This is a genomic window from Allobosea sp. TBD101 (assembly GCF_059817965.1).
The window spans coordinates 1,055,993-1,942,863 of sequence record NZ_CM187543.1 but is presented as its reverse complement, the minus strand read 5'-3'; the positions used below and the strand labels follow the sequence as shown (position 1 = coordinate 1,942,863).

848 protein-coding genes, 5 tRNA genes, 1 other RNA gene and 6 pseudogenes (2 of these 860 running past the window's edge) are annotated in these 886,871 nt (G+C 66.6%); 449 read left to right on the top strand and 411 right to left on the bottom strand.

The genetic code is table 11. The features are described from left to right. On the top strand, nucleotides 1–770 hold the 3' portion of the coding sequence (locus AC6RIC_RS09300) for a LysR family transcriptional regulator (RefSeq protein WP_079591033.1). Its footprint begins 121 nt before the window's first position; only the last 770 of its 891 coding nucleotides appear in the window; its start codon lies beyond the left edge, outside the window; it ends in the stop codon at nucleotides 768–770. Between the two features lie 562 nt (nucleotides 771–1,332). Here AC6RIC_RS09300 and AC6RIC_RS09295 read toward each other — a convergent pair. The 6 genes from AC6RIC_RS09295 to AC6RIC_RS09270 form a co-directional block, all read right to left on the bottom strand. Then, a complete protein-coding gene (locus AC6RIC_RS09295; protein ID WP_499735959.1) occupies nucleotides 1,333–1,884 on the bottom strand; it encodes an NADPH-dependent FMN reductase in 552 nt (183 codons plus the stop codon). 122 nt (nucleotides 1,885–2,006) lie between these two features. Next, nucleotides 2,007–2,582, bottom strand: a complete 576-nt coding sequence (locus AC6RIC_RS09290) for a methylated-DNA--[protein]-cysteine S-methyltransferase (protein WP_499735958.1) — start codon at nucleotides 2,580–2,582, stop codon at nucleotides 2,007–2,009. Nucleotides 2,583–2,690: 108 nt separating this feature from the next. Next, nucleotides 2,691–3,635 (bottom strand): protein-methionine-sulfoxide reductase catalytic subunit MsrP, encoded by a 945-nt coding sequence (gene msrP / locus AC6RIC_RS09285; protein ID WP_499735957.1) that lies wholly within the window; start codon nucleotides 3,633–3,635, stop codon nucleotides 2,691–2,693. 333 nt (nucleotides 3,636–3,968) lie between these two features. Then, on the bottom strand, nucleotides 3,969–5,078 hold the full coding sequence (leuB, locus tag AC6RIC_RS09280) for a 3-isopropylmalate dehydrogenase (protein WP_499735956.1): 1,110 nt from the start codon (nucleotides 5,076–5,078) through the stop codon (nucleotides 3,969–3,971). A gap of 107 nt (nucleotides 5,079–5,185) precedes the next feature. After that, on the bottom strand, nucleotides 5,186–5,572 hold the full coding sequence (locus AC6RIC_RS09275; RefSeq protein ID WP_499735955.1) for a RidA family protein: 387 nt from the start codon (nucleotides 5,570–5,572) through the stop codon (nucleotides 5,186–5,188). 170 nt (nucleotides 5,573–5,742) lie between these two features. Beyond that, a complete protein-coding gene (locus AC6RIC_RS09270) occupies nucleotides 5,743–6,927 on the bottom strand; it encodes a lytic murein transglycosylase (RefSeq protein WP_499735954.1) in 1,185 nt (394 codons plus the stop codon). Between the two features lie 62 nt (nucleotides 6,928–6,989). On the opposite strand from AC6RIC_RS09270, the gene AC6RIC_RS09265 reads away from it, so the two are divergent. From AC6RIC_RS09265 to AC6RIC_RS09255, 3 genes are read left to right on the top strand one after another with little or no spacing between them, the layout of a single operon-like run. Then, on the top strand, nucleotides 6,990–7,313 hold the full coding sequence (locus tag AC6RIC_RS09265; protein ID WP_499735953.1) for a SemiSWEET family sugar transporter: 324 nt from the start codon (nucleotides 6,990–6,992) through the stop codon (nucleotides 7,311–7,313). Nucleotides 7,314–7,355: 42 nt separating this feature from the next. After that, complete coding sequence (locus AC6RIC_RS09260; protein ID WP_336811229.1) at nucleotides 7,356–7,712, top strand: DMT family protein; 357 nt, start codon at nucleotides 7,356–7,358, stop codon at nucleotides 7,710–7,712. Nucleotides 7,713–7,750: 38 nt separating this feature from the next. Next, nucleotides 7,751–8,053 carry a hypothetical protein gene (locus AC6RIC_RS09255; RefSeq protein WP_499735952.1) on the top strand — a complete coding sequence of 101 codons (303 nt, stop codon included), beginning with the start codon at nucleotides 7,751–7,753 and terminating at the stop codon, nucleotides 8,051–8,053. A gap of 7 nt (nucleotides 8,054–8,060) precedes the next feature. On the opposite strand, the gene AC6RIC_RS09250 is transcribed toward AC6RIC_RS09255, so the two are convergent. The 4 genes from AC6RIC_RS09250 to AC6RIC_RS09235 form a co-directional block, all read right to left on the bottom strand. Beyond that, a complete protein-coding gene (locus AC6RIC_RS09250; protein WP_499735951.1) occupies nucleotides 8,061–9,194 on the bottom strand; it encodes a PQQ-dependent sugar dehydrogenase in 1,134 nt (377 codons plus the stop codon). 56 nt (nucleotides 9,195–9,250) lie between these two features. Next, entirely contained in the window at nucleotides 9,251–10,555 is a 1,305-nt protein-coding gene (locus AC6RIC_RS09245) for an NAD(P)H-dependent oxidoreductase (protein WP_499735950.1), read from the bottom strand. A 166-nt stretch (nucleotides 10,556–10,721) separates the two neighbouring features. Next, complete coding sequence (locus AC6RIC_RS09240) at nucleotides 10,722–11,696, bottom strand: Bug family tripartite tricarboxylate transporter substrate binding protein (RefSeq protein ID WP_499735949.1); 975 nt, start codon at nucleotides 11,694–11,696, stop codon at nucleotides 10,722–10,724. 244 nt (nucleotides 11,697–11,940) lie between these two features. Further along, on the bottom strand, nucleotides 11,941–12,420 hold the full coding sequence (locus tag AC6RIC_RS09235) for a YaiI/YqxD family protein (protein WP_499735948.1): 480 nt from the start codon (nucleotides 12,418–12,420) through the stop codon (nucleotides 11,941–11,943). A 165-nt stretch (nucleotides 12,421–12,585) separates the two neighbouring features. Between AC6RIC_RS09235 and AC6RIC_RS09230 the strand changes: the two genes are divergently transcribed. Continuing rightward, complete coding sequence (locus AC6RIC_RS09230; protein ID WP_454656022.1) at nucleotides 12,586–13,788, top strand: pyridoxal phosphate-dependent aminotransferase; 1,203 nt, start codon at nucleotides 12,586–12,588, stop codon at nucleotides 13,786–13,788. Nucleotides 13,789–13,793: 5 nt separating this feature from the next. Further along, nucleotides 13,794–14,216 carry a rhodanese-like domain-containing protein gene (locus AC6RIC_RS09225; protein WP_499735947.1) on the top strand — a complete coding sequence of 141 codons (423 nt, stop codon included), beginning with the start codon at nucleotides 13,794–13,796 and terminating at the stop codon, nucleotides 14,214–14,216. A gap of 65 nt (nucleotides 14,217–14,281) precedes the next feature. Here AC6RIC_RS09225 and trmD read toward each other — a convergent pair whose 3' ends face one another. The 6 genes from trmD to ffh all read right to left on the bottom strand — a co-directional run bounded on the left by trmD (nucleotide 14,282) and on the right by ffh (nucleotide 18,934). Then, nucleotides 14,282–15,013, bottom strand: a complete 732-nt coding sequence (gene trmD / locus AC6RIC_RS09220) for a tRNA (guanosine(37)-N1)-methyltransferase TrmD (RefSeq protein WP_499735946.1) — start codon at nucleotides 15,011–15,013, stop codon at nucleotides 14,282–14,284. 156 nt (nucleotides 15,014–15,169) lie between these two features. Further along, the gene (locus AC6RIC_RS09215; protein WP_499735945.1) at nucleotides 15,170–15,841 is read right to left on the bottom strand and encodes an HAD family hydrolase; all 672 of its coding nucleotides are present in this window, start codon (nucleotides 15,839–15,841) and stop codon (nucleotides 15,170–15,172) included. Continuing rightward, complete coding sequence (gene rimM / locus AC6RIC_RS09210; RefSeq protein WP_499735944.1) at nucleotides 15,828–16,349, bottom strand: ribosome maturation factor RimM; 522 nt, start codon at nucleotides 16,347–16,349, stop codon at nucleotides 15,828–15,830. Before rimM ends, AC6RIC_RS09215 begins: the two co-directional genes overlap by 14 nt. Before the next feature lie 99 nt (nucleotides 16,350–16,448). Continuing rightward, nucleotides 16,449–16,817 (bottom strand): 30S ribosomal protein S16, encoded by a 369-nt coding sequence (rpsP, locus tag AC6RIC_RS09205; RefSeq protein WP_454656017.1) that lies wholly within the window; start codon nucleotides 16,815–16,817, stop codon nucleotides 16,449–16,451. A gap of 30 nt (nucleotides 16,818–16,847) precedes the next feature. Beyond that, nucleotides 16,848–17,336 carry a GNAT family N-acetyltransferase gene (locus tag AC6RIC_RS09200; protein WP_499735943.1) on the bottom strand — a complete coding sequence of 163 codons (489 nt, stop codon included), beginning with the start codon at nucleotides 17,334–17,336 and terminating at the stop codon, nucleotides 16,848–16,850. A gap of 23 nt (nucleotides 17,337–17,359) precedes the next feature. After that, nucleotides 17,360–18,934 (bottom strand): signal recognition particle protein, encoded by a 1,575-nt coding sequence (gene ffh / locus AC6RIC_RS09195; RefSeq protein WP_454656015.1) that lies wholly within the window; start codon nucleotides 18,932–18,934, stop codon nucleotides 17,360–17,362. A gap of 300 nt (nucleotides 18,935–19,234) precedes the next feature. Between ffh and AC6RIC_RS09190 the strand changes: the two genes are divergently transcribed. The 5 genes from AC6RIC_RS09190 to AC6RIC_RS09170 all read left to right on the top strand — a co-directional run bounded on the left by AC6RIC_RS09190 (nucleotide 19,235) and on the right by AC6RIC_RS09170 (nucleotide 22,718). Further along, complete coding sequence (locus AC6RIC_RS09190; protein ID WP_454656014.1) at nucleotides 19,235–19,663, top strand: hypothetical protein; 429 nt, start codon at nucleotides 19,235–19,237, stop codon at nucleotides 19,661–19,663. A gap of 78 nt (nucleotides 19,664–19,741) precedes the next feature. After that, nucleotides 19,742–20,323 (top strand): CAP domain-containing protein, encoded by a 582-nt coding sequence (locus tag AC6RIC_RS09185; RefSeq protein WP_499735942.1) that lies wholly within the window; start codon nucleotides 19,742–19,744, stop codon nucleotides 20,321–20,323. A 60-nt stretch (nucleotides 20,324–20,383) separates the two neighbouring features. Then, nucleotides 20,384–21,010 carry a LysE family translocator gene (locus AC6RIC_RS09180; RefSeq protein WP_499735941.1) on the top strand — a complete coding sequence of 209 codons (627 nt, stop codon included), beginning with the start codon at nucleotides 20,384–20,386 and terminating at the stop codon, nucleotides 21,008–21,010. An 8-nt stretch (nucleotides 21,011–21,018) separates the two neighbouring features. Next, a complete protein-coding gene (locus AC6RIC_RS09175; protein ID WP_499735940.1) occupies nucleotides 21,019–21,627 on the top strand; it encodes a class I SAM-dependent methyltransferase in 609 nt (202 codons plus the stop codon). A gap of 32 nt (nucleotides 21,628–21,659) precedes the next feature. Then, on the top strand, nucleotides 21,660–22,718 hold the full coding sequence (locus AC6RIC_RS09170) for an MBL fold metallo-hydrolase (protein WP_499735939.1): 1,059 nt from the start codon (nucleotides 21,660–21,662) through the stop codon (nucleotides 22,716–22,718). 147 nt (nucleotides 22,719–22,865) lie between these two features. Here AC6RIC_RS09170 and AC6RIC_RS09165 read toward each other — a convergent pair whose 3' ends face one another. Then, the gene (locus tag AC6RIC_RS09165) at nucleotides 22,866–23,714 is read right to left on the bottom strand and encodes a GyrI-like domain-containing protein (RefSeq protein ID WP_499735938.1); all 849 of its coding nucleotides are present in this window, start codon (nucleotides 23,712–23,714) and stop codon (nucleotides 22,866–22,868) included. 192 nt (nucleotides 23,715–23,906) lie between these two features. Here AC6RIC_RS09165 and dapF point away from each other — a divergent pair, with 192 nt between their 5' ends. Both dapF and mtaB read left to right on the top strand, forming a co-directional pair. Then, on the top strand, nucleotides 23,907–24,791 hold the full coding sequence (dapF, locus tag AC6RIC_RS09160; protein ID WP_499735937.1) for a diaminopimelate epimerase: 885 nt from the start codon (nucleotides 23,907–23,909) through the stop codon (nucleotides 24,789–24,791). Beyond that, nucleotides 24,791–26,062, top strand: a complete 1,272-nt coding sequence (mtaB, locus tag AC6RIC_RS09155; RefSeq protein WP_499735936.1) for a tRNA (N(6)-L-threonylcarbamoyladenosine(37)-C(2))-methylthiotransferase MtaB — start codon at nucleotides 24,791–24,793, stop codon at nucleotides 26,060–26,062. Before dapF ends, mtaB begins: the two co-directional genes overlap by 1 nt. 129 nt (nucleotides 26,063–26,191) lie before the next feature. Here the strand turns inward: mtaB and AC6RIC_RS09150 are convergent, their stop codons facing one another. The 3 genes from AC6RIC_RS09150 to AC6RIC_RS09140 all read right to left on the bottom strand — a co-directional run bounded on the left by AC6RIC_RS09150 (nucleotide 26,192) and on the right by AC6RIC_RS09140 (nucleotide 31,218). Continuing rightward, a complete protein-coding gene (locus AC6RIC_RS09150) occupies nucleotides 26,192–27,106 on the bottom strand; it encodes a sulfite oxidase (RefSeq protein WP_499736578.1) in 915 nt (304 codons plus the stop codon). Nucleotides 27,107–27,204: 98 nt separating this feature from the next. Beyond that, nucleotides 27,205–28,920: an AMP-binding protein gene (locus AC6RIC_RS09145; protein ID WP_499735935.1), complete on the bottom strand. Its 1,716-nt coding sequence runs from the start codon at nucleotides 28,918–28,920 to the stop codon at nucleotides 27,205–27,207. A gap of 213 nt (nucleotides 28,921–29,133) precedes the next feature. Further along, entirely contained in the window at nucleotides 29,134–31,218 is a 2,085-nt protein-coding gene (locus AC6RIC_RS09140) for an elongation factor G (RefSeq protein WP_499735934.1), read from the bottom strand. A gap of 421 nt (nucleotides 31,219–31,639) precedes the next feature. On the opposite strand from AC6RIC_RS09140, the gene AC6RIC_RS09135 reads away from it, so the two are divergent. Continuing rightward, entirely contained in the window at nucleotides 31,640–31,843 is a 204-nt protein-coding gene (locus AC6RIC_RS09135; protein ID WP_499735933.1) for a hypothetical protein, read from the top strand. Nucleotides 31,844–32,058: 215 nt separating this feature from the next. On the opposite strand, the gene AC6RIC_RS09130 is transcribed toward AC6RIC_RS09135, so the two are convergent. Next, nucleotides 32,059–32,847: an SDR family NAD(P)-dependent oxidoreductase gene (locus AC6RIC_RS09130; protein WP_499735932.1), complete on the bottom strand. Its 789-nt coding sequence runs from the start codon at nucleotides 32,845–32,847 to the stop codon at nucleotides 32,059–32,061. Nucleotides 32,848–33,023: 176 nt separating this feature from the next. Here AC6RIC_RS09130 and rplS point away from each other — a divergent pair, with 176 nt between their 5' ends. The 10 genes from rplS to AC6RIC_RS09080 all read left to right on the top strand — a co-directional run bounded on the left by rplS (nucleotide 33,024) and on the right by AC6RIC_RS09080 (nucleotide 40,957). Beyond that, the gene (rplS, locus tag AC6RIC_RS09125) at nucleotides 33,024–33,419 is read left to right on the top strand and encodes a 50S ribosomal protein L19 (RefSeq protein WP_199088077.1); all 396 of its coding nucleotides are present in this window, start codon (nucleotides 33,024–33,026) and stop codon (nucleotides 33,417–33,419) included. A gap of 177 nt (nucleotides 33,420–33,596) precedes the next feature. After that, the gene (locus AC6RIC_RS09120; protein WP_454656001.1) at nucleotides 33,597–34,046 is read left to right on the top strand and encodes a MarR family winged helix-turn-helix transcriptional regulator; all 450 of its coding nucleotides are present in this window, start codon (nucleotides 33,597–33,599) and stop codon (nucleotides 34,044–34,046) included. Next, nucleotides 34,043–35,677, top strand: a complete 1,635-nt coding sequence (locus AC6RIC_RS09115) for an efflux MFS transporter permease (protein WP_499735931.1) — start codon at nucleotides 34,043–34,045, stop codon at nucleotides 35,675–35,677. The genes AC6RIC_RS09120 and AC6RIC_RS09115 overlap by 4 nt, the downstream gene beginning before the upstream one ends. Nucleotides 35,678–35,692: 15 nt before the next feature. Then, on the top strand, nucleotides 35,693–36,736 hold the full coding sequence (locus AC6RIC_RS09110) for an HlyD family secretion protein (protein WP_499735930.1): 1,044 nt from the start codon (nucleotides 35,693–35,695) through the stop codon (nucleotides 36,734–36,736). Nucleotides 36,737–36,815: 79 nt separating this feature from the next. Beyond that, the gene (locus AC6RIC_RS09105) at nucleotides 36,816–36,968 is read left to right on the top strand and encodes a hypothetical protein (protein ID WP_454655998.1); all 153 of its coding nucleotides are present in this window, start codon (nucleotides 36,816–36,818) and stop codon (nucleotides 36,966–36,968) included. A 108-nt stretch (nucleotides 36,969–37,076) separates the two neighbouring features. Then, complete coding sequence (gene leuC / locus AC6RIC_RS09100; protein ID WP_499735929.1) at nucleotides 37,077–38,495, top strand: 3-isopropylmalate dehydratase large subunit; 1,419 nt, start codon at nucleotides 37,077–37,079, stop codon at nucleotides 38,493–38,495. Between the two features lie 23 nt (nucleotides 38,496–38,518). After that, on the top strand, nucleotides 38,519–38,764 hold the full coding sequence (locus AC6RIC_RS09095; protein WP_454655996.1) for a hypothetical protein: 246 nt from the start codon (nucleotides 38,519–38,521) through the stop codon (nucleotides 38,762–38,764). After that, complete coding sequence (locus tag AC6RIC_RS09090) at nucleotides 38,764–39,210, top strand: metallopeptidase family protein (protein ID WP_499735928.1); 447 nt, start codon at nucleotides 38,764–38,766, stop codon at nucleotides 39,208–39,210. The genes AC6RIC_RS09095 and AC6RIC_RS09090 overlap by 1 nt, the downstream gene beginning before the upstream one ends. Nucleotides 39,211–39,237: 27 nt before the next feature. Further along, the gene (gene leuD / locus AC6RIC_RS09085) at nucleotides 39,238–39,840 is read left to right on the top strand and encodes a 3-isopropylmalate dehydratase small subunit (protein WP_454655994.1); all 603 of its coding nucleotides are present in this window, start codon (nucleotides 39,238–39,240) and stop codon (nucleotides 39,838–39,840) included. A gap of 31 nt (nucleotides 39,841–39,871) precedes the next feature. Continuing rightward, the gene (locus tag AC6RIC_RS09080; protein ID WP_499735927.1) at nucleotides 39,872–40,957 is read left to right on the top strand and encodes a tetratricopeptide repeat protein; all 1,086 of its coding nucleotides are present in this window, start codon (nucleotides 39,872–39,874) and stop codon (nucleotides 40,955–40,957) included. Here the strand turns inward: AC6RIC_RS09080 and AC6RIC_RS09075 are convergent. The 5 genes from AC6RIC_RS09075 to AC6RIC_RS09055 form a co-directional block, all read right to left on the bottom strand. Beyond that, the gene (locus tag AC6RIC_RS09075) at nucleotides 40,947–42,197 is read right to left on the bottom strand and encodes a DUF1501 domain-containing protein (RefSeq protein WP_499735926.1); all 1,251 of its coding nucleotides are present in this window, start codon (nucleotides 42,195–42,197) and stop codon (nucleotides 40,947–40,949) included. The two genes, AC6RIC_RS09080 and AC6RIC_RS09075, sit on opposite strands and share 11 nt — an antisense overlap. Before the next feature lie 5 nt (nucleotides 42,198–42,202). Beyond that, nucleotides 42,203–43,666, bottom strand: coding sequence for a DUF1800 domain-containing protein (locus AC6RIC_RS09070; RefSeq protein ID WP_454655991.1), 1,464 nt, complete (start codon nucleotides 43,664–43,666; stop codon nucleotides 42,203–42,205). A 157-nt stretch (nucleotides 43,667–43,823) separates the two neighbouring features. Beyond that, entirely contained in the window at nucleotides 43,824–44,222 is a 399-nt protein-coding gene (locus AC6RIC_RS09065; protein WP_499735925.1) for a DUF1801 domain-containing protein, read from the bottom strand. Between the two features lie 217 nt (nucleotides 44,223–44,439). Next, on the bottom strand, nucleotides 44,440–45,531 hold the full coding sequence (locus AC6RIC_RS09060; RefSeq protein WP_499735924.1) for an ATP-dependent DNA helicase: 1,092 nt from the start codon (nucleotides 45,529–45,531) through the stop codon (nucleotides 44,440–44,442). 81 nt (nucleotides 45,532–45,612) lie between these two features. Then, the gene (locus tag AC6RIC_RS09055; protein WP_499735923.1) at nucleotides 45,613–47,289 is read right to left on the bottom strand and encodes a methyl-accepting chemotaxis protein; all 1,677 of its coding nucleotides are present in this window, start codon (nucleotides 47,287–47,289) and stop codon (nucleotides 45,613–45,615) included. Nucleotides 47,290–47,472: 183 nt separating this feature from the next. Between AC6RIC_RS09055 and AC6RIC_RS09050 the strand changes: the two genes are divergently transcribed. Then, a complete protein-coding gene (locus AC6RIC_RS09050; RefSeq protein WP_499735922.1) occupies nucleotides 47,473–48,465 on the top strand; it encodes an alpha/beta hydrolase in 993 nt (330 codons plus the stop codon). A 19-nt stretch (nucleotides 48,466–48,484) separates the two neighbouring features. Further along, on the top strand, nucleotides 48,485–49,339 hold the full coding sequence (locus AC6RIC_RS09045) for an alpha/beta fold hydrolase (protein ID WP_499735921.1): 855 nt from the start codon (nucleotides 48,485–48,487) through the stop codon (nucleotides 49,337–49,339). 17 nt (nucleotides 49,340–49,356) lie between these two features. Here the strand turns inward: AC6RIC_RS09045 and AC6RIC_RS09040 are convergent, their stop codons facing one another. The 3 genes from AC6RIC_RS09040 to AC6RIC_RS09030 form a co-directional block, all read right to left on the bottom strand. Beyond that, complete coding sequence (locus AC6RIC_RS09040) at nucleotides 49,357–49,944, bottom strand: GNAT family N-acetyltransferase (protein ID WP_499735920.1); 588 nt, start codon at nucleotides 49,942–49,944, stop codon at nucleotides 49,357–49,359. 105 nt (nucleotides 49,945–50,049) lie between these two features. After that, nucleotides 50,050–50,745 (bottom strand): SDR family oxidoreductase, encoded by a 696-nt coding sequence (locus tag AC6RIC_RS09035; RefSeq protein ID WP_499735919.1) that lies wholly within the window; start codon nucleotides 50,743–50,745, stop codon nucleotides 50,050–50,052. 176 nt (nucleotides 50,746–50,921) lie between these two features. Next, a complete protein-coding gene (locus AC6RIC_RS09030) occupies nucleotides 50,922–54,521 on the bottom strand; it encodes a hydantoinase B/oxoprolinase family protein (protein ID WP_499735918.1) in 3,600 nt (1,199 codons plus the stop codon). A 220-nt stretch (nucleotides 54,522–54,741) separates the two neighbouring features. Here AC6RIC_RS09030 and AC6RIC_RS09025 point away from each other — a divergent pair, with 220 nt between their 5' ends. The 4 genes from AC6RIC_RS09025 (at nucleotide 54,742) to AC6RIC_RS09010 (ending at nucleotide 58,265) form a co-directional block, all read left to right on the top strand. After that, nucleotides 54,742–55,290 carry a TRAP transporter small permease gene (locus tag AC6RIC_RS09025; RefSeq protein WP_499735917.1) on the top strand — a complete coding sequence of 183 codons (549 nt, stop codon included), beginning with the start codon at nucleotides 54,742–54,744 and terminating at the stop codon, nucleotides 55,288–55,290. Nucleotides 55,291–55,292: 2 nt separating this feature from the next. After that, nucleotides 55,293–56,597, top strand: coding sequence for a TRAP transporter large permease (locus AC6RIC_RS09020; RefSeq protein ID WP_454655981.1), 1,305 nt, complete (start codon nucleotides 55,293–55,295; stop codon nucleotides 56,595–56,597). Between the two features lie 40 nt (nucleotides 56,598–56,637). Then, nucleotides 56,638–57,627, top strand: coding sequence for a TRAP transporter substrate-binding protein (locus AC6RIC_RS09015; RefSeq protein WP_488847662.1), 990 nt, complete (start codon nucleotides 56,638–56,640; stop codon nucleotides 57,625–57,627). 113 nt (nucleotides 57,628–57,740) lie between these two features. Then, nucleotides 57,741–58,265 (top strand): winged helix DNA-binding protein, encoded by a 525-nt coding sequence (locus tag AC6RIC_RS09010; RefSeq protein ID WP_499735916.1) that lies wholly within the window; start codon nucleotides 57,741–57,743, stop codon nucleotides 58,263–58,265. On the opposite strand, the gene AC6RIC_RS09005 is transcribed toward AC6RIC_RS09010, so the two are convergent. Both AC6RIC_RS09005 and AC6RIC_RS09000 read right to left on the bottom strand, forming a co-directional pair. Further along, nucleotides 58,266–58,820: an SRPBCC family protein gene (locus AC6RIC_RS09005; protein ID WP_499735915.1), complete on the bottom strand. Its 555-nt coding sequence runs from the start codon at nucleotides 58,818–58,820 to the stop codon at nucleotides 58,266–58,268. Further along, nucleotides 58,817–59,140, bottom strand: a complete 324-nt coding sequence (locus AC6RIC_RS09000) for an ArsR/SmtB family transcription factor (protein WP_499735914.1) — start codon at nucleotides 59,138–59,140, stop codon at nucleotides 58,817–58,819. Before AC6RIC_RS09000 ends, AC6RIC_RS09005 begins: the two co-directional genes overlap by 4 nt. A gap of 136 nt (nucleotides 59,141–59,276) precedes the next feature. Here AC6RIC_RS09000 and AC6RIC_RS08995 point away from each other — a divergent pair, with 136 nt between their 5' ends. After that, nucleotides 59,277–60,179 carry a DMT family transporter gene (locus AC6RIC_RS08995; protein ID WP_499735913.1) on the top strand — a complete coding sequence of 301 codons (903 nt, stop codon included), beginning with the start codon at nucleotides 59,277–59,279 and terminating at the stop codon, nucleotides 60,177–60,179. A gap of 15 nt (nucleotides 60,180–60,194) precedes the next feature. On the opposite strand, the gene AC6RIC_RS08990 is transcribed toward AC6RIC_RS08995, so the two are convergent. Further along, nucleotides 60,195–60,830, bottom strand: coding sequence for a pyridoxamine 5'-phosphate oxidase family protein (locus tag AC6RIC_RS08990; protein ID WP_499735912.1), 636 nt, complete (start codon nucleotides 60,828–60,830; stop codon nucleotides 60,195–60,197). Nucleotides 60,831–61,013: 183 nt separating this feature from the next. Between AC6RIC_RS08990 and AC6RIC_RS08985 the strand changes: the two genes are divergently transcribed. From AC6RIC_RS08985 to AC6RIC_RS08970, 4 genes are all read left to right on the top strand, one after another. Next, complete coding sequence (locus AC6RIC_RS08985) at nucleotides 61,014–61,472, top strand: hypothetical protein (protein WP_499735911.1); 459 nt, start codon at nucleotides 61,014–61,016, stop codon at nucleotides 61,470–61,472. A gap of 17 nt (nucleotides 61,473–61,489) precedes the next feature. After that, nucleotides 61,490–62,152: a ribonuclease T2 family protein gene (locus tag AC6RIC_RS08980; RefSeq protein ID WP_499736577.1), complete on the top strand. Its 663-nt coding sequence runs from the start codon at nucleotides 61,490–61,492 to the stop codon at nucleotides 62,150–62,152. Between the two features lie 63 nt (nucleotides 62,153–62,215). Beyond that, entirely contained in the window at nucleotides 62,216–63,067 is an 852-nt protein-coding gene (locus tag AC6RIC_RS08975; RefSeq protein WP_499735910.1) for a 23S rRNA (adenine(2030)-N(6))-methyltransferase RlmJ, read from the top strand. A gap of 34 nt (nucleotides 63,068–63,101) precedes the next feature. After that, complete coding sequence (locus AC6RIC_RS08970; RefSeq protein ID WP_499735909.1) at nucleotides 63,102–63,704, top strand: glutathione S-transferase; 603 nt, start codon at nucleotides 63,102–63,104, stop codon at nucleotides 63,702–63,704. A 167-nt stretch (nucleotides 63,705–63,871) separates the two neighbouring features. Here AC6RIC_RS08970 and AC6RIC_RS08965 read toward each other — a convergent pair whose 3' ends face one another. Further along, nucleotides 63,872–64,522, bottom strand: a complete 651-nt coding sequence (locus AC6RIC_RS08965; protein ID WP_454655971.1) for an outer membrane protein — start codon at nucleotides 64,520–64,522, stop codon at nucleotides 63,872–63,874. A 374-nt stretch (nucleotides 64,523–64,896) separates the two neighbouring features. Between AC6RIC_RS08965 and AC6RIC_RS08960 the strand changes: the two genes are divergently transcribed. Next, nucleotides 64,897–65,712: a glycosyltransferase family 2 protein gene (locus AC6RIC_RS08960; RefSeq protein WP_499735908.1), complete on the top strand. Its 816-nt coding sequence runs from the start codon at nucleotides 64,897–64,899 to the stop codon at nucleotides 65,710–65,712. After that, nucleotides 65,705–66,451, top strand: coding sequence for an SDR family oxidoreductase (locus tag AC6RIC_RS08955; protein ID WP_499735907.1), 747 nt, complete (start codon nucleotides 65,705–65,707; stop codon nucleotides 66,449–66,451). Before AC6RIC_RS08960 ends, AC6RIC_RS08955 begins: the two co-directional genes overlap by 8 nt. Nucleotides 66,452–66,454: 3 nt before the next feature. On the opposite strand, the gene AC6RIC_RS08950 is transcribed toward AC6RIC_RS08955, so the two are convergent. The 8 genes from AC6RIC_RS08950 to AC6RIC_RS08915 all read right to left on the bottom strand — a co-directional run bounded on the left by AC6RIC_RS08950 (nucleotide 66,455) and on the right by AC6RIC_RS08915 (nucleotide 72,731). Next, a complete protein-coding gene (locus AC6RIC_RS08950) occupies nucleotides 66,455–67,084 on the bottom strand; it encodes a 2-hydroxychromene-2-carboxylate isomerase (RefSeq protein ID WP_499735906.1) in 630 nt (209 codons plus the stop codon). A gap of 134 nt (nucleotides 67,085–67,218) precedes the next feature. Continuing rightward, nucleotides 67,219–67,503: a hypothetical protein gene (locus AC6RIC_RS08945; protein ID WP_499735905.1), complete on the bottom strand. Its 285-nt coding sequence runs from the start codon at nucleotides 67,501–67,503 to the stop codon at nucleotides 67,219–67,221. Nucleotides 67,504–67,642: 139 nt separating this feature from the next. Continuing rightward, nucleotides 67,643–68,407, bottom strand: a complete 765-nt coding sequence (gene pgeF / locus AC6RIC_RS08940) for a peptidoglycan editing factor PgeF (protein ID WP_499735904.1) — start codon at nucleotides 68,405–68,407, stop codon at nucleotides 67,643–67,645. A gap of 45 nt (nucleotides 68,408–68,452) precedes the next feature. Beyond that, nucleotides 68,453–69,544, bottom strand: coding sequence for a class I SAM-dependent methyltransferase (locus AC6RIC_RS08935; protein WP_499735903.1), 1,092 nt, complete (start codon nucleotides 69,542–69,544; stop codon nucleotides 68,453–68,455). Continuing rightward, on the bottom strand, nucleotides 69,541–70,395 hold the full coding sequence (gene lgt / locus AC6RIC_RS08930) for a prolipoprotein diacylglyceryl transferase (protein WP_499735902.1): 855 nt from the start codon (nucleotides 70,393–70,395) through the stop codon (nucleotides 69,541–69,543). Before lgt ends, AC6RIC_RS08935 begins: the two co-directional genes overlap by 4 nt. Nucleotides 70,396–70,480: 85 nt before the next feature. Continuing rightward, nucleotides 70,481–71,500 (bottom strand): NADPH-dependent curcumin/dihydrocurcumin reductase, encoded by a 1,020-nt coding sequence (curA, locus tag AC6RIC_RS08925; protein WP_499735901.1) that lies wholly within the window; start codon nucleotides 71,498–71,500, stop codon nucleotides 70,481–70,483. Nucleotides 71,501–71,643: 143 nt separating this feature from the next. Next, nucleotides 71,644–72,216, bottom strand: a complete 573-nt coding sequence (locus AC6RIC_RS08920; protein WP_499735900.1) for a chloramphenicol phosphotransferase CPT family protein — start codon at nucleotides 72,214–72,216, stop codon at nucleotides 71,644–71,646. After that, the gene (locus AC6RIC_RS08915) at nucleotides 72,213–72,731 is read right to left on the bottom strand and encodes a MarR family winged helix-turn-helix transcriptional regulator (RefSeq protein ID WP_499735899.1); all 519 of its coding nucleotides are present in this window, start codon (nucleotides 72,729–72,731) and stop codon (nucleotides 72,213–72,215) included. The genes AC6RIC_RS08920 and AC6RIC_RS08915 overlap by 4 nt, the downstream gene beginning before the upstream one ends. Before the next feature lie 116 nt (nucleotides 72,732–72,847). On the opposite strand from AC6RIC_RS08915, the gene AC6RIC_RS08910 reads away from it, so the two are divergent. Then, on the top strand, nucleotides 72,848–73,204 hold the full coding sequence (locus tag AC6RIC_RS08910; protein ID WP_454655961.1) for a cupin domain-containing protein: 357 nt from the start codon (nucleotides 72,848–72,850) through the stop codon (nucleotides 73,202–73,204). Between the two features lie 135 nt (nucleotides 73,205–73,339). Here the strand turns inward: AC6RIC_RS08910 and AC6RIC_RS08905 are convergent, their stop codons facing one another. The 3 genes from AC6RIC_RS08905 to AC6RIC_RS08895 all read right to left on the bottom strand — a co-directional run bounded on the left by AC6RIC_RS08905 (nucleotide 73,340) and on the right by AC6RIC_RS08895 (nucleotide 74,279). Beyond that, entirely contained in the window at nucleotides 73,340–73,600 is a 261-nt protein-coding gene (locus tag AC6RIC_RS08905; protein ID WP_454655960.1) for a hypothetical protein, read from the bottom strand. A gap of 41 nt (nucleotides 73,601–73,641) precedes the next feature. Beyond that, nucleotides 73,642–73,932, bottom strand: coding sequence for a 30S ribosomal protein S21 (gene rpsU, locus AC6RIC_RS08900; protein WP_454655959.1), 291 nt, complete (start codon nucleotides 73,930–73,932; stop codon nucleotides 73,642–73,644). Nucleotides 73,933–74,069: 137 nt separating this feature from the next. Further along, on the bottom strand, nucleotides 74,070–74,279 hold the full coding sequence (locus AC6RIC_RS08895; protein ID WP_293806237.1) for a cold-shock protein: 210 nt from the start codon (nucleotides 74,277–74,279) through the stop codon (nucleotides 74,070–74,072). A 356-nt stretch (nucleotides 74,280–74,635) separates the two neighbouring features. On the opposite strand from AC6RIC_RS08895, the gene uvrC reads away from it, so the two are divergent. The 5 genes from uvrC to AC6RIC_RS08870 all read left to right on the top strand — a co-directional run bounded on the left by uvrC (nucleotide 74,636) and on the right by AC6RIC_RS08870 (nucleotide 79,478). After that, complete coding sequence (gene uvrC, locus AC6RIC_RS08890) at nucleotides 74,636–76,717, top strand: excinuclease ABC subunit UvrC (protein WP_499735898.1); 2,082 nt, start codon at nucleotides 74,636–74,638, stop codon at nucleotides 76,715–76,717. A gap of 180 nt (nucleotides 76,718–76,897) precedes the next feature. Continuing rightward, nucleotides 76,898–77,509 (top strand): CDP-diacylglycerol--glycerol-3-phosphate 3-phosphatidyltransferase, encoded by a 612-nt coding sequence (pgsA, locus tag AC6RIC_RS08885; protein ID WP_454655957.1) that lies wholly within the window; start codon nucleotides 76,898–76,900, stop codon nucleotides 77,507–77,509. Then, nucleotides 77,506–77,799 carry a molybdopterin converting factor subunit 1 gene (moaD, locus tag AC6RIC_RS08880; protein WP_499735897.1) on the top strand — a complete coding sequence of 98 codons (294 nt, stop codon included), beginning with the start codon at nucleotides 77,506–77,508 and terminating at the stop codon, nucleotides 77,797–77,799. The genes pgsA and moaD overlap by 4 nt, the downstream gene beginning before the upstream one ends. Before the next feature lie 163 nt (nucleotides 77,800–77,962). After that, nucleotides 77,963–78,427 (top strand): molybdenum cofactor biosynthesis protein MoaE, encoded by a 465-nt coding sequence (locus AC6RIC_RS08875; protein WP_499735896.1) that lies wholly within the window; start codon nucleotides 77,963–77,965, stop codon nucleotides 78,425–78,427. Further along, the gene (locus AC6RIC_RS08870; protein ID WP_499735895.1) at nucleotides 78,396–79,478 is read left to right on the top strand and encodes a DUF1176 domain-containing protein; all 1,083 of its coding nucleotides are present in this window, start codon (nucleotides 78,396–78,398) and stop codon (nucleotides 79,476–79,478) included. Before AC6RIC_RS08875 ends, AC6RIC_RS08870 begins: the two co-directional genes overlap by 32 nt. A 222-nt stretch (nucleotides 79,479–79,700) precedes the next feature. On the opposite strand, the gene AC6RIC_RS08865 is transcribed toward AC6RIC_RS08870, so the two are convergent. Further along, nucleotides 79,701–80,588, bottom strand: a complete 888-nt coding sequence (locus AC6RIC_RS08865) for a branched-chain amino acid aminotransferase (RefSeq protein ID WP_499735894.1) — start codon at nucleotides 80,586–80,588, stop codon at nucleotides 79,701–79,703. A 182-nt stretch (nucleotides 80,589–80,770) separates the two neighbouring features. On the opposite strand from AC6RIC_RS08865, the gene AC6RIC_RS08860 reads away from it, so the two are divergent. The 4 genes from AC6RIC_RS08860 (at nucleotide 80,771) to AC6RIC_RS08845 (ending at nucleotide 84,520) form a co-directional block, all read left to right on the top strand. Continuing rightward, nucleotides 80,771–81,274, top strand: coding sequence for a MarR family winged helix-turn-helix transcriptional regulator (locus AC6RIC_RS08860; RefSeq protein WP_499735893.1), 504 nt, complete (start codon nucleotides 80,771–80,773; stop codon nucleotides 81,272–81,274). A 278-nt stretch (nucleotides 81,275–81,552) separates the two neighbouring features. After that, nucleotides 81,553–82,296: a response regulator gene (locus tag AC6RIC_RS08855; protein ID WP_454655951.1), complete on the top strand. Its 744-nt coding sequence runs from the start codon at nucleotides 81,553–81,555 to the stop codon at nucleotides 82,294–82,296. A 110-nt stretch (nucleotides 82,297–82,406) separates the two neighbouring features. Further along, nucleotides 82,407–83,750 (top strand): ATP-binding protein, encoded by a 1,344-nt coding sequence (locus tag AC6RIC_RS08850; protein ID WP_499736576.1) that lies wholly within the window; start codon nucleotides 82,407–82,409, stop codon nucleotides 83,748–83,750. Nucleotides 83,751–83,821: 71 nt separating this feature from the next. Then, nucleotides 83,822–84,520, top strand: a complete 699-nt coding sequence (locus AC6RIC_RS08845; RefSeq protein WP_499735892.1) for an alpha/beta hydrolase — start codon at nucleotides 83,822–83,824, stop codon at nucleotides 84,518–84,520. Here AC6RIC_RS08845 and AC6RIC_RS08840 read toward each other — a convergent pair. Further along, complete coding sequence (locus tag AC6RIC_RS08840) at nucleotides 84,492–85,418, bottom strand: LysR family transcriptional regulator (RefSeq protein ID WP_499735891.1); 927 nt, start codon at nucleotides 85,416–85,418, stop codon at nucleotides 84,492–84,494. The two genes, AC6RIC_RS08845 and AC6RIC_RS08840, sit on opposite strands and share 29 nt — an antisense overlap. A 99-nt stretch (nucleotides 85,419–85,517) precedes the next feature. Between AC6RIC_RS08840 and AC6RIC_RS08835 the strand changes: the two genes are divergently transcribed. Both AC6RIC_RS08835 and AC6RIC_RS08830 read left to right on the top strand, forming a co-directional pair. After that, complete coding sequence (locus AC6RIC_RS08835) at nucleotides 85,518–86,156, top strand: glutathione S-transferase (protein ID WP_499735890.1); 639 nt, start codon at nucleotides 85,518–85,520, stop codon at nucleotides 86,154–86,156. A 133-nt stretch (nucleotides 86,157–86,289) separates the two neighbouring features. After that, nucleotides 86,290–87,072, top strand: coding sequence for a pyridoxamine 5'-phosphate oxidase family protein (locus AC6RIC_RS08830; RefSeq protein WP_499735889.1), 783 nt, complete (start codon nucleotides 86,290–86,292; stop codon nucleotides 87,070–87,072). On the opposite strand, the gene AC6RIC_RS08825 is transcribed toward AC6RIC_RS08830, so the two are convergent. The 6 genes from AC6RIC_RS08825 to AC6RIC_RS08800 form a co-directional block, all read right to left on the bottom strand. Beyond that, the gene (locus tag AC6RIC_RS08825) at nucleotides 87,069–87,428 is read right to left on the bottom strand and encodes a tRNA-binding protein (RefSeq protein WP_499735888.1); all 360 of its coding nucleotides are present in this window, start codon (nucleotides 87,426–87,428) and stop codon (nucleotides 87,069–87,071) included. The two genes, AC6RIC_RS08830 and AC6RIC_RS08825, sit on opposite strands and share 4 nt — an antisense overlap. Then, a complete protein-coding gene (locus AC6RIC_RS08820; RefSeq protein WP_499735887.1) occupies nucleotides 87,425–89,398 on the bottom strand; it encodes a methyl-accepting chemotaxis protein in 1,974 nt (657 codons plus the stop codon). The genes AC6RIC_RS08825 and AC6RIC_RS08820 overlap by 4 nt, the downstream gene beginning before the upstream one ends. 118 nt (nucleotides 89,399–89,516) lie before the next feature. Further along, the gene (locus AC6RIC_RS08815) at nucleotides 89,517–90,263 is read right to left on the bottom strand and encodes a TetR/AcrR family transcriptional regulator (protein WP_499735886.1); all 747 of its coding nucleotides are present in this window, start codon (nucleotides 90,261–90,263) and stop codon (nucleotides 89,517–89,519) included. Between the two features lie 66 nt (nucleotides 90,264–90,329). Continuing rightward, complete coding sequence (gene proC, locus AC6RIC_RS08810; RefSeq protein WP_454655943.1) at nucleotides 90,330–91,151, bottom strand: pyrroline-5-carboxylate reductase; 822 nt, start codon at nucleotides 91,149–91,151, stop codon at nucleotides 90,330–90,332. 111 nt (nucleotides 91,152–91,262) lie between these two features. Further along, on the bottom strand, nucleotides 91,263–91,769 hold the full coding sequence (locus AC6RIC_RS08805; RefSeq protein WP_454655942.1) for a type III secretion system chaperone family protein: 507 nt from the start codon (nucleotides 91,767–91,769) through the stop codon (nucleotides 91,263–91,265). A 290-nt stretch (nucleotides 91,770–92,059) separates the two neighbouring features. After that, nucleotides 92,060–92,314 carry an accessory factor UbiK family protein gene (locus AC6RIC_RS08800; RefSeq protein WP_454655941.1) on the bottom strand — a complete coding sequence of 85 codons (255 nt, stop codon included), beginning with the start codon at nucleotides 92,312–92,314 and terminating at the stop codon, nucleotides 92,060–92,062. Between the two features lie 245 nt (nucleotides 92,315–92,559). Here AC6RIC_RS08800 and AC6RIC_RS08795 point away from each other — a divergent pair, with 245 nt between their 5' ends. The 8 genes from AC6RIC_RS08795 (at nucleotide 92,560) to pth (ending at nucleotide 100,517) form a co-directional block, all read left to right on the top strand. Further along, nucleotides 92,560–93,711: a M24 family metallopeptidase gene (locus tag AC6RIC_RS08795; protein ID WP_499735885.1), complete on the top strand. Its 1,152-nt coding sequence runs from the start codon at nucleotides 92,560–92,562 to the stop codon at nucleotides 93,709–93,711. A 324-nt stretch (nucleotides 93,712–94,035) separates the two neighbouring features. After that, nucleotides 94,036–94,599, top strand: coding sequence for a hypothetical protein (locus AC6RIC_RS08790; protein WP_454655939.1), 564 nt, complete (start codon nucleotides 94,036–94,038; stop codon nucleotides 94,597–94,599). Between the two features lie 197 nt (nucleotides 94,600–94,796). Then, nucleotides 94,797–95,741, top strand: a complete 945-nt coding sequence (locus AC6RIC_RS08785; protein ID WP_454658959.1) for a ribose-phosphate pyrophosphokinase — start codon at nucleotides 94,797–94,799, stop codon at nucleotides 95,739–95,741. A gap of 10 nt (nucleotides 95,742–95,751) precedes the next feature. Further along, nucleotides 95,752–96,474, top strand: a complete 723-nt coding sequence (gene queC / locus AC6RIC_RS08780; RefSeq protein ID WP_499735884.1) for a 7-cyano-7-deazaguanine synthase QueC — start codon at nucleotides 95,752–95,754, stop codon at nucleotides 96,472–96,474. Beyond that, the gene (locus AC6RIC_RS08775; RefSeq protein WP_454655937.1) at nucleotides 96,471–97,034 is read left to right on the top strand and encodes a VUT family protein; all 564 of its coding nucleotides are present in this window, start codon (nucleotides 96,471–96,473) and stop codon (nucleotides 97,032–97,034) included. Before queC ends, AC6RIC_RS08775 begins: the two co-directional genes overlap by 4 nt. Before the next feature lie 109 nt (nucleotides 97,035–97,143). After that, on the top strand, nucleotides 97,144–98,997 hold the full coding sequence (locus AC6RIC_RS08770) for a putative bifunctional diguanylate cyclase/phosphodiesterase (protein WP_499735883.1): 1,854 nt from the start codon (nucleotides 97,144–97,146) through the stop codon (nucleotides 98,995–98,997). Nucleotides 98,998–99,157: 160 nt separating this feature from the next. Further along, entirely contained in the window at nucleotides 99,158–99,775 is a 618-nt protein-coding gene (locus AC6RIC_RS08765) for a 50S ribosomal protein L25/general stress protein Ctc (RefSeq protein ID WP_499735882.1), read from the top strand. 127 nt (nucleotides 99,776–99,902) lie between these two features. Continuing rightward, on the top strand, nucleotides 99,903–100,517 hold the full coding sequence (gene pth, locus AC6RIC_RS08760) for an aminoacyl-tRNA hydrolase (protein ID WP_499735881.1): 615 nt from the start codon (nucleotides 99,903–99,905) through the stop codon (nucleotides 100,515–100,517). A 134-nt stretch (nucleotides 100,518–100,651) separates the two neighbouring features. Here pth and AC6RIC_RS08755 read toward each other — a convergent pair whose 3' ends face one another. After that, nucleotides 100,652–101,257 carry a single stranded DNA-binding domain-containing protein gene (locus tag AC6RIC_RS08755; protein WP_499735880.1) on the bottom strand — a complete coding sequence of 202 codons (606 nt, stop codon included), beginning with the start codon at nucleotides 101,255–101,257 and terminating at the stop codon, nucleotides 100,652–100,654. Nucleotides 101,258–101,463: 206 nt separating this feature from the next. Between AC6RIC_RS08755 and ychF the strand changes: the two genes are divergently transcribed. Together ychF and AC6RIC_RS08745 are read left to right on the top strand one after the other, a co-directional pair. Continuing rightward, entirely contained in the window at nucleotides 101,464–102,561 is a 1,098-nt protein-coding gene (gene ychF / locus AC6RIC_RS08750) for a redox-regulated ATPase YchF (protein ID WP_499735879.1), read from the top strand. Nucleotides 102,562–102,575: 14 nt separating this feature from the next. Next, on the top strand, nucleotides 102,576–103,589 hold the full coding sequence (locus tag AC6RIC_RS08745; protein ID WP_499735878.1) for a MaoC family dehydratase: 1,014 nt from the start codon (nucleotides 102,576–102,578) through the stop codon (nucleotides 103,587–103,589). 83 nt (nucleotides 103,590–103,672) lie between these two features. On the opposite strand, the gene AC6RIC_RS08740 is transcribed toward AC6RIC_RS08745, so the two are convergent. Next, nucleotides 103,673–103,918 carry a helix-turn-helix domain-containing protein gene (locus tag AC6RIC_RS08740; RefSeq protein ID WP_454658958.1) on the bottom strand — a complete coding sequence of 82 codons (246 nt, stop codon included), beginning with the start codon at nucleotides 103,916–103,918 and terminating at the stop codon, nucleotides 103,673–103,675. Here AC6RIC_RS08740 and AC6RIC_RS08735 point away from each other — a divergent pair. The 6 genes from AC6RIC_RS08735 to AC6RIC_RS08710 all read left to right on the top strand — a co-directional run bounded on the left by AC6RIC_RS08735 (nucleotide 103,859) and on the right by AC6RIC_RS08710 (nucleotide 110,242). Next, nucleotides 103,859–104,320: a transposase gene (locus AC6RIC_RS08735; RefSeq protein WP_499735877.1), complete on the top strand. Its 462-nt coding sequence runs from the start codon at nucleotides 103,859–103,861 to the stop codon at nucleotides 104,318–104,320. The two genes, AC6RIC_RS08740 and AC6RIC_RS08735, sit on opposite strands and share 60 nt — an antisense overlap. Nucleotides 104,321–104,703: 383 nt before the next feature. After that, nucleotides 104,704–106,245, top strand: a complete 1,542-nt coding sequence (locus AC6RIC_RS08730) for an MBOAT family O-acyltransferase (protein WP_499735876.1) — start codon at nucleotides 104,704–104,706, stop codon at nucleotides 106,243–106,245. A gap of 8 nt (nucleotides 106,246–106,253) precedes the next feature. After that, nucleotides 106,254–107,279, top strand: coding sequence for a hypothetical protein (locus AC6RIC_RS08725; protein ID WP_499735875.1), 1,026 nt, complete (start codon nucleotides 106,254–106,256; stop codon nucleotides 107,277–107,279). Next, entirely contained in the window at nucleotides 107,248–108,903 is a 1,656-nt protein-coding gene (locus AC6RIC_RS08720) for an amino acid adenylation domain-containing protein (protein WP_499735874.1), read from the top strand. The genes AC6RIC_RS08725 and AC6RIC_RS08720 overlap by 32 nt, the downstream gene beginning before the upstream one ends. 60 nt (nucleotides 108,904–108,963) lie before the next feature. Next, a complete protein-coding gene (locus AC6RIC_RS08715) occupies nucleotides 108,964–109,206 on the top strand; it encodes an acyl carrier protein (protein ID WP_454655926.1) in 243 nt (80 codons plus the stop codon). 94 nt (nucleotides 109,207–109,300) lie between these two features. Beyond that, on the top strand, nucleotides 109,301–110,242 hold the full coding sequence (locus AC6RIC_RS08710) for a methionyl-tRNA formyltransferase (protein WP_499735873.1): 942 nt from the start codon (nucleotides 109,301–109,303) through the stop codon (nucleotides 110,240–110,242). 276 nt (nucleotides 110,243–110,518) lie between these two features. Here AC6RIC_RS08710 and AC6RIC_RS08705 read toward each other — a convergent pair whose 3' ends face one another. The 10 genes from AC6RIC_RS08705 to AC6RIC_RS08660 form a co-directional block, all read right to left on the bottom strand. Further along, nucleotides 110,519–110,764, bottom strand: coding sequence for a hypothetical protein (locus AC6RIC_RS08705; protein WP_499736575.1), 246 nt, complete (start codon nucleotides 110,762–110,764; stop codon nucleotides 110,519–110,521). Between the two features lie 215 nt (nucleotides 110,765–110,979). Next, nucleotides 110,980–112,287 carry a sensor domain-containing diguanylate cyclase gene (locus AC6RIC_RS08700; RefSeq protein ID WP_499735872.1) on the bottom strand — a complete coding sequence of 436 codons (1,308 nt, stop codon included), beginning with the start codon at nucleotides 112,285–112,287 and terminating at the stop codon, nucleotides 110,980–110,982. Between the two features lie 53 nt (nucleotides 112,288–112,340). Beyond that, nucleotides 112,341–112,985, bottom strand: coding sequence for a class II aldolase/adducin family protein (locus AC6RIC_RS08695; RefSeq protein WP_499735871.1), 645 nt, complete (start codon nucleotides 112,983–112,985; stop codon nucleotides 112,341–112,343). Continuing rightward, on the bottom strand, nucleotides 112,982–114,091 hold the full coding sequence (gene mtnA / locus AC6RIC_RS08690) for an S-methyl-5-thioribose-1-phosphate isomerase (RefSeq protein WP_499735870.1): 1,110 nt from the start codon (nucleotides 114,089–114,091) through the stop codon (nucleotides 112,982–112,984). Before mtnA ends, AC6RIC_RS08695 begins: the two co-directional genes overlap by 4 nt. 6 nt (nucleotides 114,092–114,097) lie before the next feature. After that, nucleotides 114,098–114,625: an adenine phosphoribosyltransferase gene (locus tag AC6RIC_RS08685; protein ID WP_061970256.1), complete on the bottom strand. Its 528-nt coding sequence runs from the start codon at nucleotides 114,623–114,625 to the stop codon at nucleotides 114,098–114,100. A 71-nt stretch (nucleotides 114,626–114,696) separates the two neighbouring features. Continuing rightward, nucleotides 114,697–115,575: an S-methyl-5'-thioadenosine phosphorylase gene (locus AC6RIC_RS08680; RefSeq protein WP_499735869.1), complete on the bottom strand. Its 879-nt coding sequence runs from the start codon at nucleotides 115,573–115,575 to the stop codon at nucleotides 114,697–114,699. A 236-nt stretch (nucleotides 115,576–115,811) separates the two neighbouring features. After that, on the bottom strand, nucleotides 115,812–116,690 hold the full coding sequence (locus tag AC6RIC_RS08675) for a cytochrome c1 (protein WP_454655919.1): 879 nt from the start codon (nucleotides 116,688–116,690) through the stop codon (nucleotides 115,812–115,814). Between the two features lie 7 nt (nucleotides 116,691–116,697). Then, nucleotides 116,698–117,978: a cytochrome b gene (locus tag AC6RIC_RS08670; protein ID WP_454655918.1), complete on the bottom strand. Its 1,281-nt coding sequence runs from the start codon at nucleotides 117,976–117,978 to the stop codon at nucleotides 116,698–116,700. A 52-nt stretch (nucleotides 117,979–118,030) separates the two neighbouring features. Beyond that, nucleotides 118,031–118,528 (bottom strand): ubiquinol-cytochrome c reductase iron-sulfur subunit, encoded by a 498-nt coding sequence (petA, locus tag AC6RIC_RS08665; RefSeq protein WP_499736574.1) that lies wholly within the window; start codon nucleotides 118,526–118,528, stop codon nucleotides 118,031–118,033. A 242-nt stretch (nucleotides 118,529–118,770) separates the two neighbouring features. Beyond that, on the bottom strand, nucleotides 118,771–120,636 hold the full coding sequence (locus AC6RIC_RS08660) for an ABC transporter ATP-binding protein (protein ID WP_454655916.1): 1,866 nt from the start codon (nucleotides 120,634–120,636) through the stop codon (nucleotides 118,771–118,773). Nucleotides 120,637–121,008: 372 nt separating this feature from the next. Between AC6RIC_RS08660 and AC6RIC_RS08655 the strand changes: the two genes are divergently transcribed. Both AC6RIC_RS08655 and hemF read left to right on the top strand, forming a co-directional pair. Next, nucleotides 121,009–121,506, top strand: a complete 498-nt coding sequence (locus AC6RIC_RS08655; RefSeq protein ID WP_499735868.1) for a tRNA (cytidine(34)-2'-O)-methyltransferase — start codon at nucleotides 121,009–121,011, stop codon at nucleotides 121,504–121,506. Then, a complete protein-coding gene (hemF, locus tag AC6RIC_RS08650; protein ID WP_499735867.1) occupies nucleotides 121,484–122,410 on the top strand; it encodes an oxygen-dependent coproporphyrinogen oxidase in 927 nt (308 codons plus the stop codon). Before AC6RIC_RS08655 ends, hemF begins: the two co-directional genes overlap by 23 nt. Here hemF and AC6RIC_RS08645 read toward each other — a convergent pair. The 4 genes from AC6RIC_RS08645 to AC6RIC_RS08630 are packed head-to-tail and all read right to left on the bottom strand — an operon-like array spanning nucleotide 122,407 to nucleotide 125,206. Beyond that, on the bottom strand, nucleotides 122,407–123,645 hold the full coding sequence (locus AC6RIC_RS08645; protein WP_499735866.1) for a CCA tRNA nucleotidyltransferase: 1,239 nt from the start codon (nucleotides 123,643–123,645) through the stop codon (nucleotides 122,407–122,409). The two genes, hemF and AC6RIC_RS08645, sit on opposite strands and share 4 nt — an antisense overlap. Beyond that, nucleotides 123,642–123,899, bottom strand: coding sequence for a DUF6111 family protein (locus AC6RIC_RS08640; RefSeq protein ID WP_454655912.1), 258 nt, complete (start codon nucleotides 123,897–123,899; stop codon nucleotides 123,642–123,644). Before AC6RIC_RS08640 ends, AC6RIC_RS08645 begins: the two co-directional genes overlap by 4 nt. 42 nt (nucleotides 123,900–123,941) lie before the next feature. After that, nucleotides 123,942–124,595, bottom strand: a complete 654-nt coding sequence (locus tag AC6RIC_RS08635) for a CoA pyrophosphatase (protein WP_499735865.1) — start codon at nucleotides 124,593–124,595, stop codon at nucleotides 123,942–123,944. A gap of 5 nt (nucleotides 124,596–124,600) precedes the next feature. Further along, nucleotides 124,601–125,206: a DUF1285 domain-containing protein gene (locus AC6RIC_RS08630; protein ID WP_499735864.1), complete on the bottom strand. Its 606-nt coding sequence runs from the start codon at nucleotides 125,204–125,206 to the stop codon at nucleotides 124,601–124,603. A 172-nt stretch (nucleotides 125,207–125,378) separates the two neighbouring features. Between AC6RIC_RS08630 and AC6RIC_RS08625 the strand changes: the two genes are divergently transcribed. Genes AC6RIC_RS08625 through AC6RIC_RS08610 form a run of 4 tightly spaced genes read left to right on the top strand, consistent with a single transcriptional unit; the run spans nucleotide 125,379 to nucleotide 132,254 of the window. After that, on the top strand, nucleotides 125,379–126,401 hold the full coding sequence (locus AC6RIC_RS08625) for an AAA family ATPase (RefSeq protein WP_499735863.1): 1,023 nt from the start codon (nucleotides 125,379–125,381) through the stop codon (nucleotides 126,399–126,401). Nucleotides 126,402–126,405: 4 nt separating this feature from the next. Beyond that, entirely contained in the window at nucleotides 126,406–127,323 is a 918-nt protein-coding gene (locus AC6RIC_RS08620; protein ID WP_499735862.1) for a DUF58 domain-containing protein, read from the top strand. 12 nt (nucleotides 127,324–127,335) lie between these two features. After that, complete coding sequence (locus AC6RIC_RS08615; protein ID WP_499735861.1) at nucleotides 127,336–130,161, top strand: DUF4159 domain-containing protein; 2,826 nt, start codon at nucleotides 127,336–127,338, stop codon at nucleotides 130,159–130,161. Between the two features lie 2 nt (nucleotides 130,162–130,163). After that, complete coding sequence (locus tag AC6RIC_RS08610; protein WP_499735860.1) at nucleotides 130,164–132,254, top strand: hypothetical protein; 2,091 nt, start codon at nucleotides 130,164–130,166, stop codon at nucleotides 132,252–132,254. On the opposite strand, the gene AC6RIC_RS08605 is transcribed toward AC6RIC_RS08610, so the two are convergent. Further along, nucleotides 132,238–132,753, bottom strand: a complete 516-nt coding sequence (locus AC6RIC_RS08605; protein WP_499735859.1) for a GNAT family N-acetyltransferase — start codon at nucleotides 132,751–132,753, stop codon at nucleotides 132,238–132,240. The genes AC6RIC_RS08610 and AC6RIC_RS08605 overlap by 17 nt on opposite strands. A 291-nt stretch (nucleotides 132,754–133,044) precedes the next feature. Between AC6RIC_RS08605 and AC6RIC_RS08600 the strand changes: the two genes are divergently transcribed. Continuing rightward, nucleotides 133,045–134,568: an argininosuccinate lyase gene (locus AC6RIC_RS08600; protein WP_499735858.1), complete on the top strand. Its 1,524-nt coding sequence runs from the start codon at nucleotides 133,045–133,047 to the stop codon at nucleotides 134,566–134,568. Nucleotides 134,569–134,586: 18 nt separating this feature from the next. Here the strand turns inward: AC6RIC_RS08600 and AC6RIC_RS08595 are convergent, their stop codons facing one another. Then, a complete protein-coding gene (locus AC6RIC_RS08595) occupies nucleotides 134,587–135,096 on the bottom strand; it encodes an NUDIX domain-containing protein (RefSeq protein ID WP_499735857.1) in 510 nt (169 codons plus the stop codon). Between the two features lie 331 nt (nucleotides 135,097–135,427). Here AC6RIC_RS08595 and AC6RIC_RS08590 point away from each other — a divergent pair, with 331 nt between their 5' ends. Continuing rightward, nucleotides 135,428–136,321 (top strand): metallophosphoesterase family protein, encoded by an 894-nt coding sequence (locus AC6RIC_RS08590; RefSeq protein ID WP_499735856.1) that lies wholly within the window; start codon nucleotides 135,428–135,430, stop codon nucleotides 136,319–136,321. A gap of 84 nt (nucleotides 136,322–136,405) precedes the next feature. Continuing rightward, a complete protein-coding gene (locus AC6RIC_RS08585) occupies nucleotides 136,406–137,041 on the top strand; it encodes a hypothetical protein (RefSeq protein WP_499735855.1) in 636 nt (211 codons plus the stop codon). Between the two features lie 12 nt (nucleotides 137,042–137,053). Here AC6RIC_RS08585 and AC6RIC_RS08580 read toward each other — a convergent pair whose 3' ends face one another. Together AC6RIC_RS08580 and AC6RIC_RS08575 are read right to left on the bottom strand one after the other, a co-directional pair. After that, the gene (locus AC6RIC_RS08580; protein ID WP_499736573.1) at nucleotides 137,054–137,800 is read right to left on the bottom strand and encodes an SDR family oxidoreductase; all 747 of its coding nucleotides are present in this window, start codon (nucleotides 137,798–137,800) and stop codon (nucleotides 137,054–137,056) included. Nucleotides 137,801–138,042: 242 nt separating this feature from the next. Continuing rightward, the gene (locus AC6RIC_RS08575) at nucleotides 138,043–139,854 is read right to left on the bottom strand and encodes an ABC-F family ATP-binding cassette domain-containing protein (RefSeq protein WP_499736572.1); all 1,812 of its coding nucleotides are present in this window, start codon (nucleotides 139,852–139,854) and stop codon (nucleotides 138,043–138,045) included. A gap of 305 nt (nucleotides 139,855–140,159) precedes the next feature. On the opposite strand from AC6RIC_RS08575, the gene AC6RIC_RS08570 reads away from it, so the two are divergent. Further along, nucleotides 140,160–140,498, top strand: coding sequence for a hypothetical protein (locus AC6RIC_RS08570; RefSeq protein ID WP_488847597.1), 339 nt, complete (start codon nucleotides 140,160–140,162; stop codon nucleotides 140,496–140,498). A gap of 12 nt (nucleotides 140,499–140,510) precedes the next feature. Here AC6RIC_RS08570 and AC6RIC_RS08565 read toward each other — a convergent pair whose 3' ends face one another. From AC6RIC_RS08565 to AC6RIC_RS08550, 4 genes are all read right to left on the bottom strand, one after another. Then, nucleotides 140,511–141,557, bottom strand: a complete 1,047-nt coding sequence (locus tag AC6RIC_RS08565; protein ID WP_499735854.1) for an acyltransferase family protein — start codon at nucleotides 141,555–141,557, stop codon at nucleotides 140,511–140,513. A gap of 31 nt (nucleotides 141,558–141,588) precedes the next feature. Continuing rightward, entirely contained in the window at nucleotides 141,589–142,593 is a 1,005-nt protein-coding gene (locus AC6RIC_RS08560) for a glucokinase (protein ID WP_499735853.1), read from the bottom strand. Further along, a complete protein-coding gene (otnI, locus tag AC6RIC_RS08555; RefSeq protein WP_499735852.1) occupies nucleotides 142,593–143,372 on the bottom strand; it encodes a 2-oxo-tetronate isomerase in 780 nt (259 codons plus the stop codon). The genes AC6RIC_RS08560 and otnI overlap by 1 nt, the downstream gene beginning before the upstream one ends. Before the next feature lie 250 nt (nucleotides 143,373–143,622). Beyond that, the gene (locus AC6RIC_RS08550) at nucleotides 143,623–144,600 is read right to left on the bottom strand and encodes a hypothetical protein (RefSeq protein ID WP_499735851.1); all 978 of its coding nucleotides are present in this window, start codon (nucleotides 144,598–144,600) and stop codon (nucleotides 143,623–143,625) included. Nucleotides 144,601–144,777: 177 nt separating this feature from the next. Between AC6RIC_RS08550 and AC6RIC_RS08545 the strand changes: the two genes are divergently transcribed. Further along, nucleotides 144,778–145,170 carry a hypothetical protein gene (locus AC6RIC_RS08545; RefSeq protein WP_499735850.1) on the top strand — a complete coding sequence of 131 codons (393 nt, stop codon included), beginning with the start codon at nucleotides 144,778–144,780 and terminating at the stop codon, nucleotides 145,168–145,170. A gap of 7 nt (nucleotides 145,171–145,177) precedes the next feature. Here AC6RIC_RS08545 and AC6RIC_RS08540 read toward each other — a convergent pair whose 3' ends face one another. Both AC6RIC_RS08540 and mdoH read right to left on the bottom strand, forming a co-directional pair. Further along, on the bottom strand, nucleotides 145,178–145,936 hold the full coding sequence (locus AC6RIC_RS08540) for an FkbM family methyltransferase (RefSeq protein ID WP_499735849.1): 759 nt from the start codon (nucleotides 145,934–145,936) through the stop codon (nucleotides 145,178–145,180). Next, on the bottom strand, nucleotides 145,933–147,747 hold the full coding sequence (gene mdoH, locus AC6RIC_RS08535; RefSeq protein ID WP_499735848.1) for a glucans biosynthesis glucosyltransferase MdoH: 1,815 nt from the start codon (nucleotides 147,745–147,747) through the stop codon (nucleotides 145,933–145,935). The genes AC6RIC_RS08540 and mdoH overlap by 4 nt, the downstream gene beginning before the upstream one ends. Nucleotides 147,748–147,903: 156 nt before the next feature. On the opposite strand from mdoH, the gene AC6RIC_RS08530 reads away from it, so the two are divergent. From AC6RIC_RS08530 to AC6RIC_RS08515, 4 genes are read left to right on the top strand one after another with little or no spacing between them, the layout of a single operon-like run. Further along, complete coding sequence (locus AC6RIC_RS08530; protein WP_499735847.1) at nucleotides 147,904–148,821, top strand: zinc-dependent alcohol dehydrogenase; 918 nt, start codon at nucleotides 147,904–147,906, stop codon at nucleotides 148,819–148,821. A gap of 36 nt (nucleotides 148,822–148,857) precedes the next feature. Next, a complete protein-coding gene (locus AC6RIC_RS08525; RefSeq protein ID WP_499735846.1) occupies nucleotides 148,858–149,259 on the top strand; it encodes a 6-pyruvoyl trahydropterin synthase family protein in 402 nt (133 codons plus the stop codon). After that, complete coding sequence (locus AC6RIC_RS08520) at nucleotides 149,256–150,320, top strand: glycosyltransferase family 4 protein (RefSeq protein WP_499735845.1); 1,065 nt, start codon at nucleotides 149,256–149,258, stop codon at nucleotides 150,318–150,320. The genes AC6RIC_RS08525 and AC6RIC_RS08520 overlap by 4 nt, the downstream gene beginning before the upstream one ends. Further along, nucleotides 150,320–151,159 carry a class I SAM-dependent methyltransferase gene (locus tag AC6RIC_RS08515; RefSeq protein WP_499735844.1) on the top strand — a complete coding sequence of 280 codons (840 nt, stop codon included), beginning with the start codon at nucleotides 150,320–150,322 and terminating at the stop codon, nucleotides 151,157–151,159. Before AC6RIC_RS08520 ends, AC6RIC_RS08515 begins: the two co-directional genes overlap by 1 nt. Before the next feature lie 242 nt (nucleotides 151,160–151,401). Here the strand turns inward: AC6RIC_RS08515 and AC6RIC_RS08510 are convergent, their stop codons facing one another. Then, a complete protein-coding gene (locus tag AC6RIC_RS08510; protein ID WP_499735843.1) occupies nucleotides 151,402–151,965 on the bottom strand; it encodes a cytochrome b in 564 nt (187 codons plus the stop codon). A 255-nt stretch (nucleotides 151,966–152,220) separates the two neighbouring features. Here AC6RIC_RS08510 and ribA point away from each other — a divergent pair, with 255 nt between their 5' ends. The 3 genes from ribA to AC6RIC_RS08495 all read left to right on the top strand — a co-directional run bounded on the left by ribA (nucleotide 152,221) and on the right by AC6RIC_RS08495 (nucleotide 157,374). Continuing rightward, the gene (gene ribA, locus AC6RIC_RS08505) at nucleotides 152,221–153,348 is read left to right on the top strand and encodes a GTP cyclohydrolase II RibA (RefSeq protein WP_499735842.1); all 1,128 of its coding nucleotides are present in this window, start codon (nucleotides 152,221–152,223) and stop codon (nucleotides 153,346–153,348) included. 31 nt (nucleotides 153,349–153,379) lie between these two features. Then, nucleotides 153,380–155,743, top strand: coding sequence for a glycosyltransferase family protein (locus tag AC6RIC_RS08500; RefSeq protein ID WP_499735841.1), 2,364 nt, complete (start codon nucleotides 153,380–153,382; stop codon nucleotides 155,741–155,743). Between the two features lie 101 nt (nucleotides 155,744–155,844). Beyond that, complete coding sequence (locus AC6RIC_RS08495) at nucleotides 155,845–157,374, top strand: MFS transporter (protein ID WP_499735840.1); 1,530 nt, start codon at nucleotides 155,845–155,847, stop codon at nucleotides 157,372–157,374. Nucleotides 157,375–157,383: 9 nt separating this feature from the next. Here AC6RIC_RS08495 and AC6RIC_RS08490 read toward each other — a convergent pair whose 3' ends face one another. The 4 genes from AC6RIC_RS08490 to AC6RIC_RS08475 form a co-directional block, all read right to left on the bottom strand. Then, complete coding sequence (locus AC6RIC_RS08490) at nucleotides 157,384–158,244, bottom strand: TIGR01459 family HAD-type hydrolase (RefSeq protein ID WP_499735839.1); 861 nt, start codon at nucleotides 158,242–158,244, stop codon at nucleotides 157,384–157,386. Continuing rightward, the gene (locus tag AC6RIC_RS08485; protein WP_499735838.1) at nucleotides 158,244–159,182 is read right to left on the bottom strand and encodes a sugar kinase; all 939 of its coding nucleotides are present in this window, start codon (nucleotides 159,180–159,182) and stop codon (nucleotides 158,244–158,246) included. Before AC6RIC_RS08485 ends, AC6RIC_RS08490 begins: the two co-directional genes overlap by 1 nt. A gap of 124 nt (nucleotides 159,183–159,306) precedes the next feature. Next, on the bottom strand, nucleotides 159,307–160,551 hold the full coding sequence (locus tag AC6RIC_RS08480; protein WP_499735837.1) for a coiled-coil domain-containing protein: 1,245 nt from the start codon (nucleotides 160,549–160,551) through the stop codon (nucleotides 159,307–159,309). Nucleotides 160,552–160,666: 115 nt separating this feature from the next. Continuing rightward, complete coding sequence (locus AC6RIC_RS08475) at nucleotides 160,667–161,188, bottom strand: DUF1134 domain-containing protein (RefSeq protein WP_454658955.1); 522 nt, start codon at nucleotides 161,186–161,188, stop codon at nucleotides 160,667–160,669. A 360-nt stretch (nucleotides 161,189–161,548) separates the two neighbouring features. Between AC6RIC_RS08475 and AC6RIC_RS08470 the strand changes: the two genes are divergently transcribed. Further along, nucleotides 161,549–162,094: a YHS domain-containing (seleno)protein gene (locus AC6RIC_RS08470; protein ID WP_499735836.1), complete on the top strand. Its 546-nt coding sequence runs from the start codon at nucleotides 161,549–161,551 to the stop codon at nucleotides 162,092–162,094. Between the two features lie 10 nt (nucleotides 162,095–162,104). Here AC6RIC_RS08470 and AC6RIC_RS08465 read toward each other — a convergent pair whose 3' ends face one another. Beyond that, nucleotides 162,105–162,938: a 3'(2'),5'-bisphosphate nucleotidase CysQ family protein gene (locus AC6RIC_RS08465; RefSeq protein ID WP_499735835.1), complete on the bottom strand. Its 834-nt coding sequence runs from the start codon at nucleotides 162,936–162,938 to the stop codon at nucleotides 162,105–162,107. Nucleotides 162,939–163,064: 126 nt separating this feature from the next. On the opposite strand from AC6RIC_RS08465, the gene chpT reads away from it, so the two are divergent. From chpT to AC6RIC_RS08435, 6 genes are all read left to right on the top strand, one after another. Beyond that, complete coding sequence (gene chpT / locus AC6RIC_RS08460) at nucleotides 163,065–163,706, top strand: histidine phosphotransferase ChpT (protein WP_454655879.1); 642 nt, start codon at nucleotides 163,065–163,067, stop codon at nucleotides 163,704–163,706. A 94-nt stretch (nucleotides 163,707–163,800) separates the two neighbouring features. Then, a complete protein-coding gene (locus tag AC6RIC_RS08455) occupies nucleotides 163,801–166,431 on the top strand; it encodes a chemotaxis protein CheW (RefSeq protein WP_499735834.1) in 2,631 nt (876 codons plus the stop codon). Then, nucleotides 166,428–166,928: a chemotaxis protein CheW gene (locus AC6RIC_RS08450; RefSeq protein ID WP_454655877.1), complete on the top strand. Its 501-nt coding sequence runs from the start codon at nucleotides 166,428–166,430 to the stop codon at nucleotides 166,926–166,928. Before AC6RIC_RS08455 ends, AC6RIC_RS08450 begins: the two co-directional genes overlap by 4 nt. A gap of 30 nt (nucleotides 166,929–166,958) precedes the next feature. Further along, the gene (locus AC6RIC_RS08445) at nucleotides 166,959–167,324 is read left to right on the top strand and encodes a response regulator (protein ID WP_038359309.1); all 366 of its coding nucleotides are present in this window, start codon (nucleotides 166,959–166,961) and stop codon (nucleotides 167,322–167,324) included. A 97-nt stretch (nucleotides 167,325–167,421) separates the two neighbouring features. Continuing rightward, nucleotides 167,422–168,543, top strand: a complete 1,122-nt coding sequence (gene cheB, locus AC6RIC_RS08440; protein WP_499735833.1) for a chemotaxis-specific protein-glutamate methyltransferase CheB — start codon at nucleotides 167,422–167,424, stop codon at nucleotides 168,541–168,543. Then, entirely contained in the window at nucleotides 168,540–169,433 is an 894-nt protein-coding gene (locus AC6RIC_RS08435) for a CheR family methyltransferase (protein WP_499735832.1), read from the top strand. Before cheB ends, AC6RIC_RS08435 begins: the two co-directional genes overlap by 4 nt. A 314-nt stretch (nucleotides 169,434–169,747) precedes the next feature. On the opposite strand, the gene ctrA is transcribed toward AC6RIC_RS08435, so the two are convergent. Further along, nucleotides 169,748–170,449 carry a response regulator transcription factor CtrA gene (gene ctrA / locus AC6RIC_RS08430; protein WP_038359314.1) on the bottom strand — a complete coding sequence of 234 codons (702 nt, stop codon included), beginning with the start codon at nucleotides 170,447–170,449 and terminating at the stop codon, nucleotides 169,748–169,750. A gap of 435 nt (nucleotides 170,450–170,884) precedes the next feature. Between ctrA and fliI the strand changes: the two genes are divergently transcribed. Further along, nucleotides 170,885–172,231, top strand: a complete 1,347-nt coding sequence (fliI, locus tag AC6RIC_RS08425; RefSeq protein ID WP_454655874.1) for a flagellar protein export ATPase FliI — start codon at nucleotides 170,885–170,887, stop codon at nucleotides 172,229–172,231. A 37-nt stretch (nucleotides 172,232–172,268) separates the two neighbouring features. Then, on the top strand, nucleotides 172,269–172,622 hold the full coding sequence (locus AC6RIC_RS08420; RefSeq protein ID WP_499735831.1) for a DUF1304 domain-containing protein: 354 nt from the start codon (nucleotides 172,269–172,271) through the stop codon (nucleotides 172,620–172,622). Between the two features lie 7 nt (nucleotides 172,623–172,629). On the opposite strand, the gene AC6RIC_RS08415 is transcribed toward AC6RIC_RS08420, so the two are convergent. Beyond that, complete coding sequence (locus AC6RIC_RS08415) at nucleotides 172,630–173,835, bottom strand: MFS transporter (RefSeq protein ID WP_499735830.1); 1,206 nt, start codon at nucleotides 173,833–173,835, stop codon at nucleotides 172,630–172,632. 234 nt (nucleotides 173,836–174,069) lie between these two features. On the opposite strand from AC6RIC_RS08415, the gene fliJ reads away from it, so the two are divergent. After that, nucleotides 174,070–174,474 carry a flagellar export protein FliJ gene (gene fliJ / locus AC6RIC_RS08410; RefSeq protein ID WP_047574070.1) on the top strand — a complete coding sequence of 135 codons (405 nt, stop codon included), beginning with the start codon at nucleotides 174,070–174,072 and terminating at the stop codon, nucleotides 174,472–174,474. A 55-nt stretch (nucleotides 174,475–174,529) separates the two neighbouring features. On the opposite strand, the gene AC6RIC_RS08405 is transcribed toward fliJ, so the two are convergent. Next, nucleotides 174,530–175,144: a GNAT family N-acetyltransferase gene (locus AC6RIC_RS08405; RefSeq protein WP_499735829.1), complete on the bottom strand. Its 615-nt coding sequence runs from the start codon at nucleotides 175,142–175,144 to the stop codon at nucleotides 174,530–174,532. A gap of 196 nt (nucleotides 175,145–175,340) precedes the next feature. Here AC6RIC_RS08405 and copM point away from each other — a divergent pair, with 196 nt between their 5' ends. After that, nucleotides 175,341–175,727, top strand: a complete 387-nt coding sequence (gene copM, locus AC6RIC_RS08400; RefSeq protein WP_454655870.1) for a CopM family metallochaperone — start codon at nucleotides 175,341–175,343, stop codon at nucleotides 175,725–175,727. Nucleotides 175,728–175,884: 157 nt separating this feature from the next. Continuing rightward, nucleotides 175,885–176,922: a lysylphosphatidylglycerol synthase transmembrane domain-containing protein gene (locus AC6RIC_RS08395; RefSeq protein ID WP_499735828.1), complete on the top strand. Its 1,038-nt coding sequence runs from the start codon at nucleotides 175,885–175,887 to the stop codon at nucleotides 176,920–176,922. Nucleotides 176,923–176,979: 57 nt separating this feature from the next. On the opposite strand, the gene AC6RIC_RS08390 is transcribed toward AC6RIC_RS08395, so the two are convergent. Together AC6RIC_RS08390 and flhA are read right to left on the bottom strand one after the other, a co-directional pair. After that, nucleotides 176,980–177,867, bottom strand: coding sequence for a DMT family transporter (locus tag AC6RIC_RS08390; RefSeq protein ID WP_499735827.1), 888 nt, complete (start codon nucleotides 177,865–177,867; stop codon nucleotides 176,980–176,982). Nucleotides 177,868–177,946: 79 nt separating this feature from the next. Further along, a complete protein-coding gene (gene flhA, locus AC6RIC_RS08385) occupies nucleotides 177,947–180,076 on the bottom strand; it encodes a flagellar biosynthesis protein FlhA (protein ID WP_499735826.1) in 2,130 nt (709 codons plus the stop codon). Nucleotides 180,077–180,473: 397 nt separating this feature from the next. On the opposite strand from flhA, the gene AC6RIC_RS08380 reads away from it, so the two are divergent. Further along, complete coding sequence (locus AC6RIC_RS08380) at nucleotides 180,474–180,788, top strand: hypothetical protein (protein WP_499735825.1); 315 nt, start codon at nucleotides 180,474–180,476, stop codon at nucleotides 180,786–180,788. Between the two features lie 12 nt (nucleotides 180,789–180,800). Here AC6RIC_RS08380 and flbD read toward each other — a convergent pair whose 3' ends face one another. From flbD to AC6RIC_RS08340, 8 genes are all read right to left on the bottom strand, one after another. Continuing rightward, nucleotides 180,801–182,165 carry a sigma-54-dependent transcriptional regulator FlbD gene (gene flbD / locus AC6RIC_RS08375; protein ID WP_499735824.1) on the bottom strand — a complete coding sequence of 455 codons (1,365 nt, stop codon included), beginning with the start codon at nucleotides 182,163–182,165 and terminating at the stop codon, nucleotides 180,801–180,803. A gap of 40 nt (nucleotides 182,166–182,205) precedes the next feature. Then, complete coding sequence (gene fliN / locus AC6RIC_RS08370; RefSeq protein WP_454655865.1) at nucleotides 182,206–182,556, bottom strand: flagellar motor switch protein FliN; 351 nt, start codon at nucleotides 182,554–182,556, stop codon at nucleotides 182,206–182,208. Between the two features lie 11 nt (nucleotides 182,557–182,567). Then, complete coding sequence (locus AC6RIC_RS08365; RefSeq protein ID WP_454655864.1) at nucleotides 182,568–183,158, bottom strand: FliH/SctL family protein; 591 nt, start codon at nucleotides 183,156–183,158, stop codon at nucleotides 182,568–182,570. A 1-nt stretch (nucleotide 183,159) separates the two neighbouring features. Further along, on the bottom strand, nucleotides 183,160–184,149 hold the full coding sequence (gene fliG, locus AC6RIC_RS08360; RefSeq protein ID WP_454658954.1) for a flagellar motor switch protein FliG: 990 nt from the start codon (nucleotides 184,147–184,149) through the stop codon (nucleotides 183,160–183,162). Nucleotides 184,150–184,253: 104 nt separating this feature from the next. Continuing rightward, nucleotides 184,254–185,951, bottom strand: coding sequence for a flagellar basal-body MS-ring/collar protein FliF (gene fliF, locus AC6RIC_RS08355; protein ID WP_499735823.1), 1,698 nt, complete (start codon nucleotides 185,949–185,951; stop codon nucleotides 184,254–184,256). Between the two features lie 301 nt (nucleotides 185,952–186,252). Further along, complete coding sequence (sciP, locus tag AC6RIC_RS08350) at nucleotides 186,253–186,528, bottom strand: CtrA inhibitor SciP (RefSeq protein WP_038359348.1); 276 nt, start codon at nucleotides 186,526–186,528, stop codon at nucleotides 186,253–186,255. Nucleotides 186,529–186,635: 107 nt separating this feature from the next. Beyond that, nucleotides 186,636–187,298 carry a flagellar hook assembly protein FlgD gene (locus tag AC6RIC_RS08345; RefSeq protein ID WP_499735822.1) on the bottom strand — a complete coding sequence of 221 codons (663 nt, stop codon included), beginning with the start codon at nucleotides 187,296–187,298 and terminating at the stop codon, nucleotides 186,636–186,638. A gap of 15 nt (nucleotides 187,299–187,313) precedes the next feature. Further along, complete coding sequence (locus AC6RIC_RS08340) at nucleotides 187,314–188,792, bottom strand: flagellar hook-length control protein FliK (protein WP_499735821.1); 1,479 nt, start codon at nucleotides 188,790–188,792, stop codon at nucleotides 187,314–187,316. 252 nt (nucleotides 188,793–189,044) lie between these two features. Here AC6RIC_RS08340 and mnmA point away from each other — a divergent pair, with 252 nt between their 5' ends. The 3 genes from mnmA (at nucleotide 189,045) to AC6RIC_RS08325 (ending at nucleotide 191,072) form a co-directional block, all read left to right on the top strand. Then, entirely contained in the window at nucleotides 189,045–190,232 is a 1,188-nt protein-coding gene (gene mnmA, locus AC6RIC_RS08335) for a tRNA 2-thiouridine(34) synthase MnmA (protein ID WP_499735820.1), read from the top strand. Between the two features lie 39 nt (nucleotides 190,233–190,271). Further along, the gene (locus AC6RIC_RS08330) at nucleotides 190,272–190,928 is read left to right on the top strand and encodes a class I SAM-dependent methyltransferase (protein ID WP_499735819.1); all 657 of its coding nucleotides are present in this window, start codon (nucleotides 190,272–190,274) and stop codon (nucleotides 190,926–190,928) included. Nucleotides 190,929–190,995: 67 nt separating this feature from the next. Continuing rightward, nucleotides 190,996–191,072 (top strand) — tRNA-Met (locus AC6RIC_RS08325). Here AC6RIC_RS08325 and AC6RIC_RS08320 read toward each other — a convergent pair. The 11 genes from AC6RIC_RS08320 to AC6RIC_RS08270 are packed head-to-tail and all read right to left on the bottom strand — an operon-like array spanning nucleotide 191,029 to nucleotide 196,557. Next, entirely contained in the window at nucleotides 191,029–192,642 is a 1,614-nt protein-coding gene (locus AC6RIC_RS08320; RefSeq protein WP_499736571.1) for a recombinase family protein, read from the bottom strand. The two genes, AC6RIC_RS08325 and AC6RIC_RS08320, sit on opposite strands and share 44 nt — an antisense overlap. After that, a complete protein-coding gene (locus tag AC6RIC_RS08315) occupies nucleotides 192,596–192,781 on the bottom strand; it encodes a hypothetical protein (protein WP_499735818.1) in 186 nt (61 codons plus the stop codon). Before AC6RIC_RS08315 ends, AC6RIC_RS08320 begins: the two co-directional genes overlap by 47 nt. Beyond that, nucleotides 192,781–193,179, bottom strand: a complete 399-nt coding sequence (locus tag AC6RIC_RS08310; protein ID WP_499735817.1) for a DUF4326 domain-containing protein — start codon at nucleotides 193,177–193,179, stop codon at nucleotides 192,781–192,783. Before AC6RIC_RS08310 ends, AC6RIC_RS08315 begins: the two co-directional genes overlap by 1 nt. Further along, complete coding sequence (locus AC6RIC_RS08305) at nucleotides 193,179–194,336, bottom strand: phage Gp37/Gp68 family protein (protein WP_499735816.1); 1,158 nt, start codon at nucleotides 194,334–194,336, stop codon at nucleotides 193,179–193,181. The genes AC6RIC_RS08310 and AC6RIC_RS08305 overlap by 1 nt, the downstream gene beginning before the upstream one ends. Further along, nucleotides 194,329–194,586 (bottom strand): hypothetical protein, encoded by a 258-nt coding sequence (locus AC6RIC_RS08300; protein ID WP_499735815.1) that lies wholly within the window; start codon nucleotides 194,584–194,586, stop codon nucleotides 194,329–194,331. Before AC6RIC_RS08300 ends, AC6RIC_RS08305 begins: the two co-directional genes overlap by 8 nt. Further along, nucleotides 194,583–194,879 (bottom strand): hypothetical protein, encoded by a 297-nt coding sequence (locus AC6RIC_RS08295; RefSeq protein WP_499735814.1) that lies wholly within the window; start codon nucleotides 194,877–194,879, stop codon nucleotides 194,583–194,585. Before AC6RIC_RS08295 ends, AC6RIC_RS08300 begins: the two co-directional genes overlap by 4 nt. Next, nucleotides 194,876–195,148 (bottom strand): DUF2312 domain-containing protein, encoded by a 273-nt coding sequence (locus AC6RIC_RS08290; RefSeq protein WP_499735813.1) that lies wholly within the window; start codon nucleotides 195,146–195,148, stop codon nucleotides 194,876–194,878. The genes AC6RIC_RS08295 and AC6RIC_RS08290 overlap by 4 nt, the downstream gene beginning before the upstream one ends. Continuing rightward, on the bottom strand, nucleotides 195,145–195,525 hold the full coding sequence (locus AC6RIC_RS08285; protein ID WP_499735812.1) for a DUF4031 domain-containing protein: 381 nt from the start codon (nucleotides 195,523–195,525) through the stop codon (nucleotides 195,145–195,147). Before AC6RIC_RS08285 ends, AC6RIC_RS08290 begins: the two co-directional genes overlap by 4 nt. Then, entirely contained in the window at nucleotides 195,522–195,761 is a 240-nt protein-coding gene (locus AC6RIC_RS08280; protein WP_499735811.1) for a hypothetical protein, read from the bottom strand. Before AC6RIC_RS08280 ends, AC6RIC_RS08285 begins: the two co-directional genes overlap by 4 nt. After that, nucleotides 195,758–196,351 (bottom strand): hypothetical protein, encoded by a 594-nt coding sequence (locus AC6RIC_RS08275; RefSeq protein WP_499735810.1) that lies wholly within the window; start codon nucleotides 196,349–196,351, stop codon nucleotides 195,758–195,760. Before AC6RIC_RS08275 ends, AC6RIC_RS08280 begins: the two co-directional genes overlap by 4 nt. Beyond that, nucleotides 196,348–196,557, bottom strand: a complete 210-nt coding sequence (locus AC6RIC_RS08270; protein ID WP_499735809.1) for a hypothetical protein — start codon at nucleotides 196,555–196,557, stop codon at nucleotides 196,348–196,350. The genes AC6RIC_RS08275 and AC6RIC_RS08270 overlap by 4 nt, the downstream gene beginning before the upstream one ends. 150 nt (nucleotides 196,558–196,707) lie before the next feature. On the opposite strand from AC6RIC_RS08270, the gene AC6RIC_RS08265 reads away from it, so the two are divergent. Further along, a complete protein-coding gene (locus tag AC6RIC_RS08265) occupies nucleotides 196,708–196,959 on the top strand; it encodes a hypothetical protein (RefSeq protein ID WP_499735808.1) in 252 nt (83 codons plus the stop codon). 4 nt (nucleotides 196,960–196,963) lie between these two features. On the opposite strand, the gene AC6RIC_RS08260 is transcribed toward AC6RIC_RS08265, so the two are convergent. From AC6RIC_RS08260 to AC6RIC_RS08250, 3 genes are all read right to left on the bottom strand, one after another. Further along, nucleotides 196,964–197,383, bottom strand: coding sequence for a hypothetical protein (locus AC6RIC_RS08260; RefSeq protein WP_499735807.1), 420 nt, complete (start codon nucleotides 197,381–197,383; stop codon nucleotides 196,964–196,966). After that, on the bottom strand, nucleotides 197,383–197,550 hold the full coding sequence (locus AC6RIC_RS08255; RefSeq protein ID WP_499735806.1) for a hypothetical protein: 168 nt from the start codon (nucleotides 197,548–197,550) through the stop codon (nucleotides 197,383–197,385). The genes AC6RIC_RS08260 and AC6RIC_RS08255 overlap by 1 nt, the downstream gene beginning before the upstream one ends. A 330-nt stretch (nucleotides 197,551–197,880) precedes the next feature. Next, on the bottom strand, nucleotides 197,881–198,723 hold the full coding sequence (locus tag AC6RIC_RS08250) for a LexA family transcriptional regulator (RefSeq protein WP_499735805.1): 843 nt from the start codon (nucleotides 198,721–198,723) through the stop codon (nucleotides 197,881–197,883). Between AC6RIC_RS08250 and AC6RIC_RS08245 the strand changes: the two genes are divergently transcribed. The 42 genes from AC6RIC_RS08245 to AC6RIC_RS08040 all read left to right on the top strand — a co-directional run bounded on the left by AC6RIC_RS08245 (nucleotide 198,722) and on the right by AC6RIC_RS08040 (nucleotide 234,232). Further along, the gene (locus tag AC6RIC_RS08245) at nucleotides 198,722–198,928 is read left to right on the top strand and encodes a hypothetical protein (protein WP_499735804.1); all 207 of its coding nucleotides are present in this window, start codon (nucleotides 198,722–198,724) and stop codon (nucleotides 198,926–198,928) included. The genes AC6RIC_RS08250 and AC6RIC_RS08245 overlap by 2 nt on opposite strands. 55 nt (nucleotides 198,929–198,983) lie before the next feature. After that, a complete protein-coding gene (locus tag AC6RIC_RS08240; protein ID WP_499735803.1) occupies nucleotides 198,984–199,454 on the top strand; it encodes a hypothetical protein in 471 nt (156 codons plus the stop codon). 184 nt (nucleotides 199,455–199,638) lie between these two features. After that, a complete protein-coding gene (locus AC6RIC_RS08235; RefSeq protein WP_499735802.1) occupies nucleotides 199,639–200,259 on the top strand; it encodes a phosphohydrolase in 621 nt (206 codons plus the stop codon). Beyond that, nucleotides 200,252–201,598, top strand: coding sequence for an MT-A70 family methyltransferase (locus AC6RIC_RS08230; protein ID WP_499735801.1), 1,347 nt, complete (start codon nucleotides 200,252–200,254; stop codon nucleotides 201,596–201,598). Before AC6RIC_RS08235 ends, AC6RIC_RS08230 begins: the two co-directional genes overlap by 8 nt. Next, nucleotides 201,586–202,728 carry a DNA polymerase III subunit beta gene (locus tag AC6RIC_RS08225; RefSeq protein WP_499735800.1) on the top strand — a complete coding sequence of 381 codons (1,143 nt, stop codon included), beginning with the start codon at nucleotides 201,586–201,588 and terminating at the stop codon, nucleotides 202,726–202,728. The genes AC6RIC_RS08230 and AC6RIC_RS08225 overlap by 13 nt, the downstream gene beginning before the upstream one ends. A 43-nt stretch (nucleotides 202,729–202,771) precedes the next feature. Beyond that, a complete protein-coding gene (locus tag AC6RIC_RS08220) occupies nucleotides 202,772–203,008 on the top strand; it encodes a hypothetical protein (RefSeq protein WP_499735799.1) in 237 nt (78 codons plus the stop codon). Then, entirely contained in the window at nucleotides 203,001–203,639 is a 639-nt protein-coding gene (locus tag AC6RIC_RS08215; RefSeq protein WP_499735798.1) for a hypothetical protein, read from the top strand. The genes AC6RIC_RS08220 and AC6RIC_RS08215 overlap by 8 nt, the downstream gene beginning before the upstream one ends. Then, entirely contained in the window at nucleotides 203,636–203,995 is a 360-nt protein-coding gene (locus AC6RIC_RS08210; RefSeq protein WP_499735797.1) for a DUF7768 domain-containing protein, read from the top strand. Before AC6RIC_RS08215 ends, AC6RIC_RS08210 begins: the two co-directional genes overlap by 4 nt. Next, nucleotides 203,992–204,738, top strand: a complete 747-nt coding sequence (locus AC6RIC_RS08205; RefSeq protein ID WP_499735796.1) for a hypothetical protein — start codon at nucleotides 203,992–203,994, stop codon at nucleotides 204,736–204,738. The genes AC6RIC_RS08210 and AC6RIC_RS08205 overlap by 4 nt, the downstream gene beginning before the upstream one ends. Before the next feature lie 3 nt (nucleotides 204,739–204,741). After that, on the top strand, nucleotides 204,742–205,899 hold the full coding sequence (locus AC6RIC_RS08200; RefSeq protein ID WP_499735795.1) for an LvrA C-terminal domain-related protein: 1,158 nt from the start codon (nucleotides 204,742–204,744) through the stop codon (nucleotides 205,897–205,899). Between the two features lie 9 nt (nucleotides 205,900–205,908). Beyond that, nucleotides 205,909–206,571, top strand: a complete 663-nt coding sequence (gene nusG, locus AC6RIC_RS08195) for a transcription termination/antitermination protein NusG (protein WP_499735794.1) — start codon at nucleotides 205,909–205,911, stop codon at nucleotides 206,569–206,571. Nucleotides 206,572–206,818: 247 nt separating this feature from the next. Beyond that, a complete protein-coding gene (locus tag AC6RIC_RS08190) occupies nucleotides 206,819–207,109 on the top strand; it encodes an HNH endonuclease signature motif containing protein (RefSeq protein ID WP_499735793.1) in 291 nt (96 codons plus the stop codon). Between the two features lie 83 nt (nucleotides 207,110–207,192). Beyond that, a complete protein-coding gene (locus AC6RIC_RS08185) occupies nucleotides 207,193–207,660 on the top strand; it encodes a hypothetical protein (protein ID WP_499735792.1) in 468 nt (155 codons plus the stop codon). 3 nt (nucleotides 207,661–207,663) lie between these two features. After that, nucleotides 207,664–209,388 carry a terminase large subunit domain-containing protein gene (locus tag AC6RIC_RS08180; RefSeq protein WP_499735791.1) on the top strand — a complete coding sequence of 575 codons (1,725 nt, stop codon included), beginning with the start codon at nucleotides 207,664–207,666 and terminating at the stop codon, nucleotides 209,386–209,388. 99 nt (nucleotides 209,389–209,487) lie between these two features. Further along, the gene (locus AC6RIC_RS08175) at nucleotides 209,488–210,705 is read left to right on the top strand and encodes a phage portal protein (RefSeq protein WP_499735790.1); all 1,218 of its coding nucleotides are present in this window, start codon (nucleotides 209,488–209,490) and stop codon (nucleotides 210,703–210,705) included. Next, nucleotides 210,683–211,522, top strand: coding sequence for a head maturation protease, ClpP-related (locus tag AC6RIC_RS08170; protein ID WP_499735789.1), 840 nt, complete (start codon nucleotides 210,683–210,685; stop codon nucleotides 211,520–211,522). The genes AC6RIC_RS08175 and AC6RIC_RS08170 overlap by 23 nt, the downstream gene beginning before the upstream one ends. A gap of 23 nt (nucleotides 211,523–211,545) precedes the next feature. Then, on the top strand, nucleotides 211,546–212,931 hold the full coding sequence (locus AC6RIC_RS08165; RefSeq protein ID WP_499735788.1) for a phage major capsid protein: 1,386 nt from the start codon (nucleotides 211,546–211,548) through the stop codon (nucleotides 212,929–212,931). 87 nt (nucleotides 212,932–213,018) lie between these two features. Further along, nucleotides 213,019–213,456 (top strand): hypothetical protein, encoded by a 438-nt coding sequence (locus AC6RIC_RS08160; RefSeq protein WP_499735787.1) that lies wholly within the window; start codon nucleotides 213,019–213,021, stop codon nucleotides 213,454–213,456. Between the two features lie 57 nt (nucleotides 213,457–213,513). After that, nucleotides 213,514–213,819, top strand: a complete 306-nt coding sequence (locus AC6RIC_RS08155; protein WP_499735786.1) for a hypothetical protein — start codon at nucleotides 213,514–213,516, stop codon at nucleotides 213,817–213,819. Between the two features lies 1 nt (nucleotide 213,820). Further along, nucleotides 213,821–214,435, top strand: coding sequence for a hypothetical protein (locus AC6RIC_RS08150; RefSeq protein ID WP_499735785.1), 615 nt, complete (start codon nucleotides 213,821–213,823; stop codon nucleotides 214,433–214,435). Then, on the top strand, nucleotides 214,435–214,767 hold the full coding sequence (locus tag AC6RIC_RS08145; protein ID WP_499735784.1) for a head-tail joining protein: 333 nt from the start codon (nucleotides 214,435–214,437) through the stop codon (nucleotides 214,765–214,767). Before AC6RIC_RS08150 ends, AC6RIC_RS08145 begins: the two co-directional genes overlap by 1 nt. Next, nucleotides 214,767–215,372 (top strand): hypothetical protein, encoded by a 606-nt coding sequence (locus tag AC6RIC_RS08140; protein ID WP_499735783.1) that lies wholly within the window; start codon nucleotides 214,767–214,769, stop codon nucleotides 215,370–215,372. Before AC6RIC_RS08145 ends, AC6RIC_RS08140 begins: the two co-directional genes overlap by 1 nt. A 1-nt stretch (nucleotide 215,373) precedes the next feature. After that, the gene (locus tag AC6RIC_RS08135; protein WP_499735782.1) at nucleotides 215,374–215,820 is read left to right on the top strand and encodes a phage tail terminator-like protein; all 447 of its coding nucleotides are present in this window, start codon (nucleotides 215,374–215,376) and stop codon (nucleotides 215,818–215,820) included. 19 nt (nucleotides 215,821–215,839) lie between these two features. Further along, nucleotides 215,840–217,030, top strand: coding sequence for a phage tail tube protein (locus AC6RIC_RS08130; RefSeq protein WP_499735781.1), 1,191 nt, complete (start codon nucleotides 215,840–215,842; stop codon nucleotides 217,028–217,030). A 29-nt stretch (nucleotides 217,031–217,059) separates the two neighbouring features. After that, nucleotides 217,060–217,308: a hypothetical protein gene (locus AC6RIC_RS08125; protein WP_499735780.1), complete on the top strand. Its 249-nt coding sequence runs from the start codon at nucleotides 217,060–217,062 to the stop codon at nucleotides 217,306–217,308. Nucleotides 217,309–217,412: 104 nt separating this feature from the next. Next, nucleotides 217,413–217,880: a hypothetical protein gene (locus AC6RIC_RS08120; RefSeq protein WP_499735779.1), complete on the top strand. Its 468-nt coding sequence runs from the start codon at nucleotides 217,413–217,415 to the stop codon at nucleotides 217,878–217,880. Between the two features lie 134 nt (nucleotides 217,881–218,014). After that, the gene (locus AC6RIC_RS08115) at nucleotides 218,015–218,251 is read left to right on the top strand and encodes a phage tail assembly chaperone (RefSeq protein WP_499735778.1); all 237 of its coding nucleotides are present in this window, start codon (nucleotides 218,015–218,017) and stop codon (nucleotides 218,249–218,251) included. Continuing rightward, nucleotides 218,248–221,556 carry a phage tail length tape measure family protein gene (locus AC6RIC_RS08110; RefSeq protein WP_499735777.1) on the top strand — a complete coding sequence of 1,103 codons (3,309 nt, stop codon included), beginning with the start codon at nucleotides 218,248–218,250 and terminating at the stop codon, nucleotides 221,554–221,556. The genes AC6RIC_RS08115 and AC6RIC_RS08110 overlap by 4 nt, the downstream gene beginning before the upstream one ends. After that, nucleotides 221,556–221,912 carry a hypothetical protein gene (locus tag AC6RIC_RS08105; RefSeq protein WP_499735776.1) on the top strand — a complete coding sequence of 119 codons (357 nt, stop codon included), beginning with the start codon at nucleotides 221,556–221,558 and terminating at the stop codon, nucleotides 221,910–221,912. The genes AC6RIC_RS08110 and AC6RIC_RS08105 overlap by 1 nt, the downstream gene beginning before the upstream one ends. A gap of 68 nt (nucleotides 221,913–221,980) precedes the next feature. Next, entirely contained in the window at nucleotides 221,981–222,415 is a 435-nt protein-coding gene (locus AC6RIC_RS08100) for a DUF1833 family protein (protein WP_499735775.1), read from the top strand. Further along, the gene (locus AC6RIC_RS08095) at nucleotides 222,415–222,816 is read left to right on the top strand and encodes a C40 family peptidase (protein ID WP_499735774.1); all 402 of its coding nucleotides are present in this window, start codon (nucleotides 222,415–222,417) and stop codon (nucleotides 222,814–222,816) included. Before AC6RIC_RS08100 ends, AC6RIC_RS08095 begins: the two co-directional genes overlap by 1 nt. Then, nucleotides 222,813–226,454: a TipJ family phage tail tip protein gene (locus tag AC6RIC_RS08090; protein ID WP_499735773.1), complete on the top strand. Its 3,642-nt coding sequence runs from the start codon at nucleotides 222,813–222,815 to the stop codon at nucleotides 226,452–226,454. The genes AC6RIC_RS08095 and AC6RIC_RS08090 overlap by 4 nt, the downstream gene beginning before the upstream one ends. Beyond that, on the top strand, nucleotides 226,451–227,362 hold the full coding sequence (locus AC6RIC_RS08085) for a hypothetical protein (protein ID WP_499735772.1): 912 nt from the start codon (nucleotides 226,451–226,453) through the stop codon (nucleotides 227,360–227,362). The genes AC6RIC_RS08090 and AC6RIC_RS08085 overlap by 4 nt, the downstream gene beginning before the upstream one ends. Continuing rightward, nucleotides 227,362–228,033 carry a hypothetical protein gene (locus tag AC6RIC_RS08080; protein ID WP_499735771.1) on the top strand — a complete coding sequence of 224 codons (672 nt, stop codon included), beginning with the start codon at nucleotides 227,362–227,364 and terminating at the stop codon, nucleotides 228,031–228,033. The genes AC6RIC_RS08085 and AC6RIC_RS08080 overlap by 1 nt, the downstream gene beginning before the upstream one ends. Nucleotides 228,034–228,042: 9 nt before the next feature. Then, nucleotides 228,043–228,498 (top strand): hypothetical protein, encoded by a 456-nt coding sequence (locus tag AC6RIC_RS08075; protein WP_499735770.1) that lies wholly within the window; start codon nucleotides 228,043–228,045, stop codon nucleotides 228,496–228,498. A gap of 14 nt (nucleotides 228,499–228,512) precedes the next feature. Beyond that, nucleotides 228,513–228,869: a hypothetical protein gene (locus AC6RIC_RS08070; RefSeq protein WP_499735769.1), complete on the top strand. Its 357-nt coding sequence runs from the start codon at nucleotides 228,513–228,515 to the stop codon at nucleotides 228,867–228,869. Between the two features lie 8 nt (nucleotides 228,870–228,877). Further along, nucleotides 228,878–231,448, top strand: a complete 2,571-nt coding sequence (locus tag AC6RIC_RS08065; protein WP_499735768.1) for a hypothetical protein — start codon at nucleotides 228,878–228,880, stop codon at nucleotides 231,446–231,448. A 158-nt stretch (nucleotides 231,449–231,606) separates the two neighbouring features. Beyond that, nucleotides 231,607–232,116 carry a hypothetical protein gene (locus AC6RIC_RS08060; RefSeq protein WP_499735767.1) on the top strand — a complete coding sequence of 170 codons (510 nt, stop codon included), beginning with the start codon at nucleotides 231,607–231,609 and terminating at the stop codon, nucleotides 232,114–232,116. 136 nt (nucleotides 232,117–232,252) lie between these two features. Beyond that, on the top strand, nucleotides 232,253–233,104 hold the full coding sequence (locus AC6RIC_RS08055; protein WP_499735766.1) for a glycoside hydrolase family 108 protein: 852 nt from the start codon (nucleotides 232,253–232,255) through the stop codon (nucleotides 233,102–233,104). After that, the gene (locus AC6RIC_RS08050; protein WP_499735765.1) at nucleotides 233,101–233,340 is read left to right on the top strand and encodes a hypothetical protein; all 240 of its coding nucleotides are present in this window, start codon (nucleotides 233,101–233,103) and stop codon (nucleotides 233,338–233,340) included. The genes AC6RIC_RS08055 and AC6RIC_RS08050 overlap by 4 nt, the downstream gene beginning before the upstream one ends. A gap of 120 nt (nucleotides 233,341–233,460) precedes the next feature. Beyond that, on the top strand, nucleotides 233,461–233,898 hold the full coding sequence (locus tag AC6RIC_RS08045; RefSeq protein WP_499735764.1) for a hypothetical protein: 438 nt from the start codon (nucleotides 233,461–233,463) through the stop codon (nucleotides 233,896–233,898). Next, nucleotides 233,876–234,232, top strand: a complete 357-nt coding sequence (locus AC6RIC_RS08040) for a hypothetical protein (RefSeq protein WP_499735763.1) — start codon at nucleotides 233,876–233,878, stop codon at nucleotides 234,230–234,232. Before AC6RIC_RS08045 ends, AC6RIC_RS08040 begins: the two co-directional genes overlap by 23 nt. Before the next feature lie 114 nt (nucleotides 234,233–234,346). Here the strand turns inward: AC6RIC_RS08040 and AC6RIC_RS08035 are convergent, their stop codons facing one another. Then, complete coding sequence (locus AC6RIC_RS08035; RefSeq protein ID WP_499735762.1) at nucleotides 234,347–234,571, bottom strand: hypothetical protein; 225 nt, start codon at nucleotides 234,569–234,571, stop codon at nucleotides 234,347–234,349. A gap of 73 nt (nucleotides 234,572–234,644) precedes the next feature. Between AC6RIC_RS08035 and AC6RIC_RS08030 the strand changes: the two are divergent. Next, nucleotides 234,645–235,157: pseudogene (locus tag AC6RIC_RS08030) on the top strand (ATP-dependent DNA ligase); the annotation flags it as partial. A gap of 160 nt (nucleotides 235,158–235,317) precedes the next feature. Here the strand turns inward: AC6RIC_RS08030 and AC6RIC_RS08025 are convergent. After that, nucleotides 235,318–235,572 (bottom strand): DUF7696 family protein, encoded by a 255-nt coding sequence (locus tag AC6RIC_RS08025; protein WP_499735761.1) that lies wholly within the window; start codon nucleotides 235,570–235,572, stop codon nucleotides 235,318–235,320. Between the two features lie 8 nt (nucleotides 235,573–235,580). After that, a complete protein-coding gene (locus AC6RIC_RS08020; RefSeq protein ID WP_499735760.1) occupies nucleotides 235,581–235,904 on the bottom strand; it encodes a hypothetical protein in 324 nt (107 codons plus the stop codon). Between the two features lie 88 nt (nucleotides 235,905–235,992). On the opposite strand from AC6RIC_RS08020, the gene AC6RIC_RS08015 reads away from it, so the two are divergent. Further along, nucleotides 235,993–236,208 carry a hypothetical protein gene (locus AC6RIC_RS08015; RefSeq protein WP_499735759.1) on the top strand — a complete coding sequence of 72 codons (216 nt, stop codon included), beginning with the start codon at nucleotides 235,993–235,995 and terminating at the stop codon, nucleotides 236,206–236,208. Nucleotides 236,209–236,634: 426 nt separating this feature from the next. Next, nucleotides 236,635–237,378: a creatininase family protein gene (locus tag AC6RIC_RS08010; protein ID WP_454655858.1), complete on the top strand. Its 744-nt coding sequence runs from the start codon at nucleotides 236,635–236,637 to the stop codon at nucleotides 237,376–237,378. Between the two features lie 83 nt (nucleotides 237,379–237,461). Here the strand turns inward: AC6RIC_RS08010 and AC6RIC_RS08005 are convergent, their stop codons facing one another. The 9 genes from AC6RIC_RS08005 to AC6RIC_RS07965 all read right to left on the bottom strand — a co-directional run bounded on the left by AC6RIC_RS08005 (nucleotide 237,462) and on the right by AC6RIC_RS07965 (nucleotide 248,114). Beyond that, the gene (locus tag AC6RIC_RS08005; RefSeq protein WP_499735758.1) at nucleotides 237,462–239,378 is read right to left on the bottom strand and encodes a CocE/NonD family hydrolase; all 1,917 of its coding nucleotides are present in this window, start codon (nucleotides 239,376–239,378) and stop codon (nucleotides 237,462–237,464) included. Between the two features lie 11 nt (nucleotides 239,379–239,389). Next, entirely contained in the window at nucleotides 239,390–240,997 is a 1,608-nt protein-coding gene (locus tag AC6RIC_RS08000) for an ABC transporter substrate-binding protein (protein WP_499735757.1), read from the bottom strand. A gap of 14 nt (nucleotides 240,998–241,011) precedes the next feature. After that, the gene (locus AC6RIC_RS07995; protein ID WP_499735756.1) at nucleotides 241,012–242,037 is read right to left on the bottom strand and encodes an ABC transporter ATP-binding protein; all 1,026 of its coding nucleotides are present in this window, start codon (nucleotides 242,035–242,037) and stop codon (nucleotides 241,012–241,014) included. After that, entirely contained in the window at nucleotides 242,034–243,005 is a 972-nt protein-coding gene (locus AC6RIC_RS07990) for an ABC transporter ATP-binding protein (protein ID WP_499735755.1), read from the bottom strand. Before AC6RIC_RS07990 ends, AC6RIC_RS07995 begins: the two co-directional genes overlap by 4 nt. 3 nt (nucleotides 243,006–243,008) lie before the next feature. Beyond that, entirely contained in the window at nucleotides 243,009–243,929 is a 921-nt protein-coding gene (locus tag AC6RIC_RS07985; protein WP_454655853.1) for an ABC transporter permease, read from the bottom strand. Continuing rightward, nucleotides 243,929–244,900 carry an ABC transporter permease gene (locus AC6RIC_RS07980; RefSeq protein WP_454655852.1) on the bottom strand — a complete coding sequence of 324 codons (972 nt, stop codon included), beginning with the start codon at nucleotides 244,898–244,900 and terminating at the stop codon, nucleotides 243,929–243,931. The genes AC6RIC_RS07985 and AC6RIC_RS07980 overlap by 1 nt, the downstream gene beginning before the upstream one ends. 106 nt (nucleotides 244,901–245,006) lie before the next feature. After that, nucleotides 245,007–245,906: a LysR substrate-binding domain-containing protein gene (locus AC6RIC_RS07975; protein ID WP_499735754.1), complete on the bottom strand. Its 900-nt coding sequence runs from the start codon at nucleotides 245,904–245,906 to the stop codon at nucleotides 245,007–245,009. A gap of 64 nt (nucleotides 245,907–245,970) precedes the next feature. Further along, a complete protein-coding gene (locus AC6RIC_RS07970; protein WP_499735753.1) occupies nucleotides 245,971–247,353 on the bottom strand; it encodes an ATP-binding protein in 1,383 nt (460 codons plus the stop codon). Further along, the gene (locus tag AC6RIC_RS07965; protein WP_499735752.1) at nucleotides 247,350–248,114 is read right to left on the bottom strand and encodes a response regulator; all 765 of its coding nucleotides are present in this window, start codon (nucleotides 248,112–248,114) and stop codon (nucleotides 247,350–247,352) included. Before AC6RIC_RS07965 ends, AC6RIC_RS07970 begins: the two co-directional genes overlap by 4 nt. Nucleotides 248,115–248,292: 178 nt before the next feature. On the opposite strand from AC6RIC_RS07965, the gene AC6RIC_RS07960 reads away from it, so the two are divergent. The 7 genes from AC6RIC_RS07960 to AC6RIC_RS07930 all read left to right on the top strand — a co-directional run bounded on the left by AC6RIC_RS07960 (nucleotide 248,293) and on the right by AC6RIC_RS07930 (nucleotide 252,846). Further along, nucleotides 248,293–248,511 carry a hypothetical protein gene (locus tag AC6RIC_RS07960; protein WP_499735751.1) on the top strand — a complete coding sequence of 73 codons (219 nt, stop codon included), beginning with the start codon at nucleotides 248,293–248,295 and terminating at the stop codon, nucleotides 248,509–248,511. Then, nucleotides 248,508–250,034: a TolC family protein gene (locus AC6RIC_RS07955; RefSeq protein WP_499735750.1), complete on the top strand. Its 1,527-nt coding sequence runs from the start codon at nucleotides 248,508–248,510 to the stop codon at nucleotides 250,032–250,034. Before AC6RIC_RS07960 ends, AC6RIC_RS07955 begins: the two co-directional genes overlap by 4 nt. A 14-nt stretch (nucleotides 250,035–250,048) precedes the next feature. Beyond that, nucleotides 250,049–251,485, top strand: a complete 1,437-nt coding sequence (locus tag AC6RIC_RS07950) for a multicopper oxidase family protein (RefSeq protein WP_499735749.1) — start codon at nucleotides 250,049–250,051, stop codon at nucleotides 251,483–251,485. A gap of 26 nt (nucleotides 251,486–251,511) precedes the next feature. Next, the gene (locus AC6RIC_RS07945) at nucleotides 251,512–251,994 is read left to right on the top strand and encodes a cupredoxin domain-containing protein (protein ID WP_499735748.1); all 483 of its coding nucleotides are present in this window, start codon (nucleotides 251,512–251,514) and stop codon (nucleotides 251,992–251,994) included. Nucleotides 251,995–252,019: 25 nt separating this feature from the next. Next, nucleotides 252,020–252,298 carry a copper-binding protein gene (locus AC6RIC_RS07940; RefSeq protein WP_454655844.1) on the top strand — a complete coding sequence of 93 codons (279 nt, stop codon included), beginning with the start codon at nucleotides 252,020–252,022 and terminating at the stop codon, nucleotides 252,296–252,298. Continuing rightward, nucleotides 252,295–252,588 (top strand): hypothetical protein, encoded by a 294-nt coding sequence (locus AC6RIC_RS07935; protein WP_499735747.1) that lies wholly within the window; start codon nucleotides 252,295–252,297, stop codon nucleotides 252,586–252,588. The genes AC6RIC_RS07940 and AC6RIC_RS07935 overlap by 4 nt, the downstream gene beginning before the upstream one ends. A 78-nt stretch (nucleotides 252,589–252,666) precedes the next feature. Then, complete coding sequence (locus AC6RIC_RS07930; RefSeq protein ID WP_488847549.1) at nucleotides 252,667–252,846, top strand: hypothetical protein; 180 nt, start codon at nucleotides 252,667–252,669, stop codon at nucleotides 252,844–252,846. 16 nt (nucleotides 252,847–252,862) lie between these two features. On the opposite strand, the gene AC6RIC_RS07925 is transcribed toward AC6RIC_RS07930, so the two are convergent. Further along, nucleotides 252,863–253,615: an IclR family transcriptional regulator gene (locus AC6RIC_RS07925; protein ID WP_499735746.1), complete on the bottom strand. Its 753-nt coding sequence runs from the start codon at nucleotides 253,613–253,615 to the stop codon at nucleotides 252,863–252,865. 195 nt (nucleotides 253,616–253,810) lie between these two features. On the opposite strand from AC6RIC_RS07925, the gene AC6RIC_RS07920 reads away from it, so the two are divergent. Genes AC6RIC_RS07920 through AC6RIC_RS07895 form a run of 6 tightly spaced genes read left to right on the top strand, consistent with a single transcriptional unit; the run spans nucleotide 253,811 to nucleotide 261,730 of the window. Continuing rightward, nucleotides 253,811–254,752 (top strand): ABC transporter permease, encoded by a 942-nt coding sequence (locus tag AC6RIC_RS07920; protein ID WP_454655840.1) that lies wholly within the window; start codon nucleotides 253,811–253,813, stop codon nucleotides 254,750–254,752. After that, a complete protein-coding gene (locus tag AC6RIC_RS07915) occupies nucleotides 254,749–255,630 on the top strand; it encodes an ABC transporter permease (protein WP_454655839.1) in 882 nt (293 codons plus the stop codon). The genes AC6RIC_RS07920 and AC6RIC_RS07915 overlap by 4 nt, the downstream gene beginning before the upstream one ends. Continuing rightward, on the top strand, nucleotides 255,630–257,432 hold the full coding sequence (locus AC6RIC_RS07910; RefSeq protein ID WP_499735745.1) for an ABC transporter ATP-binding protein: 1,803 nt from the start codon (nucleotides 255,630–255,632) through the stop codon (nucleotides 257,430–257,432). The genes AC6RIC_RS07915 and AC6RIC_RS07910 overlap by 1 nt, the downstream gene beginning before the upstream one ends. 25 nt (nucleotides 257,433–257,457) lie before the next feature. After that, entirely contained in the window at nucleotides 257,458–258,810 is a 1,353-nt protein-coding gene (locus AC6RIC_RS07905; protein ID WP_499735744.1) for an MmgE/PrpD family protein, read from the top strand. A gap of 2 nt (nucleotides 258,811–258,812) precedes the next feature. Then, nucleotides 258,813–260,378: an ABC transporter substrate-binding protein gene (locus tag AC6RIC_RS07900; protein ID WP_454655836.1), complete on the top strand. Its 1,566-nt coding sequence runs from the start codon at nucleotides 258,813–258,815 to the stop codon at nucleotides 260,376–260,378. Nucleotides 260,379–260,434: 56 nt separating this feature from the next. Beyond that, complete coding sequence (locus AC6RIC_RS07895; protein ID WP_499735743.1) at nucleotides 260,435–261,730, top strand: NAD(P)/FAD-dependent oxidoreductase; 1,296 nt, start codon at nucleotides 260,435–260,437, stop codon at nucleotides 261,728–261,730. A 186-nt stretch (nucleotides 261,731–261,916) separates the two neighbouring features. On the opposite strand, the gene AC6RIC_RS07890 is transcribed toward AC6RIC_RS07895, so the two are convergent. Then, nucleotides 261,917–262,393, bottom strand: a complete 477-nt coding sequence (locus AC6RIC_RS07890) for an Lrp/AsnC family transcriptional regulator (RefSeq protein WP_454655834.1) — start codon at nucleotides 262,391–262,393, stop codon at nucleotides 261,917–261,919. 148 nt (nucleotides 262,394–262,541) lie between these two features. On the opposite strand from AC6RIC_RS07890, the gene putA reads away from it, so the two are divergent. Beyond that, entirely contained in the window at nucleotides 262,542–266,243 is a 3,702-nt protein-coding gene (gene putA / locus AC6RIC_RS07885) for a trifunctional transcriptional regulator/proline dehydrogenase/L-glutamate gamma-semialdehyde dehydrogenase (protein ID WP_499735742.1), read from the top strand. A gap of 88 nt (nucleotides 266,244–266,331) precedes the next feature. Continuing rightward, nucleotides 266,332–267,339, top strand: a complete 1,008-nt coding sequence (gene lhpH / locus AC6RIC_RS07880; RefSeq protein WP_499735741.1) for a trans-3-hydroxy-L-proline dehydratase — start codon at nucleotides 266,332–266,334, stop codon at nucleotides 267,337–267,339. A 13-nt stretch (nucleotides 267,340–267,352) separates the two neighbouring features. Here the strand turns inward: lhpH and AC6RIC_RS07875 are convergent, their stop codons facing one another. Continuing rightward, nucleotides 267,353–267,907 (bottom strand): helix-turn-helix transcriptional regulator, encoded by a 555-nt coding sequence (locus tag AC6RIC_RS07875; RefSeq protein WP_454655831.1) that lies wholly within the window; start codon nucleotides 267,905–267,907, stop codon nucleotides 267,353–267,355. Between the two features lie 116 nt (nucleotides 267,908–268,023). On the opposite strand from AC6RIC_RS07875, the gene AC6RIC_RS07870 reads away from it, so the two are divergent. Continuing rightward, nucleotides 268,024–268,746, top strand: coding sequence for a haloacid dehalogenase type II (locus tag AC6RIC_RS07870; protein WP_454655830.1), 723 nt, complete (start codon nucleotides 268,024–268,026; stop codon nucleotides 268,744–268,746). Between the two features lie 42 nt (nucleotides 268,747–268,788). Here the strand turns inward: AC6RIC_RS07870 and AC6RIC_RS07865 are convergent, their stop codons facing one another. After that, the gene (locus AC6RIC_RS07865) at nucleotides 268,789–269,481 is read right to left on the bottom strand and encodes a TetR/AcrR family transcriptional regulator (RefSeq protein ID WP_499735740.1); all 693 of its coding nucleotides are present in this window, start codon (nucleotides 269,479–269,481) and stop codon (nucleotides 268,789–268,791) included. Nucleotides 269,482–269,612: 131 nt separating this feature from the next. Here AC6RIC_RS07865 and AC6RIC_RS07860 point away from each other — a divergent pair, with 131 nt between their 5' ends. Next, a complete protein-coding gene (locus AC6RIC_RS07860; protein ID WP_499735739.1) occupies nucleotides 269,613–270,251 on the top strand; it encodes an isochorismatase family protein in 639 nt (212 codons plus the stop codon). 59 nt (nucleotides 270,252–270,310) lie between these two features. Here AC6RIC_RS07860 and AC6RIC_RS07855 read toward each other — a convergent pair whose 3' ends face one another. Continuing rightward, a complete protein-coding gene (locus tag AC6RIC_RS07855; protein WP_499735738.1) occupies nucleotides 270,311–271,201 on the bottom strand; it encodes a LysR family transcriptional regulator in 891 nt (296 codons plus the stop codon). A 127-nt stretch (nucleotides 271,202–271,328) separates the two neighbouring features. Between AC6RIC_RS07855 and AC6RIC_RS07850 the strand changes: the two genes are divergently transcribed. From AC6RIC_RS07850 to AC6RIC_RS07830, 5 genes are all read left to right on the top strand, one after another. Next, the gene (locus AC6RIC_RS07850; protein ID WP_499735737.1) at nucleotides 271,329–272,330 is read left to right on the top strand and encodes a hydroxyacid dehydrogenase; all 1,002 of its coding nucleotides are present in this window, start codon (nucleotides 271,329–271,331) and stop codon (nucleotides 272,328–272,330) included. A gap of 50 nt (nucleotides 272,331–272,380) precedes the next feature. Further along, nucleotides 272,381–273,349, top strand: coding sequence for a Bug family tripartite tricarboxylate transporter substrate binding protein (locus AC6RIC_RS07845; protein ID WP_499735736.1), 969 nt, complete (start codon nucleotides 272,381–272,383; stop codon nucleotides 273,347–273,349). A 129-nt stretch (nucleotides 273,350–273,478) separates the two neighbouring features. Then, nucleotides 273,479–273,934: a tripartite tricarboxylate transporter TctB family protein gene (locus AC6RIC_RS07840; RefSeq protein ID WP_298920133.1), complete on the top strand. Its 456-nt coding sequence runs from the start codon at nucleotides 273,479–273,481 to the stop codon at nucleotides 273,932–273,934. A gap of 3 nt (nucleotides 273,935–273,937) precedes the next feature. After that, nucleotides 273,938–275,452: a tripartite tricarboxylate transporter permease gene (locus tag AC6RIC_RS07835; RefSeq protein ID WP_499735735.1), complete on the top strand. Its 1,515-nt coding sequence runs from the start codon at nucleotides 273,938–273,940 to the stop codon at nucleotides 275,450–275,452. 99 nt (nucleotides 275,453–275,551) lie between these two features. Beyond that, nucleotides 275,552–276,226 (top strand): RraA family protein, encoded by a 675-nt coding sequence (locus AC6RIC_RS07830; RefSeq protein ID WP_499735734.1) that lies wholly within the window; start codon nucleotides 275,552–275,554, stop codon nucleotides 276,224–276,226. Nucleotides 276,227–276,702: 476 nt separating this feature from the next. Here the strand turns inward: AC6RIC_RS07830 and pgm are convergent, their stop codons facing one another. Next, nucleotides 276,703–278,361, bottom strand: a complete 1,659-nt coding sequence (pgm, locus tag AC6RIC_RS07825; protein WP_499735733.1) for a phosphoglucomutase (alpha-D-glucose-1,6-bisphosphate-dependent) — start codon at nucleotides 278,359–278,361, stop codon at nucleotides 276,703–276,705. A 221-nt stretch (nucleotides 278,362–278,582) separates the two neighbouring features. Here pgm and AC6RIC_RS07820 point away from each other — a divergent pair, with 221 nt between their 5' ends. Further along, entirely contained in the window at nucleotides 278,583–279,929 is a 1,347-nt protein-coding gene (locus tag AC6RIC_RS07820; protein ID WP_499735732.1) for a UDP-glucose dehydrogenase family protein, read from the top strand. Nucleotides 279,930–280,143: 214 nt separating this feature from the next. On the opposite strand, the gene AC6RIC_RS07815 is transcribed toward AC6RIC_RS07820, so the two are convergent. From AC6RIC_RS07815 to AC6RIC_RS07800, 4 genes are all read right to left on the bottom strand, one after another. Then, entirely contained in the window at nucleotides 280,144–281,412 is a 1,269-nt protein-coding gene (locus tag AC6RIC_RS07815; protein ID WP_499735731.1) for an RNA polymerase sigma factor, read from the bottom strand. Between the two features lie 121 nt (nucleotides 281,413–281,533). Then, nucleotides 281,534–281,959, bottom strand: a complete 426-nt coding sequence (locus AC6RIC_RS07810) for a YciI family protein (RefSeq protein WP_454655820.1) — start codon at nucleotides 281,957–281,959, stop codon at nucleotides 281,534–281,536. A gap of 73 nt (nucleotides 281,960–282,032) precedes the next feature. Next, nucleotides 282,033–282,455, bottom strand: a complete 423-nt coding sequence (locus AC6RIC_RS07805) for a YciI family protein (RefSeq protein ID WP_499735730.1) — start codon at nucleotides 282,453–282,455, stop codon at nucleotides 282,033–282,035. 183 nt (nucleotides 282,456–282,638) lie between these two features. Further along, complete coding sequence (locus AC6RIC_RS07800) at nucleotides 282,639–283,979, bottom strand: dihydroorotase (RefSeq protein ID WP_499735729.1); 1,341 nt, start codon at nucleotides 283,977–283,979, stop codon at nucleotides 282,639–282,641. A 150-nt stretch (nucleotides 283,980–284,129) separates the two neighbouring features. Here AC6RIC_RS07800 and ygfZ point away from each other — a divergent pair, with 150 nt between their 5' ends. The 3 genes from ygfZ to AC6RIC_RS07785 are packed head-to-tail and all read left to right on the top strand — an operon-like array spanning nucleotide 284,130 to nucleotide 286,299. Then, nucleotides 284,130–285,029 (top strand): CAF17-like 4Fe-4S cluster assembly/insertion protein YgfZ, encoded by a 900-nt coding sequence (ygfZ, locus tag AC6RIC_RS07795; RefSeq protein ID WP_499735728.1) that lies wholly within the window; start codon nucleotides 284,130–284,132, stop codon nucleotides 285,027–285,029. 8 nt (nucleotides 285,030–285,037) lie between these two features. Next, nucleotides 285,038–285,670, top strand: coding sequence for a DNA-3-methyladenine glycosylase I (locus AC6RIC_RS07790; RefSeq protein WP_499736570.1), 633 nt, complete (start codon nucleotides 285,038–285,040; stop codon nucleotides 285,668–285,670). Further along, nucleotides 285,670–286,299, top strand: coding sequence for a YfbR-like 5'-deoxynucleotidase (locus AC6RIC_RS07785; protein WP_499735727.1), 630 nt, complete (start codon nucleotides 285,670–285,672; stop codon nucleotides 286,297–286,299). Before AC6RIC_RS07790 ends, AC6RIC_RS07785 begins: the two co-directional genes overlap by 1 nt. On the opposite strand, the gene AC6RIC_RS07780 is transcribed toward AC6RIC_RS07785, so the two are convergent. Beyond that, nucleotides 286,274–287,632, bottom strand: a complete 1,359-nt coding sequence (locus tag AC6RIC_RS07780; protein ID WP_499735726.1) for a TadE/TadG family type IV pilus assembly protein — start codon at nucleotides 287,630–287,632, stop codon at nucleotides 286,274–286,276. The two genes, AC6RIC_RS07785 and AC6RIC_RS07780, sit on opposite strands and share 26 nt — an antisense overlap. Before the next feature lie 300 nt (nucleotides 287,633–287,932). Between AC6RIC_RS07780 and aceB the strand changes: the two genes are divergently transcribed. Continuing rightward, on the top strand, nucleotides 287,933–289,540 hold the full coding sequence (aceB, locus tag AC6RIC_RS07775) for a malate synthase A (RefSeq protein WP_499735725.1): 1,608 nt from the start codon (nucleotides 287,933–287,935) through the stop codon (nucleotides 289,538–289,540). A 70-nt stretch (nucleotides 289,541–289,610) separates the two neighbouring features. Here the strand turns inward: aceB and AC6RIC_RS07770 are convergent, their stop codons facing one another. The 3 genes from AC6RIC_RS07770 to AC6RIC_RS07760 are packed head-to-tail and all read right to left on the bottom strand — an operon-like array spanning nucleotide 289,611 to nucleotide 290,964. After that, nucleotides 289,611–289,772 carry a hypothetical protein gene (locus AC6RIC_RS07770; RefSeq protein ID WP_454655812.1) on the bottom strand — a complete coding sequence of 54 codons (162 nt, stop codon included), beginning with the start codon at nucleotides 289,770–289,772 and terminating at the stop codon, nucleotides 289,611–289,613. A 37-nt stretch (nucleotides 289,773–289,809) separates the two neighbouring features. Beyond that, on the bottom strand, nucleotides 289,810–290,745 hold the full coding sequence (locus AC6RIC_RS07765; protein WP_499735724.1) for a dihydrodipicolinate synthase family protein: 936 nt from the start codon (nucleotides 290,743–290,745) through the stop codon (nucleotides 289,810–289,812). A gap of 9 nt (nucleotides 290,746–290,754) precedes the next feature. Then, nucleotides 290,755–290,964: a hypothetical protein gene (locus AC6RIC_RS07760; protein ID WP_293801186.1), complete on the bottom strand. Its 210-nt coding sequence runs from the start codon at nucleotides 290,962–290,964 to the stop codon at nucleotides 290,755–290,757. Nucleotides 290,965–291,142: 178 nt separating this feature from the next. Between AC6RIC_RS07760 and AC6RIC_RS07755 the strand changes: the two genes are divergently transcribed. From AC6RIC_RS07755 to AC6RIC_RS07725, 7 genes are all read left to right on the top strand, one after another. Continuing rightward, entirely contained in the window at nucleotides 291,143–292,186 is a 1,044-nt protein-coding gene (locus tag AC6RIC_RS07755) for a DUF3616 domain-containing protein (RefSeq protein ID WP_499735723.1), read from the top strand. 4 nt (nucleotides 292,187–292,190) lie between these two features. After that, nucleotides 292,191–292,751, top strand: a complete 561-nt coding sequence (locus AC6RIC_RS07750; protein WP_499735722.1) for an NUDIX hydrolase — start codon at nucleotides 292,191–292,193, stop codon at nucleotides 292,749–292,751. Nucleotides 292,752–292,911: 160 nt separating this feature from the next. Continuing rightward, nucleotides 292,912–293,811 (top strand): DUF6662 family protein, encoded by a 900-nt coding sequence (locus AC6RIC_RS07745; RefSeq protein WP_499735721.1) that lies wholly within the window; start codon nucleotides 292,912–292,914, stop codon nucleotides 293,809–293,811. A gap of 133 nt (nucleotides 293,812–293,944) precedes the next feature. Next, complete coding sequence (locus AC6RIC_RS07740; RefSeq protein ID WP_499735720.1) at nucleotides 293,945–294,229, top strand: metal-sensing transcriptional repressor; 285 nt, start codon at nucleotides 293,945–293,947, stop codon at nucleotides 294,227–294,229. A 25-nt stretch (nucleotides 294,230–294,254) separates the two neighbouring features. After that, on the top strand, nucleotides 294,255–295,367 hold the full coding sequence (locus AC6RIC_RS07735) for an S-(hydroxymethyl)glutathione dehydrogenase/class III alcohol dehydrogenase (RefSeq protein ID WP_454655806.1): 1,113 nt from the start codon (nucleotides 294,255–294,257) through the stop codon (nucleotides 295,365–295,367). A 198-nt stretch (nucleotides 295,368–295,565) separates the two neighbouring features. After that, complete coding sequence (fghA, locus tag AC6RIC_RS07730; protein WP_499735719.1) at nucleotides 295,566–296,402, top strand: S-formylglutathione hydrolase; 837 nt, start codon at nucleotides 295,566–295,568, stop codon at nucleotides 296,400–296,402. A gap of 347 nt (nucleotides 296,403–296,749) precedes the next feature. Continuing rightward, entirely contained in the window at nucleotides 296,750–297,613 is an 864-nt protein-coding gene (locus AC6RIC_RS07725; RefSeq protein ID WP_499735718.1) for an outer membrane protein, read from the top strand. Between the two features lie 61 nt (nucleotides 297,614–297,674). Here the strand turns inward: AC6RIC_RS07725 and gpmI are convergent, their stop codons facing one another. Beyond that, on the bottom strand, nucleotides 297,675–299,189 hold the full coding sequence (gene gpmI / locus AC6RIC_RS07720) for a 2,3-bisphosphoglycerate-independent phosphoglycerate mutase (RefSeq protein WP_499735717.1): 1,515 nt from the start codon (nucleotides 299,187–299,189) through the stop codon (nucleotides 297,675–297,677). 104 nt (nucleotides 299,190–299,293) lie between these two features. Here gpmI and AC6RIC_RS07715 point away from each other — a divergent pair, with 104 nt between their 5' ends. The 4 genes from AC6RIC_RS07715 to AC6RIC_RS07700 all read left to right on the top strand — a co-directional run bounded on the left by AC6RIC_RS07715 (nucleotide 299,294) and on the right by AC6RIC_RS07700 (nucleotide 304,527). Further along, nucleotides 299,294–300,043, top strand: a complete 750-nt coding sequence (locus AC6RIC_RS07715; RefSeq protein WP_499735716.1) for a haloacid dehalogenase type II — start codon at nucleotides 299,294–299,296, stop codon at nucleotides 300,041–300,043. A 22-nt stretch (nucleotides 300,044–300,065) separates the two neighbouring features. Beyond that, nucleotides 300,066–300,752, top strand: coding sequence for a glutathione S-transferase family protein (locus AC6RIC_RS07710; RefSeq protein WP_499735715.1), 687 nt, complete (start codon nucleotides 300,066–300,068; stop codon nucleotides 300,750–300,752). Between the two features lie 134 nt (nucleotides 300,753–300,886). Continuing rightward, nucleotides 300,887–302,560, top strand: a complete 1,674-nt coding sequence (locus tag AC6RIC_RS07705; protein ID WP_499735714.1) for a formate--tetrahydrofolate ligase — start codon at nucleotides 300,887–300,889, stop codon at nucleotides 302,558–302,560. A 206-nt stretch (nucleotides 302,561–302,766) separates the two neighbouring features. After that, nucleotides 302,767–304,527 (top strand): sensor domain-containing diguanylate cyclase, encoded by a 1,761-nt coding sequence (locus AC6RIC_RS07700; RefSeq protein WP_499735713.1) that lies wholly within the window; start codon nucleotides 302,767–302,769, stop codon nucleotides 304,525–304,527. A 144-nt stretch (nucleotides 304,528–304,671) separates the two neighbouring features. On the opposite strand, the gene AC6RIC_RS07695 is transcribed toward AC6RIC_RS07700, so the two are convergent. Beyond that, nucleotides 304,672–305,709 (bottom strand): L-idonate 5-dehydrogenase, encoded by a 1,038-nt coding sequence (locus AC6RIC_RS07695; protein ID WP_499735712.1) that lies wholly within the window; start codon nucleotides 305,707–305,709, stop codon nucleotides 304,672–304,674. Between the two features lie 130 nt (nucleotides 305,710–305,839). Between AC6RIC_RS07695 and AC6RIC_RS07690 the strand changes: the two genes are divergently transcribed. Beyond that, a complete protein-coding gene (locus tag AC6RIC_RS07690; RefSeq protein ID WP_499735711.1) occupies nucleotides 305,840–306,607 on the top strand; it encodes an SDR family oxidoreductase in 768 nt (255 codons plus the stop codon). 228 nt (nucleotides 306,608–306,835) lie between these two features. Here the strand turns inward: AC6RIC_RS07690 and glmM are convergent, their stop codons facing one another. The 4 genes from glmM to ybgF form a co-directional block, all read right to left on the bottom strand. Continuing rightward, a complete protein-coding gene (gene glmM / locus AC6RIC_RS07685; RefSeq protein WP_499735710.1) occupies nucleotides 306,836–308,179 on the bottom strand; it encodes a phosphoglucosamine mutase in 1,344 nt (447 codons plus the stop codon). A 323-nt stretch (nucleotides 308,180–308,502) separates the two neighbouring features. After that, the gene (gene ftsH, locus AC6RIC_RS07680) at nucleotides 308,503–310,428 is read right to left on the bottom strand and encodes an ATP-dependent zinc metalloprotease FtsH (RefSeq protein WP_499735709.1); all 1,926 of its coding nucleotides are present in this window, start codon (nucleotides 310,426–310,428) and stop codon (nucleotides 308,503–308,505) included. A gap of 111 nt (nucleotides 310,429–310,539) precedes the next feature. Continuing rightward, a complete protein-coding gene (gene tilS / locus AC6RIC_RS07675; RefSeq protein ID WP_499735708.1) occupies nucleotides 310,540–311,595 on the bottom strand; it encodes a tRNA lysidine(34) synthetase TilS in 1,056 nt (351 codons plus the stop codon). Beyond that, nucleotides 311,592–312,536: a tol-pal system protein YbgF gene (gene ybgF / locus AC6RIC_RS07670; protein ID WP_499735707.1), complete on the bottom strand. Its 945-nt coding sequence runs from the start codon at nucleotides 312,534–312,536 to the stop codon at nucleotides 311,592–311,594. Before ybgF ends, tilS begins: the two co-directional genes overlap by 4 nt. 162 nt (nucleotides 312,537–312,698) lie before the next feature. On the opposite strand from ybgF, the gene ssrS reads away from it, so the two are divergent. The 3 genes from ssrS to AC6RIC_RS07655 all read left to right on the top strand — a co-directional run bounded on the left by ssrS (nucleotide 312,699) and on the right by AC6RIC_RS07655 (nucleotide 314,364). Continuing rightward, a non-coding RNA gene (gene ssrS, locus AC6RIC_RS07665) (6S RNA) lies at nucleotides 312,699–312,855 on the top strand. A 6-nt stretch (nucleotides 312,856–312,861) separates the two neighbouring features. Next, nucleotides 312,862–313,446, top strand: a complete 585-nt coding sequence (locus AC6RIC_RS07660; RefSeq protein ID WP_499735706.1) for a 5-formyltetrahydrofolate cyclo-ligase — start codon at nucleotides 312,862–312,864, stop codon at nucleotides 313,444–313,446. Nucleotides 313,447–313,542: 96 nt separating this feature from the next. Continuing rightward, on the top strand, nucleotides 313,543–314,364 hold the full coding sequence (locus tag AC6RIC_RS07655; protein ID WP_499735705.1) for a TIGR00282 family metallophosphoesterase: 822 nt from the start codon (nucleotides 313,543–313,545) through the stop codon (nucleotides 314,362–314,364). Nucleotides 314,365–314,375: 11 nt separating this feature from the next. Here the strand turns inward: AC6RIC_RS07655 and AC6RIC_RS07650 are convergent, their stop codons facing one another. Further along, complete coding sequence (locus tag AC6RIC_RS07650) at nucleotides 314,376–315,731, bottom strand: methyl-accepting chemotaxis protein (RefSeq protein ID WP_499735704.1); 1,356 nt, start codon at nucleotides 315,729–315,731, stop codon at nucleotides 314,376–314,378. Nucleotides 315,732–315,933: 202 nt separating this feature from the next. On the opposite strand from AC6RIC_RS07650, the gene AC6RIC_RS07645 reads away from it, so the two are divergent. Then, nucleotides 315,934–316,680 carry a YebC/PmpR family DNA-binding transcriptional regulator gene (locus AC6RIC_RS07645; RefSeq protein WP_499735703.1) on the top strand — a complete coding sequence of 249 codons (747 nt, stop codon included), beginning with the start codon at nucleotides 315,934–315,936 and terminating at the stop codon, nucleotides 316,678–316,680. A gap of 102 nt (nucleotides 316,681–316,782) precedes the next feature. On the opposite strand, the gene AC6RIC_RS07640 is transcribed toward AC6RIC_RS07645, so the two are convergent. Then, complete coding sequence (locus AC6RIC_RS07640; RefSeq protein ID WP_499735702.1) at nucleotides 316,783–317,562, bottom strand: TSUP family transporter; 780 nt, start codon at nucleotides 317,560–317,562, stop codon at nucleotides 316,783–316,785. 163 nt (nucleotides 317,563–317,725) lie between these two features. Here AC6RIC_RS07640 and ruvC point away from each other — a divergent pair, with 163 nt between their 5' ends. From ruvC to AC6RIC_RS07615, 5 genes are all read left to right on the top strand, one after another. Then, nucleotides 317,726–318,238, top strand: coding sequence for a crossover junction endodeoxyribonuclease RuvC (gene ruvC, locus AC6RIC_RS07635; protein WP_454655787.1), 513 nt, complete (start codon nucleotides 317,726–317,728; stop codon nucleotides 318,236–318,238). Nucleotides 318,239–318,404: 166 nt separating this feature from the next. Continuing rightward, nucleotides 318,405–319,022 carry a Holliday junction branch migration protein RuvA gene (gene ruvA / locus AC6RIC_RS07630; RefSeq protein WP_091857051.1) on the top strand — a complete coding sequence of 206 codons (618 nt, stop codon included), beginning with the start codon at nucleotides 318,405–318,407 and terminating at the stop codon, nucleotides 319,020–319,022. Next, nucleotides 319,019–319,510: a GNAT family N-acetyltransferase gene (locus AC6RIC_RS07625; RefSeq protein WP_454655785.1), complete on the top strand. Its 492-nt coding sequence runs from the start codon at nucleotides 319,019–319,021 to the stop codon at nucleotides 319,508–319,510. Before ruvA ends, AC6RIC_RS07625 begins: the two co-directional genes overlap by 4 nt. A 23-nt stretch (nucleotides 319,511–319,533) precedes the next feature. Continuing rightward, a complete protein-coding gene (gene ruvB / locus AC6RIC_RS07620; protein WP_454658952.1) occupies nucleotides 319,534–320,559 on the top strand; it encodes a Holliday junction branch migration DNA helicase RuvB in 1,026 nt (341 codons plus the stop codon). Nucleotides 320,560–320,753: 194 nt separating this feature from the next. Continuing rightward, the gene (locus AC6RIC_RS07615; RefSeq protein ID WP_454655784.1) at nucleotides 320,754–321,281 is read left to right on the top strand and encodes a DUF3828 domain-containing protein; all 528 of its coding nucleotides are present in this window, start codon (nucleotides 320,754–320,756) and stop codon (nucleotides 321,279–321,281) included. A 24-nt stretch (nucleotides 321,282–321,305) separates the two neighbouring features. Here the strand turns inward: AC6RIC_RS07615 and AC6RIC_RS07610 are convergent, their stop codons facing one another. Then, entirely contained in the window at nucleotides 321,306–321,818 is a 513-nt protein-coding gene (locus AC6RIC_RS07610; protein ID WP_488847531.1) for a hypothetical protein, read from the bottom strand. A gap of 128 nt (nucleotides 321,819–321,946) precedes the next feature. Here AC6RIC_RS07610 and ybgC point away from each other — a divergent pair, with 128 nt between their 5' ends. The 3 genes from ybgC to AC6RIC_RS07595 all read left to right on the top strand — a co-directional run bounded on the left by ybgC (nucleotide 321,947) and on the right by AC6RIC_RS07595 (nucleotide 323,589). Then, entirely contained in the window at nucleotides 321,947–322,351 is a 405-nt protein-coding gene (gene ybgC, locus AC6RIC_RS07605; RefSeq protein ID WP_499735701.1) for a tol-pal system-associated acyl-CoA thioesterase, read from the top strand. A gap of 39 nt (nucleotides 322,352–322,390) precedes the next feature. Continuing rightward, nucleotides 322,391–323,047: a TetR/AcrR family transcriptional regulator gene (locus AC6RIC_RS07600; RefSeq protein ID WP_454655781.1), complete on the top strand. Its 657-nt coding sequence runs from the start codon at nucleotides 322,391–322,393 to the stop codon at nucleotides 323,045–323,047. Between the two features lie 95 nt (nucleotides 323,048–323,142). Then, the gene (locus tag AC6RIC_RS07595) at nucleotides 323,143–323,589 is read left to right on the top strand and encodes a DUF2852 domain-containing protein (protein WP_454655780.1); all 447 of its coding nucleotides are present in this window, start codon (nucleotides 323,143–323,145) and stop codon (nucleotides 323,587–323,589) included. Nucleotides 323,590–323,682: 93 nt separating this feature from the next. Here the strand turns inward: AC6RIC_RS07595 and AC6RIC_RS07590 are convergent, their stop codons facing one another. Further along, the gene (locus AC6RIC_RS07590; protein ID WP_499736569.1) at nucleotides 323,683–324,618 is read right to left on the bottom strand and encodes a YobF C-terminal domain-containing protein; all 936 of its coding nucleotides are present in this window, start codon (nucleotides 324,616–324,618) and stop codon (nucleotides 323,683–323,685) included. A gap of 435 nt (nucleotides 324,619–325,053) precedes the next feature. Here AC6RIC_RS07590 and tolQ point away from each other — a divergent pair, with 435 nt between their 5' ends. The 4 genes from tolQ to tolB are packed head-to-tail and all read left to right on the top strand — an operon-like array spanning nucleotide 325,054 to nucleotide 328,811. After that, a complete protein-coding gene (tolQ, locus tag AC6RIC_RS07585) occupies nucleotides 325,054–325,764 on the top strand; it encodes a protein TolQ (protein ID WP_454655778.1) in 711 nt (236 codons plus the stop codon). A gap of 17 nt (nucleotides 325,765–325,781) precedes the next feature. Next, complete coding sequence (tolR, locus tag AC6RIC_RS07580; protein ID WP_454658951.1) at nucleotides 325,782–326,225, top strand: protein TolR; 444 nt, start codon at nucleotides 325,782–325,784, stop codon at nucleotides 326,223–326,225. Between the two features lie 34 nt (nucleotides 326,226–326,259). Next, nucleotides 326,260–327,468 carry a cell envelope integrity protein TolA gene (gene tolA, locus AC6RIC_RS07575; protein WP_499735700.1) on the top strand — a complete coding sequence of 403 codons (1,209 nt, stop codon included), beginning with the start codon at nucleotides 326,260–326,262 and terminating at the stop codon, nucleotides 327,466–327,468. Between the two features lie 5 nt (nucleotides 327,469–327,473). Then, a complete protein-coding gene (gene tolB, locus AC6RIC_RS07570) occupies nucleotides 327,474–328,811 on the top strand; it encodes a Tol-Pal system beta propeller repeat protein TolB (RefSeq protein ID WP_454655776.1) in 1,338 nt (445 codons plus the stop codon). A gap of 170 nt (nucleotides 328,812–328,981) precedes the next feature. Here the strand turns inward: tolB and AC6RIC_RS07565 are convergent, their stop codons facing one another. Further along, complete coding sequence (locus tag AC6RIC_RS07565) at nucleotides 328,982–329,782, bottom strand: aldolase (RefSeq protein ID WP_499735699.1); 801 nt, start codon at nucleotides 329,780–329,782, stop codon at nucleotides 328,982–328,984. A gap of 325 nt (nucleotides 329,783–330,107) precedes the next feature. On the opposite strand from AC6RIC_RS07565, the gene pal reads away from it, so the two are divergent. After that, nucleotides 330,108–330,623 (top strand): peptidoglycan-associated lipoprotein Pal, encoded by a 516-nt coding sequence (gene pal, locus AC6RIC_RS07560; RefSeq protein ID WP_454655774.1) that lies wholly within the window; start codon nucleotides 330,108–330,110, stop codon nucleotides 330,621–330,623. 70 nt (nucleotides 330,624–330,693) lie between these two features. Here the strand turns inward: pal and AC6RIC_RS07555 are convergent, their stop codons facing one another. Together AC6RIC_RS07555 and AC6RIC_RS07550 are read right to left on the bottom strand one after the other, a co-directional pair. Further along, nucleotides 330,694–331,062, bottom strand: coding sequence for a cell division protein ZapA (locus AC6RIC_RS07555; RefSeq protein WP_454655773.1), 369 nt, complete (start codon nucleotides 331,060–331,062; stop codon nucleotides 330,694–330,696). Nucleotides 331,063–331,080: 18 nt separating this feature from the next. Continuing rightward, nucleotides 331,081–331,392, bottom strand: coding sequence for a DUF4164 family protein (locus AC6RIC_RS07550; protein ID WP_454655772.1), 312 nt, complete (start codon nucleotides 331,390–331,392; stop codon nucleotides 331,081–331,083). 346 nt (nucleotides 331,393–331,738) lie between these two features. On the opposite strand from AC6RIC_RS07550, the gene tkt reads away from it, so the two are divergent. The 8 genes from tkt to AC6RIC_RS07510 all read left to right on the top strand — a co-directional run bounded on the left by tkt (nucleotide 331,739) and on the right by AC6RIC_RS07510 (nucleotide 339,527). Then, nucleotides 331,739–333,736, top strand: coding sequence for a transketolase (gene tkt / locus AC6RIC_RS07545; RefSeq protein ID WP_499735698.1), 1,998 nt, complete (start codon nucleotides 331,739–331,741; stop codon nucleotides 333,734–333,736). Between the two features lie 126 nt (nucleotides 333,737–333,862). Next, nucleotides 333,863–334,873: a type I glyceraldehyde-3-phosphate dehydrogenase gene (gene gap / locus AC6RIC_RS07540; RefSeq protein WP_454655770.1), complete on the top strand. Its 1,011-nt coding sequence runs from the start codon at nucleotides 333,863–333,865 to the stop codon at nucleotides 334,871–334,873. A 101-nt stretch (nucleotides 334,874–334,974) separates the two neighbouring features. Then, nucleotides 334,975–335,424, top strand: a complete 450-nt coding sequence (locus tag AC6RIC_RS07535) for a hypothetical protein (RefSeq protein WP_454655769.1) — start codon at nucleotides 334,975–334,977, stop codon at nucleotides 335,422–335,424. Continuing rightward, complete coding sequence (locus tag AC6RIC_RS07530) at nucleotides 335,421–335,996, top strand: putative glycolipid-binding domain-containing protein (protein WP_454655768.1); 576 nt, start codon at nucleotides 335,421–335,423, stop codon at nucleotides 335,994–335,996. Before AC6RIC_RS07535 ends, AC6RIC_RS07530 begins: the two co-directional genes overlap by 4 nt. A 9-nt stretch (nucleotides 335,997–336,005) precedes the next feature. Then, the gene (locus AC6RIC_RS07525) at nucleotides 336,006–337,199 is read left to right on the top strand and encodes a phosphoglycerate kinase (RefSeq protein ID WP_454655767.1); all 1,194 of its coding nucleotides are present in this window, start codon (nucleotides 336,006–336,008) and stop codon (nucleotides 337,197–337,199) included. Between the two features lie 143 nt (nucleotides 337,200–337,342). Beyond that, on the top strand, nucleotides 337,343–338,425 hold the full coding sequence (fba, locus tag AC6RIC_RS07520) for a class II fructose-bisphosphate aldolase (RefSeq protein ID WP_499735697.1): 1,083 nt from the start codon (nucleotides 337,343–337,345) through the stop codon (nucleotides 338,423–338,425). A 201-nt stretch (nucleotides 338,426–338,626) separates the two neighbouring features. Then, on the top strand, nucleotides 338,627–339,307 hold the full coding sequence (locus AC6RIC_RS07515) for a TetR/AcrR family transcriptional regulator (RefSeq protein ID WP_499736568.1): 681 nt from the start codon (nucleotides 338,627–338,629) through the stop codon (nucleotides 339,305–339,307). After that, on the top strand, nucleotides 339,240–339,527 hold the full coding sequence (locus AC6RIC_RS07510; RefSeq protein WP_499735696.1) for a YciI family protein: 288 nt from the start codon (nucleotides 339,240–339,242) through the stop codon (nucleotides 339,525–339,527). Before AC6RIC_RS07515 ends, AC6RIC_RS07510 begins: the two co-directional genes overlap by 68 nt. A 28-nt stretch (nucleotides 339,528–339,555) precedes the next feature. Here the strand turns inward: AC6RIC_RS07510 and AC6RIC_RS07505 are convergent, their stop codons facing one another. Continuing rightward, nucleotides 339,556–341,556 carry a PhoX family protein gene (locus tag AC6RIC_RS07505; RefSeq protein ID WP_499735695.1) on the bottom strand — a complete coding sequence of 667 codons (2,001 nt, stop codon included), beginning with the start codon at nucleotides 341,554–341,556 and terminating at the stop codon, nucleotides 339,556–339,558. 208 nt (nucleotides 341,557–341,764) lie between these two features. On the opposite strand from AC6RIC_RS07505, the gene AC6RIC_RS07500 reads away from it, so the two are divergent. The 7 genes from AC6RIC_RS07500 to AC6RIC_RS07470 all read left to right on the top strand — a co-directional run bounded on the left by AC6RIC_RS07500 (nucleotide 341,765) and on the right by AC6RIC_RS07470 (nucleotide 347,949). After that, nucleotides 341,765–342,919: a benzoate/H(+) symporter BenE family transporter gene (locus AC6RIC_RS07500; RefSeq protein ID WP_499735694.1), complete on the top strand. Its 1,155-nt coding sequence runs from the start codon at nucleotides 341,765–341,767 to the stop codon at nucleotides 342,917–342,919. After that, nucleotides 342,916–343,569: a thiamine phosphate synthase gene (locus AC6RIC_RS07495; RefSeq protein ID WP_499735693.1), complete on the top strand. Its 654-nt coding sequence runs from the start codon at nucleotides 342,916–342,918 to the stop codon at nucleotides 343,567–343,569. The genes AC6RIC_RS07500 and AC6RIC_RS07495 overlap by 4 nt, the downstream gene beginning before the upstream one ends. Next, a complete protein-coding gene (locus AC6RIC_RS07490; protein ID WP_499735692.1) occupies nucleotides 343,566–344,483 on the top strand; it encodes a tetratricopeptide repeat protein in 918 nt (305 codons plus the stop codon). Before AC6RIC_RS07495 ends, AC6RIC_RS07490 begins: the two co-directional genes overlap by 4 nt. Before the next feature lie 199 nt (nucleotides 344,484–344,682). Beyond that, nucleotides 344,683–345,474, top strand: coding sequence for an inositol monophosphatase family protein (locus AC6RIC_RS07485; protein ID WP_454655761.1), 792 nt, complete (start codon nucleotides 344,683–344,685; stop codon nucleotides 345,472–345,474). A gap of 88 nt (nucleotides 345,475–345,562) precedes the next feature. Further along, the gene (locus AC6RIC_RS07480) at nucleotides 345,563–346,573 is read left to right on the top strand and encodes a flagellar motor protein MotA (RefSeq protein ID WP_499735691.1); all 1,011 of its coding nucleotides are present in this window, start codon (nucleotides 345,563–345,565) and stop codon (nucleotides 346,571–346,573) included. Between the two features lie 29 nt (nucleotides 346,574–346,602). Continuing rightward, nucleotides 346,603–347,622: a peptidoglycan -binding protein gene (locus AC6RIC_RS07475; RefSeq protein WP_499735690.1), complete on the top strand. Its 1,020-nt coding sequence runs from the start codon at nucleotides 346,603–346,605 to the stop codon at nucleotides 347,620–347,622. Between the two features lie 3 nt (nucleotides 347,623–347,625). Next, complete coding sequence (locus AC6RIC_RS07470; protein ID WP_499735689.1) at nucleotides 347,626–347,949, top strand: c-type cytochrome; 324 nt, start codon at nucleotides 347,626–347,628, stop codon at nucleotides 347,947–347,949. A gap of 6 nt (nucleotides 347,950–347,955) precedes the next feature. Here AC6RIC_RS07470 and AC6RIC_RS07465 read toward each other — a convergent pair whose 3' ends face one another. After that, complete coding sequence (locus AC6RIC_RS07465) at nucleotides 347,956–349,734, bottom strand: ABC transporter transmembrane domain-containing protein (protein ID WP_454655757.1); 1,779 nt, start codon at nucleotides 349,732–349,734, stop codon at nucleotides 347,956–347,958. Between the two features lie 267 nt (nucleotides 349,735–350,001). On the opposite strand from AC6RIC_RS07465, the gene rpmE reads away from it, so the two are divergent. Beyond that, on the top strand, nucleotides 350,002–350,238 hold the full coding sequence (rpmE, locus tag AC6RIC_RS07460; protein WP_199091846.1) for a 50S ribosomal protein L31: 237 nt from the start codon (nucleotides 350,002–350,004) through the stop codon (nucleotides 350,236–350,238). 121 nt (nucleotides 350,239–350,359) lie between these two features. Here rpmE and rcdA read toward each other — a convergent pair whose 3' ends face one another. Both rcdA and AC6RIC_RS07450 read right to left on the bottom strand, forming a co-directional pair. Then, on the bottom strand, nucleotides 350,360–350,890 hold the full coding sequence (gene rcdA, locus AC6RIC_RS07455; RefSeq protein ID WP_454655756.1) for a protease adaptor protein RcdA: 531 nt from the start codon (nucleotides 350,888–350,890) through the stop codon (nucleotides 350,360–350,362). Nucleotides 350,891–351,351: 461 nt separating this feature from the next. Continuing rightward, nucleotides 351,352–351,552: a DUF1192 domain-containing protein gene (locus AC6RIC_RS07450; protein ID WP_291654821.1), complete on the bottom strand. Its 201-nt coding sequence runs from the start codon at nucleotides 351,550–351,552 to the stop codon at nucleotides 351,352–351,354. Between the two features lie 92 nt (nucleotides 351,553–351,644). Between AC6RIC_RS07450 and AC6RIC_RS07445 the strand changes: the two genes are divergently transcribed. From AC6RIC_RS07445 to AC6RIC_RS07430, 4 genes are all read left to right on the top strand, one after another. Continuing rightward, a complete protein-coding gene (locus AC6RIC_RS07445) occupies nucleotides 351,645–352,643 on the top strand; it encodes an NAD(P)H-quinone oxidoreductase (protein ID WP_499735688.1) in 999 nt (332 codons plus the stop codon). 190 nt (nucleotides 352,644–352,833) lie between these two features. Further along, nucleotides 352,834–353,562, top strand: a complete 729-nt coding sequence (locus AC6RIC_RS07440; protein WP_454655753.1) for a DUF1013 domain-containing protein — start codon at nucleotides 352,834–352,836, stop codon at nucleotides 353,560–353,562. A gap of 24 nt (nucleotides 353,563–353,586) precedes the next feature. Further along, nucleotides 353,587–354,477 (top strand): MBL fold metallo-hydrolase, encoded by an 891-nt coding sequence (locus AC6RIC_RS07435; RefSeq protein ID WP_499735687.1) that lies wholly within the window; start codon nucleotides 353,587–353,589, stop codon nucleotides 354,475–354,477. A gap of 85 nt (nucleotides 354,478–354,562) precedes the next feature. Further along, nucleotides 354,563–355,506, top strand: a protein-coding gene (locus AC6RIC_RS07430) for an IS630 family transposase (RefSeq protein ID WP_499735686.1) whose coding sequence is annotated in 2 segments (ribosomal slippage) — nucleotides 354,563–354,899 and nucleotides 354,899–355,506 — 945 coding nt in all. Because the reading frame shifts where the segments join, the coding sequence is not laid out codon by codon here. A gap of 38 nt (nucleotides 355,507–355,544) precedes the next feature. Here the strand turns inward: AC6RIC_RS07430 and AC6RIC_RS07425 are convergent. Beyond that, on the bottom strand, nucleotides 355,545–357,476 hold the full coding sequence (locus AC6RIC_RS07425) for a propionyl-CoA synthetase (protein WP_499735685.1): 1,932 nt from the start codon (nucleotides 357,474–357,476) through the stop codon (nucleotides 355,545–355,547). A gap of 438 nt (nucleotides 357,477–357,914) precedes the next feature. On the opposite strand from AC6RIC_RS07425, the gene AC6RIC_RS07420 reads away from it, so the two are divergent. Together AC6RIC_RS07420 and AC6RIC_RS07415 are read left to right on the top strand one after the other, a co-directional pair. Further along, the gene (locus AC6RIC_RS07420; RefSeq protein ID WP_499735684.1) at nucleotides 357,915–358,679 is read left to right on the top strand and encodes a sulfite exporter TauE/SafE family protein; all 765 of its coding nucleotides are present in this window, start codon (nucleotides 357,915–357,917) and stop codon (nucleotides 358,677–358,679) included. A gap of 98 nt (nucleotides 358,680–358,777) precedes the next feature. Beyond that, nucleotides 358,778–360,406, top strand: a complete 1,629-nt coding sequence (locus AC6RIC_RS07415; RefSeq protein WP_499735683.1) for an acyl-CoA synthetase — start codon at nucleotides 358,778–358,780, stop codon at nucleotides 360,404–360,406. Between the two features lie 149 nt (nucleotides 360,407–360,555). On the opposite strand, the gene AC6RIC_RS07410 is transcribed toward AC6RIC_RS07415, so the two are convergent. From AC6RIC_RS07410 to AC6RIC_RS07400, 3 genes are all read right to left on the bottom strand, one after another. Continuing rightward, complete coding sequence (locus AC6RIC_RS07410; RefSeq protein ID WP_499735682.1) at nucleotides 360,556–361,062, bottom strand: YidB family protein; 507 nt, start codon at nucleotides 361,060–361,062, stop codon at nucleotides 360,556–360,558. A 63-nt stretch (nucleotides 361,063–361,125) separates the two neighbouring features. Further along, nucleotides 361,126–361,386 (bottom strand): GlsB/YeaQ/YmgE family stress response membrane protein, encoded by a 261-nt coding sequence (locus AC6RIC_RS07405; RefSeq protein ID WP_454655747.1) that lies wholly within the window; start codon nucleotides 361,384–361,386, stop codon nucleotides 361,126–361,128. Nucleotides 361,387–361,565: 179 nt separating this feature from the next. Continuing rightward, nucleotides 361,566–361,754 (bottom strand): YdcH family protein, encoded by a 189-nt coding sequence (locus AC6RIC_RS07400; RefSeq protein ID WP_199091974.1) that lies wholly within the window; start codon nucleotides 361,752–361,754, stop codon nucleotides 361,566–361,568. Nucleotides 361,755–361,982: 228 nt separating this feature from the next. Here AC6RIC_RS07400 and AC6RIC_RS07395 point away from each other — a divergent pair, with 228 nt between their 5' ends. The 5 genes from AC6RIC_RS07395 (at nucleotide 361,983) to AC6RIC_RS07375 (ending at nucleotide 365,400) form a co-directional block, all read left to right on the top strand. After that, on the top strand, nucleotides 361,983–362,201 hold the full coding sequence (locus AC6RIC_RS07395; RefSeq protein WP_047580734.1) for a YdcH family protein: 219 nt from the start codon (nucleotides 361,983–361,985) through the stop codon (nucleotides 362,199–362,201). Nucleotides 362,202–362,300: 99 nt separating this feature from the next. Further along, nucleotides 362,301–362,801 carry a 5-(carboxyamino)imidazole ribonucleotide mutase gene (gene purE, locus AC6RIC_RS07390; protein WP_499735681.1) on the top strand — a complete coding sequence of 167 codons (501 nt, stop codon included), beginning with the start codon at nucleotides 362,301–362,303 and terminating at the stop codon, nucleotides 362,799–362,801. Then, nucleotides 362,798–363,904 (top strand): 5-(carboxyamino)imidazole ribonucleotide synthase, encoded by a 1,107-nt coding sequence (locus tag AC6RIC_RS07385; RefSeq protein WP_499735680.1) that lies wholly within the window; start codon nucleotides 362,798–362,800, stop codon nucleotides 363,902–363,904. Before purE ends, AC6RIC_RS07385 begins: the two co-directional genes overlap by 4 nt. 170 nt (nucleotides 363,905–364,074) lie before the next feature. Beyond that, complete coding sequence (gene rpsU / locus AC6RIC_RS07380; RefSeq protein ID WP_047579559.1) at nucleotides 364,075–364,308, top strand: 30S ribosomal protein S21; 234 nt, start codon at nucleotides 364,075–364,077, stop codon at nucleotides 364,306–364,308. A 237-nt stretch (nucleotides 364,309–364,545) separates the two neighbouring features. Then, nucleotides 364,546–365,400, top strand: coding sequence for a tetratricopeptide repeat protein (locus AC6RIC_RS07375; RefSeq protein WP_499735679.1), 855 nt, complete (start codon nucleotides 364,546–364,548; stop codon nucleotides 365,398–365,400). Nucleotides 365,401–365,418: 18 nt separating this feature from the next. Here the strand turns inward: AC6RIC_RS07375 and AC6RIC_RS07370 are convergent, their stop codons facing one another. The 5 genes from AC6RIC_RS07370 to AC6RIC_RS07350 all read right to left on the bottom strand — a co-directional run bounded on the left by AC6RIC_RS07370 (nucleotide 365,419) and on the right by AC6RIC_RS07350 (nucleotide 369,699). Beyond that, a complete protein-coding gene (locus AC6RIC_RS07370) occupies nucleotides 365,419–366,291 on the bottom strand; it encodes an alpha/beta hydrolase (protein WP_499735678.1) in 873 nt (290 codons plus the stop codon). An 81-nt stretch (nucleotides 366,292–366,372) separates the two neighbouring features. Continuing rightward, nucleotides 366,373–367,779 carry an NAD(P)(+) transhydrogenase (Re/Si-specific) subunit beta gene (locus AC6RIC_RS07365; protein WP_499735677.1) on the bottom strand — a complete coding sequence of 469 codons (1,407 nt, stop codon included), beginning with the start codon at nucleotides 367,777–367,779 and terminating at the stop codon, nucleotides 366,373–366,375. Between the two features lie 5 nt (nucleotides 367,780–367,784). Beyond that, nucleotides 367,785–368,219: an NAD(P) transhydrogenase subunit alpha part 2 gene (locus AC6RIC_RS07360; protein ID WP_454655741.1), complete on the bottom strand. Its 435-nt coding sequence runs from the start codon at nucleotides 368,217–368,219 to the stop codon at nucleotides 367,785–367,787. An 18-nt stretch (nucleotides 368,220–368,237) separates the two neighbouring features. Continuing rightward, entirely contained in the window at nucleotides 368,238–369,377 is a 1,140-nt protein-coding gene (locus AC6RIC_RS07355; RefSeq protein WP_499735676.1) for a Re/Si-specific NAD(P)(+) transhydrogenase subunit alpha, read from the bottom strand. Nucleotides 369,378–369,414: 37 nt separating this feature from the next. Beyond that, nucleotides 369,415–369,699, bottom strand: a complete 285-nt coding sequence (locus AC6RIC_RS07350; RefSeq protein ID WP_454655739.1) for an aa3-type cytochrome c oxidase subunit IV — start codon at nucleotides 369,697–369,699, stop codon at nucleotides 369,415–369,417. A gap of 270 nt (nucleotides 369,700–369,969) precedes the next feature. Here AC6RIC_RS07350 and AC6RIC_RS07345 point away from each other — a divergent pair, with 270 nt between their 5' ends. Then, nucleotides 369,970–370,188 carry a hypothetical protein gene (locus tag AC6RIC_RS07345; protein ID WP_499735675.1) on the top strand — a complete coding sequence of 73 codons (219 nt, stop codon included), beginning with the start codon at nucleotides 369,970–369,972 and terminating at the stop codon, nucleotides 370,186–370,188. Nucleotides 370,189–370,199: 11 nt separating this feature from the next. On the opposite strand, the gene AC6RIC_RS07340 is transcribed toward AC6RIC_RS07345, so the two are convergent. The 3 genes from AC6RIC_RS07340 to AC6RIC_RS07330 form a co-directional block, all read right to left on the bottom strand. After that, nucleotides 370,200–371,561 (bottom strand): ABC1 kinase family protein, encoded by a 1,362-nt coding sequence (locus AC6RIC_RS07340; RefSeq protein WP_499735674.1) that lies wholly within the window; start codon nucleotides 371,559–371,561, stop codon nucleotides 370,200–370,202. Between the two features lie 233 nt (nucleotides 371,562–371,794). Continuing rightward, complete coding sequence (gene pepT / locus AC6RIC_RS07335) at nucleotides 371,795–373,024, bottom strand: peptidase T (protein WP_499735673.1); 1,230 nt, start codon at nucleotides 373,022–373,024, stop codon at nucleotides 371,795–371,797. After that, a complete protein-coding gene (locus tag AC6RIC_RS07330) occupies nucleotides 373,021–373,917 on the bottom strand; it encodes a beta-keto acid cleavage family enzyme (RefSeq protein ID WP_499735672.1) in 897 nt (298 codons plus the stop codon). Before AC6RIC_RS07330 ends, pepT begins: the two co-directional genes overlap by 4 nt. Nucleotides 373,918–374,036: 119 nt before the next feature. On the opposite strand from AC6RIC_RS07330, the gene AC6RIC_RS07325 reads away from it, so the two are divergent. Further along, nucleotides 374,037–375,662 (top strand): acyl-CoA synthetase, encoded by a 1,626-nt coding sequence (locus AC6RIC_RS07325; protein WP_499735671.1) that lies wholly within the window; start codon nucleotides 374,037–374,039, stop codon nucleotides 375,660–375,662. 156 nt (nucleotides 375,663–375,818) lie between these two features. Here the strand turns inward: AC6RIC_RS07325 and AC6RIC_RS07320 are convergent, their stop codons facing one another. From AC6RIC_RS07320 to AC6RIC_RS07310, 3 genes are read right to left on the bottom strand one after another with little or no spacing between them, the layout of a single operon-like run. After that, nucleotides 375,819–376,670 (bottom strand): PCC domain-containing protein, encoded by an 852-nt coding sequence (locus tag AC6RIC_RS07320; protein ID WP_499735670.1) that lies wholly within the window; start codon nucleotides 376,668–376,670, stop codon nucleotides 375,819–375,821. Next, entirely contained in the window at nucleotides 376,667–378,301 is a 1,635-nt protein-coding gene (locus AC6RIC_RS07315) for an acyl-CoA synthetase (protein WP_499735669.1), read from the bottom strand. Before AC6RIC_RS07315 ends, AC6RIC_RS07320 begins: the two co-directional genes overlap by 4 nt. Then, nucleotides 378,298–379,149, bottom strand: coding sequence for an IclR family transcriptional regulator (locus AC6RIC_RS07310; RefSeq protein WP_499736567.1), 852 nt, complete (start codon nucleotides 379,147–379,149; stop codon nucleotides 378,298–378,300). The genes AC6RIC_RS07315 and AC6RIC_RS07310 overlap by 4 nt, the downstream gene beginning before the upstream one ends. 270 nt (nucleotides 379,150–379,419) lie before the next feature. On the opposite strand from AC6RIC_RS07310, the gene AC6RIC_RS07305 reads away from it, so the two are divergent. The 8 genes from AC6RIC_RS07305 (at nucleotide 379,420) to iolB (ending at nucleotide 390,133) form a co-directional block, all read left to right on the top strand. Then, nucleotides 379,420–381,288 carry a TRAP transporter large permease gene (locus tag AC6RIC_RS07305; protein WP_499735668.1) on the top strand — a complete coding sequence of 623 codons (1,869 nt, stop codon included), beginning with the start codon at nucleotides 379,420–379,422 and terminating at the stop codon, nucleotides 381,286–381,288. Nucleotides 381,289–381,334: 46 nt separating this feature from the next. Next, the gene (locus AC6RIC_RS07300) at nucleotides 381,335–382,354 is read left to right on the top strand and encodes a TRAP transporter substrate-binding protein (RefSeq protein ID WP_499735667.1); all 1,020 of its coding nucleotides are present in this window, start codon (nucleotides 381,335–381,337) and stop codon (nucleotides 382,352–382,354) included. Between the two features lie 157 nt (nucleotides 382,355–382,511). Then, on the top strand, nucleotides 382,512–383,315 hold the full coding sequence (locus AC6RIC_RS07295) for an SDR family NAD(P)-dependent oxidoreductase (RefSeq protein WP_499735666.1): 804 nt from the start codon (nucleotides 382,512–382,514) through the stop codon (nucleotides 383,313–383,315). A 98-nt stretch (nucleotides 383,316–383,413) separates the two neighbouring features. Then, nucleotides 383,414–384,283, top strand: a complete 870-nt coding sequence (locus tag AC6RIC_RS07290) for a MurR/RpiR family transcriptional regulator (protein ID WP_454655728.1) — start codon at nucleotides 383,414–383,416, stop codon at nucleotides 384,281–384,283. 106 nt (nucleotides 384,284–384,389) lie between these two features. Then, a complete protein-coding gene (locus tag AC6RIC_RS07285; RefSeq protein WP_499735665.1) occupies nucleotides 384,390–386,324 on the top strand; it encodes a bifunctional 5-dehydro-2-deoxygluconokinase/5-dehydro-2-deoxyphosphogluconate aldolase in 1,935 nt (644 codons plus the stop codon). Between the two features lie 218 nt (nucleotides 386,325–386,542). Beyond that, entirely contained in the window at nucleotides 386,543–388,393 is a 1,851-nt protein-coding gene (gene iolD, locus AC6RIC_RS07280) for a 3D-(3,5/4)-trihydroxycyclohexane-1,2-dione acylhydrolase (decyclizing) (RefSeq protein ID WP_499735664.1), read from the top strand. A gap of 32 nt (nucleotides 388,394–388,425) precedes the next feature. After that, nucleotides 388,426–389,310 (top strand): myo-inosose-2 dehydratase, encoded by an 885-nt coding sequence (gene iolE, locus AC6RIC_RS07275; RefSeq protein ID WP_499735663.1) that lies wholly within the window; start codon nucleotides 388,426–388,428, stop codon nucleotides 389,308–389,310. A 25-nt stretch (nucleotides 389,311–389,335) separates the two neighbouring features. Beyond that, nucleotides 389,336–390,133, top strand: coding sequence for a 5-deoxy-glucuronate isomerase (iolB, locus tag AC6RIC_RS07270; protein WP_499735662.1), 798 nt, complete (start codon nucleotides 389,336–389,338; stop codon nucleotides 390,131–390,133). 42 nt (nucleotides 390,134–390,175) lie between these two features. Here iolB and AC6RIC_RS07265 read toward each other — a convergent pair whose 3' ends face one another. Then, nucleotides 390,176–390,484: a hypothetical protein gene (locus tag AC6RIC_RS07265; protein ID WP_499735661.1), complete on the bottom strand. Its 309-nt coding sequence runs from the start codon at nucleotides 390,482–390,484 to the stop codon at nucleotides 390,176–390,178. A 257-nt stretch (nucleotides 390,485–390,741) separates the two neighbouring features. On the opposite strand from AC6RIC_RS07265, the gene AC6RIC_RS07260 reads away from it, so the two are divergent. Beyond that, nucleotides 390,742–391,041 (top strand): hypothetical protein, encoded by a 300-nt coding sequence (locus AC6RIC_RS07260; protein WP_499735660.1) that lies wholly within the window; start codon nucleotides 390,742–390,744, stop codon nucleotides 391,039–391,041. 109 nt (nucleotides 391,042–391,150) lie between these two features. Here AC6RIC_RS07260 and AC6RIC_RS07255 read toward each other — a convergent pair whose 3' ends face one another. After that, complete coding sequence (locus tag AC6RIC_RS07255; protein WP_499735659.1) at nucleotides 391,151–391,993, bottom strand: hypothetical protein; 843 nt, start codon at nucleotides 391,991–391,993, stop codon at nucleotides 391,151–391,153. Between AC6RIC_RS07255 and AC6RIC_RS07250 the strand changes: the two genes are divergently transcribed. After that, nucleotides 391,992–392,201, top strand: coding sequence for a hypothetical protein (locus AC6RIC_RS07250; RefSeq protein ID WP_454655720.1), 210 nt, complete (start codon nucleotides 391,992–391,994; stop codon nucleotides 392,199–392,201). The two genes, AC6RIC_RS07255 and AC6RIC_RS07250, sit on opposite strands and share 2 nt — an antisense overlap. A gap of 88 nt (nucleotides 392,202–392,289) precedes the next feature. On the opposite strand, the gene AC6RIC_RS07245 is transcribed toward AC6RIC_RS07250, so the two are convergent. Further along, on the bottom strand, nucleotides 392,290–392,670 hold the full coding sequence (locus AC6RIC_RS07245; protein WP_499736566.1) for a YkvA family protein: 381 nt from the start codon (nucleotides 392,668–392,670) through the stop codon (nucleotides 392,290–392,292). Between the two features lie 137 nt (nucleotides 392,671–392,807). On the opposite strand from AC6RIC_RS07245, the gene AC6RIC_RS07240 reads away from it, so the two are divergent. Beyond that, nucleotides 392,808–393,128 (top strand): polyhydroxyalkanoic acid system family protein, encoded by a 321-nt coding sequence (locus AC6RIC_RS07240; protein WP_499735658.1) that lies wholly within the window; start codon nucleotides 392,808–392,810, stop codon nucleotides 393,126–393,128. Nucleotides 393,129–393,279: 151 nt separating this feature from the next. Beyond that, complete coding sequence (ybaL, locus tag AC6RIC_RS07235; protein WP_499735657.1) at nucleotides 393,280–395,151, top strand: YbaL family putative K(+) efflux transporter; 1,872 nt, start codon at nucleotides 393,280–393,282, stop codon at nucleotides 395,149–395,151. A gap of 56 nt (nucleotides 395,152–395,207) precedes the next feature. On the opposite strand, the gene AC6RIC_RS07230 is transcribed toward ybaL, so the two are convergent. The 3 genes from AC6RIC_RS07230 to AC6RIC_RS07220 all read right to left on the bottom strand — a co-directional run bounded on the left by AC6RIC_RS07230 (nucleotide 395,208) and on the right by AC6RIC_RS07220 (nucleotide 397,755). Beyond that, nucleotides 395,208–395,624 (bottom strand): DUF3830 family protein, encoded by a 417-nt coding sequence (locus tag AC6RIC_RS07230; RefSeq protein ID WP_047578809.1) that lies wholly within the window; start codon nucleotides 395,622–395,624, stop codon nucleotides 395,208–395,210. A 275-nt stretch (nucleotides 395,625–395,899) separates the two neighbouring features. Next, a complete protein-coding gene (locus tag AC6RIC_RS07225) occupies nucleotides 395,900–396,973 on the bottom strand; it encodes a patatin-like phospholipase family protein (RefSeq protein WP_454655717.1) in 1,074 nt (357 codons plus the stop codon). Further along, the gene (locus AC6RIC_RS07220; RefSeq protein WP_499735656.1) at nucleotides 396,970–397,755 is read right to left on the bottom strand and encodes a 3-hydroxybutyrate dehydrogenase; all 786 of its coding nucleotides are present in this window, start codon (nucleotides 397,753–397,755) and stop codon (nucleotides 396,970–396,972) included. Before AC6RIC_RS07220 ends, AC6RIC_RS07225 begins: the two co-directional genes overlap by 4 nt. Nucleotides 397,756–397,894: 139 nt before the next feature. Between AC6RIC_RS07220 and AC6RIC_RS07215 the strand changes: the two genes are divergently transcribed. From AC6RIC_RS07215 to AC6RIC_RS07205, 3 genes are all read left to right on the top strand, one after another. Further along, complete coding sequence (locus AC6RIC_RS07215) at nucleotides 397,895–398,410, top strand: Fur family transcriptional regulator (protein ID WP_454655715.1); 516 nt, start codon at nucleotides 397,895–397,897, stop codon at nucleotides 398,408–398,410. 13 nt (nucleotides 398,411–398,423) lie between these two features. Next, nucleotides 398,424–399,698: a flavodoxin-dependent (E)-4-hydroxy-3-methylbut-2-enyl-diphosphate synthase gene (gene ispG, locus AC6RIC_RS07210; RefSeq protein ID WP_499735655.1), complete on the top strand. Its 1,275-nt coding sequence runs from the start codon at nucleotides 398,424–398,426 to the stop codon at nucleotides 399,696–399,698. A 78-nt stretch (nucleotides 399,699–399,776) separates the two neighbouring features. Next, the gene (locus AC6RIC_RS07205) at nucleotides 399,777–401,735 is read left to right on the top strand and encodes a potassium transporter Kup (RefSeq protein ID WP_454655713.1); all 1,959 of its coding nucleotides are present in this window, start codon (nucleotides 399,777–399,779) and stop codon (nucleotides 401,733–401,735) included. A gap of 208 nt (nucleotides 401,736–401,943) precedes the next feature. On the opposite strand, the gene AC6RIC_RS07200 is transcribed toward AC6RIC_RS07205, so the two are convergent. The 5 genes from AC6RIC_RS07200 to AC6RIC_RS07180 form a co-directional block, all read right to left on the bottom strand. Continuing rightward, nucleotides 401,944–402,804, bottom strand: coding sequence for a DMT family transporter (locus AC6RIC_RS07200; RefSeq protein WP_499735654.1), 861 nt, complete (start codon nucleotides 402,802–402,804; stop codon nucleotides 401,944–401,946). A gap of 157 nt (nucleotides 402,805–402,961) precedes the next feature. Further along, a complete protein-coding gene (locus AC6RIC_RS07195) occupies nucleotides 402,962–403,444 on the bottom strand; it encodes a MarR family winged helix-turn-helix transcriptional regulator (RefSeq protein ID WP_336811078.1) in 483 nt (160 codons plus the stop codon). 103 nt (nucleotides 403,445–403,547) lie between these two features. Further along, a complete protein-coding gene (locus AC6RIC_RS07190) occupies nucleotides 403,548–404,129 on the bottom strand; it encodes an NAD(P)H-dependent oxidoreductase (protein ID WP_499735653.1) in 582 nt (193 codons plus the stop codon). 169 nt (nucleotides 404,130–404,298) lie between these two features. Then, nucleotides 404,299–405,723, bottom strand: a complete 1,425-nt coding sequence (locus AC6RIC_RS07185) for an FAD-binding oxidoreductase (protein ID WP_499735652.1) — start codon at nucleotides 405,721–405,723, stop codon at nucleotides 404,299–404,301. Further along, on the bottom strand, nucleotides 405,720–407,042 hold the full coding sequence (locus AC6RIC_RS07180; protein ID WP_499735651.1) for a cytosine deaminase: 1,323 nt from the start codon (nucleotides 407,040–407,042) through the stop codon (nucleotides 405,720–405,722). The genes AC6RIC_RS07185 and AC6RIC_RS07180 overlap by 4 nt, the downstream gene beginning before the upstream one ends. 190 nt (nucleotides 407,043–407,232) lie before the next feature. Between AC6RIC_RS07180 and folD the strand changes: the two genes are divergently transcribed. Continuing rightward, nucleotides 407,233–408,093, top strand: coding sequence for a bifunctional methylenetetrahydrofolate dehydrogenase/methenyltetrahydrofolate cyclohydrolase FolD (gene folD / locus AC6RIC_RS07175; RefSeq protein WP_499735650.1), 861 nt, complete (start codon nucleotides 407,233–407,235; stop codon nucleotides 408,091–408,093). Between the two features lie 140 nt (nucleotides 408,094–408,233). Here folD and lpdA read toward each other — a convergent pair whose 3' ends face one another. The 10 genes from lpdA to AC6RIC_RS07125 all read right to left on the bottom strand — a co-directional run bounded on the left by lpdA (nucleotide 408,234) and on the right by AC6RIC_RS07125 (nucleotide 420,963). Continuing rightward, the gene (lpdA, locus tag AC6RIC_RS07170) at nucleotides 408,234–409,637 is read right to left on the bottom strand and encodes a dihydrolipoyl dehydrogenase (RefSeq protein ID WP_454655707.1); all 1,404 of its coding nucleotides are present in this window, start codon (nucleotides 409,635–409,637) and stop codon (nucleotides 408,234–408,236) included. Nucleotides 409,638–409,674: 37 nt separating this feature from the next. Continuing rightward, nucleotides 409,675–410,418 (bottom strand): SDR family oxidoreductase, encoded by a 744-nt coding sequence (locus tag AC6RIC_RS07165; protein ID WP_499735649.1) that lies wholly within the window; start codon nucleotides 410,416–410,418, stop codon nucleotides 409,675–409,677. 16 nt (nucleotides 410,419–410,434) lie between these two features. Beyond that, the gene (odhB, locus tag AC6RIC_RS07160) at nucleotides 410,435–411,661 is read right to left on the bottom strand and encodes a 2-oxoglutarate dehydrogenase complex dihydrolipoyllysine-residue succinyltransferase (protein WP_499735648.1); all 1,227 of its coding nucleotides are present in this window, start codon (nucleotides 411,659–411,661) and stop codon (nucleotides 410,435–410,437) included. 107 nt (nucleotides 411,662–411,768) lie between these two features. Continuing rightward, nucleotides 411,769–414,726 (bottom strand): 2-oxoglutarate dehydrogenase E1 component, encoded by a 2,958-nt coding sequence (locus tag AC6RIC_RS07155; RefSeq protein WP_499735647.1) that lies wholly within the window; start codon nucleotides 414,724–414,726, stop codon nucleotides 411,769–411,771. Nucleotides 414,727–414,883: 157 nt separating this feature from the next. Next, entirely contained in the window at nucleotides 414,884–415,768 is an 885-nt protein-coding gene (gene sucD, locus AC6RIC_RS07150; protein ID WP_499735646.1) for a succinate--CoA ligase subunit alpha, read from the bottom strand. Nucleotides 415,769–415,777: 9 nt separating this feature from the next. Next, nucleotides 415,778–416,974 carry an ADP-forming succinate--CoA ligase subunit beta gene (gene sucC / locus AC6RIC_RS07145; RefSeq protein ID WP_454655703.1) on the bottom strand — a complete coding sequence of 399 codons (1,197 nt, stop codon included), beginning with the start codon at nucleotides 416,972–416,974 and terminating at the stop codon, nucleotides 415,778–415,780. Between the two features lie 78 nt (nucleotides 416,975–417,052). Beyond that, entirely contained in the window at nucleotides 417,053–418,015 is a 963-nt protein-coding gene (gene mdh / locus AC6RIC_RS07140) for a malate dehydrogenase (RefSeq protein WP_257731091.1), read from the bottom strand. Nucleotides 418,016–418,336: 321 nt separating this feature from the next. Then, entirely contained in the window at nucleotides 418,337–418,936 is a 600-nt protein-coding gene (locus AC6RIC_RS07135; RefSeq protein WP_061969969.1) for a TetR/AcrR family transcriptional regulator, read from the bottom strand. Nucleotides 418,937–418,938: 2 nt separating this feature from the next. Beyond that, a complete protein-coding gene (gene zapE / locus AC6RIC_RS07130) occupies nucleotides 418,939–420,117 on the bottom strand; it encodes a cell division protein ZapE (RefSeq protein ID WP_499735645.1) in 1,179 nt (392 codons plus the stop codon). A gap of 93 nt (nucleotides 420,118–420,210) precedes the next feature. Further along, a complete protein-coding gene (locus tag AC6RIC_RS07125) occupies nucleotides 420,211–420,963 on the bottom strand; it encodes an amino acid ABC transporter ATP-binding protein (RefSeq protein ID WP_499735644.1) in 753 nt (250 codons plus the stop codon). Between the two features lie 123 nt (nucleotides 420,964–421,086). On the opposite strand from AC6RIC_RS07125, the gene AC6RIC_RS07120 reads away from it, so the two are divergent. Continuing rightward, nucleotides 421,087–421,473 carry a SpoIIAA family protein gene (locus AC6RIC_RS07120; RefSeq protein ID WP_454655700.1) on the top strand — a complete coding sequence of 129 codons (387 nt, stop codon included), beginning with the start codon at nucleotides 421,087–421,089 and terminating at the stop codon, nucleotides 421,471–421,473. A gap of 3 nt (nucleotides 421,474–421,476) precedes the next feature. On the opposite strand, the gene phoB is transcribed toward AC6RIC_RS07120, so the two are convergent. The 7 genes from phoB to AC6RIC_RS07085 form a co-directional block, all read right to left on the bottom strand. Continuing rightward, on the bottom strand, nucleotides 421,477–422,184 hold the full coding sequence (gene phoB, locus AC6RIC_RS07115; protein ID WP_499735643.1) for a phosphate regulon transcriptional regulator PhoB: 708 nt from the start codon (nucleotides 422,182–422,184) through the stop codon (nucleotides 421,477–421,479). A gap of 148 nt (nucleotides 422,185–422,332) precedes the next feature. Continuing rightward, nucleotides 422,333–423,052 (bottom strand): phosphate signaling complex protein PhoU, encoded by a 720-nt coding sequence (gene phoU, locus AC6RIC_RS07110; protein ID WP_091856981.1) that lies wholly within the window; start codon nucleotides 423,050–423,052, stop codon nucleotides 422,333–422,335. Nucleotides 423,053–423,128: 76 nt separating this feature from the next. Then, nucleotides 423,129–423,935: a phosphate ABC transporter ATP-binding protein PstB gene (gene pstB / locus AC6RIC_RS07105; protein ID WP_454655698.1), complete on the bottom strand. Its 807-nt coding sequence runs from the start codon at nucleotides 423,933–423,935 to the stop codon at nucleotides 423,129–423,131. Nucleotides 423,936–423,974: 39 nt separating this feature from the next. Then, a complete protein-coding gene (pstA, locus tag AC6RIC_RS07100) occupies nucleotides 423,975–424,859 on the bottom strand; it encodes a phosphate ABC transporter permease PstA (RefSeq protein ID WP_499735642.1) in 885 nt (294 codons plus the stop codon). A gap of 11 nt (nucleotides 424,860–424,870) precedes the next feature. Then, nucleotides 424,871–425,845 (bottom strand): phosphate ABC transporter permease subunit PstC, encoded by a 975-nt coding sequence (pstC, locus tag AC6RIC_RS07095; protein WP_454655696.1) that lies wholly within the window; start codon nucleotides 425,843–425,845, stop codon nucleotides 424,871–424,873. Nucleotides 425,846–426,002: 157 nt separating this feature from the next. After that, nucleotides 426,003–427,028, bottom strand: a complete 1,026-nt coding sequence (gene pstS / locus AC6RIC_RS07090; RefSeq protein WP_454655695.1) for a phosphate ABC transporter substrate-binding protein PstS — start codon at nucleotides 427,026–427,028, stop codon at nucleotides 426,003–426,005. A gap of 329 nt (nucleotides 427,029–427,357) precedes the next feature. Then, a complete protein-coding gene (locus tag AC6RIC_RS07085; protein WP_499735641.1) occupies nucleotides 427,358–428,416 on the bottom strand; it encodes an ATP-binding protein in 1,059 nt (352 codons plus the stop codon). Nucleotides 428,417–428,660: 244 nt separating this feature from the next. Between AC6RIC_RS07085 and ppk2 the strand changes: the two genes are divergently transcribed. Beyond that, nucleotides 428,661–429,614, top strand: coding sequence for a polyphosphate kinase 2 (gene ppk2, locus AC6RIC_RS07080; protein ID WP_499735640.1), 954 nt, complete (start codon nucleotides 428,661–428,663; stop codon nucleotides 429,612–429,614). A 64-nt stretch (nucleotides 429,615–429,678) separates the two neighbouring features. On the opposite strand, the gene AC6RIC_RS07075 is transcribed toward ppk2, so the two are convergent. The 5 genes from AC6RIC_RS07075 to AC6RIC_RS07055 all read right to left on the bottom strand — a co-directional run bounded on the left by AC6RIC_RS07075 (nucleotide 429,679) and on the right by AC6RIC_RS07055 (nucleotide 434,766). After that, complete coding sequence (locus tag AC6RIC_RS07075; protein ID WP_499735639.1) at nucleotides 429,679–430,356, bottom strand: GntR family transcriptional regulator; 678 nt, start codon at nucleotides 430,354–430,356, stop codon at nucleotides 429,679–429,681. 23 nt (nucleotides 430,357–430,379) lie between these two features. Further along, nucleotides 430,380–431,276 (bottom strand): dihydrodipicolinate synthase family protein, encoded by an 897-nt coding sequence (locus AC6RIC_RS07070; RefSeq protein WP_499735638.1) that lies wholly within the window; start codon nucleotides 431,274–431,276, stop codon nucleotides 430,380–430,382. 82 nt (nucleotides 431,277–431,358) lie between these two features. Continuing rightward, on the bottom strand, nucleotides 431,359–432,177 hold the full coding sequence (locus AC6RIC_RS07065) for a carbohydrate ABC transporter permease (protein ID WP_499735637.1): 819 nt from the start codon (nucleotides 432,175–432,177) through the stop codon (nucleotides 431,359–431,361). 184 nt (nucleotides 432,178–432,361) lie between these two features. Further along, nucleotides 432,362–433,291, bottom strand: a complete 930-nt coding sequence (locus AC6RIC_RS07060) for a carbohydrate ABC transporter permease (protein ID WP_454655689.1) — start codon at nucleotides 433,289–433,291, stop codon at nucleotides 432,362–432,364. Between the two features lie 137 nt (nucleotides 433,292–433,428). Beyond that, nucleotides 433,429–434,766 (bottom strand): ABC transporter substrate-binding protein, encoded by a 1,338-nt coding sequence (locus AC6RIC_RS07055; protein WP_499735636.1) that lies wholly within the window; start codon nucleotides 434,764–434,766, stop codon nucleotides 433,429–433,431. A gap of 202 nt (nucleotides 434,767–434,968) precedes the next feature. Between AC6RIC_RS07055 and AC6RIC_RS07050 the strand changes: the two genes are divergently transcribed. Both AC6RIC_RS07050 and AC6RIC_RS07045 read left to right on the top strand, forming a co-directional pair. Continuing rightward, complete coding sequence (locus tag AC6RIC_RS07050; RefSeq protein WP_499735635.1) at nucleotides 434,969–435,829, top strand: amidohydrolase family protein; 861 nt, start codon at nucleotides 434,969–434,971, stop codon at nucleotides 435,827–435,829. After that, entirely contained in the window at nucleotides 435,823–436,278 is a 456-nt protein-coding gene (locus AC6RIC_RS07045) for an RbsD/FucU family protein (RefSeq protein WP_499735634.1), read from the top strand. The genes AC6RIC_RS07050 and AC6RIC_RS07045 overlap by 7 nt, the downstream gene beginning before the upstream one ends. Before the next feature lie 3 nt (nucleotides 436,279–436,281). Here the strand turns inward: AC6RIC_RS07045 and AC6RIC_RS07040 are convergent, their stop codons facing one another. Then, a complete protein-coding gene (locus tag AC6RIC_RS07040) occupies nucleotides 436,282–436,542 on the bottom strand; it encodes a hypothetical protein (RefSeq protein WP_499735633.1) in 261 nt (86 codons plus the stop codon). A gap of 167 nt (nucleotides 436,543–436,709) precedes the next feature. On the opposite strand from AC6RIC_RS07040, the gene AC6RIC_RS07035 reads away from it, so the two are divergent. The 5 genes from AC6RIC_RS07035 (at nucleotide 436,710) to bla (ending at nucleotide 443,736) form a co-directional block, all read left to right on the top strand. Further along, a complete protein-coding gene (locus tag AC6RIC_RS07035; RefSeq protein ID WP_499735632.1) occupies nucleotides 436,710–436,934 on the top strand; it encodes a hypothetical protein in 225 nt (74 codons plus the stop codon). Between the two features lie 1,113 nt (nucleotides 436,935–438,047). Then, nucleotides 438,048–439,577, top strand: coding sequence for an anti-phage dCTP deaminase (locus AC6RIC_RS07030; protein ID WP_499735631.1), 1,530 nt, complete (start codon nucleotides 438,048–438,050; stop codon nucleotides 439,575–439,577). A gap of 92 nt (nucleotides 439,578–439,669) precedes the next feature. Beyond that, nucleotides 439,670–440,848, top strand: a complete 1,179-nt coding sequence (locus AC6RIC_RS07025; protein ID WP_499735630.1) for a phosphoserine transaminase — start codon at nucleotides 439,670–439,672, stop codon at nucleotides 440,846–440,848. A 227-nt stretch (nucleotides 440,849–441,075) separates the two neighbouring features. Then, nucleotides 441,076–442,665: a phosphoglycerate dehydrogenase gene (gene serA / locus AC6RIC_RS07020; protein ID WP_499735629.1), complete on the top strand. Its 1,590-nt coding sequence runs from the start codon at nucleotides 441,076–441,078 to the stop codon at nucleotides 442,663–442,665. Between the two features lie 69 nt (nucleotides 442,666–442,734). Then, nucleotides 442,735–443,736, top strand: a complete 1,002-nt coding sequence (gene bla / locus AC6RIC_RS07015; protein WP_499735628.1) for a class A beta-lactamase — start codon at nucleotides 442,735–442,737, stop codon at nucleotides 443,734–443,736. 4 nt (nucleotides 443,737–443,740) lie between these two features. Here the strand turns inward: bla and AC6RIC_RS07010 are convergent, their stop codons facing one another. Further along, on the bottom strand, nucleotides 443,741–444,679 hold the full coding sequence (locus AC6RIC_RS07010) for a DMT family transporter (RefSeq protein WP_499735627.1): 939 nt from the start codon (nucleotides 444,677–444,679) through the stop codon (nucleotides 443,741–443,743). Between the two features lie 84 nt (nucleotides 444,680–444,763). Here AC6RIC_RS07010 and AC6RIC_RS07005 point away from each other — a divergent pair, with 84 nt between their 5' ends. From AC6RIC_RS07005 to AC6RIC_RS06995, 3 genes are all read left to right on the top strand, one after another. Continuing rightward, complete coding sequence (locus AC6RIC_RS07005) at nucleotides 444,764–445,645, top strand: type 1 glutamine amidotransferase (RefSeq protein ID WP_499735626.1); 882 nt, start codon at nucleotides 444,764–444,766, stop codon at nucleotides 445,643–445,645. A gap of 298 nt (nucleotides 445,646–445,943) precedes the next feature. Continuing rightward, on the top strand, nucleotides 445,944–446,261 hold the full coding sequence (locus AC6RIC_RS07000; RefSeq protein WP_499735625.1) for a DMT family transporter: 318 nt from the start codon (nucleotides 445,944–445,946) through the stop codon (nucleotides 446,259–446,261). Nucleotides 446,262–446,420: 159 nt separating this feature from the next. Further along, nucleotides 446,421–448,136, top strand: coding sequence for a mucoidy inhibitor MuiA family protein (locus tag AC6RIC_RS06995; protein ID WP_499735624.1), 1,716 nt, complete (start codon nucleotides 446,421–446,423; stop codon nucleotides 448,134–448,136). 16 nt (nucleotides 448,137–448,152) lie between these two features. On the opposite strand, the gene AC6RIC_RS06990 is transcribed toward AC6RIC_RS06995, so the two are convergent. From AC6RIC_RS06990 to AC6RIC_RS06980, 3 genes are all read right to left on the bottom strand, one after another. Further along, nucleotides 448,153–448,737: a tyrosine phosphatase family protein gene (locus AC6RIC_RS06990; RefSeq protein WP_499735623.1), complete on the bottom strand. Its 585-nt coding sequence runs from the start codon at nucleotides 448,735–448,737 to the stop codon at nucleotides 448,153–448,155. 123 nt (nucleotides 448,738–448,860) lie between these two features. Then, on the bottom strand, nucleotides 448,861–450,057 hold the full coding sequence (locus tag AC6RIC_RS06985; RefSeq protein WP_499735622.1) for a M20 aminoacylase family protein: 1,197 nt from the start codon (nucleotides 450,055–450,057) through the stop codon (nucleotides 448,861–448,863). Between the two features lie 232 nt (nucleotides 450,058–450,289). After that, on the bottom strand, nucleotides 450,290–451,498 hold the full coding sequence (locus tag AC6RIC_RS06980; RefSeq protein ID WP_499735621.1) for a M20 aminoacylase family protein: 1,209 nt from the start codon (nucleotides 451,496–451,498) through the stop codon (nucleotides 450,290–450,292). Between the two features lie 305 nt (nucleotides 451,499–451,803). Here AC6RIC_RS06980 and AC6RIC_RS06975 point away from each other — a divergent pair, with 305 nt between their 5' ends. Beyond that, on the top strand, nucleotides 451,804–453,096 hold the full coding sequence (locus tag AC6RIC_RS06975; protein ID WP_454655672.1) for an adenylosuccinate synthase: 1,293 nt from the start codon (nucleotides 451,804–451,806) through the stop codon (nucleotides 453,094–453,096). A gap of 31 nt (nucleotides 453,097–453,127) precedes the next feature. Next, nucleotides 453,128–454,369: a histidine kinase gene (locus AC6RIC_RS06970; protein ID WP_499735620.1), complete on the top strand. Its 1,242-nt coding sequence runs from the start codon at nucleotides 453,128–453,130 to the stop codon at nucleotides 454,367–454,369. A gap of 91 nt (nucleotides 454,370–454,460) precedes the next feature. Here AC6RIC_RS06970 and AC6RIC_RS06965 read toward each other — a convergent pair whose 3' ends face one another. Then, nucleotides 454,461–455,408, bottom strand: coding sequence for a polyprenyl synthetase family protein (locus AC6RIC_RS06965; RefSeq protein ID WP_454655670.1), 948 nt, complete (start codon nucleotides 455,406–455,408; stop codon nucleotides 454,461–454,463). A gap of 127 nt (nucleotides 455,409–455,535) precedes the next feature. Here AC6RIC_RS06965 and mtgA point away from each other — a divergent pair, with 127 nt between their 5' ends. Continuing rightward, on the top strand, nucleotides 455,536–456,204 hold the full coding sequence (gene mtgA / locus AC6RIC_RS06960) for a monofunctional biosynthetic peptidoglycan transglycosylase (RefSeq protein ID WP_454655669.1): 669 nt from the start codon (nucleotides 455,536–455,538) through the stop codon (nucleotides 456,202–456,204). A gap of 170 nt (nucleotides 456,205–456,374) precedes the next feature. Further along, nucleotides 456,375–456,560, top strand: coding sequence for a 50S ribosomal protein L32 (gene rpmF / locus AC6RIC_RS06955; RefSeq protein ID WP_047582212.1), 186 nt, complete (start codon nucleotides 456,375–456,377; stop codon nucleotides 456,558–456,560). 84 nt (nucleotides 456,561–456,644) lie between these two features. On the opposite strand, the gene AC6RIC_RS06950 is transcribed toward rpmF, so the two are convergent. Next, a complete protein-coding gene (locus tag AC6RIC_RS06950) occupies nucleotides 456,645–456,857 on the bottom strand; it encodes a hypothetical protein (protein ID WP_454655668.1) in 213 nt (70 codons plus the stop codon). A 172-nt stretch (nucleotides 456,858–457,029) separates the two neighbouring features. Between AC6RIC_RS06950 and AC6RIC_RS06945 the strand changes: the two genes are divergently transcribed. Next, complete coding sequence (locus tag AC6RIC_RS06945; RefSeq protein WP_499735619.1) at nucleotides 457,030–458,721, top strand: EAL domain-containing protein; 1,692 nt, start codon at nucleotides 457,030–457,032, stop codon at nucleotides 458,719–458,721. A gap of 126 nt (nucleotides 458,722–458,847) precedes the next feature. Here the strand turns inward: AC6RIC_RS06945 and AC6RIC_RS06940 are convergent, their stop codons facing one another. After that, nucleotides 458,848–459,951 (bottom strand): GGDEF domain-containing protein, encoded by a 1,104-nt coding sequence (locus AC6RIC_RS06940; RefSeq protein ID WP_499735618.1) that lies wholly within the window; start codon nucleotides 459,949–459,951, stop codon nucleotides 458,848–458,850. A 218-nt stretch (nucleotides 459,952–460,169) separates the two neighbouring features. Beyond that, nucleotides 460,170–460,772: a polyhydroxyalkanoate synthesis repressor PhaR gene (phaR, locus tag AC6RIC_RS06935; protein WP_454655665.1), complete on the bottom strand. Its 603-nt coding sequence runs from the start codon at nucleotides 460,770–460,772 to the stop codon at nucleotides 460,170–460,172. A gap of 307 nt (nucleotides 460,773–461,079) precedes the next feature. Here phaR and AC6RIC_RS06930 point away from each other — a divergent pair, with 307 nt between their 5' ends. From AC6RIC_RS06930 to phbB, 3 genes are all read left to right on the top strand, one after another. Then, nucleotides 461,080–462,258, top strand: coding sequence for an acetyl-CoA C-acetyltransferase (locus AC6RIC_RS06930; RefSeq protein WP_454655664.1), 1,179 nt, complete (start codon nucleotides 461,080–461,082; stop codon nucleotides 462,256–462,258). Nucleotides 462,259–462,277: 19 nt separating this feature from the next. Then, nucleotides 462,278–462,493, top strand: coding sequence for a DUF1737 domain-containing protein (locus AC6RIC_RS06925; protein ID WP_454655663.1), 216 nt, complete (start codon nucleotides 462,278–462,280; stop codon nucleotides 462,491–462,493). Between the two features lie 143 nt (nucleotides 462,494–462,636). Further along, complete coding sequence (gene phbB, locus AC6RIC_RS06920) at nucleotides 462,637–463,362, top strand: acetoacetyl-CoA reductase (protein WP_499735617.1); 726 nt, start codon at nucleotides 462,637–462,639, stop codon at nucleotides 463,360–463,362. 71 nt (nucleotides 463,363–463,433) lie between these two features. On the opposite strand, the gene AC6RIC_RS06915 is transcribed toward phbB, so the two are convergent. Together AC6RIC_RS06915 and AC6RIC_RS06910 are read right to left on the bottom strand one after the other, a co-directional pair. After that, entirely contained in the window at nucleotides 463,434–464,672 is a 1,239-nt protein-coding gene (locus tag AC6RIC_RS06915; RefSeq protein WP_499735616.1) for an MFS transporter, read from the bottom strand. Between the two features lie 98 nt (nucleotides 464,673–464,770). Beyond that, nucleotides 464,771–465,973 carry an MFS transporter gene (locus AC6RIC_RS06910; RefSeq protein ID WP_499735615.1) on the bottom strand — a complete coding sequence of 401 codons (1,203 nt, stop codon included), beginning with the start codon at nucleotides 465,971–465,973 and terminating at the stop codon, nucleotides 464,771–464,773. Between the two features lie 168 nt (nucleotides 465,974–466,141). Here AC6RIC_RS06910 and yddG point away from each other — a divergent pair, with 168 nt between their 5' ends. After that, a complete protein-coding gene (yddG, locus tag AC6RIC_RS06905; protein WP_499735614.1) occupies nucleotides 466,142–466,999 on the top strand; it encodes an aromatic amino acid exporter YddG in 858 nt (285 codons plus the stop codon). A gap of 129 nt (nucleotides 467,000–467,128) precedes the next feature. On the opposite strand, the gene AC6RIC_RS06900 is transcribed toward yddG, so the two are convergent. From AC6RIC_RS06900 to argH (AC6RIC_RS06885), 4 genes are all read right to left on the bottom strand, one after another. After that, complete coding sequence (locus tag AC6RIC_RS06900; RefSeq protein WP_499735613.1) at nucleotides 467,129–469,852, bottom strand: TIGR02302 family protein; 2,724 nt, start codon at nucleotides 469,850–469,852, stop codon at nucleotides 467,129–467,131. Between the two features lie 145 nt (nucleotides 469,853–469,997). Next, a complete protein-coding gene (gene lysA / locus AC6RIC_RS06895; RefSeq protein ID WP_454655657.1) occupies nucleotides 469,998–471,287 on the bottom strand; it encodes a diaminopimelate decarboxylase in 1,290 nt (429 codons plus the stop codon). Nucleotides 471,288–471,389: 102 nt separating this feature from the next. After that, the gene (lptM, locus tag AC6RIC_RS06890; protein ID WP_454655656.1) at nucleotides 471,390–471,653 is read right to left on the bottom strand and encodes an LPS translocon maturation chaperone LptM; all 264 of its coding nucleotides are present in this window, start codon (nucleotides 471,651–471,653) and stop codon (nucleotides 471,390–471,392) included. A gap of 243 nt (nucleotides 471,654–471,896) precedes the next feature. Continuing rightward, the gene (argH, locus tag AC6RIC_RS06885) at nucleotides 471,897–473,282 is read right to left on the bottom strand and encodes an argininosuccinate lyase (protein WP_454655655.1); all 1,386 of its coding nucleotides are present in this window, start codon (nucleotides 473,280–473,282) and stop codon (nucleotides 471,897–471,899) included. Between the two features lie 30 nt (nucleotides 473,283–473,312). On the opposite strand from argH (AC6RIC_RS06885), the gene tlpA reads away from it, so the two are divergent. Next, nucleotides 473,313–473,939 (top strand): thiol:disulfide interchange protein TlpA, encoded by a 627-nt coding sequence (gene tlpA, locus AC6RIC_RS06880; RefSeq protein WP_499735612.1) that lies wholly within the window; start codon nucleotides 473,313–473,315, stop codon nucleotides 473,937–473,939. 20 nt (nucleotides 473,940–473,959) lie between these two features. On the opposite strand, the gene AC6RIC_RS06875 is transcribed toward tlpA, so the two are convergent. Continuing rightward, the gene (locus tag AC6RIC_RS06875) at nucleotides 473,960–476,116 is read right to left on the bottom strand and encodes a mechanosensitive ion channel domain-containing protein (protein ID WP_499735611.1); all 2,157 of its coding nucleotides are present in this window, start codon (nucleotides 476,114–476,116) and stop codon (nucleotides 473,960–473,962) included. A 287-nt stretch (nucleotides 476,117–476,403) separates the two neighbouring features. On the opposite strand from AC6RIC_RS06875, the gene AC6RIC_RS06870 reads away from it, so the two are divergent. The 3 genes from AC6RIC_RS06870 to AC6RIC_RS06860 all read left to right on the top strand — a co-directional run bounded on the left by AC6RIC_RS06870 (nucleotide 476,404) and on the right by AC6RIC_RS06860 (nucleotide 479,173). Next, nucleotides 476,404–478,134, top strand: a complete 1,731-nt coding sequence (locus tag AC6RIC_RS06870) for a carbamoyltransferase family protein (RefSeq protein ID WP_499735610.1) — start codon at nucleotides 476,404–476,406, stop codon at nucleotides 478,132–478,134. A 106-nt stretch (nucleotides 478,135–478,240) separates the two neighbouring features. Beyond that, nucleotides 478,241–478,489, top strand: a complete 249-nt coding sequence (locus AC6RIC_RS06865; RefSeq protein ID WP_454655651.1) for a DUF1272 domain-containing protein — start codon at nucleotides 478,241–478,243, stop codon at nucleotides 478,487–478,489. 42 nt (nucleotides 478,490–478,531) lie between these two features. Further along, a complete protein-coding gene (locus AC6RIC_RS06860; protein WP_499735609.1) occupies nucleotides 478,532–479,173 on the top strand; it encodes a glutathione S-transferase family protein in 642 nt (213 codons plus the stop codon). 78 nt (nucleotides 479,174–479,251) lie between these two features. Here the strand turns inward: AC6RIC_RS06860 and grxD are convergent, their stop codons facing one another. From grxD to purL, 3 genes are read right to left on the bottom strand one after another with little or no spacing between them, the layout of a single operon-like run. Continuing rightward, a complete protein-coding gene (gene grxD, locus AC6RIC_RS06855) occupies nucleotides 479,252–479,587 on the bottom strand; it encodes a Grx4 family monothiol glutaredoxin (protein WP_293810373.1) in 336 nt (111 codons plus the stop codon). Between the two features lie 47 nt (nucleotides 479,588–479,634). Then, a complete protein-coding gene (locus AC6RIC_RS06850; RefSeq protein WP_061970071.1) occupies nucleotides 479,635–479,871 on the bottom strand; it encodes a BolA family protein in 237 nt (78 codons plus the stop codon). A 12-nt stretch (nucleotides 479,872–479,883) separates the two neighbouring features. Beyond that, nucleotides 479,884–482,094: a phosphoribosylformylglycinamidine synthase subunit PurL gene (gene purL / locus AC6RIC_RS06845; RefSeq protein WP_499735608.1), complete on the bottom strand. Its 2,211-nt coding sequence runs from the start codon at nucleotides 482,092–482,094 to the stop codon at nucleotides 479,884–479,886. Nucleotides 482,095–482,243: 149 nt separating this feature from the next. On the opposite strand from purL, the gene AC6RIC_RS06840 reads away from it, so the two are divergent. Both AC6RIC_RS06840 and vapC read left to right on the top strand, forming a co-directional pair. Continuing rightward, on the top strand, nucleotides 482,244–482,456 hold the full coding sequence (locus AC6RIC_RS06840; protein ID WP_454655647.1) for a type II toxin-antitoxin system VapB family antitoxin: 213 nt from the start codon (nucleotides 482,244–482,246) through the stop codon (nucleotides 482,454–482,456). Continuing rightward, complete coding sequence (vapC, locus tag AC6RIC_RS06835; protein ID WP_499735607.1) at nucleotides 482,453–482,842, top strand: type II toxin-antitoxin system VapC family toxin; 390 nt, start codon at nucleotides 482,453–482,455, stop codon at nucleotides 482,840–482,842. Before AC6RIC_RS06840 ends, vapC begins: the two co-directional genes overlap by 4 nt. Nucleotide 482,843: 1 nt before the next feature. Here vapC and AC6RIC_RS06830 read toward each other — a convergent pair whose 3' ends face one another. From AC6RIC_RS06830 to galU, 3 genes are all read right to left on the bottom strand, one after another. Continuing rightward, complete coding sequence (locus tag AC6RIC_RS06830; protein WP_499735606.1) at nucleotides 482,844–483,281, bottom strand: acyl-CoA thioesterase; 438 nt, start codon at nucleotides 483,279–483,281, stop codon at nucleotides 482,844–482,846. Nucleotides 483,282–483,411: 130 nt separating this feature from the next. Then, the gene (locus AC6RIC_RS06825) at nucleotides 483,412–484,296 is read right to left on the bottom strand and encodes a methyltransferase domain-containing protein (protein ID WP_499735605.1); all 885 of its coding nucleotides are present in this window, start codon (nucleotides 484,294–484,296) and stop codon (nucleotides 483,412–483,414) included. A 103-nt stretch (nucleotides 484,297–484,399) separates the two neighbouring features. After that, nucleotides 484,400–485,278: a UTP--glucose-1-phosphate uridylyltransferase GalU gene (gene galU / locus AC6RIC_RS06820; RefSeq protein WP_454655643.1), complete on the bottom strand. Its 879-nt coding sequence runs from the start codon at nucleotides 485,276–485,278 to the stop codon at nucleotides 484,400–484,402. A 171-nt stretch (nucleotides 485,279–485,449) separates the two neighbouring features. Here galU and galE point away from each other — a divergent pair, with 171 nt between their 5' ends. Next, nucleotides 485,450–486,442 (top strand): UDP-glucose 4-epimerase GalE, encoded by a 993-nt coding sequence (galE, locus tag AC6RIC_RS06815; RefSeq protein ID WP_499735604.1) that lies wholly within the window; start codon nucleotides 485,450–485,452, stop codon nucleotides 486,440–486,442. A gap of 158 nt (nucleotides 486,443–486,600) precedes the next feature. On the opposite strand, the gene rnk is transcribed toward galE, so the two are convergent. After that, complete coding sequence (gene rnk / locus AC6RIC_RS06810; protein WP_454655641.1) at nucleotides 486,601–487,011, bottom strand: nucleoside diphosphate kinase regulator; 411 nt, start codon at nucleotides 487,009–487,011, stop codon at nucleotides 486,601–486,603. 341 nt (nucleotides 487,012–487,352) lie between these two features. On the opposite strand from rnk, the gene AC6RIC_RS06805 reads away from it, so the two are divergent. Together AC6RIC_RS06805 and AC6RIC_RS06800 are read left to right on the top strand one after the other, a co-directional pair. After that, nucleotides 487,353–488,588, top strand: coding sequence for a lytic murein transglycosylase (locus AC6RIC_RS06805; RefSeq protein ID WP_499735603.1), 1,236 nt, complete (start codon nucleotides 487,353–487,355; stop codon nucleotides 488,586–488,588). Nucleotides 488,589–488,644: 56 nt separating this feature from the next. Then, nucleotides 488,645–489,841 (top strand): SGNH/GDSL hydrolase family protein, encoded by a 1,197-nt coding sequence (locus tag AC6RIC_RS06800; RefSeq protein ID WP_499735602.1) that lies wholly within the window; start codon nucleotides 488,645–488,647, stop codon nucleotides 489,839–489,841. A 7-nt stretch (nucleotides 489,842–489,848) separates the two neighbouring features. Here the strand turns inward: AC6RIC_RS06800 and AC6RIC_RS06795 are convergent, their stop codons facing one another. From AC6RIC_RS06795 to gltB, 3 genes are all read right to left on the bottom strand, one after another. Next, nucleotides 489,849–491,363 carry an ABC-F family ATP-binding cassette domain-containing protein gene (locus AC6RIC_RS06795; RefSeq protein ID WP_499735601.1) on the bottom strand — a complete coding sequence of 505 codons (1,515 nt, stop codon included), beginning with the start codon at nucleotides 491,361–491,363 and terminating at the stop codon, nucleotides 489,849–489,851. Nucleotides 491,364–491,778: 415 nt separating this feature from the next. Continuing rightward, nucleotides 491,779–493,203, bottom strand: a complete 1,425-nt coding sequence (locus tag AC6RIC_RS06790) for a glutamate synthase subunit beta (RefSeq protein ID WP_499735600.1) — start codon at nucleotides 493,201–493,203, stop codon at nucleotides 491,779–491,781. 99 nt (nucleotides 493,204–493,302) lie between these two features. Next, a complete protein-coding gene (gene gltB, locus AC6RIC_RS06785; protein ID WP_499735599.1) occupies nucleotides 493,303–497,991 on the bottom strand; it encodes a glutamate synthase large subunit in 4,689 nt (1,562 codons plus the stop codon). Nucleotides 497,992–498,607: 616 nt separating this feature from the next. On the opposite strand from gltB, the gene AC6RIC_RS06780 reads away from it, so the two are divergent. Then, nucleotides 498,608–499,663, top strand: coding sequence for a threonine aldolase family protein (locus AC6RIC_RS06780; RefSeq protein ID WP_499735598.1), 1,056 nt, complete (start codon nucleotides 498,608–498,610; stop codon nucleotides 499,661–499,663). Between the two features lie 93 nt (nucleotides 499,664–499,756). Further along, the gene (locus AC6RIC_RS06775) at nucleotides 499,757–500,719 is read left to right on the top strand and encodes a hypothetical protein (RefSeq protein ID WP_499735597.1); all 963 of its coding nucleotides are present in this window, start codon (nucleotides 499,757–499,759) and stop codon (nucleotides 500,717–500,719) included. Between the two features lie 152 nt (nucleotides 500,720–500,871). Here the strand turns inward: AC6RIC_RS06775 and AC6RIC_RS06770 are convergent, their stop codons facing one another. After that, the gene (locus AC6RIC_RS06770) at nucleotides 500,872–501,342 is read right to left on the bottom strand and encodes an Hsp20 family protein (protein WP_499735596.1); all 471 of its coding nucleotides are present in this window, start codon (nucleotides 501,340–501,342) and stop codon (nucleotides 500,872–500,874) included. Between the two features lie 266 nt (nucleotides 501,343–501,608). Between AC6RIC_RS06770 and AC6RIC_RS06765 the strand changes: the two genes are divergently transcribed. Next, nucleotides 501,609–502,664, top strand: coding sequence for an alpha/beta fold hydrolase (locus tag AC6RIC_RS06765; protein ID WP_499735595.1), 1,056 nt, complete (start codon nucleotides 501,609–501,611; stop codon nucleotides 502,662–502,664). Here the strand turns inward: AC6RIC_RS06765 and hisN are convergent. Beyond that, the gene (gene hisN / locus AC6RIC_RS06760) at nucleotides 502,569–503,351 is read right to left on the bottom strand and encodes a histidinol-phosphatase (protein ID WP_454655632.1); all 783 of its coding nucleotides are present in this window, start codon (nucleotides 503,349–503,351) and stop codon (nucleotides 502,569–502,571) included. The genes AC6RIC_RS06765 and hisN overlap by 96 nt on opposite strands. A gap of 312 nt (nucleotides 503,352–503,663) precedes the next feature. Then, nucleotides 503,664–504,584: an N-formylglutamate amidohydrolase gene (locus AC6RIC_RS06755; protein WP_499735594.1), complete on the bottom strand. Its 921-nt coding sequence runs from the start codon at nucleotides 504,582–504,584 to the stop codon at nucleotides 503,664–503,666. 222 nt (nucleotides 504,585–504,806) lie between these two features. Here AC6RIC_RS06755 and cpdR point away from each other — a divergent pair, with 222 nt between their 5' ends. Continuing rightward, on the top strand, nucleotides 504,807–505,166 hold the full coding sequence (cpdR, locus tag AC6RIC_RS06750) for a cell cycle two-component system response regulator CpdR (protein WP_038363805.1): 360 nt from the start codon (nucleotides 504,807–504,809) through the stop codon (nucleotides 505,164–505,166). 167 nt (nucleotides 505,167–505,333) lie between these two features. Then, nucleotides 505,334–505,408: transfer RNA gene (locus AC6RIC_RS06745), tRNA-Val, on the top strand. A 196-nt stretch (nucleotides 505,409–505,604) separates the two neighbouring features. Here the strand turns inward: AC6RIC_RS06745 and AC6RIC_RS06740 are convergent. Further along, nucleotides 505,605–506,513: a LysR family transcriptional regulator gene (locus AC6RIC_RS06740; protein WP_499735593.1), complete on the bottom strand. Its 909-nt coding sequence runs from the start codon at nucleotides 506,511–506,513 to the stop codon at nucleotides 505,605–505,607. Between the two features lie 219 nt (nucleotides 506,514–506,732). Here AC6RIC_RS06740 and AC6RIC_RS06735 point away from each other — a divergent pair, with 219 nt between their 5' ends. The 13 genes from AC6RIC_RS06735 (at nucleotide 506,733) to AC6RIC_RS06675 (ending at nucleotide 521,571) form a co-directional block, all read left to right on the top strand. Then, nucleotides 506,733–507,707: a dihydrodipicolinate synthase family protein gene (locus AC6RIC_RS06735; protein ID WP_499735592.1), complete on the top strand. Its 975-nt coding sequence runs from the start codon at nucleotides 506,733–506,735 to the stop codon at nucleotides 507,705–507,707. Between the two features lie 33 nt (nucleotides 507,708–507,740). Further along, a complete protein-coding gene (locus tag AC6RIC_RS06730; RefSeq protein WP_454655628.1) occupies nucleotides 507,741–508,292 on the top strand; it encodes a 3-hydroxyanthranilate 3,4-dioxygenase in 552 nt (183 codons plus the stop codon). Between the two features lie 182 nt (nucleotides 508,293–508,474). Next, nucleotides 508,475–509,641 (top strand): ABC transporter substrate-binding protein, encoded by a 1,167-nt coding sequence (locus tag AC6RIC_RS06725; RefSeq protein WP_499736565.1) that lies wholly within the window; start codon nucleotides 508,475–508,477, stop codon nucleotides 509,639–509,641. Between the two features lie 89 nt (nucleotides 509,642–509,730). Continuing rightward, complete coding sequence (locus AC6RIC_RS06720) at nucleotides 509,731–510,645, top strand: branched-chain amino acid ABC transporter permease (protein ID WP_499735591.1); 915 nt, start codon at nucleotides 509,731–509,733, stop codon at nucleotides 510,643–510,645. Then, on the top strand, nucleotides 510,638–511,660 hold the full coding sequence (locus AC6RIC_RS06715; RefSeq protein WP_499735590.1) for a branched-chain amino acid ABC transporter permease: 1,023 nt from the start codon (nucleotides 510,638–510,640) through the stop codon (nucleotides 511,658–511,660). Before AC6RIC_RS06720 ends, AC6RIC_RS06715 begins: the two co-directional genes overlap by 8 nt. Beyond that, nucleotides 511,657–512,409: an ABC transporter ATP-binding protein gene (locus tag AC6RIC_RS06710; protein WP_454655625.1), complete on the top strand. Its 753-nt coding sequence runs from the start codon at nucleotides 511,657–511,659 to the stop codon at nucleotides 512,407–512,409. The genes AC6RIC_RS06715 and AC6RIC_RS06710 overlap by 4 nt, the downstream gene beginning before the upstream one ends. Further along, nucleotides 512,409–513,110, top strand: coding sequence for an ABC transporter ATP-binding protein (locus AC6RIC_RS06705; protein ID WP_499735589.1), 702 nt, complete (start codon nucleotides 512,409–512,411; stop codon nucleotides 513,108–513,110). The genes AC6RIC_RS06710 and AC6RIC_RS06705 overlap by 1 nt, the downstream gene beginning before the upstream one ends. Continuing rightward, a complete protein-coding gene (locus AC6RIC_RS06700) occupies nucleotides 513,097–514,221 on the top strand; it encodes an alpha/beta hydrolase (RefSeq protein WP_499735588.1) in 1,125 nt (374 codons plus the stop codon). The genes AC6RIC_RS06705 and AC6RIC_RS06700 overlap by 14 nt, the downstream gene beginning before the upstream one ends. Then, nucleotides 514,218–515,033 (top strand): aspartate dehydrogenase, encoded by an 816-nt coding sequence (locus AC6RIC_RS06695; RefSeq protein ID WP_499735587.1) that lies wholly within the window; start codon nucleotides 514,218–514,220, stop codon nucleotides 515,031–515,033. The genes AC6RIC_RS06700 and AC6RIC_RS06695 overlap by 4 nt, the downstream gene beginning before the upstream one ends. Nucleotides 515,034–515,300: 267 nt before the next feature. Beyond that, complete coding sequence (locus AC6RIC_RS06690) at nucleotides 515,301–516,734, top strand: NAD-dependent succinate-semialdehyde dehydrogenase (protein WP_499735586.1); 1,434 nt, start codon at nucleotides 515,301–515,303, stop codon at nucleotides 516,732–516,734. A gap of 223 nt (nucleotides 516,735–516,957) precedes the next feature. After that, complete coding sequence (locus AC6RIC_RS06685) at nucleotides 516,958–518,406, top strand: efflux transporter outer membrane subunit (protein ID WP_499735585.1); 1,449 nt, start codon at nucleotides 516,958–516,960, stop codon at nucleotides 518,404–518,406. Further along, nucleotides 518,403–519,608 (top strand): efflux RND transporter periplasmic adaptor subunit, encoded by a 1,206-nt coding sequence (locus AC6RIC_RS06680; protein ID WP_499735584.1) that lies wholly within the window; start codon nucleotides 518,403–518,405, stop codon nucleotides 519,606–519,608. Before AC6RIC_RS06685 ends, AC6RIC_RS06680 begins: the two co-directional genes overlap by 4 nt. Nucleotides 519,609–519,618: 10 nt before the next feature. After that, complete coding sequence (locus AC6RIC_RS06675) at nucleotides 519,619–521,571, top strand: MacB family efflux pump subunit (RefSeq protein ID WP_499735583.1); 1,953 nt, start codon at nucleotides 519,619–519,621, stop codon at nucleotides 521,569–521,571. On the opposite strand, the gene AC6RIC_RS06670 is transcribed toward AC6RIC_RS06675, so the two are convergent. Beyond that, nucleotides 521,568–522,473: a LysR family transcriptional regulator gene (locus AC6RIC_RS06670; protein WP_499735582.1), complete on the bottom strand. Its 906-nt coding sequence runs from the start codon at nucleotides 522,471–522,473 to the stop codon at nucleotides 521,568–521,570. The genes AC6RIC_RS06675 and AC6RIC_RS06670 overlap by 4 nt on opposite strands. Before the next feature lie 87 nt (nucleotides 522,474–522,560). On the opposite strand from AC6RIC_RS06670, the gene AC6RIC_RS06665 reads away from it, so the two are divergent. Together AC6RIC_RS06665 and AC6RIC_RS06660 are read left to right on the top strand one after the other, a co-directional pair. Further along, nucleotides 522,561–523,583, top strand: a complete 1,023-nt coding sequence (locus tag AC6RIC_RS06665; protein ID WP_499735581.1) for a bile acid:sodium symporter family protein — start codon at nucleotides 522,561–522,563, stop codon at nucleotides 523,581–523,583. A gap of 147 nt (nucleotides 523,584–523,730) precedes the next feature. Then, nucleotides 523,731–523,943, top strand: a complete 213-nt coding sequence (locus AC6RIC_RS06660) for a DUF2934 domain-containing protein (protein WP_499735580.1) — start codon at nucleotides 523,731–523,733, stop codon at nucleotides 523,941–523,943. Nucleotides 523,944–524,020: 77 nt separating this feature from the next. Here the strand turns inward: AC6RIC_RS06660 and AC6RIC_RS06655 are convergent, their stop codons facing one another. The 3 genes from AC6RIC_RS06655 to AC6RIC_RS06645 all read right to left on the bottom strand — a co-directional run bounded on the left by AC6RIC_RS06655 (nucleotide 524,021) and on the right by AC6RIC_RS06645 (nucleotide 524,897). Then, nucleotides 524,021–524,302, bottom strand: coding sequence for a hypothetical protein (locus AC6RIC_RS06655; protein WP_454655614.1), 282 nt, complete (start codon nucleotides 524,300–524,302; stop codon nucleotides 524,021–524,023). Between the two features lie 88 nt (nucleotides 524,303–524,390). After that, the gene (locus AC6RIC_RS06650) at nucleotides 524,391–524,600 is read right to left on the bottom strand and encodes a hypothetical protein (protein WP_499735579.1); all 210 of its coding nucleotides are present in this window, start codon (nucleotides 524,598–524,600) and stop codon (nucleotides 524,391–524,393) included. Nucleotides 524,601–524,807: 207 nt separating this feature from the next. Next, nucleotides 524,808–524,897 (bottom strand) — tRNA-Ser (locus tag AC6RIC_RS06645). A gap of 292 nt (nucleotides 524,898–525,189) precedes the next feature. Between AC6RIC_RS06645 and rplU the strand changes: the two genes are divergently transcribed. The 3 genes from rplU (at nucleotide 525,190) to AC6RIC_RS06630 (ending at nucleotide 526,961) form a co-directional block, all read left to right on the top strand. Continuing rightward, the gene (gene rplU, locus AC6RIC_RS06640; protein WP_265056199.1) at nucleotides 525,190–525,675 is read left to right on the top strand and encodes a 50S ribosomal protein L21; all 486 of its coding nucleotides are present in this window, start codon (nucleotides 525,190–525,192) and stop codon (nucleotides 525,673–525,675) included. Between the two features lie 168 nt (nucleotides 525,676–525,843). After that, nucleotides 525,844–526,110 carry a 50S ribosomal protein L27 gene (rpmA, locus tag AC6RIC_RS06635; RefSeq protein ID WP_061970119.1) on the top strand — a complete coding sequence of 89 codons (267 nt, stop codon included), beginning with the start codon at nucleotides 525,844–525,846 and terminating at the stop codon, nucleotides 526,108–526,110. A gap of 155 nt (nucleotides 526,111–526,265) precedes the next feature. Further along, nucleotides 526,266–526,961 (top strand): GNAT family N-acetyltransferase, encoded by a 696-nt coding sequence (locus AC6RIC_RS06630; protein WP_454655588.1) that lies wholly within the window; start codon nucleotides 526,266–526,268, stop codon nucleotides 526,959–526,961. 120 nt (nucleotides 526,962–527,081) lie between these two features. Here AC6RIC_RS06630 and denD (AC6RIC_RS06625) read toward each other — a convergent pair whose 3' ends face one another. The 7 genes from denD (AC6RIC_RS06625) to AC6RIC_RS06595 form a co-directional block, all read right to left on the bottom strand. Beyond that, on the bottom strand, nucleotides 527,082–528,062 hold the full coding sequence (gene denD / locus AC6RIC_RS06625; protein ID WP_454655587.1) for a D-erythronate dehydrogenase: 981 nt from the start codon (nucleotides 528,060–528,062) through the stop codon (nucleotides 527,082–527,084). 33 nt (nucleotides 528,063–528,095) lie between these two features. Further along, complete coding sequence (gene denD, locus AC6RIC_RS06620) at nucleotides 528,096–529,082, bottom strand: D-erythronate dehydrogenase (RefSeq protein WP_499735578.1); 987 nt, start codon at nucleotides 529,080–529,082, stop codon at nucleotides 528,096–528,098. Nucleotides 529,083–529,179: 97 nt separating this feature from the next. Then, complete coding sequence (locus AC6RIC_RS06615; RefSeq protein ID WP_061970123.1) at nucleotides 529,180–529,926, bottom strand: SDR family oxidoreductase; 747 nt, start codon at nucleotides 529,924–529,926, stop codon at nucleotides 529,180–529,182. 12 nt (nucleotides 529,927–529,938) lie between these two features. Further along, nucleotides 529,939–531,111, bottom strand: a complete 1,173-nt coding sequence (locus AC6RIC_RS06610; protein WP_499735577.1) for a GNAT family N-acetyltransferase — start codon at nucleotides 531,109–531,111, stop codon at nucleotides 529,939–529,941. Further along, nucleotides 531,108–531,434, bottom strand: a complete 327-nt coding sequence (locus tag AC6RIC_RS06605) for an immunity protein CdiI family protein (RefSeq protein ID WP_499735576.1) — start codon at nucleotides 531,432–531,434, stop codon at nucleotides 531,108–531,110. Before AC6RIC_RS06605 ends, AC6RIC_RS06610 begins: the two co-directional genes overlap by 4 nt. Continuing rightward, on the bottom strand, nucleotides 531,431–532,270 hold the full coding sequence (locus tag AC6RIC_RS06600) for an isocitrate lyase/PEP mutase family protein (RefSeq protein ID WP_499735575.1): 840 nt from the start codon (nucleotides 532,268–532,270) through the stop codon (nucleotides 531,431–531,433). Before AC6RIC_RS06600 ends, AC6RIC_RS06605 begins: the two co-directional genes overlap by 4 nt. Nucleotides 532,271–532,609: 339 nt before the next feature. After that, entirely contained in the window at nucleotides 532,610–534,430 is a 1,821-nt protein-coding gene (locus AC6RIC_RS06595; protein WP_499735574.1) for an IlvD/Edd family dehydratase, read from the bottom strand. A 255-nt stretch (nucleotides 534,431–534,685) separates the two neighbouring features. Between AC6RIC_RS06595 and AC6RIC_RS06590 the strand changes: the two genes are divergently transcribed. Continuing rightward, nucleotides 534,686–535,870 carry a pyridoxal phosphate-dependent aminotransferase gene (locus AC6RIC_RS06590; protein WP_499735573.1) on the top strand — a complete coding sequence of 395 codons (1,185 nt, stop codon included), beginning with the start codon at nucleotides 534,686–534,688 and terminating at the stop codon, nucleotides 535,868–535,870. Nucleotides 535,871–535,872: 2 nt separating this feature from the next. Beyond that, on the top strand, nucleotides 535,873–536,205 hold the full coding sequence (locus tag AC6RIC_RS06585) for an NIPSNAP family protein (RefSeq protein WP_499735572.1): 333 nt from the start codon (nucleotides 535,873–535,875) through the stop codon (nucleotides 536,203–536,205). Between the two features lie 118 nt (nucleotides 536,206–536,323). Here the strand turns inward: AC6RIC_RS06585 and AC6RIC_RS06580 are convergent, their stop codons facing one another. Continuing rightward, nucleotides 536,324–537,133, bottom strand: a complete 810-nt coding sequence (locus tag AC6RIC_RS06580) for a DUF3108 domain-containing protein (protein ID WP_454655579.1) — start codon at nucleotides 537,131–537,133, stop codon at nucleotides 536,324–536,326. Between the two features lie 288 nt (nucleotides 537,134–537,421). Here AC6RIC_RS06580 and rpmB point away from each other — a divergent pair, with 288 nt between their 5' ends. Continuing rightward, nucleotides 537,422–537,709 carry a 50S ribosomal protein L28 gene (gene rpmB / locus AC6RIC_RS06575; RefSeq protein WP_454655578.1) on the top strand — a complete coding sequence of 96 codons (288 nt, stop codon included), beginning with the start codon at nucleotides 537,422–537,424 and terminating at the stop codon, nucleotides 537,707–537,709. A 249-nt stretch (nucleotides 537,710–537,958) separates the two neighbouring features. On the opposite strand, the gene AC6RIC_RS06570 is transcribed toward rpmB, so the two are convergent. From AC6RIC_RS06570 to AC6RIC_RS06525, 10 genes are all read right to left on the bottom strand, one after another. Continuing rightward, on the bottom strand, nucleotides 537,959–538,954 hold the full coding sequence (locus AC6RIC_RS06570; RefSeq protein ID WP_499735571.1) for an esterase-like activity of phytase family protein: 996 nt from the start codon (nucleotides 538,952–538,954) through the stop codon (nucleotides 537,959–537,961). Beyond that, nucleotides 538,954–540,846 carry a cobaltochelatase subunit CobT gene (gene cobT, locus AC6RIC_RS06565; protein WP_499735570.1) on the bottom strand — a complete coding sequence of 631 codons (1,893 nt, stop codon included), beginning with the start codon at nucleotides 540,844–540,846 and terminating at the stop codon, nucleotides 538,954–538,956. The genes AC6RIC_RS06570 and cobT overlap by 1 nt, the downstream gene beginning before the upstream one ends. Before the next feature lie 31 nt (nucleotides 540,847–540,877). After that, nucleotides 540,878–541,228, bottom strand: coding sequence for a GFA family protein (locus AC6RIC_RS06560; protein WP_454655575.1), 351 nt, complete (start codon nucleotides 541,226–541,228; stop codon nucleotides 540,878–540,880). Between the two features lie 16 nt (nucleotides 541,229–541,244). Beyond that, nucleotides 541,245–542,231: a cobaltochelatase subunit CobS gene (gene cobS / locus AC6RIC_RS06555; RefSeq protein ID WP_454655574.1), complete on the bottom strand. Its 987-nt coding sequence runs from the start codon at nucleotides 542,229–542,231 to the stop codon at nucleotides 541,245–541,247. A gap of 149 nt (nucleotides 542,232–542,380) precedes the next feature. Next, nucleotides 542,381–543,541 carry a glycosyltransferase family protein gene (locus tag AC6RIC_RS06550; protein ID WP_499735569.1) on the bottom strand — a complete coding sequence of 387 codons (1,161 nt, stop codon included), beginning with the start codon at nucleotides 543,539–543,541 and terminating at the stop codon, nucleotides 542,381–542,383. Then, on the bottom strand, nucleotides 543,538–544,788 hold the full coding sequence (locus AC6RIC_RS06545; RefSeq protein ID WP_499735568.1) for a glycosyltransferase family 4 protein: 1,251 nt from the start codon (nucleotides 544,786–544,788) through the stop codon (nucleotides 543,538–543,540). Before AC6RIC_RS06545 ends, AC6RIC_RS06550 begins: the two co-directional genes overlap by 4 nt. After that, a complete protein-coding gene (locus AC6RIC_RS06540; protein WP_499735567.1) occupies nucleotides 544,785–545,447 on the bottom strand; it encodes a class I SAM-dependent methyltransferase in 663 nt (220 codons plus the stop codon). The genes AC6RIC_RS06545 and AC6RIC_RS06540 overlap by 4 nt, the downstream gene beginning before the upstream one ends. Before the next feature lie 76 nt (nucleotides 545,448–545,523). After that, entirely contained in the window at nucleotides 545,524–547,266 is a 1,743-nt protein-coding gene (locus AC6RIC_RS06535) for an adenylate/guanylate cyclase domain-containing protein (RefSeq protein WP_499735566.1), read from the bottom strand. An 82-nt stretch (nucleotides 547,267–547,348) separates the two neighbouring features. Then, nucleotides 547,349–547,798 carry a Crp/Fnr family transcriptional regulator gene (locus AC6RIC_RS06530; protein ID WP_454655569.1) on the bottom strand — a complete coding sequence of 150 codons (450 nt, stop codon included), beginning with the start codon at nucleotides 547,796–547,798 and terminating at the stop codon, nucleotides 547,349–547,351. Then, entirely contained in the window at nucleotides 547,795–550,521 is a 2,727-nt protein-coding gene (locus AC6RIC_RS06525; protein WP_499735565.1) for an ABC transporter transmembrane domain-containing protein, read from the bottom strand. The genes AC6RIC_RS06530 and AC6RIC_RS06525 overlap by 4 nt, the downstream gene beginning before the upstream one ends. Nucleotides 550,522–550,614: 93 nt before the next feature. On the opposite strand from AC6RIC_RS06525, the gene AC6RIC_RS06520 reads away from it, so the two are divergent. The 16 genes from AC6RIC_RS06520 to AC6RIC_RS06445 all read left to right on the top strand — a co-directional run bounded on the left by AC6RIC_RS06520 (nucleotide 550,615) and on the right by AC6RIC_RS06445 (nucleotide 567,125). Further along, a complete protein-coding gene (locus AC6RIC_RS06520) occupies nucleotides 550,615–551,694 on the top strand; it encodes a heparin lyase I family protein (RefSeq protein WP_499735564.1) in 1,080 nt (359 codons plus the stop codon). Nucleotides 551,695–551,749: 55 nt separating this feature from the next. Continuing rightward, nucleotides 551,750–553,627 (top strand): ABC transporter ATP-binding protein, encoded by a 1,878-nt coding sequence (locus AC6RIC_RS06515; RefSeq protein WP_499735563.1) that lies wholly within the window; start codon nucleotides 551,750–551,752, stop codon nucleotides 553,625–553,627. Then, on the top strand, nucleotides 553,624–555,585 hold the full coding sequence (locus tag AC6RIC_RS06510) for an ABC transporter substrate-binding protein (protein WP_499735562.1): 1,962 nt from the start codon (nucleotides 553,624–553,626) through the stop codon (nucleotides 555,583–555,585). Before AC6RIC_RS06515 ends, AC6RIC_RS06510 begins: the two co-directional genes overlap by 4 nt. A 6-nt stretch (nucleotides 555,586–555,591) precedes the next feature. Then, complete coding sequence (locus tag AC6RIC_RS06505) at nucleotides 555,592–556,590, top strand: ABC transporter permease (protein WP_454658946.1); 999 nt, start codon at nucleotides 555,592–555,594, stop codon at nucleotides 556,588–556,590. After that, entirely contained in the window at nucleotides 556,587–557,774 is a 1,188-nt protein-coding gene (locus tag AC6RIC_RS06500) for an ABC transporter permease (RefSeq protein ID WP_499735561.1), read from the top strand. Before AC6RIC_RS06505 ends, AC6RIC_RS06500 begins: the two co-directional genes overlap by 4 nt. Before the next feature lie 26 nt (nucleotides 557,775–557,800). Beyond that, the gene (locus AC6RIC_RS06495) at nucleotides 557,801–558,940 is read left to right on the top strand and encodes a glycosyltransferase family 4 protein (protein ID WP_499735560.1); all 1,140 of its coding nucleotides are present in this window, start codon (nucleotides 557,801–557,803) and stop codon (nucleotides 558,938–558,940) included. Continuing rightward, nucleotides 558,937–559,731, top strand: a complete 795-nt coding sequence (locus AC6RIC_RS06490; protein WP_499735559.1) for a polysaccharide deacetylase family protein — start codon at nucleotides 558,937–558,939, stop codon at nucleotides 559,729–559,731. Before AC6RIC_RS06495 ends, AC6RIC_RS06490 begins: the two co-directional genes overlap by 4 nt. 149 nt (nucleotides 559,732–559,880) lie before the next feature. Continuing rightward, nucleotides 559,881–561,161, top strand: a complete 1,281-nt coding sequence (locus tag AC6RIC_RS06485; RefSeq protein WP_454655561.1) for a glycosyltransferase family protein — start codon at nucleotides 559,881–559,883, stop codon at nucleotides 561,159–561,161. Nucleotides 561,162–561,233: 72 nt separating this feature from the next. Beyond that, nucleotides 561,234–561,422, top strand: coding sequence for a twin transmembrane helix small protein (locus tag AC6RIC_RS06480; RefSeq protein WP_454655560.1), 189 nt, complete (start codon nucleotides 561,234–561,236; stop codon nucleotides 561,420–561,422). Nucleotides 561,423–561,577: 155 nt separating this feature from the next. Continuing rightward, entirely contained in the window at nucleotides 561,578–562,174 is a 597-nt protein-coding gene (locus AC6RIC_RS06475; protein WP_454655559.1) for an acyloxyacyl hydrolase, read from the top strand. Between the two features lie 58 nt (nucleotides 562,175–562,232). Next, nucleotides 562,233–562,814 carry a cob(I)yrinic acid a,c-diamide adenosyltransferase gene (locus AC6RIC_RS06470; protein ID WP_454655558.1) on the top strand — a complete coding sequence of 194 codons (582 nt, stop codon included), beginning with the start codon at nucleotides 562,233–562,235 and terminating at the stop codon, nucleotides 562,812–562,814. Between the two features lie 8 nt (nucleotides 562,815–562,822). After that, nucleotides 562,823–563,521, top strand: a complete 699-nt coding sequence (locus tag AC6RIC_RS06465; RefSeq protein WP_454655557.1) for a rhomboid family intramembrane serine protease — start codon at nucleotides 562,823–562,825, stop codon at nucleotides 563,519–563,521. A 164-nt stretch (nucleotides 563,522–563,685) separates the two neighbouring features. Next, nucleotides 563,686–564,432 (top strand): electron transfer flavoprotein subunit beta/FixA family protein, encoded by a 747-nt coding sequence (locus AC6RIC_RS06460; RefSeq protein ID WP_454655556.1) that lies wholly within the window; start codon nucleotides 563,686–563,688, stop codon nucleotides 564,430–564,432. Beyond that, on the top strand, nucleotides 564,432–565,376 hold the full coding sequence (locus AC6RIC_RS06455; protein WP_499735558.1) for an electron transfer flavoprotein subunit alpha/FixB family protein: 945 nt from the start codon (nucleotides 564,432–564,434) through the stop codon (nucleotides 565,374–565,376). Before AC6RIC_RS06460 ends, AC6RIC_RS06455 begins: the two co-directional genes overlap by 1 nt. An 82-nt stretch (nucleotides 565,377–565,458) precedes the next feature. After that, nucleotides 565,459–566,343 (top strand): 3-hydroxybutyryl-CoA dehydrogenase, encoded by an 885-nt coding sequence (locus tag AC6RIC_RS06450; RefSeq protein ID WP_454655554.1) that lies wholly within the window; start codon nucleotides 565,459–565,461, stop codon nucleotides 566,341–566,343. A 224-nt stretch (nucleotides 566,344–566,567) separates the two neighbouring features. Continuing rightward, nucleotides 566,568–567,125 carry an HNH endonuclease gene (locus AC6RIC_RS06445; RefSeq protein WP_454655553.1) on the top strand — a complete coding sequence of 186 codons (558 nt, stop codon included), beginning with the start codon at nucleotides 566,568–566,570 and terminating at the stop codon, nucleotides 567,123–567,125. Nucleotides 567,126–567,128: 3 nt separating this feature from the next. Here AC6RIC_RS06445 and AC6RIC_RS06440 read toward each other — a convergent pair whose 3' ends face one another. Both AC6RIC_RS06440 and AC6RIC_RS06435 read right to left on the bottom strand, forming a co-directional pair. Next, on the bottom strand, nucleotides 567,129–567,656 hold the full coding sequence (locus tag AC6RIC_RS06440) for a disulfide bond formation protein B (RefSeq protein ID WP_499735557.1): 528 nt from the start codon (nucleotides 567,654–567,656) through the stop codon (nucleotides 567,129–567,131). Nucleotides 567,657–567,663: 7 nt separating this feature from the next. Beyond that, nucleotides 567,664–568,275, bottom strand: a complete 612-nt coding sequence (locus tag AC6RIC_RS06435; protein WP_454655551.1) for a YqaA family protein — start codon at nucleotides 568,273–568,275, stop codon at nucleotides 567,664–567,666. Between the two features lie 198 nt (nucleotides 568,276–568,473). On the opposite strand from AC6RIC_RS06435, the gene AC6RIC_RS06430 reads away from it, so the two are divergent. Further along, a tRNA-Leu gene (locus AC6RIC_RS06430) sits at nucleotides 568,474–568,558 on the top strand. An 816-nt stretch (nucleotides 568,559–569,374) separates the two neighbouring features. Here the strand turns inward: AC6RIC_RS06430 and AC6RIC_RS06425 are convergent. From AC6RIC_RS06425 to AC6RIC_RS06390, 8 genes and pseudogenes are all read right to left on the bottom strand, one after another. Further along, nucleotides 569,375–570,190 (bottom strand): annotated as a pseudogene (locus AC6RIC_RS06425) (recombinase family protein); the annotation flags it as partial. Nucleotides 570,191–570,505: 315 nt separating this feature from the next. Then, a complete protein-coding gene (mobF, locus tag AC6RIC_RS06420; protein WP_499735556.1) occupies nucleotides 570,506–573,148 on the bottom strand; it encodes a MobF family relaxase in 2,643 nt (880 codons plus the stop codon). Between the two features lie 190 nt (nucleotides 573,149–573,338). Then, the gene (locus AC6RIC_RS06415; protein ID WP_499735555.1) at nucleotides 573,339–575,123 is read right to left on the bottom strand and encodes a type IV secretion system DNA-binding domain-containing protein; all 1,785 of its coding nucleotides are present in this window, start codon (nucleotides 575,121–575,123) and stop codon (nucleotides 573,339–573,341) included. 5 nt (nucleotides 575,124–575,128) lie between these two features. Beyond that, the gene (locus AC6RIC_RS06410) at nucleotides 575,129–575,740 is read right to left on the bottom strand and encodes a hypothetical protein (protein WP_499735554.1); all 612 of its coding nucleotides are present in this window, start codon (nucleotides 575,738–575,740) and stop codon (nucleotides 575,129–575,131) included. Continuing rightward, nucleotides 575,730–576,599: a hypothetical protein gene (locus AC6RIC_RS06405; protein WP_499735553.1), complete on the bottom strand. Its 870-nt coding sequence runs from the start codon at nucleotides 576,597–576,599 to the stop codon at nucleotides 575,730–575,732. The genes AC6RIC_RS06410 and AC6RIC_RS06405 overlap by 11 nt, the downstream gene beginning before the upstream one ends. A gap of 210 nt (nucleotides 576,600–576,809) precedes the next feature. Then, nucleotides 576,810–577,268, bottom strand: a complete 459-nt coding sequence (locus AC6RIC_RS06400; protein ID WP_499735552.1) for a DNA-directed RNA polymerase subunit alpha C-terminal domain-containing protein — start codon at nucleotides 577,266–577,268, stop codon at nucleotides 576,810–576,812. A 174-nt stretch (nucleotides 577,269–577,442) separates the two neighbouring features. Then, the gene (locus tag AC6RIC_RS06395; protein WP_499735551.1) at nucleotides 577,443–578,993 is read right to left on the bottom strand and encodes a hypothetical protein; all 1,551 of its coding nucleotides are present in this window, start codon (nucleotides 578,991–578,993) and stop codon (nucleotides 577,443–577,445) included. Continuing rightward, nucleotides 578,990–579,451 (bottom strand): hypothetical protein, encoded by a 462-nt coding sequence (locus AC6RIC_RS06390; protein ID WP_499735550.1) that lies wholly within the window; start codon nucleotides 579,449–579,451, stop codon nucleotides 578,990–578,992. Before AC6RIC_RS06390 ends, AC6RIC_RS06395 begins: the two co-directional genes overlap by 4 nt. A 220-nt stretch (nucleotides 579,452–579,671) precedes the next feature. Here AC6RIC_RS06390 and AC6RIC_RS06385 point away from each other — a divergent pair. After that, nucleotides 579,672–580,774 (top strand): IS3 family transposase gene (locus AC6RIC_RS06385; protein ID WP_499735549.1). Its coding sequence is split into 2 segments (ribosomal slippage): nucleotides 579,672–579,933 and nucleotides 579,933–580,774, totalling 1,104 coding nucleotides; the frame shifts between segments, so codons are not numbered across the junction. A 101-nt stretch (nucleotides 580,775–580,875) separates the two neighbouring features. Here AC6RIC_RS06385 and AC6RIC_RS06380 read toward each other — a convergent pair. The 7 genes from AC6RIC_RS06380 to AC6RIC_RS06350 form a co-directional block, all read right to left on the bottom strand. Further along, on the bottom strand, nucleotides 580,876–582,495 hold the full coding sequence (locus AC6RIC_RS06380) for a rhodanese-like domain-containing protein (RefSeq protein ID WP_499735548.1): 1,620 nt from the start codon (nucleotides 582,493–582,495) through the stop codon (nucleotides 580,876–580,878). A gap of 78 nt (nucleotides 582,496–582,573) precedes the next feature. Continuing rightward, nucleotides 582,574–583,938 carry an MmgE/PrpD family protein gene (locus tag AC6RIC_RS06375; protein ID WP_499735547.1) on the bottom strand — a complete coding sequence of 455 codons (1,365 nt, stop codon included), beginning with the start codon at nucleotides 583,936–583,938 and terminating at the stop codon, nucleotides 582,574–582,576. Further along, the gene (locus tag AC6RIC_RS06370; protein WP_499735546.1) at nucleotides 583,935–584,702 is read right to left on the bottom strand and encodes a TSUP family transporter; all 768 of its coding nucleotides are present in this window, start codon (nucleotides 584,700–584,702) and stop codon (nucleotides 583,935–583,937) included. Before AC6RIC_RS06370 ends, AC6RIC_RS06375 begins: the two co-directional genes overlap by 4 nt. 4 nt (nucleotides 584,703–584,706) lie before the next feature. Further along, nucleotides 584,707–586,485, bottom strand: a complete 1,779-nt coding sequence (locus AC6RIC_RS06365) for an ABC transporter permease (protein ID WP_499735545.1) — start codon at nucleotides 586,483–586,485, stop codon at nucleotides 584,707–584,709. Next, entirely contained in the window at nucleotides 586,412–587,458 is a 1,047-nt protein-coding gene (locus tag AC6RIC_RS06360; protein WP_499735544.1) for an ABC transporter substrate-binding protein, read from the bottom strand. The genes AC6RIC_RS06365 and AC6RIC_RS06360 overlap by 74 nt, the downstream gene beginning before the upstream one ends. A 51-nt stretch (nucleotides 587,459–587,509) precedes the next feature. After that, on the bottom strand, nucleotides 587,510–588,592 hold the full coding sequence (locus tag AC6RIC_RS06355; protein ID WP_499735543.1) for an ABC transporter ATP-binding protein: 1,083 nt from the start codon (nucleotides 588,590–588,592) through the stop codon (nucleotides 587,510–587,512). 146 nt (nucleotides 588,593–588,738) lie between these two features. Next, nucleotides 588,739–589,554: a phosphosulfolactate synthase gene (locus AC6RIC_RS06350; protein WP_499735542.1), complete on the bottom strand. Its 816-nt coding sequence runs from the start codon at nucleotides 589,552–589,554 to the stop codon at nucleotides 588,739–588,741. On the opposite strand from AC6RIC_RS06350, the gene AC6RIC_RS06345 reads away from it, so the two are divergent. From AC6RIC_RS06345 to AC6RIC_RS06325, 5 genes and pseudogenes are all read left to right on the top strand, one after another. Continuing rightward, nucleotides 589,535–590,428 (top strand): IclR family transcriptional regulator, encoded by an 894-nt coding sequence (locus AC6RIC_RS06345; protein WP_499735541.1) that lies wholly within the window; start codon nucleotides 589,535–589,537, stop codon nucleotides 590,426–590,428. The genes AC6RIC_RS06350 and AC6RIC_RS06345 overlap by 20 nt on opposite strands. After that, entirely contained in the window at nucleotides 590,425–591,498 is a 1,074-nt protein-coding gene (locus tag AC6RIC_RS06340) for a YeiH family protein (protein WP_499735540.1), read from the top strand. Before AC6RIC_RS06345 ends, AC6RIC_RS06340 begins: the two co-directional genes overlap by 4 nt. A 59-nt stretch (nucleotides 591,499–591,557) precedes the next feature. After that, the gene (tcuA, locus tag AC6RIC_RS06335) at nucleotides 591,558–592,949 is read left to right on the top strand and encodes an FAD-dependent tricarballylate dehydrogenase TcuA (protein WP_499735539.1); all 1,392 of its coding nucleotides are present in this window, start codon (nucleotides 591,558–591,560) and stop codon (nucleotides 592,947–592,949) included. Further along, nucleotides 592,936–594,042, top strand: a complete 1,107-nt coding sequence (tcuB, locus tag AC6RIC_RS06330) for a tricarballylate utilization 4Fe-4S protein TcuB (protein ID WP_499735538.1) — start codon at nucleotides 592,936–592,938, stop codon at nucleotides 594,040–594,042. Before tcuA ends, tcuB begins: the two co-directional genes overlap by 14 nt. Nucleotides 594,043–594,060: 18 nt before the next feature. After that, a pseudogene (locus AC6RIC_RS06325) lies at nucleotides 594,061–594,217 on the top strand (IS3 family transposase); the annotation flags it as partial. Nucleotides 594,218–594,714: 497 nt separating this feature from the next. On the opposite strand, the gene AC6RIC_RS06320 reads toward AC6RIC_RS06325, so the two are convergent. The 5 genes from AC6RIC_RS06320 to metC all read right to left on the bottom strand — a co-directional run bounded on the left by AC6RIC_RS06320 (nucleotide 594,715) and on the right by metC (nucleotide 600,199). Beyond that, nucleotides 594,715–595,494, bottom strand: coding sequence for an amino acid ABC transporter ATP-binding protein (locus tag AC6RIC_RS06320; protein WP_499735537.1), 780 nt, complete (start codon nucleotides 595,492–595,494; stop codon nucleotides 594,715–594,717). After that, nucleotides 595,491–596,579 carry an amino acid ABC transporter permease gene (locus tag AC6RIC_RS06315; RefSeq protein ID WP_499735536.1) on the bottom strand — a complete coding sequence of 363 codons (1,089 nt, stop codon included), beginning with the start codon at nucleotides 596,577–596,579 and terminating at the stop codon, nucleotides 595,491–595,493. The genes AC6RIC_RS06320 and AC6RIC_RS06315 overlap by 4 nt, the downstream gene beginning before the upstream one ends. A gap of 1 nt (nucleotide 596,580) precedes the next feature. Continuing rightward, a complete protein-coding gene (locus tag AC6RIC_RS06310; protein ID WP_499735535.1) occupies nucleotides 596,581–597,813 on the bottom strand; it encodes an amino acid ABC transporter permease in 1,233 nt (410 codons plus the stop codon). A gap of 27 nt (nucleotides 597,814–597,840) precedes the next feature. Continuing rightward, nucleotides 597,841–598,872 carry an amino acid ABC transporter substrate-binding protein gene (locus tag AC6RIC_RS06305; protein ID WP_499735534.1) on the bottom strand — a complete coding sequence of 344 codons (1,032 nt, stop codon included), beginning with the start codon at nucleotides 598,870–598,872 and terminating at the stop codon, nucleotides 597,841–597,843. Between the two features lie 100 nt (nucleotides 598,873–598,972). Next, nucleotides 598,973–600,199, bottom strand: coding sequence for a cystathionine beta-lyase (gene metC, locus AC6RIC_RS06300; protein ID WP_499735533.1), 1,227 nt, complete (start codon nucleotides 600,197–600,199; stop codon nucleotides 598,973–598,975). 224 nt (nucleotides 600,200–600,423) lie between these two features. Here metC and AC6RIC_RS06295 point away from each other — a divergent pair, with 224 nt between their 5' ends. Then, nucleotides 600,424–601,110 (top strand): GntR family transcriptional regulator, encoded by a 687-nt coding sequence (locus AC6RIC_RS06295; protein ID WP_499735532.1) that lies wholly within the window; start codon nucleotides 600,424–600,426, stop codon nucleotides 601,108–601,110. Nucleotides 601,111–601,165: 55 nt separating this feature from the next. On the opposite strand, the gene AC6RIC_RS06290 is transcribed toward AC6RIC_RS06295, so the two are convergent. The 5 genes from AC6RIC_RS06290 to AC6RIC_RS06270 all read right to left on the bottom strand — a co-directional run bounded on the left by AC6RIC_RS06290 (nucleotide 601,166) and on the right by AC6RIC_RS06270 (nucleotide 606,908). Continuing rightward, nucleotides 601,166–601,771 carry a glutathione S-transferase family protein gene (locus AC6RIC_RS06290; RefSeq protein ID WP_499735531.1) on the bottom strand — a complete coding sequence of 202 codons (606 nt, stop codon included), beginning with the start codon at nucleotides 601,769–601,771 and terminating at the stop codon, nucleotides 601,166–601,168. A gap of 5 nt (nucleotides 601,772–601,776) precedes the next feature. Beyond that, nucleotides 601,777–603,132: an MmgE/PrpD family protein gene (locus tag AC6RIC_RS06285; RefSeq protein ID WP_499735530.1), complete on the bottom strand. Its 1,356-nt coding sequence runs from the start codon at nucleotides 603,130–603,132 to the stop codon at nucleotides 601,777–601,779. 36 nt (nucleotides 603,133–603,168) lie between these two features. After that, nucleotides 603,169–604,521: an MmgE/PrpD family protein gene (locus AC6RIC_RS06280; protein WP_499736564.1), complete on the bottom strand. Its 1,353-nt coding sequence runs from the start codon at nucleotides 604,519–604,521 to the stop codon at nucleotides 603,169–603,171. A 369-nt stretch (nucleotides 604,522–604,890) separates the two neighbouring features. Continuing rightward, on the bottom strand, nucleotides 604,891–605,769 hold the full coding sequence (locus tag AC6RIC_RS06275) for a Bug family tripartite tricarboxylate transporter substrate binding protein (protein ID WP_499735529.1): 879 nt from the start codon (nucleotides 605,767–605,769) through the stop codon (nucleotides 604,891–604,893). Between the two features lie 194 nt (nucleotides 605,770–605,963). Beyond that, complete coding sequence (locus AC6RIC_RS06270; RefSeq protein ID WP_499735528.1) at nucleotides 605,964–606,908, bottom strand: LysR family transcriptional regulator; 945 nt, start codon at nucleotides 606,906–606,908, stop codon at nucleotides 605,964–605,966. Nucleotides 606,909–607,013: 105 nt separating this feature from the next. Between AC6RIC_RS06270 and AC6RIC_RS06265 the strand changes: the two genes are divergently transcribed. After that, nucleotides 607,014–608,099 (top strand): 4-oxalomesaconate tautomerase, encoded by a 1,086-nt coding sequence (locus tag AC6RIC_RS06265; protein ID WP_499736563.1) that lies wholly within the window; start codon nucleotides 607,014–607,016, stop codon nucleotides 608,097–608,099. A gap of 13 nt (nucleotides 608,100–608,112) precedes the next feature. Here the strand turns inward: AC6RIC_RS06265 and AC6RIC_RS06260 are convergent, their stop codons facing one another. Together AC6RIC_RS06260 and AC6RIC_RS06255 are read right to left on the bottom strand one after the other, a co-directional pair. Beyond that, nucleotides 608,113–608,826 (bottom strand): GntR family transcriptional regulator, encoded by a 714-nt coding sequence (locus AC6RIC_RS06260; protein WP_499735527.1) that lies wholly within the window; start codon nucleotides 608,824–608,826, stop codon nucleotides 608,113–608,115. 161 nt (nucleotides 608,827–608,987) lie between these two features. Next, the gene (locus AC6RIC_RS06255) at nucleotides 608,988–610,523 is read right to left on the bottom strand and encodes an MmgE/PrpD family protein (RefSeq protein ID WP_499735526.1); all 1,536 of its coding nucleotides are present in this window, start codon (nucleotides 610,521–610,523) and stop codon (nucleotides 608,988–608,990) included. Between the two features lie 212 nt (nucleotides 610,524–610,735). Between AC6RIC_RS06255 and AC6RIC_RS06250 the strand changes: the two are divergent. From AC6RIC_RS06250 to AC6RIC_RS06205, 10 genes and pseudogenes are all read left to right on the top strand, one after another. Further along, nucleotides 610,736–610,919: pseudogene (locus tag AC6RIC_RS06250) on the top strand (IS91 family transposase); the annotation flags it as partial. A 315-nt stretch (nucleotides 610,920–611,234) separates the two neighbouring features. Beyond that, complete coding sequence (locus AC6RIC_RS06245) at nucleotides 611,235–612,878, top strand: MFS transporter (protein ID WP_499735525.1); 1,644 nt, start codon at nucleotides 611,235–611,237, stop codon at nucleotides 612,876–612,878. Between the two features lie 290 nt (nucleotides 612,879–613,168). Continuing rightward, nucleotides 613,169–613,258 carry a K(+)-transporting ATPase subunit F gene (locus AC6RIC_RS06240; protein ID WP_173044066.1) on the top strand — a complete coding sequence of 30 codons (90 nt, stop codon included), beginning with the start codon at nucleotides 613,169–613,171 and terminating at the stop codon, nucleotides 613,256–613,258. 28 nt (nucleotides 613,259–613,286) lie between these two features. Continuing rightward, complete coding sequence (gene kdpA, locus AC6RIC_RS06235; protein WP_499735524.1) at nucleotides 613,287–614,990, top strand: potassium-transporting ATPase subunit KdpA; 1,704 nt, start codon at nucleotides 613,287–613,289, stop codon at nucleotides 614,988–614,990. Between the two features lie 10 nt (nucleotides 614,991–615,000). Then, the gene (locus AC6RIC_RS06230) at nucleotides 615,001–615,174 is read left to right on the top strand and encodes a hypothetical protein (protein ID WP_499735523.1); all 174 of its coding nucleotides are present in this window, start codon (nucleotides 615,001–615,003) and stop codon (nucleotides 615,172–615,174) included. Between the two features lie 33 nt (nucleotides 615,175–615,207). Beyond that, nucleotides 615,208–617,265, top strand: coding sequence for a potassium-transporting ATPase subunit KdpB (gene kdpB, locus AC6RIC_RS06225; protein ID WP_499735522.1), 2,058 nt, complete (start codon nucleotides 615,208–615,210; stop codon nucleotides 617,263–617,265). A gap of 12 nt (nucleotides 617,266–617,277) precedes the next feature. Beyond that, nucleotides 617,278–617,883 carry a K(+)-transporting ATPase subunit C gene (locus AC6RIC_RS06220; RefSeq protein WP_499735521.1) on the top strand — a complete coding sequence of 202 codons (606 nt, stop codon included), beginning with the start codon at nucleotides 617,278–617,280 and terminating at the stop codon, nucleotides 617,881–617,883. Nucleotides 617,884–617,937: 54 nt separating this feature from the next. Beyond that, a complete protein-coding gene (locus AC6RIC_RS06215) occupies nucleotides 617,938–620,646 on the top strand; it encodes a DUF4118 domain-containing protein (RefSeq protein ID WP_499735520.1) in 2,709 nt (902 codons plus the stop codon). Next, nucleotides 620,643–621,335, top strand: coding sequence for a response regulator transcription factor (locus tag AC6RIC_RS06210; RefSeq protein ID WP_499735519.1), 693 nt, complete (start codon nucleotides 620,643–620,645; stop codon nucleotides 621,333–621,335). Before AC6RIC_RS06215 ends, AC6RIC_RS06210 begins: the two co-directional genes overlap by 4 nt. Nucleotides 621,336–621,363: 28 nt before the next feature. Then, nucleotides 621,364–621,810, top strand: a complete 447-nt coding sequence (locus AC6RIC_RS06205) for a PTS sugar transporter subunit IIA (RefSeq protein WP_499735518.1) — start codon at nucleotides 621,364–621,366, stop codon at nucleotides 621,808–621,810. Here AC6RIC_RS06205 and AC6RIC_RS06200 read toward each other — a convergent pair. After that, nucleotides 621,783–622,784 (bottom strand): LysR family transcriptional regulator, encoded by a 1,002-nt coding sequence (locus tag AC6RIC_RS06200; protein ID WP_499735517.1) that lies wholly within the window; start codon nucleotides 622,782–622,784, stop codon nucleotides 621,783–621,785. The genes AC6RIC_RS06205 and AC6RIC_RS06200 overlap by 28 nt on opposite strands. Before the next feature lie 110 nt (nucleotides 622,785–622,894). On the opposite strand from AC6RIC_RS06200, the gene AC6RIC_RS06195 reads away from it, so the two are divergent. From AC6RIC_RS06195 to AC6RIC_RS06185, 3 genes are all read left to right on the top strand, one after another. After that, nucleotides 622,895–623,731 (top strand): alpha/beta hydrolase fold domain-containing protein, encoded by an 837-nt coding sequence (locus tag AC6RIC_RS06195; protein WP_499735516.1) that lies wholly within the window; start codon nucleotides 622,895–622,897, stop codon nucleotides 623,729–623,731. A gap of 51 nt (nucleotides 623,732–623,782) precedes the next feature. Then, nucleotides 623,783–624,982 (top strand): efflux RND transporter periplasmic adaptor subunit, encoded by a 1,200-nt coding sequence (locus AC6RIC_RS06190; protein ID WP_499735515.1) that lies wholly within the window; start codon nucleotides 623,783–623,785, stop codon nucleotides 624,980–624,982. Nucleotides 624,983–625,061: 79 nt separating this feature from the next. Then, nucleotides 625,062–628,241, top strand: a complete 3,180-nt coding sequence (locus AC6RIC_RS06185) for an efflux RND transporter permease subunit (RefSeq protein WP_499735514.1) — start codon at nucleotides 625,062–625,064, stop codon at nucleotides 628,239–628,241. A 57-nt stretch (nucleotides 628,242–628,298) separates the two neighbouring features. Here AC6RIC_RS06185 and AC6RIC_RS06180 read toward each other — a convergent pair whose 3' ends face one another. The 5 genes from AC6RIC_RS06180 to AC6RIC_RS06160 all read right to left on the bottom strand — a co-directional run bounded on the left by AC6RIC_RS06180 (nucleotide 628,299) and on the right by AC6RIC_RS06160 (nucleotide 633,694). Beyond that, a complete protein-coding gene (locus tag AC6RIC_RS06180) occupies nucleotides 628,299–629,171 on the bottom strand; it encodes an ABC transporter permease (protein WP_336810519.1) in 873 nt (290 codons plus the stop codon). 151 nt (nucleotides 629,172–629,322) lie between these two features. After that, a complete protein-coding gene (locus tag AC6RIC_RS06175; RefSeq protein ID WP_499735513.1) occupies nucleotides 629,323–630,369 on the bottom strand; it encodes an ABC transporter substrate-binding protein in 1,047 nt (348 codons plus the stop codon). Between the two features lie 35 nt (nucleotides 630,370–630,404). Then, nucleotides 630,405–631,463: an ABC transporter ATP-binding protein gene (locus AC6RIC_RS06170; protein WP_454655526.1), complete on the bottom strand. Its 1,059-nt coding sequence runs from the start codon at nucleotides 631,461–631,463 to the stop codon at nucleotides 630,405–630,407. Nucleotides 631,464–631,483: 20 nt separating this feature from the next. Continuing rightward, nucleotides 631,484–632,299, bottom strand: a complete 816-nt coding sequence (locus tag AC6RIC_RS06165) for an ABC transporter permease (RefSeq protein WP_454655525.1) — start codon at nucleotides 632,297–632,299, stop codon at nucleotides 631,484–631,486. A 159-nt stretch (nucleotides 632,300–632,458) separates the two neighbouring features. Next, nucleotides 632,459–633,694: a metal-dependent hydrolase family protein gene (locus tag AC6RIC_RS06160; RefSeq protein ID WP_454655524.1), complete on the bottom strand. Its 1,236-nt coding sequence runs from the start codon at nucleotides 633,692–633,694 to the stop codon at nucleotides 632,459–632,461. A gap of 212 nt (nucleotides 633,695–633,906) precedes the next feature. Here AC6RIC_RS06160 and AC6RIC_RS06155 point away from each other — a divergent pair, with 212 nt between their 5' ends. Both AC6RIC_RS06155 and AC6RIC_RS06150 read left to right on the top strand, forming a co-directional pair. Beyond that, nucleotides 633,907–635,016, top strand: a complete 1,110-nt coding sequence (locus AC6RIC_RS06155; RefSeq protein ID WP_499735512.1) for a CaiB/BaiF CoA transferase family protein — start codon at nucleotides 633,907–633,909, stop codon at nucleotides 635,014–635,016. Nucleotides 635,017–635,266: 250 nt separating this feature from the next. Beyond that, nucleotides 635,267–636,010 (top strand): aspartate/glutamate racemase family protein, encoded by a 744-nt coding sequence (locus tag AC6RIC_RS06150; protein WP_499735511.1) that lies wholly within the window; start codon nucleotides 635,267–635,269, stop codon nucleotides 636,008–636,010. Nucleotides 636,011–636,020: 10 nt separating this feature from the next. Here AC6RIC_RS06150 and AC6RIC_RS06145 read toward each other — a convergent pair whose 3' ends face one another. Continuing rightward, a complete protein-coding gene (locus AC6RIC_RS06145) occupies nucleotides 636,021–636,932 on the bottom strand; it encodes an NAD(P)-dependent oxidoreductase (protein WP_499735510.1) in 912 nt (303 codons plus the stop codon). 101 nt (nucleotides 636,933–637,033) lie between these two features. Here AC6RIC_RS06145 and AC6RIC_RS06140 point away from each other — a divergent pair, with 101 nt between their 5' ends. Beyond that, the gene (locus AC6RIC_RS06140; protein WP_499735509.1) at nucleotides 637,034–638,104 is read left to right on the top strand and encodes a LacI family DNA-binding transcriptional regulator; all 1,071 of its coding nucleotides are present in this window, start codon (nucleotides 637,034–637,036) and stop codon (nucleotides 638,102–638,104) included. A gap of 161 nt (nucleotides 638,105–638,265) precedes the next feature. On the opposite strand, the gene AC6RIC_RS06135 is transcribed toward AC6RIC_RS06140, so the two are convergent. The 5 genes from AC6RIC_RS06135 to AC6RIC_RS06115 all read right to left on the bottom strand — a co-directional run bounded on the left by AC6RIC_RS06135 (nucleotide 638,266) and on the right by AC6RIC_RS06115 (nucleotide 643,769). Beyond that, nucleotides 638,266–639,171, bottom strand: coding sequence for an NAD(P)-dependent oxidoreductase (locus AC6RIC_RS06135; protein ID WP_499735508.1), 906 nt, complete (start codon nucleotides 639,169–639,171; stop codon nucleotides 638,266–638,268). A gap of 72 nt (nucleotides 639,172–639,243) precedes the next feature. Continuing rightward, nucleotides 639,244–640,146, bottom strand: coding sequence for a carbohydrate ABC transporter permease (locus tag AC6RIC_RS06130; RefSeq protein ID WP_454655517.1), 903 nt, complete (start codon nucleotides 640,144–640,146; stop codon nucleotides 639,244–639,246). Beyond that, the gene (locus tag AC6RIC_RS06125; RefSeq protein WP_454658945.1) at nucleotides 640,139–641,095 is read right to left on the bottom strand and encodes a carbohydrate ABC transporter permease; all 957 of its coding nucleotides are present in this window, start codon (nucleotides 641,093–641,095) and stop codon (nucleotides 640,139–640,141) included. Before AC6RIC_RS06125 ends, AC6RIC_RS06130 begins: the two co-directional genes overlap by 8 nt. Before the next feature lie 83 nt (nucleotides 641,096–641,178). Continuing rightward, the gene (locus tag AC6RIC_RS06120) at nucleotides 641,179–642,483 is read right to left on the bottom strand and encodes an ABC transporter substrate-binding protein (protein WP_488848196.1); all 1,305 of its coding nucleotides are present in this window, start codon (nucleotides 642,481–642,483) and stop codon (nucleotides 641,179–641,181) included. Between the two features lie 233 nt (nucleotides 642,484–642,716). After that, entirely contained in the window at nucleotides 642,717–643,769 is a 1,053-nt protein-coding gene (locus AC6RIC_RS06115; protein WP_454655515.1) for an ABC transporter ATP-binding protein, read from the bottom strand. A gap of 240 nt (nucleotides 643,770–644,009) precedes the next feature. Here AC6RIC_RS06115 and AC6RIC_RS06110 point away from each other — a divergent pair, with 240 nt between their 5' ends. The 3 genes from AC6RIC_RS06110 (at nucleotide 644,010) to AC6RIC_RS06100 (ending at nucleotide 646,686) form a co-directional block, all read left to right on the top strand. Then, nucleotides 644,010–644,786, top strand: a complete 777-nt coding sequence (locus tag AC6RIC_RS06110; RefSeq protein ID WP_454655514.1) for a FadR/GntR family transcriptional regulator — start codon at nucleotides 644,010–644,012, stop codon at nucleotides 644,784–644,786. Nucleotides 644,787–644,932: 146 nt separating this feature from the next. After that, entirely contained in the window at nucleotides 644,933–645,907 is a 975-nt protein-coding gene (locus AC6RIC_RS06105; RefSeq protein ID WP_499735507.1) for a 2-hydroxyacid dehydrogenase, read from the top strand. Further along, the gene (locus AC6RIC_RS06100; RefSeq protein ID WP_499735506.1) at nucleotides 645,892–646,686 is read left to right on the top strand and encodes an AprI/Inh family metalloprotease inhibitor; all 795 of its coding nucleotides are present in this window, start codon (nucleotides 645,892–645,894) and stop codon (nucleotides 646,684–646,686) included. Before AC6RIC_RS06105 ends, AC6RIC_RS06100 begins: the two co-directional genes overlap by 16 nt. Before the next feature lie 39 nt (nucleotides 646,687–646,725). On the opposite strand, the gene hppD is transcribed toward AC6RIC_RS06100, so the two are convergent. Next, nucleotides 646,726–647,862, bottom strand: a complete 1,137-nt coding sequence (hppD, locus tag AC6RIC_RS06095; RefSeq protein WP_499735505.1) for a 4-hydroxyphenylpyruvate dioxygenase — start codon at nucleotides 647,860–647,862, stop codon at nucleotides 646,726–646,728. Nucleotides 647,863–647,995: 133 nt separating this feature from the next. On the opposite strand from hppD, the gene AC6RIC_RS06090 reads away from it, so the two are divergent. From AC6RIC_RS06090 to AC6RIC_RS06065, 6 genes are all read left to right on the top strand, one after another. Then, nucleotides 647,996–648,466 carry an Lrp/AsnC family transcriptional regulator gene (locus AC6RIC_RS06090; RefSeq protein ID WP_499735504.1) on the top strand — a complete coding sequence of 157 codons (471 nt, stop codon included), beginning with the start codon at nucleotides 647,996–647,998 and terminating at the stop codon, nucleotides 648,464–648,466. A 99-nt stretch (nucleotides 648,467–648,565) separates the two neighbouring features. Continuing rightward, nucleotides 648,566–649,450: a tellurite resistance TerB family protein gene (locus AC6RIC_RS06085; RefSeq protein ID WP_454655509.1), complete on the top strand. Its 885-nt coding sequence runs from the start codon at nucleotides 648,566–648,568 to the stop codon at nucleotides 649,448–649,450. Between the two features lie 218 nt (nucleotides 649,451–649,668). Beyond that, nucleotides 649,669–650,559: a UbiA family prenyltransferase gene (locus AC6RIC_RS06080; protein ID WP_499735503.1), complete on the top strand. Its 891-nt coding sequence runs from the start codon at nucleotides 649,669–649,671 to the stop codon at nucleotides 650,557–650,559. Then, a complete protein-coding gene (locus AC6RIC_RS06075; RefSeq protein ID WP_488848200.1) occupies nucleotides 650,556–651,869 on the top strand; it encodes an FAD-binding oxidoreductase in 1,314 nt (437 codons plus the stop codon). The genes AC6RIC_RS06080 and AC6RIC_RS06075 overlap by 4 nt, the downstream gene beginning before the upstream one ends. An 81-nt stretch (nucleotides 651,870–651,950) precedes the next feature. Next, a complete protein-coding gene (locus tag AC6RIC_RS06070; protein WP_499735502.1) occupies nucleotides 651,951–652,577 on the top strand; it encodes a TlpA family protein disulfide reductase in 627 nt (208 codons plus the stop codon). Nucleotides 652,578–652,710: 133 nt separating this feature from the next. Continuing rightward, a complete protein-coding gene (locus AC6RIC_RS06065; RefSeq protein ID WP_454655505.1) occupies nucleotides 652,711–653,010 on the top strand; it encodes a hypothetical protein in 300 nt (99 codons plus the stop codon). Between the two features lie 293 nt (nucleotides 653,011–653,303). On the opposite strand, the gene AC6RIC_RS06060 is transcribed toward AC6RIC_RS06065, so the two are convergent. From AC6RIC_RS06060 to AC6RIC_RS06040, 5 genes are all read right to left on the bottom strand, one after another. Continuing rightward, the gene (locus tag AC6RIC_RS06060; RefSeq protein ID WP_499735501.1) at nucleotides 653,304–654,752 is read right to left on the bottom strand and encodes an aspartate aminotransferase family protein; all 1,449 of its coding nucleotides are present in this window, start codon (nucleotides 654,750–654,752) and stop codon (nucleotides 653,304–653,306) included. Further along, nucleotides 654,749–655,753 (bottom strand): NAD-dependent epimerase/dehydratase family protein, encoded by a 1,005-nt coding sequence (locus AC6RIC_RS06055; protein WP_454655503.1) that lies wholly within the window; start codon nucleotides 655,751–655,753, stop codon nucleotides 654,749–654,751. Before AC6RIC_RS06055 ends, AC6RIC_RS06060 begins: the two co-directional genes overlap by 4 nt. Nucleotides 655,754–655,757: 4 nt before the next feature. After that, on the bottom strand, nucleotides 655,758–655,880 hold the full coding sequence (locus AC6RIC_RS06050; protein WP_257732638.1) for a hypothetical protein: 123 nt from the start codon (nucleotides 655,878–655,880) through the stop codon (nucleotides 655,758–655,760). Nucleotides 655,881–655,888: 8 nt separating this feature from the next. Beyond that, nucleotides 655,889–656,257: a DMT family transporter gene (locus AC6RIC_RS06045; protein WP_377841245.1), complete on the bottom strand. Its 369-nt coding sequence runs from the start codon at nucleotides 656,255–656,257 to the stop codon at nucleotides 655,889–655,891. A gap of 152 nt (nucleotides 656,258–656,409) precedes the next feature. Next, nucleotides 656,410–657,729, bottom strand: a complete 1,320-nt coding sequence (locus tag AC6RIC_RS06040) for a DUF3422 family protein (RefSeq protein WP_499735500.1) — start codon at nucleotides 657,727–657,729, stop codon at nucleotides 656,410–656,412. Between the two features lie 145 nt (nucleotides 657,730–657,874). Between AC6RIC_RS06040 and AC6RIC_RS06035 the strand changes: the two genes are divergently transcribed. The 5 genes from AC6RIC_RS06035 to AC6RIC_RS06015 all read left to right on the top strand — a co-directional run bounded on the left by AC6RIC_RS06035 (nucleotide 657,875) and on the right by AC6RIC_RS06015 (nucleotide 663,191). After that, nucleotides 657,875–658,504, top strand: a complete 630-nt coding sequence (locus AC6RIC_RS06035; RefSeq protein ID WP_499735499.1) for a hypothetical protein — start codon at nucleotides 657,875–657,877, stop codon at nucleotides 658,502–658,504. 292 nt (nucleotides 658,505–658,796) lie between these two features. Further along, nucleotides 658,797–659,744 carry an ABC transporter ATP-binding protein gene (locus tag AC6RIC_RS06030; protein WP_499735498.1) on the top strand — a complete coding sequence of 316 codons (948 nt, stop codon included), beginning with the start codon at nucleotides 658,797–658,799 and terminating at the stop codon, nucleotides 659,742–659,744. An 8-nt stretch (nucleotides 659,745–659,752) separates the two neighbouring features. Then, a complete protein-coding gene (locus AC6RIC_RS06025; protein WP_454658944.1) occupies nucleotides 659,753–660,514 on the top strand; it encodes an ABC transporter permease in 762 nt (253 codons plus the stop codon). A 214-nt stretch (nucleotides 660,515–660,728) separates the two neighbouring features. After that, on the top strand, nucleotides 660,729–662,351 hold the full coding sequence (locus tag AC6RIC_RS06020) for a peptide chain release factor 3 (RefSeq protein ID WP_499735497.1): 1,623 nt from the start codon (nucleotides 660,729–660,731) through the stop codon (nucleotides 662,349–662,351). 150 nt (nucleotides 662,352–662,501) lie between these two features. Further along, the gene (locus AC6RIC_RS06015; RefSeq protein WP_499735496.1) at nucleotides 662,502–663,191 is read left to right on the top strand and encodes an OmpW/AlkL family protein; all 690 of its coding nucleotides are present in this window, start codon (nucleotides 662,502–662,504) and stop codon (nucleotides 663,189–663,191) included. A 65-nt stretch (nucleotides 663,192–663,256) separates the two neighbouring features. Here AC6RIC_RS06015 and AC6RIC_RS06010 read toward each other — a convergent pair whose 3' ends face one another. Continuing rightward, on the bottom strand, nucleotides 663,257–663,730 hold the full coding sequence (locus tag AC6RIC_RS06010; RefSeq protein WP_454655493.1) for an Lrp/AsnC family transcriptional regulator: 474 nt from the start codon (nucleotides 663,728–663,730) through the stop codon (nucleotides 663,257–663,259). A 178-nt stretch (nucleotides 663,731–663,908) separates the two neighbouring features. On the opposite strand from AC6RIC_RS06010, the gene AC6RIC_RS06005 reads away from it, so the two are divergent. The 3 genes from AC6RIC_RS06005 to AC6RIC_RS05995 all read left to right on the top strand — a co-directional run bounded on the left by AC6RIC_RS06005 (nucleotide 663,909) and on the right by AC6RIC_RS05995 (nucleotide 665,754). Continuing rightward, complete coding sequence (locus tag AC6RIC_RS06005) at nucleotides 663,909–664,430, top strand: cysteine dioxygenase (protein WP_454655491.1); 522 nt, start codon at nucleotides 663,909–663,911, stop codon at nucleotides 664,428–664,430. A gap of 75 nt (nucleotides 664,431–664,505) precedes the next feature. Then, nucleotides 664,506–665,096 (top strand): glycoside hydrolase family 19 protein, encoded by a 591-nt coding sequence (locus tag AC6RIC_RS06000; protein WP_499735495.1) that lies wholly within the window; start codon nucleotides 664,506–664,508, stop codon nucleotides 665,094–665,096. Between the two features lie 145 nt (nucleotides 665,097–665,241). Beyond that, nucleotides 665,242–665,754: a TspO/MBR family protein gene (locus AC6RIC_RS05995; protein ID WP_454655487.1), complete on the top strand. Its 513-nt coding sequence runs from the start codon at nucleotides 665,242–665,244 to the stop codon at nucleotides 665,752–665,754. 9 nt (nucleotides 665,755–665,763) lie between these two features. Here the strand turns inward: AC6RIC_RS05995 and AC6RIC_RS05990 are convergent, their stop codons facing one another. The 3 genes from AC6RIC_RS05990 to AC6RIC_RS05980 form a co-directional block, all read right to left on the bottom strand. Then, nucleotides 665,764–666,138, bottom strand: coding sequence for a response regulator (locus tag AC6RIC_RS05990; RefSeq protein WP_454655485.1), 375 nt, complete (start codon nucleotides 666,136–666,138; stop codon nucleotides 665,764–665,766). Nucleotides 666,139–666,147: 9 nt separating this feature from the next. Then, nucleotides 666,148–666,705, bottom strand: a complete 558-nt coding sequence (gene hpt, locus AC6RIC_RS05985; RefSeq protein ID WP_454655483.1) for a hypoxanthine phosphoribosyltransferase — start codon at nucleotides 666,703–666,705, stop codon at nucleotides 666,148–666,150. Nucleotides 666,706–666,841: 136 nt separating this feature from the next. Then, nucleotides 666,842–667,642 carry a zinc-ribbon domain-containing protein gene (locus tag AC6RIC_RS05980; RefSeq protein WP_499735494.1) on the bottom strand — a complete coding sequence of 267 codons (801 nt, stop codon included), beginning with the start codon at nucleotides 667,640–667,642 and terminating at the stop codon, nucleotides 666,842–666,844. 264 nt (nucleotides 667,643–667,906) lie between these two features. Between AC6RIC_RS05980 and ftsE the strand changes: the two genes are divergently transcribed. The 5 genes from ftsE (at nucleotide 667,907) to AC6RIC_RS05955 (ending at nucleotide 671,710) form a co-directional block, all read left to right on the top strand. Further along, nucleotides 667,907–668,530: a cell division ATP-binding protein FtsE gene (gene ftsE, locus AC6RIC_RS05975; RefSeq protein WP_499736562.1), complete on the top strand. Its 624-nt coding sequence runs from the start codon at nucleotides 667,907–667,909 to the stop codon at nucleotides 668,528–668,530. After that, nucleotides 668,517–669,479 carry a cell division protein FtsX gene (locus AC6RIC_RS05970; protein WP_499735493.1) on the top strand — a complete coding sequence of 321 codons (963 nt, stop codon included), beginning with the start codon at nucleotides 668,517–668,519 and terminating at the stop codon, nucleotides 669,477–669,479. Before ftsE ends, AC6RIC_RS05970 begins: the two co-directional genes overlap by 14 nt. A gap of 112 nt (nucleotides 669,480–669,591) precedes the next feature. Continuing rightward, a complete protein-coding gene (locus tag AC6RIC_RS05965; RefSeq protein WP_499735492.1) occupies nucleotides 669,592–670,392 on the top strand; it encodes a YdcF family protein in 801 nt (266 codons plus the stop codon). A 51-nt stretch (nucleotides 670,393–670,443) separates the two neighbouring features. Then, nucleotides 670,444–671,205 carry a lysophospholipid acyltransferase family protein gene (locus AC6RIC_RS05960; RefSeq protein WP_499735491.1) on the top strand — a complete coding sequence of 254 codons (762 nt, stop codon included), beginning with the start codon at nucleotides 670,444–670,446 and terminating at the stop codon, nucleotides 671,203–671,205. A gap of 106 nt (nucleotides 671,206–671,311) precedes the next feature. Continuing rightward, a complete protein-coding gene (locus AC6RIC_RS05955; protein ID WP_499735490.1) occupies nucleotides 671,312–671,710 on the top strand; it encodes a hypothetical protein in 399 nt (132 codons plus the stop codon). A gap of 1 nt (nucleotide 671,711) precedes the next feature. Here AC6RIC_RS05955 and AC6RIC_RS05950 read toward each other — a convergent pair whose 3' ends face one another. Further along, nucleotides 671,712–672,281: a gamma-glutamylcyclotransferase gene (locus AC6RIC_RS05950; protein ID WP_454655470.1), complete on the bottom strand. Its 570-nt coding sequence runs from the start codon at nucleotides 672,279–672,281 to the stop codon at nucleotides 671,712–671,714. Nucleotides 672,282–672,450: 169 nt separating this feature from the next. On the opposite strand from AC6RIC_RS05950, the gene AC6RIC_RS05945 reads away from it, so the two are divergent. After that, complete coding sequence (locus tag AC6RIC_RS05945) at nucleotides 672,451–673,491, top strand: DUF2125 domain-containing protein (protein WP_499735489.1); 1,041 nt, start codon at nucleotides 672,451–672,453, stop codon at nucleotides 673,489–673,491. Between the two features lie 58 nt (nucleotides 673,492–673,549). Here the strand turns inward: AC6RIC_RS05945 and rpoH are convergent, their stop codons facing one another. From rpoH to AC6RIC_RS05925, 4 genes are all read right to left on the bottom strand, one after another. Next, the gene (gene rpoH, locus AC6RIC_RS05940; RefSeq protein WP_199088205.1) at nucleotides 673,550–674,446 is read right to left on the bottom strand and encodes an RNA polymerase sigma factor RpoH; all 897 of its coding nucleotides are present in this window, start codon (nucleotides 674,444–674,446) and stop codon (nucleotides 673,550–673,552) included. 218 nt (nucleotides 674,447–674,664) lie between these two features. Then, complete coding sequence (locus AC6RIC_RS05935) at nucleotides 674,665–675,693, bottom strand: RluA family pseudouridine synthase (RefSeq protein WP_499735488.1); 1,029 nt, start codon at nucleotides 675,691–675,693, stop codon at nucleotides 674,665–674,667. A 46-nt stretch (nucleotides 675,694–675,739) separates the two neighbouring features. Beyond that, a complete protein-coding gene (locus AC6RIC_RS05930) occupies nucleotides 675,740–677,434 on the bottom strand; it encodes a heme biosynthesis protein HemY (RefSeq protein ID WP_499735487.1) in 1,695 nt (564 codons plus the stop codon). 18 nt (nucleotides 677,435–677,452) lie between these two features. Continuing rightward, on the bottom strand, nucleotides 677,453–679,294 hold the full coding sequence (locus AC6RIC_RS05925; RefSeq protein ID WP_499735486.1) for a uroporphyrinogen-III synthase: 1,842 nt from the start codon (nucleotides 679,292–679,294) through the stop codon (nucleotides 677,453–677,455). A 269-nt stretch (nucleotides 679,295–679,563) separates the two neighbouring features. On the opposite strand from AC6RIC_RS05925, the gene tsaD reads away from it, so the two are divergent. From tsaD to AC6RIC_RS05905, 4 genes are read left to right on the top strand one after another with little or no spacing between them, the layout of a single operon-like run. After that, entirely contained in the window at nucleotides 679,564–680,619 is a 1,056-nt protein-coding gene (tsaD, locus tag AC6RIC_RS05920; RefSeq protein WP_454655459.1) for a tRNA (adenosine(37)-N6)-threonylcarbamoyltransferase complex transferase subunit TsaD, read from the top strand. Then, a complete protein-coding gene (locus AC6RIC_RS05915; RefSeq protein ID WP_499735485.1) occupies nucleotides 680,616–681,611 on the top strand; it encodes an NAD(P)H-dependent glycerol-3-phosphate dehydrogenase in 996 nt (331 codons plus the stop codon). The genes tsaD and AC6RIC_RS05915 overlap by 4 nt, the downstream gene beginning before the upstream one ends. 11 nt (nucleotides 681,612–681,622) lie before the next feature. Beyond that, nucleotides 681,623–681,949 carry a hypothetical protein gene (locus AC6RIC_RS05910; RefSeq protein ID WP_454655455.1) on the top strand — a complete coding sequence of 109 codons (327 nt, stop codon included), beginning with the start codon at nucleotides 681,623–681,625 and terminating at the stop codon, nucleotides 681,947–681,949. Beyond that, on the top strand, nucleotides 681,949–682,356 hold the full coding sequence (locus AC6RIC_RS05905) for an EVE domain-containing protein (protein ID WP_454655453.1): 408 nt from the start codon (nucleotides 681,949–681,951) through the stop codon (nucleotides 682,354–682,356). The genes AC6RIC_RS05910 and AC6RIC_RS05905 overlap by 1 nt, the downstream gene beginning before the upstream one ends. 5 nt (nucleotides 682,357–682,361) lie before the next feature. Here the strand turns inward: AC6RIC_RS05905 and AC6RIC_RS05900 are convergent, their stop codons facing one another. Further along, nucleotides 682,362–683,495 carry a T6SS phospholipase effector Tle1-like catalytic domain-containing protein gene (locus tag AC6RIC_RS05900; protein WP_499735484.1) on the bottom strand — a complete coding sequence of 378 codons (1,134 nt, stop codon included), beginning with the start codon at nucleotides 683,493–683,495 and terminating at the stop codon, nucleotides 682,362–682,364. 229 nt (nucleotides 683,496–683,724) lie between these two features. Between AC6RIC_RS05900 and acs the strand changes: the two genes are divergently transcribed. Next, on the top strand, nucleotides 683,725–685,677 hold the full coding sequence (gene acs, locus AC6RIC_RS05895) for an acetate--CoA ligase (protein WP_499735483.1): 1,953 nt from the start codon (nucleotides 683,725–683,727) through the stop codon (nucleotides 685,675–685,677). 210 nt (nucleotides 685,678–685,887) lie between these two features. Continuing rightward, entirely contained in the window at nucleotides 685,888–686,607 is a 720-nt protein-coding gene (locus AC6RIC_RS05890) for an AprI/Inh family metalloprotease inhibitor (protein ID WP_499735482.1), read from the top strand. A gap of 143 nt (nucleotides 686,608–686,750) precedes the next feature. On the opposite strand, the gene AC6RIC_RS05885 is transcribed toward AC6RIC_RS05890, so the two are convergent. Then, on the bottom strand, nucleotides 686,751–687,365 hold the full coding sequence (locus AC6RIC_RS05885) for a GNAT family N-acetyltransferase (RefSeq protein ID WP_499735481.1): 615 nt from the start codon (nucleotides 687,363–687,365) through the stop codon (nucleotides 686,751–686,753). A gap of 328 nt (nucleotides 687,366–687,693) precedes the next feature. Between AC6RIC_RS05885 and AC6RIC_RS05880 the strand changes: the two genes are divergently transcribed. Further along, nucleotides 687,694–688,398 carry a cold-shock protein gene (locus AC6RIC_RS05880; RefSeq protein ID WP_454655446.1) on the top strand — a complete coding sequence of 235 codons (705 nt, stop codon included), beginning with the start codon at nucleotides 687,694–687,696 and terminating at the stop codon, nucleotides 688,396–688,398. A 111-nt stretch (nucleotides 688,399–688,509) separates the two neighbouring features. Here the strand turns inward: AC6RIC_RS05880 and bfr are convergent, their stop codons facing one another. The 5 genes from bfr to AC6RIC_RS05855 form a co-directional block, all read right to left on the bottom strand. Beyond that, the gene (gene bfr / locus AC6RIC_RS05875; protein ID WP_499735480.1) at nucleotides 688,510–689,004 is read right to left on the bottom strand and encodes a bacterioferritin; all 495 of its coding nucleotides are present in this window, start codon (nucleotides 689,002–689,004) and stop codon (nucleotides 688,510–688,512) included. 117 nt (nucleotides 689,005–689,121) lie between these two features. After that, nucleotides 689,122–689,409: a (2Fe-2S)-binding protein gene (locus AC6RIC_RS05870; protein ID WP_454655442.1), complete on the bottom strand. Its 288-nt coding sequence runs from the start codon at nucleotides 689,407–689,409 to the stop codon at nucleotides 689,122–689,124. After that, entirely contained in the window at nucleotides 689,406–689,939 is a 534-nt protein-coding gene (irrA, locus tag AC6RIC_RS05865; protein WP_454655440.1) for an iron response transcriptional regulator IrrA, read from the bottom strand. Before irrA ends, AC6RIC_RS05870 begins: the two co-directional genes overlap by 4 nt. A gap of 243 nt (nucleotides 689,940–690,182) precedes the next feature. Further along, nucleotides 690,183–691,772, bottom strand: a complete 1,590-nt coding sequence (locus AC6RIC_RS05860; protein ID WP_499735479.1) for a DHA2 family efflux MFS transporter permease subunit — start codon at nucleotides 691,770–691,772, stop codon at nucleotides 690,183–690,185. Nucleotides 691,773–691,974: 202 nt separating this feature from the next. Next, nucleotides 691,975–693,177 (bottom strand): HlyD family secretion protein, encoded by a 1,203-nt coding sequence (locus AC6RIC_RS05855; RefSeq protein WP_499735478.1) that lies wholly within the window; start codon nucleotides 693,175–693,177, stop codon nucleotides 691,975–691,977. A 148-nt stretch (nucleotides 693,178–693,325) separates the two neighbouring features. Between AC6RIC_RS05855 and AC6RIC_RS05850 the strand changes: the two genes are divergently transcribed. Beyond that, a complete protein-coding gene (locus AC6RIC_RS05850; protein ID WP_454655435.1) occupies nucleotides 693,326–693,994 on the top strand; it encodes a TetR/AcrR family transcriptional regulator in 669 nt (222 codons plus the stop codon). A 12-nt stretch (nucleotides 693,995–694,006) separates the two neighbouring features. Here AC6RIC_RS05850 and AC6RIC_RS05845 read toward each other — a convergent pair whose 3' ends face one another. Next, nucleotides 694,007–694,939: a DMT family transporter gene (locus tag AC6RIC_RS05845; protein ID WP_499735477.1), complete on the bottom strand. Its 933-nt coding sequence runs from the start codon at nucleotides 694,937–694,939 to the stop codon at nucleotides 694,007–694,009. Nucleotides 694,940–695,084: 145 nt separating this feature from the next. Further along, on the bottom strand, nucleotides 695,085–696,119 hold the full coding sequence (locus AC6RIC_RS05840) for an aspartate-semialdehyde dehydrogenase (protein WP_499735476.1): 1,035 nt from the start codon (nucleotides 696,117–696,119) through the stop codon (nucleotides 695,085–695,087). 457 nt (nucleotides 696,120–696,576) lie between these two features. On the opposite strand from AC6RIC_RS05840, the gene AC6RIC_RS05835 reads away from it, so the two are divergent. After that, entirely contained in the window at nucleotides 696,577–697,677 is a 1,101-nt protein-coding gene (locus tag AC6RIC_RS05835; protein WP_499735475.1) for a hypothetical protein, read from the top strand. 89 nt (nucleotides 697,678–697,766) lie between these two features. Continuing rightward, nucleotides 697,767–698,072, top strand: a complete 306-nt coding sequence (locus tag AC6RIC_RS05830) for a hypothetical protein (protein ID WP_499735474.1) — start codon at nucleotides 697,767–697,769, stop codon at nucleotides 698,070–698,072. A gap of 184 nt (nucleotides 698,073–698,256) precedes the next feature. On the opposite strand, the gene AC6RIC_RS05825 is transcribed toward AC6RIC_RS05830, so the two are convergent. Further along, the gene (locus AC6RIC_RS05825; protein ID WP_499735473.1) at nucleotides 698,257–700,656 is read right to left on the bottom strand and encodes a thiamine pyrophosphate-binding protein; all 2,400 of its coding nucleotides are present in this window, start codon (nucleotides 700,654–700,656) and stop codon (nucleotides 698,257–698,259) included. Between the two features lie 158 nt (nucleotides 700,657–700,814). Further along, nucleotides 700,815–701,456 (bottom strand): invasion associated locus B family protein, encoded by a 642-nt coding sequence (locus AC6RIC_RS05820; RefSeq protein ID WP_454655426.1) that lies wholly within the window; start codon nucleotides 701,454–701,456, stop codon nucleotides 700,815–700,817. Between the two features lie 342 nt (nucleotides 701,457–701,798). On the opposite strand from AC6RIC_RS05820, the gene AC6RIC_RS05815 reads away from it, so the two are divergent. Further along, nucleotides 701,799–703,220, top strand: a complete 1,422-nt coding sequence (locus AC6RIC_RS05815; protein WP_499735472.1) for an amidohydrolase — start codon at nucleotides 701,799–701,801, stop codon at nucleotides 703,218–703,220. 164 nt (nucleotides 703,221–703,384) lie between these two features. Here AC6RIC_RS05815 and AC6RIC_RS05810 read toward each other — a convergent pair whose 3' ends face one another. Beyond that, nucleotides 703,385–703,663, bottom strand: a complete 279-nt coding sequence (locus AC6RIC_RS05810; RefSeq protein WP_454655422.1) for a hypothetical protein — start codon at nucleotides 703,661–703,663, stop codon at nucleotides 703,385–703,387. A gap of 234 nt (nucleotides 703,664–703,897) precedes the next feature. Here AC6RIC_RS05810 and AC6RIC_RS05805 point away from each other — a divergent pair, with 234 nt between their 5' ends. Beyond that, complete coding sequence (locus tag AC6RIC_RS05805) at nucleotides 703,898–705,007, top strand: aminotransferase class I/II-fold pyridoxal phosphate-dependent enzyme (RefSeq protein WP_499735471.1); 1,110 nt, start codon at nucleotides 703,898–703,900, stop codon at nucleotides 705,005–705,007. A 102-nt stretch (nucleotides 705,008–705,109) separates the two neighbouring features. Here the strand turns inward: AC6RIC_RS05805 and AC6RIC_RS05800 are convergent, their stop codons facing one another. From AC6RIC_RS05800 to AC6RIC_RS05790, 3 genes are read right to left on the bottom strand one after another with little or no spacing between them, the layout of a single operon-like run. After that, nucleotides 705,110–706,066 carry a Rossmann-fold NAD(P)-binding domain-containing protein gene (locus AC6RIC_RS05800; RefSeq protein WP_499735470.1) on the bottom strand — a complete coding sequence of 319 codons (957 nt, stop codon included), beginning with the start codon at nucleotides 706,064–706,066 and terminating at the stop codon, nucleotides 705,110–705,112. Continuing rightward, nucleotides 706,059–706,676, bottom strand: a complete 618-nt coding sequence (locus tag AC6RIC_RS05795; protein WP_496259161.1) for a PAS domain-containing protein — start codon at nucleotides 706,674–706,676, stop codon at nucleotides 706,059–706,061. The genes AC6RIC_RS05800 and AC6RIC_RS05795 overlap by 8 nt, the downstream gene beginning before the upstream one ends. Nucleotides 706,677–706,686: 10 nt before the next feature. Next, nucleotides 706,687–707,802: an aminotransferase class I/II-fold pyridoxal phosphate-dependent enzyme gene (locus tag AC6RIC_RS05790; RefSeq protein WP_499735469.1), complete on the bottom strand. Its 1,116-nt coding sequence runs from the start codon at nucleotides 707,800–707,802 to the stop codon at nucleotides 706,687–706,689. Nucleotides 707,803–707,952: 150 nt separating this feature from the next. On the opposite strand from AC6RIC_RS05790, the gene argH (AC6RIC_RS05785) reads away from it, so the two are divergent. The 3 genes from argH (AC6RIC_RS05785) (at nucleotide 707,953) to AC6RIC_RS05775 (ending at nucleotide 713,744) form a co-directional block, all read left to right on the top strand. Next, on the top strand, nucleotides 707,953–709,371 hold the full coding sequence (gene argH / locus AC6RIC_RS05785; RefSeq protein WP_499735468.1) for an argininosuccinate lyase: 1,419 nt from the start codon (nucleotides 707,953–707,955) through the stop codon (nucleotides 709,369–709,371). A 284-nt stretch (nucleotides 709,372–709,655) separates the two neighbouring features. After that, the gene (locus tag AC6RIC_RS05780) at nucleotides 709,656–712,664 is read left to right on the top strand and encodes an aminotransferase class III-fold pyridoxal phosphate-dependent enzyme (protein ID WP_499735467.1); all 3,009 of its coding nucleotides are present in this window, start codon (nucleotides 709,656–709,658) and stop codon (nucleotides 712,662–712,664) included. Nucleotides 712,665–712,742: 78 nt separating this feature from the next. Then, on the top strand, nucleotides 712,743–713,744 hold the full coding sequence (locus tag AC6RIC_RS05775; RefSeq protein WP_499735466.1) for a LysR family transcriptional regulator: 1,002 nt from the start codon (nucleotides 712,743–712,745) through the stop codon (nucleotides 713,742–713,744). 6 nt (nucleotides 713,745–713,750) lie between these two features. On the opposite strand, the gene AC6RIC_RS05770 is transcribed toward AC6RIC_RS05775, so the two are convergent. From AC6RIC_RS05770 to pip, 10 genes and pseudogenes are all read right to left on the bottom strand, one after another. Then, entirely contained in the window at nucleotides 713,751–714,761 is a 1,011-nt protein-coding gene (locus AC6RIC_RS05770; protein WP_499735465.1) for a serine hydrolase domain-containing protein, read from the bottom strand. 41 nt (nucleotides 714,762–714,802) lie between these two features. Further along, complete coding sequence (locus AC6RIC_RS05765; protein WP_454655405.1) at nucleotides 714,803–715,597, bottom strand: ABC transporter ATP-binding protein; 795 nt, start codon at nucleotides 715,595–715,597, stop codon at nucleotides 714,803–714,805. Then, a complete protein-coding gene (locus tag AC6RIC_RS05760) occupies nucleotides 715,594–715,761 on the bottom strand; it encodes an ABC transporter ATP-binding protein (protein WP_454658943.1) in 168 nt (55 codons plus the stop codon). Before AC6RIC_RS05760 ends, AC6RIC_RS05765 begins: the two co-directional genes overlap by 4 nt. 210 nt (nucleotides 715,762–715,971) lie before the next feature. Then, nucleotides 715,972–716,382: pseudogene (locus tag AC6RIC_RS05755) on the bottom strand (ATP-binding cassette domain-containing protein); the annotation flags it as partial. A gap of 70 nt (nucleotides 716,383–716,452) precedes the next feature. Next, nucleotides 716,453–717,379: an ABC transporter permease gene (locus AC6RIC_RS05750; RefSeq protein ID WP_454655404.1), complete on the bottom strand. Its 927-nt coding sequence runs from the start codon at nucleotides 717,377–717,379 to the stop codon at nucleotides 716,453–716,455. Nucleotides 717,380–717,388: 9 nt separating this feature from the next. Continuing rightward, the gene (locus AC6RIC_RS05745; RefSeq protein ID WP_454655402.1) at nucleotides 717,389–718,459 is read right to left on the bottom strand and encodes an ABC transporter permease; all 1,071 of its coding nucleotides are present in this window, start codon (nucleotides 718,457–718,459) and stop codon (nucleotides 717,389–717,391) included. Nucleotides 718,460–718,485: 26 nt separating this feature from the next. Beyond that, nucleotides 718,486–720,120 (bottom strand): ABC transporter substrate-binding protein, encoded by a 1,635-nt coding sequence (locus tag AC6RIC_RS05740; protein ID WP_499735464.1) that lies wholly within the window; start codon nucleotides 720,118–720,120, stop codon nucleotides 718,486–718,488. An 89-nt stretch (nucleotides 720,121–720,209) separates the two neighbouring features. Next, the gene (locus tag AC6RIC_RS05735) at nucleotides 720,210–721,637 is read right to left on the bottom strand and encodes a M20 family metallopeptidase (protein WP_499735463.1); all 1,428 of its coding nucleotides are present in this window, start codon (nucleotides 721,635–721,637) and stop codon (nucleotides 720,210–720,212) included. Between the two features lie 30 nt (nucleotides 721,638–721,667). Then, the gene (locus tag AC6RIC_RS05730) at nucleotides 721,668–723,482 is read right to left on the bottom strand and encodes a S9 family peptidase (protein WP_499735462.1); all 1,815 of its coding nucleotides are present in this window, start codon (nucleotides 723,480–723,482) and stop codon (nucleotides 721,668–721,670) included. A gap of 10 nt (nucleotides 723,483–723,492) precedes the next feature. Then, nucleotides 723,493–724,470 (bottom strand): prolyl aminopeptidase, encoded by a 978-nt coding sequence (gene pip / locus AC6RIC_RS05725; RefSeq protein ID WP_499735461.1) that lies wholly within the window; start codon nucleotides 724,468–724,470, stop codon nucleotides 723,493–723,495. Between the two features lie 241 nt (nucleotides 724,471–724,711). Here pip and AC6RIC_RS05720 point away from each other — a divergent pair, with 241 nt between their 5' ends. Both AC6RIC_RS05720 and AC6RIC_RS05715 read left to right on the top strand, forming a co-directional pair. Next, the gene (locus AC6RIC_RS05720) at nucleotides 724,712–725,755 is read left to right on the top strand and encodes a transporter substrate-binding domain-containing protein (RefSeq protein ID WP_499735460.1); all 1,044 of its coding nucleotides are present in this window, start codon (nucleotides 724,712–724,714) and stop codon (nucleotides 725,753–725,755) included. 329 nt (nucleotides 725,756–726,084) lie between these two features. Further along, entirely contained in the window at nucleotides 726,085–726,603 is a 519-nt protein-coding gene (locus tag AC6RIC_RS05715; protein ID WP_499735459.1) for a protein-tyrosine phosphatase family protein, read from the top strand. On the opposite strand, the gene AC6RIC_RS05710 is transcribed toward AC6RIC_RS05715, so the two are convergent. From AC6RIC_RS05710 to AC6RIC_RS05700, 3 genes are all read right to left on the bottom strand, one after another. Further along, nucleotides 726,579–727,265 (bottom strand): GntR family transcriptional regulator, encoded by a 687-nt coding sequence (locus AC6RIC_RS05710; RefSeq protein ID WP_499735458.1) that lies wholly within the window; start codon nucleotides 727,263–727,265, stop codon nucleotides 726,579–726,581. The genes AC6RIC_RS05715 and AC6RIC_RS05710 overlap by 25 nt on opposite strands. A gap of 76 nt (nucleotides 727,266–727,341) precedes the next feature. After that, complete coding sequence (locus tag AC6RIC_RS05705) at nucleotides 727,342–728,439, bottom strand: amino acid ABC transporter permease (RefSeq protein ID WP_499735457.1); 1,098 nt, start codon at nucleotides 728,437–728,439, stop codon at nucleotides 727,342–727,344. Nucleotide 728,440: 1 nt separating this feature from the next. Next, nucleotides 728,441–729,715 carry an amino acid ABC transporter permease gene (locus tag AC6RIC_RS05700; RefSeq protein ID WP_499735456.1) on the bottom strand — a complete coding sequence of 425 codons (1,275 nt, stop codon included), beginning with the start codon at nucleotides 729,713–729,715 and terminating at the stop codon, nucleotides 728,441–728,443. Nucleotides 729,716–729,835: 120 nt separating this feature from the next. Between AC6RIC_RS05700 and AC6RIC_RS05695 the strand changes: the two genes are divergently transcribed. Further along, nucleotides 729,836–730,396 (top strand): phosphatase domain-containing protein, encoded by a 561-nt coding sequence (locus AC6RIC_RS05695; RefSeq protein WP_499735455.1) that lies wholly within the window; start codon nucleotides 729,836–729,838, stop codon nucleotides 730,394–730,396. Nucleotides 730,397–730,409: 13 nt separating this feature from the next. On the opposite strand, the gene AC6RIC_RS05690 is transcribed toward AC6RIC_RS05695, so the two are convergent. The 3 genes from AC6RIC_RS05690 to AC6RIC_RS05680 form a co-directional block, all read right to left on the bottom strand. After that, nucleotides 730,410–730,763, bottom strand: coding sequence for a cupredoxin domain-containing protein (locus AC6RIC_RS05690; RefSeq protein ID WP_499735454.1), 354 nt, complete (start codon nucleotides 730,761–730,763; stop codon nucleotides 730,410–730,412). Next, nucleotides 730,741–731,265 (bottom strand): DUF4142 domain-containing protein, encoded by a 525-nt coding sequence (locus AC6RIC_RS05685; RefSeq protein ID WP_499735453.1) that lies wholly within the window; start codon nucleotides 731,263–731,265, stop codon nucleotides 730,741–730,743. The genes AC6RIC_RS05690 and AC6RIC_RS05685 overlap by 23 nt, the downstream gene beginning before the upstream one ends. Nucleotides 731,266–731,359: 94 nt before the next feature. Then, on the bottom strand, nucleotides 731,360–732,058 hold the full coding sequence (locus AC6RIC_RS05680) for an RNA polymerase sigma factor (protein WP_499735452.1): 699 nt from the start codon (nucleotides 732,056–732,058) through the stop codon (nucleotides 731,360–731,362). A 178-nt stretch (nucleotides 732,059–732,236) separates the two neighbouring features. On the opposite strand from AC6RIC_RS05680, the gene AC6RIC_RS05675 reads away from it, so the two are divergent. Together AC6RIC_RS05675 and AC6RIC_RS05670 are read left to right on the top strand one after the other, a co-directional pair. Next, a complete protein-coding gene (locus tag AC6RIC_RS05675; protein WP_499735451.1) occupies nucleotides 732,237–733,445 on the top strand; it encodes an amidase in 1,209 nt (402 codons plus the stop codon). Then, on the top strand, nucleotides 733,442–733,846 hold the full coding sequence (locus AC6RIC_RS05670) for an AtzH-like domain-containing protein (RefSeq protein ID WP_499735450.1): 405 nt from the start codon (nucleotides 733,442–733,444) through the stop codon (nucleotides 733,844–733,846). Before AC6RIC_RS05675 ends, AC6RIC_RS05670 begins: the two co-directional genes overlap by 4 nt. Nucleotides 733,847–733,861: 15 nt before the next feature. Here the strand turns inward: AC6RIC_RS05670 and AC6RIC_RS05665 are convergent, their stop codons facing one another. From AC6RIC_RS05665 to aptA, 3 genes are all read right to left on the bottom strand, one after another. Then, on the bottom strand, nucleotides 733,862–734,164 hold the full coding sequence (locus tag AC6RIC_RS05665) for an alkylphosphonate utilization protein (protein ID WP_061970508.1): 303 nt from the start codon (nucleotides 734,162–734,164) through the stop codon (nucleotides 733,862–733,864). 86 nt (nucleotides 734,165–734,250) lie between these two features. Further along, nucleotides 734,251–734,796, bottom strand: coding sequence for a carboxymuconolactone decarboxylase family protein (locus AC6RIC_RS05660; protein WP_499735449.1), 546 nt, complete (start codon nucleotides 734,794–734,796; stop codon nucleotides 734,251–734,253). A 54-nt stretch (nucleotides 734,797–734,850) separates the two neighbouring features. Further along, nucleotides 734,851–736,200: an omega-aminotransferase AptA gene (gene aptA / locus AC6RIC_RS05655; protein WP_499735448.1), complete on the bottom strand. Its 1,350-nt coding sequence runs from the start codon at nucleotides 736,198–736,200 to the stop codon at nucleotides 734,851–734,853. A gap of 139 nt (nucleotides 736,201–736,339) precedes the next feature. Here aptA and AC6RIC_RS05650 point away from each other — a divergent pair, with 139 nt between their 5' ends. From AC6RIC_RS05650 to AC6RIC_RS05630, 5 genes are all read left to right on the top strand, one after another. Further along, nucleotides 736,340–736,888 (top strand): cupin domain-containing protein, encoded by a 549-nt coding sequence (locus tag AC6RIC_RS05650; RefSeq protein WP_454655375.1) that lies wholly within the window; start codon nucleotides 736,340–736,342, stop codon nucleotides 736,886–736,888. Between the two features lie 321 nt (nucleotides 736,889–737,209). Beyond that, on the top strand, nucleotides 737,210–738,814 hold the full coding sequence (locus AC6RIC_RS05645) for an ABC transporter substrate-binding protein (protein ID WP_499735447.1): 1,605 nt from the start codon (nucleotides 737,210–737,212) through the stop codon (nucleotides 738,812–738,814). 10 nt (nucleotides 738,815–738,824) lie between these two features. Next, complete coding sequence (locus AC6RIC_RS05640; protein WP_499735446.1) at nucleotides 738,825–739,766, top strand: ABC transporter permease; 942 nt, start codon at nucleotides 738,825–738,827, stop codon at nucleotides 739,764–739,766. Then, nucleotides 739,763–740,635 (top strand): ABC transporter permease, encoded by an 873-nt coding sequence (locus AC6RIC_RS05635; RefSeq protein WP_499735445.1) that lies wholly within the window; start codon nucleotides 739,763–739,765, stop codon nucleotides 740,633–740,635. The genes AC6RIC_RS05640 and AC6RIC_RS05635 overlap by 4 nt, the downstream gene beginning before the upstream one ends. Before the next feature lie 193 nt (nucleotides 740,636–740,828). Beyond that, nucleotides 740,829–742,022, top strand: a complete 1,194-nt coding sequence (locus AC6RIC_RS05630) for an amidohydrolase family protein (RefSeq protein WP_499735444.1) — start codon at nucleotides 740,829–740,831, stop codon at nucleotides 742,020–742,022. A 235-nt stretch (nucleotides 742,023–742,257) separates the two neighbouring features. On the opposite strand, the gene arcC is transcribed toward AC6RIC_RS05630, so the two are convergent. The 6 genes from arcC to AC6RIC_RS05600 form a co-directional block, all read right to left on the bottom strand. Next, nucleotides 742,258–743,241, bottom strand: coding sequence for a carbamate kinase (gene arcC, locus AC6RIC_RS05625; protein ID WP_454655369.1), 984 nt, complete (start codon nucleotides 743,239–743,241; stop codon nucleotides 742,258–742,260). Nucleotides 743,242–743,340: 99 nt separating this feature from the next. Beyond that, nucleotides 743,341–744,786 carry a YlbE family protein gene (locus AC6RIC_RS05620; RefSeq protein WP_499735443.1) on the bottom strand — a complete coding sequence of 482 codons (1,446 nt, stop codon included), beginning with the start codon at nucleotides 744,784–744,786 and terminating at the stop codon, nucleotides 743,341–743,343. A 2-nt stretch (nucleotides 744,787–744,788) separates the two neighbouring features. Then, nucleotides 744,789–746,333 (bottom strand): acyl-CoA synthetase FdrA, encoded by a 1,545-nt coding sequence (gene fdrA / locus AC6RIC_RS05615; protein WP_499735442.1) that lies wholly within the window; start codon nucleotides 746,331–746,333, stop codon nucleotides 744,789–744,791. Continuing rightward, nucleotides 746,311–747,231, bottom strand: coding sequence for an oxamate carbamoyltransferase subunit AllH family protein (locus AC6RIC_RS05610; RefSeq protein WP_499735441.1), 921 nt, complete (start codon nucleotides 747,229–747,231; stop codon nucleotides 746,311–746,313). The genes fdrA and AC6RIC_RS05610 overlap by 23 nt, the downstream gene beginning before the upstream one ends. A gap of 22 nt (nucleotides 747,232–747,253) precedes the next feature. Further along, a complete protein-coding gene (locus AC6RIC_RS05605; RefSeq protein WP_499735440.1) occupies nucleotides 747,254–748,486 on the bottom strand; it encodes a tetratricopeptide repeat protein in 1,233 nt (410 codons plus the stop codon). Between the two features lie 109 nt (nucleotides 748,487–748,595). Next, the gene (locus AC6RIC_RS05600) at nucleotides 748,596–750,161 is read right to left on the bottom strand and encodes a SulP family inorganic anion transporter (protein WP_488848249.1); all 1,566 of its coding nucleotides are present in this window, start codon (nucleotides 750,159–750,161) and stop codon (nucleotides 748,596–748,598) included. 255 nt (nucleotides 750,162–750,416) lie between these two features. Here AC6RIC_RS05600 and AC6RIC_RS05595 point away from each other — a divergent pair, with 255 nt between their 5' ends. From AC6RIC_RS05595 to AC6RIC_RS05565, 7 genes are all read left to right on the top strand, one after another. Further along, on the top strand, nucleotides 750,417–752,039 hold the full coding sequence (locus AC6RIC_RS05595; RefSeq protein WP_499735439.1) for a PucR family transcriptional regulator: 1,623 nt from the start codon (nucleotides 750,417–750,419) through the stop codon (nucleotides 752,037–752,039). Between the two features lie 457 nt (nucleotides 752,040–752,496). Beyond that, nucleotides 752,497–753,471 (top strand): helix-turn-helix transcriptional regulator, encoded by a 975-nt coding sequence (locus AC6RIC_RS05590; RefSeq protein ID WP_499735438.1) that lies wholly within the window; start codon nucleotides 752,497–752,499, stop codon nucleotides 753,469–753,471. A gap of 168 nt (nucleotides 753,472–753,639) precedes the next feature. Continuing rightward, nucleotides 753,640–754,653, top strand: a complete 1,014-nt coding sequence (locus AC6RIC_RS05585; protein WP_499735437.1) for an AraC family transcriptional regulator — start codon at nucleotides 753,640–753,642, stop codon at nucleotides 754,651–754,653. 214 nt (nucleotides 754,654–754,867) lie between these two features. Continuing rightward, the gene (locus tag AC6RIC_RS05580) at nucleotides 754,868–755,410 is read left to right on the top strand and encodes a hypothetical protein (RefSeq protein WP_499735436.1); all 543 of its coding nucleotides are present in this window, start codon (nucleotides 754,868–754,870) and stop codon (nucleotides 755,408–755,410) included. Between the two features lie 50 nt (nucleotides 755,411–755,460). Then, entirely contained in the window at nucleotides 755,461–759,789 is a 4,329-nt protein-coding gene (locus tag AC6RIC_RS05575) for an autotransporter outer membrane beta-barrel domain-containing protein (protein ID WP_499735435.1), read from the top strand. Between the two features lie 7 nt (nucleotides 759,790–759,796). Then, nucleotides 759,797–760,225 (top strand): globin family protein, encoded by a 429-nt coding sequence (locus AC6RIC_RS05570; protein ID WP_499735434.1) that lies wholly within the window; start codon nucleotides 759,797–759,799, stop codon nucleotides 760,223–760,225. A 179-nt stretch (nucleotides 760,226–760,404) separates the two neighbouring features. After that, nucleotides 760,405–760,878 (top strand): invasion associated locus B family protein, encoded by a 474-nt coding sequence (locus AC6RIC_RS05565; RefSeq protein ID WP_499735433.1) that lies wholly within the window; start codon nucleotides 760,405–760,407, stop codon nucleotides 760,876–760,878. A 13-nt stretch (nucleotides 760,879–760,891) separates the two neighbouring features. Here the strand turns inward: AC6RIC_RS05565 and AC6RIC_RS05560 are convergent, their stop codons facing one another. The 10 genes from AC6RIC_RS05560 to AC6RIC_RS05515 form a co-directional block, all read right to left on the bottom strand. After that, on the bottom strand, nucleotides 760,892–761,851 hold the full coding sequence (locus tag AC6RIC_RS05560) for a carbohydrate kinase family protein (protein ID WP_499735432.1): 960 nt from the start codon (nucleotides 761,849–761,851) through the stop codon (nucleotides 760,892–760,894). Between the two features lie 106 nt (nucleotides 761,852–761,957). Then, nucleotides 761,958–762,563 (bottom strand): histidine phosphatase family protein, encoded by a 606-nt coding sequence (locus AC6RIC_RS05555; protein WP_291653681.1) that lies wholly within the window; start codon nucleotides 762,561–762,563, stop codon nucleotides 761,958–761,960. Next, nucleotides 762,560–763,663 (bottom strand): ABC transporter ATP-binding protein, encoded by a 1,104-nt coding sequence (locus AC6RIC_RS05550; protein ID WP_499735431.1) that lies wholly within the window; start codon nucleotides 763,661–763,663, stop codon nucleotides 762,560–762,562. The genes AC6RIC_RS05555 and AC6RIC_RS05550 overlap by 4 nt, the downstream gene beginning before the upstream one ends. Continuing rightward, the gene (locus tag AC6RIC_RS05545; protein WP_499735430.1) at nucleotides 763,663–765,402 is read right to left on the bottom strand and encodes an ABC transporter permease; all 1,740 of its coding nucleotides are present in this window, start codon (nucleotides 765,400–765,402) and stop codon (nucleotides 763,663–763,665) included. The genes AC6RIC_RS05550 and AC6RIC_RS05545 overlap by 1 nt, the downstream gene beginning before the upstream one ends. A gap of 62 nt (nucleotides 765,403–765,464) precedes the next feature. Continuing rightward, on the bottom strand, nucleotides 765,465–766,577 hold the full coding sequence (locus AC6RIC_RS05540; protein ID WP_499736561.1) for an ABC transporter substrate-binding protein: 1,113 nt from the start codon (nucleotides 766,575–766,577) through the stop codon (nucleotides 765,465–765,467). 42 nt (nucleotides 766,578–766,619) lie between these two features. Beyond that, entirely contained in the window at nucleotides 766,620–767,456 is an 837-nt protein-coding gene (locus tag AC6RIC_RS05535; protein ID WP_499735429.1) for a MurR/RpiR family transcriptional regulator, read from the bottom strand. A gap of 186 nt (nucleotides 767,457–767,642) precedes the next feature. Next, a complete protein-coding gene (nagA, locus tag AC6RIC_RS05530; RefSeq protein WP_499735428.1) occupies nucleotides 767,643–768,767 on the bottom strand; it encodes an N-acetylglucosamine-6-phosphate deacetylase in 1,125 nt (374 codons plus the stop codon). Beyond that, nucleotides 768,767–769,798 (bottom strand): SIS domain-containing protein, encoded by a 1,032-nt coding sequence (locus AC6RIC_RS05525; protein ID WP_499735427.1) that lies wholly within the window; start codon nucleotides 769,796–769,798, stop codon nucleotides 768,767–768,769. Before AC6RIC_RS05525 ends, nagA begins: the two co-directional genes overlap by 1 nt. Then, nucleotides 769,795–770,628, bottom strand: coding sequence for a GntR family transcriptional regulator (locus AC6RIC_RS05520; RefSeq protein ID WP_499735426.1), 834 nt, complete (start codon nucleotides 770,626–770,628; stop codon nucleotides 769,795–769,797). Before AC6RIC_RS05520 ends, AC6RIC_RS05525 begins: the two co-directional genes overlap by 4 nt. After that, nucleotides 770,625–771,551 carry an N-acetylmuramic acid 6-phosphate etherase gene (locus AC6RIC_RS05515; protein ID WP_499735425.1) on the bottom strand — a complete coding sequence of 309 codons (927 nt, stop codon included), beginning with the start codon at nucleotides 771,549–771,551 and terminating at the stop codon, nucleotides 770,625–770,627. Before AC6RIC_RS05515 ends, AC6RIC_RS05520 begins: the two co-directional genes overlap by 4 nt. A 74-nt stretch (nucleotides 771,552–771,625) precedes the next feature. Between AC6RIC_RS05515 and AC6RIC_RS05510 the strand changes: the two genes are divergently transcribed. Continuing rightward, nucleotides 771,626–772,525: a DMT family transporter gene (locus tag AC6RIC_RS05510; protein WP_499735424.1), complete on the top strand. Its 900-nt coding sequence runs from the start codon at nucleotides 771,626–771,628 to the stop codon at nucleotides 772,523–772,525. A 203-nt stretch (nucleotides 772,526–772,728) separates the two neighbouring features. On the opposite strand, the gene AC6RIC_RS05505 is transcribed toward AC6RIC_RS05510, so the two are convergent. Next, nucleotides 772,729–773,832 carry an anhydro-N-acetylmuramic acid kinase gene (locus tag AC6RIC_RS05505; protein WP_499735423.1) on the bottom strand — a complete coding sequence of 368 codons (1,104 nt, stop codon included), beginning with the start codon at nucleotides 773,830–773,832 and terminating at the stop codon, nucleotides 772,729–772,731. A gap of 164 nt (nucleotides 773,833–773,996) precedes the next feature. Here AC6RIC_RS05505 and AC6RIC_RS05500 point away from each other — a divergent pair, with 164 nt between their 5' ends. From AC6RIC_RS05500 to AC6RIC_RS05475, 6 genes are read left to right on the top strand one after another with little or no spacing between them, the layout of a single operon-like run. Continuing rightward, on the top strand, nucleotides 773,997–775,526 hold the full coding sequence (locus tag AC6RIC_RS05500) for an ABC transporter substrate-binding protein (protein ID WP_499735422.1): 1,530 nt from the start codon (nucleotides 773,997–773,999) through the stop codon (nucleotides 775,524–775,526). 18 nt (nucleotides 775,527–775,544) lie between these two features. After that, entirely contained in the window at nucleotides 775,545–776,498 is a 954-nt protein-coding gene (locus AC6RIC_RS05495; protein WP_499735421.1) for an ABC transporter permease, read from the top strand. After that, nucleotides 776,495–777,313, top strand: a complete 819-nt coding sequence (locus AC6RIC_RS05490; RefSeq protein ID WP_499735420.1) for an ABC transporter permease — start codon at nucleotides 776,495–776,497, stop codon at nucleotides 777,311–777,313. Before AC6RIC_RS05495 ends, AC6RIC_RS05490 begins: the two co-directional genes overlap by 4 nt. Nucleotides 777,314–777,360: 47 nt before the next feature. Continuing rightward, on the top strand, nucleotides 777,361–777,759 hold the full coding sequence (locus AC6RIC_RS05485; protein ID WP_499735419.1) for a GNAT family N-acetyltransferase: 399 nt from the start codon (nucleotides 777,361–777,363) through the stop codon (nucleotides 777,757–777,759). Then, nucleotides 777,759–779,018 (top strand): UDP-N-acetylglucosamine 1-carboxyvinyltransferase, encoded by a 1,260-nt coding sequence (murA, locus tag AC6RIC_RS05480; RefSeq protein WP_488848264.1) that lies wholly within the window; start codon nucleotides 777,759–777,761, stop codon nucleotides 779,016–779,018. Before AC6RIC_RS05485 ends, murA begins: the two co-directional genes overlap by 1 nt. After that, nucleotides 779,015–779,887, top strand: coding sequence for a glucosamine kinase nucleotide-binding domain-containing protein (locus AC6RIC_RS05475; protein ID WP_499735418.1), 873 nt, complete (start codon nucleotides 779,015–779,017; stop codon nucleotides 779,885–779,887). The genes murA and AC6RIC_RS05475 overlap by 4 nt, the downstream gene beginning before the upstream one ends. On the opposite strand, the gene AC6RIC_RS05470 is transcribed toward AC6RIC_RS05475, so the two are convergent. The 7 genes from AC6RIC_RS05470 to AC6RIC_RS05440 form a co-directional block, all read right to left on the bottom strand. Next, nucleotides 779,884–780,483, bottom strand: a complete 600-nt coding sequence (locus AC6RIC_RS05470; RefSeq protein WP_499735417.1) for a histidine phosphatase family protein — start codon at nucleotides 780,481–780,483, stop codon at nucleotides 779,884–779,886. The genes AC6RIC_RS05475 and AC6RIC_RS05470 overlap by 4 nt on opposite strands. Before the next feature lie 5 nt (nucleotides 780,484–780,488). Then, nucleotides 780,489–781,427: an N-acetylglucosamine kinase gene (locus AC6RIC_RS05465; protein ID WP_499735416.1), complete on the bottom strand. Its 939-nt coding sequence runs from the start codon at nucleotides 781,425–781,427 to the stop codon at nucleotides 780,489–780,491. After that, nucleotides 781,414–782,097: an N-acetylmannosamine-6-phosphate 2-epimerase gene (locus AC6RIC_RS05460; RefSeq protein ID WP_499735415.1), complete on the bottom strand. Its 684-nt coding sequence runs from the start codon at nucleotides 782,095–782,097 to the stop codon at nucleotides 781,414–781,416. The genes AC6RIC_RS05465 and AC6RIC_RS05460 overlap by 14 nt, the downstream gene beginning before the upstream one ends. Beyond that, nucleotides 782,094–782,948, bottom strand: a complete 855-nt coding sequence (locus tag AC6RIC_RS05455) for a carbohydrate ABC transporter permease (protein WP_454655319.1) — start codon at nucleotides 782,946–782,948, stop codon at nucleotides 782,094–782,096. Before AC6RIC_RS05455 ends, AC6RIC_RS05460 begins: the two co-directional genes overlap by 4 nt. Continuing rightward, nucleotides 782,948–783,880 carry a carbohydrate ABC transporter permease gene (locus AC6RIC_RS05450; protein WP_499735414.1) on the bottom strand — a complete coding sequence of 311 codons (933 nt, stop codon included), beginning with the start codon at nucleotides 783,878–783,880 and terminating at the stop codon, nucleotides 782,948–782,950. Before AC6RIC_RS05450 ends, AC6RIC_RS05455 begins: the two co-directional genes overlap by 1 nt. 109 nt (nucleotides 783,881–783,989) lie before the next feature. Further along, nucleotides 783,990–785,267, bottom strand: a complete 1,278-nt coding sequence (locus AC6RIC_RS05445; RefSeq protein WP_454655315.1) for an extracellular solute-binding protein — start codon at nucleotides 785,265–785,267, stop codon at nucleotides 783,990–783,992. Nucleotides 785,268–785,296: 29 nt separating this feature from the next. After that, complete coding sequence (locus AC6RIC_RS05440) at nucleotides 785,297–786,220, bottom strand: hypothetical protein (protein ID WP_499735413.1); 924 nt, start codon at nucleotides 786,218–786,220, stop codon at nucleotides 785,297–785,299. Nucleotides 786,221–786,275: 55 nt separating this feature from the next. On the opposite strand from AC6RIC_RS05440, the gene AC6RIC_RS05435 reads away from it, so the two are divergent. Further along, complete coding sequence (locus AC6RIC_RS05435) at nucleotides 786,276–786,620, top strand: hypothetical protein (RefSeq protein WP_499735412.1); 345 nt, start codon at nucleotides 786,276–786,278, stop codon at nucleotides 786,618–786,620. A 41-nt stretch (nucleotides 786,621–786,661) separates the two neighbouring features. Here AC6RIC_RS05435 and AC6RIC_RS05430 read toward each other — a convergent pair whose 3' ends face one another. Continuing rightward, entirely contained in the window at nucleotides 786,662–787,573 is a 912-nt protein-coding gene (locus tag AC6RIC_RS05430) for a LysR family transcriptional regulator (protein WP_499736560.1), read from the bottom strand. Between the two features lie 122 nt (nucleotides 787,574–787,695). On the opposite strand from AC6RIC_RS05430, the gene AC6RIC_RS05425 reads away from it, so the two are divergent. Continuing rightward, nucleotides 787,696–788,580: a pirin family protein gene (locus tag AC6RIC_RS05425; RefSeq protein ID WP_499735411.1), complete on the top strand. Its 885-nt coding sequence runs from the start codon at nucleotides 787,696–787,698 to the stop codon at nucleotides 788,578–788,580. Between the two features lie 63 nt (nucleotides 788,581–788,643). Further along, nucleotides 788,644–789,273, top strand: coding sequence for an isochorismate family cysteine hydrolase YcaC (gene ycaC, locus AC6RIC_RS05420; RefSeq protein WP_499735410.1), 630 nt, complete (start codon nucleotides 788,644–788,646; stop codon nucleotides 789,271–789,273). A gap of 48 nt (nucleotides 789,274–789,321) precedes the next feature. On the opposite strand, the gene AC6RIC_RS05415 is transcribed toward ycaC, so the two are convergent. Continuing rightward, the gene (locus AC6RIC_RS05415) at nucleotides 789,322–789,552 is read right to left on the bottom strand and encodes a hypothetical protein (RefSeq protein WP_499735409.1); all 231 of its coding nucleotides are present in this window, start codon (nucleotides 789,550–789,552) and stop codon (nucleotides 789,322–789,324) included. 101 nt (nucleotides 789,553–789,653) lie between these two features. Between AC6RIC_RS05415 and AC6RIC_RS05410 the strand changes: the two genes are divergently transcribed. After that, complete coding sequence (locus AC6RIC_RS05410; RefSeq protein WP_454655309.1) at nucleotides 789,654–790,274, top strand: glutathione S-transferase family protein; 621 nt, start codon at nucleotides 789,654–789,656, stop codon at nucleotides 790,272–790,274. Next, nucleotides 790,271–791,821, top strand: a complete 1,551-nt coding sequence (locus AC6RIC_RS05405) for a VOC family protein (RefSeq protein ID WP_499735408.1) — start codon at nucleotides 790,271–790,273, stop codon at nucleotides 791,819–791,821. Before AC6RIC_RS05410 ends, AC6RIC_RS05405 begins: the two co-directional genes overlap by 4 nt. An 11-nt stretch (nucleotides 791,822–791,832) precedes the next feature. Here the strand turns inward: AC6RIC_RS05405 and AC6RIC_RS05400 are convergent, their stop codons facing one another. Further along, a complete protein-coding gene (locus AC6RIC_RS05400; RefSeq protein WP_499735407.1) occupies nucleotides 791,833–792,387 on the bottom strand; it encodes an NADPH-dependent FMN reductase in 555 nt (184 codons plus the stop codon). A 158-nt stretch (nucleotides 792,388–792,545) separates the two neighbouring features. Here AC6RIC_RS05400 and nhaA point away from each other — a divergent pair, with 158 nt between their 5' ends. Further along, complete coding sequence (gene nhaA / locus AC6RIC_RS05395) at nucleotides 792,546–794,384, top strand: Na+/H+ antiporter NhaA (RefSeq protein WP_499735406.1); 1,839 nt, start codon at nucleotides 792,546–792,548, stop codon at nucleotides 794,382–794,384. Between the two features lie 579 nt (nucleotides 794,385–794,963). On the opposite strand, the gene AC6RIC_RS05390 is transcribed toward nhaA, so the two are convergent. The 9 genes from AC6RIC_RS05390 to AC6RIC_RS05350 are packed head-to-tail and all read right to left on the bottom strand — an operon-like array spanning nucleotide 794,964 to nucleotide 803,814. Further along, nucleotides 794,964–795,404: an SRPBCC family protein gene (locus tag AC6RIC_RS05390; protein WP_499735405.1), complete on the bottom strand. Its 441-nt coding sequence runs from the start codon at nucleotides 795,402–795,404 to the stop codon at nucleotides 794,964–794,966. A 22-nt stretch (nucleotides 795,405–795,426) separates the two neighbouring features. Then, on the bottom strand, nucleotides 795,427–796,131 hold the full coding sequence (locus tag AC6RIC_RS05385) for an ABC transporter ATP-binding protein (RefSeq protein ID WP_499736559.1): 705 nt from the start codon (nucleotides 796,129–796,131) through the stop codon (nucleotides 795,427–795,429). Continuing rightward, nucleotides 796,124–796,879: an ABC transporter ATP-binding protein gene (locus AC6RIC_RS05380; protein ID WP_499735404.1), complete on the bottom strand. Its 756-nt coding sequence runs from the start codon at nucleotides 796,877–796,879 to the stop codon at nucleotides 796,124–796,126. The genes AC6RIC_RS05385 and AC6RIC_RS05380 overlap by 8 nt, the downstream gene beginning before the upstream one ends. Continuing rightward, complete coding sequence (locus tag AC6RIC_RS05375; protein ID WP_440141187.1) at nucleotides 796,876–797,874, bottom strand: branched-chain amino acid ABC transporter permease; 999 nt, start codon at nucleotides 797,872–797,874, stop codon at nucleotides 796,876–796,878. The genes AC6RIC_RS05380 and AC6RIC_RS05375 overlap by 4 nt, the downstream gene beginning before the upstream one ends. A 10-nt stretch (nucleotides 797,875–797,884) precedes the next feature. Next, nucleotides 797,885–798,757 (bottom strand): branched-chain amino acid ABC transporter permease, encoded by an 873-nt coding sequence (locus tag AC6RIC_RS05370; protein WP_440141188.1) that lies wholly within the window; start codon nucleotides 798,755–798,757, stop codon nucleotides 797,885–797,887. Nucleotides 798,758–798,791: 34 nt separating this feature from the next. Next, nucleotides 798,792–800,036 (bottom strand): ABC transporter substrate-binding protein, encoded by a 1,245-nt coding sequence (locus tag AC6RIC_RS05365; RefSeq protein WP_499735403.1) that lies wholly within the window; start codon nucleotides 800,034–800,036, stop codon nucleotides 798,792–798,794. A 36-nt stretch (nucleotides 800,037–800,072) separates the two neighbouring features. Beyond that, complete coding sequence (locus AC6RIC_RS05360; protein WP_499735402.1) at nucleotides 800,073–802,448, bottom strand: xanthine dehydrogenase family protein molybdopterin-binding subunit; 2,376 nt, start codon at nucleotides 802,446–802,448, stop codon at nucleotides 800,073–800,075. After that, nucleotides 802,445–802,957 carry a (2Fe-2S)-binding protein gene (locus tag AC6RIC_RS05355; RefSeq protein WP_440141191.1) on the bottom strand — a complete coding sequence of 171 codons (513 nt, stop codon included), beginning with the start codon at nucleotides 802,955–802,957 and terminating at the stop codon, nucleotides 802,445–802,447. Before AC6RIC_RS05355 ends, AC6RIC_RS05360 begins: the two co-directional genes overlap by 4 nt. After that, nucleotides 802,954–803,814 carry an FAD binding domain-containing protein gene (locus tag AC6RIC_RS05350; protein WP_499735401.1) on the bottom strand — a complete coding sequence of 287 codons (861 nt, stop codon included), beginning with the start codon at nucleotides 803,812–803,814 and terminating at the stop codon, nucleotides 802,954–802,956. Before AC6RIC_RS05350 ends, AC6RIC_RS05355 begins: the two co-directional genes overlap by 4 nt. Before the next feature lie 410 nt (nucleotides 803,815–804,224). Between AC6RIC_RS05350 and AC6RIC_RS05345 the strand changes: the two genes are divergently transcribed. Further along, complete coding sequence (locus tag AC6RIC_RS05345) at nucleotides 804,225–804,932, top strand: TetR/AcrR family transcriptional regulator (RefSeq protein ID WP_499736558.1); 708 nt, start codon at nucleotides 804,225–804,227, stop codon at nucleotides 804,930–804,932. A gap of 24 nt (nucleotides 804,933–804,956) precedes the next feature. On the opposite strand, the gene AC6RIC_RS05340 is transcribed toward AC6RIC_RS05345, so the two are convergent. After that, a tRNA-Glu gene (locus AC6RIC_RS05340) sits at nucleotides 804,957–805,032 on the bottom strand. Between the two features lie 346 nt (nucleotides 805,033–805,378). Here AC6RIC_RS05340 and AC6RIC_RS05335 point away from each other — a divergent pair. From AC6RIC_RS05335 to AC6RIC_RS05315, 5 genes are all read left to right on the top strand, one after another. Beyond that, nucleotides 805,379–806,260, top strand: coding sequence for a ComF family protein (locus tag AC6RIC_RS05335; protein WP_499735400.1), 882 nt, complete (start codon nucleotides 805,379–805,381; stop codon nucleotides 806,258–806,260). A gap of 28 nt (nucleotides 806,261–806,288) precedes the next feature. After that, entirely contained in the window at nucleotides 806,289–806,546 is a 258-nt protein-coding gene (grxC, locus tag AC6RIC_RS05330) for a glutaredoxin 3 (RefSeq protein ID WP_454655293.1), read from the top strand. An 80-nt stretch (nucleotides 806,547–806,626) separates the two neighbouring features. Next, a complete protein-coding gene (locus AC6RIC_RS05325) occupies nucleotides 806,627–807,103 on the top strand; it encodes a DUF1178 family protein (protein WP_454655292.1) in 477 nt (158 codons plus the stop codon). A 313-nt stretch (nucleotides 807,104–807,416) separates the two neighbouring features. Further along, nucleotides 807,417–808,334, top strand: coding sequence for a cell wall hydrolase (locus tag AC6RIC_RS05320; RefSeq protein WP_499735399.1), 918 nt, complete (start codon nucleotides 807,417–807,419; stop codon nucleotides 808,332–808,334). Between the two features lie 124 nt (nucleotides 808,335–808,458). Beyond that, on the top strand, nucleotides 808,459–810,444 hold the full coding sequence (locus AC6RIC_RS05315) for a methylmalonyl-CoA mutase family protein (RefSeq protein WP_499735398.1): 1,986 nt from the start codon (nucleotides 808,459–808,461) through the stop codon (nucleotides 810,442–810,444). Between the two features lie 167 nt (nucleotides 810,445–810,611). Here the strand turns inward: AC6RIC_RS05315 and AC6RIC_RS05310 are convergent, their stop codons facing one another. Then, nucleotides 810,612–811,166 carry a DnaJ domain-containing protein gene (locus AC6RIC_RS05310; protein ID WP_499735397.1) on the bottom strand — a complete coding sequence of 185 codons (555 nt, stop codon included), beginning with the start codon at nucleotides 811,164–811,166 and terminating at the stop codon, nucleotides 810,612–810,614. Between the two features lie 158 nt (nucleotides 811,167–811,324). Between AC6RIC_RS05310 and AC6RIC_RS05305 the strand changes: the two genes are divergently transcribed. Next, complete coding sequence (locus tag AC6RIC_RS05305) at nucleotides 811,325–811,597, top strand: BolA family protein (protein ID WP_454655286.1); 273 nt, start codon at nucleotides 811,325–811,327, stop codon at nucleotides 811,595–811,597. A gap of 6 nt (nucleotides 811,598–811,603) precedes the next feature. Here AC6RIC_RS05305 and AC6RIC_RS05300 read toward each other — a convergent pair. The 3 genes and pseudogenes from AC6RIC_RS05300 to AC6RIC_RS05290 all read right to left on the bottom strand — a co-directional run. Beyond that, nucleotides 811,604–812,806, bottom strand: a pseudogene (locus AC6RIC_RS05300) (MFS transporter); the annotation flags it as partial. Between the two features lie 26 nt (nucleotides 812,807–812,832). Next, complete coding sequence (locus tag AC6RIC_RS05295; RefSeq protein WP_454655284.1) at nucleotides 812,833–814,002, bottom strand: acetyl-CoA acetyltransferase; 1,170 nt, start codon at nucleotides 814,000–814,002, stop codon at nucleotides 812,833–812,835. A gap of 137 nt (nucleotides 814,003–814,139) precedes the next feature. Then, nucleotides 814,140–815,045 carry an EamA family transporter gene (locus tag AC6RIC_RS05290; RefSeq protein WP_499735396.1) on the bottom strand — a complete coding sequence of 302 codons (906 nt, stop codon included), beginning with the start codon at nucleotides 815,043–815,045 and terminating at the stop codon, nucleotides 814,140–814,142. 215 nt (nucleotides 815,046–815,260) lie between these two features. Here AC6RIC_RS05290 and AC6RIC_RS05285 point away from each other — a divergent pair, with 215 nt between their 5' ends. From AC6RIC_RS05285 to AC6RIC_RS05270, 4 genes are all read left to right on the top strand, one after another. Continuing rightward, nucleotides 815,261–816,862 (top strand): D-alanyl-D-alanine carboxypeptidase family protein, encoded by a 1,602-nt coding sequence (locus AC6RIC_RS05285; protein ID WP_499735395.1) that lies wholly within the window; start codon nucleotides 815,261–815,263, stop codon nucleotides 816,860–816,862. A 7-nt stretch (nucleotides 816,863–816,869) separates the two neighbouring features. Further along, nucleotides 816,870–817,781, top strand: coding sequence for a DMT family transporter (locus AC6RIC_RS05280; RefSeq protein ID WP_499735394.1), 912 nt, complete (start codon nucleotides 816,870–816,872; stop codon nucleotides 817,779–817,781). Nucleotides 817,782–817,872: 91 nt separating this feature from the next. Next, entirely contained in the window at nucleotides 817,873–818,985 is a 1,113-nt protein-coding gene (locus tag AC6RIC_RS05275) for a CobW family GTP-binding protein (protein ID WP_499735393.1), read from the top strand. Between the two features lie 109 nt (nucleotides 818,986–819,094). Then, nucleotides 819,095–820,246 (top strand): GNAT family N-acetyltransferase, encoded by a 1,152-nt coding sequence (locus AC6RIC_RS05270; RefSeq protein WP_499735392.1) that lies wholly within the window; start codon nucleotides 819,095–819,097, stop codon nucleotides 820,244–820,246. On the opposite strand, the gene AC6RIC_RS05265 is transcribed toward AC6RIC_RS05270, so the two are convergent. From AC6RIC_RS05265 to AC6RIC_RS05255, 3 genes are all read right to left on the bottom strand, one after another. Beyond that, nucleotides 820,215–821,831, bottom strand: a complete 1,617-nt coding sequence (locus tag AC6RIC_RS05265) for an AMP-binding protein (RefSeq protein ID WP_499736557.1) — start codon at nucleotides 821,829–821,831, stop codon at nucleotides 820,215–820,217. The genes AC6RIC_RS05270 and AC6RIC_RS05265 overlap by 32 nt on opposite strands. Nucleotides 821,832–821,927: 96 nt before the next feature. Further along, complete coding sequence (locus AC6RIC_RS05260; protein ID WP_454655274.1) at nucleotides 821,928–822,890, bottom strand: ABC transporter substrate-binding protein; 963 nt, start codon at nucleotides 822,888–822,890, stop codon at nucleotides 821,928–821,930. 351 nt (nucleotides 822,891–823,241) lie between these two features. Further along, complete coding sequence (locus tag AC6RIC_RS05255) at nucleotides 823,242–824,342, bottom strand: NADH:flavin oxidoreductase/NADH oxidase (protein WP_499735391.1); 1,101 nt, start codon at nucleotides 824,340–824,342, stop codon at nucleotides 823,242–823,244. 91 nt (nucleotides 824,343–824,433) lie between these two features. Here AC6RIC_RS05255 and AC6RIC_RS05250 point away from each other — a divergent pair, with 91 nt between their 5' ends. Together AC6RIC_RS05250 and AC6RIC_RS05245 are read left to right on the top strand one after the other, a co-directional pair. Then, nucleotides 824,434–824,739, top strand: a complete 306-nt coding sequence (locus AC6RIC_RS05250; RefSeq protein WP_454655270.1) for an ArsR/SmtB family transcription factor — start codon at nucleotides 824,434–824,436, stop codon at nucleotides 824,737–824,739. A gap of 46 nt (nucleotides 824,740–824,785) precedes the next feature. After that, on the top strand, nucleotides 824,786–825,280 hold the full coding sequence (locus AC6RIC_RS05245; protein WP_499735390.1) for an RNA pyrophosphohydrolase: 495 nt from the start codon (nucleotides 824,786–824,788) through the stop codon (nucleotides 825,278–825,280). Nucleotides 825,281–825,350: 70 nt separating this feature from the next. Here the strand turns inward: AC6RIC_RS05245 and AC6RIC_RS05240 are convergent, their stop codons facing one another. The 6 genes from AC6RIC_RS05240 to AC6RIC_RS05215 all read right to left on the bottom strand — a co-directional run bounded on the left by AC6RIC_RS05240 (nucleotide 825,351) and on the right by AC6RIC_RS05215 (nucleotide 832,939). Further along, on the bottom strand, nucleotides 825,351–825,764 hold the full coding sequence (locus AC6RIC_RS05240) for a F0F1 ATP synthase subunit epsilon (protein ID WP_454655267.1): 414 nt from the start codon (nucleotides 825,762–825,764) through the stop codon (nucleotides 825,351–825,353). Between the two features lie 130 nt (nucleotides 825,765–825,894). Further along, nucleotides 825,895–827,379 (bottom strand): F0F1 ATP synthase subunit beta, encoded by a 1,485-nt coding sequence (gene atpD, locus AC6RIC_RS05235; RefSeq protein ID WP_454655265.1) that lies wholly within the window; start codon nucleotides 827,377–827,379, stop codon nucleotides 825,895–825,897. 74 nt (nucleotides 827,380–827,453) lie between these two features. Continuing rightward, nucleotides 827,454–828,323, bottom strand: a complete 870-nt coding sequence (locus AC6RIC_RS05230; RefSeq protein ID WP_454655263.1) for a F0F1 ATP synthase subunit gamma — start codon at nucleotides 828,321–828,323, stop codon at nucleotides 827,454–827,456. Nucleotides 828,324–828,427: 104 nt separating this feature from the next. Further along, the gene (gene atpA / locus AC6RIC_RS05225; RefSeq protein WP_499735389.1) at nucleotides 828,428–829,960 is read right to left on the bottom strand and encodes a F0F1 ATP synthase subunit alpha; all 1,533 of its coding nucleotides are present in this window, start codon (nucleotides 829,958–829,960) and stop codon (nucleotides 828,428–828,430) included. After that, nucleotides 829,960–830,529, bottom strand: coding sequence for a F0F1 ATP synthase subunit delta (locus tag AC6RIC_RS05220; RefSeq protein WP_454655260.1), 570 nt, complete (start codon nucleotides 830,527–830,529; stop codon nucleotides 829,960–829,962). The genes atpA and AC6RIC_RS05220 overlap by 1 nt, the downstream gene beginning before the upstream one ends. Before the next feature lie 208 nt (nucleotides 830,530–830,737). Further along, nucleotides 830,738–832,939 carry a primosomal protein N' gene (locus tag AC6RIC_RS05215; RefSeq protein ID WP_499735388.1) on the bottom strand — a complete coding sequence of 734 codons (2,202 nt, stop codon included), beginning with the start codon at nucleotides 832,937–832,939 and terminating at the stop codon, nucleotides 830,738–830,740. 187 nt (nucleotides 832,940–833,126) lie between these two features. On the opposite strand from AC6RIC_RS05215, the gene AC6RIC_RS05210 reads away from it, so the two are divergent. Then, a complete protein-coding gene (locus AC6RIC_RS05210; RefSeq protein WP_499735387.1) occupies nucleotides 833,127–834,053 on the top strand; it encodes a tyrosine recombinase XerC in 927 nt (308 codons plus the stop codon). Between the two features lie 74 nt (nucleotides 834,054–834,127). Continuing rightward, nucleotides 834,128–834,688: a DUF4337 domain-containing protein gene (locus AC6RIC_RS05205; protein ID WP_454655255.1), complete on the top strand. Its 561-nt coding sequence runs from the start codon at nucleotides 834,128–834,130 to the stop codon at nucleotides 834,686–834,688. A gap of 5 nt (nucleotides 834,689–834,693) precedes the next feature. Here the strand turns inward: AC6RIC_RS05205 and AC6RIC_RS05200 are convergent, their stop codons facing one another. The 3 genes from AC6RIC_RS05200 to AC6RIC_RS05190 form a co-directional block, all read right to left on the bottom strand. Further along, on the bottom strand, nucleotides 834,694–835,554 hold the full coding sequence (locus AC6RIC_RS05200; protein WP_499735386.1) for an ABC transporter permease: 861 nt from the start codon (nucleotides 835,552–835,554) through the stop codon (nucleotides 834,694–834,696). Continuing rightward, nucleotides 835,551–836,495 carry an ABC transporter permease gene (locus AC6RIC_RS05195; protein ID WP_499735385.1) on the bottom strand — a complete coding sequence of 315 codons (945 nt, stop codon included), beginning with the start codon at nucleotides 836,493–836,495 and terminating at the stop codon, nucleotides 835,551–835,553. Before AC6RIC_RS05195 ends, AC6RIC_RS05200 begins: the two co-directional genes overlap by 4 nt. Before the next feature lie 154 nt (nucleotides 836,496–836,649). Further along, nucleotides 836,650–838,140 carry an ABC transporter substrate-binding protein gene (locus tag AC6RIC_RS05190; RefSeq protein ID WP_499735384.1) on the bottom strand — a complete coding sequence of 497 codons (1,491 nt, stop codon included), beginning with the start codon at nucleotides 838,138–838,140 and terminating at the stop codon, nucleotides 836,650–836,652. 177 nt (nucleotides 838,141–838,317) lie between these two features. On the opposite strand from AC6RIC_RS05190, the gene uxaC reads away from it, so the two are divergent. The 3 genes from uxaC (at nucleotide 838,318) to AC6RIC_RS05175 (ending at nucleotide 842,185) form a co-directional block, all read left to right on the top strand. Next, complete coding sequence (gene uxaC, locus AC6RIC_RS05185; RefSeq protein ID WP_499735383.1) at nucleotides 838,318–839,721, top strand: glucuronate isomerase; 1,404 nt, start codon at nucleotides 838,318–838,320, stop codon at nucleotides 839,719–839,721. After that, complete coding sequence (locus AC6RIC_RS05180; protein ID WP_499735382.1) at nucleotides 839,718–841,187, top strand: mannitol dehydrogenase family protein; 1,470 nt, start codon at nucleotides 839,718–839,720, stop codon at nucleotides 841,185–841,187. The genes uxaC and AC6RIC_RS05180 overlap by 4 nt, the downstream gene beginning before the upstream one ends. Before the next feature lie 170 nt (nucleotides 841,188–841,357). Next, entirely contained in the window at nucleotides 841,358–842,185 is an 828-nt protein-coding gene (locus AC6RIC_RS05175) for a transporter substrate-binding domain-containing protein (protein WP_499735381.1), read from the top strand. Between the two features lie 158 nt (nucleotides 842,186–842,343). On the opposite strand, the gene AC6RIC_RS05170 is transcribed toward AC6RIC_RS05175, so the two are convergent. Continuing rightward, nucleotides 842,344–843,495, bottom strand: coding sequence for an amidohydrolase (locus AC6RIC_RS05170; protein ID WP_499735380.1), 1,152 nt, complete (start codon nucleotides 843,493–843,495; stop codon nucleotides 842,344–842,346). 294 nt (nucleotides 843,496–843,789) lie between these two features. On the opposite strand from AC6RIC_RS05170, the gene AC6RIC_RS05165 reads away from it, so the two are divergent. From AC6RIC_RS05165 to AC6RIC_RS05155, 3 genes are all read left to right on the top strand, one after another. Beyond that, complete coding sequence (locus AC6RIC_RS05165) at nucleotides 843,790–845,499, top strand: lysine--tRNA ligase (RefSeq protein ID WP_499735379.1); 1,710 nt, start codon at nucleotides 843,790–843,792, stop codon at nucleotides 845,497–845,499. A 19-nt stretch (nucleotides 845,500–845,518) separates the two neighbouring features. Further along, nucleotides 845,519–846,904, top strand: a complete 1,386-nt coding sequence (locus AC6RIC_RS05160; RefSeq protein WP_499735378.1) for an FAD-binding oxidoreductase — start codon at nucleotides 845,519–845,521, stop codon at nucleotides 846,902–846,904. 75 nt (nucleotides 846,905–846,979) lie between these two features. Then, the gene (locus AC6RIC_RS05155; RefSeq protein ID WP_454655241.1) at nucleotides 846,980–847,660 is read left to right on the top strand and encodes a nitroreductase; all 681 of its coding nucleotides are present in this window, start codon (nucleotides 846,980–846,982) and stop codon (nucleotides 847,658–847,660) included. Nucleotides 847,661–847,885: 225 nt separating this feature from the next. Here the strand turns inward: AC6RIC_RS05155 and AC6RIC_RS05150 are convergent, their stop codons facing one another. Then, on the bottom strand, nucleotides 847,886–848,941 hold the full coding sequence (locus AC6RIC_RS05150) for a DUF808 domain-containing protein (RefSeq protein WP_499735377.1): 1,056 nt from the start codon (nucleotides 848,939–848,941) through the stop codon (nucleotides 847,886–847,888). 193 nt (nucleotides 848,942–849,134) lie between these two features. Continuing rightward, nucleotides 849,135–851,207, bottom strand: coding sequence for a 3-hydroxyacyl-CoA dehydrogenase NAD-binding domain-containing protein (locus tag AC6RIC_RS05145; RefSeq protein ID WP_499735376.1), 2,073 nt, complete (start codon nucleotides 851,205–851,207; stop codon nucleotides 849,135–849,137). Nucleotides 851,208–851,497: 290 nt separating this feature from the next. Between AC6RIC_RS05145 and AC6RIC_RS05140 the strand changes: the two genes are divergently transcribed. Then, a complete protein-coding gene (locus tag AC6RIC_RS05140; protein ID WP_499735375.1) occupies nucleotides 851,498–852,244 on the top strand; it encodes an enoyl-CoA hydratase-related protein in 747 nt (248 codons plus the stop codon). A gap of 13 nt (nucleotides 852,245–852,257) precedes the next feature. Here the strand turns inward: AC6RIC_RS05140 and AC6RIC_RS05135 are convergent, their stop codons facing one another. From AC6RIC_RS05135 to AC6RIC_RS05120, 4 genes are all read right to left on the bottom strand, one after another. Next, on the bottom strand, nucleotides 852,258–853,763 hold the full coding sequence (locus AC6RIC_RS05135) for a tripartite tricarboxylate transporter permease (protein WP_499735374.1): 1,506 nt from the start codon (nucleotides 853,761–853,763) through the stop codon (nucleotides 852,258–852,260). Between the two features lie 13 nt (nucleotides 853,764–853,776). Continuing rightward, nucleotides 853,777–854,268 carry a tripartite tricarboxylate transporter TctB family protein gene (locus AC6RIC_RS05130; protein ID WP_499735373.1) on the bottom strand — a complete coding sequence of 164 codons (492 nt, stop codon included), beginning with the start codon at nucleotides 854,266–854,268 and terminating at the stop codon, nucleotides 853,777–853,779. Between the two features lie 86 nt (nucleotides 854,269–854,354). Continuing rightward, the gene (locus AC6RIC_RS05125; RefSeq protein ID WP_492285546.1) at nucleotides 854,355–855,347 is read right to left on the bottom strand and encodes a tripartite tricarboxylate transporter substrate binding protein; all 993 of its coding nucleotides are present in this window, start codon (nucleotides 855,345–855,347) and stop codon (nucleotides 854,355–854,357) included. Nucleotides 855,348–855,475: 128 nt separating this feature from the next. Continuing rightward, the gene (locus AC6RIC_RS05120) at nucleotides 855,476–856,924 is read right to left on the bottom strand and encodes a S1 family serine peptidase (RefSeq protein WP_499735372.1); all 1,449 of its coding nucleotides are present in this window, start codon (nucleotides 856,922–856,924) and stop codon (nucleotides 855,476–855,478) included. Nucleotides 856,925–857,290: 366 nt separating this feature from the next. On the opposite strand from AC6RIC_RS05120, the gene AC6RIC_RS05115 reads away from it, so the two are divergent. Together AC6RIC_RS05115 and pbpC are read left to right on the top strand one after the other, a co-directional pair. Next, nucleotides 857,291–862,549, top strand: coding sequence for an alpha-2-macroglobulin family protein (locus tag AC6RIC_RS05115; protein ID WP_499735371.1), 5,259 nt, complete (start codon nucleotides 857,291–857,293; stop codon nucleotides 862,547–862,549). Further along, complete coding sequence (pbpC, locus tag AC6RIC_RS05110; protein ID WP_499735370.1) at nucleotides 862,549–864,801, top strand: penicillin-binding protein 1C; 2,253 nt, start codon at nucleotides 862,549–862,551, stop codon at nucleotides 864,799–864,801. Before AC6RIC_RS05115 ends, pbpC begins: the two co-directional genes overlap by 1 nt. Before the next feature lie 194 nt (nucleotides 864,802–864,995). Here the strand turns inward: pbpC and AC6RIC_RS05105 are convergent, their stop codons facing one another. Together AC6RIC_RS05105 and AC6RIC_RS05100 are read right to left on the bottom strand one after the other, a co-directional pair. Next, entirely contained in the window at nucleotides 864,996–868,091 is a 3,096-nt protein-coding gene (locus AC6RIC_RS05105) for an efflux RND transporter permease subunit (RefSeq protein WP_499735369.1), read from the bottom strand. Between the two features lie 9 nt (nucleotides 868,092–868,100). After that, nucleotides 868,101–869,180 carry an efflux RND transporter periplasmic adaptor subunit gene (locus tag AC6RIC_RS05100; RefSeq protein WP_499735368.1) on the bottom strand — a complete coding sequence of 360 codons (1,080 nt, stop codon included), beginning with the start codon at nucleotides 869,178–869,180 and terminating at the stop codon, nucleotides 868,101–868,103. A gap of 411 nt (nucleotides 869,181–869,591) precedes the next feature. On the opposite strand from AC6RIC_RS05100, the gene phnC reads away from it, so the two are divergent. From phnC to phnE (AC6RIC_RS05080), 4 genes are all read left to right on the top strand, one after another. After that, the gene (gene phnC / locus AC6RIC_RS05095; protein ID WP_499735367.1) at nucleotides 869,592–870,410 is read left to right on the top strand and encodes a phosphonate ABC transporter ATP-binding protein; all 819 of its coding nucleotides are present in this window, start codon (nucleotides 869,592–869,594) and stop codon (nucleotides 870,408–870,410) included. 77 nt (nucleotides 870,411–870,487) lie between these two features. After that, a complete protein-coding gene (gene phnD / locus AC6RIC_RS05090) occupies nucleotides 870,488–871,402 on the top strand; it encodes a phosphonate ABC transporter substrate-binding protein (RefSeq protein WP_499735366.1) in 915 nt (304 codons plus the stop codon). A 163-nt stretch (nucleotides 871,403–871,565) separates the two neighbouring features. Further along, a complete protein-coding gene (gene phnE / locus AC6RIC_RS05085) occupies nucleotides 871,566–872,447 on the top strand; it encodes a phosphonate ABC transporter, permease protein PhnE (RefSeq protein ID WP_499735365.1) in 882 nt (293 codons plus the stop codon). Beyond that, nucleotides 872,444–873,298 (top strand): phosphonate ABC transporter, permease protein PhnE, encoded by an 855-nt coding sequence (gene phnE / locus AC6RIC_RS05080; RefSeq protein WP_499735364.1) that lies wholly within the window; start codon nucleotides 872,444–872,446, stop codon nucleotides 873,296–873,298. The genes phnE (AC6RIC_RS05085) and phnE (AC6RIC_RS05080) overlap by 4 nt, the downstream gene beginning before the upstream one ends. A gap of 111 nt (nucleotides 873,299–873,409) precedes the next feature. Here the strand turns inward: phnE (AC6RIC_RS05080) and phnF are convergent, their stop codons facing one another. After that, on the bottom strand, nucleotides 873,410–874,189 hold the full coding sequence (gene phnF, locus AC6RIC_RS05075) for a phosphonate metabolism transcriptional regulator PhnF (protein WP_499735363.1): 780 nt from the start codon (nucleotides 874,187–874,189) through the stop codon (nucleotides 873,410–873,412). A 118-nt stretch (nucleotides 874,190–874,307) separates the two neighbouring features. Here phnF and phnG point away from each other — a divergent pair, with 118 nt between their 5' ends. The 8 genes from phnG (at nucleotide 874,308) to AC6RIC_RS05035 (ending at nucleotide 881,008) form a co-directional block, all read left to right on the top strand. Beyond that, the gene (phnG, locus tag AC6RIC_RS05070) at nucleotides 874,308–874,709 is read left to right on the top strand and encodes a phosphonate C-P lyase system protein PhnG (protein ID WP_499735362.1); all 402 of its coding nucleotides are present in this window, start codon (nucleotides 874,308–874,310) and stop codon (nucleotides 874,707–874,709) included. Further along, nucleotides 874,709–875,323: a phosphonate C-P lyase system protein PhnH gene (phnH, locus tag AC6RIC_RS05065; RefSeq protein WP_499735361.1), complete on the top strand. Its 615-nt coding sequence runs from the start codon at nucleotides 874,709–874,711 to the stop codon at nucleotides 875,321–875,323. The genes phnG and phnH overlap by 1 nt, the downstream gene beginning before the upstream one ends. Continuing rightward, nucleotides 875,323–876,561 carry a carbon-phosphorus lyase complex subunit gene (locus tag AC6RIC_RS05060; RefSeq protein ID WP_499735360.1) on the top strand — a complete coding sequence of 413 codons (1,239 nt, stop codon included), beginning with the start codon at nucleotides 875,323–875,325 and terminating at the stop codon, nucleotides 876,559–876,561. Before phnH ends, AC6RIC_RS05060 begins: the two co-directional genes overlap by 1 nt. Then, nucleotides 876,558–877,481 carry an alpha-D-ribose 1-methylphosphonate 5-phosphate C-P-lyase PhnJ gene (locus AC6RIC_RS05055; protein ID WP_499735359.1) on the top strand — a complete coding sequence of 308 codons (924 nt, stop codon included), beginning with the start codon at nucleotides 876,558–876,560 and terminating at the stop codon, nucleotides 877,479–877,481. The genes AC6RIC_RS05060 and AC6RIC_RS05055 overlap by 4 nt, the downstream gene beginning before the upstream one ends. Continuing rightward, nucleotides 877,478–878,284, top strand: a complete 807-nt coding sequence (gene phnK / locus AC6RIC_RS05050; protein WP_400506694.1) for a phosphonate C-P lyase system protein PhnK — start codon at nucleotides 877,478–877,480, stop codon at nucleotides 878,282–878,284. The genes AC6RIC_RS05055 and phnK overlap by 4 nt, the downstream gene beginning before the upstream one ends. Before the next feature lie 194 nt (nucleotides 878,285–878,478). Further along, nucleotides 878,479–879,174: a phosphonate C-P lyase system protein PhnL gene (gene phnL / locus AC6RIC_RS05045; RefSeq protein ID WP_499735358.1), complete on the top strand. Its 696-nt coding sequence runs from the start codon at nucleotides 878,479–878,481 to the stop codon at nucleotides 879,172–879,174. Between the two features lie 2 nt (nucleotides 879,175–879,176). Next, complete coding sequence (locus tag AC6RIC_RS05040) at nucleotides 879,177–880,316, top strand: alpha-D-ribose 1-methylphosphonate 5-triphosphate diphosphatase (RefSeq protein ID WP_499735357.1); 1,140 nt, start codon at nucleotides 879,177–879,179, stop codon at nucleotides 880,314–880,316. After that, the gene (locus AC6RIC_RS05035; RefSeq protein WP_499735356.1) at nucleotides 880,313–881,008 is read left to right on the top strand and encodes a DUF1045 domain-containing protein; all 696 of its coding nucleotides are present in this window, start codon (nucleotides 880,313–880,315) and stop codon (nucleotides 881,006–881,008) included. The genes AC6RIC_RS05040 and AC6RIC_RS05035 overlap by 4 nt, the downstream gene beginning before the upstream one ends. Here AC6RIC_RS05035 and phnN read toward each other — a convergent pair. Then, entirely contained in the window at nucleotides 881,005–881,604 is a 600-nt protein-coding gene (phnN, locus tag AC6RIC_RS05030; protein ID WP_499735355.1) for a phosphonate metabolism protein/1,5-bisphosphokinase (PRPP-forming) PhnN, read from the bottom strand. The genes AC6RIC_RS05035 and phnN overlap by 4 nt on opposite strands. Here phnN and AC6RIC_RS05025 point away from each other — a divergent pair. Continuing rightward, complete coding sequence (locus AC6RIC_RS05025; protein ID WP_454655194.1) at nucleotides 881,603–882,226, top strand: LbetaH domain-containing protein; 624 nt, start codon at nucleotides 881,603–881,605, stop codon at nucleotides 882,224–882,226. The genes phnN and AC6RIC_RS05025 overlap by 2 nt on opposite strands. 197 nt (nucleotides 882,227–882,423) lie before the next feature. After that, nucleotides 882,424–883,938, top strand: a complete 1,515-nt coding sequence (locus tag AC6RIC_RS05020; RefSeq protein ID WP_499735354.1) for a methyl-accepting chemotaxis protein — start codon at nucleotides 882,424–882,426, stop codon at nucleotides 883,936–883,938. Nucleotides 883,939–883,960: 22 nt separating this feature from the next. Here AC6RIC_RS05020 and AC6RIC_RS05015 read toward each other — a convergent pair whose 3' ends face one another. The 3 genes in view from AC6RIC_RS05015 to AC6RIC_RS05005 are tightly spaced (at most 47 nt apart) and all read right to left on the bottom strand, a layout consistent with a single transcriptional unit that may run on beyond the window. Beyond that, nucleotides 883,961–884,620 carry a class I SAM-dependent methyltransferase gene (locus AC6RIC_RS05015; RefSeq protein ID WP_499735353.1) on the bottom strand — a complete coding sequence of 220 codons (660 nt, stop codon included), beginning with the start codon at nucleotides 884,618–884,620 and terminating at the stop codon, nucleotides 883,961–883,963. Further along, entirely contained in the window at nucleotides 884,617–885,771 is a 1,155-nt protein-coding gene (locus AC6RIC_RS05010) for a glycosyltransferase family 4 protein (protein WP_499735352.1), read from the bottom strand. Before AC6RIC_RS05010 ends, AC6RIC_RS05015 begins: the two co-directional genes overlap by 4 nt. Nucleotides 885,772–885,818: 47 nt before the next feature. Beyond that, nucleotides 885,819–886,871 carry the 3' portion of a S8 family serine peptidase gene (locus tag AC6RIC_RS05005; protein ID WP_499735351.1) on the bottom strand. Its footprint extends 429 nt past the window's final position, so only the last 1,053 of its 1,482 coding nucleotides appear in the window; the start codon falls outside the window, past its right edge; its stop codon occupies nucleotides 885,819–885,821.

Sequence of the window (886,871 nt, the reverse complement as noted above, 5' to 3'; positions counted from 1 at the left end):
GGGAGCTGCGCGCACCGCTGTTCCATCGCCATACGCGCGGCCTCATCCTCACCGAGCAGGGCGAATTGCTGTGGCGCGCCGCCCGCGAGATGACTCAGCGGCTGGAGCGCACGCGCTCGCAACTCTCCGAGACGCGCGAGCACCCCTCAGGCGAACTTAAGGTCACGGCGACCCGCGGCCTCGGCGGGCACTGGCTGACGCCGCGCCTCTCCGAATTCATGGATCTCTACCCCGACATCCGGGTCGAGCTCATCCTCACCGATGAGGAACTCGACCTGTCGATGCGCGAGGCCGATATCGCCATCCGCCTGCGCCAGCCCCAGCAGCCGGACCTGATCCAGCGCAAGCTCTTCACCGTGCACTTCCACGTCTACGCTTCGCCGGCCTATGTGAAGCGCTTCGGCGAGCCCAAGAGCTACGACGATCTCGACAACCACCGCATCCTGTCCTTCGGCGGCACCTCGCCGTCCTACCTGACGGCGGTGCACTGGCTCGGCACGATGGGACGCGACCAGCGCAACCCGCGGCCGATCCATCTGACGGTCAACAACATCACCGCGATGAAGCGGGCCGTTGATTCGGGCGCTGGCATCGCCGTGCTTCCGGACTACCTGATCGAGACCGGCTCCCCGCTCGTGCAATTGATGCGCGAGACGGAAATGCCGCAGCTCGAAAGCTATCTGGTCTATCCCGAGGAAATGAAGTCGGTCGCCCGCGTCCAGGTCTTCCGCGACTTCCTCATCCAGAAAGCCCAGCGCTGGACCTACTAATTGTGCCGTCACGGCGGAAGAATCGGGCGCCTCACGGCGCCCGTTTTGATTCTGGCGGTTTTGTGACCAAATCGGCATCTCGCATGCGCCAAAATCGAACGGTTCGCCTGAAAACTGTTCAGCAGCGGACAAAAGCTAGGTTTCCAAGGGGCCTGCAACTTTCCCGCGCAGCCCCCATCCTGCAATGAACGCATATTTCTCAATCATTTAGGCTCAAATTAGCGCCATCTGCCCTTCGTTCATGCATCATGCGCATGGCGGACCCAAGATATGTTGCATTGCAAAATGGCAGGTCATGGCCGATATTGAACTCACGGTTGTTCGAAACGGGCTCCGCAATCTCCTCCCGGCGTTGAGTTCGTTTCAGCCGTTCCCCTCTGAGATGTTTGGCGGTTTCGCCAGATGTTTCAAACTTTCAAAGCCGGCTCCCCTCGGGGACGCCGGCTCTTTTTTTACCTGTATGTTACGGCCTTTGCCCGGCTGCGCTCTTTCCGGCATCGCCAAACGGAAAAAGGCGCCGCCCGAAGACGACGCCTTTCGCATGCCGTAATGGCCGCTTCGATCAGGCGGCGAGCTTGCCGGCGATCTTGGCGAAATTGTCGACGAAGCCCTGCAGGAAGCCGCGCGTCGCCTCGTTCGTAATGTTGTGCTGGGCGTCGATCAGATCGTCCTTGAAGGTGACGAAGACCTGGCTGCCGACGACGACCCCGGCAAGATTGGTCAGGATCATCCGCAGCTCGTTCTGCGAGACGGCCGTGCCGACGGCGCCGCCGCTGGTGCCGGTGACGGCGACCGTCTTGCCGGCCCAGGAATTCTTGCCATAGGGGCGCGAGGCCCAGTCGATCGCGTTCTTGAGCACGGCCGGAATCGAACGGTTATGCTCGGGCGTGACGATCAGAATCGCGTCGGCCGCCTCGATCTCGCGCTTCAGGCGCAGGGTGGACTCGGGCCGGTTCGACTCCAGGTCCTGATTGAACATCGGCAGGTCGTCGATCTGGACGAAACTGACGTCGAAAGCGCCCTCACCCAGCTTCGCAAGCGCCTGGGCCAGCTTGCGATTGATCGATTCGCGGCGGTTGCTGCCCACGATGATGGCAAGCTTCAGTTTGGCCATGACAGTCCCCAGTGAGGGTGGAAAGGCCGAAACAGTAGAGGCCGCAACCACGGCCGCGCAAGCAGCGGCGCTGCAAGGGCGGCATTGCGCGATTTCAAGCTGCAGGGCTGGTTAGCGACCGCTCAGTGCCGCCCGGGCCGGGCCACCAGCGGCAGATCGTCGAACAGACTGGGCTCGGCGCTGGTGCGCGCCTTCTCGATGGTCAAGATCCGGAGCTTGATCTCGACACCGCCCTCGGCCGAGAAGCCGCCGGTCTTGCCGCCGGCGGCCAGGATGCGATGGCAGGGCACGATGATCGGCCAGGGATTCTGGCCGAGCGCGACGCCCACCGCCCGCGCCGCGCCGGGATCTCCGATACGCTGCGCCACCTCGCCATAGGTCAGGGTTTCGCCATGCGGGATCGCGAGCGCGACCTCATAGACCTTGCGGTTGAAGTCGGAGACGTTCTCCAGCGCCACCGGCAGATGCGACAGGTCGCGCTTCTCGCCGTCGAACAGCGCGCGGATGCCGGCGACGGCTTCCGCGACGAAGCCCTCGGCTTCCGTCTCATCAGCCTCGGGAAACCGCCGCTCCAGACGCTTGCGAGCGTGCGCCTCATCGCGCTCGGGCAATTGCGCCCCGATGAAGCGCTCGCCTTCCCAGATCACGGCGCAGGGGCCGATCGTGGTCTCGAACAGATGGAAATGCTGATTGGCCATGCTCGACTCGTGTCGTTCCAGCTTGGGATGACATGAGGTCTATCACGGCGACGGCAGGAGACGGCACCCGAAACCTGCCGAGTGCCGTCCTCGCATCGAGCGCCTGCCTCACATGAAGAGCTTCTCGCCCTCCAGCCCCTTGTAGAGCCCAGCGACCTGGTCACCATAGCCGTTATAGATCTGCGTTGGCCGCCGCTCGCGCGAGCCGAGAATCTGCTCGCTCGCCTGGCTCCAGCGCGGATGCGGCACGGCGGGGTTCACATTGGCCCAGAAGCCGTATTCGGAGGCCTGCAGACCCTCCCAGAAGGTCTTCGGCCGCTCGGCGACGAAGCTGATCCTGCGGATCGATTTCACCGACTTGAACCCGTACTTCCATGGCGTGACCAGGCGAATCGGCGCGCCATGCTGCGTCGGCAGCGGCTTGCCGTAGATACCGGTGACGAGCAGCGGGAGTTCGTTCGTGGCCTCCGCGATGGTCAGCCCTTCCGTATAGGGCCAGGGATACCAGCGCTGGCTCTGCCCCGGCGCGACGCGCGGGTTCATGAAGGTCTCGAAGCGGATGTATTTCGCGCCCGAAAGCGGCTTGGCGAGTGCGACGAAGGAAGCGAGCGGGATGCCGGTCCACGGCACGGCCATCGCCCAGGCCTCGACGCAGCGGAAGCGATAGAGCCGCTCCTCGATCGGCAGCTTGCGGATGAGGTCGTCGAAGCCGATCTCGAAGGGCTTCTCGACGAGACCGTCGACCTGGATGCTCCAGGGCCGCGTGGCGAGCCGCCGCGAGGCATCGACGATGTCCTTCGTCATCCCGAACTCATAGAAATTATTGTAGTTGGCCGCGTCGTTTTCCGCGGTCTGCGGCACGCCCAGCACATAGGCGGCATTGCGCTTGGCTGGATAGAGATCGAGCGTCTGCGCCGACACGGCACTTGGCAAAGCGGCGCCCGCGATCAATCCGGCGCCGGCAGTCATCAACTGGCGGCGATTGAGGAACACGCCCTCGGGCGTGGCCTGGCTTTCCGGCATTTCCCAGCCGGCACGGCGCTTGATCAGCATGACGGACATACTCCGTTTTCGCTCGATCGCTGCGCGCCCGTTCGGGCGCGACAACAGTGATCGAGCGATTTGTCATCGCATCGGATTCTCCCGAAAAGTGGCTTCCACTTTTCGGTCCGATGCCATGGGCTCGTTAGGCCACGAAAGCGGGGTCACGGCAATTCACGAGGGAGAGAGACGCGACTTCCCTTCTCCCCTCGGGGGAGAAGGTGGCAGCGCGCAGCGCTGACGGATGAGGGCAGAACCTCTCCAAAACAAGAAAGGGCCGCTCACGCGACCCTTCCCTCATCCGGCGCTACGCGCCACCTTCTCCCGCAAGCGGAGAAGGGAAGATCAGCCGCGCGCTTCCAGCGCCTTGATGATCGCCGCGCCCATTTCGCTGGTCGAAACGGCGTTGGCGCCGGGAGCCGCGATGTCCTTGGTGCGGGTGCCGGAGCCCAGCACGTCGGCGATCGCGCCCTCCAGCTTGTCCGCCGCCTCGCCCGCGCCGAAGGAATAGCGCAGCGCCATCGCAAAGGAGCCGATCATCGCGATCGGGTTGGCGAGGCCCTTGCCGGCGATGTCCGGGGCCGAGCCATGGACGGGCTCGTAGAGCGCCTTGCGCTTGCCGGTGGCAGGATCCTCGGCACCGAGCGAGGCGGAGGGCAGCATGCCGAGCGAGCCGGTCAGCATCGCTGCGACGTCGGAGAGGATGTCGCCGAACAGGTTGTCGCAGACGATGACGTCATACTGCTTCGGCCAGCGCACGAGCTGCATGGCGCAGTTATCGGCCAGCACATGCTCCAGCTCGACGTCCTTGTACTCTGCGGCATGCAGCGCGGTGACCGTCTGCTTCCAGAGCACGCCGGTCTTCATGACGTTGTGCTTCTCGGCCGAGGAGACCTTGTTGCGGCGGGTGCGCGCCAGCTCGAAGGCGACGCGGCAGATCCGGTCGATTTCCGGCGTGGTGTAGAGCTGCGTATCGACGCCGCGCTTGGAGCCGTCCTCCAGCGTGACGATCTCCTTCGGCTCGCCGAAATAGACGCCACCGGTGAGCTCGCGCACGATCAGGATGTCGAGGCCTTCGACGACCTCCGGCTTCAGCGAGGAGGCAGAGGCCAGCGCCGGGTAGCAGATCGCCGGACGCAGGTTGGCGAACAGGCCGAGATCCTTGCGCAGGCGCAGCAGGCCGGCTTCCGGGCGATGCTGATAGGGCACGTCAGCCCATTTGGGGCCGCCGACCGCGCCGAACAGCACGGCGTCGGCCGCCTCGGCCAGCTTCATGTCGCCTTCGGAGATGGCCTGCTTGTGCGCGTCGTAGGCGGCGCCGCCGACAAGGCCCTTCTCGATCTCGAAGGAGCCGAGGCCCTGCTTGCCGAACCAGGAGACGATCTGCTCGACCTGGCCCATCACCTCGGGGCCGATGCCGTCGCCGGGGAGCAGCAGGAGCTTGTGGGTCGCCATGATCGTCGCCTCGCCTTCGCGTGTTTGCGTTGGCGGGTGATTACGGGCGCAAGGCGACGCGCGCAAGCGCCGCGATGCAGCCCTGCCCTGTACGAAGCGTGGCGATGTCAGGCCTTCGGCAGGCGCGCCGTGACCTCGATCTCGACCTTCATCTCGGGCTTCAGCAGCCCGGACACGACATAGATGCCGGCGGCCGGCCTGATCTCGCGGAAGAACTCGCCGCAAACGCCGAGCACCGGCTCGCAATAGCTGCGGTCGGTGACGAAATACTGTGCCCGCGCGACCTGGGCGAGTGAGGAACCCGCCTCCTTCAGCACGGTGCTGATCGTGCGGAAGATGTTGCGCGCCTGCTCGGCCGGATCGTCGGGCAGGATCATCGTGGTGTAGTCGTAGCCGGTCGTGCCGGAGACGAAGACGAGATCGCCATCGATCACGGCGCGCGAATAGCCGAAGCTGCGCTCGAAGGGCGAACCGGTGGAAATCAGGCGGCGCATGAGTTCTCCGAATGAAACGCAGGTCATCCCGGGCGACCGAAGGGAGACCCGGGATCCATGCCGGACCGGTTCAGGCATGAATCCCGGATCGGCGCCGCTATCGCGGCTTGTCCGGGATGACCAAGCCATTCATCCAACGCAGCAGCATACGCCACCCGTTTTCTGCGCGGTCAGACCCGCCCGCCCTTCAGAGCGCGCAGCACCTTCTCACCGGGCCGTCCCGTTTGCGGCATGCCGATCTTCGCCTCGATCTCCTTGATCGCGGCGCGGGTCAGCGAACCGACAGCGCCGTCCGGCTCGCCGACATTGTAGCCGCGCTGGATCAGCAGGCGCTGCAGCTCGCGACGCTGCTCGCGCGAGAGCGGCAGGTCGTCGGTCGGCCAGGCGCCCTGCACGCCCGGCCGCCCGCGAAGGCGATCGGAGAGCAGCGAGATGGCGAGCGCGTAGGAATCCGCGCCATTGTAGCTGTAGGCGGCGTCGTAATTCTTGAAGACGAGGAAGGCTGGGCCGTTGCGCCCCGCCGGCATCAGCAGCCCGGCATTGCCCGAGCCCGTCAGCGCCGAGCCGTCATATTTGACGATGCCGCGCGAAGCCCAGCTCGACACCGGCTGCTTGGGGTTGCGCCCGGTCGGACCGGAATAACCGTTGGGAACGCGGACTTCATAGCCCCAGGTCGCGCCCGTGACCCAGCCGGCCTTGTCCATGAAATTCGCGGTCGAATGCAGCGCGTCGGGAATCGAATCGACGAGATCGCGCCGTCCGTCGCCATCCCCGTCGACGGCAAGCCTCAGATAGGTCGAGGGGATGAACTGGGTGTGCCCGAAGGCGCCGGCCCAGGAGCCGAACAGCCGCTCGGGCCGGACGTCGCCGCGCTGGATGATCTGCAGCGTCGCGATCAGCTCGCCCTTGAAGAAGGCGTTGCGGCGCGGCGCCAGGCAGGCACCGGTCGAGAGCGCCTGCACCAGCGGCATCTTGCCCCGCGCCTTGCCGAAATCGCTCTCCACGCCCCAGACTGCAGCGATGGTGTGGCGGTCGACGCCGAAGCGCTGCTCGGCCGCCGCGAGGGTCGAGGCATGCTGGCGCATCATCGCGCGCCCTTCCGCCACCTTCTCCTCGTCGACGAGCGTGCCGAGATAGTCCCAGATCGGAGTCTTGAACTCCGGCTGGTTGTTCATGGCTTCGATGACCTTCATGTCCGGCTCGACGCCAGCCATGGCCCGATCGAAGGTCGCGCCCGAGACGCCCTTGGCGGCAGCCGCTGATTTCAACCCGGCCAAGCAGGACTGGAAGCCGCTCTGCGCCGAAGCGGCAGAGGCGAGGAGGATGAGTGGCAAGGCCAGTGTGATTGCGCGCATGGTCTCCACCGAATCGCAGAATTTGCGCAAAACTAGGGCGTTGCCGTTAACGGAAGTTAATCATGGCGCATCTGGCGATGCGCGACCGAATCCCGCTATGGGAGGCGGCCTCACCCGGAACCCACCCCGTGCCCCTCTCCGTCGAACTCCTCGGTTTCGTCGCCGCCGCGCTGACCAGCCTGTGCTGGCTGCCGCAGACCTGGCGCACGCTGCGCACGCGCGATGCCCGCGCCATCTCGTTATGGACGCAGATCCTGCTGGCATGCGGGACGGTGCTCTGGCTGGTCTACGGCGTCCAGATCCTGTCCTGGCCGGTCATCGTCGCCAATGCGCTGACCCTGCTGCTCGTGCTGGCCATCATCACCATGAAGCTGCGTTTCGGCTGAACGCCCAAGCACCTCCACACCATCGCGAAGAAGGCTACCGGCATGCCCTCGCTCTCCATGGCCCATCTCCTGCCGATCGTGATGCTGTTCGGCTCGAACATCTTCATGACCTTCGCCTGGTACGGGCATCTCAGCTACAAGAGCACCGCGATCTGGCTCGCCATCCTCGCGAGCTGGATGATTGCGCTGCCCGAATACATGCTGGCCGTGCCCGCCAACCGCATCGGCTCCGCCGTCTATTCCGCCGCCGAGCTGAAGACGATGCAGGAGGTGATCACGCTCACCGTCTTCGCCGGCTTCTCGGTGTTCTGGCTCAAGGAATCGCTGACCTGGAGCCATGCCGTCGGCTTCGCCCTGATCGCGGCCGGCGCCTTCTTCATCTTCCACGCCAAGGCCTGAGCGCCACGCGTCACTTTCCCTTCGACAGGACGACTGCCTTGCAAAAGACGGCACTGCTTCTCTGCGGCCTCGTGCTCGCCCCCACCGCAGCCCTCGCCGGCCCGACCTGCAGTCCCAGCGACGACAAGGCGCGCATCCTCTCCGGTCCCTCGGCAAGCGCTGTCCATCGCAGCTGGCAGGGCGGCAAGCAGGTCGGCTATGGCTGGTCGCTCCAGGTCGAGCGCAGCGCTCATGACGCCGCCGGCACCGAATATTATGTCGGCGACCTCTACGACGCCAATGGCAGCCTCGCCACGCGCAAGGTCTTCGTCATCGAACGCGAATGGGATTGCGGCCCCTGATCGGCAGCTAGCGGGCCGGCCTCACCCGCAGCACCTTCCCGTCGGCATCGTCGCTGAGCAGATAGAGGAAACCGTCCGGCCCCTGCACGACGTCGCGAATGCGCGCGCCGATATCGGTCAGCAGGCGCTCCTCGCCCGTCACCTTCTCGCCCTCGGTCGAGAGCCTGACCAGCATCTGCCCGGCCAGCGCCCCGACGAAGAGCGAGTTCTTCCAGGCGGGCCAGGCCGCGCCGGTATGGAAGGCGGCGCCGGATGGCGCGACCGACGGGTCCCAGTAGAACAGCGGCTGCTCCATACCGGGCTTCGACGTGCCCTCGCCGATTTTCGCGCCGGAATAGTCGACGCCGTAGGTAATGACGGGCCAGCCATAGTTCAGCCCCGCCTTGGGCGTGTTGACCTCGTCGCCGCCGCGCGCCGCGTGCTCGGCCGTCCAGAGCTGCCCGGTATCGGGATGCAGCGCTGCGCCCTGCACGTTGCGATGGCCGATCGACCAAATCTCGGGAGCCCAACCCTCCTTTTTCGGGTTATCGGCCGGCGTTGCCCCATCCGGCCTGATGCGGATGACCTTGCCGAGATGATTGGCGGGATTTTGCGCCTGGTCGCGCTGGCTGTAGCGATCGCCCACCGTGACGAAGAGCGCGCCCGTCCGGTCGAAGACCAGACGCGAGCCGAAATGCAGGTTGGAATTGATCGCCGGCAATTGCCGGAAGATCACCTCGACAGCGGTCAGCGCCGTGCCCTGCTCGTTCAGGCACCCGCGCGCAACGCTGGTGCCGCTGCCGCCGGAGCGCGGCTCGGAAAAGGAGAGATAGACGAGGCGGTTCTGCGCGAAAGCCGGATCGAGCGCGAGGCCGAGCAGCCCCCCCTGCCCGCGCGCCGCAACGCTCGGCACCCCGTTGATCGGCCGCGAGAGCTTGCCGTCTTTCTCGGCGAGCCGAAGCCGCCCCGGCCGCTCGGTGACCAGCATGCGCCCGTCCGGCAGGAAGGCGAGGCCCCAGGGATTTTCGAGACCCGTCGCAACGGTCTCGACCGTTAACTCGCCGGCACTGGAAGGATAGCGCTTCTGGGCCGATGCCGGCAGCGCCGGGCTCGCGAGCGCCAGCATCGTTCCGAGCAAACCCACCAGTCCCAATCGCAGCATCACGCTCTCCTCGTTCCACTCGGCCCCTGACCGGAGATAGAGGGGAACGCCGCGGATCACCAAGCCGTTGCGGCCAACTCACGACGAAGTGAGACGATCGGTTGGCTTTCGTCGAGCGTGACATCGGCCTCCGTCACCGGCTGGCCGGCAGCAACGTCGCGGCTGAGCCTCACGCCATGGGCGAGGCCGATCGGCAAGGCACGCCGCGCCCTGCTCTCGGCCGCCGGCATCAACCGGCCATAGACGGTGTACCCGCCCTCGCCATCGAGCATCTCGCCAGCCTTGAGCGCACGTTTCGCCACCGCGACCGCATCGCCGCGCCAGCCGCGCGTCGTGCCGGTCGGTTCGGCCCGCAACACCGCGTTCAGCGCAGAAATGGAGAGCTCGAGCCCGATCAGATGGAAGGGCTTGTACATCGCCGCATAGCGGCCGGTCGCATCGGTCGGCAGGCCGTACTGCTTGAAGCAGGCGGCGGCATAGTCGTTCGGCGCCTTCAGCACGACATAGACGCCCCAGCGCAGGTCCCGGAAGACCGGCCGCCCGTCGCGCTCCAGCGAGGACACCACCTCGACCATCCCGTCGCGCTCCAGTTGCCCACCGACCGCGCGCGGCCGCAGCACATGGGCGAGATCGTCGACGCCGCAAGGCGGAAAGGCGAGCCCGGCCTCCGGCACGTCGAGATCGCAGGCATTGGCGATCGCCGCCATCTCGATCGCCGACTTGGTGCCGTCGAGGAAGGAATTGAACATCTGCGGGTTCATGCCGCCGGCCTTGGCCGCTTCCGGCGTCAGGCCGTAATGGGTCCAGACATCGTCCGGCGTGACCTCGTGGTATACTGGCAGGTACTTGGTGCCCTTGCCCGCTGCCGCGACGGTGAAGCCGGTGGCGCGCGCCCAGTCGACCATCTCGCAGACCAGCGCCGGCTGGTCGCCATAGGCCATGGAATAAACCACGCCGGCCGCTTTCGCCCGCTGCGCCAGCACCGGCCCGACCAGCACGTCGGCCTCGACATTGACCATCACGACATGGCGCCTGGCCTCGATCGCGGCCAGCGCATGACGTGCGCCCGCGGCAGGGTGGCCCGTCGCCTCCAGCACGACCTCGGCGCCGTCCGCTCGTGCGGCCTGCGCGCCGTCATCGACGAAGCGCGTCCGCGCGATCCGCGCCTCGTCCCAGCCGACGGTGCGGCAGGCCGCCTTGGCCCGCTCGGGATCGAGATCGGCGATGACCGCGACCTCCAGGCCCTCGATATGCGGCACCTGCGACAGGAACATCGAGCCGAACTTGCCGGCGCCGATCAGCGCCGCGCGCACGGGCTTCCCTGCCTCGCGGCGAGCGGCGAGCTTGGGCATCAGGTTCATGGGGCAGGCTCCCGCGCATCACACCCCACAGCCCTCATCCTGAGGAGCGCTCCATAGGAGCGCGTCTCGAAGGATGCTTCAGGAAGCTGCGGAGATCACTGGACCATCCTTCGAGGCGGCCGCTGACGCGGCCTCCTCAGGATGGGGGCTGAGCGAATGTCTCGCGTTATTCCGGCTTCACGCCGGCATCAGCGATGATCTGCTTCCAGGTCGCGATTTCCTGGGTGTGGTAGGGTTTGAACGCCACGGGATCGCGCACCTTGAGCGTGAAGCCGAGCTTCAGGATTGCCTCGCGCGTCTCAGGCTTGTTCAGCGAGGCGAGAACCGCCTTGGAGAGCGTGTCGAGCACGGCATCCGGCGTCTTGGCCGGGGCGAAGAAGGCGGCCCAGGAATCGGCGTCGGCATTGCTGACCCCCTGCTCGCGCAGCGTCGGGATATCCTTGGCGCGCGGATTGCGCTCGGGGCTTGCCAGGGCCAGCGCCCGCAGCGTGCCGGAATTGATCTGCTCCAGCACGCTCGGCAGCGTCGAGTTGGCGATGTCGATGCGGTCGGCGACGATCTCCTGTACCAGCGGCGCCGCTCCCCTAAAGGGCACGTGCGTCATCTTGATGCCGGTCCGCTGCATGAACAGCTCCATCGCCAGATGCGAGCCGGAGCCGACGCCGGTCGAGCCGTAGTTGAGCTTTCCCGGCTCGGCCTTGGCGAGCGCGATCAGCTCCTGGATGTTCTTCACCGGCAGGCCGTTGCGCACGACGAAGGCGTGCTCGAAGGCGCCGACGCCGGCGAGTGGCGCGAAATCCTTGACCGCGTCGTAGCCCGGCTCCTTCAGCAGGAACATGTTGTTGCCATGCGTCTGGTTGTTGCCGAAGACGATGGTGTAGCCATCGGCCGCGCCATGGGCGACTGCGCGGGTGCCGACCGCGCCCGAGGCGCCGGCGCGGTTGTCGACCACGACGTTATGCCCGAAGGCGACCGTGAGGTCCTGCGCCACGAAGCGCGCGATGGCATCCGTCGGCCCGCCCGCCGGATAGGGCACGACCAGCGTGACGACCTTGCTGGGGAAGCCCTGGGCCCGGACGATCGACGGAGCGAAGACGGCGCCGGCCATCAGGCCGAGCGTGGAACGGCGGGTCAACGACATGGACTTCCTCCCGGACGCCCGCCTGAATGGCAGGCCTGCTTTGCGGCGAGATTTACGGGCAAAGGCGCCATGCGTCCAGCAATGCCAAAGTCATAACGACCAGCGCGACAACACCCGCCACTCCCGTCATTGCGAGCGAAGCGAAGCAATCCAGGGAGACTAGGCTGATCGTCTCACCCAGTTCCCCTGGATTGCTTCGTCGCTTCGCTCCTCGCAATGACGGCTTATACCGACCCGAGGGCCTCTATCCACTGAGCCCCGCCCGCTTCAGGCGCTGGATCGCGAGATCGAGCGCCTGCAGGAAGGCCGAGCGGTCCTTCAGCGAGAACGGCTTCGGCCCGCCCTGCACGGTGCCCATCGCCCGCAGATCCTCCATCATGTCGCGGGTCGCCAGTGCCATGCCGATCGAGGCCTCGGTGAAGGGCTTGCCGGTCGGCCCGATGACGTCGGCACCGGCCTTGATGCAGCGATCGGCGAGCGGAATGTCGGCCGTGATCACGATAGCACCGCGCGAGACCCGTTCCGCGATCCAGTCATCGGCCGCGTCGAAATTGCCGGGCACCGTCACGCGCTCGATCCAGGGCTCGCGCGGCACGTTGAGAAAGCTGTTGGCGACGACGAAGACGTGCAGGCGGTGGCGCCCGGCGACGCGATAGACCTCGTCCTTCACCGGACAGGCGTCGGCATCGACATAAACAGCGATCGGACCGGCAGCGTTCGTCATGGACCGGCCTTCGCATGCCCGGAGCGCAAGGGCAAACCGCCCTGAATTCATGACGTTTCTGCCAGACATCAATCAGTTGCGCTTGCGATCATCGCCGTCGAGTCATAAACCTCGCCCGCGCCTTGTTCCGGCGCGCAACCTTCCGCCTCCCCGGAGATCAGTCCCATGGCCTTTCTTGCCGATGCCCTGAAGCGCGTGAAGCCGTCCGCGACCATCACGATCACGCAGAAGGCCCGCGACCTGAAAGCCCAGGGCAAGGACGTGATCTCGCTCTCCGTCGGCGAGCCCGATTTCGACACGCCGGACAATATCAAGGAAGCCGCGATCTCCGCGATCAAGCGCGGCGAGACCAAGTACACCCCGGTCTCCGGCATCCCGCAGCTGCGCGAGGCGGTCGCCCGCAAGTTCAAGCGCGAGAACGGCCTCGACTACAAGCCGAGCCAGACCATCGTCTCGACCGGCGGCAAGCACGTCATCTACAACGCCCTGCTCGCCACGCTGAACCCGGGCGATGAGGTCATCTGCGTTTCGCCCTACTGGGTTTCCTACCCTGAGATGGTCGCGCTCTGCGGGGGCACGCCGACCTATGCCGAGACCTATCTCAAGAACGACTTCAAGCTGCAGCCGGAAGACCTCGAGAAGGCCATCACCCCGAAGACCAAGTGGGTGATCCTGAACTCCCCGTCGAACCCGTCCGGCGCCGCCTACAGCCATGCCGAGATGAAGAAGCTCACGGATGTGCTGATGCGCCATCCGCATGTCTGGATCCTCACCGACGACATGTACGAGCACCTCGTCTATGGCGATTTCACCTTCGTCACCCCGGCGCAGGTCGAGCCCGCCCTCTACGAGCGCACGCTGACCATGAACGGCGTCTCGAAATCCTATGCCATGACCGGCTGGCGCATCGGCTACGCCGCCGGTCCGCAGCACCTGATGAACGCCATGGACCTCGTCCAGGGCCAGCAGACCTCCGGCACCTCGGCGATCTCGCAATGGGCCGCTGTCGAGGCGCTCGACGGCACGCAGGAGCATATTCCGGTCTTCAAGAAGGCCTTCGAGCGCCGTCGCGACCTCGTCGTCTCCATGCTGAACCAGACCCGCGGCCTGAAGTGCCCGGTGCCGGAAGGTGCGTTCTACGTCTACCCGGACTGCTCGGCCCTGATCGGCAAGACCATGCCGAACGGCAAGAAGATCGAGACCGACGAGGACCTCGTCATGGGCCTGCTGGAGACAGAAGCGGTCGCGGCCGTACACGGCTCGTCCTTCGGCCTCGGCCCCAACTTCCGCATCTCCTACGCCACCTCGGACGAGAAGCTGGAAGAGGCCTGCCGCCGCATCCAGCGCTTCTGCGCCGAGCTGCGCTGAGCATCATGACCAAAGGCGCCGCAACGCGCCGGATCGTTCTGGCCGGGAGCTTCATGCTCCCGGCCTCTTTCGTTTTCGGACAATCGGCGGCGACGCTGTCGCCCCGCGAGGCCCATGAGGCGGCGCAGGCGAAGCGCATCCTGCTCGTCGATATCCGCAATGCGCAGGAATGGGCCGATACCGGCCTGCCGCGAGGTGCCTTGCCTCTCGATGTCGATGCGCCGGCCTTCGAGGTCAGGATCGCGGGCTTGCGTCTCGATCATCCCGGCAAGCGCATTGTCCTGATCGATCGCACGGGCGCACAAGCGGTTGCTGTGGCGCAGAAGCTGGCTGGGCGCGGCTGGCGCGATCTCGCCGGCGTGCGCGGCGGCATGCTTGGGCCGGGTGGCTGGCTGGCAGAGAAGCTGCCGGTCTCGGAGTATCGTTAGCACCCTTCTCCCCTTGGGGGAGAAGGTGGCAGCGCGAAGCGCTGACGGATGAGGGAAGACTGGTGCTAACGGCCCTCATCCGTCTGCTTCGCAGACACCTTCTCCCCCAAGGGGAGAAGGGAAAGAAGGTCCGGCCGCCGCTCCCGCGTGATCCGCTCCGCCTCAGCCCTCCGCCATTTCGCGATGCGGGCGTGGTCGCCGGAGAGCAGCGCCTCGGGCAGCCCCCTGCCTTCCCATTCACGCGGGCGGGTATAGTGCGAGTATTCCAGCAAGCCGTTCTCGAAGCTCTCGTCCTCGCCCGAGGCGACCTTGCCCATGACGCCAGGGATCAATCGCACGCAGGCATCGAGCAGCGTCAGCGCCGCCATCTCGCCGCCGGAGAGGATGTAATCGCCGATCGAAACCTCGATCAGGTTGCGCCCCTCGATCACACGCTCGTCGACGCCCTCGAAGCGCCCGCAGACGATGACGAGGCCGGGCCCCTCCGCCCAATCGCGGACCTGTTCCTGCTTGAGCGGCCGCCCGCGCGGCGACATCAGCAGGCGCGGGCGATCGTCATCCGCCGGCACCGCCGCATCGATCGCCGCCGCCAGCACGTCGCAGCGCAGCACCATGCCGGCACCGCCGCCGGCCGGATTGTCGTCGACATTGCGATGGCGGCCGATGCCGTGCTCGCGGATCTGGTGGGTATCGAGCGACCACAGCCCCTTGCGCAACCCCTCGCCCGCCAGCGAGATGCCGAGCGGCCCCGGAAACATCTCCGGATAGAGCGTCAGGATCGAGGCGCGGAAGGGCATGGTCCACCTTGACTTGAGGCAATCGCTTCCAGCCTGTCATCCTGGGCGGAGCGCAGCGCAGACCCGGGATCCATTCCGGAACGGTTCAGGCATGGATCCCGGATCGGCGCCGCTGACGCGGCTTGTCCGGGATGACCCGCAATTGGAGAAGACGAACTAACTGAAGCGCAGCGCAGGCAAACCGTCCAGCGCCGTGAAATCGCCAGCCGAAGCGATCAGGTTGTCATAACCCGCAAAGCCCTCGGGACCGAGCATGGTGAGCAGCGCCACGGCGCGCATGCCGGCGCGACGCGCCGCCTCGACGCCGAGCGGCGCATCCTCGAAGACGATGCAATCGGCGGGGTCGACCTTCATCCGCTCGGCCGCTGCCAGGAACATGTCCGGATGCGGCTTGCCACGAAAACCCTGGCTCGGCGAGACAATGGTCGCGAAGCGCTGGCGCAAGCCGAGCGTATCCAGCACCACCTCGATATTGGCCGGCGGGGCCGCTGTCCCGACGGCCATCGGCACGCCCGCCGCCTCGGCCCGTGCGATCAGTTCCAGGAAACCGGGAGTCGCGGCAACATGCGGCAGATAGGCTTCCCGATAGAGCGCCTCCTTGGCGTCGCTCATCGCGTCAAGCTCGGCCACCGTCGCCTGCGGGAAATAGGAGGCGATGATCTCGTTGCCGGCCATGCCGGCTGTGCGTGCGGCAAAGGTGCCGCGATCGAAGGGCAATGCGTTGCTGACGTGCCAGCTCTCCCAGGCATCGTCATGGAAGCGCATGTTGTCGACGATGGTGCCGTCCATGTCGAAGATCAGCGCGCGGGCCGGCCTATTGCTTGTCATCGTCGGGCTCGAACAATCCCAATGGAGGCTCGGCCTCGATCCGGCGTGCGGCGATATCGATGCGCGGCGCGAACGCCTTGGTGAAGGGCATCAAGACGAAACGTCCGTCCGGCGTCTTGATATCGAGCAGGTCGCCGGCCCCGTAATTCTCGACCATGGTGACGGTGCCGAGCACGGCGCCGTCCGGCCCGACCACGCTGCAGCCGATCAGGTCGGCATGCAGGAACTCGTCTTCGTCCGCATCCGCGGAGAGCTTGTCGCGGGCGACGAAAAGTTCGGTCCCGTTCAACGCCTCGGCCTGCTCGCGCGTCGTCACGCCCTCGAGGCGGGCGACGACCACTTCCTTGGCCGGGCGGATATCGGTGATTTCGTAACTGCGGCCCTTGCTGTCGGTCAGCGGGCCGTAATCGGCGATCCCGAGGGGATCGCCGGTGAAGGTCTTGATCCTGACCTCGCCGCGCACGCCATGCGGCGCGCCGACGATACCGAGCAGGATGAGGTCACTCATGTCAGCACGCCATGCCCGGCCTTGAGCCGGACATCTCCTTGAGAAAACGCTCGGGCCGAGGCTGCGCCCCGCCCGAGATCGACGTGCCGACGATCAGGCTCACGCCTCGGCGGCTTCTTCAGCGGCCGGAGCAGCGGCCTTCTCGGCCTTCTTCTCGGCGCGCTCCTTGGCCTTCTCGCCGGGAACAGCCTTGTTCGGGTTGTTGCGGGCAGCGCGCTTGACGAGGCCGGCAGCGTCAAGGAAGCGCAGGACGCGGTCGGTCGGCTGGGCGCCCTTGGCGAGCCAGGCCTGGACCTTCTCGAGGTCGAGCACGACGCGGTCGGCGGCGTCCTTGGCCTTCATCGGATCATAGGAGCCGATCTTCTCGATGAAGCGGCCATCGCGCGGCGAGCGCGAGTCGGCAACGACGATGCGGTAGTAGGGGCGCTTCTTGGCGCCGCCGCGGGTCAGGCGAATCTTGAGGGACATGGGTCTTCTCCGGTCAGGTTTGGTTTTGGTTCAGTGTTTCGCAGGCGTGGCGGCCGGATGCCGGTAGATGCCGACCTCGGTGCCACGGATCACGAAGGGTTTCTCGAAGCGCGCGCCGAGACGCTCGGCGACGCGGATCGAGGGTCGGTTATCGGGGTGCACCAGGCTCATCAGCGTGGTCCACCCCAAGTCGCGATAGGCATAGTCACGGGCGCGCAGCGCGGCCTCGGTCGCAAAGCCGCGACCATGCTCGCCCGCAAACAGGCTCCAGCCGATCTCCGGCTCGGGCCAGCCTTCCGGCGAAAGCAGGCCGCACCAGCCGACGAGCCGGCCGTCGTCCTTCGCCTCCAGTGCCCAAAGGCCGTGGCCGCGCAAGGTCCAATGGCCGGCCATGCTGGACAGACGCCGCCACGAATCCTCGCGGCTGCTGGCGCCGCCGACATAGCGCGTGAGTTCCTCGTTGCCGAAGAACTGCGCGAGCACGTCGAAATCGGCGGCCGTCCAGCCGCGCAGCCGCAACCGCTCTGTTTCCAGAACGGGAATCACTTCTTCTTGCCCCCGAACGGGTTGCCCAGGCCGGGCAAGCCGCCGCCGCCGAGGCCCGGCAGCTTCGGCATCATCCCGGCCGGCGGGGTCACGCCCTTCGGCAGGCCGGGGAAACCGCCCGGCGGCATCGACGGCAGGCCGCCGCCCGCGCCGAGCTGCTTCTGCAATTCCGCGAGCTGGGCCGGGTCCATCTTCGAGGGATCGGGCATGCCGGCCGGCAGGCCGCCGCCGAGCCCGAACATCGAGCCCAGCTTGCCGAGCATGCCGCCCTTCTGCTTGGCCATCATCTTCATGGCATCGGCCATGCCACGATGCATTTTCAGCAGCTTGTTGATCTGCTCGGCCGTGGTGCCGGAGCCGGCCGCGATGCGCTTCTTGCGGCTGTTCTTGAGCAGGTCGGGGTTCTTGCGCTCGGCCGCCGTCATCGAGTCGATCGCGGCGATCATGCTCTTGAACATCTTGTCGCCGACGCCGGCATTCGCGAGCTGCGACTGGGCCTGCTTCATGCCGGGCAGCATGCCCATCACACCGCCGATGCCGCCCATCTTCTCCATCTGCTGGAGCTGCGCGCGCATGTCGGAGAGATCGAACTGCCCCTTGGCCATGCGCTGTGCGGTGGCCTGGGCCTGCTCGGCATCGATCGTCTGCGCCGCCTTCTCGACGAGCGAGACGATGTCGCCCATGCCGAGGATACGGTTGGCGACGCGCGAGGGATGGAACTCGTCGAGCTCGTCGACCTTCTCGCCGATACCGACGAGCTTGATCGGCTTGCCGGTGACGGCACGCATCGAGAGCGCCGCACCGCCGCGCGAATCGCCGTCCATGCGGGTCAGCACGATGCCGGTCAGGCCGACGCGGGCATCGAAGGCGCGCGCCGTGTTGACGGCGTCCTGACCGGTCAGCGCGTCGGCGACGAGCAGAACTTCGTGCGGATTCGTCGCGGCCTTGACCTCGGCGACCTCGGCCATCAGCGTGTCGTCGAGCGTCACGCGGCCGGCGGTGTCGAGCATCACGACGTCGTAGCCGCCGAGGCGGGCGGCCTCGACCGCGCGCTTGGCGATCTGCACGGCCGACTGGCCGGCGACGATCGGCAGCGTCTGCACGCCGACCTGGCTGCCGAGAATGGCGAGCTGTTCCATGGCGGCCGGGCGTCGCGTATCGAGCGACGCCATCAGCACCTTCTTCTTGTGGCGCTCGGTCAGGCGCTTGGCGATCTTCGCGGTCGACGTCGTCTTGCCGGAGCCCTGAAGGCCGACCATCAGGACCGGAACCGGCGGCACGGCATCGAAATTGATGCCCTCGCCCTCGCCGCCCAGCGTCTCGATCAGGACGTCATTGACGATCTTGATGACCTGCTGGCCGGGCGTGATCGACTTCAGCACCTCGGCGCCGACGGCGCGCTCGCGCACCTTGTCGGTGAAGGACCGGACAACCTCGAGCGCGACGTCGGCCTCGAGCAGCGCGCGGCGAACCTCGCGGAGCGCCGCGTTGACGTCCTCCTCGGTCAGCGAACCCCTGCGGGTCAGCCCCGAGAGGATGCCGGAGAGCCTGTCGCTCAGCGTGCCGAACATGCGGACCTGCCTGCCTCAAGGAGCCTTCAGCACCGAGCCTCATCGCCAAGCGGTTTCGCGCCCGAGGGCGCAATCGCGCTGTCGGGCGTTGACCTCCGGGCTCATGAAAGCGGCTTGCGCGGCCCGGTCGGCGGATGTGGTTTCGGCGATGTCGGCGAAACGGATGCGGTCTTAAAGCGGAAGACTGTGGCGAAAGTCAAGTTTTGGGGGCGGGCAGGCGCTGGAAATGGCGCTCAGGTTGCGCGACAGCTCTCTTCCAAGCATTGCTGGGCGGTTCGATTCATCATCAAGGGACCGACGATGCACTTTTCCGCCCTTCGCAGCCTGCCTCTCGCCGCCGGCCTCGTGCTCGCCAGCCTCGCCCCGGCACTGGCCCAGCCCTGCGCCAGCAACTTCAAGGTCGACGGCGTGCCGATGGTGACCGGGCTGAGCTACCGCACCTGGGACCTCATCCCCAACCGCCAGCCAGCCGCCGTGCTGAGCGATCTCGGTGCCGCCGTTTCGGCGGAGGGCTTCGCCGATATGCGCATCGACAAGGCGACGAGCGCCGTCGTCGCCATCCAGGAGACCTCCGGCTCCGGGCGCCCGCAGACGCTGCGCATCACCGCCCGCAAGAACGGCAAGGGCACCCGCGTCGATGCGGTCTTCGTCGTCCAGGCCGGGCAGGTCGCGCCGGAAGACTATGTGCGCAAGGCGTTCTGCCGCGTGATCGGCGGCGCACGCAGCTAAACCGCGGAAATCGCGCGGCCCCAGAAAGGCCCTGATCGGGCGGCATCGCTGCGGCCCGATTCGCAAACGTGCCGGCCCATGACACTGAAACCCGCCTCGATCCTGCTGGCCCTGTCCGTCCTGCTCGCGGCCTGCGCCGGCGATCCGCGTCGCGAAGGCCCGCTTGACCCGCGCATGGTCGATAAGGTCGCGGCCGTCTCGCTCGATCCGGCCCAGGCCGGGCGCATCCTCAATGCCTATCGCGCGAGTCAGGGCCTCGGCCCGGTCAGGCCCGATCCGCGCCTGATGGCGATGGCGCAGCGCCAGACCGATGCCATGGTCGCGAAGAACGCCCTGTCGCATGATGCCGGCGGCAACTTCACCGCCCGCATCCATGCCGCCGGTGTCGACAGCGCGCGGGCGGCGGAGAATCTCGGCGGCGGCTATTTCTCGGTCGAGGAAGCCTTCGATGGCTGGCGCAAGTCGCCGGGCCATGACGCGAACCTGCGCATGAAGGAAGCGACCCGCTACGGCATCGCGCTCTCCAAGGACCCGCGCACCAGCTACCGCGTCTGGTGGGCGCTGGTCATCGCGGCCGAACCGGAGGTTCGCCGCGAGATGGCGGCACAAGGCGCTGGCCCCGCGATGGTGTTCGGCAACAACCCGCCCCCGGTGCGCTGACCCCTTTACAAACACCCGCTTCTGGTGATGGCTCTGGTCTTTAGCGGAGCCATCACCATCATGACCTTCGAAGCCTGGATCGCCTTCACCGCCGCCACCGCCGTCCTTCTGGTCATTCCCGGACCGACGATCCTTCTCGTGATTTCCTATGCGCTCGGCCAGGGCTGGCGCACCGCCTTCCCGATCGCCGTCGGCGTCGCGCTCGGCGATTTCACCGCGATGACGCTCTCGATGCTCGGCGTCGGCGCCCTGCTCGCCACCTCCGCCCTGGTCTTCACCACGCTGAAATGGATCGGCGCGGCCTATCTGATCTGGCTCGGCATCAAGCTCTTCCGCGCCGGCGGCACGCTCGACGCCAAGCCACGCGAGGATGCCGCTCCCGGCTGGAAGATGCTCGGCCATGCCTGGCTGGTCACGGCGCTGAACCCGAAGAGCATCACCTTCTTCGTCGCCTTCCTGCCCCAGTTCCTGGACACCAAGGGAGATTTCTGGACGCAGATGCTGATCTTCGAGGCGACCTTCATCACGCTCGCCTTCGCCAATGCCATGGGCTACGCGCTGATCGCCTCGCGGGCACGGGCCGTGGTCAGCAATCCCCGCGCGATCGGCATGTTCAACAAGGCCGGCGGCACGCTGCTGATCGGCGCCGGTGTCGCGACGGTCGCGATCCGCTCCGGCAGCAACTGACGCCGATCATGTCGAGCAAGGACGACCGGACGCTCGGCTTCTATGCCGAGGAAGCCAGCGTTTATGCAGGCCGCGACCGGCTGGCCGAGCACAGCCGCATCGATCCCTTCGTCGCTAGGCTCAGGCCCGGCGCGCGGATTCTCGAACTCGGCTGCGGCGGCGGGCAGGACAGCGAGGAGATGCTGCGGCGCGGCTTCGACGTCGTGCCGACGGACGGCTCCCCGGAGCTGGCGGCGCAAGCCCAACAGCGGCTCGGCCGTCCGGTCGGCGTCCTGCTCTTCGAGGACCTGGAGGACGTCGCGGCCTATGATGGCGTCTGGGCGCATGCCTGCCTGCTGCACGCGCCGCGCCCGGCCCTGCCCGGCATCATCGACAGGATTCATCGCGCCATGCGTCCGGGCGGCGCCCTCTACGCCAGCTTCAAGGCCGGTGAGGCCGAGGGGCGCGACGGGCTCGGCCGCTATTTCAACTATCTCTCGTCAGCCGAGTTGCGCGCGGCCTTCGGCAACGGCGCTCGCTGGCAGTCCCTGACGATCGATGAGGATACCGGCTCCGGCTACGACCGCCAGCCGACACGCTGGCTTCACGCCTTGGCGATCAGATCGCCGGAGCCTTGACGGAAAGTCGCGGCGGCTTACCTCTTTTCACCATGACCCGCCGCAAGCTTCTCTCCTTCGTCGGCCTCGGTGCGCTGCTGGCTTCGACCGGCGCCGCCTGGGGCGCGATCTCCCGCTCCCGCAATCCCTATTATCAGGGGCCTGTCAGCGACCATTTCAACGGGCTCGTCTTCAGCGACGGCCGCCCGGTGACCAAGGGCCTCGCCGATGTGCTCCGCTGGCAGACCGGCAAGCGCGAGCGCGAGGCCTTTCCCCTCGCCTATCAGGCGCCGCCGCAGGACAAGCCCCCGGCCAGCGTCGAGGGCGTCCGGATTGTCCATCTCGGCCACGCCTCCTTCCTCTATCAGGTCGCGGGCCTGAACTTGCTGATCGACCCCGTCTATTCGCTCCGCGCGAGCCCCTTCTCCTTCATCGGCCCGAAGCGCGTGAATGCGCCGGGCGTCGCCTTCGCCGACCTGCCGAAGATCGACGCGGTTCTGGTCACGCATAACCATTACGACCATCTCGACATCGAGACGCTGGCGCTGCTGCATGCCAAAGACCGGCCGCGCATGATCATGCCACTCGGCAACGACTCGATCGTCCGGGCCCGCATCCCCGATGCCCGCGCCGAAGCACATGACTGGAACGACCGGCTTACGCTCTCGGACAAGGTCACGGTCACGCTGGTGCCGAGCTACCATTGGTCGGCGCGCGGCGCCTTCGACCGGCGCATGGCGCTGTGGTGTTCCTACATCCTCGAGACGCCGGCCTCGAAGATCTTCCATATCGGCGATACCGGCTACCATGACGGCTCGCTCTACGAAGAGCTCGGAGGAAAACACGGCCCGTTCGACCTCGCCGTGCTGCCGATCGGCGCCTATGAGCCGCGCTGGTTCATGTCCGACAACCACATGAACCCCGACGAAGCCGTGAAGGTCATGCTGGCGCTACGGGCGAAGCAGGCGATCGGTCACCACTGGGGCACGTTCCAGCTCACCGACGAAGGCGTCGAGCGCCCGCCCGAGGCGCTGAAGGCCGCTCTCGCAGAAGCCGGCCTGCCGGAAGAGCGCTTCAGGCCGATGCGGCCGGGGTTGAGCTGGAGTGCGTGACGCTCCTTGTCATTCCGGGGCGGCGCATCGCGCCGAACCCGGACCCCACGACTGGGTGCGACCTCAAGAAATCAAACCGAGTAAAGTCTCGCCCGGTCGTGGGTTCCGGGTTCGATCCTACGGATCGCCCCGGAATGACAACGAGAACTACTTCGGCTGGACGTAGACGTTGATCTCGAGGTTCGGATCGCCGGGGTCCTTGAGGTCGCTGACATATTCTTCGAGGAACGCGTCCTTCACAGCGATGCTCTTGGCCTCGAGATAAGCCGTGATCGTCTCGTAGGTGGAATCGATGTCGTCATAGGGCGCGACATGCTGGAAGCGCAGCGCCCTTCCGGCCGGTGAAGCGCTCAGCTTCACCCCAGGCCCCAATGCAGGAGGCGGGCTCCCGGCCGGCAGCGCAACGGGCAGCATCGCCTCGAAACGAAAGCCGTCATCGGTCGTCTCGACGAAGAGCGACAACGGCCGGCCGGCGACCGGCAGGCCCGCCTTCTGCGCCTCTGCACGCAAGGCGTTGAAGCTCTCCGACAACCTCTGAAAGCCCTGGTCCCAGCTGGCCTGCCCCGGCAACAGGAGCACCGGCTTCGCGGCCAGCATGACCTCCTCGATATCGCTTGAATCGCCGCGCTTGCCGGCGAGCGTCGCATTGGGATCGGGCACGCCGGTCTGTTGCTGTACGGGCGGCGCCGGCAAGGGCTGCCCCGGTGGCGGCAGGGTCGGCGGCGGCTGCACGGGCTGCGGCTCGGCCGGGCCCGGAAGCGTCGGAGCCGGCTGCATCGGCTGCGGCACAACCGGATTCGGCGGCGGCGGAGCGGGCTGAGCCGGCTGCGGCCCCGGCTGGGAATCGGGCACGGGGACGGGCGGCGTCTGCGCCGGAACCGACGGCATCTGGACAGGGCTGGCGCCGGGCGGCGGCGCGAGAGGCGCGGATTCGACCGCGGTCGGCGGTGCGACGCGCGTCTGTGCGAAGACCGTTCCGCTCGACAGGCTCGTCAAGCCGGCAAGCGCCAGAACACAAATCCGGGAATACCGCCGAGAAAAACGCATTGTCACGGCCTTAGAGTTTCACGCGATTCGCGCCCTTGCGGCGCAACATAGAATGTCCACCTTCTCTCAGGAACGGGGACGAGGGTGGCTTTTTCACGTCACCTCGGCCATAGACCCACTATTCACGGGACGTGTGACCAAATGAACGCTCTGGCCAATCGCCGGTTCCTGAAGATGAACGGGCTCGGCAACCAGATCACGGTGCTGGACCTGCGCGGTAGCAAGCATGTCGTCAGCGAAAGCGAGGCCCGCGCCATCGCATCGGAGCCGCGCGCCCGCTTCGACCAGCTCATGGTCCTGCACGATGCCGTGACGCCCGGCACCGATGCCTTTATGCGCATCTACAACACTGACGGCTCGGAAGCCGGCGCCTGCGGTAACGGCACGCGCTGCGTCGCCTGGGCGATGATCGCCGACCCGCAGATGGGCGATGCTGCCAAGAACCATCTCGCGCTCCAGACCAAGGCCGGCCTGCTGCCGGCGGTGCGCGAGGGCGAGACGCTCTTCACCGTCGACATGGGTGCGCCGCGCCTTGCCTGGGACCAGATCCCGCTGGCCGAGCCCTTCGAGGATACCAGCCGCTTCGAGCTCCAGATCGGACCCATCGATAACCCGATCCTGCACACGCCCTGCGCCGTCAACATGGGCAATCCGCACGCGGTCTTCTTCGTCGAAGACCCCTATGCCTACAATCTCGAGCAGATCGGCCCGCTGCTCGAAAACCATCCGATCTTCCCCGATCGCGCCAATATCGAGCTCGCCGCGGTGAAGGCGCCCGACCATATCGTGCTGCGTGTCTGGGAGCGCGGTGCCGGCATCACCCAGGCTTGCGGCTCGGGTGCCTGCGCGGCGCTGGTCGCCGGCGTGCGCCGCGAGCTCACCGCCCGCAAGGCGACCGTCAGCCTGCCCGGCGGCGACCTCGCCATCGAATGGCGCGAGCGCGACGGCCATGTCCTGATGACCGGCCCGGTCGAATTCGAATGGGAAGGCACGCTCGACCCGGCCCTGTTCGATCAGGCGGCGTAATGGCCCTGGAGGTCGTCACCTTCGGCTGCCGCCTCAACATCGTCGAGAGCGAGGCGCTCAGGCTCCAGGCGGAGGCAGCCGGGCTGAAAGGCGCCGCCATCGTCAATTCCTGCGCCGTCACGGCCGAGGCGACCCGGCAGGCGCGGCAAGCCGTGCGCCGCCTCAAGCGCGAGCAGCCGGACAGGCCCGTCATCGTCACCGGCTGCGCTGCGCAGATCGAGCCCACGCGCTTCGCCGATATGCCGGAGGTCGACCGCGTCCTCGGCAATGACGAGAAGCTACGGCCCGAGAACTGGGCCGCGCTTGCCCGCTCCAACAGCCTCGGCCATCCCGACATCGCCACCGCCGACAAGCTCGACGTCGGCGACATCATGGCCCGCACCGCCATGCGTGCGCCCGTCACCGGCCGCTTCGCTAGCCATACGCGCGGCTTCGTCCAGGTCCAGAACGGCTGCGACCATCGCTGCACCTTCTGCGTCATCCCCTTCGGGCGCGGCAATTCGCGCTCGCTCGCCATCGCCGATGTCGTCGCGCAATGCCGTACCCTGCTGGAAGGCGGCACCCGCGAGATCGTGCTGACCGGCGTCGACCTCACCAGCTATGGCCGCGATCTGGCCGACGAGCCGACGCTGGGCGCGCTCGCGGGGGCGATCCTGCGCGCCCTGCCCGAATTGCCGCGCCTGCGCCTCTCCTCGATCGACGCGGTCGAGGTCGATGACGCGCTACGCGGCCTGCTCGCGACCGAGACACGCCTGATGCCGCATCTGCATCTCTCGCTACAGGCCGGCGACGACCTCATCCTCAAGCGCATGAAGCGCCGCCACGGCCGCAACGATGCCATCCGCTTCTGCGCGGAGATCCGCGCCTTGCGCCCCGATATCGTCTTCGGTGCCGATCTCATCGCCGGCTTCCCGACCGAGGACGAGGCCATGTTCGCCCGCTCGCTCGATCTCGTCGCGGAATGTGGGCTCAGCTTCGTCCATGTCTTCCCCTATTCGGCACGCCCCGGCACGCCGGCTGCGCGCATGCCGCAGCTTTCGGGGGAGATCGTCTCGGAACGTGCTGCAAGGCTACGTGCTGCGGCAAGCGCCGCGCAGCAGCGCCATCTCGCGGAACGCATCGGCCGTCCGCTCAGCGTCCTGACCGAACGCGGCAATACCGGCCGCGCCGAGGATTTCACGCTGATCCGCTTCGCCAGCGACATCGCGCCGGGTGAAATCCTGCCGGTCACCAGCCACGCCGCCGACAGCAGGGCGCTTCTGGCAGCTTGAACGCGTTCCTCTGGGAAGAATAGCCGCCTCGGTCGCCGATGGGAGGAGGAGTGACCGAGGCGGCAGAGCCATGCCCGGAATGGCAGACCCATTCCTTAGACGCAGCAACCCGCCAAAAGGTTCAAAGCCTCACGCAACCACGGAACCGCGCACGCGCTGGACCTGATTGTTGCAATATCCCCGCGGGTTCCAGACCGATTCCAGCGGCTGGACACTGCCCGCAGCATCCCGCGCCCGCGCCATGACGGCGAACGGACCCGGTTGCTCCGCGACAATCTCCGCCTCGAAGCGCCGCCAGGCGAAGCATCCCTCGCCAGCCTGCAATTCGACGCCGCTCCAAGTCTCACCGCCATCGCCGGAGAGCGCGACCGATTCCAGCGGAACCGCCCCGCTCCAGGCGAAGCCCGCGACCTTCAATCGCTCGCCCTGCTTCACCACGAAGCCATCTGATGGAGCCGTGATCAGCGACTTGACCGGCATGTCGGTGATGACGGCGAAATTCGCGGGGTCGAGCGGCTCGCCGGGACGAACCGGCCGGATCGGCATCCGATAATCCATCCCGCGCATCTTCTCGCCGTCATGCTCGACAGCGCGCAGGCTGATCCGGTCGAGCCATTTCTGCCAGGCCGAGCCGGGATAGCCCGGCGCGACAATGCGCAATGGCCCGCCATGCAGGCGCGGCAAGGGTTCACCATTCATGGCGAAGGCAATCAGCGTTTCCGGAGCCACCGCCTTCGCCATCGGAAGGCCGCGCGAGAGCGCAGCCTTCTCTGGCTTACCGATCTGACGGTCCGGCGCGTGATGCGCGGTATAGATTGCGCCTTGCTTTGGCCCTGCATGCTCCAGCACGTCCGTCAGCTGGACCCCGGTCCAGCGCGCGCAGCCGACGGCGCCGAGCCGCCATTGCAGCCCGTCCGTCGCCGGCGAGAAGCGCGAGCGGTCATTGCCGGCGCATTCCAGGACAGCAGTAACCGTGACGGTCTCGAAGCGCTGACACAGACCTTCGACGGTCCAGACAGCCGGGCGCTCGACCTCGCCGTCGATGATCAGCCGCCACTCGGTACTGTCGTCGATCTCCGGCAGATGGCCGTTATTGCGGATAAAGAAGGAATCGACCGGCGTGATCGGCTCGTCGCCCAGCGTCAGCGCTTGGCGACGACCTCCTCGCGCAGCGCCCGGCGCAGCACCTTGCCGACATTGGTCTTCGGCAGGCTCTCGCGGAAGAAGATCTGTTTGGGCACCTTGTAGCCGGTCAGGTTCTCCTTGCAGAAGGCGCGTAGCGCATCCGTCGTCAGGGTCGGGTCCTTGCGCACGACGAAGGCGGTGACCGCCTCGCCCGAATGCTCGTCCGGCAGGCCGATCACGGCCGATTCCAGCACGCCCGGATGCGCGGCCAGCACGTCCTCGACCTCGTTCGGATAAACGTTGAAGCCGGAGACCAGCACCATGTCCTTCATCCGGTCGACGACCTTGACCTGCCCGTCCGGCAGCATGACGCCGACATCGCCGCTGCGGAAATAGCCGTCGGCCGTCATCGCCTTGGCGGTCTCGTCCGGGCGGTTCCAGTAGCCCGCCATGACCTGCGGGCCGCGGATGCAGATCTCGCCGGCCTCGCCCATCGGCATGTCGTTGCCCTCGGCGTCGCGGATCGCGATCTCGGTCGAGGGGATCGGATAGCCGATCGTGCCGCTGAACTCGGTCAGGTCGGGCCGGTTGATGGTGGCGATCGGCGAGGTCTCGGACAGGCCATAGCCCTCGATGATCGGGCGCCCGGTCACGGCCTTCCATTGCTTGGCGACCGCAGCTTGCGTCGCCATGCCGCCGGCCACCGCGAAGCGCATCTCGGAGAAGTCGACTTGCCTGATCTCGGGATGGTTGGCGAGCGCGTTGTACAGCGTGTTGACGCCGGAGAAGAGCGTGAAGCGGCTCGCCTTCAGTGTCTTGATGAAGCCGGGAATGTCGCGGGGGTTGGCGATCAGCAGGCTCTTGGCGCCGATGCGCAGCATGAACATGCAGCAGCAGGTCAGCGCGAAGATATGGTAGAGCGGCAGCGCCGTCACCATGACATGCTGGTAGTCGCTGCGGCCGAGCGGCGGCTCCAGCACCCATTCCAGCCAGAAGCCGGCCTGCTGCACATTGGATGCGACATTGCGATGCGTCAGCGTCGCGCCCTTGGCGACGCCGGTCGTCCCGCCGGTATATTGCAGGAAGGCGACATCGTCCGGCACCACCGTCACCGACGCCATCCGGGCGCCGCTCTGCAGAACCTGCTGGAAACCGACCGAGCCCGGCAGGTTGTAGGGCTTCACCACCTTCTTGATGCGGCGCGCGACGAAATTGACGATCTTGCCCTTGAAGCCCATCAGGTCGCCGGCCGTGGCGACGACGATGGCGTCGAGCTTCAGGTTCGGCTTGGCCTCCTCGACGACATGGGCGAAGTTCTCGATCACCACGAGCACCCGCGCCCCGGCATCGTTAATCTGGTGGGTCAGTTCGCGCGCGGTGTAGAGCGGGTTGACGTTGACGGCGGTGAAGCCGCCGAGCAGCACGCCGAAAAGCGCCGCCGGATAGGCCAGGATGTTCGGCATCATCAGCGCGACGCGGTCGCCCTTCTTCAGCCCCTTGGCCTGCAGCCAGCCGGCGAAGGACTCGGCCGCCTGGCGGGTCTCGGCGAAGGTGATCGTCTTGCCGAAGCTCTCGAAGGCCGGGCGACTGGCATAGGTCGAGCAGGCAAAGCGGATCAGGTCCGCCAGCGTGCCGACCTTGGCCTCGTCGAGTTCCGGCGGAACGGCCGGCGGATAATGCGCTAGCCAGGGGCGCAGGGCGTTCCTGGCCTGCGTGGCGCCGGTCGCAGTCATAATTCCCTCCCTCTCGCCCGGTTAGCCGCCTCGCGACGGGTTCCGGTGCATTTTGATGATCGTACAGTGCGGAACGGTGGTCGGGAGCGCAAGCACCCGCCATCAAAGACCATACAATGTTCACATCTAAACAGTTCACCTCGCGCGAAATCAAGCCCGATCCGGGAGCCAATGAATGGCTCCCGGTGGGAAGGACGGGCGTTTTCTCTGGAATCAGCGCCCTTGGGCGAGGGCGAGTGCCTGGGCTGAGACCACGGCCTCGGCCGGCTTGCCGGCGAGTTCCGCGAGATGGTCGAAGCGTGCGCTGAACGAGCCGACACCGGACGTGGCCGAGCGCAGTTCGACGATCAGGCCGGTCATTTCCGCTTCCGGCACCAGCGCCTTGATCTGGTCCCAGCCGCGCCATCCGGGCCGCGTGTCGTAGCCGAGGATCTGCCCGCGCCGGGCGGAGATCAGGGCCGAGGCCCGCGACATCGCCTCCGACGGGATCACCACGTCGACGGAGAGGATCGGTTCGAGCAGCACCGGCTTCGCCTGCGGCATCGCTTCGTTCATGGCGAGCCGCGCCGCCTGCCGGAACGCCATGTCGGAGGAATCGACGGTGTGGTAGGAGCCGTCCGTCAGCGTCACAGCGACATCGACGATCGGGAAGCCGAGCGGCCCCTTCTCGCAGAAATCGCGCATACCGGCCTCGACCGAGCCGATATACTGGCGTGGCACGACACCGCCGGTGATCCTGTCGACGAACTGGATGCCCTCCCCGCGCGGCAGCGGCGCGACCTCGATCACCACGTCGCCATACTGGCCATGGCCGCCGCTCTGCTTGCGATGCCGGCCGCGCGCGCCGGCCTGGCCCCGGATCGTCTCGCGATAGCCGACCTGCGGCGCCTTGCTGGCGACGGTGACGCCATAGCGGCCGGCGAGCTTCTCCAGCGCGACGCGCAGATGCATCTCGCCTTGCCCCGACAGGCGGGTTTCGCTGAGCTCCGGCACCTGTGTCACCGCCAGCGCCGTATCCTCCTCGGTCAGGCGCTGGAGCGCAGCCGCCAGCCTGACATCGTCCTTGCGGTCCTTCACCGCGATGGCGAAGGCATGCACGGCTTCCGGCGGCGCGACCGCGCTGACCACGCTCGCCCGCGCCTTGCCCAGCATGAAGGCTTCGCCCGTCGCGATGCCGTCGAGCTTGGCGAAGCCGGCGACCTCGCCCTCCTCCGCCGCAGGCTTCCGGCTCTGCTCGGCCCCCTTCAGGGAAACGACGCCGGCGATGCGCGCCTCGACACCGCCCGACGAGGTCACGACATCGCCCTCCGCCAGCCGGCCGCGCATCACCCTGGCCAGCGAGAGCTTGCCGCCCTGGCTCGAATGCCAGGTCTTCATCACCTGCGCGAGCGGCGGGCCTTCGGGCAGGATGCCGGTGCGTCCGCGCGTTTCGGCCAAGCTCGGCGCCTCATGCCTGAGCGCCTTGAGCAGCCGCGTCACGCCATTGCCGCGCTCGGCCGCGCCGATCAGCACCGGCACGACATGGCGATGCTGCAATTCGCGCGCGAGATCGTCGAAGACGCGGTCGCGCGGCGGCTCCATATCCCCCAGCAATTCCTCCATCAGTTCGTCGTCGTAATCGGCGAGCCGCTCCAGCATCGAGAAGCGCGCTTCCTTCTCGCGGCCCGCCTCGTCGGCCGCCAGCGGCACGATCTCGCTCGGCGCATGCTCCCGGTAGATGAAGGCCCGCTCCAGGGCGAGGTCGATGAAGCCGACGGCGATACCGTTCTTCCAGATCGGGATCTGGCGCAGCAGCAGCGGCGTCCGCGAGGCCCGTTGCAGGATACCGAGCGTCTCGCGCACCCGGCGCGAGGCCGTGTCGATCTTGTTGAGGAACAGGAAGCGCGGGATGTCGGCCTCTTCCAGCTCGCGCAGCACGAGCTCCAGCGCCGGGGCCTTGCGGTCATCCGCCTCGCAGACGACGACGGCCGCATCCACCGCCGGCAGCACATGGCGCATCTCGTGCAGGAACTCGACCGAGCCGGGGCAATCGATGAAATGAAAGGTATCGCCAAGGAAATCGACGGCCGCGACGGTGGGTTCGGTGCTCATCTGATGCGCGCGCGCCTCAGGCGCCGCATCGCCGACCGTGTTGCCGCCCTTGACCGTGCCGGTGCGGGTGAGCGCGCCGCATCGCATCAGGATGCTTTCGAGCAGCGTCGTCTTGCCGCTCTGGAAGGGGCCGACGATCGCGATGCATCGCGGCCCCGCACGTCGGGTACCGGCTGCGGAACCGCCATTCTGTGCCGATGCGGGCATGACTTCCTCCTTCGGGGCTGGCCGCGATGGAGGAGAGGTTCGAGCGGCCCCGGCTCCGGCACGGTGGAAGCCGGCGGGAACAGCGAATGCGCTCACGCCGGATGGGCGGCGGTCGCTCGGGCCCGACAGGGTCGGGCGGCCGTCGGAGAGGCAGTTGAGGAGAGGTTCGCGCCGATCCGGAAAGGACGCAAGCGCTTTGTCGGTGGCAGCAGCGGCTCGCAGGCTCCGCCCCTGCTACGCCCGTCGACACGGGGCGCGGCTATCCTGCCGCGGTGACCTGTGATTTCATCGCGCTTCCGCCGGACCGCACTCACCGGGAAGCGCGGACGACAAGCTCACGGCTCCGTGCGCCGCAGCCGGAGGACATGGAGGGTCGTCCGGCATTCCACGGAGCGAGCCGCTGGCGCGGCGGCGATGGAACATGGAGAACCTGCCGATGCCTCAGAACGCTTCGCAAGTTGACCTGGACGAACGCATCGCCCTCCTCAGGCGCAACATCTCCGAGCTGATGGAACAGGCGACGGGAGCCTCCGGCGCCGCCGTGGAAGAGGCCCTCGCCAACCGGCTCAGCGAGCAGCAGGACATGCTCAACGAGCTGCTGAAGAAGCGCGAAGCGATGGAATAAAGGCGTTTTCTCTGATCCGCCGGATCTCTTGCACCGTCCTTGTCATTCCGGGGCGCGCCGCCGGCGCGAACCCGGAACCCACGACCGGGTGAGGCATCAGATGTCTGCGGGGCGCGGCTCGGCCGGTCGTAGGTTCCGGGTGCTTCGCTGCGCGAAGCCCCGGAATGACAAAAGCAGAGCTCGAAGCTGCTGCGATCTCGTTTCAGCGCGACCTTTCAAAGATTACGGCGTTCGCCACGGAGCGTCGCAAGCCCGATGCCGGCAGCGTCGAAGCCGCCATCGACGGCCAGCACCTGCCCAGTGATGTAGGTCGCCCGGTCCGAGCAGAGGAAGAAGATCGCCTCGGCCAGCTCCTCCTCCAGCCCATAGCGGCCGAGCGGCACGGCATCGCGATAGTCCGCCCGAATTTCCGGGCTGTGCACCGCCTTGGCCATCGCGGTCTCGACCGGCCCCGGCGCGACTGCGTTGACGCGGATGCCAAACCCCGCAAGCTCGACCGCCTGCTGCTTGGTGAGATGCGCCAGCGCCGCCTTCGAAGTGCCGTAGGCGACCCGCAGCGTCGAGCCGCGCAAGCCCGAGATCGAGGTGATGTTGACGACGGCGCCGCCGCCATTGTCGGCCATGGCCCGCGCCGCGAGCTGCGTCGCCAGGAACGGGCCGGTCAGATTGACCGCCAGCACCCGCTGCCACTCGTCATGGGTCGTCTCCAACAGGGGCTTGAACACCGCCGTGCCGGCATTGTTGACGAGGGCATCCAGCCGCCCGAAGCGCTTGGCCATGCCGGCGAAGGCCGATTCGAGCTGCGCCGGCATCGCCACGTCGCAGGTCAGCACCAGCGTCCGCTCCGGCGCGGCGATCTCTGCCGCTGCCCGCTGGAGGCCGGCCCCGTCGATATCGAGCAGGCCGACTTGCCAGCCCTCAGTCAGGAAGCGCTTGGCGGTGGCGAGGCCGATGCCGCGCGCGGCGCCGGTGACGAGGGCGGTCTTCGGAGTGGTGTCGGGCATGGCATCTCGTCCGCTGGCGTGTCGCTGCCGCCAACGCTATGCATGCCGGCAGCGTGGCCAACAAGCCGGCATTGCCGCTCGACAAATGCTGCGCGCTCCTGTAAGGCCCCGCACTCAACTGAAAACAGCGAGCCGAAAGCCCGCGCTTCCGCGCGAATACGGCCATGGAGAGACCCATGAACATCATCGAACAGCTCGATGCCGAGCAGATTGCCAAGCTGAGCGAAGGCAAGGCCATTCCCGCCTTCCAGCCCGGTGACACCGTGCAGGTCAACGTCAAGGTCAAGGAAGGCGAGCGCAGCCGCGTCCAGGCCTATGAAGGCGTCGTGATCGCCCGCAACGGCGGCGGTCTCAACCAGAGCTTCACCGTCCGCAAGATTTCCTATGGCGAGGGCGTCGAGCGCGTCTTCCCGCTGTTCTCGCCGAACCTCGACTCGATCAAGGTCATCCGCAAGGGCAAGGTGCGTCGCGCCAAGCTCTATTACCTGCGTGATCGTCGCGGCAAGTCGGCCCGTATCGCCGAGCGCGTCGACGCCAAGCCCGCCAAGGGCCAGAAGGCTTCCGGCAAGTAAGCCGAAGCCTCAGCGCAACGAGATTGAAACGCGGTCCTTCGGGGCCGCGTTTTTTTGTGCCTGAAGCTGCGCCCAGACATTCCATCAACGCATATCGATAGAAATAAATTCCACTTGATATGCACCTTATGCGCATATAAGCATGCAAATCATTAGCATGCTATTTATGTTGACGCTATGGATCTTACCCAGCTTCAGGCCTCGTTCACCGGCGAGCTTGCCGCCGTCAACCGCAAGCTGCGCGCGCTCGTCGACGACCGCGCGCGTGACATGGGCCTGACCCTGTCGCGCGCGCGCCTGCTGATGGAGCTCGCCAAGGCGGACGGCCCGACCCAGTCCGATCTCGCCGGTTTGCTCGATATCGAGCAGCCGACGTTGGTCCGGCTCCTCGACGGGCTTGAGCGTAACGGCATGATCGAGCGCCGCACGGTCGAGGGCGACCGCCGCGCCCGCCGCGTCTTCCTGACAGAGACCGCCCGCGCCCAAGCTCAGGATATCCTGGATTTCCTGGCCGAATTGCGCGCCGGCATCCTGCAGGGCATCGCACCGGAAGAGCTGGAAGCGGCGCTCGACGTCCTGCGCCGCACTTCACGCAATATCGCGGCAGGCCGGAGCGCCGCCCCATGAGCGCGTCCGAAGCCTCCGCAACGCCGGCCGCATCGCCGCCGGCCCCGGCAGGTCTGACGATGCCGCCAGCCCGCGCGCTGGCCTACATGCTGGCTTCGGTGACGCTGGCGATGACGCAGCAGATCGGCGCGAACCTGGTCAACACCAATGTCTACCAGATCCAGGGCGAGCTCGGCGCCACCCTAGCCGAGACGAACTGGCTGATCGCCGCCTACATGGCCCCGAACGTCTCGCTCTCGCTCGCCCTGATCAAGATCAGGATGCAATACGGCCTGCGCAATTTCGCCGAGATGAGCCTCGCGGGCTTCGTTCTCGCTGCCTTCCTGAACCTTGTCTTCGTCCATGACCTGCCATCGGCCGTGGTCGTGCGCTTCATGAGCGGCATGGCGGCGGCGCCGATGTCGTCGCTCGCCTTCTTCTACATGATCGAGCCCCTGCCGCCGCAGAAGAAGCTCACCGTCGGCCTGTCGCTGGCGCTGACCAACACCACGCTCGGCATCCCCGTGACGCGGCTGATCTCGCCCTGGCTGCTTGATCTCGGCGGCTTCCATGGCCTCACCCTGTTCGAGATGGGCCTGGCGATGGTTGCCTTCGGCTTCGTCTTCGCCTTGCCGCTGACCACGCCGCCGCGGGTGAAATGGATCGGCCCGCTCGACATCGTCAGCTACCTGCTGATCGCAATCGGCTTCGGCGCCATCGCGGTCGCGCTCAGCCTCGGCCGGATCTACTGGTGGTTCGAGGCGCCCTGGCTCGGCATGCTCTTCGCTCTCGCCGTCATCTGCCTGACGCTGGCGGTGATCGTCGAATTGCACCGTGACAGCCCGCTCATCGACATCCGCTGGCTGACCAGCCCGGCGACGTTGCATTTCGCCTGCGCCATTCTCCTGATGCGTATCGTGCTCGCCGAGCAGACGGTCGGCGCCTCCAACTTCTTTCAGGCGCTCGGCATCCAGAACGAGCAGACGATGCCGCTCTACGCGGTCATCCTCTGCGCGATCCTGGCCGGCGGCCTGACCTGCGCGCTGCTGCTGCGGCCCGGACGCGAAAACTGGTTCTACGGCACGGCACTCGCCTGCGTCGCGCTCGGAGCCTGGCTCGACAGCGGCGCCACCAGCCTGACCCGGCCGCACGATATCCGGCTGAGCCAGGCGCTCGTCGCCTATGGCTCCGGCCTGTTCCTGCCCGCGGCGATGGCTCAGGGCATGGGCGGCGTCATCACGCGCGGCCCGATCTTTATCCTGAGCTTCATCACCGTTTTCCTGTTCACACAAAGCATTGGCGGCCTGCTCGGCTCGGCGCTTTTCGGCAGCTTCATCACGCTGCGGACGGCGTTCCACTTCAATGTGCTCGCCGAGCATTTCGTGCTGTCCGAGCCGCTCCTGGCCCAGCGCCTCAGCCATTTCGGCAGCGTCTATGGCCATGTCCTGAGTGACCCGGCACTGATGCGCGCGGAGGGCGTCACCCTGCTCACGCAGCGCGCGGCGCAAGAGGCGATCGTACTCGCTTACAACGACGCCTTCATGCTGATCTCCGCGATCGCAAGCCTCGCTCTCGTCGGGCTCCTCTGCCACGTCGCCTTCCTGCAGCTACGCAAGCGTTCCGGCGCAACCAGTGCTCAACCCGCCCTCTGAACGTCCAGCCCCGCCATGACCCGCATCCTCCGCTCCGTCTCGACCTACATTGCACTCGCCATCGGCCTCGTCGGCCTCGGCATCATCCTCTACGCTTGGCGGCTGCCGCCATTCACCAGTGCCGTCGAGGTGACCGAGAACGCCTATGTCCGCGGTCAGGTCACGCTCATCGCGCCGCAACTCGCCGGCTATGTCGCCGAGGTGCCGGTACAGGATTTCGCAGCGGTGAAGCGCGGCGACCTGCTCCTGCGTATCGACGACCGGATTTTCACCCAGAAGCTGGAGCAGGCCCGCGCCGGCCTCGCCGCACAGCGCGCCGCACTTGCGAATTCCGACCAGTCACGCGCCGCCGCCGAAGCCCGCCTGCGCGCCGCCGAGGCCAATGTCGCCAGCGCCGAGGCCGCCTTGCGCACCGCCGAGGCCAACTGGGGCCGCATCGAGCCACTGCGCGAACGCGGCGTCGTCAGCCAGACCTCGACAGACCAGAGCCAGCAGGCGCTCGACCAGGCTCGTGCCGCGATCACCGCCACCAACGCGGCCGTCGATGTCGCTCGCCAGGACATCCAGACCGCCATCGTCAACCGTCAGTCGCTGGTCGCCGCGGTCGAGGGCGCGGAGGCCGCGGTCCATCTCGCCGAGATCGACCTGAGCAATACCCGCATCACCGCGCCGCAAGACGGGCGGCTGGGCGAGGTCTCGGCAAGGCTGGGCCAATATGTTTCTGCCGGCACGCAATTGATGGCGCTGGTACCGGATCAGGTCTGGGTCATCGCCAATTTCAAGGAGACGCAGCTCGCCGGCATGCGCACCGGCCAGCCTGTGAGCTTCACTGTCGACGCGCTCCGCCACGCCGTCCTCACGGGCAAGATCGAGCGCTTCTCGCCGGCGGCCGGCTCCGAATTCAGCGTCATCCGGCCCGACAACGCGACTGGCAACTTCATCAAGATCGCCCAGCGTGTGCCGGTCCGCATCACAGTCGACCCCGGCCAGCCGCTTGCCGAACGCCTGGCGCCCGGCATGTCCGTGGTCGTCAGCGTCAATACCTCTGCGTCACGCTGATGGCCAGGCTGCAACGGCATCGATTGTCCGGCTTGATTGGAACTGCTAAACAGTAGCCATGTCGCCGTGTGAGCATCCTATGCAGCGCTTCAGCGCCGTGCAGGCAGAGGGCCATCTGCCGCCCCTGCCGACGACGCAGGACTTTGCCGCGCTGCATGACCATGCCCGTTTGCCCTGGCGCTTTTTCGGCCGCTTTACCGCTTCCATTGCCGCAGGCCTTACCGGCGCCTGAGACCGGCCGCTTCCGTGCGGCCGGCGACAGGCGAACCGTTTTTGCGTGCCGGCCCAAAGCGAGCCGGCGCATGATTTCCCGCAGATTTCCGCAGACCGAGAACAAGCCATGACCGCGACCAAGGGTCCCCAGACGCTCTACGACAAGATTTTCGACGACCACGTCGTCGACCGGCAGGATGACGGCACGTGCCTGCTCTATATCGACCGCCACCTCGTCCATGAGGTGACGAGCCCGCAGGCCTTCGAAGGCCTGCGCATGACCGGCCGCAAGGTCCGCGCGCCCGAGAAGACGCTCGCCGTCGTCGACCACAACATCCCGACGACCGACCGCACCAAGGGCATCGCCGAAGAGGAAAGCCGCATCCAGGTCGAGGCGCTCGCCAAGAACGCCCGCGACTTCGGCGTCGAGTATTTCAACGAGCTCGACAAGCGCCAGGGCATCGTCCACATCGTCGGCCCCGAGCAGGGCTTCACCCTGCCCGGCACCACGATCGTCTGCGGCGACTCGCACACCTCGACGCATGGCGCCTTCGGTGCCCTCGCCCACGGCATCGGCACCTCGGAGGTCGAGCATGTGCTCGCCACCCAGACGCTGATCCAGAAAAAGGCGATGAACATGCTCGTCCAGGTGGACGGCACGCCTGCGCCCGGCGTCGGCGCCAAGGACATCACGCTCGCGATCATCGGCGAGATCGGCACCGCCGGCGGCACCGGCTCGGTGATCGAATATGCCGGCGAGGCTATCCGCGGCCTGACCATGGAAGGCCGCATGACGGTCTGCAACATGTCGATCGAGGGCGGTGCCCGCGCCGGCATGGTCGCGCCGGACGAGAAGTCCTTCGCCTATCTGAAGGGCCGCCCCAAGGCGCCGCAGGGCGCCGCCTGGGATGCGGCCGTCCGCTACTGGGAGACGCTGCGCACCGACGAGGGCGCGCATTTCGACCGCGTAGTCCGCCTCGACGCCGCCAACCTGCCGCCGATCGTCTCCTGGGGCACCTCGCCTGAAGACGTGATCTCGGTCACCGGCGCGGTTCCGGATCCGGAGCTGATCGCCGACGAGGTCAAGCGCGCCTCGAAAAAGCGCGCGCTCGAATATATGGGCCTGACCGCCGGCACGAAGATCACCGACATCCCGCTCGACGTGATCTGGATCGGCTCCTGCACCAATGGCCGCATCGAGGACCTGCGCACCGTAGCGAAGATCGTCGAAGGCAAGAAGCTCCATGAGAGCCTGGACTACGGCATGATCGTTCCCGGCTCCGGCCTGGTGAAGGAGCAGGCCGAGGCCGAAGGCCTCGACAAGATCTTCATCGCCGCCGGCTTCGAATGGCGCGAGCCCGGCTGCTCGATGTGCCTCGGCATGAACCCGGACCAGCTGAAGCCCGGCCAACGGGCAGCCTCGACCTCGAACCGCAATTTCGAGGGTCGTCAGGGCTATCGCGGCAGGACGCATCTCGTCTCGCCGGCGATGGCGGCGGCGGCGGCCCTCACCGGCCGCTTCGTCGACGTCCGCACGCTGGGCTGAGGCGGACAGGCGGGGAACTGACCATGTCGAACGATCCCCGTGAAGCCGGCCGCGAAGCCGAATCCAAGGCGGCGCTGGACCGGGTCAAGCGCGACAGCGAAAGCCTGCTCGGCTCCTCGATGGGCCGGGCGGCCGATCACTTCTCGGGCGCCGATGCGCCCGAGGGCGACAAGGTCGAGCTCTGGGGCCGGCGTATCGGCCGCTCTCTCTCGCTCCTCGGCGTCATCGTGCTGGCCTGGTGGCTCGGCCACCAACTGAAAATCTGGTGATGGGCAAGACCGTGGACGCCAGGGTCACGAAATCGGCTGAGATCGACTGGGACGGCGTCAAGGCGCCGTCGCAGGATGCGTTCGAGGTTCTGGCTCAGGCCGCCTTCGACCGCCTGCCGGAGGAGTTCCGCGCGCTCTGCTCGGACGTGATCTTCAACGTCACCGAGTTTCCCGAAGACGACGTGCTGAAGGAGCTGGAGGCGGAAAGCCCGTTCGACCTGCTCGGCCTGTTCAGCGGCGTCGGCCTGCCGCAGCAGGGTTTCAGCCCCCAGACCGGCCAGATGCCCAATACCATCCATCTCTATCGCCGGCCGATCCTCGACTACTGGGCCGAACATGACGAGAGCCTCGGCTCGATCGTCACGCATGTCATGGTCCACGAGATCGGCCACCATTTCGGCTTCTCCGACGAGGACATGGAAGCCATCGAACAGGTGGCCGGCTGAGCCCGGCCAAGAGCAAGGACAAGAACCATGCAGCCCTTCACCACCCTGACCTCGACGCCCGCGCCCATGAAGGTGGTCAATGTCGATACCGACATGATCATCCCCAAGCAGTACCTGAAGACGATCAAACGCACCGGCCTGGGCACCGCTTTGTTCTCGGAGATGCGCTACAAGGATGACGGTTCGGAGAACCCGGATTTCGTGCTGAACCAGCCGGCCTATCGCAAGGCGGAAATCCTCGTCGCCGGCGACAATTTCGGTTGCGGCTCCTCTCGCGAACATGCCCCTTGGGCGCTGCTCGATTTCGGCATCCGCTGCGTGATCTCCACCAGCTTCGCCGACATCTTCTACAATAACTGCTTCAAGAACGGCATCCTACCGATCAAGGTCACGCCCCAGCAGCTCGACATGCTGTTCGACGATGCCGAGCGCGGCTCCAACGCGACGCTGACGATCGACCTCGAGAAGCAGACGATCAAGGGCCCGGACGGCGGCGAGATCACCTTCGAGATCGACCCGTTCCGCAAGCACTGCCTGCTCAACGGCCTCGATGATATCGGCCTGACCATGGAGAAGGGCACGAAGATCGATGCCTTCGAGGAAAAGCTGAAGCAGCGCGCCTGGGCCTGAGGAGCAAGTCTCGGTTCGCGGAACGCCTGATGTGACCGACACCCTCTTTCGCTCGGACAACCTGCTGGTTAAGGCAGCGCGGCGCCCGGGCGAGGATTGTGTCGTCACCTTCGACTCCTACACGGACGATCCCGATCTCGATCGTCCGGCCTTCGGTGAGGCTGCGTTCGCACAGGCGGGCCTTCCCACGATCCATGTCGTGAACCGGCGCAATTCCTGGTACCAGGAGCCGGAATGGCGCGAGATGGTCGCGGCGGTTGCGGCAGCGACGGCCCCCTATCGCCGCGTCCTCGCCTATGGCTCCAGCATGGGCGGCTATGCCGCCCTGCGCTTCGGCAAGATGATCGGCGCGACGAGCGCGCTGGCGATCTCGCCGCAATACAGCATGCAGCGCGACAGGACGGGCTTCGACACCCGCTGGGCCAAGACCGTCAACCGCATACGCTGGCGGCCCGAACTCGCCGGGCCGCTGCCCGCGGACCTGCACGCGGTGATCGTCTACGACCCCGCCCATGCCTTCGACCGCCGCCATGTCGAACTGATCGCGGGCGAAATGCCGGTGCGGCGGATCGCCCTGCCCTTCTCCGGGCATCCGTCCGGCACCTATCTCGGCGAATGCGGCCTGCTTCGTCCGTTGGCGCTCGGCGTCCTCGCAGGTGAGACCGACTTCTCCGCGTTGCTGCGCACGGCACGCGATCACCGTCGAAGCTCGACCTCCTATTTCATCGCACTCGCCCGTGCAGTCGGGCCTCGCAATCCGGAACGCGCCGTCGCCTTCGCCTGCCGCGCCCTCGATCTGAACCCGACCGCCCATTTCACCTGGGTGACGCTGGCCGAGCAGCTTCGCTTCGCCGGCCGCATCGAGGAGGCGCTCGCTGCGCTGGAGCGGGCGGTGGCGTTGACGAAAGAGCACCCCGAGATGCTGCGGGTGCTGTCCAATGCTCTCTATGACGAAGGCCGCTTCGACGAAGCCGCAACCGTCCTTGCCCGTTCGCTCGCTGTCGCTGGCTCCTTCGATACGCGTGGTCGCATCGAACTCGCCCGTTTCAGGATTCGTGGACACGCCGCCCGGTTTCGCAGCAGCGCGGCGCGGCTCGGCGCCGTGCTCAGGCGATAAGCCCGGACATCGGGGCAAGCCCGCCGGTCTCGGGAAACACCCTCTCCGCCAGCACCGGGCCGGATAATCCGAACAACTCCGACACCACGCCCTTGGCCACGGCGCGGATATCGGTCGTCGGCTTGAGATCGCGGTTCTGGTAGAGCTGCTCGGACTTCAGGCCTGGCCAATCGGCGACGACCCGGCCGCCTTTCACCCCACCGCCGACGAGGAAGGCGACCGTGCCGGTGCCGTGGTCGGTCCCGGTCGTGCCGTTGACGGCCGCCGTGCGCCCGAACTCGGTCGCGACCATCACCACCGTATCCTTCCAGACCGGTCCGAGCCCTTGCTCGAAGGCGGCGAAGGCACCGTCGAGCCCACCGAGCAGATTGGCGAGGCGCCCCTTGGCTCCGCCCTCGTTGGCATGGGTATCCCAGCCTTCGAAGGCCAGCGCCGCGATGCGCGGCCCGTCATCGGCGCCGACCAGCGCCGCCGCACCCTCGGCGATGCGGCGCATGCCGTCGGCTGAATCCGGCCCACCACCGCCCTTCTGCTCGCCGGCCATGCCGCGCCTTTGCGCCAGCCCTTCGGTCTCGATCGCCTGCGCCAGAGCTCGCGCCAAGCCCGGATCGCGCTGGCCGTAGAGATCGGCCAGCCGCATCGTCAGGTCGCTCCCGGCGCGCGCCATGCGCGGCGGCGCCCAGCCCAGCACCGGCGCATCGCCGCGCACCACCAGCGGCGGCACGACGCCGACGCCGAGCACACCCTTGCGCGAGATGCCCTCGCCGGCCGGAAGATTCGCGATCAGGCGGTTGAGCCAGCCGCTCTGGGTCGCGCCCGCGCCGGGCTGGCCGCTCTCCAGAACGTCCTGCCCGTCGAAATGCGAGCGCTCGCGATACCCCGTCGCCGCGGCGTGGACGATCGTCGCCTGCCCCTGCTTGTAGAGCCGCGCGAGGTTCGGCATGGCCGGATGCAGGTAGAAGAAGCCGTCGAGCGGCAGCGCCGCCTCCGCACCGTCCTTGGCGAGCGCAATGCCCTCGCGCAGGCCGGCATAATCGGGATCGCCGATCGGCGGCACGGCCGAAAGCCCGTCGAGCGCGCCGCGCAGGATGACCAGCAGGAAGCGCGGATCGCGCGAGCCTGCCGCCGCATAGGCGAATTTCGGCACGAAGGACCACGCGAAGAGCGCGCCGGCTGCGCCGAGCACGGCGCGGCGCGACGGTGTCATCCGTTCGCAATCATCGTCGTCGTGATCGACCATCGGCGTCACCTCCGCTGGAATTCGGGCGACATCAGCAGGAGCGCGAGCGCCTGCGGCTTGCTCTCGGCCCGTGCCACGGCCTGCTTCGTCTCGGGCGAAAGCAGCGGCCCAAGGATGTCGTCGCTGAGCACGCGCGGATCGGCGACCGAGCCCGCCGCCTGCCGCCCCCATCCGGCGGCGACATCGACCCGCGTCTTGAGCCCTTCGGCCGAAGCCCAGGCCGCATTGTCGTCAGCATAGCCGTTCGGACCGGAAGGTTGCCAGAAGGGCTGCCCCATGACGCCGGCCGGTCCGATGATCTGGCCGAAGTCGGGCTTGCGGCCGAGCGCGCGATAGGAGGCCAGCAGAAACTCCTGCGGCGACCTGATCTTGCTGGCCGGCGCCTTCCAGGCAGCGTCATCCTCGATCAACGCACGGTAGACGCTCGGCAAATCACCATCGCTCTGGCGGAACACGCCGGCCAGCTTCTCGACCAGTGCACTTGGCGGCGCATCGGCTACGAAATAACGGGCGAGTTTCATCGCGATGAACTTCGCCGTCGCCGGATGGCGCGCGAGATCGCTCAGCGCGGCGATACCTTGCGCCTTGCCCGGCTGGTCGTAGCGGCGCCCCAGCAGCGGCGTCGCGCCGGGCTCGTGCAAGCCGGCGTTGAAGGCGAAGGAACCGGGAAAGCCGAGCACGCCCTCGCGCCCGACCACGGTCCAGCCCGTGATGATCCGGGCGAGATTGGTCACGTCCGCCTGCGCATAGCCGCCGGAGACGCCGAGCGTGTGCAGTTCCAGGATCTCGCGGGCGAGATTCTCGTTGAGCCCGCGCCCGCGCCGCCGCCCCGCCGGGGAGTTCGGGCCGACCGACTGGCGGTTGTCGAGGAAATCCAGCATCGCCGGATGGCTCTCCGCCGCGATCAGCATGTCCTCGAAGCGGCCGAAGACATGCGGGCGGATCGCCTCGCGCTCATAGGCACCGGCCATGATCCGGCACATGTTGCTCTTGGTCGCGCTGATGCAGAAATGGTTCGACCAGAACATCACCAGCCGCTCGCCGAAGCCCGTCTCAGCCACGAGCGCGAGATCGACCCGCGCCTTCACCTCGTCGCGATAGGTCCGATAGGGCAGCGCCGGCTCGTTTGCGGGCTTCGGTGCCGGAGCCATCTGGTTCTGAGCCCCCACCGGAGCAACCTGCGGCGCGGCATTCGCGACCTGCGTGCCTTGAGGCACCGGCGCGACGGAAGCGCGGCGCGCCTCGCGCTCCCGTTTCTCCTGATCCTCGAAATCGTAGAGCGCCTTGCCGATCTCGGCAGCGCTGGAAAAGGTCACGCCTTCGGGCTGTGCGACGCTACCGGCTGCGATCTCCGCCAGAAGCCTGTCGCGAATCTGCGCCCGCGCCGCCTCGCCCTGACCGGGCTTCGGCCCCAGACCGAACCGCTGCAGTGCAATCGCCCCTGCCTTCAGCTCGTCTGTTTCCGCCATCTGCACGGCCTCCGCTGGTCGTGAGGAAGAGGATCGATATCGACTATGGCGAAAAGCCGGCGACTTTCATGACAATTCGGCAATGTTGGGCGGATGCTGCCCCGAAATGGGCTTGAATCAAGCCGTTTACTCGAATTCTAGCGAACCCGTTCCAGGTTCAGCGGACTTTCTTGCCGGAGATATTGAGCGCGACAGCCTCGCCGATCAGAGCCTTGAATGCACCCGCATCCACCACCTCGCCCTCCCGGATATCGATGGCGCGGCGGGCATTGCCCTCCAGGCTGGAATTGAACAGGCCGGCGGGATCGGCCAGCGAAGCGCCCTTCATGAAGGTCAGCTTGACCACGCTCTTGTAGGTCTCGCCCGTGCAGATGATCCCGCCATGGGACCAGACCGGCACGCCGCGCCACTTCACCTCCTCGACCACATCGGGATCGGCCTCGCGGATCAGTGCGCGCATCCGTGCCAGCGTCGCACCGCGCCAGTCGGTGAGCGATGCGATCTTCGCGTCGATGAGCGCGGAAGCCGCCTGGTCCTGAACCTCGTCCTTCGCCATGACACACGAATCCCTTCCAACACTCATTTGGGCAACGCGATCAGAACCACCTTTGTCATTCCGGGGCGCGCCGCAGGCGCGAACCCGGAAACCACGACCGGGTGAGCGAGTTGTCTGCGCAGAACCACGGCGCTTCCACCCCGTCGTGGGTTCCGGGTTCTTCGCTATGCGAAGCCCCGGAATGACAATCGTGTCGCCGAAATCTGACCAGCCAACCCTACACAACGACCGTGATCGCCTCGGCCGCGCGCGTCAGGCCGGTATAGAGCCAGCGCGCCCGGTGCTCGCGGAAGGCGAAGCTCTCGTCGAAGAGCACGACATCGTCCCATTGCGAGCCCTGCGACTTATGCACGGTCAGCGCATAGCCGAAGGTGAATTCGTCGGTGTGCTTGCGCAGCTCCCACGGCACCTCCTCCTCGGTGCCGTCGAAGAAATTCGGCAGCACCGAGACCTTGACCGCCTTGCCGCCGGCATCGTCCTCCGGCGTGACGCGCATGGTGATCAGCCCCTTCTTCGAGGTCTTGATCTCCTGCACGATCCAGGAGCCGCCATTGAGCAGGCCCTTGCTCTTGTCGTTGCGCAGGCAGACCAGCTTCTCGCCGGCGACGGGGCTGTTATCGGTGCGGCCCATCAGCTGGCGGATGCGGGCGTTGTAGTTGCGCCGCGTCTTGTTCATGCCGACCAGCACCTGATCGGCGCCCATGACGATCTCGGGATTGATCTCGCCGCGCCGGATCACCCGGCTCGGGCCGTATTCGCCGAGTTCGAGCTGCCCGCCCTCCCGCACGATCATCGACATTCGCACGATCGGGTTGTCCGCCGCCTGACGGTGGACCTCGGTCAGCATGACGTCCGGCTCCTGCTCGGTGAAGAAGCCGCCGCCCTTGACCGGGGGCAACTGCGCGGGATCGCCCAGCACCAGCACCGGCGTGCCGAAGGAGAGCAGGTCGCGGCCCAGCTCCTCGTCGACCATCGAGCACTCGTCGATGATGATCAGCTTCGCCTTGGCCGCCGCGCTGTCGCGGTTGAGCGCGAAGATCGGGCTCTCCTCGTCGACGCCGCGCGAGCGGTAGATCAGCGAATGGATGGTCTGCGCGCCCTCGCACCCCTTGTTGCGCAGCACGAGCGCGGCCTTGCCGGTATAGGCGGCGAAGACGACGTCGCCGTCGACGGCCTCGGCGATATGGCGCGCGAGCGTGGTCTTGCCGGTACCGGCATAACCGAACATGCGGAAGAGCTGCGGCTCGCCGGATTGCAGCCAGCGCGCCACGGCCGTCAAAGCCATATCCTGCTGGGGCGACCAGCTCATCGCGGAACCATCGTCGAAAAAGGCATGGCGCAGATGGGGCCGAGTCGGCCCGCGAGGCAAGCCCGGCGCTGTCGAAACCGCTCAGGCCGCGCGCAGGCGCCTGACGAAGGCCTCGGCCTCCGCCTGCAGGGCATTGATTCGCCCGTCGAGTTCCCTCGCGCTTGCTGCCCCGGTATCGGCCTGGCCGACGGTCTGGAGATTGGCGGCGGCGATTTCGCCCATCGCCAGCGCGGCCGTGCCCGTCACATCCGAGATCCGCGCTACGGTCTCGCCGAGCGAGCCGAGCAACTCGACATGCGACCCGACCATGGTCGCGATCTCGGTGCCGGTCTGCTCGACCGCCGCGACGCTGGCTCCGATCGCCGACACCGCGTCGGCGGCATGGGACAGGGCCTCGTCTGCCTGCGCGATCCGGCTGACGATCCGCCCGGCGGCGTCCGACGCCTGGTTGGCGAGCGTCTTCACCTCGGCGGCCACCACCGCGAAGCCACGGCCATGGACCCCAGCACGCGCCGCCTCGATCGTCGCGTTCAGGGCGAGCAGATTGGTCTGGCGCGCCACCGCATCGATGATTCCCACGACATCGCGGATCTGGGCCGCATTCTCTGAGAGGCGCGTCACCAGCGCATGGGTCCCGGCAGCCTCGCGGGTCGCCTCGGTCGCCATTTCCGACACGCGCCGGACCTCGGCATTGATCTGGCTGACGACGAAATCCAATCGCATTGCCGCCTCGCTGGAACGGCGCGCATCGACCCCCGCACCATCGACGGAAGCGGCGGCTGTCTCTGTGCTCCGCGATATCTGGTGCACCCGGACCGCGGCATCCTGCAGCGCCATGCGCAGCACTTCGCTCGACCGCCCGATCTCGCCGAGCAGAAGGCCGAGCCGCGCCTCGAACTCGTCGGCGATCCCGGCGAGCTCCGCATTGCGGCGCTGTTCCAGGCGCCGCGCATCGTGCGCTTCGCTCTCGCGCGTCACCAAGGTCGCCCTGACCTCGCTGAGCTGGCGCACCACGCGGGCAAGCTGGCCGATCTCGTCGGCCCGGTCGCGATGCGGCACGTCGATCACCCGGTCCGACGCCACCGCTTGCCCGATTGCCTGCATCAGGTTGCGCAAGGGCCGCGTCAATTGGCTCCGCAGCATCAGCAGCGCGAGAAGCCCGCCGGCAAGCGGCAGGAGAACCGCAAAGAGAATCGTCCGGAAGCGCACCGCCTCCGCCCGCGCGCCGGCTCGCATGGAAGCCTCCCCTGCCCGCTTCGCGAGCTCGTCGCGCAGCGCGGCGGTCGTCGCGACGATCTCGTCGACATTGACGCGTGCCTCAGCCGCACCCGCCTCCAGCAAGGCGGCCTTGGCCGAGATGCGCTGGCCGATATCGACGATGCCATGCTGGAAGGCGATGAAGGTCTTGATCCGCGCATCGAGCGTCGAATTGGCCTCGCGCAGGCTCGCCGGCAGGGCGGAGATCAGATGCGCGCGTGCCGCGTCGACCAGCTCGATGGCAGCGTCGAGCTTGCCGATCATCGCTTCGATCTCCTGCGGAGCGCTGTCCGTGTCGACCCGGCTGAGCAACGCCGCGGCTGCGATCCGGCTGGACAAAAGCGAGGCGCTGCCGGCGAGGCGGATATCCGAGAAGGCGGCGGCATCGATGCGCCGCGCCTCGTCGAAACCGCGCAGGGCGCTGGCGAGCCCGAGCGCTCCGGCGAGGCCCAGCAGCGCGAAGAAAACCATGATCTTCGCCGTCAGTCCCAGTCGCCGCATCGTCGCCTCAGTCTCGTAGCCGTCGTCCATTTCGCAGACGCGAGCGAACGCCAAGTTAACGACGGGCATTATGATACAACAATATCAATAGGTTAGCCGGATACACAATAATCCGTTCCGCTGTCTGGCGGATCCGATCTCGCCGCGATTGCGAGGGATCGCAGGCCGTCCTAGCTTCGCGCCATGAGACGCCGCGCCAAACGAATCCTCCTGCTCTGCCTCGGCCTTGCCTTCATCGGCTATGCTGCCTTCGTCCTGTCGCCCTGGCCCTCGGCCCTGCTGACGCGCCTCGCCTTCGGCTACGGTGCCTCCAAGACAACGGCCGCGCTTGCGAACCACGTCCCCTTCGGCATTCGCGAGCAGCGCGATATCCGCTATGGCAGCGCTGAAGACGAACGGCTGGATATCTATCTCCCGCCGGGCGGCCGTGTCGAAGCAGGGCGCCCAACCATCGTCTGGATCCATGGCGGCGCCTTCGTTGCCGGCGACCGCCAGGATGTCGCGCCCTATCTCCGGATTCTGGCCGGGCGCGGCTTCGCGACGGTTGCCATCGGCTATACCCGCGCCCCGACGGCGCGCTACCCGACGCCCGTCCTGCAGGCGAACGCCGCGCTCGGCTTCCTGCAACGCGAGGGACAGCGCCTCGGCCTCGACCCCACACGCATCGTTCTGGCCGGGGATTCGGCCGGCGCGCATATCGCCTCCCAGCTCGCCGCCGGCCTGACCGGCACGGACTATGCCGGGCGGCTCGGACTGAAGCCTGCCATAGCGCCCGCGAGTCTGCGCGGCACGGTCCTGTTCTGCGGCGCCTTCGATCCGACGGCCTTCGAATTGACCGGTCCCTTCGGCGGCTTCATCCGCTCCGTGCTCCTGGCCTATTTCGGTACCTCGAACCCCTTCGACAGCGAGCGCATCACAGAGGCCGCGGTGCCGCGCTACGTCACGGAGGCTTTCCCGCCGAGCTTCATCTCGGTCGGCAACGGCGACCCGCTGGCACCGCAGTCGGTGGTGATGGCGCAGGCCCTGCGCGACCGCGGCGTCAGGGTCGACACCCTGTTCTTCCCGCCCGAGACCGAGCCGAAGCTGCCGCACGAATACCAGTTCGATCTCGGCCGCCCGGAAGGCAAGCAGGCGCTGGAGCGGCTCACGGCATTCCTGAACGGGCTGAAGAACTGACCTCCCGGATACGAGAACCATGCGCATCACGGTGAACGGGGTCCGCCTCTACGTCGATATCGAGGGCGCTGGGCTGGTCCCCGACGGGCCGCGGATGCGCGAGAAGCCGACGCTCGTCCTGCTTCATGGCGGGCCGGGTTTCGACCACAGCATGTACAAGCCCGCCTTCTCGGCTCTGAGCGACATCGTCCAGATCGTCTATGTCGATCATCGCGGCTGCGGCCGCAGCGAGAACGGCCCGACGGATCGCTGGACACTCGACCAATGGGGCGACGATGTCAGGTCGCTCTGCGACACGCTCGGCATCGAGAAGCCGATCGTCCTGGGAACCTCCTTCGGCGGCTTCGTGGCCCAGGCCTATGCGACGCGCCATCCCGGCCATGCCGCAAAGCTCATTCTGGTCAGCACGGCTGCGAAATTCGATTTCCAGCAGGTCTACGAGGCCTTCGCGCGCCTCGGGGGCGCCGAGGCGGAAAAGGCGGCCCGCGGCTATTGGTCGGCTCCCTCCGATGCGACCCGGGCGGTTTACAGCAAGGTCTGTGTTCCACTTTACGCACCTCGCAAGCAGACGGATGACGGAGCGTGGGTTGCGCGCGCCATCACGCGCAACAAAACCGGCGTCCACTTCAACGGCCCCGGCAACGAGCATGGCCGCTTCGACTTCAGGGATGCGCTTGCGAACGTGACCTGTCCGGTTCTCGTCATGGCCGGGGACAAGGACCCGATCACGCCGATTGCCTTCAGCGAAGCGATCGCGGTCAGCCTCCCACCTGAACGGGTCGACTTCCAGCGCTTCGCAGGTTGCGGCCACGGCATCGTCGCCGACGATCGGGACGGCGCCTTGCAGGCGATCCGCGACTTCATCCTCGCTTAGGGCGAAGCCAGCGCCGGCTACAGCATCAATCTGAGCAGCGGCCGCCCCGGCTTCTGCCGCGCGACTTCGGTGAAGCCGGCGCGCAGGAACACGCTTTCCGGCCCGACATAGAGCCCCTCGGCGCTGCGCTTCTCCTGATTGTCCATGGCCGCCGCCTCGATCAATCGCGCACCGCTCTTGCGCGCGAAAGCCACGGCGCCGTCTACCAGCGCTCCGGTGACGCCTTTGCCGCGAAAGCCCTTGCGCACGAAGAAGCATGAGGCCGCCCAGTTTCCGGTATCCTCTGCCGGCGCATCCGGCAGTGGTGTCGAGGCGCGGCGCGGGTTGTTCCATTCGGGGATGTCGGCGCGCGGTCCGATCTGCAGCCAGCCGACAGCCTTGCCCTCGGCATAGGCGAGCACGCCGGGCGGCGGCCCCTTCTTCACGCGATCCTCGAACAATTGCCGCGCGCCCTCGCCGAGCAAAGGCTTGCGCAAGCGCTGCGGCATGCGGAAATGGTTGCACCAGCAGCCATAGCAGGGCCCCTGCGGGCCGAAGAGATCCTCCAGATCGCTCCAGCGATCCGGCGTCAAGGGAACGACCGATATCTCGCTCGTGCCGGCCATGGCGTCTCCTCCGGCTGATACCCGTCTCAGCTTTCATCCGAACGCTAACCGGCCTCGATCTGGAAACTGACAGGAGATCGAAGCCGACAACGGCGGCTCAGGCCCTCACCAGGCAATCGCCTCGCCGGTATAGTCGCGGAAGCTGTTGGTCTCAGCCATGCCCGAGGCGTCGATGGTGCGGATCAGGCCATTGGCGCTTTCGGCCGGGGTGATATCGGCGCCGCTGCCGCCCATGTCCGTCTGGACCCAGCCGGGGTGGAACAGCATGACGCTGATATCGCGCGAACGCACGCTGTTGCCGAATACGACCATCGCCATGTTCACCGCCGATTTGGACGAGCGGTAGATCAGCGCATTGCCGGGATTGGCGCCGATCGATCCCATCCGGCTGGAGATCGTCGCGATCTTGCGGCCCTGCCCGGCCTCGACATGCGGCAGGAAGGCCTGCGCCACCCGGATCGGCGCGTAGACATTGACCTCGAAAACCTCGCGCCAGGCGTCGAAATCGACATCGAGCCCGCTCTGCCGGTCGCGCGGGCCGTAGAGGCCGGCATTGTTCAGCAACACATCGATCGACTGCCCGGCCAAGGCCTCCTTCGCCGCCGCGACGCTGGCATCGGAGGTGACGTCGAGCTCGACCGGGATCAGCGCCGCCGGATGCTCGGCCGCCAGCTCGGCCAGCGCCCCGCCCCAGGGATTGCGCGCCGCCGCGATCACGCGATCGCCCCGGCGCAGCAACGCGATGGTGATGGCAAGTCCGATGCCGCGATTGGCGCCGGTGATCATCCAGGTCTGGGGCATGTCCGTCTCCATGGTCAGGAGACGGAGCTAAGGACGGTCCGCGCATTCTGACCAGAGGCACGAACGCTTACGCGTCATGCTCACCCTTGTGGCGAGCATCCATGTCTCGGACACCGGGTTCGATGACGGAAGACGTGGATGGTCGGGACAAGCCCGACCATGACGGCAAATCCGCCTCAGCCCTTCGCCTTGCCGTACCCGCCGGCCGTCGGCGTAATCACCGTCACGGCCTCGCCGGCCTGCAGCAGCGTCTGGTCGGAGGGATTCAATTCCTCGACCGCACCCGAGAGCCTGCGCACCAGCGTCCGGCCGAGCTCTCCCGCTTCGCCGCCATCGACGCCGAAGGGCCGGACCCTGCGATGCGAGGCCAGGATCGCGCAATCCATCGTCTCGCGGAAGCGGATGGTGCGCGAGGTGCCGTCGCCGGCCGTCCATTCGCCCTTGCCGCCCGAGTCCTTCCGGATGTGGAAATCCTCCAGCACGACCGGGAAGCGCGTCTCCAGGATCTCCGGGTCGGTCAGGCGTGAATTGGTCATGTGGACATGCACGCCCGACGTCCCGTCGAAGCCGGGGCCAGCCGGCGAGCCCGAGCAGATCGTCTCGTAATACTGATACTGGTCGTTGCCGAAGGTCAGGTTGTTCATCGTGCCCTGCGAACAGGACATCGCCTTGAGCGCGCCGAACAGCGTGTTGGTCACCGCCTGCGACACCTCGACATTGCCCGCGACCACCGCCGCCGGGTAGCGCGGCGCCAGCATCGAACCTTCCGGCACGACGATCCTGATCGGCCTGAGGCAGCCGGCATTCATCGGGATCGCATCGTCGACCATGACACGGAAGACATAGAGCACGGCGGCGCGGGTAACGGGCGCCGGCGCGTTGAAATTGTCCGGGCGCTGCTCGGAGGTGCCGGTGAAATCGACCGTCGCCTCGCGCTTCGCGCGGTCGATCGTGATCTTCACCTTGATCGCGCAGCCCTGGTCCATCGGATAGGTGAACTCGGAATCGTGCAGCTTGGTCAGCAGCCGCGCCACGCTCTCGGCCGCGTTGTCCTGGACATGGCCCATATAGGCCTGCACGACATCGAGGCCGAAGGAGCCGATCATCTTCTTCAGCTCGGCCAGACCCTTCTCGTTGGCCGCGATCTGCGCCTTCAGGTCGTTGACGTTCTGCACGACGTTGCGGACAGGGTAGCGCGCGCCGGTCAGGAGCTTGACCAGCTCTTCCTCGCAGAAGCGGCCCTGATCGACGATCTTGAAATTGTCGATATAGACGCCCTCTTCCTCGATATTGGTCGCGAGCGGCGACATCGAGCCCGGCGCCGTGCCGCCGACATCGGCGTGGTGGCCGCGGCTCGCCACCCAGAACAGGATGTCCTTGTCCTGCGCATCGAAGACCGGCGTACAGACGGTGATGTCGGGCAGATGCGTGCCGCCATTATAGGGCGCGTTGAGGCAGTAGACGTCGCCCGGCTTGATCACCGGGTTGTTGGCGATCACGGTCTCGACCGAACGGTCCATCGAGCCCAGATGCACCGGCATGTGCGGGGCGTTGGCGACGAGCGCGCCGGTCTGGTCGAAGACCGCGCAGGAGAAGTCGAGCCGCTCCTTGATGTTCACGGAATAGGCGGTGTTCTGCAGCGTCACGCCCATCTGCTCGGCGATCGACATGAACAGGTTGTTGAAGATCTCGAGCATGACCGGATCGGCCTTGGTGCCGATCGCCGCCTGCTGGACCAGCGCCTTCACGCGAACGAGGACGAGATGGTCGCGGGCGGTGAGCTTCGCGCTCCAACCCTCCTCGACGACGACGGTCTGGTTCGGCTCGATGATGATGGCGGGGCCGGCGACGCTCTGGCCGGGCTTGATGGCCTCACGCCGGACGATCGCCGCATCATGCCACTGTCCCTTGGCGAAGAAGCGCGTGCGCTCGGCGGCAATCGGCTCGCCGGCCTGCTCGCCAGCCGCGGCTTCCTCGAACTTCGCGCCGCCGCCGACGGCCTCGACCTCGACCGCCTCGACGACCAGCGCCTTGGTCTCGTCCATGAAGCCGAAGCGCGCCTTATGCGCAGTCTGGAAGGCCGTCTGCATCTCGGCGCGCGTGCTGGCAGGGACCGCGATCGCGGTATCGGTGCCGGAATAGCGGATATGGGCGCGGGTATGGATGGCGATATCGCCTTCGGTCACGCCCTGGCCGGCGACCTCGGCCTTTGCGTCGGCGGCAAGCTTGGCAGCGACCGTCTCGATCGCGGCCTTGGCCTCGCCATCGAGCGCGACATCCAGCGCCGATGTCCGCGTCGAGCGGATTTCGGCGAGCCCCATGCCATAGGCCGAGAGCAGACCGGAGAACGGATGCAGCAGCACCGTCTTGATGCCGAGCGCATCGGCCACGAGGCAGGCATGCTGCCCGCCGGCGCCCCCGAACGAATTCAGCGCATAGCGGGTGATGTCGTAGCCGCGCTGGACCGAAATCTTCTTGATCGCCTCGGCCATGTTGGCGACGGCGATCTGGATGAAGCCATCGGCGACCTCCTCAGGGCTGCGCCCGTCGCCCACCTCCGCCGCGAGGATCGCGAACTTGTTGCGGACGATGCCGACATCGAGCGGCTCGTCCTGCTTCGGCCCGAAGATCGCCGGGAAATAGGACGGGATCAGCTTGCCGACCATGACATTCGCGTCGGTCACCGCGAGCGGCCCGCCACGGCGATAGGCGGCCGGGCCGGGATTGGCGCCGGCCGAATCCGGCCCGACGCGGAAGCGCCTGCCATCGAAATGCAGGATCGAGCCACCGCCAGCCGCGACCGTATGGATCAGCATCATCGGCGCGCGCATGCGCACGCCGGCAACCTCGGTCTCGAAGGCGCGCTCATACTCGCCGTCGAAATGCGCGACGTCGGTCGAGGTACCACCCATGTCGAAGCCGATCACCTTGTCGAAGCCGGCCGAGCGGCCGGTCTCGGCGAGGCCGACGACGCCGCCGGCCGGGCCGGACAGGATCGCATCCTTGCCCTGGAACAATTCGGCGGCGGTGAGGCCCCCCGAAGACATCATGAACATCAGGCGCGCGCCGGTGCGAGCGACGTCGAGTTCTTCCGATACCTGCTGCACATAGCGGCGCAGAATGGGCGAGAGATAGGCATCGACCACGGCGGTATCGCCGCGCCCGACCAGCTTCACCAGCGGCGAGACCTCGTGGCTGACCGAAACCTGCGGGAAGCCGATATCGCGGGCGATCCGGGCCGCCACCTGCTCATGCGCCGTGTAGCGATAGCCGTGCATGAAGACGATCGCGACCGCGCGGAAGCCGGCATCGTATTGTGCCTGCAAGGCGCTGCGGATCGCCGCCTCTTCGGGCGCCCGCTCGACCGTGCCGTCAGCCAGCACGCGCTCGTCGATCTCCTCGACCGCTTCGTACAACGCCTCGGGAAGGATGATCTGCTTGGCGAAGATGTCGGGCCGGGCCTGGTAGCCGATGCGCAGCGCATCGCGGAACCCCTTGGTCGTCACCAGCAGCGTGCGGTCGCCCTTGCGCTCCAGCAGCGCATTGGTGGCGACGGTCGTGCCCATGCGCACCTCGCCGATGGTCCCCGTGGGGATCGGCTCGCCCGCCTTCAGCCCGAGATGCTCGCGGATGCCCTGCACAGCAGCGTCGCGATAGGCGCCGGGATTCTCGGAGAGCATCTTCCTGGCATGGAGATTGCCAGCCGGGTCGCGGCCGATCACGTCGGTGAAGGTGCCGCCGCGATCGATCCAGAAGTCCCAATGAGCCGCCGACATAGACCCTCTCCCCCTTGGACAAGCCGGGATCGCCCGACACTAACAAATCATCGATAAATCGTCGATGAGTTATTGACAAGGCGATTCTGCCGGCTACGATCCCGATTGTGGCTGGAACATGGCTGAGGGGCCGGGCCGGCGCGAAAGCGGAGGATGCGACGATGCGAGCAATCCTGGCAACCGGGCGCGCCTGCGCTCCCATCCCGTGGGAGCGCCTTCGATGATCCGTCGCGCACTCGACATCCTCTATCTCGCCGCCGGCTATATCGCCGGGCTGTGCCTGATCGTGATCTTCATCCTGATGATGCTTCTTTCGGTCGGGCGCGAGATCAACTTCAACGTGCCGTCCGGCGACGATTTCGCTGGCTGGGCCTTCGCCGCCATGGCCTTCTTCGGCCTGGCCCACACCTTCAAGAAGGGTGAGATGATCAGGGTTGGGCTGCTGATCGAGCGCCTTGACGGACCTGTGAAGAGGGCCGCAGAGCTTTTCGCCCTCACCGTCGCCGCGCTCTTCATAGGCTATTTCACCTGGCAGACCGGGAAACTGGCCTATGATTCCTGGCAGTATTTCGACATGTCCACGGGCGTGGTCTCGGTGCCGCTCTGGATCCCGCAGCTCTCCCTCGCGCTTGGGCTGGGAACGCTTCTGATCGCGATCATCGACGAATTCGTCATCGTCCTGCGAACGGGCCGACCGACCTACGAACCGGAGCCGCCGAAATCGGTCGAGGAACTGGTCGAGCGAGTCGCCCAGGGCGGAGGCGTCTGATCATGAGTCTGCCTGTCCTCTCGCTCGTCCTGCTCGGCTTCCTCGTCCTCGTCCTCGGCTCCGGCATCTGGATTTCCGTCGGCCTCGGCCTCGTCGGGCTGCTCGCCATGTGGCTCGTCACCGACGTGCCGATCGGCCAGGTGCTCGCGACTACGGTCTGGAGTTCCGCTAGCAGCTGGACGCTGACTGCCTTGCCGCTCTTCATCTGGATGGGCGAAATTCTGTTCCGGACACGCCTGTCCGAGCAGATGTTCCTGGGGCTCTCGCCGTGGCTGCAATGGCTGCCCGGCCGGCTCATCCATACCAATATCGTCGGCTGCGGCATCTTCGCCGCGGTGTCGGGCTCCTCTGCGGCGACGGTCGCGACGATCGGCAAGATCTCGCTGCCGGAGCTTCAGAAGCGTGGCTATGACGAGAAGCTGAGCCTCGGCACGCTTGCCGGCTCCGGCACGCTCGGCCTGCTGATCCCGCCCTCGATCCCTATGGTCGTCTACGCGGTGACCGCGAACGTCTCCGTGCTTCAGGTCTTCCTTGGCGGCTTCCTGCCAGGCCTGCTCGTGATGGCGCTCTATATGGGCTACGTCATCATCTGGTCGCTGCTCAACCCGGACAAGACGCCCCCGCGCGACCCCTCGATGCCGTTCATGGAGAAGCTGCGGCAATCCATGAAGCTGCTACCCTGCCTCGTGCTGATCGCGGCGGTCTTCCTGGCGCTCATCCTCGGCTTCGCCACCGCGACCGAATGCGCCGCCTGGGGCGTCTCCGGTGCGCTGTTCCTGGCCTGGTGGAGCGGCACACTGACCTGGAAGACGCTCTTCGAGAGCATCATGAGCGCCACCCGGCTGACCTGCATGATCATGTTGATCCTGGCGGGCGCCGCGTTCTGCACGGCGGCGATGGCCTATACCGGCATCCCGGCCGCGCTGGCCGAGTGGGTCAAGGGGCAGCAACTCTCGACGCATATGCTCGTGCTGGCGCTGACCTGCATGTACATCATCCTCGGCTGCCTGATCGACGGCATCTCGATGATCGTGCTCACCGCCGTCATCGTCCTGCCGATGGTCAAAGAAGCAGGCTTCGACCTCGTCTGGTTCGGCGTCTACCTCGTCATCCATGTCGAGATGGCGCAGATCACGCCGCCGGTTGGCTTCAACCTGTTCGTGCTGCAGAACATGAGCGGCAAGGACACCTGGACAATTGCGAAAGCAGCATTTCCGTTCTTCATTCTGCTGAACATCGCCGTCCTCATCATCACGACCTTCCCGCAGATCGTGCTCTACCTGCCGAAGCTCGCCTTCCCGGACTGATCCTCGGCCCCATCACCACAAGCAAGAGAGAGGGAATGACATGATCAACCGCAGACATATCACGACCGCCGCCTTCGCCTTCGGCGCCAGCGCGCTGGCCTTCGCCATGCCGGCCTCGGCTCAGACCAAATGGAACCTGCCGGCCGCTTATCCGGGCGACAACCCGCACAGCGAAAATCTCGTGCTCTTCGCCAAGGACGTCGAGGCCGCGACATCGGGCAAGCTTCAGATCACCGTCCACCCCGGCGCCTCGCTGTTCAAGGCGCCCGAGATCAAGCGCGCCGTCGCGTCCGGCCAGGCCCAGATGGGCGAGGTCCTGATATCGCTGCACGAGAACGAGGATCCGATCTTCGGCATCGACGTCGTGCCCTTCCTGGCGACCTCCTTCGCCGATTCCCGCAAGCTCTACACGGCCTCGAAGGCCGCAATCGAGAAGAAGCTCGACGCTCAGGGCATCAAGCTCCTCTTCATGGTCCCCTGGGCACCGCAGGGCGTCTACGCCAAGAAGGACATCAACACGATCGAAGACATGAAGGGGCTGAAATGGCGCTCCTACAATGTCGGCACGGCCCGCCTCGGCGAATTGCTCGGCATGCAGTCGGTCACGATCCAGGCCGCGGAACTGCCGCAAGCTCTGGCGACCGGCGTGGTCAATTCCTTCATGTCGTCGGGCGGCACGGGCTACGATTCCAAGGCATGGGAATCGCTAAGCCATTTCTATGACGTCCAGGCCTGGATCCCGAAGGACGCCACCTTCGTCAACAAGGCCGCCTTCAACGCCCTCGACAAGGCGACGCAGGACGCGATCCTCAAGGCCGCCGCCACCGCCGAGGAGCGCGGCTGGAAGATGTGGCAGGAGAAGGCCGGCTGGTATCTCGACCAGCTCAAGGCCAAGGGCATGAAGGTGCAGGCGCCTTCGCCCGCGCTGGCTGCCGGCTTCAAGAAGGCCGGCGAGCAGCTCACCGCCGACTGGCTGAAGAAGGCCGGCGCCGAAGGCCAGGCCATCGTCGACGCCTACAAGAAGATGTAAGGCGTCGGCGTCGCCACAAGGCCCATCAACATCACGGTCATCCCGGATCGGCGCCGCTGACGCGGCCTGTCCGGGATGACCCAGTGCTTCTGTATCCAGGATAATCGAGCGCGATGACCTCCCCGGCCCCCGACGACCTCGGTCCGATCGTCTCCTCCGGCCATCTCGCCTCGGGAGCCCTGCCGGCTCTGTCGGAGTTCGAATTCGCACTGAGCATGACCGTGCACGCCTTCCAGCGCTGGATGGTCCGCTGCATGGCGGCGGCCGGCATCGCCGATCTTTCGCCGCTCGACGTGCTCGTGCTGCACAATGTCAATCACCGCGGCAAGGCCAAGCGCCTCGCCGATATCTGCCTCGTCCTCAATATCGAGGACACGCATCTGGTGAACTATTCGCTGAAGAAGCTCGAACGGCTGAAGCTGCTCAAGGGCGGCCGCAAGGGCAAGGAGAAGACCGTCGAGGTCACAGCGGCCGGCGAGGAAGCCTGCCGGCGTTATGCCCAGATCCGCGAGCAGCTCCTGGTCAAATCCGTCCGCGCAGCCGGCGCCGACCCGGCCCGTCTCTCCGAGATCGCCGCCGCGATGCGCTCGCTCTCCGGCCAGTACGACCAGGCGGCGCGCGCGGCGGCGAGCCTCTGATCAGCCCTGTCCCGGCTCGGGCAGGCCCGCATAGCGTGCGGCATAGTCCGCATCGAGCGCCGCGAAACGCGACCAGAATCCGCGCCGCGATGCGCCCGTGAGCAGGTCCTCGAGCAGGCCCAGATGCATGTGCCAGCCGCCGGAGACGCTGGTCATCTCCGCCTTGCTGGGCAGCTTGCGATGCGTCAGCACCAGCAGGACCTTCTCGCCCTTCGGCACGAGCTCGAACTCGACCTCGGATTCCGGCTCCGCGCCACCGCCCCAGGTGAAGGCGATGATCCGCGGCGCCTCATAGCGGGTGATCGTCCCGGTCGAGCGCACGCCGCGCTCGTGCACCTTGCGATAGGCCTCCGGCGGCGTCTCGTCGGTGATCTCGGAGTGCTTGAACAGCATCTCCGTATGGCCACCGACCCTAAGGTCGAACACGCCCGAGGCCAGCCATTGCCCGCGCTTCTCCGACTCGGTGAGATAGGACCAGACCCGTTCCACGGGTCCCGGCAGCAGGCGCTCGAAGCGCACCGCGCCACTTTCCAGCACGACGCCATATTCGCTCATCGGGTATCTCCCTCGCCCTGCTCGGGCTTCGCAAGTTCCTGTTCCAGGATATCGAGATGGTGCCCCCAGAAGCGCCGGACCTTGCTGAGCCAGGCGTCGAACGCCTCGAGCCCGGCCGGATCGAGCCGGTAGATCCGTTGCTGCCCCCGGACCTCCACCGTCACCAGCCCGGCCTCGCGCAGCACCTTGAGATGCTGCGAGATCGCCGGGGCGCTGGCGCTGAATGCGGCACCGACCTCTCCCGCCGATAGCGGCCGCTCGCCCAGCATTTCGACGATGCTGCGGCGTGTCGGGTCGGCAAGGGCGGCGAAGCGATCCATGGCCCATAATTTTGCCATTCACTTAATTAAGTCAACACTTAATATTAGGAGGTCATGGCGGCATGCGGAAACGCGGATTGCCAGGCGCCCCGGACTCCGCCAGTGGTGGCGCGCCTTTGGAAGCCTTTCGCCTGACATGACCACCCGCAACGCCTCGCTCGCCGGCATCGCCATGATGGTGCTCGGCATCCTGCTGTTCTCGCTCAACGACGTGATGGGCAAATGGCTGGTCGCCACCTACACGGTCGGCCAGCTTCTGGTGGTGCGCAGCCTGGCGGCGCTCACCGTCATCCTGCCCTTCGTCTTCAAGCAGGGCGTGCAGCGGACATTGCGACCGGAGCGTCCCGAACTGCAGGCCCTGCGCGTGCTGTTCTCGTCGGGCGAGGTCGCGCTGTTCTATCTTGCAGTGACCTATCTGCCGCTCGCCGATGCGATGACGATCTGGCTGGCTGCGCCGGTCTGGGTCGTGATCCTTGCCGCGCTCGTGCTGGGCGAGCGCATCGACGGCCGGCGCTGGCTCGCCCTCGCGCTGGGCTTCGCCGGCGTCGCGGTCTCGCTGAATCCGGGTGGCGCCAGCTTCTCCATGCCGGCCTTGATCGCCGTGCTCGGCAGCTTCTTCTTCGCCGCGATGATGATCGCCGGCCGCCAGTTGCGCGGCACGCCCGACGTCACGCTGGTCGCCTGGCAGACGCTCGGCGCCCTGCTGATGGGGCTCGCGCTCCTGCCCTTCGGCTGGGTGACACCGAGCCTGAAGGACACCGCGCTGCTCGGCCTGCTCGGCATCGTCGCGATGGGCGCGCATATCTGCGTCACCCGTTCGCTCAAGCTGGCGGAAGCCTCGGTCGTGGTACCCTATCAGTACACGCTGATCGTCTGGGCGCTGGTCTTCGGCTGGTTCATCTTCGGCGACTGGCCAACACCGGCCATGCTCTGCGGCGCAGCCCTGATCGTGGCGGCGGGCCTCGTCCTGCTCATCCTCGAACGCAGGGCATCCCCGGCGCCGGCCGTGCTCGAAGCGACCGGAGCCGGCGCGCCCTGACGAACGGGCGCCCTCTCAATAGAGGCGCGTGCGATAGGCTTCCTCGAGATTGCGGTCGGCCTCGTCGCCATCGACCGCCTTGGTCTGGTCGGCGATGATGCGGCCGAGCGTCGGGAAGGAGTGGCGCGGCACCTGCGAGGCCGGATCCCACAGCTTCGAGCGGATCAGCGCCTTGCCGCAATGGAAATAGGCTTCCTCGACCGTCACGATGAGTCCTGTCACCGGCACACGCTCCTGCATGATGGAAGGCGCCAGCAAGGCGGCATCGCGCGTCGCATGCGCCTTGCCGTTGACGCGCAGGGTCTCCGGGATGCCCGGCACCATGAAAACGAGCCCGACGCCCGGCGACGAGAGGATATTGCGGAAGGAATCGATCAGGTTGTTGCCGCGCCGATCTGGGATCAGCAAGGTCTTGTCGTCGAGTACGCGCACGAAGCCCGGCCCGTCGCCGCGCGGGCTGGCATCGGCATTGCCCTGCGCATCGCAGCTCGCAAGCACGAGGAAAGGCGAAAGCGCGATGAAATCGCGGCAAAACTGATCGAGTCGGCGCAGCATCTTGCTGGCCGCCAGCGGCGATACCGGCCCGATATGGCCGCGCAAGGCATCCGCATCCTCGATGCGAGCCGTCGGGTCGTCGAAGCAGTCCGTCATGCCGTTTCCCCGTGTTTCCTGCCGACAATCTGTCCGATCGCAGTTTCCCGCGCCAGCACCAGCGGCTTCTGCCGGGCAACCTTTGCCCGCATGGCACCACCCGGTTCGCATGCGCCTTGACCCGTGACCGGCACATCGCCATCGTGCGCGTCATATTCGCCCTCCCAAACGAGGCCTGATTCGATGCGCCGCGCCCTGCTGCGAACCGCCCTTGTTTCCTTCGCCTGCCTCACGGCCTTTGCCGCCGGCGCCGCGAACGGCCGTGTCGTTCACCCGCTGGACCGGGCGGAGAACCGGACCTTCGCGATGTACGGCAATCTTCCCGGCTGCGACGATCCGGCTGTGCTGAGCGAAGTCACCAGTCGTTTCAACTCGCGCGAAAGCACCTATTGGGGCCCGCTCCAGGCGCTGTCCTATGACCGCATCGGGCAGATCGGCTACCGGACCTGGGGCGCCGACTTCATCCCGCGGCGCTTCTGCAACGGCCGCGTGCTGCTCAACGACGGCAAGTTCCGTCGCGTCGACTATTCCGTGCGCGAGAATCTGGGCCTCTTCGGCCTGACCTGGAACGTCAACTGGTGCGTCAACGGCCTCGACCGGCAGCGCACCCATGCGCCCGATTGCAAGATGGCGCGCCCCTGAGCGCAGGTCGTCCGATGATGAAACGGCTGGCGATCGCGGCCCTGGTGCTGTTCGGCTTCGCCGGTGCCGGCCATGCGCAAGGCTTCGGTCAGCGCGGCGGCACGCCGGGCGATTTCGACTTCTACGTCCTGGCGCTGTCATGGTCGCCGGGCTTCTGTGAACTGGACGGCGACCGGTCACGCAACCGCGAGCAATGCGGTGAAGGCGCCGGCCTGCGCTTCGTCGTGCATGGGCTCTGGCCGCAGAACGAGCGCGGCTATCCCAGCGAATGCGGCCCGTCCGGTCGCACGCCCTCGCGGATCGCGATGGAGCAGGCCGAAGGCCTGTTCCCGAGCGAGGGCCTCGCCCGCTACCAGTGGCGCAAGCACGGCACCTGCACGGGTTCCAGCCCGAGCGACTATTTTCGCGACGTCCGCCGCGCCCGCGAGAAGGTGGTCATCCCACCGACCCTCGCCAAGGCCGAGCGCGACCAGACCTGGACCGCGATCGACCTCGAGCGCGCCTTCGCCGCCGCCAATCCCGGGTTGCGCCCCGACATGATGTCGGTCGCCTGCAAGCGCGGCGTGCTGCAGGAGGTCAAGATCTGCTTCTCGAAAGATCTTCGTGACTTCCGCTCCTGCCAGCAGGTCGACCGCTCGGGCTGCCGCTCCCGCGAGTTCACCGTCGTCGCGCCGCGCTGAAAGCGCAATGAGGTGGGACTTTGCCGCTTCCGGTCGGGAGCGCCTTCCTCTACCAACGGCGGCATGAACTATCGCCATGGCTTTCACGCCGGAAACTTCGCCGATGTGCTGAAGCATGTCGTGCTGACGCGCATCCTGTTGCATCTCAACGCCAAGCCGACGCCCTACCGCATCGTCGACACCCATGCCGGCAGCGGCCGCTACGATCTTGATTCGGAAGAGGCGCTCAGGACGCATGAATGGAAGGACGGCGTCGCACGAATCGACCGCTCGCCCCTCGCTCCCGCCGTCGAGGTCCTGCTTGCTCCCTATCGCGCCGCGCTGGATGGCGCCCGCGCGCTCCACGGCGCCGGCACCTATCCCGGTTCGCCCTGGCTCTGCCGTCATGCGATGCGGCCCGACGACCGGCTGGTCGCCGCCGAACTCCATCCCCCGACCTACAAGAAGCTCACCGACGCCATCGGCCGCGACAAGCGCTGCATCCCGCTCGCCATCGATGGCTGGACGGCGCTGCGGGCCAATGTTCCGCCGAAGGAACGTCGCGGCCTCGTCCTGATCGACCCGCCTTTCGAGGAGAAGAACGAGTTCGCCACGCTCGCCGACCAGTTCATCGCAGCGCATCGCAAATGGCCGACCGGGATCTACGCGCTCTGGTACCCGATCAAGGGGAGCAGCGGCATCGAATCCGTGATGGACGCCGTGCTCGATGCCGGTATCGGCCGGCTGCTGCGCATCGAAATCGACGTCGACCGGCCGGAAGCAGCCGGCGGTCTCAGCGCGACCGGTCTCCTCGTCGTCAACCCACCCTGGCGGCTGGCCGAGGAGGCGGAAACACTGCTGCCAGCGCTGACCGAACGTCTCGCCCAGGGACCGCGACCGCGCTATCACTGTGAGGCGATCCGCCCCGACGGCTGATCGATCTCTCTGCACCGCCCCGAGGATACCGCCGATGCTCGTCCTGCGCTCTTCCCCCGCCTCCCCGTTCGGCCGCAAGGTCAAGATGTCGGCTCTCGAACTCGGGCTGATGGACAGGATCGAGATTGTCGCGGCCGACACGACCGATCCGTCGGAGGTCCTGCGCCAGCAGAACCCGCTCGGCAAGATCCCGACGCTAGTGCTGGAGGACGGCACGACGCTGTTCGATTCGCGCGTGATCGTCGACTATCTCGACCATCTCAGTGGCGGGAAGCTGATCTCGGCCGGCGAGGCGCGCTTCGCCCAGCTGCGCCTGCAGGCTTTGGCCGACGGCATCTGCGACGCCGCTTTGCTCAAGGTCTATGAAGGGCGCTTCCGTCCGGAGGAAGGCCGCAACGCCAACTGGGTCGCGCATCAGGACGGCAAGGTTTCGCGTGGGCTGGAAGCACTCGAAGCTGCGCCGCCCGCCTTCCCGGACCGCCCGCGCATCGGCGAGATCGCGGTCGCCTGCGCGCTCGGCTATCTCGACCTGCGTTTCGAGGGACAATGGCGCGCGGGCCATCCCAAGCTCGTCGCCTGGCTCGACGATTTCGCCGCCCGCGTTCCCGCTTTCGAGGCGACCCGCTTCAAGGGTTGATCGGCGCGGCGGCACCGATCGCGCCGCAGACAGCGAAGAACATTCTGGAGCCGGCGGCCTTGGTCGCCGGCTTTTTCATGCCCGCTGCCGCGGAGGCACTGCGTTCAGGCAACAAAAAACCCGGTGGCCGAGGCCACCGGGTCCGTTCTGTCTCCGGGAGGAGAGGATCAGAACTTGTAGCTAAGGCGGGCGCGAACGACCGAGAAGTCGGTGCCGACCTTGGTGTTGGCGCCAAGGATGTTCTTCTCGCCGAGGTCGACGTAGAGGTACTCGACGCCAGCGATGATGTTGTTGGTGACGGCGTACTCGAGGCCGCCGCCGACGGCGAAGCCGCCGGTGTGGCTGCGGTCGGACGAGAAGCCGATCGCCGGGATCGAGGACTTCACGTTGCCGTAGGCCCAACCACCGGTGATGTAGGGCATGAACCGGTCGAAGGCGACGCCGACGCGAGCGCGGACCGTGCCGAAGTAGTCGGTCTTGACGTTCAGGAGACCGAGGTTGTTGCCGCTGCTGAGGTCAGCGCCCTGCAGGTCAGCCTCGAGGCCGAGAACGAACTGGCCCATCTGGTAGTTGTAGCCGATCTGGCCACCGCCGACGAAGCCGTCGAGATCGCCGACATTGGCCCAGCCGTTGGCATTCACGTTGCCCCAGCCGTAGCCGGCGTTGGCGCCGACGTAGAAGCCGGTCCAGGAGAACGCCGGCGGCATGTAGACGGGAGCGGCAACCGGGCCCTTGCGCGACGGCAGGTCAGCAGCCGAGGCGGCGCCAGCGGCGACGAGGCCGAGCGCGGCAACGCTCGCAAGCAGATACTTCTTCATGACAAACTCCTTAGTCGTCGCTGTCGCCGGAAAACCCGGCGGTTGATTTCGATGAACTCGTTATAAGACGGGGAGCCGGCTTTGTCTGTTGCATCGGAAGCACATCTGCCTTGCAGACCACGGCAGAAATGCGGCACGAATGCGATAACTGAACTCAAATAGGTAAAGCCAGGTTAACCAACCAGCGACTAGCCACCATGGTAAATCGAATACTAACAGTATTTCGACCCCATGCCGACCTAGGAACATGGCCCGGCCTAAAAACGCCGCTGCTTTCTGAAGGTTCCCGCCGCGGGCATGGCTTTTTTCGCTTGTCTTGCCGCTCCGTCCCGCGCGTGCTTAAGCCTTGAGACGACAGGAACCGAAGAAGAACCGTGCCGCCCCTCTCGATTTTTATCATCGCCCAGAATGAGGCAGACCGGATCGGCCGTACGATCGAAGCCGCGCGCGGACTGAGCGACGACATCGTCCTCGTCGATTCCGGGTCGACCGACGGCACCCAGGCCTTGGCCGAGGCGCTCGGTGCCCGCGTCATCTTCAATGCCTGGCCCGGCTATGGCCAGCAGAAGCGCTTCGCCGAAGAGCAGTGCCGCCACGACTGGCTGCTGAATCTCGACGCCGATGAGGTCGTCCCGCCCGATCTTGCCGCGGAGATCTCCGCCCTGTTCGCAGCCGGGACGCCGCCGAAGGACGCTTACAAGGTGAGAATCGCCGAGATCTTCCCGGGCGAAGGCGCGCCCCATCGATTCGCCTACGCGCTCGCGCCGGTGCGCCTCTATCGGAAGAGCAAGGGCCGCTACTCGGCCTCACCCGTGCATGACCGGGTCGACCTTCTGCCGGATGCCCGAATCGGGCGCCTGCGCGGGACGGTGCATCATTTCTCGGTCCGCTCTCTCGGCGAACAGATTGACAAGCTCAACGCCTATAGCGATGCGCAGGCCGATGATCTCGACGCGCGCGGCGGGACGCTCTCCGTCTTCCGGCTGGTCGCCGAATTCCCCGCCAATTTCCTCAAGGCCTATATCGGGCGCCGCCACGCGCTTCGCGGCATCTATGGTTTCATGACCGCGATGAACTACGCCTTCTATCGCTATCTGCGCGTCGCCAAGCATTGGGAGCGTCGCCTGCAGCGGCGCGCCTCGGCCGAGGCCCCGCCGCTTCCAGCGAATCGGGATGGCCGCAATGACTGAGGTCGCTCTGGTTACGGGCGGCGCCCGCCGAATCGGCCGCGCCATCGTCGAGAAACTCGCCGACGCCGGTTATGCGGTCGCGATCCATCACGGCGACAGCGGTGAGGAAGCGGAGACGCTGGCTGCGAAGCTCGAAGCGAGCGGTGCGAAGACCTGCCTGCTCAGCGCCGATCTCGTCGACCCGGCAGCCGTGGCAACGCTGATTCCCGCGGCCGAGAAGGCGCTCGGCCCGGTCACGCTGCTGGTCAACAATGCCGCGAGCTTTGTCGCCGACGATGTCCGCTCGCTCGACATCGCCACCTGGAACCGTCAGTTCTCGATCAACCTGCGCGCCCCCTCCCAATTGGTCGGGATTATGGCGGAGCGCCTGCCCGCCGATGCCAAGGGCGCGGTCGTCAATATCGTCGACCAGCGCGTCTGGAAGCTGACGCCGCAATATTACTCCTACACCCTGACCAAAGCTGCCTTGCTCACTGCGACCCGGACCATGGCGCAGGCGCTGGCTCCGCGCATCCGCGTCAACGCGGTCGGTCCCGGCCCGACCTTTCCGAACAGCTATGACGGCGCCGACCGGCTGGAGCAGGAAGCCGCGGGCACCCTGCTCGGGCGCAGGATCGCGCCCGAGGAGATCGCCGAGGCGGCGCTCTATCTCGCGCGGGCCAGTTCCGTGACCGGCCAGATGATCGCGGTCGATGCCGGCCAGCATCTCGGCTGGCGCACCCCCGACATCATCGGCTGATCCTTAGACAGCGCCGTCCGCCCGATAGGGCGCGCGGCCGCTGGCCAGCGCCGAATCCAGCAGGTCGAGCCGGTCCTGCCCCCAGAACACCTCGCCTCCGAGAACATAGCTCGGCGCGCCGAAGACGCCGGCTTCGACAGCCTGGCCCAGTGTCTCCTCATAGCGAAGCTTGACCGAAGCCCCCTCGGCTGCGTCGAGCAGCGCCGTCCCGTCGAAACCGGCCCGCACCGCGCAGGCCAGCAGCGCCTCGGAGCGGCTCATGTCCTCGTCCCGCGCCCACAAGCCGGCCATCACGTCGCTGATGAAGGCGAACGGATCGCCGCGCTCGGCCAGGATTGCGATGGTCATGCGATCGGCAAGCGACGGGTCGAAGGGAAAATGCTTCGGCTGCAGCACGAGCGGCAGGTGACGCGCCTCGCGCCAGCGCTGGAGATCGAGCAGCCGATAACGCTGCCTGACCGGATGTCGCTTCGGCAGCGGCAGGCCGCCCGTCTCGTCGAACACCGAGCGCAGCGGCATCGGCCGATAATCGATCGTGCAGTCATGCCGGCGGGCGATGGCGTGAAAGGCCGCATTGCCGAGATAGGTCCAGGGGGAATGCAGCGAGAAGTAATAGGTGATCGAACGGGACAAGATCGCCTCGCGGGCTTTTGCAGACAGCGCAAGCATCGCCGCCGCCCGGCCCTTCGTGCAAGGCCATGGCCGTGCATCCTGCGCAGCCCGGCCCCGCCAGAAGCCGGGAGCTCATAAGACCATGCAGGGGCCTGTCAGGCCGCCTTGTTCTTCACCGCGCCGATGATCGCGGTCAGGACGGCTCCGCCGGCGCCGCCCGCGATCAGATTGGTGAGAATGCCGCCGATGCTGAGATTGCCGCCCTGCGCCGCTGCGCTGATCGCTGGCAGCAGGATCGGGATCAGTTGCCCGAGCACGCCGCCGCCGACGAGACCGGAAATCGTGTTGCCGAGCGTCCCGAGATCGAAGCTCGGACTGGCCTTGCCAGCCGCATTGCCGCCGATCGCACCCGCGATCAGGTTCATCAGGATCTGTTCCATCTCGGCCCCCTGCATCTGAATGCATCGCCTGAAGGACATGCGCCTGAAGGAAGCGATGCGTTCCCCGTGGCAGCCGGAACGATGCTCCTGCTCGAGCGATGCGACAAGCCGGCGCACCGCTTCATCAACCGCTAACGGTTCAGTCGAGCGCGATCGCCGCGATCAGGCGGCCGTAATCCGGCTCGCCGCGATGGGTCGTGCGCCGGTAACTGAAGAAGCGCTTTTCGTCGCCATAGGTGCACAGGCCCATGTCGACGAACCGGCCGATCCCGGCCTCCTGCGCCTTGAGCCCGATGAAGGCCGGCAGGTCGAACATCGCATGTGCGGCGCGCTCGGACGGCGTGAAGAACCGCGAATAGGTCTGGTTCTCGGCCTTGAAGCGCTCGATGAATTCCGGCCCCACTTCATAGGCCCTGGCGCTGATCATGGGGCCGAGCACGGCGGTGATGCGCTCGCGGCGGGCGCCGAGCTTCTCCATTGCCGTCACCGTCGCGCCGACGATGCCGGTGAACGCGCCCTTCCAGCCGGCATGGGCGGCCCCGATCACCCGCGCCTCGCCATCGGCGAAGAGAATCGGCCCGCAATCGGCGGTGGAGACACCGAGCGCGACATGCGAGGCGGTCGTCACCATCGCATCGGCTTTGGGGCGATCGCCCGGCCACGGGCCCGTCACCACTTCCACATCGGCGGAATGGACCTGGTAGAGGCTGATCAGGTTCTCGGGAGCAACGGAGAGATGGCGCGCCATCCGCGCCCGGTTCTCCGCGATCGCCGCCGGATCGTCTGAGGAGCCCAGCCCGCCGTTCAGCGACGCGTAGATTCCGGTCGAGACACCACCCTCGCGCGTGAAGAAGGCGTGACGGATGCCGGCTTCTCCGGCGAGTTCGCGGGCGGTGATGAACATGGGCGTGATCCGGTTGGCGCAAGGCCGCAACCGGCCCCGCTGGGTTCAGCTCCGATCTGGCAGCCGATGAAGGTCAAATCCGGGCAGGGGCGGCAGGTTCCGCTGCGATAGCGCGAGAACCTTGAACAAATCCCCCATGCCGGTCTCGCCCGTTTCGATCAGGCGGTCGAAGGCGGCGGAGATCGCAGTCCGCTGGGTCGCGTCTGCCTTGAGCGACAGCGCCTGCGCCCGCTGCGGCAGCCCCAGCGCCAGCAGGAAATCGCGTTGCGTCTCCGGCCCGTGCAGCGCGGCGCCGGCCTTGAGCGCGGCCTGCCCCATCCGCTCGAAATCGACATGGACGGTGAGATCCGCCTCGCCCGGTTCCGCCAGCGGAGCGACGAATTCATGCCGCTTCATCGCCTGCAGCGTATCGCCGAAGCCGGAACGCGCCGAGCCGTAATCGATGAGCAGCGCCGCCCCGCCTGCCGAAGCGAGATGGCCGGCAAGCTGCGCGACGATATCGAGCGCGATCGAAGGCTGCTCGAACACAGTGTCGACAGGTGCCGCGATCTTCAGCGTGCCCTCTCCCGCAGCCGACAACCCGAAGGCGAGATCGCCGTCATCGTCGAGCCCGACCAGCCGCTCGCGCCAGCCTTCGGGCGTCATCACGAACTGGTCGAGCGGCAGGGCGTCGAGGAACTCGTTGGCGACCGCGATGACCGGGCCGTCGAGCGCGCCGGCCACCGTATCGTGCCAGACCGGTTCGAACCCTTTCAGCGCCGTCGCCTGCCGGCCACGCAGGACCGGGCTGGTCTCGACGAGATGAACGGACAGCGCCGCATGGAAGCCCGGTACGATCCGCGTCGCCCTCAGCATATCGGCCATCAGCGTGCCGCGCCCCGGCCCGAGCTCGACGAGGCGGAACCGTGCCGGCGCGCCCATCGCCTGCCAGGCATGGGCCGCCCAGAGCCCGATCAGCTCACCGAACATCTGGCTGATCTCGGGCGCCGTGGTGAAGTCGCCCCCGGCCCCGAGAGGATCGCGCGTCATGTAATAGCCGTGGCGGGGATGGCCGAGCGCCAGCGCCATGTAGCGGCCGATGCCGATCGGCCCCTCCTGCCGGATCAGAGCGATGATCTCGGCCTTGAGCGTGGTCACGCCCGCGCCTCGCCGGGTGCCTCGCGCTTGCTGCGCAGCACCAGCCACAGACCGGCGAAGAACACCGGCAGCGAGAGCAGCATGCCCATGGTGATACCGCCCGAGAGCGCATCGACCGAGGTCCCGAACAGGAAGCCGAGCTGCGGGTCGGGCTCGCGGAAGAACTCGCAGACGATCCGCGCGACCGCATAACCCATGCCGAAGACGCCGGCGACGTAGCCCGGCCTCTTGAAGCCGCCGGCCCGGACCAGCAGGTTCACGAGAATGAAGAGCAGGAGGCCTTCGCCAAAGGCTTCATAGAGCTGGCTCGGATGACGCGGCAGCGGCCCGCCATTCGGGAAGACCATGGCATAGGGGAAATCGGGCGCCGGCCGGCCCCAGAGCTCGCCATTGATGAAATTGGCGATGCGCCCGAGCAGGAGCCCGATCGGCACCACTGCCGCCGCCAGATCGAACACCGACAGCGCCGGATAGCCGCGCCGCCTGGCGAAAAGCCACAGACCCAGCGTCGCGCCGATCAACCCGCCATGGAAGGACATGCCGCCCTGCCAGATCGCGAAGATGTCCTGCGGGCGCTCGAGATAGCGCGCGAGATCGTAGAACAGCACGAAGCCGATGCGCCCGCCGAGCACCACGCCGAAGGCGACGAAAAGCAGCATGTCGTCGAGCTCGATGGCTTGAGGCCGGGCTCGCCCGCCCCAAAGCCCATCAGCAGCGACGAGCTTGCGCGCATACCACCAGCCGCCGAGCAGGCCGACGACATAGGCAAGCCCATACCATTTGATCGAGAGCGGCCCGAGCTGCACCGCGACGGGGTCGATCATCGGGAAGGGAATCGCGAAGACGGGCATGGCAAGATCCGATGGCGGGCGCGGCGAGATGGCCGCGCCCCCGCTGAATGGTCAAGGAAAAAGGCCGGCGCGTGGCGCCCCTCGCTCAGAGCTTGACGATCAGTTTGCCGAAATTCTTGCCCTCCAGCAGGCCGATGAAGGCCTCCGGCGCATTCTCCAGCCCGGTGACGATGTCTTCCTTGTACTTGACCGCGCCCTCGGCGATCCAGCGCGCCATCTCCTCACGGAAGGTCGGCGCCTGCGCGGCAGCGAATTCGCGCTGAATGAAGCCGCGGATCGTCAGACTCTTCGAGAGAACGTCGCGCATCATCCCCGGCAGCCTGTCCGGACCCGGAAACGCTCCGCTGGCATTGTATTGCGCGACGAGGCCGCAGACCGGGATGCGCGCGAAGGTATTGAGCAGCGGGAAGACCGCATCCCAGACATGGCCGCCGACATTCTCGAAATAGACGTCGATGCCGTCCGGGCAGGCGGCGGCGAGCTTGGCCGCCATCTCGGGATCGCGATGATCGATCACCGCGTCGAAACCGAAGGTGTCACGCACGAAGGCGCATTTTTCGGGACCGCCGGCAATGCCGACCGCCCGCGCGCCCTTGATCCTGGCGATCTGGCCGACCGCAGAGCCGACCGGCCCGCTCGCCGCCGCGACCACGACCGTCTCGCCCGGCTTGGGCTGGCCGATGGTGAGCAGACCGGCATAGGCGGTGAAACCGGGCATACCGAGCACGCCGAGCGCCGTGGTCAGCGGCGCGGCTTTCGGGTCGAGCTTGCGCAATTGTGCGGCGTTCGCCACCGCATGCGACTGCCAGCCGGAATGGGAGAGCACGATATCGCCCGGCTTGAAGGCGGGATCGCGGCTCTCGAGGACCTCGCCGACGGTCCCGCCTTCCATCGGCTGCCCGATCTCGGTCGCGGCGGCATAGGATTTCGCCGCACTCATCCGGCCGCGCATATAGGGGTCAAGCGAGAGATAGAGGATCTTGAGCAGCACCTGCCCATCAGTGATCGCCGGGATCGCGGCCTTCTCCAGCCGGAAATTCTGCGGCGTCGGGCGCCCCTCGGGACGGGAGGCAAGAACGATGCGAACGCTGTCGGGCTGGGGCATGGGTTTCGATCCTCGGTCGTGATGGGCGCGGGTGCCGTTCCCTCATATTGGTTCAGCCCGAAGCGAGCGGCAGTCCCCTCGCCCTGCATTCGCAGCCGGCGCAAGCGCGTCGATGACATGGCAACGCGATCGCCGGGCCTTGTTCAGCCGCGATCACGCCGCTCGCGCAACCTTTCGAAAGCCGCTGGTTTGCGCCGCTCCCGCCACGCGGCGATGACGGCGTCGGCATTGGCATCCCGCTCCTGCATCGCATCCACCTCGACATCGTAGAGACAGTAGGAATGGATGCGGTGGAAGTCGCGCCGGGCGTCGCCGATCGGCCTGTCCCCACGCTCGCGCTCGCGTCGCTCCAGCTCCTCCAGCGCGCAATGCACCCCGACGAAGAACACATCATGGCCCGCAAGCGTGTCCGCGAGACGCAGCAACCAGGCCTCGCTCTCCATGATGTGCTCGACGATGAGGTCATTGCCGGCCTCGACATAGGCGAGGAGCGAGCGCTCGAAGCCGAGGAAGAAGGCCTCTCGCATCGTCCGCCAGTCGAACTCGCCGCTCCTGATCCGGGCCGTCGGCAGCACGCCGGCATCGCGCAGGTGATCGATCGAGATATGCCAGAACGGCGCGTCGATCCGCGCCTGGATGGCGCGCGCCAACGAGGACTTGCCGCTGCTCGACGCGCCGTTGAGCAGGATGGTGCGGCCGGGCTTGGCGGGGGTCATCCCTCCTGCTCCGGCCGGGCTTCGCTTTCGAGCGTCGCCAGAAGCTCCCTCAGAAGCTCCGCAAGGGCCATTCGCTTGGCCGGGTCCAGGCTTGCGAGGAACTGCGCCTCGCTCGCCATGTCGGCGCGGAGCGCGTCCTCGGCCCGCTGGCAGCCCAGCTCCGTCAGGACGACCAGGAGGCTGCGCCCATCCTCCGCCGATTTCTCGCGGCGCACAAACCCGGCCTTCTCGAGCCGCCCCAGCCGGTGCGTCAACCCGCCGGAGGTGATCATCAGCGCGCGATAGAGCGCCGTCGGCGCCAATCGATAAGGCGGCCCGCTGCGGCGCAAGGTGCTGATGACGTCGAACTCACCGCGATCGAGCCCGAACCCGGCGAAGGTCTCCTCGATGCTCGGCCGCACGAGATTGGACAGGCGATAGGCCCGCCCCAGGATCGCAGTCGGCGTCGTGTCGAGATCCGGCAATTCGCGGGCCCATTGCGCCCTGACCCGCTCGACATGGTCCATCTTCGTCATAGCCTGCCCTTCCCCGGCCTCTCCTCTGCCCCTGAGCGAGCCTCGCGCCAAGAGATATCTTGATACAAAGATATTTCTCAGGAATTATCTTTGCACAAAGATAACTAGAGGGCATCATGGCGGCGATAGCGATCGACAGCGACATCCTGCGCAGCGGCGCAAGCCGGACGGCACGGTTCGAAGGCGGCGGGTACGGCTCGCAGGTCTCGTTTTTCCTGGTCGACAACGAGCCGGGACAAGGGCCGGGCCTGCATGTCCACCCCTACTCGGAAACCTGGGTGATCCGATCGGGCGAGGCGGAATTCACGGTGGGCCGCGAGACGCTGCGCGCCAGCGCCGGAGCGATCGTGGTGGGCCCGGCCGGCATCCCCCATAAATTCGTCAATATCGGGCCCGGGCGGCTGGAGCTCATCTGCATCCATGCCAACACGGCTATCGTTCAGGATTGGGTCGAGGACGAAGCCGCGGCCTGAGCGTCGACGGCGGCTGGGCGGACCGATGCGCTGGCGATGGCAGGCTCCACCTGGCCTCAAGGCCTGCGCGGTCGTGGGAAAAACGCGGGGCGCGGCGCATGGGCGCCCAGCCCCGGCAGATTCGTCAGCGCAGAATCAAAGCGCCTTCGCGGCAGCGCGGCTCGGGCGCTTTGCGGCCACCTTGCGAACCGGGGCCGCCGCCTTGGCAGCAGCCTCCTCGGCGTCCCTGGCCAATCGCAGGGCGCGCAGCTTCTCCGTCTTGAGGCGGGCCTGGCCGGCCTCGTCCTCAAGCGCCTGCCACGCGTCGAGCGCATCCTGGCGACGCTGCTCGGTCGTCTCGAAAGCCGCCTGCGCCCGGGCTTTGATCTCGTCCAGCTTCATGTTGCGGCTCGACATGCGAAACTCCTACTCGACTGACGCGGGTCGGCCGTTGCCGCTCAGACGGCGGCCGGACGAGGCGCTCCGGCTCCAGGGCCGGCTCCGGGACGGCCCTTGCCGACGGGCAGCTTGCGCTTCGGCGCCGGCAGCAGGCCTTCGCGCTGCGCCTGCTTGCGGGCGGCCTTCTTGGCACGACGGACCGCCTCGGCCTTCTCGCGGGCGCGGCGCTCGGACGGCTTCTCGAATTCGCGGCGCTGCTTCATCTCGCGAAACACGCCTTCGCGCTGCAGCTTCTTCTTCAGGACGCGCAGCGCCTGCTCGACATTGTTGTCCCGAACGAGAACTTGCATGGTCATCCTTTCCAGAAAGCACAAAGGGCCGGGCTTGTAGTCCCGACCCTTCACTTAACCGTTGGTGCGAAACGTCGTGTCGTGGCGCCGGTACATCCGCGGCGGCCTCAAGGCGGCGTCGTTCCGCTCCGGAACGATTACTCAGCGCGCAGGTTGTCGGCCGAGCTCTTGCCCGAACGCTTGTCCTGAACGATCTCGTACGAAATCTTCTGGCCGTCGCGCAGATCGCGCAGACCGGCGCGCTCGACAGCGCTGATGTGGACGAAAACGTCCTGGCCGCCATCGTCAGGCTGAATGAAGCCGAAACCCTTGGTGGCGTTGAACCACTTAACCGAACCAGAAGCCATGAAAGCCTCCCGCAAACATGTTTATCCAAGCCCCATGGAAAACATGCGGCGGTGAATTCGATCAGAGGAAGAAAATCATCAGCATGTCGCGCTCAAGCGGCGCGAATGGCCAAGTCATCAGGCCTAAATCGAAATTAACAAATAGGCCATGACAAGGCCGATGTCAAATCGAGACCAGCCCGACGATTTCTGAAAAACGAAACCGGGCAACGTCGCCAGCGAAAAAACACCTTGAACGAATACCACCGATTCTTCTCGAAATCGATCGCGTCGAGAAGCAGGCAGCCGTTGATTCAGCGTTGAATCAGTGCCTCTCCTGACATGACGAAGCCGCTGCGGCATCCTACATGCAGGCCATGAGTCGCGAACGCCAGGACGATCTGCCCCAGGACGAATTCGAGGACGAGGAGGACACCCTCCCCGGCGCCGAGCCCGCGCTCGTCCTCGCCGAAGCCGCGCCCGGTGCGCTCAAGGCCGGCATCGAGGTCATCCAGCAATTCGCCAAGCACCTGCCGAACCGGCCCGGCGTCTACCGGATGTTCGATCGCGCCGGCGAGGTGCTCTATGTCGGCAAGGCCAAGAGCCTCAAGAATCGCGTGACATCCTATGCCCGCGGCATGGCGCATACCAACGCCGTCGCCCGGATGATCGCCGAGACGGCGAACATGGAGTTCGTCACCACCGGCACCGAGACCGAGGCGCTGCTGCTCGAATCGAACCTGATCAAGCAGCTCCGGCCGCGCTACAATGTGCTGCTGCGCGACGACAAGTCGTTCCCCTATATCCTGCTGACCGGGGACCATGACGCGCCCGCGATCCTGAAGCATCGCGGCTCGCGCCAGCGCAAGGGCGATTACTTCGGCCCCTTCGCCTCGGTCTGGGCGGTGACCCGCACCATCGACGCGCTGCAGAAGGCCTTCCTGATCCGCACCTGCTCGGATTCCTTCTACGAGAACCGCACGCGCCCCTGCCTGCTCTTCCAGATCAAGCGCTGCGCCGCCCCCTGCACCGGCGAAGTCTCGATCCCCGACTATCAGGCACTCGCAGGCCAGGCCCGCGACTTCCTCTCCGGCCGCTCCTCGGCGGTGAAGCAACTGCTCTCGGCCCGGATGCAGGAAGCCGCGGAGGAGCTCGAATTCGAGAAGGCGGCACGCTATCGCGACCGCCTCGCCGCGCTGTCCGCCGTACAGGCCGGGCAGGACATCAACACGCAAGGCGTCGAGGAGGCCGATGTCTTCGCCATCGACGAACAGGCCGGGCAGTTCTGCGTCGAGATCTTCTTCTTCCGGAATCACCAGAACTGGGGCAACCGCGCGCTTTTCCCGCGCGCCGACCGCTCATTGACGCCGGCCGAGGTGCTGGCCTCCGTCGTCGCCCAGTTCTACGACGACAAGCCGCCGCCGCGCCTCGTGCTGCTCTCGCACCCGGTCGAGGAGATCGAGCTGATCGGGCAGGCGCTCTCGGCCCGCGCCGGCCGCAAGGTCGAGGTCGCCCACCCCAAGCGCGGCGAGCGCGCCGACCTGATGGCACATGCCGTCAAGAACGCCCGCGAGGCGCTCTCCCGCAAGCTCGCGGAAAATGCCGGGCAGCAATCCCTGCTCGTCGCGCTCGGGGCCGCCTTCGGCATGGAAACCGCCCCGCGCCGGGTCGAGGTCTACGACAACTCGCACATCATGGGCACCAACGCCGTCGGCGGCATGATCGTCGCCGGGCCGGACGGCTTCGTGAAGAACCAGTACCGCACCTTCAACATCTCGACCGACACCATCGCCGGCGACGATTTCGGCATGATGCGCGAGGTGCTGACGCGACGGTTCGCGAAGCTGGCGAAGGAGAGTGGCACCGACCTGGACCCGATCGCTCAGGAAAGTACATCTGTCGGCGGCGAGGCCGGGAAGATCACTCTCCAGGATGCGCCTGCGGAGGAAGCCTTACCGAAGAAGACCCGAAAGGCGCCCAAGCCGCGCAAGGACGAGGACGGCTTCCCCTCCCGCCCCGATCTCGTCATCGTCGACGGCGGCAAGGGCCAGTTCACCGCCGCGCTCAAGATCATGAAGGAGCTCGGCGCGGCCAACATTCCGCTCGTCGCCATCGCCAAGGGGGAAGATCGCAACGCCATGCGCGAGACCTTCCACATGGAAGGCAAGGAGCCCTTCAAGCTGCAGCCGCGCGACCCGGCCCTCTATTTCATCCAGCGTCTGCGCGACGAGGCGCACCGCTTCGCCATCGGCACCCACCGCGCCAAACGCAAACGCGAGACGATGAAGAATCCGCTCGACGAGATCCCGGGCATCGGCCCCTCGCGCAAGCGGGCGCTGCTGCTGCATTTCGGCACGGTGAAGGCGATCCAGCGCGCCAAGCTCGACGACCTCATGCGCACGCCGGGCGTCAATGCGGCCACCGCCAAGGCGGTCCATGATTTCTTTCATGACGCGTAGAGCGTTGCGCGACACAGCGGAAACCGGTGTTTCGCGGGAGCAATGCTCGATTGCTTCAAAAGCGAGCACGTTTTTCGCTCTCGGACGCTCGCGCCCGAAAGTGACGTGGCCGCGAAGTTCTGCCACATTCACGCTGTTGCGTGTTGACGCTACTGCTGCCGCCTTGCTTTGGTGCATCCCGTGACGATTCTTCCAGACGCCATCAGGCGGCGCGGCCCCTGGTCGCTGCCGAACCTCCTCACCTACGGGCGGATCCTGGCGATCCCGGCCCTGGTGGCGATCCTGTTCTGGCCGCGCGACGACTGGATGCGCTGGCTCGCGCTCGGGATCTATACGCTCGCCGCCATCACCGACTATCTCGACGGCTACATCGCTCGCGCCTGGAGCCAGCAATCCGCGATCGGCCGCATGCTCGATCCGATCGCCGACAAGCTGCTCGTCGCCGCCCTGCTGCTGATGCTGGTCTATACCGGCCAGATCGAAGGCTGGACGCTCTGGGCCGCGATCGTGATCCTCTGCCGCGAAATCCTGGTCTCGGGACTGCGCGAGTTCCTGGCCGATCTGAAGGTCAGCGTCCCCGTCAGCAAGGTCGCCAAGTGGAAGACGACGGCGCAGCTCTTCGCTCTCGGCTTCCTCGTCGTCGGACCGGCCGGAGACAAGGTCCTGCCCGGCAACACCACGATCGGCATCGTCCTGCTCTGGGCCGCCGCCGGCCTGACGATCTATACCGGCTGGGACTATTTCAACGCCGGCATCCGCCATCTCGTCGCGGAAGATGAGCGCGCGCCATGAGCACCGCATCCGCCATGGCCGCGGCGGGCACGCGCCCGGTCCGCATCGTCTATTTCGCCTGGGTGCGCGAGCGGGTCGGCCTGCCCGAGGAGACGCTCGATATCCCCGCCGACCTCGCCACCGTCGCCGATCTCGTGCGCTGGCTGAAGGCGCGCGGCGAGGGCTACGAGATGGCCTTCGCCGACGAGGCCGTCGTGCGGGCCGCGCTCGATCAGGTCCATGCCAAGCCTCAGGCCCAGCTGGGCGCAGCCCGCGAGATCGCCTTCTTTCCGCCGATGACCGGCGGGTGACGGCCATGTTGCGACACCCTTGTCACTCCGAGGCCGCGCACCGCGCGGAACCCGGAACCCACGACTGGGCGTGCCGGGAATGGCAGTCTGTTGCAGTCCGCTCACCCCGTCGCGGGTTCCGGGTTCGCGCCTGCGGCGCCCCCCGGAATGACAAGGGGGACCAATGACGCCCCTCGTCCGCATCCAGCGGGAAGATTTCTCGCTCCAGGACGAGATCGACGCGCTCTCGGCCGGCCGCGCCGATATCGGCGCCGTCGTCTCCTTCACCGGGCTCTGCCGCGACGAGGCCGGCACGCTCGCCGCGCTCGAACTCGAACATTATCCCGGCATGGCCGAGGCCGAGATCGCGCGCGTCGCCGCCGAGGCAGCCAGCCGCTGGCCGCTGTTCGGCCTTGTCGCGATCCACCGCTACGGGCTGGTCAAGCCGGGCGACCAGATCGTGCTGGTGCTGGCGGCTTCCGCCCATCGCCGCGCCGCCTTCGAGGCCGCCGATTTCATGATGGACTATCTCAAGACCCGTGCGCCGTTCTGGAAGCGCGAGCATCGCGCCGACGGCACGCTCGGCGGCTGGGTCGAAGCCAAGGCGGATGACGACGATGCGGCAAAACGCTGGGAACCGGCTCCCTGAATACCTGAAAGGCGCGGCACTCGGCGCAAGCCTCGCGCTGGTCCCGGCCCTCGCCGTCGCGGCCACGCCGGAGCCGAAGACCTTCCGCGACTGGATGGCCGGCTGCGACAATCTCAAAAGCTGCACCGCGCTATCGCTGCCGGCCGAGGCGGCCGACCCGGTCGCCTATCTGCGCCTGACGCGTTCGGCCGGACCGGACACGCCCGCCGAACTGACCTTGCGCCTGCGCGGTGACTGGAACACCCCACCTCGGTCGGTCCAGCTCAAGCTCGATGGCGCCCCCTTCCCCGCCGGCGGCAAGGCGATGCCGGCGGAGACCGATGGCGACATGCTGTCCCTGACCTTCAAACCGACCGAGGTCACGGCTCTTGTCGAGGCTGCCCGCAAGGCCACGAAGCTCTCCATCGCCGCTCCGCAGGTAAAGGCCGAGATTTCGCTGTCGGGCTCCGTCGCGGCCCTGCTCTGGATCGACGAGCAGCAGGGACGCCTCAACACGACCTCCGCGCTGATCCGCAAGGGCAGCGGCACGAACGTTCCCGCCGCCCCTGCCCTGCCGGTCGTCATCGCGAAGCCGGCAAGCGGCACGCTGTCGGAGAAGGACAGCAAGGCGCTCGCTGCCGCGCTGCGCAAGGAAATCAAGCAGCGCGACCCCGATGGCTGCGACGACGACGAGACACTGCTCACCATAGACGAGGCCTGGTCGCTCGACAGCGCGCGCAGCCTCGTTTCGCTGGCCTGCTCACGCGGCGCCTACAATGTCTCGAACGCCTTCTGGATGATCGAGCGCAGCGACGCGAAAACGGCCAAACCGGTGGTCTTCCCGCAAGGCGACGGCGACGCGAAGAATACGCTTGTGAATGCCGGGTTCGATCCGAAGAGCGGCCGCATCAATTTCTTCGCCAAGGGACGCGGCATCGGCGATTGCGGCGCCTCGGGCGGCTATGCCTGGACCGGCAGTGTCTTCGCCCAGACCGAGTTCAGCATGATGGGCGAATGCCGCGGCATCGGCTCCGATGACTGGATCACGCTGTATCGCAGCGAGATCAAGTAGGGAGCGGCATTGCCGGGCGGAGAAAGCTCAGGACTGAGAACGGGCGTTCAGAACCGCGACATGTCATTCCGGGGCTTCGCACAGCGAAGAACCCGGAACCCACGACCGGGTGACCCGCCTGCAACCGGCATTGGGAGATTTACCCAGTCGTGGGTTCCGGGTTCGCGCCTGCGGCGCGCCCCGGAATGACAGAGGTGGAATTTGAAGCCGCGATGTCGCGCCTCACGCCGCCTTCGACTGCGAGCGGACAGCGGCCGAATAGTCTTCCATCACCACCTTGCCCATGTTGCCGGTGATGAAGTTGTACGGGCCGATCTCGGAGACCAGCGTCACCTCGGCGGCAGAGCCGGTGATGAAGCACTCGTTGAAGCTTTCCAGCTCCTCCGGCCGGATGCGCCGCTCGACCACCTCGAAACCGCGCTGGCGGCACAGGTCGATGACCGACTGGCGGGTGATGCCGTTCAGGAAGCGGTCGGCCAGCGGGGTGTGGATCACGCCGTCCTTGATGAAGAAGATATTGGCGCCGGTGCATTCGGCGACATTGCCTTCCCAATCGAGCATCATCGCGTCGGCATAGCCGGCACGCTCGGCCTTATGCTTGGAGAGCGAGCAGATCATGTACAGGCCCGCCGCCTTGGCATGGACAGGCGCGCAGGCCGGGTCCGGCCGGCGGTAATCGGCGACGTCGAGGCGGATGCCCTTCAGCTTCGCCGCCATGTCGAACATGCTCGGCCATTCCCACACGGCGATCGCGGTATGGATCTTGTTGTTCAGGCCGGAGACCGCCATCATCTCCGAGCCGCGCCAGGCGACCGGACGCAGATAAGCGTCCTTCAGGCCGTTCTCCTTCAGGCAGAGATACTTGGCCGCGTCGAGCTCGGCGACCGAATAGGGGATGGTGAAATCCATGATCTCGGCCGACTTGTGGAAGCGCTGCGAATGCTCGGTGCTCTTGTAGATCACGCCGTCATAGGCGCGCTCGCCCTCGAAGATGCAGGAGCCATAGTGCAGCCCATGGGTCAGTACGTGAATCCGGGCGTCCTTCCACGGCACGAGCTTGCCGTCGAACCAGATGACGCCATCGCGCTGGTCGAAAGGAATGACTGACATGGACCTTCTCCTGGGTGCTTGTTTCCGGAACTCGGGCACAGCCTTTTTCGGAACGCAAGCGAGAGTCTAAAGCTGCGCTGCAGTGAGACGTTTTGAAATAATCGTTCGCTCAGCGCCCTTGACCGGTAATCTTGCGTCTGAGATATGTCAATAAGGCTGACCCAAATTTTTGGAAGCGTGTTTTGGCCCTATCCTCTTCCGACGTCGAAGACCTCCCGCTCAGGCCCTCCTCCGAGGCGGTGCCGCACGACCTGATCGAGCTTCTGTTCTTCGCCTATCGCGACTTCGTCGGCGACCCCGACCGCATTCTCGCCGATTACGGCTTCGGCCGCGCTCATCACCGCGTCCTCCACTTCGTCCAGCGCCGGCCGGGCCTGACCATCGCCGAGTTGCTCGACATCCTCCAGATCACCAAGCAGAGCCTGAATCGCGTGCTCAAGGAGCTGGTCGAGAAGGGCTATATCGAGCAGCGCACCGGCCGGCAGGACAAGCGCCAGCGCCATCTCCACACCACGCCTTCGGGCCAGGACCTCGCGCTGCGCCTCGTCCGCCTCCAGGCGGAGCGCATCAACCGCGCGCTTGAAGGCGCCGCGCCTGAAACCGCGGCCATCGCCGCGCGCTATCTCGCCGCCCTGATCGACCCCGCCGAGCGGCCGAAGGTGGAGCGCCTTCTCGACAAGGCTTAGTGATCTCGGCTGTATCGCCCTTGTCATTCCGGGGCTTCGCGTAAGCGAAGAACCCGGAACCCACGACCGGGCGAGCCGACTGTAACGGGCCCCCCAGACCCAACCCGGTCGTGGGTTCCGGGTTCGCGCCTGCGGCGCGCCCCGGAATGACAAACGGTGGAGCTGAAGGTTCCGTCTCCTCAGAACCTCCTTAGCGGCGACCGGCTCCCTACGTTATGCTATGGGAGCCCAGCACCGCGAGCGCGCCGACCAAGACCGGCGCAGGAGAAAGGCGCGAGATGATCGCAACCGAGACCCTGGCGAAGCCGGCCCGCAAGCCCCTGCCCGACGAGGCTCCGCATATCCTCGTCGTCGACGACGACCGGCGCCTGCGCGAATTGCTGGGGCGTTTCCTCGGCGACAACGGCTACCGGGTCACGACGGCTGCCAATGCAGCGGAAGCCGATACGCGGCTGGGCAATCTCGTCTTCGACGCGATCGTGCTCGACGTGATGATGCCCGGCGAGAACGGCTTCGACTTCGCGCGGCGCTTTCGCGGCGGCTCCGCCGTGCCGATTCTGATGCTGACCGCGCGCGCCGACGGCAAGGACCGCATCAACGGCCTCGAGATCGGCGTCGACGATTATCTCTCCAAGCCTTTCGAACCCCGCGAATTGCTGCTGCGGCTCGGCAACATCCTGAAGCGCACCCTGGTCGTCGAAGCCGCGCAATCCGGCACGCGGCCGGATTTCGTCCGCTTCGGCCCCTTCATCTACGGGCTGGCGCGCGGCGAATTGCGCAAGGGCGAGGAGACGATCCGCCTGACCGAGCGCGAGCGCGAGATCCTGACCGCGCTGGCCGAACGCGCCGGCGAGGTCGTGCCGCGCGAGGAATTGGCCGCGCAGGGCTCCGCCGCCAATGACCGCACCGTCGATGTCCAGATGAATCGCCTGCGCCGCAAGATCGAGCGCGACCAGGCCGACCCGCTCTATCTCCAGACCGTGCGCGGCGTCGGCTACAGGCTGGTGACGGACCGGACGTGACACCGCTGCAAACCGGCAGGAAAGGCCTCTCCGCGCTGCGCTCGCTCGCGCGCGCGGCAGCGCGTGGCTCCGTCTGGCTGGAACAGGCGGTCAACGCCGTCGGCAAGGCGTTGCGGCCGGTGTTCAAACGCGTCGGCCGCCCCTTGCAGGCCGTGGCGCGCTATATGCCCAAGGGGCTTTATCCACGCGCACTCGTCATCGTCATCGCGCCGGTCGTGCTGCTGCAATCCGTCATCGCCTATGTCTTCATGGAGCGGCACTGGCAGACGGTGACGCAGCGCCTCTCGTCCGCCGTTTCCGCCGACATCGCCATGCTGATCGATGTCTATGAGAGCTACCCGCAGGATGCCGACACCGCGACGCTGTCGCGCATCGCGGCCGAGCGGCTCGGCATGGACCTCGACATCATCCCCGATTCCGACCTGCCGGCGCCGGGCCCGCGCCCGTTCTTCTCGTTGCTCGACAATGCGCTCTCGACCGAGCTCAGCCAGCAGGTCGCGCGCCCGTTCTGGCTCGACACGGTCGGCCGTTCCAGCCTGATCGAGATCCGCATCAAGCTCGGCAAGAACGTGATGCGCATCCTGACGCGGCGCAATTCTGCCTATGCCTCGAACAGCCATATCTTCCTGCTCTGGATGATCGGGACATCGCTGATCCTGCTTACCATCGCGGTTTTGTTCCTGCGCAACCAGATCCGCCCGATCCTCAAGCTCGCCGACGCGGCGGAGGCCTTCGGCAAGGGACGCGACGCCGATTTCAGGCCGCGCGGCGCCCGCGAGGTCCGCCGGGCCGGCAATGCCTTCATCGAGATGAAGCGCCGCGTCGAACGCTCGATCGGCGAGCGCACGACGATGCTGAATGGCGTCAGCCACGACCTGCGCACCATTCTCACCCGCTTCAAGCTCTCGCTCGCCCTGATGGAGCGCACCTCCGAGATCGAGGCGCTCGAGAAGGACGTCGACGAGATGAGCCGCATGCTCGAGGACTACCTCGCCTTCGCCCGCGGCGATGCCGGCGAGACCGCGGTCGAGACCGATATCCGCTCGCTGCTCGAGGAACTGAAATCCGATGCCGAGCGGCAGGGCCACCAGACCGAACTGACGGTGGTCGGCGATCCGCTGGTCGTGATCCGGCCGGACGCCTTCCGCCGCCTGCTGACCAATCTCGTCTCCAACGCCGCCCGCTACGGCGACCGTATCGCGATCCGCGCGACCCATGACGCGCGCTACCTGATCGTGATGGTCGACGACGACGGCCCCGGCATCCCGCCGGACCAGCGCGAGGACGTCTTCCGACCCTTCTTCCGGCTCGACGAGGCCCGCAATGTCGATGGCGGCGGCACGGGCCTGGGCCTCGCCATCGCCCGCGACATCGCCCGCGCCCATGGCGGCGACATCATGCTCGCCGATTCGCCGCTCGGCGGCCTGCGCGCGACCGTCAGGCTGCCGGTCTAGAGTCACGCGGTTTCGCTCGACAGCCGCGAAAATCGAGCGCTAGTCTCCCGATGACGCGGGGGAGGCCCGGCATGCGGTTCCTGAGACGATCTCTGGCTTTCCTCGCAACGGCACTGCTGCTGGCGGCATCCGCGGCGCAAGCGGAGGAAGTCGTCGATCTCGGCGGCAGCTTCCTCGGCAACGGCCGGGCCCTGCTGAACAAGCCCGCAGGCAAGGCTCGCGCCGGGCTCGTGCTTCTGACCGGAGGCGACGGCTATGTCGGCATCGGCGCCGATGGCAGCGTTGCGCGTAGCGGCAACTGGATCGTCCGCACCCGGGGCGCCTATGCCCGCAGCGGCATTGCCAGCATCACGCTCGATGGCGGCGCCGATCCGGCCGAGGCAGTGGAATACATGCGCGGAATCGCACCGCGCGTCATCGTCGTGGCAATGAGCCGCGGCGCCCTCAAGGTCGCCGACACGCTATCGGCACGGCCGGATGGTGTCGTCTTCGCCTCCTCCATTCTGGACGGCGCGCGCGGCATGATCGGCGATCCCGGGCGCCTGCCGCCGACGCTGATCATCCACCATCGGCAGGACAGTTGCCGCCTGACGCTGCCGGACTCGGCCGTCACTTTCCAGCAATGGACCGGCGGCAAGGCACGCCTCGTCTGGATCGACGGCGGCAGCTCGACCGGCGATCCCTGCCAGGCCCGTGCCTATCACGGCTTCATCGGCCGCGAGGGCCAGGTCGTCGGCGCCATCACGAGCTTTGCGGCCTCGCTGCGCTAGCACCTGGACCAATCGGAGCGAGTTCGGGCAAACGTGCCACCGCGTGGTCGATGAAGGCCCGCACGCGCGGCGCCGGCTGCCGGCCTCCCGGTACCACGAGCTGCACCGGCAAGGGCGGCGGCTCGAACTCCGGAAGCAGACGCACCAGCGTGCCCGCAGCGAGGTCGTCCGCAGCCTGATAGGACAGCACCCGCGCCAGCCCCCGCCCGGCCCGCGCCGCGATCAGCACCGACTCCACCTCGTTGACGATCAAGCGCGGCGTCAGCACGACGGCGCTGCCTGAGCGCGGCCCGCCGAAGCGCCAGGTCAGCGTCTGGTTGGCGGCAACGCTTGCAATCGTCTCATGCACCGTGATGTCGGCAGGCCGCCGCAAGGGCGGACAGCTTGCGAGATAGGACGGTGCGGCGACGAGAATGCGCCTGACCTCCCCAACCTTGCGCATCAGCAGGCCGGAATTCGGCAACGGCCCGATCCGGACGGCGAGCTGCAGGTCTTCCTCGATCAGGTCGAGGTTGCGGTCCGCGAGCACGATCTCGACCTGCACCTGCGGATAGCGATCGAGGAACTCGCTCACCAGCGGCGTGACATGCCGCCGGCCAAAGGAGAGCGGCGCAGTGATGCGCAACAGGCCGCTGACCGGCTCGCCCGCAGCGACGCCCAGGGCCGCCTCATAGTCTGCGAGCAGGCGCCTCGCCGTCGCGGCAAGCTCGCGGCCGGCATCGTTCGGGGTCAGGCGCCGCGTCGTTCGCGCGATCAGTTGTGTCCCGATCCGCTCCTCCAACCCGGCGAGCGCCCGCGTAACAGCCGGGCGCGACTTTCGCAGTCGCCGTGCCGCACCCGCAAGGCTGCCGGCGTCGACGATCGCGACGAAGATCGCAAGCTCGTCGATCCGGTCCATCGCATCATTCCGAAAATTGAAATTCTGAGTTCAATCGATAGCAGATTTCGCCACTTCTGCGAAACGATCATGATCTCCGGGATCAGCAGGAGCATTGCCATGCCATCGTCAAAGATCGTCCTCCACGGAACGCCCCTCTCGGGCCACGCCCATCGCGTCGAGCTGCTGCTGCTCGCGCTCGGCCTGCCCTACCGCACCGAGCCGGCACCGGCAGACGTCCGGCAGAGCGCCGCCTTCCGCAGGCTCAACCCGCTCGGCCAGATTCCCGTTCTCCAGGACGGCGACCTTGCCTTCGCCGACAGCAACGCGATCATGGTCTATCTGGTCAGGCGCTATGCCCCGGACAGCGCCTGGTTGCCACTCGACCCCGTCGGCGCAGCCCATGTCCAGCGCTGGCTCTCGATCGCCGCCGGCGAAGTCATGCACGGTCCTTCCATCGCACGCCTGATCACCCAGTTCGGCCTGAACGACGACAAGGCCCGCGCCAAGCGCATCGCAACCCGTCTGCTCGCCTTCATGGAGGAGCATCTGGCAGCGCGCGACTACCTCGCCGCCGCCCAGCCGACGATCGCCGATCTCGCCTGCTATTCCTATGTCGCCCATGCACCCGAAGGCGGCATCTCGCTGAAGCCCTATCCGGCGGTGCGCACCTGGCTCGCTCGCATAGAGGCCCTGCCCTTCTTCAAGCCGATCCCGCCTTCGCCCCTGCCATCGGAGCTCGACGACGATGCTGCCTGACGGCCCCTTCCACCCTGGCGAACTGGCGGCGCAGGCACGAGCCGGCGTCGCTTCGCGCGGCGCCGGCATCCGTCCTTTCATGCCGGATCAGCACCGCATCTTCTTCGGCCAACTGCCCTGGCTCTTCGCCGGCGTGCTCGACCGGGATGGCTGGCCGCTGGCGACGGTCATCGCCGCCGCGCCCGGCTTCGTGAGAAGCCCGACCCCGACCACACTGTCCGTCGCGGCCCTGCCAGCCGAAGCCGACCCTGCGTTCGGATCGTTCCGGTCGGACAGCCCCATTGGCCTGCTCGGGCTCGAATTCGAAACCCGCCGCCGCAATCGGGCGAATGGCCGGATCGATACCATCGGTGTGAAAGGCTTCTCGATTTCGGTCACGCAAAGCTTCGGCAATTGCGCGAAATACATCCAGGTCCGCAACCAGGTGCCGGATGGCAATGAGCCCGCCATATCCCCCACTGAATTCTCGGGCCTAGACGCGCAGGCGCGTACGCTGATCGCCCAGACCGACACGCTGTTCATCGCCAGCGCAGCCGCCCTGGACAGCGAGCTCGGCGGCGTCGACATCTCGCATCGCGGCGGTCGGCCCGGCTTCGTCCGCATCGACGGCGACACGCTCACCATCCCGGATTTCGCCGGCAACAACTACTTCAACACGTTCGGAAATCTGCTGCAGGAGCCGCGCGCGGCGCTGCTCTTCGTCGATTTCGCGACGGGTACGCTGCTGCAATTGCAGGGCGAAGCGGAGATCGTCTGGCAGGGGCCCGAGCTGGCGCGGCTCGACGGCGCAGAACGCCTATGGCGCTTTCGTGTGAAGCGCGGCTGGCGCCGGCCCCGCGCGCTCAGCCTGCGCTGGTCGGCACCGGAATTCGCGCCGACCACCTTGCAGACTGGCCTGTGGTCGGTGGCGGCCTAGAAGAGCCGCCCGCCGATCGGCACCGCGTGCCCCGGCCCGATCAGGACGACCTCGCCCTCGGCATCGGGAATGCCGAGGGTCAGCACTTCCGACATGAACTTGCCGATCTGGCGCGGCGGGAAATTCACCACCGCGAGGACCTGCCGGCCGGGGAGATCCTCCGGCCGGTAGTGCTTGGTGATCTGCGCCGAGGATTTCTTGCGGCCGATCGTGCCGCCGAAATCGATCACGAGCTTGATCGAAGGCTTGCGTGCCTCCGGATAGGCCTCGGCCTCGACGATCGTGCCGACACGGATGTCGACCTTCAGGAAATCGTCGAAGGCGATCGGCACGGCCGGGGCGGAAGGCTCGCTCAAAACTCCGCCCATCCGTTGTCGCGCGCGTCAGCCGCGGGCTTGTGGGCCGCAGCGCTGCCGCCAGGGGCCTTGGCGCGCGGAACCGCCGGACGCGGCGGCGCAGCGACGGCTGCCCGCATGGTCTGCGAGATCGCCTTCAGCCGGGCGACGTCGCCGCCAAGCTGAAAGCGGGCGACCAGCGACGAGAGTCGGTCCGCCTCTTGCGAGAGCGAATGCGCGGCCGCGGTCGACTGCTCGGCCATCGCGGCGTTCTGCTGGGTGGCTTGGTCCATCTCGCCAACGGCGGAGTTGACCTCCTGGAGACCGGAGGCCTGCTCCTGCGCCGCACCTGCGATCTCGGCGACGAGCGCGGTAACGCGGGTGATCTCGGAGGCCATGCGCTGCAGCGCCCCGCCGGTCTGGCCGACGAGCGTGACGCCCTTCTCGACCTCGATGGTCGAGGCGTCGATCAGCGTCTTGATCTCCTTGGCCGCGGCGGCGGAACGCTGCGCCAGCGCCCGCACCTCGGAGGCCACGACCGCGAAGCCCTTGCCGGCATCGCCGGCCCGCGCCGCCTCGACCGAGGCGTTGAGCGCGAGCAGGTTGGTCTGGAAGGCGATCTCGTCGATCACGCCGACGATCTGCGAGATTTCCTGGGCCGATTTCTCGATGCCACCCATCGCCGTCACCGCATCGCGGACGATGCTGGTCGACTGCTCGGCCTCGGACTTGACCTGCTCGGTTGCCTGGTTGGCAAGACGAGCGCTCTCGGCGGTCTGGCGCACCGTGGCGGTGAGTTCGTCGAGCGCCGTCGCGGTCTCCTCGACCGAGGAGGCCTGCTGCTCGGTACGGCCTGCGAGATCGTCGGCCGCCTGGCTGATCTCGGTGGAACCGGCCTTCATGCTGTCCGTATTGGTCGCGATCTGGCGCATCGCGTCTTCCAGCTTGGCGATAGCGCCGTTGAAGTCGTCCTTGAGCTTGACGTATTCGGCCGAGAAGCCAGCCTCGATCCGATAAGTCAGATCGCCATCCGAGAGACGCTCAAGGCCCTGGCCGAGCGCATGGACCACATCGGCCTGCACGCGGGCATGCTCGGCGCGGTCGGCCTCGTTGCGCCGGCGTTCGCCATCGGCGGCGCTGCGATGGTCGGCAGCCTCCTCCTCCATCCTGAGCTTGTCGGTCTCCATCGCCTCCTTGGCGAGAGCCGCGTCGCGGAAGATGACGAGCGTGCGCGCCATCGCGCCGATCTCGTCGGCCCGCTCTTGATGCGCGATCGCGGTGTCGAGCTGGCCTGCGGCCAGGCCCTCCATCGAGCCGCGCAGCGAATGCAGCATGCCGGAGGCCCGGCGGCTGAGCAGGACCACGAGGCCGAGCATGACGAGGCCGAGCGGCACCAGCACCTTGGCGACACCGCCGACCATACCCATGAACGCCGCGTCGACGTCCTGGACATGCAGGCCCGAGCCGACCAGCCACTGCCATTCCGGAATGCCGATGACATAGGAGATCTTGAGCGAGGGCGCCTTGTCGCCGGCCTTGAGCCAGCCATAGTCGACGAAGCCCTGGGTCTTCGCCTTCACCAGCGAGATCATCTCCTGGACGAAGAACTTGCCGTCAGCGTCCTTGAGCGGGCGCATGTCGGTCGACTGGATCTTCTTGTTCGCGTGCAGGACGCTGATGCCGTCATAGTTGACGAGGAAGTAGTAATTCCCGTCGTCGAAGCGAGCGCTGCCGATCGCGTCCATCGCCAGCTTTCTGGCGTCCTCTTCCTTGAGCTCACCGCTCTGGACCCGCGCCAGATAGCCCTTGACCGTCGTCGCCGCGGCCTCGACCGAATTCTTCATTTCGGCCCGCTTGAGCGTGATCATCTCGTTGCGGGCGGCATTCAGCGTATAACCGACGGCGCCGACAGCGATCAGCACGGCCAAGGCTGCGATCAGGCCGAAGGAACGGCTGATCGAGAGAGTCGCAAGCTTCCTGGTGAACGACATTCGCGTATCCTGCGCGAGGGGGAATTCCCCTCATTCGCGCAAAATTGGCTAAGGCACGCTTAACATTGGCGCAGTTTCGCCACATTTTGTCGCAGGCGGCCGCGAGGCCGCCCGGCGCTCAGATCGCCGGCGCGTAGTCCTCGTTGTCCTCGCCGCGCTCGGAGGCCCGCTCGCGCCGGCGCCCCTTAAGTGGCCGCCCCGCGCACAGCGCGCGCGCCAGCCCACGGAACGGCGCCGTCAGCCGGTGGACATCCTCGATGCGGGCCATGATGCGCCCGGCCGTCTTCAGCTCGCGGTCGAGCCGCGCCATCGTCTTCGACAGCTCCGGCTCGTCATCGTCGAGCCATGCCTCGGAGACCCGTGCCATCAGCAGCACCGCGCCCTGCACGCGCACAGCCCCGAGCGCGTCCTCGGTCGGGATGCCGGCCGAGGCCAACATGTAGCGCCAGGAATTGACCGCCCCGCGATTGAGCGCTGCCAGCGCCAGCGGATCGCGGCGGATGACCGGCGCGATCTTGCGCAGGCTCGCCTTGTAGGGCGCCATCGCATCGAGCCGGCGCATGACGAGGTCGAACAGTCGTTCCCTGACCGGCTCGCCCGCAAGGTCGTCCGAGGCATTGGCCAGCACGGCATCATCAACGATGCGGGTCACGCCGCCGAGCATCGCAAGCTTGGACGGGAACAGCCCGCGCAACTGCGCCAGCGACAGCTCGGCCTCGGCGGCGATATCCGGCAGTTCGATCTGGTCCCAGGGCCGCTCGGCTGCGAGCTTCATCAAGGCATCGACGGCGCGCTTGCGCGGGTCGACCGGCTTTTCCGCTGGCGGCGAGGCCTCGGGTGGAGTGGAAACGGGTTTGCGGGCCATGGGACAGCTCCTCTCGCTTCGCGATGAGCGAAGGTTAGGCCGCTATCGTGGCAGGTGAAAGACCATTCAACCCGAAAGCTCGCCGGCGCGACGTTTGGCGGCAGCCACGGCCTTGCGCATCAATGGCTTCATGCCGTCCTCGGCCATCAGCACCTCGAGCGCAGCCGCCGTCGTCCCGCCCGGCGAGGTCACGTTCTGGCGCAGCGTCCCCGGAGGCAGCGGCGACTGGAACAGCAATTCGCCCGCGCCCTCGATCGTCGCCCGCGCCAGGCGCTCCGCGACATCGGCCGGCAGGCCGGCATCCTTGCCGGCGGCGGCCAGGCATTCGACGAGATGGAAGACATAGGCCGGACCTGAGCCCGACACGGCCGTCACCGCATCGATCAGGCCCTCGTCCTCGAGCCATTCGACCTTGCCGATGCTGCCGAGCAGGGCATCGGCGGTGGCGCGCTGCGCCGCACTCACCCCCTTGCCGGGAGCCGCGGCGGTGGCGCCGCGCTGCACGGCGGCCGGCAGGTTCGGCATGGCGCGGATGATCGCACCGGCGTTGGGCAGGCGCGCCGCAAGATCGTCCAGCGTCTTGCCCGCGAGGATGGAGATCAGCAGCGTCCTGGGATGGATGAAGGCCTGCACGGCAGGCGCCGCCGTATCGAGCATCTGCGGCTTGGTCGCGAGGACGACGACCTCGGCCGCCGGAATCTCCTTTGCGGAGGGATTGAGCCGCATGCCCTTCTCCTGGGCGAGCGAGACCATCTCGTCCGACGGCTTGGGATCGATCAGGCTGATTCCCCGGGGATCGATGCCAATGCGCAGCCAGCCCTCCAGCATGGCTCCGCCCATCTTGCCGGCGCCGATGAGGACGAGCGATTGCGGAAGGGAGTTCGACATGACGGCCTCTCAAGGCTTGGCGTTTCGCGGGCCCCTGCCCGGACGCTCACGGCCGGGAGCCTTCCCGACCCGTGGCCCCCCGGTCAAGTCCGCTCGGGCGGATTCGGCGGCTCAGGCCTCGCCGACCGTCTCCAGGATCGCGCCCTCCATGCCTTCCTTGGCGGTCTTGCCGGCCCAGACGACGAACTGGAAGGCTTGATAGTAGCGTTCGCAAGCCTCGACCGCGGCCTTGATCAGCGCGATCGCCTGCTCCTCGGTCGGCTCGGCGCCACCGGAAAGCAGCAGGGCATGGCGGTACATGACCACGCTTTCGCTGCTCCAGAGGTCGAAATGGCCGAGCCAGAGCTGCTCGTTGACGAGACTGACGAGCTGCAGCACCTCGCTGCGCCGCCGCTCCGGCACCTTGAGGTCGAAGGCGCAGGCGATATGCAGGGCCTCCACCTCGGCAAGCCAGGTGATCGCGACATGATATTCCGACCAGCCGCCGGTGACGGAGACGGAGAGTTCGTCCTCGCTGTCGCGATCGAAGGACCAGTCATTGAGTGCGGCGAGGCGTTCGAACAGGTCGAGCGGGTTGGAAGGCCGATCCAGCTCGGCATCCATATCGAGGTCTATCATGCCCTAGGGTCCACCTTCCGGATGCTGGCGCATCCGGCGCGTTCGAGAAGAGGAACACGGCGACTGGAAAGCCGAAGGAACGCAACACACCTCCGGAGCCTCTCAACGGAGATGCTCCCATCCGGCACGGCAGGACGAATCCGCCCGACGAATCAATTCTTTCCACCGACGATAGCGCAGGCGCTGTGACGCTCCCAACACGGCGCCAAGCTCCGCGGATTCGGCCGGCGGGCTCAATCCCCTCGGAGGGCTGTCCACAGCACATGGCTGTGGACATGACCTCAGGGTATTCAGGACTTGCCGAGCTTCTCCTCCAGCGCCTTCAGCCGCGCGGCGAGCTTGTCGTTCTCTTCGCGGGCGATCAGCGCCATCTCGCGCACCGCCTCGAACTCCTCGCGGGTGACGACGTCGAGATCGCGCAGCAGCCGCTCGATCTGGGTCTTCACCACCGTCTCGACCTCGCGCCGCACGCCCTGCGCCGCGCCGGCCGCATCGGTGGCGAGGCGGGCGATGTCGTCGAGGATGCGGTTGCCGGGGTTCACCATGGTTCTCTCCCTTAGAGCATCGGCCCGAAAAGTGTGACGCGGTTTTTCGGGAAAAGCCGATGCAAATTCAAAGATCTGGAGCATCGGACTGAATACGATATTCAGTCCGATGCTCCAGAGGCGCGAAACTCTCTGGACACAGCCTATAGGCAGCCCGCGCGGGCGCCGCAATTGCGACCGGATGTCGGGCTTGCCCCTCGGCGACCGGCGCGCTCACATGGGCGACCGTCCGGAGGATCTGCGCCATGGCCCTGCATTTCACGCCCGCCGAATTCGCCCGCCGCCGCGAAACACTGCTCGCCGCAATGCAGGCCGAACGCCTCGATGCCCTCTTCCTGTTCCAGCAGGAATCGATGTTCTGGCTGACGGGCTACGACACCTTCGGCTTCTGCTTCTTCCAATGTCTCGTGATCAAAGCCGACGGCACCATGGCGCTGTTGACCCGTTCCGCCGACCTCCGGCAGGCGCAGCAGACCTCGAACCTCACGGATATCCGCGTCTGGAAGGATGGCCGTGACGCCGATCCCAGCGCTGATCTGCTCGCCCTCGCGCGCGATCTCGGGCTTGCCGGCAAGCACATCGGGGTGGAGTTCGAAGCCTACGGCCTCGTCGCCTCGAATTACCGCAAGCTCGAAGCCCGCTTCGCCGGGCAGGCCGAGCTTATCGACGCTTCGCTGATCGTCACGCGCCTGCGCGCCGTGAAATCGGCGGAGGAGATCGCCTATGTCCGGCGCGCTGCCGTGCTCGCCGACGCGGCCGACCGCGCCGCGCTCGCCGCGATCCGGGCCGGCGCCGACGAGGGCGAAATCCTCGCCGCCCAGCACAATGCGATCTTCGCGGGCGGCGGCGACTACCCCGCCAACGAGTTCATTATCGGCTCCGGCCGCGACGCCCTGCTCTGCCGCTACAAATCCGGGCGGCGCCGGCTCGATGCGAACGACCAGATCACTCTCGAATTCGCCGGCACCGACCGGCATTACCACGTCGCCGCGATGCGCACGGTCGTCGTCGGCGAGCCCCGCCCGCTCCACCGCCCCTATCACGCCGCCGCCCGCGACGCGCTGCTCGCCTGCGAGGCCGAACTGAAGCCCGGCCGCACCGCGGGCGACGTCTTCGCCGCCCATGCCCGTGTCTTCGATGAGCACGGCCTGGCACAGCACCGACTCAATGCCTGCGGCTATTCGCTGGGCGCCAAGTTCACGCCGTCCTGGATGGATTGGCCGATGTTCTACGAGGCGAATGACTGGCCGATCGTGCCGGGCATGGTGATGTTCGCCCATATGATCCTGATGGATTCCGCCAGCGAAACCGCGATGTGCCTGGGCCGAACCTATCTGGTCGGCGAGGGCGGCGCCGAGGCGCTCAACCTGCCCGATCTGGACCTCGTCATCCGTTGAGCTAAGAGGCTGTCAGAGACTATGGGATGGATTTGACGCAGGCGGTTTTGCGCGAATGCAAGGAGTTCGAGGACGCAAGCCTTCCGGCTTGCTACGAAGGACGACACGGCAGTCGCGCAAAAGCGCCGCGCCCTGCGGGTGAGGTGAAAACGGCGGAGCTGCAGCGTCGCGCCGCTTGCCGATACCCACGTATCGGCGGCGCGATGCTCCTCCCATCTCCGCCGTTTTGACCTCATCAAATCCTTCCCATAGTCCCTGGCAGCCTCTAAAAGAAGCGCGCAGGGAATCTCGAAGCAGTCCACAGCCCAAAGGGCGGGAGGCGTCATGATCAACCGTTTTAGCGGCCTCGTTCTGGGGCCGGTTTTGGCGCTGGCTGTCGCCGGCTGCCAGGAAACCACCCAGACCGCCGCGCGGCCGCGCGTCGATGCGCCCGGCGTCCCGGTCTCGGTCCAGAGCATCTCCGGCGCGCCGGAAAACGTCACGACGAGCTTTGCCGGCCTGCTCGGCGAGGCCGCGGCCGAGCGCAAGATGGAGATCGTTCCCGGCAACAAGCCGGCGCGCTTCCGCGTGAAGGGCTATCTCACCGCCCAGCCGACCGAGGACGGCCAGACCGCGCTCGCCTTCGTCTGGGACGTCTACGATTCGACCAAGCAGCGCGCCCAGCGCGTGCAGGGCGAGAGCATCGGCAAGCGCAGCGGCGGTTCCGATCCCTGGGCCGGCATCGACCAGACGATCGTGGCCAAGGCCGCGTCCGACTCGATGGATGCCATCGCCGGCTTCCTCGTCACCACGCCGGGCGTCGAGACGCTCACGGTGGACGACAAGGCCAACAAGCCCACCGCCCGGACGGGTACCCGCGTCGCCGCGACCGCCGACAAGAAGAGCTGAGCCACGGACCGGCGCCGCCCCGCCGGCGACGCTACGGCAGTGGTTTCCGGGTCACGGCGCGACGCCCCGCGCTTTTTACTCGTCGATATTGCACTGCAGCAGTCGACTCCGTCCGACCGCGCTGTTAAGAGCCGTTCGAATTGAGCCGGCAACGCCGGCCCTCCCTGCTCAGCCTTACTGCAACGGTGCGCTACGGCATGGCCTCCCATTTTAAAGTCGTCGCCGGCAACTCCAATCGCCCGCTTGCCGAGGCGATCTGCAGCCATCTCAGCATTCCCCTCGCCAAGGCCTCCGTCCGGCGCTTCGCCGACATGGAGGTTTTCGTCGAGATCCAGGAGAACGTGCGCGGCCAGGATGTCTTCATCATCCAGTCGACCTCGTTCCCGACCAACGACCATCTGATGGAACTGCTGATCATCACCGATGCGCTGCGCCGCTCCTCGGCGCGCCGCATCACGGCGGTGATCCCCTATTTCGGCTATGCCCGGCAGGACCGGCGCGCCTCGGGCCGCACCCCGATCTCGGCCAAGCTCGTCTCCAACCTGATCACCCATGCCGGCGTCGACCGCGTGCTGACGCTCGATCTCCATGCCGGCCAGATCCAGGGCTTCTTCGACATCCCGACCGACAACCTGTTCGGCGCCCCGCTGATGGCGCGCGACATCAAGGACCGGCTGGAATGGAAGAATGCTATGGTCGTCTCGCCGGACGTCGGCGGCGTGGTCCGGGCGCGTGCGCTCGCCAAACGCATCGACGCGCCGCTCGCCATCGTCGACAAGCGCCGTGATCGGCCGGGCGAGTCCGAGGTCATGAACATCATCGGCTCGGTCGAGGGCCGCTCCTGCATCCTGATCGACGACATCGTCGATTCCGGCGGCACGCTGGTGAATGCGGCCGACGCGCTGCTCGAGCAGGGCGCCAAGGAGGTCTACGCCTATATTACCCATGGCGTGCTCTCCGGCGGCGCGGTGGCGCGCATCGCCTCGTCCAAGCTCAAGGAGCTGGTCATCACCGACTCGATCATGCCGACCGAGGCCGTGAAGGTCGCCCGCAACATCCGCGTCATCTCCATCGCCGGCCTGATGGGCGAGGCGATCGAACGCACCGCGAGCGAGACCAGCGTGTCGAGCCTGTTCGACTGAGAGGTTCGGCTTGGGTAATTCCCGCGCCCTCGTCCTGTTCTCCGGCGGCCAGGATTCGACCACGACCCTGGCCTGGGCTCTCGACCGCTTCGACGCGGTCGAGACGATCGGCTTCGACTACGGCCAGCGCCATCGCATCGAGATGGAATGCCGCGAGACCATTCGCGCGAAACTTCCGGCACTCTCCGCCCGCTATTCCGAGCGGCTCGGCCCCGACCATGTCGTCGATCTCAAGGCGCTCGGCGCGATCTCCGAGACGGCCCTGACCCGCGAGACCGAGATCGCCTTTGCCGAGACCGGCCTGCCCACGACCTTCGTGCCGGGCCGCAACCTGATCTTCCTGACCTTCGCCGCCGCGCTGGCCTATCGCCGCGACCTCAAGCACATCGTGCTCGGCGTCTGCGAGACCGACTATTCCGGCTATCCCGATTGCCGCGACGACACGATCAAGGCGATGCAGGTCGCGTTTGGCCTCGGGCTCGACCGCAGGCTCGTGCTGCACACGCCGCTGATGTGGCGCGACAAGGCGCAGACCTTCGCGCTGGCGCGCGCCATCGGAGGGCAGGCCCTGCTCGACCTCGTGATCGAGGAGAGCCATAGCTGCTATCTCGGCGACAGGACGACCCGGCATGACTGGGGTTACGGCTGTGGCCATTGCCCGGCATGCGATTTGCGATCAAAAGGCTTCGCGGCCTATCTCGCAGCCCCCGATGACAGCGGACCTATTCCATGACCCGTGATCGCCAGCGCCTGACGGAAGGCGTTATCGCCCTCGTCCTGTTCGGCCTGACCATTCCCGCCGCCAACTGGCTGATCGGCAATGCCGGCGCGGTCTGCGTGCCCAATGGCCCCTGCCTCGTCCCGGTCTGGCCGGGCATCATGGCGCCGAGCGGCGTCCTGATGGTCGGTCTCGCCCTCGTCCTGCGCGACATCGTCCAGCGCCGCCTCGGCCCGCTTGCCGGCCTCGGCGCCATCGCGGTCGGCGCGCTGATCTCGGCGACGCTCGCTCCCCCCGCCATCGTGCTGGCCTCGGTCGCGGCCTTCCTGTTGTCCGAACTCGCCGATTTCGCCGTCTATACGCCGTTGCAGCGCCGCCGCTTCGTCACGGCCGTCTTCGCGTCGAGCGTGGTCGGCCTCGTCGTCGACAGCCTCGTCTTCCTGCATCTCGCCTTCGGCAGCCTCGACTTCCTCGCCGGCCAGATCATCGGCAAGGCCTGGATGGTGCTGCTCGCCCTGCCGCTGATGCATCTCCTGCGTCGTCGCGACGAACGGTTGGGCCTCGTGGCCGCCTGAAAGCCGGAAAGCGCGGCGCCGCATAAACTTTGCAGCCGCGCCTCAATCTGACCTTAAGGCATTTGCGATAGGGAACGGGTTCTTCGACGAGCATTCAGTCGGATAATCCGTGATCAGACCTTCGGGCCGCCTGCAGGCTCTTCAGAACGATATTCTTGAAGACATCGCGCGCGGCGAGCCTCTGATCGCGTGCATGGAGCGTCTTTGCCATCGTGCCGAGGCGATCTCGCCCGGCGTCATCTGCTCCGTCGTCACCGTCGACGACCAGGGTTGCCTGCAGCCTCTCGCCTCTCCCAGCCTGCCGGCTCATTATGTGAGCTGTATCAAGGGATTACCCGCCGGCCCCAATGTCGGCTCCTGCGGAACCGCGGTGTTTCGCGGTGAGCCCGTCGAAGTCACCGACATCGCCACCGATCCGCTTTGGGCGCCCTATACCGGCCTTGCCCTGCCGCTCGGCCTGCGCGCCTGCTGGTCGACCCCGATCAAGGCCCGCGACGGCCGCGTCGTCGGCGCCTTCGCCTTCTATTTCACGCGCCCTCGCCGCACCCGCGAACTCGAACGCCAGATCGTCGCGACCTGCGTCCATCTCTGCGCCATCGCGATCGAGCATGACGAGGTCCGCACCCGCAATCACCGTCTTGCCTATTTCGACACGCTGACCGGACTGCCGAACCGCAGCCAATTCAACGGCGCCATTGCCGAGATGAGCGCCACCGGCCGCCGCTACGGGCTGATGCTGATCGACATCGACCATCTCAAGCGGGTCAACGATACGCTCGGCCATGCTGCCGGGGACGCGTTGATCGCCGAGGTCGGCATGCGGCTCGGCACGGCGCTCGCCGATTGCCTGACCTGCAGGATCGGCGGCGACGAGTTCGCCGTCCTCGTCCGCGATTGCGAGGGGCCGGCCCACATGCGCGCCCTCGCCTCGGCCGCGCTGGCAGCGGTCGCGGTCCCGCTCGACCATGACGGCCACAGCATCGTGCCGGGCGTCACCATCGGCGGGGCGCTTGCCGGTGAGGATGGGCTGGACAGCGTCATCCTGCGTCAGAATGCCGACCTCGCGCTCTACCATGCCAAGGAAACCCGGCGCGGTCGCTATGTCCGCTTCCGCCGGCAATTGCGCAGCGCGATGATGCAGCGCATCCGGGTCCGCCGCGATGTCGACGGCGCGCTCGGCGACGAGCGCATCATCCCCTATTACCAGCCGGTCATCCGCCTCGAGACCAGCGAAGTCGTCGGCCTCGAGGCCCTGGCCCGGATGCGCCTCGACGACGGCCGCATCGTCACCGCCGGCGAGTTCCAGGACGCGCTGCGCGATCCGAAGATCGCCCATCGCACCACCACCCAGATGCTGACCGCGGTCGCCGCCGACATGGCGGAGTGGCGAGCCGACGACCTGAATTTCCAGCATGTCGCGGTCAACGTCACCTCGGCCGATTTCCAGAAGGGCGACCTGGTCCAGCGCGCGAGCCGGATTCTGGAACGGGCCGCCGTGCCGATGCGGCAGCTCGTGATCGAGGTCACCGAACAGGTCTTCATGGGCGGTCGCAGGGACGGCGTCGCACGCACCATGGAAGCGCTGCGCGCCTGCGGATCGCCAGTCGCGCTCGATGATTTCGGGACGGGCTTCGCCTCGCTCACCCATCTGCTCGATTTTCCGATCGACATCATCAAGATCGACCGCTCCTTCGTCGGCTCGATCGATAGCGGCGCGCGCAGCGAGATCATCATCGAGGCGTTGCTGACGATGACGCGCCGCCTCGGCATGAACATCGTTGCGGAAGGCATCGAGAAGCAGACTCAAGCCGAACGCCTCGCCGAAATGGGCTGCCGCCTCGGCCAGGGTTACCTGTATTCCCCACCGGTCCCGGCCTCGGTCATCCGGGAGTGGCTGCTGCGCTTCGCCCAGCCCAGGCAGGCGACAGCGCCGGCCGCCGGGCGCGTCGCGAACGCAGCCTGAGAGCTTCCGGAAAACCTGCGAGCGAAGCCGGACTTGAGATCGCGGCGGTTTTCGCCTATGAGCCCCCCAGCGTTCGGCTGACACCCTTGGAGGCTCTGAACGCGCAATCCGATGGCCGCCACGAGGCGGCCTTGTCATTTACAAGTCAAGGACATCCAACATGACCGCCGTGAAGCAAATCGAGGCTTCGGCGCGCGCACAGGTCGGCAAGGGGGCCGCTCGTGCTGTTCGCCGCCAGGGCCAGACGCCTGCCGTGATCTATGGTGGGGGCGCTGCTCCCGAAGCCATCGCGCTCGACGCCAACAAGACCCGCCAGCTGATTTTCGGCGGCCACTTCCTGACCACGATCTTCGAGATCAGCGTCGCTGGTAAGAAGCAGCGCGTCATTCCGCGCGATTACCAGCTCGACCCGGTCAAGGATTTCCCGATCCATGTCGACTTCCTGCGCGTCGCCAAGGGCCAGACCGTCACGGTCCAGGTTCCGGTGCACGTCGTCGGTCAGGAGCAGAGCCCCGGCGTCAAGAACGGCGGCCTGGTCCAGATCGTCGAGCACAGCCTCGAAGTCACCGTCGAGCCCGACAACATTCCGGAGTCGATCGACGTGTCCGTCGCTGGTCTGAACATCGGCGACTCCGTCCATGCCGACGCGATCAAGCTCCCGGCCGGTGCCAAGCTCTCCGTCGGCGCTGACGCCACGATCGTCACGGTCTCCGCGCCGACCGTCGAGGCCGCACCGGCCGCCGACGCCGCCGAGGCTGCTCCCGAAGCCAAGGCCTGATGAAACGGCGCCAGCCGGCGCCGCTTCCATCCGGAACGATCACGAGACGGCCGGGCCAGCCCCGGCCGTTTTGCTATGGCATCGGACCAGTCCAATGCTGCACTGACAAGCCTGCCGGAGTCCCGCCATGCTGATCTTCGCCGGCCTCGGCAATCCCGGCGCGCGCTATGCCCGCAACCGCCACAATATCGGCTTCATGGCCGTCGAGGAGATCGCGCGGCTGCACCGTGCCTCGCCCTGGCGCGTCCGCTTCCAGGCCGAGGCCTGCGAGGCGACGATCGGTGGCGAAAAGGTCATCCTGCTGAAGCCGCAGACCTATATGAACGAGTCGGGCCGCGCGATCGGCGAGGCTGCGCGCTTCTTCAAGATCGCGCCGGCCGATGTCATCGTCTTCCATGACGAGCTCGATCTCGCGCCCGCCAAGCTGCGCGTGAAGCTCGGCGGCGGCAATGCCGGGCATAACGGCCTGCGCTCGACCACGGCCGCCATCGGCAACGACTATCGCCGCGTCCGGATGGGCATCGGCCATCCCGGCGACAAGGCGCTGGTCCACGCTTATGTGCTCAACGATTTCGGCAAGCCCGAGCAGCCTTGGGTCGAGGATCTCTGCACGGCCTGCGCCGACCATGCCGCCCTGCTCGCAGCCCATGACGACACCGGCTTCCAGAACAAGGTCCATCTCTTCATGGACGCGCGCGGCCACGCCGCCGTGAAGCGCCTCGGCGAGAAGAGCGACGGCTGATTCCCCTGGCGTGAAAACACGGGTCATCCCGGACGGAGCGCAGCGGAGATCCGGGATCCATGCCTGAACGTTGATCGGAAGCGCTCCGGAATGGATCCCGGGTCAAGCCTGGGATGACACTGGTGGTTCCGGAGTTATAGCGGCAGCTTGGCACCCGCCTTCGCCACTGTGACGCGGCTGGTGCTGTAGCTGCCATCGGCCTGCCGGCTCGCCGTCATCGCAACCTGCGCGCCGGGCTTGAGCTCGCTCGCTTCCGCCGGCGCCGCCATCAGGATCGTCGCCTCCGGGGTGATCGCGACCTTCTGCTCTCCGCCGGGATAGCTCAGCACCAGATTGGCGCCGTCGACCTTGGAGACGGTCTCGGCCACCGTGGCATTGGTCATGGTCGCGTCCGGCAGCACGCCCCAGGGGCGATGCCCCTCGCCCGTGCCGCGCATCGCCTCGGGGAAGATCACGACCTGCACGGCGAGCAGCGTGCCGTCGGCCTGCGGCTTCGCACCGACACCGATGAAGCTGCCCTTGGCGACATCCGAGGCCTTCGCCGCGACCATGCCACCGACCGAAAAGCCCGGCGCGAGCGTGACCTTGATCTCCCGCCCGTCCGCAGCCTTGAGCTCCAGCGTCGCCCCCTCCATCCGCTCGACCGTGCCGCGTAGCCGTGTCCCCGGCGCCTGGGCGACGGCCATGCCACCGACAAGGGCAAAGGCCGGCAGGGCGAACGCGAGGCGGATACGGTTCATGGCGAGGCTCCGAACGGTGCGGGCAGGCATCCCGCCCGATCCAGCACCCGCGCCTGCCACGCCGCCATGCACGTTCGCGTGAGGCACACGGCCGCCATAAGGCCTGCGGCTCTTGTCTTTATCGCGCAAGCCCCCCAATAAGGCCGCAACTTCAAAGCTTCACGCCCGGCCACGGCGATCCGCCACGGGCAACGGAACAGGCGATCATGGGTTTCAAATGCGGAATCGTCGGCCTGCCGAATGTCGGCAAGTCGACCCTCTTCAACGCGCTGACGCAGACGGCCGCAGCCCAGGCTGCGAACTACCCGTTCTGCACGATCGAGCCGAATGTCGGTGACGTCGCCGTGCCGGACGAGCGGCTGGAGAAGCTCGCCGCCATCGCCGGCTCCAAGGAGATCATCCCGACGCGGCTGACCTTCGTCGACATCGCCGGCCTGGTGCGCGGCGCCTCGCGCGGCGAAGGGCTCGGCAATCAGTTCCTCGCCAATATCCGCGAATGCGACGCCATCGCCCATGTCGTGCGCTGCTTCGAGGATGGCGACATCACCCACGTGGAAGGCAAGGTCTCGCCGGTCGACGATATCGAGACGATCGAAACCGAACTGATGCTCGCCGATCTCGACAGCCTCGAGAAGCGCGTGCTGCCGCTGGAGAAGAAGGCGAAGTCCGGCGATAAGGAGGCCAAGGAAGCGGTCCACCTGATGAACCGCTGCCTTACCCTGCTGCGCGACGGCAAGCCCGCCCGCCTGGTCCAGGTCTCGGCAGAAGAGCGCCGCCCGTTCGAATTGCTAGGCCTGCTCTCGTCAAAGCCCGTGCTCTATGTCTGCAATGTCGAGGAAGCCAGCGCTGACAAGGGCAACAGCTTCTCCGAACTGGTCAAGAAGCGCGCCGCCGAGGAAGGCGCAGTCGCCGTCGTGGTCTCGGCAAAGATCGAAAGCGAGATCGCCGTGCTCCCGGCCGCCGACCAGAAGGATTATCTGGAGGCCGTCGGCCTCGACGAGCCCGGCCTGAACCGCGTCATCCGCGCCGGCTACGCCCTGCTCCATCTCGTCACCTATTTCACGGTCGGCCCGAAGGAGGCCCGCGCCTGGACGATCGAGAAGGGCACCAAGGGGCCGCAGGCCGCCGGCGTGATCCATACCGATTTCGAGAAGGGCTATATCCGCGCCGAGACCATCGCCTACGAGGACTACATCGCCAACAAGGGCGAGTCCGGCGCGCGCGAGGCCGGCAAGTTCCGGCTCGAAGGCAAGGACTATGTCGTCGCCGATGGCGACGTGCTGCATTTCCGCTTCGCGAACTGAAGAGCCTGCCGGCGATGTCGTTTTTCGAGGATTTCGTTCCGGGCCAGAGCGCATGTTCGCGCAGCCTCGACGTCTCGCAGGACGACATCGTCGCCTTCGCCTCGCGCTATGACGCGCAGGATTTCCATGTCGACCCCGAAGCGGCCAAGACGAGCTTCGTCGGCCGCCTGATCGGCTCGGGCTGGCACAGCTGCGCGCTGCTGATGCGTCTGATGGCCGAGGATTTCCTGCTCGACGCAGCCAGCATGGGCGCACCGGGCATCGAGGAGGTGAAGTGGCTGCGCCCTCTCCTCCCCGGCGACAGCGTCAGTGCCCGCCGCACCGTGCTCGAAAGCAAGGCCTCGCGCTCGCGCCCCGAGATGGGCCTTGTGCGCTTCCGTCTCGAACTCCTGAATCAGCGCGACGAGCCGGTTCTGGAGCAGACCAACTGGATCATGTTCGGCCGCAGGGGCTCCGGCATCGGCAAGCACCCTGCCGGTCCGTGGCTCGACCATGCACCGATCTATCAGCGCCCGGCTGTCGAGAGCCCGCTGGACGCGCCCGTCGAGCCGCCCGGCCCGCCGCGCTTTTTCGAGGAGCTTTCGGTCGGCGACAGCCACGAGCTCGGCAGCTTCGTCTTCACGTCCGAGGAGATCGTCGCCTTCGCCCGCAGCTTCGACCCGCAGCCCTTCCACATGGACGAAGCCGCGGCCCGCAACAGCTCGTTCGGCAGGCTCGCCGCCTCCGGCTGGCATACGGCCGCCGTCTGGATGGCCTGCATGGTCCAGCACCGCAGGCGCCAGCTCGCGGTGGCACCCGACCGGCCCGCGCGCCTTGGACCCTCCCCCGGCTTCAAGAACCTGCGCTGGACGAAGCCGGTCTTCGCCGGGGACCGCATCACCTATCGCTCCGAGGTCATCGACAAGCGCGAGAGCGCCTCGCGCCCGCAATGGGGGCTGTTCTTCCACCGCAACACCGGCGTCAACCAGAACGGCGAGGAAGTCTTCAGCTTCGACGGCTGCGTTTTCGTCGAACGCATGCCTCAATAAATCCTTTTTAAAACAATAATCTACGACGCAAGAATCGAACGCCGACTTCCGCCAATCTACGTAGCAGCTACAAACCTGGAGGCTCAATTGCTCTTGGTTTCTGGGCCTGCTTGCGCTGCACCAGTCACGCCTGACGATCCCGAATCGTCCAGCGCAGCGGCCTCATCGGCGATCAGATCGGCCACCCGTACGCCAATGGCATTGGCCAGCTCATAGAGCGAGATGATCGTCGGGTTTCGCCGACCGCGTTCAAGGCTGCTGATGTACCATTGGCTAAAGCCCGAGCGCTCCTCGACCTGCTCCTGAGTCAGGCCGCGCTCTTTCCGTATGCCATCGGCCGCTCGATCGACGTCAGGCTGACGCTGGCGGCCCTGCGCTCAGCCATCGAAAAGCGAAAACCGCCGCCCGGCTGCGTGCATCACGGCGATCGCGGATCGCAATATGCTGCGAGCCCCTACCGGCAAGCGCTTGCCGAACATGGTCTCGTCGGATCGATGGGGCGCCGCGGCAATCCGTACGATAACGCCAAGGCCGAGAGCTTCATGAAAACGCTCAAAGTCGAGGCGGTTTATCCAATGGCCTACGAGACCTTCGAGGATGTCGCCGCCGACCTTCCGCGCTTCATCGATCAGGTCTACAACGCCAGCCGACTGCACTCAGCACTCCGCTATCTCAGCCCGCAGCAGTTCGAGGATCGACACGCCCGGCTTACGGTCAAATCCGCAGCCTGATCCTGTCTACCCGCCGGGGCTCACTCCACCTCATGTCCTATTACGGGCACCGCGAGTTGCAAAAGCGGAACGCCAAGGCGAGATCAGCGGCCTAGCCGGCTGCGCCAAAGAGATGGCGTCCGCCTCGGCCCTTGTCGACGTGAACGCCCGGCCGATACGGCTGGCGGGGAAAACGAGCCTTCGGCGCCGCGCAGGCCATTGCTCAATGAGCCACAGATCACATGACGCCTGTCAAGTTCGTCCCGGCATTCCCGTAGTACGGCGGCATGCCGTCGCTTGAGCCCGCACGAGGGCGGGGCGACAAGGCGTGGGAATGTTATCACGATCAAGACGTGCAATTTCAGATCAAATAAAACTTCTGATTGTATCGGGAGTTGAGTGACATGTTGTTCAACTCTCCTCAGTTCATATTTCTGTTTCTTCCCAGTGCGGTCTTGGGGTTCTTTCTGCTAGGGCGCAGCGGAAAGCCAAGCCTGGCCCTGAGTTGGCTCGTCGCGGCATCCTTATTCTTCTACAGTCAGGCCAATCCCTGGCTCATCTTCGTGCTTCTGGGCTCGCTGTTTTGGAATTTTGCGGCCGGCCTCGTGCTCGCTCGCAGGAAGTCGCGGCTCCTTCTCGGTCTCGCGATAGCCGGGAACTTAAGCGCGCTGGCCTGGTTCAAATATGCCGGCTTCTTCGTTGGGCTCGTCGATTCGCTGACCGGTGCCGCACCATTCAATCTGGCGAACGTCGCAGTACCGCTCGGCATTTCTTTCTACACCTTCCAGCAGATCTCCTACGTCGTCGACGCTTATGACGGGGTCAGTCGTGAAGACAGTCTGATACGGTATTTCGCATTCGCGTCGTTCTTTCCGCAGCTTCTTGCTGGCCCCATCGTTCGCCATAGCGAGATCGTCAGCCAACTGCGCGACCCCGCGACTTACGCCCCGCAGGCTCGCAACATCGCCCTCGGGGTGTCAGCATTCGCCATAGGATTGTTCAAAAAGATTATCATCGCGGACAATCTCGAACCGGCAGTCAATGCCACGTTCGACCTTGCGGTTCATGGAGCGTATCCGCCTATCGATTTTGCGTGGATCGGAGCAACCTCCTACGCCTTGCAACTGTACTTTGACTTTTCGGCCTATTCCGACATGGCGATCGGCCTTGCCCTGATCTTCAATATACGGCTGCCATTCAATTTTTCATCTCCTTACAAGTCTGCAAGCATCATCGAATTTTGGGAGCGTTGGCATATCACGCTGACCCGATTTCTCACGACTTACGTCTACAACCCAATCGCTATGCGCCTCACCAGAGCTCGTATCAGCGCAGGGAAACCAGGGCTGCGCCGATCATCCTTCGAGCTGAGGCCCTTCCTTCACTTGATCGCGACCCCAACGATCCTAACCATGGCCTTGTCCGGTCTCTGGCACGGCGCCGGTCTTCAGTTTGTCGCGTGGGGGCTCCTTCATGGCCTCATGCTCGTGGTAAACCGAGCCTGGAGAAGCGCCACGGCGACGCTGCGGAGCCTGCAAGGGATACGAGTGCCTCGTGCGGTTGGAATTCCGCTGACCTTTTTCTGTGTGACCGTTGCCCTCGTGTTCTTCAGGGCGAACGGCCTCGATCATGCTTTCACCGTCTTAGGTGGCCTGTCCGGCTTGGCGAGCGGCCCTAACCCTGCGGCACTCGATGCGGACGGAGGCCTCAAGCTGCTCATTCTTGGGCTGTTTATCGTCTGGTTCCTGCCGAACACCCAGCAATGGCTCGGCCTCGTCGAGTGTAAAATGCTCGCAGGATGGACGAGTCTCGGGGCGGCTTTCGATCCGGGAGGTCGGAGGCTGCCCAGATTCCTGCACGGCGCTCTTGCTGGGGTGGTCCTGAGCGTCGCGCTGCTGCGCCTTATGGGCGAGGCGCCGGCCGAATTTCTCTACTTTACGTTCTAGGTGCGCACATGAAAGCCTACCTGCTCGGACTGCTCGTCGGCGGCTTCTCAGCCCTGGCTCTCGTTGCGGGCGGGTTCATCGCTGTCATGACCTTCAAACCGCAAAACCTCATAGCGCCTGCCATATCCAGCGTAGAATCGGTCAACGAAAAGTTCCGGTTCATTCGCCTTCATCCTGGTCTGAACCCTGAAGTTGTCTTAGTCGGGTCATCCGTCGCTTGGCGGCATATCGACGGAGCCGCTTTCTCGGCCGGGACTGGCGCAACATTTCTGAACGGGGCCACGGCCCTGCTCGCGGTTCATCAAACGCGGTATCTGGCGAAGTTTTATACGGAATTATTCCCGCGCGCCTCCACCTTCGTCATGCTCACCAACCTCACCGATTTCGGCGATTGCGGCCAGAACCGTAATATCTTCAAGCCCGACGACGCTGAGAAGTATGTGCGAGGAGAGTGGCCGGAGGTTTTTTTCTACATGAAATACCTGACGCTCGCTCGATATTACTCCGCATACCGCATTTGGCCGAAAATGACCGTGCCGTTTGCTGGCGACCGCTGGCAAGATGAGTTCGGGTCCAGCCCGCTGCAGGTTGCCGATCGCGGCCTCCGGTATGGTCCGCTGAAGTTCGACCCGACCTGTATCGAGGAACTCAAGCAGTTTTCGGCTGAGCTTCGGGCCGGCGGACGTCAGCTTGCCGTCGTCATCACGCCGGTCCGGCCAGGATATCTTGCAAACTATCCCGATGCCCGCTCGCAGCTCGAGACCATCGTCTGCGAGATCGATCCGCAACTCCATAAAGACGGCAACCTGCTCGTGGACTTGCGTGAGGCCGATGTCCAGGAGTCGGATTACTGGGACGCCTTTCATCTGCAATGGTCGGCAGTTCAGCGGCTCACTGTCGGACTGAGCAAGGAGCTGGCGCCGTTCGTCCGGCGCGGAAACAAGGCGCCCGAGATGCAGATTGCGAGTTGCAGATGCGGGATCAACGAGCCTCGGAGCGGAGATGATGCTTTCCAGCTTCCCCTTGAACAATAGCTGCCTGGCCGACACCGGGCCGGCATCGGATGGGACGCTCACCTCCGTGCTCGCCAGGTCGGCGCAGCTCTTTCCGGATCGACCTGCGGTGTGGGCGCGGGGAGAAACCCGAACTTTCGATGAGTTCTGGGGTGCGGCCGGCACGCTCGCGGCGGCATTGATCGATGCTGGAGTCGAACCGAACGATCGGGTTGCTCTTCTCTGCTCCCGCACCATCACGGCATACACGGCGATCGCGGCTGCCCTGCGTGCGGCCACAACGTATGTTCCACTCAATCCGCGTTACCCACTGGAGCGAAACCGAAGCATCCTGACGGCCTCCGGTGCGAGCGCGCTCATCATCGACCGCAAATGTGCCGCGCTGTTCGAGCACCTCCTGGAGGCTCCTCCGCCCAGCTTAAGGGTGGTCCTGGCCCCGGAGCCCGATACACGCCGTCCTGCGGCAAATACGCTGTTTCTCGACTCGAAGGACCTGGATCGGAGCGCAACGAAGCGCGCCCAGTGGCCCTCGCCCGCGGCTGAGGACTTCGCCTACCTTCTGTTCACCTCGGGGTCTACGGGGGCCCCGAAGGGTGTCCCGATTACGCATGGGAACGTCACATCTTACCTTGCCGGGATCTCGAACGTCGCCCCGGTGAGTCCGGAGGATCGTCTCATTCAGCTTGTCGACCTCACATTCGACCTCTCCGCTCACGACATGTTCATGGCCTGGACGAACGGTGCATCGATCGTGAGCGTCCCCGAGAATGCGACTCCGCTGGCTCCTCGGTTCGTTCAGGAGCAACAGGCGACGATGTGGCTATCTGTGCCATCCGCGATCGGCATCGCGCATCAGGCTGGCCTCCTGGGACCTGCCACGCTGCCGAGTCTTCGGTGTTCGCTATTCTGTGGCGAAGCCTTTCCCACTGCGCTGGCTCAAACCTGGGCCCGTGCTGCGCCAAACAGCGTGATTCATAATCTCTACGGCCCCACCGAGGCCACGATCGCCATCAGTTACTTCACCTATCAGCCGGGTGATGCCTCAACGGTCCTGCCCATTGGCCAGGCCTTCGAGGGACAGGGGATGGCTCTGTTCGACGAGCTCGGGCAGCCGGTTGCGCCCGGTGCGGTCGGAGAGGTGCATTTGGCTGGATCACAGCTTACCCGCGGGTATTGGCGACAGCCAAAGCTCGACGAGGACAAGTTCCTGACAATCGACGGGACACGCTGGTATCGAACCGGCGATCTCGGACGATGGAGCGAGAGCGATGGCTTCCATTACCTCGGCCGTATTGATCATCAGATCAAGATTCGAGGGTATCGGGTCGAACTCCTTGAGATCGAAGGCGCTCTGCGAACGGCAACCGGGCGCGATCTCGTAGCCGTCATCCCTTGGCCGCAGGCCGTCGACGGAGTGGCCGATGGCGTCGTCGGCTTCATTGTCGGCGAACCACTCGACCCGAGCATCATCCGCAAGCGCCTGGAGACATGCCTCCCCGATTACATGCTGCCCCACTCATTGCTCTTTCTCGAAGCACTTCCGCTGAACTCGAACGGAAAGATCGATGCGCGTGCACTCGCGGAAAGCCCCGCACTCCATGCACTGCAAAGCAGGGGCCGGCATGAACCGACCGACCCGGCATGAGGCGCGCCTGCGTCGCCGGCCGAAGACGCATCTTCACCCTCAAGACATGAGGACCAGTACATGAACGTACTCAGTCGTCTGCAGGAGACCGCAAGGAGCGTATTCGAGAACGAGCACATCGTGCTCGGACGAGAATCAACGGCGGCCGACATCGCGGAGTGGGACTCCGTCTCGCATATCTCCCTGGTGCTGGCTGTTGAAAGCGAGTTCGGCATGCGGTTCGGCACAGCCGAGATCGGATCTCTCGAAAATGTCGGCGACTTTGTCGACCTGATCGAGAGGAGGATGACAAACGCTGCTTGAGCGAGCGGCCATGGCACGATCCCGACGGCTCGGGCAGCGTTTCGCAAGGGGGCGCTGCGCCAGGCCGTGTCGATAGGCTCGGAGGAGTCCTGTGATGCCGATACGATTTTTGGTGCTCGGCGAGGGCTGGCCCGCGAAGAGGTGCGTTCGGACGATCCAGGCCCACGCCGACGGCCACCTCGCAGCGTGGATCAGTCCGAATACTGATAAGCACGAGTCGGAAATCGAACTAAGCGATTTCAATTCAGCTCGTGGCGCGGAGTATGTACGGAAACTGCACGTCGATTGGATTGTCAGCGCGAACAACCTACAAATCGTAGGCGAGGACGTTTTAAGGGAAGTTGACTATAAAGCGATCAACCTTCATCCAGCTCCCCTGCCTGAGTACGCGGGACTCCACTGCCATCAATGGGCTATTCGTAATGGAGAACAACACTTCGGAGTATCGATCCATATGATAAGCAGTAGTGTCGATTCTGGCGACATTATCGCTGAGCATAATTTCGCGCTGTCAGGGGAGGAGACCGGGCTTAGCTTATTCATCAAATGTATGGGGGAAGGGGCATCGTTGCTTGAGTCAGTTCTTAATAAAATCCTGTCAGGACGCGACCTAGATCGCTGGAAACAGGATTTATCCAAGAGACGAGTTTATCGGCACAGCGACGCCATAACGTCAGAGTTGAATTGGCAAGAACCGGCCGATCGCTTGATCCGGTTCATTAGGGCGTGCAACTACGAGCCATTCGCATCTCCTACCTACAGCGCAAGGCTAAAACTTTCTAATAATGACGACATTACTATATTATTGGCAATTATTGGAGGATTCACTACGCATGAACCTGGCGATTTTGTAAGAATATCGGAGAGTGGCATTCACTTTGCCGCAGGTGATCGCAGAGAAGTGGTTGTCACGAAAGCCAAACACGCGGGAGTCGATATGTCCGGCCATGCCCTTGCCGCGTTTTTTGGATCGTCGGTCGCGCAGCTTGATGGATCACAAGGGCGTCGTCCGAGCTCTACCAGGTTGTTTAAGTAGGTGCTCGCCTGGGCGTTGTTGGCGGCGGAGCTGAACCACTATCCCGGCCTGATCGATGCGCTCCAACTGGCGCGTGAGCTGGAGTTCTCGACCGAGCGCCGCAACGGATTGGAAGCATAAAGGTCGCGCATGTTGGCTGTCGTCGTCAGAGTCTCGAAATTGTGCTGGGGCTGACATTGTAGCTGCGAGCGATCTCGCGAACGGGCTCGCCAGTGGCTTCCCTGGCCAGAGGCTCCTGTCTCTGATGATGGGGCATCCCGAAGGGGCGGCCCAGTTTCACGCCGCGAGCTTTGGCCCGGCTGATCCCCTCGCTTGGACGACTAACCCAAGAAGCTTCAGAGCCTCCGTTCGCGCATTGTCTGGCGTCCAAGGCGATCCGTGACGACCGATTGTGATCCACTTTGGCCGCCCCTTAACGGTGGTTTTCAGGACATAGGACTTGTCCCTCACCTGGCATCTGACGCCAAAGCCCTTGATCTCTGAATCCCAGACATCTTCGCCGGGAGCGAGATCATCGACCACTCGTTTTGTGATCCGGATCGAGCTTCGCTTTGCCACATCAATCTCCTAGCAGCTACGGAGTAGCAACATTCCTATCGGGAACTCGCAAGGGCTGATGGGGCTTTACGCGCAAATATCACTTAAATTCGGGTGTTTCGTGGGGCTCCTGGGGCTCTTCTCTCTTATGTATTATGTTTCGACGGCTGCGTTTTCGTCGAACGCAAGCCGGCCTGATCTCAGCCGGCCCTGAGGCCTGTCGCCGTGGAGAGATGTGCGGTCTCGATCCGGTCGCGGCCATTGCGCTTTGCGGCATAGAGCGCTGCATCCGCCCGGGCATAGAGCGCATCGCCGTCGAGCGGTCCGACGCCGCAGCACAGCCCGATCGACACTGTCGCGCCCTGCAATTGCGCATCGACCGCCCGCCAGGGCGCCTGCGCCAGCGCCTGCCGGATCGCCTCGGCGACGGCCATGGCCTCGCCCGATGTCGCATCCGCAATCAGCACGCCGAATTCCTCGCCGCCCAGCCGCGCGACAATTCGTGCTGCGCCGGTCGGCGGACCATCGATGATCTGCGCCACCAGCCGCAGGCAGGCATCGCCGGCAATATGGCCGAACTGGTCGTTGATCGCCTTGAAATGATCGACGTCGACGATCAGCAGCGCGAGCGATTGCGGGCGTGCCGCCTCGCTGGCGAGGCATTCGATGAAGCGGCGGCGGTTGGCAAGCCCAGTCAGCCCGTCCGTCTGCGCCAGCTTCACCAGCTCGGCATTGGCCTGCCGCAGCGCGTCCTGCGCACTGATCAGTGCGGCCTGCTGGCGCTTCGCCGCCGTCGTATCGGCATGGATGAAGCAGCTCAGGCCCTCGAGCGTGTGCCGGGCGACGACACGCCGCCAGCGCTGGCCCGGCAGTTCGATCTCGAAGGGCGCTCCGTCATAGCGCAGGCCGTTCAGGATGCTGGCGCGCAACCCGGCGACCGTGGAGACGCCTCGCCAGCACTCGCTGACGATCTCGTCGAATCTCAACCCGACGACCATGGTGTCTGCCGGGATGTCGTAGAGCTTCCGGAAGGCGTCGTTGGTGGCGATGATCCGATCCTCGCCATCGAGGAGCATGGCGCCATCGGGAATGAACCGCAGCGCCTCGAAGGCCGGCAGCAGCGCCTCGGCGCCTGCTCCCGCGCGGCGCGGCGCCTCGAGCATCTGCCACATCCTGACACGGCCGCCGCAAGGCGCCAGCAGCGAGGTCGCGCGCAAGCGCCGGCCGTTATGAAGGAATTCGAAAGCCTGGGTCTGGTTCTCGTGGCGCGCCACGCCCTCGGCGATGTAGCGCTCGATGTCGTGCATCTCCTCGGGAGCGAGCCGCAGCGTGTAGAAGCGCCGGAGATTCTCGACGTAGGGCTCGCCGGGATAGATCAGCCCGTCATCCTCGGGAAAGAAGTGCAGGAACGTGCGATTCCAGCCGACGGCACGATGCTCCGCATCGTACTCGCAGACGCCGACCGACAGCACATCGAAAGACTCGTGCAGGTAGCGCGAAACGATCATGAGCCACCTTAGGGCGGCAGTGTTTAACGCAGCGTAAGACGGATGCGGTCAGATCAACCGACCTTGCCGTAGCCTGCGAATTTGGCGCCGACACGCTCCATCTCCGCCGCATCGAGGATGACCGGCTCGATCCCCGCCGCCAGGATATCGAGATATTGCCCGGCGAGGTTCTCGACCTCCGCGACGATGGTATGCGCACCGGCGAGTGTCTGGCCGAGCGCGATCACGCCATGGTTGGCGAGCAGCACCGCCTTGCGTCCTTCCAGCGCCTTCACGGCATTATCGGCCAGCTCCGACGTGCCGAATGTCGCATACGCGGCACAGCGCACATCGGAGCCGCCGCAGAGCGCGATCATGTAGTGGAAGGCCGGAATGCCGCGCCGGGTGCAGGAGAGCGCCGTGGCCCGCGGCGAATGGGTGTGGACGATTGCCTGCGCATCCGGCCGTGCCCGATAGATCGCGACATGGAAGGGCCATTCCGAAGAGGGCTTGCGGTTGCCGCCGAGAACGGTGCCATCGAGCCCGAGATGGATCAGGTCTTCCGGCTTCGTCTGCGCATAGGGCAGACCCGACGGCGTGATCAGCAGGCCATCGCCGAAACGAGCGGAGACATTCCCCGATTTCGACGGACAGAACCCCGCCCGGTCGATCGCCTGCGCGACCGCGACGATCTCCTGCCGCAGTTCCGTTTCGGTCATGCCGTGCCCCTGTTCGTCAGGTCGGGAAAGAGCTGTGCGAGCCCTGCAGCGCTGGCGGCGCAGACGCCGCGCTCGGTGATCAGCCCAGTGACGAGCCGCGCCGGCGTCACGTCGAAGGCGGGATTCGCCGCGCCGCTGCCCGGCGCGACGACGCGCACGGAGCGCACCTCGCCGTCATCGGCGAGCCCGGAGAGATGCGTCACCTCGCGCGCGGCGCGCTCCTCGATCGGGATATCCGCGAGCCCGTCGCTTATGCTCCAGTCGATCGTCGGCGAGGGCAGCGCCACATAGAAGGGCACGCCATTGTCATGCGCCGCCAGCGCCTTGAGATAGGTCCCGATCTTGTTGGCGACATCGCCGGTCGCCGTGGTCCGATCGGTGCCGACAATCGCCATGTCGACCTGCCCGTGCTGCATCAGGTGTCCACCGGCATTGTCCGCGATCACGGTATGCGGCACGCCATGGGAGCCGAGCTCATAGGCCGTCAGCGCCGCGCCCTGATTGCGGGGCCTAGTCTCGTCGACCCAGATATGGACGGGGATGCCGGCATCGTGAGCGAGATAGATCGGCGCCAGCGCCGTGCCCCAATCCACCGTGGCGAGCCAGCCGGCATTGCAATGGGTGAGGATATTGACCGGCTCTCCGGCCGGCTTGCGCGCCGCGATCTCCGCGATGACAGGCAAGCCATGCTCGCCGATCGACCGGCACAGCGCGACATCCTCGTCGCAGATGGCGGCCGCCTCGGCATAGGCTGCCTCTTCACGCGCTTCCGGAGCGAGCGGGGCAATGGCACCGCGCATCCGTTCGAGCGCCCAGCGCAGGTTGACCGCGGTTGGCCGTGTCGCGCCAAGCAACGCAAGCGCGGCTTCGAGAGCAGTATCCGAGGCATCGGCCCGCATCGCCAGCGCCACGCCATAAGCCGCCGTCGCGCCGATCAGCGGCGCCCCGCGCACGACCATGCTGCGGATCGCGTCCGCGGCCTGCTCGGCCGAACCCAGCGCCACCGTCTCGAAGCGAAAAGGCAGCCGCGTCTGGTCGATCACGACGACGCGCCAGCCATCCTGCGCGCGCCAGATCGTACGGTAGTGCTGGCCGTTGATCTTCATGGCCGCTCAATGCCCGCCGAACGAGACCAGCGTCCGCACGGGCACGCCGAGCCGGCGGATCTTGTCGGCGCCGCCGAGCTCCGGCAGGTCGACGATGAAGCAGGCCGCCACGACCTCGGCGCCGAGCCCGGCGAGCAGGTTGACCGCCGCCTCGGCCGTGCCGCCGGTGGCGATCAGGTCGTCGACCAGCAGGACACGCTCGCCCGGCTGCACCGCGTCGCGATGGATCTCGATCTCGTCCGTGCCGTATTCGAGCGCATAGGTCGCGCGCAGCGTCTCGAGCGGCAGCTTGCCCTTCTTGCGGACGGGAACGAAGCCGGCCGAGAGCTGATGCGCCACCGCGCCGCCGAGGATGAAGCCGCGCGCCTCGATCCCCGCGATCTTGGCGATCTTCAAGCCCGCGAAGGGCTGGACCAGCTCGTCGACGGCTCGGCGGAAGGCCCGCGCATCGCCGAGCAGCGTAGTGATGTCGCGGAAAACGATACCGGGCCGGGGATAGTCGGGAATCGCGCGGATGCTGTCGGCGAGGTTCATGGGCACCGTCTCTGAGGCCAGGGCGGACGCCTTGGTCCGACGCCGGGCCGGCTTCGTCAAGGGCGCCGTCATCACGCCGCCTTGAGCACGCGGCCTGCGACGGCATCGAGCTTCGCCAGCAGGGCCGGATCGCGGAAAGCCGGCGCGGTCACGATGGCGTTGTCGAGCGCGTTGTGGGAGCCGGCCGGGCACGCTTCGCGCTGCGCCGGGAAATCGGCCGCGAGCCGCGCCACGAGGCGCTGCGCCTTGTCGGCATTGTCGTGCAGCACGGCGATGACCGAGGCCACGTCGACGGCGCCGTGCAGCTCGTGCCAGCAATCGTAGTCGGTCACCATCGCGACGGTCGCGTAGGTGATCTCGGCCTCGCGGGCGAGCTTGGCCTCGGGCATTGCGGTCATGCCGATCAGGTCGTAGCCGAGCCCGCGATAGGTCATGGATTCCGCATAGGTCGAGAATTGCGGCCCTTCCATCGTGACCAGCGTGCCGCCGCGCACGAAGGCGAGGTCCTCGGCCTCAGCCGCCGCCGCGATCCGCGCCTGCAGGGCCGGCCCGACCGGATGAGCGACCGAGACATGGGCGACGCAGCCCCGGCCGAAGAAGGAGTTTTCGCGCCGGCTCGTCCGATCGACGAACTGGTCGACCAGGACGAACAGGCCCGGATAGAGCTCGGCCTTGTAGGAGCCGCAGGCCGAGAGCGAGACGAGGTCGGTCACGCCCGCCCGCTTCATCACATCGATATTGGCGCGGTAATTGATCTCGGATGGCGGGATGGCGTGGCCGCGTCCATGCCGCGGCAGGAAGACGATCTTCGTCTGCCCGATCCTGCCGGTCCGCAACACGTCCGAAGGTTCGCCCCATGGGCTTTCGATGCGCATCTCGCGCAGGTCGGTCAGGCCCGGCAGATCATAGATGCCCGATCCGCCGATGATTCCGAGAACGGCTTCGCTCATGGTCGATTCCTTTTTTCGGCGCGGAAAGGACCACCTTTCGATGACGGTCGCAATACGCCGCCGCTAGCCCCCGTCATGCTCAGGCTTGACCCGAGCATCTCCTCCCGAAGAAGCCTCCGGAAGCTTGTCCTGCCCGAAATTCTCGGATCTGCGCTTCGCTTCGTCCGAGAATGACGGCGCGCGAAACGAAAAAGGCCCCGTCGCCGGGGCCTTTTCCTAGAACGATATCGAACCGATCAGTGGACCGGCGAGCCGTCCGGCATGCGCGACCACACCTTCTTCTTGGTGTAGTAGAGCAGCCCCGCGAACAGCACGAGGAAGATCATCACCTGCAGGCCGATGCGCTTGCGCTGCTCCAGATGCGGCTCCGCCATCCAGACCATGAAGGCGGCAACGTCGCGCGCATACTGGTCGACGGTCTCCGGCACCGGCGACTTGCCGTCCGCACCCTTCGGATACTCGACCTGCCCGTTGGAGAGCGGGTTCGGCATCGCGATCAGATGGCCGGGCATGTATTCGTTGTAGTTCTGACCCGGCAGCAGGGTGACGCCCGCAGGCGGCTCCTTGTAGCCGGTCATCAGGGCGTGGATGTAGTCCGGACCCTGCTCCTGATACTGCGTGAAGATGTCGAAGACGAAGGTCGGGAAGCCGCGGGTATAGGTGCGCGCCTTGGCCAGGACCGAGAAGTCCGGCGGATAGGCGCCGCCCTGCGCCGCGCGGGCGGCCTGCTCGTTGGCGAACGGTGACGGGAAGCGGTCGGCCGGGCGGCCGGGCCGCTCGAACATCTCGCCGGCCTCGTTCGGGCCGTCCTTGATCTGGTAGGTCGCGGCGAGCGCGGCGACCTGGCCGGGCGTGAACTCGGGGCCGCCGGGCTGCGACAGGTTGCGGAAGGCAACCAGGCTCGCGCCGTGGCAGCTCGCGCAGACTTCCTTGAAGACCTTGAAGCCGCGCTGCAGCTGGGCCCGGTCGAACTTGCCGAACGGTCCGGAGAACGACCAGGTCAGCGCCGGCGGCTTCGGGCCGGCCTCGGCGGCCTGCGCCGCCGGCTGGAGGAGCGCCAGCGAGAGGCCGGCAGCGAGCCCGGTCAGGGCGAGACGAAACGCGATTCTGCTCATGGTTCCGTCAGCCCTTGACGTTCGGTTCGGCAGCGGTGGCGGTCGCGACGCGCGCCGCCGACCCGCCCTTTGAAGCGAGCACGGCATCGGCAATCGAGGTCGGCAGTGCCTTCGGCCGCTCGAACAGACCGACGACGAAGAGAGCCACGAAGAAGCCGAAATACAGCACGGTGAAGATCTGCGAGGCGATGACGTAACCGCCTTCCGCCGGCATCGCGCCGAGATAGCCGAGGCCGATGCAGACCACGACGAAGGCCCAGAACAGCTGGCGCCCGATCGGACGATAGCTCATCGACTTGACCTTGGAGGTATCGATCCAGGGCAGGAAGGCGAGCACGACGATGGCCGCGCCCATGGCGAGCACGCCGCCGAGCTTGTCGGGAATGGCGCGCAGGATCGCGTAGAACGGCAGGAAGTACCATTCCGGGACGATATGCGCCGGGGTCGAGGCCGGGTTCGCCGGGATGTAGTTGTCGGCATGGCCCATGAAGTTCGGCTGGTAGAACACGAACCAGGCGAACAGGATCATGAACACGACCATGCCGAAGATGTCCTTCACGGTCGCGTAGGGCGTGAACGGCACGGTGTCCTTGGCGACGTTCTTCACCTCGACGCCGGTCGGATTGTTCTGGCCGACGACGTGCAGCGCCCAGATATGCAGCACGACCACGCCGAAGATCATGAACGGCAGCAGGTAGTGCAGCGAGAAGAAGCGGTTCAGCGTCGGGTTGTCGACCGAGTAGCCACCCCACAGGAAGGTGACGATCGTCTCGCCGATCACCGGCAGCGCCGAGAACAGGTTGGTGATGACGGTCGCGCCCCAGAAGGACATCTGGCCCCAGGGCAGCACATAGCCCATGAACGCCGTCGCCATCATCAGCAGGAAGATGACCACGCCGAGGATCCAGAGCACCTCGCGCGGCGCCTTGTACGAGCCATAATAAAGCCCGCGGAAGATGTGCACGTAGACGGCGATGAAGAACATCGAGGCGCCGTTCGAGTGCAGATAGCGCAGCAGCCAGCCGTAGTTCACGTCGCGCATGATGTGCTCGACGGAATTGAACGCCATCGACGCATGCGGGGTGTAGTGCATCACCAGAACAATGCCGGTGATGATCTGCGCCACCAGCATGAACACGAGGATGCCGCCGAAGGTCCACAGGTAGTTCAGGTTGCGCGGAACCGGATAGGACACGGCCGAGTCATGGGCGAGCCGGATGATCGGCAGGCGCACATCAAGCCAGCGCTCGATGCCGGTCTTCGGGACGTAGGAACTGTGACCACTCATGAAGAATGCCTCAAGGCTGTCTCGTCTTGGCAGGAAAGCGTCGAGCGCATGCTCAGCCGATCTTGATCTTGGTATCGCCGTTGAAGGCGTAGGGCGGCACCGGCAGGTTGAGCGGCGCGGGGCCCTTGCGGATGCGACCCGAGGAATCGTAGTGCGAGCCGTGGCAGGGGCAGAACCAGCCGTCGTAATCACCCTTCGATTCGCCGGGCGCGGTGCCCAGCGGGATGCAGCCCAGGTGGGTGCAGTTGCCGAAGATGACGAGGAACTGCTCGTGCCCGGCCTTGGTGCGCTGGGCATCGGTCTGCGGGTCGCGCAGCGTGGCGACGTCGACCGCCTTGGCCTCATCGATCTCCTTCTTGGTGCGATGGCGCACGAAGATCGGCTTGCCGCGCCAGAACAGCTTGATCGCCTGACCTTCGGCGATCGGAGCCAGATCGACGTCGACCGGGGCACCGGCAGCGACCGTCTGCGCGTCGGGCGCGAGCTGGCTGATCAGGGGGATGACGAGTGCGCCGACACCGACCGCACCAGCGGCGCCGGTAGCCAGCATCAGGAAATCGCGGCGGGTTGTTCCGGTCGATGTATCGGTCGCGTGCGCCACGATCCAATCCTCTTAAACGTCTTGCGAGCTGGAACAGCTCGAAATTGTCGCCTCTCGCCCTCATAGGGGCGCGCCGCTTCCGCCGCAATGCGGCGGTGCGTCACCTTCGGCTCTTTGACATGCAGATTGGACGAAGTCTACTGTCGCGAACGCCCCGGCCATGCATGGCGCACAGTCCGTCGGCGAAGACGTCAGACGGCGAGCTTTTCCGGATCGGCAGCAGCCAGGAAACCGCCCGACTGGCGCGCCCAGAGCCGGGCATAGAGCCCGCCCCGCGCGATCAGTTCGTCATGGCTCCCGATATCGGCGATCCGGCCCTGATCGAGCACGATCAACCGGTCGAGCGCCGCGATGGTCGAGAGCCGATGCGCGATCGCGATCACGGTCTTGCCCTGCATCAGCGCCGCGAGCTGCTGCTGGATCGCGGCCTCGACCTCCGAATCGAGCGCCGAGGTCGCCTCGTCGAGGATCAGGATCGGCGCGTCCTTGAGCAGCACGCGGGCGATCGCGATGCGCTGGCGCTGACCGCCCGACAGCTTCACGCCGCGCTCGCCGACGCGCGAATCGAAGCCCTTGCGGCCGTCCTGATCGCCGAGGCCGAGGATGAAGCCATGGGCCTCCGCCTGCTCGGCCGCCCGCGCGATCTCGGCCTGGCTCGCGCCGATCCGGCCATAGGCGATATTGTCGCCGATCGAGCGGTGCAGCAGCGAATTATCCTGCGTCACCATGCCGATCTGGGCGCGAAGCGTATCCTGCGTGACATGCGCGATGTCCTGCCCGTCGATCAGGATGCGCCCGCCCTCGAGCGGGTAGAGCCGCAGCAACAGGTTCACCAGGGTCGACTTGCCGGCGCCCGACGGGCCGACCAGCCCGACGCGCTCGCCCGGCTTGATCTCGAGATCGAGCCCTTCGAACAACCCCTGCGCCCGGCCGTAATTGAAGCGGATCTTCTCGAAGCTGATCGCGCCCTTGTCGACGACGAGCGGCACGGCGTCGGGCGCGTCCGGCAGGTCATGCGGCTTGGCGATCGTCTCCATGCTCTCCTGCACCGAGCCGATATTCTCGAAGATGCCGCGCACGAGATGGATCAGCCAGCCCGACATCTGCACCAGCCGGAGCACGAGGCCGATGGCGGCCGCGACCGCGCCCGGCGTCATCTCGCCCGTGCTCCAGAGCAGCAGCGCCAGCCAGGCCGTGGCCACCACAAGCAGGCTGTTCATCGTCTGCAGGATCACGCTGACGCCGGTGATCAGCCGCGACAGATTGAGGAAGGAGGCGTTCCAGCGCGACAACGAGTCGCGCACCGCCGAGCGCTCGGCATCGGCCCGCGCGAACAGCTTCACCGTCAGGATGTTGGTGTAGGAATCGACGATGCGCCCTGTCGTCGTCGAGCGCCCCAGCGAATTCGCCTCCGAGCGCTGCTTCGCCCGCGGCACGAAGTAGATCAGCAGCGCGACATAGGCCGACAGCCACAGGATCACCGGCAGTGCCAGCCACAGGCTGGTCTTGCCGAAGAAGCCGATCGCGACGGTCGCGAAGACCAGCGCGTACCAGAGATCGTCGATGACCTCGATCGTTGCGCCGCGGATCGACTGCCCGGCCTGGATGACGCGGGCGGACAGGCGCCCTGCAAAGTCATTCTGAAAGTACCCCAGCGCATGGCCGAGCGTGTAGACATGATTGCGCCAGCGGATCTGGTTGGTGATCTGCGGCACCACGACCTGGTCTACGATGGCGTGGTTGGCGAAGTAGATCAGCGGCCGGACGACCACGAGCAGGAAGGCGGCGCCTGCCAAAAGCCAGCCATGGTCGCGGAAGATCGTCTCCGGCGACTGCGTCGAGAGCAGATCGACGAACCAGCCGACCATCAGGTACATCGCCGCCTCGATGCCGCTGAAGCCCAGCCCCGTCAGCATGATCAGGGCCATCCAGCCCTTCACGCCCTTGATGTGATGCCACATGAAGGGCCAGACACCGCGCGGCGGCGTCTCCTGCTCGTCGAAGGGAGCAAAGACGTCGATTCGGCTTTCGAGCCAGCGGAAGAGCGGGGCGAACATGTCTGCCTTCCTAGAGGCTGCCAGAGGCTATGGGATAGGTTTGACGCTGGCGATTTTGCGCGAATGCAAGGAGTTCGAGGACGCAAGCCTTCCGGCTTGCTACGAAGAACGACAAAGCAGTCGCGCAAAAGCGCCGTGCCCTGCGGATGAGGTGAAAACGCGGGAGATGGGAGGAGCACTGCGCCGCCGATACGTCCGTATCGGCAAGCAATGCGACGCTGCAGCTCCCGCGTTTTGACCTCATCAAACCCATCCCATAGCCTCTGGCAGCCTCTGAAGCGGCATCGCGACGGTTTCGAGGCATATGGTCCGCGCCGGCGCGCATGACCAGCCTGCTTGACGCATATCCGGGCGTCACCGCATGACAGGGCCATGCTTCGCCTCGCCCTCTTCCAGCCGGACATCCCGCAGAATGCGGGCACGATGATCCGCATGGCCGCTTGCCTCGGCATCGCCGTCGACATCGTCGAGCCGGCTGCTTTCGACGTCTCGGACCGGCATTTCCGCCGCTCGGGCATGGACTATCTCGAACGCGCCGCCGTCCGGCGTCACGACTCCTTCGCCGCCTTCGAGAACTGGCGCCGGGCGCAAGGCCACCGCCTCGTCCTGGCCGAGACCGATGGCGCAACCCCCCTGCCCGAATTCGCGTTCCGCGCCGACGACATCGTGCTGGTCGGCCGCGAATCGGCCGGCGTGACCGCCGAGGTGCATGCCGCGGCGGAGGCCAGCCTGCACATTCCCATGCGGGCCGGATTGCGTTCGCTCAATGTCGCGCTGGCGGCAGCAATGGTAATGGGCGAAGCCTTGCGACAGACTGGCGGCTTTCCGGGCCGCAATGGAACAGAAGATGGTCACCCCGAAGCCCGCTGAATCCCCCTCCGCCGATCCCGCCATCGTCGCCGCGCTGAAACCCCGCGCAGCCACATGGTTCGAGACCCTGCGCGACCGCATCTGCGCCGCCTTCGAGGCGATCGAGGACGAAGCCGCCGGCCCCTTCCCTGCCGAAACCAGCACGGCCGGACGCTTCGTCCGCACGCCCTGGCAGCGCACCAATCATGACGGTGCGCCCGGCGGCGGCGGCGTCATGTCGATCATGAAGGGCCGCGTCTTCGAGAAGGTCGGCGTCCACGTCTCGACGGTGCATGGCAGCTTCCACCCGGATTTCGCCGGCCAGATTCCCGGCGCGGCGCAGGACCCGCGCTTCCACGCGACCGGCATCTCGCTGATCGCCCATCCCTGGAACCCGCACGCCCCGACCGTGCACATGAACACGCGGCTCGTCGTCACCACGAAGCCGTGGTTCGGCGGCGGCGCCGACCTGACGCCAGTGCTGAATGCGCGCCGCACCCAGGACGATCCCGACGCGCAGGACTTCCACGCCGCGATGCGCGCGCCCTGCGAGCGCTTTCCGGCCATTGCCGATTACCCGCGCTTCAAGACTTGGTGCGACGAGTATTTCTTCCTGAAGCACCGCAACGAGCCGCGCGGCATCGGCGGCATTTTCTACGACTATATCTGGACCGGCGATGTCGAAGCCGATTTCGCCTTCACCCAGGCGGTCGGCGAGGCCTTCCTCGGCAGCTATCCCGACATCCTGCGCCGCAATCTCGGCAAGCCTTGGAGCGAGACCGAGCGCCACGAGCAGCAGGTCCGCCGCGGCCGCTATGTCGAGTTCAACCTGCTCTACGACCGCGGCACGATCTTCGGGCTGAAGACCGGCGGCAACGTCGATTCCATCCTGTCCTCGATGCCGCCGACGGTGCGCTGGCCTTAAGGCCGCGCTTGCCCGACCGCCGCATCGAGCAGCGCGAACTGGGCTTCAGCCGAAACCGGGCAGCCGGCTTCGATCCAGCCTCGCCGGGCCGCCTCGAGGGCCTGCCCGACGCGCGGTCCGGGCGCGATGCCGCGAGCGACGACGTCCTTCCCCGTCAGCAGGAAGGGTGGCGTCCGGCCAAGCTCGGCGATGAGCTGCTGTACACAGTCCCTGTCCTCGCCTCCTGCCGACGCCTTGAGCAGGACGAGCGCCGCAGCCACCGCGTCGTTCCCGGCGTCATGGCCAAGATGGCGCAGCGCCGCGATGCCGGGCAGGTCGGCCCGCCCGCCCAGGCCTTCCAGCGCGCGCGCGATGCGCTCGATCCTGTCGAATTCCTCGTTCGAGAGGCGCAGTCGCTCGCGCAGCCGCAATGCGTCCTCGCCAACCGAAACCGCCAGCGCCGCCAGCCGGAAAGCCGGATGAACGCCTTTCCCGTCATCCCCCGCGATCGCCGCAAAGCGCGAGAGATGCGGCACGCCGCCGATCACCGGCATGATGAGCCCGGCCCCCGCCATCGCCCCGATGGTCGCGACGACGCCGGGGGCGACGAGGAGCTTCAGCAATTCCGCCCGCACCCGCTCGCGCGACAATCCGGCAAGCCCCTCCCTGCCGGCGATGCAGGCGCGCAGGCCATCAGTATCGGGTTCGCCGACGCCGTAGCGGGCATGGAAGCGGAAGAAGCGCAGGATGCGCAGGTAATCCTCGCGGATACGGGTCGCGCCATCGCCGATGAAGCGCACGCGACGCCGCGCGAGGTCGTCGAGACCGCCGCAATAGTCATGCAGCGTACCATCCCGGCTAAGTCCGAGCGCATTGATGGTGAAGTCGCGCCGCAACGCATCCGCCGCGAAGTCCCGGCCGAACACGACCTTGGCGCGGCGTCCGTCCGTCTCGACATCGCGCCGGAGCGTCGTCACCTCGAAGCTCTCGTCTTCGGCGACGAGCGTCACCGTGCCGTGCTCGATGCCGGTCGGCACCGCCTTGAAGCCGGCCGCCCTGCCGCGCCGCATGGTCTCCTGCGGCAAGGCGGTGGTGGCGAGGTCGATATCGCTCGCCGGCTCTCCAAGCAGGAGATTGCGGACCGCGCCGCCGACGACGCGCGTTTCCTCGCCGTCCCCGTCCAAGGCCGACAGCAGCCGCGCAAGCACCGGCTGGGCTAGAAAGCGCGCGACCGCGCCGGCACGGTCTCCACTCATTTGAAGCGGCCGGGCACCAGTACCCCGTTCTCCATATGCGGCGGCTCGTAGGCGCCCTTGCTGCGCGGCGCGATCAAGCCGCCATAGACCAGCACGGCGATGGCCAGCAGGAAGCCTGCGACCGCCAGAGCGAAGGCATGGCGGCTCCAGTGCTCGACATCGAAGGGATTGCGCCGCTTGACGACGAGATAGCCTGCAAAGATGCAGAAAGGCAGGACGAAGAGCAGGACCTCTTCGATGATCGCGCGCAGCATCGGCTTCGTCGTTCCCAGGCGCGGTGTCCGCGCAATACAGTTCTAACCCGCCAGCCGCTCGTACAGATTGCGGATCATGCCGGCGGTCGCCCCCCAGATATAGCGACCCTCGAACGGCATCGCATAGTAGGTGCGGAAATGCCCCTTCCATTCGATGCCCTCGCGCCTGTGATTGGCGGGATCGAGCAGGAAGGAGAGCGGCGTCTCGAAGGCCTCGTCGACCTCGTTGTGATTGATCGTCAGCGAGAACGGCGGCTCGACCAGCGCGACCACCGGCACGATCCGGTAGCCGGTGCCGGTGAGATAGGCATCGAGGAAGCCGAGCGTGCGGATATGCGATCGCGACAGGCCGATCTCCTCCTCGGTCTCGCGCAGTGCCGTGACGACCGGCGAGCCATCGACGGCATCGACCCGCCCGCCGGGAAAGGCGACCTGCGCCGAATGGCTGCGCAAGGCAGCCGCTCGCTGCGTCAGCAGCACGGTCGGTCCTTCCGGGCGCGGCACGATGCCGATCAGCACGGCGGCCGGGACAGCGCGCTTCTCGTCGGGGATCGGCACGGATGCGGCCTGATGCTCATGATCGCCGCGCGGCCGGCTGATCACGTCGCCCAGTAGGGGCGGCTCGGCCCGCAATCGCTCACGCGCCAGCGCCGCGAAACCCTCGCTGCTCAGGTTGAGGGCGGTTTCCGATCCCATCAATGCTAGATGTCCTCGATCTCGCTCGCCGGCACTGCCGGATAGAACTGCCCTGCGGCCGCGACCCCGAACATGGCCTCGTCTTCGACATCCCGCACTTCGCCGAGCGCCAGCAGGTCATAGGTCAGCGCCCGCGTCAGCCGGGCCCAGAGGCCGCGCCGGACATGCACATAAGGTGTCAGCCCGTCCTGCGCAGCCCGCGCGAAACGCAAAGCGTGGTCCGGCCCGACGCAGACGAGATCGTCGACCTGCGTCCGGAATGCGAGCGTCCGAGCATCGCCTACGCCATCGACCTGCATCTCGACGGCCTGGAACGGCGCGTCATCGACGGAGATCCCGACCTTCTCGACCGGGGTCACGAGAAAGTAATCGTCGTTCTCGCGCTTCAACACCGAGGCGAACAGCTTCACCAATGCCGGCCGGCCGATCGGCGTGCCCATGTAGAACCAGGTGCCGTCAGCAGCGATGCGCATGTCGAGATCGCCGCAAAAGGGCGGATTCCAGCGCTCCACCGGCGGCAGACCGCGCGCCTTGCCGCCGCCGAGCGAGGCCATCAGGCGCTCCATCGCCTGGCCCGGTCCCGTCATCTCGTCCTCCCCGGCCACCGGCATCGTGCTTGCATCGCGTTTCCGCCTTGAACTCCACATAATCGTGAAGCCGAGTTGATGTGTACCATTCCATTCGGCGCTTGAGCCGTCGTGATGGCCCGTCCACACTGAACGGCCGAACGCATCGACGGTTCGCATGGCGGCGCAACGGCTCGCGACAGTGAAGGAGATCGACATGGCGGCGCAAGCCCGGGCAAACGAGAGCACTTCGCCGATCGACCTCGACACAGGCATCGTCGAGGCGGCCGAAGCCGCGCTCAGTGCCATCGGCGCAGCGCGCAAGGAGATCGGCAAGGTCATCTTCGGCCAGCAGAAGGTCGTCGATCTCTCGCTGGTGACGCTGCTTTCGGGCGGCCACGGCCTGCTCGTCGGCGTGCCCGGCCTCGCCAAGACCAAGCTCGTCGAGGCGATGGGCACCGTGCTCGGCCTCGCCGCGCGGCGCGTCCAGTTCACGCCCGACCTGATGCCCTCCGACATCCTCGGCTCCGAGGTTCTCGACGAATCGAGCGACGGCAAGCGCCATTTCCGCTTCATCAAGGGCCCGGTCTTCGCCCAGTTGCTAATGGCGGACGAGATCAACCGCGCCTCGCCGCGCACCCAGTCGGCCCTGCTCCAGGCGATGCAGGAGCACCATGTCACGGTCGCCGGCGAGCGCTACGACCTGCCGGCGCCCTTCCATGTGCTGGCGACGCAGAACCCGATCGAGCAGGAAGGCACCTATCCCCTGCCCGAAGCCCAGCTCGACCGCTTCCTGCTTGAGATCGATGTCGGTTATCCCGACCGCGAGGCCGAGCGCCGCATCCTGCTGGAGACGACCGGCGCCGCCGAATACAAGCCCTCCCCGGCGATGACCTCCGAGACGCTGATGTCGATCCAGCGCCTCGTCCGCCGCCTGCCGGTCGGCGAGGCGGTCGTCGATGCGATCCTCGATCTCGTCCGCTCCGCCCGCCCCGGCGAGGGCGAAGCCTCGGTCACCGACAAGCTTTCCTGGGGCCCCGGCCCGCGTGCCAGCCAGTCGCTGACGCTGGCGGTGCGTGCGCGTGCGCTCGTCGAGGGCCGGCTTGCCCCTTCGGTGGATGATGTCGCGGCGCTCGCCATTCCCGTTCTGAAGCACCGCGTCGCCCTGACCTTCGCCGCTCGCGCCGATGGCGAGACCGTCGAGGGCCTGATCGGCAAGCTCGTGGAACGGCTGGGATAGGCCGATGCTGCGCACGCGCGTCCTGGGTCCAAGCGAGAGGCGGCCGACACGGCCGGTCCTCACTGATGCGCTCGACCTCGCCGCGCGCCTGCCGCGTCTGATCCTGGAGGCGCGCCGCGTCTCGGCCAGCATCCACGGCATCCATGGCCGGCGCCGCTCGGGCCCGGGCGAGACCTTCTGGCAGTACCGCCCGCTGGTCGCCGGCGAATCGGCCTCGCGCATCGATTGGCGCCGCTCCGCCCGTGACGGCCATCTCTTCGTCCGCGAACGCGAATGGGAAGCCTCGCATTCGATCTGGCTCTGGATCGACCGCTCGCCCTCGATGGGCTTCGCCTCCTCGCTCGCCATGGCCTCGAAGCTCGACCGCGCGCTGGTCGCGGGCTTCGCTCTCGCCGAGACGATGGTCGAGGGCGGCGAGCGCGTCGGCCATCTCGGGCTGACGCGGGCGCTCGCATCGCGCCGCATCGTCGAGATGCTGGCGCAGGCGATCGTCGCGGATGAGCGCAACGCCGCCTCCGACCTGCCCCCGGAAGCGCCGCTGCCCCGGCTGTCGGACGCGATCATCATCACTGACGGGCTGTCGCCCGCCTCCGCACTCACCCAGCGAATCGCCACGCTGGCTTCGTCAGGCGCACGCGGCCATGTCCTGCTGATCGCCGATCCGATCGAGGAGACCTTCCCCTTCAGCGGCCAGGCCGAACTGTTTGACCTGGAGGACGGGCTGACCCTGCGCGTCGGCGATGCCGGCGCCTGGGGCGATGAGTATCGCCAGCGCCTCGCCGCCCATCGCGAGGCCATCACCGAAGCCTGCCGCAAGGCCGGCTGGACCCTGACGCTGCATCGCACCGACCGTCCGGCAAGCGAGGCGGTGCTGCGCATCGCGAGCCTTATCGCTGCGTCGCGCAGCGCCTCTGGCTTCTGAGGGGAAACGCCGATGCTCAGCGCCCTGCCCTTCAGCTTCTCCGCCCCGCTCGCTCTCGCCGCGCTCGCCCTGCTGCCGGCGCTCTGGCTGATCCTGCGCGTTACGCCGCCACGCCCACGCCGGATCGACTTCCCGCCGCTGAAGATCATGGCGGACCTGATCGCCAAGCGCGAGACGCCGGCCCATACGCCCTGGTGGCTGCTGACGCTGCGCATGGCCGTCGCCGCGCTCGCCATCCTCGCCGTCGCCGGCCCGGTCTGGAACCCGGTGCGGGATGCCGCACCCTCGCGCGGCCCGGTCCTGCTGCTGATCGATAACGGCTTCGGCGCCGCCACCGACTGGCCGGAGCGCGTCGCGGTCGCCGAATCGCGCATCGCCGCAGCGACCCGCGAAGGCCGCCCCGTCGCCGTGGTCGGCCTCGCCGAAGCCCCTGCCGCGATCGCGCTGGCGGAGCCGCGCATCGCACTCGACCGGCTGCGTGCGCTCCCGCTCCAACCGCATGCGCCGGACCGCGCCGCCCATCTCCCGCGGATCGAAACCTTCCTGCAGGGGTCCCCCGCCACTGAGATCGTCTGGGTCGCCGATGGACTTGGCGTGTCCGACGATGGCAGCTTTCTCGCCCGGTTGAAGCAGGATGCCGAGGCCCGTCGCCTCGCTGTTCATGCCGGCCCGCCCGCGCAGCTCGCCCTCGCCGCGCCCGAGAACCTCGCGGGAGCCCTCACCGTCAAGGTGCTGCGCCCCACCACGAGCGCCGCCGCGACGGGGCAGGTCCGCGCGCTCGATCTCAAAGGCCTGCCGCTTGGCAACGCCCCCTTCATCTTCGAGGGTAGCAACCTCGAAACGACCGCGCGCCTGACTTTGCCGATAGAGGTCCGCAACGCCGTCTCCAGGCTGGAGATCATCGGCGAGCGCAGCGCCGGCGCCGTGGCGCTGCTCGACGACCGGGCCAAGCGCCGCCGCATCGGCCTCGTCTCGGGTGCGACCGCCGACACCGCCCAGCCATTGCTGTCGCCGACCTATTATCTCTCCCGCGCCCTCCAGCCCTTCGCCGAAATCCGCGAGCCGCGGCAGGGCTCGACCGATCCGATCGGCGAATTGCTGGCGCAGAACCTCTCGGTGCTGGTCCTCGCCGATATCGGCGCGCTCGACCGCGAGACCGCTGAGAAGGTTACGCGCTTCGTCGAGCGCGGCGGGGTGCTGCTGCGCTTCGCGGGTGCCCGCCTCGCGGCCGCCTCCGACGAGCTGACGCCGGTACGTCTGCGCCGTGGTGGCCGCACGCTCGGCGGTGGCCTGTCTTGGGAGACGCCGCGCAAGCTCGCGCCCTTCACCCGCGAGAGCCCCTTCTTCGGCCTGACCATCAGCGACGATATCCGCGTCAGCCGCCAGATTCTGGCCGAGCCGGAGCCCAACCTCTCCCGCAAGACCTGGGCGGCGCTGGAGGACGGCACGCCGGTCGTCACCGGCGAGCGGCGCGGCGACGGCCTCATCGCCATGGTCCATGTCACCGCCGACACCACCTGGTCGAACCTTCCGCTCTCGGGCCTCTTCGTCGACATGCTCCGCAAGATCGTCCATCTCGCCGGCAACGGCCCGGCGGTCGAAACGCAGAGTGATGAGACCCGCGTCGAGACCCTGTCGCCCACCCGCCTGCTCGACGGCATCGGCCAGTTCCGCTCACCACCCGCCACCGCGCAGCCGGTGGCACGCAACTATGCCGGCCGCGCGACCCTCGCCCATCCGCCCGGCCTCTACGGCCCCACCGACGGCTCGCTCGCGGTCAACGCGCTGACGCCAACCGACACGCTCGCCGCCCTCGACCTCGCCAGCCTCGGCGTCGCCGTGCTGCCGATCGATGAACCGATCGCGCGCGACATCCGCCCGTTGCTGCTCGTCCTCGCCCTGTTGCTGCTCGTCGCCGACACGCTGGCGACGCTCTGGCTCGGCGGGCGTCTCAACCTCGCCCGCCTGCGCAAGGTCGCCGCGCCGGCTGCGGTCCTGCTCGCGCTTGGCGCCTCCTTCGGCCTCGCCCCCGATACCGCCCGCGCCCAGCAACCCGCCCCGAACGCGCAGGCCGACACCCGCCCGCCGATCCCGCGCGCCCTGCTCGCCAATGGCGCGATGACGCGGCTGGCCTATGTCGTGACCGGCGACAAGCCGGTCGACGACATGTCCAAGGCGGGCTTGACCGGCCTCAACACCGTGCTCGGCGCCCGCACGGCGCTGGAGCCGGGCGAGCCTGTCGGCGTCAGCGTCGAGCGCGACGAGCTCGCCTTCTTCCCCGTGCTCTACTGGCCGATCGTCGCCGGCCGGCCGGTTCCCTCGGCCGAGACTTTGCGCAAGCTCGAAGCCTATATGAAGGGCGGCGGGCTCGTGATCTTCGACACGCGCGACGCGATGAGCGCGCGGCCCGGCGGCGGCACCACGCCCGAGGGCGACCAGCTCAAGCGCATGCTGCAGACGCTGGACATTCCCGAGCTGGAGCCGCTGCCGCGCGACCACGTCCTGACCAAGACCTTCTACATCCTCGACGAGCTCGTCGGCCGCTACGACACCGGCACGACCTGGGTCGAGACCCTGCCGCCAGCCGATAGTGACGGTCGCCGGCCGGCCCGCGCCGGCGACAATGTCTCGCCCATAGTCATCACCGCCAACGACCTCGCGGCCGCCTGGGCGATCGACCGGCGCGGCGAAGGGCTGGTGCCGCTTTCCGGCGGCGATCCGCGCCAGCGCGAGATGGCGCTGCGTGGCGGCATCAATCTCGTGATGTATGCGCTCACCGGCAACTACAAGGCCGATCAGGTCCATGTCCCGGCCCTGCTCGAGCGTCTGGGACAATAGCCATGTGGAGCGTATCCCTCGCCCCGATGGTGCCGCTGCCGCTGCTGATCGGCCTGGCCGTGCTCGCGGCTTTGGCTGCCGGCGCCGCCATCGTGCTCGCCGGCCGCAGCGCCATCCTGCGCGCGCTGGCGCTCGTCGTGCTGACCACGGCGCTGGCCGATCCCTCGCTCGTCTTCGAGGATCGCGAGCCGGTCAAGGATGTCGTCTCGGTCGTGGTCGACCGTTCGGCCTCGAACCGCCTCGCCGACCGCGCTGCCCAGACCGACGCCGCCGTCGCCGAGATCGAGCGGCAATTGCGCGGCATTCCCAATGTCGAGCCACGGATCGTCGAACTGCGCGACGCGCAAGGGACCAATGACGGCACCCGCCTGTTCGAGGCCCTGTCGTCGAGCCTCGCCGACGTGCCCTCCGAGCGCGTCGCCGGCGCGATCGCGATCACCGACGGCCTCGCCCATGACGCGCCTGCTAATGCCGAGACGCTCGGCCTGCGCGCCCCGCTGCATGTCCTGACCACCGGCCGCAATGCCGAGATCGACCGCCGCATCGTGCTGGTCGATTCGCCTCGCTTCGGCATCGTCGGCAAGGACCAGATCATTCGCCTGCGCGTCGTGGACAAGGGCGGCCCTGGCCGCGCCGGCCTGACCATCCGCCGCGACGGCGAGATCGTCGCCCGCCGCGAGGTCGCGACCGGCCAGACCGTGCAGGTCCCCGTCCGCATCGACCGGGGCGGGCCGAACGTCGTCGAGATCGAGGCGCAAGCCATCGACAACGAGCTGACGCTGGCGAACAACCGCGCCGTCATCACCATCGAAGGCGTGCGCGACAAGCTCCGCGTGCTGCTGGTCTCGGGCGAGCCGCATCCGGGCGAGCGCACCTGGCGCAACCTGCTCAAGGCCGACGCCAATGTCGATCTCGTCCATTTCACCATCCTGCGCCCGCCGGAGAAGCAGGACGGCACGCCGATCAACGAGCTCTCGCTGATCGCCTTCCCGACGCGCGAGCTGTTCCAGGTCAAGATCAAGGAATTCGACCTGATCATCTTCGACCGCTACGCTAACCAGTCGATCCTGCCGCTGCTCTATTTCGAGAACATCGTGCGCTATGTCCGCGACGGCGGTGCATTGCTCGTCGCTGCCGGCCCCGAATATGCCGGCTCGCAGACGCTGGCGCGGACTCCACTCGGCCAGATCCTGCCGGCCCTGCCCGATGGCAGCGTCATCGACGAGGCTTATCGCGCCCAGGTCAGCGAACCCGGCAAGCGCCACCCCGTCACCCGCGACCTGCCGGGCTCGGAAGTCTCGCCGCCGCGCTGGGGCGAATGGCTGCGCATGGTTGGCGCCCAGGCGCGGGCCGGCGGCGCGCCGGTCATGACCGGCCCGGGCGACCGGCCGCTCCTGATGCTGGCGCGCGAGCAGAAGGGCCGCGTCGCGCTCTTCCTCTCCGATCATGCCTGGCTCTGGGCGCGCGGCTTCCGCGACGGCGGCCCCTATCTCGACCTTCTGCGCCGCCTCAGCCACTGGCTGATGAAGGAACCGGAGCTTGAGGAGGAGGCCCTGCGCGCGACCGTGCGCGGCGCGACCGTCGAGGTCGAACGCCAGACGCTGCGCGACAATCCTGGCCCCATCACCATCACCGGCCCCGACGGCCAATCGCGCACGGTCACGCTCGAAGCCGGTCGCCCCGGACTGTTCACCGCCCGCATCCCGACCAGCGATCTCGGCCTCTACCGCCTGACCTCCGACAACCTCACCGCCTTCGCCAGCGTCGGGCCGGAGAACCCGCGCGAATTGATGGAAGTGGTCAGCGATCCCGGCGCTCTCCAGACGCTGGCGCAGGCCACCGGCGGCTCGTCGCGCCGCATCGGCCGCGAGAGCGGTTCGGCCGTCAATGTGCCGCGCATCGTGCCGGTGCGCTCCGGCAGCCAGTTCGCCGGCAATGACTGGATCGGCCTGAGGATCAGCGATTCCGGCATCGTGCGCGGCGTGCGCATCTCGCCGCTCTTCATCGGGCTGCTCGGCTTGGCCGTGCTGTTCGGCGCTCTGGTCGCGGGCTGGCTCGGCGAGAGCGGCCGGCGCCTCAGGCGTCAGAGCTGAAGCGCATCGAGGTCACCGCCCCGCTGCGCTGCTTCAGTACGCCCTCGACCAGCTCCAGCGCCAGGAAGCGCGCCGGATCGACCGGTCCCGGCAGCACGAGCTGGCCGGGCGGCAGCACCTTGAAGCCGAAGCGGGCGTAATAGGGCGCGTCCCCGATCAGCATGATCAGGTCATGCCCGGTCTCGCGCGCGGCCTCGATCGAGCGGTTCATCAGCGCAGCTCCGATGCCCCGGCCCTCGAAGGCGGGGTCGACCGTCAGCGGCCCCAGCATCAGCGCCTTGTGGCCGCCGGCCAGCACGGTCGTCACCTTCACCGAACCGACGAGGAAGGTGCCGACATGGGCGGCGAAGGACAGGGCGTGGTCGGGCGGCACGCCCTCGCGCAGACGGAAGGCGGTGCGGGCGAAGCGGCCGGGGCCGAATGCGCGCTCATGCAGGCGCTCGATCGCGGCAGCGTCCACGGGGAGTTCGTGGCGGATGGTCAGAGGCAGGGATGTCATGATGATCGACGTGTAGCGCGGGAGGCGGATCGGCTGAGCGAGGGCAGGCGCGTGCGGGCGCTCTACCGGAAGGGCGCATTCAGCGCGCCGGTCGTCGCAGGTCTCGCAGGCTCAGCCGGATCATCATGGACAGCGCGTCTAGCAGAGCACCCGAGCGGCGTCCATCCATCTTGTGTCGATCCTCAGCGGGGACTTGTCGGTCTTGCCGCTTTGGTCTCAACTCGGGTCTCCAGCGGGGGAACAGGCCACGGAAGCCGCAGGCGATCTCGCCTGTCGGAACGGAGACGACCGATGTCCGGATATAAGCCGCTCGCCGCCGCCCTGCTTCTGGTGGCGATTGCCATGCCCGCTCACGCCCAGCAGCCGGCGCCGCCGAAGGAACCCCTCCGGGACGAGTTCTTCTGGCTCGGCGAGATCAACAAGGCGAGCACGGTCATCAATGCCGAGCAAGGCCTGCTCGACCGGGCACTGGCGCCGAAGCTGGCTCAGGGCATCGCCAAGGTCATCGAGGCCGGCAACCAGCCCGGCGCGAGGCGGCCTTCGACCGTGATCAGCTTCGAGCCGTTGATGATCAAGGAAGCCGGGGTCGAAGTCACACTGATCCATGCCGGCCGCTCCAGCCAGGACATGCACGCGACCTATCGCGCCGCGATCATGCGCGACCGGCTCCTGACGCTGGCCGGTGAGCTCAACCGAGCGACGCGGACGATGGTCGAGCTCGCCGCGACGCATCGCGGCACGATCGTGCCCAACTACACCAACGGCGTCGCGGCCCAGCCCAACAGCTACGGCCACTACCTCCTCGGCCTCGTCGCCGGGCTTGACCGCGACGCGCAGCGCATCCGCGAGACCTATGCCCGCGTCGACCGCTCGCCGATGGGCACCACGGTGCTCAACGGCACGAGCTGGCCGCTCGATCGCCAGCGGATGGCCGATTATCTCGGCTTCGCCGGCCTCGTCGAGAACGCCTACGACGCCTCGCAGATCGCCGCGGCCGATCTGCCAATCGAGGTCGGCGGTATCGTCACCGGCATCGCCTTGCATGTCGGCGGCTTCATCGAAGACGTGATGACGCAATATGCGCAGTCGCGGCCCTGGATCATCCTGCGCGAGGGCGGCGGCAATACCTATGTCTCGAGCGCCATGCCGCAGAAGCGTAATCCGGGCCTGCTGAACGGCACCCGCGAGGACGCTTCGACCGCGCTCTCGCTGGCGATGGGGCCGGTCTTCCGGGCGCATAACATCCCACCCGGCATGCCGGACGCCAAGGACGCGAAAGCCAACAGCGCCATGACCGACAGCGCGACCAAGGCCCTGCAGGGCCTTGACCGCATCCTGAAGGCGCTCGCCATCGACCCGGAACGCGCGCTGGAAGAACTCAACAGCGACTGGACGGCCTCGCAGGAGCTCGCCGACGTACTGATGCGGAAGTACAAGCTGCCCTTCCGCGCCGGCCATCATTTCGCGTCGGAGGTGGTCGACTACGCCAAGCTCCACAACATCAAGCCGACCGAGTTTCCCTATGCGCAGGCGCAGGCGATCTACCGCAAGGCGGCGCCGGAGATGGGCCTCGCCGCGGCCGATCTGCCGATGGGCGAGGCCGAGTTCCGCGCGACGCTCGATCCCGTCGCGATCATCAAGAACCGGGCGACTTCGGGCGGCCCGCAGCCGGCCGAGATGGATCGGATGCTGGCGGAGGCGAAGCAGCGCCTCGACCGGCAGGATGCCTGGATCAAGGATCGCCGCACGAAGATCACGACAGGTCTCGCCAAGCTCGACGCCGACTTCGGCACGCTGGCGAGAAGCGCGAACTGACCAGCCGGGCCGCGGCCGTCACCAATCCACGGTTGGCGGCTGCCCGGACAGGATCTCCGCCAGCCGCCGCCGCGTCGCCGGCGTCGTGCCGTCCGGCAGACGATCGAGCGGAAAGAAGCCGGCCTCGGCGATCTCGCGGTCGGGCTGCTTGATGCGTTCGACCCGGAACTGACGGAGGACATAGACGGCGACATGGTCTCGCCGCGAGATCCTGCGGTTGAAGAACAGCCCATGCAGGATCGGCCGCCCGGTCGGAACGATGCCCGCCTCTTCCGATAATTCGCGCTCCAGCGACAGTTCCGCTGTCTCTCCGACCTCGACCCCGCCACCGGGAAAGTGCCAGCCGGGCACATAGGTGTGGCGGATCAGGAAGACCTCGCCGCGATCGTTCAGGACGACGGCACGCACGCCAAAAGTCATGCCCCGCGCGAAGCGGAAATAGACATGCAGCAACCGCGTCACCGCGCGCTGCGCGAGTGTCCGTTGCTGCTCGGGGTCGGCCACTGGCTGCGGATTTGACGATTGCATCCGATCGAGTCTCAAGGGTGAGTTAATTGTCTATGCAAAAACCGCATGACGGACCGTCAAGCAGATCAGTTGTTCCGCCACAAACGCGCCCCAAATGAGGCAGATACCGCAGCGCAACATCAGGACCCAGGAACCATGCTTCTCTCTTTCATCATCGCTCGCTTCAAGGCCAAGCCGGCCTATGTCTGGAAGCCCGCCGTCACCATGACCGATTCCCGCATCGTGTCGGAACTGACCGGCGCCGCCAACTGAGGTCTTCGGACCCTTCCGCAGTCCAGGCGCGCCACGGCGCGCTTGACTGACGGCCTCCTGCGGGGGCAAGCGCTAGAGCGTGTTCAAGCTCGCGCATCTGTCCGACCCGCATCTTGGCCCGCTCGCCGGGTTTTCGCTGCATCAGCTCTTCGGCAAGCGCGCGACCGGTTACGTCAACTGGCGACGCAAGCGCCGGCACGCCCATGACATGGATATCCTGGCGCGCATCGTCGCCGACATCCACGCGCATGAGCCCGACCATATCGCCTGCACCGGCGATGTCGCCCATATCGGCCTGCCCAACGAGTTCAAGACCGCGATAGCCTTTCTCGACGAGCTCGGCCCGCGGGAGAGGGTGAGTTTCGTGCCGGGCAATCACGACGCCTATGCACGCTCCTCGCTGAAGCCCCTGGCGGGTCTGCTCGCGCCCTGGATCGCCGATGACGAAGGCAAGGCCGGTTATCCCTGGTATCGCCGCCGCGGACCCGTCGCGCTGATCGGCGTCAACAGCGGCGTGCCTACCCTCCCCCTGATGGCGACCGGCCGCGTCGGCAGCGAGCAGATCGCCCGGACCGAAGCCCTGCTCGACCGTGCCCGCGACGAAGGGCTGATCCGCGTCGTGCTGATCCATCATCCGCCCTATCTCGGCGGCGCCAAGCGCGGCCGCGAATTGGTGGATGCCGCCGCCTTCGAGGCGATGCTGAAGCGCAAGGGCGCCGACCTCGTCCTCCACGGCCACAATCACAGCTTCTCGCTGGCCTGGCGCCCGGGCCTCGGCCGCGACGTGCCGATCGTCGGCGTGCCCTCGGCCTCGATCGGCCCGCGCGGACACGGCGAACTCGGAGCCTGGCATCTGTTCCGCATCGAGGGCGACGCCAGCGCCCCACGGATCACGCTGGAGCAGCGCGGCTTCGAGCCCGACGGCACCGTCATCCTCCGCCAGAAGATCGCGCTGCACGCGAAGCCGGCCTGACGGGTCTCGCAGCGGATTCCACCATACCCGTTTACGGGTCTTTCACGTGCGAACCGTAGAATTCCCTAGCGGAAGGAACGTGTCATGTTCGCAGGGACGCTGGGCAGGAGCCAATTCTTCGTCAGGTCCTGCATCGTCGGTATCGCCGAGACGGTGCTCCTGCTCATCTGTATCGCCGTGCAATACCAGGCCTTCATCGGCCCGCCCGGTGCGGGGCGCTACCAGCTCGCCATGACCGTGTTCCTGGTCAGCGGCTTCTTCTGCTTCAAGCGCATCGGCTTCGCCATCAGGCGCAACCGCGACGCGGGCGGCGGCGATCTCCTGCCCGGCCTCTACGCCATCGGCATCTGCGCCGCGCTCCTCCTGCAGGTCCAGGCTCTGATCGTGCGGACCAATGACAGCCCCCTGAATGGCCTGGAATATGCCGGGTTGCTCTATCTCGCCCTGACCGGCGCCTGGCTTTACCTGCTGCTCGCTGCATCCGAACCGGGCGGAGCCCGGTTCGGCGATGCATCCGCGACAAGCCGGAGCCACTTCGGCAATGGCGACGCGGCAACCGCCCCTTCGCAGCTCTCGCTGGCGATGGAACAGGCGATCGCTGGCACGAAACCCATTCCGGCTGCGCCGATGCCGGCCCAGCCTCAGGGCTTTCTCGGATCGGTCCGGCGCACGCCACCGCCGCCCCAGCGTACCGAATTCGGCCGGCGCGGCGTCAAATAGGGGCCTCCCGGCTCAGACGCAGCGGCCGCCGTCGACAGCCAGCACCGAGCCTGTCACCATGTCCGCCTCGTCCGAGCACAGGAACAGCGCGGCATTGGCGATATCCTGCGGCGTCGAGAACCGACCCCACGGAATCGAGGCGGTGAACTGCGCGCGGCGCTCCGGGGTGTCCTCGCCCATGAAGGTGGCGAGCAGCGGCGTCTCGCCCGCGACCGGCGCGATGGCGTTGACGCGGATCTTGTCCGGCGCGAGCTCGACCGCCATCGACTGCGAGATCAGGTTCGCGGCGCCCTTCGAGCCGTTGTACCAGGTCAGGCCCGGACGCGGACGCAGGCCCGCGGTCGAGCCGATGTTCAGGATCACGCCGCCGCCATGCTCGCGGAAATGCGGCACGGTCGCACGCGCCATCAGATAGATCGACTTCACGTTCACCGCGAAGATGCGGTCGAACTCTTCCTCGGTCACCTCGGTCATCGGCTTGTTGCGATGGGTGGTGCCGGCATTGTTGACGACGATGTCGAGCCGCCCGACCTTGGCGAAGATCTTCTCGACAGCCTTGTCGACGCTCTTGGCCTTGCCGACATCGCAGGTCACGGCGAAGGCCTTGCGGCCGATCGCCTTCGCGGCCTCCTTGGCCTTGTCGCCGTTGATATCCAGCACCGCGACGCGCGCGCCCTCGCGCACGAAGGTCTCGGCGATGCCGAAGCCGAACCCCTGCGCTGCGCCGGTCACCAGCGCGGTCTTGCCCTTCAGTCTCATGGTCATTCCCTGTGCTCTGCGATTGCGCGATGTTTGAAACGATTGAGCTTGGCCGTAAATGCGCTTTCGTGCGCGGGCGGGTGCGAAAATCGGATAACGGAACCTTCCCTTCTCCCCTTGCGGGAGAAGGTGGCGGCGCGAAGCGCTGACGGATGAGGGGTCGCGCCATCCTCAATCGCTAGCGATCCGCCTCGCGAGACCCCTCACCCTAACCCTCTCCCGCAAGGGGAGAGGGAACAGGTTTACGCTCCGATCTCCTCACGCAGCATCTCCAGCTCCAGCCAGCGCTCCTCGGCCTCGCCGATCTCGCGCGCAACCTCCTCCAGCCGCGCCGTCGCCTTGGCGAAGAGTTTCGGATCGCGCGTGTAGAGGTCGCCCGCCACGGCGGTATTGAGCTTTGCGGCCTCGGCCTGCAGCGTCTCGATCTTCTTCGGTAGCGTCTCCAGCGCATGCTTCTCGTTGAAGGAGAGCTTGCGCTTGGAGGCGGATGCGGCCAGCGCCGCAGTCGCCGCCTTGGGAGCGGCAGGCGCCGCCTTCTCGACCGGCCGCGCCTTGGCCCCGACGCCGCGCCCGCGCTGCGCCAGCATGTCGGAATAGCCGCCGGCGAATTCGGTCCAGATGCCGTCGCCATCCGAGATCAGCACTGAGGAGACGACGCGGTCGATGAAGTCGCGGTCGTGGCTGACCAGCAGCACCGTGCCCTGGTAGTCGGCGAGCAGTTCCTGCAGCAGGTCGAGCGTCTCGAGGTCGAGATCGTTGGTCGGCTCGTCGAGCACCAGCAGGTTCGAGGGCTTGGCCAGCGCGCGCGCCAGCATCAATCGCCCGCGCTCGCCGCCGGAGAGCGCGCCGACCGGCGTGCCGCGCTGGATCGGCTGGAACAGGAAGTCCTTCATATAGGAGATGACATGGCGCGGCTGGCCGCCGACCATGACCTGGTCCGAGCCGCCACCTGTCAGCACCTCGCCGAGCGGCGTCTCCGGATCGAGGCTCTCGCGGCGCTGATCGAGCGTCACCATCTCCAGCGCGGTGCCGAGCTTCACCTTGCCGGAATCCGGCGCGAGCGCTCCGGTCAGCAGGTTGATCAGTGTGGTCTTGCCGGCGCCGTTCGGCCCGACGATGCCGATCCGGTCGCCGCGCGCGACGCGCAGCGACAGGTTCTTGACGATCGTGTTGTCGCCATAGGCCTTGGCGACGTCGATCGCCTCGATGACGAGTTTGCCCGACGCCTGCGCCTCGCTGGCCTCCAGCCGGACATTGCCCTGCGCGGCCCGCGCCGTACGACGCTGGTCGCGCAGCGCATGCAGCTCGCCGAGCCGGCGCTGGTTGCGGGTGCGCCGGGCACTGACGCCATAGCGCAGCCAGTCCTCCTCGCGGGCGATCTTGCGGTCGAGCTTGTGGCGGTCGAGTTCCTCCTGCGCCAGCACCTCGTCGCGCCAGGCCTCGAACTCGCCGAACCCTCTTTCGGCCCGCTTGGTCACGCCGCGGTCGAGCCAGATCGTGGCGCGCGAGAGCGAGGTCAGGAAGCGACGGTCGTGGCTGATCAAGACCATGGCCGAGCGCAGCGACTTCAGCTCCTGCTCCAGCCATTCGATCACCGGCAGGTCGAGATGGTTGGTCGGCTCGTCCAGCAGCAGGATGTCCGGCTCCGGCGCCAGCACGCGCGCCAGCGCCGCCCGACGCCCCTCGCCGCCCGACATAGAGGCCGGGTTCTCCTGCCCGGTCAGGCCGAGCTCGGTCAGCAGGTATTGCGCGCGATAGGCATCGTCGCCCGGCCCCAGGCCGGCCTCGACATAGGCGAGGGCCGTGTCGAAGCCGGTGAAGTCCGGCTCCTGCGGCAGGTAGCGGATGGTCGAGCCCGGCTGCACGAAGCGCTCGGCATGGTCGGGCTCGACGAGCCCCGCCGCGATCTTGAGCAGCGTCGACTTGCCCGAGCCGTTGCGGCCGACGAGGCAGACGCGCTCCCCGGCCGAGACCGCGATCTCGGCGGCTTCGAGCAAGGGCTGTCCGCCGAAGGTGAGCGCGACGTCGCGCAGATGCAGCAAGGGGGCCATGATCCGTCCTGTGTTCGGCCTGCGGGATAGACCGCCACTGCTCCGCTGTCACGCCTGACAGAACCCACCTTTGTCATTCAGGGGCTTCGCGCAGCGAAGAACCCGGAACCTACGACCGGGCGAGCGGCTAACAACCGGGCATTGAAGGCCTCACCCGGTCGTAGGTTCCAGGTTCACGCCTGCGGCGTGCCCCGGAATGACAAGCGTCTGGCTCGAAGCGGTGTGATCAAGTGCCATGGCACGGCCCTTGCCAGCTCCTTCCCGCCCCTTATCGTGATCGGGAGCGCGGCCTGATGAGTCCACAAGCGATGCCCAGCGAACGCCCGATCGGGATCGGCCATAATGGCGGCCCGCCGCTGAAGGAGCGCAAGCGCCGCGCCTCTACCGGCTCAGGCAGTATCGGCCGCTATTTCGACTGGCGCTTCGCCCATCGCAAGGCCTGGAAAAAGCCGCGCGAGATCGCGCTCAGGCGCGAGGAGAAGGCCTCGGCGCTGGGACTGACCTACGAGGAATATTCGCTGGAGATCATGGAGCGCGGCTATTTCCCGCAGCCCGAACACGTCGACAAGATCAAGTCGAAAAGGGCCCAGCGACGCAAGGACGGCGGCGTGGTCGGGCAGTCTCTGAAGGGCATGAAGCTAAGCTGAGGCCTCGTCGTCTCAACTGCCAAGCCAGCGCCGGGCCAGACGCGTCGCCGGCTTCTCGAAGAAGCGATAGAGCAGAAGCGCTGCGATCACGGAGCCGGCGAGCGCCAGCGCAACGTAGAGCGCGGGGGAATACAAGCCGAGCCGCAGCACGACCTCGCGCATTCCTCGGATCACGAAGGGATGGACGAGATAGAGCGCGTAGGAGGCATCACCGACCGCGGCCAGAGCCTTCACCGGCGGCAGCGGCACGATGCCCTCACGGCCGCAGCCGGCAGCCAGCATCAGCAGGACAGCCGCCCCGCCGCGCCACAGCACGCTGCTCCACGGCCCATCCGTGCCCGGAACATGGGCAGCAGCGACCAGGAGAGCGGCACCGGCCATCGCGACGGCGATCCGCAATGCCCCGTGCAGTCGCAAGCCCTTCTGCCGGAGCACCGCGATGCCCATCCCGGCTGCGAATTCCAGCACGATCGGCTGCCCCCAGAAGCCAAAGGGCAGCGACAGCGGGCCCCTCAGGTTTTCCACCCCAACCAGCAACGCCAACAGGGCGGCTACCGCCGGCAAGGTCCAGCGCCGCGGCAGCATCAGCCCGGCACTGAACAGGGCGTAGAACAGCATTTCGTAGTTCAGCGTCCAGCCCAGCGAATAGACCGGCTGAACGAAGCCTTGGGTCGAGACCACCGGCCAGAACAGGTAGGAGCCGAGAATCTGCTGGAAGTTCGGCACGCCGGAATTGAGCACGGCCGGAACCGCGAGACCGACCAGCAGAAACAATGTCGTCATCGCCCAATAGAGCGGCACGATGCGGGCGAGCCGGCGCTTCAGGAACAGGCGCCATGCTCCTTCCTGGCCGAACAGGTCCTGCGAGGCATGGACCATGATGAAGCCGGAGACGACGAAGAAGATGTCGACGCCCGCCATCCAGGGCAGGACGTCGCTACGCGTGAAGCTAAAGCCCGCACGGGCCGCGACCACGGCCGCATCCGGCTGGACATGGTGGATCGCGACCATGAAGGCCGCGAGCGCGCGCAGGACCTGGATCGAATGGATGGGCTGCACGCGGACCTGTGCGACGTGGTGAGAAGGCCGCTCAGCCAAACCACAGCCGCCTGGGATCGTCGAGCCCGAAGCGATGGAGATTGGCGGCGATCGCCGCGAGCCCCTGCTCGGCTGCGTCCGTCGCGGTGATGACATGCAGGGCGAAACGCTCCGCCAGCTCCTCCATCGGCGGCTTGTCCGCGAAGGCTGCGCGAATCGCCGCCTTGTCCGCGAGCGGCAGCAGATGCGGCGCGATGCCGCCGGCGATGAAGACACCACCGGTCGCCTTGAAGACCAGCGCGAGATCGCCGGCGACACGCGCCAGCAGGCGCCAGAAGCAGACGACGGCCATCAGCGCCGCCGGATCGCCGTCATGCGCGAGGCGGGAGACATCGGCTGCGCTGACCTCGGCCTCCAACATGCCCGAGGTCCGGGCCACTGCCTTGTGCAGGCGCACCAGCCCGTCACCGCTCAGAAGATGCTCGACGGTGAGGCGCGGGATGCCCTCGCTCAGCGCCGGCCAGATTTTCTGCTCCGTCTGATCCTCCGGGCCGATGCCGATATGGCCGGATTCGGTGGGTATCAGCATGCCGCGCTCGCCACGCATCAGCAGTGCTGCCGCGCCGAAACCGGTTCCCGGCCCCAGCACCAGCCGCACGCCATCAGGCTCGGGATCACCCTCGACCAGTGTCGTGAGATCGCTGGGCTTCAACACGGCGAGCGAGGCCGAGAGCGCCTCGAAATCATTGACCATCAATCCCTGGCTCAGGCCGAGCGCAGTCGCGATCCGCGGGCCATCGAGATGCCAGACCGCATTGGTCAGTTGCGCCTCCCGCCCGTCGAGAGGGCCGGCGACGGCGAGCACGGCCGAGCGCGGCTTCTCCTGGAGATCAGCGAGCACGGCAGCGAAGGCGGACTCCGCCGTCGGATAGCTGCCCGTGCCGATCCGCGCGAGCGGCCGGTGCGCGCACTCCGAATCGCTTACCAGCGAGAGGCGGCAATTGGTGCCGCCGATATCGGCGACCAGGACCGGATAGGAGATCGAGGGCGGGCGCATCAGAGCGGCTTCCGCCAGGGCGCGAACCAGCCGAGCCCTTCGAGCGTGCCGGCCTCCGGCCGGTACTCGCAGCCGACGAAGCCATCATACCCGAGACCGTCGAGTTCGTTGAACAGCGTCGGATAATCAGGCCCCGAGGCATCGGGCTCATGCCGGCCATTGGCGCGGGCGATCTGGACATGGCCGACGAGCGGGTAGAGCGCCTTGAGCTTGGCCGATACGTCGCCATGGATCAGTTCGCAATGATACATGTCGAATTGCAGCCGGACATTGGGCCGGCCGGATTCGCGGACATAGGCCGCTGCCTGGCCGAAATCGTTGAGGAAATAGCCCGGCATATCCTTGCCGTTGATCGGCTCCAGCAGGAGATCGATGCCATGCTCGCCGAGCTTGTCGGCGGCATAGGCGAGCGAGGCCCGATAGGTCTTCTGCGCGACGGGGTCGTTGGGATCGGCGAGCCCCGCCATCATGTGCAGGCGCTTGACCCCGGTCTCGTGGACATAGGACAGCGCGGTATCGACCGCAGCCCTGAACTCGTCCTCGCGGCCCGCCAACGCCGCGATCCCGCGCTCGCCCCTGCCGAAATCGCCGGGCGGCAGGTTGTAGAGTGCCTGGGTCAGGTTGCCGCCCGTCAGCGCCAGCCCGACCTGCTCGGGCGTATGATCATAGGGGAACAGGAATTCGACCGCCTCGAATCCCGCCTCGGCGGCCGCCCTGAAGCGGTCGAGGAACTCCCATTCGGTGAACATCATCGACAGGTTGGCGGCAAAACGCGGCATGGGTCTCTCTGCAGGCTGGGCGGTATCGGTCGCCGCAGGCTAAACCGATGCGCCCGCCGCGTCATGGCCAAACGCGACAGGGAGGCAATGCGTTCCGCTACACCATCAACCACAGGGCAGGTCATCCCGGGCGGAGCGAAGCGCAGACCCGGGATCCATTCCGGAACGGTTCAGGCATGGATCCCGGATCGGCGCGGCTACGCCGCTTGTCCGGGATGACATCACCTTGACGCCGCAGCCGCTTTAAACCTCACTTCTTCTCGGGCTTCGGCGGCGGGTTCGGATCGGTCGAGAAGCGCCGGAACACCATGTCGGGCGAGGAGGTGTTGTGGCGCGAATGCGTCGTGCGCCCCATCCAGATATCGGTCGCCTTGCCGCCGGGATAGGACATCAGCGCCTCCTCGCGCCAGCCCTTGGCGCCGGGCTCACGCAGCGCGATGCGGGCGACGTCGTTGTTGAACTCGGTCACATACATCGAGCGCAGCGCCAGGAAGCCCTTGCCCCCCGTCACCGGCTTGTCGAGCACGGCATCGAGCACCATCCGGTTCTCGTCGACGCTGTCGAGCTTGAGACTGCCGGACGAGCCGTCCTTGAAGTTCAGCTTGAAGGTCAGCGTCTTCGGGTCGAATTCGATCTCCTTGATGTTCACGACCGGGCGCCCCTCCTGCTCGATCGGCCCGAACAGGAAGGACGAGCCATAGGAGGAGAAGCCGAGATGCTCCGGCGGCAGCGGCCGGGCACGCCAGTTGCCATCCTGCGGATAGACGACCAGCACCTCATGCGACTTGTCCTTGCCGAGCTTCCAGAGCTGGACCAGATGCAGGCCCTTCTCGACGCGATCGCCCACGCGGAAGGTCGCTTCCGCCGGACGCCAGAAGCTCGGGAAGGTGTAGCCGACCAGCCAGTAGTCGATCGATTCATAGAAGGTGACGCGGCGCGGCGGTGTCGGCGGCGCGAAGGACGGATCGCCCTTCATGTCGCAATTCGTCCAGTCGGCATCCCAGTTGTCGCGCACGAGCCCGGCGACATAGGCTGGATGCGCCACCTCGATCTGGAAGCGCCGGACCTCGGGCGAGACCGCCTTGATCGTGACGTTGTCCTTCTCGGCGCAGAGCACCGGCTCGGATTCGTTCTTCACCTCGACGGCGACGTCCCCTGCTGCCCGCGCGACCGTCAGCGAGGCGAGGAGAGCGAGCGAAACCACGAGCGGGCGAAGACAACGAGCCATGATGATCCCTGATGATGAGGTCTAGGCAGCCTGAGCGCTGCCAGATGAACCGCGGCTGACCGGCTTGTGGCGAAACCGCGGCAGCCGCGACAACGAGCCCGCTTCCGGCGGCCGATACAGCACTGCTAAGAACGGAAGCCGCAAAAGTTCCCATCTCCGCAACCGACGGAGCGATCGATGCAGCCGCTGCTTTTGGGTGCCGGGGTGGTGATGGCGTTGACGGCGCTGGTCCATTCGGTCGTCGGCGAAATCCTGATCTTCCGGCAACTGCGCAGCGGCGGCATCGTTCCGACTGAAGGCGGCCCGCCGCTCCGGGAACGCCATGTCCGGATCCTCTGGGCGAGCTGGCACCTCGTCAGCATCCTCGGCGGGGCACTCGCCGCGATCCTGATCGCGATCGCGCAGGCGCCGGCTACGCCTCTGCCGAATGCGTGGCTGCTGAAGGTCGCGATCGCAGCCTCGCTGGCGGGTTCGGCGCTGGTGCTGTTCGCGACGCGCGGGCGCCATCCCGGCTGGTTGAGCCTGCTGGTGGCCGCGATCCTCGCCTGGCTTGGCGCGAGCAGCCTCTAAGGCTGCCTCAGCTGGTCAGGATGGCGTAGACATCGCCCGAATTGGCCTCGTGCGGCAGCCCGCGCAGGTAATCGCCCATCGCGTCCGCACTCGCCGGCTCGCCGAGCTCAAGCATCTGGCTCTCGCCGATCGCGACATTGAAGCGATAGGGGCCGAGCGTTTCCAGCAGCACGAGACAGGCTTCGGCAACCTCGCGCTGGATCGTCGTGAATTCGAAGGAGATCACCGGAACCGCCTTGGTCAGGCCGGCCAGCACATGCGCCTCGAAACCCTCGACATCGATCTTGAGCAGCTTCGGCAGGCCGTAGCGCAGGATCAACCGGTCGAGCGTGGTGCAGGGCACTGCGATCTCATGGTCCCAGAGCTGCCCCTCCCAGCCTCCGGCACCCGCCGCAGCGCCGATGAAGGCAGCCGAGGCGGTCGAGACCGTGGGATTCTTGCTGTTGATCCTGAGCGCGATCGATCCCTCATGGTCGCCGCAGGCCGCCTCGACCAGCGTTACCAGCGGATCGCGCCGATGGATCAGACGGATGACGCGGGCCGGACCGGGCTGCGGCTCCAGCGCGACGACGCGCGCGCCCAGCCGGCGGAAGGAGGAGATCCGGTCGCCGACATGGGCGCCGATATCGAAGGCGAGATCGCCCGGCGATAGGAACGCCCCGTAGAGCCGGTCCATCGCCGCATGGCGCTCCTTGTCGCCGTGATAGATGCGCAGCGAGCGCGACAGCGCCTTCACCGTTCCCCTGGGATAAGTGACGGCGTTCATGCCACCTCCTTGTCGCGGATCGCGGCCAGCACCGGCGGCAGGTTGAAATCCTCAGGGATGCCGCAGAGCCCGCGCCGCACCAGCCAGGCGCCGCAGGCCGGCGCCGCCGTCAGCACGGCGAAGGGGATCGCCAGCACATAGCCCGCGGTGAGCGGCAGCGACCAGACCAGAACCGCCGGGGCCATCAGGCCCAGCGTGAGGAAGAGATAGGCCCCGAACAGCAGATGCGGCCACAAGCCGGCGAAGGCTGTGGCGAAGGACAGGGCATGGGCGTCGCGCGCCTGCCCGTTCCAGCCGATCCTCGCTCGGCCGAAGGCGAGGCCGATCATGAACAGCGTCGTGCGGAAGCTCGAGACCGCGCCTTGCAGGAACGAAAACGCAAGCTCGATCGCCGCCGAGACGAGGAACCGCGCCTTGCCGCCATAGCGTGCGACGCCGCCGCGCGTCAGCAGGATGTCGGCAAAGCCCGCGAGCTTCGGCGAGAGGTACATCGCCAGGAACAGCAGGTAGAGCCCGCCGGCCAGCACGACCGGGTAGTCGGCAATCGCCCGATCCTCGAAGACCTTGAGAGGGAGAAGCGCGATCATCAGCGTCCAGGCCGGCAGGCCGAGGAACATCAGGATCGCCCAGATGAGCTGGAAGCGGCTCATCGGCTTGAGACCGGGGAGATCGATCAGCCTAAGATATTGCAGGTTGCCGAGGCACCAGCGCAGGTCGCGCTTGGCGAATTCCAGCATGGTCGGCGGGTTCTCTTCCCAGCTCCCGCCCTCGACCGGCAGCACGCGCACCTCGTAGCCGGCGCGGCGCATCAAGGTCGCCTCGACCTGATCATGGCTCATCACCGCGCCGCCAAGAGGCGGCCCGCCCGGCAACACCGGCAGATGGCAGTGATCGCGGAACGGCGCGATCCGCACCAGCGCATTATGTCCCCAGAACGGCCCGCAATCGCCGCCCCACCAGGCCGAGCCCATCGTGTAGGGCCGCATGCCGTGGCGCATGCCGAACTGGAAGATGCGGGCGAAGGCCGAATTGCTGGGCATGCCGACCACGAGACTCTGCAGGATTCCGAGCTTCGGATGGGCCTGCATCATTCGGGCCATGCCGAGGATCGTCTCGCCCGCCATGACGCTGTCAGCATCGAGCGGCAGCATCAATTCATAGCGCTCACCCCAGCGCTCGCAGAAATCGCGGAGATTGCCGGCCTTGAACCCGGCATTGTCGTCACGGCGGCGATAGGTCAGCCGCGCCGGATCGCCGAGTTCGCGCGCCCACGCTTCGGCCAGCGTCTGCTCGGCTGCGGCAACGGCGGGATCGTTGGTGTCCGACAGCACGAAATAGTCGAACCAGGCGCCCTCGCCGGTCGCATCGAGGCTGTCCTTGACGACCCTCAAGCGCCGAAAGGCCCGCGCCGGGTCCTCGTTGCGCAGCGTCATCAGCACGGCGGAGCGCAAGGTCAGCGGCATCGTGTCCTCGCCGGCCGCAACGAAGGGCGCAACTTCGGCAAGCCCATCCGCCTTGCCATGCAGGAGCCAGAGCCCGATCGCGGCGTTCCAGAAGCCGAGCACGGTCCAGGGCGCGCCAAACAGGAAGGCGATGAAGATCGCGACGTCCGCGACGCTCCAGCCGCCCGCGCCCAGCACGCGCGCCAGCCCGGCGAGCAGCAGGGCCAGCGTGACGAGATTCAAGGCGAGGACGAGGAACCGGCGGCGGCTCAGCACCGTTTCGGCCTGTAGCCCGGCCGGCGTCAGACCGTTCGGCCCGGCCTCTTGCGTCGCCCGCCGGAACGTGGTCGGAGCGGGACGCTGGTTCATGGCGGTCTCTGTCATGGTAGGCAGACAGGCTCGGACGGACGGGATCGGACGCGAATGGCGCGGGAGCTAAAGCCTGCAAAATCGACTGACGCAAGGGCAAAGGCTCTTGCGCTTTGGTATACAGCGCCCCGTGAATGCAACCTGAATGAAGTCGCCTTGTCCACCCTCGGCCCAGATGACTGCCTCCTCACCACGCTCTGGAGCGGCGTCAGCCGCGGCACCGAGCGGCTGGTCTGCGAAGGCCGCGTGCCGGTCTCGGAGCATGAGCGCATGCGCGCGCCATTCCAGCAGGGCAGCTTTCCGTTCCCCGTCAAATACGGCTATTGCGCCGTCGGCCGTGTCGATGCCGGCCCGCAGGACATGCTCGGGCGCATCGCCTTCTGCCTGCATCCGCATCAGGATCGCTTCGTTGCGCCACGCAGCAGCCTTGTCCCGGTGCCGGACACGGTGCCGGCCCGGCGCGCCATCCTTGCCGCGAACATGGAAACGGCGCTCAACGCCCATTGGGATGCCGGCTCCGGCCCCGCTGACAGGATCGTGATCGTCGGCGGCGGCGTTCTCGGCCTGCTCGTCGCCTGGCTGGCCGCGCGTTTGCCGGGAGCCGAGGTCACGCTCGTCGATGTCGAGCCGAGCCGGGCCGCTCTTGCCGCGAAGCTGGGCTTCGGCTTCGCCCTGCCCGATGCCGCCCCGCGCGACGCCGATCTCGTCTTCCACGCCAGCGCGACGGCCATGGGCCTCGAAACCGCCATCGCGGCAGCCGGCACCGAGGCGCGCATCGTCGAGCTCAGCTGGTATGGCGAAGGTGCGGTGCCCGCCACGCTTGGCGGCGCCTTCCATGCACGCCGCTTGCAACTGATCTCGTCGCAGGTCGGCCTGGTATCGGCCTCGCGACGCGCACGATGGGATTACGCCCGCCGCGCGCAAGCCGCGATGGCCTTGCTCGCAGACAATCGGCTCGATGCGCTGATCACCGAAGAGATCGCCTTCCGCGACCTGCCCCGGCGCCTGCCCGGCCTGCTCGCGCCCGGCGCGACTGGCCTGACTGCCGCGATTTGCTATGAAACGCGGCCCTGACCGGGCCGCATTGCCAACCTATCTCCGGGAGATCGCATGTTTTCCGTCGAAGTCCGCGACCGCATCATGATCGGCCATTCCCTGCCCGATCCCTTCTTCGGTCCGGCGCAGAACATGCACGGCGCCACCTTCGTGGTCGATGTCGCCTTCTTTCGGGAGACGCTGAACCGGCAGAACGTCGTCGTCGATATCGGCGCCGCGCTCGACACCCTCGCCGAGACGCTGAAGCCTCTGAAGTATCAGAACCTCGACGCCCTCCCGCAATTCGCGGGCGTGCTGACCACCACCGAGTTCCTCTGCAAGCACATCTTCGACGCCATGGCGGCGGCGGCGAAATCCGGCGCGCTCGGTGCCGACGGCGCAGGCTTGGACAGGATTCGCGTGACCCTGCACGAAACGGACCTCGCCCGCGCCAGCTACGAGGGCGCGCTGGCGTGAGTGGCATCGTCTTCGCCATTCCCGGCGACATCGATGCGCCCACTGGCGGCTACGGCTACGACCGGCGCCTTCTGCGCGAATGGCGGGAGGCCGGCATCGAGGCCCGCCACCTCGCCCTGCCCGGCTCCTTTCCCTTTCCCACAAAAGCCGACCTCGCTGCGACCGAACAATTGCTCGCCGCGACTCGGGCCGGCGACCTCCTGCTCGTCGACGGCCTCGCCTGTGGCGCCTTCCCGGGAGCGCTCGCGGCGCGTTTCGCGGATCGGCTGGTTGCGCTGGTGCATCACCCGCTGGCGCTGGAGACGGGGCACAGCCCGGAGATGGCCGAAACGTTGCGGCGAAGCGAAACGCTGACGCTGCGCCATGCGCGCGCCATCGTGGTCACCAGTCCCGCGACGAAACGGATGCTGGAAGCGGAGTTCGACGTCTCGGCCGGCAAGATCGCAATCGCTATCCCCGGCACTGACCCCGCACCGCGTGCGAAAGGCTCCGGCCGCAGTGATACGCTGCACATGCTCGCCGTCGGGTCCCTCATTCCCCGCAAAGGCTATGGCGTCCTCATCGAGGCGCTGCGGGCCATCGCAGACCGCTCCTGGACCCTGACCATCACCGGCTCGCCCGATCATGCTCCGGGAACGGCGGCGGAATTGTGCGACGGCATCGCTCGCGCCGGCCTTGCCGAACGCATCGTGCTGACCGGTGGCGTCGGCACCGACAAACTCGCGCAACTCTATGATGAAGCCGATCTTTTCGTGATGTCGTCGCTCTACGAGGGCTACGGCATGGTGCTGACCGAGGCGCTCGCGCGCGGCCTGCCGATCGTCACGACGCTGAGCGGCGCCGGCGCCGAGGCCCTGCCGGACGCCGCTGCCCTCAAGGTGGCGCCCGGCGACGCCGCGGCACTTGCCAAGGCCCTTGCGAGACTGATTGATGCACCGGCAGAGCGTCGGCAGCGTGCCGATGCCGCGTGGGCCGCAGCCGGCGATCTGCCGCGCTGGAGCGAGACCGCGCACATCGTCGCGGAGGCCTGCCTGCGCGACGACGGCCGAAAGGTGGGGTGATGGCAGGTTTCTCTCCGGAATGGCTCGCCTTGCGCGAGCCAGCCGATCATGCGGCGCGCAATCCGCAGGTTCTCGCCGCCGTCGGCGGCCATTTTACCGACAAGGCCTCGCTCTCGGTGCTCGATCTCGGCTGCGGCGCCGGCTCCAACCTGCGCGCAACCTATGCCGCCCTGCCCGATCGCCAGCACTGGACGCTGGTCGACCACGACGCCGAACTCCTCGCCTTCGCCCGCCAGCGCCTCACCGACTGGGCCGACGAAGCACGCGAGCAGGGCGAGGAGCTCGTGCTCGCCAAGGGCGACAAGACGATCACAGTCGACACCCGCAAGGTCGACCTGAACACCGATCTCGAATGGGTGCTGGGCTGGCAGCCCGACCTCGTCACGGCCGCCGCGCTCTTCGATCTCGTTTCGAGGCGCTGGATCGAACGTTTCGTCGCGGCGCTCACCAGCCAGCATCTGCCGCTCTACGCCGTGCTGACCTATGACGGCCGCGAGACCTGGCAGCCGGAGCATCCGGCCGACACCGGCATCCATGCCGCCTTCACCGATCACCAGCACGGCGACAAGGGCTTTGGGCCGGCCGCCGGCCCGAAAGCCTGCGAGATCATGGCCGAGGCCTTCCGCAAGTCGGGCTTCGCCGTCTCGAGCGGCGACAGCAACTGGCTGCTCGACGCCAAGCGCCGGCCCTTGCAGGAAGCGCTGGCGGAAGGCATCGCCGCGGCCGTCGGCGAGACCGGCCGTCTCGATCCCAAGGCAATCGCGGAGTGGCTCGCGGCGCGCCGAGAGGCTCAGTCGGCGATGATCGGCCATCAGGACCTCTGGGCCCGGCCAATCTGAACTTGACGTGTCTCCACGGAACCGCGCCGTCTTTCCGGGGCATTGCGCAGCAATGAGCCAGGAATGCGTGAACCCAGCGTTCCCGTCATGGTCGGGCTTGTCCCGACCATCCACGTCTCCTTTCGTGCCGTGCGGTGTCCAAGACGTGGATGCTCGCCACAAGGGCGAGCATGACGAGCTGCAACAGCGCCGTGTTCAATGGATTCCAGGCTCAGGCCCGCGGCCTCTCCCTCCTGGAAATTCTATTTCAGCCAAGGCAGCATGCGCCGCATCACACCATCCTTGAGGATCAGGTAGTGGTGCAGAGCCGCGCCGATATGGATCAGGGCGAGCGCTCCGATCGCCAGCGCGAGCTTGCCATGCACATCGAGCACGCGCTTGGCCGCTTCCTCATTGGGCTTCGCCAGCGCCGGCAGGTCGAACAGATCGAAGATCGTCAGCGCCGGGAACAGTGAGACGCCGATCCAGCCGAGCAACGGCACGACAAGCAGCAGACCGTAAAGTAGCCAATGCACCAGATGCGAGGCTGCCTTCTGCCACCAGGCCAGCGTCGGCTCGTCCGGAGGAGCACCGTGCAGCAGGCGATAGGCGAGTCGGCCGGCCATCAGCCACAACAGCAGGAAGCCGGTGAGCTTATGCGCGCTGTAGAGGCCGTTGGTCAGTCCGTCCCAGATATTCAGCACATTGCCGCGATAGCTCATGGCCAAGCCGACCGGGATCATCGCGAAAACCGCAACCACCGTGATCCAGTGCAGCGCCCGGGCGACCGGGCTGTAGACGCGGGTAGCCGGCATTTCGCCTTGCATTGGAAAGTCTCCTCACCTTCAACCGGGACGCCATTCATCTCACGTTCAAGCGGATGCGCCCATAGGACGGCGATCCGCTGCGAAGGTTCCCGCTCCCGCCTGCCGACAGAAGCCATCTGACGTGGTTTTGATCGTGGAACCGGTTCCGTGCCGGCCACGTTGCTGGTGGATCGGGCAGCGAGGCCCTATATCGAGACCCGATGGTGCCCTGGATGCCCCTCGGCCGGTCGCCGGCCCAATCTGACGGACTTTTCGATGCCTGAGTCGCGTACGCTCTTCGGCCCATCCCTCAAGACAGATCTGGTGAAGGTCGAACGGGCGCTCGCCGAGTTCCGCGCCGGCCGCCCGGTCCTGTTCCGCGATGGCGAGCGACTTGCGCTGGCACTCTCCGCCGAACTAGCCGCCGACGATCTCGTCTCTCGCTTCGATGGCCTGGCGCAGGGCCGTGGCCATCTCGTGCTGAGCGCCGCGCGCCTGCGTCGTCTTGGCGCCAAGGGGCGCCTGGAGACCGGCATCTTCGCGCTGCCGACCATCGATACCGGCCGCATCGAGACGCTCGCGCTCAAAATCGACAGCCGCATGGATGCGCCCGTAGCCCCAGCCTCCACCCTCGACGAAGCCGCGCTTGAGCTGGCGCGCCTCTCGCTCGTGCTGCCGGCTGTCATCATCGTCCCCGTGAGCGCTGAGACTGTCGCCGGCGAGCCGCTGATCGAGATCGGGATCGCCGCCGTGAACGGCTACCGCGCCGAGCAGGCGGCGACGTTGAAGATCGTCGGCCGCGCGCCGGTGCCGCTCGAAGGCGCGCCGGAGACCGAATTCGTCGTCTTCCGCGGCGGCGAAGGCCTGCGCGACCAGGTTGCGATCATCGTCGGCAAGCCTGATCTGTCGGCTGCCGTACCGGTGCGCCTCCACTCGGCCTGCCTGACCGGGGACCTGTTCGGCTCGCTGAAATGCGATTGCGGCGACCAGCTCCGCGAGACCGTGCAGTGGATGGCCGAGAACGAAGGCGGCATTCTGCTCTATCTCGACCAGGAAGGGCGCGGCAACGGCATCTCCAACAAGATGCGCGCCTACAAGCTGCAGAGCCAGGGCTGGGACACCTATGACGCCGACGAGGTGCTCGGCTTCGATCTGGACCAGCGCCATTTCGACTTCGCCGCGACGATGCTGAAGCAGCTCGGCGTTGCCAGCGTCGTGGCTCTCACCAACAACCCGCAGAAGATCGGCGCGATCGAGGCTGCCGGACTCGAGGTCGCCGCGACGCAGCGGGTTCTCGGGCGCCCGAATGCGCATAATGTCCGCTATCTCGCCTCCAAGCGTGACCGTGCCGGCCATTTCATCGACATGGACGCGCTGATGGCGCGCGCCGCCCCGACGGATTGACCGCGTTCCCGCCCGTGATCAGGCCAGGCTGATGCCCGCGCCCGAAAGCACCTTGCCCGACAGTCCCGCACGCTGGCCGCTCGCCAGCGTCTGCGCCATCGTGTTCATCGCCTGGCTTGCCCTGTCCTGGCCGTGGCTGTCGGGCACGCTCACCATTCCCTGGGATGCCAAGGCGCATTTCCACCCGCAGCTCCAGTTCCTCGCCGATGCCTTCCACAAGGGCCTCTCGCCGTTCTGGACGCCCTATGTCTTCTCCGGCTCCCCGCAGGTCGCCGATCCGCAATCCCTGATCTTTTCGCCGTCCTTCGCCCTGATCGCAGCGCTGAACCCGGCCCCCGACTTCCGCTGGAGCGACGGCGCCGTGCTGGGCACCTTGCTGCTCGGGGCGCTTGCCATCGTCCTGATCTTCCGCGATCGCAACTGGCATCCGGCCGGCGCCGTCGTCGCAGCGCTCGCCTTCGCCTTCGGCGCGGCCGCCGCCTGGCGCATCCAGCATGTCGGGCAGGTGCTGAGCCTCGGCTACTTCGCGATCACGCTCTTCCTGCTCTCGCGGGCGCTGGAGCGCGGCTCGATCGGCTATGGCTTCGCCGCCGGCATCATCTCCGGCTTCATGGTGCTGGGCCGCGACCAGGTCGCGCTTCTAGGCGTCTATGTCCTCGCGGGCTTGACCATCGCCGCCATCCTGATGGCGCAGAGCCCGTGGCGCGCCTTCCGCGCCAGTTTGCCGCCGCTCATCGCCGGAACGCTTGGCGCGATCCTCGTCGCGACGGTGCCGATCCTGCTGACCGCCTTCATCGCGCAGGAATCGAACCGCCCCGCCATCGATTTCGTCGAAGCGGGCAAGGGCTCGCTACACCCGGCCGCGCTATTGACCGGGCTCTTCGCCAATCTCTATGGCGCCACCGGCCCGCTCGACCATTTCTGGGGTGCGCCAAGCCCGGCCTGGGAAGCGCGCTTCGGCCCGCTCGGCCTCTTCCTCGCCCGCAACATGAGCCAGCTCTATCTCGGCCTGCTGCCGATGGGCCTGATCCTCACGGTGGGCCTCGTCCGCGGCGCGCTCTGGCGGCGCGAGATCGTCCCGCTCACCATCGCCGCGATCATTATCCTGCTCTTCGCGCTTGGCCGCTACACCCCGGCCTTCCGCGTGCTGTTCGAACTGCCCGGCATCAGCTTCTACCGCCGCCCGGCCGACGCGCTCTTCATCCTCGGCGCGCTGCTTGCCCTGCTCGGCGGCTACCTGACCCATCTCGTCATGACCGGCACTGCCCCGAAGGCACGGCCCTGGCAGATCGCGCTCGAAGCGCTGATCTTTGCCGGCGCTCTCGCTCTCGCTCTCTGGCTCGCCTGGACGGTCGAGCGCATCCCGGTCGCGACCGTGCCGCTCATCATCGCGACGCTCTGCGGCATGCTTTCGCTCGGCGGCCTCATTGCCGCACGCGGGCTCGCGGGGCGAGGCTCGGCCCTCGCAGCCACCCTGGTGCTGGCCGCGTCGCTGACCGTGGATCTCGCCGTCAATAACGGCCCGAGCGAATCCACCGCCCTGCCCGCATCGACCTATGACGTGCTGCGCCGGGACAGCAGCAACGACACCATCGCCCTGCTGAAGCGCGAGACCGCTGGCACCATGGCCCCCGACCGGCGCGACCGGATCGAGCTAGCGGCCATCGATTTCCATTGGCCGAATGCCAGCCTCGTCCACGATCTCGACAACACGCTGGGCTACAACCCGCTGCGGCTGGGCCTCTACAGCAAGGCGACCGGCGCCGGCGATCATGTCGCCCTGCCCGATCAACGCACCTTCTCCCCGCTGATGCCGAGTTACCGCTCGCTGCTTGCCGACATGCTGGGCCTGCGCTTCATCGCGACCGGAGTGCCGGTCGAGCAGATCGACAAGCACCTTAAACCCGGCGACCTCAAGCAGATCGCCCGGACCAAGGACGCCTTCGTCTACGAAAACCCGCGCGCCCTGCCCCGCGTGCTGCTGCTGACCGATGCCCGGAAAGCGGATTTCGACGCGATCCTCAAGACCGGCGAATGGCCTCAAGGTTTCGACCCGCGCCGCACCGTCCTGCTCGACCGCGATCCCCCGCCCTTGCCCACCGGGCCGCTCGGGCCGAACAGCGTCGCGATCCGCGACTACGGCACCACGACCGTGACGCTCGCGGCCCAGACGGCACGGGGCGGCTATCTCGTGCTCAACGATGTCTGGCATCATTGGTGGCAGGTCGAGATCGATGGCCAGCCGGCCGAATTGCTCCGCGCCAATGTCCTGTTCCGGGCCGTTGTCGTGCCGCCCGGCAAGTCGACGGTGCGCTTCGTCTTCCGCCCGTTGCAAGGGCTCTGGCACGACATCGGGGCACATCTGCGCAAGCCTCCGGCAACGCAGCCCGGTTAGCCCGCCGGCCCCAGCGAGAGGCGAGAATCGCCTCTCCTGCCAATTTCCACCGCGCTGTCGTGGCAGAGAGCCCGCCTGACAACCAGACTTGCGAGACGACGATGACGACGGCATCCGCTTCGACCCGAGGCGAGAAGGCGACACGGCGCGAATGGCTCGGCCTGATCGCGATCGCCCTGCCCTGCATGATCTATTCGATGGATCTGACGGTGCTGAATCTCGCCGTGCCGACGCTGACGCGCGAATTGAAGCCGAGCGCCAGCCAGCTCCTCTGGATCATCGACATCTACGGCTTCATGGTCGCCGGCTTCCTGATGACCATGGGCACGCTGGGAGACCGCATCGGCCGCCGCCGCCTGCTGATGATCGGCGCCGCCTTCTTCGGTGTGGCCTCGACGGTCGCCGCCTTCTCGAACAGCGCGGAAATGCTGATCGCGATGCGCGCCGTGCTCGGCATCGCCGGCGCGACGCTGGCGCCCTCCACCCTCTCGCTGATCACGGTGATGTTCACCGACGAGAAGGAGCGCACCTTCGCGATCTCGATGTGGATCGCCAGCTTCTCGGCCGGCGCCATCATCGGCCCGGTCGTCGGCGGCTTCCTGATCGAGTATTTCTGGTGGGGCTCAGTCTTCCTGATCGCCGTGCCGCCGATGCTCCTGCTGCTCGCGATCGGGCCGATCCTGCTGCCGGAATATCGTGCTCCCAACGCCGGTAGCCTCGATGTCTTCAGCGCGCTGCTTTCGCTCGCGGCCGTGCTGAGCCTCGTCTACGGCATCAAGCACTGGGCAGCCGAGAGCTTCGACTGGCTGGCCGCAGCAGCCATCCTCGTCGGCCTCGCCTTCGTCCTGATCTTCATCCGGCGCCAGAAGCGGCTCGCCGATCCGATGGTCGACCTCGCCATGTTCCGGATTCCGGCCTTCAGGGCGGCGCTGGCGATCAATCTCGCCGGCATCCTGTTCATGTTCGGCAGCTTCATCTTCATGGCCCAGTATTTCCAGCTCGTCGCCGGTTTGACGCCGCTGCAGGCCGGGCTCTGGTCGCTGCCTTCGGCCATCGCCTTCACGCTCGCCTCCTTCGTGACGCCGGCTCTGGTCGGGCGCTACAAGCCGGCGACGCTGATGGCAGGCGGCATGGCGCTTTCGGCGCTCGGCTTCGTCTGGCTCGTCTTCGCGCCGAGCCTGATCCAGATCGTCGCGGCCTCGGTCGTGTTCTCGATCGGCTTCACGCCCGTGATCACGCTGACGACCGGCATCGTCGTCGGCTCCGCTCCGCCCGAGCGCACCGGCGCGGCCTCGGCCATGTCGGAGACGTCAGCTGAACTGGGCGGCGCGCTCGGCATCGCCGTACTCGGGAGCCTGGGCGCCGCGCTCTATCGCAGCCGCATGGCGGATGTCGCCGTGTCCGGCGTCAGTACGGATGCGCTGGCTCCCGCACGCTCGACTTTGGGCGGTGCGCTGGCGCTGGCTACGGGGCTTTCGTCGGATCAGGCCGGGCCGATGCTGGCGCGGGCCAGCGAAGCCTTCATGGTCGGCTTTCGCGCGGCGGCGATCCTGTCGATCATCGGCATGCTGCTCTGCATCGTCATCACGCTGACGACCCTGCGCGACGCCCGCACGGGCGACGCGCACTGAAAACTGGTCTTAGGCCAGCGCGCCCATCGCCGCGATCGGCTGGACGGGCAGTCCGTCCAGCACCTTGGCGAGGCCGGGCGCGTCGACCTCCCCGCCGCGCATCGTTTCGTCGCGGTGGATGCCACCGGCGATGAACAGGCTGTCGAAGCCCATCAGGCGCGCCCCGGCGAGGTCGGTGCGAACCGCGTCGCCGATCACCAGCACCTTGGCGGGCTCGACCGAACGGCCGCCACGCGCATCGGCAGCACCCGCCAGCGCAAGGTCATAGGCGGGGCGATAGGGCTTTCCAGCCCAGGCGACGGAACCGCCGAGCTCCTCGTAGATCGTCGCGAGAGCACCGGCACAGGGCAACAGGTCCTCACCGACATGCACGACGAGATCGGGATTGCCGCAGATGAAGGGCAGGCCGCGCCGGGCGAAACGCTCGAGCAGCGGCCGGTACTGCTCCGGCGTCTCGGTGCGGTAGTCGTTGAGCTCGGTCGCGACGACGATATCGGCCTCGTCCTCATCGACGAGCGTGACATCGAGCCCGTCGAACACGGCCCGGTCGCTCTGCCAGCCGATATGATAGGCTTGGTTGTGGTGGCTCTGAGCGATCAGGGCGCGCGTGACGTCGCCGGAGGTCACGAGCCGGTCCCAGGCCTCACGCGGTACGCGCTTGGCGTCGAGCAGCCCGGCGACCTGCTGCGACGGCCCCGGCGCGTTCGAGAGCAGCACCACGGCGCCCCCTCGCTCGCGATAGGCCATCAAGGCCTCGCAGGCCGGCTCCAACGCCCAGAGCCCGTCATGCACGACGCCCCAGACATCGCTGATCAGCACATCGTAGCGGGCGAGGAGATCGCCCGCCCGCTTCAGAACCGGAACACTCATCAGGAACGCGCCTCCGCGGCGATGCGGGCCTCGACATCGGCACGGCGCGGCAGCGGCGCGACCGCGCCATAGCCCAGCGTCGAGAGCGCCGCCGCGACATTGGCGTAGGCGCCGGCGGCGAAGGCATCACCCGTCCGCAGGTATTCGGCGAGGAAAGCGCCGTCATAGCAATCGCCCGCGCCAGTCGCGTCGATCGCATCGACCTTGATCGGCCGGAAGCGCTCGCGCCGCACCGGCGTCGCCACCAGCGAGCCCTCATGGCCGAGCGTCAGCGCGACCACGCGCGCACCGAGCCCGAGATAGAAATCAACGATGGCATCGGGATTGTTCAGGCCGGTGAGCTGCGTCGCATCGTCGAGGCCGGGCAGGATGATATCCGCCGTGGCACAGGCGGCATGGATGATCGCCCTGGCGCGGGTCAGCGGCCAGAGCTTCAGGCGGAGGTTCGTGTCATAGGCGGTCAGAACGCCGGCCTTGCGCGCGGTATCGAAGGCGTCGAACACGGCATCGCAGGCGCTGGCCGAGATCGCCTGGCTGATGCCGGAGGCCTGGATGATCCGGGCGGAACGGATCAGCTCGCGCGGCAGGTCGCGCGGGCCATAGAGGCTCGCGGCCGAACCGGCGCGCAGATAGGAGAAGACGTGTCCGGAGGGGCCGTGATCGACGAAATAGAGGCCTGTCGGCGCGCTCGGATGGGTCGCGACATGGCTGTCGTCGACGCCCTCGCGCTTCCACAGGCCCCGGATCGAATGGCCGGCGCTGTCATCGCCGAGCGCGCCGAGATAGGCGACCGACATGCCCTGGCGCGCGGCGGCGACCGCGCAGTTCGAGGTGTCGCCGCCATGGCCGAACAGGAAGGCGCCGCTCTCGGCGCGGGTCGCATTGAACTCGCCGAGCGGTTCGCCGAGGCAAAGAAGATCGAAGCGGCTGTCGGTCACGTTTCAAACCATTCAGATGGCGCGGGAACGCCGGGAGCACCGTCTTCCTAGAGCATCGAATGGCAAAGTGAAATCCGGTTGTCGGCGAAGAGTTCGGCAGCCGGGAATGCCCGGCCTCAACCACCTACTCCGCCGCTTCCCGCTTCGGGGCCGCGCTCATGAGCCTGTCGGCCAGAGAGACGATCTCCTGGCGCAAGGCCGCGTGATCGAGCCCTTCGCCTCCGGCACGGCGCAGGGCCGAAATCTCGTCCATGAGTTGGGTGCGATCGGCGCGGGCCTGGGTCAGCGCGCCCTGAAGCGTCTGAAGCTCGGCCCGCAGCATCTCGACCTGGCTCTCGCGTTCATTCTGGGCATCCTGCAAGGCCGTGACCTCCTCCCGGTTTCGCCGCTTGGCGGCCTCATGGTCATCCTTCGCCATGGCCAGCGCTTGTTCCAGCGTCTCTTGTGCGTCCCTGGTAACGGCGTGTTCGGCCTCTTCCTGCCGAAGCCGCGTTTCGAGCTGCTGCGCCGCCGCGCCCGTCGCGCTGGCACGGGCATCGGCCGCGGCAAGTCCAGCCTCGGCCTGTGCGGCTCTCGCACTGTAGGCATCGGCCCGCACCCGCTCGCCATCGCGCTCGCCGGTCATCGCACGAAGTTTCGCCTCGCTGCCGGCGAGACGCTCCTCGGTCGCCGCGAGCTTGCCGGCGAGTTCGTCGCCCTTGGTCTGCAGCACCATGATGCGGGTTCCGTCCTCGACCTGCGCGACGCGCAGCTTCTCGGCGCCGCTGCGGCTTTCGGCCAGTTCCCGCTCGCGCTCGGCCAACAGGGTTTCGATCCGCCCGACGGTCTCGCGCTCCCGATCCAGTTCGCCGCTCCGCGCCACCAGATCGGCGCCGGTGCCTGTCAAAGCCGAACGGGTCTCTTCCAGACTGCGTTCGAGGCTCGCGAGATCCGCCACACGCTTTTCCAGAGTGGCCGTCGTTTCGCCATGGCCACTGCGCTCGCTCGCAAGCGCGGCCTTGGTGTCGGCAAGCTCGCTGCGTGTCGTCGCCAGATCGGTTTCGAGCTCGCCGATGCGGCTGTCGCGCTCGCCGAGTTCGCGTTCCTGCCGGCCAATCATCATGTCGCGCCGGCCGAGTTCCTGCATCGCGCCTGCCCTGGCGGCGAAGCCGCGCTCGGCATCCTGCTCGACTGAGCGCATGCGCAGGGCAAGTTCGGCGCGCAGATGGTCGCGATCGGCGGCGATTTCGGCGAGCGACAATGGGAATGCCGCTTCGGCCCGCTTGCGCGCCAACCTGTCGGCCCGCCGCGCCAGCGCCGGCACGGCCGCCAGGGCCAGCAGAGCGGCGCAGAGGAAGCCGAGCGCGAACAGCATGGCGGCTTCGATCAAGTCTCAGATCTCCCGGCTGAGGGCTGAGGTCGAATCTGCCATGGCGGCGGCGTCATGGCCAGAGAGCGTCGCCCGAACGTGACGGCGCTATGTCCTGCCCAAGCAATCGCCGCGACTAGAACGGGTTCCAGGTCGCCTGCGGCGTGAACTTGAGATAGCCGAGATTGACGCCGAGACGCCAGCCGACACCGGTGCGGATCGGAACGACCATGATGCCGCCCGCCGTCAGCGCGGTGAAGCCGAAGCCGCCGATGAAATAGGCGGAGCCGTCGATGCCGGCGAAGCGCTGATAGAGCGCATCGACCACCGGCAGGTTATAGACCAGCATCATCGTGCGGGCGCCCTCGCCGCCGAAATCGAAGCCGATCGAAGGTCCCTGCCAGAAGACGCGGCGGTCGCCGGCATTGCGCGTGTAGAGCTGGCCCTCGCCGTAGCGCAGCCCGCCGACGAAGGCGCCGGAGGCTTCCTGGCCGAGGACATAGCCGTTCGGCTCGCCCCAGCGGCGCACCGCCTCTTCGATCGTCAGCGCGAGACCGCGCGAGACGTTGCCGAAGAACTTGTGGCCGGAGCCGACGAGTTCGTTCTGGCTGAACGACTGCTGCTCATTGTATTTCTGGGCGAGCGCCGGAAGCGGCATCCCGCTCAGGCTCGCGCCGGCCACGGCGAGACCGCCCGTGATCAGGTTGCGGCGGGTCTGGGTCATCAGCGACATCTCCAGGCAGGGCGCCAGACAAGGCAGAGCGCCGGGGCGGTTCGATCGTCCGTCCGCTCGGCACCGGTGGCGGCTGCACGGCAGCCGGCTCGGGATGGATGCGATACGGGCCGGGGGGCAGGCCGATCCTGGGCCATCCGCCGCCCGACCGAACGTCGAATCACGACGATCGGCGAATGCGAATCAATTCGGTAACGGATTTGATACGCCGCAAATCTATCCAAGGCGTGAAGATTCCGGAGAGCCGTTCGGCCCGGGATGGGACCTCAATGAGGATTTGATGCGATGAAGGCCGCAACAAGGCAGCGTTGGATCTCGCTTGCCGCCGCCTTCCTCTCGCTCTCCGTGGCTGGGCAGGCTGCCCGCGCCAGCACGCCTTCGGCGGTGCCGGCTGCGGCGATACCCGTGCCCTTCCCGGCCATGCCGGACCTGCCCTCGCTCGGCGAGGTGATGCAGCGGGACCTGCACAACGGGCTGGCCATCAGCGGCTTCGACCCGATCTCCTATCGGCTCGGCGCGCGTCCCATGGCCGGGCGTGCCGAGTACGAACTCATCCAGGATCGGTTCGTCTGGCGCTTCGCCTCGCAGGCCAATCTCGAAGCCTTCCGCGACGCTCCGCAGGTCTACGCGCCCGCATTCGGCGGTTTCGACCCGACCGGCGTGGCCAATGGCGTCGCCGTCGAAAGCGATCCCAGCCAGTTCGCGGTGATCGGATCGCGGCTTTACCTGTTCCGCTCGGCCGAAAACCGCCAGCGCTTCCTGCGGGAAACCGGCTTGCTGGCTCAGGCCGAAAGCCGCTGGAACGCGGTGCTGCGCTTCGTCGCCCGCTGATTGCTCGGCCTCAGCCGCCGCAATCCCCGGCAATGGCCTGCCGCGCCAGCTTTTCGCTCGAAGCCGCCACGAAGGGCGGGTTGCGGAACTGCCGCTCGCTGCGGCCGTAATCGGGCAAGGCGCCGTCCAGAGTGAGGATGATCCCGCCCGCCGCGGAAAGGATGGCGTCTCCGGCCGCGATATCCCATTCCATCGTCTGGCCGCAACGGACATGGATATCGGCCTCGCCCGAGGCGATCATGCCGAACTTCACCGCCGACGAAACCGGAATCCCCTCGCTGCAGCAGAGCACCGCCGCGATGCCGTCGCTGCGGCCGTCGCCGTGGAAACGGCTGACCAGCGCGACCGGCCCCTCGTTCGGCACCGCGCGAACGCTCGTCCGGCGCGCCTCGCCCAAAAGGCTACCGTCCGGGGCGAAATCCTGTTCATAGGCATGGCTGCCGGAGAACCAGAGCCGCCCGGTGGCCGGTGCCGCGATCGCGCCCGCGATCGGCCGGCCGTCGCGGACCACGGCGATCGCAACGCAATAGCTGTCGCCGCCCGCGAGGAACTCGCGCGTGCCGTCCAGCGGATCGAGCAGAATGAAGATCGCGCCGGGTGTCGGATTCTGGGCGGTCTCCTCGCTGACGATCGGAAAACCGGGCAGCAGGCGCATCAACGCTTCCTTGGCGGCGTGATCGGCCGCAAGATCGGCCGAGCATACCGGCGAGCCGTCGCTCTTGAGCGTGACATCGCGCGCTGCCCGCTTCGCCAGCAGGACGGCCGCACTCAATCCGGCAGCTTCCGCCAATTTGCGCCCCAGCCCGTCGCGGTCGCGCAGGCGGGGATCGTCATGGCCGATCATCGCGGCCCATCCTTCTCATAACCGCCCCGATATGGCAATTAACCACATGAAAACCAAGATAGCAGCATATCGAGTGACAACGACGCCTCAATTCCGGCGCATCCCCGTTTCCAGGACCTCGCCCCCATGACCGACATCTCGCTCGAGCCGCTCGATCTGGCTGCGCTTCTCTGCAGCCGCGTCTGCCACGACGTGATCAGCCCGGTCGGCGCGATTGTCAACGCTCTCGAGGTTCTGGAGGAAGACGATCCGTCGATGCGCGATTTCGCGCTGGAGCTGATCAAGAAGAGCGCGCGGGCCGCCTCGGCCCGTCTGCAATTCGCCCGCCTTGCCTTCGGCGCCGCCGGTTCGGCCGGCGCGATGATCGATCTCGGCGATGCCGGCAATGTCGCGAACGGCTTCCTCAACGACGAGAAGCTCTCGCTCGACTGGGACGCGCCGCGCGCGCTTCTCCCGAAGAACCAGGTCAAGCTCCTGCTCAACCTGCTGGTCATCGCGACGCAGGCCGTGCCGCGCGGCGGCAAGCTCGTCTCGCGCGCGAAGGTCGAAGGCGAGCAGGGCACGTTCGACATCACGGCGACCGGCTCGCATGCCCGGATTCCAGCCCATGTCGAGGAGCTGCTGGCCGGGCGTTCGGAAACCGGCACGATCGACGCTCATGCCGTCCAGCCGCTCTATACCGGCATGGTCGCCCGCGCAGCCGGGATGGACATCACCTTCGCGATCGACGGCGATACGGTGACGATCAAGGCCACCAAGGCCGCCTGAACGATCGTTACCGGTCGAGACGCGATCTCAACCGATCATAAACCGTTCTCCTGCTTTAGTTCCTGCAGCGTTCCGCGTTGAGTGAAGTTTCTGCATGGACGAGCTGCTGCAAGAGTTCCTGACGGAGACCGGCGAGAATCTCGACACGGTCGATCGGGAGCTCGTTCGCTTCGAGCAGGCCCCGAACGACCGCGACATCCTGAGGAACATCTTCAGGCTGGTGCACACGGTCAAGGGTACCTGCGGCTTCATCGGCCTTCCGCGGCTGGAGGCGCTGACTCACGCGGCCGAGTCGGTGATCGGGCAGTTCCGCGACGGCGCCACCGTCAACTCGATCGCCGTCACCGCAATCCTGGAGACCATCGACCGGATCAAGGATATTTTGGCCGAGCTCGCCGAGAAGGGGCAGGAGCCCGAGGGCAACGACGAAGCGCTGATCGGCGAGTTGTTCGCGCTGGCCGAGCACGCCAAAAGCGAGCTCAGGCAGCAGGCTCCGACGGAAACGCCGCTCGACCCGGTCGCCGCCTATCTCGCCCGCCATGGTCAGGCCGCTGCCGTCCCGGCAAGCGTCGAGGACGTCGTCTTCCAAAGCGCACCCGGCCCGCAGCGCGGGCGTGATGGCCGCATCGAAGGCAGCGAACCCGCGGCCGCGGCGACAGAGGATTCCCCAAGTCCGTCGCGCAGCGGCGGCCCGGCCACGCTGCGCGTGAATGTCGACACGATCGAGCATCTGATGACGATGGTCTCGGAGCTCGTGCTGACCCGCAACCAGCTTCTCGAAGTCGCAAGGCGACAGGAGGATGCCGGGCTCAAGGCCCCGCTCCAGCGTCTCTCGCTGATCACCGCCGAGCTGCAGGACGGCGTGATGAAGACGCGCATGCAGCCGATCGGCAACGCCTGGTCGAAGCTGCCGCGCATCGTGCGCGATCTCAGCGCCGAACTGGGCAAGCGCATCGAGCTTCTGACCGAAGGCGCCGAGACCGAGCTCGACCGCCAGATCCTCGACCTGATCAAGGACCCGCTGATCCACATGGTCCGCAACTGCGCCGACCATGCGATCGAGCTGCCGGCCGACCGGCGCCAGGCCGGCAAGCCCGATCACGGCACGATCCGCCTCGCCGCCTATCATGAGGGTGGTTCGGTCACGATCTCGATCGCCGATGACGGGCGCGGCCTCGATATCGAGCGCATCCGCAGCAAGGCCATCGCCAAGGGCCTCGCGACCGAGGCCGAGCTGGAAAGGCTCAGCGACGCGCAGATCGGCCGTTTCATCTTCCATCCCGGCTTCTCCACCGCCGATAATGTCACAGCGGTCTCGGGTCGCGGCGTCGGCATGGATGTCGTCAAGACGAATGTCGATTCGATCGGCGGCACGGTCGACGTCGCCAGCCGCCCGGGCCTCGGCACGACCATCACCATCAAGATCCCGCTCACGCTCGCGATCATCTCGGCGCTCATCGTTGTCGCCGGCGAGGATCGTTATGCGATCCCCCAGATCGCGGTGCGCGAACTCGTCCGGGCGAAGGCTGGCGACGACAATCGCATCGAAGAGATCAACGGAGCGCCGGTCCTGCGGTTGCGCGGGCGCCTGTTGCCGATCGTCTCGTTGCCGGGGCTGATGGCCTGTCCGGGCCGGGAAACCGCCAGGCGTGTGGATGGCGAAGGCTTTATCGTCGTCACCCAGATCGGCGAGCGGCAGTTCGGCATCCTCGTCGACAGCGTCTTCCACACCGAGGAAATCGTGGTGAAGCCGATGTCGAGCAAGCTTCGCCACATCCACCTGTTCTCCGGCAACACCATCCTCGGCGACGGCACCGTCGTCCTCATCGTCGACCCCAACGGCGTCGCCCGCCTGGTCGGCGCGACGACGTCCGAGGACGCGGAGGAGGAGCCGCGCGAGGCGGCGGTCCAGGTGCATCGCGGAGAGCGCGCGACCATGCTCGTCTTCAGAGCCGGCGCCGGCAGCCTCCAGGCCTTGCCTCTGTCGCTCGTGACGCGGCTGGAGGAGATCGAGGCCGGCGAGTTCCAGCGCAGCGGCGGCCGCACCCTGCTGCATTATCGCGGGCGCCTCGTCCCGGTGACGCCCGTCGCGGGCACGCAATTGCGCTCCGAGGGCATCCAGCCGCTCGTCATCGTCTCGAACGGCGACCTGACCGTCGCGCTCGCCGTCGAGGCGATCGTCGATATCGTCGAGGATACTTTCGAGCTCGAGATGGCAGCGGCCGACGCACGCGGCATCATCGGCTCGGCCATGATCCGAGGCCGTGCCACCGACATCCTCGATCTCGCCCACTACCTGCCGCTGAACGAGCCCGGCTGGTTCGCGGCCGGGCGTAGCGCGGAGCTTCCCGGCCGGATCCTGCTGGTCGAGCCGTCCGACTTCCTGCGCGACATGCTGAGCCCGGTGTTGAGAGCCTCCGGGCGGATCATCGCGCCGATCGCCGATTTCACCGAGGCAGCCCTGGCCACGGCAGGCGAGCCGATCTTGACCGCATTGCTCGATCTCGACCGCGACAGCGAGGCCGCCTTCGCCTTCGCCGCCCTCCTGCGTGAGCGCGCCAAGGGCGAGCGCCTGCGCATCCTCGGCCTGACGACCTGCGCCACGCCCGACTTGCACATGCGGGCGGTCCAGGCCGGCCTCGACGACGTCATCGCGAAATTCGACCGCCGCGCCCTGCTGAGCGAGCTCAATACGGCGGGCGCCGACCTGAGGCATGCGGCATGATGTCGAGCGAACAACAGGCCCCCTCCTCCGCGTCCGGTTTCGGCGACTCGCTCGACTATGTGACGATCCGTATCGGCGAGCAGCTTCTTGGTCTGCCGATCGGCCGCGTCCAGGACGTCTTCATCGCCAACCGCATCACGGTCGTCCCGCGTGCGCCTGACGAGATCGTCGGCCTGATCAACCTGCGCGGCCGCATCGTCACCGCGATCTGCCTGCGCAAGCGGCTCGGGCGTCCGGTCGAGCTCAAGCTCGACGGCCAGGGCCGCCAGGAACTGACGGCGATCGGCATCGACCACGGCGGCGAGGCCTATGCGCTCATCGTCGACGCAGTCGGCGAGGTGATCCGGCTCGACCGGTCCACCTTCGAGCCGCTTCCGGTTCATCTCGATCGCGTCTGGGCGGCACTGGCGACGGGCATCCATCGTCTTGCTGACGAGCTTCTCGTGGTGCTCGATCTCGACGCCGTCCTCGATCTCGACCTTCGCAGCGCGGCCTGACGGCCGCGCCACAGTTTTGGAGACCCAGTCATGAAATACTGCCTCGTCGTCGACGACTCAGCGGTGATCCGAAAGGTGGCCCGCCGTATTCTGGAGGGGCTGCAGTTCCGCATCGCCGAGGCCGAGGACGGTGCGCGCGCCATCGACGCCTGCAAGGGCGAGATGCCGGACGCCGTGCTGCTCGACTGGAACATGCCGATCATGGACGGCTACGAGTTCCTGCGCACGCTGCGCCAGATGCCGGGCGGGAAGCGTCCCAAGGTGGTGTTCTGCACCACCGAGAACGACATCGCCCATATCGCGCGCGCCATGCATGCCGGTGCCGACGAGTACATCATGAAGCCCTTCGACAAGGAGATCGTGGCTTCGAAATTCCATCAGGTCGGCCTGCTCTGAGCGAGCGCGTCCCGATGCGGCAGCGCATCGGCACCGCTTCGCCGAGGATGCCTACGCTCAAGATGCCTGCACCTACGCCGCCGCCCCGGTGAGAAACATGCCGACCTTGTCTCCTCGCGCGCTTCCAGCAAGCCCCGCATCGCGGCACAAGACCGTGGTGATCGCCGACGATTCCGTCGTCGTGCGCGGGCTCTTCGCGCGCTGGCTGGGTGAGGCCGGCAATTTCCACGTCGTCGCGGTCGCCGGGGACGGCGAGACCGCTGTCGCCCACGCCACCCGCTTCAAGCCCGACGTGATGGTGCTCGACCTCGATATGCCCGGCGTCGACGGTGCCGCGGCACTGCCCCAGATCCTCAAGGAAAGCCCGAACACGGGTATCCTGCTCGCCGCGACGTTGAACGAGCGCAACACCCGCCTCGCCCTCGAATGCATGACGCGGGGCGCGATGGACGTGGTCTCGAAACCGGACAGTCGCAGCGGCATGACCCTGTCGCTGGATTTCCGCAGCGAGTTCCTGCTCAAGCTCGGCAACATCGTCCAGGCGCCGGTGAGGCCCGGCTCGCTCCCGCCCGAGATCGACACCGATCTGCCGCATGCCGGGCCGACGAACCTGCGCCCGCTCGTCTCGGTGATGCCGCGCTATCTCGTGATCGGCGCCTCCACCGGCGGTCCTCGCGCCGTCGCCAAGGTACTGTTCGACATCGGCGAAGGTCTCAACGACCTGACGACGGTCGTCGTCCAACACATGCCGCCGCTCTTCACCGCCTCCTTCGCCGAACAGGTTGCCGCCCATATCGGGGTTCCCGCCCGCGAGCCCTTCGACGGCGAGCGCCTGATGCGCGGCACCGTCTACATCGCGCCCGGCGGACGCCATCTCGGCATCGACCGCCGGCTCGGCCATATCGTCGCGCGCATCGGTGACGAGCCGCCCGTCAATTTCTGCCGCCCGGCCGTCGACGTCCTGTTCAGCGAAGCCGCCCGCCATCTCGGTCCGGCCGCACTCGGCCTCGTCCTCACCGGCATGGGCAGCGACGGCACCACTGGCGCCGGCGCGCTGCGCAAGGCCGGAGCCGCCGTCATCGCCCAGGACGAGCCGAGCAGCACGATCTGGGGTATGCCCGGTTCGGTCGTGCGCGCCCGCCGTGCCAGTGCCGTCATCGCGCTCGACGAGATCGGCGCCTCGATCCGCTGCCTCGTGCGGGGGGTGCAAACGGCATGACCGAAGCCGATTTCGCCTTCCTGCGCCTTCTGCTGCAGCAGCGCTCCGGCCTGTCGCTGACCGCGGACAAGCGTTACCTCGCCGAAAGCCGGCTCGGCATCCTCTGCCGTCGGCGCGGCATCACCGATATCGAGGCGCTCGTCCGCCAACTCAGGCTCTCGCGTGACCTCGCTCTCGAAAGCGCCGTGGTCGACGCCATGACCACCAACGAGACGCTGTTCTTCCGCGACCAGACACCGTTCAATCTGTTCCGGGACGTCATCCTGCCCGAGCGGCTCGCCGCCAATGCCGCCAGCCGGTCGCTGCGGATCTGGTGCGCCGCCGTCTCCAGCGGCCAGGAAGCCTTTTCTCTGGCCATGCTGATCGACGAGCTCGGCGACCGGCTCGCCGGCTGGAAGATCGAGATCCTCGGAACCGATATCTCCGCGGAGATTCTGGAGAAGGCCCGCGTCGGCATCTACAGCCAGTTCGAAATCCAGCGCGGGCTGCCGATCCAGATGCTGCTGAAGCATTTCCAGCAGATCGGCGACAAATGGCAGGTTTCCGAGCGCATCCGCTCGATGGTCACGTTCAAGCAGCACAACCTGCTCGAGCGCAACGACCAATTCGGTCGGTTCGACGTGATCTTCTGCCGCAACGTCCTGATCTATTTCGACGTGCCGACCAAGGTGAAGGTGCTCGAACTGCTGACGCCGCGCCTCGTGCCGGATGGAGCCTTCGTGCTCGGCGCCGCCGAAACCGTGCTGGGGCTGGCAACGAAGCTCACCTGTGATCCGCAGCATCGCGGCCTCTACCGGCACGTCGCGATGGCGGCAGCGCCCGTTGCCGCCTCCCCTGCGCCAGGCCTGCGGCCGCGGCCCGCCATCGCCGCCTCCGCACTGCGCGGCTGAGCCGCCAGCGTCTCGAAGAACCGGCCTCGTCATTGCGAGCACAGCGAAGCAATCCAGGAGGACTGGGTTGAACGCTTCAGCCCAGTCCTCCTGGATTGCTTCGTCGCTTCGCTCCTCGCAATGACGGGAAGGCGTTTTCAGACGGGCCAAAAGCCGCTCCCGGCGGAGGCTGGCCACTTCATCACCGCACAAACAAAAACCCCGCCTCTCGGCGGGGTCCCCGTCGACCTGTCGTGTACATCCGACGATCAGGTCAAGAACTGGTATGGCGTCGCTTCATGACCGCCCGATGACGGGCGGGCGACGGAAATGCGTCAGGCCGGGATGCGTTCCTCGACATCGGACGGCTCGCGCAGCACATAGCCGCGGCCCCAGACGGTCTCGATGTAGTTCTTGCCGTCCGACGCGTTGGCGAGCTTCTTGCGCAGCTTGCAGATGAAGACGTCGATGATCTTGAGCTCGGGCTCGTCCATGCCGCCATAGAGATGGTTGAGGAACATCTCCTTGGTGAGCGTCGTGCCCTTGCGGAGCGAGAGCAGCTCCAGCATCTGGTATTCCTTGCCGGTCAGGTGCACGCGGGCGGCATCGACCTCGACCGTCTTGGTGTCGAGATTGACGACCAGATCGCCGGTGGTGATGACCGACTGGGCGTGGCCCTTCGAGCGGCGCACGATCGCATGGATGCGGGCGACCAGCTCGTCCTTGTGGAACGGCTTGGTGAGATAGTCGTCGGCACCGAAGCCGAGGCCCTTCACCTTGTCCTCGATGCCGGCGAGGCCGGAGAGGATCAGGATCGGCGTCTTGACCTTCGCCACGCGAAGCGAGCGCAGAACCTCGTAGCCCGACATGTCGGGGAGGTTCAGGTCGAGCAGGATGATGTCGTAGTCGTAGAGCTTGCCGAGATCGACGCCCTCTTCGCCGAGGTCCGTCGTATAGACGTTGAAGCTCTCTGATTTGAGCATGAGCTCGATGCTTTGAGCGGTCGCGCTATCGTCCTCGATCAGCAGAACCCGCATGTCCACGTCCCCAATTTCGCCCGCAGGGCAGGTTTGACCGTTGTTTCCGCCCGGACCGTTCGGCCCCGGACGACGACGCACTTGCCCAATGAAACGCCACGCGACACGCTACGAGGAAACTGGTTAACAAACCGTGATTCCCGAGCGCAAGCGCTTCCTCGGAGAAAGTGAACGATCCTTGTCGAGGTGAGTCGAATTTGACACGGATCGCTGAACTTCTCGGCCGCGAAAGCGCCTCTCGCGGAGGGTTGCCCCGGGAAACAGCGCCATAATGGCTCTGCGACACGTGGCAGCCTCAATCCGCAGTGTTAATCACAGAGCTTAACAGCAGGTAAATGAGCGCAATTTGTTAGGAACTCTTACCAAATCATCCACAGGTCGGGCCGGCCGCGAATTCGGTTGCCCGTACACTGCCGGCGAAGTTGAATCACTCCGATGAATTCCCCGTCCCACGGCCATGACCGCCTCTCCGCTTTGGCGACCGCCATCGAGCATATCGAAAGCGTGACCATCTATGGCCGCGTCATCGGCGTGCGCGGCCTGCTGGTTGAGGTCGCCGGGCCGATCGGCACGATGAGCCTGGGCGGGCGCGTCGGCATCGAGATCGCGCCGGGCACGCGCGTTCCCTGCGAGGTCGTCGGCTTCTCCGGTGACAAGGCGCTGGTCATGCCGTTCGGCGGGCTCGACGGCGTCCGCCGCGGCTGCCCCGTCCATGTCGACCAGGCGCAGCCGGGCCTGCGCCCCACCCCGGCCTGGCTCGGCCGGGTCGTCGATGCGCTCGGCCGTCCGGTCGACGGCGGCCCGCCTTTACCGCAGGGCGACACGCTCTTCGCCTATCGCAACGATCCCCCGAACGCCCACAAGCGACGCCGGGTCGGTCGCCCGCTCGATCTCGGCGTGCGTGCGCTCAACACCTTCCTGACCTGCTGCATCGGCCAGCGCATGGGCATCTTCGCCGGCTCCGGCGTCGGCAAGTCCGTGCTGCTCTCGATGCTGGCGCGCTATGCCCAGGCGGACGTCAACATAATCGGCCTCGTCGGCGAGCGCGGCCGCGAGGTGCAGGAGTTCTTGCAGGAGGATCTCGGGCCGCAGGGCCTCGCCCGCTCGATCGTCGTCGTCGCGACTTCTGACGAGCCGGCGCTGATGCGCAAGCAGGCGGCCCTCACCACGCTGACGCTCGCCGAATATTTCCGCGACCGCGGCCTGCAGGTGATGTGCCTGATGGATTCGGTGACGCGCTTCGCCATGGCGATGCGCGAGATCGGCCTGGCGGCCGGCGAGCCGCCGACGACCAAGGGCTACACCCCGACCGTCTTCGCCGAACTGCCGCGCCTGCTCGAACGCGCCGGCCCGGGCACCGGCGACGGCGCCATCACCGGGCTCTTCACCGTGCTGGTCGATGGCGGCGACCATGACGAGCCCGTCGCCGACGCAGTGCGCGGCATTCTCGACGGCCACATCGTCATGGAGCGCTCCATCGCCGAGCGCGGACGCTATCCGGCGGTCAACATCCTCAAATCGGTCTCGCGCACGATGCCGCGTTCCTGCGACCCCGCCTATTATCCGGTGGTGCAGAAGGCGCGCTCGACGCTCGCGACCTATGCCGATATGGAAGAACTGATTCGCCTCGGCGCCTATCGTCAGGGCGCCTCGGCCGAGGTGGACGAGGCGATCCGCCTGCATCCCGCGCTGGAAGCCTTCCTCAAGCAGGCCAAGGACGACGCAACCCCACTGCAGGAATGCTACGCGCGCCTTGCCGCCATCATGAGCGGGACGGTCTGATGGTCGCCGATATCTCCCACCGCAGGATGTCCGAGCGATGATCGCAGCGCTCCTGATCGGCCTCGTCGCGCTGATCCACGTCTATATCGTCATTCTGGAGATGGTCTGGTGGGACACGCCGCGCGGTCACAAGGCCTTCGGCCTCACGCCGGAATTCGCCGTGCGCTCGAAAGTGCTCGCCGCCAACCAGGGGCTCTATAACGGCTTCCTCGTAGCCGGCCTCGCCTGGGGCCTCTGGCTCGGCCCGGAAGGTTTCGCGATCAAGCTGTTCTTCCTGGCCTGCGTCCTCGTTGCCGGCCTGTTTGGCGCAGCAACCGCCAGCCGCAAGATCCTCTATATCCAGGCGCTGCCCGCGGCGCTCGCAATCGCGGCCCTGCTGGCCCGGATCTGATCCCGCTTCAGGCCCGCGCCACCATCCGCACCAGCGCGAACATCGCGGCGAAGCCGATGGCCTGAATGGCCGCCGAGATCACCAGTGTCGGGCTGGCGCCGAGCCGCTCGATCATCACCGCGAAGAGCAGCGGCGCCGCGGCGAAGGTCATGTTCTGCGGCACGGTGAGCTTGCCGAGCATCGACGCGAAGCCGTTGCGCCCGAACAGCGCCAGCGGCAGCGTCGCCCGCGCGATCGAGATCACGCCGAGCGCCGCGCTGAACAGCACGATGAAGATCGCAGCCGCCGTAATCGTCATCGTCACGAAAGGCAGCGTCAGGCACAGGATCGGCCCCAGCAGCAGGCCGAACAGCGCCACCTTCTCGGCCGGCAGCCGCTCGCCCAAAGTCGCGTCGATGGCGCGGGCGGCCAGCGTCGCCGGGCCGCTGAGCGTCGCGACCCAGACAGCCTCCGTCTGCGTCAGCCCGGCCTCCTGGAACAGGCTGATCAGATGCAGCGGCAGCCCCCATGAGACGAGCCCGCTGGCGGAGAAGGCGAGCGCCACCAGCCAGAACGCCGCCCTGCGGGCCTCCGGCGCGACGCGCCCGCGTTCGCCGACGGATGCCGCCTCCGGCTTGGCCGCGCGGGCAGGCAGATGCCGATAGCGCGGGATCGACGCATAAACCGGCAGTACGATGACGATCTGCATGGCCGCGAAAACGAGCAACGTCATCCGCCAGCCGAACGCGTTCATCAGCACCGCCGTCAGGGGCCAGAACACGCTGGAAGCCAGTCCCGTAACCAGCATCATCAGGCCGATCACCCGCCGCGTCCGGTCCCCCATCAATTGGGAGATCGTAACGTTGCCGGTATTGGCGAGCGACATCGCATGGCCGAGCCCGATCACGGACCAGCTCGCGAGATAGCTCATCGGTCCCTGCGCCTGCGACAGGACGCCGAGCCCGAGCGCGCAGATCACTGCACCGATGCACATCGAGCGCCGCGTGCCCTCGCGGTCGAGCACGCGCCCGATCGCGGGTGCGACCAAGGCCCCGGTGACGAGCAGGATGGTGATGCCGCCGAAGACGATCTCGGCATTGAGGCCGATCTCGCGATCGAGCGCGCCGACCAGAACCGAGGGCGAATAGAAGGTCGAGCCCCAGCCGATGATGCGGGTCATGGCCAGGCCGAGAAGCAGGGGGCCGTGCCCGCCGAAACGAGAAGAGGCAGCCAAGACAGGATATCCGCGGAGCAGGAGGCCGAATGGCCTTGCGTCCGACGTCACTAGATCATCCCGACAGCCGGCGGCAGCAACCGCGACGCGGGCGGATCATGCGTCAAAGGCAGCCCGTTCCGGTAAGGAAAGGTCAACCTCCTTGCGCCATGTTGCTCCTCGTCTCGCGGATGGAGTTCCGGCGCGCGCCGAGGGGTCGGCAGCGCCGATGCGTAATCAGGAGTTGAAAACGATATGAAGTCGCGAGAGACGCTTCTTCGGCTCAAGCGCTTCCAGGTCGACGAAAAGCGTCGCCGGGTAAGCCAGATCGAGATGATGATCGCCGATTTTCATCGGATGGCGAGCGATCTCGATCGCGAGATCCAGGCCGAGGAATCGCGCGCCGGCATCGCGGACCCCGCCCATTTCGCCTATCCGACCTATGCCAAGGCAGCGCTCGGCCGCCGCGACAACCTGCGCCAGTCGGCCGACAACCTGAAGGGCCAGCTCGACGAGGCCAAGGCCGAGCTGCAGGAAGCCTTCGAGGACATGAAGAAGGTCGAGATTCTCGACGACCGCGAGCGCGCCTCGGAGCGCGCGGCGGAGGCCGCCCGCGACCAGGCCACAATGGACGCGATCGGGCTGCGCTCGCGCGTCTGAGGCCGCAATCAGAGTTCAGACAAGAGGGCGGCGTCCGGAAGGGCGCCGCCCTTTTTCATGCGATGACGGGATGGTGCTCGACGGAGTCGCGCCGCAGCTTGCCGGTCAGGCGCGGATCATCGTCAACTTCAACTCCGCGCTTGAACACGGTGAAGCCCGAGCGCTGGTAGAAGGCGAGCGCGGCGGGGTGGTCGAGCGTGCAGGTATGCACCCAGAAGCGCGAGATCGGCTTGGCCCAGGCCAGCGCGAGCGCCCGGTTCATCAGCCAACGACCGGCGCCCTTCCCGACCACTGCCTCGTCCAGCCCGAAGAAGGCAAGTTCGCCCTCGCCCGGCACGCGGAAATCCAGCTCGAGCAGGCCGACATCGCGCCCCTCAAAGCGAACGGCGTAGAGCTCGACGGCCGGGTCGGCGAGGATCGCCTCGATCTCGGCGCGCGGCTTGGTCAGGCGGCTGAACCACATCCAGCGCTCGCCGAGCAGCCGGTAGACGGCGAGATAGCGCTCGACATCGAAGCGTCCGATCGCATCGAGCGAAAAACCCACGATCCCGGCCGGGTCAGGTCGCTCCGGCGGCCGTTCGAACATCTCCAGCGAAGTCACGATGGTCGCAATCTTCCCGGGCGGCAGGTCGGTCGTTCCGGTCAGGGTGATGGTCAGGCTCTGGGTCATGAAGGGCTGTTCGATCGGCTCGTAAGGGAATCTGCCGCGATCATGACATGATCGGGGTCGAAAGATCACCGCATGCCGATGCATGCCCGGCGTCACGGCATCGCGCCCCGTCCCGCCTCCCCGGCCGGACATCACGATGGATCGAACCGCCGGCGAGGCGCGATCCGCCTTCACGTACGATCGAGGATGAGACGAGATGAACCGCACCGCCACCGTCCTGGCCGCCCTTCTCGCCGCCGGCCTGCTTGCCGGCACGGCCCAGGCCCAGCAGCCCCATGGCGGCCATGCCGGCCACGGAGTCTCTGCTGCGACGGCAAAGCCCGGCGAGAGCGCCTCGACCAAGGCCTATCGCGACGCCAACACGAAGATGCACAAGGACATGGACATCCCCTATTCCGGCGATGCCGATGCCGATTTCGTTCGCGGCATGATCCCGCATCATCAGGGCGCGATCGACATGGCCAAGATCGTCCTCGCCCATGGCAAGGATCCGGAAATCCGCAAACTCGCCGAGAACGTCATCCGCGACCAGGAGAAGGAAGTCGCGATGATGCGGGACTGGCTGAAGAAGAACGGCAAGTGACCTCCGCTTCACGCCCCTGACCCTGGGCCAGGGCGAGCAAGCTCAGGCGCTTGCCCTCGCTCCTCCCCACTGGCAGAGAGGGGAAAGGTTCGCGCCGCAGCGGTGACGACGTGGGCCATCCTACCCGTCACCATCTTGTTCCGAACCCGCGGCCTCCATGAAACGCTATCTCGACTATCTCTGGCCGATCATCGGGCTCGTCGCCGTCGTCTGGTCCGTCGAACTGCTCTGGGACAAGCTCAAGGCCGAGGCTGGCTCGGACGCCGCCATCAAGGCGCTGCTCGCCGATGCCGGGCTCTGGCAGAGCATCAAGATCATCGCCCACCGCATCGGCCACAAGATCGCGGTGATTCCGCCGGAAGCCTTCCTCCATGCCGCGCTTGCGACCCTCGTCGCCTATGCCGCGCTCGCCTGGTACGACCGCATCGCCCTGATCCATCTCGGCAAGGAGAAGGGCATCTCCTGGCCCTATATCTCGCTCTGCTCCTTCGTCACCTATGCACTCTCCCACAATATCGGCGCCTCGGTCTTTTCGGGCGGCATGGTGCGCTACCGCGCCTATACGGCGAAGGGCCTGACGGCGGGCGAGGTCGCAGTCCTCGTCGCGCTCTGCTCCTTCACCTTCGCCTTCGGCACGATCTTCCTGATGGGGCTCGTGCTGCTCTACGAGCCGCAGATTCTGCATCCGCTCGAACGGATGTCGAAATGGTTCGCGATATCAGACAATACCGCGCGGCTGATCGGCCTCGGCATGCTCGCCTTCGTCGCGCTCTACACCATCGGTTCGTGGCTGCGCTTCAAGCCGCTGAAAATCGGCAAGTTCGAGATCATCTATCCGCGCCTGCCGATCGTCTTCAGGCAATATCTCGCGGCGCCGCTCGAACTCGCGGGCGCGGCCGGCATCATCTATTTCGCGCTGCCCGAGCAGGGCAATCCGGGCTTCCTGATCGTGCTCGGCGCCTTCCTGCTCTCGTTCTCGGCCGGTTTGCTCAGCCAGGTGCCGGGCGGCGTCGGCGTTATGGAGGCCGTCTTCCTCGCGGTGATGCCGGGCGTGCCGGCGCCGGCGGTCTTCGCCGCGCTGCTGATCTGGCGGCTGTTCTACCTCATCCTGCCGCTGGTCTTCTCGCTGCCGATCGTGCTGGCCTTCGAGCGGGCGCAGCTCAAACGCAGCACCCGCATCGCTCCGCCGCCCTAGCATCGGCCCGCAAACTGGGAACCGGTTTTCGAGCCAAGCCGATGCGCAGAAAGCCTGTCAGCGCTTGAGCGCGATCGCAGCCGCGCCGAACATCAGGAGCGCGCCGATCGCCTCCGACCAGCCGAAGGGCTCGCTGAGCGCGACGACGCCGACCGCGACCGCGATGGCCGGGCTGACGAAGGCGTAGAGCCCGGCGCGGAAGGCACCCCAGTCGCGCAGCAGCCGCATATAGATGGTGAAGCCCATCAGCGAGCCGCCGACGATCAGGAAGAGCACCGCCGGCAGCACCGGCCAGCTCGCCAGCGCCCGGACATCGGCGAGACCGACCGGCTCCAGCGAAAGCGAGACGACGGTCAGCCCGATGCCGCCGATCAGCGTCTGCCAGCCGGCCAGCGTCAATGTCGGCATGGTCCCCGCGATCGGCCTGGAGAGCACGGCACCGACGCAATAGAACAGCGTCCCGGCCGCCACGGCCGCGAGCCCCATCGCCTCGAGCGGATCGCCATGGGCCGCCGAGAGCCCGCCCATCGCCCGCGTCGCGAACAGGAAGCCCAGGCCCACGGTGCCGAGCGCGATCGCCGCGATCTTGCGCCCGTCGATCCGCACGCCTTCGATCACGCGGCTAGCCAGCAGCGTATAGATCGGGATCGTCGCGAAATTGACGATGGCGGCGAGCCCGCTCGGCGCGTGCTTCGTGCCCCAGAACAGCAGCGTGTAATTGGCGGTGTTGAGCAGCAGCGCCGTGCCGATCAATCGCGGCCAGGCGCCGCCCGGCACCTTGGACACGTCGCGCCCGGCCCAGAGCAGCATCAGCAGGCCGGCGATCGAGAACCGTGCCGCGGCCAGGAAGACCGGAGGGACATGCATGGAGCCGACCTTGACCGGCAGCCAGGTCAGCCCCCAGACGAGGCACATGACGGCGAAAAGGGCGGTGTTGCGCGACATGCTCTCCGCTTAGCCGCAGGCCGTCGGGCTGACCATTGCGCGGCAGGCATCGGCGCCCCGTGGAAACCGGAGAGAAGCCTCAGACGCTGCCGACCGTCTTGAGCCGCACGCGCGGATGAATCTCGGCCTGCGACAGCACCGGCGTCTCCCTGCGGAAGCGCTCGATGATCTGGCGGGCGAAGGGCCGGGCCATGGCCGAGGTGACCAGCGCCGGCATCTCGCCGATGCGCGCGGCATCCTCGAACTTGTCGCGGACGTGATGCACGAACTCCTGCAGGCGCGAGGGCTGCATGGCCAGATGCCGGTCCTCGCCCTGGCCTATGATCGACTCGGCGAAGACGCCTTCCCAGGCCGGCGACAGCGTGATGATCGGCAGCACGCCCTGCATGTTCGAGAACTGGGCGCAGATCTGGCGAGCGAGGCGGGCGCGAACATGCTCGGCGATCTCGCGCGGGTTGCGCATGCCCGACGAGACCTCGGCAATCCCCTCGATGATCGTCGGCAGGTCGCGGATCGAGATGCGCTCGGACAGCAGGAGCTGCAGCACGCGCTGGATGCCGGTGGTCGAGATCTGGCTCGGCACGATCTCCTTGACGAGATCGGCATGGTCCTTCGGCAGTTCGCGCAGCAGCTTCTGCACCTCGGAATGCGAGAGCAGCTCCGGCATGTTCGACTTCAGCACCTCGGTGAGATGCGTCGAGATCACGGTCGCGGCGTCGACCACGGTGTAGCCGCGCAGTTGCGCCTCGTCCTGCAAGGCGGCGTCGATCCAGGTCGCCGGCAGGCCGAAGGTCGGCTCCAGCACATTGTGGCCCGGCAGGTTCACGGCGCCGCCCATCGGATCCATCGCCATGTACTGGCCGGCATAGACGATGCCCTGCCCGGCATCGATCTCCTTGATCTTGATGAAGTAGTGGTTCGCCTCGAGCTGGACGTTGTCGACGATGCGGACGGCGGGCATGACGAAGCCCAGCTCGGCCGCGAGCTGGCGGCGCAGCGCCCGGACCTGATCGGTCAGGCGATCCTGCCCGCTCGGCGCGTTTACCAGCGGCAGGAGCCCGTAGCCGATCTCGATCTTGAGTTCGTCCATCTTGAGGAGGTCGTTGAGCGTCTCCTCGCGCTGCGTGCCGTCCGCAGAGACCGCACCGCCGGCCTGACCCGCGTCGGCCATGCCCTGCTCGGCCTCGCGGGCCTTGGCCGCCTTGCCGAAACGGTAGGCCATGAAGCCTGCTCCAGCTGCCAGCACTAGGAAGGGCAGCATCGGGATGCCCGGCAGCACCGCGATCAGCAACATCACCGCCGCCGACATGCCGAGCGCCTTGGGATAACCGGAGAGCTGCTTGCCGAGCGCCTTGTCGGCCGCGCCGCGCACGCCCGCCTTCGAGACGAGCAGGCCGGCCGCGGTCGAGACGATCAGCGCCGGCAGTTGGCTGACGAGGCCGTCGCCGACGGTGAGCAGCGTGTAGTTCGTCGCCGCCTGGCCGAAGCTGAGGTTCTGCTGCGCCACGCCGATGACGATGCCGCCGAGCACGTTGATGAAGGTGATCAGCAGGCCGGCGATGGCGTCGCCGCGCACGAACTTGGAGGCACCGTCCATCGAACCGAAGAAGGAGGACTCATCCTCCAGCGCCCTGCGGCGGACCTTCGCGGTCTCCTGATCGATCAGGCCGGCGGACAGGTCGGCGTCGATCGCCATCTGCTTGCCGGGCATGGCGTCGAGGCTGAAGCGAGCCGCGACCTCGGCGATGCGGCCCGAGCCCTTGGTGATGACGACGAAGTTCACGATGATCAGGATCGTGAAGACGATCACGCCGATCACGAAATTGCCGCTCATCACGAAGCCGGCGAAGGCCTCGATGACATGGCCGGCGGCCGCCGTGCCCTCATGGCCATGGGCCAGGATCAGGCGCGTCGAGGCGAGGTTCAGCGCCAGCCGGAACATGGTGACGATCAGCAACACCGTCGGGAAGGCCGAAAACTCCAGCGGCTCCTCGATGAAGAGCGCGGTCATCAGCACGAGCACCGAGACGATGATCGACAGCGCCAGCAAGAGATCGAGCAGCACCGCCGGCATCGGGAAGATGAGCACCACCAGGATGCCCATGACGCCGATGGCGAGGAAGAGGTCGGGACGGTTGAACAGTTTGCCGAGCGCCCCGCGATCGGGAACGGTAAAGCCTCTGCCCTGCCCTGCCGTCATATCGGTCATCGACCGCACCGCCCCACGCCTGCGCGCCCCGAAGCAGGGCGCAGCTCGGCAATTCTTGCCGGGCGTATGGTGAATGATTGGTTAAACCGGCTCTCGGGAGCCTGTCCCCGAATGCTCCACCGGAACCTTTTCGGCCGGGCACCGTTGCTTCCCGACGCCATGCGCATGGCGGCTGTGTCGCCATCGCCGTGCGCTTCGCATGTCCGGCCGCGCGCAAGCCGCTCGAAAGCGTGGCGCGACCGCTCAACGCTGTCGAGTGACGAGGCTGCATCCGCAACCGTGCCCCGCAAAAACCGGCCCGATGGAACAAAGCGTCATTTAAATGCATTATTCCATGCTGGCATTCCTTGCCTAAGAATGCCGCGGGAGATGTGGTGACAACAGCCTGGAGGCCGTCGTGGACAGACGCTCATTCCTGATGACACTGGTCGGCGGCTTTGCCGCAGCCGGCATGGGCGGCATTGCCGCCGCCGAAGCGGCCCAGCCCAAGCTGGTACCGGTGCCGGACGCGAAGCCCACCAAGGGCGACGAGGCCGTGACCGCCGAGATGAAGGAGGCGCTCGACAAGAGCGACGCCGAATTCAGCCAGTATTACTATTACCGCCGGCCGCGCTACTATGCGCGCCCCCGCTATTATGCGCGCCCGCGCTACTATTACCGGCCGCGCTATTACGCCCGCCCGCGCTACTATTATCGCAGGCGCTATTACTGACCAAAACCCAGGTCAGGCAGCGCTGATGCGCGTCTGACCCGGCTCGGCCACCGTAATGCCGGACGAGGTGTACTCGCTGAGCTTGTTGCGCAGCGTGCGGATCGAGATTCCCAGAATCTTGGCCGCATGCGTCCGGTTGCCAAGGCAATGATCGAGTGTATCGAGAATCAGTTCGCGCTCGACATCGGCGACGGTGTGGCCCACCAGCGAACGCGTCATCGCTTCCGCCGTCTGGGCCGCCCGTGCGGCCGGATCGCGCGACGGAGCCGGTGAAAGCGCCTCGCCTTCCGGGCTGAGCACGGCGGAAGCCGCGATCTCCGGCCCGCTCGCCAGCAGCACCGCCCGGTGCATCGTGTTTTCCAGTTCGCGGACATTGCCGCGCCACGCGCTGGCCAAAAGCAACTTGCGTGCGTCGGTCGCGATCGGCCGCGCTGGCAGCCCGTTCAGATCCGCATATTTCCTGGCGAAATGCTCGGCCAGCACCAGGATGTCGCCCGGCCGCTCGCGCAGCGCCGGCAGGCGCAGATGCACGACATTGAGGCGATAGAGCAGGTCCTCGCGGAACGAGCCCTCGCGCACGGCATCGGCCAGGTTGCGGTTCGAGGTCGCGATGATCCGGATATCGACCTTGACCGGCTGCGTGCCGCCAACGCGGTCGATCATGCGCTCCTGCAGCGCGCGCAGGAGCTTGGCCTGCAGGCGGACATCCATCTCCGAGATTTCGTCGAGCAGCAGCGTGCCGCCATTGGCCTCTTCGAACTTGCCGATGCGGCGCGCGATGGCACCGGTGAAGGCGCCCTTCTCATGGCCGAACAGTTCGGATTCGAGCAGGTTGTCGGGGATGGCCGCGCAGTTCACCGCGACGAACGGGCGGTCCTTGCGGCCCGACTTCTGGTGGAGATGGCGTGCGATCACCTCCTTGCCGGTGCCGCTCTCGCCGGTGACGAGCACCGGCGCTTCCGAGCGCGCGATCTGCGTGGCGAGCTGCACGACGCGCTCCATCGCCGGATCGCGCCAGATCAGGCTGGACTGGTCGGCGGCGACCGCCTCCAGCACCGCCGCGATCAATTCCGGATCGGGCGGCAGCGGTACATATTCCCGGGCGCCGGCCTGGATCGCCGCGACGGCGGCGCGCGTATCGGTCGAGGTGCCGCAGGCGACGAGCGGCGTGCGGATGCGTTCGGCCTCCAGCGCCGCGACATAGGCCGCGATCGGCTGCACCACGTCGACCATCAGCAGATCGGCGCCCTTGGTGCGCAGCACCGCGAGCGTCTGGTCGAGGCTTTCGGTATGGGTGACGGCCGCGCCATGCGACATGGCGATCTTGGCGGCTGCGATGATCTGTCCCTTGAGACCGCCGGCGATGATGAGGCGCATGGCTCAGGTCCTTCTGTTCGTCGATGTCATGGGGCAGCCGTCACCGGTCTGCCTTGATGATTTCGGTCATGGTCACGCCGAGCCGGTCCTCGACGACGACGACCTCCCCGCGCGCGACGAGCCGCTCGTTGACGAAGATGTCGATGGCCTCGCCGACGCGCCGGTCGAGCTCGAGCACGGCGCCCGGCACGATCTGGAGCAGGTCGCCGACCGCGACCTTGGAGGAGCCGAGCACGGCGGACACCGTGACCGGCACGTCGAAGACCTGTTCGAGATCCTCGGCCGTCTTGACCGGCACCGGGCCTGACCGGGCGACCGACATCTCGCCCTGATCGAAGGACAGGTCGGCCTGGTTCAGCGGCGGCAGATTGAGATCGCTCTCCTGGCTCATGGCTCAGACCTTCATGGTTCTGCATGGCCATGGCCGAACACGCGGGCGACCGCCTGCTCGACCAGAGCCGTGAGTTGCTGGCTGTCGAGGACGAAGCCGCCCTCCGCCCATTCGATACGCCCGTCGCCCGGCGCGATGTCGGATTGCCCGATCACGATCAGCTTGCCGGAGAAGCCGTGTTCGGCCGCGAGCTTCCGGACCAGCTCCTCGGCTGCCTCGACCACGCTCTCGTGCACGCGCAGCACGAGATGCGGCGCCGTGCGGGCATGGTTCAGGCACTCGCGGATGGCTCCCGCCAGGGAGGCCAGCGGCTTCTCGGCCAGCGCGGCCCCGGCCAGCGCCTTCGCCGTCACGATCGCAACATGGGCCGCATGTTCCTCGATCGCGGCGGTGCGGGCAGCCTCCTGCGCGAAAAGCCGCTCGGCCGAACGCGCGAGCTGGCCGGTCAGGCCGACGAGCTGTGACTGCGCTTCGCGATGCGCCTGTTCCTGCCCGGCATGGAAGCCCTCTGCGCGGGCCGCGGTGAGCTCGGCCTCGCCGGCGGCCTTGCGGCTGCCTTCGCGAAAATCCGTCCCGAACAGGAATTTCTTGGCGGACGTCATCTCAGTACACCAACTCGTCTTCGGAGCTGCCCTTGGACAGCACGATCTCGCCCTTTTCGGCGAGCTCCTTGGTCATCTGGACGAGCGTCGTCTGGGCCTCGTCGACCTCCTTGAGGCGCAAGGGACCCATGCTAGCCATGTCGTCCTGCATGTTTTTGGCGGCGCGCTGCGACATCGCCCCGAGGAAGAAGTCGCGCATCGGCTGGCTGGCGCCCTTGAGCGCACGCGCCAGCGTGCTCTTGTCGGCCTGGCTCACCAGTGTCTGCAGGCCGGCCGGATCGAGCTTGGCGAGGTCCTCGAAGGTGAACATCAGGGCGCGGATGCGCTCCGCCGCGTCCTGGTTCGAGGCGTCCAGTGCAGAAAGGAAGCGGATCTCGGTCTGCCGGTCGAAGCCGTTGAAGATCTCCGCCATCATTTCGTGCGGATCGCGACGGCGCGTCTGGGTCAGGGTCGAGACGAACTCGGTGCGCAGCGTATTCTCGATATGGTCGAGGGCTTCCTTCTGCACCGACTCCAGCCGCAGCATGCGGCCGACGACCTCGATCGAGAGATCGTTCGGCAGGTTGCGCAGCACATTGGCGGCATGCTCCGCCCGGATCTTCGACAGGATCACCGCAATGGTCTGCGGGTATTCGTTCTTGAGGAAGTTCGCGAGCACGACAGCATCGATATTGCCGAGCTTCTGCCACATGTTGCGGCCGGCAGGCCCGCGGATTTCCTCCATGATCAGCGCGACCTGATCCGTCGGCAGGATCTTCTCGAGCAGCGAGATCGTGCGGTCGAACGACCCCGTCACCGCGCCGGCACTGGAGAGCTTTCCGACGAAATCGAGCATCAGGCGCTCGACCTCGTCGGCATCGACCGTGCCGAGCTCTGCCATGGCGCGGGTGATGATGCGGATCTCGTCGTCGTCGAATTCCTGCCAGATCTTGCGTCCGTGCTCCTCGCCGAGCACGAGCAGGATGACGGCGGCGCGCTGCGGACCCGTCATTTCGGCGACGGTGGTCACGCCGAAGCCGCCGCCCTCGATGGCGTCCGGGAGACCGGGGGTTCGCGTAGCGATGGATCGGGCCTCAGCCATGTCTCAGCGCCCCGTCACGCAGCGGACTTCTCGTGAATCCAGCTCCGCAGCACCGCGACCGAATCGGACGGATTCTGCGAGACGAGGACCCCGATCTTTTCCACGGACTGCGCCTTGAGCTGGCCCTTGACCTGAGCGATGGCGAGCATCCGCTCGGACGGCCCGGCGTCCACGTCCACGGAAAGCGGTTCGCCGTCTGGGCCGACCGTCACCGCCCGCCCGCTGCCGGCCGGATCGCCGGTCGACCCGGCGGGGCCGGCCAGGGCGGCGCCACCATTGCGCATGAAGGAGGGGATCGCCCGGACATTGCTGTTGTCGGCGGCCAGAACCTGCTTCAGCAGCGGACGCACCACCGTCATCAGCACGATCACCGTGAGCAGCGAGATGACGCCGAGTTCGGCGAAGCGGATCAGGTCCTCACGGGTGAAGGACGTGAGCCGCTGCATCAGCGTCTGCTCGGTGAGCTCTGCCGGCGCCGGCGGTGCCTCGGCGAAGCGCAGGTTGACGACCTCGACCTTGTCGCCGCGGCCCTGGTCGAAGCCGACGGCGGTGCGCACCAGCTCGCCGATGCGCTCCAGCTCGTCGCTGTTGCGCGGCTGGTAGGACATTTCGCCGGCCGGGCTGCGCGTGTAGTTGCCGTCGACGAGGACGGCGACGGAGAGCTTCTTGACCCGTCCGCCCTCCAGCACCTCGGTGCGTGTGGTGCGCGAGATCTCGTAATTGGCGACCTCCTCGTTCTTCGAGGAATTCTCGCGCTGGTTCTGCTGCGCGCCTTGCGTCTGCTGCGCGCCCGGCAACTCGTTGCCGACGGTCACCGTGCCATTGCCGCCCTCGCTCGTGGTCGAGGCCTCCGTGCGGTTCTGGCTTGAACGCAGCACCCGGCTTTCCGGATCGTAGCTCTCGGAGCGGCTCTCGACCCGGTTGGTGTCGAGCGCGGCCGAGACCTGCACCCGCGCCCGGCCATAGCCGACGACGCTGGCGACGATATCCTCGACCTGCGACTTGAGCCGCTTCTCGATCGCGGTCTGCCGCTCCTCGATGCCGAGCCCGATCAGGCCCTGGTCGCTCTGCGCGCCGTCCGCCAGCAGCCGGCCGCGTTCGTCGACGATCGACACCCGCTCCGGCTTCAGGCCGTCCACCGCCGAGGCGACGAGATGGCGCACGGCCCGGACCTGCGCGGCATCGAGATCGCCCGCAAGCTTGAGCGCGATCGAGGCGCGCGGCGGCTCGCGGTCGCGCTCGAACAGGCGCCGCTCCGGGATGACGAGATGAACGCGCGCCGCCTGCACCCGCCCGATCGAGCGGATGGTGCGGGAGAGTTCGCCTTCGAGCGCGCGCAGATGGTTGATGTTCTGGACGAAGCTGGTCGAGGAGAAGGCATCGCCCTTGTCGAAGATCTCGTAGCCGACGCCGCCGCCGGCCGGGATGCCCTTGCTGGCGAGGTCGAGCCGCAGGCGCGGCACGTCGGCCTTCGGCACCAGCACCGTCTGCCCGTCGCCGCGCAATTCGTATTTGATGCCGCGTGCGTCGAGATCCTTGAGGATGGCGCTGACATCCTGGCTGCCAAGCTCCGAGAACAGCACGCTCATCGCCGGCTGCGACATTTTGAGCATGACGAAGCCGAAGAAGCCGACGAGCACCAGCGTGACGGCCAGCATGGCTGCCAGGCGCGCCGCTCCGAATTTGGCAAACTGCTCGATCAGGCCGTTCACGCCGCCATCCGTCCCACAGAATCGCAGGGACGGCGCACCTGCTCCGACCCACTAGGCAAGTTTTTCCCAGCGCATGGTTAGCGGGCGGTTAATTTTTGGGGCGAGTCGTTAATCTTTCTCGCGGGCTAGAGCATTTTCAAGCGAAGTGGGCTCCGGTTCGCGTGAAGAAAATGCGCCAAACAAGAATTTGGAGCGGTTCGGCGTTCCGAAGGAGTGCGGAACCGCTCTGGCAGCGCAAACGCCAAAGGCGCCGGCCCTGTCAGGGCCGACGCCTTTGAAAAGAAACCGAAATCTCTGCTTCTTACTGGCGGTAGTGCTGAATCCGAGTCGTCCGCAGGCCGGCGAGGCCATGCTGATCGATCGACATCTGCCAGCTCAGGAACTCGTCGACGGTCAGCGTGTAGCGCTGGCACGCCTCTTCGAGGCTGAGCAGCCCGCCGCGCACGGCGGCCACCACCTCGGCCTTCCGCCGGATGACCCAGCGCCTGGTATTCATTGGCGGGAGATCCGCGATCGTCAGCGGACTTCCGTCCGGTCCGATCACGTATTTCACCCGCGGTCGCAATGGCTCGGTCATGGTACTCTCACACAACTCAACAGAGCTACTGAGGGCAGCATAGGCGGGCGGCTTTAAGAATTGGCTAAAACGATCGCCTCGGATGTCCACGACTGATTCGCTCACGCTCAATCGCTGCGGACCACGCTCTTCACCTTGTCGATCGGGACGCTGATGCCGCCGATCTTGAGAACCGGGATCGACGAGGTGAAATCGACCCCGTCGACCACGCCGCTGATCTGCGTCTTCGCCGTGATGACATCCCCCGCCACGCTCTTGGCGTCGATCGTGATGGTGTACTCGCCCTCCGCCGCCTTCGTGCCGGTCGACGTGGTGCCGTCCCAGCTATAGGTCTGGTCGCCGGCGGTCAGCGCCCTGGTCTGCGTTTGGACGACGTTGCCCTTGGCATCCTTGATCGTGATCGTCGCCGAGCCCGCGGCGGGCATGTTGACCTTCCACTCGGCCTTGCCGCCGGTCAACCGTGCCGTGGCGCCGTCGGCGGTGATCGTGGAACCGATGAAGCCGACTGCGTTCGTCGCCGTCCCGGCGGCGCTGAGGCTGAGCAGGGAGCTGAGCGTCTCGTTGGTCCTGAGCTGCTGCTCGACGCCGGCGAACTGCACGAGCTGCTGGGTGAACTGGTTGGTGTCGAGCGGGTCCAGCGGCGACTGGTTCTTGAGCTGCGTCGTCAGCAGCGTCAGGAACTGGTCGAAATTATTGGCGATCCCGCTCTTGGTGCCGGTCACGGCACTGTTGCTGGTACCCGATGTGCCGTTCGTTCCCGAAACCGCCATGGTGCTGATCCTCGTTCAGATGCTGAGATCGACGCCGCCGAGCCGGATGAGACGGCGCTGCGGGGCGGGGTCGATGGAAAGGGGGGCGTCGTCGGCCAGATCGCTGCCGTCAGGCTGGCGCGAGCGCTGCGGCGCCTCGTCCTGCTGGCGGTTCTGGCGGAAGGCCGACTGGTCGGACGGATCGCGCAAGGTGATGTCGACGCCGCCATCGGACGGCTTGAGTCCAGCCTGCTCGAAGGCGCGCTCCAGCGTGCGCGCATCGCGCTGCAGGAGATGCAGGGTCTCGACCCGGTCGACGACCAGCCTGGCGCTGACCTCGCCCTTGTCGGAGATCGACAGGCTGACGTCGACGCGGCCGAGTTCGTCGGGATCGAGCCGGATATCGAACTGCCGCGAGCCGGACATCGCACGCAGGCCGATCTCGATCGGCACGACATGGATCGGCGTCGGCTGGCCGCTCGCCGTGCCCTGCCCCGGCGCGCCGGAAGCCGCATTCGGATCGAACGGCTGGATCAGGCGCTCATGCCCGGCCTTTCCGGGCGTCTGCTGCAGCAGGGTCGAGAGATCGAACGGCGTTGCCGGCTGCTGCTGGAGGGCGTCGAGCGCCTTGCCCTCGGCGGGAGCCGGAGCGGCGCCGGCTGCCGCCGGTTGGTCGGCCTTGGCGAGGATATCCGCAAACTCCGGCGCGCCCCGGCCCGCCGTTCCGACGGCATGCACGGCGCCGGACGCAGCCTTGCCTTCCGTCGCTCCGGCGATCCCCGCCTGAGCGACGTCCGGCGTCGCCATCGCGACGAGCGGCAGCCCGCCGGTTGCGGCTGCGAGGGCCGGCTTCACGACGTCCTTCTTCCCTCCGCCCTCGGCCGTCATCGCTTCCGCAACATCACCCGCAGCCGCATCGACCGCAAGCAGCGGCCCCTGCGGCAGAACCATCGGCGACAGGGTCATGACCGGAACAGGCACCGGCGCGGCCGCCTGGCTTTCGGCCATCGGAACCGCAGCCGCCACCCCGGCCTCGCCTTCACCTTCGACGGCGGCCTTGCCGTCCTTCTTCGCCGCGCCCTCGTCGACTTCGCCCGGCTTCGTCGCCGGCTCCTCTCCGACAGTCTCGGTCTGGGTGCCCGTCTGGGCCGCGGCCATCGCGATCAGGAACGCGATCCCGCTCGCCTCAACCTTCGCCGTCTGCGGCTCGGGCTTGTTGGCCGGAGCCGACGCCACAACCGGCTCGGCAGCCGCCAGAGACTTGTCCACTTGCGCACTCACCTTGGCGGGGTCGACAGCCTGCACGGCGGCAGCGGCTTCCTTGGCGGCTACGGCCTCTCCCGAGGCAGCCATCTTCCCGGTTGCACCGGCCTTGGCCTGCCCGGCAGCATCCGGCCCCGCCTCGGGCAGCGCGAAGACCTCGCCACCCTCGCGCGGCTCGGTTTGACCGGCGCGCGACCGGGCAACCGGCGCTTCCGCAAGAGGCTGGCTGGTGAACGCAGACTGGATCGACATGAACGGTTCCGTGACGCAAGCAACGACGCGCCCGGTCCTGTCCAGCAAGTTGCAAGCCAGAAACACCCCTTGCTGAATCAAGGCCTTAGCACCACCTCATCTTAAGAGCGGGCAATATGAGCCCGGTTCCACGCGCCCAGGCCGGCAGGATTTGCCGATCCTGCTGGCGGCCTCGGAGCAAAGCCGGTATAGAGCCGGCAGACGCGCCGAAGCCGCCTTTCGAGCACCGAACCAGCGACGACACAGCCGAGAATGACCGCGCCCTTCCGCAATTCCCTCGACATCGCCAAGCCGCCCGCGGCGACACGCGTCGTCGCGGCGATGTCCGGCGGCGTCGATTCCTCGGTGGTTGCGGCCCTGCTCAAGCGCGAGGGCTACGATGTCGTCGGCGTCACGCTCCAGCTCTACGATCATGGCGCTGCCGTCCATCGCACAGGGGCCTGCTGCGCCGGGCAGGACATCCACGACGCCCGCCGCGTCGCCGAGACGATCGGCATTCCCCATTACGTGCTCGATTACGAAAGCCGCTTCCGCGATGCCGTGATCGAGCGCTTCGCCGAGAGCTATCTCGCGGGCGAGACGCCGATCCCCTGCGTCGAGTGCAACCGGACCGTGAAGTTCCGCGACCTGCTCGATCTCGCCAGGGAGCTCGGCGCCGACGCCCTCGCCACCGGCCACTATGTGCTCAGCCGCGATCTCGGCAACGGCCATCGCGGCCTGTTCCGCGCGGCGGATGCCAGCCGCGACCAGAGCTATTTCCTCTACGCGACGACGCAGGAGCAGCTCGACCTGCTGCGCTTCCCGCTTGGCCATATCGACAAGGCGCAGACCCGCGCGCTGGCGGCCGAGCTCGGCCTCGCCATCGCCGACAAGCCGGACAGCCAGGACATCTGCTTCGTGCCGAACGGCCGCTATGCCGATGTCATCGAGCGGCTGAAGCCCGGTGCGGCCCGCCCCGGCGACATCGTCCATCTCGATGGCCGCGTGCTCGGCCATCATGACGGCGTGCTCCATTACACCGTCGGCCAGCGCAAGGGCCTCGGCATCAGTTCAAGCGAACCCCTCTATGTGCTGCGCCTGGATGCCGACGACGCCCGCGTCATCGTCGGCCCGCGCGAGGCGTTGAGCGTGCGCGAGATCCGCCTGCGCGACCTCAACTGGCTCGGCGAGATGCCGCTCGATGTGCTGCCACCGGAAGGGCTCGATGTCGCCGTGCGCGTCCGCTCGACCCGCGCGCCGCGCGAGGCCCGGCTCTTCCGCGACGAAGACGGCCTGCGCATCGAGCTCGCCAGCGACGAGGAAGGCGTTTCGCCCGGCCAGGCCTGCGTGATCTACGCCGATGCCGGCCCCGGTGCCCGCGTCCTCGGCGGCGGCACCATCCTGCGGCGCCCGCTCGCCCTGCCGGCCGCGTCCGCGCCGGCCGCCCTCGCCCTGTCCTGACCCGTTCAGGCTCAAGCCCTTCCGCGCGGATTCCAGACCATGCCGGTGACCTACGATCTCGACGGCCAGAAGCGCGTCTACGCGACCTGGGCGAAATTCTACGACCGGATCTACCAGCACATGCTGGCCCGCCCGCAGCGCGAGGCGGTGGAAGCGGCCTGCGCCTGCGGGCCTGATATCCTCGAGATCGGCGTCGGCACCGGGCTCACCCTGCCCTATTTCACGCCGGACTCGCGCGTGCTCGGCGCCGACCTCTCGCTCGACATGCTCAAGGTCGCCCACCGCAAGGTCGAGAGCCAGAAGCTCGACCATGTCCGCGGGCTGATGGTGATGGATGCCTGCCGGCTCGGCTTCGGCAATGAGCGCTTCGACGCCGTCACGGCGCAGTTCGTGATCACGCTCGTTCCGAATCCGGAGCAGGCGCTGGCGGAGATGGACCGTGTCCTGAAGCCCGGCGGCGAGATCATCATCTCCAGCCGCCTCGTTGACGATGGCGGCCTGCTGGCACCGTTCTGGAGCGCAGTCGCCCCCTTGTCGAAGGCCATCGGCTGGAGCTCCGACTTCAAGGTCAGCCGGCTGACCGACTGGGCGAAGGCGACCGGCCGCTACGAGACGGTCCATGTCGGGCGCGGCTATTTCAAGGTCGTCCGGCTGCGCAAGCACGCTTCTGCCGATAACCCGCAATCCAAGGCTTGACGCAGCCCCGCCGCGCCGCCTATATCGCGCCTCGAAGACGAGCCGGCTCTGCCGGCCTCGGCCCTGTGGCGGGGTAGCTCAGCTGGTTAGAGCAGCGGAATCATAATCCGCGTGTCGGGGGTTCAAGTCCCTCTCCCGCTACCACCTTACCCCCCCAAGCTTTGCGCGTGGGGAAGTGGTCGCCACCGATCATCTTCGTCAGGTGGCCCTCTATCGAGATCTCTGGATTTGTGCCGGCCGGCGCCGGGTGAACCGTCACTGTCGCGATCAGGTCGCGCAGGGCGGTTTTTGATTCCGCGCCGAATGCCTCGCCGGCCTTCACCGTTTGCGCGAGGATCTCGATTGCGGCCAGATAGTGGTTCACGGCGGCCGGGTGCAGCGTGACCAGTTTTGGCGGCTGCTCCAGTCCCGCGAGCTCGTCCTGCAGGCGCTTCTTCTCAGCGCGCAGCCTCGGCAGCTCACGTGCCGATTCCTCCTCGTCGATGATGCCGTCGATATAGCCCCGGTAGGCACGGTCATAGATGCGCTCGGCGGCGGCGAGGCGCTTCTCGGCCTGGGCGCGCTGGTTGACGACGTCGGCGGCCAGCCGCAGGCGCTCGTCGTTATAGGTCTTCACATAGAGAGCGATGGCCTCGCGCTGGCCGAGCTGCGCCTGCAGGCCGTCGACGACCGCAGCCTCGATATCCTCAAGGTAATAGGCCCGGCCATCCGAGCAGGTCCGCGCCTCCAGCGCCTGCGTGCAGCGGATGCGGGTGCGGTCGCCGCGGCGATCCTTCACGGACATGCCGGCCCCGCAGGCGCCGCAGCGCAGGAGGCCGGAGAGCAGATGCTTCGGCCGCGCCCGATCGCGCGGGTTCTGTTCGACCCGCTCGCCGCGTCGCTGCTGCACGGCTTCGTAGGTCTCGCGATCGACGATCGCCAGTTCCGGCGCATCCTGCTCCTGCCATTCGGACTCGCCGTTGACGCGCGAGATCCGTTTGCCGGTGCCGGGGTCTTTCACCATCCGCACGCGATTCCAGACACGCTTGCCGGCATAAATCGGATTGAGCAGCAGGCCATGGCCGCGCTTGCGGTTGCCGTTGATCGTGACAGCGGCCCAGAACGTGCCGCGCGGCGGCGGCACGCCTTCCGTATTGAGGCGCCCGGCGATCGAGCGGGGCGATTCGCCTGCGAGATACTCCGCGAAGATCCGGCGCACGATCTCCGCTTCTTCCGGCACGATCTCCAGCTTGCCCGGCTGCCCTGGGACCGGCCGATAGCCATAGGCCCGCCCGCCGGCGCTGCGCCCGTCCCTGACAACGCCTGAGAGGCCGCGCCGCACCTTCTGCGCCAATCCCTTCAGGAAGAGCGCGGACATCGTGCCCTTGAGGCCAATATGCATCTCGCTGATCTCGCCATCCGCCACGGTGACGAGCTTCACGCCGGCGAACTGTGCGGTCTCATAGAGCCGGGCGATATCGGCAAGGTTGCGCGAGAGGCGGTCGAGATCCTCGGTCAGGATGGCGTCGAACTGGCCGGCGAGCGCGAGGCCGATCAGGCGCTGATAATCCGGACGGCCATGGATCGAGGCGCCGGAGGCGGCGCGATCGGCGAAGACGTCGGTGACGGTGAGGCCGAGGCGATCAGCATGCGAGCGGCACAGCGCGACCTGGTCCTCGACCGAGCGGTCACTCTGCAGGTCGGTTGAGAATCGAGCGTAGATCGCCGCGCGCATGCGTCTGTGCCTTCAATGGTGCGGCCTGCCCGGTCGCGGCGGCATGATCACGGCGCGCCGCCTCGCGCGCAAGCGCCTCGATCAACCGGACGAGGCCGGGATCGAGTGTGCTTCCGGTGCTGGCGGCTGCGCGGGCCATCAGTCGACGGCCTCGCAGGTCGGCCGGTTTGCCAATTCGAGCAGCACGTCGGCATGGCAAGGCGTGCCGAGCTTGCACCAGCAAGCGAGATTCTTGCCGCGGATGGCTGGAAGGCCTTCGGTGCGCAGCCATTCCGGCCATCCAAAATGCAGGCTGTTCGGGTGTCCCCCCGGCGCGAACTGCAGCTTGCCCGGCCCCATCTCAAACGACTGCGTTCCGCCCTGGCAATAGCGCCTGAAGGCCTCGACGGCTTTCTCGACATCTTCATGCACGAACGGGTTGCCGTAGAGGCCCGGCCGCGTGACCTTCACCGCCGGCAGGCCGTTGGTTGCCTGCGACAGGGCCTGCAGGTTGAAACCAGCGGTGCGGGAGAGCTGAAGGCGGACGGGTTTCATCATCACCGCACCTCCGGCATGGCGTTGTGCTCGATGCCGTCGAGGAGGCGGCCGGCGTCTGCTTTCCTGCCTCGGCCCATGATGTGGAAGCGATCGCCGTGAAAGCCGCGCCCGCCGGCGTTGTTCAGCCAGGCGATATCTGGCCGGTCATCCGAATAGCGGAACCTGTAGTCCAGCCTCCAATCCGGATCATCCTTGTCCCGATCGACAAGCGGGGACCAATTGCCCCACTGCTTGAAAAAGAACGCCGAGCCGGCGGCGGCGCACTGGTCGCGGATCTGGCGCGGCCAGTCCGGATGCATCGGCCTGGCGCCCGGCCCGCTCTCGCCGCCGACGATGATCCAGTCGAGCTTGGGATCGGGATTGCCGAAAACACCGTCGACGGCACCCTCGCCGTCGAACGCGAGGCCGCTGAGTGCATCGAAGCGAAGACGAACGCCATCGCGCTCGCCGTCGTCGATGGCCTCAAAATCAATCGGACCAAGCAGCGGCTCGGCGCTGACAAAGCGAACAGCCGCCGGCGTCGCGAGCAATTCGGGAATGCGCTCGTCGGCCCGCCTCTGATCCTCTGCGCTGACGCCAAGCCAGACATTCGGCAGCGGCCACGGCACCGAGCAATAAAGCGAGTAGAGATTGCCGTAGCGCTTCAGCTCTTCGAAGAGCTTGTTCTCGCCGTCGATGTCGCCGGCGGCGGCGAGGTGCACTCGCTCAAGCGGGAGCCGGCCGAGCATGGGAATGCTCGTGGTTGGCGACATGTGCTTGCGCATGCGCACGCCGCGCTTCGTCAGGATCTGGAACGTGTGCTGCGGGCACAGCGCCATGATGGCGATGACGAGGTCGATCCATTCCTCGGGCGTATCCTCGTGGAAAAGGTCGCCCATGCTGTTGACGAAATAGGTGGTCGGCTTCCGCCGGCGCAGCGGCTCCGTGAGGATGCGAATCGGCGCCAGCGTCAGCTGGCCGGTCCAGACGGCCTTGCCGTTGACGCGGCGCGTCATCGCCTCGGCTGGCATCCCAGCCCACTTCCGGCCGCCATAGACGTGCCGGAAACGCTCGGCGATGGCCATGGCGTAACAGTTCGTGCAGCCCGGCGAGACGATCGAGCAGCCGACGACGGGATTCCAGCTGCGCTCGGTCCATTCGATCGAGGTCTCAGCCATGGCTCGCCTCCGCATGGAAATCCGGCCCTTTGACATGACCGATGATGAGAGGGGGAAGCTCGGCGCCGCGGCGCAGCGCCGGCCAGTTCGGCCCCTGGTCGCGTTCGAAGCCGAGGCCGTGCCAGACGCCTTCCTTCGTGCTCCAGCGCAGCAGCCACATGGCGCCGGTCGCGTCATAGCCGAGGAACTGGCCGGGGCTCTTCGCCTCCGGCAGGCCGGGCGTCATCTCGATGCGGATCGGCGACGTCATTGCTTGCGACCTCCCACGACGACGGTCTGGGCAAAGCCGCCGATACGAGCCTGTGCGATGGCCTGCGGGAGCGCAGCGTCGAACTCGCGGCGCATCGCCTTACGGTGGCGCGGCTCGGCCACGCTGGCGAGCATGCTGCCGACGACGCCTGCCAGTCCGCCGGCGAGAGCGTTGAGGATGGGCGGATTGCCAGCGGCGCGAAGCTCTGCACCCGTGCGATCAATCGTCGCCTGGATTGCCTCCGCGAATATCTGGGCCTGCCGGCGCTCTTCGGTCTTCCATGCGTCGCTCATGGGGTTTCCCCCACGGTCTGCAGGTAGAGTTCGAGAATGGCCTCCTCTTCCTTGCGCTCGTCGAGATCGCGGCGGCGCAGCGCCACGACCTTGCGGAGGATCTTGACGTCGTAGCCGTTGCCCTTGGCCTCGGCGTAGACTTCCTTGATATCGTCCGCGATCGTCTTCTTCTCCTCCTCCAAGCGCTCGATGCGCTCGACGATGGATTTCAGCTGATCGCCCTGGACCGGATCGTCCATGTCGCCTCCGGAATTGCTGGGGTAGCTCATGAGGCGGTCTCCGCCGCCAAGCGCCGCTGAATGCGGAGGTGTTCGACCTGCCGCAGCTTGCGCGTCCCGATCGCGACAAGGACTTCGTCGCCTGATGCGATATTCGCCCGCGCCTCGAACTCGACCGGGCCGAATTTGTCGGTAAGAACGGCGCCGGCCTCGATCGCCTTGGCCTTCATGGCGAGCGCGATATCGAAGTGAACCCACGACGCATCCCGGTGCTTGCCGAAGCTCAGCGTCGGGTGGCCCTGAATCCACTTGCGCGCGACGCCGATGCGATCGGCCATGGCGAGCAGCTCGTCGAGCGTGTCGGCCCACATGTGGCACATGACCATGCGGCCGAACGGGTGCCGGACGTCGTCGACATAGACGGTCATCGGCTGGCCCGCTTGAGTTCTGGCGGCGGGCGATCGCCGCGCTCCAGCAGAACGCCAGACAGTGGGGCCAGATAGCCCGGCCCATAGGCTGCCCGCGCATAGTCTGCGATGACCGAAACGCCGACGCAGCAGGCTTCATCCAGCTCCATGCCGGATTTGACGGCTTTGTGGATCGCGTCCGAAATGCCTTGTGCCAGCCGCCGCGGGAGTTCGCCGCTCAACGTGGTTTTCTTCATTGCCGTGCCTCCGCAATCTCGGCGCCGAGGCGCTCGCAGGCATGGGCGACGAGCGCGCGCAGATCGACGCGGCGCTGATTGAGGTTTTCGCGAGCGCGCTCGCGCTCGTGCAGGCGTTTCTCGGCCTGGGCGATCCTGGCCTCGGCCTCCGCGAGCGTGCGGCGGATTTCGAGCGCGGCGGCACTGTCCTGCAGGATCTCGGCGCGGAGCTTCTCCGCGTCAGCGTCGAGGACGGCGAGCGCGGCCTCGACCTCGCGCAGCACGACCTCCGCCGCGACGGGCGGCGGGGGCGGCGCGGCGATGCGAGCGCCGCAATTCTCGACCTCGCCTTGCGGCGTCAGCACGGCGCATTCGCGCTCGTCCATGTAGAGGCCGCGATAGGACCCGATGCGGGCCAAGCCACGCTTGACCAGCGCCTGCACCGTCTCGTCACGAACGGCGTGCTTCGGGAAGGCGCGGCAGTACCAGTTGCTGTTGCCACCGGCGCGCAGCAGCGCGCCGGTATGCATGAGGCGAAGTGCCGTGCGCTGGGCGAAAGTGATCTGGCGTGGCGCCGCCCCTTGCGCCCGGCGCTCCGGCACTGCGCTCACTGGCGCACCTTGCCGGCGTTGCGGGCGATCCTCTTCGCCGTCTCGAAATGCTCGGCGATCTCCTCCTTGGTGAACTCGAGGAGGAGGTCTTCCTCGGTCACGCCGCCGGCGGACGCCGAATGGCTGGAGAGGAAATCCGCCATGCGGGCCGGCACCGAGCGGAGCGTGGCGGCGGGACGGCGGGCGGCAACGGTCTGCGCGATCATGGGCAGGCTTCCTTCTGCTGGGTGGAAAGCGGGGACGAGCGGAAGCGGCGCCTTGCGCGGCGCGCGGAGTTCCGCAGCGTGAGGGGGTGCCCGCGCCGATTCGCAGTCGGCGCGGGCGTCAGGACCGCCACAGGCAAAGAGGGGAAACTCATGACGATCATGAAGGGAAAGGTGCTCGGCGCCCGTCCGGACGAGCACGCCATCGCAATTGAGATGCTGGTTATCGAGATTGGCCGGATGCTTGCCGATGTCGCCGGCTCAGCCGCTCGCGAGCGCCTCGATGCGCGGATGGCCCTGCGACTTGCCGGGCTCGAAATCGTCGACTTGAGCCCGATGACGCATGCCGGAATCGAGACAGTCGTCGGGCGCGTGCTCGACCAGATCAGGGAGCCGGTGACCTGACGCATCATTGCGCAAGCTCCCGGCGCAGAATGCTATCGATCCAAAGCTTGCCGAGGAGGTAGTTTGCGGCGCTGACTGTCGGCCGGCCAAGCTTCCGGCGGCGCTCGATGAAGGGGCCTATCTCGGAGAGGGCTTCTCTGCGATCGCGAGCGCTGAGCTGCGCCCAAATGAAAGCCGTGTGGATCGGCCAGTCAGTCTTGGTCGCTGGCCATGCATCGAGAAAATCCGCGAACGTCGGCGCGCCACATTCGGCCGCGAGCCGGTTGCGATAACGGGCTTCGACAACTTCGGGCTGCCCGGCTCGCTTAGCGATCTCCGGATCATGCTCCTGTGCGACGGCAAGGAGCGGTGCGAGGTCGTAGCCCGCGTCATGCAGGAGGCGGAGCGTCGCGATCGCGTCGGTGATGCTGATCCCGTCCGCCATCACGCGCCGGCCCCGAGCGCGGCCCAGACCCAGACCATCCGCAGGAAGACGGCTATGGCCGCGATCTCCGCCAGCGTCGCGAGGTTGCGACGGGCGATCAGCCGGGCAGCGTGATCGCGCGGTGTCGGCTCATGGCTGGGGAGGTAGCAGGCAGGACGAACGCACATGGCACGCCTCATCGGGTTTCGATGGGCGTGTTATGAAATGGGCATTTGCCCTTTGTCAATGGGCAATAGGCAATTGCCCATCAATTTACTGTCGGGCGCGGTCGTATGCTCGATCCATTTGATTGGATCGGATCTCCAGCAGATACCGAGCCGTCAGGGATATCTGGCAATTGTTGGAATCGACCTCGCTGTGCGGATGGATCTTGTCGCACTCGCGCTTAGCTCGTTGCTGAAACGTGGTCTCAGGCTCCGATGATCCGAGGATGATCATGGCAGCGAGAACGGCCATTACGACCCCGGCCCCGTAGAGTAAGATCCTCATGAGCCGGGCTACATCCTCGACATCTTCATGATCACCCGGCCGAGAACACGGAGGTTATCAACCGACACTCGGTCCTCCTGATGCGCCGGATTGTCGGAAATGATCCGGACCATCATGGGATCGGAGCCGCGCACCAGCTGAAGCCGCTTTACCGATACGCCGATGCCGTCGTCGATCGCGAAAATGCCATCCGGCGCTGGCACTACCGCTCCTCTGTGGATCATCACGCGATCACCGGGAAGCAATGTCGGCACCATGGAATCGCCGTCCACCGGAATGATATCGACCTCGTTTTCGCGCGCACGGAGCTCGGTGTGCAGGAATGAGACCGGCATTGTCCATGTTGCGCGCACGCCGTCTGCAGGCTGACCGTCAACCATCACCTGGTCAGCAAATCCGCCGAGGCCCATGCCGCCGCGAACATCGCGTTCGATAATCTCTCCGGGCCGCAGCTCGCGCCTGGCAGCCCTCCGTGCCGCCTCCGCCGCCTCCTGATTCTCCGGAAGCTCCTCGTCTACGGCGTCGGGATCGAAGCTATCGATCAGCGGCTTGCCGCCGCTGATCAGCCAGTTCGGCGGCTTGCCCAGTGCCTTGGCGATCTTCTGGAGGTTCTCAATCTTGCCGCCGCGACCGCGCTTAAGCGCATCGCGAATGTAGGTCTCGCCGAGACCTGCGGCCCCCGAAACCTCCTTCATATCGCGCTTCTGCAGCGTGAGTTCATCTTCCAAGCGCTTGCGCCAGCCGTTCGTCATGGTGGGAACTTGCCCACTCTCTTGCCCATCGTCGATGTGAATTTTGCCCATCATGCCCATTGACTCGGCGGGCATTTGCCCATTAACGATCATCGGCATGAGCGAGACCCAAAAATTCCTGCAGGAGATCGACGCGTTCCTGTCTGTGACAGGGATGGCGGAGACGACGTTCGGCCGAAAAGCCGTAAACGATGGAAAGCTCGTGCCTCGGCTGCGCGAAGGCGGGTCGGTGACCCTCGATAAGGCGGCTCAGGTGCGCGATTTCATCCGCGTCAGTGCTCCCTCACAAGTCGCTTCTTCCTAACGCCCGCATTCCCGGCGGGCGAGCGATATCGCCCGCCTCCTTATCAGAGGCCCCGATGCGCAAATTCGATGCGGATTTCTATCTCCTGAAGGCGGCCATGGCCGACCTGGTGGAGCGCTGCGGCGGGCAGAAGCGCGCTGCCGATATCGTCGGGCTGGCGCAGTCGACGATCTCCTATGTCTGCCAGCGCGACAACCCGGCGATGCTCTCGATCCCGGCCAAACTCGCGCTGGAGCGGGAATGCGGCGTGCCGGTCGTCACCAAAGTCGAGGCCGAATTGCAGGGGCACCGCGTCGAGCGCGAGGGCGCCCCGCCTTGCGCCGGCGCTGACGGCCCGTTCGATGCCCATGCCGCCGTCATGGTCGAGGTCGGCGATCTCTGCCGGACGTTCTCGCAAGCGGTCGGCGACGGGAAATATTCCCGCACCGACGCCCTGACGGTCGGCAAGGATCTCGCCGACCTGCGCCGCTCGATCGAGCGTTTCGAGCGCGTCAACGCCGCCACCCAAGCCGGGGGCGGCGCATGACCGGCCGCTTCCTTCACCTCCCCCCTGCCAGCGGCGGCACCGCTGGCCACCTGCCGCCGGCGCGCGCCACCTCCTGCTCGCCGGCGGCTTTTTCCGCTTCCTCCTGCCCGGCCTGCAAAGGCCGGGGCCATCGCATCACCACAGACGACGGCACGGGCCGGCTCGTCCCTGAAGGAGCGCGCCCATGACGGCCCGGCTTGGCGACTGGATGCAGACTTTCTCCGGCCGGATGTTCTGGCCGATCGATCCCCGACCGGATGAGGTCGAGATCGCCGACATCGCGCATGCGCTCTCGCTGCAGTGCCGCTATGCCGGCCATTGCCGCCGGTTCTATTCGGTGGCCGAGCATTGCGTGCTGATGGCCCGCGCCGTCGATGCGCCTTACAAGCTCTGGGCGCTGCTCCACGACGCTTCCGAGGCCTATCTCGTCGACGTGCCGCGGCCGGTAAAGCCCTACCTGCCCGGCTACAAGGTCGCCGAAGCGGCGGTGATGTTCGCGATCTGCGCGCGCTACGGCCTGCCGGCCGAGATGCCGGCGGCAGTGCATGAGGCGGATAACCGTATCCTGCATGACGAGCTGGCGCAGGCCATGGCCAGGCCGCCCGTGCCCTGGAATCTGCCGGGAAATGCGCTCGGCGTCGCGCTGGAGTTCTGGAGCCCGACCGAGGCTGAATTCCAGTTCATCCGCCTCTTCGACGAGCTGACGGACGGCAGGTTCGCGGCCAATGCGCCCTTCCACAATACGGGACCGGAGCGCGGCGGTGCCGTCAGCAAGGCCCGCGCCGAGGCGCGCCGGCATGGCTGAGCTGATCGCCATCGCGAAGCTGCGCCGCGACGGCGGCACGCAGGCCCGCGCCATGCTCGACCCGTCCACGGTCGAAGTCTATGCCGAGGCCAAGCGCGAGGGCGCCAAGTTCCCGCCGATAGGCGTCCTCTATGACGGCACCGACTATTGGCCTTGGGACGGCTTCCACCGGATGGCCGGCTATGAAGCTGCCGGCGAAACCGAGATCGAGGCCGATATCGAGCCGGGCACGCGGCGCGAGGCCGTGTTGCGCGCCTGTGGCGCCAATGCGACGCACGGCCTGCGCCGAACCTCCGGCGACAAGCGCCGGGCCGTCATCTTGCTCCTGCGCGATCCAGAATGGTCGCAATGGAGCGACCGCGAAATCGCCCGGCGCGCCCATGTCGGTCATCCGCTCGTCGCCGAGCTGCGTCGCCTCACTGGAAGTTCTTCCAGTGAGCGCAGCTTCACGACGAAGCACGGCACCGTGGCCACCATGGACACGGCGGCGATCGGCAAGCGGGCTGCCGACATGGCGACGCTGCGCTCGGTCCCGGTCGAGGCCCTGCATCAGCTCGTCAGCGAACAGCACCGGGCGAGGCAGGACAAGAAAAAGGCGCGGCGCGAGGCGCGCGTCGTCGGCATGGCCGGCAAGATCGCGGAGGCCAATGACAAGCTGGCAGACATGGTCGCTTCGGCCAAGCGTTACGGCCTGATCATTGAAGATCCCGAATGGCAGTGGGAGTCGTGGTCGCCTGAAACCGGCATGGATCGGGCGGAAGAGAACCACTACCCGACCTCGTCGGTGGAAGAGATCTGCGCCCGGCCGATCGGCGAGCTCGCGGCGCGCGATTGCGTGCTGTTGCTTTGGGCGACACCGCCGCGCCTGCCTGCCGCCCTCAAGGTGATGGAAGCGCGCGGCTTCACCTACCGCACGCATGCGATCTGGCGGAAGTTGCTGCCCGGCGCGATGCGCGGACGGGGCTACTGGTTCCATTTCACACATGAACTGGTGCTGCTCGGCACGCGGGGCGATCCGCCATGCCCTGCGCTCGGCACGCAATGGGACAGCGTCTTTGAGGCGCCGCGCGGCGCCAACTCGGTGAAGCCGCCGACCATGCACGAATGGGCGGAGCGCTTCTTCCCCGGCGTGCCGAAGCTTGAATGCAACGCTCGCACCGCCCGGCCCGGCTGGGATGTCTGGGGCGCCGAAGCGCCGCCTCCTCTGTCTGGCTCCTCGCCCTCGCTCGTCATCGTCGACGAACTCGCCGAACTGCCCGCCCTGCCCCTGCGCGGGAGGGCGCCGCAGCCGCTCCCTTTTTCCGCTTCATCCCCTGGAGAGCCGACATGCAATTCGTGACGGTCGAGGGCCGATCCCTCAAGGCTGCCTTGCGCCCTCTGATCGACGTCGTCGAAAGGCGATCGACGATCCCGATCCTCGCTTACGTCCGGCTGGCGCTGGAGAGCGACGGCCTGCGGCTCTCCGCGACCGATCTCGATATCGAGGTCGAGACGCGCATCGACGTGATCGACGGCGACCGGGCCGGCGGCTGGAGCCTGTGCCTGCCGGCGCAGGCGCTGGCCGGCATCGCCCATGTTGCCGGCGCCATGCCGGTGCGGATCGTGCGCGGCAGCGGCGAGGAAGAGGCGAAGATAACGATCAGCCTCGGCGATGACGAGGCGGTCTATACGCTCGACGCGCTGCCGGCGGCTGATTTTCCGACCGATATCGTCAAGCGTGGCGCCCTGCTGGAGACCTTCGGCAACGGCCAGCTGGCGGCGCAGCTCGACAAGGTGCGGGCGTTCATCTCGACCGAGGAGACGCGCTATTACCTCAACGGCGTGTGCTGGCATCGCGGGCCGCTCGGCTCCCGCTTCGTCGCCACGGACGGGCATCGCCTCGGCTGCTGCCGCGTCAGCGCCGACCCGGTCGACGAGGTCGCGCGGATCATCCCGCGCAAGGCCGTGGGGCTGATCTGCAAGCATCTCGCCGGGCGCGATGTCCGGGTTAGCTCAGGCAATCAGGCGCGACAGGGGGCCACTGCCGGCGGCCTCGTTTTCGAAACGGACGGGCTCTCCATCCGCACCGAGCTGATCGACGGCACCTATCCCGAGTTCGACAAGATCGTCGCGCCCTGCGTCGAAAAGGCCGGGGCCTTCGCGATCGCGCTCAAGCGGCCGGACGTTTCGGCGGCTTTGGCGCGGCTCGGCGTGTTCGGCCGCGATATCGGCCGGGCGATCCGCTTCGACGAGCAGGACGGGCGGCTCGTCCTCGTCCGCAGCGGCGACGGGGACAGGGCGCGGGCAAAGACGGCCTCCGCCTGGCCGGAAGGCCTCGCGCCCTTCGGCCTCAACGCGGTCTATTTCGGCGACATGGTCTCCGGCTGCATGGGCGACGTCACGCTCGGCCTCTCGGCGCCCGGCGACCCGCTCCTGATCAAGGATTCCGATCCGGAGATGACCCGCATCCTCATGCCGATGCGGGTGTGATGTGACGCTCTGGTCCGATCTATCGGCCGACGAGCAGGCATGCATGCCGCTGCTGGCCAACCATCACGACGACGATTGGACGGCCTTTCCGTTCAAGTCGCTCGCGGCCCTGACGGGGCTCACGCGCGAGGCGGTTCGCTCTGCCTGCCATTCGCTGCGCGCCAAGGGGCTCGCGCGCCCCGAGAGTGGGCTCATGACCGAGGATGGCGAATTCGTCGGCAGCGGCTACACCGCCACGCCTGCCGGCTCCCGCCTGTACTGGAGCCGGCCCGATGCGTGACGGCAAATCCCTGCGCGTTCTCGTCGCGTGCGAGTTCTCCGGCATCGTGCGACGAGCCTTTGCGGCGCGCGGACATGATGCGTGGTCGTGCGACCTGCTTCCGGCCGAGGATGGCAGCAACAGGCATATCGTCGGCGATGCCCGCGCCATCCTTGGCGAGGGCTGGGATTTGCTGATGGTCGCGCATCCGCCCTGCACGCGACTGTGCAACAGCGGCGTTCGCTGGCTCTCGCGCCCGCCGAAGGGGCGGACGCTGGAGGAAATGTGGGTTGACCTGCATGACGGCGCGGCGCTGTTCAGCGCGTTCTGGAATGCGCCGATCGAGCGCGTCGCGATCGAAAACCCGGTCATGCATCGGCACGCCAAGGCGCTGATCGAGGACTATCAGGAGCCGGCGCAGAGCGTGCAGCCCTGGCAGTTCGGCCATGGCGAGGTGAAGCGCACCTGCCTGTGGCTGCGCAACCTGCCCGCGCTCAAGCCGACGAACATCGTCGAGGGGCGCGTCGCGCGGGTGCACCGCATGCCGCCCGGCCCTGACAGGTGGCGCGAGCGCTCGCGCTTCTTCCCCGGCATCGCCGAAGCCATGGCCGACCAGTGGGGCAGCGATGCTGACGAAGCGAGGGCGGCATGAAGCGCCTGGTCATTCTCGAAAGCCCGTTCGCGGGCGATGTCGACGCCAATATCGCCTATGCGCGAGCCTGCGTGCGCGACAGCCTGCAGCGCGGCGAGGCGCCGATTGCGTCGCATCTCCTCTATACCCAACCCGGCATTCTCGACGACACGATTCCGGACGAACGCCGGCAGGGCATTGACGCCGGCTTGGCGTGGCGTGCGGTGGCACAGGCGAGCGTCGTGTACGTCGATCGGGGCATCAGCTCCGGCATGCGCTACGGAATCGCGAGCGCCATGCAGGCCGGAATTCTCGTCGAGTTCCGATCGATCGAGGGGCGAGATATCGGTCAGATCATCTCCGAGGCGACGCTATGAGCCGCGTCGAGCATCTCTCCGCTTCCGTGGCGCTCTATCTCGGCGACTGCCGCGAGATCCTGCCGACGCTCGGCAAGGTCGACCACATCATCACTGATCCGCCTTACAGCGCGCGGACTCACTCGGGCCATGATGGTGGCGCTCGTCGCGGCAGCGATGGCGTTGTGCGCGAGCAGCTAGGTTATGCGGCGCTTTCGCCTGTTATGGCGAAGGTGCTGGCAGGCCATTTCGTGCGTTCCGCTCAGGGGTGGGTGGTGTGGATGACCGACCATACCTTGGCGCCCGAAATTCAGCGCGCCCTTGAGGAGCTTGGTAGGTACGTCTTCGCGCCTCTGCCGTTCTTCCATCCGGGCCGCAGTGTCCGACTTTCTGGCGATGGGCCGTGCTCTTGGACTGACTGGATCATCTGCGCTCGCACGGCCGCGCTCAAAAAATGGGGCACACTGCCCGGCGGGTACGTTGCCGGTGAAGGCTGGTCTGACAAAGAGCGCATGGGTGGCAAGCCAACCCGCCTCATGAGCCTCCTCGTGCAGCACTACAGCCGGCCGGGTGACATAGTCTGCGACCCCTTCATGGGGGGGGGGCACGACCGGCGTCGCGTGTGCCATGGAGCGCCGGGCTTTCATCGGAATCGAAATCGATACGCCGACGTTCGATCGCGCATGCCGGCGCATCGAGCAGGAGCTACGCCGGCCTCGTTTGGAATTGCCGCCGCAACCGCCGCTTCGCCAGGAGGCACTTGAGCTATGAGCGCGGCCCTGCTCGGCTTGGCGCTCAAGGCCAAGCTGCATTCCCAGACGCGGAAGATGGTGCTGATCAAGCTCGTCGACTGCTGCCATGAAGACGGCACCCGGATCTATCCGTCGCTCGCGACGATCGCCGAGGACGCGGAATGCTCCGTGCCGACCGCGCGCCGGGTGATGCAGAGCTTCGTCCGCGTCGGCCTGCTGCGCCTGGTCAAGGAAGGCGGCTCGGGCGCCAAGTCCACCAACCATTACGAGATGGATATCGACATGCTGGCGCGGCTGCGCAGGCCGGAAATGTGGCCGGCGCTGGAGGCTGCCTCGGTGCATCAGCCCCTGCCGGATTCCGACGATGATGACGACGCTCACCATGCGTCAGACGCAGGGCGCGAACGGCCTGCCGAGCCCGCAAATAAGGGTATCACGGTGGAAGGGTATCACAGTGATAGCCTTCCAAATCGGGCGGAAGGGTATCATCAGGGTGATACCCAACCCCTTAGTAATAACCCTTATCCAGAGAGAGAGGGTGCGCGAGAGCGCGAGAGCACGCCAGCGAGCGAGGGCGAGCCTGCGGGTGCCTGGTCGCTCGACACGTTCATGGCCACATGGCCAGACGTGCACCGGGACAGCCGGAAGGCCATCGAGACAGCCTGGGCCGCCCTGCCCTTCGCCATGCGGCGGCCTGCCATCGAGCAGATCAAGCCCTTCCTCGCCGACCTGTCGCGGGACGGTCATCGGAAGTATCGGCCATCGGCCGCCACCTATCTCGCTGAACGTCGCTGGACGCTGATGCCGAAGCGGGAGGCCGCCCGGCAGGCCAGCGCCTTCGTCGAGGTGAAAAGCTGGTCGAAGGAATGGTGGCTGACGCTGCATTTCCGCATCGCCGAAGGCGCCCGGCAGCGCCTGGGCTTCATGGTGCAGCAGGCCGAGGCGCATAAGCCGATCTCGGTTTCGCAAGCCGATCTTGACGCGGCGGCAAAACGGGTCGGGGAGCTGCGGGCCTTCCTCGGGCGCGGGCCGGAGATCGAGGCTTGGCGCCAGTGGCTCGCTGAGCGCGGCGCCCGCATCCCGGTGTTCGCCGAGGGCAGCAGCGCCCGCGTGTTCCTGCCGAGTGAGACGCCGCCGCGCGACCTGCGCGACGACGACAACGTGCAGTTCTGAGGGCTGACGATGGGACGCCGTCCGCCACACAATACCAAGCCGCCGAAGGCCGATTACGGCCATTTCCGCGAGTTCTCCGAGACGCGGAACCCGGCTCCGGTCGATCTTGACAGCTCGCTCGCATGGTATCTCGTCTATTGCCGTCCGCGAATGGAGGCCAAGGCTGCGAAGGGGCTTGTCGATGCAGGCTGCAAGGTCTTCTGGCCGAGCCTGCATCGGGTCATCACGCTTCGTCGCCGCAGGACCGAGCATGATGTCGCGACCTATCCGCGCTACCTGTTTGCGGCTGGGCTCCCGACGATCAAGCGCGACAGCTATCTCGTCGGCGAAGACGGGAAGACGGTGCTGACCATCAATGGGCGCCCCCTTTCCGACATTCGCGATATCGACGGCGTGCATGATGTGGTGCGCTCTGCCATGGGCTGGGCTCGCGTTCCTGGCCGGGTGATCGATATGGTCGCTGCCTATCAGAACAATGCGCTACCCGAGTTCAGGCGTATCGATCTGCGGCGGCAGCCGGGCGCGCGCGTCCGCATCAATTCCGGGCCATTCATGCAGTTCCAAGCCACGGTGGTTGAGGCTGTTGGGCTCGATGATGCCGAGGTTCTGATCGATATCTTTGGTCGCGAGACCTCTGCTCGCCTGCCTGTCGATCATCTCGACGCTGCTTAGTGATACACAGCGATCAGATATCAGTTGCGCGATCTCGATTGACTCTAGCAGGGCGAATCGGACTCCATGGCGCCACGGTTACTCTGGTAGTTTGATCGTCGCTATCGCGGCTTGTATCTCACGGAACCCGCGCCGCCTGATCAGCGACTGAGTGCGAAGCTATGTGAACCCGCCTGCGGCAGCGCTGGCGGGTTTGGCATATCTAGTCATGGGACGCCTCAAGGCCTTGCCTCCTCGGGTTGCTTCGGTGAGCGCCCGCATCGCTGTGCCGGCGAAGGTGGCTGATCCCTTCTACGAGTCGACGGCGTGGCGTGCCCTCGTCCATGCGATCAAGGTTCAGCGTGGTTACGTCTGCGAAGTGCCGACCTGCAGGAAGGACTGCAGCGGCAACCATCGCGGCCTGATCGGTGACCACATCGTCGAGCGCAGCGACGGCGGCGCCGATCTCGACCCGTCCAACATCATGTTGATGTGCACGGCCTGCCACAACCGGAAGACGGCGCGCGAGCGTGGTCGACGCGGGCAGCGGGCCGTCTGACCCGCGACCAGGGGGGTGGTCGAAGTCTGGGGCGGGTAGGAGCCCCTCACCGGCCTTGGTGTCATTCGGAGGTTTTTTTCGTCGTGGAAGATTCCTGCGCCGCCTTTGACCTGTTCGGCGACGTGATTTCGCTGAGTGCTGGCAAGCGCGGCCGGCCTCAGCACGTCCCGTCGAAGGAAAACATCAACAAAATCATGCTGTTGCTGGCGCAAGGCTGGACCAATGAGCGGATTGCTGGCGCCCTCGGCATCACGTCCCCCACGCTGCGGCGGCATTATTTTTCAGTGCTGAAGTCTCGGGACGTCGCGCGCGACCGGGTCGAGTCGATCGGCCTCCTGACGCTCTGGAACCTTGGGCGCGAGGGCAACGTCGCAGCGATGAAGGAATACTTCCGCCGCCACGACGCGAGCATCGGCGATATCTTCGACGAGAAGCTTGTTCAGGAGCGCAGCAGGCTCGGCAAGAAAGAGCAAGCGAAGCAGGAAGCCGACAATCCCCCGGACGATTGGGAGTCGGCCATTCCTCAGCCTGCAGGCCAGACTGCGCACTGATCGATGGCCGATTTCTCCTGCCCGGATTGGTTCGAGAAGCTGCAGGCTGGCCGGCCACCGCTTCCCGATCACCTGCCGCTCGACCAGCGCGAGGCCGACGCCGCAGTTACCGTATTCGGTAAGCTCCGCTTGCCAGACGTGCCTGGCCAACCGCTGCTGCGGGATGCCAGTGGCCAATGGGCGATGGATTTCGTCTCCGCCATCTTCGGTCTCGTCGAGATGAACGACGATCGAACGATCGTGGTTGGGCGCAAGGCACGGAAGTTCTTCCAACTGGTGCCGAAGAAGAACTCGAAGACGACGAACGGCGCGGCAATCATGATGACCGCCATGTTGCGGAATCGCCGGCCCAACGCTGAATTCTTGCTGGTCGGGCCGACACAGGAAACAGCCCTTCGGGCATATGATCAGGCCAGTGGCATGGTGAATGCCGACCCCTGGCTGAAGAAGCGCTTCCACACGCGCGACCACGTCAAGGTGATCGAGGATCGCAAGAACGGCGCGAAGCTGAAAGTGCTGTCGTTCGATAACAAGGTCATGACCGGGGCCAAGCCGGTCGGTGTGCTCATCGATGAGCTGCACGAGCTTGGCAAGGTCTCGTATGCGCCCAAGGTTCTGGCGCAGATCGACGGCGGCATCATCGCCAACCCCGAAGGGTTCGTGATCATCATCACGACGACCTCGGATGAGCCGCCATCGGGCGTCTTCGCCTCCGAACTGAAACACGCAAGGGCAGTCAGGGAAGGCGCGTTCGCGGGTGGCGAGACGTTGCCGATGCTCTACGAGTTTCCAGAGAAAATGCAGTCGGACAAGTCTCAGGTCTGGCAAGATCCCGAGATGTGGTCGCTAGTGCTGCCCAATCTCGGCAGGTCAATCACGATCGACCGGCTCCTGCCCAAGTTTCGGGAGGCAAAGGAGAAAGGCACCGAGGCCTTTGCCATCTGGGCCTCTCAACATCTCAACGTTCAGATCGGCATTGCGATCAATCTGGATAGTTGGGAGGGCACCAAGCATTGGCAAGGTGCCGGCCGAGAAAGCGTCACTCTCGATTACATCATCGAGAATTGCGAGGTCTGCACGGTGGGCATCGACGGCGGCGGCCTCGACGACCTGCTCGGGCTCGCGGTCCTCGGCCGCGAGAAGGTCACGAAGCGCTGGCTGCATTGGGGGCACGCCTGGGCTGACCGCGGCGTCAAGGAAATCCGCAAGGATATCGTCTCAAAGCTCGAAGACTTCGAGGCCCAAGGCGACCTGACCTTTGTCGACATCGCCGAGACCGAAGACGGCGCCAATGCCGACGTCATCGAAGTGGTCGAGGTCGTCGTTCGGTTACACCAAGCCGGACTGTTACCCGAGAAGGCCGGGATAGGCGTCGACGCCGTTGGAATCGCCGCCATTCTTGATGAACTGGAGAAGCGAGAGGTTCCAAAGGACTGCATCGCTGCAGTTCCGCAGGGATATCGCCTTTCCGGTGTGATCAAGGGTGCCGCTCGGAAGCTGAAAGATGGGACCTTGAAGCACGGTGCGCGCGGCATGATGGACTGGTGTGTTGGAAACGCGCGCTCAGAGTTGCGGGGTTCGGCCGTGCTGGTGACCAAGCAGGTGTCGGGCAAAGCGAAGATCGACCCGCTTATCGCCCTCTTCAACGCATTTGACCTTATGAGCCGCAATCCTGAAGCGGCTGGGGGGCCTTCCGTGTACGAAAACCGCGGCGTTCTGGTGCTCTGAGCGATGGCGCGCTCGTCTGTCCCCTCGATCGTCTCCGCCGACTGCCTGCCGCGGCCGGTAGTGCCGTCGACGGCACTCGTCCCGGCTTCGCCCCGCGCCATGGTCCAGCCCGCCGGCGGCGGCGCGCTGATCACGACGCAAGCCGAGCTTGAAAGCTACATGCTTTCGGGTCGCGAAACGGCCTCTGGCGCCAGTGTCTCGCCTGATGCTGCTATGCGGACATCTGTCGTCTACGGGTCGGTGCGCATCATCTCCGGTGCGGTCGCGAACACGCCGATTCAGTTGAAGCGCCGGGTCGATGCTCGCACGCGCATTGACGCCAGCGATGACCCGCTGGCGCGGATCCTATGCAAGCCTCGAAAGGGGCGCCTGACGCCGTCCGCGTTCCGGCGCATGTTGACCGCGCATCTGATCTTGCGCGGAAATGGCTATGCGCTGGTCGTTCGCACAGGGAAACGGCCGATCGACCTGATCCCCCTCCACCCTGATAGGACCGAGGTCGATCAGCTAGACGATCTCAGCCTCGTCTACACCTACACCCGCAAGAATGGCCGCAAGATCGTCATCCCCCAGGAGGACATGTTCCACCTCATCGGCTTGACCCTCGACGGCTATCGCGGTGTCACCCCGATCACCTACGCCCGTGAGGCTATCGGCGTGGCGCTGACGACGGAGCGTCACGGTGCCAGCGTCTTCCGGAACGGTGCATCGCTTGGCCTTCACTTCTCGCACCCGAATAAGATCGGGAACGAGGCCAAGGATCACCTGAAGGCCAGCCTCGACGAGTATCGCGGTGCCGAGAACGCCGGGAAGTCGATCGTAACCGAAGAGGGTATGACGATCTCGCCGATCGGCATGACGGCGGAAGATGCGCAGTACATCGAAACCCGGCAGTTCACCCGGACCGAGCTGGAGATGTTTCTCGGCGTGCCCGGCTTCATGCTCGGCGATACCGAGAAGTCGACATCGTGGGGTACCGGTCTGGAGCAACAGGGCGGATCGTTTCGCGCTTATACGCTCGAAGACTACTACACCGCCTGGGAAGAGACGATCGCCCGCGACCTGATCGCCGACGATTCCGACCTCTTCGCCCGGTTCAACCGCTCCGCCATTGTTCGCGCCGACCTCAAGGCCCGTTGGGAGGCCCATGTGAAGGGCCTGCAATGGGGTGTGTTCAGCCCGAACGAGATCCGCGCGCTCGAAGATGAGAACCCGCGCGAGGGCGGCGACATCTACTATCCGCCCCCGAACACCGCCGGGAAAACGGACCCTTCATCGGACAAGGAAGACGGCAATGAGCCTCCGAAAGCTCCCTGAAGCGCAGGCCTTCAGCCGCCCGCAGAGTTACCAGTGGGATGCTCCTTCGGACGTGCTCGCGCAGTGGTCCGAGGCGCCGCGCGCGGCCGCGAGCGAGGAGGAGAACGTGATCTCCGTGCTCGATGTCATCGGCGAGGACTGGTGGAGCGGAAACGGTGTCACGGCCAAGCGGATTTCGGCCGCCCTGCGCGCGATCGGCCAAAAGGACGTTAAAGTCCGGATCAATTCGCCGGGTGGCGACATGTTCGAGGGCATCGCGATCTACAACCTTCTTCGCGGCCACCAGGCGAAGGTGACGGTCGAGGTGATCGGCTGGGCTGCGTCGGCCGCGTCCATCATCGCTATGGCCGGCGATGAAATCCGCATGGGGCTCGGCAGCTTCATGATGGTTCACAATGCCTGGGGCGTTGTCGTCGGAAACCGCCATGATATGCGCGGCGCTGCCGAGCTTTTCGACAGCTTCGATGCGGCTCTCGCCGACATCTACGAGGCGCGCACCGGGGCGAAGCGGGCCGATATCGAGAAGCTCCTCGATGCCGAGACCTTCATGTCGGCTTCGGAGGCCGTGAAGAACGGCTTCGCCGACGTCGTTGACAAAGATCTTGTCGGCGGCTCGACCACAGAAACGCAGTCGAAGGCGTCCGCTCGAGACCGCCTCGACGTTCTTCTCGCCAAGCAGGGGGTGCCGCGTTCCGAGCGTCGCCGCCTGCTGCGCGAAGCCTCCGGCACGCGTGACGCTGCCGATCACGAGAGCATGCCCCGCGCTGTTCTCGACCTCGCTGCCGCGACGCAGCTTCTCGCAACCATGAAGGCCTGATCGGCCTCACCGGAGAATCCATCATGAAGATCGGTTATCTGTTCGCGGGCCTCGCGCTCGCGGCACTCGCTGTCGTCTGCCTTGTTCCGTCCGCCTCTGACGGACTGCACCATCTCGCGACGGCCTATTCGCACCCGGCCACCATGGCCATGGGGATGATGGCCGGCTCGTTCCGTGGTGTCTCGCTTGCGCAAGCCGATGCCAGCGACGCCAACAAGATCCTGAACGAGCTGAAGACGACCTTCGAGCAGTTCAAGGCGGCTCACGAAGAGGAGCTGAAGGGCATCAAGAAGAACTTCGCCGACGTCGTGACGACGGAGAAGATGGCGAAGATCAACACCGATATCTCCGATCTGACCAAGGCGCTGGACGCGGTCAATGTCGCGCTTGCCGCGGCGAAGGTCGGCGGCGGCTCCGGCGGGGCCGACCCGGCCAAGGCCGAGCACGCCCAGGCCTTCGAGAAGTTCTTCCGCAAGGGCGTCGACAACGGCCTGAGCGATCTCGAAGTCAAGGCCAAGCTGACAACGCAGTCCGATCCGGACGGCGGCTACCTGGTGCCCGAGGAAACTTCGGCGACGATCGACCGCGTGCTCGGTCTGATCTCGGTCATGCGCCAGATCGCGACCGTCATGCCGGTCGGTACGGACACGTACAAGAAGCTCGTCAGCATGGGCGGCGCAGGCGCTGGCTGGGTCGGAGAGGAAGATCCCCGCCCCGAAACCGGCACGCCGACGCTGCGCGAACTGGCCTTCTCGGTGATGGAAATGTACGCCAACCCGGCGACCACGCAGAAGATGCTCGACGACGGCATCATCGATATCGCTGCGTGGCTGGCCGACGAGGTGCAGATCACCTTCGCCGAAATGGAGGGATCGGCCTTCGTCGCTGGCAACGGCGTCAAGCGTCCTCGCGGGTTCCTGACCTATGACACTGTCGCCAACAGCTCGTGGTCCTGGGGCAAGCTCGGCTTCACCGTCAGCGGCGCGGCTGCATCGTTCGCGACGACCTCGCCGGCTGATGCTTTCGTCGACCTCTATTACTCCCTGAAGCAGGGCTATCGGACCAACGCATCATGGCTGATGTCGGATGCGGTGATGTCCGCAGTCCGCAAGTTCAAGGACGGCGACGGCAACTACATCTGGGCGCCGCCTTCGGCGGCGGCCGAAGTGGCCACCATCTTGGGCAAGCCCGTCTACAATGACGACAACATGCCCGGCCTTGGAGCGGGCGCGTTCCCCGTCGCCTTCGGCGACTTCAAACGCGGCTACCTCATCCTCGATCGCCTCGGCATCCGCGTGCTGCGTGATCCCTACACCAACAAGCCCAACGTGCATTTCTACACCACCAAGCGCGTCGGCGGCGGCGTCTCGAATTTCGAGGCGATCAAGCTGATGAAGATCTCTTCCTGATCGGAAGGCGATTTCGCGAACTGGCGGGCGGCTGACTGGCCGCCCGTTCCACCTGGTCATCCCCTTTCAATCACGAGGACATGTCCGATGAAGGACCTGCATTCCGGCTTCAAGGCCGTGGTGGCGATTGCTGCCGCCTCGCTCACCGCTGATCCGACCCCGCCGGCCATCGACCGCCGCGGTTATGAGGCGGTCGAGTTCCTGCTCGCTATCGGCGTCGGCGGCATCACGTTCGATGGCACCAACAAGGTAGAATTCAAGCTCACGCATTCCGACGACGACGTCACCTACGATGCCGTCGAGCAGAAGGATGTGCTGGGCGCGACCGTTGCCGCCGGTGGCATCGTCAAGGCTTTGACCGCGGCTCACGCCGCCGCCGCGGCCTATCGCTTCGGGTACAAGGGCAATCGCCGCTACTTGAAGCTTCTGCCGGATTATTCCGGCACGCATGGCACGGGCACGCCGATGTCCGCCATCGCTTTGCTCGGCGTCGGCCACGACAGCCCGCAGGCCAACCAGATCTGACCCGGTCGCCCCCTTAAGGGGCGGCCTTCGTTCAATCTGCTCGAACGGAGAGCATCCATGCTGTTCAAGAAAGAATTCCGGGGCTGCCGCACCGGCGAGGTCTACCCCACGACCTTCCGCGCCGGCGAGGCTTGCCCTGCCGAGCTGCTGGGCGCTGCGGCCGAAGTCGGCGCGCTCGAAAGCGCCGAGAAGGCAAAAGCCCAACAGGCTGCCGAGAAAAAAGAAGAAAAGGCTGCGCAAAAGCGCGTCGAAGCCCTCTTGGCGCTTGCCAAGGACAAGAACGTCACGATCGGCGACGAAGCCACGGAAGAGCAGCTCGTCGCTGCTCTCACGGCGGCCGGCGTCGAGATCCCGCAGGCCTGACGTGCGCCACATCGTCGTCATAGAGGGGCCGCAGCCGATCATGACGGCGGCGGAAGCGCGGGCGGGTATGCCCGCGCTCTCCGACGTTGCCGAGCCCGTACTTAATGCCTGGATTGCCGCTGCTACGGCTGAGCTTGATGGGCCGACCGGTTGGCTTGGCAGGTCTCTGGGCCAGCAGACGCTGGAGCTTCAGCTTCCAGCCTTCCCAGCGCGCGACGGCTGCTCTGGGCTCCGGATTCCGCAGCCGCCGATCATCGAGGTCGTCTCTGTGACATACTTCGCCGGCGACGCCGACGTCGTTTGTCCCGGCTCGGATTTTCAACTTCACGGCTGCGAGCTGTTCACCGGGTCTTTCCGGACGGCTTGGCCGGGCGGGCGGAATGTCCGCATCCGCTACAAGGCGGGGTATGCCGAAATTCCGCCGCAGGTGAAGATCGCGGTTCAACTCCGCGTCGGTGAACTCGCCATGCAGTTCGGGCGCGATTCGACTCTGAAAAAGGAAGTCGTCGAGGGCGTCGGCTCCTTCGAATACGACGTGAGCGCCGATGCCAAGCGCTCCGCGACGAGCCGTGCCGTCGAGGCCCTGCTCGGTGGCCTCCGCGTGCTGACCTTCTGATGACGCCCGCTCAAGCCATTGCCGCGCTCGACCGGCAGCTCGCCGCGCATGGTCGATCCATGACGTTGACGCGACCGGGCGGCGGCCTTGCTCCCGGCGTCGGGCGGGGTGTCTGCCGCAACTTCAAGCCGGAGGAACTGGTCGGCTCGATCCAACAGGGAGACCGGCTCGCCGTCCTCTCGCCGACTTGGCTCGCACCGCTCGGATGGCTGGCCGTCAAGGAAGGCGACCGGGTGTCCTTCGGCGGGCGCTGGTATCGCGTGCAGGCTCCGGACCTGATCGAACTCAATGACGTGGTCGTGCGCGTCGAGCTGCATCTGCGCGGCATGTGATGGCGCGCGTTCGCTCCGTCAGCGTCGAGTTTGGCGCCGAGATCGTTCGCGCGGTTGCGGCGACCTCCGCCGATCTCGCTGCCTTCGCCCGGCGCGAACACGCCAGGGTGATGCGAGACGAGCCGCGCCCGTCCAGCTTCCGCCGTTTCGTCGACGGCAAGGAAGGGGCGCCGGAAGACGCGGTGAAGCCATTCGGCGTCATCGAATACCACTATCAGCGCCTCGCCGAGGTCGTGCAGTTCGCGATGGAATCACTCTTTGCGTTCTCACCTGTGCTGTCCGGCGAATACCGCCTCTCGCACACGCTTTTCGTCGATGGCGCGCCGGTTCGGGATCTCCGGACGTGGCAGCCTTCCGGTGGCGAGGTCGTCATCCTCAACCCGTTGCCCTACGCGCGGAAGATCGAGCTTGGAAAGCAAGAGATGCGCCTGCCCGGCACGGACAAGGTCTATCAGCAGGCCGAGCAGGTCGTGCGCCGCCGCTTCGGCAATGTCGCTTCGGTCAGGTTCACCTATCGCCCGATCGCCGGCGCCTCGGTGAAGGTTTCGAAGCGCGCTGCGGCCTCCGACATGCGCCGGCCGGCGCTGGTGATCCGGGCTTACTGACATGGCGAGTTTTGCCGGCGCCGTCGCCGCGATCCGGTCGCGGGTTACAGCCATGCGTCCGGTCGAGTTACCGATCGGCTGGCCAAACGAGGCGCGGCCCGACGTCATCGACGTCAACGGCAATCCGGCGCCCTGGGCCTATGCCGAGGTCATGTCGACAGGTGCGGAGATCCGCGGCGTCGGCGTTCCCGGTGATCATGTCGTGGTCGAGGACGGTATCATCATGCTGACCGTCTTCGTGCCGGACGGCGAAGGAACCGCGACTGCCCTCGGCCTCGCCGGGCAGCTCGGCGAGATCTTCCGCGTCCAGCAGCTCTATGACGCCGAGCCCGGCGTCTGCATCCGCACCTGGACCCCGCGCATCTCGGGCGGGGATTCCGGCAGCGACGACGGCATGTGGTTCGCCGTCTCCGTCTCAATCCCGTTCCAATTCTGGCGCCGCGCCTGAACCTCAGAGGAGATATCCCATGGCCTATCAGTCCGGTCGCAACATCCTTGTGGCCTATAAGCCCGAGGTCACGTTCGGCGTCCTCCCCGATGGCGCCTCGGGTTCCAAGGTATTCCGCCCGAACAGCGGCGGCATCAACCTGACGAAGGAGCCGATCCGCTCCAACGAGATCCGCCGCGATGGCCAGATCACGCGCGGCCGCCACGGTTCGCGCTCGGTCGCCGGCCAGTATGTCGCGGATCTCTCGCTCGGCAGCTATGACGATTTCATCGAGGCGGCCTTCCGCGGCACCTTCGACGCGCCGCTCGCGCTGTCCGGCCTCAGCGTCACCGCTGATGCGGCCGGCAAGACCTTCACGCGCAGCACCGGCTCGTGGATCACTGACGGCGTCCGGATCGGTGACGTCGGCCGCTTCGGCGGCTTCACGGCCGGTGGCGTCGACAACAACGCCCGTAACGTTCGGGTCGTCGGCCTGACGGCCACCGTGATGACGGTCGCCGACGCCGTCACGACGGTCGCGCAGCAGCCCAATATCACCTTCGCCCGTCCGAAGAAGGTTCTGATGGGTACGACGCCGCGCTCCTTCGCGATCGAGGAGCGCGAGATCGATATCGACGGATCAGAGGTGTTCCTCGGCAACCGCGTCGGCTCGCTGCAGCTGCAGATGAGCCCGAACGGGATGGCGCAGCTCACCTTCGGCATCGTCGGCCGCGACATGCAGGCGATGACCGGTGCGCAGTCGCCCTATTTCACCAATCCGGTGGCCACGACGTCGATCGGCATGACCGCGGTCGAGGCGCTGATCCGCCTCGGCACCGAGGACATACTTGAGGTCACTTCGTTGAACCTCAACATCAACCTGAACGCCGCCGGCGTCCCGGTCGTTGGCTCGGTGCTGACGCCCGACGTCTTCACCAATCAGGCGAGCGTCGAGGGCTCGATCACCGCGCTGAAGAAGGACATCAGCCGCGTGCAGCAGTTCCTCAACGAGGACCAGCTCTCGCTGCACCTGCTCTTCACCGAGAACGAAAGCGAGCCGAAGGACTTCTGCTCCTTCTTCGTCGGCAACCTGACGCTCGCCAGCATGGCGAAATCGGAGCTCGGCGCCGATGGCGGCCGGACGCAGCAGATCAACCTGCTGATCGGCAAGGACGAGCGCGGCGGGGCCTATTCCGACTCGACGGTCGTCTACCAGACCTCCGCGGCCTGATCGCCGCAAAACCCCGAAGGAGAGCTTGCATGACCAATCATGAGGAGAACGTGCGGGCCGCTGCCAAGCGCCTGCACGAGGCCGTCGTCGCGGCGCAGGGAACCGGCCTTTCGGTTGCCTGGCCGTCCCGCGTCGACGATCTCCCGGCCATCGCCATCAGCGAGACCGGCCGCCCGAAGATCGACGTCACGGTTGCGGCCGACGTCGACCCGGCAACCGCTGCGCGTGCCTCCGCGGCGGCGCAGAAGGCGGCCGAGAAGGTCGTCGACAAGGCCTGATATCCGCCGCCCGACAGCGGCCAAGCTCGCCCCGGCGAGTGTCGCGCGACAGGCGGGGCGGTGTGTCGGCGCCGCCCCGTCATCCTCCGACAAGGATCATCACCATGACCACCAAGGAAGCCGGCGCCCTCGCGCCCGTCGACCTGTCGGCCTTCATCCCCGCCGATACTGCCGTGCTCGATATTCTGAAGCCCGGCACTGCCACGCCGACGGGCTGGCGCATCACTTTCGCAGGTCCCGGCCATGCCAAGACTGTCGCCTTCAATGAGGCGAAGAACCGCGAGATCCTGCACCGCAATCGCCAGATCGAAATGGCTCAGATCAACGGGCGCAAATACAAGCCCGAGGAACAGTCCGTCGATGAGGCGCGCAGGGAGAACGTGCAATGGGTCGCTGCTCGCATCATCGATTGGACCCCTGTCACCTTGAAGCCGGGAGCCGCGCCGATCGCTTATAGCGAAAAGGCTGCGGTCGACATCTTCGTCGATCCCGATCTTGGCTGGGTCTATGCGCAGTGCCTCGACTTCCTGGTCTCTGAGCAGAGTTTTACGCGGACCTCCGCGAAGGTCTGACGGCTTTCGCGGAGGCGACCTTCCGTCTCGACGTTCGGGATAAGGAAGGCACCACCGAGCGCGAGCACCTTGAGGGGCTGCTCGCCCGCGCCCGCACCGACGAGCGGCGCCGCCAGATCGAGGACGATCTTGCCGTGCCGGAATTGCCGCCGGAGGCCTTCTATCTCTGGTCGGCGTTTCGGCGACTATCCGGACGCCGCGGCTCCTGCGGCTTCGGCCCGCTAGCAATCAGCTGGCCGGAGATCGACGCTTTCCAGCGTCTGACGCGCGCGGCTCTCGCGCCTTGGGAGATCGAGATCATCGAGATGCTCGATCACCTGTTCCTGAAGACCATCGCTAACCCCCGTCCCGAAGGCGACCCCTCTGCATGAGCCAGGTTGTTTCCCTCCTGACCATCGACGCGCGCGGAGCCGAGGCTGGCTCCGCGCTCTATGTGCGCTCGATGCAGGCGGCGCAGGCTGCCGTCGACCGGATTCGGGATGCCGAGGAGCGGGCGACCGCTGCCCGCGAGCGTAGCCTCGGCCTGATGACGACGCAGCAGGATGGTCTTTCCAAGACGGCTCGCGCCTGGGAGAGGCTGCGAGCCTCGGTCGATCCGGCCATCTTGCAGCAGAGGGAAATCGAGCGCGCTACGCTGGCGGCGGATGCGGCGTTCCGGCGCGGCCTCGCGACGCAGCAGGAGGCGGCCCGCGTCGTCGACATGGTCAAGGCGCGCTATCAGACGGCGGCCACGGCAAACGACAATTTCGCGACCTCGGCCGCGAATGTGAACAAGCAGACCGGCCTTGCGCGGCACGAGCTGATCAATCTCGGCCGACAGGTTCAGGACATCGGCACGCAGCTCGCCATGGGGCAGTCTGCGATGCAGGTCTTTGCCGCGCAGGCGGCGCAGGTCGCGGACATCTTCATGTCGACGCAGGGCTCGATCGGCGGCTTCCTCCGCCAGGTCGGCGGTGGCGCGCTGCGCTTCGCATTGTCCGGCGCCGGCGTTGCGACAGGTGCTGCGGTAATCGGCGCTGGGGCCGCCTATGCAGCCTATTCCTATGCCGAGGCGCAGAAGGAGGTGCAGAAGGCTCTCCTCGGCGTCGGGGCTGCCTCCGGCGCTACCGTGGCGGGCATCAACCGCGTAGCCGAGGCAGAAGCCGCTGCCGCGAAGGTCAGCGTCGCCAGTGCGCGCGAGATGCTGTCGAGCTATGCCGCGACGGGCAAGGTCGATCCGACGCGCCTGCCCGGCCTGACGGATTTCACGCGGCAATACGCGGCCTTTCAGGGCATCGGGAATGCCGATGCGGCGAAGGAGTTAGCCGCTGCCTTCGCTGACCCGGCGCGAGGGGCTGAGATGCTCGCCGGGAAGCTCGGCGGCTTGTCAGAAACCTCCCGTCGCTGGATCGCTGACCAGCAGGCAGCGGGAAACATGCTCGGCGCTCAGACGTCGCTCCTGCGGACCTTTGTACCTCAGGTCGACGGTGCGACTGAGCGCTTGAGTCTCTTCGCCCGCGCATGGAATGCCGTGGCGACGGAGGCCTCGAATGCCGCGGGGGCAGTCGGAAAGGCGCTCAATGGACCGACCGATGCCGAGCGCCTCGCGTCGCTTCAGCAGCAGCGTGATCGGTTGCAGGCTTCGCCTGGTCTCGGCGTCAATAATCAGCTGCGTCTGCTGGAGCAGCAGATCCGGCCGCTGGAGGCGATCGTCGAGCTGGAGCGGCAGCGCAGCGAGATCATCGCACGGCGTGCGAAAGCCGATAGCGCCTCGCTGGCGGCCGGCCTCATCGTCGAGGGGCTCGACCCCTATCTGAAGACGATGCGCGAGATCGTGGCGCAGCGGGCCAAGCTCGACGAGGCGATAAAACTCAATCCGGGCGTGCAGGATCTCGACGAATGGCGCCAGTGGTCGAAGCTGCTGGAAGAGGCGAGCAAGACGCTGCTGACGACCGGCGAGCGGCAGCGCCATACCAATGACCTCACCGTGCGGGCGATCGGCGCGCGCACCCTGGCCGAGCGCACGGCGGTCGAGATCGCCCGCATCAACCTCGACGTTGCCGGCGATGCCGTGAAGATGAAGGAGCGCGAGCTTCTCATCGTCGGCAAGATCAATGAGATGCAGGCGCAGGCTAATCGAGAGGCTCGGGACGCGCTCCGGACGGCACGTGATCAATCCTCGGTGGCGGGACTCCGCCCATATGAGCGGCGCCTCCGTGAGATCGACTTCCGCGAACGCGACAATCGAGAGAGGTTTGGAGGGAGCGCGACGCCGGCCGCCATGCCAGCGACCTCGGCCGTGATCACCGGCATGGATGTCGCTTTTTCAGAATCGCTCCGGAAGATGATGGAGGCGATCCCCGGCATTTCGATCACATCGGGCTTTCGCTCGACCGAGAGGCAAGCGCAGCTCTGGGCGCAGGCCGTGGCGAAGTATGGCTCCGAAGCTGAAGCGCGCAAATGGGTCGCTCCGCCGGGTGGTTCTCAGCACGAGCGGGGAATGGCTGCGGATCTTCGCTATGCTTCACCGGCGGCGCGCGAAGAGGCACATAGGCGTGCGGCCGAGTTTGGCCTCACCTTCCCGTTGCGCAATGAGAATTGGCATGTCGAGCCTATCGGAGGCCGTTCTCGTGGTGCTACCGGCGCACGTAGCGACGTGGCTGGCGAGATCGCAGGCCTAGAGCGTGCTGGCGCCGCGACCGAGGCCTATAGCTCGATCATCCGGAATGCGAACGACAACCTCGCTGCGCAGCAGAAGCAGCTCGATGCGACGCGCGACACGCTGTTCATGTCGACCGAGGAAATCGCGCGAGCGCAGAAGTTTCAGGAACTCTACAGTCAGGCGGTGCAGGAGGGCGGCTCTGCCCTCGCAACGGCGCTTCTCCCCGAAATCCAGCGCACCGCCGCGGGCTACGGCGAGCTCGCCCGCCAGCAGGAATTGCTGAAGGCCAGCCAGGACACGCTGCGCTCTATCGGCGATATCGGCAAGGACGCGCTGAAAGGTTTCATCTCCGACCTTCGCTCGGGAAAATCGGCAGCTGAGGCATTCCAGAACACGTTGAACCGGGTCGCCGACAAGCTGATCGATATGGCGATCAATGACCTGTTCGGCAAAGCCTTCGGCGGCACGGGCGGGTCAACTGGCGGAAGCCTGCTCGGCCTGCTCGGCAGGTTCGTCGGTATCGGCGGCGGCAGCGGGGGCTTCAACTTCAACGGCACTTCTGGCGGATCATTCTCCTTCGGTGCAGGGGGCTACTCGGGCGCCGGTCCATACTTCGCCGAGGGTGGCTATACCGGCCATGGCGGCAAGCATGACCCCGCCGGCATTGTCCATCGCGGCGAGTATGTCTTCGATGCGGCGGCCACCAGCCGGATCGGTGTGCGCGCGCTGGAGGGCCTTCGGCGCGGGCTGCCCGGCTATGCCAGTGGTGGCTACGTCGCGCCGCAGCCCTATATGCCTCCGGCCGCGAGCGGCAATGCGCCGTCCCAGCAGGCCGCGTCGCAGACCAATGTCATTGTCTATGCTCCGCCCGGCTCGCAGGTCCGGCAGGAAGAACGGCGGAACGAAAGCGGCGGCAAGGATCTCCTTGTGATGATCGACGAGGCCGTCGCTGATCGCCTGGCGACGCCGGGCAGCAACTCCAATCGCGCTGCCCGCACCACGTTCGGCATGCGGCCGGCTCTGACGAGGCGCTGATGTACGCGGTCTGGCCTGCCTCCCTGCCGGCGCGCTTCAACGCCGGCAGCTACAAGCGCACGCCTGGCGACGGTCGCCTACGGTCGCGGAACGATACCGGGCCGGCGAAGGTGCGGCGGCGCTCGGCTGCGATGCCGTCGAAGCTTTCAGGCGCCATCACCATGACAACCGGGCAGGCCCTTGTCTTCCGCGACTTCGTTGAGCTGACACTGATGAATGGTGTCCTGCCGTTCTATTTCCCGGACCCGCAGACCGAGACGCCGATCCTGGTGCGGTTCGGCGACAACCTGCCCGACGAGGGCGACTTCGCTTTCGACACGTGGACGCTGATGCTCAATCTTGAGGTCATGCCGTAATGGCCCGCTCCGTCTCGCTGAAGTTCCTGCGCGCGGTGAATTCGCAGGAGACCGACGAGCTTCCGGTCGTGCTGCTGACGATCACGCATCCGGAACTGGAGGACGGCCCGGCCCGCCTCTGCAGCAGTGGCTACCGCATTCAGCAGGAGCCGCTGCTGTATGGGATGTATAGCCGCGGCCTGCGCTACGTGGCGTTGCCGTTCACGACGATTCTGCCCGACGACAAGGAAGATTCGGCGCCGGTCGCCAAGCTCTCGATCGACAATGTCGACCGGGAACTCGTTGACCTGCTGCGGTCGACGACGACGCCGGCGGAAGTCGGCATGGAGATCGTTCTCGCCTCGTCGCCGGATGACGTCGAGATCGAGTTCCCGCCCTTCGACCTGGTCAATGCGGATTACGACGACGTCGCGATCACGATCAGTTTGGCGATCGATGCGCTCGCGACCGAGCCGTATCCGTCTGGCACCTTCGATCCCGCGAGCTTTCCGGGCCTGTTCTGATGGACCTTTCCGATTTCGTCGGGTTGCCGTGGGCTGACAAGGGCCGCGGGCCGGAGGGCTATGACTGCTGGGGTCTGCTGCAACTGGTCTATCGCCACCGCCTCGCGATCGAGCTGCCTGACTTCAGCGAGGCCTATGTGACGGCAGCGGATCGCGACGCGGTCGCGGCTCTCATCGCGGGGCACCGTTCGCCTTGGCGCGAGATCCCTGCCGAAGCGCTGCGCCCGCTCGACGGCGTGGTGATGCTTGAGGGCGGGTCTGCCTGTCACGTCGGCATGGTCGCCGCAGCCGGCCTCGTCTTGCACATGGTTCCCGAGGGAGATTCGGTGATCGAGCCTTACACGACCGGCAAGCTGCGTCGCCGGATCGCCGGCTTCTTCCGCCACGAGGCTTGCGCGTGAACGCTCTCGTTCCGGCGCCGCTTCAAGGCGAGGTGCTCGGCGAAGCCGACAGCGTGCGCGTCGTCGCGTCGCTGCACCCGTTTCGCGCGACCCGTGTCGAGATGCGGATGCCGGCCGGTCTCTCGATCGCCGAGATGATCGCGGCGCTGCCAGTGCACCGCCTGCCGCACCGGCTGATGGCCTATATCGACGGCGACCTTATCGCGACAGAGCTGCGGGCGCGGGTTCGGCCTAAGGCTGGTCGCACCGTAACGCTCGTCGCCGTGCCGCAGGGCGGCAAGGGCGGCATCGGTCAGATCCTGATGATTGCCGTCGCGGTTCTCGCCCTCGTCGTGACGGCGGGCTGGGCGGCTCCGGTCATCGGCGGGATTTTCGGCGCCGGCGTGGGAGCTGCTTTCGCCGCGGGAACGTTGGGAGCCTCTCTGCTGGGCGCCGCGATCTCGATCGGCGGCGCGCTCCTCGTGCAGGCGTTGTTTCCGCCATCGAAGCCGAAGCGAGAGGTCGAACCGGAGCAAAGGTATTCCATCGGCGGCGGTCGGAACGGCGCGGCCCCCTATGGCACGGTGCCTGCCACGCTCGGCTTCCATCGCATGCAGCCGCTCTATGCGGCCAAGCCTTATACCGAGATCATCGGCGACGATCAGTATCTGCGGATGCTCTTCGTCTGGGGCTATGGCCCGGTCGATATCTCGGATCTGCGGATCGGCACGACTCCGATCTACTCCTACAACGGCGTCGAGATCGAGACCCGCCTCGGCTATCCCGGCGACGCCGGCATTTCGCTGATGCCGCAGGAGACCTTCGAAGAATCGTTCAACGTCGAGCTGGAATATGGCGAGCCGATCATCCGGACGAGCGCCGCCGACGTCGACGAGCTCGGCTGGGACGTGACTTTCCCCGGCGGTCTCTATGCCACCTATTCGAAGAATGGCGCGCAGCTTCCCATGGCTGTGAGCTACCGCTTTTCCTTCCGCCCGGTCGGCTCCGGGACGTGGATACCGGTACTCGACACGCAGGCCTATGAGAGCCGCAAGGATGCTTTCCGCCGCGGTTTCAGGTTGCCGGTCACGCGCGGCCAATATGAGATGATGGCCGAGCGGACGTCGCCGAAGGGCCAGAACATCAACTCCTCGGCTGTCGAGACGCTGATGTTGACGGCCATGCGGTCGAGCCGGAACGAGTACCCGCTGCGCTTCGCCAAGCCGATCGCGGTGACGGCCATCCGCATCCTGGCCTCGTCGCAGCTCAACGGTGTCGTCGACACGCTGAACGGCCTGGTGCGCAGCTATGTGAAGAGCTGGAATGGCGCCGCCTGGGTCGCCAATACGCTATCCAACAACCCGGCCGATCTCTTCCGCCATGTGCTGCAGAGCGCGCCGAATGCACGACCGGTTTCCGACAGCCGCATCGATCTCGTCGCGCTGCAAGGCTGGGCCATGTTCTGCAAGGCCAAGGGCTTCGCCTATAACAAGGTGCTGGAGCAGGCCGCTTCGGTCGTCTCCGTGCTCGACGAGATCTGCGCGGCCGGCCGAGCCGTGCGCGTCTTCACCGATGGCAAATGGTCGGTGATCTGGGATCGGGACGACCTGCCGATCGTGCAGCACTTCTCGCCGCGCAACTCCCGCGATTTCAGCGGGAGCCGGCGCTACCTGCGCATGCCGCATGGCTTCCGCGTCAAGTTCCTGAACGAGACCAAGAATTTCGAGCAGGACGAGCGGATCGTCTATGACGACGGCTACAGCAAGGCCAATGCGACGCTGTTCGAAGCCATCGAGTTTCCGGGCGTCACCAACCCTGATCTGATCTGGAAGCACGGCCGGTTCCATATCGCGCAGGTTCGGCTCCGGCCTGAGACCTACAGCCTGACGGTCGATTTCGAGAACCTGGTCTGCACGCGCGGCGACCGCGTCCGCGTCACTCACGACATTCCGCTTTGGGGTCAGATCAGTGCGCGCGTGACGGGCGTCAGCGGTTTCGAGGTCACGCTCGACGAGTGGGTCGTGATGGAAGCCGGCAAGAACTATGTCGCGCGCTTCCGCCTCGAGGACGGCACGAGCGCCCTGCACAATGTCGCGCTGGTCCCCGGCGAGCATCAGGCGATCCTGCTCTCGGCAGATGCCCCGATGCCGGCGGTCGGCGATCTCATGCTCGGTTTCGGCGAGCTTGGCCGCGAAAGCGTGGTGCTGCGGGTGCTGCGGATCGAGCCCGGCGCCGACATGTCGGCGACGCTGACCTTGGTCGACGACGCGCCGGCGATCAGCCAGGCGGATACCGGGGCAATCCCTGCCTTCGACAGCATGATCAGCGCACCGGTCAATCCGCTGCTGCTGGCGCCATCTGATCTCGTCGTTACCGAGCGGATGTTCATGTCGGGCGGGGACGTGCGCGCCGGCGCCCGCATCAGTTGGCGGGTGCAGCGCAGCGGCTTCGCCGTGTCCTACGAGGTGCAGATCCGCGACGATAGCGTCAGCGGCGCCGGTTGGCGGCCTGTCGGCGCGGTCGCCGTGCCGCAGACAGCGATCGACACCGGTGAGCTCCCGCCGGGAACCTATAGCTTCCGTGTCCGCTCGCTCTTCGGCGATGGCACGAACTCCGACTGGCAGCAGCAGCTCTTCATCGCATTCCAAGGGCTCAATGCGCTGCCGCCTGATGTGACGGGCTTCCGGATATCGTCGCTCGCCGATGTCGCGACCCTGCAATGGGACGCGATCAGCCTGCTCAATCTCGACCATTTCGAGGTCCGCTATTCGCCACTCCTCGACGGCGTGACCTGGGGCAGCGCGGGAACGATCGTCCCGGCCGTGACGGGCACGCAGGTGCAGATCCCGAACCGGATCGGCACCTACTTGATCAAGGCCGTCACCCGGCAGGATCAGGCATCGCAGAACGCCGCGATCATCACCTCGACGATCGCGCAGCTCGCCAACGTCAATGTCGTCGAGACCATCGACGAGGCGCCCGCCTTTGCCGGTGGCAAGGTCGATGTCGAAAAGGTCGGCAGCTTCCTGCAGCTGGCGGCGCCGGGCGGCGTCATGGAAACGTCGGGAACCTACACCTTCGCCGGCTCGCTCGATCTCGGCGCCGTCTTCACATCGAGGCTGACGCCGACCGTCGATGCCTTCGGCGCTTCGCTGTCCGATGTCATGGCGTCCTGGGCGACGCTTGCCGAGGTCGAGGCCCTCGCCTCCGCCGATCCTTCGGCGTGGAATGTGCGGGTCGAGTATCGCGCGACCAACGATGATCCGGCCGCTGGCGCCTGGTCGAGCTGGCAGCCGCTATCCATCACCGACCTGACGGCCCGCGCCTTCGAGTTCCGAGCAATCCTGACCGGCACGGCGACCGGATCGGTCACGCCAGTGGTTCGGGGTCTCTCGGTCGAGATCGACATGCCGGACCGGGTCGAGGCGGGTAACGACATTCTCGTCGGGACCGGGGGCTATCGGGTCGAGTTCGTGCCGCCGTTCAAAGAGCTGCGCGGCGTTGCGCTCGCGGTGCAGGACCGGGCGTCCGGCGACCGCGAGCAGGTCACAGACAAAGACGAAACCGGCTTCACGCTGCGCTTCTTCAATTCGGGAGGGGCAGCCGTGGCGCGAACGGTCGACTTCGTCGCTAAGGGCTATGGAAGGGTCGAGGCATGAGCCAATACGATTTCGGCACGATCGATCCGGCGACGAAGTCGGGCTCGGCGCTTGCCGATTTGCTCAATCAATGGCGCGGTGCCGAACACAGTTCGCATTCCGGTAGTGCCCGCCCGCCATACGTGGTCGAAGGAATGATCTGGCTCGATACGGCGGCCGAGCCATGGAAGATCAAGCTATACGACGGCGGCGAAGACATCGTGCTCATGCAGGTCGATCCGACCGGCAACGCGCCGATCGTCGGGCTCGGGGCGGAAGTCGACGTAGCCTCGGCAGCCACGGTCAATCTCGCACAGGCCAAGTCGAACCTGGTCCGCATCACCGGCACGACCGCGATCGTCAGCTTCGGCGCAGCCACCGCCGGCACCATGCGCCTGGTGCGCTTCGCCGATGCGCTCACCCTCACCCATGGCGCAGGCCTTTTCCTACCGGGCGCAGCCAACCTTGCGGCTGCAGCGGCCGATCGCGCGATCTTCGCCACGATCTCGGATGACGTTTGGCACTGCATCGCTTACCAGCGCGCGAACGGGTCGACGCCGGTCAACCGCGATGCCAACGTTGCTGAGTACCGCGCCAAGGCTGATAAGCTCGTCACTTCGAAGATCGCCTTCGATGCCGCCGCCTTCGTCGCCTTGACCGATGCTGCGACGATCGCCGTCGATCTGGCCACGGGGTTCAACTTCAAGGTCTCGCTGGGGGCGACCAGGACCCTCGGTTTCCCGACCAACCTGAAGGTCGGCCAGACCGGTAGGATCAAGATCACGGCCAACGGCTACGGACTGAGCTTCGCTGCGGGCTACAGGTTCACCAACGGCCAGGCGCCGAGCGTGCTGGGAAAGACCTATCTCGACTATTTCGTCGACGATGACGGGACCGTGCATATCATGGCCTCGCGGAACGTCGCCTGATGACCCGTCTCGCCCGCATAGCGGCGCCGGCGATCCTTCGCCCCGCGCAGGCCCCGCTCTGGCGACCTCGCCGCCTGATCCGCCCGCCGCGGCTGGTGCTGCCCGGCACGGCTGGGGTCCGCCCAACCAAGAACGTGGTCGCCCAGAACCTCTCGTTCGGTCCGGGCACCTACACCTTCACCTGGCCCGAGTTCAATCAGATCGTCTTCGATCTGTACGCGCCTGGCGGCGGCGGCGGAGGTGCCTATACCGTCGACAATCAGGGGCATCCGTTCACGGCGGGCGACGGCAATGCCGGCGGCTGGACGTATATCGACCTGAACGGATTCGGCATCTACGCCTATGGCGGGGGTGGCGGCGGGGCCAACAACGGCGGTGGCGGCACGCAGGGCTACCACGGCGGCGCTGACAACGGAGACTCCAACATCGTCGCCGGCGGAGGGGCAGGCGGAGTTGGCGGCTCGCCGCAGTTCGTCACCGGCGGCTCCGGGGGCTATGGCGGTCGCGTTATTCGGACCGTCCTCGACGGCAATTTCGGGGCAAAGCTGGTCGGCCAAACTTCGACGCTGGTCGTCGGGTTTGGTGGCGCCGGCGGCCCGAATGGCGCTTCCAACTTCTTCGGCTACGCCGGCAACGGTGCCGGCGGCTGGGCTTACATCTACATTTCGTGAGGGGCTAACATGGCTCGTTTTATCACCCGCTCGGTCGGCGGGGTCGAAGTGCTGCGCGTCCGCGATGTCGAGCAGTTCACTTTCGCGGGCATCACCTATCCGCCTGGCTACTTCGTCGAGATGGATGACGAGGCGATCGCCGCGCTCGGCTTCACGATCGAGCATGTCGCCGACATCCTGCCTGAACAGCCGATCGTCGTCTCGCGCCTGCAGTTCTTCCGGGGGCTGTGGAAACGCGACCTGATCTCTCAGGCCGAGGCGGTGGCAGCTGTCAAGGGCGCCATCCCGCAGCAGCTGCAGACGATCATCGACCAGCTTCCCGATGAGGAGCGCGCTGACGCGGAGATCGTCGTTGCCGGCGCGGCCGAGTTCGACAGCAGTCATCCGCTCAACGCGCTGATCGGCAGCCACCTCATGAGCCCGGAGGAGATCCGCGGCTTCTACCTCTTCGCCAAGAGCCTCTAACCGGAGCACCTCCCATGACCCTTTTTGTCGAGAATTGGCCCGATGGCTCGAACCGAGCGGCGTTCGCTCCGCCGATCGCGGACTATGTCGAGGACGTCGTGCTCGCCGCCGACGCAACCCGCCGTGTTGCTATTCCGGCCGGCAAACGGTTTGCCGTGTTCAGCTTCGACGGCGATTTCCGGATGAAGATCGGCGTTCTTGCAACCGACTTCACCTTGCCGGCGGCGACAACGACCGATGGCTCCGGCTCTGTGCTCAACCCGGCCGCGCGGCGCATCCCGCCGAAACTGCCGGATGGGACGACGACACCGACCCATCTGATCCTTCGCGCGGCTGCAGCCTGCAAGGGCTCGATCGAGTTCTACGAGTAGGAGCGGTCATGGGTGTGTTTCATCGCCGCCGCGGCCGTGGCGGGGCCTTATCCGGTGCCGGGCTCACGACGAAGGGCGGCCCATTTGGGTCTCGCGCCCTTGGTACGGGTGGTGGGTCCGGCCCTGTGCCTGCGGACTACGTCGTCAGCAATGATTCAGAGTTCACCGCAGCGCATTCGGCGGCGACGTCCGGGAAGATCATCGAATTGGCAGATGGGGGGGCTTTCTCGGACCTCACCGTCACGAAGGCCGGGCTCATCGTTCGAGGGGCATCCGTCGCGGGACACGTCCTGCGCTCGATCTATGTGAATGCGGCCCAGAATGTCTCCCTGCTCAAGCTGCGGGTGCAACCGAATACTGCCCCGCCCGCCTGGGGAAGCCAGCCGCCTCCACTGATCGCTGCGAACGGCAACGTCAACGGCCTCTTGGTCGACGGTTGCGACGTGCGCGGTGGAGACTGGACGCGCGGCTTCATCGCCTTCGATCCTACGTCCGATAGCGCGACATACTCTCAGTTTGGATCGTCGGGTAGCTTCTCGGCGCAGAACAACCTGTTCCAGGCGTGGTACGGCTTCGGCTCCGTGAAGGGGGCCGGCTCGACGATCACCGGCTCGATCACGATCCAGAACAGCACGTTCGCCGACATGTGGGGGCTGATCAAGTTCAACCATATCGGCAACGGCGGCTCGATCACGATCCGTAAGAACAAGCTCCTCCGCCCCTATGGCGACTTCATCTCGTTCGGCTACACCGCTGCCGCGACCTCGGCAAACGGTCCTGTCGACATTTCCGGCAATGTCTTCGCCGACATGTTCTGCCAGCCGCAGGACAACGCCAACCCGCACGGCGATATGGTCCAGATTTTCGCGGCGCAGCCTGGCTATAACTTTCCGATTGCGGGCCTCCTTCTGGCTGGCAATATCGCCCTCCAGCGGCCTGGGGCGCGCGGCCAGCCGCAGCGCGTCTTTATGTCGGACATCAATGGCGGATACCCGTTCCTCGCGCCGCGCCTCATCGACAACTTGCTGTCGTCGCGCATCACATCGAAGGGTATCCAGTTCCGCGAAGCCAACACGGGAGCGGCGTGGGCATACATCTTCCGCAACACCCTCCTAACCAACCCTCGCAACAACGCGCCGATCCAAAACGAACTCGTCACGAACTCCGTCTCCGGCGTTACCGCAGAGAACGGAACCGCCCTTTCAACGATCGACATCAACGGCGATACCACTTACCCGGATCACCAGTTCATTGATGGCAACTTCGCTGAGGCTTTGATCGCAGTCGGCGGCGCAGCGGGCGCGCTCGGCAACGTCATCACGGGGCGGGGTAATAATACCGCGTCCTACAGCACATGGTTCGATGCCAATGATGCGGTATGGGATGCCGCTGATACCGAGGACGAGATCGTCGCGGCCCTGCGCCCGAAGGTGGCCTTTGCCGCGCTTGGAGCTGTGCGCCCGGCTGATACTGCCGCCACTCTGCTGGACCGTTGGGGCGTGCCGGCTAACCGCCCGTGGCCGAGCTTGCCTAGCTTCGCTGCGTTTGCGCCCGTGACCGGGGCCACTGTTTCGACGGTCTACACGTCGGAGTGGAGTTTCGTTCACTGCTTTGAAAACCGCGCGATTTCGGTCCCTGCCGGCGTCAGGTATCGCACGGCTGACGACAAGAACGGGACGAATGCGACGGCTTGGACATCGACCGCAGGCACCATAGCGGACGGCCGATATCTACAGCTTGAAGTGACCAGCAGCGCGAGCGGGTCGACCGCCGTCAACGCCAATTTCACTATCGGCGGCGAAACGTTCACTTGGAGCGTCGCGACCGCATCGAGCGCTGTCTTCCCGGTCGTCTCCTTCGCACATACCGATCCTGACAGGTTCACGGTAGCATCGGCCGTAGCGCTGGATACGGTCGACAGCGCTACCGGCACGCTCTTTATCCCGAAGCTCAGGGTCGCGACCGCGCCTGCTGCCAATGTCGTTCTCTATGGTTCGGCTTCCGGCACGGCGGCGATCACCGTCCAAGTGCTCACAACTGGATTTCTGCGCGTCACCCTGCGCAACAACGCGGGGACGACGATTGGCATCATCAATTCCAGTGTTAGCGTCTCCGACAACGTTGAGCGCGATATCTACGTCGCCTGGGATACGTTGCAAGCCGTCGCGGCGAACGGCGTAAAGGTCTACCTCGATAGCACGGATCGAACTGGCTCCATCACGTCTTGGGTTGGCGCAAACTCGGTTGGATACACTCGCTCGGCAAGTATCGTGATGGGCTTCGGCGGCGTCGTCTCGGGATCTAGCGCGTCCAACTTCAGTGGCCAGTGGGGCGGCTTCGTCCTGAACACCCAGGTCCGCGCCGACATCACTGACCCGGCTGTTCGGACGCTCTTTACCGCCGATCACATCGGGTCTGACGGCAGTGGGCCGTTCGGTGCTCCGTCTCGCGTCTGTGCTATCGGAAACGCTGCACAGTGGAACGACGCAGGCGGGATCAATCGCGGGACTGGCGCGAAATACATCGCGATATCTCCGGCCGCCGTCACGGATGTCGGAGCGGGGACGCCATGGCCCTGATCTGAACCCACCACCCATCTACAAGGCAGCTAAGTCGATGCTGAGCATGGCCATCCTGTGGCTGCTCTGTCTCGCCGTCTTTCTGGAGATGGCCGAGCGGGCGCCAACCCTGGACTGACCCGCCCGCCTCGGCGGGCTTTTTCATATCCGGAGCTGTGATGTTCACTTGTCTCTTGGTGCTCTCGCTGAGCGCTGCGCTCAACCGCGCGCGCGGGGATGCCCGATGGAAGCCATCTTGGCTCCCCGGCCGGGCGCTGCTGTATGTGACGCCCGTTATGGCGGCACTGGCCCTGCTGGCGCAGCCCTGGCCCGTCGCGCTGGCATTCGGTGGCGCTTATGGCTTCTGGGCCGTATGGGGCTGGGGTCATGTGCTGATGCGCGTCGGCGGCTTACGCCCCGATCGCGGCCCCGATCTCGTCGAGGCCGCCCTGCTGTTACTGCCGGGCTCGATCCTGCCTGTCTTCGCTCGCATGCTCTTCGTCTTGCCCGGCGTCGTCGCCGTTGCAGGGCTGACGGGTCGGCCGGAGTTTTGGATCGCGGCGCCCGCCTTCGCGGCGCTCGCGACGATTGCGTATCACGTCCTCTTTCGCCCCCTCACCGCTTTGGACTGGCTGCGCGCCGAGCTCGTTGTCGGCGCGCTCTGGGGCGTCCTGATCCTCATCGCTTGATTCCGGAGACCTCGATGCTTCGAACCCTCATAGCGGGGGCGCTTGTGCTCGCGCTCCTCACGGCCTGCGCGCGTCGCGACGACGGCATGGGCGATCTTTGGAAGGGCGTCGCGTGCGTCCGGAAAGGCAGCTGCTGATGACCGCGCAGAACTTCGTCGCTTCCCTGACCGGCGTGCTCGTCCATGAGGGCGGCTGGTCGAATCACAAGGCCGATCCCGGCGGCGCCACCATGAAAGGCGTTACGCAGCGGGTCTATGACGCCTACCGCCGGCGGCGGGATCTCCAGCCACAATCGGTGCGCCTGATCACCGACGCCGAGCTGCGGGACATTTACCGCAGGCAGTATTGGGATGCCGTGAAGGGCGACAAGCTGCCGGCCGGCGTCGATTATGTCGTCTTCGACGGCGCGGTGAATTCCGGGCCGAGCCAGTCGGTCAAATGGCTGCAGCGCGCGCTCGGCATGAACATGATCGACGGCGTCATCGGGGAAGCGACCCTCGCCGCTGTCGAGAACCATTATGACCATGACGTCCTGATCGCTCAGATCCTTGAGCGGCGGCTCGCCTTCCTCAAGGCCCTTTCGACCTGGTCCACGTTCAAGGGTGGCTGGTCGGCGCGGGTCGCGCAGGTGAAGCAGATCGGTCAGGCCTGGGCGACCGGCTCCGTCGCACCGCAGCCGGCCTTCTTCGTCGGTGGCAATGCCAAGGCGACGATCGAGCAGGCGAAGCCGCTGCCGGCCAAGGCCGGCGCGGATGCGGCGACGGGTGCCGGCATCTCTTCGGGCTCGCTCGGCGGCGTGCTGGAGGCCGCGCGGCAGCAGCTGGAGCCGCTCGCCGGAGCCTCGACCGTCATCGGCTACGTCGTCACCGCCCTGGTGGTGACCGGCGTCCTGATGACCGCCGGCGGCTTCGCCTATCGCGCCTATGCCAGCCACAAGGCGCGGGTACGGGCCGATGCGCTCGACCTGCCAGAAGGCCTGGCGGCATGACGGTGCTGATCGCCATCGCCGCCGCGGCTCGCAACTGGCCGTGGCAGGTCTGGGCCGTGCTCGCCCTGGTCCTGCTCGTCGGGCTCTACGGGTGCCAGCAGCGCCAGGCCGGCGAAGACGGTGCCCTCGTCAAGATCGAACGCAAGCAACAGGAGGCAGCCGATGCGGCTCGCAAAGAAACTGATCGCGTGCTGCGCGGTGATCGCTCTCGCGTCATGCAGTTCGACCGTGATTGACGGCTGCCGGATCTTCTCGCCCATTCGAGGCGCACCATCCAAGGACACGCCGGAGACACAGGCACAGGTTGACGCCCATAATGCCAAGGGCGTCGGCGCCTGCGGATGGAAGGCCGGTGCATGATCGCGCGAGCCCGGCATCCCGCCGGCCCCTATTCCTCCAACCGCCTGTTCGAATGGATCATGGCGGGCGGGTTGCTGCTCTTCGCCTTCACCCTGGCCCTGCCGGGGGATTCGCTGGACCGAGGCGCGCTGCGGCTCCTCGCTGAGAACGGCGCCAGCGAGGAAGGCATGGCGGCCATCTTCGCCGTGATCGGGACCATGCGGGCAGTGGCGCTCTTCGCCAACGGCAAGCTGCCGTTCTATGGTCCAATGATGCGTTATGCGGGCTCCGTCGTCGGCGCGCTGACCTGGTCGGCGATGATGACGCCCCTGCTCCTCGACAGCCTGATCGCGCGGAAAGTGTCCTTGTTCGTCCCGCTCCTCGGCATGCTAACCCTCGGAGAGCTGATCTCCGTCTACCGCGCGGTGAGAGATGGCGGATTTCGCAGGAAGTGAAGCGCTCAAGAACTATCCGATCCTGCAGCTCATCGTCGGCGGCGTGGTCGCGCTGGTCGCGATTGTCATGACGCTACGGGGTGCCAAGGATAACAAGAAAGACGCCCATATCGCGCCACAAGGGCATGATCCCTTCGGGCTCGTCGTGATGGGCAATTCCATGCTGATGCAGCTTTCGATCATCGCGGAAACGAGCCGGCGCCTCGCCGTCCGGATGGATGACCTGCACGACGAAACGGTGAAGACGAATTCCCGGCTGGCCGAGATGACCGATCGGCACGCCATGGAAATGGACCGGCTGCGCGACACGATCAAGGACGTCGCGCCCGACTGAATCGCGGCCTCGGCCGTCGATCGCATCGCCCTCGTAAGGGGCGGCCCTCCTTGGGCGTTTCCTCCCTGAACTTGGCCCCGTCAGCTCCGGCTGGCGGGGCCTTTTTGTGTGGGGTCAATGCTTTCGCTGGCGAACATCCGCCGCTAGGGCCAGCAACCCTCTCCCCAATTCCTCGGCCACGTCCGGGTCGCAGCCGAAGGCAATCGGCTCGCGGTCGCTATATCGGAACACCACCACGATCTTACCTGTCGGCTCATGGTGGCCCGCTTCCCAGGCCCCGACCTCGAAGATGTCGAATATGTCCTTCGGCAACTGAGCCTCCCTCATCCGCTGAACCATCCCGCGATCTTGAACTCGGAACGATTCCCCCGCCAGTCCGTTCGCGACTCGTTGCGTTGTGGAGTTGCGTCAGATGTGTGCGCGTCGGGTTCTTCGGGCCGGGCTAGGCGTCGATGTCCTGAAGGGGCCGGCGCGACGAAAGCGACCTGAGCGCGATCTCTTCGTCGACCCGATGCCCGACCGGGTCGAGCCCTGCCTCGCTCAGCTCCAGAGCAAGCCGCCGATCGGCGACGACTGGGCCTATGAGGTCAAATGGGACGGCTATCGCCTGGCCGTTCATATCTTCGGCAAGCAGGTCCGAATCCTCACCCGCGGCGGCCACGATTGGACGCCCCGCTTCCCAACCATCGCGCATGATGCGAGTGAGCTCGGCCTCGACAGCGCCATTCTCGATGGTGAAGCGGTGGTGCTCGACGCGCGCGGCGCTTCCGATTTCGGCGCTCTGCAGAAGGCATTAGGCGGACGAGGCGGAAAGCAGGCGGCCGCCGGGGCTCGGCTCTACGCCTTCGACCTGCTCTACCTCAACGGCCACGACCTTCGCGCGATGCCCTTAAGCGATCGGCGCGAGATTCTCGCCGATGTCCTCGACGCTCCTCGATCTGAGCGAGCTCCTGCTCTTCGTCGGTCCCGTTCAGGCAGCCGACAAGATCCTCGGCGCGTCGAAGCGCGGCCGCCAGCTCTTCCTCACTGTTGATCGCCATTCGGCTCATGGCCGGCCAACCGGCTCTGCACCAAAATCGTTCCGCTCAGTGCCTGGCCTTCAACGCGGCATAGCGATCGACCTCGGCGCGCAGGAACGCCACGGCGGCATCGCCGCGTATCGACCGCATCCCCCTCAAGCCGTCTTTCTCACCGTCAAAGGTGCGATTGCGGTCGGCCAGCGTCATGCCGGCGAGGAAGCGCACCTCGCACTCATGCCTCCATTCATCCGACCAGGTCGAGACCTCGCGGCCGGCGAGGACGGAGAAGACATGCGGCGGGTTGTCGGGCGGAAACGGCATGCGGTTCCCTATGCCCGATTCTCGTGTCTGCGCATAAATCGTCTCCAGCGCTCGTACTCCTCAGGCGTGTAGCGCGCCTTGTAGTCGAGCCATTGGGCCTTGACCTTCGCCATGGCGGCCTCGCGGGTCCACTCCCTGCCGCGATCGGTTCCGGTCTGAGGGAGTCCGAATACGCTGATCCCCCACGTCCAAGGCGCGCACCGGTCGGGCACATTGGCGCCATCATCAACAATGACTGCGATCCGTTCCCCCTCGTCGTCGATGACCTGCCAAAAGGCATCGCTATCCGGATAGGTGCGCCGAAGGAAAAGCGTCGGTCCATCGTCTGACATCGCTCTCCTCTCCGCTCCCGCGAGCATCACCCGGATTGACTCTCTCTGCTCATGTTCTCTTAATGTTCTCATTCGCGGAGAACAAGCCATGCAGTTGCGTCGGTTTCGTTTTGAGGTGGTGACAGAGCGCGCGGACGGCGTCCGGCTGCTCGTATCGCGCCATCATCAGCGCGGTCGTGCCGATCGAAGGCTGATCAGGTATCCGCTGCAGCCCGGCCAAGCGATCGAGATCTTGGAGGACGGCCACGTCGTTCGAGTGAGCCGCTGCCCGGCTGGCGCAGAGGCGGCGAAGATCCCGTATTGACCGAAAGCTGACGGCAAGCTGGCGTCACCGCCCTGCCCTGCTCGCAACGGTGCGATAGGTGAACCCGATTTGTTCTATGCGGGGGGCGGGTATGAGTCCCTCTCCCGCTACCATTTCCCCCGGTATGGGCGGCGACGGGTTGGCCGAGAGCCGACCTCTTACTCAAACGATCATGTCTGAAACGAGCGCGCGGAATCCACGGCGCGCCTCCTTGCCATGATCGCTTGCATGGCTCCGATCCGCTGCGGCAGCGCGTAGAGATCACAGCGATCGTCTTCCACCGCAGCGGGATGCAGCGCGACGACCGCCGCCTCGGCCAATGCATAGCCGTCAGGTACGCGCAGGCGGTTGACCCTCGACTTTCCCGCTTCCTAGTTTTGAACCCGGATCGGCGGAGTCATTCCGCGACGTTGGAGAAACTGGGTCATGCAACTGGCTCTCGCTACCTGGCACGAAGTCGAAGAATACCTGCAGACATCGCGCGGCATTATCGTCCCCGTTGGCTCCACAGAACAGCACGGCCCCAACGGCCTGATCGGAACGGATCATCTCGACGCCGAGTTCATCGCCAAGGGCGTGGGCGACAAAATTGGCGCGATGGTCGCTCCGACGCTCGCCTATGGCATGTCGCAGCATCATCTGGGCTTCGCGGGCTCCGTGACGCTGCGCCCATCGACGATGATCGCCATGGTGGGCGACATCGTACGCTCCCTAGCCCGCAATGGATTTGAGCGCTTCTTTTTCATCAACGGACACGGCGGCAATATCGCGACCGTCACGGCTGCGTTCGACGAGGTCTACACGTCGCTGTCACTCCAGCCGAACGGCAAGCCTTCCCCGATACGCTGCCGAATGGTGATGTGGTCGGGCGGAACCCGCGCGACCGCCATCGCGGACGAGCTCTATCCCGGCGTCAACGGCTCGCATGCGACGGCGGCCGAGGTTTCGCTCGCACAGTTCTACCACCCGGAAGCGATCAAGCAGGCCCAGATGTCGCCCAAGGTCGCGCCCGCCAGCACCTCGTTCTTCGACTGCTTTGACTATCGCAGGCGCTACCCCGATGGCCGGATCGGCTCCGATCCGTCGTTATCGACACCGCAGCACGGTGAAAGGCTGTTTGCCGCTGCCGTCGAGGACATGGCCGACGCCTATCGTACATTCATGGCCTGAGCCACGAGCCATAGCCAAACACACGGCCCGGCGGCGCGAGGAAGCGCCGGGCCGTTCAGATGCAGCCGGCAGGCGGCTCTCGATCAGCCTGCAACGCCTGCCAGATTCGACAGCGAAGCCACCGGCACGACCGGAATGACGATGCGGGAGGCGCGCGCGCCGTCGCAGAACACCGTGTTGCGGGCGATCTGCCGCCGGCGCCCCTGCCCTTCCGGGTCGAACGTATTGGGGTTCACGTCGAATTTCGGGAAGTTCGAGGAGGAGATGTCGAGCCTGATCCGGTGCCCGGCCTTGAACAGCGCCGCCGTCGCGAAAGGTTCGATAGTGATCCGGAACGGGACCTCCCGCTCGATCGGCTCCGGCTTTTCCCAGGACTTGCGATAGCGGCAGCGGAAAATGCCGTCCGTCAGGTTGAGCGCGAAGCCGGTGGGATAATCCACTGAGGGCGGGTGCATATCGACCAGCTTGGCGGTGAAATCCGTGTCCGGCGCATCGGAGGCGACCCAGAGCTCGACCGTGATCGGCCCGATCACCGCCATGTCTTCCTCCAGCGGCAGGCTTTCGAAGGCGAGCACGTCGCGCCGGGCGATCAACGGCATGCCAGCATCGCGCGAGCCGAAGAAGCGCGGCCCCTCGCGCTGGTCGAAGCCGCCGCCCTCGAAGATCGGCTGGCCGCTGGTCAGCGCGCCGCCGATGGTCGGCACGGGATCGGCCGGATCGAAATCATAGGTCAGGGGCGCGGCGTCGGGAGCCGGCGCGTCGCGCGAGAGCCGGCCATTGCCGTGAATGTACCAGTCCTGCTGGTCGGTATCCGGCAGCGGCCAGTGCGAGGTCTCGATCCAGCGCCCGCCCTGGATGAGGCGCCCGTCGGCATCCCTCTCGCCCGAGCCGCCGCCCATCAGAAACAGGCGTAAGGTCGGGTCGGCCTCCAATCCGTTGGGCTCGTCCCGGAGCCAGCGATCGAACCAGCGCTTGCGGAAATCGAGCCAGTTCGTGCCGACATTGCCGTCGAAGGGCGCGGCCTCGCCGAAGGACGTGTCGCCGGCGAAGGTCGACTGGCGGTTGCCGTGCAGGCCGGCCCCCATGATGACGTTGAGATGCCGCCGACCGGAGGCACCGAGCCCCGCGAAATTGTCGAAGGTCGTCTTCACATAGACGTCGTACCAGCTCGACATCAGCAGGATCGGGATGTCGGGCACGGCGTCGTAGAAGCCCTCCAGCCAGAGGCCCGGCCGTTTCCATTCCGGGCCGAAGGTGCCGGCGCGCCATTGGTCGAGCAGATAGGTCTCGTATTCCGGCACCCAGCGCACCGGCGAGCGCCCCTCGCTCCACGGCATCACGCGGAACCAGGCATGCAGATCCTCCGCCGCGAGACCGGCGGCGACGACGGGGTCGGCGAGCGCGTCCGGGCTTTCCTGCGCCCGGTTATAGGCCCAGGTCGCCTGCTTCAATTCAAAGGCGCCGCCTTGGCGAATGCCGCACGAGAAGGCGTTCGAGAAGCCGCCGGAATCGAGGATCATGCAGGCGAGACCGGGGGGGGTCAGCGAGGCCAGCGCCGCCTGGGTATGGGCGGCATAGGACAGGCCCATCGTGCCGATCCGGCCATTGCACCAGGGCTGCCCGACGATCCAGGCGCAGGTATCGTAGCCGTCCTCGGCATCGGAGACGTATTTGACGAATTCGCCTTCCGAGCCATAGCGACCGCGGCAATCCTGATAGACCACCGCGTAGCCGGCGTGGACGAAATGCGCGGCGACGTCGGCGCGAGCCATCGGCTTGGCTTCGCCGCGGCCAATCTCGGAGCGCGAGCGCTCCGCCTTGCCATAGGGCGTGCGCTCCATCACGACCGGGAAAGGACCGGGAAGCGCCTGCCCATTTTGCGCCGGCAGATAGACATCCGTGGCCAGCCGAACGCCGTCGCGCATCGTCACCATGACGTCCTTCAGCGTGACGATGTCATGGCCGCTTTCCGGGGCAGGGGCCGGGCTCACGGCCTTCATCGATTGCGGGCTCACTTCGCCAGCCCCGCCCGCGCCGCGGTGGTGTCCTCGGCCATGTTGGCCTCAAAGGTGATGTTGGCCTTCGAGGCCCAGGCGATCTTCTGCCAGTAGAGCGGAATCACCGGCAGGTCGGCGAAGACAGTGCGGGCTGCGGCCTGGATGCCGGCGATCCGCTTGCTTTCGTCGAACTGTGTCAGCGCCTCGGCGAGCGCCTTGTCGAAGGCCGGGTTGGAATAGCGCGCCCGGTTGAAGCCGCCGGTGCCGGCCTTCGAATCCGCGGTCATGAACAGGTTGCGCATGCCCGGCCCCGCGGTCGGGGTCGTCGTGCCCAGCGAGAAGATGAAGGCGGAGAAGCTCTGCCGGCTCGCGGCGCTGGCATAGACGTTATAGGGCTGCGTCATCACGCCGTTCACCTTGATGCCGCCGCGCGAAAACATCTGGCCGATCGCCTGGGCGATGTCCTTGTCGCCGGCAAAACGGTCGTTCGAGGAGTGGATGGTGATACCGAAGCCGTCCTTCAGCCCGGCCTGCTGCAGCAGGGCCTTGGCGCCGGCAAGGTCATTGACGACCGGCTTGAGCGCGGGATCGAAACCGGCGACGCCTTCCGGCACGAGCTGGCCGGCCGGCACGCCCGCCCCGTTGAGCAGTCGCTCGACGATCGCCGGCACGTTGATCAGCTTGGCCAGCGCCTGCCGCACCCGCAGGTCCCGCAGCGGATTGGGCTTCAGCGGCTTGCCATCCTTGTCGGTGACGAAGGGGCTTTCCTCGCGCGCGGTGTCGAGGGCGAGATAGATCAGCCGGGCCGAGGGGATCGCATGCACCTTGATCCCCGCCGTCTTCTCCAGCACCGGCAGGTCGGCCGGCGGCACGCCGTCGATCAGGTCGACCGCGCCCGAGCGCAGCGCCGCGACGCGGGCCGCGTCATTGGCGATGAAGCGGATCGTCACGGTCTCGAAGGCGGGCTTCGGCCCCCAGTAGCCCTCGTTGCGTGTCAGGATGACGCGGTCGCCCGGCACCCATTCCTTGAACTTGTAGGGGCCGGAGCCGACGAGCCCGTCGCCCTTGTTGTAGTCCTGCAGGCTCTTGCCCTCGGCGGAGGCGCGCTCGAGGATGTAGACGAAGCCGATCCGCTCCATCAGGTCTGGCGTCGGCGCCTCGGTCTTCACCTCCAGCGTCGTGGCGTCGACCGGCTTGGCCGAGATCACGCCCGAGACGTTGTTGGAGAACGGCGCCGGGCTGTTGGGAACGTTGCGGGCGCGCTCCAGCGAGAAGGCGACATCATCGGCGGTGACCGGCTTGCCGCTCTGGAAGCGGGCATCCTTGCGCAGGTTGATCCGCCAGGTCGTCGGGTCGACCACCGCCCAGCTCTCGGCCAGGCTCGGCTGCATGCGCAGATGCGCGTCGGTCTCGACCAGCCGGTCGAATATCTGCATGGCGATGTTCTGGTTCGGCCCGGTGCGGGAGAACAGCGGGTCCATCGCCGAGGGCTCGCTCGCCGTGCCGATGACGAGGTCGGCGGCGTTGGCGAGGCCTGCGATGCCGAGCCAGGCGGCGCTGGCCAGCAAGGGCAGGAGCGCGGTGAGGCGGGGCTTGGCGGTCGTGCGAAGCTTGGAGGTCATGCGGTGTCTCCTCTTCAGGCGCTGCCGCCGGCCGTGAGCGATACGGCGGCGGCATTGAGATGGCAGGCGCTGAGATGTCCCTCAGCGATCGGTTCGAGAGGCGGCCGCGCCTGGGCGCAGGGCGTGAAGATGCGCGGGCAGCGCGGATGGAAGGCGCAGCCGGAGGGCGGATGCAGCGGCGAGGGAATTTCGCCGCGGATCGGGGTGAAGGCGCGCCGGCGCTCCTTCACCGAGGGCAATTCGCGTAGCAGGGCGGTGGTATAGGGATGGTTCGGCGCGGCGAAGAAGGCATCGGCCGGCGCGGTCTCGACCACGCGGCCGAGATACATGATCGCGACCCGGTCGCTGATATGCTTCACCACGCTGAGATCGTGGCTGATGAAGAGATAGGTCAGGCCGAGCTCCTCGCGCAGATCCATGAACAGGTTGATGACCTGGGCCTGGATCGAAACGTCGAGGGCCGAGACCGACTCGTCGCAGACGATCAGCCGCGGCTTGACCGCGAGCGCCCGGGCGATGCCGATGCGCTGGCGCTGGCCGCCGGAGAACTGGTGCGGATAGCGCTTGCGATAGGAGGGATCGAGGCCGACCTTCTCGAGCAACTCCGCCACATAATCGTCGACCTCGCCGGCCCGGACCAGGCCATGCACCCGCGGCGCCTCGCCCACCAGATCGACGACACGCTTGCGCGGATTGAGCGAGGACATCGGGTCCTGGAAGATCACCTGCACGGCCAGCCGCATCTCCAGCGCCTCGCTGCGCGAGAGCGAGGCGACGTCCTTGCCCTGCCAGAGGAGGGTACCCTCGGTCAGCGGCAGCAGCCCGGCCAGCAGGCGGCCGAGCGTGGACTTGCCGCAGCCGGATTCGCCGACGAGACCGAGAACCTCGCCCTGCCGGATGGCGATGTCGACGCCCTCGACGGCGTGGACGGTTTCCTCGGAGATGTTCGCGCCAAGGATACGAGCGAGCTTCTCCGCCGCGTCGAGGCCGCGCGAAAAGCGCCGGACAAGGCCGCGTCCTTCGATCAGGGCTCCGGTCATGCTGCGACTCCGGGCAAGAGCGGGTGGTGGCAGCGGAAGCTGTGGCTCACGCCCTGCGGCTTGGGTTCCTGCTGGCAGACTTCGCTCGCAGCGAAGCAGCGTGTCCGGAAGGCGCATCCGGCGGGCCGGGCCAATGGCGAAGGCGAGAGGCCTGGGATCGGGTGCAGCCTTGCGCCGCGCGCCGCATTGGCCGGCAGCGCCTCCATCAGGCCGCGCGTATAGGGATGGGCCGGCCGGTCGAGCACATCGTCGGTTACGCCGGTCTCGACGATGCGGCCGGCATACATCACCGCGATCCGGTCGGCGAGGCTGGCGACGACGCCGAGATCGTGGCTGATCCAGATCAGCGCCATGCCGAACTCGCTCGCCAGCCGGCGCACCTCGAACAGGATCTGGCCCTGGATGGTGACGTCGAGCGCGGTCGTCGGCTCGTCGGCGATGATCAGGTCGGGCTTGTGCAGCAGCGCGATCGCGATGGCGACGCGCTGACGCATGCCGCCCGAGAACTGGTGCGGATAGGCCTTCAGGCGTTCCTCGGGCGAGGGAATGCCGACGAGGCCGAGCGCATCGCGGGAGCGCTTGCGCGCCTCCTCCCGCGAGACCGCGTCATGGGCGAGCACCGCCTCGACCATCTGCGTCTCGATCGAGAGCACCGGGTTGAGCGTCATCATCGGGTCCTGGAAGATCATCGCGATCTTCTTGCCGCGCAGGCGCCTGAGCCGCTCGGTCGGGAGCCCGACGAGATCCTCGCCCTGGAACAGGATGCGCCCGCCCGCGACCCGCCCGGGCGGCTCGATCAGCCCGAGGATCGAGAAGCCGGTGATCGACTTGCCCGAGCCGGACTCGCCGACAAGTCCGAGGATTTCGCCACGATCGACGCTGAAGGAGACGCCATCCACGGCGCGGACGAGGCCGGCCGAACTGGCGAACTGGGTTTCGAGATTCTCGACGACGAGCACCGGGGTCATGGCTCAGCGCTCCGCGAGACGGGGGTTCAGCACCTCGCGCAGCCGGTCGCCGACGATGTTGATGCTGAAGACGAGGGTGAGCAGCAAGAGCCCGGGATAGACGCTGATCCAGTACTGGCCGGAGAGCAGCACCTGATAGCCGTTGGCGATCAGCAGCCCGAGCGAGGGCTGGGTGATCGGCAGGCCGATGCCGAGGAAGGACAGCGTCGCCTCGGCCGAGATCGCGTTCGCGACCTGGAGCGTGCCGATGACGATGAGCGGCGAGAGGCAGTTCGGCAGGAGATGGCCGAACAACATGCGCGGGCGGGAGAGGCCCAGCATTTTAGCTGCCTCGATATAGTCCTTGCCCTTCTCGACCAGGGCCGCGGCGCGGACGGCGCGGGCGAACATCGCCCATTGCACCAGCACCAGCGCGAAGATCACCTTGCCGACGCCCTGCCCGAGGATGGCGAGCAGCATCAGCGCGACGAGCAGGGTCGGAAAGCCCAGCATCAGGTCGACCAGCCGCATGATCACGGTGTCGACGCGCCCGCCGAAATAGGCGGCCGAGAGGCCGAGCACCGTGCCAACGACGAGCGCGACGAGACCGGCGAGGACGCCGACGAAGAGCGAGGTCCTGAGGCCGTAGATCATGGCCGAGAGCATGTCGCGGCCCTGTACGTCGGTGCCGAACCAGTAGGTCGCACCGCTCATGCTCTCCGCGCCGGGCGGCAGCTTCGAGTCCATGATGTCGAGCGTCGAGAGGTCGTAGGGGTCCTGCGGGGCCAGCGCCGGACCGAACACGGCGGTCAGGATCAGCAGGATGCAGACGACGGCGGCGATCGTCGCCTTCGGGCTCTTCAGGATGCCGGCGAGCGAGCGCGCCAGCAGGCTGTCGGCATCGGGGCGCAAGGCCGCGAACAGGGCGGGTTTCGCAAGAGCCATCAGTTGCGCCCCAGCCGGATGCGCGGATCCAGGATCGAGTAGAGCACGTCGACCGCGAAATTGAGCACGATGAAGAGGCTGACGACGACGAGCAGGTAGGCGACCACCACCGGCCGGTCGAGCCGCATGATCGAGTCGATCAGGAGCTTGCCGACGCCGGGCCAGGCGAAGATCGTCTCGGTGACGACGCCAAAGGCGATCAGCGAACCGATCTCCATGCCGATCACGGTGACGAGCGGGATCATGATCGTCTTCAGCACATGCACGAGTACGACCCGGCGTTCGGTCAGCCCCTTGGCGCGGGCGAACTTGACGAAGTCGAGCGGCATGGTCTCGCGCACGCCGGTCCGCGTCAGCCGGATCACCAGCGAGAGCTTAAACAAGGCGAGGTTGGTCGCCGGCAGGATCAGGTGGCGGATGCCCTCCCAGGAGGCGAAGCTGGTCTCGATGCCGAGGATCTGCCCGGTCGGCCCGCGCCCGCTGGAGGGCAGCCAGCCCAGCCAGACCGAGAAGATCATCACCAGCATCATGCCCTGCCAGAAATTCGGCAGGCTGAAGCCGAGGATCGAGCCGGTCATGATCGTCTCGTCGACGACGGAGCGCGGCTTCAGACCGGCGATCAGCCCGAGCGGGATGCCGATGACGAGCGCGATCAGGATCGCGACCAGCGCCAACTCCAGCGTCGCCGGCAGGCGCTCGAGGATCAGCGAGATCGAAGGCTGGTTGAAGACGAAGGAGCGGCCGAGATCGCCCTTGAGTGCATTGCCGAGAAAGGCGAGGAACTGCACCGGCAGCGGCTTGTCGAGGCCGAGCGAGGCCTCGACCTGGGCCCGTTCGGCCGGGGTGGCGTCGGGCGCGATCAGCATCTCCGCGGGATCGCCGATGGCATAGACCCCGACGAAGACGATGACGGCGGTCGCCGCCAGCACCAGCAGGCTCTGCATCAATCGTCGAATGACGAAGACGGTCATCGATGGCTCCCGGCTACGGCAGGGCGGCGTGATCGCCGTTCACCTGTCGCGCCGACCATGAGCGGCGCCGGAAGCCCCCGCAACCTTATGCGCAAAGCGCATCGGGCTATGTGCTGCCCTGCGCCTCCAGCCGGCTCTTCAGGATCTCGGTGAAGGCTTCCGCCGAGCGCGACATCGGTGCCCCCTTCAGCGTGACGATGCCGTAGGCACCGTGGATGCAGGGGCTGAACGGACGCTGCGCGATCGGCAGGTGCCGGTAGAGCCCGGCGATCAACTCGGGCACCACGGCGACGCCGAGCCCGCGGGCGACGAGCCCGCAAGTGGCCTCGACCGAATGCACCTCGATGCGCACGATCGGGAAGACCCCAGCGCGCCGCAACTGACGCTCGAAGGCGAGGCGCGCCGGCCGCTGGCGGCCGAGCATGATCAGGTGATGTCCCGACAGGTCGCGCGGCGTCAGGTTCGGTCGGTCGGCCAGCGGGTGTCCGGCGGGCATGATGCAGACCGACTCGGAGTGCACGATCTCGCGGGCCTCGAAGCCCTTGTTGCGCGGCGGCAGGCTGACGAAGCCGAGATCGGCGACGCGCGCCAGCACCATCTGCTCGATCGCATCGTAATGCCCCCCGATCAGCTCGACCGAGGCGTCATGGCGCTCCGCCAGATAGGTCTCGATCACCTCCGGCATCACGGTCGCGATGAAGGAATGCGGCACGGCCACCTTGAGGAAGCGCTGGCCGACAGTCCCGGCCCGCAGGTCCTCGGTATAGCGTTTCAGCCGCGCGACGAGCGAGGCCAGTTCACCGACCTCGTCCATCAGCGCGAAGGCCTCCGGCCGCGGCAGCAGGCGGCCGTTGCTGCGCTCGAACAGCTCGAAGCCCAGCTCCTCCTCAAGCTGCGTGAGCTGCCGGCTGACCGCCGATTGCGACAGGCCGAGCGTAACGGCACCGGCGGTGGTAGAGCCGCCGGCCATGACGGCGCGGAAGATTTCGATCTGCCGTATCTTCATCGATCGGAAGTCTCGCGATGTGTCGGTACCAGGTCGTCGACCAATGGCATGATCCAATATCGGATCACCCCTCCCCGCCAACACTTCTTTCCGGCGCCGGGCGACCGAGCCGCGGCAGGGAGACCGTGACGCGAAGACCGCCCTCCGCTCGGTTCTCCAGCACGACGCTCCCCTCATGCGATCCGACGACGGCCCGGGCGATGGTGAGGCCGAGCCCGGAGCCGCCGGTCTCGCGGCCGCGTGACTCTTCCAGCCGCACGAAGGGCAGGAAGGCGCGCTCCATGTCGGCCAGCGGGATGCCCGGTCCCTCGTCCTCGATCGTGACCACGACCTGCCCCCCGGTCTCGGCGATGCGGACCGCCGCCGCCGCGCCGTATTTGACCGCATTGCCGATGACGTTCGAGAAGGCCCGCTTCAGCGGCAGGACGCGGCCCAGGATCGGGGCCGAATTCAGGCCCGACAGGCTGACCTCATGCCCCTGGTCGAGATGCTCGTCGACGATGGTCTCGACGACAGAGGCGAGGTCGATCGGCCGGGCCGCCTCGCTCGACACGCCGGCGCGCAGATATTCCAGCGTCGAATCGATCATCTCCTCCATCTCGCTGAGATCGGCATCGATCAGGCGCCGCGTCGCGTCGTCGTCGAGCAGCTCGGAGCGCAAACGAAGCCGGGTGATCGGCGTGCGCAGGTCGTGCGAGACCGCGGCCATCGCCTGCATGCGCTCGGCGACGAGGCGCTGGATGCGCTCGCGCATGGTGTTGAAGGCGCGCGCGGCGCGGCGGACCTCGGCCGGGCCGTCTTCCGGCAGGAGCTGCGGCACCTGATCGAGGCTGAAGCGCTCTGCCGCCAGAGCGAGGTCGCGCAGCGGCCGGGTCGCCCAGCGCAGCAGCAGCAGCGCGACCACGACGATCCCGACGGCGAAGCAGATCATGATCGCGGTCAGGTTCCAGTCTAGATGCTGCGCGGCGCCAAGCGTCGACGACGAGAAATTGACCCAGCTCCCGTCTTCGAGCCGGATCGAGACCAGCATCAAATGCCGGTCGGTCACGGTCCCGCCGTCATCGGCCAGTCCGACACGGAAGGACTCGGCCGCGAGATCGGGAGCGAACTGCTTCAGTCGCTCTTCCATCTCGCGCGTCCGCTCGGTCGCCGGCACATTGCCGAGGACGAGGCTGACCTTGCTCCAATGGACTTCGAGGCTCGCGCTCGACAAATCATGCGCGACGCGGTCCCGCTCCGCACCATCCGGGATGCTGGCGATCGCGCGCTTGATCGAGACGATGCGCTCGGCGAGGCCGCCGTCGCGCCCGGCAGAGGCGAAGTTTTCGACGCCGACGCGGAAAGCCCAGTAGCCAAGCACGTGGAAAGCGAGCAACGCCGCGACCAGGATCAGGATCGCGCGGCTTGCCACGGTATCGGGCCAGAAACGTCCGGGCAGCCTCGTCAAGCGGTCAGTCCTTCGTCATGCCCGATCGTGGAGGCGAACATGTAGCCCGCGCCACGCACCGTCTTGATCAACTGGCCGCCGCTGGCATCGGCCTCGAGCTTGCGGCGCAGGCGGCTGATCTGGACGTCGATCGTCCGGTCGAACGGATCGTCGCTCATCCGGGCCTTGGCGAATTGCATCAGCGCCTCGCGCGACAGCACGCGGTTGGCATGTTCGACGAAGGCGACGAGCAGGTCGAACTCGCCGGTCGAGAGATCGATCAATGTCCCGGCCGGCGATTGCAGCTCCCGGCGCCTGAGGTCCATGCGCCAGCCGTCGAAGGTGACGAGCGTACTCGCCTGCGAGACGGCCGCGCCCTGCCCCGCCCGTGCCCGGCGCAGCAAGGCCCGGATGCGGGCCAGCAATTCGCGCGGACTGAACGGCTTGGTCACATAATCATCCGCCCCGCCTTCGAGGCCGGTGATGCGATCGCTCTCCTCGCCGCGGGCGGTCAGCATCACGATCGGGACATGGGAGGTCGCGCGCACGTCACGGCACAACTCGACGCCCGACCGTCCGGGCAGCATGAGGTCGAGCACGATCAGGTCGATGACGCTGTGCGCCAGCGCTTCCATCATCGCCCGGCCATCCGGCGCCCCGGTCACCTGGTAGCCGTGCCGCTGCAGGAAGCGCGCGACGAGGAGCCTGATCTGCGGATCGTCGTCCACCACCAGGATATGGCCGTGATCGTCGGCGATCGGCACGACAGGCGCCTGATCCATCTCGTGTTCTGCGTTTCCCGACATCACCATGCCGTGCGAGCGCCGGCTCTCCTCTGTGCGAACCGACCATAGCGCGTGCGCGGCCCGGCTGCCCGCATCGCTTTGAAACAATTTGTAACGGACGCCCGCGGATCGGCGTTGCTACCCCTGCTCCACCGCAACAGGGGAGCCGTGAGTCGTGAGATTGGTGAAGCTGCCGTTCTTGGGGGCGATCGGTCTGGCACTCGGTGCCTGCACGGTCTCCGCCATTCCAGACCATCTGGCCCGGCCGGCCGATCCGAATGCCCGCGTTCCCGCCGTCACCTATGGCAGCGTCACGGCCGGCGCCGCCAGCTTCCGCCCGGCCGAGCCCAGGGACTGGCGCGATCTCAACCGCCGGGTCGGGCCGAAATCATGACGCTGCCGAACAATCCTCTCGCCGCGCCCTCGGGCGCCACCATCCAGGGATCGGCCTTGACCTCATCTCCTGTTCCGAAGGCTAGCCGCCTGCTGCGCTGGACCCTGCTTGCCGGCGCCACCGCATTGCTGGGCGGCTGCGCGGGCTTCTCCGCCGATGGCGGCATGGGCGCAATCCAGACCGCGACCTATGCCGATATCGGCAAGGACGTGACCAAGATCGGTGACGATCAGGCCGCCCTCACCGCCAAGGGGCGCGTCGACCAGCTTCTGCGCAAGCCGTTGACGGCGGATGCCGCCGTGCAGGTCGCGCTGCTCAACAACCGCGGCTTGCAGGCTGCCTTCAACGAGCTCGGCATGGCCGAGGCGCAGATGGTCGCGGCGAGCCTCCCGCCCAACCCGCGCTTCGGCATTTCCAAGCTCTCCGGCCGCTTCGAGCTCGAGATCGAGCGCCAGATCGTCGGCAGCCTGCTGGCGCTAGCGACCTTGCCGGCACGGGCCGAGATCGCCCGCGACCGCTTCCAGACCGCACAGATGCGGACGGCCGAGACCGTGCTGAAGCTCGCAGCCGACACGCGCCGCCAGTACTATCGCGCGGCCGCCGCCAATGCGCAGGTCGCGTTCTATCAGGAGGCGAAAAGCTCCGCCGATGCGGCGTCCGAACTGTTCAAGCGGCTGGGCGAATCCGGCGGCGTCAACAAGATCGACCAGGCCCGCGAATTCGCTTTCGAGGCGGAACTGACCGTGCAGCTCGCGCAAGCGCGCCAGCAGCAGCGCCAGGAGCGCGAGCGCCTCGTCCGCCAGCTCGGGCTCTGGGGCGACGACCTGAAGTTCCGGGTCGGCAACCTGCCGCCCTTGCCGCGCCTGCAATCGGTCAAGGCGATCGAGGCCGAGGCCTTGCGCAAACGCGTCGACCTCCGGATCGCGCGGGCAGAGCTCGACACGCTCGCCAAGTCGCTGGGGCTCACCCAGGCGACGCGTTTCGTCGACGATGTCGACCTGCTCGGCCGGCGCACCTATGACCGCAGCCGCAGCATCAACGACCACGGCCATGTCGAGCGCGAATCCAGCCGCAGCCGCACGCTGGAACTCGAGATCGACATCCCGATCTACGATTTCGGCCAGTCCAAGGTCGCGCTCGCCGAGCAGACCTATATGCAGGCCGCCAACAAGCTGGCCGAGAAGGCGGTGAATATCCGCTCCGAGGCTCGCGAGGCCTACACCGCCTACCGCGCCAATTACGACATCACGCGCCAGTACCAGACCAACGTCCTGCCTTTGCGCAAGATCATCCAGGAGCAGTCGCTGCTGCAGTACAGCGGCATGCTCAACGACGTCACGGACCTGATCGCGGATGCCCGCAGCCGCATCCTCTCGAACGTCGCCGCGATCAATGCCCGCCGCGATTTCTGGATCGCCCATACCGATTTCAAGCACGCACTGATCGGCGGCGGCAGCGCGGGCGGCGGCTCGGCCACCGTGGCGGCGGCTGGCGGCGGCGATGCCGGCGGCGCAGGCCACTGAAGGAGCTGACGGACATGACATCCCTTTCCCGCAGAGGCTTCATCGGCTCGTCCGGGCTGGTACTGGCCGGCGCCGCAGCGGTCTCGGGCCGCAGCGCCTTCGCCGCGGTGCCGGAAGCGCCGACCATGACGGAGGCTACGACGCAGGCGCCGCTCGTGCCGACCACCGGGCCGGATTACCAGCCGGTCGCGACCCTCAACGGCTGGTCGCTGCCCTGGCGGATGAACGGCGACTGGAAGGAATTCCATCTCGTCGCCGAGCCGGTGGTGCGCGAACTCGCACCCGGCATGAAGGCCTATCTCTGGGGCTATAACGGCCAGTCGCCGGGGCCGACGATCGAGGCGGTCGAGGGCGACAAGGTTCGCATCTACGTCACCAACAAGCTGCCGGAGAGCACGGCCGTGCATTGGCACGGCCAGCGTCTGCCAAACGGCATGGACGGCGTCGGCGGGCTGACGCAGCCGCATATCCCCTCGGGCAAGACCTTCGTCTACGAGTTCGTGCTCCGGCGCTCCGGCACCTTCATGTACCACCCGCATTCGGACGAGATGGTCCAGATGGCGATGGGTATGATGGGCTTCTTCGTCGTCCATCCGAAGGACCCGGCCTTCCGCCGCGTCGACCGCGATTTCGTCTTCCTGCTCAACGCCTTCGACATCGAGCCCGGCTCCTATGTGCCGCGCGTCGCGGAGATGACCGAGTTCAACATGTGGTGCTGGAACAGCCGCGTGTTCCCGGGCATCGATCCTTTCGTCGTCGGCCTGAACGACAAGGTCCGGATCCGCTTCGGCAACCTGACCATGACCAACCACCCTGTCCACATGCACGGCTACGAGTTCAAGGTCTCCTGCACCGATGGCGGCTGGGTCGATCCGGCGGCGGCCTGGGACGAGGTCTCGATCGATGTCGCCGTCGGCCAGATGCGCGCCTTCGATTTCGTCGCCGACGAGCCGGGCGACTGGGCGATCCACTGCCACAAGTCGCATCACACGATGAATGCGATGGGGCATTCGGTGAAGAACTATATCGGCGTGGACAAGAAGGATCTGGCGAAACGCATCGCCAAGATCGCGCCGGGCTACATGCCGATGGGCTCCAACGGCATGGGCGAGATGGGATCGATGGAGATGCCCTTGCCCGACAATACCTTGCCGATGATGACCGGCTTCGCCCAGTTCGGCCCCGTCGAGATGGGCGGCATGTTCTCGGTGGTGAAGGTCCGCGATGGCCTGGCGAAGACCGACTACAAGGACCCCGGCTGGTTCAAGCATCCCGAGGGGACCGTCGCCTACGAGCTCAAGGGCGCAAAACTCGGCGAAGCGCCGCGCGCGACCTCGCCCGACAGCGGCGTCAAGGCCGCGGAATGGCGCGCCAAGGACCCGCGCAAGCCGAGCCCAGGGCCGGACGGCAAGCCCCGCCCCGCGACCAAGAAACCGCATTCCAACCACTGACACGCCACTTCGGCCAGGAGAGCCTCATGGGCACAGCAGCATCCAAGCTCGCCGCGATCGCGGTCATCCTCTCAGTCGGCGCGGCCTTGGCGGGTCCCGGCGGCGCCGGCCACGGCCACGGCGACGAGACCGCCTATGGCAAGGCGGGCGACCCGAAGAAGCCGGCCCGCATCGTCCAGGTCGTGATGAGCGAGCGCGACGGCAAGATGGCCTTCATCCCGGACCGGCTGGAGATCCGCCGCGGCGAGCAGATCCGCTTCCAGCTCCGCAACAACGGCGAACTCGACCATGAGCTGGTGCTGGCCACGCTGGAGGAGAACCTCAAGCATGCCGTCGAGATGCAGAAGAATCCCGACATGGAGCATGACGATCCGAACGCCAAGCGGCTCGCGCCGAAGAAGACCGGCGAGATCGTCTGGGCCTTCACCAAGGCGGGCGAGTTCGACTTCTCCTGCCTCATCCCCGGCCATCGGGAAGCCGGCATGACCGGCAAGATCATCGTCAAGTGAACGATTTCAGCGAAAGGAACCCGCCATGCTGAAGACCGCCGCCACCCTCGCCTTCCTCGTTGCCGCGCTGCCGGCCGCCGCCCAGTCGGTCAACGGCACCGTCACCAAGATCGACGAGGCCCAGGGCAAGCTCACCATCAATCACGGCCCGATCAAGAACCTCGACATGGATGCCATGACCATGGTGTTCCGGGCCGGCGACCCGGCGATGCTCAAGGGTCTCAAGGCCGGGACCAAGGTCAAGTTCGACGTCGACCGCGTCAACGGCCAGCTCACCGTCACCAAGCTCCAGCCCGCCAAATGACGCCCCCCGGACGAGACGGGCGCGTCCGGCGTGCCCGCCTCGCCCATACCATTCCGGTTATCCTCGGGGGGCTGGCGGCCGGCACCGCGGCCCTGGCCTCCGATGGCGATCTGCAAAAGGTCCTGCTCGAACTGGGCTGCCTCGAGCCGCGGATCGAGACCGTCCTGCAGCAGCGCGGCATCGTCGCCTACAGCGCCAATTGCCTCGGCTCCTCGCACAAGACGATCATCATCGTGTGCAGCGATGGCCGCTGCCGGCCGGGCGCCCCGGTCCGGGAGCGCGACCGCTAGGTTGTTCCACTTTGCTCCACCGCAAAGACAGTCCCGGCCGGGCCGCTACATCCCTTCGCGACGAAGCGGGAACATCCCATGACCCTGTCCGAAGTGACGCGCAACAAGGCGATCCTGACCATCCTCCTCCTTGCCGTCGTGGCAGCTGCGGCGGCGATCGCCGTCTTCGGCACCGGCCTCTTTCAGGTCATCCTGTTTTCCGCCTTCGCCCTGTCGGCAACGATCCTCTCGACCTTCCTCGTCGTCGCGCTGAACTAGGCGGCTTTCGACCAGCTCAAGGCAGGCATTCCCGCAAGACCCGGATCTGGTCCTCGACCCATTCGTCCGTCATCATCTCCAGCGGCGCGTTGAATGAGACGGCCATGTTGACGTCGTGCGGAGCCTGGCTCGGCCGGGGCAGCCCGATGCCGCCCTGCCCCGGAAAATAATACCCCATGTTGAGCGCGTAGCCGCGGCGCTGCGCATCGACGACCTGCCCGAGGATGACATCGCCGTCGACATGGCGTCCGGAGGGGTGCTTCAGATAGCGCTCGGCATTCGCCGCGAGTATCTGCTGGATCGCGGCATCCGATAGCAGCGACATCAGGGCGAGACTGCCCGCGCCGACGCCCATCGGCACGCGATAGCCCACGCCCATCGAGAACTGGCGCCGCGTCGAACGGCTGATCATCTCGGCGCAGACCGCGTCGACCCCGGATTGCACGATCAGATAGACGGTGAAGCCGGTCAGGCGCGCGAACTCGGTCATGCCGGGACGAACCTTCTCGACCTGCGGCTCGAGCCGCTCCTGCCGCCGCGCCAGCATCGGGACGGCCGAGCCAAGCCGGTAATGGCCATAGCGTCCCGTCGGCTCGGCGAACCCCTTCAGCAGGAGGGCGACGAGGCTGCGATGCGCCACCGACTTCGCGCAGCCCATGCGCTCGGCGATCTCCGCCAGGCTCAATCCTTCCGGCCCGACCTCGCCGAGCGCGAGGACGATATCCAGCGCTCGCTCGGCATTCGACGAGGAGCTGAGGGCCTTTTTCACATCAATAATTCCGATTATCAGAACAAATTATGGCACATCATATCGAATAGAGGAATTTGTTGACAAGAGCCGACTTCTCCGTTCCGCTGGGACTGCTGCCGGATCGTCGAGACGTCTAGGAGCGCCTCGTCATCCGGCTGCCAACAGCAGCCGCACCAGCCCCATCGCTGGTCGGACAATGCGGGGGCGAACCGGATGGTGTCATTCCTGGCGAGGCGTCTGGGCTTCGCCGTCGTCACATTGTTCAGCGTCCTGACGCTGGTCTTCCTGATCGTCCGGATCCTGCCGGGCGATCCCGTCCTGGTGATCCTCGGCGACCAGGCGAGCCCGGCCAGCGTCATCGCGCTGCGCCAGCGTCTCGGCCTCGACCAGTCGCTTCCCGTCCAGTACGGGCACTTCCTGCTCCAGGCCCTGCGTGGCGACCTCGGCACCTCGATGATCTCGGGCCGGCCGGTGACGGAGGAGATCCTCGCGGTCCTGCCCTATACGCTGGAACTGACCATCGCGGCCCTGATCCTCGGTGCCGCGCTCGGCATCCCCGCCGGCGTCTGGGCCGCGGTCCGGCGCAACCGGCTGCCCGATTACGTGCTGCGCCTGCTCTCGTTGCTGGGTCTCTCCCTGCCGGCCTTCGTCGCCGCGATCATCCTGCTGATGGTCTTCGCCATCCAGTTGCGCTGGTTCCCGGTGATCAGCGCCGGCGGCGCCGACACGCTGACCGAGCGCCTGCGGCAGATGGCGCTGCCGACCTTGGCGTTGGCGCTGATCATGATGGCCTACATCACCCGCGTGACCCGCTCGGCGATGCTGGAAGTGCTGAGCCAGGATTTCGTCCGCACGGCGCGAGCCAAGGGCGCCTCCGCCTCGGCCGTGATCTGGTCGCATGCCCTCGGCAACTGCCTGATCCCGATCACCACCGTCATCGGGCTCTATCTGGGCATCCTGATCGGCAATTCGGTTCTGACCGAGATCGTGTTCTCGCGCCCAGGCCTCGGCAAGCTGATCCTGACTGCGCTCAGCCAGCGCGACTACACGCTGCTGCAGGGGATGATCGTGGTCTACACGCTGATGGTCGTCGTCGTGAACCTGCTGACCGACCTGACCTACGGCTTTCTCGATCCGAGGGTGCAGTACAAATGAGCGAGATCGCCTCGGAAGCCGTTCGTCCCGCCACCCGCCAGAGCGCCTTCCGCGGCGTGCTGGCCCGGCTCAACCTCACGACCTGGGTCGGCGTCGCCATCGTCGTGCTGCTGGTGCTCGCCGCGATCTTCGCGCCCTATCTCGCGACGCATCCGCCGGCGAAGCAGAGCATCATGGACCAGCTCGCCCCACCCGGCGGCGGCTACCTGCTCGGTGCCGACCAGTTCGGCCGCGACATCTGGTCGAGGCTGCTCTTCGGCGCACGCTATTCCCTCACCATCGGCCTCTTCGCGATCCTGACGGCGCTGCTGATCGGCTCGCTGATCGGCATGACAGCGGGCTATCGCGGCGGGCGCACCGACATCCTGCTGATGCAGGTGATGGACGTCATCCTCGCCTTCCCCTCGCTGATCCTGGGCCTCGCGCTCGTCGCCCTGATGGGCGCGACGATGACCAATATCGTCATCGCCATCGCCTTCACCGCGACGCCCGCCTTCGCCCGGATCGCGCGCGCCGCCGTCATCGCCCAGCGCGACCGCGAATATGTCCAGGCCTGCCGCGCCATGGGCTTCTCGGGCGGGCGCATCCTGTTCCGCCACATCCTGCCGGCGATCCTGCCGGAGGTGATGGTGATGACCTCGCTCTGGATGGCGACGGCGGTGCGCACCGAAGCCTCGCTCGCCTTCATCGGCCTCGGTCTCGCCCCGCCGACGCCGACCTGGGGCGGCATGGTGCGCGAGGGCTTCGACAACATCCTGAGCGCGTTCCACCTCGCGCTCTTCCCGAGCCTCGCGATCCTGATCCTGGTGCTGGCCTTCAACCTGATCGGCGACGGCCTGCGCGACGCGATCGATCCCCGCCTGAAGGACGCCTCGTGATGGTCGGCAAGAAAGCAAGCGCCGAGAACACGAGCGGCAAGCCGGTCCTGTCGGTCAGCGGCCTGACGATCGCCTTCGGCCCCACCACCGTCGTGCATGATCTCGGCTTCGAGATCGCCGCCGGTGAGACGCTCGCGGTCGTCGGCGAATCCGGTTCGGGCAAGAGCGTGACCTCGCTCGCGATCATGGGCCTGCTGCCCGAGCGGATCGGACGGGCGAGCGGCTCGGTCAAGCTCGGCGACCGTGAATTGCTGACGCTCGGTGAAACCGAGATGCGCGGCGTGCGCGGCGGCCAGGTCAGCATGATCTTCCAGGAGCCGATGACCTCGCTGAACCCGGTCCAGCGCATCGGCGACCAGATCGGCGAGGCCATCCGCATCCACCGAGGCCTCAAGGGCGCGGAATTACGCGAGGCGGTGCTGGAGATGCTGCGCAAGGTGCGCATTCCTGATCCTGAGGAACGCATCGACAACTACCCGCACACCTTTTCCGGTGGGATGCGCCAGCGGGTGATGATCGCGATGGCGCTGGCCTGCAACCCGGCCCTGATCATCGCCGACGAGCCGACCACCGCGCTCGACGTCACCGTGCAGGCGCAGACGCTGGCGCTGCTCAAGGAACTGCAGCGCGAGACCGGCACGGCGATCCTGTTCATCACCCATGACATGGGCGTGGTCGCGGAAATCGCCGACCATGTCCTCGTCATGCGCCGCGGCCGCGCCATCGAGCAGGGCACGGTCCACGAGGTCTTCTCCAACCCGCGCGACGCCTATACCCGCAGCCTGATCGCAGCCGCGCCGAGCCTCGTCGGCAAGCTCGCGGACGGCACTATTCCCGCGCAAAACGTCGAGGGCGTGCCGCTCTCCTTCCGCGGCGACGCGCCGGTGCTGGAGGTGCGCGATCTCTCGGTCCGCTTCCCCTCGCGCGGCGGTCTGTTCGGCCGGCTCAAGGGCGAGGTCCATGCGGTCGAGCAGGTCTCCTTCGCCATCGGCAAGGGGGAGACGCTCGGCCTCGTCGGCGAGTCGGGCTCGGGCAAATCGACCATCGGCAAGGCGATCATCGATCTCGCGCCGCGCCATTCCGGCGGGATCACCGTCGCCGGCCGCCGGATCGACTATGCCGATCCACGCAGCCTCGCGAGCTTGCGCCGCGACGTGCAGATGATCTTCCAGGACCCGTTCGGATCGCTCGACACCCGCCAGAGCATCGGCTCGGCGATCATCGAGCCGATGCAGGTCCATGGCATCGCCTCCGGCAAGGAGGCGCGCTCCAGGATGGAATGGCTCTTGGAGCGTGTCGGGCTCGACCCGGCCCGCGCTACCAGCCTGCCGCATGAATTCTCCGGCGGCCAGCGCCAGCGCATCTGCATCGCCCGCGCGCTGGCGATGTCGCCGAAGCTGATCATCGCCGACGAGGCCGTCTCGGCGCTCGACGTGGCGATCAAGGCGCAGATCATCGACCTGATGATCGACCTCCAGAAGGAATTCGAGGTCTCCTATCTCTTCATCAGCCACGACATGGCGGCGGTCGAGCGCATCTGCGACCGCGTCGCGGTGATGTATTTCGGTGAGATCGTCGAGATCGGCGCGCGCGACGACGTCATCGGCCGGCCGGGCCACGGTTATACGCAGCGCCTCCTCTCCGCGATCCCGATCACCCATCCCGACCAGCGCGGCGGACGCCCGCCGCAGCGCGTCGACGCCACGCCGCCGCGCAGCCCGATGAAGCCCGTCGGCTACCGCCCGCCGCCGCAGAGCTGGGAGATGATGGCCGATGGCCATTTCATCCGCCGGGCCAGCTAGTCATCCAGGAGCCGGAACGCGAACCATGCACGCCATCGAGGAACTCGCCGCCTTCGTCGCCGACCACCCTGAAAGCGCCCTGCCGGCAGAAGCGCGGGAAAGCGCCTCGCTCCTGGTCGCCGACCTGATCGGGGCCACCGCCGCCGGTCTGGATTCGCGGCTGGCTATCGCCGCCCGCATTGCCGCCGAACAGCTCTACGGCTCCGGCCCGGCCGGTATCTGGCTCACCGGTACCAAGCTCAGCATCGCCGGCGCCGCCATGGCGAATGCCGCGGCGGCGAGTGCGCTCGACATCGATGACGGACATCGCGGCGCGGCCGGCCATGCCGGTGCGGGCATCATTCCGGCCGCCTTTGCCGTCGGCCAGGCGCTCGACGCCTCCGACGCGCACATCTTCGACGCGATTGCATTGGGCTACGATATCGCGCTCCGGGTCGCGACGTCTCGGCCGACACCGACCATCGAGACCTATAGCAGCGGCCGCTGGGTCAATTACGGCGTCGCCGCCGCGGCCGGGCGCCTGCTCGGCCTCGATGCCCCGGCGCTCGCCCATGCCATGGCCATCGCCGGCGCCGAAGGCCCGATCAGCTATCCCATGGGCACCTCGCTATACCAGGGCAGCACGGTGAAGGAGGTCATCCCGCCCGCCGTCGTCGCCGGCCTCACCGGCGCCTATCGGGCGCGTGCGGGCGCGACCGGCCCGCGCGACCTGCTCGACCGCGACGACCGCTTCACCCGCAGCGTGCTGACCGGCGGGCTAGGCGAGCGCTGGTGGCTGCAGGACTGCTATCTCAAGCCCTATGCCTGCTGCCGCTACATGCACGCCGCGGTCGATGCGATCCTGGCGCTGCGCGAGCCGGGCAAGCCGATCCTGTCGCTGCGCATCGAGACCTTCCCACGCGGGCTCGGCCTCGCCAACGAACGCGCCCCGCAGACGCTCGAAGGCGGGCAATACAGCTATTATTTCAGCTGCGCGTTGGCAGCGATCCATGGCGCCGCCGCCCTGCAGCCGGTCGACCCCGCCCATCTCCACGATCCGCAGGTGCTCGAACTCGCCGGCCGGATCGAGTTGTCCGCGCATGAGGATTTCGCGACCGCCTTCCCGAAGAGCACGCCCTGCCGCGTCATCATCGACCAGGGCGAGGGAGCGCGCAGCCTGACGGTGCCCTACCCGCTCGGCGACGTCGCCAATCCGATGAACCGCGCGCAGGTCACCGAGAAATTCCGGCGCATCGGCGCGGCAAGCGTCGCGCCCGACTGGCAGGACACGATCCTGGCCGCGCTCGGCGGGCTGACGAGCGATGGCTTCCGGCCTCTTTTCGCCGCGCTCGGGACACAGCCGGCGCGGCTGCGACTGGTTTCAACAGGGGAAGGCTAACAATGAAAAGCACCGCTTCGACCAAAGCCGGACTTCTCGCCGGCGTTCTCGGCTTCGGCCTGCTGGCATCGCTGCCGGCCTTCGCCGCGAAGACCGAACTGACCTTGGGCGCCGCCGCCGTCGATGTCGGCACGCTCGACCCGCATTATGCAAGCAGCACCTCGGACCGCATCCTCTCGGCCTGGATCTTCGGCGGGCTCGTGCGCTTCGCGCCCGGCTCGACCGACCCGGCCACGATCGAGGCCGATCTCGCCGAGAGCTGGCAGGCGAGCGACGACCGCCTGGTCTGGACCTTCAAGCTGCGCCCCGGCGTGAAATGGCAGCACGGCTATGGCGACGTCACGGCCGACGACGTGGTGTTCAGCCTCGACAAGGCGCGCGACGCGAAGCGCTCGGCCTTCGCCAGCGACTATGCCGCCTTCCAGAAGGTCGAGGCGGTCGATCCACAGACGGTCCGCATCACGCTGTCGAGCCGCGTGCCGAGCCTGCTCGGCCTGCTCACCAACTATGCCGGCGGCTTCATCATCTCGAAGAAGGCCTTCGAGGAGCGCGGCGAGAATTTCCGGCGCAACCCGGTCGGCTTCGGCCCCTTCGCGCTCGATGCGATCACGCCTGGCCAGGCCGTGACCTTCAAGGCGAACGACGCCTATTTCCGCGGCAAGCCCAAGCTCACCAAGATCACCTATCGCTTCCTCACCAATAATGCAGCGCGAGACCTCGCCTTCGTCGCTGGCGAGGTCGATGCCGCGACCGGCCTTGCCGACCAGCGCTGGCTGCAGCGCACGCTCGCCAATCCCGGCGTGGTCGTCGACAGCTTCGACCCGGCCGAGCTGACGACCCTCAGCGTCAACGTGACCAAGCCGCCCTTCGACAACATCAAGGTCCGGCAGGCCCTCGCCCATTCAATCGATGCGGCCAAGATCGCCCAGTATCGCGGCCCGCGCTTCACCCGTGCGGGCAAGTCGGCGATCCCCGCCAACAATCTCGGCTTCGACGAGAATGCCGGCGTCCTGCCGCCGGACCCGGCCAAGGCCAAGAAGCTGCTGGCCGAAGCCGGCTTCCCCAACGGCCTGACCGTCACCATGCTCGCCAGCCAGTTGCCGAGCCTGGAATCGACCGCGCAGATCATCCAGGGCCAGGTCGCGGAAGGCGGCATCACGCTCAATCTTCAGCCGGTCGAGCATGCCACCTGGCACCAGATGATCCGCAAGGACCTGAGCCCGCTCGTCATGTACGGCGCCGCGCGCTTCCCGATCGCGGACAATTACCTGACGCAGTTCTACCACTCGAAGAGCGCCATCGGGCAGCCCGGCCAAGTGACCAATTTCAGCCATTGCGACGTCGCCGACAAGCAGATCGAGGCAGCCCGCGGCGAGACCGACGCCAAGAAGCAGATCGCGCTGTGGCAGGAGGCGCAGAAGCTGATCATCACCAATGTCTGCGTCATCCCGATCACCGAGACCGGGCAGGTCTGGGCCCGCCGCGAGAAGCTCAAATGGGGTTTCGACCTCAAGGGCTCGATGTCGCTCGGCCCGCTCGTGACCGAACAGACGCATTTCGTCGACTGAACCACCCTTCGGCCGCGCCCCACCGGGCGCGGCCTCCCTCCATCCCAGACAAAGCCATGTCCAAGCTGACCTATCCGAAATACGCCAATCTCTGCGGCTGGACCGCGATGCTGCCCGCACGCACGCCCCGCGCCGCGCTGAACGACGACATCACCGTCGACTATGCCGTCGTCGGCGCCGGCTATACCGGCGTCGCGGCGGCCCGGCGCCTGCACGAGCTCGATCCGCAGGCGCGCATCGCCCTGATCGAGGCGACGACGGTCGGCGAAGGCTCCTCAGCCCGCAATTCGGGCTTCACCACCCCCGACGTGCTGCCGCGCACCGCTTCCATGGAAATGGCGGACAAGGCCCGCAACCAGAGCCGTTTGTTCACCGAAGCCTTCGAATGGCTGCAAGGCATCATCCGCGACAACGACATCGCCTGCGACATGCAGAAGGTCGGCTCGATCCGCGCCGCCGCGACCGAGGAGGGTGAAGCCACCCTGCGCAAGGTCGCCGAGGTCGCCCGGGCCAACAACCTCCAGCACACGGTCCTTGACCGGGCGGGCATCCGCGAGCGCATCGGCGCGGACTATTATCGCTACGGCCTGCACATGCACGACACCTGGCTGCTCCAGCCGGCGGCCTTGATCCGTGGCCTCGTCGATGCGCTCCCCGCGAACATCACGCTCTATGAGCAAAGCCCGGTCCGCGATATCAGGCGGGAAGATTCCGGCTGGCGCCTCGCCACCGAAGGCGGCAGCGTCCGCTGCCGGACGGTCGTGCTGGCCAATAACGGCTTCATTCCCCGGCTCGGCTACCTGAAATCGCGCATGGCGACGATCTTCACCTATGCCGCCGTCACCGAGGCGGTGAAGGAGACCGATATCGGACATCTCGGCCAGTCCCCGGCCTGGGGCCTGCTGCCCTCGCACCGGCTCGGCACGACCTTGCGCCGCATCGGCCGCGACCGGCTCATGGTCCGCTCGCTCTATGCCCATGATCAGGAGATCCCGCAGGCGACCGCCGTGCGCGCGTTGCGCGACCGCTTCCAGCGCCGCTGGCCGGAGCTGCGGCATGTCGATTTCGAATATGTCTGGGGCGGAACGACCGCCTTCACGATGAATGGCGCGCCCTGGTGGGGCAAACTCGAGGATGGGCTCTATGCCTCCGGCGGCTGCAATGGCAGCGGCCTCGCCAAGGGCACCATGCTCGGTCGCAGGCTCGCAGACCTGATCCGCGGCGTCGGCGACGCCAGGGAGGTCGAGACGATCATGGGCGAGGCGAGCTGGATCGCGCCCGAGCCCTTCCGCTCGATCGGCTTCCGCGTCATCTCGGCGCTGGAAAGCCGCAAGGCCGGGCTGGAGGCTTAGAGCTTATTGATTTCATGCGGAAACACCCCGTCATCCCGGGCTTGACCCGGAATCCATCGTAGAGCGCCGCGCCTCATGATGGATTCTGGATCGGCGCCGCTTCGCGGCTTGTCCAGAATGACGGCATGTGTCCGTGAAAAATGAAGCAAGCCTTTTGAAAGTGCCGGCGCCGGAACCCTCCGCGCCTCACCAGGTTTCCTTGACCGTCTCCATGGCGACATTGGTCGAGGTGTTCGCGACATGGGGCAGGTTCGAGATCTTCTCGCCCAGCACGGCCCGATAGCGCCTGATATCCGGCGTGCGGATCTTCAGGAGGTAGTCGAAGCGCCCCGCAATCATGTGGCACTCCTCGACCTCCCTGATCTTCTTGACCTCCTCGTTGAATTTCGAGAGTGCCTTTTCCGTGGTGTCGGACAGCTTCACCTCGGCGAAGGCGATGTGATCCAGCTTGAGCTTCGCCGGATTGAGCGTTGCCCGGAAGCCCTCGATATAGCCATCATCGACCAGCCGGCGGAACCGGATCTGGCAGGGTGTCTTCGACAGGCCGATCCGCGCGCCGAGCTCGGCGATCGAAATCCGGCCGTCCTCCCTGAGAACGTCGAGGATCTTGCGATCGAACGCGTCCAGATCGCCTTCAACAGGCGTTTCCTTAGGCTTCTTCACTTTCAATCTCCAAATCTGAAGTCCGAACGGACTGCATGATAGCGAAAATTGGACCACGCGAGAATCGTGCTCGTGATAAGCTCCCGCGCAAAGAACGGGAGAGGGTATCGCCCTCGGCCCGTCGCGCTCGAACCCGCCGGGACCCGCCATGAGCCAAGCCACCGCTGCCGCCGCCAACACCGCCACCAGCCCGGCGCCTTTCACGGGCTTCGCCCCGCCGATCCGCGAGCAGTCGGCGCTGCGCCAGGCGATCACCGCCGCCTATCGTCGCCCCGAAACGGAATGCCTGCCGCCCTTGCTGGCCGCGGCGAAGCTCACGCCGGCGGGCAAGCAGGAGATCGCCCACACGGGGCGCAAGCTGATCGAGGCGCTGCGGGCCAAGCACAAGGGCACCGGCGTCGAGGGTCTCGTTCAGGAATATTCGCTCTCCAGCCAGGAAGGCGTCGCGCTGATGTGTCTCGCCGAGGCGCTGCTGCGCATCCCGGACACCGCGACGCGCGATGCGCTGATCCGCGACAAGATCGCCGACGGCGACTGGAAGTCCCATGTCGGCGGCGGCAAGTCGCTCTTCGTCAATGCCGCGACCTGGGGCCTCGTTGTCACCGGCAAGCTGACCTCCACGGTCAATGACCGCAGCCTCGCCGCTGCCTTGACCCGCCTCATCGCGCGGGCCGGCGAGCCGGTGATCCGGCGCGGCGTCGACATGGCGATGCGGATGATGGGCGAGCAGTTCGTCACCGGCGAGACGATCGACGAGGCGCTGAAGCGCGCCCGGCCGCTCGAGGCGCGCGGCTTCCGCTATTCCTACGACATGCTCGGCGAGGCCGCGACGACCGCCGCCGATGCCGCGCGCTATTATCGCGACTACGAGAACGCGATCCATGCCATCGGCAGGGCCGCGAACGGGCGCGGCGTCTATGAAGGCCCGGGCATCTCGATCAAGCTCTCGGCGCTGCACCCGCGCTATAGCCGCGCCCAGGCCGGCCGCGTCATGGGCGAGTTGCTGCCGCTGGTGCGCGAACTCGCCCTGATCGCCAAGAGCTACGATATCGGTCTCAACATCGACGCCGAGGAAGCGGACCGGCTGGAGCTCTCGCTCGACCTGCTGGAGGCGCTGAGCTTCGATAATGCGCTGCAGGGTTGGAACGGTCTCGGCTTCGTGGTGCAGGCCTATGGCAAGCGCTGCCCCTTCGTGCTCGACTGGATCATCGATCTTGCCCGCCGTTCCGGCCGGCGCATGATGGTGCGTCTGGTCAAGGGCGCCTATTGGGATGCCGAGATCAAGCGCGCCCAGGTCGACGGGCTCGCCGATTTCCCGGTCTATACCCGCAAGGTCCATACCGACGTCGCCTATGTCGCCTGCGCCCGCAAATTGCTGGCGGCGCCCGATGCGATCTTCCCGCAATTCGCCACGCATAACGCGCAGACATTGGCGACGATCTATCACCTCGCCGGCACCGACTTCGCTGTCGGGAAGTACGAGTTCCAGTGCCTGCACGGCATGGGCGAGCCGCTCTATGACGAGGTTGTCGGCCAGGACAATCTCGACCGGCCCTGCCGCATCTATGCGCCGGTCGGCACGCATGAGACGCTGCTCGCCTATCTCGTGCGCCGCCTGCTCGAGAACGGCGCGAATTCCTCTTTCGTCAACCGCATCTCCGATCCGAAGGTGACGATCGATTCGCTCGTCGCTGATCCCGTCGATGTCGTCGAGGCGATGCCGGTGATCGGCATGCTGCATGACCAGATCGCGCTGCCGGAAAACCTCTACGGCGCCGATCGCACCAATTCGAAAGGCATCGACCTCTCCAACGAGGCGGCTTTGGCCGAGCTTGCCGACAATCTCGCGGCGACGGTCGGCCAGAATTGGCATGCCATGCCGCTGCTCGCGGACAACTCCACCGCCGGCACGACGCGGCCGATCCTGAACCCAGCCGATCATTCCGATGTCGTCGGACAGGTCACCGAGCTTGCGGTCGAGGATGCCGCCAAGATCGCCCGTCTCGCCGCCGAGGGCGGCAAGGCCTGGGCCGCCGTGCCCCCGGCCGAGCGCGCCGCCTGCCTCGACCGTGCCGCCGACATCATGCAGGCGCGCATTGAGACCCTGATGGGCATCGCCATGCGCGAAGCCGGCAAGTCCGCCGCCAATGCGATCAGCGAAGTGCGCGAGGCCATCGACTTCCTGCGCTACTATGCCGACCAGGCGCGCAAGACGCTCGGGCCGGCACATGCGCCGCTCGGACCGATCGTCTGCATCAGTCCGTGGAACTTTCCGCTGGCGATCTTCACGGGCCAAGTCGCTGCGGCGCTCGTCGCCGGCAATTCGGTGATGGCGAAGCCCGCCGGCGTCACGCCGATCATCGCCCATGAGAGCGTGAAGATCCTGCACGAGGCCGGCGTGCCGCGCGGTGCCTTGCAGTTCACGCCCGGCAGCGGACGTTTCGGTGCGGCGATGATCGCGGCACCGGAGACGGCCGGCGTGATGTTCACCGGCTCGACCGAGGTCGCGCGCGGCATCCAGGCGCAGTTGGCCCAGCGCCTCTCGGCCGAGGGCAAGCCGATCCCGCTGATCGCTGAGACCGGTGGCCAGAACGGCATGATCGTCGATTCCTCGGCGCTGGCCGAGCAGGTCGTCGCCGACGTCATCGCCTCGGCCTTCGACAGTGCTGGCCAGCGCTGCTCGGCGCTGCGCGTGCTCTGCCTGCAACAGGATATCGCCGACCGCACGCTCCACATGCTGCAGGGCGCGCTCAAGGAACTCACCATCGGCCGCACCGACAAACTCAGCGTCGATATCGGCCCGGTGATCAGCGAGGGTGCCCAGCGCGAGATTGACGAGCATGTCGCGCGCATGCGCGGTCTCGGCCGCAAGGTCGAGCAGCTTCCGCTGCCGGACGCCGCGGCCAAGGGCACCTTCGTGCCACCGACCATCGTCGAGCTGAAGAGTCTCTCCGACCTGAAGCGCGAGGTCTTCGGCCCCGTGCTCCACGTCATCCGCTATCAGCGCGACGATCTCGACAAGCTGATCGACGAGGTCAACGGCTCCGGCTACGGCCTGACCTTCGGCCTGCATACGCGGCTCGACGAGACGATCGCCCATGTCACCAGCCGCATCAAGGCGGGCAATCTCTACGTGAACCGCAACATCATCGGCGCGGTGGTCGGCGTGCAGCCCTTCGGCGGGCGCGGGCTGTCGGGCACGGGGCCGAAGGCGGGCGGGCCGCTCTATATCGGCCGGCTCGTGCGCAAGGCGCCGATCCCGCCGCAGCACAGCTCGATCCATACCGATCCGGCCTTGCTCGAATATGCCGCCTGGCTCTCGGGCAAGGGGCTGAACGCAGAAGCCAACACCGCCCGCGAGATCGGCGGCCACTCGGCGCTCGGTCTCCATGTCGAACTGGCCGGCCCGGTCGGCGAGCGCAATCTCTACGCGCTGCATCCGCGCGGCCGCATCCTGCTCGTGCCGCAGACCGAAGCTGGCCTCTACCAGCAGGTCGCGGCGGCGCTGGCAACCGGTAACCAGCTCGTCATCGACGCGGCTTCCGGGCTGAAGAGCGCGCTGTCGGGTCTGCCGGCGGCTGTCGAAGCCCGCGTCAGCTGGACCTCGGACTGGGAGGCCGATGGCCCGTTCTCGGGTGCGCTGGTCGAGGGCGACACCAAGCGGATCAGTGAGGTGAACCGCCGCATCGCCCAGCTCTCCGGCCCACTCGTGCTGGTGCAGGCGGCGAGCACGGAAGAACTCAAGCGCGATCCCGACGCCTATTGCCTGAACTGGCTGCTCGAGGAGGTCTCGACCTCGATCAACACCACGGCGGCCGGCGGCAATGCCAGCCTGATGACCATCGGCTGAGCCGAAGAATGCGCGTTCAGGCGCCTCCCTTGCGGATGGCGTCTGAACCTGCTCAAGGCTGTGCCGAAACACAGCATCAGGGGGAATTATGCAGGCCGATCGCGTCATCCAGACAGTCGAAGTCCATACCGGCGGCGAGCCGTTCCGGATCGTGACCAGCGGTTTGCCGCGCCTGCCCGGCAAGACGATCGTGCAGCGGCGCGATTGGGTGAAGACCCATATCGACGAGATCCGGCAGGCGCTGATCTTCGAGCCGCGCGGCCATGCCGACATGTATGCGGGCTATCTGACCGAGCCCGTCTCGCCCGAGGCCGATTTCGGCGTGATCTTCGTTCATAACGAGGGCTACAGCGACCATTGCGGCCACGGCGTCATCGCGCTCGCGACCGCGGCCGTCGAGCTCGGTTGGGTCAAGCGCACCGAGCCTGAGACGCGCGTCGGCATCGATGCACCCTGCGGCTTCATCGAGGCCTTCGTGACCTGGGACGGCAGGCGCGCCGCCAGCGTGCGCTTCGTCAACGTGCCCTCCTATCTCGTTCATCGCGACGTCACCGTAGAGACGCCGACCTATGGGCGCGTCACCGGCGATATCGCCTTCGGCGGCGCCTTCTATTTCTACACCGACGGCCGCCCCTTCGGCCTCGCGATCCGACGGGAGAATGCCGAGGCGCTGATCCGCTTCGGCGCCGAGGTGAAGATCGCCGCCAACAAGGCCTTCCCGGTCGTGCATCCGGAAATCCCGGAGCTGAACCATATCTACGGCACGATCATCGATGGTGATCCGCTCGATCCCAAGGCGACGCAGGCCAATTGCTGCATCTTCGCCGACCGGCAACTGGACCGCTCGCCGACCGGCTCCGGCACGGCCGGGCGCACCGCGCTGCTCCATGCCAAGGGGCTGCTCAAGCCGGACGAGCTTCTGGTCAACGAGTCCATCGTCGGCTCGATCATGACGGGCCGCGTCCTGCGGGAGACCAGGCTCGGAAAGATCGACGCCATCATCCCGGAAGTCTCGGGCAGCGCGCATATCTGCGGCCAGGCGACCTGGACCATCGACCGCGACGACCCGCTGCGGCACGGCTTCCTGCTGCGTTAGCGATGCCGGGCCATCAGCCGTTCAGCAGAAGCTCCACCAGCCGCTTGGTGCTGTTGACGTTGTATTTCCGAAGCAGCCGCGCACGATAAATATCGACGGTGCGCGGGCTGATATTCAGCGCCTTTGCAATCTCCTTGCCCGTCCTGCCGTCGATCAGCAGCGCGGCCACGTCCCGTTCGCGCGGGGTCAGCGACGTCCGCAGCGACTGGCCGTCGGATTCTGCCTTTCCGAGCTCGGAGAACACCCAGAGCGTGTGTTCATGGGCGTCGTCGGGCGTATAGGTGAACCCGCTGACCCTGACCCAGAACAGGTCGCCGTCGAGACGTCGCATCACGCGGTCGTCGGTGTAGCTGCGCTCGGCCGCCAGGCGCGTGCCGACCCGCTTGCCGGTCTCCTCGTAATCGGATTGCGTCGGATAGAGCCGCTCGAACGATTGGCCGACCAAACCGTCCATCGATCCGCGAAACATCCTGGCGAAGGCGTGGTTGCAGGCCAGGAGGGCACGACTGCGGCCGATGACCAGCCCAACCGGGGCATTCTCGAAAGCCAGCCGGAAATCCACATCCATCGCCGGTCGTCCCCGATCGCTCTCAGCCGACGAGCCGGCCGGACACTTAAGTGTCCGATACCTATAGGATTAAGTGAATAGGTAGCCTAGCCTCTCCAGGAAATAGGACAGGACCGATGAAACTCACCGATTTCAAAGCCCTCACCTTCGACTGCTACGGCACGCTGATCGACTGGGAAACCGGCATGTTCGAGGGGCTGAAGCCGCTCACCAGCCGGCTGGCCACGCCGCCGACGCGCGATCAGGTTCTGGAAGCGCATGCGCGCCATGAATCGTCGCAGCAATTGCAGACACCGGCGAAAATCTATCGGGACCTGCTGCCGATCGTCTACAAGCGCCTCGCCGAGGAATGGGGCCTGTCCGTTTCCTGGGAGGAGTGCGAGGCCTACGGGCACTCGGTCAAGAACTGGCCGGCCTTCCCCGATTCCGCCGAAGCGCTCCAGTATCTCAAGCGCCATTACAAGCTGGTGATCCTGTCGAATGTCGACAACGAGAGCTTCGCCGCCAGCAATGCGAAGCTCAAGGTTGCCTTCGACGCGATCTATACGGCCGAGGATATCGGCTCCTACAAGCCGTCGGAGCGCAATTTCGACTACATGCTCCGCAACCTGGAGACGCTGGGCATCCGAAAGGGCGAGGTCCTGCACACCGCCGAGAGCATGTTCCATGACCATGGCCCGGCGAACCGGCACGGCCTGGCCTCCTGCTGGATTTATCGCCGCCACGACAAGGACGGCTTCGGCGCGACCATGCACCCTGGCGACATGCCGCGATACGATTTCCGCTTCAACAGCATGGCCGACCTCGCCAAGGCGCACCGGGAAGCGCTCGGCGGCTGATCGCAGCACATCCCCCACAAGACCGGCCGGCACGAAAGCGTCTCAGCCCCCCTGCCCGGCCGCATCGTCCTGCGCTCGAAACCGGGGACCGCCGAACATCGCGTCCCCGGCTCCGCCCTCGACGATCTGCGGCAGCAGCGCCTTCCAGGCCTCGATCATGTCGGTGAAATAGCCGGGGTCCTGGCGCAGGACGGTCTGCACGCCCATGCCGCGCACCAGGCAGACCGTCAGGTTGAGGATGATGCGCGCCTCGCGGGCCGTGCGCTTCTCCGGGTTGCAGAACTCCACCCAGGTTGCATCGAGCGCCTCGTGGAACCGCTTCACGACCGGGATCATCCGCTCGCGCAGCTCGGCATCGTTGCGCGCCTCGGTGATCATCTCCAGCGACAGGTAGAAGAAGCGCCCGGAAAACAGCTCCCAGAGGAAACCGACGAAGCCTTCGAGGGAAAGCTCGCCCTTCTGGACACGCCGGGCGACGGCGCGGATGTCGGCGGTGCCGTCGTCGAGTAGGCGCTCCATCGCCGCCAGGATGATGTCCGCGCGGGCCGGGAAATGATAGAGCAGCGCCCCGCGCGACACCTGCGCACGCTCGGCGATCTCCTGCGTCGTCGCCGCGTGGTAGCCGACATCGTGGATGACATCGAGCGTAGCCCCGATCAGGCGCTCATAGGTCGCAACGCTGCGCGCCTGTTGCTGGCGCTCGGAGCGCGAGGCCGTCTTCATCTCTGCGCCCATCTGTCCGCTCCACACCCTGTTGGCTCACGGCGGCCAGGGTTTCGATGAAATAAAAACAATCTTGCCTGATTTTTTCAAGAGCATACCGTGCCCGGATCACGACGCGAATGCGCGCGCGGAGGGAGAGAACCATGGCTGATGACGACTACAAGAACAGGAGCTACGGCGAGATTCCGGTTGGCTTCGGCAAGAAGCCGGGCATCGTCGTCGTCGACTTCCAGACCGGCTTCACCGACGCCCGGTATCCGCTCGGGGGAGCACCGCTCGTCATGCGCGCGGTGGAGAACACCGCCAGGCTGCTGGAGGTCGCGCGCCGCTACAACGTGCCGGTCGCCAACTGCAACACGGCCTATATGAGCGAGCGCGAGATGCCGTACTGGAAGATCACCGCCGTGCGGGACACCTTCCGCCACGACCATCCCAGCTCCGCCTTCGATGCGCGCATCTACGACCCCGATTACGACCTGACGATCTGCAAGAAGGCGCCGTCGATCTTCTTCAACACCGGCGTCAGCGACTATTTCAACAAGGAGCGCGTCGACACGGTGATCGTCACCGGCTGCAACACCTCGGGCTGCATCCGCGCCACCTCGATCGACAGTTTCAGCTACCGCTACCGCACCATCGTGCCCGAGGATTGCGTCGGCGACATCGAGGAGCAGCCTCATCGCGACAACCTGCGCGATCTCGGCCGACGCTATGTCGACGTCTCCGATCTCAAGACCGTGCTGGCCTATCTGGAAGACTGGCACCGGCAGAACGCCGCCTGACCCGTTTTTGGGCCGCCCTGTCCTCGCCCGGATCGGTGACGCAGAGCCATCTGCGCCACCTAAAGCGGCCCGAGATCGCGCACGATCAGGTTGTAGAGCGCCTGTGCGGCCGGGGTCAGCGTCTCGCCCCGCCTCCGGATCAGCGAGACCGGCCGGTCGACGATCGGGTCCACCAGCGGAATCTGCGCGAGATCGGGACGCAGGTTCTCCACGAGCGACTCGACCAGGATGGCGATGCCGAGCCCTTCCGAGGCTAGTCCGATCGCGCTGGAGAAATACTCGACCACGAACTTGGTCTTCACCTCGATGCCGGAGCGCGAGAGCTGCGCTTCCATCAGCAGCCGGTTGCCGCTGCTGCCGCCGAGCGTGATCAGGTCCTGGCCGGCGAGGTCCGCCCAGGCGATGGTCTCGCGCCCGGCCAGCGGATGGTCGTTGCGGCAATAGACCACGAAGGGATCGCGGACCAGGATCTCGTTATGCAGGTCCTGCTGGTTCGGCGGCTGGACATGCAGGCCGAACTCGGCCTGGCGCCGCCGCACCGCCTCGATCACGAGCGTGCTGGTCCGGTCGAGGATTTCGACGCGGTTGTTGGGATGGCGCGTGGCATAGCTCCGCAGGATGCGTGGCAGGCGCCCATACATCAGCGAGGGGACCGAGGCGATCGTGATGTCGCCGGTCGAGAAGCGCGACATCGTCTTCAGCCGCTCGAACGACCGGTCGACGGCGTCGACCATTCGCTGGGCTTCCGGCAGGAACTCGCGGCCGATGCTGGTCAGCGCGACGGTGCGCGTCGTTCGGTCGATCAGCTTCAACCCGACATGGGCTTCGAGCCGCTGGATGCGCCGCGTCAGGCCGGTCTGCGTGACGTGCAGCTTCTCGGCCGCCTTGTTGAAGCTGCCGAGCTCCGCGATCTGGATGAAGGTCTCGATGCCGTCGATCGGATGTTTCATGACAAAAGATCATTGATATATGTCATTATTTCAGCATACGAGCCTCGCCGCCTTGGTCAATAGTGTTCCCGAAAGGCGCCCAACCGTTGCGAAGCGGGATGCGAGGCAGCCGTGAGGAAACGCAGAGATGACCGATACCAGTGCCCGCACTCGCGGCAGGCGCGTGCTCGTCACGCATGACCGTTTGGCCGAGAACGCCATCGAGCTTCTCAACGCGCATGACGTCGACGTCTTCTTCTCGCCGGCCTACGCGCCGAGCGAGCAGGTGGCGCAGCGTGCAGCCGAGTTGCAGGTCGATGCCCTGATCGTCCGCCAGGGCCGCGTCGACGAGGCGATCATCGCCGCCTCCCCCCGTCTGAAGGTCATCGCCAAGCACGGCGTCGGCGTCGACAATATCGACCTGCAGGCGGCCGCCGCGCGCGACATCCCCGTCATCCGCGCTATGGGCTCGAACTCGCGCGCCGTCGCCGAACACACCATTGCGCTGGCCCTGACCCTGCTGAAGGACATCCCGCGCCTCGACGCAGCCGTGAAGGCCGGCACCTGGCCGAAGCCGAGCTTCATCGGGCGCGACATCATCGGCACCGTCATCGGCCTCGTCGGCTTCGGCTCGATCGGCCAGCATGTCGCCCGGATGGCGCAGGGTCTCGGCATGTCCGTCCTGCTGCACGATCCCCATGCCCGCGAGGCCATCGCGCAGTTCGGTAGGGATTGCGAACGCGATCTCGACAGCCTCATTGCGGAAGCCGACATCGTCAGCCTGCATTGCCCGCTGACCAACGCCACGCGCGATCTCCTGGATGCGCGCCGCTTCGGCCTGATGAAGCCGAACGCCCTCGTCGTGAACACGGCGCGCGGCGCCCTGATCAACGAGGCGGCGCTGGCTGCCGCGCTGCTGGAAGGCCGGATCGCCGGCGCGGCCCTCGACAGCTTCACGGTCGAGCCACCGGCTCCGGACAGCCCGCTCTGGGCGCTGCCCAACCTGATCGCCACCCCGCATATCGCCGGCGTGACCGCGGGATCGGCCAAGACCATGGCCGAGATCGCCGCCCGGCACGTCATCGCCGTGCTCGATGGAGAAGAGCCGGATGCGGCCAGCCTCGCGAGGTTGACCGAACTCGCAGCCTGAAGATCCGGACCAGATACCGGACGACAAACAAGCAAACGGGAGGAAACACCATGAAGGTTGTCTACAAGGCGCTCGCAGCGCTGGCCCTGACGGCGCTCGCGACGACGGCCTCAGCGCAGCAATATCCGGAGAAGCCGATCCGCCTCGTCATTCCGTTCCCGCCCGGCGGCGGCACGGACGTCGTCGCGCGCGTCATCGCCCAGAAGCTCGGCGAAAGCACGGGCTGGACGCTGGTCGCAGACAACAAGCCGGGCAGCGGCGGCAGCGTCGGCCTGAGCCTCGCCGGCAAGGCGGCTCCGGACGGCTACACCATCGTCCTCGCGCAGAACGCCAACCTCGTCATCAACCCGATCCTCGGCAAGGCCAATTACGACCCGATCAAGGATTTCGCGCCGATCGGTCTCGTCGCCTCCGCGCCGCAGGTCCTCGTCGTCGCCAAGGATTCGCCGATCAAGACCGTCGAAGACCTGATCGCCGCCGCGAAAGCCAAGGACGGCAAACTGACCTTCGCCTCCCCCGGCGTCGGGACCAGCTCGCATCTGGCCGGCGAACTCATCCAGCAGATCGCGGGCGTCAAGTTCCGCCACGTTCCCTACAAGGGCGCGGCCCAGGCCCTGCCGGACCTGCTCGGCGGCCGCGTCGAGATCTACATCTCCTCGGTCCCCTCGGCGATGGTGCAGATCAAGGAAGGCGTGTTGCGCCCGATCGCGGTCTTCGCGACCAAGCGCGATGCCGACCTGCCGGATGTCCCGACCTTCGAGGAGAAGGGCCTGAAGAATTCCGAGGCCGTGACCTGGTGGGGCCTGGCGGCGCCGGCGGGTGTGCCAGCGCCGGTCGTCGCGCGCATCAATACCGAACTCAACAAGGCGCTCCAGCAGCCCGACACCAAGGCCAAGCTGCGCTCGGCCGGCGCCGAGGCGCTCGGCGGCAGCAGCGAGGAGTTCGGCGCGCTGATCAAGTCCGACATGCCGAAATGGACAGCGGTCATCAAGGCGGCCGACGTGAAGGTCGCCGACTGAGCCGATGACGCTGGCCGGGAGACCGCGCTTGAAGGCGGCGGCCTCCCGGCACGACCCATGCCCATCCTGAAAGCCTGTGTCCCGGCGGCGCCCAAGTTGCGCCGCCCGGCATCACGTCGGATATCGGCCATGAAAACCAGCATCTTCAAGAACCAGGACGCGCTTGCCGGCCTGCTGTTCATGGGGCTCGGCGCGCTCGGCTTCGCGATCGCGCTCGGCTACAAGTTCGGCACCACGATCGACATGGGGCCGGGCTATTTCCCGCGCATCCTCAGCCTCGTCCTGATCGGCTTCGGCATCGTCACCTTCATCAAGGGGCTGCGCACCTGCATGCCGGTCGAAGGTGGTTGGGCCTGGCTGCCGCTCCTCCTGCTGAGCGCCTCGCTCCTGCTTTTCGGCTTCCTGCTCGAACGTGTCGGCCTCGTGCCGGCGCTCGCCGCCCTGTTCTTCGTCTCGGCCCGTGCCGGCCATGAGTTCAAGGCGCTGGAAGTGCTCGTCCTTACGGCCGTGATGGCCGTCTTCGCCGCCGCCGTCTTCGTCTGGGGGCTGAAGCTGCCCTACAGTCTGTTCGCCTGGAATTTCTGAGCCATGGAGATCATCGATCACTTCGTGCTCGGCTTCGGCGTCGCCCTGTCGCTGCAAAACCTGGCCTATTGCTTCCTCGGCGTGCTGCTCGGCACCCTGATCGGCGTGCTGCCGGGTGTCGGCCCGCTGGTGACGATCTCGATGCTGCTGCCGATCACCTTCGGCCTGCCGCCGGTCTCGGCCGTCATCATGCTCTCAGGCATCTATTACGGCGCGCAATATGGCGGCTCGACCACGGCGATCCTGGTCAACCTGCCGGGCGAGACCTCGTCGGCCGTCACCTGCCTCGACGGCTACCAGATGGCGCGCCGTGGCCGGGCCGGCGCCGCGCTCGCGATCGCCGCCCTCTCCTCCTTCGTCGCCGGCTGCATCGGCACGCTCTTGATCGTCGCGCTCGGCGTGCCGCTCGCCTCCTGGGCCTTGCGCTTCGGCGCCGAGGACTACTTCGCCCTGATGGTGCTCGGCCTGATCGCGGCCTCGGTGCTGAGCCATGGCGACATGGTCAAGGCGCTCGCCATGGTCGTGGTCGGCCTGTTGATCGGCCTCGTCGGCACCGACGTGAACTCCGGCATCGAGCGCTACACTTTCGGCCTGCCCGAGCTTGCCGACGGCATCGGCTTCACCGTGCTCGCCGTCGGCATGTTCGCGATCTCCGAGGTCGTCCTCAACCTGGAGCAGAAGGAGGCGCGCGAAGTCTTCACGAAAAACGTCGGCGGTCTGATGCCGCGCTGGAGCGACCTGAAGGCCTCGTTCCTGCCGACCTTGCGCGGCACCGCCATCGGCGCCTTCTTCGGCATCCTGCCCGGCACCGGTCCGTCGATCTCCTCCTTCTCCGCCTATATGCTCGAGAAGAAGCTGGCGAAGGACCCCTCCCGCTTCGGCCAGGGAGCCGTCGAGGGCGTCGCCGCGCCGGAAGCCGCCAACAACGCGGCAGCGCAGACCGCCTTCATCCCGACCCTGACGCTGGGCATCCCCGGCAGCGCCACCATGGCGCTGATCCTCGGCGCGTTGATCATGAACGGTGTCCAGCCCGGCCCGACCGTGATGGCGCGCAATCCGGAGCTGTTCTGGGGCGTCATCGCCAGCATGTTCATCGGCAATGCCCTGCTCGTCGCACTGAACCTGCCGCTCGTCGGCCTCTGGGTGCGGCTGCTCAGCATTCCCTATCGCTGGCTGTTCCCATCGATCGTGATGTTCTGCGCGCTCGGCAATTACAGCCTGAACAACAGCGCGATCGACGTCTATCTCTGCGCCGCGATCGGCGTGCTCGGCTATGTCTTGGCCAAGCTGAAATGCCCGCCTGCGCCGCTGGTGCTGGGCTATGTGCTCGGCCCGATGATGGAAGAGAACATCCGCCGGGCGCTGCTCCTCTCGGAAGGCGATCTCTCGATCTTCGTGAAGAGCCCGATCAGCCTGACCTTCCTCACCCTCTCGCTGCTGCTGCTCGTCAGCATGGCCCTGCCCGCCATCCGCCGCGGCAAGGCCCGCGTCGATCAGGAGGAGGCCGGCGCGACCTGAGCGCGCCGGCACGACCCGCCCCTCGCAAAACCCTCATCTCCCTGCCGCTGCACCGTCCGGTTCGCCGCGCCAGCCAGCCATGACAACCAAGGACGTCCCATGATCGGATTTCGCATCCTCAAGCGCCGCCGCCAGGTCGAGGCCGAGCTCGTCCAGCGCTTCCGCACGGTCCCGGTCGCCAATGTCAGCGATTCCATGTCGCGCATGACGGCGGGCGGGGCCTCGCTGCGGCCGCTGCATCGCGGCGGCGTGATGGCGGGTCCCGCGCTCACGGTGAAGACGCGGCCGGGCGACAACCTGATGATCCACAAGGCGCTCGATCTCGCCGTGCCCGGCGACGTCGTCGTCGTCGACGGCGGCGGCGACCTCACCAATGCACTGATCGGCGAATTGATGATCGCCCATGCCCGCACGCGCGGCATCGCCGGCATCGTGCTCTACGGCGCCGTGCGCGATTGCGCCTGGATTCGTGAGAACGATCTGCCGATCTATGCCGCCGGCATCAGCCATCGCGGCCCCTACAAGGACGGTCCCGGCGAGATCAACCTCCCGATCGCGATCGAGGGCATGGTGATCGAGCCCGGCGACCTCGTCATCGGCGACGATGACGGCATTCTCTGCGTGCCCTTCGATCAGGCCGAGGCGATCTATGCCGCCGCGCACAAGAAGCACGCGATGGAGGAGAAGAAGATGCAGGCGATCCTGGAAGGCCGGGACGATCGCAGCTGGATCGACGCCACGCTGACGCGGCTCGGCTGCGCCATCGAGACCTGACCGTACCCGTACCGCCGAAGCGGCGCGCTGCTGAATCCACAGGGTACGGCAAGCCCGCCAACCAGCGGGCTTTACTCGATGGCGGTGCCACCAGGCCGCTCTCCGCCTTCGGCTCGGCTTGCCAGCCGATCCGAAGGATGGGAACGCGAATCAGTCCAGCGCCGCCGAGCGCCAGGAACACTCGAAATTAACGCCAAAGATTCAATTAACATATTGAATATTATACAAAATTGGCGCGCTTGCCGCGCTCGAATCCTCAGCTATGCTGGAGCAAGGCAAAACTTTGGGAGGGGTTATGCTGTTCTGGTCGATGATCATCTGGCTGGCTTGCGCCGCCATCTTTCTCGAGCTGGTCGAGCGCGCTCCGGCCATCGACAACTAGAGCTTCCTTGAGACTTGGGGATAGGCGGCACACCCGTCACGCGCACCGGTGCGACGGGCCGGCAGCGGTCGTCCCCGCCCCGGCCCGCTAGCATTCAGGACGCCCCGGCTGCCGCGAAGGCCTGCCCGACGATGCGGCGCGCATCCTCCTGGATCGCGGCGAGATGCGCCTCGTCCCGGAAGCTCTCCGCATAGATCTTGTAGACCTCCTCGGTGCCCGACGGACGCGCCGCGAACCAGCCGTCTGCCGCGGTCACCTTGACGCCGCCGATCGCGGCGCCATTGCCCGGGGCGTTGCTCAGGATCGCCGTGATCGGCTGGCCCGCGAGTTCCTTCGTCGCGATCTGCTCGGCCGACAGGCTCTTGAGAACGGCCTTCTGGCTCGCGCTCGCCGGCGCATCGACGCGCGCATAGTGGGGCTCGCCCAGCTCCGCGGTCAGCTTGCTGTAGAGCACGCCGGGGTCGCTGCCGGTCTTCGCCGTGATCTCGGCGGCGAGCAGGCCGAGGATGATGCCGTCCTTGTCGGTGGTCCAGGCCGAGCCGTCCATGCGCAGGAAGGAGGCGCCGGCGCTCTCCTCGCCGGCAAAGCCGAAGCCGCCCGAGATCAGCCCGTCGACAAACCATTTGAAGCCGACGGGAACCTCGACGAGGCGCCTCCCGAGCTTGGCCGCGACGCGGTCGATGATCGCGCTCGACACCGCCGTCTTGCCGATCGCCGCATCCGCCCGCCAGCCCGGCCGGTTGGCGAAGAGATAGGCGCTCGCCGCCGCGAGGTAATGGTTCGGATTCATCAGCCCGCTGCTGCGCGTCACGATGCCGTGCCGGTCGGCATCGGTATCGTTGGCGAAGGCGATGTCGAAGCGGTCGCGCATGCCGATCAGGCTCGCCATCGCATAGGGCGAGGAGCAATCCATCCTGATCTTGCCGTCCCAGTCGGCCGTCATGAAGCCGAAGGCCGGATCGACCTCCTTGCTGACGATCCTCGCGTTCAGCCCGTAGCGGTCGATGATCGGCTGGTAGTAGTCGAGCCCCGCCCCGCCGAGCGGATCGATGCCGATCACGACACCGGCCTGCCGGATCGCCTCCATGTCCACGACGCTGGCGAGGTCCGAGACATAGCCGGTGATGTAGTCGTGCCGGTGGACATGCTCGCTCTTCAGCGCCTTGTCGTAGGGCATGCGCAGGATGCCGGCGAGCTTCTCGACGAGGAAGGCGTTGGCGCGTTTCTCGACCCAGCCGGTTGCATCGGTATCGGCCGGTCCGCCATGCGGGGGATTGTATTTCAGGCCGCCATCGGCCGGCGGGTTGTGCGAGGGCGAGATCACGACGCCGTCGGCGAGCCCGGCGGTCCGGCCCCGGTTATGCGTGATGATGGCATGCGAGATCACCGGAGTCGGCGTGAAGCCGAGCTTCTCGTCGATGATCGTCGCGACGCCATTCGCGGCGAAGACCTCCAGCACCGTCTCGAAGGCATTGCGTGAAAGCGCATGGCTATCGATGCCGAGGAAGAGCGGCCCGTCGATCCCCTGCTCGCGGCGATAGAGGCAGATCGCCTGGGCGATGGCGAGGATATGCGCCTCGTTGAAAGAGCGCAGCAGCGCCGAACCGCGATGGCCGGAGGTGCCGAAGGCGACTTGCTGCGAACGCTGTGAGGGATCGGGCTGCTCGTAATAGGCTTTCGTGAGGGCCGCTACGTCGACGAGTTGGCCGGGCTCGAGCCGCTTGCCGGCCAGGGGACTCACGGAATCGCTCATGTAGGCTCTCGTTCTAGGCACGTCAGGATGCGACATCTCTTATAGACGCCCGCATGAACAGAGTTGCAACGGAATGCGACAGGTTCGCGGCACGCCGCAGCCGGGGATTCCCGACGTCGCATCGTCACTACCCTTGCGGAACCGCTTTTTTTCTCGCGCATGTCGCAAAGGCGGGCTAGTACGCGCCCCTGCGCTATCGTCTCGCGCGACAGGAGTTACCGATGAAGATCGTGATGGTAGGCTCTGGCTATGTCGGGCTTGTCTCGGGCGCCTGCTTTGCGGATTTCGGGCACGAGGTGGTCTGCGTCGACAAGGTCGAGAGCAAGGTGGCGGCGCTGCAGCGCGGCGAGATCCCGATCTTCGAGCCCGGCCTGTCGGAGCTGGTGCGGACGAATGCGGCGGCAGGCCGCCTGTCCTTCACCACCGATCTGGCCGGGCCGGTGGCGGAGGCCGATGCGGTCTTCATCGCGGTCGGCACGCCCTCGCGCCGCGGCGACGGCTTCGCCGACCTGTCCTATGTCTATGCCGCGACCCGCGAGATCGCCGGGGCGATCCGCGGCTATACCGTAATCGTGACCAAGTCGACGGTTCCGGTCGGCACCGGCGACGAGGTCGAGCGCATCATCCGCGAGCTCAGGCCCGATGCCGAGTTCGCCGTGGTCTCCAATCCCGAGTTCCTGCGCGAGGGCGCGGCGATCGAGGATTTCAAGCGGCCGGACCGCATCGTCGTCGGCACCGATGACGAGCGGGCGCGGACCGTGATGGCCGATATCTACCGGCCGCTCTATCTCAACAACGCGCCGATCCTGAACACCGGCCGGCGCACGGCGGAATTGACCAAATACGCGGCCAACGCCTTCCTGGCGACGAAGATCACCTTCATCAACGAGATCGCCGATCTCTGCGAGCAGGTCGGCGCCAATGTCCAGGACGTCGCGCGCGGCATGGGGCTCGACAACCGCATCGGCGGCAAGTTCCTGCATGCCGGGCCGGGCTATGGCGGCTCCTGCTTCCCGAAGGATACGCTGGCCCTGATCAAGACGGCGCAGGATTACGGCACGCCTTCGCGCATCGTCGAGACGGTCGCGGCGGTGAACGACCAGCGCAAGCGGGCGATGGGGCGCAAGGTGATCGCGGCCTGCGGCGGCTCGGTCCGGGGCAAGACGATCGCCGTGCTCGGCCTGACCTTCAAGCCGAACACCGACGACATGCGCGACGCGCCCTCGATTTCGGTGATCACGGCGCTGATGGATGGCGGCGCCACGATCCGCGCCTATGACCCGGAGGGGATGGAACAGGCGAAGGCGGTGCTGCCGACCGGCGTGACCTATTGCGGCGACGCCTATGAATGCGTCGCGGGCGCCGACGCCGCGGTCATCGTGACCGAGTGGAACATCTTCCGGGCGCTCGATCTCGACCGCGTCAAGGCCGCCATGGCCGCCCCCGTCCTCGTCGACCTCCGCAATGTCTACCGCGCCGAGCAGGTCAGGGCCAAGGGCTTCTCCTATGCCGATGTCGGAAGGGGCCTCGCCCCGCTGGAGGGCAAGGAAGCCGAGACGGCAGCCTGAGCTAAGGCGCGCGATCAGCCCCGACGAAAGCGCGTTTTTATACCGCCCCCTTGTCATTCCGGGGCTTCGCGATAGCGAAGAACCCGGAACCCACGACCGGGTGAGCGGCCTGCAACCGAACACCAGAAGTCCCACCCAGTCGTGGGTTCCGGGTTCGCGCCTGCGGCGCGCCCCGGAATGACAATGGGGAGCGCGAATTCGATGCGTTCAAGCTCTAGCCCGCCGCGCGCTCCTTCGCCGCCCTCTCCTGCATCAACGCCCGCTCCCGCGCGTTCTGCGTCAGCGCGACCGCGCTCTCGAAGGCTTCGGCCGCCTCCCGATGGCGGCCGAGCTTGGCGAGCAGATCGCCGCGCACGCCCGGCAACAGGTGATAGCGCTTCAGCGCCGGCTCGCCGGCAAGGGCCTCGACCACAGCGAGCCCTGCTTCCGGCCCCTCCGCCATGCTGACCGCCACCGCACGGTTGAGTTCGACGATCGGCGACGGCGTCACCCGCCCGAGCACGGTGTAGAGCGCGACGATCCGCTTCCAGTCGGTCTCGTCGGCCGTGCGGGCGCGGGCGTGACAGGCGGCCAGCGCCGCCTGCAGCAGATAGGGCCCGGGCGCCGCTCCGGCGAGCCGCTGTGCTCGTTCGAGCGCCGCAAGCCCGCGCCCGATCAGCAGCCGGTCCCAGCGGGCGCGGTTCTGGTCGAGCAGCAGGATCGGCTCGCCATCGGCACCGACGCGGGCCCGCAGCCGCGAGGCCTGCAATTCCATCAGCGCCACGAGGCCATGGACCTCGGGCTCGTCAGGCGCCCGCGCCGCCAGGATGCGCCCAAGCCGCAGCGCCTCCTCGCACAGGCCCGGCCTGACCCAGTCCTCGCCGGCAGTGGCTGAATACCCCTCGTTGAAGATCAGGTAGACGACCTCCAGCACCGAAGCGAGCCGCGCGCCAAGCTCCGCGCCGGCAGGCACCTCATAGGGCACCTTGGCCTCGCTGAGCGTCTTCTTGGCGCGCACGATGCGCTGCGCCATCGTCGGCTCCGGCACGAGGAAGGCGCGCGCGATCTCGTCGGTCGTCAGGCCGCCGAGCAGGCGCAGCGTCAGCGCGATCCGCGCCTCCTTGGGCAGGACAGGATGGCAGGCGGTGAAGATCAGGCGCAGCAGGTCGTCACCGACCTCGTCGTCGAGCGCCTCGTCGATATCCGGCATCGCCGGCCCTTCGCTGTCGATGTCGCGGCCGATCTCGTCCTGCTTGCGCCGGGCCATGATCTCATGGCGGGCGGCATCGGCAGCGCGATGCTTGGCGACCTGCATCAGCCAGGCCGCCGGATTGCGCGGAACGCCCTCTTCGGGCCATTGCTTCAGCGCCGCGACGAGCGCGTCCTGAGCCAGTTCCTCGGCCCGGCCGACATCGCGGGTCAGGCGCGCGAGCCCGGCGATCAGCTTGGGCGACTCCATGCGCCAGACCGTCTCGATGGTGCGGTGTGCATCGCTGCCCGACATAGGAAGCGATACACACCATCAGCCCATCGGCTGGCAAGAGAGCCCGAGCTGCATTCCGGCTCTGGGCTTGCCGGATTCTGACGGAACCAAGCCGTCAGGGATCGGCAGACCGCCCTGTCACTCAGTCCTGACCGCCGACCTCGGCCTTCAGGCGGTCCCATTGCGCCGAGGTCTCCGGCGTGACGATCTCGCCGAAATCGGCCAGCTCGAACAGCGGCCGGATCTCGATCTCGGACGGGCCGGGCATCGGGTTGGGGCAGCGCTTGACCCAGGCGATAGCTTCATCGAGCGAGGCGCATTCCCAGAGCCAGTAACCGGCGACCAGCTCCTTGGTCTCGGCGAAGGGCCCATCGACGACCGCGCGCTTGGCGCCGTCGAACTGGACGCGCGCGCCCTTCGAGCTGGGCTGAAGGCCGTCGCCGCCCTTCATGATGCCGGCTTTCACCAGCTCCTCGTTATAGGCCATCATCGCCTCGAGCAGCTCCTGGGTCGGCGGCGCGCCGGCTTCGCTGTCCTGGGTTGCCTTGACCATCACCATGAAACGCATCGGTCTTCTCCTTTGAAGGACGGGGGCTCAGCCTGCACCGTCGGTTTTGTTGGGTTTGGAATGTCGGGCCAGCTCAGCCGGCGCGCTTCTCGAATTCAGCGCGGAGGTTTTCCTTCCGTTCGCGCCGCTCCGGCGTCACCATCTCGCCGAACTCTTCCATCTCAAAGACAGGCCTGAGCTCGATCTCGGTGTTGCCGTCGAAGGGCGCGCGCTTCAGCCATTCGACCGCTTCGTCGAAGGACTTCACCTGCCAGAGCCAGAAGCCGGCCAGCAGCTCCTTGGTTTCGGCGAAGGGGCCGTCGGTGATCGCCCGCTCGTTGCCCGAGAAGCGCATGCGGATTCCCTTCGATGTCGGGTGCAGGCCTTCCGCAGCCAGCAGGATGCCGGCCTTGATCAGCTCTTCGTTATAGACACCCATCTTCGCGAAGACGTCCGGGTCCGGCATCACACCGGCTTCGCTGTCCTTGCTGGCCTTGACCAGAACCATCACGCGCATCGGTCTTCTCCTTGGGTTTGGGAGAACCGGGCGGCTCCGGCGAAAGCCGCCGAAACCCGTTCTCTGACTGGACGTCGAACGGGCGCGGACGGAATCGACAACGCCGGGAATCTATTTTTCGTTTTTTTTGCGGAGCCGCCCGCGCGCTCGTCCAGAGCTGAACGCGGGCAGCGCCGATCCGGTTCAGGCGCTGCGCGGCAGCGCCTCCAGGAAGCGCGCCGGCTCGCCCTGCGAGGGGGTCGTCAATTCGCCCTCCCACATCACCTTGAGGCCACGCACGAAGGTGCCAACCGGCCAGCCGGTAACGGTGACGCCGTCATAGGGCGTCCAGCCGCATTTCGAGGCGCTCCACTCCTTGGTGATCGTCTCGCGGCGCTTGAGATCGACGATGGTGAAGTCCGCATCGTAGCCGACCGCGATCCGGCCCTTGCCCTCCAGCCCGAAGATGCGCTGCGGCCCGGCGCTGCTGAGATCGACGAAGCGCTCCAGCGTCAGCCTGCCGGCATTCACATGGTCGAGCATGATCGGCACCAGCGTCTGCACGCCCGGCATGCCTGAATGGCTCGCCGGATAGGGATGGTGCTTCTCCTCATGGGTATGCGGCGCGTGGTCCGAGCCGAGCACGTCGACGATGCCCTGCTCGACACCCCACCAGATGCGCTGGCGATGGCTGTCGTCGCGGATCGGCGGGTTCATCTGGGCATAGGTGCCGAGCCGCTCGTAGCAATCCGGCGCGACCAGCGTCAGATGGTTCGGCAGAACCTCGACGGTGGCGACATCCTTATGGTCCTTGAGGAAGACCATCTCCTCGCCGGTCGAGATGTGCAGGATGTGGACGCGTGCGCCGGTCTCGCGCGCGATCCGCACCAGCCGCTTGGTGCAGGTCAGCGCCACCTCGGGCGAACGCCAGACCGGATGGCTCGACGGATCGCCCTCGACACGCAGCGGCATGCGCTCGCGCAGCATCATCTCGTCTTCGGAATGGAAGGCGGCGCGCCGACGCGTGCGCTTCAGGATCTCGGCGACGCCCCTGTCGTCCTCGACCAGCAGGTCGCCGGTGGAGGAGCCCATGAACACCTTGATGCCGGCGGCGCCCGGCAGACGCTCCAGCTCGGGCACGTCATTGGCGTTCTCATGCGTGCCACCGACCCAGAAGGCAAAGTCGCAATGCATGCGATGGCGCCCGCGCCTGACCTTGTCGGCCAGTGCTTCCGGCGTCACCGTCTGCGGGATCGTGTTCGGCATCTCGAAGACGCAGGTCACGCCGCCGAGCGCGGCCGAGCGCGAGCCGCTCTCCAGGTCTTCCTTGTGATCGAGGCCGGGTTCGCGGAAATGCACCTGGCTGTCGATCACGCCGGGCAGGATATGAAGGCCGGTGCAATCGACGACCTCGCCGGCCGAGGCCTGCGAGAGATCGCCCAGCGCCATGATCTTGCCGCCGGTGATGCCGACATCGCGCGCGACGCGGCCGTCCTGGTTCACCACCGTGCCGCCCTTGAGGATCACGTCGTAGGTCTGGGGCATGGCTGTCTCCGGGAGGTTGAGCAAAGACTGGATGCAGCCTACCTATCGGGCAACGCGCCAGGCCGGAAGCCCAAACAGTTTTCGGGTGGCGCCATCATCCCCATTCGGCTGACGAGCCTCGGCCCGACATCAGAACTGGAACGGCTGCCCATGCCCGCCACAAGATTGATCGATCGCGGCGTCATCCGCGTCAGCGGCGACGACGCGCGCGACTTCCTGCAGAATCTCGTGACCAACGATCTCGATCCGGTCGAGCCCGGACAGGCCGGCTACGGCGCGCTGCTGACGCCACAAGGCAAGATGATCTGCGATTTCTTCATCCTCGCGCTGGCGCCGGTGGATGGCGGCGGCTTCCTGCTCGACACGCCCCTGCTCCAGACCGCCGACCTGATGAAACGCCTGAAGCTCTACAAGCTGCGCGCCAAGGTGGCGCTCGAAGACCTCACCGAGAAGAGCGCGGTCATCGCATCGGCGGATGGCACCCCGCTCCCGGAGGATGCCGGCTTCGTCTATGACGATCCGCGCCTGCCGGCGCTCGGACAGCGCGCTATCACCGATGCCGACAGCGTCGAAACCCTCGTCACGGCCGAGCCGGAAACCTACCACGCTCACCGCATCGCGCTCGGCATCCCCGCGGGCGGGCGCGACTTCGCCTATGGCGACACCTTCCCGCACGAAGCCTTGCTCGACCAGCTCGGCGGCGTCTCCTTCAAGAAGGGCTGCTATATCGGGCAGGAGGTCGTCTCCCGCATGCAGCATCGCGGCACGGCCCGCACCCGCGTCGTGCCGATCGTCTTCGACGAGGGCATCGCGGCCGAGACCGGCGCCGAGGCCACGGCCGCCGGCAAGCCGCTCGGCAGCATCGGCTCGGGCGCCAACGGCCGGGCGCTCGCGATGCTCCGGCTCGACCGGCTCGCCGATGCCCTCGCCGCAGGGCAAGCGCCGCTCGGCGGCGGACTCGCCTTCCATCTCGCGGAGAAGCCAGGCTTCATCCGCTTCCCCTTCCCCGGCGAAGCTGGCTTCGGAGCCACCGCAGGAGTTGCCCTGTGAGCGAGGCTATCATCGTCAGCGAGGAACGCATCGCCATCCAGGGCGCGGACGGCAAGTTCCGCTGCCGCTGGCCGGGCACCGAGCCGCTCTACCTTGCCTATCACGACACCGAATGGGGCGTGCCGGAATACGATTCCCGCGCGCTTTGGGAGAAGCTGATCCTCGACGGCTTCCAGGCTGGCCTGTCCTGGATCACCATCCTGAGGAAGCGCGACGCCTTCCGCGCCGGCTTCGCCGATTTCGAGCCGGAGACGGTCGCCCGCTTCACCGAGGCCGATGTGCAGCGCCTGCTCGCCGACCCCGGCATCATCCGCCATCGCGGCAAGATCGAGGGCACGATCAGGAGCGCGCAGGCCTATCTCAGGATCAGCGAGCGCGAGCCCTTCGCCGATTTCCTCTGGAAGCATCTCGACGGCCGCGTGCTGCAGAACAGCTACCGGACGCAGGGCGAGGTGCCGACGCAGACCAAGCTGTCGGAGGCGGTCTCCAAAGAACTGAAGAAGGCCGGCTTCACCTTCTGCGGCCCGACCATCGTCTATGCCTTCATGGAGGCCTGCGGGCTGGTCAACGACCACCTGACCGGCTGCTTCCGCTGGAGCGAATGCGCCGCGCTCGCCCGCGATTCCCGTCCCGCCGCCTGATGGCCCGCAAGCCCGCCCCGCCGCGCGCCTGGCAGCGCATGCTCTCGGGCCGCCGGCTCGACCTGCTCGATCCTTCGCCACTCGACATCGAGATCGAAGACATCGCCCATGGCCTTGCCCGCGTCGCCCGTTGGAACGGGCAGACGCGCGGCGCGCATTCCTTCTCGGTCGCGCAGCACTCCCTGCTGGTCGAGGCGATCGCCGCCCATCTCAATCCGGACTGGAGCCAGGGCTGGCGCCTGATGGCGCTGCTGCACGACGCGCCCGAATACGTCATCGGCGACATGATCTCGCCGTTCAAGGTGGTGATGGGCGACGCCTACAAGAGCGTGGAACTGCGCCTGCTCACGGCAATCCATCTGCGCTTCGGCCTGCCGCCAGCAACGCCTGCGGCTTTGAAGAAGAAGATCAAGGAGGCCGACACCATCGCCGCCTTCTTCGAGGCGACGCGCCTCGCCGGCTTCGACCGCGAGGAAGCCCTGAAATTCTTCGGCCGGCCCCAGGCGTTGCCGGCCGAAGTCCTGGCCTGGCTCGATCCGCTCGACACCGAGGCGGCGCAGGCGCGCTTCGTGGCGCGCTACGCCGGACTCGGCGGGGGTGGGGTTACTGCGTCAGGCGCACCGCGCTGATCTCGGCGGCGATCGCCTTGAAGATCGGGCTGAGCTGCGCGGCGTTCTGCACGTCGTAATACATCTCCGGCCGGGTGGCGCAGTTCCTCAACAGGTCCGCATCGCCGTCGATAACGCGGATCGTGTAGAGATTGATCCCGTCCGCCTTGATGTTCGTGCAGGCCTTCTTCGTGCGGTCATCGATGTCGCTGCCGGTCGCCGTGAACCAGTTCTCGGTGTTGTCGCCGTCGGTCAGCAGAATCATGTGCTTCTTGAGCTGAGGCTCGGTCTTGGGCTTGGCGGTCGTGAACGGAGTCTCCGGCGTCAGCGTCGCCCAGCCCCAGGCGGCGCCGATCGTGACGTTCGTGTTGCCGGCCGGGGTCATCGTGTCGATATGCGCGTTCAGTGCATCCCAGTCGCTGGTCAGCGGCATGATCTGCGCCAGCGAGGTCTGGCTGCACCAGAATGCTCGATATTGCTGAGCGCTTGTCACATACGCCCCCCCATCCTTGACATCATAATCCTGATCGCGATCGGAGATGCAGCCTTGATTGGCAGTCGACCAAATAGATTTAGTAAAAGTCTTATACTTGCACGATCCACTCGAATCACAAGTTAGATTACTCGTATCATACACAGTAATATTTGTACCAGTTACTCTATATCTATAATTACCCCAACTGTCTTTTGTACGAGTAACATTGCGTGTCGGCGTATAACTAAGCCACGACTCATCTTTAAAACTACGATCAATCTTGACCTGCGTATTGAACGGCACGATCGAGATCTTGATCTGCTCGGCGTCGATCGCAGCGTCCTTCATGATCTTGATCAGATCCTTGGAGGCCTGCTTCAGCGCCGTCATCTTGCCGGAAGAGGACATCGAACCCGTGTTGTCGAGCACGAGCGCGAGTTCGATCTTGTTGGTTCCCCAGGTCGAGTGGCTGTTGGTGCTCACGGGGATATTGCTCATGCCGAGCACGCTGGAGATCGTCGTGGGCACATTGGCGTCCGCATCGATCTTGATCGTCCGTGCCGTGCGGTCGATCGTCACCGTGGTGTTGCCGAGCTGGCTCTTCACGTCCGGAGGCAGATTATCGCGGATCCAGGCGTTGGCGCGGGTCCGGATCTGACCATCGGTCAGCTTCTGGGCGTCACGTGCCGCCATCAGCGCCGCGGAATCGATCGCCGAACTGAGCGCTTGCCGGGCATTGCTGGCGCGCGAGTAATCGATCGCGACTCCCACGACTCCCATCAGCGGAACGAGCACGAGCCCGAACAGCATCAGGAAGTTGCCGCGCTCATCCCGGTGGAAGCGCCCGATCATCTCAGGCAGAGAGCCGATCTTCATCATGTGCCTCGTCCAGGGCCAAATTGCCGCATTCGACCCTGAAAGCGTTGGCGGCCGGAGCTTACGAATTGCTGAAACCGATTTGTTGAAGTCGGACCTATCTGCACATTTTGAATCGAAACGCGCTGCCGTTACGTGATTTAGCGTTCATCATCGATGAAAATACAATCAAAGATTGTATTTTCCAACTCCTGCCCGGAAATGAAATTATTGCCACTAGAGAACAAGTGATCGTCATTTTTTCCTGATTTTGCAAAACGTGCTTTCGCGGAATGATGGCCCTAACCTGATCGGAGGACCACCATGTCGGACATCCCCACCCTCACCGCGCCGGCCGGCGTCGTCGTCAAGGGCGCCCTGCAACCCGGCTTCGAGCAGATCCTCACCACGGAAGCTCTCGCCTTCGTCGCCGACCTGCATCGCCGCTTCAACGAGACGCGCAAGCGCCTGCTCGCGCTCAGGGCCGAGCGCCAGAAGCGTTTCGATGCCGGCGAGACGCCGGACTTCCTGGCCGAGACCAAGCATATCCGCGAGGGCGACTGGACCGTCGCGCCGATCCCGGCCGACCTTCTCGACCGCCGCGTCGAGATCACCGGCCCGGTCGACCGCAAGATGATCGTCAACGCGCTGAATTCCGGTGCCAAGGTCTTCATGGCCGATTTCGAGGACGCCTCCTCGCCGGTCTGGGCCAACATGGTCGAAGGCCAGATCAATCTCCGCGACCGCTGGGCCAACAGGATCGACTTCACCGATCCGACGAACGGCAAGGACTACAAGCTCAAGGCCAAGCCGGCCGTCCTGATCATCCGCCCGCGCGGCTGGCACCTGCCAGAGCGCCATATCGAGATCGACGGCGAGGAAGCCTCGGGCTCCCTGGTCGATTTCGGCCTTTATGTCTTCCATAACGCCAAGGCGGCGCTGGCCGCCGGCTCAGGCCCCTATTTCTACCTGCCGAAGCTGGAGAGCCATCTCGAAGCGCGGCTCTGGAACGACGTCTTCGTCGCCGCCCAGTCGGCGCTCGGCCTCAAGAACGGCACGATCAAGGCGACCGTCCTGATCGAGACCCTGCCCGCCGCCTTCGAGATGGACGAGATCCTCTACGAACTGCGCGAGCACATGGCCGGCCTGAACTGCGGCCGCTGGGACTACATCTTCTCCTTCATCAAGAAGCTCGCCCGCAACAAGGCCTATGTCCTGCCGGACCGTTCGCAGGTCGTGATGTCCAAGGCCTTCTTGCGCGCCTATTCGCTGCTGCTGATCAAGACCTGCCACAAGCGCGGCGCCTTCGCGATGGGCGGCATGGCGGCGCAGATCCCGGTCAAGAACAACCCGGAGGCCAATGCCGCCGCCTTCGCCAAGGTCAAGGCCGACAAGGAGCGCGAGGCCGGCGACGGCCATGATGGCACCTGGGTCGCGCACCCGGACCTCGTCCCGGTCGCGATGGAGGTCTTCGACCGGCTGATGCCGCAGGCCAACCAGCTCGGCAAGAAGCGCGACGACGTCTCGATCGGTGCGAAGGACCTGCTGGAAGTCCATCAGGGCACGCGCACCGAGGAAGGCTTCCGCGAGAACATCCGCGTCGGCGTCCAGTATATCGAGGCCTGGCTGCGTGGCCGCGGTGCGGTGCCGATCTACAACATGATGGAGGATGCCGCGACCGCCGAGATCAGCCGCGCCCAGATCTGGCAGTTCTGCCAGTATGGCGTCGCTCTCGAAGGCGGGATCAAGGCCGATGCCGCCCTGTTCAAGCGCTGCCTGTCGGAAGAGATGGAGCGCGTGAAGGGCGAACTCGGCGCGGAGAACTATGCCAAGGGCCGCTTCCCGGAGGCGATCGCTCTGTTCGAGACGCTGTCGCTGGCGCCGAACTTCGAGGACTTCCTCACCGTGCCGGCCTACGCCAAGCTGAGCTGAGTTCGGTTCGGCTCGCATCAATACCCAAAGGGCGCCGCGGCACCGCGGCGCCCCTTTTTGTTCGCGTTGATCAAGTCTGATGCCACCAGACGCGCGCGCCGATGATAATGGCGAGCAGAACGACCGACCCGAACAGATGCAGCAGGTCGGCCTTCCAGCCGCCCGCCGATGTCCGGGGGACGGATCGGTAGATCGCTTCCCGGCGGCGGCGATGAGCGCCGATCGTGGTCATTGAAACCTCCATCCGGTTGAAGGGATACGCTGCGGGTTCAGGCGGGGCGGGCCGTGATCGTCACGCCGCTGCGCGTCGCCATGCCGACCAGCGGATGCGGCAGGTCCTCGATGGCGTCGCAAAGCAGCGGCACGCATTCCGGGCGCGGCGGCGCGAGCGGCGCGCGGCAGGCGGCGCCGACCTCCGGATGCAGCATCGACAGCGCGAGCTTGATCAGGACGGGATCGGGCTCGCGCGCCAGCAGGTCGAGCAACGGAACAAGCCGCCGCTGCAGGATCTGCGCCTGCCCGTAGAATTCGGACCGCGCCGCGCTGTCCAGCCGCGCCAGCCAATGCGGCGCGAGATTGCCGACGCTGGTGATCGCCCCGCAGCCGCCAGCCAGCAGATAGGCGGGAATCGTTTCAGCCGCGCCGGTCAGGCGCATGAAACGGCGGTCGCGCATACGGGCGATCCGGTCGCAGCGGGCGAGATCGCCCCGCCGCTCCAGGATGCCGACGATGTTCGGCGCCCCTTCCAGCATCTGCAGCGTCTCCAGCGCGATCTCGACGCCGCAGCGATCAGGGTCGTTGTCGAGGATGATCTCGAGGCTTGTCGCCTGCGCCGCCGCCAGGGCATGGGCGGCGAGGCCGGCCTGCGTCGGACGATTGTAATAGGGCATGCGCAGCAGCAGGGCCGAGGCGCCGGCCTTCTCGGCCGCAATGGTCTCGGAGACCGTCCCGGCCGTCGAATAGCTGCCGACGGCGGCGATCACCGGATAATGCCGGCCGGCGATACGGCGGGCGGCGGCGCAGAGCGCCTCCCGCTCCGCGCCGCTCAGCGTCGGGCTCTCGCCCGTCGCTGTGCCGACCACGATGCCGTCCGCGCCCTGCGCGATCTGCCAGAGAATGAGGCGTTCCAACGCGCCATAGTCGATCGCGTCCTCGTCGAAGGGCGTGACCAGCGCGGTGAACATGCCGTGAAGCCAGTGATTCATGGCCTGGCCTCAGAGCAGCGAGAGCGTCTTGGCGGTCACCCGGACCGCACGCGCCCGGTGCCCGGTCTCGAAGACGGCATAGCGCAGCGCGGCGCCGCGATCGCAGAACATGCCGCCGCCCCGGCCATGCGTCTCGACGGCCAGCCAGTGGCCTTCCGCGTCGCGCCCGACCAGGAATTGGAGCGGGCCGCCGAAGGATTTGCGAGGGATACTGAACATCATCCTGTTTCCCGAACGGTCTCCGAGGACCGCGGGGACAAGCTAGGGACGCCGCCATAGGGGTTCGAGACGAGGCAAGAGGCGCTATCATCAAGATTCCATAGGGATTGCGCTGCCGCGCTTTGACATCGACTAGCCGGGCGCGCTCAATCCGCGCCCCTCCTTCCGGATTCGCCCGATGCGGTACCGCCTCCTCGCCACGCTCATCGCAACCAGCCTGCTGGGTGCCTCCTTCGCGGAGGCGACGACGCTCGCACCGGAACAGCGCTTCAGGACGCTCGGGGATTTCTCCGCCAAGAAGGCGGGCAAGCCGGCGCGCGATGTCAGCGGTCTCGCCTGCATGCCGGCGGCCAACGGCGTCCAGCGCTGCCTCTTGATCAATGACGAGGGCTCCTTCGCGCAATTCGCCCGCATCGCCGAAAACCGGATCACCCCGGATGCGACCTTGGCCGTCATCGGGAGTGAGGCCTCATCCGATACGCTCGGCCAGGCACCGCAGGGCATTTGCAAGATGCCCGGCCGCTTCGCCGAGCTCGACGGCGAGGCTGTCGCCTATGCCGATAGCGCCTTCTACGTCTCGGGCTCACATGGCTGCTCGCGCAAGAAGGGCGAGTTCCGCCTCTCCGCCTTCCACCTCGCCCGGATCAAGGTCGATGCCGAAGGCACCGCCACCGGCAAGGTTGAATTGACCTATCGCCTGAGCGACATGCTGCGCGCCGCCGGTCCGGCCGCCCCCTTCTTCGGCCGGGGCCTGATGGACGACAACGGCCTGAACATCGAAGGCATCGCGGTCATCGGCGACACGCTCTGGGTTGGCCTGCGCGCACCCTCGCTCGGCAATCGCGGCTTCCTCGTCGGCGCCTCGCTCAAGGCCCTGTTCGCGCCGGGCCACGCGCCGGCGACGGAAGCGCCACGGGTCTTCGAATTGCCGGCCGGCAATAATCGCGGCATCCGCGACCTCGCACCCCTGCCCGACGGCCGCCTCCTCGCTCTGCTCGGCCCGGCACAGGAACAGGCCCTGCCCTATTCCCTGATGCTGATCGACCCTGCGAGGCCCGATGCCGCCACGACGCTCGGCGATCTCCCGGGGCGCGGCGGCGACAAGGCGGAATCCCTGACCGTCCTGGCGCAGGACCCCAAGGGCCTCGCCGTCCTCGTCGGCTATGACGGCCCGAAGAATGGACATTTCGAATCCTACCGTCTGCCGCTGGAACCGCGCTGACCCCATGGATTTCCGCAACGCTCTCACCCACGCCGTCGAGCGCTACCGCGCCGAAATCGCCGGCTCGCACGAGCATCTCGCCCTGCTGCGCTGGCAGATGGCCGAGGGTCATGCGCTCGACCGGCGCGACACCTTTCCCGGCCATCTCACCACCAGCGCCTTCGTGCTCTCGCCCGACCATGCGCAGGTGCTGCTGATCGACCATGTCGTTATCGGGCGCTGGCTCCAGCCCGGCGGCCATTGGAAGGAAGCCGACCAGTTCCATCTCTCGGCGGCGCGCGAGGCGATCGAGGAAACCGGCGTGCAGGGCCTTAGCCTCCATCCCTGGCATCAAGGCGGCGACCTGCCCTTCACCATCGACAGCCATGACGTGCCCGGCAAGCCATCCCGTGGCGAGCCGGCCCATATCCATCACGACCTGCAATATCTCTTCCTCGCCGATCCGGCCCTGCCGCTCATCGCACAGGTCGAGGAGGTGCATGCCGCCGTCTGGAAGCCGATTGCCGCGCTGACCGGGATCGCCCCGCGCGCCCTGGAAAGGCTGTCCAACCTGCCGAAACCCTGACCGTTGCGGCGCAACAACATCGGGGACGGATTGCGGAAACCACTATGGCTCTTTTATCGCGGCAGGATCGGGCTCGCGACATGGTCCGCTCGAGGTTGAAATACTTATTGCAATTGATTTGCATTAGCGTATCAATCCGAGACCTCCCCGGAGCGCACCTATGTCTTCGAAAGCCATCGCCCTCGCCCTGTTCGCCGCGGCCCTCTCGGCCCCGGCCATCGCCGCCGACCTCTCGTCCCGCAAGACGGCCTCCGCCCCGCCCCCCGTCGCATTCGCCTGCATGGAAAGCGAGGGCATCCCCACCGACGCCTTCGGCTTCACCACCGGCTCCGATGTAGCCGATACCGGCGCCTTCGGAACCAGCCTGACCTATGGTGGCGCCTTCGGCACGCGCGGCGGCAGCTCGAACGGCCATGGCCTGCCCCTGCAGGGCTCCTACGGTCTCTTCCCCTGCTTCGAGATCGGCCCCTATTTGCTGGGCAATATCACCAGCGCCTCGGCTGGCGGCGTCAGTGCCGACTCACGCGCCTTCGGCGCCGGCGTCGAGATGAAGTACAAGCTGCTCGGCCGCGACATGCACGGCCTCGGCCTGACCCTGGTCATCGACCCCAGCCTGAACCGCGCCGATCCGGACGGCGCCGGCCGCTTCACCACCTACAACACCGGCATCCGCCTCTTCGCTGACAAGGCGCTGATCCCGAACACGCTCTATGCCGCATTGAACGTGTCGCACGACCTGACCTGGACCGGCCCCTCGCCCTATCAGCGCTCCTCGACCTTCACTCTCGCCGGCTCGCTCGCCTGGCAGGTCAGGGACGGCCTCTATCTCAGCGGGGAGGTGCGCCACATGCGCGCCCATAACGAGCTCGGCTTCGGCAAGGAGGCGGGCTACGCCACCTTCGCCGGCCCCGGCATCTTCTGGCAGGCGACGAAGCAGCTTGCCCTCTCCGCTGCCTACAACATCCAGGTCTCTGGCAAGGCCAAGGGCGAGCCCGGCAATCTCGACCTCACCAATTTCAGCCAGCATCTCGTCAAGGTGAAGCTCGGCTACAGCTTCTGAACCTCTTCTGACGGCGCATCGATGGAAGGGCGGCGGCTGTAAAGCTGCCGCCCTTTTTGTTTCGGCGCGCCTTGCGCGTTGACATACTCCCCCTCAGTACCATAGCGTCGCGGCAACCGGAGCCTCGGTGCCCATGCCTCACACACCCGAAGAGAAGAAGCGCGCCGTCACGCGGCTGCGCCGGATCAGGGGACAGACCGACGCCCTGATCGCCGCCGTCGAGCGCGGCGAGGAATGCGGCGCCCTGCTCCAGCAGCTCGCAGCCTTGCGCGGCGCGGCGACGGGATTGATGGCCGAGGTACTGGAAAGCCATCTGCGCGAGACCATGGCCCGCCCAGCCGAAGCGGCGCAGGCCGCAACCACCGACAACGACGAGATCGCCGCGATCATGCGGGTCATCCGCCCCTATCTGAAATGAACGCTCGAAAAGAAGGAAACACCCGATGAAGACCCGCGCCGCCGTCGCCTGGGAAGCCGGCAAGCCCCTCACCATCGAGACCATCGAGATCGGCGGCCCCAAGGCCGGCGAGGTCCTCGTCGAGGTCATGGCGACCGGCATCTGCCACACCGACGCCTACACGCTCTCCGGCCTGGATTCGGAGGGCAAATTCCCCGCGATCCTCGGCCATGAGGGCGCCGGCATCGTGCGCGAGGTCGGCGCCGGCGTGACCTCGCTGAAGCCCGGCGACCACGTCATCCCGCTCTACACGCCCGAATGCCGCAGCTGTAAGTCCTGCCTGTCGCGCCGGACCAATCTCTGCACCTCGATCCGCGCCACCCAGGGCCAGGGCGTGATGCCGGACGGCACCTCGCGCTTCTCCTGCGACGGCGGCGAGGTCTTCCACTACATGGGCTGCTCGACCTTCGCAAACTTCACCGTCCTGCCCGAGATCGCGCTCGCCAAGGTTCGCGAGGACGCCCCCTTCGACAAGATCTGCTATATCGGCTGCGGGGTGACCACCGGCATCGGCGCTGTCATCTACACGGCCAAGGTCTGGCCGGGCGCGAATGTCGTGGTCTTCGGCCTTGGCGGCATCGGCCTCAACGTCATCCAGGGTGCCCGCATGGTCGGCGCCGACAAGATCATCGGCGTCGACATCAACCCGGCCAAGCGCGCCATGGCCGAGAAGTTCGGCATGACCGATTTCATCAACCCGGCCGAGATCGGCAACGACAAGGTCGTGCAGGCGATCGTCGACCTGACCGGCGGCGGCGCCGATTTCTCCTTCGACGCGACCGGCAACACCAATGTGATGCGCCAAGCGCTGGAATGCTGCCATCGCGGCTGGGGCGAGTCGATCATCATCGGCGTCGCCGAGGCCGGCAAGGAGATCGCGACCCGGCCGTTCCAGCTCGTCACCGGCCGCGTCTGGAAGGGCACCGCCTTCGGCGGCGCGCGCGGTCGCACCGACGTGCCGAAGATCGTCGACTGGTACATGGAGGGCAAGATCAACATCGACGACCTGATCACCCACAAGCTCTCGCTCGACGAGATCAATACCGGCTTCGACCTGATGCACGAGGGCAAGTCGATCCGCTCGGTCGTGGTTTACTGAGGCGCCGCTTTCCCGCCTCATGAATGAGGCACCACCTTTGTCATTCCGGGGCGGACGAAGGCCGAACCCGGAACCCACGACAGGGTGAAACGCTTGAACAAGCCGACCGGGCAAGGGCTCGCCCGGTCGTGGGTTCCGGGTTCTTCGCTTCGCGAAGCCCCGGAATGACAAGCGTGCGCCGCAAGAAAGGATCGCCCCATGGAACTGCTCTCCTCCTCGAAGGCCTTCGGCGGCTCGCAGCGTGTCTACCGGCATGACAGCGCGGCTTGCGCCTGCCCGATGACCTTCGCGATCTACCTGCCGCACCAGATCGAGGACGGGCCGGTTCCGCTGCTCTGGTATCTCTCGGGCCTGACCTGCACGCACCAGAACGTCATGGACAAGGGCGAGTATCGCGCCGCCGCCGCCGCCAACGGCATCGCCATCATCTGCCCGGATACGAGCCCGCGCGGCGAAGGCGTGCCCGACGAGCCGGAGAACTGGCAGTTCGGCGGAGGCGCCGGCTTCTATCTCGACGCGACCGAGGCCCCCTATGCGAAGAACTACCGCATGGAGACCTATATTCGCGACGAATTGCCGGAGCTGATCAGCCGGCATTTCCCGGTCGACATAAACCGGCAGGGCATCTTCGGCCATTCCATGGGCGGCCATGGCGCGATCACGCTCGCCCTGAAGAATCCCGACCGCTACCGCTCCGTTTCCGCCTTCGCGCCGATCGCCCAGCCCTCGACCGCCGGCTGGTCACGCCCGGCCTTCGAGAAATATCTGGGCCCGGACGAGACCAAATGGCGCGCCTATGACTCGACCCTGCTGATCGCCGATGGTCACCGCGTCCGCGACCTGCTGGTCGACCAGGGCACGGCCGACGGCTTCCTCGAAGAGGGCCTGCGCCCGCAGCTTCTCGACATCGCCTGCGCCGCCGCCGGCATCCCGCTCCAGCTGACGATGCGCGACGGCTACGACCACTCCTACAACTTCATCTCGACCTTCATGGCCCAGCACATCGCTTGGCACGCGGAGCGCCTGACGGCCTAGAGCATTTTCGAGCGAAGTGGACGCCGGTTCGCGTAAAGAAAATGCAACAAAACAAGGACCTGGAGCCATTCAGCGATTCGGAGAATTGCGGAATGGCTCTAGCGCAGCGACTGCGGGACCGGCCATCGACCGGCGGCGGATACGTCGCCGGCGTGCGGGAGGTTCCTTCGCTTCAGCATGGTCGTGACGCAGGCATCGGAGAGACCCGGCGCCAATCGTCGTTCAGTCCCCGGTAAGGTTAGCTTTTAGGGTTAAGTGACATTTAAGAAATCGCTGCCATGGTCCTTCCCGTTGGTAACACGCGCGGGCTGCGTTCTCTGCGCCGCGCAAACGCGAAGGACACTGCCATGGGCAGCCTGAAAACTCTCGCGCTGGCGGGCGGCCTGGCCCTCGGCGTCTCCGCCGCAGCGCAGGCCGCGGATCTCGCTTACGCACCGCCTCCCCCGCCTCCGGAGCCGCTCGGCCTCAAGGGCACGATCTCGAGCGGCATCTATCTGCGCGGCGACATCGGCGTCGGCGTCCAAAGCGTCGGCAAGTACCAGCAGGATGACGTTGCCCAGTTCGGCGGCAGCTTCTTCGGCAAGACAGACAACGCCGCCTTCTTCGGTGGCCTCGGTATCGGCTACCGCTTCAACAACTGGCTGCGCTTCGATGTCACCGGCGAATATCGTGGCGCCGGCCAGATCGGGGTGAGCGACATCGTCTTCAACCCGTTCAACAACGGCAACCAGACCAACACCTACAAGGGCAACCTGACCTCGCTGGTCACGCTGTTCAACGGCTATTTCGACCTCGGCACCTGGAACTGCCTGACGCCCTATATCGGCGCCGGCATCGGCTTCTCGCAGAACCGCATCAGCGGGCTGACCGATCAGGGGGCCCTCACCGGCAACTTCAATGGCGCGACGCTGGGCTATGCCAATAGCGGCAGCAAGACCGATCTCGCCTGGGCCCTGATGGCCGGCGTCGGCTACGAGGTGAACAAGAACCTCACCCTCGAAGTCGGCTACCGCTACCTGAACCTCGGCGACGCCCAGTCGGGCCGCCTGGTCAACGCCTTCACCGGCCAGATCCAGGCGCCGCTCAAGGCCAAGGACATCGAGAGCCACGATTTCCGCATCGGCATGCGCTGGAACTTCGGCGACCCGAACTGCTGCGGCACGCCGGAGCCGGTCGCCTACGCTCCGCCGCCGGTGGTACGCAAGTACTGATCCGAAACATCAGACGAGGATACGAAACGGCGCGTGATCTCCCCGCGCCGTTTTGCTTTTGTCAGCGCAGCAGCGACTGGCCGGTCATCTCGGCCGGCTGCGCCAACTCCATCAGCGCGAGCAGCGTCGGCGCGATATCGGCGAGGCGTCCGTCGGCGAGACCCTTGCCCTGCCCGCCGACCAGCATGAGCGGCACCGGATTGGTGGTGTGGGCGGTATGCGGCTTGCCCGTGACCGGATCGACCATCAGCTCGGCATTGCCATGGTCTGCCGTGACCAGCAGCGCCCCGCCCTGTCGCCCGATCGCGTCGGCGATGGCGCCGAGGCCCGCATCCACCGTCTCGACCGCCTTGATCGCCGCGGCCAGCACGCCAGTATGGCCGACCATGTCGGGATTGGCGAAGTTGAGCACGACAAGGTCGTAGCGTCCTGAATCGATCGCCTCGACAGCCTTGGCCGTCAGCTCCGGCGCCGACATCTCCGGCTGCAGGTCATAGGTCGCGACCTTGGGGGAAGGCACCATCACCCGGTCCTCGCCGACATAGGGCGTCTCCTCGCCACCGTTGAAGAAATAGGTGACGTGCGGATACTTCTCGGTCTCGGCCATGCGGACCTGCGTCCGGCCAGCCTTGGCAACGGTCTCACCCAGGCCGTTGGCCAGTGTCTGCGGTGCGAACAGCATCGGCATGACCTTGTCGAGCTCAGCGCTATAGGAGGTCATGCTGACCGCCTTGACCAGCACCGGCCGGCGCGGCCGGGCGAAACCGGCGAAATCCGGCTCCAGCACCGCCGCCAGAATTTCACGGATGCGGTCAGAGCGGAAATTGAAGCTGAGCAGCCCGTCGCCATCCTTCATCCCGGCATAGGCGCCGATCGCGGCCGGCAGGATGAACTCGTCGGTGATGTTCTCCGCGTAAGCCGCGGCAATCGCAGCCTGCGCGTCCGGGAAGCGCTCGCCCTCCCCCAGCACCATCGCGCGCCAGGCCTTCTCGACCCGCTCCCAGCGATTGTCACGATCCATCGCGTAGTAGCGCCCGGAAACGCTGGCGATGGAGGCGCCCGCCGGCAGCGCGGCGGCGAAGGCCTTCACATACTCGGCGGCCGATTGCGGCGGCGTATCGCGCCCGTCGGTGAAGACATGGACATGCACGGTCACGCCCTGCGCGGTCAGGATACGGGCGAGCGCGACCGCATGGTCCTGATGGGCATGGACGCCGCCCGGCGAAACGAGGCCGAGCAGATGGCAGGCGCCGCCGCTCGCCTTCAAACCGGCAACGAGACCTGTCACCTCAAGCGCCCCTGCGATCGAACCGTCCGCGATCGCCTGGTTGATGCGCGGCAGGTCCTGCATCACCACGCGCCCGGCGCCGAGATTGAGATGGCCCACCTCGGAATTGCCCATCTGCCCCGGCGGGAGGCCGACATCGAGCCCGGAGGTATGCAGGAAGGCATGCGGGTTCGCTGCCCAGAGCCGGTCGAAATTCGGAGTGTTCGCCAGCCTGACGGCGTTGTTCTCGCTTTCCTCGCGCCAGCCCCAGCCGTCGAGGATCATCAGCATCACGGGGCGAGGCGGCATTGGCTTGACCTGTCGGCATTTGTGAAAACTGCTTGTGCGGATACCACGCGCCACGCTGACGATGCGAGTGTTAAGAAGGCTGCGGGCCACCATGGAGAAGACGCATGTCGATCAAGGCGCTGGTTTTCGATGCTTATGGCACGCTCTTCGATGTCCAGTCGGTCGCAGCCGTCACCGACGCCGCCTTTCCCGGCCATGGTGCGACGATCACCCAGATCTGGCGCCTGAAGCAGCTCGAATACACCTGGTTGCGCGCCCTGATGGATCGCTACGAGGATTTCTGGACCGTCACACGCAGCTCCCTGGAATTCACGCTCAGGACGCTCGGCCTCGCCTCCTCGCCCGAGCTGGTCGCCAAGGTCGCCGCCGCCTATGACGCGCTCTTGCTCTACCCCGAGGCCCGCGCTGCGCTCGAAGGCCTCGCCTCGCACCGCCTTGCCATCTTCTCGAATGGCAGCCCGGACATGCTGAAGCGGCTCGTCGCCCATGCCGGGATCACGGACTTGCTGGAAACCGTGATCAGCGTCGACGAGATCGGTGTCTACAAGCCCGATCCGCGCGGCTATGCCCATGTCGAGAAACGGCTCGGCCTCGCCCGCGACGAGATCCTCTTCGTCTCCTCCAACGGCTTCGACATCGCTGGTGCCAAGGCCCATGGCTTCCATGTCGCGCGCATCGAGCGTGTGCCAGCCCGCACATTGCGCGGCGAGCTCGCAGCGGCCGCGACGATCGACCCTACACTGATGTTCAAGGCGCTCCGGATGCAGCCCGAGCAGCTCGGTTTCCAGGCCGATGCGACCATTGCCGCGCTGACCGATCTCGTCTCCTATGTCGCCGGACTGAAGCGGGCCTGAAGCGCCTCGCGAGGAGACTTCGATGATCAAGCTCTATTACCATCCCTCGCCGAACCCGGCGAAGATCGCGCTCTTCCTCGAGGAAGCCGGCCTGCCCTACGAAATGGTGCCGGTCGACACCCGCAAGGGCGACCAGTTCAAGCCGGAATTCCTCGCCATCAACCCCAATGCCAAGACGCCGGCCCTCACCGATGGCGACGTCACCGTCTTCGATTCCAACGCGATCCTGCTCTATCTCGCCGAGAAGACAGGCCAGTTCCTGCCTGAAGACTCGCCCAAGGCTCGCGGCGAGATGCTGTCCTGGCTGATGTTCGTCGCGACCGGCATCGGCCCCTATTGCGGCCAGGCCGTGCATTTCAGCCGCTTCGCCCCGGAGAAACTACCCTATGCCATCAACCGCTATGCCCGCGAAGCCGAGCGGCACTGGGGCATCGTCAACGACCTCCTCGCCGGCCGACGCTACATGCTCGGCGATCGCTACACGCTGGTCGACATGTCGATCTGGGGCTGGGCGACGCGGCTCTCCTTCGCCATCGGCGAGAGCTGGCCGGAGATGTTCCCGCATGTGAAGCGCCATCTCGACGAGATCTCGGCCCGCCCCGCCGCTCAGCGGGCCGTCGCGCTGAAGGACCAGTTCGCCTTCAAGGCGGATTTCGATGCCGAGGCCCGGAAGTTCCTGTTCCCGCAGAACGCGCATCTCGCCGGCTGACCACAGCCCCGCGTCGCCTGTGCATCATGCCTGCCCCGCCGGCGAAAGCGCTGGCGGCGGCGGGGTTTTCAGGCCAGTGTCCGCGCGGCTCCGCGCTCGGAAGACGCGGGCAGGAATAGCCTCCGAGGGGACGAATGCCGACCGATATCGAGATCGCGCGCGTAGCCACGCTGCAGCCCATCGCCACGATCGCCGAGAAGGCGGGCATCCCCTCCGAGGCCCTGAATCCCTACGGCAAGTACATCGCCAAGATCGACACCCATGCGATCCCCGGCTTTGAGGCGAAACCGGACGGCAAGCTGATCCTCGTCACCGCGATCAGCCCGACCCCGGCCGGCGAAGGCAAGACCACGACGACGGTCGGGCTCGGCGACGGGCTCTCCCGCATCGGCAAGCGCGCGATGATTGCGCTGCGCGAGCCCTCGCTTGGACCGAGCTTCGGCATGAAGGGCGGCGCGGCCGGCGGCGGCTATGCCCAGGTCGTGCCGATGGAGCAGATCAACCTGCATTTCACCGGCGATTTCCACGCCATCACCAGCGCGCATAACCTGCTGGCGGCGATGATCGACAACCATGTCTACTGGGGCAATGCGCTCGGCCTCGACACCCGCCACATCGCCTGGCGGCGGGTGCTCGACATGAACGACCGGGCGCTGCGCTCCATCGTCTCCTCGCTCGGCGGCGCCAGCAACGGCTTTCCGCGCGAGGACGGCTTCGACATCACCGTCGCCTCCGAGATCATGGCGATCTTCTGCCTCGCGCGTGACGCCGCCGACCTGGAGGCCCGCCTCGGCCGCATCGTCATCGGCCGCACCCGCGACAAGCGCCTCGTCACCGCAGCCGACATCAAGGCGACCGGCGCGATGAGTGTGCTGCTCAAGGACGCGCTGATGCCGAACCTCGTGCAGACGCTGGAAGGCACGCCCGCCTTCGTCCACGGCGGCCCCTTCGCCAATATCGCCCATGGCTGCAATTCGGTGATCGCAACGAAGGCCGCGCTGAAGCTCGCCGATTACGTCGTCACCGAGGCCGGCTTCGGCGCCGATCTCGGCGCCGAGAAATTCTTCGACATCAAGTGCCGCAAGGCGGGCCTGAAGCCTGCCGCCGCCGTCGTCGTCGCGACCGTGCGCGCCCTCAAGATGCATGGCGGCCTCGCCAAGGACGCGCTTGGCCGCGAGGACCTGAAGGCGCTGGAAGCCGGCCTCTCCAACCTCACCCGCCATGTCAGCAATATCCGGAAGTTCGGCGTACCTCCGATCGTCGCGATCAACCATTTCACGACGGACACCGCCGCGGAGCACGAGCTGATCCGCAACTATTGCCGCAACCATCTCGGCGTCGAGGCGGTGATCTGCCGGCATTGGGCGGAAGGCGGCGCCGGCGCCGAGGAACTCGCCCGCAAGGTCGCCGGCCTCGCCGACGAGGGCGAGGCCGATTTCGCTCCGCTCTACCCCGATGCGATGCCGCTCCGACAGAAGCTGGAGACGATCGCGCACGAAATTTACGGCGCTGGCGGCGTCACGGTTGGCGCGAGGCTCCAGGCCCGCTTCACCGAGCTGGAGGAGGCCGGCTTCGGCAACCTGCCGGTCTGCGTCGCCAAGACCCAGTATTCCTTCTCGGCCGACCCAACCCTGCGCGGCGCGCCCTCGGGCCACACGGTGCCTTTGCGCGAACTGCGGCTCTCCGCCGGCGCCGGCTTCGTCGTGGCGATCTGCGGGGACATCATGACCATGCCGGGTCTGCCGCGCGAACCCGCCGCCGAGCGCATCCATATCGATACGCATGGGCGGGTTGAGGGGTTGTTCTGAAGGGTGTCATCCCGTGCGCGCCGCAGCGTGAAACGCTGCCGCGCATACACGGGACCGCGTGACGAGAAGGCGCCTTTTCCGGGAGACGATCCCATGTCTGCGCAGCGGCACTTCGCGCCGCAACGCGCACGGGATGACGGCGTTTCTTAAAGCTTACGCAACGGATCACTCTATACCTTGCGCCATCCCGCAAGGAAGCCGCCCCGATGAGCCAGGCCGAGCCCGGTCTGCCCCGCACGCACAGCTTGAAGGCCCGGGTCATGGGCTGGACGCTCGCCATACTCATGGCGATCGCGCTTCCGGCTGGCGCCGCCTTCCTGTGGATCGTGGATGCGACCGTGGTGAAGCTCGGCACGCTCGTCGCCGAGAAGCAGATCCTGTTCGATCGCTATCGCGGCCTTGAAGCCCTGATGCGCGAGGTCTCGCTGGCAGAGACCGTCGCCCGCGCGCCTGCGATCGTCGACTGGGCCGAAGCCGAGAATGATCCCGAGAAGGCCGAACGCGGTCTGGCCGAGCTGGAGCATTACCGCCAGTCCTTCCGGGACCGCAGTTATTTCACCGTCCTCGCGGGATCAGGGAATTACTACTTCAACGACAAGGACAACAACTACGAGCGCGAGCGCAAGCGCTATACGCTGTCAGCCACCAATCCGCGCGACGGTTGGTACTACAAGACCGCGGCGCTCGGCTCCGGCTGCCACCTGAATGTCGACAACGACGACAATCTCCGCGTCACCAAGGTCTGGATCAACTGCATCATCCGCAAGGACGGCCGCGTGCTGGGCATCATCGGCACCGGGCTCGACCTGACGCAATTCATCCGCGAGGTCGTCGACATCCCGCAGACCGGCGTCCAGAGCATGTTCGTCGACCGCAGCGGCGCCGTGCAGGCCCACCGCGACGCGAGCCTCGTCGACTTCCACAGCCTGACCAAGGACATTTCGTCGAAGAAGACGATCTACCAGATCATCGACAACGACCCGGACCGTAGCCTGCTCGGAGAGATGATCGCCCGTGTCGGGGCCGGCGACGATCTCGTGCAATCGCGCTTCATGACGGTCGACGGCAAGCGTGTGCTCGTCGGCGTCGGCTATCTCGACCGGCTTGGGTGGTTCAACGTCACGGTGATGGACATCGACCGCATCATCGACCGGAGCCTGTTCCTGCCGCTCGGCCTGCTGTTCGGCGCTGTCCTGCTGGCAGCGGCGGCCCTGCTGACCCTGCTGTTCAAGCGCGCGGTGCTCGACCGGCTGTCCCGCGTCGAACACGCCGCAAGTCATGTCCGCGCCCGCGAGTTCCGCTCCGTCGCGATCGATGCTGGCCGCGACGAGATCGGCCGGCTGTCGCAGGCCTTCGGCGCGATGGCGCGCAGCGTCGAGGAGAATACGTCCCGCCTCGAAGAGGCTGTGCGCGAGCGCACCGAACAGCTCGAACGGCTCGCCCATGCCGACCCGCTGACTGGTGTCTTCAATCGCCGCGGCTTCGAACGCGCCTTCGCGAAAAGCCGAAGCCGTGCCGGGAGAACCGGGCATCAGACGGGCCTGATGCTGGTCGATCTCGACAATCTCAAACCGCTCAACGACAGCCATGGCCATCAGAGCGGCGACGAGGCGATCGCCGAACTCGCCCGGCGCATGACGGCACTCTTGCGTGACCGCGACATCTGCGCCCGCTGGGGCGGCGACGAGTTCATCCTGCTGCTGGACAATGTCGACCGCGACGGATTGGCGGCCATCGCGGCAGCCATCGTAGCGGCCGCCGCGAAGAGCCCGGTCATCCTCGGAAACGGTGTGTCCGTCGTCGTCAGCACCAGCATAGGCGCGACCCTGCTGGAGCCTCTCGACACGCTGACCGAAGCCACGCGACGCGCCGACGAGGCGCTCTATGTCGCCAAGCGCAACGGCCGCAACGGCTTCTTCGTCAGCCCGCCGGAGGAACTCCCGCTCCGCCGGCGCAACGCAGGCTGAAACCGGTCATCCCGTGCGCGCTGCGGCATGCAAATGCCGCTGCGCAGACACGGGACCGCCATCAGAAAGAGCAGCCTACTGGTGACACGGTCCCGTGTCTGCATCGCGGCACTTCGCGCCGCAATGCGCACGGGATGACGCGCCTCAGGCGAAGTCGAGCTGGACCTTGATCGCCTTCGACTTGTCGGCGGCCAGCTCGAAGGCCTCGACCGCCCGATCGACCGGAATCGACGCCGTCAGCAGCGGCGAGAGATCGATATTGCCAGAGCCGATCATCGCCACCGCCCAGTCGAACTCCTCATGGAAGCGGAAGGAGCCACGCAGGTCGAACTCCTTGGCGACGACGACATTCATCGGCAGCGTGAACTGGCCGCCGACGCCGATCTGGACGATGACACCGCCTGGCCGGACCACGTCGAAGGCACCCGTCAGCGCATGCTGGTTGCCGGAAGCCTCGAACATCACGTCGAAGGCGCCCTTCTCCGCTCCGTACTCGGCCTTGAGTCGCTCCGGCTCGGCCGCGACATTCACCGTTGCCGTCGCGCCCATCTTGCGCGCCACCGGCAGCGGCCCGTCGACGACATCGGTCGCGACGATCTCGGAGGCACCCGCCGCCTTGGCGGCCAGGATGGTGAGCGCGCCGATCGGCCCCGCCCCCGTGACCAGCACGCGCTTGCCGAGCAGCGGCCCGGCGCGCTTGGCGGCATGGAGGCAGACCGAGAGCGGCTCGGCGAAGGCTGCTTCCGCAGCGGTGACGCGCGGTGCCACCTTCACGGCCTGCCGCTCCTCGACCACGAGCACGTCGCGGAAGCCGCCCTGCACATGGGGAAAGCGCATCGCCGAGCCGTAGAACAGCATGTCGGTGCAGTGCTGCTGCAGCCCCATCTGGCAATAGCGGCAATGGCCGCAGGCCCGGCTCGGGTTGACCGCGACGCGGTCGCCCGGCTTCACCCGCGAGACCTCGCCGCCGATCGCCTCGACCCGGCCCGCGATCTCATGGCCGAGAATCATCGGCTCGCGCACACGGATCGTGCCGAAACCGCCATGAAGATAGTAATGCAGGTCCGAGCCGCAGATGCCGCCGGCCTCGATCCGAACGCGCACGTCGCGCGGCCCGAGCTCCGGCGCGCTCGTCGGTTCGACCCGCAGATCCTTCTCGGCATGAATGACGACGGCACGCATGGCACGCTCCCGAATTCGCCGCGCGACAGTGCACGGCGCCATTGTCTAATCGATTGAAACCTGCTTACCCAAAGCGGCGCCCCGGGCGCAAACCGAAATCGCCGCATCCGGCATTTTGCGAGGATAAGCCATGTCGCTGTCGCTGTTCAGTCTCGCCGGCAAGATCGCGCTCGTCACCGGCTCGGGCCAGGGCATCGGCCTCGCGCTGGCCGAGGGGCTCTCGGATGCCGGCGCCCATGTCGTCCTGAACGGCCGCGACAAGGCGAAGCTGGAGCGCGCACAGCAGGCCCTTGCTGCCGCCGGCCGCAAAGCCTCCATCGCCCCTTTCGACGTCACCGATCACGAGGCGGTCGAGGCCGGCGTCGCCATGATCGAAGCCGAGATCGGCCCGATCGATATCCTGATCAACAATGCCGGCATGCAGAAGCGCGCGCCGATCACCGAGTTCCCGGTCGAGGGCTGGCATGAGGTGATCAACACCAACCTGCATTCGGTATTCTACGTCACCCAGGCCGTGACCAAGCGCATGGTGCCGCGCAAGCGCGGCAAGATCATCAGCATCGGCTCGGTGATGAGCGAGCTCGGCCGCGCCACCATCATCCCCTACACCGCCTCCAAAGGCGCCGTGAAGATGATGACCCGGGGCCTCGCCGCCGAGCTCGGCAAGCACAATATCCAGGCCAACGCCATCGGTCCCGGCTATTTCGCGACCGAGATCAACGCCGCACTGATCGCCGACGAGGCCTTCTCGAGCTGGGTCTGCAGCCGCACGCCGGCCGGGCGCTGGGGCGAGACGAAAGAGTTGGCCGGCGCCGCGATCTTCCTGTCCTCGGCGGCCTCGGACTACGTCAACGGCCACCTGCTGATGGTCGATGGCGGATTAACCTCGGTGGTGTGAAGTTCAGGCCTCCCTTCTCCCCTTGCGGGAGAAGGTGGCTCGGCGAAGCCGAGACGGATGAGGGGTCTCGCGAGCTTTCCGCTCGGCATTCAGGAACGCCAACGTTTCGGGACGGCACGACCCCTCACCCCGGCCCTCTCCCGCAAGGGGAGAGGGGGAGCGTCGCGGTCCCTGCGCCCCCACCATAAGGAGATGCTCAGGGCTCAAGCCCGAGCATGCCGCCCGATATCAGGCTGCGGCCTTCGTCACCGCCTCGACGACATCGTCGACCACGCGCTCGACCAGGTCGCGGTCATCGCCCTCGGCCATGACGCGGATCACCGGCTCGGTGCCGGAGGGGCGGATCACCAGGCGGCCACTTTCGCCGAGAAGCTGCTTGGCCGCCTCGATCGCGCTGACCACCTGCTTCTCCTCAAGCGGGCGCCCCTTCTTGTAGCGGACGTTCTTGAGGATCTGCGGCAGCGGCTCGAAGCAGTGGCAGACTTCGGAGACCGGCTTGTCCATGCGCTTGACCACGGCGAGCAATTGCAGCGCCGCGACAAGGCCATCGCCGGTCGTGCCGAAATCCGAGAGGATGATGTGGCCGGACTGCTCGCCGCCCAGGTTGAAGCCGTGGTTGCGCATGTGCTCCAGCACATAGCGATCACCGACCGCGGTTCGCGCCAGCGTGAGGCCGAGCCCCGCGAGATAGCGTTCCAGGCCGAGATTGGACATGATCGTCGCGACGATGCCCGGCGCCGAGAGCCGGCCGTCCTCCAGCCAGGAGCGCGCGATCACCGCCATCAGCTGATCGCCGTCGACGACATGCCCGTGCTCGTCGACCACCAGCACGCGGTCGGCGTCGCCGTCGAGCGCGATGCCGACATCGGCACGCAACTCCCTGACCTTCGCGACCAGCGTCGCCGGATGGGTCGAGCCGACATCGCGGTTGATGTTGAAGCCATCGGGCTCGTCGCCAATGACGATGACCTCTGCGCCGAGTTCCCAGAGAGCTTGGGGCGCCACCTTGTAGGCGGCGCCATTGGCGCAATCGAGCACGATGCGCAGGCCTTCCAGGCTCATGTTGCGCGGCATGGTGCGCTTGGCGAACTCGACATAGCGCGCATCGGCGCTGTCGATGCGCTTGGCCCGGCCGAGCTTCGGCGAGCCCGACAGGCGGGGGGTCAGGTCGCCATCGATCAGCCCCTCGATCTCGCGTTCGACCTCGTCGTTGAGCTTGTAGCCGTCCGGCCCGAACAGCTTGATGCCGTTATCCTCATAGGCGTTGTGCGAGGCGGAGATCATCACGCCGAGATCGGCGCGCATCGAGCGCGTCAGCATCGCGACCGCCGGCGTCGGCATCGGGCCGAGCAGCATCACGTCCATGCCGACCGAGGTGAAGCCCGCGACCATCGCGTATTCGATCATGTAGCCGGAGAGGCGGGTATCCTTGCCGATCACCACCCGGTGGCGGTGCTCGCCGCGGCGGAAGGCGAGGCCGGTGGCCTGGCCGACCTTCAGGGCGAGGTCCGGCGTGATGACGCCGTTCGCCCGCCCGCGAATGCCGTCCGTTCCGAAGTATTTGCGCGTCATCGTGTTTCGGTTCCCAGCGGCGGCTCGTGCCTAGTTTTGCGCGTTCTATAGCCAAAAAACCTTTCCGCCTTCTCACAAATTGTGACGGAGCGTGAAAAGGAGCAGCAGCGACCGCGACGCCCAATAGGGGCGATGTCATCCCGGGCGACCGAAGGGAGGCCCGGGATCCATGCCGGAGCCCTGATCGGAAGCGTTCTGGCATGGATCCCGGATCGGCGCGGCTCCGCCGCCTGTCCGGGATGACGGCGCGGGTGGAGAAGCATGAAGGCCCAACAGAAAAGGGCGACCTCACGGCCGCCCTTTCATAGTCCATTCGAACTGCCTCAGCCCTGCGGCTGCGGCTCCAGGCCGGCATCCGGCTCGCCGCGCTTGCGGCCCTTGCCGGCGCTCGGCACGGCCGAACCGCGGGGCGCATGCGGGGTGTCGTCGGCATCGCGGACCGGGCGCTTGCCGGCGATCAGGTCACGGATTTCCTCGCCGGTCAGCGTCTCGAATTCGAGCAGCGCCTCGGCCACCGCCACGAACTCGTCGTTGTGCTCGGTGAGGATCTTCTTGGCGTCGGCATAGCCCTCGTCGACGAGGCGCTTGACCTCGGCGTCGATCTTCTGCGCCGTGGCCTCGGAGACCGACTGGCTGCGGCCCATCGACATGCCCAGGAAAACCTCTTCCTGGTTGTCGCCATAGGCGACCATGCCGAGCTCGGACGAATAGCCCATCTGCGTGACCATGGCCTTGGCCATCTTGGTCGCCTGCTGGATGTCGCCGGTGGCGCCCGAGGTAACGTTCTCGCGGCCGAAGGTGATCTCCTCCGCCACGCGCCCGCCCATGGCGACCGCGAGCTGCGAGGTGAACTCCTTGAACTTCATCGAGTAGCGGTCGCCCTCCGGCAGGAACTTGACCATGCCGAGCGCGCGGCCGCGCGGGATGATCGTTGCCTTGTGGACCGGAATGCCGGCGGGAACATAGAGGCCGACGATGGCGTGACCGGCCTCGTGATAGGCGGTCAGCTTCTTCTCCTCCTCGGACATCGCCATGGATTTGCGCTCGGCGCCCATCATGACCTTGTCCTTGGCGTCCTCGAATTCGGCATGGGTGACCATGCGCTTGCCGCGCCGCGCCGCCAGCAGCGCCGCCTCGTTGACGAGGTTCATCAGGTCCGCGCCCGAGAAGCCTGGCGTACCGCGGGCAAGGACCTTGAGATCGACATCCGGCGCCATCGGCACCTTGCGGACATGGACGCGCAGGATCTTCTCGCGGCCGGCGACGTCGGGGTTCGGCACGACGATCTGGCGGTCGAAGCGGCCCGGACGCAGCAGCGCGGGGTCGAGCACGTCGGGACGGTTGGTCGCGGCGATGATGATCACACCTTCGTTCGGCTCGAAGCCGTCCATCTCCACGAGGAGCTGGTTCAGCGTCTGCTCGCGCTCGTCATTGCCGCCGCCGAGACCGGCGCCGCGATGACGGCCGACCGCGTCGATCTCATCGATGAAGATGATGCAGGGCGCATTCTTCTTGGCCTGCTCGAACATGTCGCGGACACGGCTCGCGCCGACGCCGACGAACATCTCGACGAAGTCCGAACCCGAGATGGTGAAGAACGGCACATTGGCCTCGCCCGCGACGGCACGCGCCGTCAGGGTCTTACCCGTGCCGGGAGGGCCGACAAGCAGCACGCCGCGCGGGATGCGCCCGCCCAGCCGCTGGAACTTCTGGGGATCGCGCAGGAACTCGACGATCTCCTGCAGGTCTTCCTTGGCCTCGTCGATGCCCGCGACATCCTCGAAGGTGACACGCCCATGCGCCTCGGTCAGGAGCTTGGCCTTGGACTTGCCGAAGCCCATGGCCCGGCCGGCACCGTTCTGCATCTGCCGGGACATGAAGATCCACAGACCGATGAAGATCACGAAGGGCAGCGAATTGACCAGCAGCGCCATGAACCACGGCGTGCCCTCTGAAGGCGGCTTGCCCGAGACCTGCACGCCCTTCTCCGCCAGGCTCCGCAGGAATTGCGGGTCGGCATAGGGCGGATAGGTGACGAAGCTGCGTCCGTCGGAGAAGCTGCCGGTCCATTCCGGTCCGGACGCGACGAGGCTGGCGATCCGCCCGGCCTGCGCCTCGTTGACCAGCTGGCTGTACTGAATCTCGTTGGTGCTGGTGCGTTGGCTTGGGCTCTGGAACAGGGTCACCAACGCCAGGACCAGCAGGAAGATCACCACCCAGAGGGCAAAATTTCGAAAATTCGGATTCATTCCCAGTCCGATCGGGCCTGCCGGACCAACCGGATGAGGCCTAGAGTTTCCCGACTATCAATTTAGGTGTCGCACACGCCCTTGCCAAGGGAAAGCAATGTCGTGGCGGCACTATGACGCCGAAGGGTGAACGCCGCGTCTGCGGGGCCCCTCCGCTTGCACCGACAGGACGCCGTCGCAGCCAAGCGACAGAACGCAGCCGGACAGGGTTCGGCGCAGAGCCAAGCCGGCGCGCGCCGCCTGCATCAGCGCCGCCCCACAGGTTTCAAGCCGCTCCAGCCGGCCGTGACCATCGCCACCCGGAGCGACCGCGTCGAGCGCCAGGGCCAGAACGCGCAGCGCGATCTCCTCCGGTTCCGGGACCAACGCGACATAGCGCAGGCGCAGGCCACCTCCCGCGCCCTCGGCCGGCAAGGCGATCCTCGCCAGCACGTCCTGGGCCTGTCGCGCCGCAGCCTCGTCCAGTCGCGCCATCCGCTCCGCCAACCGCGCGAGCCGCTCCGCCGTCAGCCCCATTTCCGACAGAACCGGTGTCGCCTGGCGCCAACGCACCCGCTCGAAGCGTGAATCGCCATTGCTGGGATCGCACATGAAAGGCAGTGCGCGCGCTTCTGCCGTCGCGACGAGCCTTGCCTTCGGGATGCCGAGCAGTGGTCTGGCCAGGGGCACCCCGTTGACCTCGCTCCGCCCCCGCATCCCGGCAAGCCCCGACGGCCCCGAGCCATGGGCAAGCCGCATCAGCATCGTCTCGGCCTGGTCGTCGAGCGTATGGGCCGTCACCAGCGTCGCGCCGCCGAGCCGCCGGGCCTCGTTCGCCAGAAGCATATAGCGGGCGCGGCGCGCCTGCGCCTGCACGCCACTGGCCGGCTTCAGCCCCTCCCAGCGCAGGGTCGCATGGCCGACGCCGAGTTTCGCGCAGAGCGCCGCAACCGCAGCAGCCTCTCCGGCCGATTCCAGGCGCAGGCCGTGATCGACCGTCGCGGCGTGGAGAGCCGGGCGCCCCGGCACCTGGGCCCAGATGGCCAGAAGCGCCAGCAACGCCACCGAATCCGGCCCGCCGGAGACTCCCACAAGCAGGGCCGTCTCATGCGACAGCCCCTCAAAAGCGACGCCGGCCTCGGCGAGCGAGACCGGCGCGGAATGCGTTGCGATCGGAGCCGCGCTCAAGCGCAGCCGGAGCGGCGACGCTCGCGGGCGATGCCCTGGCGCACGGAATTGGAGGCGGACGGATAGTCGACGCCGACCTTGGCATAGGTGGCGCAGGCCTGCTCCTTGGCGCCTAGTCCGTTGAGGGACATCCCGAGCTTGAGCAGGCTGTCCGGCGCCTTGGTGGCCTTCGGTGATTCCCGCGAGATCTTCAGGAACTGCTCGGCCGCCTCGCGATAGCGCTGGCGCTGGAGATAGCTCTCGCCCAGCCAATAAGTCGCGTCCACGGCCTGCCGATCGCGCGGATAGCTCTGCAGGAACTGGCGGAAGCCCATCTCGGCCTGCTCGTATTCCTTGCGCTGGAGCGAAGCGAAGGCGAGATCATAAGCCTCCTTGGCGCTCTGCGGGCCGCTGGCGGCGGCGACGCTCGCGCCGCGTGGCCTGTCCTGCGGCAGCCCGCCCTGAGGCACAGGACGCCCGACGCCCTGAAGATCGAGCGGCTGGCCCGTGGCCGGGCCGGCGGCATAATCGTCCTCGATGATGCCCGCGATCGCGCCGCCGCCGCCGAGCTGCTGCGGAGCGCCGGCCGCGCCATGCTGCGTCGTCGGGTCGAAGGCATCGCTGCGCCGCTGCCGCTGCGGCGCCCCGCCGGAGGGCGGCGCGCCCGACGGGCCGGGCGCAGCCGTATTCGGGCGCCCACCGCCGCCCTTCTCGTTCAGGCGGAAATCGACATCCTCCTGGAACTTGCGGAGCTGCTCGGAGAGCCGCCGATTCTCGAACTGGAGCTGCTCGATCTGGCCGGACATCTGGCGCAGCTGATTCTCCAGCCGCGTCGTGCGGACCAGCAGATCGGCCGCATCCTGCGCCGTGGCCGGCACAACGCCGCCGGCAAGCGCAGCGGAGAGCACCAGAGCAGCCAGTCCCGGACGGGAGAGGTGGCGGGCTAGGAGAGAACGAAGCATCGTTGAAACCGGTTTCCGTACATGTCGCGCGCTGTCTCTATACCATCAGCTCACCACGGCCAAAATATGAACGTTTTCATGGCCGGTGCGTCCGCAGGGCGCGTCGCCTCCATCACAAAAAGACCTCTGGCGCTTTGCCCGCGGCTTCCCTAAATAAGCAGAGCGGGGCTGCCTGGTGCGTGCGAGACAGCATTCCCCGGGCCCATACGACTCCCCAGGGAGCTGTCCCTGTCCGGATCCCTTGGAACCGGACACACGGCGCCCACCTACTCTGTAGGTGTCCCGGGATTCAAAACTCCACGGCCGAGGTGGCTCCGCAACCCTCATGACCACACCCGACACCGACGCTCCGCCCTCCCCGCGCAAGGCGATGCTCCGCGCGGAAGCGCTCGCCCGCCGCGATGCGCTCGATCTCGACGACCGGCTGGAATGGGATGCGGAGATCGCCGCGCACGCGCTCGCCCTCCCTGTCTGGAAAGGCAGCACCGGCCCGGTCTCGGCCTATTGGCCGATGCGCTCGGAGGCCGACCCCCGCCCGATCCTGGAAGCCCTGCACGAGCGCGGCCTGCCGCTCTGCCTGCCCGCGATCGTCGACAGACGCATGCTCTTCCGGCGCTGGGCGCCTTACGAGCCGATCGTGCCCGGCGGCTTCAGCACGCTCGTTCCCGCACCCGGCCAGCCGGAGCTGAACCCCGCAATCCTCCTCGTCCCGCTCGCCGCCTTCGACCGGCGCGGCTACCGCATCGGCTACGGCAAGGGCTATTACGACCGCGCCCTCTCCGAGCTCGGCCCGACGCTGAGCATCGGCATCGGCTATGCCGCGCAGGAGATCGACGTGGTCCCCGACGAACCCCATGACCAGCGCCTCGACTGGATCGTGACCGAGCGCGAAATCCTTCGCTGCGGTTGATTCCTTCGCGCCTTCGCGCGGAAGTTCTTCGTTGCGGTTGATTCCCGCGCGCCTTCGCGCGAGGGAGAAAGCCTTCGTGGTTTTCAGGTCAGTTTCATGCGCCTTCTCTTCCTCGGTGACATCGTCGGCCGTCCCGGCCGCATTGCGGTTCAGGAGCGGCTGCCCGCCTTGCGCGAGGCCTGGAAGCTCGACTGCGTCATCATCAACGGCGAGAACTCGGCCGGTGGTTTTGGCATCACCGAGGCGATCTGCGACGAGATCCTCGCCGCCGGTGCTGATGTCGTGACGCTCGGCAATCATTCCTGGGACCAGCGCGAGGCGCTCGTCTTCATCACCCGGCAGGACCGCCTGATCCGCCCGGCCAATTATCCACCCGGCACGCCCGGCCGCGGCGCCACCGTGATCGAGGCCCGCAACGGCGCCCGCGTCCTGGTCGTCAACGTCATGGGCCGCCTGTTCATGGACCCGCTCGACGATCCCTTTGCGGCGGTCGAGCGCGAACTCTCAGCCTGCCCGCTTGGCGAGGTCGCCGATGCCGTCATTGTCGACGTCCACGCCGAAGCGACCAGCGAGAAGCAAGCCATGGGCTATTTCCTCGACGGCCGCGCCAGCCTCGTCGTCGGCACGCACACCCATGCGCCGACCTCGGACACGCGCATCCTGCCCGGCGGCACCGCCTACCAGTCCGATGCCGGCATGTGTGGCGACTACGATTCCGTCCTCGGCATGCAGAAGGACGAGCCGGTGAGGCGTTTCCTGCAGAAGGTTCCGGGCGCAAGGCTGGAGCCGGCGACCGGCGAAGGCACGCTCTCCGGCGTCGCGGTCGATATCGACGATGCGACCGGTCTGGCCAGGGCGGTCTGGGCCGTGCGCGTAGGCCCGCATCTCAGCCAGGCCGTGCCCGACTGGGCGGCCTGAAGCTGATCGGCTCAGGCTGAGCGGGACTGCTGGATCAGCGCCTCGAAAGCCTCACTCATGCTGGCAGCCTGCCTCGGCAGCGTGCTGGCCACGTTGACGACGTCCGCAACCGCGTTTCCGGCGTCCTGCACGCGCACACTCAGCTGGCCGATAGCCTCAGCGTTGACTTGGGTCCCGATGGCTGCCTGTTCGGCGCTGCGGGCGATTTCCTGCGTGGCCGCACGCTGCTGGTCGATGCTTGCGGCGACCGTTGCCGCAATGCCGTTCACCTGGCTGACGAAACCGACGATCCGCTCCAGCGCAGCCACGGCCTCGCTCGTCGCCGCCTGCATGGCCGGAACCTGTACGGCGATCTCCCCTGTCGCCTGCGCCGTGCGCGCGGCGAGTTGCTTCACCTCCGTCGCGACAATGGCGAAACCGCGGCCTGCCTCACCGGCGCGCGCGGCCTCGATCGTTGCATTGAGCGCAAGCAGATTGGTCTGGTTCGCGATCATCTGGATAAGTTCGACGACCGAACCGATCGTGGCGGCCGAGCGGGATAGGCTCTGGACGATCGCGTCTGTCTGCTGGGCCGCGAGATCGGCCTCGGAAGCCAATTTCGAGGCGCGGACAACCTCCGATGCGACATGGTCCAGCGAGTGCGACAGCTCGCCAGTCGCCGCCGCGACATTGTTGACGTTACTGGAGGCATCATCCGCTGTCCTGACCGCTTGGGCAGCCTGCGCGCTGGTTTGGCCAACCACCGCTTCCATCGTCGTGGCCAAGCTTTCGACTTTAACCGCGCCGAGGCCGACCGCGCCGACCACCTCGCGCACAGCCCCCTCGAAGGATTCGATTTGGCGGCGGGTCGCCTCCTGGCTGCTCTGCTGAACGAGCGCGTAGGTCTCCAATATCAACTCGAGATCGAGCTGAACCGCCTTGGTCAGGGCCGCGCGTGTCGCGATCCGCGTACCGAGCCGGCCGCGGCGCCAACGCCCCGCAAGACTGCTCAATGTATCCTGGTCGAGCCCGAGTTCGGCGAACAGGGCGCTGGATACGATCGTGTGGCAGATCACGACGGCATAGATCGGAACGCCGTGCTTGTGGAAAGCGGTCGCCAGATTGTGCGCCGATTCCGTGAAACCTTCGCCGAGATCGCCCGAAGCGAGACGGATCCAATGGGCCAGCCGCTGCTCGTGCACCTCCGGCCTGCGCAGCGCCAGCGCGATCTCCGGCCAGGGTGCGAATTGCTCGTGCAGTTCGGGCAGCAGCGACGGCAGGCGTTGATGCGCGAACCCGGCGTGGCTGGCAAGTAAGGCAAGATCGCGTTCAGCGATCTGGAAGGCGCGAAAGCGATGTTCCTGCCCGGCGATCGTTCTGGTCTTCAAATCATCACTCGGGCCGTGGCAGCCTTCATCGCATCACGCTGCAAGCCTCCTTTCTCAAGGTAAAGAATCACCTAACGCAGTGATCGGTGGGCGCTCTGCGCCGCTTGCCTGCTGGCAAAGCCCGCGCCTATAAGGCCGTTTCGCCGGGCAGCCGACAGCCCCTGGCAAATGAAACAACAAGCGCAGAAGGCAGCGGGACCCCATGGCCGGCCATTCACAGTTCAAGAACATCATGCACCGCAAGGGCAAGCAGGATGCGGTGCGCTCCAAGCTGTTCTCGAAACTGGCCCGCGAAATCACCGTCGCCGCCAAGCTGGGCATGCCCGACATCAACATGAACCCGCGCCTGCGCATGGCGGTGCTCGCCGCGCGTGCCGAGAACATGCCGAAGGACAACATCCAGCGCGCCATCAACAAAGCGGCCGGCGGCGAGGGCGACAACTATGACGAGGTCCGCTACGAGGGCTACGGCCCGGGCGGCGCCGCCGTCATCGTCGAGGCGCTGACCGACAACCGCAACCGCACCGCCTCCGCCGTGCGCTCCTACTTCACCAAGTCGGGCGGCGCGATGGGCGAGAGCAACTCGGTCTCCTTCATGTTCAACCGCGTCGGCGAGGTCAGCTATCCGCCGGAGGCCGGCGACGCCGACAAGGTGATGGAAGCTGCGATCGAGGCCGGTGCCGACGACGTGATCTCGGACGAGAACGGCCACACCATCCTCTGCGCCTTCGACGCGCTGAACGAGGTCTCGAAGGCGCTGGAAGCCGCGCTCGGCGCCCCCGCCTCGGCGAAGCCCGTCTGGCGCCCGACCACGACCGCCCCGCTCGACGAGGAGAAGGCCGCCTCGATGATGCGTTTGATGGAAGCGCTCGACAATGACGACGACGTCCAGAACGTCTTCGCCAATTTCGAGATCGCCGACGACATCATGGCGAAGCTCAGCGCCTGATCTGAAGCCAGCGCCTTCTGCATCATGGCCGGGCTCGTCCCGGCCATTTGCGTCTTTGCAGCCTCGATATGGCGTTGAGCGCGCGGATGCCCGCAAGGTCTCCTACCGCCCGATTACGACGTCCCACAGCGGCAGGCTGATCACTGCGCTCAGGAAGATCACCAGATAGGCCCCGCGCCGGAACGTCTCCTCCGACGCCAGCCGGAAGCCATGCGTCCCGACCCAGAGCCCGACGCCGTAGATCGCGAAGAGCGGCACCGCCATCATCAGGGCGCCGCCGGTCAGGATGCCCTTCCACCACAGCACTGTGCCGCTGATCAGTGTCGAGACGCCAAAGAAGGCCTGCATGTTGGCCCGCGTCTTGTGCCGGTCGTTGCGCTGCGCACCGAGCCAAAACACCGCGAGCGGCATACCGCCGATCGAGGCCATGCCGTTGAACAATCCCGACAAAGCGCCCACCCCGAGCGAGAGCGGAATCGTCGGGCGCCCATGGTAGCGCCAGCCTGACGCCATCAGCGCCACCGCGGTCAGCACGAGCAGGGCGAGCACCCAGCGCATCGTCTCGCGATCGAGCCAGATCAAGAGCCAGATGCCGGCCGGCAGGGCGAGCGTCGCGGTCAGCAGCAGCGGCAGGATTTCGCGCCATTCCGCCGTTTTGGCACTGCGCGCCGCGATCGGCAGCGCGAAGGGCAGATCGATGAACCAGATCAGGCCGAGCGCCGCGACCGGCCCGAGCACGACCGAAGCCAGCGGCATGAACACCATGGCGAAGCCGAAGCCGGTGAAGCCGCGCACGAGCCCGCCCAATAGCGTCGCGGCCAGCAGGATGGCGATGCCATCGGCGCTGACGCCCGGCATGAAGGAAGACAGGATCGAGGACATGGAGCCGGCACAAGGAGAAAAGCGAGGCGGACCATGCCCGCGGGCCGACAGCAAGAACAACTTTCCTTTTTGATGTCATCGATCAGGGGAATTCATCCCGCCCCGTCCCATCGCCCGTCTCGGCGCGGGACAAATCCGAAACATCCGCTAGGTTGAGCCCGTCATGGCACCTCCGATTCGCATCCTCGGCATTGATCCCGGCCTCCGGAAAACCGGCTGGGGCATCGTGATTTCGGAAGGGAGCAAGCTCTCCTTCGTCGCCTGCGGCTGCATCGAGAGCGACGGCGCCCTGTCGCTCGGCCAGCGCCTGCGGCAATTGCATGAAGGCCTGAACAAGGTCCTCGCTGCGCATCGCCCGCATGAGGCCGCCGTCGAGGAGACCTTCATCAACCGCGATCCGCAATCGGCGCTGAAGCTCGGCCAGGCCCGCGGCATCGCGCTGGTCGTCCCCGCCCTCGCGGGGCTCGATGTCGCGGAATATGCCGCCAACCTCGTCAAGAAGACCGTGGTCGGCGTCGGCCATGCCGACAAGAAGCAGGTCCAAGCGATGATCCGCGTGCTGCTGCCCAAGGCCGAGACCTCCTCGGCCGATGCGGCGGACGCGCTCGCTGTCGCGATCTGCCATGCCCAGCATCGCGGCATGAAGGCGCTGGTCGCGCAGATGAAGGCATCATGAGCCCCACGCTTCCGCTCGATATTTTTCGCGACACTCCCTCACGCGGGTCATCCCGGACGGAGCGAAGCAAAGACCCGGGATCCATTCCGGAACCTCGCCGAGACATGTTCCGGAATGGATCCCGGGTCTCCCTCCGGTCGCCCGGGATGACCCGTGGAGAAAATCGATGATCGGCAAGCTCAAGGGCCTGATCGATTCCTATGGCGAGGACCACGTCATCATCGACGTGCAGGGCGTCGGCTATGTCGTGCAGTGCTCGGCCCGCACGCTCCAGCGCCTGCCCCAGCCCGGCGAGGCGGCCGCGCTCTCGATCGAGACCCATGTCCGCGAGGATGCGATCCGCCTCTACGGCTTCATGTCCGACAATGAGCGTGACTGGTTCCGCCTGATGCAGGTCGTGCAGGGCGTCGGCGCCAAGGTCGCGCTCGCGATCCTCTCGACGCTCGATCCGGGTGGGCTCGCCACCGCCATCGCCACCAACGACAAGGCCGCCATCGCCCGCGCGCCCGGCGTCGGCCCCAAGCTGGCGCAACGCCTCTGCGCCGAGCTCAAGGACAAGGCTCCGGCCTTCGGCCATATCGATCCAGGCGTCGCCCAGCTCGCAGGCGCGCTCGAAGACCGGAAGCTGCCACAGCCGATCGCCGATGCCGTGTCGGCGCTCGCCAATCTCGGCTATCCTCAGGCGCAGGCTGTGGCCGCCGTGGCGGCTGCCGCCAAGGCCGCCGGCGATGGTGCCGGCACGGCCCAACTCATCAAGCTGGGCCTGAAGGAACTGGCGAAGTGAGCCAAGCGCCCGACGAGCTTCAATTGCGCGTCGTCACCGACAAGACCGAGCTTTGCCGCATCATGCTGGCGAGCTGGGGCTCGCATAGCATGATGATCGACCTGCACGTCTACGACGTAGCGGAGATCGATGCGCTCGGCCTGTTCGAGCCCTCCGGCAAGACGGCGGCGCTGGCAAGCTGGACCGTGCGCGGCGACAGCGCCTATCTCTGCGCGCTCCACTCGCTGAAGCCGGGCGAAGGCATCGCGATCCGGATGCTCGACGCCGTCATCTACGCGGCGCGCAAGGCTGGTGCCAAAAAGCTCAAGGCCATGCTGACCAATGACAACATGCCCGGCATGACCTTCTACCAGCGCCGCGGCTTCCGCCTCTCGGGGCTTTATCTCGAGGCGATCGACCACTATCGCTCGGTCGAGCCTGATATCATCAAGACAGGGTACAAGGACATTCCGATCCACGACGCCATCGAGCTGGAGATCGCGCTGTGAGCGAACCCAAACGCTCCGGCCTGATGACGGCCGACAAGCGCGATGACGACAGCGAAACCTCGCTGCGTCCGCTGTCGCTGTCCGATTTCACCGGCCAAGCGGCGGCACGGGCGAATCTTCAGGTCTTCATCAACGCCGCCAAGAGCCGTGGCGACGCGCTCGACCATGTCCTCTTCGTCGGCCCGCCCGGCCTCGGCAAGACGACGCTGGCGCAGATCGTCTCGCGCGAGCTCGGCGTCAATTTCCGCTCGACCTCGGGCCCGGTCATCGCCAAGGCCGGCGACCTCGCCGCGCAGCTCACCAATCTCGAAGAGCGCGATGTGCTCTTCATCGACGAGATCCACCGCCTCAACCCGGCGGTCGAGGAAATCCTCTATCCGGCGATGGAGGACTATCAGCTCGACCTGATCATCGGCGAAGGTCCCGCCGCCCGCTCGGTCAAGATCGACCTGCCCAAGTTCACGCTGGTCGGCGCCACCACCCGCGCCGGCCTGCTGACCACGCCCTTGCGCGACCGCTTCGGCATCCCGATCCGTCTGCAATTCTACACGGTCGAGGAATTGCAGGGCATCGTCGCGCGCGGCGCCCGCGTGCTCGGCGTGCCGATGTCCGACGACGGCGCCAACGAGATCGCCAAGCGCTCCCGCGGCACGCCCCGTATCGCCGGGCGCCTGCTCCGGCGCGTGCGCGACTTCGCCATCGTCGACGGCGACCCCATCGTCACCCGCAAGGTCGCCGACAAGGCGCTCTCGCTGCTTGATGTCGACGCTATCGGCCTCGACCAGATGGACCGGCGCTATCTCACCACCGTCGCGATCAATTTCGGCGGCGGCCCGGTCGGGATCGAGACCATCGCCGCCTCGCTCTCCGAGCCGCGCGATGCGATCGAGGAGATCATCGAGCCCTTCCTGCTTCAGCAGGGCTTCATCCAGCGCACGCCGCGCGGGCGCCTGCTGACGCCGCACGCCTTCCGCCATCTCGGCATGCCCGAGCCCTCACGCGAGACGGCGCAGTTCGGGCTGTTCGGCGGCGACGAGGATGAGAGCTGAGGCCCGGTTTCGGGCGGGGGCACAGACTCGGACGCAACAACGAGCACAATGCCTTGCGAGGATGCCGGATCGGTGCCGTTCTGCGGCCTGTCCGGATCATGACGATTGAAATCGTTCGTATTCCCGGTCAAATGGAAGATGCACGGCTAACCATCCGTGCCTGATCAGCCAGATCAGCGCTTCGGAGACCGAGAATGTCCTTAAGCCGCCTCGCCGGCCCGGCCGCGCTGGCATTCCTTCTCGCGGCGGCCTCCGCGCATGCCGGCGACAAGACCCCGGCAGGCACCGTGATGGATGCCTATGCCGTTACGCGCAAGACGCTTGCCTCCTCAGGCCCGCCACCCTGGCGCCCGCCGCATCGCGACAAGCTGATGAGCAAGGGCTTAGCCGCACTCTTCGCCCGCGACGATCTCTATCAGGACGAGGCCGGCGAGATCGGCCATATCGGCGCCGATCCCTTCATCAACGGCCAGGACGGCGAGGTGAAGCTCCTCAAGGTCAACGTCGTCGAGGAGCCCGAGAACGGCCGGGCCCTGGTCAACGCCAGCTTCCGCAGCTTCAAGCAGCAGGTCACCGTGCGTTTCCGCATGATCGAGGAAGGCGGCGGTTGGCGCATCGACGACATCATCAACCGCTTCGAGGGCAAGGACTATTCGGTCCGCGACATGCTGTCCCAGCCCTATGACTGCGGCTCCTTCATGAACAAGCCCTGCAAGCGCTGAGCGCGGGCAGGGCCGAGCGCGCCGCTAGGACTGGCGCGCCATCTTCGAGCGCATCATCGCCGGCCGCGCCCCCGCATCGTTCAGTGCGCCTGATTTCGCGGCCTTCGGATTCTCGACCGGCCGCATGCCCTTGCTGGCCGTGCGGCTGGCAGGCCGCTCTGCCGCGAGCTGGCGCTGCTTGAGGGCGAGCGCCTTGCGGGCGAGGCTGCGCTGGCTTGGCAGCTTCGCCTTCTCCTCCCGCCGCGTGCGCTCGGCACCGACACGCTTCAGCGCCGCCGTCAGCGCGTCGGCCTTCGCCTTGGTGCCGGTGTTGTCGGTTGCGGGCTTGGCCCCCTTCGGCTCGGCCTTGCCGCGCATCTCGCGCTTCTGGCGACGAGCGCCGTCGCGGGCCTTGTCGCGGCGCTCACGCAGCTTGCTAGCCAGATCGCGCAACGCGTCGTCCGGAAGAGCCCCGATCGCGCTGCGATGGGTGCTGGCGACGAGATCGGCCTCGGCCTTGTCGAGCAGCCGCGCGGTCGCCTTGCTGGATTGCGCCATGGACAGATCCTCCCTTGCTGTGATCACGCAACGGGCAACGCTCTTCCCGCAAAGCGGTTCCAGCCTTTCCGAAGCCGCATCACCTGGTCTATGGCAGCCGCAGCCATTCTGAACCGCTCCGGAGCGCCATGAGCAGGGTCCATCGCCTCGAGGTCCGCGTCTACTACGAGGACACCGATTTTTCCGGCGTCGTCTATCACGCCTCCTATCTGCGCTTCATGGAGCGCGGCCGCACGGAATTGATCCGCGCGCTCGGCATCGAGCAGCGCGAGCTCTTCGATGGTGAGACGGCGCTGGGATTCGCCGTGCGCAAGATGACCATCGATTTCCTGCGGCCCGCCGTGATGGACGACCTGCTCACGATCGAGACCCGCTCGATCGCCGCCCGGGGCGCCACCATGGACCTCGAACAGCGCGTGCTGCGCGGCGAGGAGGTGCTGATTACCGCACAGGTCATGGTCGCCTGCGTCGGCGGCGGCCGCGCCCGGCGCATCCCGGACGGCCTGCGCAAGCGCCTGATGCTCGACGACTGACAGTCGACGCAGCCCCACCCGCATGTTAGCGCTCCTTACATGAGCTGGAAGCGCGACCGCCCCGAGACACCCCGCGGCTATCACCATGGCAACCTCAAGGAGGAGCTGCTGCGGGCCGCGCTCGGGCTGATCCGCGAGAAGGGGCCGAACGGTTTCACCTTCGCCGAGGCCGCGCGCATGGCCGGCGTCAGCCCTGCCGCCCCCTATCGCCATTTCCGCGACCGCGACGAGCTTCTGGCCGATGTTGCGGCCCGCGGCTTCCAGGCCTTCGAGACGGCCCTGTCGCGCGCCTGGGATCAGGGGCGGCCCGATCCGGAGGTCGCCTTTCACCGGCTTGGGCGCGCCTATCTCGCCTTCGCCCATGACGAGCCCGCCTATTACTCCGCGATGTTCGAGGCCGGCGTACCGCTCGACGCCAGCGCGGAGCTGCGCACGGCTGCCGACAGCGCCTTCGCCTGCCTGCGCCAGGCTTCCGAGGCGCTGATCGCGCAACTGCCGCAAGGCAAGCGCCCCCCGGCCTTGATGATGGCCCTGCATATCTGGGCGATGTCGCATGGCATCGCCGCCCTGTTCGGCCGCGCCGATGGCGGTCGCCGCCCCCTGCCGATGTCGGCCTCCGACCTGCTGGAAGCCGGGACGCTGATCTACCTTCAGGGCCTCGGCATCGGCCGCAACGGCCCCTCCAAGCCCGACTGATTCATTTCTGCGCGCCCGCTTCTTGACAAGCGGCAGGGTCAGGCGCATCTATGTAAATGTGATTTACATTCACGTTCACGGATGGTGAGGGAGCAATGCCGATCGTCGAGAAGCTGGACGAATATGGAAAGGGTGCCTGGATCGCCTTTGCGGTTCTCGGCTTCATCCTGTTCTGGCCCCTGGGTCTGGCGACCCTGGCCTTTCTTTTCTGGAGTGGACGCATGGGTTGTGGATATGCCGGAGACCGGTACGAGCACCGGATGAGCCGCCTTCAGGGCAAGATGGATCGGCTGCGCGAGCGCATGGGTGGCCGCGAAGGCGGCTTCGGCGGCTGGGGCCGCGGCGGCCCCTCCAGCGGCAACCGCGCCTTCGACGAGTATCGCTCGGAGACGCTGCGCCGGCTCGAGGACGAGCAGCGCGAGTTCCACGACTTCCTGGGCCGCCTGCGCATGGCCCGCGACAAGGCCGAGTTCGATCAGTTCATGACCGAGCGCCGCAACAACCCGCCGGCCAACACCCCGGCCCAGCCCGACGCGGCCTGAACCGTCGGATCGATCAGAACAGGCCCGCCCCTAGCCGGGGCGGGCTTTGTCTTGTCTGGCGGGCACAGCGTCGCGCGGCAACCGGATCGCCCGCTACGAAGCAGCCGGCCGTTCCAGTACCGCGAGCAGCTCGCGATAGGTCGGCGCCAGGGCTCGCAGGTGAGCGGCTGCCGTCGCATCATCCCGGGCGACCAGCGGATATTGCAGGGCGCCGATCAGGCGCGCCTGGCGCCCCATGATCCCGGCAGCGGCATCGAGCCCGATCCGCGTCAGGCAACGCGCGGCATCGGCGGCCCGGCGCGCACCGACGCGCACCGCGAAATGGATGAGATGACCCCTGAGGTCGTCGTCGCAGCCGGCCGCGACGCGTTCCGCCAGAGCCAGGGCGGCCGCTTCGTTGCCGAGCGTCCCCGGCGGCGGCTGCAGGTCCCCGTCCATGGCGAGCCAGCGAATGGCCGCGGGAAGCGCCCGCCGGATCGCCTCCTCCTCCGGCACGATCTCAACGCGCCGGAACCCCGTGCGCATCGTGAAGGCCTCGCCGTAATCGACCGTCTCGCCGCGCCACGCTGCCACGAAATCGGCGAGCGGCAGCGTCGCATGCGGATAGCCTTGCGGATCGTGCATCTCGATCATGTCGCCGCTCAGCGCGAGCACGACGACATAGTGGTCGGCGCCGATCGCCCCGCGCATGCCCGGCTGATGGCGCAGATGCCCCATTTCAACGGGCCCGATCCAGACCGGCCCCGCGGCGAGAGCATCCGCAAGTCGCGCGAGTGCCGTTTCCTCGCTGCCCCCGTATGCCACGGTGGAGGCCCAGCCCATGGCGGCGAGCGCACCCTCGAAACCCGCTTCCGGGGTCCAACCATAGGGATCGAAGAATGGCAGCGCGCCGCCATGCAATTGCATGCCGAAAGGACTTCCCGTCGCGAACTCTATGACGGCGGGAGGTAGCGAAGCCTCGCCAAACATCATCGAAAATGAATTGGCGTAACAATAGGGCCCGGAGCCCACATACGAAAAATAACTCATGATTTTCGACTGGCCTTCACGTCTCGAAGGCATGCACAGATCTGCAAATTGAAATTTTCTGTCAAGCGCTCTGTTTTCACGTGAGGCTTCCGGCGCACCGTCTGTCGTTTCGCAGCGCTTTGAGCGAACGGCACCGCCAGCCTGGGCCCGCATCCCCGGCCTCCCGAAACTTCCCACCCGCCCGGTCCGCCGTATACCCGACATTAACCTTGCCGGATGCTTAACTCCTTTCGGAGCATGCGTTCCGTGGGAAACCCCGTTTCGGCCCATCTTTCGCCGGATTCACGCGCGATTGGAGGGATACGGCATTTCCCCGGATCGCGGATCGGGCGGCGGCGTGGGCTTCCCGCGACGCAAGCGGCGGGGTTTGGGCCGGGGCTGGAGCCTTGAAGCGTCCAGCATCGGCCGTACCGCCTGGGTGAGAAGGATGACAGGATGAACCCCGCCGACGTCGCGCAGGCCGCGCCGCAGATCGACATGTCGTTCTGGACGCTGTTCTGGCACGCCCACATCGTCGTCAAGCTGGTCATGATGGGCCTGCTGGCCGCTTCGGTCTGGTGCTGGTCGATCATCGTCGACAAGACCCTGCTGTATCGCCGCACGCGCAAGGACATGGACGCCTTCGAGGAGATTTTCTGGTCCGGCCGCTCGCTCGAGGAGCTCTATCGCGACCTCGCCAGCAAGCCGGTCAACGACATGGCCGCCGTCTTCGTCGCCGCGATGCGCGAGTGGAAGCGCTCCTTCGAGAATGGCGGGCGCTCGGTCGCCAGCCTCCCCCAGCGCATCGACAAGGTGCTCGACGTCACCATCCAGCGCGAAACGGAGCGGCTGGAATCGGGGCTGCTCGTGCTCTCGACCATCGCCTCGGCGGCCCCCTTCATCGGCCTGTTCGGCACGGTCTGGGGCATCATGACCTCGTTCACCGCCATCGCGGTCTCCAAGAATTCCTCGCTCGCGGTCGTCGCGCCCGGCATTGCCGAAGCGCTCTTCGCCACGGCGATCGGCCTCTTCGCCGCTATCCCTGCGCTGATGGCCTACAACAAGCTCCAGGCCGAGGTCGCCAAGGCTCAAGGGCGCCTCGAAGCCTTCGCCGACGAGTTCTCCGCGATCCTGTCGCGGCAGATCGACGAACGCATGGCGGCGTGAGGGCCTGACCGATGGGTATGTCAGCCGCTTCGGGCGCAAAGGGCGGTTCCGGCCGCCGGGGTCGGCGCGGGCGCCGCCACGGCGCCATCGCCGAGATCAACATGACGCCGTTCATCGACGTCATGCTGGTGTTGCTCATCATCTTCATGGTCGCCGCGCCGCTGATCGCGACCGGCGTCCCGCTCGACCTGCCGCAGACCGGCGCCAAGCCGATCAATGTCGATCAGAAGCCGCTGACCATCGCCATCGACGCCAAGGGCCAGATCTTCCTGCAGGACGAGCCGACGCTCGAGCCCGACCTCGTCACCAAGCTCCAGAGCCTGGCCAAGCAGGGTTTCGACGAGCGCATCTATGTTCGCGGCGACAAGCAGGTCGATTACGGCCGCGTCGCCTCGGTGATGTCGACCATCACCGCCGCCGGCTTCAAGCGGGTCGCGCTCGTCACCGAGCCGAGCCGCTGAGAGCTGAGAATTAGAGAGTAAGGGCGTTAAGGGCGTGAAGCTTTCGACCTCCGAACCTGGCATGCTGGTGTCGGCGCTGGGCCACGCGACGTTCCTCGTCGCGGGGTTGCTGGCGTTCTCGTCGCCTGCGCCTTTGCCGGAGAACGAGGAGGCGATCGCCGTCGAGGTGATCGACCCCAGTGCGCTGAATCAGGTGACGCGCGGCGAGCGCAGCGCCGAGAAGGTCCAGGCCCAGCCGACCCCGCGCGCCGAGCGCCAGTCCGAAAAGGTCGAGCGCAAGGAAGCGGGCGAGGCCAAGGCCGACGCTCCGGCTCCGCCCTCGCGCCCGCTCGAATTGAAAACCGCCGAGAACAACGCCGCGACGCCCCCGCCGCCGGCCCGCCCGGTCGAACAGCCGAAGCCCGAGGCCAAGCCGCCGGAGCCCGCCAAGCAGCCGCCGCAGAAAAGCGAAGCCGCCGCCGCCCGAGAGGCCGAGCAGAAGCGCGAGGAGCTGGCCAAGCTCGCAGAGGAGGCCGAGCTCGCCTCCAAGGCGAAGCAGGCCGAGGAGGAGGCGAAGGCCGCCGCCAAGGCCAAGGCGGAAGCCGAGGCCCAGGCCGCCAAGCGCGCCGCCGATGCGAAGGCCAAGGCCGAGGCGCTCGCCAAGGCGGAAGCAGACAAGGCCGCGAAGGAAAAGGCGGAGGCTGCCGCCAAGGCGAAGGCCGAGGCCGTTGAGAAGGCCAAGATCGCCGCCGAGGCGAAGGCCAAGCAGGAGGCCGAGGCCAAGGCGAAGAAGGAGGCGGAGATCGCCAAGAACTTCAACGCCAGCGATATCGCCAAGCTGCTCCAGTCCAAGGAGAAGGCGCAGTCCTCGGGCTCCTCGGCGCCGCAGGTCAACCGCACGGCCTCGCTGGGGACCGAGCGCGGCACCTCGCAGAAGCTCAGCCCCTCGCTCCGGTCTCAGCTCATCGGCATCATCCAGGAACAGCTCCTGAAGTGCTGGAACGTGCCGATCGCGCTCGCCAATGCCCATGGCAGCGGCAATGTCGTGCCGTCCGTGCGGATGAAGCTCAACACCGACGGCTCGCTCATCGGCCAGCCCGGCGTGATCAATTCGTCCTCGGACCCGCTCTTCCGGGTCGCCGCCGATTCGGCGCTGACCGCCACCCGCCGCTGCGCGCCCTTGCGCATCCCGGCTCAATTCGCCTCCTATTACGACGACTGGCGCGATGTCGTCGTCAATTTCGACGCCAGGGACGTCATGTGACCCCGATGATCGACAGAAGCCCCCTCCCCTTCCTCGCGACAGCGCCGACGCGCCGCCGCCTCCTCGCCACTGCCGGCGCGGCGCTGCTGCTGCCCACGGCCGCCAAAGCCGAGCTCGTCATCAACCTGACCGGCGGGGCGTTCCAGCCGATGCCGATCGCCGTCGCCGATTTCGGCGGCGAAGGCGGCGTGCTCGTCTCCGGCGTCATCACCAACAACCTGAAGCGCTGCGGCTACTTCACCCCCGTCGACAAGGGCCGCTTCCCGGAAGCGAACCCGCCCTTCGATGCGGCGCCGCGCTTCGACGCCTGGAAGGCGGCGGGCGTGCAGGCCCTCGTCACCGGCCGCGTCGCGCGCGAAGCCGGCCGCATCCGCGCCGAGTTCCGGCTCTGGGACGTCGCGACCGGCACCCAGACCGACGGCCAGCAGTATTTCACCGACCCGAGCAATGCCCGCCGCGTCGGCCATATCATCTCGGACGCGATCTTCTCGAAGGTCACCGGTCTCGGCGGCTTCTTCGACACCCGCGTCGTCTTCGTCGATGAATCCGGCCCGAAGGAGACGCGCCGCAAGCGCCTCGCCATCATGGACCAGGACGGCGCCAATGTGCGCTACCTCACCACTGGCGACACCTCCGTGGTGACGCCGCGCTATTCGCCGGTCTCGCAGGACGTGACCTTCATGACCCAGCGCCTGGGCGAGCAGCCCCGCGTGCAGGTCCTGAACATCGAGACCGGCCAGCGCCAGATCGTCGGCAACTTCCCCGACATGAGCTCGAGCCCGCGCTTCGCGCCCAACGGCCAGCGCGTCGTGCTCTCGCTCCAGCAGGGCGGCAACGCCAATCTCTACGCCATCGATATCGGCTCGCGCTCGACCACGCGCCTGACCTCGACGGCGGCGATCGACACCTCGCCTTCCTACGCGCCCGACGGCTCCCGCATCGTCTTCGAGAGCGACCGTGGCGGCCAGCAGCAGCTTTATGTGATGCCGGCCGGCGGCGGCGAGGGCCAGCGCATCTCCTTCGGCCAGGGCCGCTATTCGCAGCCCTCCTGGTCGCCGCGCGGCGACCTCATCGCCTTCACCCGCCAGGGCGGCGGCGGCTTCGCCATCGGCGTGATGCGGCCGGACGGCTCGGGCGAGCGTATCCTGACCGAGGGCTTCCATAACGAAGCCCCGAACTGGGCGCCGAACGGCCAGTACATCATGTTCTTCCGCGATCCCGGCGGCCAGTCCGGCGGCAAGCTCTACATGGTCGACATCACCGGCCGCGTCGAAGTGCCTGTGCCGACCCCGGCCTTCGCTTCCGATCCGACCTGGTCGCCTTTGCTCAGCGGTCAGCGCTGAGGCGAGCCGGTTTTCCTCGGAACCACGCCGTCATCCCGGGCTTGCCCCGGGATCCATCGTAGAGCGCCGAGCCCTATGATGGATCCCGGATCTCCGCTTCGCTCCGTCCGGGATGACGTAAAAAAGCCGCCGGCAACTCCAGGCGGCTTTTCTGTTGCAGTCCCACCAGCTCAATCGCGGTAGACCGGCTCCTCGACGTCGAGCTGACGCCGGATCGAGGCGAGATGCAGGCGGGCCGATTCCGGATCGCCCTCGCGCATCTGGCGATAGGCCGCCTCGGCGATCTCGGGCTTCACCGGCTTGACCTGCCGCCCCGTCGAGAGCGCCAGCGCCTGCACCTCGCAGGCCCGTTCCAGATAGTAGAGATCGTCCCAGGCCTCGGCGATGTTCGGCCCGAGTACCATGACGCCGTGATGCTTCATGAAGACGATATCGGCATCGCCGACCGCAGCCGCGATACGGTCGCCCTCGCGCTCGTCCAGAGCCAGCCCGTTATAATCGCGGTCGACCGCGGTGCGACCGTAGAACTTGAGCGCTGTCTGCCCAGCGAAGATCAGCGGATCGCCCTCGGTCATCGAGAGCGCCGTCGCGTAGGGCATATGCGTATGGAACGCGACCTTGGCGCGCGGGATGTTCTTGTGAATCCGGGCGTGGATGTAGAAGGCCGTCGCTTCCGGCTGGCCCTCGCCGGAGACGACATTGCCGTGGAAGTCGCAGACCAGCAGCTTCGACGCCGTCAGCTCGCGGAAGGCCCAGCCATAGGGATTGACGATGAAGAGGTCGTCATGACCCGGCACCAGCGCCGAGAAGTGATTGCAGATCCCCTCCTCGAAGCCATAGCGCGCCGCCATGCGAAAGGTCGCGGCAAGATCACGGCGCGCCTCCCAGACGATATCGGAATCGAGATCAGGCTGGTTGGGACCACGAAGCGGCGTCACGCTCGCGGCGCCGGACTTGAGGGGATGAGCCATCGCGATCTCCGGTCGAAGGGGAAGACGGAAACGAAGCAAGTATCGAGCCGATGCTCGGGAACGATAAAGCCCTTCCGGCGAAACAGGCGCTGCAATTGCCCGGGCGATCTGCAAGCTTCTTTCACGGGTGAGTGCAGATGTGTCCGCCGCACCACAATCCCTCCCGGAATCGCCTTTCGCCATAATTGGTTAACCATAAGCCGCAATGCCGCCACTTCGCCCTGATTTGGCAAGGTCTCGTTTAGGTTGACACTTCATTGATGAGGCACTGCGAAGCCTTCCTCGAAGTGCCCAGCCACATAATTCGATTGCCCGGAGTCCAGCCATGTTGACCACACTCGTTTCCGGCGGCCGAGCCGTCCGCTTTGCCGCCGCCATCGCCGCCACCCTCGCCCTCGGCGCCTGCGCCAAGGACCAGAACGCCGACGGTTCGGGCTTCGGCGCCGGCGGCGCCGCGACGCCGGGCAGCGCGCAGGACTTCGTCGTCAATGTTGGCGACCGCGTCTTCTTCGAGACCGATTCGACCGACCTGACCTCGACCGCGACCGCGACCCTCGACAAGCAGGCCAGCTGGCTGCAGCGCTACCCGCGCTACACCTTCACCGTCGAAGGCCATGCCGACGAGCGCGGCACCCGCGAGTACAACTACTCGCTCGGCGCCCGCCGTGGTCAGACCGTGCGCGACTACCTCGCCTCGCGCGGCATCGCAGCCAACCGCATGCGCACCATCTCCTACGGCAAGGAGCGCCCGGTCGCGGTCTGCAACGACATCTCCTGCTGGTCGCAGAACCGCCGCTCCGTCACGGTGCTGGACGGCGCCGGCGGCGCGCCCGGCGTCTGATCTGAACACATAGACGAAGAAAAGGCCCCGGATGTCTCCATCCGGGGCCTTTTTCATGCCTGGACTGCGATCATCCCACCGCGGTCGGGATCAGACTGCGTGCCACGCCCTCGATCCGCTCGGCCGCCGCGACCAGCGCTTCCGCCGCGCGGTCCTCGACCTCGCTGAGGCGCTCGTCGGCAGCGCCGGCATTGCCCTGCGTCGCCGCGAGATCGGTTTCCAGCTTCGCCAGCCGCTGCTTCAGTTCATGGACCTCGTCGGCCACCATCAGCGCCGCCATGACATGCAGGCGCATGTCACCGATCTCGCCGAAGGCCTGCCGCATTTCGCCGATCTTCTCGTCATAGAACCGGGCGAGCCCTTCGAGATGGCCCTCCTCGCCCTCCCCGCAGGCCATGCGATAGGCCTTCCCGGAAATCATGACGTTGACTTGCGGCATTCGAGCTCCAGTCCTTGTCTAGCTTTGGCTTGCCTCGGGCTCCGGCGGCTGCTGCGCCTCGACACGGGCGATCACTGCGCCGACGACGTTCATCGCCCGCTCCAGCCGCTGGTCGACATCGGCCGCAGCCGTCTCGACCTGGCCCAGACGCGACATCGCGCCATCGAGCTCGGCCGCCAGCCGTGCCCGGTCGTCCTGCATCAGGGCGAGTTCGGTTTCGAGGTTGCCACGTCCACGCTCAGCCTCGACCCGCCGCCGCGCCGCCGCCTCCAGCTGCCCCAGCGCCGTATCGAGACGGGCCAAAGCATTGTCCAGCATCAGGCTCGCCACCGTCGCTCTCCTTTCAGATCGAAGCCGGCTCACACGATTCGTGCCACAATTTACAGCAAAGCGCCGGAAAACAGGAATCGCTCTCGCGGCTTGTAAACACGTCCTTGCAACGGCTTGTCGGGCGGGGCTGAGGCGTCACCTGCGGAAAACCGACCAAAAGCGTTGCCTGCGACCCCGAAAGCAGGGTTTGGCGAATTGACTCGTAGGGAGGGCCGGGCCTAATCCACCCCGTCCTTTCCAAGCCTGCCGCAAGCGGCGGCAACACTGCCTTCCCCCCTCGCCGGCCCGCTGTCGCGCAGGCCGGCCCGGTCCTCCCGCCCGCCTGACGGAGCCCTGTGAGATCATCATGACCACCATCGACCGCGCCCAGCACGACAAGCTCGCCAACGCCATCCGCGGCCTGGCGATGGACGGCGTCGAGAAGGCCAAGTCCGGCCATCCCGGCCTGCCGATGGGCGCCGCCGACATCGCCGCCGTGCTGTTTACCCGCGTGATGAAGTATGACGCCACCGATCCGCGCTGGCCGGACCGCGACCGCTTCGTGCTCTCTGCCGGCCACGGCTCGATGCTGCTCTACGCCCTGCTCTATCTCACCGGCGCGCCGGGCATGCAGCTGGACGATCTCAAGGCCTTCCGCCAGCTCGAATCGAAGACCCCCGGCCATCCCGAGAACTTCATGACCGCCGGCGTCGAGACCACCACCGGCCCGCTCGGCCAGGGTCTGGCCACCGCCGTCGGCATGGCGATGGCCGAGCGCATGCTCGCCGCCGAGTTCGGCAAGAAGGTCGTCGACCACCACACCTATGTGCTGGCGTCCGACGGCGACCTGATGGAAGGCATCAGCCAGGAGGCCATCGCGCTCGCCGGCCACCAGAAGCTCAACAAGCTGATCGTGCTCTGGGACGATAACGGCATCTCGATCGACGGCCCGCTCTCGATCACCGACAATGTCGACCAGGTCGCGCGCTTCAAGGCCTGCGGCTGGCGCTCCGAGCGCGTCGACGGCCATGATCCCGAGGCGATCGAGGCCGCGATCAACCGCGCCCGTAAGTCGAACAAGCCGACCATGATCGCCTGCAAGACCGTGATTGGCTTCGGCGCGCCGAAGAAGGCCGGCACCTCCAAGGCCCATGGCGAGCCGCTCGGCGCCGAGGAACTCGCTGCCGCCAAGCAGAAGCTCGGCATCACCGGCGGCGCCTTCGAGGTCGCGGCCGACGTGCTCAAGGCCTGGCGCGGCTTCGGTGCCGCAGGCGCCGCCGCCCACAAGGACTGGAGCGAGCGCTTCGCCACCCTCTCCGAGCGCAAGCGCGGCGAGTTCGACCGCCGCCTCGCCCTTGGCGTCCCGGCCAAGCTCGACAAGGCGATCCTCGCCCACAAGAAGGCGCTGATCGCCGCGCCGCAGGCCGTCGCCACCCGCAAGGCCTCGGAAATGGCTCTCGAAGCCATCACCCCGATCATGCCGGAGCTGGTGATGGGCTCGGCCGACCTGACCCCATCCAACAACACCCGCACCAAGGCCGCCGAGGACTTCACCCCGAAGACCCCCAAGGGCCGCTATGTCCGCTACGGCATCCGCGAGCACGGCATGGCCGCCGCGATGAACGGCATCACGCTGCATGGCGGCTTCCGCACCGGCGGCGGCACCTTCCTGGTCTTCGCCGACTATGCCCGTCCCTCGATGCGCCTCGCCGCGCTGATGAGCCTGCCGGTCGTCTATGTCATGACCCATGACTCGATCGGCCTCGGCGAGGACGGCCCGACCCACCAGCCGGTCGAGCAGGTCGCCAGCTTGCGCGCCATGCCGAACATGCGCGTCTTCCGCCCGGCCGACACGATCGAGACGGCCGAAGCCTGGCAGGCGGCGCTGGAGCGCACCGACGGCCCGACCGTGCTCGCACTCTCGCGCCAGAACCTGCCGCAGCTGCGCACCGACGCCACCGCGAAGAACCGCTCGGCGGCCGGCGCCTACGAGCTGCTGGCGGCCGAGGGCGGCAAGGCCCAGGTCTCGCTCTTCGCCTCGGGCTCCGAGGTCGAGCTCGCGGTCGCCGCGCGCAAGCTGCTCGCCGAGAAGGGCGTCCGCGCCCGCGTCGTGTCCGTGCCCTCGCTCGAGCTCTTCCTTGAGCAGGACGAGGCCACGCAGGCTGCAGTCGTCGGCTCCGCCCCGGTCAAGATCGCGGTCGAGGCCGGTGTCCGCTTCGGCTGGGATGCCGTGATCGGCCATGACGGCACCTTCATCGGCATGAACTCCTTCGGCGCCAGCGGCCCCTACAAGGAGGTCTACAAGCATTTCGGCATCACGGCGGAGGCCATCGCCGACGCCGCGATGAAGAAGCACAACGCCTGAGCGCCTGTTTGCCGCAGGCAGGGCTGATTTTCCCGAAAGACATCTTGCGTTCGGCCATGCTTTGGCCGAATTGCCCGCGTGGATAGCGACGGCATCGCCGTTTCGCTCGGCGAAGGAGAGGAAGACATGACGGTCAAGGTGGCGATCAACGGCTTCGGCCGCATCGGGCGCAACGTTCTGCGCGCGATCATCGAGTCGAAGCGCAAGGACATCGAGGTCGTGGCGATCAACGATCTCGGCCCGGTCGAGACCAATGCCCATCTCTTCCGCTTCGACTCCGTCCATGGCCGCTTCCCCGGCACGGTGACCGTCTCCGGCGACACGATCGATGTCGGCCGCGGCCCGATCAAGGTCACCGCGATCCGCGATCCCAAGGACCTGCCGCACAAGGCGCTCGGCGTCGACATCGCCTTCGAGTGCACCGGCATCTTCACCACCCGCGACAAGGCCGCCGCCCATCTCGCGGCCGGCGCCAAGCGCGTGCTGGTCTCGGCCCCCTGCGACGGCGCCGACTTCACCGTCGTCTTTGGCGTCAACCATCACGAGCTGACCAAGGACCACGTCGTCGTCTCGAACGCTTCCTGCACCACGAACTGCCTCGCCCCGGTCGTGCGCGTGCTCCATGACGCCGTCGGCATCGACAAGGGCTTCATGACCACGATCCACGCCTATACCGGCGACCAGCCCACGCTGGACACGATGCACAAGGACCTCTACCGCGGCCGCGCCGCGGCGATGTCGATGATCCCGACCTCGACCGGCGCCGCCAAGGCGATCGGCCTCGTCATCCCCGACCTGAAGGGCCGTCTCGACGGCACCTCGATCCGCGTTCCCACCCCGAACGTCTCGGTCGTCGACTTCAAGTTCATCTCGAAGCGCAAGACCACGGTCGAGAAGGTCAACGAGGCCATCATCAAGGCGTCGAAACGCGGCCCGCTCAAGGGCATCCTGGCGGTCACCGACCAGCCGAACGTCTCGATCGACTTCAACCACGATCAGGCGTCCTCGACCTTCGCCCTCGACCAGACCAAGGTCATGGACGACAAGTTCGTGCGCGTGCTGTCCTGGTACGACAACGAGTGGGGCTTCTCGAACCGCATGAGCGACACAGCCGTCGCCATGGGCGCCCTGCTCTGATCCATCACCTTTCTGCCCTTCTCTGAGGGCATGACACCTGAATGCGAGGCCGCGCTGCCAAGGCGCGGCTTCGCCCGATACGTCCCAGCTACGGAGCGCCTATGGCCAAGATCGAGCCGACTGTCGTGACCCCGGCGAATACCGAGCCGCCCGTCATGGCGCCCCCCGCATCCGGCCCGACCCTCGTGGCGACGACGCCCGCCGAGACAGCAGCGCCCGTCACCGAGCCGCGCAAGCTCGACCAGCTCTCCCGCATCGAGGAGAAGGCGGCGCGCATCGAGGAGAAATTCGCCCGCTACGAGGCCGTGCTGACCCGCGCGGAAGCCTCGCTGGAGCGCAGCGCCCATAAGGTCGATGCCGCCGCCGGCACGATGGACTTCGCCTCGATCCGCGGCGAGATCACCGCGCTCCGCAACCGCGTCGATGCGACGCCGCGCGCCGGCACGCTGTTCATGACCGCGATCGTCACGGCTGTGCTGACCGTGATCCTCACCATCCTCGTGCTGAAATTCGGCGTGCCCGGCCTGTTCGGAGGCCTGCTGGCGCGATGAGCTTTCGGGACGTCGCTCTCTTGACCGTGCCGCGCAGCCTGCGCTGGCGGCCGGTCGAGGGCGTCGGACTGGAGCATCTCACGCTGCGCAGCACGCCTGACGGCCTTCGTGCCGAGGCCGTGGTCATCGGCGACCGCGGCGATGGCGAGCCCTACGGCGTGTCCTACGCCATCGACTGCGGCACCGACTTTGCCGTGACCGCCGTCACCATCGCCGCCACCGACGGCCGGCGCGTCTTCCTGGAAAGGCGCGACGGCATCTGGCGCGATGTCTTCGGCGAACACCTCTCCGCCTTCGACGACTGCATCGACATCGACCTGCAGGGCTCGCCCTTCACCAACACCCTGCCGATCCGGCGGGAGCGCTGGGAGATCGGCCAGAGCCGCAGCTTCGCGATGCTCTACATCCCCTTCGACGATTTCGCGCCGCGCCTCGACCGGCAGACCTATACCTGCCTCGCTCCACGCCTGTTCCGCTATCAGGCGGCCGATGGCAGCTTCGAGGCCGAATTGCCTGTCGACGAGGACGGCCTCGTCGTCGATTATCCCAGCCTGTTCGAACGCATCCGATAAGAGAGCCCGATGACTGCCTTCCGCACCCTCGATGACGCCGACCTCGCCGGCAAGCGCGCGCTTGTCCGCGTCGACCTCAACGTTCCCATGGAGGATGGCAAGGTCAGCGACACCACCCGCATCGACCGCATCCTGCCGACGATCCGCGAGATCGCCGACAAGGGCGGCAAGGTCGTGCTGCTCGCCCATTTCGGGCGCCCCAAGGGCCGCGACGACAAGAACAGCCTGCGCCAGGTCGTGCCGGCGCTGACGCAGGCGCTCGGCCGCCCCGTCACCTTTGTCGACGACTGCATCGGCGATGACGTCGCCAAAGCGCTGACCGCAGCCAAGAACGGCGACGTCCTGCTGCTGGAGAACACCCGCTTCCACGCCGGCGACGAGAAGAACGACCCGGATTTCGTCAGGGCGCTCGCTGCCAATGGCGATCTTTATGTCAACGACGCCTTCTCGGCCGCCCACCGCGCCCATGCCTCGACCGAGGGCCTCGCCCATGTGCTGCCGGCCTATGCCGGGCGCACCATGCAGGCGGAGCTCGAAGCCCTTTCCGCCGGCCTCGACAACCCGGCCCGCCCGGTGATGGCGATCGTCGGCGGCGCCAAGGTCTCGACCAAGCTCGACCTGCTTGGCAATCTCGTCAGGAAGGTCGACGTGCTCGCCATCGGCGGCGGCATGGCCAACACCTTCCTCGCGGCGCGCGGCGTCGATGTCGGCAAGTCGCTCTGCGAGCATGACCTCGTCGGCACCGCCCGCGAGATCGAGGAGAAGGCCAAGGCCGCCGGCTGCGAGATCCTGCTGCCGGTCGACGCGCTGGTTGCGCGCGAATTCAAGGCCCATCCGAGCTATCGGGTCGTGCCGGTCGGCGGTGTCGAGGCCGACGAGATGATCCTGGATGCCGGCCCGCTCTCGATCGCGGAGGTCGTGCTGCGGCTGGAGAAGGTGAAGACGCTCGTCTGGAACGGCCCCTTTGGCGCCTTCGAGCTGCCGCCCTTCGACACCGCGACCGTCGCCGTCGCCAAGGCCGCGGCCAAGCGCGTCAAGGCTGGTGAGCTCGTCGCGGTCGCGGGCGGTGGCGACACCGTCTCGGCCATGAACCATGCCGGCGTCGCCGACGACCTGTCCTATGTCTCGACGGCGGGCGGCGCCTTCCTCGAATGGATGGAAGGCAAGCCCCTGCCGGGCGTCGAGGCGCTCAGGAAGGCCTGATCCTCGACAGGACGATACCGTCGGCCGCTTCGACAACGGAGCGGCCGCTCGCATTTTAAGGTTTTCGCCGGTTTCGCTTTGCGCGACCGGCGCCGACGGACTAAATCCACCCTCAGACCGATAAACCAAAGGGGAGTGCCATCGTGGCCCGTATCACGCTTCGCCAGTTGCTCGATCATGCCGCCGAGAATGACTATGGCGTGCCCGCCTTCAACATCAACAACATGGAGCAGGCGCTGGCGATCATGGCGGCGGCCGATGCGACCGACGCGCCGGTGATCATCCAGGCTTCGCGCGGCGCCCGCAGCTACGCCAACGACATCATGCTCAAGCACATGATGGACGCGGTCACCGAGATTTACCCGCATATCCCGGTCTGCGTACATCTCGACCACGGCAACGAGCCGGCGACCTGCATGACCGCGATCCAGGCCGGCTTCACCTCCGTCATGATGGACGGCTCGCTCAAGGCCGACGGCAAGACCCCGGGCGACTGGGACTACAATGTCGGCGTGACCAAGACCGTCACCGACATGGCCCATCTCGGCGGCATTTCGGTCGAGGGCGAGCTCGGCGTGCTCGGCTCGCTGGAATCCGGCGAGGGCGAGAAGGAGGACGGCCACGGCTTCGAGGGCAAGCTCAGCCACGACCAGCTCCTGACCAATCCCGACGAAGCCGTGAAGTTCGTCGCCGAGACCAAGGTCGATGCGCTCGCCATCGCCATGGGCACCTCGCACGGCGCCTACAAATTTACCCGCAAGCCCGACGGCGCGATTCTCGCGATGCATGTCATCGAGGCGATCCACAAGCTGCTGCCGAACACGCATCTCGTCATGCACGGTTCGTCCTCGGTCCCGCAGGACCTCCAGGACGTCATCAACCAGTATGGCGGCAAGATGCCCCAGACCTGGGGCGTGCCGGTCGAGGAAATCCAGCGCGGCATCAAGCACGGCGTGCGCAAGATCAACATCGACACCGACAACCGCATGGCGATGACCGGCCAGATCCGCAAGATCCTGTCGGAGAATCCCGGCGAGTTCGATCCGCGCAAGTATCTGAAGCCCGCCATGGAAGCGATGACCAAGCTCTGCAAGCAGCGCCTTGAGGAGTTCAACACCGCCGGCCAGGCCTCGAAGATCAAGCGCGTCATCACGCTGGCCGACATGGCCAAGCGCTACGCCAAGGGCGAGCTCGACCCGACCTTCGGTTCGAAGAAGACGGCTTGAGCTAGCTCGCCTGTCACAACGACAACGGATCGTCGGCCAGCATTTTTCAGATCGACCACAACGCCGCCGGGTGGCCCGGCGGCGTTTTTTGTTGTCCGGCAGCGGGGCTTGATTGCCTAGGTCAATTGCCCTAATCAAGAATTAGGACGATTGACCTAAAAAAACCGCAAACGAAGCGCCGGAGTGGGCAGCGGGGAGCGCATGGGAGCAGTGGCAACGAAGCGGCATATCGTCGAGGCGGCCGACAGCCTGTTCTACGAGCACGGCTTCGAAGCGACCGCCTTTGCCGATATCGCTTCCGCCATCGGCATCTCGCGCGGCAATTTCTACTATCATTTCAGAACCAAGGACGAGATTCTCGACGCTGTGATCACCCGGCGGCTGGAACGGACCCGCCAACTTCTCGACAGTTGGGAACGTGAGACCGGCTCCGCGCGCGATTGCCTCCTGAGCTTTGCCGGGATGCTGATCGCCAACCGCACGAAGATCATGCTCTACGGCTGCCCCGTCGGCTCTCTATGCCTGGAACTCGCGAAGCTGGACCATCTCGCGCTCGGCCGCGCGACCGAACTGTTCACGCTGTTCCGGGAATGGCTCGCCACTCAATTTGCCACGCTGGGCCGTGGCCCCGACGCCGACGCCCTCGCGATGCATCTGCTGATGCGCAGCCAGGGCGTCGCGACGCTCGCCGCAGCCTTGCGGGATGACGGCTTCATCGAGAGGGAGGTCGAAGCGATGAAGGCCTGGCTCGATGCACAATGCCCCACCGCCCCGGCCGCCCCGCCCGCTGATCCGTCGACAAGAGGAGACCGCCATGTTCGTCGTCACGCTTCGCTTCTCCACCAACAAGGCACAGGCACCGAACCTGATGCAGGCGCATAACGACTGGATACGCAGCGGTTTCGACGACGGCATCTTTCTGATGACGGGCAGCCTGAAGCCGGGCTTGGGCGGTGTGATCCTAGCGCATCAGACCACGCGTGCCGAGCTGGAAGCACGCGTGGAGAGGGATCCGTTCGTTACCGAGGATGTCGTAAGCGCCGACATCTTGGAAATCGCGCCGGGTCGCGCCGACGATCGGCTCGCCTTCCTCATGGCTTGAGACGGCCCGGCCATCACGGCAAACCGTCTCAAACGCCGATCTTGCCACCGCCCTTCTTGGTGATCGCCACCACAGAGGGCCGCACGGGCATATCCGGCTTGAAGTCAGGCCAGCGGGTCGAGAGGTCCTCGTAATAGGAGCGGCGGCCGAATTCCGGCCAGTCCGGGCCGTCATCGCCGGGATGCTGCACGGCGACGAAGGCGGTGGTGTCGTCCGGCGTGAAACAGGGGCCGCACAGCTCCGCACCATGCGGCACGCGGTAGAACAGCTTCGAGGTCCGGCGCGCCCCGCCCTCGGTATCGACGGCCCAGAGCCCGTCGGTGCGCCCGGTCACGTCGATGCCGTTGCCGTCGGTCGCCACCCAGAGCCGCCCGGCTGAATCGACCACGGCATTGTCGGGCATGCCGAACCAGCCGTTTTTCGTCGTGTCGGTCGAGAAGCTCGCGCCGACCGCCGCAACGGAAGGATCGCCGCATTTCAGCAGGATCTCCCAGCGTCCTTTGGTCGCCGTGTGGTCGCCATCGGCCTCGGCGATCTCGACGATATGGCCGAAGGCGTTCTTGGCACGCGGGTTGGCGGCGTCGACTTGCTCGTCCTTGCGGCTCGTATTGTTGGTCAGCATCACATAGACGCGGCCCGTCACCGGGTTCGGCGTGATGTCCTCGGGGCGATCCATCTTGGTCGCGCCGAGCAGGTCGCCGGCGCGGCGCGCCTCGATCAGCACATCCGCCTGGCTCTGGAAGCCGTTGGCAGCAGTGAGCGGGCCCTGACCGAAGACCAGCGGCAGCCATTCATGCGTGCCGTCGGCCGCGAACTTGGCGACGTACAGCGTGCCGGCATCGAGCAGGTCGAGATTGGCCGCGCGGTTGCTCGGGTCGAACCGGCCCGCCGTGACAAACTTGTAGACATAGTCGAAGCGCTCATCGTCGCCGAGATAGGCGACCACGCGCCCGTCCTTGGCGACGATCATGTCGGCGCCCTCATGCTTGAAGCGGCCGAGCGCGGTGCGCTTCTTCGGCACCGAGTTCGGATCGAACGGATCGACCTCGATCACCCAGCCGAAGCGGTTGGCCTCGTTCGGCTCCTTGGCAAGGTCAAAGCGCTCCTCGAAGCGCCCCCAGGCGTAGGGCGAGGACGGCACGGCCAGGCGCTTGTAGTTCGCCGCCTCGCGATGGCCCTCCGGCAGCTTGCCGGAGAAATAGCCGTGGAAGTTCTCCTCGCCCGAGACGAAGGTGCCCCAGGGCGTCAGCGCGCCTGAGCAGTTGTTGAGCGTGCCCAGAACCTTGCGGCCCGTGGCATCAGCCTTGGTCTGGACGCGCTCGGTGCCGGCGACCGGCCCGGAGAGCTGCATCTCGGTCGCGGCGGTGATGCGGCGGTTGTACTTGGAATCCTTGACCAGCGCCCACTCGCTACCGGTCTTGCGGATTTCCGCGACCGTCGCGCCATGCGCCATCGCCTCGATCGCGAAGCGCTCCGGCGTCGCGTTCTTCAGGACGGGCTTGCCGTCCTTCATCTCGACCACGCCCGGGAACATCAAATGCGGGTTGGTGTATTCGTGATTGACGAAGAGCAGCCCATGCGCGGACGGATCGGCAGCGCCGGTCATCGGCACATAGCCGACGAAGTCGTTGTTGTAGCCGAACTGCTTGCTCTGGGCCTCGGCGCTCTGCTTCGCCGGGTCGAAGGCCGGCGCATCGGCCGTCAGCGGATCGCCCCAGCGCAGCAGCACCTGCGCCTCGTAGCCATCAGCGACATGGTGATCGGCATCGACGCCGACCTCGACCTCCTTGAAGGAGAAGGCCGACTTGGCGCCTTGCGCCTGCGCTTCGGCGGCGGTTTCCAGCGCCAACGTGCCGACCGTCGCCGAGATCGCCGAGACGGCGAGAGCGCCCTTGAGCAACCCGCGCCGCGAGAAGCGCTGCGAGATCAGCTCGCCCATCGTCGGATTGTCGGTCGGGTTCCGCGGCTCGGCATCCTCATGCTCCAGCATGCTGGCGCCGAAAGTGGATTCGTGATCGTCGTCGCGCATGATCGGCCTCGGTCGCTTCGGATTGGAATAATGCGCAGCTAGACTTAGGCTTTGACAGCCACATGACATCACCGTCCACCGTCAGGCCATCTTCAGGCAAGCCCGGCGCCACAAGGTGGACCCCGGCCCTGCGCCTGCCGCTCTTTCCGCATCCCGCGATTTCTGGTTCAACGCTAGCTCACATCTGTCCCGGCCGGCTCCCCGCACCATGTCGATCGTCTTCTCTGCCCTGGTCGCGGTCTTCGTCGGCTTCGCCGCCTCCGTCGCCGTCATCCTGCAGGCCGCGCAGGCGCTGGGCGCCACGCCCGGCCAGACCATTTCCTGGATCGCGGCGCTCTGCCTCGCCACCGGCGCCTCCAGCCTCTTCCTATCCTGGCGTTACCGCATGCCGATGATCTGCGCCTGGTCGACGCCGGGCGCGGCGCTGATCGCAGCGGTCACCGGCTTCGATATGGCCTCGGCCGTCGGCGCCTTCCTGATCGCGGCCGTGCTGATGATGCTGACCGCGGCCTTCCGCCCGCTCGGCAGGCTGATCGAGCGTATCCCGATGCCGGTCGCGGCGGCGATGCTCGCTGGTGTCATCTTCCGCTTCGTCGTCGCGGTCTTCGACGAGATGCGTCTCTCGCCCGGCCTCGTGCTGCCGCTGCTGGCGGTCTTCCTCATGGCGCGGCTGCTCAACCCCTTCCTCGGCGTCATTGCCGCGCTCGTCGCCGGCATCGCGATCAGCTTTGTCGGAGGGTTGGCGCACTGGCCTGCCGGCGCAATGACGCTGAGCGGCCTCGAATTCGTCACGCCGCGCTTCGATATTGCCGCCATGCTCGGTATCGGCATCCCGCTCTATCTCGTCACCATGGCCGCCCAGAACCTGCCGGGCTTCGCCGTGCTGCGCGCCGCCGGCTATAATCCGCCGACCGCGCCCTCGCTGTTTGTCACGGGGCTGACCTCGCTCCTGACCGCCTCCTTCGGCGCGCATATGACCAACATGGCCGCGATATCGGCCTCGATCTGCACCGGCGGCGACACCCATCCCGACCCGGCCCAGCGCTGGAAGGCAGGCGTGCTCTACGGACTCGCCTATTTCGTCGTCGCCGCCTGCACCGGCCTGCTGATCGCCCTGCTGCTGGCGCTGCCCAAGGCGCTCATCGTTGCCGTGGCGGGCCTGGGCCTCATCGGCTCGCTCACCGGCGCGCTCGGGCAGGCCATGGCCTCCGACAAGGAGCGCTTCGCCGCCGTCGTCACCTTCGCCGTTGCCGCCTCAAGCCTTTCGCTTTTCGGCATCGGCTCGGCCTTTTGGAGTCTCGTTGCCGGCCTTGCGGTCTTGACATTGGACTTCGCTGCGGGCCGTTTGCGCAGCCGATCATGACCACACAATCCTCCTCCCCCCGCCTGATGCTCGTCACCCCTCCCGTCGCGGACGCGGAGGCCATGGCCTTTCGCCTGATGCAGGCCATGGCCGGCGGCGATATCGCCGCCGTGCTGCTGCGCCTTGCCCCCGGCGACGACCGCAGCCGGATCGAGCGCGTCAAGCGCCTCGCCGGCCCGGTCCAGGCCAATAATGTCGCGCTCGTCGTCGAGGACAACGCGCTCGTCGCCACGCGCGGCGGCGCCGACGGCGTCCATCTCACCGGCGGCCCGGCCGCGGTTGCCGAGGCTCGCTCCAGCCTGAAGAGCGAGCGCATCATCGGCATCGGCGGCCTGCGCGCCCGCCACGACGCGATGGATGCCGGCGAGGCCGGCGTCGATTACGTGATGTTCGGCGAGCCGCGCCCGGATGGCTCGCTGCCGCCGCTGGCGGCGGTGGTCGAGCGCGCCGGCTGGTGGGCCGAGATCTTCGAGACGCCTTGCGTCGCCTATGCCCCTGATGCCGAATCCATCCCGGCGCTGGTCGAGACCGGCGCGGAATTCGTCGCGCTCGGCGCCTGGGCCTTCGACGAGGGCCAGGATATCCGCGCCCTGGTCGAGCAGGCCAACCAGGCAACCGCCGCCTGCGCGGCGCGGAAGGCGGCGCGATGAAGCGGCTTGCCGGGCTCGTCCTGCTCGCCGGCGCCCTGCTGATCGGACCGGCCGAGGCAGCGCCCGCGCCGGACGTCGCCTATGGCGCCTACCAGGCCGGCCATTACCGTCGTGCACTGGCCGAGGCGCTGAAGCGCATCGAGGCGGACAACAACGACGCTGCGGCCATGACCCTCCTCGGCGAGCTCTATCGTCAGGGCCTCGGCGTCGCGCCGGACCAGAAGGTCGCTACCGAATGGTACGAGCGCGCCGAGGCGCGCGGCGACATCAGCGCCGCCTTTGCGCTGGCGACGCAGCTCCTCGACGAGAAGAGCGGCAAGCGCGATCCGGCCCGCGCCGGCGCCCTGCTGGAGAAGGCCGCCGCCGCCGGCCACCCGGCCGCCAACTACAATCTCGCCATCGCCCTGCTCGCGGCGAACCGGGAGGCTGACGACAAGCGCGCCGTCGCCTGCCTCGAGATCGCAGCGAAGGCCCGGGTCGGCGATGCCCTATATGCGCTCGGCATTCTCGCCAAGCAGGGTCGCGGCATGCCGGCCAGCGAAGAGGTCGCAGCGCGCTGGATGAAGCAGGCCGCCACGGCCGGCAACCTCCCCGGCGAGGTCGAGTATGCCATCATGCTGTTCAACGGCACCGGCGTGGAGAAGGACGAGGCCGCCGCGGCCAGCTTGTTCCGGCGCGCCGCCTGGCAGGGCAACCCGATCGCCCAGAACCGCCTCGCCAAGCTCTATCAGTTCGGGCTCGGTATCGCGCCGGACACGATCGAGGCGGCAGCCTGGCATCTCGCAGCCCGTTCGCAGGGCCTCAAGGACGCCGCGCTGGACGACCTGTTCGAGCGCCTCAAGCCCGAGCAGCAGGCCCGCGCCGCCCGCATGGCCGCCGGCCGGATCAGCAGCGCCGTCTTGACGGCGCCCTAAGACCCGCGCAAGTGACGGGCTACTACGGTCGAAACACAGCCCTCATCCTGAGGAGCGGGCAAAGCCCGCGTCTCGAAAGATGCTTCAGCGCGCTCTGGAACATCCTTCGAGACGCCGCTTTCGCGGCTCCTCAGGATGAGGGCTGGCGTGACCGTTCCTTCATTTCCAGCCGCGCCCGCGAGCGCGCAAGAGGTTTCCGATGATCCGCTCCCCCCTGATGACCGTGATGACCGACGCCGTGATGAAGGCGTCCCGCTCGCTCAAGCGCGACTTCGGCGAGGTCGAGAACCTGCAGGTGCTCGCCAAGGGCCCGGGCGACTTCGTCTCCAAGGCCGACCACAAGGCCGAGGAGATCCTGCGCGAGGCGCTCGAGAAGGCGCGCCCCGGCTACGGCTTCGTCATGGAGGAGAGCGGCGTCGTCCACGGCACCGACGAGAGCAACCGCTGGCATATCGATCCGCTCGACGGCACCCACAACTTCCTGCGCGGCATCCCGCACTGGAACATCTCGGTCGCGCTGGAGCGCGACAACCAGTTCATCGCCGGCGTGATCTACGACGCCGCCAAGGACGAGATGTTCATGGCCGAGAAGGGCAAGGGCGCCTTCGTCAACAACCGCCGCCTGCGCGTCTCCGGCCGCAACGAGCCCACCGACATGCTGATCGGCACCGGCATCCCGCACATCGGCAAGGGCGGCCATGGCCAGTTCCTGCGCGAACTCGCGGCCGTGATGCCGCGCTTCGCCAATGTCCGCCGCATGGGCTCGGCCGCGCTCGACATCGCCTATGTCGCCGCCGGCCGCATGGACGCCTATTGGGAACGCGGCCTCAACACCTGGGATTTCGCGGCCGGCGCCGTGCTGATCCGCGAAGCCGGCGGCACCTTCGGCACGCTCGACGGCAAGCCGATGACCAGCGCCAAGGATATCATCTGCGGCAACGAGGCCGGCGAGCGCGCGCTGAGCGCCGCGCTGAAAACCGCAGCCGCCTGAAACTAAACTGTTGCTCTTTCGTGCTTGATCCCGGCGGCGTGGGAGGCGACAGTCCTCCCCGCACTCCGAGGCGAACGGAAGACGACGCATGGCTATCGAGGATTTTGCGGCCGAGCCGGCAACGGCCGCAACCGCACGGACGCAGGTCCGCTTCTCCAGGCCGCTCCGCTTTGTCGTCCGCGCGGTCCTCTTCCTCGCCCTGATCGGCTTCCTCGGCTACATCCTGCAGGCCGGGCTGATCCAGGCCTTCCTGACCAATCCGGGGCTGAACGGCCTCATCCTGGGCGCCCTCTTCGTCGGCTGCCTGATCGCGCTGCGCGAGCTCTGGCGCATCCACAGCGAGGCGCGCGCCGCGACCAGCCTTGCCGCCGACCCCGCTTCGGCGGATGTCCGCCGCGGTCAGGTCATCGCCCCGATGGGCTCGGTCCTGCCGGCGCTGGAACGCGGCACGCTGGCCCCGGCCCAGGCTGTCTCGGTGCTCGAATCGATCGCGGTCAGGCTCGACGACGGACGCGAGGTCCTGCGCTATCTCAGCGGCCTGCTCGTCTTCCTCGGCCTGCTCGGTACCTTCTGGGGCCTGCTCGACACGGTCGGATCGGTCGGCGGCGTCATCAAGTCGCTGCGCACCGGGGCCGAGGCCGGCGTGCTCTTCGACGAGCTCAAGGCCGGCCTTTCCGCCCCGCTCGCCGGCATGGGCCTGTCCTTCTCGTCCTCGCTCTTCGGCATCGCCGGCTCGCTGATCCTCGGCTTCCTCGATCTTCAGGTCGGGCAGGCCCAGCGCCGCTTCCGCAACGAGGTCGAGAGCTGGCTCGGCAGCCGCACCGGCACGGCCGAGGCGCCGACTACCCTGCTGGGCGCCGGCAACCCGCTGGCCGACCGTTTCGAGCAGCTCAGCGCCGCCATGGCCGACGGCGCCTCCAACAACCGCGCCGCGACGCAGGCCCTCTCCAACCTCGCGGAGGGCATCCAGGGCCTCGTCCAGCACATGCGCTCCGAGCAGCAGATGATCCGCGACTGGGTCGAGGCGCAGGCCGCCCGCGAGAAGGACATGAAGCGCCTGATCGACCGCCTTACCGCCGACCAGATCACCGAGCCATGATCTCGTTCGGCATCACAGGAACCTGACGAATGGCCCTCTCCCGCGCCCATCGCCGCGAGGAAACGAATTTCTGGCCCGGCTTCGTCGACGCGCTCTCGACGATGCTGATCGGCATCGTCTTCCTGCTCACCGTCTTCGTGCTCGGCCAGTTCTTCCTCTCGCAGGAGCTGACCGGCAAGGACACGGCGCTGGAACGCCTGAACAAGCAGATCTCGGAGCTGACCGACCTGCTCGCCCTGGAGCGCTCCTCCAACCGGCAGGCGCAGGAGAGCCTCCAGCTCATGCAGTCGACGCTCGCCCAGACGCAGGGCGACCGCACCCGCCTGCAGGGCCTGATCGACACGCAGCAAGGCAGCAATGCCGACGCCCGGCTCGCCGAATCGCAGAAGGCGCTCGACGCCGAAAAGCAGCTCTCCGCCCGCGCGCAGGCGACGGTCGATCTCGTCAACCAGCAGATCCAGGCCATGCGCCGCCAGCTCGCGGCGCTGGAGGAAGCGCTCTCCGCCTCCGAGGCCAAGGACAAGGATTCGCAGGCCCGCATTCACGAGCTCGGCTCGCGGCTCAACGTCGCGCTCGCCCAGCGCGTGCAGGAGCTGGCGCGCTACCGCTCGGACTTCTTCGGCCGCCTGCGGCAGGTGTTGGGCACCCGGCCTGACATCCGTGTCGTCGGCGACCGCTTCGTCTTCCAGTCCGAGGTCTTCTTCGATGCCGGCCAGGCCGTGCTGAAGCCCGAGGGCAAGGGCGAACTCGACAAGCTCGCCACCATCCTGCTCGATCTCGGCAACGAGATGCCGCCGGACCTGCCCTGGATCCTGCGCGTCGACGGCCATACCGACAACCGCCCGATCAGATCGGCCCAGTTCCCCTCGAACTGGTATCTGTCCTCGGCCCGCGCCATCGCGGTCGTCGAATACCTGATCTCGCGCGGCCTGCCGACCGACCGCGTCGCGGCGACCGGTTTCGGCGAGTACCAGCCGCTCGACGTCGCCAATAACGACGAAGCCTACCGCCGCAACCGCCGCATCGAGTTCAAGATCACGGAACGCTGACATATGCCCCGCAGGCCCTTTCCCCGGCTTCCGGTCGGCGCGTCGCTGCTCGCTATCGGTGCGTTGCTGGCGGCCAGCCCCGCCCCGGCCGAGCCGCGAACGTCCACGATCGAGGAATGCGCCGCCTGCCATGGCATCGACGGTATCGCCCGCGACACCGAGGTGCCGCACCTGGCAGGGCAGAACGAGCGGTATCTCTACAATCAGATGATGGCGTTCCGCTCGGGCAAGCGCCAGCACAAGGAGATGCGCTATATGGCGCGCCTGATGTCGACGCAGGAGATCGCCGCGCTCGCCGCCTATTACGCTGCCATGCCACCGCGCTGAGACGGCTCAGGCCGTCTCCAGCCCGAACTGCAGCGCCGCCAGCCGGGCATAGAGCCCGCCGCGTGCCTTGAGCTCGGCATGGCTGCCTTCCTCGACGATACGCCCGTCCTCCATCACGAGGATGCGGTCGGCCGAGAGGATGGTCGCGAGGCGATGCGCCACCACCAGCGTGGTCCGGCCCTGCATCAGCCGGTCGAGCGCATCCTGCACCGCCCGCTCGCTTTCGGAATCGAGCGCCGAAGTCGCTTCGTCGAGCAGCAGGATCGGCGCGTCCTTCAGGATCGCCCGTGCGATGGCGAGGCGCTGGCGCTGGCCGCCCGAAAGCGTCACGCCGCGCTCGCCGACAACAGTCTCATAGCCATCAGGCAGGGCGCGGATGAACTCGTCCGCCGCCGCGAGGCGGGCTGCGGCCTCGACCTCCTCCTGCGAGGCGTCGGGCCGGCCATAGGCGATGTTGTCGCGCACCGAGACGCCGAACACCGTCGGCTCCTGCGGCACCAGCGCGAAACGCTCGCGCCAGACCTCGGGATCGGCCTCGGGACCCGCAACGCCGTCCACGACGACGCGCCCATCCTGCGGATCGTAGAAACGCAGCGCCAATTGCAGCACCGTGCTCTTGCCCGCGCCTGAGGGGCCGACCAGCGCGATCCGCTCGCCCTGCCGGACCGAGAAGTTCAGGTTCGACAAGGCCGGCCCGACGCGGCCGGGATAGCTGAAGGAAACGTTCTCGAACGCGAGCTCGCCGTGCGAAGGCTTCGGCATCGGCTTGGGATGCGGCGGCGCGGCGATGGCGGGCTTCAGCGCCAGGATCTCGCCGAGCCGGCTGGAAGCGCCCGCAGCCGCACTGATATCGCCATAGACCTCGGAGAGCTGGCCGAGCGAGCTTGCCGCCAGCACCGCATAGAGGATGAACTGCGACAGCCGCCCGCCGCTCATCCGCCCGTCGAAGACCTCGGTCGCTCCAACCCAGAGCACGCAGACCACGCTGGCGCTGACCAGGAAGATCGCGACGCCCGAGAGCAGCGCGCGCGAGGCCGTCGCCTCCCGCGAGGCAGAGTAGGCATCGTCGGACGCCCCCTCGAACCGCGCCGAGCTCTGGCGCGCCGCGCCGAAGGACTGCATCGTGCGGATGGCGCCGACCGCCTCGGCCGCGAAGGCGGAGGCATCGGCCAGCCGGTCCTGCGCCGCCCGCGAGCGCCGCCTGACCGAGCGACCGGACAGGACCAGCGGAATCACGATCAGCGGGATGACGCCGATGACGATCGCGGAGAGCCGCGGGCTCGTCGCGACCATCATCGCCAGCGCGCCCAGCGCCATGATGGCGTTGCGCAGCGCGATCGAGGCGGTCGAGGCGAAGGTCGACTTGATCTGCGTGGTGTCGGCGGTGAGCCGCGAGACGAGGTCTCCCGCCCGGCTCGAATCGAAGAAGGCCGGCTCCAGCCGGGTGAGATGGCGGAAGACGTCGGCCCGCAGCGACGCGACGATGCGCTCGCCCACCGTCATGACCAGATAGAACCGCGCCGAGCTCGCCAGCGCCAGCACGCCGACCACGCCGATCAGCAGGATGAAGTAGCTGTTGGCGAGCTGCCGCTCGCCGCCGGCGAAGCCGACCTCGATGACGCGCCGGACCGCCAATGGCAGCGCCAGCGTCGCCAGCGACGCGACGACCAATGCGACGAGCGCAAACGCGATCCGGCGCTTCTGCGCCCGCGCATAGGGCCAGAACGTCGCGAGCGAGCGGAAATCGGGCCGGACCTTCTTGTCGTTCTTGTCAGCTTCGGCCACGCGCCGGAACTCCTGCTTCTCGCGCACGCGTTGCGCGCGCTCTTTCGATCAATCTAAAACTCGCCCCGGTGAAGCCGATCATGGCCGGATTGGCAAACGACGCAACGCCGCAGGGGAGCCCTCCGGAGCGCGTCGCGCTTGCGCTGAGGCGCCGGCTGCGATATGTGCACGCGACTTCACGACAGGCTCATCCGAATTCTTTCGACGGGCCGGGCAGGCTCGCCTGCTTGTCGATGCGCCCGTTTTTGTAGCTCCGAGGATTTCGTCATGGCCAAGGCCGGCATCCACCCCGATTATCACACCATCAAGGTCGTCATGACCGATGGCACCGAATATGCCACCCGCTCGACCTACGGCAAGGAAGGCGACACGCTGAACCTTGACATCGACCCCAAGACCCACCCGGCCTGGACCGGTGGCACCCAGCACATGCTGGACCGCGGCGGTCGTGTCTCGCGCTTCAACTCGCGCTTCAGCGGCATCGGCGCGATCGGCAAGAAGTGATGCTGCGGCGCTCCGGCGCCGCCGTCATTGATCTCGAACAAAAAACCCGGCCTCACGGCCGGGTTTTTCGTTTTGGCACGATCGGGTAGCAGCACCCGGAGGCACCGCACGCCTGAAGGGCTCAGCGCCCGAAGCCCAACCGCGCCTCGAGGCTGGCAAGCTGGTTCAGCACGGGGTTCACGCTCGCGCGGACCAGCGCCGCGCCTGACATCTGGCCTTCGAGATGGCGGATGCGCTCCTGCAGGCGGAAGGAATGCGCCATCAGGTCGCGCAGGCGATCCGGCAGCTGTGCCACGATATGCTCGGCCGGCGGCGGCATCGGATCGGCGATCTTGACCTTGTTATGCTCGGTGCGGGCCTGCTCGACGGTGAGCTCGCCTTCGGCCACGGCTCGCTGCACCAGGAGCCAGGAGGCGATCTGCATCAGGCGCGTCGTCAGGCGCATACTTTCGGTGGCATAGGTCAGCGAGGCCTCGCGCGGCAGGGCAGCGGCGTCCTTGCGCCCGTCCCCGTCGAGATAGCCAGCTGTCTGCTCGACCAGCCCCATGCCCTCACGAAACAGCAGCATGAAGGCATCGGAGCGCACGAAGCCCCGTGCAAAGGAAATCGCGCCCTCTTCCGTCTGCGGATCGAGCAACTGGGCTTCGTTCATTGGTGTCTCCCATCGGCACAAACCCGTGCGCCTCTGGAACGCGTCACGGATATGGTTGCCGATGTCGCAAGGATAGCGCCGATCATGGTTTCCGACGCCGGTAAGGTGCCGTTAACCTTAACGAGGCTAAACCGCTGTGGCGATAACAAGGCAGGCGCGTCCACAGGAGTGGATCGATCGGCCGACGCCAGATCATCGCGCGCCCGATCGGGCGCGAGAACGATGATCTGCCTTAAGGGTATCGCATCGGAATGATCCGAAAAGTGGTTTCCACTTTTCGGTCCGATGCGAGGGGAACGGTGCAGACAAAAAAAGAGCCGCCAAAGGCGGCTCGAAGGTCAACAGGGAGGCGTCAAACAGAGTGGGCAGGAGCCACTCGACATCCAGACAAACTGGATGATGCGATTCATACTTTGGAATCATTAACGCCCGGTAAACGGGCGTCTCTTTTTGACGCTTTTTCAGGCCGGCTTGCGGAAGAACGCGTCCGCCGCCGAGCGCGAGGCGTCCTTGCGCGCCCGCGTCTCGATCAGCCGCTCGATCTCGGCCTTGAGCGCGGCGATGCGCTCGTCGATCTCGGCCAGCGACAGCATCGACAGGTCCTGTCCGATCTCATGCACGCTCTTCGGCTTGGGACGGTCGTCCTCCGGGAATATCGACATGGCGGCCTCGCATCTGCTCAAACTGCGCGCGGCACGCTAGCCAAGTTTCGACCGCAGTCACGCTGCGACGCACCAAACGAGGACACTCCGCCATGACCATCCTTCCCGAGACGATGACGGCGATCGGCATGGCGGCACCCGGCGGGCCCGAAGTCCTCAGGCCGGAAACGCGCCCGGTGCCGAAGCCCGGCCCCGGCCAGATCCTCGTCGCCATCGCGGCTGCCGGCGTCAACCGTCCCGACGTGCTGCAGCGCCAGGGCGGCTACAATCCCCCGCCCGGCGCCTCCGACATCCCCGGTCTCGAATTCGCCGGCACGGTGGTCGCCCAAGGCGAAGGTGCCAGCCGCTTTCCGGTCGGCGCGGCCGTCTGCGCCCTCGTCGCCGGCGGCGGCTATGCCGAATATGCTGTGGTCGACGAGAGCAATGCCCTGCCCGCCCCCAGGGGCCTGACGCTCACCGAGGCGGGCGCGATCCCCGAGACCTTCTTCACCGTCTGGACCAATGTCTTCCAGCGCGGGCGCCTGCAGTCCGGCGAGAGCTTCCTCGTCCATGGCGGCTCGTCGGGCATCGGCACGACCGCAATCCAACTCGCCAAGGCTTTCGGCGCGACCGTGATCGCGACCGCCGGCTCCGATGACAAATGCGCAGCCTGCATCGAACTCGGCGCCGACCACGCCATCAACTACCGCACCGAGGATTTCGTCGCGGCGGGCAAGGCCATGACCGGCGGCAGTGGCACCGACCTGATCCTCGATATGGTCGGCGGCGACTATATCGACCGCAATTACGAACTGGCCGCTGATCAGGGCCGCATCGTCCAGATCGCCTTCCTCAACGGGCCGAAGGCCACGGTCAATTTCAGCCGCCTGATGCTGAAGCGCCTGACCCATACCGGCTCGACGCTGCGCCCGCGCACCGTGCCCGAGAAAGCCGCCATCGCCGCGGAGCTGCACGCGAAGGTCTGGCCGCTGCTCGAGGCCGGGCGCTGCAAGCCGCTGATCCACTCGACCTTCCCGCTGGCACAGGCGGCCGACGCCCATCGCCTGATGGAGTCGAGCGCCCATATCGGCAAGATCGTGCTGACCGTGTGAGCGGCTGCGATCACACGCTTTTCATGGACACCCGCCCCGCCCTCGCCTATAAGGCGCGCCATCCTGCTCATCGTCGATGATTTGGATGGCCGGCCGGGGAGGCCGGTCGGCGCATGAGAGCTATTGTCCGCGACCCTGCCTTTATGAGCCCCTGCGAGCGGCGGCGCGAAGGCGAAGAGGAGACCGTCCCGTGTCACAAACCCCGCTGATGCCCAAGGCCACCGCGGTCTGGCTGGTCGAAAACACCTCGCTGACGTTCGAGCAGATCGCCGAGTTCTGCAAGCTGCACCCGCTCGAGGTGCGCGGCATCGCGGACGGCGAAGTCGCCGCCGGCATCAAGGGCCTCGACCCCATCACCTCCGGGCAGCTCACCCGCGAGGAGCTGGAGCGCGCCGCCAAGAACCCAAATCATCACCTCAAGCTCGCCGAGCGCAAGGTGAAGGTGCCGGAGATCAAGCGCACCAAGGGCCCGCGTTACACCCCCGTTTCCAAGCGCCAGGACCGGCCGAACGCCATTCTCTGGCTGCTGCGCAACCATCCCGAGCTCAAGGATGCGCAGGTCATCCGCCTGATCGGCACGACCAAGTCGACCATCGCGCAGATCCGCGACCGCACCCACTGGAACGCCCAGCAGCTCACTCCGATCGACCCGGTCAGCCTCGGCCTGTGCTCGCAGATCGATCTCGATTTCGAAGTCGGCCGCGCCGCCAAGGACCGCCCGGCCGCGCTGGCCGAGGCCGGCTCGACCCTGCTGACGGTGGAAGAAGCCACCGCTCCGGAGCCCGCGCGCAACGAGAGCCAGCCCTTCGCCGACATGAGCCGGCCGAAGCGCGAGGAAGAAGCCGCGATCGACGTCGATTCCGTCTTCGCCAAGCTGAAGCAGCTCAAGCGCCCGGCCGACGAAGAAGACGACGAGTAAGATCTCCCACCACGGACGCTGCGCATGTCGAGCATGGATGGCCTCGCCTTCACCTTCCTCGGCACCGGTGCACCGCCCGTCAGCCTGCGCCGCGCCGGCCCCTCGCATCTCGTCGAGGCGGCCGGCCGCAAGCTGCTGATCGATTGCGGCTCCGGCGTGAGCCAGCGCCTCGTCGCTGCCGGCACGCGCGGCGCCGATATCGACGCCCTGATCGTCACCCACGAGCATTCCGACCATCTGGTCGATTTCTACCAGCTCGCGGTCTCCTCCTGGCATCAGGGCCGCGCCAGGCCCTGGCGCGTGCTCGCCCCCGCACCCGCGCTCGCCAATCTCCGCGCCCAATATGCCGCCTTCGAGCGCGAGCGGGCCTTGCGCATCGCCTTCGAGAAGCGGCCAGACACGACGGGCCTTGAGGTCGTCTTCGAAGAATTGCAGGAAGGCCCGGTCTCAGGCCTCGGCGGACTCTCGGTCGAGGCCTTCCTGGTCGATCACCGCCCGGTCGAGCCGGCCTTCGGCCTGACCCTGTCGCACCGCGGAGCCCGCATCGTGTTTTCGGGCGACACGCGCCTGACGCCTTCACTGGAGACGCAAGCGGCCGGATGCGACCTCCTGGTCTGCGAGGTCTTCATCGCCAGCCAGATGCCGGTCGTCGCAGGCGTCCGCTCGGCCGAAACCGTCGCGGCGGTCGAGAGCTATCATATGACGCCGGCCGTCGTCGCAGGCCTTGCGACGCGTACAGGGACCAAGGCGCTGGCACTGACCCATCTGGTGCCGCCCAACGCCGACACCACCGCGCTCGCCCGCGAAGTGCGGGCTGCGGGCTATGGCGGCGCCTTGCTCGTCGGGGAAGACCTCATGCGCCTCGCCGTGCCGGAGCGACTGCTGAGCTGGAACGGCGCAGCGATCGCCTACTAGAGCATTTCCGCCGAACGTTGAATCGATTGTGATGTGACGAGCTCGGGTCAGGCTGATTCAACCTCCGTGTTGAAGGAGGTGAAGGATGGCGCGCGCTCTGAGTGACGATCTTCGCATACGCGTTCTGAAGGCTTCGACGGAGGGACTGTCGGCCCGAGGGGCGGCGGCCAGGTTCGGCGTCGGGATCTCGACCGCTATCCGATGGATTGCCAGGGCCAGGACAGGCGAGCGGACGGCCCGCCCGCAAGGTCGGAGACGCGGCTCGAGCCTTGATGCGCATGAAGCCTTCATCGTCGGGCTGATCGAGGAGCGGCGGGACATCACGCTGCACGAGATGGCGGCACGGCTCCTGACCGAGCGCACCGTCTCGATCCGCCGTAGCGCGCTGAGCGCCTGGCTGCGTTCGCATGGCTGGACGTTCAAAAAAAGTCCGCCCATGCACTGGAGCAGGAGCGCCCCGACGTCCTGAAACGGCGGCGGGACTGGTTCGAGGCCCAGCCCGATCTCGATCCACAAAGCCTTGTCTTCATCGACGAGACCGGCCTCTCGACCAAGATGGCCCGCCTGCGCGGTCGGGCTCCGCGCGGTGAACGCTGCCGGGCGGGCGTGCCTCACGGCCATTGGAAAACGACCACTTTCGCCGGAGCCCTGCGGCTCGGCGGCATGACCGCACCCTTCGTCTACGACGGCGCCATGAACGGCGTCGTCTTCCTCGCCTATGTCGAGCAGGTGCTGGTCCCGACACTGAAGCCCGGGGACATCGTCATCATGGACAACCTGCCCGCCCACAAGCCGGCCGGCGTCCGCGAGGCAATCAAGCGCGTAGGCGCGACGCTGTCCTTCCTGCCGCCCTACAGCCCGGACATGAACCCGATCGAGAATGCCTTCGCCAAGCTGAAGGCCATGCTCCGGGCCAAAGCAGAGCGCTCGATCGGCGCCTTGTGGGACGCAGTCGGCACCATCGTCCAGCTCTTCTCGCCGACCGAATGCGCCAACTACTTCAAGGCAGCCGGATATGATCCAGATTAAGCCGGAAACGCTCTAGCCACGCCCGCGCAGGATCGGCGCTAGCCGATCCCCCTGCCTTTCAGCGCCGTGCCGATCTCGCCGAGCACCGCGATATCCTCGATCGTCGCCGGCACGGCGTAATCCTCACCATCGGCGATCTTCTTCATCGTCGCGCGCAGGATCTTGCCGGAGCGCGTCTTCGGCAAACGGGCGACGGTCAGCGCCAGCTTGAAGGCGGCGACCGGCCCGATGCGTTCGCGCACCAGTGCGACGAGCTCCTTCTCGACCTGCTCGGGCGTCACGGTCGCGCCGGCCTTCAGCACGACGAAGCCGCAGGGCTGCTCGCCCTTGAGCGCGTCGCGGATGCCGACCACCGCGCATTCCGCCACGGCCGGATGCGCCGCCAGCACCTCTTCCATGCCCCCGGTCGAGAGCCGGTGGCCGGCGACATTGATGATGTCGTCGGTGCGGCCCATGATGAAGACATAGCCGTCCGCATCGATGAAGCCGGCATCCGAGGTGTTATAATAGCCCGGATAGGTCGCGAGATACGCCTCGCGGAAGCGCGCATCGTCGTTCCACAGCGTCGGCAGCGCGCCTGGCGGCAAGGGCAGCTTCAGCACGATGGCGCCCATCTTGCCAGCCTCGACCGGCCGCCCGCCCTCGTCGAGGCATTGCACGTCCCAGCCCGGCAGCGGCACCGTCGGCGAACCGTGCTTCACCGGCAGGAGCCCGAGCCCCAGCGGATCACCGACGATCGGCGAGCCGCTCTCGGTCTGCCACCAGTGGTCGATCACCGGGACCTCGAGCATCTCCTCCGCCCATTTCAGCGTCTCGGGATCGGCCCGTTCGCCGGCGAGAAACAGCGCCCTGAAGCGCGAGAGATCATGCCCGGCGAGATATTGGCCCTCGGGGTCCTCCTTGCGGATGGCGCGGAAGGCGGTCGGTGCCGTGAACAGCACCTTGACGCCATGCTCGGCGATCACCCGCCAGAAGGCGCCGGGATCGGGCGTGCCGACCGGCTTGCCCTCATAGAGCACGCTGGTCGCGCCCTGGATCAATGGCGCATAGACGATGTAGCCGTGGCCGACGACCCAGCCGACATCGGAGGCGCAGAACATCACCTCACCCGGCCCGACATCGAAGAGCTGGTCCATCGTCGCCTTGAGCACGACCATGTGCCCGCCATTGTCGCGCACCACGCCCTTGGGCCGGCCGGTCGTGCCGGAGGTGTAGAGGATGTAGAGCGGGTCCGTCGCAGCGACCTCGACGCAATCAGCCTTGCGCCCGGCGGCCTTGGCGGCGGCGACCAGCGTGCGCCAGTTCTTGTCGCGGGTGACATGCATCGAGGCATCGGCCTGCGGCCGCTGCAGCACGACGCAGGTTTGCGGCTTGTGCCTGGCCATCTCGATCGCGCCGTCGAGCAGAGGCTTGTATTCGACCACGCGCGTCGGCTCGATGCCGCAGGTCGCAGTCAGGATGACCTTGGGCTCGGCATCGTCGATGCGGGTCGCCAGTTCCTTGGCCGCGAAGCCGCCGAACACCACCGAATGCACGGCACCGATCCGGGCGCAGGCGAGCATCGCGAAGGCGGCCTCCGGCACCATCGGCATATAGATCAGGACGCGTTCGCCCTTTGCGACGCCGAGCTCCTGCAGGACGGCGCCGAGCGTCGCGACCTCCTCCAGCATCTGCGCGTAGGTATATCTCGCCTTGGTTCCCGTGACCGGGCTGTCATGGATCAGCGCGACCTGCTCGCCGCGGCCGTCGCGGACATGTCGGTCGAGCGCGTTGAAGCAGGTGTTGCAGGTCGCGTCCGGGAACCAGCGGCCGTAGATGCCCGCAGTCGGATCGAAGGCTTTCTCGGGCGGCTTGATCCAGTCGATGCCCTTGGCCATGTCGAGCCAATAGGCATCCGGATCGGCCTGCCAGCGGGCGTAGGTCTCGCGATAGCCTTCGGAGCGGGCGGGCGCCGCATGGGAGCCATTCATCGGAAGCGTTCCTCTGCGCCGGGTTAAGAGTCTCTAACAAAACCCGAAGGGGTCTCGACGTCGGCAATTCGTCCGCTCCGCCAGGAGCGGGGCGAAGCCGATACCGTTGGTATCGGCAAGCACCGCGACGCCGCGGGCGGTCGAATTCCCGCCGCCGAAGGTGGGCTTTGGAAGAGCCGCTTGCCGCGTCGGAACGACTTGCCGATACCAAGGGTATCGGCTGCGCGCTCCTCCTGGCATTCGGCTCTTCCAAAGCCCATCGAGACCCCTTCGGGTTTTGTTAGAGACTCTAAGCCTAAAGCCCCGTGAGCGAGCCGGCGACGGCGGGGCTGGTTTTGCGCGAACCCTGCGCTCTTCCCCGCGCCCAGCGCAAGCGCGCGGCCTTAAGACTTTCGCCGATCCCGACCTGCATTTCCCGGCCCTGCGACGCAGTACCACATGCCCTTCGACCTGCTCTTCTTCGCCGCCATGGTGCCGGCCGTCGTCCTGACCGGGCTGGCGAAGGGCGGCTTCTCGGGCATCGGCCTGCTCTCCCTGCCCTTGATGGCCCTGGTCGTCTCGCCGGTGACGGCGGCCACGATCATGCTGCCGCTCCTGATCGCGCAGGATGTCGTCTCGGTCTGGTCCTACCGGCGCGATTTCGACCGCCGCAATCTCGCGACGCTGGCGCCCGGCGCCCTGCTCGGAATCCTCCTCGGCTATCTCCTGGCGGCAAAGGTCTCGGACGCGGCGGTCGTGCTCGCGGTCGGCCTGATCTCCGTCGGATTCGCGCTGCGCCGCATGCTCAGCGACGGCAAGAAGCCAGCGGTCGCCACGCAGGCGAACTGGAGCGCCGGCAGCCTCTGGGGCTTCCTTTGCGGCTTCACCAGCATGGTCGCCCATGCCGGTGGCCCACCCTTCCAGATCTACGTCATGCCGCAGAAGCTGAAGCCCGCCGTCTTCGTCGGCACCGGCGCGGTCTTCTTCGCTGCGATGAATCTGGTGAAGCTCATCCCCTATCTCGCGCTCGGCCAGCTCAACGGCCAGAATCTCCTGGCCTCCGCCGCACTCCTGCCCTTCGCCGTCTCCGCGACCTTTGCCGGGGTCTGGCTGGTCAGGCGCGTTCCGCCCGAACGCTTCTACGGCATCATCTACTGGCTTCTGCTGCTGGTCGGCACGAAGCTGGTCTATGACGGCCTGCGCGACCTGCATCTTTTGGGCTGAGCCCGATCCGCGCGATTGCGCCGCATCGGAAAAAGGGATGGATTACGCGGGAGCGCGCCTGCCGCTAAGGCTTTTGGCGCTTGCGAGGAAGACTCCTGATGACCCGTTCGGCCTATGACACTGATCTCGACCGCAACCCGGCGAACTACCAGCCGCTGACGCCGCTCGCCTTCCTCGAACGCGCGGCCTCGGTCTTTCCCGATCGCACCGCGATCATCCACGGGTCTCTGCGCCGCTCCTATGCCGAGTTCTATGCCCGTTCCCGCCGCCTCGCCTCGGCGCTGGCGAAGCACGGCATCGGCAAGAACGACACGGTAGCGGCCATGCTGCCGAACACGCCGGCCATGCTCGAATGCCATTATGGGGTGCCGATGGCCGGCGCCGTCCTGAACACACTGAACACCCGCCTCGACGCCGCGATCATCGCCTTCTCGCTCGACCATGGCGGCGCGAAGGTGCTGATCACCGACCGCGAATTCTCCAGGACGATCAAGGAAGCCCTTGCCCTCTGCAAGGTGAAGCCGATCGTCATCGACTATGATGATCCCGTTTATGACGGCCCCGGCGAGCGGTTGGGCGCGATCGAATACGAGGAGCTCATTGCCTCCGGCGATCCGGATTTCGCCTGGATCATGCCGTCCGACGAGTGGGACGCCATCGCGCTGAACTACACCTCCGGCACCACCGGCGATCCCAAGGGCGTGGTCTACCACCATCGCGGCGCCAACCTGCTCGCGACCTCGAACGTGATCACCGGCAATATGGGCCGGCACCCGGTCTATCTCTGGACCCTGCCGATGTTCCACTGCAACGGCTGGTGCTTCCCCTGGACGATCTCGATCGTCGCCGGCACCCATGTCTGCCTGCGCCAGGTCCGCGCCAGGGCGATGTACGATGCGCTCGCCGACCATGGCGTGACCCATCTCTGCGGCGCGCCGATCGTGATGTCGGCGCTGCTGAACGCGACGCCTGAGGAGCGCCGCGACTTCCCGCAGACAGTCTCCTTCTTCACCGCCGCCGCCCCGCCGCCCGAGGCCGTGCTGGCCGGCATGAAGCAGGCCGGCTTCGAGGTGACGCATCTCTATGGCCTGACCGAGTGTTACGGCCCCTCCGTCGTCAATGAGTGGAACGACGACTGGAACGCGCTCTCGCCGGCCGAGCAGGCCGCCAAGAAGGCCCGCCAGGGCGTGCGCTACCCCGCGCTCGAAGGGCTCGACGTGCTCGATCCCGAGACGATGCAGCCCGTCCCGCGCGACGGCCAGACGCTCGGCGAAGTGATGATGCGCGGCAATGTCGTGATGAAGGGCTATCTCGGCAATCGGAAATCGACCGAGGCCGCCTTTGCCGGCGGCTGGTTCCATACCGGCGATCTCGGCGTGCGCTATCCCGACGGCTATATCCAGCTCAAGGACCGCTCGAAGGACATCATCATCTCCGGCGGCGAGAACATCTCCTCGATCGAGGTCGAGGACGCGCTCTACAAGCATCCGGCGGTGCAAGCAGCCGCAGTCGTCGCCCGCCCCGACGAGAAATGGGGCGAGAGCCCTTGCGCCTTCATCGAACTGAAGCCGGGCAAGACCGCGACAGAGGCCGAGATCATCGCCTGGTGCCGCGAGCATCTCGCCTCGTTCAAATGCCCGCGCACGATCGTCTTCGCCGAGGTGCCGAAGACCTCGACCGGCAAGATCCAGAAGTTCCGCCTGCGCGAGATGGCGCGGGCGCTGTAGGTTCAGCCAGCCCGGCCGCGGCGTCCCGCAGCCGTCATGCTCGCCCTTGTGGCGAGCATCCACGTCTTGAACACATCTTTCGACCAGCGAAGACGTGGATGGTCGGGACAAGCCCGACCATGACGATGGAAGTCGGACGGCGGAGTCCCTCAGGCCCCGGCGCGGTCGATCCGCCCGTTCGGCGTGATGCGGTCGACCGTCTCCGGCAGAACCTGCGAAAGCCGATCCAGCAATTCATCCCGCGACAGGCCGGTGCGGCGCGCGATCGCGTCGATCACCTGCGGGCCGAGCGCCTGTTCGAGGTCGTCAGGCGCGACGTTCTGGTTGGGGCCGTTCTGCACCCAGGAATCGACCTTGTCGCCCTGCCCGGCCTGCCTGAAGCGGTCGGAAAGCTCGCCCAACCCGCCATTGAGCACACTGCCGATGCCACCGGCACCGAGCAGTCCGCCAAGCCCCCCGAGAAGCCCGCCGCCATCACCCTGCGGTGCGGCGCCCGCCTGGCCCGGCTGCGGAGCTGGCGCTTGCCCCGGCTCCGGCTGGCCGCGCCCGCCGAGCCACTCCGCGATCTTGTCGCGATTCTGGTAGCCCGCGACCGCAACGAGCCCGAGAAGGGCGGTTAGGGACGGAAAGCCGCTGCTGCTGTTGTCGTCACTCACGGCAGTCACTCCATCTGGAGGAAAACACCGGCCCGGAAAGGGCCGGCGCGGAAAAGACTGAACTCAGACCGCGCGGCTGCGGCCGCTGATCGCGCCCCAGACGACCAGCACGATGATGGCGCCGACGACGGCGCCGATCAGCCCGGCCCCCTCGCCCGGCGCATACCAGCCGAGCGACTGGCCCAGCCAGGTCGCGACGAAGGCGCCGATGATGCCGAGGATCGTCGTCAGTATGAAGCCGGCGGGCTCGTTCGAGCCGGGCATGACGAACTTGGCGACGACGCCGGCGATGAAACCGATGATGATGGTCCAGACGATACCCATGGCAGCCTCCCCGCGCGATGCGCGCCCGCTTTCAACCGGCTGTCGCGACAGAAGTTCCCGCCGATTTATGTCAATCCGTTGACGGCGCCTGCCGCGGCCTCCGCCAACGAAAAACCGGCCCTTTCGGGCCGGTTCATCCGCATCTTCATCGCATTCAACGGGCCGCTGGGCCCGCCGGCTCAATGCAAGGTTCGCTCCGGAATGGTCATCCGGACGCGCTCGATCTCATCCTTCAGTTGCAACTTCTTCCGCTTCAGCTCTGCGAGGCTGAGGTCACTGGAAGACGGGCTCGCCACAGCCTGGGCGATAGCGTCCTCGAGTTGACGGTGCTTGCGCTCGAGTTCCGCAAGACGGGTCTGCAACGACATCTGGATCCTCCTGATGAGCGGTTGACGTCCCAATCTGGCATAGAGCCGGCTTCACGTCTTCCCCGCGCCGTCATACGGCATTCATGAGATTCTGTGATCGTGACCGGTCCGTTTCCGGAAAGCCGTGAATAGATGGCTTCCCTAAGCCAGCACCGCCTCGCCCGCACTTGCGGGACGCGGGGCGGCACGCGCATAGTCGCCCCCGATCAAGGCAATGATGAGATGCCCATGGGATTCGAGCTCAGCCCGGAAGAGGTCGAGACCTTCACCTCGGAACTCGCGCGGCTGCGCGAGGAGCATCGCGATCTCGACAGCGCGATCGATGCGCTGGAGCGTGTCGGCTCGATCAACCAGGTCCAGGTCCAGCGCCTGAAGAAGCGCAAGCTCTACCTCAAGGACCGCATCTCCCAGATCGAGGACGCACTGACGCCCGACATCATCGCCTGAAGCGGGCTTTTCCGGCCGCCCCACGCCGATTCGCCCTTGCTTCACCGGCACCGACCGGTCTAGATCGCGCGCTTCCGGAGCCTAGCGCGAGCGCATTCCATGGCAGCCAGCAGCACCCCCGTCGCCATCATCATGGGCAGCCAGTCCGACTGGGCGACGATGCGTCATGCGGCCGAAGCGCTCGAGGCGCTCGCCATCCCCTATGATGCCCGCATCGTCTCGGCCCATCGCACGCCGGAGCGGCTCTTCGACTTCGCCAAGGGGGCGAAGGCGGAAGGCTTCAAGGTGATCATCGCCGGGGCCGGCGGCGCCGCGCATCTGCCGGGCATGACGGCCTCCCTGACGCCGCTCCCGGTCTTCGGCGTCCCCGTCGAATCCAAGGCCCTGTCGGGGCAGGACAGCCTGCTCTCGATCGTCCAGATGCCAGCCGGCATCCCTGTCGGCACACTCGCCATCGGCCGGGCGGGCGCGGTCAACGCCGCCCTCCTCGCCGCCGCCGTGCTGGCCCTCTCCGATCCTGCGCTCGCCGAACGGCTCGACGCCTACCGCGCTCGCCAGAGCGCCGGCATCGCCGAGCGCCCCAACCGGGACGACGCATGAACCCGCCCGTTCCGACCGGCCTCGCGCCCGGCGCCATGCTCGGCATCCTCGGCGGCGGCCAGCTCGCCCGGATGATGGCGCTCGCCGCCGCCGATCTCGGCATCCGCTGCCATATCTTCGCGCCCGAGGCCGACAGCCCGGCCTTCGACGTCGCGGCCCGCCACACCGTCGCGGACTATGAGGACGAGGAGGCGCTCGCCCGCTTCGCCGATGCCGTCGATGTGGTGACCTACGAATTCGAGAACGTCCCGGCCGCGACAGCGGCCTTCCTTGGCGCGCGCGTCCCGCTGCATCCCGGCGCGCGGGCGCTGGCCGTGACGCAGGACCGCCTCAGCGAGAAGCGCTTCGTCTCCGAACTCGGTCTCGCCGTTGCGCCCTTCCGGGCCGTCGACACGCTGGCCGATCTCGAAGCCGCCACGGCCGCGCTCGGCCGCCCCTCGGTGCTGAAGACCCGCCGCTTCGGCTATGACGGCAAGGGCCAGGTCAAGATCGCGCCGGGCAGCGACCTCGCCGAGGCTCATGAAGCGATCGGGCGCTTTCCCGCGATTCTCGAAGGCTTCGTCTCCTTCGTGCGCGAGGTCTCGGTCATCGCGGCGCGCGGGCTCGACGGCTCCTTCGCCGCCTTCGATGTCTGCGAGAACGAGCATCGCGACCACATCCTCGCCTATACCCGCGTTCCCGCAAATCTCTCGGACGGCGCATCGCTGCAGGCGATCGATGCAGCCCGCCGCATCGGCGAGGCTCTCGGCTATGTCGGCGTCTTCACCGTGGAGCTGTTCGTGCTGGAGGCCGAGGGCGACCTCGCCGAGCGCGTCGTCGTCAACGAGATCGCGCCGCGCGTCCATAATTCCGGACACTGGACCAGCGAGGGCGCCCAGACCTCGCAGTTCCATCAGCATGTCCGCGCCGTCTGCGGCTTCCCGCTCGGCTCGACCGCCCGACGCGGCCGGATCGAGATGGAGAATCTGATCGGCGCAAGCGCGCTGCGCTGGCGCGAATTGCTGGCGGAACCCGGTGCGCATCTGCATCTCTACGGCAAGCGCGACGCCCGCCCCGGCCGCAAGATGGGCCATGTCACCAGGGTCTCGGACGAGCGCGCTTGACCGCCCGGCCTGCGCTCACGCCCCAACTGCACGCGGCCCCGCATTTTCAAGGGTTCGCAGCGTGGACAGCCGAAATGAATTCTGCTATCGGCACCCATCTTCGCGCGGTGGGCTCTGCCCTGTCGCCGGCCCCTATTCTTGGATCAACCCGCTAAGGACGGACGTTTCACGTGCAGGTTCTCGTTCGCGACAACAATGTCGATCAGGCGCTCCGCGCCCTTAAGAAGAAGATGCAGCGCGAGGGCATCTTCCGTGAAATGAAGCTTCGTGGTCACTACGAGAAGCCGTCCGAGAAGCGCGCTCGCGAATCGGCCGAGGCCGTCCGCCGCGCCCGCAAGCTCCAGCGCAAGAAGCTCCAGCGCGAGGGCCTTCTGCCCGCGCCGGTGAAGCCCAAGCGCCCCTGATATCCTTCTGGCGGTCCCCAAAGGCCGCCACGACAGGGCCGATAGCGATTTCGCGCCCGGAGCCCGCTCCGGGCGCGTTGTCTTTTCTACGGCGTTAACCAAGTTTTGGCGGGTTTCGGGCGTTTTCTCCGATAAGGCGCTGTCGGTTGGGGAGCGCGATCAAGCCGCGGCGGCCGAGAGGTTCGTCATCTCCGGGGGCATCGCGGCGAGCGAAGCACGGAACCGATGAGGCAGAGCATGATCCGAGGCAGTAACTGGTTGACCGCAGCCGGCATGGCGCTGGCCCTGGCGGGTTGCGACACCGTCTCCAATCTCAGCTCCCAGCCCGCCGTCGCCGAGCTCGACACGCGCGACAGTGCCGATGCCAGCGTCAATATCGGCTCGCTGAGCGACGTCATCTCGCGCAACCCGAACGATCCGGGCGCCTACAACACCCGCGGCGCAGCCTATGCCCGCGTCGGCCGCTTCTCGGATGCGATCGGGGATTTCACCAAGGCGGTCCAGCTCGATCCCAACCTCGCCTCCGCCTACACGAATCGCGGCCTCGCGCTGCGCCAGAGCGGCCGCGCCGATTCGGCGCTCGCCGATTTCAACCGCGCCACCACCGCCAACCCGAACTATGCGCCCGCCTATATCGCCCGTGCCAACCTGCTGCGCCAGCAGGGCAACAGCCAGCAGGCGCTGGGTGATCTCAACACCGCGATCCGGCTCAATCCCGAATCGGCGGAAGCCTTCCATGCCCGCGGCCTCGTCTACCAGAAGGAAGGCCAGCACCAGCATGCCGTCACCGATTTCGACTCGGTGATCGATCGCAACCCCTACACCGCCCCGCCCTATATCGCGCGCGGCCAGAGCCTGAACGCGCTCGGCAAATATGAATCCGCGCAGGAAGACTTCACCGCCGCGCTCAATGTCGACAACCGCAATGCCGATGCCTGGGCCGGCCGCGGCTTCGCCTTCGAGAAGCTTGGCAAGAAGGCGGAGGCGTCCGAGGCCTATCAGCGCGCGCTCGCCATCGACAGCAACAACGCCCAGGCCCGCGCCGGCTCCTCGCGCCTTGGTGGCGGTGGCGGCGGCTTCTTCCGGAGCTGACGGGGATCGCGCGCCACGTCAGGGACGGGCGCCCGCAATCTCTGCGATGGCGCGGCTCTCCGCTCCGGCGAGCCTCCCCGACGCGACCTCGGCCAGGAAGCGCCGGATCTCCCCGATCGAGCCGTATCGCGGCAGGTCGGAATGCCGTCCCGCCGGAAAGCGCAGGAAGCGCTTGGGCGCGTTCGCGAGCTCATAAAGCTGCTGCCCCTGGATGAAGGGGATGACCTGGTCCCGTTCGCCATGCAGCACCAGCAGCGGCGCCCGGACCCTGCCGATGATCTCGTCCGAGCGGAACTGATCCTTCATCACCAGGCTGAGCGGCAGATAGGGATAGAGGCCCTGCGCCACGGACAGCGTCGAGCGATAAGGGGCTTCCAGCACGATTGCCTGGAACGGCACCTCGGCCGCCAGCTTGAGCATCACGCCCGTGCCGAGCGACTCGCCGTAGCCGATCAGCTTTTCAGCCCCGAAACGCGCCGCTGCGGCCCCATAGGCCGCCCGCGCATCCTGTAGCAGTCCCTCCTCGCTCGGCATGCCGGTCGAGCCGCCATAGCCGCGATAGCTGACGGCGACGAGCCCCGTGCCGTCCTCGGTCAGCCCCCGGAAACGCTCGATCCGTCCGGCCCGCCCAAGGTTGCCGGCATTGCCATGGAAATAAAGCAGGACCGGCTTGCCCGCGCGCGGCGGCACCACCCAGGCGACCAGTCGCTCGCCATCGGCCGTGGCGACGCTGGCCTCCTCGGCAGCGACCAATCCGGCCGTGACGATGTCGGCTCGCACCGGATCGCGCGGAAACACGAGCTCGCGCTGCCGCACGTAGAGCGTGCCGAGCACTGCAAGATAGACCGCAAGGCCCAGCAGCAGCACCAGTTTCAACAGACGCAGGACCATGGGGCGCACGGGTTCCGAAAACGAAAGGGCCGGCGATCAAGCCGGCCCTTTGCAGCAATCCGATGACGGGGCGGCGCCCGCTCAGTGTGCCATCGCCTTGACGATCTCGTCGGTGACCTTCTTGGCGTCGCCGAATAGCATCATGGTGTTGGGGCGGAAGAACAGTTCGTTCTCGACGCCGGCATAGCCGGCCGCCATGCCGCGCTTGATGAAGAGCACGGTCTTGGCCTTCTCGACGTCGAGGATTGGCATGCCATAGATCGGCGAGGACTTGTCGGTCTTGGCGGCCGGGTTGGTGACGTCGTTGGCGCCGATGACGAAGGCGACGTCGGCCTGGCCGAATTCCGAGTTGATGTCCTCGAGCTCGAAGACCTCGTCATAGGGCACGTTGGCCTCGGCCAGCAGCACGTTCATGTGGCCGGGCATGCGGCCCGCGACCGGATGGATGGCGTACTTGACCTCGACGCCTTCCTTCTTGAGCAGGTCGGCCATCTCGCGCAGCGTGTGCTGCGCCTGCGCCACCGCCATGCCGTAGCCGGGCACGATGATGACCTTGCCGGCGTTCTTCATGATGTAGGCGGCGTCATCAGGCGAGCCCTGCTTGACCGGGCGGGCCTCGACCGCGCCGCCCGCGCCGGCCGCGGCATCGTCGCCGCCGAAGCCGCCGAGGATGACCGAGATGAAGCTCCGGTTCATTGCCTTGCACATGATATAGGACAGGATCGCGCCCGAAGAGCCGACCAGCGCGCCGGTGATGATCAGCGCCATGTTGCCGAGCGTGAAGCCGATGCCGGCGGCGGCCCAGCCCGAATAGGAGTTGAGCATCGAGACGACGACCGGCATGTCGGCGCCACCGATCGGGATGATCAGCAGGATGCCGAGCACCAGAGAGACCGCGACGATCATCCAGAAGACGGTGTGGCTTTCGCTCTTGATGAAGACCGCGAGCAGCACCAGCAGCGCGATGCCGAGCCCGGCATTGATGCCGTGGCGCTGCGGCAGCATGATCGGCTTGCCGCTCATCCGCCCGTCGAGCTTGAGGAAGGCGATGATCGAGCCGGTGAAGGTGACCGCACCGATGGCGACGCCGAGCGCCATCTCGAACAGGCTGGCGCCCTTGATCGAGCCGACACGGCCGATGCCGAAGGCCTCGGGCGCATAGAGCGCCGCCGCCGCCACCAGCACGGCGGCAAGGCCGACCAGCGAATGGAAGAAGGCGACGAGCTGCGGCATCTGCGTCATCTGCACGCGCTTGGCCATCACGGCGCCGATGCCGCCGCCGATGGCGATGCCGAGGACCACGAGCAGCCAGCCGGAGAAACCGGACGGCGGATAGAACACCACGGTCGTGACGATGGCGATGGCCATGCCGATCATGCCGTAGCGGTTGCCCTGTCGCGAGGTCGTCGGGTGCGACAGGCCGCGCAGGGCCATGATGAAGAGAACGCCGGAGACGATGTAGAGCAGGGCTGAGAGATTCGCGGCCATGGCGATCAGCCCTTCTTCTTGTACATCGCGAGCATCCGCTCGGTGACGAGGAAGCCGCCGAAGATGTTCACCGAGGCGAGGATCAGCGCGAGGAAACCGAAGACCTTCGCCCAGATCGGCCCGTCACCGAGCGCCGGCAGGGTCTCGACCCCGACCGCCAGCAGCGCGCCGACGACGATGACCGAGGAGATCGCGTTGGTAACCGACATCAGCGGCGTGTGCAGGGCCGGCGTCACCGACCAGACGACATAGTAGCCGACGAAGACGGCGAGCACGAAGATCGCGAGGCGGAAGACCGTCGGGTCGACGCCGCCGGTCGCGATGCTGGCCGCGGCCGCAGCCTGGTCGGCATAGCGCTCGGCGAGCTCGGCCGCCTGTCTGGCGAGAGCGGCCGCGTTGCGGGCCTGTTCGAGAGCCTGTTCGGTGGTGGGAGTTGCCATGGTCGGAATTCCTTACGCTCAGGCCTTCGGCGCGAAATTCGGATGGATGACGGCGCCGTCCTTCGTCAGGGCGGTCGCCTTGACCAGCTCGTCGTCCCAGTTCACCGCGAGCTTCTTCTCGGCCTTGTCGATCAGCGTCTCGACGAAGGCGAAGAGGTTCTTAGCGTAGAGCGAGGAAGAGGTCGCCGCGAGACGGCCCGGCACGTTGAGATGGCCGACGATCTTGACGCCGTTATCGGTGATCACGACCTCGCCCGCCTTGGCCAGCTCGCAGTTGCCGCCGCGTTCGACCGCGAGGTCGACGATCACGGAACCGGGCTTCATGCTCTCGACCATCGCCGCCGAGATCAGCTTCGGCGCCGGGCGGCCGGGGATCAGCGCGGTGGTGATGACGATGTCCTGCTTGGCGATGTGGCTGGCGGTGAGTTCCGCCTGCTTCACCTGGTACTCCTTGGACATCTCCTTGGCGTAGCCGCCGGCAGTCTGCGCCTGCTTGAACTCCTCATCCTCGACGGCGAGGAACTTGGCGCCGAGCGATTCGACCTGTTCCTTGGTGGCGGGGCGCACATCGGTCGCGGTCACGATGGCACCGAGGCGGCGCGCGGTCGCAATCGCCTGCAGGCCGGCGACGCCGACGCCCATGATGAAGATGCGCGCGGCCGGCACGGTGCCCGCCGCCGTCATCATCATCGGCAGCGCCCGGCCGTATTCGGCGGCGCCGTCGATCACGGCACGATAGCCGGCGAGATTGGCCTGCGAGGACAGCACGTCCATCACCTGCGCGCGGGTGATGCGCGGCATGAACTCCATGGCGAAGGCGGCGACATTGGCCTTGGCCAGCGCCGCGACCTGAGCCTCGTTGCCATAGGGATCCATCGTCGCGACGACGAGCGCACCGGCCGGCAGGCCGGCGATCTCGCTCTCGCCCGGACGGCGCACCTTCAGCACGATGGCGGCGCCCTTCAGCGCCTCCTTGGCCGTTTTGGCGATCGTCGCCCCTGCTGCCTCATATTCCGCATCGAGGATGCCGGAGGCTTTTCCGGCCCCCGTCTCGACCACGACCTCGGCACCGAGGCCCTTGAACTTGCGGACGGTCTCCGGCGTCGCTGCGACGCGGGTTTCCGCCCCTTGCGTTTCGGCTGGGACAGCAATGCGCATGGCGGGGGCAGGCCTTTCCGGCGTTATGGGGAGACGGTCAGAGCAGGAGCAGCGCGAGCAGCATCAGGACGAGCGAGACGAGCGGCGCGCGCCAGGAGATCGAGGGGGCGGCGATACCGATGCCGGTGCCGATGACCGCCAGCAGCGTGCCGATCAGCGCCGTGCCCCAGGCATGCTTGGTGCCGCCGACGGCGAGCGCCGCGACGATCGCGAGCGAGGCGACGGTCGCGACCTCGGCGAAATGCACGAAGCCGGTGTAGGTCCGCTCGTGCTCGGGATAGTCCATCGCGGGGGTGTCAGCGTGATGGGCGTGGTCGGCCATGGTCTCGATCCTGAAAAAGACGCAGTCTCTTTAAGCCTGTAGCGCACCCGCGACGCACGGGCAACGCGGCAGCTTGCTGCAACCGTGGAGCACCGCGCGGCAACACCGCATGCACCCTTCTTAGCGACGGGATAGAGAAAATTCAATCGATTTAGATAGAACAACCTTCTCTCGTCATACCCATTTTTGAAGCGATTAACGCCAGCATGCTCCGACGAGAGCGCCACCCGGCGGATTCGCCTATGCTTGGATCACTCAAGGGAGGCAGCGGTGAACGATCGGACCAAGCAGGCAGCGAAAGATCACCTGACGGACCTCAACCCTGCCTTGCGCGAGAAGGCGAAGCGCTGGTTCGCCGAGGCACGTGAGCAGACGAAGCGCGATGACGAGGACATCGCCACATGGCGCCGCACGTCCGGCGGCGGTGACGGCGGAAGCGGAAGCTTCGGTGATGACGGCGGCGGTGATTGTGGCGGCGGGGGCGACTGAGCCGCGCAAAGCTACGGCTTCAAGCCCGCCGCGACCAACGCCACCCTCTGCCGCTCGGCGACGCGCTCCATCGAAAACCCTTCGATCTCCGCCTCGAACAGCCGGTGGAAATTCAGCTCGGCATCGAGATGCAGGAAGACGCCGCCGAGCCCGATCGCCGCGCGGTCCATGAAGACGAACTCGCGCGGCACCGTCACCGGCCCGCGAGCCTTCAGTGCCTGATGCACCTGGAACGCCTGCTTGCGGCCATACTCGGCCGGGCTGACACCCTCGGCGATGCGCCTGACACGGTCCTCCAGCAGCGGCCCGTAGATGAAGCGCGCCCAGATGTTCAGGGTATCGACCAGCTCTTTGTTCAGACCTTTGAAGCCCCAGGTCTCGTAGGCATGGACGACGCGGGCCTCCTCGCCATCGCGCAAGCCCTTGTAGAGATCGACCACGCCGCCGACGAAGCTCTCCGGGAAGATGCGGATGCAGCCATAATCAAGCAGGTTGATACCCTCAGGCTCGCCGTCCTCCGAGAACACCGTGTAATTCCCAAGATGCGGATCGCCATGGATGACGCCGTGATGGCTGAACGGGCGCCACCACGCCTTGAACATCGCGGTCGATATCCGGTCGCGGATCACCTGCCCGTCCTGCTTGTGCGAGAGGATCGGGCTTCCCTCCAGCCAATGCATCGTCAGAAGCCGCCGCGTGGACAAGGCCGGCTCCAGCGCCGGCACCCGCACCTCCGGCGTATCCGACAGGATCGCCTGATAGAGCGCGGCGTGCTTCGCCTCGCGCCGGTAGTCGAGTTCCTCGCGGACGCGGGCGCCGATTTCCTTGGCGATCTCGGTCGTATCGATCACCGCGCCCATGCGCCGGTGCAGCGAGAACAGCACCTCGAGCTGCGCGATATCGGCTTCCACGGCCGATTCCATGTCGGGATATTGCAGCTTGCAGGCGAGCGCCGCGCCATCCAGCGTCGTCGCACGATGCACCTGTCCCAATGAGGCCGCCGCCGCCGGCTTGAGGTCGAACTCGCCGAAACGTTCGCGCCAGTTGGCGCCGAGCTCGGCCATCATCCGCCGCTTGACGAAGGCCGCGCCCATCGGCGGCGCCTGCGATTGAAGCTTCTGCAATTCGGCGGCGTATTCCGGCGGCACGACGTCGGGAATGGTGGCGACGAGCTGCGCCACCTTCATGATCGGGCCCTTCAGCCCGCCCAGCGCCTTGGCCAAAGCCTCGGCATTGGTGGCATCGCGCCCCTCGACGCCGAAGAGCCGGGCACCGGCGATCCGGGCTGCGACCCCGCCGACATTGGCGCCGACGCGGGCATAGCGCGCCGCGCGGGCGGAGAATCGGTTGGCTTCGGCGTCGCGTTCGGACATGCGGATCGTGCTTTCGCTGTTCCTGCCCACCTCATGTAGGCGCCGGCAGGCCCCACGCCAATGCGACAAGCCGCGCTAGGCGCGTCCTTGTCATTCCGGGGCTTCGCGCAGCGAAGAACCCGGAACCCACGACTGGGCGAAGCGGCCTGCACAGCACCATACAATGCGTCCCACCCCGTCGTGGGTTCCGGGTTCGTGCCTGCGGCACGCCCCGGAATGACAATCGTATGGCGCTAGGCACCCTGCCCCGCCAGCAGGCAGATGCGCCGCGCGACCTCATAGGAGGTCTCGAAGGCCGGCAGCGGCAGGAACTCGAAGCGCGAGTGGAAATTATGCGCGCCAGTGAAGAAATTCGGCGTCGGCAGGCCCCGCGCCGAGAGCGCCGCCCCGTCCGTGCCGCCCCGCATCGGGATCAGCTTCGGCGCGATCTGCAGTTCGGACAGCGCCGTCATCAGCAGATCGACCGAGCGCCGGTCGTCGCCAAGGCTGTCGGCGATGTTGCCGTAGACATCCGTCACGTCCGAGGTGACGCGCCCGGTCGGGTAGCGCTTCGCGATCTCCGCCGCGACCTCGCCGATCCGCCGCTTGCGCGCCGCGAAGGACGCCCTGTCGAAATCACGGATATTGGCGCGCAGCACCGCCTCGGCCGCATTGGCGACGATCTCGACGAACCAAGTATAGCCCTCGCGCCCCGCAGTGTTCTCTGGCGTTTGCGCCCGGTCGAAGGCGGCCATGTAATCTTGCGCCATCAGGATCGGGTTCACCAGCACGCCCTTCGCCGACATCGGATGGGCGGTGACGCCGGTGAAGACGATCTCCGCCATGGCCGCGTTGAAATTCTCCCAGACGACCTCGCCCACTTCGCAGCTATCGATCGTATAGGCGAAATCGCAGTTGAACCGGGCGAGATCGAGCGCCTTGGCGCCGCGCAGGCCGATCTCCTCGTCCGGCACGAAAGCGACGAGAATGTCGCCATGCTGGTCCTCGGCGCGCAATTCAGCCAGCAGCGTCATGACGATCGCGACCGCCGCCTTGTTGTCGGCGCCGAGCACGCTGGTGCCGTCGCTGAAGACGATTTCGTTGCCCTTGTAGGGGATGATCTCCGGATGCTCGGCAACGCGCAGCCAGATATCCTTCTCCGCATTGAGGCAGAGATCCTCGCCCGCGAAGCGCAGCACCTGCGGCTTGACCACAGGCGACAAGCCAACATCGACCGTATCGACATGGGCGATGAAGCCGATGCGCGGCGCGCCGGGCTTGGTGCCGCGCTTCAGCGCCGTCACCGTGGCGTGGTCGTCGATGACGACATTCTCGAGCCCGAGCGCCCGCAGCTCCTCCGCGAGCAGCTCAGCCAGAACCTGCTGGCCCGGCGTGCTCGGCAGGCTCGTCGCCTTCATGTCGCTCTGGCTCTCGATCGCGACATAGCGCAGGAACCGTTCGAGCAATTTATCGCGCACGCTCACTGTGCCTCTCCCTTGGCCTGTCGCGCCAACCAGCCCCGCACCTCGGCCGCGCTGGCGGGCTGTCCGCCCGCCGCCTCGACCAGGCGGACGCTGTCCGCGATCAATTCACGATTCGTCTTCTCGCAGCCGAAGGGCGCATCCTCCAGCCCGCCGCGGACATGGACGCCCCGCGCCACGGCCGGGCCGATGAGATCGCGGAGATCGACGCCGAGCCCGGCGATCATCACCGGCGCCTCAGGCGCGTCCTCGGCCAGCAGCTTGAGATGCGCCTCCAGCGCCCATTCGCGCGGCGGAAAACCCCACGCGAAGGCATCCGAGAACATCAACCGGTAGATCGGCATCGGCATGCCCGGATAGGCCTTGGCCAGTGCGGCGCCCAGCCGCGTGAAGCCCGGCTCGTAGATCGCATAGCTCGGATGGACCTTGTGGCGCGCGGCCACCTCCATCCCCTCGCGGATATGCTCGCCCGGGTTCTGGTAGATGAAGCCGGCCTCGCCCTGCGGAATGCCGACGAAGGTCGTCCAGTTGCAGGAGCCGGGATCGAGCACGCCCCATTCGGCAAGGCCCCGCTTCGCCAGCTCTTCGAGATGGGTGTAGCGGCCGGAACCGATCATGTCCCCGGCATAGCCGGAGCCGAGAATCGGGATCGTCGGATAGACGATGGCATCGACCTTGGCGCGAATGCCCTCGATCGCCTGCGCATAGAGTTCCCAGTCGTCGCGCTGCCGACCGGTGGCCATGTCGTAGACATGCAGATGCACGATCGCCGCACCCGCCTCGACGACGGCGATGCCATCCGCAACGATATCGGGAATGCTGATGGGAATGCCGGGCTGGCGCTCCTTGCCCCAGGGGCCGTTGATCGCGGCCTCGACCCAGATCGGCTTGCTCACCGGCACTTCCTCCCATCCCGCAATTTTGCGCAGACCGTAAGCTGCTCCGCTCGGGCTTGTCAGCCCACAGGCCGGCTGGGCAGGATCGGCGCAAACGCATGCGAAGACCGGAGCCGATCATGCTCGAACGCCGCGCGACCTATCGCGACACGCTGGACGCCTTCGCCTGGCGCATCCCGGAGCGCTTCAATATCGGCACTGCCTGCTCGGACGCCCATGCCGACGGCAGCGGCAAACCGGCGCTGATATTTGAGGAGGACGGCGGAAAGGTCGCGACACTCTCCTTCGATGAGCTATCGCGCGCCTCGAACCGCTTCGCCAACCTGCTCGGCGCTCACGGCATCGGTCCGGGCGAGCGCGTCGGCATCCTGCTGCCGCAATCGCCGCAGACCGCGATCGCCCATCTCGGCGCCTACAAGCTCGGCGCCATCGCGCTGCCTCTCTTCATCCTGTTCGGCCCCGAGGCGCTGGAGCACCGCCTCGGCCATAGCGGCGCCAGCGTGCTGGTCACCGACGCGGAGAATATCGGCAAGGTCGAGGCGATCCGCGACGCCTTGCCGAACCTGCGCAAGATCTTCGTCGTCGGCGGCGCCGGCCATCTCGATTTCGAGGCAGAGATGGCGAAGGCCTCCAACAGCTTCACCGCGGCAGACACCCGCGCCGACGATCCGGCCGTGATCATCTATACCTCCGGCACAACGGGGAAACCGAAGGGCGCCTTGCACGCCCATCGCGTGCTGCTCGGCCATCTGCCCGGCGTGCAGATGCCGCAGGAATTCTTCCCGCAGGCGAACGACCTGTTCTGGACCCCGGCCGACTGGGCCTGGATCGGCGGCCTGCTCGATGTCCTGCTGCCCAGCCTCTATTGCGGCGTGCCGGTTCTCGCCTCCCGCGCCCGCAAGTTCGATCCCGAGGCCGCCTTCGCGCTGATGGCACGGCACAAGGTCCGCAACGCCTTCCTGCCGCCGACGGCGCTCAAGCTGATGCGGCAGGTCAACAATCCCCAACGCTTCGGCTACGCGATGCGCTCGATCGGCACGGGCGGCGAGACGCTCGGCGCCGACATGCTCGACTGGAGCCGCGAGACCTTCGGCTTCCCGGTCAACGAGTTCTACGGCCAGACCGAGGCGAACCTGCTCGTCTCCAACTGTGCGAGCCTCTACCCGGTGAAGCCCGGCTCGATGGGCCGTGCGGTGCCTGGCCACCGCGTCGCGGTGATCTCGCCCGAGGGCCGCGAGCTGCCTGATGGCGAGCAAGGGCTGATCGCGGTCGCACGACCCGATCCGGTGATGATGCTGGAATACTGGAAGCAGCCCGAGGCCACGGCGGCGAAATTCATCGGCGACTGGCTCGTCACCGGCGATAGCGGCGCACGCGACGATGACGGCTATTTCTGGTTCCAGGGCCGCGACGACGACATCATCTCGTCGGGCTCCTACCGCATCGGGCCGGGCGATATCGAGGACTGCATCATCCGCCACCCTTCCGTGCTGATGGTCGCGGTCGTCGGCGTGCCCGATCCCGTCCGCACCGAGATCGTCAAGGCCTTCGTGCTGCCGAAGCCGGATGTCACGCCGACGGCAGAGCTTGCTATCGAAATCCAGGCCTTCGTGCGCGACCGTCTGGCGGCCTACCAGTACCCGCGCGAGGTCGAGTTCGTGACGGAGCTGCCGCTGACCGCGACCGGCAAGATCATGCGCAAGGATCTGCGCAACCGGGAGATCGCGAGGCAGAAGGGAAACTGAATTCAACCTCCCGGTCATCCCGGGCGGAACGAAGCGTAGACCTGGGATCCATGCCTGAACCTATTCCGGATGGGCTCCGGCATGGATCCCGGATCTGCGCGGCTGAAGCCGCTTGTCCGGGATGACTGCGCCCTTTTGGTTTAATGCGGCGCCGCGTCAGCGCGCCTCCAGCACCAGTTCGAAGGTCATCAGCACTGGGTTGTCGCCGCGCTTCAACCGCCCGCTCGCCAGCGCGCCACTATAGTCGACCAGCGCGACATCGATTGCCGCCTCGAATCCGCCGGCACCGGCCTCGACCCGCCCCTGCGTGATCGCGACCTCCGTCGCGAAATTCTCGACCACGCCGCCATCGACGAACCGCGCCCCGATGGTCGAGCCGACGCCGCCATGGATCACCGCCTCGCGGATGCCACGCTCGGCGCAGAACGCTTCCAGCGCCCCGCAGAAATCGACATTAGGCTTCACGCGAAGCGCGAAGAACCGCCCTGCTCCGGCGCCACCCGACGCCGCCGTCACCGGCCCGAACAGCTTGAAATGCGTCTCGCTATCCGGTTCGGCCGCGAACACCGCACCATCGAGCCCGACTGCCTGCAGCGTGATCGTCTCCGCGACGGTCGTCTCATCCGGCAGGATATGGCCGCCGCTGCGCTTGCCATCACCCTCCACCCACAGCGCATGGGCATGGAAAAACGGCGCCCCGTCGCGCTGGCCGAAGGTCATCGCGCCGACTTCGATCCGCGCCCCGCCCTCGGGCCGATACGTATCGCTATAGAAGGCGGCATGCTCGGGCGTCTTCGACAGCGCCGGCATCACATAGGCGAAGGGCGCGAGCCTGAGACCGTCAAGCTTCACCACGCCGGAGACGAAACCCTCGGCCGCGAAGCCGCTCCTCACTGCCTCCAGCAGTGGCACGCCAGCGGGCAGCGTCAGCGAAAAAGCACGCCCGCTGCATTCCACCCACTGGATGCGCTCGGGCGTGCCGGTGCCCGGCTGCTGGATGCGCCTCACGACGCCTTCCCCTTCAGGAAATCGAGCTCGCCGCGCTTCTCCAGCTCGTCCTTGACGAGGCGCTTCGGCACCTTGCCATAGCCGGATTTCGGCAGGGCATCCCAGAACAGGAAGCGCTTGGGCATCTTGTAGCGAGCGATCTTGGGGCCGAGGAAATCGGCGATCTCGGCTTCCGTCGCGTTCTGGCCCGGCCGGTTGACGCAGACCGCGATGCCGATCTCGCCCCAGACCGGATCGGGCACGCCGAGCACGGCCACCTCCGCGATCGCGGGATGGGTCAGGATCTTCTCCTCGATCTCACGCGGATAGATATTCGAGCCGCCGGAGATGTACATGTCCGAGGCCCGGCCGGTGATGTAGACGAAGCCCTGTTCGTCCATATGGCCGAGATCGCCGGTGCGGAACCAGCCGTTGCGGAAGGATTTCGCATTGGCTTCGGGGTTGTCGTAATAGCCGGCGAAGACGGCCGGCCCGATCACGCAGATCTCGCCCTGAACGCCCGGTTCGACCTCTTTGCCCTCATCGTCCTGGATCTGCACCTGCATGCCGGTGCGCTCGAAACCGCAGGTGCCGATGCGGGCATTCGGCCCATCCTCGGCCTCGTGCAGGGCCGGCGGCAGCACGGTGATGTTGCCGGTGACCTCGCCGAGCCCGAAATACTGCACGATCACCTTGCCGAGCTTTTTCAGCGCCGCCTTCTGGTCCTCGCGATACATCGGCGCGCCCGCATAGATGATGTAGCGCAGGCTGGAGTGATCGTGCTGGTCGGCGGCGGGATGCTCGACCAGCATCTTCAGAATCGTCGGCACGGTGAAGATGTTGCTGACGCGGTGCTTCGCGATCAGGCGGTAGGCCTCGTCGATATCGAAGCGCTCGGTCGGCAGCAGGATCGAGGTCGCGCCCCGCGCCGAGATCATGAGCTGATGCACGCCCGCGCCATGCGAGAGCGGCGCCACCACCAGCGAAGCGTCCTTCTCCGTCGAGCCCGGCACGAGATCGCAGAGATGATTGGTGATGACGAAGCCCATCTGGCCGTGGGTCAGCACCGCGGCCTTCGAGCGCCCGGTCGTGCCGGAGGTGAAGAAGAACCAGCAGGGATCGTCATGCTCGACTGCCGCGTTCTCGACCTTTTCGCCACGATGGCGCGCGATCACTGCGCCGACTTCGTCCTCGCCGAACGCGCCTGAGCCGATCCGCCAGATGAAATCCGGCGCCGGGCTCGCAGCCGCGACCGCCGCCGCATGCTCCGGGAAATCGCCATGGCACAGGAAGCCCTTCGCGCCCGAGGCCGTCGCGAGATAGGCGACCTCGTCCGGCAGCAGGCGGAAATTGGTGGGCACCCAGACGGCGCCAAGCCGGAAGGTCGCGAACATCGAGACGAACATCGCGTCGCAGTTCTTGGAATGGACGAGCAGCCGATCGCCCTTGCCGATGCCGCGCGCCTTCAAACCTGCGGCCAGCGCCGAAACCTGTGCATCGATCTCGGCCCAGTCGAGCGCCTTCTCGCCCCAGATGAAGGCGGGATGCGCGGGCAAGCGTCGCGCATTCTGCGTCGCTATATGGGCGAGGTTCATCACGCGCCGGGTCATCGGCACGACGCCCCCGGCCGGGGTTGTGGTTGCAGAGCTCATTTTGCGGCTCTCCCTGTCTCGATAGGTCGCGGGGCGGCAGGCACGGTCGGCCGCGCAGCCCCTTTTGATACGAACATCTGCTTGAGCAGCGCTTCCAACCGCTCGGCCTCGCGAGCCAATGGCACCGCAACCTCCGCCTGCCGGGCGGTCGTCATCCGGCTGTCGATCGCGGCGATCGACAGGGCACCCGCCACCCGCCCGTCCGGATAGCGGAAGGCGCGGCCGATGCCCCATGAGCTGGCCACGAGCCGGCCGGGATTGAGCGAAAAGCCCCGCTCGCGCGTCGCTGCGATATCGGTCCGCAAAGCCTCCGGCGCGAAACCCGGATAGCGCGCCAGCAATGCAACCTCGTTGGCTGCGATCACCCGGTCCACATCGTCGTCCGGCAGTGCCGCCAGCATGGCGAGCGAGCCGGCGCCGACGCCGAGCGGATGCTGGTCGCCGGCCTGCAAGGCATGAGTGCGAACCGGATAGGTCCCCTCCTCCCGATGCAGGCAGATCGCATAGTTCTCGCGCCGAACGGTCAGGAAGCTCGTGTCCTGCGTCTCCGCCGAGAGCCGTCGCAGGCCGTCCATCGCGATCTCCAGCAGGCCGTGGCGACGCGCCGCCAGCACGCCGAGCACGAAGGCCTCTTCACCGAGGCAATAGCGCCGCGTCAGCGGCTCCTGCTCGACGAGCCCCGCCCGCATCAACGCCAGCAGCAGACGCCGCGTCGTCGGCTTGTTGAGGCCGCTGCCGGAGACGATCTCGCCAAGCGGCATGCCTTCGGCCGGCTCACGCCCGATCAGCGAGAGCAGCCCCAGAGCGCGGTCGACGCTCTGCGAGCCGGACAACCCGGCCTCGGCCATGGAATTCTGCGGCAAGCGCGCCTCCAGATGGTCCATGATATGGACCTTATTCTTATCTCCCAACCGTAGATGGGCGCTTTGCGGATTGCAATGCCGCCCCCCTCGTGTAATCTGCGCCCCGTCCCGCTGCCCCGCTATTCACAGTGTGGACCGCAATCGACGCCGACGACACCACAAGATCGGCGCGAAGGGAGGAACGGAACGATGGCCCTCGAGGCATCCCTCATGACGGGCGTGCTGCGCCCGGCGACCGGCATCTGAGGCCGCCGCATGGTCGATGTCGTCGATACGCTGCATATCCCCGAGAACCTGAGCGAGAACGAGGGCGCGCGCCCCGGCTCCGCGATCATGCGCCCGGTCGAGATCGTCGCTGCGGCCCTCGTCGCCTTCATCATCGGCGTGCTGCTGCTCGGCGTGATCTCGCGCTACGTCTTCTCGCTGCCCTTCGTCTGGGTCGACGAGGTCGCCTCGATATCCTTCATCTGGCTTGCCATGCTCGGCGCCGCCATCGCCGTCGACCGCAACGAACATCTGCGCCTGACGCTCTTCGTCGGCATGATGCCCCCGCGCCTACGCGAATTCGTCGAGACGCTGGCATTGCTGGCCGTTGCCGCCTTCCTGGCGGCGATGGTCTACCCGGCCATCGATTACGCGGTGGAAGAGAGCTACGTCACTTCGGCCGCGCTCAACATTCCCGTCAGCTGGCGAGTCTCGGCCATCGCCGTCGGCATCGTGCTGATGCTGCTTTTGACGATCCGCTATGCCTTCAAGACCGGACGCCTGGCGGACATCGCCGCATCGGTGCTGGTCATCGGCGGGCTCGGCCTCGCCTTCTGGCTGCTCGGGCCGACGCTGAAGACCCTCGGCTACTACAACATCCTGATCTTCCTGGTCTGCGTCGTCGCCGCCTGCCTCATCGCGGGCGTTCCGATCGCCTTCTGCTTCGGGCTGGGCACGCTCGCCTTCCTCGCCTTCTCGACCAATGTCCCGATGATCGTGATGATCGGGCGCATGGACGAGGGCATGTCGAGCCTCATCCTGCTCTCCGTGCCGATCTTCGTGCTCCTCGGCTGCATCCTCGACGCCACCGGCATGGGCAAGGCGATCGTCGACTTCCTCGCATCCCTGCTCGGCCATGTCCGCGCCGGCATGTCCTATGTCCTGCTCGGCTCGCTCTATTTGGTCTCAGGCATTTCGGGCTCCAAGGTCTCGGACATGGCGACGGTCGCCCCCGCGCTCTTCCCGGAGATGAAGCGCCGCGGCTACAAGCCCAAGGACCTGATCGCACTGCTCTCCACCGGCGCCGCCATGGCTGACACGGTGCCGCCCTCGATCGTCCTGATCGTGCTGGGCTCCGTCGCCGGCGTCTCGATCGCGGGCCTGTTCAACGCGGGCTTCGTCATCGCCGGCGTCCTGCTCGTCGCGCTCGCAGGCCTCGCCCGCTGGAAGGCGGCGGCGGAAGACATGAAAGGCGTGCGCCGCGCCCCGCTTGCGGTGATCGGCAAGGTGGCGCTCGTCGCGGCGCCGGCCCTCGTCCTGCCCTTCATCATCCGTGCCGCCGTCGGCGGCGGCGTCGCCACCGCAACCGAGGTCTCGACCATCGCGGTGCTCTACGCGCTCGTCATCGGCATCGTGCTCTATGGCGGCATCAGCCTGCGCAAGTTCTACCAGATGCTGGTCGAGACGGCGGCGCTTTCGGGCGCGATCCTGGTCATTCTCGGCACGGCGCTCGCCATGGCCTGGGCGCTGACCCAGACCGGCTTCGCCCGCGATCTCGCCGTCTTCATGGCGAACCTGCCCGGCGGCTGGCTCACCTTCATGGCGGTCACCATCGTTGTCTTCATGATCCTGGGCTGCGTGCTGGAAGGCCTGCCGGCGATCGTGCTGATGGCACCGCTGATGTTCCCGATCGCCAAGAATCTCGGCATCAACGACGTGCATTATTCGATGGTCGTGGTCACCGCGATGAATATCGGCCTGATGGCGCCGCCGATCGGCATCGGCTTCTACATCGCCTGCAAGATCGGCAACGTCTCGCCGGACGAGGCGATGGGCGCGATCTGGCCCTATCTCATCGCCCTGATCGTCGGCCTCATCGTCATCGCCCTCGTGCCCGGCCTCTCGACCTGGGTGCTGTGAAGCTCACAACAAGAAAAAACCAGACAATCCCCGAGGAGAAACGCTCATGACCATTTCGCGCCGCACACTGCTCCAGGCCTCGGCCGCCGCCTCCGCCATCGGCACCTTCCATATCGGCCGCGCCAATGCCCAGGCCGCCGAGTTCACCTATAAATACGCCAACAACCTGCCCGTCGCGCACCCGATGAACGCCCGCGCCAACGAGGCGGTGGCCAAGATCAAGGAAGAGACCAAGGGCCGGGTCGACATCCAGATCTTCCCGAACAACCAGCTCGGCTCCGACACCGACATGCTGAGCCAGGTCCGCTCCGGCGGCGTCGAGTTCTTCACGCTCTCGCCGCTGATCCTGTCGACGCTCGTCGCCAACGCCTCGCTCTCGGGCATCGGCTTCGCCTTCCCGAACTACGACGCCGTCTGGAAGGCGATGGACGGCGAGCTCGGCGCCTATGTCCGCGGCCAGATCAACAAGGCCAATCTCGTCGTCATGGACAAGATCTGGGATAACGGCTTCCGCCAGATCACCTCGTCCAAGGGCCCGGTCAACACGCCGGATGACCTCAAGGGCTTCAAGATCCGCGTGCCGGTCTCGCCGCTCTGGACCTCGATGTTCACCGCCTTCCAGTCGGCCCCGGCCTCGATCAACTTCGCCGAGGTCTACACCGCACTGCAGACCAAGGTCGTCGACGGCCAGGAGAACCCGCTCGCGATCATCGCGACGGCCAAGCTCTTCGAAGTCCAGAAGTACCTCTCTCTGACCAACCATATGTGGGACGGCTTCTGGTTCCTGGCCAACCGCCGCGCCTGGGAGCGTCTGCCGGAAGACCTGCGCGCCATCGTCGCCAAGAACATCAACGCCGCAGCCCTGTTGGAGCGCGCGGATGTCGCCAAGCTCAATGCCGGCCTGCAGGGCGAGCTCGTCTCGAAGGGCATGGTCGTCAACGAGACCAAGGCCGACGCCTTCCGCGACATGCTGCGCAAGGCCGGCTTCTACGCCGAGTGGAAGAAGAAGTACGGCGACGAGGCCTGGGCGATCCTGGAGAAGGCCGTCGGCAGCTCGCTGAGCTGATCCTCGCCAACCATACGCGCGGGTCATCCCGGGCGTAGCGAAGCGCAGACCCGGGATCCATGCCGGAACAGTTCAGGCATGGATCCCGGATCGGCGCGGCTTCGCCGCTTGTCCGGGATGACTCGCGGATATTTCTGACATCGAGAGACCGATCACCATGGCCGACCGGCTGAAGGGCAAGATCGCCATCGTCTTCGGCGCCGGCTCCTCCGGCCCCGGCTGGGGCAATGGCAAGGCTGCGGCCGTCGCCTTTGCCCGCGAGGGTGCCGGCGTCGCCTGCATCGACCTCAACCGCGATGCTGCCGAAGAGACTGCCGCAATCATTGCGGGTGAAGGCGGGAACGCGCTGGCACTCCCCGGTAATGTCACGGACCTCGCCTCGGTCGAGGCTTGCGTCGCGGAAGCCGCCCGGCATTTTGGTCGCATCGACATCCTCCACAACAATGTCGGCGTCACCCATATGGGCGGCCCGGTCGAGCTTTCCGAGGAGCAGTTCAATGCCTCGCTCCAGCTCAATCTCGGCTCGGTCTATCGCTGCGCCAAGGCGGTCATCCCGGAGATGCTGAAAGGCGGCGGCGGCGCCATCGTCAACATTTCCTCGCTCGCCGCCATCCGCTGGACCGGCTATCCCTACTTCGCCTACTACGCCACCAAGGCAGCGGTGAACCAGGCGACGGTCGCGCTCGCGATGCAGTATGCGAGGCAGGGTATCCGCGCGAACTGCATCATGCCCGGCCTGATCGACACGCCGTTGATCTATCGGCAGATCTCCTCGCAATACGCCTCGGTCGAAGAGATGGTCGCCGCCCGCGACGCACAGGTGCCGATGGGCAAGATGGGCACCGCCTGGGACATCGCCAACGCGGCCGTTTTCCTCGCCTCCGACGAGGCGAAGTTCATCACAGGCGTCTGCCTGCCGGTCGATGGCGGCCAGAGCTGCTCGGCCGCGCCACTGGGCTAGCCCAGCATCGAGCGTTCATTCCTTCCATGGAACGCTTGCTCCATTTCCGCTTCGCTGCCAGAACTGTCCGCAAGAGGGACGGCAACGGGAATCCTTGAATGAGCGAAACCGCCGTTGCGGAGCTGCCGCGCGATTTCGACGAGTTGCGCGCATCGATCCTCGCCCAGCGCGAGAGCCTGCCCAAGCGTATCGCCCAGATCGCGGCCTATGCTCTCGACAACCCTGACGAGATCGCTTTCGGCACCGCGGCCAGCATCGCGGTCTCGGCCGGCGTCCAGCCGTCCACGCTGATCCGCTTCGCCCAGCATCTCGGCTTCGACGGCTTCACCAGCCTGCAGGGCGTCTTCCGTGAACGCCTGCGCGAGCGCAATTCCAGCTATGAGGAACGCCTCAACACGCTGCGCGTCGGTGACGGCACCGCGGCTGGCAACCACCACATCCTCGACGGCTTCCTGACCGCCTCGCGCAAGTCGCTGGATGTGATGAGCCGCACCCTCGACGAGGCGACGCTCGACCGCGCGATCGATGTGCTCGCCCGCGCCGAGACGATCTATATCCTCGCCCGGCGCCGCTCCTATCCCGTGGCGAGCTATCTCGCCTATGCGCTCGGCAAGCTCGAGGTCCGCAACCAGATGATCGAATCCGCCGCCGGGCTCGATCCCGAGATGATCTCCTTCGCTACCCCGAGGGACGCCGCGATCATCATCAGCTTTTCGCCCTATGCGCCTGCCACCATCGAAGACGCGCGCGGCCTCGCCGAACGCGGCGTGCCGCTGGTTGCCATCACCGACAGCGCCTTTTCGCCGCTGGCCAGCTTTGCGAAACTCTGGTTCGAGGTCGCCGAGGCGGATTTCGGCGGCTTCCGTACGCTGGCCTCGACCATGGCCCTGTCGATGGCGCTCGCCGTCGGCGTCGGCGAGGCACGCCGGGGCGGGCGCGGCAAAAGCAGGCGTGGCGGAGCCATCTAAAACTTTAGGAACAGACATTCCGCATTGACGAAATACTGGAATTATTATTTCATTCCCGCCACCGGAGCCGCTCGGCTTCGATGACCATCGCTGCCGGGAGGAAGACATGGCGGGACCGCTCGGCGGATCGGCGCAGGCGCTCGACGTCATCACCATCGGCCGTGCCTCGGTCGATCTCTACGGCCAGCAGATCGGCTCGCGGCTGGAGGATGTCACCTCCTTCGCCAAATCGGTCGGCGGTTGCCCGGCCAATATCGCGATCGGCACCGCCCGGCTCGGCCTGCGCTCGGCCCTGCTGACCCGCGTCGGCAACGAGCAGTTCGGCCGCTTCCTGCGCGAACAGCTCGCCCGCGAAGGCGTCAATCTCGACGGCCTCAAGACCGATCCCGAGCGCCTGACCGCGCTCGCCATCCTCTCGGTCGAGAGCGACAAGTCCTTCCCGCTGCTGTTCTACCGCGAGAACTGCGCCGACATGGCGCTTGAAGAAGGCGATATCGACCCCGCCTTCATCGCCAAGGCCCGCGCCGTCGTCGTCACCGGCACACATTTCGCCCGGCCCGGCCCGGAGTCCGCCCAGCGCAAGGCGATGAAGCTGATGCGCGGGAACGGCGGCAAGGTCGTGCTCGACATCGACTATCGTCCCAATCTCTGGGGCCTTGCCGGCCATGATGCCGGCGACAACCGCTACATCGCCTCGCAGGCGGTCTCCGAGCGGATGAAGACGGTCCTGCCCGGCTGCGACCTCATCATCGGCACGGAAGAAGAAGTGCTGATCGCCTCCGGCGAGAGCGAATTGCTGCCGGCGCTGAAGACGATCCGCTCGCTGACCCCGGCGACCATCGTGCTCAAGCGCGGCCCGATGGGCTGCATCGTCTATGAGGGCGCGATTCCCGACGACCTCGAGGACGGCATCGTCGGCAAGGGCTTCCCGATCGAGGTCTACAATGTGCTTGGCGCCGGCGACGCCTTCATGTCCGGCTTCCTGCGTGGCTGGCTCGGCGGCGAGAGCCTCGCGACCGCCGCGACCTGGGCCAATGCCTGCGGCGCCTTCGCCGTCTCGCGCCTGCTTTGCTCGCCGGAAAGCCCGACCTTCGAGGAGCTGCAATATTTCCTCAGGAACGGCAGCCCGCACCGCGCCCTGCGCAAGGACGCGGACATCAACCACATCCATTGGGCGACGACGCGCCGCCGCGACATCCCTTCGCTGATGGCGCTCGCCTGCGATCATCGCTCTCAGCTGGAAGACCTCTCCGCGAAGCTCGGCGCCGAGCCCGCCCGCATCCGCGACTTCAAGGTGCTGGCGGTCAAGGCCGCCGCCCGCGTCGCCGATGGCCGCCCCGGCTACGGCATGCTGCTCGACGAGAAGCATGGCCGCGAGGCGATGTTCGAGTTCGCCCGCCATCCCTTCGCCTGGCTCGGCCGCCCGGTCGAGTTACCGGGCTCGCGTCCGCTGCGCTTCGAGACGAGTCAGGACATCGGCTCGCTCCTGCCGGAATGGCCGGTCGATCACTGCATCAAGGCACTCTGCTTCTATCACCCGGACGATCCGGAAGAGCTGAAGCGCGAGCAGCAGGAGAAGCTGCGCGGCCTGTTCGAGGCGGCACGCAAGGTCGGCCGCGAATTGCTGATCGAGATCATCGCCAGCAAGAACGGCTCACTCGGCGCCGACACGATTTCGCGGGCGCTGGAGGAAATCTACGCGCTCGGCATCAAGCCCGACTGGTGGAAGCTGGAGCCGCAATCCTCCCCCGCCGCCTGGGCAGCGATCGAGAAAACCATCGCGAAGCATGATCCGTGGTGCCGCGGCGTCCTGCTGCTCGGGCTCGACGCCCCGGCCGAGGAGCTGGAGGCTGGCTTCGCCGCCACAGCCGCCGCCCCGATCGTCAAGGGCTTTGCCGTCGGCCGCACCATCTTCATGAGCGCGGCCGAAGGCTGGCTCTCGGGCAAGCTCGACGACGAGGCCGCGATCGCCGACATGGCCAAGCGCTTCGAAGCGCTGACCGGCCTCTGGCTCACCACGCGCGGCCGCAAGGCGGCGTAGATCGTGTCCGGCCGGAAACCACCTTTGTCATTCCGGGGCGCGCCGCAGGCGCGAACCCGGAACCCACGACCGGGTGAGACATCCCATGTCCGGTTGCAGGCAGCTCACCCGGTCGTGGGTTCCGGGTTCTTCGCTCCGCGAAGCCCCGGAATGACAAGCGTCTCGCTTCGCTCGCCCGGGATGACATCGTCACTTGTTGCAAAGAGTCGGAAGCTGCGATGACTGCCACCGTCCGCCTCACCATGGCGCAGGCGCTGACGCGCTATCTCAGCCGCCAGATGACCGAGATCGACGGGCAGCGCCTGCCGATCTTCGGCGGCGTCTGGGCGATCTTCGGCCATGGCAATGTCGCCGGCCTCGGCGAGGCGCTCTGGCACGAGCGCGAGCACCTGCCGACCTTCCGCGCCCATAACGAGCAGGCCATGGCCCATGCGGCAATCGCCTATGCCAAGGCGAACATGCGCCGCCGCTTCATGGCCGCGACGACCTCGATCGGCCCCGGCGCAACCAATCTCGTCACGGCCGCAGCGCTCGCCCATGTCAACCGCCTGCCGGTGCTGCTGCTGCCCGGCGATGTCTTCGCCAACCGCATTCCCGACCCGGTGCTCCAGCAGGTCGAGGCTTTCGGCGACGGCACGGTCTCGGCCAATGACTGCTTCCGGCCGGTCTCGCGCTATTTCGACCGCATCACCAGGCCCGAGCAGATCATCCCGGCGCTGACCCGAGCCATGCAGGTGCTGACCGACCCGGCCGAATGCGGCCCGGTCACGCTCGCGCTCTGCCAGGATGTGCAGGCCGAGGCCTATGACTATCCCGAGAGCTTCTTCACCGAGCGCCTCTGGACGCCGCGCCGTCCCCGCTCCGACCGCGGTGAGCTGAAGGCCGCGGCCGAGGCAATCAAGGCAGCGAAGAAGCCGCTGATCGTCGCCGGTGGCGGCGTGCTCTATTCCGGTGCCAGCGACGAGCTCGCCCGCTTCTCGGCGGAAACCGGCATTCCCGTCTGCGAGACCCAAGGTGGCAAGTCCGCCCTGCCCGACGACAACGCGCTCAACATGGCCGCCGTGGGTGTCACCGGCACGGAGGCTGCTAACCGCCTCGCCGCCGAGGCCGACCTCGTTCTCGCCGTCGGCACCCGCCTGCAGGATTTCACCACCGGCTCCTGGGCGCTGTTCGGCGCCGCCCAGAAGACGATCATCGGCCTCAACGTTCAGTCCTTCGATGCCGGCAAGCACCGCGCTCTGCCGGTGGTCGCCGACGCTCGCGAGGGTCTGGCCGAGCTGGCCGAGGCTGTCAGTGGTTGGAAGACTCCCGAGAGCTGGACCAGCAATGCCAAGGCCAGCAAGGCCGAATGGCTGAAGGAAGCCGGCAAGGCGACCGCCGCCAGCAATGCCGCTCTGCCCTCGGATGCGCAGGTCATCGGCGCGGTCCAGCGCACGCTGGGCTCGGACGTCATCCTGCTCCATGCGGCCGGCGGCCTGCCCGGCGAATTGCACAAGCTCTGGCAGGCCGGCGCGCCCGGCTCCTACCATGCCGAATACGGCTTCTCCTGCATGGGTTACGAGATCGCCGGCGGCCTCGGCGCCAAGATGGCCCGGCCCGACAAGGAGGTCGTCGTCATGGTCGGCGACGGCTCCTACCTGATGCTCAATTCCGAGATTGCGACCTCGGTGATGCTCGGCCTGAAGCTCTCCATCGTCCTGCTCGACAATCGCGGCTATGGCTGCATCAACCGCCTGCAGATGGCCACCGGCAGCCAGAGCTTCAACAACCTGCTCAGGGACACCCGGCACGAGACGCTGCCGGAGATCGACTTCGTCCAGCACGCGGCCAGCATGGGCGCGCTCGCTATCAAGGCAGCCTCTATTGCAGAGCTGGAGACGGCGCTGGCGCAGGCCAAGGCCAACACCCGCACGACGGTCGTCGTCATCGACACCGACCCGCTGATCTCGACCGGTGCCGGCGGCGCCTGGTGGGATGTCGCGGTGCCCGAGGTGAGCGAGCGCGAGCAGGTCCGCACCGCGCGCGCGAATTACGACGAACGACGCAAGCGTCAGACCATCGGCAACTGAAGCCGTTCCCATAGGCAAGAAAGACCCAACATATGATCCGCATCGGCGCGAACCCCATCGGCTGGTCGAATGACGACATGCTGGAGATCGGCGGTGACATCCCGCTCGAAACCTGCCTGAAGGAGGCCCGTGAGGCCGGCTTCACCGGCATGGAGCTTGGCAACAAGTTTCCGCGCGAAGCCGGCAAGCTGAAGCCGATCCTCGAAGCCCATGGCCACGCGCTGGTCTCCGGCTGGTACTCGACCGAACTGCTGGTCCGCGACGTCGCCGCCGAGATGGAGGCCGTGAAGGCCCATGCGACGCTGCTCCGCGACATGGGATGCTCGGTGCTGATCGCGGCCGAGACCTCGAACGCCATCCATTCCGACATTGCCAAGCCGCTCTCGGCCCGCCCCGTGCTGCCGAAGAACCGCTGGGACGATTTCGGCACGCGCTACTCCAATTTCGCCGAGGCCGTGAAGGCCGAATACGGCCTCCAGCTCGTCTATCACCATCACATGGGCACGGTGGTGCAGACCGAGGCCGAGATCGACCGGTTCATGGGCGTCACCAGCCCGGCCGTCGGCCTGCTGCTCGATACCGGCCACGCCACCTGGGGCGGCGGCGACCCGGCCCGCATCATCAGACACTGGAAGGCCCGCATCCATCACGTCCATTGCAAGGATATCCGCGAGGCCGTGATGTGGCGTTCCAACCGCGAGGACTGGTCCTTCCTCGAATCCGTGCTCGCCGGCGTTTACACCGTGCCGGGCGACGGCCTGATCGACTATGTCCGCGTGCTCAAGGAATTGCAGGGCTATTCCGGCTGGATCGTCGTCGAGGCCGAGCAGGACCCGAAGAAGGCGGAGCCCGCGACCTATGCCAAGCTCGGCCACGCCAATCTCGCCCGCTTCATCAAGGAAGCCGGGTTGGCTTGATCGCCATACGGATAGGAAACAGCCGATGTCCCATCTCAAGGTCCGCCCCGCCGGCACGCATGGCCGCGTCACTCATGTCACGCCGGAAAGCGCCGGCTGGACCTATGTCGGCTTCGACCTGCACCGCCTGAAGCCGGGCGAAACCGTCGCGGCCAAGACCGGCACCCGCGAGACCTGCCTCGTCTTCGTCACCGGCAAGGGCAAGGTCACGGCCGGTGGCGAGGCGCTCGGCGAACTCGGCCAGCGGATGAGCCCTTTCGAGGGCAAGCCCTGGTCGGTTTATCTGCCGGAGGGTTCCGACTGGTCGGTCGCCGCCACGACCGATCTGGAACTCGCGGTCTGCACGGCACCCGGCCTCAAGGGCGGCCTGCCAGTCCGCGTCATCAGCCCGGACGATCTCGGCCAGGAGATCCGCGGCAAGGGCTCGAACACCCGCCACGTCACCAACATCCTGCCCGAGAACGAGCCGGCGGATTCGCTGCTCGTCGTCGAGGTCATCACGCCCGCCGGCAATACGTCGAGCTACCCGCCACACAAGCACGACCGGGACGACCTGCCGCGCGAATCCCATCTGGAAGAGACCTACTACCACCGCCTCAACCCGCCGCAGGGCTTCGGCTTCCAGCGCGTCTATACCGACGACCGCAGCCTGGACGAAGCCATGGCGATCGAGGACGGCGATGTCGTGCTGGTGCCCAAGGGCTATCACCCCTGCGCCACCTGCCACGGCTACGACCTCTATTACCTCAACGTCATGGCCGGTCCGAAGCGGACCTGGAAGTTCCACAACGCCGCCGAGCATGAGTGGTTGCTGAAGGGCTGATCGCCCCCCGGAAAGCAGGCTGAGGCGCGGTGAAGCCGCGCCTCAGGGCGTGCACTTGTAGACGGTGCCCTTGGTGTCGGGGCCCTTCCACTTGATGTCGGCCGCCGTGGCGAGAACATGGGTGCCGCCCTTCTCAGCCCCGGCAATCTTCAGGCGCGCCACCACCGAATCGCGCGTCTTGTCGAGCGGCATGATCGCATGGGAACTGTCCTGTCCGTCGATCTCGCCCAGCTTAGTGCAATTCTCCACAACGCCCTTCGCGTCGGTCACGACGACGATGCTGCTGCGCGACGTGTGATAGGTGCAGGCCCCGAGCAGCAGGGCCGGCATGAGGAAGAAAAAGCGGGGCATCGTCGCGTCCGGGCTGGGCTGATCGGGTCTTCCGCGCATGTTCCGCCGCTTCGCTCCAAATGCAAGCCCGTGCCAGCGCGAAACCGCTCGGCCGCCCGGCTCGCCGCCGGCCGTTCGGCGGAAACGTCGCAAGTGCAGCGGAATTGTCGCGATTTGACGTTGCGAACTTTAACGCAAACCCTGCGTCATTCTTGACCTGCCGACGCGGCTGCTCTTAAGTCCGTTCAGGCCAATGGGAGGCTGAAAAGGGATAAACTATGCGTAGCATTCTGATTGTTGGCGCCATGGCCGCTCTCCTCGCCGGTTGCCAGACCGCGCAGGAGTCGATGGCCGACGCCGAAGTGACCTGCGAGGCCCAGGGCTTCCGCCCCGGCACCCGCGCCTATCAGCAGTGCCGCTCGGCGAACTATGTCGAGAACCGTCGCGCGTCGAACGAGGCCAGTTCTGCCGTCGCCGCCGGCGTGGCTGCCGGCGTTGTCGGCGGCGCGCTCATCGCCGCTGACAACCGCGCCTATTACGGCCGTGGGTACTACGGCCGCCGCGGCTACTGGTGGTGAGATAACGGGGGCCTCCTCCTCGGAAGGTACCCCTCCTGAAATATCGAAGCCCTGCGGTGCTCCGCGCCGCAGGGCTTCTTCGTTGGTCGAAAGCCTGTTCGGCCGAGGGTCAGCGCCGGGCTGCCCGCTTGCGTGCCGGCGCGGCAGCCGGCTCTCTGGCTGAAGCCGAACTCAACAGCGATCCGATCACATAAGCCGCGAGTCCAAGCCCGACGACGACCGCCATCGGCTCGCGCTCGGCGCGCTTGGTCAGCATGCGCCCGCCCCTGTCGGCATAGCCACGGACCATCGCCGCGTAGTCGCCGGCGCGATCGGCATAGTCATCCGCGACGTCACGATGCGAACGCAGCCAGCCGCTTCCCGACTTCAGGGCCCGGTGGCCGGCATCGGCCGCCTCGGAGCCGTAATCCTGCAGCCAGCCGCGCCAACGCCCGTAATCGGGCTGGTAACGCTCCCAGCCAGACGAAGGCTGGCTGCGCAGCATCGCCCAGGCGACCAGTCCAATGCCGGCCACACCCAAACCAAGCGCAGCAAGCGGATGGCGCTCCACGCTCTGCACGACCGCCTGCCCGCCTCCGCGGACGGTCTCCAGCGGCTCCGCCTCATCCCAGGCCTCTTTGGCCCGTTCGTAGTGATCCTTGACGGTCTCGCTGGCCTTGCCGGCGAATTCCGCCGCCTTGCCGCGCAGGCTGCTCACGCTGGCGCCAACGGCCTCACCAGCCTCGTCGGCAGCCTTCGGAACGTCGGGCGGGAAGCTGTTGCTGCTGATCGCCATGGCGGTCTCTCCGTTTCTGAAGGGGGACATGGCCAGAGAACGAAGCGGGCGCGCCCGGGTTCCCGCCCGCGACAAAACAACTGGGTCACGTTTCTTCACCTGTTCGGCCATGACCACGTCATGATTGGATGCGAGGCACTGTGGAACAGGGGCAATCAACGAGAAGGAGACGCGCATGCATGTTCAGCACCTCCAGATCGCTCACCCGTACGTTCTCTCCGATCCCGAATGGATCGCACTGGAGAGCATCGAGGAGGAGACCCGTCACTTCATCTTCGACGAGACGATGCTGCATTCCCTGCAGGATCGCGGCCTCGTCGAGTCGGACGGCACCATCTGGCGGGTCACGCAGACCGGCCAGAAGCGCCTGAACGACCGCGACTGAGGCGGACGAAAGCCGGGTGTTTCGGCGAAAGCGATGGAACATCAGGCCCGCCCGGTTGGCGGGCTTTTCCATGCGCGGTTTGGGCTGTTCAGAATGGGCTGCCGGGCCACAACCAGTACAGCAGCGCAGCCCCCACCCCGAACCAGATAGCCAGGACCGCGGCCATGCCGCCATAACTCCTGTGTTTGGCCCCGCCCGCCGCCATCGCCCGGTACTCTGCCATCAGCGGCTCCGGAATGAGCCTGATCACAAGCAGAATGCCGAGCGGCACGATGATCAGGTCGTCGAGATAGCCGAGGATCGGGATGAAATCCGGGATGAGGTCGATCGGGCTGAGCGCATAGGCTGCGACTGCGCTCGCCGCGAGCTTCGCGTACCAAGGCGTCCGGCTGTCGCGGGCCGCGATCCAGAGGGCGAGCACATCCCGCTTGAGCCCGCGCGCCCATTGCTTCGCTCGCTCCAGCAAGATGGCGGCCTTTCCGGGGTTCAATCGCGTGCCGCTTCGGATAACAGATATCGCCCGCGAGGTCTCATTATCCGGCGGCGCTGGCAAAACGCCCGCGCCATGGCCATATACCGGCCTCCCTCCCTTTCCGATGAGCTGACATGGGCAAGCCGGTTTCGATTACCATCTCGCATGAGCTCGGCCGGGCCGCCGCGCTGGCCCGCCTGCGCGGCGGCGTCGACAAGATCCGCGACCGGCTCGGCATGGTCCGGATGCAGCTCGTCGAGGAACGCTGGGAGGGCGACGCGCTGCATTTCGGCGTCGGAGCGCTCGGCCACACCGTCCACGGCCGCGTCGATATCGAGGACAGCCTCGTCCGCATCGAGGTGACGCTGCCCTGGATGCTGGCGGTCTTCGCCGAGAAGCTCAAGATCGGCGTCGAGAAGCAGGGCCAGATCCTGCTGGAGAAGCCGAAGGCGTGACCATATCGCCCGCCATTCCCGGCCGCCGGAATTTTCGGCAGCGAAAGCCTGAAAAGTCGTAGGCCTTTCGGTTGAAATCGCAGCCTCGAAACCCCATGCTCCGAAAGTTCAAACAATCTTGATTTATTGACCTTTCGGATTCGGGAGACCCATGCATCACGGCCCGCTGATCGCCATCATCGTCGTGGGCCTTGGCCTTGCCTTCGTCTTCGGGGCGCTTGCCCAAAAGCTGCGGATTTCCCCCCTCGTCGGCTATCTCCTCGCCGGTGTCGCCGCCGGCCCGTTCACGCCGGGCTTCGTCGGCGACCAGAACCTCGCCAACGAACTGGCCGAGATCGGCGTCATCCTGCTGATGTTCGGCGTCGGCCTGCATTTCTCCCTGAAGGACCTGCTCTCGGTGAAGGCGATCGCCGTGCCTGGCGCCATCGTCCAGATCGGCATCGCGACGCTGCTCGGCCTCGGACTCGGCACTTGGCTCGGCTGGAACTGGTTTTCGGGCGCGGTCTTCGGCCTAGCGCTCTCCACCGCCTCGACAGTCGTCCTGCTGCGCTCCCTGCAGGAACGGCGCCTGGTCCAGACCGAGCGCGGCCGCATCGCCGTCGGCTGGCTGATCGTCGAGGACATCGCGATGGTGTTGGCGCTGGTGCTGCTGCCGGTGCTGGCCGAGATCATCAACGGCGCGCCCTCCGGCGGCGGCGCCCCGCTCGCGACCCGCTTCGATCTCGGCGTCTGGGGCGTGCTCGGCCTGACCTTCGCCAAGCTGATCGGCTTCCTCGCCTTCATGCTGGTGATCGGCCGGCGGGTCATCCCCTGGGTGCTGCACTGGGTCGCCCATACCGGCTCGCGCGAGCTCTTCCGGCTGGCGGTGCTGGCCGTCGCGCTTGGCGTTGCTTATGCGGCCGCGACGCTGTTCGGCGTCTCCTTCGCGCTCGGCGCCTTCTTCGCCGGCATGATCTTGTCGGAATCGCCGCTCTCGCAGCGCGCGGCCGAAGAGACCCTGCCTCTGCGCGATGCCTTCGCGGTGCTGTTCTTCGTCTCGGTCGGCATGCTCTTTGATCCCGGCATCCTCCTGCGGGCACCGGGGCCGCTGATCGGCACGCTCGCCATCATCCTGATCGGCAAATCCGCCGCGGCCTGGCTGATCATGCGCGCCTTTGGCCGCTCGCAGACCGCCGCCCTGACCATTTCGGCTTCGCTCGCCCAGATCGGTGAGTTCTCGTTCATCCTTGCCGGCCTCGGCACCGCGCTCGGCATCCTGCCGGCACAGGGGCGCGACCTCATCCTCGCCGGCGCGATCCTGTCGATCCTGCTCAATCCCGTGGTCTTCGCCCTGGCCGAGCGGCTGGCTCCGGAGGCTCCGGCCGCCAAGCCCAAGCCGGCGGCTCCCGCCGAGGCGGGCGAGCCCGAGAAGGCGGAGGCGCCCGAGCCTGAAGCCGAAGCCCCGCCCGAGCGCGACATCACTCCGACCAGCCTGGCCAACCACATCGTCGTCGTCGGCTACGGCCGCGTCGGCAGCCTGCTCGGCGCCGGCCTGCTCTCGCAGGGTGCCAAGCTCCTGGTCATCGAGGACAATCCCGACGCGGTCGAGACGGCCAAGCGCGACGGCGCCGAGCTTCTGGTCGGCAATGCCGCCGACCCGGAGGTGCTCTCCGCTGCCGCCATCGGCCGGGCTGTCCGCCTCTTCGTCGCCATCCCCGGCAGCTTCGAAGCCGGCCAGGTCTGCGAGCAGGCCCGCGCCGAGAATCCGGCCCTGCCGATCGTCGCCCGCGCCCATTCCGATGCCGAGGTGGCGCATCTCACCAAATGCGGCGCGACGCTGACGATCATGGGCGAAGCCGAGATCGCCCGCGCCATGCTCTCGCTCTGCCAGAACCTCAAGGACGCTGACACGCCTCCGCCTGCCGAGGCGGAGACGGCGTCCGAGGCTGCCAAGCCCGAAGCGATGGCCGAGCTGCCGGCGCCCAAGCCGCCTGTGGCCAAGCCAACAGAGGACCCGCCGGCCGATCCCCCGGCAGCCGCATAAGAAAAGGGCGGGACGCGATGCGCCCCGCCCTTTCCATGTTCAATCGCTGACCGCGCTCAGTCGACGAGGTCGAAGCGGACATCCTGCACGCCTTCGTAGAGCGTCTTGCGGCCGAGCGTGTAGAGGTTCTCCAGCCCCGAGGTCAGGGTGATGAAGTGGTTGCCCGAGAGCACGCCCGCCTTGCTGGCGAACTGCACGCCGCCATAGGCAAGCAGGATCTCGGTCTCGCTGACGCCGCCCGGATACAGGATGATGTGGCCCGGCGCCGGATAGGCCGTGTTGTTCTCGTAACCGACGCCGAAATCGAGATCGCCGAGCGGCATCCAGACGCCCTCGCCGCTCCAGCGCACATGCACCATCTTGCTGATGAACGGCATCTGCTTCTTGAAGGCGGCGCAGGTCTTCGGAGCGGCTTCCAGCTCGAACTTGGCGTCGAACTTGAACGGCCCGGCGGTGACGATCAGCTTGCTCATGAAATCCCCGTCTTCTTGGAAGCGTTTCGGACCCGTTGAATGGCATTGTGCCGACAGCGCGCGCAAGAGCGCTGCCGGAACAAGTGAGACGCCGGAACGTGAAGGATGCGGGGCATCGTGAGATGCAGCTTCGCGACAAATGCGTGGGTCATCCCGGACGCAGCGAAGCGGAGCTCCGGGATCCATCGTGGAGCGCGGTGCCCTTCGATGGATCCCGGGTCAAGCCCGGGATGACGGCGGAAGTCCAGAGCACGCTCAACCGACCGCGGAAGAGATCAGCCGATCGCTTCCCGAAGGTCGAGCGTGCCGGTCTTGCCGATCGCCTCGTAGTTGCGCTTGAGCCAGCGTTTGCCGGCCATGCGGCCCATGTCGCGCAGCTTGAGCAGGAAAGCCCATTCCGCGTTCATCCGCGACGAAGAGGTCAGCTCGGCCAGCGGAGGACCGCCATCGATGCGATGCATCAGCACGCGCTTGTATTCCTCACGCGGCAGCTTTCCGGAATCGACCAGCCGGTTGACGAAATCGATCGCCCTGAGCTCGCGCAGCAGCGAGGCGTTGAAGGTGATCTCGTTCAGCCGGTCCTGGATCTCGCGCGCCTTGGTGGGCAGTTCACGGCGTTGGATCGGGTTGATCTGAACGAGCAGGATGTCGTCGCAATGCGCCTGGTAGAACAGCGGGAACAGGGCAGGATTGCCCATGTAGCCACCGTCCCAATAGGCTTCGCCATCGATCTCCACGGCCTGGAACACCATCGGCAGGCAGGCCGAGGCCATCACATGGTCGGGGGTCAGATCCTTGCCATCGAACACCGCGATCTTGCCGGTGCGGACATTGGTCGCGGCGATGAACAGCTTCACCGCGTCGCAGGCCCTGACCTTCTCGAAATCGATGAGGTCGGCAACCACGCCACGCAGCGGATTGATGTTCAGCGGATTGACGTCATAGGGGCTCGCGACCTTCGCGAACATCTCGAAGAACAGCATGCCCGGCGGCGTGCCGTTATTGTTGCCCCAGGCGCCCAGCATCGTGTCGAGCAGCGAGCGTTCCGAGCCGCCATATTTCCCGTCGACGCTGATCGCCCGCCAGAAGGCCTCGAGCTTGGCGCGGGCTCCGTCGATACCGCCGTCGATCCAGCCCTCGGCCAGCACGACGGCGTTCATCGCCCCCGCGCTGGTGCCGGTCAGCGCCTCGATGCCGAGGCGCCCGTCTTCGAGCACGGCGTCGAGCACGCCCCAGGTGAAGGCGCCATGCGCGCCTCCGCCCTGCAGCGCCAGCGAGACCGTCTTCTCCGCCTTCGGCCCAACCAGTCCCTTGACCGGTTCGGCCTTGCGGGAGGGGCGCCCGCTCACGCGGCGGTCCAGCCGCCATCCATCGGCAGCGTCGTTCCGGTCATCGACTTCGCCGAATCCGAGCACAGGAACAGCGCGAGCGCCGCGACCTGCTCGACCGTGACGAATTCCTTGGTCGGCTGCGCCGCGAGCAGCACGTCGTTCATGACCTGCTCCTTGGTCATGTTGCGCGCCTTCATCGTGTCCGGAATCTGCTTCTCGACCAGCGGCGTCCAGACATAGCCGGGCGCGATGGCGTTGACGGTGATGCCCTGGGTCGCGACTTCGAGCGCCACCGTCTTGGTCAGGCCGGCGATGCCGTGCTTGGCCGCGACATAGGCCGACTTGAAGGGCGAGGCGACGAAGGCATGCGCCGAGGCCGTGTTGATGATGCGGCCCCAGCCCTTCGCCTTCATCTTCGGCAGCGCGGCGCGAATGGTGTGGAAGGCCGAGGACAGGTTGATCGCGATGATCTGGTCCCATTTCTCGATCGGGAACTCGTCGATCGGCGAGACGAACTGGATGCCGGCATTGTTGATCAGGATGTCGATCGCGCCGAAGACCTTCTCGCCCTCGGCGATGAAGCCGGCGATCTCGGCCGGCTTGGTCATGTCGGCGCCGGAGAAGACCACCTTGATGCCGAACTCCTGCTCCAGATCGGTGCGCAGCTTCTCCGCATCGGCGGGCGGCATGATGCCGTTGATGACGAGGTTGGCGCCCTCGGCGGCAAGGGCGCGGGCATAGGCCAATCCGATGCCCGAGGTCGAGCCGGTGATCGCCGCAGTACGGTCTTTGAGGAACATGAGCGTCAAGGCTCCTGACAATCGGGGAGAAAATGCTTAGGTTCGGGGCAGACAGGGCAATGGAACGGCAGGATATCGCCGCACGTTGCCCGATGACCCTTCGCAACGCAACATGACGAAAATGCAGTCAGACGCGCCTATGCATGACGACCATGTGCACCACACACATGACGGGCACGATTGCCGCCACGCCGAGGATCACCGCCGCCATGCGGCGGAGGCTCTCGCCCGGGCCGAACGAATCTGCCGCGAGCGGGGCTTGCGCCTGACGCCGATCCGGCGGCAGGCGCTGGAGGCGCTCCATGCCGACCACCGCCCCGTCGGTGCCTATGACCTGGCCGATCGCATCTCGCCGGCCGGCGGGCGCCGCCTCGCCCCGATCTCGATCTATCGCGCCCTCGATTTCCTGGTCGAGCAGGGTTTCGTCCACCGGCTCTCCTCGAAGAACGCCTATATCGCCTGTCTGCACGGCCATGGCGCGAACGAGGTCGTCGCCTTCCTGATCTGCGAATCCTGCGGCGGGGTCGACGAGGATTCCTCGCCCGCGATGAAGAAAGCGGTGGCGGCGATCGCGGAAAACCGGCAATTCTCTCCCTCGCACCAGATGGTCGAGATCGTCGGCCGTTGCGAGCATTGCCGGAATGCCGGTTCGTGATAGAGCAGCCCGCATGAACGAGCGCGCCTTTTCCTATCTGACGCCGGAACGTGCGGGCCCGCTGGGCCGCCAGCTCACCGTCCCCGTCAAGGTCGGCCATGTCACCGTCGGCGGCGGCGCCCCCATCGTCGTACAGTCGATGACCAACACCGACACGGCCGATATCGCGGCGACGGTCGCGCAAGTCGCCGCGCTCGCCCGCCAGGGCTCCGAGCTCGTCCGCATCACCGTCGACCGCGACGAGGCCGCAGCCGCCGTGCCGAAGATCCGGGAGCGGCTCGACCGCATCGGCGTCGACGTGCCGCTGGTCGGCGACTTCCACTATATCGGCCACAAGCTGCTCGGCGAGCATCCGGCTTGTGCCGAGGCCTTGGCGAAATACCGGATCAATCCCGGCAATGTCGGCTTCAAGGACAAGAAGGACAAGCAGTTCAGCCAGATCATCGAGCTGGCGATCAAGCACAGCAAACCGGTGCGCATAGGCGCCAACTGGGGCTCGCTCGACCAGGAGCTGCTGACGATGCTGATGGACGAGAACGCGCGCGCCGTCCGTCCGCTCGACGCCCGCGCCATCATGCGCGAGGCGATGGTCCAGTCGGCCCTGCTCTCGGCCGAGCGCGCCGAGGAGCTCGGCCTCGCCCGCGAGTATATCATCCTCTCCGCCAAGGTCTCCGGCGTGCAGGACCTGATCACGGTCTACCGCATGCTGGCGAGCCGGGCGAACTACGCCATCCATCTCGGCCTGACCGAGGCCGGCATGGGCTCGAAGGGCATCGTCGCCTCCTCGGCCGCGCTCGGCATCCTCCTGCAGGAAGGCATCGGCGACACCATCCGCTATTCGCTGACGCCCGAGCCCGGCGGCGACCGCACGCTCGAGGTCAGGACGGCGCAGGAGCTGCTCCAGACCATGGGCTTCCGCGCCTTCGTGCCGCTCGTCGCCGCCTGCCCCGGATGCGGCCGCACCACCTCGACCGTGTTCCAGGAGCTGGCGCAGGATATCCAGAACTGGATCTCCACCTCCATGCCCGAATGGAAGACCCAGTATCCCGGCGTCGAGACCCTTAACGTCGCGGTGATGGGCTGCATCGTCAACGGCCCCGGCGAGTCCAAGCACGCCGATATAGGCATCTCGCTCCCCGGCACCGGTGAGGACCCGACCGCGCCCGTCTTCGTCGATGGCAAGAAGGTCGCGACGCTCCGCGGCGCCGGCATAGCCGCCGAATTCAAGACGATGGTCGCCAGTTATGTCGAGCGGCGCTTCGGCGTCGGTCTCGGCGTCGCCAGTTGATCCCGCCTTTGCGCGCCGCCCGCAACGTGCTAGAGGCCCCGGCCTTTCGCTGCGCCGCAGCATGTGCGGAGATCCCTGATGGGGCATGAGAACCCGAATCCTGCGACCGTTCGGCCGGAGGATTCCCGCTTCGGCCTCGATGCCGGGCACGACCAGAACGGTGGCCACGGCAAGATGGGCTATGGGGCGCTGGCGCTCGGTGCGCTCGGCGTCGTCTATGGCGATATCGGCACCAGCCCGCTCTACGCGCTGCGCGAGACCGTGCTTGCCGCGACGGGCGGCGACACGAAGGCCGCGGTGCCGGCTTCCGTCGTCATTGGCGTCCTCTCGCTGATCCTCTGGTCGCTCGTCGTCGTCGTGACGCTGAAATATGTCGTGCTGCTGATGCGCGCCGACAACAATGGCGAAGGCGGCATCCTAACCCTGGTCGCACTGGCGCAGCGCAGCCTCGGCCGGGCGCGCAGCCATGTCGCGCTCCTGCTCGGCATGATCGGCGCCGGCCTGTTCTACGGCGACACCGTCATCACCCCGGCGATCTCGGTGCTCTCGGCGATCGAAGGCATCAAACTCGTCACCCCGGTGCTGAACGACTACATCCTCTGGATCGCCTCGGTGATCCTGATCGGCCTGTTCGTGATGCAGAGCCACGGCACGCATCGCGTCGCGACCTTCTTCGGTCCGATCATGCTCGTCTGGTTCCTGACGCTGGCGGGGCTTGGCATCTATCATATCGCCGACGATCTCAGCGTCTTCCGCTCGATCAACCCGTATTATGCGCTGCTGTTCTTCCGCGACCATGCCGGCGTGGCTCTGGCCGTGCTGGGCTCGGTCTGTCTCGCCGTCACCGGCGCCGAGGCGCTCTATGCCGATATGGGCCATTTCGGCCGCGGCCCCATCCGCGGCGCCTGGCTCTACATCGTCTTCCCGGCACTGTGGCTCAACTATCTCGGCCAGGGCGCGCTGATCCTCGCCGACCCCAGCGCCATCGACAACCCGTTCTACCGGCTGGCGCCGGAAGGGCTGCTCCTGCCCTTCGTGGTGATGGCGACGGTCGCGACCATCATCGCCAGCCAATCCGTGATCACCGGCGCCTTCTCGCTGACCCGGCAGGCGATCCAGCTCGGCCTGCTGCCGCGCATGGAGATCCGCCACACCTCCGAGCAGACCTCCGGCCAGATCTACGTGCCGCGCGTGAACCTGCTGCTGCTCGTCGTCGTGCTGATCCTGGTTTGGTCGTTCCGGACCTCGTCGAGCCTGTCGCATGCCTATGGCATCTCGGTCTTCGGCACGATGGTGGTCTCGTCCATGCTGGCCGCGATCGTCATCCGCCGCCACTGGGGCTGGAGCCCGCTGGCGACCGGCGCGCTGATCCTGCCCTTCTTCCTCGTCGACGTGTCGTTCTTCTCCGCCAACATGCTGAAGCTGTTCCACGGCGGCTATGTGCCGGTGCTGCTCGCCATGGGCCTGACGCTGGTGATGTGGACCTGGATGCGCGGCACCAAGATCCTGTTCGACAAGACCCGCAAGACCGACGTGCCGCTGCTCGAGCTCGTCACCATGCTCTCGAAGAGCCCGCCCGCCCGCGTCAAGGGCATGGCCGTGTTCCTGACCAGCGATCCGGAGACCGCGCCGGCCTCTCTGCTGCACAACCTCAAGCACAACAAGGTGCTGCACGAGCGTAACGTCGTCCTGACCGTGCGCTCGGCCGATACGCCCCGCGTCGTAGAGGAAGAGCGCGTGCGCCTTGCCCGCATCACCGACGATTTCTGGCGGGTCGACATGGTCTACGGCTACATGGAGAGCCCAAACGTGCCGAAGGGCCTGGCCATGCTGCGCAAGCAGGGCTTCAAGTTCGACATCATGTCGACCTCGTTCTTCCTGTCGCGCCGCTCGATCAAGCCCTCGCCGCAATCGGGCATGCCGGTCTGGCAGGACAACCTCTTCATCGGCCTGACCAAGAGCGCGACCGACGCGACCAACTTCTTCCAGATCCCGACCGGCCGGGTCGTCGAGGTCGGCACACAGGTCACGGTCTGATCAACTCCACCGCTGTTCCAGATGATTGCGAAGCGATCAGTCCGGAAGAATGGAATAGCTCGCCGCAGAGACTGCTTGGCAAGTCGCTGCGGCGAGTCGAATGGCGGTGCTTTCGAGAACCGGAGCGGAGCGTACTACAGTACGTGAGCACCGGAAGCGCAGAATGCGCCGTCAGTCGGCCGCCGCAGTAGACTTGCCGAGCGGTCTCTCAATCCAACCGTGCCGAGGCCGCCTCCTGCGGCACATGCCGGACCCGCTCGCGATAGAGCAGGTAGAGCCCGGACGAGATCACGATGCCGGCGCCGACGAAGGTCCATCGATCCGGCAACTGGTCGAAGACGAGCCAGCCGAGCAGCAGCATCCAGACGATCTGCGAATAGATGAAGGGCGCCAGCACCGTCGCAGGCGCCAGCCGATGCGCCAGGATCAGGAGCCAGTGGCCGAAGCCGCCGAGCGCGCCGACCGCGATCATCAGGAGCCAGGGCAGCAGCGTCTGCGGTGTCTCCCAGACCCAGGGCAAGAGCGGGATCGTCGCCAGCGTTCCGGCAGCGCCGGAATAGATCATCGTCGTTTCCGATGAATCATGCCCGGAGAGCATCCGGGTCGAAAGCGAGTAGAAGGCGTAGCACAGACAGCCGAGCACGATCAGCAGCGCCGCCGGATGCATGCCGCCGATCCCCGGCCGCGTCACCACCAGCACGCCGATGAAGCCGACGCCGATCGCGGCGAGCCGGCGCGGCCCCGGCCATTCCCCGAGCAGCGGCCCCGATGCCAGCGCCACCAGCAAGGGCGTCGCGAACATGATCGAGATCGTCTCGGCGAGCTGGAGATAGCGCAGCGCGACGAAGTTGAGCGCGGTCGAGCCGAGCAGCAGCAGCGAACGGCCCCATTGCAGCCACGGGCGACTGGTCCGCAGCACGCCTGGATACGACCACGGATTAATGACGGCCAGCACCAGGATCATGCTGCCGGCATAGCGCGCGAACACCACCTGCAGCGGATTCATCGACTGGCCCAGCCATTTCGCGCTGGTATCCAGCAACGAGAACAGCAGGACAGCCGCGCACATCAGCCCGATCGCGGCCAGGCGCGCGCGGCCCGTCTCGGAAGGCGCCACTGGAGGGGAGGACACAGAGTCTCGCCATGCTCTGGAGGAATGACGAGAGCAGATTGAACCGATTTAGGCAGCCTGGCCACTACGTTGAAGCATGCGCTCCATGCAGAAATCAGGCGTCGCTATCGGCCTCGTCGAGATCGCCATCAGCGTCGTCATGCTCGGCACCGGCCTTGGAGAGGCCCTTGGCCGCCTTGCGCAGGAGCTTGCGCAATTGCTTGCGCTCCTTGCCGTCGAGCTTGTCGAGAAGTTCCTCCTCGACTTCGTTCCAGACCGCGTCGAGCTCGGCCGCAGTGCTCTGGCCGGCTTCGGTCAGCGCGACCTGCACGAGGCGGCCGTCGCGATTGCCGCCCTCGCGGGTGACGAGGCCCTGCAGCGAGAGCCGCCCGATCGTCTTCGACACGGTCGGCGGCTTGACGCGTAGCAGCGCGGCGAGTTCGCCCATCGTCATCGGGGCCGGCTGCAGCGCCTTCAGCGCCTGCTCCTGCCCCGGAAACAAACCTAAGCCGTTCAGCCTCTCACCCATCCGCGAGCGATGCAGCCGCGCGGTGACGAGCAGGGCACGGCCGACACTCTTCTCGATTGCCTTGGTCATGGGGTCGATCCTTCGGGCCGATCCTTGGACGGGTAAGCAGACGCTTCGCCGGCTGCGTAGTCGCGCGCGAACATGACAGACGGATGACAATCGGATGTCAGAGCTACGAGAGCGTGAGTTTGGTCGCGACTTTTTTCAGGAAAGCGGTCCGGCTGGCCGGAGTCGAGAGGTTCATCTCATGATGGGCGAGATAGGTCGTGCGCGCCAGCGGGTGGCAAACCGCCCGCAGCGCCCGGCAGACCGCCTTGCGCGGCGGATCGCCCATCAGGAAGGCGCGCCAGCGCGAGCCGCCATAGCTGGTCACCGCGACGAGTCGGCGAATATTGTGCAGAGCCGGCTGTGCCTTGCCATCGACCATCTTGAACGAGACGCCGGGCAGGAAGACCCGGTCGAGGAAGCCCTTGAGGATCGCGGGATAGCCGAAATTCCAGACCGGGAAGCACAGCACCAGCGCCTCGGCCCGCTTCACCCGCTCGACATAGGCAGCGACCGGCAGCGTGTTGCTGTCCGTGTCGTGATAGCCGCGCCGCTCTTCACAGCTCAGCACCGGGTCGAAGCCCTCCGCATAGAGATCGCAATCGTCGACCTCGTGCCCCGCCGCCTTCAGGCTGGCGACGACCGTCTCGTGGATGGCGGCGCCGAAGCTTTCCGGAACCGGATGGGCATAGAGGACGAGGACGCGCATGCGGGTGTTTCCGAGAAGGGATTGCTTTCCGAAGGAACCACAACGTCATCCCGGACAAGCCGCAAAGCGGCGCCGATCCGGGATCCGTCGTAGAGCTCCGGCGACCTTCGATGGATCCCGGGTCAAGCCCGGGATGACGTCGTGTTTCCTTGCAAACTCGACATGATCCTTAGCCGACCCCGGCTTCGCTGAGGCTGCGGAACAGGAAGGTCTTGCCCGAGCGGTAGTCGTAGGACGGATCTTCCCAGGCGATCATCTTGCCGGGGTTGAGCAGGCCTTGCGGATCGGCCTCGCGCTTGAAGGCGAGCTGCGTCTCGTCGGTCTGCTTCATGCCGCCCTCCTCCAGCGTGTAGCGGTGCGGGTTGAAGATCGGCGCGCCCATCTCCTCGTGGATCGCCATGATCTCTTCCAGCCGCTCCTCGCTGGTAAAGCGCACCAGCGGCAGGCCGAAACAGGTGATCTTCCCGTCGAAGCGCACGAATTCGAGATGGCAGGTCACCTCGTCGCCGAACCGGGCATGGATATTGTCCACCAGATCGACCTGGTTGGGATAGGGATAGAGCACCTGCAGATAGGTGATCGCCGGATCGACGCGCAAAGCCCGCAGCGTCGTATGGTTCCAGCCGAGTTCGTAAGCCGGCGGCAGGCCCTTGGCATCCTCCGGCGAGAGCTTGTCGGTGCGCAGCAGAAGCTCCGCGCCCTTGAAGCGCCGCGCATAGGCGCAGAGCGCGTCAACAGCGAAATCGGCGGCCATGACGATGACGAGATGGCTGTCGCGCGGCAGGAACTTGCGGTGGCGCAGGAAGTAGTCGTGCGGCGCGGGCGCGGCGACGACGCAGAGGTTCTTCAGCGCGAGCCCGTCCTGCTCGCCGACCGCATTGGCGAATTCGGTCGCGGCCCGCAGGTCCTCGAAGCCGACGATGACGTCGACCCAGTTATAGGCCGGCCCGAGCGGCATCTCGACTTCGGTGATGATGCCGTTGGTGCCATAGGCATGGGCGACCTTGTGCAGGTCCTCGCCGGAGAATTCGAGGATGCGCGGGCTTGCCTCCATCGTCGCGACCTTGAGCCGGATGATGTTGCCCCAGTCGCGCAAGCCGCCCCATTTGATCGAGCCGACGCCACCAGAACCGCCGGCGATGAAGCCGCCGATCGAGGCCGTCTGATAGGTCGAGGGGTGCAGCCGCAATTCCTGCCGCGAATGCGCGCGGGTCTCGTCGTCGATCCGGGCCATGATCGCGCCGGGCTCCGCGACATAGCGGCCGGCAGCGATCTCCTTGACCTTGTTGAAGCCCGAGAGATCGAGCAGCACGCCGCCCGAGAGCGGCATCGCCTGCCCGTAATTGCCGGTGCCGGTGCCGCGCGGCGTCACGGGGATGCCGAGTTCGTGGCACGCGGCGAGCACCTGCACGACCTCCGCCTCGCTCGTCGGTGAGACCACGATATCGCCCACGACATGATCGAGCTGGCGCTTGAGGATCGGCGAGTACCAGAAGAAGTCGCGGCTCTTCTGCTTCACCAGCGCCGGGTTCTCCTCGGTGCGGATGCTGCCGAGACGGCTCTTCAGCGTGGAGATGTCGTAGCGTGCAGTCATGATGCTCTGCCCATCAGATGGTCGAGTTCGCGGTAGTCCGGCAGCGTCCGGTCGATCGCCTTGCCGGAAACCAGCACGGTGCGGTCGGCCTGCGGCCGGGAGAAGAGTTCGGTCCAGTCGCGCGCGCGCGTCAGGATGAGGTCGGCCGGCGCGCCGACAGCAATGACGCCTGCTTCGATACCCATGGTCTCAGCCGGCGTGCGTGCCACCGCATTGGCCCAGTCCGGCCCGGAATGATCGAGCTGGAGAATGCGCATGCCCTCGCGCAGCACCTCGACGAGATCGAGATCGCCATAGGCATAGAACGGGTCACGCGTGTTGTCGGAGGCGATCATTACCGGCACGCCGGCCGCCTTCAATTCATGCAGCGCCGTGACGCCGCGCCAGCGCGGCGTGCGGCCGGGTTGCCGGTCCTGCAGATACATGTTGCAGAGCGGCAGCGAGACCACGGCGATGCCGGCCTCGCGGACCTTGGCAATGATCCGCGCCTCGTCCTCCGGCGCCTGAAGCGCCAGGGAGCAGCAATGCCCGCACAGGATGCGGCCGGTGAAGCGATGGCGCAGGGCCGCGTCCGCGATGTGTTCCAGCGAGCGCGCCGCCGGATCGTTGGTCTCGTCGACATGGAAATCGAGATCGAAACCGTTCTCGATCGCCGACCGGAACAGGATGTCGAGCGCCCGGTCGAGATCCGGAATCATATACGTGACGCAGCCGAGCAGCCCGTCGCCATGTGCCTTCACGGCAGCGACGATCGCCTGCATATGCGCCGGATCGAGCGCGGCATCGGCCCCGAAGAGCGGCGAAGCCTGAAGCGCGATGCGCCCGGCCCATTCCGCCCGCAGCTCAGCATAAACAGGCCAGGAGATGCCGATCTGCTTGCCCAGCGAATCGAGATGCGTCCGCATCACCGCCGTGCCATGCGCGAAAGCGCCGCGCAGCGAGAAATCCATCCGCGCCCGCACGTCCCCGGCCGACCAGTTCGCCTCGCGATCAGCGCCGACGGTGTTCAACGCTCCCGGAAAGGTGCCGTCCGGATTGGGACTGCGCGGCCAGATATGGCCCTTGTCGAGATGGACATGCGCATCGACGAGCCGCGGCAAGGCGATGCCGCCATCGAGGCTCAAAACCGGCCCGGGCGCTGCGGCCGTTCCGGCGGGCTCAATCGCTGCAATGCGGCCATCCGCTAAGGCGAGATCGACACGCGCCAGCCCGTTGCGGTCGGCCGGGATAGCATCGCCCTCGATCAGGCAGGCAGGCACGCGCAAATCGGTCAGGCGGAAAGCGGAGGCATCGGGTAGGCGGGCGAAACCGGTCGTCACGTTGTCTCGCCTCTCCTGCCTCTCAAGCTCCGGTTCGGAGATACCGGGCCAATGGAGCACTCGCAAGCCGCGCGGGCCTCTCCTCCCCGGCCGATGACGTCGCAGCCGGGAAAGCCGCGCATTCGGGCTTGTCCGGGCCGGCTGGATCGCGCATGAGGGCGGCGTCATCAGCCAACACGAGGTCGGACCCATGACCGGCGAAGCCCGCATCATCGACGGCAAGGCCACTGCCGCTGCGCTCAGGGCCGAGATCGGCCGCGAGGTCACGGCGATCAAGGCTAACAGGGGTATCGTGCCCGGCCTCCATGTCGTCCTCGTCGGCGAGGACCCGGCCAGCAAGGTCTATGTCGCCTCGAAGGAGAAGCTCGCGGTCGAGGTTGGCATGAACTCGGTCGCCCACCGGCTGCCGGCCGACACGACGGAAGCGCAACTCCTCGCCAAGCTCGCCGAGCTCAACGCCGATGACAGCGTCGACGGCATCCTCGTCCAACTCCCGCTGCCGAAGCATATCGATACCGGCCGCATCATCGACGCCATCGACCCGGCCAAGGATGTCGACGGCCTGCATCCGATCAATGCTGGCCTGCTCGCCGGCGGCAAGAATGGCCTCGTGCCCTGCACGCCGCTCGGCTCCATGCTGCTGCTGAAGCAGGCGCTGCCCTCGCTGTCCGGCCTCGACGCCGTGGTGATCGGCCGCTCGGAGCTGGTCGGCCGCCCGGTCGCGCAGCTCCTGCTCCAGGCCGACTGCACCGTCACCATCGCCCATTCGCGCACCCGCGACCTCGCCGCCGTCGTGAAGCGCGCCGATATCGTCATCGCTGCCGTCGGCCGCCCGCGCATGGTCAAGGGCGACTGGATCAAGCCCGGCGCGACCGTGATCGATGTCGGCATCAACCGCCTGCCCGACGGCAAGCTGACCGGCGACGTCGATTTCGCGGAGGCCGTGAAGGTCGCGGGCGCGATCACCCCGGTCCCCGGCGGCGTCGGCCCCATGACCATCGCCTGCCTGCTCAAGAACACGCTGACGGCCTTCCACGCGCGGCGGGGCTGAACTCGACAGCCAACGAGGCCGTCACAGGCAGCCAAGCTTTTCTCAATAGTCCTCGAACGAAAAAAGGGAGCTGCAAGATTGCAGCTCCCTTTTTTGTTCTTGCAGCAGGGCCGTACCAGAGGCACGGCCCGCCAGCCCGATCACATATGGATCTGGCGCTTGTCGACCGCGAGCGCAGCTTCCTTCACCGCCTCGGCCAGCGTCGGATGGGCGTGGCAGGTGCGAGCGAGGTCTTCGGCCGAGCCACCGAACTCCATCAGCACGGTCACTTCCGCGATCAGGTCGCCGGCATGCGGGCCAATGATGTGGCAGCCGAGCACGCGGTCGGTCGCCGCATCGGCCAGCACCTTCACGAAGCCATCGGTGTGGCGCATGGCGCGGGCGCGGCCGTTCGCCGTGAACGGGAACTTGCCGACCTTGTAGGCGACGCCGGCCGCCTGCAGCTCTTCCTCGGTCTTGCCGATCGCGGCGACTTCCGGCGCGGTGTAGACGATGCCGGGAATGGCGTCGTAGTTCACATGGCCATGCTTGCCGGCGATGATCTCGGCGACGGCGACACCCTCATCCTCGGCCTTGTGCGCCAGCATCGGCCCGCGCACCACATCGCCGATCGCGTAGATGCCGGCGACATTGGTCTTGAAATGATCGTCGATGACGACGCGGCCGCGCTCGGTGGCGACGCCGGCCTTGTCGAGGCCGAGGCCATCCGTGTTCGGACGGCGGCCGATCGCGACCAGCACGATATCGGCATTGAGCGTGGTCGCCGTGCCGCCGGCGGCGGGCTCGACGGTGACGGTCGCGCCCTTCTTTCCGGTTTCGACCTTGGTGACCTTGGAACCGAGCTGGAAGGTGAAGCCCTGCTTCTGCAGGATGCGCTGGAACTGCTTGGCGACCTCGCCATCCATGCCGGGCAGGATGCGGTCGAGATATTCGACGACGGTGACCTTGGCGCCGAGACGGCTCCAGACCGAGCCGATCTCGAGGCCGATCACGCCGGCGCCGACCACGACGAGCTCCTTCGGCACAGCGCCGATCTCGAGCGCACCGGTCGAAGTCACGACGGTCTTCTCGTCGATGGTCACGCCCGGCAGCGGCGCCGATTCCGAACCCGTCGCGATGACGATGTTCTTGGTCTCGATCTCCTGCGCCTTGCCGTCCCCGGCGGTCACGATGACCTTGCCGGCGGCGGGGATCGAGGCGGTGCCGTGGAAGGCGTCGATCTTGTTCTTCTTCAGCAGGAAGCCGACACCGGTGACGTTCGCATCGATCGTCTCCTGCTTGTGGGCCATCATCGCCTTGAGATCGAGCTTCGGCTTGCCGACGACGATGCCGAGCTTCTCGAAGGTGTGGCCGGCTTCCTCGAACATCTCGGAGGCGTGCAGAAGCGCCTTGGAGGGGATGCAGCCGACATTGAGGCAGGTGCCGCCATGGGTCTTGCGCTTCTCGACCACCGCGACCTTGAGGCCGAGCTGGGCGGCGCGGATGGCGCAGACATAGCCGCCGGGGCCGGTTCCGATGACGACGAGATCGTAGGCCGCAGCCATAGTGACTTCCTTTCCTGTGTTCGAATGCGGCGGCGCTTCAGCGCCCGCCGGTCACGTTCAAGACGGTTCCGTTAGTGTAGGAGGCCTCATCCGAGAGCAGCCAGGCGATCGCCTGCGCCACCTCGCGCGCCGTGCCCTCGCGCTTCATCGGAAGCTGGTCGCGCAAAGCAGCGACGCGATCGGGCATGCCGCCGCTGGCATGGATCTCCGTATCGATGATGCCGGGCCTGACGGCATTGACCCGGATGCCCTCGGCCGCGACCTCGCGGGCGAGGCCGAGCGTGAAGATGTCGATGCCGGCTTTCGCTGCGGCATAGTCGAGATATTGCCCGGCGCCGGCCAGCACCGCCGCAGCGGAGGACAGGTTGACGATGCCGCCACCCTGCCCGCCATGGCGGGTCGACATCCGCTTCACGGCCTCGCAGGCGCAGAGAAAGCTGCCGGTCAGGTTGATCCGGAACATCCGGTCAAGCCGGCTCAAGTCCATCTCGTCGAGGCGCTGCGGGGCATCGATCACGCCGGCATTGTTGACCAGTGCCGTCAATCGCCCGAGCTGGTCGGCCGCCGCGAAGATCGCGGCGACATCGGCCTCATTTCCGACATCGCCCTTGACCGCGACCGCCTGCCGGCCTTGGCCGTTGACGGCCGCGACCGTATCAGCCGCGGCCTCAGTATTGGACTGGTAGTTGACGACGAGATCGTAGCCGCGCTCCGCGAGCAGGATCGCGGTCGCCCGGCCGATTCCCCGGCTGCCGCCGGTGACGATCGCAACGCCCGACACGTCCTGCTCCGCGCGATCAGAGATCGAGGACGAGGCGCGCCGGATCCTCCAGGCCTTCCTTGATACGGACGAGGAAGGTCACGGCTTCCTTGCCGTCGATGATGCGGTGGTCGTAGCTGACCGCGAGATACATCATCGGGCGGATCTCGATCTTGCCGTTCACGACGACCGGACGCTCCTGGATCTTGTGCATGCCCAGGATCGCCGACTGCGGCGCGTTCAGGATCGGGGTCGACATCAGCGAGCCGTAGACGCCACCGTTCGAGATGGTGAAGGTGCCGCCCTGCATCTCCTCGATCGAGAGCTTGCCGTCACGGGCCTTGCGGCCGAACTCGCCGATCTTCTTCTCGACGCCGGCGATGGAGAGCTCGTCAGCATCGCGCACGACCGGAACCACCAGGCCCTTCTCGGTGCCGACGGCGACGCCGATATGGTAGTAGTTCTTGTAGATGATGTCGGTGCCGTCGATCTCGGCATTGACCGCCGGGATCTCCTTCAGCGCCTGCACGCAGGCCTTCACGAAGAAGCCCATGAAGCCGAGCTTCACGCCGTGCTTCTTCTCGAACACGTCCTTGTACTGGTTGCGCAGCGCCATCACGCCGGACATGTCGACCTCGTTGAAGGTCGTCAGCATCGCCGCGTTGGACTGGGCTTCCTTGAGGCGGCGCGCGATGGTCTGGCGCAGCTTGGTCATCTTGACGCGCTCTTCGCGGGCGCCGTCATCCGGCGCCGACGGCGCGCGGACGGCGATCGGCGCAGGCGCGGCGGTCGGGGCGGCAGCGCCGCCGGTCGCGATCGCGGCGAGCATGTCGCCCTTGGTCACGCGGCCATCCTTGCCGGAAGCTGCGACCTTGGACGGATCGACGCCGCTCTCGGCAGCGAGGCGCGAGACGGCCGGGCCGGAATCGGCGGCCTTGGTCGCGGCAGCCTTCGGGGCCTCGGCGACAGGAGCCGGAGCGGCGGCAGGCTTGGCCTCGGCCTTCGGAGCGGGAGCAGCAGCGGCGCCGCCTTCGGCGATGGTGCCGAGCAGGGCGCTAACGCCGACGGTATCGCCTTCCTTGGCGACGATCTCGCCGAGCACGCCGGCGGCCGGCGCGTTCACTTCCAGCGTCACCTTGTCGGTCTCGAGCTCGACGAGGGGCTCGTCGGCCTTCACCGCCTCGCCCGGCTTCTTGAACCACTTGCCGATGGTGGCCTCGGAAACGGATTCGCCGAGGGTGGGTACGCGGATTTCGGTCGCCATGTCAGGCCTCTGTTGTCTCGTTCTCTGGCGGCAGGTTCGGCACCGGCTGAGGCGCCGATGCAGCAATGAAATCCGGCGGCGCGCTCAAGGCGCCGCCGGGAGGGTCGTCAGGCCGCGAAGGCCTCGTCGAGGAAGGCGTTGAGCTGGGCGAGATGCTTGGACATCAGGCCGGTCGCAGTCGCGGCCGAGGCCGGGCGGCCGACATAGCGCGGGCGCTTCGACTTCGAGCCGGCATGGCCGAGCACCCATTCCAGATAGGGCTCGACGAAGGTCCAGGAGCCCATGTTCTTCGGCTCCTCCTGGCACCAGACCACGTCCGCGCCCTTGAAGCGCGCCAGCTCCTGAGCCAGCGTCTTCAGCGGGAACGGATAGAGCTGCTCGACGCGCATCAGGTAGACATCGTCGACGCCGCGCTTCTCGCGCTCCTCCAGCAGGTCGAAATAGACCTTGCCCGAGCAGAGCACGACACGGCGGATCTTCGAGTCCTTGACCAGCTTGGTGGTCGACTTGCCGCGCTCGGCATCGTCGGCCAGCACGCGGTGGAAGGTCGAGCCCTCGGCGAGGTCGGCGAGGTCGGAGATGCAGCGCTTGTGGCGCAGCAGCGACTTCGGCGTCATCAGGATCAGCGGCTTGCGGAAGTCGCGCTTCAGCTGGCGGCGCAGGATGTGGAAGTAGCTCGCCGGCGTCGAGCAGTTCGCCACCTGCATGTTGTCCTCGGCGCACATCTGCAGGAAGCGCTCCAGGCGGGCGGAGGAATGCTCCGGGCCCTGGCCCTCGTAGCCATGCGGCAGCAGGCAGACGAGGCCGGACATGCGCAACCACTTGCGCTCGCCCGACGAGATGAACTGGTCGAACACGACCTGCGCGCCGTTGGCGAAATCGCCGAACTGCGCTTCCCACATCGTCAGAGCGTTCGGCTCCGACAGGGTGTAGCCGTATTCGAAGCCGAGCACGGCCTCTTCCGAGAGCATCGAGTTGATGACCTCGTAGCGAGGCTGGTCCTCGCGGATATGGTTCAGCGAGGTGTGGCGGGCTTCGGTCTCCTGGTCGATCAGCACCGAATGGCGCTGCGAGAAGGTGCCGCGTTCGCAATCCTGGCCGGACAGGCGGACCGGATTGCCGTCGAGCAGCAGCGAGCCGAAGGCCAGCGCCTCGGCGGTCGCCCAGTCGATGCCCTCGCCGGCCTCGACCGCCTTCTTGCGGTTGTCGAGGAAGCGCTGGATCGTCTTGTGGACGTTGAAGCCGGCCGGAACGGCCGTGATCTTCTCGGTGATCTCCCTGAGCACCGCCGCCGGCACGCCGGTGGCGCCGCGGCGCGGATCGTCCTCGTCGGCGCGGATCGCCTTCATGCCGGCCCAGCGGCCGTCGAGCCAGTCGGCCTTGTTCGGCTTGAAAGCCTGGCCGGCGTCGAACTCGATTTCCAGCTTGCCCTTCCAGGCGGCGCGCATTTCGTCGAGCTCGCCGGCGGTGATCACGCCCTCGGCTTCGAGCTTGGCGCCATAGAGCTCCAGGGTCGACTTATGGCCGCGGATCTTGCGGTACATCAGCGGCTGGGTGAAGCCCGGCTCGTCGCCTTCGTTATGGCCGAAGCGGCGATAGCAGAACATGTCGATCACGACCGGCTTGTGGAACTTCTGCCGGAACTCGATCGCGACCTTGGCGGCGAAGACCACCGCTTCCGGATCGTCGCCGTTCACATGGAAGACCGGAGCCTCCACCATCTTCGCCACGTCGGACGGATAGGGCGAGGAGCGCGAATAGCGCGGATAGGTGGTGAAGCCGATCTGGTTGTTGATGATGAAATGCAGCGAGCCGCCGGTGCGGTGGCCCTTGAGGCCGGAGAGGCCGAGGCATTCCGCCACGACACCCTGGCCGGCGAAGGCCGCGTCGCCATGGATCAGCAGCGGCAGCACCTTGGAACGCTCGACGATGTCGCCGAACTGGTCCTGCTTGGCGCGCACCTTGCCGAGCACGACGGGGTCGACGATCTCGAGATGCGACGGGTTGGCGGTCAGCGAGATATGGACGTTGTTGCCGTCGAACTCGCGATCGCTGGAAGCACCGAGATGGTACTTCACGTCGCCCGAGCCCTCGACGTCATCAGGCGCGAAGGAGCCGCCCTTGAACTCGTGGAACAGCGCGCGATGCGGCTTGCCCAGAACCTGGGTCAGCACGTTGAGGCGGCCGCGATGGGCCATGCCGAAGACGATGTCGCGCACGCCGAGCGCGCCGCCGCGCTTGATGATCTGCTCCAGCGCCGGGACCAGCGCCTCGCCACCATCGAGGCCGAAGCGCTTGGTGCCGGTGAACTTGAGATCCAGGAACTTCTCGAAGCCCTCGGCCTCGACGAGCTTGTTCAGGATCGCCTTCTTGCCTTCCTTGGTGAAGGCGATCTCCTTGTCCGGCCCCTCGATGCGCTCCTGCAGCCAGGCCTTCTGCTCGGGGTCGGAGATGTGCATGAACTCGATGCCGACCGTGCCGCAATAGGTCCGCTGCAGGATCGCGACCATCTCGCGGATCGAGGCGAACTCCATGCCGAGCACGTTGTCGATGAAGATCTTGCGGTCGAGGTCGGCGTCGGTGAAGCCGAAGGCGGCCGGCGACAGTTCCTCATGGTCGGTGCGGCTCTCGATCCCCAGCGGGTCGAGCTTGGCATGGAGATGGCCGCGCATCCGGTAGGCGCGGATCAGCATGATCGCGCGCACGGAATCGCGGGTCGCCTGCTGCACGTCGGCTGCGGAAAGCGCGGCGCCGGCAGCCTTGGCCTTGGCGCCGAGCTTGTCGGAGATCACCTTCTCGACGACGGCCCAGTTGCCATCCAACGCCGAGACCAGCTCGCCATTGGCGACGACCGGCCAGTGCGGCTTTTTCCAGGACGCGCCCTTGGCATTCTGCAGGACGGCTTCCTTGTCGTCCTTCAGCGCACCGAAGAAGCTCTGCCACTGCTCGTCGACCGACTTGGGATCGGCCTCGTAGCGGGCATAGAGGTCCTCGATATAGGCAGCGTTGCCGCCATAGAGGAAGCCGGTCTGCGCGAGAGCCTCGTTGATGTCCTGGCGAGCCATGATGCTCCTGCCTTCCTTCGCCGCTTAAGCCATGTCCGAACCCCTGCCCGGACATCCTTGATTCTGCCGTCATGCCCGGGCCTGCCCGGGGCAACTCCTCGGGATTTGGCGGCGCGTCATGGCCGGCTCAAGGCCGGTCATGACGCGCCAAAACGCCTCAGCCCTTCAACACTTCGACCAAGGTCTTTCCAAGGCGCGCCGGCGAGGGCGAGACCCGGATACCGGCCGCTTCCATCGCCGCGATCTTGTCCTCGGCGCCGCCCTTGCCGCCCGAGATGATCGCGCCGGCATGACCCATGCGGCGGCCGGGAGGGGCCGTGCGGCCGGCGATGAAGCCGACCATCGGCTTCTTGCGGCCGCGCTTGGCCTCGTCCTTGATGAACTGCGCCGCGTCCTCTTCGGCCGAGCCGCCGATCTCGCCGATCATGACGATCGACTGGGTCTTGTCGTCGGCCAGGAACATCTCGAGCATGTCGATGAACTCGGTGCCCTTGACCGGGTCGCCGCCGATGCCGACGGCCGTGGTCTGGCCGAGGCCCTCGTTCGTGGTCTGGAACACCGCCTCATAGGTCAGCGTGCCCGAGCGCGAGACGATGCCGACATTGCCCGGCTTGAAGATGTTCGCCGGCATGATGCCGATCTTCGACTGGCCGGCGGTGACGACGCCCGGGCAGTTCGGGCCGATCAGGCGGGTCTTGGAGCCAACCAGCGAACGCTTGACGCGGACCATGTCAAGCACCGGGATGCCCTCGGTGATGCAGATCACCAGCGGGATCTCGGCATCGATCGCCTCGCAGATCGCGTCCGCAGCGCCCGGAGGCGGCACGTAGACGACCGAAGCGTCGGCGCCGGTCTTGGCCTTGGCCTCGTGCACGCTATCGAAGACGGGCAGGCCGAGATGGAGCGAGCCGCCCTTGCCCGGCGAGGTGCCGCCGACCATCTGCGTGCCATAGGCGATCGCCTGCTCGGAGTGGAAGGTCCCGTTCTTGCCGGTGAAGCCCTGGCAGATGACCTTGGTGTTCTTGTCGATCAGGATGGACATGTCTGCTCCTCAGGCCTTCTTGATCGCGGCGACGATCTTCTGCGCGGCGTCGTCGAGGTCGTCGGCGGGGATGACGTTGAGGCCGGACTCGCGGATGATCTGCTTGCCTTCCTCGACATTCGTGCCTTCGAGACGCACGACCAGCGGAACCTGAAGGCCGACGGCCTTCACGGCGGCGATGACGCCGCGCGCGATGACGTCGCACTTCATGATGCCGCCGAAGATGTTGACGAGGATGCCCTTCACCTTCGGGTCGGCGGTGATGATCTTGAACGCCGCCGTCACCTTCTCTTCGGAGGCACCGCCGCCGACGTCGAGGAAGTTGGCGGGCGATTCCCCATAGAGCTGGATGATGTCGAGCGTCGCCATGGCGAGGCCGGCGCCGTTGACCATGCAGCCGATCGTGCCGTCGAGCGCGATATAGGCGAGGTCGTACTTGGAGGCCTCGATCTCCTTCTCGTCCTCTTCAGTCGTATCGCGGAGCGCAACGACCTCGGGGTGACGATAGAGCGAGTTCGAGTCGAACGAGACCTTGGCGTCCAGGCACTTGAGCTGGCCCTGGGTGGTCACGATCAGCGGGTTGATCTCCAGCATGTCCATGTCCTTGGCCACGAACGCGTTGTAGATCTGGCCGAGCACGGTGCCGGCCTGCTTGGCGAGGTCGCCCTTCAATCCGAGGATGCGCGCCATGGCGCGGCCGTGATGCGGCATGATGCCGGTGGCCGGATCGACCGAGAAGGTCTCGATCTTCTCGGGCGTGTCATGGGCCACGGCCTCGATGTCCATGCCGCCCTCGGTCGAGACGACGAAGGCGATGCGCGAGGTCTCGCGGTCGACCAGGGCCGAGAGGTAGAACTCCTTCTCGATGTCCGAGCCGTCCTCGATATAGAGGCGGTTGACCTGCTTGCCGGCCTCGCCGGTCTGGATCGTGACCAGCGTGTTGCCGAGCATTTCCTTGGCGTGGGCCTCGACCTCGGCCACCGACTTGGCGAGGCGAACGCCGCCCTTGGCATCGGCCGGCAGTTCCTTGAACTTGCCCTTGCCGCGCCCGCCGGCGTGGATCTGCGACTTCACGACGTAAAGCGGCCCCGGCAGCTTCTTGGCGGCCTCGACCGCCTCCGCCACCGTCAGCGCCGGGAAACCGGCCGAAACGGGCGCGCCGAATTCCTTGAGGATGGCTTTGCCCTGGTATTCGTGGATGTTCATGTGCTCGGTTTCCCTGACAGCGACCGAAAATTGACGAAAGGGCGGCCGCGCGTATCCGCGCCGCCGCCCTTGCTTAAATCACGCGAGTGACGAGTCGATGTTCTTGCAGGCGTCGATCAGGCCCTGCACCGAAGCCACCGACTTCGCCAGCATCTCCTTCTCGGCGCCGTTGAGGCGGATCTTGACGACGCGCTCGACGCCCTTGGCACCGATCACGACGGGAACGCCGACGAACATGTCCTTGACGCCATACTGGCCCTTCAGCGCAGCCGCCGCCGGCAGGACGCGCTTCTGGTCCTTGAGATAGCTCTCGGCCATCGCGATCGCGGAGGCAGCCGGGGCATAGAAGGCCGAGCCGGTCTTGAGCAGGTTGACGATCTCGCCGCCGCCCTTGCGGGTGCGCTCGACGATGGCGTCCAGCTTCTCCTGCGTGGTCCACTTCATCTTGACGAGGTCCGGCAGCGGGATGCCGGCGACGCCCGAGTAGCGAACCAGCGGCACCATGTCGTCGCCATGGCCGCCGAGCACGAAGGCCGAGACGTCCTTGACCGAAACGTTGAACTCCTCGGCGAGGAAGTGGCGGAAGCGGGCGCTATCGAGCACGCCGGCCATGCCGCAGATCATGTTGGGCTTCAGGCCCGAGAACTTCTGGAGCGCCCAGACCATCGCGTCGAGCGGGTTGGTGATGCAGATCACGAAGGCCTTCGGGGCATACTGCTTGATGCCCTCGCCGACCGACTTCATCACCTTGAGGTTGATGCCGATCAGGTCGTCGCGGCTCATGCCGGGCTTACGCGGCACGCCGGCGGTGACGATGATCACGTCGGCGCCCTTGATGTCCTCGTAGGAGTTCGTGCCCTTGTAGCCGGCGTCGAAGCCGTCGACCGGGGCGGACTCGGCAATGTCCAGGCCCTTGCCCTGCGGAATGCCCTCGGCGATGTCGAACAGGACGATGTCGCCCAGTTCCTTGAGGCCGGCGAGGTGAGCGAGCGTGCCGCCGATCTGGCCGGAGCCGATGAGGGCGATCTTCTTACGGGCCATTGCCTAGTCCTTTGTTTCTGGCGCGACCATCGATCCGGCCTTTGCCGGCTTCGACATTCAAAATGCCTTGGCGCTGCGACAGGTCAGCTCCCCGGGGAGAACCGGCCAAACCGTGCGTTCCTTTGGCCCAAACCGGCCTTTTGCCGCAACCCTCGCCGCAAAAGCGGCTTTTCTCGGGCAGCGGACGCTACGCGCGATATTGCGCGAGAGCGGCTTATATTTTTCAATAGCTTAGATGAGACCGGCAATCGCACTCGGCTCCACCAGGAACGAAATCCGGCAATTACAATTTACAGATATTGTAATTCGTCACCGGATTATTCACACGATCCCGCTGCCGAGCACCCGCAAGATCACGCGGATCAGGGTCGAGAGCCGCGTATCGACCGAGGCCTGCGGCACGTCCGCCTCCAGTGCGAGCGAGGCCGGATGGATGAAGCGGTTGGTGGCGTCGATGACGAAGGCGATCGCCCGGTCGCGGTCGCGCGGCTCGAACACGCCGGTCGCCATGCCCTCGTCGACCACCCGTTCGAACAGGGCGCGCACGCGCGTGCGGTTGCGCCGGCTGATCGCGTGCCGCTTGGCCACCGCCAGCGACAAGGCCGCGAAGAGATGCGGCTCCTCGGTCAGCAGGTCGCGATTGGCCTTGGCAAGCGCCAGGATCAGGCGCTCGAGCTTGTCGTCGGCCGGGTCGGGTCCGTCGGCGACATCGGCGAGCCGGCGCTCGGTCGCCTTCAGCCAGACATCGACGACGGCGTCGATCAGCGCGCCCTTGGAGGGAAAGTAGCGATAGACATTGGCATGGGTCATGCCCGCCTCTTCCGCCACCGCGACGACGGTGAAGCGCTTCAGCCCGAACTTGCGCAGATGCTCGCCGGCGACCGTGAGGATGCGGGTCTCGCTCGGTTCGCGCTGCGGCATCGTCAGGTCTCCACCAGCCCCGTCGTATCCCCGCTCGCCGTGGAATCCGGCCGGCCATGCGGCATCGCCAGATACGCCTCGGAGCGCATCTCGATCAGGCGGGAGACGGTGCGGTCGAACTCGAAGGCCTCGCGCCCCTTGTTCGCGCGATAGAGCTCATGCGGTTCGGCCGCCGCCGAGGCGACGAGCTTCACATGATGCTCATAGAGCGTGTCGATCAGGATGATGAAGCGCTTGGCCTCGTTGCGCCGGTCGAAATCGAGGATCGGGATATCGTCGAGCACCAGCGTATGGAAGCGCTGTGCCAGCGCGATGTAGTCGGAGGCGCCATAGGCCTGCGCGCAGAGATCGGCGAAACCCGCCCGCGCCACGCCGCCGGCCGCCTGCGGCAGGACGAGATCGTGGCCCTGCACGGTGAGGACCGTACGCTGGCCCTGCGCCTTGCCCGACAGCGCCTTGAAGGCGGTATCGAGCGCAGCCTTCGCCTTCTCGTCGGCCGGGGCATGATAGACCGGCGCACCGCCCAGCTTCTCCAGCCGGAAATCGGTGCGCGCATCGAGCTTGAGCACCTCGACCTTGGTCTGCAGCAACGCGATGAAGGGCAGGAACAGCGCCCGGTTGAGCCCGCCCTCATAGAGCCGCGACGGCTCGACATTCGAAGTCGCGACCACCACCACGCCCGCCGCGAACAGCGCCGTGAACAGCCGCCCAAGGATCATCGCATCGGCGATATCGGTGACGGTGAACTCGTCGAAGCAGAGCAGATAGGCCTCCTCCGCCAGCGCGGCCGCAACCGGCGCGATCGGATCGGCGTCCTTGACCTCGCCGCTCTTGATCTTCTGGCGGAAGGCATTGATGCGGCCGTGGACGTCGGCGAGGAATTCGTGGAAGTGCACGCGGCGCTTGCGCTTCACCGGCGCCGCCTCGAAGAACATGTCCATCAGCATGGTCTTGCCGCGGCCGACCGAGCCCCAGACATAGAGCCCTTTCGGCACCGCCGCCGTGTCCGGCTTCTTGCCGAAGAGCCAGCCGAGCGCGCTGCCCTTGCGGGCCAGGCGCCGGGCGGCCAGCGTTTCGGTCAGCGCCTGGAGCTTCTTGACCACCACGACCTGCGCGGGATCGCGCTCGATGGCGCCCGCCTCGACCAGGGCGGCATAACGGTCGGTGATCGAGGCTGACATGACGGCGGGCGCTGGCGATCCAGAAAAGACCTCACCGGGTTACGGCAGCCCTGCCCTCATCGCAAGCCCGCCGAGCACTCGCGGCGAAAGGCCTTACGCCGGCAGAGTTGCGACGAAGTCGCGTGTGCGCGCCTGCTTCGCTGCGACGAGGATGATCCGGGGCGCTCCCTGCTCGACGATCTCGCCGCCCTCCATGAAGGCGATGTCGTCGGCGACCTCGCGCAGGAAGCCCGGCTCATGCGTCGCCACGATCATGGTCAGGCCCGAGCCTGCAAGCCCGCGGATCACATCGAGAACCTCGCCCGCGGCGTCCGGATCGGGCCCGGCCATCGGTTCGTCCAGCAGCATCAGCCTCGGCCTCGCCGCCAGTGCCCGCGCGATGGCGAGGCGTTGCCGCTGCCCGCCCGGGAGTTCACTCGGATAGGAATCGCGCCGGTCTGCCAGCCCGACCCTCTCCAGCGCCGCCATCGCCTCCATGACGATCTCCCTGCGCGGCCGCCTCAGCAGGGCGAGCGGCCCCTCGATGACATGCTGCAGGGCGGTCATGTGGTCGAGCAACTCCGAGCGCTGCGACACCATGCCGATGGCTGGGTGACGGCGCACGCCCCCCGGTTCGACCGGCTCTCCGTCGATCTCGATCGAGCCCTGATCGATCGCCTCGCTTTGGCCGATGCAGCGCAGCAGCGTCGATTTGCCCGCACCCGGCGGCCCGATGATGCACTGAACCTGCCCCGGTTCGACCGCGAGCGAGACGTTGTTCAGCGCGATCTGCGGGCCAAAGCGCTTGCTCACGCGCGTGATCGCGACGGCAGCGCCTTCCGCCTTCGTGATCTGCGCCGCACTCAACGTCGCGCCCTCCCGCACTGGCCTTCAAGAATGGCCTTGGAGGCCATAGCGCCCGATCTTCGGCAAGGCCAGCCCGGCGAAACCTCCCGCTCGCCCGCGCGTTATCGCGAAGGAGGACGCGCCATGCACACCATTCTGCCTGCCCCGGACCATGTCGCCGCCTATCGCCTGTCGCGGACGCTGACGGCTGAGGATATCGACGCGATCGTGGCCGATATCGAGGCACGGCTGACCCGCCACGAGAAGCTCGGCATCCTCGCCGACATGACCGATTTCACCGACATGACACTCGCCGCAGCCTGGAAGGACGCGCGCTACAGCATCGGCAAGCTCTGGGAGCTCAGGCGCTTTCCGAAGGAGGCCGTAATCACCGACAGGGGCTGGCTCGCCGGCTTCGTCGATCTGCTCGACCCGGCGATCCCCTTCGTCAAGGTCCGCGCCTTCAAGCCCGAGGACTATGACAAGGCGCTGAGCTGGGTCGGCGATATCGAGGGCGGGCCGGACGCCTGAGGCTTACGCGGCTCCGCTGCGCGCGAAGGTCTCGTCGAAGGCGTAGCCCGCGCCGCGCACGGTGCGCAGCGGGTCCTTGGCATCGCCCGGCGTGATCGCCTTGCGCAAACGCCCGACATGGACGTCCACCGTGCGCTCGTCGATATAGACGTCGCGGCCCCAGACGGCGTCGAGCAATTGGGCGCGCGAATAGACCCGGCCCGGCGCCTGCATCAGGAATTCCAGCAAACGGAACTCGGTCGGCCCGAGATGCAGTTCGTTGCCCGCCCGCCGGACACGCCGCGTCGTGCGGTCGAGTTCGAGGTCGCCGGCCGCGAGCAGGCCCGCGACGTGACCGGGCTTCGCCCTGCGCAGCAGCGCCTGGATGCGCGCGATCAGCTCCGGCAGCGAGAAGGGCTTGACGACATAGTCGTCGGCGCCGGTCGCAAGGCCACGAACCCGCTCGGTCTCCTCGCCGCGCGCCGTCAGCATGATGATCGGCACGCGCTCGGTGTCCCGCCGCGAGCGCAGGCGCCGGCAGAGTTCGATGCCGGACAGGCCCGGCAGCATCCAGTCAAGCAGGACGAGATCGGGCGTGTGATCGCGCAGGTGCAATTCCGCATCGTCCCCGCGCGCGACGCTGTCCACCTCGAAGCCCTCGGCCTCAAGGTTGTAGCGCAGCAGCAGGGTGAGCGGCTCCTCGTCCTCGACGATCAGGATGCGTGCGGCCATGCTTCTTTTCCGTCCGTCATTCGAGCCTGCCGTCATGCTCGCCCCTGTGGCGAGCATCCACGTCTTGAACGGCACCTGCCAGGACGAAGACGTGGATGGTCGGGACAAGCCCGACCATGACGGAAAGGCTACGGCACTTCGTGTTCGTTCAGTTTCCCGTCACCGCTTCGACCTCGATATTGGTCGTATCGAGCTTGGGACGGTTCACATCGAGGGAATCGCCGGTGACGAGGTAATGGATGGTCTCGGCGATATTGGTGGTGTGGTCGCCGATGCGCTCGATGTTCTTCGCGCAGAACAGCAGATGCGTGCAGAAGGTGATGTTGCGCGGATCTTCCATCATGTAGGTCAGGAGTTCGCGGAACAGCGAGGTGTAGAGCGCGTCGATCTCGTCGTCGCGCTTCCAGACCTCGAGCGCCTTCTGCTCGTTGGTCGCGGCATAGGCGTCGAGCACGTCCTTGAGCTGGGCCTGCACGAGACGGCTGATATGCTCGAGGCCGACGACCGCGCGATGCGGCGGCTGGAACTGCCCGGCGATGGCGACGGCGCGCTTGGCGATGTTCTTGGCGAGATCGCCGACGCGCTCGATGTCGGAAGCGAGGCGGATCGCCGAGATCAGCTCGCGCAGATCCTGCGCCAGCGGCTGGCGCCGGGCGATGGTGAGCACGGCCTTCTCCTCGACCTCACGCTGGAGATTGTCGAGGCGCTGGTCGGCCGAGATGATCTTCTGGGCGAGCGCGGTGTCGCGGCGAACCAGCGCGACCGTGGAATCGCCCAGCATGCGCTCGGCCATGCCGCCCATTTCGGCGAGGCTGCGGCGGATGCCTTCGAGATCGGTGTCGTAGGAGCGGACGATATGGTCGGTCATGGCGTTGTCCTCCGGCACATCGGGCCGAAAAGTGGAAACCGGTTTTCGGGCAAGCCGATGCGAAACTAAATGTCGCTTAGCCGAAACGGCCGGTGACGTAGTCCTGGGTCTGCTTCTTGGCGGGGTTCATGAAGATCGTGTTGGTCGGCGCGAACTCGATGACCTCGCCGAGATACATGAAGGCCGTGTACTGCGAGATGCGCGCCGCCTGCTGCATGTTGTGCGTCACGATCGCGATGGTGAAGTCGCTCTTGAGCTGCTCCAGCAGGTCCTCGATCTTGCCGGTCGAGATCGGGTCGAGCGCCGAGGTCGGCTCGTCGAACAGGATCACCTCCGGCTTCTGCGCGATGGTGCGGGCGATGCACAGGCGCTGCTGCTGGCCGCCGGAGAGGCCCATGCCCGAGCTCTTCAGCTTGTCCTTGACCTCGTCCCAGAGCGCGGCACGGCGCAGGGCACCCTCGACGCGGTCGTCGAGCTCCGATTTCGGCGGCTTCTCGTAGAGGCGGATGCCGAAGGCGACGTTGTCGTAGATCGACATCGGGAACGGCGTCGGCTTCTGGAAAACCATGCCGACGCGCGAGCGCAGCTCGTTCACATCGACGTCCTTGCCGATGATGTTGCGGCCATCGAGCATGATCTCGCCTTCGGCGCGCTGCTCCGGATAGAGCGAGTAGATGCGGTTGAAGATGCGCAGCAGGGTCGACTTGCCGCAGCCCGACGGGCCGATCAGCGCCGTGACGTGGCGGTCGCGGAAGTCGAGATTGATGTTCTTCAGCGCCTTGTGCTCGCCGTAGTAGAAATCGAGGTTCTTCACCGCGATCCGGACGGGCGCCTCGGCATCGAGCGACTGGGGGGAGAGTTCAAGGGTCGAAAGCATCGACATGGGTCCTCAAGGTCGGTCGCGACCGGGTTGGTTTCAGGCTCACTTGCTGCCGGCGACGATGCGCCGGGCAATGATCGAGAGCACGAGGATCGAGACGGTGATGATGAGCGAGCCGGCCCAGGCGAGCTGCTGCCAGTTCTCGTAAGGGGCGGAGGCGAACTGGTAGATCGTCACCGGCAGGTTCGAGACGCCGCCGACCAGCGTCGGCGAGAACCAGAAATTGTTGTTGAGCGCGGTGAAGAGCAGCGGCGCGGTCTCGCCGGCGATGCGGGCGAGCGCCAAGAGGATGCCGGTGACCATGCCGGCCTTGGCCGCGCGCCAGGTCACCGAGGTGATGACGACGGAGGGCGGCGCGCCGAGCGCGGCGCCGGCTTCACGCAGCGGACCGGGCACGAGGTTCAGCATGTCCTCGGTGGTGCGCACGATGACCGGGATCGCGATGATGCCGAGCGCGACGCCGCCGGCCCAACCGGAATAACCGCGGAACGGCTCGACCAGGATGACGTAGACGAACAGGCCGATCAGGATCGACGGTGCCGAGAGCAGGATGTCGTTGATGAAGCGGATCAGGTTGGCGAGCTTCGAGCCGCGGCCGTATTCCGCAAGCCAGGTCCCGGCCAGCACGCCGATCGGCGTGGCGATCGCGATGCCGAGGAAGGTCAGCACGAAGGAGCCGACGATGGCGTTGGCGATGCCGCCGCCTTCCGTGCCGGGGCCAGGCGTCACCGCCGTGAAGGTCGCGATCGAAAGGCCGCCGACGCCCTTCACCACGAGCATGCCGAGGATCCAGAACAGCACGAAGATGGCGATGAAGGTGAAGCCGGTGGCGATGATCTTCATAAGCCGGTCGGCGGTGCGGCGCGACTGGCGCACGCGCGCCCAGGGCTGATGAGGCAGTTCGCGAGGCGTGGTCGTCATGGTCATGGGGTTGAGCCTCAGTAGCGCTTGACGCGGGCGACCAGCAGTCGCGCGATGACGAGGACGACGAAGGTGACGAAGAACAGGATGCAGCCGAGCGCGATCAGCGCGTTGAGCTGCAGGCCGAGCGCCTCGTTGAATTCGTTGGCGATGCGCGAGGCGATGGTCGAGCCGGGATCGAGGATCGAGGCGGAGAGCCGGTTGGCGTTGCCGACGACGAAGGTCACCGCCATGGTCTCGCCGAGCGCACGGCCGAGGCCGAGCATCACCGCGCCGATGATCGAGACGCCGGCCTGCGGCACCAGCACATGGCGCACGACCTCCCAGGTCGTGGCGCCGATGCCGTAGGCGCTTTCGCGCAGCACGGAGGGGATCTGCTCCAGCATGTCGCGCGTGATCGAGGCGATGAAGGGGATGATCATGAAGGCCAGGATGATACCGGCCGTGAAGATGCCCAGCCCCGAGGGCGAGCGCGCATAAAGCACGGTGCCGACGATCGGCATGCCCTCGACGATGTTCGAGAGCGGGATCTGCACATATGCCGCGAAGAGCGGCACGAAGACGAACAGGCCCCACATGCCGTAGATGATCGAGGGCACGGCGGCGAGCAGCTCGATCGCGGTCCCGACCGGCTTCTTGAACCAGGCCGGGGCGAGCTGCGTCAGGTAGACCGCGATGCCGAGCGAGAGCGGCACGCCGATCACCAGCGCGATCAGCGCCGTCGAGAGCGTGCCGACGATCGCCGGCCAGGCGCCGTATTGCTCGTTCTGCGTATCCCAGACGCTGGAGGTGATGAAGCCGAGACCGAATTCGCGGAAGGCCGGCCAGCCGCCGATCACCATCGAGGCCATGATGGCCGCGAGCAGCACCAGCACCAGCAGCGCCGCCGCGAAGCTGGCATTGCGGAAAACGAGGTCGAAGGTCGCCTTCGGCGCCTTCCGCACGATCGGCGTCGCGCCGGGAATGCTCGTCATGTCGGTTGCTGCGGTCATCCGCGAAGGCTCCGGTGGCGTTGCCGGGATCGTCGGATTACCCGCCCGACCCCAGCCCTCATCCTGAAGAGCGCCCGAAAAGGGCTCCTCAGGATGAGGGCTTGAAGAGTGCAGCGAGGCGGATCGAAACCCGCCTCGCCCTTGTCGGTGGCAGCGATCAGAAGATCGGCTTGCCGGAATTGTCGGTCACGCCCTTCCAGGCATTGCGGACCTGGTCCTTCACATTCGCCGGCAGGGCGACGTAGTCGAGGTCGCTGGCCAGCTTGTCGCCGGACTTGTAGGCCCACTCGAAGAACTTCAGCGCGGCCTGCACCTCTTCCGGCTTCTCCGGCTTGGCATGGACCAGGATGAAGGTCGCCGAGGTGATCGGCCAGGCTTCCGCGCCCTTCTGGTTGTTGAGCGAGATGCCGAAGCCCGGCTGCTCGCTCCAGTTGGCGTTGGCGGCGGCGGCCTGGAAGGCCTTCTCTTCCGGCGCCGGGAAGTTGCCGTCGGCATTCTTCACCAGGGCATGGGAGAGCTTGTTCTGCTTGGCATAGGCATATTCGACATAGCCGATCGAGTTGGCGACCTGCTTGACCGAGGCGGAGACGCCCTCATTGCCCTTGCCGCCGATGCCGACCGGCCACTGCACGGCGGTGTTGGTGCCGAGCTTCGACTTCCAGTCGGCCGAGACCTTGGAGAGATAGTCGGTGAACACGAAGGTCGTGCCCGAGCCGTCCGAGCGGTAGACCGGGTTGATGTTCGCGTCCGGCAGGGTGACGCCGGCATTGAGCGCGACGATCTTCGGGTCGTTCCACTTCTTGATGTCGCCCATGTAGATCTGGGCGATGATCTCGCCCGAGAGCTTGAGCTTGCCCGGCTCGACGCCGGCGATGTTCACGGCCGGCACGACGCCGCCCATCACGGTCGGGAACTGGATCAGGCCGTCCTTGGTCAGGTCTTCGCCCTTGAGCGGGGCGTCGGTGGCGCCGAAGGCGACGGTCTTGGCCTTGATCTGGCGGATGCCGCCACCCGAGCCGATCGACTGGTAGTTCAGGCCGGTGCCCGTCTCCTTCTTGTAGGCCTCGGCCCACTTCGCATAGATCGGAAAGGGGAAGGTCGCGCCGGCGCCGGTGATGTCGGCAGCCTGGGCGGAACCGGCGATCCCGGCGGCAACGGCCGCGAGAACGAGAATCTTGCGCATGTGAGATGTCCTCATCTGGTCGCTCTATCTAGCGGCCCTGTCAGAACACCCTCTGTATGACAGCCAAATGACAATCCGTCATGAAAGCTGTCACGAAGGCCTGTCATGCACGGGCTGGCCGACGTGGATGATCGGGAATCCTCCCAGCTGGCACCACTCTTGTCATTCCGGGGCTTCGCGCAGCGGAGAACCCGGAACCCACGACCAGGCGAGCCCTTGGCAACCGCATGATCGCGAACGCGAACCCAGTCGTGGGTTCCGGGTTCGCGCCTGCGGCGCGCGCCGGAATGACAAGCGGGCCGCTCGAAACCGCCAAGCGTCACCCAAGCTTAGCCGTTGGCGTGCCCGGCCGCGAAACGCGGCAGGATCGCCCTGAAGGTCGCGCCCTCGCCCGGCTTGCTCTCGATCGTCAGGCGTCCGCGGTGGCGCAGCACGATATGCTTGACGATGGCGAGGCCCAGGCCGGTGCCGCCCGTCTCGCGGCTCGCTGCGGTGTCGACCCGGTAGAAGCGCTCGGTCAGGCGCGGCAGATGCTCCGGCGCGATGCCCGGCCCGTGGTCACGTACGCTGAAGCTGGCCTCGCTCTCGCCGGTCTCGACGGTGATCGCAACCTCCCCACCGGGCTTGCCGTATTTGATCGCGTTCTCGACGAGATTCTCCATCAGGCGCAGCAATTCGTCGCGGTCGCCCGGCACCTGCAGCGCCTCGCGCGGCGTCTTCAGCGCCAGCGTGACATCGCGCTCCCTTGCCATCAGCGTCAGCGAATCCACGATTTCGCGGGCAATGCCGGCGAGATCGACCGGCGTGTCCGGCGCGACATGGGCGCGCTGCTCGATCCGCGACAGCGAGAGCAGGTCGTCGACGAGCCGCGCCATGCGCAGGCCCTGCTCGCGCATGATGCCGAGGAAGCGCTCCCGCGCCCGCTCGTCGTTGCGCGCCGGCCCCTGCAGGGTCTCGACGAAGCCGAGCAGCGAGGCGAGCGGCGTGCGCAATTCATGGCTGGCATTGGCGACGAAATCGACGCGCATGCGCTCGATCACGCGCTGCTCGCTCAGGTCCTGAAAAGTCAGCAGCGTCGCATGGCGCAGGCCGCTGTCACGCAGCGCGGCGATATGGATGCGGAAAGTCCGCTCGACCGGCACCCGCTCGACGAGCTCGACGGTCTTGCGGCCGCCCTCCAGCGCCACCTGCTCGATCGCATCGTTGAGATCGGGGTCACGCAGCACCAGCGCGAGAAGCTTGCCGACGGCAACACCGGGGATCAGCGCCTGCATGGCCGGGCTCAGCGCCTGCGCCACGCCCTGTCCGTCGAGCAGCACGGCCGGCGCACCGATCGCCTCGATCACGTCCCGCACCAGCGCGGCATTGGAAGCGGAGAGATCGACCATGGGAAGCCCGGAGACAGACGGCGGATGCCGACGGGGCCTCTTCCTGAGCGGAAGCGCGGCAGGCGTCAATTCCCTTCCGCGACCCGGAGCATTTTCGAGCGAAGTGGACACCGGTTCGCGTGAAGAACCGAAGGGCCGCGTCAGCGAACATGCGACAAAACAAGGAGCTGGAGCTATCGCGCCATTCGGGGAATTGCGGAATTGCTCTAGCCGGCTAGGCTGCTTGTGAAAGAGGAGCCTGCCGATGGCGAAGAAATTCTCGGGTTCGCACGTGAAGGAACCGATCGTCGTGCCGTCGGAAGATCACGCCAAGCCGGCCAAGACCCGCACCAAATCCGGCAAGGCGAAAGACTTCGATATCGAGGCCGACAGCCTGCCGGAAGCCATCATCGACGCCGCCTACCACAGCGGGAATTTTCCTTATGGCAAGCGGATGAAGCGCAAGCGCTACAACCGCGAGATGGAACCGCTGCAGATCGAATTGCAGAAGCTGAAGCGCTGGGCGAGCAAGCATGGCGAGCGCGTCGTCATCGTCTTCGAGGGCCGCGACGGCGCCGGCAAGGGCGGCACCATCGCCCGCTTCACCCAGCATCTCAATCCGCGCCAGGCCCGCATCGTCGCGCTGTCAAAACCCTCCGACACCGAGCGGGGCCAATGGTATTTCCAGCGCTATGCCGCGCGGATGCCCACAGCCGGCGAGATCGTGTTCTTCGACCGCTCCTGGTACAATCGCGCCGGTGTCGAGCGCGTCATGGGCTTCTGCAAGCCCGAGGAGACCGAGCACTTCCTGCGTGAGGCGCCTGCCTTTGAAGGTATGCTCGCGCGCGACGGCGTGCGCCTGATCAAGCTCTTCCTGACCATCGGGCGCGAGATGCAGATGACGCGCCTGCACGCCCGCTGGCACGACCCGCTCAAGCGCTGGAAGCTCTCGCCGATCGACTTCGAATCCATCCCGCGCTTCGACGACTACTCCCGCGCCTTCGACGAAATGCTCTCCCGCACCTCGACCGAGGCCGCGCCCTGGCATGTCGTGCGCAGCAACGACAAGCTCCGCGCCCGCCTCAACGCCATCCGCCATGTCCTGCGCATGGTCCCCTACAAGGACAAGGACGAGTCGGCGATCGGCACGCTGGACGAGGAGATCGTCATTCCGGTCAGCCGCTATCTCGATGATGGCGGCGAGCCCGAGGGCGGGTAGCATCTCGGCCGCCTCAAGACCCGATCGCCTGGTCCGTTTCCTCCAGCCATGACGATCGCGCTCGTCAGTACTGCATCGCCCGGGCGCGGGCGTTGCCGATATGGATGCTCATCTCGTCCGCGGCGCGCTCGGGATCGCGGCTCTCGATCGCGACGATGATCTTGAGATGGTCCTGCATCACCGGCACCAGGATGTGGTTCTGGATGCGCGTCTCGTACTGCCGGATCAGCCTGATCTTCAGCCAGGTCACGCGGAAAGCCTGGCTGACGATGTCGTTGTCGAGATGGTCGATGATCGCCTCGTGCATCAGGCGATCGACATCCTCGGCATCCTCGATCAGGCGCTCGTCTCCGCCGGCCTCGGCCCGCGCGATGATCGCCTCGTGACGCGCGCGCTGCTCGGCAATCTCATCGTCGGTGGCGTTCTGGGTGTAGAGCGCCGTCGCCTCCTTCTCGAGGAAGAGCCGGAACTGGAAGGCATTGCGGATCAGGTTGAGGTCGACATGGGCGACCTGCATGCCGCGCTGCGGCACCGTCTTGATCAGCCCCTCCGCCTCCAGCCGCGGTACCAGCTCGCGGATGGCGCCGAGCGGAAAGCCGGTCATCGCGACGAGTTCGCGCTGGGTCACGAACTGGCCGGGCTTGATCTCGCGCGCCAGCAATCGCTCGGTGAAGGAGGCATAGGCGCGCTCCCTCAGCTTCAGCGGCTCGCCCTCGCGCGGCTCCTGCTCCGGCTCGTTCACGGTCTCTCCTTCCGGTTTCCTTCTCAGGCCGCTTTCGCCTGCCTGATCGAATCGAAGGCGGCGAAGAGCCGCTTGCGGGTCGCCGCATCCAAAGCCTCCAGCGGCGGGCGCATCGCGCCGTAGCCGGGATCGCCATGGATATGGCCGACCAGCGCCTTCACCGCCGCCAGCACCGGATGCGAGCAGATCTCGTCGACCAGCGCGTTCACCACAGGGCTGTCCTTGCCCTCATAGACCATCGGGCGCACCAGCTCCGGCACCAGGTTGGAGACGCCGCAGATCGTGCCCTGCGCGCCATTGCGCACCGCCTTGGCGAGCTGGCGTTCGTCGCCGACCAGGATGGCAAGCTCGCCATGCGCCTTCAGCAGCGCCTCGGTATTGGCATAGCTGCCGGAGGAATCCTTCACCCCGATGACCAGCCCCGGAAACGCCGTCTTCAACCGCTCGACCAGCCCGATGCTGATGTCGACCGCCGTCACCGAGGGGATGTGGTAGAGTACGACATTACGCGCCGCCGGCCCCAGCTTCTCGAAGAACTGCGAGAACCAGGCATAGAGCCCGTCATCGCTGACGCCCTTGAAGTAGAAGGGCGGCGCGACGAGCAACCCCTTTGCCCCGGCATCGAGCGCGAGCTGCGCCTGCTCCACCGCCTCATGCATCGAGGCCGCGGCGATACCGGCATAGATCTGCCTGGCCGGATCGATCCCCGCCCCGATCAGCGCGCCCATCATCGCGGTGCGCGCCGGAAGACCCAGTGCGGCGCCCTCGCCCGTCGTGCCGAACAGTGTGACGGAATCGCAGCCGCGCGCCAGCACGTGCCGGGCATGGTGGACGAGACGCGGCAGGTCGATGCCGCCGCCCTCCCGCATCGGGGTGGTGATCGCGCAGGAAAGGCCGAAGCGGGTCTGGTCGGAGGCCATGGAGTGAGCTTTCAGAGCTGAACGTTGACTGACATGTTAGTATGAAGGCAGAACTGCCCGCAAGCGGCTCCCGAGGCCTTTGCTAGCCGTCCTTGAGACCTCCGGAGGAGAGGCCGGCGACGATCTGGCGCTGGGCGATGACGGTGACCAGCAGCACCGGCAGCGTCACCAGCAGTGCTGCCGCCGCCAGCGGCCCCCAGGAGATCTGCTCGAAGGTCAGTGAGTTGTAGACGGCCGAAGGCAACGTCCGACTCGCCTTGCCGCCGAGCACCACCGAGAAGATGAAGTTGTTCCAGGAGAAGATGAAGGCGAGGATGCCACCGACGACGATGCCGGGCTTGGCCAGCGGCAGCGCGACATGGCGGAAGGCCTGCCAGGTCGTGGCGCCGTCGATGCGCGAGGCATCCTCCAGTTCCATCGGCACGTTCTCGAAATACCCGATCATGATCCAGACGATAATCGGGATGGTGATGACGAGATGGGTGATGACCAGCGCCGTGATCGAGCCCACCAAACCCGTGATCTGGAAGAGCAGGAAGAGCGGGATCAGGTAGGACAGGGCCGGCGTCATCCGCGCGACCAGGATCAGCACCGCGAACTTATGCGCCTTGCCGCGCGCGATGCCGTAGCCGGCGGGCACGCCGACCAGCAGGCCGAGCAGCACCGCCCCGCCCGTGACCAGGATCGAGTTCCAGAGATAGAGCCCGAAATTGTTCTGCGCGAAGACATCGACATAGTTCTTCAGCGTCGGCGGGTTCGGGATGAAGACCGGCGGGAAGGCGGTATTGTCGAGCTCGTTCTTGAGCGAGAGCGAGATCATCCAGAGGAAGACCAGCACCGCCGGCGAGACCAGCACGAAAACCGAAGCCCAGAAGCCGAACTTTTTGAGCGTGCGGTTCATGGACGCTCTCCCCTCGCCACGCTGCGGCAAGAAAGGACGCCGTCATCCCGGATGGAGCGAAGCGGAGCTCCGGGATCCATCGTAGAGCGCCGAGCCCTCCGATGGATCCCGGGGCAAGCCCGGGATGACGGTGCGTGGACATCCACACGAAGAGCCAAGGCGATGAAGCTGATAGACTCACTCATCACGCGTTCCACTTCGACTTCTGCCGCGCGTAGAGCAGCAGCAGCGAGAGCATGATGATGATGACGAAAAAGATGACCACGACCGCCGAGGCGTAGCCGATCTTGTAGAACTGGAAGGCCTGCAGATAGAGGAAGATATTCAGCGTCTCCGACGCCGTGCCCGGCCCGCCCTGCGTGATCACGAAGATCGTGTCGAAGGCCTTCAGCGCGTCGATGGTGCGGATCACGATCGCCACCATGATGAAGGGCCAGACCAGCGGCAGCGTGATGTGGCGGAACATGTGCCAGTCATTGGCACCGTCGATCAGCGCAGACTCGTAAGGCTCTCGCGGCAGCCCGGCCAATCCGCCGAGCACGATCAGCATGACCAGCGGCGTCCAGTGCCAGACCTCGACCAGGACCAGCGTCGGGATCACCGTCGAAGGTTCGTAGACCCAGCCGGACGGCCCGATGCCGACGAGCGAGAGCAGATAGTTCAGAACGCCGAGCTGCGGGTGGAACATCATCGTCCAGACCAGCGCGACAGCGACCGGCGTCGCCATCATCGGCATGACGAAGATCGTGCGCAGCAGGCCCCTGAACGGAAACTCGCGATGGAAGACCAGTGCCGCCGCGGTGCCGAACACGATCGGCAGCACCACCGCCAGCACGGTGAAATAGGCCGTATGCCCCATCGACTCGATGAAGCGCTGATCCTTCATCAGCTCGACGAAATTGCCGAGGCCGACGAACTCCACCCCACCGCCGATCTTCCAGTCCTGCCCCGACATGTAGAGCGTGAACAGCCAGGGGAAGACGATCACGGCCCCGATAACCAGCACCGCCGGCAGCGAGAACAGCCAATAGCGCGGCGTGAAATCCGCCGAGGCCGAAGCGGCGCCCGCAGGCGCCGGGCTGGCGAGATCGGCTGGCAGGGACGTGCTGGTCATGTGGTCTGCTTCACTTAAAACCCATCGTCATGCTCGCCCTTGTGGCGAGCATCCACGTCTTGAACACGGACCTCGGTCAGCGAAGACGTGGATGGTCGGGACAAGCCCGACCATGACGCTTCCTGCCTTGAGTTGCCTCAGCCCTGCTCGCTCTTGGCAAGCACCGGTGCGAAGGTTTCCGTCGCCTTCTTCAGCTCGGCCGCGACATCCGCCCCGCCGATCGCATTGGTCAGCGCCACGCCGAACACGTCGCGGAACTCGGTCACCGGCACGATCTGCGGCAGGCCGGCGCGCGCGACCTTGGCCGAGGCCAGCAGGCAATCGAAATACTGCTTGCCGAACTTCGACTGCGCGATCGTCTCGGTGTCGAGATAGGCCGAGGAGCGGCCCGGCGCACCGGCACCCGCCTTGAGCATGGCGATCTGGTTCTTCTTGTTGGTCATGAACTGCAGATAGAGCCAGGCCGCCTCCTTCTTAGAGGAGCCGCGCGAGATGCCCATGCCGTCGGCGAACATGCCGGCGTGATGCGCCTTCGGCCCCGGCGGCGTCACGCCATAGCCGACCTTGCCGACAATGCGCGACTTGGTCGGGTCCTCCAGCGGCGTGGCGAAGCCGATGCCGTCGAGCCACATCGCGGCGCGGCCCTGCATGAAGGTGGTCTGGCACTCGTTCCAGTTGAAGCCGACCTGGCCGACCGGCCCGGTCTCCTTGTTGAGCTTGCGATAGAGATCGGCCGCCCAGATCGCCTCCGGCGTGTCGGTCTGCAGCTTGCCGTCCGGCGAGGTCGTCTCCATGCCCTGCCCGAGCATCAGCGAGGTCCAGACCGGGACGTTGGCGTTCTTCAGGCCGCGCGAGACGAAGCCGGCGACGCCCTTCGCGGGATCGTGCAGCTTCTGCGCGACGGTGAACATCTCGTCCATCGTCTTCGGATAGGCCACGCCCTTCGCGTCGAAGAGCTCCTTGTTGTAGTAGACCATCCAGTAATCGACGAAGAACGGGATCGTATCGAGCGCCCCATCGGCCTGCCGCGCATAGGCGACCGGGCCGGCGCCGAAATCGGCGAAGTCGAAATCGGGCGCGGTCAGCGACGGGTTCTTGATGAAGGGCTCGAGATTCTCGAACCACTTGCCCTTGGCCGCCATCCGCTTCTGCACATGCAGCGAGATGCCGCTGACATCGAAGCTCGGCTTGCCCGAGGCGAACTCGATCACCGCCTTCTGGCGCTGCTGCTGCTCGGGCACCTGCTCGGCCGAGACCTTGATGCCGGTGAGCTCGGTGAACTCCTTCTCCGCGGCCTGCATCAGGTCGGAGCGCGGGTTCTTGACCAGCAGCACGTCGATCGACTGGCCGGAGAATTTCTTCCAGTCGAACGCCCCTTGCGCCTGCGCCTTGCGCAGCACGAAGGGCGAGGCGATCGCGGCGGCGCCACCGGCCAGCAGCACACGACGGGTCGGCTTGAGAATGCTATCGGTCATCGACGTCCTCCCCAGGACTTGAACACGGCCCGTTTCGGGCCCTTGATGGCGCGCGGAACACGAGGCGACATGCGCCTCCCGCATCCGTGATCGGGCTGGACGCTAATCTCCTTTCGGGCCGGTTGCAAGCTAACATGTTGGCGTGCACATAGTGTCGCCGCACCATGCCTCCCCGCCGCCGGATCCCCTGCGAGAGCCGCCCGTGACGAGCCCGCCCCGCATCGATTCCCACCAGCATTTCTGGCGGCTTGCCCGCGGCGACTATGGCTGGCTGACGCCGGCGCTGAAGCCGATCCATCGCGATTTCGAGCCCGCCGACCTCGCACCCCTGCTGGCGCAGCACGACATCGCCTCGACCATCCTCGTCCAGGCTGCCGCGACCGAAGCCGAGACGCATCATCTTCTCGCGCTCGCCGCCGCCACGCCCTTCGTTGCCGGGGTCGTCGGCTGGACCGATTTCGAGGCGCCCGACGCACCCGCCCGCATCGCCGCGCTCGCGGCCGATCCGCTACTCGTGGGCCTGCGCCCCATGGTGCAGGACATTCCTGATCCCGGCTGGCTCGCGCGCCCCACGCTCGCCCCCGCCTTCGCGGCACTCAGAGAGCACGGCCTCGTCTTCGACGCGCTGGTGAAGCCGCCGCAGATCCCCGCCCTCCTCAAGTTGCTGGAGCGCGAGACGGAACTGCCTGTCGTCATCGACCACGGCGCCAAGCCGGACCTGACCGGCGCCGATCTCTCCGCCTGGCGCGGCGGCATCGCGGCCTTGGCGGCGCGGCCGAACACGACCTGCAAGCTCTCCGGCCTCGTCACCGAAGCCGGCCCCGGCTGGCGCGAGGCGACGCTGGCGCCCGCCGTCGCCCAATTGCTGGCCTGTTTCGGGCCGGAGCGCCTGCTCTGGGGCAGCGACTGGCCGGTCGCGACGCTTGCCGCTGCTTACGATCAGTGGCTCGCCGCCGCCGAGCGCCTGACCGCGACGCTCAACGCCTCCGAGCGCGCCGCGATCTTCGGCGGCAACGCCGCCCGCATCTACCTGACGAAGAGGGGCCGCCGCCCGTCATGCTGAGACATCTCGACCCCGTCCTCTCCGCCGACCTGCTCTGGGTGCTCGCCGCGATGGGCCATGGCGACGACCTCGCGCTGGTCGACGCCAACCACCCCGCCGAAACCATCGCCAGCTCGACCACCAGCGGCCGCCTGATCCGCCTGCCCGGCCTGACGATGCAGCGCGCCGCCCGCGCCATCCTCTCGGTGCTGCCGATCGACGATTTCGAGCCCGAGCCTGTCAGGCGCATGGAAGTGGTCGGCGATGCCGCCGCGATTCCCGATGTGCAGCACGCGGTGCAGGCCGAGATCGACAAGGCGATCGGCCGCCCGGCACCGCTCGCGGGCATCGAGCGCTTCGCCTTCTACGATCAGGCGCGGCGGGCTTTCGCGGTGGTGCAGGTCGGCGATCCCCGGCCCTATGGCTGCTTCCTGCTGCGCAAGGGCGTCATCGCCGGCGAGCCGGGCTGAACCTCACGAACCCTTGGCGATGGCCTGCTTCAGGCGCGCGACGGCCTCCACCGCGCCGGACCGGACCGTGACCTCCAGCGTCGGCGCCTCGCGCTCGATCATTTCGATCAGCGTCTCGGGCGTGATCTCGGCCCGCTGCTGGGTGAGCTTCAGCACGGCATTGGCGATGATATTCGGCCAGAACGCCGCCCCGCCCTTGGCCAGCCCCTTGGCCTTGCGGCCTTCGAATTCCTGGGCGAGCTGTTCGGGGGTCTTGCGGGCCATGATGTCGTCACCTGTTTCGGATTAAGCCGCTGCCTATCACGAAATGCCGGCCTTTGCTGTGGCACCGGATACTTCCAAAAAGCGGATTCCGCTTTTCGGTCCGATGCACTAGCAGGAGCGGCGCCCGAGGCAGGCCTGTGATGCGGCCGCCCGTTCAGGACCAGACCATGCCCCGCCTCGCCTTGCTTGCCGCGCTCGCCGGCCTCCTCCTCGCCGCCCCGGCCGCCGCCCAGATCACCGACCGGGAGCTGAGCTGCGCCGACTGGCTGAAATCCGGCGGCCACCGAAAGAGCGAATACTCGGCCACTGTCACGGCAAAGATCAGGGCCTTCTGCGCCGCCAATCCGAAAATGAAGGCGATCGACGCCGAAATGACGATGACGGGGGATTGAGGGGCGCGGCGCACTCTCTTTCCTTCTCCCCTCGGGGGAGAAGGTGGCAGCGCGCAGCGCTGACGGATGAGGGTCGCCTTGCACCGGCGCGTGTCCTTCTCTCATCCGTCTGCTTCGCAGACACCTTCTCCCCCGAGGGGAGAAGGAACGCACGCCAAATGCCGCCCGCGTTGCCGCGTGCGTTGATCGATGAGGGGCAGCGGAGCGCCGCGAGGCGCGGGGGTATCGGGCCGCTTCCATTGAGCCAGGATGCGGCGCGGATGGATTGAGCCACCATCCGCACGCCCCGTGGCGCTCCGCTTGCCGGCGTTCTTAAGTCTCCGGGCCGCGCTTATACGGCAGGGCGGTTCGCTGACCTGCGAGCCTCGACACCAGTTCGGCAGAGACGCTTGCGCGATCTCCTTTGTCTCGTGCAGCGGATGATCCCGAAACGGGCTGAGCCGCTTTTCGGTCCGCTGCCGGCCTTGTCGCGTCTTCGGCCCCGCAGATGCGGTGCCGCCATGCCTTCCAGCGAGCTCCTCGCACAGGGGCCGTAGTACCCCCAGGGCGGTGCCCCGAAGCCTCCCGGGAGTGGGTCGTAACCCCACCCGCAGGCGCCGCCCCCGCCCCGCCAACGGCATACCTCCGGATGGCTGCCCCTCGGGGACGAGGTGGGGCGAGGATAGGCGCGGTGTGGGAGGGCGGGGATAAATATCAGTAAACACACCGCCTTCGCGCGCCCCTGACCAGCGCAGGGCCGCTAACGCGCGCTTAATGAGCTTTGATGTCGTTGTGAGAAGGTAGGAGCAATCCCAATTAGCACCGGGTACAAAAAAAGGCGCCCGACGACTAAGACGGACGCCAATTACGTGAGTTGTCGAAAATCTCAGCCCTTTGGGCGCCATTCTGGGTGCTGCCCTTGCCCTACGTTCCGGACTTCGGTCGTGGGAAACTGAACGGCCTCAGCACAATCCATAGCCCTAAGCCAAATGGCGTAGTAGTCAGAGCTTCTTTTCACCAACGATTCTACGGACTTAGTATTCCTTAGGCCAGCAGGACGAACTATAGATTTCGGTTGCATGGCTCTCTCCCCGTGAGCGAATCATCGTAGCAGAACGTAAAGGGCTCGTTAACGTGCAAAACGCACTTCAGAAGCTTGAGTTCCCAGAATTGTTCATCGGATTAGTTTCGCCAGTCGGCGTAGATATTCAGCAGACGATCGACTGTTTGTCGAAAGAATTCGTATCTAACGGATACAAAGTCTTCAAACTTAAAGTCACTGATTATTTTAAGAACATTAAAAGGGACACGAAACTATCTCTCGACCTGAAATCTAAAGACTCATACAACAGAATTGATAGCTATATAAATTTTGGAAACGCAGTTAGGGAGGAATTTAAAGACAATTCCATCTTAGCCGCTTATACTATATTTCGCATATTGAAACTCAGAGACACCGAGATTCAAAACAATTCAGAGATATCATACCAAAAAAGGGTTTATATTATTCATCAATTTAAACGAAAAGAAGAAATAGATTTACTTAGACAAGTGTATGGTAGATTATTCTATCAGATATCAGTTTATTCAAAAAAAGAATCAAGAGTAAGTTATTTATCAAAAAAACTGGCGCACGAGCGGAATACCGCCGATCAAGCCGAAACGCGGCCTTTGGCACTTTCACTTGTAGCACGAGACGAGAACGAAAAATATCATGAGCACGGGCAACGTGTAACAAAGATATTCCACGACGCCGATTTTATCGTTAATAACGACCTTGCCGGCAGGGACTCCGTCTCAAAACAGATTAATAGGTTCTCAGAGCTTCTTTTTTCTTCAAACTCAACATCTCCGACAAAACAAGAATACGCTATGTTTGTCGCAAAGGCCGCCGCGCTGCGGACCTTGGATTTGTCACGACAAGTCGGGGCAGCAATCTTTCGCTCGACCGGCGAAATAATATCAATGGGATCAAATGAGGTACCAAAGGCGCTGGGCGGAACCTATTGGTGCGACGAGCCTCCCTTTGATTCACGCGAGTACACGCGTCTCCAAGATTCGAACGACGCACGGAAAAAGGAAATTCTGCGGGAGATATATGATGCGTCCGACATTAGCACTCCCTTTGAGGAATACATCAATCTTCCAAAAATTAGCGAATCTCAATTCATGGACGCGCTCGAATATGGTCGAATAGTTCATGCGGAAATGTCTGCAATAAGCGACGCAGCACGACTCGGTTTAGCTTTAAAAAATTCAACCCTATACTGCACAACATTCCCTTGTCACATGTGCGCAAAGCACATTATCGCCGCTGGCATAGAGAAAGTGATATTCCTTGAACCGTACCCAAAAAGTCTTGCATCAGACCTTCACCTTGATTCAATCCAAGTCGAAGGTGAAAATAGAGGCGAGTTCGAAGAATACAACTCTGTAAAATTCGACCATTTTTACGGCGTGACGCCCAGAAGATATCGAGAATTATTTGAACGAAACAGCAGAAAGAAGAACGGGAAATTCGTCGAATATATATCCGACAATAAACGACCGAACGTGAATCTAATAGCCCCGTTCTACGTAGAATTGGAGAAACAAGTGGTCCGCGAAGGCTTAAAAGCGCTCAACGACCTTCGGGATGCGAAAGGCTTACGCCCAGTTTCTTAAAACCTTGACTCCCCACCCCCAGCGGCTCTACCCCCATCGACGGGACACGCCCCCCCAACGGGGCGCGCCCATCTGTAAGGATGGAGACATCGATGGCGAATACCGTTCCGGCCACGCGTCCGCGCGTGCCTAACTTCTCGTCCGGCCCTTGCGCCAAGCGCCCCGGCTGGGCCCTCAAGAACCTCTCCGACGCCCCGCTCGGCCGCTCTCACCGCGCCAAGATCGGCAAGGACAAGCTGAAAGCTGCGATCGACCTGACGCGCGAAGTGCTGCAGGTTCCCGCCGATTACCGCATCGGCATCGTGCCGGCCTCCGATACCGGCGCCGTCGAGATGGCGCTCTGGTCCCTGCTCGGCGCCCGCGGCGTCGACATGGTCAGCTGGGAAAGCTTCGGCGCCGGCTGGGTCACCGATGTCGTCAAGCAGCTCAAGCTCACTGACGTCCGCACCTTCGACGCCCCCTATGGCGAATTGCCGAACCTCAAGAAGGTCGACACGAAGAACCGCGACGTCGTCTTCACCTGGAACGGCACCACCTCGGGCGTGCGCGTCGTCGACGCGAGCTGGATCGCTGACGATCGCGAGGGGCTGACCATCTGCGACGCCACCTCCGCCGCCTTCGCCCAGCGCCTCGACTGGCAGAAGCTCGATGTCGTCACCTTCTCCTGGCAGAAGGTGCTCGGCGGCGAGGCCGCGCATGGCATGATCGTGCTCTCGCCCCGCGCCGTCGCCCGGCTCGAAAGCTACAAGCCGGCCTGGCCGCTGCCGAAGATCTTCCGCATGACCTCGGGCGGCAAGCTGATCGAGGGCATCTTCACCGGCGAGACCATCAACACCCCCTCCATGCTCGCGGTCGAGGACTATATCGACGCGCTGGAATGGGCCCGGAAGGTCGGCGGGCTCGACGGCCTGGTGAAGCGCGCCGACGGCAATGCCCGCGTCATCGCCAAGTTCGTGCGCGAGAACGACTGGATCGACTTCCTGGCCGTGAAGCCGAAGACGCGCTCCAACACGAGCGTGTGCCTGAAGTTCACCGACCCGGCGGTCACCGCCCTGCCGGCGGACGCGCAGGCGGCCTTCGCCAAGCAGGTCGTCTCGATCATCGAGAAGGCCGGCGCCGGCTACGATCTCGGCCATTACCGCGACGCCCCTCCCGGCCTCCGCATCTGGTGCGGCGCCACCGTCCAGTCGCGCGACGTGAAGGCGCTGCTGCCCTGGATCGCCTATGCCTTCGCCGAGGCCAAGGCGGCACTGGGCAAGAAGGCGGCGTAAGCGCGACCTAAGCCCCCTCTCCCCTCGGGGGAGAGGGTTGGGGTGAGGGCAACGCGACAGTCGCCGCTGGCCCTCGCCACCGCCAACGTTTTCGACCTGCGCTGCCCTCATCCGTCTCGGCTTCGCCGAGCCACCTTCTCCCCCGAGGGGAGAAGGAGAGCTGCGCCCCTCCCCCTTCTCAGCGCCAGACCGCTCCCTGTGCAGCGCGGCGCCAGCCGGAGCCTCCCATGCCCGCACCAAAGGTCCTGATTTCCGACGCCCTCTCCCCCGCCGCCGTCCAGATCTTCAAGGACCGCGGCATCGACGTGACCTTCGATCCGAACCTCGGCAAGGACAAGGACAAGCTCGCAGCGATCATCGGCGCGTATGACGGCCTCGCCATCCGCTCGGCCACCAAGGCGACCGCCAAGCTGCTGGAGCAGGCGACGAACCTGAAGGTCATCGGCCGCGCCGGCATCGGCGTGGACAATGTCGAGATCCCCGCCGCGACCGCGCGCGGCGTGATCGTGATGAACACGCCCTTCGGCAACTCGATCACCACCGCCGAGCACGCCATCGCCATGATGTTCGCGCTCGCCCGCCAGATCCCCGCGGCCGATACCTCGACCCAGGCCGGGAAGTGGGAAAAGAACCGCTTCATGGGCGTCGAGATCACGGCCAAGACGCTCGGCCTGATCGGCGCCGGCAATATCGGCTCGATCGTCGCCGAGCGCGCCATCGGCCTGAAGATGCGCGTTATCGCCTATGACCCCTATCTCTCGCCGGAACGCGCCGTCGCGCTCGGCGTCGAGAAGGTCGAGCTGGAAGACCTGCTGAAGCGCGCCGACTTCATCACGCTGCACGTACCCATGACCGAGAAGACCAAGAACATCCTCTCGGCCGAGAACCTCTCCAAGACCAAGAAGGGCGTGCGCATCATCAACTGCGCCCGCGGCGGCCTCGTCGACGAGCAGGCGCTGGCCGATCTGATCAAGTCCGGCCATGTCGCCGGCGCTGCCTTCGACGTGTTCTCGCAGGAGCCGGCCGAGACGAACCCGCTCTTCGGTCTGGAGAACGTCGTCTGCACGCCGCATCTCGGCGCCTCCACCAACGAGGCGCAGGAGAATGTCGCGCTGCAGGTCGCCGAGCAGATGAGCGACTACCTGTTGAAGGGCGCCATCACCAACGCGGTCAACTTCCCCTCGATCACCGCGGAAGAAGCGCCGCGCGTAAAACCTTTCGTCGATCTCGCCGAGAAGCTCGGCTCCTTCCTCGGCCAGCTCACCGAAGCCGCCGTCAAGGGCATCCGCATCGAGTATGAGGGTGCGGTCGCGAGCCTCAACCTCAAGGCGATCTCGGCTGCCGCCATCACCGGCGTGCTCAGGCCGTTCCTGCCCGAGATCAACATGGTCAATGCCGCGCTGATCGCGAAGGAGAAGGGCATCGTCGTCGAGGAGCTGACCCGCGAGGTCGCCGGCAATCTCGAAAGCGTCATCCGCATCGTCGTCGATGCCGAGGACATGCCGCGCCATGCCTCCGGTACCGTCTTCCATGACGGCAAGCCGCGCATCGTCGAGATCCGCGACATCCAGGTCGATGCCGAGTTCGCGCCGCACATGCTCTATGTCCGCAACGCCGACAAGCCGGGCTTCATCGGCCAGTTCGGCTCGCTGCTCGGCGGCGCCGGCGTCAATGTCGCGACCTTCGCGCTCGGCCGCGACAAGCCCGGCGGCGACGCGATCTGCTATGTCTCGGTCGACGAGCCGATCTCGGACGAACTGCTCGACAAGATCCACGCGATCCCGATGGTCAAACGCGCCCGGCGCCTGCGCTTCTGATCCGCCAGTCCGGCGCCCCAGCGCCGCCGCAATTCTCGTCCCCTGTGGTGCACGCCACAGGGGATTTCCATGTCTGCCCGCCTTCGCCTCGCCGCTGTTGCCCTCGCCTGCCTGACGGCCGTTCCGGCCCTCGCCGACTGGGACCGCGACAAGCTCGACAAGGCGATCGAAGGCATCGAGCAGGCCTCCAAGGGCCGGCTCGGCGTCGCGCTCATGGACCTGCGTGACCGCCAGCTCTGGTCGCATCGCGGCTCCGAGACCTTCCCGATGCAGAGCGTGTTCAAGCTGCCGCTGGCGGTCGCCGTGCTGCAGCAGGTCGAGGCCGGCAAGTTCAGGCTCGACCAGCCGATCACCGTCACCCGCAAGGATTTCTCGCTGTTCCACAGCCCGCTGGCCAAAGCCTTCAAGGGCGAGCGCAACGACTACCCGCTGCGCGAACTGATCCGCCTCGCGGCCGGCGAGAGCGACAATACCGCAGCTGACCTGCTCATGCGTGAGATCGGCGGGCCCCAGGTGGTGACCAAGATGCTGCGCGACGGCGGCGTCCAGGGCATGTCCATCGATCGCTACGAACGCCTGTTCCAGCCGGAGATCTACGGGCTCAAAGGCTTCGGCTGGGATGAGGTCGTCGACGAGAAGGCCTTCCGCGCCGAGCTCAAGGCGATGCGGCCGCGCCTGCGCATCGCCAACCTGTCGAATGCGTTGAAGGACAAGCGCGATGCCTCGACCCCGGAGGCGAGCGCGCAGTTCCTCGAGGCCTTGGCCAAGGGCAACTGGCTGCGCGACCCCGCCCACACCGCCTTCATCGAGAAGATCGTCGCGGAATCGAAGGTCGGCACCGACCGGCTCAAGGCCGGCCTGCCGGCAGGCACGCGCTTCGCCCATCGCACCGGGCTCGGCCTCACCACGGACGGAATCAACCACGCCACCAACGATATCGGCGTCGCAACGCTGCCGGATGGCCGCCGCTTCGTCATCGTGACCTATCTCGCCGGCTCGCGCGCCGATGCCGACGAGCGTACGGCGGCATTGGCGGAGGTGGCGCGGCTTGCGGTCTCCGCGCTGCGCTGAGGCCCTAGCGTCCCAGCCGCTCGGCGATGAAGATGCCGCCGAGCACCAGCGCCAGCGCCAATGCATGATAGAGCCCGAAGGGCTCGCCGATGATCAGCACGGCCAGGATCGGCGCGAAGACCGGCACGAGATTGACGAAGACGCCGGCCCGGCCGGGCCCGATCAGCTCGATCGCCCGCATGAAGGACAACTGCGAGACGATCGACGGGAAGATCACCGTGAAGGCGAGGATCAGCCAGCCCTGCGGCGTCGGGATATAGGAGCGGCCGAGCGCGATCTCGGTCGCGAGCAGCGGCAGCGAGGCCACGCAGGCGAAGCTCGCCATCGCCGTGAAGAAGACGAGGCCCGGCACCGGCGGCCGCTTGCGCACGCCGACCGTGAAGCCGGCATAGAGCACGCAGGCGATGATCATCAGCAGGTCGCCCGGCACGAAGCGGAAGGCCATGAGGCTATGGATGTCGCCCCGGCTCGCCGTGACCGCGACGCCGAGCAGCGTCACCGCGACGCCGATCCCCTGCATCAATGTGATCTTCGTGCGGAACACCAGGAAGGCGCCCATCAGCACGAAGACCGGGATCGAGCCCTGCAAGATGCCGATATTGATCGCGCTGGTCGAATAGGCCGCGAGATACATCAACGTGTTGAAGGTGGTGAAGCCGAGCGTGCCGAGCACGGCGATGAGCCGCCAATGCGCGCGCAGAACCGGCCAATGCGTGCGCAACTGGTCTCGCAGCAGCCAGGGCATGATCGCGCAGACCGCCACCCAGCGCAGCGAGGTCAGCATCATCGGCGAGATGTTGTCGACGGCGAGCCGGCTCGCCACGGCGTTGCCGCCCCACATCAAAGTGGTCAACACCATCAGCAGATAGGCATTGCCCCAGGCGCGTTGCAGCCAGGTCTGGGTAGGGTGCACGTTTCCGCCCTGTTGCGAGAAAGGGCTCATGCAATACCCTTGCGTGTACCCGGCTCATATGAGATCGGGCGCACACCTGCCCGTCGCCCTGCGCATCCCTTGCGGAACATCCCGATGATCGAAACCAGCGCCCGCCCGCTCCGCCTGCTCTTCGTCGACGGTAACATGCGCGACACTCGCGAAGGCCTGCGCCAGTCCTATGGCATGGCCTATGGCGAGGCCTATGCGGCCGAGATCGCGGCGTTCGAACCCGGCATCGTCTCCGATATCTGCCTGCCGGCCGACGAGGGCGCGAACCTCCCCGACGGCGAAGGGCTCGAATCCTATGACGGCATCTTCCTGACCGGCTCGGCTCTGCACATCTACGACACCGCCCCGCCGGTGACCCGCCAGATCGACCTGATGCGTGCGATCTATGCCAGCGGCACGCCCTGCTTCGGCTCCTGCTGGGGCATCCAGGTCGGCTCCGTCGCGGCCGGCGGCACGGTCACCGCCAACCCGAAGGGCCGCGAGACCGGCTTCGCCCGCAGGATCGCGCCGACCGAGGTCGGCAGGAACCACGCGCTGCTCGCCAGCCGCCCGGCCGCCTTCGATGCCCCCGCGATCCATCTCGACACCATCGCCCTGCCGGCGCATGGCACGACGATCCTCGCTTCCAATGCCTACAGCCAGGTCCAGGCCGCGGAGATCAAGCATAATGGCGGCACCTTCTGGGGCGTGCAGTACCACCCCGAATTCTCGCTGAAGCAGATCGTCGCGATCCTCGATCGCCGCGTGCCGCTGATGATCAAGGAAGGCTTCCGCAAGGACGAGGCTTCCGCGAAAGCCTGGCTCGACGACATGCTGACGCTCGATGCCGAGCCGAACCGGCAGGATCTCGCCTGGGCGCATGGCCTCGACCGCGAGGTGCTCGACGCCGAGCGCCGCGTCACCGAGCTTCGCAACTTCATGGAGCATCGCGTCAAGCCGCATGCCAGCGCCCGCAGCCGCGCCTGAGCCGTCCGTCTCGCGCCATCACGATCCACGCCGACGCCGACACGAAAGCTTTGGCACCACGCGGGTCATCCCGGGCTTGACCCGGGATCCATGCCAGAGCGCTTCCGGCGAAGGTTCCGGCATGGATCCCGGATCTCCGCTTCGCTCTGTCCGGGATGACCCGCCTCTTGTCGGCAAGCGACGTATCCGTAGCCTTGCCATCCGGTTCTCTAGTGGCTAGCTAGGCACCGCGAGGCCACGACCTCCCCCAACCTGGGACATGTGCCGGGACGACCCGGCAAACCATGGGGGACCCGCTATGGCGTGGCTCTATCTGTTTTCCGCCGGCATTCTCGAGATCGTCTGGGCTTTCACCATGAAGCAGTCGGACGGCTTCACGCGCCCGGTGCCGACCGCGATCACCATCGTCACGATGATCGGCAGCTTCGCCCTGCTCTCGCTGGCGATGCGCTCGCTGCCGCTCGGCACGGCCTATACGATCTGGACCGGCATCGGCGCGGTCGGCGCCTTCATCGTCGGCGTCACCGTGCTCGGCGAGGCACTGACGCCGATGCGGATCGCGGCAGCGACGCTGATCGTCTCCGGCCTCGTCATGATGAAGCTCTCGGCGAGCTGACGGCGGCAGCCTAGGCAGGCCCTGCCGCTCCTGCGAATGCAGGATGTTTCGCAAACCCGCCCCGCCTATCCGCATTCCGGCCCAATTCCGCCTTGGACACGCCGAATTCGGCAGTGTCTATCACGGTGACGTGATTGCGATCTGGAGGGGATGATTTCGATGCGAAGCCATATTGCCGCCGCCCTGATTCTGGCACCCGGCCTCGCCGCCGCGGCCGAGACTGAATTGTCGAGCCGGATCGACCGCGTCACGGTCTTTCCGGACGGAGCGGTGGTGACACGCCTCGGCAAGACCAATCTGCTGCAAGGCGCCTCGCAGATCGTGCTCCGTGGCCTGCCGGCGACGATCGACCCCGCTTCGATCCGCGTCGAAGGCAAGGGCGACGGCACCTTCTCGGTCGGCGCGGTCGATGTCCGTATCACCCCCGGCGACGCCAGGCCCGTGCTGGACACGGTGCTGGAAGAAAAGCTCAGGACGCTGCGCGACGAGAAGGAGAAGCTCTCCGGCCAGATCGGCGCGATCGAATCGAAGCGCGCCACGATCGAGCGCTTCGCACAGGTCGGCCCCGACAAGCTCGGCCCTGACGGCAAGGCCCTGCCCGTCGCCGATTGGCCGGCAGTGTTCGAGGCGATCGGCACCGCGCTGGTCAAGGTCCAGGACGAATTGCGCGGCACCCGCAACCGCCTCTCCGATGTCGAGGCCGAGATCGCGGCGCTGGAGCGCGCGCGCCCGCAAGCCGGCCGCCCCGGCGCGCCGAAGCGCGACATTGCCATCGCCGTCGAGGCGCCGCAGCCGGTCGCGGCCGAGTTCACCGTGACCTATCGCGTCACCGGCGCGAACTGGACGCCGACCTACGAGGCCCGCCTGACGACGACCGGCGAGAAGCCGGAAATCGCCCTGACGCGCCGCGCCGAAATCCGCCAGCGCAGCGGCGAAGCCTGGGACGATGTTGCGCTCACGCTCTCGACCACGCGCTCGACGGGGGGCACCCGCGCACCCGACCTCACCCCGATGCAGGTCGCCTTCTTCGAGCCGCAGATCATGGCCGAGGCCCGTGCGCGGGCCCAGGCCTTGGCGCGTAAAGCGGAAGCGGAGAAGGCGGCTCCGGCCTCGGCGCTGCAGCGCCGGGCGGCAGGCATGGCCGTCCCGGCAGCGCCTGCACCCGAAGACAGCCTCGCCAAGCCGGTCATTGCGGCGGATGTCACTGAGGCCGCGATCGAAGCCGGCGCCTATCAGGCCAATTTCCAGGTGCCCGGCCGCGCCACGATCCCGCAGGACGGCAATTCCAAAACGGTGACGCTGACCCAGCGCAAGGCCGAGGCGACGCTCGCCGCGCGCACCGTGCCGGAGCTGGAGCAGAAGGCCTATCTGGAGGCCGGCTTCACGCATGACGAGGAGGCGCCGCTGCTCGCCGGCCGCATCGCGCTGCATCGCGACGGCACCTATGTCGGCATGGGCCAGTTCAATCTCGTCGCGCCCGGCGACAAGGTCGAGCTAGGCTTCGGCGCCGACGACCGGATCAAGGTCTCGTTCGCGCCGGTGAAGCGCCGCGAGAACGAGCCGAGCTGGCTCGGCCAGACCCGCACCGATCTGCGCGAATTCCGCACGGTGGTGAAGAGCCTGCACGCCAAGCCGGTCAAGGTCACCGTACTGGAGCGCATCCCCTTCTCGGAGAGCAGCGGGATCACGGTCGAGACCATCGCCGCCCAGACCACGCCGCCGACCGAGAAGCAGGTCGGCGACCGGCGCGGCGTCGCCTCATGGACCTTCGATCTCGCCGCAGGCGCCGAGAAGGAGATCAAGCTCGCCTACCGCATCAAATGGCCGGGCGACCGCGAACTCTCGTACGAGGAGCAGCCGCTGCCGGGGAAGTGAGCCGGAGGCTTTCGCCTCAGAGCGTCAGACCCATCTCGATCTCGCGCTTGCGGCCGAGATCGTTCATCCAGGTCCGGAATTGCGGCTGCGCCTCGATCTGGTGGGCGTAGTGCCGCCGCAGCGCCTGGGTGAGCCGGCCGCCACGGCCGAGCTGCTCGTCGGCGAAGCCGATCATCACCGAATTCGGCCAGGCCTGCGGCCGAATCTCGCGCAGGCGCGCAAACAGCGCATCCTCGTCCTCGGCCGCATCGGCTTGCGCCATCAGCGTCATCATCGCCGCCGTCGAGCGCGAGATGCCCATATGGCAATGCACCAGCAGATGACCCTTCACGCGGCCCGTCGCCGTCTCGCGCAGGCCCTCGCCGAAGCCGATGATCTCGCCGACATGCTCAGGCGTCGGCATGATCTGGCCGGGGCGCGGATCGATGATGTCGTGGAAGCGCAGCGTGACGCGATGATGCTCGCCATAGGTCCCGAAGGCCTCGATCTCGGCCCGGTCAGGATCGAGCACGGAGAGCACATGCGTCACCTCGCGGGCGCTGTTGCCGGGCAGTTCATCGATGCCGCAGATCGTCAGGGTCGAGATAGACAGGGTCTTCATGGCGCGCCTCCGCTGCGGAGCCAGCCGCTTACCGCTGCTGCGCCGGCTACACAACCGCCGGGAATGACGGGCTGCCCTGCATGATTGCAGCCGGCCCCGGAGGGCCGGCCGCGATGCTCGTCATCAGGCGGCCTTGGCCTGTCCGAGCTCCTGATCGACGACGCCGACCCAGTAGCGCACGCCGTCCGGGATGATCGCGTCGTTGAAATCGTAGATCGGCGTATGCAGGCCGGCAGAGCTGCCGTCCGGATTGACGCCGTTGCCGATGAACATGAAGGCGCCGGGTCGCGCCAGCATCATCTCGGCGAAATCCTCGCCGCCCGTGCTTGGCGCAAGCTTGTCCTCGACGCGCTCGGCACCGACCGCCGCGCTCGCCGCAGCGACGCCGACAGTGACCTGCTCGGCCGCGTTGATCAGCGGGCTGGTGCCACGACGGTAGAAGGCTTCAGCTTTGCAGCCCCAGGCCTGGGCGGTCGCCGCCGCGAGCTCGACGATGCGGCGCTCGACGATGTCGCGCACCTCAAGCGAGTAGGTGCGAGCCGTGCCGCCAATGACGAGCTCGGACGGAATGACGTTCGAGGCGTTGACGTCGCCGCCATGGATGAAGCCGACGCTGATCACCGCCGTGTCGAGCGGGGCGACGTTGCGGCCGATGATGCCCTGCAGGCCAAGCACGAAATGCGCCTGGGCATAGGTGATGTCGGTGGAGAGATGCGGTTGCGAGCCGCCATGGCCGCCCACACCGCGGAAGGTGACCTTCCAGCTATCGGCCGCCGCCAGGAACGGGCCGACATTGATGCCAAAACTCGAGGCCGGCATGCCGGGCACGTTGTGCAGGCCGTAGATCGCATCGCAGGGGAAGCGCTCGAACAGTTTGTCGGCGAGCATCGCATTGGCGCCGCCGCGGCCTTCCTCGGCCGGCTGGAAGATCAGGTTGACGGTGCCGGCGAAGTCGCGGTTCTCGGCGAGATAGCGCCCGGCCGCGAGCAGCATCGTGGTATGCCCGTCATGACCGCAGGCATGCATCCGGCCCGGATTCTTCGAGGAATAGGGCAGGTTCGTCGTCTCATCGAGCGCCAGACAATCCATATCGGCGCGCAGGCCCACGGCCCGGCCGGGCTTGTTGCCGCGGATTACGCCGACGACCCCGGTCTTGCCGACATTCTCGGTGACCTCGACGCCCCACTCACGCAGCTTGTCGGCGACGAGCTTGGCGGTGCGGACCTCTTCGAGGCCGAGTTCGGGATGCTCATGGATGTCGCGGCGGATCGCGGTGAAGGCGGCGTGATGCTGGTCGAGCCAGGCGTCGAGCTTGGTCATGATCGGTGTCTTCCCCTCTCCTGCGGCATCGGGAACGTGAGCTCAGACGGTGTCCCGATCCGCTCCATGGCGTAGAATTCTTCGAAATACGTCGAACGTCTCGGTCAGTTGCCCCCGCCCGAAACAGCGCGCCAGCCGGAGCGAAGCCCGGATCGGCCCCCATGTGGAACGGCTGGGAATGGTGCTGGTCTCCGGTCGCTCGGAGCGACCGGAGACGTAGAGATACCTAGCGCTACTCTGCCGCGACGGCGCGCAGGCCTTGCCCGAGTTCCTGATCGACGACGCCGACCCAGTAGCGCACGCCGTCCGGGATGATCGCGTCATTGAAGTCGTAGAGCGGCGTGTGCAGGCCGACGAAGGAGCCGTCCGGATTGACGCCGTTGCCGATGCGCATGAAGGCGCCCGGACGGACCAGCATCATCTCGGCGAAGTCCTCGCCGCCCGTGCCCGGACGAAGCTGGCCGTTGACGTTCTCGGCACCGACGGCCGCCGTCGCCGCCGCGACCGCGACCGCTACCTGCTCGGCCTCGTTGATCAACGGGCTGGTGCCGCGATGGTAATAGGCCTCGGCCTTGCAGCCCCAGGCTTGCGCGGTGGCTGCCGCCAGCTCGGCGATGCGCCGCTCGACGGTATCGCGCACTTCCATGGAATAGGTCCGCGCCGTGCCGCCGATGACGAGCTCGGACGGAATGACGTTCGAGGCGTTGACGTCGCCGCCATGGATGAAGCCGACGCTGATCACCGCCGTGTCGAGCGGGGGAACGTTGCGGCCGACGATGCCTTGCAGGCCGAGCACGAAATGCGCCTGGGCATAGGTGATGTCGGTCGAGCGATGCGGCTGCGAGCCGCCATGGCCGCCGACGCCGTGGAAGGTGACCTTCCAGAAATCAGCCGCCGCCAGGAACGGGCCGACCGTGGTGCCGAAGGTGCCGGGCGCCATGCCGGGCGTGTTGTGCAGGCCGTAGATCGCGTCGCAGGGGAAACGCTCGAACAGCTTGTCCGCGAGCATGGCGTTGGCGCCGCCGCGGCCTTCCTCGGCCGGCTGGAAGATCAGGTTGACGGTACCGGCGAAGTCGCGGTTCTCGGCGAGATAGCGCGCCGCCGCGAGCAGCATCGTGGTGTGCCCGTCATGGCCGCAGGCATGCATCCGGCCCGGATTCTTCGAGGAATAAGGCAGGTTCGTCGTCTCATCGAGCGCCAGACAATCCATGTCGGCGCGCAGGCCCACGGCCCGGCCCGGCCTGTTGCCGCGGATCACGCCGACGACGCCGGTCTTGCCGACGTTCTCGGTGACCTCGACACCCCACTCGCGCAGCTTGTCGGCGACGAGCTTGGCCGTACGGACCTCTTCGAGGCCGAGTTCGGGATGCTCATGGATGTCGCGGCGGATCGCGGTGAAGGCGGCGTGATGCTGGTCGAGCCAGGCGTCGAGCTTCGTCATGGTCGGTGAAATCCCCTCTCCTGTGGCCGGCGCGCGGCATGGCCCCTCCAGTGCCGCCTGCTGGCCCATAGCCCTTACGCCCGATTGTGGCAGCATCACTGCGCAGATGCTGCAGGGCCGCCATGCTCCGGCAGTTTATCCAGCCAAATCGCGGCCCGGACTGCCGGAAAACTTGACCTGCGGGCCGTGTTGGCCCATGAGGGCTTGCAAGGACCTGCCCCGAAACCCCGGCCTTGCGCCGGGGTTTTGCATTTGCGCGGGCCGCTTGCACAAGGCAACGCGGTAACAGCAGGGACACCTCGCTCATGGCGAATGTTGTGGTGGTCGGCGCCCAGTGGGGCGACGAGGGCAAGGGCAAGATCGTCGACTGGCTTTCCAGCCAGGCCGATGTGGTCGTCAGGTTCCAGGGCGGTCATAATGCCGGCCATACGCTGGTCATCGATGGCGTCGTCTACAAGCTCTCGCTGCTGCCTTCCGGCATCGTCCGCCCCGGCAAGCTCTCGGTCATCGGCAACGGCGTCGTCGTCGATCCCTGGCACCTCGTCGAGGAAATCGCCAAGCTGCGCGCGCAAGGGGTAGCGATCACCCCCGACAACCTGCGCATCGCCGACAACGCGACGCTGATCCTGCCGCTGCATCGCGAGCTCGACCATTTCCGCGAGACCTCGAATGCCGGCATGAAGATCGGCACCACCAAGCGCGGCATCGGCCCGGCCTATGAGGACAAGGTCGGCCGCCGCGCCATCCGCGTCATCGATCTCAAGGACGAGGCCCTGCTCGAGGCCAAGATCGAGCGCCTGCTCGCCCATCACAACGCGCTGCGCCGCGGCCTCGGCATCGGCGAGGTCGACGGCAAGGAGCTGCTCGGCCAGCTCAAGGCGATCGCAGCCGAGGTGCTGCCTTACGCCACCTCGGTCTGGGCGCTGCTCGATGCCGAGCGCCGCGCCGGCAAGCGCATCCTGTTCGAGGGCGCACAGGGTGCGCTGCTCGATGTCGACCACGGCACCTATCCCTTCGTCACCTCCTCGAACATCGTCGCCGGCCAGGCCGCGACCGGCTCCGGCATGGGCCCCTCCGCGGTCGGCTATGTGCTGGGCATCGCCAAGGCCTACACCACCCGCGTCGGCGAGGGTCCCTTCCCGACCGAGCTCTTCGACGAAATCGGCGAGCTGATCGGCACCAAGGGCAAGGAATTCGGCGTGGTCACCGGCCGCAAGCGCCGCTGCGGCTGGTTCGATGCCTGCCTCGTGCGCCAGACGGTCAAGACCTCCGGCATCGACGGCATCGCGCTGACCAAGCTCGACATCCTCGACGGCTTCAAGGAGATCAAGGTCTGCGTCGGCTACAAGCTCGACGGCCAGATCCTCGAACACCTGCCGGCCGGCCAGAACGACCAGGCCCGCGTCGAGCCGATCTACGAGACGATCGAAGGCTGGGAGGGCTCCACCGCCAATGCCCGCTCCTGGGCCGATCTTCCGGCGCAGGCGATCAAGTATGTCCGCCGCATCGAGGAGCTGATCGGCGCCACCGTCGCCGTGCTCTCGACCAGCCCCGAGCGCGACGATACGATCCTCGTCCATAATCCTTTCGAGGGTTGACGGCAGGCTTCATCAGCGACAAGTGAGGCCAATGGCCGACTTCTATCCGATCCTGGCGCGTGCGGTCGCCGGGCTGCCTGAAACCTCCCCGGAGGCCCGGCGCGCCATCTACGATCGGGCGCGGACGGCGCTCGTCGCGCAGTTGCGCAGCCTCGACCCGCCCTTGAGCGAGGCCGAGATCATGCGCGAGCGCCTCGCGCTCGACGAGGCCGTCGCCCGGATCGAGGCGGATTACGACGAGGCGCCCGCCCCGCCGCCGGCATCGGACGGCCCGGTGATCCGCACCGTCGAGAACCCGACCCTGCCGATCCGCCCGCCGATGCCGAAGAAGGCGCCGGAATTCGCGCCGCTGCCCGCCGCCGCCGGACAGGATGACGGCGCCCCCCTGCCCGAGCCGGCCGAGCCGCAGGCCGCCCGGCCGCGCGTGCAGCCGCCGCGCGAACGACGGGTCAAGCCCGGCCATATCCGTTCCGCCGTCGTCGGTGGTGTCGTCGCGGTTGCCGTCGCAGCCATCGCTGCCACCGCTATCTATGTCCACAAGCTCCGGCCCCAGGACACGTCGCGCCCGAACGGCGAGACCGCGCAGCGGGCACAAGGCCCCCAGCCCGAGAACGGCGGCAAGATCGCCGAGCGTGCCGGCGAACCCGGCACGCCCCAGCAGAACCGCCCTGCGGGGAACCAGCAGGGCAGCGCCCCCGGCATCCCCGTGCCGCAGCCCGGCGGCGAGATCGCGGTCGCCCAGCGCGCCGTGCTCTTCGTCGAGGTCCCCGAGACCCCGCAGCAGCCGCAGACCTCGAGCGGCCGCGTGTTCTGGCGCCTCGACAGCGAGAGCGCCGGCCAGGGCCGGCCGATCGAGACCATCGTGCGCGCGACGGTCGAAATTCCCGATGTCGGCCTGAGCCTGGACTTCACCATCCGCCGCAACACCGATTCGGCTTTCCCGGCCTCGCACATCATCGGCTTGCGCTTCACCAGCACGGGCGACCCGGCCTCCCAGGCCGTCAAGGAAGTCGGTGTTCCCCAGTTCAAGACCGCGGAGGGTGAGCGCGGCGCGCCGCTCTCGGCGATCAACTCGGCGCTGGGCGACAATCTCTTCGTGGCAGCCTTGTCGAACGTGCCGGTCGAGGTCGAGCGCAATGTCGACCTCATCCTCAGCCGCGCCTGGATCGACGTGCCCGTGCGCTTCGCCTCGGGCCGGCGCGGCATCATCACCTTCGAGAAGGGCGTCTCCGGCAGCCAGACGCTCGCCGACGCCTTCGGCCGCTGGCGGTAAGAGGCTGCGCGCCGGACACAGTCTTTTCCAGAGACGCGCAGATTGCGCGGGGAACCCTCTACTGTAAGGAGAGGGGATCCCGCGCCCTTCGTCAGCTCTTCCGTTCGGCCGCGAAACGCGCCGCGGCCCGGAGCGTATCCGCCTCCGGGCCGAAGCCCGCCAGGGCCTCCACGGCCTCCGCGCACAGCCGATCGCGCTCGCGCTTGGCACCGTCGAGGCCGAGCGCGCCGACCAGCGTGCCCTTGCCCTTGTCGGCGTCCTTGGCCGTCGCCTTGCCCATCTGCGCGGCATCCGATTCGACGTCGAGGATGTCGTCGGCGATCTGGAAGGTCGCGCCCAGGGCCCGGCCATAGCGGCCGAGCGCGGCCAGCGCCGCCGCATCCGCGCCGCCCAGCCTGCCGCCGATCTCGACGCTCGCCGCCAGCAGCGCCCCGGTCTTCATCGCCTGGAGCCTGCGGATTTCCGCTTCCGGAAGCGCGCCACGAACCGCCTCGAAGCGCCCTTCGGCGGCGAGGTCGAGCATCTGCCCGCCGACCATGCCGCCGAGACCGGAGGCCCGCGCGAGGCTTGTCACCAGCGCCGCGCGCACCGCGCCGGATTCATGCGTCGCCTCGTCCGCCAGAACCTCGAAGGCGAGCGTCAGCAGCGCATCGCCGGCCAGAATCGCGGTCGCCTCGTCGAAAGCCTTGTGCACGGTCGGCCGGCCGCGGCGCAGGTCGTCATCGTCCATCGCCGGCAGGTCGTCATGCACCAGCGAATAGCAGTGCAGCAGCTCGACGGCCGCGCCTGCGCGTCGTGCCCGCTCGGCTGGAACACCGAGAAACCTTGCCGTCTCGACCGTCAGGAAGGGCCGCAGCCGCTTGCCGCCGCCGAGGGCGCCATGCCGCATCGCCGCGACCAGACGCGCCGGTCGAGCGAGTTCGCCCGGAACTGCGGCATCGGACAGCAGGGCCTCCAGCAGCGCCTCGATGGCGGCTGCATTCTGCGCCAGCCGGGCATCGAGATCGCCGGGGTTGGCAGAAAGAGGGACGGAACTCATGCGCAGGTCTCGCGTTCGCTGCCGGAAGGGGGGCCTTGCCGGACGTTCGTCGCATCGTCAAGCTGCGCCGCCTCGGGCCGGGGCCATGATGGCCGGGCCGATCGAACCGTAGCGAGGGTGAAGCAAGGTGCTGGGTAGGATTCTCGGCCTGTGCTTCCGGCTCGCCATCTGGCTGCTCCTGATCCTCGCCGCAGCCATCGTGCTCTATCGCTTCGTCCCCGTACCCTCGACCCTGATGCTCGGTCGCTGGTTGGTGCTCAGGCCCGTCGAGCGCGACTGGGTACCGCTGGACCAGATCTCCCCGCATCTCGTCAGGGCCGTCATCGCCTCCGAGGATCAGCGCTTCTGCAGCCATGGCGGCGTCGACTGGGTCGAGCTCAACAAGGTGCTGGAGAACGACGACGGGCCGAGCCGCGGCGCCTCGACCCTCACCATGCAGACCGCCAAGAACGTCTTTCTCTGGCCGGGCCGCTCCTACATCCGCAAGGGGCTGGAGCTTCCCCTCGCCATGGCGATCGACCTCGTCTGGGGCAAGCCGCGCGTGATGGAGGTCTATCTCAACGTCGCCGAATGGGGCGAAGGCCTGTTCGGAGCCGAGGCCGCGGCGCAGCGCTATTTCCGCAAATCCGCCTCCCGGCTGACCCCCGCCGAGGCGGCGCGACTCGCCGGCGCACTGCCCAACCCGCTGCTGCGCAATCCCGCCAAGCCGAATCGGGCGCTGCAATCCGCCGCCGGCCGCAGCCTGCGCCAACTCGGCCAGCTCGGATCGCTCGGCGATTGCGCCCTGCCCGGCTGATCGGCAGGATCTCGGGCGCCATCCGCCATGCCGGCGAAGAATTCCGGATTCGGCACTAGCCATCCGCGCCCTGACGGTGTAAGGCCAACGCCTCACGAGATTGATCCGTCGCCGTGGCGGATGCGTGGCCTTGGGCCAGCGTCCGGGCGGTGGCATGATGGAGAAGTAGAATGGCCGTTCCGAAGAGAAAGACGTCGCCGTCGAAGCGTGGCATGCGCCGCTCGGCCGATGCCCTGAAGCAGCCCACCTATATCGAGGACAAGAACTCGGGTGAACTGCGCCGTCCGCACCATGTCGACCTGAAGAGCGGCATGTATCGCGGCCGTCAGGTGCTGAAGGTCAAGACCGACGCCTGAGGCGTCCTGGTTTTTGGCGCCGGCAGCGATGCCGGCTTGCCGATGCGAGATTGGAACCGGCCGCAAGGCCGGTTTTTCTTTGCCTCAGCCCCGCGCCGATTGCAGGCGGGGCTTTCCGGCCGGCGCGACAAGCCGTGCCGCCGCCCGGTAGAAGCTGGCCGCCGCTTGCGGGCTCGCCCGACCTCTCCGGGCGAAGGGGCCGATCTCCGCCCGCGCCGCAGCCGCCTGCAGGAGCACCAGCGCGGATGCGTTGGCATCGGCGGCATTCCGTTGGGTCGAGCTTCCGGCTTCGGCCATGTCTCACTCCGGCACAGGTCAATTGTGACGGAGTTCTTGTTGCAAGGCGGCGGCCAGCCTTAACGCAGCGTTAATCAGAAATACCGCATCGTTTCGAAGCACTTCCCATCTCATGGACAGGGTGACGAAGCACCAGAACGGGGCTCCGCAGCCGTCCTCTAGAGGCCGACCGATGCCCTCCCCGTCGATCTTCAGCTTCCAGAATGGCGGCCCGGTTGATCCCCGCAGCATCCTCTCTTCGATCGGCGAAGTGGTCTATGGCTGGGACATCCAGGCCGACACGCTGAGCTGGGGGCCGAATGCCCGCGAGGTTCTCGGCGCGATTCCCGAACAGGCGATGCAGCGCGGCCTCGCTTTTGCCGGCCTGGTCGAGCCCGGCAGCGGCCCGAGTCGCTACGACGCGATCTTCTGCTCCAGCGAGCATGACAGCGGCGAAGGCGTCATCTACCGCACCCGCTACGCGATCGATCTCGCCGGCCGCAAGATGTGGGCCGAGGATACCGGCCGCTGGTTCGCCGGCAGCGACGGCTATCCTGCGAGCGCGCGCGGCGTGCTCAGGCTCGAACGCGCCGCCCGCCCCGACGAACTCGAGCAGTTCGGCAGCGAGCTCTGCGACCGTCCCGCCCTGGTCGAACGAATCGGCCTGGCCCTGAACGAGCATCTTCCGGCGGAGCGGCCGGTCGTCGTGCTCGTCGCGGCGATCGACGAACTCGCCCGTCTCAACGACGATTTCGGCCATGAGGCCACCGACGAGATCATCGGCACCGTCCATGAACGCCTGCGCTCGGTGACGCGCCGGCGCGACCATCTCGTCCGCTATGCCGGCAACAGCTTCGCGATTCTCCTCGTCGGCTGCCCGCCCGAGCAGGTCGAGCCCGCCGCCCGCCGCTTCATCAAGGTCGTCGCCCAATCGGCAATCGAAACCAGCCGCGGCATCACGCTGGTGCGTCTGCGCGTCGGCGCCGCCAGCGCGCCCGAGCTCAGCTCCCATGGCGGGACGCTGCTGGCCGCCGCGGAAGGCGCGCTGGCGAGCGCGCGGGCCGGCGCCGTCGACACCGCCGTCATGGCTAAGCCGCAGTCGCGGCGCAGCCCCGGCAACGAGCAGACCGGCTTCGACGTCCAGGCCATCGCCGCCCTGAACGACCGCCGCGTGCGCCTGGCCCTGCAGCCCATCGTCCGGACGGCTTCGCGCGAGATCGCTTTCCACGAGGCGCTGTTGCGCGTCGGCCAGGGCGAGACCGGCCTCTACTTCGCCTCAGCCGAGCTCATCCCGATGCTGGAACGGCGCGGCCTTGTCAGGCTGTTCGACCAGCGCGTGCTGGATCTCGCGATCGAGATGCTCGGTGCCGATCCGAACCTCTCCCTCTCGGTGAACGTCTCGCCGCGCTCCCTCAACGACCCCGAATGGTTCGACGCCTTCGTCGCCTGCACGGCCGCCGCGCGCGACAAGGCCTCGCGCCTCATCGTCGAGATCACGGAAACCGCGACGATCGAGAATCCCGACCGCATCGCCAAATTGCTCGGGCGCATCAAGGAGCAGGGCGCGCGCGTCGCTATCGACGATTTCGGCGCCGGCCATACCTCGCTGCGGCACCTGCGTGCCTTCCCGATCGACATCCTCAAGATCGACGGCGCCTTCACGCAGAATCTGCGCCGCTCGACCGACGACCGCTTCTATGTTCGCACGCTGGTCGAGCTCGCCAGCCATCTCGGCGTCGAGACGGTCGCCGAATGGGTCGATGACGAGATGCAGGCGAGCATGCTGCGCGACTGGGGCGTCACCTATCTGCAGGGCCATCTTGTCGGCCGGGCGGAAGTTGTCGAGCCGTCGCAGGTCGCGCCGCGCCGGTTGGCGCTCGGCTGAGGCAGGCGTCGTTCTCATAGAGGAAGCGGCTGGTTTATGGGCCGCTCCCGACCCGTAGCCAAACGAGCTCACCCTAGCGAGAAAGGGAGGCGGGTTCCGACGACTTCAGGCCTCGCCCGCGAAGACCTATGCGGAGTGCCTGAGCTCGCGGGAGAAAACGCGACCGCCGCCACTCTCCTTGGCCTGGTACATAGCAGCATCCGCTGCACTGATCAGAGCGCTTGCGTCGACGGACCGGGACTGCACGCCGGCGATCCCGATGCTGACTGTGACAGGCATCTCGTCGGGCCCGCCGAAACGATGGCGGACGCTGCTGCAGATTCGCTCTGCCACGTCTCGCGCGACCTTGACCGTCGCGCCATCGAGCACAATGACGAATTCGTCGCCGCCGAGTCGGGCCGCCAGGTCATGCGCACGAATGTGCCTCCTGATGATGCCCGCGATCTCCTGCAGCGCATGATCGCCCCGCACATGCCCGTAGGTGTCGTTGATCGCCTTGAACTTGTCGACATCGAGGAGAAGCAAGGTGAGCCGCGTTCCACCGCCTTGCGTGTAACCGACGGCGGACAGGCTTTCCTCGAAACCGCGACGGTTCGCGAGCCCCGTGAGCGGGTCGGTCCGGGAGGTCAGGCGCTCTCTCGATTCTGCGAGGATTCGCTTGTCTTCGCGGGCCAGCAAGGAGCCGACGAGGAGACTGCCGGAAAGATTGGACACGATGACGACAAGGCCGCCTGTCCTGAGAACGTCCAAGGCGAGGTGCCATGGCAGGACGAACAGGCTCAAGATGGACACGTTGATGAGCAGGCCGAGCAAGATCGTATCGGTGAAGCGCAATGCGCCCAAGCGCCGGCCTACGCGCCAGCGCCACGCGAGGGCCGCCGCGGAGGTCAGGGTCATTCCAAGAAGGCCAGCGACGAGGCCGCTTCCACCCGTCGGTATGCGTATCGCGAAACCGAAGGCCAGCGTCACGGCTGCGCCAGCCGGCCCCAGCAGAAAGCTCGCGAGACCGATGAGTATGTTCCTGCCGTCGATCTGAATACCTGGGCTGATCTGCAACGGGTCAAGCATCGTGAGCACGACGCCAACTCCGAAAATGGCAGCGAGAACGACGTTCCTGGTCCAGCCATTGCCCTTGTAGAGACGAACCACCTCCGAATAGAGGAGCGTGACCAGAGCCGCTATGCCGGCCTGGTCGGCAACGGCATGGGCGAGATTGGCACCGTCGACCATCAACTCCCTCGACCCCGCAGAAGCTGCTACGACGCGCCCCCCGCACGTCCTCGATTGATCCTGTACGAAGTCAATTGATCACATGTTGCCGCGCATTCCCGCAAGCCCGGCGGGAATTGGCCCTTCGGACCTGCTCCACCCGGCGCGCCGGCTACCCACCCAACAAAAAACCGCGCCCTCGTTCCCCGAGAGCGCGGCTCAATTTGGTCAGGGTCGTCTCAGCGCGAGCGTGACAGCTTGTCCAGCCGCTCGCGCATCTCGCTGAGCTCGCGCTTGAGATCGCCGAGATCGCCGCTGGCCGCTTCCGCCGCAGGCTTCGCGCCGGCCGCAGCCTCCTGCTTCGCCTGCGCCGCCGCGGTGAACGGGTTGAACAGCCGGAAGGCTTCCTGGAACATCTGCATGTTCGCCCGCGTCTGGGCCTGGATGGCGTCGAGCGGGTTGCCGCCGAAGGCCGAGCCACCGAAGGCCTTGGTCATCTGCTCGCGGAACTTGCTCTGCTCCTGCGTGAGGTTCTCCATCGAGAACTCCAGATAGCGCGGCACCAGGGCCTGCATGCTGTCGCCGTAGAAGCGGATGAGCTGACGCAGGAAGGCGATCGGGAGCAGGTTCTGCCCGTCCTTGGCCTCCTCGTCGAAGATGATCTGCGCCAGCACCGAGCGGGTGATGTCTTCCCCGGACTTGGCGTCGTAGACCACGAAATCCTCGCCCGAGCGCACGAGCCCGGCGAGATCCTCCAGGGTTACGTAGGAGCTCGTGCCCGTATGATAGAGACGCCGATTGGCGTATTTCTTGATGACGGTCGGTTCTTTGTCGCTAGCCATCGGTCCTGCTTGACGTTGATCCGCGGCCGTCGGTGGTTCCGACGTGCTCGGCGAAACGGTCTCCCATGGTCAGACGATAGCCTGTCGGTGCTGCACCGCAAGCTCTTTGAGCGGGCGCTGCAAAAAACCGTCGAAGCCCCTGCACCGGCAGGGATACGCCCTCCCTTGCGTCACTCCGTCGACGGCAGCCCGGTCAATTTCGCCTCTCGCCCGTCTTGACGGCGCCGCAGCAGGCTTCGAAGGTGACGGGGAGCGGTTGAGCCGGCGGGAGCGGCGCAACCGTAACAACAAAGCGAGGATACCTCTCATGGCAGATTCGGATATCGTGATCGTTGGCGCTGCGCGCACGGCGGTCGGCGCCTTCAGCGGCGCTTTTGCCAATACTCCCGCCCATGATCTCGGCGCCGTCGCGATCAAGGAAGCGCTGCGCCGCGCCAAGGTCGAGGCCGCCGAGGTCGACGAGGTCGTGCTGGGCCAGGTGCTCGCCGCCGGTCAGGGCCAGAACCCGGCCCGCCAGGCTGCGATGGCCGCCGGCATCCCGCAGGAGAAGACTGCCTGGGGCCTCAACCAGCTCTGTGGCTCGGGCCTGCGCACCGTCGCCATCGGCCTGCAGCAGATCGCCAATGGCGATGCCAACGTCATCGTCGCCGGCGGCATGGAATCGATGTCGCTCGCTCCGCACGCCTCCTATATGCGTGCCGGCACCAAGATGGGCGACGTCAAGTTCGTCGACACCATGATCAAGGACGGCCTCTGGGATGCCTTCCACGGCTACCACATGGGCACGACCGCCGAGAACGTCGCGACCAAGTACCAGATCAGCCGCGAGGAGCAGGACCGCTTCGCCGTCGCCTCGCAGAACAAGGCCGAGGCCGCACAGAAGGCCGGCCGGTTCAAGGACGAGATCGCCCCGGTCACGATCTCGACCCGCAAGGGCGACATCGTCGTCGACAGCGACGAGTATCCGCGCCATGGCGCGACGCTGGAAGCCATGGCCAAGCTGCGCCCCGCCTTCTCGAAGGACGGCACGGTGACCGCCGGCAATGCGTCCGGCATCAATGACGGCGCCGCCGCGCTCGTCATCATGACCGCCAAGGAAGCCGCCCGCCGCGGCCTGACCCCGCTCGCCCGCATCGCCTCCTGGGCGACGGCCGGCGTCGACCCGCAGATCATGGGCACCGGCCCGATCCCCTCGACCCGCAAGGCGCTCGAGAAGGCTGGCTGGAAGGTCGGCGATCTCGATCTCGTCGAGGCCAACGAGGCCTTCGCGGCGCAGGCGCTCGCGGTCAACAAGGACCTCGGCTGGAACCCGGACATCGTCAACGTCAATGGCGGTGCGATCGCGATCGGCCACCCGATCGGCGCGTCCGGCGCCCGCGTGCTGGTGACGCTGTTGCACGAGATGGCCAAGCGCGACGCCAAGAAGGGCCTCGCCACGCTCTGCATCGGCGGCGGCATGGGCGTCGCCATGGCCGTGGAGCGCTGAGACAAGCGCCTCACAACCCATGGCGAAGCGTACCACGCTCTACCGCTATCTCACCGGCCCCGATGACGCCTCCTTCTGTCATCGGGTTTCCGAAGCGCTGAGCCTCGGCTGGTCGCTCTACGGCCAGCCCACCCTGACCTTCGACGCGGTCCAGGGCCGTGTCATCTGTGGCCAGGCCATCATCAAGGACGTGGACGCGGATTACGCGCCCACCCTGAAACTATCTGAACAATAACGGCGGCAAGCCGGAGCATCGGACCGAAAAGTGGAATGCATTTTTCGGGTCAATCCGATGCTGAAACAAAGAACTGGATCGCCAATTCGCGTCTGCAAGAACGCACAACGATCTGGACCGATCACTGAAAGGGAGACTGGCCTATGGCGAAGGTGGCATTGGTTACGGGCGGTTCGCGCGGTATCGGCGCGGCGATCTCGAAGGGTCTGAAGGCGGCCGGCTACAGCGTCGCCGCGAGCTATGCCGGCAATGACGAAGCTGCCGCCAAATTCACCGCTGAGACCGGGATCAAGACCTATAAATGGGACGTCTCGGACTATGATTCCTGCGTCGCCGGCATCGCCAAGGTCGAGGCCGATCTCGGGCCGGTCGACGTGCTCGTCAACAATGCCGGCATCACCAAGGACGGCATGTTCCACAAGATGACCAAGGAACAGTGGGACGCGGTGATCAACACCAATCTGAACTCGCTGTTCAACATGACCCGCCCGGTCTGGGAGGGGATGCGCGCCCGCAAGTTCGGCCGCGTCATCTGCATCTCCTCGATCAACGGCCAGAAGGGCCAGATGGGGCAGGTCAACTATTCCGCCGCCAAGGCCGGCGATATCGGCTTCGTCAAGGCGCTGGCCCAGGAAGGCGCGCGCGCCGGCATCACGGTGAACGCGATCTGCCCCGGCTATATCGCGACCGAGATGGTCAAGGCGATCGATCCGGCCGTGATCGAGAAGTCGATCCTGCCGCATATCCCGGTTGGCCGCCTCGGCGAGCCCGAGGAGATCGCGCGCGCCGTGGTGTTCCTGGCCAGCGACGATGCCGGCTTCATCACCGGCTCCACTCTCTCCGCCAATGGCGGCCAGTACATGGCCTGAGCGGGCCAGCTGCGCCTGATCGAGCGTTTCGGGACCGCCGCCTGGCAACGGGCGGCGGTTCTGCTTTTCGGTCAGGCCATGACGGGCCGAGGCGTGCCGTCACTTTCCGTCGCCTCCGGTGTCTGCGTGATCGCCGGATTGAGCGGATCGATCACCTCGAAGGGCCGCTCGACCTTGTCCGGCGCCTCGCGCATCCGCATGCGCAAGCCGGCGAAACTCGCGAGCACTAGCGCGATCGCCGCCATGAAGTAGAGCAGCCCGTCGATGTCGAAACGCGCCATGATGCCGGCCCCGACCAGAGGCCCGAGCGCCGAGCCGAAGCCGCTGACCAGGATCAGTCGCCCGCTGACCGCGACCACCCGGTCGGCCGGCATCCGATCGAGCGCATGGGCGACGCAGACCGGATAGAGCGTCGACATGAAGCCGCCGAGCAGCGCCGCCACCGGCAGCACCGCGAGGAGCGAGCGCGGCATCGCCACCAGCAGGATCACGGCGGCCGCATAGCCGACCGCCAGTCCCGCCAGCACGAGGCGGCGGTCGTTACGATCCGACAGGCGCCCGACCGGCACCTGGAAGGCGAGCCCGCCCAACACTGCGACCAGCATGAACAGCGCGATCGTCTGCTGCGGCGCGCCATTGCTGAGCATCCAGGCCGGCACCAGTGCGTAGAAGGCGCTGGTCACGATGCCGCTGACCACGCAGCCGACGACGGAGATCGGGGCCTGCCGGGACAGCTCGCCGTAGCGCAGCTTCGCCTCGGGCTTGAGGCCGGGCGCTTCCGCCCGCGTCGTGCTGACCATGACCAGCGCCAGCGCGAAGAGCGCGATGACGACCTGAAACGCTCCTGCCGCCTGGATCGTGAGCCCGGCGACGGCGAGCTGGCCGATCGCCAGCGCGACGAAGGTCCCGACCATATAGGTCGAGAAGATGCGACCGCGCTGGTCCGGCATCGCCTTGGCGTTGAGCCAGCTCTCCGTCGTGACGAAGAGCCCGACGCAACCGATGCCGATCACCACCCGGCAGGCCGCCCAGATCAGCGCCGAGGTCCAGAGCGGCATCAGCGCGGTCGCGACCACCACCAGCCCGGCGAAGGCCGTATAGGCGCGTATATGGCCGACACGCTGGATCACCCCGCCGCTCGACACGGCGCCGATGGTGAAGCCGACGAAATAGGCGCTGAGCACGATGCCGGTCGCGGCCGGGCCGAAATCCTCGAGCGTCAGCCGCAAGGACAGGAAGGTGTTGAAGAAGCCGTTCGCGAGCTGCACCAGGCTGGTCGCGGCGATCAGCGTTCCGATCTGAAGCAGCATCGGCCAATCCCTGCGCGGCGGCCGACTATGGTCGGCCCGATCGGCACAGGGCTAGACGGCGAATGTGGGCTCAATGCGTCGAGCCTGCCCGGGAGGGCTCAGCCCTGCCGCGTACCCTTCGGCAGCAGGAAGGTCAGCAGGCCGAAGGCCGGCAGCCAGGCGCAGATCTTGAACACCTCGATGATGCCGATCTTGTCGGCGAGCAGGCCGATGCCGGCCGCCGCGACGCCGCCGAGCCCGAAGGACAGGCCGTAGAACAACCCGCCGACGAGGCCGACCCGGTGCGGCACGAGGTCGATCGCGTAGATCAGGATCGCCGAGAAGGCGCTCGACATGATGAAGGAGACGACGATGCTGAGCACGCCGGTCCAGAACAGATCGGCATGGGGCAGCATCAGCGCGAAGGGCAGCGAGCCCAGGATCGACAGCCAGATCACCCGGTCGCGGCCGATCCGGTCACCGATCATGCCGCCGACGATCACGCCGATGGCACCGACCACGAGATAGAGGAACAGCATGATCTGCGAGAGCTGGATCTCGATGCCGAAGCGCTCGATCAGGTAGAAGGTGTAGTAGGAGGTGAAGGCAGCCGTGTAGCCGTTCTTCGAGATCAGCAGCATGACCAGCACCGCCATCGCCAGCAGCACGCGCCCGCGCGGCAGGCCGTGGCTCGCGCTTTCCTCGACATGCACCGACGACGACTTCTGCTCGCGCCGCATCGCCGAATAGCGCGCGCCGAGCCAGCCCATCACCAGCATCGCCACCAGCACCACGCCGGAGAACCAGGACAGGCTCGCCTGCCCGCGCGGCATCACCACGGCGGCAGCCAGCAGCGGGCCGACGGAATAGCCGATATGGCCACCGACCTGGAACACGCCCTGCGCCAGCCCCTGCCGTCCGGCCGCGGCATGGCGCGCCATGCGCGTCGCCTCCGGATGGAACACCGCCGAACCCAGCCCGATCAGCCCCGCCGCGAGCAGCACCATGGCGTAGCTATGGGCGAAGGAGAGCATCAAGAGGCCCGCCAGCGTCGAGCACATGCCGGCGACCATCGCATAGGGCCAGGGCTTGCGGTCGGTGACGAAGCCGAGGATCGGCTGCAGCAGCGACGAGGTCACCTGGAAGGCGAGCGTGATCAAGCCGATCTGCACGAAATCGAGCTGATAGTTCTCCTTGAACAGCGGATAGAGCGCCGGGATCATCGACTGGACGAGGTCGTTCAGCAGATGCGCGACGCTGAGCGCTGCCAGAACCGGCATCAGCGGACGGCGAGTGGCGGATTGCAGCGGGATCGTGGTCATAATTCAGGCAATGACCTTGCTTTTGTTTGCGGTCAACGGGGGCGAGAGCATGACGCCTATGGCTGCAAGGCTGAGTTGCAATGCAGCATCGGGCTCAGGCGCAGCTAACCTCATCGGCAAGCCCCATGAAACCTGCTATCGCCGCACGGATTTCACCCTGGCATCCTCATGACCGCACGCACCGCGACCCTCATCGGCTTCTGCGCCATCCTGCTCTGGTCGACGCTCGCGCTGTTCACGGCGATGTCGGGCCGCGTCCCGCCCTTCCAGCTCGTCGCCATGACCTTCATCATCGGCGGCCTGCTGATCCTCGCGATCACGGTTTTGCGCGGGCAGCTCTCGCGCATCCGCCCGACGCCGGCCTCCTTCGCGCTCGGGCTCTACGGCCCGTTCGGCGACACCGCGCTCTACTATGCCGCGGTGAAGACCGCTCCGGCGGCCGAGGCGAACCTGATCCATTACCTCTGGCCGCTCCTGATCGTCCTTTTCGCCGCCTTGCTGCCGGGCGCCGGCCTCAAGCCTCGCCATCTCGTCGGCGCGCTGATCGGGCTGGTGGCGACCGGCCTTCTGGTGTCCGGCGGTCTCGGCAACGGCGGCGGGCTGGCGCTCGGCCATGTGCTGGCCGCGCTCGGCGCTTTCGTCTGGGCGAGCTATTCGGTGGCCTCGCGCCGCTTCGCCAATGTGCCGTCCGAGAGCCTCTGCGTGACGATGCTGGGCTGCGCCGTGCCGGCGCTGGCCTGCCATCTCGCCTTCGAGACCACGCTCTGCTCGCTGACCGCGACCGAATGGGGCGGCGTTCTCGGTCTCGGCCTCGGCTCGATCGGGCTCGCTTTCGTCGTCTGGGATATCGGCATGAAGCAGGGCGACGTCGCGCTGCTCGGCGTCGCCTCCTATGCCGCGCCGGTGCTCTCGACGCTGATCCTCGTGCTGTTCGGCTATGCCCCGGCGAGCTGGCTTCTCGCAGCGTCCTGCGCGCTCATCGTGGTCGGGGCGCTGGTGGCGAGTGGGGGTGGGCGGAAGGGCTAGAATCTCAAGCGATGACACGCTTCGTCATGGTCGGGCTTGTCCCGACCATCCACGTCTTCCTTTGTCGAGGGCGGTGTTCAGGACGTGGATGCTCGCCACAAGGGCGAGCATGACGGCCGTGCGGCTCGCTCAATTCCGCCGTAGCAGCCGCTCCAGATAATCCAGCTCTTCCGTCGGCCTCAGGGGATCGCCGAGCCGCTTGCGCAGCTCCTCCAGGATGCGCCGCGCCCGCTGGGTCGCGCTCTCGTCGGCGCCGGGCACCTTGACCCGGCCATCAGCCCAGTCGCGCTGGCGCTGCGGCCGGCCGAGCGGGTCCTCGCTGCCGCGCTGCTGCGCCGAGGGCCGGCCCTGCTGGCGGCCATCCGGCTCGCCATAGGCCTGTCCCTCGCCTTCGCCCTCGCCGGGCTGGCCCTGCATCTGCTGAGCGAGGTTCTGCCCGCCCTTGCGCAAGGCTTCGAGCGCGCGGCCCTGAGCGTCTAGGGCGCCCTCGCCCTGGCCCTGACCGAGCTGGCCTTCGGCCTCGCGCATCGCATCCTCGGCCTCGTCGAGCTCGCCGTTCTGCGGCGCGCCCATGCCGCGCATCCGGCGCTGCAGATCCTGCAAGCGCTCGCGCAAGGCCTGCTGGCGCTGCGAGAGGCCCTGCCCCTGGCCGTTCTGGCCCTGCATGCCCTCGCCGCCTTCGCCGTCCTCACCCTGTTCGCCGGGCTGTTGCCCCGGCTGCTGGCCCTGTTGGCCGCGTTGCCCTTGCTGACCTTGCTGGCGCTGGCCGGGACGCGCCTGCTGCTGGCCGGGGCGCTGGCCGCGCTGGGTCTGGCCCTGCCCCTGCTGGCGGCGCTGCTCGTTCTGATAGGTCTCGTCGCGCAGGTTCTGCTGGTCGCGCGTCATCCGGTCGAGATCGCCGAGCGCCTGGTTCATCTCGCGCTGGCGCGGGTCCTGCTGGCCGGGGCGCGCCATCTGGAGATTGTTGAGCATCCGGTTGAGCTCTTCCATCAGACGCTGCGCCTCGGCCATGTCGCCGCGCTTCGAGAGTTCCTCGATGCGGTCGAGCATGTTCTGCAGGTCGCGCGGCGTCACCGTCCTGAAATTCTCGGGCAGGCGGGCCTGGTCGCGATCGCCGTTCTGCTGTTGCTGGCGCATCATCTGCTCGGCGAGCTGGCGCATGAAATTGTCCATGGCCCGGCGCATCTCGTCAGTGAGCTTCTTGATCTCCTCTTCGGAAGCGCCGCGTTCGAGCGCCTGCTGCAGGTTCTCCTGCGCCTGCCGCAGCGCCCGCTCGGCATCGGACATGTCGCCGTCCTCAAGCTGGAGCGCCATCGCCCACATCAGCTCGGAGACCTCGCGCAAGGCGTCGTCGCCGGCGGCGCGGCGCAGGCGCTCGGTCAGCATCCGCATGCCCAGATAGACACCGGGCTCCTTCATGAAGAGACCGGGCTCGATCATCAGCGCATCCATAGCGAGCTGCACCCTGGAGCGGTCCTCGACATCCATCACGAGCTTGCGGCGCTGTTCGACCAAGGCCTTAGCCAGCGGCTTGGTGAAGGTACGCTGCGGCAGCACGACCTCGAGCGGCTCGCTGCGGCCTTCCTGCCCGGCATCGTCCCGGGCGATCAGCACCATCCTGACCTTGGCGCCGGCCCAGGGATGGGCGGAGAAATCGACCGTGCTCTTGTTCTCGTCCTCACCCGAGGCGGAGGACGGCACGGCAAGGCTCTGCTTCGGTGGCTCGACCAGCGAACGACCGCCCTTGGCCGCGTCCGGGCGCGAGACATTCACCTCGATCGAGGCGATGCCGTAATCATCCTTGGCCTTGTAGGTGATGCCCAAGCCGCCCGATTGCGCGCCGGTCACCGGCTTCGGCGGATCGGTGAAGGCGATGGTCGGCGGCTGGTCGGCGACCGAGGTGATGTTGAGCGTGGTGCCGGGTGCGCCGCTGCCGGTGAGCTTCAACGTGCCGTTGCCGGCGAGCGTGAAGCGCTTCTCCAGAACCGCCTGCTGCGGCCCGGCCGGCTGGGCCGGCTTTGCGGGCGCGGCCTTCGCCCGGGCATCCTTGCCCTCGCCCTCCTTGGCCTCGGGCTTGATCAGGTCGAGCCGGCCGGTCGTGGCGACGTCCATGCTCGTCTTGCCGGCGATGCGCACGACGATGACCGATTTCTCGGGCGCGCTCAGATTCGGGCTCGCCAGCTTGGCGAAGTCGATCAGGATCGGCGGCAGGCGCGTATAGGCCGGCGGATCGATCCAGGCGTCGATCCGGGTCGAGGCGGCGATGGCGGAAGGCCCCTTCCAGTCGAAGGCGGCGGAGAGGCGCTGCGTGACCTCAGGGCCCGCGACGAAGAAGCCTGTGATGGCGGCGAGCAGCGGCACCGCGCGCAACGCCCGCCGGTCATGGCCTGCCATGCGCGGCTGCGGCGGCTGCACCCGCAAGGCGGCGACCTGCCGGCTCTGGCGCTCGACATGCAGCTTCCAGAGGGCCTGCGAAACCGGATCGGCCGAGCCGATCGCGAGATTGTCCTCCAGCGAGGACGCCGGGCGATGGCCGTCGGCGAAGGAGCGGTCGAGCCGCGTCAGCGCATCGCGATGCGTCGGCAGGACGAGGCGAGCGACATGCCAGAGGCTCGCGGCGAAGGCGGCAGCAAAGGCGAGCACGCCGACGATCCGCCCATACCAGGGCAGATGCGTCCACAGCCCGAACCAGGATACAGCAAGGAAGGCGAGGACGACGCTAAGCGGCAGCCAGAGCCGCGGCCAGAGCCGCTCCCAGCCGAGCGAGAGGCGCGAGGCCAGCGCGAGACGGCTGAGCCGCAGCCGGATGCCGTCGATCGTGTCGGGCGCCTTGCGGCGCTCTGCCTCGCTCATGCCATCGCTCCGGGCAGCCCCCATTCCTGTCTGAACTCGCCTGACCCAGTCAGGCTAGCACGCGAATGTGGCATTGCCAGCGCGAAGAGGCGCCAACGCACAGCGCTCCGCCTTTCGTGAACGGAGCGGTGCTGGGTGGGACCGATCAGGCGAACCAGCCGGGCAGCTTGTCCGTACCGATGAGCTCCTCATAGCTCTGGCGCGGCCGCGTCACGGCATACTGGTCGCCCTTGACCATGACCTCGGCCACCAGCAGGCGCTGGTTATAGGTCGAGGACATCGAGGCGCCATAGGCACCGGCCGTCATGAAGGCGACGAGGTCGTTCTGGCGGAGCTGCGGCAGTTGGCGCCCGGTGGTGAAGGTGTCGCCCGATTCGCAGATCGGGCCGACGACGTCGTAGGCCAGCTCCGGCCCGCCGATCGCCGGCTCCGCCACCGGCCAGATCTCGTGATAGGCCTCGTACATCGCCGGGCGGACGAGGTCGTTCATCGCGGCATCGACCACGAGGAACTGCTTGGTCGGGCGTGGATTGAGATGCAGCACCCGCGTCAGCAGGATGCCGGCATTGCCGACAATCAGGCGGCCGGGCTCGAAACCGAGCTCGACATCGAGCCCCTTGGTCACCTTGGCGACCATCTCGGCATAGGCCTCGATCAGCCCCGGCCCGTAGTCGAACGTCTTCGGGATATCGTAGGGGATGCCGAGTCCGCCGCCGAGATCGAGCCGGTCGACGCGGTGGCCCTCAGCCCTGAGGTCGCCGAGCAGCGCGACCATCTTGGTGTAGGCCGCCTCGAAAGCGTCGATCTCGCGGATCTGGCTGCCGATATGGACCGCGAGGCCCATGATCCGCACGCCCGGCATGTTGGCCGCGCGCGAGTACAGCCGGCCGACCTCCTCGAAGGAGACACCGAACTTGTTCTCGGAGGAGCCGGTCGTGATCTTGGCATGGCCGCCGGCGCCGATATCCGGATTGACTCGGAACACCGCTTCCTGCCGCTTGCCGAGCTGGCTTGCGACCTTGGAGAGCAGGTCGAGCTCGCTCTCGCTCTCGATATTGACCTGGTAGAGTCCGGCCTCGACCGCGAAGCGCAGTTCCTGCTCGCTCTTGCCGACGCCGGAGAACACGATCTTCTCGGGCGGGATGCCGGCGGCGAGCGCCTTGCGTACCTCGCCTTCGGAGACGGTATCGATGCCGGCGCCGAGCGCGCCCAGCGTCTTCAGCACGCCGAGATTGCCGTTCGCCTTCATGGCGTAGAAGACATGGGCCTTGCCGGCGGGCGCGGTCGTCTTCATCGCCGCCTCGAACAGCTTGTAATGCCGCTCGATCGTCGCGCTCGAATAGACATAGACCGGCGTGCCGACCTCGGCTGCGATGCGCTGGAGATCGACGCCCTCGGCATGGAGCGAGCCGTCGCGATAGGCGAAATGATGCATGGGATGAGCTCGCAGTCAGGCTAGGCAGGCGTCAGTCTCGGGCGGAGCGAAGCGCGCACCTGAGCCCGACGCAGGGTATGAATGTCGCGACGGCGCCGGCCGTCACATCAGCGAATCGAGGACGAAGGGCTTGTCCGGTACGGTGATCGCCTTGTTGGCCTTGGGCGGCTTCGCCAGCACGGAGGCCGAGCCCAGCGAGGCCGGATCGTTCTCTTTCGCGCCGATCTGGTCGTCAGGCAGGTCGATGGCGCCGGTCGCATTGGGCGGCGCCTCCAGCGGCCCCTTGCGCCCGCAGGCGGCGAGCGCAACAGCCAGCAGGCCGACGACCAGCAAGGTGCGGCCGAGTTTCAGGCGGGAATCAAGCACGAAAACGAACCCTCGGGCGAAACGTGGCGGGACCTTAGCGGAGGATGCGGCGGAGCGCGAGCGCTTGTGACTGCCCCTCTGTCATTCCGGGGCTTCGCGTAGCGAAGAGCCCGGAACCCACGACTGAGTGAGACATCTATTGTCCGTTGCAGGCGGCTCGCCCAGTCGTGGGTTCCGGGTTCGCGCCTACGGCGCGCCCCGGAATGACAACCGTGAGTCGCGACGGTCAGATGTCGACAGGCTCTAGCCCTTCGCGAGCTGCTTCAGCCAGCGCCTTGCCTGCTTGCGGACATTGGCCGGGGCCGTGCCGCCATAGCTGACGCGGCTCTTCACCGACTGGTCGACGCCGAGCACGGCGAAGACGGCCTCGGTGATCTGAGGTTCGACGGCCTGCATCTCGGCAAGCGAGAGCTTCTCCAGGCCGACCTTCTTCTCCGAGGCGATGCCGACGAGGCGCCCGGTCACATGATGCGCGTCACGGAACGGCATCTTCAGGACGCGCACCAGCCAGTCGGCGAGATCGGTCGCCGTGGCGTAGCCGAGGCCGGCGGCCTTCTTCATCACCTTGAGGTCGGGCTGCATGTCGCGGACCATGCCGGCGGTAGCGGCAAGGCAGAGCGACAGCGTCTGCAACGCGTCGAACGTGCCTTCCTTGTCCTCCTGCATGTCCTTCGAATAGGTCAGCGGCAGGCCCTTCATCATGGTCAGCAGGGCCTGCAGCGCACCGAAGACACGGCCCGCCTTGCCGCGCACCAGCTCGGCCGCATCGGGGTTGCGCTTCTGCGGCATGATCGACGACCCCGTCGAGAAGGCATCCGAGAGCCGGACGAAGCCGAACTGCGGCGTCGACCACAGCACGATCTCCTCGGCAAAGCGCGACAGATGCATCGCACAGATCGAGGCGGCCGAAAGCGTCTCCAGCACGAAATCGCGATCCGAGACCGAATCGAGCGAGTTGGCCGTCGGCCGGTCGAAGCCGAGCGCCTTCGCCGTCATGTGCCGGTCGATCGGGAAGGAGGTGCCAGCAAGCGCGGCAGCGCCAAGCGGGCATTCGTTGAGGCGGGCGCGGGCATCGCGGATGCGGCTGCGGTCGCGGCCGAGCATCTCGACATAGGCGAGCAGGTGATGGCCGAAGGTGACCGGCTGCGCCGACTGGAGATGGGTGAAGCCCGGCATCACCGCGCCGGCATAGGTGTCCGCCTTCTCGGCCATGGCGAGCTGGAGGTCGGCCATCTGGCCGTCGATCTCGTCGAGCGTGTCGCGCACCCACAGCCGCATATCGGTCGCGACCTGGTCGTTGCGCGAGCGGGCGGTGTGCAGGCGGCCGGCGGCGAGGCCGATCTTGTCCTTGAGGTTCGACTCGACGTTCATATGGACGTCTTCGAGCGCTCGAGAGAACGTGAACGCGCCGCTCTCGATCTCGCCCTCGACCTTTTTCAGGCCGGCGATGATCGTCGCAACATCCTCCTTGGTCAGGATGCCGGTCTCGGCCAGCATGGCCGCATGCGCCAGCGAGCCGCGGATGTCCTGGCGCCAGAGCTTCTGGTCGAAATCGATGGAGGCGTTGATTTCCTCCATGATGGCGTCGGGACCTGTGGCGAAACGCCCACCCCACATGCGATTGCTCACGACGGTCTTTCCTGCTTTTGAGGACGCATAATGACGTCTGGAAAAAAGATCGGACTGGCCCTCGGGGTCGTGGCGGCGCTCGGCCTCGCTGGCGTAGCGGCCTTCTACTCCGTCAAGGGCGATGCCGGCAACGGATCATGCAGCGCGGCAAGCGCGGCGGTCGCGCGCATGAAGCCGCTGGTCAAGGGCGAGGTCGCGGCGGTCGAACTGCGCACGCGACCGCAGCCGGCCCCGGCGCTCGCCTTCATAGGGCCCGACGGCCAGCCGACGACGCTGGCAGCGCTGAAGGGCAAGACGCTGCTGGTCAATCTCTGGGCGACCTGGTGCGCGCCCTGTCTGAAGGAAATGCCCTCGCTCGACGCGCTCCAGAAGGAGATGGGCGGGCCGGATTTCGCGGTCGTCGCGATCAATATCGACACCCGCAATCTCGACAAGCCGAAGACCTGGCTTGCCGATAACAAGATCGCCGCCCTGCCCTTCTACGCCGATCCGCAGGCCGCGACCTTCCAGGTCCTGCGCGCGGCCCACAAGGTCGAGGGCATGCCGGTCAGCCTGATCGTCGACAAGGCCGGCTGCGAGCTCGGCATCATCCAGGGGCCGGCCGACTGGGCGAGTACTGAGGCAAAGGCGCTGATGAAGGCCGCCATCGGCCGCTGACCCGGCCTGCGCCCGCCCGCTCAGCCCCGCGCGCCCGCCGCTGCGGCGGTGAACGCGGCCGCGGGGCGGTCGGCGCGTCCTTCCACACGCAATGGCGGCGCCTTGCCCTGCTTGTCCTCGCCCATGTAGAGCGTGACGTGCGGGAACGGGATCTCGATGCCGCGCCGATCGAATATCTCCTTGATCAGCTCGTTATAGGCGCGGCCGGCGCCCCATTGCGCGCCCGGCAACGTCTTGATGCGCGCCCTCACCGTGATCGCGGAATCGCCGAAGGCCGTGATGCCCTGCATGTCCAGCGGCCCGATGATCTTCTCGCCATGCTCGGTCTCCCTGAGCCGCTCGAAGGCCTCCTCCATCGCCTCCTTCACCTCCGGGATGCTCTCGCGATAGGCCACGCCAATCTCGGCGACATGGAAGGAGAAGCCGCGCATCATGTTGGAGACGTGATCGACCGAGGAGAACGGGATGAGATGGACCGTGCCGTCAAGCGAGCGGATCGAGACCGAGCGGATGGTCAGCCGCTCGACCACGCCGGACTTGCCGCCGACCTGCACCACGTCGCCCTCGTTCATCACATTCTCGAACTGGATGAAGACGCCGGTGATGATGTCCTGCACCAGCTTCTGCGCGCCGAAGCCGATCGCCAGGCCGAGGACGCCGGCGCCGGCGAGCAGCGGCGCGATGTTGAGCCCGAGCTGCGCCAGCACGAGCATCACCACCAGCACGGCGAGCGCCACGGTGAAGGCGTTGCGGAAGAGCGCGAGCAGCGTCTTCTCGCGCGCCGTCGGCACGGTGCCGAAATCCGGATTGAGCCGGTACTCGACCCAGGACAGCATGGCGACATAGATCGCCAGTCCGATGAGCGCGATCAGTCCGGCCGAGACCAGCGCGCCCGCGAGCCGCTGGCCCGATGCGCTCGACAGCCAGGCCAGGATGTCGAGCAGCTGCCAGGCCTGCGCGATCATCAGCAGCACGCCGAACAGGATCAGCAGGCGCACGAACTGCATCACGCGCGGCGCGAAGGCCCGCAGGCGCGGCTCCAGCAACGGCAGGCGCAGCCGCACGTCCTCCGGCAGGCGCACGCTGATATTCACCAGGCGCGAGACGAAGGCGATCACCAGCCCGCCGATGATGCCGATGGCGACCGACTCGACGGTGGCGCCGAGCACGAAGGGCAGTGCGCGCAGCGGGTTGACCAGCCAGACGAAGAACACGCCGACGAGATAGAGGATGGCGACGACATGCCAGAACTGCCCGGCGAAGTGGCTGGCCTGCGCCAGCAGGTCGTGCCGGCCGGCCTCACGGGCCGCGAACAGCCGGCGCCTGACCTGAACGCGATTCTGCAGGATGATCAGGATCGCGATGACCAGGGCGCTCATCACGACGAGGACCTTGAGCGCCTGAACCGGAGCAGGCGGCAAATAGAGCCCGAGGACCGGCGCGACGAACAGGAAGGTGTAGCCCAGCAACGAGACCAGCCGCGCCAGCCAGAAGTACCAGTAGGCAGCGGTGGTGTCGTCGAGCGGCATCAGCCGCATCGCCGGATGGCGCGGTTCCAGAACCGCCCGCATCGCCACCTTGACGAGTTCGACCGCCAGGAAGGCGTTGAGCAGCAGCGTTTGCTCCAGCGTGATGCGCCCGGTGGTGCCGACCAGGTTGAGGACGAGCAGATAGCCCGCCCCCCAGGCGAGCGCGACGCCGGCGAGATCGACGGCGACCGCGACGAGCAGGCCGAGAGACCGCGCCGGCCAGGAAAGGCCGGCGACCCGGCGGGACAGGGCCGTCTGGAGCCGTTCGGCGAGCAGGCGTGCCATCAGGAAGCTGCCCAAAATGGCGGCGATGACGAAGCCGAGCGCCAGCCCGACATCGCGCAGCCGCACCATCTCGAACCGCGACTGGCCGGAGACGACGCTACCCAGCTGGCGAAACGTCTGAACCGCCGCGGACAGGGCGGCCGCGCTCTGCTCGGCGAACGCCTTGGTATACTCCGCAATGCCGCGGGCGAAGCCGGATTCCGCCTCGGCCGGTGCCGCGGCAACCTCACCGCTTTCCTGGCCGACCTGCCGCTGCTTCAACCGTTGCAGCAGCTCGGTGCGCAGCCCGTCATCCTCGAGAATGCGGACGAGATCATCGAGCGACGAGGGGGACGCCTGCGCGGGAACGGCAGTCGTGGTCACTGGAGGCGGAGTTCTGTCCTGAGCCGAAACAATACTGCCAAATGCCATCAGGGCAACCGCGACCAATACCCATAATCTCATCGAACAAATTCACCGCCGTTGAAGGGAAGATTCTCCTTCATACTAGGCACGGAGGCACGCAGGTCAAACCTGCTCTCTCAAATTTCGACCGCCCCGCAATCAGAATCATCCCACGAATACTCAGACGCAGCTTCGGATAGACCCGCGGCGGAGGGGGCGCCACCGCCATTGGCGCTGGGAGCCGAAGAGGTTATTGACTCTCGGCCATGACCTATACGATCGGCCTTGCCACCACCTTCCACGATCCCGCCATCGCGATCATCGGGCCCGATGGCGCGGTTCTCTTCGCCGAGGCGACCGAGCGCTACCTGCAATACAAGCGCGCGCCGAACTGCGAGCCGGATTCGGCGCCGCGCATGGAAGGGCTGCTCAAGCGCTACATCCCCAAGGATGCCGAGGTCCGCATCGCCACCAGCTGGGGCGAGGATTTCACCGGCTTCCTCGACCAGATGGCCCGCGCCGGCTCCTTCACGCTCGATGCCCTGCTCAAGCTCTCGCCCGAGCTCAACCGCTCGCTGGTGCCGGAGCGCGCCGAGCGCGCCCTGATCGCCTCGCTCCATCTCGGCCAGCAACGCGCCGGCATGGGCGTGCTGCTCGGGCTCGACCGCGCCTATGGCAAGGCCAATGTCACCGGCCTGAAGCGCTATGGCCACCATCTCAGCCATGCGGCCTATGCCTGCTGGTCCTCGCCCTTCGACAACGCCGCCTGCCTCGTCGTCGACGGCATGGGCGAGACCGGCGCCTCCGCGATCTTCGCGCTGGAGAACGGCAAGCTGCGCGAGGTGAAGCGCCACCGTGGGCGGGAATCGATCGGCTTCTATTTCGGGCTCGTCACCGATCTCGCCGGTTTCGACCAGGCCAAGGGCGAGGAATGGAAGATCATGGGGCTCGCGCCCTATGGCAAGACCGACCCGGAGCTGATGGCGCTGCTGCGCAAGCTCTACAGCATCGAGGGCCACAAGCTCTCCTTCGCCAAGGCGGATATCGTGCAGGGCGTCGCCGCCGAGATCCTGGCGAAGCGCCCGGCGGATGCGCTCGACCAGGGCTGGGCCGATCTCGCCCGCTGCGGGCAGGACGTCTTCGCCGAAATGATGGAAGCACTGCTCGGCGAAGCCGCAGCGCTCGTGCCAGTTGAAAACCTCGTCCTGGCCGGCGGCTGCGCGCTGAACTCGTCCTTCAACGGCAAGATCGCCGGCCGCCACAGCTTCAAGACGGTCTTCGTGCCCTCCGCCCCCGCCGACGACGGCAACGCGATCGGGGCTGCCTGGCTCGCCCATGCCGAGGCCAATCCCGGCTGGCACGCGCCGAAGGGGCCGTTGACGCCCTATCTCGGCTCGACAGTCTCGACCGAGCCCCTCGAACGCATGCAGCTCTGGGAAAAGCGCCTGCGCAAGCTCTCTCCCGGCGAGATCGCGCCGGTGACGGCCAAGCTCCTGACCGAGGGCAAGCTGATCGGCTGGGTGCAGGGCCGCGCCGAGTTCGGCCCGCGCGCGCTCGGCAACCGCTCGATCATCGCCGATCCGCGCCCTGCCGACGCTAAGGACATCCTCAACGCCAAGGTGAAATACCGCGAGGCGTTCCGGCCCTTCGCGCCCTCGATCCTGGCCGAGCACGCCGCCGACTGGTTCGAGACCTATCAGGACGCGCCCTATATGGAGCGCACGCTGGTCTGGAAGGAAGCTGTCCGCGACCGTGTCCCGGCCGTGGTCCATGAGGACGCGACCGGCCGGCTCCAGAGCGTCACGGCCGAGCGCAATCCGCGCTACCACGCGCTGATCTCGGCCTTCCATGACCTGACGGGCGTGCCGGTGATCCTCAACACCTCGTTCAACATCATGGGCAAGCCGATCCTGCACACGGCGGAGGACGCGATCCTGATGTTCTATACGAGCGGGCTCGACGCGCTGGTGATCGAAGACTGGCTGCTGGTGAAATAGCCGACGGGCGATCGATCCGTCGCGTTGATCGGTCAGATCACGCGAAATCGCTGGTCTCAGGCTGGTTTGTGGTCATTCTTCCGGCCTGCCCGAAGGAGACGACGTCATGCTGAAACTGCGCCCGAACTGCGAATGCTGCGACCGCGACCTGCCGCCGCAATCGCGCGACGCCTTGATCTGCACCTTCGAATGCACCTTCTGCAGCGACTGCGTCGAGACGCGCTTTGCCGGCGCCTGCCCGAACTGCGGCGGCGACCTCGTGCGCCGGCCGATCAGACCGGAGCGGCTGCTGGAGAAATACCCGGCCTCGACCGAGCGCGTCCGCAAGCCGCACCCGCAATGCGCGGCCGCTTGAGCGCATCAAAAGACGGCCGATCGATCGGCCAGGGAGTGCGCAATGACGTCCATGCCTGTCGTCTATGGTGCGCCCTACAGCGTCTATGTCCGTGCGGTCCGGCTAGCGCTTGAAGAAAAGGGCGTGGCCTATCGGCTGGACCCGGTCGATGTCTTCGCTGAGAACGGGCCGCCTGCTTCGCTGCTGGAGCGACAGCCATTCGGCCGCATCCCCGCCTTCGAACATGATGGCTTCCAGCTTTACGAAGCCGGCGCCATCGAACGCTATGTCGATGAGGCATTCCCCGGCCCCGCGCTCCAACCTTCCGCGCCGCGCGAACGAGCCCGCGTCAATCAGCTCACGAGCATCCTCGATTCCTACGCCTATCGCACGCTGGTCTGGGACATCTTTGTGGAGCGGGTCTCCGCCCCCAAGCAGGGACGCGCGCCGGACGGGGCGCGAATCCAGGCCGCCCTGCCCAAGGCGCAGCTATGCCTGCGTGCGATCAACGACCTGATGGATGGCGGGCCCTTCCTCGCCGGCGCCGAGCTGACGCTGGCCGATCTGCACGCCGCTCCCATGTTCGCCTATTTCGCACTGGCGCCGGAGGCTGAGGCGCTCCTCGCCGCGCAGCCCCTCATCGAGGCCTGGTGGGCGGACATGATGCGGCGGCCTGCCATGCAGGCCACCGCCTATCCCGCCTAAGCGGTTTCGCGGGAAAGATCGGCATAGGGCAGCCCGTGCCCGCTTTCGACGCGGGCGGATGCGCCGTGGCGGCGAGCCTCAGCTCGCCTGCTTGACCGCAATGCCCTTCTCTTCGAAGAGCTGCTGCAGTTCGCCGGCCTGGAACATCTCGCGGGTGATGTCGCAGCCGCCGATGAACTCGCCCTTGACGTAGAGCTGCGGGATCGTCGGCCAGTTCGAATAGGCCTTGATGCCCTCGCGGATCTCCTGATCCTCGAGCACGTTCACGCCCTTATAGGGCACGCCGATATAGCCGAGAATCTGGGCGACCTGGCCGGAGAAGCCGCACATCGGGAATTGCGGCGTGCCCTTCATGAACAGCACCACGTCGTTGTTCTTCACTTCCGCTTCGATGCGGGCATTGACGTCGGACATCGTCTCGTCTCCTGAAGCGGGTTCAAGGCCCGCCGGATGGTCTCGTTCTAATCTTGGGGAACGCTGGTCGTCAGCGCAAGGGCGTGCAGGACGCCGCCCATATTCCCCTGGAGCGCGGCATAGACCATCTGGTGCTGCTGCACCCGGGTCTTGCCCTTGAAGGCGGCCGAGACGACGGTCGCGGCATAGTGGTCGCCGTCGCCGGCCAGATCCTTGATCTCGATCGCCGCATCCGGCAGCGCCGCCTTGATCATGCGCTCGATCTCGTGCGCGTCCATCGCCATGGGTCGAACTCCTCAGGCCGCCTTGCCGGCCATGTAGGTCGGCAGCCAGTCTTCATGGATCTTGCGGAGATCGGTGATCGCCAGCGCCGGCTCGCCCGGCAGGGCAAGCGAAGCGCCGCCCGTCTTGCCGATGGCGAGCGCCGGCACGCCGGCAGCCTTGGCGGCAGCGATCACGGCATCGGCCTCAGCAGCCGGGACGGTCAGGACATAACGCGCCTGATCCTCGCCGAAGAGCGCGGCATGGACGGGGCCCGCCGGCAGCGTCTCGATGGTCGCGCCAATGCCCTTGGCCATCGCCATCTCGGCCAACGCCACGGCAAGGCCGCCATCCGACAGGTCATGACAGGTCGAGACCTTGCCCGACGTGATCAGCCCGCGCACGAAATCGCCGTTGCGGCGTTCGATCTTGAGATCGACCGGCGGCGGAGCGCCCTCCTCGCGGCCGCAGACGGTCGCGAGATAGGCGCTCTGGCCGAGCCAGCCCGTGGTCTCGCCGATCAGGATGATCGCCTCGTTCTCAGCCTTGAAGGCGACGGTCGCGTGCTTGGTGACATCGGCCATGACGCCGACGCCGCCGATGGTCGGGGTCGGCAGGATCGAGATGCCGTTGGTCTCGTTGTAGAGCGAGACGTTGCCCGACACGACCGGGAAGTCGAGCGCCTTGCAGGCCTCGCCGATGCCACGAACGCAGCCGACGAGCTGGCCCATGACTTCCGGCTTCTCGGGATTGCCGAAATTGAGGTTGTCGGTGACGGCGAGCGGCGTCGCGCCGGTCGCCGTCAGGTTGCGCCAGGCTTCGGCCACCGCCTGCTTGCCGCCCTCGAACGGATCGGCCTCGCAATAGCGCGGCGTCACGTCGGCGGTCATGGCGAGGCCCCGCGGCCCGTCCTCGATGCGGATCACGCCGGCATCGCCACCCGGCGTCACCGCCGAATTGCCGAGGATCAGCGTATCGTATTGCTCCCAGATCCAGCGCTTGGACGACAGGTCCGGCGAGCCGATCAGCGTCTTCAGCGCCTCGGCATTGCCGCAAGGCGGCGTCACGGTCTCGGCCGCGATGCGCTGCTGCGGCGCGGTCTCGATCCAGGGCCGGTCGTATTCCGGAGCCTCGTCGCCCAGCTCCTTGATCGGCAGGTCGGCCATGACCTCGCCCTGGTGCTTCACGACGAAGCGCAGCGTGTCGGTGGTGTGGCCGATGACGGCGAAGTCCAGACCCCACTTCTTGAAGATCGCCTCGGCGGCGTCCTCATGGCCGGGCTTGATCACCATGAGCATGCGCTCCTGGCTCTCCGACAGCATCATCTCATAGGCGCTCATGCCCTCCTCGCGGCAGGGTACCTTGTCGAGATCGAGCTCGACGCCGAGATCGCCCTTGGCGCCCATCTCGACGGCCGAGCAGGTCAGGCCGGCGGCGCCCATGTCCTGAATCGCATCGACATGGCCGGCAGCCATGATCTCGAGGCAGGCTTCGAGCAGCAGCTTCTCGGCGAAGGGGTCGCCGACCTGCACGGTCGGACGCTTCTCCTCCGACTTGTCGTCGAATTCGGCCGAGGCCATGGTCGCGCCGTGGATGCCGTCGCGGCCGGTCTTGGAGCCCAGATAGACGATCGCCTTACCGACGCCGGAGGCCTTGGCGTAGAAGATCTCGTCGGCCTGGGCGATGCCCACCGCCATCGCGTTGACGAGGATGTTGCCGTCATAGCGCGTGTGGAAGCCGGTGGCGCCGCCGACATTCGGCACGCCGAAGGAATTGCCGTAGCCGCCGATGCCGGCGACGACGCCGGAGACGAGATGGCGGGTCTTCGGATGATCCGGCGAGCCGAAGCGCAAGGCGTCGAGCACCGCGATCGGGCGCGCGCCCATGGTGAAGACGTCGCGCAGGATGCCGCCGACGCCCGTCGTCGCGCCCTGATAGGGCTCGATGAAGGACGGGTGATTGTGGCTTTCCATCTTGAAGACGATGGCGGTGCCCTCGCCGATATCGATGACGCCGGCATTCTCGCCCGGCCCCTGGATCACCCAGGGCGCCTTGGTCGGCAGCGTCTTCAGATGGATTTTCGACGACTTGTAGGAGCAGTGCTCGTTCCACATCGCCGAGACGATGCCGAGTTCGGTGATCGTCGGCTCGCGGCCGATCAGATGCAGGAAGCGCTGGTACTCGTCCGGCTTCAGGCCGTGCTCGGCGACGAGCTGCGGGGTGATCTTGATGTCGTTCGGAATCACGGGCTCAGGGTTCCTGGCGGTCCGGCGATAGGGGTTGGCAGGGGCATAGCCTGCCTTAACGTGCGAGACAACGGATTCCCGGCTCGCCCTTGAAGCAGGTTGGTCCGATGTGTATAACATACACACTTTTTACACATTGAAGTGCTCCGATGCGCACCAATATCGAGCTCGATGACGAGTTGCTCGCCGAAGCGATGGAGGCGACCGGCTTGCCGACCAAGCGCGCGACCGTCGAGGAAGCGTTGCGGCTCGTCGTTCAGCAACATCGCCAGCGCCGCGCCTTGCAAGAGTTGGCCGGCTTGGGTTGGGAAGGCGACCTCGACGCCATGAGGCGGGTTGAAGTGTCGCCGGACCGGCAGTGATCCTCGTCGACTCGTCTGTCTGGATTGCGTTGCTGCGTGGCGAGGCATCGCCCCAAGTCGCGCAACTGACCGCTGCCGAGCACGTCTCCGATATCCTGATCGGAGACCTCATTCTGACGGAGGTGTTGCAGGGAGCGCGCGACGACAAGCATGCTGCGACGATCGAAGCGTCGATGTCCGCTTTTCCTATCGTTCCTCTGCTCGGGGCTGCGCTCGCCCCCCGCGCCGCCGCAAACTATCGCCTGCTTCGCCAACGCGGGATCACCATACGCAAGACGGCCGATGTGATCATCGCCACCTATTGCATCGAGCATGGCCATTTGCTGCTTCATCAGGATCGCGATTTCGATCCGATGATCGAGCATTGCGGCCTTCGCGCGCTTTAGCTCAGACCGCCAGCTGTACCAACGCGCCCCTGAGCGGCGCCGGGATCGGCACCGGCTTCTGGCCCGCGCGTTCGACATAGACATGGGTGAAGCGCCCTTGCGCCGCCGCCTGCGCGCCGCCCTGCCGGAAGATGCCGATGCGATAGGTGACCGAGCTGTTGCCGAGGCGCTCGACCGCGATCCCGGCCTCCACCGTCTCGGGGAAGGCGACGCTCTCGAAATAGGTGCAAGCCGTCTCGACCACGAGCCCGACGATCTCGCTGCCGGCAAGATCAAGGAAGCCGTTCTCGATCAGCCAGGCATTCACCGCGGTGTCGAACCAGCCGTAATAGACGACATTGTTGACGTGCCCGTAGGCGTCGTTGTCGTGCCAGCGTGTCGGGATGGCGCGGAAGACGCGGAAATCGGCGCGGGTCAGGCGCGGCTGGCGCTCGCTCATGTCCCGGGAGCCTCTTCCCCGTCATGCTCGCCCTTGTGGCGAGCACCCACGTCTTGAACACAGGATTGCACAAAAGAAGACGTGGATGGTCGGGACAAGCCCGACCATGACGATACGGGCAGATTCACGCCTAGCCTCCTCCCGGTTTCTCGCCCGCCTTGATCTCCAGCACGCCGAGCGCATCGGCCAGCCGCGCCTTGGCTGAGCCGGGCTTCAGCGGCTTCTGCTGGCTTTCATGCGGCGCCCAGCCGGAAACCCAGACGAATTCGAAGGTCGCGGGCAGGCGTCCGTCCGGGTCGGCAAAGCGTTCGGCATAGAGCGAAGCCGCGCGCAGCAGCGTCTCTCGCCGAAGCGGCGTCTTGCGCCGGGCGACGAGCGCGTTGGCCCAGCCCATGGCGCGCAGGTCGCGCAGCAGCCCGAAGGCATCGCGATAGCGCACGGTCACGATCTCGCTGTCGATGACGGGCAAAGCGAAGCCGGCGCGCTGCAACAGCCCACCGAGATCGCGCAGGTCGGCGAAGGGGGCGACGCGCGGGCTGACGCCGCCCATCGTCTCGCTCTCGGCTTCGAGCAGCGCCTGCCTGAGCTCCTGCAGCGTCCGGCCGCCGAGCAGACAGCCCATGAACAGGCCGTCGGGCTTGAGCGCCCGCTTGATCTGGATGAGCGCGCCGGGCAGGTCGTTGACCCCGTGCAGCGCGAGCAGCGAGACGGCGAGATCGAGCGAGCCGGCTGCGAAAGGCAGGCTTTCGAGATCGCCGACGAGATCGGCCGGCGCCCCTGCGGTTTCCGCCATGCGCAGCAGCCGCCCGGCCCGGCCGGCAAGCACGGGCGCGACGACGGGCAAGGCCGTGCCGAGATCGGCCGCGACCGCGAACTCGCGCAGCACCGCACCGAGCCGATCCTCCAGATCACTAGCCGCCCGTTGCAGCAGGAAATCCGGATAGTCGCCGGCAAGCGCGCGCCTCAGCCGCGAACGGCCGAGCGCCCGATCGAAGACGAGACTCTGGTCACTCAACTTTGCACCGTCGGCAAGACACAAGCCCTCGTCCCTGGAGACGTCATTCCTATTCGGAATGGCTCCTCAGGACGAGGGCTGAGTTGAACGGATCCTGCACGACTCAGCGGTCGAGCAGCTTCTCGATTTCCGCGCGCAGTTGCGGGCCGAGATCGCCACGGTCGAGCGCATAGGCGACGTTCGCCGCAAGGAAGCCGATCTTCGAACCGGCATCGTAGATCTCGCCGTCGAAGCGCACAGCGTAGAACGGCTCCTGACGCGACAGGGCGATCATCGAATCGGTGAGCTGGATCTCGCCGCCCGCGCCCTTCTCCTGGTTGGCGAGCAGGTTGAAGATCGTCGGCTGCAGAATGTAGCGGCCGGAAATGTGGAGGTTCGACGGGGCCGTGCCTTTCGGCGGCTTCTCGACCATGCCGGTGATCTTCGAGACCTTGGCCTTGGCGTCCTGAACCCCGACGATGCCGTATTGATGCGTCTGGTCGTCCGGCACGGGCGCAACGGCGACATGATTGCCGCCATGCTGCTCATAGGCATCGATCATCTCGGCGAGGCAGCCCTTGCCCTGGCTGTAATGCAGCATATCCGGCAGCAGCAGCGCGAAGGGCTCGTCGCCGACGATCTCGCGCGCGCACCAGACGGCATGGCCGAGGCCGAGCGGCGCCTGCTGGCGGGTGAAACTGGTCGCCCCCGCAGCCGGCAGGTCGTGCTTCAGCGCCTCCAGCTCCTTCACCTTGTTGCGTTTGGCCAGCGTGTCGTCGAGTTCGTAGGCCATGTCGAAATGGTCTTCGATCACCGCCTTGTTGCGGCCGGTGACGAAGATGAAATGCTCGATGCCGGCGGCGCGCGCCTCGTCAACGACATGCTGCACGACCGGACGGTCGACGATGGTCAGCATCTCCTTCGGGATCGCCTTGGTGGCGGGCAGGAAGCGGGTGCCGAGACCAGCGACAGGAAGAACGGCCTTGCGGATGCGTTTCGTCATGCAAAATCCATTGGGCGCGATAGCCTTGCCGAAGCAAGGCGATGGTGGGGACGGCCGCACAACTGTCATGGTTGCCGGCCATCAGGCGGTATTAGCCGACAGGCCTTGAGAAGCCGTCAACGGTTTTTCGATAGGTTCGGTTCCTGACGAAGATGAGGCGAGAGAGAGACGATGGCGGTATTGGTTTCCGGCGGCGCCGGCTACATCGGCAGCCATATGGTCCTGGAATTGCTCGACCGCGGCGAGAAGGTCGTGGTTCTCGACAATCTCTCCACCGGCTTCTGGTGGGCGGTGCCGCCCGAGGCGATCTTCGTCCAGGGCGATATCGGCAACCAGGAACTCGTCGAGGGCCTGATCGGCGAATATGGGATCAGCGAGATCGCGCACTTCGCCGCCAGGATCGTGGTTCCGGAATCTGTTTCTGACCCTCTGGGCTATTATTTCAACAATACCGTGAAGACCCGCGCCCTGATCGAGAGCGCAGCGCGCAAGGGCGTGAAGCACGTCATCTTTTCCTCCACCGCCGCCGTCTATGGCGAGCCGCCGGTCTCGCCGGTGCCGGAGGAGATCGCGCTGAACCCGATCAACCCTTACGGCCGCTCCAAGCTGATGAGCGAGTGGATGTTGCAGGATGCGGCAAATGCGCATGGCTTCACTTATATCGCCCTGCGCTATTTTAACGTGTCCGGCGCCGATCCGAAGGGGCGCTCCGGCCAGTCCTCACCGCACGCCACCCATCTCATCAAGGTCGCGAGCCAGGCGGCGCTCGGCCAGCGCGACGGCCTCACCGTCTTCGGCACCGATTATGCGACGCCCGACGGCACTTGTGTGCGCGACTACATCCACGTCACCGACCTCGCCCGCGCCCACCTCGCCGCGCTCGACCATCTGCGCAGCGGTGGCGAGAGCCTGACGCTGAACTGCGGCTATGGTCGCGGCTATTCGGTGAAGGAGGTCGTCGCGGTCGTGAAGAAGGTCTCCGGCGTCGATTTCCCGGTGACGCTGGCGGAGCGCCGGGCCGGCGACCCGGCCTCGCTGATCGCCCGCGCCGACCGCATCCGCGCGGAACTGGGCTGGCAGCCCGAGCATGACGACCTCGAACAGATCGTCGGCCAGGCACTCGCCTGGGAAGAGAAGCTCAGGACGAAGAACGCCACGGCCTGAGCAGGCCGTACTTGAGAAGAAACCTTCGTCATCCCGGACGCAGCGAAGCGGAGATCCGGGATTCATGCCAGAGCCTCACTCGGAAGCACTCCGGCATGGATCCCGGGTCAAGCCCGGGATGACCATGAAGTTCAGAGGCCGCTCGTGAAAGCGCCGCCTCAGGACGCCGCCTCTTCCTCCATCGGCTCGCAGACTTCGAGCACGGTCAGGCGCTTGACGTCGCCGGAGCGCGTCGTCCAGTCGATCGAGCGCTCGGCCGCCATGCCGATCAGCGCGACGCCGATCGGCGTCATCACCGAGATGCGGTTCTTCTCGATATCGGCATGCTCAGGCCAGACCAGCGTGATCGTGCTCTCCCGCTTGGTGGTTTCGTCGCGATAGACGATCCGGCTGCCGATCCGGGCATGGTCATGCGAGACGCGCCCCTCCGGCAGGATGCGGGCGCGGTCGAGCTCATGGGTCAGCTCGGCGGCGAGATCGGGCATGGTGTTGGCCGCGCCGGCCGCGATGCGGCTCAGCATGGCATGGTCCGCGGCCGTGACGGTGATGGCGGGACGCTTGGTGGACATCAGGACAGGTCTTTCATCGAAAAGGCGAGCGCCCGCCGGCGGTTGAAATCCGCGCGGCATCAAAAAGGTCGAACTCGCAGGAAAAAGCGGCAGAGCAGGCGCACCCCCGAACCGGAGGCGCCAAGCGCGACAGGCCCGGGGCTAGAAGCCCGCGATAAGGTTGCCCGAGCGGTGCAGACCGCGGCGGAAGGGGGACGCGCTATTCATCACCACAGAATCTGACAATCGCCGGAGCTTGTCAAATCACGAATGCCGCAACGATCGTACCCTGAATTAACCGCTGGTTAATCTTGTTCGGGCGCTGTGAAGATGTTTCCATCCAGCATTCGCCGGGAGTGTCCATGCGCCTGTCCGTCATCGCAGCCTCAGTCCTGATCAGCCTGGCACCGGCGCTGGCCCAGACCACCGGCTCGATCAACGTGTCCGGCGCCCATGCCCGCAGCAATGCCCAGGCGACCCCGGCGAGCGCCTCCTTCGACGTCTTCGTGCAACGGCTCTGGCCGCAGGCGCAGGCACGCGGCATCTCGCGCCCGACATTCGACCTCGCCTTCCGCGGCGTGACGCCGGATTCATCCATCGTCGCGCTCACCAAGAAGCAGTCGGAATTCAGCGCCCCGATCTGGAACTATCTGGAGAACGCCGTCGGCGGCTCCCGCATCCAGCGCGGGCGCGAGGCCGCGGCGGAGAATGCCTCCGTCCTCTCCCAGGTCGAGGCGCGCTATGGCGTGCCCAAGGAGATCGTCCTCGGCGTCTGGGGCATGGAGACCAATTACGGCTCGTTCAAGGGCAGCAAGGACGTCATCCGCTCGCTGGCGACGCTCGCCTCGATCCGCTATCGCGGCGACTTCTTCCGCGACGAATTGCTGACCGCGCTGGAGTTGATCGAGAAGGGCCATGTCGAGCGCAGCGAGCTGAAGGGCTCCTGGGCCGGCGCCATGGGCCATACCCAGTTCATGCCGTCGAGCTACATGAAATACGCGGTCGACTGGACCGGCGACGGCCATGCCGACATCTGGACCTCGTCGAGCGACGCCATCGCCTCCACCGCCAATTACCTCAAGGGCTATGGCTGGGTGCCCGGCCTGCCCTGGGGCATGGAGGTGACGCTGCCCGCCGGCTTCGATCACCGCCTGGACAAGGCGAGCTTCTCCGCCTTCGCGTCTGCCGGCATCCGCCGCGCCGATGGCGGACGCCTGCCCTCCTCCGGCGAAGGCCGTCTGTTCTACCCGGCCGGGCATACCGGCCCGGTGATGCTGCTCACGGCCAATTTCGACGTCATCAAGAAATACAACTCGTCCGACGCCTATGCGATGGCCGTCGGCCATCTCGGCGACCGCATCGCCGGGCGCGCCGCCATCCAGGGGAACTGGCCGACCAAGGCACCGCGCCTCGACATGGCCGCAACCCGCGATCTCCAGCACCGTCTGAAGGCGCTCGGTCTCTACAATCACGATGCCGACGGGCGCATCGGCACCGGCACGCGCGAGGCGGTCCGGCGCTATCAGATCAGCGCCGGTGAGATCGCCGACGGCTACCCGACCCCAGCCCTTTTGACCAAGCTGCGCGGCAAACGCTGACTCCGGATCCATCACCGCCTATAATGGCCGACGAGGGGTAATCACCGGATCGGCCGATGCGCCTGCGTTCGCTTGCCATGGTCTTGGCTGCCGCCTGCCTGCTCCTCGTGACGGGCGGGCCGGTGTCCCTCGCCCAGCAGCAACAGCAGCGCAGCCTGTTCCAGATGTTCTGGCAAATACCGGCGCAACCGCGGACCGCGCCGCAGCCGCGCCAGCGCGTCGCGCCTGTCGCCCGCCGCCGCGATGCGCCCGTCGTCGTCCGCGACGACCCCGTCATCCCCAAGGTCGATGTCAGCACCCATATTGTCGTGATGGGCGATTCCCTCGCGAACCTCCTTGCGAACGGGCTGGACGACGCCCTCAACAACCGCCCCGATGTCGAGGTGATCCACCGGGCCAAGCCCGATTCCGGCCTGGTGCGGAGCGATTTCTACGACTGGCCGAAGGTCGTTTCCGAGTTGCTCGCCAGCGACCAGAAGATCAGCATCGGCGTGGTCCTGCTCGGTCTCAACGACCGGCAGCCGCTCCGCGAGGGCGAGACCGTCCACGAGCCCTTGAGCCCGCGCTGGCTCGAACTCTACCGCGACCGGGTCGACGCCATCGCCAACGCCTTTTCCGCCAAGCGCGTACCCTTGATCTGGGTCGGCGCGCCGCCGATGCAGAATGGGCGGCTCTCGGCCGACATGATCACCTTCAACGACCTCTACCGCCAGCGCGTCGAGAAAGCGGGCGGGCAATATATCGATCTCTGGGGCGGCTTCGTCGATGCCGAAAACCGCTATGTCGCGACCGGCCCCGACGTCTCCGGCCAGCCGGTGCGACTGCGGCTCGGCGACGGCATTCATTTCACCGCTGCCGGCGCGCGCAAGGCCGCGCATTTCGTCGATCTGGTCATCCGCCGCATGATCGAGGCTGCCCCGCAGAACAGCGTCATCGCCCTGCCCGTCTCGCCCGAGACCGGCGCGCCGAGCGCCCTTGAGCTCCAACCCGGCGGCGTCGAGCGCCTGATCGACCAGATGGTCGCGGGCATTCCGACCATCGGCCTGCCCGCCGCCTTGCAGGCGCGCCCGCTCGCCGGGCCGATCCAGCCGCTCACCGGTCAGGCCGCACTCTCCGAGCAGCCGCTCCTCGCCTCGATCACCGAGGCGCGCGGGCGTGGCGATGCCGCCCTCCAGCTCGAACGCGTTTTCGGCCAAGGCATCGCGCCGGACCCGGTCCCGGGCCGGCTCGACGATTATCGCTGGCCGCGCTGAGCGCGCCTCACCCCGCCATCAGTCGGTCGAAGACCGGATCGGGATCGTCGACCTCGACCAGTTTCTTACCGGTGATCACCCAGACCCGCGTCGCCACGGCCCTGACGAAGGCGCGGTCATGGCTGACCAGCAGGCAGGCCGTTTCCTGCTTGATCAGTTCGCTCTCCAGCATGTCCTGCCCCTCGATATCGAGATGGTTGGTCGGCTCGTCGAGCAGATAAAAGTTCGGCTCGGCCAGACGCAGCAGCAGCATTGCGAGTCGCGCCCGCTGCCCACCGGACAGACGCGCCGTCGGCGCGGTCTGCGCCTCGCCCGCGATCCCCGCGCCGGCGAGCACGGTGCGCGCCGTCTGGTCGCCGAGGTCGCTGGAGCGCTTCACCGCATCCCAGGGCGTGCGCCAGGCATCGAGCTGCGACAGGGACTGGTCGGAATAGCCGGCCTTCAGGGTCGCAGCGCCCCGGATATCCGTGTCGGAACCATCAAGCGCCGCCTGCAATCGCGCAACGAAACGCGTCTTGCCACTGCCATTGGCGCCGAGCAACGCGATCCGGTCTCCCTTCTCGATCCAGAGCGGCCCGGTGCGAAACAGCAGGCGCCCGTCCGGCGTGGCGACCGCGGTTTCCTTGATCGCGACCAATGCCTTGGCATGGGTGCCGCTGCTGGCGAGCCGAATCGTCCCGGCTGAGCGCTCCTTATGGCCGGGCTTCGCCTGTTCCTCCAGCTTGTCGGCGCGCTCGGAGAGCTGCTTGGTCTTGACCACCAACAGGTCCGAGCCGGAATTGATGCCGATATTCTTCAGCTTGGCCGCCTGCTGCCGGAGAGCTTTGACCTTGCGCATCTCGTTTTCGAACTGCCGGTCGCGCGCCGCGTCACGCTCCTCCAGCGCCTGCAGGGCGCGCGAATAGGGCAAGGCGAAATCGGCGCTCTCTGCCGGACGCAGGAACAGGGTGCGCGTGCTGACATCGTCGAGGAAGGCGCGGTCATGGCTCGCCGCGACCACGGCGCAATCGCGCGGCAGGTTGGCGAGGAAGCGCTCCAGCAGGCCGATCCGTTCGAGATCGAGATGGTTGGTCGGTTCGTCCAGCAAGAGCAAGTCGGGTTCGATCACGACGGCCCGCGCCAGCAGCATCGTGCGCTGCCAGCCGCCGGAAAGGCTGCCGACCACGCGGCTGCGCAGGCTTTCCTCGACCATGAGATCGTCGAGCAGCACGTCGACGCGCCAGCTCTCCGTCTCGGCCGCCTCGGCATCGAGCGCGTCCAGCACGGCATCGTAGAGGCTCATCGGCAGCAGCCGCTCGGGCGGGTCCTGCGGTGCGAAGGCGGTGACGAGGCCGCGCGAGCGGGTCAGCGTCCCGCCGCTCGCCTCCTCCGTGCCGGCCAGGATACGCAGGAGCGAGGATTTGCCGCGTCCATTGGCGGCGACGAGGCCGAGGCGGTCGCCCTTGGCGATGGCGAGGTCGAGGCCGGCAAAGAGCGGCGCGCTGCGCGCGAGCGAGAGGTCTTTCAGGGTGATCAGGGACATCGGAATCTCATGAAGTCAGGCATGCGCGCAGGAGCGCGCCGAGAAAGGCTGACGATGAGACGACGATGCGTTCCCGGTCAGCCCCGCGAGGTGAAGCGCGGGGCGCAGACAGGTCCGCGGGTGCGGCAATGGAAGCGGCGGCGCGGCGCTTGCTTCCCCTTCTGGTTCGATTCCATGGCGGTGATCATAGCGATGGCGGCGGCAATGAACAGTGGCCGGCTGATCACTTCCAAAGCGAAACCCGCGTCTTGGGCATCCGACAGGAAACGCCAGCCCTCATCCTGAGGAGGCCTGGAAGGGCCGTCTCGAAGGATGGTCCAGATGGTTCGGGAGTCTCCTGGAACATCCTTCGAGACGCGAGCCTTCGGCCCGCTCCTCAGGATGAGGGCTCAAAACCGAGGCACACTTCTTCCATTCACATCGGCAGGATCGTCGCGCCCATCAGTTCCTTGTCGATGGCATGCGCGGCCTGGCGGCCCTCGCGGATCGCCCAGACCACCAGCGACTGGCCGCGGCGCATGTCGCCGGCGACGAAGACCTTGCCGACGCTGGTCTTGTAGTCGCGGTCATTGGCGACGACGTTGGCGCGCTTGTCCACGGCCGCGCCAGATTGCGCGATCATGCCCTCGATCACCGAGCCGGCAAAGCCGATGGCGAGGAAGCAGAGATCGGCCTGGAGCACGAATTCGGTGCCGGGGATCGGCTTGCGCTTCTCGTCGACGCGGGCGCATTTCACGCCGGTGAGCCGGCCGTTGCGGCCTTCGAGCCCGAGCGTCGCCGCCTGGAACTCGCGCTCGGCGCCTTCCGCCTGCGAGGACGAGGTACGGAACTTCGTCGGCCAATACGGCCAGACGGTGAGCTTGTCCTCCAGCTCCGGCGCCATCGGCCGGATGTCGAGCTGCGTCACCGAGAGCGCGCCTTGCCGGAAGGCGGTGCCGACGCAGTCCGAGGCCGTGTCGCCGCCGCCGACCACGACGACATGCTTGCCGGCCGCGCTGATCGGCTCAAGGCTGGATATGTCCTCGCCGCCGACGCGCTTGTTCTGCTGGGTCAGGTACGGCATCGCGTAGTGGACGCCGGCGAGATTGGTGTCCGGCAAGCCGGGATCGCGCGGCGCTTCCGCCCCGCCGGTCATCAGCACCGCATCATGCTCGGCCATCAGCGTGGCGAAGGGCAGATTGACGCCGATATTGGCGTTGTAGTGGAAGGTCACGCCCTCCGCCTCCATCTGCTTCACCCGGCGGTCGATATGCTTCTTCTCCATCTTGAAGTCGGGGATGCCGTAGCGCAGCAGGCCGCCGGCCTTAGCCTCCCGCTCATAGAGATGGACATCATGCCCGACGCGGGCGAGCTGCTGCGCCGCAGCCATCCCGGCAGGGCCGGAGCCAACGATGGCGATGCGCTTGCCCGTGCGCTTGGCCGGGATTTCCGGCGCGATCCAGCCCTCTTCCCAGCCCTTGTCGGCGATCGCCTGCTCGATCGTCTTGATCGTCACCGGCATGTTCTCGAGGTTGAGCGTGCAGGCCTCCTCGCAAGGAGCGGGGCAGATGCGGCCGGTGAATTCCGGGAAGTTGTTGGTGGAGTGGAGGTTGCGCAAAGCATCCTCCCAGCCGCCGGAATAGACCAGCTCGTTCCAGTCCGGGATCTGGTTATGGACCGGGCAGCCGGTCGGCCCATGGCAGAACGGAATGCCGCAATCCATGCAGCGCGCCGCCTGCTTCTTGATGTCGCGCTCCTCCAAGGGAAGCGTGAACTCGCGGAAATGCCGGATGCGGTCGCCGGCGAGCTGATACTTCTGCTCCTGCCGGTCGAATTCGAGAAAGCCCGTGACCTTGCCCATGCCGTTTCTCTCGCCGTGTGCGCGGGGCGTCCCCGTGCGCGTGCCTTAACCTGATCGAGATGCCGGGGCGCAAGCTGGCCCCGGCGGGGTGGCGTTCGCTTATTCAGCAGCCTGCAAGGTGCGGGCCTGTTCCATCTCGCGCAGCGCGCGGCGGTACTCGACCGGCATCACCTTGACGAATTTGGTGCGGTAATCCGCCCAGTTGTCGAGGATGGTGCGGGCGCGCTCCGAGCCGGTGTAGTCGACATGGTTCGTCAGCATCTGCATCAGGCGCTCCTCGTCATGGCCCGACATGTTGGTCATGTCGATCCGGCCCTTGTGTTCGAGATCGCCGCCGTGATGGTGCAGGCGCTCCATCAGGTCCTCTTCCTCCTCGACCGGTTCGAGATCGACCATCGAGAGGTTGCAGCGCGACTTGAAGGTGCCGTCCTCGTCCAGCACATAGGCGATGCCGCCCGACATGCCGGCCGCGAAATTGCGCCCGGTCTGGCCGATGACCGCGACGACGCCGCCGGTCATGTACTCGCAGCCATGGTCGCCGGTTCCTTCCACCACCGCGATGGCGCCGGAATTGCGGACCGCGAAACGCTCGCCCGCGACGCCGCGGAAGTAAGCTTCGCCCGCAATCGCGCCGTAGAGCACGGTGTTGCCGACGATGATCGAGCGCTCGGCCACGGCTTTGGTCGCCGGATCGGGCTTCACGATGACCTTGCCGCCGGACAGGCCCTTGGCGACGTAGTCGTTGGCCTGGCCGGTGAGCTCGACCGTGACGCCCGCCGCCAGGAAGGCCGCGAAGCTCTGGCCGGAGGTGCCGGTGAGCTTCACCGTGATCGTGTCTTCCGGCAGGCCGGCATGGCCGTATTTCTTGGCGACGGCGCCAGACAGCATCGCGCCCGTGCTGCGGTCGACATTGCCGACCGGCTTCTCGATCACGACCGGCGTGCCGGTCTCGATCGCGTCCGTGGCCTCAGCCAGGAGCTGGCGGTCGAGCACGGTGTCGATCGGGTGCTTCTGCAGCTCGACATGGCGGATCGCCACGCCCGGCAGGTCGACCTTGTGGAACAGCTTGGTGAAGTCGAGCCCGTTCGCCTTCCAGTGTTCGATCGCGTCGCGCTTGTCGAGCAGGTCCGAGCGGCCGACGATCTCCTCGATCTTCGTGAAGCCCATCTCCGCCATGATCCGGCGGACATCCTCGGCCACGAAGAAGAAGTAGTTCACGACATGCTCGGGCAGGCCCTTGAAGCGCTTGCGCAGCACCGGGTCCTGCGTCGCGACGCCGACCGGGCAGGTGTTGAGATGGCACTTGCGCATCATGATGCAGCCGGCCGCGATCAGCGGCGCGGTCGAGAAGCCGAACTCGTCGGCCCCCAGCAGCGCGCCGATGACGACGTCGCGACCCGTCCGCAGGCCACCGTCGACCTGCAGCGCGACGCGCCCACGGAGCTGGTTCAGCACCAGCGTCTGCTGCGTCTCGGCGAGGCCGATTTCCCAGGGCGAACCCGCATGCTTCAGCGAGGTCAGCGGGCTCGCGCCCGTGCCGCCCTCGAAGCCGGAGATGGTGATGTGGTCGGCGCGCGACTTGGCGACGCCGGCCGCAACCGTGCCGACGCCGATCTCGGAGACGAGCTTCACCGAGACATCGGCCGCCGGATTGACGTTCTTCAGGTCGAAGATGAGCTGCGCCAGATCCTCGATCGAATAGATGTCATGATGCGGCGGCGGCGAGATCAGGCCGACGCCCGGGGTCGAATGCCGGGTGCGGGCGATCTTGGCATCGACCTTGTGGCCGGGGAGCTGGCCGCCCTCGCCGGGCTTGGCGCCCTGCGCGACCTTGATCTGCATCACGTCGGCATTGACGAGATACTCGGTGGTAACACCGAAGCGGCCGGACGCGATCTGCTTGATCGCCGAGCGCTTGGAGCGGCCATCCGGCATCGGCCGGAAACGGATCGGCTCCTCGCCGCCCTCGCCGGTGTTCGACTTGCCGCCGATCTGGTTCATCGCGAGCGCGATCGTCTCATGCGCCTCGCGCGAGATCGAGCCGAAGGACATCGCGCCGGTGGCGAAGCGCTTCACGATATTCGCGGCAGGCTCGACGCTCTCCAGCGGCACGGGCGCGCGGCCGTTATCGGTGGCCATCTTGACCTTGAACAGGCCGCGGATGGTGCTGAGCCGCTGCGCGTCGTCATTCACCTGGGCGGCGAATTCCTCGTAGCGGTCCTGCGCGTTGAGGCGCACAGCATGCTGCAACGAAGCGACGACATCCGGCTTCCAGACATGGTCCTCGCCGCGGACGCGGTACATGTACTCGCCGCCGATATCGAGGCTGTTGCGGTAAAGCGGCGAGTCGCCGAAGGCGTCGCGATGGCGGCGCAGGCTCTCCTCGGCGATCTCGTCGAGGCCGACGCCTTCGATCGCCGTGCCCGTGCCGAAGAAGAACTTGTCGACGAAGGCGCTCTTCAGGCCGACGGCGTCGAAGATCTGCGCGCCGCAATAGGATTGGTAGGTCGAGATGCCCATCTTGGACATCACCTTCAGCACGCCCTTGCCGACCGACTTGATGTAGCGCTTCACCACCTCGTCGGCATCGACCTCCTCGGGGAAGGCGCCCTGCTCATGCTGGTCGAGCAGGGTATCGAAGGCGAGATAGGGGTTGATCGCCTCGGCGCCGTAGCCGGCGAGGCAGCAGAAATGATGGATCTCGCGCGGCTCGCCGGATTCGACGACGAGGCCGACCGAAGTGCGCAGGCCCTTGCGGATCAGGTGATGGTGGACGGCCGCCGTCGCCAGCAGCGCCGGGATCGGGATGCGGTCCGGCCCGACCTGCCGGTCGGACAGGATGATGATGTTGTAACCGCCATGGACGGCAGCCTCGGCGCGCTCGCAGAGCCGCGCCACCGCGCCGTCCATGCCGGCCGCGCCCTCGCGCGCCGGATAGGTGAAGTCGATCGTCTTGGTGTCGAAGCGATCCTCGTAATGGCCGATGCAGCGGATCTTCTCGAGATCGTCATTGGTCAGGATCGGCGTGCGAACCTCCAGGCGCTTGCGGCGCGAGGTGCCTTCCAGATCGAGGATGTTCGGACGCGGCCCGATGAAGGAGAGCAGGCTCATCACCAGCTCCTCGCGGATCGGGTCGATCGGCGGGTTCGTGACCTGCGCGAAGTTCTGCTTGAAATAGGTGTAGAGCAGCTTCGACTTGAGCGAGAGCGCCGAAATCGGCGTATCCGTGCCCATCGAGCCCACGGCTTCCTGCCCGGTCACCGCCATCGGCGCCATCAGCAGGCGGACATCCTCGGTGGTGTAGCCGAAGGATTGCTGGCGATCGAGCAGCGGCACGTCGGTGCGCGAGGCCCGCGCCTCGACCGGTGGCAGGTCCTCCAGCACGATCTGGGTGCGCTTCAGCCAGTCCTTGTAGGGGTTGGCGAGGCAGAGCGAGGTCTTGATCTCGTCATCGCCGATGATGCGGCCCTGTTCGAGATCGATCAGCAGCATCTTGCCGGGCTGGAGACGCCACTTCTCGACGATCTTCTCCTCCGGGATCGGCAGCACGCCGAATTCCGAAGCAAGCACGACGAGCCCGTCATCCGTGACGAGATAGCGCGCGGGGCGCAGGCCGTTGCGGTCGAGCGTCGCGCCGATCTGGCGGCCGTCGGTGAAGGCGATCGCGGCCGGCCCATCCCAGGGCTCCATCAACGCGGCGTGATACTCGTAGAAGGCGCGCCGCTCCTCGTTCATCAGCGGGTTGCCGTTCCAGGCTTCCGGCACCAGCATCATCATGGCATGGGCCAGCGAGTAGCCGCCCTGCACCAGGAATTCGAGCGCGTTGTCGAAGCAGGCGGTGTCCGACTGGCCCTCATAGGAGATCGGCCAGAGCTTGGAGATATCCGAACCGAACAGGTCGGAATCGACGCTCGCCTGCCGCGCCGCCATCCAGTTGACGTTGCCGCGCAGCGTGTTGATCTCGCCGTTATGGGCGACCATCCGGTAGGGATGGGCGAGGCGCCAGGACGGGAAGGTGTTGGTGGCGAAACGCTGGTGGACCAGCGCGAGCGCGCTGATGAAGCGCTCGTCCTGCAGGTCCTTGAAGTAGGAGCCGAGCTGGTTCACCAGCACCATGCCCTTGTAGACGATGGTGCGGCAGGACATCGAGACGGGGTAATACTCCGCCGTCTTGCGCTCCTGATGCTTGTAGACCTTGTTCGAGACCGACTTGCGGAGGACATAGACCTGCCGCTCGAACTCGTCCTCGTCGGTGATGTCGTCGGGACGACCGACAAAGAGCTGGCGATGCACCGGCTCGGTCGCGAGCACCGCATGGCCGAGATCGCTGTTATCGACCGGCACGTCGCGCCAGCCGAGGAAGACCAGCCCTTCCTCAGCCACGGTCTGCGAGATGATCTCCTCGCACATCGCCCGCGCCGCGGGATCGCGCGGCATGAAGAACTGGCCGATGGCGTAGTAGCCCTGTTCCGGCAGGGTGATGCCGAGCCGCGCGGTCTCCTCGCGGAAGAACTGGTCGGGAATCTGGACGAGGATGCCGCAGCCGTCGCCGAGCTTCGGATCGGCCCCGACCGCGCCGCGATGGTCGATATTGTGCAGGATCTGCAGGCCCTGCTGCACGATCGCATGGCTCTTGCGGTTCTTCATGTCGGCGATGAAGCCGACGCCGCAGGAGTCTTTCTCGTTATTGGGATCGTACAGGCCCTGATGCACCGGCATCGCCGGATCGCGCACGGCCGGAAAACGCTCGAAAGCCTCTGCGCCGCTCGACTTGCTGGTCACGCTCATCGTCAAACCCCGCTTCCCAGAACCCCGCGAGCTTGCGCCGGCAGGGAGACCCGTCAGTCCACAATCCCGACCGCGGCGGCCCTCAGTGCCGACCCGAAGTCGGCAGCAAGGATGGGGCCAGAGCGGTTCGGCCGTCGTCTCTTTGGAGGCTTTGCTTGCGCTTTGTTTCCACCGCGCCCGCGTCCTCCGCAGGCGCCTCGGGCGTGCCTCGCCCGTTCGCGCCTGTCTTCAGGCCGTCGTTTTACGGACGGCGCGCGTGCGATTGGCTTTGGCGTTGGTAGCCCGGCCCTTCGTCATGCTCCGCTCCGTTGCGACGGCGCGACCTTGAGCTAAAACAGCTTTTGGTCGGCGCGGTGAAAAATGGGACAGCAACACTGTCCTATTGCGATGAACTTGCCAGAATTCCAATCTAGGCACAAGCGCCTATTTCGCGCTGCAGCGAAATTTTATTGCAAAATCGAATCCGCGCCAGACATTTCCGGAACGAAAGCCTGACTCAGGCAGTCCGGTTCTTGTTTTCTGGCATGACCAAAGGTCTTGACCTAGCGCAGCGCGCAAGCCCCCTCTTCGTCCTTGTCGCTTGGCAGAAAACCGCCCTCCGCCTAACCCTCAAGTCATGGATTTCTTCAGCGACAACACCGCCGCCGCCAGCCCCCGCGTCATGGCCGCTCTCGCCGCCGCCAATGCCGGCGCCGCCTCCCCTTATGGCAAGGACGACTGGACGCGGCGCGTCGAGGAGCGCTTCGCCGCGATCTTCGAGCGCGAGGTCGCGGTCTTCCTCGTGCTCACAGGCACCGCGGCGAACGCGCTGGCACTCGCCAGCATCGTCAAACCCTGGGGCGCAATCCTCACCCATGAGGAGGCGCATGTCGTCGAGGACGAGTGCGGCGCGCCCGAATTCTTCACCAACGGTGCCAAGCTGGTCGACCTGCCCGGCACCGGCGCCAAGCTGAAGCCGGAGACGGTGACGAAAGCGCTCTCGCATCTGCGCGCCGGTGATTTCCATCAGGTCCAGGCGCAGGCGCTGACGATCACCCAGGCGACCGAGTGCGGCACGGTCTATACGCCGGCCGAGGTGCGCGCCCTGAAGGAGGCCGTCACGCCGCGCGGCCTGAAGCTCCACATGGACGGCGCCCGCTTCGCCAATGCGCTGGTCACGCTCGGCTGCACCCCGGCCGAGATCACCTGGAAGGCCGGCGTCGACGTGCTCTCCTTCGGCGGCACCAAGAACGGTGCGCTCGCGGCGGAAGCCGTGATCTTCTTCGACCCGGCGCAGGCCGAGGAGATGAAATGGCGCCGCAAGCGCGCCGGGCAGACGCTGTCCAAGGGCCGCGTCCTTGGCGCCCAGTTCGAAGGCCTGCTCGCGGACGATCACTGGCTCGACCTCGCCCGCCACGCCAATGCCCGCGCCAAGCGTCTCGCGGATTCGGTGGCGCAAGGCAGCGAGGCCCGTTTGGCGTGGCCCTGCCACGCGAACGAGGTCTTCCTCGTCCTGCCGCCCGCCGTACAGCAGCGCCTGAAGGCCGCCGGCATCGGCTATTACGACTGGTCGGCGCGCTCGCTGCCGCCGGAAGCCCCGCTCAAGGAGGGCGAGGTTGTTGGCCGCTTCGTCATGTCCTTCGCGACAAAGCCTGAGGATGTCGAGCGTCTGGTTGCCGCGATCGCCGGTTGAGCGGGCGCATTTGCGCCCCGTTTCCAGCCGCATACCTGCCGCAATCCCTAACAAGACTGAATGGCGAGCAGTCAGTCGTTAAGGGAATTTGGCATGGCAGATCGTTCGACCGCACCGGGGCGCATCGCGCTGATGGGCCTGGTCGTGGCCGGCGCAATGGCCGGCATGGCGGGCGCCGCCAGCGCCCAGTATTATTATTACGACGACGGGTACGATCCCTATCCGGCCTATGGCTACGGCTATGGCTATCGTTACGACTATGGCTATGCGCCACGCCCGCCCGCCGCCGTGCCGCGCGCGCCGGCCGCCGTCTCGCCCTACTCGGTCAACGGCATAGCCGCCCGCCGTTACGGCCTCGTCCGGATCGAGCGTTCGATCCGGCGCGACGACACCTATATTGTCGACGGCGTCACGGCCGGCGGCCAGCGCCAGCGCCTGATCCTCGACGCCTATGCCGGCGAGCTGATCCGCCGCATCCCCTTGCGCGGCCAACCCGCCCCCAGCGTCGCCCGCGCCGACCCGCGCGAGGAGCACGCCCCGCCACGCCAGCGTCTCGTGCCCCAGCCGCCGGAACGACCGGCTGAATTCAAGGGTCCGGCCGAGGCCAGCGCCCCGGCAACGACCGCGCCGCCATCCCCGGCCGCACCGCCTGCGCCTGAACCGGCCGCGCCAGTCGAGAAGCCGCCGGCCGAGGCAAGCGCCCCCGCGACGACCGCGCCGCCATCACCCGCCGCGCCGCCTGCGCCCGAACCGGTGAAGCCAGCGGAAACGGCACCGGCTCAGGCCAGCGCTCCGGCGACCGTGGCTCCGCCGCAGCCCGCCCGGCCGGCGGAGCCGTCACCCGGCGCGACCGATCCGGAGACCGGCGCCGACAAGCCGAAGCTCGTCAACCCGAGCGACGTGCGCAACACCGAAGGCACCGAGCGCAAGCCGCCGCTCTCGACCGCCGCGCCGGCAGCCGAAGCCTCGTCGATCCCGCCGGTGCAGAACATCGATCCGAGCCCATCGACGCCGAAGCCCGAGACGCCGATCGCCCCCGTCGCCCCGATGAACTGATGATACCCCCTCGGACAACCGGGCCGTCATTCCGGGTCTCCGCTTCGCTCCGCCCGGAATGACACGTCGTAGCTGCCGCTCCGTTCTGAGCACGAACAAAAAAGGCTCCCGTTTCCGGGAGCCTTTCGCTTTCATCGAAAGCTTGGCGTGGATTACGCGGCCTTGGCGACCTTGGCCTCGAGGACCTTGGCCGAACCGCCGGTGCCGATCGCGATCTGGCGCGGCTTCTTGGCCTCAGGAATCTCGCGCACGAGATCGATATGGAGCAGGCCGTTCTCCAGGCTGGCGCCGGTCACCTGCACATAATCGGCAAGCTGGAAGCGACGCTCGAAGGCGCGCGCGGCGATGCCCTGATGCAGGACCTCACGCTTCTCGGCACCCTCGACGAGCTGCTTCTCGCCCTTGACGGTCAGCGCGTTTTCCTTGGACTCGATGGAGAGGTCGCCCTCACCGAAACCCGCGACCGCGATGGTGATGCGGTAGGCGTTCTCCGCAGTCCGCTCGATATTGTAGGGCGGATAGCTCGGGGCGGTTTCGTTGCTCGTCGCCTGGTCGAGGAGATTGAACAGACGGTCGAAGCCGACGGTCGAGCGATAGAGCGGGGAAAGGTCGAAATGACGCATGATATGTCCTCCGAAGAAGCGACAATGATGTCGGTCCGCCTCGCCTGAGCGCGGACCTTGGTTGCTTTCGCGCATCCGGTTCTGGCCTGCGCAGACCTGATCTGGGGAGGCGTTTGGGCTTTTCAAGAGCCGCTCTTTCGGGCCGCGAAATCACCCCTCGCATTTCTTTTTCAGCGCGCCGACATGTTTTCGCAGGATATCTTGTGCAGGATATCGGGCTGATGGCGGCCGTGCTCAAAAGGCGCAGCCGCGATGCGGAGCACTTGATGGCCGAGGCCGCTTTCTTTGCCGATCCGGACTACCCCGTCCCGGGGCACGGCAAGACCTGGCTCGCTACGACGCGGGACGGCGCCTCCCTGCGCTTCGCGAGCTGGCGCCCGACTGTGAAGCCGGTGCGCGGCACCGTCGTCGTCGTGCAGGGCCGGGCCGAATTCATCGAGCGCTACAGCGAGACCGTCGCTGACCTGCGCCGCCGCGGCTTCCATGTGCTGAGCTTCGACTGGCGCGGCCAGGGCGGCTCGCAGCGCTTCGTCCGGCGCATCCGCAAGGGCCATGTCGGGCGGCTCAGGCAGTACGAAGCCGATCTGGCGCTGGCCATGGCCGAGATGCGGGCCAAGTTCCCGCCGCCCTATTTCGTCCTCGCCCATTCGATGGGCGCCGCGCTCTGCCTCGACGCCGCCCGCTCGAACGCCTTGCCGGTTGCGCGCATGGTCGCGCTCGCGCCGATGCTCGGCATCGCGATGATCGCGCATCCCGGCCGGGCGAAAATCCTGGCGAGCCTGCTCTATTGGCTCGGCCTCGGCAGCGCCTTCGTGCCGGGCGGCGGCGACACCGCGATCGCGACAAAACCTTTCGAGGGCAACCGCCTGACCAGCGACCCCGCCCGCTATGCCCGCAACAGCGCTCTCTCGGCCGCGGCGCGCGAACTCAGCATCGGCGACCCGACCATCGCCTGGATCAGGACCGCCTTCCGCCTGATGGCACGCCTCGGCACGCCGTCAGCAGCGCTGGAGGTGAAGGTGCCGACGCTGATCATCGCCGCCGGCCGCGACCCGGTCGTCTCGACGCCTGCGATCGAGCGCTTCGCGGCGCGGCTCAAGACCGGCGCGGCGCTCGTCCTGCCGACGTCGCGCCACGAGATCCTGATGGAAAGCGACGACATCCGCGCCCAGTTCTGGGCAGCCTTCGACGCCTTCATCCCCGGCGAGGACCAGGCCGTGCCCGGCTCAGCCGGCGAGCCTGGCCATGGCGGCCTCATGCAGCGCCTTGCTGCCGGCCGCGAGGATGCGCCCGCCCCCGGCAGCGCTGCCGCCGTCCCATGAGGTGACGATGCCGCCCGCGCCCTCGATGATCGGAATCAGCGCGACGATGTCGTAAGGCTTGAGGCCGCTCTCGATCACGAGATCGACATGGCCGGCCGCGAGCATGCAATAGGCGTAGCAGTCGCAGCCATAGCGCGAGAGCCGGACCTCCTTCTCGACGCGGGCGAAGGCCTCGGCCTCCTCGCCCTTGAACAGGGCGGGCGTCGTCGTCATCAGCGTCGCGGTGGCGAGGTCGGTGGTCGGGCGCGTGCGCAGCTTCTTCGGCCCGCCCGGTCCCTCATAGCGCGCCTCGCGCCCGTCGCCGGAATAGCGCTCGCCCGAGAAGGGCTGGTGCATCATGCCGTAGACCGGCACGCGATCGCGCGTCAGCCCGATCAGCGTGCCCCAAACCGGGATGCCCGAGATGAAGGCGCGCGTGCCGTCGATCGGATCGAGCACCCAGACATATTCCGCGTCGGTGTTCTCGCTGCCGAATTCCTCGCCGAGCACGCCATGGGCCGGGAACTGCCGCTTGATCATGTGGCGCATCACCGATTCGCCGGCGCGGTCGCCTTCGGTCACGGGATCGAACACCCCGCCCCGCGACTTGTCCTCCGTCGCATGCAGCGCCCGGAAGAAGGGCAGGATCGCCCGGCCGGACTGCGTCGCCAGCTCCGCGACGAAAGCGCCGAAATCGACTGCGCTCATGAATAGGCACTCCAATTTGCTGCTTTGCAGCATCAACTCCGCGGATTGACCATCTTAGACGGGGCCGGATGCGGAAATATCCGAAGAACACCGCCTTTTCGTTCCAGTATCATGCATGCATCGCATGACAGCTGCGATTCCGCTGATTCTGCTTGCGTTTTGCAGCGCACCCCAATATTGTGCACTGCGAAGGGGAGATGACCTCAAACCTTCATTGCCCTCCTTGGGCGTTTCCTCCCTAGACTTGGGCCGCCACGCAAGTGTGCGGCCCTTTTTTCTTTGGATCAGTGCCCCCGGCTTCGCCGCCTGCCGCTATTCGGCAGCCTCGCGCCATTCGTCGAGCCAGCCGCTCCAGCGCGCGAAGCAATCCGCCATCACCGCCGCCATCGCCTGCTCCACTTCGCCGAACCCGGCATGCGGCTCCAGCGTCGCCTCGTTCATATAGAGCGCGCGGTTCACCTCGATCTGCAGCGCATGCACGCCGGCAGCCGGCGCACCGTAATGCTCGGTGATGAAGCCGCCGGCATAGGGCCGGTTGCGGGTCACGCTGAAGCCCAGCCGCGTGAAAGCCTGCTCGGCGATGTCGATGATGTAGCCGGAGGCGCTGGTGCCGAAGCGGTCGCCGAGAATGATGTCGGATTTCGCCAGCCCGTCGCGGTCGAGCCCGGCCGAGGGCATCGAATGCGCATCGACGAGAATGCATGTGCCGAACACCCCTTGCGTGCGCTGGACGAGGCTGCGCAGACCTGCGTGATAGGGCCGGTAGAGATCCTCGATGCGGGCGAGCCCATCCTGGACCGGAATCCGGCCGAAATAGATTTCCTGCCCGTCGCCGACGATGCGGGGGATGGTGCCGAGCCCGCCGGCGACCCGCATCGAGCGGGTATTGGCGAAGGGCGGCACGCGGCCCTCGAACATGCGCGGGTCAAGCTCGTAGGGCTCGCGATTGACGTCGAGATAGGCGCGCGGGAACTCGGCCACGAGCAGCGGCGCGCCGAGCGAGACGCTCTGCGCGAAGAGCCGGTCGACATAGGCATCCTCGGAGCGCCTGAGGCTGCGTAAGGGCAGGCGCGCCGCCTCGACGAAGCCGCGCGGGTAACAACGACCGGCATGCGGCACATCGACCACCACCGGCACGATCTGGAGAGCCGGTTGGTACAGGCTGAACGGCCGCTCGATCTCGGCGACGACGTCGTCCGGCGCGGGCGGGAAAGGGGCTGAGGACAGGCTCATCGCGAGCGACTGAAGCACACAAACCTGAACGGTTGAAGCGATGTCGCGAAACGCGGGAAATTCTCTGCTGGATTCACGCGTTGTTTACCATGATGTTGCCTTATCACAGGACATGGTTCCAACTGTGCGGCCGGGTGAGTACCCAACCGTTCCAGACCCGGCCTCGAGTCGGGGCGCCAGACGTTATAGAAACACAGGCCTCAGGGACGACAGATCAGGCCCATGACGAAGATACTGCTCGCCGAAGACGACAACGATATGCGTCGCTTCCTGGTCAAGGCCCTGCAGAACGCAGGCTACGACGTCGCTTCCTTCGATAACGGCCTGTCGGCCTATAATCGCCTGCGCGAGGAGCCGTTCGAGCTCCTGCTGACGGATATCGTCATGCCGGAGATGGACGGAATCGAGCTGGCGCGCCGCGCCACCGAGCTCGATCCCGACATCAAGGTGATGTTCATCACGGGCTTTGCCGCCGTGGCGCTGAACCCCGATTCGCAGACGCCGAAGGATGCGAAGGTGCTCTCCAAGCCCTTCCACCTGCGCGAGCTCGTCAACGAGGTCGAGAAGCTGCTGGCCGCCTGAGCGGCCGTTTGGCATCGCGCAAATGCAGCTGCCAACAGTCTCGTGAGAATTTATGCGGCAAACGCCTTGCCACCCGCGAAGCGAGCCGCTATAGCCCCCTCACTCGCAGCGTGAACGCGGCCCACACGGCCCGGACACGCTTCCGGAAGCCTCCTCACGGCGGCGATGGGCGCGTAGCTCAGCGGGAGAGCACTACGTTGACATCGTAGGGGTCACAGGTTCGATCCCTGTCGCGCCCACCATTTGATGCCCTTGCAATACAGGGACGAAAGGCCGCCTTACCGGGCGGCCTTTTTTGCTTTTCGGGCCTCTCCCCTCGCCGTCATTGCGAGCGCAGCGAAGTAATCCAGGAGGACTGGGTCGAACGGTTCAGTCCGGTCCCCCTGGATTGCTTCGTCGCTGACGCTCCTCGCAATGACGTGTGATGCGCACGCTTCCTCAATCCGCTTCGCTCGGCGCGAGCTGGCGCACGAAGCGGCGCAGCAGCGCCTCGAAGGCGGAGAGCGCCGGCGAGGCCGAGCGGCCGCCGGGGCGAATCATCACGATATCCCGCGCGATCGACGGTTCCGCCAACGGCCGCACCAGCACCGATTTCGGCGCCACCGCCCGCGCATAGGTCGGCAGCACGGCGATGCCGAGCCCGGCCTCGACCAGCGCCAGCGCGGTCGTGATCTGCGTCACCTCATAGGCCGGCTTCAGCGTGATCTCGGCGGTCTCGTAGCCGACCTCGGCGAGCAGGCGGATGCCGCTGTCGCGGGTCAGCGTCACCAGCGGCTCGTCGGCGAGATCGCGCCACGCCACCGAATCGCATGCGGCGAAGCGACTGCCCCGGCCGCAGAACAGCATCAGGCTGTCGCGGGCGAGCGTCGTGCGCTCGATCGTGTCGTCGAGCGCCGGGAAGGTGCCGACGCCGCAATCGGCCTTGCCGAAACGCACGGCCTCGACGACGAGGTCGTTGCGCGCATCGATGATCGCGACCTGCAGGCCGGGATATTTCTGCTGCAGCGCCACGATCGTCGGCGGCATGATCACCGCCGCGAGCAAGGGCGGCACCGCCACCACGATGCGACCTCGGCGGCGTTCAGCGAGCCCGTTGGCGTTCAACACAGCCGTATCGAGGTCCTGCACGATCTTCAGCGCGGCCCCATGAAATTCGCGCCCGCCCTCGGTCAGTTCGACCCGGCGCGTCGTGCGGTCGAGCACGCGGATGCCGAGTTCCCGCTCCAGATCGCGCACGAGCTGGGAGAGCGCCGGCTGCGCCATGTTCAGGCGCTCGGCCGCCTTGGTGAAGGTGCCCTGTTCGGTCACGGCCAGGAAGGCCTGAATCTGGCGCAGCGTAATCGCCATCGATGCCCCGATTTATAAGGATAGGTTCCGAATTCATACGAATGTTACGAGTTGCCGTATACCCCGGCTCTCATGCCATCATCCCTCATCGCCCGGCATGCATGCCGGGCTGCCTGGGAGAGGGTGTCGGGCAAGGGCATTTCGGATGAGAGCGCGGACCTGCCTCGCTTCACGATGCCCGCTTTGTCCGAGCCGCTCCGGAATGCGGGAGCCGGCCTGATGAAATACGCCAAGAAGGACGCCAAGGCCTATGCCCGCGCCCATATGAAGGGCATCTGGGCGGCCGCGCTCACGCCCTTCACCGATACCCTCGCGATCGACGAGGACGGCTTCAGGCAGAACATCCGCCACTGGCTCGACGACCTCAAGATCGACGGGCTGTTCATCGCCGGCAAGCAGGGCGAGTTCTTCTCGATGTCGCTAGAGGAGCGCAAGCGCAATTTCGAGCTGGCGGTCAAGGCCTCGGCCGGCCGCGGCCAGACCATCATGTCCTGCTCCGACCAGAACATGGACGTCGTCATCGATCTGGCGAAGCACGCCCAGAAGGTCGGCGCCGACTACATCGTCGTGCACGCACCGATCCTGCATTTCTTCAAGGCGCAGGACGAGACGCTCTACGAGTACTACCGGACCATCGCCGAGAAGGTCGATATCGGCATCGCGCTCTGGAGCCACCCGGATTCGGGCTACCTGATGAGCCCGCAGCTCTGCAACCGGCTCGCCGATATCGAGAACGTCGTCGCGATCAAGTACAGCGTGCCCCGGCCGATGTATGCGGAACTCACGCGGCTGGCCGGCGACCGCATCCTGGTCAGCACGGCCTCCGAAGAGGAATGGCTCGACAACATCCTCGAGCTCGGCTGGCAGCTCTATCTCTGCTCCTCGCCGCCCTACCTCATCCAGACGGCGAACGACCGGCGCATGCGCGAATACACCGACCTCGCCTTCCGCGGTGAAGCCGATAAAGCCCGCGCCATCCGCGACAGCCTGAACCCGGTGCGCGAGGCCCTGCGCGGCACGCGCCCGGCCGAGAAGCCGCATGCACACCAGAAATACTGGCAGGAGCTGCTCGGGCAGGTCGGCGGACGCGTTCGTCCGCCGATGCTGGAGCTGACCGAGGCCGAAAAGGCCGCGACGCGCGCCGCTTTCGAGGCTTGCGGCCTCGGTAAGGCGCCGCTCGCAAAGGCCGGCTGATCGATTTCACGAATAAGGACGGGAGTGGGAACCATGGCGACCGAAGGACGGCTCAAGGCCTTCAACTTCAAGAAGTGGATCGCGGAGAACGAACACCTTCTCAAGCCGCCGGTCGGCAACAGGAAGGTGTTCGACGACGGCCAGATGACCGTGATGGTCGTCGGCGGGCCGAACCAGCGCGCCGACTATCATGACGACCCGGTGGAGGAGTTCTTCTACCAGCTCAAGGGCGACATGATGCTGAAGCTGGTCGACAACGGGAAGCACTACGACGTGACGATCCGCGAGGGCGACGTCTTCCTGCTGCCGCCGCATGTGCGCCATTCCCCGCAGCGCCCGCAGGAGGGCTCGATCGGGCTCGTGGTCGAACCGGCGCGCCATGCCGGCCAGGTCGACGGCTTCGAATGGTACTGCTTCGAATGCCAGGGCCTCGTGCACCGTATCGAGGTCACGGTCGGGGACCTCGTGAAGGACTTGCCGCCGCTCTACGAAGCCTTCTTCGCGGACGAGAAGGCGCGCACCTGCAAGCATTGCGGCGCGCTCCATCCCGGCCGCAAGCCGCCGGCCGGCTGGGTTGCTCTCTAAGCGTGCAGCACCGAAAGACGGGCTCCCCGCAGAGGGGAAGTCCGTGCTTGGATAACGGGCAGCAGCGCCTTGCGCCCCGGCCGGGGCGCGGTGATGTTGCACGGGAACAGGCCTAAGCGCGGCGGCGCAGAAACGCCGCGTCGAACCATCTCAGAGGCAAAACGGAACGACTGGAGTCCATGATGAAACTGCGCGGATTGCTTTTCGGCATCGCGACGACGCTGGCGGCCTCCACGGCGCTGGCCCAGCAGCCGGTCAAGATCGGCATGATCACCACGCTCTCGGGGCCGGGCGGCTATCTCGGCCAGGATATCCGCGACGCGTTCAAGCTCGCCATCGACCTGGAGGGCGGCAAGCTTGGCGGCGTGCCGGTCGAGCTCGTCGTCGAGGACGATGCGCTCAAGCCCGGCCAGGGCAAGCAGATCGCCGAGAAGATGCTGAAGACCGACGGCATCAAGATCCTGACCGGCATCGTCTTCTCGAACGTCGCCGGCGCAACCGTGCCCGATATCGTCGATTCCGGCGCGCTCTATGTCAGCCCCAATGCCGCGCCCTCGAACTTCGCCGGCAAGGAGTGCAACGCCAACTATTTCGTCGTCTCCTGGCAGAACGACAGCCTGCACGAGAGCGCCGGGCAATACGCCACCAATCTCGGCTACAAGAAGGCCTTCATCCTCGCCCCGAACTATCAGGCGGGCAAGGACGCGCTGACCGGCTTCAAGCGGATGTTCAAGGGCGAGATCGCCGGCGAGGTCTATACCCGCCTCGACCAGACCGACTTCGCCCCCGAGATGGCGCAGATCCGCGCGGCCAATCCCGACGTCGTCTTCCAGTTCCACCCCGGCGGCTTGGGCATCGCCTTCCTGCGCCAGTACCAGCAGGCCGGCCTGCTCGGCAAGACGCCGATGGTGCTGGCCGAGCCCTCGCTCGACGCCACCACGCTGAAGGCGGTCGGCGAAGCCGCGCTGGGCCTCAGCGTCACCGCGCACTGGAATTCCGACTTCGACAACGCCGCCAACAAGAAGTTCATGGAGGCCTGGACCAAGGCCTATAATCGCGCCCCGACCTATTATGCCAGCCAGGGCTACGACGCCGCGCTCGCCATCGCGTCTGCCCTGAAGGCGACCGGCGGCAAGACCGATGTGCCGGCGCTGCGCACGGCGATGGCAAAGGCCGATTTCCAGTCGGTCCGCGGCGCCTTCAAGTTCGGCCCGAACCAGCACCCGGTGCAGGATTGGTACGCGCTCAAGGTCGAGAAGGGCGCCGACGGCGCGCCGGTTCTCAAGACCACCGGTACCAAGGTGCTGAGCAACCACGGCGACGTCTACGCCAAGGACTGCAAGCTCTGAACCGGCCGGCCTAGCCGTTCACGCAACTCTCGTATCGGAACGGCGGCGGAGGACTATGCGCCTCTGCCGCCTGTCCGGATTTGGCATCAATGACGCTCGTTCTCGAACAATTGCTCAACGGCCTGCAGTTCGGCGTGATGCTGTTCCTGCTTGCGGCCGGGCTGACGCTGATCTTCGGCATCATGGGCGTGATCAATCTCGCCCATGGCTCGCTCTACATGATCGGCGCCTATGCCGCCGCCTTCGCCGCGGCGCAGACCGGCTCCTTCCTCCTCGCCGTTCTGGCCGGCCTCGCAGCGGCTGCCTTCATCGGCATGGTGATGGAACTCGTCGTGCTGCGAAGGCTCTATGCGCGCGACCATCTCGACCAGGTGCTGGCGACCTTCGCGCTGATCCTGATTTTCAACCAGAGCGTGACGCTGCTCTTCGGCCGCCAGCCGCTCTTCGTCGCTATTCCCTCCGCGCTGAACGGCTCGGTCCAGCTCCTGCCCGGCCTGACCTATCCGATCTATCGCCTCGCGATCATCGCGGTCGGCCTCCTCGTCGCGCTCGGGCTCTACCTGCTGATCAACCGCACCCGCGTCGGTATGCTCGTACGGGCCGGCGCCACACATCGCGAGATGGTCCGCGCGCTCGGCATCGATATCCGCCTGCTCTACACGGCCGTCTTCGCGCTTGGCGCCCTGCTCGCCGGCCTTGCCGGCCTGATGGCCGGGCCAATACTCGCCGTGCAGGTCGGCATGGGCGAGCAGATCCTGATCATGACCTTCGTCGTGGTGGTGATCGGCGGCGTCGGCTCGATCCGCGGCGCCTTCTTCGGCGCGCTGCTCGTCGGTCTCGTCGATACCTCCCTGCGCGCCTTCATGCCCGGCCTGCTGCGGCAGGTGATGACCGGTTCGGAGGCCGATGCGCTCGGCGCCGGTCTCGCCTCGATGGGCATCTATCTGCTGATGGCGATCGTGCTGCTGGTGCGGCCCAAGGGACTGTTCCCCGCCCATGTCTGAGAACGCCATCACCCGCACGGATTCGGCTGCGCCCGCGCCGGGCCGCATCGTCGCGCTGCTGGCACTGGCCGCCGCGCTGATCGCCCTGCCCTTCATCGTCAAGGCGATCGGCCAGCCGGCCCTGGTGCCCCTGGCGACGCGCGTCCTGATCTACGCTATCGCCGCCGCCAGCCTGAACCTCGCGCTCGGCTTCGGGGGCATGGTCTCGTTCGGCCACGCCGCCTTCTTCGGCATCGGCGGCTATGCCGTCGGCATCCTCTACCGGACCTTCGCCGACGATGCGCTCTTCCTCGGCTTCATCCCCGGCACGGACCAGCTTCTGATCACGCTGCCGGCCGCGATCCTCGTCGCCGGCCTCTTCGCCTGCGTGATCGGCGCGCTCAGCCTGCGCACCAGCGGCGTGCAGTTCATCATGATCACGCTCGCCTTCGCGCAGATGCTGTTCTTCCTCTTCGTCTCGCTCAAGGCCTATGGCGGCGATGACGGCATGACGATCCGCCGCCGCAATGCGCTGTTCGACCTCAACACGCGCGACGACGTGACCTTCTATTTCATCTGCCTCGCCATCGCGGCGCTGGTCTTCCTGGCGCTCTGGCGCATCGTCGGCTCGCGCTTCGGCATGGTGCTCGCCGGCATCCGCCAGAACGAGCGGCGGATGGCTGCAATCGGCATCGCGCCCTATCGCTACAAGCTCGCCGCCTTCGTCATTTCCGGCATGGGCGCCGGCCTCGCCGGAGCACTGATGGCGAACTACCTGCGCTTCGTCAGCCCCGACATGCTGCACTGGACCAAGTCGGGCGAGCTGATGATCATGGTCATCCTCGGCGGCGTCGGCACCTTGCTCGGCCCGCTGCTCGGCGCGGCAGCCCTTGTCATCCTCGAAACCGTGCTGACGAGCTGGACCGAGCATTGGCAGCTCGTGCTCGGCCCGATCCTGCTCCTCGTCGTGCTCTTCACGCAGGGCGGGCTCAACGGCCTGCTCAATCGCCTCGGCCTCGGCAGGAGCGCGCCATGACCGCGACGCTCCTCTCCGTGCGCGGCCTGCGCAAACGCTTCGGCGGGCTGATTGCCACCGACGGCGTCGATCTCGATGTCCGCGACGGCGAAATCCACGCGCTGATCGGCCCCAACGGCGCCGGCAAGACCACGCTGCTGACCCAACTCTTCGGCGAACTCTCGCATGACGAAGGCGCAATCACGCTGTCCGGCGAGGATATCGGCGCCCTGCCGACCGCCCAGCGCGTCCGGCGCGGCCTCGCACGGACCTTCCAGATCACCCAGCTCCTGCCCGATTTCACCATGCTCGACAATGTCGCGCTCGCCGTGCAGGCCCATGACGGCCACAGCTTCCGCTTCCTCGGCAATGCCCGCCGCGACGAGAGCCTGCGGGCTCGCGCCCGCCAGCATCTCGCCACGGCGGGCCTCAGCCACCGCGCCGAAATCAAGGTCGCTGACCTCTCTCATGGCGAGCAGAAGCAGCTCGAATTCGCGATCGCGCTCGCCTGCGAGCCGCGCCTCCTGCTGCTCGACGAGCCGATGGCCGGCCTCGGCCATGCCGAGAGCGAGCAGATGGTCGCGATGCTCTCGGCGCTCAAGGGCCGCGTCACCATGCTCCTGGTCGAGCACGATATGGAGGCCGTCTTCGCCTTGGCAGACCGCATCTCGGTGCTGGTCTATGGCCGCGTCATCGCCACCGGCACGGCCGAGGAAATCCGCGACAATCCGGAGGTCCGCACCGCCTATCTCGGCGAAGGAGACGCCTGATGCTGAGCGTGCGCAACCTGCAATCCGCCTATGGCCGGAGCCAGGTCCTGTTCGATGTCGCGCTCGACATCGCCGAGGGCGAGGTCGTGACCCTGCTCGGCCGCAACGGCATGGGCAAGACCACGACCGTGCGCTCGATCATGGGCCTGCTCGCGCCGAAAGGCGGCGATATCCGCTTCGAGAGCCAGGACGTCCGCGGCATCGCGCCCGAGAAGATCGCCCGCTGCGGCATCGGTCTCGTGCCGGAAGGCCGGCAGGTCTTTCCGACACTCTCCGTCCGCGAAAACCTCGTCGCCACCGCCTCGAACCGTCTCAAGCGCTCCTCGCCCTGGACGCTGGAACGGGTCTACACGCTGTTCCCTCGCCTGGAGGAACGCGCCGGACAATCGGCCCGCACCCTCTCGGGCGGCGAGCAGCAGATGCTCGCGGTCGGCCGTGCCCTGATGACCAACCCCAAGCTCCTGATCCTCGACGAGGCGACCGAAGGCCTCGCGCCGGTAATCCGGGCCGAGATCTGGGGCTGCATCGAGGCGCTCAAGGCGCAAGGTCAGTCGATCCTCCTGATCGACAAGAACATCAATGTGCTGAAGCGTATCGCCGACCGGCACTACATCATCGAGAAGGGCCGCACGGTCTGGTCGGGCTCCAGCAACGACCTCGCGAACAATGCGGAACTGGTGCATCGCTATGTCGGCGTCTGAGGACCTCCGTGAGATCGTCGCGCAGAGCGCCGAGAGCGACCCGGTCGAGGCTCTGCGCGATGCGCTGGGCGATATCCTCGCCGGGCTCATCACCGCCGGCTGCGGCCCACATCATCTTCGCGAGATGATCTGGGAGACGGATCGGCCCGAAGCCTTCCACTTGTCCCGTCATTCCGTCGAACTCGCCTATCGCGAGACCTTCGCCGGTTTCCGCCCGTCGATCCGCCTTCAGCCTCGTTCCGAGCCCGGCCTGACCATCCGCGCTCGCCATGCCGCCGCCCAGCCGCTGCCCGACACGCTCGTTGACGGTTACAGCTTGCGCGAACTCGGCCGGCAATACAGCCCGCGCCTGCAGGCCGACATGAAGGCGCTGTTCCGGCAATGGAGCCGCGACGGCGAGGCCTTCCGCGCCCGTCACGGCGCCGCCGATCTCGCCTATGGCCCGGACCGCTTCGAGAGGCTCGACCTCTACCGCCCGGCAGGCGCGACCCGCGCGCCGATCTTCGTCTTCATCCATGGCGGTTACTGGCAGGCCTCGGACAAGGTCCAACATGCCCAGTTCGCGCAGGGGCTGCTCGATGCCGGCTATGCCGTCGCCATGCCGAATTACGGGCTGGCGCCGGATACGCCGCTGGAAACAAGCCTCGCTCAGAGCGTGGCCGCCCTGAATTTCCTCGTCCGCGAATCCGACGCGCTCGGGCTCGACCCGGCGCGTTTGCATGTCTCCGGTCATTCCGCCGGAGGACATCTCGCCGCCATGGTGCTCTGCGCAGAGAACGCTCCGCCAGTCGCCTCGGCCTTGCTGCTCTCCGGCCTCTATGACCTCGCCCCCCTCGGCCACCTCCCACTCGGCCGCTTGCTCGGGCTCGACGATGCCACCCGCGCCAAAAGGCTCAGCCCCATCGCCCAGCCACGCCCGCAATCCACGCGGATCGCCTTCGCGGTCGGCAAGGGCGAGAGCGATGCCTTCAAGGCGCAATCGGTCGCGCTGGCCGCGACATGGCAGGCCCCAGCCCCCCTCATCTGTCCGGGCCACCATTTCAGCATGCTGGAAGGCCTGAACGGCGGTGCCCTGCTCGATCTCGCCTTGCGAACGGCGGAAGGCCCATGACGCAATCTCGCAATCCGCTGCGCCTCGCTCTGATCGGCTGGGGCGCCATCAACCGCCGCGTCGCGGAGCTGCTGGCGGAGCGAAGCAAGGGCGATATCGACATCGCCGCTGTCGCCGTCCGCAACGCATCCGCAGCCACCGACCTCCCGGCCGGCGCGAAGCTGATCACGACATCCGATGAGCTGGCCCGCCTGAACCTCGATCTTATCGTCGAGGCCGCCGGGCGCGAGGCCGTCGGCATCTGGGGCGAAGCCGCGCTCGACCATGCGCCGGCCTTCGCTGTCGCCTCGACCAGCGCCTTCTGCGACGACGCCCTGCTCGCTCGCTTGATCGCTGCCGCCGAGAGCAGTGGCAGCCAGCTCCTGATCCCGCCCGGCGCCCTCGCCGGGATCGACGGCATCGCAGCCGCTTCCCTGCTGCCGCTCGACGAGGTCATCCATCGCATCGTCAAGCCGTCCGCCGCCTGGCGCGGCACCTCGGCCGAAAGCCTGATCGCGCTCGATGAACTCACCGAGGCGACGGCCTTCTTCTCCGGCACCGCCCGCGAGGCCGCCTCGCGCTTTCCGCAGAATGCCAATGTCGCGGTGATCTCGGCACTTGCCGGCATCGGGCTCGACCGCACCCGCGTCGAGCTCGTCGCCGACCCCGTCGCCGGTGGCAACGGCCACCAGCTCAGCGTGCGCGGCGCCTTCGGCAAGCTCGACATCGCCATCGAGAACCGCCCGCTCGCCACGAACCCGAAATCCTCGGAAATGACGGCGCTGGGGCTGGTCAGGCTGATCGAGAACCGCGTGCGGACGCTGGTGCGCTGACCTTTTCTTGTCATTCCGGGCGCAGCGAAGCGGAGACCCGGAATCCACGACTGGGCGCCGCGCTCTTGGGTGGATTCCGGATCTGCGCCGCTTTGCGGCTTGTCCGGAAAGACAAGAGGGTAGTCCGCGTCATTCATAACCATAACAATCTGAATTTATCTGATTTAGCCGGCTGGATCGCAGAATGGCCGGCCACCTATGGTCCCCCTCAAGACCGGCGGACACGCCGCGCAGAGACTGCTGAACGCATCGCCAGCCGAGGCTTCCATGACGACCTATCCCGATCTCAAGCTCTATATCGGCGGCGCCTGGCGGAAGACGGCGGAGGAGCAGCCGGTCATCAATCCAGCCGATGAGAGCGTCATCGGCGCGGTGCCGCTCGCCTCGCAAGCCGATCTCGACGATGCGCTGACGGCGGCAGCCGAGGGCTTCAAGGTCTGGAGCCGGATGGCGCCGCGCGTCCGCGGCGAGATCATGCTGAAGGCCGCCGCGCTGATGCGCGAGCGCGTCGAGGAGATCGCCCATGCGATCACGCTGGAGCATGGCAAGCCGCTGGCTCAGGCCCGGCTCGAAGTGGTCAGGGGCTGCGAGTTCTTCGAATGGGACGCGGCCGAGGGCCAGCGCGCCTATGGCCGCGTCATCCCCAGCGAGCCCGGCATCCGCTATGTCGTGATGCACCAGCCGGTCGGCACGGTCGCGGCCTTCTCGCCCTGGAATTTCCCGATGAGCCAGCCCTGCCGCAAGATCGCGGGCGCGCTCGCGGCCGGCTGCTCGATCATCATCAAGGCGGCGGAGGAGACCCCGGCCGGCGCGCTTCATATCGCGCGGGCCCTGCATGATGCCGGCGTGCCGCCCGGCGTTTTCAACCTCGTCTTCGGCGTGCCCGCGAAGATTTCGGGCTATCTCATCCCGCAGGCGCAGACCCGGCTCGTCGCCTTCACCGGCTCGACCGCGGTCGGCAAGCATCTCTCGGAACTGGCGGCGCGCCATATGACGCCGGTGCTGATGGAACTCGGCGGCCATGCCCCGGTCATCGTCTGCGACGATGTCGATCCCATCGCCGCAGCCCATCTCTCCGCCACCCGCAAGATCCGCAACGCCGGCCAGGTCTGCACCTCGCCGACGCGCTTCTTCGTCCAGCAAGATATCTACGAGCGCTTCACCAGAGCCTTCGTCGCGCAGGCGCAAGCCGTGACGGTCGGCAACGGCCTCGATGCCGCAACCGAGATGGGCCCGGTCGCCAATCACCGTCGCATCGAGGCGCTGGAAGCGCTGACCGCCGATGCGCGGGCCCGTGGCGGGCGCGTGCTGACCGGCGGCGAGCGTTTGGGCAATCGCGGCTATTTCTTCCCGCCCACCGTCCTCACCGAACTGCCGGACGATGCCCGCGCGCTGCGCGAGGAACCTTTCGGCCCGATGGCGATCATCAACCCCGTCCGCACGGTCGAGGAGGCGATCGAGAAGGCCAATTCCTTGCCTTTCGGCCTCGCGGCCTATGGCTTCACCCACTCTGCGGCACGGGCCGACCAACTCGCCGAAGGCATCGAAGCCGGCAATGTCTCGATCAACACGCTGGAGGCCTCCGTCGCCGAGGTGCCCTTCGGCGGCGTTAAGGACAGCGGCTACGGGCGCGAGGGTGGCGCCGAGGGGCTGGCGCACTACATGACCGTCAAGACCCTGTCTCACAGGATGGTCATCTGAAGCCTTTTCAAGCGAAGTGGGCACCGGTTCGCGTGAAGAAAATGCGGGAAACAAAGAGCCCGAGTCGTCCCGCGATTTTGTGAAGCGCGAAACGACCGAGGCCGCAATGCGCCGGACCGGCTGACCGGTTATCCTGCTGGCAGGAATGCCATAGGGACGAAATATTGCGCATCAACGAGGTGGAAAGCTGGCGGCTCCGGGTTTTCCCGGCATTCTGGCCGCGATGATTCGCATTCCCCTGCTGTCTCTGCTGGCGGTGAGCCTCGGCGCCTGCGCCGTGGGGCCGGACTATGTGCCGCCCGCGCTCGACATGCCGCAGCGCTGGAGCGCGGCGGCCGGCGGCAAGACATCGCCCAGGCCGAGCGAATGGTGGCGCGGCTTCCGCGATCCCACGCTGAACGCGCTGATCGAGCAGGCCATCGCCGGCAATCTCGACGTCGCGCAGGCCAAGGCCCGCATCCGCGAAGCCCGTGCCTCGCGCGAGCAGGCGGTCGGTGCGCTCTTCCCGCAGGTCGATGGCAGCGCCTCGGCCACGCGCTCGCGCTCCTCGACGGTTACCCGCAACAGCTTCCGCGCCGGTTTCGACGCCTCCTGGGAACTCGACCTGTTCGGCGCGCGTGACCGCGCCGTCGAGGCTGCGACCTATGGCACCGATGCCGCCTTCGACGATCTCGACACGGTCATGCTGACGCTGATCGGCGATGTCGCCTCGACCTATGTCGAGGCGCGCGGCCTGCAGGCGCGGATCGTCCTCGCCCGCAGCACCGCGAAGACCCAGCGCGAGACCGAGGCGCTGACCCGCACCCGCTTCCAGGCCGGCGACATCTCCGCCATCGACACCGCCCGCGCCACTGCGCAAGCCGCCAGCACCGAAGCGCAGATCCCCTCGCTCGAAGCCTCGCTTGCCCAGAGCCAGCATCGCCTTGCCGTGTTGACCGGCCGACCGCCGGCCGCCATGGCCGGCTATTTCGGCCGCACGGCGGCAGTGCCCGGCACACCCGCCCCGCCGCGCGCCGGCATCCCTGCCGATGTGCTGCGCCGCCGCCCCGATGTCCGCTCGGCCGAACGCCAGCTTGCCCAGGCGACGGCCCGGATCGGCCAGGCCGAGGCCAATCGCTATCCCTCGGTCTCGCTGACCGGCAATATCTCGACCTCGGCGCTGAAGCTCGGCGATCTCGCCAAGAACAGCGCCATCGGCTGGTCGATCGGCCCGAGCCTCAGCGTCCCCATCTTCAACGGCGGCGAACTGGCGGCGGCCGTCGACGCGGCCCGCGCCCGGCGCGACCAGCAGGACGCAGCACTCCGGCTCACGGTGCTCACCGCGCTGCAGGATGTCGAGGACAATCTCGTCGGCCTGCGGCAGCAGCGGCTCAGGCTCGGCAGCCTGACCGAAGCCGCCCGCGCATCCGGCGAGGCCGCGCGGCTTTCCCGCGCGCTTTATACGGCGGGCACGGCGAGCTTCCTCGATGTCCTCGAAGCCCAGCGCACGCTCTACGCATCCGAGGAATCGCTGATCCAGAGCCGGGTCGTGCTTGCCACCAGCTTCATCGCGCTCAACAAGGCACTGGGCGGCGGCTGGCTGAGACCCGTCGAGGTCTCGGCGCCGGCGGTCGTCGACGCCGAGACCGGCCCGCGCCTGCGCATTCTTCCCGTCGAGGAGCCGCAACCATGAGGCTGCGCCGCCTTCTTTTCCCCGCCCTGATCCTCGCGGCCGCTGGCGGCTACTATGTCTGGCAGGCCCGCCAGCCCTCGCCGGCCGAGACCGTCAGCCTGCCCAGTGCCGAGGCGGTGATGGGCAATGTCGAGGAAGCCGTGCTCGCCTCCGGCGCACTGGAGCCGGTCCGGCAGGTCAGCGTCGGCGCGCAGGCGACCGGCCGCATCGTCTCGCTCAAGGTCAGGCTCGGCGACAATGTCGCGACCGGCGACCTGATCGCCGAGATCGACGGCATCACTCAGCAGAACGCGCTGCGCTCCGCCGAGGCCGATCTCGCCGCACTCAAGGCCCAGCGCGCCGAACGCGGCGCCAGCCTCGCCTATGCCCAGGCCGTGCTTACCCGACAGAAGCAGATGGTCGGGCAGAACGCCGTCTCGCGCGACGCCTTCGAGAATGCCGAGATGACGGTGAGCGTGACCCGCGCCCAGATCGAGTCGCTCGATGCGCAGATCCAGTCGAGCCAGGTCAAGGTCGAGGATGCCCGCGCCAAGCTCGGCTATACCCGCATCACCGCGCCGAGCCCCGGCACCGTGCTCGCCATCGTCGCGCAGGAGGGCCAGACGGTGAATGCGGTCCAGTCGGCGCCGACCGTAGTCGTGCTCGGCGACGTTTCGACCATGACGGTCAAGGCCAGGATCTCGGAAGCCGACGTGCTCAGGGTGAAGGCCGGGCAGGAGGTCTATTTCAGCGTGCTCGGCGCGCCCGAGCGGCGCTTCCCCGGCAAGATTTCCTATGTCGAGCCGGCGCCCGACACCCTGAAGACGCAGAACACGACCTCCTCCTCCAGCGCGAGCAGCTCGTCCTCTGCGGCCAGCACCAGCGCGGTCTACTACAACGCCCTGTTCGAGGTGCCGAACCCGGAAGGGCGGCTTTTGACCTCGATGACGGCGCAGGTCACCGTCATCGTCGGCCGGGCGCAGAACGTCCTCACCGTGCCCTCGACCGCCGTCCGGCGCCGTGGCCCGAACAACTTCCTCGATGTGCTCGGCACGGATGGCAAGCCGGAGCAGCGCAAGGTCACGACCGGGCTGGACAACAAGATCGTGGTCGAGATCACCTCCGGCCTGAAGGCGGGCGAGCGCGTCGTCACCACCCGCAGCAGCGGCGGCCCGGATGCGACGCGCCCGACGCGTGCCCGGCGCTCGCCCTTTGGCTTCTGAGACGCCCGCGATGGGCAAGCCGCTCATCCGCCTCGCCAGCGTCCGGCGCGATTTCGGCGAGGGCGAGGCCGCGGTCGCGGCGCTCGACGGCGCCGATCTCGTGATCGAGGCCGGCGAAATGGTCGCGATCGTCGGCCAGTCCGGTTCGGGCAAGTCGACACTGATGAACATCATCGGCTGCCTCGATCGCCCGACCGGCGGCAGCTACGAGATCGACGGCCGCCCGACACGCGACCTCGACCCGGACGAGCTGGCGCGGCTCCGGCGCGAGTATTTCGGCTTCGTCTTCCAGCGCTACCACCTGCTCTCGGAACTGACCGCGCTCGCCAATGTCGAAGTGCCCGCGATCTATGCCGGCGTGCCGCCCGGCCCGCGCCAGAGTCGCGCCGCGATGCTGCTGGAGCGGCTGGGCTTAGCCTCCCGCGGGACGCATCGGCCATCCGAGCTTTCCGGCGGCCAGCAGCAGCGCGTCTCGGTGGCGCGCGCCCTGATGAACGGCGCCCGCGTCCTCCTCGCCGACGAGCCGACCGGCGCGCTCGACCGTAAGAGCGGTGAGGAGATGCTGGCTCTGATCGATGAGCTCAACCGCGAGGGCCACACGGTCATCCTCGTCACCCACGACATGAATGTCGCAGCGCGTGCGCATCGCATCATCGAGCTCAGCGATGGCCGCATCATCGACGACCGGCGCACCGCGCCGCGCGCTGAAGCCGTACCACCGCCCTCCCCCGTCCCGGCGCCGGCCGGGCGGATGCGCGCCGCCTTCGGCCGCCTCAAGGAAGCCTTCGGCATGGCGGTGCGGGCCATGACCGCCCACAAGCTGCGTACGACGCTGACCATGCTCGGCATCGTCATCGGCATCGCCGCCGTGGTCAGCGTCGTCGCGCTCGGCGAAGGCGCCAAGCAGAACGTGCTCCAGAACATCTCCGGCCTCGGCACCAACACGCTGGAGATATTCCCCGGCGCCGGCTTCGGCGACACGCGCTCCGGCCGGGTCAGGACCCTGACCGTGCTCGACGCGCAGGTCCTCGCGGCCCAGCCCTATGCCGCGAGCGTGACGCCGACGGTTTCGACCAGCGCGACGATCCGGCTCGGCAATGTCGAGGCGTCGGCGCTCGTCAACGGCGTCAGCGAGCGCTATTTCGACGTGCGCGGCAGCGTGCTGACGCGCGGCTCCTTCTTCACCGCCGAGGATGTCCGCACGCTGGCGCAGGACGTCGTCATCGACGAGAATACGCTCGGCGTGCTCTTCCCGAACGGCACGGCCAACCCGATCGGCACGGTCTTCCTGATCGGCACCGTGCCCAGCCGCATCGTCGGCGTGATGCGCCAGCAGCAGGGCGGCTTCGGCGGCAGCCAGAACCCGCAGGTCTTCATGCCCTACACCTCGGTGCAGGGCCGATTCCTCGGCGATCTCTCACTGCGCTCGATCACGCTGCGCGTCGACGACGACACCCCGATGGCGGCGGCTCAGGAGGCGGTGACGGAGCTCCTGACCCATCGCCACCGCGCCAAGGACTTCTTCATCTTCAACCAGGACGAGATCCGCAACACCATCACCGCCACGACCCAGACGCTGACGCTGATGATCTCCTCGATCGCCGTCATCTCGCTGCTGGTCGGCGGCATCGGCGTGATGAACATCATGCTGGTCTCGGTGATCGAGCGCACCAGCGAGATCGGCCTGCGCATGGCGGTCGGTGCGCGCCGCAGCGACATCATGCAGCAATTCCTGATCGAGGCCTCGCTGGTCTGCTTCATCGGCGGCGCGCTCGGCATCGGGCTGGCGCTGGCCATCGGCTATGGCTTCGAGGCCTCGGGCTCGCAGATGCGGTTCATCTATTCGGGCGAGGCTTTCGCCGTCGCCATCGCCTGCTCGACGCTGATCGGCCTGACCTTCGGCTTCCTGCCGGCGCGCAACGCCGCGAAGCTCGATCCGGTCGCGGCTCTGGCGCGGGACTAGCTGCGCGCTCCGCGTCGCGGCGCTTCCGGCATGAGCCGCCCCGCACTCGCGAGGATAGCGTCGGCCAGCGCCCGCGCCGCCGCCTGGTGCGACTGGCCACCGATCACGACGAACTCGATCGTACCCAGCGGCGGCAGCGCCTCGCGCGGCTCAACCTCGGCGAGACCCTGCGGGATCAGGCGGGCCGAATGCGCAGTGAGGCCGAGCCCGGCCACCGTCGCCGCGCGCAGACCCGCGAGGCTGCCGCTGGTGCAGGCGACGCGCCAGGCGCGGCCCGCCCGCTCCAGCGTCTCGATCGCATGGACCCGCGTGATGCTCGGCGGCGGATAAAGCACGAGCGGGACGACCGGCTGCTCGGCAAGCCGCGCGCCCGGCCTGCCCGCCCAGACCAGCCGCTCCTGCCAGGCGACCTCGCCGCGCGCGTCGCCCTTGCGCCGCTTGGCGAAGATCAGGTCGAGCTCACCTGCGTCATATTGCTCGTAGAGCAGGCCGCTCAGCCCCACAGTCAGCTCCAGATCGACCGCATGGTGCTGCATGGCGAAGGCCGCCAGGATCTCCGGCAGAGCCGTATAGGCGAAATCCTCGGAAACCCCGAGCCGGAGCCGCCCGCGCAGAGTCGAGCCGGCGAGATAGCGCTCGATCCGCTGCCCCGCCTCCAGCGCCTGCCGCGCAAAGGGCAGGATCGCGTCAGCATCCGGCGTCGGACGCACGCCATGGGTGTCGCGCTCCAGCAGGCGCCGGCCCAGCCGCTTCTCCAGCCGCGCGACATGCTGGCTGACCGAGGACTGGCGCAGGCCGAGCTGGCGCGCCGCCTCGGTGAAGCTCAGCGTCTCGCAGACCTTGAGGAAGCTCTGCAGCAGGACGGGATCGAGTGGCTTCGGATCGGGATCAAGTATCATCATGATCCATGATAGCCGATATCGAAACCAACATGGATCACAATGAGGCGGCAAGGGATTACAACGCGGCACCGCACCGGAAGGACCACCATGCTCCGCCGCACCCTCGCCCGCTTCGGCATCGATCCCTATCTGATCGCCCTCATGGCCACGGTCGCAGCGGCGGCCGTATTCCCCGCCCATGGCGCCGGAGCTGAGATCGCAAGCGATGCCGTTTCGGTCGCGGTCGCGCTGCTGTTCTTCCTTTATGGCGCAAGGCTGTCGCCGTTGGCGGTCTGGGAAGGCCTGCTGCACTGGCGCCTGCAATCGCTGGTCTTCGCCAGCACCTATGTGCTGTTCCCCCTCCTCGGCCTCGTGCTCACCCGCGTCTTCGCCGGCGTCCTGCCGTCCGAGCTGATCGCCGGGCTGATCTTCGTCTCTATCCTGCCCTCGACCGTGCAATCCTCGATCGCCTTCACCTCGATCGCGCGCGGCAATGTCGCCGCAGCCCTGTGCAGCGCCTCGGTCTCCAACCTCTTCGGCATGGTTCTGACACCGCTGCTGGTCGTGCTGCTCCTCGATTCGAAAGGCGGCGGCTTCAGCACCCGCGCCGTCGAAAGCATCGCGCTCCAGCTCCTGCTGCCCTTCGTCGCGGGTCAATTGCTGCGCCGCTGGATCGGGCCCTTCCTGCAACGCCACAAGGCGCCGATCTCGTTGGTCGACCGCGGCTCGATCCTGCTCGTCGTCTATGCCGCCTTCAGCGAAGGCATGGTCGCCGGCATCTGGTCGCAGGTGACGCTCGCCGATCTCGGCCTCGTCATCGTGCTCGACGTCGTCCTGCTCGCCGCCGTGCTGGCGATCACGACCTTCGCCAGTCGGCGCCTCGGCTTTTCGAAGGAGGACGAGATCGCGATCGTCTTCTGCGGCTCGAAGAAAAGCATGGCGAGCGGTATTCCGATGGCGAACATCCTGTTTCCCGGCCAGGCGCTCGGCCTGATCGTGCTGCCGTTGATGCTGTTCCATCAGGCGCAGCTCTTCGCCTGCGCGGTCCTCGCTCAGCGCTATGCGCGCCGCCCGGTCCATCCGCAGCCGGAAACGTCCGACGAAGCGGCGTTGGTCACCGCAAAGGCGTGAGCCTGCCACCCGCTACTGGCAGCATCATTCATCGCGCGCGGGAACAACCCGGCCGGTCCGCAGGTTGTTCCCCTGCACGGCGAAGCCGGCACCCTCTCAAACCAGGATTCCCCGATGCTCATCGGGGAGCGATCATGGAGGCGAGACATGCAGCAGAACGACAAGACCCAGCACGAAATCCGGAAGATCGCCTATGATCTCTGGATCAAGGACGGGCAGCCCGAGGGCCGCGACCGCGAGCACTGGGAAGCCGCCAAGGAAATCTGGGCCTTCCGCAGCCACAACCACGTCCTCGACGAATCCAGCGATTCCGGAACGGGTTCGGCAAAGAAGCGTCAGCAGGCCTCCGACGCGGCCTGATCGCCAAGCCGGCCGCCATGGGCCGACGACAAGCAAAATAGCTCGTCAGGCAAGCGCCGCCATGCGGCGCCTCAGCCTCAGGGGCAGACATACCCCATCGCGTCGGGCTGGCAGCGCGCGCCCGTAGGCAACACCAACGCCCCGCGTTCGCGCTTCACATAGTCGCCGTTCGGCAGGGTGAAGCCGCCGGTATAATCCGGCGTGACACGTGTTCCGTCCGGCAACGCGAGTTGTGCGCCGTCGCGGACGATTCGCTTGGCAGAAGGAGCCGCAGTCTGCTGCACAGGCTGAGGCCGGGGTGAGACACAGCCGGCGGCCAGAACGGCAACCAGGCTGGCGGCAATCAATGTCCTGATCATGCGTTTATCTTTGCCGCGCCTGACGGCAAGGTGCAACCCCGTCGCATACGCATGCTGCAGCGCGATTCTGGCCGCCTGCCGCCGGGAATTATCCGGCCTCACCTGTGCGGTCCTGCGAAACCGCCGCCGACTGCCGCTCAGCGGCGCGGTCGAGGCATTCGGCCATCTGGGACGTGCCCCAGCCGAATTTCGAACATTGCGCCGTTCCGACGGTATAGTCGCGGGTGGGATGATTGGACTCTGGCGTGCCATTGCAGCCGGTGAGAGCCAAGGTGATGATGGCGAGCGCCAATCGCATTGGGTTTCTCCTTGCTGTGGAGGCGGCGATTAAGGCCTAACCTCACCTGCGCTTCAACCTCGTTCGCTCCTGTCCACCAGAGGCCGGTGGCCTCGGCTGCGATCACTGGCGAGGAAAATCGTCGCGGCAAGCGACAGCACGTCACCGGCAGGGCCGGGGCTTCGCGCCGAATTGTGAATGGTACGATGATCGCAGGGCGATAGAGAGTGGCGGACAGGGAGGGATTTGAACCCCCGATACCCTTGCAGGTATGCCGCATTTCGAGTGCGGTGCATTCAACCACTCTGCCACCTGTCCGCGGTCGCCTTCGGTCGAAGCGAGGCGGTTACTACACAAGCAGCGCCCGGGGGGCAAGCCTCTCCGATATGAGAAATCCACTCTTCACAGCCGCTTTCGCTTGACCTCATCCGGCCGTGCGACTATCGAGCACCGTCCGGCGTGGGGAAACCCGCGCCCGATCTCTTTTGGCATGTGCGCTGCGTCGCATGCCGGATGAGCAAGCCAGACCACGCAATCGACTGCCAAAAAGCCGTCCCACGGGCCTCCATCCGGAAGCCGCGACAGGACGGGGCCGAACATGGAGGACAAAATGTTCGCAGTCATCAAGACCGGCGGGAAGCAGTTCCGCGTTACCGCCAACGACAAGATCACCGCTGCCAAGATCGAAGGCAACGCCGGCGACACCGTCGCTTTCGATTCGGTGCTGATGCTCACCGAGGGCGAGAAGACCACGCTCGATGCCAAGGCCCTTTCCGAGATCACCGTCGTCGGTGAGATCGTCGAGCAGGCCCGTGGCGAGAAGGTCATCGCCTTCAAGAAGCGCCGCCGCCAGAACTCCAAGCGCAAGCGCGGCTTCCGCGCCGAGCTGACCGTCATCCGCATCACCGACATCCTCACCGGCGGCAAGAAGCCGGAGATGAAGAAGGCAGATGCCGCCGCTGCTCCGGTCGCCGCCAAGGCGAAGGCTGCGCCGAAGGCCGCCAAGGCCGAGGCTGGCGAGGCCGAGGCACCGAAGAAGGCCGCGGCCAAGAAGGCCCCTGCCAAGAAGGCCAAGGACGAGGCGTCCGAGGCCTGAGACCGGGTTTCCCGGCGTCGATATCCACGCCGGATCACCATTGCCGAGGCTCACGTCCCGGTCTGTCGCTCCTGACAGAATGGTGTTCCGGCATTTCGTATCCGATGCGGGTGGCTTTCGCCGCCGATTCGGGTTAGAGAGACACGACAAGTTTTGAGGTAGGGCGTTATGGCTCACAAAAAGGCAGGCGGTTCATCCCGCAACGGTCGCGATTCCGAAGGCCGGCGCCTCGGCGTCAAGAAGTTCGGCGATCAGGCCGTCATTCCCGGCAACATCATTATCCGTCAGCGCGGCACCAAGTGGCATGCCGGCGCCAATGTCGGCATGGGCAAAGACCATACCCTCTTTGCGACGGCGAATGGCCGAGTCCGATTCACGACGAAACTCGGCCGAGCTTTCGTGAACGTAGTCCCGGCCCAAGAGGCCGCAGAGTAATAGGCGGATAGGGAAATCTCTCGATCCGCCGGTTCCATCGAACCGAACGGATCAAGGGTTAAAAGGCCCGAATAGGGTCTCCCGAAGGTCAGCGAAGGGGAGATGGGACCAAAGTCCCAGCTCCCTTTTTTCGTTTGCGCCGACGGAGAGACGATATGTTCCCCGAACTGACCCGCGACGATGTCTTCCGGCTCGAGACCCGGCGTCTCTGGCTGCGTTGGCCCCGCATGGCCGATGCCAATGCGATCCTGCGCCTTGCCGGCGAAAAGGCGGTGGCGGAGATGACGGCATCGATTCCCCATCCCTACCCGTCCCAGGCGGTCGAGCCCTTCATCTTCGGGGCCCGCAAGGGCAATGCGCTGGGTGAGCACCTCATGCTGGCGATCACGCCGCGTTCGAAGCCGAACGAGCTGATCGGCATGATCGGCGCGCACAAGCAGGCTTCGGGCGTGCCCTTCATCGGCTACTGGCTCGGCACTCCGCACTGGGGCAAGGGCTACGCGACCGAGGCGGTGCAGGGCCTGATCGACAGCCTGTTCTCGCTGATCGACCTGCCCGCGATCGAGGCGGATACCCGCGTCATCAACCCGGCTTCGCGGCGGGTGCTGGAGAAGTCCGGCTTCCGGGCCGAAGGCTCCTTCCTCAAGTCGCTGCCGGCGCGCGGCGGGCTGTTCCCCTGCGAGCAGTTCCGGCTCGACCGCTCGACCTGGGCGGCGCTCAAGAGCTGGAGCGCCAGCGGCTGGGCCCATGCGCCCGAGCTGGAGCCGGAGGAGCAGCCCGTGCGCGGCCAGCCGGCGCTGGGCATGCCATCGCGCCGCCAGCAGGAGCAGGCCGAGCCCTGCCCGGCGTAAGAGCCTGCAGCCGTCATGCTCGCCCTTGTGGCGAGCATCCACGTCTTGAACACGGACTATGACCGACGAAGGCGTGGATGGTCGGGACAAGCCCGACCATGACGGAACCGCAGTTTCGTCTTACTTCACGAACGTCCCGTGCAGCTCGTCCTCGATATGCACGCGGATAATCTCCTCGAAATTCGCCTCCGCCTTGAAGCCGAGTGCCAGCGCCCGCTGCGGATCGAAGTTGCGCGGCCAGCCGGCGACGATCCCGTCGATCACCGGATCGGTCTCGCGACGGATGCGCTTCACCACGTTCTCGCCGGCGACCTTGCGCAAGGTCTCGATCTGCTCGGCGACGGTGCAGGAATAGCCCGGCATGGTCAGCGCCCGGCGCGGGCCGATCGCGGCCGTGTCCATCGTCGCGGCATGGACGAGGAAGCCCACCGCCGAGCGCGGCGAGGCATGCCAGTGGCGGACCTGGTCGGACACCGGCAGCACCGCCTCCTCGCCGTTCAGCGGCTCGCGGATGATGTTGGAGAAGAAGCCGGAGGCCGCCTTGTTCGGCTTGCCCGGCCGCACGCAGATCGTCGGCAGGCGGATGCCGACGCCATTGAAGAAGCCGCGCCGCGAATAGTCGCAGAGCAGGAGCTCGCCGATCGCCTTCTGCGTGCCGTAGCTGGTTAGCGGCGTGGTGAAGAACTCGTCCTCGATCTTGTCGTGAAAGGGCGCGCCGAACACCGCGACCGAAGAGGTGAAGACCACGCGCGGCGTGTAGCCCTCGGCATGGCGGATCGCCTCGAAGAGATAGCGCGTGCCGTCGAGATTGATCCGGTAGCCCTTGTCGAAATCAGCTTCGGCCTCGCCCGAGACCACCGCCGCAAGATGGATGATCACTTCCGGCCGCGTCGCGATCAGCTTCTCGGATTCGCCGTGGATCGAGAGATCGGAGACCACCGCCTCGAAATCGAAGGGCGCGGCCGGCGGCGGCGAAGCCACGACAACGTCCTGCGCCGTCACGCGCGTCACTGGCTTCCCGCCGAGCTGGCCGTCGCGCGCCAGCCGCTCGATGAACTTGCGGCCGACCATGCCGGCGCCGCCGAGAACGAGAATATGCATCGGTTCTATCCTGAAGGTTTGCTTTGAGTTTCGTCAGTTCGGGAAATGGCCGCCGAGGTCGTCTGCGATATGGACGCGGATGATCTCGTCGAAATCGCGTTCGGCCGTGAAGCCCAGCGCCAGCGCACGTTTGGCATCGAAGCGCGTCGGCCAGCCCGCGACGATCGCAGCGGAGGCCGGATCGGGCGCACGCCGGATCAGCTTCACCGCCCTTTCGCCGGCAATGCGCCGAAGCGCTTCGATCTGCTCGCCGACGGTGACGCAGACGCCGGGCATGGTCAGGTTGACGCGCGGGCCGAGCTGCTGGCGCGAGAGCCCGGCGGCATGGACCAGGAAGCCAACGGCCGAGCGCGGGCTCGCATGGGTGAAGATCACCTCGTCGCCGACCGGCAAGAGCGCCTCCACGCCCTGCAGCGGCTCGCGGATGATGCCGGAGAAGAAGCCGCCGGCCGAGGCATTGGGCTTGCCCGGCCGAACCACGATCGAGGGGAAGCGGATGCCGACGCCCTCGACGAAGCCGCGCCGGGAATAATCGGCGAGCAGCAATTCGCCGATCGCCTTCTGCGTGCCGTAGCTCGTCAGCGGCGTGACGTGGAATTCGTCGGAGATCGACGGCGGGAACGGCGCGCCGAAGATGCCGCTCGAACTGGTGAAGACGAGCTTCGGAACATAGGCAGCACCGCCCTCGTGCCGGACCGCCTCCAGAAGGTTCAGCATGCCGTCCAGATTGACGCGGTAGCCCTTGTCGAAATCGCGCTCGGCCTCGCCGGAGATGATCGCGGCGAGATGGAAGATCAGGTCCGGCCGCAGCGCAGCGAGCTGCTTCGCGACCGCCACGTCGCCGGCATCCTCGACGCGGATCGTCGCCCGGCCGGCAAGCTCGGACGGCAGCGAGGCTGGAACCACATCGGTCAGCGTCAGCCTGTCGATCGCCTGGCCGGCGCATTGGCCTTCGCGCGCCAGACGCTCCGCCAGCCTGCGGCCGACCATGCCGGCCGCACCCGTGATCAGAACATGCATGACCTCTCCCTGTCCGGTTCGCGTCTCGGGTCGCTCTTGATGGCAACCGCGTCAGGAAAATGGAGGGCGGCAGGCGCCCTCCATCAGGAAGCAGGCTTCAGAGGGCGAAGCCGCCATCCGCCAGATGGATCTGGCCGGTGGTGTAGCTTGACTCGTCCGCTGCAAGGTAGACGGCGAGCGCGGCGATCTCCTCGGCCGTGCCGAGCCGGCCCATCGGCTGGCGGTCGATGAAGGCCTGCCGGGCGGCAGCCTCGGTCGTCTTCGTCGCCTGAGCGAGGTCCTTGATGCGCTGGTCGAGCGAGGGCGACTGGATCGTGCCGGGGCAGATCGCGTTCGCGCGCACACCCTTCTTGATGTAGTCGGCCGCAACCGCCTTGGTCAGGCCGATCACTGCCGCCTTGGTCGCGCCATAGGCGTAGCGATTCGGGATGCCGCGCACCGAGCCGGCGCCCGAGGCGATGTTGACGATCGAGCCCGAGCCCTTGGCCAGCATGCCCGGCAGGAAGGCCTGGATCGTGCGGTGCATCGACTTGACGTTGAGGTCGAAGGAGAAGTCCCAGGCCTTGTCGTCGGTGTCGAGCACGGTGCCATGATGGACGAAGCCGGCGGCGTTGACGAGGATGTCGACAGGCCCGACCTTCTCGGCAAAGGCGTTGACCGCCTTGCTGGAGAGCACGTCGAGCTTGCGCTTCTTCGCCTTCGGAATGCCCTCCAGCAGGGCGACGTCCTTGTCGGTCGCCCAGACGGTGGCGCCCTCGGCGACGAAAGCCTCGGCGATGGCCCGGCCGATCCCCTGCCCCGCGGCGGTGACGACCGCGACCTTGCCCTTCAAACGTCCTGCCATGCTCGTTTCCTTTTATTGCCCGGCTTTTGCTAGGGTTTTGCGCATATGGGTCAGCCGCCGGTCGGCCATGTCCTCATGATGCGTGATGGCGAAGCCCAGCCGCTCGTACCAGCCGATGCGCTGGGTCAGCTTGGCATGGGTGTAGAGATGGACCGAAGCATAGCCGAGCGCCTGCGCCCGTTCGTCGGCGAAACCCATCAGCGCGGCCCCGAGCTTGCGTCCGCCGGCCTCGGGCGCGACAGCGACGCTCCAGACGGTGAAATCCTCAGGCTCGATATCGAGCACCAGCGCGGCTTCCAGTTCACCGCCCTCGCCTTCCGCGAGCCAGACCTCATGCTCGGCGACGACCTGTGTGTAGTCGGCGATGCGGGGCAGCGAGGGCACGCCGATGATGCTTTCGTTCGGCGTATAGGCGGCGTTCTTGAGCGCGAGGATCGCCGGGATATCGGCAAGCCCGGCCCGGCGCAGCGCGACCGCGCCGACATGGCCGCCGGTCTGATTGAAGGCGCCGAGCGAGAGCTTCTGCTGGCCTTGAGCATCGAAATTGGACGGCGCCAGCCAGCGCCGGAAAGCCTGCGCCCGCACCGGCCATTCGCCATCGAGGATCGAGAACCAGGCGGTGTCGCGATTGGCGCCCTTCACCACCATGTGCTGGCGGAACAGGCCCTCGTACAGGAAGCCGAAGCGCAGGGCGGCGCGCTTGGAAGGCTCGTTCCGGTTGTTGCACTTCCACTCGTAGCGACGATAGCCGAGCGAGAAGCCGTAATCGCCGACGAGATAGATCGCCTCGGTCGCCGCGCGTGTCCGCTGCAGGGCCGGCGAATAAGTGATCCAGCCGACCTCGAACACGCCGTGCTCAGGCCGGATCTCCATGATCCAGAGATGACCCTTGGCCTTGCCGTCGGCCTTGTCGATCACCGCGAGCGGCACGATCCCGGCCTTGGCCACCATCGAGTCGAGCAGGGCGCGGTATTCGTCCTTGCTCTTCGGCGGCGCGGCCGGGAGCCAGGCCCAGACATCGTCGCGCGCGACATCGCAGGCCCAGATGTCGTCGATATGCCTGGCGACATCGAGCGGCTCCAGCCGGCAATACTGGCCTTCCAGAACCTTGGCCGGCGGGAACGGCGGCGCCTTCCAGCCTGCGGGAACCGTGGACTGAGCGGGCGGTGCGATCATCGGCATCATGGCTTCGTCATCTCCTGCCAGCCAGTGAGATCAGCAGTAACCGTCCAGCTGGCGCCCAATTCTTCGCGGATCGCCTCGACGATGGCCGCACCCTCCGCTTCCCAGGCCAATTGCTCGACGGCGTCGGGAAAGCGCGAGCGCGCCTCGTCATCCTCTTCATAGATCGCGTCGAACGCATCCATCCAGGCTTCCAGCCGGTCCGCGAGATCGTCGGACAAGCCCGCATCATCGGCATCGATGGCCTTGCGCCGGCCCTTTGCGTCGATCGCCCAGAGGCCGCTATGCCCAAGCCAGGCCGGGGCGATGAGCAGGGTCTGGCTCACGAGCGCGCCTTCAGGTCCGCGGTGAAGAACGGGTTCAGCGGCGCCGAGGGGCCGTTGCCGGCAAAGCCCTTGAAGCTGCCCTCCTCCGCGATCAGGCGCGTCGCCTCGATGAAGGCGGCCCAGGCCGCCCGCGCCAGCGCGCCGCCGATCGAGATGCGCCGTGTGCCGGTCGCCGCGATATCCGCAACCGACAGTCCGAAATCGCCGTAGATCAGCGTGTTGACCGGCTTGCCGCCGGCCGCGGCGACGATCGCCGCGATATCGGCCGGGGTCTTCGGGCCGGGCGCATAGAGCACGTCGGCACCAGCGGCCGCATAGGCCTCGATCCGCCGCACCGATTCCTTCAGCGGCTCGGCATGGCCGGTCAGGTAGCATTCGGCGCGCGCCGTCAGCACCACGCCGGAGCCGGTCTCGTCGATCGCCTTGCGCGCCGCCTTGATCCGCTCGACCGCGAGTTCGAACGGATAGAGCGGCTCGTCCTGGCGCCCGGTCGCATCCTCGATCGAGAGGCCGGCGACGCCGGTCGCGACGCAGAGCTTGACGTTGGCGGCGACGCCATCGGGCGTATCGGCATAGCCGTTCTCGAAATCGGCATTGACCGGCAGGTCCGGCACCGCTTTCACGATCTCTGCGAGGTGGCTCAGCATCATGTCGCGCGGCACGTCCTGGTCGGCGCGCCCCTGCGTGAAGGCATAGCCCGCGCTCGTTGTCGCCAGCGCCTTGAAGCCCTGCCCGCGCAGCCAGCGGGCCGAGCCAAAATCCCAGGGATTGGGCATCACGAAGCAGCCGGCCTCGTGGAGCTTGCGGAAGGCTTCGACCTGGGGGCTCTGTGCCATGATTTAAATCGTTTCAAATGGAGGCGGAACGAACGACTGCCATAGTGTCGAGGGTCGTATCGTTTGTCAGCCCCGTTGGGCGCGCGTCGCGCAGCGAACGCCGATGCGCGGGCGGAATGGCGTGGGGAGCGGCGCGGGCGAAAGCACGCCGATGAAATGTGTCATCCCGCACGCGCCGCGGCGCGAAGTGCCGCTGCGCAGATGCGGGATCGTCCGACGAGAAGGCGCCCATCGCCGCGCTCGATAAGGCACCTTTTCCGGGTGACGGTCCCATGTCTGCGCCGCGGCATTCACATGCCGCAGCGCGCACGGGAAGACACCCTTCAAACGCGCTTCACGTCAGTGGTTGTCGCGCGGAATGCCGAACTTCTTGTGGATCTTCTGGTACTTGACCGCCGGCTTGAGGACCATGCCCTCGGAGAGCTCGTCGACGATCTTGCGCTGGATCTCCTGCCAGGGCGTCTGGCTCTTCGGATACTTGTAGCCGCCGGCCGCCTTGAACGCCGCCTTGCGCTCTGCCAGCTCCTCATCCGAGATCAGGATATTGGCGGTGCGCTTCTTCAGGTCGATGCGGACCTTGTCACCCATCTTGAGCATGGCGAGCCCGCCGCCGGTCGCCGCTTCCGGCGAGGCATTGAGGATCGAGGGCGAACCGGACGTGCCGGACTGGCGGCCATCGCCGACGCAGGCGAGCGCCGTGATGCCCTTCTTGATCAGGTAATCCGGCGGCCGCATGTTCACGACCTCGGCTGCGCCCGGATACCCGATCGGGCCGACGCCGCGGATGAACAGGATGCAGTGCTCGTCGATGGCCAGCGCCGGATCGTCGATGCGGTGGTGGTAATCCTCCGGCCCGTCGAAGACGATGGCGCGACCTTCAAAGGCCATCGGGTCCTTCGGGTTCTCCAGATAGCGCTTGCGGAATTCCGGCGTGATCACGCTGGTCTTCATGATCGCGGAATCGAACAGGTTGCCGGAGAGGTTGAGGAAGCCCGACTGGGCCTTCATCGGCTGGTCGTAGCTCTTGATCACCTCGCGGGCGATCGAGAAGGCGCCCTTGCAGTTCTCTTCCAGAGTCTTGCCATTGGCGGTGATCGCGGGCTTGAGCTTGCCCTTCTCGATCAGCTCCGCGATCACGGCAGGCAGGCCGCCGGCGCGATAGTAGTCCTCGCCAAGATACTCACCGGCCGGCTGCAGGTTCACCAGCAGCGGGATATCGTAGCCGACCTTGGTCCAGTCCTCGTTGTCGAGCTTCACGCCGATATGCTTGGCGATGGCGTTGACATGGACCGGCGCATTGGTCGAGCCGCCGATCGCCGAGTTGATGACGATGGTGTTCTCGAACGCCTCGCGCGTCAGGATCTTCGAGGGGATCAGGTTCTCCCAGACCATCTCGACGATGCGCTTGCCGGTGAGATAGGCCATCTCGTAGCGGTCGCGGTACGGCGCGGGGATCGCGGCGGCGCCGGGCAGCGTCATGCCCATGGCTTCGGCCAGCGAGTTCATCGTCGAGGCCGTGCCCATCGTATTGCAATGGCCGGCCGACGGCGCCGACGAAGCGACCAGATCGACGAAGCCCTTATAGTCGATCTCGCCGGCCGCCATCATCTGGCGCGCCTTCCAGACGATCGTGCCGGAGCCCGTGCGCTCGCCGCGGAACGAGCCGTTCAGCATCGGCCCGCCCGGCAGCGCGATCGCCGGGATGTCGACCGTCGCGGCCGCCATGATCTGGGCCGGCGTGGTCTTGTCGCAGCCGGTCGTCAGCACGACGCCGTCGAGCGGATAGCCATAGAGAATCTCGACGAGGCTGAGATATTGCAGGTTGCGGTCGAGCGCCGCGGTCGGGCGCTTGCAGGTTTCCTGGATCGGATGGATCGGGAACTCGAAGGGCACGCCACCCATCTCGCGGATGCCGTCGCGGACACGCGAGGCCAGCTCGATATGGTGGCGGTTGCAGGGCGCGATGTCGGAGCCGGTCTGGGCGATGCCGATGATCGGCCGGCCCGATTGCAGCTCTTCCCGCGACAGGCCGAAATTCATGGTGCGCTCGATATAGAGCGCGGTCATGTCGGCATTGTCGGGATTGTCGAACCACGCCTTCGAGCGCAGCTGCTCGGGCTTGATGCGCCGAACGGGCTTCTTGCCGGGTGCCTTGGCCATCCTCGTTTCCTCTCGTTCGGCGCGGCGCTGGCGGCCGCTTGCCGATCTCACATTCAAACGATTTGAGACTAGCCATCATGCCGATCGCCCGCGGCTCGGCAAGGCCCAATCTGGCTGATAGTCATACTATTTAATCATGCTGTATGCAGCATGCAACAATCCCGCAATGCGCCGCCCGCGCTTGCCAGCCGTGCCGCTTTGGCGCCAAGACAAGCGAGCCGGCCGCCACGCCAGCGAAGCTCGAGGAAACGCGCCATGCCCCTTCACGTCGTCCCCTCCTTCTCCCGGATCGGCGAGGAGAACGCCTTCGCCGTGCTGGCGCGTGCCACCGAATTGCAGCGCCAGGGCAAGGACATCATCAATCTCGGCATCGGCCAGCCGGATTTCTCGACGCCGGACCATATCGTCGAGGCCGCGGTGAAGGCGCTGCGCGACGGCCACCACGGCTACACCCCGGCCAATGGCATCCTGCCGCTGCGCGAGGCGGTTGCCGCCGACCTGCACAAGCGCTTCGCGGTCGAGGTTTCGCCCGAGAGCGTGATGATCGTGCCGGGCGGCAAGGTCACCATGTTCATGGCGATCTTGATGTTCGGCGAGCCCGGCGCCGAGATCCTCTATCCGGACCCCGGCTTCCCGATCTATCGCTCGATGATCGAATATACCGGCGCGACGCCGATCCCGGTGCCGATCCGCGAGGAGAACGGCTTCGCCTTCTCCGCCGAGGAGACGCTGGCCCTGATCACGCCGAAGACGAGGCTGCTCATCATCAACTCGCCAGCGAACCCGACCGGCGGCGTCACGCCCAAGGCCGAGATCGACAAGCTCGTCGCTGGTCTCGCCAAATTCCCCGATGTCGCGGTGATGTCGGACGAGATCTACGACCAGATGGTCTATGACGGCGAGAAACATGTCTGCCTGCTCAGCTATCCCGAGATCCGCGACCGGCTGATCCTGCTCAACGGCTGGTCCAAGACCTATGCCATGACCGGCTGGCGCCTGGGCTACTCGATCTGGCCCAAGCCACTGCTCGACAATGCCCGCAAGCTCGCGGTGAACTCGCATTCCTGCGTCAACGCCCCCGCGCAATGGGCGGGCCTCGCAGCACTGACCGGCCCGCAGGACGCGGTCCATATGATGCTCGCCGAGTTCGACCGGCGCCGGAAGGCGGTGGTCAAGGGCCTGAACGGCCTGCCCGGCGTCTCCTGCATCGAGCCCAGGGGCGCCTTCTACGCCTTCCCGAACGTCTCGCAGACCGGCTGGAAGGCGAAGAAGCTGGCCTCGGCCCTGCTGGAGGAAACCGGCGTCGCCACCATCGGCGGCCCCGATTTCGGCGTCCATGGCGAGGGCTATATCCGCCTCTCCTATGCGAACTCCCTCGATAATATCGAGAAGGCGCTGGAGCGGATGAAGACCTTCCTCAGCACCGCAAAGGCCGCCTGACCATGGTCACCTGCTACCTGCGCTACGTCATCGATCCCCATAAGCTCGAAGCCTTCGAGGCCTATGGCAAGCTCTGGATCCGGTTGGTCGAGAAGTTCGGCGGCAAGCATCACGGCTATTTCATGCCCTCAGAGGGCGTGTCGAACGTCGCGCTCGCGATGTTCAGCTTTCCATCGCTGGCCGCTTATGAGGATTACCGCAAGCGGTCCTTCAATGATCCCGAATGCCAGGCAGCCTTCGCGATGAACGAGAAGGAGCGCTTCATCATCAGCTATGAGCGCTCGTTCTTCAGGCCGGTCTTCGAGGACGACCAGGGCGTCAAGCGCGCGCCCTGAAGCGACCGCACAACCCCATCGTCTTTGCGAGGCGCAAAGCGACGAAGCAATCCAGGGGCGGCAGAGCGCTACGTCTCCCTGGATTGCTTCGCTACGCTCGCAATGACGGTTACGCGGCTCAGTTCCGCGCGCTGGCGGTCACGCCGGGATCGACCTTGAAGCTCGAGGCCTCGATCACGGCGGTACCGATCATCGTCTTCACGGAGATCCGCACCGGCACCATCACGTCCGTACCGGCGATCGGCGCGAGCCAGGTCGTGATGTCGCGATTCTCCGCCATGAACTTGGTGCTGGGCCTGAGCGCCCTGTGGCCGGCGATCGGCACGAAGCGCGCCTGGCAGATCGAGACCGGGCCGCTATAGCCTTCGAGCGTGACGTTGCGCGTGCCGGCGCTCGACAGCTTGATGTCGTAGCGCGCCGCACCGTCGAAGATCGGCAGCGTGCGGTTGCAGGCGCCGTCCTTGCCCTTGCCGTTGACCGGCATCAGGAAGGCGCTGAGCGGATCGACGATATTGCGTTTGTGGCTGTCGTTGAGCGGCACGCGATCGGGTTTCTCGTCGATCGGTGGCTCGATATCGATGCCGGCGACGCCGCCCTCGGCCAACGCCATCCTGACGGTCCGGCTCTCGCTCGAATTGGCGGAGCTCACCGCGAAGGTCTTCGGCGCGAGCCGGCCGCCGACGAGCGTGCCCGTGGCCGCGCCCGAGCCGCGCCCGCCGGTGACGCCACCGGCGATTCCCGTCAGCTTCGCTGACATGTCGAGCTTGTAGCCGGAATTGTCGATTCCGCCGCTGAGGCTCGCCGTGCCCAGGGTGATTCCCAGCAGAGACACGTCATAGCGCGCGTCGAGCGAGGCCGCGCCGGCTCCCGTGCCCAGACAGGCGGCGAGGACGAAGCCTGCGAGGGACGATGCGGCGGCGGACTTCATCCATTGTCTCCGGAACGGCGCGATCCTGCGCTGAATGCACTGTGAATCGGCCCGAATCGTGACCGACTTCCCCGCGCGGCGAAGCGACGGCCGGTTGAAGCATCGGACCCCGATCTTTACACCCCGTTAACGCTGAAGGCCATGTGAACGGCTTGCCGGAGTTTTCCTTGACGCAAGCTCCGCCCTTGGCTATGGAACCGCGACTTCAATTTGACTTCCGGTGCTCGCCGGCACGTCACGTGTCGGTTTTTTTGTTTGAGCGCCCCCGGGGATGTAAGGAACGATATCATGGCCCGCCGTTGCGAACTGACCGGGAAAGCCACCCAGACCGGCCACCTCGTCAGCCACTCGAACCGCAAGACGAAGACGGTCTTCCGTCCGAACCTCGTGAACGTCACGCTGCAGTCGGACGCCCTCGGCCGTTCGGTGCGCCTGCGCGTTTCGGCCAACGCCCTGCGTTCGGTCGAGCATCGCGGCGGCCTCGACGCCTTCCTGCTCAAGGCTGCGGCCGGCGACCTCTCGACGGGCGCTGCCACGCTGAAGCGCGACCTCGAGAAGAAGCTCGCCGCCAACTGAGTGGGCTTTAACCCTCGGGTTTGAAGGAAGCGGCCGCAAGGCCGCTTTTTTCGTTTGGGCGCATCAGACGAAGATGACTGGCCGCCACGCGCGCCATCCCCTCGCCCCTTGCGGGAGAGGGTTAGGGTGAGGGGTCTCGCGACACTGCTCGCAAGCGTTTCATGGCGTTCTCCGAAGCTTTCAAGACCTGTGCGCCCCCTCATCCGGCCCTCCGGGCCACCTTCTCCCGCAGGGGGAGAAGGGAAGGCCTCACAGCAGCTCGAACTCCAGCAGCAGCGTGCGCTGCAGGAACGAGAAATTGTCGTCCGAGATCAGGGTCAGCACCGTGCGCCCCTCCTCCAGATGGACCGACAACCCCTCCATGTTATCGATCTCGAAGCCGAGATCGGCCTCGATCAGGCGCTGACCGTCCACCAACGCACCCGGCCGGATGTCGCGCCCGGCGATTCGCCTGATCCGCATGCCGACGCCGCGCAGCGGCTGGTACCAGCGCTCCAGCACCAGCATGTCGCCGGATGGCAGGAAGGCGAGATCGGTGATGTCGTAGCCGTCATGCCGGGCGAGCCTGAACAGGCCGGGCTGCGGGCCGCCGACAAGCGCGCCGAGCGTCGGCTCGTCCTCCTTGCCCGAACGTTCCGCGATCGCGACCAGCGCCCCCTTCAGAGGCCCCACGGGCATGACGCCGAGCGCCTCCAGCCCGCGATTGCGCGGCAGGCGCTTCAGCTCGGGCGGCACAGGCACGGGCCGGGCCCGCGCCTCGACGCCATCGCGCGCCCAGTCGAAACGCGCGATCTCGTGCTTGCGCTCGATGCCGACATAAGCCGTGCCGTCATGGACGCAGAGGCTTTCGGTGTCGTAGAGCCCCGAGCGCGAGAGCGGCCGGCCGGAGCCGCCGAGAATCGCCGCCATCTCGACATCTTCAAGCCCGGTCAGCTTGCCGTTGCTGGAGCCGACCTTCGCGGTCAGCCAGTAGCCACGATCCGTCACCGCGACGAGATCGCGTCCGCCATTGAGGCGCGCGAGACCTGACAACCCGCCGAAGCGCGGATGGCCGGAGGAAAGCACGAGCCCGCTGCGGAATTGCAGTGCACCGAAACGGCGCTGCTCCGGCCGCCGCGGCTCGAAAGCCGTGATCGGCCGGGCAGAGACCCCGATGGGGAACCGGGTCTGCTCGACCGCCAGCGCGGCGCTGGGCAGCGCCAGCGCGCCGAGCCCTGCCAGCGCGGCGCGGCGCGTGAGACGCATCAGTGGCCGCGGCGCTTGGCGCCGGAACCGCCCGGACCGTCCTCTTCGAACAGCTCGGCGAGCTTCTCGGTCATCACCCCGCCGAGCTCCTCGGCATCGACGATGGTGACCGCGCGACGATAATAGCGCGTCACATCATGGCCGATGCCGATAGCGATGAGCTCGACCGGCGAGCGCGTCTCGATCTCGGCGATGACATGGCGCAGATGCCGCTCGAGATAATTGCCGGCATTGACCGAGAGGGTGGAATCGTCGACCGGCGCGCCGTCCGAGATCACCATCAGGATTTTGCGCTGCTCGGGTCGGCCGAGAATGCGCTTATGCGCCCAGTCCAGCGCCTCGCCGTCGATATTCTCCTTGAGCAGCCCCTCGCGCATCATCAGCCCGAGATTCTTGCGCGCGCGCCGCCAGGGCGCGTCCGCCGCCTTGTAGATGATGTGGCGGAGATCGTTCAGGCGGCCGGGATTGGCCGACTTGCCCGATTGCAGCCAGGCCTCGCGCGACAACCCGCCCTTCCAGGCGCGCGTGGTGAAGCCGAGCAACTCGACCTTCACGCCGCAGCGCTCCAGCGTCCGGGCCAGGATGTCGGCGCAGGTCGCCGCGACCGTGATCGGCCGGCCGCGCATCGAGCCGGAATTGTCGATCAGCAGGGTGACGACCGTGTCGCGGAAATTCGTGTCCGATTCCTGCCGGAAGGAGAGCGGCTGGAACGGGTCGAGGATGATGCGCGGCAGGCGGGCCGGGTCGAGCGCGCCCTCCTCCAGGTCGAATTCCCAGGTCCGGTTCTGCTGCGCCATCAGGCGCCGCTGCAAGCGGTTGGCGAGGCGCGCAACCACACCCTGGAGATGGGCGAGCTGCTTGTCGAGATAGGCGCGCAGACGCGTCAGCTCCTCGGCGTCGCAGAGCTCCTCGGCCGTGACGACCTCGTCGAACTTCTGGGTATAGGCCTTGTAGTCAGTCTGCGGCCGCTCGTTGCCGCGGCTCTCGCGCGGACGCGGGGCCTCGCCGGCCTCCTCGGATTCGGAGTTCTCGTCCTCCTCCTCCCAATCGCCGGCCGGCGCGTCGGTCGCCTCGGAGGCGCCCTCCTGCAGTTCCTCGGTCGCGTCCTCGCTGACCTCGACCTCGGAACGGTCGGCGCCGCTCTCCTGTTCGGATTCGCCGTCCTGCTGCTGCTGATCCTCGGAGGACTGGTCCTGGTTGTCCTCGTCCTCGTCCTGCTCGTCGCCCTGCGCCGTCTGCTCGGCCATGTCGAGCGCGGCCAGCATGTCGCGCACCGTGCGGGCGAAGCCACGCTGGTCCTCGATCGTCTTGGTCAGCCGGTCGAGATCGCCGCCGGCCTTGGCCTCGATCTGCTCGCGCCAGAGCTCGACGACCTTCTCGGCCGCCTTCGGCGGCTTCAGGCCGGTCAGGCGCTCGCGCACCATCAGCGCCAGCGCATCTTCCAGCGGCGCGTCAGCCCGGTCGGTGATTTCCTCGTAGCGGCCGCCGCGATGATAGCGATCTTCCAGCATCGCGGTGATGTTGCCGGCCATGCCGGACATCCGCCGCGCGCCGATCGATTCGACGCGCGCCTGCTCGACGGCGTCGAACACGGCCCGGGCGGCATCGCCTTCCGGCGCAGCGCGGCGGTGGATCGCGGCATCATGGCAGGCGAGGCGCAGCGCCATCGAATCGGCATGGCCGCGCAGGATCGCCACGTCGCCGGGGCTGAGCTTGCGCGGCGGCTCAGGCAGGCGCGCCCGCTCGCCGACCAGCGAGGGCTTGTCGGCAGCGAAGACGACTTCCATCTCCGGCTTGCGCGCGATCGCCTTCATGGCGCCGGAGATCGCCCGCTTCAGCGGCTCGGCCGGAGCCTCTTTCGGCGTTCCTGGCTTGCGGTTCGAGATGGACAAGACTGAGGCCGTCCTCTGGGTTCCGTGACTGTTACCGCGACCGGCCGTCGTACTGGATCGACTGGAGCTCGGTCGGCTCCACACCGGCAAGGCAGCGCACATTGATCGCGACCGTCGGCGTTCCGTCCGGCATCGCGCCGCGCGCGAAGGACTCGATGCCGCAGGTCTCGCAGAAGAGATGCTGGATCTTCTGCGTGTGGAAACGGTACTCGGTCAGCGCGTCCTCGCCCTTGGTCAGGGTGAAGGCGCTGGCGGGCGAAAACGTGAGGATCGAGCCGCGGCGCTGGCAGTAGGAGCAGTTGCAGGTGATCGTCTGCGCGAGATCGGCTTCGACCTCGTAGGCGACCCGCCCGCAGTGGCAGCTTCCCTGATACTGCGCCATGGCTCGTGCCCTCCTGTTAGCTGAGCACCACGTTCGCGGCGCTTTCCGGCAGTTCCTTGCCGAAGGAGCGCTGGAAGAACTCCGCCACCAGCGTGCGCTCCATCTCGTCGCACTTGTTCAGGAAGGTGACGCGGAAGGCGAAGCCGATATCGCCGAAGATCGCCGCGTTCTCGGCCCAGGTGATGACCGTACGCGGGCTCATCACGGTCGAGAGATCGCCGTTCATGAAGGCGTTGCGGGTGAGATCGGCGACACGGACCATCTTGTTGATGACGTCCCGGCCTTCCGGCGTGCTCTGGAAATGCTTCGACTTCGCGAGAACGATCGCGACCTCGTTATCATGCGGCAGGTAGTTCAGCGTGGTGACGATCGACCAGCGGTCCATCTGGCCCTGGTTGATCTGCTGGGTGCCGTGATAGAGGCCGGAGGTGTCGCCGAGGCCGACCGTGTTGGCCGTGGCGAACAGGCGGAAGGCCGCATGCGGGCGGATGACGCGCTTCTGGTCGAGCAGCGTCAGCTTGCCGGACTGCTCCAGCACGCGCTGGATCACGAACATCACGTCCGGGCGGCCGGCATCGTATTCGTCGAAGACGAGCGCGATGTTGTTCTGCAGCGCCCAGGGCAGGATGCCGTCCTGGAACTCGGTGATCTGCTTGCCTTCCTTCAGCACGATCGCGTCCTTGCCGACGAGGTCGAGGCGCGAGACATGGCTGTCGAGGTTGACGCGGACGCAGGGCCAGTTGAGGCGGGCCGCGACCTGCTCGATATGGGTCGACTTGCCGGTGCCGTGATAGCCCGAGATCATGACGCGGCGGTTATGAGCGAAGCCGGCGAGGATCGCGATCGTGGTGTCGCGGTCGAATCGGTAATCCGGGTCGAGGTCCGGCACATGCGGATCGGCTGCGGAATAGGCCGGCACCTCGAGATCGGAATCGATCCCGAAAGTCTGGCGCACCGACAGCTTGATGTCGGGCAGGCCGGGCGCAGTCGTCGTCGTCATCATCTTGTCTCCAGGCAAGGGGCCATGACCGGAATTCGCCGGTTAACCCAGAGCCGACCGAGGAGGGAGGCGGATCGTCCCTCATTAGAGCGAAAGACCGGAAGCGGCAATTCGCAAAGCTGCACCCCGGCCCACGCAAAGGGCATGCCGGCTCAGTGTCCTGCGCGGGCAGCGGCCACGGCGAGAAGCTCGGTCACGATAGCAACCGAGCGGACGGCGCCGTCTCGGTCGATGGGCAAGGCCGGCGGCCGGGAGCCGATGGCTCCCCCAACGGCATCCGCGAGTGCCACCGCGTCCGCGACGAAATCTCCAGACAGGCGGAAGCAGCGCGCCAGCCCCGCCCGCTCCATCGCCTCGGCCCGGACCGTCTGCTCGGTCTCGTTGCCGGCATCGAAGGGCACGACGATCGCCGGCCGGCCAGCCGCGACGAGGTCGAGCACCGTATTGTAGCCGGCCTGGCTGATCGAAACGGCGCAACCGGCAAGCAATGCGGGAAAATCCGGCCGCGCCCGCTCGATCACGACCCTGTCGACAGCTTCGGCCGCCAGCAGCGCCAGATCGACCTCCGCCATGCCGCGCCCCGCGAGAAGCCGCCAGCGTCGCCCGGACCGGTCGAGCCGCGCCGCCGCGACCGCGCAGGCGAAGAGCGGCAGGGCAGCGCCCGAGCCGCCGCCGGAGACGATGATCTCGCCATTCTCCTGCGCGTCTCCAACGGACCGGTCGTCGGCGATGTAACCGGTATAGCGCAGCTTCCCCGCCAGCCCTTCGCCCACCGGCCATGACCGGTCGAGCGGCAGGAAGCCGGCATCGCCATGGACCAGGACCGCATCGAACATCCCGGCGATCCGCTCCTCGGCCTCCGCGATCCGGTCAGGCCGCGGCGTCACCAGCACGTCGCGCACCGAGGAGAGCACCAGCGCCACGGGCCGCGCCGCCTTCACAGCTGCAATCAGGGCCAGGAACTCCTCCGCCAATTGCCGCCGGCCGAAGGGGAAATGCTCGACGATCACGACATCGGGCCGCAATCGCGCGGCCAGCTCTTCGAGCATGGCGATGCGGGCGGTCTTGCGCTCCGGTTCGATCGGCTGGCCAGCCTCGTCCAGCAGCGTGCGGAAATCGGTGCCCTCGGTCCTGATCACAGGCAATTGCACGAAGGCGAAGGGCTCCCCCTCCATCGCGCGCAACGGCATGCCGCCGCTGGCCAGCGTCACGGAGAAACCGCCCTGTGCCAATGCTCGTGCCAGATTGGCCGCCCGCACCAGATGGCCGCTGCCGAGCAGATGCGTCACCGCAATCAGGACGGAGGCGCTCATGCCCCCCCTCCGGCCGAGCGCTTCAGCATCGCCGCGACCCGGTCGAGCCCGGCCTGCGCCGAGAAAGCTTCCGTCAGGCGCGCATAAGCCGCCTCACCCAACATCGCACGCTTTCCGGGCGCCCCGGCAAGTTCACCCAGCGCGACGGCCAGAGCGGCGACATCGCCCGGCGGCACCAACTGGCCCTCGACGCCGTCACGTACGAATTCCGGTATCCCCGCGAAATCGGTCGCGACGATCGGCAAGCCTTGGCTCGCTGCCTCCATCACCACATTGGGCAGGCCGTCGCGGTCGCCGTCCCCGGCCTCCTTCGAGGGCAGCACGAAGAGATCGGCCGCCCGCAGCGCGGCGATGACCTCGTCCTGCGCCTTCGGTCCGGCCCAGATGACCCGGTCATCGAGGCCGAGCGCCTGCGCCTGCGCCTGCAGAGCCTTCAGCTTCTCGCCGCCGCCGATATGCGTGAGGCGCCAGTTGAGCGTGCAACGCAGCTTGGCCAAGGCTTCCAGCAGGTCGTCGAAGCCCTTCTTCGCCACGGCCCGCCCGATGGTGACGAAGCGCACGGGATCGTTCGCGTTGGAGCCGTCCCGCGCTGATCGCGGTCCCGGCGCCGGAAAACGCGCGAGATCGAGCCCGTGATAGAGCAGCGCGACCTTGTCGGGCCGGTCGGAGAGGCGTTCGAGTTCGCGATGCCCGTCGCGCGTGCAGGTGACGCCCCACGCGGCCGAAGCGATCTTCTCGCGCTTCTCCCAGTCCTCGGTGGTCCAGATGTCCTTGGCATGGGCCGAGAACGACCATGTCAGGCCACCAAGCAGGGCGGCATAGCGGATCACCGAAGCCGGCGTGTGCAGGTAATGCACATGCAAGTGCGTGATATCCCGGGGCAATTCATGCGCCATCACGCAGGCTTGCCCGAAGCGGCGCCAGCGATTGCGCGTCCGGTCGCGGGCGAGATCGCGCAGGAAGACCGGCAGGAGCTGCAGCAGGCCCGGCCGCAACAAGGCCGCCAGCAATCCACGCGCCACGCGTGCCGGCTCGTCATGCAGATATTCCGGCAGATAGCGCACAGGTGCCGTGATCTGCTGGTGCATCAGATGCTTAGCCGCATCGGTCGGATGGCGCAGCGACCAGATCTCGAAGGGCAGGCCGTGCTGCTGCAGGCCCAGCAATTCCTGCGCGATGAAGGTCTCCGACAGGCGCGGATAACCTTTCATCGCCACCGCGATGCGCGGCCGCGTAGGCTCCGTCATCGCCGCCCGATCAGCATGAAGCGCGTGTAGTTCTTCGCCGGCCGGGCGCCTGCAAACCAGACCTCCGACAGCCCCGCCTGCTCGCGGAAGGCATCGAGCGAGGGCACGCAGCTCCGGTGGTCCGGCTCGCGAAAATAGTCGTTGGACTGCAGCACCAGCGCCCCCCCCTTCGGCAGGGTCGCGATCCAGCCCTGCACATCGTCGAGATGCTCGCAGCTCGTGTTGATGACGAGCCCCGGCGCCGGCGACTGCGCCGCGAAATCCACCGCCATCATGTCCGCCGTCACCGCCCGGAACCGCCCCGCCGCGACATGGCGATGGTTCAGGATGTCCGCGACCGGCGCGCAGGTCGGGTCGATATCGAGGCTGATGATTTCGGGAATCGCGAGCCTTTCATCGTCGAGCAGCAGGGCGCCGAGCACGCCATACCAGGCACCGAGCACCCAGACAGGCCCCTCGGGCTTCGGATAGGTCTCCACCAGCGCCTCGACCAGCCATTGCTTCGAGGCGATCTGCTTGTGGTTGCAGGCGATCGAGAGGTCAGGCGGCGCGCCCTTGCCGTAGAGCCGCGCGATATCGGCGACGATGCGATGGCCCGAGAGCGCCGCCATGCCGCGCAGCAGGTCGTGAAAGGCCTCTTGGGGCGGTTCGGGCGTCATGTCTCAGTCGTCACGAGGAAAAGCCGGCGGACCATAGGCATGCGCGCCCGGAAAAAACCAGCGGCCCGCGCAAGGATCAGCCTTTTTCGCCTGTCTCGTCCTGATCCCGCACCACCTCCGCCGGTGTCGTCGCCTCGCTCCCGGCCACCACGGGCACCGGCACGGCCACATCCTCGCGCTTGCGGCGGGCGATTTCCGGCGCGCTGGCGAAGCCATAGGCGGTCAGCGGCTTCTCCCGCCCCTTGATCGCGATCTTCAGCGCCGTCGTGCCGGCATAGCTGCGCCCGCTCGCCCTGATCGTGTCCTCGGAGACGACGACATCGGCCAGCACGCGCCGGGTCGCCGATTCGAGCTGGCTCGCGACCATGACGCTCTCGCCAACCGTGATCTCGCGCCGGCCGAGATTGTCGTTCTCGACCGCGCCGGTGACGGCATCGCCCGTATGGATACCGATGCCGATCCGCAACGGCAAAGGCAGCGCCGCGCCATATTCGCGGTTGATCGCATCGACCGCCCGAACGATGTCGCCGGCAGCCGCGATCGCGGCCTGCGCCCCACGCGCGGGCGGGCCTTCCAAGCCGAATACAGCCATGAAGCCGTCGCCATAGAAGGCGTCGATCCGCCCTTCATGCGCGGTGATCGCCTGCCCCATCTCGTCGAAGAACCGATTGAGCAGACCGATCAATTCGCGCGGCAATTGCCGTTCGGAAAGAGCGGAGAACGCCCTGAGATCGGCCACCACCACGGTCAGGCCGCGCTTGCCGGCGGCATCGTCGAGTTCGAGGGCGCGGCCCGCACCGGCATTCAGCCGCGAGGCCAGAAGGAGCTGCACCTGCAGATCGTCGCGCGGCCGGATCTGGCAGGCGAGCCGGACGCCCTCGGGCGCCGAGATCCGGCGCAGCAGCTTGGCTTCGTTCATGCCGGGCCTCGGCAGCTTGTCGTTGCCGTCCATCACCAGCACGCGGCAGGTGGCGCAGCGCGCCCTCCCGCCGCAGAGCGCCGCATGGGGAATGCCGAAGCGCCGGAACATCTCCAGCACGGTCGGCCCCGGGGCCAGCCGGCGCGTGCCATGGCCGACGAAGCGCACCGTGATCTGGCGCGTCGTGCGAACCCTGATCTCGCGGATGCCGATGAAGAGCAGGAAGCAGGCGACGAGCCCGTAGAACCCGCCCTTCCCCCACATCACGTCGCGGGCGAACATCGCGGCCTGAGCATCGCTGACCAGTTCGGCCGGCATCGCCAGCCGCTCGGCCTCCCGCGCCCCCACGGCGAAGCCGATAATCGCCAGAAGCGGGATCAGGATCGCCGCCAGCAGGAAGGGATCGCGCCAATGGCGATAGCTGTCGCGGGCGCGCAGCATGAAGTGGATGCCGATGATGCCATGCGTCCAGACCAGCAGCAGCAGCAGCGACTGCGTCAGCGCCAGTCCCGGCCAGAGCCGCCGCAGCACCGAGCGATAGCTCTCGTCGACGCCGAAATAGATGCCCATGATCCGCGTGCTGATGATGTGGTCGATCAGCAGCAGCGGGATCGCGAGGCCGAGCGCGATCTGCAGCATTTCGCGCAGCGGCATCTTGAAGGTGCGTCGCTGCACCACGCGCAGCAGCGCGAAGACCGGGTGGACGATCAGTGCGCCGTAGAGCGCGACCGTTCCGACCCGGGAATGCCAGAGGCCGTAGCGCCAGTCCTGCACCTTCTCCATGGCATCGACGCCGAGGATGCCGACGGCATGGTTCAGGAAATGCGTCGTCGCGAAGGCGAGCAGGATCAGCCCGGAGACGAGCCGGATATCCCGGCTCCAGGACGAGACCTGGTCCATGCCCGCGCTCATGCCGCCGCGGGGCATTCCGGTACGATTCGTGCCTGCAGCTTGCGGCCGGTTCATGCGCTGATCGACCTCGTCAGACGGTTTCGTGCTCGTGCAGCAGCACGGAGGCCAGCCGATGGACCCGGTCGGCCAGGTCACGGCAGACCGCGAGGCTGAACTCCGGCACGGTATGCAGCAGTTCGAAGAACAGGTCCTTCGGTATCCGCAACGCCAACACCTGCGACTTGGCCCGGATGGTCACGCTGAACGGCTTGCCGCTGAGCAGCGCAACGTCGCCGGTGATGCTGCCGGTGTCCTTGACGAAGGCCCGTTCCTCGCCGTTCTCGCGTGGTTGCAGGATTTCGACCTCGCCTTCCATGATGACGTAGACGCCCGCGAGCTTCTCCTGCGGGCTGATCAGGATGTCGCCCGGCTCGAATTGCAGTCGCTCCCCCATCAGCGCGACGAGCTTGAGCCGCGACGCCGGCATGCCCTGAAACAGCGGCATGCCGCGCAGGCAGCCGAGATCGGTTTCCAGACTCATGACCGTGCCTCCATTCGCCCGGCATTCTCGAAGCGCGACGCCCGATCATTGGCCGCGTCGGGCGCGTCCTGCGCTTCGACCGTCCCCGTCGCTCCGTGGAACACCACCCGCAGCGGGACCTCTCTCGCAAGATTAGCATCTCCGACCAGAAGAAACAGCGTCATGCCCGCGCAATAGCTGTGCAGGCGGGCGACGATCTCCTCGGGGTCGTCCGAAATCGCGAGCAGGGCCGAGATGTCGAGCACCGCGATCTGCGGCGCTTTGATCAGCGCCTGCACAAGCGGCACGGCCTGGCGCAGCCGCGCCGGCAGGAAGCGCCCGCGAATGCCGCTCTCGGTATCGAGGCCCAGCCGGTAGAGCGCCTCGCCCAGCCCGGAGCGAGCAAGCGCCTGCAGCGCGATCTCGCCCACCTTGCGCGCGGCATCGGGTACGCCATAGCCGATACGCCCGAACATCAGGTTGTCGCGCACGCTGGCGCCGACCATCACGGTGTCGGGATCGTAGAAATCGACATCCTCGACCGCATCGGCCGGCAGATGCTTGCGGAAGCTCTCCCGCGCCCGGAGGATGCGCCGCTCCAGGCGGGCATCGATCAGGTTCAGCCGGTGCTTGGGCTCGATATAGCCGAGCGCCAGCGCGACGAGGTCGCGTTCCGTCTCCTGGTCGAGCGGATTGCGCATGTCGTGCTTGGCCAGCAGTTCCGCCAGCTCGTTCAGGCGCTCGAACTCGAAATTGGCGCCGAAGGAATAGCGTTCGAACAGCGCGTGGCCCTGCGGCAGGCCGGCGAAGATCTCGACGACGGTCGCGACGATCCGCCGGCCCATCTCGGCCAATGGCTCGACCAGCGCCTCCGCGTTCAGGATCGACTGGGCATAGGGCTCGAACAGCAGGGTCGCGCTGTCGAAACGCATCGTCGTCCGCGTGCCGAAGATCAGGTTCTCGATGATCGGGGCATTGCGGTTGTAGCGGTCGAGCACGAAGGGCTCGATCAGGTCGCCCTGCTTGATTCGCGCGAGCTCGGCCGCGACCACGCGGCGCGCCTCGATGATACGTTCGGTCGCCTGCTCGCTGACGGGGCGCATCACTTTCCCGCCGAGCCCGAGCTCGTAGACCTCCTGCGTGCAGCCGAAGACGTCGAGCAATTCGTGGACCCGCGCCGCGAGCTCAGCCGCATCGGTCACGCCGACCCCTTCATAGTCGGTCCAGTCTGCTTCGAACGGGAAGGGCGAATTGCCGGAGCGGATCGCCTCGACGAAGCGGCGATGCTCCGGCGACGAAACCGCGCCGCCGGTCTTGAGATCGGGTCGCCGGCGCCGGAGCGGCAGCAGGATGTTGTCGCGCATCGAGCCGGCGATGATCTCGGGCTCGTCGCCGGAATAACCGATGAGATGGCTCGCCCGCTCGACCGACATGCCCGCCAGCGGCTCGCCGTCGATCAGCACGCGGCCGGTATAGCTCGTCGCCTGCCGGCCGAGGATCCGGCCGAGCACGTCCTTGCCGCCACCCTGCGGGCCGACCACCGCGGCCACGCCCGGCCGTTGCAGGCTGAACGAGAGCGGCGTCAGCAGCGGCTGGCCGCGATTGTCCAGCATCTGCACGGATTCGAGCCGGATCTCGCCCTTTTCCGGCAGGGCTTTGACGCCGCTCTCCTCCTCGAGGACCAGGGTTTCGTCGGTGTTGAACTGGGAGATGACCTGATCGTACTTGATCGTCACGTCGTTGCGCTGCTGGTCCCAGTCGATCAGCTCCTTGATCGGTGGCGGCAGGTCGCGATAGGCGGCGATCACCGCGACGAGCTGGCCGATATCGAGCCGCCCCTGCAGCGCGAAGAAGCCGCCGATCGCGTAGAAGAAGAACGGCGTGATCTGGGCCAGCAGGTTGTTCAGGAACTTGACCGCGAATTTCCGCTTGTAGAGCGCGTAGCGGATATCGAAGAGCCGCCCGAGCCGCCCGGCGATGTCGGACTGGACATAGGCCGTGGCGCCATGGCCCTGGATCATCGGCCCGGCATCGACGATCTCGCCGATGCGGCCGGCGAGCTGGCGCGAGGCGATCTGGCGCTCGCGGCCGAGCCGGAGCTGCTCACGCCGCAGGATCGGGATGATGATCGCCTGCGCCAGCACGATCAAAAGCGCGACCGAGCCCAGCCAGAAGCTCTGCGCCATGATGAAGACCAGCGCCGTCAGCGCCTGGCTGAGCAGGAAGACCGGCTGGATGAAGGCATCGCCGACGAAGCCGCCGATCGGCTCGACCTCGTCCTTGATCATGCTGGCGATCTCGGCCGGCTTGACCGCGCGGATCTCCTCCGGCCGGAAGCGCATGAGCTGGCTGAACAGATCGTAGCGCATGCGCCGGAGCATCCGCTCGCCGAGAATGCCCTTGCGGACGTTGATGACGTACTTGAAAGCGCCGTTGATCAGCACCAGCAGCAGGAAATAGGTGCTCAAGCCCAGGAGCAGGCCGTACTGGCCGACCTGGATGCCGTCCGAGATCTTGTAGCTCGCCCCGCCCAGCCATGACGGCAGGTGCAGGGTGAAGTCCATCAGCGTCGCGGTGGTCTTGCCGTCCTTGAAGGCGCCGCCCTGGATCGCGTCGTTGACGATGCGCTTGGGCACGTCGAAGGACGCCCAGTTGAATGGGATCGAGACAAGGATGATCAGCAGGACGACGACCTGCTCCGCCCGGCTCTTCTGCCAGATGTAACGGAAGAGATTGGACTCCAAGGGGCAACCCCGTACCGAAGCGCTCGCGGCGCAACCTCGACGGGTCCGGCGGGCCCGAGGCGTCCATATGTGGGGAGGTTGCGGCCGAGTGCAATGCGCGCCACGCTGCGGCCGTACCGGCATTGCAGAGTGGAGGCTGCGTCCGTCATCGGGGGAAGCGTGAACAGGGTCGCCGTGTCGGGAATGCTGTGCTGTGCGGCCATGATCGGTCTCGCCGGCGCTTTGACCGCCTCTGCGCGCGCCGAGGCCGGGGCTGATCCCACGCAGCGCATCCTGCACGACGGTTTCGAGCGAGGCTATTTCGCCCCCGAAGGCGGGCTTTTCTATACGGACAATCCCGAGCAGCGCTCCGGCCGCGTGGTTTTCGATGGTGTCGCGCCCGACAGCGGCGCCGGCGCCGTGACTGTGGTCGTGGCGCCGTCCTGCCTTTCGCATGCGGTGGGATGCAGCGAGCGGACCGAGATCTGGGAGCGCCCGGAGGTGCTCGTCCCCTTCCACAGCACGGTCTGGTACGGCTTTGCCCTGCACCTCAACGATGCGCTCGCGCAGGATGATCGCAGATATGTGATTGCGCAGTGGAAGCGCGAAATCCTGCCCGAAGCCGTCGGCGACTACTCGCCATTCCTCGCCTTGCGCCTCGGCATCACCGTCGAGACCGACCTGTTTCCCTCCTATCCGATCGGCGGCAGCGAGCGCCCCGAGGGCTGCCTTCCCGGCGAGGCGCTCGTGATCAACTCCACCGAGGCACAGCAAACCCGCGCGCTGATCGCGATCGAGAGCGGCACGACCACGAAAAATTTTCCGAGCTATTTCAACGCCTGTGCGCCGGGAATCCGGGTCGCATCCCATGCCGACCTGCCCTCGGCGCAACAGGGCTGGATTGATTTCGTCATCCGCTCCCAGCCCGGCCCCGATGGCGAGGGCCATATCGAGGTCATCGCCGGCGGCGTCCATACCGTGACCCTACAGGGGCATATCGGCCATGGCAGCCCCGGGCTCGACGACAACCAGTATTTCAAGATGGGGCCCTATCGCGCGCCGCCGCCCCCTGCCCTGGAGCATCAGCTACGACGATTTCCGGCGCGGACCCCGTTGCAGCGATGTCATCCGCATCGGGCAATGCCCACCGGAAGCGTTGAAAGCGATTGGCAAGCCGTCGCTTTCGACGTCTAGTGACGTGAGGAAAACTGCAGAGCGGTAAGGCTCCCGGGAACGTATCGACGTAAGCATGGACATCCTGCGCATCAACGACCTGCGTATCGGCTTCACAATCCACGGCCTGTCCCGTGACGTCGTGAAGGGCGTGAGCCTGCGCGTCCCCGCCGGCAAGACCGTCGCGCTCGTCGGCGAATCCGGCTCCGGCAAATCGGTGATCTCGCAGGCGATCATGGGGCTGCTGCCGCGCGCCGGCGGCGTCACCGGCGGCGAGATCCTGTTCCGCGACCCGCTCGCGCCCGAAACCGTCGTCGACATCGCGACGCTGCCGGCCGAGGGCGAGGGCATCCGGGCTCTGCGCGGCGGGCGCATCGGCATGATCTTCCAGGAGCCGATGTCCTCGCTCTCGCCGGTCCATACGATCGGCAACCAGATCGAGGAGGCGCTGCTCCTGCACCGGCCGATGCCGAAGGCCGAGGCGCGCGAGCTCATCGAGGCCATGCTGAAGCGCGTCGGCTTCAAGAATCCCAAGCGCGCTTTCGGGCTCTATTCCTTCGAACTCTCCGGCGGTTTGCGCCAGCGCGCCATGCTTGCCATGGCCCTGATCTGCCAGCCGGCCCTGCTGATCGCCGACGAGCCGACGACGGCGCTCGACGTCACCATCCAGGCCCAGGTGCTCGACCTGATGCGCGATCTCCAGGCCGAGATGGGCATGGCGATCCTGCTGATCACCCACGACCTCGGCGTCGTCGCCAACATGGCCGACGAGGTCGTCGTGATCTTCCACGGCGAGATCATGGAGCGCGGCCCGGTCGAGGACATCTTTCGCCGGCCGCGCCACCCCTATCTCAAGGCCCTGCTCGACGCCTCCCCGCATTTCGACATGCAGGACGGCGAGCGGCTGGTCGCGCTCAGGGAGGCGCGCCCGCGCCCGATCTTGACCGCGCCCCCGCCGAAGCCCTCAGTGGATGCCGCGCCGCTGCTCAGCGTCCGCGGCCTGCACAAGACCTATGTCACGGGCTCGCGCAGCTTCTTCGGCAAGGGCAGCCAGACCAGCGTCAAGGCCGTCGACAATGTCAGCTTCGACATCAGGCGCGGCGAATGCCTCGGCCTCGTCGGCGAGAGCGGCTGCGGCAAGACGACAGTCAGCAAGATCATCATGCGCGCCGTCACGCCCGATTCAGGCGAGATCATCTTCGACGACGGGCGCGAGCGGGTCGACGTGCTCGGCCTCGACGGCGAGGATCTCCGCAAGTTCCGCCCGCGCGTGCAGATGATCTTCCAGGACCCGGTCTCGTCGCTCTCGCCGCGCATGACCGTGATGAACATCCTGCGGGAGCCGCTGGTCGTCCATGGTCGGGGCGGCCCGGCCGAGCAGGACGAGCGGGTCCGCAACCTGATGCAGGATGTCGGGCTCGATACCCGCTTCCTCAATCGCTACCCGCATTCCTTCTCGGGCGGCCAGCGCCAGCGCATCGGCATTGCCCGCGCGCTCGCGCTCGACCCCGAGCTGATCATCTGCGACGAGCCGGTTTCGGCGCTCGACGTCTCCGTGCAGGCGCAGATCCTCAACCTGCTCAAGGACCTCCAGGCCGAGCGCGGGCTGACCTTCCTGTTCATCTCGCACAATCTCGCCGTGGTGAACTACATGGCGGACCGGATCGCGGTGATGGCCAATGGCCGGATCGTCGAGCTGGCGCCGCGCCACGCGCTCTTCACCCGCCCGGCCCATCCCTATACGCGGGCGCTGCTGCGCTCCGTGCCCTTCGCCGATCTCGACCGCAAGCTCGACTTCAAGCTGGCGGCGCCCGGCGGCGCCTCCGACGACAGCCACTGGGACATGGCCTTCAAGGCCGGGCCGGACGAGGCCGCGCTGGCGCCCCTGCCGCTCGGCGACGGTCACTATGTGCTGGCACGGCCGAATGCCGATATCCGGGAGCTGGCGCCATGACGCCACGCCGCCACAACCCGACCCGCCGCACCGCGCTGCTGCTCGGCTCCGCCGCGCTGGCTGGAGCGAACCTGCCCCGCCTCGCGCAGGCAGCGCCCGCGCCCTTCTCGGGCACCGCGATCGACAGCCCGTTCTTCAAGGACAGGGTCGCAGCCGGCTCCCTGCCGCCGGTCGCCGCGCGCCTGCCCGCCAATCCGCGCGTCATCGATCTGGAGGCGCTCGGCCGGCAGCAGGGCCGCCATGGCGGCAATATCCGCATGCTGATGGGCGACCAGCGCGATATCCGCATGATGACGCTCTACGGCTACACCCGGTTGATGGTCTATGACGACAGTCTGGAGCTGGTGCCGGACGTGCTCGAGAGCTGCGAGGTCGAGGACGGCCGCATCTTCACGCTCAAGCTGCGCGAGGGCCATCGCTGGTCGGACGGATCGCCCTTCACCACCGAGGATTTCCGCTATTGGTGGGAAGATATCGCCAACAACAAGCGGCTTTCGCCGGGCGGGCCGCCTCAGGCGCTGCTTGCAGGCGGCAATGCACCGTTCTTCGAAGTGCTGAACGAACGCGAGGTGCGCTATAGCTGGGAGGCGCCCAACCCGGTCTTCCTGCCGGCGCTGGCCGGTGCGCAGCCGACCTATCTCTTCATGCCTTCAGGCTATCTCAAGCAGTTCCACGAGAAGCACGCTCCCAAGCACGAGCTCGCCCAGCGGGTGAAGGAGCACCGGGTGCGCGACTGGGGGGCGCTGCATGAACGGCTGTCGCGCATGTACCGGCCGGAGAACCCGAAGCTGCCGACGCTGGAGCCCTGGCGCAACACGACGCCGCTCCCGGCCGAACAGTTCGTCTTCGAGCGTAATCCCTATTTCCACCGCGTCGACAAAAACGGCCGCCAGCTTCCCTATGCCGATCAGGTCACGCTGACGATCGGCACCAGTGCCCTCGTCCCAGCCAAGACCGCGGCCGGCGAAGCCGATCTCCAGGCCCGCTACATCCGCTTCGACAACTATACCTTCCTCAAGGAGGCCTCGAAGCGGATGAATTTCGACGTCCGGCTGTGGAAGCGGGCGGAAGGCGCCTATTTCGCCCTGCTCCCCAACCTGAACGCTATCGATCCGGCCTGGCGCGACCTCAATCGCGACGTCCGTTACCGCCAGGCGATCTCGGTCGCGATCAACCGCAAGGACGTCAACAAGGTCATCTTCTTCGGGCTGGCGCGAGAGAGCGGCAACACCGCCCTGCCTGAAAGCCCGCTCTACGACGCGAAGCTCGCCGAACTCTGGACCCAGCACGATCCGGCGCTGGCGAATCGCCTGCTCGACGAGATCGGCCTGACGAAGCGCGACGATGACGGTATCCGCCTGTTCCCGGACGGACGCCGGCTGGAATTCACCATCGAAACCGCCGGCGAGAACACCGAGGAAACCGACATCCTCGACCTGCTCAAGCCGGACTTCATCGATGTCGGCATCAAGATCTACCCGCGTTCGACCCAGCGCGACGTCTTCCGCCGCCGCATCCTCGCCGGCCAGACCGTGATGTCGGCCTGGGCCGGCATGGACAATGCGCTGGTCACGTCGGATATGGAGCCGGACGCGCTGGCGCCGACCTCCTCGGCCCAGTTCCAGTGGCCGCGCTGGGGCCAGTTCATCGAGAGCAGCGGCCGCGAGGGCGAGCGACCGGCCCTCGCCGAAGTCAACGCGCTGGTGCGGCTCTACGAGGAATGGCGCATGAGCTCGACCCGCGAGCAGCGCCGCGCCATCTGGCACAAGATGCTGGCGATCAATGCCGAGCAGCTCTACACTATCGGCGTGATCAACAGCACGCTGCAGCCGATCGTCGTCTCGAACGACCTGCACAATGTGCCCGAAAAGGGCCTCTACAGCTTCGAGCCCGGCGCCTTCATCGGCCGCTACATGCCCGACACCTTCTGGTTCGACAGGCCAGAGACCAAGGCCTGACCCGTGCTGCTCCGCTACATCCTCAAGCGCATCCTGATCATGATCCCGACGCTGATCGTCACCAGCGCGCTGATCTTCACCGTGATCAACCTGCCCGAAGGCGATTACTTCGAGACGCTCGCCGCCGAGATGCAGGCCCAGGGCGAGAAGGCGGACATGAGCCGCATCGAGTTCCTGAAGCAGGAATACGGCTTCGACAAGCCGCCGGTGGAGCGTTACGTCCGCTGGGTCGCGGGCCTGCTCCAGGGCGACATGGGCTACTCCTTCGAGTACCAGCGCCCCGTGCGCGAGATCGTCGGCGACCGGCTGCTACTGACGATGATGGTCTCCTTCGCCACCATCATCTTCACCTGGATCGTCGCCTTCCCGATCGGCATCTATTCGGCCACGCACCAGTACAGCTGGGGCGATTACGGGCTCACCTTCCTCGGCCTCGTCGGGCTCGCCGTGCCGCATTTCCTGCTGGCGCTGGTCTTCATGTATTTCGCCAATGTCTGGTTCGGCACCTCGATCGGCGGACTCGTCGATCCCGCCTATCTCAACCAGCCGATGAGCTGGGCCAAGCTCAAATCGGTGCTGGAGCACCTCTGGATTCCCGTCATCATCATCGGTGCGGGCGGGACCGCCGGCATGATCCGGGCGCTGCGCGCGAACCTCCTCGACGAGTTGCAGAAGCAGTACTATGTCACCGCCCGCGCCAAGGGGCTGCCGCCCGGCAAGGCGCTGCGGAAATATCCGCTGCGCATGTCGCTCAACTTCTTCATCTCGGATATCGGCGACATCCTGCCCTCGATCGTCTCGGGCGCCGAGGTCGTCGCCATCGTGCTCTCGCTGCAGACGACCGGCCCGCTGCTGATCCGCGCCCTGCAGAGCCAGGACATGTATCTCGCCGGCTCCTTCCTGATGTTCCTCTCCTTCCTGACCGTGATCGGCGTGCTGATCTCGGACATCGCGCTCGCCATTCTGGATCCGCGCATCCGCCTCCAGGGAGCCGCGACCAAGTGAAGGCGACGACGCTCAACCATCTCCCGCCGGACGGCGCGCCGCTGCCGCACGAAGTCTCGACGGCACCGTTCGAGCCCTATGCCACCGAGGCGATGACGCCCGAGCAGGAGCGGGTCTATCTCGCCTCGCAATGGCAGTTGATGTGGTGGAAGTTCCGCAAGCACAGGCTCGCGGTCATCTCCGCCTTCGTGATTGTCGCGATCTACGCGATGGCGGCCTTCGCCGAGTTCCTCGCGCCCTATCACTACACGACGCGCAACACCGATTTCATCCGGGCGCCGAGCCAGGGCATCCATCTCTTCCACGAAGGCAGCTTCATCGGCCCCTTCGTCTACCCGTACACGATGCGCCTCAACATGGAGAACCTGAAGCGCGAATACGAGGTCGACACGACCCGCCCGCAGAAGCTGCGCTTCTTCTGCAAGGGCGACAACTACACGTTCTGGGGCATGGTCCCCGGCAACACGCACCTCGTCTGCGCACCCGAAGGCGGCACCTTCTTCCTGCTCGGCTCGGACCGGCTCGGCCGCGACATGCTTTCGCGCATCCTCTATGGCGGGCGCATCTCGCTCTCGATCGGCCTGCTCGGCGTTTCCGTCTCCTTTGTGCTCGGCGTGATCATCGGCGGCATCGCCGGCTATTATGGCGGCCGCGTCGATCTCTTCATCCAGCGCATCATCGAGATCGTGCAATCGTTGCCGCATATCCCGCTCTGGCTGGCGCTGGCCTCGATCCTGCCGCCGACCTGGAGCCCGCTCTTGGTCTATTTCGGCATCACGGTGATCCTCGGCCTGATGGATTGGACCGGGCTCGCGCGCTCGGTGCGCTCGAAACTGCTCTCGCTGCGCGAGGAGGATTATGTCGTCGCGGCCCAGCTCATGGGGGCCAAGCCGCGCCGGATCATCGCGCTGCATCTCGTGCCCGGCTTCATGAGCCATCTCATCGCCTCGGCCACGATCACCATCCCCAAGACCATTTTGGGCGAGACCGCACTCTCCTTCCTGGGCCTGGGCTTGCGGCCGCCGATCACCAGTTGGGGTGTGATGCTCAACGAAGCCCAGAACATCAATGTTGTGGCGCTCTATCCCTGGCTACTCTATCCGGTCGTCCCCGTGATCGTGATCATCCTCGCCTTCAACTTCCTTGGCGACGGCCTTCGCGACGCGGCCGATCCCTATCGCTGACAGCATCACCGACCCCGAAGACCGTCTTGCGTATCGCTTTCCACACCCCGCTCAATCCGGTCGGTGACGGCGGCGTCTCCGGCGATCGCCGCATGGCCCGCCAGCTCGCCGCAGCGCTCGAAAGCCTCGGCCATGTCGTCGAGCCCGTCGCAGCGCGGAAGACCTATTTCCGGGAAGCCGATCCCGCCCGCTTGGCCCGCTGCGCCGACGATGCGGACCGGCTGCGCGATGCCCTGCTCGCCGGCTACCGGGAGGGCAAGCCGCGGCCCGAGCTCTGGTTCACCTATCACAACTACTATCGCTCGCCGGACTTCCTCGGTCCCGCGATCGCGGCGGCGCTCGGCATCCCCTATGTCACCGCCGAATCGAGCGATTCCGCCCGGCGTGCCAGCGGCGAATGGGCCATGCATGTGGCCGCAGCCCGGCAAGGGCACACAGCTGCCGATGTCCATTTCTACTTCACCGACCGCGACCGGCAGGGGCTTGCACGCTGGGAGAACGAAGGCACGGCCCTGCTCCCCCTGCCCCCCTTCGTCGCGCCCGGCTTCGAGTTGTCCCCGGCTACCGACCCATCGGGCAAGCCCCGCCTAATCACCGTCGCCATGATGCGCCCGGGCGTTAAACTGGAGAGCTACCTTACCCTCGCGCGCATCCTCGACCGCAGCCGGAACGAGAACTGGACGCTGAGCATCATCGGCGACGGCCCTTGCCGCTCCGAGATCGGCGCCGCCTTCGCCGGCCAGCCCGAAGGCCGCATCACCTGGCATGGGCAGCTTGACCGCGACGCCACCCAGGCCGAGCTTGCCCGGCACGACATCTTCCTCTGGCCCGGCATCGGCGAGGCCTATGGGCTGGTCTATCTCGAAGCCCAGGCGGCCGGGCTGCCGGTCGTCGCCTTCGACAGCGGCGGCGTCGCCGAGACGGTGCGAGCCGGCGAAACCGCCCTGCTCGTCCCGGAGCATGACGACGAAGCCCTGGCTGCGGCGCTGACCCGCCTGCTGCGCGACAGGGCCTTGCGCGAGGGCATGGGCGCAGCCGCGCACCGTTTCATCCTCGCCGAGCGCACACCCGCGCGCGCTGCCGAAAGGTTGGCGGAAGGTCTCACCCTCGCCGTGCGAAATCGCAGCGCCAAATTGCGGTCGCCCGCCCGGGAAGCCACGCCATGACTGCCTCGCCCTGGCACGCGCTCGCCCTCGAGCTCGACCACTGGAGTGCATCCGGCCGGCAGATCGACCTCTGGCTGCGCGATGACGACGCCGTGGCACCGAGCCCGGCGCTCGACCGGCTCTCGGAGCTGGCCGAGCGCTTCGCGGCCCCCATCCTGCTCGCCGTCATTCCCCTGCTGGCCGAACCCGAACTGGCACCCGCGTTGCGCGGCATGCCGCAGCTGCGCCCCTGCCAGCATGGCGCCATCCATCGGAACCACACGCCCGCCGGCGGCAAGAAATCGGAATTCGGCGCTGAACGCGACGCCGATCATGTCGACGCCGACATCGCGCAGGGCCGCCGGCGCCTGTACGATCTGCTCGGCGGCGATGTCCTGCCGATCTTCGTCCCGCCCTGGAACCGCATCGCCCCGAGCCACGCCGCACGTCTCGGGGCGCTCGGCTTTTCCGGGCTCTCCTGCTTCCGCGGCTTTCGCCTGGGGTCGGATGGCGGACCGCGCCTGCTCAACACCCATATCGACGTCATGAACTGGCATGGCGGCCGCGTCGGACGTCTGGCCGCCGACGTCGTCGGCGAGCTTGTAACCCTGTTGGCGGATCGGCGAATGGCGGAGACCGGCAACATCGAGATCGGCCTGCTGCTGCACCATCGCGACCACGACGAAACAGCGTGGTCCTTCCTGTCCGATCTCCTGCAGGCGGCCGCTCATCCGGCCATCCGCCTGGTCGATCCGGCAAGCTTCGTCCGGCTGCCGGGCAGCGACCGGCAATGCGATCCCGGCCCGCGGTGATAACTGCGATCCGACACGGTTTTTCTCGCCTGACGACAGGCCGACGGGCTTGGATCGTTCCCGGCGACCAGTTATAACCGCTCCAGAGTTTCAACTGCGTTCGTCCTCGCCAAGAGGTCGTCTGGCCTTTCCCGGGGGGCGACGTTCCGATGCCTTCAAACGTCGTCGATCTCGCCGGCGCCGAGCGCGCGCCGCGTAGCCCCCACGCTCCGCGTGTCCTGATCTACAGCCACGACACCTTCGGCCTCGGCCATATCCGCCGCTGCCGCGCCATCGCCAATGCGCTGATCGCGAGCTTCCCGCATATCTCGGTGATCATCGTCTCGGGCTCGTCGGTGATCTCGAGCTTCCAGTTCGGCGACGGCGTCGACTATGTCCGCATTCCCGGCGTCGAGAAGCAGAGCGACGGCGGCTACGAGCCGCATCACCTCAATCTCGGCCTCGACGACACCATCCGTCTGCGGGCCGACATCATCAAGCAGACCGTGCTCTCCTTCGATCCCGACGTGGTCATCGTCGACAAGGAGCCGGTCGGCCTGCGCGGCGAATTGAAGCCCTCGCTCGACATCCTGCGCCGGCGCGGTGCCCGCATCGTGCTCGGCCTGCGCGACGTGCTCGACGAACCCGCCGCGGTGCTCGAGGAATGGAGCCGCAACGGCGCGCTGGAAGCGCTCGACACGGTCTATGACGACATCTTCGTCTACGGGCTCGACAACGTCTATGAACCCCTGACCGGCCTGCCGAACCAGCACCGCTTCGCCGACAAGCTCCGCTACATGGGCTATCTCAAGCGCGCGGTACCGAGTCCGATGCCGCCGAACCGCTACCCCCGCATCACCAAGCAGCCCTTCATACTGGTCACGCCGGGCGGCGGCGGCGACGGTGCCGGCGTCATCGACTGGGTGATCTCGGCCTACGAGAGCGATCCGACGATCGCATTGCCCGCGCTCATCGTCTTCGGTCCCTTCATGTCGCGCGAGAAGCGCAAGGAATTCGCCGAGCGCATCGCCCGCCATCCCAAGCTCGAAGGCCTCGGCTTCGAGCCGCGCCTCGAATTGCTGATGAACCGCGCCCACTGCGTCGTCGCCATGGGCGGCTACAACACATTCTGCGAGATCCTGTCCTTCGACAAGCCGGCGCTGATCGTGCCGCGCGTCCGACCGCGCCTCGAGCAGGCGATCCGCGCCGGCCGGGCCGACGAACTCAAGCTGGTCGATGTCCTCTACGATCCCTCGCAGACCGGCGAGGGCGAGCGCGATCCGCGCGTGATGGCCGCTGCGCTCCATGCGCTGCCGCGCCGCCAACCGCCGTCGCAAGCCTTCGTGCCCGACCTGCTCGACGGCCTGCCCGCCATCAGCCGGGCGCTCGCCGGCGACCTCTCCATGCCTGTCCGCGGCCGCGCCCTGGCGCAGATGGCTGCGACGAGCTGACCCACGGCCCAACCGGCACGAGCCCCATCAGGGCGCTGGCCAAGTCCTTCCCACCATCCTAAGCCTGTCGCCATGACGCTTTCGAACACCCTCGTATCCGTCGCGGTCGGCGCCGTCGCCATCGTGCTCCTGCTCGGCCTCATCAACATGCTGCGCGGCGGCAGCGCCAACGCCTCGCAGCGATTGATGCGGCTGCGGGTCATCCTGCAATTCGTCGCCATCGTGCTGATCGTTATCGTCCTGTGGTGGCGCAACGGCTGAACGCCTGCGACACTGCACACAAGACTTTGAAATAATTGAACTTGTATTCTTAGTGCACTGTGGATGAGAGCTTGGATTTCCGGGCCTTGCCACATTCCGAACACGAGTATGTGCGCTTCACTAACGTCTGCTCACACGTTCATTGCCGAAGGCCCATGGTCCGCGTCGCGTTGCTGCCTCTTGCCGTTTGCCTGGCCGTTTCTGCCGCTTCCGCGCAGACCCGATCCCTCTCCGGCAGCGTCTCCAGCTACGCTCCCGCCACCGAACCACCCGCACCCGCCTGGGAGGCAAGGGTCGGTGCCGGCCTGGCCAATCCCGGCGGCCGCGAGAGCGGCCTGCCGAACCTGAGCGCCGACCTCCTGTCGCCGCGCCTCGTTCCCCTGAGCGACCGCCTCGCCGCAGCCTTCATCCCGCGCTTCAACATCGGCGCGAGCCTCAATCTCAACGGCACGCGCTATGCCTATGCGGGGGCGACCTGGACCTTCGACGTAACCCGCGACATCTTCGTCGAGGCAAGCCTCGGCGCCACCCTGAACGACGGCAAGACCGGCCTGGTCATCCCGGAGAATCGCCTCGCGCTCGGCTGCAACACCGGCACGCGCGAGGCCGCCGCCCTCGGCTTCCGGCTCTCGGACCGCTGGAGCCTGGTCACCACGCTCGAGCATTTCAGCACGGTCGGCTGCTCCGACAAACCGGGCACGAACAGCCGCGGCCCGGCCAATATCGGCGCCAGGCTCGGCTACACTTTCTGACGTACCGCCACGGCGGAAACGCGCTTCCGTCCAGCCGGGACCGCGCTATAAGCGTGGCATGGTCAAGCTCAATCGCATCTACACGCGCACCGGCGACAACGGCACGACCGGCCTGACGAGCGGCCCGCGCCGGCCCAAGTTCGACCTGCGTGTCGACGCCTACGGCACGGTCGACGAGACCAATGCCTGCGTGGGCCTCGCCCGCTTACATGCGGCGACGGAAGACGCCCTGGTCGATGCCATGCTCGGCCGCATCAGCAACGATCTCTTCGATCTCGGCGCCGACCTCTCGACGCCCGAGACCGATAAGCCCCTCGCCTTCGAGCCGCTGCGCATCGTCCAGGCTCAGGTCGACCGGATCGAGAGCGAGATCGACCAGCTGAATGCCGATCTCAGCCCCCTGCGCTCCTTCGTCCTGCCGGGCGGCACGCCGGCTGCGACCCATCTGCATCTTGCCCGCACCGTCAGCCGCCGGGCCGAGCGCCTGATGGCCGAGCTCGCCGCGACCGAAGGCGAGACAGTCGCTCCTGCCGCGCTAAAATACATCAACCGCCTCTCGGACTTCCTGTTCGTCGCCTCCCGCTACCTCAATGCCAAGGCAGCCGGCGATGTGCTCTGGGTGCCCGGCGGGAATCGCTGAGATCGGCCATGTTCGTTCCCCTGCATGACGGCGTGCCACTGCGCTTCATGCGAACGCCCTACATTACCTATGGGTTGATCGGCGCCTGCCTCGCCCTTCAACTCATGCTGCTGCTCTGGCCCGGCGAGGAGGCGGAGCTCGCGCTCATGGCCGGCTTCGGCATGATTCCCTCGGTGCTGTTCGGCACGGCGCAACTGCCGGACGGGCTCGCCCATCTCCCGGCCTGGGCGACCCTGTTCAGCAACATCCTGTTGCACGCCAATCTCGCGCATCTCGTCGGGAACATGCTGTTCCTCTGGGTCTTCGGCGACAATGTCGAGGATGCGATGGGCCATGCCCGCTTCCTCGTTTTCTTCTTCCTCTGCGGGCTCGGCGGCTCACTCTTCCATGCCGGCCTATACCCGGATTCACAGCAGCCGCTGATCGGCGCCTCCGGCGCCATCTCCGGTGTCATCGCCTCCTATCTGATGATCTATCCGCAGGTCCGGATCTGGGGCCTCGCCTTCAACTGGATTCCGATCCATATCCCGGCGCTCTATGCGCTCGGCGGCTGGATCTTGCTGCAGGCCGCCTCCGCCATCTTCGGCGCCGACGGCAATGTCGGCTGGTGGGCGCATCTCGGCGGACTGGCGACGGGCGCCGCCCTGACCCCGCTCTTCGTGCACCGCAGCATCGCCCTGTTCGGGCGCAAGGCCACCCATGGCTGAAGCCGCGCTGTTTTGCCTCCGAGTCGGGCCAGGACGGACGTTGACAAGCGCAAACGGGCGTCGTTACGGTCCCAGCGCATTCCAGCCGAGGGCCGCGATGCCGCTGTCCTGCCGTCAGGTATGGTGCGGCGCGAGGCTCATCTCTTCTAAACGGTGATCTGGCGATGAAGATCTTGGTGCCCGTCAAGCGGGTGGTTGATTACAACGTGAAGATCCGCGTGAAGGCGGACGGCTCCGGCGTCGAACTCGCCAACGTCAAGATGTCGATGAATCCCTTCGACGAGATCGCGGTCGAAGAGGCGCTGCGCCTCAAGGAAGCCGGCAAGGCGACCGAGGTGGTCGTGGTCTCGATCGGCCCGGCGCAAGCCGCCGAGACGATCCGCACCGGCCTCGCCATGGGCGCCGATCGCGGCATCCTCGTGAAGGTCGACGGCATCGTCGAGCCGCTCGCCGTCGCCAAGCTCCTCAAGAAGGTCGTCGAGCAGGAGGCCCCCGGCCTCGTCATCCTCGGCAAGCAGGCGATCGACGACGACTGCAACCAGACCGGCCAGATGCTCGCGGCGCTCCTTGGCTGGGGCCAGGGCACCTTCGCCTCGAAGGTCGAACTGTCAGCCGACAGCGTCGACGTCACCCGCGAGGTCGATGGCGGCCTGCAGACCGTGTCGCTGAAGCTCCCGGCGATCGTCACCACCGACCTGCGTCTGAACGAGCCGCGCTATGCCTCACTGCCCAACATCATGAAGGCGAAGAAGAAGCCGCTCGACGAGACCTCGGCCGAGACGCTCGGCGTCGATGTCGCGCCGCGCCTCAAGGTTCTGAAGACGGTCGAGCCTGCCGGCCGCTCCGCCGGCGTCAAGGTGGCCAATGCCGCCGAACTCGTCTCCAAGCTCAAGACTGCCGGGGTGATCTGATGACCACGCTGCTGATCGCCGAACACGACAACGCCTCCGTCAAGGACGCCACCGCCAAGGCGCTGACCGCTGCCGCCAAGCTCGGCGCGCCCGTCCATATCCTCGTCGCCGGCCAGGGCGCCAAGGGCGCGGCCGATGCCGCTGCCAAGCTCGCCGGCGTCGAGAAGGTGCTGCTCGCCGATGACGCCGCTTACAGCCATGCGCTGGCCGAGCCGCTCGCCGCGCTGATCGTCAAGCTCGCGAGCAACTACGACGCCATCGTCGCGCCCTCGACCACCACCGGCAAGAACGTGCTGCCGCGGGTCGCAGCCCTGCTCGACGTGATGCAGGTCTCGGATGTGAGCGGCATCGTCTCCCCCGACACCTTCGAGCGTCCGGTCTATGCCGGCAACGCCATCCAGACCGTGCAATCGACCGACGCCAAGAAGCTGCTCACCATCCGCACCGCTTCCTTCGCGGCGGCGGGCGAAGGCGGCTCGGCCACGGTCGAGAGCGTCTCGGCGGCCGAGAATCCCGGCACCTCGTCCTTCAAGGGCGAAGAGGTCGCCAAGTCCGACCGTCCGGAGCTGGCCTCGGCCAAGATCATCATCTCGGGCGGCCGCGCGCTGGCCTCGGCCGAGAATTTCGGCAAGGTGATCGAGCCCGTCGCCGACAAGCTCGGCGCCGCCATGGGCGCCTCGCGCGCTGCGGTCGATGCCGGCTACGCCCCGAACGACTGGCAGGTCGGCCAGACCGGCAAGGTCGTCGCCCCCGAGCTCTATATCGCCGTCGGCATCTCCGGCGCGATCCAGCATCTCGCCGGCATGAAGGACTCGAAGGTCATCGTCGCCATCAACAAGGACGAAGAAGCCCCGATCTTCCAGATCGCCGATTACGGCCTCGTCGGCGACCTCTTCACCGTCCTGCCGGAGCTCGACGCCGAGCTCGCCAAAGCCGGCAAGTAAGCCGGCACATCGCTTCCGGGCCGCCTCAGGGCGGCCCGTTCCGCTCCTGCGGGAGCCTGAAAAGTTCATCCGGGATCAAACCATGTCGGACCACGCGATCAAGACGATCGGCATCATCGGGGCAGGCCAGATGGGCAACGGCATCGCCCATGTCGCGGCCGCCGCCGGCTTCGACATCCGGCTGCACGACATCGCCGAAGAGCGGATCAAGGCCGCGCTCGCCACGATCGACGGCAACATGGCCCGTCAGGTCTCGAAAGGCGCCCTTGCCGAGGACGAGCGCCGCGCGGCAATCGCCCGTATTCAGCCCGCCATCGGCCTCGCCGATCTCGGCGGTTGCGACCTCGTCATCGAGGCCGCGACCGAGAACGAAGAGGTCAAGCGCAAGATCTTCACCGCTGTCTGCCCGCATCTGCGCCCGGACGCGATCCTCGCCTCGAACACCTCCTCGATCTCGATCACGCGCCTTGCCGCGGCGACCGATCGCCCCGAGCATTTCATCGGCATCCATTTCATGAACCCGGTCCCGCTGATGCAGCTCGTCGAGCTGATCCGCGGCATCGCCACCGATGACGGCACCTTCGAACGCGCCAAGAACCTCGTCGGCAGCCTGCACAAGACCGTCTCGGTTTCCGAGGATTTCCCGGCCTTCATCGTCAACCGCATCCTGCTGCCGATGATCAACGAAGCCGTCTACACGCTCTATGAGGGCGTCGGCTCGGTCGAGGCGATCGACACCGCCATGCGGCTCGGCGCCAACCATCCGATGGGTCCGCTCCAGCTTGCCGACTTCATCGGCCTCGATACCTGCCTCTCGGTGATGCAGGTGCTCCATGACGGGCTTGCCGATTCGAAATACCGCCCCTGCCCGCTGCTGGTGAAATATGTCGAGGCCGGCTGGCTCGGCCGCAAGACCAAGCGCGGTTTCTACGACTATCGCGGCGAGAAGCCTGTCCCGACCCGCTGACGAAGCGGGCCGGTCACTCGCAAGCTACGAAAACCCGGCCGGATTTCATCACAATCCACCGTTTCACTGCCGCGGGCGAGGCTGATCCTCGCCCGTGCGCAGATGCTTGCCGCAGTCGCAATAAGTTCCTTCACATTCCTGTCGTCTCGCGCTTACATTGATCCTTGAGCGGGATTCGTCCCGCTCGATGAAGCGGAGGTGCGACGGGTTTGACGGCGCATGTGATGCATCCGATGGCATCGCCGGACGGCTGTCCGGCTTTGGTGCTGAACGCCGATTTCCGGCCGCTCAGCTACTATCCCCTGTCGCTGTGGAGTTGGCAGGACGCGATCAAGGCGGTCTTCATGGACCGCGTCAACATCGTCTCCGAATACGACACTGTCGTCCGCAGCCCGAGCTTCGACATGCGGCTGCCCTCGGTGGTCTCGCTCAAGAGCTATATCAAGCCCTCGCGGACACCGGCCTTCACCCGGTTCAACGTCTTCCTACGCGACCGCTTCGCCTGCCAATACTGCAATACGCGCGACGAGTTGACCTTCGACCACGTTATCCCGCGCTCCAAGGGCGGCCAGACGACCTGGGAGAACGTCGTCGCAGCCTGCTCGCCCTGCAACCTGCGCAAGGGCGACAAGATGCCGGCCACAGTCGAGATGTTCCCGGCCCAGAAGCCCTATGCGCCGACGGTCAACGACCTCCACCGCAACGGCAAGCTCTTCCCGCCCAACTATCTGCACGAGAGCTGGCTGGACTATCTCTACTGGGATTCGGAGCTGGAGCCGTAAGGCTTACGCCGACGATCGTCCGCGCAGCAGCCCGAACACGGCGAGCAGGAAGAGCCCGGCCGAGGCCAGCGCATTCCAGCCGGCGAGCGACAGTCCCAGAAAGCGCCAGGCCGCTTCCGAGCAGGCGACGATGCGCGTCGTCTGCAGCTGCTTCATGAAATCCTGCATGCCGGTGGCGGCCGGAGCCGCCCCGCCGCAATCATTCGGCCCGATGAACCAGCCCCATTCGACGCCGGCATGATAGACGCCGAGGCCTGTGCTCCAGGCCATCAGGCCGGCGAGCCCCAGCAGGACGAACCATTGCAGCCGGGCTGAGCGCGCCAGCACCAATCCGACGAGTGCGAGCCCGATCGCGGCATAATGCGGCGCACGCTGCTCGAGGCAGAGCTTGCAGGGGCGCAGATGCAGGACGAGTTCGAAGAACCACGCCCCGGCGATCAACGCCAGGCTGACCACACCGATGAGAGCGATCAGTTGCCGCGAATTCGGCAGGCGACGCGAAGCGGGGGGAGCGGCAAGGGAGGCGGTCATGACGGGCTCAGCAGGAGAAAAGCTGGCCCGACCCTGCGACGAGCTTGAGGCCGAAATAAAGCAGGATCAGCAGGGCTGCACCGACCACGGCGATCACTTTCAGGCGACGTTCGATGAAATGGCGGATCGTGTCGCCATAGCGCCGGAGCAGGAAGGCGAGCGCGAAGAAGCGCGCCCCGCGCGCCAGCACGCAGGAGATGACGAAGAAGGCGAGCCCGATATGGACGGCACCGGCCAGGATCGTCACCACCTTGATCGGCGGCAGGTGGGCAAGGCCGGAGGTCGTCAGCAGGATCAGCGTCGTATCCGGTCCGGCGCAGGCCTTGAGCGCCTCGAAGGCGCCGAGCTTGCCGTAGAAGGCCAGAACCGGCTTAGCCAACGCCTCGAAGGCGTAATAGCCGAGCGCATAACCGGCAATGCCGCCGAGCACCGAAAGCAGCGTCGCCACGAAGGCCAGCCGGTATGCTCGTTGAGGCCGGGCGAGCGCCATCGGCACGAAGAGGACGTCAGCCGGGATCAGGAAGAACGAGCTTTCGACGAAGGCGACGACCGCCAGCCAGATCGTCGCCCGCGGCCGGGCGGCGAGTGACATCGTCCATTCGTAGAGGCGCTTAAGCATGGCGCGCTCTAGAGCATGGGTAGGCAGAGGACACAACCGCTTGCGTGCCTCGGAAAGGCACGTTTTCGAGCCATCTCGCCCGCCATTCGTTTCGGGCGACGGTACGCCTTCCAGATCAACCGCGAAAACCTGCCGGAACAGCCGCACCAGCGATTGACCGGCATTGGCCGATCGCTATAGTCCGCCCGCCTGCAAAGGGCCCCTGTGGCGGAATTGGTAGACGCGCTCGACTCAAAATCGAGTTCCGCAAGGAGTGCTGGTTCGATCCCGGCCAGGGGCACCATTCCTGAACAGAACTGCGAACCTTTTTTGGTTTGGTTTTCCCGCCGATTGCAGCGGTGAGATTATCGTTTGACCCAATGATTCGGATTATGCCGTTACCGACGATGACGGCATCGACGACAGCGACGATGTAGGCTTTCCGAGCTGCAACCTCGCCACCGAGGAGACGTTCGCGGGCAAGTCGCGTGAACGTCTCGACTGCGGCCGGATCGATCGTCACAGCGTCGGCCAAGGAACGCCGGGCATAATCCAACGCTTCCACCGCCCGATCTCGCGATTCGCGCAATGCCGTGGTGCGCTCCTTCAGAGTCGGATCGGTAACGTCGATCACTCCCTCCTCGATCGCCTTGTAGAGACGGCCGAGCTTCATATCGGTGTCGGCGGCCTCGCGAGCGAGATCAGCCATGCGCTGATTGGCGCTGGCCTGGCGTTCATTCTGCCTCTGCGCCACGCCGGCGAGGATTCCCATCACACGCTCAGGCGTCAACAACTGCTCGACCAGTGCCTCTGTGACCAATCTGTCGGCCGTGGGACGCGGAATGCGCCGATTGCAACATGCCGCGCCGTTGCCATTGCAGTGGCGTCCCTGTTTGGTCGATTGAATGCACTTGTAATACGTGTAGATCACGCCTGTGCGAGACGTGCCCGACGCGGCGGTCAGTGCGTGCGACGACGTGCAATCGCAACGAATAAGGCCCCCCAAAAGGGAGGGCGCGGCGTCGAGCCGCGGGCTTCTTTTGCCAGGCTGGCGCGATACTAGTAGCGACTGGACGGTCGAAAATACCCTCTCGTGGATGATTTTCGGAACCTCGTAGCTCACGATTTCCTCGGCGCTCTTGCGCTCGCCGGTCTCGCTGTCGAAAGCGTTGAACTCCCTCACGCCGGTATAGGCGACGCGGGTCAGGATTTCGTGGATGGTGCCGGTGCCGAACAGCTTGCCACCGCGCGAGCGGAAGCCACGTTCGTTGAGCCACATCGCGATTTTTTTGGTTCCAAGCGGGCCGCTGGCTCCATCGCCGTCGACCGCAAGATGAAAGCAGGTGCGGACCACTTCCGCCTCGACCGGTTCGATCGCCAAGCGCTTCTTCTGCTTCGTACCGAGGATTTCCGCATCGACTGACTTATAGCCGAAAGGAATGATTCCGCCGTTGGAATAGCCGCGCTTGGCGTTTTCCTTCATCGTCCGTGTCGTGTTTCTGGATATCTCATGCGACTGGTATTCGTTCACGATGCCGACGAACTGGCGCAAGATCTTGCCCGTTGCGTCGGCGCCGAAAGCCTCGACCTGCGATACGATTTCGACCTTGTGACGGCGCAGCTTCTGGATCGTCATTTCCTGGTCGAGCGCGTTCCGGAAGGCTCGAGACAAGGAATAAACCAAAACATAGTCGACCGACCGACCGCCGTCGGTGACGCGCTCCATCATCGCCTCGAACCCCGGCCTGCGGGTCGTCGTGGCGGATTCGCCTTCGTCCCGATAGGTCGCGAGGATTTTCCATCCCTCGCGGGTGCAGCGGCCGAGAAGCTGCTCTTCCTGCGTCACAAGGCTCAAATCGTTCGCGGCTTGTTCCAGCGTCGAGACGCGGATGTAGATCACGGCAGTCTTCTGCCGCGCCTGATCCGCAGGCGCCATCTGGCGAACCAGGTGTTTACGGCTCATGGCGTTTTCCCCTTCATGCGGCTCGACCGGCGAAGCTTACCGGCTCCCGCCGCCGCGATCGAGGTTGCGCCGCGGGTTTCCAGGGATTTCCGCGACAATGATCGTTCGCGAACGCCGACAAGCTTGGGCGTAGTCTGACGCGAAGCCGCCATGGCCTGGGCGATGATGTCTGCGAAATAGCGTTCGAGCGCATCGAGTTCGCGTGCCGTGACGGGCAAGGGAACCTGGATTTCGACCGAAACGACCCATTCCACCGGTTTTGAGAGTGTCCGCTGCCGCGGCGCCCGATCACAGGACATGATCGAGCCCTCGGCCGCGTTTGCGGCCTTGGTCCCGCGAAAGCGCATGCGACGGCGATGCCTCAAGCGGGCTTTCCCTGGGCTCAGGCACCTTGAAGGCTTCGATCGTGGTCGATTTGGCCCGCCGACGAGACCACGCCGAGACCAGCGCCGCGCGACGCTCGTCCGCGGAGACCTCACCGCGCATCTGAGAGACGGCGCGATTTGCGCGAACATGCGCATCGAGAGCGGCACGGTCGATGACCAGCGTCGTCGTTCCGCGGGCCCGGCTGGCGCCGACGTACAATTCATGCCAGTCCAGCGTCGGTTCGGCGACGACGACGCAGGTCTCGCAGGTCAATCCCTGCGCCGAGTAGAGGCTTTGCGAGTAATCGTGCGCGATGCGTACGCGCCTCTTCGCATCCCGAAACGCATCCGTGCGAAACGTCACGCGCTCGCGACCGACCCGGGCGACGATTTCCGCCTGTCCGGGCGTCGTCCGCGCGATCCGTTCGATTACCGCCGTCGTGCCGTTGATGACGCCCTTGCCAACATCGGCCGCGCGCCGACCAAAACGAATTCTGTCGCCAGCCGCGAGCCGGAGATCGTATGGCGCGCCCGACGGGGTCGCGGCCGCAACGATGACCTCCTCGCCGGCGAGAAGGCCGTCCCGCCGCATTCGGCACCGGACCTCCTCATTGAGGCTGCGGAGGACAGCATGGGTGCGCGCGAGCAGCAGGTGGCCCTGCTTCGGATCGGCCTTGCGTGCTTCTTCCCAACGGTCGACCGCTTCGATGACGCTCTGACGGCGGTTATCACGCTCGACGAAGCATCCCCGCGCCTGAAGGCCATCGAAAGCCGCTTGGATTTCGCCGCGAGCGAGGTGCGCGACAATGCGGCGATCAGCCGGATCGCGCTGCCGCACGATCGTTTCGAGACCGATCGGCGCCTGCGCGCGTTCCAGGATGTCGAGGCCGCAAGACGCCGCGATCGGCGCGAGCTGCGCCCTGTCGCCCAGGAATAGGAGCTTGGCGCCGTCGCCCGCGACGCGTGCCCTGGCCAGTTCGCGGAGCAAGGCGTGGGCCGCACGAACCCCGAGCTGGCCGGCTTCATCGATCAGTACGATCGTGCGCTCGTCGATGAATCTACCGCTTGTCTCGGCGATCTTGAGCCAGGAATCGAGCGCTCGTGCCTCGACACCCAGTTCCTCGCTGAGCATCTGCGCGGTGCGCCAAGCCGTTGCCGTGGCGATCACGCGGTAGCCGTCGGCGTGTAGCCGCGCGACGTAGGGCTTGAGCAAATGGGTCTTACCGACCCCGGCCCTGCCTTCAAGAAATGCTAGCGGGCGGCTCTCGGCGAGGCTCGCGGCGGCGGCGCGCTGTTCCTCAGACAGTTTGGCCGCGCGACACGCCCTGTCGAGCTTCTGCCTGTCCACGCCGGGCCAGTATGCCTGCGCCAACGACTGGGCTGTTTCGAGGGTCTCGCGCTCGATCCGGATCATGTCCGGCGTCGACAGGATCGGCTCATGGCCCTCGCGTCGGATTTCGACGACTGCGCCGCTAGCGATCAGCCTTTCTGCTTCGCCGACAACGCCGGCCGGATCGACCGAGGTGCCGACGTGGGCGACGGCAACCGCCCGCAGCAGATCACGCCGCGTGAAGGTGGCCTCGTTTTCGGTAAGCGCGCGCGGAATCGCCTGCAACCGGGTCCGAAGCTCCGCTTCGCCTGCCAGGATCGTCTGGCCGGGCTGCCGCAGCTCCTCGGCGACGCGCTCAGGATCGAGACCAAGCCCTTTAGCCTTGTCCTGCCAGAGTGCGAACCGGTCACGCCCATCGACCTCGGTTTTCGTGCGCCTCGTTGTCAGCGCGGCTGCGGACGCGGCTTCCGGGGCTTCGGCGCTGCCGATGCCAACCTCTGCAAGCGCATCTTCGATCTTGGCGCGCCGCGCCGAAAAATACCCGCGCACCTGGGCGTCGAAACCGACCTCAAACGTGCCGTTCCTGCCGATGTCGCAAATCGAGTAGCCAAGCCTCGACAGATTATGCGCCAGATGGGCGTGATATATGCTGCCGCAAAGCAGCTTATGCTGGCCGAGACGCGTATCGATCGCACCGACGGAACCGTCTTTTCGTTCGGCCAGCGACAAGAGCACGGCGTGACTATGGAGCTGCGGATCAGCAAACAATGCACCATCCGCGTGAATCTCGGGCCGCGCGGAATCGTGGGTGAAGACGGCTGCTGTCAGATCGACCTTTTCGCGGAGCAGCCCGTCGCGACCGCGGCGAGCATAGATCGCCTCCCGGTTGAGCACTTCCAGCGCCGCATGCACGGCCTTCAGATGGGCATCGAGAATCTCTTGCCGGTGATGTTCATCCGTCGTGCAGCCATAGGCGATGCTGACGCTCTTCATGGCCGAGCAGGTCAGATCGAGCGCGTCGACATCGCGCCGGCTGGTCGTCAGAAGGCTGCGGCCATCATCGCCGATACCGGCATGCAGGCGCTGGAATAATTCGGGGTCGACGCCCTCGCCGTCCGTGAGCCCGAATTTATGGCCCGGCGCGAACCAGCGGGCCGCGAGCTGAATCTCGCCACCATGATAATATTCGCGGACATAATAGCCCGCGGCCGTCCCGAATTGCAGCGAAGCGACCATTGCTGTTCCTTCTTTCGGGAACAGTCTCGGCGAGCGCCGGAAATCGGCTGGGGGAACCAAATCAGCTGAATGACATCGGGTGGTGGGCGACAGAGGATCGCCGAAGCGAGAATTGCCGGCACCCGGACGTAAAAAACTGCCGCGCGGTTGAGGCGCGGCAGTCTTTGAAGAATGGCAGAGAATTGCGGAGTCAGGACATTCGCTTCCCGGACTTGGCTATCGGCCTTGCGGCGGAGCGTCTGACGAGGCTTTTACGCTGAACGGGCCAGGTTCCGACCGGCCACACCAGCAAGGCGATGTCGCCCAAGCCGAGCACGAGCGCTTTGACGATGGGCCGGCCAAAGAAATCCTGGGAAGCTCCCAATTCCTCGGTCAGGAACAACGCATTGACGACGGGAATGTCCTTCGCCCGCTTCTCAGATTTTGGCCGCCCGGCGTCGTCGCGGCCGACGATTTCCCACCACTCGACCTTGCGCTCACCGATCCATTTCTTGCAGACCTCGTCCGCCGTGGCGCCCGCGGCCACCCGACCAACGATTTTGGTGGTCAGATTATCGAGAAGCGTCTGGCTCCCATCCTGGCCATAGATTTCGCGCAGCTGGGAAGGCGCCTGAACACAGGCGACGAGCCGAACAGACGCAGAGCGTCCGATGGTGGCCAAGCGCGCCACCGCCTCAGCCTTACCGATTTGGGCCAGCTCGTCCAAGAAAAACCAGGTTGGCCGGGGCGTTGCGGCGGCAGCATATTCCGCGGCTGTATCGGCCGCTGCTTTGAGTATGAGCCGCGCCATCATCCCGGACAGTTTCGGCAAGCGCTGCGACTGTCGGACGATGACCGCTCGACGACGGTCCTTGTCAGCGAACCAGCGGCGAACGGAAAAAGCTTTTCCGCCATCGCCCAGTTCCGCAAACGCCGCCACCGTCTGAGCCGCGCCTGCGATGAGCACGAGATAGAAGCTCATCGCCTGCTTGCGGGTTTCCTCCTGCGCCACGTCGATGAACGAGGCCGCTTGCGGATCGAAGGTCACGAGCATGCGGTGAAGATCCTCGACCGGCATTTGCAGCATCCGGTTGAGGCCAGCCCATGTCCACGCCGTGTCGCGCGCCGATGCTTCCTGCTGCAAGAAGCGGATGATGGCAGCGAGCACGCGCCTCGCGCCACCGCTCCAGGACGGATCGCTGGTTGCGGCGATCAGCTCGATTGCAAGCTCGGCGGCGTCAGCTGCCGTGATGAAATCCCAGCCTGGGATCCATTTGTCGCTGCGGGAATCCTCAATCGACAGCAAGACGAAATCGTCCGTCGGAAAGCGCGCCGTGATGTCGCCTTTCACATCGAGCACCAGCATCTTATCGTCATGCGAGAGCGCGCTACCGATCATTTGCTGGAGAATGGTCGTTTTGCCGGCACCAGTGCCGCCAAGCAGCAAAAAATGCCTCGTTTCGATCTCGCGCGGCATGTTCAGACCGGAGGCGAGCTCGATGCCGGTCTCGAAAGCCGTGACCTGCTTGCGCCAGGCTGTGCTGAGCATCCCACGTGCCACGTGGTTCGCCACGAGTCTGGGCCCAGAAATATGCCGCACGCGGATCGTCGGCACTGCCGTGGAATAGATCGCGTCGAACACGTAATTGCCGAGCCACGCGCCCGCGAAGACGCAAGAAGCTGCGCGCGCCGAAACGGCCAGCATGAGGTCATGGCTCTGCAAAGCCCGATGGAAAGCGAACGGCAAATCGATCACACGGCCGATCCTGTCGAACGCATTCGCGGGAGCGAAAGCATTGTGCGTCAAGCTTTCTGCCAGTGCCCACCAGAATGCCGCGTCGGCGAGCGCCGCGTGATCGGTGCCCGGCATCCAGGCAAGGGGCGGGAAAAGGATACCGACGACGAGGGCGACAACAGCGGTCACGGCCGCGGTCACCGCTCCAGCCAACGCCGTCGGCAGGATGGCCTTCTTCGGGGTCAGGGGATGCTCGCTCATAGGGCTCAATTCTTGAGTTTGAGGATACCGCGCCAGACCACCAGGAGGCTGCCGGGCGGCAGGACCGTGGTCGTGGCGAGGGGGAGATGCGGGTTGGAGATGGCGAGCGTGTCGATCGGCATGGCGAGCATTTTCGCGGCGCTCGCCAGCGTCAGCCGGCCATCGCCCCCGACACGGTAGACGCAACCGTCGGCGTGCCCGTCGAGGCGCGGGCAGGACGGCCAATTCGCTGCCGATACCGGGCGGACGCCGGGGTCGGTCAGTTTGCTCAGGCGCGGCGCCACGCGCTCGACCGCCAGCCCAGCGATCCACATCGCCGCCGCTCCGAGCAGTGCGGCCCGCAACGGATGCACGCGGCGCGCCACTTTCACCGGATTGTTCGGAACGACAGGCGAAACAAGCGGCGGGCTGCTTTCGATCTCGGCTTTGCGCGCCATGACTTTGGCAAGGCCGCCGCCCCCCAGAAGGGCAATGGCCGATGGCGGCAGGCTGGCGAGCCTTGCCACCGGCATGCGCGCCGCGTGATCGATCAGCGCCGCGCGGGTTCTTTCACCGCAGTTGATCACATCCGCGATCCGCTGATCGATCGCTGCTTTCGCTGTCCACTCAATCGGCATTGGAGAGGTCCTTGTGGTCGCCGCGAAGCAGCGGCCCCAACGCGGTATCAGCCGCCGCCATGAAAGCGGCCACGTCGCCGCGGATGACCTTCGACGCCGGGCGGCTGCGGCCGGTCCAAGCCTGGATGTCCGGGACCTCGGCGGCGATCACGTCGACGAAGCGCTTGCCGGCAAGCTCGAACGGCGCCCACGATCCTGCCGAGATCGCTGGGAGCTTGACCACACCGAGCTCTCTGCATAGCGGCTCAAGCTCGTCGCGCCACAGCGCGTCCGCCGGCGAGCCGGGGTAGAAGCGGAACGGCCCGTCACGCCCGTTCAAGACGATCGTGCGGCTGGCGGACGGCAGGACACTGCCCACCTCTCTGGCCGTGCGCACCGCGGCGCGCATCGCCTCCTGCTCCGCAGTGGTCGGGATCAGCCAACGGACGGCGATGCCCGCTTCGACGAAATCCTCGTCGATGTCGACCATGCCGAAATACTCTTCCGCCCCAACCTGGTAGGGTCCGCCGATGTCGGCGACCAGCGGTATCCTGTCGGCCATGGTCTTCTCGATCTCGCTGTAGAGTCCATCGAAGCTGGCGACGACGGCAGCGGGGTCGTTGCGGGCCTCCTCCAACGTGGCGAGGCTCACAGTCTGCACCCGGTCGGGATACATAGCTGGGAGCCGATCCTGCTCGTCGATCTGCACGATGCGTGCCTTGTGGCCGGTGATTTCGAGCAGATCCACGCTGAGCGCTGCCAGCAGCGACTTTCCGACTCCGCCCTTGTTGCAGCCGATGAACGTCAGATGCGTGACCGACGACCGCAGGTCGTCGGTGGCCGTGGGATTGGCGGGGGTGATGATCTTGGGCTTCTTCATGTGCACTCCTATGCGAGCCCGTTGCAGGGCACGCGCAGGAGAGCAGGTCCGTGGCTTCGACCTGGGGGGAACCAAATCCCGATTTTGTGCGGACGCCTCCCAATGGGTCAGCAGCCGCGCCGCCGGCCGTAAGAAACCGGAGGAGGCTCGGGGCCTTCTCCGATCATCTTGGCCGGGAGCGTCGCTCCCAAGACCATATTGGCAGCCGCATCAGTCCTCGCGGGCGACAAGCCTGTCTTTCAAGTTCGCAGGCATGTCGTCCATAGCGATCCCGCGCCGCCACAGCATGGTCGCGATCTCGGATGCGCTGGTCAGGCCCAGGCATGGGATTTCGAGCAATTCGCAAAACGAGTACGACGCGATGGCCGCCAGCGTAAGAGGGCCATAATCGCCGGTTTCCACGGCAATCCACGTCCTGAGAGCATTGAACGCCCGCGCGCTGAGGCCGAACTCCTCATCCCTCGGCCGCGCGAAACGCCACAACGCCGCTTGGACGCCGGACTTGGTCAGTCTGTAACGGACTCCCAGCTCTTTATAGGTCCAACCGCCCCTCCGCAGGCGAGCCATCTCCGCATCGCGAAGATAATTCGGCGGGCGCAGCGCACACGTCTGCGGCCCCTGGTCGCCGTCCGTTTCGACGGCGGCGTACTTCCGTTTCTGATCGGTCATTGCCATGCTCCTTGTCTCGGCGCAGGGCAATGCCACACAGTTCAGCGCATGCGGTGGGGGAACCAAACACGCCGACCGAACGCAATTGTCGTCGATCGAACGTCATCCTCCTCTAAGCGTCGCCGCAAACGCGGAGCGGACATCGGTTTTCCGAGTCAGGGGAAGAGCCGTCACCTACGATTGCACCGCAGGACCGAGCCCTAATCCCAAAGCAAGATTGGACGTGACGAAAATGCGCCGGGCCATCCGGAGTTTTTTCAGCTCGGGCTTGAATTCGGGGATGTCGACGCGCTCGCCAGTGATGCGCTTCTTGGCCGCGGCTTTCCGACCTTTCTCCCAATCGCCTTGCCTCAGCCGTCGCTGCGCCTCCCGTCGCCAGCTTTGCAGGGCCTCGACGCGCCGGCGCAGATCGTTTTCCTTTTCGGAGGCGAAGAATCCGCTGCGCAACTTCGCTTTCTCCATCTTTGCAAGGCAGCGATCCATTCTGAAAAGCATCTCGTCCAACTTGAAAATATTGAACCGAAGCGAGGCGATCCTCGAGGCATGATCCTCCGAAATGCTGAAATTCGCCCGCCGCAGCGCACGAACGTCCCCCGCGGCTGCTTGCCGTCCACTAGGCCGTACCGAACGAGGTTTTGTTTCCGGGTGGGGCGACCGACCAGCATATTCCAGCACGGCTTCGGCGATCCCAAGAATAGCGTCTTTGTTTTCAGGGCCCGGCGGCCCCCTATCCGGCGGCCAGACGATATCCATCACCTCGTTCACCAGAAACCATGACGCATGTGCGAACATCCAGCGATGTGCGCTGCGCTGATTGCCTCGGCTGCTGGTTTCCGCCTGATATTGAGCCCGAACACGTTTTTCCAAAGCGGCGAGATGAGAACGCATCTCTTCCGGGAATAGTTCTGCTAGCGCCTTGACGATACAGCGCTTGGCTTCCCTATCGGACTCGGCAATCAGCGCAGCAATGATCGCCATACAAAATGAGCGCGCGCCTCGTTCCTCCGGAAGATCTGACAGCGCGTGGTAATTCGTCGCGATGCCCGGTATGATCGCCTTGAGATGAGCGGCGAGAATTCCATCCTCAAGCGCCCGCCTCAGCGCGGTGAGGCACTCCTTCGTGAACGGCGCGTCAACCTGTCCCGCACATTCGATGAGCACCAAGCCAAATCCGAACAACCGATCCCGACACTTCGCCTCGTCCGCCGGAAAAGCAACGATGAGATCCACGAGGGCGTTCAATGTCGCGGTCAACCGTCCCGCCGATAGATCGCGCGGAATACATTCCGCGATATGCGGCGCCCGCCCCAAGTTGAGCACGCCGCGCGCCTCAGGCGCGAGGTTCCGCCGCCAGAGGCTCTTCGCAGCTTCGCCGATCAGCACGTCATCATCCGGCAGGTGGATTTTCGTCGGCTCGGCGTCCCATGTCTCTAATATATAGGTGTGACCAGGGAATTCGCCGAAAAGCGCGTCCAACGTCGCATCGCTCAAATCCAGCATGCGCGCGCCGAGTTTCGAGACCGGACGCCTGAGGGCGATTTGCAGAGCACCAAGTATCGACGCGTCCGTCGGAGAAATGTCGAGCTCACGATTTTTCAAGAACCGGCGTGCGACCCCGCCGAACGCCTCATAATAATGAGGAGGATGCAATTTGAGCTTGCCCAAGCCCTGATCGAGAGCCGCATGTAAGTCGGTCAGCTTGCCGGTCGGCGTCAGATCAGTCATCCATCTTTCCTGTCCAGCCCGCGCAAACGCGCCGTGCGCGCCATTCGGTCGCGCACGGTATCGAGGCTGAGCGCATCGGCAGGTGCGGAAGAGGACGGCGCAGAAGACGGTCTTCGTCGCGGTATCTTGGTTTTCGTAGAATCCTGGCTCGGCTCGACCATGGGCACGGTCGGCGCAACTAGCGGCTTGGAAATTGGTAGCCCGGCGCGAGGAGCGCGCTCCGCTCGCGAAACCAGGGCTCTCAACATATTTGCGCGATATGGCTTGCCTTCCGGCGAGCTCACGCCAGCGCGAGCCAAAGCGTCGGCGATTTGCGGCCACAGCGCACCCGAGGCCCGCGCCTTCTCAAAATAGTCAAGGTGCTCGGCAATCACCGGCTGCAACTTGCGCCGTCCGAACGGCCCCTCCAATGCCGCGGCAATCGCCCTCGCCCCGGCCATCACATCGCTTCTGTCCATGCTGCAACGATATCCGATCGCTGCAGCACGTGCAACAAATCGCAACATCTTTCAATGCTGCGATTTGTTGCACTTCGTATTAATTTGTTTCCCTCACACCTGTGCACCTTCGATCCAGGAATCGCCGCCCATTAGGTATTTGATCTGAGCCCTTAAAACTGGACCGCTTTGAGCTAGAGTTTTCCGGTCGTTTCCCATGGGCTGGGAGGAGCGGAAGACGATGAAGGATTCGAAGTTCTCGGACGCCCAGAAGGCGTTCATTCTGAAGCAGGGTGCCGACGGTATCCCGGTTGCGGAAATCTGCCGGCGGGCTGGGATCAGCCAGGCGACCTATTTCAATTGGAAGAAGAAGTACGAGGGGCTGTTGCCGGCTGAGATGCGCCGATTGAAGCAGCTCGAGGATGAGAACGCGAAGCTGCGCAAACTCGTTGCCGATCTCGCGCTGGACCGGGAGATGCTGCAGGACGTCATCCGCCGAAAGCTCTGAGGCCTGGTCGCAAGCGCGAGCTCGTCGGCCTGATGTGTGGCGAGTGGCAGGTGTCGATCCGACGGGCCTGTGCGGTCCTGGAGTTCGACACGTCGAGCTACCACTATAAATCGTGCCGGCCCGACCAGGCCCCCTTGGCAGCCCGGATCAAGGCGATCTGCGAGACCCGCGTTCGCTATGGCTATCGCCGTGTCGACGTGCTGCTGCGGCGCGAGGGCTGGCATGTCAATCAGAAGCGGATTCGAAGGATCTACAATGAGTTAGGCTTGCAGCTCAGGAACAAGACGCCCAAGCGCCGGGTCAAGGCGAAGCTACGCGAGGATCGCGCGCCGGCGACGCGGCCGAACGATGTCTGGGCAATGGATTTCGTCCATGACCAGCTCGCCACGGGACGCAAGATCCGGGTTCTGACCGTAGTCGACACCTTCTCGCGCTTCTCACCGGCCATCGATCCGCGCTTCAGCTATCGGAGCGAGAATGTCGTCGCCACGCTCGAAAGGGTCTGCGCAAAGCTTGGCTATCCGAAGACGATCCGGGTTGATCAGGGCTCTGAGTTCGTCAGCCGCGACCTCGACCTGTGGGCCTATGCCAAGGGCGTCACGCTGGACTTCTCACGGCCAGGCAAGCCGACCGACAATGCTTTCATCGAGGCGTTCAACGGGCGCTTCCGTAGCGAGTGCCTGAACACGCATTGGTTCCTGACGCTTGCAGATGCGGCCGAAAAGATGGAGGCTTGGCTCAGATACTACAACGAGGATCGGCCGCACGGGGCCATCGGCAACAAGCCTCCGATCCTGCTGCAAAATCCCGGCGGTACGCCCAGCCCGCCGCCGTGATCAAAGGCCGGAAACTCTACCATCCGGCGGTCCAGCAACTGGTCTCAGATCAAAAAAGGTCGGAAACTCTACCTTCCGGCGCTCCAGCAAATGGTCTCGGATCACCCTATGCCACCAATCTGCAGCCCAGCAGTGGCGTCGCGCATGATCTGGGCAGGGAGGCTGTGCTCCCAGTCGAAATACTCCTGGGCCGCCCGGTCATTTCCAGTCTGCCGGTCGTGCACCCAGAAAAGAAAATCGATGCAGCGTTCATCGGATGGTTGGTCGGGCGTGGCTTCCGTGGAACGTCCGTTTGCTTCCCATGCCGCGACTCCACCTTCGAGGATCGCCACGGTCTTGCCTGGAAAATGACGAACGACGTCGGAAGCGACAAGATTGGCTCGCTCGTCAGTTTCGGCATGGACGACGACGAGCTTGTCCGAGGGTAGATCCAGAAGGGCGGGGATTTCAGGGCGAATTGCCCAGAATGCTCCGGGTATATGACGGGCGCGGTAGGTCAAGCCGGCCGATGCGTCGATCACCATGGCGGAGCCGGTCGCCAGCTGCTCTTCGAGTTGATCCGCGCTGATGCGCTGCACCGCGGGGATCGGAGCCCGTCGTGGACCATGACGGTCCGTGGCGGCGGGCCAGGACGCGATGGCGTCCGAGAGCCGGAGCCTCTGAACATCCCACCCCATCTGCCGCAACCAATGGCCGGCGACCGCGGCACGCGCACACAGGCCGTCGTCGATCAGAAGGAGCAGCGCCCCTCGAACAGCGCACCATCGTCCGGTTCGCTGCACGAGCTGGCCTCCGGGCGCGGAGCGGGAGCCCGGCAGATGGCCCGCCGCGAATTCGTCTTCCGACCTCACGTCCAGCAGATAGACCGTGCGGGTGCCTTCACGGACAAGTCGGACAGTTTCAGGGATATCCGCGAAAGGGATCTGCAGGGCGGGCACCAGTTCATATGGCTGACGCACATCCCCGGTCTGCGAACGCGGGCTCCCGCGCTCCAGCGTATAGCCCGCCATGCGCCAGCCCATCGTTCCGCCGGAAAGCGCGAAGACGGGGTTGGGGACGCCGGCATCGATCAATGTCTGGGCGCCGATGATCGAACGCGTGCGACCGGCGCAGCAGGTAACGACAGGCATCGTCGGATCGGGCACGACATCGCCGAAACGATGGATCAATTCGCCGTTGGGCACGCCGATCGCGCCAGGCACGCACACATTCGCATGTTCCGGGGGGCTGCGGACATCGAGGACTCTGACGGGATGGCTGTCGTCGAGCCAGGCCTTCAGTTGAGCAGGCGAAATATGCGGTGTCGCGCAGTTCGCTTCGATGACTTCGCCAAATGCCTTGGAGAGCACGTCCTCGCCTTTGTAGAGCTCGAAGCCGGAGCGCTCCCATTCGGAGTTCCCTCCGGCCAGCACGCTCACATCGGTGTACCCCATATCGGCGAGCCGATCCGCGGCCGCGGTCGCCACGCCCGGCGCTCCTCCCGTCAGCACGACAGCGGTTCCCGGCACCGGCACGAGATCGGAGACGACGCATTCGAGATCACTGAAGGGCGCATTCGAAGCATGGAGCAGGTGCCCCAGCCCGTATTGCCCGCGTTCACCCACATCAAGCACCGCGGCTTCCTCTCCGGATGCTAGTCTGGATGCGAGCTGCTGCGGCGTGATATGACGGGGCGAAGCGGCCTCGAGAGGCCCCGCTGCGAGGTCGGACGTTTCACTCATGCTGCGTCTCGTTCGGTTATATGAGCGGGAGGCGTTTCCGCGGCGAGGTCTTGGCCGGCACGCGTTCGGAATGGAAACCTAGGCGGCAATACCGCGCAGCATCGCGATGTCGACGCTGCAGTCGGTCGTTTCATCGATGTTGCGCAGGCGCGCCAGAAGGCCGCGCGCTTCGGCCTCGCCGCGCAGGGGGGAGACCAACCCCAGGAACTTGAGGTCGATGGCGTCGGAGCTCATCGGCGCTTCGTCGCCGCCGGAGGGGTCGCGGACGAAATCCTCGAGAATGCGGCCATCGCGCATGCGCACCACTAGGCGCGCGCCGCGCTTGGCCGGCCAGGCAGCGGTGATATCGGGGTCCACCACGCAGTCCATCTTCTCCATGATCGCGAGCACCGCCGGATCGGCCAGACGGTCCTGCTCGAACTGGACGAGGGTCAGTCGGCCGTTGCTGAGCGCGGCCGCAACGCTGAACGTGATCGACAGCATGGCTTCCAGCGGGCTGTTCGGCGGGGTGGATGAGACGTGCCAAGGCTTGTCGTTATAGGCGTAAGTATGGAGGGTGACCTTCTCGATCTCTTCCGCTCGCAGCTCGCCGCCGGCGAAGCGAAGTGCAAGATCGACCGGCGCGTGCGTCTGGCGGCATGACGGGTAAGGCTTGAAATCGGTTCGGGTGATCAGAAAGGGTTCGCCCATGCCACGCGTGAGCGCTTCGGGATCGGCGCGTTCGCCGACCAGAACGTTCAGAAAGCCGAGATCGCCCTCGATCGATGCCGGCGGGCCCGTGAAGCCCTCTGCGGCGAGCAAACCGGCGAAGGCCCCCGCCCGGGCAGCGATCCCGGCGTGCAGATGCTTGGTGTGGGCACCTTCGAACCGGTATTGCGTCAGCCCGGCGGCATGGCTGGCCGCGATGCCCAGCGCCGATTCCGTCAGCTTCGTGTCCAGCTGTCCCAGGACGGCGCCGGCGCCGGCTGCCCCGAAGACGTTGCAGGTCCCGGTCGGATGGTAGCCCCGCTCCCGATGCGCAACTCCGGCTGCGAGGCTGACCCGGATCGAGGCTTCATAACCCGCAAGAATGGCTTTCAGCAGATCGCTGCCTGAGCGATGGAGTACCTCTGCAAGACCGCAGGCTGTCGGCACGATCGCACAGCCCGGGTGAACGAAGCGGTGGGAATCGTCGAAATCTATGCCATGGGCCATGACCGCATTGACTTGAATGGCTTCCAGAAGCGGCGCCGGCTGCGCCTCGCCGATGACCGTCGACCCGCCCCCCGGCGCAAAGGCTCGCATGGTCCGCAGCAGCGAGCGGACATGGCTCGTGGATGCAGCTGCGATCGCAACCCCCAGCGTGTCGATCAGGTGATCCTTGACGACCGTGGCGAGCGCCGGCTCGAGCGGCATCGCCGCTATATCCTGGATGAATGCCGACAATTCCGACGTCTTGCTCACAACAGATTCTCCTGAGCGGCGCGCCGTATGAAATTGACGATGAACGAGATCCCACCGGCGATCACGATGACCTCCATGATGATCGTATGAATCCGGATGCTCGTGCGCTTGACGATCCAGCCGGCGACATAGGTGCCCGGGATGGCGCAAAGCCCCATGACGATGCCCGCCGCGAGGATGTCGAGGCTCAGTACATCCGACGAGCGGAAAATCACCATCTTGACGACATTCAGGAGCACGGCGATGAAGGCGTCCGTCGCAAGCAGCGCCGGCCCGGCGAGTCCCGCCCCGAGAAGAACCGGAACAAGCAGCATCCCGGCACCGATCGTCGTCCCGGACAGGAACCCGAACGGGATCCCGACCGTCAGAAGCGCTTTGTCGCCCAATATCATCTTGCGCTTGGCAAATGCGCGACGGACCGGCACGGACAGGATCAATGTGACCCCGAGGATGCAACTGACCACCGCTGCGTCGACATACACGTAAAAATAGGACCCAAGCGCCACGAACGGCAGCGCCGTCAGGCTGACGATCCTGACAAAACGCCAGTCCAGGCCCTCGCGATAGACGAGCACGCGGGACCCGTTAACGATCAGCATCAGGATCGACATGATCGGGATGATCGCCTTCACCCCCACGATGGGCGCGATGAAGATCGAGATGATGATTCCGCCGCCAAACCCCGCCATCCCACTGATCGCCGCTGAAAAGAAGCAGATCGCTGCGATGGCGAGATAGGTCTCGACGGCCAGGTCGGTCGGCATCCGGTTAGGCCTCGGCGCTGCTGCGTTTGCGGGTCAGCGACTGGACCAGCGCGACGGAGATGACACTGACGAAAATCAGCAGCACCGACAGCGACGCCGCGACCGGAAAGCGACCGTCGTCGACATAGTTGAAGATTGCGATCGGCAGGGTTTCCAGGCCCGGGACATAGAGCAGGATCGCCATGGACAGTTCGCGAAGTGAGACCGCGAAAACCAGGACCCAGGCAGCGATCACGCCGGAGCGCAGCACCGGAATCGAGATGTCCTTAATCGTCCGAAGCCAACCGGCCCCCGACATGCGCCCAGCCTCCTCGAGCTCGGGAGCCATCTGCTTGATCGCGTTGCGGAGGAACACGAAGGCAAAGGGGAAACGCTGGGCTGTGAACGCGATGAAGAACAGCCAGATCGTCCCGTAGAGCGAGACCGAGGCGGTGCTGTATCCGATCACGAAGCCGACCGCGAGCGCCAGCCCGGGAAAGGCGAAGGTGACGGTGCTGACGAATACCAGGAGCGAGCGCCCTCTCGCATTGGTGCGTTCGACCAACCACACGATGACGATCCCGAGCAGAACCGAGATCGACGCCACCGTGATGCCGATGACGATGCTGTTCATCACGGCCTTGGGTATGTAGGTCGAGAAATCGGTCAGGATCGCGTAGTTTTCCCAGGTAAGGTTGTCCGCGGTGAGCGCGCCCGACCACCGGCGCAGGAACGACGTGCGCAGCAACACGACCAACGGGATCATGACGGTGACGGCGATGACCAGCAGCGAATAGGCGAGGAAAATCGCCTTGGTCACCGGCGAGGACCTGTCGGCATCGCGCGCCGCCTTGCCGGAGATGACAGCATAACGGCGACGCCCGAGCGCATAGCGCTGTAGGACGAGGCCCAGCATCGTCAGCACGATGATCGGCGTCGCAGCGGCCGCGGCGAGCTCGAACTGGGGCGGATAGGAGAAAAGCTCGTAGATCTTGGTCGTCATGACGTGAAAGCCGCCGCCATTGGCGATGGCGGCGGCGGCGCCGAACGCCCCCATGGCGTCAAGGAAAACCAGGATGGCCGAGGACAGGATCGCCGGAGCGACGAGCGGGAGCGTGATGCGCGTGGCACCGTGCCACGCCGAGGCGCCCGACATGCGCGTCGCCTCCTCGTAGCTGCGGTCCATGTTCTCGAGCGCGGCGCTGACGGCGAAGAAGACGATCGGATAGAAGCTGACCGACAGGATGATGATGAGCCCGTGGAGACTGTAGATGTCGATGCGAAAGCCTGGCCCCAGCCACTCGGAGAAGATCACGTTGAGCCACCCCGCATTGGGGCCCAGCATCAGGATCCAGGCGACCGCGCCGATGAAGTTCGGGATGACGAATGCGATCATCACCATCACCCGGACGAAATTCTTCAGCGGCATACCGGTGCGGGCCACCCCCCACGCGACGGGGACGCCGAGCAGAAGAGAGATCACCGTCACGGCCGAGCAGGCGATCAATGAATTCGTCAGTGCCGAGACCAGGCCCGGCTCGCTGAAGACGCGGACGTAATTGGCGAAGGTGAATTGCCCGGCATCGGTCCTCAGCCCCATGTCAAAGATAATGTAGAGCGGGTAGAGGATCAGCCACCCGACAAGAAGAACCGACGTCGCGGTGATGATTATTTTTGGCCATTCAGATCGGGTTAAGCTCATAATCCGCGTCTCCTGAAAGAAGGTAAGCTCAACGTAGGCCGAGAGCCTTGTCGAACTCGGCCACGACGTTGTCGCCTTCAGCGGAGATCCGGTCCGCGCCATAGTACTTCAGCTTGATTTCGCTGAGCTTGGGCAATCCCGTCGGGGCAGTGTCGACATCCGTGCGGGAGGAGTGGACGCCGATATTCTTGACGATCGCGGTCTGGCCTTCCTGCGAAAGCATGAAGCGCAGAAGCAGCTTCGCGGCGTTGGGATTCTTGGCCTTCGCCAGGATTCCCGTCGGGTAATGGGCGAGCGCGTTGCCCTCCGGCCACCAGATCGGACGGATCGGCGCACCTTCACGCAGGGGTTGGACGATCCGGTAGCCGGTGACGCCCCATCCGAGAAGCCTCTCGCCGGACATGATCGCGCTGATCGCCGCCTCGTTGCCGTTGGTGATCAGGATCTTCAGCTCGCCGGCATTTCTGATGAAGTCCATGCCGTTCTCTTCGGCGACGTTCATCAGCGCGGAGGCGTTGGTGCCGCCTCGCGTCGGCCGCGACATCGCCAGGGTGCCCCGCCATCGCGGGTCCTTGAGATCCCGCAGTGACTTCGGGGCCTCGTCGGGTTTCAGCTTGGCGGAATTGTAGATCCCGATCATCGGTGTGACGCCGATGGCGAAAAAATACCCGTCCTTGTCCGCCGTCCCCGGGAGCATCTGTGCGGCTTCCGCGGCAAGGTCGACCGGGGCGAGGTACTTCTGCTCCTTCCAGCGGAGAAACGCGTCCGGCTCGCTCAGGTTGACCAGGTCGAAGCTCGAGCGGTTGGCCCGTCGCTCGGCCTCCATGAGCTGGACCATCGGGCCGGTCGAGCGGCGGGTGTAGCTTACCCGAACGCCGGGATATTTCTTCTCGAAGATATCGATGACGTTGCCGATCTCGCTTTCCGAAAGGGTGCCGCCGAAGCGGACATTTCCTTCGGCCTTCGCCGCGGCATAGAGTTCGGTCGCCACTGACGTGTCCTGCGACAGCGCCGCCGCGGCCGAGCCAATGAAGCACAGCACAGCCAGAGCTGCGATCGCACCAAGCTTCTTCAATGTTGCCTCCCTCTTTTGTTTTTTGATCTGCCGGCTGATCCGGCTTGTGTATCAGGCCGGCAGGACTCGAAACGCTCCACTATCCAGATGAACGGAAACGGCCTGCTGGGCCTTGGGCCGCATGGCACGCGCGGGCAACGTGACCCGCAACGTCACGTTGTTGATTCGCACCACCAGATCGGTCGAGCTCCCGAGAAAGGTGCTTTGCTCCACGATTCCGGGATAGGTGTTACGCTTCCCGTCAAGGCTTTGCGCCCCGGCCGGAAGGATGTCGATGTCGTGCGGTCTCACATAGAGGCAGATATCGCGGGCCTGGATCGCCTCGGAGGAACTGACCGCGACGCGCCCCAGCCCTTCCACTTCGACGAGGCGTTCGCCTTCGCCCGATGCGACGACAGACCCCTTCAGCTTGTTGCTGACACCAACGAAGCTTGCGACGAACGGCGTTTGTGGGGTGCCGTAGATTTCTTCGGCCGTCCCGAGCTGCTCGATGCATCCCGCATTCATGACGGCGATGCGATTGCCGACGACCATCGCCTCTTCCTGGTCATGGGTGACGTAGAGGCTGGTGATCCCGAGCTTGTCGAGAATGGCCCGGATTTCGAAGCGCATATGCTCGCGCAGCGTGGCGTCGAGATTGCTCAGGGGCTCGTCGAAGAGCAGAAGGCGAGGCTCCAGAACCAAGGCGCGCGCGAGCGCGACGCGTTGCTGCTGGCCGCCTGAGAGTTCGCCCGGAAACCGGTTGACATAGGCGGCCATCCGCACGATTTCCAGCCCGGCAACGACCCGTTCCTGAACCTCCGTCTTGGACTGGCCCTTGAGGCGCAGGCCGTATGACAGGTTTTCCCCGACCGTCTTGTGGGGCCAGACCGCGTAGTTCTGAAACACCATCGACAACCCGCGACGCTCCGGCGGGATGAAGACACCCGGCCCCGCCACCATGGCTCCGTCGATGGTAATCGAACCGCTGTCGGGCTCTGAAAATCCCGCGATCATCCGCAGCAAGGTGGTCTTGCCGCAGCCGCTGGAGCCCAGAAGCACGATGGTTTCGCCCTGGGCCGCAGAGAGGCTGACGTCCTTGACCGCCCGCATGGACCCGAATGACTTCGATACTCCACTGATGACGAGGCGCATCGCCTCTGCCGAATCGTGTGACGCAGTCGGCGCACTACGTGCGCGCGGCGACAAAGCATAAACAGACATCGATCCTCCCCTCGATCACAGTCGGAGGCGGAGCGCCGCCACGCGAGCGGCAGCCCCGCCTGAGGCGCCTTGCCGGGTCAGGCGACGGCGCGCCCTTCCATCTGTGCAACGCGATCGAGGAGATAGTCGTAGCCACCCTCGCGGCTCAGTGTCCGGCGCGTGGGTTCGAGCTTCGGGATGGCGTCCTTATCGAGATTCGGCCCGAGATTGACGTCCGGCCCGAAGGTCCGGAAAAGCCAGACCTGATGCGCTTGGGCCTCGGCCTCGAATACCAGTTTCTCGAGGCCGACGCGACCGGCGAGCTCCACGAGCAGGGATGCCTGGGGATTGGTCGCGCTTGGCCCGAGGCAAAGCTCGATCTGCGAACGCTCGAGAATGCAGAGGTCGCAGCCGTTATCGAACATGGTCAACATCTCGTCGGACGCCATGTTCACGTCGAATGCGGTGTCCGGATACTTATCTCCGACCTCGAACATGACCTTCAAGCCGGCATCCTTGGCCATCTTGATGTATTTGATTTTCTGCTCGAGCGTCAGCGGGATGATGTTTTCCGAGCACTCCACGGCGGTGAAACCCATCTTCACCAGTTTCGTGAAGGTTTCCTGGACCGAATTGCTCAGATAGGCCATCTCGAAAACGATACCGCCCGGATTCACATCGATATCGTGGGATCGATAGAGATCGATCTTTCTGCGGACCAGATCGGAGGGCTTGTCCTCCATCAGCAGCACGAACAAATGCCGGATCTTCATGTAGTCGATGAACTCGCCGACCACCTCCATCCAGCTTTCCGCCTCCGCATAGCCGAAACCCAGATCGCGAGCGAGCGTCAGCCCTCTCTTGCGCGGCTTCGCGCTGCGTTCGGGCATATCGATGAAGTTCAGAGCACGCATTGAAACCTCCCTTGTCATTGGCTATCGTTTCGCCTATCAAAATGCATATCGATCATACGAAGCGCAAGTGCTTTTTTATGTGTCGCGATTGTCCCGTCCGTCGCATGGTGACGGATGTGAAAAACGCTGCAGGAGGACCTTCGAAATGAGTCAGGGAGTAGAAGCCGTCGACCGAGCGTTGCGGATCATGGGATCCTTCACTTCCGCTGACCCGATTTTGTCATTGCGCGAGATCTCGGCCAGGACATCGCTCAACAAAGCCACGATATTGAGAATTATAACGTCGCTTGAAAAGTATAATTACATCTCGAGGCTGGGAGAGGGCCGCTATTCTCTCGGGCCAAGTCACCTTTTTTTGGGAAGCATATACCAGAGATCGCTGAAGATGAGCGATGTAATTCTGCCGATATTGATGCAGATCATGCAAAATACCGGCGAGACCGCAAGTTTCTTCATCCGGAACAAGGAGCAGCGCGTCTGTCTCCTGATGGTGGAGTCGCAGAGCACGCTTCGGTCGCATCTCCGCGAAGGGGATGTCCTGCCGCTAAGGCCTAGCGGCACAGGCAAGGTGCTCGAAGCTTTCGATACGCCGGCACTGGACGACGCGGAGCACCGGGAAGCGCGGGAACGCGGCTATGCGATCAATCTGGGAGAACGGCACTCGGAAATCGCATCGGTCGCAGTGCCGGTTTTTCGCAGCGGGCGAAAGCTTGCCGGTGCGATCTCGGTATCTGGCCCGATCGCCCATTTTACGGAAGAGCGCATCGGCGCGCTCGCCGAAATTCTGATGGAGGGCGCCTCCCGGGCGTCATTCCAGCTTGGCGGTTCCGAGCTGAGCGGCGGCGCGAAACAGTTTGAGTTGCCAGTCGCATGAAGCAGACGCCCGCCTCCATTCAGCCTCGCACCGACCGTGCGGGCGAAGACAAGCTCCGGTCGACGCTCGAGCCGATCGCCCGTCTGCTGCCGGGCATACTCGCCTGCGGCGGGATCGCGGCCATCGCTGTCGCCGTTCAGTTCTTGGAGCTTCAACTTTTCGAACAGGCCCATCTGGAGGCGCTCGTCATAGCGATCCTTCTGGGCGTCGCTGTGAGGACGGCTATAGGAATTGGGCCACGGCTGCTGCCCGGCATCGCTTTCTGCGCCAAGCCTCTCCTGGAAGCCGCTGTCGCGCTCCTCGGTGCCTCGCTCACCGCATCGGCGCTCACCGCGGCGGGGGGGGCGCTGTTTACAGGTATCGTGCTGGTGGTGGCAATTGCGCTCGCATCCAGCTATGCGGTCGGCCGTGCGTTTGGTCTTCCGGCCAAACTTGCGATCCTGGTCGCCTGCGGCAACGCGATTTGCGGAAACTCCGCGATTGCCGCCATGGCAACGGCCATTCGCGCCGATCCGCGCGACGTCGTCTCCTCGATCGCCTTCACCGCCGTGCTGAGTGTCGTACTCGTCCTCCTTCTGCCTTTCGCTATCCCTGCCTTCGGCTTGAGCGAGAAAGCTTACGGCGTTCTCGCGGGCACCACCATCTACGCCGTGCCCCAGGTGGTGGCCGCGACCGCTCCCGCCGGGCCGCTTGCGCTGCAGGTCGGTACCCTGGTCAAGCTCGTGAGGGTTCTGCTCCTCGGACCTTTGATCCTCGTCGCTTCGCTGATTTCGCAGCGTCAGGCCGGGTCCGGCCGCGCCATCGCCTGGGCCAAACTCGTCCCCTGGTTCATCGTCGTCTTCTTCGTGCTGGCGGCCGCCAGGTCGGCCGACCTGATCCCGAACACCGCCCTGAACGTCATGGTCACCGCCACGCGCATCTTCACGCTTCTGTCTATGGCAGCACTCGGGCTGGGCGTCGATGTCATGACGCTCAGGCGCGTCGGCTGGCGCGCCCTTGTCGTAGTGCTGATCTCGATGACCCTGTTGCTTGGACTGAGCCTGGCCCTCGTTTTCGCTCTCAGTGTCTGATCCGGAACGTTGCGTTGCGTCCTCGCCCGCCGAAGAACCTTCTTCAGATTGGAGCCGTGATGAGTGAGAAATCCGTCGATGTGATAATCGCCGGTGGGGGCAACGCGGCGCTTTGCGCGGCGATCGCAGCAAGAAGGGCAGGTGCCAGCGTTCTCGTTCTCGAGGCGGCACCGCGCTTTTATCGCGGCGGGAATACCAGGCATACGCGCAACATGCGATGTGCGCACGACAGCGCGACTGACATCCTGACCGGCCCTTATCCCGAAGAGGAGTTCTGGGAAGATCTGCAGCGGGTGACCGAAGGGCATACCGACGCCCGGCTTTCGCAACTGATGATCGCCGAATCCAAGAGCATGCTCACCTGGATCGCGGAACAGGGCGTCCTCTTCCAGCCCTCTCTCGGCGGCACTCTGAGCCTCGGACGGACCAATTCGTTCTTCCTGGGTGGCGGCAGGGCCATGCTCAACGCGCTTTACGCCACGGCCGAGCGGCTTGGCGTCAAGATTCGCTATGAAACAGAGGTCTTGGACATCGACATCGCAGACGGCCGTTTCGAGCGAGCTTGGATCGCGGAGAGCGGCGGCCGCACGGCGATGGCGGCGAAGGCGTTCGTAGCGGCATCCGGCGGTTTCGAAGCCAATATCGAATGGTTGAAGGAGGGTTGGGGCGATATCGCGGATAATTTCCTGATTCGCGGAACCCCCTATAATCGCGGTTCCCTCCTCAAGCGCCTGATTGCGCACGGCGCTCGCCAGATCGGGGATCCCACGCAGTGCCATGCCGTGGCCATCGACGCGCGGGCGCCGAAATTCGACGGCGGGATCATCACCCGGCTGGACTGTGTCGTATTCGGGATTGTGGTGAACCGGGACGCCGAGCGCTTCTATGACGAGGGCGAGGATATCTGGCCCAAGCGCTACGCGATCTGGGGCAGGCTCGTTGCCGCCCAGCCGGATCAGATCGCCTACATCATCTTCGATGCACGATCTCTCGAACTGTTCATGCCGTCGCTCTTTCCACCCATCAAGGCCGATAGCATTCCCAGCCTGGCCGCAGCGCTCGGGCTCGATCCAACTCGGCTTGAGGCGACGGTATCGGCCTTCAACACGGCGGTCAGCCCAGGCACGTTCGATACGACGGTCTTGGACGACTGCCGTACCGAAGGCCTCCATCCGCCCAAATCGCACTGGGCGCGGCGGATCGAAACCGGGCCGTTCTACGCCTATCCCGTGCGTCCGGGCATCACATTCACCTATCTGGGCGTGCAGGTGAACGGCGAGGCGCGCATTATAATGAACGATGGATGGCCCAGCCCCAACATGTTTGCCGCCGGCGAGATCATGGCGGGGAACATTCTCGGTCGAGGCTACGCGGCGGGCATCGGCATGACCATCGGCAGTGTCTTCGGCCGCCTCGCAGGACAGGGAGCAGCTTCTTATGTCACCGGCTGAGAATCTTAAAGAAGCAGAGCGGCTGATGACGATCTGCAATTCCTGCCGATATTGTGAGGGTATATGCGCCGTTTTCCCCGCGATGGAGATGCGGCGCTCCTTCGCTTCCGGCGACCTGAACTACCTGGCGAATCTGTGCCATGGCTGCAGTGCCTGCTATTTCGACTGCCAGTTCTCCCCCCCTCACGAATTCAACGTAAACGTGCCCAAAACCCTGGCGCTTGTCCGGGCCGACTCCTACGCTGCCTACGCTTGGCCCCGCGGCTTCTTGGGCTTGTTCGAGCGAAATGGCCTAGCGATCAGCCTGATCGCCGCCGCATGCGTTACAATATTCATCGCGGGGTTTGTTGCCTGGCACCGGCCTTCGGTGTTGTTGGGTACTCACGAAGGCCCTGGCGCATTCTACCGCCTGATGCCCCACAATACGATGGTGGCAATCTTCGGGTTCGCTTTCGGCTATGCTTTACTCGCATCTTGGATGGGGATGCGCCAGTTCTGGCGCGATACAGGCGGCAACCACGTCGATGCGCCGTCGTTGTGGCAGGCACTGAAAGATGCAGGCCGGCTGCGTTACCTGGACGGCGGCGGAGCCGGGTGCATGACCGAATCCGAAAAGCCCTCCGACAATCGTCGCCTCTTCCACCATCTCACCTTCTACGGCTTCATGCTTTGCTTCGCATCGACGTCGACCGCGACCCTCTATCATTATCTTCTCGGCCTCGAAGCGCCTTTTCCCTGGTATGATTTGCCGGTCTTGCTTGGAACCGCCGGGGGCATAGGTCTGCTCATCGGTCCTGTCGGCCTCCTGTACGAGAAACTCCGCCGCGTTCCGGATCTGCAGGTTCGCGCGCGATTTGGCATGGACGTCGCTTTTCTTGCAATGCTGTTCCTGACCAGTCTCACGGGGCTCGCTTTGCTGGCATTTCGAAGTACTCCCGCCATGGCCTTGCTTCTGGCCCTTCACCTGGGTGTCGTCTTCGCTCTCTTTATTACAATGCCCTATGGAAAGTTCGTGCATGGAATCTACCGATTCCTGGCTCTGTTACGCTACGCTCAGGAGCGCGCTTCGATTAATAAGTCTGATGCTGCGTAGCAGGATTGCTGTGGTGCCGCGCGACGGCCGAGGCTGCTGAGCGACGACAGCTGCTCCTGCATCTCGGCCAACCTCGCAATCTGGCTCGACGGCAAGGGACGTGCAGGATGGGCGCGGCGCACCCTGTCATTCCCAAACGCAGGCGTGCATCGATCTTTGGCAAGAGACCGCGAAGCGACTGTCGAACAGTGCGCCGCTCAGGAATTCGTCGTGCAGCTTGGGAGCTCCGGCCAAGCGAAAATGCCTCCCCGGCAGCCAGTTGCCCGCCGAGGGATACAACAACTTCGTCAAGCAGATCGTGCCGCGCTGGACCATGACCGACAAGATGATCACCGACGCCGAGGTCGACAAGGTCTGCCGCTGCGTGGTCGCCTTCCACTCGCTCATGATGATGGACGAGAACAAACTTCAGGTCGCCCAGTTCATCGACGGCTGGCTCACGAAGAAGGCGTTGACCAAGCAGGGCTGGAAAAGGAAAGATGCGCCTGCCACGGCAGGCACACCTCGACTAACTGCGCCCGCGTGGCGAAGAACCGGGTCGCGGCGGCGTGCTGGGACCGCAAGCAGGTCCTGGAGTATCGGACCGAATACCGTATTTGGCCCGATACTCCAGCTCGTTGATTTTGCATCGGCTATGTCCGAAAGCCGCATGCCACTTTTCGGGCCGAGGCTTTAATGCTTCAGTACCTGCCGGAAGAAGGAGTGGGCACGCTCTGTTTCCGGATGGTCGAAGATGCGGTCCGGCGCGCCTTCCTCGACTATCCTTCCGTCCGCCATGAACACCACGCGGTCCGCCACCGTGCGCGCAAAGCCCATTTCGTGGGTCACGACCAGCATCGTCATCCCTGTGTGGGCGAGCTCGAGCATGACGTCGAGAACCTCCTTGATCATCTCGGGATCAAGCGCCGAAGTCGGCTCGTCGAACAGCATGATCTTGGGCTGCATGCACAGCGCCCGCGCGATGGCGACGCGCTGCTGTTGCCCACCTGAGAGCTGGAGCGGAAATTTGCGCGCCTGCTCCGGGATATGGACACGTTCCAAATAGTTCATAGCCAGCGCCTCCGCTTCCCGGCGGGGCGTGCCGCGCACGAGCATCGGAGCGATTGTCAGGTTCTCCAGGATCGTGAGATGCGGGAACAGGTTGAAGCTCTGGAAGACCATGCCGACTTCGCGCCGGATCGCCTCCAGGCCGCGGGTGCGCCCATCGAGTTCGACGCCGTTGGCCACGATGCGGCCCGCATGATGGCTTTCGAGACCGTTGATGCAGCGGATCAGCGTGGATTTTCCGGACCCTGAAGGCCCGCAGATCACGATCTTTTCGCCGGCCGCCACCTCCAGGTCGACGTCATGCAGGACCTGCACGTTGCCGTACCATTTGCAGAGTCCTTGGATGCTGACGGCAGGGGCAGCACCGGATTCCGTGACATCCACTCGTTGTGCAGACGTGTTCACGAGACATATCCCTTGTTCATCCTGCGCTCCATCAAGCGCGCGTAGATCGAAAGTGCGAAGCCGAAAGCGAAATAGACGAAACCCACGAAAGTGTAGGCTTCGACATAGTATTTCCGCCAAACGGGATCCTGCATGACAGCGGTCGTCGCGGTCAGGATGTCGAACAGGCCGATGATCATCACGAAGGATGTATTCTTCATCGCCGCGATGACGTGGTTCATGATGGCCGGAAAGGCGATGCGCAGAGCCTGGGGGAGAATGACGCGACCGGTCATCTGCCAGTAGCGCAGGCCCAGCGCCTTCGCCGCTTCATATTGCCCTTCGGGCACGGCCTGCAGGCCACCGCGGATCGTCTCGGCCTGGTAGCAGGCGAAGAAGATTGCGATCCCGATGGTTACGCGCAACAGCTTGTCGACATTGGTGCCGGCCGGCAGGAACAGCGGGAAGACATTGACCGCGACGAAGAGGATCGTGATCAGCGGCACGCCACGCAGGGTCTCGATCAAGACGACGCTGACCGAACGCAGGAGCGCCAGATGGGAGCGGCGGCCGAGCGCGAGCAGCACGGCGATCGGAAAGCCGATGATCACTGTTCCGGAGAACATGATCATCGTCAGGGCAAGGCCGCCCCATTCGGTTGTCGGCACGACGCGCAGCGGCCCGATGCCGCCGTACATCAGCGCCCCGATGAGAACGACCGTGATCCCCCATAGCGGAATCAGCAGGCGCAACGACCAGAAGCGCGGCGTGAGCGTCACCACCACCGTGACGAGATAGATCGCGACGGCCAGGGTCGGCCGCCATTGTTCGTCGAACGGATAAAGTCCGAAGAGGATGACGCGGTGCTTCTCGGCAATCACCGCCCAGCAGGCACCGAGGGCGTCACGGCAGCTGTCCGGGCCCGTCGAGACGAAGATGGCATTGAAGAACGCCCAGTTGGCGATCTTGACGCAGACCGGGACTATCAGTGCTAGGACCGCAAAGCTCAAGACGATGTGGAAAGGCGAAGGCCATACGCGCTCGCGCAGCCACCAGTTCAGGGCGTTGCGACGGCCGCTCACCGGCGTCTGAAGTACATTCGACATGTCAGCGCCCCTTCAACGCGACGCGACTATTGTAGAAATTCATCAGCAGCGAGGTGATGAGACTGAGCGTGAAGTAGATCAACATCATAATCGTGACCATTTCCATGGCCTGTCCGGTTTGGTTCATCACGGTATTGCCGATGTTGACGAGTTCCGGATAGCCGATAATGACGCCCAGAGAGCTGTTCTTGGTCAGGCTGAGAAATTGGCTCGACAGCGGGGGGACGATGACGCGCAATGCCTGCGGCAGGACGATCCGGGTCATGATGGAGAACGGATGCAGGCCGAGCGCGCGCGCCGCCTCCACCTGGCCTTTCGGGACGGCTTGAATTCCCCCGCGCACGATCTCTGCGATGAATGCACCGGTGTAGATCGTCAGGCCGATGGCCAGAGCGAAGAATTCGGGCGAGAGCGTCAATCCGCCGAAGAAGCCGAAACCGCGCCGCTGCGGGATGTCGGGAGTGAATTGCGCACCCGTCACGAGCCAGGTCAGCACGGGCAGTGCGACGAGAACCGCAAGAGCGGGCAGGACCGGCTCGACATATCGCCCCGTGCGTTCGCCGTAACGGCGCGCCAGACGGGTAACGGCGAAGGCTGCGAGAACGGCGACGCCGAGCGCGATCGCGAGCGTTCCGCTCGCGGTGCCGAAGCCGGGCAGCGGCAGGGTCAAACCGCGATTGCTGATGAAGCCGATGCCGAGCAGGTCGTGCGCCTGCCGCGGTGGCGGCAGATTGCGGATGATCGAGGACCACAGCAGCACATGCAGGATGATCGGCACGTTGCGGGCGAGCTCGACATAAGTACCGGCGAGCGTCGAGATCACGACGTTGCGCGACGCTCGGGCCACACCGGCGACCACGCCGAGCAGGGTGGCGAACACGATGCCGACCGCAGCGACCCGGATCGTGTTCAACAGACCGACGAGCAGCGCCCGCCCATAGGTATCGCTGGCGCTGTAGGGGATCGGCGACTCGCCGATGTTGAAACGCGCGAGCTGCTCCAGAAAGCCGAACCCGGTGGCGATGTTCTGCCGCTGGAGATTCTCGGAGACGTTGCTGTAGAGCGCGTAGATGCCAAGCGCGATCAGAGCGGCGAGCCCGGCCTGATAGATTAGGCCCCGCGTGAACGGATCGTCCCAGCTCAGGCGGCGGCGCGGCGGCCCGGCGGCATGCCGGGCCCTCCCATGAGCCTTCGCCGGAACGGCGGCGGCGAGGCCTCGGTCGATGCTGGTCATATCACGTCACCCTGCGATGCGGACGCATTACTTGATCGGCAGCCCGTAGAGCAGCCCGCCCTCGATCCACAGCTTGTTGTGTCCGCGGGGCAGCGGCAGCTTCGTCTTCTCGCCGAAGTGACGCTCGTAGATGTCCCCGTAATTACCGACGGACTTGATGACCCAGTAGAGCCATTTCTTGTCGAGCCCGAGCTTGGGGCCGTAATCGCCGGTGACGCCGAGCAGATCCTGGACATAGGGGTCCTTGGACTTGGTCATCTCGTCGACATTGGCCTGGCCGACCTTGTTCTCCTCGGCCTCCATCAGGCCGTACATCACCCATTTCATGATGTCGTACCACTGGTCGTCGCCATGGCGGACAGCAAGTGCCAGCGGCTCTTTGGAGAAGGTGCCGTCGAGGATGACATGGTCGTCGGGATTCGGCGCATCGTACATCCGCACGCCCGGCAGCGCGTCACGATCCTTGGCGAGCGCATCGCAGCGGCCGGCGACATAGGCGCTGGCGAGCTCCTTGTTGTTCTCGATCACGATCGGGGTGTACTTGAGTCCGCGCTGCGTGAAGAGGCGGGCGACGGCCTGCTCGGTGGTGCTGCCCGGCGCCATGCAGATGGTGGCGCCGTTCAGTTCCTCCACAGTCTTCACGCCGGCATCCTTGCGGACCATGAACCCGAGGCCGGTATAGAAGACCGGGGGCGAGAAGTTGAGGCCGAGCGCGGTGTCGCGGGTCAGCGTCGCCGTGGTGTTGCGGGCCAGCACGTCGACTTCGCCAGCCTGAATCGCCGGGAACCGCTGTTGGCTCGACAGCGCGACGAAACGGACCTTCTCGCCACTGCCGAAGATCGCGGCACCAAGCGCGCGGCACAGATCGACCTCGAAGCCCGACCAGCGCCCCTTGTCGTCAGGTGCCGCAAAGCCGTAACGGCCCGGATGAGCACCGCAGAGCACCTCCCCGCGCTCACGAATGGCCTTCAGAGTGTCGCCTTGGCCAGCCTCGGCCGGCAGCGGGGCGGCGCCTAGAAGCGTGGCGATGGCGCCGACGAAACCAAGTGCGAAACGCATATTCTGACTCCCCTTTTTATTGAAGCGATCTTGCGAATTGCGGCGGCCGGCTATGCGGCCAATTGCATCTTCGAGCGGACGGGCGCGCGAACTCCCTCGCTCAACGAGCCAGCCGCTCGAAACCTTGGTCGAGATCGTCGATCAGGTCGGAAACATCCTCGAGGCCGACATGCACGCGCATGCACTGGCCGGGCTCGTTCCATGTCGTGGCCGATCGCAGGACCCGTGGATCGGTCGGAAGCAGCAGGCTTTCATAGCCGCCCCAGCTCGATCCCATGCCGAACAGACGCAGGCCGTCGACCATCGCGGCCAGCCGCTTGCGGTCCGTCTCCCGGATGACGAAACCGAACAGCCCAGAAGCACCGGTGAAATGCGTCTTCCAGAGCTCATGGCCCGGATCGTTCTCCAAGGCCGGATACATGACGCGCGTCACCTCCGGCCTCCTGGCCAGCCAGTTGGCCAGCTCCAGGGCGTTGGCATGATGCTGGCGCATCCTGACCGCGATCGTCCGCAGGCCGCGCTGAGCCAAATACGCGTCGTCCGGGCCGACGCAAAGGCCGAGACGCTGCGCGAAGGTCTTGACGCGCTCATAGCTGCCCTCCGCACAGGAGATCGTGCCGAGCATCAGATCGGAATGGCCGGAAATGTATTTGGTGCCGGCCTGCACTGAGATATCGACGCCCATGGTCAGCGGCTTGAAGAACACACCGCCGGCCCAGGTGTTGTCGACGACGGTGACGATGCCGCGCGGCTTCGCGGCTGCGACAATCGCCGCGATATCGGTCATCTCGAAGGTCAGCGAGCCGGGCGCCTCCATCCAGATCAGACGCGTGTTCGGCTTGATCAGCGCCTCGATGCCGGCCCCGATCAGCGGATCGTAGAAATCGACCTCGACACCGAAGCGCCGCAGCACCTCGTTGCCGCAATGCCGGCACGGCCCATAGACGTTGTCCGCGATCAGGGCGTGGTCGCCCGGATCCAGATTGGCGAGCAACGTCGTGGAGATCGCATTCGCGCCGGAGGGAGCCAGAACCGTACCGGCCGCCTCTTCCAGGGCAGAGACCGCATCCTCGAGCGCGAAGGTCGTCGGCGTCCCGCGCCGGCCGTAACGGATTTTCGTATCAGCCTTGGCGTCGAGCGCCGCCAGCGTCGGGAACAGGACCGTCGAGGCATGGAACACCGGCGGGTTCACGACACCGAAATGCGCAGCCGGGTCGCGCCCCGCATGGCAGATGATGGTGTCGGGACCCAGCTTGTGGTTACGCGCCGGCTCCTTGGCGGCCATGCCCTTGCTGGGGGCGAGATCGGACGGCGAAGACAAGCTCATGGGTCGCTCTTTCCTGAACGGGCCAGTGCGGGCGCGAGACGAAAAACAAGCGCCGCTGGAAAATCAGCATGTGAATGCATACAACTGCATTTATTAGAGCGCAATAGGATGCTGCTTTCTCTTTTCCCCTTCGCAATGGTGTGTTCCACTGTGCAGGAGCCGCTGCTTTGGCATAGGAAGGCGGGAGCCGAGCCGAAGCCGACAACAGGAGCCTCAGACCGACTATGACCGCCCAGCCTAAACGCGCTTCGACCGGTGGCCGTGACCTCGTCTTCGACGCTTACGAGCGCATCCGCGCCCTGATCCAGAAAGGCGAGCTCGCCATCGGCGGGCGTGTGACCGAAGCCGGCCTGGCGACGATGCTCGGCATGTCTCGCACGCCGGTGCACGAGGCCATCGCCAAGCTCGAGACGGATGGGCTCCTCACCAACGAGCCTCGCCGTGGCCTGATCGTGACCGATCTCGACCATCAGCAGATCATCGAACTCTATTTCATGCGAGAGGTGCTGGAAGGCGCCGCCGCGCGGCTGACGGCCCAGGGCGCGAGCGAGATCGAGCTCGCCACCTTCGCGGGCCTTGTCGAGGCCGAGGCCGGGGCACTCGATGACGTCCCGCGCATGTCGGAGATCAATCGGAACTTCCGCCATCTCCTCGCCCTCTCCGCCCATAACCGCTATCTGCTGCGCAGCCTGAATCAGCTCTCCGTCACGATGTCGCTTCTGCCGACGCTGATCGGCGAGAACGGCCGCGCGGCGGTGCTGCACCGGCAGCACCGCGAGATCGCCGAAGCACTCCTGCGCCGGGACGGCTCGGCCGCGGAGAACCTGGTCAAGACTCAGGTTCGTTCCTCACAGCAGCACCGCATGAGCATCATGCTGCGCGCTCAGGCGACAGCCGGCAACGGCTCTTGAAACGAGCGCGCCTCGCGTCAGAGCATGCCGTCGTCGCGAGGCGCCTGGCGCAGCGTCAGCTCAGCGCGCCGGCAATGTGGCGCCGATACCCGTCATGGCCGGCGAGCCGGTCGCGATAGGCCTCGAGCGCAGGCAGCGCCGGCAGCGGCAGCGTGACGAGAAACCAGCGATGGACCGCCGGCGCCAATGCGAGATCGGCCATCGTCAACGAAGAGCCCGCGAGATAGTCGCTCTGCTGCAAATGGCGGTCGAGCAGACCGGCATGGCTTGTGAGCGTCTTGAAGGCCGCCTCCGCAGCAGCGTTGTCGCCGGCCTTTGCGGCAGTCCGCAGCTTGCCCATCGCCGGAACGAAAGCGGTCGCGCCCCAATCCATCCATTGATCGGCGGCGGCGCGGCCGGCCGCATCGGCAGGCCAGATGGCCGTTTTGGCGTAGCGATTGCCGAGGCAGCGCAGCACGGCGTTCGATTCCCACACGGTCGCATCTCCGTCGACGACAGTAGGCACCTTGCCGTGCGGATTGAGCGCGCGATACTCGGCCGTGTCCGTGCCACCGAACCGGCCACCGCAGGCGATCAGCTCATAGCTCACCCCGAGTTCGTCGAGAGCCCAGAAGGCCTTCGCGCAGTTCGAAGAATCGCGACGTCCGTAGATCTTGAGCATCGTCATCATCCTTGTACGGTTGCAGTCATGATGTCGTCGACGCCGGGCGCCTGGCCGAGCGCGAGAATGGCGCGGAACAGGCTTCGGGCGTGGTCCTCGTCGAGGTGCGAACCAGCGCAGTCGACGAACTTGGCCTCGAGTTCATCATCCGTCATCGGGTTGAGAGGTCCGCGGCCGAACGCGGTTGAGGCCGAGGCCTCGAAGACGCTTCCGTCACGAAGCTTGACCTTCACCCGGCCGAGATACTCGTCGCCCTCTTCGTGGGCACGCGACCGCGTCCGCGCGAGCAGCGACGCGATTTCGGGCTGCAGAAAAGTCTCGCCGTCGAAATCGTCGAGGCGAATGATCCCGGCACTCAGTGCCTTGGCCGTCAGGAACTGCACGCTGAACTTCGCCTCGAGCCCGGTGCCGGGCTGGGAACGATCCGTGTGTGCGAGCCGCCGTCGATGTGTCCAGGTCTCGATCTCCGCAACGTCGTCGGGCCCGAAGGGACCGTGCTGGCGGCGAAGAGCCAACGCGGCATCGATGGCGGAATGCGCGCTGCCGCAGCACGGGTGCTGTTTGATCGCAAGCCCCGGGGAGAGCAATTCCGGCTGATCCAGCCAATCGCCCAGCGCTAGTTGCGGATCGAAGGTGCCCGTGCCGTTGAACAGGCTGAAGAAGCCGTATTCGTGCTCGAAGGCATTGGCACTGGCCGTGATGCACTTTTCGGACAGCGTTGCGGCCAGCAGTCCGTTATAGGCGGCCTGGCCGACATGAAGCGGCTTGATCGGCGTTCCGAAATTCGCCTTGAGGCCGCTCGCCATCGAGACCGCGATCGCCAGCGCCGTCGCCATCCGCTCCCGGTCGAGGCCCATCAGGTGAGCGCTAGCGGCAGCGGCACCGAAGACGCCGAGCGTGGCGGTCGGGTGCCAGCCCTTCTCATAGTGATGGGGCATCACTGCGCGGGCGAGGCGCAGTTCCAGCTCGACGCCCGCGAGATAGGCCGCCAGCACCGCCCGTCCGGAGGCGCCACGCTCCTGCGCCAGGGCAAGCAGGGCCGGCACGACCGGCGCGGACGGGTGGCCGCCCATCGTGGTGCTGCAATCGTCGAAGTCGAGCGCATGCGCCGCCGTGCCGTTGATCAGGGCTGCCTGCAACGGAGAGCACCGGCCCGGGCGGCCGATCTTGGTCGCCGGCCCCGTATCGGCTGCAATCTCGAGCACGCGCTCGACACCGTCGAGAAACTCTGCCTTGCAGCCGGCCAGCGCAGTTCCGATGGTATCGGCAAAGGCGCGCGCCGCTACGCGGCCGGCATCCGCCGGCATGGTCCCAAGCGTTATCGCGCTGGCGCGTTCAGCAAGCTCGAATGCGAAGCTCATGGCGTCCTCATCGCTCGGATTATAGTGGCTGGCCGCTCAGGCAGCGCTGGATTGTTCGATCAGCGCGGTCAATTCACGAATGTCATGGAGCTCTTCGAGCCTCATGAGCATGTCGAAGCTGGCCTCGATTCCCGCCGCCGTCAGCGCGTGACCAGCGCAATCGGTATATTTCGCATGCAGCATGCCGTCAGGCAGCGGCGCCTCCGGCCCGCGCCCCAGCGGGGACGACACCGACGCGGTCAGTTTCGTGCCATCTTTCAGCACCACGACGACCTCGGCCCCGTAATCGTTGGAATCGTCGTTATGCTCGTCGATGCCGATGAGCTGCATCACACGCGTGACCTGCGGATCGTAGAGAGCGTCATCCTCGAAATGCCCGAGCGTGACCGCGCCGTTCACCAACCCGCGCGCAACCGCATAAGGCATCGAGAACTTGGCGTTGAGCGCGCTGGTCGCGGGGTTGCGTACATGCGGAAGCAGGCGCCTGCGGTGCATCCTCACCGTCACGGCCGCGATGCTGTCGGCCTGCAGGCTTTCGCGGCGCCGAAGCTCGATCGCGGCGTCGATCGCTCCGTGAACGCTGTAGACGCACGGGTATTTCTTGATGGAAATTCCCGGTGCGAGGAGATCGAGCGGCTGGCCCCAGGAATCCAGCATGCGCCCCGTGTCGAAGTTGCCCTCTCCGTTAAGAACCCGAAGAAAGCCATGGACGTGCTCGAAAGCCTCGAGCGAAGCCTGTACGCCTTCCGCCGCGAGTAGGGCCGCGAAAAGCCCGTTGCGTGCCGCGAAACCGGCATGCAAGGGCTTGGTCTGGGTGCCGAAATTGGCCTTGACGCCACTGGCGAAGGATGCGGCCGTCGCCAGCGCATGGGCAAGCGCGTCGGCGCGAAGGGCAAGCAGCCTCCCACAGGCCGCCACCGCACCGAATATCCCGAGCGTGGCGGTGGGATGCCAGCCCTTTTCATAATGATGGAAGTTTACGCCACGCGCGATGCGCGTGGCGGTCTCGACACCGACGATATAGGCATCCAGCAGCTCGGCTCCGGTCGTACCGCGCTGCTCGGCGAGCGCCAGCAAAGCCGGAATGATGATGACCGTCGGGTGACCGGAGAGCGATTTGCTCGTGTCATCGTAATCGAGTGCATGGCCGGAGGTCGCGTTGACATAGGCCGCTTCGAGCCGGCCGATCCGCGCCTTGCGCCCGAGTATCAGGCATTGGCCGGGATTTGGTGAACTGGCCAGTGCCGCTTCCGTCGTCGCCGTTCTGGCACCGAGCAAAGCGCAGCCGATCATGTCAGCAATGGCGTCCTTGGCCCATTTGCGGGCCATCGGATCAAAGCTGCGTGGTTCGAGGGCGGCTGAACGCTCCGCAATGTGCTTGACCAGCATCCGCAATGCTCCGAGGGCGCGATGGTGACGACGACCGTTTGTGCAACACTGATAGGCGCAACGGCATCGCAATGTCTACCACTGCATGCAATTGAGTTCAGATGAATTTAATGTATTGTCGGGATTGTCCCGCGAAGCCCGGGCGCTGGGAGCGCCCTCTGGCGAGGCTCGTCGGCCGTGTGGTTTGTCGGAGAAAGATGGTCCGTGCGCAAAATGCCGCTCGAACCGACATTGCTTGTCACCGCAAGCCGATGGCGAGCATCGGCTGTGTCCCCGGCCGCCCCTTTGGCCCGGCCGGAGGACACAGGCTGAGACAAAGGATCGCGAGACCGCGATCCTGCTGCCGATTGTGTCACATGCTTCCGAAGTTCAGATCGACATGTTGGCGCTCTTGACCAACTCAGCCCAGCGCTTGGATTCCGTACGCATCATTTCGGCGAATGCTGCCGGCTCGTTGCCGATCGGCTCGGCGCCTTCGTTGCGCAGGCGCTCTTTGATCGTATCGTTGTTGATTGTGCTGATTGTGGCGTCGCGAAGGATCTTAATGATCGGCTCGGGCGTACCTTTGGGCACTACAAGCCCGTACCACGCGGTCGCGCGGTAGTCCGACCAGCCGAGTTCCGCCACCGTCGGCGTCTCCGGAAAGAGCTTGGTACGCTGCGGGCTCGTGACGGCGAGCAGCCGCACGGATTTACCCTCGATCAGACCGAGAACAGACGGAACGGTCGTGATCATGAAGTCGGACTGCCCGGCGATGAGGTCGGTCAGAGCAGGGCCCGCCCCGCGGTAGGGAACATGCACGGCCTCGAAGCCCGCGGTCCTGGCAAGCAGGACAGTGGCGAGGTGACTCGCGGATCCATTGCCGGCGGAGCCGTAGGTCAGCTTTCCGCTGTTCTTCTTCGCGTAGTCGACGAGGTCCCCGGCGGTCTGGAACGGGGATTTCGGCGCAACCACGAGGGCGAGCGGCGTATCGGAAATCAGCGTCACCGGATTGAAAGCCGTCAGCGGGTCGACTTTCACGTTCTTGAACAGGTGCGGATTGACGACCATCGGCCCCTGGTTCGCCAGCAGGACCGTGTAGCCGTCCGGCGGCGAGGATGCTGCCTGCGCCGTGATCAGGTTGCCGCCGGCAGAGCCGTTGTTTTCGACGACAAGAGACTGTCCGAGCTTTTCGCCGATGCCCTGAGCCACGAGCCGGGCGACGGCATCCGTCCCGCCACCGGCCGCATAGGGAACCAGCAATTTCATCGGGCGGGTCGGAAAAGCCGCCTGTGACCGTGCGACGGTGCTCAGAGCGCTCCCGGCGGCTAGAGAGGCGGCGCCTAGAACCAGGCTGCGGCGAGTCGGATGCATCATTGTTTCCTCCCAATGTCAGGGTGGCTGACGACCCTGTTGTGAGAGCCTCTTGCCATCCAATGGAAGGATTTGAGAAATGCGATAATTTACCTAATTGATGCGCTTCTATTATCAATAGTTGAGGCGGCGGGCTGATCCGCACTCCAGGTGTGGATCAGCATGTCCCGGAAACGCTGGGCAGCAGGTGCAAGGCGGGCTTTGCGTCGTTCGACCAGACCGATGGTCCTGGAAATGGGAGGCGCCCCGATCGCCTTCGTCGCAATGACGGGGTGATCGCGCGGTGGCGTAGCAAGCCGCGGCAGGACGGAGACGCCGAGACCGCGCTCGACGAGTCCGAGCGACGTCGTCAGGTGGTTCACTTCGAACTTAAACGTCAGGCCGATCCCCTCCTTGGCAAGAGCGCTTTCGAGGATCATGCGGTTGCCGCTGGCGCGACTGACCCCAATGAGAGTCTGGTCGGCGAGGTCCTTCCAGGCCAATTCCTGACGGGCTGCGAGCGGATGGTCACGCCTGCATGCGAGAACGAAGGGATCCTCGACAAGTGGGGTGAAAGCCAAGTCAGGATCGGAACTGCCGAGAAGATTGATGCCGAATTCGGCTTCGCCGCGCGCCACGCTCTCCAGGCCGTCATTAGCGGACAGATCGAGAATGCGAAAACGGATCAGCGGATAGATGGCGCTGAACGATTCGATCGCGCGTGGCAGGAAGTAGAAGGCGGCTGTTGGGACGCAGGCGATGGTGACCTGACCATATTGCCGTCCGGCGACGCCGGTGATGCCGAGAAGCGATTCCTCGAATTCGTCGAGGAGGCGGCGAGCCAATGGGGCGAAGGAACGCCCGACGCTTGTTGGCCCGACCCGTCGCGTCGTTCTTTCCAGCAGCGGCGCCCCTACCGCGGCTTCCAGTGACTGGACGCGGCGGGACAAGGCCGGCTGCGAGATGTTCAGCATCTCGGCCGCCTTGTGGAAGCCCCCCAATTCGAGGACCGCGAGAAAGGCACGGATATCGAGGAGCTCGAAATTGATACGCATATAGGATTAATTGCAATAATTTTTGCATTTTACAACATGATTAAGGCGGCGGATATCGCTTTGAGACCCGTCGATCCCGGCGGAAGCTGCTGGACATTGGCCGCCATGACGACCCAACTTCGCATTCCATGTACCCTCATGCGCGGCGGCACCTCGCGCGGCCCCGTTTTCCTGGCGACGGATCTGCCGGCCGATCCAGCCATGCGCGATGAGGTTTTGCTGTCGGTGCTGGGGTCGGGCAACGAGCTTCAGATTAACGGGCTCGGAGGTGGCAACCCGCTGACGAGTAAGGTCGCCATCGTCGGGCCGTCGACGCATCCGAATGCGGATGTCGACTATCTCTTCGCCCAGGTGAAGGTCCTCGAGAGGATCGTCGACACCTCCCCGAATTGCGGAAATATGCTGTCGACGGTCGGGCCGTTCGCCATCGAGAAGGGGCTCGTTCCCGGCCAGCCCGGCCGGACACGCCTCGTCATTCACAACGTCAATACCGGCCAGCTCATTGCCGCTACCGTCCTCACCCCCGACGGGCGACCGACCTATGACGGCGACACCGTAATCGACGGTGTTCCGGGGAGCGGGGCGCCCGTCGAACTCGAATTTCTCGGCGTTGCCGGCGCCAAGACCGGAAAGCTGCTTCCGACCGGATCGGCCATCGACAGCATCGATGGGATCGAGGTTTCGTGTATCGACGCGGCGATGCCGCTGGTCGTGATCGAGGCCACCTCGCTTGGAAAAAGCGGCAGCGAAGCACCGGCAGAACTCGACGCCGACGGGCCGTTCATGGAGCGTCTGGAGGCGATCCGGCGTGAAGCCGGCAGGCGAATGGGGCTCGGGGACGTAGCCGGCCTCGTCATTCCCAAGCCGGTGCTGATCGGACCCCCGCAGAAGGGCGGGACGGTTACGGCGCGCTATTTCATGCCGCACTCCTGCCACAAGGCTTTCGCCGTCACCGGCGCTGTCGGGCTCGGCACGGCCTGCGGCACGCCGGGCACGCTGGCAAATCGCCTGGTGGGAGAAGCCCCCTTACCTCGTCGCGTGACGATCGAGCATCCATCGGGACGGATCGAGGTCATGATCGATCGGCGCGACGGAGCGGCCACCGCGGCGGTGGTCAGAACGACCAAACCCATTCTCGAGGGCGTCGCCTTCGCGCAGGTTCCGGATCGTCCGGCGCCGCTCGCGGCCTGAAGCTCCTTCTTGTCTATAGTCCGCCGATCGCCTGCAGCAGACGGTGCTGCAGGGATGAACGCACATGGGCGCGAGCTGCGTTTTCCGCCTGCTCGCTGTCCCTGTCCATCAGCGCCTTGCTGATCGCGCGATGCTCCACGGCTGCCGATCTGGCCCGATCACCCATGGCAAGGTAGCTCGGCAGGAGCGACATCGTAACGCCGAGCTGCGTCAGGCTGCGCAGCAGATAACGGTTATGCGCCGCGAGCGCGATCATGTTGTGGATTTTGACGTTGATGTCGCTGAGGGCCTCGACGGTCACGCCCTGCTTGGATTCGAGCTGGGTAAGAGCCACGATGGTCTCCAGTTCGATATCGCTGGCGCTCTGAGACGCCAGACGAGCGGCAGCGCCCTCGAGCACTTCCCTCATAAAATAAAGCTCGACGACCTGTTGATGGTCGAGGCTGGAGACGATCAGGCCGCGCCGCGGCTCGTTCGTCAGCAAGCCATCGGCTTCGAGCCTGATGATCGCATCGCGCACCGGGGTTCGCGACACGCCGAAGCGGGCCGCGAGGTCGACCTCGGTGACGCGCTCGCCGCTGGGAAGCGCCCCCCTGCGGATGGCATCACGCACTTGTCTCTGGATATCGGAAGCAAGGTCGCCGCTGCCGCCCACTGGCCCATCGGCGCCGTCGGCCGAAGCCGGCTTGCTCGTCTCGGTAGAGCGGGTTCTGGCTGGCTTGGCCAATCCTAAAAAACCTTCCATCGCCTGACGCCGCGGACGGACCTGCCGAAGCACCAGTCGCAGCTAGTCAGTGCTCGGCCGACGTGCCGAGTTCCCCGTCTGCGGTTAACACAGATACCTCAGACTGGCCAAGACGGCCTCGGTCGAAGTCACGGCACGGGCGGCTAGGGCGACTTTTTCAACGGGCGTGCCGAGAGCAGGGCAGAAATCCGCGGAATGGACGCTTCACCCGTCGTGGCGAAGCCAGTGACGGCCGCGAACAGATCGCTTGCCTTCTCGTCACCCAGGACCGGCACGACGAGCCCTTCGAACTTTCCCTGGATCTGCGCCCAGCTGAGCGGACGATCCGGATGGCCGAGGACGATCTCGACGGACGCCTCGATCGTCTGCCCGTCGGAGAGATCGATCAGCAGCTTTGCCGCCACTTCCGACTGCCCCTTGACCGGAATGCATTCGATCTTCGGCAGGACGTCCGCGACCATAGGATTCTCGATAATGTCGTCGGTGAAGTCGAAAGCAGAGAGCTGATAGCCCGCGAGGCCCATGGCAATGCAGCAATAGGTGCTGAAACGGGCTTCGAGCCCCGTCTTGGGCGCAGGATTGCCGGCCGCCACCAAGGCGATCGGATTGACGAAGGCCTGGATCCGCATGACGGTCCGGTTACCGATCTGGTCTTTCACGCTCTGCGCCGCCTCGGCCGCCGCATGCGTGGCGCGGCAGCTTGCGAAGCGCTTATAGCCGTTGCGCATCAGATACCACTGCTTGTCGAAATCCAGTTCCGGCACGACAACATTGGCGTCCTTGAGAAAACTGGGCAACAGCCCCTTGTCGCGCTCGAACAGGTGCTGTCCGGCAACGAAGCCCGAACGGGCCATTTCGGCCGCCATCACGCCGTCCATCGCCGCCTTGCCGGCATGGAAGGGCTTGGAATGCGTGCCGAAAGAACCGACGAGCCCGCCGGCCGTGGTGGCGGCGACGCCGAGCGCGTTCGCGACCTGGACCTGATCGAGATTGAGCACAACACTCGCACTCGCGGCAGCCCCAGCACGACCGAAGATCGAGGTCGGGTGAAAGCCATGGTGTTGGAGCGTGCGACCGACCCCTTGCTGCCCCCCGCCGCCGAGACGCGCCATCACCTCATAGCCGGCGACGAAAGCACGAAGCGCAGTCTCGTCATCGGCCTCGTGATGCTCCGCCAGGCTCATCGCGGCAGACCAGCATGGGCCGCTGGGGTGTCCCCCGCCGGCATAATGCACGTCGTCGAGATCCATGGCGTGCGTCATGGTTCCGTTGAGCAAAGCGGCGATCGCCGGCTGGGTCTTCGAGCCCAGGAAGATGCGCGCTGCGCCGGGCGCGTTCCATTGGGCGGCGACCGATCGTAAGGCTTTGACGGCCCCGTCCTCGTGCCCGGCGATCGAGACGGCGATGAAGTCGGCGAGCGCCTGCCTGCCGGCATCCCGCACCGAGTCCGGCAGCGGACGGGAGCGCGCGCCTGCGATGTAGCTTGCCAGCTTTTCTGAACGGTTCCGCTCGAAGTTTTGGTCACTCATCATGTGCCTCCAGCGGCTCGACGGGTGTGAGGAGAGTTTCAACTCGTCGAGCTCTGGCATAGCGAAGAGATGCCGTTCGTCAAGAGCAAATGTATGCAAATGTATGGATAAACGACTTCCGGCACCATGATCCAGTCGTGCGCGAGGCATCGACAAGGATCGTGAAGCGCGGCAGGCAGCACCGCTGCACGTCAGCGAGATTTGACGCCGTTCGTCCTGCTCGGACGCCTGCCCTTTCGAGCTACAAGCCTCAGCTTGATCGCAACACGCGAAGACCTGGGAACCTGTCCGAGCGCCGGGTATTCCAGACTTTCCGAGACAGTAGATGAGTACGACCGAGATGCGTTTAGTCACAGCGGTTCTCGTGTCGGCCGGGACTGTTCCTGCCTATGGCGTGCTCTCGCGGCTGCTCCGCCAGCCCTCCTCTAGGGTCTTGCGGCCCTGCATGCAGCCGGACGGCTCGCATTCCATGGCGATCTCGCCCATCTGGCCGAAGCCGAAGCCTTTGCCGCCATGCTGGCCCCACTGCGCCGGACAGACTGGGTCGCCTGCAAGAGCGGAAGCCGGATGACCAAAAGGCAATACCGTGTCGCTCCGGGCCGGCGAAAATTATAACGCTATTTCAAATACATAAGTGTTCGCAGTTTTATCCTGAATGGCGCACCATTCGCCGTCCTCACGATATTTTCAGCGTTGTTGGGCTGTGCGGCTCAGCCGCCGGCGGCGAAGATTCATCTCCCTGCAGGTCATCCATGCCGGAAAATCAGGCCTTCCAGGCGAAAATCGTGACATAAGATTCCAGAATCACGCTCGGAACCCATGCCGGCGGCCGAGGAGCAGACGTCGGAAATGAGCGGAGTCATGGATGTGCGGAAGCCCGCGGCGAGCACCGGGCCATTTGCGCCTCTCCGCAACGTCACCTTCCGGGCGATCTGGCTCGCCGGGCTGATCTCGGGACTGGGATGGCTGATCCAGACCATCGCCATGAGCTGGCTCATGGCCACCATCACGCCGTCCAGTGTCATGGTGGCGCTGGTTCAGGCCGCGACCAACCTGCCAGCCTTCATCCTGTCGATCTTCGCCGGGGCGATCGTCGATAATTTCAATCGCCGCAAGGTGATGCTGGCAGCCCGGTCGCTGATGACCCTGACCGCCGTAGCGCTGACGATCCTCGTCGCGCTCGGCATGATCAATCCGTGGGTGATCCTGTTCTTCAGCTTCCTGGCCGGCTGCGGCATTGCCTTCAACGACCCGGCCTGGCAGGCCTCGGTGGGCGACATCGTCGATCGCAAGGACCTCGCAGCGGCCGTAACGCTGACATCCGTCGGGTTCAACACGGTGCGCAGCGTCGGGCCGGCGCTCGGCGGCATCATCCTGGCGACCTTCGGCCCCCTGACCGCCTTCTGCCTGTACACGCTCGGCCATCTCGCGCCGCTGGCCGTCGTCTGGCGCTCCCGATGGAAGGTGCCGACCTCGAGATTGCCGCCGGAGGCAATGCTGACGGCGATCTCCGACGGTATCCGCTTCACCTCACTGTCCTCCGAGATCAAGACGGCGCTCGGGCGCGGTTTCCTGTTCGGCTTCGCGGGTATCGCGATCCTCGCCTTGCTGCCGCTGGTGGTTCGCGACCAGCTCAAGCAGGGCGCGATTGCCTATGGCACCTTGATGGCGGGCTTCGGCGCAGGGGCGCTGCTGGCCGGCCTCGCCTCGACGACGCTGCGGCGCAAGCTGTCGGACGAGCAGATGCTGAAGCTGGCCTGCACGGCTTGCGCAACCTGCACGCTCTGTCTTTCGCTGACGCAGATGCCGGCCGTCGCGGCCCTCGCGTTGATGCTCGGCGGCGCCGGATGGGTCCTGGGCTGGTCGGGCCTCAGCATCAGCGTGCAATGGGCAAGCCCGCGCTGGGTCGTCGGCCGGACGATCTCGCTCTATTACGCCCTCACCTCGCTCGGGCTGGCTGCCGGAAGCTGGCTCTGGGGCATGGTCACCGAGAGCTATTCCCTGAGCTTCGCCCTGCAGGCGTCGACCGCGGCGTCCCTTGGCGTCGCCCTTCTCGGCTTTCTTCTGCCCATCCACCAGCGCAAGGATTCCGATGTCTCGACGCCCGACAATTTCGAAACGCCGGCGCTGGGCCTCGATCTGAAGCCGCGCAGCGGGCCGATCGCCGTCAAGATCGAGTATCGGATCGCCCCGGATCAGGTCGAAGCCTTTCTCGCCCTGATGCTGCAGCGACGGCGCGCACAGGGGCGCAACGGCGCGCGTCGCTGGATCCTGACCCGGAACCTGCACGACATCGCTGTGTGGACCGAGAGTTTCCGCACGCCGACCTGGCACGACTATCTGCGTTTCAACTACCGCCGCACCGCGGCTGACAGAGTGCTGAACGATAGCCTCGCCAACTTGCATATGGGCGACGGCGCGCCGGAAGTAACTCTCTCGATCGAACGCCCCACCGCAGTGCCTCGAAAGCCTGGCATCTTCCGGTCCGACACCCCTCACGGCTGAAGGCCGCGCGCCCCGCAGGGCCCGGCCGAATTCCTATAAAATTCCTATTCTGCGGCGCTGCCGGCCGTCTCGAACGGCTATGCCGCCAGCACGATAATCCCGCCCATGGTCGATCCGCTCGTGTCCTCGCCTTCAACAGGAAGGCGGGTCCGCGCGCGTCGGCCCATCGGTAACGCCCGGTCGAAAGGACCACGGCAATGGATATCGCCATGCTCGCGCTCGCCCTCGGCTTCTTCGCGGCAGCCCTCGCCTATGTCTCGGCCTGCGACGCGCTCTGAAGGAGCCCATCCATGTTCGTCGACTATCTCCTCGGCGGCGCGGTGACTGCGGTCCTGCTCGTCTATCTCACCTATGCGCTGCTGCGCCCCGAGCGCTTCTGAGCGCGGGCCGAGCTGAGAAAGCACCCCCATGACACTCTTTGGCTGGATCCAGATCCTGCTCTTCTGCGCGATCGTGCTCGCCTTGGTGAAGCCGCTCGGCGGCTACATCACGCGCGTCTTCAAGGGCGAGCGCACCTTCCTTTCCCCCGTGCTCGCGCCGGTCGAGCGCGGGCTCTATGCGCTCGCCGGCACGCATGAGCGCGAGGAACAGCACTGGAGCGCCTATGCGGTCGCCCTGCTGCTGTTCAACCTCGCCGGGCTGCTGCTGCTCTACGGGCTGCAGCGCTTTCAGGGCCTGCTGCCGCTGAACCCGGACGGCATGTCGGCAGTGCCTGCCGACCTCGCCTTCAACACGGCGGTCAGCTTCGTCACCAATACCAACTGGCAGGGCTATGGCGGCGAGAGCACCATGTCCTACCTGACGCAGATGCTCGGCCTGACCGTGCAGAACTTCGTCTCCGGCGCGACCGGCATCGCCGTCGCCATCGCCCTGATCCGCGGCTTCGCCCGCGCCTCCGCCCAATCGGTCGGCAGCTTCTGGGTAGATCTGACCCGCGCGACGCTCTATCTGCTGCTGCCGCTCTGCATCCTGCTGACGCTGGCCTATGTCGCGCTCGGCGTCCCGCAGACGCTCGATCCCTCCGTGACCGCGACGACGCTCGAAGGCGCGCAGCAGACCATCGCGCGCGGCCCGGTCGCCTCCCAGCTCGCAATCAAGATGCTCGGCACCAATGGCGGCGGCTTCTTCAACGCCAACTCGGCCCATCCGTTCGAGAACCCCGACGCCATCACCAATCTCCTCCAGATGGTCTCGATCTTCGCGATCGGCGCCGCGCTGACCAATGTCTTCGGCCGGATGGTCGGCAATCAGCGCCAGGGTTGGGCGATCCTCACGGCCATGGGTACCCTGTTCATCACGGGCATCGCCGTCTGCTACTGGGCCGAGGCTGCCGGCAATCCGCTGGTCCAGAGCCTCGGTCTCCAAGGCGGCAACCTCGAAGGCAAGGAGATGCGCTTCGGCATCCCGCTCTCGGCCCTCTTCGCGGTCGTGACCACCGCCGCCTCCTGCGGCGCGGTCAACGCCATGCATGGCAGCTTCACCGCTCTCGGCGGCATGATCCCGCTGATCAACATGGAACTCGGCGAAGTCATCGTCGGCGGCGTCGGTGCCGGCTTCTACGGCATCGTCCTCTTCGTCGTGCTGGCGATCTTCGTCGCCGGGCTGATGGTCGGCCGCACGCCGGAATATCTCGGCAAGAAGGTCGAGGCGCGCGAGGTCAAGATGGCGATGCTGGCCATCCTCTGCCTGCCGGCCGGCATGCTGGTCTTCACGGCGATAGCCGTGGTGCTGCCCGGCGCCGTCGCCTCGGCCGGCAACAGCGGCCCGCACGGCTTCTCCGAGATCCTCTACGCCTATACCTCGGCGGCGGCCAACAATGGCTCGGCCTTCGCCAGCCTCTCGGCGAACACGCTCTGGTACAACGTGACGCTCGGCATCACGATGCTGGTCGGCCGCTTCTTGGTCATCATCCCGGCGCTCGCCATCGCCGGATCGCTCGCCGCGAAGAAATCCGTGCCTGCCTCGGCCGGCACCTTCCCGACGGACGGCCCGCTCTTCGTCGGCCTGCTCGTCGGCGTCATCCTGATCGTCGGCGGCCTGACCTTCTTCCCGGCGCTGGCCGTTGGCCCGATCGTCGAGCATCTCGCGATGCTCGCGGGCCAGAGCTTCTGAGGAGGCCGCCATGGCAAGCTGCCTGCGCCAATTGCGCCGCGACGCCGTCCATCGTGACGCCGCATCGCGGGAAACGGACAGGGCGCCCCCGCGCCCTGCCACCCTCATCCTCGGCCTGACGGTCGCTTTGTTCCTCGTCCTGCTGCTCGTCCGGGCGCTCGCCGGCCTCGTCGCCGCTGCCTGAGCCGGACCTTACACCCTTCCGCTGGAGCCTCTTATGAGCCCATCCAAATCCGCGAGCCTGATCGACGCTCGGATCCTGCTGCCGGCGCTTGCCGACGCCTTCCGCAAGCTCGACCCGCGCAGCCTCGCCCGCAACCCGGTGATGTTCGTCGTCGCCGTGGTCTCCGCGCTGACCACCGTCCTCTTCCTGAAGGACCTCGCCACGGGGGGCGCCAATCTCGGCTTCTCCTTCCAGATCGTGCTCTGGCTCTGGTTCACCGTGCTCTTCGCCAATTTCGCCGAAGCGGTGGCCGAGGGGCGCGGCAAGGCCCAGGCGGACTCGCTGCGCAAGACCCGCTCCGAGACCGAAGCCAAGCTGCTTTCGGGCGATGACCGCAGCCAGTTCCGGCTCGTGCCCGGCACCTCGCTCAAGGTCGGCGATGTCGTTCTGGTCGAGGCCGGCGACATCATCCCCTCCGATGGCGAGGTCATCGAGGGCGTCGCCTCGGTCAACGAGGCCGCGATCACCGGCGAATCCGCCCCCGTGATCCGCGAATCCGGCGGCGACCGCTCGGCCGTCACCGGCGGCACGCAGGTGCTCTCGGACTGGATCCGCGTCCGCATCACCGCCGCGGCCGGCTCGACCTTCATCGACCGCATGATCGCGCTGGTCGAAGGCGCCGAGCGCCAGAAGACCCCGAACGAGATCGCGCTCAACATCCTGCTCGCCGGCATGACGCTGATCTTCGTGCTCGCCACCGTGACGATCCCGAGCTTCGCCACCTATGCCGGCGGCTATATCCCGGTCGTCGTGCTGGTCGCGCTGTTCGTCACGCTGATCCCGACGACGATCGGCGCGCTGCTCTCGGCCATCGGCATCGCCGGCATGGACCGTCTGGTGCGCTTCAACGTGCTCGCCATGTCCGGCCGCGCCGTCGAGGCCGCCGGCGACGTCGATACGCTCCTCCTCGACAAGACCGGCACGATCACGCTCGGCAACCGCCAGGCGACCGAGTTCCGCCCCGTGCGCGGCGTCGGCGAGCAGGAGCTGGCCGATGCCGCCCAGATCGCCTCGCTCGCCGACGAGACGCCGGAAGGCCGCTCGATCGTCGTGCTCGCCAAGGAGAAATACGCCATCCGCGCCCGCGACATGGGCTCCCTGCACGCGACCTTCGTGCCCTTCACCGCGCAGAGTCGGATGAGCGGCGTCGATCTCGAGGGCTCGCAGATCCGCAAGGGCGCGGTCGATGCCGTGCTGAAATATGTCGAGGGCGCCAGCGCCAAATCCACGCCCGAGACGGTGCGCGAGATCCAGGCCATCGCTGCCGAGGTGTCGAAGGCCGGCGGCACGCCGCTTGCGGTCGCCCGCGACGGCCGCCTGCTCGGCATCGTCCATCTCAAGGACATCGTGAAGGGCGGCATCCGCGAGCGCTTCACGGAACTCCGCCGCATGGGCATCCGCACGGTGATGATCACCGGCGACAACCCGATGACCGCCGCAGCGATCGCGGCCGAGGCCGGGGTCGACGATTTCCTCGCCCAGGCCACGCCCGAGAACAAGCTCGCCCTGATCCGCGAGGAACAGGCCAAGGGCAAGCTCGTCGCCATGTGCGGCGACGGCACCAACGACGCCCCGGCGCTAGCTCAAGCGGACGTTGGCGTCGCCATGAACACCGGCACGGTCGCAGCCCGCGAAGCCGGCAACATGGTCGATCTCGATAGCGACCCGACCAAGCTCATCGAGATCGTCGAGATCGGCAAGCAGCTGCTGATGACGCGCGGCGCGCTGACGACCTTCTCGATCGCCAACGACGTCGCCAAGTATTTCGCGATCATCCCCGCGATGTTCCTGGCCTTCTACCCGCAGCTCGGCGCGCTCAACATCATGGGGCTTCAGACGCCGCAGAGCGCCATCCTCTCGGCAATCATCTTCAACGCGCTGATCATCGTCGCGCTGATTCCGCTCGCGCTGAAGGGCGTGAAGTACCGCGCGGTCGGCGCCGGCGCTCTCCTCAGCCGCAACCTCACCGTCTACGGGCTCGGCGGCCTCGTCGTCCCCTTCATCGGCATCAAGGCCATCGACATGGCCATCACTGCCCTCGGCCTCGTCTAAGGAGCCGCAGACATGCTCAAGCAGATCCGCCCCGCCCTCGTGATGATCGTCGCGCTGACCGCCATCACCGGCCTCGCCTACCCGCTCGCCATGACCGGCATCGCCCAAGCCGTGTTTCCGCGCCAGGCCAATGGCAGCCTGATCGAGAAGGATGGCAAGATCATCGGCTCCAGCCTGATCGGCCAGAACTTCACCAGCGAACGCTATTTCCACGGCCGCCCCTCGGCGACGGTGGGAACCGACCCGAACGACAGCACGAAGACCGTGGACGCGCCCTATAACGCGGCCAATTCCAGCGGCTCCAATCTCGGCCCGACCAACCAGAAGCTGGTCGATCGGATCAAGGCCGAGACCGAGAAGCTCAAGGCCGAGAACCCGGATGCGCCGGTGCCGATGGAACTGGTGACCGCCTCTGGCAGCGGGCTCGACCCGCATATCTCGCCCGAGGCCGCCTATTTCCAGATCGCGCGTGTCGCCAAGGCCCGCAATGCCGACCCGGCGACGCTGAAAGCGCTGGTCGATACCCATGTCGAGCGGCGCAAGCTCGGCTTCATCGGCGAGCCCGTCGTCAACGTGCTCGCGCTGAACCTTGCTCTCGACGGCGCCGCCCAGCGCTGACACAAAGGCCCCGGCGGCGCGCGAGGCGCCGCCGTTTTCCCCTTGCGGACCCACATGACCATCGCCGACAGCCATCGCGAGACGAGAGGCAGGCCCTCACCAGAGGCGCTCCTCGCCAGCGCCCAGCGCGAAGGGCGCGGGCGCCTGAATATCTTCCTCGGCGCGGCGCCGGGCGTCGGCAAGACCTATGAGATGCTGACCTCCGGCCGCGCCCGCCGGGCGGAAGGGATCGATGTCGTGATCGGCGTCGTCGAGACCCATGGCCGCAGCGAGACGAAAAGCTTGGTCGACGGTTTCGAGATCGTCCCGCGCCGGCTCGTCGACTACAAGGGCCGCGCGCTCGACGAGATGGACCTGGACGCGATCCTGGCGCGGCGCCCGGCCCTCGTCCTCGTCGACGAACTCGCCCATACCAATGCGCCCGGCAGCCGCCATCCCAAGCGCTATCTCGATGTCGAGGAATTGCTGTCGCGCGGCATCGACGTCTACACCACGCTCAACATCCAGCATGTTGAGAGCCTGAACGACGTCGTCGCCCAGATCACCCGCATCCGCGTCCGCGAGACCGTGCCGGATTCGATCGTCGACCGCGCCGACGATATCGAGATCATCGACCTGACACCAGCCGACCTGATCAAGCGGCTCGAAGAGGGCAAGGTCTATCTCGGCAAGACCGCCAAGCGCGCCGTCGCGAACTATTTCTCGTCGGGCAACCTGACGGCCCTGCGCGAGCTGGCGCTGCGCCGTACCGCGCAGCGGGTCGACGACCAGCTGCTCAGCCATATGCAGGAACACGCGATCTCCGGCCCCTGGGCGGCGGGCGAGCGCATCCTGGTCTGCATCGACGACAGCGTCGGGGGGCCTGCCCTCATCCGCCATGCCAAGCGGCAGGCCGACCGGCTGCGCGCGCCCTGGAGCGCGCTTTATGTCGAGACGCCTCAGGCCGCGGCCTTGCCCGAGGCCGCGAAGACTCGCATCGCCAATGCGCTCCGGCTTGCGGCACAGCTTGGCGCCGAGGCGATCACCCTGCCCGGACAGGACGTCGCTGGCGAGATCCTGCGCCATGCCGCCGCCGGCAACGTCACCCAGATCATCGTCGGCAAACCGGCCAAGCCGCGCTGGCGCGAATGGCTGAGGCCTTCCGTCTCGCATGAATTGATCAGCCGGACCGGCGATATCGGCGTGCATGTCGTCGCCTTGCGCGAGCAGCCGCCGGAGGCGGATGCCGGCGTCTCGGCCATCGGCAAGCCCGGCTTTGCGCCTAAGCCCTATCTCGCGGCAGCGGCCTATGTCGCGGCCGCGCTCGGCGCAGCCGAACTGCTCAGCCAGATCATGGATCTGCGCAATATCGCGCTGGTCTTCCTCACCGCCGTGCTTGCTTCAGCCGTGACCGCCGGGCTGGGTCCAGCCCTCTTCGCTTCGCTGCTGAGTGCGCTCGCACTGAACTTCTTCTTCATCCCACCGCTCTACACGCTGACGATCGCCGATCCCGAAAATGTCGTCGCGCTCGGCTTCTTCCTGCTCGTCGCGCTGATCGCCTCGAACCTGACGGCCCGCGTCCAACGTCAGGCCAATGCCGCCCGTCAGCGCGTCCGCACCACCGAGGACCTCTATCTCTTCTCGAAGAAGCTCGCCGGCACCGGCACGCTCGACGACGTTCTCTGGGCCAGCGCCTTCCAGATCGCCTCGATGCTGCGCCTGCGCGTCGTCATCCTGATGCCCGAGGACGGAACGATCGCGGTGCGCGCCGGCTATCCGCCCGACGATACGCTGGTCGATGCCGATATCGCCGCCGCGCGCTGGGCCTGGGAGCATGATCGCCCGGCCGGGCGTGGCGCCGATACCCTCCCTGGGGCCAAGCGGCTCTACTTGCCCCTGCGCACCGGGCGCACCGCCATCGGCGTGATCGGCCTCGACGACGACAAGGAAGGCCCTCTGCTGACGCCGGAACAGCAGCGCCTGCTCGATGCGCTGGCCGACCAGGCTGCGGTGGCCATCGAGCGCATCCAGCTCGTCGCCGATGTCGACCGTGCCAAGCTCGCGGCCGAGGCCGACCGCCTGCGCTCGGCGCTGCTGACCTCGATCTCGCATGACCTGAAGACGCCGCTGGCCTCGATCATGGGCGCGGCCGGCACCTTGCGCGACTATCGCAACGCCCTGCCTGAGGACGACCGCACGGCCCTGCTCGCGACCGTGATCGACGAATCCGAGCGCCTCAACCGCTTCATCGCCAATCTCCTCGACATGACCCGGATCGAATCCGGCGCGATGGAGCCGAATGCGGCTTTGGTCGATGTCGCCGACGTGGTCGGCAGCGCTTTGCGCCGCGCCAGCAAGATCACCGCCGGCCACCACGTCGAAACCGCACTGCCCGGCGACCTGCCGATGCTCAGGCTCGACCCCGTCCTGTTCGAGCAGGTGCTGTTCAACCTGCTCGACAATGCCGCGAAATATGCGCCCACCGGCAGCGCCATTGCCATCCGCGCCCGGCAGGACGGCCGCGAGGTGCTGGTGACGGTGACCGATGAGGGCCCGGGCCTGCCGCCCGCCGATCTCGAACGCGTCTTCGACAGCTTCTACCGCGTCAGGAAGGGCGACCAAGTTCGCGCCGGAACCGGCCTCGGCCTCGCCATCTGCCGCGGCTTCGTCGAGGCGATGGGTGGCACGATCACGGCGGCCAACCGGGCCGATCACAGCGGCGCAATCTTCACCATCCGCATGCCGGCCGACGCCCAGCCCAACCAAGTGGAACCGCAGACATGACGGCAACGGATATCAAGGTGCTGGTCGTGGACGACGAGCCGGCGATCCGCCGCCTGCTCCGCGTCGGACTCTCGACCGAGGGCTACGCCATCCGCGAGGCCGCGACGGCGCGCGAGGCGATCGAACGCATAGCCGAGGACTTGCCCGATCTCGTCATCCTCGATCTCGGCCTGCCGGATGTGTCCGGGCAGGAGCTTCTGCAGAAATGGCGCGCCGAGGCGCTCACCCTACCGATCGTCATCCTATCGAGTCGCACCGACGAGGCCGGCATCGTCGCGGCTCTCGAAAACGGCGCCGACGACTATGTCACCAAACCCTTCGGCATGAAGGAACTGGCGGCGCGCCTGCGCGTCGCCCTGCGCCACAAGCTCCAGCAGCAGGGCGAGAAGCCGATCTTCCAGACCGGCGAACTCTCGGTCGACCTCGTCAAGCGCATCGTCAGGCTGGGAGAGCAGGAGGTGAAGCTCTCGCCCAAGGAATACGACATCCTGCGCATCCTCGTGCAGCATGCCGGCAAGGTGCTGACGCATCAGTTCCTGATGAAGCAGGTCTGGGGCGCCTCGGCCGATGTGCAGTACCTGCGCGTCTATGTCCGGCAGCTCCGCCAGAAGATCGAGCGCATCCCCGACCAGCCGCAATACATCACCACCGAGACCGGCGTCGGCTACCGCCTGCGCGAAGCCGAATGAGTCCTGCCCCAAGGCAGAAGTCCGACCCATGATTCCAGCAGACATCATCCGCCCGCGCTCCATCGTCCGGCTGGCAGCGGCAACCAAGCCCGCCCTCTTCCGCACCCTCGCGAAAAAGGCGGCCGAGCAACTAGCCTTGCCCGAGGCCGCGATCCTCGACGCACTGAACCGCCGCGAAGCGCTCGGCTCCACCGGCGTCGGCGACGGGCTGGCGATGCCGCATGCGCCTGTCGAAGGTCTCGCCGAGCCCTTCGGCCTGCTGGCGCGGCTAGAGAAACCCGTCGCCTATGAAGCGATCGACGGCGCGCCGGTCGATCTCGTCTGCCTGGTGCTGACGCCGGTGAACGGCGGCAAGGGCCGCATCGACGCGCTGGCCTGCATCGCCAAGCGCTTGCGCCCGGCCGAGATCCGCAACCGCATCCGCAACGCCGCGGGCGGCGAGGATATCTACGCGCTGCTGCTCGACGAGAGCTGATCGGCCTTGGCCGGGATCGGCAGCGGCACGGCCGGCAGGATCGTCGGTTTGCAATTGCCGCCGCGCGACAGGATGAACTCGTCGCGGGCGAACAGCTCCGCCAGCCAGTCGACGAAGACGCGCACCTTGTTGCTGAGATGACGGTTCGGCGGATAGACGATGTGCAGCGGCTTCGGCGCCGTGCACCAGTCCATGAGCAGCGGCACGAGGCGACCGTCAGCGATCGGCACCCGGGCCATGAAGGTCGGCAATTGCATGATGCCGTGGCTGGCGAGCCCGGCGGCGAGATAGCCCATGCCGTCATTGAGCGCGATCGTGTGGCGCCCGCTGACCTCGATCGTCTCACTGAGGCTCTGGTAGACCAGCGGCAGCACCCGGCCGCCGAGCGCCGGCCGGTAGGCGACGATCTGGTGCCCGTCCTCGATATCGCGCGGATGGACTGGCGTGCCGAAGCGCGCGAGATAGTCCGGCGTCGCGCAGGTGATGAGCTGCATCTCGCCGATCCGCCTTGCGATCAGACTCTGGTCGACGATCTCGCCGGCCCGCACCGCGCAATCGAGATTCTCGCCGATCAGGTCGGCCGGCCGGTCGCTCAGGCCGAGATCGAGCTGGATATCGGGATAGCGCGCCTGGAATTCGTGAAGCGCCGGGATAATCACCGAGACCGCGAGAGACGAGCTGCAATCGACCCTGAGACGCCCGCTCGGCCGCGCCTGTGCGAGCGTGAGACTGGCATCGAGCTCCGAAAGCTCGTCGAGCAGACGCAGCGCCCGCTCGTAATAGGCCGCACCGTCCATGGTCACGGTCACGCGCCGCGTCGTCCGGTTCAGCAGCTTGGCGCGCAGATGCGCCTCAAGCTGCTGGATCAGCTTGGTGACAGTCGGCTTCGGCATGTCCAGGAGATCGGCGGCACGCGTGAAGGTCCCGGTCTCGACGACCCGCACGAAGGCCCGCATCGCGGCGAGCTGGTCCATAAGTCCTCAAATTGTTTCTGTATGTGAATAATGAATAAGCCAATAGCGCATTTATTCCGGAAAGCCGATTCACTATCTCGTGGTGCAACGCAACAGCGAGGGTCGAGTCCATGCCCGCGATCGCCGCGCAGAAACTGCAACCGGTCCTCTCCGTATTCTGGCGGGAGGAAACCCTGAGCGCCCGTGGAGAGACCTTCACCGGCCGGCTCTACGTTCCCGCCGAGGTCCCGGACAATGCCGGGCTCGTGCTGCATCTGCATGGCGGCCACTTCAACAGCGGCTCGCCGGCGCAGGGGCAGGCCGTCGCCACGGCCCTGACAGAGGCCGGCGCGGTCGTGTTCTCGCTCTCCTATCCGCTCGCGCCGGTACAGCGCTTCCCCGAGACGCTGGAGCGCATCTATGCAGCGCTCGAGGCTCTTGCCAGGGGGCGCAATCGCTGGGCAACGCGCGGCGCGCCGCTCTACATCGCCGGTGAGGAAGCCGGCGGCAATCTCGCCGCTGCACTCGCCATGATGGCGCGTGATCGCGGTGGCCCGGCGCTGGCCGGACAGATCCTGTTCTCGCCGATGCTCGACGCCTGCCTCGGCACGGCCTCGCTACGCGACGTGCAGGCCGGCCCGGTCGGCTGCCGCTGGGCCGATGGCTGGGCCGATTATCTCGGCACGCCCGAGCGCGCCGCCCACCCCTACGCCGCCCCGCTTCAGGCGACGCGCCTCGCCGGCCTGCCCCCGGCCCTGCTGATCAGCGGCCAGGATGACCCGATGCGTGACGAAGCCGCGCAATACGCTGATCGCCTCGGCCAGGCCGGCATCGCCGTCCGCCATGTCGAGTTCAGCGCGCCGACGCGCTGGCCGCAGGCCTATGCGGACGCGGCGGAGGAAGGTTCCTGTCTCTGCAAGAGCTGCGGCGAGATCGCCGCCTTCTATGAACGGACCGCGCCCTCCTAGCGCTCTCCCTCTTTCGAACACCCCAAGCATTTCCAAGGAAGGACCGACCCCATGATTCCGGGAACGAACCGTCGCGGCCTTTTGGCCGGCCTCACTGCCTCCGTCGCGCTGACCGCCATCACGGTCTTCTCCCTCTCCGGCACCCGCGCGCAGGGCGACACCGCCCCTGCCGCCCCGCCGGCCGTCCCCGTCTCCGTCGCGACCGTCGAGGCGCGCGAGGTCGTGCCCTGGGCCGAGTTCTCCGGCCGGCTGGAGGCGATCGAGCGCGTCGAATTGCGCTCACGCGTCGCTGGCGTGGTCGAGGCCGTGCATTTCCGCGAGGGCAACCTCGTGAAGCAGGGCGAGCTGCTCGTCAGCATCGACCAGGCGCCTTATCTCGCCGATCTCCAGCGGGCCGAGGCACAGGTACAGGGCGCGAAGGCGCGGGTGGCGCTCGCCGAGAGCGAGAACGAGCGCGGCCAGCAATTGCTGGCGACCCGCAACCTCTCCCAGCGCGACGTCGATACCCGCGTCAACAATCTGCGGGAGGCGCAGGCGAACCTTCAGGCCGCCGAGGCCGCCCGCCGCACGGCGCAGCTCAACCTCGACTACACCCAGATCCGCGCGCCGATCAGCGGCCGCATCGGCCGGCTCGACGTCACGATCGGTAACCTGATCGCGGCCGGCGGGCAGGTCCTGACCTCGCTGCTCTCGGTCGATCCGATCTACGCCGCCTTCAATGCCGACGAGCGCAGCGTGCTCGATGCGCTCGCCTCGCTGCCGGACGGTTCGCGGGCGCTGGAGCAGATCCCGGTCAGGCTCACCACCGCGACGGCGCAGGCCGCGCAGTTCACGGGCAAGCTGCACTTCGTCGATAACGGCATTGACGGCGCCAGCGGCACGGTCAGGGTCCGCGCCAAGCTCGACAATCCGGACGGCAAGCTGATGCCCGGCCAGTTCGTCCGGGTCCAGCTCGGGCAGGCCAAGGCCGAGCAGCAGCTCGTCATCAACGAGCGCGCGGTCGGCACCGACCAGAACAAGAAGTTCGTCTTCGTCGTCGGCGACGACGCCAAGGCGGCCTGGCGCGAGGTCTCGCTCGGCGCGGCCCATGACGGCCTGCGCGTCGTCAATGCCGGCCTGAAGCCCGGCGAGCGCATCGTCGTCAACGGCCTCCAGCGCGTCCGCCCCGGCGCGACCGTCGCGCCCGAGCCGGTGCCGATGGCGCAGAAGAGCGAACTGAAGAAGCCCGCGACCGAGCTCGCGCAACGCTGACCGACATGACCCGCCACGGATGCCGCAAGGGCGGGTCCGTGGCCGCAGGTCCAATAAGCCGCTCGAAAGGGGGCGCCCCATGAACCTCTCGAAATTCTTCATCGACCGGCCGATCTTCGCGGCGGTCCTCTCTGTTCTCATCTTCCTGGCAGGGCTGCTCTCGATCAGGGCCCTGCCGATCTCGGAATATCCGGAAGTTGTCCCGCCGACGGTCGTCGTGCGGGCGCAATATCCGGGTGCCAGCCCGCGCGTGATCGCCGAGACGGTGGCGACGCCGATCGAGGAGCAGATCAACGGCGTCGAAGGCATGCTCTACATGTCGAGCCAGGCGACGACGGACGGCGTCATGACGCTCAACGTCACCTTCCGCTTGGGCACCGACCCGGACAAGGCCCAGCAGCTCGTGCAGAACCGCGTCAGCCAGGCCGAGCCGAGGCTGCCGGAAGAGGTGCGCCGGCTCGGCGTCACCACGGTCAAGAGCTCGCCCGATCTGACGATGGTGGTGCATATCACCTCGCCGAACGGCCGCTACGACATGACCTATCTGCGCAATTACGCGGTGCTCAACGTCAAGGACCGGCTCGCCCGCATCGACGGCGTCGGCCAGGTCCAGCTCTTCGGTTCCGGCGACTACTCGATGCGTGTCTGGCTCGACCCGCAGAAGGTCGCGGAGCACGGGCTGTCGCCCGGCGACGTCGTGCGCGAGATCCGCGCCCAGAACGTCCAGGCAGCGGCCGGTGTCATCGGCGCCTCGCCGAACGCGCCCGGCCTCGACCTGCAGCTTTCGGTGAACGCGCAAGGACGCCTCCAGAACGAGGAGCAGTTCGGCGAGATCATCGTCAAGACCGCTGCCGACGGCGCGGTCGTCCGGCTGAAGGACGTCTCCCGCATTGAGCTCGGTGCGGCCGACTATGCGCTGCGCTCGCTGCTCAACGGCAAGTCGGCCGTCGCCGTGCCGGTCTTCCAGGCGCCGGGCTCGAACGCCATCGCGATCGCCGACCGCGTCCAGGAGACGATGCGCGAGATCAAGCAGAACATGCCGGAAGGCGTGGACTATTCGATCGTCTACGACACCACCCAGTTCGTGCGCGCTTCGATCAAGGCGGTGATCTCGACCCTGCTGGAGGCGGTGGCGCTCGTCGTGCTCGTCGTCATCGTCTTCCTGCAGACTTGGCGCGCCTCGATCATCCCGCTCGTCGCCGTGCCGGTCTCGGTCGTCGGCACCTTCGCAGTGATGTATCTCCTGGGCTTCTCGATCAATGCGCTCAGCCTGTTCGGGCTGGTGCTCGCCATCGGCATCGTCGTCGACGATGCGATCGTCGTCGTCGAGAATGTCGAGCGCAATATCGAGAACGGCCTTTCGCCGCGCGAGGCGACCTACAAGGCGATGCGCGAGGTTTCCGGCCCGATCATCGCGATCGCGCTGGTGCTGGTCGCGGTCTTCGTGCCGCTGGCCTTCATCTCCGGCCTGACCGGCCAGTTCTACCGCCAGTTCGCGCTGACCATCGCGATCTCGACGGTGATCTCGGCGATCAACTCGCTGACGCTGTCGCCGGCGCTCGCCGCGCTCCTGCTCAAGGGCCATCACGCTCCCAAGGACGCGCTGACCCGCTTCATGGACAAGCTGTTCGGCTGGTTCTTCCGCGCCTTCAACCGCTTCTTCCATCGCTCGTCCGAGGCCTATGGCGGCGGCGTGCGCCGGGTGATCTCGCATCGCGCCGTGATGCTGGCGGTCTATGTCGTGCTACTCGGCGCGACCGGCGTGCTGTTCAAGGCGGTGCCCTCGGGCTTCGTCCCCGGACAGGACAAGCAATATCTCGTCGGCTTCGCGCAGTTGCCGGATGCCGCGACCCTCGACCGCACGGAGGATGTCATCCGCCGCATGGACGAGATCGCGCTGAAGCATCCGGGCGTCGAGAACGCCATCTCCTTCCCCGGCCTCTCGATCAACGGTTTCACCAACTCGTCGAATTCCGGCATCGTCTTCGTCGGCCTGAAGCCCTTCGACCAGCGCGAGGATCCTTCCTTGAGCGGCAACGCCATCGCTGCCGATCTCAACAAGCAGTTCGGCGGCATCAAGGAAGCCTTCATCGCGATGTTCCCGCCGCCGCCCGTGCAGGGTCTCGGCACGATCGGCGGCTTCAAGCTGCAGATCGAGGATCGCGCCGGCCTGGGCTATGCCGCGCTGGACGAGGCGACCAAGGCCTTCATGGCCAAGGCCGCGCAGGCGCCGGAGATCGCCGGCATGTTCTCGAGCTTCCAGGTCAACGTCCCGCAGCTCTATGCCGATATCGACCGCACCAAGGCGCGCCAGCTCGGCGTGCCCGTGACGGAGGTGTTCGACACGCTGCAGACCTATCTCGGCTCGACCTATGTCAACGACTTCAACCGCTTCGGCCGCACCTACACCGTGCGCGTCCAGGCCGATGCACCCTTCCGCGCCCAGCCCGAGCATATCGGCCAGCTCAAGGTGCGCTCGACGTCCGGCGAGATGATCCCGCTCAGCGCCGTGCTCAACGTCCGCACAGATTCCGGCCCCGAACGCGCCATGCGCTATAACGGCTTCCTCTCGGCCGACATCAATGCCGGCGCAGCTCCGGACTTCTCCTCGGGACAGGCGCAGGAGGCGGTGGAGCGCATCGCGAAGGAGACGCTGCCCAAGGGTTTTGCCTTCGAATGGACCGAGCTGACCTATCAGGAGATCCTCGCCGGCAACTCGGCAGTGATCGTGTTCCCGGTGGCGATCCTTCTGGTCTTCCTGGTGCTGGCGGCCCAGTACGAGAGCATGACCCTGCCGATCGCGATCCTGCTGATCATCCCGATGGGCCTGCTGGCGGCGCTGACCGGCGTCTGGCTCTCGGGTGGAGACAACAACGTCTTCACCCAGATCGGCCTCGTGGTGTTGGTCGGGTTATCCGCCAAGAACGCCATCCTGATCGTCGAATTCGCTAGGGAACTCGAATTCGAGGGCAGGACGCCGGTCGAGGCCGCAATCGAAGCCAGCCGCCTGCGCCTGCGTCCGATCCTGATGACCTCGCTCGCCTTCGTGATGGGTGTGGTCCCGCTGGTGATCTCGACCGGGGCCGGCGCCGAGATGCGGCAGGCGATGGGCATCGCGGTCTTCGCCGGCATGATCGGTGTCACCGCCTTCGGCATCTTCCTGACGCCGGTCTTCTACGTGCTGATGCGGAAGCTCGCGGGCAACCGCCCGCTCGCCCGGCACGATATCGAGCAGCCGGTCTTGCAGGCTGCCGAGTAAGCAAGAGAGGAAACCGCCTCCGGCCACAACGCCGGGGGCGGTTTCATTTCCGCCGCCCTATCGATAGCGCCGCTGCACGGTGAGATGGGCGATCATGGTCAGCAGGATCGTCGCGGTCATCAGGATAAACGAGATCGCGCCGCCGAAGGGCCAGTTGTTCTGCTGCGCGAACTGACCATAGACCAGCGGCCCCATCATCTGGAATTTCGGTCCGCCCAGCAGCACCGGCGTGGCATAGGCGTTCATCGCCAGGATGAAGGTCAGGATCGTGCCGGCGAGGATACCCGGCAGCGCCAGCGGCCAGAGCACGCGGCGGAACATCGCCGCAGGGCCGGCGCCGAGGCTGAAGGCAGCCTCCTCGACATTGCGCGGAATGCCCTCGATCACGCTCTGTAGCGTCAGCACCATGAAGGGCAGATTGACCGCGATGATGCCGATCAGCACGGCATTCTCGGTATACATGATCTCCAGCGGCTGATCGATCAGGCCAAGCCCCATCAGCGAGGCATTGAACGCCCCCTTGCTGCCGAAGAGCGTCATCCAGCCGGCAGCGCGCACCGCGTTGCCGACGAAGAGCGGCAGCACCACCGCGATGACCATCAGGTTCTTGAAGCGGCTTTGCGTGCGCGCCAGCACATAGGCGAGCGGGAAGCCCATGATCAGGCAGGCCAGCGTACAGATCACCGCAACGCGGACCGTGCGGGCGAGCACGTTGAGATAATAGGCGTCGGTGAAGAACTTGACGTAATTCTCGATCACCAGCGCATCGACCATGAACTGGCCGGGCACGAACTTGTTGAGCGAGTAGCGGAACAGGATCGCGAGCGGCCCGATCAGCATGAGCGCGACGAAGAGCGTCGCCGGCACGACGAGCAGGCCGGCGAGTCTGGTGCGGGCGCCGGCGACGGCTTCGGGAGCGGAAACACTCATAACCAACTCCTGTCATTCCGGGACATGCCGAAGGCATGAACCCGGAACCCACGACCGGGCGAGCGATCGCGGTTGTCGAAAATACAGGCCTCGCCCAGTCGTGGGTTCCGGGTTCGCTCCTGCGGAGCGCCCCGGAATGACAAAGGGGGCATCAGCCCTTGAAGACCTTGTCCCACCATTCCTTCATCGCCGCGTCGTTCTTGGCGAGGAAGGCGTAGTCGAGATCCTTGAGGGTCTTCTCCTCCTCGGGCGTGAAGCCGATGCGCTTGTGCAGCGCCGGATCGACATTGAGGCCGGTGACGGTGCCGTTATAGCCCATGTCGACGGCGAAGGCCTCCTGCGGCGCCTTGGCCAGCATCGCGTCCATATAGGCGTAGGCATTGTCCTTGTTCGGCGCGTTCTTCTGGATCACGAAGCCCGAGACATAGGTCGGGATGCCCTCGATCGGCGAGACCGCCTCGCAGGGGATGCCGGCATTCTGCCACTGCACGACGCGCGCCTTCCAGATCGCGCTGATGCCGACTTCCTCGTTCTTCATCGCTTGGGCGAAGGCCTCGTTGGTCGGATAGACGCGCGCGCCGGCCTTCTTGACCGCGAGCAGGACTTCCTTGGCCTTCTCGATGTCGTTCATGTCCTTGCCGCCGGTCGCGGCCATCGAGGCCGCGATGAAGATCGACTGGTACTGGATGTCGATGAAGCCGATCTTCGAGCCCCATTTCGGGTCGAGCCAGTCCTTGAAGCCCTTCGGCGCCGGCGAGATGATCTTGGGATTGTAAATGACGACGTTGCCCGAATAGATGTGCCCCATGCCATAGGGGTACTTCATCGTCGGCAGCAGGTTCTTGGCGTTGGGCAGCTTGGAATAATCGATCTGTTCCAAGACGCCGGCCTCGTTCATCTCGAACATGTTGGCGGCGGAGAGGCCCTGGATATCGACGGTTCCGCGCGGCAGGCGGCGTTCGGCGACCATCTTGGCGCGGCGCGGCGCGTCGCCGGCCTGATCCTGCACCACTTCAAGCCCCTTGGGCTTGAGGATCGGGTCCTCGATGTTCTTGGTCAGCAGCCTGGCATAGTCGCCACCCCAGGTGCCGACGACGACGCGGCCGCCGGATTGGGCGAAAGCCGGCATGCCGGTCGCGGTGGCGAGCGCGGCTGCGCCTACGCCCTTCAGAAGATCCCGCCTGTCGAATGAAGCCATGGTATTCCCCTCGTTTCTGGACGCCGGATGAGCCTTCAGGCTCCTTGCGGATAGACGAGCCCGGCGCTTTCGGCCCAGCCTATCGTGATGCTCTCGCCGACATGCGGCTCGGCGAACCCGACCTTGTTCGGGATCTGCAGGAGCATGCGGTCCTGCTCGTTGAGCGCGACCTGCACGTCGAGCAGCGCGCCGAGATAGGAGGCATGCTCGACCCGCGCCGGAAAGCGGTTGGGTAACCCATCCGCCTCAGCCCCGACCGCGATCCGCTCGGGCCTGAGCGCCAGCGTCGCCGGTCCGGGCGCGGCAGCGGCGATGCAGGCGATGTCGAGCCCACCGCCCGTGCGGAAGCGCCCCTGCCCCGTCACCTGCCCTTCGATGAAGGCGCTGCGCCCGATGAAGCCGGCGACGAACCGGTCGGCCGGTTTCTCGTAGAGCTCGCGCTGGGTACCAATCTGGCGCACCTGCCCCTTTTCCATGACGACGAGGCGGTCCGCCATCGTCAGCGCCTCCTCCTGGTCATGGGTCACCATGATCGTGGTGAGGCCGAGCTTCTGCTGCAATTCGCGGATCTCGATCCGGACTTCGAGCCTGAGCTTGGCGTCGAGATTGGACAGCGGCTCGTCGAGCAGCAGCACCTTCGGCTCCATCGCCAGCGCGCGGGCGAGCGCGACGCGCTGCTGCTGGCCGCCGGAGAGCTGGCGCGGATAGCGCTCGTCGAAGCCGCCGAGCCGGACAAGCCTGAGCGCCTCGGCGACGCGCGGGCCGCGCTCGGCCTGCGGCACCTTGTGCATCTCCAGTCCGAAGGCGACGTTCTGCGCGACGGTCATATGCGGGAACAGCGCATAGCTCTGGAAGACCAGCCCGCAATGGCGCTTCCACGGCGGCAGGTTGGTGACGTCCTGCTCGCCGATCGTGATCGCCCCGGAGGTCGGCGCGATGAAGCCGGCGACCATGCGCAGGGTCGTGGTCTTGCCGCAGCCGGAGGGGCCGAGTAGCACGAGGAATTCGCCTTCGGCGACCGCGATGTCGACATCGTCGACAACCGTCAGCGCGCCGTAGGTCTTCTTCAGATGCGAGATCGAGAGACGTGCCACGTTAGTATCTCGCCATCCGTTCACACCACCCGGCTCAGTTTGACATAGCGATCGGTCACGACCATCGCGACGCAGATCAGGACGATCTGGATCAGGGATGCCGCCGCCACCGTCGGATCGATCTTCCATTCGAGATACTGGAGGATCGCGATCGGCAGCGTCGTCCGCCCCGGCCCGACCAGGAACAGGCTCATCTCGAGATTGCCGAACGAGGTCACGAAGCCGAACAGAGAGGCCGCGACGATGCCGGGCCGGATGCTCGGCAGCGTCACCCTCCAGAAGGTGGTGACCGGGCCGGCGCCCAGATTCTGCGCGGCCTCCTCGATCGAGCGGTCGAAGCCCGCGAGGCTCGCCGTCACAAGCCGGACCACCCAGGGGATCACGACGAGCGTATGCGCGGCGACGAGACCCGCGAGCGAGCCCATCACCGGCCATTGCGTGGCGATCTCGACCTCGATCTGGAAGACATAGGTCGCAGTGCCCAGCACGATGCCGGGCATCACCAGCGGCAAGAGCAGGAGCGTGCTGATGCCACCGCCCAGCGGGATGCGGTGGCGCACCAGCGCCAGGCTCGCCGGCACCCCCAGCAGAAGGCCGATCAGCGTCGATGCAATGGCGACCTGAAGGCTCAGCGTGAAGCCGTCGATGAAGGACTTGTTGTTCGCCGCCCCGGCGAACCATTTCAGCGAGTAGCCTTCGGGCGGAAAGGACGGGATCTCCTGCCGGAAGAAGGCGAGCCAAGTCACGAAGATCAACGGGAGCAGGATGAAGCCGAGCGAAAGCGCGGCTGCACCGTTCAGGGCGTAGCGCCCGAATCGCTGCGAACCGGCGCTCACCCGGCGTTTTCCCGATGGCAGGCCGCTCCCGCTGCCTGCCGCTTGCTGTTCACTACGAAAACCAAAACCGTCCCCTCTTTTGTCAGACAGTTTGCGACGCCACTTACAAACAGTGAAGCCTGCATTTCCATCATGCGCCGGCTGGCGCTTCGGCAGGACTCAGTGCAGCGTGTTCTTGTGGAAGGCGCCGCCCTTCATGATCGCCGCCAGGTGCTTGCCCTGCTCCTGGAACAGCGCGAGGTCCTTCAGCGGGTCGCCATCGACGAGGATCAGATCGGCGAAGGCGCCGGTCTGAACCGTGCCGAGCTTGCCTTCCATGCGCAGGATCTGGGCACCGACCGTGGTCGCCGAGCGAATGATCTCCAAGGGCGAGAGCACCTCGCGGCGCAGCAGGAACTCACGCGACTGCTCGCTCTGCAACTGGCCGAGCAGGTCCGAGCCATAGGCGACCGGCACGCCGGCGCGCTTGCAGATTTCGAGGGAGCGCAGGCCGCCATCGATGACGAGATCGTTCTTGGCTAGCATGTCGCCGGTCATGCCGAACTCGGCCGCCCGCTCCTTCATCGCGTAATAGGCGACGAGATTGGCGGTGAGGAACATGTTGTTCTCCGCCATCAGCTTGGCCGAGGCCTCGTCGATCAGGTTGCCGTGCTCGATCGCGCGCACGCCGCATTGAGCCGCCCGCGTGATCGCCTCCGGCGTATAGGCGTGGGCGCAGACATAGCGGCCGAAGGCCTTCGCCTCCTCGACGGCGGCCTTCACCTCGTCGACGCTGAACTGCATCGAATCCAGGGGATCGTAGGGGCTGGCGACGCCGCCGGACATCATGATCTTGATATGGTCGGCACCGAGCCGCATCTGCTCGCGCACCGATTTGCGCACCGAGGAGACGCCGTCGGAGACGTTCATCGTATAGGCCATGGCGTTGCAGCAATGGCAGCGCGCGCCGAAATCGGTGCGCCGGCGCGGGTCGCTATGGCCACCGGTCGGGCCGATGGCGGCGCCGGCGATGAACAGGCGGGGACCCGCGACATCGCCCTTCTCGACCGCTTCCTTGATGCCCCAGTCGGCGCCGCCGGTATCGCGCACGCTGGTGAAGCCGCGGTCGAGCATGCCCTTCATCAAGCGGACGGCGCGCGCCGTCATCAGCGTCAGCGGCATGCTCTCCATCGTCCGGATATAGACCTCGGACAGGAAGACATGGACATGGCTGTCGATCAGGCCCGGCATCAGCGTGCGGCCGCCGCAATCGACCACATCGGCCTTGGCGAGCTTCAGCGGCTTGTCGGAGAGTTCGCGGATTTTGTCGCCTTCGACGACGAGCTCGTAGCCCTGCCGGAGCTCACCGAAACCGGGTTCGAGCAAAGCGAAGTTCTTGAAATGCAGCATCGTCATCACCGCCTCCGAACATGCCTGCCGGGAAGCACCCGGCCCCAGACGTCAGCATGATATGCACGCAACATCCAACTTGTCGACAGCGCAAAAAGCGCATTTGGCGGCCCCGTACCGCCCGTCGCGCGCAGGGCGGGGGCGTCCAACGGTGAGCGGCGTTGCGCCCCTCGCGGTTGGCAGCTTCACTGCGCTCCGAACGGAGATTCGCACGCGCCATGCCGGGACCACTGGACGGGATCAAGATCGTCGACCTGACCACGGTCATCGCCGGCCCCTATGCGACGCAGACGCTCGGCGACATGGGCGCCGATGTCCTCAAGGTCGAGCCGCCGGGCGGCGACATCATGCGCGCGCCCGGTCCTGCGCGCTCGCCGGGCATGGGCGCGGCCTTCCTCAACTGCAACCGCAACAAGCGCAGCATCACCATCGACATGAAATCGGCCGAGGACCTCGCCCACCTGCGCGAACTCGTCGCCGATGCCGATATCTTCATCCACAACATGCGGATGGAGGCGGCGCGCCGGAACGGGCTCGATCCGGAGACGCTGCTCGCCCGGCATCCGCGGCTGATCTACTGCGCCATTGTCGGCTTCGGCCAGGACGGGCCCTATCGCGACCGCCCGGCCTATGACGACGTCATCCAGGCCGCTTCGGGCTGGGCCGCGCTGGCTGAGCGCAGCGGCGATGCTCCGGCCTATGCGCCCACCATCGTCGCCGACAAGACGACCGCCCTCTTCGCCGTCGGCGCGATCAATGCCGCGCTCTATCACCGGGCGGTCTCGGGGGAAGGCCAGGCGATCGAGGTTCCCATGTTCGAGGCCATGGTCTCCTTCCTCGCCGTCGAGCATCTCGGCGGCCGCAGCTTCGAGCCTGCACTCGGTCCAAGCGGTTATTCGCGCGTCCTGTCGCAGCATCGCCGGCCCTATCGCACGGCGGACGGCTTCATCGCAGCGATGCCCTATACCGCTGCGCATTGGCACGCCCTGTTCGAGGCGGCCGGTCGCGAGGACTGGGCCACGGAACCGGCGCTCAGTGACGGCGCAGCCCGCGCCGCGATGATCGACACACTCTATGAGCGGCTGGCGGAGTGCCTGCTGCATCGCCCGTCCGCCGAATGGCTGGCGATCCTCGACCGGATCGATGTCCCCTGCTCCGCGATCAATACGCTCGACGACCTGCTGGACGACCCGCACCTGAAGGCGACAGGCTTCTTCGAGACGGTCGAGCATCCCGAGGAAGGGCGGCTCGTCACGACGAAGCCACCGATTCGCTTCAGCCAGACGCCCTGCGCGATCACGAAGCAGGCGCCGAGCCGGCCGCGCTGAGCGGCAGCGCGATCACGCCCTTGCTGTAGGCGCTGCGGAATGCGAGAACGCCGGCAGTGCCAACGACGACCGGCCATGCCGGAATGGAAGCACTGTTTCTCCATTCCTCCGCTTGCAGGCCGAACGGCAAATCTGCTGTTGATTTCAAACCGATGAGACACCGTTCGCTCCTGACAGCCGCTGCATGGCCATTGCCCGATCGGGCGATCGGCAATGCCGCGCGGCTGGGTCACGGATTGTGAGGCCTCGCTTGCGCATTCTCCTGCTCAATCCCAACACCATGCCGGAGATGACGGCGCTGGTCGCGCGCGTGGTCCAGCCCTATCTGCCGGCACAGGCCGAACTCGTGCCGATCACCGGCCGTTTCGGTGCGCAGTACATCGCCAGTCGCAGCGCCGGGGTCATTGCCGCCCATGCGGCGCTCGAAGCCTTCGCCGAGCATGGCAGGGACTGCGACGGCGTCTATCTCGCCTGCTTCGGCGATCCCGGGCTGCTGGCCCTCAAGGAGATGGCTCGCATCCCGGTGATCGGCATGGCGGAGGCCAGCAGCCGTTATGCCGCGGAGAAGGCTGAGCGCTTCGCCATCGTCACGGGCGGCGAACGCTGGGGGCCGATGCTGCATGAATTCGTCGGCTCGATCGGGCTGGGCAATCGCCTCGCCGCCGTCGAGACCGTCGCGCCGACCGGCGCCGACATCGCCCGCGATCCCGATGGCTCGATCGCCATGCTCGCCGAGGCCTGCCGCCGCGTCGCCAAGCGCGACGGTGCAGGCGCGGTCATCCTCGGCGGTGCCGGCCTCGCAGGACTCGCGCCCCGCGTCCAGCCGCATGTCGACGTGCCCGTGATCTGCTCGGCCGAGGCCGGCATCCGGATGCTGCTGGCCGAGCTGGAGCAGCCTCGACCCAAGCCGCAGGAAGGCGACCTCGCCCTGCCGGCGCCGGTGGCCAGCACCGGGCTTTCGGCAGGTCTTTCCCAGTTGCTGGCTCAACCCTGAACCGATCTCGTCAGCCCTTGCCGGCGAGCGAGGTGCCGTTCAAGCCCGCGATCCAGTCCGACAGCATCGGCACGTAATCCTCGCCCTTGCCGCTGGCGACGGCGGCGGCGTAGCTGTTCTTCACGGCGTTGCCGATCGGATTGGCGACGCCGGCCTCATTGGCCACGCTCTCCAGATAGCGCACGTCCTTCAGCGCATTGGTCAGCGTGAACTTGTGGGCGTCCCTGTCGCGCTCCAGCACGTATTTCATGAAGGTCTGGTAGAAGCCGCAATCCATCCGGCTGCCCCGCAGCACGCTGTCGAAGGTCTGGGGCGTGATGCCGATCTTCTGGCCGAGCGTCAGCGCCTCCGCATAGATCGCGGCGTAGCCGAGCGACAGGAAATTGTTGATCAGCTTCATCTTGTGGCCGTCGCCGACCGGTCCGAGATGCACGATCTTCTGCGCCCAGGCTTCGCAGGCCGGCTTGATCCGGGCGAAGACCTCCGGCGAGGCCCCGACCATCGCCGAAAGCTGGCCGAGCGCCGCCTGTGCCGGCGTGCCGCCGAGCGGTGCGTCCGCCAGCTGCAGACCCTTCGCCTCGAGCTCGGCCGCAAGCCTCACCGTCACCGTCGGGTCCGAGGTCGAGCAATCGACGATCACCGTGCCCGGCCTGGCCCCGGCGATGATGCCGTTATCGCCTCTCAGCACGGCCTCGACCTGGGGCGAACCGGTCACGCACAGGAAGATGATTTGGGAGCGCGAAGCGAGCTCCTTCGCCGTCTTCGCCTCCACCGCGCCGGCCGCGACCAACTCCTCCACCGGCTTGCGGTTGCGGTGCCCCATCACGGTGAGGGGAAAGCCCTTGTCGACGAGATTGCGGGCCATGCCCTGCCCCATCAGGCCGACGCCGATGAAGCCGATCGACTCTTTCTGTGCGCTCATCTTCAAATTCTCCCGCTGATATGGTTGAGATGGAGCCGGAAGTCGGCGAAATGGCCCGACCGGAAGCCGGCCGCGAGGCCCGCGCTCACTGTGGACGAGTCATGACCGCCAGCGACCCGCCCGGGCACCGACAGCCCAAGACCCCGCCCCCTGCCGGCCGCAGCCGCGTCACGCTGCAGGTTATCGCCGAGCGGCTTTCGGTCTCGACCGCGACGGTGTCGCTGGCGCTGCGCGGCTCGCCGCTCGTGGCGGAAGCCACGCGCAACCGCGTACGCGAGATCGCCCGCGAGATGGGCTACAGCTACAACCGCAGCGCCGCCTCGCTGCGCACCGACCGCACCAACATCATCGGCGTCGGCTTCCACGACATCATCAATCCGTATTTCGCCGAGTTGCTGGCGGCGATAGAGGAAACCGCGGCCCGCCATGACCGCTCGATCCTGCTCGGCACCTATTCCGAGAATCTGGACCGGCAGCAGCGCGTGCTCAGCACGCTCGCCGAATACCGGCCGGACGGCATGGTCCTCTGCCCCGCCGGCGCCAGCACAGCCGAGAACCTCCTGCCGCTCGTCGAGGCCGGCATCCCGATCGTCCAGCTCTCGCGTGAAATCCCGGAGCTCGATCTCGATTTCGTCGGCTCCGACGATCGCCACGGCACCAATCAGGCGATGGAGCACCTGATCGGGCTCGGCCACCGCCGCATCGCCTTTCTCTGCGCCAACGAGAACATCTCGACCGGCCGCAACCGCTATGCCGGCTATCGCGAAGCGCTCACCCGCCACGGCCTGCCCTTCGATCCGCAGCTGGTCCATTTCGACTACGGCACCCGCGAGAACGGACTGAAAGGCATTCAGCAGGTCCTCGACGCCGAGACCCCGCCGACCGCTGCCGTCTGCATGAACGACCTCGCCGCTTTCGGCGCGATGCTCGGCCTGCGCCATCGCGGGCTGGAAGCCGGCAGCGACTTCTCGATCGTCGGCTGCGACGACGTGAAGGAGGCGGCGCAGTGGTTCCCCGCGCTCACCACGGTCTATAATTTCCAGAACGAGATGGGCGCCAAATCGGCCGAGTTCCTGCTCAACCGCATCGCCGATCCCACCGCCCCGACGCAGCGCCTGCTGCTGACGCCGGCCCTCCACGTCCGCGGAACGACCTGCCCGCCGCCGCGCTAGGGGCGCATCTCTCAAGCCCTCATCCTGAGGAGGCCCGCAGGGCCGTCTCGAAGGATGTTCCAGCATGCTCAGGAACCTCCTGGAACATCCTTCGAGACGCGCTTCTCCGAAGCGCTCCTCAGGATGAGGGCTGAGGGCATCCGCCATGGAACCAACGCCCTTCAGGCATCGTTGGCGGGCTTGGCGTTGAGCGCCCGATAGGCCCGCACCACCTGCGAATCGTCGCGCCCGCCATGGCCAAGGCCGGAAGCCGACAGGAACATCTGGTGCGCCGCCGCCGCCAGCGGCAGGGCCGTCTTCGCGGCTCGCCCGGCATCGAGCACGATGCCGAGATCCTTGACGAAGATATCGACGGCGCTTGCCACCACCGGATCGGGCTCATGCATGCGCGGCCCGCGATCCCTGAGCATCCAGGACGAGGCGGCCGAACCACCCATGATCTCGAAGAGCAGGCGCCCGTCGATGCCCGCCTTCTCGGCCAGCGACAGGGCCTCGGCCGCCACGGCGATATGGACGCCGCAGAGCAACTGGTTGACGGTCTTCACCGTCGCGCCCTGCCCGGCCTTCTCGCCGACATGGAAGACCTTGTCGCCGAGCGCATCGAGCACCGGCTTCGCCCACGTGAAGCTGTCCTGGGGCGCGCCGACCATGATGGTCAGCGTCGCGTTGCGCGCACCATTCACCCCACCTGAAACGGGAGCGTCGATAAAGTGCCGGCCGGTCTTCGTGACCTCGGCCGCGATCGCCTCCGCCTCGCCCGGCGGGCAGGTCGCCATCAGGATCACGGTGGCCCCCGGCGCCAGCGCCTCCAGCGCTCCGGCCTCGAACAGCACTGCGCGCGCCTGCGCGGCATTGACGACCATCAGCACCAGCGCCTCGGCACCATCAGCCGCTTCCTTCGCGCTCGCGGCCGCATGGCCGCCGGCCGCGACGAGCGCCTCACGCGCCGCCTCCCGCATGTCGAAGCCCGTCACGCGGAACTGCTTCCTGACGAGGTTCTCGGCCATCGGCGCGCCCATGGCGCCGAGCCCGACGAAGGCGATGCTGGAGATCGGTTGAACGGACATGAGGCAGATACTCTCGGAACGAAAGCGGGCACAGCTCGCGCCATGCCCGCAGGAAACCCGACGCTAGGCCGGTTACTCCTTCACCGCACCCGTCATGGACGCGACATAGTAGTCGACGAAGAAGGAATAGAGGATCGCGACCGGGATCGAGCCGAGCAGCGCGCCGGCCATCAGTGAGCCCCAGTGATAGACGTCGCCCTCGACGAGCTGGGTCAAGACCGCGACCGGAACCGTCTTCTTTTCCGCCGACTGGATGAAGGCGAGCGCATAGATGAACTCGTTCCAGGACAGGGTGAAGGCGAAGATGCCGGCCGAGATCAGGCCGGGCATGGCGAGCGGCAGCGTGATCCGCCACAGCGTCTGCAGCCGTGTCGCGCCGTCGATCATCGCGCATTCCTCGAGCTCGTAGGGGATCGACTTGAAGTAGCCGATCAGGAGCCAGGTGCAGAACGGGATCAGGAAGGTCGGATAGGTCAGGATCAACGCCAGCGGCGAGTCGAACAGCCCGAACTGGAAGATCAGCGTCGCCAGCGGGATGAACAGGATCGAGGGCGGCACGAGATAGGCGAGATAGATCGCCAGACCGACATATTGCGAACCCTTGAACCGCAACCGCTGGATCGCGTAAGCCGCGAGCACGCTGGAGAACAGCGAGAGCGCCGTCGCCACGGCCGCGACCATCATCGTGGTCCACAGCCATTGCGGATAGTCGGTCTGGAACAGCAGCTTGTGGATGTTCTCCAGCGTCGGCGACTTCACCCAGAACGGGTTGTTGTTCTTGTAGTCGAGCAGTTCGCCGTTCGGTTTGATCGCCGTGATCGCCATCCAGTAGAATGGGAACAGCAGCACGAGCACGAAGACCGACAGCGGCAGGTAGAGCGTGATGAAGCGCCGCGGGCCGGACGACCAGTCGATGACGCCTTCGCGCTCCTTGTCCGTCAGATGCGGGCGCGCTCCGAGGGTCTGGTCAGTCATTGTCTTCCCCCTGCTGCCACTTGCGCCGGGACAGGCCGTAATAGCTGAACAGCGTCGCCATCACGAGGAACGGGATCATCGCCACCGCGATCGCCGCACCCTCGCCGAGCTGGCCGCCGGGAATGCCGCGCTGGAAGGCGAGCGTCGCCATCAGATGCGTGGCGTTGACCGGCCCGCCGCGGGTGATCGCGTAGACCAGCTGGAAATCGGTGAAGGTGAACAGCACCGAGAAGGTCAGCACCACCGCCAGGATCGGCATCAGCATCGGCAGCGTGACATGCCGGAAGCGCTGCCAGGAATTGGCGCCGTCCAGCATCGCCGCCTCGTAGAGCGAGGGCGAGATCGTCTGCAGGCCGGCCAGCAGGCTGATCGCCACGAAGGGGATGCCGCGCCAGATATTGGCCGCCATCAGCGAGAACCGCGCCGGCCAGGGCTGGCCGAGGAAGTCTATATAGGTGTCGCGCCAGCCGAGTATGTCGACGAGCACATAGGAGATGATCGAGAACTGCGGATCGTAGATCCACCAGAAGGCGATCGCCGAGAGCACGGTCGGCACGATCCAGGGGATCAGGATGATCGCCCTGAGCAGCGACTTGAACGGCAGATGGTTGTTGAGCAGCAGCGCCAGCCAGAGGCCGAGCGCGAATTTCCCGAAGGTCGCCACGCCCGTATAGAGCAGCGTGTTCCAGACCGAGGTGATGAACACCCGGTCGTGCCATAGCGACACGAAATTCTCGAAGCCGATGAAATGCCCGACGCGGCCGATGCGCGTATCGGTGAAGGCGAGCCAGATGCCCAACCCCAGGGGATAGCTGAGGAAGACCAGCAGGAAGCCTGCCGCCGGCAGCAGGCACAGGAAGATCAGGAACGGCTTGTAGTCGAACAGACGCACCAGCCAGTTGTGTTGCAGGCTGTGGACGGTTCGCGATTCGGCGGCAGCAATGGCCATGGCGCCCTCGCGTTCGAGCAGGCTATCGTCGGCCGCCGGACGAACCGGCGGCCGCATGTGTCCGGATCAGCGCAATCCGCGCATCAGGTCCGGTAATAGCGCTTGGCGCGGCGTTCGGCCTCGGCGGCCGCCTCTTCCGGCGTCGCCTGACCGGCGCAGACCGAAGCGACCATCTGGACGACGACATATTCGGCATTGACCGTGCCAGCGGCCTCGTTGATCGAGCCCTTGTAGCCACTCCAGAGCGCGCGCTCCCAGGTGTCGCGGTAGACGAGGATCTTGGGATCGCCCGACCAGACCTTGCTCTCGGCATAGCCCTTCAGCGGCTGGGTCCAGTAGCCGAAGCAGCCGGTCAGCCACTTGTCGTACTGCTCCTTCTCCATCATGAAGCGGAGATATTCCTTCGCCGCGTTCGGGAACTTGGTGTGCTTGAACGCCATGGCGTTGATGATCAGCGCCGGCTCCGACGGACGCCCGAGCGGGCCGACCGGCATCGTGGCATGGTTCAGGTCCTTGCCGATCGCCGCGGTCTTCTCGTCCTTCGAGTTCTTGATCGAGAAGTAGAGCGAGACGCCGTTCTGGGTCAGGCCGATTTCACCGGCGGACAGCGCCTTGTTGTTGCTGATGTCGAGCCATGAGAGCGTGCCGGGAATGAAGGTCTCGTAGAGCGCCTTCGCGTATTTCAGCGCCGCGATCGTCTCCTTCGAGTTGATCGCGACCTTGTTGTTCTCGTCGACCATGTAGCCGCCATGGGTCCAGACGAGCCAGTTGCAGAAGGCGTTGCCGTCGCCGACCGCGTTGCCGAGCGCGAAGCCGGCGGGGTGGCCGTTCGCCTTGAGCTTGCGGCAGAGGTTGAGGAAGCCGTCGAGATCCTTCGGGAAGGTGTCGAAACCCGCTTCCTTGACCCAGGATTCACGATAGACCGCCGGCGCGCCGGAGGCGCCCATCGGGATCGAGACCCACTGGTTGGTCTTGTCCTTCTTGCCGTATTTCTCGGCGATCGGGTACCAGCCACCATTCTTCTTGCCGAGTTCCTCGGCGATCTCGGTGAGGTCGATCAGTTTGTCCGAGAAGATATGCGGATCATCGGCCCAGCCGACGACGATATCCGGCCCGGCGCCGGTATTGGCGGTGACCGCCGTCTGCGGGCGCAGGTCTTCCCAGCCGGCATAGTCGACGCGCACCGGCACGCCGGTCGCCTTGGTGAAGGCCTCGGTGTTCTCGTTGAAGATCGCCTGGTCGGGATCGACGAACTTGGTCGGGCGCAGCACGCGCAGCGTCGCGCCCGGCTCGATCTTGGCCTGCGCGATGGACGGCGCGAACGGCAGCGTGGCGCCCGCCGCGAGCCCGGCGCCGCCGATCAGAACGTCTCTTCTGGAAATGCTCATGGAAACCGTCTCCTCCGTTGGTGCGGCGGCGGCCTGCATGGGACCACCGTCCTGCATGATTTATGGGCGTTGACAGCGATCATCCGTCGCTCCGCCTGGCGGGAGCGGCGAATTCCTTGGAACCGGGTCCGATCAGGCGCGAAGAAGGCCGATCGGGAAGGCCGGCTCTGAATTCAGCATCGAGAACGCGCCTCGCTCGGCCGGGTCGCATCGCAACCCGGCCGATGCTCGTTCTAGATACGCTTGCCTGTCGCCGCGTCGAACAGATGCGTGACGCTGGTATCCGGCGTAATGCCGATCGTTTCGCCGGGCTTGGCCAAGATGCGCTCGCGGAAGATGCAGGTCAGATCCTGCCCGCCGCAGCGGACGACGACCTGCGTCTCCGAACCCATCGGCTCGACGACCGCGACCTCGGCCTTCAGGCCATTGGGATCGAGCCGGAAGTGCTCAGGGCGGATACCCAGCACCGCAGCTTGCCCGTCGGAGCCGATCGGGTGCTTGCCGATGGGCCAGACCGTGCCACCTTCGGTCTCGAAGCCGTTGCCGACGATCTTGCCCTTGAGCAGGTTCATCGAGGGCGAGCCGATGAAGGCGGCGACGAAGAGATTGGCCGGGTTGTCGTAGAGATCGAGCGGCGCGCCCATCTGCTCGACGATGCCGTCATGCATCACGACGATCTTGTCGGCCATGGTCATGGCCTCGATCTGGTCGTGCGTGACATAGACCGTCGTGGTCTTCAGGCGCTGGTGCAGCTCCTTGATCTCGGTGCGCATCTGCACGCGCAGCTTGGCGTCGAGATTGGAGAGCGGCTCGTCGAACAGGAAGACCTGCGGATCGCGCACGATGGCGCGGCCCATGGCGACGCGCTGACGCTGGCCACCCGAGAGCTGGCGCGGATAGCGGTCGAGCAGCTTGGTCAGGCCCAGGATCTGGGCCGCCTTGTTGACGCGCTCGTCGATCTCGCTCTTCGGCGCCTTCCTGAGCTTCATCGAGAAGGCCATGTTGTCGGCGACCGTCATATGCGGATAGAGCGCATAGTTCTGGAACACCATGGCGATGTCGCGTTCCTTGGGCGGAACGTCGTTCACCACGCGCGGGCCGATCTTGATCTCGCCGCCCGAGATGTTCTCGAGCCCCGCGATCATGCGCAGCAATGTCGATTTCCCGCAGCCGGACGGACCGACCAGGATGACGAACTCGCCGTCGTTGATGTCGATATCGACGCCGTGGATGACCTGCGTCGACCCGTAGGCCTTGCGCACATCGGCGATCTGGACTGAGGCCATGCCGTCCTTCCCTGCTTTCCGTTCCCTGGTCGCTCCGCCCGTCATGCAGGCGGCTCACGACCACAATCGGTTTCTTGTGACCGAATGATGAAAGCGGATATCGCCCGATCCCGGCGATTGTCTCCGTTCCAATCTGCGATAAAGTCATACGATAGAAGCGGGCCTGTCAAGCACCGCCACAACCTCCGGGATGCCGTAATTTCAGGCTGGCCGGAAGTGCCTGAGGGAGGGGCATCAGCGATGCGGGTACGCGATTTCTCGCGACCGACGACGCTCAATCCGGACCGGCTTTTCGGCCAGGTCGCCCAGAAGCTCGCCGTCGCGGTCATCACCGGCCGCGTCCGGGCAGGCGAGGTCCTGCCGAACGAGGATGACCTGCGCTCGGAAATCTCGGTCTCGCGCACGGCCTATCGCGAGGCCGTCAAGATCCTGACGGCGAAAGGACTGGTCGAGGCGCGCCCGAAGAGCGGCACGCGGGCCGCGCCGCGCGAGCGCTGGAACCTGCTCGACCCCGACGTCCTGTCCTGGCATTTCGAGGCCGATCCCAACGAGAAATTCATCCGCGATCTCTTCGAGTTGCGCCGCTTCGTCGAGCCCAGCGCGGCGCGCCTTGCGGCGCAGCGCCGGACCTCGACCGATATCGCCCGTATCGAGGCGGCCTATCGCGGCATGGCCGACGGCGCGCCTTACGCCGAGAACACGATCCGGGCCGACCTCGCCTTCCACGAAGCGATCTTCTCCGCCTGCCAGAACGCCGCGCTGCAATGCCTCTCCAGCGCCGTCATCGCGACGCTGCAATGGTCCTTATTGCTCAAGACCGGCGACGAGGCCGCCTATGTCGAATCCCTGCCCGATCACGAGCACGTGTTGCTCGCCATCATCGACCGCGACGGCGACCTCGCCTCGGCGCGCATGGCCGGCCTGGTCATCGACAGCCTGAACACGACGCTGGCTTCGCTCGGCACGCATGTCGCCACGGAGACGGGGAAAATCGCCAGAATAAAGCATACTAAATGAGCGCCTCGCTCATCGGCGGGACGTGATCGGATAGCGCTCATGCGACGACCGGGCTATGCCGTTCCGGCAGGCCTCGCCATTCCATTTTAATCGATTCAGACCACCCGAATCAACGACCTTCGCCACCACAGACGGACAGCCCGACAATGACAGCCTCGACCAAGCCCGAAATCGTCCAGACCGGCCCGCTGATGGCCTATGCGGCCGACCAGCTCAAGGCCCGCTTCACCGTCCATGAATTGTGGAAGGCGGCCGATCGCGTCGCCCTGCTGCGCGAGGTCTCCGGCCGCGTGCGCGGCGTCGCCGCCGGCGGCGGGCACAACCGCGTCGATGGCGCGCTGTTCGACGCTCTGCCGAAGCTCGAGGTCATCTCCAGCTTCGGCGTCGGCTACGACCATGTCGACGCGGCCGAAGCCGGCAAACGCGGCCTCGTCGTCACCAACACGCCCGACGTCCTGACCGACGAGGTCGCCGACCTCGCGCTCGGCCTGCTGATCGCCACCGTCCGCCAGCTGCCGCAGGTCGACCGCTATCTACGGGAGGGTCAATGGCTCAAGGGCAATTACCCGCTCACCACCTCGCTGCGCGGCCGCAAGGTCGGCATCGTCGGCCTCGGCCGCATCGGCAAGGCGGTGGCGCAACGCGTCGAGGCCTTCGGCCTGCCGGTCGTCTATCACGGCCGCTCGCGCCAGCCCGACGTGTCCTATCCCTACTATCCCTCGCTGGTCGACATGGCCGCCGATGTCGACACGCTGATCTCGGTCGCGCCGGGCGGCGCCTCGACCCATCACATCATCAATGCCGAGGTGCTGAAGGCGCTGGGTCCCAACGGCATCCTGGTCAATGTCGGCCGCGGCACCGTCGTCGACGAGCAGGCGCTGATCAAGGCACTCAAGGACAGGACCATCCTCTCCGCCGGCCTCGACGTCTTCGAGGACGAGCCGCGCGTGCCGGCAGAGCTGATCGCGATCGAGCATGCCGTGCTGCTGCCCCATGTCGGCTCTGCCTCGGTTCATACCCGCGAGGCGATGGGCCAGCTTCTGGTCGACAACCTGGTTTCATGGTTCGATGGCAAGGGCCCGCTGACGCCGGTGTCGGAGACTCCATGGAAAAAGGCCTGATCCACCGGCTTCTGCCGCTGTTGATCCTCGCCGCCGGCGCCCTGCCGGCGGCCGCCCAGACGGCGCCGCTGCCGCGCGGTGCCGACAAGGCACCCGAAGCAATCCGCCGCTGGCTCGGCGCCTGGGAGCTTGCAACGGCCGATGCCTCGCGAAGCTGCACCGTCACGCTCGGCGCGGAAGCCGCAGGCAACCGGCGTCAGTTGCGCTTCCCGGCCACCTGCCGCCGCGCCTTGCCGATCCTCGATACCGCCGCATCCTGGACGCTGAACGGCGCAGGGCAGCCGCAGTTCATGGATGCAGGCGGCAAGGAGGTCATCGCCTTCCAGGGCGGATCGCCCGAGGCCGGCCTCAACGGCAAGGGCAGTGACGGCAAGCCCTACAAGCTGTCGTCGGGAGCCCATCCGCGCGTCTCACCGCAGGTTGCGCAGAGCTCCGCCGGGACGGCGGCCCAACGCATCACGCAAGTCGACCCCGCGACCGCGCCAGCAGCTTCTTCGTTGCCCGGCCGTTATGTCGTAATGCGCCAGCAGAACCGCGAGGCCTGCCGCCTCGTCCTGTCGCCTGCCTCTGCCGATGGCCGCCAGCCAGCCGCTTTCGAAGGGCTCTGCCCGGATACCGGCCTGACCATCTTCGACCCCGTCGGCTGGCGTTATGCCGACGGCCGCCTGACGCTCGTCGCGCGCCGAGGCCACGGCACCGACCTCGTCTTCGAGAACGGCCAGTGGCGCAAGGACCCCGCGGTTGGCGCCCCGCTTCTGATGCGCAAGCTCGCGCCGTAGCGTGCATGGCCGGGCTGGCCGGCCGTGCAGCGTGGAGCTCTATTCGGCAGCAGCCGCCGGGCTCAGGACGCCCCTGCGAATCTGGTCTTCCTCGATCGATTCGAAGAGCGCGCGGAAATTGCCCTCGCCGAAGCCATCATCGCCCTTGCGCTGGATGAACTCGAAGAAGATCGGTCCGACCACCGTGGCCGAGAAGATCTGCAGCAGCACCTTGCTCATCCGGCCCTGCTTCTCGCCGAGCGCGACCGCGCCCTCGCCGTCGATCAGGATGCCGTTGGCCTTGAGCCGCTCGACCGGCTCGCCATGGTTCGGCACGCGGGCATCGACCTTCTCGTAATAGGTCGCGGGCGGCGAGGGCATGAACGGCAGACCGTTGCCGCGCAGGGCCTCGACGCTGGCATAGATGTCGCGCGAGCCCATCGCGACGTGCTGGATGCCCTCGCCCTTGTACCGGCGCAGGTACTCCTCGATCTGGCTCTTGTCGTCGAGCGACTCGTTGATGGGTATGCGGATCTTGCCGCAGGGCGAGGTCAGCGCGCGCGAGATCAGGCCGGTCAGCTTGCCCTCGATGTTGAAGAAGCGGATCTCGCGGAAATTGAACAGGTTGCCGTACCAGTCGGCCCAATGGTCCATGCGCCCGCGCATGACATTATGGGTGAGGTGGTCGAGATAATACAGGCCGGCCTGCTCCGGATGCGGGTCGCGCTCGCCGATCCACTCGAAATCGACATCCCAGATCGAGCCCTTCTCGCCGTAGCGGTCGACAAAATAGAGCAGCGAACCGCCGATGCCGCGCACCGCGGGGATCGCGAGCTCGCCCGGCCCGATCGCGCTTTCATAGGGCTCCGCGCCGAGCGACACGGCCCGCTCGAAGGCATGCTTCGCATCGACGACGCGGAAGGCCATCGCGCAGGCGCAGGGGCCATGTGCGGCGGCGAACGCCTGGGCGAAGGAATCGGGTTCCGCGTTGACGACGAAATTGACGTCGCCCTGCCGGTAGAGCGTCACCTGCTTCGAGCGGTGGCGGGCAACCTTGGTGAAGCCCATCGTCTCGAAGAGAGCGCCGAGCTTCTCCGGTTCGGGATGGGCGTATTCGACGAACTCGAAACCATCCGTGCCCATCGGGTTGGCGGCCGAGATCGCAGGCGGGGCGGCATCGTGCGGAAACGGACCCATGGGCATTCCTCCTGTCTGCTCTTGTCGGGACGATCGATCATCGCGCAAATGGCAGGCGAATTTCGTGCAAACTTGCCTCCTTTCGAAAACTCGATGCATGATCCGTGCATCATGGATGTTGCAGGCGCATTATATGGCCACGCTCGACGCACTCGACTGGCGTCTCCTCGACGCGCTCCAGAACGACGCCTCCCTGACCAACGCATCCCTGGCCGAGACGGTCGGGCTTTCGGCGAGCCAGGTCTCGCGCCGGCGCCAGCGGCTGGAGCAGGAGGGCGTCATCCGTGGCTACCGCGCAGCGTTGGAGCCTTCCGCCGTCGGCCTCGGCGTCATCGTCTTCATTCATGTCGCGCTCGACACGCATTCGCGCGACAATGCCCGTCGCTTCCGTGATCTCGTGCGATTGACGCCCGCGATCCTCGAGGCCCACGCCCTGACCGGCGAGGCTGATTACCTGCTGAAGGTCGCCGTAGGCGACCTCAAGGCGCTCGCCCGACTGGTCAACGAAATCCTGATGCCACATGAAAGCGTGGCCCGCGTGCGCTCCGAGATCGCGCTGGAAACGCTGAAGGAACCGGGACTGCTGCCGCTGCCGATGACTTGAGCGCCAAGCTGTGCAAACTGACGCCTTGGTCGCACCGTTTTCATGCCGCTGATCGATCCCGACTGCGCGGCATCACGACCGCCAACAGGAGAAACCTAGATGTTCAATGCCAAATCCCTGCTCGATGCCCTGATCAATGCCGGCAGCCAGGCCGGCACGCAGGCAGGGCAGCAGGGCGGCCTCGGCGGCATGCTCGGCGGACTGGCCGATCAGGTCCAGCGCTCGGGCGGGATCGGCGGCCTGGCCGGACAGATCCTGACCCAGGCGACGCAGGGCCTTGGCGACGCGGCGCGCCAGACCGGCGTGCAACAGGGCGCCGGCGAAGCACTCGGCCGGGTCACCGGCGGCCGGACGCCGGACCAGCTCATCGAGCAGGCCAAAGGCATGTTCACCAGCAACCCGGCGCTGGCCACCGCCGTGCTCGGCGGTCTCGGCGCGCTCGTCTTCGGCACCAGCACGGGCCGCTCGGTCGCCGGCTCCGCAGCCAAGCTCGGCGGCCTCGCCCTGATCGGCGGCCTCGCCTACAAGGCCTACCAGAACTATCAGGCCGGCAAGCCGCTGCTCAACGCAGCCCAGCAGGAAGTACTGCCGGCGCCGGCCGGCACCGGCTTCGAGCCGCAGGCCGCGACCGAGGCCACGGCCCTCGTCTTCATCCGCGCCATGATCGCGGCGGCCGCCGCCGACGGTCATATCGATGCGGAAGAGCGCAGCGCGATCCTCGGTGGCCTGAAGGAAGCCGGCCTCGAACAGGAGGCGCATGCCTGGCTGGCACAGGAGATGGCGAAGCCGGCCTCGATCGACACATTGGTCGAGGCGGCCGAAAGCCCCGAGCTAGCCGCGCAGATCTATACGGCGGCGCGCATCGCCATCAATCCGGACAACGCCGCCGAGAAGGACTTTCTCGCTGGCCTCGCCGGCTCGCTCGGCCTCGATGCCGAACTGGTCGCCAATATCGACGCCGCCGCCAGCGCCGCCAAGGTCTGACAGCTTCGGCCGGCGCCTGATCGCGGCGCCGGCCACCTCGGGCTTTCGCGGAATGCGGAAGCCCGATGTTAAGCATGGCGTTGAAATCACTGCTCGTTTCGACGCCACATGCACCCTCGCTTAGGATTTTCCAGCCGATAACGCCCGCGCCGGTCGAGCCGGTGGCCGGGTTCCGCATCGCGGAAGCCGACCCATGTCTTAGGGAGACGGGTCGAACCATGTCTGTGACCGCGATGATCAGAGCGATGCGGCCGCACCATTGGCTCAAGAACGGCCTCGTCTTCGTCCCCATCCTGCTCAACCATGACGCCTTCGATCCGCACGCGCTTTGGCTCGGCCTGATCGCCTTCGTCGCCTTCAGCCTGATCGCCTCCGCGGTCTATCTCCTGAACGACATCAAGGATGTCGAGGCGGATCGGCGCCACCCGACCAAGCGCAAGCGCCCGCTCGCGGCCGGCGAGATCACGGCGGCACAGGCCTATGCCGCCGTCCCCATCCTGCTCATTGCCGCCTTTTCCATGGTCATGCTCGTCCCGCAGCCGAAGAACTTCCTCCTCGCGCTGCTGGCGTATCTCTTCCTGGCGCTGGCCTATCTGCTCTTCCTCAAGCGCAAGCTTCTGGTCGACGTGCTCGGCCTCGCCGCCATGCACACGCTGCGCATCCTCGCCGGCAATGCCGCTGCCGCCATCGCGATATCGTCATGGCTGCTGGCCTTCGCGATGTTCCTCTTCCTCAGTCTGGCTCTGGTGAAGCGCTATGCCGAACTGCGCCTGACTCAGGATCAGTCCGGGCTAAAAAAGGCGGGGCGCGGCTATCAGGCCGAGGATATCGAGGCGTTGTCGCAGCTCGGCATGGCCTCGGGCTGCACCTGCGCGCTCATCATGGCGCTCTATGTCGACAGCGCCAACGTGAAGCAGCTCTACAGCCAGCCCAAGCTGATCTGGCTGATCTGCCCGATCATCCTCTACCAGATGGCACGGATCTGGTTCCTGGCCCGCCGCGGCGATATGCCGGATGATCCGCTGGTCTTCATGATCCGTGACTGGCGCAGCCAGTTCATGGGGCTGCTCGTGGTCCTGATCATGGTCGCTGCGACCTTCCTGCCGTGACCGCGCCCTTGACCGATTACCGATCCTGGGGCGGACTTGCGGCCCGCGGCAGCACGATCCTCGACGCCCGCGACTGGCTCGACGCGCCTCACCGCCCGCGCCGCCCGCTCCTCGCCTATGGCAACGGCCGCTCCTATGGCGATTCCTGCCTGAACGACGGCGGCACGCTGATCGATGCACGCAGTCTCGACGACATCCTCGCCTTCGATCGCGAGACAGGCCTCATCACCTGCGGCGCCGGCCTCATGCTCGATCGCCTGCTCGAGATCGCCGTGCCGGCCGGCTGGTTTCCGCCGGTCACGCCCGGCACCGCCTTCGTCACCGTCGGCGGCGCGCTCGCCAACGACGTTCACGGCAAGAACCACCACGGCGCCGGCACCTTCGGCTGTCATGTTCGCGCCTTCGAACTGGCGCGCTCGGACGGTCAGCACCTGATCTGCGCCCCCGATCTCAATGCCGAGCTCTTCGCCGCGACAATCGGCGGCTTCGGCCTGACCGGGCTCGTGACGCAGGTGACGCTGCAGCTCATGCCGATCGCATCGGCCGAAATGGCGCAGGAGGTCCTGCCCTTCGACAATCTGGCACGCTTCTTCGAGATCGCCGCCGCCTCCGACGCCACGCATGACTACACCGTCGCCTGGATCGACTCGCTCGCCAGCGGCCGTCATTTCGGCCGTGGCGTCTTCTTCCGGGCCAATCATGCCCCCGCATCCGACGAGCCGCCGCCGCGGATGGCACGCTCGCTGCCGTTCCCGCTGAAGCCACCCTTCCCGCTGATCAACCGCGTGACACTCGGAGCCTTCAACTGGCTCTACCGCAACAGCCAGCCGCAGGGCGGCAGCGAGCGCCGCGTCCCCTATAGGCCGTTCTTCTATCCGCTCGACCGCATCTACGACTGGAACCGCGCCTATGGCCCGAAGGGCCTGCGGCAGTTCCAGTGTGCCGTCCCGCGCGACGGTGCGCCCGAGACCGTGGCCGAGATGCTCAGGCAGACGCTCGCCGCAGGCGAAGCCTCCTTCCTGACGGTGCTGAAGCTCTTCGGCGACAAGCCCTCGCCCGGCCTGATGTCCTTCCCCATGCCGGGCGCGACGCTGACGCTGGACTTCCCCAATCGCGGCGAGCGAACCGAACGATTGCTCGCCCGGCTCGACAGCCTCGCCATTGCCGCTGGCGGACGGGTCAATCCCTACAAGGATGCCCGCATGTCATCAGCCACCTTCGCGGCCTCCTTTCCGCGCTGGCGCGACTTCGCAGCTCATATCGACCCGGGCTTTTCCTCCGATTTCTGGCGGCGGGTCACGACGCGGTAGGATCGGCCTGCGACATCACAGCCCGGTGAGGTACGCGCGACAACGGTTTCCCGGCAGATGGCCGGCTGCTAGCAGCGCCTCATGACCACCCCTCTGAACGATCAGCCGGCACCGGACCGGCACGCATTCCTTTCGCCGACACGTCGCCAGGCCCTCGCCATCACCTTGTTCTCATCGCTGGGCGCCATCCCGGCCGTGGCCCGGCAGCCGCCACGCTTCTCCGGGCCAAGTTCGCAATTCGTCCAGATCGATCCCCCGGAAGAGGCCGGCTCCCTCGTCCTCACCGATCTCGCCGGCAAGACCCGGCCGCTTTCCGCCTATCGCGGCAAGGCGGTCCTCCTGAATTTCTGGGCAAGCTGGTGCCCGCCCTGCCGGCGCGAATTGCCGATCCTGCGGCGGCTCCAGACAAAGACGGCCCGCGAGCCCTTCGTCGTAGTCCCGGTCTCGCTCGACAAATCCGTGGCGACCGTGAAGGCCTATCTCGACAGGCTCGGCCTTGCCGACCTCAAGACTTTCATCGATGCCGAGGGGATAGTGGCCTCGGGCCCGAAATCGGCGAAGCCTACGCCCTTCCCGCTCTATGGCATGCCGATGACCTATCTGCTCGACCGCGAGGCGCGCAGCGTCGGCTATCTCGTCGGCGAAGCGGATTGGACGAGCCCGGAGGGGCTGGAATTGCTGCGCTTCTATGGGCGGGCCGCGGGCTGATCGCACCGTGTTCTGGAGCGGCTCCAACCACCCCGAAAAATTCTCACATCACCTTTGAACCCGTTTGCCGCGGCCTGCGACCAATGAGCATGAAGAGCGAAACCTTCGCTCTCACAGAGATTGGGAGACGAGCATGACGACGTTCCGCAAGACCGTGACCGCGACCCTCGCGGCCCTCACCCTGGCCACCACCTTCGCGGCTTCCGGCGCCGAGGCGCGCCCGCGCTGGGGTTATGGCTACGGCCACCGGGGCTGGGGTGTCGGAGCGGGCGTGGTCGGCGCACTCGCCGCGGGCGCCATCATCGCCGGCGCCACCCGCCCCGCCTATGGCTACGGCTACTACGCCGCCCCCGTCCGCTCCTGCGATATGGTCGAACGCTTCGACCGCTGGGGCAACGTCATCGGCTACCGCCGGGTGTGCGGCTACTACTGAGCTTTTCTGGAAGACTCCTGTTTCGAGACCCCTGACTCAAAAGGCCGGCTTGCGCCGGCCTCTTTTTTGTTGGCGGTCACTCGGATCGCCAACTGCGGATCGTTCCCGGCCAGAACCACCTTTGTCATTCCGGGGCTTCGCCTAGCGAAGAACCCGGAACCCACGACTGGGTGAGCCGCTCGCAACGCGTCTTGAATGTCTCACTCGATCGTGGTTTCCGGGTTCGCGCCTGCGGCGCGCCCCGGAATGACAAGCGTGGAGCTTGAGGCCGCTGCAACCAGCGCCCGCATCACCTAGCCCTTGCCGACCGCGACCTTGCGCAGATAGCCGGTGACGATGCCGGTGACGCCGCCCGACAGCACAGCCTCGAAGGCCGCAAGGAACTGGTCGCACTGCTCGCGCGTGACGATCAGCGGCGGCTCCAGCCGGATGACGTTGCGGTTGTACTCGGTGAAGGCGACGAGTACGTCGTGCTCCTTCAGCAGGAGCGCGCCGACGAAGCCGCAGAGCGAGCCCTTCAGCTTGTCGTCGAGCAGCGCGACCATGTGCTTCAGTCCGAAGGGCATGGTCTCGCTGATGTCCTGGAACTCGACGCCGATCATCAGGCCGCGCCCGCGGATTTCCTTGAGCAGGCTCGGATACTTGGCGCGCAGGCCGTTCAGCTTCTCGATCAGGTAGTCACCCTGACGCTGGGCATTGCCCATCAGGTCCTCGTCATAGAGGACGTTGAGGGCCTCGATCGACGAGACGCAGGCCTCGCCCATGCCGCCGAAGGTCGCCTGCGCATGGATCAGCGCGCTCTTCGGCTTGCCATAGGCTTTCATGTAGATCTCGCGACGGGCGATCATCGCCCCCATCGCCGCCTTCGAACCGCCGAGCGCCTTGGCCAGCGCGGTGACGTCAGGCACCACGCCGTCGCGCTCGAAGGCGAAGAACTGGCCGGTGCGGCCGAGCCCGCACTGCACCTCGTCGGCAACCCAGAGCACGCCATGCTTGTCGCAGAGCGCACGCAGTTCGCGCCAGAAGCCCTCGGGCGCCTCGACGATGCCACCACCGCCCTGGATCGTCTCCATCACGACGATGCCGATCGAGGGATCGCTCTCCAGCGCCTGTCGGACCGCGTTGATGTCGCCGAACGGCACCTTGACCCGGTTCTCGACCAGCTTGAACTGCGACTGGTAGAGCGTCGAATCCGTGACCGAGAGCACGCCCTTGGTCTTGCCGTGGAACGAGTTCGCGGCGTGCAGGATTTTGGACTTGTCCGGGCCCTGCGCCTGCTCGGCGACCTTCAGCGCCGCCTCCATCGCCTCCGAGCCGGTCGAGCCGAGGAAGACCATGTCGAGATCGCCTGGCGCGATGGTGGCGAGGTTCTTGGCCAGCGCGGAGGCATATTGCGACATGAAGGCCATGCAGATTTCATGGCGGTTCTCGTCCTGGAACTTCTGCCGGGCCGCGACGATGCGCGGATGGTTGTGGCCGAAGGCGACCGAGCAGAAACCGCCGAAGAAATCGAGGATCTTGCGGCCATCCTTGGTGATGTAGTGCATCCCCTCGGCACGGTCGACGAGGATCTTGTCGAAGCCGAGCAGCTTCAGGAAGTGAAGCTGGCCGGGATTGATATGGGCTGCGAAGAGCTCCTTTACCTGCGCGGCATCGAGCTGCTTGGCAGCTTCCACGCTGATGAGCTGCGGCCGGGCATTGGTCAAGGCGACGTCCTCGTTCTTGAAGGCGGGCATGCTCATGCGGCGAGGCTCCTCTCAGCCTGTTTCGGGCCATCCTTGGCCTTGCGATACTCGGTATAGGCGGCGAGCAGCATGTCCTCGTCGCGGTATTGCGGCGCCCAGCCGAGCTCGCGCTTGGCCTTGGAGGTGTCGAGGATGCAGATCTCGTCGGCGATCTTGTACTGCTCGGGATCCATGATCGGCAGGTTGATCGCGTCCAGCGTATCGAGCGTCAGCTTCACCAGCGAGGCCGGCGTCGGCAGCAGGATCGACTTGGAACCTGCATGCTTGATCAGGTCGCCGAGCAGCTTGCGCACCGGCGGCGGATCGTCGGAGCCGAGATTATAGGCCTCGTTCGGGAAGCCCGCCTTCCAGGCAGCGACGCAGGCGCTGGCGCAGTCGAAGACCGAGATGAACTGGTAGGGGTTCTTGCCCGAGCCGATCATCGGCACCGGCAGGTTCATGTCGATCAGCTTGAACAGCTTGACGAGGATGCCGAGCCGGCCGGGCCCGATGATCAGGCGCGGCCGGAAGATCGGGATGCGGAAGCCCTTGGCGCGGTACTCGTCGGCGAGGCGCTCGGTCGCGAGCTTGCTCTCCCCGTACTCGCCGAGCGGATGGGCCGGGTGCGTCTCGTCCTGCGGCACCGTCACCGAATGGCCGTAGATCATGTCGGTGGTGAAATGGACGAGCCGGTTGGCGCCGTTCTTCTCCATCCACGACAGGATGTTCTGCGTGCCGTGATAGTTCACCGGCCAGAAGAATTCGTGCCGCTCGGCCCGCGTCACGATCGGCGAGAGCATCTTGGCGGAGAGATTGTAGACGAGGTCTTCCGGCGTCAGCGGGATTGCGTCCACGCTCTCGGCCTTGGTCACGTCGACCGTCAGGAACGGCACCTTGGCGTAATGCGCGTGGCTGCTCTGGTGGATGTCGGCAACCAGCACCTCCTCGCCCATGGCGGAGAGATCCGCCGCCAGATGCGAGCCGACGAAGCCGTCGCCGCCGATGATGATGTGCTTCATCGTATCACCTCCGGTCGACAGGCAGGCGGGGATGGCGGTTGCGCACCGGCACGGGCACCGGCTGCGGCGCCACCGGCGGCTCGAACAGGGCGCCGAGGCGCAGGAACAGGCGTACGATCAGGTCCATGATCTCCCTCAGCTTTGTGCAATGAAGATGGTGCCCAGCACGATGAAGCCGATGCCAGCGATACGCATCGCGCTCAGATCCTCGTGGAAGACGAAATAGGCGTAAGCCGCGACCACGACATAGGCGAGGCTCAGGAACGGGTAGGCGTAGCTGATCTGCACCTTGGAGAGCACGATCAGGTGCGAGGCCATGCTGATCACGAAGGTGCACAGGCCCGCGAAGACGAAGGGGTTGAAGACGACGCGGAAGACCGTGGCGATCAGCCCGTCGCCGGCGACATCAAGCGAACCGACACCGGTCATGCCGCGCTTCAGCATCAATTGCGCGGCGGCGTTGGTCAGCACCGTGAACAGGATCAGGGGCAGATAGGTGTTCATGGTGGCGCTTGCCGGCTCCGCTTGGCTTCGTCGCCACCGGGATGCAGCCGAAAATACTTCAAATGCCTTAGGGGCCGGCGCCGACTTGCTTCTAGCGTTAAGGCTCTGCTGACGGGATCGCAGAAAATCGCCGGCGCTTCTTCAGGTATCGCTCAGCTCTCATGGTGTCCGCGCCGGATGCGCCTGACAGCCAACCAGACTCCCAGCAGCGCCACCGGCACGAACAGCGCCATCGCGACGCCCGTATCCGGCATCGGCCAGCCGGCCTCCTTCGCGCCCTTGGCGAGATAGCCGAACAGGCTGACGACGTAATAGGCGATGGCCGCGACCGAGAGCCCCTCGACCGTATGCTGCAATCGCAATTGCAGCCGCGTCCGCTCGTTCATCGCAGCGAGGAGGTCGCGGTTTTGCTGCTCCAGCGCGACATCGACGCGGGTGCGCAACAGGTTGGAAGCGCGCCCCAGATTGCGCGAGAGATCGGCCAGGCGCCCGACCAGCATCTGGCAGGTCCGCATCGCCGGCGCCATCCGCCGCGACAGGAAGGCGGAGCTCGTCGGCCAGCCCTCATGCGGTTCCTCACCGATCGCCGCAAGCCTCTGCTGCACGATATCGCTATAGGCGCGGCTGGCGCCGAAACGGTAGCCGGCGACGGTCGCCTCCGCCTGGAGCCGGGCCGCAAGCGCCGTCATTTCGTCGAGCAGGGCGTTGTCGGCGGCGAGCCCGTCGGTCTGCGTCATCGTGTTGGCGATGCGCACCAGCGCTTCCTCGGTCGACTTGACGAAAGGCGCGATGCGATGGGCTTCCGGCAGGCCGAGCAGGGCCAGCGTCCGATAGGTCTCGATCTCCAGCAGGCGTTGCGCGAGCGCCCCCGCCTGCGCCGGCGTCAGCGAGCGATCCCGCACCAGGATGCGCACGAAACCGTCTGCGCAGGCCCGAAAATCCGTCGCCGCCATGGCCGCGCCGCCATCGACCGAGACCACGGCGAGGCTGGAGGCATCGAACAATCTGTCGAAAGCCTCGGTCGGCCGCTCGACGACCAAGTGCAGATCGACCGAGACGAGATGCGGCCCCGGTTGCGGCAATTCGAGCATCGGCTGCGGCAGCATCGTGGGCGGCGGCTCGAAGGGTTGGCCGCCATTCGCCGGCAGCTCCCAGCTATAGGTGGTGAACTCGCTATGCTGTTCCCAGCGCAGGCCAGTGTCGTTGAGCCGGGCGCGATGATGCTTCGCGTCCTCCGATGGGCCGGCGACGCCGCGCTCGGCACAAAAGCGCGCCAGCGCCGCGCGATCCGCCGCGGCCTGCGCGGCATCGGTCAGGAAGGCGAAATGCAGGACGCGGCTCGGCGTCGCCATCGGCGCGAAGGGGCGGGCATGGACCTCGCCGAGGATCAGGCCGCGATCGGGATGGGCGATCAGCCGCGACGGCGCCGGCTGCGGCACCTGAATCGCATTCGCATGACGCGCGTCTTCCATCGCCGCCCCCGCCTGGACGAAGCCAGCTTGCCTCAGGTCCTCCCATGCGCCAACACGCTGCGACGTCGCAGGGCCGGGCGCTGCTGCCATCGCCTGTCGCGCGGGACCCGGATGCTGACCACGATCAAGCTCGGCGAGCCATCCCATGCCCCTTCCCAATCGCGTCAGACCCGATGGCACGCTCTTCGCCGATCCGGCGCGTGGCACCTTCTACGGCAATCGCGGCGGCCGCTTTCATGACCCTTCGGCGCAAGAGGTCCCCACCCGAATGCAGGCGACGCGCCAGTGGCTCTGCTGCGTCCTCTCGTTCAAGGGCCGCAAACGCAAGGTCTGGGACCGCGGCTATACCGAGCTGTTCTTCTGCGACGAGGTGACCGCGCTCGCCGCCGGTCACCGCCCTTGCATGGAATGCCGGCGCCAGGACGCGCTCGCCTATCGCGATGCGCTGGTGCGGGGCCTTGGGCTTCCCGAGACACCGCTCTTTCCCGAGATCGACCGCATCCTCGATACTGATCGCCGTGACGGCCGGCTGAAACGCACGCACCGGCTGGCCGCTGAACAGCTGCCGGATGGCGCGATGCTGCTCGCAGACGGCGGAACAGCATTCCTGGCGCTGCGTGGCACCTCCGCCTTGCTCTGGTCGCCCGGTGGCTATGTCGAGCAACGGAGACGCCCGACGGGCACCGTGACCGTGCTCACGCCTCCCGCCACGCTCGCGGCGCTGGAACACGGCTATCGCCCGCAATGGCATCCAACCGCGGAGGCTTTCAGATAGGTCTGACAGCCCGCGGACAGGAACATTACCCCTTCGAACAGCGTTGCCGCAGCAGCATCGATCCAACGAGGGGCTGCATATGCGTTCCATCATTCTGTGGCTTGTAGGCGTTCCGATTCCGATCATCATCCTGCTGTGGTTTTTCATGAAGTAGCGTGCGATTGCGTTGCGTAACCGAAGGCCGGGCCGCGCCCGGCCTTTTCGTTTGGGTACGCTTCCCGCCATGAACTGACAGGCGATCATGCTTTCCCGACATGACCCCGCCATCGTAACCACGCAACGGCTCCCCTATATGCCGCCCATGTCAGACACGACCTCGCCGATCATCTCGGTCTCCAGCCTCTCGAAGACCTACGCCTCCGGCTTCAGCGCACTGAAATCCGTCGACCTCGCCATCAGGCGCGGCGAGATCTTCGCCCTGCTCGGCCCCAACGGCGCCGGCAAGACGACGCTGATCAGCATCATCTGCGGGCTCGTCCGGCCGAGTACCGGAACAGTTACCGCCGATGGTCACGACATCCTCAGGGACTATCGCGCCGCTCGCGCGGCCATCGGCCTCGTGCCGCAGGAGCTGACGACCGATGCCTTCGAGACGGTGTGGTCGACCGTGAATTTCAGCCGCGGCCTCTTCGGCAAGCCGCGCGATCCCACCCTGATCGAGCGCATCCTGAAAGACCTCTCGCTCTGGGAGAAAAAGGACAGCCAGATCCGCATGCTCTCCGGCGGCATGAAGCGACGCGTCATGATCGCCAAGGCACTCTCGCACGAGCCACGCATCCTCTTCCTCGACGAGCCGACCGCCGGCGTCGATGTCGAGCTGCGGCAGGACATGTGGCGGATGGTGCGGCGGCTGCGCGACGAGGGCGTCACCATCATCCTGACCACCCACTATATCGAGGAGGCCGAGGAGATGGCCGACCGCGTCGGCGTCATCTCCAAGGGCGAGATCATCCTGGTCGAGGAAAAGGCCGAGCTGATGCGCAAGCTCGGCAAGAAGCAGCTTTCGCTCCAGCTTCAGCAGCCGATCGCGGCCGTGCCGGAGGCGCTGGCGAGCTTCGACCTCAAGCTGTCGGCGGCCGGCGACGAGATCGTCTACACCTACGACACCCAGGCCGAGCGCACCGGCATCACCACCTTGCTGCAAGGCCTGGCCGAGGCCGGCATCCGCTTCCGCGACCTCAGCACCAGCCAGAGCTCGCTGGAGGACATCTTCGTCAGCCTGGTCAAGGAGCGCCGCTGATGACCGGCCTGAACCTGCACGCCATCGCCGCGATCTACCGCTTCGAGATGGCTCGGACCTGGCGCACCCCGCTCCAGAGCATCGTCTCGCCCGTGCTTTCGACCTCGCTCTATTTCATCGTCTTCGGCGGCGCGATCGGCTCGCGCATGCAATCGGTCGAAGGCGTACCTTATGGCGCCTTTATCGTGCCCGGCCTGATCATGCTCTCGCTCCTGACGCAGAGCATCGCCAACGCCTCCTTCGCGATCTATTTCCCGAAATTCACCGGCACGATCTACGAATTGCTCTCCGCCCCCGTCGCCTGGTGGGAGGCGGTGATCGCCTATGTCGGCGCCGCCGCGACCAAGTCGATCCTGCTCGGCCTGATCATCCTGGCGACGGCCGCCTTCTTCGTGCCACTGCGGATCGAGCACCCCGTGATGATGCTGTTCTTCCTCGTGCTGACGGCGACGACCTTCAGCCTGTTCGGCTTCATCATTGGCATCTGGGCCGACGGCTTCGAGAAATTGCAGGTCATCCCGCTGCTGATCGTCACCCCGCTCGCCTTTCTCGGCGGCTCCTTCTACTCGATCTCGATGCTGCCGCCCTTCTGGCAGACCGTGACGCTGTTCAACCCCGTCGTCTACCTCATCAGCGGCTTCCGCTGGAGCTTCTACGGGCTCGCCGATGTCAGCCTGGGCGTCAGCCTCGGCATGACGCTGTTCTTCCTTGCCGCCTGCATCGCCACCGTCGGCTGGATCTTCAAGACGGGGTATCGGCTAAAGAACTGAGCCCCCCTGTCATTCCGGGGCGGCCCGCAGGGCCGAACCCGGAACCCACGACCGGGTGATACCTCTTGGTTCTCCGTTGAACCGACCGATCGAAAACAGCAAATGCTCACCCGGTCGTGGGTTCCGGGTTCTTCGCTGGCGCGAAGCCCCGGAATGACAAGCGGGACAGCGTCAACCAATTGACTTCCGCCCCCCTTCCGTCTTGATGCGCGCCATGACCGATCTTTCGACCCTCGAAGCGTCCGCGGCCTCCGCCGCGCCGCATGCGCGCCGGCGCACCTTCGCCATCATCTCGCACCCGGACGCGGGCAAGACGACGCTGACCGAGAAGCTGCTCTATTTCGGCGGCGCCATTCAGCTCGCCGGCGAAGTCCGCGCCAAGCAGGGCCGTCGCCAGACCTCCTCGGACTGGATGAAGATCGAGCGCCAGCGCGGCATCTCGGTCGTCACCTCGGTGATGACCTTCGAATATGGCGGCCACGTCTTCAACCTGCTGGACACGCCCGGCCACGAGGACTTCTCGGAAGACACCTACCGGACGCTGACCGCGGTCGACGCCGCCGTCATGGTGATCGACGCCGCCAAGGGTATCGAGGACCGCACCAAGAAGCTGTTCGAGGTCTGCCGTCTCCGGGACATCCCGATCGTCACCTTCATCAACAAGGTCGACCGCGAGACGCGCGATCCCTTCGACCTGATCAACGAGATCGAGACGACGCTGGCGCTCGACGTGGCGCCGATGACCTGGCCGGTCGGCCGGGGCCGCGAATTCGTCGGCACCTACGATCTCAAGGCCAACACCTTCCGCCGCAACCAGAAGGGTGACGAGCGCGCCGAGGACCGCCAGGTCTCCGGCTGGGACGATCCGCTCTTCGACGAATTGCTGCCGCACGGCGCCGCCGAGACCTGGCGCGAGGAGGTCTTCCTCGCGGCCGAAGGCCTGAAGCCCTTCGATCTCCAGGCCTTCCGCGAGGGCCATCTGACCCCGCTCTATTTCGGCGCGGCCTTGCGCGACTATGGCGTGCGCGACCTGATCGATGCGCTGGGTCGCTATGCCCCGAGCCCGCGCGCGCAACCTTCCGACAAGCGCCTGATCGAGGCGGACGAGCCGAAGATGACCGGCTTCGTCTTCAAGATTCAGGCGAACATGGACCCGAACCACCGCGACCGCATCGCCTTCATGCGCATCTGCTCGGGCAAGCTCTCCCGCGGCATGAAGGCCAAGCTCGTTCGCACCGGCAAGCCGATGCCGCTCAACGCGCCGCAATTCTTCTTCGCCCGCGACCGCTCGATCGCCGAGGAAGCCTTCGCCGGCGACATCGTCGGCCTGCCGAACCATGGCACTTTGCGCATCGGCGACACGCTGACCGAGGGCGAAGACATCGTCTTCAAGGGCGTGCCGAGCTTCGCCCCGGAAATCCTGCGCCGCGTCAAGCTCAAGGATGCGATGAAGGCCAAGAAGCTGCGCGAGGCCCTGCAGCAGATGGCCGAGGAAGGCGTCGTCCAGCTCTTCCTGCCGCATGACGGCGCGCCCGCCATCGTCGGCGTCGTCGGCGCCCTCCAGCTCGACGTGCTCAAGGAGCGCATGGACGTCGAATACTCGCTCCCCGTCGATTTCGAGCCCTGCCAGTTCGCAATCGCCCGCTGGGTCTCGTCGGACGACAAGGCGGCGCTGGAGAAATTCGTCGGCCTCAAGCCATCGGCCATGGCGGACGATCTCGACGGCGACCCAGTCTTCATGGCGTCCAGCCAGTTCACGCTGAAATACGATGCCGAGCGCGCGCCCGACATCACCTTCTCGGACGTGAAGGACTACCAGAAGGTCACGAAGGGCTGATCGGCAGCCGTGACCTGAAAGCCACAGCCAGCGGCAGCCGCCCCCGCGGTTGATCCGGATCAATTCGCATCGCTCGAAACAGGCGCTGATGGAGCCATGGGCTGGAGCTGCCGACAGGTAGCCCGGCTTACCACTCCAGGGGCTGCCTCCATGACGTTTCGTTCGACCATACTTTCCCTCGCCGCCGCGCTGCTCGGCGCCACCGCCTTGACCGGCGCGCAGGCCGCCGACCTGCCTTCGACCAAGGTGGCCCCGATTGCGCCTGTCATGACGCAGTGGAGCCCGTGGATGATCCGCGGCCGCGCGCTGTTCGTCATCCCGCAGGAAAAGGCCAGCCTGAACATCGGCGGCGCGCCGATCGTCGGCGGCAAGGTCGACATCTCCAACTCGGTCGTGCCCGAGCTCGACATCACCTATTTCTTCACGAAGAACATCGCAGCCGAGCTGATCCTCGGCGTCACCCCGCATAACGTGAAGGGCGCGGGCAGCCTTGCCGGCGCCCGCATCGGCTCGGCCTGGCTGCTGCCGCCGACCCTGATGCTGCAGTACCACTTCACCGATCTCGGCGCGTTCAAGCCCTATGTCGGCGCGGGCGTGAACTACACTGTGTTCTTCAACGAGAAGGCCAAGGGCGGCTTCACCGATTTCGACCTGAAGGACTCGTTCGGCTTCGCCCTGCAAGCCGGCTTCGACTACATGATCGACCGGCACTGGGGCTTCAACTTCGACGTCAAGAAGCTCTTCCTGGAGCCGAAGGTGAAAGTGAACAACGGCCTCGTCGCCGGCAAGGTCAAGATCGACCCCTGGCTGATCGCCGCAGGCGTGACCTATCGCTTCTGATTCTCAACCCTCTCGAAATGACGAAGGGAGCGGCTCGCCGCTCCCTTTTGCATGAGAGCGCGGCCTCAGTGTTCGGCAAATCCCAGCGGGATCGCCGAGGTCGATTTCAGCTCCTCCATCGCGAACATCGAGGTCACGTCGCTGAGGTCGATGCGCGAGATCAGCTTCTTGTAGAGCGCGTCATAGGCCGCGATGTCGGAGACGCAGGCCTTGAGCAGGTAGTCGATCTCACCACTCATCCGGTAGAAATCGACGATCTCCGGCAGGTCCTGCACGGCGGCATGGAAGCGCTCCAGCCATTCCATCGAGTGCCGCGCCGTTCTGACCGCGATGAAGACGGTGACGCCGGCCTTGAGTTTCTCGCGGTCGAGCAGGGCGACGCGGCGCTTGATATAGCCGCCCTCCTCCAGCTTCTGCACCCGCCGCCAGCAAGGCGAAGACGACAGCCCCACCGCCTCGGCGAGTTCCGCCAGCGGCAGGCTCGCATCCTCCTGCAATCGCGCCAGGATGCGCAGGTCGAATGCGTCGAGCTTCGCCATCACACTACACCGAATCCAGAATCGGATTGCTTCCCAAAGAAGGAAGGTGAGAAATAATTCCACCTATAATCACATGAAGGGCATCAGATTCCAACCGGGGATGAAAATTCTCCAACTCCGCAAACTGCTGCCCTCAAGCGCGCCCTATCATCGCCGCAGTGATCGAGAGGGGAATGGCATGCAGGGTTTTCTCAGCGAGGAACGGCGTGGGGCCGTGTTGCGCAACCTGCGGACCGATGCGGGCACGCTGACGCGCGACTACCTGACCGCCGCCCGCGAGGTGCTGCAGGAGCTTGTCGCCATGCCCGACCTGATCCAGCGCCTGCCGCTGGAGCGCAAGGCCGGCAGCTACCGCCGCAACCTGCTCGCCGGCAACGAGGCCGTCAGCGTCTGGGCGATCGTCTGGAGTGAAGGCTCGGCCACCTCGATCCACGACCACCATTGTTCCTGCTGTTTCGGCGTGGTCTCCGGCACCGTCACCGAGACCTGGTATCGCGCCATCGACGCCGACCGCGCCGTCCAGACCGAGGAGCAGGAGCGCAAGCCGGGCTACGTCGCCTGCATGCTGCCCTCGGGCCCGAATATCCATCGCATGCGCAATTTCGGGCCGGGCGAAGCGATCTCGATCCACATCTACGGCTTCGACCACGAGGTCCACGCTTCCTCGATCGAGACCGAGTACACCGCCGTCAGCGGCTGATCTCCCCCGCCGGAAACTTTATCCCCGGCCACGCGGCAGCGGCGATGATGCCCTCCTTCTCGGGAGGGCATTTTCATGTCGATGTGCGCCGTCGGAAACTGGATCGGCCTCGACCATGCCCCCGAGCCGGGCCTGGCTGTCAACCGCGAGCGCCTGCTGCGCCTCGCGCCCTCGGCCAATGCGACGATCATCGCCGGCCTCGCCGAGCGCTTCGATGAACTGGCTGGTGACCACGACATCACGACGCCGCGGCGCATCTGCCATTTCCTGGCGCAGGCGGCTCATGAGACCGACGGCTTCCGCACGCTGGAGGAGTATGGCGGTCCCGCCTATTTCATCCGCTACGAGGGCCGGCGCGATCTCGGCAACACCCAGGCCGGCGACGGCATCCGCTATCACGGGCGCGGCATCTTCCAGCTGACCGGGCGCGCGAACTACCGCCGCTTCGGCCAGCTGCTCGGCATCGACCTGGAAACCGAGCCCGAGCAGGCGAAGGAGCCCGAAATCTCGCTGCGCGTCGCCTTCGCCTACTGGGGCGAGCGCGCCATCAATACCGCGGCCGATGCCGACGACAGCGAGCGCGTGACCAAGCTGATCAATGGCGGCCGCAACGGCCTCTCGGAACGGGTGCGCTATCTCGCGAAGGCGAAAGCGATCTGGTTCTGACAAGGCCTGCGCACCCGCATGGGCATGCGCACCGAAGGTTCTGCGCGGCTCTTCCCGAAAAGTTCCATGAGATGCGGGAATGTTCGCTGCATGCCGCAAGCAGACGCATCGCCTTGCGAGACGCACAGCAGCGCCTCATCATCGCATGATGACGACGCCTGCCGACATCAGCACTGATCTCCGCCCGCCGCTCTGGGCGGCGCTCGCCATCGCGATCCTGCCGGTGGTCGCCGCCTCGATCGCCGGCAGCGCTGTTACCGTCCCGCAGATTCCGACCTGGTATGCCGGCCTCGCCAAGCCACCCTTCAATCCACCGAACTGGATCTTCGCACCGGTCTGGACCACGCTCTTCGCGCTCATGGCGCTTGGCGCCTTCCGCATTCTGCGCCGGCCCGTCGGCACGCCCGGCCGCCGGCGCGCGCTGCTGGTCTATCACCTGCAGCTTCTGTTCAATATCGGCTGGTCCTTCGCCTTCTTCGGCGCCAACAGCCCGCTGGCGGGCCTCGCGGTCATCCTGCCGCTGTTGGCCCTGATCGTGGCAACGATCGTGGCCTTCCGGCCGCTGGACCGGCTGGCCTCCAACCTGTTCTGGCCCTATCTCGCCTGGGTCGGCTTCGCGACGCTGCTCAACGCCTCGATCTGGTGGCTGAACCGCTAGGGTTTGCGCTCACCCGATCGAACCCTCGATCACCTTCAGCACGGTCGCGCGCAACTCGGCGATGGTGAAGGGTTTCGCCATCACCTCGGCGACGATCGATTCCAGGCTCTTCGCCCGCTCGCGCTGCTCGGCATAGCCGGTCATCAGCATGATCGTCAGCTCCGGGAACTGCTGCTTGGCGGCGAGCGCCAACGCGATCCCATCCATCAGCGGCATGCGGATATCGGTCAGGAGCAGATCGAAGCGGCCTTGCTCCGCGACCAGGATATCGAGCGCCTCGGCGCCGTCCGACGCCATGAGGCAGCTATGTCCGTCGAGGCCGAGGCCGCGCGCGACCAGCAGGCGCAGCGGCTCCTCGTCATCGACGACCAGAATACGCGACATGGCGGCTCCTCAGATCCCCGGCAACCCAGCCTGATCATCGGTCTCGATCACGCCGACGAAAGGCAGTTGCCGATAGGAATGCGCGACGTCCATGCCGTAGCCGACCACGAAATAATCCGGGCATTCGAAGCCGACATAATCCGCCTGGATATTGACCGCCCGCTTGTGCGGCTTCTCCAGCAGCACGGCGGTCGACACCTTGCCGGCCCCGCGCGCTGCCAGAAGGTCCTTGGCGAAGGCCAGCGTCCGGCCGGATTCGAGGATGTCATCGACCAGCAGCACGTCGCGGCCGCGCACTTCGCTCTGCACGTCGCGCAGGATTTCGACCTGGCCGGAGGAAACCGTGCCCTGGAGATAGCTCGACAGGTGGATGAACTCGACCTGGGGCGCGAGCCCGACGCGGTGCATCGCCCGGATCAGGTCGGCGGCGAACATGAAACTGCCCTTCAGGACGGCGACGACGAGCAGGTCCTTCGGGTTGCTGGCCGCGATGGCCTGCGCCATCTCCTCGTTGCGCCGCGCGATCGCCGCTTCGTCGTAGAGAACCCTGATGCGCCGTTCCGGCATGATGACTCCGTTTCGATGTCCGGCCGCAACCGGCCCCGCGTGGCGCCGCTGCGCCGGGGACCCGATGAGGCAATGATGCGTGACCACCGACCGGCTGCTGGTTCCGGTCGGTCGGCAGGCCTCTGTCCTAGCAGCCTCAATGCTTGCTGGCGAGATTGGCCGCCGGTTCGGCGGAGGTGAAGCGCACCCGCACCGACTGCCCTTGCTCCGGCGGAGAGGCCAGTCGCGCCCGAAAGCGGACGAGCTCCGCCGGTTCCAGATTCGCGCGCGGTGGCTCGGTGGTCCAGGTGTAGAGTGTCGCGCCGCCGGCATCCTTGACCGCAACCTCGATCAACGGCACGGCCGCCTTGCTCTTGCTGATATTGGTGACATCGCCCTCGACCACGAGGAAGCGGTGCTGGCCGTCCTCGACCAGGCCACTCTCGATCGAACCGAGGCTGAGGCCGCGGACATTCACGGGCATGCCGATCTTCTCGAACACACCGGCAAGCTGCGGCGCAGCGCGGACGGCCGCTTGGCGCTGCCAGACGACGATGCCGAGCAGGGCAAGGCCCGCAAGCGCTGCCGCGATCGGCCGTCCCGCTCCGCCCTGACGCAGGAAGGCGCTCGACACCCTGCCCGGCTTGGCTGAACGCTTGGCCCGGCGCCTCGACACGGCAGCCACCGGCGCCTCGACGATCGGAGGCTCCTCAGAAATATCCTGCGCGCCAGCCTCGGCGGTCAGCGCGGTGATCTCGGCATCGATGGCAGCGGCGCGCTCCAGCTCTTCGGCGAGCAGCGCCTGGGTTTCCGCTTCGCTCGGCGGCTCGGGGAAGGCGCTCGGCGCGACATGCCAGGACGTCTTGCAGCCGGCGCATCGCACCTTGCGCCCTTCCGGCCCCAGTTTGGCCGCGTCGAGTTCATACTGGCTCGCGCAGGATGGGCAGACGATCAGCATGGCTGCGAGCCAACTCCTTCGGTGCGATTGCCGCAAGCGCTTCGGCGCATCGGCAGGGAGCCGCATGACGGCAGCCGTTGCGCGCGCCTCCATTGGCGCGATTTATGGTTAACGCCCCGTGAAGAATCTCTGGCGCAGATTGGTCGCATCACGATCTTTCCGCAGGCATCGGCTTGCAGTGTAGGATCGAAGGCGGATTCGCAAGATCGGGTGAGCGAGGAAGACCGTTTGGTTCGGTTCGAGAATGTCGGCCTGCGTTACGGCATGGGTCCGGAGGTGCTGAAAGACATCAACTTCAGCATCCAGCCGCGCTCGTTCCAGTATCTGACGGGCCCCTCCGGCGCCGGCAAGACGACGCTGATGCGCCTCATCCTGATGGCGCTGAAGCCGACGCGCGGACTGGTCAACCTGTTCGGCCAGGACGTCTCGCGCCTCGAGCCGGATACGCTGACCGCCTTCCGCCGCCGCATGGGCGTCGTCTTCCAGGATTTCCGCCTGCTCGACCATCTCACCGTCTACGAGAACGTCGCGCTGCCGCTGCGTGTCCTCGGCAAGGAGGAAGCGAGCTACCGCGCCGAGGTCGTGGAATTGCTGCGCTGGGTCGGGCTCGGCGAGCGCATGCATGCCGTGCCGCCGGTGCTCTCCGGCGGCGAGAAGCAGCGCGCGGCCATTGCCCGCGCCCTGATCAGCCGGCCCGAGCTCCTGCTCGCCGACGAGCCGACGGGCAATGTCGATCCCGGCCTTGGCCGGCGCCTGCTGCGCCTGTTCATGGAGCTGCAGGCGCTCGGCACCGCCGTCGTCATCGCGACCCACGACCTCAACCTGATGGATATCTACGACGCACCGCGTCTCGTGCTGGCCGACGGACACCTTCATGTCGACGCCTGAGGCCAGCGACAGGGAGCCCGAACGGCGGCCGCGCGGTCTGCCTGCCAATCTCCGGCGGGACCAGCCGCTCGTACCCGTAGACACTGTCGCCGGTCGTGCGCTGATGGCCGTGATCGCGATCCTGACCTTCCTCGCCGCGCTCAGCGCCGGCGCAGCGGTCCTCGCCGCGCGCGCTTCCGATCAATGGCGCGGCGCCATCTCGAACGAGATGACGATCCAGGTCCGGCCCGATTCGCATCGCAAGATCGATGACGACGTGGCGCGCGCCGTCATGCTGGCGAGCGGGTTGAAGGAGGTCGAGAGCGTCCGCGCCGTGCCGAAGGCCGAATCGGACAAGCTGCTCGAACCCTGGCTCGGCACGGGGCTGGACCTCGTCGAATTGCCGGTCCCGCGCCTCATCGTGCTGAAGCTGAGGACGGACGCCCCCTCCGACCTCGCGGGCTTCGGCGCGACGCTGCGCCGCGAGATACCGACCGCGACCCTCGACGACCATCGGCTCTGGGTCCGGCGCCTCTCCGCCATGGCGGGCACCATCATCGCCTCCGGCTTCGCGATCGTGCTGCTGGTCCTCACGGCGGCGGCGCTGGCCGTCGCCTTCGCCACCCGCGGGGCCATGGCCGGCAGCCGCGACAGCGTCGAGGTGCTGCATTTCGTCGGAGCGAACGACGATTTCATCGCGCGCGAGTTCCAGAGCCGCTTCATCCGGCTCGGCCTCCGTGGCGGCCTGTTCGGCGGCCTTGCCGCGATCGCGACGATCGGCATGCTCGGCTTCCTCGCCTCGCGCTGGAGCGCCACGCCGGAAGCCGAGCAATTGCAGGCCCTGTTCGGCGCCTTCGAGATCGGCTGGACCGGCTATGGCGCCGTCATCCTCGTCGCTCTGGTCGTCGCCGTCATCGCCGGCCTGGTCTCGCGCTTCACCGTGCGGCGGCATCTGAGGATGCTGTCATGAGCCTCCCCCTGACCGGACGGCGTCAACCAGGCCTTAACGCGTGCGGCAGTGTCGGACGCGAGCCTGCCGCCGTTATGCCCGATTGGCGCGCTAGGACGGCGGCGCTATGGCCATGATCGGCAGCACAGACGACCATCTCACGATGGCCCAGCCCAATTCCGCACCCCGGAGCGGCAAGCCGGCCCGGCCGGCCTCGCTGCGCCGCATCTTCGGGTTTGCGGCCGTCGCCATCGCCGGCACCGGAATTCTGCTCCTCGGGATCGGCTATGCCCGTTTCGCCGGCATGATCGACGCGCGCGAACCGGCGGACACGCCACGCACCGATGCGATCGTCGTCGCCACCGGCGGCGCCCAGCGCGTCGGCGACGCCATGGGCCTGCTCGGGGCGGAGCGCGGGCGACGGCTCCTGATCAGCGGCGTCAACGAGAAGACCGGCCGCGAGGAACTCGCCAAGCTGAATCCGGCCTCGCGTGACCTGCTCGCCTGCTGCGTCGATCTCGACTATCGCGCCCGCAACACCATCGGCAACGCGATCGAGACCCGCCGCTGGGTCCGCCGCCACGGCTTCCGCTCGCTGCTCGTGGTGACCTCGAACTATCATATGCCGCGCACGCTCGCCGAATTCGCGCATGCGATGCCAGACGTCCGGCTTGTCGCCCACCCGGTGGTGACCGAACACATCGACACGTCCGGCTGGTGGAACCGCTGGTCGGTCATCAAGGTGCTCGCGCCGGAATATGCGAAATATCTCGTCGCGCGCCTGCGCGGCCTCGTCGAGAGCGATCCGGAGACCTCGCGCCTTTCGGTCATCATCGGCGGCCGCAAGCCGGTTTCGCCGAAGCCCGCCGATGTGCTCGGCCCCGCGGCCGAAAAGCCCACGCGCCTCCTGGGCCAGCATCGCCACGAGGGTTGATGACGAAAAGGCACGCTTGACCGGGACGGCATCTCGGGCTCATTGCGCTGCATGCTCGTCCTGCGCTCCCTCGCCTTCAATGTCCTGTTCTATGCCAATCTCATCCTCTGGCTGATCTTCGGTGTTCTGCCCACGCTCGTTCTACCGAAGCGGATGCTGCTGGCGGTCGCGATTGGCTGGTCGCACTCCTCGCTCTGGCTGATGCGCGTCGTCGCCGGCACGCGCTGCGAGATCACCGGCATCGAGAACATTCCCCAGGGCGGCCTGATGGTCGGCGCCAAGCACCAGTCCTTCCTGGAGACCTTCGCGCTGGTCACCGTCTTCCGGAACCCGGTCTTCATCCTGAAGCGCGAATTGACCTGGATCCCGGTCTTCGGCTGGGCCCTGACGAAGATGCGGATGATTCCGGTCAATCGCGGCGCCCGGGCCCGCGCCCTGTCCGACGTCACGCGCCGCGCCAAGGTCGAGCTCGGCCAGAACGGCCGCCAGCTCCTGATCTTCCCGGAAGGCACCCGCCGCGCGCCCGGCGCCGAGCCCGCCTACAAGTTCGGCGCCGCCCATCTCTATGCCGAGCTCGGCGTGCCCTGCGTTCCGGTCGCCCTGAACACCGGGCTTTACTGGCCGCGCCGCAAGTTCCTGCGTCGCCCCGGCACCGTCCGCATCGAGATCCTGCCCCCGATCGAGCCCGGCCTCGACAAGGCGTCGTTCCAGCGACTTCTGCAGGAACGCGTCGAGACGGCGAGCGACCGGCTCCTGGCGCAAGGCCGCGCCGAACTCGCCGCGCGCGGGATGGACCCGCTCGCGAACTCCTGACAAACCCTGACAGCAGCAGAGCGGGAAAGCGCCGGCCTCGTCGCTGACGGCGCTTGACTTATCCTCAGATCGTTCCCATTTTGTTCCTATCACAGGAGGAACGGATATGGCCGCTCTCGCCTATCGCTACACCCCCGATCTCTTCGATGAGGCCCCAGTCGCCCGCGAAATGCCGTTGCGCAGCACCGCCGCGCTCAACGAACGTCGCTTCACCGCCTGGCGCGGCCGCTCCGGCCGGCGCTATGTCGCCTCGGTCTTCGCCGTCGACGACACGCATGCGTTGAGCTTCACCGATGCGGTCCTGCTCGCGGTCTCCGCCGATCGGCGCGTGATCGCCGCCCGCGATTCCGGCCCCTTCGGCATCGAGGCCGCGCTCGGTCGCTGGCAGCGTTCGATCATCGCCGCTGGCGCCTGCGAGATCCATGTCCATCTGCTCGCCGAGGACGGGATGAGCCGCCGCGCCGCCCTGCTCGACCTGATGCCGGAGGCCAGCCCGGAGGGTTGAGCTATCCTGCCAATGGCGGATGGGGCGCACCAAGTCCCGGCGCCAATTGCTGTGCGAGTTCCGCCAGCACGGGATCGAATATCCCCATCTTGCGCAGATGCTCATGCGTCTGCAGCACATAGTCCGGGTTCTCACCGGATTGGCCCCTGCCCTCCCGCACGAGCTTGAGCAGCTGCGCCGAGGGCAGCTTGCCAGCATATTGCAGGTGTTTGCGGTCGGCGACATAGACGATGCCGCGCACCTGCCGGCCATCCTCCAGCTTCAGCGCGACATGGCGTTCCAGATAGACCGCCGTCGCCTGCTCGCGCGCCCGAAGATAGTCGACCGTCTCCTGCGCCTGCCCGGCCGCGACGCGGAAGGCGAGGCCGCGGCAGACCCCGCCGCGATCCAGCCCCAGCACCAATCCCGGCCGCTCCGGCGTGCCGCGATGGACATGCGAGAACACGCAGAGCGAGCGGTGGTAGCCGTGGAGGCGCGCCTGCACGCTCTCCTCGAAGGCGAAGCCCGGCCGCCAGATCAGCGAGCCATAGCCGAAGACCCAGAGATCGGTCGCGCCGAATGCGGTCGTCATCCTCGTCCCATAATTTAGCCGCGCCGGCCTGCTTGCTTGAGCATCAGACCGAAAAGCGGTACCCGCCTTTCGAGCAAATCCAGTGCCACGACAATGCGATAGACCGCCCGCGAGAGCGACCCGGGCGATCTAGCGATCCGCCCGCCCCTGCGCAAGGAATGCCTGCCGCATGACCGATCCCCTTCCGACGCGCCGCCGCAGCCGCTTCTGGCTCTACGGGCCCTTCATGCTGCTCGTCGTCCTCGCCGCCGCCTGGTCCGCCTTCTGGTTCTATGCGCGCGGCCGCATCGCCACCGAAATCGACGTCGCGCTGGCCCGCGAAGTCGAGCGCGGCCGCACCTGGACCTGCACCGACCGCAGCATCGGTGGCTTCCCCTTCCGCATCGAACTGCGCTGCAACGCGCTGAGCCTGACTTCGACGCGCTGGGGCGATACGGTGCGCGTCCAGACGGGCCCCGCCGTCGTGGTCGGCCAGGTCTATTCGCCCGGCCTCGTCATCCTTGAGGCATTGAGCCCGGCGAAAGTCACCCTGCCGGAAGGCCGCGTGCTCGACCTGACCTGGAAGAATCTCGACGCCAGCTTCGCCTGGCGCAGCCCCGAGCGCTTCGCGCTTGTCGCCAGCGAGCCGCGCGGCGTGCTGACCACGCCCGGCATCACCACCGAGAACTGGGGCGCCGCGACGCTCGAGGCGCATTTGCGCCGCAACCCGACACGCCCCGCCACCGAACAGGCCGTCGACATCGCGATTGCAGCCAAGGGAACGATCCTGCCGCCGGTCGACGCCCTGCTCGGCAACACCGATGCCGGCGAGATCGACATGCAGGCGACGCTGACCCAGGCCGAGAACTTCCGCAAGGGCTTCAATCCCGATGCCCTGGAAAGCTGGCGCGGCGCCAACGGCACCTTCGAATTGACCCGCCTCGTCTCGACCAAGGGCAAGGCCCGCGTCGATGGCAGCGGGCAGTTGCTGCTCGACTCGCTGCACCGCGTCGCCGGCGATCTCCAGCTCGCCGCAGCCGGCATCGAGCAGATCGGCGGCCTGCGCATCGGCAACCTCCTGGGCGGCCTCGGCGGCTTCCTCGGCGGACGCGGCAGCAACACCGCCGCGGCGCCCGGCCTCACCACCCTGCCGCCGGTCTCGCTGCGCGAGGGCCGGGTCTTCATCGGCCCGTTCCGCCTGCCGCTCCAGCCGCTGCCGCCGCTGTACTGACAGACAAAAAAGGGGCGCCTCACGGCGCCCCTTGAACTGTGTTGGAACCCGAAATCCGTCAGGCCGCCGGCAGCGCCGCACGCGGCGCCTCGATGCGGGTGATCGCCTTCTTCACGGCTTCCTGCACCTTCTCGAAGGCACGGACCTCGATCTGGCGTACGCGCTCACGCGACACGCCGAACTCCTCGGAGAGCTGCTCCAGGGTGATCGGATCCTCGGCCAGGCGGCGCGCCTCGAAAATGCGCCGCTCGCGCGGATTGAGCACCTCCAGCGCCTCGCGCAGCGCCGAGTGGCGGTTGTCGGCCTCCTCGGAATCGGCGAGCCGGCGCTCCTGGCTTTCCGAATCGTCGACCAGCCAGTCCTGCCACTCGCCCTCGCCATCCTCGCGCAGCGGCGTGTTGAGCGAAGCATCGCCGCCGAGGCGGCGGTTCATGTCGACCACGTCCTGCTCGTTGACGCCGAGCTTGGTCGCGATCTGCTGAACCTGGTCGGGACGCAGGTCCCCCTCGCCCAGCGCCGAGATCTTGCTCTTGGCCTTGCGCAGGTTGAAGAACAGCTTCTTCTGGTTCGCGGTGGTGCCCATCTTCACCAGCGACCACGAGCGCAGGATGTATTCCTGGATCGAGGCCTTGATCCACCACATCGCATAGGTGGCGAGGCGGAAGCCCTTCTCGGGCTCGAAGCGCTTCACCGCCTGCATCAGGCCGACATTGCCCTCCGACACGACTTCGCCGATCGGCAGGCCGTAGCCGCGATAGCCCATGGCGATCTTGGCGACGAGGCGCAGATGCGAGGTCACGAGCTTGTGCGCCGCATCGCGGTCGCCATGCTCGCGCCAGCGCTTGGCCAGCATGTATTCCTGGCTCGGTTCCAGCATCGGGAACTTGCGGATTTCATCGAGATAACGTGACAGCCCGCCTTCGGCGGACAGGACGGGCAGCGAAGCACTCGCCATGCTCGTTCTCCTTATCGAGGCCCCCGCTTGGCGGCAGGCCCTCCGCGCGATCAACCTTCGCGCAGGCTTCGGATCCGGCAAAGCGGTCCAACGCAGGAACCTGTCATCGGTTCGGTCGGAACGCTCGCTTGCGGCGCCCCCTTGGCCATCCGCATCCGAACAACTCCAGTATATGCGAACTCACTCTGGCGGAAAGGTGGCAAAATCGCCCGGTTCGCTCACAGCCGTGCGAGTGCGGCTTGCAGATTCGCAAAATCCTCCGGCGGCTCGGACTCGAACAGCATCTCCTCACCACTGGCTGGATGCTCGAATCCGAGGATCGCCGCATGCAGGGCCTGCCGGCCGAGCGCGGCCAGCGCGGCTTGCGCATCGGCGGGCAGGCGGACCGCCTTGGTGGCGAAACCCGAGCCATAGAGCTGATCGCCCAGCAGGGGGTGGCCGATATGGCTCATATGCACGCGGATCTGGTGCGTGCGCCCCGTCTCCAGCCGGCATTCGATCAGGCTCGCCAGCGGCTCGGTCTCGTCCAACCCCTTCAGCAAGGGCGGATAGCGTTCGAGCAACTCGATATGGGTGATCGCCTCGCGCCCGCGCCCTTCCTTCACCACGGTCATCTTCTCGCGGTTGCGGGTCGAGCGCTCGATCGGTGCGTCGATCGTGCCCTCGCGCAGGCGCGGCACGCCCCAGGCAATGGCGAGATAGGCACGCTGCAATGGCCCGGTGCGGCCATGGTCGGCGAACTGCTTGGCGAGCTTCTGATGCGCCCGGTCGTTCTTGGCGACGACCAGGAGGCCACTGGTATCCTTGTCGAGCCGGTGCACGATGCCCGGGCGCCGGACGCCGCCGATGCCGGACAGGCTCTCGCCACAATGCGCGATCAGCGCATTGACCAGCGTTCCGTCCTCATGGCCGCCGGCCGGATGGACGACGAGCCCCGCCGGCTTGTCGATGACGATCAGGTGCTCGTCCTCGTAGACGACATCGAGCGGGATATCCTGTCCGACGGGATCAGCCGGCTTCGCCGCCGGCATGACCAGCGCGATGGTGTCGCCCTCGACCACCTTGCGGCTGCCATCGCTGAAGACGGCGCCGTTGAGGCTGACCCCGCCCTCCTTGATGACCTGCTGCAGGCGTGCGCGCGAAATCTCGCCGGCCAGCAGGACCAGCGCCTTGTCCAGGCGCTGGCCCGCCTGCTCGGGGCCGACCGTCAGGGTCACAGTGGCATTCGGATCGAGAATGGATGTCATCGCGTCGCTATAAGGCGCATGGCCGCCGGCCGCACGCCTTTTCCGCTCAGCCGAACAGCCTGAAGCCGCTCTTCTTCGGCTCCGGCGGTGGTTCCTCCTCCGGCCCCGGATCATCGGGCGCGTGCGAGACCGGGAAGATCACCGGCTTGGGCGACCCAGCCTCGCGCGGAGCGGGCTTGCTCTCAACCAGCTTGGCCTCGGCAGGCTTCGATTCAGCCGGTTTCGCGGGTTCGGCAACCGCTTCCACCGGCTTCGGCTCCTCCTTCTGAACCGGTGGCGCAGCAGGGGCGACCGGCTCCGGCCTCGGCTCCTCCTTCGGCGCGGACGGCGGCGGCGGAGGCGGCGGTGCAACGGCCGCAGGCTCGATCGTCGTGACGCTCTCCGCCTTCGCCTCGATCAGCTTGGTCGAATCGTCGAGATCGGCCAGCACGTCGTCGGCGGCCTGGGCCCGGCTGCCGAGCGTCGCCGGCGGCACGGTCCAGACGAAGGCGTCAAGCCGGCCGGTGATCGGCGAGACCGGCATCCAATGGTCGGAGACCAGCCCGTCCGCCACCCAGGCAGCATCGCGCGGCGCCCGGGTCGCCCGCGCCAGCCATTCGCGCACGCGGCCGGCGGCGCCATGCTCGGCATCCTCGAGCTCGGCCATCAGCAGGCAGGCGCGCACTGAGGCGCCGCCCGCCAGCAAGGGCTTCAGCGTCTCGCGCGCCTTCTGGAATTCGCGGGCCTGGATCGCGGCGCCCGCCAGCACCAGCACGCTTTCCGGATCAGAGGGGCGCAGCTTCGTCAGGGTGACCGCCCGGTTGAGCCGGTCCAGCGCGCTGTCGCCCGGCCGCGCGTCGAGATAGGCGGCAGCGATATCGGGATGGGGCGCATCCTTCCAGGCGGCCTCCAGCAGCTTCGAGGCCTTGCGGACATCGCCGCGCTCGGCGAGCATCCGGCCGGAGAGCGCAGCGGCCGGCGTCAGGGCCGGCGCGAGCTTGACCGCCTCGAGCGCGGCGGCAAGTGCCTTCTCCGGCTCATGCTCGCGTGCCTGCAGCGCCTCGGCCGCCAGCAACACCGCGCGCTGGCGGCGTGCCTCGGCCTTGTCGGCGAGCCTGAGCGCGGCGCGACGCTCGACCGCCGTGCGAGCTGCCTGCCAGTCGCCGGCCTGCGTGTGGAAATCGAGCAGCGCATCATTGGCCCAGGCCAGCGAGGGCGAGCGGCGCACGGCATCATCGGCAAAGGCGCGCGCGGCGGTGACGTCGCCGCGACGCTTGGCCTCGACGAAGAGCCCGCGCAGGCCCAGCACCCGCGTCTCCGATTTCTCCAGCATCGCCTTGAAGGCGGCCTCGGCCTGCGCCCGATCGCCGCTCAGCTGCGCGGTCTGTGCCTCCAGCAGCAGGGTCAGCGGCTCGCCCGGCACGAAGCGGCGCGCCTCGCCGGTGTAGCGCCCGGCGGCAATGGGATCGCCTGCACCAATCGCGACCATGCCGCGCGACACGGCCTCGAAGCCGCGTGCCCGACGCCGCGCCCGCGAGGACAGGCTGAACGCCGAGGGCAAGCCGAAGACGAAGCGCAGCACCGCCCAGGCCAGCAGCACGAGGAAGGCGAGCGCGACGACGCCGATCGCGGCCAGCGCGACGCTGGTCTCGATCCGGTAGCCCTGCCAGAGCACGGAGACCTCGCCCGGCCGGTCGGCAAGCCAGACAGCGCCGAAGGCAAGGCAGGCGAAGACGGCGAGGTAGACGAGAACGCGAACCATGGACCTCTCAACCCTCCGTCAACCGGCCACGCCGAGCGCCGCAACCGCATCCTGCGCGATTTTGGCGATCGCCGCATCCGCCGCGGCACGTTTCTGCAAATCGGCGCCGAATTCCGCACTGGCACGGCGTGCCGGCTCCGGCAACTGGCCCCACAGGCCCGCAGCCTTGACGATATCACCGGCAGCGATCGCGCTTTCCAGCCGGATCGGCAGCGTCGCCGGATCGGTCGAGCCGCTGTCGCCGACCGGGCGGACCGTGACGACGCGGCTGGTCAGAGCCAGCAATTTGTCCGTCCAACTGTCGGAAACCGGCATCACCTCACGCTGGAACATCGCGCCATGCTTGCGGAAGCCCGCCTGAAGAGCCTCGCGGGCCGGTGCGCCGGCCGCAGCGACCGCCGTCAGCGCGGCGACATCCGCCTGCGCCACGCCGCTTTTCGTCAGTGCAGCAATATCGCCGGCGAAGGGCCGCCCGCCGGCGAGCGCACGCTGCACCCGCTCCGCCAGCACAATGCGCGCCGCCGCCATCGCTTCCGGACTCGCACCCGATGCCGCCTTCGCCTGCGTCTCGACGTTGCCGAGCCGCCCGGCAATCTGGTCGAGGCGTTGACTGAGGGCCGTTGCCGCAGCTTCAGCTCGCTGCGCCTGGGCGCTGAGGGCGCTCGTATCCGGCGCCTGCGCATTGCCGAGCGACGCGAGCCTCGTCGTCACCGCCTGCAGTTCGGCGCCGGCCTTCGCAGCCGCTTCCGATGCCGCAACCGCCTTGCGATCGGCCGCCGCGGCACTCGCCTGCATGGCCTCCAGCCGGCTGCGCAATTCGGCGATCGCCTCGCCGCCGCCCGAAGGCGCCTGCTTGGAGAGGGCATAGGAGACGAGCCCGCCGCCGATCAGGCCGCCGACGAGACCGGCCGCCGCAACGGCAAGCCACGGCGTGCGGGCCGGCTCTGCGGGCACGACGGGCCCGCGCGCCGGCTCGACGGGAGGCGGGGCGAACTCTTGCGGCAGAGCCTCGGTCGGCGCGAGCTGCGAAGGATCAGCCAACCCGGCAGGCTCGGCCGTAGCCGTCACCGCCTTCAGCTCGACGGTCGGCCGTGTGCGGCGCTGGCTGCCTTGCGGACCCGGCCGTGCCGGATCGGCCAGGCGCTCGCGCGCCGAAACCTGCTCAAGCGCGGCGAGCATGCCGGCCTCCTCGGGGTGCTCCGCGACCAGGACGGTGCTCGCCCCCGTCGCGATCAGCGGCTCCGCCGCGGCGGCCGAGATCACGACATGGGTGAGTTCCAGCGCCTCGTCCGCCACGCCGGCAGCCTGCGCCAGCGCGATGAAGGTCTGCGCCCCGCGCGCCGAATAATGCATGGCGGCGGCATCGCCCTTGCCCTGCCGCAGCGCGGCCTGGGTCTCCGCCGGCAAGGCCGGGAGCGCCTCGGCCGCATAGGCCGTCCAGAGCGCAACATCGTAGCCGGCCTCGCGAAGACGATCCGGCACATCCTCCTTGCGATCGCGCCCGGCGATCATCAGCAGTTTCGCAGGGGCCGGCAGCGTCCGCCGGATCAGCTCGACCAGGTCGTTGCGGTCACCATCGGCGCTGCGCGCATCCTCCAGCCCGGCCTCGCGGATCTTGGTCGCCGTGCGCGCGCCGACCGCGAAGATCGGCAGGTCGCGCCACGCCGCCGGCCCGTCGGCCAGCATCGGCACGGCATTGCCGCTGGTCACCACGATCGCATCGAAATCACCCTCAGGCGCGTCACCGGGCAGGCGGACCACCTCGAAGAGCGGCGCGATCACCGGCTCGAAGCCGTGCTCGGCGATGGCGCGCGCCGTCCGCTCGGCATCGTGGCGGGGACGAAAGACGAAGACGCGCATTCACAACTCCTGACAAAACCGGCGGCGACCGCAGGACGATCCGCGAACCGTGCAGCATTCCGCGATCATGCCGCATTGAGGCGGAACAATGATCCTGCCCATGCCGTCTCCCTTTCCTGCCTCGCCGTCATATCGCCAAGGCGCCTCTTGTGACGCGCCTCTTGGCCTTGCGCCCCCTCGCGCACTATACGAAGGAATTGCCGGCACGGAACCGTCGGGCGCCGTTCCTCGATCCTGATCCCTCATTCCGCGAGACAAGTCGACCGATCATGCGTGTACTGGGGATAGAGACGACCTGCGACGAAACGGCAGCGGCGATCGTCTCCGTCGAGCGTTCCGGCGAAAGCAAGATCCTGTCGAACGAGGTGCTGAGCCAGATTGCCGCACATGCAGCCTATGGCGGCGTGGTGCCGGAAATCGCGGCGCGCGCCCATGTCGAGGCGATCGACCGCATCATCGCCCGCGCCTTCGCCAATGCCGAACTGAAGCCGGACGAGATCGATGCCGTCGCCGCGGCGGCCGGTCCCGGCCTCGTCGGCGGCGTCATGGTCGGCCTCACCGCCGGGAAGGCGATCGCGCTGGCGACCGGCAAACCCTTCATCGCAATCAACCATCTCGAGGCGCACGCGCTGACCGCCCGCCTCACCGACGATCTGGCCTTCCCCTATCTGCTGCTGCTCGTCTCCGGCGGCCATACCCAATTGCTCGCCGTGCGCGGCGTCGGCGACTATCTCAAGCTCGGTGGCACCATCGACGACGCGGTCGGCGAGGCCTTCGACAAGATCGCCAAGATGCTGGCGTTGCCCTATCCCGGCGGTCCCTCGGTCGAACGCGAGGCGGCCAAGGGCGATCCCGAGCGCTTCGACTTCCCCCGCCCTCTGCAGGGCAGGCCGAGCCCGGATTTCTCGCTCTCCGGCCTCAAGACCGCCGTGCGCCTCGTCGCCGAGCGGATCGCACCGCTCTCCGACAACGATGTCGCCGATCTCTGCGCCTCCTTCCAGGCGGCTGTCGTCGACGTGATGGTGGATCGCACCCGCGCCGGCCTGCGCGCCTGCCGCGAAGCCGGCATCACCCCTTCCACGCTCGTCGTTGCCGGCGGCGTCGCCGCCAACCAGGCGATCCGCAGCGGGCTCAATCGTCTCGCCACAGAAGCCGGCCTGCCGATGGTCGCCCCGCCGCTGGCGCTCTGCGGCGACAATGGCGCGATGATCGCCTGGGCCGGTCTCGAACGCCTCAGGCTCGGCCTCGTCGACGACATGAGCGCGGTCGCCCGGCCGCGCTGGCCGCTGGACGAGCTCTCGCCAGCCCCATCGACCGCCGCATGAGTTCTCGTGCTGCCTATCAGAGCGTCGGCGTCATCGGTGCAGGCTCTTATGGAACCGCCCTGGCGCTCGCCGCCGCTCGCGCCGGACGCGATGTGCAACTCTGGGCGCGCGATGCCGCGACGATCGAGGCCATCGCGCAGACGAGGCAGGCGCCGCGCCTCCCCGGCGTCGACCTGCCCGAAAGCATCCGCGCGACCGGCTCCCTCGCTACCCTCGCCGGTTGCGACGCCCTGATCGTCGCCGTACCGACGCAAGCCTTGCGTTCAGCCTGCGAAATCCTGGCCGCGGCCCTGCCGCCGCGCGTGCCGGTGATCTCCGCCGCCAAGGGCATCGAGCAGGCGAGCGGCCGATTCGCGACCGAGATCATCGGGGAAGCCTGGCCGGGTACGACCGCGGCGATCCTCTCCGGGCCGAGCTTCGCCGACGATATCGGGCGCGGACTGCCGACGGCGGTGACGCTCGCGGCCGGCGATCCCGAGCTGGCGCAGGCACTCGCCGAGGCGCTGAGCTCACCGGCCTTCCGCATCTATCACTCCGCCGACACCCGCGGCGTCGAGATCGGCGGCGCGGCCAAGAACGTGCTGGCCATCGCGGCGGGAATCGCGATCGGGCTAGGCTATGGCGAGAGTGCCCGCGCCGCGCTGGTGGCCCGCGGCTTCGCCGAGCTGCGCCGCTTCGGCGAAGCCTATGGCGGCGATGCCGAGACGCTGATGGGATTGTCCGGCCTCGGCGACGTCGTGCTGAGCTGCGCCTCGCCGCAATCGCGCAATTTTTCCTATGGGCTGGCGCTGGGCCAGGGCAGGAGCCCGGCCGAAGCGGCCGGCGGCAAGCTGGCGGAGGGCGCTTTCACCGCCCCGGTCCTCGTCGAGATGGCGCGGGCAAAACAGGTCGAAACCCCGATCGCCGAGGCCGTGGCCGCGATCATCGCCGGCCATGTCGGCGTGCGCGATGCGGTCGCCGCGCTGCTGGCGCGGCCGATCCGGGCGGAGTGAGGGAGTAAAGCATGGCGGGAGACTGGTCCGACCTGACGAAGCGCGTCGCGCGCGGCATCGCCGAGGTCAAGAAGACGACGGGCTCCGAGCTCGTCGCCGAGAGCGAGCCCGTGCCATTGGCCGGCCGGATCGCAGGCCCCGTGATCCAGCATCGCAAGCGCCGGGCCGAGGGCACGCATCGTTTCGTGCTGATCCTGCCCTTCGGCGAGGGCGAGGTCCGCGTCGAGCTCGACCCCAAGGATTACGCCGCGCTGACCCGCGAAATGGTGCGGTTCTGGAACGAACAGGGCGAGGCGGCCTCGCAGCCGCCGGTGCCGCTCAAGGAGGACGAGGCCTGATGGCTCACTGGCTGATCAAATCCGAACCATCCGTCTGGTCCTGGGACGACCAGGTCAAGGCCGGCGCCAAGGGGACGCATTGGGACGGGGTGAAGAACCACACCGCCAAGCTCAACCTGATGGCGATGAAGCAGGGAGACCAGGTCTTCTTCTACCATTCCAACGAGGGGCTCGAGGTCGTCGGCATCGTCGAGGTCATCAAGGAAGCCTATAACTGGATCCCCGGCGAGCCCTGGGTCCTCGTCGACTTCAAGGCGGTGAAGCCGCTGCCAAAGCCGGTCACGCTCGCCGCCGTCAAGGCCGAGCCGACGCTCGCCAAGATGGCGCTGGTCACCTCCTTCCGCCTCTCGGTCCAGCCGGTCACGGACGAGGAATGGGACATCGTCTGCAGGATGGGCGGGCTTTAGAGCGCTCACGCGCGATAGTAATCGGCGAAGGTCGGATAGCCCGCCAGCGCGCGCGGCCGATAGGGCAGCATCTCCTGAAGGATCGGCACGGCCGTAGCCCGCAGGCGTGGCTCGACGGCATCGGCCATCCGCGCCGGCTGTGGCTGGAACCCGTGCGGCACGAAGCCCTCCCGCGTGCCCTCGCTCCAGGGCAGCCAGGAGGTCTTGCGCTCGTCATGCTGGCGGCCGAGCGCATCCGGCCGCAGCTCCGCGATCAGCCCGGGCTCGACGATAAGAGGATGCGGGATGGCCTGCGCCTCCACGATCATCCAGCCGAGCGAGAGGTCGGACAGCCCCATCTTCAGGCCGTAGCCGCCGCCGATATCGGTATGCACGCCGGCGAACCAGGCCTGCCGGATCTGCCCCGGCGGCGCCTCCCGCTCGTCCCAGAGCTCGGGCGCGAAGACCTGCCGGTTCTCGTCGATGGCCAGGACGTGGCGGCCATGGGCGACCTGCCGGTTGAGGATTGCATCGTGGAACTTGTGGCGCCCCGGCAGGCTGCCGATCCCCGGCAGGCCGAGCGCCCTGACCGTATCCCAGACGCCGACGAAGAAGGGCGGCGCCGGCTGTGTGCCATGGCGTTCGCGGAACGCCGCCGCGGCTTCGGCCCGCGCGGCGGCATCCCTGATCATGTAGACATCCTTGACCGCGCTAGCGGCCAGCGCCCTGACCTCCTCCGCCTTGATCGCGTCGCTGAACCCATCCCAGCGCGTCACCTGCGCGAAGCCGCCCGGTACGCCGCATAACGCCAGCACGCCTCCGAGGCTGCGGACGGTGTAGGCGCCGCGGCTGAAGCCGAACAGGAAGATCCGATCTCCCGGCCTGTGCGCGCAGAGCAGTGCTGCATAGCAATCGATGATGTTGTCGGTGATGCCGTAGCCGGTCGCCTCCGCGAGCAGGTCCTTGAAGCGCCGGAACGGCCCGCGAATCTCGCCCTCGTCGGGATTCGCGCCGAGGCCGGGGTCGTAGAAGCAGATTTGCCCGGCTCCATCAGCCTCGCGGGTCGCCATGAACAGGCGATAGACATTCGTCCAGTTGATCGGGTTGGCGCCGCCGGCCTGTCCCGTCCCATCCGAGAAGATGCCGATATTGCGCGCCATGACGCCTCCCAGAGGCCTATCCTACCATTGGATGAGGCGAGCCGGGGATGTTTTGGCCTTGCGCCATGCCCAAAACGCCGGTCCCTGCCACGAAAGTGCGATGCACAATGGGTTGCCGCGCCGCGCACGCAACCTATGATGCGTCGAAATCGAAGAAGCGATGCCCGCCGCACCCTCCATGAGGCGGACCAGCGCAACACAGACGGTCCAAGTCTGGGGAGACGCCCGAATGTCCGAGATCATCTACGACGTCCCGACCTCCTGGTCGAAGAAGGCCTGGGCGACCGACGCCAAGTACAAGAAGATGTACGCGGCCTCGATCAAGGATCCCGACAAATTCTGGGGCGAGCAGGGCCAGCGCATCGACTGGTTCAAGCCGTACACCAAGGTCAGGAACGCCAGCTACAAGCCGGGCAAGGTCTCGATCAAATGGTACGAGGACGGCACCACCAACGTCGCCCATAACTGCATCGACCGGCATCTCGCGACCCGCGCCAAGCAGACGGCGATCATCTGGGAAGGCGACGATCCCAGCGAGTCGAAGAAGATCAGCTATGGCCAGCTCTATACCGAGGTCTGCAAGTTCGCCAACGTCCTCAAGGCCAATGGCGTCAAGAAGGGCGACCGCGTCACCATCTACCTGCCGATGATCCCGGAGGCGGCCTATGCGATGCTCGCCTGCGCCCGCATCGGCGCGATCCATTCGGTGGTCTTCGGCGGCTTCTCGCCGGATTCGCTGGCGAGCCGCATCGAGGATTCCGATTCGAAGATCGTCATCACCGCCGACGAGGGCCTGCGCGGCGGCCGCGCCGTGCCGCTCAAGAAGAATGTCGATACCGCCGACGACAAGGTGAAGGGTGGCATCGGCACCGTCATCGTCGTCAAGCGCACCGGCGGCAACGTCACCATGAAGGAAGGCCGCGACCTCTGGTATCATGACGAGGCCGCCAAGGTCTCCGGCCATTGCCCGCCGGCCGAGATGAAGGCGGAAGACCCGCTCTTCCTGCTCTACACCTCAGGCTCGACCGGCAAGCCGAAGGGCGTGCTGCACACCTCGGCCGGCTATCTCGTCTACGCCGCGATCACCCACCAATATGTCTTCGACTACCATGACGGCGACATCTACTGGTGCACGGCGGACGTGGGTTGGGTCACCGGCCACAGCTACATCCTCTACGGGCCGCTCGCCAACGGCGCGACCACGCTGATGTTCGAGGGCATCCCGACCTATCCGACGATCTCGCGCTTCTGGGAGGTCATCGACAAGCACAAGGTCAACACCTTCTACACGGCACCGACCGCGATCCGCTCGCTGATGGGCGCCGGCGAGGAGCCGGTGAAGAAGACCAAGCGCAAGTCGCTGCGCCTGCTCGGCTCGGTCGGCGAGCCGATCAATCCGGAAGCCTGGGAGTGGTATCACCGCGTCGTCGGCGAGCGCCGCTGCCCGATCGTCGACACCTGGTGGCAGACCGAGACCGGCGGCATCCTGATCACGCCGCTGCCCGGCGCCACCCAGCTCAAGCCGGGCTCGGCGACGCGACCCTTCTTCGGCGTGAAGCCCGAGATCGTCGATGCCGAGGGCAAGGTCCTGGAAGGCGCCTGCGAGGGCAATCTCGTCATCGCCGAGAGCTGGCCCGGCCAGATGCGCACGGTCTATGGCGACCACAAGCGCTTCGAGGAAACCTATTTCGCGACCTATCCGAACAAGTACTTCACCGGCGACGGCTGCCGGCGCGACGCCGACGGCTACTACTGGATCACCGGCCGCGTCGACGACGTCATCAACGTCTCCGGCCACCGCATGGGTACCGCCGAGGTCGAATCGGCGCTGGTCGCGCATCCGTCTGTCTCGGAGGCCGCGGTCGTCGGCTACCCCCACGACATCAAGGGCCAGGGCATCTATGCCTATGTCACGCTGATGTCAGGCGAGGAGCCGAGCGAGACGCTACGCAAGGACCTCGTCGCCTATGTCCGCAAGGAGATCGGCCCGATCGCCTCGCCGGACCTGATCCAGTTCGCGCCGGGCTTGCCCAAGACGCGCTCCGGCAAGATCATGCGCCGCATCCTGCGCAAGATCGCCGAGGATGAGTACGGCGCGCTCGGCGACACCTCGACGCTCGCCGATCCCGCCGTCGTCGACGACCTCGTCGCCAACCGCCAGAACAAGCGCAAGGCGGGGTAAGACGCTCTCCTTCGGGATGAGACCGAAAATGGCCTGTTCGCATCGGCGCGCAGGCCTTTTTCATGGGATTGAGCCCACCGGCGGGAACCGCAGCCGATATCGAGGGTTCGCAATGCCGCTGGCCTGGGTTAGACCATGCTCATGCCGCGTTCATCGCGTTTCCTGATAATGACGCAACGTTCGGCTGACCGAGATCGGAACCCGCGCCTGATGACGACGACGATCAAGACCGCATCGACCGCCGCCTTCGTCCGCGCGGCCGCCTTGCTGCCTCTGCTGGCCCTGACCGCCTGCGCCGGATCGCAGCGCTTCAGCGGGCCGGTGATGAACCAGCCCTCTTACAGCCAACCCCTGCCCTCCGCACCGCCGGTGAGTTCCGCCCCGATCACCTCGGAGCCCTTGCCGCCGCCCGGCGGCTATCCGGCTGCGCCCCCGCAAGCCGGCGGTTATCCCGCCGCGGGAGGCCCGCAGGGCGGCGCCCTGCCCCCGCCCCAGGATCCGTTCTTCGACCCCAATGCCGGCGGCGCGCCGCAGGGCCAGCCCCTTCCCCCGACCGGACAGCTGGCACAAGACCCCGGCCTGCGCGGCAGCAACAATCAGGTTGCCGGCCTCGGCGCGGCCCCGGCAGCGGCGCCGCGCCCCTCGGCCAGCCGCGACAGCGTCGTCGGCGGCTGGACGGCCCGCGAAGCGACCGGCGGTACCTGTCGGGTGCAATTGTCGAGCTCGCCGACGCTCGATCTCTATCGCGCCTCCTCGTCCGGCTGCGCCAACAAGGATCTGCAGAAGATCTCGGCCTGGGATTTCCGCGACGGCGAGGTCTATCTCTATCAGCAGGGTGGCACCGTCGCAGCCCGGCTGCGCAGCTCCGGCTCGGGCGCGCTCGACGGCGCGGTGACCAAGTCCGGCGCCTCGCTGTCGATGAACCGCTAGATAACAGCCTGCCAGTCATGGTCGGGCCTGTCCCGACCACCCACGTCTTCGCTGGTCGAACGCGGTGTTCAAGACATGGATGCTCGCCGCAAGGGCGAGCATGACGACAGCTGGATCAATGCCGTTGCATGGTTTCTCGGCGGTCAGACCCCGAAGGTCCGGGTCAGCAAGGTGCTCGGCCAGAAGCTCTTCTGGATCGACAGCGCCATCGTCGCGAAGCCCCGGGCATTGTCGAGCGCCTCGTCGAGGATCGTGAAGGGCGTCGGGGCACCGGTCGCGATCACGCCCTCGACATCGGCATAGCCGCCGACCAGATCGGCCTCGAACTTCGCCGCGAGCCGGCGCATCGCCGCATTCTCCGGCAGGCAGGTCAGATAGAGCGTGCGGACGCTGCGATTGCGTGCTGCCGTGATCAGGCGCCCGAACAATTGCGAGCCGACGCCACGCCGCCGCCACGGCGTCTCGACGCTGAAGGCGGCTTCGCCGGTGAGCGCGATGATGTCGTCGAGGCCGCGCAGCTCGGCCGCCCCGCGCACCACGCCATCGACCACATAAGCATAGACCAGGCCACCGACGCCAAACGTCGTCCTGGCATAGTTCTCAAGAAACGCGTCATTGACCGCCGTGCCGAAACGCTGGTGGCGCGTGACGGCATCGAGCCTGAGCAGATGCTCCTTGAAGAGATCGCGCTCCGTCGGCCACAGCCTGCGGATCACGCCATCGCCGGCCTTCTTGCCGGATTGTCGCGAACGAACCAATTCTCATCTCCTGAACAGCGCAAGTCTTGCGCGAACCGACCAGGAGGCGTTGTCTTCCCTGACTTGCTCATCACATCGTATTACGTCCGCACGATGGCAAGGGCACGACCTGCGGCATTTTTGCCGGGTCCACGCAAAAATCAAGTGAACACCCCGCATTCTCATGCACTGAGCGCATGGAAAAGGCACGGCATGACGTTGGGGACGGGGGCGAAAAAACCACTGTAACGCCGTAAAATGCCATGCAATAATTTCGCATTGACCCCGATGACGGCGCGTCCGGCATGAGCTAAGTTGCGTGCTCCCGGTCACTCATATTTGAAGCTCCATGTTCGATCGTCGCAAGCCTCCGGCTGCCCAGCCTTTCGTCACCCACGAAAACATCGAAGCCAAGGTCAAGTGGTTCGACCCCGAGAAGGGGTTCGGTTTCGCATCGCCCTCCGATGGTTCGGGCGATGTCTTCCTGCACGTCTCGGCCATCGGCCCGCTCGACCAGCAGGACCTGCTGCCCGGCGCGACGATCGTCGCCGATCTCGGCGAAGGCCGCCGCGGCCTCCAGGTCGTGGCGATCCATGAGATCGATGCGTCGACCGCCTCGCAGACCGCGCCGGCTCCCCGCGCCTTCTCGCCCCGTCCCCCGCGCGATGATTTCGGCGGTGGCGGCTATGGCGACCGGGATCGCGGCGGCTTCGGCGGCGATCGCGGTGGTTATAACGACCGCGGCGATCGCGGTGGCTACGGCGGTGGTGATCGCGGCGGCTTCGGCGGCGGCGATCGCGGCCCGCGTGGCGGCGGCTTCCAGGATCGCAACAGCGGTCCGGTCGAAGGCCCCTATGACGGCGCCGTGAAGTTCTTCAACTCGGATCGGGGCTTCGGCTTCATCGCTCCGGACAAGGGCGGCCCGGACGTGTTCCTGCACGTCTCTTCGCTGGGCCGCAGCGGCCTGCAGCCGCCGATGGACGGGCAGCGCGTGCGCTTCTCGATCCGCACCGGCCGCAAAGGCCCGGAAGCCGCCGACGTCAGCTTCATCTGACACGACGCAAGCTTCGCTGGAATCACAAAGGCCCGCCAATGGCGGGCCTTTTCTTTTGGCGCGGCGGGCCTTGTAGACTGCGCGCCGCCGAAGCGGCGCGCGTCAACCGACTCAGTGGCCGTGATCGTCGCCTTCGAGGCCGCCGATATGCTTCTGGGTGTAGAGCTCGATACCGACGCGCCCGATCAGGTCGAGCTGGGTTTCGAGGAAGTCGATATGACCTTCCTCATCCTTCATCAGGGCCTTGAACAGGTCCTCGGACGGGAAATCGCCGACCTCGCGGCAGTACTTCGCCGCTTCCTGGTAGAGGGTACGCGCTTCGAGCTCAGCCTTGAGGTCGCACTCGATCACTTCCTTGACAGTCTCGCCGATGCGCAGCTGGTCGAGCGTCTGTAGGTTGGGGAAACCCTCGAGGAAAAGGATGCGGTCGACGAAGCGGTCGGCATGGACCATCTCCTCGATCGATTCCTTCTTCCAGGTCTTGGCCATGTCCTTGAGGCCCCAGTTGTCCAGCATGCGGTAATGCAGCCAGTACTGGTTGATCGCCGTGAGCTCCGAGCGCAGCCCCTTGTTGAGGTATTCGATGACCTTCTTGTCGCCCTTCATGGGGTCCACTCCGCAATCCACATTAGAATTATACTAATGTAGGCACGGACTGGCCGGAAGTGAAGAGCTAAAAAGCGGTCTCGGCGCTTTTGATCGAGCAGGAGGCCGCAGCGGCGCTCAGGCCGCGATGCTCTCGTCGTTCAGCTCGATCCCGTCGAGCATGATACCCACCGAGACATGCACCGCGCACTCGATCTCGCGGCTGGCGCAACCGCCGCATTGCGTCGCGCAGACGGCGCGGGCCTCGGCCAGAAGCGCCCGGACCTCACGCGCGCAACGTCCACAATCCGGGCTGCAGCCCAGGCAATCGTAGACCTCGCCGGCTGTCCGGGGGCCGCTGCCGTCAGCAGCGACAGTCCCCTTGATCTGGCCGCAGGACAGAACGTTGCAGGAGCAGACGATCACGCGTGGTGGCCCACCACCCGCTTGGTCTCGATTTCCTCGCCATCGGCGCTGCGCAGGCGGACAATGACCTCGACCGAGGAGATCATCATGCCCTCAGGCGCGTCCGGCAGTCCGGCAACCTGGATCATCGAGCCGGGGATGTCGGTGACGGTCTCGTCGTCCTCGTTGTAGAAATGGTGATGCTCCGACACATTGGTGTCGAAGAAGGTCTTCGGACCGGAGACCGAGACCTGGCGCAGCAGGCCGGCTTCCGAGAACTGGCGCAGCGTATTGTAGACGGTCGCAAGCGAGAGCGGCTCGCGCGCCCGCAGCGCCTCCTCATAGAGCATCTCGGCGCTGACATGGCGGTCGCCCTTGGCGAAGAGCAGCCAGCCCAGAGCCATGCGCTGGCGCGTCGGACGCAGGCCCGCCGTCCGCAACCGCGCCTTCACGGCGCTGATCGGGCAGCTCGACGGATTTTTCTGCGGCCACGGGATATGATCGGCCGCCACCGGCCTGTGATCGTGATCCTTGCTCGCCAGAACGCTCATTGTAACGCCTTCCACACGCCGAACCTCGGCAGCGTAGTTTAGAAAACATCTAAACTACTGATATTATTGTCATTTTTGACAAAGCACCGCTCAAATGTCAATCTTCGCAGCTGCGACATCGGGCAGCGCCCACAGCACAACCGCGTGACCGCCGTGCCAACGCCCTGCTCTGAACGCATGGCTGCGGCATCCACGGAGATCACTTCTCAGCTTCGCGCAGCCGGCAGCCACGCGCGGAATCGCCTAGTGACCGCCGCCGCCAGCGCCTGCGACGGGCTTCGGCGGCTTGCGTAGGAACAGCGCCATCACGACCAGGCTCGCGAAGATCATGGTCAGCCCGAGGAAGACATCGCCGAAGGCCATGACCAGCGCCTGCTTGTGGACGCGCTGGTTGATCAGGGCGAGCGCCATCGTCTGCGCCGCATCACCATGGTCGATGAAGCGCTGCGCCGTGTTGGCGATCGCCTCTTCCGCCACTTGGCGCCCGGCAACGACCATCTCGTGGAGCCGGGTGATATGCAGATCGGTACGGGTGTTCAGCATCGTGTTGATCACCGCGAGCCCGACGGCACCGCCGAGATTGCGGGTCAGGTTGTAGAGCCCGGACGCGTTCTTGAGCTGCTGCGGCGGCAGCGAGCCCAGCGCAATGTTGTTGATCGGCACCATGCACAGCATCAGCGAGCAGCCACGCAGGATCTGGGGAACCATCAGCTCGTAGAAATCCCAGTCGGAGGTGATGAAGGAAGCCCACCAGGTGCCGACCGCGAAGCCGCCGAAGCCGATCATCATCATCACGCGCGGGTCGAGCTTGGTCGAGAGACGCCCGGCGATCGGCGCCGTCAGGAACATGCACAGGCCGGTGACGAACATCGTCTCGCCGATCATCAGTGCGTCATAGCCGCGGATACGCCCGAGATAGACCGGGTAGAGATAGGTCAGCCCGTAGAGGCCGATGCCCATCGTGAAGGAGAACAGCGAGCCGAAGGCGAAATTGCGATTCTTGAACGCATAGAGATCGACCAGCGGATCGTCGCGCGTCAGCGCCCGCCAGAAGAACAGGACAGCACCGGCGACCATCACGACCGAGAACAACACGATCTCGTGGCTCTGGAACCAGTCGAGCCGCGTCCCCTCCTCCAGCACGTATTCGAGGCTGCCGAGGAACGCCGCCATGGCGGCGAGTCCGAGCCAGTCGAAGCGCTTGATCAGGCTGTGGTCGGGCTTGTCGAAATCGATCAGCGTCCAGGCCGCGATCGTCACCGCGATGCCAGGCACGACATTGACCAGGAACAGCCAGTGCCAGGAGAAGGCATGGCTGAGATAACCGCCGACGGTGGGGCCGATCGTCGGCGCCAGCGTCGCGACGAGCCCGATCAGCGGCGAAATCACCGGCCGCTTCGACGGCGGGAAGATGGTGAAGGCTGCCGCGAAGACGCCGGGAATCATGCCACCGCCGATGAAGCCCTGCACCGCCCGCCACAGGATCATCTCGTTGATCGAGGTGGCCTGCGCGCAGAGCACGCTGGCAATGGTGAAGCCCGCCGCGGCGATCGAGAAGAACACGCGCGTCGACAGCGCCCGGCTGAGATAGCCCGACAGCGGGATCATGATGACTTCGGCGATCAGATAGGCGGTCTGGACCCAGGCGACTTCGTCGGACGAGGCGGACAGGCCGGCCTGGATCTCCGCCAGCGATGCCGAGACGATCTGGATATCGAGGATCGCCATGAACATGCCGAAGACCATCGCCATGAAGGCGAAGATCCGGCGGAGCGGGATGGCGTCCTCGGCGGGTTTGGCGCCGGCGCCCGGATTCAGGGTCGCAGTGGCCATGACGGCCTGCCTTTCATCGGGGTGTCTTCCCGTGCGCGCTGCAGCGTGAAACGCTGCTGCGCAGACGCGGGACCGTCATCAGAATGAGGCGCCCTCACAGCGCCGGGAGCCGATCACATCTCGTCCTGCGGTCCCGCATCTGCGCAGCAGCACTTCGTGCCGCAGCGCGTGCGGGATGACCCGCTTCATCAATGGCGCTTGATCAGCGCTGGCTGGCCGGCCGCGGATCGATCGAGACGACCACCGACATGCCCGGCCGCAGCGCATGCTTCGCCGTCGAGGCCGGATCGAGCGCGATGCGCACCGGCACGCGCTGCACGATCTTGGTGAAGTTGCCGGTCGCGTTGTCAGGCGGCAGCAGCGTGAAGACGGAGCCCGTGCCACCGGCGATGCCGCTGACCGTGCCATGGAAGACCTGTCCCGGCAGGGCGTCGACGGTGATGCTCGCCTTGTCGCCCCTCTTCAGCGGCCCGACCTGCGTTTCCTTGAAATTGGCGTCGACATAGACTTGGTCGAGCGGAACGATCGACATCAGGCGCTTGCCGGCGCCGACGAGGTCGCCGATCTGGACATTGGTATTGGCGATGACGCCGTCGATCGGCGCGGCGATCTTCATGAAGGAGAGATCGCGCTCGGCCTTCTGCTCGGCCACCTTCAGCTCGTCGATCTGTCGGGCGGCCTCGATGCGCTGCGCCTCCAGCACCTTGATATTGGCCTGCGCCTGCACGACGCCGGCCTTGGCGCTCGCCACTGCAGCGACAGCCTGATCGCGGGCCGCGGTCGCGGCATCGAGTGTCGCCTGCGAACCGTAGGACTTGGCGGCTAGGCTATTGGCGCGGTCGAAATCGGCTGTCGTGCGCGTCACGGCCGCCTCGGCCGAATTCTGCTGCGCCTGCGCCTGCAACTGGGCGGCGCGCGCGGCCTCGACCTGACTGTCGATGCGGGCGAGCGTCGCCTGCGCCGTCGCGGACTTGGCGCGGGCGCTGTCGAGCGCGATCCGCCAGTCACCGTCATCGAGCGCGACGAGCGGCTGCCCGGCCTTGACCTCCTGGTTCTGCCGCGCGGAAACGGACGCGATATTGGCGGAGAGCTTGGCCGAGACGGTCGCCATCTCGGCGCCGACATAGGCGTCATCGGTCGAGACGATGAAGCGGCCGTTGCGCCACCAGTCGACACCGTACCAGAGCCCGGCCCCCACGACGGCAGCGCCCACGACAAGCAGCGCGCCGCGCTTCAGCGGGCTCTTGCCGGATTTGGCCTTGGCCTCGGCGGTTTCGGGCGGGGAGGTCTTCGCCTGTGCGTCACGGGCGGTGGCGGGCTCGGCCGCCGGCTGGGCGGTCTCGGCCTTGGCATCGACCAGCTTCAGCCGGTCGCGACGGTGTTCGGCAGCGGTTTCAGCAGACATTGGGCGTCCTGCATGTCAATTCGAACCAACCGGTTCGATTGCACTTGAAATAGCGCGGCGCATGATGCATATCAAGCCAAATCGAACCGATTGGTTCGATTCTTTTTCGCAGCTGCCATGCAGGGCCCGCAGACCGGGCCGGGATGAGATGTCGGAAAGCTCTGAAAGCCCGGTAAAGACGGGACCACGCAATCGCCGGATCGCCGGCACCGATCCCGACAAGCGCCGCCAGATCCTGGACGGCGCCTTGCACATCTTCACCTCGCGCGGCTTCGACGCCGCCAGCATGAGCGATATCGCAGCCGCCGCGAACGTGTCGAAGGGCACGCTCTACGTCTATTTCGAGGACAAGGAGCATCTCTTCGTCGCGCTGATCCAGCGCGAGCGCGAAGCCCAGAAGCGCGGCGCGCTCGAAGCCCTGAACGAGGATTCCGATCCCGTGCGGGCTTTGACCAGGTTCGGACTCTGCATCGTCAGGATGATCAACGGCGACCTCGCCGTCAGCGCCCATCGTGTCGTCATCGGCGTCGCCGAGCGCATGCCTGAGCTCGGCCGTGGTTTCTACGAGAACGGCCCGATGCTCGGCTCCAAGCTGATCGCGGGCTATCTCGACCGCATGGTGGCCGAAGGCAAGCTCGCGATCGACGACACCTATCTCGCCGCCGTCCAGTTTCTCGACCTCTGCCAGTCGACCCTGACCCGCCCGCGCCTGTTCAACGCCGTCCGTACGCCCCCGAGCGACGAGGAAATCAGCCACGTCGTCGGCGAAGCGGTCGCGATGTTCATGGCGCGCTACGGCGCCCAACCGCGCGACTGAACATCGACGCCGTCAGCCGGCGATCCGCCTGGCGCGGATGCGCTCGCGATGGGCGATATAGAGTCCCGAAGCCGCGATGATCGCCGCGCCGACATAGGTCCAGATATCCGGGATCGCTGCAAAGACCAGATAGCCGAAGATCGAGGACCAGAGCAGCTGGGAATAGGCGAAGGGCGCCAGCAGCGAGGCATCCGCGTAGCGGAAGGCCTGGATCAGGAAGATATGCCCGATCGTCGAGATGCCACCGATGAAGAGCCCAATCAGGATCGTGTTGAGATCGAGCGCCTGCCAGCTGAACGGCACGGCCAGCGACAGCAGGATGAAGCCGATCGTGGCGGAATAGGCCAGCGTCACCACAGGGATCTCGGTGCGGCTCATCATTCGGGTGACGATCAGCGAAAACGCCCAGAAGAACGACGACCCGAGAACGAAGAACGACGCGCTGTGAAAGCCGTCGCCGCCGGGGCGCACCACGACCAGCACGCCTATCAGCCCGACGCTCGTGGCAAGCCAGCGCCGCCAGCCGACGATCTCGCCGAGGATAGGAATGGACAGCGCCGTCACGAAGAGCGGCGAGACGAAGGAGGTTGCGGTCGCGTCCGCCATCGGCAGGTCGTGCAGCCCGGCCACAAACAGGATCGAGGAAACCGTCACGCCCAGGGCCCGCAGCACCTGCAGGCCCGGCCGGCGCGTGCTCATCCTGCGGAAGCCGCCGGTGAAGCTGATGGTGACGAGCATGATCGCGGCGAAGGTGCCGTAGCGCATCCAGGTGATCTGGAGCGCGGGCAAGGTGGTCGCCAGATATTTGGAGGCGATGTCGCCGCTGCACATGAAGATGGCTGAGAGCAGCACAAGTGCGATGCCGCGCGCGGAATTGTCGACGCGCAGCGGCCTGCCTTCCTGCGGAGGGACGACCGGCGATTGATCAAGGGGAGCTTTGGACAAGGGCTCGGTTCGCACTCTGGGAATGCGCAAGCCTTAGCCCTTTTGCCCGGCATAGCCACACGCAAAGACGGTCGCCCGCCCATGCGCGTGGACATGGCCTGTGACCCTGCCCGGTATCGGCCAGGGCCGGGCAACGCAGCTTGTCTTACGCAGCCTGCTTGCGCGGCTGGATCAGCTTGCGGTTGACCAGAACCTCGGCGATCTGCACCGCGTTCAGCGCCGCGCCCTTGCGCAGGTTGTCGGAGACGCACCAGAAGGCGAGGCCGTTCTCGACGGTCGAGTCCTCGCGGATACGCGAGATATAGGTCGCGTCCTCGCCGGCCGCTTCATGCGGGGTGATGTAGCCACCGGGCTCGTGCTTGTCGATCACGAGGATGCCCGGCGCGGTGCGCAGCACCTCGCGCGCCTCGTCGGCGGTGATCGGCTTCTCGCACTCGATGTTCACGCTCTCGGAATGGCCGATGAAGACCGGCACGCGCACGCAGGTCGCGGTCAGCTTGATCTTCTTGTCGAGGATCTTCTTGGTCTCGACCACCATCTTCCACTCTTCCTTGGTGAAGCCGTCCTCCATGAAGACGTCGATATGCGGAATGAGGTTGAAGGAGATGCGCTTCGGGAACTTCTTGGTGGTGACCTCGCCGGCCGAGAACACGGCGCGGGTCTGGTTGAACAATTCGTCCATGCCTTCCTTGCCGGCGCCGGAGACCGATTGATAGGTCGAGACGACGACGCGCTTGATGCCGAACTTGTCGTGCAGCGGCTTCAGCGCGACGACGAGCTGCGCGGTCGAGCAGTTCGGGTTGGCGATGATGTTCATCTTGGTGAAGCCGGCGGCGGCGGCGGCGTTCACCTCCGGCACGATCAGCGGCACGTCGGGGTGCATGCGGAAGGCCGAGGAATTGTCGATGACGACGCAGCCCTGCGCGCCGATCTTCGGCGACCAGGCCTTCGAGACGTCGCCGCCCGCCGACATCAGGCAGATATCGGTGTCGGAGAAATCGTAATGCTCGAGGGCCTTGCACTTCAGCGTCTTGTCGCCGAACGAGACCTCGGTGCCGACCGAGCGCGAGGAGGCGAGCGCCACGACCTCGCCGACGGGGAAGGCGCGCTCGGCGAGAATGTCCAGCATCTCGCGGCCTACATTGCCGGTTGCACCGACGATTGCGACCTTGAAGCTCATGATGTGATCCTTTGCGGATAAGGCGGTTCGGGTCTCCCTTTGGGGGCCGCCCCGCACCGGTTTCGGGCGGGTTCGGCGATCTCTCCCCGCCGGGGGGAGATGGACCCGGAACCGAGGCGAAGCGTCAGCGCGACAGGCCGGTTTTCCCGGTCGTCGTTTTGGTCGTGAGTTTCGTCGTCGTCAGACGGACAGTCACAGAGCCAATCCCGAAGGGCTGAAAACTTCGCAAGGCGGCGCAACCTTGCACCACGCCTTGTCAGAACACCGGGAACGACGAAAAGTCAATCTCCTCCTCATAGTGGCGCCCGGCCAGCGCATTAACCCTGCCCGTTGACCCCTTGTTCACGCTGCCGGTCGATTGGCCGGCGTCGGTAACCCGGCAGCGACTCTCACGGTCCAGCCTGCCCTCTCGATCGAGGATTGCGCGGCCGGTGTTTCGGCGCGCGGGAGTGACGGGTTGCGTGTGCGTTCGGACGAGTTGATGGACCGGTTGCGGCCCCTGTCGCAGCACTTGCGGCATGTCTTGTCCGTTGCCGGCATCAGATTCCGCGGTGCGTGGGCTAGGCTCAGGCGGATCGATCTCGTCCCGGCTCTCATCACCTGCGTCGACCGGATCGAGAGCGGCTTCCGCATCGCCTCCCGTGCCCTTCGACGCCTCGTGCCGCGCAGCGGCCTCGGCTTGCCGGGCGCCCTCGCCTGGCGCATTGCGGCCGCGCTCGGCGGCATCAGCCTGACAGCCGCGCTCGTCACGGCGCTGTCCGGGAGTGGCGAAGGCCAGTCCCAACTGGCCAGCCTCGCATCTCCGGTTGCCGCCGCGACCACCCAGACCACCGTCAACCGCAAGCCGCTCCTCGCGACGACCGAAGCAGATTGGATCGCGATCACCCGCCCGATCGCCATCTTCAATCTCGAAGCACCGGAACTCGGCCGTGAAACTCCCGCGATCGAGGCCCGTCGCAGCCGCGATGGCGGCCAGCGCGAGGACCTCCTGAGTTTCGGCACTTTCGCAGGCTCCGCTGCTCATCTCTCGCTACGCTTGAAGACGGGCGACGGCGTCGCTGCCCATTCCGGCTCCTTCATGGTCGCGCTGGTGCATGCGGCGGCGCTTCGCAGCCTCGCTGTCGAGCGAGGCAGCACGCCCGCGCTCATCGAAACCCGCTTCGGTCCGCTTGAAACCGCCGATATCGTCCTCGGCGACGGCACCGAGAGCCGCGTCTGTCTCGCCTTCCGCACCATGGGTTCCGACGCTCCCTTCACGATGAACGGCTGGTGGTGCGCTGGCGCCAAGCCCAGCGACCGCAAGCAACTGACCTGCCTGATCGACCGGCTCGACCTCGCCAATGCCGGCGCCGACCCCGAACTGCGCGCCGCGTTTGCCCGCAGCGAGCTCCAGCGTCACCCGGGCTGCTCCACGCCGCGCCTCGCGGCGACCGGCCGCAAGGTCTCCTGGCTCGACGCGGACGGCACGATGCCGGCCCTGCGCATGAAGACAGCCACCGCCGAACCAACACCCGAGCCGCGCCCGCGGCGCGCGAAAAAGCCCCGCCGCGAGCGCTAACAAAGTTGTTAACGACGCGGTGCTAGCCTTTGCACCGGTTTTTCGATGCTTACATCGAGCGGATCGATCCGCTCCCGGAGATTGCCGTCATGATGTCGTTCAAGCGCATTGCCGCCATCCTCGCCGTAGCAGCGACGGCCTCGACCGTGATGGTCAGCATTGCCGAAGCACAGAGCCGCCGTGGGCCGCTGCGCGTCACCGTGCAGAAGCGCAGCTATTTCGATGCCGGCAATGTCGTGCCCGTCGGCTCGCTGAACCGCTATGCCAGCCAGCACATGTCGGCTTCGCCTGTCTATGTGAACACCGGCGACCTCTATGGCGAGGGCACCCTGCCCGGCCGCATCGGCGCGGGCGCGAACCCCTTCGCCAACACCTTCGCGACGCCGCGTTTCTGAGAGATTTGAAGGGCGCCTTGCTAAAGGGCGCCTGTCATCCCGTGCGCGCCGCAGCGTGAAACGCTGCTGCGCAGACACGGGACCGTCTCCCGGAAAAAGCGCATTCTCGTCATGCGGTCCCGCATCTGCGCAGCAGCACTACGTGCCGCAGCGCGTGCGGGATGACACCCTTCATGAGCGCTCCTTACTCCGGCAACGCCCTCAAATAACGCACCGGCCGCCCCGGCGCCGCCGCGTTCGCCGCATGCACGATCGCGTTCGCGTCGATGCCGAAATGCCGGTAGAGATCGGCGACGGTGCCGGTCTGCCCGAAATGTTCGACGCCGAGCGCCTTCTGCCGGTGGCCATGCACGCTGCCGAGCCAGGCCAGCGTCGCCGGATGCCCGTCCAGCACCGAGACGATGCCGCAATCGCGCGAGAGTTCGCCGAGCAGCCGCTCGACATGGCTCGTCGCCGCATGGTTGCCACGCTGTCGCGCCCGCTCCGCCGCCTGCCAGCCGGCATTGAGCCGGTCGGCTGATGTGATCGCGAGCAGGCCGACATCGCGCCGGTCCTCGGAGAGCAGCCCGACCGCCTCGATCGCCTCGGGCGCGGCCGCACCGGTATAGGCGATCACGACAGACGCGTTCGGCCCCGGCTTCCTGAGCCAATAGGCCCCGTCGATGATGGCGCGCTCCAGCTCGGGCGTCATCGCCCGGCTAGGCTGCTCGACCTGCCGGGTCGAGAGGCGCAGATAGACCGAGCCGCCGGTCTCGTCGCGCAGCCATGTCCGCTCGTCCGGATCGCCCTCACCGTCGCGCTGCATGTAGTCGAACGACCAGCGCATCATCACCGCAAGCTCGTCGACGAAGGCTGGCTCGAAGGAGCAAAGCCCGTCCTGGCTCATGCCGATCAGCGGCGTCGCGATCGACTGGTGCGCCCCGCCCTCCGGCGCCAGCGTCACGCCGGACGGCGTCGCCACCACCATGAAACGCGCATCCTGGTAGCAGGCATAGTTCAGCGCATCGAGCCCGCGCGAGATGAACGGGTCGTAGAGCGTGCCGATCGGGATCAGCCGCTCGCCGAAGATCGAATGCGACAGGCCGAGCGCCGAGAGGTTGATGAACAGGTTCATCTCGGCAATGCCGAGCTCGACATGCTGGCCCTTCGGCGAGAACTCCCATTTCTGCATCGAGGGAATGCGCTCGTCCTTGAAGGTGTCGGCCATCGACGCCTTGGCGAAGAGCCCGCGCCGGTTCACCCAGGGCCCGAGATTGGTCGAGACGGTGACATCCGGCGCCGTCGTCACGATGCGATCGGCGAGCGGCCCGCCCGTCTTGGCGAGATCGTCCAAAACCTTGCCGAAGCCCATCTGGGTGGACATCGACGGCTGGATGCCCGCCTCCAGCTTGTCCGGAACCGGCAGCTTCGGGGCCGAGAAGCGTCGCCGCCCCTGCGAGAAGAACGGCACCTTGTCGAGGAACGCCCGCATCTCGCTCTCGGGCAGGTCGAGCCCCTCGAACAAATCCCATTCATGGCCGGGGCGGACGTCGTTCGCCTTGCGGAAGCCGTCGAGCTGCTCCTTGGTCATCAGCCCGGCATGGTTGTCCTTATGCCCGGCGATCGGCAGCCCGAAGCCCTTCACCGTATAGGCGAGGAAGCAGACCGGTCGGTCATGATCGATCGCCTCGAAGGCCTCCAGGATCGACGGCAGGTCATGGCCGCCGAGATTGCACATCAGCTTCGAGAGTTCGGCGTCCGAGCGCTTCTCAATCAGCGTGGTCACCGGCCCCTGGTCGCCGAGATCGTCCATCAGCCGCTTCCGCCAGGCAGCGCCACCCTGGAAAGTCAGGGCCGAATAGAGCTGGTTCGGGCAGGAATCGATCCAGGCCTTCAGCCGCTCGCCGCCCTTCTCCTTGAACGCCGCCTGCTGCAGCGAGCCGTATTTCAGCGTGACGACGTCCCAGCCGAAATTGCGGAACATCGTCTCGAAACGATCGTAGAGCCCCTCGCGGATCACCGCGTCGAGCGACTGGCGGTTATAGTCGATGATCCACCAGGTATTGCGCAGGCCGTGCTTCCAGCCCTCCATCAGGGCTTCGAAGATATTGCCCTCGTCGAGCTCGGCATCGCCGATCAGCGAGACCATGCGGCCTTCGGGCCGGTCCTTCGCCCAGCCATGCGCCTTCACGTAGTCCTGCGTCAGCGACGAGAACAGCGTCTGCGCGACGCCCAGGCCGACCGATCCGGTCGAGAAATCGACGTCGTCGATATCCTTGGTGCGCGAGGGATAGCTCTGCGCGCCCTTGTAGCCGCGGAAATTCTCGAGCTTTTCGCGGGTCTGGAGCCCCATCAGATAGTTGATGGCGTGGAAGATCGGCGAGGCATGCGGCTTTACCGCGACCCGGTCCTGCGGCTTCAGCGCGGCCATGTAGAGCGCCGTCATGATCGTGGCGAGCGAGGCCGAGGAGGCCTGGTGCCCGCCGACCTTCATCCCGTCCTCGTTCTGGCGGATATGGTTGGCGTTGTGGATCGTCCACGAGGCCAGCCAGAGGATCTTCTTCTCGAGCTCGGCGAGAAACGGCAGGCGCGGATCTGTTGTCATGAATGTGGCCCGAACTCCCAATGCAGCCGATCATGCACGGAAGCACTGGCAGAACGAGCCAAATTTCTATGTGGCACCAGCCGGCTTTGGTGATTTCCGCTACGGCGCGGCGGCCCGGCGACGAAAACCACCAATCACGGGTCGGGTCCGATTGCCGGCTACTTGTCGATCTGCGCGATGCGATCGAGCGCCGCGCCGAAACCGCCCAGCGAGACGTTGAACGAGATCGGCTCGTTGTTCGACAGGTTCAGCGCCGCGACCGTCAGCGCCTTGCCCGCCTTCATCGCGTCGGTCGCCACCGTCGTAAACGAGATCGGCAGCAGGCAACCCTGCGCCAGGCAGGTCGAGAAGCGCAGGCCCTGGCCGAGATCCTTGTCGTCGAGCCTGAGCACCGCGCCGTTCTCCAGCTTCATACCGAACGGGAACAGGATCGTGCCCTCGGCGCGCCCATCCCTCGGCGCGCGCAACTCGATGGCGAAGACGCGCTGGCCGGTCTGGCTGTTGCCCTGCGACTGCAGCAGCACGCAAAGCCGCTGTCCGTTCGCGATGCGGCAATCGACGGTCCAGTCGCCATAGGTCTCGTTGATCGCGCTGGCGCCATTCGGCAGCGTCGCGGCCTGGGCGGCGGGCTGGCCGACGCTCGGCGCAGGCTGGGCCGGCTTGGCAGGCGCGCGGGGAGCCGGGCGCTGCGGCGTGGCAGAGGCCGCAGGTGCCTCCTGAGCCCAAAGCGCTGGCGCGGTGACGGAACTGGCCGCGAGAACTGCGGCGAGGGCGGCGATCCGGAGCGAATGATGTTTCATGCCAGCGCTGTCATGTGAAGTTATCCTTGCCCTATCGCAGAAACAGCCTCCGAGAGAAAGCGGCAAAACGTAAATGACCCGCAGCAAATGAGGCCGATCGCTACTTGCCGGCGCCCCTCTATAATTGAATCATTTCAATCCGAAAGTATTCCCCCTTGCCTGCTCTTGCTCCTGACCCAATTTCGCGAACGAAGCTGGGGCTTCGACTCACAGGATGATGCCCCCGCCTCTGTCGCCAGCGCAGGCGAACCCTGCCGCCAGCTCGCTTGTGAGCCGCCCGCGCCGCATGCCAGAAACCGGCACGGAATCGGGCCGAGCGACCCGCGCAGGAGGAACCTACCCATGAGCAACAGCAAGGATGTCTGGCGTCGGGTCGACGACAAGGCCCCGGCCTATTTCGGGCTCTCCGACCGCATCTGGCACATGCCCGAGCTGAACTATCAGGAGGTCCGCTCGGCCGCCGAGCACGGCGCCATGCTGGAAAGCGAAGGTTTTCGCGTCACGACCGGCGTCGCAGGCCTCCCGACGGCGGTCGTCGGCGAAGCCGGCGAAGGCGGCCCGGTCATCGCGATCATGGGCGAATTCGATGCCTTGCCGGGCCTCAGCCAGGAGGCCGGCAACGCGGCCGAGACCCCGGTCGAGAAGGGCGGCAACGGCCATGGCTGCGGCCATAACATGCTGGGCTCCGCCTCGCTCCTCGCCGCCGCCGCGGTGAAGGACTATCTCGCTGCCAACGGACTGAAGGGCCGCGTGCGCTATTATGGCTGCCCGGCGGAAGAGGGCGGCTCGGCCAAGGGCTTCATGGTCCGCGCCGGCGCCTTCGACGATGTCGACATTGCCCTGTGCTGGCACCCCGCCTCGTTCAACGGCGTCAACCGCGCCTTCTCGCTGGCCTGCGTCGAGATCGAGTTCACCTTCTCCGGCCGCGCCTCCCACGCTGCCGCCGCGCCGCATCTCGGCCGTTCCGCGCTCGATGCGGTCGAACTGATGCATATCGGCGTGAACTACATGCGCGAGCACATGCCCTCGACCGCGCGCGTCCACTACGCGGTCATCAATGCCGGCGGCATCGCTCCCAACGTCGTGCAGGCGACCGCGACGACGCGCCAGCTCATCCGCGCCGCCACGCTCGCCGAGATGTGGGAACTCGTCGCCCGCGTGAAGAAGATCGCCGAAGGCGCAGCCCTGATGAGCGAGACCACGGTCGCGATCAAGCAGCTCTCGGGCGATGCCAATCTCGTCGGCAACCGCCCGCTGGAGGAGACAATGCAGGCCAACCTGCTGGCGCTGGGCGGCCCCGGCTTCGACGCCGCCGACCATGCCTTCGCGGCCAAATTCCAGCAGACGTTGAGCCCGCAGGATATCGCCGCCGCCTATGGCCGCTTCGACCTGAAGCCGAAGGAGGGCGAGGCACTGAGCGACGAGATCTATCCGCTCGGCGCCGGCAACGACACCTCCGTCGGCTCGACCGATGTCGGCACGGTGAGCTGGGTTGTCCCGACCGTGCAGTGCCGCACCGCCTGCTACGCGATCGGCACGCCCGGCCATTCCTGGCAGCTCGTCGCGCAGGGTCTCGCCCCGGCCGCGCACAAGGGCCTAGCGCTCGCCGCCAAGGCGATGGCCGGCGTCGCCTCGGACGTGCTGAACGATCCCGCGCTGCTCAAAGCCGCCAAGGACGAGTTCGCCGCCTTCCGCGCCAAAAACCCCTTCGCCAATCCGATCACGGATGATGTCGAGCCGCCGCTCGACATGGCCGCGCATTGAGCGGGCGGAGTTGAGGTAACACAACGCGCGTCATCCCGGACGGACCGAAGCGGAGATCCGGGATCCATGCCTGAGCCTTCAACGGAAGCGCTCCGGAATGGATCCCGGGTCTCCCTTCGGTCGCCCGGGATGACCTGTGTGTTTCTCTTGAAAACGGCAAAGCGCTACCCGTCCTGCAGTCCGGATAGCTCAACACGGATCACCGGCCGGGTCGCCTTGAACTCGGCGACGGCAGCGGAAGTGAGGTCCGAAACCGAGTCGGAGGCACTTGACATCAAGCGCAGGATGATCCGGCCCAGCCGGTCGCGGGCTTCCGTCTCCAGCTCGGTATCGAGCCTGTCGTCATGCCCGATCGCGGCCCAGGCCCTGGCCTGGACGGCTTCTGCGACGAGCAGCTCCTGGGAGTTCAGGACACCGGGAAAGCGGAAATTCGAGCTAGGCATCGGCAATTCAAACATGGCGGGCCAACGGATATAGGGCTGCCGCGGTTCCCGGCAAGGCGGAGGCAAAATCGGAGCGCGGCGCCAGCGCGGCTGCGCATGTAGTATAAACAATCAGTCTAAATTGGATTTATTGTCCAAGTTTGCCTTGACCCGCTCCTTCCCCGCCTGCACAGATGGCCGGCACAGCCTTGCCGCCCCGGCGGCAAGCGATGGACCGCAAGGCGGGAGGCTCGCGTGAAGTTCGACATTTTCCAGATGGAGCGGAACCAGACGCTCTTCGAGAACGACGTCGAGATCAACCTGACCGAGAGCGGCGTCCATCCCTGGTCGATCGAAGATATCCTGGGCGAACAGGCCGCGCGCGACCTGCTGAAGCAGCCGCTCGGCTATGGCTGGACCGATGGCCGGCCGGACCTGCGGGCCAACATCGCCTCCTGGTATCCCGGCGCGACCGCTGCGAACGTGCTCGTCACCAACGGCTCCTCGGAGGCGACGATGATCGCCCTGATGGCTCTGTTTGAACCCAGCGACTCCTTGGTCTTCGCTCTGCCGAACTTCATGCAGATCGACGGACTCGGCCGCGCGCTCGGCTTCGACATCCGCCGGCTCGAATTGTCGGGCGACAGCGACTGGCAGATCGATCCCGCTCAGCTCGCGAAGGTCTCCGCCGGCGCCAAGGCGATCGCCGTGACCAACCCTGCCAACCCCACCGGCAGCGTGCTCTCGGCCGCGAGCCGGGCCGTCCTCATCGAAGCCGCCCGACGCAACGATGCCTGGCTGATGGTCGACGAGATCTATCGCGGCGGCGAGATCGACGGCGCCGAGACAGAGACGCTCTGGGGCAGCTATCCCAAGGTCGTCGTCACATCGAGCCTGTCGAAATCCTTCGCCTGCCCGGGCCTGCGCCTCGGCTGGATCGTCGCTCCCGCCGAGGTCGTGGCGTCAGCGGCGGAGCGGCAGGACTACACCACGATCGGCAGCGGCATCCTCAGCCAGATCCTCGCGGAAGAGGTAATGCGGCCGGAAACGCGCGGCCGCCTGCTTGCGCGTGGGCGGGATTTGCTGCGCAGCAATGCCGATCTCGTGGCGCAATGGATGGCGCAGCATAATGACTGGTCGTGGCGGCGCCCGCAGGCCGGCGGCATGGCCTTTCTGCGCTATCCGCTCGACATGCCGTCGGAGGTCTTCTCGCAGAAGCTGCGCGAGGAGGAGAGCGTCTTCGTCGTCGCCGGAAGCTGGTTCGGCATCGAGAACCACATCCGCATCGGCATCGGCGTGCCGACCGAAGTGCTGCGCGACGGGCTGGCGCGGATGGATCGCTTTCTGGCGCGGCATAAGGGCTGACTAACGAGCCTTACGGCAATGATGCTCGGGAACCACTGCGTCATCCCAGGCTTGCCCCGGGATGACGACGAGGTTCCCGCAGGAAATCCCAAGACGGCGGCGTTATCTACGCCCGATCCCGTCCAGCACCACCCGCGCGATCGCGATGTCCTGCACCGCGATCCCCGTGAGGTCAGCGATGGTGATGTCGTCATCCGAGCGGCGCGCCGGCACGTCGCCGGCCAGCACGGCCCCCAGCTCGACGCAATCCCCCGCATCGATCAGCCCGACCGCCGCCGCGGCGGCGAATTCGCCATGGTCGAGGCTCTGCTCCAGCGAATCCGCGATCCGCGTATCGGCAAGCGCAACCAGCGCGGAATCCAGTTCCTGCTTCCCCGGCGCATCGGCGCCGAGCGCGGTGATATGCGTGCCGGGCCTGATCCAGTCGTCGCGGATGATCGGCGCAGCAGCCGGCGTCACGGTGATCAGCGCATCGGATTGCGCGCAGAGCGCTTCCAAATCAGCCACCGGCTCGGCGGCAATGCCCTCACCCGCGAGATCGTGCCGCAAGGCCTCCAGCTTCTCCGGCGAGCGACCCCACACCGCAAAAAGCGGCTCCTGTTCGCGCAGCAGATGCGCGGCAGCGCGGATCTGGAACCGCGCCTGCGTGCCGGCGCCGACGATCCCGATCCGGCGTGCATCGGCCCGCATTCCGGCCCGCGTCGCGATGGCGCCGGCCAGAGCGGTCCTGAGATCGGTCAACCAGCCCTCGTCGCGCAGGATCGCGACGACCGCGCCAGTCTCGGCCGAAAGCGCGATCATCATGCCGCTCGTCGTCGGCAGGCCCTTGGCCGGGTTGTCGTAGAACCCGGTCGCGATCTTCACGACGAAGATCGGATCGCCGGCGATATGGCCGAACTTGATATGGCAGTCGCCGTTATGCGTGGGGAAGCCGAGATAGCCGACCGGCGGCATCTGCACCCGGCCAGCCGCAGCGGCCTTGAACCCCTCCTCCAGCGCGATAAAGGCCCGGTCGAGATCGACGGCGGCCTCGATTTCCGCGCGCGACAGGTCAAGCATCCGGGGTCTCGTTGGCCTGGTTGAGGTAGTTGTAGACGGTCGCGCGGGCGAGCCCGAGGATGCGCGAGATATAGGCGGCGGCATTGCGCCCGCCGAAGGCGCCGTTGGCGGCAAGGTCCGCCACCAGCTCGCGCTTCTCGGCCCGGCTGAGGCTGGTCACGGCAAGCCCACGGCTCTGCGTCCATTGCTGCACGAATTCGTTGATCCGCTCGTGCCAGTCTTCCTTGAACAGGGCCTGCGGCTTCTCCACCCCGGCCGGCACCGTTGCCAGTGCGGACAGCGTCTGCATCAGCGCGTGGAACTGCGAAACGTCGACATTGATGCAGAGCACGCCGATGGCCTTGGCCCCGACTGAGAGCACGATGCTGATCGATTTCAGCCGCCGCCCGTCCCAGTTCACCTTCTCATAGGGGCCGATGATCGTCTCGTTCGGGTCGAAGCCGATCTCGTCGAGCAGGGAGGGCTCGCCGAGCACCCGCTGCGAGAAATTGCCAGCGATATGCACGACGCTCTGTGTGCCGAGATCGTGCAGCACGACCTCGGCATGCGGCCGGAACAGCAAAGCCACCGCATCGCAGACCGGCAGGTAGGGAGCGAGTTCCGGCGTCATGGGCGAGCCTCTAGCGCGGCTGCGACTTGAGATAGTCGCTCAAGCGTTCCAGACCTGCCGAAAGATGGTGGCCCGGCGCGCCGATGCCGATGCGGATATAGCCGTCCATCCCGTAGACATCACCCGGCAGCAGCATGATCCCGCGCTCCTCACGCAAGCGGTGCACGAGCGCAGTCGAGTTCATCGAGTGACTGTACTTGATGAAGGCCATTCCGCCGGCCTTGGGTGGCACGAAGGAGAAAAACTCCTCATTCGCCTTCACCCAGTCGGCAAGCAGCGCGAGGTTCTCCCGCAGGATGGTCTTGCTCCGCTGCAGGATTTCGGCGCGCTTCGCCGGCTGGATGACGATGCGGGCGATATGCTCGCTCAGCGCACTCGTCGTGATCGAGGTGTAATCCTTGTTCTGCCAGGCCGTGTAGATGTCCTTGGCCGGCCCGACCAGCCAGCCGATGCGCAGGCCGGGCAGCGCCATCGCCTTGGAGAGCCCGCTGGTGATGATCGCCTTCTCGTAGAGATCGGCGAAACTGGGCGGCTCGTCGGTTTCGAGCTCGGCGCCCTTGTAGACCTCGTCGGCATGGAGATAGCAGCCCTGCGCACGGGCGATCTCGACCAGCGCATCCATCGTCTCGCGCGAGAGCAGGCTGCCCGTCGGGTTGTTGGGGTTGCAGATCGTCATCAACTTGGTGCGCGGCGTGATCGCCCGGCGAACCTCGTCGAGATCGGGCGTCCAGCCCAGTTCCTCGCGCAGCTTCACTTCCTTGACGGTGGCGCCGATCGCCCGCGCCCAGCCCCAGATCTGCAGGTAGTTCGGCACGAAGACGACGATCTCGTCGCCCGGCTCGATCAGCGACATCACCATCAGGAAATTGGCTTCGGCCGAGCCGTTGGTGACGATCACCTCGTCCGAGGTCCGGTTGCGGTAGAGCTTGGCGATGTCCTCGCGCAGTTCGACCGCGCCATTGGTCCAGCCATAGCCGAGCTCGACCTCCATCAGCTTCGCGCGCTCATCCGCGCTGAGCAGCTCGTTCAGCGAATAGGGATGGACGCCGCTATCGGAGAGATTGAACTCGACGGTGTTCTCGTAGAGCGACTGGATGCGCTCCAGGCTGAATTCTTCGATCTTCATGCTGCCCATCCCGCGGCGGCCGATCCACCGCATCTCCCGCGAGTATGATGGGCATCATTTGGACGTCAAGGTCGACTTTGGAATTTACAGTCCAAATCACGATTGCTATCCCTTGGCGACCCCGTCGCAGTCGCTCCCGGAGAGCCCATCATGTCCGACCAGAACCCCGGTGCCAACAAGATGTGGGGCGGCCGCTTCACCACCGCGCCGGCCGATGTGATGCGCAGGATCAATCCCTCGATCGGCTTCGACTACCGGCTCTACCGGCAGGATATCGCGGCGTCCAAGACCCATGCCGCGATGCTGGCCCGCCAGGGCATCATCGCCAGCGCCGACAACGAGCGAATCCAGGCTGGCCTCGACCAGATCCGGGGCGAGATCGACCGCGGCGAACTCCAGTTCAGCATCGATCTCGAGGACATCCACATGAATGTGGAAGCGCGCCTCAAGGAGATCATCGGTGAGCCGGCCGGACGCCTACACACCGCCCGCAGCCGCAACGACCAGGCCGTCACCGATGTCCGCCTCTGGATGCGCGACGCGATCGATGCTCTCGATGGCACCATCCGCGACCTGCAACAGGCGCTGATCGAGCGTGCCAGCGAGCATGCCGAGACGATTATGCCCGGCTTCACCCATATGCAGGTCGCCCAGCCCGCGACCTTCGGCCATCACCTGATGGCCTATGTCGAGATGTTCGGCCGCGACCGCGAGCGCCTGGCCGGCGCGCGCCAGCGCACCAATGTCTCGCCGCTCGGCGCAGCCGCGCTCGCTGGCACCGCCTTTCCGATCGACCGGCAGTTCACGGCGGCGGAACTGGGCTTCGCCCGGCCGACCGAGAACTCGATGGATTCGGTCGGCGCGCGCGACCATATCTGCGAATTGCTGTTCTGCTGCTCGATGCTGGCCGTGCATCTCTCGCGCCTCAACGAGGAGATCACGCTCTGGTGCAGCGACGGCTTCCGCTTCATCGCGCTGTCGGACGCCTTCACCACCGGCTCCTCGATCATGCCGCAGAAGCGCAACCCCGACGCGGCCGAGCTGGTGCGCGGCAAGACCGGCCGCGTCGTCGGCTCGCTCACCGCCATGCTGGTGATGGTCAAGGGCCTGCCCATGACCTTCATGAAGGACATGCAGGAGGATAAGGAGCCGATGTTCGACGCACTGGAAACCGTCGAACTCTGCGTCGCCGCCACCACCGGCATGGTCAGGGACCTCACCGTGCGGCCCGAGGGCATGCGCGCCTTCCTCGACCGCGGCTTCCCGACCGCGACCGACCTTGCCGACTGGCTGGTGCGCGAGGCCGGCATTCCCTTCCGCGACGCCCACCACATCACCGCCCGCATCGTCGCGCTGGCCGAGGCCAAGGGCTGCACCTTGCAGGCGCTCGACCTCGACGCCATGCGCTCGGTCGATCCGCGCATCGGCGAAGCGGTCTTCGCGGTGCTGGCGCCGGAGCATTCCGTCCGCAGCCGGCGCAGCTATGGCGGCACCGCGCCCGACACGGTGCGCGAGGCGATCGAGCGGGCGAAAGGGCGCTGGCTGTCCGACCAGCCGATCCAAGCTTGATTGTCATTCCGGGGCTTCGCGCAGCGAAGAACCCGGAACCCACGATTGGGCGAGCGGCCGGCAACCGAACACAGGATGTCTCACCCGGTCGTGGGTTCCAGGCTCGCGCCTTCGGCGCGCCCCGGAATGACAAGCGGGGGCGGCCTATCAAAAGCATCCAGGTCGCCTTCGCCCCACGCAACCCGGCAGCCGCCGTCCCGCAAACTTTGCGGGGTCCAACCGGCCGCCTTTCTGGCTATGGAAGACGGCGCCGGTCGATTCGATCCGGCGACGGGAGAGAGATGATGGAACATGTCTGGTTGCGTGGGATCGCCGAGCAATTCGGCATTGCTGGCGGGCTGCGGCAGCTCGGCGGCGAATACGACCTCAACTTCCGCGGCCGGACCTCGGAGGGCGACGTCATCGTCAAAGCGATGCGCCCCCAGGGCGAGCCCGCCCTCGTCGACCAGCAATGCGCCGCGATCAGTCACGCCCTTGCCGCCGATCCGGCGCTGCCGCTGCCGCGCCTCCTCCCCGCCGACGGCAAGCGCTTCTGGCAGAACGTCGCCGATTCCAAGGGCCATCAGCGCATGGTCTGGGTCCAGCGCGCCTTCTCAGGGATTCCGATGGGCGAAGCCGGGCCGCAGCCGCCCGCCGTGCTCGCCGAACTCGGCGCGCTGACCGCGCGTCTCGACCTCGCCCTGCGCGACTTCAAGGTCACCGCCGCGCCGGACGCGGCAAAATGGGACCTGACCGAGGCCGGCTGGATCAAGCCGCATCTCGACGTGCTCGAAGGCTCGCGCCGCAAGCTCGTGGCGGAGATCGTCGCCGGCTTCGAAGCGCTGAAGCCCGCGCTCGACAAGCTGCCGCGCCAGACCATCCATAACGACCTCAACGACTTCAACATCCTCGTCGAGCCGCGCCTCGGCGAGCCCACCCGCATCAGCGGCCTGATCGATTTCGGCGACATGACGAATGGCCCGCGCGTCTGCGAGATCGCCATCGCCGCCGCCTATGCCATCCTCGACCACGAGACGCCGGAAACGGCGCTCGCCGCCTTCGTCGCCGGCTATCACGGCGTCTCACCGCTGAGCGCCGAGGAGATCGGCCTGATCTGGCCGCTCGTCCGCATGCGCCTCGCGGTCAGCGTCGTGAACTCGACGATCGAGGCCAAGGGCCGCCCGAACGATCCTTACGTCACAATCTCGCAGGCCCCGGCCTGGCGGCTCCTCGAAAACCCCGGCATCGACGGCGAGTTGATGGGCGCGCGCCTGCGCAATGCCTGCGGCCTGCCGGTCACGGACGCCGCCGGCCGCATCGCGAGCTGGATCGCCGGACAGCGCGGCAGCTTCGCACCCGTGCTCGGCCGCGCGCTCGACGGGCTGCCGGTCGGCTCGCTCGGCATCGCCGAGGCGACGATCCCGCAGAACCCGTTCGAGCTACGCGCCGACGAGGCCCGCAATCTCGGTACCGCGCTCGGCATCACCTCCGAGTGGTGGCTCGGCCAATACGGCGAGCCGCGTCTGGTCTATACCGACAAGGCCTTCCGCAAGGGCCGTTGGCTCGCCTCGAACCGCCGCACCATCCATATGGCCGTCGATGTCTTCGCGCCGGCCGGCGAACCGGTCCGCGCACCTCTCGCCGGCAAGGTCGCGCTGGCGGAGAACCGTGAAGGTCATCTCGACTACGGCGGCGTCGTCATTCTCGAACATCGCACGCCTGCGGGCGACGTCTTCCATACGCTCTACGGCCACCTCGCCGCCGATGGCGCTGCCAAGCTGAAGCAGGGCCAGGAGGTCGCCGCCGGCGAGGCCTTCGCCAAGCTCGGCCCGGCCGAGGAGAATGGCGGCTGGGAGCCGCATCTGCATTTCCAGCTCGCGCTGACGCTGGATGGCATGGGCCATGACTGGCCGGGTGTCGCCGATCCCGACGACTGGGCGCTCTGGCAGGCGATCTGCCCGAACCCCGCCGCCCTGCTCAACCTGCCCGACGATACCGTCGCCTATCAGGCGATCGACGAGGTCGCGCTGCTGGCCGAGCGCAAGGCCCGCTTCGGCGCCAATCTGAAGCTGAGTTACAAGCGGCCGATCACCTTCCTGCGCGGCTGGCGCCACCATCTCTTCGACGCGATGGGCCGGCCCTATCTCGACGCCTATAACAACGTGCCGCATGTCGGCCACGCCCATCCGCGCATCCGCAAGGTGGCGATGGACCAGCTCGCGCGGATGAACTCCAACACGCGCTATCTGCATCCGGCGCCAATGGCGCTGGCCGAGCGCCTGACGGCAAAACTGCCGAAAGAGCTGGAAGTCTGCTTCTTCGTGAATTCCGGCTCGGAGGCGAACGAGCTGGCCCTGCGCCTCGCCCGTGCGGCGAGCGGCGGCTACGACATCGTCACGCCCGATCACGGCTATCACGGCAACACCACCGGCGCGATCGACATCTCCGCCTACAAGTTCAACAAGCCGAACATGGGCGGCCGCAAGCCCTGGGTGCAGCTCGTCGACGTCGCCGACGATTATCGCGGCCGCTTCCGCCGCGACGATGCCGATCGCGCTCTCCACTACGCACAGCAGGTCGACGGCGCGCTTGCGGCCATCGCGGAACGTGGCGGCAAGGTCGCGGGCTTCATCGCCGAGACCTTCCCGAGCGTCGGCGGCCAGATCATCCCGCCGCCCGGCTATCTCGCCGCGGTCTATGAACGCATCCGCGCCGCCGGCGGCATCTGCATCGCCGACGAGGTGCAGACCGGTCTCGGGCGCCTCGGCGACTATTACTTCGGCTTCGAGCAGCAGAATGTGCGCCCGGATATCGTCGTGCTCGGCAAGCCGCTCGGCAACGGCCACCCGATCGGCGCGCTCATCACCACCCGCGCCATCGCCGAGCGCTTCGCTGAGGGACCGGAGTATTTCTCCACCTTCGGCGGCTCGAACCTCTCCTGCCGCATCGCCTCGGAAGTGCTCGACATCGTCGAGGAGGAAGGGCTCTCGGCCAACGCCAAGGTGATGGGCGACAAGCTGCTCGCCGGCATGCGCGACCTCGCGAAGGACTACCCTTGCGTCGGCGACGTGCGCGGCATCGGCCTCTTCCTCGGGCTGGAGCTGGTCACGGATCGCGAGACGCTGGAGCCCGCGACCGATGCGGCAGCCCATGTCATGAACCGCCTGCGCGACATGCGCATCCTCGTCGGGCGCGAGGGGCCGGCCGACAACATCCTGAAAATCCGCCCGCCTCTGACGGTCGGCGCCGACGATGTCGAGATGATCCTCGACCGGCTGAAGATCTGCCTGCGCGAGGTCGAGGCCGCGCGATAGCGCGATCTTCGGGGCTCCGGCCGCTTCTGGCGTGGCCGGAGCCGCCATGCCATCCTGCCCATGCGCGGAGGAGCGGCGATGGAGTTGAAATGGCTGGAAGACGTGCTGAGCCTGTCGACCACGCTCAGCTTCTCGCGCGCCGCCCGTGAGCGCAACATCACGCAATCGGCCCTGAGCCGCCGGGTCAAGCAACTCGAGGATTGGCTCGGCTCTCCGCTGTTCGACCGCAGCAGCTATCCGATCCGCCTCACGGAAGCGGGCCGGACCTTCCTGCCGCGAGCGCAGGAGATCATCTGGCAGGTGCAGGGCGCACGGCAGGAACTGCGCCAGTTGCACGAGATCGCAACGGAGACGCTGATCTTCTCCACGCTCAACACCTTGTCGCTGACCTTTTTCCCCGGCCTGATCCGCCGCATGGAAGAGACGCTCGGCCCGATGAAGACCCGGTTCTGCGAGCAGCGCTCGTCCTTCGACGGCAATGTCGCGCTGCTCGACCGGGGCGAATGCGATTTCCTGCTGACCTATGCGCACGAGGCCGTGCTGCCGGAGCTCGATCCCGAGCTTTTCACCTATCGTCGGCTCGGCACCGAGCGGGCGATCCCCGTCTCGATTCCGGACAGGCGCGGCGAGCCGCTTCACGCCTTCCGCTCCGGCGAAACGCCGGTGCGCCTGCTGAGCTATGGCAGCTCGACCTTCTTCGCGCGCCGGCTCGCCCTGCTCTTCGCCGAGCGGCCGACGCCGCTGGTCACCGTCTACGAGAACCCGATGTCGGTCGGGCTCAAGGCCATGGTCCTGGCCGGGCGCGGCGTCGCCTGGGTGCCGGAGAGCCTGGTGGTCGAGGAACTGCGCAGCGGCCAGCTCGTGCCCGCTGCCGATACCTCATGGTACGTCTCGGCCGAAATCCGGCTCTATCGGGCAAGGCAGCAGAGCCGCCTTCCCGTCGAGCAGTTCTGGGCCGCCGTAGCGGAGGCCAGCCCGCCGGCGCGCCCGGATGACATGGCCCGCCCGGCTCTCGCTCGGCACGGACCTAGCCGCCCCGCCTCCGACGACCGGAAGTCCGTCGCCTCGACACCGGCCTGATGGACCTCAACCCGGCTGGCGGGCTTCGAGGATCAGGCGCAGCAGGCGGCCGAAGGCGAAGCGGTTCACCTCCGTGCCCTTGATGTCGGTGTTGACGCGGTGGACGATCACCAGGTCGAGCGAGGGAATGACGAGGCAATACTGCCCGCCGACGCCCTGGGCGCTGTAGCTGCCCGCCGGCAGCACGACGCCGGGGAAGCCCGCACCGGAGCGCTCGGTCCACCACATATAGCCATAGCCGCCGCGCGGGCCGGCATCGGAGAGCGGCAGCACGCTGGTCGCGACCCAGTTGGCTGGCACGACCTGCGCATCTTGCCAGCGGCCCTGACGCAGGAACATCAGGCCGAAGCGGGCAAGGTCCCGCGTCGACATGCGGAACGGATAGGCGGGGTGAACGGAGCAATCGTCCGGCTCCAGCCAGCCGTCGCGCCGCTCGCCGTCGAGGCGGAAATCCTCCAGGCCGAGCGGACGGCCGATCCGCGCCAGGAAATCGTCATGGATGCCGGCGCCGGTCAGCGCCGTGAAGATCGTGCCCAGCGCATTGAAATCCCAGTTGTTGTACAACCAGAGGGCGCCCGGCGGCTGCGAATGGCGCGGCGGCTTGATCGACTTCATCCAGGGCGATTCATAGCCTGCCGGATGGAAGATACCGGAGCGCGCCGTCAGCAGATCGTAGATCGTCGCCGCCTTCTCGCGGTCGCTCAGCCCCTCCTTGTCGTCGATGCCGAGATCGGCGAGCGTGCGCGACAGGTCGATCCGGCCCTCCTCCTCATGGATACCGATCAGCGCGCTGAGGAAGCTCTTGCGGACGGAATGACACTGGTAGCGATGGGCGAGATCGCCCCGGCTCGCCACCACGCGCCCGCCTTGCACAATCATCACTGTCGCCGTCGAGACGGTGTCGGCATAGCGCCAGGCCCGGTCGAGCCCCTCGCGCGACCAGCCGGCCGCCTCGGGCGCCACGCTCTCCCAGCCATTCGCCGGCCAATGCTCCGCATTCAAGGCTTCGCTCGTCATACCTATCCCGTCCATGTCTTGATCCGCCGAAGCCCGGCCGCTCACGCGATCGGGCGGTAGCCGACGCTCGCCTCGAGGAACTCGCGCGTATAGGGCTCATGCGCCCGGCCGGCCCGAACGTCCTCGGCGCTCATCTGCTCGAGGATGCGGCCCTCGCTCATCATCGCGACGCGCTCGCACAGATGCGTCACCACCGCGAGATCATGGCTCACCATGAGATAGGTCAGGTCGCGATCGCGACGGAGCTGCTTCAGCAGGTTGAGGATCTCGGCCTGCACGGAGACGTCGAGCGCCGAGGTCGGCTCGTCCAGCAGCAGAAGCTCGGGCTCGATGATCAGCGCGCGCGCAATCGCGACGCGCTGCCGCTGCCCGCCCGAAAGCTCGTGCGGGAAGCGATAGCGGAAGGACGGTCCGAGGCCGACGGCGGTCAGGATCTCGTCGATGCGCTCCTGCGGCCGGTCGAAGCCGTGGATCTTCAGCGGCTCGGCCAGCACGTTCTGCACCATCTTGCGCGGATGCAGCGAGGCATAGGGGTCCTGGAACACCATCTGGACGCGGCGGAAGAAGGCCTTGTCGCGCTTGTGCGGCACCTCGCGGTCATGGAAGGCGATCGTGCCGCCATACTCGCTGTTGAGACCCGCAAGCGCGCGCAGCACCGTCGACTTGCCGCAGCCGGACTCGCCGATCAGGCCGAAGGCTTCGCCATGGCCGAGCGTGAAGGAGACGTCGTCCACCGCCTTGAGCGCGGACGCGCCGCGGCCGAAGGCGACGGAGAGATGACTGACCGTAAGGGCAGCCGGACGGTTCGCTGCCATGGTCGGATCAGCAGCGTTCATGTCCGGCTCCCGCTCTGCAAGGTCGGCCCGTCCAGCCAGGCCGGATCGCGGCTCGGCACCTGCAGCATGTCGGCCTGCCGGTCGAGCCGCGGCAGGCTGTCGAGCAGCGCGCGGGTATAGGGATGGCGCGCATTGCGCAATTCGCGCGCCGGGATGTCTTCCATGATCCGGCCGGCATACATCACCAGCACCCGGTCGCAGAAATCCGCCACGAGATTGAGGTCGTGGCTGATGAAAATCAGCCCGGCGCCGCGCCGCGTCACCAGCTCGTCGAGGATGCTCAGCACCTGCCGCCGGATGGTGACGTCCAGCGCCGAGGTCGGCTCGTCCGCGATGATCAGGTCCGGCTCCGGGATCAGCATCATCGCGATCATGATGCGCTGGCCCATGCCGCCCGAGACCTCGTGCGGAAAGAGCTTGAAGACGCGCGCGGGGTCGCGGATCTTCACGGCCTCCAGCATGGCGAGCGCACGCGCCTCGGCCTCCTTGCCGCCGACCTTGTGGTGCAGGCGGTAGGCCTCGGTGATCTGCTCGCCGACCCGCATCAGTGGGTTCAGCGAGAATTTCGGGTCCTGCAGGATCATCGAGATGCGGTTGCCGCGGATCGTCCGCATCTGGCGCTCGCTGGCGGCAAGCAGATCGATCCCGTCGAAGGACAGCTTCTTGGCGGAGATTGTCGCGGCCTTCGGCGTCAGCTTCAGGATCGTGCGACCGGTCAGAGACTTGCCCGAACCGGATTCTCCGACGATGCCGACCTTCTCGCGGCCGACGCTGAAGGAGATGCCGCGCACCGCCTGCACCGAGCGATGCGCGCCCTTGAAGGTGACGGAGAGGTCCTCGACCTCGAGCAGCGGCTTATCCATGACGCGGATCCAGGATATCGCGCAGGCCGTCGCCGAACAGGTTGAAGGCCAGGCTGGTGATCAGGATGGCGAGGCCGGGAATGCCGGCGATCCAGCCATTGGTCAGGATGAACTCGCGACCCGAAGCCAGCATCGCGCCCCATTCCGGGCTCGGCGGCTGGGCGCCTAAGCCCAGGAAGCCGAGGCCGGCCGCCGTCAGGATGATCGACGCCATGCTGAGCGTGATGCGCACCACGACGGAGGGAATGCACATCGGCACGACATGGCCGAGGATGATCCTGAGCGGCGACGCGCCCTGCAGGCGAACCGCAGCGATATAGTCGGACTTGCGGATCGACAGCGTCTCGGCCCGCGCCAGACGCGCGATCGGCGGCCAGGCGGCGAGCGCGATCGCGATGATCGCATGGTCGATGCTGGGTCCCAAGGCCGCGACGAAGGCGAGCGCCAGCACCAGGCTGGGGAAGGCCAGGAAGATGTCGACGATGCGCATCAGCACGGTGTCGACCCAGCCGCCGAGATAGCCGGAGGTGGTGCCGACGATCAGCCCGAGCGGCGCCGCGATCACCGCCGTCAGCATGGCGATGTAGAGCGTGATCCGGGCGCCGAAGACCAGCCGGCTGAAGATATCGCGGCCAAGTTCGTCGGTCCCGAACCAATGCGCGGCCGAGGGCCGTTGCAAACGGTTCGTCAAGTCCTGCGCGTAGATGTCATGCGTCGCGACCAGCGGCGCGAACAGCGCCGTCAGCGCGATCACCACGATGATGGCGAGGCCGAACATGGCGGCGGGATTGGCCCGCAGGCGCCACCATTTGAGCGACAATTGCTGCATCCGCGCCTGGAAGGGCGAGGACGGGACGGGCGCGGCGAGCCAGGCCTTGAGGCCACGCCCGCCGGCCTGGTCGATGGAGTGTGGTGTCATGGCCATGCCTCAGCGGGTCCGCGGGTCGAAGACCCGGTAGAGCAGGTCGCACAACAGGTTGAGCGTGACGAAGATGACGCCGACCAGAAGCGTGCAGCCGACAACGGCGTTCATGTCGCCTGCGAGCAGCGCATTGGTCAGATAGCGGCCGAAGCCGGGCCAGGCGAAGACAGTTTCGGTCAGCACCGCGCCTTCGAGCAGGAAGGCGTAGGACAGCGCCACCACTGTCACCACCTGCACGGCGATGTTGCGGAAGGCATGGCCCCAGACGGTGCGCGCCCAGGACAGGCCCTTCACGCGCGCCGTCACCACGTATTCCTGACTGAGCTGCTCCATCATGAAGCTGCGGGTCATGCGGCTGATATAGGCGAGCGAGCTGAAAGCCAGGATCGAGGCCGGCAGGATGATGTGCGACACGGCGTTGCCGAACATCTCCCAGTTGCCGGCGAGCAGGCTGTCGATCAGCAGGAAGCCGGTGACGGGTTCGAGGTCGAACTCATAGGTGAAGTCGATGCGGCCCGGTCCGCCGACCCAACCCAACGTCGCGTAGAACAGCACCAGCCCCATCAGGCCGAGCCAGAAATTCGGCGCGGAATAGCCGATCAGCCCGACGACCCGAACGATCTGGTCGAGCCAGGAGCCACGATACATCGCCGAGAGCACGCCGAGCGGAATGCCGAAGCTGGTGCCGATCACGATCGCCACGCTGGCAAGCTCGATCGTCGCCGGGAAGACGCGGGCGATATCCGTCATCACCGGCTTGCCGGTGGTCAGCGCCATCCCGAAATCGAGATGCAGCACGCCCCAGAGATAGCGGCCGAACTGGACGTAGAGCGGCTGGTCGAGGCCGAGCTGCTTGTACATCGCCTGATAGGCTTCCTGGGTCACGTTGTCGCCGAGCACGGCGACGACCGGATCGAGCGGCAGCAGGCGGCCGATGAAGAAGGTCAACGCCGCCAGCCCGAGCAGGGTGACGGCGAAGGAGACGAGCGTTCGACCGGAGGCCTTGAGCCAGGACGGAAGGATTGTCCGTCCTGGATCGGAGCTCAGGCCGGGCGCCGCGGTGGCGGTCCGGGACATTCAGATGGCCTTGCTTGCAGATGGCCTTACTTGGCGGCGCGCTCGTAATAGGTCCGGAAGCCGTTCCAGGTCCACGACTTCAGGTCCTTGCGCACGCCGGCGACGCTGTTCATCTGGAACATGAAGGCCATCGGTCCCTTGGCCATCACTTCCTTCTGGATCGTGGCGTAGAGCGCGTCGCGCTTGGCCGTATCGGGCTCCAGCAGGGCCGCGTCGATCTGCTTGTTCAGTTCGAGGTCCTGATAGGCCGCGCGCCAGCTCGGATACTGGGTCTGCTTGGCTTCCAGCCGGTTGTCGGGGTTGAAGACGAGGCGCGAGGCATTGCCATGGGCATCCGGCACGCCGGTCTGCCAGGCGAGCATCGCCGACTGGTACTCACGCCCGCGCACCTTGCTGAAGAGCTGGGCATTGGCCATGCGCTCGAGCGAGAGCTTGACGCCGATCTTGGCCGCGTTCTGCTGGACGCTCTGGGCGATCGGGTTGGCATGCGGCAGCGTGCCGAACAGCACGCTCGCCTCGAAGCCGTTGGGATAACCGGCTTCGGTCAGGAGCTGCTTGGCCTTGTCGAGATCGAGCTTGAAGGGCTGCCCCTCCTTCGCGTCGAGCGCACCGACGGCGCCAAGCTGGGCGAAGCTGGCGCGCGGCACGCCGAGATGGGTCATCACCGTCTTGCCGAGGGTGTCATAGTCGATCAGGTAGCGCATCGCGAGGCGCACCTTCTCCTTGGAGAACGGACCGTCCGCGACGTTGAAGCCCCAGTAGAACAATTGCGGCCGCAGGACCTTCTCGATCGCGATGTCCTTCGAGCCTTCGAGGTCCCGCAGGTCCTCCGGCGTCAGGTCGCGCGCCACGTCGACATCGCCCTGGCTGAGCAGCAGACGCTGCGTGCCGGGCTCGGCAACGTGGCGGATCAGCACGCGCTTCAGCGCCGGTGCCTTGCCCCAATAGCCGTCATTGGCCTCCAGCACGATCGACTCGCCGGCATTCCAGCGCGTCAGCTTGTAGGGACCGACGCAGGCCGTGCGGGTCGCGAGGTACTTGTTGCCGAGATCGCTACCCTGCTCGTTCGCCATCAGGGTCTTCTTGTCCATGATCATGGAGACCCGGTTGGCGCCGATCGCCTGCAGCACCAGCGTCGTCGGATAGGGCTTGTCCAGCTTGAGCGTGAGCGTGTCATTGCCCGCGACGATGGTCTGTTCGACATTGTCCTTGGTGAAGCCGTACTCGGTCAGCGTCGCCGCATTGCCGAAGTTCAGCTTGACGACGCGGTGCATCGACCAGGCGACGTCCTCGGCGGTGACGGGATTGCCGGACGGGAATTTGGCGCCCTTCTGCAGATGGAAGGTGATCTCCTTGCGATCCGGCGAGACGTCCCAGCGCGAGGCGAAGCTCGGCACGACCTTGCGCTCGTCGGCCTGGTCGAAATCGACCAGCGTGTCGCAGGTGTTCTGCAGGATCTCGTTGGTGACGACCTCGCCGACCTGGGCGGGGTCGAAGGTGCTGATCGCGTCGATGTTCCAGGCCATCACCAGCGCGTTCTTCGGCGTGGCGGCAATGGCGGCTCCCGCACCCGCGCAAAGGGCGGCGGCCGCAGCGGCCGAGAGAAGCTTGCTCCCGACGAGGCGTCGCTTGGTTCCGGTATCGTGGTTCTGGTTGGCCATGATTTCTGTCCCGCTCTTTGGTTTGTTGTTTGATTGAAAACGCGTCGGTAGCCGGGAGCAACCGCAAATGCTGCTCCTGGCGAGGTTGTTCAGGCGGCCTGAGGTCGCGGCTTGATCGGCGGCTTCACATCGGCCGGGATCGGGCAGACATAAGGCGTCTGTGTCACCCGTTCCTGGTGGTCCTTCTTGGCCCGCGCCAGCAGCGTCTCGTCGCTGATCACGTCGACCGCGGTGGCTGCCATGATCTTGGCGGCATGGACCATGCCCTTATGCGCGGCCGGGGCCTTGCCCTGCGCCGTGATCTGCCAGGAATGGCCGGGCGTACCGATGGCATGGGTCGCGACCCTGGCCTGGATGGTCGGCACCTTCCAGCTGACATCGGCGACATCGGTCGAGCCGATCATCGGCACGCCGCGCGTGCCCTGCGGCACGACGAAATCGCAGAGCGGCGTATCCTCGCGCGGCGCGATGCCGGTGCGGCGATAGTCGTTGAGGATGTCGGCCGGGCCGAGCGTAGCCTGGATCTTCGCCGCATAGGCCTTGTCGGCCGCGTCGAACGGCACGGGACCGAGGCGATCGATGTTCTTGAACATCGCGTCTTCCAGCGGCGTGTTGCCGAGCATGTTGGAGACCGCGCTCATGATCGAGATCGAGACCCTGGTCTCGGTCATCAGCGCCGCGCCCTCGGCGATCTTCTTCACGCGCTCGTTGAGTTCCAGCATGCCGGCGAGGTCGCGCGCCCGGATGGCGTAGCGCACCTTGGCCGAGGCCTGCACGACGTTCGGCGCGATGCCGCCGGCATCGAGATAGGCATAGTGGATGCGCGCGTCGGACGGCGCATGCTCGCGCATGTAGTTGACGCCGACATTCATCAGCTCGACCGCATCGAGCGCCGAGCGGCCGAGATGCGGCGCGGCCGCGGCATGCGAGGCGCGGCCGGTGAACTGGAAATCCATCCGCGTGTTCGCGAGCGACAGCGCATCGTCGACCTTGGTCATCGAGGCCGGGTGCCAGCTGATGGCGACATCGACATCGTCGAAGGCGCCGGCCCGCACCATGAAGGCCTTGGCCGCGCCACCCTCTTCCGCCGGGCAGCCGAAATAGCGCACGCGCCCCGGCCGGCCGGTCCTGGCAAGCCAGTCCTTCACCGCGGTCGCCGCCAGCAGCGCGGCCGAGCCCAGCATGTTGTGGCCGCAGCCATGGCCGTGGCCGCCGGCCTCGACCGGTTTCGGCTCGGCGATATTGGCTTCCTGGCTCAGGCCCGGCAGCGCGTCGTACTCGCCGAGGATGGCGATGACCGGGCCGCCCTCGCCCGCCTCCCCCATCACCGCGGTCGGAATGCCCGCGACGTTCTCGGTGATGCGGAAGCCCTGCTCCTTCAGCATGGCGATATGCTCGGCGACCGAGCCATATTCGGTATAGGCGATCTCGGGCATGCCCCAGACGCGGTCGCTCAGCGCCTCGAAAGGCTGCCGCTTCGCGTCGACCAGCTCCCAGATGATCTCGGAATTCTGCATGGTTTGCGTCCTTTCAGATGCCGCGGGCGCTCAGAGATGCTCTCGCAGGAAACGGGCCACGCCGCCGAAGACGGTGCGCCGGTTCTCGATCCGGGCGAAGCCATGGCCCTCATGCGGGATGCGGACATATTCGACCGGGCGACCGAGGCCGCGCAGCACCGAATAGACCATCTCGCTTTCGCCCGGTGGCACGCGGGGATCGTCGAAGCCCTGCGCGATGAAGAGCGGCACGCGGATCTGGTCGAGCTTGTGGATCGGCGAGAAGCGGATCAGATTCTCGCGGTCGGCGACCGGATCGCCATATTCCACTGCGCGCAGATAGCGCCGCCACGGCCCGGTCGTCTCCAGCAGCGTCAGGAAATTGGCAATGCCGTAGAACTCGATCCCGACCTTCCACAGCTCCGGCTGCTCGGTGAGTGCCGCCAGCACCATGAAGCCGCCATAGGAGCGGCCATAGACCGCGACGCGATCGTCATTCACGTCGGATTGCTCGCGCAACCAGAGCCTGACCGCCTTGAGATCGGCGACGCTGTCCATGCGCAGATGCTTGTCGTCGAGATGGTGATAGCTGCGGCCATAGCCGGTCGAGCCGCGGACATTCGGCGCAATCACCATGATGCCCTGGCTCAGGAAGAACTGCAGGTCGGCCCGGAAGATCGGGGTCCACTGCGCCTCCGGTCCGCCATGGACGACGACCACCGCCGGATAGCCACCCTCCGGCGCCTTGCCGCGCGGCCGGTAGACGAAGAACGGCACTTCGAGCCCGTCGAAGCTCTTCGTGCTCGCGACCGTCGGCTCGACGAAGGTGGCCTGATCGATCCCCGCCTTCGAGGCATCCGTCAGGCGTTTGACCTGCTTCGTCGCTAAGTCGAAACGCCAGATATCGGGCGACGAGGTCGAGCCGTCGAGCGGGAAGACGAGCCCCGAACCATCCGGCAGCCAGGCGACGGAGCCGATCGAGCCGGCCGGAAACCCCTCGACCTCGAATTCCGCCCCGCCGGCGACATCGCGCACAAAGATCCGGTTCCAGCCGCGGTCGTTGGCAACATAGGCGAGGCGGTTCTGGTCCGGCGCCAGCGCCACCGCCTCGATATCCTGCCCGTCGCGCGCGACGATCCAGCTCAGCGTGCCGTCAGTCGCCGAGCGGAAGGCGACGCTCAGAAACTCGCGGCCCTGGTCGGTGATCGAGAAGAAGCCGCTGCCATCCTTCTTCATCCGGTTCGCGGCATAGCGGGCGCGGCCCTCATGCGGCAGCAGAGCTTCGCGCGCCCCGCTTTCGAGATCTAGCCGGTAGAGGTCCTGATCGTTCATCGCATGGGTCGCATCGGCGACCAGCAGCGAGCGCCCGTCCGGGAAGAAGGCCACCGCCTCACGATAGCCATTGCCCTCGAACACGCGCCGCGCCGCCCGCGTCGCCATGTCCATCACATAGATGTCCATATGCTCGCGGTCGCGTGCGTTCGATGCGAAGGCGATGCGCTGTCCGTCCGGCGCCCAGCAGCCCCAGACATGGACCACGGAAGGATCATCGGTCAGCGGCTGCGGCACGCCGGACGCGCCCGGCACGAGCCAGAGCTGATGCCGCTCGTCGCCGCCGCAATCCATCGTGAAGAGCAGGTCGCGATTCTTCGGGTTGAAGGCGATCGCGCCGACCGGCTCCGGCATATCGGTCAGGCGCCAGGGCGCACCGCCGGCGAGCGGCCGGAGCCAGATCTGGTGCGTGCCGCTCTCGTCGCTGAGATAGGCGAGCAGTTCGCCATCCGGCGCGACCGCCGGGCTCTTGGCGCTGCGGATTTCGAGATAAGGCTCGATGCCCAGACGAATCTGGCTGGCGGCTTCGTACATGATGGTTCCTTCAGGCCGCGAGGGCCGGCATGGAATCACGCAGGCGATCGGTCGCGTCGCGCAGGGCGAACGACAGGGCCGGCGCGTTCGGCGTCGCAGCGTGGTTGGCCTCGGTCACGATGGTGAAGCGCGCCTCGGGCCAGGCCGTCTTCAGGCGCCAGGCCGTGCACATCGGCGTCACGATGTCGTAGCGCCCCTGCACGATCTCGGCCGGCAAATGCCGGATGCGCGAGACGTCGCGCAGCAACTGGCCGGGCTGGAGAAAGGCGCCGTTGACGCAGTAATGCGTGAAGATGCGGGCCAACGCGAGCGCGGCATCCGGCTCGGTCAGCGCCGCGACATGCTCGGCATCGGGCAGGAAGGTCTGCGTGTTCCCCGAGAAGGTGCGCAAGGCGACCGCAGCCGCCAGTTGCTGCTCGCGATCGGGGCCGGTAAGCCGCCGATAATAGGCGGCAAGCAGATCGCCGCGCTCCGCCTCCGGCACGAAATTGGCGAAGGTCTCCCAATGGTCCGGGAAGATCGTGCGCGAGCCGTGGAACCACCAGTCGATCTCGGCACGCTCGGCCATGAAGATGCCGTGCAGGCGGAAGCCGAGGCAGCGCTCGGGATGGGCCTGTCCATAGGCAAGGCCGAGGCAGCTCCCCCAGGAGCCGCCCGTGACGAGCCACCGTTCGATGCCAAGATGCTGTCGAATGCGTTCGAGATCGGCGATCAGCGCCTGCGTGGTATTGCCGGCGAGTTCCGCCAGGGGGCTGGAGCGCCCCGCGCCGCGCTGATCGAAGGTCACGATCCGGAAGGCGGATGGATCGAAGGTCTTGCGCTGCGCCGGCTTGGTGCCGCCGCCGGGCCCGCCATGCAGGAACACCACGGGGATACCGTCGGGATTGCCGCTGAGATCGACATGAAGCTCATGTCCGTCGCCGACCGGCAGGCGCAGGGACTCGTAGGGTTCAACCGCCTTGTAGAGGGCGTTCTGGTCGTCTGGCACACCGGGCTCCGCCGAACCGGAGCGTCGGAGCGCTCCCTCGATGTCGGCAGGATGGCATGCCCGAACGGCTGCTGGCTAATGCATTCGGAGCGCATTGTTATGACAACACGGAATAGATTGGCCGATCCGTGGAACCTTGTCGATTCTCCGAGAAAGACGCGTGAGCCGCAACCCCCATCGTTTGACGTATGTCTGAGTTGCTGTATACAGCTCTATAGCTCGATAACGGGAGAAGATCGGGATGGCATTCAGCATCATTCGTGCGGCGCTCGCCGCGGCAACGCTCACCCTGGTCGCGCCGGCGGCGCAGGCCGGCCCTGTGCTCGACAAGGTCAAGGAAGACGGCAAGATCATCTGCCTGGTGAACCCGAATTCGCCGGGCTTCTCGGTTCCCGACAGCGCCGGCCGCTTCCAGGGCTTCAATGTCGAGTTCTGCCGCATGGCCGCCGTCGCGATCTTCGGCGACGCCGCCAAGGCCGAGCTGCGGGGCATCGGCTTCTCCGACAGCCTGAAGGCGATCATCAGCGGCAGCGCCCATATCGCCTCGCGCGGCATCACCGCGACCGGCACGCGCGACGCCGATCCCGGCGTCTCCTTCGTCACCACCACCTTCTATGACGGCCAGGGCTTCATGATCCCCAAGAGCCTCGGCATGACCAAGCTCGCCGACTTGTCGGGGGCAACGGTCTGCGCCGAGGAAGGCTCGACCACCCTGCTCTATCTCGCCGATTGGTTCGGCGAGGCGAAGCTGCCCTACAAGGTCGAGAACATCGCCGACAAGACCGCCCGCCTCCAGGCCTTCTTCTCCGGCAAATGCGACGCCGTCGCGAGCTCGGTCTCGGCGCTGGCCGCCGACCGCCTGCTGGCGCCGAAGCCGGACGATTACGTGCTGGTTCCCCAGCGCTCCGCGACCGAGCCGCTGGCACTCGTCTCCCGCCCCGATACCGAGCTGGAAAAGACCCTGTTCTGGGGCGTCCAGGTCATGGTCGCGGCCGAGGAATTCGGCCTGACCTCCAAGAATGTCGAAGCCAAGCTCGGCGCGCTCAAGGACATGCCCGTCGACGCCCAGCGTCTGATCGCGCCGAACGGCCCGACCGCCGACATGGCCAAGAAGCTCGGCCTGCGCCCGGACTGGGCCTTCCAGATCATCAAGCAGGTCGGCAATTACGGCGAGGTCTTCGAGAAGCATATCGGCAAGGCCTCGCCGCTGGCGATGGACCGCGCCCAGTCGCCGAACCGCCTCGCCCGCGACGGCGGCCTGATCTTCTCCTATCCGGTTCGGTAAAGCACACGACCGGGATGCCTGAACAAGCCCTTCCGGAGCGATCCGGAAGGGCTTTTCGCTAGCCAATTGCGGCTTCTGATCAACGCTTGCCGATTTTCCACGGAACCACGCCGTCATCCCGGGCTTGCCCCGGGATCCATTGTAGAGCGCAAAGGCCCTTCGATGGATCCCGGATCAGCGCCGCTTCGCGGCTTGTCCGGGATGACGGCGTGTTTCCCCGAGGACCAACTTCTCTCGGTGCAAGAGTGGACAATCCCCATCCCAATCCGCTTCATGATCGCGATGAGCACCGCATCTCCCGATGGCGGGATTGCCGGGCGGAGGGACGCATGGCTGAGGGGATTGCCTGGATCGAGCCGCCGGGCCAGGTCGGCGCGATCGGTATGCTGCCGCTGCCCGGTCTCGTCATCGCCCGGCGCGGCGAACGCTTCGTCGACGGCGCCTTGCAGGAGGAGGTGCTGGACGCGCTCGCTGCCCGGCAGACGGCCTTTCTGGTGGTCCTGCTCGATGACGGCGAATGCGATCCCGACGAGATCGAGGACCTGCGCCACGCCGCCGAAGCGCGATCGATCGTCCTGCTCCGCGCGCCGATCGTGGATTTCTCGGCGCCCGACCAGCGGCTCGACTGGCCGGCTCTGATCGAACGCCTCGCCGGTGAGCTACGGCATGGGCACCGCATCGCCTTCTGCTGCCTCGCCGGCTATGGCCGCTCCGGCATGATGGCGGCACGGCTGCTGATCGCGACCGCCTCAACCGCAGAGGACGCCATCACCGCGGTGCGGAGCGCACGTCCCGGAGCCATAGAGAGCGAGGAGCAGGTCGCCTACCTGCTATCCTGCGCCCCGTAGCGCGCCAGCATCCGCTCGAGATGCGCCGCATGCAGCCGGAACAGCTCCGGCGCCGACAGGCCAGCGGATTGCCCGACCACTGCCGCGATCTCCTCGACCAGCAACGCATGCATCGCCGCGGGCTCGCGCTTCAGCCAGTCGATCCAGCTGCGCGCAGTGCGGAAGAAGATGGTATCGTCCATCTGCCGAAGCGCCTCGTCGCCGATCAGGGCGTTGCGGACCTCGTGATGCGTCCGCCAGACATCCCAGGCTTCCTTCAGCGAGGAATCCGGCTTCAGCAAACCGGCCAGAGCCTGCAACCGCGCATAGTCGGAGCCGAGCGTCGAGGGTAACTGGAGCGGGATCAGGTCGGCGATCAGGCGCGTCAGACCGATGCGGAAGCGCAGCATGTCCGCCGATTGCGGGCCGACATAGGAGACGATCGTGCCGACGCCGTTGCGGGTCTCGGCGAGTTGCTCGTAAACCAGCCGCTGCAGCACCTGCCGGATCGGCGTGCGGCTGACACGGAATTCGGTCGCCAGCGCCGTCTCGTGGATGACATGGCCTTCGTCGTACTCGCGCAGGCAGATGCGATCGCGCACGATCTCGAAGATCACGTCATTGCGCGAACGAACCAGCTGGCGCAGCTGGCGCGTATCCGAACCGGCGATATCGACCGTCATCGTCTCTCTTCCTGCCCGCCTTGATGCTTAGAGCATCGCTCAAGCGGCTGGTCACTTCTTTTGTCGAAAGCCGGCTCTAATGCGCCTTGACGGCGCCATGGCCCAACCGCCGGGCGCGCTCGGAAATCAGCCAGCAGCTAATGAAGTAAAACAGGCCGATCGCCAGGTTCGCCTCCAGCGAATAGGCCTGCCATTGCGGGTCGGCATAGGCCATGCGCGCCGTCGAGAGCAGGTCATGCATGCCGACGATCGCGACGAGCGAGGTATCCTTGAAGCTGCCGATGATCGAATTGGTGATGCCGGGGATAGCGGTACGCAGCGCCTGCGGCAGCACGATCAGCCGGATGCGCTGCGCCGACGAGAGGCCGAGGCTCGCCGCCGCTTCGGTCTGGCCCTTCGGCAAGGCCTGCAAGCCACCCCGCACGTCCTCGGCGAAATACGCCGCATAGAACAGGGTGAGCACGATCAGGATCGCCGCGACCGGCTCGATCGCCGCGCCGCGCGACAGAAGCAGCGGCAGGATGAAGATGCCGGCGAACAGCACCGCGACCATCGGGATCGCCCGGACGGCCTCGATATAGCCGACGGCGAACAGGGACAGCCCGCGCTGGCCCGACCAGCGCGCCAGCGCCAGCACGACACCCAGCGGAAAGGCCGCGGCCATGCTGAAGGCCGAGAGGAACAGGATCAGCGGCAGGCCATTCCAGCGATGCGATTCCACCACCGGAAGACCGGCGACGCCGCCGCGCAGCAGCAGATAGGCGCAAGCGCCGGAGACCATCACGAGTACGGCCCGGCCAGCGACGCCGATCGGCGCCTTTGCGAAGGCAAGGATGGCCGCGATCATCACGGCGCTGGCGAGATAGGCGCGCCAGCGCTCGGGCTCGGGATAGGTCCCGGTCAGGACGAGATGGACCTTCTCGCGCAGGAAGGCCCAGCAGGCGCCGCTCGCCGCCGCGCACTCGACCCGGCTGCCGGAGAAGGGCACGGCATCGACCACGCCCCAGCTCAGCGCCTTCGCGACGAAAGCCACGACCCCGTACAGGACGAGGCCGGTGAGCAACGTGTTCCACCAGCTCGAAAACAGGTTCGACCGCAGCCAGCGACCGGCCGCAACGAGGCGGCGGCTCTGCGGCGGACCGGCAACGGGGGTTGTCTCGGCGAGCGTGATCATCTCAGCGCCCCCTGATGCGGAAGACATGGTTGCACCAGTTGACCCCGGCCGAGATCAGCAGGTTCGCGATCAGGAAGAACAGCGCGACCAGCGTCATCAGTTCGATCGGCCGAAACGTCTGGTTCACCGAGGTGCTGACCACGCTGAGCAGGTCGGAATAGCCGATCGCGAGCGCGATCGAGGTGTTCTTCAGCAGGTTGGAGTACTGGTTGCCGAGCGGCGGCGTAATCACGCGCAGGGCCTGCGGCAGCACGATCAGGCGCATCGTCCTGAGCCGGCTGAGACCCAGCGCCAACGCCGCCTCGTGCTGGCCGCGCGAGGTCGCAAGGATGCCGCCCTCGACGATCGCGCCGATCTGCCCGCCATGATAGACCGAGAGCGCCAGGACCAGCGCCGCGAATTGCAGGGAGAGCCCGATGCCGCCGCTGACATTGAAGCCGGTGAGCTTCGGCACCGACCAGCCGATCTCCACAAGCCCCGACAGGGAGAGCCCGGCATAGAGCGCGAGCCCCGCCGCCAGCACCGGCAAGGCGACCGGCCGACGCTGTCCGGTCACATCCTGATGCCGCTTGACAGCCCGCGCCCAGAACACCCAGCCGGCGAGCCAGAGACAGGCCGCGAACGCGAGCCAAAGCCCGCCATGCCCGATCACCGGTGAAGGCAGGGCGAGCCCGCGATTGCTCAGCATCGCGCCGAACGGGCCGGTCCAGGCCGCCTTGATATGCGGCAGGCCGCGGACCAGCGCGACATAGAGCGCGATCACGATCAGGAGCTTCGGCAGGTTGCGCAGCAACTCGACATAGAGCCGCGCCAGATTGCGCACGAGCCAGTTCGAGCTGGTCATGGCGATGCCGACGACGAGGCCGATGGCGCTCGCCAGCACCAGTGTCACCGCCGCAGCAGCCAGCGTATTGAGGATGCCGACGAGCAGCACATAGGCATAGGTATCGCGCGGAGAATAGGCGATCAGGCTCTCGCTGACATCGAAGCCGGCCTGCTGCCAGAGGAAGGAGAAATCGATTTCCATTCCGGCCGCCGCGAGATTGGCCGAGACGTTCCGCGCGCCCAGCACGCCCACACCGACGAGCCCGAGCAGGACGACGAGCGGCCAGACCAGCCCTTCCAGGCGCTCGCGCAAAGGCGCACCCGGAGGCGGCGGGCTCGGCGGCTTGAGCGCGCCCGCCGCGAAAGCCTGACTGCTCGCTACAAGCGGAGGCGTGGATCCGATCTCGCTGGTAGGGTCGCGTGTGGACAGCATGATGATATAGCTGTACACAGCTATATCATCATGTCAATCAACGACCCTGAAGCCTTGCCGCGTGAAGTGAACACCGCTTCGCGCGAAGACGAGGCGACAGGTAGAATGCTCCGCCCTTCCGCCATTCTGGAGACTTGCTTGCACAGCCCGCCGCCGTCCGTGTCCCGTCTCGACCTGCCCGGCTTCGCCGGCGCGCTGCTGCTCGGCCCCTGCCCCGGCCGGCGCAAGGAGACGCTCGATAATGCCGCCTCGCAGGCGGCGCTGACGGAAGATCTGACGCGGCTCGCAGGCTTGGGCGCGACAGGCCTGCTCAGCCTTGTGGAAACCAAGGAACTGCCCCGCGGCCTCGACGGCTTCGCCGCCGCCGTCCGGGCGGCAGGACTGAAATGGACCCATCTCCCCATCCCCGACTACGGCGTGCCGGATACGGGCTTCATCGCCGGCTGGCGCGAACTCGATCTCTCGCGCCGCCTCCGCGAAGGCGAGAACTGGGCAATCCATTGCCGGGCCGGCCTCGGGCGCACCGGCACTGTCGCCGCGCTGCTGCTGGTCGAGAACGGGGCAAGCGCAGCGGACGCTATCGCTCACATCCGCCGCGAGCATGATACGGCCGCGGTCGAGACCGAGGCCCAGGCCGATTTTCTGGTCGCACAGGAACAGGGCGCGCTCCGGCCTCCCATCGCCCGAAGCGCGCCCTGAACCCGCATCGCCATCACGGGGCCGAGACGGTGATGCGGCCCTTCATGTTGGGATGGAAGCGGCAGTAGTAGTCGATCGCCTCCGCCTTCTGGAGCGTCACCCGGCCGGTCTTCCTGGCGGGGATCATCACCTCCATCCCGCCCTTCACCGTGGCGGTGTGGGCGAGGATGTCCCGGCTGACCCATTCGATGGTGTCGCCGACCTTCGCGTTGACCTCCGCCGGCGTGAAGACCAGCTTGTCGACCATCACCTGGATGGTCTCGGCCCACGCCGGGACGGAAGTCGCGACCAGCATCGCCGCTGCGGCCGCTGCAAGGGCATATTTCGCGCGCATGGCGCCGCCCTCACCGCAGCTCGGCGGCGACATGCACCGCATGCTGCTCATGACCCTGGAAAATCTTCAGCCCCGTCTCGAGCAGCCCCTTGAGCTCGGAATTGCTCGCCGACGGGATCAGCAGGGTCTGCAAGGCCCCGTTCACCTGCTGGTGGAAGGCGACCTCGTTGGCGACATAGGCCTTGTCGAAAGCCGCGCCGCGCAGCTTGGCGAGCGCTGCCTTGGTCTTGCCGGCGGCATCGGAGAGGGCCCGACTCGTCGCATTGTCCTCCGGCTTGACATTGAGCTTGCCGACGAGGGCGAGCGCCTGCTTGTTGACGGCCTCGTGGTCGCGCAGCATGTCCTTGGCGAAGGACACGACCACCTTGTTCCGTGATTTCGCGATGGCCTGCTTCGCCGCCGCGACGTCGATCGCGCCCGCCGTATAGGCGATATGGGCGATCTGCGGGTCGGTCGGCTTGTCGGCAGCCTGCGCTGCGGTCGTCGCGCCCAGCAATGCCAGGACAAGGGCGAGACTATACTTGCGAACGGACATGACTCCTCCTTCTTCCGGCCGCGGGAGCGGACCGGAACGCTTTGTTTCATCGACGCTTATTGGATGCCGGAGCGGCCGAAACGTTCCCGGAATCTCAGCCGGAAAACCCAAGTCTTTGCATCACGGCGGCGGTCAGGCGTTCGCAGCGACGCCCGGCGAAGGGAAAGGCGTCGAGCAGGACCGGGCCGATTTGCTGCTCCAGCTCCTTGTGCAGCAGCAGCCTCGCCCGGTGCAGCCGGGTCTTGACCGTCTCCGGTCGGATGTCGAGCAGCGCGGCCGTTTCCTCGACGCTGCGTCCCTCGATCACCCGCGCCATGAACACGCCGCGATAGACGTCCGGGAGATTGTCGGTCGCGCGCTCGACCAGTTGCAGGATCTGCCGCTGCGCCATCGTTCGCTCCGGATCGTCGTTGCTGGTGCTACCGGGAAACGGGATGATCTGCGCCGGGATGCCCGGATCCTCCGCGCGCAGCGCCTGAGCCGCCCGCTTCTTCCGGCGCAGGCGGCCCAGCGCCTCGTTCAGCGTGATGCGCGACAGCCAGGTCGCCAGTGTCGCCTCGCCGCGAAAGCTGCCGAGATGGCTGAAAGCCCTGACATAGGCCTCCTGGACCACGTCCTCTGCCTCGCTGTCGTTGCGGATCACCGCCCGCGCGATGCGATAGAGCGCCTGGTTATGCGTCGTCATGATCGTGCGGAAGGCCTGCGGATCGCCCGCGCTCGCGCGGCGGGCGAGGTCAAGGTCACCGGCCGAGGCGGAAGCCGCATCGCGGACGAGGGTCGGAATGGATGGCATGATCTGTCCTCCTGTCCGCATCGGATGGCCGAGGCCGCAAAAGGTTCCCGATGATCGGCCGCAGGACAAGCTGGCAAGCGGCCGTTTGCAGCGGCGACGAACCTGTTAGGCTGCCGGCCGAACGATAGGCCGAACACCACGAAGGACGAAAAGCCGTGCCGATGCCGACCCGACCGACTTGCCCGAGCGAAACACGATCGCCGAGGCCGTGATGGAGGATCGCATCAACGCCTTCGTGCCCGGCCCGCGCATCCGCATCCCCGGTCGATCCGGCGGGCCGCTCTCGGGCCTGACCTTCGCGGTCAAGGACCTGTTCGACGTCGCGGGCACGCCGACCGGTGGTGGCAACCATGACTGGGCGCGGGCCAACCCCGTCCCGGAGCGCCATGCCTGGGCGGTGCAGGCCTTGCTCGATGCCGGCGCCGAGCTCGTCGGCAAGACCATCACCGACGAGGTCTCGCTGGGCATCCTCGGCGAGAACGCCTTCGACGGCACGCCCTTGAACACGGCCGCGCCCGAGCGCGTGCCGGGCGGCTCCTCCTCCGGCTCGGCCGCGGCCGTCGCCGCCGGGCTCTGCAACACCGCCTTGGGCACCGATACCGGCGGCTCGATGCGCGTGCCCGGCAGCTTCTGCGGACTCTACAGCATCCGGCCGACCCATGGCCGGCTCGACCTCACCGGGCTGATGCCGCAGGCGCCGAGTTCGGACACCGCCGGCTGGTTCACCCGCGACGCCGCGACCTTCGCCCGTGTCGGCACGGCGCTGCTCGGCGAGGCGCCCGGCCCCTTGCCGACGAAGCTGCTCGTCGCCGTCGATGCCTTCGGCTTTGCCGACCCGGAGGTCGCGAACGCCCTCCAGCCGATGGTCCAGCGGCTCGCTGGCGTGCTGGATGCGACGCCGCGCGACGAGATCATGGCGCCGCAGGGCCTTTCCGTCTGGGCCCGGGCACAGCGCAGCCTCCAGCCGGTCGAGGCCTGGCAAACCTTCCGCCCCTGGATCGAGCGGGACAATCCGCGCATGGCCTTCAGCGTCGCGGCCGGGCTGATCGCCGGCTCGCAGGTGCCCGTCGCCGAGCAGAACTGGGCCGCGCTGATGCGCGAGGAAGTCCGCGCAAGGCTGCGCTACCTGCTGCCATCCGGCACGATCCTGTGCCTGCCGACGACGCCCTTCCCAGCCCCCTTACGCGGCCTGCCCATGCCGGTGCTCCGGCCGATGCGGGACCGCATCACCTGCCTCTGCGCGCAGGGCGGCTTGGCAGGCCACCCGCAGGTCAACCTGCCCGGCGCCCGCGTCGACGGCGCACCGGTCGGCCTGTCCATCATCGGCGGGCGCGGCACGGATGCCAGCCTCATCGCCGTCGCACAGGCCATGGAGGCCGCATCATGACCGACCTGACCCCGAACATTCCTGACGTGGTGGCCGAGATCAGCGCCCTGTTCGAGGCTTACGAGCAGGCGCTGATCGACAAGAATGTCGATGTGCTGGACGCCGCCTTCTGGAACAGCCCGCACACGATCCGCTACGCGCTGCACGAGAACGGCTACGGCTTCAAGGAAATCCACGATCACCGCGTCGCCCGCCCGCCGGGGCCGGGCATCAAGGAGAAGCGGATTCGGCTGGAGATCCTGACGCTGGGACGCGACATCGCCACGGTGAACCTGGAGTTCAAGGTGCGCGGGCGCGACGTGATCGGCCGGCAGAGCCAGAGCTGGATGCGCTTTCCGGATCTGGGCTGGAAGGTGGTCTCCGCCCATGTCTCGACGATGGAGGGGCCGCGCCTCTGGTAGGCACGGCCCGAAACCTCAACGCTTGCGGACGAACTCCGTCCGCAACACGAGGCCCTTGATCGTGTCGTGGCGGCAGTCGATCTCCTCGACATTCTCGGTCAGGCGGATCGAACGAATGACCGTGCCCTGCTTCAGGGTCTGGTTCGCGCCCTTCACCTTGAGGTCCTTGACCAGGACCACGGAATCGCCGTCGGCAAGCACATTGCCAGCGGCATCGCGCACGACTGGCGCCGCGGCAGCTGCGGCGGCCTGCTTCACTTCCGAGGCCGGGCGCCATTCCCCGGTCGCCTCGTCATAAATGTAATCGTCGTCGGACATGTCTTTCCCATGTTGCGGCCGGGCACTCGCCATCGGCCCGATCCGGCGGGGTTACACGATGCCCGGCGACTTCGCCAAATCGAAGGCTAAACGGTGCCCAGCGGCTTCTCGGCCATCTCGGTCGCAACGCCAGCGTCGATCGGCGTCTCATAGGTCATCAGCATGTAGCCGAGCACCGAGTAGAAGCCGACCGTGCCGATCAGGTCGAACACCGCCTCGCGCCCGATCACGGTGGCGAGTTCGGCTTCCTGCGCAAGCGACAGCCGCTTGTCGTCGAAGAGCGCATCGACCGCCCGCACGATCAGCCCGTCCTCACCCTCCGGCTCGCCACGCAGGGCGGCGATACGGGCGTCGCTCATCCCAAGCACCCGCGCCCGGCTGACATGATGCGCCCATTCATAGGGCGAGCCCATGCGATGGGCCGCGCGCAGGATCACCACCTCCGAGCGCACCGGCCCGAGCGCGCTGTCCTTGACGACATGCTGGCGAAGCGGCGCCCAGGCCTTCAGCAAGGCCGGGTGATGCGCCATCGTCCGGTAGACATTGAGCGCGCCGGCAAAGCCGGTCTTCATCTCGGCGATCGATTCGGGCCAGTCAGCATCGCTGATCGGCGGGCAGGGAGAGGTCGTCATCGGAGGTCTCGCGGAGGTCAGGACACGAGACCTCTAGCACAGAGCGGAGCGCCGTCAGGCCACCCGCTTCAGCGCGCCACGCAGCGTCTCGACCATCTCGCCGATCTGACCCTCCTCGACGATCAGCGGCGGCGACAGCGCGATGATATCCCCGGTGACGCGGATCAGCAGGCCCTTCTCGAAGCAGTCGACAAAGACCTCATAGGCACGGGCACCAGCAGCGCCGTCGCGCGATGCGAGCTCGACGCCGGCGACGAGGCCGAGATTGCGGATGTCGATCACATGCGGGGCATCGCGCAGCGAATGCATCGCGCTTTCCCAAGCCGGCGCCAGCGTCGCCGCCCGCGTCAGCAGCCCTTCGGCCGCATAGATGTCGAGCGTGGCGATACCCGCTGCGCAGGCGACCGGATGGCCGGAATAGGTATAGCCGTGGAACAGCTCGATCATCCCCTCCGGCCCGGTCATCAGGCCGTCATGCACCTTGCGGCTGGCGAAGACCGCGCCCATCGGCACCGCGCCGTTGGTCAGGCCCTTGGCGGTGGTCATCAGGTCCGGCATCACCCCGAAATAATCGGCGGCGAAAGGCGTGCCGAGACGGCCGAAGCCGGTGATGACCTCGTCGAAGATCAAGAGGATGCCGTGCTTGGTCGCGATCTCGCGCAGGCGCTGCAGATAGCCCTTCGGCGGCAGCAGCACGCCGGTGGAGCCTGCCATCGGCTCGACGATCACGGCCGCGATCGTCTCCGCGCCATGCAGCGCGACCAGCCGCTCGAGATCGTCGGCAAGCTCGGCGCCATGCTCCGGCAGGCCGCGGGTGAAGGCGTTGCGCGCGGGATCATGGGTGTGGCGCAGATGGTCGGTGCCCGGCAGCTGCGGGAAGACGCGGCGATTGTTGACGAGGCCGCCGACCGAGATGCCGCCGAAGCCGACACCGTGATAGCCACGCTCCCGCCCGATCAGGCGGGTCCGCGTGCCCTGGCCGATGGCGCGCTGATAGGCCACCGCGATCTTGAGCGCTGTATCGACCGATTCCGAACCCGAGCCGGTGAAGAAGACGCGGTCGAGCTTGTTCGCGCCCTCCCCCGGCGCGATGGCGGCAAGCCGCTCTGCGAAATCGAACACGATGGGGTGGCCCATCTGGAAGGCCGGTGCGAAATCGAGCTCGGCGATCTGGTGCGAGACGGCCTCGCTGATCTGCCGCCGACCATGCCCGGCATTGCAACACCAAAGCCCGGCCGTGCCATCCATCACCTTGCGGCCGTCCTCGGTGGCGTAATGCATGCCGCTGGCGCTGGCGAGCAGGCGCGGCGCCTGCTTGAACTGGCGGTTCGCGGTGAAAGGCATCCAGAAGGCGTCGAGCGAACGGGCATTCTGCAGCGCGGACGGCTTGGTGTTGACGGTCATGACGGCCTCCCTGTGTGGCTCGTCAGTGCTCATGTTTTTATCAACGCAACAAGTCTGTTTCAGCATCGCCATAATCCGTTGAAAAAATTGGTCTGATCTGAAAATCGTTCAAGATCGAGAACAGCAGGAACAGGCCGCGATGAATATCGATGTCGGAGCCCGGCTCAGATATGTCCGGATGCAGCGCGGCCTGTCGCAAAGGGCGCTCGCCAAGCAGGCCGGCGTGACCAATTCCTCGATCTCGCTGATCGAGGCGAACGAGGTGAATCCCTCGGTCGGCGTGCTCAAGCGCATTCTCGACGGCATTCCGATCAGTCTGTCCGAGTTCTTCGCCTTCGAGCCGGAAAAGCCACGGCAGGTGTTCTATCAGGCGCAGGAACTGGTCGAGATCGGCAAGGGCGGCATCTCCTTCCGCCAGGTCGGCGAGAACCTGTTCGGCCGCGCGCTCCAGATCATCAAGGAGCGCTACGAGCCCGGCGCCGATACCGGCCGCGTGATGCTGACCCATGAGGGCGAGGAAGGCGGCGTCGTCATCAGTGGCCGTATGGAACTCACCGTCGGCGAGGAGCGACGCATCCTCGGCCCCGGCGACGCCTATTATTTCGAGAGCAACCGCCCGCACCGTTTCCGCTGCGTCGGCCCGGTTCCCTGCGAGATCGTCAGCGCCTGCACGCCACCGACGTTCTAGGCGCTATCGATATTTGGCTACAGCCGGTTCAAGCCACACCCTTGTCATTCCGGGGCGCGCCGAAGGCGTGAACCCGGAATGACAACGGCGGTTACCGCGCACGGCTTCATTCGATTCCTGCATGATAATAATTGGACGATTTAATTTGAAAATCCGCACCGCGGCCCCATCATACCGCCAAACAATATAACAACTCCGGGGCACAATACTTCGACGCCTTTCGACGATGCCTATGACGTCGGCAGTCGAACCTGCTGGCGTGCAGCTTCTCGATCCCAATCGAAGTCAAACCAACCTCCCCGGCAACACCAGGGACGAAACATGAATAGGCGCGATTTCCTAAAATTCGCCGCGCAGTCGGCTGTCTTTACGCAACTGGCTCCATTCTTTACTGCGCCGGCCCATGCCGCCGGTAAGAAGGAACTCCGCTACATTCCCGAGGCGGACCTCAACATCCTCGATCCGGTCTGGAGCACCTCGACCATCGTCCAAGTCTACGGCCATCTGGTGTTCGACACGCTCTACGGCTTCGATAAGGACTACAACGTCCATCCACAGATGGCCGAGAGCCATGTCGTCTCTGACGACAAGCTGCAATGGACGATCAAGCTGCGCGATGGCCTGCAGTTCCATGACGGCCAGCCGGTCCTGGCCAAGGATTGCGTCGCCAGCATCAACCGCTGGGGCAAGCGCGACTTCATGGGCGCGGCCCTGCTCGGCGTGGTCGACACGATGACCGCACTCGACGACCGCACGCTCCAGTTCAAGCTCAAGAAGCCCTTCCCGCTGCTACCGATGACGCTCGCCACCAGCGGCTCGAACATGCCGGCGATCATGCCGGAGCGCATCGCCATGACCTCGCCGACCGAACAGATCCGCGAGAGCATTGGCTCCGGTCCCTATCGCTTCGCGAAGGAGCAGTGGGTCTCGGGCTCGAAGGCGGTCTTTGAGAAATTCGCCGGCTACAAGCCGCGCAGTGACGCCTTCGCGCCGAGCTATACCGCCGGCCCGAAGATCGCTCATTTCGAGAAGATCGTCTGGAACATCATCCCCGACGCCTCGACCGCCGCCGCCGCTCTCCAGGCCGGCGAGATCGACATGATCGAAATGGTCGGCGCCGATTTCCTGCCCGTGCTCAAGGCCGATCCCAGCATCAAACTGATGCCGCGCTCGACGCCGAATTTCGCGGTGATGCGCTTCAACCACCTGCAGCCGCCCTTCAACAACCCAGCGATCCGGCGCGCGCTGCTCAAGGCCTTCGACCAGCGTGCGATCATGTCCGGCACCTTCGGCGAGGAGAACGCGGCGTTCTGGCAGTCCGGCGTCGGCTTCTTCAGCCCGGATTCGCCGATGACGACGACGGTCGGCCTGGAGGCCTTCACCAGCCCGCGCGACGTCAAGAAGGCGGCCGAGGAGATCAAGGCTGCCGGCTACAACGGCGAGCGCGTCGTGGTGCTCGATCCCGTCGACTATCCCTGGACGCATCCCTGCACCTTGCTCGCCGCCGACACGCTGAAGAAGGTCGGCCTCAACGTTGACATCCAGGCGATGGACTGGGGCACGCTGATGCAGCGCCGCCTCAGCAAGGAGCCCGCGGACAAGGGCGGCTGGAACGTTTTCCTCACCGCTCTCTCAGGCATGAGCAACTTCAACCCGGTCGGGCATGTCGGCCTGCGCGGCAACGGCAACGATGCCTGGGTCGGCTGGCCGACGGCGCCCCGCCTGGAAGAACTGCGCCAGCAATGGCTCGATGCGCCCGACGTCGCCACACAGAAGAAGCTCTGCGAGGAGATCCAGAAGCAGGCGCTGATCGATGTGCCCTATATCCCGCTCGGCGGCTTCGCGACCGTCAGCGGCTACAGGAGCAACGTGACGGATATCCAGCTCCAGCGGCCGCTCTTCTTCACGATGACCGCCAAGGGCTGAGACAAGCCCCATGCTCTCCCATATCGCGCGCCGGCTGCTTGCAGCGCTGCCGGTCATGGCCTTCGTCGCCCTGTTCGTCTTCGGCCTGCTCTATCTCGCGCCGGGTGATCCCGCCGCGATCATGGCCGGGGACCAGGCGACGGCGGCCGATATCGCCCGCATCCGCATCGCGCTCAAGCTCGACGACCCGTTCCCGATCCGCTTCGGGAACTGGGTCTGGAGCCTGCTCCATGGCGATCTCGGCCTCTCGCTCTTCACCAACCAGCCGGTCGCAGCGATGATCGTCCAGCGCCTGGAGCCGACCTATCTGCTGATGCTGATGACGCTCGTCGTCGCTGTGTCTCTGGCGCTGCCGATCGGCGTGATCGCCGCCTGGAAGCACAATACGACAAGCGACCGCGCGGTTATGGTCTTCGCCGTGCTCAGCTTTTCGCTGCCCTCCTTCGTCGTCGGCTATCTCCTGGCCTTCGTCTTCGGCCTGCAGCTGCGCTGGCTGCCGGTGCAAGGCTATGTGCCGATGTCCAACGGCCTCTGGCCGGCGGTGCGCAGCCTGATCCTGCCGGCGATCGCGCTCGGCAGCGTCTATATCGGCCTGCTCGCCCGCATCACCCGCGCCACCATGCTGGAGGTGCTGGCCCAGGATTATGTCCGCACCGCCCGCGCCAAGGGCGCCGAGGAGCGCAAGATCCTGTTCAAGCACGCGCTGAAGAACTGCTCTGTGCCGATCATCACCACCATCGGCAGCGGCGTCGCGCTGCTGATCGGCGGCGCCATCGTCACCGAGACCGTCTTCGCCATTCCCGGCCTCGGGCGGCTGACCGTCGATGCAATCCTGCGCCGCGACTATCCCGTCATCCAGGGCGTCATCCTGCTGTTCAGCTTCATGTACGTGCTCGTGAACCTGCTGGTCGACATGCTCTACACCGTCTTCGATCCGAGGATCCGCTATTGACCGCCATCACCTCCGACGTCGCGCCGCGCGGCGGCCGGCAGAGCCGGCTCGGGCAGCTCGCCCGCAATCCAAGCATCGCCTGCGGCGCCGCCGTGCTCGTGCTCCTCATCCTGATCGCGCTGCTCGCGCCCTGGCTCGGCACGCGTGATCCGACGGCGATCTCGGCCTTCGACCGCGCCAAGGTGCCCTCGGCCACGTTCTGGTTCGGCACCGACATGCTCGGCCGCGATCTCTATTCCCGCGTGCTCTACGGCACCCGCGTCTCGCTCATCGTCGGCTTCTCGGTGGCGATCGGCGCGACCATTCTGGGCGTGCTGATCGGCGTCTTCGCCGGTTTCCTGCCCCGCTTCGACGCCTTCGTCATGCGGGTGATGGACGGGCTGATGGCGATCCCCTCGATCCTGCTCGCGATCGCGCTGATCGCGCTCAATCGCGCCTCGATCTGGAACGTCATCCTCGCCGTCACCATCGCCGAGACGCCCCGCGTCGTGCGGCTGATCCGCGGCGTCGTGCTCTTCCTGCGCGAGGAGCCCTATGTCGAGGCCGCCCGCTCCTGCGGCGCCAGCGTGCCCTGGATCGTCTTCCGCCACATCCTGCCTAACACCTTCGCACCGATCGCGGTCCAGGCGACCTATATCTGCGCGGTCGCGATCCTCGCCGAAGCCGCTCTCTCGTTCATCGGTGCGGGCGTGCCGCCGTCGACCCCGTCCTGGGGCAACATCATGGCCGAGGGCCGGGCGCTCTGGCAGATCAAGCCATACATCATCTTCTTCCCCGCGCTGTTCCTCTCGATCACCGTGCTTGCCATCAACATGCTCGGCGACGGCCTGCGCGATGCCCTCGATCCGCGCCTGCGCAAGCGGGTGTGAGTCCGGAATGCCTCCACGGGAGCCAAGCTCGGTACGCCCCACTCTCGTGGATACCTCGCCCCGCCGCGCGACGCCGGCGGGGCGCCTTTTATGCCGACGGCTGCGGCAAGCTGGTCCTATGATCCCGGCAGAGCAAAGCCGTCATCGACGTTGAGAAGCCGGCATAGGCCGGTCTGGAAGAAGGAGACGCCTCGTGACTGATACCCTCTTGATCCGGAATGTCCGCCCGGCCGGCGACACGGCGACGGACGTTCTGGTCCGTGGCGGGCGTATCGCGGCGATCGGCGCCGGCGCGACCGGAGGCGACGCGACCTTCGATGCCGGCGGACGGTTGATGATCCCCGGTCTCATTGAGGCCCACACCCATCTCGACAAGAGCTTCTGGGGCATGGGCTGGCACAAGCACACCGCCGGCCCCGCGCTGATCGACAAGATCGAGACCGAGCGCCGCAACCGCCGCGAATTCGGCATCGAACCCGACCGCCAATCCGGCCGGCTCGTCGCCCAGATGGTCAAGCTGGGGACCACCCATATCCGCAGCCATGTCGACGTCGACACGGAGATCGGCCTCGCCGGCATCGAGGGCGTCATGGCCATGCGCGAGCGCCTCAAGGACGTGATCGATGTCGAGATCGTCGCCTTCGCGCAATCCGGCATGCTGATCCGCCCCGGCACGCTCGAACTGCTCGACCAGGCGATGGCGATGGGTGCCGATGTCGTCGGCGGCCTCGATCCCTGCACGCTCGACCGCGACCCCAAGGGTCATCTCGACGCGATCTTCGGCCTCGCCGAGACATACGGCCGCCCGCTCGACATTCATCTGCATGAGCGTGGCGAGGTCGGCGCCTTCTCGATGGAGCTCATCATCGAGCGCACCCGCGCGCTTGGCATGCAGGGCAAGGTCGCGATCAGCCATGCCTTCTGCCTGGGCATGCCTGATGCCGACCATGTCCGCCGCCTGCTGGAGGATCTGGCAAAAGAGCGCATCGCGCTGGTCACGACCGCGCCGGCTTCCTCGCCTGCACCGTCCGTCATGGCCTGCCTCAAGGCCGGCGTCGTCATCGCCGGCGGCTCGGACGGCGTGCGTGACAGCTGGAACCCCTATGGCATGGGCGACATGCTGGAGCGGGCAACGCTGGTCGGCCTGCGCAATAATTTCCGCCGCGACGAGGAGATGGAGCTGGCGCTCGACGTCTGCACCTATCAGGGCGCCAAGACGATGGGCATCGCGGATTACGGCCTCGATGTCGGCTGCATCGCCGATCTCGTGATCCTGCCGGGTGAGACGATCTGCGAGGCCATCGTCGAGCGCCCGGCCGACCGCACCGTCGTCAAGCGCGGCAGGATCGTCGCCCGCCATGGCGAGCTGACCCAGCCCATCGCCTGACGGGCCGATCCTACCTCCGCACATGAAAAGGGCCGCCGGTCACCCCGGCGGCCCTTTTCAGTGCATTTAACAGAAGCCAATTCATCCCGCTCGGAAACACGCCGTCATCCCGGACTTGATCCGGGATCCATGCCGGACCATTTCCGATAAAGGTTCTGGCATGGATCCCGGGTCTGCGCTTCGCTTCGCCCGGGATGACCGCGTTCTTTGAAGACGCGAGAGGCCCGGAAAAGCTTCAGGCCGCCGCCGCGAAGGCTTCGTCGGAAACGATCTGCGTGCCGGCCTCGCCGCGGAGCGCCGCGACCGCATCCTCGATGCGCGCGATGATGCAGCGCCGGCCGCCGCCTTCGATGAACTGGACAGCCGCGTCGATCTTCGGCCCCATGCTGCCCGGCGGGAAATGCCCCTCTTCATGCAGGCGCTTGATCTCGGACAGGCTGACGCGATCGAGGAAGCGCTGCTCCGGCTTGCCGAAATGCACGGCGACGCGCGGCACGGCGGTCAGGATGATCATGTCCGGGATGTCGAGCAGGTTCGCCATCTTGGCGGTGGTGCGGTCCTTGTCGATCACGGCCTCGACGCCGCGGCTCTGGCCGTTGGGCTGGCGTACCACCGGCACGCCACCGCCGCCGCCCGCGATCACGACTGCGCCCTTCTCGGCCAGCGCTTGCACGAGGTCGAAATCGACGATGTGCTGCGGCAGCGGCGAGGGCACGACGTGCCGGTAGCCGCGGCCGGAATCCTCCTTCATCAGCCAGCCCATCTCGGCGCTGAGGGCCTTGGCCTCCTCCTCGGTGTAGAAATAGCCGATCGGCTTCGACGGGTTCTGGAAGGCCGGATCGTTCGGGTCGACCTCGACCTGGGTCAGCACGCAGGTCACCTCGCGCGGATTGCCCTTGGCGCGCAGCGCGTTCTCCAGCGCCTGCGTCAGGAGATAGGCGATGCCGCCCTGGCTATGGGCGACGCAGATGTCGAGCGGCATCGGCGCGACGCGATGGCGGGCGATGGCATGGCGCAGCAGCATCTTGCCGACGACCGGGCCGTTGCCATGGGTGATGATGAGCTGCGAGCCGAGCTCCATCAGCGGCAGCAGGGCGGCGCCCGTCTCGGCGGCGAGCTTCTCCTGCTCCTCGGCCGTGCCGCGGATGCCCTCGGGATGGATGGCGTTGCCGCCGATGGCGATGATCAGGCGATCCGGAACGGCGTCGATCGAAGTCATGAATCCTCCTCCCACGCGCCGGCCGGCAGGTCGCGACGCATGTTGAAATTGTTCGTTGGCGTGGAACGCGGGCCGCTCAGGGGCGGCCCGCGGCAGTCTTCAGGCCGCAGCGCTTTGGTCGATGACGCCGTCCTGGCGCGCGAAGGCGAGCAGCGCCTTCTCGAAAGCCTCCATCGGCGGATAGGTGATGCCGGCGCCGATCATGCCGATGCCGGCTTCCTTATGGGCGATGGCAGTGTTGATGACGGGCATGATGCCGGTCTGCAGCACCTTGCGCATGTCGATGCCGGTTGGCACGCCCTTGAAGTTGAGCAGGGGCACCGTGACGTTCGGGTTCTCGGCCGTGGTGATCTCGGCCATGCGGACCGAGAAGCCGATGGCTTCGTCGACCGTGCCGCCGACGAGTGGCACGATGGCCGGTGCCGCCGCCATGGCGAAGCCGCCGATGCCATAGGTCTCGGTGATCGCGCTGTCGCCGATATCGAGGCCGGAATCCTCCGGCTTGTAGCCGGCGAACATCGGGCCGATGACCTTCTGGGCCGGACCGGTGAACCAGGTGAAGCCCGGCACGCCGCTGATGCGGATGCCGAACTCGACGCCGTTGCGGCACATCGTCGTCAGGATGGTCGAATGCGGCACGTCATGGGCGGCGTCGAGCGCGCATTTGCACATCGCCATCCAGGTCGGCCCGGAGAAATAGTCGCTGCTGGCGACGAAATCGAAGACCTCGCGCTTCTGGGCCGTCGTGAACGACGTCTCCAGGATGAAGGGCGCGAGCTTCTGGATCAGGATCGTCGTGCCGGCCACGTTGCGGTTATGGCACTCGTCGCCCATGTGCAGCGCCTGCGAGAGCAGCAGGCGCAGGTCGATCTCGCCGGCGATCTGCATGGCTTCGCGCAGGATCGGGCCGAGTACGTCGCGCATCCAGTTCAGCCGGGCGATGACGGTCTCGTCATTGGCGCCCATGCGCAGGATCTTGGAGAGCTGCTCGCTGAGATTGGTGTAGGCGACGTTGCCGTAGGTCTTGTTCTTGACGACGTGCATGAACATCGAGGCCGAGGTCACGCCCGCCATCGAGCCCACGCAGTTATGCTCGTGGCAGGGCGAGAAGGTGATCTCGCCGGAGGCCGCGAGCGCCGCCGCCGCCTCCAGGTTCTTGGCCAACCCCTCGAAGACCAGCGCGCCGGTGACGGCGCCCTTCATCGGGCCGGACATCCGCTCCCAGGTGATTGGCGGGCCGGCATGCAGGATGGTGGTCTTGGTCATGCCGGGCACGACTTCGAGCGCCGGACCGAAGCCGACCAGCACGGGCTGCGACTTCAGGATGCGCTCGACCGCTTCCTGGTTCGCCTTCTCGATACGCGCCGCGATCTCGGGGCGCGCGAGGGCTTCGAGCGCGTCGATCAGCTCGGGCTTGCCGCCGGCCGGCGGGCGCCAGTCGAGATGGACGGCGCTGCCGCCCTGCTTCTCGATGTCGTCCTTGAACATTTCGAGGCCGACATTGATGACGCTGACCTTACTGAACAGGTCGTTGATGCTGGACATGATCAGTTCTCCTTGGAGACGAAACCGCGCGCCAGCAGGCCGGCATTGGTGCAGCTGCTGGCGATGGTGACGCCCACTTCCGAAAGCTTGGCCGTCTGCTCGGCGAGCGACTGGCTGTCGAGATCCGTGCCGAGGACGTAGCCGAGTATCTCGAGATGACGGCCCTCGGCCGCCGCGATCTGCTTGGCCTCGACGAGGGCGGGGATCATCACGCCGGCCGGGTCCTCATGGGCGCCGTAGCCGAGGATGAAATCGAGCACGATGACGCCGACCGAGGGGTCGCGCGCCTCCTGCACCAATCGCGCGAGGCGCTGGGAGGGGTCGATCATCGGGTGCGGCCGGCCGCGGGTGAAATCGTCGTCGCCGAAATCGATGAAGGTATGCTCGATGCTGGTGGAGACGTCCTTCAGCTTGCGCGCCGGGTCCTTGGCGATGTTGCTGTAGACGTTGTCGTAGCTCTCCTTGGCGATCAGCATCATCTCCTCGCAGAGCGTGCCGCCGCAGAGCAGCGCGCGGATATAGCGCTGCTCGGGCTTCAGCTTGGCGCGGGTCTCGGCGATCAAGGGCAGGTTGAGCGCCCGCTTGTTGATCTCCGCCTCCTTCTTGCCGCCGAGGATGACGGCCTTGAGCGCGGCTTCCTTGGTGGTCTTGCCGAATTGCAGGCCGGCCTTGGTGACGGCCTCCTCCGAGCCGCCGAGCAGGCAGGCGATGACCGGCTTGCCGCAGGCCGCGGCCGCCGCCAGAACCTTGTCCTGCACCGACTTCGCCGGGGGCTTGGAGACCAGCACGATCACCTCGGTCGCCGGATCGCGAGCGAGCGCGTTGATGCCGTCGATCATCATGATGCCGCCGACCTTCTCGTTGAGGTCGCGTCCGCCCGTGCCGATGATCTGAGTGATACCGCCGCCGAAATCATGGATGCGGGCCGCGACCTCCTGGCTGCCGGTGCCGGAGGCGCCGACGATGCCGATATTGCCGGCGCGCACCGCATTGGCGAAGCACAGGCCGACGCCGCCGATATAGGCTGTGCCGCAATCCGGCCCCATCATCAGCAGGCCCTTGTCATGGGCGAGCGTCTTGAGGGCGACCTCGTCCTCGATCGAGACGTTGTCGCTGAACATCATGACATGCAGGCCGCTCTCGAGCGCGCGGCGCGCCTCGCGGCTGGCGAACTCGCCGGCCACCGCGATGATCGCGAGATTGGCGCCGGGCACATGGGCGACGGCTGACTCGATCGTCGCGTAGTTCATCTTGCGGCCGCTCTCGTTGCCGCCCTTCTGCTTGAACAATTCGTCGATCTCGACCAGTGCCTTCTCGGCGATCTCGTCCGATGCCGAGCGCACCACGATCATCAGGTCGCCGCTCTGGGCCTCCGCCGCCTCCGGCGTCAGCATGCCGACATTCTGCAGCACCTCCTTGTTCATGGCGGTGCCCATGCCGATCATCGCCTGGTCGACGCCGGCAACCGCATTGGCCCGCCCGGTCACCGACATCAGCGAGACCGAGTCGAAATAGGTGTTCCGCTTAATGGCGGTCTTGATGGCCATGATCCCATTCTCCGTTGTCGATGAGCGACGCCAGCCCGCGGATGACGCCGAAAGCGATCTCGGTCCCGGATGAGGAGCCGATCGCGAGAACCTGTGTGAGTGCCGGCGAGAAGGGCTCGGCGGCCGCGCTGCCGAGCGCGATGATGAGGCGTGCGACCCGCTCCCGGACCTCGCCGCGCGCCGCCTTGGCGATGGCCGCATAGGCGATCGGGTTGGTCGCGCTCTTGGCGAGCCGCACGACGCCGTGCGCGAAGGCATCGCTGCCGAGATCGTCCGGTCGCTGGCAGAGCGCACGGGAAGCGAGCAGCCCGACGAGGAAATCGTCACCGGATGGCGTGAGGCCCGGCCCGAGCCCGAGCAACCGGCCAGCATGGGCCAGCGCCCCATCCGTGTCGCCCCGCCCCAGGGCGAGCGCGAGCCCGTCCACGCCTTCATGCAGCATCCGGGTCGTCAATCGTGCGACCTCGGTATCGGCCATCCCCTCGATGAAGCCGCCGGGCGTGCCGTTGCGCCAGATCGCCGCCTCGGCTTCCGCCAGCCGACGACGCAACAGGCCGGCCGCGCAATGCGTTTCAGGGATGGGCGTGTGCCAGACCGCCGCTCCGTCAACGGTGACCATCGCCTTGCCGGCAATGGCGAGGCTGCCACCTCCGGCCCTGACGCTGTCGCCCTGGCAGATACCCATGGCGAGAAAATCATCGGCGGTGACAACCAGCGAGTTCGGCCCGTCATCCAGATCGTCCGTGACCAGCGTGTGCAATTTGCCGCAACACAGGCAGGCGATGTTGACCGCCCGGTGGAAGGCGCTGTGGACCACGCCAGCGAAGGCTGCCCCGTTCACACGGGCGAGGAAGGCGCCGTCACCGGACCTTGCCTGCATCGTGGTATGCGCGCGCATCGGGGCAGGACCTCTGTCGGGCTTAGCTGGCGCGGGCAGCCGGAGGCTGACCGATCGCAGCAAGCTCGACCTGCGCCTCGGCCTCGCGGCCGAGTAGCTTGAGCGACTGCGCCTTATGGTTGCGGTAGAGCGGATTGCCGGGATCGGACGCGATCGCGACTTCGATCGCGCTGATCGCCTCTTCGTGCCGGCCAAGCGAGCGCAGGCTGTTGCCCTTGTGGAAGGCGAAATCGTAGCGGCCGGGATCGAGCACGAGCAACTCGTCCATCGCGGCGACGGCAGCCTCGTGCCGTCCGAGTTCACGCAGATAGTTCGACTTGTGATAGCGCAGGAACTGCGCCTCCGGCTTCTTCGCGATGCCCGCATCGAAGGCCGCGAGCGCCGCTTCCGGCTGCTTCATCGCCCGCCAGGCATAGGCGATGTAGAAATGGAACTCGATCGCGTCGGGCGTCGCAGCGAGCACCGCCTCGAAGGTGCGGATCGCCTCCTCGTTGCGCCCGAGCTCGTAGAGGTAATAGCCTTTGTAATAGCCGAGATCGGCGTCGCCCGGATGCAACGCCAGCGCGGCCTCGATGATGGCGAGCGCCTCCTCGTAGCGCTCCGCCTTCTCGGCCTGCTTCGCCTGCCGGATCGACGCTACGCCCGGCCCGGCCGCAGCACCTTCGCCGCGGAAGATCTTCAGGACGCGCTCTTGGCCGAGTGCTTGCGCATGCTCCAGCGAAGGCTTGCCGTCGCGATCCCTGAGATGCTGGTTGGCACCCGCTTCGACAAGCGCCTCGATCACGTCGCCATAGAGCCTGCCGCCATCGCCGAGGATCACGGCTTCGAGCAGGGCCGACCAGCCGAGGTCGTTGGCGCGGTCCACCGGGATGCCGGCCGCGAGGCAGACGCGCACCGTGCGCAAAAAACCCTTCTCGCTCGACGGCAGCAGCGGCGTGCCGCCGAAGCGGTTGACGCTGTTCGGGTCGGCACCCGAGGCGATGGCAAGCTTCAGGATTTCGTTGAAGCCGTTCGCCCCGGCGCAGAGATAGGGCGAGAGCATGGTGATGTCGCGGGCATTGACGTCGCTGCCGGCCGCGATCAGGCGCCGCGCCAGCGGCAGGTTGTTCCTCTGCGTCGCCGCCATCAGCGCCGTGCGGCCGGTCTCGTCCTTGGCGTCCACCTTGGCGCCCTCGGCGAGAAGGCGCTCGACAGCAGCCATATCGCCCTTGTCGGCGGCGGCAATCAGGGGCGGGTTGGCGGACGGGGCGTTCATCGGGTCTTCCTGTCGATCGGTGATGCGGCGCCCGGACAGGCACCGCGAAAGGCATAAGAAGCGAAAGCAAGGCGAGCCCATCCGCAGCGGGCAGGCTCGCCTCGCCGGTTCATGCCTTGCTGGCCTGGGCGGCCGGCTTCATTTCGCCGGCGGAGATCGTCCGGTCCGCCTCGCGCAGGTTGAGGTAGTGCTTGAGCACGAAGACGCCGGCAATCATGCAGTATGCATAGACCAGCGGCATCGCGTGCGGCTGGGCGAAGCCGACCGTCGGCGCGTGAATCACGCCGAACAGCGTCAGGAAGCCGCCGACCAGTGCCGCAACCGCACCGCGCATCGGCTTGTCGGTGATCGCGAAGATCGTGATGCAGCCCCAGGTCATGCTGCTCAGCGGCGCGCCGTTCCCGAGATTGGAGAGGCCCTGGTAGTAGACGCCCTTCTTGGCGAGCGCCTCGACGCCGACGGTCTTGGCGGCGGTGCCGGCAGCTGCCAGCGTGTTGTTGGCCAGCGTCAGCGCCCAGTTGGCGATCCACGGGAACATCGTGACGAAGATCACCGGCACTTCGTCGCGAGGCGACTCGCGCACCACCTGATTGGCTGTGACGATGCCGATATAGACGAGGATCGGAACCACCGCGACCATCGGGATCAGCGCCAGCAGGAAGGCGCCGAGCCCGAACAGCGAGACCAGGAACATGGTCAGGCCGGTGAAGAAGGTGTAGCCGGTGCCGGCGCCGATCGATTTCCAGCCGGCATGGCCAATATAGACGGTGACCGGGAACGGGTTGCCGAACATGGCGCCGAGCGTCGAGGACAGGCCGTTGGCCATCATCACCTGGCGCGTCGGGTAGGGATCGCCGGCGGCATGCGCGCTCTCGATGTTCTCGAGGTCGAACACGTAGTTGGCGAGGCCGAGCGGCACGGCCGAGGCGAGATAGGGCAGCGCATGCGGCAGGCCCTGCATGAAGCTCGAGATGTGCAGCGTCGGCGGGTTGAAGCCGAAAGTGCTCAGCGAGTTCTTGATCTCGGCCGGGCTCTGCAGGCCGAAGATCCAGGCCAGCACCGTGCCGGCAGCGAGCAGCAGGAAGCCGGTCGGCACCTTCGGGAAGATCGGCTTCTTGCCGAACCAGTTCAGGAAGATCAGGGCCAGTACCACGAAGGCGACGGTCGGCGTTTCGAAGGATTGCAGCATCGGATTCATGGCCAGCAGCAGCAGGCCGAGACCGGCGAGGCAGGACAAGAGCACCGTGCGCGGGATCGTCTTGCGGATGGTCTCGCCCAGGAAGGAGCCGCCGACCAGGATCATCGCCTCGACGAAACACCAGACCAGTGCGATCTGCAGCGCGAACTCGGCATCCTTTGTCTGGAGATAGACCGGCAGGATGACGAGGAAGGTCACCGTGAAGATCGATGGCGCGCTCGGGCCGGAGGGCAGCGCGGTCACATCGGCCCGGCCGGTTTCCTTGACGAGTTTGTAGGCGAAATAGGTGTACCAAAGGCTCGCGGCGAAGACGGCGAGGCCGAAGGCCGGCGCGATCCGGCCATAGACCATCTCCTTCGGGAAGCCGACGACGAAGAGCAGCAGGCCGATCATCGTGAGCAGATTGGTCAGGTTGTTGGCCAGCAGGCCGAAATAGCCGCCCCAGTCGCCCTTTCGCCAGATAAACGATCTATCCATCGATTGTCCCCATCCTCTCGGGCGCGCTCCAGTCGCGCGATCCCGCCGTCGAACGATCTTCTTTTGAAGGGAGCCTAGTGAGCCGGCGGCAGGCGAACCATTGCCAAGCCGCCTAAATTGACCGGTCTTGTTTTATCCAGATCGGATAAATATCGAACCGTCCCAACCGGGTTTGGCTTGCGAATACCCGCGATTAGCGCATAGATCGGCATGGCGGAGTGGCCGCTGGCGCGGGCCACCCTGGGAGCCCGGACCATGGCCCATCAGCTCAAGATTTCCGAACTGCTGCAATTTGCGCCGTTCAAGCAGGCTCGCCTGATTTGCGGGGAAGAAGGCCTCGCCAATCCCGTCCGGGGCGTCAACGTCATCGAGGCGCCCGATGTCACCGACTGGGTGCAGCCGGGCGACGTGCTCCTCACCAACTTCTATTCGCTCGACCGCTTGCGTCCGCTCGACGCCTTCATCGAGAAGGTCGCGGCCCGCAAGCTCAGCGCGCTGATCGTCAAGACCGGGCTCTTCGTGCAGGAGGTGCCGGAGGAGATCGTCGAAGCCGCGCGCAGGCACCGCCTGCCCGTCATCGAGATTCCCCGCAGCGTGCTCTACCGGACCATCGTCCTGTGCATCTCCGAGCATCTCCTCAGCGAGCGGCTCGGCGTGCTCGAACGCTTCAAGGAGATCAGCGACCACTTCCTCAGCGCCTCGCTGGCGAACCAGGGCGCCTTCCGCATCCTGAAATCGCTGGAGACCTTCATCGGCAATCCGGTCGGGCTCTATGACGAGAAGCTGCAATGCCTCGCCGGCACCACCGGCAGCTCGGTGAGCCTCGCCCCGCCCGAAGGGCATCAGGAAGGCGCGCCCTATTACATCCAGACGATCGCCGCCCCAGAAGCCGACGATCGCATCTGCAACCGCTACGTCTTCTCCGTCCGCGTCGGGGACGAGGTCAGGCTCTACCTCACCGTGCTCGAACTGAATGGCGAGCTTGAGGACGTCCAGTCGATCGCCATCGAGAGCGCGATCAACGCGCTCGCGCTCGATTTCCTGCGCCAGCAGGCTGTGATCGAGGTTGAGAAGCAGTTCCGCTTCGACCTGATCGGCGATCTGCTCGGCGGCAGCGCCCTCCCCTCCAGCGAGTTGCATCGCCGCGCCGGGCTGATCCAGTGGGACCTCAAGCGCAGGCACGCCGTGGTGGTGCTCGGCCTCAAGGCCACCCAGAAGCAACTCACTCCCGGTCCGGGCGACGGCAAGAAGCTGGAACGGCTGGCACAGCTTCTTGCAGACCTCATCGACAATGCCCATGCCCAGGTCCGCGGCGGCCATGTCGTGCTGTTCTGGCCGGCCGGCGAGGGCCGCGACTGGCGCGCGCAGCTCGAACGCCGCTTCGCCGAACTGAACGCGCTCTGGTCGCGCGGCGAGGAGCGCGCCGTCCTGCATGCCGGCATCGGCGAGATCGCCGCCGACATCGAAAGCCTGCCCCGGAGCTACCGCCAGGCGCTCGACGCCCTCAATATCGGCACCCGGGCGCGCTTCAAGAAGCAGATCGTCGCCTTCCACGAGCTCGGCATCTACCGCATGCTCTGCCGGCTCGCACCGCAGCACGAGCTCAGGGAGATGATCCCGCCCTCACTGAAACGGCTGGTCTCGGTCAAGACACGGGCCCGGGCCGACCTCGTCGAGACGCTGGAGGCCTATATCGCCAGCAGCGGCAACGCGCTCGAAACCTCGCGGCGCCTCGATGTCCACCCGAAGACGGTACTCTATCGGCTCGACAAGATCAGGACGGAAGCCGGCATCGATCTCGACGACGCCGAGGAGATGCTGATGGTCCAGATCGGCCTCAAGATCCTGAAAATGGAGGATGCGACGGAGGCTGCCTGAAGCAGCGATTTCTTCTCTTAGCGCCCGAAAACTTGGCAATCCCTGCGATTGACCCGAGCCGATATTCCCGGAATGCTCGAAGCCATCGGAGCGATCCGGTCGCGGGATTTGTCGGAGCAGCTTGCGCCGCGTCAACAACGCTAAAAGCACCACGCTTTACCGTGGGCTCCCGAGATGGAGACACGGCTGTGGTCTATACTCTGATCGTCAACGGCCTGCTGCGGCTATCGGCCTTCCTGCGCTGGACACGCACCGGCTAGAGCATTTTCAAGTGAACCGGGCACGAACTCCGTCGCTATCGCGCCGGTGCCCATCATCTCGGGCACGACTCATTCCGGAACGGAGTCGGGGGCTCGCGCCGGCTGCAGGCTTGTAATAAAGGTAAAAGGACCAGCCATCACCGTCAAAGGCCCCGCCGCGCCGCGCGGACCTCATGTCCATCGCGAGGGAGAGCTCCGTGACAGCAGCCCCGTTCCCGATGATGCGGTTGCGGACGGAGGACGTCCCGCGCCGGGAGCAGATGGCCTTCGTCCATGATTTCGTCGCGCGCCAAGTCGGCGGGCTGGAATTCCGCCCGGCCGACCAGGACAATATCCGGATCGATATGGAAGCCATGATGCTGCCGGGCGGGCTGACCGTCGGCCGCGGCCTCTATGCGCCGATGCGTGGCGCGCGGACGCGTGGCCTGCTCCAGGACGGCCGCGAGCACTACCTGATGACGATCCATAACGAGGACCACGAGGTCGCCGTCGATGGCGGCAGGATGATCAAGGTCTCGGCCGGCGATGTCCTGCTGCTGAACGAAGCGGTCTGCTTCGAGTTCTGGCAGCGCAAGCCGATGTCCGTCGACGTGCTCTCGCTCGATCAGCGGCTGCTCGCGAGCCTCGCACCGCGCGTGGCGCTGGAAGCGAGTTACGTCATACCGGCGGCATCGGCGTCGCTGTCGCTGCTCTCCGGCTATGCCGAGATGCTGCGCCGCAATCCGCCCGCATCGGTCAGGGCGAGCGAGATCGCCTCGCGCCATGTCTATGATCTCGCCGCCCTGATGCTCGATGGCTTCGTGCGCGGTGGCGCCGAGCGCAATGCCCGCAGCATTGCGGCGGCACGATTGAAACTCGTATGCAAGGATATCCTCGAACAGCTGCCCGATCCCGGTCTCGGGATCGAAGCGGTCGCCCGGCGCCAGGGCATCACGCCGCGCTATGTCCAGCGCCTGTTCGAGACGCAGGAAACGACCTTCTCGAGCTTCGTGCGCGACCAGAGGTTGGACCTCGCCTTTCGCATGCTACGGGAGCGCGATTCCGCCTCCTGCACGATCACGACCATCGCCTATGATGCCGGCTTCTCCGACGTCACCTCCTTCAACCGCGCCTTCCGCCGGCGCTTCGAGGCGACGCCCTCCGAAATCCGGGCAAACGCCCTGAAAGGCTGATTCAAGCCAGCCTTTTGCAATCCGGCCGCGGAAAAACCTCTACTTTGTTCGCCGGCTGCAAAATCTGTTCGCGGCGATCCGAGACGGCCCATCCCGCCCCGCCATAGCGTCCGCCCCCTCTGAACGGTGGGGGACTGGCTCCTACTTCGTCGAAGCCGGAGCCCTCGCATGACGATCGCACCGTTTGCGATGCAGCGGCTGTCGACAGAAGAGATTCCGCGCGGCGAGCGGATGGCCTTCCTGCACGATTTCATGGCCCGGCATGTCTGGAGCGGGCGTCGATTGCTCCCGCCCGACCGCGACAATATCCGCGTCGATCTCGAAGCGATGGCGCTGCCCAGCGATCTTCTCGTCTCGCATGGCCGGTTCACGCCGATGCGCGGCATCCGGGCCCGCGACCTGCTGCAGGACGGCCGCCAGAACTACGTCTGGACGATCCAGGACCACGAGCGTGAAATCTCGGTCGCCGGCAAGGCACCGATCAGGATCGGCGCGGGCGATCTCGTGCTCGTCAACGAGGGCACCTGCCACGAGTGCTGGCACGGCCAGCCCACCGCGTTCGATTTCGTCTCGCTGGATCGTCGCTTGCTCGCCGACCGCGCCCCGCGCATCGACCTCGCAGCAAGCTACGTGGTCCCGGCAGCGGCGGAAGGCCTGTCGCTTCTGCGGAACTATGTCGAATTGCTGCGCCGCAATCCGCCGGGTTCGCTCAAGCTCGCCGAGGCGGCGGCTCGCCACGTCTATGACCTCACGGCCCTGGTCCTTGGCGGGGCGGTGCGCGGCGGCGCCGAGCGCAGCGAGACCAGCATCGCGGCCGCCCGCTACCGGCTCATCCAGGCGGACGTGCTCGCACGCCTGTGCGATCGCGATCTGGACATCGACGCTCTGGCCAGGCGCCAGGGCGTCACGGTGCGTTATGTCCAGCGTCTGTTCGGGAACGCCGGAACGACATTCTCCGATTTCGTCCGCGGGCAAAGGCTCGAACACGCCGTCCGCTTGTTTGGAGAGCGCGATCTCGCCTCCAGCACGATCACGGCGATCGCCTATGACGTCGGGTTCTCGGACGTATCGTCATTCAACCGCGCGTTCCGCAAGCGCTTCGACGCCACCCCTTCGGAGTTCCGGGCGGACATCCTGAGTCGCCGCGCCGCGCTGCCGAAAGGCGAGGAATGGCGCGGATGAAGGCGGCCGATACGGCGCCGCGGCGGATCGCGCTGCCGCTCCCCGAAAATACCCGGAGCCGTGTTCGCTCCCTGCAAAACCGCTTCGCTCTCCGCGCAGACGAGCCATCCGACCTCTTCCTAAGGTCCGGATCGAATGGCGCGCAAGCGCCGCTCCGCTTTGCCGAATGGGCCGTACCGACAGCCTTCAGTCTCGGCCTTGGAAGGGAATTCGAGTGCTGTCGATCATCTGCGCCCGCAAGCACGGTGCCGCCTCCGCGCGCCGCGGAAAACGCCGTCTCCTGTCTGCCGCGCTCTGCGCCTGCTTCCTGTTCGCCGCTGATCCGGCCGCCGCCCTGACGCGCGAGGAAGCCGCCAAGGTCGCCGAACTGATCGCCGCGCTGCAGCCCGCCTTCAGCTCCTTCGCCTATGACGAGGAGATCGTCGGCGACTGGTTCGAGCGCGATGCCGCAGGGCGCGGCCTGATCCGGGCCGCGGGCTTCACGGCGGAGAGCTGGAAGACCGCGGTCGGCGAGACCTTCCGGGGCCTCGCCGCCCTAGAACCCCAGAGCGAAATCGACGCGATACGGGCCAAGCTGGATGCCGGCGCGAGCGGCCTCGTCGCGTTGAACGCGGCTCAGAAGGCAGAAGCCCTGCAGGCGCTCCGCGCGGAATTCGCACGCATGCTGGCGTTCCGCACTGAGGGCGCGCGCTTCGCCGACATCGTGCGCCCGCTCGCGCCGCGCCTGAAGGCGATCCTCGACAACAGCTCCGACTGAGCCCGGCCACGACGGCCGGTCGTCGCTCATATCGCGTTTCCCAAAGGCCCATGATGAAAACCGTCACTTCGAAGCGCTCCGTGCGCAGCCATGCTCTCCGCAAGACGAGCCTTCTCTCGGCAACCGCGCTCGTCGCCGTCAGCACGCTGGCGCTTCCATCGGCGCGCGCCAATTCCGTGACCTACACCCAGAGCGGCACTTATGCGGATGCTGTGACCGTGAGATCGACCGACACGATCTGGGCCGCTTCCGGTGTCAACGCGGTCTTCGCGGGAACCGTCACCTATGGCGATCCTGCGAGCGGGTTTCTCTTCCTCGGGGATACCTTGCCCGGCAACGGTACGATCGTTTTCGCACCGACCAACATGACCACCAGCCCTGGCTTCAGCTATCTCGGCATCTCGGGCGGTGTCGTCCGTTTCGGCAGCGACACGGCGCGGAATTTCTACAGCCGATCCGGAACTCATGTGTTCGTCACCGGCGGCGTCTTCGATCTCGGCGGCGCCAGCCAGACCATCTATCGACTGGGCCAGATCGGCGTGAGTGCCGGCACGATTACCAATAACGGCCCCGGCACAGCGGTTCTGACGATTGCGAACGGCATCGATTTCAACGGAGCGATTACCGACGGCAGCAACGCCCTCGCGCTGCGCCTGGCAGGCAGCGGCACCCAGACGCTGGGCGCCAACAACAGCTATTCCGGCGGCACGACGCTGACTGCGGGCACGCTTCTGACCGCGGCACATTCCAATGCGCTCGGCACCGGCGCCCTGCGCTTCGAAGGTCTCGGCAGCACGCTGGCCCTCAACGACACCATCTCGCTTGCGAACGATATCAGCCTCGCGTCAGGCGCCACCGCCGTATTCAGCGTCGGCAGCGGCACCGGCCGGCTCATGGGCGGCATCGCCGGCAACGGCGGCGACCTGTTCAAGGAAGGGACCGGCGAGCTCGTGCTCGGCGGCACCGTGGATGCCGGCCGCATCTTCCTCAACCGCGGCAGCCTGACCTCCGCGGCCGGCGCCGACATCTCCGATACGGCGTCGCTGATCGTCGCCCAGAACGCGACCTTCAACGTCCAGGGCACCGAGAAGATCTACGAGATCATCGGCACCGGCCGGGTTACGCTCGCGAATGGCGCGCAGCTGACGCTCGGCCGCGACGGAAACGGAGGATCGGACTATTCGACCACCTCCAGCAATCCGATCAGCGGCGCAGGCTCGCTGCGCAAGGAAGGCAACAACCGCCTCACGCTGCGCGGCACCAACACCTATTCCGGCGGCACGACGCTGGCGGCCGGGACGCTTCGAGCGGGCATCACTGGCGCTCTCGGCACGGGCGGGCTGACGATCGCCGGCCAGGGCACGACGCTCGCACTCATCGACAATGTCCGGCTCAACAATGCGATCACGCTTGATCAGGGCGATCTCAATGTCGAGGTGGAGAGCGGCACGGCAACCCTCGGCGGGCGGATCACCCGGGCGAACCCGGCGGAAGCGCGGGACTTCCACAAAAACGGCCCCGGCAAGCTCATCCTGGCCAGCAACGGTTCGAACGTCGCGCATGCCCATGTGAACAGCGGCCTCCTGCAGGTCGATGGCGCGATCACCGCCCAGACGCTGCAGGTGGCGAATGCCGCCGGGCTTTCCGGCATCGGCACCGTCAACGCCAATGTCACGATCGCCGATGGCGGCACCTTGTACGGGCGCTCGGACCAGACCCTGACCATCAACGGCAACCTGGTCCTGAACAACGGCTCCACGGTCGAGGTCGAGCTCGACGCGCCCAGCACCCGCGCCTTGTTCGACGTGGGCGGAAACCTGACGCTGGACGGCGGCCTGAACATCACCGGCACCGGCAATTACGGCGCCGGCGTCTATCGCCTGTTCGACTATGACGGAACGCTCACGGATAACGGGCTCGACGTCACCGCCGAGCCAGTCGGCATGACCGCCACCGTCCAGACCGGTGTCGCCCGCCAGGTCAACATCGTGGTGGCGGCGGGCGGCGGCCCGGCCTGGCAGTTCTGGGACGGCGGCCAGACCGCGGCCAACGGCCAGGTCGACGGCGGCACCGGCAATTGGGGCAGCAGCACCAACTGGACCGATGCCAACGGCCAGAGCAACGCCACCTGGGGCGGCGGTTATGCCGCGTTCCAGGGTGCGCCCGGCGCGGTCACCGTCGCGCCTAGCGGGGTCTCGGTGAACGGCCTCCAGTTCGCCGTGAACGGCTACAGCCTGGACGGCGGCCCGATCACGCTGGCAGCGCCACAGACCGTCATCCGCGTCGGCGATGGCACGAACCAGGGCGCGAACTTCGTCGCCCGGATCGGCGCAGACCTCACCGGCACCGGCGGATTGCTGAAGACCGACCTCGGCCGGCTCGTCCTCACCGGCTACAACAGCTACCAGGGCGACACCTTCGTCCAGAACGGCACGCTGGAAGGCAACACGAACAGCATCCGCAACAACATCGTCAACAACGGCATCGTCGTCTTCAACCAGACGCAGGACGGCAGCTTCTCCGGCAATGTCGGCGGCGAAGGCGGCGTCATGATCAAGGACGGCGCAGGCACGCTGCGATTGACCGGGCGCAGCACGCTCGACTGGTCGATCTGGGGCGGGGCCCTGTCCTCAACCACCGAGGCCTTCCGCGGCAATCTCGATATCCGCGGCGGCGCGACGATGCGCTTCGAGCAGAACGCGTCGGGCAGCTATGACGGCAATGCCCGCAGCAGCGGCAATGGCGAAGGCCGGATCGAGATCGCCACCGGCACCGGCAACAGCATCGCCTTCACCGGCGAATCCAGCGGCTTCACCGGCATCACCACGATTGAGACCGACGCTCTGGCTGTGAACGGGCAGCTCGGCGGCAGGCTCGTCGTCAACGCAGGCGGACGCCTCGGCGGCGCGGGCACGGTCGGCGACGTTGCAGTGGCCGGCACGGTCGCGCCGGGCAACTCGATCGGCACGTTGAACGTTGCCGGCAACATCGCCTTCAATCCGGGCTCGACCTACGAGGTCGAGATCGACGCGGCGGGCGCCTCGGACCGGATCGTCGCGGCGGGCACCGCCACGATCAATGGCGGCGCAGTCAATGTGCTGGCGGGAGCCGGCAACTACGCCCAGCAGACGCAATACACCATCCTGACTGCGACAGGCGGGCGCACCGGCACCTTTACCGGCGTGACCTCGAACCTCGCCTTCCTCGATCCCGCGCTCAGCTACGACGCCGGCAATGTCTACCTGACCATGACGCGCAACGGCACGAGCTTCCGCAATGTCGGCCTGACCTGGAACCAGGTCGCCGCCGGCGGCGGCGTCGAGAACCTCGGGCTGGGCAACCCGGTTCACAACGCCGTGCTGAGTCTGTCAGCCGACCAGGCACGCGGCGCCTTCGACCAGCTCTCGGGCGAGATTCACGCCTCGGCCCGCACCGCGCTGATCGAGGACAGCCGCTTCCTGCGCAACGCCGTCAACGACCGCCTGCGCGCAGCCTCCGATTCCGTCGTCACCTATGAGAACGGCAAGCCGGTCGCAGCCCCTGTCACCACCGACCGTTTCGCGTTCTGGGGCCAGGGCTTCGGCTCATGGGGCCGCACGGATGGCGACGGCAACGCGGCGAAGCTTGAGCGCAAGACCGGCGGCTTCTTCATCGGCGCCGACGCACCGGTGTTCGGCAACTGGCGCCTCGGCGCGGTCGCCGGCTACAGCCGCAGCGATTTCGACGTGAAGGGCCGCCAATCCTCGGGGGAGAGCGACAACTACCATCTCGGCCTCTATGGCGGAGCGAACTGGGGAGCGCTCGCGCTGCGGACTGGTGCGGCCTATACGTGGCATGACATCTCGACCAACCGGACGGTCAGCTTTCCCGGCCTCAGTGACAGGCTGAAGGGCGATTACGGTGCCGGCACGACGCAGCTCTTTGGCGAACTCGCCTATGGCTTCGCGCTGGGCGCGACCCGGATCGAGCCCTTCGCCAACCTAGCTTATGTCAGCCTGCACACCGACGGCTTCCGCGAGACGAGGGGTGCCGCCGCCCTGACCGGGGCAGCGGCGACCACCGACGCCACCTTCACGACGCTCGGCCTGCGCGCTTCCACACGTTTGACCCTTGGCGGCGCAAGCCTGACCGCGAAGGGAACGCTGGGCTGGCGCCATGCCTTCGGTGACGTGACACCTCTTGCGAGCCTGCGTTTCGCCGGCGGCGGCAATGGCTTCGGCATCGGCGGCGTGCCGATCGCGCGCAATGCGGCGCTGATCGAGACCGGGCTCGACTATGCGCTCTCGCCGAACGCCACGCTCGGCGTCAGCTATGGCGGCCAGTTCGGCTCGGGCCTCGCCGACCATGCCGCCAAGGCCAACTTCAATGTCCGGTTCTGAGGGCAGCATGAACGATCGGTCCCGCTCCCTCATCCTGACGAACATCGTGGCGCTGTTTCCGATAGCCGAGCAGGCGGATGCGATGTTCGCCAATCGGCTGCTGGAATCCTATCCGGAGGTCTATCGGCTCTTCGCCATGGAGATCGAGCCGCAGGAACGAAGCCTCGTCCTGACGCTGCGGCTGATGTTCGGGAATTCCCGGCACTTCGGCGAGCTGCTGCCGATCGTCCAGGAACTCGCTCGCTCCCACAGGATCTACCGCCTGATCGAGCCTCACTATCGGGCCCTGGCCGAGACGCTGCTCTGGACGCTCCGGCGCAGTCTCGGTCCCGGTTTCACGATCGAGGCGGAGCGGGCCTGGCAGCGCGTGCTCGACGGCCCTCCGGAGTCGGTTCGCATGTCGTCGCAAGCCGACGGCCGAAAGGCGATCGCATGATCGCCCGCCGGATTCGCCTCCTCCGCACCATCGGCCTCGCAGCGCTCGCCAGCGCTGGCGGCATGGCGGCCTGGCTCGGATCGGAACGGGCAAATGCAGGGTCGAGAGACGTCGCAATTTTCGCGGATCGGGATAACGTTCCAGCGCCGCAACGGCTCGAGGTCGCACAGGCTTCTGCGGTGGGACAGGCAGCCGCCGCTACGGCGACACTCCCCGGCGGTGCATCCTCGCTCAACGAGACCTACAAGGACTGGCGTGTCGTCTGCGTACAGCAGGGTGGCGCGAAGCGCTGCGTGCTCAATCAGGTTCAGACACAGCAGAGCGGGCAGCGCGTGCTCGCCATCGAGCTCAATGCCCTGACCGGCAGCGCCGTTGCCGGGGTCCTGGTTCTGCCTTTCGGGCTGTCGCTCGATGCCGGCGTCGCCTTTCAGATCGACGAGAAGCTGACGGTGCAGCCGATGCGCTTCCGCACCTGCCTGCCGAGCGGATGCATCGTCGCCGTCAGCTTCGACGCACAGATGGTCGCGGCCCTGCGAACGGGCTCCGCGCTGAAGATCAACGCGACCGCCGATAGCGGGGCCGCCGTACCCTTCTCCATCTCGCTCCAGGGCTTCGCGAGCGCTCTCGATCGCGCCACCACGCTGTCACGCTGACGCGCCGACGTCTTCAGGCCATGCCGGAACGCCACCCGAACGCCTCGACCTCGGCCGCGGTCGGGAGATCGGCGCCTCGACGCGTCACCGTGATCGCCGCGGCCGCAGCAGCATAAGCCAGCAGGTCGGCGATAGCCTCGCGATCGAGCGCCGCGATCGCCTCCGGGCTGAGCCGGCCGGTATGGGCGAGCCGCGCCAGCAGCGCTGCGTGGAAGGTATCGCCGGCGCTGACTGTATCCTGCACCGCGACGCTGTGGCCCGGCACTGACACCGGGCCGGCGGCGGAAAAGGCGGTCGCGCCCTGCTCGCCCTGCGTGACGACGACGAGGCGCGCTCCCAGGTCGAGCCAATGGGAAGCGGCTTCCGCAAGGGTGAGCTGCCCATCCCAGGCGATCCGGATATCCTCGTCGCTGGCCTTGATGATGGTCGCCGCGCGATAGAAGCGTTCGGCTGCCCGATGCCAGCCCGACATGTCGCCGATCGCGGTCGGGCGCAGATTGGGATCGACGCTGATGACACGCCGGCCGCATTCCCGCTCGGCCAGCGCCGCGAAGGCGGAGCCGACGGGTTCAACCGCCATGGTGTAGGAGCCGAAGGTCAGCGCCCGGACCGTATCCGGCAGGGCTGCCGGCAGATCGGCAGCGGTGAGCGAGCGGTCCGCTGCACCTTCGCCGTGGAAGGCATAGCTGGGGTGGCCGTCCCTACCGGTCGTCACGACCGAGATGGTCGTCAGCCGGTCCGTCCGGACGAGATAGCGATCGTCGACCCCTTCGCGCGCCAGGAGATCCGCGAGCAGGGTGCCGAAGCCGTCGCGCGAGATGCCGCCGAGGAAGCCCACCTCGATGCCGAGCCGGGCCAGCCCGATCGCGACGTTGAAGGGCGAGCCGCCGGCCACGATCCGCGCAGGCACCTCTGCGCCTGTACCGGCCTCGGCGAACAGATCGACCAACGCTTCGCCGCAGACCAGGATCATCAGGGTCGACCTTTGCCGTTCGCCCTCATGCGAGCGCGTTCCGCGAGGCTACCGGACGAACCGCACCGCTCCAACCCGAAGCTGGCGGAGCCGTGCAGGCAATCGCTCAATCCGCGACGGAGACGTCCGGCGCGACCGATCCGATATTGTAGCCTTCCAGCTGCGCGGCCGGCGCGTCGGCGGAGGCGAAGTTCAGGATCGTCGCGGTCCCCGGCGTCACCGGGATCACCCGGGACGGCGGCAGGCCGACGAATTCATGGCAGGCGGCACGGATGACGCCGCCATGCACGACCGCCAGCAGGTCGCCCTGCGCCTTGTGCAGCCAGTCCCGGATTCCGGCCGCGACCCGGGCACGAAAATCGCCCCAGCTTTCGCCCTTGTCCGGCGTGAACGTGCCGGCCCGCCAGGCGTGGTAGCGCTCCGGCTGCTCGGCGATCAGGTCGCGTTTCCGGCGGCCCGTCCATTCGCCCATGTCGAGCTCGCGCAGGCGGGCATCGGATGGCGCATCCGGATAGCCGATGAGGCCGACCGTCTGGCGGGTGCGGCCGAGATCGGAGGAGACGACATGCGCCGGCAGCAGCGCCCTGACATAGGGCACGAATTCGCGCGCCTGCCGGATGCCGCGCTCGGAGAGCTCGGAATTGTCGTGCCCCTGCAGCCGCTGCTCGACATTCCACAGCGTCTCGCCATGGCGCATCAGGATAAGTCTCATGGATCGATCCTTTCGCCTTCCATCGTGAAGGCGGCATCGGGTGTGCTGGAGAACGACAGGCCGACCTCGTCGCCCGGTGTCGCGGTGAAGAATCCCTCGGCCATGCCGGTGAGGCGCAGGTCGCCGACCATGACGGTGACCATCGACTGGCCGGCGATCGGCGCCGCCTCGGCGAAACGCCCGACGAGCTGGTGCCCGTCACCGACCCGCCCGACGGCGATGTCCTGCGCCCGGTAGAGCAGTTGCACCCGCTCATGCCCCGCGGCAAAGGCTGCCGGCGCCAGCGCCACATCCGCGAAGACGAACCGGTCCTGCACACGGGTGACGGGCAGGAGATTGGCCGGCGGCGTGCCGAGGAAGGAGGCGACGAAGGTCGTCGTCGGCCGGCGCAACAGGTCGATCGGCGCGCCGAACTGCTCGACGCGGCCATGATTGAGGACGGCGACATGGCTCGCCATCGTCATGGCCTCGACCTGGTCATGCGTGACATAGACCGATGTCGCGCCTGTCGCCCGGTGGATGCGCATCAATTCGCTGCGCATCTCGATGCGCAGCTTGGCGTCGAGATTCGATAGGGGCTCGTCGAACAGCAGGATGCTCGGCTTCGGCGCGATCGTCCGCGCGATCGCGACGCGTTGCTGCTGGCCGCCGGAGATCTCGGCGGGATAGCGGTCGCGCAGCGCCGAGATCCCGAGCAGGGCGAGGACCTCGTCGACACGGGCGTTCCGGTCGGCCTTGGACCAGCGCGCGACCTTGAGGGGCCAGGCGATGTTGCCGGCGACCGTCATATGCGGCCACAGCGCATAGCTCTGGAAGACCAGTCCGGCATCGCGCTCTCCGGCATCGGCGATGACGCCGCCCGCCCCGCTCGACACCGTGCGGCCGACGAAAGCGATCTCGCCCGCGCTCGGTTCCTCCAGCCCGGCGAGCATGCGCAGCAGCGTGGACTTGCCGCAGCCGGATGGGCCGACCAGCACCAGGAAGGCTCCGCGCGGCACCGAGATGTTCACGTCCTTGACGGCGGCGACATCGCCGAAGCGCTTCACCAATTGGCTGATGCGAATGGCGTCCTGCGCCGGGGCGGTCGATGCGGGCGCCATCACTGCTTCCACTTCTGCACACGGGTCTGGATGAGATGCGCCGCCAGCGAAGCCGCCAGGCAGATCACCAGGATCACCAGCGTGATCGCGTTGGCGAACTGCATGAAGCCCTCGGACGCATAGCGATAGGCGACCATGCTGAGCACCGGCGAGGTCGCGGTGAACAGCAACACGACAAGCGACAGGTCCCGCACCATCTTGACGAAGACCAGGATCGCGCCGGCAAGCAGGCCACGGATCGTCAGCGGGAAGATGATGAAGACAAGGCGGGTGAGCAGCCCGGCGCCGGTCAGGCGGGCGCTCTCCTCGATATCGTTGGAGATCTGGCCGAGGACCGAGCGGCCCGACTGCACGGCATAGGGCAGGTTATGCGCCGTCGCCGCCAGCACCAGCAGTGCGAAGGTGCCGTACAGCGACGGCAGCGGCCCGATCGGCGCGCCGAACAGCGCGATATAGGCCGCAGCGAAGGCGATGCTGGGGACGAGCAGCGGCAGGAAGGCGAGCTGACTGAGCACGGCCGCGAGCCAGGTCCCCTTGTTGCGGACGATCGTATAGGCCAGCGCCAGCCCGAGCAGCATCGTCGTGAGCGCGACCGTCAGGCCGAGCTTGAGCGTGTTCCACAAGGCCTCGAGGATCATCGGGTTGCGGAACAGGCCAGCCTGCCCCTGGGCGAGCGCGCCGCCGCCCTCGCCGATCCAGAAATGCAGCGTCCAGTTCGAGAACAGCGCCCCGCCCTGCGGCGCCAGACTCGACGCCGCCAGCACCAGCACCGGCAGCACCGAGGTCGCGAGCCCGATCACGAGCGCGACGGCGAAAAGCGGCCAGCGCCAGGCCCCGAGGGGAAAGCGCTTGATGCGCCCGCCCTTGCCGGTGACGGTGGTGAAGGCCTTGCGGCCGGCGACAAGTCGGTCACTGAAGAACAGCAGCGCGGCCGAGACCGCGATCAGGAGCAGCGCCAGCACGAAGCCGCGCTCGGTCTCTCCAGTCTCGATCATGCCGAAGAGCCGGGTGGAAAGCGTCTGCATCCTGACCGGCAGGCCGAGCAGGGCCGGCGCGGCGAAATTCGCCACCGCCCCGGCGAAGGTCAGCGAGGCCGCGGCGATCAGGGCCGGCGTCACCACCGGCAGGACGATGCCGAAGAAGATGCGCCCCCGCCGCGCCCCGGCCACCTGCCCGGCCTCGATCAGGTCGGCGCCGACCGAGCTGAGCGCGGCGGCGATGATCGTGTAGGCGAGCGAGAAGTAATGCGCGATCAGGACGATCATGGTCGGCGCCAGCCCCCAGGCCAGCCAGTCCGGCACGTCGAAGCCGTTCGCCTGGAAGAAGCCGGGCGAGCCGCCGAGCCGCTCGTTGCGGAACAGCGTGCCCCAGGCCAGCGCACCGGCGAAGCTCGGGATCATGAACGGCAGGGTCGAGAGCGTCGCGACGAGGCCGCATCCCGGCAGGTCCGTCAGCGTCACCAGCCAGGCGAGGAAGCCGCCGACAAGCAGGCAGCCGGCCGCCACGCCGAGGCCGAGCAGCATCGTGGTGAGTAGCGGGCGCCACCAGAGATTGGCGGAGAGCGGACTGGCGAGGACGGTCGTCCAGGCCTGAAGCCCGTCCGGCGTGAGCGTCGCCAGCAGGATCTTGACCAGCGGCGCCGCGACGAGGAGCGCGATCACCACGGAGAGGACGAGCGGCAGGACACGGTTGGCGCGCAGCAGCGGCGCGCGCCCGGACACAAGCGCGAGTGAGGTCATGGCAGCGTTTCCCGGAGCGAGGCCGGCCTCCCCTGCGAGAGGGCCGGCTCGCGGCGTCGGCGTTACTGGAGCGAGATGATGAGGTCGTTGATGCGCTTCCGCGCCGCGGCCGTCCGCGCCGGATCGATGCGCCAGGCTTTCAGCTTGTCGAGCGGGACGGAATCCGGATCGTCCGCGATCGTCTTGCGCGTGGCATAGTCGCCGGGAACGTTGAACGGCTCGAAGGCGGGGCCGCCGGTCGGCGAATTGTCCCCGAACATGAAGTCGATCAGCAGGCGGGCGGCCGCCGGATGCGGCGCCTTGCCCGCGATCGTCAGCACGGCCGGGAACAGGATGCCGTTGGCCGGCTCGACATTGTTCGCCACCTGCAGCGCCCAGCCTTCCTTCTTATTGTCGCGCCGGTCGGAATAGGTGCTGAAGCCGACGGGCGGATTCTTGCTGGTCTTGTCGCCCACGGCCTTGTTCACGAGGTCGCTGTTGGCGACCAGGATCAGGTCGTTCTTGAACAGGGCGCGAATGAACTGCTCGCCGGCGCCCTTCAAATCCTTGTCGACCGCGATGTCCTTGCCGAACTGGGCCTTGTAGGCCACCGCCATCTCGTCCGGATGCAGGGCGATCTCGGTCATCAGGTCGAGCAGTTCGCCGCGCTGCGCCGGGTCGACCATCAGCACCTTGCCGCGCCATTGCGAGGTGGTGAGCTGCCAGAGATTGGTGACCGGCGAGCCGTTGGGATGCGCGGCCTCGTTATACATCAGGACCTTGGTCGAGAGCCTATGCACGAGCAGCGGATCCTTGTGCGCGGCGTCGATCTCGCCCGCGACCCGTGGCGGCACGTAGTTCTGGACCCGGCCCGCCTTGAGCAGCTTGTCGTAGACCACCGGCGTGTCCGCCAGATACAGCACGTCCACGGCATTCACGCCCGCCTGCTGCTCGGCCTCCAGTCGCGCGATCTGCTTGACCGAGCTCATGTCGAGGCCGATCAGGTCGATGCCCGGATAGGCGGTTTCGAAGGCTTTCTCGATGCGGGCGATCCGGCTCGACAGCGAGAAGATCGTCACGCTGCCTTCCTTCACCGCCTGGGCGACGAGCTGTTCGCGCGTCATCGTATCGAGGTTCTGGGCAGCCGCACCGCCTGCCGCCAGCAGCATCGCCGGCAACAGCAGAGACCGCGCCAGTTTCGATAGGATCTGCATCCGTCCCTCCCGTTTATCGTTATGTCATTCGAATTCGGAGAACAGGTCCGCGAGCTTCTCGAGCCGGCCCATGATCGGATCCTGGTGTCGTCCCGCGATCGTCATCAGGATGGCGTTGACGATCGCGAAGGGGATGGTCGGCGTCTGGAACTCGCTGCCGGAGCGCCCGCGCGGCGCCGCCAGCAGAAGCTGCGCCTCCGGCTTCATCATCGGCCCGGCAAGGTCCGAGATCAGCAGCGTCGCGGCCCCGACCTGCGCGGCATGCCGCATCAGCGGCTCGTAGCTGGCGGGCTGCTTGCGGAAGGCCAGCGTCAGGACGACATCGTCGGCCTTGAGGCTGACCACGCGTTCCGCGATATCGCGTCCGCGCCCGGACAGGGCGATCGCCGTCATGCCGAACCGGTCGAGGCGCCGTTGCAGGAAGCTCGCGACGGAGCGCGCATGGCCCTGCGCGAAGATGAAGACGCGCCCGGCCGCGAAGATCATGTCCGCCGCCCGGTCGATATCGGCCTGCGAGATGCAATGGCTGAGCTCGTTGAGCGCGGCGATCTCGGCGCCGATCAGATCGGTGAGGAAATGCCCGTCCTCGACCTTGGCAACCGAGCGGCGCATGCGGTTGGCCGCATCCTGCCCTTCGAGAACCTCGCGCTGGAGCTGGTTGCGCAGCTCCGGATAGCCCTTGTAGCCGAGCTTCTGCGCCAGCCGCGTCGCCGTCGCCTCATGGACCTGCGCCCGTTCGGCGAGCTGGATTCCGTTGAGATAGGCGGCTTCGGCCCGGTTCTCGAGCAAGGTCGTGACGAGCCGGCGATCGGCGTCGGTCAGCTTGTCAGAGTGCGACTTGATCCGCTCGAGGATGCTCATGATCGTCCCGCAAAACTGTTTGCAGGATCAAGCTAGATCACAATTTCCTCTGCCGTCAATATCGATTGCAGGTAATTCATGCTCTGCAAAATATCCTGCAATGCAGCAGCCAAGCGACCCCGACCGGTAGCGCCACGAACGCAGCCCACAGATACGCGGCAGATTCAGCCAGGGGGCGCGGTGGGACTAAGCGGATGAGAGGGCCGCTGTCCGCAGCACGGAAAAGATCGCCTTCCGGCCCGGCGCGATCCGGCCATGGCTGCCGGAGAGGCCGAGATAGGCCGCCGGCGCAGTGCTCGCCATCGCGAGCGCCTCGGCCAAGGTCGCGCCGCCATGGCGATGCGCGTTGAGGATCGCGGCGTTCATGTCGAGATGGGCTCCGGCCAACCGGCCCTCGGCATTGACCAGGCGCCCTTCGCTGACGCGGATCGTCTCGCCGAAGAGCTCGAAGGCATCGCGTGCTGAGCCGATCGTCGCCATGGCGTCGGTGACCAGCATCATCCGCTGTGGGCCGATAGCGCGGAAGGCTGCCTGGAAAGAGGGCCAGGCGACATGGTGGCCATCGGCGATGATGCCGGCGGCGAGTCCGAGATCGGACATCGCCGCGCCCACCACGCCGGGCTCGCGCGAGCCGAGCTGCGACATGGCGTTGAACAGATGCGTGACGCCGGAGAGCCCTTCGGCGCGAGCCCGCGCCATCTCCGCGGCAGTGGCGTTGCTATGGCCGGCGCAGACCCTGACGCCACGATCGACCAGCGCGCGAATGAAGCCTTCCGGCACACGTTCCGGCGCGAGCGTCACCAGCGTCACGCCGGCAGGCCCGAGCGATGCGAGCAGATCGATATCGGAGGGTTCCGGTCGCAGCAGATTGGCGAGCGGATGAGCGCCGTTGCGCTCAGGATTGATGAAGGGGCCTTCGAGATGCACGCCCAGCACGCCCGGCACGCCCTGCGCAATCGCCTCCCGCGCCGCAGCGATCGCCCGGGCGATATCGGCGCGGCTGGCGCTGATCAGCGTCGGCAGCAGGAAGCGGGTGCCGAAGCGGGCATGGGCTGCGCAGATCGCGGCGACGCCCTCGACTGTCAGGCTGTCGTTCAGCATCACGCCGCCGCCGCCATTGACCTGAATATCGATGAAGCCCGGCGACAGGACGGCATCCTCGGGCAGGTCCTCGACCGCACAATCGGGTGCGGCATCGGCCGGAAGGATCACACTGACGATGCCGTCCTCAGCGACGACGATCCGATCGCTCAGGATCTCAGCACCATCGAACAGGCGTTTCGCGCGCCAGGCTTGCCGGGCGGCGGCCATCAGAGCGTCTCCGTGACCTTGAGCAGTCCGGGCGGGCTGTCGACGTTCCGGCCCAGGCGGGCGGCTTCCGCTTCGAGCGCACGATAGACCGGTACCAGCAGCGCGATGGCATCGAGCGCCGGTTCGCCCGGTCCAAGTCCCGGCAGGCTCGGCTGCACTCCGGAGCCCGAGAAGACCGGGCTGCCCTGCCGGCCGAGCGTCGCCAAGGCATCCTCGATACTGTCGGAAACCTCGCCGCCGGCATTGAGCCCAAGGATCGGATGCTCTCCACGGATCGCAGCCTTCGGCCCATGCAGCACCTCGGCCGCGCTATAGGCGAGCACCGGCACGCCCAATACTTCCGCCGCCTTGAGGGCCGCCTCGCGGGCCGGACCCAGGCTGAGCCCGCGCCCGATCACGAAGCCGGCAGGCGCGGATGACAGGCGCTGCGCCCAGGGCGCCCAGTCGAGGGCGAGCGCCTGCGCCAGCCGCTCGGGCGCAGCTTCTGCAGCAGCGGTGAGAGCCTTGTCCTCGGCAAGGGCGCCGACCAGCAGCAGGCCGGCCAGCATGGTGTTCACCACCGTCTTGGTCGCGGCAACAGCAAGTTCGGGCCCGGCGGCGATCGGGATGACATGGCGGCAGGCGCGCGCTGCGGGCGAGGACGCGTCGTTGACGATGGCGATGGTCTGCGCCCCGGCCGCGGTCGCCTGCTCGGCAGCAGTGACCAGGTCCGGGCTGCGGCCGGATTGCGAGATCAGGATGTAGAGTGCCTCGCCGAGGCGGGGGTTAGCACCGTAGCGCGTCACGACCGAGGGAGCGGCCGGGGCCGCGCTCAGGCCGAGGCGGGTTTCGATCAGGTAGCGCAGATAGGTGCCGGCATGGCCGGAGCTGCCGCGGCCGCTGACCACCGCATGGCTGATGCGCCGCATGTCGAGCGCCGCCGCGACCTGCGCGATCGCGTCCCGCCCGTCCTGCAGCAGGCGAGCGGCGGCCTGCGGGATCTCCGCCACCTCGGCCGACATCAGCGACATCGTTCGGTCGGAATGGCTCATGATTGCGGCCCCATGGCTTCACCCTTGAGGGTCGCGACAAAATCATAGCGGTCTCCGCGATAGGCGGAGACCGTGAACTCGATCGGTTTGCCGTTGGCGAGGAACGCACGGCGCTCGATCCTGAGCAGGGCGCTGCCGGCCGGCACGCCGAGATGCCGGGCTTCCTCGGCCGTGGCGAGGCCGGCATGGATGCGCTGCACGCCATGGGCCGGAACGGCGCCGCGCTGCGCGAGCGCGGCATAGAGCGACATCTCGACCAGATCGGGCGAGGGCAGGATGCTCGCGGGCACGACCGCGCATTCGATCGCCAGCGGCTCGCCATCCGCGGTCCTGACGCGCGTCAGCCGCACCACGCCGTCGCCCGGGCCGAGCCCGAGTGCCATCGATTCCTGCGGCTTCGGCCGCGTCAGCTCGCGTGAGAGCCAGACCGACCCGGGCCGGCCGCCGCGATTCTCGATATCGGTCGAAAAGCTCGCCAGAACCGAGAGTGGTTGCTCGATGCGCGAGGCGACGAAGGTGCCCGAGCCGTGGCGGCGCGACAGCGTGCCGCTGCGGATGAGCTCGTCGATGGCATTGCGTACGGTGACCCGCGCATAACCGGTGAGCTGAGCCAGGTCGCGCTCCGAGGGCACGGCATCGCCCGGCTGGAAGACATCGCTCTCGATCAGCCGCGCCAACGCGCCGGCAAGCCTCAGATAGCGCGGCGTCGGGTCATCGCCGGCCAGCGCCTGCAGGATCGCCTGCTGCTTGGCCGGCATCGCCTCGGTCGCAGCATCCGTCGCGGCCTCGCGCGGACGCCGCGAGCCACGTCCGGGAGAGGCCTCGCTCACGGCGCCGCCTTGGATGCGGTCGGGGCCTTATCCGCCGCCCCGGAACCAAGCTCGACGAGAGCGTGCCGCAGATTGCCGTGATGACGGCCGAGCAGGGTTTCGGCGAGAACGGCATCGGCACCGCTGGCCAGCAGCACCGCGCGCTTGACGTCGCCACGGGCGCGGTCGAGGTGACGGGCGGCCGCTTCCAGGCCGCAGCCGGTGATCATGTCGACCATCTCGGCCGCGCGGTGCCTGAGCTTGGCATTGGTCGCCCGCATATGGACCATCAAGCCGCGATAGACGCGGCCCAACCGGATCATCAGCAGGGTCGAGAACAGGTTGAGCACGATCTTCTGCGCAGTGCCCGCCTTCATCCGCGTCGAGCCGGCGACGACCTCCTCGCCGGTCTCGATGAGGATGCCGAGATCGGCGGTGCGCAGCAGGGCCGAGCCGCGGTTGTTGGCGACACCGAGCGTCAGCGCGCCCCGCGCCTTGGCCTCGCCGATCGCCGCAAGCGTATAGGGCGTGCGTCCGCTGGCGGCGAGGCCGATGACGACGTCGTTCGCGCCGATATTAGCCCGACGCATCGCCTCGGTGCCGTCATCGACAGAATCCTCGGCATTCTCCACCGCGTGCAGGATCGCCTCGTCGCCGCCTGCGATGGCGAAGCCGAGGCGCTCCTCCGGCCAGTCGAAGGTCGGGGTCAGCTCAGCGCCGTCCTGGACGCCGATGCGCCCGGAGGTGCCGGCGCCGGCATAGATCAGACGCCCGCCAGCCTCGAGCCGTGGCACGGCGGCGGCAACCGCCTCCGCGATCGCAGGCAGCGAGGTTGCGATCGCCGCAACCGCCGCGAGCTGGCCCTCGTAGAGCGCCTTCAGGATATCGAGATCGCCCCAGGCATCGAGATCCTGAAAGCGTGCGCTGACATCTTCCGTCGCCATGAACTGCCTCTTGTGACCAGACCAAATTAAGTCCACTTTAGCCCAGTAGCAAGCCGGAAGCGGACAGGGAAGCCATGACGCCGCCAGAACCGCAGATTTCGCTTCCCGCGCGCGCCGCCCGCCTGACCACCGCCGTCCCGCCCTTCCTGCTCGGCCTCATCGGCATCGCCCTGCTCACAGTGATGGACGGCGTCGTGAAGGAGCTTTCGCCGCGCTACAGCGCCCTGCACCTCACCTTCCTGCGCTTCGCGGTGACCGCCGTGATGGGCGCCCTGCTCTTCCTCGCCCTGCGCGCACCATTGCCGGACCGCGGCGTCATCACCGGCAACCTGTTGCGCGGCGTCCTGGTCGCGCTGTCGACGCTCGGTTTCTTCTACGGGCTCGCCGCGCTGCCGTTGGCGGAGGTCTTCATTATCTCCTTCATCGCGCCGCTGCTGGTCGCGCTGATCGCGATCCCGCTGCTCGGCGAGCGGCCGAAACCGCTGGTCTATCTGGCGCTGGCGCTCGGCTTCGCCGGCGTCATCGTCACGGCCGGCGGTGTCAGCTTCGCGACGATTGCGCCGGAGCGGGCGCTCGGAATCGCCGCCGTGCTCGGCTGTGCCGTGGCCTATGCGCTCTCCATCGTGCTGCTGCGCCAGCGAGCCAAGCGCGGTGATCCTCCCCTGACGATCGCGCTGTTCCAGTCGGCGATCCCCGCGGCCATCCTTGCCCTTCCGGCGGCGCTGTTCTGGGCGCCGATCGCGTCAGCCGATTGGCCTGCCTTCATCCTGATCGGCGCGCTGGGCCTTGCCGGCCATGTCGCGCTGGCGCTGGCCTTCGCCCGCGGCGAGGCGAGCCGCCTGGTCGCGGTCGAATATACCGGGCTGATCTGGGCGATCCTGATCGGCCTCGTCTTCTTCGCGGAGATGCCGACGCCGCAGGCCATGCTCGGCGCGGCGCTGATCATCGGCGCCTGCTGGCTGCTCCGGCGTTAGGTACCGACCTCGATCGAAGCCGTTACAAGCCGCCCTTGTCATTCCGGGGCGCGCCACAGGCGCGAACCCGGAACCCACGACCGGGTGAAACTTTCAGACTTGGTTGTGAAGGGCTCACCCGGTCGTGGGTTCTGGGTTCTTCGTTGCGCGAAGCCCCGGAATGACAAAGGTGGTTCCGAGACGCTTTAGAACCGCCGCCCTGTCTAGCCCGGCAGGTTCAATCGCCCACCGGTCAGCGGCTTCGGCACGCCGGTCGTGCCCGGCAGGCTGAGGGCCAAACCCTTCACCGAGCGGATCGCGAGATAGCCGAAGGTCTGCGCCTCGATGACGTCGCCGGCCCAACCGGCGGCCTCGACCGGTTCGACGGGCACGCCAAGGCGCTCGTGCAGCCGACGCATGAAATGGCCGTTGAGACGCCCGCCGCCGGTGACGAGCCAGCGCCGCGGCACCTTCGGCACATGCCGGAGCGCATCGACCACGCTCTCCACGGTGAAGGCGGCCAGCGTCGCCGCACCATCGGCATCGGAGAGCGCTTCGACCACCTGGGCGCGGCGGTGGAAATCGTTGCGGTCCAGCGACTTGGGCGCCGGCCGGTCGAAATAGGGATTGACCATGAAGTCGGCGACGAGGTCCTCGCGGACCGTGCCGCTCGCGGCCAATGCGCCATCCGCATCATAGGTCTTGCCGAGGCGGCGCAGGACGAAATCGTCGAGGATCGCGCTGGCCGGGCCGGTATCGAAGGCGATCACCTCATCGCCGTCGATATAGGTGACATTGCCGACGCCGCCGAGGTTGAGCACCATGACCGGCTGCTCCAGCCCCTGAGCCAGCGCGCGATGATAGAGCGGCGCGAAGGGCGCGCCTTCGCCGCCGGCTTCGACATCGGCATGGCGGAAGCGGTCGACGGTCGGGATGCCGAGCGCCTGCGCCACCGCCGGCCCGTCGATGAGCTGCCGGGTGAAGCGGATTTCGGGGCGGTGATAGACGGTCTGGCCGTGCAGGCCGACGAGATCGACGTTCTCGGGCTTGATGCCCTGCTCGGCCATGAAGCGCTTGACCGCGTCGAGATGGGCTGCGGTCACGGCGGCTTCGAGCTCGACGAGCGGCTCGGTGACCGCACGCTCGGCCTCGGCGACCAGTGCCTGCAACTGGCGGCGGGTTTCGGGGGGATAGGGATAGCCGGCACCGGCGCCGAAGCTGAGCTTCTCGCGGCCGTCGCTCTCGACGATCGAGACGTCGATCGCATCCATCGAGGTGCCGCTGATCACGCCGATCGCGGTCAACATGGGCTTGTCGAGGTCACGCATCGTCATTTCGCCCCTGTAAACCCTCGGAGTCGCTGCTTCGAGGCTTGCACCGGCTCTAGGCGATCGGTTAAGCGTTGTCCAGATTGGTCCGCAAGTGGTCCATATGCGATAAGCTTCGCACGAGCGTCGGAACAGGCGCCGTCGTCACATCAGGAGGGGTTGTCATGCTTCGTGTCGTGAAACAGGGTTCCGGGCTGCGCCGCACCTTGCGCTGCAGTGTCGCCGCGGTCGCCTTCGCGCTGCTCACGGGCGCCGCTTCCGCCCAGACGCTGGAGGTTGCCGTCGAGGCGTCGCCCGCCGGCCTCGACCCGCATATCGTCACGGCTTTCGCCTCGTCCCAGATCGTGCTCGGCCCGATCTATGAGGGCCTCACCGCGCTCGACAAGAACCTCAACATCATCCCGGGGCTGGCCCAGTCCTGGACCGCTTCGGCCGACGGCAAGACGGTGACCTTCAAGCTCCGCCCCGGCGTCACCTTCCATGACGGCAAGCCGATGGAGGCGGAGGACGTCGCCTCGTCGCTGCGCCGCGTGCTGTCGAAGGATGTCGGCTCGCCGCTCGCCAGCCGCCTCTCCGCCATGGAGAGCGCGACCGCCGTCGACGCGACGACGCTGGAGCTGAAGCTCAAGGAGCCGTCGGCGCCGCTGCTCGCCTCGCTCACCGGCATCGCCATCGTGCCGCGCGGCCTCGAGGGCAACAAGGATGCGCTGCAGCGCGCACCCATGGGCACCGGTCCGTTCAAGTTCGAGGAATGGCAGCCGAACGGCTTCATCCGCCTCGCCAAGCATGCCGGCTACTGGAATGCCGCCGAGGTCAAGCTCGCCGGGGTGAAGTTCAACTTCGTGCCGGAAGCGGCGACCCGTCAGGTCGGCATCGGCAACGGACAGTTCGCGCTGCTGCCGCATATCGATGCGGCGACCGCGCTCCAGCTCAAGGGCAAGCCGAACATCGCGATGCAGGAGACGACGGAGCTCGCCTACACGCTGATCGGCATGAACACGTCGAAGCCGCCCTTCGACAACGTGAAGGTGCGCGAGGCGCTGAACTACGCGCTGAACCGCAAGGAGATCATCGATGCCGCGCTGTTCGGCAGCGGCACGCCGGCGGCCCCGCTCCCGGCCGTGCTGAAGGACTGGGCGGTCGATGTGAAGGACCTGCCCTGCTACGCCTATGACCCGGCCAAGGCCCAGGCACTGCTCAAGGAGGCCGGCGTCGCGACGCCGGTTACGGTCAGCATGACGGTGCTGCCGCGCCAGGACATCCGCGACATCGCTCAGGTGGTGCAGCAGCAGCTCGGCAAGGCCGGCTTCAAGGTAGAGCTGAAGAACCCCGAGCTCGGCCAGTTCGTGCAGGACTGGCGCAACTCGAATTTCGACCTCTTCGCCTCGACCAATGCCGGCAGCATCGAGCCTGACGATTATTTCTACCGCGCCTTCCGCACCGGCGGCTCGACCAACATCTTCAAGTACAGCAACCCGGAGCTCGACACGCTGCTCGACAAGGGTCGCGCGACGCTGGACAAGCCGGCGCGCCAAGCCGCCTATCGCGACGCGCAGAAGATCCTGGGCTGCACCGGGCCGGCAGCGCATATCGCCTACCCCACGCTGTTCAGCGCGGTGCGCAGCAACCTGCAGGGCTATGATATCTACGCCAACCGCTCGCTGGTCTCGCTCGGCCGCGCCAGCCTGCGCTGACCTGACAAAGGCCGAGGCATGCTCCGTCACCTGCTGCAGCGCAGCCTCGACCTCCTGATCGTGCTGTTCGGGATCTCCGTGATCGTCTTCCTGATGATCCGGCTGATCCCAGGCGACGCGGTGGCGATCATGCTCGGCGCCAATACCGAGGTGACGCCCGAGCGCATCGCAGCGATGCGCGGCGAACTCGGGCTCGACCGGCCCTTGCTGGAGCAATACTGGGTCTGGCTGAGCCATGCCGTGCGCGGCGATTTCGGCACCTCGATCTGGACCGGCCGCCCGGTGATGCAGGAGATCGCCGCCCAGATCTGGCCGACGCTCCAGCTCACCCTGTTCTCGCTCGTGCTCGGCGCCGGGCTTGCGATCCCCGTTGGCTGCCTGATGGCGCATTGGCGCGGCGGGCGGGCCGATCTCGTGCTGCGCGTCGGCGCCATCGCCGGGCTCACCATCCCGTCCTTCTGGCTCGGCATCGTCATGCTGATGACGGTTGCGACGCTGGCGCCGAGCTTCGCCTCGCTCGGCTACGTGCCGTTCAGCCAGGACCCGCTCGGCAATCTGCAGCGCCTGCTGCTGCCAGCGATCGCGCTGGCGCTGCCGATCCTGGCCAATCTGTCGCGGCTGGTGCGCACGGCGATGCTCGATGCGCTCGGCCAGGACTATATCCGCACCGCCCGCGCCAAGGGACTGGGAGAGCGGGCCGTGCTCTACCGGCATGCCCTGCGCAACGCGCTGATCCCCTTCATCACCAGCGTCGGCATCATGACCGGGTATCTGCTCGGCGGTGCGATCGTGGTCGAGCAGGTCTTCTCGATTCCCGGCCTCGGCCGGCTGATCCTCGGCGCCATCGCGGAGCGCAACTATCCGCTGGTCCAGGCCACGATCCTCGTCGTCACCGTCGGCTTCGTGCTGGTCAACGCCCTCGTCGATTTCACCTATGCGCTGGTCGACCCTCGGCTCAGGACCGCGTCATGAGCCAGAGCCGCCGCATCGCCGTCGTCGCCGGCATCTTCGTCGTCCTGCAGATCGTGCTCGCGCTCGGTGCGCCGCTGATCGCGCCCTATGACCCGTTGGCGCAGGACATCGTCGCCCGGATGAAGGGGCCGAGCGTGGCGCATTGGCTCGGCACCGACCATCTCGGCCGCGATATCCTCTCGCGCATCCTCTACGGCTACCGCACGGCGCTGATCGCCTGCGGCATCGCGGTCGGGCTCGCGCTGGCGATCGGCGGCAGCCTCGGCCTGCTCGCCGCCTTCTATCGCGGCTGGTGGGATCGCATCATCATGCGGGCGATGGATATCCTCTTCGCCTTCCCGGTGATGCTGCTGGCGATCGGCATCATCGCCATGCTCGGCCCGCGCACGGAGAGCGCCGCGATCGCCATCGCCGTGGTCTATGTGCCGATCTTCGCGCGCTTGATCCGGGGGCCGGCCATGGTGCTGGTCGAGAGCGATTTCGTCGCCGGCATCCGCTCGATCGGCGCGACCGACCTGCGGATCATGCTGCGCCATATCCTGCCCAATCTCGCCTCCGTCATCCTGGTGCAGAGCTCGCTGCTGCTCTCGGCCGCGATCCTGGTCGAGGCCTCGCTCTCCTTCCTCGGGCTCGGCACCCAGCCGCCGACGCCCTCGCTCGGCCTGATGCTGGCGGAGGGCCGCAATTTCGTGCTGCTCTCGCCCTGGAACGCGATCTTCGCCGGGCTCGGCATCCTCCTGCTCTCGCTCGGCTTCAACCTGCTCGGCGACGCCCTGCGCGACGAGCTCGATCCGCGGCTCCGGGGCCAGTCGTGATCATCCGCAGGGCGGTCGCGACCGATATCGCGCCGGCCGCCGCCCTGATGGCGCAAGCCTATGCCACACATTTCCGGCTGATCATGGGCGATGCCGCGCTCGGCTTCGACCAGGCGCATTTTGCTGAACGCTTTGCCCGTGAGCTGGCCGAACTGACCGTCCTCGATGCGGACGGCATACGCGGCGTGCTGCTGGTCAAGGACGGGCATATCGCCATGCTCTTCGCCGCTGAGACCGGTCAAGGCCACGGCGCCGCATTGCTCACCCATGCCGAGGCGCACGGCGCCCGATCGCTCGAAGTGTTCGCAGCGAATGAAGGCGCGCGGCGTTTCTATGAGCGGGCCGGCTGGCAGGTCGTTGGTGACTACGAACGTGAGTTCGCCGGAGCGCGGCATCGCTTCCTGCGCTATGAGAAGCCGATGATTCCGGCACGGAGACAGGGCTGATGGACAAACTCCTGATCCGCGGCGGCCAGAGGCTGTCCGGCACAGTCGAGATTCGCGGCGCAAAGAATGCGGCGCTGCCGGCCTTCGCGGCAGCCCTGCTCTCGGACAAGCCGCTGACCCTGCGCAACCTGCCGGATGTCGTCGACGTCAAGACGATGCAGACTTTGCTCGAAGGCTATGGCGTCGCCTTTTCGGGACGAGCCGCCGATGCCCTGACGCTCGATGCCGCCAGGGCCGGGCCGCGCGAGACAAGCTACGACACCGTCCGCAAGATGCGCGCCACCGTTCTGGTGCTCGGGCCGCTGATCGCGCGTTTCGGCGAGGCGCGTGTCTCGCTGCCGGGCGGTTGCGCCATCGGTGCGCGTCCGGTCGACCTGCATATCAAGGCTCTGGAAGCACTCGGCGCCGAGATCAATGTGGCCGGCGGCTATATCGAGGCGAAGGCGCCGCGAGGCCTGACCGGCGCGCGGATCGTCTTCCCGTTCTCCTCGGTCGGCGCGACCGAGACCGCGCTGCTGGCGGCGAGCCTTAGCCGGGGCGAGACCGAGATCGTCAACGCCGCCAAGGAGCCGGAGGTGCTCGACCTCGCGCGCTGTCTCTCCGCGATGGGCGTCAGGATCGAGGGCATCGGCAGCCACCGCCTGCTGGTGCAGGGCGCGCAGAATCTCTCGCCCGCGACCCATGAGATCGTCGCCGACCGGATCGAGGCCGGCACCTATGCGGTCGCCGCCGCGATCACCGGCGGCGAGCTGGAACTGGTCGGCGCGCGGCTCGAGCATCTCGCGGCGGTCGGCGAGGCCTTGGAGGCGGCCGGCGTCCGACTCTGGCCGAGCGACCGCGGTCTGATGGTGACGCGCCCCGGCCGGCTCACCGGCATCGACATCATGACCCAGGCCTATCCCGGCTTCTCGACCGATCTCCAGGCACAGTTCATGGCGCTGATGAGCGTGGCGGACGGCACCTCGCTGATCCGCGAGACGGTGTTCGAGAACCGCTTCATGCATGTGCCGGAACTGGTCCGGCTCGGCGCCGACATCACGCTGAAGGGCACCAGCGCGACCGTGCGCGGCGTCACCAAGCTGAAGGCCGCCCCCGTGATGGCGACCGACCTGCGCGCTTCCGTCAGCCTCGTGTTGGCCGGGCTCGTCGCCGAGGGCGAGACCGTGGTCAGCCGCATCTACCACCTCGACCGTGGCTATGAGGCGCTCGACCGCAAGCTCAAGCGCTGCGGCGCCGATATCGAGCGGGTCCCGGCATGAGCGTTCCAGCCGATCTCTATCTCGGCGTCGATGGCGGCGGCACCGGCTGCCGCTGCCGCCTCGAAACCGCAGCTGGCGAAGTGCTGGGCTCCGGCATCGCCGGCCCGGCCTCGCTCCGGCTCGGTCTCGAAGCCTCGCTCGCCGCCGTGATGCAGGCAGCGCGTGGCGCCATCGCAGAGGCTGGTTTGAGCGAGGCCGATTTCGCGCGGGTCCATGCAGGCATCTGCCTCGCCGGCATCGGGCGCAAGGGCATGCAGGAGGCGCTCGCCGCCTGGCAGACACCCTTCGCGGAAACGGTCTTCGAGAGCGACGGCCTGGCCGCCTGCCTCGGCGCGCATGCCGGCGAGGATGGCGGCATCGTCATCATCGGCACCGGCTCGATCGGGCTCGCCCGGGTGAACGGCGAGGAAGTCCGGATCGGCGGCTACGGCTTTCCAATCGGCGACGAGGGCAGTGGCGCCGATCTCGGCCTTGCGGCAATTCGCGTCTCGCTGCGCGCCCATGACGGGCGCGAGCCGGCGACGCGCTTCACTGGGGACGTGCTAGCGCGCTTCGGGGCCGATCCGTTCGAGGTGATCGCCTGGATGGACAAGGCCCATGCCACCGACTACGCGACGCTGGCGCCGCTGGTGCTGCGCCATGCCGATCTCGGCGATTCCCATGCCCGCATGATCATGCAGAACGCCGCCGCGATGATCGACGCGATGGTGCGCACATTGTTCGAGCGCGGCGTGCCGCGCGTGGCCCTGATCGGCGGCCTGTCCTCGGCGATGGAAGCCTGGCTCGCCCCGGATGTCCGGCGGCGGCTGTCCCATGTGAAGAGTGATGCGATCGCCGGGGCGCTCTCGCTCGTTCGACCGAGGGCTTAGGACGCAGCGCTGGCCCCGTCGGGGACGATGTCGCGCCAGCCATGGCGCAGGCCGCGGCTCTCCATGTCGAAGGCGAAATAGCAGCCGCCACCGGCGATGGGCTGGCCGTGCCGGCGCGAAATCGGCTCGCCCTTGAGATCGCTGAGCAGCAATGTGCCGACACCGCCATGGGCGAAGATCACGAGGTCGCCGGCCCCGCATCGCGTCGCGATGCAGGCGGCCACACCCGCCTTGATCCGCGCCTGCGCAGCCCGCGCCGTCTCCCAGCCGAGGACGCTCGTATCCGGCTCGCCGAAGAACTGGTCGACGATCTCCCAGAAGCGCGGCGGCGCGACATAGCCGGTGGCCGAGCGGTCGTTCTCGCGCAGGTCCTCGCGCGTCGCGAAGGGCAGGCCCCGGACGCGCTGCAGCGCCTCGGCGCAATCCATCGCCTTGCGCTCGTCGCTGGTAAACACGTCGGTCACACCAGCCAGCTCGGGCCGCTGACAGAAGGCCTCGATGCGCGTCCAGCCAACGGTTGACAGCCCCCAATCCGGAACGGGAACCTGCGGGTCGACCACGACTTCGGGGTGGGTAACGAAAAAGACTGTCGCCATGCTGCCTACAGCCCCTTCTCACCCGGTCGAGAAAGCTCGCAAGCCAGACCTGCGGCGCAGCAGGGCACATCGACCTGCATCTGGTCCAGTATGATCGGCGGCGCCACGAGCGCCCGGAAGCGCTGAGCGATCAGCGGTGAGAGCGTCGCAGCGCGGCCACAGATAGCTACCGGTTTGGCCCCAACACGCGCCCTCAATGCCAACCCGAGCCGTGCCAGTTCCGCGCCGGCCTGCGCGAAGATGTCGGCAGCCATCGCATCGCCCGCTTCCGCTCCCGCCGCTACGGCTCGCGCCAATAGCCCGAGGCTACCACGATCGCCGCCATAGACATGGGTGCGCACGGCATCCCAGGAGGCGCCGCCCAGCGCCTGCGCGAGGGCGTGGCCGAGCGCACTGCCCCAACCGGAACCGGGGACCTCATCCTCACGGCGCAGCAACCGGCACAAGGCCTCTGCCGCGATCCAGGCAGCGGAGCCACCGTCGTCGATCAGCACGCCGCGTCCGCCGGCACGGATGATTTCTCCGTCGGCGGCAAGGTGGTAGCCGATCGAGCCCGTGCCGGAATAGACGATGATGCCCTCGCCGGGCTGGAAGCGGGCTCGATAGCCCAGCCACATGTCGTCGACGACAAGGATTTTCGTCTCGGGACAGCCGAAGGCCGAGGTCAGGATCTCGGAGAAGACGGCCCGGACGGCGCTCTCCGGCCCGAGTCCGGTGACGCCAGCGACGATGGCTGCCGTTCGCCCGATATTCTCTAGTTCACCCGCTAGTTTTGTGAATATGCCCGCAACCCTGTCGCGCTCGGCCTGCGAGAAGACATGGCCGGTCATCGGCTCCATCTCGCCGCGCGCCACAATCGCGCCCGAGGGAGCGGACAGGCACCAGCGCGAGCCGGTGCCGCCGGTCTCTATGCCGAGGCCGAGACCGGCGTCAGACGCTGGCATGGCGGGCGAAGCGGCGGGTGATCTCGCGGGGATTGGTGATCGCCGTGCCGACGACGACGGCATGGGCGCCGGCCGCGAAGGCGACCTCCAACTGCTCCGGCTGTTCGAAGCGCCCTTCCGCGATGATCGGCACGGAAACCGCCTTGGCCAGCGCCTTGATGAGGTCGATGTCGGGGCCGAGCGCCTTCCGCGCTTCCGTCTCGGGCGTATAACCGGAGAGCGTCGTCGCGATATACCTCGCGCCCAGCGCGGCAGCGCGCACACCATCCTCCAGCGTCGCGCAATCCGCGAAGATCGGCTTGCCCAGCTCGTTGCGGATACGCCCGATCAGCCGCTCCAGCGGCTCGCCGTCGCGCGGCCTCGCGGTGGCGTCGAGCGCGATGATGTCGGCGCCGGCCTCAGCGATAGCGACCGCACTGGCGAAATCCGGCGTGATGTAGACCGGGAAACGGTCGTCCCAACGCTTGAGGATACCGATGATCGGCAGGCGGCTGACAGCACGGATGGCGGCGATGTCGGCCGGGCCGTTGGCGCGCAGGGCCAGCGCCCCACCTTGCTCCGCCGCCAGCGCCATCGCCGCCATAAAGGCGGGGCCGTGCAAGGGATTGTCGGCCCGCGCCTGGCAGGAGACGGCGAGGCTGCGAGGTGGGATCAGGGGCTGGGTCGTCACTTCACCGCTCCGGCGGTCATGCCGCGGATGAACTGGCGGGACATCAGGATGTAGACGATCGTCAGCGGCAGTGCCGCGATTGTGAGGCCGGCGAAGAGCATACCCCAGTCGGTGGTGTATTCGCCCATGAAAACCGAGAGGCCCTGCGGCAGGGTCTTGCGGGCGTCGGTCTGGATGAAGACCAGTGGGAAGAAGAAGTCGTTCCAGGTCGGGACCGCGTTCTGGATCGCGGCGATCACCATCGGCGGGATAGACAAGGGCAGCATGATCGAGAGCATGATGCGCGGCTCCGAGGCGCCGTCGATGCGCGCGGCCTCCTCCAGCTCGACCGGCAACGTGCGCAGGAAGCCCGTCATGATGAAGATCGTCGAGGGCAGGCCCATCGCCGTGTAGATCAGGATCAGGCCGAGCCGGGTGTCGAGCAATCCGAAATCGCGCATCTGCAGGAAGAGCGGGATCACCGCGAGCTTCAGCGGCAGCATCAGCCCGGCGAGGAAGAACATGAAGATCGCCGAATTGCCGGGGAAGCTGTAGCGCGCCAGGCCGTAGGCCCCCATGGTGCCGAAGAGCAGCGTCAGCAGGATCGATGTCCCGGTGATGATGACCGAATTGACGAAATAGCTGGGCAGGCTGGTCTCGCCCCAGATGCGCTTGAAGTTTTCGACATAGGCGAAATCCGGCACGGCGAAGGGCGCGTCGAATATCTCCGGCGTCGTCTTGAAGGCCGAGAAGACCATGATGACGATCGGATAGAGCATCAGCACGGAATTGCCGATCAGGAGCGCGGCGGCGATCAGGCTGCCGGCGCTGCTGCGCGGAAAGAGCGGGTCGTTGCTGGCGGCACGGAACATCACAGCGCGACCTCCCGCCGGCGCAGATACTGGGTGATGACCGTGGCGACCACCGCGATGAACATGAACATCAGCACGGCCAGCGCATTGCCATGCCCGAAATCCTGGAGACCGGCGGTCTGGTTGCCGAAGGCGGTGCGGTAGAAATACAGGCCGAGAACGTCGGTCGAGCCATAGGGCGAGCCGTCGAGCCCCGCCATGATGTAGGGCAGCTCGAACCAGTTGAAGGCGCCGATGAAGAGCAGCGTCAGCGTGATCGTGGTCGAGGGCGTGACCAGCGGCCAGACCACGCGAGTCAGCATCTGCCAGCCATTGCAGCCGTCGAGCTTGGCGGCCTCGAGGATTTCGCGCGGGATGCGCTGCATGCCGGCGAGATAGACCAGGGCGGGAAAGCCGATCCAGTGCCAGGCATTGGCCAGCACCAGCGCCGGCAGCGCCGTCGTCTCCTGCCCGAGCCAGGGCTGGCGCAGTTGGCCCAGCCCGACCATGTCGAGCAGCTGGTTCACCAGCCCGAAATTCGGATCGAGGAACAGCTTCCACAGGAAGCCGACCAGCACGGTCGACAGGATCACCGGCATGAAGATCGCGATGCGGTGGAAGCGGAAGCCGAAAGGCTCGCGATAGATGAACCAGGCGAGCAGGAAGCCCACGCTGTTCTGCACCACGAACAGCGCGAAGAAGACGAAGAGGTTGTGGCGGAAGGCGCGCCAGGTCAGCGCCGCGAAATGATCGCCGAACAGCACGTCGGCGAAGTTCTTCAGGCCGACGAACTCGCCCTGCGCCATGCCGTCCCAGCGATAGAAGGCGGCGCTCAGGGCCGATAGCAACGGCCAGACCACGAAGGTGAGCATGATCGCGAGCGGCGGCAGGATCAGGAAGGCGATCCAGGCCGCGCGCCGGCGCTTCTCGCGGTTTCGGTAATCCGTCTGCATCGACTTCGGTCCTCGGGATGCGCCGGGGAGGCGAGCGGCGGCTGCACGGAGCCAGCACTCACGGCCGCGGGCGGCCGTGAGTGTCAGGCGAGCGCCGCCGCTGTCGCGCCTACTTCTTGAAGGGCGCGTAGTAGGTCGCGATGCCCTTGGTGATTTCGGCGCCAATCTCGGCCGGCGTCGCCTTGCCGGCGAGCATCTTCTGCACGCCCGATTGCAGCAGCACCGAGCCGGTCGGCTCCTGATAGCGGAAATTGACCAGCATGATGTAGGACATCGCGCTCTGGTTCAGCGTCGCGACCTCCTTGAGCAGCGGGTTCTCGAAGGCGACGCCCTTGATCGGCGAGATGTTTTGCAGCTCGTTGGAGAACATCGTGCCGAATTCCGGCGTGCCGACAAAGCGCAGGAACTTCAGGGCCGCTTCGCGCTTCTTGGACGCCGCGTTGATGGCATAGCCGCCGTCATAATAGAGCGCGACCAGCCGCGGATCGCCGGCCTTGGCCACGGGCGAGGGGAAGAGGCCGAGCTGCAGCTTGGGGTTCTGGCGCAGGAAATTGGCGATCTCGAAGGAACCGCCGGCAAACATCGCGGCCCGGCCGGCGGCGAAGAGCTGCTGCGAGGCCGCATAATCGACGCCCGAGAAGTTCGGCGCGAAGTAATCCTTGATCTCGTTGAGCTTGGTCAGCGCGCCGACGAAGCGGGCATCGGTGAAATCGGCCTTGCCGGCCAGCACGTCCTGCTCGAACTGCGCGCCGATCTGCGAGGACAGCAGCGCACCGACGATGGTCTCGTTCTGCCAGGCCGTCGCCGTGCCGTTGCCGAAGGGATTGATGCCCTTCTCCTTCAGCGTCTTGGAGACGCCGACGAGCTCGTCCCAGGTGTTCGGCGGCTTCACACCGGCCTTCTCGAACAATTCCTTGTTGTAGATGATCAGCATGGTCTGCGATGCCAGCGGCACGGCATAGAGCTTGCCGTCGGCCCGCATCGTCTCGGCCGCGATCGCCGAAGCCGGGAAGTTCGCGAATTCCGGCACCATCGTCTTGTCGAGCGGCACAAGGTAGTCGGGCTTGCCGACGCCGAGCGTGCCATAGGCGCGCACCTGCACGACATCCGGGCCGGTGCCGCCAGCCAGGGCGGTGGAAAGGACGGTATTGTAGTTCGCCGCCTCGAAGGCTTCGAACTTCACGTTGATGTCGGGGTGGTGCTTGCGGAAGGCGGCGATCAGCTTGGCATAGGCCGCCTTGTCCTCCTGGCGCCAGCTCCACACCGTGATGTCTTCCGCCTGCGCCTGCACCGGCGCTGCGAAGGCGGTCGCGGCGGCGAACAGCGTCAGCGCCAACTTTCCAAATGTCCGCCTGACGATGGATTTGCTCTGGATTCCGGCCAACATTGTCACTCTCCCTGGTTGTTCTCGTCGTCTTATGACGGTTTTTCGATATGGTTGTCGCGTAGTCCCGGCGTCACCAGCAGCGCGGTGGCATCGTCATGGATCTTGACGCGCCTGTAACGCTCCGCCTTCGGGTCCGCGCTTTCGAGCCGGCGCAGCTCGGCAATGGCGCCTGCCGTGCCGACGCGCGCGACGGCATCCATCAGCCCGGCCTCGTCGTGATGCGCGATGACATCGACGAGACGCATGAAGCCGTCGGACGCGAGCAGCACGATCGCCCCCGGCGAGATCTCGGCCGAGAACAGGCGCAAGCCCGCCTGCCAGCCCAGTCCTGGGTTGATCGCCCAGTAGCCGCCCTGCCGGTTGAGCGAGCGCCGGTTGCGCAGGATCTGCGCCAAAGCCGCCGAGGAAATCACCTCGCCGGGGCGGTGTCCGTCCGCGGTCGCCGCCGCGATGGTCCGGGCCTCGAACGGGTTGCTCGACGGGTCGGTCCAGTGTTCGATCCGGCCGCCATCCTGGATCAGGATCGAAACGTCGCCGATCACCGCACCCTCGATGCGGCAGGCATCCCCGTCGCGCCGCAGGCGGATGAGGCCGAGCACGGCTGAAGGCCCCTCGCCCGCCCCGCGCTCCGGATGCCCTTCACCCAATGCCGCATAATCCTGCTGAAGCTGCCGCTCGAGTCCTGCAGCCCAGGCCGCGAAGGGTAGGTCTTCAGGTGGATTCGCCCGCAGAACCGCATCGATCCGCCGGACGAGCCAGGCCCCTTCCGATTCTTCGGTGGTCCGGGCAGCGCCGGAGAAGAACGCCGAGCCGTCGACGATCCAGGCGCAGGAGCCGGCGGCGCCGGAGATGTCTTCGTTATGGGCGGCGCTGCCCTTCTCGCTGGCCTGCGAGATCACGCGCCAACCCTGCCCGGCTTCACCGGCACCCGGCGCGGAGCGGTCGATCGACACTGAAACGAACCCGTCGCCTTGCACCGTTCCGGACGCTCCCATTGCCGTGGCTGACATGAGCCGCGATCACTATATAGACCAATATAGAACCAGTTTCACCGACACAAGTCGGAATCTGGTGCTGACCGAGATGCCGAAGAAGCGCCACAAGCCGACTTCACGGAGGACTACTTTTCAGGGGGCAGGCCATTTCCGCGCGCTCCACTTTCGCGAGCCCTGCGGCAATCTGCTCGAGATCACCACCGATGGTCCGGGCTTCGCGGCCGATGAGCCGCTGGAGACGCCCAGCGAGCGACTGGCGCTGCCCCCTTCCTCGCGGGACGGCATGCGTAGATCGAAGCCAATCTCAAGCCGCTTGCCCAGCGCGCCAGCGAGCTTTGTCCAGCCCGCGTGCGCGTGAGCACCAGCGATCACGCTCGCCGGCCTTGCCGGTTGTCGCCGCTATCTCATCTCCTGATCGAGACGCGCATAATCGGCAGCCAGAAAGTCGAGCAACGCGCGCACCGAGGGCAGCAATCCCCGGCGCGACGGGAAGACGGCGTGGATGATGCCGGCCCGCGGTGCCCAGTCCGGCAGGACCTCCACGAGCCGCCCGGCCCTGATGTCGTCGCTGACCACCATGGTCGGCATCTGGACGACGCCGATTCCCTCCAGCGCGGCATGGCGCAGCGCGACCATGTCCTCCGTGACGAAACGGGGCTGATGGCGAATGGCGGCTTCGGCATCGCCCGGCCCCTTGAGCCGCCACTCGTGGCTCTGGTGCGGGCCTCCCCATGACAGGCTCGGCAACGCGCCGACATCGGCCGGAGCCAGCGGACGGGTGCACCCTTCCAATACGCGTGGCGCTGCGACGAGCCGCTGCGCGCTTTCAGCCAGCACCTTCATCACGAGTTCGCTCTCATCCAGCGGCGGAAAGCGCACCCTGATCGCAATGTCGAAGCCTTCGCGGATCACGTCGACGCGTCGGTTCGTGCTCTCCAGTTGCACCTCGACCTTCGGGCAAGCAGCGAGGAAGCGGGCGATCATCGCACCGACCTGGAAATAGAGCACCGCCGAAGGACAGGCCACACGCACGACACCCTGGGGCGCGGCGCGAGTACGATCGATCGCCTCCTGCGCCGCATCGGCCTCGACCAGCATCGCCACGCAGTGGCGGTAGTATTCATGGCCGATCTCGGTCACGGCGAAGCGCCGGGTCGAGCGCTGCACCAGCCGCACGCCAAGCCTCTCCTCGAGCAGCGCCAGCCGCCGGCTCAGCCGCGAACGCGGCGTGCCGAGGACGCGGGCGGCGGCCGCGAAGCCCTGATGCTCGACGATCTGGGCAAAGAAATAGAGATCGTTGAGGTCCTGCATGGCCGCCATTGTCTCATTCTCAGGACAGTGCGTCGCGAAACTGACGCCTACTGCCTATTTCGTCCCGACCATAATCTCCTCACCAACACGGCGCCACTGGGGCGCTCATGAGGAGACAGGCCATGAGGAAGGTTCGCGGAATCTTCGGAAGCGCCGGCACCGATTGGGTCGGCGACGGCTTCCCGGTGCGCTCGATCGTTTCGCCCGCAGCATTGGGGGCCGCGTCGATCAGCCCGTTCCTGCTGCTCGACTACGCCGGGCCGGCTGAATTTTCGCCAGCGGAACGTCCCCGCGGCGTCGGAACGCACCCCCATCGCGGCTTCGAGACCGTCACCATCGTCTACCAGGGCGAGGTCGCCCATCACGACTCTTCAGGCGGCGGCGGCGTCATCGGCCCGGGCGACGTGCAGTGGATGACGGCCGCCTCGGGTATCCTGCACGAGGAGTTTCACTCGGAAACCTTCACCCGCACGGGCGGCACGCTCGAGATGGTGCAGCTCTGGGTCAACCTGCCGGCGAAGGACAAGGACGCGCCGGCCGGCTACCAGACTCTGCTCGACAAGGACATCCCGACCGTCGCACTCCCCGATGACGCCGGCACGCTGCGGGTCATCGCCGGCGATTACGAAGGCCATGCCGGCCCGGCCCGGACCTTCACCCCGATCGACATCTGGGACATCCGCCTGAACCGCGGCGGCACGACCGCCCTTACGCTGCCCGAGGGCAGCATGCTCGGCATCGTCGTGCTGCGCGGCCATGTCCTGATCAACGGCGCCGACAAGGTTCGCGAGGCCCAGTTCGCCCTGCTTGATCGCGAAGGCGGCGGCGTGACGATCGAGGCCGAGACCGACGCGACGCTGCTGGTCCTCAGCGGCGAGCCGATCGACGAACCGGTCGCGATGCACGGCCCCTTCGTCATGAACACCCGCGAGGAGATCCGCCAGGCCATGGCCGATTTCCAGAGCGGCCGCTTCGGCACGATTCCCACGAGCACGATTCCGGCCTGAGAGCCGGCACCGGCGCCGTCCGCCGCCGCGATGCCGGACATCTCATCCCATGGAGGAAGACATATGACCAAGCCCTATACCCGCCTCGACAAGGACAAGGCCGCCGTCCTGCTCGTCGACCACCAGACCGGCCTGCTGTCGCTGGTGCGCGACATCGACCCCGACAAGTTCAAGAACAACGTCCTGGCGCTGGCCGACCTTGCCAAATACTTCAAGCTGCCGACGATCCTGACGACCAGCTTCGAGGATGGCCCGAACGGCCCGCTCGTGCCCGAACTCAAGCAGACCTTCCCGGACGCGCCCTTCATCCCGCGCCCCGGCCAGATCAACGCCTGGGACAACGAGGACTTCGTCAAGGCCGTGACGGCGACCGGGCGCAAGCAGCTCATCATCGCCGGCGTCGTCACCGAGGTCTGCGTCGCCTTCCCGGCGTTGGCCGCGATCGAGGCAGGCTTCGAGGTCTTCGTCGTTACCGATGCCTCCGGCACCTTCAACGAAATCACCCGTCACTCCGCCTGGCAGCGGATGTCGGATGCCGGAGCGCAGTTGATGACCTGGTTCGGCGTCGCCTGCGAACTGCACCGCGACTGGCGCAACGATGTCGAGGGATTGGGTGCACTCTTCTCGAACCACATCCCCGACTACCGCAATCTGATCACCAGCTACGCCACCGTCTCGGCGAAGAAGGCCTGAGCCTTGGGTGGAGCGCAGCGCGAACATCTCTGCGCTCCACCCTCCCCTTCAATCAAACACCAGGAAACCTGCCATGACGGCCCCCGCGAATTTCAACGGCCAGCGTCCGATCCGCACGGCGAGATCATAATCGCCGGAAACGAGATCCAGGATCCGGTCATCGAGATGGATCGCGAATTCGAGACCGGGAGCAGCCTGGCGAACCCGGATGTCCTGCTCGCCATGGTCCATACGGTGATCGTCGAAGAACTTCGCATCGACCTTCAGGCCTTGCCTCAAGGTCAGGCTGTGGCCAACGTCTGCAGTGTATCGCTAGATTGGCTATTCTGCCGGCTCGACACCTTACGCCGGCACCTCGTCGCCTCCCGCCTGGAGACCCGATGTTCACGCTCTTCTACGCTCCCGGCGCCTGCTCGCTGGCTCCGCATGTCGTCCTTGAATGGATCGGCGAGCCCTATGAAGCCAAGCGGGTCAGGTATCAGTCGGCCGAGCTGCTCGCCGTCAATCCCGCGGGCTCGGTCCCTGTCCTGCAGCGCGCGGATGGCTGGACGCTGACCCAGGCCGGCGCGATCCTGCACTTCCTGGCGCGTCGCTATCCTCAGGCCCGGCTCGGCGGCGAGGACACGCTCGAAGGCCAGGCCGAGCTCGACCGCTGGTCGTCCTTCTTTACCGGCGACCTGCATCCCTCCTTCTACCCGCTCTTCATGCCTGATCGGTACACCACCGCGACCGATCCCGCCGCGCTGGAAGCAACCCGGGAAGCCGGCCGCAATCTGGTGCGCAAGCGTCTCGCCCTGCTCGACGCACATCTGGCGGATCGCGCCTTCATTCTCGGCGAGCGGCGCAGCATCATCGACGCCTATGCCTTCCCCATGTTGCGCTGGGCCATCGCCAAATTGCCGGAAGGCCTGCGCGATGCTCCGCGCGTCGCGGGCCTGCATGACCGGCTCGCGGCGGATGCAGATGTCCGCAAGGCGCTGGCGGAGGAAGGCCTGTCGTGACCAGCGGCCTGCATCACGTCACCCTGATCACCCGCAAGGTGCAGACGAATGTCGACTTCTATGTCGGCTTCCTCGGCCTGCGCCTGGTCAAGCGCACGGGCGGCTACGAGGACGCCCGCCAGCTCCATCTCTTCTACGGCGACGCGCAAGGCTCGCCCGGTTCGCTCGTCACCTTCCTGATCTGGGAAGACGGTTCGCCCGGGCGCGCCGGCCACGGCCAGGTCAGCGAGATCGCCTTCGCCGTCGCTCCCACGGCGATCGGCTTCTGGCTGGAGCGCGCCTTGCGCTTCGGCATGGCCGCGGAGGGACCGCAACAGGAGTTCGGCGAAACCGTCCTGCGCCTGCGCGACCCCGACGGCTTCATCGTGAAACTGGTCGCTAGTCCCTTGTCCGGCGAAGGCTGGACCTCCGACGGTATCCCGCCGGAGCACCGCATTCATCGGCTGCGCGGCGCGACGCTGCTTTCGGCGACGCTGGAAGAAACCGTACACTTCCTGACCACCCATGCGGGCTTTGCCCGTCAAGCCCGCGAAGGCGGCATTGAACGCTTGCGTTCGGAAGCCGGCGACTGCCTCGACATCCGTGATGCCGGCGGCTTCTGGCCCGGTATTCCCGGCACAGGCACCGCCGACCATGTCGCGGTCCGGGCTCCCGACGCCGCCCGGCTGTCAGGCATCGAGCGCGAGCTCTCGAAGCTCAATTCCAGCGCGACGGCCTTGCACGACCGGCAGTACTTCATCTCGCTCTATGTGCGAGAACCGGGCGGCACCTTGATCGAATTCGCCACGGACGGCCCCGGCTTCACCGTCGACGAGCCTGTCGAAACGTTGGGCACGCAGCTCTTCGTCCCGCCCGATGCACAGGGCGAAGCCGACGACATCCGGGTCGTCCTGCCGCAATTCGCCCTTCCCGGCGATGAGCGGGTGATCTATCGCGACCTGCCCTTCGTGCATCGCTTCCACCAGCCAGCCGACGCCGACGGCAGCGTGATCGTGCTGCTTCACGGCAGCGGCGGCAACGAAACCGATCTGATGCCGCTCGCTCACCGCGTCGCCCCTCGGGCCACGCTGCTCGGCCTGCGCGGTCGCAGCATGGAGGAAGGCACGGCGCGCTGGTTCCGGCGCCGCTCCGAACGTGCCTTCGACCAGGACGATATCCGCTTCGAGGCCGGGGCTCTCGCAGCCTTCATGGAGGAGGCGCGGACAGCCTATGGCCTCGCACCGGAGCGCACCGTCTTCCTCGGCTATTCGAATGGCGCCAACCTGCTCGCGGCAGCCCTGCAACTTCATCCCGAGCTTGTGCAGCGCGCTATGCTCCTGCGTCCGGCAGCGGTGCTGGAAGCGCCACCGGCGGCGGCGCTCACCAGCGTCTCACTGCTACTGCTGGTTGGCGCCGAAGACCCCTATCGCGATCTGGCCGTGCCCCTCGAAACCGCGTTGCGCCAAGCCGGCGCGGATGTCGAGGCGCAGGTCATCCCGGCCGGGCACGCGCTCACCGAGCAGGACCGCGATCTGGCAGCGAACTGGCTCTCGCGCCACTCGCCCTGACGGGCGGCTTCTCAGCCCCCGGCAGTAAAGGCAGCGAAACCGGCGATGAACTGGGCGAGGCGCTGGCGGGTGGTCTCATCCGTCAGATTGCCCTCGGCATCGAAGACGCTCTGCGCCCGCGACACCATTAAGCGCCCCTCGAACCATGGCCGGGTTCCGAGGGTACGTAGCACCGGCAACCACGCATCCTGCGCCAGGATCGTCCCGAAGCCACCGGGGGAAGCGCCGAGCACTGCGACCGGCTTGCCGCCAAACAGCGGCCCGATGTCGGAAGCCGGCCGCGTCAGCCAATCGATCGCGTTCTTGAACACGCCCGGCAAGGAGTTGTTGTACTCCGGCGTGAACAGCAGCAGGCCATCCGCCTCGGCAAGCTGCTGCTTCAATGCCTGCACTGCCGACGGTATTCCCTGTTCTCGTTCGTCATCGCCATTGTAGAGCGGGATTCTCGTAATGCTGCCCGCCAGTAACGCCACGCCATCCGGAGCCAGCTCAGTCGCAGCCCGCAGCAGGCCGGAGTTGAACGACGCCTTCCGCAGGCTGCCCGAAATTCCAAGAAGACGTGTCATAACCGCTCCTTCGCGCCCGACAGCCCGACCGATAGGTGGCGCGCCAAAACCGATGCTGACGCATCTCCCCGGCTGTGGCTACCATGGGCAGGATCGATTTGCCCGGAAGGCCGCACGAGAACGGTACGCGGCTGCCATCGAAGAAAAGGATCCCAGGGATGTCCGAGGCTGCGATTGCCAACCGCCTCGACCGCTCGGTCGATGACACGATCGATCACACCCTTGGCCCCGAACGCGCGCAGATCACGCTGGTCGAATATGGCAGCTATGCCTGCCCCTATTGCCGCGCAGCCAATGAACGCATCGTCGAAGTCCGCGACCAGCTCGGTGAGCGCCTGCGCTACGTCTTCCGCCATCGGCCCTTGACCGGCAGCGACATCGCGTTGCGCGCCGCGGCCCTCGTCGAGCGCGCAGTGACCGCGGAGCAATTCTGGGATGCCCATGTCAAGCTGATGACGCGCTCGCAGGTGCTGACCGAGGAGGATCTCGAGGCGGTCGCCCGCGATCTCGGCCTCGCCGATCTCGACCCCGCACACAGCGCCGAAGCGGCGGAGCGGGCCTCCGCGCGTGTCGAGGCCGACATCGCCAGCTCCCATGCCAGCGGCGTGCGCTTCACGCCGACCTTCTTCATCAATGAGCGGCGCTATGACGGCCCCTGGGACGAGAGTTCCTTCCTCGATGCGATGCTGGGAACGCTGGGCCACCGCTTCCGGGCCGCCGCCCTCGATTTCGCCAGTTGGGGCCCTTCAGCCGGTATCCTGCTCCTGCTTGCAACGATCCTCGCCATCGCACTGACGAATTCCCCGCTGGGGCCTGGCTTCGACGCGTTCTGGCATCGCGAGCTGGCGCTGTCCTTCGGCGATGCCCGCTTCGGGATGTCGCTACAGCACTGGGTCAATGACGGCCTGTTGACGATCTTCTTCCTGGTGGTCGGGCTGGAGATCAAGCGCGAGTTCACCGTCGGCCACCTGGCCGGCCGGCGCTCGGCGGCGCTGCCAATTGCAGGCGCGATCGGCGGCATGGTGGTGCCGGCGGCGCTCTACATATTCGTCCTCCCCGGCGGCCCCTGGTCCCATGGCTGGGGCGTGCCGATGGCGACCGACACCGCTTTCGCCATCGCCATCATCGTGATGATGGGCTCGCGGGTGCCGATCGAGCTGCGCATCTTCCTCACCGCCGCCGCCATCGTCGACGATATCGGCGCGATCATCGTCGTCGCACTGTTCTATTCAGGCAAGCTCCAGCTCGGCTACCTGCTGGCCGCGCTGATCCTGACCGGCGGGCTTGCAGCCCTCAACCGCTCCCATATCTATCGCGTCGGTCCCTATGCGCTGATCGGCATCGCACTATGGGTCTGCGTCTATGCCGGGGGCTTGCATGCGACGCTGGCTGGCGTCGTGCTGGCGCTGTTCATCCCGACACGTCCACCGGCCAATCTCGGCGCACTTACCGCCCAGGCCAACTCGATCATGCTGGCGGAAGCGGCCCATGGCGCCGAGGTCCTGCGGAATGGGCCCTCGACCTCGGCACTGCACGCGCTCGACGCGATCCACGATCGCCTGGAATCACCGGCTGACCGCCTGCTGCGTCATGCCGGCGCCCGCTCAAGCTATCTGGTGCTGCCACTCTTCGCCCTCGCCAATGCCGGCGTCGTCATCGCACCCGGTGTCCTCGAAGGACGAGGCATGCTGCTGCTCGCGATCGTGGCCGGGCTGGTGCTCGGCAAGCCGCTCGGCATGCTCGGCGCCACGGCTCTGGCGGTCCGCCTCGGCATTGCGGTCAAGCCGGCAGAGTATTCCTGGCTGCAACTCGCCGGCGCGAGCGCGCTCGCCGGCATCGGCTTCACCATGTCGCTCTTCATCGCCGGACAAGCCTTTGCCGACCCCGGCGACTTCGCCGCCGCCAAGATCGCGGTCTTTGCCGCCTCGATCGGCGCCGCCCTGCTGGGAGCGGCGATGCTCTGGAGAGCCGCACCGCAGCTCGATGCCAATCAGTAGGTGACGGCGCTCAGCACGCAACGGATGCGCAAGGAGCTCGATGAACTGATCACATCCCTTCTGCGGCCGGAGGCAGGACTTGCGGGATTAGCCATAGCCTCGCTGTTCGGTGCGGTCCTGCGCGGCGGGCCGATGCAATCGGGCGCAGGCCGCGGATTTCCCCGGGGGGGCTGATCCGCCCCCGTGGAGGGGTCCGGTTTGATTGTTAGTGGCTTGTCGGCCTCTGCGCGGCCATGGCGGGGATGAGGACTTCCGGGGCGGGAGGCTGGCATCCGAGCGGGCCATGCAGGCGCACGGTATTGAAGTGTCGCCGCCAGCTTTCAGGTACGACGCTCAGGGCACGATTTCTCTGTTCATGCCTGCCAAAATGTATGACAGCCCGCGTCAAGTGAACCGTTGATTTTTGCAAGCTAAAGCCCTTCAAGGGCTCAGGCGGCGAATGGCGCGCCATTCAGGATAAAACTGCGAACACTTATGCATTTGAGATAGCGATATAATTTACGGAGCGGCTCCTCCGAACCTGCCTCGCCTAGTGCCGCCTCGAAACTTCTCCTCGCGAGGCGGGTGCCAGATTGCCCGCTACACCTTCAGCCGAGCTGTGAAGGCGGAGAAGAACTGATCGGCAAGTTTGCGCGAGGTGGCCTGCACGAGGCGGCCGCCGAGCGCGGCGAGCTTGCCGCCGATCTCGGCCTTGGCATCGTAGCTGAGCACCGTCTCTCCGCCCTCCTCGACCAGCGTGACCTGCGATCCGCCCTTGGCGAAGCCGGCAATGCCGCCATTGCCCTGGCCGGCGATGCGGCAGCCATTCGGCGCGTCGATGTCCTGTAGCTCGACCGTGCCGGCAAAGGTCGCCGAGACGGGGCCGACCTTGAGCTGCACCTTTGCGGCGAAGCTGGTCGGCGAGGTCTGCTCCAGCTCCTTGCAGCCGGGAATGCAGGCCTTCAGCGTCTCGACGTCGAACAAGGCCGCCCATACCTTCTCGCGCGAGGCCGCGATGCGATGCTCGCCGGTGATGTCCATGATTACCTCCGGAGCGCGCCCGTCAGACGGCGCAGTAGCGTTCTTGAATGGCCTTGTCGGCCAGCAGCGCGGCAGCCGTGCTGCGGTGGACGACCTCACCCTGATCGATGATCACGGCGCGGTCGGCGAGCTTCAGCGCCCATTCGACGTTCTGCTCGACCAGGAGCAGCGTGACGCCCTGATCGCGCAGGCGCCGGAACAGCACGCCCATCTCCTCGACCAGCACGGGCATGATGCCCTCGGAGGGCTCGTCGAGCAGGATCATCCTCGGCTTCGCGATCATGGCCCGCGCGATGGCAAGCATCTGCTGCTCGCCGCCGGACATGGTGACGCCCTGTTGATCGAGGCGCTCCTTGAGGCGCGGAAAGCTCTCGGCGATCTCGTCGATCGCCCGACGCTCGTCGATGGAACCGTCCGTCGCGACGAGGCCGAGCTGCAGGTTCTCCCGAACGGTGAGGCCGGGCACGATCCGCCGCTCCTCGGGCACATAGGCAAGGCCAAGCCGGAAGCGCGCATGGGCCGGCAGCGGCAGCAATTCGGCACCGGCGAAGCGCACCGAGCCGGCAGTGCGCGGCATCAACCCCATCACCGACCGGATCGTCGAAGTCTTGCCGGCGCCGTTGCGGCCGACGAGGGCGACGATCTCGCCCGCCTCGACCGTCAGCGAAATGCCGTGCAGGACATGACTCGCGCCGTACCACGCGTTCAGGCCGTCGACCTCAAGCATAGCCATGGTTCTGCCCCAGATAGACGCGGCGGACCTCGGGGTCCGTCTGGATGTGCTGCGGGCTGCCATCGGCGATCAGGCGGCCGTGATGCAGCACGAGGATGCGGTCGGAAAGGCCGAGGATCATCTTCATCTTGTGCTCGACCAGCAGGATCGTGCGCCCGGCAGCGAGCCGCTCCAGCAGGGCCACCATGTCCTTGGTCTCCTCCGGCCCCATGCCGGCGGTCGGCTCGTCCAGCAGCAGCAGCTCGGGATCGGCGACCAGCGCGATCGCGATCTCCAGCGCCCGCTGCTGGCCATGGGCGAGGAACTTCGCCGTCGTGCCACGCCGCGAGGTCAGCCCGACGGCGGCCAGCGCGGCATCGGCCTTGTCGTCGAGTTCGGTCATCGCGGCCCGGTTCCGCCAGATGTCGTAGCGCGAGCGGAAGGCCTGAGCGGCCACGCGCACGTTCTCGTGGACGGAGAGCTCCGGGAAAATGTTGGTGATCTGGTAGGAGCGCGCGATCCCCAGATGCGCGAAGCGGTGCTGCGGCGTTCCAGTGATGTCGCTGCCTTTGAAATGGATCGAGCCGCTCGAGGGTGCCAGCACGCCGGAGAGCACGTTGAAGAAGGTGCTCTTGCCAGCCCCGTTCGGCCCGATGATCGCCGTGACCTTGTTCGGCTCGAAGGACGCGGTGACGCCCTCCAACGCGACGAAGCCGCCGAAGCGCCGGCCGATATTCTCGACCGCGAGCAGGGGAACGCTCATCGACCTGCCCTCCAGGCGAGCGCCGTGCCCCAGATGCCCTTCGGCAGGAACAGCACGAACAGGATGAAGACGCTGCCGACGACGATCTGCCAGTGCGAGGTCCAGAGCGAGACCACGTCCTCCATCAGCAGGAAGGCGAGCGCGCCGACGAAGGGGCCGAAGAAGCTGCCAGCGCCGCCGAGCAGGGTCATCATCACGATCATTCCGGAGGTCTGGTAGTGCAGGATGTCCAGCGGCACGATCGCCAGATGCAAGGCCGAGAGCGTCCCGGCCAGCGCACAGATCAACCCGGACAGGGTGAAGGCGATCAGCTTGCTGCGCTCGACATCGTAGCCGCAGGCGCGCGCCCGGGTCTCGTTCTCACGGATCGCCTCGATCACCGCCCCGAAGGGCGAGTTCAGAATGCGGGAGACCAGCCACAGGGCCGCCGCCGCGAAGACCATGAGCACGTAGTACTTCTTCAGCGGATCGAGGAAGTCGACCGTCCAGCCGAAGAGGTCGATCTTGGCGACGGTGAAGCCGCGCAGGCCGTTCTCGCCACCGGTCAATGAGGAGGCCTGCAGCGCGACGTAGTAGACGAGCTGCGACAGGGCCAGCGTCACCATCGAGAAATAGATGCCGCGGGTCCGGATCGAGAGCAGGCCGATGACGAAGGCGAGCGCACTGCCGGCGATGACACCCAGCGCGACGGCCGCGTACCAGGGCAGGCCGAACTTGCCGATCACAATCCCCGTGACATAGGCGCCGGTCCCGAAGAAGGCGGCATGGCCGAAGGAGAGCAGCCCAGTATAGCCGAACAGCAGATTGTAGCCGACCGCGACGAGCCCGTAGATCAGCACGTTCACGGCGAGCGCCTGGGAAGGAAGCACCCAGGGCAGCAGGCACAAGATCAGGACCGAGAGAGGAACGCGCCAGGCCGCCAGCCTTGCGCGCCAGCCCCTGTGACCAGCCGGGCCGGCCATAACGGCGGCGACAGAGGAGTCGGAAGCGGTCATCGTCATCTCCTCAGCCGCGCACAGGCTTGCCGAATAGGCCATGCGGCCTCACCAGCAGCACGATCGCCATCAGCGCGAACATCACGATCGTCGCCATCTCCGGGGCGAACAGGGCCGTCATGCTGATCGCGACGCCGACGAGCAGCCCCGCGACCACGGCCCCGACGAGCGAGCCCATGCCGCCGATAACCGTGACGACGAACGCCTCCGCCAAAACGAGCGAGCCCATCTCCGGATTGACGTTGCGCATCGGCGCGGCGAGCACGCCGCCCAGCGCGGTCAATCCGATGCCGAGTCCGAAGACCAGAAGCCATACCTTCGAGATGTCGACGCCGAGCACGCGCATGATCTGCGGGTCCTTGGCGCCCGCGCGCACGATCAGCCCGAACTTCGTCTTCTCCAGCCCGAGCCAGAGCAGCACGAGGATGACGGCGACGACCGCGACGACGAAGAGCCGGTAGATCGGGAAGAAGCCGATGCCGAGATCGGCGACCCCGGCCAGTTCCGGCGGCGTCTGGAATGGGATTCCGTCACTGCCGAACACGATCCGGACGGCCTCGACCAGCACATAGCCGAGCCCGAAGGTCAGCAGCAGCGGGTCGTCGATCGATCGCTTGTAGAGCGGGCGGATCAGGAAACGCTCGATCAGCATCCCGAAGGCGCCGATGGCGATGGGGGCGATCAGCAGCCCCCACCAGAAGCTGCCGGTCAGCGACGCGACCCAGAGCCCGGCATAGGCCCCGATCATGAACAACGCGCCATGTGCGAAATTCACCACGCCCAGCATGCCGAAGATGATCGACAGGCCGAGCGCGACCATGATCAGGATCGCCCCGAGCGCAACGCCCGAGAAGAGCTGCATCGCGATGAGTTCGGCGTCCATCACGGACCCTCCATGACGCGTGTGTCGGCGATGCTCAGGCCGGGAAGCCCAGTTCCGAGCAGCTGCGCAGAATGGTTTCCGAGGCGGGCTCCGTGGCGAGCACCTTGAAGAGGTCGGCCTCGTTCTTCATCTCGGCCTTCTTCTTCGACTCGAGCACCAGCACCGACTGCACCGACTGATGGTCGCATTTGCGATAGTGCTGCGGGCCCTTGGCGATGTCGTATTTCAGCGCCTCGAGCGCCGCGATCACCTTGTCGGTGTCGGTCCCGCCCGCCTTCTCCATGGCGAGCAGCAGCGAATAGACGCCGCTGAAGCCATAGGCGCCGTAATCGGTCGGATAGGCGCCGCCATTGGCGGCCTTGAAGGCGTCGTTGAAGCTCTTCGCCGTCGGAATCGTATCCTCGAGACCCCAATAGTAATTGGCGCCGCCGATCACGCCCTCGAAGGCCTCGGGGCCGATGGCGAGCCGCTGATTGTGCAGCAGCACGGGCACCACGATCTTCGACTGGCGGTTCATGCCGAAATCGACTGCCTGCTTAACCGAATTCGCCTGGTCGCGGCCGAAATTGCAGATACAGAGGATGTCGGGGCGCATCGAGCGCAGCCGCGGCATGAAGGTCGAATAGTCGGCCGCGCCGAAGGGGTGCAGGATCTCGCCGACGCTGGTCGCGCCGATGGCCTGCTGCGCCCGCTTGAAGCCCCTCAGCATCTCGTGGCCATAGGCATAATCGGCGACGAGATAAGCGACCTTGGAGTCCTTTTTGAAGGTGTGCTTGGCCACCGCCGCAGTCGTCATGTGCGGGTTCAGCGCCTCATGGAAGGTGAAGCGGCTGAAATCCTTGATCTCGTTGATGGTGTCCGACTGGCTGATCGAAACGTAGATGATGCCCCGCGCCCGCGTGACCTCGTTGACCGCCAGCTGGACGGCGCTGGAAAGCGCGCCGACGATGGCGTGGACCTTGTCCTTCTCGATCAGTTCCAGCGTGCGCGTCGCCGCCTCGCCCGCATTGAGCTTGTCGTCGCGCACGAGCAGCTCGACCTTGCGGCCGGCGATGCCGCCCCTGTCGTTGATCAGCTTGACCGCGAGCTCTGCGCTCTTGACCTGATCCTTGGCCTCGGCGGCGAAGGGGCCGGTCAGCGGCGTCGGGAAGCCGATGCGGATGGTTTCCCCCTGCGCGCGCAGGATGTCCGGCATGGCGAGCGTCGCGCCGCCGGCGGCGAGGCCCGCGAGCGTGGCGCGGCGCGTGAGTGAAGGCAGGCCCTTGCTCTTGTCTGTCATGATCGTCTCCTCCGCGGTCCTTGTTCTTGTCGTTGTTCAGATCGTTCCGAGCGCCCTCAGCAGGCGTGTCGGCGTCATCGGAATCTGCGCGATGCTGGCGCCGAAGGGCGCCATTGCGTCGTTGACGGCATTGAGCGCGGCGGCGGATGCCGCGGCGGTGCCGGCTTCGCCGCAGCCCTTGGCGCCCAGCGCGGTATCGGCCGTCGGCGTCTCGATATGGGCGATGACGATGTCGGGCATCTCGCAGGCCATCGGCACGAGGTAGTCGGCCAGCGAGCCGTTGGTCAGCTGGCCGTTCTCGTCGTAGCGGCATTCCTCGAAGAAGGCCGCGCCCAGCCCCTGCACCACGCCGCCACGGACCTGCTCGTCGACCAGCAGCGGGTTGATGATGCGTCCGCAATCCTCGACGACCCAATGCTTGAGGATCTTCACGAAGCCCGTCTCGACATCGAGTTCGACATGGCAGCCCTGCACTCCGTTGGTGAAGGCAAAGGGATAGCCCTGTGGCGCGTGATGATGCGCGACGGTGAGCTGGGCGCTCGCATCCTTGGGCAGCGTGTCGGAGCGGAAGTAAGCGATGCGCGCGATCTCGGCGAGGCTGATGCGCTCCATGCCGCTCAACCGGTCAACGACGACGCCATCGCGCATGTCGAGATCGCCGGGCCGGGCCTGCAGGATCGTCGCGGCCAAGGACAGAACGTTGTCGCGCAGCTTGCGGGCGGCCTGCAGCGCGGTCTCGCCGCCGATCCCGGCACCGCGGCAGGCCCAGGTCGCCCCGCCATGGGGCGTGTTCTCGGTATCGCCGGTGATGACGCGGACCTGTTCGCGCGCGATGCCGAGCTGGTCGGCCACGATCTGGCCGATGATGGTCTCGGTGCCCTGCCCCTGCTCGGTCACCGAGATCTGGCAGCGGACCTCGCCCGAGGGCGTCACCGCCAGAACGGCGCCATCCTGCGCCGAGATGCGTGCGCCGCCGATGCCGTAGAAGGCGGGGCTCGGATTGGAGATCTCGACGAAGCTCGCGATGCCGATGCCGCGATGGATACCGTGCTGACGCAGGGCCGCCTGCTCGGCCCGCAGCGCGTCGTAGCCCATCAGCGTCTTGAGCCTGGCGAGGCTCTTCCGGTGCGAGAGCGCCTCGAACTGGTATCCGGTCGGCGAGGTGCAGGGATAGGCATCGTCCGGGATCAGGTTCCTTTCGCGCAGGCTGACGGGGTCGAAGCCGGCCCTGGCGGCAGCCATGTCGACAAGCCGCTCGGTGACGGCGCAGGCGATCGGGTGGCCGACGGCGCGATACTGGCTGGTCTGGACCTTGTTCTGGAACACGACCGAAAGCTCGGCGCGGTAGCTGTCGAACCGATAGGGTGCGCCCATCAGCCGGATGACCTGGTTGCCCTCAACCGCGCTGGTACGCGGATAGGTCGAGAATGGCCCGATCGCGGTGACGTCGTCGACGTCCATCGCCAGGATCGTGCCTTCGGCATCCAGCGCCATGCGGGCGCGCACGCGGTGATCACGGGCATGAATGTCGGAAACGAAGGACTCGATCCGGTCCGCCACGAACTTGACCGGCCGCCCGCAGAGCATGCTCAGGCCCACGACCGCCACGTCCTCGTGATAGACATGCAGCTTCATGCCGAAGGAGCCGCCGATATCGGGAGCCACGACGCGCACGCTCGCTTCCGGGATACCGTAATGGCGCGAATAGAGGTCCTGGAACTGGTAGGGCGTCTGCGTCGCGTGATGGACCGTGAGCTTGCCCTCGCTCGCATCCCAGTCGGCGAGGATCGCGCGCGGCTCCAGCGTCACCGCCGTATGCCGGCCGAAATGGAACTCTTCCTCGACGACATGGGCGGCGCCCGCGAAGATCTCGTCGATGCCGCCGGTATCGAGCCGGCTGCCGAAGCACAGATTGTCGGGGACGGCGACGGCGGCCCGGTCGGCATCCGGCTCCCGCGCGGCGTCCACGTCGACGACCGGTGCCAGTTCCTCGAACTCCACCGCGATCGCTTCGGCCGCATCCTCCGCCTGGGCGCGCGTATCGGCGACCACGGCCACGACCGCCTGGCCGGCCCAGAGCACCTCCTCGAGCGGCAGGGGCAGTTGCGGAGCCGATTTCATGCCCTTGAAGTGATCGAGCGTGCCGCTCCAGGGCTTGCACAGCTTCGCCAGATCGGCCCCCGTCGCGATGAGCCGCACGCCGGGCATGGCGCGCGCCTGCGCGACATCGATCGAGACGATGCGGGCATGGGCATAGGGGCTGCGCAGGAAGGCGGCGTGCAGCATGCGCGGCAGCACGAGGTCGGTGACGTAGCGGCCCCGTCCCGCCAGCAGGCGCTTGGCGTTGGGGCGCGAGACCGAGCGGCCGATATAGGAGTTCGGACGGTCGAGGGTGCCGAGCGGCGCGTTCATGCCGGCTCCTCCAGGAAGGTGGCGGCGGTCTCGCCTGCGGCGCGGCGGCGCGCGACGGCCTCGATCGCATCGACGATCGCCTCGTAGCCGGTGCAGCGGCAGTAGTTGCCGGAGAGGGCGTCGCGGATCTCCTCCCGGCTCGGCATCGCCTTGCGCGTCAACAGCCCATGCGCAGTGACCAGCATGCCGGGCGTGCAGAAGCCGCATTGCAGGGCGTTGCGCTCATGGAAGGCGCGCTGGAGGTCGGCGATCGCGGCGCTTTCGCTCAATCCTTCCACCGTCTCGACGGCGGCGCCGCCGGCCTGCACCGCAAAGGTCAGGCAGGCATGAACCGGCGCGCCGTCCAGCATGACGAGGCAGGCGCCGCAGACGCCCATCTCGCAGCCGGCATGGGTGCCGGTCAGGCCGAGATCGCGACGCAGGAAATCGGCCAGCGTCTCGCGCGGCTCGGCCAGCCGCGTCAGCGTCTCGCCATTGATCGTGAGGGTGACGGGAACGGCCGCTGTCATGATGCCTCCGCGATCCGGCCGAGCAGGCGCCCGAGCAGGACGCGCGCCAGATGCAGGCGCATCGCCGCCGGCACCTGCTCGTCGTCCTGCGGATCGAGGTCGTCGGCGAGCGCCGCCTGTGCCCGGCGGATGGCCTCGCCGTCGAGCGCGCTTCCGGCGAGCACGGCTTCCGCCGCCCTGGCCCGCACGGGAACCGGGCCGACCGAGAGGAAGGCGATGCGGGCTTCCCCGACGAGGGACCCCTCCAGGGCGAGCATCGCGCCGCAACCGACGATGGCATAGTCGCCGCGCCGACGCGCCAACTCGTCGAAGGCGCAGCGATGCTTCGGATGCGCGGCGGGAATATGGAACGCGACCAGCAATTCGCCGGGCTCGATCGCCGTCTGATAGAGATCCTGGAAGAACGCCGACGCCGGAACGCGGCGCGTGCCTTCCGGACCGGCGATCTCCATTTCGGCATCCATGGCCAGCATCATCGCGGGGAATTCGGAGGCGGGATCCGCCAGGGCGACGCTGCCGCCCAGCGTGCCGCGGTTGCGGATCGCCGGGTGCGCGACATGAGGGGCGGCGAGCGCCAGAAGCGGCGCGCATCTGGCGATCAGCGGATCGTCATGCGCCTCGACATGCCGGGTCAACGCGCCCAGCCGCAAACTGCCATCCTCCAGTGAGATGCCGCGCAGCTCGGGGATATGGGCGATGTCGATCAGGCGTTCGGGAGCCTGCAGGCGCAGGGCCAGCGCCGGCACGAGGCTCTGGCCGCCCGCGATGTAGCTGGCATCGCCACCGGTCTCGGCGAAGGCGGTGAGCGCCTCCGCGATCGTGGCGGGGCGAGAATAGCTGAAGGCTCGGGCTTTCAAGGCTCCGAACTCCGTTGTGCGTTTCCAGGCCAGATTTGTAACCATCTGGTCTCAAAATGAATGCACGCACCCCGGAGGGCGTCAAGCAAAAATGACCACATGGTTACAAAATTCCCTTGCGCAACCAAAGCGTTATATCCAATGAAATATAACGAATGGGATTCTTGGCGGGGAAGCGGACGCCGACCGGGCAGAGCTAAACCTCGGGCAGGACTGGCAAAGCAGGAAACGCGGCCGGGAGTGGTTTTGCCGGACACCCGTCGTAGGGATGGCTGCAATCGGGCTGGTCAAAATGACCAGACGGTCGCAAATTCGGGCGACCGATTCGGCGCGGCACGGTCCGAAACTGGAGCGCGATAGCACGCATGACCACATCCGGAGCTGGCGAGACCCGGCCGCGGCGGCGCAACATGCGTGCGACGGACAGGGAGCAGGCGATCCTGAGCGAGGCGATCCGCTTCTTCGCCGAGCATGGTTTCGAGGGCCAGACGCGCGAGCTCGCCAAACGCATGGGCATCACCCACTCGGCGATCTACCGGCATTTCCCAAGCAAGGAAGCACTGATCGAGCGCGTCTACGAGCATATCTATCTCAGCCGCTGGCAGCCCTCGTGGGCGCCGCTGATCTCGGACCGCTCACGCGCTCTGGAGGACCGGTTGACCCAGTTCTATCTCGAGTATGTCGAGCGCGTTTTCGATCATGACTGGGTCAGGATCTTCGTCTTCTCCGGGTTGCGCGCCTTCGACATCACAGGCCGGTATCTTGCTATCGTCAGGCGCGAGGTGATCGAGCCCGCATGCGCCGAACTGCGCCACGAACTCGGCCTGCCGGACGTGGCCCAGCTGCCTCTGGCCGAGCGCGAGACGGAAATGTTTTGGGGCCTGCACGGGCGCATTTTCTACGTTGCAATTCGCCGCTACGTCTATCAGACGCCCACGCCCGACGATCTCGACGAAATCGTCGCCGACGCCGTCCGCGGCTTCTTCGTCGGAGCGCGCCAAATTGCCTCGGAGATCAGCCGCCTCGAAGGGCAGACGGGGAACAATCGCCCCAAACCCAAACGTACGGATTTCCCCAAACCGGCAAAGACGCCGAAAATCAGGGATAAAAAACAATGACTTATGGAAAGAGCCTCGACGGCATGGCGCTCCCTAGGGGACTCGAACCCCTGTTTTCGCCGTGAGAGGGCGACGTCCTAGACCGCTAGACGAAGGGAGCAGCGCTGGCCGAGGGCGCCTATGTAGTCGGACAACCGCGCCGCCGCAACAGCTTTTTGCATCGTCCGCGCATAAAGATGCCAGACCGGCCTAAAAGCCTCCGAAAGGCCGTGCATAACCTCGCCCCCCAAAGACTGCCTGGTCCCCGAGGATATCGACGAACGCCGGCCGGCTCTGCCCCCCACACGCAGTGCGCGGATTTCGTCCAAAGATGAACGATCGCCATCGGAAAACGATATCCGATGGCAACATGCCCCAGGTTGCCCTTCGCCGCATGAAGCCTGATGCTGGCTCGCCCCTGGCCGGAGCAAGCTTGGCCGATGGCGGCGATCGGATAGCGGCGCACCATGGCGGAGTGGCGGATCGACATGCCGGACGACGAGGCCGAGCCCGGCCCCGGGCGCGCCTTGCCCGCGGCCGGGGCAGCCGGAGCCTCGCGATCCGCCGTGGCCTTCCTGCGTGAAACCGCGACACGCGCCCGCCTGACGCTCCGGGCCGGCCTGCGTGGATTGATCGGCATCGTCTATCCGCCGACATGCATCGCCTGCCAGGCTGCAACCGGTGAGGCGCAAGCCCTGTGCCCGGCTTGCTGGCGCGGCATCGGCTTCATCGAACGCCCCTATTGCGAGCGCCTCGGCACACCGTTTCCCGTCGATCTCGGCGCCGGCCTGCTCTCGCCGGCCGCGATCGCCGATCCACCGGTCTTCGCCCGGGCACGCGCCGTCTGCCGCTTCGACGGCACGGCGCGCGAACTCGTCCATCGCCTGAAATATGGCGACCGCGTCGAGCTTTCGCTGACGCTGGGCCGGATGATGGCGCAGGCCGGGCGCGAGCTTGCCGCCGAGGCCGACCTCATCGTGCCGGTTCCGCTGCACCGGACCCGGCTCTGGCGTCGGCGCTTCAACCAGGCTGCGGCGCTAGCCCGAACGGTCTCCCGGGAGACCGGATTGCCGCTCGTGACGACGGCCCTGACCCGGATCAGGCGGACGCGACAGCAGGTCGGGCTCACGCGTGCGCAGCGCGCCGACAATCTTCAAGGCGCGTTCCAGGTCTCCGCGGCCGCGCGCGGGCTGGTCGAAGGCCGGCGCGTCCTGCTCGTCGACGACGTGCTGACCACGGGCGCGACGGTCAATGCCGCCTCGCGCGCCCTGTTGCGGGCCGGCGCGAGCGCCGTCGACGTCCTGACTTTCGCACGGGTCGTGACGGATGGCCGGGAAGTCACTACATGAGTGACATCGCAAACAGAGACACATCCTCATGCCGCCGGTCACGATCTACACCACCTCCTGGTGCCCCTATTGCAAGGCCGCAAAGGCGCTGCTGACGCGCAAGAGCGTGGCCTTCACCGAGATCGATGTCGACGGCAAGCCGGAGCTGCGCCAGGCCATGACTGCCCGCGCCGGCGGGCGCACTTCGGTTCCGCAGATCTTCATCGGCGAGCGGCATGTCGGCGGCTCCGACGACATTCACGCCCTCGACGCCCGTGGCGAGCTCGACAAGCTCCTGGCAGCCTGAGGCGGAGCACTCCGCCCTGCCGCAGCCTCTTCCCTCTGACCCATTTGCCTTGGTGACCCCGCGCCACCATCTATGACGACATGATCCGTTACGCCCTCATCTGCGACAACGCCCACGAATTCGAGAGCTGGTTCGCCTCCTCGGCCGGCTTCGAAGATCAGGTGAGGCGCGGCTTCGTCACCTGCCCCATTTGCAACAGCGCGAAGGTCGAGCGCGCCGTCATGGCGCCCAATGTCGCGCGCACCGATCTCGGATCGAAGGCGCCGGAGCCCGCGGCGGAGGCTTCCGCTCCGGCGGCCGCGGCGCCTGCTCCGGTCGCATTGATGAGCGAGAAGGAAAAGGCCTTCCGCGAGATGGTGACCGCGCTGCACCGTCATGTCAGCGAGAATGCCGAGCATGTCGGCAAGCGCTTCGCCGATGAGGCCCTGAAGATCCATCACGGCGAGGCGGAAGAGCGCGCGATCTATGGCGAGGCGACGCCCGACGATGCCCGGATGCTCCATGAGGAAGGCGTCGATTTCCTGCCTCTGCCGCGCCTGCCGGGCTCGGGGAACTGACGCCCACCTTCATCGGTTCTGATCACAAAACCGCGCTCGCATCGACTTTCGCCGGTGCCGACATGACGGTTTTGTTAGCTCGCGCGAGGCCGCCCGGACGAAAATTTTCGGCGCGGCACCTTGGCCTTTTCCATTTTGGAACAAGGCGCTATCAGCCGGGCGTCTTCCTCGGGTAGGCGCGGTGAGGCCGTCTGCGCCCCCTCCCCCCTTCCGCCCCGGATGAACTTTCTGTTAAGGAATTCGCGGTTCCTTGCCGGCAATCCCGGTTTGCCGCCCTCGGCGATCACGGGTCCGGAACTCTGGAGGTTGCCGCATGAAGCGGACCGCGATCGCTGCGCATGGTCTTCGTTCCGGTGAGAAAATCCGGCATGGCAGCAAGGCGATCCCGCTTCTGATTGTGCTCGCGGCGCCTGTTCTCGGCGCCTGCAGCCTGTCCCCGGTCGAGACCGCCGCCACCTCCGCTGTCGCCGCTCCGGCCGCGAAGGAACCTGCCAGAGCCCGCAAACACGCCGTGGCGCTGGCCAAGGCCGATCCGCGCGAGAAGGAATGCCTCGTCCGCGCGATGTATTTCGAATCGAACCGGTCGAGCGAGTCCGGCCTGCTCGGCGTCGGCACCGTCGTGATGAACCGCGTCGAATCGGCGAAATATCCCGAGACGATCTGCGGCGTGGTCGGCGCACCCCGCCAGTTCGCCGCCGGCGTCCTGACCCGCCCGATGACCGACAAGGTCCTGCCGAAGGTCGAGGCCATCGCCGAGGATATCCTCAACGGCCGCCGCAACGAATCTGTCGGCGCCGCCAAGCATTTCCACATGGCCGGCCTGCGCTTCGGCTACAACAACATGCATTACGTGACGGTGGCGGGCGGCAACGCCTTCTATGTGAGGGGCGAGCGTCCCGAGCGCCGCCGCATCGAGGAGCCGACGATCCAACTCGCCTCGGCCTCCACCGCCGCCATCCCGCTCACGACCGTGTCTTCGTCGGCAACGACGGCGACCTCCTTCGCCTCGGCACCGCTCGCCTTCGCGCCCGAGATGCCCGCGCCGCAGCGGCCGGCGCTCGAGAGCCCGATCGCCACGCTGATCAAGAACGCACCGCTGCCGCCTGGTCGGCCGCTTGATCTCGACCTGCCCAAGGCTCCCTTGCGCGCCTTCGTCGCCCCGCCGAAGGACGACCGCCGCGTGGCGCTGCTGCAGGCCTCCGATATCCGTGGCAGCCTGCCCTCGCGGTAAGCGTCGGCCCTTCGGGGCCTTACCCGCATCGTCAGCCTAACGTCGCACGGGACATCGCCGAAGCTCTGGCGTTATCTTCGCCGCAGTGCAACATTCAGATTGCTCTGCAATATGGGGAGACGCCATGACCGCGACGGACAAGGGCGGCCGGGAAACGGCCCAGCGCGACAAGCCGTGGATCTTCCGCACCTATGCGGGCCATTCCGACGCGGCCGAATCCAACCGGCTCTACCGGACCAATCTTGCCAAGGGCCAGACGGGCCTGTCCGTCGCCTTCGACCTGCCGACCCAGACCGGCTACGACCCCGACCACGTCCTGGCGCGCGGCGAGGTCGGCAAGGTCGGCGTGCCGATTTCCCATCTCGGCGACATGCGGGCGCTGTTCGACCAGATCCCGCTGGCGCAGATGAACACCTCGATGACGATCAACGCGACGGCGGCCTGGCTGCTCTCGCTCTATATCGCCGTCGCCGACGAGCAGGGCGCCGATCGCAAGCTCCTGCAGGGCACGACCCAGAACGACCTCGTCAAGGAATACCTGTCGCGCGGCACCTATGTCTTCCCGCCGCGCCCCTCGATGCAGCTCACCACCGATATCGTCGTGTTCACGGCAAATGAATTGCCGAAATGGAATCCGACCAACGTCTGTTCCTACCACCTGCAGGAGGCCGGGGCCTCGCCGGTGCAGGAGCTCTCCTTCGCGCTGGCAACCGCGATCGCCCTGCTTGATTCGATCCGCGCCCGGCCGGAGGTCTCGGCGGAGGAATTCCCCGGCACGGTCGGCCGCATCTCGTTCTTCGTGAATGCCGGGATGCGCTTCGTGACCGAGCTCTGCAAGATGCGGGCTTTCGTCGAGCTCTGGGACGAGATCACGCTCGGTAGGTATGGCATCGCCGATGAGGCGATGCGGCGTTTCCGCTATGGCGTGCAGGTCAATTCGCTGGGACTGACCGAGCCGCAGCCGGAGAACAATGTCTACCGCATCCTGATCGAGATGCTGGCGGTCACGCTCTCCAAGAAGGCCCGCGCGCGCGCCGTGCAGCTGCCCGCCTGGAACGAGGCGCTGGGTCTCCCTCGCCCCTTCGACCAGCAATGGTCGCTGCGCATGCAGCAGGTGCTGGCCTATGAGACCGATCTGCTCGAATTCGGCGACATCTTCGACGGCTCGACAGTGATCGATGCCAAGGTGCACGAGCTCAAGGCCGCCGCGCTGGAGGAGCTCGCCAGGATCGACGACATGGGCGGCGCGCTCGCCGCCGTCGAGAGCGGCTACATGAAGATGGCGCTGGTCGAGAACGGCGCGCGACGCATCGAGGCGATCGAGCGCGGCGAGCAGGTCGTCGTCGGCGTCAACAAGTTCACCAATAGCGAGCCCTCCCCGCTCTCGGCCGGCGACGGCGCCGTCGTGACCGTGCCGGATTCGGTCGAGACCGAAGCGATCGCCCGGCTCAAGGCCTGGCGCTCCGCCCGCGATGCCAAGGCGGCCGAGGCGGCGCTCACCGAGCTCGCGGCCAGCGCCCGCGAGAACCGCAACGTCATGCCGGCCTCGATCGCCTGCGCCAAGGCGGGCGTCACCACCGGCGAGTGGGCGCAGACCCTGCGCGAGATTTTTGGCGAATACCGTGCCCCCACCGGCGTCGATACGACGAAGCTCGGTGATGCCACTGGTCTCGCCACGGCGAAGGCGGCCGTCGAGAGGGCGACCGAGCGCTTGGGCCGCGCGCCGCGCTTCCTCGTCGGCAAGCCCGGCCTCGACGGCCATTCCAACGGCGCCGAGCAGATCGCCGTTCGCGCCCGCGATGCCGGGATGAGCGTCAGCTATGGCGGCATCCGCCAGACGCCGGAGGAGATCGTCAGCGAGGCTCGCGAGCAGCAGGCCGACATCATCGGGCTCTCGATCCTCTCCGGCTCGCATCTGCCGCTGGTGCGCGACGTCACGGCGCGGCTGCGGGTCGCCGGCATGGATGTTCCCGTGGTGGTCGGCGGCATCATCCCACCCGATGACGAAAACGCGCTCCGCAACATGGGCGTCGCGCGGGTCTATACGCCCAAGGATTTCGCACTGGACGGCATCATCGCCGATGTCGCTGGGTTGGCGGCGAAGGGGTAGCGCTCCAAAAGGGGCAGCTGTCATCCCGCACGCGCTGCGGCGCGGAGTGCCGCTGCGCAGATGCGGGACCGTCATCAGGTAAGGCGCCCTCTCGTCACGCGGTCCCGTGTCTGCGTCGCAGCACTACGTGCCGCAACGCGCACGGGAAGACACCTTCCGAGACGCCCTCAGACCATCCCCACGCTCTTCAGCTGCTGATACGCCTTCAGGATCTCCTGAAGCGTACCCTCGCGCGAGCGGTCGCCGCCATTGGCGTCTGGATGGAAGCGCTTCACCAGTTCCTTGTAACGCGCCTTGATCGCGACGGAATCGGCGGTGTCGTCGAGGCCGAGTGTTTCCAGCGCCTTGCGCGCCACGATGCCGACGCGCGATTCGGGCTGGGCCGCCTGCTGCTTGTTGCGGGCGCCGAACAGGTTGAAGGCGTCGTGCATGTCGGCGCTGGCCTCGCCGTTCGCCCTGCGGCCGCGCTGCGACATCCGCGCCGCCTTGGAATTGACGCCGAGCTTCCAGGTCGGCCGATGGCCGATCTCTTCCTGCTTCGCGTAGGCGGCCAGCGCATCGTCGTCCATGCCGGCGAAATAATTGTAGGTCGCGTTATAGGCCTTCACATGCTCCATGCAGAACAGGAAGAACTGGCCCTCGCGGCCGCGCCCCTTCGGCGCACGGAACTCTCCCGTGCGCGCGCAGCCCGGATGGCTGCAACGCGGCGCATCGCTTTCCACGGGCGCTTCCGCCTCGGAAGCTCCGATCCTGATGCTGTCGAAAAGGCGCGAGTTGATGTTCATCGTCGACGGGTTATGAAACGCAGGGCTCAGGGCGGCAAGTGCGATGCAGCGCATCGCCGAACCGACAGAACAATCATGGCAACGGTGGCGCGATCATGACCGCAATCAGTGAAAGAATCACGCACAAGCTGACCGCGGCCTTTGCGCCACAGGCGCTCAGGGTCATCGATGAATCGCACCAGCATCAGGGCCATGGCGGCTGGCGCGAGGGCGGCGAGACTCATTTCAGGGTCGATATCGTGTCGGAAGCCTTCGTCGGCAAGAGCCGGCTGGAACGCCACCGCCTCGTCAACGCGGCTCTGGCACAGGAACTGGCCGACCGCGTCCACGCCCTGGCGATCGCGGCAAAGGCTCCGGGTGAGGCGTAAATCCCTCTAGCGCTTCGGCCGGGCCGGCGACAGCGCGTAGATCGCGACCGAGGCCAGCAGCAGCGCGGCGAAGGCCCAGTGCAGGTTGGCGAAGGTCTTGGCCGCATCGAGCCCGGCGGCACGCTGCTCGGCGATGAACCAGCCGGAGGCCGACTGAACCGCCGCCGCCCCGGCGATGAAGAGGAAGTTCACGAAGGTCATGCCGCGCCCGATCAGATGCTCGGGGAAGAACTGCCGCGCATGCGCCATCAGGATGGCGTAGGTGAAGCCCGCCGCACCGACGAGCGAGAACAGTGCGACCGCCGTCACATGCGATTGCTGCCCGCTCAGCGCCAGCGCGACGAAGCCGAGCACCGTCAGCAGCGTCCCCCAGGTGACGATCGCCTTGGCCCGGCCGGTCCGGCTTTCGAGCCAGCCATAGACGAAGGCGCCGGCGATCATCGCAGCCGCCATGATCGAGGCCGCATGGCCGGCCGCGACCGGATCGAAGCCATGGACCTGCGTCATGAACGGCCCGATCCAGAGCCCGCGCGCCGTGGCGACGATGGCATAGCCCGTGATGGTCAGGGGTGCGATCAGCCAGAGCGGCTTCAGGGCGAGAATGCTGGCGAGCCCCTGCAGCAGCCCCTCGTCGGGCGTGGCGGAAGCCGGTCGCGGCGGCGGGTCGCGCACCAGCGCCACTGCCAGCACGGTCGCGACGAGGAAGCCCACCGCCATCGCCATCATCGCGCCGCGCCAGCCGAAATGTCCGGCGGCGATGGCGAGTGGCGCGGCGCCCGCGATATTGCCGAGCGAGCCCAGCGCGATGAAGAGCGAGGTGAGCAGACCGAAGCGCTCCGGCGCGGCATTGCGCGCGAACAGGAACAGCGAGGACATGAACACCGGCGAGCAGCCGATGCCGATCAGCGCCATCGCGAAACCGGCGGTCGCGGCACTGCCGGCCTGTGTCAGCAGGAAGGCGCCGACGGTGCCAATCGCCATCGCGAAGGCTACGGTCCGGCGCGGCCCGAGCCGGTCCAGCGCCCAGCCGACCGGAAACTGCGCCAGCGCGAAGGCGATGAACCAGGCCGCACCCAGCAGGCCGAAGGCGGCCGGTCCGATGCCGAGATCGGCCATGACAGGCCCGGCGATCACGCTCAGGAAGGAGCGGTAGAAGATCGAAAGGACATAGGCCGGCAGCAGCGCAATGAAGACGATCACGTCGGGAGTTCCGCTTCTGCCGGCCGGTAGGCGGCTTACTTGATGCGCTCGAGCACGGAGACGTAGTTGGCGACCGCCGCTCCGCCCATGTTGAAGATGCCGCCAAGGCGCGGGCTGTCGAGCTGCATGCCCTCCGGTGCCTCGCCGGTGAGCTGCATGGCCGAGAGCACATGCATGGAGACGCCGGTCGCGCCGATCGGATGACCCTTGGCCTTGAGGCCGCCGGAGACGTTGACCGGCAGCTTGCCGTCCTTCTGCGTCCAGCCTTCCTTGATGGCCCGCGCCCCGTCGCCTTCCTTGGTCAGGCCCATCGCCTCGTATTCGATCAGCTCGGCAACGGTGAAGCAGTCATGCGTCTCGACGAAGGAGAGATCGTCGAGCGTGACGCCGGCATTGGCCAGCGCCTTCTTCCAGGCCAGCGCGCCGCCCTCGAATTTCAGGATGTCGCGCTTCGACATCGGCAGGAAATCCTGGACATGGGCCATGCCGCGGAAGCCGACGGCGCGGCGCATGCGCAGCGCCGTCTCCTCGTCGGCCAGCACCAGCGCGGCGGCGCCGTCCGAGACCAGCGAGCAGTCGGTCCGCTTCAGCGGGCCGGCGACATAGGGGTTCTTCTCGCTCTCCTCGCGGCAGAAGGCATAGCCGAGATCCTTGCGCATCTGCGCATAGGGGTTGGCGACGCCGTTCTTGTGGTTCTTCGCTGCGATCATCGCGAGCGCATCGGACTGGTCGCCATGACGCTGGAAATAAGCGGCCGCGATCTTGCCGAAGACGCCGGCGAAGCCGCCCTGAACCTCGCTGTCCTCCGGAAGGTAGGAAGCCTTGAGCAGGTTCTTGCCGATCTCGGGGCCAGGCGTCTTGGTCATCTGCTCGACGCCGACGACGAGCACGACCTTGGCGTCACCCGCCTTGATCGCGCGCACGCCCTGATGCACCGCGGCCGAGCCGGTGGCGCAGGCGTTTTCGACGCGGGTGGTCGGCTTGAAGCGCAGCGCCGGATCGGCCTGCAGCACCAGCGATGCCGTGAAGTCCTGGGCGGAGAAGCCGGCGTTGTAATGGCCGAGCACGATCTCGTCGACATCGTCGGCGGTGATGCCGGCATCGACAAGGGCCTCGACCGCCACCCGCACGATCAGGCTTTCGACGGTCTCGGCATCCTGCTTGCCGAACGGTGTATGGGCCCAGCCAACGATCGCAGCGCTCATGGCGAAATCTCCCTTACTGTGCAGTTACACGTTATTTTGTCAGCCCGGAGCCATCGGGCAAGCCGGTATCCGCGCATGGTGGCCGTGCACGGATCGGCTGGCGGGCTTCTGCCTCCAGAACTAGCCGGCCCGCCCGCTCATCGCAACGCCAGCGAGAGCAGCAGCCCGACCCCGCCGACGATCATCGCCATGCCCAGCATCTCGCGCCGACTGGTACCCTCGGCGAACAGCTTGCGCGAGGCGATCTGCGCCAGCGGCACCTCGATCAGCGCCAGCGTGCGGACATTGGCCGCCGTCGTCAGCGAGAAGCCGATGAACCAGAACTGCGAGGCAGCCGCGCCGAGAAAGCCGGCCGAGAGCGAGCGGCGCCAGCTCTTAAGACTGAGGACGAGCGCCTGCCGGTCGGCGGCGAGCATATAGATGACCAGCAGAAGCGTCTGGAGCCCGAGGCCGAGCACGAGAATGGTCGAGGCACGGATCAGGAATGAGCCCTCCGGCAGGGCCTGGATGCCGCCACGGAAGCCGATTGCCGACAACGCGAAGAAGGCGCCGGAGACGATGCCGAACACCGCCGGCCGCAGGCCGGCCCGGGTCAGCTTCTCGCCGGGCTTCCACGACACGACGATCACGCCTGCCGTCGCGATGGCGATCGCCAGGAACTTCATCGGCGTCAGCGCGTCGCCGAGCAGCAAGGCTCCGAACAGCGCGACCTGCACCGGCTCGGTCTTGGTATAGGCTGTGGTCACTGCGAAGGAGCGCTCGCGCATCGCCGCCAACATCAGCGCGGTGGCCGCGATCTGCGTCAGCGCGCCCCAGAGCGTGTAGCCGAGCGAAGCCATGCCGATCTCTGGCGGCAGGCGTTGCAGCCCGAGGCAGGCCAGCGCCAGGAACAACATGGCGAAGGGCAGGCCGAAGAGGAAGCGCACCTGCGTCGCGCCGACCACGCCGATGATGTCGGTCAGCGAGCGCTGCGCCAGATTGCGCGCGGTCTGCAGGAGCGAGGCGGCGATGGTCGCCGGTATCCAGAGAAGGCCGAAAGCCACGCGACAAAGCCTCGGAAAAGCTGAAGAACGTTCCGCTTGTGGACCGGCTGCCGCAGCTAGGCAAATCGCTCCGCAAGGGGTAGGTATGCATTCACGGGCGGGCGATTGTTGCGGCCGTCTCGAAATTGCCGCATGCGTCGCGTTGAACCCTGCGCCGTCGCTACCCGCAAGACGCTACCCGCCCGCTTCGAGCAAGACAGGTTCAGACCCGCCCGATGATCGCTTCCCGCCTCGCAGCCGCCCTCGCCCTCGGCGCCGTCCTGACGGGGCCGGCCCATGCCGGAACGAGCCTCGTCGTCGACGCCTCCAGCGGCGCCGTGCTCTCGAGCGAGAATGCGAACCAGGCCTGGCGCCCGGCCTCCACGACCAAGATGATGACGATCTATCTCGCGCTGAAGGCGGTGCGGGAAGGACGGCTCAGCCTTGAGACGGCGATTCCGGTCTCTAAGCTCGCCGCGAGCCAGCCGCGCGTGAAAGTTTATGCAAGGCCGGGCCAGGAGATCACGCTCGACAACGCCCTGCGCATCATGATGGTGAAATCGGCCAACGACATCGCCTATGTCGTGGCCGAGGGCGTCGGCGGCGATGTCCCGACCTTCGTCGCCATGATGAATGCGGAGGCGCAGCGCCTCGGCATGCGCGACACCCGCTTCGCCAATCCCAATGGCTGGGACCATCCCGACCAGCAGACCAGCGCCCGCGATCTCGCCGTACTCGCCATGGCGCTGATGCATGATTTCTCGCAGTACTCCGATTACTGGGGCACCTCGGCCGTGCAGCTCGGCAAGCAGGTGATGCAAAACACCAACGGACTGGTCGGGCGCTATTCCGGCGTCAGTGGCATGAAGACGGGCTTCACCTGCGCCTCCGGCTTCAACGTCGTCGCTACCGCAAGCCGCGGCGGGCGCACGCTGATCGCCGTCGTGCTCGGTTCGACCTCGGGCACCGACCGGACGGTGAGAGCAGCCCAGCTCCTCGACGAGGGCTTTGCCGCCTGGGGCGGCACCGGCTACAGCGTCGCCTCGATGCCGCCGAGCGGCACCCGCGCGCCCAATATCTGCGACGATGTCCGCCGTCGCGGCGGCGGCGTCGCTCTCGCGGATGATGCCGACATTTCCGGCCCGATCGCAGCCGGCATGTCCACCGGCGACGCCAATTCCCCCGATGGCGGGCGCTTCGCGATCTTCAACGCCCAGTCCGCCCCGCAATCGTCCGGCTCCGTCGCAACCCGCTCGCCGCGCGGGCGTGTCGTGCTCGGCCCTCGCGCCGAGGCCGTTCCGATGCAGGTCTCCTTCGGCCGTAGCTCCGGCTCGGCCTCGGCCCCGCTCGCGGCCAACGCCACGGCGCAGCCGAGTTCGCGCGTCGCGCGCGGCACCCCGACCATCGAGCCGGAAGCCCCGGTCGCCGCCGGCCTCGTCGTGCCCTCGACCCGCCGCACCGCCTCGAACAATGGCGCGATCCCGCGCGGCGCCACCGCCTTCGCGCCGGCGAGCGCGCCGGTCCAGCCCTCGACCGAGGCCTTCGAGGGTGGCCCGCTGCGCCTCCAGGGCTCGGTGCAGTCCGGTGCGGCCAATGCCGCGAGCCTGCGCCCGGGCGCAGCCGCAGGTATCAAACCAGCCACGCGCACTGCGAAGCCCGAGAAGGCCCAGGCCGCCAAGGTCCAACCGGCAAAGACCCAGCCGGCGAAGGCGCAGCCGCTCAAGACCCCGCCGGCTCGTACCCTGCCGGCGAAGCCCAAGCCATCCCAGGCTGCCGTGAAGCCGCCGGCGGCGAAGCCCGCTGCCGGAGCCAAGGCCAAGCCCGCCAACGACGCCTGAGGCCTGATTGGACCTGAGGAGCCCTGACCGGGACCGAACCGGCGAACGACAGGGCCTCGTCCTGGCGCTCGCCTCGGCCGCTGCTTTCGGCACCAATATCGTCAGCGCACAGATCGCCGGGCAGGCGGGTCTCAGCGGCCCGCTCCTCGTCTTCTACCGCGTGCTGCTGATGCTTGCGCTCGTCGGCGGCGTCGCGCTCGCCTGGCGCGGCTCCCTCGCCCTGAAGCGCGGCGAGCGGCAGCCCGTCCTGCTCTTCGGCCTGGCGACGGCGCTGGTCGGCATCGCCTATCTCTCCTCGGTCGCCTTCATTCCCGTCTCGGTCGCCGCGGTGGTGTTCTACACCTTCCCGGTCCTGATCGTGCTGGCCGAGCCCATCCTGACCCCGGCCCCGTTGCGGGCCGACAGGCTGGCGGGCGCACTCGCAGCCTTCCTCGGCATCGCCCTCGTCGTCGGCCCCGACCTGCACGGGCTCGATCCGCGCGGCCTCGCGCTCGCCATGCTCGCAAGCGTCAGTGCCGCCGCGCAATTCTTCGCCGCGGCGCGCTGCGCTGAGACGCCGACCCTGCCCAAGCTGTTCTGGTCGCATGTCGTCATCCTGCCGGTGACCGCGCTGGTGCTGCTCGCCACAGGCGGCTTCCTGCCGCCCCAGACCTTCCTGCTCGCGCCGATCGCAGTCGCCATCACCTATGGCGGCTATATCGTCGGCTTCCTCTTCCAGATCCTCGCGCTCGCCCGCATCGCGCCCGGCCCCGCCGGCCTCGCCTTCTGCGCCGAGCCGGTCTTCGCCGTCATCATCGCCGCCTTCGTGCTCGCCGAGCGGCTGGGCCCGCTGCAATATGCCGGCTGCGCCCTTGTCATCGCGGCCATCGCCACTAATGTAATACTAGAACAAACGAGGCGGAGCGTCGTGCCTGCCTAGATCGTCACGCGCCCTGCCGGGCGCGCAGAAGACGATCTTTCCCACTGATGGGACATCGGATTGACCCGATGTCCTCGAGGCTTTGCGACCCATGACCGGCGATCCCGCCCGCCCCCTCCCCGTCCCGCTCACCCTGCTCACCGGCTTCCTCGGCGCCGGCAAGACCACCTTGCTGAACCGCCTGCTGAAGGACCCGGCGCTGGCCGGGACGCTCGTGCTCGTCAACGAGTTCGGCGAGATCGGCCTCGACCATCTGATGATCGAGGGCGTCGAGGAGAATATGATCCTCCTCGAATCCGGCTGTCTGTGCTGCACCATCCGCGACGACCTCATCGTCACGCTGGAGGATTTGCTGCGCGGCCGCGACAACGGCCGCATCGCCCCCTTCTCGCGCCTCGTCATCGAGACGACCGGCCTCGCCGACCCCGCGCCGATCCTCAACGTCCTGATCAACCATCCTTATCTCGCCATGCGCTTCCGGCTCGACGGCGTCGTCACGCTGGTCGATGCCGTCAACGGCATGGCGACGCTTGACGCCCATGAAGAGGCCCGCCGACAGGTCGTCGCCGCCGACCGGCTGGTCCTGACCAAGGCCGAACTCGCCGCGCCGGATGATGTCGCCGCCCTGCGGCAGCGCCTCGACGGCCTCAATCCAGGCATCGCCATCCTGCCGCCGGACGCACCCGCCGCCGAGCTGATCGGCGCCGGCCTCTACGATCTCGCCAAGCAGCCGCAGGCGTTGCGCCTCTGGCTGGCCGAAGACGCGTTGCCTGGCCACCATCACCATGGGCACGATCACCACCACGGCGATCATCACCACCATCACGGGCACGATCACGCCCATGGCCAGGACCCGCATGACGTCAACCGTCACGACGCCTCGATCCGCGCCTTCGTCCTGGCTGCCGAGCAGCCGGTCGCCCGCACCACCTTCGAGCTGTTCTGGACCCTTCTGCGCTCGATCCACGGCCCGCGCCTGCTGCGGCTGAAGGGGTTGGTCGATATCGCCGGCGAACCCGGTCGCCCCCTGCTTGTCCATGCCGTCCAGCAGATCCTGCATCCGCCGATCCAGCTCGACGCCTGGCCGGATGCCGATCACCGCTCCCGCCTCGTCCTGATCGTCAGGGATATCGAGGAGGACACCGTCCGCAAGCTCTGGTCGGCCTTCCTCGGGCAGGCCGCCACGCAGCCCCAGACCGCCTGAGTACCGGCCCGTTTCTTGAACCTGACCCGGCGAGAGGCAAGGCACGCCAACCTGCCTTGCCGTTCCGGCACAGCAATGCGCCAGAACGATCCAGGAAGGGTGCGGGCAGATGAGCACGATCAGAGCTCTGGCGGCGACCGAAGGCAGCGCGACGGCAGCCATGCCGAACCTGCCACTGCCTCGCCCGGATGCAGCGATCTATAGCGAATTGCGCGCGCTCAGTGCCTGCGATGCCATCCGCCACGAATGGGCCGACCTCGCAAGCCGCGCGCTCGAGGCCAATCCCTGCCTCGAGCCGGGCTTCGCGCTTGCCGCCGCGCAGCACCTCATCTCCTTCCGCGATGCCGAATTGATGCTGCTCTGGCAGGGCGAGCCGAGCTCGGAACGGCGCCGGCTCGTCGGGCTCGTTCCTTGCCGGACGCGCCGCCATATCTTCGCGGCCGACACGCTGGAAGGTTTCGCCGATCCGCGCCTGCTGAACGGCACGCCGCTGCTCGACAGCACCTTCGCCGCCCCCGCGCTCGCCGCCTTCCTGCGCGACTGGCGCCGGTGCGGCCATGCCAGCGACGCCTTTTCCCTGTCGGGCATCGATCCTGCCGGCGCCTTTGCCACCACGCTCGCGCGCGTCGCCGACGGCCAGGGCGTGGCGGTCGGTTGGCAGCCCGTCCTTGGACGCCGGCTCGAGCTTCCGCCCACCGCCCGCATCGCCACCTCCGACGAAACCTTGCGGGACAAGGGCCGCCTGATCCTCGCCGAAGCCACGAACCAGGCCGACCGGCGCGACGCCGTCGAGATCCTGCTGGCGCTCGAAGCCTCCGGATCGCGCGGCAGGGCCGGCAAGGCGACGCTGCAGGACACCCGCGAGGTCGGCTTCCTGCGCAGCATGAGCCGCGATCTCGGCCGGCAGAAGCTCTGCCGCGTCGCCGTTCTGGTGCTGGACGACCGGCCGATCGCCGCCGCGCTCACGCTCGGAAAGGGCGCCTCCTGCTGGCTCTATCACGGCGTCGGCGACGAGGCCCATGCCGCGCTGGAGCCGCTGCCGATGCTGCTCGCCATGATGCGCAAGGCGCAGCCCTCGCGGCAGATCCTGCTGCCCGGCGGCCTGCCGCTCTTCGGCGCCCGTGAGGAGGCCTTCGGCACGATCCGCCTCACGCGACGCCGGGCGCAAGGCTCGCGTCGGCCGGTCGATCTTGCGGCCCGGATGCGCGAGAGGATCGTGCGCTCGCTGTTCAGGCCTCGGCCCGCAGCAGTCGACGGATGATCTTGCCGGTCGTCGTCAGCGGCAGCTCGTCGCGGAAGGCGATCTCGCGCGGATATTCATGGGCCGAAAGCCGCGCCCGCACGAAGCCCTGAAGCTCGGAGACCAGAGCCTGCGAGCCGCCATGGCCGGGCTTCAGCACGACGAAGGCCTTGACGATCTCGGTGCGCAGCGGATCGGGCTTGCCGACGGCCGCCGCCAACGCCACGGCCGGATGGCGCAGCAGGCAATCCTCGATCTCGCCGGGCCCGATGCGATAGCCCGATGAGGTGATCACGTCGTCGTCGCGGCCGATGAAGCGGACATAGCCCTCCTCGTCCTGCACGCCTTCGTCGCCGGTCGTCATCCAGTCGCCGACAAACTTGGCCGCCGTCGCCTCCGGGTTGCGCCAGTATTCCAGGAACATCACCGGATCGGGCCGACGCACGGCGATCTGCCCCTCCTCGCCGGCGGCGCAGATCGTGCCGTCCGGCCGGATGATCGCGACCTCATGGCCGGGCACCGCCCTGCCGATCGTGCCCGGGCGGCTGACACCGATCGCCGCGCTGGAGGCGAGCACGAGATTGCACTCGGTCTGGCCATAGGCCTCGTTGATCGTGAGTCCGAGCGCCTCGCGCCCCCATTCCAGCGTCTCCGCGCCGAGCGCCTCGCCCGCCGCCGCGACCGTGCGCAGGTTCAGGCGCCAGCGCCCCTGCGGGCTGCCGGCGCCGCGCATCATCCTGAGCGCCGTCGGCGGCACGAAGGCATTGCGGATGCCGAGATCCTGGATCAGCCGGTAGGCTTCTTCCGGCTCGAAGCGCGTCACTGGCCGCGCCACCACCGCGACGCCGAAATGCAGTGCCGGCAGCAGCATGTTGAGCAGCCCGCCCGCCCAGGCCCAGTCGGCCGGCGTCCAGGCGAGATCGCCCGGCCGCGGCATGAATTCATGCGGCATCTGCACGCCCGGCAAATGGCCGGGCAGAACGCGGTGGCCATGCAGCGCACCCTTCGGATTGCCTGTTGTCCCCGAGGTGTAGATCATCAGTGCCGGATCGTCCGGCGTGGTCTCAACCGGGGTGAAATCCGGGCTGCCTTCCGCCAGCAGCGCGTCCCACCCTTCCACCACGCCATCGGCACCGTCGGTCGAGATACGCAGAGCCAGCTCCGGCAGCGGCTGAGTGATCTGGCCGAGCTTCGCCAGCCCGCCGGCATTGGTCACGACGACCTTGGCGGCCGAGTCGGTCAGGCGATAGGCCAAGGCATCGACCCCGAACAAGGCCGCCAGCGGCACGGCGATCGCGCCGAGCTTGTAGGCGGCGAGATGCGCGGTCAGCACCGCCCGCCCCTGCGGCAGGAGGATGGCGATGCGGTCGCCCCGGCCGACGCCACGCGCGCGCAAGGCACTCGCCAGCCGGTTCGAATGCTCGCGCAGCCAGCCGAAGCTGACCGGGCTCACCTGCCAGTCCGTGGAGACCTCGATGATGGCCGGACGGTCAGGTGCGATAGCGGCCCAACGGTCGCAGACGTCGACGGCGATGTTGTAGCGATCCGGGATGCGCCAGCGGAAACTCTCGCGTAGCGCGGCATAATCGGGCAGGTCTGGCAGGATCAAAATCGACGTCCGGTGGGAGGCGCGGCACGATAGGCAGGCCGCCCCCCTCTGTCACCCGCATCTTGCGTATCATCTCCCAGCGTAACGATGCGCTCAGAACATGCGTTCGCTGGCCGGTGGAAGATAGGCGTCGGTAAAGGCATCGCCGGCCCGCACCTTGTCACGGAACGCGCCCGCCGAAGCGAGCTGGCCCAGCGCCTGCCCCCAGCGCTCGCTGTCGATCCCGCCAAGCCCGTGTGCGCGCACATAGGGCGTCAGCACATTCCGCTCGATCACCGCGGCGAGCTTGTCGCGTTCGACCTCGAGCTGAGCGCTTTCGTTACGGCGCAGGACCAGCTGCGCGCCGGCACCCGGATTGACGGCGGCGTCGCGGATGCCGCGCATGACGGCGCGCACCAGCCCGCGCACGGCATCGGGCTTGCTCGCGATCAGCTTGCCGGACACGATCACCGCGCTGCCATAGAGCAGCAATCCGTGCTCGGCCATTTCCATCAGCACGATGTCGTCGCCGGGCACGCCGCGCGCCCGGAGCGAGACGGCGGTGGAGGAGCCGAAGGCGAAGAGCGCGTCGATCTCGCCCGAGGCCAGCATCGGCTCGCGCACCGGCACGCCGATGGTCTCGATCCGGATCTTGCTGTCGTCGATCTTGTTGAGGCTCTTGAAGAGCGGCCATTGCGCAAAACTGGCATCGATGCTGGCCGTGCCGAGCTTGCGGCCTTCGAGGCTCGTCGGCGCGGTGGTGATCCCCCGGCTCTTGCGGCCGATCAGGGCGTATCCCGGCCGGTCATGCACGATCATCACCGCCGTGAGATCGGAACTCGGATTCTCGTCGCGGAAACGGATCAGCGCATTGATATCGCCGAAGCCGGCATCCTGCGTTCCCGACGCCAGCCTCTGGAGCATGGCACGCGCGCCATTGCCCGGCTCGATCACGACATCGAGCCCTTCGGCACCGAAATAGCCTTTGTCCTGCGCCGTCAGGAACGGCGCCGCCAGCGCATCGAAACGGCGGTCCAGCGCAAAGCGAACGGCGGTGTTTCCCTCGGCGCGAGCCACCCTGCCCCCGGCGAAACAGGCGGCCAAGCCCCCCATCGCCAGTTGTCCGAACCCGCGCCGACACGGCATTAGGGAACGAGAGGGCGAAGCGATCGGCATATCTAGCCTCCGGGCGCCTTGCTGGCTGGAACACGGCACATCCGTGCGTTCCGTCTTCCTGACATCATAAGATGTTGAAATGCCGTCAACATGACGGAAGTTCCATTACAAATTCGGGCTTCTTTCGATCTTGCCCTGCCCTGTCCCGATGCATTGCGCCAGCTTCGCAGCCGCGACGCCCCTGCACCTCCCACGAATGAAGGAGGAGCCGGGAAGCCCCTCCTTCATCGACGTCGCCGCGTGAAAACGCCGTCAGGCGGCGCGATAGCGCGCCAGCCAATGCGCGTAGGGCGCAGGCAAAGTCGCCCAGGCCGGGTTCTCGACGCCGAGGGCCTGCGCCGCCGCATAGGGCCAGTGCGGATCGGCCAGCAGCGGCCGGCCGAGCGTCACCAGATCGACCTTGCCTTCGCGGATCAACGCATCAGCCTGCTCGGGCTTGCTGATATACCAGCTCGTCGAAGCCGGTAGGCCGGTCTCGCGACGCACCCGCTCGGCGACTGGGCCCAGGAACGCCGGCCCCCACGGGATCTTCGCCTCGGTGGTCGAGAAGCCGACGCTGACATCGATGAAGTCGAGCCCCTCGGCCTTGAGGCGCTTCACCAGTTCGATCGACTCGGCGAGCGTCTCCTCGTCGCGCCCGTCATACTCGATCACGCCGAGCCGGGCGGAGAGCGGCCGGTTCTCGGGCCAGACCTTGCGGACGGCCGCCAGCGTCTCGATCAGGAAGCGGCTCCGGTTCTCGAAGCTGCCGCCATAGGCATCGTCGCGCTTGTTGGCATGCGGCGACAGGAAGCTCTGCGCGAGATAGCCATGGGCGAAATGCAGCTTCAGCCACTGGATGCCGATAGCGCGGGCGCGCTCGGCCGCGGCGACGAAATCGCCGCGCACGCGCTCGATATCCGTCGCGGTCATAGCACGCGGCACACGCCCGAGCCCGCCGCCATGCGCCACCGCCGACGGCGCGATCGTTTCCCAGCCGCGCTCGTCATTGGCCGGGATATGGTCGTCGCCTTCCCAGGGCAGGTTGGCGCTGGCCTTGCGCCCGGCATGGCCGATCTGGATGCCGGTGACGGCGCCGGCCTTGCGCATCTCGGCGACGATCGGTGCCAGCGCTTCCGCCTGCCCGTCATTCCACAGCCCGAGGCAGCCGGGGGTGATCCGGCCTTCTGGCGAGACACCGGTCGCCTCGATCACGACAAGGCCGGTGCCGCCGCGCGCGAGCCCGGCGAGATGCGCCCGGTGCCACTCGTTGGCGACGCCATCCTGCGCCATGTACTGACACATCGGCGAGGCGACGATGCGGTTGCGAAGGGTGACGCCCTTAAGGCTGAAAGGCTCGAACAGGCCAGGCATGATGCGGCTCCGCGCAGTGGATTTCTATATTTCGATAGTTCGATATTTTTCGAATTTTGGCAAGCTAAAAACCCTGTGATAGACTGCGTTCATGCGCCATGCCCGCCTGCCCGCCTCCGAAGAAATCGCGCTCGAAGACGTCTTCCACGCGCTGAGCGACCCGTTCCGGCTCGAAGTCGTGCGCCGGCTGGCGGTCGAGGGCGAGCAAAGCTGTCAGGCTCTCGAGGGCGACCGGCCGAAATCCAGCGTCTCCCACCATTTCCGCGTGCTGCGCGAGGCCGGGCTGATCCGCACCCGCAACGAAGGCGTGACCCGCATGAACGCCCTGCGTCGTGACGATATCGAGCAGCGCTTCCCCGGCCTGCTCGCCTGCGTCGTTCCCAAATCGAGCGAATGATCCGCGCCCGGTTCCGCTCAGCGAGCCGCCAGCCTATGCTCGCGCCATGAGCCTCCCCTACCGCCCCAATGTCGGCATCGCCCTGTTCAATGCGCAGGGCCACGTCTTCGCTGGCCGCTCGCACAGCGCCGGCCCCGAGATCGTCCTGCCCGGCTTCGACTGGCAGATGCCGCAGGGCGGCATAGACCCGGACGAGGACATCGTCGCCGCCGCCCGCCGCGAGCTGGAGGAGGAGACCGGCGTGACGCAGGCAGAGTTGCTTGCCGTGACCGACGCGTGGTGGAGCTACGACTTCCCGCCCTATGACGGGCCCTGGCACAAGCTCGCCGCCTTCCGCGGCCAGCGCCAGCGCTGGGTCGCTTTCCGCTTCACCGGCAGCGAGAGCGCGATGGATATCGGCAAGCCCAATGGCGACGAACCGCCGGAATTCAGCGAATGGCGCTGGTGCCTGCTCGCCGAGATGCCGGGCCTGGTCGTGCCGTTCAAGCGCCCGGTCTACCAGAAGGTGGCACAGGCCTTCGCCGCTTTCGCGGCGCCTTGATCGCACCGGTTGAGAAACGAAAAAGGGCCGCTCACGCGGCCCTTTTTGCATTCCGAAGCTCAGGCGCGAATTACGCCGCCTTACGCTGCTCGAAAACGTGCTTGAACTCCTGCAGCTGCACCAGCGTGTCCTGCAGGCGCTTCTTCTCGTCATCGTTATGCGAACCGGCGAGACGGGTCTCGGCGGTCAGGATTTCGGCATCGAGCACGGCGGTGTCGACGTCCTCGATGAAGCGGCCCTGCTCGGCCAGGATCGTCGTCGACGTCTGGTTGACCTCGACGAGGCCGCCATTGATGAAGAATTCCTTGCCGTTGCTCTCGGTCGTCTGGACGAAGACGATACCGGCCTTGAGCGTCGCGACGAGCGGCGCATGGCCTGCGAGCACGGTCATCTCGCCCTCGACCGAGGGAATGATGACACTGACGACATCGCCCGAGAACAGGATACGCTCCGGCGAGACGAGTTCGAACTTGAAGGTGGCCATCGCCTGTCTTTTCCTCCGACGTCACCCCGATCGCCGGACGACGCCGGGGGCCATGCCAGATGTGTCAACAATCCATGCCGGGCATGGTTCCGGGCGGCCGGAGCCGCCCGAAAGGAAGGATGCGCGAAGCTTACGCGGCCTCGGCGGCCAGGCGCTGCGCCTTCTCGACGGCTTCGTCGATCGAGCCGACCATGTAGAAGGCCGCTTCCGGCAGGTGGTCGTACTTGCCTTCCACCAGGCCCTTGAAGCCCTTGATCGTGTCCTCGAGCGGGACGAGCTTGCCGGGCGAGCCGGTGAAGACTTCCGCGACGAAGAACGGCTGCGACATGAAGCGCTCGATCTTGCGGGCGCGCGCCACGGTCAGCTTGTCGTCTTCCGAGAGCTCGTCCATGCCCAGGATCGCGATGATGTCCTGCAGCGACTTGTAGCGCTGGAGGGTCTGCTGCACCGCGGTGGCGACAGCGTAGTGCTCCTCGCCGACGATGTCGGCCGAGAGCATGCGCGAGGTGGAGTCGAGCGGGTCGACCGCCGGGTAGATGCCCTTTTCCGCGATCGAACGCGACAGCACGGTACGGGCGTCCAAGTGAGCGAACGAGGTCGCGGGCGCCGGGTCGGTCAGGTCGTCCGCGGGGACGTAGATCGCCTGCACCGAGGTGATCGAGCCCTTGTTCGTGGTGGTGATGCGCTCCTGCAGGTTGCCCATGTCGGTGGCGAGCGTCGGCTGATAGCCCACCGCCGACGGAATGCGGCCGAGCAGCGCGGACACTTCCGAGCCGGCCTGCGTGAAGCGGAAGATGTTGTCGACGAAGAACAGAACGTCCTGGCCCTTGTCGCGGAAGTCCTCGGCGATGGTCAGGCCGGCGAGAGCGACGCGCATGCGGGCGCCCGGGGGCTCGTTCATCTGGCCATAGACCAGGGCGCACTTGGAGCCAGCGGTCGAACCGTTGTTCTCCTTGGGGTTCTTGTTGACGTTGGACTCGATCATCTCGTGATAGAGATCGTTGCCCTCACGGGTGCGCTCGCCGACGCCGGCGAACACGGAGTAACCGCCGTGGGCCTTCGCGACGTTGTTGATCAGCTCCATGATCAGCACGGTCTTGCCGACGCCGGCGCCGCCGAACAGGCCGACCTTGCCGCCCTTGGCGTAAGGCGCCAGCAGGTCGACGACCTTGATGCCGGTGACGAGGATCTGGGCCTCGGTCGACTGCTCGGAATAGGCCGGAGCCGGCTGGTGGATGCCGCGGGTGGCGGAGGTCTTGATCGGGCCGGCCTCGTCGACCGGCTCGCCGATGACGTTCATGATGCGGCCGAGCGTCTCGTCGCCGACCGGAACCGCGATCGGGGCGCCGGTATCGGTGACCGACTGGCCACGGACCAGACCTTCGGTCGAGTCCATCGCGATGGTGCGGACGGTGTTCTCGCCGAGATGCTGGGCGACCTCGAGGACGAGGCGGTTGCCGAGATTGTCGGTCTCGAGCGCGTTCAGGATCTCCGGCAGGGCGCCGTCGAACTGCACGTCGACGACGGCGCCGATGACCTGGGCAACGCGGCCGGTGCCGGTGTTGGCGGGCTTCTCGGCGGTCTTCTTGGTGGTCTTGGTAGCGGCTTTGGCCATGGCGGAACCTCGGGACTAGCGCATTCGGATGTGACGGCAGCCGGCGGCTTGCGCCACCGGCGAAGATTAGGCGGTTAGAGCGCTTCCGCGCCGGAGATGATCTCGATCAGTTCCTTCGTGATCATCGCCTGGCGCGAGCGGTTGTAGATCTGCGTCTGCTTCTTGATCATCTCGCCGGCGTTGCGCGTGGCGGAGTCCATCGCAGACATGCGCGCGCCCTGTTCGGAAGCGGCATTCTCGAGCAGCCCGCGCAGAACCTGGACGGTCAGGTTGCGCGGCAGCAGCGCTTCCAGGATCTCGCTCTCGTCGGGCTCGTAATCGTAGACCGCGTCGGTCTGCTTCGTCCCTTCCGGAATCTCGGCCGGGATGATGCGCTGCGCGGTCGGGATCTGGGCGATCACCGAGCGGAAGCGCGAGAAGAACAGCGTCGCGACGTCGAACTCGCCATTGCCGAAGCGGGCCAGCACGTTCTGGGCGATCGCCTCGGCATTGACGAAGCCGACCTGCTTGAACTCGCGCAGGTCGATGAACTCGATGATATCCGCCGCGAACTGGCGACGCAGGATATCGTAGCCCTTCTTGCCGACGCAGATGATCTTGACCGTCTTGCCCTCGGCCTTCAGCGCGTTCGCCTTGTCGCGGGCGAGGCGCGCGATCGAGGAGTTGAAGGCGCCGCACAGGCCGCGCTCGGCGGTCAGCACCAGCAGCAGATGCACCTTGTCGGAACCCGTGCCGGCGATCAGGCGCGGGGCGCTCGAACCGGACACGCCGGAAGCGAGGTTCGACAGCACCGTCTCCATGCGCTCGGCATAGGGACGCGCGGCCTCGGCGGCCGTCTGCGCCCGGCGCAGCTTCGCAGCCGCGACCATCTGCATGGCCTTGGTGATCTTCTGCGTCGACTTCACCGAAGCGATGCGATTGCGTAGGTCCTTAAGGGACGGCATCCGATCTTGATCCCCTACTCGTCAGCCGCGGCAGGCGCGGCAACGAAGCAATCCAGAGAAGCAGCGCGGCGGAGCTCAGGGCTCGGCCGCGCCGATAATGATGATCAGGCGAAGGACTTCGCGTAGCCCGCGACGATGTCCTTGAGCTTGGCGGCGTTGGCGTCCGACAGATCCTTCGACGAGCCGATCTCGTTCAGCATGTCGGCATGCTTGCCGCGGACCAGCGCGAGCAGACCGTCCTCGAAGGCGCGAACCTTGCTGACCGGCAGCGCGTCGAGATAGCCGTTCACGCCGGCATAGATCACGACGACCTGCTCTTCCATCTTCAGCGGCGAGAACTGCGGCTGCTTCAGGAGCTCGGTCAGGCGGGCGCCGCGGTTGAGCAGGCGCTGCGTGACCGCGTCGAGGTCCGAACCGAACTGGGCGAAGGCGGCCATCTCGCGATACTGGGCGAGCTCACCCTTGATCTTGCCGGCGACCTTCTTGGTGGCCTTGGTCTGCGCCGAAGAGCCGACGCGCGACACCGAGAGGCCGACGTTCACCGCCGGGCGGATGCCCTGGTAGAACAGGTCCGTCTCCAGGAAGATCTGACCGTCGGTGATCGAGATCACGTTGGTCGGGATGTAGGCGGACACGTCGTTCGCCTGCGTCTCGATGACCGGCAGCGCCGTCAGCGAGCCGAGGCCGGCGTCCTCGCCCATCTTCGCCGCGCGCTCGAGCAGGCGGGAGTGGAGATAGAACACGTCGCCCGGATAGGCCTCGCGGCCCGGCGGGCGGCGCAGCAGCAGCGACATCTGGCGGTAGGCAACGGCCTGCTTGGAAAGGTCGTCATAGATGATGACGGCGTGCATGCCGTTATCGCGGAAGAACTCGCCCATCGAGCAGCCGGCGAACGGCGCCAGGAACTGCATCGGGGCCGGGTCGGAGGCGGTGGCCGCCACGACGATCGAGTACTCCAGCGCGCCGCGCTCCTCGAGCACCTTCACGAGCTGGGCGACGGTCGAACGCTTCTGGCCGACGGCGACGTAGACGCAGTAGAGCTTCTGGCTCTCGGGAGCGCCTTCGACGTTCAGCGGCTTCTGGTTCAGGATCGTGTCGAGCGCCACGGCGGTCTTGCCGGTCTGGCGGTCGCCGATGATCAGCTCGCGCTGGCCGCGGCCGATCGGGATCAGGGCGTCGACCGCCTTGAGGCCGGTCGCCATCGGCTCGTGCACCGACTTGCGCGGAATGATGCCGGGCGCCTTGACGTCGACGCGGGCGCGGGCCTTGGCCTTGATCGGGCCCTTGCCGTCGATCGGGTTGCCGAGAGCGTCGACGACGCGGCCGAGCAGCTCCTTGCCGACGGGAACGTCGACGATGGCGCCGGTGCGCTTGACCGTCTGGCCTTCCTTGATGTCGCGGTCGGAACCGAAGATCACGACGCCGACATTGTCGCTCTCGAGGTTGAGCGCCATGCCGCGCACGCCGGACTCGAACTCGACCATCTCACCGGCCTGGACCTTGTCGAGGCCGTAGACGCGGGCGATGCCGTCGCCGACGGAGAGAACCTGGCCGACTTCGGTCACCGAAGCTTCCGAGCCGAAGTTCGAAATCTGGGCCTTCAGGATGGCGGAGATTTCAGCGGGGCGGATGTCCATCAGCCGACCTCTTTCATGGCAAGACGAATTGAATTGAGTTTGGTTTTCAGCGACGCATCGACCATGCGGGAGCCCATCTTGACGATGAGCCCGCCGATCAGGGCCGGATCGATCTTGATGGATACGTCGACATCCTTGCCGGCGACGCCCTTCAGCGCCGCACGGATTTCGTCGACGCGCTTGGCCGTGGGCTCTTCGGCGACCGTCACCTCGGCGGAGACGATGCCCTTGGCCTCGGCGACCAGACGCTTGTAACCGGTGATCATGCCCGGCAGCGCGAAGAGGCGGCGCTTGCTGGCGACGAAGCCGATGAAATTGGCAGCGATGCCGGTGATGCCGGCCTTCTCGAGCACGGCCTTGATCGCCGCCACCTGCTCCTCGGCCGTGAAGGCCGGGCTCTGGATCAGGCGGTTCAGATCCTCGCTCTCGGCGAGCAGGCCGTTGAAGCTATCCAGAGCGGCCGCGACGGTGTCGATCGCACCCGCCTCCTCAGCCAGCTCGAACAAAGCGGTGGCATAGCGCTGAGCTACGCCCGACACCAATGTCCCCTGCGATCCGCCTTCAGCCACGCTTCCCGTCTCTCGTTTCAAGGGACCACACCAGCGACCTTCCTGACGAAGGTGGAGTGTATGCTCCCGACACTGCGAGTATCATAGGCGCAAAGCCGGCAAGACGACTTCGCGACCGAAATGTGGCGGTGCACTAGCATGCGGTTCCGGGCCGCGCAATCGCTGATTGCCCTTCATAAGCGGCGATTTTGCCGCGCCTTTCAGCTCTTCAAAGGAAGCTTTGCGGATCGACATCGACCGCGACCCGGACCGAGCCCTTGGGCCGGGGCGCCCGCTTCAGCCAGCCGCGCAGGTAATCCTGCAGATTGGTCTCGCGCGCCGTCTTGACGATCAGGCGCATGCGATGGCGCCCGCGCAGCACCGCCAGAGGCGCTTCCGCTGGCCCCAGCACCATGATTCCGTCGCTTGCCTCGGCACAGCGCGCCAGCGCCCTGGCATGGCTCTCGGCCTCGGCCTGACTGTTGGCGGAGACGATCAGCGCCGCCAGGCGCCCGAAGGGCGGCAGGCCCGCAGCCTCCCGCGAGGCCTCCTCTGCGGCATAAAACCGCTCCGGATCACCCGAGATCAACGCCTTGAGGACGGGATGCTCGGGGTCATGCGTCTGAAGCAGGGCGCGGCCGGGTTTCTCGCCCCGCCCTGCGCGGCCGGTAACCTGCCTGAGCGCCTGAAACGTCCGCTCCGCCGCGCGCGGATCGCCGGAGGTCAGGCCGAGATCGGCGTCGATCACGCCGACCAGCGTCATTCCCGGGAAATTATGGCCCTTGGCGACGAGCTGGGTGCCAATGACGATGTCGAATTCGCCGTCGGCCACGGCCATGAGCTCCGTCTTCAGCCTTTCCGTGCCGCCTGGAAAATCGCTGGAGAGCACGATCGAACGCGCCTGTGGAAAAAGCGTCGCGACCTCCTCGGCCAGCCGCTCCACGCCCGGTCCGCAGGCGACGAGGCTCTCAGGCTTGTGGCAGGCTGGGCATTCATGCGGCCGGCGCTCGACATGCCCGCAATGATGGCAGACCAGCGCCCGCCGGAAGCGATGATCGACCAGCCAGGCCGAGCAGTTCGGGCATTGGAAGCGATGGCCGCAATCCCGGCAGAGCGTCAGCGGCGCGTAGCCGCGCCGGTTGAGAAAGAGCAGCGACTGCTCCTTCGCCTCCAGATTGGCCTCGACCGCCTTGATCAGCGCGCCCGAGAGCCAGCGCCCGCGCTCCGGCTTGTCGCGGCGCAGATCGACGAGACCAAGCTGCGGCAACTCGCGCCCGCCAAAACGCTCCGGCAGCTTGAGATGGGCATAGCGCCCGCGCTCGGCATTGACCCGCGTCTCCAAGGACGGCGTCGCGGAAGCGAGAACCACCGGGGCGTTCTCGATGCGCCCCCGCACCACCGCCATGTCGCGCGCATGATAGGAGACGCCGTCCTCCTGCTTGTAGGCGCTCTCGTGCTCCTCATCGACGACGATGAGGCCGAGGTCGCTATAGGGCAGGAACAGCGCGGAGCGGGCACCGGCCACGACCTTCGCCTCGCCCGATGCGATCGCCGCCTGCAGGCGCTCGCGCTTGCGGCCGGTCACGGCCGAATGCCACAAGCCCGGCCTGACGCCGAAACGGGCCTCGAAACGGTCGATGAACTGCGCGGTCAGCGCGATTTCCGGCATCAGGATCAGGCTCTGGCGGCCGAGCCGGATCGCCTCGGCGACCGCCTCGAAATAGACTTCGGTCTTGCCGGAGCCGGTAACGCCTTCGAGCAGCGAGACGCCGAAGACCTTCGCCTGCACCGACTTGACCAGCGCCTGAGCGACCTCGCCCTGCCCTTCCGAAAGTTCCGGCACAGCATGGTCGGGATCGGGCAAAGCCGCGATCGCCTCGCGCGGCAGTGGCTCGACGATGAAGGTGCCGGCATCGACGAGGGAATCGATCACGGCCGCGCTGACCGATGCGGCTTCCGCGAGCGCCGATTTCGCGATCAGCAACCCGCCCTCGGCCGCTGCGATGGCACGCGCCCGTGCCGGGGTCATGCGGCCGGGCGGCGCTCCGGCAAGCCGGACGCCGAGCCTCAGTCGCTCCGGCGTATCGTCCGGTTGCCGGCGCAGCGCCAGCGCCAGCACCGAGCCCTTCGGCGCCAGCGTGTACCAGGCCACCCAGTCGACGAGCTTGCGCAGCGCCGGATCGAGCGGCGGCATGTCGTATTTCTCGGTGACCTTCTTGAGATTGCCGCCGCGTCCGCTGCCGACATCCCAGACCACGCCGACGGTCTCGCGCGGCCCCAGCGGCACCTGCACGATATCGCCCGGCTTCAGCACGAGCCCGGCCGGCACGGCATAACTATAGGCCTGGTCGAGCCCGAGCGGGATCAGCACGTCGACCGTGCCGGCCTGCTCCATCTCTTCCGAATCGTCGATCAGATCGAACTGCGCCATCGTCACAAATATTGCTGTGTCATCCCGGGCGACCGGAGGGAGACCCGGGATCCATGCCGGAACGGTTCAGGCATGGATCCCGGATCGGCGCCGCTGACGCGGCTTGTCCGGGATGACCGCGTGTTTCGCTCGCCAGTGTCTAGCATCGATTCGGCTGCTGTTAAGGCAGGAGCGCCATGCTCCCTGCATGACCGATTTCGAACCCTTCCGGCGCGACTGGCTTTCGCACCTCTCGGCCGAGCGGCGCCTCTCGCCGAAGACGCTCGAGGCTTATTCCCGCGATCTCGGCCAGTTCCACGCGTTCCTGACCGAACATCTCGGCGGCGCCCCCTCGCTTTCCGATATCGCCGCACTCAAGCCCGTCGACCTGCGCGCCTTCCTTGGCCAACGCCGCCGTGACAATGTCGGCAACCGCACGCTGATGCGTCAGCTCGCGGCGCTCCGCTCCTTCGCCCGCTTCGGCGAGCGCCAGGGCAGGCTCACCGCCGCCGCCTTCGCCGCAACGCGCGGCCCGCGCCTCGGCAAATCCCTGCCGCGCCCGCTCGAACCCTCGGCCGCCCGCGCCGTTACTCAGGCCGATACCCGTGCCGGCGAAGAGCGCGAGCAATGGATCCTCGCCCGCGACGCCGCCGTGCTCGGCCTGCTCTATGGCAGCGGCCTGCGCATCTCGGAGGCACTTTCGCTTGCCCGCACGCAGGCGCCGCTTCAGGCCGGCGACACGCTGACCGTCATCGGCAAGGGCAGCAAGACCCGGATGGTGCCGGTGCTCCCCGTCGTGATCACGGCGATCGCCGAATACCTCAAGCTCTGCCCCTGGCGTCTGCCGCCGGAAGGGCCGCTTTTCGTTGGAGCCAAGGGCGGGCCGCTCTCGCCGCGCATCATCCAGCTTACGGTCGAGGGCTTGCGCGGCGCGCTCGGCCTGCCGTCCTCGGCCACGCCGCATTCCCTGCGCCACTCCTTCGCGACGCATCTGCTCGGGCGCGGCGGCGATCTCCGCGCCATCCAGGAGCTGCTCGGCCACGCCTCGCTCTCGACGACGCAAATCTATACCCGCATCGACTCGGCCCGGCTGATGGCGGCCTATGACGCCGCCCATCCGCGCGCCGGGCGCTAGACCCGCATCGCCCTCTTGCTGCCCAAACGGAAAGCCTTAAACAGCGCCGCCACCATGGCCTTGCGAGGTGATTCGTGTCCGATTCCGTTGAAACGCCCCAGGGCGGCAACAAGCGCGTCGCGCTGCTGATCGCGCTGCTTGCGCTCACGCTCGCCTTCTCCGAGATCGGCGGCAAGAATGCCGAGCAGGAGGCCGTCGCCAAGAATATCGAGGCCTCCAATCTCTGGGCCTTCTTCCAGGCCAAGACGATCCGCGGCACGACCGTGCGCACCGCCGCCGAGGCGCTGGAAGTCGAGCTTGCCGGCGTCACCGACGAGGCCGCCCGGCAGCGCCTGACCAAGCGCATCGAGAGCTGGAAGCAGACCGTCGCGCGCTATGATTCCGAGCCGGAGACCAATGAAGGGCGCAAGGAGCTCGCCGCCCGCGCCAAGGCGGCCGAGGCGCAGCGCGACATCGCCGCCGCCCGCGACGACAAGTTCGACATCGCCTCAGGCCTGATCCAGATCGCGATCGTGATTTCATCCGCCGCGATCATCACCGGCGTCGGCCTCCTCGCCGCGACCGGTGGCCTGCTCGGCATCGCCGGCATCGCGCTGATGGCGCTCGCCCAGTTCGCGCCGACAGCCCTGTTCTGACGGCCTTACCGGCTGCGGCGCAGGCGCGGATCGACGGCATCGCGCAAGCCGTCACCGAGCAGATTGAAGCCCAGCACGGTCAGCGCGATAGCGGCGCCCGGAAAGATCGCGAGCCAGGGCTGCACCGCCATGAAGGTCTGTGCCTCGTTGAGCATCCGCCCCCAGGACGGGTTCGGCGGCTGCGTGCCGAGCCCGAGATAGGACAGCCCCGCCTCGGCCAGCACCGCGAGCGCGAACTGGATCGTCGCCTGCACCACCAGGATGCCGGCGATGTTGGGCAGGACATGGCGCAGCGTGATCTGCCGGTTGTTGAGCCCCGCCGCCCGCGCCGCCTGAATGAAGTCCTGCGCCCAGACCTGCAGGGCCGCGCCGCGCGCCAGACGCGCGAAATAGGGCAGGTTCAGAACGGCGATGGCGACGATCGCGTTGAGCATGCCGGGGCCGACGATCGCGGTCATCATGATCGCGGTCAGCACGGCCGGGAAGGCGTGCGTGAAATCGGCCGTGCGCATGATCGCATGGTCGAGAAGGCCGTCGCGCCGGACGGAAGCCGCGAGTCCCAACGCCGTCCCGACGACCATGCCGATGCCGACCGCGCCGAGCCCAACCGCGAGCGAATTGCGCGCGCCGACCATGATCATCGAGAAGACGTCGCGGCCGAACTGGTCGGTGCCGAACCAGTTCACGGCGGACGGCCCCTTCAGCCGGTTCAGGATCATCATCTGCGTCGGCTGGTAGGGCGTCCAGACATAGGAAACCAGCGCTGCCGCGATGACGAGCGCAGCCAGCACCACGCCGATCACAAAGGAAGGCGCAAGCCACCAGTGCCTCTTGCCGCCCGAAGCCTTGTCCTGAACCGCGCTCATGATTGCCTCAGGCGCGGGTCGATCAGCCCATAGAGCAGTTCGACCGCGAAATTGATCAGGATCGCCAGCCCCGCGAAGAGCATGACGAGGTCCTTGACCACGATCAGGTCGTGCTGGGCGATGGCCTGGAAGACGAGCCGCCCCAGCCCCGGCAGCGCGAAGACGTTCTCGATGATGATCGCGCCGGCGATCAGCACCGAGAATTGAAGGCCGAGGATGGTGACGACCGGGATCAGCGCGTTGCGCAGGGCGTGCCGGCGCATCGTCGTGCCCTCGCTCAGTCCCTTGGCGCGGGCGGTGCGGACGAAATCCTCCTGCAGCGTGTCGAGCATCGAGGAGCGCGTCACCCGCGCGATGATCGCGGCCTGCGGCAGGGCGAGCGCCAATGCCGGCATCAGGAGGGCTTTCAGCGACACGCCTATCCCCGCCTGCCAGCCCGGAAAACCGCCGGCCGGCAGCCAGCCGAGCCCGACCGCGAAGACGAGCACGAGCAAGAGGCCGAACCAGAAATTCGGGATCGCCAGCCCGGCCTGCGCGAAGGCCATCACGCCGGTATCGGCCAGCCGGCCATGGCGCGAGGCCGCGAGCATGCCGAGCGGAATGCCAATCGCCGTTGCCAAGGCGATCGCCATCAGCGCGAGCGGCAAGGTCACCGCCATGCGCTCGGTGATGAGCTGCAGCACCGGCACGCGATAGGTATAGCTCTGGCCGAGATCGCCGGTGACGAGTCCGCCGAGCCAGATGAAGAAGCGCAGCACCGCCGGCTTGTCGAGCCCCATCTCGGCCCGGAGCGCGGCGAGCGCCTCGGGCGCGGCATTGAGCCCGAGCGTCACCGCTGCCGGATCGCCCGGCAGGATTTCGAGCACGACGAAGATCACCAGCGCCGCCGCGAGCAGGGTCAGGCCCAGCGCGACGAGCCGGCGCAGGATGTAGCCGATCACACCCTGCCCCTACCCACCTTGTCATCCCGGACAAGCGGCGAAGCCGCGCCGATCCGGGATCCATGCCGGAGCGATTCCGAGAAAGGTTCAGGCATGGATCCCGGGTCTCCCTGCGGTCGCCCGGGATGACCCGGTTGAATCCATGAGGCTGGGTTCACCGCCAACGCAGTTCCGCCAGCGGCGTCACCGGCAGCGGCCAGTCGGTCCACATGCCCTCAAGCGCGGCATTCGCCACCGTGATCTTGGGCAGGATGAAGAGGAAGCCGTTGACCGCATCCTGAGCCAGCTTGCGCTGCGCCTGCTTGTAGAGTTCGTTGCGCTCGGCTTCCGGCAGCGTCACCGCGATCTTGGCGATCAGCGCCTTGAAGTCCGGGTCCTTGTACTGGAAGTAATAGCCGTCCCGCGCGTAGATATCGATGTCGAGCGGCTCGGTATGCGCGATGATGCTGAGGTCGTAATCCTTGTTGCGGAAGACGCGCTCCAGCCACTGCGGGAATTCCAGCGGCTCGATCGCCGCGTTGATGCCGACCTGCGAGAGCAGCGCCGCGACGATCTCGCCGGAGCGGCGGGCATAGGATGGCGGCGGCAACTTCAGCGTGCAGTTGAAGCCGTTCGGGAAGCCGGCCTCCTTGAGCAGCGCCTTGGCCTTGGCGGGGTCGTAAGGGTAGGTGCCCGTCAGGTCGACATAGGCCGGATGCAGCGGCGAGAAATGGCTGCCGATCAGATTGACGTCGAAACCGTAGACGCCGAGTGCGATGGTCTTGCGGTCGAGCGCATGGGCGATCGCCTGCCTCACCTTCAGATTGTCGAATGGTGGCTTGGCATTGTTGATGCCGAGCACCGTCTCGCCTTCGGTGCCGCCGATCGTGACCTTGAGCTTGGCATCGGCCTTGAGCTGCGGCACGGCCTCCGGCGCCGAGAGATTGGTATGGGCGTCGACGTCGCCCGCCCTGAGCGCCGCGACCTGCGCCTGCGGATCGGACATGAAGCGGAAAGTCGCCTTGGCCAGCGCCGGCTTCTCACCCCAATAGCTGTCGTTGCGGGCGAGTTCGAGCCGGTCGCCGCGGTTCCAGCGCACGAATTTGAACGGGCCGGTGCCGACCGGATTGGTCTTGTTGTTGGCGGCCGTCGCCGGCGCCACGATCACCGCATCGCCCCAGGCGAGGCCGAACAGGAAATTCGCCGTCGGCTGCTTGAGCTTGATCACCACGGTCGCCGGATCCGGCGTCGTGATCTCTGCGATCGGCGTAAAGAGCTGGCGCTGGGCGTTGGTGGAATCGGGTGCGACCGCGCGCTCGAACGAGAACTTCACCTGCTCGGCGGTGAAGGGTGTGTCGTCGTGGAACTTCGCGCCCTGCCGCAGCTTGAAGCGATAGGTGATATTGTCGTCGGCGATCTGCCAGCTCTCGGCAAGGCAGGGCTGCAGCTTGCCGGTCCGGTCGATCTTGACCAGGCCCTCGAAGATGTTCTGCAGCGTGACTTCGCGGATCGCCTGCGCGGCGCCGGAGGTCGGGTCCAGCGTCGGCGGTTCCAACGTCTGGGCGATGGTCACGCTGTCCTTTGCCTGGGCCAGCGCGACGACGGGAAGCTGCGCCGCCAGCGCTGCCAATCCCGCCCCCGCCAGGAGTTCACGCCGCGTCGTCATATCCATCGCTCCGATGCCGTTGCGGCGCGAGGATGACGCGGGAAACCCGGGAAACGCAAGCCCGCTTCCAACGCAATCCCCGTTGGGTAGGAAAGAGCTTCTGGCGCACTAGTATACCAGACGATTGACCCCTGCCTCAGCCGGCTCTAGAGATCGGTGCGACCGATGGAGATGCCCATGCTGCTGCACGACGATCGCCTCTTTCCCGCCGATCCGGTGACGCGCGGCATCGCGCGCCGGCTCTTCGCCACGGTCCGCGACCTGCCGATCATCTCGCCGCACGGCCACACCGATCCGCGCTGGTATGCCGAGGACAACGCCTTTCCCGATCCGGCGACCCTCTTCGTCAAGCCGGACCACTATATCTTCCGCATGCTCTATTCTCAGGGCGTCCGGCTGGAAGAGCTCGGCATCAACAGAAAGGATGGCGGGCCGGTCGAGACCGATCCACGCAAGATCTGGAAGCTCTTCGCCGACCATTGGCACCTGTTCCGGGGCACGCCGACGCGGCTCTGGTTCGAGCACGCCACCTCAAGCGTCTTCGGCATCAACGAGCGCCTGACGCCGGAGAATGCCGACAAGATCTACGATAAGATCGCCGCCAAGCTGGAAGAGCCGGAGCTTCGGCCCCGCGCCCTGTTCAAGCGCTTCAACATCGAGGCGATCAGCACGACCGAAGGCGCGCTCGACGATCTCCGCTGGCACGACATGGTCCGTGAGTCCGGCTGGGACGGCAAGGTCGTCACCGCCTACCGCCCCGACAGCGTCGTCGATCCGGAGTTCGAGGGCTTCGCCGACAATCTCGAAAAGTTCGGCGAGCTGACGGGCGAGGACATCGGTTCCTGGACCGGCTATCTCGCGGCCCATCGCAAGCGGCGCGCCTATTTCAAGGAACGTGGCGCCACCTCCTCCGATCATGGCCACGCCACGGCCCGCACCGCCAATCTCTCGCATGCGGACGCCGAAAAGCTCTACGCCAAGATCCTCAAGGGCAAGGTCTCGGCCAAGGACGCCGACCTGTTCCGCGGCCAGATGCTGACCGAGATGGCGAAGATGAGCCTCGACGACGAGCTGGTTCTCCAGATCCATCCGGGCTCCCACCGCAACCACAACGCAGCGCTGTTCGAGCATTTCGGCCGCGACATGGGCTGCGATATCCCGACGCAGACCAATTACGTGGAAGCGCTGAAGCCGCTGCTCGACGCTGTGGGCAACGAGCCGGGCCTCACCGTCATCGCCTTCACCCTCGACGAAACCGCCTATTCGCGCGAGCTCGCTCCGCTCGCAGGACACTACCCGGCGCTGCGGCTCGGGCCGGGCTGGTGGTTCCTCGATGCTCCCGAAGCGATGCTGCGCTTCCGCGAGCTGACGACCGAGACGGCGGGCTTCTACAACACCGTCGGCTTCAACGACGACACCCGCGCCTATCTCTCGATTCCCGCCCGTCACGACGTCGCCCGCCGGGTCGACTGCGCCTATCTCGCCAAGCTCGTTGCCGAGCACCGGCTGGAGGAGGATGAGGCGGCCGAGGTCGCCTATGACCTCGCCTATCGCCTCGCCAAGGAGGCCTACAAGCTGTGACCCGCCTCTCCGCTGCCACGCTCGCCGGCCTGCCGTCCTCGGTCCGCCGTCCGGCCTATGATCGCTCGGCCCTCAAGCCCGGCATCGTCCATCTCGGCCTCGGCGCCTTCGCCCGCGGCCACCTCGCCGAGTACACCGAGGATGCCCTGGAGAAATCCTTCGGCGCCTGGGGCATCGTCGGTGCCAGCCTCCAGCGCCCGGACCAACGCGACCGGCTGAAGCCGCAGGACGGACTCTATACCCTGCTCAAGCTCGCCCCGACCGGGCCGGAATTGCGCGTGATCGGCTCGGTGCTCGACGTGCTCGTCGCGCCCGAGAGCCCCTCGGCGCTCATCGCCCGGCTGGCAGCACCCGAGACCCGCATCGTCTCGCTCACCGTCACCGAGAAGGGCTATTGCCACGATCCCGCGACCGGCAGGCTCAAGGCCGATCATCCCGATATCATCCACGACCTCGCCAATCCGGAGGCACCGCGCTCGGCGGTAGGTATCCTCGTCGCCGGGCTGAAGGCGCGCCGCGATGCGGGCTTGGGCCCCTTCACCGCGCTCTGCTGCGACAACCTCCCCTCCAACGGCCATGTCCTGCGCGGTCTCGTCCGCGATTTCGCGGCGCTCACCGATGACAAGCTCGCCGCCTGGATCGAGGCCAATGGCGCCTTCCCGGCGACGATGGTCGACCGCATCGTGCCGGCCACGACCGACGCCGATATCGCCGAAGTCGCCCGGCTGATCGGTGTGGAGGATGCCGCCCCCGTCATCGGCGAGCCCTTCCGGCAATGGGCGATCGAGGATGTCTTCGCCAACGGCCGCCCGGATTGGCACGACGTCGGCGCCCAGATGGTCTCCGAGGTCGCGCCCTTCGAGTTCATGAAGCTGCGCATGCTCAACGGCGCCCATTCCTCGCTCGCCTATCTCGGCTATCTCGCCGGGCACGAAACGGTCGCCGAGGCCAGCGGCGATCCCGTCCTCGCCCGCTTCCTTGAGGGCCTTTGGGCCGAGATCATCCCGACCGTGCCGGCCCCGCAAGGCGTCGTGCTCTCGGATTATGCCAAGGCCCTGCTCATCCGCTTCCAGAATCCGGCGATCCGCCACCGCACCTGGCAGATCGCCATGGACGGTTCGCAGAAGCTGCCGCAGCGCCTGCTCGGCACGATCCGCGAGCGCCTGAAGGCCGGCGCCGGAATCGACCATCTCGCGCTCGGCGTCGCCGCCTGGATGCGCTACGTCACCGGCATCGACGAGAAGGGCGTTGCCATCGACGTCCGCGACCCGCTTGTCGCGGAGCTGAAGCGCCGCGCCGAGGCCGCCGGACGCGACGCCAAGGTCTTGGTCGAAGCCCTCACCGGCATCGAGGCGATCTTCGGGACCGACCTGCCTGGCGACCTTCGGTTTACAAAACCGGTGACCGCTCACCTTGCCTCGCTCCTCGACCGGGGCGCGAAGGCGACGGCAGCGAGCCTCGGCTGAACGTCTAGCGTCATGCTCGCCCTTGTGGCGAGCATCCACGTCTTGGACACGACCTTCGACCAGCGAAGACGTGGATGGTCGGGACAGGCCCGACCAAGACGTCGAGCATGGCCGCATGCGGGCGCAAAGCCCCCTTGATCCGCGTTCGCATCCCACGCCACATAGGCGCGATGCTTCGCGCGCTCACTCTTGCAGTCTCGCTCCTCATCGCCGCCACGGGCCTGGCGCAGGAGCTGCCGCGCATCGCCATCCCCAATCTCTGGGACCCGCGCATTCGGCTCGACCGACCGGAGCCCGGCCCGCCGCGCGTCGTGCGCTTCCTCGCCGATGACGATTATCCGCCCTTCCATTTCGCCGGGCCGGACGGGGCGTTGACCGGCTTCTCGGTCGAGCTCGCCCGCGCCGTTTGCGAGAAGCTGGCCTGGACCTGCACCATCCAGCCGCGTCGCTTCGATACGCTCGCCGACTCGCTGGCCGAGGGCCGCGGCGACGTGCTCGCCGCGGCGATGAACCTGACGCCGGCCCTGCGCGAGCGCTTCGCCGCGAGCCATCTCTATTTCCGAGCTCCGGCCCGCTTCATCACCACGCGCGGCAATGCCCGCGCCGCGCTTGACGGCACGGCTCTTCAGGGACGGCGCGTCGCGGTGGTCTCCGGCACGGCACATCAGGCCTTCCTCGAACGGCTCATGCCCTTCGTGCAGCGCCGCGAGAGCGCCAATCTGAATGCCGCGATCGCCGCGCTCCGCAGCGGTGAGGCGGAATATGTCTTCGGCGACGGGGGGGCCTTGTCGCTGGCGCTCGCCGGCAGCGGCGGCGAGTTCGCCTTCTCGGGAGGCCCCTATCTCGAAAGCCGCTATTTCGGCGAAGGCGTTGCCTTCCTGCTGCGCAAGGACGATCCCGCCCTGAAGCGCGCGATCGATTACGCGCTGCAGGGCCTCTGGGACGACGGGACCTATGCCCGCCTCTATCTGCGCTTCTTCCCGGTCAGCCCGTATTGACCGAACCACACCTTTGTCATTCCGGGGCGCGCCGCAGGCGTGAGCCCGGAACCCATGACTGGGTGCAACATCTGATGCCCGGTTGCCGATCGCTCACCCAGTCGTGGGTTCCGGGCTCTTCGCTACGCGAAGCCCCGGAATGACAAAGCGGGCTGATATCAGGGCGCGTTGCTGGCCAGCGCCTGCTTCGCCACCGCCGCGAGCCAGCCGGACGCCGCCGGCAGGATTTCGTCGTTGAAGTTGTAGCGATCATTGTGCAGGTCACCGCCATTCACCGACGGGCCATTGCCCATCCAGATATAGCAGCCGGGACGCTTCTCCAGGAAATAGGCGAAATCCTCGCCGGTCGTGCTGGCCTTCATGTCGCGCCGAACCGGCAGTCCGGCGGCCTCGCCAGCGGCGGCGGCCATGTCCTCTTCCGCCGGCGTGTTGATCGTGGCGACGCCATAGGTGAACTCGACCGCTGCCGTCATCTCGAAGGTCGCGGCGATGTTCTCGCCGATACCCTTGAGACGCGAGAGCAGGCGGTCACGCACAGCCGGCACGAAGGTGCGGAACGTGCCCTCGATGAAGACATTGGTCGGAATCTGGTTGGAGGCGAGCCCGCCATGGACCTGGCCGATCGAGACCACCGCCGATTCCATCGGGTCGACATTGCGTGAGACGATCGTCTGCAGCGCCACGATCAGATGCCCCATCGCCACGATCGGGTCATGGGTCTGCTCCGGCAGGGCCGCATGGCCGGCCTTGCCGGTCAGCGTGATCTTGAAGCGCCCGGGCTCGGACATCACCGGGCCGCGATGCACCGCGACGGTGCCGGCCGCGAGCCCCGGCCAGTTATGCAGCGCGAAGACGCGCTCCATCGGGAAGCGCTCCAGCACGCCGTCCTCGAGCATGGCGAGCGCGCCGCCCGTGCCTTCCTCCGCCGGCTGGAAGACGAACTGCACCGTGCCGCTCCAGCCGTCATCGGCCTTGAGCAGCGCCGCCGCGCCGAGCAGCGAGGTGGTGTGGCCGTCATGACCGCAGGCATGCATGACATTCGGCGTCTTGGACTTGTAGGGGAGATCGTTGACCTCCTGGATCGGCAGCGCGTCCATGTCGGCACGCAGGCCAACGGTCCGCTCGGAGGCGCCCTTCGTCAGCGTAGCGACCACACCGTAGCCGCCGACATTGGCGACGAAGGGCACGCCGAGCTCGGTCAGCTTCTCCTGCACGAAGGCACTGGTCATCTTCTCGTGGCGCCCGAGTTCGGGATGGGCGTGGAGATGTCGTCGCCAGGCGGTCAGCTTGTCGAGCAGGTCGCGGTCCAAGACGGGCATCCTTTCGAAAGGCGTGGTCAGATACGAAAGCGCCCAGACTACCCCGCACGGCGGGCACGACAACCGTCGAAAACAGAAGGCCGTCATTCCGGACAAGCCGCGTCAGCGGCGCCGATCCGGAATCCATCGTAGAGCACTGCCCCCTCCGATGGATTCCGGATCTTCGCTTCGCTCCGCCCGGAATGACGACAGAGTTTCATTGACTGTGCCCTTCGCAATCTGCGAAAGCCCAACGCCCGTTGCGATGTCCGCAACGCCGTAGACGCGGAGAGGATACCCGCCCAAATGCCCGCCTTCGACGCAGCCCTCGTTGACGCCGCCCAGCGTTCGGCCTCCTGGCCGTTCGAGGAGGCGCGCAAGCTCGTGGCCCGCATCGAGAAATCCGGCAAGAAATCGGTGATCTTCGAAACCGGCTATGGCCCCTCGGGCCTGCCGCATATCGGCACCTTCGGCGAGGTCGCGCGCACCTCGATGGTCCGCCACGCCTTCCAGGTGCTGACCGGCAACACTATCCCGACCCGGCTCGTCGCCTTCTCCGACGACATGGACGGCCTGCGCAAGGTGCCGGACAACGTGCCGAACAAGGAACTGCTCGCTGCCAACATCGGCAAGCCGCTGACCGAGGTGCCGGACCCGTTCGGCACGCATGACTCGTTCGGCCGTCACAACAACGCGCGGCTCTGCGCCTTCCTCGACAGCTTCGGCTTCGACTACGAGTTCAAGTCCTCGACCGACTCGTACCGTGCCGGCGAGTTCGACGCGACGCTGCTCAAGATGCTCGCCCGCTACGACGCCATGATGAAGATCATGCTGCCGACGCTGCGCGAGGAGCGGGCCGCGACCTATTCGCCCTTCCTGCCGATCCACCCGAAGACGCGCATCGTCATGCAGGTGCCGATCGACGAGGTCGATGTCGAGGCCGGCACCATCGCCTGGACCGATCCAGACACGAAGGAGCGCTTCGTCTCGCCAGTCACCGGCGGCCATGTGAAGCTACAGTGGAAGCCGGACTGGGCGATGCGCTGGGTCGCGCTCGGCATCGACTACGAGATGGCCGGCAAGGACCTGATCGACTCCGTCAAGGTCTCCTCGCAAATCGCGCGCGCGCTCGACGGCACGCCGCCGGAGGGCTTCAACTACGAGCTCTTCCTGGACGAGCAGGGCCAGAAGATCTCGAAGTCGAAGGGCAACGGCCTGACCATCGAGGACTGGCTGACCTATGGCCCGCCGGAGAGCCTGGCGCTCTACATGTTCCAGCGCCCGCGCGAGGCTAAAAAGCTCCACTTCGACGTGATCCCGCGCGCGGTCGACGAATACCTCCAGTTCCTCGGCGGCTACGAGAAGCAGGACTGGAAGAACCGCCTCGGCAACCCGGTCTGGCACATCCATGCCGGCAATCCTCCGGCGCCGGAGGTCATCGCCTCGGGCGAGGGCGACAACACGGTCCGTACGCAGGTCACCTTCGGCCTGCTGATGAACCTCGTGGCCGTCGCGAATTCCGAGGACAAGGCCGTGCTCTGGGGCTTCCTCCAGCGCTATGCGCCGGGCATGTCGCCGGAAACCCATCCGCGCCTCGACGCGCTGGTCGGCTACGCGATCGCCTATTTCCGCGATTTCGTGAAGCCGGCGAAAAACTATCGCCCGGCCGACGAGGTCGAGCGTGACGCCTTCACCAAGCTCGACGCCGCCTTGGCCGCGCTGCCGGCCGATCCGACGCCGGAGATGGTGCAGGACACGGCGCTGGACGTCGCCCGCGCCATCCCGCGCTACCAGAACCTCACCGCCAAGAACGCGACGCCGGAGCGTCCGGGCGTCTCCGGCGACTGGTGGAAGGCGATCTACCAGGTGATGTTCGGTGAGGATCAAGGCCCGCGCTTCGGCTCCTTCGCCGCGATCTACGGCCTGCCCAATACCCGCGCCCTGATCGCCAAGGCGCTGGCCGGTGATCTGGTCAAGGACCACGCCGCCTTCCTGGCGGCACGCAAAGCCGACTGACGAGCTGACGGAGCCTGCCATGACCATTCCCGACGACGCGCTCGCGGCGCTGGCGGAGGTGGTCGGCTCCGGCGGCCTGCGCAGCGGCGAGGCGATCCCCGCCCGCAACCGCAAGGATGCCTCCAGGACGAAAGAGCGCCTGCCGGCCCTCCTCGTCATGCCCAGGACAACCGAGGAGGTCGCCGCGGTGCTGGCGGTCTGCTCGCGGTTCTCGCTGCCCGTCGTCGTCCAGGGCGGCATGACGGGCCTGGCCGGCGGCGCCGCGCCGCAAGCCGGCGAGATCGCGCTCTCGCTCGAGAAGATGACCGGCGTCGAGGAGATCGACCCGGTGACGCGGACGATGACCGTGCTCGCCGGCACGCCGCTCGCGGTCGTGCAGGAGAACGCCGCCGCCGCCGGCTTCCTCTATGGCGTCGATCTCGGTGCGCGCGGGACCTGCACCATCGGCGGCAATGTCGCGACCAATGCCGGCGGCGTGCAGGTGCTGCGCTACGGCATGACGCGGCGCAATGTGCTCGGCCTCGAAGCGGTGATGGCCGACGGCCGCATCGTCAGCCATCTCAAGAAGGTGGTGAAGAACAATGCCGGCTATGACTGGACGCAGCTCTTCATCGGCAGCGAGGGTACGCTCGGCGTCGTCACCCGCGTGCTGCTCGCCCTGCAGCCGGCGGTGACCGGCACGCAGACCGCGCTCTGCGCCGCCGGCAGCGTCGCCAATGCGCTCGCGGCGCTCAACCGCCTCGAAGCCCGGCTCGGCGGCGGCCTGCTCGCCTTCGAGGCGATGTGGTCGGAATACATGACGGCCGCCATTGAAAAAGTTGGCCTGCCCGCTCCTTTTGCCGAGCAGCCGGAAGTCGTGCTCGTCATCGAGGCCGCGATGGGTCCGGGTAGCGCGGGCGAGGAAACCTTCGCGGAAGCGCTTGCCGAGCTGGCGGAGGAAGGCCTGCTGGACGATGCCCTGATCGCGCAATCAGGCCGCGACCGGCAGCGCTTCTGGGCCTATCGCGAGGCGAATTACGAGTTCTACCGCGAGCTGCCGACCGGCGTGCATTTCGACGTCAGCATCCCCCTGGGCGCGATGGCGGATGCGATCGCCTTGCTGCGCCAACGGGTCAAGGCCCGCAGCAACACGGCCATTCCCATCGTCTTCGGCCATCTCGCCGACAGCAACCTGCATCTCTCGATCCACGACCAGACGGGGGATCTCTCCGGCTTTGCAGACATCGTCTACGAGCTGGTCCGCGAGAAGCAGGGCAGCATCTCCGCCGAACACGGCGTCGGCGTGCTGAAGCGGCCCTATCTCGGCATGAGTCGCTCGGATGCAGAGCTCGCGCTGATGACGACGCTGAAGCGGACGCTCGACCCCGGCAACATCCTCAATCGCGGGCGCATCCTGCCGGCTTGAGCTATGGCGCCGAGCCGTTGGCTCTGCCAGACTCACGCGCCGTGAAGGATCGGGGCGCGGAGCATGATCGACGAGATGACGCCTGACCAAGCCATCGAACGTGCGATCCGCGCGCGCCGCGCCATCCGCGCCTTCCGGCCCGATCCGGTCGAGCCCGCTCTCGTCCGCCGCCTGATCGATCTCGCCGCGCAGGCGCCCTCGGGCACCAACATGCAGCCCTGGAAACTCCGGGTGATCGGCCCTCAGTCGCGGGCGCGGCTGGAGACGGCGCTGCTCGCAGCGCTCGATGCCGGCGGGCGCCCCGGCGTCGAGGAATACCGCTACTATCCCGCGCAGTTCCGCGAGCCCTATCTGGCGCGCCGCCGCAAGGTCGGCTGGGACCTCTACAGCCTGCTCGGCGTGGTCAAGGGCGATACCGAGGGCATGAAGCGCCAGACGGCCGCGAACCTGCGATTCTTCGATGCGCCGGTCGCGCTGATGCTGACCATCGACCGCGATCTGGAGATCGGTTCCTGGCTCGATCTCGGCATGTTCATCCAGACCCTGCTGATCGCCGCCCAGGGCCATGGCCTCGATTCCTGCCCGCAGGCGATCTTCGCGCAGTTCCACCCGATCGTGCGGCGCGAGCTCGCAATCCCCGAGGACGAGGTCGTGGTCTGTGGCATCGCCATCGGCAAGGCCGATCCCGATGCCCCGGCCAACCGCCTCGTGCCCGAGCGCGAGCCGGTCGAGGGCTTCACGACCTGGCTGGATTGAGGGAAGGCAGGAAGCGCCAGCCATGACCGGGCTTTCCCTTGTCGGAACCACGCTTGTCATTCCGGGGCTTCGCACAGCGAAGAACCCGGAACCCACGACGGGGTTAAACCGTCGACGCCTGACAGCCAACCGCTCACCCAGTCGTGGGTTCCGGGTTCACGCCTGCGGCGTGCCCCGGAATGACAGTGGTCGTGCCAAGTCGCTGCGATCAGGCGGTAACAGCGCCTAGGCGCCCGTCTGCGCCGCTGTATACTTCCGGAACAGCTTCACCGCCGGCCCGACCAGCCAGTGCATCGCGACGATGGTGAGGCCGCCGACGATCACCCCGAACACGGCTGCGAGCGCCGCCCCGGCCAGCCATTCGCCGGCACCGACCAGTGCTGCCGGCAAAGCGCGCCCTGCCGCGACCGCGAGGTCATGGACGCCATGCCCGAGACCGCTGAGGCCATATTCTTCCAGCCCGTGGATGATGATGCCGCCGCCGACCCAGAGCATCGCGGCCGTGCCGACCACGCCGAGCAGATTGAGGAAATGCGGCATGGCGACGACGAGGCCACGTCCGAAAGGCTGCGTCAGCCACGAAAGCGCACGGTCGAGCGCCCCCGCCTCGCCCGGCTCCAACCGCCGCAGGCCGAACAGGCTCGCCGCTGGCCGCCGGTTCGCGGCGAGCGCCATGCCGGCATCGTCGGCCTTCACGATCAGCGCGACGACGCCATAGACCGCGACGGTGATGCCGATGCCGACGATCGCGAGCACCGCCGCCTTCATCCGGAAGGACTGGTCGGCAACGCCTGCCAGCGTGATCGCCATGATCTCGGCCGACAGGATGAAATCCGTCTTCACCGCACCAGCGATCTTCTGCTGCTCGAGCGCGGTCGGATCGCCAACCGCCTCACCGGCCTTGCCTTCGCCATGGGCGCCATGCGGCAAGACCAGTTCGAGAAGCTTCTCGGCGCCTTCGAAGCAGAGGAAGACGCCGCCCGCCATCAGGAGCGGCGTGATCGCCCAGGGCGCGATCAGCGCAAGGATCAGCGCGCCCGGCAGCAGGATGAGGAGCTTGTTGCGCAGCGACCCCAGCGCGATCCGCCAGATAATCGGCAGTTCGCGGGCCGCCGTGAAACCGACGGCATAGCGCGGCGTCACCGCCGCGTCGTCGATGACGACGCCCGCAGCTTTCGTCCCGGCCTTGCCGGCCTGCGCCACGACATCGTCGACGGAGGACGCCGCGATCTTGGCGATGCCGGCAACGTCGTCCAGCAGCGCGAACAAACCCGAAGCCAAGCGGCTCCCTCCCTATGACTTCGCTGCAACCAAACTAGCTTGCGCTGCGTGAAAAGGGAAAGGCGCCGTCATTCCGGACAAGCCGCAACAGCGGCGCCGATCCGGAATCCATCGAAGGGAGCCGCGCCCCAATGATGGATTCCGGGTCTCCGCTTCGCTCCGCCCGGAATGACGCGTGGGGATGGGGCTTCCTCTACCCTTTCAGGCTGGCGAAACCCTTGCCCTCAGTCGCGAGACGCCTGAGTAGCGGCGCCGGCTCCAGCGCCTTGTCGCCGCTCTCGGCAGCCTGCGCCTCCAGCCGCTTCACGATGACGTCGAGCCCGACACTGTCGGCCCAGAACATCGGCCCGCCGCGCCAGGCCGGCCAGTTATAGCCGTTGATCCAGACGATATCGATGTCGCCCGGCCGCGCCGCGATACCCTCTTCCAGGATGCGCGCGCCCTCATTGACCATCGGGTCGAGCAGTCGGGCGAGGATGTCCTCCTGCGTGAAGCTGCGCCGTGCCACGCCCTGCTCGGCCGAGATACGGGCGATCAGCGCCTCGACCTCGGGGCAGCGCTGTCCGGCGCGCGCGCCCTGCGGATAGAGATAGTAGCCGCGCCCGGTCTTCTGGCCGAACCAGCCGGCCTCGCAGACCGCATCGGCCACGGCGGCCTTGAGGCCGCGTGCCTTGCGCGAGCGCCAGCCGATATCGTTGCCGGCGAGATCGGCCATGGCGAAGGGACCCATCTTGAAGCCGAAGCCGACCAGCGCAGCATCGACCTCATGCGGCAACGCGCCAGCGACCAGCAAGCGCTCGGCAGCGCGGGTGCGCTGCTCCAGCATGCGGTTGCCGACGAACCCGAAGCCGTTGCCGACCACGACCGGAACCTTGCCGAGCTTCCGACCGAGCGCGACGGCGGTCGCAATCGCATCGTCGGCCGCCCCCTTCGGGCGAACGATCTCCAAGAGCTTCATGACATTGGCCGGGCTGAAGAAATGCATGCCGATCACGTCCTGCGGGCGCTTCGTCGCCGCCGCGATCGTGGGCACGTCGAGATAGGAGGTGTTGCTGGCAAGGATCGCGCCGGGCTTCGCCACCTTGTCGAGCTCGCCGAAGATCTGCTGCTTGACGCCCATTTCCTCGAACGCCGCCTCGACGACGATATCGGCTCCCGTTGCAGCCGCGAGGCCGACCGCCGGCTTGATCAGCGCCATGCGGCCGGCCTTGGCCTCCGGCGTCAGGGACCCCCTGGAAACCGAGATATCGTAGATCGCGCCGATGCGGTTGATGCCGTTGTCGAGCGCAGCCTTGGCCGTCTCGATCAGGGTCACCGGGATGCCGGCATTGGCAAAGCACATCGCGATGCCGCCGCCCATCGTGCCGGCGCCGATCACGGCGGCGCTGGCGATCTCGTGCGGCTTCACCTCGGGCCCGATACCCGGCACCTTCGCAATCTCGCGCTCGGCGAAGAAGACATGGCGCAGCGCCTTCGAGCGCTCATCGACGAGCAGCGACAGGAAGAGCTTGCGCTCGACCGCCGCGCCCTCCGCGAAAGGCAGCGTAAAGCTTGCGCGCACGGCCTCGACCAGCGCCGGCACGTTCGGCATGCCCTCGGCCTTCTTCACGGCCTCCTTGGCCAAGGCCTCGAAAGCGTCGCGATCGGTATCGGTCAATTCGCCGGTGGCCTCGCTCGTGACCGGGCGGCGCCCTTCCGCGGCCATCCCTTCGGCCAGCCGGATCGCGGCGGCCACGAGATCGCTGGAGACGACCTCGTCGAGGAGCCCGTATTCGAGTGCTTTGCCGGCCGAAATCGGCTCGCCCGAGAGCATCATCGGGAAGGCCTTGGCCGCCCCGATCAGACGCGGCAGGCGCTGGGTGCCGCCAGCGCCGGGTATGAGCCCGAGCTTGATCTCGGGCAGGCCGAGCTTCGCCGCCGGCAGCGCGACGCGCCCGTGGCAGGCGAGCGCGACCTCCAGCCCGCCGCCCAGCGCCACGCCCTGGATCGCCGCGACGACCGGCTTGTTCGAGCCCTCGATCGCGTCGAGCACATCCGGCAGGTTGGGCGGGGCCGGCGGCTTGCCGAACTCGCTGATATCGGCGCCCGCGATGAAGGCCTTGCCGGCGGAGGCGATCACGATCGCGACCACGGCAGCATCGGCATTGGCCTGCTTGATAGCGCTCGCCAGCCCTTCGCGGACGGCGGCGCCCAGCGCATTCACTGGCGGATTGTCGATGGTGGCGATCGCGACCTTGCCGCGCACCTCGAGCTGAACCTTCGTCATCGACGTCTCCGCAATCCCTGTCCTGCGCCCGACTCGCAAGCCAAGGCAGTGAAGGCGCTATAGCATCGGACCGAAAAGTGGATTCCACTTTTCGGAAAAATCCGGTGCGATGCCAAATTGATAGATCATCGTTATCGCGTCCAGCAGGACGCGCGATGATCTCGGCAGGCAAGGGAGAATCCGGCCCGCGCGATGTCAAGCGCCAGGCGGCAACGAAAGGCGCATCCGGCCTCGCTTGACCCCCGGCGAAGGCGCATGCGATCCCGGCACGGCAATCAGGGAGCGGACCGATGAGCGAAGTGCTGAGCGAAACCGTCGCGGCCGGCGTGGTGCAGATCACCATGAACCGGCCGGAGCGCAAGAACGCACTCGACCGCGCGAGCTATGCCGGCTTGATCGCCGCGATCGCCGCCGCCGAGGCCGACGCCTCGATCCGCGCGATCCTGCTGACGGGCGCCGGCGGCACCTTCACCAGCGGCAACGACATCAAGGATTTCGCCATGGCCGCCGCGGCGGGCGAAGGCCCGCGCGTCGCCATCGATTTTCTCGAGGCGATCTCGACCGCGAGGAAGCCGATCGTCGCGGCGGTCGAGGGCTTCGCGGTCGGCATCGGCACGACGATGCTGCTGCATTGCGACCTCGCCTTCGCCGCCCGCTCGGCGACCTTCCGCCTGCCCTTCGTCACGCTCGGTCTCTGCCCCGAAGGCGGATCGAGCTATCTGCTGCCGCTCGTCGCCGGCTCGAAAAAGGCGGCGGAACTGCTGATGCTGGGCGAGGCCTTCAATGCCGAGACCGCTGCCGCAGCCGGCCTCGTCAACGCCGTCGCCGAGGACGGCACGGCGCTGGAAGCCGGCCTCGCCAAGGCGAAGGCGCTTGCCGCGCTGCCGCCGGAATCGCTCGCCCTGACCAAGATGCTGCTGAAGCTTGGCTCGGCCCAGGCCGTGGCCGAGACCATCGCGACCGAAGCCCGCCATTTCGGCGAGCGCCTGAAGTCGCCGGAGGCGATGGCCGCCTTCATGGCCTTCCTGAAGAAATGAGGTGTGGCGGCCCTCAGGCCGCCACCACCCGGCGCCGGCTCTTCAGCCAGTCGCGCGTCCAGGCGAAGACCGGCCAGAGCAGCGCCGCGAAGGTCATCGCCGCCAGCACGGACGAGACCGGCCGGTCGAAGAAGGGCAGCACCGATCCGTCGGACTTGATCAGCGAGGTCACGAAATTCTGCTCCACCATCGTGCCCATGACGATGCCGAGTACCATTGCCGCGACCGGATAGCCGTTTTTCTCCATCACGAAGCCGAACACGCCGAAGAAGGCGACGCACCAGACCGCGAACAGGTTGTTGCCTGCCGTGGCGAAGGCACCGACCGCGCAGAAGATCATGATCACCGGCATCACCGCCGAGCGCGGCGCCCCGACGACCTTGCTCGCCAGCCGGATCATGATGATGCCGAAGGGGATCATGATGATGTTGCCGAGGATGAAGATAATGTAGAGCGCGTACATGCTCTCGGCCTGGCTGGTGAACAGCGTCGGCCCGGGGTTCAGCCCCTTCATGTAGAGCACGCCGATGGCGATCGCGGTGATCGTGTCGCCGGGAATGCCGAAGAGCAGCGCCGGCACCCAGCCCGAGGCGAGCGAGGCGTTGTTGGAGGCGCCGGCCTCGATCAAGCCTTCCGGATGGCCTGTGCCGAACTTCTCCGGCGTCTTCGAGAAGCGCTTGGCCATGGCATAGCTGACCCAGGCCGCCATGTCGGCACCGGCGCCGGGCAATACGCCGATGATGATGCCGACGATGTTCCCGCGCGTCTGCTGCTTGGGATACTCCTTGGTGAGCTTCCACTGCCCCTTGAGGATCGAGCCGAGCTTGCGGTTCTCGATCTTCGGCGGGTCGCGTTCGGTCAGGGAGCGCATCACCTCGGCCAGCGCGAAGACGCCGACCAGCGCCGGGATGACCTCGATGCCGCCCAGCAGGTTGGTCGAGCCGAAGGTGAAGCGCGGCACGCCGCCGGGATTGTCGATGCCGATGCAGGTGATCAGCAGGCCGAGCAGCATCGCCGCGATCGCCTTGATCGGCGAGGAGCGCGCCACCAGTGTCGAGCACATCAGGCCGAGCATCGCGAGCCAGAAATTCTCGTAGGTCGAGAAGGACAAGGCCATCTCTGCGAGCAGCGGCGCGATCAGCATCAGCGACAGCGTGCCGGCGATGCCGCCCAGCGCCGAGAACCACAGGCAGATGCCGAGCGCCGTCTCCGCCTGGCCCTTGCGCGTCATCGCATAGGCTTCGTCGGTATAGGCGGCCGAGGCCGGCGTGCCGGGGATGCGCAGGAGGCAGCCCGGAATGTCGCCGGAGAAGATCGCCATGGCGGAAGCCGTGATGATCGTCGCGATCGCTGCGATCGGCGAGAGGTAGAAGGTGACCGGCACGAGCAGCGCCGTCGCCATGGTGGCGGAAAGGCCGGGCAGCGCGCCGACCGTCAGCCCGTAAAACGCGGACGCCACAATGGCGATCATCACGTCGAATTGGAAAACCAGCCCGAAGGCCTTGATGACGGTATCCATCGTCAGGCCTCGCTCACCAGGGGAAGGGCAGCATGCCGCCGGGCAAAGGCACGCGCAGCAGCTTCAGGAAGATCAGGTTGATCATGAAGGGCGCGATGATCGCCAGCGGCACCGCAAGCTTCGGCTTCGCGCCGAAGGCGAGGCTGCAGAGCAGCACCATGATCGCCGTCGTCGGCAGGAAGCCCAGCGTCTCCGAAACCATCGCGTAGAAGGCGAGCAGAGCTGGCGGCAGCAGGGCCAGCCAGTTGCGCCAGGCCGGTACCGGCGCGAGTTCCTCCGGCGTCGCATGGCTCGCGACATCGGCCTCGGCGACCTCCTCGAAATGGCGGCCGATCCCGAAGACGATCAGGCCGCCGCAGAGCGCAAGCCCGGCGCCGACGACCATCGGAAAGGCGGAAGGGCCGACCTGCTGACCGGGCACCGGCGGCAGTTTCGAGCCGTAGAAGAAAGCGACGGCTCCAAGCGCGGCAATCGCTGAGCCGGTAATGCGGTCGGATAGTTGCAAGGGCGCAACCTCCCTGAACGATCAGATCATGACGAGACGAAAACGCCGGGAGCTTTCTGCTCCCGGCGCTCGGCGTTTCCGGCCGTTCAGCCCTTGGCGAGGCCTGCCGCCTTCATGGCGGAGGCCATGGAGGTGTCGCTCGCCGCCATGAAGTCGGCGAAGCCCTTGCCGTCTGCGAACTTCATGCCGAAGCCGCGGGAATTCATGAAGTCCTGGTAGTCCTTCGAATCGAAAGCCTTCTTCAGCGCCGCCGTCAGCTTGGCCGCGATCTCGGGCGGCAGGCCCTTCGGCGCGCCGATGCCGCGCCAGGCACCGATCGAGTAGTTGATGCCGAGCGTCTCGTTGAGCGTCGGCACGTCCTTGAACTGCGGGTTGCGCGCGCTCGCCATGATCGCCAGCGACTTGGCCTTGCCCGCGTCGATCATCGCCCGCGCCTCGGGCACCGAGCAGGTCACGATATCGATGCCACCGGCCGCCAGATCCTGCATGCCGGGCGCCGCGCCGTTCGACGGCACCCAGGCGACATGATCGGGCTTCAGGCCCATCGCCACGAGCCAGCCGATGAGGGCGAGATGCCAGATGCCGCCCTGGCCGGTGCCGGACGCCTTGAGCTTGCCGGGAGGTGCGGCCTTGATCGCATCGGCCAGCGCCTTGATGTCCTTGTAGGGGCCGGCGGTCGAAACCTGCACGCCCGGAGGGTCCTCGTTCATCAGCGCGAGCGAGGTATAGCTCGTCGACTTCAGGTCGGTCAGGCCCTGATGATGCATCATGGCGATCTCGACCGTCAGCATGCCGATATTGTAGCCGTCCGGCGCGGCCGTCGCGATGGCCGAATGGCCGACCACGCCGGAACCGCCGGTGCGGTTGACGACATTGACCGGCTGGCCGAGGTCCTTTTCCAGGAGCTGCGCCACGATGCGCGCGGTCGCATCGGTACCACCGCCCGCGCCCCATGGGCAGACCATGGTGATCGGTCGCGAGGGGTAGTTCGCCTGCGCGATGGCAGGTGCCGCGATCAGGCTCGCGCCGGCTGCGGCCGCGCCCTTGAGCACAGTTCGTCTGTCGATGAAATCGGTCATTCCCCAGTTCCTCCCGTTAAATCGATTTAGTGTCCGGGCGCTCCTCGTCCACGACGGGGCTCCCTTGATATGACGGGCGTCATCTGAGCCGATCGCGCGGCCAGTGACAACCCTCATTTTGGCCGAGGCTACAGCCCGCAGATGATGGGCTGGACGGCGCTCGAAACCCGCTCGACCACCGCGCCAGTGCTGAGCTCCGCCCCCGCCGCGGCCGCGGCCGTCGGCAGCGCGACGCCAGCCTTGCCCAGCATCGCCTGGATGGCAGTCGCATCGGCGAAGCCATAACTGCGCTGCGGCGCGACGCCCGCGATCAGGATCTTGTCGGAAGGGTTGTCGGTGACGATGCCGACGAGCCGCCCCTGCCGGTCGAAGGCCGGTGCGCCCGCCTGCCCCGGCTGGAGCGGCGCCTTGAGCGCCGGTTTGCCGGCGGCCTGCACACCCTGCCCGGGCAGGGCGACGGCGGCCCGCTTGCCGGCATCGTTGCCATAAGCCACCAGCACCAGCGCCTCGGAAGCGCCCGCGGCTTCGCTGCGCAGGCCCGGCGGCTTCGCCGCGCCCGTGCCCTCCAGATCGAGCAGCACGAGGCCACTCGCATCATCCTTCAGGCGCAGCTTGGCGTTGCGATTGCCGACACGCAAGGTCCGGCAGTTATCGACCGCCGACGACGCGCTGAGCGCCACTCGCTCGTTGAGCGCCAGCGCGACGCCGTAGCGCTCATTCGTACGGGCAGCCGGCGCCAGCAACGACGACAATCCCGAGGACGGGCTGGCGGTGGCACCGGCGACCGCCGCAGGCTGGGCCGGAACCGCCCCGGTCGGGAAGGGCTCGAAGCTCGCCGCGATCGCGATGACCAGCTTGTCGACGCTCGGCGCCAGCGCCTTGTCATAGCCGATCGAGAAACCGCGCAGGCCCTGCGGCCCGGCCGAAAGCCGGCGATAGAATCGGCCGGTCGGCGTCTCGCCGGTGACGACGAAGAAATCCGGCCGCAGCAGCTTGTAGGTGATCTTGCGCGGGCTGTTCGGGCTGACGGTGATCGCCTTCTCGAAGATCGCCGCGAGGTCCTCGCCGCCCGGCGGGGTGGTCGAGGTGTCGAGCGTCACCTTCTGGTCGGCGCTTTGCCAGCGGCTGCCGCCGGATGGCGTCACGTCGCGCTTCGGCAGCAGCTTCTGGGGGATACCGATCTGCACCCCGGTCTTGTCGTCGGCCAGCAGCTTGAACCCAGCCGCATCGCGCGCCGCCTGTGCGGCCTTCGCCAACGCCGCCCGCTCGGCCGCTGGCAGCAGGCCGTCGGCCGGACCTCGCGCGCCCTTGAAGGCATTGATCGCGCGGAAGGTCAGCGGCCCATAGGAGCCGGAAACCGCGCCGTTGAACTGCCCGGCCCAGATCAGGTCGTTCTGGATCGCCTTGCGCTCGGCCTCGGGCAAGGCCTCGAACCCTGCCTGCGCCGCGGCCATCTGCGGCGAGGGCCCGGCAGCCGGAGCCTGCGCGCCGGCAAGCGGCGCCGACAGAAGCGCAAGCACGAGCACCACGCTGCGGAGCAGTGTGATTCGCTGGGATCGGAGAATGGCGCGCGGCATGGGTCTCGTCCTTGAGAACGGGCGAAGCGGCTGCATTGAGCGTCAGAACGCGCCGCGCCGCAACCGGGAGATGGCATTTACGCGCGGGTCATCCCGGGCGACCGGAGGGAGACCCGGGATCCATGCCGGACCCTCTATCGGCAAGGCTCCGGCATGGATCCCGGATCTTCGCTTCGCTGCGTCCGGGATGACCCGCGCGTGAGGATCGGAATGGGTATCTCAACCGCTCAACACCGTGCGCCCTGCATTCGCATGACTTGAACACGCGCGGCACGGTGATAGCCTGCCGGCCCCGTCTCACGCCGTCATCGGCCTGAAGCCATGCCCGCTGATCCTTGGCTGGCCGATCGACGAAGAGGACCGACGATGACCCTGCTTTCCCGTCTCGCGCTCGCCCTCTCGCTCACGCTGGCGGCGGCCCCTGCCCTCGCCCAGAAGGCTTATGTCCGCAACGACCTGCTGGCCGACGGGCAGCGCTTGGAAGAGCGCCTGAAGCGCGAGGTCGCGACCGGGAACCGCTCAGCGGCGGACGCGATCCGGGCCGGCGAGATCGCGCTCGGGCGCGGCGATGCCCGCTCCGCCCTGCCCCAGGCCAATGCCGCGGTCGTCGCCGATTCCGGCAATGCCGCCGGCTGGCGCCTGATGGCCCGCGCCGCCAACGCGATCGAGCCGCGCGACTATCGCGAGCGCTGGGAATTGCGTGAGCGCGCCGTCGCCGCCGCCTATCTCGCCTATCAGCGCTCGACCAACCGCAATGACGAGGCGGCCTCGCTCGGCGTGCTCGCCCGCACCTTCGAGAAGAACGAGCTCTGGCGCCCGGCGCTGACCACCTATCGGCTCAGCCTCGACCTCGCCGCCAATCCCACCCTACAGAGCTCCTATGAGAGCCTGCGCGAAAAGCGCGGTTTTCGCCTGATCTCCAACAAGACGGATTCCGACGCCGCCTCCCCGCGCGCCTGCTTCGAGTTCTCGGAAGCCCTGGCCCGCGGCCGCGTCGATTTCGCGCCTTATGTGGCGATTTCCGGCGGCAAGGGCGATTTCGCCGTCAGCGCCGAGGATCGCCAGATCTGCGTCGACGGCCTCAAGCATGGCGAGCGCTATGCCATCGTCATCCGGCAGGGCGTGCCCTCGGCCATCCCCGACGAGACGCTGCTGAAATCGGCCGATTACGAGATCTATGTCCGCGACCGCACGCCCTCGGTGCGCTTCACCGGCAAGAACTACGTGCTGCCGCGGACCGGCCAGCAGGGCATTCCCGTCGTCTCGGTCAATTCCGGCAAGCTCGACCTCGAGGTGATGCGGATCGGCGACCGCAACCTGATCAACTCCGTCCATTCCGAGGACTTCCTCAGCCAGATCGGCTCCTATTCCGCCCGGCAGATCTCCAGCGACAAGGGTCAGACCGTCTGGACCGGCACGATGGACGTGAAGTCGGAGCTGAACCAGGACGTGATCACCGCCTTCCCCGTCACCGAAGCGGTTGGCAGCCTCAAGCCCGGCGTCTACGTGATGTTCGCCAAGCCTTCGGGCGGGCCGGCCACCGCTCCCGTCAGCGACGATAGCGATTCCTACGATGACGGCTCGACGCGGGCGACGCAGTGGTTCGTCGTCTCCGATCTCGGCCTAACCTCCTTCACCGGCCCCGACGGCGTGCATGTGCTCGCCCGCTCGCTCGCCGACGCCAGGCCGATCGCCAATGCCGAACTGCGCCTGATCGCCCGCAACAATGAGGTACTCGGCACGGCCAGGACCGACGCCAACGGCTATGCTCGCTTCGATGCCGGCTTGGGCAAGGGCCAGGGTGGCAATGCGCCCGGCCTCGTCACCGCCTCACTCGCCGAAGATTACGGCTTCCTCGATCTCAAGCAGACCGCCTTCGATCTCTCCGATCGCGGCGTGAAGGGTCGCGTCGCCCCCACCGGGCTCGATGCCTATCTCTATACCGAGCGCGGCGTCTATCGCTCGGGCGAGACGGTCTACCTCACCTCGCTGCTGCGCGACGCTAAGGGTTCTGCCGTCACCGGCCTGCCGCTGACCATCGTCGTCAAGCGCCCGGACGGTGTCGAATATCGCCGCCGGCAGGTCGAGGATCAGGGTGCGGGCGGCCGCGCCCACTCGATCCAGCTCGTCTCCGGCTCCGCGACCGGCACCTGGCGCGTCCTCGCCTATTCCGACCCGAAGGGCCAGGCGATCGGCGAAACCTCCTTCCTCGTCGAGGATTATGTGCCCGAGCGGCTGGAGCTGACGCTGACGCCGAAGGCCTCGCTGCTCCAGGCCGGCCAGCCGGCCGAACTCGACGTCGCCGCCCGCTATCTCTATGGCGCGCCGGGCTCCGAGCTCGACGTGACCGGCTCGATGACCATCCGCGCCGCCGATGCCAGCGCCATCCCCGGCTTCAAGGACTATCAGGTCGGGCTCACCGACGAGGCTTTCGAGCCCGTCCAGAACGAATTCGAGGAAAGCACCACGACCGACGCCGCCGGCAAGGCGACAATCACCAACCCGGTCCAGCAGCCCGACACCAACCGTCCGCTCGAAGTCGAGATGACCGTGCGCGTCGGCGAGCCCGGCGGGCGCGCCATCGCGCGCTCCGTCACCCTGCCGATCGTGCCGAAGGGCGCCGCCATCGGCGTGAAGAAGCTTTTCAGGGACGGCGATCTCGGCAACGGCCAGACCGCCAATTTCGAAGTCATCATGGCGACCGGCGACGGCAAGCGCCTCGCTCGGCCGGGTGTCAAATGGGTGCTGTCGAAGGTGCGCCGCAACTACCAGTGGTTCTTCCAGGACGGCCGCTGGAACTATGAGGGCGTCAAGACCACCCGCCGCGTCGCCGATGGCGAGGTCGCGGTGGCGGAAGCTGCCGGCGCCAAGATCGCCGCGCCCGTCGAATGGGGCAATTACCGGCTCGACGTGACCTCGGACGGCAACGAGGTGGCCGAGACCTCGGTCTCCTTCAGCGTCGGCTATGAGAGCGACAAGACCGCCGATACGCCTGACGTGCTCGATGTAGCGCTCGACAAGGCTTCCTACGCCGATGGCGAGAGCCTGCAGGTCCGCCTCTCGCCACGCTTCGCCGGCAAGGCGACGCTCGCCGTCGTCACCGACAAGGTCGCGGATATCCGCACCATCGACATCACCGAAGGCGGCACCTCGGCCAGCATTCCCGTGAAGGCCGAATGGGGCGCCAGCGCCTATCTCGTCGTGCTCGCCCATCGCCCGATGGACGCCGCCGCCAAGCGCCTGCCCGGCCGCGCCATCGGCCTCTCCTGGTTCCAGATCGGCAAGGAGACGCGCACGCTCGCGCTCGATCTCGGCGCGCCCAAGCTGGTGCGCCCGCTCACGACGCTGTCGCTCCCGGTCAAGGTCACCGGCATGAAGGCCGGCGAAGAGGCCTATGTCACGCTCGCCGCCGTCGATATCGGCATCCTCAACCTCACCCGCTACGAGAGCCCCGACGCAAGCAAGTTCTTCTTCGGCCAGCGCCAGCTCGGCCATGACCTGCGCGATCTCTATGGCTACCTGATCGACGGCATGCAGGGCACGCGCGGCGCGATCCGCACCGGCGGCGACGCCGCGCCCAAGATGGACGGCGAGAAGCCGACGCAGGAGCCGCTCGCCCGCTATTCCGGCGTGGTCAAGGTCGGGGCCGACGGCACCGCGAAGATCGATTTCGACATGCCGGCCTTCAACGGCTCCGTCCGCGTCATGGGCGTTGCCTGGTCGGCCGGACGCACCGGCCAGGCCAGCGCCGACGTGATCATCCGCGACCAGATCGTCGCCCAGGCGACGCTGCCGCGCTTCCTCGCCATCGGTGACCAGTCGCGGTTCCATCTCCAGGTCGACAATGTCGAGGGCCCCGCCGGCTCCTACACCGTCGATCTCGACGTGAAGGGTCCGGTGCTGGTCGCAGCCGACGCCACCCGCCGCACCATGCAGATGGGTGCCGGCGCCAAGACGCAGATGACGATCCCCGTCACCGCCGCCGGCCTCGGCCGCGCCGAGTTCGACGTGCGTGTCTCCGGCCCGAACGGGCTCAGTACAATGCAAAACCTCGCCGTGCGCGTGCAGCCTTCGGCCGCGACGATCGCGCGCCGCATCGTCCGCGCCATCCCCGGCAATGGCGGGGCGATCACCGTGTCGTCGGACCTTCTGGCTGATCTCGTGCCGAATTCCGGGCAGGTCTCTGTGACGGTCTCGCCCTTCGGCTCGCTCGACGTGCCCGGCCTGCTCAAGGCGCTCGACCGCTATCCCTATGGCTGTACCGAGCAGACCGTCTCGCGCGCCCTGCCGCTGCTCGCGGTCAACCAGCTCGCCTCGCTGGAGCAGCTCGCGCTCGACGACAAGGCAGATGAGCGCGTCGTCAACGCAATCGAGCGCGTGCTGGCGCGCCAGGGCGGCAACGGCTCCTTCGGCCTCTGGAGCGTCGGCGGCGACGATCTCTGGCTCGACGCCTTCGTCACCGACTTCCTGACCCGGGCCCGCGAGAAGCAGTTCGCCGTGCCGCAGATCGCCTTCAATCTCGCGCTCGACCGCCTGCGCAATCAGGTCGTCAACACCAGCGAGATCAACAAGGAAGAGGCGGCCGGCCTCGCCTATGCGCTCTATGTGCTCGCCCGCAACGGCCGGCCGGTGATGGGCGACCTGCGCTATCTCGCCGACAACAAGCTCGGCGATTTCGCGACGCCGCTCGCCCGCGCCCAGATCGGCGCCGCGCTCTCGGCGCTCGGCGATCGCGGTCGCGGCCGCGCCGCCTTCGGCAGCGCGCTGGGCCTCCTCCAGCAGGCGAGCGATGACGGCCTCTCGCGGCCGGATTACGGCTCCCGCCTGCGTGACGGCGCCGGCGTGCTCGCCTTGATCGCCGAAGCCAATGGCGAGCGCGCCGATATCAGCCGCGCCGTCTCGATCGTCGACGCCACCCGCAACAGCGACCGCTACAACTACACCTCGACGCAGGAGCAGATGTGGATGGTGCTGGCGGCGCAGGCCATGGCGAAGGATGCAGAGGGCATGACGCTGACGGTCGACGGCGCCGCCCGCAAGGGCGCGCTCTACCGCACGCTCTCGGCCGAGGCGCTGGAGATGAAGTCCCTGACCATCGCCAATCCCGGCGCCGGCAATGCGCAAGCCGTCATTACCGTCGCCGGCATCCCGACCGCGCCGGAGCCGGCGCTGAACCGGGGTTTCGGTCTGGAGCGCGTCATCTACACGATGAAGGGCGAGAAGGCCGATCCGGCCCGCCTGCGCCAGAACGAGCGCTATGTCGTGGCGCTGACCGTGACGGAGGCCGCGCCGCGCTATGGCCGTCTGCTGCTGGTCGATCCGGTCCCGGCCGGACTTGAGATCGAAAACGCCAACCTGACGGAAGGTGCCTCGGTCGCGGGTCTCGACTGGCTCAAGCAGGAGATCTACCCGGTCCATACCGAGTCGCGCGACGACCGCTATGTCGCGGCCTTCGAGCGCTCGGGTTCGAAGAGCGACAAGCTCTCCTACACCGTCGCCTATATCGCGCGGGCCGTCTCGCCCGGCCGCTACGTCTCTCCCGCCGCCGTGATCGAAGACATGTACCGGCCGGATCGCTTCGGCCGCACCGGCTTCGGCGCGGTGGAGATCACCTCGGCGCGGTGATGGATGCGCAGCGCGAAAAGACGAGCGCATCGGAGCCCCCTCTCCCCTCGGGGGAGAGGGATGGGGTGAGGGCCGGCGCGGCGCTTGATCGTTTGCCCGTCCGTCTAGCCACCCTCATCCGTCAGCGCTTCGCGCTGCCACCTTCTCCCCCGAGGGGAGAAGGGAAGGCCCCGCGCCACTTCTGCAAACTGAAGATCGTGACCGGCGCTCTCGCCGTCTCGGCTATCGCCGCAACAACAGCACTCGCCCTCTACGCCCGCTCCCTGCCCCCGCTCGACCTCTCGGCCGCAGCCGACCGCTCGACCGTCGTGCTCGACCGCGAGGGCAAGCTCCTGCGCCCCTTCCTCACCGCCGACGGACGCTGGAAGCTCCCCGTCACATCAGAGGATGTCGATCCGCGCTATCTCGCCATGCTCAAGGCCTTCGAGGACAAGCGCTTCGACCAACATCACGGCATCGACCCGCTCGGCATGCTGCGCGCCGCCGGCCAGATGCTGCTGAATGGCCGCGTCGTCTCCGGCGGCTCGACCTTGACCATGCAGGTCGCGCGCCTGCTCGAACCGCGCGAGGAGCGCACGCTTGCCGCCAAGCTCCGGCAGGGCGTGCGCGCAGTCGAGCTGGAGCAGCGCTTCGACAAGGCCCGCATTCTCGACCTCTACCTCACCCTCGCCCCCTTCGGCGGCAATCTCGAAGGCGTGCGCGCCGCGAGCTTTGCCTATTTCGGCAAGGAGCCGAAGCGGCTCTCGACCGCCGAGGCCGCGCTGCTCGTCGCGCTCCCGCAATCGCCCGAGACACGCCGGCCGGACCGCTTCGTCGAGGCCGCCCGCAAGGCGCGCGAGCGCGTGCTGGAACGGGTCGAGCAGGCCGGTCTCGCCACATCAGACGAGGTCGCCGCAGCCCGCAACGAGCCGACCCCGACCGCGCGCCGCCCTTTCCCGAATCTCAGCCCCCATATCGCCGAGCAGGCGGTGGCAGAGGCGCCAGCCGAGCGCGTCCAGAAGCTCTCGCTCGATGCACGCCTGCAAACGGCTCTCGAAGGGCTCGCCCGCGAGCGCAGCTCAGGCCTTGCACCACAGGTCTCGATTGCGATCCTCGCCATCGACAACGAGACCGGCGAGATCCGCGCCTCGGTCGGCGGCGTCGATTACTTCGCGACGGAACGCGCCGGCGCGCTCGACCTGACGCGCGCGCTGCGCTCGCCCGGCTCGGCGCTGAAACCCTTCATCTACGCGCTCGCCTTCGACAACGGCATCGCCCATCCCGAGACGATGCTGGAGGACCGGCCGGCGCGCTACGGCATCTATATCCCCGAAAATTTCGACATGACCTTCCAGGGCATGGTCAGCGCGCGAAAAGCGCTCCAGCTCTCGCTCAATGTGCCTGCCGTCGAATTGCTCTCGGCGCTCGGCCCGCAGCGCTTCCTGTCGCGCCTGCGTGATGCCGGCGTCGCCATCGCCATGCCCAGGGATAGTGGCGCGCCCGGCCTCGCAGTGGGTCTCGGTGGCCTCGGCATCACCTTGCAGGACCTGACCCGCGCCTATGTCGGGCTGGCGCGCGGCGGCGAGATGCTGCCGCTGCGCTTCCGCCAGCAGGCGACGCAAACCGGTCCAGCCCCGCGCCTCGTCGATCCCGTTGCCGCCTGGTATGTCGCCGATACCTTGCTCGGCGCGCCGCCGCCGCTGAACGCCGTGCCCGGCCGCATCGCCTACAAGACCGGCACCTCATACGGCTATCGCGATGCCTGGGCCGTGGGCTTCGACCGCAAGCACACGATCGGCGTCTGGGTTGGCCGGGCCGATAACGGCGCCGTGCCTGGCCTCGTCGGGCGCACGGTCGCCGCGCCGATCCTGTTCGACGCCTTCGCCCGGCTCGGCACCGATCCGCGCCCCTTCCCGCAACCTGCTGACGCGATCGTCGCCAGCACCGGCCACCTACCGCCGCCGCTCAGGCATCTCCGGCAGGACGTGCCCAAGACCGTGACGGCGATGACGACGCCTGCGCTCAAGCTCGCCTTCCCACCGGACGGCGCCCGCATCGACCTCTCCGCCGCCGCGCTCGACGGCTATGGCCGGCTCAACCTCAAGGCGGCGGGTGGCTCGCCGCCCTATACCTGGCTGGTCGACGGCACGCCGGTGACCGAGCCGCAGCGCCGCCGCGAGACGCAGTGGCAGCCGCCGGGCAAGGGCTTCATGCGGATTTCGGTGATCGACGCGACCGGGGCGAGCGAAAGCGTGTCGGTGCGGCTACAGTAGCGCCCCGCGCGTCATCCCGCACGCGCTGCGGCACGAAGTGCTGCGGCGCAGATGCGGGACCGTTCTCAGGAGAAAGCGCCGCTCCTGTGCAGGGAGCGCCCTTTCGTTTGAAGGGCGCCCTCTCGTCACGCGGTCCCGTGTCTGCGCAGCAGCACTTCGTGCCGCAGCGCGCACGGGATGACAGCGGGTGTCGATTACTCCGCCGGGGCCGGATGCGCGCCGAGAGCGCCATGCGCCTCGTCATGCGGGGCATGACGCGAGCCATGAACCTTGCGGGCGAGGTAACTATAGGCGACCGGCACCACATAGAGCGTCAGCAGCGTGCCGAAGGTCATGCCACCGACGATGACCCAACCGATCTGCGAGCGGCTCTCCGCGCCGGCACCGGTCGCGATGGCGAGGGGCACGGCGCCGAGCACCATGGCGCCGGTCGTCATCAGGATCGGCCGCAGGCGTAGCTCCGCCGCCTCGACGAGGGCGTCGATCGTCTCCTTGCCCTCCTCGCGCAGCTGGTTGGTGAACTCCAGGATCAGGATGCCGTGCTTGGTGATCAGGCCGACGAGCGTGATCAGGCCGATCTGGCTGTACACGTTCATTGTCCCGCCCGTGTAGTACAGCGCCGCGAGCGCGCCGGTCAGCGAGAGCGGCACCGAGACCATGATCACGACCGGATCGACGAAGCTCTCGAACTGCGCCGCCAGAACGAGATAGATGAAGCCCAGCGCCAGCAGGAAGACGATGAAGATGCTCGCGCCCGACTGCTTGAACTCGCGGCTCTGGCCGGAATAGTCGATCTGCACCGAGGAGGGCAGCACGCGCGCCGCGCTCTCCTCCAGCACCTTGAGCGCATCGCCGAGCGAATAGCCGGGCGCGGGGATCGCGGTGATCGTTGCCGAGCGCAGCTGGTTGAAGCGGGTCAGCTCCTTGGGCGCCACGTTCTCGTCGATCCTGACCAGGCTGGAGAGCTGCACCACGGCGCCGCCACGACCCATCATATAGATCGACTGCAATGCCTGCGGCGTATTGCGCTCTGAACCCTCGACCTGCAGCATGACGTCGTACTGCTTGCTGTTCATGTTGAAGCGCGTCACCTGCCGGCCGCCGAGCAGCGTCTCCATCGAGCGCCCGATGATGTCGACGCCGACGCCGAGATCGGCCGCCCGCTGCCGGTCGATCGAAACCTTGATCTGCGGCTTGTCGAGGATGAGGTTGGTCTCGACATTGGTCAGCACCGGCGAGTTCGAGACCTCGGTCATCAGCTGGTCGACATAGGACTTGATCTGCGTATAGGGCTCCGACGAGCGCAGCACGAATTCGACCGGCTTGCTATTCGCCTGGCCTTGCCCGAGCGAGGCCGGGTTGGTCGCGAACAGGCGGATGCCCGGAATCTGCGACAGGCCCCGGTTGATCTCGGCGACGATGTCCTGCTGCTTGCGCTGGCGCTCCTCCCAGGGCTTGAGCCGCGCGAAGGCGACGGCGCGCGTCACGTCGGGGAAGCCGACGATGACCAGGTAGGTGTCGACCTCGGGAACCTTCTTGAAATACTCCTCGACCTGGCGGGCATACGCCGCCGTGAAGGAAATCGTCGCACCCTCCGGAGCGACGCCGATGGCATTGATCGTGCCGCGATCTTCGACGGGCGCCAGCTCCGCGCGCAGATGGGTGAAGAAGTAGTAGCCGCTGCCGGCCACACCGAGCGCCAGCAGGACCACAAGCGGGCGGATCGCGAGCGCCCCGCGCAGCGAGGCCTTATAGCCGCGCGACAGCCCGTCGAAACCGCGCTCGAGCACGTTGTAGAGCCAGTTATGCTTTTCGTGGTGGCGCAGCAGCTTGGCGCACATCATCGGCGTCAGCGTCAGCGCGACGAAGCCGGAGACCAGCACGGCGCCGGCCAGCGTCAGCGCGAACTCGATGAAGAGCTTGCCGGTGCGTCCGGTCGAGAACGCCATCGGCGCATAGACGGCGACCAAGGTCAGCGTCATCGCCACCACGGCGAAGGCGATCTCGTTGATGCCGCGGATCGCCGCCGGGGTCGGCTGCATGCCGTCCTCGATATGGCGGTGCACGTTTTCCAGCACCACGATGGCATCGTCGACGACGAGGCCGATGGCGAGCACCATCGAGAGCAGCGTCAGCGTGTTCACGGTAAAGCCGAACGCATACATCAGCGCGAACGAGCCGATCAGCGAGACCGGGATCGTCACCAGCGGGATCAGGGTCGCACGGACCGAGCGCAGGAAGATGAAGATGATCAGCACGACCAGCACGATCGCTTCGATGATCGTCTGGTAGACCGCCTTGATCGAGCGGTCGATGAAGACCGAGCTGTCGTAGGACTTGGCGATCGACATGCCCTCGGGCAGGTCCTCGATGATGCCCGGCAGGGCTTCCTCGATGCCGGCGGAGACGTCGAGCGGGTTCGCCGTCGCCTGCTTGACGATACCGATCGTCACCGAAGGCGTGCCCTTGAACCAGGCGGCATTGCGCTCCTCGCGCGCGGCGAGTTCGACCTTGGCGATATCCTTGACCTTGACGGCGAAACCGTTGGCGTCCTTGACGACGATCTCGCGGAACTCCTCCGGCGTCGTCATGCTGGTCTGCGAGAGCACCGTGAATTCGCGGTCGTTGCTCTCGATCCGGCCTGACGGGATCTCGACATTCTGCGCCCGGACGGCCGCCTCGACCTGCTGGACCGAGATGTCGTAGGCCGAGAGGCGGGCGCGATCGAGCCAGATGCGCATCGCATATTGCCGCTGGCCGAGAATGCGGACCTCGGCCACGCCGGTCACGTTCTGGACCCGGTCGGAGATGAAACGATCGGCGAAATCGGTGAGCTCGAGCGGCCCGTGCCGCGAGCTGGTCAGCGAGAGATAGAGGATCGGCTGCGCGTCGGCCTCGACTTTGGCGATGACCGGTTCGTCGATCTCGTCCGGCAGGCGGCTGCGTACGCGGCTGACGCGGTCGCGCACGTCGGACGCCGCGACGTCGGGGTCGACATCCGGGCGGAAGCGCACCTGGATGAAGCTGCGCTCCTGGCGGCTGGCCGAGGAGATGATCTCGATGCCCTCGATGCCGGCGATCGAGTTCTCCAGGATCTGGGTGACCTGCGTCTCGATGATCTCGGCCGAGGCGCCGCGATAGTCGGTGCGGACCGAAACGATCGGCTCGTCGATATTCGGATATTCGCGGATCGTCAGGCGGCCATAGGAGACGATGCCGATCAGCATCACCAGAAGGCTCAGCACCGTCGAGAGAACGGGCCGGCGGACGAAGAGTTCGAAGAGGCTCATGGCGCGATCCTAGAGCTGGCTCGTCTGGACGACCTTGTCCTTGATCGCAATGATCGCGCCGTCGCGCAGCCGCATCTGGCCGGCGGTGATGATCTGCATGTCGGGCGTCAGCCCGCGCACGATCTCGACCTTGCCCGGCAGGCGCTTGCCCAGCTCGACCTTGACCTTCTTCGCCTTGCCCTTGTCGACGACGTAGATGATTTTGCCGACCGCATCCGGCACCACGGCCATCTCCGGCACCACGATCGCCTTCTCGCGATAGTCGACCGTAATCGCGAGCCGGGCGAAGAGGCCGGGCTTCAGCGCGAGATCGGCGTTCGGAATGTTGGCGCGCAGGCGGATCGCCCGGCCGTTGACATCCACCACCGGGTCGATCGCGTAGATCTGCCCCTGGAACTTCCGGTCCGGAACCGCATCGACCCGCATCTGCACGGGCTGGCCGACCTTGAGGCGACTGAGATAAATCTCGGGCACGCGGAAATCGATCTTGATCGGGTCGATGCTGGTCAGCACGATCAGCGGCTTGCCGACCGAAACGTAATCGCCGACGCCGACCGAGCGCAGGCCGACGACGCCGTTGAACGGCGCCACGATGGTCGACTGCGCCAGCTTGGCCTTGGCGAGCTGGACGCGCGCCTCGCTGGAGGCGAGCTTCGCCGCGGACTCGTCGAGCGCGACCTGCGTTCCCGATCCGCGCGAGACCAGCGACCGCAGCCGATCATTGGTGTCGCGGGCGAGGCCGAGATCGGCCATTGCCTGCTTCAGCTCGGCATCGAGGATCGCCGTGTCGAGTTTGACCAGCTCCTGCCCGGCCTTGACGCGCTCGCCCTCGCGGAAGCCGAGGAAGATGACGCGGCCAGCGATTTCCGGCGCGATCACCACGGATTCATCGGCGGCGAGCGTGCCGAGCGCCTCGACCTCCTCGCTCACGGTCGCCAGTTCGACGGACGCGACCTCCACCGGAACGGCTCGCGGCCCCGAGACCGCGCTCGCCTGAGCCTGCTGGGTGCCGGCGCGCTGGTTGCGGTAGGCATAGTAACCACCACCCGCGATCGCGCCGACAAGAACAAGAAGAACGAACCGCTTCATCAGGCTGGAGGCTCCGTTGCCGCCCATTAGTCTTAAATGGAACGAAAGGCGTTGCTAAGATACCGGCGCGCCACAGCGGCACAAAAACAGAGGCTTTTGCGCCGATGCCGCATCGATCCGGCTTCGCAGGCATCAATGCAAGATGCTTGCCGATAAGAAGCCCACCGTCACGGGCATCTCCGCCGCACACAGACATCCACCGTCATCCTGCCGGGAAGCCGCTGATCGTCCAAGCGCATTCTCGAGACCTCACGAAACGTTGACCGGTCCACAGGTCGCGCATCGTGCTTTTTCAGGGCCGTCACGCCGCTGTCATCCACGGCATTTAGGGCTCGCCGCGATCGAGACGCCCCCTCCCGCACCGCCGGACGGGAACGCTCTCATGCCCGCATCGTGCCCGAGAACCAGTCCATGCTCCGCATCGAAGGCCTGACCAAGCGCTTTGGCGACAGGAACGCGGTCGACACCGTCACCTTGACCGTCCCGAAGGGAGAGATGGTCGGCGTCATCGGCCCGTCCGGCGCCGGCAAGTCGACGCTCTTGCGCATGCTGAACCGCCTGACCGAGCCGACCTCCGGCCAGATCGTCTGCGAGGAGCAGGACGTCACCGGCCTGAAGGGCGCCTCGCTCCGGCGCTGGCGCCGCGACACGGCGATGATCTTCCAGCAGTTCAACCTCGTCGGCCGCCTGGACGTGCTGACCAATGTCCTGCTCGGCCGGTTGAACCACCGTTCCGCGGCTTTGACGCTCGTGAAAAGCTTCTCCGAGGACGACAAGGTCCGAGCCATCGCGGCACTCGAGCGTCTCGATATGGGCCATCTCCTGGCGCAGCGCGCCGAGACGCTTTCGGGGGGCCAGCAACAGCGCGTCGCCATCGCCCGCGCCCTCGTGCAGGAGCCCCGCATCATCCTCGCCGACGAGCCGATCGCCTCGCTCGACCCGCGCAACACCCAGGTCGTCATGGACGCGCTGTTCCGCATCAATCGCGAGGACGGCATCACCGTGATGTGCAACCTGCACGATCTCGACATCGCCGCGAAATACTGTGACCGCCTGATCGGCATGTCCGCCGGCAAGGTCGTGTTCGACGATGTGCCGCAGGCGCTGACCCGCGAGATCGCAGCCGAACTCTACGGCATCGAGGCCAAGGATGCCGGCGCCGAGGCGCTGGATGCGCTCGATGCGATCGCCGCCTCCGAGGCGAAGCGCGCCCGCCAGAAGATCGCCTGATTTCCAGAGATCGCCGGACCGGCCCGAAGGCCGTCGCCGCGAGAAGACCATCCCCGACTACAACCAGGAGCACATCGATGCTGACCCGTCGTCATACCCTCTCGCTCGCCGTCGCCGGCCTCGCCCTCGCCGCCGCCCCGGCTTTCGCCCAGGACTGGAAGGCCAAGTATCCCGAGCTCGTCTTCGCGATCATCCCCTCCGAAAACGCTTCCGGCGTCACCGAGCGCTACACCCCCTTCGTGCAGTATCTCGCCAAGGAGCTCGGCACCAAGGTCACCCTGCGCATCGCCAACGACTACGCCGCGATCATCGAGGGCCAGCGCACCGGCAACATCCACATCGCCTCCTACGGCCCGTCCTCCTTCGCCCGCGCCCGCATGACCGGCGCCAAGGTCGATGCCTTCGCCATCGAGACCAATCTCGACGGCACCAAGGGCTATCACTCGGTCTTCTACGTGAAGAAGGACTCGCCCTATCAGAAGGTCGAGGACCTCAAGGGCAAGAATCTCGGCCTCGTCGACCCGAACTCGACCTCGGGCAACAACGTCCCGCGCTTCGCGCTGAACGGCATGAAGATCGAGCCGGAAACCTTCTTCTCGAAGGTCGTCTATACCGGCAGCCACGAGAACGCGATCATCGCGCTCCAGCAGGGCACCGTCGACATCGCCGCCAACTGGTGGAACGACGAGCAGGAATCCAACCTGCAGCGCATGGCCCGCAAGAACATGGCCAAGGCCGAGGACTTCCGGATCATCTTCAAGTCCGAGCAGATCGTGAACTCGCCGATGGCCTATCTCACCGACATGCCGGAAGAGCTGAAGGCCAAGATCCGCGACGCCGTCCTGAACCTCGCCACCAAGGACAAGGCCGCCTTCGACAAGATCTATGAAGGCAAGCAGGGCCCGCTCGTCGCCGTCGACAACAAGGCCTACGACCCGATCATCGAGCTGAACAAGTTCGTCGACGACCTCCGCAAGAAGAAGTCCTCGTAAGCCGTACGGCTGCACTCGCCGTCATGGTCGGGCTTGCCCCGACCATCCACGTCTTCGCTGCGCCGATCGCATGCGGCGCTCAGGACGCGGATGCTGGCCACAGGGGCGAGCATGACGGCTGCGGCGCCACCCGGCGCCCTCTCCGGCAACGGACCCAGATTTCATGACCCTCGCGATCGACCGCAACGACCCGGCCATCCGGGCCCATGCCGAGGCCTATCGGCAGGCTTCATCCGCCAAGCGCCGGCAGGCCCTGATCGGCATCGCCGTCTTCATCGCCTGCGTGCTCCTGTCCGCGCGCGGCGCGGAGGTCGATCTCGCCAAGTTCTTCGAGAACATCCACCGATTCCCGAAATACATCTACGAGACCCTGCCGACGCTCCGGCTGAGCAGCCTCGGCGCCGACCTCTCCGAATGGTACTGGGGCCTCAAGGGCTGGCTGAAGCTGCTCTGGCAGACCGTGCTCATCGCCTATGTCGGCACCATCCTCGGCGTTGCCGGCGCCTTCCTGTTCTGTTTCGCCGCTGCCGCCAATCTCGGCCGCGCCACCTGGTTGCGCTTCACCGTGCGCCGCTATCTCGAATTCTGCCGCACCGTTCCCGAGATCGTCTTCGCGCTGATCTTCGTCATCGCCTTCGGCCTCGGCCCGCTGCCCGGCGTACTCGCCATCGCGATCCACACCATGGGCGCGCTCGGCAAGCTCTTCTCCGAGGTGGTCGAGAACATCGACCTGAAGCCGGTCGATGGCGTCACCGCGGCCGGCGGCAGCTGGTGGCAGATCGTGCGCTTCGCCGTCGTCCCGCAGGTGCTCTCCAATTTCGCGAGCTACGCGCTGCTGCGCTTCGAGATCAATGTCCGCGGCGCTTCGATCATGGGGTTCGTCGGCGCCGGCGGCATCGGCCAGGACCTGATCGAAGCCATCCGCAAGTTCTACTTCACCGATGTCAGCGCCATCCTGCTGCTGATCATCGTGACGGTCATGCTGATCGACTACGCGACCGAGCGGCTACGCCACGCCCTCCTCAGCCTGGAGCACGGCCGATGAGCCTCGCCCTCTCGACGGCCGAGCGCGCCGACATCCTGCGCCGCCACGACGCCGCGATCCGCGGCTCGCTCAAGACGAAGCTCGCGACGATCGGCACCATCGCCGCCATCGCCGGCTTCTTCGTCTACGGGCTGACGACGCTCGAGACCTCGCTCTGGAAGATCATTGCCGGTTTCGGCAATCTCGGCACCTTCGTCGTGCTGATGCTGCCGCCCGATCCCGGCTCCTGGGCGCGTGCCGTCATCTTCGTGAAAGCCCTGTTCGAGACCATCGCCATCGCCTTCCTCGGCACGATCCTCGCCGCCATCCTCGCCCTGCCGCTCGGCTTCATCGCCGCACGCAACGTCGTCGCCAACCGCATCGTGCATTTCCTCGCCCGCCGCTCGCTCGACACGGTGCGCGGCGTCGATGCGCTGATCTGGGCATTGATCTGGGTGAATGTCGTGGGCCTCGGCCCCTTCGCCGGCATGCTCGCGATCATGACCAGCGATCTCGGCGCCTTCGGCAAGCTCTATTCGGAAGCGATCGAGGCGGCCGACCGCAAGCCGGTCGAGGGCGTATCCTCCGTCGGCGGCGGCAAGGCGCACGAGATCCGCTTCGGCCTGTTGCCGCAGGTGCTGCCGGTGATCGCGAGCCAGGTGCTCTACTACATCGAGTCGAACACCCGCTCCTCGACCATCATCGGCATCGTTGGCGCCGGCGGCATCGGCCTCTATCTCGCCGAGACGATCCGCACACTGGAATGGCAGCAGGTCTCCTTCCTGATCCTGCTCGTCCTCGCCGCGGTCTCGGCCATCGACTTCCTGTCGGGCAAGCTACGCTTCGCGATCATCGGCCGGCGGGCGAGCTGACCTTTTCCTTCTCCCCTCAGGGGAGAAGGTGTCTGCGAAGCAGACGGATGAGGGCTGCGCGACCGGCCACACCGATTATCGATTCGCCAAGCCCTCCCTCATCCGTCAGCGCTACGCGCTGCCACCTTCTCCTCCGAGGGGAGAAGGAAAATCTTGGAACGGCTCGATCACCATTTCCATGCGCTCGGCGGCGAAGACGCTGGTGACGAGATGGACAGGCGTCAGGTCCGGCAGCGCATCGACGGCCGTCGAGATCATCACGGCAGCCTCAGGCGCGATCTCCAGCAACTCCGCCTCGCCCTCGTCGGCAAGCCGGGCCGTCAGTCGCGTCGACAGGCGCACATAATCCGCGATGCCATAAATCTTGAAGGCGGCCGTGATCGAGCCGGCCGCCTCACGATAGGCCTTGTCGAAATCCGGGAAGCGCTCGACCGAGATCCAATGCGTGCCGGCTCCCATCGGCACGCCATCGGCGAGGCTGACGCCCCGCACCTGCCAGAGCGGCGTCCCGGTCTTCAGCTTGAGTGCCGCACAGGCGGCCGCCTCGCCCACGACCACTTCCGCCGAGAGCATGCGGCTTGTGCCGGTGATGCCGAGCTTGCCCATATTGGTGCGCATGCTGACGCGCCGGCCGATGGGGTAAGGCAAACGCGGCGCCGTCACTTGCGTGCCGCGTCCGCGCGAGACCGTCACCAGCCCCTGATCCGCCAGATGGCGAAAAGCCTGCCGCACCGTATGGCGATGCACGCCATAACGTTCCGCCAGCGCGACCGAGGCCGGCAGCGTGTCGCCGAGCTTGTATTCACCGCGCCCGATCGCATCCGCCAGTTCGTCGGCGATACGCCGCCAGGCCGTTCCGCCGTCGCGCTCCGCCAGTGCCGCATCCGTCATCAAAGCTTCATCCGAAAAGTATAGACCTTTACCATCAACTCCCCTAGCATAGTCTAGACATTCGGAACTGACCAGCGAGCCCTCGCCGATGATCCCAAGAACCCCGAGGCAAAGCTGGATGGCGACGCTGGCGCGCGCCTCCCGCAGCGAGATCGAAACCCTGCTCGGCGATCCGCCGGACCACGACCTGCTCAAGGCGCCGGAGACCGGCACCGTGATGGTCGAGGGCCGGGCCGGCGGCGCCGGCCGCCGCTTCAATCTCGGCGAGGCCACCGTGACGCGCTGCGTCGTGCGTCTCTCCAACGGACGGATGGGCTTCTCCTATGCGCTCGGCCGCGACGGCCGGAAGGCGCGGCTCGCCGCCCTGCTCGACGCCCGCCTCCAGGATGAGGCCGATGGCAGCGGATTGCATCAAGGCATCGCCATGCTCGCCGCGCGGCAGGCCTCGGCCCGCGACCTCGCCTCGCGCAAGGCGGCGGCGACCAAGGTCGATTTCTTCACGCTGGTCAGGGGCTCGTGATGTCGACTCAAGCCATGATCACTCCCGGCTTCTCCGACCCGGTCTTCCAGTCGCAGGCTGCTTTCCGCGCCCTGCTCGCCGCTCTCTCCGAGCCCGGCACGCTGCAGCAAGTCGCGAGCGAGATCACGCCGCCGGAAGGTCTGGCGACAGCAACCGCAACCGCGCTGCTGACGCTCGCCGATTACGAGACCCCGGTCTGGCTACCGGAAGCCCTGCGCAACGGCCCGGCCGGCGCCTGGTTGCGCTTCCATTGCGCCGCCGCGCTCGTCGATAGTCCCGCCGAGGCCGCCTTCGCGGTCATTGACGGCACTGCCTCCGAGCCGAAGCTCTCGGCCTTCAACCTCGGTACCGACCAGTTCCCGGATCGCTCGACCACCGTAATCGTGCAGGTCACTGGCTTGGAGGGCGGCCCTGCCCTCGCCCTCGCCCTCGCCCTCGCCGGCCCCGGCATTCCCGGCACCCGAACGACCGCCCCGCAGGGCCTGCGCCCCGGCTTCATCGATGAATTGCGTGAGAACGGCGCCATCTACCCGCTCGGCGTCGATGTCCTGCTGGCGCATGGCGAGCGCCTGATCGGCCTGCCGCGCTCGACACAGGTTGAGGAGGCTCGCTGATGTATGTCGCAGTCAAAGGCGGCGAAGCCGCCATCCTCGCCACGCATGATCTCGTCGCCGAGGCGCGCCGAGGCGATCCGGCCGTGCCGGAAATCTCCGTCGCACAGATCCGCGAACAGCAGGCCCTGGCCTGCGCCCGCGTGATGAACGAGGGCTCGCTCTACGATCAGGACCTCGCCGCACTCGCGCTGAAGCAGTCGCAGGGCGACGTGATCGAGGCCGCTTTCCTGATGCGCGCCTATCGCACCACGCTGCCGCGCTTCGGTTCCTCCGAGCCGCTCGACACGGCCGCGATGGCGATCCGCCGCCGTGTCTCGGCGACCTACAAGGATCTGCCCGGCGGGCAGGTGCTCGGCCCGACCTATGACTACACGCATCGGCTCTTCGATTTCGCCCTGATGGAACCGCAACAGGCCCCCTCTCCCCTCGGGGGAGAGGGATGGGGTGAGGGCATGCCGAGCGATGCGCAAGGTACGGTAGCGCCAAGTCTTCCCTCATCCGACCCGGCTTCGCCGGGCCACCTTCTCCCCCGAGGGGAGAAGGAAAGAGCTCCGCTCGACGCCACCATGCCGCGCGTACCCGACATCCTCGGCGCCGAAGGCCTGATGGAAGCCGAGGAGCCGCCGGAAGGCGATCCGCGTCCCTTCGACCTGACGCGTGATCCCGTCTCCTTCCCGGCCGATCGCGATGTGCGCCTGCAATCAATGGCGCGCGGCGACGAGGGTTTCCTGCTCGGCCTCGGCTATTCCGTGCAGCGCGGTTTTGGCGGCACGCATCCCTTCGTCGGCGAGGTCCGCGTCGGCGAGGTTGCGGTCGAATTCGTGCCGGAGGAGCTCGGCTTCGCCATCGATCTCGGCGAGGTCACCCTGACCGAATGCCAGATGGTCAACCAGTTCCAGGGTTCGAAGGACGTACCCCCGCAATTCACCCGCGGCTACGGCCTCGTCTTCGGCCATAGCGAGCGCAAGGCAATGTCGATGTCGCTGGTCGACCGCGCCTTGAAGGCGCGCGATTTCGGCGAGGCGACCAACTATCCGGCACAGCAGGACGAATTCGTCCTCTACCACGCCGACAATGTCGAGGCGGCCGGCTTCGTCGAGCATCTCAAGCTGCCGCACTATGTCGATTTCCAGGGCGAGCTCGAACTGATCCGCCGCATCCGCAGGGAGCGCGAGGAGCGGCTTGCTCAAGAGCAGAATGCCAAAGGACCCGATACAATGCCGGAGGCTGCGGAATGACCATCCATCAGATGCCGGCGGACGATACAAAGCCGGCTTATAACTACGCCTATCTCGACGAGCAGACCAAGCGGATGATCCGCCGCGCCCTGCTCAAGGCGGTCGCGGTGCCCGGCTATCAGGTGCCGTTCGGCTCGCGCGAGATGCCCCTGGCTCGTGGCTGGGGCACGGGCGGTATTCAGATCACCGCCGCGATCATCGGTCCGGCCGATACGCTGAAAGTGATCGACCAGGGCGCCGACGACACCACGAACGCCGTCTCGATCCGCAGGTTCTTCGAGCGCACGGCCGATGCCCGCACCTGCGAGGCGACGGATAAGGCGACGATCATCCAGACCCGCCACCGCATCCCGGAAGCGCCGCTGAAGCCCGGACAGGTCATGGTCTATCAGGTGCCGACGCCCGAACCCTTACGCCGTCTGGAACCGCGCGAGGCCGAGACTCGCAAGATGCACGCCTGGGCCGAGTATGGGCTGATGCAGGTCAAGCTCTACGAGGACATCGCCCGCTACGGCGAGATCACCAAGACCTATGACTACCCGGTCATGGTCAATGGCCGCTACGTGATGGCGCCCTCGCCCATCCCGAAATTCGACAATCCGAAGATGCACATGTCGCCCGCGCTCCAGCTCTTCGGGGCCGGCCGCGAAAAGCGCATCTACGCGCTGCCGCCCTATACCAGCGTGCGCAGCCTCGATTTCGAGGACCACCCCTTCCGCATCCAGAGCTGGACGCAGCCCTGCGGGCTCTGCGGCGCGGACGACAGCTATCTCGACGAGGTCGTGATCGACGACCAGGGCGGGCGCATGTTCGTCTGCTCCGACAGCCACTATTGCGAGACCCGCCGGGCGGAAGGCCATCGCGGCACGATGCTGGGCGACGCGGCCGCGAGCGGCCTGGTCGAGGAGACCACCCCATGACCCTGCATGTCGCTGCGGCCGAGCTCGCGCTCGAACCCGCCCCCCTGCTCTCCGTCGACGGCGTCAGCCGCTTCTATGGCGAGCGCATCGGCTGCGCCGATGTCTCCTTCGATCTCTGGCCGGGCGAGGTGCTCGGTATCGTCGGCGAATCCGGCTCGGGCAAGTCGACCCTGCTGCGCTGCCTCGCCGGCATCGACAAGCCCGACGAGGGCGAGGTGCTGTTCCGTGGCGGCGCCGAGCCGCTCGACATCTACTCGGTCTCCGAGCAGGAGCGCCGCCGCCTGATGCGCACCGCCTGGGGCATCGTCCACCAGAACCCGCGCGACGGCCTGCGCATGGATGTCACCGCCGGCGGCAATGTCGGCGAGCGTCTGATGGACCGCGGCGACCGCCATTACGGCCAGATCCGCGAGCGCGCTCTCGACTGGCTCCAGCGTGTCGAGATCGCCGGCACCCGCATCGACGATCGACCACGCCAATTCTCCGGCGGCATGCAGCAGCGCCTGCAGATCGCTCGCGTGCTGGTTTCCGAACCGCGCCTCGTCTTCATGGACGAGCCGACCGGCGGCCTCGACGTCTCCGTGCAGGCCCGCCTGCTCGATCTGTTGCGCGTGCTCGTGCGCGACCTCGGGCTCGCCGCCATCATCGTCACCCACGACCTCGCCGTCGCCCGCCTCCTGACCGACCGCCTGATGGTGATGAAGGATGGCCGCGTGGTCGAGCAGGGCCTGACCGATCAGGTCCTCGACGATCCGCACCACGCCTATACGCAACTCCTGACCTCGGCGGTGCTGAGTGTGTGAGCTGTTCCCTTGTCATTCCGGGGAGTCGCGCAGCGAAGAACCCGGAACCCACGACCGGGTGAGGCCTGCGCCAATGGTAATCATGATCGCTCGCCCAGTCGTGGTTTCCGGGTTCGGGCCTGACGGCCCGCCCCGGAATGACAAAAACGGCCCGTCACACCCTCGTCACCTCGCCGGCACAAGGCACTGACACCATGACCACGATGATTCAGGTCGAAAACGTCGCCAAGACCTTCACCCTGCACAACCAGGGCGGAGCGCATCTGCCCGTCTTCGACAACGTCAATTTCCATGTCGAGGCCGGCGAAGCGCTGGTGCTGGCCGGTGCGTCCGGCGCCGGCAAGTCGAGCCTGCTGCGCATCCTCTATGGCAACTACAGGCCGACTTCAGGCGCGATCCGCATCACCCATGCCGGCCGGCCCGTCGACATCGTCGCCGCCGTGCCGCGCACCGTGCTCGACATCCGCCGCCGCACGCTGGGCTTCGTCTCGCAGTTCCTGCGCGTGATCCCGCGCGTCTCGACGCTCGACATCGTTCGCGATCCGCTGCTGGCGCGCGGCGCCACGCCGGAGACCGCGACCGAACGCGCCAAGGCCATGCTGGCCCGGCTCAACCTGCCGGAGCGGCTCTGGAATATCGCGCCCGCGACCTTCTCCGGCGGCGAGCAGCAGCGCGTCAATATCGCCCGCTCCTTCGTCGACCCCTCGGCGATCATGCTGATCGACGAGCCGACCGCTTCGCTCGACGCCGCCAATCGCGACGTCGTCGTCGAACTCATTGCCGAGGCGCGCGCCGCCGGCTCCGCCATCGTCGGGATTTTCCATGACGAGGCGGTTCGCGAACGCGTCGCGACGCGCTATCTCGACATCACCGCTTTCCGGAAGGCCTGACGATGCAGACCGTTCTCACCAATGCCAGGTTGATCCTCGAGAACGAGGTCGTCACCGGCACGATCGCCTTCGACCGGACCGGTATCACGGCTGTCGACCAGGGCAACTCGTCCCTGCCCGGCGCGATCGATGCCGGCGGCGACTATGTCGCGCCCGGCCTCGTCGAAATGCACACCGACAACATGGAAAAGCATTTCATGCCGCGCCCGAAGGTCTTCTGGCCGAACGGGCTGGCGGCGGCGCTCGTCCATGACGCGCAGATGGCCGCGGCCGGCGTCACCACGGTCTATGACGCGGTCTGCGCCGGCACGCCCTTCTCGGCCAAGGACTATCGCAAGGACATCTTCGCCGACGTGATGAAGTCGCTCGCCTATGGCAAGAGCGAGAACGTCTTCCGCATCGACCACCGCATCCACATGCGCTGCGAGCTGACGAGCCCACATCTGCTCGCCGATATCGCGCCCTATCAGGACGACGCGCTGGTTCAGCTCGTCTCGCTGATGGACCACACCCCCGGCCAGCGCCAGTGGCGCGATCTCCAGCACCTCAAGACCTATGCGGTCGGCAACGGCAAGACGGTCGCGGAGTTCGAGGAGGACGTCGAGGTTCGCCAGCGCGAAGGCGCCGCCAATGTCGCGAAGAACTGGCAGGCCGTGGTCGACATCTTCCGCGCGCGCGGCATCCCGCTTGCGACCCATGACGACACGATCCCCGAACATGTCGAGGAAGGCGTCGCCTCCGGCGCGGTGATCTCGGAATTCCCGACCACGGTCGAGGCGGCGGCCGCCGCCAAGCAGGCCGGCCTCGCGACGGTCGCGGGCGCGCCAAACGTCGTGCGCGGCGGCTCGCATTCCGGCGGCGTCTCGGTTTCCGAGCTCGCCGAGAAAGGTCTGCTCGATGGCCTGTCCTCGGATTACGTGCCCGCGAGCCTGCTGCAGGCCGTGGTCAAGCTCAATGCCGACCACGGCATCGCGCTGCCGGAAGCCATGGGCATGGTGACCTGGAAGATTGCCGATATCCTCGGCCTGCGCGACCGCGGGCATCTCAAGACCGGCCTGCGCGCCGATCTCGTGCGCTTCAAGGTGCTCGGCGCGACCCCGGTGCTGGCCGCGGTCTGGTCGCAGGGCGAGCGCGCATTTTGAGCAAGCCGCGCTACGCCGTCTATTACGCCCCCGCCTCCGACAGCGCCCTCTGGCGCTTCGGTTCGGCGGTGCTGGGCTATGACGCATTAACCGGCGAGGATCTGCCTTTCGCAGTTCCGCCCGGATGCGATCCGGCCCAGTGGCCTGCCTTCACCGAAGAGCCGCGACGCTATGGTTTCCACGCCACGCTGAAGGCACCTTTCGAACTCGCCTATGGCCGCAGCGAGGAGCAGTTGCGCGCGTTCGCCCGCAATCATGCGGCCGGGCTCGACGCCGTGGAGCTGGAGGGGTTGAGCGTGACCGCGCTCGGCTCCTTCGTCGCACTGACGCCCTCCGCCCCGAGCGAGGCTCTGCAGCGCTTCGCCTTCTCGACCGTGCAAGCCTTCGAACTCTTCCGCGCGCCACTCTCCGAAGCGGACAAGGCGCGGCGCCTCAAGAGCCCGCTCACCCCGGCACAGCACGCCTATCTCGAAGCTTACGGCTATCCTAATGTCGGCGACGCCTTCCGCTTCCACATGACGTTGACCGGCCCCCTGCCGGGCGACCAGACGGGGCCGGTGAAGCAGGCTCTTGAAACCGCCGGTGCCGCGGCGCTGCCGGCCGGGCCCGTCAGGATCGATCGCTTCGCGCTGTTCAGGCAGGATGATCGCGCCGGCCGCTTCCGCCTGCTCGATTCCTACGCTTTCGGCTAGGAGCCATGCTGTCCGAGCGCACGCAGGACGGCCAGAAGCTCATCAGCGGCCTCGGCGACGCTGCGGTCGTTCAGGACCGTGACGATCTCCGCACGCTCCGCCGTCAGGGGCGCCTCGCGCTTCAGGCGAGCCGCGATATCGGCCTCGGCCTCTCGCCCGCGCGCCGCCAGCCGCTGCGCCAGCACCGCGACCGGCGCGGTGATGTTGAGCACCACCACCCGCTCCGCCAGCCGCTCCGCCGCCGCAATGGCCGCGCGCGAGACATTGACGATGACCACGGCGCCCGAGCCGATGCCGGAAAGCTCCGCCGCCGGAATGCCGTAGCTCAGCCCATGCGCCTGCCAGCTCAACGCCAACCCGCCCTGCGCTTCGATCTCGCGAAAACCCGCCTCGTCGCAGGAATCGTGATCCTCGGCCCCGGCCATGGCCGGCCGGGTGATCAGGCGGCGGGCGAAGCGATAGCGCAGATCGCCGGCGAGGCCCGCCCGCGCCGCCTCCATCAACGTGTCCTTCCCCGCTCCGGAAGGGCCGACCATGAGAACGAGCACGCCCGTCTGCACGGCGGGAATCGCGATATCTGGAGAGGATGAGGACATGGCTACGAAGAAACTGGGACTCGAACCGCTGATCGACCCGACTGCCCAGGTGAGGCAGGCGACGCTCGGCCGCTACACCGCGATCGGCGCGCGCACCGTCTTCGCCGAGTCGACGATGGGTGACTACTCCTATGTCGTGAACGACGCGAATGTCATTTACACGACAATCGGCAAATTCTGCTCGATCGCGGCAATGACACGGATCAATCCCGGCAATCATCCGATGCATCGCGCCAGCCAATCGCATTTCACCTATCGCGCCGCCGCCTATTTCGACGATGCGGAGGACGACGAAGCCTTCTTCGACTGGCGCCGGGCCCATGCCGTGACGATCGGCCATGATGTCTGGATAGGGCATGGCGCGATCGTTCTCGCCGGCCGGAGCATCGGCACGGGGGCGGTGGTTGCGGGCGGCGCCATCGTCACCAAGGACGTGGCACCCTACACGATCGTGGCCGGCAATCCGGCAAGACCGATACGGCGACGGTTCACGGAAGAAATTGCGGAAAGACTGCAGAGCCTCGCCTGGTGGGATTGGGAGCATGCACGGCTGCGCGCCACTCTCCTCGATTTCCGGCACCTTTCGGTCGAGGACTTTCTCGATCGCTACGAAGCAGGCTGAGCGGCCCCCCTGTCGTTGCGCATTTTGTCGCACGTGCCCCCCACGCAGGTTGGCTTCTGCTTCGCAATGCACAATAATGCGGAATAACTCGTATAAATTGATCCACATCAAAAAATGCACTCATAGGTTTTTAACCTCGAAGGGCCATGGTCGGTCTCCGGCGGGAACAGTTTCCGCCCGAGGCTGAGGACCTCCTGATGTCGGCACTGGATCATCTCGCCAAGCGGCTCGCCTTCATGCAGCTCGGCCCGGAGGCGCAGGCGCGCATACGCGACGTCGGTGATGCTCTGGGCTCGTCCGTTCCGGGCGCACTCGACGCCTTCTACAAGCAGCTGCGCGCCTTTCCCGAAACGAAGGCGTTCTTCAGCAACGAACAGCACATCGAAAGCGCCAAGCAGCGCCAGGGCAAGCACTGGAGTGGCATCGCCACCGGCACCTTCGACGATCAATATGTCGGCGCCGTCACCCAGGTCGGAAGGATCCATGCCCGCATCGGGCTGGAGCCGCGCTGGTATATCGGCGGCTACGCACTGATCCTCGAAAAGCTGCTCGCCGGTGTGCTCGAAGCGCGCTGGCCCCGGAATGCATTGGGCAGGCGCATGCCCGGCGCCGAGGAGCGATCGGCCGAGATCGGCGCCATCGTCAAGGCGGCATTGCTCGACATGGACTATGCCATCACCGTCTATCTCGAAGCCTCCGAGGAGGCCCGGCTGAAGGCCGAGGCCGAGGCCCGCGCCCTCGAACAGGCCAAGGCGGCCGAGCGTGAGCAAGCCATCGCCTGCGTCAGCCAGAGCATGGCCGCGCTCGCCGAGGGCGACCTGACCTATCGCATGAGCGCCGAAATCCCGGCCGAATATTCCGAGATCCGCGACCATTTCAACGGCGCCATGGCGCGTCTCCAGGAGATGGTCGGCACGATCAAGGCGACCTCGGCGGCGATCGCCTCCTCCTCGCAGGAGATCAGCACCGGCGCCCAGGACCTCTCGATGCGCACCGAGCAGCAGGCCTCGGCGCTGGAAGAGAGCGCTGCGACGACCGAGCAGCTCGCGGCTTCGGTCAAGACTTCGACGCAGGCCTCGCGTGAATCCGTTTCGCTCGCCGACGAAGCCCGCAATGTGGCGCGCACCGGCGGTGACATCGTCCGCGAGGCCGTCGAGGCGATGGCCCGGATCGAGGGTGCTTCGAAGCGCATCTCGGAGATCACCGACGTGATCGACGGCATCGCCTTCCAGACCAACCTGCTGGCGCTCAATGCCGCCGTCGAGGCGGCCCGTGCCGGCGATGCCGGCCGCGGCTTCGCGGTCGTCGCCGCCGAGGTCCGGGCGCTGGCCCAGCGTTCGGCCGGCGCCGCCAAGGACATCACAGGCCTGATCTCATCCTCGGACGTAGAGGTCGCCGAAGGCGTCAAGCTCGTCCGCCAGGCGGGCGAGACACTCGACCGCATCGTCGCGGCCTCCGCAAAGGTCTCCAGCACGGTCGAGGAGATCGCCTCCGCCTCCAGCGAGCAGGCCAACGGCATCGACGAGATGAGCCAGACCGTCAGCCATATGGACGAGATCACCCAGCAGAACGCGGCGCTGGCCGAGGAAAGCGCCGCCTCGGCCCGCGTGCTGCTCGACCAGATCGAGCAGCTCAACCGACTGGTCGCGGCCTTCCGGACCGAACAGAACGGGGCTGTCGGCAGCGCCACGATCCGGCGGCGCGCAGCCTAGCCTTCCCGGTCTGGCGGCAAACCTACCCGGCGAGCCGCCAGACCGAACTGCGCTTGATCTCGGCATCCTCCAGCGCGCGCGTCACCGGCACCTCATAGGTCGCGAGCGCTTCCAGCCTTTCGCGTGGCAGATAGCTGCGGCCGGGATCGCCGATCAGCACCGTTGCGCCTCGCGCCGACAGCCCGGACAACCAGCCGATGACGCGCTCGGCCATCTCGCGCTCGTAGCAGACGTCGCCGGCGCAGACGACGTCCCAGCCCTCGTCACGACCGATCAGGTCCTCACAGCGCGGCGTCACCGCGACACCGTTCGCCTCGGCATTGATGCCGATCGCCGCTGCCGCGAAGGCATCGATATCGCAGGCCTCGACCGGCGCCGCTCCGACCTTCGCCGCCGCGATCGCGACGAGCCCGGAGCCCGAGGCGAAGTCGAGCATCCGCCGCCCGGCGACGATCTCCGGATGATCCAGCAGATAGCGCGCCAGCGCCTGCCCGCCGGCCCAGGCGAAGGCCCAGAACGGCGGCGGCAGGCCGATCACGGCAAGCTCGTCCTCCGTCTTCTGCCAGAGCTCGGTCGCCTCCTCGGCGACATGCAATGCGAGCTCCGGCGCATAGGGCACCGGCAGCAGCCGGGTGTGGGCGCGGATGAAGGCTTCGCGATCGAGGGCGGCGGCCTCGCTCATGCCGCGGCGTCCGGCGGGGCGCGGCCGAGCAGGCTGAGATAAAGCGCCTTCACCCCGTTCATCACGTCGCGCTCGGTATGCCCGTCGAGCAGGCGGGCGCGGGCGCTCTCGCCCATGCGCTCAACGAGGCGCGGAGCACCGGCGAGGGCGACGAGCGCCCGGGCCAGCGCCACGGCATCGTCGGCCGGCACGACCATGCCGTCCTGCCCGTCGCGCACGAAACTGCGGCAGCCCGGCACATCCGTGGTCAGGATCGCCCGGCCGCAGGACGCCGCCTCCAGGATGGTGCGGGGCAGGCCCTCCCCGCCCCGCGATGGCAGGATGCAGAGATGATGCGCCTTCCAGACACCCTCGATATCGCGCGTCGGCCCGGCCCAGTTGACGCCTGGCCGCGCCGCCCATTCCTTCAGCGTCGCCTCGGGGATAGCCTTGGGATTGGACGGGTCAGGCGCGCCATGGATGGTGAGCGTGACCTTGGCACCCTCGGCCCGCGCGAGCCGGACCGCCTCGACGGCAAGGTCGACGCCCTTGGACCAGAGCATACGCGCCACCAGCGCGACCTTGAGCGGCGGCGACGGCGGCATCGGCGAGGGCATCAGGATCAGCGGATCGACGCCGGCCCCGCCGACGATCACGACCTTCGTGGTGTCCTGCGGATCGAGCCCGAGGGTGACGGGGTCGTCTGGATTCTCGAACAAGAAGCGCACCTGCGGCCCGTCGATGGCGCCGCGCAGCCAGGTGATCGCCGCGAAGCGGGCCATCGCCGCGAGCGCGCCCTGCTTCGCGCCGAGGAAGCCGAGCCCGGTCAGCGCATAGACCCGGCGCTCGACGCCCGCCAGCTTGCCGGCAAGACCCGCGAGCGCGATCGGCTTCAGCGCGATACAATGCAGGATGTCGGGCTTCTCCGCCGCGATCAGGCGTTTCAGCGCCCCGATCTGCTTGAACAGCGCGCGCGGATCGAGGCTGCGCCGTTCCGCCTCCAGCCCGATCAGCCGCGCCCCGGTCGCCTCGATCACGCGCCGGTGGTTGCGCTCGCGCGCGATCACCGCGACATCGAAGCCGAGTTCGCGCGCCGCGCGCGCCATCGGCAGGAAATGCGAGGCGAAGAACCAGTCCTCGGTAACGACGAAGAGAAGCTTGGGGCGCGGCATCGCGCCATCAGGCCGATGCGGCGGCGAAGGTCAAGCCCGCTGGCAGATCAGGGTCGCGCGGTCGCGACCGGCAGCACGCGAGCGAGCGCCGTCGGCGGATCGATCCGGCCGGCGCCATAGACCGGGTCGCGCCCGCGCGAGCCGAGATCGGTCGCGCTTTCGGCGAGCACCCGGCGGGCGCCATCCGAATCGAGCTCCGGCTGCTTTTCGAGCAGGAGCGCGACCAACGCCGTGACATGGGCGGCAGCGATCGAGGTGCCCGAGGTGAAGGCGTAGCGCCCGCCGGGCTCGGCCGTCAGCACGTCGACGCCGGGCGCCGCGATAGCAACGTAAGCACCGCGATTGGCGTCGCTGAAGACCTTGTCCTCGGCATCGGTCGCTGTCACCGCGATCACGCTCGGATCGGCGCCGGGATAGAGCGGAGCCGACCGCGCACCGCCATTGCCGGCGGCGGCGACGGTGATGACGCCGCGCTCCTTCGCGCCGGCGAGAGCCTTGGAGAGCAGGCGATCCTGCGGGCCAGCGAAGCTGAGATTGACCACCTTGGCGCGCTGCTGGACGACCCATTCGAGCGCGGTGACGATCTGGAACGACTTACCGTTGGCGGAAGCCGCCTGCGGGCCGCCGAAGGCGCGGGCGACGATGAGGCGGGCCGCAGGCGCAATGCCCTGCAGCTCGCCATGGGCGACGATCGCCGTCGCCATCGAGGTGCCATGGGCATGCGGCGTCGCCAGCCCGTCGACCGCGTCGAGATAACCTAGGACCGAACCCCGGATCTCGGGATGCTCCATGTCGACGCCGGAATCGATCAGGCCGACTCGGATATTGCGCCCCTGCGCAAACTTGCGCGCCTCGCTTAGCCTCAGCTTGTCGACCACATATTGCGGCGGCAGGATGCGCCGAACCGCCGCGCTACCCCGCGCCGCCGTTGTGGGGTCCGCCAGCCGCAGGCCCTGTGTCGGAGCAGGCGTGCTCGCCTCCGAGGACGCGGTGGACGCGCCCGCCGGCGCGCCGGTGCCGGACAGCGAATCCTGCTGCAGTTCGAAGAGGAAGTTCGGCTGCGCCCCGGCGATATTGGTGTCGTCGCCCATCTCGGTGAG

Excerpts from the sequence above, each read along its gene's own strand:
- uxaC (WP_499735383.1), top strand. The coding sequence starts at position 838,318 with ATGCTGCTGCACGACGATCGCCTCTTTCCCGCCGATCCGGTGACGCGC.
- AC6RIC_RS07310 (WP_499736567.1), bottom strand. The coding sequence starts at position 379,149 with ATGGCCGAGGCCGGGTTGTCCGGCTCGCAGAGCGTCGACCGCGCTCTG.
- AC6RIC_RS05160 (WP_499735378.1), top strand. The coding sequence starts at position 845,519 with ATGACCATTCCCGACGACGCGCTCGCGGCGCTGGCGGAGGTGGTCGGC.
- AC6RIC_RS05670 (WP_499735450.1), top strand. The coding sequence starts at position 733,442 with ATGACCGACCTGACCCCGAACATTCCTGACGTGGTGGCCGAGATCAGC.
- AC6RIC_RS07395 (WP_047580734.1), top strand. The coding sequence starts at position 361,983 with ATGGGATTCGAGCTCAGCCCGGAAGAGGTCGAGACCTTCACCTCGGAA.
- AC6RIC_RS08510 (WP_499735843.1), bottom strand. The coding sequence starts at position 151,965 with ATGCAAGGCGAAATGCCGGCTACCCGCGTCTACAGCCCGGTCGCCCGG.
- AC6RIC_RS09250 (WP_499735951.1), bottom strand. The coding sequence starts at position 9,194 with ATGCTGCGATTGGGACTGGTGGGTTTGCTCGGAACGATGCTGGCGCTC.
- AC6RIC_RS07355 (WP_499735676.1), bottom strand. The coding sequence starts at position 369,377 with ATGCGCATTGCTGTCCCAGCCGAAACGCAAGGGGCGGAAACCCGCGTC.
- AC6RIC_RS08985 (WP_499735911.1), top strand. The coding sequence starts at position 61,014 with ATGCGCCGCGCCCTGCTGCGAACCGCCCTTGTTTCCTTCGCCTGCCTC.
- AC6RIC_RS07780 (WP_499735726.1), bottom strand. The coding sequence starts at position 287,632 with ATGATGAAGATCGGCTCTCTGCCTGAGATGATCGGGCGCTTCCACCGG.
- AC6RIC_RS08285 (WP_499735812.1), bottom strand. The coding sequence starts at position 195,525 with ATGACCGTCTATGTCGACGACGTCCGGCACCCGTTCGGCCGCATGGTC.
- AC6RIC_RS07985 (WP_454655853.1), bottom strand. The coding sequence starts at position 243,929 with ATGGCTCTTGCGAAACCCGCCCTGTTCGCGGCCTTGCGCCCCGATGCC.
- AC6RIC_RS05650 (WP_454655375.1), top strand. The coding sequence starts at position 736,340 with ATGAATATCGATGTCGGAGCCCGGCTCAGATATGTCCGGATGCAGCGC.
- hisN (WP_454655632.1), bottom strand. The coding sequence starts at position 503,351 with ATGAGCGCAGTCGATTTCGGCGCTTTCGTCGCGGAGCTGGCGACGCAG.
- AC6RIC_RS08945 (WP_499735905.1), bottom strand. The coding sequence starts at position 67,503 with ATGGAACAGATCCTGATGAACCTGATCGCGGGTGCGATCGGCGGCAAT.
- serA (WP_499735629.1), top strand. The coding sequence starts at position 441,076 with ATGCCCGCACCAAAGGTCCTGATTTCCGACGCCCTCTCCCCCGCCGCC.
- AC6RIC_RS08310 (WP_499735817.1), bottom strand. The coding sequence starts at position 193,179 with ATGATGAAACCCGTCCGCCTTCAGCTCTCCCGCACCGCTGGTTTCAAC.
- AC6RIC_RS07085 (WP_499735641.1), bottom strand. The coding sequence starts at position 428,416 with ATGGTCGATCTCTCCGCTTCCAATGCCGCGCTGGTGCGGGACGTGATC.
- ruvA (WP_091857051.1), top strand. The coding sequence starts at position 318,405 with ATGATCGGCAAGCTCAAGGGCCTGATCGATTCCTATGGCGAGGACCAC.
- AC6RIC_RS07875 (WP_454655831.1), bottom strand. The coding sequence starts at position 267,907 with ATGGATGTGGATTTCCGGCTGGCTTTCGAGAATGCCCCGGTTGGGCTG.
- AC6RIC_RS09145 (WP_499735935.1), bottom strand. The coding sequence starts at position 28,920 with ATGACTGCGACCGGCGCCACGCAGGCCAGGAACGCCCTGCGCCCCTGG.
- AC6RIC_RS08975 (WP_499735910.1), top strand. The coding sequence starts at position 62,216 with ATGAACTATCGCCATGGCTTTCACGCCGGAAACTTCGCCGATGTGCTG.
- sucD (WP_499735646.1), bottom strand. The coding sequence starts at position 415,768 with ATGTCCATCCTGATCGACAAGAACACCAAGGTCATCTGCCAGGGCTTC.
- AC6RIC_RS08145 (WP_499735784.1), top strand. The coding sequence starts at position 214,435 with ATGACGCCCGCTCAAGCCATTGCCGCGCTCGACCGGCAGCTCGCCGCG.
- pbpC (WP_499735370.1), top strand. The coding sequence starts at position 862,549 with ATGGATGCGCAGCGCGAAAAGACGAGCGCATCGGAGCCCCCTCTCCCC.
- iolD (WP_499735664.1), top strand. The coding sequence starts at position 386,543 with ATGACTGCCACCGTCCGCCTCACCATGGCGCAGGCGCTGACGCGCTAT.
- AC6RIC_RS06400 (WP_499735552.1), bottom strand. The coding sequence starts at position 577,268 with ATGACCGATCAGAAACGGAAGTACGCCGCCGTCGAAACGGACGGCGAC.
- phaR (WP_454655665.1), bottom strand. The coding sequence starts at position 460,772 with ATGGCTAGCGACAAAGAACCGACCGTCATCAAGAAATACGCCAATCGG.
- tsaD (WP_454655459.1), top strand. The coding sequence starts at position 679,564 with ATGCGTGTACTGGGGATAGAGACGACCTGCGACGAAACGGCAGCGGCG.
- AC6RIC_RS06915 (WP_499735616.1), bottom strand. The coding sequence starts at position 464,672 with ATGCTGCTTCAGATCGGAACGCTGATCGCCGCGACCAGCCTGGTGCAG.
- AC6RIC_RS05960 (WP_499735491.1), top strand. The coding sequence starts at position 670,444 with ATGCTCGTCCTGCGCTCCCTCGCCTTCAATGTCCTGTTCTATGCCAAT.
- AC6RIC_RS05315 (WP_499735398.1), top strand. The coding sequence starts at position 808,459 with ATGACCGCGACGGACAAGGGCGGCCGGGAAACGGCCCAGCGCGACAAG.
- AC6RIC_RS06390 (WP_499735550.1), bottom strand. The coding sequence starts at position 579,451 with ATGGACAGAAGCGATGTGATGGCCGGGGCGAGGGCGATTGCCGCGGCA.
- tcuB (WP_499735538.1), top strand. The coding sequence starts at position 592,936 with ATGTCACCGGCTGAGAATCTTAAAGAAGCAGAGCGGCTGATGACGATC.
- glmM (WP_499735710.1), bottom strand. The coding sequence starts at position 308,179 with ATGACGCGCAAATACTTCGGAACGGACGGCATTCGCGGGCGGGCGAAC.
- AC6RIC_RS07365 (WP_499735677.1), bottom strand. The coding sequence starts at position 367,779 with ATGGCCGCGAATCTCTCAGCCCTGCTCTACATCGTCTCCGGCGTTCTC.
- msrP (WP_499735957.1), bottom strand. The coding sequence starts at position 3,635 with ATGCTGATCAAGCGCCGTGCCGGCTGGGAAATGCCGGAAAGCCAGGCC.
- AC6RIC_RS08855 (WP_454655951.1), top strand. The coding sequence starts at position 81,553 with ATGATCGCAACCGAGACCCTGGCGAAGCCGGCCCGCAAGCCCCTGCCC.
- AC6RIC_RS05120 (WP_499735372.1), bottom strand. The coding sequence starts at position 856,924 with ATGCCGCGCGCCATTCTCCGATCCCAGCGAATCACACTGCTCCGCAGC.
- AC6RIC_RS06160 (WP_454655524.1), bottom strand. The coding sequence starts at position 633,694 with ATGACGATGCTGCATTTCAAGAACTTCGCTTTGCTCGAACCCGGTTTC.
- AC6RIC_RS08755 (WP_499735880.1), bottom strand. The coding sequence starts at position 101,257 with ATGAACCGTATCCGCCTCGCGTTCGCCCTGCCGGCCTTTGCCCTTGTC.
- AC6RIC_RS08070 (WP_499735769.1), top strand. The coding sequence starts at position 228,513 with ATGACCCTTTTTGTCGAGAATTGGCCCGATGGCTCGAACCGAGCGGCG.
- AC6RIC_RS08220 (WP_499735799.1), top strand. The coding sequence starts at position 202,772 with ATGCCGCTGCTGGCCAACCATCACGACGACGATTGGACGGCCTTTCCG.
- phoB (WP_499735643.1), bottom strand. The coding sequence starts at position 422,184 with ATGGCCGCACGCATCCTGATCGTCGAGGACGAGGAGCCGCTCACCCTG.
- AC6RIC_RS05010 (WP_499735352.1), bottom strand. The coding sequence starts at position 885,771 with ATGCCGCGCCCCAAGCTTCTCTTCGTCGTTACCGAGGACTGGTTCTTC.
- AC6RIC_RS05555 (WP_291653681.1), bottom strand. The coding sequence starts at position 762,563 with ATGAGACTTATCCTGATGCGCCATGGCGAGACGCTGTGGAATGTCGAG.
- AC6RIC_RS08525 (WP_499735846.1), top strand. The coding sequence starts at position 148,858 with ATGTTTTCCGTCGAAGTCCGCGACCGCATCATGATCGGCCATTCCCTG.
- AC6RIC_RS09065 (WP_499735925.1), bottom strand. The coding sequence starts at position 44,222 with ATGGCGAAGGACGAGGTTCAGGACCAGGCGGCTTCCGCGCTCATCGAC.
- AC6RIC_RS09005 (WP_499735915.1), bottom strand. The coding sequence starts at position 58,820 with ATGAGCGAATATGGCGTCGTGCTGGAAAGTGGCGCGGTGCGCTTCGAG.
- AC6RIC_RS06015 (WP_499735496.1), top strand. The coding sequence starts at position 662,502 with ATGACGTTTCGTTCGACCATACTTTCCCTCGCCGCCGCGCTGCTCGGC.
- AC6RIC_RS05490 (WP_499735420.1), top strand. The coding sequence starts at position 776,495 with ATGAGCCAGAGCCGCCGCATCGCCGTCGTCGCCGGCATCTTCGTCGTC.
- AC6RIC_RS08795 (WP_499735885.1), top strand. The coding sequence starts at position 92,560 with ATGGCCCTGCATTTCACGCCCGCCGAATTCGCCCGCCGCCGCGAAACA.
- AC6RIC_RS06485 (WP_454655561.1), top strand. The coding sequence starts at position 559,881 with ATGCCTTCAAACGTCGTCGATCTCGCCGGCGCCGAGCGCGCGCCGCGT.
- AC6RIC_RS08645 (WP_499735866.1), bottom strand. The coding sequence starts at position 123,645 with ATGAGTGGAGACCGTGCCGGCGCGGTCGCGCGCTTTCTAGCCCAGCCG.
- sucC (WP_454655703.1), bottom strand. The coding sequence starts at position 416,974 with ATGAACATCCACGAATACCAGGGCAAAGCCATCCTCAAGGAATTCGGC.
- AC6RIC_RS08255 (WP_499735806.1), bottom strand. The coding sequence starts at position 197,550 with ATGTGCGTTCGTCCTGCCTGCTACCTCCCCAGCCATGAGCCGACACCG.
- AC6RIC_RS05690 (WP_499735454.1), bottom strand. The coding sequence starts at position 730,763 with ATGTCGCCGCCGAGCTGCGGTGAGGGCGGCGCCATGCGCGCGAAATAT.
- grxD (WP_293810373.1), bottom strand. The coding sequence starts at position 479,587 with ATGTCCGACGTCAATGCCCGCATCGAAGCGGAAGTGAAGAACAACGAC.
- AC6RIC_RS08075 (WP_499735770.1), top strand. The coding sequence starts at position 228,043 with ATGGCTCGTTTTATCACCCGCTCGGTCGGCGGGGTCGAAGTGCTGCGC.
- AC6RIC_RS05430 (WP_499736560.1), bottom strand. The coding sequence starts at position 787,573 with ATGCAGGACCTCAACGATCTCTATTTCTTTGCCCAGATCGTCGAGCAT.
- AC6RIC_RS07910 (WP_499735745.1), top strand. The coding sequence starts at position 255,630 with ATGGTCGGCAAGAAAGCAAGCGCCGAGAACACGAGCGGCAAGCCGGTC.
- AC6RIC_RS06590 (WP_499735573.1), top strand. The coding sequence starts at position 534,686 with ATGCCCCTTCACGTCGTCCCCTCCTTCTCCCGGATCGGCGAGGAGAAC.
- AC6RIC_RS07315 (WP_499735669.1), bottom strand. The coding sequence starts at position 378,301 with ATGAGCTCTGCAACCACAACCCCGGCCGGGGGCGTCGTGCCGATGACC.
- AC6RIC_RS05025 (WP_454655194.1), top strand. The coding sequence starts at position 881,603 with ATGGCTACGAAGAAACTGGGACTCGAACCGCTGATCGACCCGACTGCC.
- purE (WP_499735681.1), top strand. The coding sequence starts at position 362,301 with ATGGCAGCCAGCAGCACCCCCGTCGCCATCATCATGGGCAGCCAGTCC.
- AC6RIC_RS08050 (WP_499735765.1), top strand. The coding sequence starts at position 233,101 with ATGACGGTGCTGATCGCCATCGCCGCCGCGGCTCGCAACTGGCCGTGG.
- AC6RIC_RS05510 (WP_499735424.1), top strand. The coding sequence starts at position 771,626 with ATGACGCCGCCAGAACCGCAGATTTCGCTTCCCGCGCGCGCCGCCCGC.
- AC6RIC_RS05485 (WP_499735419.1), top strand. The coding sequence starts at position 777,361 with ATGGCGCAAGCCTATGCCACACATTTCCGGCTGATCATGGGCGATGCC.
- metC (WP_499735533.1), bottom strand. The coding sequence starts at position 600,199 with ATGAGCTTGTCTTCGCCGTCCGATCTCGCCCCCAGCAAGGGCATGGCC.
- AC6RIC_RS08845 (WP_499735892.1), top strand. The coding sequence starts at position 83,822 with ATGCGGTTCCTGAGACGATCTCTGGCTTTCCTCGCAACGGCACTGCTG.
- grxC (WP_454655293.1), top strand. The coding sequence starts at position 806,289 with ATGCCGCCGGTCACGATCTACACCACCTCCTGGTGCCCCTATTGCAAG.
- ffh (WP_454656015.1), bottom strand. The coding sequence starts at position 18,934 with ATGTTCGGCACGCTGAGCGACAGGCTCTCCGGCATCCTCTCGGGGCTG.
- AC6RIC_RS06255 (WP_499735526.1), bottom strand. The coding sequence starts at position 610,523 with ATGCCTCGCGCACGACTGGATCATGGTGCCGGAAGTCGTTTATCCATA.
- AC6RIC_RS05020 (WP_499735354.1), top strand. The coding sequence starts at position 882,424 with ATGTCGGCACTGGATCATCTCGCCAAGCGGCTCGCCTTCATGCAGCTC.
- hppD (WP_499735505.1), bottom strand. The coding sequence starts at position 647,862 with ATGGGTCCGTTTCCGCACGATGCCGCCCCGCCTGCGATCTCGGCCGCC.
- AC6RIC_RS05575 (WP_499735435.1), top strand. The coding sequence starts at position 755,461 with ATGATGAAAACCGTCACTTCGAAGCGCTCCGTGCGCAGCCATGCTCTC.
- AC6RIC_RS07590 (WP_499736569.1), bottom strand. The coding sequence starts at position 324,618 with ATGAGTTATTTTTCGTATGTGGGCTCCGGGCCCTATTGTTACGCCAAT.
- AC6RIC_RS07755 (WP_499735723.1), top strand. The coding sequence starts at position 291,143 with ATGCGGTACCGCCTCCTCGCCACGCTCATCGCAACCAGCCTGCTGGGT.
- AC6RIC_RS06220 (WP_499735521.1), top strand. The coding sequence starts at position 617,278 with ATGCTCAAGCAGATCCGCCCCGCCCTCGTGATGATCGTCGCGCTGACC.
- AC6RIC_RS08840 (WP_499735891.1), bottom strand. The coding sequence starts at position 85,418 with ATGGACCGGATCGACGAGCTTGCGATCTTCGTCGCGATCGTCGACGCC.
- AC6RIC_RS07305 (WP_499735668.1), top strand. The coding sequence starts at position 379,420 with ATGGTCGATGTCGTCGATACGCTGCATATCCCCGAGAACCTGAGCGAG.
- rpmB (WP_454655578.1), top strand. The coding sequence starts at position 537,422 with ATGGCCCGCCGTTGCGAACTGACCGGGAAAGCCACCCAGACCGGCCAC.
- AC6RIC_RS07600 (WP_454655781.1), top strand. The coding sequence starts at position 322,391 with ATGAGCTGGAAGCGCGACCGCCCCGAGACACCCCGCGGCTATCACCAT.
- AC6RIC_RS08905 (WP_454655960.1), bottom strand. The coding sequence starts at position 73,600 with ATGTCGAGCCGCAACATGAAGCTGGACGAGATCAAAGCCCGGGCGCAG.
- AC6RIC_RS06280 (WP_499736564.1), bottom strand. The coding sequence starts at position 604,521 with ATGCTGGTCAAGCACATTGCGGAGCGTTCAGCCGCCCTCGAACCACGC.
- AC6RIC_RS06445 (WP_454655553.1), top strand. The coding sequence starts at position 566,568 with ATGCATCCGATGGCATCGCCGGACGGCTGTCCGGCTTTGGTGCTGAAC.
- ppk2 (WP_499735640.1), top strand. The coding sequence starts at position 428,661 with ATGGCGAAGAAATTCTCGGGTTCGCACGTGAAGGAACCGATCGTCGTG.
- AC6RIC_RS05620 (WP_499735443.1), bottom strand. The coding sequence starts at position 744,786 with ATGTCCAGCATCAACGACCTGTTCAGTAAGGTCAGCGTCATCAATGTC.
- irrA (WP_454655440.1), bottom strand. The coding sequence starts at position 689,939 with ATGAGCGTTCTGGCGAGCAAGGATCACGATCACAGGCCGGTGGCGGCC.
- nusG (WP_499735794.1), top strand. The coding sequence starts at position 205,909 with ATGGGACGCCGTCCGCCACACAATACCAAGCCGCCGAAGGCCGATTAC.
- AC6RIC_RS08140 (WP_499735783.1), top strand. The coding sequence starts at position 214,767 with ATGGCGCGCGTTCGCTCCGTCAGCGTCGAGTTTGGCGCCGAGATCGTT.
- AC6RIC_RS07475 (WP_499735690.1), top strand. The coding sequence starts at position 346,603 with ATGGCCCTCTCCCGCGCCCATCGCCGCGAGGAAACGAATTTCTGGCCC.
- AC6RIC_RS09010 (WP_499735916.1), top strand. The coding sequence starts at position 57,741 with ATGACCTCCCCGGCCCCCGACGACCTCGGTCCGATCGTCTCCTCCGGC.
- AC6RIC_RS06080 (WP_499735503.1), top strand. The coding sequence starts at position 649,669 with ATGTCTGTGACCGCGATGATCAGAGCGATGCGGCCGCACCATTGGCTC.
- fdrA (WP_499735442.1), bottom strand. The coding sequence starts at position 746,333 with ATGGCCATCAAGACCGCCATTAAGCGGAACACCTATTTCGACTCGGTC.
- AC6RIC_RS06690 (WP_499735586.1), top strand. The coding sequence starts at position 515,301 with ATGACGACCTATCCCGATCTCAAGCTCTATATCGGCGGCGCCTGGCGG.
- denD (WP_499735578.1), bottom strand. The coding sequence starts at position 529,082 with ATGCATGTTCTGATCACGGGTGCGGCCGGCATGGTCGGCCGCAGGCTG.
- rplU (WP_265056199.1), top strand. The coding sequence starts at position 525,190 with ATGTTCGCAGTCATCAAGACCGGCGGGAAGCAGTTCCGCGTTACCGCC.
- AC6RIC_RS06900 (WP_499735613.1), bottom strand. The coding sequence starts at position 469,852 with ATGAGCGAGGCAGAGCGCCGCAAGGCGCCCGACACGATCGACGGCATC.
- AC6RIC_RS05855 (WP_499735478.1), bottom strand. The coding sequence starts at position 693,177 with ATGTCTGCTGAAACCGCTGCCGAACACCGTCGCGACCGGCTGAAGCTG.
- AC6RIC_RS05320 (WP_499735399.1), top strand. The coding sequence starts at position 807,417 with ATGAAGCGGACCGCGATCGCTGCGCATGGTCTTCGTTCCGGTGAGAAA.
- AC6RIC_RS08345 (WP_499735822.1), bottom strand. The coding sequence starts at position 187,298 with ATGGCGGTTTCGGGAACGAACGGCACATCGGGTACCAGCAACAGTGCC.
- AC6RIC_RS07155 (WP_499735647.1), bottom strand. The coding sequence starts at position 414,726 with ATGGCTCGCCAGGACATCAACGAGGCTCTCGCGCAGACCGGCTTCCTC.
- AC6RIC_RS09070 (WP_454655991.1), bottom strand. The coding sequence starts at position 43,666 with ATGGCGGAAACAGACGAGCTGAAGGCAGGGGCGATTGCACTGCAGCGG.
- flbD (WP_499735824.1), bottom strand. The coding sequence starts at position 182,165 with ATGCGCCTCATCATCGCCGGCGGTCTCAAGGGACAGATCATCGCAGCC.
- AC6RIC_RS08105 (WP_499735776.1), top strand. The coding sequence starts at position 221,556 with ATGTACGCGGTCTGGCCTGCCTCCCTGCCGGCGCGCTTCAACGCCGGC.
- AC6RIC_RS08170 (WP_499735789.1), top strand. The coding sequence starts at position 210,683 with ATGAGCCTCCGAAAGCTCCCTGAAGCGCAGGCCTTCAGCCGCCCGCAG.
- AC6RIC_RS08625 (WP_499735863.1), top strand. The coding sequence starts at position 125,379 with ATGGCGGCGCAAGCCCGGGCAAACGAGAGCACTTCGCCGATCGACCTC.
- nagA (WP_499735428.1), bottom strand. The coding sequence starts at position 768,767 with ATGGCCGCCGCCCGGCAAGCCTGGCGCGCGAAACGCCTGTTCGATGGT.
- AC6RIC_RS05765 (WP_454655405.1), bottom strand. The coding sequence starts at position 715,597 with ATGAACGCTGCTGATCCGACCATGGCAGCGAACCGTCCGGCTGCCCTT.
- leuB (WP_499735956.1), bottom strand. The coding sequence starts at position 5,078 with ATGGCGACCCACAAGCTCCTGCTGCTCCCCGGCGACGGCATCGGCCCC.
- AC6RIC_RS05850 (WP_454655435.1), top strand. The coding sequence starts at position 693,326 with ATGTCGGAAAGCTCTGAAAGCCCGGTAAAGACGGGACCACGCAATCGC.
- aceB (WP_499735725.1), top strand. The coding sequence starts at position 287,933 with ATGTCGGACATCCCCACCCTCACCGCGCCGGCCGGCGTCGTCGTCAAG.
- AC6RIC_RS05825 (WP_499735473.1), bottom strand. The coding sequence starts at position 700,656 with ATGACAACAGATCCGCGCCTGCCGTTTCTCGCCGAGCTCGAGAAGAAG.
- AC6RIC_RS09260 (WP_336811229.1), top strand. The coding sequence starts at position 7,356 with ATGCCCTCGCTCTCCATGGCCCATCTCCTGCCGATCGTGATGCTGTTC.
- AC6RIC_RS08125 (WP_499735780.1), top strand. The coding sequence starts at position 217,060 with ATGACCAATCATGAGGAGAACGTGCGGGCCGCTGCCAAGCGCCTGCAC.
- AC6RIC_RS05425 (WP_499735411.1), top strand. The coding sequence starts at position 787,696 with ATGAGGAAGGTTCGCGGAATCTTCGGAAGCGCCGGCACCGATTGGGTC.
- AC6RIC_RS05840 (WP_499735476.1), bottom strand. The coding sequence starts at position 696,119 with ATGAGCTTCAAGGTCGCAATCGTCGGTGCAACCGGCAATGTAGGCCGC.
- AC6RIC_RS09235 (WP_499735948.1), bottom strand. The coding sequence starts at position 12,420 with ATGACGAACGCTGCCGGTCCGATCGCTGTTTATGTCGATGCCGACGCC.
- AC6RIC_RS07255 (WP_499735659.1), bottom strand. The coding sequence starts at position 391,993 with ATGCGCGTCTCCTTCTCGTTGATTGCCCCTGTTCCACAGTGCCTCGCA.
- AC6RIC_RS06010 (WP_454655493.1), bottom strand. The coding sequence starts at position 663,730 with ATGGCGAAGCTCGACGCATTCGACCTGCGCATCCTGGCGCGATTGCAG.
- AC6RIC_RS06530 (WP_454655569.1), bottom strand. The coding sequence starts at position 547,798 with ATGAGTCTGGAAACCGATCTCGGCTGCCTGCGCGGCATGCCGCTGTTT.
- AC6RIC_RS06040 (WP_499735500.1), bottom strand. The coding sequence starts at position 657,729 with ATGGAAGACGCGCGTCATGCGAATGCGATTCAGGTGCCGCAGCCGGCG.
- AC6RIC_RS08775 (WP_454655937.1), top strand. The coding sequence starts at position 96,471 with ATGACCCGTGATCGCCAGCGCCTGACGGAAGGCGTTATCGCCCTCGTC.
- AC6RIC_RS08875 (WP_499735896.1), top strand. The coding sequence starts at position 77,963 with ATGACGCCCCTCGTCCGCATCCAGCGGGAAGATTTCTCGCTCCAGGAC.
- AC6RIC_RS06145 (WP_499735510.1), bottom strand. The coding sequence starts at position 636,932 with ATGAGCGCACAGAAAGAGTCGATCGGCTTCATCGGCGTCGGCCTGATG.
- AC6RIC_RS06030 (WP_499735498.1), top strand. The coding sequence starts at position 658,797 with ATGCCGCCCATGTCAGACACGACCTCGCCGATCATCTCGGTCTCCAGC.
- AC6RIC_RS05795 (WP_496259161.1), bottom strand. The coding sequence starts at position 706,676 with ATGACGCCGGAACTCGCTCCCTACCTGCCGGTCTGCGATGCGGTGGCT.
- galE (WP_499735604.1), top strand. The coding sequence starts at position 485,450 with ATGGCGGTATTGGTTTCCGGCGGCGCCGGCTACATCGGCAGCCATATG.
- lpdA (WP_454655707.1), bottom strand. The coding sequence starts at position 409,637 with ATGGCTGCGGCCTACGATCTCGTCGTCATCGGAACCGGCCCCGGCGGC.
- AC6RIC_RS06345 (WP_499735541.1), top strand. The coding sequence starts at position 589,535 with ATGAAGTTCAGAGCACGCATTGAAACCTCCCTTGTCATTGGCTATCGT.
- AC6RIC_RS05190 (WP_499735384.1), bottom strand. The coding sequence starts at position 838,140 with ATGACGACGCGGCGTGAACTCCTGGCGGGGGCGGGATTGGCAGCGCTG.
- AC6RIC_RS08545 (WP_499735850.1), top strand. The coding sequence starts at position 144,778 with ATGCAGCCGCTGCTTTTGGGTGCCGGGGTGGTGATGGCGTTGACGGCG.
- AC6RIC_RS08815 (WP_499735886.1), bottom strand. The coding sequence starts at position 90,263 with ATGGCCCGCAAACCCGTTTCCACTCCACCCGAGGCCTCGCCGCCAGCG.
- AC6RIC_RS09000 (WP_499735914.1), bottom strand. The coding sequence starts at position 59,140 with ATGGATCGCTTCGCCGCCCTTGCCGACCCGACACGCCGCAGCATCGTC.
- AC6RIC_RS08710 (WP_499735873.1), top strand. The coding sequence starts at position 109,301 with ATGCCGATACGATTTTTGGTGCTCGGCGAGGGCTGGCCCGCGAAGAGG.
- tolQ (WP_454655778.1), top strand. The coding sequence starts at position 325,054 with ATGAACCCCGCCGACGTCGCGCAGGCCGCGCCGCAGATCGACATGTCG.
- leuC (WP_499735929.1), top strand. The coding sequence starts at position 37,077 with ATGACCGCGACCAAGGGTCCCCAGACGCTCTACGACAAGATTTTCGAC.
- AC6RIC_RS07425 (WP_499735685.1), bottom strand. The coding sequence starts at position 357,476 with ATGAATGGCTCCCATGCGGCGCCCGCCCGCTCCGAAGGCTATCGCGAG.
- AC6RIC_RS08065 (WP_499735768.1), top strand. The coding sequence starts at position 228,878 with ATGGGTGTGTTTCATCGCCGCCGCGGCCGTGGCGGGGCCTTATCCGGT.
- AC6RIC_RS06140 (WP_499735509.1), top strand. The coding sequence starts at position 637,034 with ATGACCGCCAGCGACCCGCCCGGGCACCGACAGCCCAAGACCCCGCCC.
- arcC (WP_454655369.1), bottom strand. The coding sequence starts at position 743,241 with ATGACTTCGATCGACGCCGTTCCGGATCGCCTGATCATCGCCATCGGC.
- AC6RIC_RS05880 (WP_454655446.1), top strand. The coding sequence starts at position 687,694 with ATGTTCGATCGTCGCAAGCCTCCGGCTGCCCAGCCTTTCGTCACCCAC.
- AC6RIC_RS06240 (WP_173044066.1), top strand. The coding sequence starts at position 613,169 with ATGTTCGTCGACTATCTCCTCGGCGGCGCGGTGACTGCGGTCCTGCTC.
- AC6RIC_RS08320 (WP_499736571.1), bottom strand. The coding sequence starts at position 192,642 with ATGCGCGCGGCGATCTACGCTCGATTCTCAACCGACCTGCAGAGTGAC.
- AC6RIC_RS06020 (WP_499735497.1), top strand. The coding sequence starts at position 660,729 with ATGACCGATCTTTCGACCCTCGAAGCGTCCGCGGCCTCCGCCGCGCCG.
- AC6RIC_RS09075 (WP_499735926.1), bottom strand. The coding sequence starts at position 42,197 with ATGGTCGATCACGACGACGATGATTGCGAACGGATGACACCGTCGCGC.
- AC6RIC_RS07845 (WP_499735736.1), top strand. The coding sequence starts at position 272,381 with ATGAAGGTTGTCTACAAGGCGCTCGCAGCGCTGGCCCTGACGGCGCTC.
- AC6RIC_RS08600 (WP_499735858.1), top strand. The coding sequence starts at position 133,045 with ATGTCCGGATATAAGCCGCTCGCCGCCGCCCTGCTTCTGGTGGCGATT.
- AC6RIC_RS09015 (WP_488847662.1), top strand. The coding sequence starts at position 56,638 with ATGATCAACCGCAGACATATCACGACCGCCGCCTTCGCCTTCGGCGCC.
- AC6RIC_RS07595 (WP_454655780.1), top strand. The coding sequence starts at position 323,143 with ATGCCGATCGTCGAGAAGCTGGACGAATATGGAAAGGGTGCCTGGATC.
- AC6RIC_RS07995 (WP_499735756.1), bottom strand. The coding sequence starts at position 242,037 with ATGACCGGAGCCCTGATCGAAGGACGCGGCCTTGTCCGGCGCTTTTCG.
- AC6RIC_RS09185 (WP_499735942.1), top strand. The coding sequence starts at position 19,742 with ATGACACTGAAACCCGCCTCGATCCTGCTGGCCCTGTCCGTCCTGCTC.
- AC6RIC_RS08180 (WP_499735791.1), top strand. The coding sequence starts at position 207,664 with ATGGCCGATTTCTCCTGCCCGGATTGGTTCGAGAAGCTGCAGGCTGGC.
- AC6RIC_RS06045 (WP_377841245.1), bottom strand. The coding sequence starts at position 656,257 with ATGAACACCTATCTGCCCCTGATCCTGTTCACGGTGCTGACCAACGCC.
- AC6RIC_RS08895 (WP_293806237.1), bottom strand. The coding sequence starts at position 74,279 with ATGGCTTCTGGTTCGGTTAAGTGGTTCAACGCCACCAAGGGTTTCGGC.
- AC6RIC_RS05945 (WP_499735489.1), top strand. The coding sequence starts at position 672,451 with ATGACCGATCCCCTTCCGACGCGCCGCCGCAGCCGCTTCTGGCTCTAC.
- AC6RIC_RS08260 (WP_499735807.1), bottom strand. The coding sequence starts at position 197,383 with ATGGCGGACGGGATCAGCATCACCGACGCGATCGCGACGCTCCGCCTC.
- AC6RIC_RS08365 (WP_454655864.1), bottom strand. The coding sequence starts at position 183,158 with ATGACGTCCGCCAAGAAATTCCTGTTCGGGACGGATTTTCGCGAAGGC.
- AC6RIC_RS05740 (WP_499735464.1), bottom strand. The coding sequence starts at position 720,120 with ATGGCCAACCAGAACCACGATACCGGAACCAAGCGACGCCTCGTCGGG.
- AC6RIC_RS07350 (WP_454655739.1), bottom strand. The coding sequence starts at position 369,699 with ATGGCCGACCACGCCCATCACGCTGACACCCCCGCGATGGACTATCCC.
- AC6RIC_RS08865 (WP_499735894.1), bottom strand. The coding sequence starts at position 80,588 with ATGTCAGTCATTCCTTTCGACCAGCGCGATGGCGTCATCTGGTTCGAC.
- AC6RIC_RS08695 (WP_499735871.1), bottom strand. The coding sequence starts at position 112,985 with ATGACCGAAACGGAACTGCGGCAGGAGATCGTCGCGGTCGCGCAGGCG.
- AC6RIC_RS06925 (WP_454655663.1), top strand. The coding sequence starts at position 462,278 with ATGGCGAAGCGTACCACGCTCTACCGCTATCTCACCGGCCCCGATGAC.
- ribA (WP_499735842.1), top strand. The coding sequence starts at position 152,221 with ATGCCTGAGTCGCGTACGCTCTTCGGCCCATCCCTCAAGACAGATCTG.
- AC6RIC_RS06265 (WP_499736563.1), top strand. The coding sequence starts at position 607,014 with ATGACGACCCAACTTCGCATTCCATGTACCCTCATGCGCGGCGGCACC.
- pgm (WP_499735733.1), bottom strand. The coding sequence starts at position 278,361 with ATGAGCGATTCCGTGAGTCCCCTGGCCGGCAAGCGGCTCGAGCCCGGC.
- AC6RIC_RS05140 (WP_499735375.1), top strand. The coding sequence starts at position 851,498 with ATGAGCGAAGTGCTGAGCGAAACCGTCGCGGCCGGCGTGGTGCAGATC.
- AC6RIC_RS06540 (WP_499735567.1), bottom strand. The coding sequence starts at position 545,447 with ATGACGCCCGAACCGCCCCAAGAGGCCTTTCACGACCTGCTGCGCGGC.
- AC6RIC_RS05780 (WP_499735467.1), top strand. The coding sequence starts at position 709,656 with ATGGAACATGTCTGGTTGCGTGGGATCGCCGAGCAATTCGGCATTGCT.
- AC6RIC_RS06125 (WP_454658945.1), bottom strand. The coding sequence starts at position 641,095 with ATGGCCATTGCTGCCGCCGAATCGCGAACCGTCCACAGCCTGCAACAC.
- galU (WP_454655643.1), bottom strand. The coding sequence starts at position 485,278 with ATGACGAAACGCATCCGCAAGGCCGTTCTTCCTGTCGCTGGTCTCGGC.
- AC6RIC_RS06180 (WP_336810519.1), bottom strand. The coding sequence starts at position 629,171 with ATGAGTGTTTCCGCTCCCGAAGCCGTCGCCGGCGCCCGCACCAGACTC.
- AC6RIC_RS07135 (WP_061969969.1), bottom strand. The coding sequence starts at position 418,936 with ATGCCGCAGCGCGAACCGAGCGAGACCCGCATCCTCACGGTCGCCGGC.
- AC6RIC_RS05505 (WP_499735423.1), bottom strand. The coding sequence starts at position 773,832 with ATGCGTGACCTCGACAAGCCCATGTTGACCGCGATCGGCGTGATCAGC.
- AC6RIC_RS05605 (WP_499735440.1), bottom strand. The coding sequence starts at position 748,486 with ATGAACGCCCCGTCCGCCAACCCGCCCCTGATTGCCGCCGCCGACAAG.
- AC6RIC_RS08095 (WP_499735774.1), top strand. The coding sequence starts at position 222,415 with ATGGACCTTTCCGATTTCGTCGGGTTGCCGTGGGCTGACAAGGGCCGC.
- AC6RIC_RS05990 (WP_454655485.1), bottom strand. The coding sequence starts at position 666,138 with ATGTCGCGTATTCTGGTCGTCGATGACGAGGAGCCGCTGCGCCTGCTG.
- pth (WP_499735881.1), top strand. The coding sequence starts at position 99,903 with ATGCTGATCTTCGCCGGCCTCGGCAATCCCGGCGCGCGCTATGCCCGC.
- AC6RIC_RS06655 (WP_454655614.1), bottom strand. The coding sequence starts at position 524,302 with ATGATCAGGACATTGATTGCCGCCAGCCTGGTTGCCGTTCTGGCCGCC.
- AC6RIC_RS07765 (WP_499735724.1), bottom strand. The coding sequence starts at position 290,745 with ATGAATCACTGGCTTCACGGCATGTTCACCGCGCTGGTCACGCCCTTC.
- AC6RIC_RS06275 (WP_499735529.1), bottom strand. The coding sequence starts at position 605,769 with ATGAAATTGCTGGTTCCCTATGCGGCCGGTGGCGGGACGGATGCCGTC.
- AC6RIC_RS06715 (WP_499735590.1), top strand. The coding sequence starts at position 510,638 with ATGTCTGAGAACGCCATCACCCGCACGGATTCGGCTGCGCCCGCGCCG.
- AC6RIC_RS07405 (WP_454655747.1), bottom strand. The coding sequence starts at position 361,386 with ATGGGTATCGTCTGGACCATCATCATCGGTTTCATCGCCGGCGTCGTC.
- AC6RIC_RS06295 (WP_499735532.1), top strand. The coding sequence starts at position 600,424 with ATGACCGCCCAGCCTAAACGCGCTTCGACCGGTGGCCGTGACCTCGTC.
- phnE (WP_499735364.1), top strand. The coding sequence starts at position 872,444 with ATGAGCCTCGCCCTCTCGACGGCCGAGCGCGCCGACATCCTGCGCCGC.
- AC6RIC_RS05950 (WP_454655470.1), bottom strand. The coding sequence starts at position 672,281 with ATGACGACCGCATTCGGCGCGACCGATCTCTGGGTCTTCGGCTATGGC.
- mnmA (WP_499735820.1), top strand. The coding sequence starts at position 189,045 with ATGACCGCGCCCTTCCGCAATTCCCTCGACATCGCCAAGCCGCCCGCG.
- AC6RIC_RS06670 (WP_499735582.1), bottom strand. The coding sequence starts at position 522,473 with ATGATGATACTTGATCCCGATCCGAAGCCACTCGATCCCGTCCTGCTG.
- AC6RIC_RS05980 (WP_499735494.1), bottom strand. The coding sequence starts at position 667,642 with ATGCTGATCGTCTGCCCATCCTGCGCGAGCCAGTATGAACTCGACGCG.
- AC6RIC_RS06725 (WP_499736565.1), top strand. The coding sequence starts at position 508,475 with ATGAAACTGCGCGGATTGCTTTTCGGCATCGCGACGACGCTGGCGGCC.
- AC6RIC_RS09045 (WP_499735921.1), top strand. The coding sequence starts at position 48,485 with ATGCGCATCACGGTGAACGGGGTCCGCCTCTACGTCGATATCGAGGGC.
- AC6RIC_RS07750 (WP_499735722.1), top strand. The coding sequence starts at position 292,191 with ATGGATTTCCGCAACGCTCTCACCCACGCCGTCGAGCGCTACCGCGCC.
- AC6RIC_RS08270 (WP_499735809.1), bottom strand. The coding sequence starts at position 196,557 with ATGATCGCGCAGACCGTTGCCGCCCGCCGTCCCGCCGCCACGCTCCGC.
- AC6RIC_RS08250 (WP_499735805.1), bottom strand. The coding sequence starts at position 198,723 with ATGCCGATGATCGTTAATGGGCAAATGCCCGCCGAGTCAATGGGCATG.
- AC6RIC_RS06585 (WP_499735572.1), top strand. The coding sequence starts at position 535,873 with ATGGTCACCTGCTACCTGCGCTACGTCATCGATCCCCATAAGCTCGAA.
- AC6RIC_RS09215 (WP_499735945.1), bottom strand. The coding sequence starts at position 15,841 with ATGACAAGCAATAGGCCGGCCCGCGCGCTGATCTTCGACATGGACGGC.
- AC6RIC_RS07715 (WP_499735716.1), top strand. The coding sequence starts at position 299,294 with ATGTCGATCAAGGCGCTGGTTTTCGATGCTTATGGCACGCTCTTCGAT.
- AC6RIC_RS08390 (WP_499735827.1), bottom strand. The coding sequence starts at position 177,867 with ATGTCGCGCAACACCGCCCTTTTCGCCGTCATGTGCCTCGTCTGGGGG.
- AC6RIC_RS05550 (WP_499735431.1), bottom strand. The coding sequence starts at position 763,663 with ATGGCGCCCGCATCGACCGCCCCGGCGCAGGACGCCATTCGCATCAGC.
- AC6RIC_RS05570 (WP_499735434.1), top strand. The coding sequence starts at position 759,797 with ATGAACGATCGGTCCCGCTCCCTCATCCTGACGAACATCGTGGCGCTG.
- AC6RIC_RS09120 (WP_454656001.1), top strand. The coding sequence starts at position 33,597 with ATGGATCTTACCCAGCTTCAGGCCTCGTTCACCGGCGAGCTTGCCGCC.
- AC6RIC_RS06465 (WP_454655557.1), top strand. The coding sequence starts at position 562,823 with ATGTTCGTTCCCCTGCATGACGGCGTGCCACTGCGCTTCATGCGAACG.
- AC6RIC_RS07615 (WP_454655784.1), top strand. The coding sequence starts at position 320,754 with ATGTCCTTAAGCCGCCTCGCCGGCCCGGCCGCGCTGGCATTCCTTCTC.
- AC6RIC_RS08055 (WP_499735766.1), top strand. The coding sequence starts at position 232,253 with ATGACCGCGCAGAACTTCGTCGCTTCCCTGACCGGCGTGCTCGTCCAT.
- AC6RIC_RS05105 (WP_499735369.1), bottom strand. The coding sequence starts at position 868,091 with ATGAGCCTCTTCGAACTCTTCGTCCGCCGGCCCGTTCTCTCGACGGTG.
- AC6RIC_RS06805 (WP_499735603.1), top strand. The coding sequence starts at position 487,353 with ATGCGCCTGTCCGTCATCGCAGCCTCAGTCCTGATCAGCCTGGCACCG.
- AC6RIC_RS05210 (WP_499735387.1), top strand. The coding sequence starts at position 833,127 with ATGACCGATTTCGAACCCTTCCGGCGCGACTGGCTTTCGCACCTCTCG.
- AC6RIC_RS06200 (WP_499735517.1), bottom strand. The coding sequence starts at position 622,784 with ATGGACCAGCTCGCCGCGATGCGGGCCTTCGTGCGGGTCGTCGAGACC.
- AC6RIC_RS07510 (WP_499735696.1), top strand. The coding sequence starts at position 339,240 with ATGTTCGTCGTCACGCTTCGCTTCTCCACCAACAAGGCACAGGCACCG.
- AC6RIC_RS05585 (WP_499735437.1), top strand. The coding sequence starts at position 753,640 with ATGACGATCGCACCGTTTGCGATGCAGCGGCTGTCGACAGAAGAGATT.
- AC6RIC_RS05355 (WP_440141191.1), bottom strand. The coding sequence starts at position 802,957 with ATGACAGCGGCCGTTCCCGTCACCCTCACGATCAATGGCGAGACGCTG.
- AC6RIC_RS08295 (WP_499735814.1), bottom strand. The coding sequence starts at position 194,879 with ATGAGCGACGCATGGAAGACCGAAGAGCGCCGGCAGGCCCAGATATTC.
- AC6RIC_RS08560 (WP_499735853.1), bottom strand. The coding sequence starts at position 142,593 with ATGCGCCCGCCCTCGATCTCCTATCCGGTCCTGGTCGCCGATATCGGC.
- AC6RIC_RS08790 (WP_454655939.1), top strand. The coding sequence starts at position 94,036 with ATGATCAACCGTTTTAGCGGCCTCGTTCTGGGGCCGGTTTTGGCGCTG.
- AC6RIC_RS08615 (WP_499735861.1), top strand. The coding sequence starts at position 127,336 with ATGCTCAGCGCCCTGCCCTTCAGCTTCTCCGCCCCGCTCGCTCTCGCC.
- AC6RIC_RS07035 (WP_499735632.1), top strand. The coding sequence starts at position 436,710 with ATGCCCCGCCTCGCCTTGCTTGCCGCGCTCGCCGGCCTCCTCCTCGCC.
- AC6RIC_RS07025 (WP_499735630.1), top strand. The coding sequence starts at position 439,670 with ATGGCGAATACCGTTCCGGCCACGCGTCCGCGCGTGCCTAACTTCTCG.
- AC6RIC_RS07400 (WP_199091974.1), bottom strand. The coding sequence starts at position 361,754 with ATGTCGTTGCAGACCCGTCTTGCGGAACTCGAGCGCAAGCACCGTCAA.
- AC6RIC_RS09030 (WP_499735918.1), bottom strand. The coding sequence starts at position 54,521 with ATGTCGGCGGCTCATTGGGACTTCTGGATCGATCGCGGCGGCACCTTC.
- AC6RIC_RS07555 (WP_454655773.1), bottom strand. The coding sequence starts at position 331,062 with ATGCCGCAAGTCAACGTCATGATTTCCGGGAAGGCCTATCGCATGGCC.
- ycaC (WP_499735410.1), top strand. The coding sequence starts at position 788,644 with ATGACCAAGCCCTATACCCGCCTCGACAAGGACAAGGCCGCCGTCCTG.
- sciP (WP_038359348.1), bottom strand. The coding sequence starts at position 186,528 with ATGACCGAGCCATTGCGACCGCGGGTGAAATACGTGATCGGACCGGAC.
- AC6RIC_RS05800 (WP_499735470.1), bottom strand. The coding sequence starts at position 706,066 with ATGCTTGACCTGTCGCGCGCGGAAATCGAGGCCGCCGTCGATCTCGAC.
- AC6RIC_RS08230 (WP_499735801.1), top strand. The coding sequence starts at position 200,252 with ATGGCTGAGCTGATCGCCATCGCGAAGCTGCGCCGCGACGGCGGCACG.
- AC6RIC_RS09290 (WP_499735958.1), bottom strand. The coding sequence starts at position 2,582 with ATGGCCAATCAGCATTTCCATCTGTTCGAGACCACGATCGGCCCCTGC.
- AC6RIC_RS05500 (WP_499735422.1), top strand. The coding sequence starts at position 773,997 with ATGCTTCGTGTCGTGAAACAGGGTTCCGGGCTGCGCCGCACCTTGCGC.
- fliN (WP_454655865.1), bottom strand. The coding sequence starts at position 182,556 with ATGAGCCAGGAGAGCGATCTCAATCTGCCGCCGCTGAACCAGGCCGAC.
- AC6RIC_RS07220 (WP_499735656.1), bottom strand. The coding sequence starts at position 397,755 with ATGTTCCTCAAAGACCGTACTGCGGCGATCACCGGCTCGACCTCGGGC.
- AC6RIC_RS08540 (WP_499735849.1), bottom strand. The coding sequence starts at position 145,936 with ATGAACGCCGTCACTTATCCCAGGGGAACGGTGAAGGCGCTGTCGCGC.
- AC6RIC_RS09175 (WP_499735940.1), top strand. The coding sequence starts at position 21,019 with ATGTCGAGCAAGGACGACCGGACGCTCGGCTTCTATGCCGAGGAAGCC.
- AC6RIC_RS08015 (WP_499735759.1), top strand. The coding sequence starts at position 235,993 with ATGCAGTTGCGTCGGTTTCGTTTTGAGGTGGTGACAGAGCGCGCGGAC.
- AC6RIC_RS08655 (WP_499735868.1), top strand. The coding sequence starts at position 121,009 with ATGCTTCGCCTCGCCCTCTTCCAGCCGGACATCCCGCAGAATGCGGGC.
- AC6RIC_RS06975 (WP_454655672.1), top strand. The coding sequence starts at position 451,804 with ATGGCGAATGTTGTGGTGGTCGGCGCCCAGTGGGGCGACGAGGGCAAG.
- AC6RIC_RS07975 (WP_499735754.1), bottom strand. The coding sequence starts at position 245,906 with ATGAAGATACGGCAGATCGAAATCTTCCGCGCCGTCATGGCCGGCGGC.
- AC6RIC_RS08315 (WP_499735818.1), bottom strand. The coding sequence starts at position 192,781 with ATGGCCCGCGCAGCCGCCAGCACCGGAAGCACACTCGATCCCGGCCTC.
- AC6RIC_RS06545 (WP_499735568.1), bottom strand. The coding sequence starts at position 544,788 with ATGACGGAGCCTACGCGGCCGCGCATCGCGGTGGCGATGAAAGGTTAT.
- AC6RIC_RS05595 (WP_499735439.1), top strand. The coding sequence starts at position 750,417 with ATGGCCCATCAGCTCAAGATTTCCGAACTGCTGCAATTTGCGCCGTTC.
- AC6RIC_RS05175 (WP_499735381.1), top strand. The coding sequence starts at position 841,358 with ATGCTTCGCGCGCTCACTCTTGCAGTCTCGCTCCTCATCGCCGCCACG.
- AC6RIC_RS07705 (WP_499735714.1), top strand. The coding sequence starts at position 300,887 with ATGCCGACCGATATCGAGATCGCGCGCGTAGCCACGCTGCAGCCCATC.
- AC6RIC_RS05390 (WP_499735405.1), bottom strand. The coding sequence starts at position 795,404 with ATGGACATCACCGGCGAGCATCGCATCGCGGCCTCGCGCGAGAAGGTA.
- rpsU (WP_454655959.1), bottom strand. The coding sequence starts at position 73,932 with ATGCAAGTTCTCGTTCGGGACAACAATGTCGAGCAGGCGCTGCGCGTC.
- AC6RIC_RS05245 (WP_499735390.1), top strand. The coding sequence starts at position 824,786 with ATGAGCCTCCCCTACCGCCCCAATGTCGGCATCGCCCTGTTCAATGCG.
- tolB (WP_454655776.1), top strand. The coding sequence starts at position 327,474 with ATGATCGACAGAAGCCCCCTCCCCTTCCTCGCGACAGCGCCGACGCGC.
- AC6RIC_RS07360 (WP_454655741.1), bottom strand. The coding sequence starts at position 368,219 with ATGGCAACTCCCACCACCGAACAGGCTCTCGAACAGGCCCGCAACGCG.
- AC6RIC_RS05295 (WP_454655284.1), bottom strand. The coding sequence starts at position 814,002 with ATGAGCGCTGCGATCGTTGGCTGGGCCCATACACCGTTCGGCAAGCAG.
- AC6RIC_RS07290 (WP_454655728.1), top strand. The coding sequence starts at position 383,414 with ATGAGCGAAACCGCCGTTGCGGAGCTGCCGCGCGATTTCGACGAGTTG.
- AC6RIC_RS06940 (WP_499735618.1), bottom strand. The coding sequence starts at position 459,951 with ATGGTCGACGGTGCCAATCTCGCCCATGCCGTTGCCGACCAGGCCGGC.
- AC6RIC_RS06215 (WP_499735520.1), top strand. The coding sequence starts at position 617,938 with ATGACCATCGCCGACAGCCATCGCGAGACGAGAGGCAGGCCCTCACCA.
- AC6RIC_RS09140 (WP_499735934.1), bottom strand. The coding sequence starts at position 31,218 with ATGCCCGCATCGGCACAGAATGGCGGTTCCGCAGCCGGTACCCGACGT.
- moaD (WP_499735897.1), top strand. The coding sequence starts at position 77,506 with ATGAGCACCGCATCCGCCATGGCCGCGGCGGGCACGCGCCCGGTCCGC.
- AC6RIC_RS09020 (WP_454655981.1), top strand. The coding sequence starts at position 55,293 with ATGAGTCTGCCTGTCCTCTCGCTCGTCCTGCTCGGCTTCCTCGTCCTC.
- AC6RIC_RS06065 (WP_454655505.1), top strand. The coding sequence starts at position 652,711 with ATGACGACGTTCCGCAAGACCGTGACCGCGACCCTCGCGGCCCTCACC.
- AC6RIC_RS06285 (WP_499735530.1), bottom strand. The coding sequence starts at position 603,132 with ATGAGCTTCGCATTCGAGCTTGCTGAACGCGCCAGCGCGATAACGCTT.
- AC6RIC_RS05040 (WP_499735357.1), top strand. The coding sequence starts at position 879,177 with ATGCAGACCGTTCTCACCAATGCCAGGTTGATCCTCGAGAACGAGGTC.
- AC6RIC_RS07870 (WP_454655830.1), top strand. The coding sequence starts at position 268,024 with ATGAAACTCACCGATTTCAAAGCCCTCACCTTCGACTGCTACGGCACG.
- AC6RIC_RS06490 (WP_499735559.1), top strand. The coding sequence starts at position 558,937 with ATGACTGCCTCGCCCTGGCACGCGCTCGCCCTCGAGCTCGACCACTGG.
- AC6RIC_RS07945 (WP_499735748.1), top strand. The coding sequence starts at position 251,512 with ATGGGCACAGCAGCATCCAAGCTCGCCGCGATCGCGGTCATCCTCTCA.
- AC6RIC_RS06600 (WP_499735575.1), bottom strand. The coding sequence starts at position 532,270 with ATGGCACAGAGCCCCCAGGTCGAAGCCTTCCGCAAGCTCCACGAGGCC.
- AC6RIC_RS07040 (WP_499735633.1), bottom strand. The coding sequence starts at position 436,542 with ATGGCCCGCAAGACCCCCGAACAGCTCGCCCAGGAATTCGAAGGCCGC.
- AC6RIC_RS08330 (WP_499735819.1), top strand. The coding sequence starts at position 190,272 with ATGCCGGTGACCTACGATCTCGACGGCCAGAAGCGCGTCTACGCGACC.
- AC6RIC_RS07760 (WP_293801186.1), bottom strand. The coding sequence starts at position 290,964 with ATGTTCAGTATCCCTCGCAAATCCTTCGGCGGCCCGCTCCAATTCCTG.
- ygfZ (WP_499735728.1), top strand. The coding sequence starts at position 284,130 with ATGCCCGCCACAAGATTGATCGATCGCGGCGTCATCCGCGTCAGCGGC.
- AC6RIC_RS05665 (WP_061970508.1), bottom strand. The coding sequence starts at position 734,164 with ATGTCCGACGACGATTACATTTATGACGAGGCGACCGGGGAATGGCGC.
- AC6RIC_RS06175 (WP_499735513.1), bottom strand. The coding sequence starts at position 630,369 with ATGGCTTCATTCGACAGGCGGGATCTTCTGAAGGGCGTAGGCGCAGCC.
- AC6RIC_RS08920 (WP_499735900.1), bottom strand. The coding sequence starts at position 72,216 with ATGACCCCCGCCAAGCCCGGCCGCACCATCCTGCTCAACGGCGCGTCG.
- phnF (WP_499735363.1), bottom strand. The coding sequence starts at position 874,189 with ATGACGGATGCGGCACTGGCGGAGCGCGACGGCGGAACGGCCTGGCGG.
- AC6RIC_RS06115 (WP_454655515.1), bottom strand. The coding sequence starts at position 643,769 with ATGGCCTCAGTCCAGATCGCCGATGTGCGCAAGGCCTACGGGTCGACG.
- AC6RIC_RS08805 (WP_454655942.1), bottom strand. The coding sequence starts at position 91,769 with ATGATAGACCTCGATATGGATGCCGAGCTGGATCGGCCTTCCAACCCG.
- AC6RIC_RS05115 (WP_499735371.1), top strand. The coding sequence starts at position 857,291 with ATGACCCTGCTTTCCCGTCTCGCGCTCGCCCTCTCGCTCACGCTGGCG.
- AC6RIC_RS09190 (WP_454656014.1), top strand. The coding sequence starts at position 19,235 with ATGCACTTTTCCGCCCTTCGCAGCCTGCCTCTCGCCGCCGGCCTCGTG.
- AC6RIC_RS07415 (WP_499735683.1), top strand. The coding sequence starts at position 358,778 with ATGACCCGTTCGGCCTATGACACTGATCTCGACCGCAACCCGGCGAAC.
- AC6RIC_RS05285 (WP_499735395.1), top strand. The coding sequence starts at position 815,261 with ATGATCGCTTCCCGCCTCGCAGCCGCCCTCGCCCTCGGCGCCGTCCTG.
- AC6RIC_RS06650 (WP_499735579.1), bottom strand. The coding sequence starts at position 524,600 with ATGCGATTGGCGCTCGCCATCATCACCTTGGCTCTCACCGGCTGCAAT.
- AC6RIC_RS07700 (WP_499735713.1), top strand. The coding sequence starts at position 302,767 with ATGAGCCAGGCCGAGCCCGGTCTGCCCCGCACGCACAGCTTGAAGGCC.
- AC6RIC_RS06780 (WP_499735598.1), top strand. The coding sequence starts at position 498,608 with ATGGATTTCTTCAGCGACAACACCGCCGCCGCCAGCCCCCGCGTCATG.
- rpmF (WP_047582212.1), top strand. The coding sequence starts at position 456,375 with ATGGCCGTTCCGAAGAGAAAGACGTCGCCGTCGAAGCGTGGCATGCGC.
- rpoH (WP_199088205.1), bottom strand. The coding sequence starts at position 674,446 with ATGGCGAGTGCTTCGCTGCCCGTCCTGTCCGCCGAAGGCGGGCTGTCA.
- AC6RIC_RS09115 (WP_499735931.1), top strand. The coding sequence starts at position 34,043 with ATGAGCGCGTCCGAAGCCTCCGCAACGCCGGCCGCATCGCCGCCGGCC.
- AC6RIC_RS06985 (WP_499735622.1), bottom strand. The coding sequence starts at position 450,057 with ATGACCAAGCTCGACGCCTGGCTCGACCAGCATCACGCCGCCTTCACC.
- AC6RIC_RS06840 (WP_454655647.1), top strand. The coding sequence starts at position 482,244 with ATGCGCACCAATATCGAGCTCGATGACGAGTTGCTCGCCGAAGCGATG.
- AC6RIC_RS08660 (WP_454655916.1), bottom strand. The coding sequence starts at position 120,636 with ATGTTCGCCCCGCTCTTCCGCTGGCTCGAAAGCCGAATCGACGTCTTT.
- AC6RIC_RS05535 (WP_499735429.1), bottom strand. The coding sequence starts at position 767,456 with ATGAGCATCCTCGAGCGGATCAAGTCGCACTCTGACAAGCTGACCGAC.
- AC6RIC_RS05560 (WP_499735432.1), bottom strand. The coding sequence starts at position 761,851 with ATGATCCTGGTCTGCGGCGAAGCGTTGGTCGATCTGTTCGCCGAGGCC.
- tcuA (WP_499735539.1), top strand. The coding sequence starts at position 591,558 with ATGAGTGAGAAATCCGTCGATGTGATAATCGCCGGTGGGGGCAACGCG.
- AC6RIC_RS06415 (WP_499735555.1), bottom strand. The coding sequence starts at position 575,123 with ATGAGCGAGCATCCCCTGACCCCGAAGAAGGCCATCCTGCCGACGGCG.
- trmD (WP_499735946.1), bottom strand. The coding sequence starts at position 15,013 with ATGCCCTTCCGCGCCTCGATCCTGACGCTCTATCCGGAGATGTTTCCG.
- otnI (WP_499735852.1), bottom strand. The coding sequence starts at position 143,372 with ATGCCGCGTTTTGCCGCCAACCTGTCGATGATGTTCACCGAATGGGAG.
- AC6RIC_RS07835 (WP_499735735.1), top strand. The coding sequence starts at position 273,938 with ATGGAGATCATCGATCACTTCGTGCTCGGCTTCGGCGTCGCCCTGTCG.
- lhpH (WP_499735741.1), top strand. The coding sequence starts at position 266,332 with ATGCAGGCCGATCGCGTCATCCAGACAGTCGAAGTCCATACCGGCGGC.
- AC6RIC_RS07370 (WP_499735678.1), bottom strand. The coding sequence starts at position 366,291 with ATGGTCCTGCGTCTGTTGAAACTGGTGCTGCTGCTGGGCCTTGCGGTC.
- phnG (WP_499735362.1), top strand. The coding sequence starts at position 874,308 with ATGGCGACGCTGGCGCGCGCCTCCCGCAGCGAGATCGAAACCCTGCTC.
- AC6RIC_RS07860 (WP_499735739.1), top strand. The coding sequence starts at position 269,613 with ATGGCTGATGACGACTACAAGAACAGGAGCTACGGCGAGATTCCGGTT.
- AC6RIC_RS06800 (WP_499735602.1), top strand. The coding sequence starts at position 488,645 with ATGCGCCTGCGTTCGCTTGCCATGGTCTTGGCTGCCGCCTGCCTGCTC.
- AC6RIC_RS07740 (WP_499735720.1), top strand. The coding sequence starts at position 293,945 with ATGCCTCACACACCCGAAGAGAAGAAGCGCGCCGTCACGCGGCTGCGC.
- phnN (WP_499735355.1), bottom strand. The coding sequence starts at position 881,604 with ATGTCCTCATCCTCTCCAGATATCGCGATTCCCGCCGTGCAGACGGGC.
- AC6RIC_RS09060 (WP_499735924.1), bottom strand. The coding sequence starts at position 45,531 with ATGAGCTGGTCGCCCCAGCAGGATATGGCTTTGACGGCCGTGGCGCGC.
- AC6RIC_RS05610 (WP_499735441.1), bottom strand. The coding sequence starts at position 747,231 with ATGCGCGCGCATACCACGATGCAGGCAAGGTCCGGTGACGGCGCCTTC.
- AC6RIC_RS06520 (WP_499735564.1), top strand. The coding sequence starts at position 550,615 with ATGCGCGCCACGCTGCGGCCGTACCGGCATTGCAGAGTGGAGGCTGCG.
- rplS (WP_199088077.1), top strand. The coding sequence starts at position 33,024 with ATGAACATCATCGAACAGCTCGATGCCGAGCAGATTGCCAAGCTGAGC.
- AC6RIC_RS06680 (WP_499735584.1), top strand. The coding sequence starts at position 518,403 with ATGAGGCTGCGCCGCCTTCTTTTCCCCGCCCTGATCCTCGCGGCCGCT.
- AC6RIC_RS05830 (WP_499735474.1), top strand. The coding sequence starts at position 697,767 with ATGATGTCGTTCAAGCGCATTGCCGCCATCCTCGCCGTAGCAGCGACG.
- AC6RIC_RS06315 (WP_499735536.1), bottom strand. The coding sequence starts at position 596,579 with ATGTCGAATGTACTTCAGACGCCGGTGAGCGGCCGTCGCAACGCCCTG.
- AC6RIC_RS09170 (WP_499735939.1), top strand. The coding sequence starts at position 21,660 with ATGACCCGCCGCAAGCTTCTCTCCTTCGTCGGCCTCGGTGCGCTGCTG.
- AC6RIC_RS07185 (WP_499735652.1), bottom strand. The coding sequence starts at position 405,723 with ATGACTGCACGCTACGACATCTCCACGCTGAAGAGCCGTCTCGGCAGC.
- AC6RIC_RS09025 (WP_499735917.1), top strand. The coding sequence starts at position 54,742 with ATGATCCGTCGCGCACTCGACATCCTCTATCTCGCCGCCGGCTATATC.
- AC6RIC_RS07610 (WP_488847531.1), bottom strand. The coding sequence starts at position 321,818 with ATGGCGCAATCCAGCAAGGCGACCGCGCGGCTGCTCGACAAGGCCGAG.
- AC6RIC_RS05905 (WP_454655453.1), top strand. The coding sequence starts at position 681,949 with ATGGCTCACTGGCTGATCAAATCCGAACCATCCGTCTGGTCCTGGGAC.
- AC6RIC_RS05925 (WP_499735486.1), bottom strand. The coding sequence starts at position 679,294 with ATGCGCGTCTTCGTCTTTCGTCCCCGCCACGATGCCGAGCGGACGGCG.
- AC6RIC_RS07955 (WP_499735750.1), top strand. The coding sequence starts at position 248,508 with ATGACGCTGCCGAACAATCCTCTCGCCGCGCCCTCGGGCGCCACCATC.
- AC6RIC_RS06005 (WP_454655491.1), top strand. The coding sequence starts at position 663,909 with ATGCAGGGTTTTCTCAGCGAGGAACGGCGTGGGGCCGTGTTGCGCAAC.
- zapE (WP_499735645.1), bottom strand. The coding sequence starts at position 420,117 with ATGTCAGCCTCGATCACCGACCGTTATGCCGCCCTGGTCGAGGCGGGC.
- rpmA (WP_061970119.1), top strand. The coding sequence starts at position 525,844 with ATGGCTCACAAAAAGGCAGGCGGTTCATCCCGCAACGGTCGCGATTCC.
- AC6RIC_RS05275 (WP_499735393.1), top strand. The coding sequence starts at position 817,873 with ATGACCGGCGATCCCGCCCGCCCCCTCCCCGTCCCGCTCACCCTGCTC.
- AC6RIC_RS06580 (WP_454655579.1), bottom strand. The coding sequence starts at position 537,133 with ATGAAGTCCGCCGCCGCATCGTCCCTCGCAGGCTTCGTCCTCGCCGCC.
- AC6RIC_RS06070 (WP_499735502.1), top strand. The coding sequence starts at position 651,951 with ATGACCACCCCTCTGAACGATCAGCCGGCACCGGACCGGCACGCATTC.
- AC6RIC_RS06720 (WP_499735591.1), top strand. The coding sequence starts at position 509,731 with ATGACGCTCGTTCTCGAACAATTGCTCAACGGCCTGCAGTTCGGCGTG.
- AC6RIC_RS07695 (WP_499735712.1), bottom strand. The coding sequence starts at position 305,709 with ATGCGTGCCGTCGTCATTCATGCCGAGAAGGATCTGCGGGTCGAACCG.
- AC6RIC_RS06615 (WP_061970123.1), bottom strand. The coding sequence starts at position 529,926 with ATGGCAGGACGTTTGAAGGGCAAGGTCGCGGTCGTCACCGCCGCGGGG.
- AC6RIC_RS07820 (WP_499735732.1), top strand. The coding sequence starts at position 278,583 with ATGAAGATCGTGATGGTAGGCTCTGGCTATGTCGGGCTTGTCTCGGGC.
- fliJ (WP_047574070.1), top strand. The coding sequence starts at position 174,070 with ATGAAGTCGCGAGAGACGCTTCTTCGGCTCAAGCGCTTCCAGGTCGAC.
- AC6RIC_RS05495 (WP_499735421.1), top strand. The coding sequence starts at position 775,545 with ATGCTCCGTCACCTGCTGCAGCGCAGCCTCGACCTCCTGATCGTGCTG.
- AC6RIC_RS09245 (WP_499735950.1), bottom strand. The coding sequence starts at position 10,555 with ATGAACCTGATGCCCAAGCTCGCCGCTCGCCGCGAGGCAGGGAAGCCC.
- AC6RIC_RS07965 (WP_499735752.1), bottom strand. The coding sequence starts at position 248,114 with ATGGATCAGGCGCCTGTCGTGCCGATCGCCGACGATCACGGCCATATC.
- AC6RIC_RS08240 (WP_499735803.1), top strand. The coding sequence starts at position 198,984 with ATGCGCAAATTCGATGCGGATTTCTATCTCCTGAAGGCGGCCATGGCC.
- AC6RIC_RS06090 (WP_499735504.1), top strand. The coding sequence starts at position 647,996 with ATGGCCACGCTCGACGCACTCGACTGGCGTCTCCTCGACGCGCTCCAG.
- AC6RIC_RS07285 (WP_499735665.1), top strand. The coding sequence starts at position 384,390 with ATGGCGGGACCGCTCGGCGGATCGGCGCAGGCGCTCGACGTCATCACC.
- AC6RIC_RS06705 (WP_499735589.1), top strand. The coding sequence starts at position 512,409 with ATGCTGAGCGTGCGCAACCTGCAATCCGCCTATGGCCGGAGCCAGGTC.
- AC6RIC_RS07655 (WP_499735705.1), top strand. The coding sequence starts at position 313,543 with ATGCGCCTTCTCTTCCTCGGTGACATCGTCGGCCGTCCCGGCCGCATT.
- phnH (WP_499735361.1), top strand. The coding sequence starts at position 874,709 with ATGTCGACTCAAGCCATGATCACTCCCGGCTTCTCCGACCCGGTCTTC.
- phnL (WP_499735358.1), top strand. The coding sequence starts at position 878,479 with ATGACCACGATGATTCAGGTCGAAAACGTCGCCAAGACCTTCACCCTG.
- AC6RIC_RS07385 (WP_499735680.1), top strand. The coding sequence starts at position 362,798 with ATGAACCCGCCCGTTCCGACCGGCCTCGCGCCCGGCGCCATGCTCGGC.
- AC6RIC_RS06230 (WP_499735523.1), top strand. The coding sequence starts at position 615,001 with ATGGCAAGCTGCCTGCGCCAATTGCGCCGCGACGCCGTCCATCGTGAC.
- AC6RIC_RS06970 (WP_499735620.1), top strand. The coding sequence starts at position 453,128 with ATGGCCGACTTCTATCCGATCCTGGCGCGTGCGGTCGCCGGGCTGCCT.
- AC6RIC_RS06980 (WP_499735621.1), bottom strand. The coding sequence starts at position 451,498 with ATGACGAAGCTCGACGCCTGGCTCGACCAGCATCACGCCGCCTTCACC.
- AC6RIC_RS06365 (WP_499735545.1), bottom strand. The coding sequence starts at position 586,485 with ATGGCGCGGACCGGATCTCCGCTGAAGGCGACAACGTCGTGGCCGAGT.
- AC6RIC_RS09225 (WP_499735947.1), top strand. The coding sequence starts at position 13,794 with ATGACCAAAGGCGCCGCAACGCGCCGGATCGTTCTGGCCGGGAGCTTC.
- AC6RIC_RS07785 (WP_499735727.1), top strand. The coding sequence starts at position 285,670 with ATGGCCCGCAAGCCCGCCCCGCCGCGCGCCTGGCAGCGCATGCTCTCG.
- cobS (WP_454655574.1), bottom strand. The coding sequence starts at position 542,231 with ATGATGACGACGACGACTGCGCCCGGCCTGCCCGACATCAAGCTGTCG.
- AC6RIC_RS08080 (WP_499735771.1), top strand. The coding sequence starts at position 227,362 with ATGACCCGTCTCGCCCGCATAGCGGCGCCGGCGATCCTTCGCCCCGCG.
- AC6RIC_RS06370 (WP_499735546.1), bottom strand. The coding sequence starts at position 584,702 with ATGCCGACCGACCTGGCCGTCGAGACCTATCTCGCCATCGCAGCGATC.
- AC6RIC_RS05215 (WP_499735388.1), bottom strand. The coding sequence starts at position 832,939 with ATGGCGCAGTTCGATCTGATCGACGATTCGGAAGAGATGGAGCAGGCC.
- ychF (WP_499735879.1), top strand. The coding sequence starts at position 101,464 with ATGGGTTTCAAATGCGGAATCGTCGGCCTGCCGAATGTCGGCAAGTCG.
- AC6RIC_RS09265 (WP_499735953.1), top strand. The coding sequence starts at position 6,990 with ATGGCGCATCTGGCGATGCGCGACCGAATCCCGCTATGGGAGGCGGCC.
- AC6RIC_RS06930 (WP_454655664.1), top strand. The coding sequence starts at position 461,080 with ATGGCAGATTCGGATATCGTGATCGTTGGCGCTGCGCGCACGGCGGTC.
- AC6RIC_RS07325 (WP_499735671.1), top strand. The coding sequence starts at position 374,037 with ATGCTCGAACGCCGCGCGACCTATCGCGACACGCTGGACGCCTTCGCC.
- AC6RIC_RS06910 (WP_499735615.1), bottom strand. The coding sequence starts at position 465,973 with ATGACCACGATCCCGCTGCAATCCGCCACTCGCCGTCCGCTGATGCCG.
- AC6RIC_RS06245 (WP_499735525.1), top strand. The coding sequence starts at position 611,235 with ATGGATGTGCGGAAGCCCGCGGCGAGCACCGGGCCATTTGCGCCTCTC.
- AC6RIC_RS07215 (WP_454655715.1), top strand. The coding sequence starts at position 397,895 with ATGCATGACGACCATGTGCACCACACACATGACGGGCACGATTGCCGC.
- AC6RIC_RS08635 (WP_499735865.1), bottom strand. The coding sequence starts at position 124,595 with ATGGGATCGGAAACCGCCCTCAACCTGAGCAGCGAGGGTTTCGCGGCG.
- AC6RIC_RS08060 (WP_499735767.1), top strand. The coding sequence starts at position 231,607 with ATGTTCACTTGTCTCTTGGTGCTCTCGCTGAGCGCTGCGCTCAACCGC.
- mdoH (WP_499735848.1), bottom strand. The coding sequence starts at position 147,747 with ATGAACCAGCGTCCCGCTCCGACCACGTTCCGGCGGGCGACGCAAGAG.
- AC6RIC_RS05475 (WP_499735418.1), top strand. The coding sequence starts at position 779,015 with ATGAGCGTTCCAGCCGATCTCTATCTCGGCGTCGATGGCGGCGGCACC.
- AC6RIC_RS07435 (WP_499735687.1), top strand. The coding sequence starts at position 353,587 with ATGTCGAGCATGGATGGCCTCGCCTTCACCTTCCTCGGCACCGGTGCA.
- AC6RIC_RS05640 (WP_499735446.1), top strand. The coding sequence starts at position 738,825 with ATGCTCTCCCATATCGCGCGCCGGCTGCTTGCAGCGCTGCCGGTCATG.
- mdh (WP_257731091.1), bottom strand. The coding sequence starts at position 418,015 with ATGGCCCGTAAGAAGATCGCCCTCATCGGCTCCGGCCAGATCGGCGGC.
- pstB (WP_454655698.1), bottom strand. The coding sequence starts at position 423,935 with ATGTCGATGCTTTCGACCCTTGAACTCTCCCCCCAGTCGCTCGATGCC.
- mtnA (WP_499735870.1), bottom strand. The coding sequence starts at position 114,091 with ATGAAGATCAACGGCCAGCACTACCGTACGATCTGGCGCGCGCAGGAT.
- gltB (WP_499735599.1), bottom strand. The coding sequence starts at position 497,991 with ATGAGCGTGACCAGCAAGTCGAGCGGCGCAGAGGCTTTCGAGCGTTTT.
- AC6RIC_RS07070 (WP_499735638.1), bottom strand. The coding sequence starts at position 431,276 with ATGGCCTCCGACCAGACCCGCTTCGGCCTTTCCTGCGCGATCACCACC.
- iolE (WP_499735663.1), top strand. The coding sequence starts at position 388,426 with ATGATCCGCATCGGCGCGAACCCCATCGGCTGGTCGAATGACGACATG.
- AC6RIC_RS05015 (WP_499735353.1), bottom strand. The coding sequence starts at position 884,620 with ATGAGCGAGGCCGCCGCCCTCGATCGCGAAGCCTTCATCCGCGCCCAC.
- AC6RIC_RS08235 (WP_499735802.1), top strand. The coding sequence starts at position 199,639 with ATGACGGCCCGGCTTGGCGACTGGATGCAGACTTTCTCCGGCCGGATG.
- AC6RIC_RS09270 (WP_499735954.1), bottom strand. The coding sequence starts at position 6,927 with ATGCGCGCAATCACACTGGCCTTGCCACTCATCCTCCTCGCCTCTGCC.
- AC6RIC_RS09240 (WP_499735949.1), bottom strand. The coding sequence starts at position 11,696 with ATGTCGTTGACCCGCCGTTCCACGCTCGGCCTGATGGCCGGCGCCGTC.
- hpt (WP_454655483.1), bottom strand. The coding sequence starts at position 666,705 with ATGCCGGAACGGCGCATCAGGGTTCTCTACGACGAAGCGGCGATCGCG.
- AC6RIC_RS08465 (WP_499735835.1), bottom strand. The coding sequence starts at position 162,938 with ATGATCGGCCATGACGATCCCCGCCTGCGCGACCGCGACGGGCTGGGG.
- AC6RIC_RS07915 (WP_454655839.1), top strand. The coding sequence starts at position 254,749 with ATGAGCGAGATCGCCTCGGAAGCCGTTCGTCCCGCCACCCGCCAGAGC.
- AC6RIC_RS08965 (WP_454655971.1), bottom strand. The coding sequence starts at position 64,522 with ATGAAGAAGTATCTGCTTGCGAGCGTTGCCGCGCTCGGCCTCGTCGCC.
- AC6RIC_RS05685 (WP_499735453.1), bottom strand. The coding sequence starts at position 731,265 with ATGTCCGTTCGCAAGTATAGTCTCGCCCTTGTCCTGGCATTGCTGGGC.
- ftsE (WP_499736562.1), top strand. The coding sequence starts at position 667,907 with ATGGGTCCGGAGGTGCTGAAAGACATCAACTTCAGCATCCAGCCGCGC.
- AC6RIC_RS08955 (WP_499735907.1), top strand. The coding sequence starts at position 65,705 with ATGACTGAGGTCGCTCTGGTTACGGGCGGCGCCCGCCGAATCGGCCGC.
- AC6RIC_RS06110 (WP_454655514.1), top strand. The coding sequence starts at position 644,010 with ATGCGGGTACGCGATTTCTCGCGACCGACGACGCTCAATCCGGACCGG.
- denD (WP_454655587.1), bottom strand. The coding sequence starts at position 528,062 with ATGCATATTCTCGTTCTCGGCGGCGCCGGCATGGTCGGCCGCAAGTTC.
- AC6RIC_RS07895 (WP_499735743.1), top strand. The coding sequence starts at position 260,435 with ATGTCCAAGCTGACCTATCCGAAATACGCCAATCTCTGCGGCTGGACC.
- AC6RIC_RS05465 (WP_499735416.1), bottom strand. The coding sequence starts at position 781,427 with ATGCCAGCGTCTGACGCCGGTCTCGGCCTCGGCATAGAGACCGGCGGC.
- AC6RIC_RS05470 (WP_499735417.1), bottom strand. The coding sequence starts at position 780,483 with ATGGCGACAGTCTTTTTCGTTACCCACCCCGAAGTCGTGGTCGACCCG.
- AC6RIC_RS07500 (WP_499735694.1), top strand. The coding sequence starts at position 341,765 with ATGTCGATCGTCTTCTCTGCCCTGGTCGCGGTCTTCGTCGGCTTCGCC.
- AC6RIC_RS08640 (WP_454655912.1), bottom strand. The coding sequence starts at position 123,899 with ATGCTGCGCGCGATCATCGAAGAGGTCCTGCTCTTCGTCCTGCCTTTC.
- AC6RIC_RS05600 (WP_488848249.1), bottom strand. The coding sequence starts at position 750,161 with ATGGATAGATCGTTTATCTGGCGAAAGGGCGACTGGGGCGGCTATTTC.
- AC6RIC_RS05735 (WP_499735463.1), bottom strand. The coding sequence starts at position 721,637 with ATGCAGAATTCCGAGATCATCTGGGAGCTGGTCGACGCGAAGCGGCAG.
- ctrA (WP_038359314.1), bottom strand. The coding sequence starts at position 170,449 with ATGCGGGTTCTGCTGATCGAGGACGATAGCGCGACCGCTCAAAGCATC.
- AC6RIC_RS06870 (WP_499735610.1), top strand. The coding sequence starts at position 476,404 with ATGACCTATACGATCGGCCTTGCCACCACCTTCCACGATCCCGCCATC.
- AC6RIC_RS06860 (WP_499735609.1), top strand. The coding sequence starts at position 478,532 with ATGACGTCCATGCCTGTCGTCTATGGTGCGCCCTACAGCGTCTATGTC.
- AC6RIC_RS07375 (WP_499735679.1), top strand. The coding sequence starts at position 364,546 with ATGATCCGAGGCAGTAACTGGTTGACCGCAGCCGGCATGGCGCTGGCC.
- AC6RIC_RS08700 (WP_499735872.1), bottom strand. The coding sequence starts at position 112,287 with ATGATCGTTTCGCGCTACCTGCACGAGTCTTTCGATGTGCTGTCGGTC.
- AC6RIC_RS05230 (WP_454655263.1), bottom strand. The coding sequence starts at position 828,323 with ATGCCGTCCCTTAAGGACCTACGCAATCGCATCGCTTCGGTGAAGTCG.
- AC6RIC_RS07480 (WP_499735691.1), top strand. The coding sequence starts at position 345,563 with ATGGCTATCGAGGATTTTGCGGCCGAGCCGGCAACGGCCGCAACCGCA.
- ftsH (WP_499735709.1), bottom strand. The coding sequence starts at position 310,428 with ATGAATCCGAATTTTCGAAATTTTGCCCTCTGGGTGGTGATCTTCCTG.
- AC6RIC_RS08420 (WP_499735831.1), top strand. The coding sequence starts at position 172,269 with ATGATCGCAGCGCTCCTGATCGGCCTCGTCGCGCTGATCCACGTCTAT.
- AC6RIC_RS09055 (WP_499735923.1), bottom strand. The coding sequence starts at position 47,289 with ATGCGGCGACTGGGACTGACGGCGAAGATCATGGTTTTCTTCGCGCTG.
- AC6RIC_RS07840 (WP_298920133.1), top strand. The coding sequence starts at position 273,479 with ATGAAAACCAGCATCTTCAAGAACCAGGACGCGCTTGCCGGCCTGCTG.
- AC6RIC_RS06790 (WP_499735600.1), bottom strand. The coding sequence starts at position 493,203 with ATGGGCAAGGTCACGGGCTTTCTCGAATTCGACCGGCAGGAGCAGAAG.
- AC6RIC_RS05445 (WP_454655315.1), bottom strand. The coding sequence starts at position 785,267 with ATGTTGGCCGGAATCCAGAGCAAATCCATCGTCAGGCGGACATTTGGA.
- AC6RIC_RS08470 (WP_499735836.1), top strand. The coding sequence starts at position 161,549 with ATGAAGGCCGCAACAAGGCAGCGTTGGATCTCGCTTGCCGCCGCCTTC.
- AC6RIC_RS07920 (WP_454655840.1), top strand. The coding sequence starts at position 253,811 with ATGGTGTCATTCCTGGCGAGGCGTCTGGGCTTCGCCGTCGTCACATTG.
- AC6RIC_RS05965 (WP_499735492.1), top strand. The coding sequence starts at position 669,592 with ATGATCGGCAGCACAGACGACCATCTCACGATGGCCCAGCCCAATTCC.
- AC6RIC_RS08155 (WP_499735786.1), top strand. The coding sequence starts at position 213,514 with ATGCTGTTCAAGAAAGAATTCCGGGGCTGCCGCACCGGCGAGGTCTAC.
- AC6RIC_RS06395 (WP_499735551.1), bottom strand. The coding sequence starts at position 578,993 with ATGACTGATCTGACGCCGACCGGCAAGCTGACCGACTTACATGCGGCT.
- AC6RIC_RS07000 (WP_499735625.1), top strand. The coding sequence starts at position 445,944 with ATGGCGTGGCTCTATCTGTTTTCCGCCGGCATTCTCGAGATCGTCTGG.
- AC6RIC_RS06765 (WP_499735595.1), top strand. The coding sequence starts at position 501,609 with ATGGCCGAGGCCGCTTTCTTTGCCGATCCGGACTACCCCGTCCCGGGG.
- AC6RIC_RS07935 (WP_499735747.1), top strand. The coding sequence starts at position 252,295 with ATGACGCCCCCCGGACGAGACGGGCGCGTCCGGCGTGCCCGCCTCGCC.
- AC6RIC_RS08005 (WP_499735758.1), bottom strand. The coding sequence starts at position 239,378 with ATGAAGGCCGTGAGCCCGGCCCCTGCCCCGGAAAGCGGCCATGACATC.
- AC6RIC_RS07815 (WP_499735731.1), bottom strand. The coding sequence starts at position 281,412 with ATGTCGGGCAGCGATGCACACCGCACCATCGAGACGGTCTGGCGCATG.
- AC6RIC_RS05135 (WP_499735374.1), bottom strand. The coding sequence starts at position 853,763 with ATGGATACCGTCATCAAGGCCTTCGGGCTGGTTTTCCAATTCGACGTG.
- AC6RIC_RS05820 (WP_454655426.1), bottom strand. The coding sequence starts at position 701,456 with ATGAAACATCATTCGCTCCGGATCGCCGCCCTCGCCGCAGTTCTCGCG.
- ybgC (WP_499735701.1), top strand. The coding sequence starts at position 321,947 with ATGAGCAGGGTCCATCGCCTCGAGGTCCGCGTCTACTACGAGGACACC.
- proC (WP_454655943.1), bottom strand. The coding sequence starts at position 91,151 with ATGTCGAACTCCCTTCCGCAATCGCTCGTCCTCATCGGCGCCGGCAAG.
- AC6RIC_RS08245 (WP_499735804.1), top strand. The coding sequence starts at position 198,722 with ATGAGCGAGACCCAAAAATTCCTGCAGGAGATCGACGCGTTCCTGTCT.
- AC6RIC_RS06155 (WP_499735512.1), top strand. The coding sequence starts at position 633,907 with ATGCCGGGACCACTGGACGGGATCAAGATCGTCGACCTGACCACGGTC.
- folD (WP_499735650.1), top strand. The coding sequence starts at position 407,233 with ATGACCGGCGAAGCCCGCATCATCGACGGCAAGGCCACTGCCGCTGCG.
- ispG (WP_499735655.1), top strand. The coding sequence starts at position 398,424 with ATGAACGAGCGCGCCTTTTCCTATCTGACGCCGGAACGTGCGGGCCCG.
- AC6RIC_RS05525 (WP_499735427.1), bottom strand. The coding sequence starts at position 769,798 with ATGAGCCATTCCGACCGAACGATGTCGCTGATGTCGGCCGAGGTGGCG.
- AC6RIC_RS08175 (WP_499735790.1), top strand. The coding sequence starts at position 209,488 with ATGGTCCAGCCCGCCGGCGGCGGCGCGCTGATCACGACGCAAGCCGAG.
- AC6RIC_RS08290 (WP_499735813.1), bottom strand. The coding sequence starts at position 195,148 with ATGAGCTACCCCAGCAATTCCGGAGGCGACATGGACGATCCGGTCCAG.
- AC6RIC_RS05410 (WP_454655309.1), top strand. The coding sequence starts at position 789,654 with ATGTTCACGCTCTTCTACGCTCCCGGCGCCTGCTCGCTGGCTCCGCAT.
- pgeF (WP_499735904.1), bottom strand. The coding sequence starts at position 68,407 with ATGTTCATCACCGCCCGCGAACTCGCCGGAGAAGCCGGCATCCGTCAC.
- phbB (WP_499735617.1), top strand. The coding sequence starts at position 462,637 with ATGGCGAAGGTGGCATTGGTTACGGGCGGTTCGCGCGGTATCGGCGCG.
- AC6RIC_RS08585 (WP_499735855.1), top strand. The coding sequence starts at position 136,406 with ATGTTCGCAGGGACGCTGGGCAGGAGCCAATTCTTCGTCAGGTCCTGC.
- AC6RIC_RS07420 (WP_499735684.1), top strand. The coding sequence starts at position 357,915 with ATGCCCTTCGACCTGCTCTTCTTCGCCGCCATGGTGCCGGCCGTCGTC.
- AC6RIC_RS05335 (WP_499735400.1), top strand. The coding sequence starts at position 805,379 with ATGGCGGAGTGGCGGATCGACATGCCGGACGACGAGGCCGAGCCCGGC.
- AC6RIC_RS08720 (WP_499735874.1), top strand. The coding sequence starts at position 107,248 with ATGATGCTTTCCAGCTTCCCCTTGAACAATAGCTGCCTGGCCGACACC.
- AC6RIC_RS06435 (WP_454655551.1), bottom strand. The coding sequence starts at position 568,275 with ATGCTTAAGCGCCTCTACGAATGGACGATGTCACTCGCCGCCCGGCCG.
- AC6RIC_RS08025 (WP_499735761.1), bottom strand. The coding sequence starts at position 235,572 with ATGCCGTTTCCGCCCGACAACCCGCCGCATGTCTTCTCCGTCCTCGCC.
- kdpB (WP_499735522.1), top strand. The coding sequence starts at position 615,208 with ATGAGCCCATCCAAATCCGCGAGCCTGATCGACGCTCGGATCCTGCTG.
- AC6RIC_RS07240 (WP_499735658.1), top strand. The coding sequence starts at position 392,808 with ATGGGCAAGCCGGTTTCGATTACCATCTCGCATGAGCTCGGCCGGGCC.
- mtaB (WP_499735936.1), top strand. The coding sequence starts at position 24,791 with ATGGCCCTGGAGGTCGTCACCTTCGGCTGCCGCCTCAACATCGTCGAG.
- AC6RIC_RS06060 (WP_499735501.1), bottom strand. The coding sequence starts at position 654,752 with ATGAGCATGCCCGCCTTCAAGAACGAGGACGTCGCCTTGACCAATGCC.
- AC6RIC_RS08835 (WP_499735890.1), top strand. The coding sequence starts at position 85,518 with ATGCCATCGTCAAAGATCGTCCTCCACGGAACGCCCCTCTCGGGCCAC.
- AC6RIC_RS05815 (WP_499735472.1), top strand. The coding sequence starts at position 701,799 with ATGAGCAACAGCAAGGATGTCTGGCGTCGGGTCGACGACAAGGCCCCG.
- AC6RIC_RS08915 (WP_499735899.1), bottom strand. The coding sequence starts at position 72,731 with ATGACGAAGATGGACCATGTCGAGCGGGTCAGGGCGCAATGGGCCCGC.
- AC6RIC_RS05360 (WP_499735402.1), bottom strand. The coding sequence starts at position 802,448 with ATGAACGCGCCGCTCGGCACCCTCGACCGTCCGAACTCCTATATCGGC.
- AC6RIC_RS07055 (WP_499735636.1), bottom strand. The coding sequence starts at position 434,766 with ATGACCGATAGCATTCTCAAGCCGACCCGTCGTGTGCTGCTGGCCGGT.
- AC6RIC_RS08990 (WP_499735912.1), bottom strand. The coding sequence starts at position 60,830 with ATGACGGACTGCTTCGACGACCCGACGGCTCGCATCGAGGATGCGGAT.
- rpsP (WP_454656017.1), bottom strand. The coding sequence starts at position 16,817 with ATGTCCCTCAAGATTCGCCTGACCCGCGGCGGCGCCAAGAAGCGCCCC.
- AC6RIC_RS09135 (WP_499735933.1), top strand. The coding sequence starts at position 31,640 with ATGGAGAACCTGCCGATGCCTCAGAACGCTTCGCAAGTTGACCTGGAC.
- AC6RIC_RS05325 (WP_454655292.1), top strand. The coding sequence starts at position 806,627 with ATGATCCGTTACGCCCTCATCTGCGACAACGCCCACGAATTCGAGAGC.
- tolR (WP_454658951.1), top strand. The coding sequence starts at position 325,782 with ATGTCAGCCGCTTCGGGCGCAAAGGGCGGTTCCGGCCGCCGGGGTCGG.
- AC6RIC_RS09035 (WP_499735919.1), bottom strand. The coding sequence starts at position 50,745 with ATGCCCCAGACCTGGATGATCACCGGCGCCAATCGCGGCATCGGACTT.
- AC6RIC_RS08035 (WP_499735762.1), bottom strand. The coding sequence starts at position 234,571 with ATGGTTCAGCGGATGAGGGAGGCTCAGTTGCCGAAGGACATATTCGAC.
- AC6RIC_RS07745 (WP_499735721.1), top strand. The coding sequence starts at position 292,912 with ATGTCTTCGAAAGCCATCGCCCTCGCCCTGTTCGCCGCGGCCCTCTCG.
- AC6RIC_RS08120 (WP_499735779.1), top strand. The coding sequence starts at position 217,413 with ATGACCACCAAGGAAGCCGGCGCCCTCGCGCCCGTCGACCTGTCGGCC.
- tlpA (WP_499735612.1), top strand. The coding sequence starts at position 473,313 with ATGACGTCTGGAAAAAAGATCGGACTGGCCCTCGGGGTCGTGGCGGCG.
- AC6RIC_RS09130 (WP_499735932.1), bottom strand. The coding sequence starts at position 32,847 with ATGCCCGACACCACTCCGAAGACCGCCCTCGTCACCGGCGCCGCGCGC.
- AC6RIC_RS07905 (WP_499735744.1), top strand. The coding sequence starts at position 257,458 with ATGCACGCCATCGAGGAACTCGCCGCCTTCGTCGCCGACCACCCTGAA.
- fghA (WP_499735719.1), top strand. The coding sequence starts at position 295,566 with ATGGAACTGCTCTCCTCCTCGAAGGCCTTCGGCGGCTCGCAGCGTGTC.
- AC6RIC_RS08580 (WP_499736573.1), bottom strand. The coding sequence starts at position 137,800 with ATGAGACTGAAGGGCAAGACCGCGCTGGTGACCGGCGCAGCGCAGGGG.
- AC6RIC_RS08675 (WP_454655919.1), bottom strand. The coding sequence starts at position 116,690 with ATGAGCAGAATCGCGTTTCGTCTCGCCCTGACCGGGCTCGCTGCCGGC.
- AC6RIC_RS07865 (WP_499735740.1), bottom strand. The coding sequence starts at position 269,481 with ATGGGCGCAGAGATGAAGACGGCCTCGCGCTCCGAGCGCCAGCAACAG.
- AC6RIC_RS06550 (WP_499735569.1), bottom strand. The coding sequence starts at position 543,541 with ATGAGCGCCTCCGTCCTGATTGCGGTGACGCATCTGCTCGGCAGCGGC.
- AC6RIC_RS06085 (WP_454655509.1), top strand. The coding sequence starts at position 648,566 with ATGTTCAATGCCAAATCCCTGCTCGATGCCCTGATCAATGCCGGCAGC.
- AC6RIC_RS08595 (WP_499735857.1), bottom strand. The coding sequence starts at position 135,096 with ATGCAATCGTCAAATCCGCAGCCAGTGGCCGACCCCGAGCAGCAACGG.
- AC6RIC_RS08205 (WP_499735796.1), top strand. The coding sequence starts at position 203,992 with ATGAGCCGCGTCGAGCATCTCTCCGCTTCCGTGGCGCTCTATCTCGGC.
- fliG (WP_454658954.1), bottom strand. The coding sequence starts at position 184,149 with ATGACGGGTCCGCAGCGCGCCGCCGTCATCCTGCTCGTGCTCGGCGAG.
- AC6RIC_RS06730 (WP_454655628.1), top strand. The coding sequence starts at position 507,741 with ATGGCGACCGAAGGACGGCTCAAGGCCTTCAACTTCAAGAAGTGGATC.
- AC6RIC_RS08570 (WP_488847597.1), top strand. The coding sequence starts at position 140,160 with ATGCCCAGCGAACGCCCGATCGGGATCGGCCATAATGGCGGCCCGCCG.
- AC6RIC_RS08745 (WP_499735878.1), top strand. The coding sequence starts at position 102,576 with ATGTCGTTTTTCGAGGATTTCGTTCCGGGCCAGAGCGCATGTTCGCGC.
- iolB (WP_499735662.1), top strand. The coding sequence starts at position 389,336 with ATGTCCCATCTCAAGGTCCGCCCCGCCGGCACGCATGGCCGCGTCACT.
- leuD (WP_454655994.1), top strand. The coding sequence starts at position 39,238 with ATGCAGCCCTTCACCACCCTGACCTCGACGCCCGCGCCCATGAAGGTG.
- AC6RIC_RS07900 (WP_454655836.1), top strand. The coding sequence starts at position 258,813 with ATGAAAAGCACCGCTTCGACCAAAGCCGGACTTCTCGCCGGCGTTCTC.
- aptA (WP_499735448.1), bottom strand. The coding sequence starts at position 736,200 with ATGACCGTCAACACCAAGCCGTCCGCGCTGCAGAATGCCCGTTCGCTC.
- AC6RIC_RS06735 (WP_499735592.1), top strand. The coding sequence starts at position 506,733 with ATGAAATACGCCAAGAAGGACGCCAAGGCCTATGCCCGCGCCCATATG.
- AC6RIC_RS06830 (WP_499735606.1), bottom strand. The coding sequence starts at position 483,281 with ATGAGCGAGCGCCAGCCGCGCCTGACCCGCGCCGATTTCCGCGTCTTC.
- AC6RIC_RS07265 (WP_499735661.1), bottom strand. The coding sequence starts at position 390,484 with ATGCCCCGCTTTTTCTTCCTCATGCCGGCCCTGCTGCTCGGGGCCTGC.
- pstA (WP_499735642.1), bottom strand. The coding sequence starts at position 424,859 with ATGACCATGACGACCACGCCTCGCGAACTGCCTCATCAGCCCTGGGCG.
- ruvC (WP_454655787.1), top strand. The coding sequence starts at position 317,726 with ATGGCACCTCCGATTCGCATCCTCGGCATTGATCCCGGCCTCCGGAAA.
- AC6RIC_RS06205 (WP_499735518.1), top strand. The coding sequence starts at position 621,364 with ATGATTCCAGCAGACATCATCCGCCCGCGCTCCATCGTCCGGCTGGCA.
- nhaA (WP_499735406.1), top strand. The coding sequence starts at position 792,546 with ATGTCCGAGGCTGCGATTGCCAACCGCCTCGACCGCTCGGTCGATGAC.
- AC6RIC_RS07660 (WP_499735706.1), top strand. The coding sequence starts at position 312,862 with ATGACCACACCCGACACCGACGCTCCGCCCTCCCCGCGCAAGGCGATG.
- phnC (WP_499735367.1), top strand. The coding sequence starts at position 869,592 with ATGCTCCGCATCGAAGGCCTGACCAAGCGCTTTGGCGACAGGAACGCG.
- AC6RIC_RS08210 (WP_499735797.1), top strand. The coding sequence starts at position 203,636 with ATGAAGCGCCTGGTCATTCTCGAAAGCCCGTTCGCGGGCGATGTCGAC.
- AC6RIC_RS05455 (WP_454655319.1), bottom strand. The coding sequence starts at position 782,948 with ATGTTCCGTGCCGCCAGCAACGACCCGCTCTTTCCGCGCAGCAGCGCC.
- AC6RIC_RS05750 (WP_454655404.1), bottom strand. The coding sequence starts at position 717,379 with ATGACACCACACTCCATCGACCAGGCCGGCGGGCGTGGCCTCAAGGCC.
- AC6RIC_RS05305 (WP_454655286.1), top strand. The coding sequence starts at position 811,325 with ATGACCGCAATCAGTGAAAGAATCACGCACAAGCTGACCGCGGCCTTT.
- AC6RIC_RS05730 (WP_499735462.1), bottom strand. The coding sequence starts at position 723,482 with ATGTACGAAGCCGCCAGCCAGATTCGTCTGGGCATCGAGCCTTATCTC.
- AC6RIC_RS08670 (WP_454655918.1), bottom strand. The coding sequence starts at position 117,978 with ATGAGTGGTCACAGTTCCTACGTCCCGAAGACCGGCATCGAGCGCTGG.
- AC6RIC_RS06695 (WP_499735587.1), top strand. The coding sequence starts at position 514,218 with ATGACGCAATCTCGCAATCCGCTGCGCCTCGCTCTGATCGGCTGGGGC.
- AC6RIC_RS06035 (WP_499735499.1), top strand. The coding sequence starts at position 657,875 with ATGCCCCTTCCCAATCGCGTCAGACCCGATGGCACGCTCTTCGCCGAT.
- AC6RIC_RS06130 (WP_454655517.1), bottom strand. The coding sequence starts at position 640,146 with ATGACTGACCAGACCCTCGGAGCGCGCCCGCATCTGACGGACAAGGAG.
- AC6RIC_RS08995 (WP_499735913.1), top strand. The coding sequence starts at position 59,277 with ATGACCACCCGCAACGCCTCGCTCGCCGGCATCGCCATGATGGTGCTC.
- AC6RIC_RS06190 (WP_499735515.1), top strand. The coding sequence starts at position 623,783 with ATGATTCCGGGAACGAACCGTCGCGGCCTTTTGGCCGGCCTCACTGCC.
- AC6RIC_RS08495 (WP_499735840.1), top strand. The coding sequence starts at position 155,845 with ATGACGACGGCATCCGCTTCGACCCGAGGCGAGAAGGCGACACGGCGC.
- AC6RIC_RS07490 (WP_499735692.1), top strand. The coding sequence starts at position 343,566 with ATGAAGCGGCTTGCCGGGCTCGTCCTGCTCGCCGGCGCCCTGCTGATC.
- phnE (WP_499735365.1), top strand. The coding sequence starts at position 871,566 with ATGACCCTCGCGATCGACCGCAACGACCCGGCCATCCGGGCCCATGCC.
- AC6RIC_RS08785 (WP_454658959.1), top strand. The coding sequence starts at position 94,797 with ATGGCCTCCCATTTTAAAGTCGTCGCCGGCAACTCCAATCGCCCGCTT.
- AC6RIC_RS07990 (WP_499735755.1), bottom strand. The coding sequence starts at position 243,005 with ATGACCCCGGTGCTCGTCGTCGAGAATCTCGAAACCCAGTTCGCCAGT.
- AC6RIC_RS06050 (WP_257732638.1), bottom strand. The coding sequence starts at position 655,880 with ATGGACCTGATCGTACGCCTGTTCCTGCGCCTCGGCGCCCTGTTCGAG.
- putA (WP_499735742.1), top strand. The coding sequence starts at position 262,542 with ATGAGCCAAGCCACCGCTGCCGCCGCCAACACCGCCACCAGCCCGGCG.
- AC6RIC_RS08340 (WP_499735821.1), bottom strand. The coding sequence starts at position 188,792 with ATGTCGATCCAGTCTGCGTTCACCAGCCAGCCTCTTGCGGAAGCGCCG.
- AC6RIC_RS06440 (WP_499735557.1), bottom strand. The coding sequence starts at position 567,656 with ATGACCGCCTCCCTTGCCGCTCCCCCCGCTTCGCGTCGCCTGCCGAAT.
- AC6RIC_RS07640 (WP_499735702.1), bottom strand. The coding sequence starts at position 317,562 with ATGTCCTCGATCCTGTCTTCCTTCATGCCGGGCGTCAGCGCCGATGGC.
- tkt (WP_499735698.1), top strand. The coding sequence starts at position 331,739 with ATGACCACCATCGACCGCGCCCAGCACGACAAGCTCGCCAACGCCATC.
- AC6RIC_RS07450 (WP_291654821.1), bottom strand. The coding sequence starts at position 351,552 with ATGTCGATATTCCCGGAGGACGACCGTCCCAAGCCGAAGAGCGTGCAT.
- AC6RIC_RS09275 (WP_499735955.1), bottom strand. The coding sequence starts at position 5,572 with ATGCGCCGCCTGATTTCCACCGGTTCGCCCTTCGAGCGCAGCTTCGGC.
- AC6RIC_RS05860 (WP_499735479.1), bottom strand. The coding sequence starts at position 691,772 with ATGGCCACTGCGACCCTGAATCCGGGCGCCGGCGCCAAACCCGCCGAG.
- AC6RIC_RS08305 (WP_499735816.1), bottom strand. The coding sequence starts at position 194,336 with ATGGCTGAGACCTCGATCGAATGGACCGAGCGCAGCTGGAATCCCGTC.
- AC6RIC_RS08300 (WP_499735815.1), bottom strand. The coding sequence starts at position 194,586 with ATGACGTCGCCGATCCGCATCGAGATGACGCCCGGCCTGCCGGAGGCG.
- AC6RIC_RS08455 (WP_499735834.1), top strand. The coding sequence starts at position 163,801 with ATGGACGAGCTGCTGCAAGAGTTCCTGACGGAGACCGGCGAGAATCTC.
- AC6RIC_RS05930 (WP_499735487.1), bottom strand. The coding sequence starts at position 677,434 with ATGGTTCGCGTTCTCGTCTACCTCGCCGTCTTCGCCTGCCTTGCCTTC.
- AC6RIC_RS06450 (WP_454655554.1), top strand. The coding sequence starts at position 565,459 with ATGTCGGACCACGCGATCAAGACGATCGGCATCATCGGGGCAGGCCAG.
- AC6RIC_RS08605 (WP_499735859.1), bottom strand. The coding sequence starts at position 132,753 with ATGACATCCCTGCCTCTGACCATCCGCCACGAACTCCCCGTGGACGCT.
- pstC (WP_454655696.1), bottom strand. The coding sequence starts at position 425,845 with ATGACCGCAGCAACCGACATGACGAGCATTCCCGGCGCGACGCCGATC.
- AC6RIC_RS06850 (WP_061970071.1), bottom strand. The coding sequence starts at position 479,871 with ATGGCGATGGACGCGCACGAGATCGAGCGCATGATCAAGGCGGCGCTG.
- AC6RIC_RS08870 (WP_499735895.1), top strand. The coding sequence starts at position 78,396 with ATGCGGCAAAACGCTGGGAACCGGCTCCCTGAATACCTGAAAGGCGCG.
- AC6RIC_RS08515 (WP_499735844.1), top strand. The coding sequence starts at position 150,320 with ATGGCAGGTTTCTCTCCGGAATGGCTCGCCTTGCGCGAGCCAGCCGAT.
- AC6RIC_RS06660 (WP_499735580.1), top strand. The coding sequence starts at position 523,731 with ATGCAGCAGAACGACAAGACCCAGCACGAAATCCGGAAGATCGCCTAT.
- AC6RIC_RS05890 (WP_499735482.1), top strand. The coding sequence starts at position 685,888 with ATGACGACGACGATCAAGACCGCATCGACCGCCGCCTTCGTCCGCGCG.
- AC6RIC_RS08500 (WP_499735841.1), top strand. The coding sequence starts at position 153,380 with ATGCCCGCGCCCGAAAGCACCTTGCCCGACAGTCCCGCACGCTGGCCG.
- cpdR (WP_038363805.1), top strand. The coding sequence starts at position 504,807 with ATGACGAAGATACTGCTCGCCGAAGACGACAACGATATGCGTCGCTTC.
- AC6RIC_RS07230 (WP_047578809.1), bottom strand. The coding sequence starts at position 395,624 with ATGAGCAAGCTGATCGTCACCGCCGGGCCGTTCAAGTTCGACGCCAAG.
- AC6RIC_RS08010 (WP_454655858.1), top strand. The coding sequence starts at position 236,635 with ATGCAACTGGCTCTCGCTACCTGGCACGAAGTCGAAGAATACCTGCAG.
- AC6RIC_RS05060 (WP_499735360.1), top strand. The coding sequence starts at position 875,323 with ATGTATGTCGCAGTCAAAGGCGGCGAAGCCGCCATCCTCGCCACGCAT.
- AC6RIC_RS07010 (WP_499735627.1), bottom strand. The coding sequence starts at position 444,679 with ATGAGCCCTTTCTCGCAACAGGGCGGAAACGTGCACCCTACCCAGACC.
- AC6RIC_RS08450 (WP_454655877.1), top strand. The coding sequence starts at position 166,428 with ATGATGTCGAGCGAACAACAGGCCCCCTCCTCCGCGTCCGGTTTCGGC.
- AC6RIC_RS06120 (WP_488848196.1), bottom strand. The coding sequence starts at position 642,483 with ATGAGCATTTCCAGAAGAGACGTTCTGATCGGCGGCGCCGGGCTCGCG.
- ruvB (WP_454658952.1), top strand. The coding sequence starts at position 319,534 with ATGACGGCCGACAAGCGCGATGACGACAGCGAAACCTCGCTGCGTCCG.
- AC6RIC_RS06535 (WP_499735566.1), bottom strand. The coding sequence starts at position 547,266 with ATGGACCAGGTCTCGTCCTGGAGCCGGGATATCCGGCTCGTCTCCGGG.
- AC6RIC_RS07980 (WP_454655852.1), bottom strand. The coding sequence starts at position 244,900 with ATGACCGTCTTCGTCATTCGACGATTGATGCAGAGCCTGCTGGTGCTG.
- AC6RIC_RS07690 (WP_499735711.1), top strand. The coding sequence starts at position 305,840 with ATGTCGCTGTCGCTGTTCAGTCTCGCCGGCAAGATCGCGCTCGTCACC.
- AC6RIC_RS07120 (WP_454655700.1), top strand. The coding sequence starts at position 421,087 with ATGCACACCATTCTGCCTGCCCCGGACCATGTCGCCGCCTATCGCCTG.
- AC6RIC_RS05250 (WP_454655270.1), top strand. The coding sequence starts at position 824,434 with ATGCGCCATGCCCGCCTGCCCGCCTCCGAAGAAATCGCGCTCGAAGAC.
- AC6RIC_RS06515 (WP_499735563.1), top strand. The coding sequence starts at position 551,750 with ATGGACATCCTGCGCATCAACGACCTGCGTATCGGCTTCACAATCCAC.
- AC6RIC_RS07940 (WP_454655844.1), top strand. The coding sequence starts at position 252,020 with ATGCTGAAGACCGCCGCCACCCTCGCCTTCCTCGTTGCCGCGCTGCCG.
- AC6RIC_RS07565 (WP_499735699.1), bottom strand. The coding sequence starts at position 329,782 with ATGGCTCATCCCCTCAAGTCCGGCGCCGCGAGCGTGACGCCGCTTCGT.
- AC6RIC_RS07810 (WP_454655820.1), bottom strand. The coding sequence starts at position 281,959 with ATGCGTTTCATGGTGATGGTCAAGGCAACCCAGGACAGCGAAGCCGGC.
- AC6RIC_RS07855 (WP_499735738.1), bottom strand. The coding sequence starts at position 271,201 with ATGAAACATCCGATCGACGGCATCGAGACCTTCATCCAGATCGCGGAG.
- AC6RIC_RS09230 (WP_454656022.1), top strand. The coding sequence starts at position 12,586 with ATGGCCTTTCTTGCCGATGCCCTGAAGCGCGTGAAGCCGTCCGCGACC.
- phnK (WP_400506694.1), top strand. The coding sequence starts at position 877,478 with ATGACCCTGCATGTCGCTGCGGCCGAGCTCGCGCTCGAACCCGCCCCC.
- AC6RIC_RS09105 (WP_454655998.1), top strand. The coding sequence starts at position 36,816 with ATGCAGCGCTTCAGCGCCGTGCAGGCAGAGGGCCATCTGCCGCCCCTG.
- AC6RIC_RS06405 (WP_499735553.1), bottom strand. The coding sequence starts at position 576,599 with ATGAAGAAGCCCAAGATCATCACCCCCGCCAATCCCACGGCCACCGAC.
- AC6RIC_RS08135 (WP_499735782.1), top strand. The coding sequence starts at position 215,374 with ATGGCGAGTTTTGCCGGCGCCGTCGCCGCGATCCGGTCGCGGGTTACA.
- AC6RIC_RS08630 (WP_499735864.1), bottom strand. The coding sequence starts at position 125,206 with ATGCCGGTGGCCGGGGAGGACGAGATGACGGGACCGGGCCAGGCGATG.
- AC6RIC_RS08490 (WP_499735839.1), bottom strand. The coding sequence starts at position 158,244 with ATGAGTGTTCCGGTTCTGAAGCGGGCGGGCGATCTCCTCGCCCGCTAC.
- AC6RIC_RS06775 (WP_499735597.1), top strand. The coding sequence starts at position 499,757 with ATGGCAGATCGTTCGACCGCACCGGGGCGCATCGCGCTGATGGGCCTG.
- kdpA (WP_499735524.1), top strand. The coding sequence starts at position 613,287 with ATGACACTCTTTGGCTGGATCCAGATCCTGCTCTTCTGCGCGATCGTG.
- AC6RIC_RS05900 (WP_499735484.1), bottom strand. The coding sequence starts at position 683,495 with ATGGCGCGCAATATCGGCATCTTCTCGGATGGGACGGGACAGGCCGGC.
- AC6RIC_RS08800 (WP_454655941.1), bottom strand. The coding sequence starts at position 92,314 with ATGGTGAACCCCGGCAACCGCATCCTCGACGACATCGCCCGCCTCGCC.
- AC6RIC_RS08685 (WP_061970256.1), bottom strand. The coding sequence starts at position 114,625 with ATGAACCTCGCCGACAGCATCCGCGCGATTCCCGACTATCCCCGGCCC.
- AC6RIC_RS07205 (WP_454655713.1), top strand. The coding sequence starts at position 399,777 with ATGGGGCATGAGAACCCGAATCCTGCGACCGTTCGGCCGGAGGATTCC.
- AC6RIC_RS08045 (WP_499735764.1), top strand. The coding sequence starts at position 233,461 with ATGATCGCGCGAGCCCGGCATCCCGCCGGCCCCTATTCCTCCAACCGC.
- AC6RIC_RS06185 (WP_499735514.1), top strand. The coding sequence starts at position 625,062 with ATGAACCTCTCGAAATTCTTCATCGACCGGCCGATCTTCGCGGCGGTC.
- atpD (WP_454655265.1), bottom strand. The coding sequence starts at position 827,379 with ATGGCCAAAGCCGCTACCAAGACCACCAAGAAGACCGCCGAGAAGCCC.
- AC6RIC_RS08620 (WP_499735862.1), top strand. The coding sequence starts at position 126,406 with ATGCTGCGCACGCGCGTCCTGGGTCCAAGCGAGAGGCGGCCGACACGG.
- AC6RIC_RS08225 (WP_499735800.1), top strand. The coding sequence starts at position 201,586 with ATGCAATTCGTGACGGTCGAGGGCCGATCCCTCAAGGCTGCCTTGCGC.
- AC6RIC_RS05660 (WP_499735449.1), bottom strand. The coding sequence starts at position 734,796 with ATGACGACCTCTCCCTGCCCGCCGATCAGCGATGCTGACTGGCCCGAA.
- AC6RIC_RS08435 (WP_499735832.1), top strand. The coding sequence starts at position 168,540 with ATGACCGAAGCCGATTTCGCCTTCCTGCGCCTTCTGCTGCAGCAGCGC.
- copM (WP_454655870.1), top strand. The coding sequence starts at position 175,341 with ATGAACCGCACCGCCACCGTCCTGGCCGCCCTTCTCGCCGCCGGCCTG.
- AC6RIC_RS05375 (WP_440141187.1), bottom strand. The coding sequence starts at position 797,874 with ATGACCGCTTCCGACTCCTCTGTCGCCGCCGTTATGGCCGGCCCGGCT.
- AC6RIC_RS07805 (WP_499735730.1), bottom strand. The coding sequence starts at position 282,455 with ATGCGCGTGATGGTTCTGGTCAAGGCCAGCAAGGACAGCGAAGCCGGT.
- AC6RIC_RS07530 (WP_454655768.1), top strand. The coding sequence starts at position 335,421 with ATGAGCTTTCGGGACGTCGCTCTCTTGACCGTGCCGCGCAGCCTGCGC.
- AC6RIC_RS07045 (WP_499735634.1), top strand. The coding sequence starts at position 435,823 with ATGCTGAGACATCTCGACCCCGTCCTCTCCGCCGACCTGCTCTGGGTG.
- rpmE (WP_199091846.1), top strand. The coding sequence starts at position 350,002 with ATGGCCAAGGCCGGCATCCACCCCGATTATCACACCATCAAGGTCGTC.
- AC6RIC_RS06865 (WP_454655651.1), top strand. The coding sequence starts at position 478,241 with ATGCTGAAACTGCGCCCGAACTGCGAATGCTGCGACCGCGACCTGCCG.
- AC6RIC_RS08765 (WP_499735882.1), top strand. The coding sequence starts at position 99,158 with ATGACCGCCGTGAAGCAAATCGAGGCTTCGGCGCGCGCACAGGTCGGC.
- chpT (WP_454655879.1), top strand. The coding sequence starts at position 163,065 with ATGACCGACATCTCGCTCGAGCCGCTCGATCTGGCTGCGCTTCTCTGC.
- AC6RIC_RS08405 (WP_499735829.1), bottom strand. The coding sequence starts at position 175,144 with ATGACCCAGAGCCTGACCATCACCCTGACCGGAACGACCGACCTGCCG.
- fliI (WP_454655874.1), top strand. The coding sequence starts at position 170,885 with ATGAATTCCCCGTCCCACGGCCATGACCGCCTCTCCGCTTTGGCGACC.
- pstS (WP_454655695.1), bottom strand. The coding sequence starts at position 427,028 with ATGCGCAAGATTCTCGTTCTCGCGGCCGTTGCCGCCGGGATCGCCGGT.
- AC6RIC_RS05380 (WP_499735404.1), bottom strand. The coding sequence starts at position 796,879 with ATGAGCGTTCCCCTGCTCGCGGTCGAGAATATCGGCCGGCGCTTCGGC.
- AC6RIC_RS08395 (WP_499735828.1), top strand. The coding sequence starts at position 175,885 with ATGAAACGCTATCTCGACTATCTCTGGCCGATCATCGGGCTCGTCGCC.
- AC6RIC_RS07725 (WP_499735718.1), top strand. The coding sequence starts at position 296,750 with ATGGGCAGCCTGAAAACTCTCGCGCTGGCGGGCGGCCTGGCCCTCGGC.
- AC6RIC_RS07830 (WP_499735734.1), top strand. The coding sequence starts at position 275,552 with ATGATCGGATTTCGCATCCTCAAGCGCCGCCGCCAGGTCGAGGCCGAG.
- AC6RIC_RS06305 (WP_499735534.1), bottom strand. The coding sequence starts at position 598,872 with ATGCGTTTCGCACTTGGTTTCGTCGGCGCCATCGCCACGCTTCTAGGC.
- AC6RIC_RS08200 (WP_499735795.1), top strand. The coding sequence starts at position 204,742 with ATGAGCGCGGCCCTGCTCGGCTTGGCGCTCAAGGCCAAGCTGCATTCC.
- cheB (WP_499735833.1), top strand. The coding sequence starts at position 167,422 with ATGCCGACCTTGTCTCCTCGCGCGCTTCCAGCAAGCCCCGCATCGCGG.
- AC6RIC_RS05165 (WP_499735379.1), top strand. The coding sequence starts at position 843,790 with ATGCCCGCCTTCGACGCAGCCCTCGTTGACGCCGCCCAGCGTTCGGCC.
- AC6RIC_RS08110 (WP_499735777.1), top strand. The coding sequence starts at position 218,248 with ATGAGCCAGGTTGTTTCCCTCCTGACCATCGACGCGCGCGGAGCCGAG.
- AC6RIC_RS05810 (WP_454655422.1), bottom strand. The coding sequence starts at position 703,663 with ATGCCTAGCTCGAATTTCCGCTTTCCCGGTGTCCTGAACTCCCAGGAG.
- AC6RIC_RS05970 (WP_499735493.1), top strand. The coding sequence starts at position 668,517 with ATGTCGACGCCTGAGGCCAGCGACAGGGAGCCCGAACGGCGGCCGCGC.
- AC6RIC_RS06740 (WP_499735593.1), bottom strand. The coding sequence starts at position 506,513 with ATGGCGATTACGCTGCGCCAGATTCAGGCCTTCCTGGCCGTGACCGAA.
- rcdA (WP_454655756.1), bottom strand. The coding sequence starts at position 350,890 with ATGAACGAAGCCCAGTTGCTCGATCCGCAGACGGAAGAGGGCGCGATT.
- AC6RIC_RS07295 (WP_499735666.1), top strand. The coding sequence starts at position 382,512 with ATGGCCGACCGGCTGAAGGGCAAGATCGCCATCGTCTTCGGCGCCGGC.
- AC6RIC_RS05745 (WP_454655402.1), bottom strand. The coding sequence starts at position 718,459 with ATGTCCCGGACCGCCACCGCGGCGCCCGGCCTGAGCTCCGATCCAGGA.
- AC6RIC_RS08165 (WP_499735788.1), top strand. The coding sequence starts at position 211,546 with ATGAAGATCGGTTATCTGTTCGCGGGCCTCGCGCTCGCGGCACTCGCT.
- AC6RIC_RS05270 (WP_499735392.1), top strand. The coding sequence starts at position 819,095 with ATGAGCACGATCAGAGCTCTGGCGGCGACCGAAGGCAGCGCGACGGCA.
- AC6RIC_RS05705 (WP_499735457.1), bottom strand. The coding sequence starts at position 728,439 with ATGATCACGCTCGCCGAGACAACCCCCGTTGCCGGTCCGCCGCAGAGC.
- AC6RIC_RS05545 (WP_499735430.1), bottom strand. The coding sequence starts at position 765,402 with ATGACCTCACTCGCGCTTGTGTCCGGGCGCGCGCCGCTGCTGCGCGCC.
- AC6RIC_RS07065 (WP_499735637.1), bottom strand. The coding sequence starts at position 432,177 with ATGAACCGCACGCTCAAAAAGTTCGGCTTCTGGGCTTCGGTTTTCGTG.
- bla (WP_499735628.1), top strand. The coding sequence starts at position 442,735 with ATGTCTGCCCGCCTTCGCCTCGCCGCTGTTGCCCTCGCCTGCCTGACG.
- AC6RIC_RS05770 (WP_499735465.1), bottom strand. The coding sequence starts at position 714,761 with ATGACGAGCGAAGCCTTGAATGCGGAGCATTGGCCGGCGAATGGCTGG.
- phnD (WP_499735366.1), top strand. The coding sequence starts at position 870,488 with ATGCTGACCCGTCGTCATACCCTCTCGCTCGCCGTCGCCGGCCTCGCC.
- AC6RIC_RS05935 (WP_499735488.1), bottom strand. The coding sequence starts at position 675,693 with ATGACATCCATTCTCGATCCGAATGCCACTGTGACCCTGACGGTCGGC.
- yddG (WP_499735614.1), top strand. The coding sequence starts at position 466,142 with ATGACCGCACGCACCGCGACCCTCATCGGCTTCTGCGCCATCCTGCTC.
- AC6RIC_RS06270 (WP_499735528.1), bottom strand. The coding sequence starts at position 606,908 with ATGCGTATCAATTTCGAGCTCCTCGATATCCGTGCCTTTCTCGCGGTC.
- AC6RIC_RS07340 (WP_499735674.1), bottom strand. The coding sequence starts at position 371,561 with ATGTCCGAACGCGACGCCGAAGCCAACCGATTCTCCGCCCGCGCGGCG.
- AC6RIC_RS06630 (WP_454655588.1), top strand. The coding sequence starts at position 526,266 with ATGTTCCCCGAACTGACCCGCGACGATGTCTTCCGGCTCGAGACCCGG.
- lgt (WP_499735902.1), bottom strand. The coding sequence starts at position 70,395 with ATGCCCGTCTTCGCGATTCCCTTCCCGATGATCGACCCCGTCGCGGTG.
- AC6RIC_RS08000 (WP_499735757.1), bottom strand. The coding sequence starts at position 240,997 with ATGACCTCCAAGCTTCGCACGACCGCCAAGCCCCGCCTCACCGCGCTC.
- AC6RIC_RS09050 (WP_499735922.1), top strand. The coding sequence starts at position 47,473 with ATGAGACGCCGCGCCAAACGAATCCTCCTGCTCTGCCTCGGCCTTGCC.
- acs (WP_499735483.1), top strand. The coding sequence starts at position 683,725 with ATGTCCGAGATCATCTACGACGTCCCGACCTCCTGGTCGAAGAAGGCC.
- curA (WP_499735901.1), bottom strand. The coding sequence starts at position 71,500 with ATGCCCCAGCCCGACAGCGTTCGCATCGTTCTTGCCTCCCGTCCCGAG.
- AC6RIC_RS06990 (WP_499735623.1), bottom strand. The coding sequence starts at position 448,737 with ATGAAGACCCTGTCTATCTCGACCCTGACGATCTGCGGCATCGATGAA.
- AC6RIC_RS05995 (WP_454655487.1), top strand. The coding sequence starts at position 665,242 with ATGATGACGACGCCTGCCGACATCAGCACTGATCTCCGCCCGCCGCTC.
- AC6RIC_RS06710 (WP_454655625.1), top strand. The coding sequence starts at position 511,657 with ATGACCGCGACGCTCCTCTCCGTGCGCGGCCTGCGCAAACGCTTCGGC.
- AC6RIC_RS06105 (WP_499735507.1), top strand. The coding sequence starts at position 644,933 with ATGACAGCCTCGACCAAGCCCGAAATCGTCCAGACCGGCCCGCTGATG.
- phoU (WP_091856981.1), bottom strand. The coding sequence starts at position 423,052 with ATGACCGACCATATCGTCCGCTCCTACGACACCGATCTCGAAGGCATC.
- argH (WP_499735468.1), top strand. The coding sequence starts at position 707,953 with ATGTCCGACCAGAACCCCGGTGCCAACAAGATGTGGGGCGGCCGCTTC.
- AC6RIC_RS08730 (WP_499735876.1), top strand. The coding sequence starts at position 104,704 with ATGTTGTTCAACTCTCCTCAGTTCATATTTCTGTTTCTTCCCAGTGCG.
- AC6RIC_RS06595 (WP_499735574.1), bottom strand. The coding sequence starts at position 534,430 with ATGGCCAAGGCACCCGGCAAGAAGCCCGTTCGGCGCATCAAGCCCGAG.
- AC6RIC_RS06455 (WP_499735558.1), top strand. The coding sequence starts at position 564,432 with ATGACCACGCTGCTGATCGCCGAACACGACAACGCCTCCGTCAAGGAC.
- AC6RIC_RS08610 (WP_499735860.1), top strand. The coding sequence starts at position 130,164 with ATGTGGAGCGTATCCCTCGCCCCGATGGTGCCGCTGCCGCTGCTGATC.
- dapF (WP_499735937.1), top strand. The coding sequence starts at position 23,907 with ATGAACGCTCTGGCCAATCGCCGGTTCCTGAAGATGAACGGGCTCGGC.
- AC6RIC_RS08970 (WP_499735909.1), top strand. The coding sequence starts at position 63,102 with ATGCTCGTCCTGCGCTCTTCCCCCGCCTCCCCGTTCGGCCGCAAGGTC.
- AC6RIC_RS06950 (WP_454655668.1), bottom strand. The coding sequence starts at position 456,857 with ATGGCCGAAGCCGGAAGCTCGACCCAACGGAATGCCGCCGATGCCAAC.
- lysA (WP_454655657.1), bottom strand. The coding sequence starts at position 471,287 with ATGCATCATTTCGCCTATCGCGACGGCTCGCTCCATGCCGAGGGCGTC.
- AC6RIC_RS06475 (WP_454655559.1), top strand. The coding sequence starts at position 561,578 with ATGGTCCGCGTCGCGTTGCTGCCTCTTGCCGTTTGCCTGGCCGTTTCT.
- AC6RIC_RS08550 (WP_499735851.1), bottom strand. The coding sequence starts at position 144,600 with ATGGCTCGTTGTCTTCGCCCGCTCGTGGTTTCGCTCGCTCTCCTCGCC.
- AC6RIC_RS05240 (WP_454655267.1), bottom strand. The coding sequence starts at position 825,764 with ATGGCCACCTTCAAGTTCGAACTCGTCTCGCCGGAGCGTATCCTGTTC.
- AC6RIC_RS09095 (WP_454655996.1), top strand. The coding sequence starts at position 38,519 with ATGTCGAACGATCCCCGTGAAGCCGGCCGCGAAGCCGAATCCAAGGCG.
- AC6RIC_RS05450 (WP_499735414.1), bottom strand. The coding sequence starts at position 783,880 with ATGCAGACGGATTACCGAAACCGCGAGAAGCGCCGGCGCGCGGCCTGG.
- AC6RIC_RS06560 (WP_454655575.1), bottom strand. The coding sequence starts at position 541,228 with ATGGCGCAGTATCAGGGAAGCTGCCACTGCGGGCGGGTCGCCTACGAG.
- AC6RIC_RS06000 (WP_499735495.1), top strand. The coding sequence starts at position 664,506 with ATGTCGATGTGCGCCGTCGGAAACTGGATCGGCCTCGACCATGCCCCC.
- bfr (WP_499735480.1), bottom strand. The coding sequence starts at position 689,004 with ATGAAGGGCGACAAGAAGGTCATCGAATACCTCAACAAGGGGCTGCGC.
- AC6RIC_RS08725 (WP_499735875.1), top strand. The coding sequence starts at position 106,254 with ATGAAAGCCTACCTGCTCGGACTGCTCGTCGGCGGCTTCTCAGCCCTG.
- AC6RIC_RS06100 (WP_499735506.1), top strand. The coding sequence starts at position 645,892 with ATGGAAAAAGGCCTGATCCACCGGCTTCTGCCGCTGTTGATCCTCGCC.
- AC6RIC_RS06995 (WP_499735624.1), top strand. The coding sequence starts at position 446,421 with ATGCGAAGCCATATTGCCGCCGCCCTGATTCTGGCACCCGGCCTCGCC.
- AC6RIC_RS05645 (WP_499735447.1), top strand. The coding sequence starts at position 737,210 with ATGAATAGGCGCGATTTCCTAAAATTCGCCGCGCAGTCGGCTGTCTTT.
- AC6RIC_RS07200 (WP_499735654.1), bottom strand. The coding sequence starts at position 402,804 with ATGTGCGCGGCTGTCCTGCTGTTCTCGTTGCTGGATACCAGCGCGAAA.
- AC6RIC_RS09110 (WP_499735930.1), top strand. The coding sequence starts at position 35,693 with ATGACCCGCATCCTCCGCTCCGTCTCGACCTACATTGCACTCGCCATC.
- AC6RIC_RS06210 (WP_499735519.1), top strand. The coding sequence starts at position 620,643 with ATGACGGCAACGGATATCAAGGTGCTGGTCGTGGACGACGAGCCGGCG.
- AC6RIC_RS06135 (WP_499735508.1), bottom strand. The coding sequence starts at position 639,171 with ATGTCCGTTCAACCGATCTCCAGCATCGCCTTCGTCGGGCTCGGCGCC.
- AC6RIC_RS06470 (WP_454655558.1), top strand. The coding sequence starts at position 562,233 with ATGGTCAAGCTCAATCGCATCTACACGCGCACCGGCGACAACGGCACG.
- AC6RIC_RS06460 (WP_454655556.1), top strand. The coding sequence starts at position 563,686 with ATGAAGATCTTGGTGCCCGTCAAGCGGGTGGTTGATTACAACGTGAAG.
- AC6RIC_RS05200 (WP_499735386.1), bottom strand. The coding sequence starts at position 835,554 with ATGAGCGCGGTTCAGGACAAGGCTTCGGGCGGCAAGAGGCACTGGTGG.
- pal (WP_454655774.1), top strand. The coding sequence starts at position 330,108 with ATGTTGACCACACTCGTTTCCGGCGGCCGAGCCGTCCGCTTTGCCGCC.
- AC6RIC_RS07445 (WP_499735688.1), top strand. The coding sequence starts at position 351,645 with ATGACCATCCTTCCCGAGACGATGACGGCGATCGGCATGGCGGCACCC.
- AC6RIC_RS06290 (WP_499735531.1), bottom strand. The coding sequence starts at position 601,771 with ATGCTCAAGATCTACGGACGTCGCGATTCTTCGAACTGCGCGAAGGCC.
- AC6RIC_RS06965 (WP_454655670.1), bottom strand. The coding sequence starts at position 455,408 with ATGAGTTCCGTCCCTCTTTCTGCCAACCCCGGCGATCTCGATGCCCGG.
- murA (WP_488848264.1), top strand. The coding sequence starts at position 777,759 with ATGGACAAACTCCTGATCCGCGGCGGCCAGAGGCTGTCCGGCACAGTC.
- AC6RIC_RS06195 (WP_499735516.1), top strand. The coding sequence starts at position 622,895 with ATGCCCGCGATCGCCGCGCAGAAACTGCAACCGGTCCTCTCCGTATTC.
- AC6RIC_RS08020 (WP_499735760.1), bottom strand. The coding sequence starts at position 235,904 with ATGTCAGACGATGGACCGACGCTTTTCCTTCGGCGCACCTATCCGGAT.
- flhA (WP_499735826.1), bottom strand. The coding sequence starts at position 180,076 with ATGACCGATATGACGGCAGGGCAGGGCAGAGGCTTTACCGTTCCCGAT.
- AC6RIC_RS07005 (WP_499735626.1), top strand. The coding sequence starts at position 444,764 with ATGATCGAAACCAGCGCCCGCCCGCTCCGCCTGCTCTTCGTCGACGGT.
- AC6RIC_RS05760 (WP_454658943.1), bottom strand. The coding sequence starts at position 715,761 with ATGGAAGACATCCCGGCGCGCGAATTGCGCAATGCGCGCCATCCCTAT.
- ybaL (WP_499735657.1), top strand. The coding sequence starts at position 393,280 with ATGCATCACGGCCCGCTGATCGCCATCATCGTCGTGGGCCTTGGCCTT.
- AC6RIC_RS06755 (WP_499735594.1), bottom strand. The coding sequence starts at position 504,584 with ATGAGCCTGTCCTCAGCCCCTTTCCCGCCCGCGCCGGACGACGTCGTC.
- AC6RIC_RS08475 (WP_454658955.1), bottom strand. The coding sequence starts at position 161,188 with ATGCCGCTTCCGGCGCTCGCCCAGAAATACAATGAGCAGCAGTCGTTC.
- atpA (WP_499735389.1), bottom strand. The coding sequence starts at position 829,960 with ATGGACATCCGCCCCGCTGAAATCTCCGCCATCCTGAAGGCCCAGATT.
- AC6RIC_RS06055 (WP_454655503.1), bottom strand. The coding sequence starts at position 655,753 with ATGAAGCACATCATCATCGGCGGCGACGGCTTCGTCGGCTCGCATCTG.
- AC6RIC_RS07485 (WP_454655761.1), top strand. The coding sequence starts at position 344,683 with ATGATCCGCTCCCCCCTGATGACCGTGATGACCGACGCCGTGATGAAG.
- AC6RIC_RS05790 (WP_499735469.1), bottom strand. The coding sequence starts at position 707,802 with ATGAAGATCGAAGAATTCAGCCTGGAGCGCATCCAGTCGCTCTACGAG.
- AC6RIC_RS07505 (WP_499735695.1), bottom strand. The coding sequence starts at position 341,556 with ATGCGCGACGACGATCACGAATCCACTTTCGGCGCCAGCATGCTGGAG.
- AC6RIC_RS08085 (WP_499735772.1), top strand. The coding sequence starts at position 226,451 with ATGAGCCAATACGATTTCGGCACGATCGATCCGGCGACGAAGTCGGGC.
- uvrC (WP_499735898.1), top strand. The coding sequence starts at position 74,636 with ATGAGTCGCGAACGCCAGGACGATCTGCCCCAGGACGAATTCGAGGAC.
- mobF (WP_499735556.1), bottom strand. The coding sequence starts at position 573,148 with ATGGTCGCTTCGCTGCAATTCGGGACGGCCGCGGGCTATTATGTCCGC.
- AC6RIC_RS06945 (WP_499735619.1), top strand. The coding sequence starts at position 457,030 with ATGCCCTCCCCGTCGATCTTCAGCTTCCAGAATGGCGGCCCGGTTGAT.
- AC6RIC_RS06685 (WP_499735585.1), top strand. The coding sequence starts at position 516,958 with ATGATTCGCATTCCCCTGCTGTCTCTGCTGGCGGTGAGCCTCGGCGCC.
- AC6RIC_RS07495 (WP_499735693.1), top strand. The coding sequence starts at position 342,916 with ATGACCACACAATCCTCCTCCCCCCGCCTGATGCTCGTCACCCCTCCC.
- AC6RIC_RS05145 (WP_499735376.1), bottom strand. The coding sequence starts at position 851,207 with ATGACGAAGGTTCAGCTCGAGGTGCGCGGCAAGGTCGCGATCGCCACC.
- AC6RIC_RS06480 (WP_454655560.1), top strand. The coding sequence starts at position 561,234 with ATGACGCTTTCGAACACCCTCGTATCCGTCGCGGTCGGCGCCGTCGCC.
- AC6RIC_RS07260 (WP_499735660.1), top strand. The coding sequence starts at position 390,742 with ATGCGTAGCATTCTGATTGTTGGCGCCATGGCCGCTCTCCTCGCCGGT.
- AC6RIC_RS08680 (WP_499735869.1), bottom strand. The coding sequence starts at position 115,575 with ATGAGCGAAGCCGTTCTCGGAATCATCGGCGGATCGGGCATCTATGAT.
- AC6RIC_RS07850 (WP_499735737.1), top strand. The coding sequence starts at position 271,329 with ATGACCGATACCAGTGCCCGCACTCGCGGCAGGCGCGTGCTCGTCACG.
- AC6RIC_RS08265 (WP_499735808.1), top strand. The coding sequence starts at position 196,708 with ATGACGATCATGAAGGGAAAGGTGCTCGGCGCCCGTCCGGACGAGCAC.
- AC6RIC_RS06410 (WP_499735554.1), bottom strand. The coding sequence starts at position 575,740 with ATGCCGATTGAGTGGACAGCGAAAGCAGCGATCGATCAGCGGATCGCG.
- AC6RIC_RS06355 (WP_499735543.1), bottom strand. The coding sequence starts at position 588,592 with ATGCGCCTCGTCATCAGTGGAGTATCGAAGTCATTCGGGTCCATGCGG.
- AC6RIC_RS05365 (WP_499735403.1), bottom strand. The coding sequence starts at position 800,036 with ATGACAGACAAGAGCAAGGGCCTGCCTTCACTCACGCGCCGCGCCACG.
- AC6RIC_RS07195 (WP_336811078.1), bottom strand. The coding sequence starts at position 403,444 with ATGACCAAGGCAATCGAGAAGAGTGTCGGCCGTGCCCTGCTCGTCACC.
- AC6RIC_RS05775 (WP_499735466.1), top strand. The coding sequence starts at position 712,743 with ATGGAGTTGAAATGGCTGGAAGACGTGCTGAGCCTGTCGACCACGCTC.
- AC6RIC_RS07300 (WP_499735667.1), top strand. The coding sequence starts at position 381,335 with ATGACCATTTCGCGCCGCACACTGCTCCAGGCCTCGGCCGCCGCCTCC.
- AC6RIC_RS09295 (WP_499735959.1), bottom strand. The coding sequence starts at position 1,884 with ATGGCCAAACTGAAGCTTGCCATCATCGTGGGCAGCAACCGCCGCGAA.
- AC6RIC_RS08445 (WP_038359309.1), top strand. The coding sequence starts at position 166,959 with ATGAAATACTGCCTCGTCGTCGACGACTCAGCGGTGATCCGAAAGGTG.
- AC6RIC_RS07645 (WP_499735703.1), top strand. The coding sequence starts at position 315,934 with ATGGCCGGCCATTCACAGTTCAAGAACATCATGCACCGCAAGGGCAAG.
- AC6RIC_RS05385 (WP_499736559.1), bottom strand. The coding sequence starts at position 796,131 with ATGCTTGAGGTCGACGGCCTGAACGCGTGGTACGGCGCGAGTCATGTC.
- rimM (WP_499735944.1), bottom strand. The coding sequence starts at position 16,349 with ATGAGTGACCTCATCCTGCTCGGTATCGTCGGCGCGCCGCATGGCGTG.
- AC6RIC_RS05100 (WP_499735368.1), bottom strand. The coding sequence starts at position 869,180 with ATGAAGCGGTTCGTTCTTCTTGTTCTTGTCGGCGCGATCGCGGGTGGT.
- AC6RIC_RS06675 (WP_499735583.1), top strand. The coding sequence starts at position 519,619 with ATGGGCAAGCCGCTCATCCGCCTCGCCAGCGTCCGGCGCGATTTCGGC.
- AC6RIC_RS08160 (WP_499735787.1), top strand. The coding sequence starts at position 213,019 with ATGAAGGACCTGCATTCCGGCTTCAAGGCCGTGGTGGCGATTGCTGCC.
- AC6RIC_RS07735 (WP_454655806.1), top strand. The coding sequence starts at position 294,255 with ATGAAGACCCGCGCCGCCGTCGCCTGGGAAGCCGGCAAGCCCCTCACC.
- gpmI (WP_499735717.1), bottom strand. The coding sequence starts at position 299,189 with ATGCCGCCTCGCCCCGTGATGCTGATGATCCTCGACGGCTGGGGCTGG.
- AC6RIC_RS08910 (WP_454655961.1), top strand. The coding sequence starts at position 72,848 with ATGGCGGCGATAGCGATCGACAGCGACATCCTGCGCAGCGGCGCAAGC.
- AC6RIC_RS08280 (WP_499735811.1), bottom strand. The coding sequence starts at position 195,761 with ATGAAGAAAACCACGTTGAGCGGCGAACTCCCGCGGCGGCTGGCACAA.
- AC6RIC_RS09090 (WP_499735928.1), top strand. The coding sequence starts at position 38,764 with ATGGGCAAGACCGTGGACGCCAGGGTCACGAAATCGGCTGAGATCGAC.
- AC6RIC_RS08215 (WP_499735798.1), top strand. The coding sequence starts at position 203,001 with ATGCGTGACGGCAAATCCCTGCGCGTTCTCGTCGCGTGCGAGTTCTCC.
- AC6RIC_RS05915 (WP_499735485.1), top strand. The coding sequence starts at position 680,616 with ATGAGTTCTCGTGCTGCCTATCAGAGCGTCGGCGTCATCGGTGCAGGC.
- AC6RIC_RS07515 (WP_499736568.1), top strand. The coding sequence starts at position 338,627 with ATGGGAGCAGTGGCAACGAAGCGGCATATCGTCGAGGCGGCCGACAGC.
- AC6RIC_RS07770 (WP_454655812.1), bottom strand. The coding sequence starts at position 289,772 with ATGACCACGATCGGCGCTCATCGCCGCCGCCGGGAAGCGATCTACCGA.
- AC6RIC_RS09180 (WP_499735941.1), top strand. The coding sequence starts at position 20,384 with ATGACCTTCGAAGCCTGGATCGCCTTCACCGCCGCCACCGCCGTCCTT.
- AC6RIC_RS06700 (WP_499735588.1), top strand. The coding sequence starts at position 513,097 with ATGTCGGCGTCTGAGGACCTCCGTGAGATCGTCGCGCAGAGCGCCGAG.
- petA (WP_499736574.1), bottom strand. The coding sequence starts at position 118,528 with ATGCTGGCTACCGGCGCCGCTGGTGCGGTCGGTGTCGGCGCACTCGTC.
- AC6RIC_RS07470 (WP_499735689.1), top strand. The coding sequence starts at position 347,626 with ATGCCCCGCAGGCCCTTTCCCCGGCTTCCGGTCGGCGCGTCGCTGCTC.
- AC6RIC_RS07930 (WP_488847549.1), top strand. The coding sequence starts at position 252,667 with ATGACCCTGTCCGAAGTGACGCGCAACAAGGCGATCCTGACCATCCTC.
- AC6RIC_RS08040 (WP_499735763.1), top strand. The coding sequence starts at position 233,876 with ATGGCGGATTTCGCAGGAAGTGAAGCGCTCAAGAACTATCCGATCCTG.
- AC6RIC_RS09040 (WP_499735920.1), bottom strand. The coding sequence starts at position 49,944 with ATGGCCGGCACGAGCGAGATATCGGTCGTTCCCTTGACGCCGGATCGC.
- AC6RIC_RS08130 (WP_499735781.1), top strand. The coding sequence starts at position 215,840 with ATGGCCTATCAGTCCGGTCGCAACATCCTTGTGGCCTATAAGCCCGAG.
- AC6RIC_RS07190 (WP_499735653.1), bottom strand. The coding sequence starts at position 404,129 with ATGCGCGTCCTCGTCCTCTATGCCCATCCGGTTCCGGAAAGCTTCGGC.
- AC6RIC_RS05155 (WP_454655241.1), top strand. The coding sequence starts at position 846,980 with ATGACGCCTGACCAAGCCATCGAACGTGCGATCCGCGCGCGCCGCGCC.
- AC6RIC_RS08715 (WP_454655926.1), top strand. The coding sequence starts at position 108,964 with ATGAACGTACTCAGTCGTCTGCAGGAGACCGCAAGGAGCGTATTCGAG.
- odhB (WP_499735648.1), bottom strand. The coding sequence starts at position 411,661 with ATGGCGACCGAAATCCGCGTACCCACCCTCGGCGAATCCGTTTCCGAG.
- AC6RIC_RS05125 (WP_492285546.1), bottom strand. The coding sequence starts at position 855,347 with ATGACCGATTTCATCGACAGACGAACTGTGCTCAAGGGCGCGGCCGCA.
- AC6RIC_RS07535 (WP_454655769.1), top strand. The coding sequence starts at position 334,975 with ATGGCCAAGATCGAGCCGACTGTCGTGACCCCGGCGAATACCGAGCCG.
- AC6RIC_RS05710 (WP_499735458.1), bottom strand. The coding sequence starts at position 727,265 with ATGACGGTCGATATCGCCGGTTCGGATACGCGCCAGCTGCGCCAGCTG.
- AC6RIC_RS05435 (WP_499735412.1), top strand. The coding sequence starts at position 786,276 with ATGAGCCGCGATCACTATATAGACCAATATAGAACCAGTTTCACCGAC.
- AC6RIC_RS05370 (WP_440141188.1), bottom strand. The coding sequence starts at position 798,757 with ATGGACGCCGAACTCATCGCGATGCAGCTCTTCTCGGGCGTTGCGCTC.
- AC6RIC_RS06665 (WP_499735581.1), top strand. The coding sequence starts at position 522,561 with ATGCTCCGCCGCACCCTCGCCCGCTTCGGCATCGATCCCTATCTGATC.
- gap (WP_454655770.1), top strand. The coding sequence starts at position 333,863 with ATGACGGTCAAGGTGGCGATCAACGGCTTCGGCCGCATCGGGCGCAAC.
- AC6RIC_RS05255 (WP_499735391.1), bottom strand. The coding sequence starts at position 824,342 with ATGCCTGGCCTGTTCGAGCCTTTCAGCCTTAAGGGCGTCACCCTTCGC.
- AC6RIC_RS05715 (WP_499735459.1), top strand. The coding sequence starts at position 726,085 with ATGGCTGAGGGGATTGCCTGGATCGAGCCGCCGGGCCAGGTCGGCGCG.
- AC6RIC_RS07710 (WP_499735715.1), top strand. The coding sequence starts at position 300,066 with ATGATCAAGCTCTATTACCATCCCTCGCCGAACCCGGCGAAGATCGCG.
- AC6RIC_RS06350 (WP_499735542.1), bottom strand. The coding sequence starts at position 589,554 with ATGCGTGCTCTGAACTTCATCGATATGCCCGAACGCAGCGCGAAGCCG.
- AC6RIC_RS05910 (WP_454655455.1), top strand. The coding sequence starts at position 681,623 with ATGGCGGGAGACTGGTCCGACCTGACGAAGCGCGTCGCGCGCGGCATC.
- AC6RIC_RS05345 (WP_499736558.1), top strand. The coding sequence starts at position 804,225 with ATGCGTGCGACGGACAGGGAGCAGGCGATCCTGAGCGAGGCGATCCGC.
- AC6RIC_RS06610 (WP_499735577.1), bottom strand. The coding sequence starts at position 531,111 with ATGATGCCGATGATCGCACCGCCCGCTCAGTCCACGGTTCCCGCAGGC.
- AC6RIC_RS05680 (WP_499735452.1), bottom strand. The coding sequence starts at position 732,058 with ATGCCATCCATTCCGACCCTCGTCCGCGATGCGGCTTCCGCCTCGGCC.
- AC6RIC_RS07060 (WP_454655689.1), bottom strand. The coding sequence starts at position 433,291 with ATGACCAGCACGTCCCTGCCAGCCGATCTCGCCAGCCCGGCGCCTGCG.
- AC6RIC_RS06340 (WP_499735540.1), top strand. The coding sequence starts at position 590,425 with ATGAAGCAGACGCCCGCCTCCATTCAGCCTCGCACCGACCGTGCGGGC.
- AC6RIC_RS06570 (WP_499735571.1), bottom strand. The coding sequence starts at position 538,954 with ATGCGTCTCACGCGCCGCGCCGCGCTGGCAGGGCTCGGCGCGCTGGCG.
- AC6RIC_RS06795 (WP_499735601.1), bottom strand. The coding sequence starts at position 491,363 with ATGTCCCTGATCACCCTGAAAGACCTCTCGCTCGCGCGCAGCGCGCCG.
- rnk (WP_454655641.1), bottom strand. The coding sequence starts at position 487,011 with ATGTCCACCAAGCGTCCCGCCATCACCGTCACGGCCGCGGACCATGCC.
- AC6RIC_RS07950 (WP_499735749.1), top strand. The coding sequence starts at position 250,049 with ATGACATCCCTTTCCCGCAGAGGCTTCATCGGCTCGTCCGGGCTGGTA.
- AC6RIC_RS06770 (WP_499735596.1), bottom strand. The coding sequence starts at position 501,342 with ATGCGTCATTTCGACCTTTCCCCGCTCTATCGCTCGACCGTCGGCTTC.
- AC6RIC_RS07525 (WP_454655767.1), top strand. The coding sequence starts at position 336,006 with ATGACTGCCTTCCGCACCCTCGATGACGCCGACCTCGCCGGCAAGCGC.
- AC6RIC_RS05515 (WP_499735425.1), bottom strand. The coding sequence starts at position 771,551 with ATGGCGACGGAAGATGTCAGCGCACGCTTTCAGGATCTCGATGCCTGG.
- AC6RIC_RS06310 (WP_499735535.1), bottom strand. The coding sequence starts at position 597,813 with ATGACCAGCATCGACCGAGGCCTCGCCGCCGCCGTTCCGGCGAAGGCT.
- AC6RIC_RS06510 (WP_499735562.1), top strand. The coding sequence starts at position 553,624 with ATGACGCCACGCCGCCACAACCCGACCCGCCGCACCGCGCTGCTGCTC.
- AC6RIC_RS05720 (WP_499735460.1), top strand. The coding sequence starts at position 724,712 with ATGGCATTCAGCATCATTCGTGCGGCGCTCGCCGCGGCAACGCTCACC.
- AC6RIC_RS07800 (WP_499735729.1), bottom strand. The coding sequence starts at position 283,979 with ATGCCCCAGACCTACGACGTGATCCTCAAGGGCGGCACGGTGGTGAAC.
- AC6RIC_RS05955 (WP_499735490.1), top strand. The coding sequence starts at position 671,312 with ATGGCCGCTCTCGCCTATCGCTACACCCCCGATCTCTTCGATGAGGCC.
- ybgF (WP_499735707.1), bottom strand. The coding sequence starts at position 312,536 with ATGCTTCGTTCTCTCCTAGCCCGCCACCTCTCCCGTCCGGGACTGGCT.
- AC6RIC_RS07250 (WP_454655720.1), top strand. The coding sequence starts at position 391,992 with ATGCATGTTCAGCACCTCCAGATCGCTCACCCGTACGTTCTCTCCGAT.
- AC6RIC_RS05400 (WP_499735407.1), bottom strand. The coding sequence starts at position 792,387 with ATGACACGTCTTCTTGGAATTTCGGGCAGCCTGCGGAAGGCGTCGTTC.
- hemF (WP_499735867.1), top strand. The coding sequence starts at position 121,484 with ATGGTCACCCCGAAGCCCGCTGAATCCCCCTCCGCCGATCCCGCCATC.
- AC6RIC_RS08820 (WP_499735887.1), bottom strand. The coding sequence starts at position 89,398 with ATGTCGTTCACCAGGAAGCTTGCGACTCTCTCGATCAGCCGTTCCTTC.
- AC6RIC_RS05055 (WP_499735359.1), top strand. The coding sequence starts at position 876,558 with ATGACCATCCATCAGATGCCGGCGGACGATACAAAGCCGGCTTATAAC.
- AC6RIC_RS08980 (WP_499736577.1), top strand. The coding sequence starts at position 61,490 with ATGAAACGGCTGGCGATCGCGGCCCTGGTGCTGTTCGGCTTCGCCGGT.
- AC6RIC_RS06380 (WP_499735548.1), bottom strand. The coding sequence starts at position 582,495 with ATGAGTGAAACGTCCGACCTCGCAGCGGGGCCTCTCGAGGCCGCTTCG.